Origin of the sequence: Faecalibacterium sp. I4-1-79 (genome assembly GCF_023347235.1) — a bacterium.
In the GTDB taxonomy this organism is placed as follows: domain Bacteria; phylum Bacillota; class Clostridia; order Oscillospirales; family Ruminococcaceae; genus Faecalibacterium; species Faecalibacterium tardum.
In genome coordinates, this window is record NZ_CP094467.1 from 1,364,431 (window position 1) to 2,287,176 (window position 922,746).

Annotated in this window: 880 protein-coding genes, 20 tRNA genes, 3 rRNA genes, 2 other RNA genes, 15 pseudogenes, 1 CRISPR repeat array, 3 riboswitches and 1 other annotated feature (1 of these 925 only partly in view); of the genes and pseudogenes, 455 read left to right on the plus strand and 465 right to left on the minus strand. The window is 55.7% G+C overall.

What is annotated here, in order from left to right:
• The 3 genes from groL to MTP36_RS06755 form a co-directional block, all read left to right on the plus strand.
• A protein-coding gene (gene groL, locus MTP36_RS06745; protein WP_118657353.1) for a chaperonin GroEL crosses the window boundary here: on the plus strand, positions 1-466 show its 3' portion. It extends 1,169 nt beyond the left edge of the window; only the last 466 of its 1,635 coding nucleotides appear in the window; its start codon lies off the left edge, out of view; it ends in the stop codon at positions 464-466.
• A 352-nt stretch (positions 467-818) separates the two neighbouring features.
• Positions 819-1,760: a hypothetical protein gene (locus MTP36_RS06750; RefSeq protein ID WP_249254237.1), complete on the plus strand. Its 942-nt coding sequence runs from the start codon at positions 819-821 to the stop codon at positions 1,758-1,760.
• Positions 1,761-1,787: 27 nt separating this feature from the next.
• Entirely contained in the window at positions 1,788-2,252 is a 465-nt protein-coding gene (locus MTP36_RS06755; protein WP_249254239.1) for a hypothetical protein, read from the plus strand.
• Positions 2,253-2,327: 75 nt separating this feature from the next.
• Here MTP36_RS06755 and MTP36_RS06760 read toward each other — a convergent pair whose 3' ends face one another.
• Positions 2,328-2,630 (minus strand): helix-turn-helix domain-containing protein, encoded by a 303-nt coding sequence (locus MTP36_RS06760; RefSeq protein WP_097783627.1) that lies wholly within the window; start codon positions 2,628-2,630, stop codon positions 2,328-2,330.
• A 178-nt stretch (positions 2,631-2,808) separates the two neighbouring features.
• On the opposite strand from MTP36_RS06760, the gene MTP36_RS06765 reads away from it, so the two are divergent.
• The 9 genes and pseudogenes from MTP36_RS06765 to rnr all read left to right on the plus strand — a co-directional run bounded on the left by MTP36_RS06765 (position 2,809) and on the right by rnr (position 15,747).
• The gene (locus MTP36_RS06765) at positions 2,809-4,752 is read left to right on the plus strand and encodes an Eco57I restriction-modification methylase domain-containing protein (RefSeq protein WP_249254241.1); all 1,944 of its coding nucleotides are present in this window, start codon (positions 2,809-2,811) and stop codon (positions 4,750-4,752) included.
• Positions 4,752-8,060: a DEAD/DEAH box helicase family protein gene (locus tag MTP36_RS06770; RefSeq protein WP_249254242.1), complete on the plus strand. Its 3,309-nt coding sequence runs from the start codon at positions 4,752-4,754 to the stop codon at positions 8,058-8,060. Before MTP36_RS06765 ends, MTP36_RS06770 begins: the two co-directional genes overlap by 1 nt.
• Before the next feature lie 572 nt (positions 8,061-8,632).
• Positions 8,633-8,902: a metalloregulator ArsR/SmtB family transcription factor gene (locus MTP36_RS06775; RefSeq protein WP_081028388.1), complete on the plus strand. Its 270-nt coding sequence runs from the start codon at positions 8,633-8,635 to the stop codon at positions 8,900-8,902.
• Positions 8,899-9,552 (plus strand): SdpI family protein, encoded by a 654-nt coding sequence (locus tag MTP36_RS06780; protein WP_055185098.1) that lies wholly within the window; start codon positions 8,899-8,901, stop codon positions 9,550-9,552. Before MTP36_RS06775 ends, MTP36_RS06780 begins: the two co-directional genes overlap by 4 nt.
• Positions 9,553-9,937: 385 nt before the next feature.
• Positions 9,938-10,225, plus strand: coding sequence for an excisionase (locus MTP36_RS06785; RefSeq protein ID WP_005932579.1), 288 nt, complete (start codon positions 9,938-9,940; stop codon positions 10,223-10,225).
• A gap of 106 nt (positions 10,226-10,331) precedes the next feature.
• A pseudogene (locus tag MTP36_RS06790) lies at positions 10,332-11,423 on the plus strand (tyrosine-type recombinase/integrase); the annotation flags it as partial.
• A gap of 77 nt (positions 11,424-11,500) precedes the next feature.
• The gene (locus tag MTP36_RS06795) at positions 11,501-13,096 is read left to right on the plus strand and encodes a penicillin-binding transpeptidase domain-containing protein (protein ID WP_249254244.1); all 1,596 of its coding nucleotides are present in this window, start codon (positions 11,501-11,503) and stop codon (positions 13,094-13,096) included.
• Positions 13,097-13,197: 101 nt separating this feature from the next.
• On the plus strand, positions 13,198-13,449 hold the full coding sequence (secG, locus tag MTP36_RS06800; RefSeq protein ID WP_005923602.1) for a preprotein translocase subunit SecG: 252 nt from the start codon (positions 13,198-13,200) through the stop codon (positions 13,447-13,449).
• 174 nt (positions 13,450-13,623) lie between these two features.
• Positions 13,624-15,747: a ribonuclease R gene (gene rnr, locus MTP36_RS06805; RefSeq protein ID WP_249254245.1), complete on the plus strand. Its 2,124-nt coding sequence runs from the start codon at positions 13,624-13,626 to the stop codon at positions 15,745-15,747.
• 148 nt (positions 15,748-15,895) lie between these two features.
• Here rnr and mcrC read toward each other — a convergent pair whose 3' ends face one another.
• Together mcrC and MTP36_RS06815 are read right to left on the minus strand one after the other, a co-directional pair.
• Positions 15,896-16,963 (minus strand): 5-methylcytosine-specific restriction endonuclease system specificity protein McrC, encoded by a 1,068-nt coding sequence (mcrC, locus tag MTP36_RS06810; RefSeq protein ID WP_249254246.1) that lies wholly within the window; start codon positions 16,961-16,963, stop codon positions 15,896-15,898.
• A complete protein-coding gene (locus MTP36_RS06815) occupies positions 16,953-19,391 on the minus strand; it encodes an AAA family ATPase (protein WP_249254247.1) in 2,439 nt (812 codons plus the stop codon). Before MTP36_RS06815 ends, mcrC begins: the two co-directional genes overlap by 11 nt.
• 247 nt (positions 19,392-19,638) lie before the next feature.
• Between MTP36_RS06815 and MTP36_RS06820 the strand changes: the two genes are divergently transcribed.
• The 9 genes from MTP36_RS06820 to MTP36_RS06860 all read left to right on the plus strand — a co-directional run bounded on the left by MTP36_RS06820 (position 19,639) and on the right by MTP36_RS06860 (position 34,252).
• Positions 19,639-20,202, plus strand: a complete 564-nt coding sequence (locus MTP36_RS06820; protein WP_249254248.1) for a TetR/AcrR family transcriptional regulator — start codon at positions 19,639-19,641, stop codon at positions 20,200-20,202.
• Complete coding sequence (locus tag MTP36_RS06825; RefSeq protein ID WP_249254249.1) at positions 20,199-22,580, plus strand: glycoside hydrolase family 2 protein; 2,382 nt, start codon at positions 20,199-20,201, stop codon at positions 22,578-22,580. The genes MTP36_RS06820 and MTP36_RS06825 overlap by 4 nt, the downstream gene beginning before the upstream one ends.
• Complete coding sequence (locus MTP36_RS06830) at positions 22,571-23,956, plus strand: glycoside-pentoside-hexuronide (GPH):cation symporter (protein ID WP_249254250.1); 1,386 nt, start codon at positions 22,571-22,573, stop codon at positions 23,954-23,956. The genes MTP36_RS06825 and MTP36_RS06830 overlap by 10 nt, the downstream gene beginning before the upstream one ends.
• Complete coding sequence (locus MTP36_RS06835) at positions 23,949-25,550, plus strand: glycoside hydrolase family 36 protein (protein ID WP_249254251.1); 1,602 nt, start codon at positions 23,949-23,951, stop codon at positions 25,548-25,550. Before MTP36_RS06830 ends, MTP36_RS06835 begins: the two co-directional genes overlap by 8 nt.
• Before the next feature lie 394 nt (positions 25,551-25,944).
• Positions 25,945-26,142 (plus strand): hypothetical protein, encoded by a 198-nt coding sequence (locus tag MTP36_RS06840; RefSeq protein WP_249254252.1) that lies wholly within the window; start codon positions 25,945-25,947, stop codon positions 26,140-26,142.
• A gap of 43 nt (positions 26,143-26,185) precedes the next feature.
• Positions 26,186-28,018, plus strand: coding sequence for a class I SAM-dependent DNA methyltransferase (locus tag MTP36_RS06845; protein ID WP_249254253.1), 1,833 nt, complete (start codon positions 26,186-26,188; stop codon positions 28,016-28,018).
• On the plus strand, positions 28,015-29,154 hold the full coding sequence (locus tag MTP36_RS06850; RefSeq protein ID WP_249254254.1) for a restriction endonuclease subunit S: 1,140 nt from the start codon (positions 28,015-28,017) through the stop codon (positions 29,152-29,154). Before MTP36_RS06845 ends, MTP36_RS06850 begins: the two co-directional genes overlap by 4 nt.
• A gap of 4 nt (positions 29,155-29,158) precedes the next feature.
• Complete coding sequence (locus MTP36_RS06855) at positions 29,159-31,105, plus strand: hypothetical protein (protein WP_249254256.1); 1,947 nt, start codon at positions 29,159-29,161, stop codon at positions 31,103-31,105.
• 9 nt (positions 31,106-31,114) lie between these two features.
• Positions 31,115-34,252: a type I restriction endonuclease subunit R gene (locus MTP36_RS06860; RefSeq protein WP_249254258.1), complete on the plus strand. Its 3,138-nt coding sequence runs from the start codon at positions 31,115-31,117 to the stop codon at positions 34,250-34,252.
• Positions 34,253-34,311: 59 nt separating this feature from the next.
• Here the strand turns inward: MTP36_RS06860 and MTP36_RS06865 are convergent, their stop codons facing one another.
• From MTP36_RS06865 to MTP36_RS06885, 5 genes are all read right to left on the minus strand, one after another.
• Positions 34,312-34,602, minus strand: a complete 291-nt coding sequence (locus MTP36_RS06865) for a 23S rRNA methyltransferase (RefSeq protein ID WP_330220874.1) — start codon at positions 34,600-34,602, stop codon at positions 34,312-34,314.
• Positions 34,550-36,364, minus strand: a complete 1,815-nt coding sequence (locus tag MTP36_RS06870; protein WP_249254260.1) for a recombinase family protein — start codon at positions 36,362-36,364, stop codon at positions 34,550-34,552. The genes MTP36_RS06865 and MTP36_RS06870 overlap by 53 nt, the downstream gene beginning before the upstream one ends.
• A gap of 65 nt (positions 36,365-36,429) precedes the next feature.
• A complete protein-coding gene (locus tag MTP36_RS16060) occupies positions 36,430-36,666 on the minus strand; it encodes an SHOCT domain-containing protein (protein ID WP_015536580.1) in 237 nt (78 codons plus the stop codon).
• A 264-nt stretch (positions 36,667-36,930) separates the two neighbouring features.
• A complete protein-coding gene (locus tag MTP36_RS06880; protein WP_098922169.1) occupies positions 36,931-37,176 on the minus strand; it encodes a helix-turn-helix domain-containing protein in 246 nt (81 codons plus the stop codon).
• 6 nt (positions 37,177-37,182) lie between these two features.
• The gene (locus tag MTP36_RS06885; protein WP_098922171.1) at positions 37,183-37,614 is read right to left on the minus strand and encodes a sigma-70 family RNA polymerase sigma factor; all 432 of its coding nucleotides are present in this window, start codon (positions 37,612-37,614) and stop codon (positions 37,183-37,185) included.
• 337 nt (positions 37,615-37,951) lie between these two features.
• Here MTP36_RS06885 and MTP36_RS06890 point away from each other — a divergent pair, with 337 nt between their 5' ends.
• Positions 37,952-38,104, plus strand: a complete 153-nt coding sequence (locus MTP36_RS06890; protein ID WP_249254261.1) for a hypothetical protein — start codon at positions 37,952-37,954, stop codon at positions 38,102-38,104.
• A gap of 160 nt (positions 38,105-38,264) precedes the next feature.
• Here MTP36_RS06890 and MTP36_RS06895 read toward each other — a convergent pair whose 3' ends face one another.
• From MTP36_RS06895 to MTP36_RS06915, 5 genes are all read right to left on the minus strand, one after another.
• Positions 38,265-40,643, minus strand: coding sequence for an ABC transporter permease (locus MTP36_RS06895; RefSeq protein WP_249254262.1), 2,379 nt, complete (start codon positions 40,641-40,643; stop codon positions 38,265-38,267).
• A gap of 14 nt (positions 40,644-40,657) precedes the next feature.
• Positions 40,658-41,323 (minus strand): ABC transporter ATP-binding protein, encoded by a 666-nt coding sequence (locus MTP36_RS06900; protein ID WP_097783439.1) that lies wholly within the window; start codon positions 41,321-41,323, stop codon positions 40,658-40,660.
• A 140-nt stretch (positions 41,324-41,463) separates the two neighbouring features.
• Positions 41,464-43,497, minus strand: coding sequence for an ABC transporter permease (locus tag MTP36_RS06905; RefSeq protein WP_097783440.1), 2,034 nt, complete (start codon positions 43,495-43,497; stop codon positions 41,464-41,466).
• Between the two features lie 165 nt (positions 43,498-43,662).
• Positions 43,663-44,694 carry a sensor histidine kinase gene (locus MTP36_RS06910; RefSeq protein ID WP_118050872.1) on the minus strand — a complete coding sequence of 344 codons (1,032 nt, stop codon included), beginning with the start codon at positions 44,692-44,694 and terminating at the stop codon, positions 43,663-43,665.
• On the minus strand, positions 44,691-45,383 hold the full coding sequence (locus MTP36_RS06915; protein ID WP_021738113.1) for a response regulator transcription factor: 693 nt from the start codon (positions 45,381-45,383) through the stop codon (positions 44,691-44,693). The genes MTP36_RS06910 and MTP36_RS06915 overlap by 4 nt, the downstream gene beginning before the upstream one ends.
• A gap of 219 nt (positions 45,384-45,602) precedes the next feature.
• Between MTP36_RS06915 and MTP36_RS06920 the strand changes: the two genes are divergently transcribed.
• From MTP36_RS06920 to MTP36_RS06935, 4 genes are all read left to right on the plus strand, one after another.
• Positions 45,603-45,971, plus strand: coding sequence for a helix-turn-helix transcriptional regulator (locus MTP36_RS06920; RefSeq protein ID WP_005927725.1), 369 nt, complete (start codon positions 45,603-45,605; stop codon positions 45,969-45,971).
• A gap of 190 nt (positions 45,972-46,161) precedes the next feature.
• Positions 46,162-46,491 carry a plasmid mobilization protein gene (locus MTP36_RS06925; protein ID WP_207684218.1) on the plus strand — a complete coding sequence of 110 codons (330 nt, stop codon included), beginning with the start codon at positions 46,162-46,164 and terminating at the stop codon, positions 46,489-46,491.
• Positions 46,452-47,780 (plus strand): relaxase/mobilization nuclease domain-containing protein, encoded by a 1,329-nt coding sequence (locus tag MTP36_RS06930; protein WP_249254263.1) that lies wholly within the window; start codon positions 46,452-46,454, stop codon positions 47,778-47,780. Before MTP36_RS06925 ends, MTP36_RS06930 begins: the two co-directional genes overlap by 40 nt.
• A gap of 111 nt (positions 47,781-47,891) precedes the next feature.
• A complete protein-coding gene (locus MTP36_RS06935) occupies positions 47,892-48,788 on the plus strand; it encodes a BRO-N domain-containing protein (protein ID WP_117477616.1) in 897 nt (298 codons plus the stop codon).
• 116 nt (positions 48,789-48,904) lie between these two features.
• Here the strand turns inward: MTP36_RS06935 and MTP36_RS06940 are convergent, their stop codons facing one another.
• From MTP36_RS06940 to MTP36_RS07045, 22 genes and pseudogenes are all read right to left on the minus strand, one after another.
• Positions 48,905-49,105, minus strand: a complete 201-nt coding sequence (locus MTP36_RS06940; RefSeq protein ID WP_055186549.1) for a transposon-transfer assisting family protein — start codon at positions 49,103-49,105, stop codon at positions 48,905-48,907.
• Between the two features lie 3 nt (positions 49,106-49,108).
• Positions 49,109-50,053, minus strand: a complete 945-nt coding sequence (locus MTP36_RS06945) for a hypothetical protein (RefSeq protein ID WP_442900273.1) — start codon at positions 50,051-50,053, stop codon at positions 49,109-49,111.
• A 3-nt stretch (positions 50,054-50,056) separates the two neighbouring features.
• Complete coding sequence (locus tag MTP36_RS06950) at positions 50,057-53,248, minus strand: YodL domain-containing protein (protein WP_249254264.1); 3,192 nt, start codon at positions 53,246-53,248, stop codon at positions 50,057-50,059.
• 99 nt (positions 53,249-53,347) lie between these two features.
• Positions 53,348-55,426, minus strand: coding sequence for a DNA topoisomerase 3 (locus MTP36_RS06955; protein WP_249254266.1), 2,079 nt, complete (start codon positions 55,424-55,426; stop codon positions 53,348-53,350).
• Entirely contained in the window at positions 55,423-56,145 is a 723-nt protein-coding gene (locus tag MTP36_RS06960) for a DUF4366 domain-containing protein (RefSeq protein WP_249254267.1), read from the minus strand. Before MTP36_RS06960 ends, MTP36_RS06955 begins: the two co-directional genes overlap by 4 nt.
• A complete protein-coding gene (locus MTP36_RS06965) occupies positions 56,135-56,386 on the minus strand; it encodes a DUF4315 family protein (RefSeq protein WP_249254268.1) in 252 nt (83 codons plus the stop codon). Before MTP36_RS06965 ends, MTP36_RS06960 begins: the two co-directional genes overlap by 11 nt.
• A gap of 18 nt (positions 56,387-56,404) precedes the next feature.
• Positions 56,405-58,390 (minus strand): annotated as a pseudogene (locus tag MTP36_RS06970) (C40 family peptidase).
• Positions 58,387-59,283, minus strand: coding sequence for a DNA cytosine methyltransferase (locus MTP36_RS06975; protein WP_249254269.1), 897 nt, complete (start codon positions 59,281-59,283; stop codon positions 58,387-58,389). Before MTP36_RS06975 ends, MTP36_RS06970 begins: the two are co-directional and overlap by 4 nt.
• Positions 59,280-61,682, minus strand: a complete 2,403-nt coding sequence (locus MTP36_RS06980; protein WP_249254270.1) for a VirB4-like conjugal transfer ATPase, CD1110 family — start codon at positions 61,680-61,682, stop codon at positions 59,280-59,282. The genes MTP36_RS06975 and MTP36_RS06980 overlap by 4 nt, the downstream gene beginning before the upstream one ends.
• Positions 61,609-62,034, minus strand: coding sequence for a PrgI family protein (locus tag MTP36_RS06985; RefSeq protein ID WP_078784923.1), 426 nt, complete (start codon positions 62,032-62,034; stop codon positions 61,609-61,611). The genes MTP36_RS06980 and MTP36_RS06985 overlap by 74 nt, the downstream gene beginning before the upstream one ends.
• A gap of 20 nt (positions 62,035-62,054) precedes the next feature.
• Entirely contained in the window at positions 62,055-62,918 is an 864-nt protein-coding gene (locus MTP36_RS06990) for a VirB6/TrbL-like conjugal transfer protein, CD1112 family (RefSeq protein WP_005927770.1), read from the minus strand.
• Positions 62,919-63,004: 86 nt separating this feature from the next.
• Positions 63,005-63,088 (minus strand): annotated as a pseudogene (locus MTP36_RS06995) (Maff2 family mobile element protein); the annotation flags it as partial.
• 91 nt (positions 63,089-63,179) lie between these two features.
• On the minus strand, positions 63,180-64,850 hold the full coding sequence (locus tag MTP36_RS07000) for a recombinase family protein (protein WP_005335872.1): 1,671 nt from the start codon (positions 64,848-64,850) through the stop codon (positions 63,180-63,182).
• Entirely contained in the window at positions 64,851-65,048 is a 198-nt protein-coding gene (locus tag MTP36_RS07005) for a hypothetical protein (protein ID WP_002595102.1), read from the minus strand.
• A 241-nt stretch (positions 65,049-65,289) separates the two neighbouring features.
• Positions 65,290-66,627, minus strand: a complete 1,338-nt coding sequence (locus MTP36_RS07010) for a virulence-associated E family protein (protein WP_007047420.1) — start codon at positions 66,625-66,627, stop codon at positions 65,290-65,292.
• Complete coding sequence (locus tag MTP36_RS07015; protein WP_002595104.1) at positions 66,596-67,240, minus strand: CHC2 zinc finger domain-containing protein; 645 nt, start codon at positions 67,238-67,240, stop codon at positions 66,596-66,598. Before MTP36_RS07015 ends, MTP36_RS07010 begins: the two co-directional genes overlap by 32 nt.
• Positions 67,241-67,306: 66 nt before the next feature.
• A complete protein-coding gene (mobQ, locus tag MTP36_RS07020; RefSeq protein WP_002595105.1) occupies positions 67,307-68,881 on the minus strand; it encodes a MobQ family relaxase in 1,575 nt (524 codons plus the stop codon).
• Between the two features lie 103 nt (positions 68,882-68,984).
• The gene (locus MTP36_RS07025; protein ID WP_002595106.1) at positions 68,985-69,401 is read right to left on the minus strand and encodes a hypothetical protein; all 417 of its coding nucleotides are present in this window, start codon (positions 69,399-69,401) and stop codon (positions 68,985-68,987) included.
• 2 nt (positions 69,402-69,403) lie between these two features.
• Positions 69,404-69,601, minus strand: a complete 198-nt coding sequence (locus MTP36_RS07030) for a helix-turn-helix transcriptional regulator (protein WP_002595107.1) — start codon at positions 69,599-69,601, stop codon at positions 69,404-69,406.
• 317 nt (positions 69,602-69,918) lie between these two features.
• Positions 69,919-70,215 carry a DUF3847 domain-containing protein gene (locus MTP36_RS07035; protein WP_002592121.1) on the minus strand — a complete coding sequence of 99 codons (297 nt, stop codon included), beginning with the start codon at positions 70,213-70,215 and terminating at the stop codon, positions 69,919-69,921.
• Positions 70,208-70,549: a hypothetical protein gene (locus MTP36_RS07040; protein WP_002595108.1), complete on the minus strand. Its 342-nt coding sequence runs from the start codon at positions 70,547-70,549 to the stop codon at positions 70,208-70,210. Before MTP36_RS07040 ends, MTP36_RS07035 begins: the two co-directional genes overlap by 8 nt.
• A complete protein-coding gene (locus MTP36_RS07045; protein ID WP_002592123.1) occupies positions 70,546-70,734 on the minus strand; it encodes a hypothetical protein in 189 nt (62 codons plus the stop codon). The genes MTP36_RS07040 and MTP36_RS07045 overlap by 4 nt, the downstream gene beginning before the upstream one ends.
• A 482-nt stretch (positions 70,735-71,216) precedes the next feature.
• Between MTP36_RS07045 and MTP36_RS07050 the strand changes: the two genes are divergently transcribed.
• Complete coding sequence (locus tag MTP36_RS07050; protein ID WP_173744338.1) at positions 71,217-72,023, plus strand: helix-turn-helix domain-containing protein; 807 nt, start codon at positions 71,217-71,219, stop codon at positions 72,021-72,023.
• A 61-nt stretch (positions 72,024-72,084) separates the two neighbouring features.
• On the opposite strand, the gene MTP36_RS07055 is transcribed toward MTP36_RS07050, so the two are convergent.
• From MTP36_RS07055 to MTP36_RS07095, 9 genes are all read right to left on the minus strand, one after another.
• Entirely contained in the window at positions 72,085-73,047 is a 963-nt protein-coding gene (locus MTP36_RS07055; protein ID WP_005601707.1) for a DUF3658 domain-containing protein, read from the minus strand.
• A 29-nt stretch (positions 73,048-73,076) separates the two neighbouring features.
• Complete coding sequence (locus MTP36_RS07060; protein WP_005335912.1) at positions 73,077-73,454, minus strand: TnpV protein; 378 nt, start codon at positions 73,452-73,454, stop codon at positions 73,077-73,079.
• Positions 73,414-73,776 carry a helix-turn-helix domain-containing protein gene (locus MTP36_RS07065; protein WP_005335920.1) on the minus strand — a complete coding sequence of 121 codons (363 nt, stop codon included), beginning with the start codon at positions 73,774-73,776 and terminating at the stop codon, positions 73,414-73,416. Before MTP36_RS07065 ends, MTP36_RS07060 begins: the two co-directional genes overlap by 41 nt.
• Before the next feature lie 65 nt (positions 73,777-73,841).
• On the minus strand, positions 73,842-74,000 hold the full coding sequence (locus MTP36_RS07070) for a Maff2 family mobile element protein (RefSeq protein WP_118564318.1): 159 nt from the start codon (positions 73,998-74,000) through the stop codon (positions 73,842-73,844).
• Positions 74,001-74,062: 62 nt separating this feature from the next.
• Positions 74,063-75,871: a VirD4-like conjugal transfer protein, CD1115 family gene (locus tag MTP36_RS07075; protein ID WP_249254272.1), complete on the minus strand. Its 1,809-nt coding sequence runs from the start codon at positions 75,869-75,871 to the stop codon at positions 74,063-74,065.
• On the minus strand, positions 75,868-76,338 hold the full coding sequence (locus tag MTP36_RS07080; protein WP_249254273.1) for a PcfB family protein: 471 nt from the start codon (positions 76,336-76,338) through the stop codon (positions 75,868-75,870). Before MTP36_RS07080 ends, MTP36_RS07075 begins: the two co-directional genes overlap by 4 nt.
• 100 nt (positions 76,339-76,438) lie before the next feature.
• Entirely contained in the window at positions 76,439-77,353 is a 915-nt protein-coding gene (locus MTP36_RS07085) for a DUF6017 domain-containing protein (protein WP_249254274.1), read from the minus strand.
• A gap of 227 nt (positions 77,354-77,580) precedes the next feature.
• Positions 77,581-78,954, minus strand: coding sequence for a 23S rRNA (uracil(1939)-C(5))-methyltransferase RlmD (rlmD, locus tag MTP36_RS07090; RefSeq protein WP_249254275.1), 1,374 nt, complete (start codon positions 78,952-78,954; stop codon positions 77,581-77,583).
• 27 nt (positions 78,955-78,981) lie between these two features.
• The gene (locus MTP36_RS07095) at positions 78,982-79,842 is read right to left on the minus strand and encodes an AraC family transcriptional regulator (RefSeq protein WP_055185134.1); all 861 of its coding nucleotides are present in this window, start codon (positions 79,840-79,842) and stop codon (positions 78,982-78,984) included.
• A gap of 200 nt (positions 79,843-80,042) precedes the next feature.
• Between MTP36_RS07095 and MTP36_RS07100 the strand changes: the two genes are divergently transcribed.
• Positions 80,043-81,335 carry a galactokinase gene (locus MTP36_RS07100; protein ID WP_249254276.1) on the plus strand — a complete coding sequence of 431 codons (1,293 nt, stop codon included), beginning with the start codon at positions 80,043-80,045 and terminating at the stop codon, positions 81,333-81,335.
• A gap of 60 nt (positions 81,336-81,395) precedes the next feature.
• Here the strand turns inward: MTP36_RS07100 and MTP36_RS07105 are convergent, their stop codons facing one another.
• From MTP36_RS07105 to MTP36_RS07135, 7 genes are all read right to left on the minus strand, one after another.
• Entirely contained in the window at positions 81,396-81,758 is a 363-nt protein-coding gene (locus tag MTP36_RS07105) for a hypothetical protein (protein WP_055185137.1), read from the minus strand.
• Positions 81,759-81,792: 34 nt separating this feature from the next.
• Positions 81,793-82,263, minus strand: coding sequence for a hypothetical protein (locus MTP36_RS07110; RefSeq protein ID WP_242852897.1), 471 nt, complete (start codon positions 82,261-82,263; stop codon positions 81,793-81,795).
• A gap of 343 nt (positions 82,264-82,606) precedes the next feature.
• Positions 82,607-84,079, minus strand: a complete 1,473-nt coding sequence (gene malQ / locus MTP36_RS07115) for a 4-alpha-glucanotransferase (protein WP_249254277.1) — start codon at positions 84,077-84,079, stop codon at positions 82,607-82,609.
• 13 nt (positions 84,080-84,092) lie between these two features.
• Complete coding sequence (locus tag MTP36_RS07120; RefSeq protein ID WP_055185143.1) at positions 84,093-84,935, minus strand: carbohydrate ABC transporter permease; 843 nt, start codon at positions 84,933-84,935, stop codon at positions 84,093-84,095.
• Positions 84,935-85,786 carry a carbohydrate ABC transporter permease gene (locus tag MTP36_RS07125; protein WP_249254278.1) on the minus strand — a complete coding sequence of 284 codons (852 nt, stop codon included), beginning with the start codon at positions 85,784-85,786 and terminating at the stop codon, positions 84,935-84,937. The genes MTP36_RS07120 and MTP36_RS07125 overlap by 1 nt, the downstream gene beginning before the upstream one ends.
• Positions 85,787-85,888: 102 nt before the next feature.
• Positions 85,889-87,229, minus strand: coding sequence for an ABC transporter substrate-binding protein (locus MTP36_RS07130; protein WP_249254280.1), 1,341 nt, complete (start codon positions 87,227-87,229; stop codon positions 85,889-85,891).
• 74 nt (positions 87,230-87,303) lie between these two features.
• Positions 87,304-88,311, minus strand: coding sequence for a LacI family DNA-binding transcriptional regulator (locus MTP36_RS07135; RefSeq protein ID WP_097779705.1), 1,008 nt, complete (start codon positions 88,309-88,311; stop codon positions 87,304-87,306).
• A 315-nt stretch (positions 88,312-88,626) separates the two neighbouring features.
• On the opposite strand from MTP36_RS07135, the gene MTP36_RS07140 reads away from it, so the two are divergent.
• Positions 88,627-89,220 carry a hypothetical protein gene (locus MTP36_RS07140; RefSeq protein ID WP_249254282.1) on the plus strand — a complete coding sequence of 198 codons (594 nt, stop codon included), beginning with the start codon at positions 88,627-88,629 and terminating at the stop codon, positions 89,218-89,220.
• A gap of 87 nt (positions 89,221-89,307) precedes the next feature.
• Here MTP36_RS07140 and rpsR read toward each other — a convergent pair whose 3' ends face one another.
• Genes rpsR through rpsF form a run of 3 tightly spaced genes read right to left on the minus strand, consistent with a single transcriptional unit; the run spans position 89,308 to position 90,406 of the window.
• On the minus strand, positions 89,308-89,565 hold the full coding sequence (rpsR, locus tag MTP36_RS07145) for a 30S ribosomal protein S18 (RefSeq protein WP_015538096.1): 258 nt from the start codon (positions 89,563-89,565) through the stop codon (positions 89,308-89,310).
• 46 nt (positions 89,566-89,611) lie between these two features.
• Positions 89,612-90,091: a single-stranded DNA-binding protein gene (locus MTP36_RS07150; protein ID WP_055185153.1), complete on the minus strand. Its 480-nt coding sequence runs from the start codon at positions 90,089-90,091 to the stop codon at positions 89,612-89,614.
• 30 nt (positions 90,092-90,121) lie between these two features.
• Positions 90,122-90,406, minus strand: coding sequence for a 30S ribosomal protein S6 (rpsF, locus tag MTP36_RS07155; protein WP_005923879.1), 285 nt, complete (start codon positions 90,404-90,406; stop codon positions 90,122-90,124).
• 281 nt (positions 90,407-90,687) lie between these two features.
• Here rpsF and MTP36_RS07160 point away from each other — a divergent pair, with 281 nt between their 5' ends.
• A complete protein-coding gene (locus tag MTP36_RS07160) occupies positions 90,688-91,881 on the plus strand; it encodes a cation:proton antiporter (RefSeq protein ID WP_097779707.1) in 1,194 nt (397 codons plus the stop codon).
• Between the two features lie 134 nt (positions 91,882-92,015).
• Here MTP36_RS07160 and MTP36_RS07165 read toward each other — a convergent pair whose 3' ends face one another.
• Entirely contained in the window at positions 92,016-92,891 is an 876-nt protein-coding gene (locus MTP36_RS07165) for a UTP--glucose-1-phosphate uridylyltransferase (protein ID WP_055185157.1), read from the minus strand.
• Between the two features lie 78 nt (positions 92,892-92,969).
• On the minus strand, positions 92,970-93,959 hold the full coding sequence (locus tag MTP36_RS07170; protein ID WP_249254283.1) for an RING finger protein: 990 nt from the start codon (positions 93,957-93,959) through the stop codon (positions 92,970-92,972).
• A 259-nt stretch (positions 93,960-94,218) separates the two neighbouring features.
• Between MTP36_RS07170 and prfB the strand changes: the two genes are divergently transcribed.
• From prfB to spo0A, 3 genes are all read left to right on the plus strand, one after another.
• On the plus strand, positions 94,219-95,340 hold the full coding sequence (gene prfB, locus MTP36_RS07175) for a peptide chain release factor 2 (RefSeq protein ID WP_097779709.1): 1,122 nt from the start codon (positions 94,219-94,221) through the stop codon (positions 95,338-95,340).
• 116 nt (positions 95,341-95,456) lie between these two features.
• Complete coding sequence (spoIVB, locus tag MTP36_RS07180) at positions 95,457-96,680, plus strand: SpoIVB peptidase (protein WP_249254284.1); 1,224 nt, start codon at positions 95,457-95,459, stop codon at positions 96,678-96,680.
• Positions 96,681-96,799: 119 nt separating this feature from the next.
• A complete protein-coding gene (gene spo0A, locus MTP36_RS07185; RefSeq protein ID WP_015538099.1) occupies positions 96,800-97,558 on the plus strand; it encodes a sporulation transcription factor Spo0A in 759 nt (252 codons plus the stop codon).
• Positions 97,559-97,688: 130 nt separating this feature from the next.
• Here spo0A and MTP36_RS07190 read toward each other — a convergent pair whose 3' ends face one another.
• Positions 97,689-97,862 carry a ribbon-helix-helix domain-containing protein gene (locus MTP36_RS07190; protein ID WP_097777894.1) on the minus strand — a complete coding sequence of 58 codons (174 nt, stop codon included), beginning with the start codon at positions 97,860-97,862 and terminating at the stop codon, positions 97,689-97,691.
• A 161-nt stretch (positions 97,863-98,023) separates the two neighbouring features.
• Entirely contained in the window at positions 98,024-98,227 is a 204-nt protein-coding gene (locus MTP36_RS07195) for a ribbon-helix-helix protein, CopG family (RefSeq protein ID WP_154255434.1), read from the minus strand.
• Positions 98,228-98,399: 172 nt separating this feature from the next.
• On the opposite strand from MTP36_RS07195, the gene MTP36_RS07200 reads away from it, so the two are divergent.
• The 10 genes from MTP36_RS07200 (at position 98,400) to MTP36_RS07245 (ending at position 111,318) form a co-directional block, all read left to right on the plus strand.
• Entirely contained in the window at positions 98,400-99,452 is a 1,053-nt protein-coding gene (locus MTP36_RS07200) for an Ltp family lipoprotein (RefSeq protein WP_249254285.1), read from the plus strand.
• 107 nt (positions 99,453-99,559) lie between these two features.
• A complete protein-coding gene (locus MTP36_RS07205; protein WP_249254286.1) occupies positions 99,560-100,279 on the plus strand; it encodes a DNA alkylation repair protein in 720 nt (239 codons plus the stop codon).
• A gap of 92 nt (positions 100,280-100,371) precedes the next feature.
• On the plus strand, positions 100,372-101,082 hold the full coding sequence (gene pyrH, locus MTP36_RS07210; RefSeq protein WP_005923912.1) for a UMP kinase: 711 nt from the start codon (positions 100,372-100,374) through the stop codon (positions 101,080-101,082).
• Between the two features lie 100 nt (positions 101,083-101,182).
• A complete protein-coding gene (gene frr / locus MTP36_RS07215) occupies positions 101,183-101,737 on the plus strand; it encodes a ribosome recycling factor (protein WP_055185167.1) in 555 nt (184 codons plus the stop codon).
• A gap of 93 nt (positions 101,738-101,830) precedes the next feature.
• Entirely contained in the window at positions 101,831-102,544 is a 714-nt protein-coding gene (gene uppS / locus MTP36_RS07220) for a polyprenyl diphosphate synthase (protein WP_117930162.1), read from the plus strand.
• A gap of 127 nt (positions 102,545-102,671) precedes the next feature.
• Entirely contained in the window at positions 102,672-103,532 is an 861-nt protein-coding gene (locus MTP36_RS07225) for a phosphatidate cytidylyltransferase (RefSeq protein ID WP_249254287.1), read from the plus strand.
• Between the two features lie 18 nt (positions 103,533-103,550).
• Positions 103,551-104,702 (plus strand): 1-deoxy-D-xylulose-5-phosphate reductoisomerase, encoded by a 1,152-nt coding sequence (dxr, locus tag MTP36_RS07230; RefSeq protein ID WP_112121744.1) that lies wholly within the window; start codon positions 103,551-103,553, stop codon positions 104,700-104,702.
• 67 nt (positions 104,703-104,769) lie between these two features.
• On the plus strand, positions 104,770-105,882 hold the full coding sequence (locus tag MTP36_RS07235) for a M50 family metallopeptidase (RefSeq protein ID WP_249254288.1): 1,113 nt from the start codon (positions 104,770-104,772) through the stop codon (positions 105,880-105,882).
• Between the two features lie 15 nt (positions 105,883-105,897).
• On the plus strand, positions 105,898-106,944 hold the full coding sequence (gene ispG, locus MTP36_RS07240; RefSeq protein ID WP_097779763.1) for a flavodoxin-dependent (E)-4-hydroxy-3-methylbut-2-enyl-diphosphate synthase: 1,047 nt from the start codon (positions 105,898-105,900) through the stop codon (positions 106,942-106,944).
• Between the two features lie 120 nt (positions 106,945-107,064).
• A complete protein-coding gene (locus MTP36_RS07245) occupies positions 107,065-111,318 on the plus strand; it encodes a PolC-type DNA polymerase III (RefSeq protein WP_442900289.1) in 4,254 nt (1,417 codons plus the stop codon).
• Between the two features lie 92 nt (positions 111,319-111,410).
• Here MTP36_RS07245 and MTP36_RS07250 read toward each other — a convergent pair whose 3' ends face one another.
• Positions 111,411-113,105 (minus strand): DAK2 domain-containing protein, encoded by a 1,695-nt coding sequence (locus tag MTP36_RS07250; RefSeq protein WP_097779764.1) that lies wholly within the window; start codon positions 113,103-113,105, stop codon positions 111,411-111,413.
• A 55-nt stretch (positions 113,106-113,160) separates the two neighbouring features.
• Positions 113,161-113,511 (minus strand): Asp23/Gls24 family envelope stress response protein, encoded by a 351-nt coding sequence (locus tag MTP36_RS07255; RefSeq protein ID WP_055185180.1) that lies wholly within the window; start codon positions 113,509-113,511, stop codon positions 113,161-113,163.
• 512 nt (positions 113,512-114,023) lie between these two features.
• Here MTP36_RS07255 and MTP36_RS07260 point away from each other — a divergent pair.
• Complete coding sequence (locus tag MTP36_RS07260) at positions 114,024-114,479, plus strand: CBS domain-containing protein (protein ID WP_055185182.1); 456 nt, start codon at positions 114,024-114,026, stop codon at positions 114,477-114,479.
• Between the two features lie 199 nt (positions 114,480-114,678).
• Here the strand turns inward: MTP36_RS07260 and gltA are convergent, their stop codons facing one another.
• On the minus strand, positions 114,679-116,073 hold the full coding sequence (gene gltA / locus MTP36_RS07265; protein ID WP_249254291.1) for an NADPH-dependent glutamate synthase: 1,395 nt from the start codon (positions 116,071-116,073) through the stop codon (positions 114,679-114,681).
• Position 116,074: 1 nt separating this feature from the next.
• Positions 116,075-116,920, minus strand: a complete 846-nt coding sequence (locus MTP36_RS07270; protein WP_005923953.1) for a sulfide/dihydroorotate dehydrogenase-like FAD/NAD-binding protein — start codon at positions 116,918-116,920, stop codon at positions 116,075-116,077.
• A 330-nt stretch (positions 116,921-117,250) separates the two neighbouring features.
• Between MTP36_RS07270 and MTP36_RS07275 the strand changes: the two genes are divergently transcribed.
• From MTP36_RS07275 to MTP36_RS07295, 5 genes are all read left to right on the plus strand, one after another.
• Positions 117,251-117,326: transfer RNA gene (locus tag MTP36_RS07275), tRNA-Gly, on the plus strand.
• Positions 117,327-117,331: 5 nt separating this feature from the next.
• A tRNA-Val gene (locus MTP36_RS07280) sits at positions 117,332-117,407 on the plus strand.
• Positions 117,408-117,410: 3 nt separating this feature from the next.
• A tRNA-Asp gene (locus MTP36_RS07285) sits at positions 117,411-117,484 on the plus strand.
• A gap of 5 nt (positions 117,485-117,489) precedes the next feature.
• Positions 117,490-117,565: transfer RNA gene (locus MTP36_RS07290), tRNA-Phe, on the plus strand.
• Between the two features lie 166 nt (positions 117,566-117,731).
• Positions 117,732-117,807 (plus strand) — tRNA-Gly (locus tag MTP36_RS07295).
• Between the two features lie 162 nt (positions 117,808-117,969).
• Here the strand turns inward: MTP36_RS07295 and MTP36_RS07300 are convergent.
• Both MTP36_RS07300 and MTP36_RS07305 read right to left on the minus strand, forming a co-directional pair.
• On the minus strand, positions 117,970-118,896 hold the full coding sequence (locus tag MTP36_RS07300) for an AEC family transporter (protein WP_249254292.1): 927 nt from the start codon (positions 118,894-118,896) through the stop codon (positions 117,970-117,972).
• A 120-nt stretch (positions 118,897-119,016) separates the two neighbouring features.
• Entirely contained in the window at positions 119,017-120,006 is a 990-nt protein-coding gene (locus MTP36_RS07305; protein ID WP_249254293.1) for a nucleoid-associated protein, read from the minus strand.
• 155 nt (positions 120,007-120,161) lie between these two features.
• On the opposite strand from MTP36_RS07305, the gene recD2 reads away from it, so the two are divergent.
• The 6 genes from recD2 (at position 120,162) to MTP36_RS07335 (ending at position 126,894) form a co-directional block, all read left to right on the plus strand.
• Entirely contained in the window at positions 120,162-122,396 is a 2,235-nt protein-coding gene (gene recD2, locus MTP36_RS07310) for an SF1B family DNA helicase RecD2 (protein WP_249254294.1), read from the plus strand.
• Positions 122,397-122,535: 139 nt separating this feature from the next.
• Complete coding sequence (locus tag MTP36_RS07315) at positions 122,536-123,561, plus strand: rod shape-determining protein (protein WP_015538108.1); 1,026 nt, start codon at positions 122,536-122,538, stop codon at positions 123,559-123,561.
• A gap of 160 nt (positions 123,562-123,721) precedes the next feature.
• The gene (locus MTP36_RS07320) at positions 123,722-124,078 is read left to right on the plus strand and encodes an OadG family transporter subunit (protein ID WP_249254295.1); all 357 of its coding nucleotides are present in this window, start codon (positions 123,722-123,724) and stop codon (positions 124,076-124,078) included.
• Between the two features lie 15 nt (positions 124,079-124,093).
• On the plus strand, positions 124,094-125,302 hold the full coding sequence (locus MTP36_RS07325) for a sodium ion-translocating decarboxylase subunit beta (RefSeq protein WP_249254296.1): 1,209 nt from the start codon (positions 124,094-124,096) through the stop codon (positions 125,300-125,302).
• Between the two features lie 438 nt (positions 125,303-125,740).
• Entirely contained in the window at positions 125,741-126,433 is a 693-nt protein-coding gene (locus tag MTP36_RS07330) for an alpha/beta hydrolase (protein WP_249254297.1), read from the plus strand.
• Positions 126,427-126,894 carry a GNAT family N-acetyltransferase gene (locus MTP36_RS07335; protein ID WP_330220875.1) on the plus strand — a complete coding sequence of 156 codons (468 nt, stop codon included), beginning with the start codon at positions 126,427-126,429 and terminating at the stop codon, positions 126,892-126,894. Before MTP36_RS07330 ends, MTP36_RS07335 begins: the two co-directional genes overlap by 7 nt.
• A gap of 82 nt (positions 126,895-126,976) precedes the next feature.
• Here the strand turns inward: MTP36_RS07335 and MTP36_RS07340 are convergent, their stop codons facing one another.
• Positions 126,977-128,704 (minus strand): carbon starvation CstA family protein, encoded by a 1,728-nt coding sequence (locus tag MTP36_RS07340; RefSeq protein WP_249254298.1) that lies wholly within the window; start codon positions 128,702-128,704, stop codon positions 126,977-126,979.
• A 703-nt stretch (positions 128,705-129,407) separates the two neighbouring features.
• Here MTP36_RS07340 and MTP36_RS07345 point away from each other — a divergent pair.
• The 12 genes from MTP36_RS07345 (at position 129,408) to hslO (ending at position 141,557) form a co-directional block, all read left to right on the plus strand.
• The gene (locus MTP36_RS07345; protein ID WP_005923988.1) at positions 129,408-129,716 is read left to right on the plus strand and encodes a YerC/YecD family TrpR-related protein; all 309 of its coding nucleotides are present in this window, start codon (positions 129,408-129,410) and stop codon (positions 129,714-129,716) included.
• A gap of 59 nt (positions 129,717-129,775) precedes the next feature.
• Entirely contained in the window at positions 129,776-130,102 is a 327-nt protein-coding gene (locus tag MTP36_RS07350; RefSeq protein ID WP_097785967.1) for a hypothetical protein, read from the plus strand.
• Positions 130,103-130,333: 231 nt separating this feature from the next.
• A complete protein-coding gene (locus MTP36_RS07355; RefSeq protein ID WP_249254300.1) occupies positions 130,334-131,008 on the plus strand; it encodes an HAD-IA family hydrolase in 675 nt (224 codons plus the stop codon).
• A gap of 39 nt (positions 131,009-131,047) precedes the next feature.
• A complete protein-coding gene (locus tag MTP36_RS07360; protein ID WP_249254301.1) occupies positions 131,048-132,904 on the plus strand; it encodes an SGNH/GDSL hydrolase family protein in 1,857 nt (618 codons plus the stop codon).
• Between the two features lie 55 nt (positions 132,905-132,959).
• On the plus strand, positions 132,960-133,181 hold the full coding sequence (locus MTP36_RS07365; protein WP_097779778.1) for a hypothetical protein: 222 nt from the start codon (positions 132,960-132,962) through the stop codon (positions 133,179-133,181).
• 84 nt (positions 133,182-133,265) lie between these two features.
• Positions 133,266-134,006 carry a YjjG family noncanonical pyrimidine nucleotidase gene (locus MTP36_RS07370; RefSeq protein WP_097779779.1) on the plus strand — a complete coding sequence of 247 codons (741 nt, stop codon included), beginning with the start codon at positions 133,266-133,268 and terminating at the stop codon, positions 134,004-134,006.
• A gap of 40 nt (positions 134,007-134,046) precedes the next feature.
• On the plus strand, positions 134,047-135,942 hold the full coding sequence (locus MTP36_RS07375) for an ABC-F family ATP-binding cassette domain-containing protein (protein WP_249254303.1): 1,896 nt from the start codon (positions 134,047-134,049) through the stop codon (positions 135,940-135,942).
• Between the two features lie 15 nt (positions 135,943-135,957).
• Positions 135,958-136,503 carry a Gx transporter family protein gene (locus MTP36_RS07380; RefSeq protein WP_249254304.1) on the plus strand — a complete coding sequence of 182 codons (546 nt, stop codon included), beginning with the start codon at positions 135,958-135,960 and terminating at the stop codon, positions 136,501-136,503.
• Positions 136,504-136,807: 304 nt separating this feature from the next.
• Positions 136,808-139,261: an endopeptidase La gene (lon, locus tag MTP36_RS07385; protein ID WP_118657314.1), complete on the plus strand. Its 2,454-nt coding sequence runs from the start codon at positions 136,808-136,810 to the stop codon at positions 139,259-139,261.
• Between the two features lie 21 nt (positions 139,262-139,282).
• Positions 139,283-139,885, plus strand: coding sequence for a ribosome biogenesis GTP-binding protein YihA/YsxC (gene yihA, locus MTP36_RS07390; RefSeq protein WP_005924021.1), 603 nt, complete (start codon positions 139,283-139,285; stop codon positions 139,883-139,885).
• A 4-nt stretch (positions 139,886-139,889) separates the two neighbouring features.
• On the plus strand, positions 139,890-140,639 hold the full coding sequence (locus MTP36_RS07395) for a class I SAM-dependent DNA methyltransferase (protein ID WP_249254305.1): 750 nt from the start codon (positions 139,890-139,892) through the stop codon (positions 140,637-140,639).
• A gap of 3 nt (positions 140,640-140,642) precedes the next feature.
• Positions 140,643-141,557, plus strand: a complete 915-nt coding sequence (gene hslO / locus MTP36_RS07400) for an Hsp33 family molecular chaperone HslO (protein WP_249254306.1) — start codon at positions 140,643-140,645, stop codon at positions 141,555-141,557.
• A gap of 232 nt (positions 141,558-141,789) precedes the next feature.
• Here the strand turns inward: hslO and MTP36_RS07405 are convergent, their stop codons facing one another.
• Positions 141,790-142,926, minus strand: coding sequence for a sporulation protein YqfD (locus MTP36_RS07405; protein WP_249254307.1), 1,137 nt, complete (start codon positions 142,924-142,926; stop codon positions 141,790-141,792).
• Positions 142,927-142,935: 9 nt separating this feature from the next.
• Positions 142,936-143,223 (minus strand): YabP/YqfC family sporulation protein, encoded by a 288-nt coding sequence (locus MTP36_RS07410; protein ID WP_015538114.1) that lies wholly within the window; start codon positions 143,221-143,223, stop codon positions 142,936-142,938.
• 76 nt (positions 143,224-143,299) lie between these two features.
• On the opposite strand from MTP36_RS07410, the gene MTP36_RS07415 reads away from it, so the two are divergent.
• From MTP36_RS07415 to nagZ, 12 genes are all read left to right on the plus strand, one after another.
• Positions 143,300-144,421 carry a hypothetical protein gene (locus MTP36_RS07415; RefSeq protein WP_249254308.1) on the plus strand — a complete coding sequence of 374 codons (1,122 nt, stop codon included), beginning with the start codon at positions 143,300-143,302 and terminating at the stop codon, positions 144,419-144,421.
• Positions 144,422-144,767: 346 nt separating this feature from the next.
• Positions 144,768-145,790 carry a phenylalanine--tRNA ligase subunit alpha gene (gene pheS / locus MTP36_RS07420; RefSeq protein WP_118657309.1) on the plus strand — a complete coding sequence of 341 codons (1,023 nt, stop codon included), beginning with the start codon at positions 144,768-144,770 and terminating at the stop codon, positions 145,788-145,790.
• Between the two features lie 18 nt (positions 145,791-145,808).
• Positions 145,809-148,220: a phenylalanine--tRNA ligase subunit beta gene (pheT, locus tag MTP36_RS07425; protein WP_249254309.1), complete on the plus strand. Its 2,412-nt coding sequence runs from the start codon at positions 145,809-145,811 to the stop codon at positions 148,218-148,220.
• 552 nt (positions 148,221-148,772) lie between these two features.
• Positions 148,773-150,283 (plus strand): 16S ribosomal RNA (locus tag MTP36_RS07430).
• 270 nt (positions 150,284-150,553) lie between these two features.
• Positions 150,554-153,388, plus strand: a 23S ribosomal RNA gene (locus MTP36_RS07435).
• A 126-nt stretch (positions 153,389-153,514) separates the two neighbouring features.
• Positions 153,515-153,631: ribosomal RNA gene (gene rrf, locus MTP36_RS07440) — 5S ribosomal RNA — on the plus strand.
• Together the 16S, 23S and 5S rRNA genes form the textbook arrangement of a ribosomal RNA operon.
• Before the next feature lie 147 nt (positions 153,632-153,778).
• Positions 153,779-154,651, plus strand: coding sequence for a D-alanyl-D-alanine carboxypeptidase family protein (locus tag MTP36_RS07445; protein ID WP_249254310.1), 873 nt, complete (start codon positions 153,779-153,781; stop codon positions 154,649-154,651).
• 84 nt (positions 154,652-154,735) lie between these two features.
• Positions 154,736-155,461 carry a YkgJ family cysteine cluster protein gene (locus MTP36_RS07450; protein WP_249254311.1) on the plus strand — a complete coding sequence of 242 codons (726 nt, stop codon included), beginning with the start codon at positions 154,736-154,738 and terminating at the stop codon, positions 155,459-155,461.
• A gap of 186 nt (positions 155,462-155,647) precedes the next feature.
• Positions 155,648-156,676, plus strand: a complete 1,029-nt coding sequence (locus MTP36_RS07455; protein WP_249254312.1) for an ABC transporter substrate-binding protein — start codon at positions 155,648-155,650, stop codon at positions 156,674-156,676.
• A gap of 117 nt (positions 156,677-156,793) precedes the next feature.
• Entirely contained in the window at positions 156,794-157,735 is a 942-nt protein-coding gene (locus MTP36_RS07460; RefSeq protein ID WP_097780424.1) for an ABC transporter permease, read from the plus strand.
• Positions 157,728-158,522 (plus strand): ABC transporter ATP-binding protein, encoded by a 795-nt coding sequence (locus MTP36_RS07465; protein ID WP_055184201.1) that lies wholly within the window; start codon positions 157,728-157,730, stop codon positions 158,520-158,522. The genes MTP36_RS07460 and MTP36_RS07465 overlap by 8 nt, the downstream gene beginning before the upstream one ends.
• Positions 158,523-158,534: 12 nt before the next feature.
• Complete coding sequence (nagZ, locus tag MTP36_RS07470) at positions 158,535-159,785, plus strand: beta-N-acetylhexosaminidase (protein ID WP_249254313.1); 1,251 nt, start codon at positions 158,535-158,537, stop codon at positions 159,783-159,785.
• 63 nt (positions 159,786-159,848) lie between these two features.
• Here the strand turns inward: nagZ and MTP36_RS07475 are convergent, their stop codons facing one another.
• A complete protein-coding gene (locus MTP36_RS07475) occupies positions 159,849-160,937 on the minus strand; it encodes a sugar kinase (RefSeq protein ID WP_015538573.1) in 1,089 nt (362 codons plus the stop codon).
• Between the two features lie 163 nt (positions 160,938-161,100).
• The gene (locus MTP36_RS07480; protein ID WP_249254314.1) at positions 161,101-162,015 is read right to left on the minus strand and encodes a 4Fe-4S cluster-binding domain-containing protein; all 915 of its coding nucleotides are present in this window, start codon (positions 162,013-162,015) and stop codon (positions 161,101-161,103) included.
• A 133-nt stretch (positions 162,016-162,148) separates the two neighbouring features.
• Here MTP36_RS07480 and MTP36_RS07485 point away from each other — a divergent pair, with 133 nt between their 5' ends.
• The 3 genes from MTP36_RS07485 (at position 162,149) to MTP36_RS07495 (ending at position 166,601) form a co-directional block, all read left to right on the plus strand.
• Positions 162,149-164,167: a fructose-1,6-bisphosphatase gene (locus tag MTP36_RS07485; RefSeq protein ID WP_249254408.1), complete on the plus strand. Its 2,019-nt coding sequence runs from the start codon at positions 162,149-162,151 to the stop codon at positions 164,165-164,167.
• 281 nt (positions 164,168-164,448) lie between these two features.
• Positions 164,449-165,735: a UDP-N-acetylglucosamine 1-carboxyvinyltransferase gene (locus MTP36_RS07490; protein WP_249254316.1), complete on the plus strand. Its 1,287-nt coding sequence runs from the start codon at positions 164,449-164,451 to the stop codon at positions 165,733-165,735.
• Between the two features lie 77 nt (positions 165,736-165,812).
• Positions 165,813-166,601, plus strand: coding sequence for an MBL fold metallo-hydrolase (locus MTP36_RS07495; RefSeq protein WP_249254317.1), 789 nt, complete (start codon positions 165,813-165,815; stop codon positions 166,599-166,601).
• 157 nt (positions 166,602-166,758) lie between these two features.
• Here MTP36_RS07495 and MTP36_RS07500 read toward each other — a convergent pair whose 3' ends face one another.
• The 3 genes from MTP36_RS07500 to MTP36_RS07510 are packed head-to-tail and all read right to left on the minus strand — an operon-like array spanning position 166,759 to position 169,048.
• Entirely contained in the window at positions 166,759-167,739 is a 981-nt protein-coding gene (locus MTP36_RS07500; protein WP_249254318.1) for an ATP-binding protein, read from the minus strand.
• A 9-nt stretch (positions 167,740-167,748) separates the two neighbouring features.
• Entirely contained in the window at positions 167,749-168,663 is a 915-nt protein-coding gene (locus MTP36_RS07505; RefSeq protein WP_249254319.1) for a DnaD domain-containing protein, read from the minus strand.
• A gap of 16 nt (positions 168,664-168,679) precedes the next feature.
• Entirely contained in the window at positions 168,680-169,048 is a 369-nt protein-coding gene (locus tag MTP36_RS07510; RefSeq protein WP_249254320.1) for a hypothetical protein, read from the minus strand.
• A 192-nt stretch (positions 169,049-169,240) separates the two neighbouring features.
• On the opposite strand from MTP36_RS07510, the gene MTP36_RS07515 reads away from it, so the two are divergent.
• A tRNA-Thr gene (locus tag MTP36_RS07515) sits at positions 169,241-169,316 on the plus strand.
• 218 nt (positions 169,317-169,534) lie between these two features.
• Here MTP36_RS07515 and MTP36_RS15955 read toward each other — a convergent pair.
• The gene (locus MTP36_RS15955) at positions 169,535-169,657 is read right to left on the minus strand and encodes a hypothetical protein (protein ID WP_256466538.1); all 123 of its coding nucleotides are present in this window, start codon (positions 169,655-169,657) and stop codon (positions 169,535-169,537) included.
• Positions 169,658-170,201: 544 nt separating this feature from the next.
• Positions 170,202-170,486, minus strand: coding sequence for a GlsB/YeaQ/YmgE family stress response membrane protein (locus tag MTP36_RS07520; protein WP_249254321.1), 285 nt, complete (start codon positions 170,484-170,486; stop codon positions 170,202-170,204).
• Between the two features lie 155 nt (positions 170,487-170,641).
• Here MTP36_RS07520 and MTP36_RS07525 point away from each other — a divergent pair, with 155 nt between their 5' ends.
• The 5 genes from MTP36_RS07525 (at position 170,642) to MTP36_RS07545 (ending at position 175,305) form a co-directional block, all read left to right on the plus strand.
• Positions 170,642-172,339, plus strand: coding sequence for a portal protein (locus tag MTP36_RS07525; RefSeq protein ID WP_249254322.1), 1,698 nt, complete (start codon positions 170,642-170,644; stop codon positions 172,337-172,339).
• A 132-nt stretch (positions 172,340-172,471) separates the two neighbouring features.
• Complete coding sequence (locus tag MTP36_RS07530; RefSeq protein WP_249254323.1) at positions 172,472-172,969, plus strand: hypothetical protein; 498 nt, start codon at positions 172,472-172,474, stop codon at positions 172,967-172,969.
• Between the two features lie 5 nt (positions 172,970-172,974).
• Positions 172,975-173,370, plus strand: a complete 396-nt coding sequence (locus MTP36_RS07535; RefSeq protein WP_249254324.1) for a hypothetical protein — start codon at positions 172,975-172,977, stop codon at positions 173,368-173,370.
• A 140-nt stretch (positions 173,371-173,510) separates the two neighbouring features.
• Positions 173,511-174,905: a hypothetical protein gene (locus MTP36_RS07540; RefSeq protein WP_249254325.1), complete on the plus strand. Its 1,395-nt coding sequence runs from the start codon at positions 173,511-173,513 to the stop codon at positions 174,903-174,905.
• A gap of 1 nt (position 174,906) precedes the next feature.
• On the plus strand, positions 174,907-175,305 hold the full coding sequence (locus tag MTP36_RS07545) for a hypothetical protein (protein WP_249254327.1): 399 nt from the start codon (positions 174,907-174,909) through the stop codon (positions 175,303-175,305).
• 162 nt (positions 175,306-175,467) lie between these two features.
• Positions 175,468-177,800: direct repeats of the CRISPR family, unit length 33 nt; unit sequence ATTTCTATCCACGCCCTCCGCGAGGAGGGCGAC.
• A gap of 180 nt (positions 177,801-177,980) precedes the next feature.
• Here the strand turns inward: MTP36_RS07545 and cas2 are convergent.
• The 9 genes from cas2 to MTP36_RS07590 form a co-directional block, all read right to left on the minus strand.
• Positions 177,981-178,271: a CRISPR-associated endonuclease Cas2 gene (gene cas2 / locus MTP36_RS07550; RefSeq protein WP_249254329.1), complete on the minus strand. Its 291-nt coding sequence runs from the start codon at positions 178,269-178,271 to the stop codon at positions 177,981-177,983.
• Between the two features lie 9 nt (positions 178,272-178,280).
• On the minus strand, positions 178,281-179,312 hold the full coding sequence (cas1c, locus tag MTP36_RS07555; protein ID WP_249254330.1) for a type I-C CRISPR-associated endonuclease Cas1c: 1,032 nt from the start codon (positions 179,310-179,312) through the stop codon (positions 178,281-178,283).
• On the minus strand, positions 179,297-179,983 hold the full coding sequence (gene cas4, locus MTP36_RS07560) for a CRISPR-associated protein Cas4 (RefSeq protein ID WP_249254331.1): 687 nt from the start codon (positions 179,981-179,983) through the stop codon (positions 179,297-179,299). The genes cas1c and cas4 overlap by 16 nt, the downstream gene beginning before the upstream one ends.
• Positions 179,983-180,882: a type I-C CRISPR-associated protein Cas7/Csd2 gene (gene cas7c / locus MTP36_RS07565; protein ID WP_249254332.1), complete on the minus strand. Its 900-nt coding sequence runs from the start codon at positions 180,880-180,882 to the stop codon at positions 179,983-179,985. Before cas7c ends, cas4 begins: the two co-directional genes overlap by 1 nt.
• A gap of 4 nt (positions 180,883-180,886) precedes the next feature.
• On the minus strand, positions 180,887-182,653 hold the full coding sequence (cas8c, locus tag MTP36_RS07570) for a type I-C CRISPR-associated protein Cas8c/Csd1 (protein WP_249254334.1): 1,767 nt from the start codon (positions 182,651-182,653) through the stop codon (positions 180,887-180,889).
• Complete coding sequence (gene cas5c, locus MTP36_RS07575; RefSeq protein ID WP_249254336.1) at positions 182,650-183,300, minus strand: type I-C CRISPR-associated protein Cas5c; 651 nt, start codon at positions 183,298-183,300, stop codon at positions 182,650-182,652. Before cas5c ends, cas8c begins: the two co-directional genes overlap by 4 nt.
• A 377-nt stretch (positions 183,301-183,677) precedes the next feature.
• The gene (gene cas3, locus MTP36_RS07580; protein WP_249254337.1) at positions 183,678-185,840 is read right to left on the minus strand and encodes a CRISPR-associated helicase Cas3'; all 2,163 of its coding nucleotides are present in this window, start codon (positions 185,838-185,840) and stop codon (positions 183,678-183,680) included.
• Positions 185,841-186,024: 184 nt separating this feature from the next.
• Positions 186,025-186,351, minus strand: coding sequence for a GlsB/YeaQ/YmgE family stress response membrane protein (locus tag MTP36_RS07585; RefSeq protein WP_055184233.1), 327 nt, complete (start codon positions 186,349-186,351; stop codon positions 186,025-186,027).
• A gap of 20 nt (positions 186,352-186,371) precedes the next feature.
• On the minus strand, positions 186,372-187,061 hold the full coding sequence (locus MTP36_RS07590) for an endonuclease III domain-containing protein (protein WP_249254339.1): 690 nt from the start codon (positions 187,059-187,061) through the stop codon (positions 186,372-186,374).
• Between the two features lie 172 nt (positions 187,062-187,233).
• Here MTP36_RS07590 and MTP36_RS07595 point away from each other — a divergent pair, with 172 nt between their 5' ends.
• From MTP36_RS07595 to nrdR, 34 genes are all read left to right on the plus strand, one after another.
• Complete coding sequence (locus MTP36_RS07595; protein ID WP_249254341.1) at positions 187,234-188,508, plus strand: replication-associated recombination protein A; 1,275 nt, start codon at positions 187,234-187,236, stop codon at positions 188,506-188,508.
• A 24-nt stretch (positions 188,509-188,532) separates the two neighbouring features.
• The gene (locus MTP36_RS07600) at positions 188,533-188,937 is read left to right on the plus strand and encodes a Fur family transcriptional regulator (RefSeq protein WP_249254343.1); all 405 of its coding nucleotides are present in this window, start codon (positions 188,533-188,535) and stop codon (positions 188,935-188,937) included.
• A 118-nt stretch (positions 188,938-189,055) separates the two neighbouring features.
• On the plus strand, positions 189,056-190,447 hold the full coding sequence (miaB, locus tag MTP36_RS07605; RefSeq protein WP_249254344.1) for a tRNA (N6-isopentenyl adenosine(37)-C2)-methylthiotransferase MiaB: 1,392 nt from the start codon (positions 189,056-189,058) through the stop codon (positions 190,445-190,447).
• A gap of 60 nt (positions 190,448-190,507) precedes the next feature.
• Positions 190,508-190,915, plus strand: coding sequence for a YlbF family regulator (locus tag MTP36_RS07610; RefSeq protein WP_005925591.1), 408 nt, complete (start codon positions 190,508-190,510; stop codon positions 190,913-190,915).
• Between the two features lie 112 nt (positions 190,916-191,027).
• Positions 191,028-193,643 carry a DNA mismatch repair protein MutS gene (gene mutS / locus MTP36_RS07615; RefSeq protein ID WP_249254345.1) on the plus strand — a complete coding sequence of 872 codons (2,616 nt, stop codon included), beginning with the start codon at positions 191,028-191,030 and terminating at the stop codon, positions 193,641-193,643.
• A 34-nt stretch (positions 193,644-193,677) separates the two neighbouring features.
• On the plus strand, positions 193,678-195,810 hold the full coding sequence (gene mutL / locus MTP36_RS07620) for a DNA mismatch repair endonuclease MutL (RefSeq protein ID WP_249254346.1): 2,133 nt from the start codon (positions 193,678-193,680) through the stop codon (positions 195,808-195,810).
• Positions 195,794-196,744 carry a tRNA (adenosine(37)-N6)-dimethylallyltransferase MiaA gene (gene miaA, locus MTP36_RS07625; RefSeq protein ID WP_249254347.1) on the plus strand — a complete coding sequence of 317 codons (951 nt, stop codon included), beginning with the start codon at positions 195,794-195,796 and terminating at the stop codon, positions 196,742-196,744. The genes mutL and miaA overlap by 17 nt, the downstream gene beginning before the upstream one ends.
• A gap of 5 nt (positions 196,745-196,749) precedes the next feature.
• On the plus strand, positions 196,750-198,063 hold the full coding sequence (locus MTP36_RS07630; protein ID WP_249254348.1) for an HlyD family efflux transporter periplasmic adaptor subunit: 1,314 nt from the start codon (positions 196,750-196,752) through the stop codon (positions 198,061-198,063).
• 109 nt (positions 198,064-198,172) lie between these two features.
• Positions 198,173-198,640, plus strand: a complete 468-nt coding sequence (locus MTP36_RS07635; RefSeq protein WP_055184243.1) for a cell division protein SepF — start codon at positions 198,173-198,175, stop codon at positions 198,638-198,640.
• Positions 198,624-199,442 carry a YlmH family RNA-binding protein gene (locus tag MTP36_RS07640; protein WP_249254349.1) on the plus strand — a complete coding sequence of 273 codons (819 nt, stop codon included), beginning with the start codon at positions 198,624-198,626 and terminating at the stop codon, positions 199,440-199,442. The genes MTP36_RS07635 and MTP36_RS07640 overlap by 17 nt, the downstream gene beginning before the upstream one ends.
• Before the next feature lie 21 nt (positions 199,443-199,463).
• The gene (locus MTP36_RS07645) at positions 199,464-200,303 is read left to right on the plus strand and encodes a DivIVA domain-containing protein (RefSeq protein ID WP_249254350.1); all 840 of its coding nucleotides are present in this window, start codon (positions 199,464-199,466) and stop codon (positions 200,301-200,303) included.
• A 36-nt stretch (positions 200,304-200,339) separates the two neighbouring features.
• Positions 200,340-203,135 carry an isoleucine--tRNA ligase gene (ileS, locus tag MTP36_RS07650; protein ID WP_330220876.1) on the plus strand — a complete coding sequence of 932 codons (2,796 nt, stop codon included), beginning with the start codon at positions 200,340-200,342 and terminating at the stop codon, positions 203,133-203,135.
• A 91-nt stretch (positions 203,136-203,226) separates the two neighbouring features.
• Positions 203,227-203,706, plus strand: a complete 480-nt coding sequence (lspA, locus tag MTP36_RS07655) for a signal peptidase II (RefSeq protein ID WP_249254351.1) — start codon at positions 203,227-203,229, stop codon at positions 203,704-203,706.
• A gap of 3 nt (positions 203,707-203,709) precedes the next feature.
• Positions 203,710-204,642 (plus strand): RluA family pseudouridine synthase, encoded by a 933-nt coding sequence (locus MTP36_RS07660; RefSeq protein WP_249254353.1) that lies wholly within the window; start codon positions 203,710-203,712, stop codon positions 204,640-204,642.
• Positions 204,639-205,466 (plus strand): HAD hydrolase family protein, encoded by an 828-nt coding sequence (locus MTP36_RS07665; protein ID WP_249254354.1) that lies wholly within the window; start codon positions 204,639-204,641, stop codon positions 205,464-205,466. Before MTP36_RS07660 ends, MTP36_RS07665 begins: the two co-directional genes overlap by 4 nt.
• A gap of 81 nt (positions 205,467-205,547) precedes the next feature.
• On the plus strand, positions 205,548-205,892 hold the full coding sequence (locus MTP36_RS07670; RefSeq protein ID WP_249254356.1) for a ComEA family DNA-binding protein: 345 nt from the start codon (positions 205,548-205,550) through the stop codon (positions 205,890-205,892).
• A gap of 53 nt (positions 205,893-205,945) precedes the next feature.
• A complete protein-coding gene (gene ppk1 / locus MTP36_RS07675) occupies positions 205,946-208,339 on the plus strand; it encodes a polyphosphate kinase 1 (protein ID WP_249254358.1) in 2,394 nt (797 codons plus the stop codon).
• A 127-nt stretch (positions 208,340-208,466) separates the two neighbouring features.
• Positions 208,467-208,997, plus strand: coding sequence for a M23 family metallopeptidase (locus MTP36_RS07680; protein ID WP_249254359.1), 531 nt, complete (start codon positions 208,467-208,469; stop codon positions 208,995-208,997).
• Entirely contained in the window at positions 208,994-209,503 is a 510-nt protein-coding gene (locus MTP36_RS07685; RefSeq protein ID WP_249254361.1) for a metalloprotease, read from the plus strand. The genes MTP36_RS07680 and MTP36_RS07685 overlap by 4 nt, the downstream gene beginning before the upstream one ends.
• Before the next feature lie 37 nt (positions 209,504-209,540).
• Complete coding sequence (locus MTP36_RS07690) at positions 209,541-211,400, plus strand: TIGR03960 family B12-binding radical SAM protein (RefSeq protein ID WP_055184265.1); 1,860 nt, start codon at positions 209,541-209,543, stop codon at positions 211,398-211,400.
• The gene (locus tag MTP36_RS07695; RefSeq protein WP_117948051.1) at positions 211,375-212,019 is read left to right on the plus strand and encodes a TIGR03936 family radical SAM-associated protein; all 645 of its coding nucleotides are present in this window, start codon (positions 211,375-211,377) and stop codon (positions 212,017-212,019) included. Before MTP36_RS07690 ends, MTP36_RS07695 begins: the two co-directional genes overlap by 26 nt.
• A gap of 217 nt (positions 212,020-212,236) precedes the next feature.
• The gene (gene rplS / locus MTP36_RS07700) at positions 212,237-212,578 is read left to right on the plus strand and encodes a 50S ribosomal protein L19 (protein ID WP_015538550.1); all 342 of its coding nucleotides are present in this window, start codon (positions 212,237-212,239) and stop codon (positions 212,576-212,578) included.
• Positions 212,579-212,683: 105 nt separating this feature from the next.
• Positions 212,684-213,235, plus strand: coding sequence for a signal peptidase I (gene lepB / locus MTP36_RS07705; protein ID WP_055184269.1), 552 nt, complete (start codon positions 212,684-212,686; stop codon positions 213,233-213,235).
• Positions 213,232-214,155, plus strand: a complete 924-nt coding sequence (gene ylqF / locus MTP36_RS07710; protein WP_055184272.1) for a ribosome biogenesis GTPase YlqF — start codon at positions 213,232-213,234, stop codon at positions 214,153-214,155. The genes lepB and ylqF overlap by 4 nt, the downstream gene beginning before the upstream one ends.
• Complete coding sequence (locus MTP36_RS07715) at positions 214,152-214,799, plus strand: ribonuclease HII (RefSeq protein ID WP_249254363.1); 648 nt, start codon at positions 214,152-214,154, stop codon at positions 214,797-214,799. The genes ylqF and MTP36_RS07715 overlap by 4 nt, the downstream gene beginning before the upstream one ends.
• Complete coding sequence (locus MTP36_RS07720; RefSeq protein WP_249254365.1) at positions 214,796-215,164, plus strand: YraN family protein; 369 nt, start codon at positions 214,796-214,798, stop codon at positions 215,162-215,164. The genes MTP36_RS07715 and MTP36_RS07720 overlap by 4 nt, the downstream gene beginning before the upstream one ends.
• A 97-nt stretch (positions 215,165-215,261) precedes the next feature.
• Complete coding sequence (gene thrC / locus MTP36_RS07725) at positions 215,262-216,728, plus strand: threonine synthase (RefSeq protein WP_249254367.1); 1,467 nt, start codon at positions 215,262-215,264, stop codon at positions 216,726-216,728.
• A gap of 36 nt (positions 216,729-216,764) precedes the next feature.
• Positions 216,765-217,448, plus strand: coding sequence for a metallophosphoesterase (locus tag MTP36_RS07730; RefSeq protein ID WP_055184279.1), 684 nt, complete (start codon positions 216,765-216,767; stop codon positions 217,446-217,448).
• 216 nt (positions 217,449-217,664) lie between these two features.
• Positions 217,665-218,981 (plus strand): trigger factor, encoded by a 1,317-nt coding sequence (gene tig / locus MTP36_RS07735; RefSeq protein ID WP_097780382.1) that lies wholly within the window; start codon positions 217,665-217,667, stop codon positions 218,979-218,981.
• Positions 218,982-219,119: 138 nt separating this feature from the next.
• Positions 219,120-219,716, plus strand: a complete 597-nt coding sequence (clpP, locus tag MTP36_RS07740; protein WP_015538544.1) for an ATP-dependent Clp endopeptidase proteolytic subunit ClpP — start codon at positions 219,120-219,122, stop codon at positions 219,714-219,716.
• Positions 219,717-219,752: 36 nt separating this feature from the next.
• Entirely contained in the window at positions 219,753-221,075 is a 1,323-nt protein-coding gene (clpX, locus tag MTP36_RS07745; RefSeq protein WP_055184283.1) for an ATP-dependent Clp protease ATP-binding subunit ClpX, read from the plus strand.
• Between the two features lie 226 nt (positions 221,076-221,301).
• Positions 221,302-222,582, plus strand: coding sequence for an aminotransferase (locus tag MTP36_RS07750; RefSeq protein WP_249254368.1), 1,281 nt, complete (start codon positions 221,302-221,304; stop codon positions 222,580-222,582).
• Positions 222,583-222,764: 182 nt separating this feature from the next.
• Positions 222,765-225,098 (plus strand): protein translocase subunit SecF, encoded by a 2,334-nt coding sequence (gene secF, locus MTP36_RS07755; RefSeq protein WP_249254369.1) that lies wholly within the window; start codon positions 222,765-222,767, stop codon positions 225,096-225,098.
• A 16-nt stretch (positions 225,099-225,114) separates the two neighbouring features.
• Positions 225,115-225,582, plus strand: coding sequence for a transcriptional regulator NrdR (nrdR, locus tag MTP36_RS07760; protein ID WP_112120722.1), 468 nt, complete (start codon positions 225,115-225,117; stop codon positions 225,580-225,582).
• Between the two features lie 226 nt (positions 225,583-225,808).
• Here the strand turns inward: nrdR and MTP36_RS07765 are convergent, their stop codons facing one another.
• A complete protein-coding gene (locus MTP36_RS07765) occupies positions 225,809-226,177 on the minus strand; it encodes a DUF4363 family protein (RefSeq protein ID WP_249254370.1) in 369 nt (122 codons plus the stop codon).
• Entirely contained in the window at positions 226,174-226,866 is a 693-nt protein-coding gene (locus MTP36_RS07770; RefSeq protein WP_249254371.1) for a DUF421 domain-containing protein, read from the minus strand. Before MTP36_RS07770 ends, MTP36_RS07765 begins: the two co-directional genes overlap by 4 nt.
• Here MTP36_RS07770 and MTP36_RS07775 point away from each other — a divergent pair.
• The 3 genes from MTP36_RS07775 to MTP36_RS07785 are packed head-to-tail and all read left to right on the plus strand — an operon-like array spanning position 226,865 to position 230,150.
• Positions 226,865-228,409 carry a spore germination protein gene (locus MTP36_RS07775; RefSeq protein ID WP_249254372.1) on the plus strand — a complete coding sequence of 515 codons (1,545 nt, stop codon included), beginning with the start codon at positions 226,865-226,867 and terminating at the stop codon, positions 228,407-228,409. The genes MTP36_RS07770 and MTP36_RS07775 overlap by 2 nt on opposite strands.
• A complete protein-coding gene (locus MTP36_RS07780) occupies positions 228,406-229,194 on the plus strand; it encodes a hypothetical protein (protein WP_249254373.1) in 789 nt (262 codons plus the stop codon). The genes MTP36_RS07775 and MTP36_RS07780 overlap by 4 nt, the downstream gene beginning before the upstream one ends.
• Positions 229,191-230,150, plus strand: coding sequence for a hypothetical protein (locus tag MTP36_RS07785; RefSeq protein WP_249254374.1), 960 nt, complete (start codon positions 229,191-229,193; stop codon positions 230,148-230,150). The genes MTP36_RS07780 and MTP36_RS07785 overlap by 4 nt, the downstream gene beginning before the upstream one ends.
• Here the strand turns inward: MTP36_RS07785 and MTP36_RS07790 are convergent.
• From MTP36_RS07790 to MTP36_RS07800, 3 genes are read right to left on the minus strand one after another with little or no spacing between them, the layout of a single operon-like run.
• Positions 230,147-231,496 (minus strand): sensor histidine kinase, encoded by a 1,350-nt coding sequence (locus tag MTP36_RS07790; RefSeq protein ID WP_249254375.1) that lies wholly within the window; start codon positions 231,494-231,496, stop codon positions 230,147-230,149. The two genes, MTP36_RS07785 and MTP36_RS07790, sit on opposite strands and share 4 nt — an antisense overlap.
• On the minus strand, positions 231,493-232,179 hold the full coding sequence (locus MTP36_RS07795; protein WP_249254376.1) for a response regulator transcription factor: 687 nt from the start codon (positions 232,177-232,179) through the stop codon (positions 231,493-231,495). Before MTP36_RS07795 ends, MTP36_RS07790 begins: the two co-directional genes overlap by 4 nt.
• Positions 232,180-232,182: 3 nt before the next feature.
• Positions 232,183-233,964, minus strand: coding sequence for a Na/Pi cotransporter family protein (locus MTP36_RS07800; protein WP_249254377.1), 1,782 nt, complete (start codon positions 233,962-233,964; stop codon positions 232,183-232,185).
• 269 nt (positions 233,965-234,233) lie between these two features.
• On the opposite strand from MTP36_RS07800, the gene hprK reads away from it, so the two are divergent.
• The 9 genes from hprK to guaA all read left to right on the plus strand — a co-directional run bounded on the left by hprK (position 234,234) and on the right by guaA (position 245,505).
• Complete coding sequence (hprK, locus tag MTP36_RS07805) at positions 234,234-235,169, plus strand: HPr(Ser) kinase/phosphatase (protein ID WP_015538538.1); 936 nt, start codon at positions 234,234-234,236, stop codon at positions 235,167-235,169.
• A 28-nt stretch (positions 235,170-235,197) separates the two neighbouring features.
• On the plus strand, positions 235,198-236,094 hold the full coding sequence (murB, locus tag MTP36_RS07810; RefSeq protein ID WP_249254378.1) for a UDP-N-acetylmuramate dehydrogenase: 897 nt from the start codon (positions 235,198-235,200) through the stop codon (positions 236,092-236,094).
• Positions 236,095-236,125: 31 nt separating this feature from the next.
• Positions 236,126-236,989 carry an RNase adapter RapZ gene (rapZ, locus tag MTP36_RS07815; protein WP_249254379.1) on the plus strand — a complete coding sequence of 288 codons (864 nt, stop codon included), beginning with the start codon at positions 236,126-236,128 and terminating at the stop codon, positions 236,987-236,989.
• A gap of 16 nt (positions 236,990-237,005) precedes the next feature.
• Positions 237,006-237,938 carry a DNA-binding protein WhiA gene (gene whiA, locus MTP36_RS07820; RefSeq protein ID WP_249254380.1) on the plus strand — a complete coding sequence of 311 codons (933 nt, stop codon included), beginning with the start codon at positions 237,006-237,008 and terminating at the stop codon, positions 237,936-237,938.
• Positions 237,935-241,444 carry a DNA polymerase III subunit alpha gene (locus MTP36_RS07825; protein ID WP_249254381.1) on the plus strand — a complete coding sequence of 1,170 codons (3,510 nt, stop codon included), beginning with the start codon at positions 237,935-237,937 and terminating at the stop codon, positions 241,442-241,444. The genes whiA and MTP36_RS07825 overlap by 4 nt, the downstream gene beginning before the upstream one ends.
• 272 nt (positions 241,445-241,716) lie before the next feature.
• The gene (gene pfkA / locus MTP36_RS07830; RefSeq protein ID WP_005925738.1) at positions 241,717-242,691 is read left to right on the plus strand and encodes a 6-phosphofructokinase; all 975 of its coding nucleotides are present in this window, start codon (positions 241,717-241,719) and stop codon (positions 242,689-242,691) included.
• A 162-nt stretch (positions 242,692-242,853) separates the two neighbouring features.
• Positions 242,854-243,237 carry an MmcQ/YjbR family DNA-binding protein gene (locus MTP36_RS07835; protein WP_097780367.1) on the plus strand — a complete coding sequence of 128 codons (384 nt, stop codon included), beginning with the start codon at positions 242,854-242,856 and terminating at the stop codon, positions 243,235-243,237.
• Positions 243,227-243,862, plus strand: a complete 636-nt coding sequence (locus MTP36_RS07840) for a GyrI-like domain-containing protein (RefSeq protein ID WP_097780366.1) — start codon at positions 243,227-243,229, stop codon at positions 243,860-243,862. The genes MTP36_RS07835 and MTP36_RS07840 overlap by 11 nt, the downstream gene beginning before the upstream one ends.
• Positions 243,863-243,954: 92 nt before the next feature.
• Positions 243,955-245,505, plus strand: a complete 1,551-nt coding sequence (guaA, locus tag MTP36_RS07845; RefSeq protein WP_117553698.1) for a glutamine-hydrolyzing GMP synthase — start codon at positions 243,955-243,957, stop codon at positions 245,503-245,505.
• A gap of 240 nt (positions 245,506-245,745) precedes the next feature.
• Here guaA and MTP36_RS07850 read toward each other — a convergent pair whose 3' ends face one another.
• Both MTP36_RS07850 and MTP36_RS07855 read right to left on the minus strand, forming a co-directional pair.
• Positions 245,746-246,858: a site-specific integrase gene (locus MTP36_RS07850; protein ID WP_158401664.1), complete on the minus strand. Its 1,113-nt coding sequence runs from the start codon at positions 246,856-246,858 to the stop codon at positions 245,746-245,748.
• Between the two features lie 64 nt (positions 246,859-246,922).
• Positions 246,923-247,948 (minus strand): DUF4236 domain-containing protein, encoded by a 1,026-nt coding sequence (locus MTP36_RS07855; RefSeq protein ID WP_158401665.1) that lies wholly within the window; start codon positions 247,946-247,948, stop codon positions 246,923-246,925.
• A 114-nt stretch (positions 247,949-248,062) separates the two neighbouring features.
• Here MTP36_RS07855 and MTP36_RS15960 point away from each other — a divergent pair, with 114 nt between their 5' ends.
• Positions 248,063-248,194 (plus strand): hypothetical protein, encoded by a 132-nt coding sequence (locus tag MTP36_RS15960; protein WP_256466539.1) that lies wholly within the window; start codon positions 248,063-248,065, stop codon positions 248,192-248,194.
• A gap of 49 nt (positions 248,195-248,243) precedes the next feature.
• On the opposite strand, the gene MTP36_RS07860 is transcribed toward MTP36_RS15960, so the two are convergent.
• On the minus strand, positions 248,244-248,567 hold the full coding sequence (locus tag MTP36_RS07860; protein ID WP_022257390.1) for a helix-turn-helix domain-containing protein: 324 nt from the start codon (positions 248,565-248,567) through the stop codon (positions 248,244-248,246).
• Positions 248,568-248,724: 157 nt separating this feature from the next.
• Here MTP36_RS07860 and MTP36_RS07865 point away from each other — a divergent pair, with 157 nt between their 5' ends.
• Genes MTP36_RS07865 through MTP36_RS07880 form a run of 4 tightly spaced genes read left to right on the plus strand, consistent with a single transcriptional unit; the run spans position 248,725 to position 250,171 of the window.
• A complete protein-coding gene (locus MTP36_RS07865; RefSeq protein ID WP_055188450.1) occupies positions 248,725-248,964 on the plus strand; it encodes a hypothetical protein in 240 nt (79 codons plus the stop codon).
• A gap of 11 nt (positions 248,965-248,975) precedes the next feature.
• Positions 248,976-249,563 (plus strand): hypothetical protein, encoded by a 588-nt coding sequence (locus tag MTP36_RS07870; RefSeq protein ID WP_249254383.1) that lies wholly within the window; start codon positions 248,976-248,978, stop codon positions 249,561-249,563.
• Between the two features lie 2 nt (positions 249,564-249,565).
• A complete protein-coding gene (locus MTP36_RS07875; RefSeq protein WP_249247171.1) occupies positions 249,566-249,793 on the plus strand; it encodes a hypothetical protein in 228 nt (75 codons plus the stop codon).
• A gap of 3 nt (positions 249,794-249,796) precedes the next feature.
• On the plus strand, positions 249,797-250,171 hold the full coding sequence (locus MTP36_RS07880) for a DUF3846 domain-containing protein (protein WP_249247173.1): 375 nt from the start codon (positions 249,797-249,799) through the stop codon (positions 250,169-250,171).
• A gap of 155 nt (positions 250,172-250,326) precedes the next feature.
• On the opposite strand, the gene MTP36_RS07885 is transcribed toward MTP36_RS07880, so the two are convergent.
• Positions 250,327-250,578, minus strand: coding sequence for a helix-turn-helix domain-containing protein (locus MTP36_RS07885; RefSeq protein WP_249247175.1), 252 nt, complete (start codon positions 250,576-250,578; stop codon positions 250,327-250,329).
• A 137-nt stretch (positions 250,579-250,715) separates the two neighbouring features.
• Here MTP36_RS07885 and MTP36_RS07890 point away from each other — a divergent pair, with 137 nt between their 5' ends.
• From MTP36_RS07890 to MTP36_RS07915, 6 genes are all read left to right on the plus strand, one after another.
• Entirely contained in the window at positions 250,716-250,976 is a 261-nt protein-coding gene (locus MTP36_RS07890; RefSeq protein ID WP_249247176.1) for a hypothetical protein, read from the plus strand.
• Positions 250,977-251,146: 170 nt separating this feature from the next.
• Positions 251,147-251,467 carry a hypothetical protein gene (locus MTP36_RS07895; RefSeq protein WP_249247178.1) on the plus strand — a complete coding sequence of 107 codons (321 nt, stop codon included), beginning with the start codon at positions 251,147-251,149 and terminating at the stop codon, positions 251,465-251,467.
• Positions 251,468-251,488: 21 nt separating this feature from the next.
• On the plus strand, positions 251,489-251,878 hold the full coding sequence (locus MTP36_RS07900) for a hypothetical protein (protein ID WP_249247180.1): 390 nt from the start codon (positions 251,489-251,491) through the stop codon (positions 251,876-251,878).
• A gap of 20 nt (positions 251,879-251,898) precedes the next feature.
• A complete protein-coding gene (locus MTP36_RS07905; protein ID WP_112089992.1) occupies positions 251,899-252,123 on the plus strand; it encodes a hypothetical protein in 225 nt (74 codons plus the stop codon).
• Between the two features lie 105 nt (positions 252,124-252,228).
• A complete protein-coding gene (locus tag MTP36_RS07910) occupies positions 252,229-252,561 on the plus strand; it encodes a YodL domain-containing protein (protein WP_215665330.1) in 333 nt (110 codons plus the stop codon).
• Positions 252,561-252,764, plus strand: coding sequence for a hypothetical protein (locus MTP36_RS07915; protein WP_249247181.1), 204 nt, complete (start codon positions 252,561-252,563; stop codon positions 252,762-252,764). Before MTP36_RS07910 ends, MTP36_RS07915 begins: the two co-directional genes overlap by 1 nt.
• A gap of 107 nt (positions 252,765-252,871) precedes the next feature.
• Here MTP36_RS07915 and MTP36_RS07920 read toward each other — a convergent pair whose 3' ends face one another.
• On the minus strand, positions 252,872-253,183 hold the full coding sequence (locus MTP36_RS07920; protein ID WP_055188428.1) for a helix-turn-helix domain-containing protein: 312 nt from the start codon (positions 253,181-253,183) through the stop codon (positions 252,872-252,874).
• 199 nt (positions 253,184-253,382) lie between these two features.
• Between MTP36_RS07920 and MTP36_RS07925 the strand changes: the two genes are divergently transcribed.
• The 83 genes from MTP36_RS07925 (at position 253,383) to MTP36_RS08335 (ending at position 308,993) form a co-directional block, all read left to right on the plus strand.
• Complete coding sequence (locus MTP36_RS07925; RefSeq protein WP_147576303.1) at positions 253,383-253,787, plus strand: helix-turn-helix domain-containing protein; 405 nt, start codon at positions 253,383-253,385, stop codon at positions 253,785-253,787.
• 42 nt (positions 253,788-253,829) lie between these two features.
• Positions 253,830-254,279 (plus strand): helix-turn-helix domain-containing protein, encoded by a 450-nt coding sequence (locus MTP36_RS07930; RefSeq protein ID WP_249247182.1) that lies wholly within the window; start codon positions 253,830-253,832, stop codon positions 254,277-254,279.
• Positions 254,276-254,596 carry a hypothetical protein gene (locus MTP36_RS16000; RefSeq protein WP_187115844.1) on the plus strand — a complete coding sequence of 107 codons (321 nt, stop codon included), beginning with the start codon at positions 254,276-254,278 and terminating at the stop codon, positions 254,594-254,596. Before MTP36_RS07930 ends, MTP36_RS16000 begins: the two co-directional genes overlap by 4 nt.
• Positions 254,577-255,077 carry a transglycosylase SLT domain-containing protein gene (locus tag MTP36_RS07940; RefSeq protein ID WP_249247185.1) on the plus strand — a complete coding sequence of 167 codons (501 nt, stop codon included), beginning with the start codon at positions 254,577-254,579 and terminating at the stop codon, positions 255,075-255,077. Before MTP36_RS16000 ends, MTP36_RS07940 begins: the two co-directional genes overlap by 20 nt.
• A gap of 10 nt (positions 255,078-255,087) precedes the next feature.
• On the plus strand, positions 255,088-255,378 hold the full coding sequence (locus tag MTP36_RS07945; RefSeq protein ID WP_249247186.1) for a hypothetical protein: 291 nt from the start codon (positions 255,088-255,090) through the stop codon (positions 255,376-255,378).
• Between the two features lie 234 nt (positions 255,379-255,612).
• A complete protein-coding gene (locus MTP36_RS16065; RefSeq protein ID WP_442900173.1) occupies positions 255,613-255,867 on the plus strand; it encodes a DUF6011 domain-containing protein in 255 nt (84 codons plus the stop codon).
• 174 nt (positions 255,868-256,041) lie between these two features.
• Positions 256,042-257,031, plus strand: coding sequence for a DUF1351 domain-containing protein (locus tag MTP36_RS07955; protein ID WP_249247188.1), 990 nt, complete (start codon positions 256,042-256,044; stop codon positions 257,029-257,031).
• The gene (locus MTP36_RS07960; RefSeq protein ID WP_249247191.1) at positions 257,024-257,989 is read left to right on the plus strand and encodes a recombinase RecT; all 966 of its coding nucleotides are present in this window, start codon (positions 257,024-257,026) and stop codon (positions 257,987-257,989) included. Before MTP36_RS07955 ends, MTP36_RS07960 begins: the two co-directional genes overlap by 8 nt.
• Complete coding sequence (locus MTP36_RS07965) at positions 257,989-258,657, plus strand: MBL fold metallo-hydrolase (RefSeq protein WP_249247193.1); 669 nt, start codon at positions 257,989-257,991, stop codon at positions 258,655-258,657. The genes MTP36_RS07960 and MTP36_RS07965 overlap by 1 nt, the downstream gene beginning before the upstream one ends.
• Positions 258,635-259,297, plus strand: a complete 663-nt coding sequence (locus MTP36_RS07970) for a putative HNHc nuclease (protein WP_249247195.1) — start codon at positions 258,635-258,637, stop codon at positions 259,295-259,297. Before MTP36_RS07965 ends, MTP36_RS07970 begins: the two co-directional genes overlap by 23 nt.
• Complete coding sequence (locus tag MTP36_RS07975; RefSeq protein WP_249247197.1) at positions 259,284-260,018, plus strand: DUF6291 domain-containing protein; 735 nt, start codon at positions 259,284-259,286, stop codon at positions 260,016-260,018. Before MTP36_RS07970 ends, MTP36_RS07975 begins: the two co-directional genes overlap by 14 nt.
• Positions 260,019-260,030: 12 nt before the next feature.
• Complete coding sequence (locus MTP36_RS07980) at positions 260,031-260,975, plus strand: N-6 DNA methylase (protein ID WP_249247199.1); 945 nt, start codon at positions 260,031-260,033, stop codon at positions 260,973-260,975.
• A 12-nt stretch (positions 260,976-260,987) separates the two neighbouring features.
• Positions 260,988-261,524: a Cas9 inhibitor AcrIIA9 family protein gene (locus MTP36_RS07985; RefSeq protein WP_249247200.1), complete on the plus strand. Its 537-nt coding sequence runs from the start codon at positions 260,988-260,990 to the stop codon at positions 261,522-261,524.
• Positions 261,524-262,063 (plus strand): DUF7666 domain-containing protein, encoded by a 540-nt coding sequence (locus MTP36_RS07990; RefSeq protein ID WP_249247201.1) that lies wholly within the window; start codon positions 261,524-261,526, stop codon positions 262,061-262,063. The genes MTP36_RS07985 and MTP36_RS07990 overlap by 1 nt, the downstream gene beginning before the upstream one ends.
• Positions 262,050-264,245: a PcfJ domain-containing protein gene (locus MTP36_RS07995; protein WP_249247202.1), complete on the plus strand. Its 2,196-nt coding sequence runs from the start codon at positions 262,050-262,052 to the stop codon at positions 264,243-264,245. Before MTP36_RS07990 ends, MTP36_RS07995 begins: the two co-directional genes overlap by 14 nt.
• Complete coding sequence (locus MTP36_RS08000; RefSeq protein ID WP_249247211.1) at positions 264,238-264,429, plus strand: hypothetical protein; 192 nt, start codon at positions 264,238-264,240, stop codon at positions 264,427-264,429. Before MTP36_RS07995 ends, MTP36_RS08000 begins: the two co-directional genes overlap by 8 nt.
• A 189-nt stretch (positions 264,430-264,618) precedes the next feature.
• A complete protein-coding gene (locus MTP36_RS08005) occupies positions 264,619-265,608 on the plus strand; it encodes a DUF5131 family protein (RefSeq protein ID WP_249247220.1) in 990 nt (329 codons plus the stop codon).
• The gene (locus MTP36_RS08010; RefSeq protein ID WP_249247222.1) at positions 265,598-266,683 is read left to right on the plus strand and encodes a DNA polymerase III subunit beta; all 1,086 of its coding nucleotides are present in this window, start codon (positions 265,598-265,600) and stop codon (positions 266,681-266,683) included. The genes MTP36_RS08005 and MTP36_RS08010 overlap by 11 nt, the downstream gene beginning before the upstream one ends.
• Positions 266,680-267,126, plus strand: coding sequence for a YopX family protein (locus MTP36_RS08015; RefSeq protein ID WP_249247240.1), 447 nt, complete (start codon positions 266,680-266,682; stop codon positions 267,124-267,126). The genes MTP36_RS08010 and MTP36_RS08015 overlap by 4 nt, the downstream gene beginning before the upstream one ends.
• Positions 267,123-267,677, plus strand: a complete 555-nt coding sequence (locus tag MTP36_RS08020; protein WP_249247250.1) for a DUF7694 domain-containing protein — start codon at positions 267,123-267,125, stop codon at positions 267,675-267,677. Before MTP36_RS08015 ends, MTP36_RS08020 begins: the two co-directional genes overlap by 4 nt.
• A gap of 6 nt (positions 267,678-267,683) precedes the next feature.
• Positions 267,684-267,830: a hypothetical protein gene (locus MTP36_RS08025; RefSeq protein WP_022257359.1), complete on the plus strand. Its 147-nt coding sequence runs from the start codon at positions 267,684-267,686 to the stop codon at positions 267,828-267,830.
• Positions 267,817-268,002: a hypothetical protein gene (locus MTP36_RS08030; protein ID WP_249247259.1), complete on the plus strand. Its 186-nt coding sequence runs from the start codon at positions 267,817-267,819 to the stop codon at positions 268,000-268,002. The genes MTP36_RS08025 and MTP36_RS08030 overlap by 14 nt, the downstream gene beginning before the upstream one ends.
• Before the next feature lie 10 nt (positions 268,003-268,012).
• Positions 268,013-268,246: a hypothetical protein gene (locus MTP36_RS08035; RefSeq protein WP_249247263.1), complete on the plus strand. Its 234-nt coding sequence runs from the start codon at positions 268,013-268,015 to the stop codon at positions 268,244-268,246.
• Positions 268,239-268,718, plus strand: coding sequence for a hypothetical protein (locus MTP36_RS08040; RefSeq protein ID WP_249247270.1), 480 nt, complete (start codon positions 268,239-268,241; stop codon positions 268,716-268,718). The genes MTP36_RS08035 and MTP36_RS08040 overlap by 8 nt, the downstream gene beginning before the upstream one ends.
• Positions 268,705-269,232, plus strand: a complete 528-nt coding sequence (locus MTP36_RS08045) for an HNH endonuclease (protein ID WP_249247273.1) — start codon at positions 268,705-268,707, stop codon at positions 269,230-269,232. The genes MTP36_RS08040 and MTP36_RS08045 overlap by 14 nt, the downstream gene beginning before the upstream one ends.
• 11 nt (positions 269,233-269,243) lie before the next feature.
• Complete coding sequence (locus MTP36_RS08050) at positions 269,244-269,915, plus strand: hypothetical protein (protein WP_249247275.1); 672 nt, start codon at positions 269,244-269,246, stop codon at positions 269,913-269,915.
• Positions 269,908-270,510 carry a hypothetical protein gene (locus MTP36_RS08055; RefSeq protein ID WP_249247277.1) on the plus strand — a complete coding sequence of 201 codons (603 nt, stop codon included), beginning with the start codon at positions 269,908-269,910 and terminating at the stop codon, positions 270,508-270,510. Before MTP36_RS08050 ends, MTP36_RS08055 begins: the two co-directional genes overlap by 8 nt.
• The gene (locus tag MTP36_RS08060) at positions 270,507-270,809 is read left to right on the plus strand and encodes a hypothetical protein (RefSeq protein ID WP_249247279.1); all 303 of its coding nucleotides are present in this window, start codon (positions 270,507-270,509) and stop codon (positions 270,807-270,809) included. The genes MTP36_RS08055 and MTP36_RS08060 overlap by 4 nt, the downstream gene beginning before the upstream one ends.
• Before the next feature lie 185 nt (positions 270,810-270,994).
• Positions 270,995-271,243 (plus strand): hypothetical protein, encoded by a 249-nt coding sequence (locus MTP36_RS08065; protein ID WP_249247281.1) that lies wholly within the window; start codon positions 270,995-270,997, stop codon positions 271,241-271,243.
• Positions 271,240-271,446, plus strand: coding sequence for a hypothetical protein (locus MTP36_RS08070; protein ID WP_249247290.1), 207 nt, complete (start codon positions 271,240-271,242; stop codon positions 271,444-271,446). The genes MTP36_RS08065 and MTP36_RS08070 overlap by 4 nt, the downstream gene beginning before the upstream one ends.
• Positions 271,447-271,509: 63 nt before the next feature.
• Complete coding sequence (locus MTP36_RS08075; RefSeq protein ID WP_249247292.1) at positions 271,510-271,857, plus strand: hypothetical protein; 348 nt, start codon at positions 271,510-271,512, stop codon at positions 271,855-271,857.
• Positions 271,841-271,993, plus strand: coding sequence for a hypothetical protein (locus MTP36_RS08080; protein ID WP_249247294.1), 153 nt, complete (start codon positions 271,841-271,843; stop codon positions 271,991-271,993). The genes MTP36_RS08075 and MTP36_RS08080 overlap by 17 nt, the downstream gene beginning before the upstream one ends.
• Positions 271,994-272,117: 124 nt before the next feature.
• On the plus strand, positions 272,118-272,810 hold the full coding sequence (locus tag MTP36_RS08085) for a hypothetical protein (RefSeq protein WP_249247303.1): 693 nt from the start codon (positions 272,118-272,120) through the stop codon (positions 272,808-272,810).
• A gap of 101 nt (positions 272,811-272,911) precedes the next feature.
• Positions 272,912-273,478, plus strand: coding sequence for a hypothetical protein (locus MTP36_RS08090; protein WP_249247305.1), 567 nt, complete (start codon positions 272,912-272,914; stop codon positions 273,476-273,478).
• 194 nt (positions 273,479-273,672) lie between these two features.
• Complete coding sequence (locus MTP36_RS08095) at positions 273,673-274,260, plus strand: ParB N-terminal domain-containing protein (protein ID WP_249247315.1); 588 nt, start codon at positions 273,673-273,675, stop codon at positions 274,258-274,260.
• Between the two features lie 38 nt (positions 274,261-274,298).
• Positions 274,299-275,006, plus strand: coding sequence for a hypothetical protein (locus MTP36_RS08100; RefSeq protein WP_249247317.1), 708 nt, complete (start codon positions 274,299-274,301; stop codon positions 275,004-275,006).
• Positions 274,999-275,844: a class I SAM-dependent methyltransferase gene (locus MTP36_RS08105; protein WP_249247321.1), complete on the plus strand. Its 846-nt coding sequence runs from the start codon at positions 274,999-275,001 to the stop codon at positions 275,842-275,844. The genes MTP36_RS08100 and MTP36_RS08105 overlap by 8 nt, the downstream gene beginning before the upstream one ends.
• A complete protein-coding gene (locus MTP36_RS08110) occupies positions 275,837-276,148 on the plus strand; it encodes a hypothetical protein (RefSeq protein WP_249247324.1) in 312 nt (103 codons plus the stop codon). The genes MTP36_RS08105 and MTP36_RS08110 overlap by 8 nt, the downstream gene beginning before the upstream one ends.
• Positions 276,149-276,162: 14 nt before the next feature.
• Entirely contained in the window at positions 276,163-276,624 is a 462-nt protein-coding gene (locus MTP36_RS08115; RefSeq protein ID WP_249247334.1) for a QueT transporter family protein, read from the plus strand.
• A gap of 113 nt (positions 276,625-276,737) precedes the next feature.
• Positions 276,738-277,580 (plus strand): helix-turn-helix domain-containing protein, encoded by an 843-nt coding sequence (locus MTP36_RS08120; protein WP_249247336.1) that lies wholly within the window; start codon positions 276,738-276,740, stop codon positions 277,578-277,580.
• Entirely contained in the window at positions 277,561-278,958 is a 1,398-nt protein-coding gene (locus tag MTP36_RS08125) for a DEAD/DEAH box helicase family protein (protein ID WP_249247345.1), read from the plus strand. Before MTP36_RS08120 ends, MTP36_RS08125 begins: the two co-directional genes overlap by 20 nt.
• A 20-nt stretch (positions 278,959-278,978) precedes the next feature.
• On the plus strand, positions 278,979-281,318 hold the full coding sequence (locus MTP36_RS08130; RefSeq protein WP_249247362.1) for a phage portal protein: 2,340 nt from the start codon (positions 278,979-278,981) through the stop codon (positions 281,316-281,318).
• Complete coding sequence (locus MTP36_RS08135) at positions 281,311-281,508, plus strand: CPCC family cysteine-rich protein (protein ID WP_249247375.1); 198 nt, start codon at positions 281,311-281,313, stop codon at positions 281,506-281,508. The genes MTP36_RS08130 and MTP36_RS08135 overlap by 8 nt, the downstream gene beginning before the upstream one ends.
• A 65-nt stretch (positions 281,509-281,573) precedes the next feature.
• Positions 281,574-281,649 (plus strand) — tRNA-Gly (locus tag MTP36_RS08140).
• 3 nt (positions 281,650-281,652) lie between these two features.
• A tRNA-Gln gene (locus MTP36_RS08145) sits at positions 281,653-281,725 on the plus strand.
• A 7-nt stretch (positions 281,726-281,732) separates the two neighbouring features.
• Positions 281,733-281,809: transfer RNA gene (locus MTP36_RS08150), tRNA-Thr, on the plus strand.
• A gap of 285 nt (positions 281,810-282,094) precedes the next feature.
• Positions 282,095-283,015, plus strand: a complete 921-nt coding sequence (locus MTP36_RS08155) for a phage head morphogenesis protein (protein WP_249247378.1) — start codon at positions 282,095-282,097, stop codon at positions 283,013-283,015.
• Positions 283,012-284,385, plus strand: coding sequence for a DUF2213 domain-containing protein (locus tag MTP36_RS08160; RefSeq protein WP_249247380.1), 1,374 nt, complete (start codon positions 283,012-283,014; stop codon positions 284,383-284,385). The genes MTP36_RS08155 and MTP36_RS08160 overlap by 4 nt, the downstream gene beginning before the upstream one ends.
• A 3-nt stretch (positions 284,386-284,388) precedes the next feature.
• Positions 284,389-284,877 carry a structural cement protein Gp24 gene (locus MTP36_RS08165; protein WP_249247382.1) on the plus strand — a complete coding sequence of 163 codons (489 nt, stop codon included), beginning with the start codon at positions 284,389-284,391 and terminating at the stop codon, positions 284,875-284,877.
• A gap of 11 nt (positions 284,878-284,888) precedes the next feature.
• A complete protein-coding gene (locus tag MTP36_RS08170; protein ID WP_249247384.1) occupies positions 284,889-285,953 on the plus strand; it encodes a major capsid family protein in 1,065 nt (354 codons plus the stop codon).
• Between the two features lie 15 nt (positions 285,954-285,968).
• Positions 285,969-286,184, plus strand: coding sequence for a hypothetical protein (locus MTP36_RS08175; protein WP_249247387.1), 216 nt, complete (start codon positions 285,969-285,971; stop codon positions 286,182-286,184).
• A complete protein-coding gene (locus MTP36_RS08180; RefSeq protein WP_249247388.1) occupies positions 286,184-286,567 on the plus strand; it encodes a DUF4054 domain-containing protein in 384 nt (127 codons plus the stop codon). The genes MTP36_RS08175 and MTP36_RS08180 overlap by 1 nt, the downstream gene beginning before the upstream one ends.
• Positions 286,568-286,579: 12 nt before the next feature.
• Positions 286,580-287,110, plus strand: coding sequence for a hypothetical protein (locus tag MTP36_RS08185; protein ID WP_249247391.1), 531 nt, complete (start codon positions 286,580-286,582; stop codon positions 287,108-287,110).
• Positions 287,107-287,469: a hypothetical protein gene (locus MTP36_RS08190; protein ID WP_249247400.1), complete on the plus strand. Its 363-nt coding sequence runs from the start codon at positions 287,107-287,109 to the stop codon at positions 287,467-287,469. The genes MTP36_RS08185 and MTP36_RS08190 overlap by 4 nt, the downstream gene beginning before the upstream one ends.
• Before the next feature lie 22 nt (positions 287,470-287,491).
• Positions 287,492-288,046, plus strand: a complete 555-nt coding sequence (locus tag MTP36_RS08195) for a hypothetical protein (protein WP_249247409.1) — start codon at positions 287,492-287,494, stop codon at positions 288,044-288,046.
• A 15-nt stretch (positions 288,047-288,061) separates the two neighbouring features.
• Positions 288,062-289,105, plus strand: a complete 1,044-nt coding sequence (locus tag MTP36_RS08200; RefSeq protein ID WP_249247412.1) for a DUF3383 family protein — start codon at positions 288,062-288,064, stop codon at positions 289,103-289,105.
• Positions 289,106-289,122: 17 nt separating this feature from the next.
• Positions 289,123-289,548: a phage structural protein gene (locus MTP36_RS08205; RefSeq protein WP_249247422.1), complete on the plus strand. Its 426-nt coding sequence runs from the start codon at positions 289,123-289,125 to the stop codon at positions 289,546-289,548.
• 16 nt (positions 289,549-289,564) lie between these two features.
• Positions 289,565-290,080 (plus strand): phage tail assembly chaperone, encoded by a 516-nt coding sequence (locus MTP36_RS08210; RefSeq protein WP_249247425.1) that lies wholly within the window; start codon positions 289,565-289,567, stop codon positions 290,078-290,080.
• 17 nt (positions 290,081-290,097) lie between these two features.
• Positions 290,098-290,250 (plus strand): hypothetical protein, encoded by a 153-nt coding sequence (locus MTP36_RS08215; protein ID WP_181573017.1) that lies wholly within the window; start codon positions 290,098-290,100, stop codon positions 290,248-290,250.
• A complete protein-coding gene (locus MTP36_RS08220) occupies positions 290,251-292,185 on the plus strand; it encodes a tape measure protein (RefSeq protein WP_249247427.1) in 1,935 nt (644 codons plus the stop codon).
• Positions 292,186-292,191: 6 nt separating this feature from the next.
• Positions 292,192-292,755 (plus strand): phage baseplate protein, encoded by a 564-nt coding sequence (locus MTP36_RS08225; RefSeq protein ID WP_249247430.1) that lies wholly within the window; start codon positions 292,192-292,194, stop codon positions 292,753-292,755.
• Positions 292,756-292,762: 7 nt separating this feature from the next.
• Complete coding sequence (locus MTP36_RS08230; protein WP_249247432.1) at positions 292,763-293,095, plus strand: phage baseplate plug family protein; 333 nt, start codon at positions 292,763-292,765, stop codon at positions 293,093-293,095.
• Positions 293,096-293,098: 3 nt separating this feature from the next.
• Positions 293,099-293,995 (plus strand): hypothetical protein, encoded by an 897-nt coding sequence (locus MTP36_RS08235; protein ID WP_249247435.1) that lies wholly within the window; start codon positions 293,099-293,101, stop codon positions 293,993-293,995.
• A gap of 1 nt (position 293,996) precedes the next feature.
• Positions 293,997-294,692: a Gp138 family membrane-puncturing spike protein gene (locus MTP36_RS08240; RefSeq protein ID WP_249247445.1), complete on the plus strand. Its 696-nt coding sequence runs from the start codon at positions 293,997-293,999 to the stop codon at positions 294,690-294,692.
• Positions 294,692-295,072: a hypothetical protein gene (locus MTP36_RS08245; protein ID WP_249247447.1), complete on the plus strand. Its 381-nt coding sequence runs from the start codon at positions 294,692-294,694 to the stop codon at positions 295,070-295,072. The genes MTP36_RS08240 and MTP36_RS08245 overlap by 1 nt, the downstream gene beginning before the upstream one ends.
• Positions 295,047-296,561: a hypothetical protein gene (locus MTP36_RS08250; RefSeq protein ID WP_249247450.1), complete on the plus strand. Its 1,515-nt coding sequence runs from the start codon at positions 295,047-295,049 to the stop codon at positions 296,559-296,561. The genes MTP36_RS08245 and MTP36_RS08250 overlap by 26 nt, the downstream gene beginning before the upstream one ends.
• Positions 296,558-296,791, plus strand: coding sequence for a hypothetical protein (locus MTP36_RS08255; protein ID WP_249247452.1), 234 nt, complete (start codon positions 296,558-296,560; stop codon positions 296,789-296,791). Before MTP36_RS08250 ends, MTP36_RS08255 begins: the two co-directional genes overlap by 4 nt.
• Positions 296,791-297,372, plus strand: coding sequence for a DUF2612 domain-containing protein (locus tag MTP36_RS08260; protein ID WP_249247454.1), 582 nt, complete (start codon positions 296,791-296,793; stop codon positions 297,370-297,372). The genes MTP36_RS08255 and MTP36_RS08260 overlap by 1 nt, the downstream gene beginning before the upstream one ends.
• 16 nt (positions 297,373-297,388) lie before the next feature.
• Positions 297,389-298,420 carry a hypothetical protein gene (locus MTP36_RS08265; protein WP_249247456.1) on the plus strand — a complete coding sequence of 344 codons (1,032 nt, stop codon included), beginning with the start codon at positions 297,389-297,391 and terminating at the stop codon, positions 298,418-298,420.
• 1,112 nt (positions 298,421-299,532) lie between these two features.
• The gene (locus tag MTP36_RS08270; protein WP_249247458.1) at positions 299,533-300,117 is read left to right on the plus strand and encodes a hypothetical protein; all 585 of its coding nucleotides are present in this window, start codon (positions 299,533-299,535) and stop codon (positions 300,115-300,117) included.
• A gap of 14 nt (positions 300,118-300,131) precedes the next feature.
• Complete coding sequence (locus tag MTP36_RS08275; protein ID WP_249247466.1) at positions 300,132-300,434, plus strand: hypothetical protein; 303 nt, start codon at positions 300,132-300,134, stop codon at positions 300,432-300,434.
• A gap of 82 nt (positions 300,435-300,516) precedes the next feature.
• Positions 300,517-301,755: a radical SAM protein gene (locus tag MTP36_RS08280; protein WP_249254410.1), complete on the plus strand. Its 1,239-nt coding sequence runs from the start codon at positions 300,517-300,519 to the stop codon at positions 301,753-301,755.
• Between the two features lie 11 nt (positions 301,756-301,766).
• Complete coding sequence (locus tag MTP36_RS08285; RefSeq protein WP_249247469.1) at positions 301,767-302,354, plus strand: hypothetical protein; 588 nt, start codon at positions 301,767-301,769, stop codon at positions 302,352-302,354.
• 77 nt (positions 302,355-302,431) lie between these two features.
• Complete coding sequence (locus MTP36_RS08290; RefSeq protein WP_223452785.1) at positions 302,432-302,608, plus strand: hypothetical protein; 177 nt, start codon at positions 302,432-302,434, stop codon at positions 302,606-302,608.
• Between the two features lie 12 nt (positions 302,609-302,620).
• Positions 302,621-302,884 (plus strand): hypothetical protein, encoded by a 264-nt coding sequence (locus MTP36_RS08295; protein WP_249247485.1) that lies wholly within the window; start codon positions 302,621-302,623, stop codon positions 302,882-302,884.
• Positions 302,885-302,899: 15 nt separating this feature from the next.
• The gene (locus MTP36_RS08300) at positions 302,900-304,627 is read left to right on the plus strand and encodes a hypothetical protein (RefSeq protein WP_249247488.1); all 1,728 of its coding nucleotides are present in this window, start codon (positions 302,900-302,902) and stop codon (positions 304,625-304,627) included.
• A gap of 483 nt (positions 304,628-305,110) precedes the next feature.
• Positions 305,111-306,388: a hypothetical protein gene (locus MTP36_RS08305; RefSeq protein WP_249247491.1), complete on the plus strand. Its 1,278-nt coding sequence runs from the start codon at positions 305,111-305,113 to the stop codon at positions 306,386-306,388.
• Positions 306,385-306,717, plus strand: a complete 333-nt coding sequence (locus MTP36_RS08310; RefSeq protein WP_022257305.1) for a hypothetical protein — start codon at positions 306,385-306,387, stop codon at positions 306,715-306,717. The genes MTP36_RS08305 and MTP36_RS08310 overlap by 4 nt, the downstream gene beginning before the upstream one ends.
• The gene (locus tag MTP36_RS08315) at positions 306,717-306,857 is read left to right on the plus strand and encodes a hypothetical protein (RefSeq protein WP_181573014.1); all 141 of its coding nucleotides are present in this window, start codon (positions 306,717-306,719) and stop codon (positions 306,855-306,857) included. Before MTP36_RS08310 ends, MTP36_RS08315 begins: the two co-directional genes overlap by 1 nt.
• Positions 306,858-307,043: 186 nt before the next feature.
• Positions 307,044-307,748, plus strand: a complete 705-nt coding sequence (locus MTP36_RS08320) for a peptidoglycan DD-metalloendopeptidase family protein (protein WP_249254412.1) — start codon at positions 307,044-307,046, stop codon at positions 307,746-307,748.
• 28 nt (positions 307,749-307,776) lie between these two features.
• Positions 307,777-308,076, plus strand: coding sequence for a hypothetical protein (locus MTP36_RS08325; protein WP_223451515.1), 300 nt, complete (start codon positions 307,777-307,779; stop codon positions 308,074-308,076).
• An 89-nt stretch (positions 308,077-308,165) separates the two neighbouring features.
• A complete protein-coding gene (locus MTP36_RS08330) occupies positions 308,166-308,558 on the plus strand; it encodes a hypothetical protein (protein ID WP_249247499.1) in 393 nt (130 codons plus the stop codon).
• Positions 308,559-308,720: 162 nt separating this feature from the next.
• Positions 308,721-308,993, plus strand: a complete 273-nt coding sequence (locus tag MTP36_RS08335; protein ID WP_249247502.1) for a helix-turn-helix domain-containing protein — start codon at positions 308,721-308,723, stop codon at positions 308,991-308,993.
• 413 nt (positions 308,994-309,406) lie between these two features.
• Here MTP36_RS08335 and MTP36_RS08340 read toward each other — a convergent pair whose 3' ends face one another.
• On the minus strand, positions 309,407-309,910 hold the full coding sequence (locus MTP36_RS08340; RefSeq protein ID WP_249247505.1) for a helix-turn-helix domain-containing protein: 504 nt from the start codon (positions 309,908-309,910) through the stop codon (positions 309,407-309,409).
• Between the two features lie 333 nt (positions 309,911-310,243).
• On the opposite strand from MTP36_RS08340, the gene MTP36_RS08345 reads away from it, so the two are divergent.
• The 6 genes from MTP36_RS08345 to MTP36_RS08370 all read left to right on the plus strand — a co-directional run bounded on the left by MTP36_RS08345 (position 310,244) and on the right by MTP36_RS08370 (position 314,798).
• On the plus strand, positions 310,244-310,429 hold the full coding sequence (locus MTP36_RS08345) for a hypothetical protein (protein ID WP_055184318.1): 186 nt from the start codon (positions 310,244-310,246) through the stop codon (positions 310,427-310,429).
• 4 nt (positions 310,430-310,433) lie between these two features.
• Positions 310,434-311,510 carry a site-specific integrase gene (locus MTP36_RS08350; RefSeq protein ID WP_249247515.1) on the plus strand — a complete coding sequence of 359 codons (1,077 nt, stop codon included), beginning with the start codon at positions 310,434-310,436 and terminating at the stop codon, positions 311,508-311,510.
• Positions 311,507-311,836, plus strand: a complete 330-nt coding sequence (locus MTP36_RS08355; protein ID WP_249247518.1) for a plasmid mobilization protein — start codon at positions 311,507-311,509, stop codon at positions 311,834-311,836. Before MTP36_RS08350 ends, MTP36_RS08355 begins: the two co-directional genes overlap by 4 nt.
• Entirely contained in the window at positions 311,833-312,957 is a 1,125-nt protein-coding gene (locus MTP36_RS08360; RefSeq protein ID WP_249247526.1) for an AAA family ATPase, read from the plus strand. The genes MTP36_RS08355 and MTP36_RS08360 overlap by 4 nt, the downstream gene beginning before the upstream one ends.
• A gap of 85 nt (positions 312,958-313,042) precedes the next feature.
• Positions 313,043-313,276, plus strand: coding sequence for a complexin-2 (locus MTP36_RS08365; RefSeq protein ID WP_097778380.1), 234 nt, complete (start codon positions 313,043-313,045; stop codon positions 313,274-313,276).
• Between the two features lie 253 nt (positions 313,277-313,529).
• On the plus strand, positions 313,530-314,798 hold the full coding sequence (locus MTP36_RS08370) for a plasmid recombination protein (protein WP_249247542.1): 1,269 nt from the start codon (positions 313,530-313,532) through the stop codon (positions 314,796-314,798).
• 233 nt (positions 314,799-315,031) lie between these two features.
• Here MTP36_RS08370 and MTP36_RS08375 read toward each other — a convergent pair whose 3' ends face one another.
• Complete coding sequence (locus MTP36_RS08375; protein ID WP_249247558.1) at positions 315,032-315,559, minus strand: nitroreductase family protein; 528 nt, start codon at positions 315,557-315,559, stop codon at positions 315,032-315,034.
• Positions 315,560-315,710: 151 nt separating this feature from the next.
• Here MTP36_RS08375 and MTP36_RS08380 point away from each other — a divergent pair, with 151 nt between their 5' ends.
• The 5 genes from MTP36_RS08380 (at position 315,711) to MTP36_RS08400 (ending at position 320,096) form a co-directional block, all read left to right on the plus strand.
• A complete protein-coding gene (locus MTP36_RS08380; protein WP_128117876.1) occupies positions 315,711-316,040 on the plus strand; it encodes a winged helix-turn-helix transcriptional regulator in 330 nt (109 codons plus the stop codon).
• 443 nt (positions 316,041-316,483) lie between these two features.
• On the plus strand, positions 316,484-317,260 hold the full coding sequence (locus tag MTP36_RS08385; RefSeq protein ID WP_249247560.1) for an AzlC family ABC transporter permease: 777 nt from the start codon (positions 316,484-316,486) through the stop codon (positions 317,258-317,260).
• Positions 317,250-317,555: an AzlD domain-containing protein gene (locus MTP36_RS08390; protein ID WP_005925791.1), complete on the plus strand. Its 306-nt coding sequence runs from the start codon at positions 317,250-317,252 to the stop codon at positions 317,553-317,555. Before MTP36_RS08385 ends, MTP36_RS08390 begins: the two co-directional genes overlap by 11 nt.
• A gap of 22 nt (positions 317,556-317,577) precedes the next feature.
• A complete protein-coding gene (locus MTP36_RS08395; protein ID WP_249247562.1) occupies positions 317,578-318,414 on the plus strand; it encodes an SDR family oxidoreductase in 837 nt (278 codons plus the stop codon).
• A gap of 332 nt (positions 318,415-318,746) precedes the next feature.
• Positions 318,747-320,096, plus strand: coding sequence for a uracil-xanthine permease family protein (locus MTP36_RS08400; protein WP_242852891.1), 1,350 nt, complete (start codon positions 318,747-318,749; stop codon positions 320,094-320,096).
• Positions 320,097-320,099: 3 nt separating this feature from the next.
• Here MTP36_RS08400 and MTP36_RS08405 read toward each other — a convergent pair whose 3' ends face one another.
• A complete protein-coding gene (locus tag MTP36_RS08405) occupies positions 320,100-320,759 on the minus strand; it encodes a nucleotidyltransferase family protein (RefSeq protein ID WP_249247564.1) in 660 nt (219 codons plus the stop codon).
• Between the two features lie 103 nt (positions 320,760-320,862).
• Here MTP36_RS08405 and MTP36_RS08410 point away from each other — a divergent pair, with 103 nt between their 5' ends.
• Genes MTP36_RS08410 through yqeB form a run of 10 tightly spaced genes read left to right on the plus strand, consistent with a single transcriptional unit; the run spans position 320,863 to position 330,046 of the window.
• The gene (locus MTP36_RS08410) at positions 320,863-321,666 is read left to right on the plus strand and encodes an FAD binding domain-containing protein (protein ID WP_249247567.1); all 804 of its coding nucleotides are present in this window, start codon (positions 320,863-320,865) and stop codon (positions 321,664-321,666) included.
• Entirely contained in the window at positions 321,667-322,137 is a 471-nt protein-coding gene (locus MTP36_RS08415; RefSeq protein ID WP_249247577.1) for a (2Fe-2S)-binding protein, read from the plus strand.
• Positions 322,134-324,422, plus strand: coding sequence for a xanthine dehydrogenase family protein molybdopterin-binding subunit (locus MTP36_RS08420; RefSeq protein ID WP_249247579.1), 2,289 nt, complete (start codon positions 322,134-322,136; stop codon positions 324,420-324,422). Before MTP36_RS08415 ends, MTP36_RS08420 begins: the two co-directional genes overlap by 4 nt.
• Before the next feature lie 6 nt (positions 324,423-324,428).
• Positions 324,429-325,130, plus strand: coding sequence for a selenium cofactor biosynthesis protein YqeC (gene yqeC / locus MTP36_RS08425; protein ID WP_249247588.1), 702 nt, complete (start codon positions 324,429-324,431; stop codon positions 325,128-325,130).
• Positions 325,127-326,164 (plus strand): selenide, water dikinase SelD, encoded by a 1,038-nt coding sequence (selD, locus tag MTP36_RS08430; protein WP_249247597.1) that lies wholly within the window; start codon positions 325,127-325,129, stop codon positions 326,162-326,164. Before yqeC ends, selD begins: the two co-directional genes overlap by 4 nt.
• 14 nt (positions 326,165-326,178) lie before the next feature.
• A complete protein-coding gene (yedF, locus tag MTP36_RS08435) occupies positions 326,179-326,793 on the plus strand; it encodes a sulfurtransferase-like selenium metabolism protein YedF (protein WP_249247615.1) in 615 nt (204 codons plus the stop codon).
• The gene (locus MTP36_RS08440; RefSeq protein WP_249247617.1) at positions 326,790-327,938 is read left to right on the plus strand and encodes an aminotransferase class V-fold PLP-dependent enzyme; all 1,149 of its coding nucleotides are present in this window, start codon (positions 326,790-326,792) and stop codon (positions 327,936-327,938) included. Before yedF ends, MTP36_RS08440 begins: the two co-directional genes overlap by 4 nt.
• The gene (locus MTP36_RS08445; RefSeq protein ID WP_097780340.1) at positions 327,929-328,159 is read left to right on the plus strand and encodes a DUF3343 domain-containing protein; all 231 of its coding nucleotides are present in this window, start codon (positions 327,929-327,931) and stop codon (positions 328,157-328,159) included. The genes MTP36_RS08440 and MTP36_RS08445 overlap by 10 nt, the downstream gene beginning before the upstream one ends.
• Before the next feature lie 19 nt (positions 328,160-328,178).
• Positions 328,179-329,234, plus strand: a complete 1,056-nt coding sequence (locus MTP36_RS08450; RefSeq protein ID WP_249247620.1) for an XdhC family protein — start codon at positions 328,179-328,181, stop codon at positions 329,232-329,234.
• Positions 329,231-330,046 carry a selenium-dependent molybdenum cofactor biosynthesis protein YqeB gene (gene yqeB, locus MTP36_RS08455; protein ID WP_249247622.1) on the plus strand — a complete coding sequence of 272 codons (816 nt, stop codon included), beginning with the start codon at positions 329,231-329,233 and terminating at the stop codon, positions 330,044-330,046. The genes MTP36_RS08450 and yqeB overlap by 4 nt, the downstream gene beginning before the upstream one ends.
• 72 nt (positions 330,047-330,118) lie before the next feature.
• On the opposite strand, the gene MTP36_RS08460 is transcribed toward yqeB, so the two are convergent.
• The 3 genes from MTP36_RS08460 to MTP36_RS08470 all read right to left on the minus strand — a co-directional run bounded on the left by MTP36_RS08460 (position 330,119) and on the right by MTP36_RS08470 (position 331,291).
• A complete protein-coding gene (locus MTP36_RS08460) occupies positions 330,119-330,313 on the minus strand; it encodes a DUF3873 family protein (RefSeq protein ID WP_015538508.1) in 195 nt (64 codons plus the stop codon).
• A gap of 160 nt (positions 330,314-330,473) precedes the next feature.
• Positions 330,474-330,977: a DUF2812 domain-containing protein gene (locus MTP36_RS08465; RefSeq protein WP_249247624.1), complete on the minus strand. Its 504-nt coding sequence runs from the start codon at positions 330,975-330,977 to the stop codon at positions 330,474-330,476.
• Positions 330,974-331,291, minus strand: coding sequence for a PadR family transcriptional regulator (locus MTP36_RS08470; RefSeq protein ID WP_223474338.1), 318 nt, complete (start codon positions 331,289-331,291; stop codon positions 330,974-330,976). The genes MTP36_RS08465 and MTP36_RS08470 overlap by 4 nt, the downstream gene beginning before the upstream one ends.
• 252 nt (positions 331,292-331,543) lie before the next feature.
• Between MTP36_RS08470 and MTP36_RS08475 the strand changes: the two genes are divergently transcribed.
• From MTP36_RS08475 to MTP36_RS08500, 6 genes are all read left to right on the plus strand, one after another.
• On the plus strand, positions 331,544-332,539 hold the full coding sequence (locus tag MTP36_RS08475) for a PhoH family protein (RefSeq protein WP_097780335.1): 996 nt from the start codon (positions 331,544-331,546) through the stop codon (positions 332,537-332,539).
• Positions 332,540-332,562: 23 nt separating this feature from the next.
• Positions 332,563-333,054 (plus strand): rRNA maturation RNase YbeY, encoded by a 492-nt coding sequence (gene ybeY / locus MTP36_RS08480; RefSeq protein ID WP_005925846.1) that lies wholly within the window; start codon positions 332,563-332,565, stop codon positions 333,052-333,054.
• A gap of 47 nt (positions 333,055-333,101) precedes the next feature.
• Entirely contained in the window at positions 333,102-334,037 is a 936-nt protein-coding gene (gene era, locus MTP36_RS08485; RefSeq protein ID WP_055184371.1) for a GTPase Era, read from the plus strand.
• Positions 334,038-334,255: 218 nt separating this feature from the next.
• A complete protein-coding gene (recO, locus tag MTP36_RS08490; protein ID WP_249247627.1) occupies positions 334,256-335,005 on the plus strand; it encodes a DNA repair protein RecO in 750 nt (249 codons plus the stop codon).
• A 15-nt stretch (positions 335,006-335,020) separates the two neighbouring features.
• Positions 335,021-337,435 carry an endonuclease MutS2 gene (locus MTP36_RS08495; RefSeq protein WP_055184374.1) on the plus strand — a complete coding sequence of 805 codons (2,415 nt, stop codon included), beginning with the start codon at positions 335,021-335,023 and terminating at the stop codon, positions 337,433-337,435.
• 221 nt (positions 337,436-337,656) lie between these two features.
• Positions 337,657-338,409: an N-acetylmuramoyl-L-alanine amidase family protein gene (locus tag MTP36_RS08500; protein WP_249247629.1), complete on the plus strand. Its 753-nt coding sequence runs from the start codon at positions 337,657-337,659 to the stop codon at positions 338,407-338,409.
• Between the two features lie 682 nt (positions 338,410-339,091).
• Here MTP36_RS08500 and MTP36_RS08505 read toward each other — a convergent pair.
• From MTP36_RS08505 to queA, 7 genes are all read right to left on the minus strand, one after another.
• Positions 339,092-340,300 (minus strand): tyrosine-type recombinase/integrase, encoded by a 1,209-nt coding sequence (locus MTP36_RS08505; RefSeq protein ID WP_249247654.1) that lies wholly within the window; start codon positions 340,298-340,300, stop codon positions 339,092-339,094.
• Positions 340,301-340,315: 15 nt separating this feature from the next.
• Positions 340,316-341,662: a DNA repair protein RadA gene (radA, locus tag MTP36_RS08510; protein WP_015538502.1), complete on the minus strand. Its 1,347-nt coding sequence runs from the start codon at positions 341,660-341,662 to the stop codon at positions 340,316-340,318.
• 131 nt (positions 341,663-341,793) lie between these two features.
• Positions 341,794-342,540 carry a hypothetical protein gene (locus MTP36_RS08515; protein WP_249247658.1) on the minus strand — a complete coding sequence of 249 codons (747 nt, stop codon included), beginning with the start codon at positions 342,538-342,540 and terminating at the stop codon, positions 341,794-341,796.
• 41 nt (positions 342,541-342,581) lie between these two features.
• Positions 342,582-342,980: a TIGR04086 family membrane protein gene (locus tag MTP36_RS08520; protein WP_249247660.1), complete on the minus strand. Its 399-nt coding sequence runs from the start codon at positions 342,978-342,980 to the stop codon at positions 342,582-342,584.
• 66 nt (positions 342,981-343,046) lie between these two features.
• Positions 343,047-343,364: a preprotein translocase subunit YajC gene (gene yajC / locus MTP36_RS08525; protein ID WP_005925879.1), complete on the minus strand. Its 318-nt coding sequence runs from the start codon at positions 343,362-343,364 to the stop codon at positions 343,047-343,049.
• Between the two features lie 73 nt (positions 343,365-343,437).
• Complete coding sequence (tgt, locus tag MTP36_RS08530) at positions 343,438-344,583, minus strand: tRNA guanosine(34) transglycosylase Tgt (RefSeq protein WP_112090165.1); 1,146 nt, start codon at positions 344,581-344,583, stop codon at positions 343,438-343,440.
• A gap of 176 nt (positions 344,584-344,759) precedes the next feature.
• Entirely contained in the window at positions 344,760-345,788 is a 1,029-nt protein-coding gene (gene queA / locus MTP36_RS08535; RefSeq protein WP_249247677.1) for a tRNA preQ1(34) S-adenosylmethionine ribosyltransferase-isomerase QueA, read from the minus strand.
• 165 nt (positions 345,789-345,953) lie between these two features.
• Here queA and asd point away from each other — a divergent pair, with 165 nt between their 5' ends.
• The 6 genes from asd to MTP36_RS08565 all read left to right on the plus strand — a co-directional run bounded on the left by asd (position 345,954) and on the right by MTP36_RS08565 (position 351,334).
• A complete protein-coding gene (gene asd / locus MTP36_RS08540) occupies positions 345,954-347,036 on the plus strand; it encodes an aspartate-semialdehyde dehydrogenase (RefSeq protein ID WP_097780241.1) in 1,083 nt (360 codons plus the stop codon).
• 44 nt (positions 347,037-347,080) lie between these two features.
• Positions 347,081-347,974, plus strand: coding sequence for a 4-hydroxy-tetrahydrodipicolinate synthase (gene dapA, locus MTP36_RS08545; protein ID WP_112089891.1), 894 nt, complete (start codon positions 347,081-347,083; stop codon positions 347,972-347,974).
• Between the two features lie 72 nt (positions 347,975-348,046).
• Positions 348,047-348,805, plus strand: a complete 759-nt coding sequence (dapB, locus tag MTP36_RS08550) for a 4-hydroxy-tetrahydrodipicolinate reductase (RefSeq protein WP_249247689.1) — start codon at positions 348,047-348,049, stop codon at positions 348,803-348,805.
• A 42-nt stretch (positions 348,806-348,847) separates the two neighbouring features.
• Complete coding sequence (locus MTP36_RS08555) at positions 348,848-350,140, plus strand: CapA family protein (protein ID WP_249247693.1); 1,293 nt, start codon at positions 348,848-348,850, stop codon at positions 350,138-350,140.
• A 55-nt stretch (positions 350,141-350,195) separates the two neighbouring features.
• Positions 350,196-350,663 carry an ACT domain-containing protein gene (locus tag MTP36_RS08560; RefSeq protein WP_249247719.1) on the plus strand — a complete coding sequence of 156 codons (468 nt, stop codon included), beginning with the start codon at positions 350,196-350,198 and terminating at the stop codon, positions 350,661-350,663.
• A gap of 101 nt (positions 350,664-350,764) precedes the next feature.
• Complete coding sequence (locus MTP36_RS08565) at positions 350,765-351,334, plus strand: PTS sugar transporter subunit IIA (protein ID WP_249247730.1); 570 nt, start codon at positions 350,765-350,767, stop codon at positions 351,332-351,334.
• 56 nt (positions 351,335-351,390) lie between these two features.
• Here the strand turns inward: MTP36_RS08565 and tyrS are convergent, their stop codons facing one another.
• From tyrS to MTP36_RS08765, 41 genes are all read right to left on the minus strand, one after another.
• On the minus strand, positions 351,391-352,611 hold the full coding sequence (gene tyrS, locus MTP36_RS08570) for a tyrosine--tRNA ligase (RefSeq protein WP_015538493.1): 1,221 nt from the start codon (positions 352,609-352,611) through the stop codon (positions 351,391-351,393).
• A 64-nt stretch (positions 352,612-352,675) separates the two neighbouring features.
• Positions 352,676-352,930 (minus strand) — a binding site (T-box leader).
• Positions 352,931-353,001: 71 nt separating this feature from the next.
• A complete protein-coding gene (recN, locus tag MTP36_RS08575; protein ID WP_249247741.1) occupies positions 353,002-354,672 on the minus strand; it encodes a DNA repair protein RecN in 1,671 nt (556 codons plus the stop codon).
• Positions 354,673-354,690: 18 nt separating this feature from the next.
• A complete protein-coding gene (locus MTP36_RS08580; protein WP_005925916.1) occupies positions 354,691-355,179 on the minus strand; it encodes an arginine repressor in 489 nt (162 codons plus the stop codon).
• Between the two features lie 20 nt (positions 355,180-355,199).
• The gene (locus MTP36_RS08585; protein WP_249247746.1) at positions 355,200-356,048 is read right to left on the minus strand and encodes an NAD(+)/NADH kinase; all 849 of its coding nucleotides are present in this window, start codon (positions 356,046-356,048) and stop codon (positions 355,200-355,202) included.
• A gap of 30 nt (positions 356,049-356,078) precedes the next feature.
• Positions 356,079-356,882, minus strand: a complete 804-nt coding sequence (locus MTP36_RS08590) for a TlyA family RNA methyltransferase (RefSeq protein WP_249247751.1) — start codon at positions 356,880-356,882, stop codon at positions 356,079-356,081.
• A complete protein-coding gene (gene dxs / locus MTP36_RS08595; protein ID WP_249247763.1) occupies positions 356,879-358,762 on the minus strand; it encodes a 1-deoxy-D-xylulose-5-phosphate synthase in 1,884 nt (627 codons plus the stop codon). Before dxs ends, MTP36_RS08590 begins: the two co-directional genes overlap by 4 nt.
• A 48-nt stretch (positions 358,763-358,810) precedes the next feature.
• Positions 358,811-359,278 carry a divergent PAP2 family protein gene (locus tag MTP36_RS08600; protein ID WP_055184411.1) on the minus strand — a complete coding sequence of 156 codons (468 nt, stop codon included), beginning with the start codon at positions 359,276-359,278 and terminating at the stop codon, positions 358,811-358,813.
• A gap of 18 nt (positions 359,279-359,296) precedes the next feature.
• The gene (locus MTP36_RS08605) at positions 359,297-360,178 is read right to left on the minus strand and encodes a polyprenyl synthetase family protein (protein WP_097780232.1); all 882 of its coding nucleotides are present in this window, start codon (positions 360,176-360,178) and stop codon (positions 359,297-359,299) included.
• Entirely contained in the window at positions 360,178-360,408 is a 231-nt protein-coding gene (gene xseB / locus MTP36_RS08610) for an exodeoxyribonuclease VII small subunit (protein WP_242958670.1), read from the minus strand. Before xseB ends, MTP36_RS08605 begins: the two co-directional genes overlap by 1 nt.
• Positions 360,386-361,609 carry an exodeoxyribonuclease VII large subunit gene (xseA, locus tag MTP36_RS08615; RefSeq protein WP_249247798.1) on the minus strand — a complete coding sequence of 408 codons (1,224 nt, stop codon included), beginning with the start codon at positions 361,607-361,609 and terminating at the stop codon, positions 360,386-360,388. The genes xseB and xseA overlap by 23 nt, the downstream gene beginning before the upstream one ends.
• A complete protein-coding gene (locus MTP36_RS08620; protein ID WP_249247808.1) occupies positions 361,597-362,439 on the minus strand; it encodes a glycoprotease in 843 nt (280 codons plus the stop codon). The genes xseA and MTP36_RS08620 overlap by 13 nt, the downstream gene beginning before the upstream one ends.
• 95 nt (positions 362,440-362,534) lie before the next feature.
• On the minus strand, positions 362,535-362,981 hold the full coding sequence (nusB, locus tag MTP36_RS08625; RefSeq protein WP_055184420.1) for a transcription antitermination factor NusB: 447 nt from the start codon (positions 362,979-362,981) through the stop codon (positions 362,535-362,537).
• An 84-nt stretch (positions 362,982-363,065) separates the two neighbouring features.
• Positions 363,066-363,440, minus strand: coding sequence for an Asp23/Gls24 family envelope stress response protein (locus MTP36_RS08630; RefSeq protein ID WP_055184422.1), 375 nt, complete (start codon positions 363,438-363,440; stop codon positions 363,066-363,068).
• Between the two features lie 274 nt (positions 363,441-363,714).
• On the minus strand, positions 363,715-364,338 hold the full coding sequence (locus tag MTP36_RS08635; RefSeq protein WP_249247811.1) for a SpoIIIAH-like family protein: 624 nt from the start codon (positions 364,336-364,338) through the stop codon (positions 363,715-363,717).
• A gap of 60 nt (positions 364,339-364,398) precedes the next feature.
• Positions 364,399-364,911 carry a stage III sporulation protein AG gene (locus MTP36_RS08640; protein ID WP_249247813.1) on the minus strand — a complete coding sequence of 171 codons (513 nt, stop codon included), beginning with the start codon at positions 364,909-364,911 and terminating at the stop codon, positions 364,399-364,401.
• Positions 364,908-365,390, minus strand: coding sequence for a hypothetical protein (locus MTP36_RS08645; RefSeq protein WP_249247815.1), 483 nt, complete (start codon positions 365,388-365,390; stop codon positions 364,908-364,910). Before MTP36_RS08645 ends, MTP36_RS08640 begins: the two co-directional genes overlap by 4 nt.
• Positions 365,391-366,449: a stage III sporulation protein AE gene (locus MTP36_RS08650; protein ID WP_249247817.1), complete on the minus strand. Its 1,059-nt coding sequence runs from the start codon at positions 366,447-366,449 to the stop codon at positions 365,391-365,393. It lies immediately after the preceding gene.
• Positions 366,446-366,829 carry a SpoIIIAC/SpoIIIAD family protein gene (locus MTP36_RS08655; RefSeq protein WP_249247826.1) on the minus strand — a complete coding sequence of 128 codons (384 nt, stop codon included), beginning with the start codon at positions 366,827-366,829 and terminating at the stop codon, positions 366,446-366,448. Before MTP36_RS08655 ends, MTP36_RS08650 begins: the two co-directional genes overlap by 4 nt.
• The gene (gene spoIIIAC / locus MTP36_RS08660; protein ID WP_055184433.1) at positions 366,826-367,020 is read right to left on the minus strand and encodes a stage III sporulation protein AC; all 195 of its coding nucleotides are present in this window, start codon (positions 367,018-367,020) and stop codon (positions 366,826-366,828) included. The genes MTP36_RS08655 and spoIIIAC overlap by 4 nt, the downstream gene beginning before the upstream one ends.
• Positions 367,021-367,047: 27 nt before the next feature.
• Positions 367,048-367,512 carry a hypothetical protein gene (locus MTP36_RS08665; protein ID WP_249247828.1) on the minus strand — a complete coding sequence of 155 codons (465 nt, stop codon included), beginning with the start codon at positions 367,510-367,512 and terminating at the stop codon, positions 367,048-367,050.
• On the minus strand, positions 367,509-368,417 hold the full coding sequence (locus tag MTP36_RS08670; protein WP_330220855.1) for an ATPase, T2SS/T4P/T4SS family: 909 nt from the start codon (positions 368,415-368,417) through the stop codon (positions 367,509-367,511). The genes MTP36_RS08665 and MTP36_RS08670 overlap by 4 nt, the downstream gene beginning before the upstream one ends.
• Positions 368,418-368,549: 132 nt before the next feature.
• Positions 368,550-370,565 carry an NAD-dependent DNA ligase LigA gene (ligA, locus tag MTP36_RS08675; protein ID WP_249247832.1) on the minus strand — a complete coding sequence of 672 codons (2,016 nt, stop codon included), beginning with the start codon at positions 370,563-370,565 and terminating at the stop codon, positions 368,550-368,552.
• Positions 370,566-370,980: 415 nt separating this feature from the next.
• A complete protein-coding gene (locus MTP36_RS08680; RefSeq protein WP_249247834.1) occupies positions 370,981-372,498 on the minus strand; it encodes a DUF3794 domain-containing protein in 1,518 nt (505 codons plus the stop codon).
• Positions 372,499-372,618: 120 nt separating this feature from the next.
• On the minus strand, positions 372,619-372,699 hold the full coding sequence (spoVM, locus tag MTP36_RS16070; RefSeq protein WP_015538484.1) for a stage V sporulation protein SpoVM: 81 nt from the start codon (positions 372,697-372,699) through the stop codon (positions 372,619-372,621).
• A 70-nt stretch (positions 372,700-372,769) separates the two neighbouring features.
• Positions 372,770-373,405, minus strand: coding sequence for a thiamine diphosphokinase (locus MTP36_RS08685; protein ID WP_249247836.1), 636 nt, complete (start codon positions 373,403-373,405; stop codon positions 372,770-372,772).
• Positions 373,406-373,423: 18 nt separating this feature from the next.
• On the minus strand, positions 373,424-374,302 hold the full coding sequence (gene rsgA / locus MTP36_RS08690) for a ribosome small subunit-dependent GTPase A (protein WP_249247838.1): 879 nt from the start codon (positions 374,300-374,302) through the stop codon (positions 373,424-373,426).
• Positions 374,303-374,314: 12 nt separating this feature from the next.
• Positions 374,315-376,198 carry a Stk1 family PASTA domain-containing Ser/Thr kinase gene (pknB, locus tag MTP36_RS08695; protein WP_249247840.1) on the minus strand — a complete coding sequence of 628 codons (1,884 nt, stop codon included), beginning with the start codon at positions 376,196-376,198 and terminating at the stop codon, positions 374,315-374,317.
• The gene (locus MTP36_RS08700; RefSeq protein WP_055184447.1) at positions 376,191-376,940 is read right to left on the minus strand and encodes a Stp1/IreP family PP2C-type Ser/Thr phosphatase; all 750 of its coding nucleotides are present in this window, start codon (positions 376,938-376,940) and stop codon (positions 376,191-376,193) included. The genes pknB and MTP36_RS08700 overlap by 8 nt, the downstream gene beginning before the upstream one ends.
• Before the next feature lie 16 nt (positions 376,941-376,956).
• Positions 376,957-377,997 carry a 23S rRNA (adenine(2503)-C(2))-methyltransferase RlmN gene (gene rlmN, locus MTP36_RS08705; RefSeq protein WP_055184449.1) on the minus strand — a complete coding sequence of 347 codons (1,041 nt, stop codon included), beginning with the start codon at positions 377,995-377,997 and terminating at the stop codon, positions 376,957-376,959.
• A gap of 42 nt (positions 377,998-378,039) precedes the next feature.
• Positions 378,040-379,371, minus strand: coding sequence for a 16S rRNA (cytosine(967)-C(5))-methyltransferase RsmB (gene rsmB / locus MTP36_RS08710; RefSeq protein ID WP_249247842.1), 1,332 nt, complete (start codon positions 379,369-379,371; stop codon positions 378,040-378,042).
• Positions 379,371-380,291, minus strand: a complete 921-nt coding sequence (fmt, locus tag MTP36_RS08715; RefSeq protein ID WP_118657633.1) for a methionyl-tRNA formyltransferase — start codon at positions 380,289-380,291, stop codon at positions 379,371-379,373. Before fmt ends, rsmB begins: the two co-directional genes overlap by 1 nt.
• Entirely contained in the window at positions 380,291-380,827 is a 537-nt protein-coding gene (def, locus tag MTP36_RS08720; RefSeq protein ID WP_005926004.1) for a peptide deformylase, read from the minus strand. The genes fmt and def overlap by 1 nt, the downstream gene beginning before the upstream one ends.
• A 23-nt stretch (positions 380,828-380,850) precedes the next feature.
• Positions 380,851-381,690 carry a GIY-YIG nuclease family protein gene (locus MTP36_RS08725; RefSeq protein WP_118657634.1) on the minus strand — a complete coding sequence of 280 codons (840 nt, stop codon included), beginning with the start codon at positions 381,688-381,690 and terminating at the stop codon, positions 380,851-380,853.
• Between the two features lie 15 nt (positions 381,691-381,705).
• The gene (gene priA, locus MTP36_RS08730; protein WP_249247843.1) at positions 381,706-383,967 is read right to left on the minus strand and encodes a replication restart helicase PriA; all 2,262 of its coding nucleotides are present in this window, start codon (positions 383,965-383,967) and stop codon (positions 381,706-381,708) included.
• A 27-nt stretch (positions 383,968-383,994) separates the two neighbouring features.
• Entirely contained in the window at positions 383,995-384,567 is a 573-nt protein-coding gene (gmk, locus tag MTP36_RS08735; protein ID WP_055184458.1) for a guanylate kinase, read from the minus strand.
• Positions 384,557-384,835 (minus strand): DUF370 domain-containing protein, encoded by a 279-nt coding sequence (locus MTP36_RS08740; protein WP_055184460.1) that lies wholly within the window; start codon positions 384,833-384,835, stop codon positions 384,557-384,559. Before MTP36_RS08740 ends, gmk begins: the two co-directional genes overlap by 11 nt.
• A gap of 18 nt (positions 384,836-384,853) precedes the next feature.
• A complete protein-coding gene (locus MTP36_RS08745; RefSeq protein ID WP_015538477.1) occupies positions 384,854-385,732 on the minus strand; it encodes a YicC/YloC family endoribonuclease in 879 nt (292 codons plus the stop codon).
• A 267-nt stretch (positions 385,733-385,999) separates the two neighbouring features.
• Entirely contained in the window at positions 386,000-386,341 is a 342-nt protein-coding gene (locus MTP36_RS08750) for a transposase family protein (protein WP_249247845.1), read from the minus strand.
• Between the two features lie 196 nt (positions 386,342-386,537).
• The gene (locus tag MTP36_RS08755; RefSeq protein WP_055184465.1) at positions 386,538-387,941 is read right to left on the minus strand and encodes an oxaloacetate decarboxylase subunit alpha; all 1,404 of its coding nucleotides are present in this window, start codon (positions 387,939-387,941) and stop codon (positions 386,538-386,540) included.
• A 16-nt stretch (positions 387,942-387,957) separates the two neighbouring features.
• Complete coding sequence (locus tag MTP36_RS08760) at positions 387,958-388,332, minus strand: biotin/lipoyl-containing protein (protein ID WP_249247854.1); 375 nt, start codon at positions 388,330-388,332, stop codon at positions 387,958-387,960.
• A 51-nt stretch (positions 388,333-388,383) separates the two neighbouring features.
• The gene (locus MTP36_RS08765) at positions 388,384-389,703 is read right to left on the minus strand and encodes a carboxyl transferase domain-containing protein (protein ID WP_055184468.1); all 1,320 of its coding nucleotides are present in this window, start codon (positions 389,701-389,703) and stop codon (positions 388,384-388,386) included.
• A 360-nt stretch (positions 389,704-390,063) separates the two neighbouring features.
• Between MTP36_RS08765 and MTP36_RS08770 the strand changes: the two genes are divergently transcribed.
• Entirely contained in the window at positions 390,064-391,995 is a 1,932-nt protein-coding gene (locus tag MTP36_RS08770) for a glycerophosphodiester phosphodiesterase family protein (protein WP_249247856.1), read from the plus strand.
• Between the two features lie 116 nt (positions 391,996-392,111).
• On the opposite strand, the gene tsf is transcribed toward MTP36_RS08770, so the two are convergent.
• The 4 genes from tsf to MTP36_RS08790 form a co-directional block, all read right to left on the minus strand.
• Positions 392,112-393,035 carry a translation elongation factor Ts gene (gene tsf / locus MTP36_RS08775; protein ID WP_015538474.1) on the minus strand — a complete coding sequence of 308 codons (924 nt, stop codon included), beginning with the start codon at positions 393,033-393,035 and terminating at the stop codon, positions 392,112-392,114.
• 48 nt (positions 393,036-393,083) lie between these two features.
• The gene (gene rpsB / locus MTP36_RS08780) at positions 393,084-393,806 is read right to left on the minus strand and encodes a 30S ribosomal protein S2 (protein WP_015538473.1); all 723 of its coding nucleotides are present in this window, start codon (positions 393,804-393,806) and stop codon (positions 393,084-393,086) included.
• 201 nt (positions 393,807-394,007) lie between these two features.
• Positions 394,008-395,945: an LTA synthase family protein gene (locus tag MTP36_RS08785; protein ID WP_249247870.1), complete on the minus strand. Its 1,938-nt coding sequence runs from the start codon at positions 395,943-395,945 to the stop codon at positions 394,008-394,010.
• Positions 395,946-396,100: 155 nt separating this feature from the next.
• Positions 396,101-396,421 (minus strand): PRC-barrel domain-containing protein, encoded by a 321-nt coding sequence (locus MTP36_RS08790; protein ID WP_442900177.1) that lies wholly within the window; start codon positions 396,419-396,421, stop codon positions 396,101-396,103.
• 109 nt (positions 396,422-396,530) lie between these two features.
• On the opposite strand from MTP36_RS08790, the gene MTP36_RS08795 reads away from it, so the two are divergent.
• On the plus strand, positions 396,531-397,145 hold the full coding sequence (locus MTP36_RS08795; protein WP_249247877.1) for an HAD family hydrolase: 615 nt from the start codon (positions 396,531-396,533) through the stop codon (positions 397,143-397,145).
• 77 nt (positions 397,146-397,222) lie between these two features.
• Here MTP36_RS08795 and MTP36_RS08800 read toward each other — a convergent pair whose 3' ends face one another.
• From MTP36_RS08800 to MTP36_RS08845, 10 genes are all read right to left on the minus strand, one after another.
• Positions 397,223-397,381, minus strand: a complete 159-nt coding sequence (locus MTP36_RS08800; RefSeq protein ID WP_015538470.1) for a hypothetical protein — start codon at positions 397,379-397,381, stop codon at positions 397,223-397,225.
• Between the two features lie 57 nt (positions 397,382-397,438).
• Positions 397,439-397,861, minus strand: a complete 423-nt coding sequence (locus tag MTP36_RS08805) for a flavodoxin (RefSeq protein WP_097780205.1) — start codon at positions 397,859-397,861, stop codon at positions 397,439-397,441.
• A gap of 207 nt (positions 397,862-398,068) precedes the next feature.
• Positions 398,069-398,824: a heparan-alpha-glucosaminide N-acetyltransferase gene (locus MTP36_RS08810; RefSeq protein WP_249247892.1), complete on the minus strand. Its 756-nt coding sequence runs from the start codon at positions 398,822-398,824 to the stop codon at positions 398,069-398,071.
• 28 nt (positions 398,825-398,852) lie between these two features.
• The gene (locus MTP36_RS08815; RefSeq protein ID WP_236131056.1) at positions 398,853-400,076 is read right to left on the minus strand and encodes a peptidase U32 family protein; all 1,224 of its coding nucleotides are present in this window, start codon (positions 400,074-400,076) and stop codon (positions 398,853-398,855) included.
• A gap of 82 nt (positions 400,077-400,158) precedes the next feature.
• Positions 400,159-401,295, minus strand: coding sequence for an endolytic transglycosylase MltG (mltG, locus tag MTP36_RS08820; protein WP_249247895.1), 1,137 nt, complete (start codon positions 401,293-401,295; stop codon positions 400,159-400,161).
• A gap of 16 nt (positions 401,296-401,311) precedes the next feature.
• The gene (locus MTP36_RS08825; protein ID WP_055184484.1) at positions 401,312-402,124 is read right to left on the minus strand and encodes a hypothetical protein; all 813 of its coding nucleotides are present in this window, start codon (positions 402,122-402,124) and stop codon (positions 401,312-401,314) included.
• 35 nt (positions 402,125-402,159) lie between these two features.
• Positions 402,160-402,831: a dTMP kinase gene (locus MTP36_RS08830; RefSeq protein WP_249247897.1), complete on the minus strand. Its 672-nt coding sequence runs from the start codon at positions 402,829-402,831 to the stop codon at positions 402,160-402,162.
• Positions 402,828-403,607 (minus strand): FAD-dependent thymidylate synthase, encoded by a 780-nt coding sequence (gene thyX / locus MTP36_RS08835; RefSeq protein ID WP_249247898.1) that lies wholly within the window; start codon positions 403,605-403,607, stop codon positions 402,828-402,830. The genes MTP36_RS08830 and thyX overlap by 4 nt, the downstream gene beginning before the upstream one ends.
• 4 nt (positions 403,608-403,611) lie before the next feature.
• The gene (locus MTP36_RS08840) at positions 403,612-406,290 is read right to left on the minus strand and encodes an ATP-dependent helicase (RefSeq protein WP_249247911.1); all 2,679 of its coding nucleotides are present in this window, start codon (positions 406,288-406,290) and stop codon (positions 403,612-403,614) included.
• 83 nt (positions 406,291-406,373) lie between these two features.
• A complete protein-coding gene (locus MTP36_RS08845) occupies positions 406,374-406,916 on the minus strand; it encodes a GNAT family N-acetyltransferase (protein ID WP_249247919.1) in 543 nt (180 codons plus the stop codon).
• A 175-nt stretch (positions 406,917-407,091) separates the two neighbouring features.
• On the opposite strand from MTP36_RS08845, the gene MTP36_RS08850 reads away from it, so the two are divergent.
• Genes MTP36_RS08850 through MTP36_RS08860 form a run of 3 tightly spaced genes read left to right on the plus strand, consistent with a single transcriptional unit; the run spans position 407,092 to position 409,245 of the window.
• Entirely contained in the window at positions 407,092-407,847 is a 756-nt protein-coding gene (locus MTP36_RS08850; protein WP_249247922.1) for a GntR family transcriptional regulator, read from the plus strand.
• Positions 407,848-407,864: 17 nt separating this feature from the next.
• The gene (gene pyrB, locus MTP36_RS08855) at positions 407,865-408,806 is read left to right on the plus strand and encodes an aspartate carbamoyltransferase (RefSeq protein WP_055184493.1); all 942 of its coding nucleotides are present in this window, start codon (positions 407,865-407,867) and stop codon (positions 408,804-408,806) included.
• A gap of 1 nt (position 408,807) precedes the next feature.
• Positions 408,808-409,245, plus strand: a complete 438-nt coding sequence (locus MTP36_RS08860; protein ID WP_005926098.1) for an aspartate carbamoyltransferase regulatory subunit — start codon at positions 408,808-408,810, stop codon at positions 409,243-409,245.
• Between the two features lie 493 nt (positions 409,246-409,738).
• Here MTP36_RS08860 and MTP36_RS08865 read toward each other — a convergent pair whose 3' ends face one another.
• The 9 genes from MTP36_RS08865 to MTP36_RS08905 all read right to left on the minus strand — a co-directional run bounded on the left by MTP36_RS08865 (position 409,739) and on the right by MTP36_RS08905 (position 417,371).
• On the minus strand, positions 409,739-411,031 hold the full coding sequence (locus MTP36_RS08865; RefSeq protein WP_249247930.1) for a sensor histidine kinase: 1,293 nt from the start codon (positions 411,029-411,031) through the stop codon (positions 409,739-409,741).
• Positions 411,024-411,746: a LytR/AlgR family response regulator transcription factor gene (locus MTP36_RS08870; RefSeq protein WP_249247949.1), complete on the minus strand. Its 723-nt coding sequence runs from the start codon at positions 411,744-411,746 to the stop codon at positions 411,024-411,026. Before MTP36_RS08870 ends, MTP36_RS08865 begins: the two co-directional genes overlap by 8 nt.
• Before the next feature lie 133 nt (positions 411,747-411,879).
• Positions 411,880-413,250 carry a sodium-dependent transporter gene (locus tag MTP36_RS08875; RefSeq protein ID WP_249247951.1) on the minus strand — a complete coding sequence of 457 codons (1,371 nt, stop codon included), beginning with the start codon at positions 413,248-413,250 and terminating at the stop codon, positions 411,880-411,882.
• A 14-nt stretch (positions 413,251-413,264) separates the two neighbouring features.
• Positions 413,265-414,092, minus strand: a complete 828-nt coding sequence (locus tag MTP36_RS08880) for a pseudouridine synthase (RefSeq protein WP_005926111.1) — start codon at positions 414,090-414,092, stop codon at positions 413,265-413,267.
• Positions 414,093-414,222: 130 nt separating this feature from the next.
• Positions 414,223-414,627 carry a GerW family sporulation protein gene (gene ytfJ, locus MTP36_RS08885; protein ID WP_097780192.1) on the minus strand — a complete coding sequence of 135 codons (405 nt, stop codon included), beginning with the start codon at positions 414,625-414,627 and terminating at the stop codon, positions 414,223-414,225.
• A gap of 78 nt (positions 414,628-414,705) precedes the next feature.
• The gene (locus tag MTP36_RS08890) at positions 414,706-415,434 is read right to left on the minus strand and encodes a DUF2953 domain-containing protein (protein WP_249247961.1); all 729 of its coding nucleotides are present in this window, start codon (positions 415,432-415,434) and stop codon (positions 414,706-414,708) included.
• A 3-nt stretch (positions 415,435-415,437) separates the two neighbouring features.
• Positions 415,438-415,983 carry an SMC-Scp complex subunit ScpB gene (scpB, locus tag MTP36_RS08895; protein WP_055184504.1) on the minus strand — a complete coding sequence of 182 codons (546 nt, stop codon included), beginning with the start codon at positions 415,981-415,983 and terminating at the stop codon, positions 415,438-415,440.
• Entirely contained in the window at positions 415,980-416,702 is a 723-nt protein-coding gene (locus MTP36_RS08900) for a segregation and condensation protein A (protein WP_249247970.1), read from the minus strand. Before MTP36_RS08900 ends, scpB begins: the two co-directional genes overlap by 4 nt.
• Positions 416,703-417,371: a site-2 protease family protein gene (locus MTP36_RS08905; protein WP_055184509.1), complete on the minus strand. Its 669-nt coding sequence runs from the start codon at positions 417,369-417,371 to the stop codon at positions 416,703-416,705.
• A 193-nt stretch (positions 417,372-417,564) separates the two neighbouring features.
• Between MTP36_RS08905 and rpmB the strand changes: the two genes are divergently transcribed.
• The 5 genes from rpmB (at position 417,565) to MTP36_RS08930 (ending at position 422,059) form a co-directional block, all read left to right on the plus strand.
• Positions 417,565-417,753, plus strand: a complete 189-nt coding sequence (rpmB, locus tag MTP36_RS08910; RefSeq protein WP_080545321.1) for a 50S ribosomal protein L28 — start codon at positions 417,565-417,567, stop codon at positions 417,751-417,753.
• A 69-nt stretch (positions 417,754-417,822) separates the two neighbouring features.
• Positions 417,823-417,999: a DUF4250 domain-containing protein gene (locus MTP36_RS08915; protein WP_015538456.1), complete on the plus strand. Its 177-nt coding sequence runs from the start codon at positions 417,823-417,825 to the stop codon at positions 417,997-417,999.
• 79 nt (positions 418,000-418,078) lie between these two features.
• Complete coding sequence (locus tag MTP36_RS08920; protein ID WP_249247978.1) at positions 418,079-418,837, plus strand: esterase family protein; 759 nt, start codon at positions 418,079-418,081, stop codon at positions 418,835-418,837.
• 265 nt (positions 418,838-419,102) lie between these two features.
• Entirely contained in the window at positions 419,103-419,465 is a 363-nt protein-coding gene (locus tag MTP36_RS08925; protein WP_249247984.1) for a metal-sensing transcriptional repressor, read from the plus strand.
• A gap of 38 nt (positions 419,466-419,503) precedes the next feature.
• Positions 419,504-422,059, plus strand: coding sequence for a heavy metal translocating P-type ATPase (locus MTP36_RS08930; protein ID WP_249247994.1), 2,556 nt, complete (start codon positions 419,504-419,506; stop codon positions 422,057-422,059).
• 219 nt (positions 422,060-422,278) lie between these two features.
• On the opposite strand, the gene MTP36_RS08935 is transcribed toward MTP36_RS08930, so the two are convergent.
• Both MTP36_RS08935 and MTP36_RS08940 read right to left on the minus strand, forming a co-directional pair.
• The gene (locus MTP36_RS08935) at positions 422,279-422,830 is read right to left on the minus strand and encodes a ferritin family protein (RefSeq protein WP_249239983.1); all 552 of its coding nucleotides are present in this window, start codon (positions 422,828-422,830) and stop codon (positions 422,279-422,281) included.
• 263 nt (positions 422,831-423,093) lie between these two features.
• Entirely contained in the window at positions 423,094-424,455 is a 1,362-nt protein-coding gene (locus MTP36_RS08940) for a uracil-xanthine permease family protein (RefSeq protein ID WP_055184518.1), read from the minus strand.
• A 371-nt stretch (positions 424,456-424,826) separates the two neighbouring features.
• On the opposite strand from MTP36_RS08940, the gene MTP36_RS08945 reads away from it, so the two are divergent.
• Positions 424,827-425,948, plus strand: a complete 1,122-nt coding sequence (locus MTP36_RS08945) for a cysteine desulfurase family protein (RefSeq protein WP_249248004.1) — start codon at positions 424,827-424,829, stop codon at positions 425,946-425,948.
• A gap of 124 nt (positions 425,949-426,072) precedes the next feature.
• On the opposite strand, the gene tuf is transcribed toward MTP36_RS08945, so the two are convergent.
• The 18 genes from tuf to coaD all read right to left on the minus strand — a co-directional run bounded on the left by tuf (position 426,073) and on the right by coaD (position 452,108).
• Positions 426,073-427,275 (minus strand): elongation factor Tu, encoded by a 1,203-nt coding sequence (gene tuf / locus MTP36_RS08950; protein WP_055184522.1) that lies wholly within the window; start codon positions 427,273-427,275, stop codon positions 426,073-426,075.
• 172 nt (positions 427,276-427,447) lie between these two features.
• Positions 427,448-429,574: an elongation factor G gene (fusA, locus tag MTP36_RS08955; RefSeq protein WP_256466504.1), complete on the minus strand. Its 2,127-nt coding sequence runs from the start codon at positions 429,572-429,574 to the stop codon at positions 427,448-427,450.
• Between the two features lie 24 nt (positions 429,575-429,598).
• Positions 429,599-430,069 (minus strand): 30S ribosomal protein S7, encoded by a 471-nt coding sequence (gene rpsG, locus MTP36_RS08960; protein WP_005926179.1) that lies wholly within the window; start codon positions 430,067-430,069, stop codon positions 429,599-429,601.
• A 159-nt stretch (positions 430,070-430,228) separates the two neighbouring features.
• The gene (gene rpsL, locus MTP36_RS08965; protein ID WP_005926182.1) at positions 430,229-430,657 is read right to left on the minus strand and encodes a 30S ribosomal protein S12; all 429 of its coding nucleotides are present in this window, start codon (positions 430,655-430,657) and stop codon (positions 430,229-430,231) included.
• A gap of 293 nt (positions 430,658-430,950) precedes the next feature.
• On the minus strand, positions 430,951-434,523 hold the full coding sequence (rpoC, locus tag MTP36_RS08970) for a DNA-directed RNA polymerase subunit beta' (protein WP_055184524.1): 3,573 nt from the start codon (positions 434,521-434,523) through the stop codon (positions 430,951-430,953).
• A 128-nt stretch (positions 434,524-434,651) separates the two neighbouring features.
• Positions 434,652-438,515 carry a DNA-directed RNA polymerase subunit beta gene (gene rpoB / locus MTP36_RS08975; protein ID WP_118657664.1) on the minus strand — a complete coding sequence of 1,288 codons (3,864 nt, stop codon included), beginning with the start codon at positions 438,513-438,515 and terminating at the stop codon, positions 434,652-434,654.
• A 473-nt stretch (positions 438,516-438,988) separates the two neighbouring features.
• Complete coding sequence (rpoD, locus tag MTP36_RS08980) at positions 438,989-440,071, minus strand: RNA polymerase sigma factor RpoD (RefSeq protein WP_249248006.1); 1,083 nt, start codon at positions 440,069-440,071, stop codon at positions 438,989-438,991.
• A gap of 48 nt (positions 440,072-440,119) precedes the next feature.
• A complete protein-coding gene (gene dnaG / locus MTP36_RS08985; protein ID WP_249248014.1) occupies positions 440,120-441,895 on the minus strand; it encodes a DNA primase in 1,776 nt (591 codons plus the stop codon).
• Between the two features lie 25 nt (positions 441,896-441,920).
• On the minus strand, positions 441,921-442,919 hold the full coding sequence (locus tag MTP36_RS08990) for a deoxyguanosinetriphosphate triphosphohydrolase (RefSeq protein WP_249248016.1): 999 nt from the start codon (positions 442,917-442,919) through the stop codon (positions 441,921-441,923).
• 143 nt (positions 442,920-443,062) lie between these two features.
• Positions 443,063-443,683, minus strand: coding sequence for an IMPACT family protein (locus MTP36_RS08995; protein ID WP_249248023.1), 621 nt, complete (start codon positions 443,681-443,683; stop codon positions 443,063-443,065).
• 112 nt (positions 443,684-443,795) lie between these two features.
• Complete coding sequence (locus tag MTP36_RS09000; protein WP_249248034.1) at positions 443,796-444,734, minus strand: CAP domain-containing protein; 939 nt, start codon at positions 444,732-444,734, stop codon at positions 443,796-443,798.
• Positions 444,735-445,282: 548 nt separating this feature from the next.
• Positions 445,283-446,377, minus strand: a complete 1,095-nt coding sequence (gene acrA / locus MTP36_RS09005; RefSeq protein WP_249248036.1) for an acryloyl-CoA reductase electron transfer subunit beta — start codon at positions 446,375-446,377, stop codon at positions 445,283-445,285.
• A 21-nt stretch (positions 446,378-446,398) separates the two neighbouring features.
• Positions 446,399-447,193 carry an acryloyl-CoA reductase electron transfer subunit gamma gene (gene acrB, locus MTP36_RS09010; protein ID WP_055184538.1) on the minus strand — a complete coding sequence of 265 codons (795 nt, stop codon included), beginning with the start codon at positions 447,191-447,193 and terminating at the stop codon, positions 446,399-446,401.
• Positions 447,194-447,210: 17 nt separating this feature from the next.
• Positions 447,211-448,380: an acyl-CoA dehydrogenase gene (locus tag MTP36_RS09015; protein WP_005926213.1), complete on the minus strand. Its 1,170-nt coding sequence runs from the start codon at positions 448,378-448,380 to the stop codon at positions 447,211-447,213.
• A 106-nt stretch (positions 448,381-448,486) separates the two neighbouring features.
• On the minus strand, positions 448,487-449,359 hold the full coding sequence (locus MTP36_RS09020; protein ID WP_249248037.1) for a 3-hydroxyacyl-CoA dehydrogenase family protein: 873 nt from the start codon (positions 449,357-449,359) through the stop codon (positions 448,487-448,489).
• A gap of 39 nt (positions 449,360-449,398) precedes the next feature.
• Positions 449,399-450,184 carry an enoyl-CoA hydratase-related protein gene (locus MTP36_RS09025; RefSeq protein WP_249248039.1) on the minus strand — a complete coding sequence of 262 codons (786 nt, stop codon included), beginning with the start codon at positions 450,182-450,184 and terminating at the stop codon, positions 449,399-449,401.
• A gap of 124 nt (positions 450,185-450,308) precedes the next feature.
• Positions 450,309-451,526 carry an acetyl-CoA C-acetyltransferase gene (locus MTP36_RS09030; protein ID WP_015538445.1) on the minus strand — a complete coding sequence of 406 codons (1,218 nt, stop codon included), beginning with the start codon at positions 451,524-451,526 and terminating at the stop codon, positions 450,309-450,311.
• A gap of 81 nt (positions 451,527-451,607) precedes the next feature.
• Positions 451,608-452,108: a pantetheine-phosphate adenylyltransferase gene (coaD, locus tag MTP36_RS09035; protein ID WP_249248070.1), complete on the minus strand. Its 501-nt coding sequence runs from the start codon at positions 452,106-452,108 to the stop codon at positions 451,608-451,610.
• A 502-nt stretch (positions 452,109-452,610) separates the two neighbouring features.
• Here coaD and MTP36_RS09040 point away from each other — a divergent pair.
• The 4 genes from MTP36_RS09040 to MTP36_RS09055 all read left to right on the plus strand — a co-directional run bounded on the left by MTP36_RS09040 (position 452,611) and on the right by MTP36_RS09055 (position 455,710).
• The gene (locus tag MTP36_RS09040) at positions 452,611-453,957 is read left to right on the plus strand and encodes a butyryl-CoA:acetate CoA-transferase (RefSeq protein WP_249248081.1); all 1,347 of its coding nucleotides are present in this window, start codon (positions 452,611-452,613) and stop codon (positions 453,955-453,957) included.
• A 48-nt stretch (positions 453,958-454,005) separates the two neighbouring features.
• Positions 454,006-455,268, plus strand: coding sequence for an AI-2E family transporter (locus MTP36_RS09045; protein WP_249248083.1), 1,263 nt, complete (start codon positions 454,006-454,008; stop codon positions 455,266-455,268).
• A gap of 91 nt (positions 455,269-455,359) precedes the next feature.
• Entirely contained in the window at positions 455,360-455,515 is a 156-nt protein-coding gene (locus tag MTP36_RS09050; RefSeq protein WP_249248105.1) for a hypothetical protein, read from the plus strand.
• 18 nt (positions 455,516-455,533) lie between these two features.
• Complete coding sequence (locus MTP36_RS09055) at positions 455,534-455,710, plus strand: hypothetical protein (protein ID WP_249248128.1); 177 nt, start codon at positions 455,534-455,536, stop codon at positions 455,708-455,710.
• A gap of 94 nt (positions 455,711-455,804) precedes the next feature.
• Here MTP36_RS09055 and MTP36_RS09060 read toward each other — a convergent pair whose 3' ends face one another.
• Both MTP36_RS09060 and MTP36_RS09065 read right to left on the minus strand, forming a co-directional pair.
• Entirely contained in the window at positions 455,805-457,235 is a 1,431-nt protein-coding gene (locus MTP36_RS09060) for a radical SAM protein (protein WP_249248141.1), read from the minus strand.
• Positions 457,236-457,403: 168 nt separating this feature from the next.
• Entirely contained in the window at positions 457,404-457,979 is a 576-nt protein-coding gene (locus tag MTP36_RS09065; protein ID WP_249248158.1) for a TetR-like C-terminal domain-containing protein, read from the minus strand.
• A gap of 269 nt (positions 457,980-458,248) precedes the next feature.
• Between MTP36_RS09065 and proC the strand changes: the two genes are divergently transcribed.
• The 4 genes from proC to MTP36_RS09085 all read left to right on the plus strand — a co-directional run bounded on the left by proC (position 458,249) and on the right by MTP36_RS09085 (position 462,124).
• Positions 458,249-459,055, plus strand: a complete 807-nt coding sequence (gene proC, locus MTP36_RS09070) for a pyrroline-5-carboxylate reductase (protein ID WP_249248197.1) — start codon at positions 458,249-458,251, stop codon at positions 459,053-459,055.
• A 7-nt stretch (positions 459,056-459,062) separates the two neighbouring features.
• Positions 459,063-459,860, plus strand: a complete 798-nt coding sequence (gene proB, locus MTP36_RS09075; RefSeq protein ID WP_015538439.1) for a glutamate 5-kinase — start codon at positions 459,063-459,065, stop codon at positions 459,858-459,860.
• 3 nt (positions 459,861-459,863) lie between these two features.
• On the plus strand, positions 459,864-461,126 hold the full coding sequence (locus tag MTP36_RS09080) for a glutamate-5-semialdehyde dehydrogenase (protein ID WP_249248265.1): 1,263 nt from the start codon (positions 459,864-459,866) through the stop codon (positions 461,124-461,126).
• Positions 461,127-461,683: 557 nt separating this feature from the next.
• A complete protein-coding gene (locus MTP36_RS09085; protein ID WP_055184558.1) occupies positions 461,684-462,124 on the plus strand; it encodes a methylglyoxal synthase in 441 nt (146 codons plus the stop codon).
• A gap of 110 nt (positions 462,125-462,234) precedes the next feature.
• Here the strand turns inward: MTP36_RS09085 and MTP36_RS09090 are convergent, their stop codons facing one another.
• The 3 genes from MTP36_RS09090 to murD are packed head-to-tail and all read right to left on the minus strand — an operon-like array spanning position 462,235 to position 465,719.
• Positions 462,235-463,503: a methionine gamma-lyase family protein gene (locus MTP36_RS09090; RefSeq protein WP_055184560.1), complete on the minus strand. Its 1,269-nt coding sequence runs from the start codon at positions 463,501-463,503 to the stop codon at positions 462,235-462,237.
• Between the two features lie 54 nt (positions 463,504-463,557).
• Entirely contained in the window at positions 463,558-464,319 is a 762-nt protein-coding gene (locus MTP36_RS09095) for a GNAT family N-acetyltransferase (protein ID WP_249248270.1), read from the minus strand.
• On the minus strand, positions 464,316-465,719 hold the full coding sequence (murD, locus tag MTP36_RS09100; RefSeq protein WP_015538436.1) for a UDP-N-acetylmuramoyl-L-alanine--D-glutamate ligase: 1,404 nt from the start codon (positions 465,717-465,719) through the stop codon (positions 464,316-464,318). Before murD ends, MTP36_RS09095 begins: the two co-directional genes overlap by 4 nt.
• Positions 465,720-465,970: 251 nt before the next feature.
• Between murD and MTP36_RS09105 the strand changes: the two genes are divergently transcribed.
• Both MTP36_RS09105 and MTP36_RS09110 read left to right on the plus strand, forming a co-directional pair.
• A complete protein-coding gene (locus tag MTP36_RS09105) occupies positions 465,971-467,542 on the plus strand; it encodes an ABC transporter substrate-binding protein (protein ID WP_249248283.1) in 1,572 nt (523 codons plus the stop codon).
• A gap of 65 nt (positions 467,543-467,607) precedes the next feature.
• A tRNA-Gly gene (locus MTP36_RS09110) sits at positions 467,608-467,683 on the plus strand.
• 447 nt (positions 467,684-468,130) lie between these two features.
• Here the strand turns inward: MTP36_RS09110 and MTP36_RS09115 are convergent.
• The 4 genes from MTP36_RS09115 to MTP36_RS09130 form a co-directional block, all read right to left on the minus strand.
• Positions 468,131-469,312, minus strand: coding sequence for an FprA family A-type flavoprotein (locus MTP36_RS09115; RefSeq protein WP_249248294.1), 1,182 nt, complete (start codon positions 469,310-469,312; stop codon positions 468,131-468,133).
• Between the two features lie 122 nt (positions 469,313-469,434).
• Positions 469,435-470,772: a DNA recombination protein RmuC gene (gene rmuC / locus MTP36_RS09120; protein WP_249248327.1), complete on the minus strand. Its 1,338-nt coding sequence runs from the start codon at positions 470,770-470,772 to the stop codon at positions 469,435-469,437.
• A 59-nt stretch (positions 470,773-470,831) separates the two neighbouring features.
• On the minus strand, positions 470,832-472,295 hold the full coding sequence (locus MTP36_RS09125; protein WP_249248354.1) for a transglutaminase-like domain-containing protein: 1,464 nt from the start codon (positions 472,293-472,295) through the stop codon (positions 470,832-470,834).
• Between the two features lie 23 nt (positions 472,296-472,318).
• A complete protein-coding gene (locus MTP36_RS09130; RefSeq protein ID WP_249248359.1) occupies positions 472,319-473,386 on the minus strand; it encodes an alpha/beta hydrolase in 1,068 nt (355 codons plus the stop codon).
• A 202-nt stretch (positions 473,387-473,588) separates the two neighbouring features.
• On the opposite strand from MTP36_RS09130, the gene MTP36_RS09135 reads away from it, so the two are divergent.
• Positions 473,589-474,107, plus strand: a complete 519-nt coding sequence (locus MTP36_RS09135) for a GNAT family N-acetyltransferase (protein WP_249254417.1) — start codon at positions 473,589-473,591, stop codon at positions 474,105-474,107.
• Positions 474,108-474,304: 197 nt separating this feature from the next.
• Here the strand turns inward: MTP36_RS09135 and MTP36_RS09140 are convergent, their stop codons facing one another.
• From MTP36_RS09140 to MTP36_RS09155, 4 genes are all read right to left on the minus strand, one after another.
• Positions 474,305-474,829, minus strand: a complete 525-nt coding sequence (locus MTP36_RS09140) for an HD domain-containing protein (protein WP_097780159.1) — start codon at positions 474,827-474,829, stop codon at positions 474,305-474,307.
• Between the two features lie 40 nt (positions 474,830-474,869).
• A complete protein-coding gene (locus tag MTP36_RS09145) occupies positions 474,870-475,304 on the minus strand; it encodes a hypothetical protein (RefSeq protein ID WP_249248361.1) in 435 nt (144 codons plus the stop codon).
• A 144-nt stretch (positions 475,305-475,448) separates the two neighbouring features.
• On the minus strand, positions 475,449-476,225 hold the full coding sequence (locus tag MTP36_RS09150) for an alpha/beta hydrolase (RefSeq protein WP_249248363.1): 777 nt from the start codon (positions 476,223-476,225) through the stop codon (positions 475,449-475,451).
• On the minus strand, positions 476,226-476,717 hold the full coding sequence (locus MTP36_RS09155) for a C-GCAxxG-C-C family protein (RefSeq protein WP_055184583.1): 492 nt from the start codon (positions 476,715-476,717) through the stop codon (positions 476,226-476,228).
• Between the two features lie 281 nt (positions 476,718-476,998).
• On the opposite strand from MTP36_RS09155, the gene htpG reads away from it, so the two are divergent.
• The 5 genes from htpG (at position 476,999) to MTP36_RS09180 (ending at position 484,437) form a co-directional block, all read left to right on the plus strand.
• Complete coding sequence (gene htpG / locus MTP36_RS09160; RefSeq protein ID WP_249248372.1) at positions 476,999-478,927, plus strand: molecular chaperone HtpG; 1,929 nt, start codon at positions 476,999-477,001, stop codon at positions 478,925-478,927.
• 300 nt (positions 478,928-479,227) lie between these two features.
• Positions 479,228-480,334, plus strand: coding sequence for a 5-bromo-4-chloroindolyl phosphate hydrolysis family protein (locus MTP36_RS09165; RefSeq protein ID WP_249248374.1), 1,107 nt, complete (start codon positions 479,228-479,230; stop codon positions 480,332-480,334).
• Positions 480,335-480,663: 329 nt separating this feature from the next.
• Positions 480,664-481,950: a galactokinase gene (locus tag MTP36_RS09170; RefSeq protein ID WP_249248376.1), complete on the plus strand. Its 1,287-nt coding sequence runs from the start codon at positions 480,664-480,666 to the stop codon at positions 481,948-481,950.
• Positions 481,947-483,446 (plus strand): UDP-glucose--hexose-1-phosphate uridylyltransferase, encoded by a 1,500-nt coding sequence (gene galT, locus MTP36_RS09175; protein WP_249248378.1) that lies wholly within the window; start codon positions 481,947-481,949, stop codon positions 483,444-483,446. Before MTP36_RS09170 ends, galT begins: the two co-directional genes overlap by 4 nt.
• A 223-nt stretch (positions 483,447-483,669) precedes the next feature.
• The gene (locus MTP36_RS09180) at positions 483,670-484,437 is read left to right on the plus strand and encodes a copper homeostasis protein CutC (protein ID WP_249248386.1); all 768 of its coding nucleotides are present in this window, start codon (positions 483,670-483,672) and stop codon (positions 484,435-484,437) included.
• A 174-nt stretch (positions 484,438-484,611) separates the two neighbouring features.
• Here the strand turns inward: MTP36_RS09180 and MTP36_RS09185 are convergent, their stop codons facing one another.
• Positions 484,612-486,204, minus strand: coding sequence for a hypothetical protein (locus MTP36_RS09185; RefSeq protein WP_249248388.1), 1,593 nt, complete (start codon positions 486,202-486,204; stop codon positions 484,612-484,614).
• Positions 486,201-486,920: an ABC transporter ATP-binding protein gene (locus tag MTP36_RS09190; protein ID WP_249248390.1), complete on the minus strand. Its 720-nt coding sequence runs from the start codon at positions 486,918-486,920 to the stop codon at positions 486,201-486,203. The genes MTP36_RS09185 and MTP36_RS09190 overlap by 4 nt, the downstream gene beginning before the upstream one ends.
• 121 nt (positions 486,921-487,041) lie before the next feature.
• A riboswitch (cobalamin riboswitch) is annotated at positions 487,042-487,261 on the plus strand.
• A gap of 170 nt (positions 487,262-487,431) precedes the next feature.
• Between MTP36_RS09190 and MTP36_RS09195 the strand changes: the two genes are divergently transcribed.
• The 21 genes from MTP36_RS09195 (at position 487,432) to MTP36_RS09295 (ending at position 507,289) form a co-directional block, all read left to right on the plus strand.
• Entirely contained in the window at positions 487,432-488,667 is a 1,236-nt protein-coding gene (locus tag MTP36_RS09195; RefSeq protein ID WP_249248392.1) for a sirohydrochlorin cobaltochelatase, read from the plus strand.
• A 144-nt stretch (positions 488,668-488,811) separates the two neighbouring features.
• Complete coding sequence (locus tag MTP36_RS09200) at positions 488,812-489,660, plus strand: iron transporter (protein ID WP_249248394.1); 849 nt, start codon at positions 488,812-488,814, stop codon at positions 489,658-489,660.
• A 6-nt stretch (positions 489,661-489,666) separates the two neighbouring features.
• The gene (locus tag MTP36_RS09205) at positions 489,667-490,809 is read left to right on the plus strand and encodes an ABC transporter substrate-binding protein (RefSeq protein WP_249248396.1); all 1,143 of its coding nucleotides are present in this window, start codon (positions 489,667-489,669) and stop codon (positions 490,807-490,809) included.
• A gap of 10 nt (positions 490,810-490,819) precedes the next feature.
• Positions 490,820-491,836: a FecCD family ABC transporter permease gene (locus MTP36_RS09210; RefSeq protein WP_249248405.1), complete on the plus strand. Its 1,017-nt coding sequence runs from the start codon at positions 490,820-490,822 to the stop codon at positions 491,834-491,836.
• A complete protein-coding gene (gene cbiD, locus MTP36_RS09215) occupies positions 491,833-493,746 on the plus strand; it encodes a cobalt-precorrin-5B (C(1))-methyltransferase CbiD (protein ID WP_249248413.1) in 1,914 nt (637 codons plus the stop codon). Before MTP36_RS09210 ends, cbiD begins: the two co-directional genes overlap by 4 nt.
• A 5-nt stretch (positions 493,747-493,751) precedes the next feature.
• Complete coding sequence (cobM, locus tag MTP36_RS09220) at positions 493,752-494,510, plus strand: precorrin-4 C(11)-methyltransferase (RefSeq protein WP_249248421.1); 759 nt, start codon at positions 493,752-493,754, stop codon at positions 494,508-494,510.
• Positions 494,507-495,505: a cobalt-precorrin 5A hydrolase gene (locus tag MTP36_RS09225; protein ID WP_249248453.1), complete on the plus strand. Its 999-nt coding sequence runs from the start codon at positions 494,507-494,509 to the stop codon at positions 495,503-495,505. Before cobM ends, MTP36_RS09225 begins: the two co-directional genes overlap by 4 nt.
• The gene (cobJ, locus tag MTP36_RS09230) at positions 495,498-496,265 is read left to right on the plus strand and encodes a precorrin-3B C(17)-methyltransferase (RefSeq protein WP_249248460.1); all 768 of its coding nucleotides are present in this window, start codon (positions 495,498-495,500) and stop codon (positions 496,263-496,265) included. The genes MTP36_RS09225 and cobJ overlap by 8 nt, the downstream gene beginning before the upstream one ends.
• Complete coding sequence (gene cobK, locus MTP36_RS09235) at positions 496,262-496,999, plus strand: precorrin-6A reductase (RefSeq protein WP_249248465.1); 738 nt, start codon at positions 496,262-496,264, stop codon at positions 496,997-496,999. The genes cobJ and cobK overlap by 4 nt, the downstream gene beginning before the upstream one ends.
• Positions 496,996-498,192: a precorrin-6y C5,15-methyltransferase (decarboxylating) subunit CbiE gene (gene cbiE / locus MTP36_RS09240; protein WP_249248474.1), complete on the plus strand. Its 1,197-nt coding sequence runs from the start codon at positions 496,996-496,998 to the stop codon at positions 498,190-498,192. The genes cobK and cbiE overlap by 4 nt, the downstream gene beginning before the upstream one ends.
• Positions 498,189-499,529: a cobyrinate a,c-diamide synthase gene (locus MTP36_RS09245; RefSeq protein WP_249248486.1), complete on the plus strand. Its 1,341-nt coding sequence runs from the start codon at positions 498,189-498,191 to the stop codon at positions 499,527-499,529. Before cbiE ends, MTP36_RS09245 begins: the two co-directional genes overlap by 4 nt.
• A gap of 5 nt (positions 499,530-499,534) precedes the next feature.
• The gene (gene cobT, locus MTP36_RS09250; protein WP_249248488.1) at positions 499,535-500,599 is read left to right on the plus strand and encodes a nicotinate-nucleotide--dimethylbenzimidazole phosphoribosyltransferase; all 1,065 of its coding nucleotides are present in this window, start codon (positions 499,535-499,537) and stop codon (positions 500,597-500,599) included.
• Positions 500,593-501,114, plus strand: coding sequence for a bifunctional adenosylcobinamide kinase/adenosylcobinamide-phosphate guanylyltransferase (locus MTP36_RS09255; RefSeq protein ID WP_249248491.1), 522 nt, complete (start codon positions 500,593-500,595; stop codon positions 501,112-501,114). The genes cobT and MTP36_RS09255 overlap by 7 nt, the downstream gene beginning before the upstream one ends.
• Entirely contained in the window at positions 501,111-501,863 is a 753-nt protein-coding gene (locus MTP36_RS09260; protein WP_249248493.1) for an adenosylcobinamide-GDP ribazoletransferase, read from the plus strand. The genes MTP36_RS09255 and MTP36_RS09260 overlap by 4 nt, the downstream gene beginning before the upstream one ends.
• Positions 501,860-502,186, plus strand: coding sequence for a bifunctional adenosylcobinamide kinase/adenosylcobinamide-phosphate guanylyltransferase (locus MTP36_RS09265; RefSeq protein WP_249248502.1), 327 nt, complete (start codon positions 501,860-501,862; stop codon positions 502,184-502,186). Before MTP36_RS09260 ends, MTP36_RS09265 begins: the two co-directional genes overlap by 4 nt.
• The gene (locus MTP36_RS09270) at positions 502,180-502,779 is read left to right on the plus strand and encodes a histidine phosphatase family protein (RefSeq protein WP_249248504.1); all 600 of its coding nucleotides are present in this window, start codon (positions 502,180-502,182) and stop codon (positions 502,777-502,779) included. Before MTP36_RS09265 ends, MTP36_RS09270 begins: the two co-directional genes overlap by 7 nt.
• Positions 502,776-503,726, plus strand: coding sequence for an adenosylcobinamide-phosphate synthase CbiB (gene cbiB, locus MTP36_RS09275; protein WP_249248525.1), 951 nt, complete (start codon positions 502,776-502,778; stop codon positions 503,724-503,726). The genes MTP36_RS09270 and cbiB overlap by 4 nt, the downstream gene beginning before the upstream one ends.
• The gene (cobD, locus tag MTP36_RS09280) at positions 503,726-504,775 is read left to right on the plus strand and encodes a threonine-phosphate decarboxylase CobD (RefSeq protein ID WP_249254418.1); all 1,050 of its coding nucleotides are present in this window, start codon (positions 503,726-503,728) and stop codon (positions 504,773-504,775) included. Before cbiB ends, cobD begins: the two co-directional genes overlap by 1 nt.
• Positions 504,772-506,268 (plus strand): cobyric acid synthase, encoded by a 1,497-nt coding sequence (locus MTP36_RS09285; RefSeq protein ID WP_249248528.1) that lies wholly within the window; start codon positions 504,772-504,774, stop codon positions 506,266-506,268. The genes cobD and MTP36_RS09285 overlap by 4 nt, the downstream gene beginning before the upstream one ends.
• Positions 506,265-506,939 carry a precorrin-8X methylmutase gene (locus MTP36_RS09290; protein ID WP_097780131.1) on the plus strand — a complete coding sequence of 225 codons (675 nt, stop codon included), beginning with the start codon at positions 506,265-506,267 and terminating at the stop codon, positions 506,937-506,939. The genes MTP36_RS09285 and MTP36_RS09290 overlap by 4 nt, the downstream gene beginning before the upstream one ends.
• 146 nt (positions 506,940-507,085) lie before the next feature.
• On the plus strand, positions 507,086-507,289 hold the full coding sequence (locus MTP36_RS09295) for a hypothetical protein (RefSeq protein ID WP_097780130.1): 204 nt from the start codon (positions 507,086-507,088) through the stop codon (positions 507,287-507,289).
• A gap of 104 nt (positions 507,290-507,393) precedes the next feature.
• On the opposite strand, the gene MTP36_RS09300 is transcribed toward MTP36_RS09295, so the two are convergent.
• Both MTP36_RS09300 and MTP36_RS09305 read right to left on the minus strand, forming a co-directional pair.
• On the minus strand, positions 507,394-507,945 hold the full coding sequence (locus MTP36_RS09300; RefSeq protein WP_097780129.1) for a rhomboid family intramembrane serine protease: 552 nt from the start codon (positions 507,943-507,945) through the stop codon (positions 507,394-507,396).
• A gap of 77 nt (positions 507,946-508,022) precedes the next feature.
• Entirely contained in the window at positions 508,023-508,511 is a 489-nt protein-coding gene (locus MTP36_RS09305; protein ID WP_097780128.1) for a CYTH domain-containing protein, read from the minus strand.
• Positions 508,512-508,621: 110 nt separating this feature from the next.
• Here MTP36_RS09305 and MTP36_RS09310 point away from each other — a divergent pair, with 110 nt between their 5' ends.
• The 5 genes from MTP36_RS09310 to MTP36_RS09330 all read left to right on the plus strand — a co-directional run bounded on the left by MTP36_RS09310 (position 508,622) and on the right by MTP36_RS09330 (position 516,074).
• Positions 508,622-509,851, plus strand: a complete 1,230-nt coding sequence (locus MTP36_RS09310; protein WP_097780127.1) for a class I SAM-dependent rRNA methyltransferase — start codon at positions 508,622-508,624, stop codon at positions 509,849-509,851.
• 327 nt (positions 509,852-510,178) lie between these two features.
• Entirely contained in the window at positions 510,179-512,266 is a 2,088-nt protein-coding gene (locus MTP36_RS09315; protein ID WP_097780126.1) for a glutamine synthetase III family protein, read from the plus strand.
• A gap of 161 nt (positions 512,267-512,427) precedes the next feature.
• The gene (locus MTP36_RS09320; protein WP_118657715.1) at positions 512,428-513,747 is read left to right on the plus strand and encodes a glutamine synthetase family protein; all 1,320 of its coding nucleotides are present in this window, start codon (positions 512,428-512,430) and stop codon (positions 513,745-513,747) included.
• 33 nt (positions 513,748-513,780) lie between these two features.
• Positions 513,781-514,359, plus strand: coding sequence for an ANTAR domain-containing response regulator (locus tag MTP36_RS09325; RefSeq protein WP_055184655.1), 579 nt, complete (start codon positions 513,781-513,783; stop codon positions 514,357-514,359).
• Positions 514,360-514,442: 83 nt separating this feature from the next.
• Positions 514,443-516,074, plus strand: a complete 1,632-nt coding sequence (locus MTP36_RS09330) for a CTP synthase (RefSeq protein WP_055184657.1) — start codon at positions 514,443-514,445, stop codon at positions 516,072-516,074.
• A 69-nt stretch (positions 516,075-516,143) separates the two neighbouring features.
• On the opposite strand, the gene MTP36_RS09335 is transcribed toward MTP36_RS09330, so the two are convergent.
• The 3 genes from MTP36_RS09335 to MTP36_RS09345 form a co-directional block, all read right to left on the minus strand.
• Positions 516,144-517,997: a sensor domain-containing diguanylate cyclase gene (locus MTP36_RS09335; RefSeq protein WP_249248541.1), complete on the minus strand. Its 1,854-nt coding sequence runs from the start codon at positions 517,995-517,997 to the stop codon at positions 516,144-516,146.
• 311 nt (positions 517,998-518,308) lie between these two features.
• Positions 518,309-518,391: transfer RNA gene (locus MTP36_RS09340), tRNA-Leu, on the minus strand.
• Between the two features lie 38 nt (positions 518,392-518,429).
• Positions 518,430-518,513, minus strand: a tRNA-Leu gene (locus tag MTP36_RS09345).
• A gap of 249 nt (positions 518,514-518,762) precedes the next feature.
• On the opposite strand from MTP36_RS09345, the gene MTP36_RS09350 reads away from it, so the two are divergent.
• Positions 518,763-519,614, plus strand: coding sequence for a polysaccharide deacetylase family protein (locus MTP36_RS09350; protein ID WP_249248549.1), 852 nt, complete (start codon positions 518,763-518,765; stop codon positions 519,612-519,614).
• A 6-nt stretch (positions 519,615-519,620) separates the two neighbouring features.
• Here the strand turns inward: MTP36_RS09350 and MTP36_RS09355 are convergent, their stop codons facing one another.
• From MTP36_RS09355 to MTP36_RS09385, 7 genes are all read right to left on the minus strand, one after another.
• Positions 519,621-520,466, minus strand: coding sequence for a MerR family transcriptional regulator (locus tag MTP36_RS09355; RefSeq protein ID WP_249248552.1), 846 nt, complete (start codon positions 520,464-520,466; stop codon positions 519,621-519,623).
• Between the two features lie 155 nt (positions 520,467-520,621).
• Positions 520,622-522,025, minus strand: coding sequence for an aminopeptidase (locus MTP36_RS09360; RefSeq protein ID WP_249248554.1), 1,404 nt, complete (start codon positions 522,023-522,025; stop codon positions 520,622-520,624).
• A 24-nt stretch (positions 522,026-522,049) separates the two neighbouring features.
• The gene (locus MTP36_RS09365; protein WP_249248556.1) at positions 522,050-522,715 is read right to left on the minus strand and encodes a lytic transglycosylase domain-containing protein; all 666 of its coding nucleotides are present in this window, start codon (positions 522,713-522,715) and stop codon (positions 522,050-522,052) included.
• Positions 522,712-523,329: a dephospho-CoA kinase gene (coaE, locus tag MTP36_RS09370; RefSeq protein WP_249248557.1), complete on the minus strand. Its 618-nt coding sequence runs from the start codon at positions 523,327-523,329 to the stop codon at positions 522,712-522,714. The genes MTP36_RS09365 and coaE overlap by 4 nt, the downstream gene beginning before the upstream one ends.
• A complete protein-coding gene (locus tag MTP36_RS09375; RefSeq protein ID WP_249254419.1) occupies positions 523,326-524,351 on the minus strand; it encodes an L-threonylcarbamoyladenylate synthase in 1,026 nt (341 codons plus the stop codon). Before MTP36_RS09375 ends, coaE begins: the two co-directional genes overlap by 4 nt.
• Positions 524,352-524,431: 80 nt before the next feature.
• Positions 524,432-525,517 carry a peptide chain release factor 1 gene (gene prfA / locus MTP36_RS09380; RefSeq protein WP_249248558.1) on the minus strand — a complete coding sequence of 362 codons (1,086 nt, stop codon included), beginning with the start codon at positions 525,515-525,517 and terminating at the stop codon, positions 524,432-524,434.
• Positions 525,518-525,567: 50 nt separating this feature from the next.
• Positions 525,568-525,759, minus strand: coding sequence for a DUF951 domain-containing protein (locus tag MTP36_RS09385; protein WP_113992067.1), 192 nt, complete (start codon positions 525,757-525,759; stop codon positions 525,568-525,570).
• Positions 525,760-525,960: 201 nt separating this feature from the next.
• Here MTP36_RS09385 and MTP36_RS09390 point away from each other — a divergent pair, with 201 nt between their 5' ends.
• The gene (locus MTP36_RS09390; RefSeq protein ID WP_249248559.1) at positions 525,961-526,896 is read left to right on the plus strand and encodes a S1 RNA-binding domain-containing protein; all 936 of its coding nucleotides are present in this window, start codon (positions 525,961-525,963) and stop codon (positions 526,894-526,896) included.
• Positions 526,897-527,004: 108 nt separating this feature from the next.
• Complete coding sequence (locus MTP36_RS09395) at positions 527,005-527,556, plus strand: DUF4364 family protein (RefSeq protein WP_112090083.1); 552 nt, start codon at positions 527,005-527,007, stop codon at positions 527,554-527,556.
• Positions 527,557-527,621: 65 nt separating this feature from the next.
• Here MTP36_RS09395 and spoIVA read toward each other — a convergent pair whose 3' ends face one another.
• The 3 genes from spoIVA to MTP36_RS09410 all read right to left on the minus strand — a co-directional run bounded on the left by spoIVA (position 527,622) and on the right by MTP36_RS09410 (position 531,737).
• Positions 527,622-529,115 (minus strand): stage IV sporulation protein A, encoded by a 1,494-nt coding sequence (gene spoIVA, locus MTP36_RS09400; protein ID WP_249248560.1) that lies wholly within the window; start codon positions 529,113-529,115, stop codon positions 527,622-527,624.
• 516 nt (positions 529,116-529,631) lie between these two features.
• Positions 529,632-530,966 (minus strand): aspartate--tRNA(Asn) ligase, encoded by a 1,335-nt coding sequence (gene aspS / locus MTP36_RS09405; RefSeq protein WP_249248563.1) that lies wholly within the window; start codon positions 530,964-530,966, stop codon positions 529,632-529,634.
• Between the two features lie 162 nt (positions 530,967-531,128).
• On the minus strand, positions 531,129-531,737 hold the full coding sequence (locus MTP36_RS09410) for a sugar transferase (protein ID WP_249248565.1): 609 nt from the start codon (positions 531,735-531,737) through the stop codon (positions 531,129-531,131).
• A gap of 208 nt (positions 531,738-531,945) precedes the next feature.
• Between MTP36_RS09410 and MTP36_RS09415 the strand changes: the two genes are divergently transcribed.
• Positions 531,946-533,307, plus strand: a complete 1,362-nt coding sequence (locus tag MTP36_RS09415; RefSeq protein ID WP_249248573.1) for an MATE family efflux transporter — start codon at positions 531,946-531,948, stop codon at positions 533,305-533,307.
• Between the two features lie 65 nt (positions 533,308-533,372).
• On the opposite strand, the gene MTP36_RS09420 is transcribed toward MTP36_RS09415, so the two are convergent.
• Positions 533,373-533,993, minus strand: a complete 621-nt coding sequence (locus MTP36_RS09420; RefSeq protein WP_005926489.1) for a ZIP family metal transporter — start codon at positions 533,991-533,993, stop codon at positions 533,373-533,375.
• Between the two features lie 179 nt (positions 533,994-534,172).
• Positions 534,173-534,337, minus strand: coding sequence for a hypothetical protein (locus MTP36_RS09425; protein WP_249248575.1), 165 nt, complete (start codon positions 534,335-534,337; stop codon positions 534,173-534,175).
• 366 nt (positions 534,338-534,703) lie between these two features.
• Here MTP36_RS09425 and MTP36_RS09430 point away from each other — a divergent pair, with 366 nt between their 5' ends.
• Positions 534,704-534,967 carry a hypothetical protein gene (locus tag MTP36_RS09430; protein WP_055184690.1) on the plus strand — a complete coding sequence of 88 codons (264 nt, stop codon included), beginning with the start codon at positions 534,704-534,706 and terminating at the stop codon, positions 534,965-534,967.
• A gap of 258 nt (positions 534,968-535,225) precedes the next feature.
• On the opposite strand, the gene MTP36_RS09435 is transcribed toward MTP36_RS09430, so the two are convergent.
• The 14 genes from MTP36_RS09435 to MTP36_RS09500 form a co-directional block, all read right to left on the minus strand.
• Positions 535,226-535,759, minus strand: coding sequence for a TIGR00730 family Rossman fold protein (locus tag MTP36_RS09435; RefSeq protein ID WP_249248583.1), 534 nt, complete (start codon positions 535,757-535,759; stop codon positions 535,226-535,228).
• Positions 535,760-535,781: 22 nt separating this feature from the next.
• On the minus strand, positions 535,782-536,354 hold the full coding sequence (locus MTP36_RS09440) for a chromate transporter (RefSeq protein ID WP_249248588.1): 573 nt from the start codon (positions 536,352-536,354) through the stop codon (positions 535,782-535,784).
• Entirely contained in the window at positions 536,351-536,920 is a 570-nt protein-coding gene (locus tag MTP36_RS09445; protein WP_249248598.1) for a chromate transporter, read from the minus strand. Before MTP36_RS09445 ends, MTP36_RS09440 begins: the two co-directional genes overlap by 4 nt.
• Before the next feature lie 21 nt (positions 536,921-536,941).
• Positions 536,942-537,679 (minus strand): acyl-[acyl-carrier-protein] thioesterase, encoded by a 738-nt coding sequence (locus MTP36_RS09450; protein ID WP_249248625.1) that lies wholly within the window; start codon positions 537,677-537,679, stop codon positions 536,942-536,944.
• A 67-nt stretch (positions 537,680-537,746) separates the two neighbouring features.
• Positions 537,747-538,979 (minus strand): ABC transporter substrate-binding protein, encoded by a 1,233-nt coding sequence (locus tag MTP36_RS09455; RefSeq protein ID WP_330220884.1) that lies wholly within the window; start codon positions 538,977-538,979, stop codon positions 537,747-537,749.
• Entirely contained in the window at positions 538,979-539,824 is an 846-nt protein-coding gene (locus tag MTP36_RS09460; RefSeq protein ID WP_249248648.1) for an ABC transporter permease, read from the minus strand. Before MTP36_RS09460 ends, MTP36_RS09455 begins: the two co-directional genes overlap by 1 nt.
• Positions 539,824-540,639, minus strand: coding sequence for an ABC transporter permease (locus MTP36_RS09465; RefSeq protein ID WP_005926516.1), 816 nt, complete (start codon positions 540,637-540,639; stop codon positions 539,824-539,826). The genes MTP36_RS09460 and MTP36_RS09465 overlap by 1 nt, the downstream gene beginning before the upstream one ends.
• A 6-nt stretch (positions 540,640-540,645) precedes the next feature.
• Positions 540,646-541,692, minus strand: coding sequence for a spermidine/putrescine ABC transporter ATP-binding protein (gene potA / locus MTP36_RS09470; RefSeq protein ID WP_044960643.1), 1,047 nt, complete (start codon positions 541,690-541,692; stop codon positions 540,646-540,648).
• A 250-nt stretch (positions 541,693-541,942) separates the two neighbouring features.
• Positions 541,943-542,911, minus strand: a complete 969-nt coding sequence (locus MTP36_RS09475; protein WP_249248661.1) for a DUF4340 domain-containing protein — start codon at positions 542,909-542,911, stop codon at positions 541,943-541,945.
• A 10-nt stretch (positions 542,912-542,921) separates the two neighbouring features.
• Entirely contained in the window at positions 542,922-544,355 is a 1,434-nt protein-coding gene (locus MTP36_RS09480; protein ID WP_249248672.1) for a Gldg family protein, read from the minus strand.
• Positions 544,356-544,370: 15 nt separating this feature from the next.
• Entirely contained in the window at positions 544,371-545,243 is an 873-nt protein-coding gene (locus MTP36_RS09485) for an ABC transporter permease (RefSeq protein ID WP_249248673.1), read from the minus strand.
• Between the two features lies 1 nt (position 545,244).
• A complete protein-coding gene (locus MTP36_RS09490) occupies positions 545,245-546,213 on the minus strand; it encodes an ABC transporter ATP-binding protein (RefSeq protein ID WP_249248674.1) in 969 nt (322 codons plus the stop codon).
• A 196-nt stretch (positions 546,214-546,409) separates the two neighbouring features.
• Positions 546,410-546,610, minus strand: coding sequence for a 50S ribosomal protein L31 (gene rpmE, locus MTP36_RS09495; protein ID WP_005926533.1), 201 nt, complete (start codon positions 546,608-546,610; stop codon positions 546,410-546,412).
• 160 nt (positions 546,611-546,770) lie between these two features.
• Positions 546,771-547,058 (minus strand): hypothetical protein, encoded by a 288-nt coding sequence (locus MTP36_RS09500; protein ID WP_118657733.1) that lies wholly within the window; start codon positions 547,056-547,058, stop codon positions 546,771-546,773.
• A 138-nt stretch (positions 547,059-547,196) separates the two neighbouring features.
• On the opposite strand from MTP36_RS09500, the gene MTP36_RS09505 reads away from it, so the two are divergent.
• On the plus strand, positions 547,197-547,421 hold the full coding sequence (locus MTP36_RS09505; RefSeq protein WP_097780098.1) for a helix-turn-helix domain-containing protein: 225 nt from the start codon (positions 547,197-547,199) through the stop codon (positions 547,419-547,421).
• 51 nt (positions 547,422-547,472) lie between these two features.
• Here the strand turns inward: MTP36_RS09505 and MTP36_RS09510 are convergent.
• From MTP36_RS09510 to MTP36_RS09520, 3 genes are all read right to left on the minus strand, one after another.
• Positions 547,473-547,556 (minus strand) — tRNA-Leu (locus MTP36_RS09510).
• A 193-nt stretch (positions 547,557-547,749) separates the two neighbouring features.
• Positions 547,750-549,267, minus strand: coding sequence for a nicotinate phosphoribosyltransferase (locus MTP36_RS09515; protein ID WP_249248683.1), 1,518 nt, complete (start codon positions 549,265-549,267; stop codon positions 547,750-547,752).
• Positions 549,268-549,489: 222 nt separating this feature from the next.
• A complete protein-coding gene (locus MTP36_RS09520; protein WP_005926656.1) occupies positions 549,490-551,004 on the minus strand; it encodes an IMP dehydrogenase in 1,515 nt (504 codons plus the stop codon).
• Positions 551,005-551,620: 616 nt separating this feature from the next.
• Here MTP36_RS09520 and MTP36_RS09525 point away from each other — a divergent pair.
• The 4 genes from MTP36_RS09525 to MTP36_RS09540 all read left to right on the plus strand — a co-directional run bounded on the left by MTP36_RS09525 (position 551,621) and on the right by MTP36_RS09540 (position 555,030).
• Positions 551,621-552,421, plus strand: a complete 801-nt coding sequence (locus MTP36_RS09525) for an aspartate dehydrogenase domain-containing protein (RefSeq protein ID WP_249248684.1) — start codon at positions 551,621-551,623, stop codon at positions 552,419-552,421.
• A gap of 18 nt (positions 552,422-552,439) precedes the next feature.
• Positions 552,440-553,336 (plus strand): NAD(P)-dependent oxidoreductase, encoded by an 897-nt coding sequence (locus tag MTP36_RS09530; RefSeq protein ID WP_249248686.1) that lies wholly within the window; start codon positions 552,440-552,442, stop codon positions 553,334-553,336.
• A 59-nt stretch (positions 553,337-553,395) separates the two neighbouring features.
• Positions 553,396-553,504: riboswitch (TPP riboswitch) on the plus strand.
• Positions 553,505-553,559: 55 nt separating this feature from the next.
• Positions 553,560-554,360 carry a bifunctional hydroxymethylpyrimidine kinase/phosphomethylpyrimidine kinase gene (gene thiD, locus MTP36_RS09535; RefSeq protein ID WP_249248697.1) on the plus strand — a complete coding sequence of 267 codons (801 nt, stop codon included), beginning with the start codon at positions 553,560-553,562 and terminating at the stop codon, positions 554,358-554,360.
• Positions 554,353-555,030 carry a TENA/THI-4 family protein gene (locus MTP36_RS09540; RefSeq protein ID WP_249248699.1) on the plus strand — a complete coding sequence of 226 codons (678 nt, stop codon included), beginning with the start codon at positions 554,353-554,355 and terminating at the stop codon, positions 555,028-555,030. The genes thiD and MTP36_RS09540 overlap by 8 nt, the downstream gene beginning before the upstream one ends.
• A gap of 61 nt (positions 555,031-555,091) precedes the next feature.
• Here MTP36_RS09540 and MTP36_RS09545 read toward each other — a convergent pair whose 3' ends face one another.
• The 5 genes from MTP36_RS09545 to MTP36_RS09565 form a co-directional block, all read right to left on the minus strand.
• Positions 555,092-556,510, minus strand: coding sequence for an amino acid decarboxylase (locus MTP36_RS09545; protein ID WP_249248701.1), 1,419 nt, complete (start codon positions 556,508-556,510; stop codon positions 555,092-555,094).
• Positions 556,507-557,958 (minus strand): thioether cross-link-forming SCIFF peptide maturase, encoded by a 1,452-nt coding sequence (scfB, locus tag MTP36_RS09550; protein WP_249248711.1) that lies wholly within the window; start codon positions 557,956-557,958, stop codon positions 556,507-556,509. Before scfB ends, MTP36_RS09545 begins: the two co-directional genes overlap by 4 nt.
• 67 nt (positions 557,959-558,025) lie before the next feature.
• The gene (gene scfA, locus MTP36_RS09555; protein WP_005926683.1) at positions 558,026-558,172 is read right to left on the minus strand and encodes a six-cysteine ranthipeptide SCIFF; all 147 of its coding nucleotides are present in this window, start codon (positions 558,170-558,172) and stop codon (positions 558,026-558,028) included.
• Between the two features lie 120 nt (positions 558,173-558,292).
• The gene (locus MTP36_RS09560; RefSeq protein ID WP_015538363.1) at positions 558,293-558,580 is read right to left on the minus strand and encodes a hypothetical protein; all 288 of its coding nucleotides are present in this window, start codon (positions 558,578-558,580) and stop codon (positions 558,293-558,295) included.
• 138 nt (positions 558,581-558,718) lie between these two features.
• Positions 558,719-559,648, minus strand: coding sequence for a hypothetical protein (locus MTP36_RS09565; RefSeq protein ID WP_249248725.1), 930 nt, complete (start codon positions 559,646-559,648; stop codon positions 558,719-558,721).
• Positions 559,649-559,779: 131 nt separating this feature from the next.
• Here MTP36_RS09565 and MTP36_RS09570 point away from each other — a divergent pair, with 131 nt between their 5' ends.
• A complete protein-coding gene (locus MTP36_RS09570) occupies positions 559,780-560,007 on the plus strand; it encodes a helix-turn-helix domain-containing protein (RefSeq protein ID WP_249248743.1) in 228 nt (75 codons plus the stop codon).
• A gap of 138 nt (positions 560,008-560,145) precedes the next feature.
• Positions 560,146-560,219, plus strand: a tRNA-Gln gene (locus tag MTP36_RS09575).
• A gap of 134 nt (positions 560,220-560,353) precedes the next feature.
• On the opposite strand, the gene MTP36_RS09580 is transcribed toward MTP36_RS09575, so the two are convergent.
• The 12 genes from MTP36_RS09580 to MTP36_RS09635 form a co-directional block, all read right to left on the minus strand.
• Positions 560,354-562,114 (minus strand): bifunctional metallophosphatase/5'-nucleotidase, encoded by a 1,761-nt coding sequence (locus tag MTP36_RS09580; RefSeq protein WP_249248745.1) that lies wholly within the window; start codon positions 562,112-562,114, stop codon positions 560,354-560,356.
• A gap of 287 nt (positions 562,115-562,401) precedes the next feature.
• A complete protein-coding gene (locus MTP36_RS09585) occupies positions 562,402-564,174 on the minus strand; it encodes an oleate hydratase (RefSeq protein WP_249248747.1) in 1,773 nt (590 codons plus the stop codon).
• A 367-nt stretch (positions 564,175-564,541) separates the two neighbouring features.
• Positions 564,542-564,805, minus strand: a complete 264-nt coding sequence (locus tag MTP36_RS09590; protein ID WP_112091053.1) for a TIGR03905 family TSCPD domain-containing protein — start codon at positions 564,803-564,805, stop codon at positions 564,542-564,544.
• A 5-nt stretch (positions 564,806-564,810) separates the two neighbouring features.
• On the minus strand, positions 564,811-565,671 hold the full coding sequence (locus tag MTP36_RS09595; RefSeq protein ID WP_249248749.1) for a PHP domain-containing protein: 861 nt from the start codon (positions 565,669-565,671) through the stop codon (positions 564,811-564,813).
• Between the two features lie 14 nt (positions 565,672-565,685).
• Positions 565,686-567,953, minus strand: coding sequence for a hydratase (locus tag MTP36_RS09600; protein ID WP_442900182.1), 2,268 nt, complete (start codon positions 567,951-567,953; stop codon positions 565,686-565,688).
• A gap of 168 nt (positions 567,954-568,121) precedes the next feature.
• A complete protein-coding gene (locus MTP36_RS09605; RefSeq protein WP_249248754.1) occupies positions 568,122-569,483 on the minus strand; it encodes an MATE family efflux transporter in 1,362 nt (453 codons plus the stop codon).
• 190 nt (positions 569,484-569,673) lie between these two features.
• On the minus strand, positions 569,674-570,456 hold the full coding sequence (locus tag MTP36_RS09610; protein ID WP_249248764.1) for an amino acid ABC transporter ATP-binding protein: 783 nt from the start codon (positions 570,454-570,456) through the stop codon (positions 569,674-569,676).
• A 15-nt stretch (positions 570,457-570,471) separates the two neighbouring features.
• Complete coding sequence (locus tag MTP36_RS09615; protein ID WP_249254420.1) at positions 570,472-571,119, minus strand: amino acid ABC transporter permease; 648 nt, start codon at positions 571,117-571,119, stop codon at positions 570,472-570,474.
• A gap of 44 nt (positions 571,120-571,163) precedes the next feature.
• Positions 571,164-572,006 (minus strand): transporter substrate-binding domain-containing protein, encoded by an 843-nt coding sequence (locus tag MTP36_RS09620; protein WP_249248766.1) that lies wholly within the window; start codon positions 572,004-572,006, stop codon positions 571,164-571,166.
• A gap of 470 nt (positions 572,007-572,476) precedes the next feature.
• Positions 572,477-573,505, minus strand: coding sequence for a hypothetical protein (locus MTP36_RS09625; protein WP_249248776.1), 1,029 nt, complete (start codon positions 573,503-573,505; stop codon positions 572,477-572,479).
• Positions 573,506-573,597: 92 nt separating this feature from the next.
• Positions 573,598-575,139: a cardiolipin synthase gene (cls, locus tag MTP36_RS09630; protein WP_249248778.1), complete on the minus strand. Its 1,542-nt coding sequence runs from the start codon at positions 575,137-575,139 to the stop codon at positions 573,598-573,600.
• 174 nt (positions 575,140-575,313) lie between these two features.
• Positions 575,314-576,162 (minus strand): DegV family protein, encoded by an 849-nt coding sequence (locus tag MTP36_RS09635; RefSeq protein ID WP_249248779.1) that lies wholly within the window; start codon positions 576,160-576,162, stop codon positions 575,314-575,316.
• A 256-nt stretch (positions 576,163-576,418) separates the two neighbouring features.
• Here MTP36_RS09635 and MTP36_RS09640 point away from each other — a divergent pair, with 256 nt between their 5' ends.
• On the plus strand, positions 576,419-576,961 hold the full coding sequence (locus MTP36_RS09640) for a DUF1836 domain-containing protein (RefSeq protein WP_249248781.1): 543 nt from the start codon (positions 576,419-576,421) through the stop codon (positions 576,959-576,961).
• Between the two features lie 172 nt (positions 576,962-577,133).
• Here MTP36_RS09640 and MTP36_RS09645 read toward each other — a convergent pair whose 3' ends face one another.
• Together MTP36_RS09645 and MTP36_RS09650 are read right to left on the minus strand one after the other, a co-directional pair.
• Positions 577,134-577,421, minus strand: a complete 288-nt coding sequence (locus MTP36_RS09645) for a helix-turn-helix domain-containing protein (RefSeq protein WP_097770331.1) — start codon at positions 577,419-577,421, stop codon at positions 577,134-577,136.
• Positions 577,418-577,777 (minus strand): type II toxin-antitoxin system RelE/ParE family toxin, encoded by a 360-nt coding sequence (locus MTP36_RS09650; RefSeq protein ID WP_217210267.1) that lies wholly within the window; start codon positions 577,775-577,777, stop codon positions 577,418-577,420. Before MTP36_RS09650 ends, MTP36_RS09645 begins: the two co-directional genes overlap by 4 nt.
• A gap of 137 nt (positions 577,778-577,914) precedes the next feature.
• On the opposite strand from MTP36_RS09650, the gene MTP36_RS09655 reads away from it, so the two are divergent.
• Positions 577,915-579,021 carry an IS3 family transposase gene (locus MTP36_RS09655; RefSeq protein WP_249248783.1) on the plus strand — a complete coding sequence of 369 codons (1,107 nt, stop codon included), beginning with the start codon at positions 577,915-577,917 and terminating at the stop codon, positions 579,019-579,021.
• 60 nt (positions 579,022-579,081) lie between these two features.
• Here the strand turns inward: MTP36_RS09655 and ssrA are convergent.
• From ssrA to MTP36_RS09700, 9 genes are all read right to left on the minus strand, one after another.
• Positions 579,082-579,432: a transfer-messenger RNA gene (ssrA, locus tag MTP36_RS09660) on the minus strand.
• 72 nt (positions 579,433-579,504) lie between these two features.
• Positions 579,505-579,987 carry an SsrA-binding protein SmpB gene (gene smpB / locus MTP36_RS09665; RefSeq protein ID WP_005926732.1) on the minus strand — a complete coding sequence of 161 codons (483 nt, stop codon included), beginning with the start codon at positions 579,985-579,987 and terminating at the stop codon, positions 579,505-579,507.
• A gap of 101 nt (positions 579,988-580,088) precedes the next feature.
• Entirely contained in the window at positions 580,089-580,688 is a 600-nt protein-coding gene (gene recR, locus MTP36_RS09670) for a recombination mediator RecR (RefSeq protein WP_249248795.1), read from the minus strand.
• A gap of 19 nt (positions 580,689-580,707) precedes the next feature.
• Positions 580,708-581,046, minus strand: a complete 339-nt coding sequence (locus MTP36_RS09675; RefSeq protein WP_015538350.1) for a YbaB/EbfC family nucleoid-associated protein — start codon at positions 581,044-581,046, stop codon at positions 580,708-580,710.
• 30 nt (positions 581,047-581,076) lie between these two features.
• Positions 581,077-582,942: a DNA polymerase III subunit gamma/tau gene (dnaX, locus tag MTP36_RS09680; RefSeq protein ID WP_249248800.1), complete on the minus strand. Its 1,866-nt coding sequence runs from the start codon at positions 582,940-582,942 to the stop codon at positions 581,077-581,079.
• Positions 582,943-583,032: 90 nt separating this feature from the next.
• Positions 583,033-583,131: signal recognition particle sRNA small type (ffs, locus tag MTP36_RS09685), an RNA gene on the minus strand.
• A gap of 143 nt (positions 583,132-583,274) precedes the next feature.
• Positions 583,275-584,300, minus strand: a complete 1,026-nt coding sequence (pta, locus tag MTP36_RS09690; protein ID WP_055184761.1) for a phosphate acetyltransferase — start codon at positions 584,298-584,300, stop codon at positions 583,275-583,277.
• A 250-nt stretch (positions 584,301-584,550) separates the two neighbouring features.
• A complete protein-coding gene (locus MTP36_RS09695; protein ID WP_055184763.1) occupies positions 584,551-584,808 on the minus strand; it encodes a DUF2442 domain-containing protein in 258 nt (85 codons plus the stop codon).
• Between the two features lie 98 nt (positions 584,809-584,906).
• Positions 584,907-585,113 (minus strand): DUF4160 domain-containing protein, encoded by a 207-nt coding sequence (locus tag MTP36_RS09700; protein ID WP_249248809.1) that lies wholly within the window; start codon positions 585,111-585,113, stop codon positions 584,907-584,909.
• A gap of 141 nt (positions 585,114-585,254) precedes the next feature.
• On the opposite strand from MTP36_RS09700, the gene MTP36_RS09705 reads away from it, so the two are divergent.
• The 3 genes from MTP36_RS09705 to MTP36_RS09715 are packed head-to-tail and all read left to right on the plus strand — an operon-like array spanning position 585,255 to position 589,489.
• Entirely contained in the window at positions 585,255-585,827 is a 573-nt protein-coding gene (locus MTP36_RS09705) for a uracil-DNA glycosylase (protein WP_249248817.1), read from the plus strand.
• 59 nt (positions 585,828-585,886) lie between these two features.
• The gene (locus tag MTP36_RS09710; RefSeq protein WP_249248818.1) at positions 585,887-586,972 is read left to right on the plus strand and encodes a hypothetical protein; all 1,086 of its coding nucleotides are present in this window, start codon (positions 585,887-585,889) and stop codon (positions 586,970-586,972) included.
• Positions 586,973-586,999: 27 nt separating this feature from the next.
• Complete coding sequence (locus MTP36_RS09715; protein WP_249248847.1) at positions 587,000-589,489, plus strand: ATP-dependent DNA helicase; 2,490 nt, start codon at positions 587,000-587,002, stop codon at positions 589,487-589,489.
• A gap of 53 nt (positions 589,490-589,542) precedes the next feature.
• On the opposite strand, the gene MTP36_RS09720 is transcribed toward MTP36_RS09715, so the two are convergent.
• Positions 589,543-590,058 (minus strand): cob(I)yrinic acid a,c-diamide adenosyltransferase, encoded by a 516-nt coding sequence (locus tag MTP36_RS09720; RefSeq protein WP_249248864.1) that lies wholly within the window; start codon positions 590,056-590,058, stop codon positions 589,543-589,545.
• 89 nt (positions 590,059-590,147) lie between these two features.
• Positions 590,148-591,401 carry a serine hydroxymethyltransferase gene (gene glyA / locus MTP36_RS09725; RefSeq protein ID WP_249248866.1) on the minus strand — a complete coding sequence of 418 codons (1,254 nt, stop codon included), beginning with the start codon at positions 591,399-591,401 and terminating at the stop codon, positions 590,148-590,150.
• A gap of 230 nt (positions 591,402-591,631) precedes the next feature.
• On the opposite strand from glyA, the gene MTP36_RS09730 reads away from it, so the two are divergent.
• From MTP36_RS09730 to MTP36_RS09740, 3 genes are read left to right on the plus strand one after another with little or no spacing between them, the layout of a single operon-like run.
• Positions 591,632-592,204: a 5-formyltetrahydrofolate cyclo-ligase gene (locus tag MTP36_RS09730; protein WP_249248868.1), complete on the plus strand. Its 573-nt coding sequence runs from the start codon at positions 591,632-591,634 to the stop codon at positions 592,202-592,204.
• A complete protein-coding gene (locus MTP36_RS09735; RefSeq protein WP_442900185.1) occupies positions 592,201-592,830 on the plus strand; it encodes a cyclodeaminase/cyclohydrolase family protein in 630 nt (209 codons plus the stop codon). Before MTP36_RS09730 ends, MTP36_RS09735 begins: the two co-directional genes overlap by 4 nt.
• Positions 592,831-592,852: 22 nt before the next feature.
• Positions 592,853-593,713, plus strand: coding sequence for a bifunctional 5,10-methylenetetrahydrofolate dehydrogenase/5,10-methenyltetrahydrofolate cyclohydrolase (locus tag MTP36_RS09740; protein WP_249248873.1), 861 nt, complete (start codon positions 592,853-592,855; stop codon positions 593,711-593,713).
• Positions 593,714-593,797: 84 nt separating this feature from the next.
• Here the strand turns inward: MTP36_RS09740 and MTP36_RS09745 are convergent, their stop codons facing one another.
• Positions 593,798-594,751 (minus strand): phospho-N-acetylmuramoyl-pentapeptide-transferase, encoded by a 954-nt coding sequence (locus tag MTP36_RS09745; RefSeq protein WP_236131857.1) that lies wholly within the window; start codon positions 594,749-594,751, stop codon positions 593,798-593,800.
• A gap of 373 nt (positions 594,752-595,124) precedes the next feature.
• On the opposite strand from MTP36_RS09745, the gene MTP36_RS09750 reads away from it, so the two are divergent.
• Positions 595,125-596,543 (plus strand): MATE family efflux transporter, encoded by a 1,419-nt coding sequence (locus tag MTP36_RS09750; RefSeq protein WP_249248875.1) that lies wholly within the window; start codon positions 595,125-595,127, stop codon positions 596,541-596,543.
• Between the two features lie 271 nt (positions 596,544-596,814).
• On the opposite strand, the gene MTP36_RS09755 is transcribed toward MTP36_RS09750, so the two are convergent.
• Positions 596,815-597,414, minus strand: coding sequence for an ECF transporter S component (locus MTP36_RS09755; RefSeq protein WP_005926789.1), 600 nt, complete (start codon positions 597,412-597,414; stop codon positions 596,815-596,817).
• A gap of 142 nt (positions 597,415-597,556) precedes the next feature.
• Positions 597,557-597,676: riboswitch (FMN riboswitch) on the minus strand.
• Between the two features lie 162 nt (positions 597,677-597,838).
• On the opposite strand from MTP36_RS09755, the gene MTP36_RS09760 reads away from it, so the two are divergent.
• Positions 597,839-598,930, plus strand: a complete 1,092-nt coding sequence (locus MTP36_RS09760) for a mechanosensitive ion channel family protein (RefSeq protein ID WP_249248878.1) — start codon at positions 597,839-597,841, stop codon at positions 598,928-598,930.
• A 251-nt stretch (positions 598,931-599,181) separates the two neighbouring features.
• Positions 599,182-600,342, plus strand: a complete 1,161-nt coding sequence (locus MTP36_RS09765; RefSeq protein ID WP_249248880.1) for an MFS transporter — start codon at positions 599,182-599,184, stop codon at positions 600,340-600,342.
• Positions 600,343-600,437: 95 nt separating this feature from the next.
• Here the strand turns inward: MTP36_RS09765 and pbp4b are convergent, their stop codons facing one another.
• The 5 genes from pbp4b to MTP36_RS09790 form a co-directional block, all read right to left on the minus strand.
• Positions 600,438-602,534 (minus strand): penicillin binding protein PBP4B, encoded by a 2,097-nt coding sequence (pbp4b, locus tag MTP36_RS09770; protein WP_249248882.1) that lies wholly within the window; start codon positions 602,532-602,534, stop codon positions 600,438-600,440.
• Between the two features lie 300 nt (positions 602,535-602,834).
• On the minus strand, positions 602,835-603,212 hold the full coding sequence (locus MTP36_RS09775; protein ID WP_097780052.1) for a PH domain-containing protein: 378 nt from the start codon (positions 603,210-603,212) through the stop codon (positions 602,835-602,837).
• A gap of 117 nt (positions 603,213-603,329) precedes the next feature.
• Positions 603,330-603,404 (minus strand) — tRNA-Gly (locus MTP36_RS09780).
• Between the two features lie 569 nt (positions 603,405-603,973).
• Positions 603,974-604,049 (minus strand) — tRNA-Ala (locus MTP36_RS09785).
• Positions 604,050-604,220: 171 nt separating this feature from the next.
• Entirely contained in the window at positions 604,221-605,828 is a 1,608-nt protein-coding gene (locus MTP36_RS09790) for an MBL fold metallo-hydrolase RNA specificity domain-containing protein (protein WP_249248884.1), read from the minus strand.
• A gap of 214 nt (positions 605,829-606,042) precedes the next feature.
• On the opposite strand from MTP36_RS09790, the gene typA reads away from it, so the two are divergent.
• The 6 genes from typA to MTP36_RS09820 all read left to right on the plus strand — a co-directional run bounded on the left by typA (position 606,043) and on the right by MTP36_RS09820 (position 614,083).
• Complete coding sequence (gene typA / locus MTP36_RS09795; RefSeq protein ID WP_055184795.1) at positions 606,043-607,866, plus strand: translational GTPase TypA; 1,824 nt, start codon at positions 606,043-606,045, stop codon at positions 607,864-607,866.
• 156 nt (positions 607,867-608,022) lie between these two features.
• Positions 608,023-608,099, plus strand: a tRNA-Asn gene (locus MTP36_RS09800).
• A gap of 329 nt (positions 608,100-608,428) precedes the next feature.
• Positions 608,429-610,765 carry a peptidase domain-containing ABC transporter gene (locus MTP36_RS09805; RefSeq protein WP_249248900.1) on the plus strand — a complete coding sequence of 779 codons (2,337 nt, stop codon included), beginning with the start codon at positions 608,429-608,431 and terminating at the stop codon, positions 610,763-610,765.
• A gap of 159 nt (positions 610,766-610,924) precedes the next feature.
• Positions 610,925-611,380 (plus strand): hypothetical protein, encoded by a 456-nt coding sequence (locus tag MTP36_RS09810; RefSeq protein ID WP_055184800.1) that lies wholly within the window; start codon positions 610,925-610,927, stop codon positions 611,378-611,380.
• Positions 611,381-611,382: 2 nt separating this feature from the next.
• Positions 611,383-612,495, plus strand: a complete 1,113-nt coding sequence (locus MTP36_RS09815; protein ID WP_118658876.1) for an HlyD family secretion protein — start codon at positions 611,383-611,385, stop codon at positions 612,493-612,495.
• A 64-nt stretch (positions 612,496-612,559) separates the two neighbouring features.
• Positions 612,560-614,083 (plus strand): Ig-like domain-containing protein, encoded by a 1,524-nt coding sequence (locus tag MTP36_RS09820; protein ID WP_249248909.1) that lies wholly within the window; start codon positions 612,560-612,562, stop codon positions 614,081-614,083.
• Between the two features lie 149 nt (positions 614,084-614,232).
• Here the strand turns inward: MTP36_RS09820 and glmS are convergent, their stop codons facing one another.
• The 25 genes from glmS to MTP36_RS09945 all read right to left on the minus strand — a co-directional run bounded on the left by glmS (position 614,233) and on the right by MTP36_RS09945 (position 640,066).
• The gene (gene glmS / locus MTP36_RS09825) at positions 614,233-616,053 is read right to left on the minus strand and encodes a glutamine--fructose-6-phosphate transaminase (isomerizing) (RefSeq protein ID WP_249248939.1); all 1,821 of its coding nucleotides are present in this window, start codon (positions 616,051-616,053) and stop codon (positions 614,233-614,235) included.
• A gap of 283 nt (positions 616,054-616,336) precedes the next feature.
• On the minus strand, positions 616,337-616,894 hold the full coding sequence (locus tag MTP36_RS09830; RefSeq protein WP_249248941.1) for a hypothetical protein: 558 nt from the start codon (positions 616,892-616,894) through the stop codon (positions 616,337-616,339).
• Positions 616,891-617,760 carry a DUF5685 family protein gene (locus MTP36_RS09835; RefSeq protein WP_055184810.1) on the minus strand — a complete coding sequence of 290 codons (870 nt, stop codon included), beginning with the start codon at positions 617,758-617,760 and terminating at the stop codon, positions 616,891-616,893. The genes MTP36_RS09830 and MTP36_RS09835 overlap by 4 nt, the downstream gene beginning before the upstream one ends.
• A gap of 270 nt (positions 617,761-618,030) precedes the next feature.
• Complete coding sequence (locus tag MTP36_RS09840) at positions 618,031-619,227, minus strand: THUMP domain-containing class I SAM-dependent RNA methyltransferase (protein ID WP_249248944.1); 1,197 nt, start codon at positions 619,225-619,227, stop codon at positions 618,031-618,033.
• Between the two features lie 94 nt (positions 619,228-619,321).
• Positions 619,322-619,870, minus strand: a complete 549-nt coding sequence (locus tag MTP36_RS09845) for a S1 RNA-binding domain-containing protein (RefSeq protein ID WP_055184813.1) — start codon at positions 619,868-619,870, stop codon at positions 619,322-619,324.
• A gap of 45 nt (positions 619,871-619,915) precedes the next feature.
• On the minus strand, positions 619,916-620,221 hold the full coding sequence (locus MTP36_RS09850) for a septum formation initiator family protein (protein WP_249248947.1): 306 nt from the start codon (positions 620,219-620,221) through the stop codon (positions 619,916-619,918).
• A 46-nt stretch (positions 620,222-620,267) separates the two neighbouring features.
• The gene (locus MTP36_RS09855; protein WP_249248949.1) at positions 620,268-620,741 is read right to left on the minus strand and encodes a hypothetical protein; all 474 of its coding nucleotides are present in this window, start codon (positions 620,739-620,741) and stop codon (positions 620,268-620,270) included.
• Positions 620,741-621,019 carry a YabP/YqfC family sporulation protein gene (locus MTP36_RS09860; protein WP_055184816.1) on the minus strand — a complete coding sequence of 93 codons (279 nt, stop codon included), beginning with the start codon at positions 621,017-621,019 and terminating at the stop codon, positions 620,741-620,743. Before MTP36_RS09860 ends, MTP36_RS09855 begins: the two co-directional genes overlap by 1 nt.
• Before the next feature lie 45 nt (positions 621,020-621,064).
• Positions 621,065-621,310, minus strand: a complete 246-nt coding sequence (locus MTP36_RS09865; RefSeq protein ID WP_112091714.1) for an RNA-binding S4 domain-containing protein — start codon at positions 621,308-621,310, stop codon at positions 621,065-621,067.
• 73 nt (positions 621,311-621,383) lie between these two features.
• Positions 621,384-621,653, minus strand: a complete 270-nt coding sequence (locus MTP36_RS09870) for an HU family DNA-binding protein (protein WP_055184818.1) — start codon at positions 621,651-621,653, stop codon at positions 621,384-621,386.
• A gap of 55 nt (positions 621,654-621,708) precedes the next feature.
• Positions 621,709-622,434, minus strand: a complete 726-nt coding sequence (mazG, locus tag MTP36_RS09875; RefSeq protein ID WP_249248959.1) for a nucleoside triphosphate pyrophosphohydrolase — start codon at positions 622,432-622,434, stop codon at positions 621,709-621,711.
• A 165-nt stretch (positions 622,435-622,599) separates the two neighbouring features.
• Positions 622,600-623,025 carry a zinc ribbon domain-containing protein gene (locus MTP36_RS09880; protein ID WP_055184821.1) on the minus strand — a complete coding sequence of 142 codons (426 nt, stop codon included), beginning with the start codon at positions 623,023-623,025 and terminating at the stop codon, positions 622,600-622,602.
• Positions 623,026-623,197: 172 nt separating this feature from the next.
• Positions 623,198-624,133 carry a uridine kinase family protein gene (locus MTP36_RS09885; protein ID WP_249248961.1) on the minus strand — a complete coding sequence of 312 codons (936 nt, stop codon included), beginning with the start codon at positions 624,131-624,133 and terminating at the stop codon, positions 623,198-623,200.
• Positions 624,099-625,568: a coproporphyrinogen dehydrogenase HemZ gene (gene hemZ / locus MTP36_RS09890; RefSeq protein ID WP_249248989.1), complete on the minus strand. Its 1,470-nt coding sequence runs from the start codon at positions 625,566-625,568 to the stop codon at positions 624,099-624,101. The genes MTP36_RS09885 and hemZ overlap by 35 nt, the downstream gene beginning before the upstream one ends.
• Before the next feature lie 12 nt (positions 625,569-625,580).
• A complete protein-coding gene (locus MTP36_RS09895; protein WP_097780020.1) occupies positions 625,581-626,198 on the minus strand; it encodes an MBL fold metallo-hydrolase in 618 nt (205 codons plus the stop codon).
• 2 nt (positions 626,199-626,200) lie between these two features.
• Positions 626,201-626,662 carry a D-aminoacyl-tRNA deacylase gene (dtd, locus tag MTP36_RS09900; RefSeq protein ID WP_055184830.1) on the minus strand — a complete coding sequence of 154 codons (462 nt, stop codon included), beginning with the start codon at positions 626,660-626,662 and terminating at the stop codon, positions 626,201-626,203.
• Positions 626,663-626,666: 4 nt separating this feature from the next.
• A complete protein-coding gene (locus MTP36_RS09905) occupies positions 626,667-629,009 on the minus strand; it encodes a RelA/SpoT family protein (RefSeq protein WP_249248999.1) in 2,343 nt (780 codons plus the stop codon).
• The gene (gene recJ, locus MTP36_RS09910; protein ID WP_249249001.1) at positions 629,010-631,142 is read right to left on the minus strand and encodes a single-stranded-DNA-specific exonuclease RecJ; all 2,133 of its coding nucleotides are present in this window, start codon (positions 631,140-631,142) and stop codon (positions 629,010-629,012) included.
• The gene (locus MTP36_RS09915) at positions 631,139-632,521 is read right to left on the minus strand and encodes a 5-bromo-4-chloroindolyl phosphate hydrolysis family protein (protein ID WP_442900189.1); all 1,383 of its coding nucleotides are present in this window, start codon (positions 632,519-632,521) and stop codon (positions 631,139-631,141) included. The genes recJ and MTP36_RS09915 overlap by 4 nt, the downstream gene beginning before the upstream one ends.
• Positions 632,502-634,097 carry an NAD(P)/FAD-dependent oxidoreductase gene (locus tag MTP36_RS09920; protein WP_249249005.1) on the minus strand — a complete coding sequence of 532 codons (1,596 nt, stop codon included), beginning with the start codon at positions 634,095-634,097 and terminating at the stop codon, positions 632,502-632,504. Before MTP36_RS09920 ends, MTP36_RS09915 begins: the two co-directional genes overlap by 20 nt.
• A 21-nt stretch (positions 634,098-634,118) precedes the next feature.
• Positions 634,119-635,423 (minus strand): CdaR family protein, encoded by a 1,305-nt coding sequence (locus MTP36_RS09925; RefSeq protein WP_249249014.1) that lies wholly within the window; start codon positions 635,421-635,423, stop codon positions 634,119-634,121.
• The gene (gene cdaA, locus MTP36_RS09930; RefSeq protein WP_005926885.1) at positions 635,420-636,322 is read right to left on the minus strand and encodes a diadenylate cyclase CdaA; all 903 of its coding nucleotides are present in this window, start codon (positions 636,320-636,322) and stop codon (positions 635,420-635,422) included. Before cdaA ends, MTP36_RS09925 begins: the two co-directional genes overlap by 4 nt.
• Positions 636,323-636,336: 14 nt before the next feature.
• Positions 636,337-637,503 (minus strand): 2-C-methyl-D-erythritol 2,4-cyclodiphosphate synthase, encoded by a 1,167-nt coding sequence (gene ispF, locus MTP36_RS09935; protein ID WP_249249045.1) that lies wholly within the window; start codon positions 637,501-637,503, stop codon positions 636,337-636,339.
• 380 nt (positions 637,504-637,883) lie between these two features.
• The gene (locus tag MTP36_RS09940; RefSeq protein ID WP_249254421.1) at positions 637,884-639,566 is read right to left on the minus strand and encodes a phospho-sugar mutase; all 1,683 of its coding nucleotides are present in this window, start codon (positions 639,564-639,566) and stop codon (positions 637,884-637,886) included.
• Positions 639,567-639,691: 125 nt separating this feature from the next.
• A complete protein-coding gene (locus tag MTP36_RS09945) occupies positions 639,692-640,066 on the minus strand; it encodes a hypothetical protein (RefSeq protein WP_112091727.1) in 375 nt (124 codons plus the stop codon).
• Positions 640,067-640,194: 128 nt separating this feature from the next.
• On the opposite strand from MTP36_RS09945, the gene MTP36_RS09950 reads away from it, so the two are divergent.
• From MTP36_RS09950 to MTP36_RS09960, 3 genes are all read left to right on the plus strand, one after another.
• Positions 640,195-641,733 carry a YifB family Mg chelatase-like AAA ATPase gene (locus MTP36_RS09950; protein WP_055184843.1) on the plus strand — a complete coding sequence of 513 codons (1,539 nt, stop codon included), beginning with the start codon at positions 640,195-640,197 and terminating at the stop codon, positions 641,731-641,733.
• Between the two features lie 44 nt (positions 641,734-641,777).
• Positions 641,778-643,061, plus strand: a complete 1,284-nt coding sequence (locus MTP36_RS09955; protein ID WP_249249186.1) for an amidohydrolase family protein — start codon at positions 641,778-641,780, stop codon at positions 643,059-643,061.
• Positions 643,062-643,213: 152 nt separating this feature from the next.
• Positions 643,214-643,684 carry a GNAT family N-acetyltransferase gene (locus tag MTP36_RS09960; RefSeq protein ID WP_249249189.1) on the plus strand — a complete coding sequence of 157 codons (471 nt, stop codon included), beginning with the start codon at positions 643,214-643,216 and terminating at the stop codon, positions 643,682-643,684.
• 110 nt (positions 643,685-643,794) lie between these two features.
• Here MTP36_RS09960 and MTP36_RS09965 read toward each other — a convergent pair whose 3' ends face one another.
• The 3 genes from MTP36_RS09965 to MTP36_RS09975 all read right to left on the minus strand — a co-directional run bounded on the left by MTP36_RS09965 (position 643,795) and on the right by MTP36_RS09975 (position 645,460).
• The gene (locus tag MTP36_RS09965) at positions 643,795-644,037 is read right to left on the minus strand and encodes a hypothetical protein (RefSeq protein ID WP_249249208.1); all 243 of its coding nucleotides are present in this window, start codon (positions 644,035-644,037) and stop codon (positions 643,795-643,797) included.
• Positions 644,038-644,168: 131 nt separating this feature from the next.
• Positions 644,169-644,921: a carboxymuconolactone decarboxylase family protein gene (locus tag MTP36_RS09970; RefSeq protein WP_249249229.1), complete on the minus strand. Its 753-nt coding sequence runs from the start codon at positions 644,919-644,921 to the stop codon at positions 644,169-644,171.
• Entirely contained in the window at positions 644,921-645,460 is a 540-nt protein-coding gene (locus MTP36_RS09975) for a flavodoxin family protein (RefSeq protein ID WP_249249240.1), read from the minus strand. The genes MTP36_RS09970 and MTP36_RS09975 overlap by 1 nt, the downstream gene beginning before the upstream one ends.
• A 118-nt stretch (positions 645,461-645,578) precedes the next feature.
• On the opposite strand from MTP36_RS09975, the gene MTP36_RS09980 reads away from it, so the two are divergent.
• Positions 645,579-646,046, plus strand: coding sequence for a MerR family transcriptional regulator (locus MTP36_RS09980; protein ID WP_249249249.1), 468 nt, complete (start codon positions 645,579-645,581; stop codon positions 646,044-646,046).
• A 38-nt stretch (positions 646,047-646,084) separates the two neighbouring features.
• On the opposite strand, the gene MTP36_RS09985 is transcribed toward MTP36_RS09980, so the two are convergent.
• The gene (locus MTP36_RS09985) at positions 646,085-646,336 is read right to left on the minus strand and encodes a DUF6061 family protein (RefSeq protein ID WP_249249258.1); all 252 of its coding nucleotides are present in this window, start codon (positions 646,334-646,336) and stop codon (positions 646,085-646,087) included.
• A gap of 570 nt (positions 646,337-646,906) precedes the next feature.
• On the opposite strand from MTP36_RS09985, the gene MTP36_RS09990 reads away from it, so the two are divergent.
• On the plus strand, positions 646,907-647,815 hold the full coding sequence (locus tag MTP36_RS09990; protein WP_249249268.1) for a DUF4300 family protein: 909 nt from the start codon (positions 646,907-646,909) through the stop codon (positions 647,813-647,815).
• A gap of 426 nt (positions 647,816-648,241) precedes the next feature.
• On the opposite strand, the gene MTP36_RS09995 is transcribed toward MTP36_RS09990, so the two are convergent.
• Positions 648,242-649,105, minus strand: a complete 864-nt coding sequence (locus tag MTP36_RS09995; RefSeq protein ID WP_249249277.1) for a helix-turn-helix domain-containing protein — start codon at positions 649,103-649,105, stop codon at positions 648,242-648,244.
• 250 nt (positions 649,106-649,355) lie between these two features.
• On the opposite strand from MTP36_RS09995, the gene MTP36_RS10000 reads away from it, so the two are divergent.
• On the plus strand, positions 649,356-650,726 hold the full coding sequence (locus tag MTP36_RS10000; protein WP_207686366.1) for an MFS transporter: 1,371 nt from the start codon (positions 649,356-649,358) through the stop codon (positions 650,724-650,726).
• A gap of 115 nt (positions 650,727-650,841) precedes the next feature.
• Complete coding sequence (locus MTP36_RS10005; RefSeq protein WP_249249302.1) at positions 650,842-653,925, plus strand: glycoside hydrolase family 2 TIM barrel-domain containing protein; 3,084 nt, start codon at positions 650,842-650,844, stop codon at positions 653,923-653,925.
• 629 nt (positions 653,926-654,554) lie between these two features.
• Here MTP36_RS10005 and MTP36_RS16075 read toward each other — a convergent pair.
• The 6 genes and pseudogenes from MTP36_RS16075 to MTP36_RS10035 form a co-directional block, all read right to left on the minus strand.
• Positions 654,555-654,689: pseudogene (locus tag MTP36_RS16075) on the minus strand (type I restriction enzyme endonuclease domain-containing protein); the annotation flags it as partial.
• Between the two features lie 149 nt (positions 654,690-654,838).
• A complete protein-coding gene (gene gnpA / locus MTP36_RS10015; RefSeq protein ID WP_249249313.1) occupies positions 654,839-656,998 on the minus strand; it encodes a 1,3-beta-galactosyl-N-acetylhexosamine phosphorylase in 2,160 nt (719 codons plus the stop codon).
• A gap of 27 nt (positions 656,999-657,025) precedes the next feature.
• Positions 657,026-657,217 carry a DUF6903 family protein gene (locus MTP36_RS10020; RefSeq protein ID WP_097793535.1) on the minus strand — a complete coding sequence of 64 codons (192 nt, stop codon included), beginning with the start codon at positions 657,215-657,217 and terminating at the stop codon, positions 657,026-657,028.
• 11 nt (positions 657,218-657,228) lie between these two features.
• Positions 657,229-658,125, minus strand: a complete 897-nt coding sequence (locus tag MTP36_RS10025; RefSeq protein ID WP_055184862.1) for a carbohydrate ABC transporter permease — start codon at positions 658,123-658,125, stop codon at positions 657,229-657,231.
• Positions 658,126-658,137: 12 nt separating this feature from the next.
• Entirely contained in the window at positions 658,138-659,022 is an 885-nt protein-coding gene (locus MTP36_RS10030; RefSeq protein ID WP_249249325.1) for a carbohydrate ABC transporter permease, read from the minus strand.
• An 87-nt stretch (positions 659,023-659,109) separates the two neighbouring features.
• Positions 659,110-660,483, minus strand: a complete 1,374-nt coding sequence (locus tag MTP36_RS10035; protein WP_005926929.1) for a carbohydrate ABC transporter substrate-binding protein — start codon at positions 660,481-660,483, stop codon at positions 659,110-659,112.
• Positions 660,484-660,898: 415 nt separating this feature from the next.
• On the opposite strand from MTP36_RS10035, the gene MTP36_RS10040 reads away from it, so the two are divergent.
• Positions 660,899-661,765, plus strand: coding sequence for a helix-turn-helix domain-containing protein (locus MTP36_RS10040; RefSeq protein WP_249249345.1), 867 nt, complete (start codon positions 660,899-660,901; stop codon positions 661,763-661,765).
• 19 nt (positions 661,766-661,784) lie between these two features.
• Positions 661,785-662,894: a phosphotransferase enzyme family protein gene (locus tag MTP36_RS10045; protein ID WP_172678626.1), complete on the plus strand. Its 1,110-nt coding sequence runs from the start codon at positions 661,785-661,787 to the stop codon at positions 662,892-662,894.
• Between the two features lie 142 nt (positions 662,895-663,036).
• Here MTP36_RS10045 and MTP36_RS10050 read toward each other — a convergent pair whose 3' ends face one another.
• From MTP36_RS10050 to MTP36_RS10070, 5 genes are all read right to left on the minus strand, one after another.
• Positions 663,037-663,747 carry a response regulator gene (locus MTP36_RS10050; RefSeq protein ID WP_005926942.1) on the minus strand — a complete coding sequence of 237 codons (711 nt, stop codon included), beginning with the start codon at positions 663,745-663,747 and terminating at the stop codon, positions 663,037-663,039.
• Positions 663,740-665,713, minus strand: coding sequence for a DUF4118 domain-containing protein (locus MTP36_RS10055; protein ID WP_249249357.1), 1,974 nt, complete (start codon positions 665,711-665,713; stop codon positions 663,740-663,742). The genes MTP36_RS10050 and MTP36_RS10055 overlap by 8 nt, the downstream gene beginning before the upstream one ends.
• A 189-nt stretch (positions 665,714-665,902) precedes the next feature.
• Entirely contained in the window at positions 665,903-666,550 is a 648-nt protein-coding gene (locus MTP36_RS10060; protein ID WP_249249373.1) for a potassium channel family protein, read from the minus strand.
• 11 nt (positions 666,551-666,561) lie between these two features.
• The gene (locus MTP36_RS10065; protein ID WP_249249383.1) at positions 666,562-667,899 is read right to left on the minus strand and encodes a TrkH family potassium uptake protein; all 1,338 of its coding nucleotides are present in this window, start codon (positions 667,897-667,899) and stop codon (positions 666,562-666,564) included.
• Between the two features lie 164 nt (positions 667,900-668,063).
• Positions 668,064-668,315 carry a DUF6061 family protein gene (locus tag MTP36_RS10070; protein ID WP_249249399.1) on the minus strand — a complete coding sequence of 84 codons (252 nt, stop codon included), beginning with the start codon at positions 668,313-668,315 and terminating at the stop codon, positions 668,064-668,066.
• A 589-nt stretch (positions 668,316-668,904) separates the two neighbouring features.
• Between MTP36_RS10070 and MTP36_RS10075 the strand changes: the two are divergent.
• Positions 668,905-669,354: pseudogene (locus MTP36_RS10075) on the plus strand (replication initiator protein A); the annotation flags it as partial.
• 256 nt (positions 669,355-669,610) lie between these two features.
• Here the strand turns inward: MTP36_RS10075 and MTP36_RS10080 are convergent.
• Complete coding sequence (locus tag MTP36_RS10080) at positions 669,611-670,816, minus strand: IS110 family transposase (RefSeq protein WP_154244678.1); 1,206 nt, start codon at positions 670,814-670,816, stop codon at positions 669,611-669,613.
• 273 nt (positions 670,817-671,089) lie between these two features.
• Here MTP36_RS10080 and MTP36_RS10085 point away from each other — a divergent pair.
• Positions 671,090-671,512, plus strand: a pseudogene (locus MTP36_RS10085) (DUF6017 domain-containing protein); the annotation flags it as partial.
• Positions 671,512-672,300, plus strand: coding sequence for a ParA family protein (locus MTP36_RS10090; RefSeq protein WP_249249431.1), 789 nt, complete (start codon positions 671,512-671,514; stop codon positions 672,298-672,300). The pseudogene MTP36_RS10085 and the gene MTP36_RS10090, both read left to right, overlap by 1 nt.
• A 219-nt stretch (positions 672,301-672,519) precedes the next feature.
• Here MTP36_RS10090 and MTP36_RS10095 read toward each other — a convergent pair whose 3' ends face one another.
• Positions 672,520-673,695, minus strand: coding sequence for an IS110 family transposase (locus MTP36_RS10095; RefSeq protein WP_117527650.1), 1,176 nt, complete (start codon positions 673,693-673,695; stop codon positions 672,520-672,522).
• A 256-nt stretch (positions 673,696-673,951) separates the two neighbouring features.
• On the opposite strand from MTP36_RS10095, the gene MTP36_RS10100 reads away from it, so the two are divergent.
• The 37 genes and pseudogenes from MTP36_RS10100 to MTP36_RS10295 all read left to right on the plus strand — a co-directional run bounded on the left by MTP36_RS10100 (position 673,952) and on the right by MTP36_RS10295 (position 712,783).
• The gene (locus tag MTP36_RS10100; protein WP_249249441.1) at positions 673,952-674,881 is read left to right on the plus strand and encodes a ParB/RepB/Spo0J family partition protein; all 930 of its coding nucleotides are present in this window, start codon (positions 673,952-673,954) and stop codon (positions 674,879-674,881) included.
• Between the two features lie 63 nt (positions 674,882-674,944).
• Positions 674,945-675,367, plus strand: coding sequence for a hypothetical protein (locus MTP36_RS10105; protein ID WP_249249448.1), 423 nt, complete (start codon positions 674,945-674,947; stop codon positions 675,365-675,367).
• A 126-nt stretch (positions 675,368-675,493) separates the two neighbouring features.
• Entirely contained in the window at positions 675,494-675,934 is a 441-nt protein-coding gene (locus MTP36_RS10110; protein ID WP_330220885.1) for a DUF3846 domain-containing protein, read from the plus strand.
• Between the two features lie 24 nt (positions 675,935-675,958).
• The gene (locus MTP36_RS10115; protein WP_249249481.1) at positions 675,959-676,423 is read left to right on the plus strand and encodes a PcfB family protein; all 465 of its coding nucleotides are present in this window, start codon (positions 675,959-675,961) and stop codon (positions 676,421-676,423) included.
• Positions 676,420-679,338 carry a DUF4368 domain-containing protein gene (locus MTP36_RS10120; RefSeq protein ID WP_249249503.1) on the plus strand — a complete coding sequence of 973 codons (2,919 nt, stop codon included), beginning with the start codon at positions 676,420-676,422 and terminating at the stop codon, positions 679,336-679,338. The genes MTP36_RS10115 and MTP36_RS10120 overlap by 4 nt, the downstream gene beginning before the upstream one ends.
• Before the next feature lie 4 nt (positions 679,339-679,342).
• Entirely contained in the window at positions 679,343-679,720 is a 378-nt protein-coding gene (locus MTP36_RS10125; protein WP_005944774.1) for a TnpV protein, read from the plus strand.
• 13 nt (positions 679,721-679,733) lie between these two features.
• Positions 679,734-680,018, plus strand: a complete 285-nt coding sequence (locus MTP36_RS10130) for a DUF6809 family protein (RefSeq protein WP_005944778.1) — start codon at positions 679,734-679,736, stop codon at positions 680,016-680,018.
• Positions 680,019-680,149: 131 nt separating this feature from the next.
• The gene (locus MTP36_RS10135) at positions 680,150-681,682 is read left to right on the plus strand and encodes a hypothetical protein (protein ID WP_015573038.1); all 1,533 of its coding nucleotides are present in this window, start codon (positions 680,150-680,152) and stop codon (positions 681,680-681,682) included.
• A 99-nt stretch (positions 681,683-681,781) separates the two neighbouring features.
• A complete protein-coding gene (locus MTP36_RS10140) occupies positions 681,782-681,967 on the plus strand; it encodes a hypothetical protein (RefSeq protein ID WP_005944784.1) in 186 nt (61 codons plus the stop codon).
• A 44-nt stretch (positions 681,968-682,011) separates the two neighbouring features.
• Positions 682,012-682,371, plus strand: coding sequence for a DUF3847 domain-containing protein (locus MTP36_RS10145; RefSeq protein ID WP_005944787.1), 360 nt, complete (start codon positions 682,012-682,014; stop codon positions 682,369-682,371).
• Positions 682,337-683,833, plus strand: a complete 1,497-nt coding sequence (mobQ, locus tag MTP36_RS10150; protein WP_249249526.1) for a MobQ family relaxase — start codon at positions 682,337-682,339, stop codon at positions 683,831-683,833. The genes MTP36_RS10145 and mobQ (MTP36_RS10150) overlap by 35 nt, the downstream gene beginning before the upstream one ends.
• Complete coding sequence (locus tag MTP36_RS10155; protein ID WP_249249554.1) at positions 683,830-685,701, plus strand: AAA family ATPase; 1,872 nt, start codon at positions 683,830-683,832, stop codon at positions 685,699-685,701. Before mobQ (MTP36_RS10150) ends, MTP36_RS10155 begins: the two co-directional genes overlap by 4 nt.
• 133 nt (positions 685,702-685,834) lie before the next feature.
• Positions 685,835-686,005 (plus strand): transposon-encoded TnpW family protein, encoded by a 171-nt coding sequence (locus MTP36_RS10160; protein ID WP_005944796.1) that lies wholly within the window; start codon positions 685,835-685,837, stop codon positions 686,003-686,005.
• Positions 686,006-686,046: 41 nt separating this feature from the next.
• Positions 686,047-686,865 (plus strand): annotated as a pseudogene (locus MTP36_RS10165) (VirD4-like conjugal transfer protein, CD1115 family); the annotation flags it as partial.
• Between the two features lie 135 nt (positions 686,866-687,000).
• Positions 687,001-687,216: a Maff2 family mobile element protein gene (locus tag MTP36_RS10170; protein WP_055186938.1), complete on the plus strand. Its 216-nt coding sequence runs from the start codon at positions 687,001-687,003 to the stop codon at positions 687,214-687,216.
• A gap of 212 nt (positions 687,217-687,428) precedes the next feature.
• Positions 687,429-688,295: a VirB6/TrbL-like conjugal transfer protein, CD1112 family gene (locus MTP36_RS10175; protein WP_249249571.1), complete on the plus strand. Its 867-nt coding sequence runs from the start codon at positions 687,429-687,431 to the stop codon at positions 688,293-688,295.
• 13 nt (positions 688,296-688,308) lie between these two features.
• Entirely contained in the window at positions 688,309-688,683 is a 375-nt protein-coding gene (locus tag MTP36_RS10180; RefSeq protein WP_249249581.1) for a PrgI family protein, read from the plus strand.
• A pseudogene (locus MTP36_RS10185) lies at positions 688,646-690,115 on the plus strand (VirB4-like conjugal transfer ATPase, CD1110 family); the annotation flags it as partial. The gene MTP36_RS10180 and the pseudogene MTP36_RS10185, both read left to right, overlap by 38 nt.
• Before the next feature lie 547 nt (positions 690,116-690,662).
• Positions 690,663-692,345 carry a group II intron reverse transcriptase/maturase gene (gene ltrA / locus MTP36_RS10190; protein WP_249249596.1) on the plus strand — a complete coding sequence of 561 codons (1,683 nt, stop codon included), beginning with the start codon at positions 690,663-690,665 and terminating at the stop codon, positions 692,343-692,345.
• 73 nt (positions 692,346-692,418) lie between these two features.
• Positions 692,419-693,354, plus strand: a pseudogene (locus MTP36_RS10195) (VirB4-like conjugal transfer ATPase, CD1110 family); the annotation flags it as partial.
• The gene (locus MTP36_RS10200; protein ID WP_249249605.1) at positions 693,351-695,084 is read left to right on the plus strand and encodes a C40 family peptidase; all 1,734 of its coding nucleotides are present in this window, start codon (positions 693,351-693,353) and stop codon (positions 695,082-695,084) included. The pseudogene MTP36_RS10195 and the gene MTP36_RS10200, both read left to right, overlap by 4 nt.
• Before the next feature lie 13 nt (positions 695,085-695,097).
• Positions 695,098-695,364, plus strand: a complete 267-nt coding sequence (locus MTP36_RS10205) for a DUF4315 family protein (RefSeq protein WP_249249615.1) — start codon at positions 695,098-695,100, stop codon at positions 695,362-695,364.
• Positions 695,354-696,079, plus strand: a complete 726-nt coding sequence (locus MTP36_RS10210) for a DUF4366 domain-containing protein (RefSeq protein ID WP_249249634.1) — start codon at positions 695,354-695,356, stop codon at positions 696,077-696,079. Before MTP36_RS10205 ends, MTP36_RS10210 begins: the two co-directional genes overlap by 11 nt.
• Before the next feature lie 100 nt (positions 696,080-696,179).
• Positions 696,180-698,222: a DNA topoisomerase 3 gene (locus MTP36_RS10215; protein WP_249249639.1), complete on the plus strand. Its 2,043-nt coding sequence runs from the start codon at positions 696,180-696,182 to the stop codon at positions 698,220-698,222.
• The gene (locus tag MTP36_RS10220; RefSeq protein WP_249249641.1) at positions 698,222-699,109 is read left to right on the plus strand and encodes an LPD16 domain-containing protein; all 888 of its coding nucleotides are present in this window, start codon (positions 698,222-698,224) and stop codon (positions 699,107-699,109) included. The genes MTP36_RS10215 and MTP36_RS10220 overlap by 1 nt, the downstream gene beginning before the upstream one ends.
• Before the next feature lie 8 nt (positions 699,110-699,117).
• Positions 699,118-699,633, plus strand: coding sequence for a YodL domain-containing protein (locus tag MTP36_RS10225; protein WP_249249651.1), 516 nt, complete (start codon positions 699,118-699,120; stop codon positions 699,631-699,633).
• Positions 699,623-699,826: a transposon-transfer assisting family protein gene (locus MTP36_RS10230; protein ID WP_249254423.1), complete on the plus strand. Its 204-nt coding sequence runs from the start codon at positions 699,623-699,625 to the stop codon at positions 699,824-699,826. The genes MTP36_RS10225 and MTP36_RS10230 overlap by 11 nt, the downstream gene beginning before the upstream one ends.
• 172 nt (positions 699,827-699,998) lie before the next feature.
• Entirely contained in the window at positions 699,999-700,346 is a 348-nt protein-coding gene (locus MTP36_RS10235) for a DUF6054 family protein (RefSeq protein ID WP_097772434.1), read from the plus strand.
• Between the two features lies 1 nt (position 700,347).
• Positions 700,348-700,734 carry a DUF2500 domain-containing protein gene (locus MTP36_RS10240; protein ID WP_055187002.1) on the plus strand — a complete coding sequence of 129 codons (387 nt, stop codon included), beginning with the start codon at positions 700,348-700,350 and terminating at the stop codon, positions 700,732-700,734.
• A 34-nt stretch (positions 700,735-700,768) separates the two neighbouring features.
• Positions 700,769-701,491, plus strand: coding sequence for an AAA family ATPase (locus MTP36_RS10245; protein ID WP_249249669.1), 723 nt, complete (start codon positions 700,769-700,771; stop codon positions 701,489-701,491).
• 21 nt (positions 701,492-701,512) lie between these two features.
• Complete coding sequence (locus tag MTP36_RS10250; RefSeq protein ID WP_097779475.1) at positions 701,513-702,448, plus strand: hypothetical protein; 936 nt, start codon at positions 701,513-701,515, stop codon at positions 702,446-702,448.
• A gap of 65 nt (positions 702,449-702,513) precedes the next feature.
• Complete coding sequence (locus MTP36_RS10255) at positions 702,514-702,948, plus strand: hypothetical protein (protein ID WP_015536782.1); 435 nt, start codon at positions 702,514-702,516, stop codon at positions 702,946-702,948.
• Positions 702,949-702,977: 29 nt separating this feature from the next.
• Positions 702,978-703,223, plus strand: a complete 246-nt coding sequence (locus tag MTP36_RS10260; protein WP_097779474.1) for a CPCC family cysteine-rich protein — start codon at positions 702,978-702,980, stop codon at positions 703,221-703,223.
• A gap of 119 nt (positions 703,224-703,342) precedes the next feature.
• Positions 703,343-710,617 (plus strand): DEAD/DEAH box helicase family protein, encoded by a 7,275-nt coding sequence (locus MTP36_RS10280; protein ID WP_442900191.1) that lies wholly within the window; start codon positions 703,343-703,345, stop codon positions 710,615-710,617.
• Entirely contained in the window at positions 710,614-710,946 is a 333-nt protein-coding gene (locus MTP36_RS10285) for a plasmid mobilization protein (RefSeq protein WP_005930840.1), read from the plus strand. Before MTP36_RS10280 ends, MTP36_RS10285 begins: the two co-directional genes overlap by 4 nt.
• 108 nt (positions 710,947-711,054) lie before the next feature.
• Positions 711,055-711,333, plus strand: a complete 279-nt coding sequence (locus MTP36_RS10290; RefSeq protein ID WP_156061902.1) for a hypothetical protein — start codon at positions 711,055-711,057, stop codon at positions 711,331-711,333.
• Between the two features lie 61 nt (positions 711,334-711,394).
• Positions 711,395-712,783: a relaxase/mobilization nuclease domain-containing protein gene (locus MTP36_RS10295; protein ID WP_249249716.1), complete on the plus strand. Its 1,389-nt coding sequence runs from the start codon at positions 711,395-711,397 to the stop codon at positions 712,781-712,783.
• 262 nt (positions 712,784-713,045) lie between these two features.
• Here MTP36_RS10295 and MTP36_RS10300 read toward each other — a convergent pair whose 3' ends face one another.
• From MTP36_RS10300 to MTP36_RS10335, 9 genes are all read right to left on the minus strand, one after another.
• The gene (locus MTP36_RS10300) at positions 713,046-713,507 is read right to left on the minus strand and encodes an SMI1/KNR4 family protein (RefSeq protein ID WP_015536776.1); all 462 of its coding nucleotides are present in this window, start codon (positions 713,505-713,507) and stop codon (positions 713,046-713,048) included.
• Positions 713,508-713,523: 16 nt separating this feature from the next.
• Positions 713,524-713,712 carry an HNH endonuclease signature motif containing protein gene (locus MTP36_RS16080; RefSeq protein WP_353963858.1) on the minus strand — a complete coding sequence of 63 codons (189 nt, stop codon included), beginning with the start codon at positions 713,710-713,712 and terminating at the stop codon, positions 713,524-713,526.
• Positions 713,713-713,727: 15 nt separating this feature from the next.
• Positions 713,728-714,123 (minus strand): hypothetical protein, encoded by a 396-nt coding sequence (locus MTP36_RS10305; RefSeq protein ID WP_015536775.1) that lies wholly within the window; start codon positions 714,121-714,123, stop codon positions 713,728-713,730.
• 200 nt (positions 714,124-714,323) lie between these two features.
• Positions 714,324-714,791 (minus strand): hypothetical protein, encoded by a 468-nt coding sequence (locus tag MTP36_RS10310; RefSeq protein ID WP_249249724.1) that lies wholly within the window; start codon positions 714,789-714,791, stop codon positions 714,324-714,326.
• Between the two features lie 217 nt (positions 714,792-715,008).
• Positions 715,009-715,215, minus strand: a complete 207-nt coding sequence (locus MTP36_RS10315; protein WP_005946665.1) for a hypothetical protein — start codon at positions 715,213-715,215, stop codon at positions 715,009-715,011.
• Between the two features lie 106 nt (positions 715,216-715,321).
• Complete coding sequence (locus MTP36_RS10320; protein ID WP_249249731.1) at positions 715,322-715,708, minus strand: hypothetical protein; 387 nt, start codon at positions 715,706-715,708, stop codon at positions 715,322-715,324.
• A 182-nt stretch (positions 715,709-715,890) separates the two neighbouring features.
• Positions 715,891-716,583, minus strand: coding sequence for a DUF4367 domain-containing protein (locus MTP36_RS10325; RefSeq protein ID WP_249249740.1), 693 nt, complete (start codon positions 716,581-716,583; stop codon positions 715,891-715,893).
• On the minus strand, positions 716,576-717,115 hold the full coding sequence (locus MTP36_RS10330; RefSeq protein WP_249254426.1) for an RNA polymerase sigma factor: 540 nt from the start codon (positions 717,113-717,115) through the stop codon (positions 716,576-716,578). Before MTP36_RS10330 ends, MTP36_RS10325 begins: the two co-directional genes overlap by 8 nt.
• Before the next feature lie 367 nt (positions 717,116-717,482).
• Complete coding sequence (locus tag MTP36_RS10335) at positions 717,483-717,848, minus strand: helix-turn-helix transcriptional regulator (protein WP_005946658.1); 366 nt, start codon at positions 717,846-717,848, stop codon at positions 717,483-717,485.
• Between the two features lie 147 nt (positions 717,849-717,995).
• Here MTP36_RS10335 and MTP36_RS10340 point away from each other — a divergent pair, with 147 nt between their 5' ends.
• The 10 genes from MTP36_RS10340 (at position 717,996) to MTP36_RS10385 (ending at position 723,538) form a co-directional block, all read left to right on the plus strand.
• On the plus strand, positions 717,996-718,196 hold the full coding sequence (locus MTP36_RS10340) for a helix-turn-helix domain-containing protein (protein WP_005946656.1): 201 nt from the start codon (positions 717,996-717,998) through the stop codon (positions 718,194-718,196).
• On the plus strand, positions 718,177-718,860 hold the full coding sequence (locus MTP36_RS10345; RefSeq protein ID WP_005946654.1) for a response regulator transcription factor: 684 nt from the start codon (positions 718,177-718,179) through the stop codon (positions 718,858-718,860). The genes MTP36_RS10340 and MTP36_RS10345 overlap by 20 nt, the downstream gene beginning before the upstream one ends.
• 96 nt (positions 718,861-718,956) lie before the next feature.
• Entirely contained in the window at positions 718,957-719,895 is a 939-nt protein-coding gene (locus MTP36_RS10350) for an ABC transporter ATP-binding protein (RefSeq protein WP_005946652.1), read from the plus strand.
• Complete coding sequence (locus MTP36_RS10355) at positions 719,873-720,571, plus strand: ABC transporter permease (protein WP_249249748.1); 699 nt, start codon at positions 719,873-719,875, stop codon at positions 720,569-720,571. The genes MTP36_RS10350 and MTP36_RS10355 overlap by 23 nt, the downstream gene beginning before the upstream one ends.
• A 15-nt stretch (positions 720,572-720,586) precedes the next feature.
• Positions 720,587-721,324: an ABC transporter permease gene (locus tag MTP36_RS10360; RefSeq protein WP_249249756.1), complete on the plus strand. Its 738-nt coding sequence runs from the start codon at positions 720,587-720,589 to the stop codon at positions 721,322-721,324.
• Positions 721,325-721,352: 28 nt separating this feature from the next.
• Positions 721,353-722,255: a sensor histidine kinase gene (locus MTP36_RS10365; RefSeq protein WP_249249765.1), complete on the plus strand. Its 903-nt coding sequence runs from the start codon at positions 721,353-721,355 to the stop codon at positions 722,253-722,255.
• A 47-nt stretch (positions 722,256-722,302) separates the two neighbouring features.
• Positions 722,303-722,470, plus strand: a complete 168-nt coding sequence (locus MTP36_RS10370) for a hypothetical protein (protein ID WP_249249767.1) — start codon at positions 722,303-722,305, stop codon at positions 722,468-722,470.
• Position 722,471: 1 nt separating this feature from the next.
• On the plus strand, positions 722,472-722,645 hold the full coding sequence (locus tag MTP36_RS10375) for a hypothetical protein (protein WP_249249769.1): 174 nt from the start codon (positions 722,472-722,474) through the stop codon (positions 722,643-722,645).
• A 104-nt stretch (positions 722,646-722,749) separates the two neighbouring features.
• Complete coding sequence (locus MTP36_RS10380; protein WP_005946641.1) at positions 722,750-723,181, plus strand: winged helix-turn-helix domain-containing protein; 432 nt, start codon at positions 722,750-722,752, stop codon at positions 723,179-723,181.
• Positions 723,182-723,319: 138 nt separating this feature from the next.
• Entirely contained in the window at positions 723,320-723,538 is a 219-nt protein-coding gene (locus tag MTP36_RS10385; protein ID WP_097773622.1) for a hypothetical protein, read from the plus strand.
• Between the two features lie 87 nt (positions 723,539-723,625).
• Here MTP36_RS10385 and MTP36_RS10390 read toward each other — a convergent pair whose 3' ends face one another.
• Positions 723,626-723,985, minus strand: a complete 360-nt coding sequence (locus tag MTP36_RS10390) for a helix-turn-helix domain-containing protein (RefSeq protein ID WP_418268279.1) — start codon at positions 723,983-723,985, stop codon at positions 723,626-723,628.
• Between the two features lie 889 nt (positions 723,986-724,874).
• On the opposite strand from MTP36_RS10390, the gene MTP36_RS10395 reads away from it, so the two are divergent.
• From MTP36_RS10395 to MTP36_RS10420, 6 genes are all read left to right on the plus strand, one after another.
• Complete coding sequence (locus MTP36_RS10395; RefSeq protein WP_249249799.1) at positions 724,875-725,366, plus strand: sigma-70 family RNA polymerase sigma factor; 492 nt, start codon at positions 724,875-724,877, stop codon at positions 725,364-725,366.
• A 358-nt stretch (positions 725,367-725,724) separates the two neighbouring features.
• A complete protein-coding gene (locus tag MTP36_RS10400) occupies positions 725,725-725,952 on the plus strand; it encodes a hypothetical protein (RefSeq protein WP_173015354.1) in 228 nt (75 codons plus the stop codon).
• Positions 725,953-726,020: 68 nt separating this feature from the next.
• On the plus strand, positions 726,021-726,695 hold the full coding sequence (locus tag MTP36_RS10405) for a type II toxin-antitoxin system PemK/MazF family toxin (protein ID WP_097773619.1): 675 nt from the start codon (positions 726,021-726,023) through the stop codon (positions 726,693-726,695).
• Entirely contained in the window at positions 726,686-727,498 is an 813-nt protein-coding gene (locus tag MTP36_RS10410) for a DUF6551 family protein (protein ID WP_005930924.1), read from the plus strand. Before MTP36_RS10405 ends, MTP36_RS10410 begins: the two co-directional genes overlap by 10 nt.
• A 132-nt stretch (positions 727,499-727,630) precedes the next feature.
• Complete coding sequence (locus MTP36_RS10415; protein WP_005927005.1) at positions 727,631-727,831, plus strand: helix-turn-helix domain-containing protein; 201 nt, start codon at positions 727,631-727,633, stop codon at positions 727,829-727,831.
• Positions 727,832-727,906: 75 nt separating this feature from the next.
• Positions 727,907-729,004 carry a tyrosine-type recombinase/integrase gene (locus MTP36_RS10420; protein ID WP_227611936.1) on the plus strand — a complete coding sequence of 366 codons (1,098 nt, stop codon included), beginning with the start codon at positions 727,907-727,909 and terminating at the stop codon, positions 729,002-729,004.
• 134 nt (positions 729,005-729,138) lie between these two features.
• Here the strand turns inward: MTP36_RS10420 and MTP36_RS10425 are convergent.
• The 4 genes from MTP36_RS10425 to MTP36_RS10440 all read right to left on the minus strand — a co-directional run bounded on the left by MTP36_RS10425 (position 729,139) and on the right by MTP36_RS10440 (position 735,098).
• A tRNA-Pro gene (locus tag MTP36_RS10425) sits at positions 729,139-729,216 on the minus strand.
• A 156-nt stretch (positions 729,217-729,372) separates the two neighbouring features.
• The gene (uvrA, locus tag MTP36_RS10430; RefSeq protein ID WP_249249881.1) at positions 729,373-732,240 is read right to left on the minus strand and encodes an excinuclease ABC subunit UvrA; all 2,868 of its coding nucleotides are present in this window, start codon (positions 732,238-732,240) and stop codon (positions 729,373-729,375) included.
• Positions 732,227-734,284, minus strand: coding sequence for an excinuclease ABC subunit UvrB (uvrB, locus tag MTP36_RS10435; protein WP_249249887.1), 2,058 nt, complete (start codon positions 734,282-734,284; stop codon positions 732,227-732,229). The genes uvrA and uvrB overlap by 14 nt, the downstream gene beginning before the upstream one ends.
• A 94-nt stretch (positions 734,285-734,378) precedes the next feature.
• Complete coding sequence (locus MTP36_RS10440; protein WP_249249895.1) at positions 734,379-735,098, minus strand: JAB domain-containing protein; 720 nt, start codon at positions 735,096-735,098, stop codon at positions 734,379-734,381.
• Between the two features lie 172 nt (positions 735,099-735,270).
• Here MTP36_RS10440 and MTP36_RS10445 point away from each other — a divergent pair, with 172 nt between their 5' ends.
• A complete protein-coding gene (locus MTP36_RS10445) occupies positions 735,271-736,260 on the plus strand; it encodes an RluA family pseudouridine synthase (protein ID WP_249249904.1) in 990 nt (329 codons plus the stop codon).
• Positions 736,261-736,332: 72 nt separating this feature from the next.
• On the opposite strand, the gene MTP36_RS10450 is transcribed toward MTP36_RS10445, so the two are convergent.
• Together MTP36_RS10450 and MTP36_RS10455 are read right to left on the minus strand one after the other, a co-directional pair.
• On the minus strand, positions 736,333-737,700 hold the full coding sequence (locus MTP36_RS10450) for a sensor histidine kinase (protein WP_249249923.1): 1,368 nt from the start codon (positions 737,698-737,700) through the stop codon (positions 736,333-736,335).
• Positions 737,697-738,416: a response regulator transcription factor gene (locus MTP36_RS10455; protein WP_249249925.1), complete on the minus strand. Its 720-nt coding sequence runs from the start codon at positions 738,414-738,416 to the stop codon at positions 737,697-737,699. Before MTP36_RS10455 ends, MTP36_RS10450 begins: the two co-directional genes overlap by 4 nt.
• Before the next feature lie 165 nt (positions 738,417-738,581).
• Here MTP36_RS10455 and MTP36_RS10460 point away from each other — a divergent pair, with 165 nt between their 5' ends.
• From MTP36_RS10460 to MTP36_RS10470, 3 genes are read left to right on the plus strand one after another with little or no spacing between them, the layout of a single operon-like run.
• Positions 738,582-739,508, plus strand: coding sequence for an ABC transporter ATP-binding protein (locus tag MTP36_RS10460; RefSeq protein WP_249249927.1), 927 nt, complete (start codon positions 738,582-738,584; stop codon positions 739,506-739,508).
• Between the two features lies 1 nt (position 739,509).
• Positions 739,510-740,259, plus strand: a complete 750-nt coding sequence (locus tag MTP36_RS10465) for an ABC transporter permease (RefSeq protein WP_249249929.1) — start codon at positions 739,510-739,512, stop codon at positions 740,257-740,259.
• A 4-nt stretch (positions 740,260-740,263) separates the two neighbouring features.
• Entirely contained in the window at positions 740,264-740,998 is a 735-nt protein-coding gene (locus MTP36_RS10470) for an ABC transporter permease (RefSeq protein WP_249249931.1), read from the plus strand.
• Between the two features lie 137 nt (positions 740,999-741,135).
• On the opposite strand, the gene atpC is transcribed toward MTP36_RS10470, so the two are convergent.
• The 8 genes from atpC to MTP36_RS10510 all read right to left on the minus strand — a co-directional run bounded on the left by atpC (position 741,136) and on the right by MTP36_RS10510 (position 748,216).
• Positions 741,136-741,543 carry an ATP synthase F1 subunit epsilon gene (atpC, locus tag MTP36_RS10475; protein WP_005922235.1) on the minus strand — a complete coding sequence of 136 codons (408 nt, stop codon included), beginning with the start codon at positions 741,541-741,543 and terminating at the stop codon, positions 741,136-741,138.
• Entirely contained in the window at positions 741,543-742,955 is a 1,413-nt protein-coding gene (atpD, locus tag MTP36_RS10480; protein ID WP_249249941.1) for a F0F1 ATP synthase subunit beta, read from the minus strand. Before atpD ends, atpC begins: the two co-directional genes overlap by 1 nt.
• Before the next feature lie 172 nt (positions 742,956-743,127).
• Positions 743,128-744,006 carry an ATP synthase F1 subunit gamma gene (atpG, locus tag MTP36_RS10485; protein WP_015538222.1) on the minus strand — a complete coding sequence of 293 codons (879 nt, stop codon included), beginning with the start codon at positions 744,004-744,006 and terminating at the stop codon, positions 743,128-743,130.
• The gene (gene atpA, locus MTP36_RS10490) at positions 743,993-745,747 is read right to left on the minus strand and encodes a F0F1 ATP synthase subunit alpha (RefSeq protein ID WP_005922243.1); all 1,755 of its coding nucleotides are present in this window, start codon (positions 745,745-745,747) and stop codon (positions 743,993-743,995) included. The genes atpG and atpA overlap by 14 nt, the downstream gene beginning before the upstream one ends.
• A complete protein-coding gene (locus MTP36_RS10495; protein WP_005922244.1) occupies positions 745,737-746,228 on the minus strand; it encodes an ATP synthase F0 subunit B in 492 nt (163 codons plus the stop codon). Before MTP36_RS10495 ends, atpA begins: the two co-directional genes overlap by 11 nt.
• A gap of 15 nt (positions 746,229-746,243) precedes the next feature.
• Entirely contained in the window at positions 746,244-746,471 is a 228-nt protein-coding gene (atpE, locus tag MTP36_RS10500) for an ATP synthase F0 subunit C (protein ID WP_005922245.1), read from the minus strand.
• A 40-nt stretch (positions 746,472-746,511) separates the two neighbouring features.
• A complete protein-coding gene (locus tag MTP36_RS10505; protein ID WP_015538221.1) occupies positions 746,512-747,195 on the minus strand; it encodes a F0F1 ATP synthase subunit A in 684 nt (227 codons plus the stop codon).
• A gap of 565 nt (positions 747,196-747,760) precedes the next feature.
• The gene (locus MTP36_RS10510) at positions 747,761-748,216 is read right to left on the minus strand and encodes a DUF2798 domain-containing protein (RefSeq protein WP_249249943.1); all 456 of its coding nucleotides are present in this window, start codon (positions 748,214-748,216) and stop codon (positions 747,761-747,763) included.
• A 1-nt stretch (position 748,217) separates the two neighbouring features.
• Between MTP36_RS10510 and MTP36_RS10515 the strand changes: the two genes are divergently transcribed.
• The 5 genes from MTP36_RS10515 (at position 748,218) to MTP36_RS10535 (ending at position 750,541) form a co-directional block, all read left to right on the plus strand.
• Complete coding sequence (locus MTP36_RS10515) at positions 748,218-748,514, plus strand: hypothetical protein (RefSeq protein WP_249249945.1); 297 nt, start codon at positions 748,218-748,220, stop codon at positions 748,512-748,514.
• A 772-nt stretch (positions 748,515-749,286) separates the two neighbouring features.
• Positions 749,287-749,604 carry a hypothetical protein gene (locus MTP36_RS10520; RefSeq protein ID WP_112090509.1) on the plus strand — a complete coding sequence of 106 codons (318 nt, stop codon included), beginning with the start codon at positions 749,287-749,289 and terminating at the stop codon, positions 749,602-749,604.
• Between the two features lie 17 nt (positions 749,605-749,621).
• The gene (locus MTP36_RS10525; RefSeq protein ID WP_249249947.1) at positions 749,622-749,933 is read left to right on the plus strand and encodes a hypothetical protein; all 312 of its coding nucleotides are present in this window, start codon (positions 749,622-749,624) and stop codon (positions 749,931-749,933) included.
• A gap of 9 nt (positions 749,934-749,942) precedes the next feature.
• Positions 749,943-750,164: a hypothetical protein gene (locus MTP36_RS10530; protein ID WP_249249956.1), complete on the plus strand. Its 222-nt coding sequence runs from the start codon at positions 749,943-749,945 to the stop codon at positions 750,162-750,164.
• A 74-nt stretch (positions 750,165-750,238) separates the two neighbouring features.
• Positions 750,239-750,541 (plus strand): Dabb family protein, encoded by a 303-nt coding sequence (locus MTP36_RS10535; protein WP_249249958.1) that lies wholly within the window; start codon positions 750,239-750,241, stop codon positions 750,539-750,541.
• 77 nt (positions 750,542-750,618) lie between these two features.
• Here the strand turns inward: MTP36_RS10535 and MTP36_RS10540 are convergent, their stop codons facing one another.
• The 8 genes from MTP36_RS10540 to MTP36_RS10575 all read right to left on the minus strand — a co-directional run bounded on the left by MTP36_RS10540 (position 750,619) and on the right by MTP36_RS10575 (position 761,839).
• Complete coding sequence (locus MTP36_RS10540; RefSeq protein ID WP_005922262.1) at positions 750,619-750,852, minus strand: hypothetical protein; 234 nt, start codon at positions 750,850-750,852, stop codon at positions 750,619-750,621.
• 90 nt (positions 750,853-750,942) lie between these two features.
• Positions 750,943-751,758 (minus strand): TatD family hydrolase, encoded by an 816-nt coding sequence (locus MTP36_RS10545; protein WP_249249968.1) that lies wholly within the window; start codon positions 751,756-751,758, stop codon positions 750,943-750,945.
• Positions 751,755-752,714: a DMT family transporter gene (locus MTP36_RS10550; protein WP_249249970.1), complete on the minus strand. Its 960-nt coding sequence runs from the start codon at positions 752,712-752,714 to the stop codon at positions 751,755-751,757. Before MTP36_RS10550 ends, MTP36_RS10545 begins: the two co-directional genes overlap by 4 nt.
• Before the next feature lie 12 nt (positions 752,715-752,726).
• Positions 752,727-754,724: a methionine--tRNA ligase gene (gene metG, locus MTP36_RS10555; protein WP_015538213.1), complete on the minus strand. Its 1,998-nt coding sequence runs from the start codon at positions 754,722-754,724 to the stop codon at positions 752,727-752,729.
• A 443-nt stretch (positions 754,725-755,167) separates the two neighbouring features.
• Complete coding sequence (gene glmM / locus MTP36_RS10560; protein ID WP_249250005.1) at positions 755,168-756,553, minus strand: phosphoglucosamine mutase; 1,386 nt, start codon at positions 756,551-756,553, stop codon at positions 755,168-755,170.
• A gap of 1,141 nt (positions 756,554-757,694) precedes the next feature.
• Complete coding sequence (locus tag MTP36_RS10565; protein WP_249250007.1) at positions 757,695-759,704, minus strand: RNA-directed DNA polymerase; 2,010 nt, start codon at positions 759,702-759,704, stop codon at positions 757,695-757,697.
• 172 nt (positions 759,705-759,876) lie between these two features.
• Positions 759,877-761,343 (minus strand): reverse transcriptase domain-containing protein, encoded by a 1,467-nt coding sequence (locus MTP36_RS10570; RefSeq protein WP_249254427.1) that lies wholly within the window; start codon positions 761,341-761,343, stop codon positions 759,877-759,879.
• 301 nt (positions 761,344-761,644) lie between these two features.
• Entirely contained in the window at positions 761,645-761,839 is a 195-nt protein-coding gene (locus MTP36_RS10575; RefSeq protein WP_442900194.1) for a hypothetical protein, read from the minus strand.
• 7 nt (positions 761,840-761,846) lie between these two features.
• Here MTP36_RS10575 and MTP36_RS10580 point away from each other — a divergent pair, with 7 nt between their 5' ends.
• Complete coding sequence (locus MTP36_RS10580; protein ID WP_249254449.1) at positions 761,847-762,005, plus strand: hypothetical protein; 159 nt, start codon at positions 761,847-761,849, stop codon at positions 762,003-762,005.
• Between the two features lie 125 nt (positions 762,006-762,130).
• On the opposite strand, the gene MTP36_RS10585 is transcribed toward MTP36_RS10580, so the two are convergent.
• The 18 genes from MTP36_RS10585 to MTP36_RS10670 all read right to left on the minus strand — a co-directional run bounded on the left by MTP36_RS10585 (position 762,131) and on the right by MTP36_RS10670 (position 784,147).
• A complete protein-coding gene (locus tag MTP36_RS10585; protein WP_249250009.1) occupies positions 762,131-762,331 on the minus strand; it encodes a hypothetical protein in 201 nt (66 codons plus the stop codon).
• A 48-nt stretch (positions 762,332-762,379) separates the two neighbouring features.
• Entirely contained in the window at positions 762,380-763,525 is a 1,146-nt protein-coding gene (locus MTP36_RS10590; RefSeq protein WP_249250011.1) for a hypothetical protein, read from the minus strand.
• A 234-nt stretch (positions 763,526-763,759) separates the two neighbouring features.
• Entirely contained in the window at positions 763,760-765,433 is a 1,674-nt protein-coding gene (locus tag MTP36_RS10595; RefSeq protein ID WP_249250013.1) for a phospho-sugar mutase, read from the minus strand.
• A gap of 16 nt (positions 765,434-765,449) precedes the next feature.
• Positions 765,450-765,989 (minus strand): NUDIX hydrolase, encoded by a 540-nt coding sequence (locus MTP36_RS10600; protein ID WP_249250016.1) that lies wholly within the window; start codon positions 765,987-765,989, stop codon positions 765,450-765,452.
• 3 nt (positions 765,990-765,992) lie between these two features.
• Entirely contained in the window at positions 765,993-766,979 is a 987-nt protein-coding gene (locus tag MTP36_RS10605) for a type I phosphomannose isomerase catalytic subunit (protein ID WP_249250032.1), read from the minus strand.
• 19 nt (positions 766,980-766,998) lie between these two features.
• Complete coding sequence (locus tag MTP36_RS10610; protein WP_249250041.1) at positions 766,999-768,315, minus strand: sugar phosphate nucleotidyltransferase; 1,317 nt, start codon at positions 768,313-768,315, stop codon at positions 766,999-767,001.
• A 73-nt stretch (positions 768,316-768,388) separates the two neighbouring features.
• A complete protein-coding gene (locus tag MTP36_RS10615) occupies positions 768,389-769,333 on the minus strand; it encodes a GDP-L-fucose synthase family protein (protein ID WP_249250043.1) in 945 nt (314 codons plus the stop codon).
• 33 nt (positions 769,334-769,366) lie between these two features.
• Entirely contained in the window at positions 769,367-770,458 is a 1,092-nt protein-coding gene (gene gmd, locus MTP36_RS10620; RefSeq protein WP_249250051.1) for a GDP-mannose 4,6-dehydratase, read from the minus strand.
• A gap of 197 nt (positions 770,459-770,655) precedes the next feature.
• Positions 770,656-771,531, minus strand: a complete 876-nt coding sequence (locus MTP36_RS10625) for an AraC family transcriptional regulator (protein WP_249250053.1) — start codon at positions 771,529-771,531, stop codon at positions 770,656-770,658.
• 29 nt (positions 771,532-771,560) lie between these two features.
• Positions 771,561-772,550 (minus strand): acyltransferase family protein, encoded by a 990-nt coding sequence (locus MTP36_RS10630; protein ID WP_249250055.1) that lies wholly within the window; start codon positions 772,548-772,550, stop codon positions 771,561-771,563.
• 543 nt (positions 772,551-773,093) lie between these two features.
• Positions 773,094-774,614, minus strand: coding sequence for a murein biosynthesis integral membrane protein MurJ (gene murJ, locus MTP36_RS10635; RefSeq protein WP_249250064.1), 1,521 nt, complete (start codon positions 774,612-774,614; stop codon positions 773,094-773,096).
• 12 nt (positions 774,615-774,626) lie between these two features.
• Positions 774,627-775,712, minus strand: coding sequence for an O-antigen ligase family protein (locus tag MTP36_RS10640; RefSeq protein WP_249250073.1), 1,086 nt, complete (start codon positions 775,710-775,712; stop codon positions 774,627-774,629).
• A gap of 48 nt (positions 775,713-775,760) precedes the next feature.
• Positions 775,761-776,915 carry a glycosyltransferase family 4 protein gene (locus tag MTP36_RS10645; protein WP_249250081.1) on the minus strand — a complete coding sequence of 385 codons (1,155 nt, stop codon included), beginning with the start codon at positions 776,913-776,915 and terminating at the stop codon, positions 775,761-775,763.
• 25 nt (positions 776,916-776,940) lie between these two features.
• Entirely contained in the window at positions 776,941-777,810 is an 870-nt protein-coding gene (locus tag MTP36_RS10650) for an alpha-1,2-fucosyltransferase (RefSeq protein ID WP_249250091.1), read from the minus strand.
• Positions 777,807-778,895, minus strand: a complete 1,089-nt coding sequence (locus MTP36_RS10655; protein WP_249250093.1) for a glycosyltransferase — start codon at positions 778,893-778,895, stop codon at positions 777,807-777,809. The genes MTP36_RS10650 and MTP36_RS10655 overlap by 4 nt, the downstream gene beginning before the upstream one ends.
• A gap of 47 nt (positions 778,896-778,942) precedes the next feature.
• Complete coding sequence (locus MTP36_RS10660) at positions 778,943-779,776, minus strand: glycosyltransferase (protein ID WP_249250101.1); 834 nt, start codon at positions 779,774-779,776, stop codon at positions 778,943-778,945.
• Between the two features lie 717 nt (positions 779,777-780,493).
• Positions 780,494-781,852, minus strand: coding sequence for a sugar transferase (locus tag MTP36_RS10665; RefSeq protein ID WP_249250103.1), 1,359 nt, complete (start codon positions 781,850-781,852; stop codon positions 780,494-780,496).
• Positions 781,853-781,942: 90 nt separating this feature from the next.
• Entirely contained in the window at positions 781,943-784,147 is a 2,205-nt protein-coding gene (locus MTP36_RS10670) for a Helicase associated domain protein (RefSeq protein WP_249250105.1), read from the minus strand.
• Between the two features lie 283 nt (positions 784,148-784,430).
• Between MTP36_RS10670 and MTP36_RS10675 the strand changes: the two genes are divergently transcribed.
• Positions 784,431-784,934 carry an N-terminal phage integrase SAM-like domain-containing protein gene (locus MTP36_RS10675; protein ID WP_243111085.1) on the plus strand — a complete coding sequence of 168 codons (504 nt, stop codon included), beginning with the start codon at positions 784,431-784,433 and terminating at the stop codon, positions 784,932-784,934.
• A complete protein-coding gene (locus MTP36_RS10680) occupies positions 784,900-785,577 on the plus strand; it encodes a site-specific integrase (RefSeq protein ID WP_249250107.1) in 678 nt (225 codons plus the stop codon). Before MTP36_RS10675 ends, MTP36_RS10680 begins: the two co-directional genes overlap by 35 nt.
• 168 nt (positions 785,578-785,745) lie before the next feature.
• On the opposite strand, the gene MTP36_RS10685 is transcribed toward MTP36_RS10680, so the two are convergent.
• Positions 785,746-785,994 (minus strand): DUF1778 domain-containing protein, encoded by a 249-nt coding sequence (locus MTP36_RS10685; protein ID WP_249250116.1) that lies wholly within the window; start codon positions 785,992-785,994, stop codon positions 785,746-785,748.
• 227 nt (positions 785,995-786,221) lie between these two features.
• Between MTP36_RS10685 and MTP36_RS10690 the strand changes: the two genes are divergently transcribed.
• The 6 genes from MTP36_RS10690 to MTP36_RS10715 all read left to right on the plus strand — a co-directional run bounded on the left by MTP36_RS10690 (position 786,222) and on the right by MTP36_RS10715 (position 788,755).
• Complete coding sequence (locus MTP36_RS10690) at positions 786,222-786,497, plus strand: hypothetical protein (RefSeq protein WP_249250118.1); 276 nt, start codon at positions 786,222-786,224, stop codon at positions 786,495-786,497.
• A 136-nt stretch (positions 786,498-786,633) separates the two neighbouring features.
• Positions 786,634-787,296: a SprT-like domain-containing protein gene (locus tag MTP36_RS10695; RefSeq protein WP_249250120.1), complete on the plus strand. Its 663-nt coding sequence runs from the start codon at positions 786,634-786,636 to the stop codon at positions 787,294-787,296.
• Positions 787,297-787,366: 70 nt separating this feature from the next.
• Entirely contained in the window at positions 787,367-787,651 is a 285-nt protein-coding gene (locus MTP36_RS10700; RefSeq protein ID WP_249250137.1) for a hypothetical protein, read from the plus strand.
• A gap of 70 nt (positions 787,652-787,721) precedes the next feature.
• Positions 787,722-787,922, plus strand: a complete 201-nt coding sequence (locus tag MTP36_RS10705; RefSeq protein WP_249250146.1) for a helix-turn-helix domain-containing protein — start codon at positions 787,722-787,724, stop codon at positions 787,920-787,922.
• Positions 787,923-788,119: 197 nt separating this feature from the next.
• Positions 788,120-788,518, plus strand: coding sequence for a hypothetical protein (locus tag MTP36_RS10710; RefSeq protein ID WP_055185320.1), 399 nt, complete (start codon positions 788,120-788,122; stop codon positions 788,516-788,518).
• 51 nt (positions 788,519-788,569) lie between these two features.
• Positions 788,570-788,755, plus strand: coding sequence for a hypothetical protein (locus MTP36_RS10715; protein WP_249250155.1), 186 nt, complete (start codon positions 788,570-788,572; stop codon positions 788,753-788,755).
• 1,067 nt (positions 788,756-789,822) lie between these two features.
• Here MTP36_RS10715 and MTP36_RS10720 read toward each other — a convergent pair.
• From MTP36_RS10720 to MTP36_RS10780, 13 genes are all read right to left on the minus strand, one after another.
• Positions 789,823-791,754 (minus strand): DEAD/DEAH box helicase family protein, encoded by a 1,932-nt coding sequence (locus MTP36_RS10720; protein WP_249250157.1) that lies wholly within the window; start codon positions 791,752-791,754, stop codon positions 789,823-789,825.
• Between the two features lie 201 nt (positions 791,755-791,955).
• Positions 791,956-792,228 carry a hypothetical protein gene (locus MTP36_RS10725; protein ID WP_249250159.1) on the minus strand — a complete coding sequence of 91 codons (273 nt, stop codon included), beginning with the start codon at positions 792,226-792,228 and terminating at the stop codon, positions 791,956-791,958.
• A 162-nt stretch (positions 792,229-792,390) separates the two neighbouring features.
• Complete coding sequence (locus tag MTP36_RS10730) at positions 792,391-792,717, minus strand: hypothetical protein (RefSeq protein ID WP_249250161.1); 327 nt, start codon at positions 792,715-792,717, stop codon at positions 792,391-792,393.
• An 18-nt stretch (positions 792,718-792,735) separates the two neighbouring features.
• Positions 792,736-793,317 carry a hypothetical protein gene (locus MTP36_RS10735; RefSeq protein ID WP_249250168.1) on the minus strand — a complete coding sequence of 194 codons (582 nt, stop codon included), beginning with the start codon at positions 793,315-793,317 and terminating at the stop codon, positions 792,736-792,738.
• A 25-nt stretch (positions 793,318-793,342) separates the two neighbouring features.
• Positions 793,343-793,720, minus strand: coding sequence for a hypothetical protein (locus MTP36_RS10740; RefSeq protein WP_249250170.1), 378 nt, complete (start codon positions 793,718-793,720; stop codon positions 793,343-793,345).
• Positions 793,721-793,842: 122 nt separating this feature from the next.
• Positions 793,843-794,151: a hypothetical protein gene (locus MTP36_RS10745; RefSeq protein ID WP_249250173.1), complete on the minus strand. Its 309-nt coding sequence runs from the start codon at positions 794,149-794,151 to the stop codon at positions 793,843-793,845.
• A gap of 65 nt (positions 794,152-794,216) precedes the next feature.
• Complete coding sequence (locus MTP36_RS10750) at positions 794,217-794,516, minus strand: hypothetical protein (RefSeq protein ID WP_249250175.1); 300 nt, start codon at positions 794,514-794,516, stop codon at positions 794,217-794,219.
• 15 nt (positions 794,517-794,531) lie between these two features.
• Positions 794,532-794,891 carry a hypothetical protein gene (locus tag MTP36_RS10755; RefSeq protein WP_249250181.1) on the minus strand — a complete coding sequence of 120 codons (360 nt, stop codon included), beginning with the start codon at positions 794,889-794,891 and terminating at the stop codon, positions 794,532-794,534.
• 335 nt (positions 794,892-795,226) lie between these two features.
• Entirely contained in the window at positions 795,227-796,432 is a 1,206-nt protein-coding gene (locus MTP36_RS10760) for an AAA family ATPase (RefSeq protein WP_249250183.1), read from the minus strand.
• 1,151 nt (positions 796,433-797,583) lie between these two features.
• Positions 797,584-798,495, minus strand: coding sequence for a tyrosine-type recombinase/integrase (locus MTP36_RS10765; RefSeq protein ID WP_249250185.1), 912 nt, complete (start codon positions 798,493-798,495; stop codon positions 797,584-797,586).
• Positions 798,496-798,643: 148 nt separating this feature from the next.
• Complete coding sequence (gap, locus tag MTP36_RS10770) at positions 798,644-799,675, minus strand: type I glyceraldehyde-3-phosphate dehydrogenase (RefSeq protein ID WP_249250196.1); 1,032 nt, start codon at positions 799,673-799,675, stop codon at positions 798,644-798,646.
• A gap of 198 nt (positions 799,676-799,873) precedes the next feature.
• Positions 799,874-800,659: a hypothetical protein gene (locus MTP36_RS10775; protein ID WP_249250200.1), complete on the minus strand. Its 786-nt coding sequence runs from the start codon at positions 800,657-800,659 to the stop codon at positions 799,874-799,876.
• On the minus strand, positions 800,659-802,029 hold the full coding sequence (locus MTP36_RS10780) for a citrate synthase (protein ID WP_249250203.1): 1,371 nt from the start codon (positions 802,027-802,029) through the stop codon (positions 800,659-800,661). The genes MTP36_RS10775 and MTP36_RS10780 overlap by 1 nt, the downstream gene beginning before the upstream one ends.
• 232 nt (positions 802,030-802,261) lie before the next feature.
• On the opposite strand from MTP36_RS10780, the gene spoIID reads away from it, so the two are divergent.
• A complete protein-coding gene (gene spoIID / locus MTP36_RS10785; protein ID WP_249250210.1) occupies positions 802,262-803,281 on the plus strand; it encodes a stage II sporulation protein D in 1,020 nt (339 codons plus the stop codon).
• Between the two features lie 112 nt (positions 803,282-803,393).
• On the opposite strand, the gene MTP36_RS10790 is transcribed toward spoIID, so the two are convergent.
• Positions 803,394-804,395 (minus strand): hypothetical protein, encoded by a 1,002-nt coding sequence (locus tag MTP36_RS10790; RefSeq protein ID WP_249250212.1) that lies wholly within the window; start codon positions 804,393-804,395, stop codon positions 803,394-803,396.
• A 740-nt stretch (positions 804,396-805,135) separates the two neighbouring features.
• On the opposite strand from MTP36_RS10790, the pseudogene MTP36_RS16085 reads away from it, so the two are divergent.
• Positions 805,136-805,231 (plus strand): annotated as a pseudogene (locus MTP36_RS16085) (helix-turn-helix domain-containing protein); the annotation flags it as partial.
• Between the two features lie 109 nt (positions 805,232-805,340).
• Here MTP36_RS16085 and rsmA read toward each other — a convergent pair.
• From rsmA to ybaK, 17 genes are all read right to left on the minus strand, one after another.
• Positions 805,341-806,192 carry a 16S rRNA (adenine(1518)-N(6)/adenine(1519)-N(6))-dimethyltransferase RsmA gene (gene rsmA / locus MTP36_RS10800; RefSeq protein WP_055185336.1) on the minus strand — a complete coding sequence of 284 codons (852 nt, stop codon included), beginning with the start codon at positions 806,190-806,192 and terminating at the stop codon, positions 805,341-805,343.
• Positions 806,193-806,272: 80 nt separating this feature from the next.
• Positions 806,273-807,637 (minus strand): S41 family peptidase, encoded by a 1,365-nt coding sequence (locus MTP36_RS10805; RefSeq protein ID WP_249250229.1) that lies wholly within the window; start codon positions 807,635-807,637, stop codon positions 806,273-806,275.
• Positions 807,638-807,789: 152 nt separating this feature from the next.
• Positions 807,790-809,154 carry a murein hydrolase activator EnvC family protein gene (locus MTP36_RS10810; protein WP_249250231.1) on the minus strand — a complete coding sequence of 455 codons (1,365 nt, stop codon included), beginning with the start codon at positions 809,152-809,154 and terminating at the stop codon, positions 807,790-807,792.
• A gap of 19 nt (positions 809,155-809,173) precedes the next feature.
• Positions 809,174-810,082 carry a cell division protein FtsX gene (locus MTP36_RS10815; protein ID WP_249250233.1) on the minus strand — a complete coding sequence of 303 codons (909 nt, stop codon included), beginning with the start codon at positions 810,080-810,082 and terminating at the stop codon, positions 809,174-809,176.
• A complete protein-coding gene (gene ftsE / locus MTP36_RS10820; protein ID WP_055185343.1) occupies positions 810,079-810,843 on the minus strand; it encodes a cell division ATP-binding protein FtsE in 765 nt (254 codons plus the stop codon). The genes MTP36_RS10815 and ftsE overlap by 4 nt, the downstream gene beginning before the upstream one ends.
• Before the next feature lie 141 nt (positions 810,844-810,984).
• Positions 810,985-812,070 (minus strand): PucR family transcriptional regulator, encoded by a 1,086-nt coding sequence (locus MTP36_RS10825; protein ID WP_005922289.1) that lies wholly within the window; start codon positions 812,068-812,070, stop codon positions 810,985-810,987.
• A 264-nt stretch (positions 812,071-812,334) separates the two neighbouring features.
• Entirely contained in the window at positions 812,335-813,036 is a 702-nt protein-coding gene (locus MTP36_RS10830; protein WP_118658324.1) for a pseudouridine synthase, read from the minus strand.
• A 119-nt stretch (positions 813,037-813,155) separates the two neighbouring features.
• Positions 813,156-814,601, minus strand: coding sequence for an adenylosuccinate lyase (purB, locus tag MTP36_RS10835; protein WP_015538205.1), 1,446 nt, complete (start codon positions 814,599-814,601; stop codon positions 813,156-813,158).
• Positions 814,602-814,768: 167 nt separating this feature from the next.
• Positions 814,769-818,461, minus strand: coding sequence for a phosphoribosylformylglycinamidine synthase (locus MTP36_RS10840; RefSeq protein ID WP_249250241.1), 3,693 nt, complete (start codon positions 818,459-818,461; stop codon positions 814,769-814,771).
• Positions 818,462-818,662: 201 nt separating this feature from the next.
• A complete protein-coding gene (gene purD / locus MTP36_RS10845; RefSeq protein WP_249250250.1) occupies positions 818,663-819,967 on the minus strand; it encodes a phosphoribosylamine--glycine ligase in 1,305 nt (434 codons plus the stop codon).
• Positions 819,968-820,167: 200 nt separating this feature from the next.
• Positions 820,168-821,349, minus strand: a complete 1,182-nt coding sequence (locus MTP36_RS10850) for a phosphoribosylaminoimidazolecarboxamide formyltransferase (RefSeq protein ID WP_249250251.1) — start codon at positions 821,347-821,349, stop codon at positions 820,168-820,170.
• 33 nt (positions 821,350-821,382) lie between these two features.
• Positions 821,383-822,183: an IMP cyclohydrolase gene (locus tag MTP36_RS10855; protein WP_117554064.1), complete on the minus strand. Its 801-nt coding sequence runs from the start codon at positions 822,181-822,183 to the stop codon at positions 821,383-821,385.
• 185 nt (positions 822,184-822,368) lie between these two features.
• On the minus strand, positions 822,369-822,965 hold the full coding sequence (gene purN, locus MTP36_RS10860) for a phosphoribosylglycinamide formyltransferase (protein ID WP_113992924.1): 597 nt from the start codon (positions 822,963-822,965) through the stop codon (positions 822,369-822,371).
• Positions 822,959-824,005, minus strand: coding sequence for a phosphoribosylformylglycinamidine cyclo-ligase (gene purM / locus MTP36_RS10865; RefSeq protein ID WP_249250253.1), 1,047 nt, complete (start codon positions 824,003-824,005; stop codon positions 822,959-822,961). The genes purN and purM overlap by 7 nt, the downstream gene beginning before the upstream one ends.
• Positions 824,006-824,009: 4 nt before the next feature.
• The gene (gene purF / locus MTP36_RS10870; protein ID WP_112090240.1) at positions 824,010-825,488 is read right to left on the minus strand and encodes an amidophosphoribosyltransferase; all 1,479 of its coding nucleotides are present in this window, start codon (positions 825,486-825,488) and stop codon (positions 824,010-824,012) included.
• Positions 825,489-825,498: 10 nt separating this feature from the next.
• Positions 825,499-825,999 carry a 5-(carboxyamino)imidazole ribonucleotide mutase gene (gene purE / locus MTP36_RS10875; protein WP_015538199.1) on the minus strand — a complete coding sequence of 167 codons (501 nt, stop codon included), beginning with the start codon at positions 825,997-825,999 and terminating at the stop codon, positions 825,499-825,501.
• Positions 826,000-826,462: 463 nt separating this feature from the next.
• Positions 826,463-826,945 carry a Cys-tRNA(Pro) deacylase gene (ybaK, locus tag MTP36_RS10880; protein ID WP_117554063.1) on the minus strand — a complete coding sequence of 161 codons (483 nt, stop codon included), beginning with the start codon at positions 826,943-826,945 and terminating at the stop codon, positions 826,463-826,465.
• A 207-nt stretch (positions 826,946-827,152) separates the two neighbouring features.
• On the opposite strand from ybaK, the gene aroF reads away from it, so the two are divergent.
• The 3 genes from aroF to MTP36_RS10895 all read left to right on the plus strand — a co-directional run bounded on the left by aroF (position 827,153) and on the right by MTP36_RS10895 (position 829,937).
• Positions 827,153-828,166 carry a 3-deoxy-7-phosphoheptulonate synthase gene (aroF, locus tag MTP36_RS10885; RefSeq protein ID WP_249250256.1) on the plus strand — a complete coding sequence of 338 codons (1,014 nt, stop codon included), beginning with the start codon at positions 827,153-827,155 and terminating at the stop codon, positions 828,164-828,166.
• Between the two features lie 269 nt (positions 828,167-828,435).
• The gene (locus MTP36_RS10890) at positions 828,436-828,858 is read left to right on the plus strand and encodes a DUF3783 domain-containing protein (protein WP_249250258.1); all 423 of its coding nucleotides are present in this window, start codon (positions 828,436-828,438) and stop codon (positions 828,856-828,858) included.
• Positions 828,855-829,937 carry an FAD:protein FMN transferase gene (locus MTP36_RS10895; protein WP_249250286.1) on the plus strand — a complete coding sequence of 361 codons (1,083 nt, stop codon included), beginning with the start codon at positions 828,855-828,857 and terminating at the stop codon, positions 829,935-829,937. The genes MTP36_RS10890 and MTP36_RS10895 overlap by 4 nt, the downstream gene beginning before the upstream one ends.
• Before the next feature lie 211 nt (positions 829,938-830,148).
• On the opposite strand, the gene gpmI is transcribed toward MTP36_RS10895, so the two are convergent.
• The 15 genes from gpmI to MTP36_RS10970 all read right to left on the minus strand — a co-directional run bounded on the left by gpmI (position 830,149) and on the right by MTP36_RS10970 (position 846,824).
• Positions 830,149-831,675 (minus strand): 2,3-bisphosphoglycerate-independent phosphoglycerate mutase, encoded by a 1,527-nt coding sequence (gene gpmI / locus MTP36_RS10900; protein WP_015538193.1) that lies wholly within the window; start codon positions 831,673-831,675, stop codon positions 830,149-830,151.
• Between the two features lie 184 nt (positions 831,676-831,859).
• The gene (gene tpiA, locus MTP36_RS10905) at positions 831,860-832,630 is read right to left on the minus strand and encodes a triose-phosphate isomerase (RefSeq protein ID WP_097779917.1); all 771 of its coding nucleotides are present in this window, start codon (positions 832,628-832,630) and stop codon (positions 831,860-831,862) included.
• 103 nt (positions 832,631-832,733) lie between these two features.
• Positions 832,734-833,942 carry a phosphoglycerate kinase gene (locus tag MTP36_RS10910; RefSeq protein WP_055185372.1) on the minus strand — a complete coding sequence of 403 codons (1,209 nt, stop codon included), beginning with the start codon at positions 833,940-833,942 and terminating at the stop codon, positions 832,734-832,736.
• A gap of 298 nt (positions 833,943-834,240) precedes the next feature.
• A complete protein-coding gene (ribF, locus tag MTP36_RS10915) occupies positions 834,241-835,158 on the minus strand; it encodes a riboflavin biosynthesis protein RibF (protein ID WP_249250293.1) in 918 nt (305 codons plus the stop codon).
• Between the two features lie 21 nt (positions 835,159-835,179).
• Positions 835,180-836,064 (minus strand): tRNA pseudouridine(55) synthase TruB, encoded by an 885-nt coding sequence (truB, locus tag MTP36_RS10920; RefSeq protein WP_249254430.1) that lies wholly within the window; start codon positions 836,062-836,064, stop codon positions 835,180-835,182.
• Positions 836,064-837,053, minus strand: coding sequence for a DHH family phosphoesterase (locus MTP36_RS10925; RefSeq protein ID WP_249250301.1), 990 nt, complete (start codon positions 837,051-837,053; stop codon positions 836,064-836,066). The genes truB and MTP36_RS10925 overlap by 1 nt, the downstream gene beginning before the upstream one ends.
• Before the next feature lie 17 nt (positions 837,054-837,070).
• The gene (gene rbfA, locus MTP36_RS10930; RefSeq protein ID WP_015538188.1) at positions 837,071-837,463 is read right to left on the minus strand and encodes a 30S ribosome-binding factor RbfA; all 393 of its coding nucleotides are present in this window, start codon (positions 837,461-837,463) and stop codon (positions 837,071-837,073) included.
• Between the two features lie 205 nt (positions 837,464-837,668).
• The gene (gene infB, locus MTP36_RS10935; protein ID WP_249250327.1) at positions 837,669-840,149 is read right to left on the minus strand and encodes a translation initiation factor IF-2; all 2,481 of its coding nucleotides are present in this window, start codon (positions 840,147-840,149) and stop codon (positions 837,669-837,671) included.
• Positions 840,146-840,523, minus strand: coding sequence for a L7Ae/L30e/S12e/Gadd45 family ribosomal protein (locus MTP36_RS10940; RefSeq protein WP_005922333.1), 378 nt, complete (start codon positions 840,521-840,523; stop codon positions 840,146-840,148). The genes infB and MTP36_RS10940 overlap by 4 nt, the downstream gene beginning before the upstream one ends.
• Positions 840,507-840,806, minus strand: coding sequence for an RNase P modulator RnpM (gene rnpM / locus MTP36_RS10945; protein WP_249250329.1), 300 nt, complete (start codon positions 840,804-840,806; stop codon positions 840,507-840,509). Before rnpM ends, MTP36_RS10940 begins: the two co-directional genes overlap by 17 nt.
• A 33-nt stretch (positions 840,807-840,839) precedes the next feature.
• Entirely contained in the window at positions 840,840-841,946 is a 1,107-nt protein-coding gene (gene nusA / locus MTP36_RS10950; RefSeq protein ID WP_097779910.1) for a transcription termination factor NusA, read from the minus strand.
• A 56-nt stretch (positions 841,947-842,002) separates the two neighbouring features.
• Positions 842,003-842,488, minus strand: coding sequence for a ribosome maturation factor RimP (rimP, locus tag MTP36_RS10955; protein WP_005922338.1), 486 nt, complete (start codon positions 842,486-842,488; stop codon positions 842,003-842,005).
• Between the two features lie 146 nt (positions 842,489-842,634).
• Positions 842,635-843,876, minus strand: coding sequence for an aminopeptidase (locus MTP36_RS10960; RefSeq protein WP_249250337.1), 1,242 nt, complete (start codon positions 843,874-843,876; stop codon positions 842,635-842,637).
• A gap of 90 nt (positions 843,877-843,966) precedes the next feature.
• Complete coding sequence (locus MTP36_RS10965; protein ID WP_055185379.1) at positions 843,967-845,358, minus strand: alanine/glycine:cation symporter family protein; 1,392 nt, start codon at positions 845,356-845,358, stop codon at positions 843,967-843,969.
• 131 nt (positions 845,359-845,489) lie between these two features.
• Positions 845,490-846,824 (minus strand): MATE family efflux transporter, encoded by a 1,335-nt coding sequence (locus MTP36_RS10970; RefSeq protein ID WP_249250346.1) that lies wholly within the window; start codon positions 846,822-846,824, stop codon positions 845,490-845,492.
• Positions 846,825-847,170: 346 nt separating this feature from the next.
• On the opposite strand from MTP36_RS10970, the gene yfcE reads away from it, so the two are divergent.
• The 3 genes from yfcE to MTP36_RS10985 all read left to right on the plus strand — a co-directional run bounded on the left by yfcE (position 847,171) and on the right by MTP36_RS10985 (position 850,051).
• Complete coding sequence (yfcE, locus tag MTP36_RS10975) at positions 847,171-847,716, plus strand: phosphodiesterase (protein ID WP_154265347.1); 546 nt, start codon at positions 847,171-847,173, stop codon at positions 847,714-847,716.
• Between the two features lie 273 nt (positions 847,717-847,989).
• The gene (gene pyk / locus MTP36_RS10980) at positions 847,990-848,943 is read left to right on the plus strand and encodes a pyruvate kinase (RefSeq protein ID WP_249250348.1); all 954 of its coding nucleotides are present in this window, start codon (positions 847,990-847,992) and stop codon (positions 848,941-848,943) included.
• Between the two features lie 175 nt (positions 848,944-849,118).
• A complete protein-coding gene (locus MTP36_RS10985; protein ID WP_249250349.1) occupies positions 849,119-850,051 on the plus strand; it encodes a carbohydrate kinase family protein in 933 nt (310 codons plus the stop codon).
• A 164-nt stretch (positions 850,052-850,215) separates the two neighbouring features.
• Here the strand turns inward: MTP36_RS10985 and MTP36_RS15970 are convergent, their stop codons facing one another.
• Complete coding sequence (locus tag MTP36_RS15970; protein WP_256466512.1) at positions 850,216-850,344, minus strand: hypothetical protein; 129 nt, start codon at positions 850,342-850,344, stop codon at positions 850,216-850,218.
• A gap of 70 nt (positions 850,345-850,414) precedes the next feature.
• On the opposite strand from MTP36_RS15970, the gene MTP36_RS10990 reads away from it, so the two are divergent.
• Together MTP36_RS10990 and MTP36_RS10995 are read left to right on the plus strand one after the other, a co-directional pair.
• Entirely contained in the window at positions 850,415-851,545 is a 1,131-nt protein-coding gene (locus tag MTP36_RS10990) for a sodium ion-translocating decarboxylase subunit beta (RefSeq protein WP_015538182.1), read from the plus strand.
• Positions 851,546-851,558: 13 nt separating this feature from the next.
• Complete coding sequence (locus MTP36_RS10995) at positions 851,559-851,687, plus strand: hypothetical protein (protein ID WP_015538181.1); 129 nt, start codon at positions 851,559-851,561, stop codon at positions 851,685-851,687.
• Between the two features lie 95 nt (positions 851,688-851,782).
• Here the strand turns inward: MTP36_RS10995 and MTP36_RS11000 are convergent, their stop codons facing one another.
• Entirely contained in the window at positions 851,783-852,613 is an 831-nt protein-coding gene (locus tag MTP36_RS11000; protein WP_242983446.1) for a helix-turn-helix domain-containing protein, read from the minus strand.
• A gap of 215 nt (positions 852,614-852,828) precedes the next feature.
• Between MTP36_RS11000 and MTP36_RS11005 the strand changes: the two genes are divergently transcribed.
• The 3 genes from MTP36_RS11005 to bilR are packed head-to-tail and all read left to right on the plus strand — an operon-like array spanning position 852,829 to position 856,932.
• Positions 852,829-854,217 carry an MFS transporter gene (locus MTP36_RS11005; protein ID WP_249250358.1) on the plus strand — a complete coding sequence of 463 codons (1,389 nt, stop codon included), beginning with the start codon at positions 852,829-852,831 and terminating at the stop codon, positions 854,215-854,217.
• 3 nt (positions 854,218-854,220) lie between these two features.
• Complete coding sequence (locus tag MTP36_RS11010; protein WP_249250360.1) at positions 854,221-854,976, plus strand: alpha/beta hydrolase family protein; 756 nt, start codon at positions 854,221-854,223, stop codon at positions 854,974-854,976.
• A 30-nt stretch (positions 854,977-855,006) separates the two neighbouring features.
• On the plus strand, positions 855,007-856,932 hold the full coding sequence (gene bilR, locus MTP36_RS11015) for a bilirubin reductase, long form (RefSeq protein WP_249250362.1): 1,926 nt from the start codon (positions 855,007-855,009) through the stop codon (positions 856,930-856,932).
• Positions 856,933-857,759: 827 nt separating this feature from the next.
• Here the strand turns inward: bilR and MTP36_RS11020 are convergent.
• The 3 genes from MTP36_RS11020 to fucO form a co-directional block, all read right to left on the minus strand.
• Positions 857,760-858,719 carry a calcium/sodium antiporter gene (locus MTP36_RS11020; protein ID WP_118658350.1) on the minus strand — a complete coding sequence of 320 codons (960 nt, stop codon included), beginning with the start codon at positions 858,717-858,719 and terminating at the stop codon, positions 857,760-857,762.
• 241 nt (positions 858,720-858,960) lie between these two features.
• Positions 858,961-860,268, minus strand: coding sequence for a putative ABC transporter permease (locus MTP36_RS11025; protein WP_249250364.1), 1,308 nt, complete (start codon positions 860,266-860,268; stop codon positions 858,961-858,963).
• A gap of 228 nt (positions 860,269-860,496) precedes the next feature.
• Positions 860,497-861,645, minus strand: a complete 1,149-nt coding sequence (fucO, locus tag MTP36_RS11030) for a lactaldehyde reductase (protein ID WP_005922374.1) — start codon at positions 861,643-861,645, stop codon at positions 860,497-860,499.
• Positions 861,646-861,880: 235 nt separating this feature from the next.
• On the opposite strand from fucO, the gene MTP36_RS11035 reads away from it, so the two are divergent.
• Positions 861,881-861,955 (plus strand) — tRNA-Thr (locus MTP36_RS11035).
• Between the two features lie 159 nt (positions 861,956-862,114).
• Positions 862,115-862,963, plus strand: a complete 849-nt coding sequence (locus MTP36_RS11040) for a sugar phosphate isomerase/epimerase family protein (protein WP_249250367.1) — start codon at positions 862,115-862,117, stop codon at positions 862,961-862,963.
• A 284-nt stretch (positions 862,964-863,247) separates the two neighbouring features.
• On the opposite strand, the gene MTP36_RS11045 is transcribed toward MTP36_RS11040, so the two are convergent.
• Entirely contained in the window at positions 863,248-863,766 is a 519-nt protein-coding gene (locus tag MTP36_RS11045) for a GNAT family N-acetyltransferase (RefSeq protein ID WP_249250369.1), read from the minus strand.
• A gap of 125 nt (positions 863,767-863,891) precedes the next feature.
• Here MTP36_RS11045 and recG point away from each other — a divergent pair, with 125 nt between their 5' ends.
• Positions 863,892-865,952 carry an ATP-dependent DNA helicase RecG gene (gene recG / locus MTP36_RS11050; protein ID WP_249250371.1) on the plus strand — a complete coding sequence of 687 codons (2,061 nt, stop codon included), beginning with the start codon at positions 863,892-863,894 and terminating at the stop codon, positions 865,950-865,952.
• A gap of 42 nt (positions 865,953-865,994) precedes the next feature.
• Here recG and MTP36_RS11055 read toward each other — a convergent pair whose 3' ends face one another.
• Genes MTP36_RS11055 through MTP36_RS11065 form a run of 3 tightly spaced genes read right to left on the minus strand, consistent with a single transcriptional unit; the run spans position 865,995 to position 868,858 of the window.
• The gene (locus MTP36_RS11055) at positions 865,995-867,107 is read right to left on the minus strand and encodes an acyltransferase (protein WP_249250379.1); all 1,113 of its coding nucleotides are present in this window, start codon (positions 867,105-867,107) and stop codon (positions 865,995-865,997) included.
• Between the two features lie 15 nt (positions 867,108-867,122).
• Positions 867,123-868,157, minus strand: a complete 1,035-nt coding sequence (locus tag MTP36_RS11060; RefSeq protein WP_249250381.1) for a glycosyltransferase — start codon at positions 868,155-868,157, stop codon at positions 867,123-867,125.
• Positions 868,158-868,168: 11 nt separating this feature from the next.
• A complete protein-coding gene (locus MTP36_RS11065; RefSeq protein WP_249250383.1) occupies positions 868,169-868,858 on the minus strand; it encodes a metallophosphoesterase in 690 nt (229 codons plus the stop codon).
• 180 nt (positions 868,859-869,038) lie between these two features.
• Here MTP36_RS11065 and MTP36_RS11070 point away from each other — a divergent pair, with 180 nt between their 5' ends.
• A complete protein-coding gene (locus MTP36_RS11070) occupies positions 869,039-870,382 on the plus strand; it encodes a D-alanyl-D-alanine carboxypeptidase family protein (protein ID WP_249250385.1) in 1,344 nt (447 codons plus the stop codon).
• A gap of 102 nt (positions 870,383-870,484) precedes the next feature.
• On the opposite strand, the gene MTP36_RS11075 is transcribed toward MTP36_RS11070, so the two are convergent.
• Together MTP36_RS11075 and MTP36_RS11080 are read right to left on the minus strand one after the other, a co-directional pair.
• On the minus strand, positions 870,485-871,522 hold the full coding sequence (locus MTP36_RS11075) for a P1 family peptidase (protein WP_249250387.1): 1,038 nt from the start codon (positions 871,520-871,522) through the stop codon (positions 870,485-870,487).
• 113 nt (positions 871,523-871,635) lie between these two features.
• Entirely contained in the window at positions 871,636-872,979 is a 1,344-nt protein-coding gene (locus MTP36_RS11080; RefSeq protein ID WP_249250389.1) for an MATE family efflux transporter, read from the minus strand.
• A gap of 241 nt (positions 872,980-873,220) precedes the next feature.
• Here MTP36_RS11080 and MTP36_RS11085 point away from each other — a divergent pair, with 241 nt between their 5' ends.
• From MTP36_RS11085 to MTP36_RS11095, 3 genes are all read left to right on the plus strand, one after another.
• Positions 873,221-874,342 carry an AI-2E family transporter gene (locus MTP36_RS11085; RefSeq protein WP_249250395.1) on the plus strand — a complete coding sequence of 374 codons (1,122 nt, stop codon included), beginning with the start codon at positions 873,221-873,223 and terminating at the stop codon, positions 874,340-874,342.
• A gap of 313 nt (positions 874,343-874,655) precedes the next feature.
• Positions 874,656-876,443, plus strand: a complete 1,788-nt coding sequence (locus tag MTP36_RS11090; RefSeq protein WP_249250400.1) for an extracellular solute-binding protein — start codon at positions 874,656-874,658, stop codon at positions 876,441-876,443.
• 25 nt (positions 876,444-876,468) lie between these two features.
• The gene (locus MTP36_RS11095) at positions 876,469-878,781 is read left to right on the plus strand and encodes a hybrid sensor histidine kinase/response regulator (RefSeq protein WP_249250402.1); all 2,313 of its coding nucleotides are present in this window, start codon (positions 876,469-876,471) and stop codon (positions 878,779-878,781) included.
• 83 nt (positions 878,782-878,864) lie between these two features.
• Here the strand turns inward: MTP36_RS11095 and MTP36_RS11100 are convergent, their stop codons facing one another.
• The 14 genes from MTP36_RS11100 to MTP36_RS11165 all read right to left on the minus strand — a co-directional run bounded on the left by MTP36_RS11100 (position 878,865) and on the right by MTP36_RS11165 (position 889,708).
• On the minus strand, positions 878,865-879,335 hold the full coding sequence (locus MTP36_RS11100; RefSeq protein ID WP_055185405.1) for a hypothetical protein: 471 nt from the start codon (positions 879,333-879,335) through the stop codon (positions 878,865-878,867).
• 180 nt (positions 879,336-879,515) lie between these two features.
• The gene (locus tag MTP36_RS11105; RefSeq protein WP_249250404.1) at positions 879,516-880,832 is read right to left on the minus strand and encodes a M18 family aminopeptidase; all 1,317 of its coding nucleotides are present in this window, start codon (positions 880,830-880,832) and stop codon (positions 879,516-879,518) included.
• A 73-nt stretch (positions 880,833-880,905) separates the two neighbouring features.
• A complete protein-coding gene (locus MTP36_RS11110; RefSeq protein WP_249250406.1) occupies positions 880,906-882,348 on the minus strand; it encodes an APC family permease in 1,443 nt (480 codons plus the stop codon).
• A 205-nt stretch (positions 882,349-882,553) separates the two neighbouring features.
• Entirely contained in the window at positions 882,554-883,231 is a 678-nt protein-coding gene (locus MTP36_RS11115) for a GntR family transcriptional regulator (RefSeq protein ID WP_249250408.1), read from the minus strand.
• A 464-nt stretch (positions 883,232-883,695) separates the two neighbouring features.
• The gene (locus MTP36_RS11120; protein WP_055185409.1) at positions 883,696-884,160 is read right to left on the minus strand and encodes an Hsp20/alpha crystallin family protein; all 465 of its coding nucleotides are present in this window, start codon (positions 884,158-884,160) and stop codon (positions 883,696-883,698) included.
• Between the two features lie 235 nt (positions 884,161-884,395).
• On the minus strand, positions 884,396-884,686 hold the full coding sequence (locus MTP36_RS11125) for a hypothetical protein (RefSeq protein ID WP_055185410.1): 291 nt from the start codon (positions 884,684-884,686) through the stop codon (positions 884,396-884,398).
• 5 nt (positions 884,687-884,691) lie between these two features.
• Entirely contained in the window at positions 884,692-885,057 is a 366-nt protein-coding gene (locus MTP36_RS11130) for a DUF2500 domain-containing protein (RefSeq protein ID WP_249250410.1), read from the minus strand.
• Between the two features lies 1 nt (position 885,058).
• Entirely contained in the window at positions 885,059-885,406 is a 348-nt protein-coding gene (locus MTP36_RS11135) for a DUF6054 family protein (RefSeq protein WP_249250413.1), read from the minus strand.
• A 91-nt stretch (positions 885,407-885,497) separates the two neighbouring features.
• Positions 885,498-885,875, minus strand: a complete 378-nt coding sequence (locus MTP36_RS11140) for an MmcQ/YjbR family DNA-binding protein (protein WP_097779878.1) — start codon at positions 885,873-885,875, stop codon at positions 885,498-885,500.
• 13 nt (positions 885,876-885,888) lie between these two features.
• Positions 885,889-886,668, minus strand: a complete 780-nt coding sequence (locus MTP36_RS11145; RefSeq protein ID WP_249250414.1) for an HAD hydrolase family protein — start codon at positions 886,666-886,668, stop codon at positions 885,889-885,891.
• Between the two features lie 95 nt (positions 886,669-886,763).
• The gene (locus MTP36_RS11150; protein ID WP_118658370.1) at positions 886,764-887,621 is read right to left on the minus strand and encodes a YitT family protein; all 858 of its coding nucleotides are present in this window, start codon (positions 887,619-887,621) and stop codon (positions 886,764-886,766) included.
• A gap of 125 nt (positions 887,622-887,746) precedes the next feature.
• Entirely contained in the window at positions 887,747-888,586 is an 840-nt protein-coding gene (locus MTP36_RS11155) for a sensor histidine kinase (RefSeq protein ID WP_249250423.1), read from the minus strand.
• 77 nt (positions 888,587-888,663) lie between these two features.
• Positions 888,664-889,413 (minus strand): sporulation initiation factor Spo0A C-terminal domain-containing protein, encoded by a 750-nt coding sequence (locus MTP36_RS11160; RefSeq protein WP_249250425.1) that lies wholly within the window; start codon positions 889,411-889,413, stop codon positions 888,664-888,666.
• Entirely contained in the window at positions 889,403-889,708 is a 306-nt protein-coding gene (locus MTP36_RS11165) for a hypothetical protein (protein WP_081028401.1), read from the minus strand. Before MTP36_RS11165 ends, MTP36_RS11160 begins: the two co-directional genes overlap by 11 nt.
• Positions 889,709-890,113: 405 nt before the next feature.
• On the opposite strand from MTP36_RS11165, the gene MTP36_RS11170 reads away from it, so the two are divergent.
• The 3 genes from MTP36_RS11170 to MTP36_RS11180 all read left to right on the plus strand — a co-directional run bounded on the left by MTP36_RS11170 (position 890,114) and on the right by MTP36_RS11180 (position 895,211).
• A complete protein-coding gene (locus tag MTP36_RS11170; protein ID WP_249250434.1) occupies positions 890,114-893,320 on the plus strand; it encodes an ATP-binding cassette domain-containing protein in 3,207 nt (1,068 codons plus the stop codon).
• Between the two features lie 105 nt (positions 893,321-893,425).
• Complete coding sequence (locus MTP36_RS11175) at positions 893,426-894,253, plus strand: TrmH family RNA methyltransferase (RefSeq protein WP_249250437.1); 828 nt, start codon at positions 893,426-893,428, stop codon at positions 894,251-894,253.
• A gap of 882 nt (positions 894,254-895,135) precedes the next feature.
• Positions 895,136-895,211, plus strand: a tRNA-Ala gene (locus MTP36_RS11180).
• A 188-nt stretch (positions 895,212-895,399) separates the two neighbouring features.
• On the opposite strand, the gene MTP36_RS11185 is transcribed toward MTP36_RS11180, so the two are convergent.
• From MTP36_RS11185 to MTP36_RS11220, 8 genes are all read right to left on the minus strand, one after another.
• Positions 895,400-897,013 (minus strand): recombinase family protein, encoded by a 1,614-nt coding sequence (locus MTP36_RS11185; protein WP_249250446.1) that lies wholly within the window; start codon positions 897,011-897,013, stop codon positions 895,400-895,402.
• A gap of 117 nt (positions 897,014-897,130) precedes the next feature.
• Positions 897,131-897,292, minus strand: a complete 162-nt coding sequence (locus MTP36_RS11190) for a hypothetical protein (RefSeq protein WP_158577575.1) — start codon at positions 897,290-897,292, stop codon at positions 897,131-897,133.
• Positions 897,264-897,680: a type II toxin-antitoxin system PemK/MazF family toxin gene (locus tag MTP36_RS11195; RefSeq protein ID WP_249250448.1), complete on the minus strand. Its 417-nt coding sequence runs from the start codon at positions 897,678-897,680 to the stop codon at positions 897,264-897,266. Before MTP36_RS11195 ends, MTP36_RS11190 begins: the two co-directional genes overlap by 29 nt.
• Positions 897,680-898,477: a DUF6551 family protein gene (locus tag MTP36_RS11200; protein WP_249250450.1), complete on the minus strand. Its 798-nt coding sequence runs from the start codon at positions 898,475-898,477 to the stop codon at positions 897,680-897,682. Before MTP36_RS11200 ends, MTP36_RS11195 begins: the two co-directional genes overlap by 1 nt.
• Positions 898,474-899,463, minus strand: a complete 990-nt coding sequence (locus tag MTP36_RS11205) for a hypothetical protein (protein ID WP_249250458.1) — start codon at positions 899,461-899,463, stop codon at positions 898,474-898,476. The genes MTP36_RS11200 and MTP36_RS11205 overlap by 4 nt, the downstream gene beginning before the upstream one ends.
• Positions 899,441-899,686 (minus strand): hypothetical protein, encoded by a 246-nt coding sequence (locus MTP36_RS11210; protein WP_249250460.1) that lies wholly within the window; start codon positions 899,684-899,686, stop codon positions 899,441-899,443. Before MTP36_RS11210 ends, MTP36_RS11205 begins: the two co-directional genes overlap by 23 nt.
• Positions 899,687-900,099: 413 nt before the next feature.
• Positions 900,100-900,495 carry a helix-turn-helix domain-containing protein gene (locus tag MTP36_RS11215; protein ID WP_330220857.1) on the minus strand — a complete coding sequence of 132 codons (396 nt, stop codon included), beginning with the start codon at positions 900,493-900,495 and terminating at the stop codon, positions 900,100-900,102.
• Positions 900,416-900,640, minus strand: coding sequence for a hypothetical protein (locus MTP36_RS11220; RefSeq protein WP_249250464.1), 225 nt, complete (start codon positions 900,638-900,640; stop codon positions 900,416-900,418). Before MTP36_RS11220 ends, MTP36_RS11215 begins: the two co-directional genes overlap by 80 nt.
• A 423-nt stretch (positions 900,641-901,063) precedes the next feature.
• On the opposite strand from MTP36_RS11220, the gene MTP36_RS11225 reads away from it, so the two are divergent.
• Positions 901,064-901,423, plus strand: a complete 360-nt coding sequence (locus MTP36_RS11225; RefSeq protein ID WP_242983291.1) for a helix-turn-helix domain-containing protein — start codon at positions 901,064-901,066, stop codon at positions 901,421-901,423.
• An 87-nt stretch (positions 901,424-901,510) separates the two neighbouring features.
• On the opposite strand, the gene MTP36_RS11230 is transcribed toward MTP36_RS11225, so the two are convergent.
• From MTP36_RS11230 to MTP36_RS11255, 6 genes and pseudogenes are all read right to left on the minus strand, one after another.
• Entirely contained in the window at positions 901,511-901,729 is a 219-nt protein-coding gene (locus tag MTP36_RS11230) for a hypothetical protein (RefSeq protein WP_112146454.1), read from the minus strand.
• A 139-nt stretch (positions 901,730-901,868) separates the two neighbouring features.
• The gene (locus MTP36_RS11235) at positions 901,869-902,300 is read right to left on the minus strand and encodes a winged helix-turn-helix domain-containing protein (protein WP_249250466.1); all 432 of its coding nucleotides are present in this window, start codon (positions 902,298-902,300) and stop codon (positions 901,869-901,871) included.
• Positions 902,301-902,375: 75 nt separating this feature from the next.
• On the minus strand, positions 902,376-902,525 hold the full coding sequence (locus MTP36_RS11240) for a hypothetical protein (RefSeq protein WP_249250474.1): 150 nt from the start codon (positions 902,523-902,525) through the stop codon (positions 902,376-902,378).
• Between the two features lie 9 nt (positions 902,526-902,534).
• Positions 902,535-902,654 (minus strand): annotated as a pseudogene (locus tag MTP36_RS11245) (metal-dependent transcriptional regulator); the annotation flags it as partial.
• An 11-nt stretch (positions 902,655-902,665) separates the two neighbouring features.
• Positions 902,666-904,402, minus strand: a complete 1,737-nt coding sequence (locus MTP36_RS11250; protein WP_330220858.1) for an ABC transporter ATP-binding protein — start codon at positions 904,400-904,402, stop codon at positions 902,666-902,668.
• A 14-nt stretch (positions 904,403-904,416) separates the two neighbouring features.
• Complete coding sequence (locus MTP36_RS11255; protein ID WP_249250503.1) at positions 904,417-906,162, minus strand: ABC transporter ATP-binding protein; 1,746 nt, start codon at positions 906,160-906,162, stop codon at positions 904,417-904,419.
• Between the two features lie 257 nt (positions 906,163-906,419).
• Between MTP36_RS11255 and MTP36_RS11260 the strand changes: the two genes are divergently transcribed.
• Positions 906,420-907,595, plus strand: coding sequence for an IS110 family transposase (locus MTP36_RS11260; protein WP_117527650.1), 1,176 nt, complete (start codon positions 906,420-906,422; stop codon positions 907,593-907,595).
• A gap of 219 nt (positions 907,596-907,814) precedes the next feature.
• Here the strand turns inward: MTP36_RS11260 and MTP36_RS11265 are convergent, their stop codons facing one another.
• Both MTP36_RS11265 and MTP36_RS11270 read right to left on the minus strand, forming a co-directional pair.
• Positions 907,815-908,603, minus strand: coding sequence for a ParA family protein (locus tag MTP36_RS11265; protein WP_249254431.1), 789 nt, complete (start codon positions 908,601-908,603; stop codon positions 907,815-907,817).
• Positions 908,603-909,025 (minus strand): annotated as a pseudogene (locus MTP36_RS11270) (DUF6017 domain-containing protein); the annotation flags it as partial. The gene MTP36_RS11265 and the pseudogene MTP36_RS11270, both read right to left, overlap by 1 nt.
• Positions 909,026-909,298: 273 nt before the next feature.
• On the opposite strand from MTP36_RS11270, the gene MTP36_RS11275 reads away from it, so the two are divergent.
• The gene (locus MTP36_RS11275) at positions 909,299-910,504 is read left to right on the plus strand and encodes an IS110 family transposase (protein ID WP_154244678.1); all 1,206 of its coding nucleotides are present in this window, start codon (positions 909,299-909,301) and stop codon (positions 910,502-910,504) included.
• Positions 910,505-910,760: 256 nt separating this feature from the next.
• On the opposite strand, the pseudogene MTP36_RS11280 reads toward MTP36_RS11275, so the two are convergent.
• Together MTP36_RS11280 and tnpA are read right to left on the minus strand one after the other, a co-directional pair.
• Positions 910,761-911,210 (minus strand): annotated as a pseudogene (locus MTP36_RS11280) (replication initiator protein A); the annotation flags it as partial.
• 409 nt (positions 911,211-911,619) lie between these two features.
• Positions 911,620-912,054 carry an IS200/IS605 family transposase gene (gene tnpA / locus MTP36_RS11285; protein WP_249254432.1) on the minus strand — a complete coding sequence of 145 codons (435 nt, stop codon included), beginning with the start codon at positions 912,052-912,054 and terminating at the stop codon, positions 911,620-911,622.
• Between the two features lie 334 nt (positions 912,055-912,388).
• On the opposite strand from tnpA, the gene MTP36_RS11290 reads away from it, so the two are divergent.
• Positions 912,389-913,396: a PocR ligand-binding domain-containing protein gene (locus MTP36_RS11290; protein WP_236132173.1), complete on the plus strand. Its 1,008-nt coding sequence runs from the start codon at positions 912,389-912,391 to the stop codon at positions 913,394-913,396.
• A 300-nt stretch (positions 913,397-913,696) separates the two neighbouring features.
• Positions 913,697-915,529 (plus strand): alpha/beta hydrolase, encoded by a 1,833-nt coding sequence (locus MTP36_RS11295; RefSeq protein ID WP_154252784.1) that lies wholly within the window; start codon positions 913,697-913,699, stop codon positions 915,527-915,529.
• A gap of 227 nt (positions 915,530-915,756) precedes the next feature.
• On the opposite strand, the pseudogene MTP36_RS11300 reads toward MTP36_RS11295, so the two are convergent.
• A pseudogene (locus MTP36_RS11300) lies at positions 915,757-915,966 on the minus strand (replication initiator protein A); the annotation flags it as partial.
• Positions 915,967-916,782: 816 nt separating this feature from the next.
• Positions 916,783-917,967: a recombinase family protein gene (locus tag MTP36_RS11305; protein WP_249250516.1), complete on the minus strand. Its 1,185-nt coding sequence runs from the start codon at positions 917,965-917,967 to the stop codon at positions 916,783-916,785.
• 124 nt (positions 917,968-918,091) lie between these two features.
• On the opposite strand from MTP36_RS11305, the pseudogene MTP36_RS11310 reads away from it, so the two are divergent.
• Positions 918,092-918,541 (plus strand): annotated as a pseudogene (locus tag MTP36_RS11310) (HAD-IC family P-type ATPase); the annotation flags it as partial.
• A gap of 418 nt (positions 918,542-918,959) precedes the next feature.
• Here MTP36_RS11310 and MTP36_RS11315 read toward each other — a convergent pair.
• The 4 genes from MTP36_RS11315 to MTP36_RS11325 form a co-directional block, all read right to left on the minus strand.
• Positions 918,960-919,133, minus strand: coding sequence for a hypothetical protein (locus MTP36_RS11315; protein WP_249250518.1), 174 nt, complete (start codon positions 919,131-919,133; stop codon positions 918,960-918,962).
• Positions 919,134-919,178: 45 nt separating this feature from the next.
• Positions 919,179-919,313: a hypothetical protein gene (locus MTP36_RS15975; protein ID WP_256466514.1), complete on the minus strand. Its 135-nt coding sequence runs from the start codon at positions 919,311-919,313 to the stop codon at positions 919,179-919,181.
• A 149-nt stretch (positions 919,314-919,462) separates the two neighbouring features.
• Positions 919,463-921,544: a CocE/NonD family hydrolase gene (locus MTP36_RS11320; protein WP_249250528.1), complete on the minus strand. Its 2,082-nt coding sequence runs from the start codon at positions 921,542-921,544 to the stop codon at positions 919,463-919,465.
• A gap of 22 nt (positions 921,545-921,566) precedes the next feature.
• Complete coding sequence (locus MTP36_RS11325; RefSeq protein ID WP_097779860.1) at positions 921,567-922,736, minus strand: DUF819 family protein; 1,170 nt, start codon at positions 922,734-922,736, stop codon at positions 921,567-921,569.
• Positions 922,737-922,746 lie beyond the last annotated feature (10 nt).

Sequence of the window (922,746 nt, forward strand, 5' to 3'; positions counted from 1 at the left end):
CAAGAAGCTGCGCATCGAGGATGCTTTGAACGCTACCAAGGCAGCTGTGCAGGAGGGTGTTGTGGCCGGCGGCGGTACCGCTCCCATCAATGCCATCCCCGCTGTGCGCGCTCTGTGCGACACGCTGGAAGGCGACGAGCGCACCGGTGCCAAGATCGTGCTGAAGGCTCTGGAGGCTCCTCTGCGCCAGATCGCCAAGAACGCCGGTCTGGAGGGCAGTGTCATCATCGACAAGATCGTCTCTGCCAACAAGCCCAACTACGGCTTCGATGCCCAGAACGAGGTCTTTGTCGAGGATATGATCGCCGCTGGCATCGTGGATCCGACCAAGGTCACCCGTTCCGCTCTGGAGAATGCAGCTTCTGTTGCGGAGATGGTGCTGACCACCGAGAGCCTTGTTGCTGACCTGCCGGAACCCCCGGCTCCCGCTGCACCTGCCGGCGGTGACATGGGCGGCATGTACTAATAACTGCCAAAAAAACCGCATGAATCCTTGATTTTTGGAGCGCGCAAAAGCGGATTTACGCCAAACTTACGCCACTTACGCCAAAAATCAAAGCGCATGATAGGGTAACAAAATCGGCACTCGCTGAAAAGCGGGTGCCGATTTTTTGTGTCTAGGGGATTTGAAGACTCATGAAACCCACTGATGGTTTCTGCGAGCGGCAGACTGTCAGTGTTGTGTAATTTGGGAATGGCTATTTACGATAGACAAAAGTGTGCTATAATAAGAAAAATGTCAGCAAAAATTGAAATTTTGCTGAAAATCCGATTAGTTGTACCTGAGTTTTGATATTCTATCTAAGGGAGAGAATTCTATGGCAGGGAAAAGCAGAAAGATTTCCTTTTATCTTTTGGTTTTGGAGAAAAAAGTTCCAATTCAGGGAAGCCGACAAACAAGATTTGTTCCCTTGACAAAAAATGAGATTGAGGAACATTTTAAGAATATATATGATAATAAAATGCAACTGTTGTCAAATGGAAACAAAGCTATTACGGTGACGCTTTCAAATGGAGCTGACGTTGTTGAAGTTTTGGAATTTTCCAATCACCGTGCATTCGTAAAGGTCGGTCAACAAAACCCTTCGAACACGGTAGCATTACGTAATCAGACAACCTTGGAAACAGAGGATGTTCCTATGTCTGAAAACCAACTGTTGGAACTGTTCACCTATTGCTTTATTGACTTTGCAACAGGAATTATAAGTTATATTAGTATCAGTGGAGCACCAAGGGTTTCAACAATCCGTGCAATGTTTGACCATTATTTCCTATACACTGAAAATGTAACAACAAAGCTTGCAGCAATCATGACAGATGACATAGCTGCTAAACTTTCTCACAAACATACTATTAGTAAATTGGAAATTGAAGTCGCTGTTCCAAGCAATCGGATTCTTAGCGATCTAGGAGTGAATCCGGCTGGCTATGATGCACTAATAAATGTACGAACTCGTACAGCAACTTATGAAGTGATAAGCCACAGAAACAAGAATATGTTTGAGAATGAAAGAGACTTTTTGACGCTGATTGGTGATTTGAAGTCAACCTTGGGTGAAAGATTGCTGAAGCTTCGTGCTAATGCAAAAGCTGAAAACGAACCGTCACAAACATATGATTTACTTCAGTACAGCTTTACTAAAACTGTGAATTTGGAGAGAGAAAACATTGAAACGATCGGGGCAGAGGAATTCAAGGAAATTCTTACTGAAATCTACACTCAAAGCAAAGATGAACTGCTAAGGTATTGTCATAGCTGAATTTTATTCAAAAAGGGAGGTGAGCGAATGACAACAAAAGCGAAGAATATAGTTAAACTAGGTGGAGCAGTTGTTGTGTCGGCTGGAGTTTCGGCAATCGTTCTTAAATGCCCTTATTTTAACGTGTTGGATTTTGGAAGTTGTAATAAAGACTTTCATTATAACGTCATTTCTATGTCAGCAACAATAGGCGGATTTCTATTCACAGGCATAAGTATTCTGATTTCAACGCTTGAAAAAGAGCGTATTAAACGACTTTGGGATTACAATTATCTTGATAATTTATACCGCGCAGCCTTTATCGGGATAACAGCTAATATAACGTCGTTAGTTATTGCTTTAGGAATTATAATTCTAAAGTTCGAAGAAAAAATACAGTGGATTCTTGCAGACGTTGAAATTTCAGCAGTTATTACGAGCATAGTGTTTTTTATTTGGAGCGTGAAGCAAATGATTTTTGTGATCTCCAGACTTAAAGACAATGATGAGTAGCATAAGTACCTGCAAAATTCTTTTGATTTTGGTTTAAATAAGCCGCCCAGCGACCTTACGGTCTCGCTGGGCGGCTTATTTTTTGCGTTTCCACAACAGATATTCTTCGTAGCGGTGCATCTCGTTCTGTTCTTCTTCGGTCAGGCGCTGGCGCTGGAGGCGGGCTTTGTCGGAGGGATCGTAATCGGACAAACCTAACAGAAAATCAGAAGAAGTATGATAGCGTCTGCAAATTGCAACCAGTGTTGAATGGTCAGGAGAACTTTTGTCGTGCTCCCAACTGCGGACAGTAGAAACCGAAACACTAAGAGCTTTTGCTAACACTTGTTGCTTTTCACCATTCAGCTTTCGTAATTCTGCCAGCCGCTCACCAATCATCTAGCGCACCACCCTTCTTTGCTTTCAAGTATAGAGAATCTTATTACTTTTGGCAAAAAGCGCCGAAATTCTTGTGAATTGGCCATAAAAGTGATAATATTATTGTTAGTATTGGCAGGAAGCGCTAAGAACATTATCACTTCCGCCACAACGCTAAGGCAAAGCGAGGGAATCCCCGTTGGAACAACTGATCGATTTTCACGCACCGGAAGTGCAGGCGGTGCTGGATACACTACTAAAAGATAAATCCACCGGTAAAAACATCATCTGGGCCACCGACCCGCCGGAAGAACTGCAAACGGTAATGTACGAGCCTGTCACGGATAGGTCGCAGATCACCACCCAGCAGCTTGGGCTGACCCACTACGAGGTGGTGCTGCCCCGGATGATGAAGCAGACCGACACCCAGCAGCAGCGCACCCGCAAAAAGGGCGAAGTGTTCAGCCCCGCATGGGTCTGCAACAAGATGAACAACGCACTGGATGCTGACTGGTTCCGTGCGCTGGGGGCAGGGGAGAGCGCCGGGCAGTTCACGGTGGAACTGCCCCAAGGCTGGCAGACGGTGGAAACGCCGGTGCAGTTCCCGGCTTGCGGGGGCAAGACCCCGGCATGGGTGCAGTATGTGCAGAGCCGCCGCTTGGAGGTGACCTGCGGCGAAGCCCCCTTTCTGGCGTCCCGGTACGATGCCGCCACCGGCGAGATGATCCCGGTCGCCCGGCGCATTGGCATTCTGGACCGCAAGCTGCGTGTGGTAAGCGAGAACGCTGCCACAGAGGACGAGTGGCACAAATATGCCACCCATGCGGTGCAGTCCACCTACGGCTATGAGTATCAGGGAGATAATCTTTTGCTGGCGCGGGTCAACCTGCTGCTGACCTATGCAGAGCATCTGCAAGCCCGCTGGCAGCGCAAACCCACAAAAGAAGAGTTACAGCCTATCGCCACCATCATCAGCTGGAACCTGTGGCAAATGGACGGCTTGCACCTGTCTGTGCCCGGCGGCAAGCCCCAGCCGGAGACAGAACAACTTGACCTCTTCTCAATGTTTGGCACGGTGGAAGAGCAGACCCCGGCAGTATCGTGCAAAGTGAAAAACTGGCGCAAGGGCAGCCATGGAACCGCCCAGAACTTTGAAACCATTCAGGAAGGGAGTACCAGCATGAAGTTTGATTATGTCATCGGAAACCCGCCGTATCAGATAAGTGATGGCGGTGCCGGCGTAAGTGCAACGCCTATCTATAATCGTTTTATCGAAGCAATCAAAACTACACATCCCGGCGCAATTTGCTTGATTATTCCTGCAAAATGGTACTCCGGAGGTAAAGGACTAGATAAGTTCAGAGAGGAAATGCTAGGAGATAGGCATATTTCAACATTGGTTGATTATTCTAATTCGCTAGATGTTTTTCCGAATGTAGATGTTGCAGGTGGCGTTTGCTATTTTGTCTGGAAAGAAGCATATAACGGTAAGTGTAAGTATACAAACTATCGTAATGGAAAAGCTGCAACAGCATACAGAGATTTGAATGAGTTTCAAACATTTATTCGCTATCCAGTTGCATCCGAAATAGTCAAAAAAGTAAAAGAAGATGGAGAATTAACACTGGATAAAGTGGTTTCCAGCAGAAAACCATTTGGACTTGCAACAACAGCAAAGCCAATGAAAACCGGTGACATTACACTACGATACAATGGAGGACGTGGCCCATATAAAAGTACCGAGATAAGGGTAGGAACAGAAATGATTGACCAATGGAAAATTATCATTTCTCGTCTTACGGCAGAACACGCAGGACAACCAGCCAAGGATGGAAAGTACCGTGTTCTTTCGACGATGGAGCTTTTGAAGCCGGGTGAAATATGTTCCGAAACGTATCTTGTGGCGGGAGCATTTGATTCAAAAGAAGAAGCAACCAACTATATGGATTACTTAAAGACGCAATTTGTTCGATTTCTTATCCTACAAATTGCAATGACGCAGCAGTTAAGCAAAGCGTCATTCGCATTTGTTCCTTGTCAGGATTTTACAAGAAAATGGACAGACAAACAACTGTTTGAAAAATATGATTTGTCTAGTGAAGAAGTAAACTATATTCAAGGAATGATAAAGGAGATGGCATAATGGCTGGCATAACCCTGCGCACTGCCCGGCAGGTGGTGCCCATGATCTACGCCTATACCACCCCGGAAATTGCCCGGCACAACGGCTGGACGAAGATCGGCTACACCGAGCAGTCGGTGGACAAACGCCTGAAACAGCAGACCCACACCGCCGATGTGCTGTTCCACGAGGAGTGGCGGGGCAATGCCGTCTACGACGACGGCAGCGGCGAGGTGTTCACCGACCACGATTTCCACGCCTACCTCCGCAAGCTGAACGTGGAGAACGACCGCAAAAACGAGTGGTTCCATCTGGATGGACAGCAGTCCCGGCGGTATTTTCAGGATTTCCGCATGAACCGGGGCCGTGTGCAGCTGGATGCTGCCATCGCCTACACCCTGCGGGAAGAGCAGGCAAAGGCTGTCCGCGACACCAAAATCTATTTCCAGAGCCACCCCGGCGGGGAATACCTCTGGAACGCCAAGCCCCGCTTTGGCAAGACCCTTTCCGTCTACGACTTCTGCAAGCAGGTCGATGCACAGACGGTGCTTATCGTCACCAATCGCCCTGCCATTGCCAACAGCTGGTACAGCGACTATGTGCGCTTTCTGGGCAGGGAGTCCGGCTATCTGTTCGTAAGCCATGTGGATGCCCTTGCCGGGCAGCCCCATGTGCTGGACGAGCAGGGCTATCTGGATGCCGCCGCACAGGGCGAGGAACTGTATAAGCGCATTGAGTTCGTCAGCTTGCAGGACATGAAAGGCTCGAAGTATTTCGGCGGCGAGTACGACAAGCTGCGCCACCTGACCGAGCTGAACTGGGATGTGTTGGTCATCGACGAAGCCCACGAGGGCGTGGACACCTACAAGACCGACCTTGCCTTTGACCGCATCCGCCGCAAGTTCACGCTGCACCTGTCCGGCACGCCCTTCAAGGCGCTGGCGAACGACAAGTTTGCCGGAGATGCCATCTTCAACTGGACCTACGCCGACGAGCAGGCCGCCAAGCGGAACTGGCAGGGTGACCCGGGGCAGCAGAACCCCTACGCAAACCTCCCTATGCTCAACCTCTACACCTACCAGATGTCCGAGATCATCCGGGACGAGATCCGTCAGGGCGTGGAGATCGACGGCGAAACGCAGGAATTTGCCTTTGACCTGAACGAGTTCTTCAAGGTGAAGCCCAGCGGCAGCTTTGAGCACGAAGCTGAGGTGGACTGCTTTCTGGATGCCATGACCACCCAGAACAAATTTCCATTTTCCACCCCGGAACTGCGTGCCGAGTTGAAGCACACCTTCTGGCTGCTGAACCGGGTGGACAGTGCCAGAGCGCTGGCGAAAAAGCTGCAGGCGCACCCGGTATTCCGGGACTATGAGGTGATCCTAGCCGCCGGTGACGGCAAGCTGGATGACACGGACGAGAACCAGAAGAGTTTTGACCGGGTAAAAGCCGCCATCGCCCACCACGAAAAGACCATCACCCTGTCGGTGGGGCAGCTGACCACCGGTGTCACCATCCCGGAGTGGTCAGCGGTGCTGATGCTCTCCAACCTGAAAAGCCCGGCACTGTATATGCAGGCAGCATTCCGTGCCCAGAACCCCTGCCTTTTCCACGAAAACGGCACCTTCCGCCGCAAAGAGAACGCCTATGTGTTCGATTTTGACCCTGCCCGCACTCTGCTGATCTACGAGCAGTTCGCCAACGACCTTTCACAGGACACCGCCAGCGGCAAGGGCGACACCGAGGAGCGCAAGGCGCACATCCAGAATCTGCTCAACTTCTTCCCGGTCATCGGCGAGGACGAGGAAGGGGAGATGATCCCGCTGGATGCGGAGAAAGTCCTCAGCATCCCCCGGAAGATCAAGTCCAAAGAAGTGGTACGGATGGGCTTCCAGAGCAACTTCCTGTTCCAGAACATTTCCAACGTGTTCAGTGCTCCGCAGGAGGTGCTGGACATTCTGCAAAACTTCCAGCCCATCAGCGAAGCAAAGGCAAAGCCCATCCAGATCACCCCGGACACCGGCGCAGACCTCTCCCTGAACGACAAGGGCGAGGTGGATTTGGACGAGGGCTACGTCATCGGCAAGGCAGCGGATGTGTTCGGGGAAAAAATTTACGAGAGCACCCCGGCACTGGACACCGCCTTGCAAGACCTGACAGATGCTCCGGCTCCTGCCAAAGAAGAGCATCTGGAACCCCTGAAGAAAAGCATCACCAAGGAGATCATCACCCCCATGGTGGAGCAGGCAAAGCAGGAGTATGGTCGGGACCTGAAGCTGTCTGACCAGAAGCGGTTTGAGAGCGCCGCAAAAGCCAAAATGGATGTGGCGGTGAACAAGGTGGTGGACAACTACCGCATCGACCAGAGCCAGTTGGAGATCCAGCGCACCCAGCAGCTGCAAAGCTGCACCACCGCCCAGCAGCGCCAGCAGGTGAACCGGGAGTTTGACGCAAAGCAGCAGCAGAGCACCGCCGCCCTCATGGAGACGTTGCAATCCACCATCCAGCAGACGGCGCAGGAGATACAGCAGACCATCGTGCGCACCGTGGAGACCAACCAGAAGGAGCAGGAGAAAAAGGGCTACGAGGACACCGTCCGTGACCATCTCCGGGGCTTTTCCCGCACCATCCCGTCCTTCCTCATGGCCTACGGCGACGAGACTGTGACGCTGGCAAATTTTGACCGGATCATCCCGGACAAGGTCTTTCAGGAGGTCACCAGCATCACGCTGGAACAGTTCCGCTTTTTGCGGGACGGCGGGCCGTACATCAACCAAGCCACCGGACAGGAGGAGCACTTTGCAGGCCACCTGTTTGATCCGGTGGTGTTTGACGATTCGGTGAAGGAATTCCTGAACCTGAAGGTCAAGCTGGCGGATTACTTTGACGAGAGCCGCACCGAGGATATCTTCGATTACATCCCGCCCCAGAAAACCAACCAGATCTTTACCCCCAAATGGGTGGTGAAAAAGATGGTAGACCTGCTGGAACAGGAAAATCCCGGCTGCTTCGATGACCCCGGTAAGACCTTCCTGGACCCCTACATGAAGTCCGGCCTGTACATTACGGAAATCGTCAAGCGCCTTTACCGCAGCGAGAAGATGCGGCAAGCCTTCCCGGACGATAACGCCCGGCTGGAACATATCTTTGCCAAGCAGGTCTATGGGCTTGCGCCCACTGAGATCATCTACCGCATTGCCATCAGCTACATTCTGGGCTTTGCAAAGGATCACGGCATCACCGCCCACCATATCCGTCAGGCGGATACGCTGGAATTTGCCAAGGCAGGCACCATGGAAAGGGAACTGGATAAGATCTTCAGAGATTGACCAATAGAATACGGCATAAAACCAAAGGCGGCTGTCTGCATGGGTGCAGATGGCCGCCTTTTTGCTATGCTTGTTACAAAAACGGACGAATTTGTCAGTTCTCGTTACATCGGAGCCGGACCAGCTGTCCGTTCAGGACAGCTTGCCCGGAGCAAGAGTGCAGAGGTGCGGGTCGCCAGTGGCGACCTCAAAAGGCCGCAGGCATTTTGAAGCACCGACCGAGCCGACAGGCGAGACCGCAGCCCTTTGAAGGGAGTCAAGGGGGAACGCCTTGCCCAGTGATATGATGCTGTGCGTCATATCCTACTGGGTATTATCTGGCGCAAAATGGCGGCAGATCCAGCAGCTCCGCTGCTGCGTTCTCCAACGCCAAGCTGTTGAAACGGAGATTAGAAAAATCATTTATAGTCAGATTATTTACATATAATAAATAGGGGCAAGGAAATGTTTATCGTGACCATTGACGGTATCTTTTTACTATTTAAAAATATTTTGAAATAACCTTGTATAAAGAGTATGTGTGTGATATAATCTATTTAAAGATTGTTTGAAATAGATTGGAGCGTGATCGCTTGGCTATAAATGAAGTGTTAGCTGCTTTAGCAGACGATACACGTCGAAAAATTCTGCTAAAGTTACAGGAAGGTAAAATAAGTTCAGGAGATTTAGCAATCTCATTGGATATGACACCACAGGCATTGTCATACCATTTATCGAAGCTAAAAAAGGCAGACTTGATTTATGAAACTCGATATAAAAATTATATTTATTACGAATTGAATTTATCTATCCTTGATGAAACAATTATGTGGATCAGTAATTTGCGTGGAGGTCAACAATGAAAAAGAAAATGGTCGTTTTTTACAGTCTCATGTTTTTACCATTGGTAGTTGTCCTGATTGCCTTACAGTTCTTGCCAGAGCAAATCCCGGCTCATTATGATATGAATAATCAAGTGACACGTTGGGGTAGCAAATATGAAACACTAATTTTCCCTGTAATTACAGTTTTATTTGGCTATTTTATGCTTGCCATGGCTAAGTTATCCTCAAAACAAGAAGAAAATGGAAGTAATAACAAAAATGTATGTATTGTGACTGGAATAGCATCTCTTGCACTTTTCAACGCTATGACGGTCTATTTTTTGTATGCTGATTTCAATTCGATTGAAAATCTGTCTTCCATTGCACTTGATATAAATCAACTTTTATTCGGACTGCTTGGAGTTTCAATGGTTCTATTGGGTAACATTATGCCAAAACTACGAATGAACTCAGTTGTAGGGCTGAGAACCGTATGGAGTATAAAAAATGAAACAGCGTGGAAAAAAAGCCAACGCTTTGGAGGTATTTCGTTTATCGTGGGAGGTATTATTATAATCATAGTATGCTTTTTGACGAAAGGCTTTTCTTGCTTTTGGTGGACAATGAGCATTGTAGCAGTTCTTTTGATTATTAACACCTGCTATACCTACACATTATCAAAATACTAATGCCGCAATCCGTGATTCACGAGATGCTATATATGAAACACCCTACAAGACTAAAAATCTTGCAGGGTGTTTTCTTGTACTCTAATTTATATGTAACCAGCCCCGAAACCGGGGCTGAAGATTTCTCCGAAATGACGGATGCGGAAGCCCAGCAACTGGGATTTCCCTTCTGATGGACAGCGGTTATACGGTCAGTTACAGGTTTGGTTACGCAGCAGTTACACCGAAAAGTCCGCATAACTGCTGCGTTTTCCTCTTTCTGTAACCATGTAACCTTAAAAAGATAAGAAAAAGTATAAAGCTCACCGGATGCCCTGTGTGCAGAAAAAGAGAGTTTTCCTGCCCGGTTACAGGCGTTCGGTTACAAGGAATTGGAGGTCTGCCTATGAAGGAAGTTCGCGTTTGCGAAGCAATGAAGTCCCCGGTGGAGACTTCAAGCGACGGAACGGTCTTGCATCAGCAAGATGGAGGGACCAAGTCCCGACAAGTTCCGATCTGGGAAAAGAGCAATTTAACGCTGGAGGAAGCTGCGGCTTATTCCGGCATTGGCATCAATAAACTGCGCGAGATTACCAACGAGGATAAGTGCAAATTTGTCCTTTGGGTGGGCAACAAGCGTTTGATCAAGCGCCGTCTGTTTGATTGCTTTATCGAGCAGGCGTATTCTATTTGAGAATGATGCAACGTCTTTTCTATTCGATATCGGTGGAAATCGCATGGTCGGTATGGTATACTAAAATTAACCCCTATATGCGCTTTTCACAGAAAGGAGTTTCTAAATGTCTGAAAAGCGCAAAGATAGCAAGGGCCGTGTTTTGAAGGATGGCGAAAGCCAGAGAGCAAACGGCACCTACGACTATCGTTATACCGATATCCACAAGAAACGGCGTTGTATTTACGCTAAATCCCTGACAGAGCTGCGGAAAAAAGAGGAAGAACTGTGGCGCGATTTGGCAGACGGCATCGACTACGCCGCCGGAGAGATGACGGTGGCTGATCTGGTTGACCGCTATATGAACCTGAAACGTGGGTTGAAACCCAATTCACTTCGGTCGTACAACACAGCGGTCAAGCGGATTCATGCTGACCCTTTCGGGCAAAAAGCCATCAAAACGGTAAAATTGTCCGATGCGAAAGGCTGGTTCGTGTTTCTGCATGACAGCGGTTTCAAGCAAAACACCATAGGAATCCTGCAAAGCGTTGTCAGACCGGCGTTTGAGATGGCGGTGGAGGATGACATCATCCGCAAGAATCCATTCAAGTTCAAGCTGTCGGATGTTGTGCCGAAGGACGCTTATGTGCGTGATGCACTGACCAGAGAACAGCAGGAGAAATATCTGCAATTCGTTCAAGACTATGGCGGCAACTATTATGATGATATCGTCATTCTTATGGGAACCGGCTTGCGTGTGAGTGAGTTGTATGGCCTGACACGAGCAGATATCGACTTTGAACGGCACTGTATCCATGTCCGGCGGCAGCTTTGCCGGACGGCTGAAAAGCCCTACTTTGTCACACCGCCGAAAACAAAAAGCGGTATCCGCAATGTTCCCATGACAGATACCGTTTGTGCGGCATTGCGGCGTGTAGTAAAAGCTAGAGCGTCCACGAAAGTGGAAGCGCTGGTAGATGGTTGCAGCGGATTTCTCTTTCTGGACAAGTCCGGAATGCCGAAAGTGGCAATGCACTTGGAAAACTATATGCGTGGCGTGCAGGGAAAGTTTGAGAAGGCGTACAGCAAACCTGTTCCGCGCATTACACCTCATGTGCTGCGACACACCTTCTGCACCAATGTCCAGCAGGCCGGGCTGGATGTAAAAAGCCTGCAATACCTGATGGGACACTCCAATGCCAGTGTGACGTTGGATGTCTACACGCACAGCTTCATTTTATGTATACCCCGCACCTCTGCTGCCCACCCTAACAGCAACGGAAAGGTGGTGGCTTCATGTCCGGCAAACGGGTATTGGCGGTGTATGCCGCTTTGCTGCTGGGGTTTGCGGTGGTGCTGTGCCGGTTGTATCTGCTGGCGCTGCACCCCGCCTATGCTGCACGGGCGGCGGCGCAAAGCACAGTCACCTTACAGCTGCCCGCCCGGCGGGGCAACTTTTATGATGCGCAGGGGCGGCTGCTCACCGGTCTTGAGGAGCGCTGGCAGGTGGTGTGCTTTCCCGGGCAGGGCAATTACGACCGGCTGTATGCCTGTACCGATGCCGCCGGACAGGCGCTTTTGTACCGTAGCCGCAGCCGCGCCGCCCCGTTTTTGCTGGAGGTGAACTGCGACCCCACTCGTCTTGGTCTGACCGGTTACCCCACCGCCCGGCGGTATGCCGCAGTGCCGCTGTGTCAGCATCTGCTAGGCTATCTGGATGGCACGGGTCATGGCGCTGCCGGGCTGGAAAAGGCATTGGACGGCGTGCTTTCCGGCACAGGGGAGCACAGCAGCCTTATCTGCGATGTTACGGCGCAGGGCACGCTGCGCACCGGGGAGATGCCCCGGCTTTTGCAAGCCGACAGCGGGGCACTGGGCGTGCAGCTGACCATCTCCCGCCCGGTGCAGCGGGCGGTGGAGGCAGTGGCAGCAAGTACCATGACAAACGGCTGCATTCTGGTGTTGGATACCGCCACAGCGGCGGTGCGCGCCAGCGTCAGTGTGCCGGGCTACGACCCGGAGCACCTGGCCGACAGCTTACAGGCAGAGAACAGCCCCTTTTTGAACCGGGCGCTGCAATGCTACGCGGTGGGGTCAGTGTTCAAGCCGGTGCTGGCGGCGGCCGCACTGGAAGCGGGCTTGCAGCCGGTTTTCGAGTGCACCGGCGCGGTGGTAGTGGATGGACAAATTTTCCGCTGCGCGGGCGGGGTGCCGCACGGGCAGGTTGACCTTGCTGCTGCGCTGGAAAAAAGCTGCAATGGCTATTTTATCCGTCTGGGGCAGCAGCTGGGCGCGGAAAGCCTGCTGGATGCCGCCAAGGCTTTCGGCTTTGGGCAGAGCCTGCCGCTGGCAGAAGGGCTTGCCGCCGAGGCTGGTCAGTTGCCCGCCCCGCAGGAGTTAGCGCAAAGCGGGCAGCTGGCTAATTTCAGCTTTGGGCAGGGCAGTCTGCTGGCAACACCTATGCAGGTGGCGGCGATGTTCAACACCTTTGCAGCGGACGGCGTATACCGCGCTCCCTATGTGCTGCAAGCCACGCTGGACGAGACCACAGGACGGCCGGTGGAAAACCTCAGCCACCCTCGGGGACGGCGGGTGATTCCGGCACAGAGCGCAGCGCTTCTGCGCGCCATGCTGGTACAGGTGGTGCAGCAGGGCACCGCGCAGGATGCCGCTGGGCTTTCCGGTGGGGCGGGCGGCAAGACCGGCACCGCCCAGACCGGGCAGTTCACCCCGGAGGGCGCCGAGCGCTGCAACCTGTGGTTTGCGGGGTTCTGGCCGGCAGAAAAACCCCGCTATACCATTGTGGTATTGCAGGACGGTGCGATCCACACCGCGTACTCCGGTGCGGATATCTTTGCGCAGGTCTGCAACGCGCTGGAAGCGGCGGGATAAATGCGCGGATTCTACTTGCAATTTTGGCTTTGTTATGTTACTATATAGTCGTATTTTTGCGTAGTTTTCCGTATTTGCAAATAAAAGGAGCGTTACGATTCATGTCTGTTATCGAAATTGTTGGCGGTGCCATTCTGCTGGTGGCTTCGCTGGTCATCGTTTTCCTCACCCTCATGCAGCACACCCACGGTCAGGGTCTGTCCGGTGCCATCAACGGCAGTGTGGGTGGTGCCAACAATGCGCGACTGACCCCGGCAGATCAGATGCTGGCTAAGGTCACCCGCATTGCAGGCGTGGTGTTCTTTGTGGTTGCTATTCTGGCTTGCCTGTTTGCAGGCCGTCTGGCAGGCTGAGAAGGCGTTGCAGCCCCGTGAACGGACGGGGCTGTTTTTCTGTGCAGAAAAAAGTGTGGGCAGCCGGTTCTGCGGGCTGCCGCAAAGAGGGGACAGGGGAAGAGTGCCCGTCCCAAGGCAGGGCTGTGCTCCGCAGGAGATGCACAGCCACGGAAGTGAAGGAGAAAATATTTTATGGCAATGCGCGATAAAATTGAGCACGCGATCCAGAATCAGCCGTGCACCGTAAAAGATCTGAAGAATAAGTTCGGCGGGGATCGCGGTGCAGACCGCAAGGTGATGGAGGCTGTGGACCAGCTGGTGCACGAGGCTGTCATCTGCCAGCGGCAGGGCGTGTTCTTCACCGTGCGCAGCGGCCGTGCCGATAAGGCACTGCTGTGCAAGGTGGTAAAGCTGGGCAAGAATTTTGCCTTCGTCATGCTGGAGGACGGCACCAGCGATATCTTTATCCCCGGCCGGTTCACCCGCGGCGCGATGCCCGGCGACAAGGTGCTGGTGGAAAAGTTTGCACATCCCCGGGTAGAGGGCAGCGATGAGGGCGAGATCCTTGCTGTTCTGGAAGAGAAAAATTCTCTGATTGGCACCATGCACCGCATGGAGGGCCGCCTGAAGTTCGTGCCGGACGATTGCCCCGCCATCTCCATGCAGGTCATGCGGGACTGCGAAGGCAGCGCCAAGGACGGCGACAAGGTGGCAGTGGAGATTTTGCTGCGCGGCAACCGTCAGGAGGATCACCGCGTAGGCGTTGCCATGCGCTTTGGCAGCTGCGACGAGGCCAAGCGCTGCGCAAAGGCACTGCTCTACGCACAGGATATCCGCAACCGCTTCCCGGACAAGGTGCGGGACGAGGCCAAAAAGCTGGACAACGCCGAGGTGTCTGCTGCGGACTGCGAGGGCCGCATGGATCTGCGCGCCCTGCCCATCTTTACCATCGACAGCGCCGAGACCAAGGACATCGATGATGCTATCAGTCTGACCAAGACCCCGGACGGCGGCTTTGAGCTGGGCGTGCACATTGCGGATGTTTCCAACTACGTCAAGCCCGGTTCCGAACTGGACAACGAGGCCTTTAACCGCGCTACCAGCGTCTACTACGCCGATCAGGTGGTGCCCATGCTGCCCAAGCAGCTGTCCAACGGTATCTGCAGCCTGAACGAGGGCGTGCTGCGACTGGCCTTCTCCTGTTTGATGCGGCTGGATAAGGACGGCAACCTGACCGACTACCGCTTTGTCAAATCCGTCATCCGCAGCCGGGTCAAGGGCGTGTATTCCGAGATCAACGCACTGCTGGCCGGTAGCACCGATGACGAATTGACCGGTAAGTACCACGAGGTGCTGGCACAGCTGCCTGCCATGAAGGAGCTGTACGGCCACCGTGCCCGTCTGCGCAAGGAGCGCGGCTGCATGGATATCGAGAGCGGAGAGGTGAAGCTGATCCTGGACGAGGACGGCCACTGCATCGACGTGAAAAAGCGCACCTCCGGCGAGAGCGAGGCCATGATCGAGGAATTTATGCTGCTGGCAAACCAGTGCGCTGCCCACTTTGCCCGCGTGAAGCAGATTCCCTTTGTGTACCGTGTGCACGAGGAGCCCAACGCCGAAAAGCTGGAGCGCTTGCACGGGTTGCTGCAGGCCTGCGGCGTCAACGACCATTTTGCCAAGGATGTGCCCACCCCTAAGGAGCTGAGCGCCATTCTGGAGGGTGTGCGCGGCACGGCCTACGAGCAGATCATCAATGTTGGTATGCTGCGCTGCATGTCCAAAGCTGTGTACGAGGAAAAACCCAAGGGACACTACGGTCTGGTGTTGCAGGACTATGCCCACTTCACCAGCCCCATCCGCCGCTACCCGGACTTGGCCATCCACCGCATCATGACTGCTCAGCTCAAGGGCACGGACAAGGACACCATGATCCTGCGTTACAGCGAGTTTGCCGAGGACGTTAGCAAGCAGGCCAGCGAGCGCGAGGTGATTGCCATGCAGATCGAGCGCAAGGCCGAGGACTGCTACAAGGCCGAGTATGCCCGCCGCCATCTGGGCGAGTGCTACGAGGGCCGCATCTCCGGCGTGACCCAGCGCGGCCTGTTCATTGAGCTGGAAAACGGCGTGGAGGGCTTTGTGCCCGCTTCCAGCCTGACCGCTACCGGCACCATGCTTACCGAGGGTGTGCGCCTTTCCGACCCCGTTTCCGGCAAGAACTGGAATCTGGGCGATACCATGATGATCACCATCGTGCGCGCAGACGTCAATCTGGGCAAGATCGACTTTGAGGTCGCCCCGGAAAGCGCAAAGCAGTAACCTTATCATAAAACAAAACAGACTGTCCCCGAAGCAGATCGCGTAAGACCGCGCTGCTTCGGGGACAGTTTTTTGCAATTCTTAGGATCTCCGCAAAAGAAAATGCCCGCCTGAAGACCAGACGTGCGGTAAATCGACATGGAAAATATCAAAGCGGATACTTCCCGAAAAACTGCTGGGCGATTCCATCCAGTTGTGCGGTGATCTGCCGGAAATCCTGATTGAGATCCAAGGTGCGTGCACCGATCTGGTTGCCGCCCAAGTTGAACAGGCAATTCGGCGTGATGGCTTCCTGCGTTTTGGCGTAGACCAGCAGCCCGGAAACGTTTCCGGTATGGGCGGCGTCCTGATTTTTGACGTAGGTGTAGATCTGGTAGAGGTTGGCAGAATGCAAGGTCTCTTTGTTGAAACGCTGCTGCAATGTCTGGCTGTAATACTTGGCATCCAAAATCAGAATTTTTTCGTGGAAACGTAGAAAAATATCGGTTTGCATGGCGGGGAGAAACCGCAGCATGGCAGCATCGTGCTCTCCTACAAGATCCCATTTGACCTGTGCAGCTTTAACTTCGGTAAGATAGGTGTGGTGCTTTCGGTAATATTCCAGAATAAAGCGTTCGTACAGCTTTGCCATGTGTTCATCCGAAAATGCTGTCATTTTATAGCTGCCGTTTTCGGTGGTCTGCAGCATATCGTGCAGCACGAAATAGCAGAGATTCAGCAGCATCTCGTAATTCTGATTGCTCCGCTGATAATGTAACTGCTTCCATGGGATTTGAGAGGAAAGCAGTACAGAAACCGTGTCCAGAAACAGAAGCACTTTCTTCAATTCCACTTTGCGCGCAGCAGAAACATTCTCGTCCCGAAGCAGCACTTGCAGGGTGGTTTTCAGGATCTGGTTATACAGGTTGTCCTCCGAAAGCTCGTCAAAGGTACAGGCGACCTGGGGCTTGTGCTGGATGCGGGCCTTAATGGTCTGCGGAAGATCCAGCTTTCCCCGCAAAACCGACTGGGTCTCACTTCGGGAAACATATTCCCGATAAAGCCCCTGCTTCAGCTGCCGGGAAACGCCCTTTGCAAGGATAGCGGCAAACAAATCGTCGATGTGCTCAAACTTTTCCGAGGCAATGCACTGATAATCCTGCTGCTGCAGCACCTGATAGGCGTAGGAGAGCATATAGTAGATGTTCTGGATAAAGATCCCTTTGTCAGTCGTCATTGAAAACACCACGCAGATTTTCTTCCCAACGATGCAGCTTGTCGGGCGCATCGAACCAGTATTCTGCCAGCGTAGGGAGAAGGTCAAATTCCACCACAGAGCGCATCCAATCAGCGGTGCAGGCGGCAGGGTCGGCCAGACAGAAGTAGCTGTGACCAATACGGAAGCCGGAACCAAGGGAGGCATCTGCAGTGATCTCCCGGTTCAATGCCTTGACCTGTTCCACCAGAGCATTGAAGGTTTCATTGTCAAGCGCAGATTGATAGTTCTGGAATCCCTCGGAGGTGAACGCCGGTTCCATTTCAAAGAAACTGAACCGTCTGCGCAGCGCATAGTCGATCATAGCGAGACTCCGGTCGGCAGTATTCATCATGCCAATGATGTAGAGATTTTCCGGGACATAGAAGGGCATCCCATTATAGGCCAGCGTGATCTTTTCACCCCGGTGGTCACTTTCAATCAGCATCATCAGCTCGCCGAAGATCTTGCTCAGGTTGCCCCGGTTGATCTCATCGATGAGGAAAAAGTACTCCCGGTCAGGGTCGTTGGAAGCCTTCTGGCAGAAGCGGTAAAATACACCCTCGGTCAGTTTGAAGCCGGAGCCATCCGGCCGGTAGCCCAGCATGAAATCCTCGTAAGAGTAATTCTGATGGAACTGTACGAACTCCACCCGGGAAGAATCGGCTTGGCCCATCATGGAGTACGCCAGCCGTTTGGCGGCGTAGGTCTTTCCAACGCCGGGTGCGCCTTGCAGAATAACGTTCTTTTTACGGCGCAGTAGAGAGACCAAAACGTCATAGCGCGGTTCGCTCAGAAATACGTTGTTCAGAAAATCTGATTTTGTATAAGCGTTCGATGCTATCGAACGGACAGGTGCTGGATTTTCTTCCCGGATGAGATCCAGAATAAAGTTGTATTCCCCTTCCGAAAGCTTGAAAAGGCTTCCATTCTGTTGTACAAAAAACTCCATCTTTTCCAGTTCCGGACAATCTTTCAGAGTGGAGTATTCAATGGGGGATATTAGATTTTCGGTCTTTTCAAAATAAAGTTCTTTTCCGTTATTTTCTTGTGTGATTTTTGCAAGGGCAACTACTTTTTTAACGGGGTTGGCCTCGTAGCAGATGACGGGATCACCTGCCTTAGCATCCAGAATGTTCTGAAAGATCCGCCGCTTATGACCGCTTTCGTTGTATAATGTATACGATTGTTCTTCACCGACTTTGAGATCGGAAAACTGCCAGATTTTTGGACTTGCGGTCAGCCACCAGTAGTGGCGGGGAGAAGCAGAGTCTTTTTCAGAAGAAACGGCATAAAGGGGAATATGTGAAAGGTCAGTTTTTTTCAGGGCTTGAATAAGCTCATCCCGCAAACGCCAAATATAAGAGCCGTCTTCTTTGGAATCTGCGCTTTTACCGGTATACAGAACAGGCCACCAGCGGGAGTTTTCGCTGTCGCGCGGCATGAGGGGACAATTTGTCTTTTCAACGACCCTTCGTGCAAGGCTGGAAGAACCCATATTGTAGAAGCCGGCAGCTTCACCGTACTTGATCGCAAGCTGCTTGCAGGTGGCTTGACCACCATAATCCAGCATACATTTCATAATGCGGAGCGCATTCTGTGTAAAGACAGACGGGTCGTTCAGCAGACTGATCCACTGCTCTGTAGTAATGCCCGGATCATAGTCTGCTTTGCTGGGAAACCACTCGGATTCCTTCTGAGCGACTGTCTGTTCCTGAAGATAATAGCGGCTCAGATAAAAGCCCAGATCAATGGCAGCAATATTCCAGTGTGTGTCGGGCCAGTATTTCCCGGCAGGGGCTGCATCAATGGCGCTGCGGATCATCTGGGTGACGGCAGTATTTTGGCTCAGCGCTGCCCGCAGTTCATCATAAAGACGATAGCTGTTCAGCAGAGAGTCGATGGAACCATCCCGTTTGGGTGGTGCGTCAAAGTTTAATTCTTTTGCGATATCACGGGATACGGCATACCGATAGGCATAATATTTATCCGGGAACTGAAGCCACAGATAGACGCTGATAGCACTGGTGTTCTGGTAGTGGTTGTTCCAGCTGCCATCGTTGTATTTTATGCGCAGGGATTCGGCAGCAGCTTGAAATGCGGCGATGCGCTGAGAAAGCCCGATGGATTCATCAAACAGACTGCGGAACATAGCGCGGGTGGCTTCACAGTCTGCTGCTGCGAAATTCAGGATCATCGCGCGGGGATAGGCATAGCCGGTGTCCAGAAGCGAAAAGACCTTTGCAGTGGCTTCCTTGAACATTCCGCCAAAATCTGCCGCGTCAATATTCCAGTGGTCGTGGAATTGTTGTGCAGCTTCCCATTTGAAATCTTCTCCATGAAGCCAGTGCTGCGAAAAATAGGCCTGGTATCCGCGCAAAACAGGCTCCAGCTTTGCATGATCGATCATAGCTGCTCCCTCCAAAAATCAAAAAGTCTTTAAGATATTGTACCACGATAAAAGTAGAAACACCATATTCCGGCAAAAGAAAATGCCCGCCTGAAAACCAGACGGGCGAATGACTGTCACTTTGCTGCAATTTTTCTCTGATTCTTCGCCAAAACGCAGAAAATGCGGAAACCACTTGATTTGCGTGGGTTTCCGTACTAGAATGGAAACCGGAAGGAAAACTTCGGTTTCCAGAAGGAGGATGCTCATGCAGGAGGATCTCAGCGCCCTTGTGCGCACACAGGCCATGCAGTTATTCCGTCAACAGGGGCTGCATTTCACCATGCAGCAGGTGGCAGAGCCGCTGCATATCAGCAAAAAAACCATCTACACCGTTTACCCCTCCAAGGAGGCTCTTCTGCTGGACATGGTAGACCACGCCTTTGCGGACATCCACCGCTGCAAGCAGGAAATTCTGGCAGGCAGCGGTACTTTGCAGGAAAAACTCCGGGCAGTCATCATTGTTATGCCGGATGAGTATGCCGCGCTGGATCTGCAGCAGATGAAGGAACTGGACGAGAAATACCCGGTGGTGGCGGCGCGGGTGCGCAGTCAGCTGGAAAACGGCTGGGAGCCCACCATGGCGCTGCTGGAGCAGGCTGTGGCTGAGGGGGTTATGCGTCCGGTGTCCCTGCCGGTGCTGCGGCAGATGATCACCGCATCCATTGAGAGCTTTCTGGCAGACCGCAGTCTGGCAGAAAGCGGAGTGCAGTATGTGGCTGTACTGGAGGAAATGGTCTCGATTCTACTGGAAGGAGTGCTGCCGCGATGAAACACAGTTTTTGTGAGGACTGGGAGTTTACACGACACTGGACAGAGGCCTTTGGCAAGGGGCTGCCGGTGCCAAAACAACAAGCCGTCCGCTTGCCCCATACCTGCCGGGAGGTGCCGCTGCACTATGCCACCCCCGCCGATTACGAGATGGTCTGCGGCTACCGGAAGCGGTTCCGGGTGCCGCCGGTGCAGGCTGCGCCCCGACTGTTTGTCCGCTTTGACGGCGCTGCTCATCAGGCGGTGGTGCGGATCAACGGCAAGATTGCCGGGCAGCACCGGGGCGGCTATACCGGCTTTGCGGTGGAGATCACCGACCTTGTGGACCGGGAGGGCGAAAACCTGCTGACCGTGCAGCTGGACACCCGTGAAGACCCCGCCATCCCGCCCTTTGGCTTTGTCATCGACTACCTGACCTACGGTGGGCTGTACCGGGAGGTCTGGCTGGAAGCTACGGCAGAAAGCCGCTTGACCGATTTGTTCGTCTACACGCCCACCCTGCATGACGCCGTGGTGCAGTGGACGGCAGAGCTTACGCCCGCAGCCGCGGCGGTCCGCATCCGGCTGGAGACCGCAGACGGCACCCTGCTGGCAGAGCAGACCGCACAGGCAGCAGAAACCGGGAAGATGCAGCTTTCCGTCCCGGACGCACAGCCGTGGGATACCGAGCATCCGGTTTTACATCATGCCGTGGCAGAGCTTTTGAATGCGGCAGGACAGGCCATCGACCGCAAACAGGTGACGTTTGGCTTCCGCACCGCAGAGTTCCGGGCAGACGGCTTCTACCTCAACGGCAAAAAGACTTTTCTGCGGGGGTTGAACCGACACCAGAGCTACCCTTACATCGGCTATGCCGCACCGGAAAGCCTGCAGCGGGAGGATGCCCGCATTTTGCAGGAGGAGCTGCACTGCACCGCCGTGCGCACCAGCCACTACCCTCAAAGCCAGTATTTTCTGGATGAGTGCGACCGCCGGGGTCTGCTGGTATTCACCGAGCTGCCGGGCTGGCAGCACATCGGGGATGACAACTGGAAGGACGCCGCCTGCGAGATGCTGCGGGAGATGCTCCTGCAAAACCGCAATCATCCCAGCATCATCCTGTGGGGCGTGCGCATCAACGAGAGCGTAGATGACGATGCCTTCTACACCCGCACCAATCAAATCGCCCATCAGCTGGACCCCAGCCGCGCCACCTCCGGCGTGCGGTATCTGGAAAAAAGTCATCTGCTGGAGGACGTCTATGCCTACAACGATTTTTCCCACAACGGCGTAACGCCCGGCGCAAAGCCTAAAAAAGACGTGACCCCCGATATGGGCAAGGCGCTGCTCATCTCGGAGTGCAACGGTCACATGTACCCCACCAAGCCCTTTGACGATGGTCCCCATCGGCAGGAGCATGCTTTGCGGCACGTCCGGGTACAGAACGCCGCCTATGCCAGCGGGGAGCACGCCGGGTGCTTTGGCTGGTGCATGTTCGACTACCAGACCCACAAGGACTTTGGCTCCGGGGACCGCATCTGCTACCACGGCGTGCTGGACAGCTTCCGCAACCCCAAATTGGCGGCAGCGGTCTATGCCAGTCAGGGTGACGCTGACCCGGTGCTGGCGGTCAGCTCCTCCATGGACATTGGCGATAACCCCGCCGGGCAGCTGGGCACGGCCTACGTTTTCAGCAATGCCCAGCAGGTCAGGCTGTACAAAAACGATGTGTTTGTCACCGCCTTGCGCCGCAGCGAATGGACGGCACTGCCCCACCCGCCCTTTGTGATGGACGACACCATCGGCGAGCTGCTGGAAACGCAGGAGCACTTTTCTCCCGCCAAGGCCGCTGCCGTGCGGGACTGCCTGCTGGCTGCCGGGAAATATGGGCTGCCGGGGCTGCCGCTTGCCTACAAGGTCAAATTCGGCTGGTGTATGCTGCGCTACAAAATGAGCTTTGAAGATGGCGTGGCGCTTTACGGCAAGTACGTTGGCAACTGGGGCGGCGAAGCCACCCGCTGGCGGTTCGATGCCGTACAGGACGGCAACGTGGTGCGCAGCGTGACCCTTTGCCCCAGCGCAAAGCTGCACTTGGAAGTCAAGGTCAGCCGGACGGCTCTTCGGGAAAAAGATACTTACGATATGGCAGCCGTCCGGGTGCGGATTCTGGACGAGAACGGCACCCTGGCCCCCTATGCACAGTTCCCGGTGCAGTTTGCGGTGGAGGGCAACGCCGCCCTTGTGGGCCCGCAGACCGCCGTGGCAGAAGGCGGCATGACCGGCACCTATCTGCGCACCGTGGGCACTGCCGGAGAAGCCGTGTTGACCGTTTCTGCACCGCAGACGCAGCCTGTTGTGCTGCGGTTCACCATTGAAAAGGAGGATGCTGTATGGAACTGACCCTGAAACAGAAAACCGCGTTCGGCATTGGTGCCGTGGGCAAGGATATGGTATATGCCCTGTCGGCTTCTTACGTCATGTATTATTATCAGGATGTGCTGGGGCTCTCGGCAAGCTTTGTGGGCATCGTGCTCATGGCGGCCCGGTTCTTTGATGCCTTCAATGACCCCTTTATGGGGGTTCTGGTGGCAAAGACCCGCACTCGATGGGGACGTTTCCGTCCGTGGATCTTTTCCGGCACGTTGCTCAATGCACTGGTGCTCTACGCCCTGTTTGCCGCCCCTGTGCTGGACGAAGCAGCGCTGATGGTCTATTTCAGCGTGGTGTACATCCTGTGGGGCGTTACCTATACCATGATGGATATTCCTTACTGGTCCATGATCCCCGCCGTGACCCGCACGCCCAAAGACCGGGAGAATCTCTCTATGGTTGGCCGTACCTGTGCAGGCGTTGGTTCGGCACTCATTGCCATGTTCACCATGCTGCTGGTGGGAGCCCTTGGCGGCGACAGCGAGCGCGCCGGCTTCCGCTGGGTGGCATTGATCGTAGCGGCAATTTTTGCAGTGACAGAGCTGGTGTGCTGCATTTCCATGAAAGAAACCACCCCCAGTGAGATGAAGACCGCCACCGTAAAGGAGATGTTCTCCGCCCTGTTCCGCAACGATCAGGCTATGGTAGTGGTGGGCAGCATCGTGTTGATCAACTCGGCACTGTACCTTACCTCCAACTTCATCATCTATTTCTTCAAATACGACCTTGGCGGTGCAGGCTGGAAAGCCACCTACACCCTGTTTTCCACCGTGGGCGGTGCGGCGCAGATCCTTGGCATGATGGTGCTTTACCCCTTGCTGCGCAAAAAGCTCAGCAGCACGCAGGTATTCCACCTGAGTCTTGTGCTGGCACTGTGCGGCTACGGCACGCTGCTGGTGTTCTGCCTGACCGGCCTTTCCCACAGCCTTGCCCTGCTGTGCATTCCGGGCGTGGTGGTGTTCGCCTGCAACGGGATGCTGACCGTGCTGACCACCCTGTTCCTTTCCAACAGTGTGGATTACGGCCAGCTCAAGACCGGACGCCGGGAGGAGAGCGTCATCTTTTCCATGCAGACCTTTGTGGTCAAGGCAGCCTCCGGTGTGGCGGTGTTCCTCACCGGCATCGGGCTGGACCTCATCGGTCTTGTGGGCAACACGGAGGAGACCGGCCCGGTGGCAGTACAAAGCGCCGGAACCCTGCTGGGTCTGCGCCTGATGATGACGGTCCTGCCCATGCTGGTGCTGGCGGGTGTGCTGGTGCTGTTCCGGCGCAAATTTGTTCTGACCGATGCCCGCGCTGCCGAGATCAGCGCACAGCTCCACGGGGAGGAAGCGCACCATGACTGAAACGTTGCACTGGTACGCAGAAACTTCCGGCGGTATGCGGCAGGGCGATGCCCCGGTGTACCCGGGATGCGGCGCGGTGCACCTGAATGCCGACCTGCCCGCCGGGACACTGAAAACCGTGCGTGCCGAGCTGCCGTGGAAGATGGAAGCAGACGAGCGTCTGTTCATGAACGGCTACCAGACATGGACCTACAGCCCGGAGCTAAACCGGAACGGCAAGCTGCGTGGCACCGACCACATCCCCGGCTTTCTGCGCAAGAAATACGCCTTTGACCGCTACGGCGATTATCATTTTGCGCCTTACGGACATCAAAAGGGGCAGAGCCACGGCTTTTCCTACTGCTATTTCCGCAAGGGCAAGCAGTTCCGGCTGGTGGCATCGCTGGACGAGAAGCCGGGCTACACCATTTTCCGCTACGACAGCGGCAAAGCCCTGCTGACGCTGGAGCGGGACTGCGCCGGGGTGGAGCATCCCGGCGGCAGCTTTGCCCTATTCGACCTGTTTTTTGCCGAGGGCAGCGAGGCCGAGGTGTTCGACGGCTGGTTTCAGGCCATGGGCATCAAGCCCCGGACGGAGAAGAAGCTGGCCGGCTATTCCAGTTGGTACAACCGCTATCAGAACATCACCGAGGATACCATCCGGGAGGACCTGACCGGATGCCGCAGTCTGCTTTGCCCGGGAGACCTGTTCCAGATCGATGATGGCTGGGAGCCGAAGGTGGGCGACTGGCTGGAAACAGATGCACAGAAATTCCCCCACGGGCTGAAAGGCATGGTGGAGGAAATTCACGCCGCCGGATTTCAGGCTGGGCTATGGCTTGCACCCTTTGTGTGCGAAAAGGACTCTGCCCTTTTCCTTCAGCACCCAGACTGGCTGCTGAAAGTGGACGGCAAACCGTGGTGCTGCGGCAGCAACTGGAGCAGTTTCTATGCGCTGGATATCGACAACCCGGCGGTGCTGGACTATCTGCGCCGGGTGTTTGACCGGGTGCTGAACGACTGGGGCTTCGACCTTGTCAAGCTGGATTTTCTGTACGGTGCTGCCCCCTTTGGCAACGCCCGCGAGAGCCGGGCAGCCCGGATGTACCGTGCTATGGAGCTGCTGCGCAGCTGGTGCGGGCAAAAGCAGATCCTCGGCTGCGGCGTACCGGTGATGCCGGCTTTCGGGCTGGTGGATTACTGCCGTGTCAGCTGTGACGTAGGGCTGGACTGGGACGATGTGTGGTATATGCGCTTGTTCCACCGGGAGCGGGTGTCCACAAAGCAGGCCATCAACAACACGCTATTCCGGCGGCAGCTCAATGGCCGTGCCTATGGCAGCGACCCGGATGTGTTCTTCCTCCGGGAGGAAAACTGCAAGCTGACGGCAGAGCAAAAACGCACCCTTGCCACGGTCAATGCCCTGCTGGGTAATGTGTTCCTTACCTCGGATATGCCGTCCCGCTACACGGATGCGCAGCGGGCAGAGTACCGCCGTCTGCGCGATATATTTGAACATGCAGAACAGGTGAAGGTGAAAACGGAAGAGGGGACGGTTTGTATTCAGTATCTTCTGTACGGCAGACCGCAAAAGTTGCTTTGCAGCCCTTTTTAGAAAGCAGCCGAATATGTGCTTGTATAATCATACTTTATAAACGGAGAAAAACGGCTTATATTGGAGAAAAAACGCATTGCATCGTAAGCGAATCGGTGCTATAATATAAATTGTCGAAAGTTGAATATAAGCAGACGAACAGCCGGTAGGTCGAAAGCCTATCGGCTTTTTTCGTGCTATCTCACAAGGTGCTATGTACATAAAGGGTAGAGTGAATAGATTTGGATAAGGCTTTGGATGTTAAAATTTTGTGAAAGAAACGTGAAAAGCACCTCCTTTTTGCCCGATTTCGGTGTACATAGTGAAGGCCTTTATTTCTGAGCCAGGTGAAAGGAGAAAGTGGAAGTCAGGGATTTATTGCAGTTCAGGGGGAGACTGTCGCTGATCATTTGTCATGCAGCTGCTTGTTTTGCGTTGCAAAATACTTGTTGGGGACACCCAAACCCTTGAACTGCATCCGTTGGATGCAGGATTAGCGTCTCCAAATGAGAAAGTTTATGGCTCTAACACATTGTCAGCCATTGGTAAACAACTTTTCCAGTCAAAAAAGAAAATAGCGATGATTAAAGATGAACATTGCAGAAAAATGTGATACAATAGAAAATGAAAATCCAAACAACAGGAGGAACCCCCTCGTGGCAAATAATGTGAACGTCAAAAAACTGGAAGCTGACCTGTGGGAGTCGGCAGATCTGCTGCGTGCAGGCTCTAAACTCACCTCGAACCAATACTGTATGCCGGTGTTGGGACTGATTTTTCTGCGGTATGCGTACAGCCGCTTCAAACTGGTAGAGCAGGAGATCCTGAAAGACCGTCCCATGCGCGGTGGCCGGGTGCTGCCGGTGGAGCAAAGCGACTTTGCCGAAAAGAGTGCACTGTTTCTGCCCAAGGAGGCGCAGTACAATTACTTAGTCAATTTGCCCGCCAACATCCCGGAGCAGGGGCTGACCGGCATCGAGGGTAACCCGCTGAACAGTCTGGGCGAAGTGGTGAACAACGCCATGGAACTGGTGGAGCAGCAGAGCGAGCAGCTGCAGGGCGTTCTGCCGAAGGACTACACCATCTTCTCGGATGAGCTGCTTGGGGAACTGCTGCGCATCTTCAACAATGATGCACTGGACGATGTGGGCGGCGATGTGATCGGCCGTATCTACGAGTACTTTTTGAATAAGTTTGCCAAGAATGTGGCACAGGATGACGGCGTGTTCTTTACGCCGAAATCGCTGGTGAAGATGATCGTCAATGTGCTGGAGCCTGCCCACGGCGTTCTGCTGGACCCGGCTTGCGGCAGCGGCGGTATGTTTGTGCAGACCGGCGACTTTGTAAACCATGCGGGTATGATCGCCAACAACACTATGACCTTCTACGGACAGGAAAAGGTGGAGTACAACGCAAAGCTCTGCCTGATGAATATGGCCGTGCATGGCCTGACCGGCGTGATCAAGTCCGGAGATGAAGCCAATACCTTCTATCACGATGCCCACAACCTGAACGGCTGCTGCGACTATGTGATGGCAAATCCGCCGTTTAACGTGGACAAGGTCAAGTCGGAGTCGGCGCAGAGTGCCGGGCGGTTGCCCTTTGGCCTGCCCGGCGTGAACAAGGCCAAGGAAATCGGCAACGCAAATTATCTGTGGGTGTCCTATTTCTACTCCTACCTGAACGAGCATGGCCGTGCGGGTTTTGTGATGGCGTCCTCGGCTACCGACAGTCAGGGCAAAGACAAGGACATCCGTGAAAAACTCATCCAGACCGGCCATGTGGACGTGATGATGAGCGTGGGCAACAACTTCTTCTACACCAAGAGCCTGCCCTGTTCGCTGTGGTTTCTGGATAAGGGCAAACCGGAACATCTGCTGGACACTGTGCTGTTCATCGATGCCCGCAACTATTATACCGTGGTGGACCGCACTCAGAACGAGTGGAGCGACTGGCAGCTGAAGAACCTCAACGCTATTGTCTGGCTCTATCGTGGCGAGGTGGACAAGTACAAGGGGCTTTTGGCTGAATATCACGCAGAGCTGGCGGACGACCGCCCCTTTGCAGAGATTCAGGCTGCAATGGAACAAAACGTACAGGCCAAGCGGGAAGAAGCCAAAGCCGCTGTGGATGCAGCACCCCGCAAAGAGCGCAAGACCACGCAGGAAAAGTTCGACAAGGCGCTGGAAGCCCTCAACGAGAAGCTGACCGTTGCCAAGGAGGCCGTCTGGCTCACCGAAAAGTTTGGCGAGGGCGTTTATCAGGACATTCCCGGTTTGTGCAAGGTGGCTAGCCGCGACACCATCCTCAACGAGAAAGGCGCATCCCTGACGCCCGGTGCCTATGTGGGCGTTGCACCCGTGGAGGATGACGGCGTGGATTTTGCCCAGCGGATGAAGGAGATCCACAAGGAGCTGCTGGAATTGCAGGCAGAGTCCAACCGCCTGATGGAAACCATCTCGAAGAATCTGGAGGAGATGGGGGTATGAAGTGGGAAAAGGTGAAACTGGGGGATATTTGCAAGTATGTGACCTCAGGAGGAACGCCCAAAAGCTCTATAAAAGAATATTATGAGCCTAAGCAAATTCCATGGTTAAAAACTAAAGAAGTCAATTATTGCCGAATTTATGAAACAGAGTCGTATATTTCAAAAGACGGATTAGATAATTCTAGCGCAAAGATGATTCCACAAAATTCAGTGATTGTTGCGATGTACGGACAAGGTGATACAGCTGGAAGAGTAGCGATAAACAAAATTCCACTAACAACAAATCAGGCGTGCTGTAATCTTATCATAGATGAAACTAAGGCATACTATGAGTTTGTATATTATCAATTGGTTACGCTGTATGAAAAAATGGTTTCATTAAAGAATGGTGGAGCACAGCCAAATTTGAATGCAGCGATAATTAAAAGTATTGAGATTAAACTTCCACCTTTAAAAACACAGCGGTATATTGCTGATATTCTCTCTGCCTATGATGACCTGATTGAAAACAACCAAAAACAAATCAAACTACTGGAAGAAGCAGCCCAGCGGCTTTATAAAGAATGGTTTGTGGATTTGCGCTTTCCGGGGCATGAAAACACGAAAATTGTGGACGGCATACCGGAGGGGTGGAGCAGAGGACTGTTAAAGGAACTTATCAGCGTTAATTATGGAAAAGACCACAAAAAAGCTCCTGATGATGGAAATATCCCGGTTTATGGTTCTGGCGGTTTAATGCGAAAATGCAATAAATCGCTGTTTTCTGGTGAGGCAGTCCTGATTCCTCGAAAAGGCTCTTTGAATAATATCATGTATGTGGATGAAACATTTTGGACAGTGGACACAATGTTCTATGCTACGATGAAACAGCCGCATACAGCCGTTTTTGTATATTTCTTTGTCAAAGCATTTGATATGTACTCCATGAATATTGGCGCAGCAGTACCCAGCATGACGACAAAGATTCTGGATGCGATGGATGTGGTAATTCCCGATAAAGAAACTCTGGAAAAGTTTGACAAATGTGCAAAAACGTATTTTAATAAAATAAAGACGCTGCAAGGACAAAATGAGCGGTTAAAGACAGCAAGAAATTTACTGCTGCCAAAGTTGATGAGCGGGGAAACGGAGGTGTGAACTGATGGAGTATTACGGTGTTAAATTTTACGGAACAGGTGACTTTGCAAATGCAGAAGAATTAAGAAAGTGTGAAAAGGTTTTTGATGATTATCATAACTGGAATGGATATACAGAAATAAATAAGATAATTGAACTGTATAATGTGAAAAAGTATATTGACACCGGGATACGACTTGATGATTGGGCAGATGAACTTTATCTGGATTTTCAGAAAAAGTCGGGCACAATTATGAATATCATTGGAAAGTTCTTTGCAAGCAGGAGTATAAATAATCTGTCGAAAATATATGAGAATATAGATGTTCTTTATAAAGAAGATTTTTGGGAAATAATAGCCAAGATAGAAATTTACAAGAAATGTTCAAAAGAAGAGTTTTTGAATTTTTTGAAGGAAACAGAGCCGGGGCCAGATGTATTACTGTCACAAAAAGATATTGTAGGAAGGCAAAGCGAGGCGGTTTCAAAGTATTTTTTATCTGATGCACAACATGCGGAATTTTTGGTACAAATATACTTGCAAAAAGGTCAATTGGATAATAAGTACAGAATTCCTAAAGAATTAACAAATGAAAACAAGGAAGAGTTGATAATTGCATATATAAAAAGCGACTTTCCTAATTTGAACTATCTAAGGTTGATAATGCAAGAAACAAACTCAAGTAAGTTGAAACTAAAACCATCAACAAAAATACTGGCTCGGCAGAAATATAAGGAATTATATGAAAAGAATAGTAGCCGCTTTATGGATTTTGGATGGAATATAGAAGTAAGCTTTCCATCTTTGGGTGGAGATGGAAAGACAGTTAGAGACACGTCAAACGAAAGTGAAAAGGAATTTTGCATAAGATGTAAGACAGACTATGACTGGATAGTAGAAAATTTAGATTATCCTACGATTTTGAATAATTTAATATACTTGATTGAAATTACTGATAAACAAGGCAGGTGCCAATTAGTGGCCAATGCTTCTAAAGTGGGTTTTTTCGAAGCATATATGGGAGTACATGGTATTAAAGAGTATCCAGCAGGAGCAGCATTTAGTGCAATGAATCAAATGACAGCACTTCAGATGCTGGGATACAGCAATATACTAAAAAAGTGTAATGTTGATATAGAGGACGTTTATAAGTGGTTCTTTGAAGTATATCTAAAAAAAGAATTTGATATTGATGGATTCATTTTTCATCCGTCATCAAAAGGCGCAACGCAACTTGAAAAAAATCGGAATATTGCTATTGAGATCGAAAGCGTTTTAAAACAGTTTACGGAATATTGCCATTATGGAGTAGTTGATAGGGACAGTTTGGAATTTGCAGCAGAAAATTTAAAGATATCAGATGTGCCGAGTTTACTAGAAAATAAGTATGCATATTCTAAGTCGGAAGAACTACAAAGAGAGAAAAATCTTTTGTATTCTGCACAGTTGGTTCCCTTTCTAGAAAACAAAGAAACTAGAAGGAGTTTTAAAAATATTGTAGAGCTGCTTTTGAAACAGAAAAAGAAGAAAGATGATTTTGATTTCTTTCAAAAAAATGATTTGAAATGGTTAATATCAAGAAAAGCGATCTCAGAAACAGATGACGGATTTTTGAAATTGGATTTGAAACGGGCATATCTAATAAAAGAATTAAAGGACTGGGATTATTTGTTTTTAGGACAGGATGCGGGAAAAGAAGAATTTGTTAAAGAGGTATTAGGATTTGAAGAATTTGAGATAAAAGATACATTGTTCTCAGAACCAGAACAAAAATATTTGAATTATCTATTAAATAATGACAGCGTTTCAAATGGCATGGCGTTGAGAAATCGCTATGTACATGCAACAAACTCATTGAGCGAGCATCGACAAGAGATGGACTATGCATTTTTCTTAATTGCTATGTCTCTGATAATAATAAAAATAAATCAAGAATTCTGTACATTAGACGAATTAAAGAAAACCAAATGAGGTGATCCTATGAGCCGCGAATACTCCGAAAATGTCCTTGTTCAGAACAGCGCAGGCAATCTGCTGCAAAATGTTCTGGGCTGGGAGGTCGTGATGGCTTACAACTCCGAAAAGCTGGGGCCGGATGGGACGTTGGGCCGCACCAGCTATGGGGAAGTGTTGCTGACCCGGTATTTTCGGCAGGCGCTTTTGCGGCTGAACCCGTGGCTCACCCCGAACCAGCTGGACGAGGTGCAGAAGAAATTCACGGCGCACGTTTCCACCGCATCCATGATGCAGATCAATGAGGAAAAGTATTTTCTGCTGCGGGATGGCATCCCGGTGACGGTCAAGCGGCCGGATGGGCGCACCGAGACCCGCAGTGCGGCGGTGATCGACTTCAAAAACCCGGAAAACAATCATTTCCTCGCCGTAAAAGAAATGAAGATCCACTCGCAGCTGTACCGCTGCAGAACGGACATCGTGGGCTTTGTCAATGGCATTCCGCTGCTGTTCATCGAGCTGAAAAAGCCTACCGTGGATGTGCAGAACGCCTACATAGACAATTACCGAAATTATCTCGATACCATTCCGCAGCTGTTCTATTACAATGCCTTCCTTATGCTGTCCAATGGATTGGAAGCCAAGGTGGGCACGCTTGGCAGCAAGTATGAGTTCTTCCACGAGTGGAAGCGTCTGAAGGAGAGCGATGCAGGCAGAGTGGAGCTGGAAACCATGCTGCGGGGCATCTGCGAGAAAAAGACCTTCCTCGATCTGCTGGAAAACTTCATCCTTTACGACCATTCCGGTGGGCGCACCACCAAGATTCTGGCCCGCAACCACCAGTATCTCGGCGTCAACGAGGCCGTCAGTGCTTACGAGAACCGCAAGCTGAAAGACGGCAGGCTGGGGGTGTTCTGGCACACGCAGGGGTCTGGCAAAAGCTACTCCATGGTCTTTCTGGCGCAGAAGATCCGGCGCAAGTTTGCAGGTTCGCCCACCATTGTGGTGCTGACCGACCGTGACGAGCTGAACCGGCAGATCAGCGATACCTTTGAAAACTGCGGTCTGCTGGGCAAAACCAAGGCTTCGCAGTTTATTGCATCCAGCGGTACAGACCTTGTAAAAAAGCTGCGGGGCAACCCCAGCTTTGTGTTTACCCTGATCCAGAAGTTCAATCTGCCCAAGGAGCCGCCCATCTACCCGGATCACGACATTCTGATTTTGTCGGATGAAGCCCACCGCAGCCAGTACGGCATTTTTGCAGACAACATGATGCACCTGCTGCCCACGGCATCCCGCATCGGCTTTACCGGTACGCCGCTGCTGGCAGATGACCATATCACCGAGCGCACCTTTGGCGGGTATCTGTCGGTGTATGATTTCAAGCGGGCAGTGGAGGACGGCGCAACGGTGCCGCTGTATTATGAGAACCGTGCGGATAAGATCGCCCAGTTGGACAAGCCGGAGATCACCGGGCGGATTTTGGATGCCATTGAAGCTGCCGACCTTGATCCCTCGCAGGAGGAAAAGCTGGAACGCGAGTTTGCAAAGGAGATCCATATTCTCACCGCAGATGAACGGCTGCGCTCCATTGCAAAGGATTTTGTGGAGCATTACTCTGACCTTTGGACCAGCGGCAAGGCGATGTTTGTCTGCCTGAATAAGGTCACCTGTGTGCGGATGTACAACTATGTGCAGGAATACTGGCGGGCAAAGATCAGGGAACTGGAAGCCCGGCAGGGCACAGTGACCCAGCAGGAAGCACAGGAGCTTGCCCGTAAACTGGCATGGATGAAAGAAACCGAAATGGCAGTGGTGATCAGTCAGGAGCAGAACGAGGTGCAGACCTTCAAAAAGTGGGGGCTGGATATTCTGCCGCACCGTGCCAAAATGGAAAAGCGGGAGCTGGATAAAGAATTCAAGGACAGCAAGAATCCGTTCCGGGTGGTGTTCGTCTGTGCCATGTGGCTGACGGGCTTTGATGTAAAGTGTCTGTCCTGTCTGTATCTGGACAAGCCGTTGAAAGCCCATACCCTGATGCAGACTATTGCTCGTGCAAACCGTGTTTCGGAGGGCAAGAGCAACGGCCTGATCGTGGACTATATTGGTATCGTAAAGGCGCTGCGCAAGGCTCTGGCAGATTATACGGTCAGCAAGAACAGCCCGGCGGGCATTGACCCAACGGTGGACAAAACGGAGCTGATTCAGCGCATCCGCACGGTCATCGGAAAAACGGACGGCTTTCTGGCAGAACACGGGTTCCGGCTGCAGGAATTGGTGGACGCACAGGACTTTGAAAAGATGAGCCTTGTACAGGATGCAGTCAACGCGATGTGCGAGACGTTGGAAACCAAGAAAACCTTCCAGACCTATGCGTCTGAACTGTCGCGGCTGTTCCGCTACGCAGACCGTGACGATGTGGACGATGTCGTGCGCGCCCGGAAAAACGCAATTCTCGCCATCTACGAGGGCTTGCAGCAGAAGCGGAAACACGCGGACAATACCGACCTGATGGTGCAGATCAACGGCATCGTCAACGAGTACATCCATGTGGAAAAGCCGGATCAGGAGGCTGTACCTTCCCAGCAGTTTGACATCAGCAAAATTGATTTTGACCTGCTGAGCCGGGAGTTTGCCCACACCCGGCGGAAGAACCTTTTGCTGCGCGATCTGGATGAACTGGTGAATCAGCAATTGGCGAAAATGTTGTTTGCAAACCCGCAGCGCATTGATTATTATGACCGCTATCAGGAGATTATTGATGCCTATAATGCAGAGCAGAACCGGGCAACCATTGAGAAAACCTTCATGGATCTGATGGAGCTTGCAAGTTCACTGGACACGGAGCAGCAGCGCTATGTGCGTGAGGGCTTTTCCAGCGATGAGGAACTTTCAGTGTACGATTTGCTGTTTTCGGAGAACCTCACGAAGCAGGAAATTGAAACGATCAAGAAGGTGTCTGTGGACTTGTTGACAAAAATCAAACAGCAGATTGCCAAACTCGACCATTGGACGGACAAGCAGGAAACTAAGGCGATTGTGGATAACCTGATTCGCAATACCCTTTGGCAAGAACTTCCCAATAGCTATGATGTAAGCGATATCCAGACCTACCAGAAGAAAATCTACGAGTATGTATATATGCGCTACCCGGAAGTAGCATAACGCAAAAATCACCCCAGAGAGAACGCACAAGAGGCTATTCTCTCTGGGGTGATTGCGTATCAAATCATCTGAAAATGCTTCAGTGCTTCCACAATCGCATCCTCTTTTTCCTTCGGACACTGGGGCTGCTTCGCATTTTCGTTTTTTGCTTTATGGTAATTCTCACGCTCGATGATGCCGTACTTCTGCTTCACCTGTGCGATATAGAGATTGGACACCTTCAACTGATGGTGTTCCCACACATAATCCCGAATCTGATCGTAAGTCGCCTTGCTCTCCGCAGCAGTCACATCCAGTTCATCCATGCTGACGTCCACTTCGATGTGCCGCTCGACATGGATTTTGGTCAAAAGGAGAACCACTTCCACATGTGTCGTCGCTAGAATCGGAACACATGGATTCAGCCTCGTTAGAAGCATGGGAACACAAAACAGCAGGGGAGTGGTTCTCCTTGCTATTCTTGCGAAGCGGCTTGAAATTCTTGCCGTCCACGCTGTTCTTGAACCCGGTCTTGTAGACAAAGACAATCATGTAGGGGTCTTTGTTCCCATCACTATCATAACCGCCCACGATTACTTTTTCAACTATACTTTCAAAAATATGTCGGTCAAAGGTGTCCAGAACCTCATTCTGTTCAAGTGTCTGTCGGAACATGGCGACACGCTTGCGCATGGTAGTTTCGGTTTCGGCTGCATCTTGCAGGCTTTCACACTCTTTCTGCAACTGCTTAATCTGGCTGGACAGGTCTAAATACTTTCGGTCGTAGGTCTCCTTGTCAATGGTATCTTCAAGACGCATATCAACCAGCTTGTTTTTCTTGACTTCCAGAGCGTGAATGTCCTTTTCAGCTTTTGCAAGACGCTTGCCCGCGTTGCTTTCGGAAAGGGCTTCTTCCGTCCGTTTCATAAACTCGTCCAGAACATCCTTGTTGTTCTGGCACAAGAGGCGATAGGATTCTACAAAAGCCCGTTCAATCGTTCTTTCGTCAACACCCTTGCTCTCCGGGCAGAACTTTTTTCCTTTTTTGGTGGAAACGACACATTGCCAGATTGCTTTATTATATTGTGAACTGCTATGCCAACTCCTCCTTGTCAGGGTGCCACCACAGAAACCACATTCTATCATGCAGCTAAAAGCGTATTTCCGGCTGAACTTTTCACGTTTGCCGTCTACATTAAGGCTGCGGGGCTTTGCACGCCGCCGCAAAATTTCTTGGGCGGCTTCAAAGACTTCTTCCGAAATAATGGGCTCGTGGTGCTCACGAATATAAAATTGATCTTCCTCGCCGAAGTTGTACAGACGCCGTTTTGAAATAGGGTCAACGGTGAATGTCTTTCCTAACAAAATGTCGCCTTTGTATTTTTCGTTTTTGATAATGCCGATTACGGTACTGTCCGCCCATTTGGGACTGCCGCGTTTGGTTTTATAACCTAAGTTTTCAAGTTCTTTGGCAATAACCGAACCACCGGCACCCTCCGTGTATCGCTGAAAAATGTAACGGACAACAGCCGCTTCTTCTTCGTTGACGGTGAGGGTTTTGTCCTCTGGATTGTAGTCATAGCCTAAACAGCCCTGAAAACCGACCAGCTCACCGCGCTGCATTTTCATCTTCAAGCCCTTTTTGACATTCGCAGAAATATTTTCGACTTCCTGCTGTGCAACAGAACTTAAAATCACAAGGAGCAGTTCGCCGTCCATAGTAAGGGTGTTGATGTTTTCTTCTTCAAAAAACACAGCCACACCTTTATCTTTGAGCATCCGAACATATTTCAGAGTGTCAAGCGTGTTTCGTGCAAACCGCGAAATGGATTTGGTAATCACCATGTCCACGTCACCGTTCATACAGTCGTTGATTAACCGCTGGAAATCCTCGCGCTTTTTCACCTGCGTACCTGTGATAGCTTCATCAGCATAGATGCCTGCCAAAGACCATTCCGGCTTACTTTTTATAAGTTCGGTATAGTATTCGACCTGCGACTTGTAGCTGTTCAGCTGATCTTCGGTATCGGTGCTGACACGACAATAGGCGGCTACGCGCAGCCTTTTTTCAAAGTTTGTGCGCGCTCGTGGAGAGAGCGTGTTTCGCGCTTTAATGACTTCAACATCTTTCATGCTTGACCTCCTTGTTGAATGTGTTCCTTTCATTGCGTTAATCATAACGCCAATGCAACACAAAATCAAGAGGATAGTTCGGAAACCACACGATAATCTTTCATTAAGCGCTGCTTGATAAGGGAATACTCTCTATCGGTTATGAGCTTTCTTTCTAACAGCTGCTTCAAAAAAGCAAGCTGAATGCTATAACGTATCAAATTTTGTTCTTTCAAAAATATCCCCCTTTCACAAAATAAAAAATGAGCCAACGGACGGCTGCTGGCAGCAACCCACGGGAATCTCACCCCTGCATTCCTCATGCAGCCCTACTCATTGCCTGCGACGCTCTGAACGCTCGGACCTTGACGGTAAGGGAGTATCAGCCTGTCTGTATGTCATGGCCCGCAAGCAGCCGCGCTTGCATTGCGGCGGGGTGGTGATCGCTCCACTTTTCAAAGAAAAGCATCGTGGCGCACCCGCCGTCCGGCTCGATACAGACAGCAACGTATCCGTTTGCCCTATAATGCACCGCCATTATCCTGCGAGCATGTTTTTCAAGGTGCAGTCCCGAAACGTGGAAAGGGTCAGACCGTTTCGGCTTTGGTTACAATAGAAGAAATCAGTTTGATTTCCAGATGGCGTTTCATGTACTCGTCTATGCACACATGAGGCTGACCGTGCTTGTCATAGAGAATGCCTGTACAGAGCTTGTTGATATAACCTCTGTAATGTCGCAAAACCTGTTCAACTGCATCGGTGTCCCCAGCGCAGGCAGAACGAATCACCGAGAGCGGCAAAAAATCTCTGCTCGTGTGTTCATAGGAGTTCATTTACGCCTAACCTCCCTCCGGCAAGTGCGCCTTTAGCTTTTTTTGCAGCTCGTTCAGCGTTTTTGTCCGGTGGCGCTGTACAGCACTCCGGGACATTCCCATGAGGTCGCCAATCTCGCCATCGCCCAGTTCCAGAACACAAAACAGAATCAGAATGCTTTGTTCTTGCTTCGGCAGGGCGGCAAACGCATTGGCAACAAGTTCATTGTCGATGTGCAGATCACAGCCGTAGGACGAAAATACAAATTCTTCACTTGGATAATAGTCTACACTCGTGAGCTGCCCCAGTTCTTCCAACGAAAGAACGCTGAATGACTTTTCACGGTCGAGCAGGCGTTTTTTGTTTCGGTGATAGTTCCGGGCCTCATTTCGCAGCACCGCTTTGCAGAACGCATCGAATCGGTACTGTTCGCCATCGTTGCGAGGGATAGCTTCCATCTTCTCACCCCCTTTCCGTGGGGATGTCGGGTGGATTTTTCCCTTTCCGCTAATATGACACCTGAAACACCCGATTCTGCCCGCTTTTTTGAAAATTTCCAAAAATATTTTTGAAACAGGCAGCTTTTCAGGCGGCAATAGAAAAGCCCAGCAGACCGAAAACGGCCAACCGGGCATAATGGCAGCACGAAACGCGCAGTATCTACATCGTATAGTACATAGTAAAAGCCCTGCTGACCCTGTGCGGGAGCAAGGCTTTTTTTGACAGTTCAAAGCTAGGCGTTCGATAGAATATCAGGCGCATGGCGGCATCCTCCTAGTGGCCGCCATACGGACGATGAAACGCTTTGATAAGCAAAAAGAACCGGCGGCCTTGATTTTCTCAAACACCGCCGGTTCAAAATGGGCGCGCGGATATGTCTGCTATACGACGGCTTTTTTTCTTTTGCCGTCGTGCGGCAGCTTGCTAACAGGCTATTTCTCTTTATGAGGATTATTATAAAATCCAAATGTTACACAAATGTCCGAGGTGCCTTTGATTTCGACAGAAAAACAGGCTGAATTGTTACAAAGCTCGGACATTTCAAAAATTTTTTGAGAAATGGCGAAAAAAGCGGGGCAGCACACGCCGCCCCGCCGATCCCATACGGTTATTCCATCGCCCGCATTTGTTCAATCAGGGATTGCTTTTTCTGTCTGCGGATTGTCCATACAGACAAGATCAGTTCCATTCCGAACAATACCAGAATGAACAGTCCCATTTCCAAAACCGGGAATTTGTAAGGCACTACATTTCCGGCAAAAGCTCCTATACTCATTTTTCTGCAAGCAAAGATGGAAGCCGGAAGCCCAACGATCAGCGTCGCCAATGTTGCAAAGAGCGCATAGAACAGCCCCTCACAGATGTTCATTTTACATAGCTGTTTTTGTGTTAGGCCGATAGAACGCAGAATACTGTTTTCCTGCTTTCGGGCTATCTGGTTAGAGAGTGTCGTATTGATAAGGTTGATAACGCCAAAGAGAAATACCAACCATGAAAGTATCTCCATACTGCCAAACGCAAAAGAATTTGTCATTTCTTCATATTCAATCACTGTATTGATTTCATCTAAGGCAATATTACTATGGCTGGCAACAATATTTTTCAATTCAGCTCCCACATAGTCCGTTTTTTTAGCGTCATTTACAATGCTCCATGAATAGTCAAAAGAGGTGATTTCCGGGTGCAGTTCGTGGAACAACGCTTCTGGTGCAAAAAGAGTTGCCCCATCTAAGTGCATCCTGCCATGTCCTGAATATACCTTTGCAGGAGCGTATAACCCCGATATGGTAACAGAAACGGATGGCTGTTCTTCTCCCAAAGAAATCTCAACCGTTGAACCAACACCCATATCCTCATTCTGCTTTAGCACATTATAGTCAATTACAATACTACGGGAATCTGTTGGCATGGTTCCCTCTGTCAGAGCCGCTTCAACTGCCGCATAATTCTGGTCGGTCAGCATATCGCACATACCACCAGCTTGATGAATCTCTGTTTTATAAGTTGCATGGAGAGATTGCCTGCTTGGAATTATATCTGTAACGCCATCAATAGATAAGATTTTCTGCTTTAATTCCTCATTCAATGGATTTCCCGCTGCCATAACCTTTTCTTCTGTCATTTCAGAATCCAAATAAATTTTATAGTCGCCGTCTGGGAAAAACTGTCTTGCAAGCGCCTCTGGTGAGCGCAGCAAAACAATGGAGGATACCACAAGCAGGATAATTCCGCCCAAACTCAATGAGGCTACAATAGCAACGGTCTTTTTTCGGTCACGCCTAAAATTTGCAATTCCCATTGAAACAGGATTGAGCTTGATATTCTTTTTCCGGCTGCGGATGTCCTTTTGCGCCGGGGTAAAACGGACGGCTTCAATGGGGGAAATCCCTGCCGCAATTTTCACCGGCTTACGGATGGAAACAGATATCATGATCCAACTGCTTATAAGCGTTAAAATAACCGTTGCCACATAGGAAACAGCGTTAAAACCCTTGGAAAACAGGAGGAAACCGCCGCATACGCCCAGCACTGTGCCAATCAGAATCCCGATACTGCCGAGTTTGCGTCCCTCGTTCTTTACAATCCGCTTGATTTGCTTTGGTGTCGCACCAATCGTCCGAAGCTGCCCGTAGCTTTGGATTTTGTCATTGATGGAGATACGGAAGATACTCTGGATCACAATATAGCCGCCAATCAGAACAAGGGCAATCACACCTGCCATCAGTGCAAAATCAAAGGATTTAGAAGCATAGGCAAAATACTTACTGTTCATTTTGGGCATAGGAAGCTGATATTCCTCCGCAATCTCCCTGCAATAAGAGGTCATCAGTTCTTCGCCCAACTGGTCGCTGTTTTTGAAATGGACATAGGCGCGATAGCCAGTCGGGTCAAACCCTTTCCATTCTGTCAGGGCAGCGTTGGAAAGAATGATAGCGCAGGTATTCGCTTCTTTTTCATTTACGCTGTCCATAATGCCGGTAACGACATAATCACCATGAAAACTCTCTGTATCTAAGGTCACAGTGTCCCCAATTTTGGCATTGTTTCCATAGGTGGAAAGAAAGTATTCGCTTACGACAACTTCATTTGCTTTTTCAGGAACCCTCCCCTCTAACAACTCCATCTGCGCCTTGGTAATCTCCATCATTTGCGCGTCGCAATACACATAAGACGCATGATAGCCCTGTTCCGAAAGTTCCTCACCCAGCATATAGTAGCCGCCTACGCGCTCAAACTCCGGCAGTCCTTTCAGGGTTTCAATGTCGTTTTCCTCCACGCCCAGCCAGACCGCCTCATAAGTATCGACAACCTGATTGCGTTGCATTTGTGTCAGGGAAGTAGACACAATTCCCGTAAAGCAGATCAGAAACGCCGCCAGTGCAACGGCAATCACCACCATCAGATTCCGGCGCTTCTCGCTTTGCAAACTTTTCTTTGCCAGCTTCTTTGTAATGGCGCTGGTATCATTCTCAAAAGGCCATGTCATAGCCTGCCACCTCCTTACTCCACAATCTTGCCGTCCTCAATGCGGACAATCCGATCTGCAAGGCGGGCAATGTCGTTGTTGTGGGTAATCATCACAACAGTTTGCCGGAACTCTGCACTGGTGCGCTTGATAAGCCCCAGCACCTCGGCGCTGGTCTTGCTATCAAGGTTGCCGGTTGGCTCGTCGGCCAGAACAATAGCCGGTTTGGTAATCAAGGCGCGGGCGATAGCCACACGCTGCTGCTGGCCGCCGGAAAGATTGTTCGGCATATTTTTCAGTTTATCTTCCAGCCCCAGCAGGTGAACGATCTCGTCCAAAAACTTCTGATCCACCGTGTCCCCGTCCAGCTCCACCGGCAGGACGATGTTCTCATACACATTCAGGATAGGAACAAGGTTATAGTTCTGGAAGATAAAGCCGATGTTGCGGCGGCGAAAGATGGTAAGCTGTTCATCGTTCTTCTTTGCCAGTTCTTCGCCCCGGACGATCACGGTTCCGCTGGTGGGAGTGTCCAGCCCGCCCATCATGTGAAGCAGGGTGGACTTGCCGCTGCCGGATGTTCCCACAACGGCCACAAACTCGCCGTCCTCCACGGAGAAGTTCACACCGTCAAGGGCGCGGGTAATGTTCGGCTCTGTGCCGTAATACTTTTTCAGATCAATCGCCTGTAAAACGCTCATACTCAAAACTCCTTTCAAGGCTTTCTGCCTGTTGATAAGGCTATTGTAAAACCCAAATGTCCGCGAAATGTTACAGCGGCCAAAAAATTTCATTGAAAATCGGGGGTGAAATGTTACAACGCTCGGACATTTCAAAATTATTATTCAACTACCCTTAATCGAGCTACAATACTTGTTTTTCTAAAATAGCGAAACGAAACATGAGGAACTATAATCGCCACAACGCAAATAACAATTCCCTCTAATATCAACGGGAAAATCGTAGGCTGTATTGTAAACAGCCATAAGTCAGGTTGATTAAAGAAAGTAGGAAGAATTGTATTTGCAACAATAAGAGAGAGAGGTAAACCCATTACACAAATCAGAAATGCGTAAAACAATCCCTCCAATACGGTCAATTTGTTAATTTGTTTTTTCGTCATTCCGATGCTCTCTAATGTAGCAAATTCCCGTTGCCGGTTTATAATGCCCGTTATAATGATGTTGGAAAAATTCACAAGCCCGATACTTCCTAATAGAAACCCAATAAGGCCACCTATGATAAAAATAGTTTGTTTTAATCCATTCATAGTTTGTGCCAATGTTTCAGACGATGCGTATTCAACGGTAGGCAAAGAATTGATGTACTCGGTCGCTGGCAAAAAGTGTTCTTTTTCCACATCAAACACATAACTCATTATGGCTGGATTGTTATACAATTCCACAAACATCTCATTACTCATATAGAAAATAGGACAATCGCCGCCAACATCAGTGTAGCCAACATTCTTACCCGGAGATTCTACCAATGAAAAATCAACCACTGCACGCGCAATTACAGAAACCGTTTTATAAGGCAATCCATCTTTGTAAATGGTAACTTCCTGATTGAGCGGACAAAGAAATTCAGGAGATTCATTTGGGTTGATCGCTGAAATTTCTATAACATAGTTTCCACTTTCCAAATATGAGGTTAGTTGCTGTATATCTGTTTCTCCCTCAATGAAATTCAATTTAGGAAGTATTGATTTTTCTACCCCGTAAATATTGCAAAGAGGTCGATAATCAACACCGAGTTTTACTGGATAAGTTCTGCCATCAACCATACCACTTCGTATAAGGTGATTATCTTCTGTGTATTCGTCTAATACTTCCGTGACCAAACTACCATAATCATAAGTAACACTGACATCATCCAAAGTGTTTTTATAAATTCGACTTCCGTTCAGCACAGGAATATTATTTTCAATATCAGATATGATTTCATTACTAACAGAATCATCTTTAAATCGAAAACCTTGCACATTAGAAAATGTGTTTGGGCTTGCCACAACAAAATCAAATGAGGTAACAGAAGATACATATTTTTTAACATCAACACTATTTCCGATTGCGATTGCACTGTTTAGGAGAATAATGCAGAGTATCATGGATAAGACGATAAATATGGTACGCTTTGAATTTCTTCTTAAATTTCTCCATGCCATTTCTGTTATTCTATTCTTAAACGAAAGACGATTCTTGTTGGCACTATGATAATTGTCTTTTTCATAGTATCTAGTTGCCTCAATGGGCGAAATCGTAGCTGCAATTTTGAATGGTTTCTTTATACTCACCCAAACAGTAATCGCACTAAATATCCCGGCAACGACAAAAATAATAGGATTAAAACTCAAGTTCACAGAAAGATTGTGATACTCGCCTTTCATAAAATTAAGAATCCACGGAAGCATAAGTATTCCTACTATATATCCTAAAATCAACCCAATAGATATAGCAATTATAGACAGCCAAAATGCTTGCTTATAAACAATTCGCTTGATTTGCTTCTCCGTTGTTCCGATTGTTCTTAATAAGCCATATTTCTTTATTTCTTGAACAACAGAAATCTCAAAAATATTGCGAATGAGCAAATAGCCCGTTATTACAAAAATCATAATAAAAAACAGGGCTGCTATTATGGCAATCCAATTTACAGATGTACCAGTGGACGGGCTGGTTCCCCTAATTTGCAAAATAGTTGTCTGTATAGACTGGATCGCTCCAACACATAAAGTCGTTACAGAAGTAAAAAGCATTGATGTTAAAACGATTGCTATTACAGCAACAATATTTCGTAATTTGTTGGCTTTGAAGCTTCTTTGCGCCAGCTTCTTTGTAATGGCGCTGGTGTCATTTTCAAAAGGCCATGTCATAGTTGTATCACCTCCATATTTGATAAGGGTATTGTAAAACCTAAATGTCCGCGAAATGTTACAGCGGCCCAAAAATTTCATTGAAAATCGGGGTGAAATGTTACAACGCTCGGACATTTCAAAAAAATTTACGGCGGGCAGCCGGAAATGGCCGTCCGCCGCATTCTATTTTGTCGGCAGCATAATGGAAAATTCCGAGCCCTTGCCCGGCTCTGAAACCACTTTGATATAGCCGCCTTGCCGCGTTACGATCTCTCGGGCCAGATACAGTCCAATGCCCACGCCCTGCTGTTCGTGTACTTCTTCCTCACGATAAAAGCGCCGGAAGATAGCAGCCTGATTACTTTCGGAAATGCCCTTGCCGGTATCGGCTACTTTGATCTCCACATACATTTCCCACGGTATCACCGACACCGTAATTTTTCCACCTGCCGGAGTATACTTCACCGCATTGTCCAACAGGTTAAAGAGGGCTTCGGATGTCCACTTGCTGTCATGGGAAAAGGTCAAATTCTCCGGGCAGTCCACAGATACAGCGATTTTCTTTTTTTCCGCTGCATACACGATCCCACTCATGGCTTGCGCCACGGTATCAAAGAGGCAGACCGGTTTCTTATTCAACTGGATTACGCCCGTTTCTAACCGTGAGGTTTTCACAAGAGCCTGAAAGAGAAAGTCCAGTTTATCTGTCTGGGTGCGGATTCCACGGATAAAATCGGTACGCTCCGCCTCGGTCATAGGCTTTTCCAGCAGGGTGTCCGTCGCCATTTTCAGATTGCTTACCGGCGTTTTTACCTGATGGGAAATATCCGATACAAGGGTTTGTAACTCCTGCCGTTCCTCGTCCACCCGGCGACGGTTCTCCTGCATGATCTGGTAAAGTCTCGCCAGCCGGTGCCCGATTCTGGCGAGCTGGGTTTCGCTGTCCTCTGGCCGCTGGGGTGCTTCATTTCCGGCGATCATGTGGTCTAAGGTCTGGCACAGGTCAGTGGTAAACTGCGACAGTCGCTTTCCAAACGCCTGCGTCAGTACAAAAATCCCTACAATGGCGCACAGCAGCAGCGCCCCGCCTGTCAGCAGCACCGCAATCTGTTTTGTCACAAGAAAAAGAGCTATGGTGATCCCGGACATGGAGAGGACAAGCTCCATTGCCACCCGGCCAAACAGCCGCTTTACCGAGAGGTTTTGAAACTTCATTTTGCCTCGCCTCCCGTCCATTGATACCCCATGCCGTAAACGGTCTTGATGTAGGGTGCGCCGCCGTCGGCTTCAATCTTGCTGCGAATACGGCTGATGGAGGTTGTCAGGGTGTGTTCGTCCACAAACCGCTCGTCTATATCCCACAGCTTTTCCAAAAGCTGCCCACGGGTCAGCACTTGCCGGGGATTTTTACGAAACAGGTTCAGCATTTTGTACTCCATCGGGGATAGAGTCAGGGGCTTGCCGTTTAAGGAAGCCGTCTGCTCCGAGAAGTCCAGAAACAACCGCCCGTCGTCGTAAATGTCCTTGGCCGGTTTGTGGTGTTCCAGCATGGCGAACATGGCTTTGATTTTCCGCTGCAAGGCCCCAATCACAAAGGGCTTTGTGATGTAGTCCACCGCGCCCACCTCATAACCCCGTATCTGGTCGCTCTCCTGATCGTTGGCGGTCAGGAATATTACGATGGTGTCCGGGTGCTGAGGCTTTATTAGCTTGCACAGCTCAAAGCCGTTCCCGTCCGGCAGGTTGATGTCCAGCAGCACTAAATCAAATTCCCGCTGGCGGATGGCGTCGGCTGCGGTTCTGGCATTTAGGGCAGAAGTCACGCCATAGCCGTCTGCGGTCAGGTTATAGGCCACCATCTTATTCAAAAAACTGTCGTCCTCGACAATTAAAATCTGCTTCATATCCTCACTTCCTTTGCTTTTTGCAGATAGTATAACAGGCAAATGTCCGCGAAATGTTACAGCGGACGGATTTTTCAAAAAAGGGTTTCTTCCTTATTATAAGATAGCCCACTTTACAATACAATGCTCAAACTATGAACAATAAAGTTTAGCAACAATGCGCTTTGCATCATTTCGCCAATCGTCCATGAACTATAAAATGTATATGGGTGATGCAGAATGGCGAAAATTGAGGACTGTCCCGGCTTTGAAACGTTCGGAGCGGATGTCAAGGCAGCTCGAAAGGCAAAACAGCTTTCCCGCAGTGCGCTGGCTGACATGATACATTGTGACAGCCGGTATCTTGCGAACATCGAAAACGAAGGCACGCTGCCCAGCCTGCCGGTGGTGATTCAGTTGATAAAAATTTGCGGCCTGCCGGTGGAGCGGTACTTCAACCCGGAACTCATGCGGGAAGAAAGTGCGGAGCGTCAGAGGGTCAGCCACAAGCTGCAGCTTTGCCCGGAAGAATACTTACCCATCGTAGAAGGTGCCATTGACGGTGCCTTACGAATCCATGAACAGGAAAAAGAGCCCGTGTGTGTCTGATTGTCATGCACGATCATTGAGAGGATGCAAAAGCGTCCTCTTATTTTTTTGCATTTTGCGGGCAAAACGGGGGTGTTGTGGTGTCATAGTAGTGGGGAAAGGTAACGTAGCAAGCATAGGGAGTGTAGCCACTCCCGGCAAAAATGCTTGCTGGGGAGTACCCCAGACCCCGAAGAAACGAGGTGAAACTATGACGAACCGAACCCGAAAAATTGTTCTGCGTGTTCCAGTGACGCCGGAGGAACGGGAACTTATCCGGCAGAAGATGGCTCTGCTGCACACACGGAATTTTTCTGCATACGCCCGGAAGATGCTGATAGACGGATATGTTGTCCACATCGACACCACCGACATCCGGGCGCAGACCGCCGAATTGCAGAAGATTGGCGTCAACGTCAATCAGATCGCGCGGCGGCTGAACAGCATGGGGCCGCTGTACACACAAGATATTGCGGACATCAAAGGAGCGCTGGCACAGATATGGCAGTTACAAAGATACATCCTATCAAGTCAACGCTGAAAAAGGCACTGGACTACATTGAGAATCCAGCCAAGACGGATGAAAAAATGCTGGTGTCCTCCTTTGCCTGCTCCTATGAAACCGCCGACATCGAATTTGAACTGCTGCTATCACAAGCCATGCAGAAAGGCAACAATCTGGCCCACCACCTGATACAGTCTTTTGCGCCGGGAGAAACCACGCCGGAGCAGGCCCACCAGATTGGTCGGCAGCTTGCAGATGAAGTCCTGCAAGGCAAATACCCGTATGTACTGACCACGCACATTGACAAAGGGCACGTCCACAACCACATCATCTTTTGCGCCGTGGACATGGTGAACCAACGAAAGTATGTTTCCAACCGGCAGAGCTATGCCTACATCCGGCGCACCAGCGACCGGCTGTGTAAGGAACATGGCCTGTCCGTGGTAATGCCCGGCCAAGACAGGGGCAAGAGCTATGCCGAGTGGGACGCGCACCGAAAAGGCACGAGCTGGAAGGCGAAGCTGAAAGCTGCCATAGATACCACCATCCCGCAGGCCAAGGATTTTGACGATTTTCTGCGGCTCTTGCAGGAGCAAAGCTATGAGGTCAAGCGTGGCAAGTATGTTTCGTTCCGTGCGCCCGGACAGGGACGGTTCATCCGCTGCAAAACGTTGGGCGAAGCCTACACCGAGGAAGCTATCACCGAGCGCATCAAAGGGCAGTTCGTGGAGCGGAAGCCCAAAGAAACCCGCAAAATTTCTCTGCGGATTGATTTGGAAAACAGCATCAAGGCCCAGCAGTCCGCAGGGTATGAGAAGTGGGCAAAACTCCACAATCTGAAACAGGCGGCCCGGATGCTGAACTTCCTGACCGAGCATGAAATCGAAAGCTACCCGGATTTGGAAAGCCGGGTGGCCGAGATCACCGCCGCCAGCACCGAAGCTGCCGCCGCACTGAAAGCGGCCGAACACCGGCTTGCAGAAATGGCCGTGCTGATAAAGGATGTTACCACCTGTAAGGAGCTGCACTCGTTGGTGCAGGAGTACCAGCGGGCCGCTGACAAAAAGCAGTTCCGGCACAAGCACGAGGGCACCCTGATTCTCTATGAAGCGGCGGCCAAGGCCCTGAAAGAGCAGGGCTTTCAAAAGCGGCCCGACCTCTACGCCCTGAAAGCCGAGTATAAGCAACTGACCGAGCAGAAAGACCAGCTGCAGCGGCGGTACAGCGAAGCCAAACGCCAGATGCAGGAATATGGTACCATCAAGCAGAATGTGGACGGCATCCTGCGGACAACACCGGGAAAAGAGCAGATGCAGGAACGGTAAATCTGCACAAAATATTGTTCGGATTTTTGAACTGCAAACGCTTAGACTGGGTGGCGTTTCCACCCGAAATCATGTAAAATAGAATTAGACAACGAAAGCGAGGAACCCTTTATGGCAGAAGTGAAAGACAATAGCTCCATCCAGCTTTTTGAAGATCAGAAAATCCGTACTGCATGGGATGCAGAAAAGGAAGAATGGTATTTTTCGATTATTGATGTTATTTCTGTTTTAACTGGAACAGCCAATCCACGGCGTTATTGGAGCGACCTTAAGCGTAAGCTGAAAGCTGAGGGGGCAAATGAGTTGTACGAAAAAATCGTACAACTGAAAATGTTGTCCTCTGATGGAAAACGGTACAAGACAGATGTCGCCAACACCGAACAGCTTTTGCGTATCATCCAGTCCATCCCGTCCCCGAAAGCTGAACCGTTCAAGGCATGGCTGGCAATGGTGGGCAAGGAACGCATCGAAGAAACCATCGACCCGGAGCAAGCTATTGACCGTGCGCTTGATACCTATTTGAAGAAAGGCTACTCCGAAGAATGGATTCACCAGCGGCTTTTGGCAATCCGCATCCGCAACGAACTAACGGACGAATGGAAGAAGCGCGGAGTGCAAAAGGGCAAGGAGTACGCCATCCTGACCGATGAAATCTCCCGCGCATGGTCCGGCATGACCACGGGGCAGTACAAGCGGCTGAAAGGTCTAACAAAAGAAAATCTCCGGGATAATATGACCGATTTGGAACTTGTGCTGACCATGCTGGCGGAAGCATCTACCACGGATATTTCCAAGACTGCAAAGCCGCAGACATTTGAAGAAAACAAGCAGGTTGCCAAACGCGGCGGCAAGGTGGCTGGCATTGCGCGGCAGGCTCTTGAAGCGGAAACTGGAAAACCCGTTATCACGGAAAAAAATGCGTTTGACTTCCAGCAGCTTGTGACCGACATTGTAGAAGATGCCGCCGAACTGCCGGAAAATCCCACCGAGAAAAAAGATAAAGACTGATACATAAAAAATAGCCGGACACAGCAACCCCAAGGCCACCGTGTCCGGCTATTTCTGTGTTGACAACCACACATTACTTTGATTGAAAATAATGTGTGGTTGTCAAGCTGGCGGTATTATTCACCCGTAAAATCAAACCTCTGTCCGTCAAAGTCTGCATCGGTCATGCGCTCCAACTTCGCAATGGTGCCTTTTGTCAGTTGCCGCATTTCAGTGTCCATATCCGGCCGGGCGGCCAGCATCCGCGCCATCGTCCGGCGGCGGTCAGAAGTGTGGTACATACAAATCAAATTTTCTTCTTCTACGCTGAAATTCATGCGTCATACCTCCATTTCGTGTTGCTTGCTGCGGGCCGCTGCTTTTTTCGGGCTGGCGGCCTGCTTTGTTTCGGAAAGCTGCTTGCGGACGGAAGTGCGGGGCTTGCAGATGCCCTTGTCCCGGTTTTCGTTTTTGTCAACTAGCGCGTAGATGCCAAAACGGTCTTTCACGCTGGACAGGTGCAGGGACTTGTACGGCAACATTGCAAGCAACTGGTCCGTGTCCCGGCTGGATGCCAGTTTGGTGAAGTAGGGCGATACCTCCACCATAAAATGATTTTTGTCCGGGCTGTTGGGAGCAGCCAGCCGCTTTATGTCTGCCGTGATACGCTGCGCCTCGGCCTCAATCAGCCCGGTATGCAGTGCCGTAAGATGTTCTTTGAAATTACCGGGCCGTGCCGGTTCTCGACTGCGCTGCTCCTGCCGGATGGCCGCTTGCAAAAGTTCCGGGTCAAGGGGCTGCATTTCATACCGCACGAACTCTCCAAAATATTTGTCCGGGCGACTGTCGAAATGCTCTTTCGGGACAATCTCCCGCATCCCGCTTTCGTAGATCAGGCGATTGGCACCCACGGGCAGGGCTGCATCCCGGATATGCTGGAAATGCTGCTGGTAGTCCAGTTCATACAGATTGCCTTGCACGGTTCCGTTGGCCGCACCGGTCAACTCCACTGCATAGGCAAGAATCCTGTCGTGGGTCTGTTCGCCGCAGAATTTCCATGTGTTGTAGGCTTGGGTATCTTTGAGCAGCACGTCTCGTTCCCGGAAACAGAATGTTCCAGAGGGCCGGGACAGCCACAACAGCAGCTTATCTTCCGGCTGGTCGCTGCGGGCGGCCTCCCGCAGCATCTTGATGTCAAAGGCAAAATCGCTCTGATAGTATGCGGTGTTCTGGTGCATGATGGCTTCCAGCGCAGCAATCACGTCCACATTTTCAAACTTCTGCACGGTTTACACCTCCAATTCTTTTGTCTTTTCCCGTGGCGGTATTTGTTTGCTCTGCTCCTTTTTCGCAGCATCCAGCTGTGCCCGGATGGAAGGCTTTTTCGGTTTGTCCGTGCGGGACTTTTTTGCTTTCGGTGCCTTTTCCTCGGCTTTGACTGCGGCGGCAAGGTCTGTCAGAGAAATTTGTTCTCCGGCTTTTGCTTTTGCCTCCAATTCGCCCAGAGATGGTGCATTGTTCAACACACCATCAATCATATTTTCGTTTTGTTCGGTGGAAAGTTCTGCGGTGCGCAGCGGTTTTTCCCGCAAGAACTCTGGCACCTGCTGGAAGCCCACACTGTCGCAGTAGTGGGCGGTGTCCTGCCCATTCTGGTGCAGCACCACCACATCCGAAACAGACAGCGAGTGTCCCTTGAAATCTGCCGGATAGTCCACATTGAATGTGCGGTAGATGTCCTCCAATGTGGTGCCAGCAGCCAGCGGCGCGGCGTATACTTCCGTATAGTTGGCCTTGTCCACGGTCAGTCCTGCGGCTTGCAGGTGGTCGTAAGGCTCAAAACGGTAATCGCGGGTGGAATCTTCATTGCGCAGCTGGTAGATGGAAAAGCTGTCCTGCTGCGGTGCTTCAAAGCCTGCCGCTGCGTATTCCTCTACGGTCATTCTGGCAGCAGCCGCTTCCTGCGCGATCTCGGCCTGCACCTGTGCCTTGTAATCCTGCAAGCTCTGGTCGAAGTCGGATAGCTTGGGCGGTTCCGGCAAGTTGTATTGGCCTTGGTTGAGCATCGAGCGGCAGTCCTGCACATAGGCCACAACAGTGTTGTAATAGGCCGTTTGTTCCGGCGAAATGTTCTGTCCCTCCCGCAAAGCGGCGGTGGCTGCCTGCTCCATGGCCGAAAGATTGCAATGTTGTTTGAGGTACGGGATAAACTCGGTCAGCACCATTTCCCGCTCTGCCTTGTCTTGTTCCCACGCTTCCGGGCCTTTGTTGTGCAGAACAAAATTTTTCCAGTTCTCGTCCTTGGCATAGTATTCGTGGTAGTTCTGGATATGCTGAACCAAAGAACCCTCTCCGTCACCAAAATCCTGCCGTCCCTCGTAGTTGTCGGGTTGGCCGTTCAGGGTAAAATCAATACGGAATGCGGTCTTGTCGTACCAGCCGCCCGTGTAGCCGTCCTTTTCCCGGTCCGTGTGCTGGGCGGTGTCCAGTTCTTCAAAGACGCGGTTTGCCACGGACAGCGGCATGATTTCGCCGTCCTGCAGCTTGTCACTTTCGCTCCAAAGAATTGTGACCGTAGGTTCTGCGGCGGGGTCTGGAATTTTAACGGGTGCGGGAATTTCGTTGGCCTTTTCTGCTGCATCTTGGAATGCCGCCAGCTTGTCGCCCAACAGGACTTCCGACACTGCGGCTGTCTGCCCCAACAGATTAAGCGCTTCCTGCCCGGCATCCGGCAGGGTCAGACCGGGCGCGTCCAACTGCCCGCCGTCCAGAGCTTTATTGTCCGGGTCGTACAGGGTGTAGTCATAGCCGGAATCACAGGTCTGGATGAACAGGATACTGCCGTTATCCAATGCAAATGCGGCCTCCTGTGCAGCGGAAAGGTCTGCTTCCCGCTGCTGGCGCAGTTCTGCCAGATGTTCGTCCAGCGCAGAGATCAGCTCATGGGCCGCGCTGCGGATAATTTCCAGAGAGGCTTTCAGTTCGGCCAGTTCCCGGCCGGAACTCCACCCGGCCACATATCCAAAGGAATACTCGGACGTGTCCAGCCCGTAATGCTGGCAGACGGCATAGGCCACGCTTTCGGCCTGCACCTCGCGGGTGCGGCTGTCCGGGCGGTTGGCCTGTTCCGGGTCGTCTGGGTCGATGGCGTGCAACTTAGCATGGGCAATCTCATGGATGGCTGTCTTGATGGTTTGCAGCTGGCTCATGCCCTCTTGGATGGCAATGCGGTTGTCGAGCAGATGAAAGTAGCCGTGCGCCCCGCCCTCGATGTCCTCAAACCCGATGGGCACCGGAGATGACTGCTCCAACGCCTTGAAAAAATCTTGGTAGTCCTGCACACTGCCGGACAGTTCATTCACGGCAATGGTCGGCAGAGGTTCGCCCTCGGTCTGGCTGACATCGAACACGGACACCACCTTGAAAGCCGGAATCTGCACCGTCTTTTCTTCCGTCAGTGGCTTGCCGTCCTTGTCCAGAATCGGCTTGCCCTGTTCGTCCAGCTTTTCCATCTTCTGCTTCACCTTATACGGCGCAGGGGCAAGGATTTTGATGCCTTTTTCGCCTTTCTTCACGGTGCGGTGGAACGTGTCTTTCCACTTGTTGAAGCCGGCCACCAGCTGCCCGCCCTGCATGGCGATCAGCAAGGTGTTGTTGAAGCTGTAATTGTGGAATTTTGCCATCGTGGTGAGGTAGGCTTTGTAGCGGTCGCTGTCGAACAACTGCTGAATGCCTGTTTCCAGCCGGTCCGTGATTTCTTTCATGCGTTCTGCGCTGTCCTTGCCGTTCAGGATGATGGGGATAACTTTCTGCGGTTCCGTTTCAGGCTGAACAGGCGGCGGGATGTTGGCCGCATCCCGCAGAACTTCCGGCGCGGGAAAGGACAGCACCCGGTATTCCTCCGGCACGGGCTGGCCCTCGTGGACTTTCTGCCACGCGTCCCCGCTTTTGACAAGGTAGCCGTACTGGGTGAACGCACCCTGTTCCTGCTGAGCCACATACCGGCCAAACTGTGCCGTGTCGATGCCGCCTTTCCATTCTTCCGGCATATCCACCATGCCGGAGCGATTCAGGTAGTAATCTCCTAGCTGGGCAGGCCCGTGCACATCCGGCAGATGCACATAGTAGTCCACGTTTTCGGGAAAGTCGGTGATTCTCCCGATGCTGAAAAGCTCACTCTGCGGAGCTTGCAAGGCGGCGTTCAGTTCTGCGCGTTCCCCGGTAGAGAGTGTTTCCAGTCGTGATGCCAGAAAGTTCAGTTCGTCCACATTGGATGCCAGCACCATGTTGTAGGGGATGGCAAAACGCTTTTCTTCCTCGGCAAAATAGCCGGAAATGAAAAGGCCCTGCGGGTTATCGGACGAAATGTCGATTTGCCGCAGAGCCGCTTGTACCTGTTCGGTTGTGGTGGGAAGGTCCAGCCAGACACCATCCCTGCTTTGCTGCCGATTTTGCAGCTGGATGGAAAATAATTCGCTCATTTGGTCACACTCCTTTTTTTGCTATCCTACGGATAGAGAGAGCCGGTTATGGCAAAATGAATGCTTCACCTTACCATAACCGGCCCTCGTATTTTTGCCTTACTCTTTGCGCTCTACCCGGTAATTGACGTACTTGTCTCCCGTATCTGCCAGAAGCACCGTTGCATCATAGGTTTTGCCTGTTTTCTCGGAGTAGAGGCCCTTGACCTTTGCCTTACCGTTTTTGAGCAGAGCAGCGGCAATCTTCGGTGTGAACGCCTTTTTGCGCTGCTCAAAGAAGCGGTCATTCTTCCACATCACGAACTGACAGCTACGATTCCCGCAGTAGAAGTTTTTCTTGCCCTCATAGACGTTTTCACTGCACCGGGGACACTTGCCGATAATAACCCGTTCCGACTGGAACAGGTTTTGCTTATCTGCACTGATACAAGAATAGGTCTTGACCAGCTGGCGCACCTGCGCTTCAATTTCGGCCATGAACTCGTCCGCGTCTGCATTGCCCTTGGCAATCTCGGTCAGGCGATTTTCCCATTCGGCGGTCAGGACGGGAGAGGTCAGGCTTTCCGGCAGAACCACCGCCAGATTGATGCCGTCCTTGGTGGGGACAAGCTGTTTGCCCTTGCGCTGCACAAAGCCCATTTGCACCAGCTTTTCCAGAATCGCCGCACGGGTGGCCGGAGTACCCAGCCCCTTGCGTTCCGCTTCCTCCGGCATATCCTCGGCCCCGGCCCGCTCCATTGCTGACAGGAGCGTATCTTCGGTGTAGGCTTTCGGCGGGGATGTGAAGTGTTCCGATACGGTAGAAGTTACGCGGAAACTCTGCCCCTCGGCCAGTTCCGGCAGGGTGTTCAGGGCTTCCGTTTCTTCTTCGCCGTCTGCTTTCATGGTGGAGCGGAACCGTTGGTCGATCTCTTTCCATCCGGGGACAAGCACCGTTTTTCCCTTGGCGGTGAACTCGTTCCCTGCACAGGAGAACACGGCGGTCACTGTTTCGTACTCGTGGGGTGCGGCCACCGCACAGAGCAGTTTGGAGCAGACAAGGTTCATCAGCTTGCACTCACTTTCCGCAAGGCCGGTGAAGCCCTGTTTTACAAATTCGGCCGTGGGAAGGATGGCGTGGTGGTCCGATACCTTTTTGCTGTTCAGAATCCGGCCCACTTCCGGGGTCAAGTCAAGCTCTTGGGCAAAGGGCAGCAGCTCCAGCAGGTCAAACACAAGATGTTGTGCTGTCTGGCCCATGTCCTCGGTCAGATATTGGCTGTCCGTGCGGGGATAGGTCAGCAGTCTCTTCTCGTAAAGTTGCTGGGCATAATCAAGGGTCTGCTTTGCCGTAAATCCGAACAGGCGGTTTGCCTCCCGCTGCAAGGTGGTCAGGTCATAGGGCTTGGGCGGCTGTTCTGTCTTTTTCTCCCGTTTGACAGAAGTACAAACGGGAGTTGTGCCTGTGCATTTTTCTTTGAGAGAATTTGCGGTTTCTGCATCCGAAATGCGCCCACTGTCTGCTTTCAAGCTGCCGGACTGGATGCCGACTGTGTAATACTTTTCTTTTTGGAAGCGCAGAATTTTTGCATCCCGGTCCACCAGCATTTTCAGTGTCGGGGTCTGCACCCGGCCTACCGTCAGGGTTTTGTGATACAGCACCGAAAACAGCCGTGTTGCATTGATGCCCACCAGCCAATCCGCCTTTGCACGGCAGAGGGCCGATTGATACAGAGCATCATAATCCGAATCCGGGCGCAGGTTTGCAAAGCCCTCCCGGATGGCTGCATCCTCCATGCTGGAAATCCAGAGCCGCTTTACGGGTTTCGTGCAGCCGGCCATTTGGTAGACGAAACGGAAAATCAGTTCTCCCTCCCGGCCTGCGTCGGTTGCGGCGGTCACACTGTCCACATCCGGGCGGTTGAGCAGGGCACGCAGAACTTCAAACTGCGGTTTCTTTTCGTCCGGGACAATGAACTGCCACGGCTGGGGCAGGATGGGCAAATCTTCATACTTCCACTTGCAGTATTTTTCATCGTACTGGCCCGCCTCGGCAAAGGACACCAGATGCCCGATGCACCAGCTGACCAGATACCCGCCGCCCTGCCAGTAGCCGTTTTGCTTTTCAGTGGCCCCGATCACGGCGGCGATGCTGCGGGCTACACTGGGCTTTTCGGCAATTACCAGCTGAACGCTCATGTTTCGTCCTCCTGTCCATCCTCCGAATGAATCTCGATTTCAGCAGGTTCCTCGTCTGCATCCTCGTCCTCGCCAAAATCGTATTCGTCCAGATCATCGTGCCCGGTGGTATCGGCCTTGGGCTTGCGGAACTTGAAATAATAGAGTGCTGCACCGCCGCCCGATAGAGCCAGCACCAGCAAGATAATCAGACTGCCCATGTTGGACTTCGACTTTTCCTCTGGCGTTTCAGTGTCAGTTTTCACCGCTTCCGGGGCCGTGCAGTTGCGCAGGCTCTTTTCACACAAGGGGCAGTTTTCGTTGACGTTTCCGGCCTCACATTTCACCGTGCAGGTGCAGACCTCGGCGGTCTGCGGTTCTTCATCCAGCAGGGCCAGCAAGTCGGCATCGTCCACTTGGTTCAGGAAGTGAACGGACGTTTCCTTGTCCTCGTTGGCGCGGTCAATCAGAATGTAAAAATAATTCCCGGCTTTGGTGGTCACGGTGATAAGCTGCTTGTCGCCGTAGAAATCGTCCACCAGTGTTGCGTTGCCTTTGGGTGTGATGGGCACACCCTCCGGCTCCATGCCGTCCGTAGTGGGTTCTTCTTCGATAATCTCCGGCAGAGGTTCCGGGGCAGGGTCAGTACCGCTTGCGAAAGCGGGCATGGAAAAGGAGCAGAGGCAGAGCAGGATAGCCAGCAGTCCGGCAGCGAAACGGTTCCAGTTGTCAGGTTTCATCGGCGGCATCCTCCTGTTTGTGGTACGGGGTGACGGTAGGAGCGGCGTTCAGCGCACCGCTGCGCAGGAAGGCCGCAAACTCGTCCGGCTTCATATTCATGCTGCGCACCAACTGAATGATCTGCAAATTTTCCTGTTCGGTCTTTTCAGCTTCCAGTTCTTTCAACTGCTGATGGTATTCGCTGATTTTTTCTTTGAGCCGTTCAATGTCGCGCTCAATGCGGGAAAGTCTTTTTGCCATACAAAATCCTTTCTGGCGTCACGGTAAACGCCCATAGCTGTAAAAATGTTCTTGCCAATATTTCGAGTTGAGGTTTGTGTAAGAGATCGGGTCGCCGCAGTGCAGCATGATGGAATTGCCCACATAGATACCGCAATGGCTCACGCCGGGGGTATCGTAGGTTCCCTTGAAAAACACAAGGTCGCCCGGTTTGACCTGCGCCGTCGAAACAGGAGTACAGAGGTTGTAAAGGCCCTGTGCGGTCTGGCGGCCCACATTCCAGCCGGAGTGATTCAGCACCCACGAAATGTAGCCGCTGCAATCAAAGCTGGTGCTGGGCGAACTGCCGCCCCACACATACGGGTAGCCGATGTACTTGGTGGCTTCCTCCATCATGGCGGCAAACTTATCATCTTTGAGGGCTTCCGGGGGAATGTCGTAATAGGTGGGCTGCTTGATGGTGGACGCATTGGGGTACTGTGCCTGCCCGAACAAATCCGGCCGGTTGCCCAGCGTGCGCATATAGAGCGAATAAGCACTGAGTTGTTCTTCGGTCAGCACTTCCACGGGCAAATGGGACAAATCCTTGTTTTTCAACTTGACCGTGCAGATGTAGTATTCATACGGTTCTTGGTAGGTGATAACTTGCGGCACACCATACGGGCCAATAATGACCATCATTTTTGTACGGTAGCGTATCTGCATGGTCACGGTCTCGGTCAGGATGTATTGCTTTTCAAAGAGCATTTCAAGTTCGCCCTGCACCTCGGCCAGTGTGAACACGCCGTCATGCAGCGCGGACAAAATCGAGATCAGCACATAGGGGTCATGCTCGATTTCATCCAGATAAAAATGATACTCGTCATAGTTGTGGGTGGCCTCGTAGGTGTCGAGATACCGTTGCAGCTTTTGTTCCAGCTTGGCATAAGCCTTCTCTGCACCCAGCATATCCTTGTCCTTGGAAAAATAAGAAGATGCCGTCACGCCGGTTCCAGCGGTGCCCGCCATCACGGTGCAGGACTGCAAACCCGTTATCAAGAGCAGAGCCAGCAGACCGAACACCGCCACGATCAGAATGGTTTTCCAGTTCCGGGCCGCAAATTCGGCTACCCGTTCGCCGCCCTCGGCCGCCAGCTTCGTTACCCGGAAACCGTTCTCTGCGGTGGCGGCTGCACCCTGCGCGGCGGCTTGTCCGGCCTGCCGTGCAGCTTTGGCATACTGCTGTTTGATACGCCGTTTCTGCCACATCCGGGAAATGGGGTTGCTGGCCGCCTGTGCAATTTGCGGATTGTCCCGCAAGGATTTCTGGTAAAAGTATTCTGCATTGGCAGACATGAGCTGACGCTCTGCCTTTTCCACGGCCTTGTAGGGCTTCATCTTGTGGTGCCGGATGCCGCTGCGGATGGCTTTGGCGGTCTGACGCTCCACCAGTTCTTCACCTTTGTGGCCACCCTCCACGCCCACATTTTCGTGTTCGACCTCGTGGATTTTTCCGTGAGCGAACAGCAATGCTTCCGACAGCGGCCGACTGGCCGGGTTTGGTTTCAGGCTGGGTGGGCCTTTGTCCTGCTACTCAAAACGCAAGGTGGATTTTGCCTTGCCGCTGGCTGCATCATAGACTTTTTCTTTGACCGGGACACGCTTTTTCGGCAAAGCGGCGCGGGCTGCATCCAGTTTGTCGGCTTTCGCTCCCGCCTTTTGGATATACGGCTGCAACGCCGGGTCTGCCCGTTCTTCCTCGGTCAATTCCAAACGGGCAGCGGAACGGTGCAGGCCATCTTCGCTTTCGGCGGTGGCTGCGGTTTCTGCGGCTTTTTTCGCTTTCTTTTTATTTTTATGACCGTCCTTGATGTCCTCGGCCCGTTCCAGAATTTTTTCGGCCTTGCCCTCGGCATCCGTAGAATAATCCTGTTCCGCCTCCCGGCTGGAAACGTTCTCCACAGTGCCGTCCGCCTGATTTTCCACCACCAGACCGTCACGGGTCATGGTCTGGGTGACTTTGGCTTTTGCCTGCAATTCTTTCAAAGTTCTTCACCTCCCATCGGACAGCGGCCCGTTTCAATGTCAGCAATGTATTTGAGAATCGGGAATACCTGCGGCGGCGAAACTGCATTGCCCAGTGTTTTCATCCGCTTGCTGCGGTTCGGCACATCTTCGGTCAGGCGCGGGATGTCGGCGGGTTCTTCGGCCCAAAGGGAATGTCCGTCCATTTGCGCGGGAAACCCATCAGCCACTCTACCCAGTCCGGGTTGAGGTAGGGCTTTTCCAGTGTGGTGGGGGTCATCCGGTAGACCACATGAGAGAGCCGCGCCGTCCATGCTTTGCCATCCTTGTTCATCTTGCGATAGCTGCCATTCGCAGAGATTTGGATGTCCAGCCCCTTGCCCACATCCCCGGTGTCGCTGGCAAGGGGTGTGGGAAGCAGCGGAGCCGATGATGAATACCCGTTTCCGTTCGTGCCACGCGCCAACGGCAGCAGCAGGTAATACGAAAACCCGAACATCGTAACCTGCCTGCTCCAAGTCAATGAGCGTTTTGTCGAGCCCCATACGGAGGAAGCCAGCAACATTTTCTCCAAGCACCCAACGGGGCTGCAATTCCCGGATGACCCGCAGCATTTCGGGCCAGAGGTAGCGTTCATCGTGGAAGCCGCGCTGCCGCCCTGCGGTGGAGAACGGCTGGCACGGGAAACCACCTGAAATGAGGGTGATGGTGTGAAGTCCTGTTTTTTCAAAGAAAGCCTCCTTTGTTACGGTGGTGATGTCCTGAAAGCGGGGCACCTCCGGCCAGTGGCTTGCCAGCACAGCGGCAGGAAACGCTGCCCACTCGCATTGACAGACAGAGGTAAACCCCGCTGCTTCTGCGGCAAGGTCAATGCCGCCGATGCCGGAAAACAAGCTGAAATGCGTTAAGTTCATAGCTCCACCACCTCGCTGAGCCGGGTGGTCATGATCTTATAGAGCTGGGTGTTTTTCGGGATGGGGTTTGAGAACGGCAACACCGCGTTCTCAAAAATCAGCAGTCCTTCGCCTGGTTCCGAATTGTCGATGTACTTCTGCTGGTCTGCGGAGAGGTTCAGCCGTTCCGAAAGGATTTTGCGGTCGCCGGATGCCTGATTCAGCAGCGTGATGAAGTCACTGTTTTCCAGAATGTTCTCGATCTCCGGGGAAGAAAGAAGGTCCTTCACATTCTGGGTGGCCCCTGTGGGCACGCCGCCCCATTTGCGAAAGCGTTTCCAAATCTCGGCACTGTATGCGGCGGTCTGTTCCTCTTTCAGCAAGAGGTGGAACTCGTCTGCAAAATACCATGTAGCCCGGCCTTGGCTGCGGTTCTGGGTGACGCGGCCCCATATCTGGTCTTGGATAATGAGCATCCCTAATTTTTTTAACTGTTTGCCCAACTCTTTGATGTCAAAGGCCACAAGCCGGTTGTGGATGTCCACATTCGTTTTGTGATTAAAAACATTCAGCGAGCCGGACACATACAGGTCTAATGCCTGCGCCACCCGGTCCGCTTCCGGCAAGTGCTGGTCGAGCAGGGCTTGGTGAAGGTCAGACAAAATCGGCATATTCTCCGGGCAGGGGTTCGCCAGATAGGGACGGTAGATGGCTTTCACGGCACGGTCTATCACGGTGCGTTCAATCGCTTCCAGACCTGTTTTACCGCCCATGACCAGTTCACAGAACGACAGCACAAAATCCGATTTTAGGGCCAAAGGGCTGTCATCTTCGGAGTAGTTCAGGTTGATGTCCAAAGGATTTACATAGTCCTTGCTGGTGGGCGAAAGTTTGATGACCTGCCCATGCAGCCGCTTGACCAGCGGATAATACTCGGCCTCTGGGTCTGAAATGAAAATATCGTCAGCAGTCGTTAAAAACACACTGACGATTTCGGACTTGCAGCTCATGGATTTGCCGCTGCCGGGCGTGCCCAGCTTCAAGCCGTTGGGACACCGGGCCTGCTTGCGGTCCAGCATGATTATGTTGTGGGATTTTGCGTTGATTCCGTAGTACATGGCCGCACCGCTCTGGAAAAGCTCCTGCGTGACAAAGGGCACGAACACCGCCACGTTGGAGGTGGTAAGGCTGCGCTGAATCCTTATCTGGTTGATGCCCAGCGGAAGGCTGGACACAAGGCCCTGCTCCTGCTGGTAGTCCAGCCGGACAAGGGAGCAGTTGTACTTCTGGGCCACACCTGCCGCTTGGAACACATCGTTGCCCAGCTTTTGCTTGGTGTCGGCCACATTCAGCACTAAAAAAGTCAGCATGAACAATCGCTCATTTCTTGTTTGCAGTTTGTTCAGCAGCTTTTTGGCGTCCTCGCCGTAGGTGGCAAGGTCGCTGGGGAGGATATCCATGTCGTACCCGGAACGGACAGCCTTTTTCTGTTCCTGAATCTTCATAGCATCAAGGTCTGTGATTTTTCGCTTGATGGTTTTAATGGCCTCGGTCTGGTCGATGGCCTGCACATGGAGATTGACGAGAATGCCACTTTCGGTTTTGAGAAAGTCGGCCAGCATTTCGTCTGAAAGTTCCGGCGCAAGGATTTGTAAAAAACTCACAGCTCCATACTTGCCGCCCAAACCAAAGGTTTTGGCCGTACCGAAACAGAGGGAGGACGGGGCCACAAAATCCTTAGTGGACAGGCCGGAGGGCGCCAGCCAGTCCCAGTCAAAGCGGAACGGTTCCCCGTCCGGGTGGAAGATGCCGTGCAGCACCTCCAAACGCGCCTGTCCGTCCATGACGTGCGCCACGCAGCCCATGGTCTTGAAATAGCCCAGCAGGTCAAGACCAATGCGGGTCAGCCGCGCCCGTGCGGTTTTTAGATTGTCTGCCTCGATGGTGAAGGTCAGGTACTTGGTTTTGACAATGCCGTTGTTTCCGCTGGCAAGCTGCTTTTGCAGGATGGCGGTGTACTCGGCGCGGATGTCGTCAAAATCATCCCCCTGCGGTGCGATCTCAAAACTTTTTGCGTACTGCACCGGGTCAACCTTGCGATTGAGAAACGAAAGCTGCACATGGATGGAGGCATCCACATAGTTGTACAGGTCGCACAGGTGTTCAAAGATGGCGGTCCTCGTTTCCGGCTGGGCCAGCTGATAGCTGATGTCCTCAAAGGCAATGCACTTGGAGAACGTGCGTCGGTCAATGCGGCACACACCGTCCGGGTAGATGGCCTCATACGGGATGGTGGCCTGTGCCGTGCGGGGCTTGCCGTCACCCTTGTACTTGCGGAGAACGGCATCAATTTCTTTTTTCTGGGCGCGGGTGAGCTTTTTGGGCTTTTCGGTTTCGCGGGGTATCGTTTTTCTGGACAATGGCCTTTACCTCCTGTTCCATTTGGTATTGCCGCACAAGGGCGGCGTAAGCATTGTTGGTCTGATAGGGCCTTTCCTTGGGACGAATAAAGCAGCACTGAATCATTTGCTGAATCACCACTTCAAGGGGCTGGCCGTGCCGCTCGAACAGAGCGAACAGCAGCCCCGGCAGCATGGCAAAAATCATCAGCAGGGCCGCCGCGCTGTTGGAAAGATAGTCCCGGGTCAAAAAATAAAGCGGCCCGCCCGTGAGGAGCGCGCCGCCGAAGCAGACCAGCTGCCGCTTGGTCAGCCCGAATAAGACTTTGGATTTTACATGGGTCAAATCTTTGGGAACGGTCACATACGCCATACGTTTTTCCTTTCTCGGCCTTAGTGGGCACCAAACACCGACTTGCTGATGCTGCCGGTCTTGAACAGACAGAAACAGAGTAGCACGGTGTAGCCCATGCAGCCCCAGATGGCCCCGGCAATGTCCGCTGCACCTGAAATGTTGCGTATCAGCACCGCATAGATGCCCACGACAATCATAATCAGGAACGCTTGGAAGCCTAACGCCAAAAGCGATTTCAAATAGTTCTGCCCGGTGCTGCGCCACTCGCTGCTGCCCATGGTCGCCAGCGGGATAGGCCCCAGTGCGGTCACAACGTAAATCTCAATCATGCGGCCGTAGGTCACAAGGAAGATGCAGATGGACAGGATGTTCATGGTCAGGCCCACCACAAGGGTCTGGAACCACAGGCTGAGCAGACTGCCGATGGTCATGCTTTCTAGCTGAAATTCCAGTCCGGGTATCAGGCGGTCAAAGTGGATGGATGTTTCGCCGATGATAACGCCGGAACTTTGGTTGACAACGCTCTGGGTGGCATCGAACACACCCATAACGATATTCCATGTGTTGCTGACAATGAGGATGGCAAAAGCAGACTTGAAAATCCAGCGGAAGAACATGGAGGTGTCAAAGTCGTGCATATTGTTCTTTTCGGTAATCATCTGGATAAGCTCATGGCACATCACAAGGGCAAGGATGGCCGCTGCAATGGGCAGCACCACCGTTTCGGAAAGACTGCGCAGCATATTGAAAATGCCGCTGTTCCATGCCTGCGGGGTAGAACCAACGTCCGAAGCGATTTCGCCCACCTTGGCGTTCACGTTGTCGAACAGGCCGGAGAGGTTGCCCGTGATGCCATCTATCAAAATGCCTTTTATCCATTTCTCGATGATCTCACTAATCAAGCAAAGATACCTCCTTTCCCGCGCCCTCCCATGTGAGCGGGAGAGCGCGGTGGGGTCTCAAAGGTGGATGTACGGATAAGTTGAGGTTAGCCCAGCAGCCCGGACAGCAGCGGGACAAGGGTCACGCCGATCAGGGCAACGCCGCCGCCCGCGACCAGCTGTTTTATCCCCAATTAGGTGTAAAACTCTGCTCGATGGCGGGCGGCGGCGTACAAAAAATCTATATGGTATTTTTTAAGAGAACCGTCCCGGCGGGACAGGTCAGGCAGTGACCTGTTCCACCTCCGGGATGGGTTTGAGATTAAAATGAATTTCGATAGAAATGTGTCTTGTTTTATCTTCGTCAATGCGCTCATGCACGACGATTTCTTTGATTAAGCGGTTGAGGGTGGCTGCGTCCAGCTCTGTGATGTTGGCGTATTCCTGAATGGCTTCCACCCATTGTTTTGCGTCATTGGCAAGCTGGACTTCATCGGACAGCCGCTTTCTGCCCTCGGACACTTTTGTTTTAAGCTCCGTCTGCTCGGTCTGTGTCTTTTCCAGCATGGTGTTGAAATTCTGCTCACTGATACGCCCTGCAATCATATCCTCATAAAGCCGCATGACCATTTTGTCCAGAACCTCAATCCGTTCCTCGTCCCTTGTAAGGGAGCGTTCCATTGCTTCCCGCTGTTCCCGCTGCTCGGCTTCACAGGTATTGGTCAGGCGGTCAGCAACCGCTTCCCCGTCCATCAGGGCAGCTCTGGCACATTCCCGGATTTTCCGCAGCACATGGCTGTAAAGGGTGTCATAGTCAATCCGGTGCTGGGTGCAGTGGTTCTTTCCAAAGGCATTGTAGGTCTTGCAGGAGTAAATCCGCTGGGGATGTTTTGCGTTTGTGTAGCGTATCGTCAGCGACTTCCCACACTCGCCGCATTTTATCAGTCCGGCAAACAGGCTGATTTCATTGGTCTGCCCCGGACGCTGGCGGGATTTCAGCTTGTTCTGCACAATATCAAAGCTCATGCGGTCAATCAGCGGTTCGTGCTGTCCCTCAACCACAACCCAGTCCTCCGGTTTCTTTTCCCCAATCGTGCCGATTTTGAAGCGGTAGTCTTTTTTCTGGGAAGCAATCGCCCCGGTGTAGACGGGATTCATCAAAAGGTCTTTGATAACGGAGAAGTCCCACATATACCGCCCGTTTTCCGGGTCTTTCTTTTCCCATTTGGTGCGGGTATTGCGAAGCCCCCGTTCCCGGTTCCACCATGTGGGGCAGGGGATTTTTTCTTCCTCCAGCCGTCTGCGGATATAGTTCGGACCATGACCGTTTAGGGCATATCCGAAAATCAGCCGCACAATCGGGGCGGTTTCCTCGTCAATGAGCAGATGGTTTTTGTCCTCCGGGTCTTTCCGATACCCAAACGGGGCAAGACACCCGGTAAACTGTCCTTTCTGCGCTTTCAGAAGATAAGAGGAATGGACTTTCTTGGAAATATCCTTGCTGTACATCTCGTTCAGGATATTCTTGAACGGGGCAATGTCGTTGTTATCCCGTAAGGTGTCGATACCGTCATTCATGGCGATATAGCGCACCCCGTTTCTTGGGAAAAAGTCCTCAATCAAATGCCCGGTTTGCAGATAGTTACGCCCCAGTCGGCTGAGGTCTTTCGTGATAACAAGGTTGATTTGCCTGCGCTCAATGGATCTCAACATTCTCTGTAAATCAGGACGCTCCATATTAAGACCTGTGAAGCCATCGTCCTGATAGACTGCCACAACCTCCCATCCCTGCTTTTCGCAGTATTTTTCCAGCATATCACGCTGGTTTGCGATACTGGCACTTTCGCCTTGCAGGTCATCGTCCTTTGACAGTCTGCAATAGACCGCTGCACGATAGCCCCCGGCAAGTGCCGAACCGATTGTTCTGTATTCCATTTCGTTCATCATAGCCATTTACCCACACAATCCAGACGGTATCCGGCTCTTTTGAACCTCATCTTCATTATACTTCAATTCTTTCTTTTTAGCAAGATATTCTTTTGTATTTGTCTTGCCGTATTTCTGGGAAATCAGGCTGACGAACACATCGGTGGCGTCCAGCTCCCCGTCAAATACAGTGGTCACATGAATCTCTGTTTTGTTTTTTGCCATAGGCAGTTATCCTCCATACATGAAAATAGCCAGACAGAGGGTGTCGGCAACGAAGTCCGGCAACGGGCTTCAAAAGACCTTGCAAACAATCTCAATCTGGCGGTGGTTACTATTTATACTTTTCTTTTATTTTTCTGTTGTTTTGGTTGTCATAGGGGAGAAAAGCCCGCAGTTATGGGTTTTTCCCCGGCAACCGGCTCGGCAACGGGATAGCAACGAAGTCGGCAACGGGCTGTCATTTTCAGAATGGAAGCTCCATCTGCTCCGTGACCTCCACAAAACCGTCCATAGATTTTTCGGGCGGGTTGTCGGTGTCCGTTGCCGGGATTTCACGCTCCCAGCCCTTTTGTCTGCCATATTCCGCAAACATTCTTGGATTGGAAAAGTAGTTCCACCCGGTAATGCACTGGTTCATTATCTCGTTGATTTCCCGGATTTCCCATTGCTTCGGCTCGTCAAAGGTGTGATTTAAGGCTTCCTTGTAGAGCTGCTTGGAACAGACCGTTTCCCCGGTGTACTTATCAAGGTAAGCCTGTATCATCCCGGCTTTGGTGTCCTCCGGCATAAAATCCCGCTGGTGTTCTTTGAGATACCGCTGCATGGCTGGGCTGAATGACAGCTTGTACCTGCCGCTTCGGTAAATCTCCATTGCTTCCGCCCACATCTGGCTGATATAGGCTCTGGAAGCGGCTTCGTCCTCCAAAATGTGAACCTCGGCTTGCTCCGGGTACACCATGACCGGGATAAATCGGCGGTTGCCGGAACGGTCAAGGGGGAGAAAGTCAAGGGCGTTGGAAGTACCGCCGAACACGCACTGACGGGGACGGTCTGCCGGGTGGGTTTCATAGGGTATCTTATAAACCTCTTTCTGTCGGCTTAGAAAAGACTTGATTTCCTCAATGCTCTTGGCATTGGCGGTTGCCATCATTTCCGACATTTCAATTATCCAGTGACCTTGCAGCTTGCGGTACACGTTATCATCGTCCAGCTTCCGCAAATCATCGGAAAACCACTCGTCCCGGACTGCCAGCAGACGGAAGAAGGTGGACTTGCCAGCCCCCTGACCGCCTACCAGACACAGCATGATTTCAAACTTGCTTCCGGGCTTAAATGCCCTTGTAATCGCCCCCAAAAGAAACAGCTTTAGGGCTTCATAGGTGTAATCGTCCACATCCGCCCCCAGAAAGTGCCGCAGACAGAAGCGGATGCGCTCCGTCCCGTCCCATGCAAGGCTGTTCAGAAAATCCCGGATGGGGTGGTACTTATTCTCATTCGCCACAATCCCGATGGCGGTTTCAATCTTTTTCTCACTGGTCAGCCCGTAGGTTTCCTCCAGATAGAGAAGCAGATACTTCATGTCTGTATCGGTCAGGGCTGTGCTTTCTCTGTGAAAACCGATGGGCTTTATGATGTCCTTTCGGTCGGTCAGGATGTTATAGGCGATTGCCCCGGCAAGCACCGGGTCACGCTGGAATACGGTCAGGCAGTTCCGTATGCTCTGGCGGACACCGCCTTTCTCGGTGGTTTCCAGAGTTGCCTTTACTTCCTCAACGCTCTGGGGCGGCTGCATGGCGTTCATGGTGTTTTTTAGTTCTTGCTGCGTCTGCGGCGGCAAGCTCTGCCATTCGCTGTTCAAGCTGTATCACATCCTTTCCATGTTCCGTAATCAGTGAAGCGATTTCCTCCGTATCCCCAAACAGCAGCACATCCAGCAGATATTCCACATGGGCTTGCTTCTGCAAGGCTTCCACGAACCGGGGATGAAACGCTTCCTCCGGGGAGTGCGGGGCATAGTCGGTTTTCCATACCCGTAAGAGGTGTAGATAATCGGCAAGGACACGGAAGCAATGTGCCTTTGCTTCCCGGAACTGTTCTTCCGGGGATTTCTGCCGGGGCTTGGGCTTCCTTGCCCTGCCCGGTGGCTTCCAGTCCTCATAGGCAAGCCCGAAGTCACTCGCCAACTGTGCGGCGGCTTCCTTTTTCCCCAGCCCGTACAGGGCAGCTACAAAATCAATCACATCCCCATCTGCACCACATCCGAAGCAGTGGAAACGCTTGTCCAGCTTCATGCTGGGGGTCTTATCGTTGTGGAACGGGCAGCAAGCCATCCCGTTTCTGTTTACCCGGATTCCGTAATGCTCCGCAGCCTGTCTTGTCGTAACGGACTGCTTCACAGCTTCAAATACATTCAAATCAATTCCTCCTTGTAAAAAAGAACAGGCACTTATCATTCTCAATCTGAAAATGGCAAGTGCCTGTTAAAGTTCCATATCCTGTTGTTTGTGTTTCGTCTGCGCCGGGGCGTTTTTCTGTGCTCTCTTCTCGTCAGCCTTATCCTGCAAGACTTCTTTGAGGGGCTGCTTCTTGGGCGGCTCTTTGCTTTCCTCTGTGCCGGGTGTGGCTTTCCGTACCCAGTAGCGGATGTCCCACAGCTTCTTCAAATCTTCCTGCACCTCGGTCAACGGTACTTTCAAGTCTGCGATTTCGTCCACAAGCTTCGCCTGTTCCTGCAAAAGCTCCTTTTTCGTGCTGTCCTTATCGTCCGGGTGCTTGGCAAGGTAGGCACTGGCTTTCTCAAACCGGGCAACCTCCGGGTGTTCCAGCTTGAATTTTTCCTTAGTTTTCTTGAAAAATATCTTCTGGTATTTCTCATAAACGGGCTTACATTCCTTACAGTCCGTCCGGGCGGCAAGGATAGCGTCAATCACGTTGCTGCGGGTTTCCTTTGGCTTCATCTGCTTTCGGTAGTCGGCGGCAGATTTCCCGGACGTTTCTATAAAGTTTTCCAAATCCTCCACGGTGGAAAGTCCCTTTCTCTGGAGATAGGACAGGGCTTCGCTGACTGCCTTTAAGTCTTTGGAAGTCCCCCGGCTTTGTCCCGCCCGTGTCCAGCTGCTCCGTTCTGCCTTTCGTATCTCCATATACTTCATCAGCAGATTGGGAAGAAAGACCGCTTCCTCCGCAGCTTTTTGGGCAAGCAGTTCATTCCGCTTTTCGCTAAGCTCCGCAATCCAGCCTTTGAGATTTTTAATAAGCTGCCGGATGGACTTCATCAAACTATTGGCGGCTTTGATTTCTCGGTTCAGGTTGCCGATGTTCGTCTGAATCCCACGCTTTTCCATCTGCCGGACAGCAGCCCCTTCATGGACGGTAGGGATAATATCAAGCCCCTGTCTTTCGTAAGAACGGAGATCTACTCGTTCCGGGCGGTTGTTGGCTTCCAGATAGCGGTTTTGGATGACCTCCCATTCATGCCGCCAGATTTCGCCATATTTGCGGTCGTTCCAGTCAACCGTATCTTCCTTGTGGCTTTTCCACCTGCCGGACGGGAGCTTGATTCGTTCCCCGTTCTTATCAAGTTCATAGACCTTGCGGCTCTTGGGAAGCCATTTCCCACGCTCATCCATTGCCCGCATGGTCAGCATGACATGGGCGTGTGGGTTTCCGTCCCCTTTGTCATGGATGGCAAAATCCACGCACATTCCTTTGGAAACAAACTGCTGGCGGCAGAAATCCCGTACAAGGGCGGCGTACTGGTCGGGCGGTATCTCTCTGGGAATGGAAAGCACCCACCGCCTTGCAAGCTGGGAGTTCCATTGCTTCTCAACAGCTTCGGCAGCGTTCCAGAGGGTGTTGCGGTCTGTGTACTCCAGGGGAGCGTTTGCCGGGAGCAGGATTTCATTGTGGACGATACCACGCTTTTCCGGGTAGTGTTTTACTTCCTGGTCATATTCACAGAACAGCTTTTCGCCGCTCTGGTAAGCAGCGGCGGCAACCGCAGACTGGCGGTGGCTGCGCTGCACAATAGAGATTTCGTTGTGTGGACAGGGCATTTTGTGTTCCTCCTTTCCGTTTTTGGACATAGAAAAAGCAGGATACCTTTTCAGATTTCCTGCTTGTTGTGCCGCTGGGGGCGGCGGGTATTTAGTAATACATTTACATAGTTTTGTGCAAGTACCAAAGTCGCACAATAAATACAATTTGTCCAATAGCATAAGCCCCAATAATAGTGAAACATGGGACTACTGTCATATATCCGGTGAAAATCAAAGCAAAAATAGAAACAGCAATCGTAACATTCATTACCTTGAAGCCACTTGCCATAGCAGCATTACTAAGCGAAATATTTCTCTCGTCATTTTCCTCTATTTCCATTTCTTTGGTTTTCTTAACGAACAAGTCGCACACACCAGATACAATCAGCAAAATTCCAATGAGAGATGTACCTACTACTATTAAGTCGGGACGTGGCACAGGTATTATTTCATGTACTCCCAAACCGTATGTTAGCAATCCTCCCAGTAGAATAATCATTCCTGTAACTGTCATTAAAATCAACAACCTTTTTTTCATAATCAATCCTCCTCGTAAATAAAAATTTCTTCAATACTCATGTTGAAATATCTGGCAATCTTAAATGCCAACTGAATAGATGGGTTATAGCGTCCGTTTTCCAAAGAGCCGATGGTCTGTCGTGATACTTCCAATGCATTTGCTAAATCTTCTTGCTTTATGCCTCGTTGCTTTCGTAATTCTTCCAGGCGATTTTTCATGTCATCCTCCTCTCTTATGGAAAGTTAACTTTCCATGCTTCCATTATATCACATAGTTCTTTTATGTCAAGTTAGCTTTCCATTTGCATTATATTTTATGAAACTTATCGGCTGGGAACAGCTTGCAACGCAAGGTGTCCCCAGATGGCAAGTCCACAAAAGGGTAGCTGGCGGCAGCCAGCGCAGGGGAAGCGTAGCGTCCCCTGTATGATTTGGAGCAGACCTTGACTGCGGAAAATCACAGCCCTCCGGCAAGGAGCCTTCGGAGAACGCAATGCACCAACCTCTGGGTGGTGTATAATTGCGCCCTTAGTAAACTAAGGGGTTTCCGGCTTCTCCCGTTCCAGCAGTTTTTTCAATAGTTCCTGCGTGTCCTGCCTGTGAAAAATGAGTTTCAACAACAGCATGACATCATCATCTGTCAGGCGTTCCGGCTCTTGCAGAAAACTTTCCAGCATACCGCCACGGGTACAGAGCCGGTGCGTTCGTTCCTTTCGGGTAAGCTGCTTTAACTGGTACTGCAATGCCTTTTCATCATTGATGGCTTTCCGCAGTTTCTTTTCGCTTTTCTCCAGCTCCCAGTTGAGTTTTTCCAGCTTTGAGGTCTCAGGCAAGGGCAGCGTCCTCCTTTCCCGGTATCAGCACATAAATCCGGTTTGGTTCTCCCACGCCCTGACGCACCCGCATGATAAGCCCAGCGGTTTCCAGTTCATTCAGAGAACGCTTGACCGTCATGGAGTTGCGGGACAGGACTGTAGCAATGGCTGTGACAGGGAAGCAGACAAACAGGATTCCGTTTTCGTCCTCCTGCCCTTTGGATAGCATAGCGTCCAGCATCCGGCAGTACATGACCTTTGCGGTGCTGCTGACTGGAAATCCTGTCAACGCTATGGGAAATGGCATACACGGCGGCAATGGTGTGTCTATCGTCATAAATTCAAAATTCATTCGGTGTGTTCCTCCTTTTTCTTTGCTCGTTTGGATAAATAACGGGGGCAGTCAACCACAACCGCCCGGAAGCTCTGCCTGCACCCATGCTGGCATTTCCGGCATAATTCGTTGTAAGTGACACGCCCCCGGTCATTGAGGTAAAAGGAAAGCTCATGCTTCCTCTTTTTGCTCATTCTCGGCATATTGCGCTTCCTCCCGTTTTTGTGTATGGTTTCGGGGCGATTTTCGGCAAAATTACGGTCATAGAGCCGCTTAAAATCTCCCGAAGTATCAGCGATAGGGTAGACTATCCCCCTATCAGATTGTCGTGTTTCGGTATCATTTCGGTGTCAGTTCGCCAGTTCTCCCCGGTGTCGTTCCTCCCCTGAATCTCACAGCGGCGTATCGCTCCCTTTGGTACGCTCGTTTCGGTCAGGGTTCCTCCATATCCCTGCCAAAAGTCATGGCGCTACATCGCCGGGGAAGCATATCCCACACAGGCTGGTCATTCGATTGGAATAATCCATCGATGAACTACCTGTATCATAGAACATTTTTGTGCCCTGTGCCGTATATCCACAAAGTAGGAATCAGGGGGAAAATCAGAAATTTCCACGATTGCGGAAAGTGTGATATAATCCAGTTAAACGGCAGAAATAAAACCACCGGAAAGGAGCGTGCGCCCATGAAAGTTGCAACAAGCATACAGGAACGCCTTTGGGAACTCCGCAAAGACAAAGGCTTAAATCTGGAAGAACTATCAAAGCTGACGGGCATTTCTAAATCAGCCCTTGGCAGTTATGAAAAAGAGGATTATAAGGAAATCAATCATGGCAACCTTATCACGCTGGCAGACTTCTATGGGGTTTCCGTCGATTATCTGCTGTGCCGGACAGAGAACAGGGAGCAGATCAACACGCCACTGACGGAGCTGCATTTGAACGATGAGATGGTGGCACTGCTGAAAAGCGGTCGGATTAACAACCGTCTGCTCTGCGAACTTGCCACCCATAAGGACTTTATCAAGTTTCTTGCGGACATTGAGATTTATGTGGACGGGATTGCCACCATGCAAATCCAAAATCTCAACTCCCTTGTTGATACCGTCCGGCATGAAATTATTGAACGGTATCGCCCCGGCGAAGATGACCCGCATTTGAAGGTGCTGCAAGCCGCACATATCAGTGATGATGAGTATTTCAGTCACATGGTTCTGGATGACCTCAACCTGATTATCCGGGATATTCGGGAATTCCACAAAAAGGACAGCGAGAGTGCGCCCCAAACTACCATTGCCGATGAACTGAAAGAAAATCTGGAAGCGGTCGAAAATTTCAAGGGCAGTCGAGATGAAAAACTGGTTATCCTTTACTGCAAGCAGCTTGGTATCAACTATAAAAACCTGTCAGAAGAAGAATTTCGCTGGTTCATTCGTATTCTCAAAAAATCAAAGAAAATGGGAACGCCTATCAGCCAGAGGAAAAAACGGTAAAGGAAAACCGCTGTTGCATGGTTTGTTGGATTCCATGTAGCAGCGGTTTGTGCTGTGGTTATTATTTCATTCGTTTTCTTAATATTCGGCGATAATTTGTTTCTCCCTTTGGTGCGTCCTGTATAATTTCCAACACACCATCTTCAAGCATTTTATCAATGCGATTGGAAATCCATACATCACTAATTCCAAGTTGATATTTTCCTAAAACATTACCTATGACAATAGCCATTTTGAATTGCTCTGGCTGTTCCGCAATTTCACGAAGAATGAAACTATCATATATATCTTCTGAAACGCTTTGCAATTTACCATTTAACATTGCACGCAAAGGTGCATTTTCATTTTGAAGTTGATTCCATTTCATAGTACAAGCTGAAAGAAATACAGGATTAGCTTTCTCTTGTAGAGTTATATAGTTTCCCCATTCGCCAGGAGACACCTCGCCCCATGCTATTTTGGATGTCATAGTATTTTCTTTTCCATATTCCCATGTAGGTAACTTAACCAAATAAATTGTTGTCTGGCAGTTTAATGGTTGAAGTTGTTTCATAAGCCAATACATACCACAAAGCTCATCTGGATTATAGCTATACCAAATGCGAATTTCTTCCCCAGCTACATATCGTTCAATCACTGAGGTCAATGTAGTTTTAATTTTCTGTATTTTTTCTTCAACCTGATAATCTAAATCCTCTACAAAGCAGACAGACAGCATTTTCTTGAAAATATTTTTCCGCTGTTCGCCAATTCCATTATCAGAAATATCTCCCACACTAAGAACCATATCAAAACAATAAACATCACTGCTCTTGCCTCCCAATGGAATAGCATTCTCCCAAGCAATGCGTTCTTGTTCCTGTGCTTGAAGCTGTGCCTTTTTCATTTCATCTGAAGATGGAACACTCCCGTCTTCGTGCCTCATAAATATTGAAACAGCACTTCCTCTATACTTTCCCTTGCCGTAAGTTTGGGCAATTTTCAAACTTCCACAGGCACTTTCACCAAATACAATTTCAATCATCTTATATACCTCCGATTTAATTGCTCCCGTTATGAATAAATCATCTCATACAAAACAATTTCTTCTGCCCTGTTGTGAATGTTATTGCAACGCTGCACCCATTCCATTTGTCGGGTACACTTCAATTCCTCTGTCACGCCCTCGGTAGCTTTCATCTGCTCCATGATAGTGTCTAACCGTTTTTGTGCCTGTTCATTCAGGTCTGCAAGATATGTCAACAATTCTCCGGTCAGTATCAATGTATTCAATCTGGCTGGGTGGACTTCTCTTAAATATTCCCGGTGCATTCGTCCGTACTTTCCGATAGGGCGGTGTTCCTCCGGCAGTTTCAAGCCTGGAATGTAGTAATCTCCGACAAGGATATAATCAATTCCGTTTTCCGTTATTCTTGGTTTCAATTCGCTCATGTTCCTTACCTCCTGTGGAAGCAGGCTCGTCTGGTACTAACTCAATCACATCAGTAATCTCACAATTCAGAGTTTCACAGATACGGGCTAATGTATCCATGCTGATGTGCTTTCCCTCTTTGCTCATGTTGGCAATCATATTTGTTGTCATACCAGCAGCAAGCCTTAAATCCTCTTTTCTCATATCACGCTCTAACAGTGTGTGCCAGAGTGGTTTATAGCTGATGTGCATATTGTTTTCCTGCCTTTCTATCCATACCACCGGGGCGGTTGCCCCGGCAGGAACTTTTCTCTTATTATAACACCAATCTTGTGAAATCACAATTTATTCTTGTAGCCTGCCGCTGATACCGTCTGGATTGTGCATTCCCTTTCTTTTTGTTCCCTTTAATTAGCCATGAACTGCTTCACGCCCTGGCTCTTGCTGCCGGGGTTATCCTGTCCATAGCCCTCCAACAGGTTGATGCCACCCCAGACACACAGGGCACCGCCCAGACCGACCACAATCGTCTGCAAAGTATCAACTGCGCTGTTGAAAAATTCCATAAGGTCCTCACTTTCTGCCGCTTGTTCTGCGGCACTCAAAAATTTTTTCAAAAAATGCCGCCTCATTCGGCGGCTGCATCTTCATCCGACAGGTCGATTTCGTACAGGTCAAAACTTTCGTCCTGTGCGACTACCTGCTGCCGTTTCCGGCGCAGGGTGGATAAGAACCTGTCCACCTCAAAGGTATTCTTTTTGTCCGCGTCCGCAAGGTACTTGTAGTGCGGGTGCTTTGTAATGTCGAACTTCTCCGAGAAGAACGGCCTCACGCCCCGCAGCTGCAAAATGCACCTGCCGCCGTCCATGATTGCGATTTCGTCCTCTGACATCAACGCCTTTCCTAATTTTTGATAGTTCAGTCCGTGGGAGGTTTGAGAACCCCGGTTCTCGCTGGTGTTGAAACTGTCGATGGTCTCTTTCCCCAGCGCATCGGAGATCTCTTTGGCATTCTTACCCCGCCCACTCAAAAAGAGAACAGAATCGCAGTTGTCCGAAATGATTTCGGCCGCATCCTTGTAGATGGCTTTTAGCTGCGACTGGCTCTGCAAAATGATGGATGCCGAGATTTCCCGGCTGCGGATGGTGGCGATCAGCTTGTCGAAGTTGGGAATCTGCCCAATGTTGGCGAACTCGTCCAGAATCAGCCGTACATGGACAGGCAGCCGACCGCCGTATTTATCATCCGCACGGTCACACAGCAGATTGATAAGCTGGCTTTGAAGCATGGCAAGAATGAAGTTGAAGGTGGTGTCCGTGTCGCTCATAATCAGGAACAATACCGTCTTTTCATCCCCGATGGTGTCCAGTTCCATTTCATCGACCTCCATCAGCTCCCGCACCTCCCGGATGTCAAATGGGGCTAAACGGGCACCACAGCTTATCAGGATGGAGGAACGGGTCTTGCCGGCCGACAGCAAAAACTTTTTGTACTGCCGGACGGCGAAGTGGTCCGGGTCTTTCTGTTCCAGCCGTTCAAACATGAGGTCCACCGGGCTTTGAAAGTCCGGGTCATCCTCGCGGGCTTCACTGGCGTTTATCATTTCCAGCAGGGTGGTGAAGTTCATTTCCTCTGCCGGGGCCTCGTACCAGATGTAGCCAATGAGTGCGGTGTAGAACAGCCGTTCCGACTTCACCCAAAAATCTTCTGCTGATTTTTCACCCTCGCCTTTGGTGTTAGCGATAAGGGTATTCACTAGCTTCAGCACGTCTTTTTCCGAGTGGATGTAGACAAAGGGGTTGTACTTCATGGACTTGGAAAAGTTTATCGTGTTCAGGATTTTCACCCGGTAGCCTGCCCGCTGGAACATTTGGCCCATTTCCAGAACCAGTGTGCCTTTTGGGTCTGTGACCACGAATGAGGTGGGATAGTCGGAAGTGGGGAAACATTGCATGAGGTTGGGCTTCACATAGAAGCGGGTCTTGCCGCTGCCGGAGCCGCCGATCACAAGCACATTTTTATTCTGGGCTGTTTTGGGGTCTTTGGGCCGCCCAGTCATGGTCAGGCGTTCGGTCTGGGTCAGCAGGATGTTGTTTTCAAACTTGAGGTCGATGTACGGGGCAATGTCTTTAGCGGTGCCCCACCGGGCAGAACCGTATTCCTCGCCCTTGCGGTACTTCTTGGCGTTCTTGCCCTTGCTGTACACGATGAGCCGGACAGCCACCGCCCCGGCAACGCCCACGCACAGGTCAAACAGATGCAGGCTGGGCAGCGGGCTTGCAAAGGCGACAGAGATGCCGTTCGTCAGGTGGAGCAGCTTTGCCGAAGCATCCACGCCCGCCGCCAGACGGTACGCCTGCCCGCATTTGGCGAACAGGTACACGAACAGCAGATACGGTAGATTCAGCACCAGCAGCTTTTTCCATTCAGGCTTCATCGTTCCAGCCCCCTTTGCTTGATTTTTTCTTTGGCGCGTTTCGGCTGCTGGGCCGCTTTCTGCTTGGCTGCGGTCAGCACCTTGCGGATGGAGGGCCGCTGCTCCTTAGTGAGCGTTTTGGCCGTGAACTCCCGGAACGCCTGTTCCAGATTATCCGCATCCTTGGCCTTGAAGATCACGATGTAGTGGGGCGGCTGGGTGGTCTTGTCCTTGCGCAAGGTAAAGTCCACGCCGTACTTCTTGGCGCAGGGCTTGAACGCCCCGATGTTCGCCTCCGTGACTTCAATGTTGGTCAGAGCCGCGCCGTGGGCTTTCAGCTGTTTCAGGCTTTGCTTGCCGTGATGCAGCTTTGGCCCCTTGGCCCGGTGCTGCAAATATTTTTTCAGGGCAGCTTGCAGCGCTTGGGCGGTGAGTTTGCCTGTTTTCAAGGACAGGGCAATGGTTTTCTGGGTGACTTCTTCCTGCAATATGAATCCCTCCTTGTTGCAGAAAATTCAGAGCGGCAGCTAGGGTGGAACCACCAGCCGCCGCAGGTAAAGGGTTCTCATTGGTGGACGCTCCTTTCGGTCAGGCATTGGGCGGACAGTTCCAATCGGGCTGCGCCATATCGTGCGCCACAAGGGACGCATAGTAGCTGTTGATGGTGCTGGGGGCGTTGAACAGCATGGCCCGCAGGTATTGCTTGATGTTGCGGACTTTGGTGGTGTTATCCCGCAGGCAGTCCATGACGAACTCGATGTGATGGCTGTCCAGTTTCAGGAACTTGGCCTTGACCAACTCTGCCGGGTAATCGTCCCCGGCCACCCGGATGGACTTGCGGTTGGTGCAGACGGTTTCCAGCAGGATGTCCACGATCTCGTCCAGCTGTTCCCGGTCTATCCGGGGATTCTGGATGAGGGTGTCATACTCGATGTTCTCCAAAATCAGGTCCCGGTAGATTTGATAGGCCGTTTCCTTTCGGCTTCCGGTCCGTTCCGGCGGCGGTGCCGCTGCCTCGTCTTCGTCCAAAGGCAAGGGGTTTGGGGAATGGATAGGAATGGAATCGGTATTTAATCCCTCTTTCTTTTGTTTTTCTGTAATTAGTTTATCTTTATTTAATTGCATTGGATTTTCCAACGTAGGGTTTTCCTGTGTGGGATTCTCCAACGTTGGATTTTCCAATGTAGGTGAAACCGATGCAGGAACGGGCTGCGGCAGCTCGAAGATTACATAGTCTGCACCACGCAGCCGCCCTTTCTCGTCCCGTTCTCTGGAACGCTGGATGTAGCCCGCCTGTTCCAGTTCCCGGATGGCCTGCCGTATCGCGTCGATGCTTTCCCGGTTGATACGGGCCAGCCCTTGCAGGGTGTAGTCCCAATCTTCCGGCAGGGAGAGCATTTGGGAGAGTAAGCCTTTGGCTTTCAGGGACAAGGCCCGGTTCCGCAGGTGGTGGTTTGACATGACCGTGTAGCCGCTGTTCTTTTCTACCCGAAAAACTGCCATTTCACGGATGCCTCCTTTCTGTTTTTGGGCAAAAAAAAAGCCGCAGGCTTTTTGTGAAAGTCTGCGGCTATGCCGATTGTTAGATATTCAATTCTTTGTGTTTCCGCACTCCATATCAATTACCACCGAAACAGTAATGTGATTTTCAATGCGTTTGTTGCGGAGTTTATCGCCCTCGCCATCGAACACAACGTGACGAGAAAATAACGTAAAACGGAGGATTTCTACTAGATTTCTCTTTGTAGCGAAACTATCGCTTCGACGTGCTTCGTCCTTGGGAACAGATCCACCGGCTGCACCTTTTCTGCATGGTACCCATTCTTTTCCAGCCATGCGGCGTCTCGGGCGGCGGTGGCGGGGTTGCAACTGACATACACCACCCGGCGGGGTGCCATGCGCACCACAGCGGAGAGAGTGGCTTCATCGCAGCCCTTGCGGGGCGGGTCCAGCATTACGATATCCGGGTGCAGGCCCTCGGCGGCAAGCTGGGTGGCAGCCTGTCCGGCATCGGCGCAGAAGAAGCGGCTCTTGGCTGCTACGGTCTCGCCCATGCGGGCAGCGTTGGCCTTGGCGCTCTCGATGGCCTCTGGCACGATCTCCACACCGATCAGCTCCCTGCATCGCTCGGCCATGGAAAGGCCGATGGTTCCCATGCCGCAGTAGAGATCCAGCAGCGCGTCGTCCGGGGTCAGCTGCGCGTACTGCGCGGCAACCCCGTACAGCCGCTCGGCGGCCAGTGTGTTGACCTGATAGAAGGACAGCGGCCCCAGACGCACCGGTACGCCGCAGAGAGTGTCCTCAATGTAGCCCGGACCGTACAGGATATGGTTTTCGCCGCCCAGAATGACGTTGGTATTTTTGGCGTTGACGTTGAGCAGAATGGTGCTGATGGCCGGGAACTGCTTCCGCAGCGCGGTGCAAAGCTGCTCTGCGTGGGGCAGCTTTGCACGGGTGCATACCAGACACACCATGATCTGCCCGCTGTGCGCGCCGCGCCGCAGGAAGATGTGCCGTACCAGCCCCTTGCCACTCTGCTCGTCGTAGGGACGGATGCCCTGCTGTGCAAAAAAGGCGCACAGTGCGTTGCCGATCTCGTTCAGCATGCCGGGCTGCAGCTTGCAGTCCGGGCAGGGGACGATGCGGTGGGTACGTCCGGCGTAAAAGCCGATGCAAGGCGCACCGTTCTTGTCCACGCCCACAGGAAACTGCACCTTGTTGCGGTAGCGGTCCACCTCCGGGGAGGGCAGGATATCCAGCACCGGAACCTCCAGCCCGCCGATGCGGCGGAAGGCATCCAGCACACTTTCCTGTTTGGCGCGCAACTCTGCGGCGTAGTCCAGATGCCGCAGACTGCACCCGCCGCAGGGGCCTGCCACCGGGCAGTCCACCGGAATGCGGTCCGGCGAGGGGGTGAGCAGCTCGTCCAGAATGCCAAAGGCATACCGGCCGCAGTCCTTTACAATGCGCACCCGGGCTTCGTCCCCCGGGGCAGTGCCGGGCACGAATACGGCCTCACCATCGGCACTGTGGGCAACGCCGCTGCCGTCGCTGGAAAGGCGCTCGATGCGCAGGGTCAGAATCTGGTTTTTCTGTAAAGGCATGGTTTCTCCTTGTGTGATGGGCTCAGGTTACAGTTGGGCAGGGCTTGCCGGGTCGGCGTCCTGCTGGGCGGCAAAATACTTGCTGGGCGGCACGCCCTTGGCGCGTTTGAACACCCGCGAGAAGTAGAACTGGTCAAAGAAGCCTACCGACACCGCCACCTCTGCAATGGAAAGGCTGCCGGCACGCAACAGTTTGCAGGCTTCGTTGATGCGGTACTCAGTCAGGTAGTCGATGGGGCTCTTGCCCACATTCAGCATGAACACCCGGTACAGGTGGCTGCGGGAAACCCCCACGCTCTTGGCTACGTCGTCAATGGAGATGTCGTGGGAGTAGTTGAACTGGATGTACTTGATGGCGTTCAGCACATACTGGCTGGAAGAGGAGGCCGTGTGAGGCTTGCCTGCGCTGGTCTCCCGCATCAAAGCGGCGATGAACAGGTACAGATACCCCACCATGGCAGCCTCGTCCTGCGGCTGTAGCCCACGGGAAGAGTAGATGTTGTTCAGGGCTGCCCGCATCCCGTCCGGGTCGCTGGTGTGGTGCACGGGTGCATCGTCTGTAAAGGGCAGCTGCGCGGCAAGCTTGTGGGCACAGGCACCGTTAAAGCCCACCCAGCTGTACTCCCACGGCTGCTGTTCGTCGGCGGTATAGCGGATCAGCTGGCTGGGGCGGGCGAAGAAAAGATCACCCTCGCTCACCTCCCAAGTGCGGCCGCCCACCTCAAAGATGCCCTTGCCGGATACCACCAGATGGATCAGGTAGTGGTCGCGGATGCCGGGACCCCATGTCTGACCCGGAGCGCACCGCTCCAAGCCGCAGTTGAAGATGGACAATTCAATGTTGTTGGTGTAATTCTGCTTAAAGGATTGCTTATAAACGTCTGGCATGGCAGCTTTACCTCCGTCCTGTCACATTCTGCACCCAGTATACCATAGAACGCCCTGCAAATTCAACAAAAGTACATCTTATTCTTTGCAACTGACGCCGAAATTTGGATTTTTGGGTCAAATAAATTGAAAAAAAGCCCGAAATGCATTACAATAAGCAAAAAGAGCAGAATCGTTCATTCTGGAGGGGAGGAGCTGTCATGGCCACCAGTGCACAACTCAGAAAACAGATCCTGCAGGGCAGCTGGGACGACGCACTTGCTGCACTTTATGGGGCGAACCCGGCGGTGCTGCAACGGCAGCGCGGGCGCTATGCGGCGGCGCTGGAACAGTTCGAGCTGTATTTCGGCCCCGGGCGGCAGGTGCAGGTGTACTCTGCACCGGGGCGGGCAGAGCTGGGCGGTAACCACACGGATCATCAGGGCGGCTATGGCCTTGCGGCGGCGGTCACGCTGGATCTGGTGGCGGTGGCGGCCCGCAACACGGATGGCTATGTGCGGGTCAAGTCCCGGGGCTTCAACAAACTGGATGTCATTGATCTTGCTACCGCAGAGCCGCAGGCAGGGGAGATCACCCACTCGGCCAGTCTGATCCGCGGCATTGCCGAGGGATTCCGCGCAGTGGGCAAGCAGATCGGCGGCTTTGATGCCTATACCGCCAGCGATGTGCTGCGCGGCTCCGGGCTGTCCAGTTCGGCGGCGTTCGAGATGGGCATGGCCTCCATCTGGAACGAGGAATACAGTACCGGGCTGACCCCGGCAGAGCTGGCCGGCATTTGCCAGTATGCGGAAAATACCTATTTCGGCAAGCCCAGCGGCCTGCTGGATCAGCTGACCAGTGCGGTGGGCGGTATTATCTTTGCGGATTTTGCCGATCCGCGCACCCCAAAGATTGAAAAACTCCACGCAGACGGTCTGCTGCCGGAGGGAATGTTCCTCTGCGTCACCGATACCCGGGGCAGCCACAGCGAACTGACCGGAGAGTTTGCAGCCATCCGGCAGGAGATGGAGCAGGTGGCCGCCTGCTTCGGTAAGCCGCTGCTGGGGCAGGTACAGGAGACGGCATTCTGGGCGGCACTGCCTGCCTTGCGCAGCCGCTGCGGAGACCGTGCAGTGCTGCGGGCGATCCATTATTTTGAGGAAAACGCACGCACGCTGGCGCAGCGGGATGCGCTTTATGCAAAGCGGTTTCCGGTGTTTGCGGGGCTGGTGAAGCAGAGCGGACAGGCTTCCTTTGCGCTGTGCCAGAACGTGTACTGCACAGCGGATGTGCGGCATCAGGGGCTGTCGGTGGCGCTGGCCTTGAGCCAGAGCATTCTGGAAGGCACCGAGGGCGCGTGGAGGATGCAGGGCGGCGGCTTTGCAGGCACCATCCAAGCCTATGTGCCCAGGCGGCTGCTCGGGCGGTACCATACAGCCATTGAGCGGGTGTTCGGGCAGGGCAGCTGCTATGTGCTGCGCTTGCGGGAGCAGGGCGCAGTCCGGGTGATCTGAACAAAACAAAAAGCCGTGCATAACCGGAATGCTCCGGGATGCACGGCTTATTTTTATGGCTTACTGTTGCAGCGAAAAAGGCTGGGGGAGAGAATTCTCGACCGGCTTGGCACCTCTCTGCTGAACATTATCCAGATACTGGACGGCAGTGACGGCAGTCTCGCGGGTGATGCCAAGCAGACGGCCGATCTGCTGAGAGAGCTTGATCCCGGTCTGCACACCTGCCTTGATCATGCGGAAAAGCAGCATAGGCACAAAGGTAAAGGAGAACGAGATCAGCCCGCCTTCCCAGAAGAAATCACCAAAGTGCAGATTATCAAAAAAGCTGCCGACAGCATCGCCGAATTCGCTGCCGCCAAAGGCAGCACGCTGCTCCTCGGGGGAGAGGGCTGCGTAGGAAGAGGGCAGCTGAAGCTTTTTCATAAATAAGAACACTCCTTTCCGGGTCGATGAAAGATCAGCACAGAGCTACCAGAGTAGGCAGACAATTCTGCTGCTCGGCGGCCTCCTGTTCTGCCTTCTTTTTGGCCTGAATTTCGTTGTACGTATTCTTAAAGGCGTCCACAAGATTTTTGATGGAGAGATAGATGCTGCGTGCCTGACAATAGGCATAATAACCGCCCAGACCAGCCATACCGATCGTGGCAACCTTGCTCCATGTGTTCAGCTTGCCCCAGTAGTGCCCTATGGCATCACCAACGCTCAAACCGTCGTTCAGGGCATTCTGCATACCGGAGACTGCGCCCTGGAACGCATAGCGCCCCATCAAGCCCAGCAGATTTACCGTAACATTGATGCCAAAGGCCATGACCTGCTGCGGGGTGATGTTGATGGAAAAGGCACCGCCCTCGGTGTAGGTCATCTCCTCGGCAGAGAGCACAGAGTAGCCGGCAGGCAGCTGCAGCGGGCGCTGATATGTATGATCCATGATGGAAAACTCCTTTCGTACACAGAACTCCCCAAGGGGCAGTTCATCTAGTAACTGAATTGTAGCATATCTGCACAAAAATGACAAGAGAGCGCGGGTTTGAAAACCATGATACATTTGTGAATATATTGTGACGGAATGCTGAAAAACTGACCTGAATACGCTGTAAACACGCAAAGCGCCTGCTTTTTTTACGGCGAAAAAATGTTGTAGCAAAAACGTGCTGAAAAAGAGGACAACAAAGGCATCTGCCCGTACCCGCTGTGCTGCGCAGGACGCAGCAGCGGGCAAAGCAGATGCCTTGTGTATTTTACAGGTTGCCAGACGAAAGGGGAACGGGCATTTAAAGCCTTTCCGGCACACGCTCATACAGCGTGGTCAGCTCGGCGATGTGCCCGGCCAATGTTGCGGGTAGGGGCTGCGCCAGCCGCCAGTGCCAGTTTGCGCCCTGTGTGCTGGGGGTGTTGATGCGGGCCTCGCTGCCCAGATGCAGCCAGTCTGCCAGCGGGATGATGGCAGTATCCGAAACACTGGCAAGGCATGCGCAGATCATGCCTTCGGTCAGGGTCTCCGGTGTGCAGCGCAGATACCGGCAGGCGTATGCCACATCCTCGGCGCTGGCGTTGTTGCGCCAGCCCTCAGTGGTCACGTTGTCGTGGGTGCCGGTGTACACCACGCTGTTGCGGGGGTAGGTGTGGGGCAGGTAGTTGCCCGACTCCCGGCTGTCGAAGGCGAACTGCATGATCTTCATGCCCGGGTAACCGCTCTCGGCCAGCATCGCCTTCACCTCCGGGGTCAAGTAGCCCAGATCCTCGGCGATGATATTGCCGCCGCCCAGCGCCTGCTGCATGGCGTGGATAAAGTCCCGGTCAGGGCCTTTTTCCCAGTGACCGCCCGCAGCCGTGGTGCTTCCGGCAGGGATGGAATAGTAACTCTCAAAGCCCCGGAAATGGTCGATGCGCACCACATCATAGATGGAGGTGGCGTGCTTCATGCGCTGCTTCCACCAGTCAAAGCCAGTGGCCTTGTGGGCAGGCCAGTCGTACAGCGGGTTGCCCCACAGCTGGCCGTCTGCCGCAAAGGCATCCGGCGGACAGCCGGCTACATGGGTCAGGTGCATCTGTCCATCGGTCTGGAACAACTCCGGGTGAGTCCACAGGTCGCTGGAATCCGGGCTGACGTAGATGGGGATATCACCCACCAACAGGACACCCTTGCGGTTGGCATAGGCTTTCAGTGCGTTCCACTGGGTATAGAAGAAGAATTGCACTGCCTTGTGGTAGCAGATCTGGTCAGCCAGCCGTGCTTTTGCGGCGGCAATGACCTCCGGCTCCCGGCAGCGCAGGGCGTCCGGCCAGTCGGCAAGGCCTGCCTGCCCCTGCTCTGCCTTTACGGCCATGAACAGGGCGTAGTCCTCCAGCCAGAAGCTCTGTGCTGTGCAGAAGGCTTCGTAAGCAGGGGAGGGGGCAGCCAGCAGCCGGTCGGCGGCCTTTTTCAGCAGCACCGGGCGCTGGTTGTACAGCGCACCGTAGTCAACGGTGCTCACCGGCTGCGCGGCGGGGATCTCTTCGGCGGTCAGATAGCCATCTGCCGCCAGCAGACGAAAATCAATAAAGTAGGGGTTTCCGGCAAAGGCGGAAAAGCTCTGGTAGGGGCTGTCGCCATAGCCGGTAGGGCCGATGGGCAAAATCTGCCAATAGGTCTGCTTTGCCTCGGCCAGAAAATCAACGAATGCGGTCGCTTCACTGCCCAGCGTACCGATGCCAAAAGGCCCCGGCAGACTGAACACCGGCATCAAAATGCCGCTTGCACGCATAACGTGCACCTCCTTAGCCCTTTACAGCACCGGCCACGACACCCTCGATGATGTACTTCTGGCAGGTCATGTAGAGGATAATAATGGGGATGATCGCAATGATGATGCAGGCCATCATGGGAGCCAGCTCCACGCGGCCGTAGCCGCCGCGGAAATACTGGATGGCCATGGGGATGGTGCGGTACTTCTTGATATCCAGCACCAGCGTGGGCAGCAGATAGTCGTTCCATACCCACATGGTCTCCAGAATAGCGGTGGAGATCATGGTAGGCTTCAGGATGGGGAACACGACCTTGAAGAAGATCTGGATGGGGTTGCAGCCGTCGATCATGGCGGCTTCCTCAATCTCCATGGGCACACTCTTCATAAAGCCGGTAAACATGAACACGGCCAGACCAGCGCCGAAGCCCAGATAGATGATGCAGATGTTCCAAGGGTTGTTCAGCTTCAGCCGGTCAGCGGTCTTGGACAGGGTGAACATGACCATCTGGAAGGGGACGACCATGGAGAACACGATCAGCAGGTTCATGAACTTGCTCAGCTTGTTGTTTACGCGGGTCAGGTACCAACCGGTCATGGAGCAGCACAGCAGGATCAGCACCACGCTGGTGATAGTAATCAGAAGGCTGTAACCCATGCTGGAGAGGAAGTCCATCTTGGTCACGCCGTAAACGTAGTTGCGCAGACCGGCAAAGGTTTCGGCGGTGGGCAGACGGAACACCGTAGAAGTGGTAAAGCTGCCTTCGGTCTTTAAGCTGTTCAGCAGGATCAGCACGATGGGGTAGATCCACAGCAGGCAGAGAAGCACCATTACAACAATAAGGATGACATCCCAGGTTCTTTTCCGTTTCGACATTACTGCTGCACCTCCTTAGAGCGGGTAAAGTGGAGCTGGATCAGCGAGATGACCACCACGATCAGGAAGAACACTACGGCCTTTGCCTGACCAATGCCCTTCCACTGCGCACCGGAGCGGCCGTAGAAGGTGTTGTAGATGTTCAGAGCCAGCATTTCACTTGCGTTGGCGGGCTCGCCTGCGGTCAGGGCTACGTTCTGGTCGAACAGCTTGAAGCTGTTGGTCAGGGTCAGGAAGGTGCAGATGGTCACGCTGGGCATGACCATGGGGATCTTGATCTTGAACAGGATCTCACGGTCGTTTGCACCGTCGATCTTAGCGGCCTCAATCAGGTCGCCGGGCACGCTCTGCAGGCCGGCCACATAGATGATCATCATGTAGCCGATCTGCTGCCAGCACATCAGGATGACCAGACCGACAAAACCGGCCTTGGCATCCAGTGCCAACAGGGGCCTCTGCAGGTTGGCCAGCACACCGTTGAGCAGGATCTGCCAGATGTAGCCCAGCAGGATGCCGCCGATCAGGTTGGGCATAAAGAATACGGTACGGAAGATGTTGGTGCCCTTGATGCCGCGGGTCAGCACCAGCGCAATGGCAAAGGCGCACACATTGATGAGCACGGTGCTCACCACGGTAAACACCGCCGTAAAGCCGAAAGCGTGCAGGAAGGTGGAATCCTGAAATACCGAGATGTAGTTCTGGATGCCCACAAAGGTGGTCTTGGAAACGGTAGTGAACCGCTGGAAGGACAGGTAAACGCCCCAGATAAAGGGCCAGATGAAGCCGATAATAAAGGCGACCAGAGTAGGCAGCACAAATATCGGCCAGTATTTACTAATGGCTTTTTGCATGATATACCTCCTGAGGGAGCTGTCTGATAAAAAAGAAAGGAGGCGGGCGAACTTATCGCCCGCCTCCCATTTTAATTCCTAGGGAGATCTCCGGTCAAAGACTTAGCCGTTGGCCAGCTTGTACTCCTTGGCCCAGCCATCCACAAATGCGGTGACAACGTCGTCCCACTTGCCGGTGCCTGCTGCGTATGCAGTCAGAGCGCTGCCCACGCCGTTCTTCCACTCCTCGGAAGGCATGGTGGAGAAGCACCAGTCAACACTGGTCTTGCCGTCGGCCACATACTGGTTTGCAATGGTGATCAGGGGGTTGGTGGAGTCCTTAGCCTTCTTGAAGGGGATGACGAAGCCCATCTTGTCAGCCATCGCGCTGGTGCCGGTCTCAGAGGTGACACACCAGTACAGGAAGTCCAGAGTAGCCTGAATGTCAGCCTCGGAAGAGGTGTTGTTGACACACCAGAAGTTCTCGGAACCGGTGCACAGACCCTGATTTTCCTCGCCGTCCACGCCGATGTAAATGGGCAGCATACCCAGATTGTCGTCGCCCAGATCCTTCACATCATTGTAAGCCCAGGTGCCGTTCTGGTAGAACACAGCCTTCTTGCCCACAAACTCAGCCACAGCGTCGTTGCCGGTCTTGGAAGCCAGCAGCTTGGGATCGCAGGTGGAATCGGTGATGTACAGATCCCAAATCTGCTTGTAGTTGTCCAGATAGGTACCCTTGATGGCGTCGGTGGAGCTAATGCCGTCTGCCTTGTACTCGTAGTAGATGGGCAGGTTTGCCAGATGGGTCTTGAAGCGCCAGTCAGAAGAACCGTCCATGCCAGCAGAGGTGAAAGCACCGTCCACGCCCAGCTCAGCCTTGCGGGCCTGAATGTCGTCAGCAACCTTCTTCAGGTCGGCAAAACCCTTGATGTCCTCCTGCTTGTAACCGGCAGCGGTCAGCAGTTCCTTGTTGTAGATGATGCCGTAGGTCTCGATGACGTATGCAATACTGGTAACAGCGTCGCCGTCCTTCAGTGCAAAGGAATCGCTGGTCAGCTCGCCGTACAGCTGGCTGCCGGACAGATCGTAGCAGTAATCCTTCCAGTTAGCAAGACCAACAGGGCCGTTCACCTGGAACAGGGTGGGAGCCTCGCTCTTCTCCATCTCGCTCATCAGGGTGGTCTCGTACTGGCCGGAAGCGGCGGTGACAACGGTCACAGGCACGCCGGTTTCCTTGGTGTACTCAGCGGCCAGATCCTGCCAATCCTGATCCTGCTCCGGCTTGAAGTTCAGGTAGTAGACCTTGCCGTCTGCCTTTGCAGCGGTGCTGGAAGCAGCGGTAGAACTGGCAGCAGAGGAAGCGGTGCTGCTGGAAGAGCCGCCACAGGCAGCCAGACCCAGAGCAGCGGCAGAAACGCCAGCGGCCTTCAGGAAGTTACGACGAGTGATCATCTTTTTCATAATAAGTTCTCCTTCTTATTAAAATTACAGATCAACTATATACTCTCCGTCCTTCGACGGAGGGAATACAACATTTAAATTGCCCTTACGCTTTCGCCCTGCTGCAATTCCGGCTGCAGGGTCACGGTCTGGGCAGGGGAGCCATGCTCGATCTGCCGCACCAACAGTTCGATGCTTTGCAGTGCGATCTGCTCGCTGGGCTGGACGATGGTGGTCATCACCGGTACGCAGTAGCGGGACATTGTGATGCCGTCAAAGCCGATCACCGAAACATCTTCCGGCACCCGGAACCCGGCGCTCACCAGCGCCCGGATGGCACCAAAGGCGATGACGTCGCTCATGGCGAACAGGGCGGTGAAATCCGCCCGGCGGGCCAGCAGGCTGTTCATGGCGTGGTAAGCGGACTCGAAATCGTAGTTGGACAGGCCGTACAGTTTGTCGTTGAACAGGATGCCTGCATCCTCCATGGCTTCCTGTGCGCCCTTGCGGCGCATCACACTGGGGTAGCTGGTCACCGGGCCGCCCAGAACGGCGATCTTGCGGTGTCCCTGCCGGATGAGGTAGTCCACAGCGGTATAGGCCGCTGCCCGATCATCCACACCCACCATGGAAAGGTTGGGAAAGTTCAGCTCATCTGTGACCAGCGTGGTGAGTACCGAAGGGACATTGATGCTGTCAAAGCCCCGTTGGAAGTTGGCCACGCTGCCACCCAAGAAGATGATGCCCTTGGGTTTGATCTCCCGCAGGATCTTTTCGGCGGCGTCGATCTCGTTGGCGTTCTCGTCCAGATAAGAGACGATGCCGTTGTACCCGTACAGGGTGGCGGCGCGCTGGAGCTGCACCAGAAAATCGGAAAAGAAGATGTTCCGGGTGCCTTTAACTACGAACACCAGACTGCGGGACTGCTGGATCTTCAGCTGTCGGGCGTTGGTGTTGGGCACGAACCCGGCCTCCCGCATCACTTTCAGAACATGCTCCTTGGTCTCCGGGCGAACATCCGGCCTGTCGTTGATCACACGGGAGATGGTGCTGACGGAGCAGCCGCTGATCCGTGCAATATCCTTGATGGTCAGGTTTGCCATGTCGGCGGGCCTCGCTTTCTGAAAGTGTTTCGGGAACGTTGTCGGGAACGTTCCCAGTGACATTAGTATGGCACATTCTGTATAAAAAATCAATAAGGTTAATTCAACTTTGTACAAGGTGTGCAATGCTGCCCCTCGCATTTGTGCAGTTTGATTTGCGTGCAAAGCAGCAAAACCGAAAATACCGATAATTCCCGGTACAAGTCGGAAACACCCGGGACAATCGTACCGGTTTGTAACTTTTTGCGAGGAAAACGCTTTCCGGTACGCAGCTGAATGTGCTATACTATGTGAAAAAGAGAGGGGGGAAATGTTATGATCTTATCCTTGCAGGGCTGCATGGCAGTGGGAAAGACCACGGTGGCCCGCTATCTGGAACAGCACTGCCAGCAGGTACAGGTCTGCTTTGAGGACAACGCTGCCGTCCTTGCAGAGATAAAGCGGCGTAGGCTGAATAAGAACTGTTATGCGGACTATCTGGAGATCCAACGGCTTTTTTTGCGCAATGAGCTACGCCGCGGGCAGAAAGCAAAAAAATACCCCCACGCTGTGATGGATTTCGGCGCGGAGGAGATTGAGTTCTACACCTTGAACTACCCCAAAAGCAGGGGGCTGGAGTGGGAGATCGAAGCAATTCGGCAAGCCTTAGCACCGGAGCTTGCAGCAGTGCAGGCTTGTATGCCGGAGCATATTCTGTTTCTGGACGCTTCCGAATTCGTCCTGCGTGCCCGTAAAGCGGGAGATACCACCCGTTCCCGGGAATTCTTTGCGTATTACCTGAACCATCTTCTGCCGCTGAAACGGGAATGGTTCCGGGAAAAGAAAAACGTAACATTTCTTTCTACCGATGGGCTGACAGCCCGGCAGGTGGGGGAGAAGGCAAAACAGTGGTGTGAACAGTATATCTAACGCAAACAAAAAAGCGCTCTCGCCTTGTCATCGGTGAGAGCGCTTTGCTGATTGCTGATTATTTTGATCGGGTTGGTTTTTTAAAGATTAGTCGCTGACGTAGGGCATCAGAGCAACGTGACGAGCACGCTTGATGGCGATGGTCAGTGCGCGCTGATGGTAAGCGCAGGTGCCGGTCACACGGCGGGGAATGATCTTAGCACGCTCAGAGACGTACTTACGCAGACGGGGCACGTCCTTGTAATCGATGGTGTCGATGCGATCGACACAGAAGCTGCAAACCTTCTTGCGGCCGCGACGCATGGGGCGTGCGGGGCGAGAGCCTTCGGTTCTTTCAAAAGCCATTGCTTATTACCTCCTATTGGATTTTTAACGGATAGACCGTTTCGTGTCAGAACGGCAGGTCATCGCTGTCATCAATGACGGCGAAGTCGTCTGCATTACCGGCAGAGTAGCTGGGAGCTGCCTCCACAGCAGCCGGGCGGGCAGGCGCTGCGTTCTGGTAGGACGGAGCGGCATTCTGATAGCCGTTTCCGTCACCTGCATTGCTGCTCTTGGGGCCTGCAAAGTTGATGTTGCTGGCAACCACCTCAACGGCAGTGCGGTTTGCGCCGGTCTTATCCTGATACTGACGGGACTGCAAACGGCCGTCCACAACGATCAGGGAACCTTTCTGGAAATAGCGGCAGACAAACTCGGCCTGCCGATCCCATGCAACCACATCGATCCAGTCCGCCACGCTCTGCCCATTGGCATCGCGGCGCCCGCGGTCGCAGGCAATGCGGAACGAAGCAACGTTCTTGCCGGTAGTGGTCTGACGCATTTCAGGGTCACGTGCAAGGCGACCCATGATAGCAACAACATTCAACATAGTACGGTTTCCCTTTCTGTCACAGAAGAATTACTCCTCGTGAGCAATGATCAGGCTGCGCATAACGCCTTCAGTGATCTTGTACACACGGTCCAGCTCAGCGGGGAAGCTGGGCTCGCTGGTGAAGTTGATCACGGTGTAGACGCCCTCTTCCTCGTCGTTGATGGGGTAGGCCAGACGGCGCTTGCCCCACTCGTCGATAGAATCGATCGTACCGTTAGCCTCGATCAGGGACTTGAACTTACCCACCAGAGCGGCGGAAGCCTCCTCATCGAGAGCGGCGCTGGTAATCAGCATGGTTTCGTACTTTGCCATTTTTGTAGCACCTCCTTTTGGACTTGAGGGCCCTGCGGATCTGCAAGGCCAAGGGTACACAGGCTGCGGTATCGCGGCCTGTGTGGTGTGTCTGTTCAGACAGCAATTTATTATAGCAAGCTTCTTTGCTTCTGTCAAGCTTTTTTGACAAAAAGAACGATAAAAAATGTTTTGCATTTTTTGGTAAAAAGGACTATAATGTAAACGATTTCCCTGCAATATGGCAGGGCCGGGGCTCCGGCAGTGGCAGGGAAGTGGGAAAAATAAAAGGAGGATAATCCATGTATTCGTTGTTTCGAGATCTGGCAATCATCATCTTAAGCGCGAAATTCTTCGGACTGGTGGCGCGTAAGTGCAAGGCTCCGCAGGTGGTGGGTGAGATCATCGCCGGCCTGCTCATCGGCCCCTGCGTGCTGAATCTGGTGCAGATCAGCGATTCCATCTCCGTCTTTGCAGAGATCGGCGTTGTGATGCTCATGTTCACCACCGGCCTCGGCACCAACCTGAAAGAGCTGATCAAGGCAGGCCCTATCGCCACCCTGATCGCTACCGTTGGCGTGGCTGTGCCTCTGGTGGGCGGCACCTTATTATATGGTGCGTTCTACGGCTTTGCCGCAGTTGGCAGCCCGGAGTTCTACCGGGCACTGTTCATCGGCACCATTATGACCGCTACCAGTGTGTCCATCACGGTGGCTACCTTGCAGGAGCTTGGGCACCTGAAGAGTTTTCTGGGCACTACCATCGTCAGCGCCGCTGTCATTGATGATGTCATCGGCATCGTGGTGCTCACCTGTGTTCTGGGCGCCAGCAGCGGCACCGGTACGGGTCTGGGCAAGGTGCTGTTCAACACCCTGCTGTTCTTTGCCACCGCACTGGGCGTTGGCCTTGTGGTGCACTACGCCATGAAGTGGCTGGACCAGCGCAACCCCCATACCCAGCGTATCACTATTGTAAGTATGGCGTTCTGCTTTGCCATGGCCTACATTGCTGAGGAATACTTCGGCATCGCCGATATCACCGGTGCTTACATTGCAGGCATCGTGCTGTGCACCATGGATGACGCACCCTATGTGGAGCGCCGAGTGGATATCAGCAACTACGTTATCTTTGCGCCGATCTTCTTTGCCTCCATCGGCCTTAAGACCGATATCAGCGGCCTGACCCCGGAGATTTTACTCTTCTGCGTCTGCTTCGTGGTGGTGGCACTGATCACCAAGATCATCGGCTGCGGTCTGGCTGCAAAGATCTGCCGCTTCAACTGGGACGATTCCCTGAAGGTCGGCGTCGGTATGATGACCCGCGGCGAGGTGGCACTGATCGTGGCACAGAAGGGCTTGGCCATCGGCGTGGTAGACCCGGTCTACTTCACTGCTGTGATCCTGCTGATCGTGGTGTCCAGCGTGGCTACCCCGCTGGCACTCAAGGCCATGTTCACCAAGCGCCCGCCCGTGCCGCATCCCAGTCAGGCAAAATAAATCGGGTTTGTATTTGGGATTCCGAAACGCCTGCAGGCATTTCGGAACCCCTTTTTATCTGAATATAGGCAAAAACGGGGCTGTTGCACATTGTTTCGTGCAACAGCCCCGTTTTTATTATTTACGCAGCGTCTTTACAGCGTTTTGCAGAACTCCTTCAGGTAGGCGCGGAACTCCTCGCCGATCTCAGGGTGCTGCAGTGCCAGCTCCACCTGTGCCTCCACGACCTTGAGCTTGTTGCCCATATCGTAGTGCTTGCCGGTAAACTCCACAGCGGTCATGCCGCCGCGGGTGCGGGCGTACTCTGCCATGGCATCGGTCAGCTGAATCTCGCCGCCGGCACCGGGCTTGGTGTGGGCAAGGATCTCGTAGATCTCCGGGGTCAGCAATACACGGCCCAGAATGGAATAGTTGCTGAACTCCTGCCCCTTCTTGGGCTTCTCGATCATATCATCCACAAAGAAGTAGTTGTCGTGGATAGGAGTGGTCTTTAAGCTGCAGTAGCGGCTCACATCCTCCCAAGGCACAGCGGATACACCGGCGACCGGACGGCCGAACTCCTCGTAGGCACGGATCAGCTGGGCACAGACCGGATCCTCGCCCCAGATCACGTCGTCGCCGTAGATGACCACAAAGGGATCATCGCCGGTAAAGGCCTTGGCGGTGTTGACTGCGTGGCCCAGACCCAGCGTCTCCTTCTGGCGCACGAACAGGATATTGGCCAGATTGGCAATGCCCAAGCACTCTTCCAGCATCTTTTCCTTGCCGGGCTTTGCCAGCTTTTCCTCCAGCTCGGGGCTGCGGTCAAAGTGATCCTCGATAATGCTCTGGTTGCGGCCCAGAATGATCAAAATATCGGTAATGCCGGAGCGAACGGCCTCTTCCACCAAATACTGGATGGCGGGCTTGTCCACGAGGGGCAGCATACCCTTGGGCATTGCCTTGGTAGCGGGCAGTACGCGGGTGCCAAGACCCGCAGCCGGAATAACGGCTTTGGTGACTTTTTTCATAATGATTCTCCCATGTCCTCATTTTATGCACGGCGAACCGCGCTTTTCAGCAGGATCCCCATCCTGCGTGAAACAGAATTAAATAAAGGTGCCTACCAATGCATTCAGGTCCGGCCCCAGCAGCATGGAACAAAGGCTGCCAACGAGCATCAGCAGGATGAACGCACCGATGCAGGCCGCAATGCTGACGCCGCCCTGCGCGTTCAGCACGGCGCGGCGCTGTTCCGGGTCCGGGAACTCGGCACGGATGCGGCGGATGCGTGCAGCTGCGCTGCGGCGGTAAAGCCACTTGCCATATAGTCCCCGTACCAGCATCAGCACAAAGCTGAGAAGGGACATGATGCGGCTCAGCACCACCAGTGCGGAAGCACTGATTCCAGCGGTCAAGGGACTGCCGGTGGTCTGCATCATACTGATTAAAGTAGGGACGAACAGCAGCAGCTCTGCGGCCAGAAAGCCGAAGGCCGGCTTCCACGCTTTGCGGTAGAAAAAGTAGAAGGGACCGAACAGCAGCGCCGAAAAGCTCATGGAGATCTTGGAGTGGCGCAGCTGCATCTGGCTGTAATCGTTCAGGTAGACCGGCGCAGCTGTGCCGATAAAATCCACCCAGTCCTGATAGGGTACACCATCGATCAGTTCATCCTTGCCAAAAGCGGCGCGCACGTTGCGGTGCACCGGGTCAACGACCTTTTCCGTAAAGTTCCGGTACATTTCGTCCCGGTACATCCCGCTGTAATCGAAATCCCGGTTCTGCTCGGCGCTGGCGGCAGCGCGGTCGTTGGGCTGTTCTGCACTCTCCGGGGGCAGGGCAGCGCCGCAGCAGCGGCAGACGCTTTCGCTGCGCAGGGTGCGCTCCCCACAGGCGGGGCAGGTGCGCAGCTGTGCATCCTGATAAGGGAACTTCCACTCGTAGCCTGCGCCATGGGCAGGGGCGTGGATGCACAGACCCATCTTCTCATAACAGGTGCGGTGATAGGGTGCACCGCAGTCCGGGCAGACCACGATGTCGTCCTGAAGGGTCAGCGGCTTGCCGCAGCCCTCACAGGGACAGCCATAATATTTCGGCATGATATCCTCCTGTGAAATCGATCATACTGGTATTATACTCCCCCGGGAATGAAAAGAAAAGGTGAAAATCTTCAAAATTCCGGCAAGATAGTATTTTTCCTCTTTACTTTATCACAGATTCTCGGTATACTAATGAAGTATCTGTGTATAAACTGTGTCTTTTGGCAGGGTAGAAAATACGCGCTGTGCGTGCGTTTTGCACCCTGCCGGGGACGTTATCTGTTATGATGGAAACCCTTGAACGAGAGGAACGTAGAGAATGATCACGATTGATGAACTGAAAGTGCAGCTGGCCGAGCACGCCAAGGCCGTTAAGGACCTGGAAGAAGCACTGGCCATTGAAGCAAGCCGCAAGCGCGTGCAGGAGCTGGAGCACACCATGTCCCGCCCCGGCTTTTATGATGATGCAGAACTGAGCAAGAAGGTCTTTGACGAGATCGGCGACCTGAAGGGCAAGCTGAACCGTTTTGAAAAGCTGCAGGGCCTGTACGATGACGCCGAGACCATGCTGGAAATGCTGGACGAGGAGTACGACCCCGCCATGATCCCCGAGGCCGAGGAGGCTGTGAACACCGTGGGCAAGGCTGTGGAGGAACTGCAGCTGATGACCATGCTGAACGGCGAGTACGACCACAGCAACGCCATCCTTACCTTCCACGCAGGCACCGGCGGCACCGAGGCGCAGGACTGGGCCGAGATGCTGTATCGTATGTATAATAAGTGGGCACAGGCACACGGCATGACCGTGGAGGTGCTGGATTATCAGGACGGCGACGAAGCCGGTCTGAAGAGCGCTTCCATGATGGTCAAGGGTGCCAACGCCTACGGCCTGCTCAAGAGTGAGAACGGCGTGCACCGTCTGGTGCGTGTCTCTCCCTTTGACGCCAACGCCCGCCGCCAGACCAGCTTTGCCTCTCTGGAGGTTATGCCCGAGCTGGACAACACCATTCAGGTGGACATCCGCCCCGAGGATATCGAGATGCAGGTGTACCGCTCCTCCGGCGCCGGCGGCCAGCACATCAATAAGACCTCTTCTGCTGTCCGTCTGATCCACAAGCCCACCGGCGTCGTGGTCAGCTGCCAGACCCAGCGCAGCCAGTTCCAGAACCGTGACTACGCCATGGAAATGCTGAAGGCCAAGCTCTACCAGATCGCCAAACAGCAGCACATGGATAAGATCGATGACATCAAGGGCGTGCAGAACGAGATCGCATGGGGTCACCAGATCCGCAGCTATGTGTTCATGCCCTACACCATGGTCAAGGATCACCGCACCAACTACGAGACCGGCAACGTGGATGCCGTGATGGATGGCGATATCGATGAGTTCATCTTCGCCTACCTCAAAGCCGCCAGCCGCGGCGAGCTGCAGGACGCATAAGCGCCTGTCTCTGTAAAATCATAACCGCACCTGTGTCCATTTTTGGATGCGGGTGCGGTTTTTTCGTCCTTTTCGGCGCATAATAGATCTGAAAAATGCGCAGGGGAGGCCGTAAAATGTCTAAGCACAGCATCGTCCGGTGGGGGAAGATCATGGGTGCCTATCTGCTGGTGGCCGCCGTGGCGGCGCTGGGCTGGCTGTGGTGCGCCCTGCCGGAGCAGGTCTATCTGGAGCCGGAGCAGCCCCTTGCGCTGCCCCGCTTTGGCTGGGTGGAACCGCTGCGCGGACACGGCAGCCGTAATGTAGCCAGCACCCGGGCAGCGGGCAGCTATCAGACCACGCTGGCGCTGGGTGGCTGGCTGCCGGTCAAGACCATCCGCGCCACCGTGATGCAGCGCCCCACGGTCACGGTATGCGGTACGCCCTTTGGGGTAAAAATGTTCTCAGAGGGAGCGCTTGTGGTGGGATTTTCCGAGGTACACACTGCCGCCGGTACGGTGAACCCCGCAAAGCAGGCGGGGCTGCGGCTGGGCGACCGGGTGATCCGCATGGGAAACATCGTCACCGAGACCAACGAGCAGGTTCATGCCGCGCTGGAAGCCGCTGCCGGTGCGGCGGTGGAGGTGGTCTACGTCCGCAAAGGAGAGCAACGGCAGACCACCCTTTTGCCGGTGTGGGATACCCAGAACGCCCAGTGGCGGGCAGGGATGTGGGTGCGGGACTCTTCTGCCGGGGTGGGTACTCTGACCTTTGTGGACGCGCAAGCCGGGGTATTTGCCGGGCTGGGACACCCTATCAGCGACAGTGACACCGGCGAGCGGGTTGCCCTGCGCAGTGGCGAGATCGTGACTTGCCAGATCGTGGGCTGCACCGGCGGCACCGCCGGAAGCCCCGGGGAGCTGAAGGGCAAATTTATCAGCGACCATGCCCTTGGCAGAATTTGTATCAACGGCGAAAACGGCGTCTACGGCACGGTAAGCACCGCCATTGCCGGGCAGCAGACAGAGCTTGCCTTTGCGCAGGAGGTGCTGCCCGGTGCGGCAGAGATCCTGACTACTACCAGCGGCGAAACGCCCCGCAGCTACCGTGTCTATATAGAAAAGGTGAACGACGCCGACCCGCACCGCAACATGGTGCTGCGCGTCACCGACCCGGCACTGCTGGCGCAGACCGGCGGCATCGTGCAGGGGATGAGCGGCAGCCCTATCCTGCAAAACGGACGGCTGGTGGGTGCAGTGACCCATGTGCTGGTCAATGACCCGACACGAGGCTACGGTATTTTTGCACAAACCATGCTGGAACAGGCACATTCCGTGCCCGGAACGGACGCAGCAGCATAAAAAAGTATGACATTCGAGCAGAATTTCCATAATTTCCCAAAATAAACCGTTGAACTATCTGGAAAATTATGGTAAAATCCATGGTGTTAAGGGAACTGCACACATTGGAGGAAACAACCATGGATAAAGTGAGATTCTTGATGTCGGATACCGGTGCTCAGATCACAGAAGCCTGTCGTGAGGCGCTGGAGCAAAAGGGCGTGGAAGTGACCGTTGTGGAAAAGGATGGAAATAAAGTTTTGCAGAAGATGCTGGCCGTTCGCCCGCAGGTAGTGCTGCTGGATGCCTTTATGCCCGGGCTGGATGCGTTGGCGGTCAAGCAGCGCTACAACGCCGCAGGGGAGCGCCACACCTCGTTTTTTGTTACCGGCGCGTTCCAGAGCGAGGAAATGGTACAGGAGCTGCTTGACGAAGGCTTTGCCTACTATTTCGTCAAGCCCTTTGACGAAAGCGTGCTTGCAGCCCGGGTGCTCAAGGCGGCAAGTGGACAGGAAAAGCACCTGCTTCATACCAGCGTGGACAGTGACGAGTTGACCGTCACCGAAATACTGCACCAAATTGGCGTGCCCGCCCATATCAAGGGCTACCAGTTCCTGCGGGATGCCATTTTGCTCACCATGAACGAGCCGGAGTATATCAACGCCGTGACCAAGCGCCTGTACCCGGAAATCGCCAAAAAGAACGGCACTACCGCCAGCCGGGTGGAGCGGGCCATTCGCCACGCCATCGAGGTGGCATGGGATAGGGGAGACGTGGATACCCTCAACAGCTACTTCGGCTATACCATCCATAACCTGCGCGGTAAGCCCACCAACTCGGAATTCATCGCAATGATAGCTGATAAGATGCGGCTGGATAAGCGGCAGAGGGTGGGGTAACATCTGCAAATTGAAAATACGGCTGATTTGAGCACTGCTTTTGAAAAGCGTGATAAAAACTAAATTAACAGAAGAGCCGCAGTCGGGGATTTTCTTCCCGGCTGCGGCTCTTTTGATATGAATAAACGTATTACGGCTCGATTTTGATTTTATCTTTGGCGTATTCCAACGCAAGGCCAATAAGCTCGTTTCGAGAACGGTTTGTTTTCTGCGCCAAATCGTCGTAAAAGTCAACAATGGATTTGTCTACCCGAATCGTGAACATAACAGGTTCTGTGCGCTTTGTTATCTTGAGTTCGTCCATAATTATCACCCTGTTTCTATTATGATGCACAGAATGATAGAAAGAAATGTTATAATTATGTTTACAATTAAACATAAAATGATATAATGAAGGTGGAAGATAGCAAAAGCCGCAGATAGGAATTTCTTCCCTACTGCGGCTCTCTTTTTGGAATGTGTCTATCAATCATCCTTGATTTCAAGGTTTTCCAGCCCAAACTCAACGCACAACTGAATCAGTTCGTTGCGGCTGTGCCCGGTTTGCGTGGTGATTGCATCCAAACGCTTGATGGTATCTTCTGACAGGCGCACGGAAACAACGGCAGTTTTACCCAATGCAGCCCGGCGGGGACGAATTATAAGCTTTTTGTTCAAGTTGTTATCCATAGCGCACCTCTTTTTACTACAAGTGTAGCCAAAAGACGGCTGATTTTGTAGCCTACAATTATAATAATTGAACTATAAGTGTATACATTTGTAGCATTTAGATGTATAATTGACAAAAGGAGGGCAGACAAAACCGAACAAACGTCATTTACCAGTTAGGAGGAAAATCGGAATGAGGCGTAAAATAGCCGGGACAGTTGGCTCAGTGTTGCTTTGTGTTTTGTTGCTTGCTGGATGCAGCGACGGCGCAAGTACAGCAGATAGCACAGCAGTCAATTCAGTAAGCCAAAGTTCACAACAGGAAACCGTAGATACCACAGCAACGTCAGAAGCAATATCTAAGGAAGAACAAGAGCGCAAGGCGGCGCTTGAGGAGTCGGAACGAAAGTTCAAGTCAGCTGAGAACTATCAAGAAGGCGGCGAATATTTCAAAGCCTATTCGCTGTACCAAAAAGTGATAGAAGATGATTCTAACTATACAGAAGCACAGAAACGCGCAACCGAAATGTTAGACTTGTATTGGAAACAGCAAGATGCTTTAGTGGAGCAGGGGGAATATCAGACCGCTATTGAAAATACAGCTAGTGCAATGAGTTTCATGGGGCTGACTTCTCCATTGGATAGCGGTATCGAATTAGAAAAGACAATCTTACAAGTTGCTGAAAAGCTTGCCCAAAGCTGCGGCTTCTCAAACCCGAAAGCAACTATGAAAATTTTTCCAATAACGGGAAGTACGCCTATTTTTTATATCAATATCGAGTGTGACAATATAAACGGAAAAGCACTTAGTTCTTTAGCAAATGATACAATCATAAAAAAATACGATGAATTGTCCGACAAAATGAATGAATCAATCTTTAAGGCCAGCATGGGATTCAATTCTATTCTTTTGGGAGACATTCATAGCAATGGAAAATGGTACAGCGTTTTTAACGAAAAGCTAACTGTCAGTACCGATGAGGAACGGGACAATCCCTCAACATCTAGCACCTCAAATAATGGATATTCTACGGGTGGCCCCGGTGTAGGTAAAAAGCCAAGCAAGAGCAATAGTTCTACATCGAGTAACACGAATAATATAACACAAGAGCATAGAAATGCACTTTCAAAGGCAGAATGGTACTATCATAATCTGGATTTGTCTAAATCACAAGTTCGCGAACAGCTTGAATTTGAAGGCTATGAAAAAGACGCGATAGACTACGCTATGAAGAATCTAACCTAAGAACCAGCCCCAGCAAAAGACCGCAGACGGAACAAAAGCCGTTTGCGGTCTTTCTCTTTGCATTTTCCCTCCTATCTGGTATAATGATGCAGAAGGGAAGTGACAAAATGCCGGAAGTGGATGTGATCCGTGCGCAGCTGTTTGCGCTGCAGGATAAGGAATATCAGATCTTTAACAGCCGCCTGATGCCTACATTGCCACCGGAAACGGTGATCGGGGTGCGAGTGCCGCTGCTGCGCAAGCTGGCAAAACAGCTGGCAAATACCCCGGAAGCGGAGGTGTTTCTGCAAGAACTGCCGCATTTTTATTATGAAGAAAACGCTCTCCACGCCTTTCTGCTGGAGCATGTCCGGGATTACGGCACAGCGCTGGCGGCAACTGAGCGCTTTTTGCCCTATGTGGATAACTGGGCAGTCTGCGATAGCTTCAGCCCCAAGGTGTTTGCGCAGCATAAGCCGGAACTGCTGGCCGCTATCCGGCGCTGGCTGGGCTCTGACCAAGTGTATACCGTGCGCTACGGGATCGGGATGCTTATGCGGTATTATCTGGATGATGCCTTCAGCCCGGAATATCTGGCTTGGGTGGCGGCGGTGCACAGCGAGGAATACTATGTCAATATGATGCGGGCATGGTATTTTGCCACTGCACTGGCGAAGCAGCCCGCAGCGGCACTGCCGTGGCTGACCGAAAAGCGGCTGGACGTGTGGACGCACAACAAGACCATTCAGAAAGCGGTGGAAAGCTACCGCATCACCCCGGAGCAAAAGCAGGCTTTGCGGGCGCTGCGCATTCGTTCACAAAAGCTTTGCGAAGAACGACGCGTTTGACTGTTTACAATGTGGCGAATTTATTGTAAAATAGAGTATAGTAAAAATGCCGGGTCTGTCCGGCGAAAGATAAAACAGGTGGTGTTTGGATTATGGCATTGAAATATAAGCGTATCCTTTTGAAGATCAGCGGCGAGGCGCTGGGCGGCGAAAAGGGCATGGGCTTTGACGAGCCCACCATGGACGCTATTTGCGGCGGCGTGAAGAAGGCCCACGAGCTTGGCGTGCAGATCGGCATCGTTGTGGGCGGCGGCAACTTCTGGCGCGGCCGCTCCAGTGGTAAGATGGAGCGCACGCTGGCCGATAAGATCGGTATGCTGGCTACGGTGATGAACGCACTGGCCGTTTCTGATAAGCTGGAGCAGCTGGGTGTGCCTACCGAGGTGTTCACCTCGATCACCATGCCGCAGGTGGCGCCTGCCTTTACCCGCAAGGACGCGTTGCGCGCCATGGATGAGGGCAAAATCGCTGTGTTCGGCGGCGGCACCGGCAATCCCTTCTTCTCTACCGATACGGCTACCGCCTTGCGCGCCGTGGAGGTGAGCGCCGATGTGATGTTCAAGGCAACCATGGTGGACGGCGTTTACGATAAGGACCCCCACAAGTACCCGGACGCCAAAAAGTACGATACCCTTACCTTTACCAAGGTGCTGGAGGATCAGCTGGCTGTTATGGACGGTACCGCAGCTACCCTGTGCCGCGACAACAAGCTGCCCATTCTGGTGTTTGATCTGGCCGACCCGGACAACATCGCACGGGCTGTGCAGGGCGAGAACGTGGGCACGCTGGTCTACGAGGGCTAAGCATAGCGCCCCGGTGCAACTGCATACGATTGGATAGAGCAGCAGCGCAGTGCGCTGCCTGCATGGATCAATAGAATAAAGAAACAGGAGAACAACGACAATGAGCAGCAACACCAAGGTTTTCGAAGATAAGATGAAGAGCTCTGTGGAGCACCTGAGCCGAGAGCTGGCCGCGGTGCGCGCAGGCCGCGCAAACCCCGCCGTGCTGGATAAGGTGGTCGTGGATTACTACGGTGCTCCCACCCCCATCCAGCAGTTGGCCGCTGTGGCAGTCTCTGAGGCACGCACCCTCACCATCACCCCTTGGGACCGCACCTTGCTGCGTCCCATCAGCAAGGCAATCATGGCCAGCGATGTGGGCATTACCCCCATTGATGACGGCGTTACCATCCGCCTGAACTTCCCCGCACCCAACGAGGAGCGCCGCAAGCAGCTGGCTAAGGAAGTCTCCAAGCTGGGCGAGGACGCCAAGGTTGCCGTGCGTAACGTGCGCCGCGATGCCATGGATAAGGCCAAGGCTATGAAGAAGGCCGGCGAACTGACCGAGGACACCCAAAAGACCATGGAAGAGGATGTCCAGAAGCTGACCGATAAGTATATCAAGAACATTGATGCTGCCGTGGAAGAAAAGCAGAAGGAGATCATGGCCGTCTGATCCGCAGCACACAATAACGATTGGGAGGTGCCGTGCGCTGGTGAAAGGTGCGCGGCACTTTTTGCAGGGCAGCCCTGCTGCCGGGAGGTATAAATGGCACACCCCAAAGAATTTGCCGAGGGGCTTTCTATCGGCATCATCATGGACGGCAATGGCCGCTGGGCGAAAAACCGCGGTCTGCCCCGCACCGCAGGACATAAGAAGGGTGCGGCGGTGTTCAAGGATATTGCCAACTATTGCGATGAGCTTGGCGTAGCATCGGTGTATTTCTACGCGTTCTCCACCGAGAACTGGAAGCGCCCGCTGGAAGAGGTGGGTGCCATCATGAAGCTGTTCGCCCAGTACCTCATCGAGGGCTTTGACTATAAGAACCGCAATATCCGCATCAAATTTTTGGGCGACCGTACTGCGCTGGACCCAAAGCTGCAAAAGATGATGAACGAGCTGGAAGGGGACTCTGCCTGCAAGACCGGCATGACCCTGAACATCGCCATCAACTACGGCGGCCGCCCGGAGATCGTGCGGGCGGCGCAGCAGCTGGCCGCAAAGGCCGCGGCAGGCGAGATCCGCCCCGAGGACATCAACGAGCAGATGATGAGCGATGCCATGTACACCGCCGGACAGAAGGACCCGGACTTTATCCTGCGTCCCAGCGGTGAAAAGCGGCTGTCCAACTTCATGCTCTGGCAGGCCGCCTATTCGGAACTGGTGGAGATGGATGTGCTCTGGCCGGACTTTACCCGCGCCGATTTGGACACCGCCATTGAGGAGTTCAACCACCGCAGCCGCCGGTTCGGCGGCATCTGAGCGGCCCGCTGTCCGTATTGCAAACCCTGCACCTATGGTGCAGACCCGACAGACCCGGTACTTCCTCGGGTCGGAATGCGTTGCCCTGCAAGGGGCTGCTGCCGGAAGAACAAAGGAGATCAAACCTATGAAAACACGCATTATTACTGCGATCGTGGGCATTCTGGTGCTCATTGGCGTGATGTTTACCTTCAACACCATGGTGTTCAATCTGGTGATCGCAGCCATCACCCTGATCGCCATCCACGAGATTTACAGCGCCCTCGGCTTTGAAAAAAAGGACTGGCTCATGTACGCAGTGCTGGTACCCTACACATTGCTGGTCATGCTTTCCAGTTACAGCGCCATGCGCAAGCTGGTCATGCCCATGTCTTTTGTGCTGGTCACCTTTTTTGCCATCTATCTGGTGGTGCGCAACGGCACCATCAGCTACCAGAAGGCCAGCGGTCTTTTGGTGTTTTCGGGCATCGTGATCTTCTGCTTCTATTCTTTTATCCAGCTCAAGGAGCGTCTGCCGGTGGAAAAATTCGGCTATGATGCGGTTTTCTTCATCCTACTCATCCTCTGCTTTGCATGGGGCGGCGATACCTGTGCCTATTTTGCAGGCCGCGCCTTTGGCAAGCATAAGCTGTGCCCGGTGGTCAGCCCCAAAAAGACGGTAGAGGGTGCCATCGGCGGCGTGCTGGGCACCATGGTGTTCGGCGTGGTCGCTACCCTCATCTACTCTATTGCGGCAAACCGCATGGAAGCCTTTACCCGCTCTAATATCGGCGTTTCTATGTATGTTATTATCGCACTGCTGGGCTGCATCGCTGCGGTGCTGGGCATCTACGGCGATCTGTTTGCCAGTGTGGTCAAACGCCAGTGCGGCATTAAGGACTACGGCACCATCTTCCCGGGTCACGGCGGCATTCTGGATCGCTTTGACAGTGTGATGTTCATCGCGCCCTTCGTGACCATGGTCATCACCGCCGTGTTCTACGCCTGATACAGGGAGGAATCTATCATGTCTAAAAAAATTACGCTGCTGGGCTCTACCGGTTCCATCGGTACCCAGAGTCTGGATGTCATCCGCGCTCAAGGGTACGAGGTCTACGGCCTTTCTGCCCACAGCCATGTGGAAAAGATCTTGCAGCAGATCGAGGAATTCCACCCGAAATACGTCTGCATGACCGACCCGGATGCCGCCGCAAAGCTGGACGCTGCGCTGGCAGGCCGGGCAAATGCGCCCAAGCTGCTCACCGGCCCGGAGGGGCTGAAGGAGCTGGCCGCGCTGGACGGCCCGGATGTGGTGCTGAACAGCGTGGTGGGTATTGCCGGCCTTGGTGCCAGCCTGTGCGCCATCGAAAGCGGCCACGATCTGGCACTGGCCAACAAGGAGAGCCTTGTCACCGGCGGTCATCTGGTCACGCAGGCTGTGGAAAAGCACGGCGTGCAGCTGCTTCCAGTAGATAGCGAGCACTCTGCCATCTTCCAGTGCCTGCAGGATAAGGAGAGCGCCCCCAGCCTGACCAAAATTCTGCTCACAGCCTCCGGCGGCCCCTTTTTCGGCATGACCACCGAGCAGCTGCGCGGCAAGACCCGGGCAGACGCGCTCAAGCACCCCAACTGGAATATGGGCGCGAAGATCACCATCGACTCCGCCACCCTGATGAACAAGGGTCTGGAGCTGATCGAGGCTGTATGGCTCTTCGGTCTGCCCCCGGAAAAAATTCAGATCGTGGTGCAGCGCCAGAGCATCGTCCACTCTGCGGTGCAGTTCAGCGATAATTCGATCATCGCGCAGCTGGGTGTGCCGGATATGCGCATCCCTATCCAGTACGCCCTGACCTACCCCAAGCGTGTGCCGGGCGTAGTGCCGGAGCTGGACTTTACCACCCTGAAGCTGCTCACCTTCGACGTGGCCGATGAAGAGACCTTCCGTTGCCTTGCCGCCTGCAAAAAGGCCATTCGCAAGGGCGGTCTTGGCCCCTGCGCCGCCAACGGTGCCAACGAGGAAGCCGTTAAGCTGTTCCTTGAGGACAAGATCGGCTTTTTGGATATCGGCCGCTTGGTGGAGGCTGTTGTGGATAGCGACAGCTTTGGCGGCGACTATACGCTGGCAGACGTATACGAGTGCGACCGCATGGCGCGCGCATTCGTGCGGGCACACCTGTAACGCTTTATCAGCAATATACGCCTTGGCGCTGTTTTTGTAATGGCCCCGGGACGATATAGGAGAACGAATGTCATTTATTATCACCATTCTTGCCGCACTGCTCGTGTTCAGTGCGGTGATCGCCATCCACGAGTTCGGGCATTTTACTGTGGCAAAGCTCTGCGGCATTCAGGTCAACGAGTTTTCCATCGGCATGGGGCCGGTGCTCTGGAAAAAGAACCATAAGGGCACCCAGTACAGTCTGCGTGCCCTGCCTGTGGGCGGTTTTGTAGCGCTGGAAGGGGAGGAAAGCCCCGAAAGCCAGCAGGCAGAAGCTGCCCATACTGTGCAGGAGCAGCCCGCCCAGGAGACCGAAGCATCTGTGCAGCCCACTGGCGTCCCCCTGAATGAAGCGCCGGTGTGGCAGCGGGCACTGGTCATGGTAGCCGGTGCTGTCATGAATTTCGTGCTGGGCTTTGTGGTGCTGGTGTTTTTGATCGCCGCCCAGAATGAGCCTATCACCAGCAAGACCATCTACGCCATTCAGGACGGTGCCCTCTGCGGGCAGACCGGCCTGCAGGCGGGGGACAAGGTTCTGGCGGTGAACGGCCGCCGCTGCTTTGTGGCCAATGATATCCTGTACGAGCTGGTGCGCACCCGGTCTTACAGCGCAGATTTTACCGTCCTGCGGGACGGCCAAAAGGTGCAGCTGCCGGGGGTACAGTTTGACACATGGCAGGACGAAAAGGGCGAGACCCACATGAGCATCGGCTTTTCCGTCTACGGGCTGGAAAAGACCCCCGGCAATGTGCTGCGGGAGGCAGGCAACAGCGTGCTGTACTATGGGCGCATCGTGTTCACCTCCCTTGTGGACTTAGTGCGCGGGCGGGAGAGCATCAACAACCTCTCCGGCCCGGTGGGCATCGTATCGGCCATCGGGCAGGCCGCCAGCTACGGCTGGCAGGATCTGCTGGAGATGCTGGCGCTCATCACCGTCAACCTTGGCATCCTCAACCTGCTGCCATTCCCGGCGCTGGATGGCGGCAAGGTGGTATTTTTGGTCATTGAAGGCGTTACCGGCCATGCTGTGCCGGAAAAGCTGCAAAGCGTGCTCACCCTTGCAACCTTCGGGCTGCTGTTCGGGCTGATGATCTTTGCAACCTACAACGATATTCTCCGGCTTATTACCGGGACAGTATAAGAAAGGGGAACCCTTATGCGGCAGAAAAAACGTGAAGTGAAGATCGGCAATGTGACCATCGGCGGCAGCAACCCCATTGCGGTGCAGACCATGCTCAATGTGCCGGTGGAGGACATCGAGGGCAATGTGGCACAGGCTAAGCGGTGCGAAGCCGCTGGCTGTCAGATTTTGCGGGTGACCTGTCCCAGCCCGGCAGATGCAAAGTGCATCGAGGCCGTCAAAAACGCGGTGAATATCCCCATCGTGGCGGATATCCACTTTGACTACAAGGCCGCGCTGGCCTGCGCGGACGTGGGTGTGGATAAGATCCGCATCAACCCGGGCAACATCGGCGATGACGACCGGGTAAAGGCGGTGGTGGATGCCTGCCAGCAGAAGAACATCCCCATCCGCATCGGCGTCAACGGCGGCAGTCTGGAAAAGCACATTCTGGCCCGCTACGGCGCACCCACCCCGGAAGCCATGGTGGAAAGCGCTTTGTACCATGTGCGCCTGCTGGAAAAGTTCGATTTCAATAACATCGTCATCTCCATCAAAAACTCCAACGTACCCCGCATGATGGAAGCCTACCGTCAGCTCAGCGCCGTCACCGACTACCCGCTCCATGTGGGCGTCACCGAGGCCGGCACCTACCAGATGGGTCTGCTGAAAAGCGGCATGGGTATCGGCGGTATGCTGCTGGAGGGCATCGGTGACACCATCCGCGTGTCGCTGGCTGCAGACCCGGAAAAAGAGGTGGAGGCAGGCTTCAACATCCTGCGCGCCGTGGGCTTCCCCGTTACCGGGCCGGAGGTCATCACCTGTCCCACCTGCGGACGCACCCAGTACCCCTGTACCGAGATCGCCAACGAAGTGGAAAAGCGGCTGCAGGGCTATAAAAAGTCCATCAAGGTGGCCGTGATGGGCTGCGTTGTCAACGGCCCCGGCGAAGCCCGCGAAGCCGATATCGGCATTGCAGGCGGCAAGGGCGAGGCCGTGCTGTTCATCCACGGCCAGCCCATCAAAAAGCTGACCGGCGATAACATTCTGGATCAGTTCATGGACGAGATCTATAAATTGTAAGCATTCTTTTCACTACTGCCACACCTGCAAAAACGGGTGCGGCAGTTTGTGTTGTAAAGAACCCACCAAAAAGGAGTACCATTTGTGAAACCACTTGTTTCCCAGCTGTGGCCGCAGTTTATGGCGGACCCGGATTTCGCGGCCTGTTTCGGGCAGGTGATCGTGGAGCACGCCCGGATGCTGCGGCAGGAGCGGCAGGTCGAGTTTACCCTGCGCAGCGCCGCCCCGCTGGATCAGAACCTCTGCGCCCGGTTGCTGGCTTCCCTGCAGCCGGACTATGAAGGCTTTGAACTGAAGATCAAAAACCTGTTCGGCTATGCCATGCTGGACGAGCACGCTTTGCGCATCCTGCTGGAGGACATGAAGCGGGACGGTGTGCCCATCAACGGCTTTCTGGACAGGAGCAGCATTACTATCACCGGGCAGAACATCACGGTGGGGGTGTGCCACGGTACAAAGTTTTTGCAGGAGATGGGCTTTGAAGAACTGCTTGCCAAGCGCATTGCCGAGCACACCGGCGTTACCCCAAAGGTGACGCTGCAAAGCGCGGTGACTGCGGCCGAGCAGCAGCAGATGGAAGAAAAGCTGGAGCGCAAGATCGCACCGCCGGTGGTCAAATTTGAGAAAAAGAACACTGCACCGTCTATCAAGGTGGAGGGGCTCAACCTTACCGACAAGCCGGTCACCATCTTCCACGGCAAAATGTTCACCCCCAAAAACCTTACCCCCCTCAAGGATCTGGGCGGCGAGGGCGGCAAGTGCATGATCTGGGGCGATGTGTTCTTTACCGAGGTCAAGGGCAACTACCGCAAGATCTATACTGTGTCCATCACCGACTATACCGGATCTATCAATCTGAAGGTCCGCGCACAGGAAGGGGAGGACTGCTCCAAGTGGGAGGGCATCGGCAAGGGTAGCACGGTCATCGTGCGTGGCGACTGTTCCTACGATAAATACGAGCACGACTACATCGTATACCCCTACGATGTGCTGATCGTGGAGCGCAAAAAGCGAGAGGATACCGCCCCGGAAAAGCGGGTGGAGCTGCATCTGCACACCAAGCTTTCCAGCATGGACGGCTTCTGCGACCCCGGCGGCATCGTCAAGCTGGCGCACCGCATGGGACACCCCGCCATTGCCATCACCGACCACGGCGTGTGTCAGGGCTACCCGGAAGCTATGCTGGCAGCCGATGACATCCACAAAAAGGACCCGGATTTCAAACTCATCTACGGGTGCGAAGCCTATTTTGTGGACGACATGGTGCCCTGCGTCTATGGCATAAAGGATCAGCCGCTGGACGGCGAGTTCTGCGTGTTCGATACCGAGACCACCGGCCTTGACCCCGGGGTAGAGTACCTTACCGAGATTGGCGCGGTCATCATCCGCAATGGCGAGGTGGTGGAGGAGTTTGATACCTTTGTCAAGCCCGGCAAGCCCATCACCCCCAAGATCACCGAGCTGACCGGCATCACCAACGAGATGGTAGCGGATGCCCCCGGCGAAAAGGAAGCGCTGGAAGCTTTCCTTGCCTTTGCCAGCGACCGCATTCTGGTGGGTCACAACGTCCACGCTTTTGATATGCGCTTTCTGCGGGCAGCTGCTAAGCGCAGCGGCATCAAGCTGGAGCCTACCTATATCGACACTCTGACCATGGCGCAGACCATGTACCCCGGCCTGCACAACTATAAACAGGGCACGATCAACAAGCATTTGGAGCTGCCTACCTATGAGGCGCACCGCGCCTGCGAGGACTCCGCTGCACTGGGACGCATCTTCTGCGTGATGCTGAACGACTTAGCGGAAAAAGAGGTAACGAAGGTCAGCGAGATCAACACCGGTCTGGGCGGCAACCGCGAGGTGCTGAAAAAGAAGTACTACCACCTCATCATTCTGGTCAAGAATCAGATGGGTCTGAAGAACCTGTACAAAATCGTCAGCGAGGCGCATGTCAACTACTTCTTCAAAAAGCCCCGCGTGCCCCGCAGCCTGCTGAACAAGTACCGGGACGGCCTGCTGCTCACCAGCGCCTGTGAGGCAGGCGAGCTGTACCGCGCCATTGTGGACGGCACCAGCTACGAGGAGCTGAAAAAGATCGCCGCCTACTACGATATTCTTGAGATCCAGCCGTTGGGCAACAACGCCTATATGGTGCGGGACGGCAAGGTGGACAGCGAGGAGCGGATCAAGGAATTCAACCGTACCGTCATCAAGCTGGGCGAGGATCTGCACAAGCCGGTCATCGCCACCGGCGACGTACACTTTACCGAGCCGGAGGATGCGATCTACCGCGCTGTACTGCAGGCAGGCAACGGCTTTAAGGATGCCGATAATCAACCGCCGCTGTTCTTCCGCACCACGCAGGATATGTTGGCGCAGTTCTACTATCTGCCCAAGGAAAAGGCCTACGAGGTGGTGGTAAAGAATCCCCGCAAGATCGCCGCCATGATCGACAATAATGTGCGTGCCATCCCCCGGGGCACCTACCCGCCCAGCATCGAGGGCGCAGAGCAGCAGCTGCGCGATGCCACATGGGAGCACGCCAAGCGGGATTACGGCGACCCCTTGCCTGAGATCGTGGAAAAGCGGCTGCAAAAGGAGCTGGACTCCATCTGCGGCCACGGCTATGCGGTTCTGTACGTCATTGCGGTCAAGCTGGTGGCCTACTCCAATGCGGGCGGCTATCAGGTGGGCAGCCGTGGCTCTGTCGGCTCCTCCGCCGTGGCGCACTTTTCCGGCATCTCGGAGGTGAACAGTCTACCGCCCCACTACCGCTGCCCCAAGTGCAAGCACAGCGAGTTTATCACCGACGGCAGCGTGGACGACGGCTTTGACCTGCCGGACAAAAACTGCCCCCAGTGCGGCACCCGGATGCTTGTGGATGGCCACGACATCCCCTTCGAGACCTTCCTCGGCTTCTACGGCGATAAGGAACCAGATATCGACCTGAACTTCTCCGGCGAGTACCAGTCTAATGTGCACCGCTACACCGAGGAACTGTTCGGCAAGGCCAACGTGTTCAAGGCCGGTACGGTGTCCGGTATTCAGGATAAAACGGCCTACGGCTACGTTAAAAAATATCTGGACGAGCGGCAGCGCACCGTGAACCACGCCGAGGAAAACCGCCTGACGCTGGGCTGCACCGGTGTCAAGCGCACCACCGGCCAGCACCCCGGCGGCATGGTGGTCGTGCCGGACACCTACGAGATCTACGATTTCTGCCCCATCCAGCACCCGGCGGATGACGTGGCGGGCGGTCTGCTGACCACCCACTTCGAGTTTAAGTATCTGCACGACACCCTGCTCAAGCTGGACGAGCTGGGCCACGATATGCCCACCTTCTACAAGTATTTTGAGGAATACACCGGCATCTCGGTAGACAGCATCCCCATGAACGACCCCAAGGTGTACAGCCTGCTGACCAGCCCGGAAGCGCTTGGCGTGACCCCGGAGCAGATCGACAGCCAGACCGGCACCTTCGGCATCCCGGAAATGGGCACGAACTTTGTGCGCGGAATGTTGGTGGAAGCACGGCCTAAGAATTTCTCGGAGCTGATCCAGATCTCCGGTCTGTCCCACGGCACGGACGTGTGGACGGGCAACGCGGACGAGCTGATCCGCAGCGGCACCTGCACCATTGCAGAGGTCATCGGCTGCCGTGACAGTATTATGCTGTACCTGCTGCGCAAGGGGCTGGAACCCAAGATGGCTTTTGATATCATGGAAGCCGTGCGTAAGGGCAAGGTGGCTAAGGGTGGCTTCCAGCCGGGCTGGGAGGAAGCCATGCGGGAGCATGAGGTGCCGGACTGGTACATCGAGAGCTGCCGTAAGATCAAGTATATGTTCCCCAAGGCCCATGCTGTGGCCTATCTGATGAGTGCCATCCGCCTGATGTGGTACAAGATCTACAAGCCGCAGGCCTTCTATGCGGTGTACTTTACCGTGCGCGGCGACGATATCGACTACGAAGCCGCCATAGGCGGTGCTGCCGTGGCGCGTGCCCACATGGAGGCGGTCAAGCGCCGTCTGAAGGAGGAAAAGAACGCCAAGGACGAGGACGTGCTGGTCAGCTTGCAGCTGGTCAACGAGATGCTGAGCCGCGGGTACGAGTTTTTGCCCATCGAGCTGGGCAAGAGCCGCGGTTCCAAGTATGTGGTGGAGGACGACAAGGTGCGTCTGCCCTTCAGCGCCCTGAAGGGTCTCGGCGGTGCAGCTGCCGAGGCGCTGGAACGGGTGACTATCCACGGAGAGGAATATATCTCGGTGGAGGAGTTGCAGCAGGCTTCCGGCGTGGGCAGCAGCATTCTGGACCGTCTGCGTCAGGTGGGCGCACTGGGCGACCTGCCCGAGAGCAGTCAGGTGAGCTTTTTCTGAAATATTCATAAAGAAAAAATCTCCGCGCTGGGTGTGATTACCCAATGCGGAGATTTTTATTTGCAGTGATACGAATCAGAGCAGGGGAGCACTTACTCCACGCTGATCATATAGTAGTAAACGGGCTGGCCGCCGCGGATGTGGCTTACCTCCACATGGTTGGGGCACTTTGCCTTGACGATCTCGGTAACCTTCTCGGCATCCTCGTCGCTCACGTCACAGCCGGAAATAATGGTGACAAAGCTGGAATCCTTCTTGCACATATTGCGTGCCAGACGGTAGGTGGCCTTGGTGATATCGGTGGAGGTGGAAACGATCTTGCCGTTCTCCAGCGCCATGATCTCGCCCTTGCGGATGCGCTTGCCGTCATACTCGCTGTCGCGGGCGGCGTAGGTGATCAGACCGGTGGATACCTTGTCGGCAGCAGCCATCATGTTGATGGTGTTGGTCTCGGCGTTCACAGAGGGGTCAAAGTTCAGCAGTGCGGTAATGCCCATGGGCACGGTGCGGGTGGGCAGCACGACTACCTGACGGTCGGCCAGCTTCTGCGCCTGTTCGGCTGCCATGATGATGTTCTTGTTGTTGGGCAGCACGAACACAGTCTTGGCGGGCACACTCTGGATGGCTGCCAGAATGTCCTCAGTGGAGGGGTTCATGGTCTGACCGCCGGACACCACGGCATCTGCTGCCAGATCGGTGAACACAGCCTTCAGACCCTCACCGGCGGCAACAGCCACAAAGCCGTAGTCGCGGCTGGGATCCACGGCAGCGTAGATGAACTCGCTGGCCTGAGAGGGAGCCTTCTCGGCAGAAGCCTGCTTTTCAAGGCTCTTGCCCTGCTTCTGGCGGGCAAGGAACTGCTCGTGCATATTCTCAATCTTGAAGTTGGTCAGATAGCCGTACTTGATGGCCTCGCTCAGGATCTTGCCGGGGTCGGCAGTGTGAACGTGCAGGTTGATGACATCGTCATCCTCAATGCAGACCACGCTGTCGCCGTTGGACTCTGCAAAGGCGCGCATCTTGGCGGCGCTGGCACCCTCGTACTTATTGATGAGGAACTGGGTGCAGTAGCCGTTGGTAATGTCCTCCACCTTCATCAGGTCGTCAGTGAACACGCCCTTACCGGCATTTTCGGTGGACAGCTTTGCCTTGTTGGGGGAAGCCTCGCCACCGGCAATCATGTCCTCGCCATGGAACACCTTGCCCATGCCCTCAAAGATGACCATAATGCCCTGACCGCCTGCGTCCACAACGCCGGCCTTCTTCAGCACGGGCAGCAGGTTGGGGGTGTCCTCCAGTGCCTTCTGACCGGCAGTCAGCACCACGTCCCACAGGGCGGGCACATCGGCAGCATCACTGGCAGCGGCTTCCTCAGAGGCCACGCGGGCAACGGTCAGGATAGTGCCCTCGGTGGGCTTCATCACGGCCTTGTAAGCGCCCTCAACACCCTTCTGCAGGGCGGCCACGATATCGGCAGCGTCAGCCTCTTTTTTGCCCTCCAAAGCCTTGGAAAAGCCGCGGAACAGCAGGCTGGTGATAACGCCGGAGTTGCCGCGCGCACCGCGCAGCATGGCAGAAGCAGCAGTCTTGGCAGCTTCGCCCACGGTGCAGCTGTCGTCCAGAGCTTCCAGCTCACGCACGGCAGCGCCCACGGTCATGCCCATGTTGGTGCCGGTGTCGCCATCCGGCACAGGGAAAACGTTCAGCTCGTCCACGCGGGAACGCTGGTTGTTGATGTTGTTGGCGCCGGAAATGATGGCGTCGCGCAGGATCTTACCAGAAATCATTGTTTTTACTCCTTAGTATCTGGCCGGAAAATCCCGGCTCGAGTTTGCAGACAAATCAGGCGATGACGTCATCCACGGACACCACCACGCGGGCGACCTTCAGCCCGGTGGCCTGCTCCACCTCGTCCTTGACGCGGTGGGAGATGCTGCGGGCGGCGGTGGAAATGTTCAGGCCGTAGCTGACGGCAATGTGCAGCTCGATGACCAGACGCCCATTCTGCTGGGTCACGCGCACACCCTTTTCCGGGTAATCGGAACCGTATACCATGCTTTTCACAGCGTCAGTCATATTACGGGGAGCCATGGCAGCAACGCCGTAGCACTGTTTGGTGGCTTCACCCACCAGGGTGGAAAAATACCCATCAGTAAAGCTGACATTCCCAAGCGGGAAACGGGAAGTGATCATAGTCGCTCTGCTCCTTTATGTTATTTTTCATAAAAATACACGCAAGGGTCGGGGGTATTGGCTGCGCAAAACGAAACTTGCCTCAGATAAACACCCACCCTATTATACAACTTTGCACCGTGGTTGTACAGTTCAAATTGTTGGATTTACTGCTTTTTGCGCTCCTTTTGCATCATTTTGGTAAAGAAAAAAGGGAGAACTGCCCTCGACAGCCCTCGCGCTGCTTTGCGCAGCGGGCGTGGTATGCTGAAGGCAGGCTGTGCGGAACCTATCAAAACGGAAAGTATGACAAATGAAGAAAAACAATCTGTGAATAAATTATAAAAGCTTCCTTGTCTGGCTTTCTTTGTCTATGAAAAAGTGCTAAAATAGAAACAGAGAAGAAAAGGGGCTGCCAGCCCCCTTTTCCCATGATACTTCCCGGAATACGCCGGACGCACGGCACATTACATAGCGCAGACAGACCGTTCCAACAGGTATTGCCTGCAAAAAATGCGATAGGAGTTGTTGGCATGAACATTCTCTTTTTTCTTTCCCCAAAGCAGGATCTGATGTACGTTTACGATGACTTTACCCTCCGGCAGACGTTGGAAAAGTGGGAAAACAACCGCTACGCCTCCATTCCGGTGCTGAACCGCAAGGGCGAATATGTGGGCACGCTAACCGAGGGCGATATCCTGTGGGGACTGAAAAAATACCATGGTCTGGATCTGGAAGCGGCCGAGGACATTCCCATCTCAGAGTTTGCGCATAAGCGGGACTACAAAGCCGTCACGGTGACCACCAGCATGGATGAACTGGTGGAAGCCGCCATGAACCAGAACTTCGTCCCGGTGGTGGATGACCGGGGCATTTTCATCGGCATTGTGCGGCGGCAGGCCATCATCCGCTACTGCTACGATAAATCCCGCAAGATTGAAATGACCCGTACCGGCCGCCCTGTAAAGGAGCTTGCCAGCGTACATTAAAACAGATGCCGTATTTGGCTGTGTCCTTCCCATGAAGATTTAAGCCCGGAAAGTCCGCAGACTTTCCGGGCTTATTCTTCAAATAGGGCTCCCGCTAATTATGCCCAGAGCGCAAGCGGCGGGCATTTAAAAAACTTTTACACGGAACGAGGACGCTGCACATTTACCGTGCAGCGCCCTCGTTGTTTATGCTATTTGCTTACTTATTGCGGATGTACTCGTCTATGGCCTTTGCAGCTGCCTTACCGGCACCCATGGCCTTGATGACGGTAGCAGCGCCGGTCACAGCGTCACCACCGGCATACACGCCGTCGCGGCTGGTCTTGCCCTCGTCGCCCTCGGTCACGATGCAGCCGTGCTTGTTGGTCTCCAGACCCGGGGTGGTGGAACGGATCAGCGGGTTGGGGCTGGTGCCCAGACTCATGATCACGGTATCCACCTCCAGCTCGAACTCGCTGCCCGGCTTTTCAATGGGACGGCGGCGGCCGGAAGCGTCCGGCTCACCCAGCTCCATCTCGATGCAGGTCATGGAGTGTACAAAGCCGTCCTCGTCCGGGTGGATGGCAACAGGGTTGCACAGGGTCTTGAAGATGATGCCCTCTTCCTCGGCGTGCTCCACCTCTTCCTTACGGGCGGGCAGCTCAGCCATGCCGCGGCGGTAGACGATGTACACGCTCTCGGCACCCAGACGCAGGGCGCTGCGGGCAGCGTCCATGGCCACGTTGCCGCCGCCCACAACGGCAACCTTCTTGCCGGTGCGGATGGGGGTCTTGCTGGTGGGCAGGTAAGCCTTCATCAGGTTGGAGCGGGTCAGGAACTCGTTGGCAGAGTACACGCCTTTCAGGCTCTCGCCGGGGATGTTCATGAAGCGGGGCAGACCAGCACCGGAGCCCACAAACACAGCCTCGTAGCCGTACTCGCCCATCAACTCGTCAATGGTCAGCACTTTGCCGATGACCATGTTGCACTCAAAATCCACGCCCATCTTCTTCAGGCCGTCGATCTCCTGCTGGACGATGGCCTTGGGCAGACGGAACTCGGGGATGCCGTACATCAGCACACCGCCTGCAACATGCAGAGCCTCGTAAACGGTGACCTTGTAGCCCAGCTTTGCCAGATCGCCTGCAGCGGTCAGGCCGGCAGGGCCTGCGCCGATGATGGCAACCTTATGGCCGTTCCATTCAGGCACGATGGGTGCGGTGTGCACGTTCTCGCGGTGCCAGTCGGCCACAAAACGCTCCAGACGTCCAATGGCCACCGGCTCGTTCTTGATGCCGCGGGTGCACTTGCCCTCGCACTGGCTCTCCTGCGGGCAGACACGACCACAGACAGCAGGCAGGGAAGAGGAGCGGTTGATCACCTGATAGGCGGCCTCAAAGTCGCCCTCGGCAACATGGGCGATAAACTCCGGGATGTCGATGCCCACGGGGCAGCCGGACTGGCAGGGCTTGTTCTTGCAGCCGATGCAGCGCTTGGCCTCGTTCACAGCCATCTCAGCGGTGTAGCCCAGAGCCACTTCCTTAAAGTTTTTGTTGCGGACGTTGGGGTCCTGCGTGGGCATGGGGCACTTTTTGGGGTCCATATTGAAAGCCATTTTACATTCCCTCCTGAGTCTTGAACAGGTTGCAGGCTGCCTCACGGGCGTGTGCCTCAAACGGGCGGTACATGGTGCCGCGTGCCATTGCCTCGTCAAAATCCACCAGATCGCCATCAAAGTCTGGGCCGTCCACGCAGGCGAACTTGGTCTGACCGCCCACGGTCAGGCGGCAGCCGCCGCACATACCGGTGCCGTCGATCATGATGGGGTTCATGGAAACGATGCTCTTCAGGCCGTGCTTCTGGCAGGTCTTGACCACAAACTTCATCATGATCAGCGGGCCGATGGTGATGACCAGATCGTACTGGTTGCCGGCAGCCACCAGCTCATCCAGCGCAGCGGTGACCACGCCCTTGGTGCCGTAGCTGCCGTCATCAGTCATGATGCGCAGCTCGTCGCTGCAGGCGTTGAACTCGTCCTCAAGAATCAGCAGGTCCTTATTGCGGAAGCCGACCACGCTGTGTACCACACAGCCCTGATCGTGCAGTTCCTTGGCAATGGGCAGTGCAATGGCGCAGCCTACGCCGCCGCCCACAACGCACACCTTCTTCAGACCCTCGGTCTCGGTGGCGCGACCCAGCGGGCCGACAAAATCGTGGACACAATCGCCTGCGTTCAGGCTGTTCAGCTCCATGGTGGTACCGCCCACGATCTGGAAGATGATATCTACGGTGCCCTTTTCGCGGTCGTAACCGGCCACGGTCAGGGGGATACGCTCGCTGTCCTCAAACGGACGTACAATGATGAACTGACCCGGCTTTGCCTTTTTGGCAATCAGCGGGGCTTCAATGACCATCTTTGTCACGGTGGGATTCAGCGCGACCTTTTCAGTGATCTTATACATTGCGTTAGCTCCTTTTTGCTGGCAATTCCTTTTTCTTTTCTATAAATGGAAGCTGCATCCGCGCGGGTGCAGCTTTCCGTTTGACAAAGCGTCCTCTTTATTATAATAGTTTGTGAAATAGAAAGCAACTGTATTTTGCCCGTGCACACAGCCGTGCGAAACGAGGTAAAAAGGGGGAATGTGGTGCTGCACACAAAATAAAAAGAACGTACCAGAGTTAAAAGACGTTCTTTTTCAAAAAAATGTAATTTTGTGGTTGACAACTGCCGGAGTGTGCGGTATAATAACCAACGTCGCCGGACAACAGACCGGCAAAAACAAATGGAATGTGCGGCCGTAGCTCATCTGGTAGAGCGCCACCTTGCCAAGGTGGAGGTAGCGAGTTCGAGCCTCGTCGGCCGCTCCATATGTGGAAGTTTAGCTCAGCTGGGAGAGCATCTGCCTTACAAGCAGAGGGTCAGCGGTTCGAGCCCGTTAACTTCCACCATATGGCCCGGTAGCTCAGTTGGTTAGAGCACCAGCCTGTCACGCTGGGGGTCGTCGGTTCGAGCCCGATCCGGGTCGTATTTGCCTCTGTAGCTCAGTCGGTAGAGCAGGGGACTGAAAATCCCCGTGTCATTGGTTCGATTCCGATCGGAGGCACCACGTTGAAAATCCTGTCATTCATCGGGAAGTCTTGCAAGCAAGACTTCTGTGATGAATACCAGATTTTCTCCTTTTCCCCACAAAATCTTGCTTTGCAAGCTTTCGCGGGGACCCCGAAATTCGCAAGAATAGCTCGGGAGGGTGCAGGGATAAATGCACCGGATATGCGGCCGTAGCTCATCTGGTAGAGCGCCACCTTGCCAAGGTGGAGGTAGCGAGTTCGAGCCTCGTCGGCCGCTCCAATACGAAGCCATCGTTGATGCAGAAATGCAAAAGCGATGGCTTTTTGTTTTGTGTGGCAATGGTCGGAAATGCTCTCCACTTGCCAAAGCAAAGAGCCGCCGTACAACACGATGCACAGCAGCTCTTCTTACAATATAAATATAACAGCACCGCAGAGCTGATTACATCACCATGGTGATGATCAACGCACACAGCGGCAGGGTGATGATGCTGAGCAGGGTGGTCAGCACCACGCTGCCGGCGGCAAAGTGCTCATCGTGGCCGAACTGCACCGCAAATACCGAGGTGATAGCGGCAGCCGGGCAGCATTCCAGCAGCGTGACCACCTGTGCGGCAGTGCCGTGGAAGCCCAGCACCCCGAACAGTGCCAGCGTAGCCGCCGGGATCAGCAACATACGCACACAGGCAAGCTTCCAGATGTGCTTGTCGGTCACGATGCTGCGCACGTCACCGGCGGCGATCAGCATCCCGGTGATGAGCATGGACAGCGGGGTGTTTACCCCGGCCAGCAGTTCCAGCGGCTGGGTGATCAGGGCAGGCAGCGGGATCTGCAGCAGATAGATGCCCAAGCCCACTACAATGGCATACAGTACCGGGGTGCGCACCAGACTGCGGGCAACCTCCTTTACGCTGGAGCCGCCGCTGACAAGACCGTAGCCCAGCGTCCACAGCAGAATGTTGAACACGGTAACGTAGGCACTGGCATACAAAAGACCCTCGGAGCCGAACAGCGCCGAAATAAGCGGGAAGCCCATGTACGCTGCGTTGGAAAAAATGCAGGCAAACCGGAAAATGGGCATCCGGCTGTCGGTCTTGCGCGCCGTGAGCAGCAGGGTGATCACGGTTCCCAGCAGCACGGACAGGACACTCATGCCAAAAGCCGCCAGCAGATTACGCAGGATCTGGGTGCTGAACTCCATGCGGTAAGAGTTTACCACCATGGCCGGTACGATGATGTACACCAGCAGATTGGAAAGCGCCTGTTTGTTTTCCAACTTGAGCACACCGGTCTTGACCGCCACCATGCCTGTGCCGATCAGTAGGAACAAGACCGCGACCTGCTGCGCGGTGATGAGAGCCAGTTCCATAAAATTTCCTCCTCTAAGGTCGTAACGAATATACTACGAAAGATACAACACGGGTATAGCACAAAACCCTGCGGATAGCAAGGCTAAACGCAGGGTTTTGCAAGATTTTGCTGTTACAGTTTACAAAATGACATTTTTGATCAGCAGGGAAATGCTGCCGTCATCAGCGTGCAGGAATTCTACCTCGGATTCCGCGTTCAACAGCTCGGTGGGGATCTTCACCTCGATGCCGTTGGCGGTGCGCAGGCTGCGGCTTTCCATCCGGCGGATGCGGGCGGGGGTCACGGTCACCGGCTGGGCGGCGCTGTCAATGACATCGCTCTTTTCCACATAGTCGTCAAAGGGCACGGCGGCGAGGGGATATTCCTCTTCCAGCTGCTGGCGCACCTGCTGGATGGACACCTGATTGTCGTTGTCGGCGGCCTGATTGGCGATCATCATGGCCACCTGTGCCTCCACATGGGGCGTTTCGGCGTAGTTTTCCTGCACAGCCTGCACGGCGGCTTCCTGAATGGCCTGCAGCTTTTTCTTTTCCGGCTGAGCGGTGGTGTACTGGAACACCACGGTGGAGAGGTAAAACTCTTTATGACCGTCAATATCATACTTCTTTTCCAGCAGCCGCATGGAGTAATCGGTCAGGTCTACCAGTGCGCCCTCCTCCACCTTGCCGCTCTGGGTGGGCAGGCAGGCGCGCTGCTGGATGATGGAGTTCACCGGTGCGCCCTCTACAGTCTCGGTGTAGTGGGTGTAGCCGTTTTTGTAGTTCAGCTTCAGGATGCCCAGCCACGGCGCACCGTCCCGGGTAAAATCCACCACGGCAAGGTCTGCCCCGGGGATGGTGGTGTGGGCGTGCATATAGTCGAACAGCACCCCGGCAATGCGGCAGGAAAGGTCCACAAAGTCCTGATTGTGCTCCAACTCATTTTTAAAGGCCGAGTCCGGCAGCGGGCGGCACTGGCGGATCTCGTCGCTGGCCAGCAGCTTTTCAATGTGGTTCTGCAGGTAGGCGTTCTTTTCGGCAGTCAGCTCCATGGGCCCGCCGCTGAGCACCGGCGCATCCATGGTGGTATCCAGAACGTGCAGAATGGCCTGATGAATGATGATCTCCATTGTTGCTCCTCATTTCGTGACGTAGTGTTTGCGCCCAGTATAGCACAACCGCCGGAAAAAGGCGAGAGCTGCCCGGGGATTTTGCGGATTCTACAATTTACAAATCCCGCCAAAAGGGCTATACTTATAATATCTGTGCAAAGGAGGTGGAGCTGGTGGACGAGCAGCAGCTGGAACAGATCGAAGGCGTCGTGGAGGATATCATCTACGAGAACGAGGATAACGGCTATACGGTGTTCGAGGTCTCCGGCGGCGGGGTGCTCACGGTGGTCTGCGGCATCGTAGGCGAGTTGCACGCAGGCGAGAGCGTCATCTGCCGCGGCCGGTACGAAAACCACGCCACCTATGGCCGCCAGTTCCACGCGCAGGAATGCGAGACCGATATGCCCAAGGATCTGGAAGCGGTGTATGCCTTTCTGGCCAGCCGTTCCCTGCCGTATATCGGCGCAAGGACTGCGGATAAGATCATTGATATGTTCGGGGCTGAAGCGCTGGAGGTCATCGCCAACGACCCCGCCCGGCTGACCAAGATTCCCGGCATCTCGCCGGATAAAGCCGACCGCATCCAGCAGGAGTTCAAGCGGATGTTCGGAATGCGGGAACTCATCGCTTATCTGGCGCAGTTCGAGATCAGCCCACGCAAGGCTATGGAGGTGTTCAAAGCCTTTGGCGTGGGGGCGATGCAGGCCATTGCGTCAAACCCCTATCTGCTGTGCGGGGAGCCGCTGCAGCTGGACTTCCGCCACGCGGACAGCATCGCCCAGTACTACCACATGGAAGGGGACTGCGCCCAGCGGCTGGAAGCTGCCCTGCTGCGCACCTTGCGCCACAATGCGGGCAACGGCCACACCTGTCTGCCCCGGGCGCAGCTGCTGGCGACGGCCTCCAACTTTATCCATCAGCCGCCGGAAAAGCTGGCCCGTGCACTGGATCACTGCATCGAAACGGAAGAACTGGCCGTAAAAATGTTCGATGCCGTGCCTTATATCTACCTGCCGGATCTTCTGGCAGCGGAGCAGGACATTGCCGATCGGCTGAATCTGCTGGCAAAGCGCGGCAAGAACACTTCCCGGGATCTGGATAAAAACATCCAGATCTTAGAGCTGACCCAAGGCTTTGCCTACGCCCCCTTGCAAAGGGAAGCCATCCGCAAAGCTATGACCGAGAACTGCCTTGTGCTCACCGGCGGCCCCGGCACCGGCAAGACCACTACCGTCAACGCTATTTTGCAGCTGCTGGAAAATCAGGCCGAGCGGGTAGCCCTGTGTGCTCCCACCGGCCGTGCCGCCAAGCGTCTCAGCGAACTGACCGGCCGCAAGGCCAGCACCATCCACCGACTGTTGGAGGTGGACTACACCGGTGGCGTGGTCAGCTTTATCCATAACGACAAAAACCTGCTCAAGTGTGACGTGGTCATTCTGGACGAGATGAGCATGGTGGACGTCAAGCTGTTTCAGGCGCTCATTGCGGCACTGCGCTACACCTGCCGTATTATTATGGTAGGCGATGCCGACCAGCTGCCCAGCGTGGGCGCGGGCAACATCCTCAGCGAGGTCATCCGCTCCGGCTGTGTGCCCACCGTCTGCCTGAACGAGATCTTCCGGCAGGCAAAGCGCAGCCTCATCGTGGAAAACGCCCACCATATCATCTCCGGCGAGCCGCTGCAAAAGGGCAGCAAGACTGATGACTTCTTCTTTCTGGAGACGGATGGCGAGGCTGCGCAGCGTCTGGTGTGCGACCTTGTCACAACCCGGCTGCCCCGGAGCTATGGCTTTGACCCCATCCGGGATATTCAGGTGCTGTGTCCCACAAAGCTTGGCCCCACCGGCACGCAGGCGCTGAACGTGGAACTGCAAAACCTGCTCAACCCGCCCCAGAAGGGCAAGCCCCAGCTGCAAAGCGCCGCCCGGGTGTTCCGGGTGGGGGACAAGGTGATGCAGGTGCGCAACAACTACGAGATCGTCTGGAACCGCATCGGCGGCGAGCAGGGCGTAGGTGCCTACAACGGCGATATCGGCATCGTGGAAAGCATCAACCTGCGGGAGCGCTCCATGGTGGTGCGTATGGACGACCGGCGTCTGCTCTACCCGGCAGAAAACCTGAACGAACTGGAAATCGCCTATGCCATCACAGTGCACAAAAGTCAGGGCAGCGAGTTCCCGGCGGTGATCCTGCCGGTGGCGCAGGTGCCGCCAAGGCTGTGCTACCGCAACCTGTTCTACACCGGCGTCACCCGCGCGCGCAGATTGTGCGTTGTGGCGGGCCGCAGGGACGTGGTGAACAGCATGATGAGCAACATCCGGCAGAACCTGCGTTACAGCGGTCTGTGCGCTCTGCTGCAGGCCGGACAGCCGCCGGAGCAGCTCAGCACAGAAGGGGAAAGCCCCTGATAAAACCACGCAGAACAGCGGCAAAGCTTGTATACTTTTTGCCGCAACTATGTTATACTAAAGCAGTCTTTGTTTTTTGCCCGCAGCTGCGGGCGTTACATACATGATAGAGGAACGCAGAGAAAGGAATCAGGCAATTATGGCACAGAATGATATCGGCATCGACCTTGGTACTACTACCATCATCATCGCGCAGGAGGGCAAGGGCGTGGTGCTCAACCAGCCCAGCGTTGTGGCAATGGATACCCGCAAGAACACCGTGCTGGAAGCCGGCGATAAAGCACTGGCTATGGTGGGACGCACGCCCAACTACATCTCCGCTATCTTCCCGCTGAAGGATGGCGTCATCAGTGACCACACCATGACCCGGGAGCTGATCTGCCGCTTTGTCAAGCAGGTGTACAGCTCCCACATGGTCAAGCCCCGGGTGGCAGTGTGCGTGCCTGCCGCTATTACCGGCATTGAGAGCGACGCCGTGGTGGAGGCTGTGGTGGCCGCCGGTGCCCGTCAGGTGTACCTGATCGATGAGCCTATCGCCGCAGCCCTTGGCTCCGGCATCGACATCACCCTGCCGGATGGCCGCATGATCATTGATATCGGCGGCGGCACCACGGATATCGCCGTGCTGAGCCTTGGCGGCAAGGTCAAGGCCACCAGTGTGCGCGTGGCCGGTAACCACTACGATGAGGAGATCCTCAAGCACGTCCGCAACAAATACAGCATTGCCATCGGCCAGCGCACCGCCGAGGAACTGAAGAAGCACGTTGCCTGCTGCCCCCAAAAGACCGATTTCCACGAGAGCATGGAGATCAAGGGCCGTAGCCTGCTTACCGGTCTGCCGGTGCGCGTGACCGTTTCCACCGATGATCTGTACGAGCCGGTGATGATGCTCAGCGAGCAGATCGGCACCGCAGCCCATCAGGTGCTGGAAAAGACCCCGCCCGAACTGGCAGGCGATATCTACCGCAACGGCGTTATGCTGACCGGCGGCGGTGCCCAGCTGCACGGCCTGACCGAATATCTGAGCCAGGAACTGAAGGTGGAGGTCACCGTCTCGCCGGATCCCGTAAACTGCGTTGCACTGGGCACGGCACAGAGCCTTTCCATCGGTGATAAGCTGGAAACCGGCTTTACGGATGCTACTCCGCGCATCGGCCGCCGCTAAGCTTGGTTCGTTTTGTCCATGTCATATCACAAAGCAGCAAAAATAAAATTTGTTAATTTTTGTTGAAATGATTGGCAAAATACGGTATACTATACCCAAATTGATTTTCTGCTAACGATGTTGTATCGCTTGCAGTATCCAACAAACAGGAGGAAAAACCATGGACTTAGGTTTCGATGTGGTCGTTACCATTACTGGTATCGTGCTGGTGTTCCTGATCCTCGTGCTGCTGATGGCTATCATCACGCTGGAGGGCAAGATCTTCGACTCGATGAATGCCAAGAAGAAGGCCGCTAAGACTGTTGCGCAAGCACCCGCAGCAAAGCCCGCTGCCGCTCCGGTACAGCAGGCTGCGCCCGCTCCTCAGGTAGAGGAGGGCATCCCTGGTGACGTGGTGGCCGCTATTATGGCTGCTATCCATGCAATGGGCAACGGCAAGTACACCCTTAAGGCAGTGCGTCGTGGCAAAAATGGCTGGGGCAAGGCCGGCGTGAACGACACCACGGCCCCGTTTTAACACAGGAGGAAGAGCATGACACAGTTTATTGATACTCTGGTCGGTATTTTCCAAAGTTCCGGCTTTGCACAGTTTGGCCAGCCCGGCGGCTGGCTGTACGCCGTGATGATCTGCGTGGGCTGCTTTTTGCTGTACCTCGCCATCGTCAAGGAGTTCGAACCCCTGATCCTGCTGCCCATGGCCTTTGGTATGATCCTTGCCAACCTCCCCGGCAGCGGCATCATCCACATGCAGTACTTCGTTGGTGACGGTCTGGAGCACCCCATGTGGGTCGAGATCCTGAACAACGGCGGTCTGGCTGATATGCTCTACATGGGCGTTAAGCTGGGCATCTACCCGCCGCTGATCTTCCTCGGCATCGGCACCATGACCGACTTTGCACCCCTGATCTCCAACCCCAAGAGCCTGCTGCTGGGCGCTGCCGCACAGTTTGGTATCTTCGGTACTTACATGGGTGCCCGTCTGCTGGTCGCTACTGGTCTGGTAGACTTCACCCAGAAGCAGTCCGCTGCCATCTCCATCATCGGCGGTGCCGACGGTCCTACCGCTATCTTCGTTACCTCCCGTCTGGCACCTGAGCTGCTGGGCAGTATCGCCGTGGCAGCCTACAGCTACATGGCACTGGTGCCCGTCATCCAGCCGCCCATCATGAAGGCACTGACCAGCTCCAAGGAGCGCTCTGTGGTCATGAAGCAGCTGCGCACTGTCTCCAAGACCGAGAGGATCATCTTCCCCATCATGGTCGCCATCATCGTTTCCCTCATCGTACCGGATGCCGCCGTTCTGGTCGGTATGCTGATGCTGGGCAACCTGATGAAGGAGTGCGGCGTTGTGGACCGTATCCAGAAGACCGCCGGTAATGAGCTGATGAACATCATCACCATCTTCCTGGCTCTGTCTGTTGGCTGCACCACCAGTGCAAACACCTTCCTGAATACCCGCACCCTGTTCATCATCGTGCTGGGTCTGATCGCCTTCTCCTTCGGCACCGCAGCCGGTGTGCTGTGCGGCAAGGTCATGTACAAGCTGACCGGCGGTCAGGTGAACCCCCTGATCGGTTCTGCCGGCGTTTCCGCCGTGCCTATGGCCGCTCGTGTTTCCCAGAAGGTCGGCCAGAGCGAGAACCCCTCCAACTTCCTGCTGATGCACGCCATGGGCCCCAACGTGGCCGGCGTTATCGGTTCTGCCGTTGCTGCTGGTATCCTGATCAACATCTTCGGCTAAGCAAAACCTGAAATACGACCTCAAGAGCCATCGCACAAGGCTGTGCGGTGGCTCTTTTTGTGCAGAACGATTTCAATGGCCTCCGCTGCGCTTTGGCCATATTCAGCGGAATTATGATTTATTATTTCGGGATAACGGAGCGTCTGCGGACGCTCCGTTATCCCATTTTCACGGGAGAGGACGTAAGAGGTAACAGCAGACGTTTCCAGTTACGACCCCTTCTGTGAAAAAGAGGTTCTGAAACGCCCGCAGGCGTTTCAGAACCTCAAATATTAAAATATACTTTCCTTGAACAATGGCCAGAGCGGCAGCGGAGGCCATTCAAAATCGTTTTGCAATAAGGATGATAGCAACTTTTTCCTGTTTGTGTTTGGCTTCTGCTTGTGCTATCATAGAGAAAACAGGGCGCAATACGCCCCCAGAACAGGAGGGACTGTTATGGAAAAAATCAAGCTCGAGGTTGCAGGCATTCCGGCTGTCCTGTACGGCAAGCGCAGCCGTAAGGTCTATCTCTATGTCCATGGCAAAAACGGCAGCGCAGCCGAGGCTGCTCGCTTTGCCCGCACAGCTTGCCCGGTAGGCTGGCAGGTGCTGGCTGTCGATCTGCCGGAGCACGGCACCCGAAAAAACAGCCCGGAAAAGCTGGTGCCGTGGGTGGTTACCCGGGAGTTGCAAGCGGTCTATGCCCGGATGCAGCCGGTATGGAAGCAGATCCGCGTGTACGGGGTCAGCATCGGTGCGTGGTTTGTCATGCAGGCGTTGCAGACGCAAACGCCGGAAAAGGCACTGCTTGTCTCCCCGGTGGTGGATATGGAAAAGCTGATCCTTGACTTGATGCAGCAGGCAGGGGTAACGGAGGAACAGCTGCACGCGGCAGGGGAAATCCCCACCGCCATGGGGGAGACCCTCTCGTGGCCGTATCTGTGCTGGGTGCGGGAACATCCGCTGCATTGGAAGGTGCCCACACAGGTGCTCTATGCCGATACGGACCCCCTTACCGGGCACACCGCTATGGAGCGGTTCCGGCAGCAGACCGGGGCGCACCTGACCATTCTGGAGGGCGGGGAGCACTGGTTCCACACCGAGACCCAGCTGGCCGCTCTGCAAAGCTGGGAGGAACACAATTGCTGAACCTTACCGAACAGAAAGCCACGCTGGCAGAGCTGGAATTGCTGGTAGCGGTGCGCTGCCGGGTGCTGCGGGCAGCCAATCAGCTGCCGGAAGATACTCCGCTGCCGGAGGTGGAGAGCCAGACACGGACCTATTACCAGAAGGCCTTTGCCGAGAACACCCACACGGCGTATCTCCTTTGGAACGGTGAAACGCTGGCAGGCACCGGCGCCGTGAGCTATTTTCAGGTCATGCCCACCGTCCATAACCCCACCGGTCGGAAAGCCTACCTTATGAATCTGTACACCGCACCGCAGTACCGGCGGCAGGGCATTGCGACCCGCATCCTGACCCGGTTGGTGGAGGATGCGCACCGGCGCGGGGTGACGGCCATCTCGCTGGAAGCGACCGCAATGGGCAGGCCGCTGTATGAAAAGTTCGGCTTTGTACCCATGGAACATGAAATGGAACTGCCGGAATAAAACAAAACGCCGCTGACGGCTTTGTGCATCGTCAGCGGCATTTTGTTTATTGAAAACAGGATTGTGAATGGCAGGGTTAAAATCAGACCTTAGTTTCGCTGTTGTGCTCAGCCTTCTTGTAAGCGGAGAAGGAATGGAACACAATGTTCAGACCCAGCACGATCAGCAATACGGCAAGGATCAGCTGCAGGCCGTTTGCGATGAACACAGCGCCCCAAGTGGTCTCACCGGCAGGGATGGTAACAGAAGCGGCAGTGCTGATGGCCTTGACCATAGCGATCAGGCGCTGCACCAATGCGGTAAAGGTAACGCACAGCATGATGATCAACGGGGGGAACAGCATCTTGTTGCTGCGGCCGGTCACCTTCAGGAACACGCACAGGGTAGCCAGCACCAGTGCGCTCAGCAGCTGGTTGGCAGAGCCGAACAGCGGCCAGATGTTGGCGTAGCCGATCTTGGTCAGGATAAAGCCGAACACCAGCGTGATAAAGGTGGAGAAGTACACATTGCAGAACAGCTTGCGCCAACCCTCAGCGTGCTCCATATCGTCCACGCTGAACAGCTCCTGGAAGCTCATGCGGCCAATGCGGGCCACGGCATCCAGACTGGTCAGTGCCAGTGCGGAAACGCACATGGTCATGAACACGGTAGCAGCGTAGGCGGGCACACCGAACATCTCAAAGAAACCGGCAACGCCGCGGCTGAAGATCTGGAACGGGGTACCAGCGGCAGGGGTGCCGTCGGCAGCTGCGGCAGCACCGGCCACGCACAGAGCCAGCACAGCCAGCAGGCTTTCAAGGATCATGGCACCGTAGCCGACCTTCAGCATATCCTTCTCGTTCTCAACGGTCTTGGAGGAAGTACCGGAGGAAACAAGGCTGTGGAAGCCGGAAACTGCACCGCAGGCCACGGTGACAAACAGGATGGGGAACATGGTGCCCAGCTTTTCGTTGGTAAAGCCGGTGAACACGGGCAGGTTCATGGTGGGGTGTGCAACCAGCAGGCCAACCACAGCGCCCACGATCATGGCCACGAACATAAAGGTGGTCATGTGGTCACGGGGCTGCTTGAGCAGCCACATGGGCAGCACAGCGGCAAAGAAGATGTACACAAAGGTGATGTAGCTCCAAGCGGCCTTGCCCAGGATCAGGGGCAGGTTTGCGCCGATAACAAAGGACAGCACGATGAACACGATGCTGATAACGCTTTCCTTCCAGCCGGAGAAGTTGAACTTTTTCTGCAGCAGGCCAAAGATAACGGCAAACACCATGAACATGATGGACACCATACCGGCAGCGCCGTTGGTCTTGGCGGCCTCGACCATTGCACCGTCTGCGCCGAAGGCATTGAAGGTGCCGGCAACCATGTCCGCAAAGGCGGCAATGACGATGCCGCAGAACAGCCAGCAGAACAGCAGGAACAGCTTGCGGCCGGTCTTGCCGATGTACTTTTCAATCAGCATACCCATGCTCTTGCCGTCGTTCTTAACGGAAGCATACAGGGCACCAAAGTCGGTGACAGCGCCGAAGAAGATGCCGCCCAGCAGCACCCACAGCAGCACCGGCAGCCAGCCGAAGGCTGCGGCCTGAATGGCACCGGTGACAGGGCCTGCGCCGGCAATGGAGCTGAACTGGTGGGCAAACACCGTCCAGCCGTTGGTGGGCACATAGTCCCGGCCATCCTCGTGGACGACAGCCGGAGTCTTGGCTGCGGGGTCAATGCCCCATTTGTTAGCCAGCCAGCGGCCGTAAAGCACATAAGCGCCAAACAGGCACACCGCTGCGATCAATACGATGACCAGCGTGTTCATAGTTTTCTACCTCTTTCCTTTTTTCACTCCGCAACAGGTTCGGAACGATAGACTGCCGTCCGGCAAAGCATTGCCCCGGAGCGTAAAAAACCTTCGTCCTCGGCACATGACCGGGTTTTCCGGCCACACTCCGAAGACGAAGGCTTCTGCTCCCGCCTGCCAGGGCAGGAGCAATACTCCGCGGTACCACTTCGCTTGCTGTGTTAAAACAGCCACTCTCCCACGCATGGTACACTGACCATGCTGCCCGATAACGTGGGCTGGACGGCACCGTGCTACTAAGGGGCACAAAACCCGGTTCACACAGGCTGCTCGCAGGCGAGGGTCCTCTGCTCCTGACTGCCGCTTTTTCACCCGAGAAGCGGCTCGCTGAAAGAGGGTGATGCAGAAGATCATGTCCTGTTCCTTGCATTTGCTGAATGATTGTGTCCTACTTTATTCCCGTTTTCATCAATTGTCAATATTTTCGTCACAAGTTCAGAGGATACGCCAATTCAAGCCATTTTCTGGGAATAATTTTTAGGTGATTTTCTTTCATGTGTGAAGAGAATAAAACTAAACACGTCTACAATTGAAAACCATTCACTCACAGGTCTTGACTTTCACACTTTGAAGTGCTAAAGTAATGGCGTGCAGAATATTCCGTGCGGCAGCACTGCCTGTTTTGCCCGCTGCCGCCGCTATTATAATAAGGAGAAAAACAATGGCTGAAAAAAATTCCAGAAGAAACGAGACGACGGATGCGCTCTTTGATGCCATCCTCAGTCTGGAGAGCCGGGAAGAGTGCTACGCTTTTTTTGAGGATCTGTGCACTGTAAAGGAGATCTCGGATATGGCACAGCGCTTACAGGCTGCAAAGCTCCTGCTGGATGGTGCCACCTACGAGCAGATCGTCAAGGCGGTGGAGATCAGCACCGCCACCATCAGCCGTATCAACCGCTGCATCCAGTACGGCTCCGGCGGCTACCGCGACACCATTGAGAAGGTGCGCGCACAGGCAGAAAAGCAGTAACAGCCGTACCCGCCGCAGCATAGGATAGGGCACACGACCGGAAAGGAAGGTTTTGCCCTATGATGATCGATACACCCTGTGCCCGTTCTCAGTGCCCGGAGATGCCCAAGGTCAGTCTGGATCAGGCTGTCGTGGACCTGATGGAAAGCATTGCCCTGCAGGAAACAGCGCTCAGCCACATTTTGTGTGCCGAAAGCCGGAAGATGCAGAAAGCCATGGATCTGGACGGTCTGGATCTTTGCAAGCTGCTGGAGGTGAACGACTCCGCTACCAACATGGTGCACGCCGTAGCAAACCTTGAGCTGGTGCTCAAGGATAAGCTGGAGTTCGTTTCCAACAACCTCTATGTCCCGGGGGACAGCAGCTGCCCGTCACCTGCGCAGTAGCGCTTTTGCAGGGGACGGTCTCTGCTGCAATTTGATCCGTGAAAATGCAATGCCGGGCAGCCCGCGGGCTGCCCGGCATTGTGCTGCACCGCGCTGCCGCAAGGGAGGCTGCTGTGCAAAAAACGGCGCAGCGGCCTCCCTTTTTAGGAAAATTCTGCATAAGAGACAGAAAAATCTTTTGTTGGAATTGCTGATGTATCAAATCTGTGCTATACTATTGGATGTATCACCATGAAAGCGAGGAATAAAACATTGCTGCATTATGATGCGATCCTATTTGATGTGGACGGGACGCTGATCGATTCAGCCCCCGGTATCATTCATACATTGCAAGAGGTTTTCTGCACCATGGGTGTGGATGTATCCGGCATCAACCTGCGCCGTTATCTGGGCCCGCCCCTGCGCAAAAGTTTCGGCGAGCACTTCACCGACCCGGCGCTGATCGAAAAAGCTACCGACCTTTACCGCACGAGTTACGCGGTGAAGGGCAGTCACGAGTGTGCCGTGTTCCCGGGGGTTCCGCAGATGCTGCAAACCTTGAAACAGGCCGGTTTTCGCCTGTGCACTGCCACCTCCAAGCCCACCAAGGTGGTCACCCCCATTCTGGAAGAGCAGGGGCTGGCACAGTATTTTGATTTTATCGGCGGCGCCTCTATGGACGAAAGCCGGGACACCAAGACCGAGGTCGTGCGTTATGTGCTCAGCCAGCCCGCTTTGCAGGGCAAGCGGGTGCTGATGGTGGGCGACCGTAACGATGATATGCGGGGCGCTGCCGACTGCGGTCTGGATGCTGCCGGTGTGCTGTACGGCTACGGCAGCCGGGAAGAGCTGGAAGCCTTCCATCCAGTGCTGCTGGCCGAAAGCTGCGCCGACCTTACCGACCGGCTGCTGGCAGCCCGGGTATGACAGGAAGTTTCATTCCTTCGGAAGGAGAATGGATAGAATATGAGAAGCAATAACCAAAAGGAGAATCAGGCGCTGACCCCGATGCAGAAGCAGGCAGTGCTGGTGTGCATCGTGTGTGCACTGGCGGCGCTGCTGACCATCGGTATCACCCTTACCATGCTCAAGCGGGGCAAGAACCCGGCGGAGCAGCCGGGGGATTCTTCCATTATTACCCCCGCGCCCGCCCCGGAAGGGGAGGAGGATATCTCTGACCACTATCAGATCAACAAGACCTCCAGCGCGCTGCTCACCGGGACTGCTGATGCTGGTGACGCCTATCAGGAGCAGACCCTTTTTATCGGCGATTCCAACACGGTGCGTCTGTACGCCAGCGGTCTGATCTCGTTGCAGCAGTTCTGTGCCAAAGAGGGCATTGGTACCAGTGCCGCCCTGAATGAGGGCATCGTCACCTTCAAGCGGGACGATAACCGCTACACCATCGCACAGGCAGTGGCAAAAATGAAGCCCCGCCGGGTGGTCATCATGCTGGGCACCAACGATAACGGCATGAACACCGAGGACTTTATCAGCAACTACACCGCGCTGGTACAGGCCATTCAGGCCAGCTATCCCCATACCGATATCATCGTCAACACGGTGCCGCCGGTCCCGTCCAACCACTCCAACTACCCCAACATGGACCAGACCCGTATTGATGATTTCAACATGGCGCTGCTGACCATGTGCGAGCAGCTGGGCGTCAAGTTCCTCAACTCTGCCGAGGCGCTCAAGGACGCCAACGGCTACGGCAATGTGGATTACTACCAGAGCGGGGACATCCACCTCAAGCCTGCAGGTCTGAAGGTGCTGCTGAAGTATCTGCGTACCCACGCCTATGAGACCGAGGATCGCCGCCCGGACACCAATAACATTCCCACCCGCGCCGAGTATACCGCTAACCCCAGCTCTGCCGTGGAAGCACCCAGCAGCTCGGAGGAAGTCTCTTCCTCGGCTGTTGAGGAAAAAACGGAGTATCAGGCCGGTTACCGTGTAGATAAAACCGGCGGCGGTACCCTGACCTGCGGCAACGAGAGCGGCAAGTCTCTTACCGTCAAGGTGACCAGCGCCGCCCAGACTGTTACTGTCACCGCAGTGCCGGAGGACGGCTATGTGTTCGTCAAGTGGAGCGATGGCGTGACCAAGCGCACCCGCACGGATACCAATTTTGACCAGAACGTGGATGTGACCGCTGTGTTTGCGGCAGCCTCTATCCAGATCAGCAGCAGCGGCAAGGCTGCGCTGGGGGATTCCTACACCTTCAAAGCTACCCTCAAGGGCAAGTATCTGGATACTTCCAGCATCCGCTGGTATGTCAATGGCAGCGAGGTGACACAGGCTGCCGGCAAGACCACCGTAAAGGGCGAGGTAGACCCCTCCATGCTGGGCGGCAACTTCCGGGTGTACGCCACCGCCAGCTATAATGACTGCACTGTGACCAGCAACAAGCTGGAACTTTCGGTCAGCGGTGCACCGTCCAGCTCGTCCAGCAGTTCCAGTGCATCCTCTAAGGAGGATAAGCCTGCTTCTTCCAAGGACGAAACGTCTGCCTCCTCTAAGGAGGACAAACCGGCCTCTTCCAAGGAGGAGAAGCCCGCTTCTTCCTCCTCGAACGGTACTTCTGAAAGCACCGGCAGCTCCTCCAAGGCAGAGAAGCCCGCCTCCTCTGCGGCTTCTTCTAAGGAAGAAAAGCCCACTTCTTCTTCGCAGAGCAGCTCCTCCTCCAAGGTGGAAAAACCTGCTTCTTCTAAGCAGGAGCACACGGCTTCCTCCAAGGAAGATGCACCGGCAACCTCTAAAGAGGAAAAGCCCGCGTCCTCCAAGACCGAAGCCAGCGCCAGCAAGGAAGCTGCCAACTAAGGGCACATTCCGCGCCCGCGCCGCATAGGCTGGCGTGAGAGGAAGGTGGAGCCCTATGTACTGGCAAGAAATGCGCACACCCTCCCTGCCCGGGGAGAACGACGTGACCAACGGCAGCGTGGATTACTACGATACCGACTGGGAAAATGTGGATAACAGCGCATTGGAGGAAGAAATGCAGAAATGCGGTCTGACGCCCTGCGAGGGAAAGACGCTGTGCCCGGACAACACCCCGGCACAAACAGACCTGTCTGCGTATGAAATCGTTTCTGAATAACGAGAAGCCAGCTCTGCCGGGGGTGGGGCTGGCTTCTCCCTGTTGATACACAAGTGGGAAATGCTGAAAAGAAAGTGAGATACTATGGCAAAATATTATTGCATCCTGTTCGATGCGGACAATACGCTGCTCAACTTTGATGCAGCCGAAAACAAGGCGCTGGCCGAAACGCTGGTAAACTACGGTATCGAGCCGGATGCTGAGACCGTGCAGACCTACCGCACCATCAACGAGGAACTGTGGCGGCAGCTGGAAAAAGGCCAGATCCGCCGCGAGAAGCTGTTCGGCGAGCGGTTCAGCCGCTTTTTAAAAGCCATCAATGCCGCCGGTGACGGTGTGGAGATGAACCGCTTCTATCTGGAGCAGCTGTCCACCCACCCGGATCTGATGAGCCCGGAGGTGCTGGACGTGCTGCGCGAGCTTTCGGAGGTAGCAACGCTGGCCATCGTCAGCAACGGCGCGCAGAAGGTGCAGACCCGCCGTCTGGCAGAAAGCGGCGTGATGAATTTTATGGAGGACGTGTTCATCTCTGAGAAAATGGGCTGCGAAAAGCCCAATGCCCGCATCTTTGATGCCGCCCTGCGCGCGCTGGGTGTGGAGAACCGGGAGCACGTCCTGATGGTGGGCGACAGTCTGCCCAGTGATATTCAGGGCGGCAGCAACGCCGGGCTGGATACCTGCTGGTACAACCCAAACCACGCCGAGAACCCCGGCAAGGTGATCCCTACCTACGAGATCGCCAGTCTGGAAGAGCTGTATCCGCTGGTGATGGAGCAGGAGGAGCTGGCCAACGTTGGCCTGAAGAACCGCCGCCACCAGTGCTGAAACATGAAAAAGAATAGATAACGGATAACGGATCAAAACTATGCTGATACATTTAGAAAAACTGGGTAAGACCTTTGGCGAAAAGGTGGTGCTGCACGATGTGACCGCCAGTGTCGAGCGGGAGGACCGCATCGGCATCGTGGGACAAAACGGCGCGGGCAAGACCACTCTGCTCAAGATCCTTACCGGCGAATATCAGGACTACGAGGGCGAGTTCAGCGTGACCCATGGGGTGACGCTGGGCTATCTGGAACAGAACGCAAAGCTGGATGCTACGCTGGATATCTACGGCGAGATGCGCGCCACCTTTGCCCCAGTGCTGGACGCCATGGCGCAGATGCAGATCTTGGAGCGCCGCATGGCTGCCCAGCCGGACAACGCCGACCTGCTGGCACAGCACGATGCTTTGCAAAACATCGTAGACGCCGCCGATGGCTACAACATGGACGTGAACATCAAAAAGGTGCTGTCCGGCATGGGATTTGCGCAGGATACATGGCAAAAGAACATTGCGGTGCTCTCCGGCGGCGAGCTGACGCGGCTGCGTCTGGCGAAGCTGCTGCTGGAAAAACCGGATGTCCTCATTCTGGACGAGCCCACCAACCACTTGGACTTTGCCACCATGGAATGGCTGGAAAACTACCTCAAGGGCTACTCCGGTGCGGTGCTGGTGGTCAGCCACGACCGCTATTTCCTCGATAATGTCTGTACAAAGATCTGGGAGGTGTCCTTCCAGACCATGACCACCTACAAGGGCAACTTCTCGGCCTATCTGCCCCAGAAGGAAGCCGCCGATGCCCTGCGCCAGAAGCAGCACGATGCCGACGTAGCACTGGCTGAAAAGCTGCAGGACTATGTAGACCGCAACCTTGTGCGCGCCTCCACCACCAAAATGGCGCAGAGCCGCCGCAAGCAGCTGGAAAAGCTGGAGATCACCGAGGCACCCAAGGACGAGACCAACCAGCTGAAGTTCCGCTTTGAATATGACGTAGAGCCGTGGAATGAGCTGGTGATGCTGAAAAACCTCAGCATCAAGATCGGGGAGCGCACCCTGCTGGAACCCTTTACCTATACGGTCTGCCGCGGGCAGCGGCTTATCATTGCCGGCCCCAACGGTGCAGGCAAATCCACCCTGATGCAGGTGCTGGACGGCAAGCGCCGCCCCTCCGGCGGCATGGTGCGGCTGGGCACCGGAGCACGTCCCAGCATCTTTGCCCAGCAGCAGAACCGTCTGGGACAGGGCAGGGTCATTGATGTCATCTGGAACAAGTACCCCCGCATGACCGAGCTGGAGGTGCGCAGCCACCTTGCAAAGCTGGGCTTCCGGGGCGATACCGTATTCAAGCCCTGCGAAGCATTGTCCGGCGGCGAGCTTGCGCGTCTGCGCTTTGCGGAGATCGTGCTGGAGCGCCCGAATCTGCTGTTTCTAGACGAGCCCACCAACCACTTGGACATCTATACCCGCGAGAACCTGACTGAGGCGCTGATGGCCTACACCGGTACCCTGCTGCTGGTCACCCACGACCGTCACCTGATGAACAGTCTGGCCTGTCCCATCCTCTACCTTGAGGACGGCAAGGCAGTGCTCTATCCCAGCTACGATGCCCTGATGGGTCGTGCCGACCCGGTGCAGGCTGCCCAGAAGGCGGCCGAGCCCGCCAAGACCGGCTACGGCAAGGAGCAGCGCCGCCGCCGCGCCGAGCTGCGCGCCAAGATCAAGGCATGCGAGGACGAGATGGAGGCCTGCGGTGCACGCGAGGTAGAGCTGGACAACGAGATCAACTCCCCGGAGGTATATAACGACCCCGACCTGCTGCGCCAGAAAAGCGATGAGCTGAGCGACCTGCGCTTCCATCAGGAGGAGCTTTTTGCCGCATGGGAAGCCGCCATGGAAGAACAGGAAGCCTACGAGCAGACGCAGCAGCCCGAAGAATAAAGGAGCGTATCCTCTATGCCTAAAAATCACCGCAGCTATCAAAAAACACGGCACATCGCCCTGTCTGGTCTGCTGTTTGCACTGGCCATGGCGCTTTCCTTCATCGAGGGTACGCTGGTCATCCCGGGGCTTTTGCCGGGCATGAAGCTGGGCCTTGCCAACATCGTGGTCATGTACGCCTTGTTCTTCATGGGACCCCGGCAGGCACTGGTGCTGGATGTGCTCAAGGCGCTGTTCGTCTTTCTGGTGTCCGGCTTCACGGCGGGCTTCCTCTCGCTGTGCGGCGGGCTTTTGTCCCTTGCGGTGATGTGGGTGCTGTACTATCTTTTGCCGGTGCGCCCCACATGGTTCATCCTGTCGGTCTGCGGTGCACTGGCACATAACGTGGGGCAGCTGCTGGGCGCGGGGGTCATCATCTCCTCGTCCTTGTCGCTGTACTACGCTCCGGTCATGCTGGTGCTGGGGCTTGTCATGGGTGCGCTCACCTCGGTCACCCTGCGGGCGCTGCTGCCCGCGCTGGGCAAAATGGGCTTCAACACCCACGAAAACCGCCCCGAATGACCGACCATTCCGGCAAGGCAGTTGCATTTTGGCCGGAAATCTGTATAATAAGGAAACAACTGTATTTTTATCTAGGGTGTATCTGAAAAGTCGAAAATTTAGTCTATTTCTACAAACACAGCTGGATTTTGCGTTAAACAGCCTTGAAATCCACAAAGGATTCCTGCGGCTATTTGCCTTAAATCCCGCTTGTGCTTGCGAAATATTCGTCATTTTCTTTGTTTTCAGATACACCTTAAAAGACCCCAAAGGATAGCGCTGCCGCAGCATGGAAACTCGAGCGGCAGTCGGGAGGTGTTTGTATATGTCTGAAAAAGTTACCATCAAGGTCGAGCGGAAGGAGCTCCATCTGCCCACCATCGCACTGCGCGGGCTGGTGGTGTTCCCCAACAACCTTGTTCATTTTGAAGTCGGGCGGGAAAAGAGCATTGCCGCTGTGGAGTGGGCTATGGCCAACAACTCCAACGTATTTCTGGTAGCCCAGAAGGAGATGGAGACCAGCGAGCCCACCCAGCAGGACCTGTACACCTACGGCGTAGTAGCCGAGGTCAAGCAGGTGCTGCGCGTGTCGGACGAGCTGGTCAAGGTGCTGGTGGAGGGCAAGTACCGCGCCAAGCTGACCGAGTTGGATACCACCGGCGATTTTCTGCTGTCTGCCGTGCGCTCCGCTCCGGTGCGCGCCGCAAAGCCTGAAGAGGCTGTGGAGACCGAAGCACTGCTCCGCGCCCTCAAGACCGGCTTTGACGAGTATCTGGGCATGAACCCGCGCCTTGCCAAGGACGTGGTGTTCACCATCGTTTCCAGCGATGACCCTATGTTCCTCACCGAGTATATGCCGGCAAACCTCTTGTTCCGCTACGAGGACAAGCAGGCCGTGATGAACGAAAACACCCTCAACGGCCGCCTGCAGCGCCTTGTGGAGATGCTGCGCCGCGAATGTCAGGTGATGAAGATCGAAAAGGAGATCGCGGAAAAGGTCAACGAGTCCATGGACAAGAACCAGCGCGATTACTACCTGCACGAGCAGCTGCACATCATCAACGACGAGCTGGGTGAGGGGGACGATACCCACGCCGAGGCTGATGATTACCGCCGCAAGATCCGGGAGCTGCACCTTGCGGAGGACAGCGAGAAAAAGCTGCTCAAGGAGGTAGACCGCCTGTCCCGGATGCAGAGCAGCAATCAGGAAGCCACGGTCATCCGTACCTATCTGGATACCTGTCTGGATCTGCCGTGGAACACCATGACCGTGGATGATCTGGATATCCACCGCGCCCAGCAGATCCTGGATCGGGATCACTACGGCCTGAAAAAGGTCAAGGATCGCATTCTGGAAATGCTGGCCGTGCGCAAGCTGGCACCGGATGTAAAGGCACAGATCATCTGCTTGGTCGGCCCTCCGGGCGTTGGCAAGACCAGTATTGCGCGTTCCATCGCGGAAAGCCTTGGCCGTAAGTATGTGCGCATCAGTCTGGGCGGCGTGCGGGATGAAGCCGAGATCCGTGGCCACCGCCGTACCTACATCGGTGCCATGCCCGGCAAGATCATCAGCGCCATGATCACCGCCAAATCCTCCAACCCCCTGATGCTGCTGGACGAGATCGACAAGCTGGCAGGGGACTTCCGGGGCGACCCGGCGGCAGCTCTGCTGGAGGCGCTGGACCCGGAGCAGAACAGCACCTTCAACGATCATTTCATTGATATCCCCTTTGACCTGAGCCATGTGCTCTTTATCACCACCGCCAATGATCTGGGCAGCATCCCCGGCCCGCTGCGGGACCGCATGGACGTCATCGAGCTGCCCAGCTACACCCGCGTGGAAAAGTATAACATTGCCCGCAAGCATCTGCTGCCCAAGCAGCTCAAGGCCTGCGGCCTGACCGGCAAGGTCACCATGAATCAGAGCGCGCTCTACGGCATCATCGATGGCTACACCCGCGAGGCCGGTGTGCGTAATCTGGAGCGTACCATCACCAGCGTGCTGCGCAAGTGCGCCCGCAAGATCGCTGCCGGCGAGGTGGAGAGCGTAGCTGTTACCGCTACCATGCTGGAGGAGCTGCTGGGCCCCCGCATCGTCAAGCCGGACTTCCTTAACCGCACCAACGCCGTGGGCATCGCCAACGGTCTGGCATGGACCAGCGTAGGCGGCGAGACCCTGCCCATCGAGGTGCAGGTCATGGATAACGGCACCGGCAAGATCACCGTTACCGGCTCTCTGGGCGATGTGATGAAGGAGAGCGCACAGCTGGCAGTTACTTGGGTGCGCGTCCACGCCGAGGAATACGGCATCGACCCCGAGCGGCTGAAAAAGTGCGACCTGCACATCCACGCCCCGGAGGGCGCTGTGCCCAAGGACGGCCCTTCTGCGGGCGTCACCCTGACCACGGCTCTGGTGTCCTGCCTGTCCGGCGTGCCGGTGCGCGGCGATGTTGCCATGACCGGCGAGATTACCCTGCACGGCAATGTGCTGCCCATCGGCGGTCTGCGGGAAAAGAGCATGGCTGCCTACCGTGAGGGTATGAAGACCGTGCTCATCCCCAAGGATAATGAGCCTGATCTGTATGACGTGGACGAGGAGGTCAAGAAGAATCTGACCTTCCTGCCCATGCAGAACCTCTCGCAGGTGCTGGCTGCCGCCCTGCTCAAGCCGAAGGCGGCAAAGAGCACCGCAGGCCGCCCCCGCACCAAAAAGTCCAAAGCAGGGGAAAGCCGCATCCCTGCCGCGCCTGAGAAGAACCAGCCGGGCGCTGTCTGCTGAAAAACTAGAAAGGAACACGCCATGATCTTCAATAAAGCAGATTTTATTGCCAGCTATGGCATTTCCAGCCAGCTGCCCGAGAGTGACCGCCCGGAGCTGAGCTTTTCGGGGCGCTCCAACGTGGGCAAATCCAGCCTCATCAACAAGCTGTGCAGCCGCAAAAATCTGGCGCGCGTGTCCAGTACGCCGGGCAAAACAGCTACCATCAACTTCTATTCGGTGGATGATTGCTACTTTGTGGATCTGCCGGGCTACGGCTATGCCAAGGTGAGCAACGCCGACCGCGAGCGCTGGGACGACCTCATCAACAGCTACTTCGAGGCGCCCCGCCACCACACCCTGCTGGTGCAGCTGTTGGACTGCCGCCACGCCCCCAGCGCAGACGATTTGCAGATGCTGCGCTATCTGCACTACCACCGCATCCCCTATGTGGTGGCGCTGACCAAGGCGGATAAACTGAAAAAAAGCCAGCTTGCCAAAACGCAGGAGGACTTTGAAAATATCTGCCGCCCCTACGGCTGCCAGAAAGTGGTGCTGACCAGTGGCGAAAACGGCTACGGCATCCCGGAGCTGCAGGCGGTACTCAACGCCGCAGTGGCTGCGGAAAACGAGGAAGCGGAGTAACGCCATGGCTTACAACGAATTTGCCTATTTTTACGATGAATTCAACGGCGAGGCAGACTACGACGCCCTGTACAGCCAGATCCATGCAAAGCTGGAAGCCCACGGCATCCACGACGGTATTGTGGCCGACCTTGGCTGCGGCACCGGGGAACTGACCCTGATGCTGACACAGGCGGGTTACGATATGATCGGCATCGACCAGTCGGAAGAGATGCTCTGCGTGATACGGGATAAAGCCGAGCAGCTGGGGCTTTCCGGTCGGTTGCTGTTGCTGCGGCAGGACCTGCTCAAGCTGGATCTCTACGGTACCATCCGGGCGGCGGTATCCACCTTTGATACCTTCAACCACATCCCGGATCTGGATACCGCCATTGCCAACGCGGGCTTTTTCATGGAAAAGGGCGGCGTGTTCCTGTTTGATATGAACACCCCCTATAAGCACCAGAAGGTTCTGGGCGATAACGCATTTACCTTTGAGGAAGAGGATGCCTCCTGCGTGTGGCGCAACCACTATAACGCCGCCGACCGCAAGGTGGAGATCACGGTGGACATTGATTATCACGAGACCGGTGAGCATTTCCACGAGGAATTCTGCGAGTATACCTATGATCTGGATACTATTCGTGCGGCGCTGGAAAAGCACGGCTTTGCGCTGGAAAGCGTCTGTGATGGCGAAACCTTTGGCCCGCTGACCGAAGAAAGCCAGCGCTATTTCTTCTGCGCAACAAAACAGTATACACAACTGGAGGGATAACCTATGGCAAACCTGATCCGCGGCCTGTCCGAGAATGGCGGTGTCGTGTTCTGCGGTGTGGATTCCACCGAGATCGTCCGTAAAGCAGAAAAGCTTCACACCACAAGCGCCACCTGCAGCGCGGCACTGGGTCGTCTGCTCACGGGTGCTACCCTGATGGGCTCCATGCTCAAGGATGACCGCGACCGTATCACTCTGCGTGTGGCGGGCGGTGGCCCTGCGGGCGTGCTCATCGCCTGCACCGACGGCACCGGCAACGTGAAGGGCTGCATTGATAATCCGCTGGTGGAGCTGCCCGCCAAAGCCAACGGCCACTTGGACGTGGGCACTGCCGTGGGCAAGGATGGCGTGCTGACCGTCATCCGCGATAACCGCCTGCAAAAGGAGCCTACGGTGGGGCAGGTGCCTCTGGTATCCGGTGAGATCGCCGAGGATCTGACCAGCTACTATGCTTACAGCGAGCAGGTGCCTACCGTGATGGCGCTAGGCGTGCTGGTGGACAAAGACCTGTCCATCCTCTGCGCCGGTGGCTTTATGGTGCAGCTGCTGCCCGGCGCTACCGATGCCGAGATCGACCAGCTGGAAAAGAACATCAACGCCATGCCCTCTGTCACCGAGCTGCTCCATGCCGGCAAAACCCCCAAGGATATGATGCAGATGGCGCTGGCGGGTTTCAACCCCAACGTGCTGGACGAGCGCACGGTGCAGTACCAGTGCGATTGCAGCGCCGAGCGCACCAAGGAGATGCTGCTCAGCCTTGGCCGTGCAGAGCTTGTGCGTATGCGGGACGAGGACCCCAACTGTGAGGTGGTGTGCCACTTCTGCCACAGCAAGTATCAGTACGACCTGAACGCTCTGCTTGCTGAGTACGATGCACAGGCTGCGCAGGCCGCTGAAGCCGAACATCCCGTACAATAAAAAATTTCGCTTTTCAAAAGGCGGCTGCGCAGTTGTGTGCAGCCGCCTTTTTTGCTTCTGCGTTTCAAAAGCAAGTTGCTTTTTTATAGCTGCCGTTTTCCGTCACACTCCCTCCCGTGAAAAGACCGGTCTGGAAAATCCGCAGATTTTCCAGACCGGTAAATAAACAATAATTTTTCCGCTGAACATGGTCAGAGCAAAACGGAGACCATTCCAAACCATCTGGCTTTTGCTATGTGCAAATGTCTGCCGTCACGGTATACACCGCATTGTAATGCAGTGCTTCCTCCTGCACGGTGCATTCCTCCCGGCGGGCGAGGATGTCGGCATCCGGGAAAGCATCGTGCAGCGCCCGCAGTCCTTGCAGCCGCGCCAATGTAAGCGCCTGCGCCTCGGTGCGGTACATCGTCTCCTGCTGCTGCCCGTAATAGATGGTCTCCTCCACCGCGCAGGGCAGGGGCAGGCCGAAAACCTCTAATTGCAGATGCCGGGTGCGGCACAGCCCGTCCCCGTCAGGCGCAGAGGGGGAAAGCACGGCAGAATGCTCTGCAAAAAACAGCTTGTAATTCGTTGTATTTTTGCCGGTCAGCTGCGGCAGGGTCTCTGCCAGCGGAATGTTTTGATTTGTCTCCCATTCCAGCTGTGCCACTACCGTGCCTGCCGCCGGGGCAAAGATCAAGGTGCCGTCCCGCTCGCTGCGCGCCGTGCCAATCAACCCCTGTCCGGCTTCCACAGTCTGCCCGGGCACTACCAGCATGGTTCCGCTGGCAAGATTTGTACGCAGCACCGTTCCGTTGCACTTTGCCCGCAGCCCGTGTAAGGTGCCTGCGGCGATTTCTGGCCGTGCATGGGCAGGGGCGGCCTCCACCGCAAGCCTGCCTTTTTCAAAATTCAGGCTTACCCACGAAAACTCGCCGCTTTCCAGCAGCGCATACTCTCCGGCGCGCAGCAGCTCCTCGGTTACGGCAGTGCCGGGCTGCAAGCCGCAGCTGCGCAGCACTGCACCCGCCCGCGCCCGCTGCCCGGTGGTCAGGCTGCCGTAGTCCACCGCCCATATAAGCCCTTGCAGCCAGAGCAGCCCCAGCCCCCATGCTGCCAGCCCTACCCACAGCCCCTTGCGCCGCAGCAGCGGACGGAGCAAAAAATACAGCCCTTTCCGTTTATCCACCCGCAGCCGCACTCGCCTGTGCCGGGCAAGGGCTGCAAGCCGCCGGTACTGCCATGCTGCGCAATGGGCACAAAAGCCCCCGGGCCGGGCAGAGATGCCGTACAGGTGTATCCCTTGCGCGGCGGCATCGGTCAAAAGCGCCTCGGGGCTGCCGTTCCGGGCGGTAAAGCACACTCCGGCCCAAAGGCTTGCAGCTTCCATGGCGGCCTCCTATTCATCGGAAAAATCGGTACGCAAAAACTGCCCCTGCACCGTCAGCCGGGCGGCGGTCAGGGTGCAGATGCGCAGTCCGCTGCCGTATACTGTGAACCGCCCCTTCGCCAGCCGCAGGCACAGCCTGTTTTCATCAAAAAACAACACCGTGCAAAAATGCTCTATCTCCATCCGGTCGCCGCTCAGGTATACGGCAGGGCGGCTGTAAAACCCGGGCGGCGGCTGTCGGAACAGCCCGCGCAGCCAGTCGCCCGGGGTGCGCCGGTCGTGGTGTGCTCTGGCCATCTTTGTCCCTCCCGTCCCGCGCCTTGTACATTGCACAGCCCATGCTTCCATATATATGGAGGGGGAGGGCATGCTTATGAGTAAAAGCTGCAAACCGCTGTATCCGGGGCTTTTTTTGCTGGGTGCAGCCACGGCGTTTCTGGTATTTGCCGCGCCGCAGACCTGTGCGGCAGCTCTGCGGCAGGGTCTTGCACTCTGCGGTGGGCCGCTGCTGGTGTCACTGTTTCCGTTTCTGGTGGTGTCGGCGCTCATCATGCGCAGCGGTGCGGGCGAGGTGCTGGGGGTGCTGCTCTGGCCGGTGGTGCGTTGTATCGGTCTGCGCAGCCGCAGCGCGGGCAGTGTGCTGCTCATCGGTCTTGTGGGCGGCTTTGCCCCTGCCGCCGCCGCTGCTGCCGAGACAGTCCGCAGCAGGGAGCTGACCCCGCAGGAGGCTTCGGCTCTGCTGCCCGCCTGCATCTGCTCCGGGCCATCCTTTGTCATCCTGACGGTAGGGGAGCAGCTGCTGGGCAGCCGCACAGCCGGGATATGCCTGTTTGCCGCACAGGTGCTGGCGGGCTGGCTGACGGCGGCGCTGCTCTGCCGTGTTTGCGGCATACCGGAGCCTTTGCCCGTGCCGCCCGCTGCCGCGCAAGCAGAACCGCCGCCCGCGCTGGATGCCATCCTTGCACAGGCGGCGGTGACCTACCTGAAATTATGCGGCTTTGTGCTGTATTTTCGGCTGTTGGCGGCAGGCTGCGGGCTGCTGCTGCCTGCGGCGCTTGCACCCTTTCCGGCGATGCTGCTGGAAGTGTGCTCCGGCTGCGACTACGCCGCCCGCACCGGTCTGTGGGCAAGCGGGCTGTGCTGCGCCGCGCTCAGCGTGCAGGGCGCTTCGGTGCTGCTGCAAGTGCGCACCCTCTGCCCGCCGGAGGTCTCGTTCAAATCCTTATTATGGGGCAGGGCACTGCACCTGCCGCTTTCGCTGGCGCTGTTTTATCTGGGCTTGCCGGAGCGTGCCGTGGAAAGTTTCAATACCCTGTGTAGCCGGGTGGTGCCTATGCGTCGCGTGCCGACAGACTGCGCCCTGCTGGTGTTTGCAGTTTGCTGTATGACCGCCTGCGAGGCCTGCCGCCTGACCGAAAAGAAGGCACAAAACGCAGCTCCGGCAAATAAAAACCGCTCTGCGGCTTGCAAACCGCCGCAAAATGTGGTAACATAACTCTTGGTTATCATAATACCAAACGCAGCGACGGAGAGAGTAGGTGCTGTCTGCACGGCAAAGAGAGAAGCTTCACCGGCTGAAAGGGCTTCCATGTGCGGCAGGGGCTGAAGTTCGCTCCCGAGCGGTCTGCGCGAACGATGCGGATGCATCTATTAGCACAGGACGGTTGCGCCCCGTTACGGCGTTTGAGCGCTGTCTGCCTTTGTGCAGACGGAAACCGGGTGGTACCGCGGAGCAGAAATGATTATAGCTTCGTCCCTTTTGCCTGAGCAGTCGGGCAGGGGACGGAGCTTTTTTGTTATACTCCGCTCCATGAACACAAAGAATAAAGGAGAGAAAATCCATGCAAGCAATGATCGATGAGCTGGCCAAGCAGGCCGCTGAAAGCCTTGGTCAGGTGTCCAGCAAGGAGACGCTGGCTTCCTTCTGGCAGGAATACCTCAGCAAAAACGGCAAGATCCCTGCCCTGATGAAGAATCTGCGCACCGTTGCGCCGGAAGAGCGCCCCGCCATGGGCAAGATCATCAACGAACTCAAGCAGAAGGTGCAGGCAGACTACGATGCCGCCGCCGAGGCCGTGAAGCAGGCAGAGCTTGCTGCCCGCAACGCCGCCGAGACGGTGGATATCACCCTGCCCGCTAAGACCCGCTCTGTGGGCGGTCTGCACCCGTTGACGCTGGTCACCAACCAGATCATCGACGTGTTCTCCGGCATGGGCTTTGCCGTGGCAGATGCCCCGGAGATCGAGGATGACGACCACAACTTCACCCGCCTGAACGTGCCCAAGGATCACCCCGCCCGCGATATGCAGGATACCTTCTATCTGTCCGATGAATTCCTGCTACGCACCCAGACCTCTGGTGGTCAGATCCGCACCATGGACAGCCAGAAGCCGCCCATCAAGGTGCTGATCCCCGGCCGCGTGTTCCGCTCTGACTCGGACGCTACTCACAGCCCCATGTTCCACCAGATGGAAGGTCTGGTCGTGGATAAGGGCATCACGCTGGGCGACCTGCAGGGTGCGCTGAACACCTTCGTGCAGAAGCTGTTCGGTGCCGACACCCGCACCCGTCTGCGTCCCTCCTACTTCCCGTTCACCGAGCCCAGCGTGGAGGTGGACGTAAGCTGCTTCGAGTGCCACGGCAAGGGCTGCCCCCTGTGCAAGCACACCGGCTGGATCGAGGTGCTGGGCGGCGGCGTCGTCAACCGCAAGGTGCTTGAGAACTGCAACATCGACCCGGACGAGTACTCCGGTTTCGCCTTTGGCATTGGCATCGAGCGTATCGCCATGCTGAAGTATGGCATCAACAACATCGGTCTGATGTTCGAGAACAATCTGCAGTTCCTCAAGCAGTTCCACGAATAAGAGGGGAGAGAACAAACAATGAAAGTACCTTTCAGTTGGTTAAAAGAATTCGTTGATATCGATGTCACCGCACAGGAACTGGAGGAGAAGCTGTTCTCCTGCGGTTTCGAGGTGGAAGAGCTCATCCCGCTGGATGCCGGCATCAGCAAGGTGGTCGTCGGCAAGATCGTGGAGATGGAAAAGCAAGAGGGCACCCACCTGACTAAATGTGTGGTGGACTGCGGCGCTTACGGCCACGAGATCCGCATCAGCACCGGTGCCGCCAACATGAAGCTGGGCGATTGCGTGCCTACCGCACTGGATGGCTCCACTCTGCCCGGCGGCATCACCATCAAGGCCCGCAAGATGCAGGGCGTGGAGTCCAACGGTATGCTGTGCTCCGGCGCAGAACTGGGTCTGAACGATGACCTGTTCCCGGGCTCTGAGGTCTACGGCCTGCTCATCCTGCCCGAGGACTCTGTCCCCGGCACCGACATTGCCCCGGTGGTGGGTCTGGACGACTACATCTTTGATATCTCCATCACCGCCAACCGCCCGGACTGCCAGTCTGTTCTGGGCATTGCCCGCGAGGTGGCTGCCGTTCTGGGCAAGCCCCTGCACATGCCCGCCATGGACTACAAGGCCGTCTGCGAGCCGGACGCTCCCATCACCGTCAAGGTGGAGGCACCGGAGCTGTGCCCCCGCTACATGGCACACTATGTGCGCAACATCCGCATGGGCGAGTCTCCCCGTTGGATGAAGCGCCATCTGGCACTGTGCGGCCTGCGCTCCATCAGCAACGTGGTGGATATCACCAACCACACCCTGCTGGAGATGGGTCAGCCCATGCACGCCTTTGACCTGAACAAGGTCGCCGGCCGCACCATCGATGTGCGCCGCGCCCACGAGGGCGAAAAGATCGTCACGCTGGACGAGAAGGAATTTACCCTGAACCCCAACAATCTGGTCATCTGTGATGCCGAAAAGCCGGTGGCACTGGCCGGCATCATGGGCGGCGCAAACTCCGGTATGGACGATAACACCACCAGCCTGCTGTTCGAGTGCGCCACCTTTGCCCGCGACTGCGTCCGTAAGACCAGCCGTGCACTGGGCCAGAACAGCGATTCCTCTGCCCGCTACGAGAAGGGCGTGGATCGCTATTCTCCGCAGCTGGGTCTGGCACGCGCTCTGCATCTGATCCAGCAGCTGGATTGCGGTGATATCACTACGCTGGAATACGATCTGACCGATGGCCGCCCGCTGGAGCGCAAGCACATCGTCACCACCCCGGCAAAGATCTGCGCCGTGCTGGGCATCACCGTGCCCGACCAGACCATGATCGACATCCTGCAGCGTCTGGAGTTCACCGTGGATGTGCAGGCCGATGGCAGCTGGGATGTGTCCGCACCCCTGTACCGTGATGACGTGGAAAGCTTCCCGGATCTGGCCGAGGAGGTCATCCGTGAGTACGGCTACGACCATATTGTGCCCACCTTCCTGAACACTGCCTCCGTTACCAACGGTGGCCTGAACTACGACCAGAAGCAGCAGCTCAAGACCAAGCGTCTGCTGGCCGCACAGGGCTTCTACGAGGCCTCCACGCTGGCTTTCTACTCCAACGCTGAGCTGGATATGCTGCATATCCCCGCCGAGGACGAAGCCCGCAAGGCCATCCGCATTCTGAACCCCATCAGCGAGAACCTGTCCATCATGCGCACCCTGCTGACTCCCTCCATGCTGAACGTCATCGTGGACAACCTGAAAAAGGGCAACGCCGAGGGTCGCCTGTTCGAGATGGCACCGGTCTATCTGGCCAAGGAACTGCCCATCAATGAGCACCCCCACGAGCGCCAGACTCTCTGCATCGGTGCCTTCGGCCCCGAGGAGGACTTCTTCACCGTCAAGGGCGCGCTGGAAGCACTGGCAGCCGGCTTTGGCCTGACCTTTGATTATCAGCGCGAGACCGCCGCATGGCTGCACCCCGGCATCAGCGCCGCTGTGTATTGCAACGGCAAGCGTCTGGGCGTGTTCGGCAAGCTTGCCAACGAGATCAACGCTGAGCTGGAGATCGCCAAGGAGCAGAAGGACAGCCAGAATATCTATCTGGGCGAGCTGGACTACGAGGCTCTGATGTCCTGCGTAGAGGGCGAGCTGCGCTATAAGCCCCTCAGCCCCTATGCACCTGTCAAGCGCGATTTGGCTCTGGTCTGCAACGAGACTGTGTCCTGCGGCGAGATCGAGGAGACCATCCGCAAGGCCAGCCCGCTGGTCAGCGAGGTCAAGCTGTTCGATATCTATCGCGGCGCAAACCTCGGCGAAGGCAAAAAGAGCATGGCCTTCAGTCTGTCCCTGTCTGATCCCAAGAAGGAAGTCTCCGCTGAGGAAGTGGAGCGCGTGGTCAAGAAGATCCTCGGCAACCTGAAGTTCAAGCTGGGTATCGAGATCCGCTAAAAGCTTATTATATAAGTAATTATATATAGACCCAAGACCGTCTGTGCAGTGCATGGACGGTCTTTTTGTATGGGGAAGAGGGGTTGATTACAATATAAGTGAAGCAAACTCAATTTTCTTTTAAAAAAGATGTCAAAAAGTGTTGACAAGCGCCCCGGGGTGTGGTATTATACTTGAGCGCCAAGCGCTGAGACAAAAGAATGACTTCTGAAAGCTCAGCAGGAAGCCCTTGAAAAGAACCAATGAACGTTCGAATGTTCCGGTTAGCACCGAGAAACTGCTGAGCGATTTAAGTTCGGAAAACTTCAAAAGCTTCTCAAAAAAGTGCTTGACAAAAAACCGCTTCTGTGGTAAAATAATCAAGTCGTCAGCCGCAAGGCTGCGGCGCACAGGACCTTGAAAATTGAACAATATCGAAAGAACTTGTAACGGAACCTATATTCGTGTTGGAAAAACACGGTAAACAATTCCAAACAAAGGTAATTCACACAGGACGCAAGCGATTGCGTGCTGAGCGAAACAAGATTTAACACTTTTAAGTGATAAATATCATTTATAAAGAGTTTGATCCTGGCTCAGGACGAACGCTGGCGGCGCGCCTAACACATGCAAGTCGAACGAGCGAGAGAGAGCTTGCTTTCTTGAGCGAGTGGCGAACGGGTGAGTAACGCGTGAGGAACCTGCCTCAAAGAGGGGGACAACAGTTGGAAACGACTGCTAATACCGCATAAGCCCACGGCTCGGCATCGAGCAGAGGGAAAAGGAGCAATCCGCTTTGAGATGGCCTCGCGTCCGATTAGCTAGTTGGTGAGGTAATGGCCCACCAAGGCGACGATCGGTAGCCGGACTGAGAGGTTGAACGGCCACATTGGGACTGAGACACGGCCCAGACTCCTACGGGAGGCAGCAGTGGGGAATATTGCACAATGGGGGAAACCCTGATGCAGCGACGCCGCGTGGAGGAAGAAGGTCTTCGGATTGTAAACTCCTGTTGTTGAGGAAGATAATGACGGTACTCAACAAGGAAGTGACGGCTAACTACGTGCCAGCAGCCGCGGTAAAACGTAGGTCACAAGCGTTGTCCGGAATTACTGGGTGTAAAGGGAGCGCAGGCGGGAAGACAAGTTGGAAGTGAAATCCATGGGCTCAACCCATGAACTGCTTTCAAAACTGTTTTTCTTGAGTAGTGCAGAGGTAGGCGGAATTCCCGGTGTAGCGGTGGAATGCGTAGATATCGGGAGGAACACCAGTGGCGAAGGCGGCCTACTGGGCACCAACTGACGCTGAGGCTCGAAAGTGTGGGTAGCAAACAGGATTAGATACCCTGGTAGTCCACACTGTAAACGATGATTACTAGGTGTTGGAGGATTGACCCCTTCAGTGCCGCAGTTAACACAATAAGTAATCCACCTGGGGAGTACGACCGCAAGGTTGAAACTCAAAGGAATTGACGGGGGCCCGCACAAGCAGTGGAGTATGTGGTTTAATTCGACGCAACGCGAAGAACCTTACCAAGTCTTGACATCCTGCGACGCACATAGAAATATGTGTTTCCTTCGGGACGCAGAGACAGGTGGTGCATGGTTGTCGTCAGCTCGTGTCGTGAGATGTTGGGTTAAGTCCCGCAACGAGCGCAACCCTTATGGTCAGTTACTACGCAAGAGGACTCTGGCCAGACTGCCGTTGACAAAACGGAGGAAGGTGGGGATGACGTCAAATCATCATGCCCTTTATGACTTGGGCTACACACGTACTACAATGGCGTTAAACAAAGAGAAGCAAGACCGCGAGGTGGAGCAAAACTCAGAAACAACGTCCCAGTTCGGACTGCAGGCTGCAACTCGCCTGCACGAAGTCGGAATTGCTAGTAATCGCAGATCAGCATGCTGCGGTGAATACGTTCCCGGGCCTTGTACACACCGCCCGTCACACCATGAGAGCCGGGGGGACCCGAAGTCGGTAGTCTAACCGCAAGGAGGACGCCGCCGAAGGTAAAACTGGTGATTGGGGTGAAGTCGTAACAAGGTAGCCGTAGGAGAACCTGCGGCTGGATCACCTCCTTTCTAAGGAGTCAGGCAATGACAGAGCATCTAAGATGGTCGGTCATTGGAACAGGTGACAAGTTAAAGTTTAAGTAGATATTGTTCGATTTTGAGGGCCCTGAAAAGGACACTCAAAGACGTACCTTGAAAACTGAATAATAACTGCGAAACAAAGATTATAGTAAGTTCTTTTTTAAGAAATATTACAATTTCAAAAGGAAGGGTAACAATAATCTTCGTTGGCAAGAGAGAATCAAGAGGATACCAAATGTTCTTAAAGAACGTTTGAAAGGTCAAGCGAACAAGGGCGCAGGGCGAATGCCTTGGCACTGGGAGCCGATGAAAGACGTGATAAGCTGCGATAAGCTTCGGGGAGCTGCAAATAAGCATTGATCCGGAGATTTCTGAATGAGGAAACTCACCTGGGTTCATACTCAGGTACGTTATACTGAACTTAAAAATAGGTATATCGAGGGAACCGCCTGAACTGAAACATCTAAGTAGGGCGAGGAAGAGACATCAAACGAGATTCCGTAAGTAGTGGCGAGCGAACGCGGAAGAGGGCAAACCGGGAGTAGAAATACTTCCGGGGTACGGACCGCATTTAGGACTTAAGTTGTTAACCGAACGGCATGGGAAGGCCGGTCAGAGAGTGTGAGAACCACGTAGGTGAAAACGACAAGAGCTGAGCGAGTTCCAGAGTACGGCCAGACACGTGAAACCTGGTCGGAATACGGGGGGACCACCCTCCAACCCTAAATACTACCCAGTGACCGATAGCGTATAGTACTGTGAAGGAAAGGTGAAAAGCACCCCGGGAGGGGAGTGAAAAAGAACCTGAAACCCTGTGCCTACAAGCACCTAGAGCACGTCAAAGTGTGATAGGGTACTTTTTGTAGAACGGTCCGGCGAGCGATTGTATGCAGCAAGGTTAAGGACTTAAGGTCTGGAGCCGAAGCGAAAGCGAGTTTGAAAAGGGCGTTAAGTTGCATACAATGGGCCCGAAACCGGGTGACCTACCCATGGTCAGGTTGAAGTGGAAGTAAAATTCCATGGAGGACCGAACCGACCTCCGTTGAAAAGGCGGCGGATGAACTGTGGGTAGCGGAGAAATTCCAATCGAACCCGGAGATAGCTGGTTCTCCCCGAAATAGTTTTAGGACTAGCCTCAAGTTAGATACCTGGAGGTAAAGCACTGAATAGCCTAGCGGCCGAGAGGTTAGCGAAGCTTATCAAACTCAGAATGCCAGAGTATTGATGCTTGGGAGTCAGACAGTGTCAGATAAATGTCATTGTCAAAAGGGAAACAGCCCAGATCTACAGCTAAGGTCCCAAAGTCAGGTTAAGTGGAAAACGATGTGAAGATACGTAGACAACCAGGATGTTGGCTCAGAAGCAGCCACACATTCAAAGAGTGCGTAATAGCTCACTGGTCGAGCGTCTTTGCGCGGAGAATTTAACGGGGCTAAACCTGACACCGAAGCTTAGGCAATACAGCAATGTATTGGGTAGGGGAGCGTTGTATACGCGGTGAAACAGTAGCGCAAGCGGCTGTGGAGTGTATAGAAGTGAGAATGCCGGAATGAGTAGCGCGAATGCAGTGAGAATCTGCATGGCCGAAAGCCTCAGGTTTCTGGAGGAAGGTTCGTCCGCTCCAGGTTAGTCGGGAGCTAAGGTGAGGCCTAACGGCGTAGCCGATGCACAGACGGTAGAGATTCCGTCACCACCAAAAGAGTTAAACACAGGGACACATTTGAAGTCTCGGAGCCGGGTGTTGGTTCCGGTAGCGATCGAGGGAAGTTAGTACCGAAGTCCGGGATGGAAGATGGCGAGAAAAGCTGTGTGTATTTCTGCGGTGCCCGTACCGCAAACCGACACAGGTAGGTAGGAAGAAGATTCTAAGGCCAACGGGAGAAGGGTTGTTAAGGAACTCGGCAAATTGACCCCGTAACTTCGGGAGAAGGGGTGCTCCAGAGATGGAGCCGCAGAGAATCGGCCCAAGCAACTGTTTACCAAAAACACAGGTTTGTGCTAAATCGAAAGATGACGTATACGAGCTGACGCCTGCCCGGTGCTGGAAGGTTAAGAGGAGATGTGCAAGCATTGAATCGAAGCCCCAGTGAACGGCGGCCGTAACTATAACGGTCCTAAGGTAGCGAAATTCCTTGTCAGGTAAGTTCTGACCCGCATGAAAGGCGTAATGATTTGGGCACTGTCTCGACAGCCCGCCCGGCGAAATTGTAGTACCGGTGAAGATGCCGGTTACCCGCGACAAGACGGAAAGACCCCATGGAGCTTTACTGTAGCCTAATATTGGGTTTCGATGTTGCATGCACAGGATAGATGGGACACAGGGAAACAAGTGCTTTGGCATTTGTGGAGTGGCCGTTGGGATACCATCCTTGCGATATTGGAATTCTAACCTGCGCCTTTGAATCAAGGCGGGGGACATTGTTAGGTGGGCAGTTTGACTGGGGCGGTCGCCTCCTAAAGAGTAACGGAGGCGTTCAAAGGTTCGCTCAGCTTGAACGGAAATCAAGCAAAAGAGTGCAAACGCAGAAGCGAGCCTAACTGCGAGACTGACGGGTCGAGCAGTAACGAAAGTTGGAGTTAGTGATCCGGTGGTATGTGAGTGGAAATGCCATCGCTCAACGGATAAAAGTTACCCTGGGGATAACAGGCTGATCTCCCCCAAGAGTCCACATCGACGGGGAGGTTTGGCACCTCGATGTCGGCTCATCGCATCCTGGGGCTGTATTCGGTCCCAAGGGTTTGGCTGTTCGCCAATTAAAGCGGTACGCGAGCTGGGTTCAGAACGTCGTGAGACAGTTCGGTCCCTATCTGTCGTGGGCGCAGGATATTTGATGGGAGCTGTTCCTAGTACGAGAGGACCGGAGCGGACGTACCTCTGGCGCACCAGTTGTTCTGCCAAGGGCATAGCTGGGCAACTATGTACGGATCGGATAAACGCTGAAAGCATCTAAGCGTGAAGCCGACCCAAAGATAAGATATCCCATTGTTTCAAACAAGTAAGACCCCTTGAAGACTACAAGGTTGATAGGCATGATGTGTAAGTGGAGTGATCCATTCAGCAAGCATGTACTAATAGGTCGAGGGCTTGACCACAATTCGCTTGAGACTTTTAAGTCAACGAAAAAATGTTAGCAGTGATTATTCAGTTTTGAAGGCACGTCCTTCTAAGAAATACTGGACAGAAGCACAGAAATGTGTTATACTGATTCAGTCAAATCGGTCGGTGTCGATGACGGTAAGGTTCCACCTGTTCCCATTCCGAACACAGAAGTTAAGCTTACTTGTGCCGAAGATAGTTAGCTGGAAACGGCTTGTGAAAATAGGTAGTCGCCGACTTAACAAAGAGCTCTGAGAGAAATCTCAGGGCTTTTTTGTTGCATGAACATAAAAATACATAGCCGCAAATTTGCAGGAAAAAGCGCTTTTGCCTCGTGTTAAGAGGTGAAAGCGCTTTACAATTTTGCAAAAAGGATGCGACTAAACATGAAACGATTCCACCGCCGCTGTCGGCGGCTATGTATTCTGGCGGCGCTGCTTGTGCTGCTGGTACTGTTTCTGCGGCAGAACGTTCTGCTGGATACAGCCAGCCGACATGCGATCTTGCTGGACGCCCAAAGCGGGCAGGTACTGGCGCAGAAACGTGCTGACGAGCGCACTGCACCGGCATCTCTGACAAAAATGATGACCATACTGCTGGCCATTGAGGCAGAGCCGGATTTGGATAAGCAGGTAACACTGCCGGAGGGTATTTTCCCGGCCTTGCAGATCGAAAGAGCATCTATGGCAGGCTTTGCGCCCGGGGAGACAGTCACGGTGCGGGACTTGCTCTATGGTGCGATGCTGCCTTCCGGTGCAGAATGCTGTGAGACGCTGGCGCGGCTGGTGAGCGGCAGTGAGGATAACTTTGCCGCACTGATGAACCAAAAGGCTGCAGAGCTTGGTATGAAGAATACCCATTTTACCAATCCCACCGGCCTGACGGATACCGAGCACTATTCCAGTGCGGCAGATATGGCAAAGCTCTTGCAGGCAGCATTACACAATGCGACCTTTCGCACCATTTTTACTGCGGAGCACTACACCACCACAGCGACTGCGCAGCACCCGGAAGGCGTTTCGCTGACCAGTACACTGCTGGGCAAGCTGGACGGAACAGAGCTTCCCGAGGGGGCACAAATCGAGGGCGGCAAAACAGGGTATACCGCCGCCGCAGGGCTGTGTCTGGCCAGCCTTGCCACCGTGAATGGAAAGGAGTATATCCTTGTTACGCTTGCCGCGCCTGGAGACCATGGAACGGAGCAGTACAATATCCGCGATGCAGTGCATGTGTACCGGAAACTGGCGGATAAAAAATAACCGCGTTACACAGGGCTCGCCTTGCAAACCGGGTGCTTCGGCGGTACAATAGGGACATTCTATCATGGAAAAGGATGTTTGACTATGCGAGACGAAGCCATTGACCTGTGCGGACAGATAAATTTTACCCGTACCGATGCCATGCCTCTGCTGGAACGGGATGCGCAGTTCCGTTTTACCTGTGCGGGCTGCGGCAACTGCTGCCGCGGGCGGGAGGATATCGTGCTGTCCGGCTATGATTTGTGGCGTATTGCTGCTCGGCTGCGTCTGCCGCCGCAGATCGTGGCACGGGGCTACTGCCGCAGCAGCATAGGCAGGGTGAGCCATTTACCGGTGCTGCGGCTTGCCCCGGTCAAGGAAAACCGCAATAACTGCCCCTTTCTGACCGAAAACCACTGCGCCATCCATGAGGCAGAGCCGTTGGTATGTGCGCTGTATCCGCTGGCGCAGGAGATCAGCCGGGCAGGGGAGGTTCACTACTTTTTACAGCCCACCGGCTGCGGCGGGCAGGTGATCGAAGCAAGGGTGCAGGATTACCTTGCCCGCTACGATGTGCCCGCCCGGGAAGCCATTGATGTGCGCTGGGCGCAGACCTGCATGGCGCTAGAAGATACGGTGGAACAGCTGGAGACAGTGCTCAGCCCGGTACTGGTGCGCAGGATGCAGGCAAAGCTCTGGCAGGCACTGTATTTTGGCTACGATTATACGCAGGACTATCTGCCGCAGCTGGAAGCAAACCTGCAAACGCTGGACACGGAGCTGCATAAACTGACGGAGTATCAGAAAAAACGAAATAATTGTTCAAAATAATTGATGGATGGCTTTACTTGAATCGATAATAAAGGCCGTTTTCGGGCAAAAGTGGATTGTTTTGCCAGCGATTCTGTGATATACTTCACGAGTGTAAAGCGAACCTTGATTGATCCGCTTACAATATCGGCCCGGAGTGCGGCGTCCTGTTGGCTGCAAGGGCTGGAGATAGAGGAGATCATCAATATGCGTAAAATCACTCGTCGTTCCTTCCTGACTGCTGCCGCTGCCTGCGGTGCAGCAGCTGCTCTTTCTGCCTGCGGCGGTTCTTCCTCCGCATCTTCTGCGGCAACATCCTCCACGGTTGCTTCTGCATCGGTCGCTGCGGCTTCCAACGGAGAAAAGTTCACCGTTGGCATCTGCCAGCTGGTGCAGCACGCTGCACTGGATGCCGCTACGCAGGGCTTTGAGGACGCCCTGACCGCTTCCTTTGGCGAGAACGTCACCTTCGACTTCCAGAATGCACAGGGCGATTCCGCTACCTGCGCCACCATTGCCAACGGCTTTGTTTCTTCCAGCGTGGCACTGATCATGGCAAACGCTACCCCTGCTCTGCAGGCTGCACAGGCTGCTACCAACACCATCCCCATTCTGGGCACCTCTGTTACCGAGTACGGTGTGGCACTGGGTCTGGACAACTTCTCCGGCACCGTGGGCGGCAACGTCTCCGGAACCTCCGATCTGGCACCGCTGGATCAGCAGGCAGATATGATCGTGGAGTGGATGCCCGAGGTCAAGAAGGTCGGCCTGCTGTACTGCTCTGCCGAGGCAAACAGCCAGTATCAGGTAGACGAAGTGCAGAAGTATCTGGAGGCCAAGGGTGTAACTGCTACCCAGTACGCTTTCTCGGATTCCAACGATCTGTCCTCCGTCTGCCAGAAGGCTGCAGACGAGAACGATGCGCTGTATGTGCCCACTGATAACACCGTTGCCGCCAACACCGGCATCGTGGACGGCATCTGCCGCCCGGCTAAGAAGCCTGTATTCGCCGGTGAGGAGGGCATCTGCTCCGGCTGCGGCGTGGCTACCCTGTCCATCAGCTACTACGACTTGGGCTACACCACCGGTGAGATGGCAGTCAAGATCCTGAACGGTGAGAGCGACATCTCCACCATGCCCATCGAGTACACCGATGTGACCAAGAAGTACAACAAAGCTGTCTGCGATGACCTTGGCCTGACCGTACCGGAAGGCTATGTAGAAATCGAAGCCTGATAACAGCAAAACCGGAACAATATAAAAATAGCGGAGAAGAGTGAATTTTTACTCTTCTCCGCTTTCCCGTATCAAAGCGGGAGATAAAAAAAGTGTAACGTTTAGGAGGAAATTGTTTTGGAGATCATTGCAAGACTTGCAAACCTGCCGGGCGCTTTACCGGGTGCCTGTGCGCAGGGGCTTATCTGGGGTATCATGGCCATCGGCGTGTACCTGACCTACCGTATTCTGGATGTAGCCGACCTGACCGTGGACGGCAGCTTTGGCACCGGCGGCGCGGTGTGCGTCATGTGCCTGCTTTCCGGCATGAACGTTTGGGCAGCATTGCTGGTGGCTGTGCTGGCCGGCCTTGCTACCGGCCTTGTCACCGGCCTGCTGCACACCTTTATGGGCATTCCCGCCATTCTGGCCGGTATCCTGACCCAGCTGGCGCTGTATTCCATCAACCTGAAGATCATGGGCAAGGCCAACCAGTCCATCAACGTGGATAAGTACGGCCTGCTCATCTCCCTGCGCTGGGTCAAGGAATTTGCCCTGCATAACCCCATTATCATGGTTATCCTTGCTACGGCGGTGGTCATCGGGGTGCTGTACTGGTTCTTCGGTACGGAGCTGGGCTGCGGCATCCGTGCTACCGGCTCTAACCCTGCCATGTCCCGCGCACAGGGCATCAACACCAACTTCAACATCGTGCTGGGTCTGGCCGTCTCCAATGCGCTGGTGGCTTTGTCCGGTGCGCTGCTCAGCCAGTATCAGGGCTTTGCAGACGTCGGCATGGGACGCGGTGCTATTGTCATCGGTCTGGCTGCCGTCATCATTGGCGAGGCCGTGTTTAGCCGCATCTTCCACAACTTTGCCCTCAAGCTGGCCTCTGTTTCCATCGGCGCGATCATCTATTATATCGTCATTCAGCTGGTGCTGACACTGGGCTTTGATGCAAACCTGCTCAAGCTGCTGAGTGCCTCTGTGGTGGCAGTGTTCCTTGCCGTGCCGTACTGGAAGGGCAAATACTTCTCGAAGCCGGTCAAAAAGGCAAAGGAGGACGCAAAAAATGCTTGAGATTCAAAATGTTTCCAAAACCTTCAATGCAGGTACAGTGAACCAGAAGACCGCCCTGAACGGCCTGAACCTGAAGCTGAACGAGGGCGATTTTGTCACCGTCATCGGCGGCAACGGTGCGGGTAAATCCACCATGCTGAATGCCGTGGCCGGTGTGTGGCCAGTGGACGAGGGCAAAATTTTGATCGACGGTGTGGACGTCACCCGTCTGAGCGAGCATCAGCGCGCCGCCTACATTGGCCGCGTGTTCCAGGACCCCATGACCGGCACTGCCGCCACCATGCAGATCGAGGAAAACTTGGCGCTGGCAGCCCGGCGCGGCAAGCGCCGCACCCTGCGCATCGGCATCACCAAGGCCGAGCGGGAGCAGTACCGCGAGCTGCTCAAGACCCTTGATCTGGGCCTTGAGGATCGCCTGACCGCCCGCGTGGGACTGCTTTCCGGCGGTCAGCGGCAGGCGCTGACTTTGCTGATGGCTACCATGAACAAGCCGAAGCTCCTGCTGCTGGATGAGCACACCGCCGCACTGGACCCCAAAACGGCGCTGAAGGTGCTTACCCTTTCGGCACGCATCGTGGAAGAAAACCATCTGACCACCATGATGATCACCCACAACATGAAGGATGCCATCAAATACGGCAACCGGCTGATCATGATGCACGAGGGGCACATCATCTACGATGTGGCAGGGGAGGAGAAGCAGAAGCTGCACGTCTCCGACCTGCTGGCCAAGTTCCAGATCGCCAGCGGCGGCGAGTTTGCCAATGACCGCATGATCTTGTCCTGAAGAGGGATTGCGATGAGAAAACTTTGGAAACGAGCAGCGGCGCTGGTCGTCAGCGCTGCATTGGCCGGTGCGATGCTTCCCAGTGCATTCTCGGAAGAAGCAACGGATGCGGTGGAAGCAAAACTTACAACGATGACTTTGCGGGAAAAGGTTGGGCAGCTGTTCTGGGTGCGCCCTGAAACGCTGGACTTTTCACTGAATCCTGAAAAAAAGACGCTGACGCAGACCATGCGGCAGAATCTGGAACAGTATCCGGTGGGCGGCATCACAGTTTTTAAGAAGAACATTCAGGACGAGAACCAGCTTTCCTCCTTGATCGCGGATTTCCAAAGCGCTTCCAAAATACCGATGATCGTGGCCGTTGATGAAGAGGGCGGCGCGGTAGCCCGGCTGGCAAATCATGAGGCCTTCTCTCTGCCTAAATATACGAGCGCCCGGGATATTGGCAAAACAGGCGACCCGGAGCAGGCCCGCCAGATGGGACGGACGATCGGCGGCTACCTGCGATTTTACGGGTTCAATCTGGATTTTGCACCGGTTGCGGATGTGGATTCCAACCCGGCTAATCCGGTCATTGGCAGGCGGGCTTATTCCACCGATGCGCAGCAGACGGCGCAGATGGTGGCCGCTGCAGTGGAGGGCTTCCACGAGGCCGGGATGCTCTGCACGGTAAAGCATTTTCCGGGCCATGGGGATACCGGACAGGACAGCCACTACGGAACAGCGACATCCTACAAGACCTGGGAAGAAATGAAAGCGATGGAAATGCTTCCCTTTAAGGCTGGGATCGCCGCCGGGGCCGATGTGGTCATGACGGCGCACATCACGACCCCGAATGCGACCACGGACGGCCTGCCGGCATCGCTGTCCTACACGATGATAACCGAGCGGCTGCGCGGAGAATTGGGCTTTCAGGGCGTGATCGTAACCGATGCACTGGAAATGAATGCCATCAAAAACCACTTTACGCCGGCGGAATCGGCTGTGGCAGCACTTCGAGCCGGTGTGGATGTGCTGCTGATGCCCAGTGATCTGCGCGCGGCCTTTGATGGTGTAGTTCAGGCAGTGGAGGACGGCACGCTTTCAGAAGAGCGCCTGAACGAAAGTGTCCGGCGGATCCTGACCCTCAAACAAAAGGCTGGCCTGGATCTCAGCGGGTCGTCTGCAGCAAAGCAGCCTATAGCGGAGAAAACCTCCGATACGAAGTGCAGCTTTTCGGGCTGGCTGAAAAAGCTGTGGTATGGGGCTGATACCGTAGCGTGAATCCCACAATATGTGCAAAACAGGCTCCCCGCCAATGGCAGGGAGCCTGTTGCTGTATGCGGCTTACCGCTTGATATCGTAGTTCATGTTCATCAGGTTGCGGATGGTGCTCACATCATCGGTGATGTTGGCGTCGCCGTGGATGGTGTGCTTGATGGCGCTGCTGGCCACTGCAAAGTTGATCATATCCATGGCCTTGTAGTTGTGCAGCATGGCGTAGATCAGGCCGCTGGCAAAGGCGTCGCCGCCGCCCACGCGGTCCAGAATGTTAAAGGTGTACAGCTTGCTCTCGAAGGTGTGACCCTCGTACCACATAAAGGCCTTCAGGCTGTTCTCGCTGCCGCTGTGAGCGTAGCGCACATGGCGGGCGATGCACTTCAGGTTGGGGTAGCGCTCGATGAACCGCTGGAAGATCTCGTCCTGCTGCTCGTAGCTGGGTTGCAGGGGCACGCCGTCCTTCCAGTCGCCCTTGCTGTGGTCGTTTTCGTCCTTCCACAGGTGGTAGGGCTCAATGCCCAGCAGCACATCCACATAGGGCAGGCACTCGGTACAGAAATCCCGTGCTTCCTCCCAGGTCCACAGGGTGGAGCGGAAGTTGCCGTCAAAGCTCACGGTCAGGCCCTTTTTCTTGGCAACCTTCAGCATATCAAGGATCAGGCTGCGGCAGTTGGGAGCCAGCGCCGGGGTAATGCCGCTGAGGTGCAGCCAGTCGTAGCCCTCCAGCAGAGCGTCCAGATCCACCTGAGAGAAATCGTACTCGGTAATGGCGCTGTGTTTGCGGTCGTAGATGACCTTGGAAGCGCGGATGCCGTAGCCGGTCTCCAGATAATAAGTACCCAGACGGTTAGAAGGGGTCTCGTCCGGCTCGGTCAGGATCATGGGGGTGCAGTGCACATCGTTGGAGCGCAGCCAGCGCACAGCGCTCTTGCCCAGACTGTTATTGGGCACTACGCTGAAAAAGGTGCTGTCCACGCCAAGGTTTGCCAGCGCCAGCGCAATGTTGGCCTCGCTGCCGCCATAGCTGGCCTCAAAAGCGGATGCCATGCGGATCTTTTCGTAGTTCGGCGGGGTCAGGCGCAGCATGATCTCACCACAGGTGATGAACTTCTGGCCATTGGGTTCGCTGCCAAGGATCGGATTGAAATGTTCCATAACGCTCCTCCTGATAACATTGCGGACACTCGCAACTATTAACACATCGTTGTATCCATTATAGTGCGTTCCCGGACAGAATGCAAGGGTTTGCACGCGCAAGCAAGAGAAAATAAACCATAAAATTTGGTAAAGTTGCCGAAAAAGCTGCCTTAATGCGGAATTACACCCCGGTCAGGTCAAAGCTGGGGGTGTATTCTTCTTTGGCGCTGCTCTTTTGCTGCATATAGCCCTGCACAAGCCCCTTGTCCATGGCGTAGTTCACCACCCGGCGGTATTCGTAGGTGGTGATGCGCCGCCCGATGCCGTGCTCTGCGGCCTTGTAGAAGGGGGTATACTGGCTCATGACGCTGGGCAGAAAGCACCCGGGGTCGGCGTCGTTCCATGCAGCCATCTGGTCCAGTACGGCAAAGCTGTCCTCCACATGACCCGGCAGCGCCAGATGCCGCAGAATGACCCCCTTTTGCAGGATGCCGTCTGCATCGAACACCGGATGCCCGGCCTGCGCCATCATGGCTTCAATGGCGGGCTTTGCCTGTGCAAAGTAGTCCGGCGCGGCGGAAAGCTTTGCGGAAAGGGCAGAGGATACATATTTTAAATCAGCCAGCCAGATATCAATATACCCGTGCCACGCCTCCACGCTTTCCACCGTCTCGTAGCCGCCGGTGTTGCACACGATGGGCAGACGCAGCCCTTTGGCGCGGGCAATGTCCAGCGTGGCAATGATCCACGGTTGCCACTGTCCGGGAGTGACCAGATTGATGTTGTGTGCGCCCTGCGCCTGTAAATTTAAAAAGATTTCGGCCAAGTGCTCCACGGTGATCTCTTTGCCCAGCCCCTCGGCGCTGATGGGATAGTTCTGGCAGAAGCAGCACTTCAGGGTGCAGCCGGAAAAGAACACCGTGCCGCTGCCCCTTGTACCGCTGATGCAGGGCTCCTCCCAGTGGTGCAGGGCAGCGCGGGCAGCTTTTAGCGTAGCGCCTGCCCCGCAGAAGCCGGTGCGCCCGGCGGCACGGTCAGCACCGCAGCGGCGGGGGCAGAGGGTACAGCGAGTGGGAACGGAAATGGTTTTCGGCATAATATCCAAAGTCCTTTGCTTAAAATTTTCGTATTCAGTATACCACTTTTGGTGCCATTCGTGCTATACTGAAATATAGAGAAACGATAATACAAAAAACGCAACATCTTTGCAGGGCAAGGAATGCGTTACGATGGAGGAAGCCATGCGCACCGAAACCGATGAGATCCGCGACAACCTGAAGTACCTGACCCTGCTGGCCAGAGATTACCCCTCGCAGGCGGCAGCTGCCAGCGAGATCATCAGCACACAGGCGCTGCTCAAGCTGCCCAAAGGCACGGAGCATTTCATGAGCGACCTGCACGGCGAAAACGAGGCCTTTGTGCACATCCTGAACTCCGCCTCCGGTGTCATCCGGGAAAAGGTGGATGCCGTGCTGGGTGACACCATGCCGGAGGCAGCCCGTGCAGAGCTTGCCACCCTGATCTACTATCCCACCGAAAAGCTGCCTCAGCTTAAAGCACGCTGCACCACTGAGGATGCGCTGGAGCAGTGGTATACCCAGACCCTTCTCCAGCTGATCGATATCTGCCGTCTGGTGTCCTCCAAGCACACCCGCGACCATGTGCGCGGCTGTCTGCCGTCCAGCTGCGGCTATATTCTGGACGAGCTGCTCCACGCCCATTTTGAGGATCACGATAAAGACCTGTACTACGGCCAGATCGTGGGCAGCATCATCGAGAACGGCCGCGCCGACCGCTTTATTGTGCGGCTGTGCGAGCTGATCAAGCATCTGGCGGTGGATAAGCTGCATATCGTGGGCGACCTGTTCGACCGTGGCCCCCGCCCGGACATTATTCTGGATTTGTTGATGCGCCACCATAACGTGGATATCCAGTGGGGCAACCATGACGTGGTGTGGATGGGTGCTGCCGCTGGCAGTCCCATCTGCATCTGTACGGTACTTAAAACTACGCTGGCCTACCATAACCATGGCATGCTGGAGGATTGCTACGGCATCAATCTGCGGCACTTACAGCGCATGGCGGAGCAGTTCTATGGTGAGGATGATCTTTCCATCTGGATGCCCCACACGGACGCCGCCCGCGGCCCCTATACGGAAGGAATGCTCCACCGCTGCGCCGTGATGCACAAGGCCATCTCCATCCTCATGTTCAAGCTGGAGTGTCAGGTCATCGACCGCAACCCGGATTTCCAGATGCAGGGGCGGGATTATCTGCGCCGCATCGATTGGAGTACCCATACTGTGCAGGTAGGGGAGAAGTGCTACCCCCTGCGGGACACCTCTTTCCCCACGGTAGACCCGGCAGACCCCGCAAAGCTGAACCCGGACGAGGAACTGGTGCTGCACAAGCTGGTGCAGTCTTTCCGGCAGAGCGAAAGATTACAGCAGCACATTGAATTTTTGTATGCCAAGGGCAGCGTGTATCACATTGAAAACGGCAATCTGCTCTACCACGGCGCTGTGCCCATGAACACGAAGGGCGGCTTTGCGGTGGAGCACTTCGAGGGACGCCGCTACTCCGGTCGTGCCCTGATGGATTACTGCGACGCCCGCGCCCGCCGTGGCTACTACGGGGCAGAGGGCAGCGCCGCCCGCCAGAGCGGACAGGATTTTCTGTGGTATCTGTGGTGCGGCAAACTTTCGCCGCTGTTTGGCCGCAGCGCCATGACCACCTTCGAGCGGCTGTATATCGCAGACCCCGCCACCCATACGGAGGTCAAGGACCCTTATTATAGCTGGTACAACGACGAAGCCGCCTGCCGCCGCATTCTGGCAGAGTTCGGTCTGCCGGGCACGAGCCATATCGTCAACGGCCATGTGCCGGTGCAGGAGAAAAACGGCGAGAGTCCCATCAAGGGCGGGGGACGGCTGGTGGTCATCGATGGCGGGTTCTGCCGCGCCTACCACGAAAAGACCGGCATTGCGGGCTACACGCTGGTGTATTCCAGCCGCACCATGTCCCTGCGCACCCATCAGCCCTTTGAAAGCGCAGAAAAGGCGGTGCGGGAGAACTTGGACATCCTGTCCCAGAAGAACATTCTGGAGACCGAAAATCATCGCATCCTCGTGGAAGATACGGACGAGGGCGAGGTGCTGCGGGAGCGCGTGCACGACCTCAAGCAGCTGGTAACGGCCTATCAGCTGGGCTGGATCCCGGAGGCGCGGTGCGAGGATCACGTTTGGTGATATCGCCAAAGGGTAAAATTTGGGTCAGATTTGGCCAAAATTGATGAAAAACCCAATAAATTTTTGGAATATCCGCGTGTAATCTGGGCAAAACAGAAAATAATGAAACAGATACAAATCGGGCTTTGCTTTTTTGTGGAAGTAGTGTATAATAGGATAGTTATAAAACCGCCCCGGTGTTGGTAAATCTGTACACCCCGGCAGTACAAGTAACGAAATGGAATGCTTTCAGTAGCCTTAACAGGCCTGTGGCACAGGCCTTTGACAAGGAGATCATAAAAGTGGAGAAATTTGTTATTACCGGCGGTAAGCCCCTGCACGGAGAAGTGACTATTTCCGGCGCAAAAAATGCGGCTGTGGGTATTCTGCCTGCTACTATTCTGGCAGCGGATGTCTGCGTGATCGAAAATCTGCCTGATATCAGCGATGTGTCGGTCAGCCTCAAGATCCTGAGCACCCTGGGTGCACAGGTGAAGATGCTCAACCGCAACACCTACGAGATCGATACGCGGCATCTGGTCACTACCAATGTGCCAGACGATCTGTCCCGCCAGATGCGCGCCAGCTACTACTTCCTCGGTGCGCTGCTTTCCCGCTTCGGCAAGGCACAGGTGGCCATGCCCGGCGGCTGCAATCTGGGCCCCCGCCCCATCGACCAGCACCTGAAGGTGTTCAGCGCACTGGGCGCAGAGGACAGCGTGGATTACGGCATGATCACCGTGCGCACCAAGCAGGAGCTGACCGGTGCCCATATCTTCTTTGATAAGGTCAGCGTGGGCGCTACCATGAACGGTATGCTCTCTGCGGTCATGGCCAAGGGCCAGACCATTCTGGAAAACTGCGCCAAGGAGCCCCATGTGGTGGACTTGGCAAACTTTTTGAATATGTGCGGCGCAGATGTGCGTGGTGCCGGTACGGATGTCATCAAGGTGCGCGGCGTGGAAAAGATGCACGGCTGCACTTACAGCATCATTCCGGATCAGATTGAAGCCGGCAGCTACATGGTGGCTGCCGCTGCCACCGGCGGCGATGTGCTCATCAAGAATGTTACCCCCAAGCATTTGGAGCCCATCACGGCCAAGCTGCGCCGTGCAGGGATCACAGTGGAAGAATTTGACGATGCTGTGCGGGTATCCCGTACCGGCGATATTCTGCCGCTGAAGATCAACACCATGCCGCACCCCGGCTTCCCCACCGATATGCAGCCCCTGATGGGTGTGCTGCTGAGCGTGGCTAAGGGCACCAGCACCATCACCGAGAGCGTGTGGGATAATCGTTTCCGCTATGTGGACGAGCTGCGCAAGATGGGAGCCAGCGTACAGGTGGACGGTCAGGTAGCCGTGTTTGAGGGCGTAGAAAAGCTCAGCCCCGCACCGCTGCGCGCTTCCGACCTGCGTGCCGGTGCAGCTATGGTAGTGGCTGCTCTGATGGCCGATGGCACCAGCGAGATCGAGGAGATCGGTCATATCGAGCGCGGCTACGAGAATATCGTGGAAAAGCTGCGCGGTCTGGGCGCTGATATCAGCAAGGTGGAGCGGACGCCCGCCGCACTGGAACAGGCCCTGTAACGCAAACAACAAAACAAACAGCCTGCCGTAAGTTCTGTGCGGCGGGCTGTTTTCAGGTGGTAACATAAGAGGTTTTCATGGCAGAGTTCATTTCATTGTATTCCGGTTCTTCCGGCAACAGCAGCGTGGTGCGCTGTGGTGCGCAGTACCTTATCGTGGATATGGGCAAGGGGGTACGCACTACCACAGCAGCGCTCAAATCGCTGGGGCTAGCCGTCAGCGATTGCGCGGGCATCCTTGTCACCCACGAGCACAGCGACCACGTCAAGGGGCTTTCCACCTTCCTCAAAAAGAACCCACTGCCGGTGTACGGTGCAGCGGCTACGCTGGATTTTCTGGATGCCAACGATATCGTGCCCGCCAACTGCGAACTGAACGCGCTGGAGGGCAGGGAAGAGGACATCGGCTGCTTCGGGGTACAGTCCTTTCCCACCAGCCACGACGTGCCCTGCGTAGGTTACCGCATCCATACCCCGGACGATAAGACCATGACCATCGCCACTGACCTTGGCACCCTGACCCCGCCGGTGCACGAAGCGCTTTCCGGCTGTGACCTTGTGGCGCTGGAAAGCAACTACGACCTGCACATGCTGCGCAGCGGGCCCTACCCCTATTATCTGCGCGCCCGCATCGAGAGCGTGCGAGGGCACCTTTCCAACGACGAGTGCTCCGCAAAGCTTCTGGAACTCATCCAGAGCGGCTGCAAAAAGTTCGCCCTGTGCCATCTCTCGCAGGAGAATAACACGCCGACTCTTGCTTTGCAGACCGTGTTCACCACCTTGGGTGCAGCCGGTGTCGTGCCGGAAAAGGACTGCATTGTGCAGGCACAGCGCCGCAACGAGGTAAGCCCTGCATTAGAGTTCTGATTTGTCGCAAAATAAAGCCATCTGCAACAGCTGATTCCAAGGGTTTCACCCCCCCGGTCATGCTGCGGCAGATGGCTTTTCATTTGCACGGCAATTCGCACTTATTTTAAAATTGCTTCTCTCAAAAGATGTACAGCTCCGGCAGAAACAAAACGACTTACTCTGCGGCCTTCTGCACCCGGATATCACTGCCTAAAAACTTGATCTGTACAAAGGCCGCAAGGCGGCTGGAGATCTTCTCTGTATACAGCTTTTCCAGCAGCGCACCGTCCGTGATATTGGTGGTGACGATGGTGGGTAGCTTTGCGCCCAAGCGGTTATTCAGCAGGCTGTACAGATTCGTCAGGAAGAAGCTGGAGTTGAACTCGGTGCCCAGATCATCAAGGATCAGCAGATCGGCGTTGCAGGCAGTCTGGAACAAAGTCTCCTCCTCGCCGCCGGGGTCTGTGCCGAAATGCAGCGCTTCCAGCTTGCCGAAAAAGTCCGGGCAGGAGACATAGATCACATCATAGTTCTGCCGCAGCACCTCTCCGGCAATGGCAAGGGCGGCATGGGTCTTGCCAAGCCCTGCGTTGCCCACCAGCAGCAGGCTTTCGCGGGTGGCGGGGGAGAAGTCTGCGGCGTAATCCCGCAGGTCGGCCAGAACCTCGGCCATGTAGCTGCGCACACTCTCACCCAGCGTCTTGTCCACCGTGTTGGGGTAGTAGTCCAGCTGCATGGTGTCAAAGCTGGAGATGGACAGGCTGGACAGCTCCTCGATCTCCTTGCGGCGCAGCTGCTGCATCACCCGGCGCACACAGTCGCAGGTATGGCCGTCCACTGCGCCGGTGTCCTCGCACCACTTGCAGGTGAACTTTGGCTCCAGCGCATCCGCAGGACGTCCGCTCTCAGCCAGCAGCGCGGTCAGCTTCTGCTTTGCCGCCGCAAGCGCAGCGGCAGCTTCGGTGCGGTCTTTGCCGGAGGCTCCGGCAATGGCACAGCGGATGCCTCGCACCCGCACCTCTTCCTCGGCGTGACGCAGCCCGGGAATCGCGGCTTCGGCTTCAGCCTGTGCATCCTGCGCCAAAGCGCGGGCGGTCTGCCGCCGCATGGCTACGGTGCGCAATGCCTGCTGATATAATTCGTTTTTGGTACGCATAAAGGCTCCTTACTCCGGCTTCTTGATCAGGGGACGACGGCGGGTGGCGTTTTTCAGGATATCGTTTCCGCTGGGTGTGTCGCGGTCCACCCGGATATTCCGGCTGGCACCGGCTGCGGCCACCGGGCCGCGCACATCATGGATGCTGCGCAGACCCTTGGCGTTCCATGTTTTCAGGATGCTGTTCCAGTACCACAGATCCCGCTTGGGGCCGGCCTGTACGGCGGCTTCCTGCACCATGGCGTCATCATAGCCGTACACCTCGTACCAGCGTGCAATGGCCTTGCGCCCGCCCAGCGTCAGCTCCTCGGGGGTGATCTGCAACAGGCTGCTGACGTATTCCTCGCGGCTCTGGCGCAGCGCCAGCAGCTTTAAGTGGGCATCGGCCTGCTCGCCGGTCTCTACGCCCTCGGCGCGCCAGACCTTCAGCTCATGGGTCACAGCGGCCATGGTGCGTTTGCCCCGGCTGGCCACATAGGCTACGCACAACATCACAGTCTCGGGTGCAAAGCCTTCCTGCACATACAGGTTCACCAGTTTTTCCATCTCGGTATGGGTCAGCGGACGGGCAAAGCTGGTCTGTGCGCAGTCGATCAGGCTGGAGATCATAGGGTCGGTACGGCTGGCAGCGGCGATCTCCGCCCACCGCATGGGGGCAGGGGCGCTGGGCTCTGCGCCCGGCGCGGCGTTCTCCTCGTAGCGCTCCAAAAGCCCCGCACCCGCCCAGAACGCCAGCGCACTCTCGGCGCTGATGTGGCTGCGCAGCTTAAGGTCTGCGCAGAGCTTGTCCGGGTCGGTCACGCCGGTGGCCAGCACATATAACGCCACCCGCACATTGTATTCTTCGGCAATGCCCAGCTTGGAGAACACCAGCTGCGGCACGGCGATGGTATCGCCCTTCAGTTCTTTCAAACGGTAGATCATGGTTTCCTCGTTCGGTTTATTCGTTGGCAGTATCCGGCTCAGCAGGCGGCTCCCAGGGGTCGCAATCCATCATGTCCGGGCAGTTGTTCCAGCGCTCTGGTTCGGCATCGTAGGCGTCTTTCAGATACTGCGCGGCGGCGGCACGTCCCTCGTCGGTCAGCGGAAACACCTCCCGGCGGCGCAGGGCGGGGTCGGTCTTGTCGATCGTCCAAGGCGCGGGCCAGTAATCCACGGTGAGAATTTTCTCCTCCTTGGTGGCATCCGCGCCGCCGTCCGGGTTCGGCACGGTGCGCTTGCCCGGGGTAAGCCGGTAGCGCAGCCCGGCCTCGTTGCCGCTGTAATCATTCTTGCACAAAAAGTAGTGCAGCAGGGGAACAAAGATCATGGTGCAGCTCGTCCTTTCCGGCAAAAGGCACGGCCTTTTGCGCAATCAATTCTATTATAAAGCCGCCGGGCCAAAATGCAACAACTTTTTGTGAAACGCCCCACAAAAGCTGCCCTGCTTACAGGAAATCCGGCCTTGACAGCACCGTAGAAATATGGTAAAATATTGCCTGTTGCAGCAGATGTGCAATGTGCTACTGTGGCTCAGCTGGTAGAGCAGCTCACTCGTAATGAGCAGGTCGCCTGTTCGAATCAGGTCAGTAGCTCCAAAAAGAAACCCCCGAAAGTTGGCTTGTGAAGCCAGTTTTCGGGGGTTTTTGTTTGTGCGGCAGGGGATGGGAAAGTGGGCGATTGTGCCTTAATTACCCCTGTTTATCTGGAAATTGCTTTAATTAGTGGCGCAAAAGACGGCGCAATAAAAGCACGGTGCAAACTGCATCGTGCTAAAAATGGGCAAACAAAAACCACGGTGCGTGTGCATCGTGGTTCAATCGTCAACGTAGTTATCTACATCTGGCCATTCGGTCATATTTTCGCTTTTTTCTTCCAGCTTTTTGATTTCAGCTGCAAGTTCTTCCGGTGTTTTACCAGAAGGTGTGTATTCTTTCATTTAATTTCACTCCGTTCGATTCCGTACCAGCGTTTTCCTTTTTTGTTGGTTTCAATACGCGGGCATCATAAATCTTTCCATTGCGCAATGCAATAGGATCGTCTTTTTCGATAAATCTTACTTTGATCATATCGCCTGTACGCATTGAGGTTCGGTTTCTGATAAGGCGATAAGACATTCTGGCTTGTTACAAACTCATTTCGTTTGCACCGTCGGGAAGGTCGGGGTCGAAAAGTTGCACAGGGTCATATTCCGCAACATGGGTTTTGCTGCATACTGGGCAAGGAATCGTTTCTGCCACGATCGTGCCTCTCCATTTTTATTATATAAAAGATACTCCCACACTGCTCCCGAAGGCAGTGCGGTGCACCCTTTGCGGATGCACAGGAAGTATCTTCTGCAATAAGTATAGCGCGGGTTACCGCTGAAAGCAAGGGGAGGGCGTTGCGAGTTAATAATTTTACGCGGTCGTAAAGCCAAAACCCGCCGCACCCTGCCCGGAAACTCCGGCGGCAGAACGCGGCGGTATACTGTTACAAAAAACTTACTTAGAGATCTTCTGTCCGATCCAGATGCAGGCACCGATCACCGAGATGGCAAAAGAAGAAAAGCTGCCGGAAGCGTGGATGCCCAGCAGACCGAACAGAAACTCGCCCACAAAGCTGCCCAGCACACCCATCAGGATGTTGCGGCCAAGGGAAGTTTCGGTGCCCATAAAGCGCCCGGCCAGATATCCGGCCAATGCGCCCACCAGCGTCAGCAGGCCGGTCAGGCAGCCCACCAGTACGCACAGCAGGGCAACAATGAGCAAAATCGTTAAAGTGATCATAGTTTATCTACGACGAGTGCCGGTATGTGCTGATGGAAAACCCCATCAGTCCCCGGCAGGTACGCAAAGAGGTGGTGCTGCGGGACGACACGTTGGACATGGATGTGCACCGCAGCCCCATCCGGGTGATGCGGGTATAAGCGGAAGGAGAAGCGATGACAGGAAGATACGAGGGACAGCAGCCGAACACCGAACAGGACGGGGAGAAGCTGCTGCGGATCATGGCGATGGCGGCCAAGGCGGCCGGGGCGCAGCAGGCACCGGCGGACACAAGGCCCGCAGAAGCGAACCCCGGCGGCATGAGCGAGGGAGACCGGATGGTGAGCACCGCGAGACCCGGCACCGGGCGCGATGATGCCATGCAGAGCCTTTTGCAGGGCGATGCAGGCGGGAGCGCACCGGCGGGCGCTGCTGCAGAGACGGTGATCGGGCCGGAGGAGATAGCCAAGGCGGGAGAGATTTTGCAGCGGTACAAGACCGGCAAGGCAGCACTGGACAAGCGGATCATTGAAAACGAGCTGTGGTTCCGGCTGGGGCACTGGAAGAACTACCAGAACAAGATGATGGAGGGAAAGCCGCAGCCTTCCAGCGGGTGGCTATTCAACAGCATTGCCAACAAGCACGCGGACGCCATGGACAACTACCCAGAGCCGAACGTGCTGCCGCGAGCGGCGGACGACGAGGAGACGGCAAGGACACTTTCCAAGGTGATCCCGGCGGTGCTGGAGCAGTGCAACTACGAGCAGGTGTACAGCGACACATGGTGGCGCAAGCTCAAGACCGGCACCGGCGTGAAGGGCATCTTCTGGGACCCGGTGCTGCGGGGCGGGCTGGGAGACATCAGCATCCAGAGCGTCAACCTGCTGATGCTGTACTGGGCACCGGGCGTGGAGGACATTCAGCAGTCGCCGCACCTGTTCAGCCTGAGCCTTGAGGACAACGAGCAGCTGATCGGGCGCTTTCCGCAGATGGAGGGGCACACCGGCAAGGGGCTGGACGTGGGGCAGTACATCCACGATGACAGCATTGACACCACCGACAAGAGCGTGGTGGTGGACTGGTACTACAAGAAGGCGCAGCCCGGCGGACAGACGGTGCTGCACTACTGCAAGTACTGCAACGGCGTGGTGCTGTATGCCAGCGAGAACGACCCGCAACTGGCGCAGCGGGGCTTTTACGACCACGGGAAATACCCCTTTGTGTTTGACCCGCTGTTCATGGAAGAGGATTCCCCGGCGGGGTTTGGGTACATCGACGTGATGAAGGACACCCAGACCGCCATTGACGAGATGAACCACGCCATGGACGAGAACGTGAAGCTGGCGGCAAAGCAGCGCTTTGTGTTGAGCGACACGGCGGGGGTGAACGAGAAAGAGCTGGCAGACTTTAGCAAGGACATCGTGCACGTTGTGGGGCGGCTGAACAGTGACAGCTTTATGCCGCTGCAGACGAACGTGTTGAGCGGCAACTGCATGAACTACCGGGATGCCCGGGTGAGCGAGCTGAAGGAAGTGAGCGGCAACCGGGACGTGAGCCAGGGCGGAACCACCAGCGGCCTGACCGCTGCCAGTGCCATTGCGGCGTTACAGGAGGCGGGCAGCAAGCTGAGCCGGGACATGCTGAAAAGTGCGTACCGGGCGTTTGCGAAGGAGTGCTACCTGATCATTGAGCTGATGCGACAGTTCTACGACGAGCAGCGGGTATACCGCATTACCGGCGAGAGCGGCGGGGTGGAGTATGCCACCTTCAGCGCACAGATGCTGCGCGGGGTGCCCGGCGGCGTTGTGGGCGGGGTGCAGCTGGGCGACCACGAGCCGGCGTTCGACATTGTGGACGGAAAGATGAACCTGTAGTATTTCGCTGCAACGGAGGCGACCGCTGCCAGCGGCAGAAACAGGGAGCCGAGGTTGGGGCCGTGGCCAGCAGGACACGAGTGCCGCTCAAGGCACGAAGTGGACGCTGGAAGCCACAACCCGTTTGGTGGCATGGATCTGCAGCTGTTTGCAGATGGTAATGTTGCTGGTAGTGCTGCTGCCGGAGAGGGCGGCGCAGAGGCAGCCCCGGCGGTGCAGGAACCTGCGCTGCGTCCGGCACAGGAGCGGCTGGCACGGCGCAGCGGTGCACTGCGGGGAAAGGCAAGCCCGGCGGAACAGCCCCCTCAGCTGAGCGGTCAGCCGGAGACGCAGCCGCAGGAAGGTGAGAAGCCGACCGAGGAGAAGCCGCAGGAGCAGAAGGCGGAAAAAACCCCGGAGGAAAAGCGCAAGGCCTTTGGGGCGCTGGTGCGGGACAGCGGCGAGTACAGCGACATTTTCAACGAGGTGATGCAACAGGCCATCATCAAGGCGGGCGAGGCGGTGCACGCGGACCCCAAGGCGGCTGCCCTGCCGCAGGCGCTGAGCGAGGCCTACGGCATCGATGGCGAGGATGTGGACGGACTGATCGAGGCCGTGAAGAACGGCAAGGTGAAGGACAACGCCTACTAATCGGGATGGTGACGAGCGACAAGACCGGGGACGAGGACACGGAGGGCGCAATCAATGAACTGGCAGACGACCTTTTGAAGGGCGACAGCGAGAAGGCGACCGACACACTGGAGCAGGCGCTGGAGAGCGTACGGGCAAAGGATGCACAGGAGGAGCTGGACAGGCTGCTGCGGGCGGGCAAGAGCCTTGGCAGCGTGAAGAGCAAGATCACCGCAGTATGCAAGCCGGAGTATGTGGCGGGCAACGAATACGACCGGACACAGCTGGACGAGATGCTGCTGGCGCTGCGTGATGCGGATAATAACCCGCTGTACACCCAGAAAACGCTGGACGGCTGGGTGAGCGATGCCGAAAAGAAGAGCGCGGAACCTGTGAACGACCCGTGGGCAGACCTGCGGTAAAGACAAACAATAACAAACAAAGACGAACACCCCGGCGGCTGAGAAGGGACAGCTGCCGGGGTATGTTTTGTGTAAGAATGTCCGCAGGTGTTTTGCAAAGCGGGATGCGGTAGACTGGACACAGGAAAGGAGGCCGGGAGATGCTGGTAAGAATTGTGAAAAGAACCTTTAGCGGGGCAGAGTACTGCCCGGAGCAGAAGGTTTTGAAGCTGGGCGGCGAGGGCAGCACCGGGGTGGAGACACTGGAATTTGAGCTGCCGGAGGAATGGGCCGGTATGGCGGTGACGGTGCATGTGCAGCAGCTGGACGGCACGCTGCCGCAGTCGGTGCTGCTGGGAGAGGACAGGTGTCTGGAGGTGGACAGGATGTTCACCGCCAGCGAAAAGGGGTTGTGGATGCTGCGGGCGATGGACGGCAACGGATACTGTGCCATGACAAGGCCTGCGCGGTACGAGTGCTACGAGACTTTTGCCACGGACGGGGACACCGAAATCACCCCGAGCCAGTACGAGGCCTTTGTGGCGCAGGTGCTGGGGGCGGCGAACACGGCAAGCCAGAAGGCAAAGGACGCGCAGAGCGCGGCGGACAGAGCGGAAGGTGCAGCGGGAGAGGCACAGAAAGCCAAGGCCGCCGCTGCGGACAGCGCGCAGCAGGCAAAGGGCGAGGCAGAAAGTGCACAGACGGCGGCGCAGCAGGCAGACAAAGCGGCGGCGCGGGCAGAGGGATACGCGCCCAAGGACGGCACCGTGCTGAGCGTGAACGGCAAGGGCGGCGCGGTGAGCCTGAACGCTGCGGACGTAGGGGCGATGGATGCGGACAGGGGAGACCTTGTGCAGCAGGTGGTGCTGGAGGGCCGCACCCTGACCGTGGTGTTTACGGACGGCACGCAGCAGACCTACACAACACAGGACACCACAGAGCTTACGGCCATGACCGGGGTGCTGAGCACAGAAAACGGCGGCACGGGGCTTGACCGGGCACTGACAGCGGCAGACGTAGGTGCCGTGGAAAAGGGCAGCGGGGATTACCTGAAGGGCAACCGGGGCAACTACCGGCTGCGCATTGAGCAGCGGGGCGAGTGGAAGGGGCTGACCGTATGCGCCCACTGGCACACCCCCGGCGCAAGCGCGGTCACGCTGGTGGAAAACGGTGTACTGACCGTTCCGGCGGCGGTAACGGCAGTGCCCGGTGTGGGCTGCATCACATTTGAGGGTACGGACGGCAGCTGCACTGTGACCAGCGCCGATGTGCGGTGCAAAGTATGCGCCAACAGCGGCACGGCAGAGGGCGCAATGCCCGCACCGGCTACCCCGGCATGGGAAGCGCTGGTAGGGATGCTGGGAACCGGCGGCATTACCACTGCGGAAAAGCGGGCGGTGCTGACCGTGCTGCGCACGCTGGCGGCGGGCAATGATGCAGCGGCAGCGGCCTGTGACCGCTTAGAGGCGCTGTGGGGCGCAGACGACCCGGACAACAGGAACACTGCCCGGCTGAGCCTTGCAGTGCTGGGCAGAATGATCCTTGGGAGGAGCTAAGATGGGGTACACAAAACAGAATTTTATTGACGGCCAGACCCTGACCGCTGCCAAGCTGAACCACATGGAAGCAGGCATTGCAGCAGCGTGGGACATGGCCGGAAGCGGCACGGGCGGCGGCGCAGTGACGGGTATTCCCGGTGCGGCGGGGGACGGAGAGACGGACGACACGGAAGCACTGACGGCGGCGCTGAGCCAGAGCAACTGCGTGGTGGACGGAGGAAACAAAAAGTACAAGTACTTTGAGATCATCGTCAACAACGTTGAGGATCTGGAAGTTCGGAACGTGATCTTTTGGAAGGGCGCGAACATGGTGCTGGAGGGGTGCAAAAACATCCGGTTCGTCAACTGCACATGGGAAGGCATCAACCCGAACGGTGTAAACAAAATATGGACCTGAGGCATCCGGCTGCGGGGACGCATGGAGAACGACGAGAGCATTTGGTGCGAAAACATTTGGATCGAAGGATGCATATTCCAGAAAGTCTGGTATAACCCGTATGTGAATAACGGCAGACCGCAGGATGTTTCGGACGCTGCGATTTTACCATAGCTTTTTTAAATTTCTATCCACGCCCTCCTCGCGGAGGGCGACCGTTGTACAGCGTACCGGGTCTGTACAAACTGTAAATTTCTATCCACGCCCTCCGCGAGGAGGGCGACATGGGTTACAACACCTTACAGGCAATCATGCAAGATTTCTATCCACGCCCTCCGCGAGGAGGGCGACTATAGCTCATAACGTAGTTGAAAGCCCACGTTGAATTTCTATACACGCCCTCCGCGAGGAGGGCGACTCGCCACGTCCCAGCCGTTCTTGATGACGTACTGTATTTCTATCCACGCCCTCCGCGAGGAGGGCGACGATCAGATCCTGACTGCTCTCGTCCTTGCCGCCAAAATTTCTATCCACGCCCTCCGCGAGGAGGGCGACGCTTCTGCGATTTTGTCACGGTCTGCCATCGCCTATTTCTATCCACGCCCTCCGCGAGGAGGGCGACCGGCGGCGGCTGATGCCGGTGCGGGCAAGTACCCGAATTTCTATCCACGCCCTCCGCGAGGAGGGCGACCGACGACTACCTTGTTAAAATCTTAGATATCCTACATTTCTATCCACGCCCTCCGCGAGGAGGGCGACACTGGGCTATCGTCACAGGCGAACTCCTTAACTTTATTTCTATCCACGCCCTCCGCGAGGAGGGCGACAATCATACCAGACGAATGCGGCATAATCGTATATAATTTCTATCCACGCCCTCCGCGAGGAGGGCGACCTGCGTCTGGCTCTAATCTCTCTCAGTTCGTCAATTTCTATCCACGCCCTCCGCGAGGAGGGCGACATTTGATGGCACTGATTAAAATCAAGGACGTAAAAATTTCTATCCACGCCCTCCGCGAGGAGGGCGACTATTAACTTGTTGTAGTAGTAGTAGTGTTATTTCTATCCACGCCCTCCGCGAGGAGGGCGACGCCGCTCTGGTTACTGTTCGTTATGATGCCAGTTAATTTCTATCCACGCCCTCCGCGAGGAGGGCGACACGCACTTCCGCGTCTATCGGCAGAGTGGATTCAAGATTTCTATCCACGCCCTCCGCGAGGAGGGCGACATGGGGCAAAGGCTTTGTGATCATCGGCGCAGCGATTTCTATCCACGCCCTCCGCGAGGAGGGCGACCAGTACGAACCGGAGTACAAAGAGCGGTACGACATTTCTATCCACGCCCTCCGCGAGGAGGGCGACTCATCTGTGCCGGCTGTTGCAAGTTTTCATCCCGATTTCTATCCACGCCCTCCGCGAGGAGGGCGACCGCTCCAGACCGTTGGAACATACTGGCAACGTTGTATTTCTATCCACGCCCTCCTCGCGGAGGGCGACTATACCACAAACGCACCTCATGGTCAAGAGGTGTTATTTCTATCCACGCCCTCCTCGCGGAGGGCGACTGATTTTCACCCCCTTTTTATCCATTTTTTACCAAATTTCTATCCACGCCCTCCTCGCGGAGGGCGACCCCGGACGGCGCTGCGTTCTGCCCATGGTGCGGATTTCTATCCACGCCCTCCTCGCGGAGGGCGACACGGCGTTTCTTCTACTTCCCCCATGAAGTATTTATTTCTATCCACGCCCTCCTCGCGGAGGGCGACCTGACATCCATTCTTGCGAGAGTGTAGGCACTTCTATTTCTATCCACGCCCTCCTCGCGGAGGGCGACACTTGCGCTGTTGCAATCATGCGGTGATACTCGTATTTCTATCCACGCCCTCCTCGCGGAGGGCGACGACCCGGATATTTGCGTCAACTGCCCGCTTGAGGATTTCTATCCACGCCCTCCTCGCGGAGGGCGACGGCCTTGCCTGCCGGTGTCCCGGCCAGCGTGAGACATTTCTATCCACGCCCTCCTCGCGGAGGGCGACTTTGCTTCGCGGTCGCTGCATTCGCGGTACTTGTGCATTTCTATCCACGCCCTCCTCGCGGAGGGCGACGTCTGCGTCTGGCTCTAACTTCTCTTAGCTCGTCAATTTCTATCCACGCCCTCCTCGCGGAGGGCGACGCGCGGGCGCGCGCAGCAGCGGGCGCACGCCGCGGATTTCTATCCACGCCCTCCTCGCGGAGGGCGACCAGCGGCTGCAATCCATGGTCGAGGACTTGCCGGAGATTTCTATCCACGCCCTCCTCGCGGAGGGCGACGCTGACCTACTTGATAAGTGGGATGTATCAATAGCGATTTCTATCCACGCCCTCCTCGCGGAGGGCGACAGGCGGCTCCCCTTAAGGCATAAAGGGGAACAGATATATTTCTATCCACGCCCTCCTCGCGGAGGGCGACCCTGCCCCTCGGTATCGATGAGCGACAGCTTGCTGATTTCTATCCACGCCCTCCTCGCGGAGGGCGACAGCAAAAACAGAGAGAAAACCCTCTGCGTTTGTCTCATTATACACCTCTCTGCACAAATTGCAAAGAGATGTCTGCAAACCAAACCGCAAAATCACACCGTTACTTGCGCAAACGGCTGGTATTCCGGTGCGAAGCGTCCCGGAAAACCATGTGTGCTGCCGATTCGCACTGGCCGGACATCAAAAGAGCAACACGCTGTCTTGGGCAAATTCTGGGTGCAGTCCAACCTGCTCGACCTTGGTCTGGTAGTTGTTGCCCAGCTGGTAGAACCGCAGACTGTCCAAGGCAGGGTCGATCAGGGCGGTCAGCTCTGCTTTGAGAACTGCGTACTGCGAAGCGTTCAGCAGGCATTCGAACACGGAATTTTGCACCCGCTGCCCATGATCTACGCACTTCTTGGCAACCTTGCGCAGCCGCTTGCGTCCGGCGGAGGTCTCGGTGTTTACGTCGTAGGTGATCAGTACTAGCATGATTGCACCTCATTTCCAGAAAAACGGAGGGTAAACCTCTAAATCGCCCCGCAGGGTGCGCGCCAGCAGCAACGCCTGCACATAAGGCACAAGCCCCCAGCAGAGCTTTTCCTTCAAAAACGGGTGGGTGATGACTTCGCGCTTTTTCTGCTGCCATGCGTTCAGGAATGCACGGCGTCCCTCCTCGGTCAGCAGAACGGCACCGTTTTCCTGCTTTTCAAAGTGCTTTGCATTCAGCACTTTCTGGTTGATACAGGACAACACGAAACGGTCAGCCAGAACGGTGCGTAGCTCTTCCATCAGATCCAATGCAAGGCTGCGCCGCCCGGGACGGGCGCGGTGCAGAAAGCCCACATAAGGGTCCAGCCCGGCACCCTCCAGCGCAGCGGCGCAATCGCTGGCCAGCAGGGAATAGGCAAAGGACAGCAGCGCGTTCACATTGTCCAGTGGCGGTCTGCGGCTGCGGCAGGTAAACACAAAGGCATCGTTCTGCTGTAAGATCAGCGCGTTGAACCGGTCGAAGTACCGCTGTGCAGCTTCGCCTTCCAGCCCGCGCAGCTGCTCCAGATCCTCGCAGCCTTCCACCAGCGGTAGGGCAGCCGCCAGTTGTGCGCTGGTCTGTTTCAATTCGTCCACGGGCACCCGCTGCGGGTGGTCCCGGGTGGCGCGCTCCAGCACCCAGCGGGCATTGTAAACCTTGCCCAGAATAAAGCTGCGGGCATAGCTACAGCTGAGCGCTTCACTGGAGGCAACGGCGTACTGGGTCTGCCGCAGCAATACGTTGCCGCGTTCCTCGCCCACAGTGCGCGCTAAAAAGCGGCCGCGCGGGGTATAAAAGCTCAGGTCGATGCCCATACGCCCGCATTTGCCCATTAGCGCAGGGCTGGCACCGCTGTAACTGAAGCAGAGGATGCTTTCCAGCGTGTGCAGCGGCACCCGCCCGACCTCGGATTTCCCACGGCTGACCACAACGTTTTCGCCGTCCAGCGTGAGGTAAGCGTCCTCGCTGAGGACGAACAGGGAGTTCAGGAATTGCCGCATGGTGTCACCTCCGTGGCCGTCTCGTCCAGATAGCGCCGCAGATAAGCCTTGGCGTCTGCCTTCTGGCAGAGCATCGGCAGACAGAGCTCTTTCAGGGAACAGGCGTTGCAGTGCTTGCCGGGCTTTACCTTTGGGGTGTAGCCGCGGGCAAAATACTGGTTCATTTCGTCCGCCATCTGCCGGGTGGTGCTGCGCAATTCGTCGGTAAAAGGTACGACCTCCCGCCGCTTCGTCTCGCAGTAATACAGCGCCCCTTCCGGGATATGGCACACCAGCATTTCCTCCAGCGCCATGGCCTGTGCGCATAATTGCAGCCGGTCGGCATCGGTTTCCTTTGCGTGGCCGTGCTTGTACTCCACCGGGTAGGGCTGCCAGCGCCCGGGGGTGCTTTGCAGCGGGATGCCATCCGCACAAGCCCGGAACTCCACCACGTCACAGTTGCCGGACATCCGCAGCCGGTGGCTGGTCACCCGCATTCCCCGAGTGATCAGCAAATCGCCCCGGCGCTCGGTGCGGGTGTCATCGTGGCAGCGGGTATGGTTCAGCTGTCCTTCGGTGGTGCGCAGATTTTCTGCCCATTGCTGCTCCAGATGGATCAGTGCCCACTGGCGGCGGCAGAAGGCAAAATGCTGGATGCCGGACATTTGCAGGTAGTCATCCGGCGCGTCCATCAGTGGAACCTCTCGCAGTGTACACCCTCCGGCAGGGTGTCGGCCACCGTAACGGTGTAGTCCTGATAGCTGCGGGGCGCGACCACCTCGGCCTTGTGCTCCACGGTAACGGCATCGAACAGCTTATAGGCGGGCGCATTGCCCAGCTCGGAATCGTGCTTGAACACGATCAGCTCCCGCACGGCCATCTTGCCGCGTGCAGCACTGTGGTCGTTTTCGAACATATTCAGGATAGCCTGCCACAGCAGCTGCAAGTCCTCTTCCGAGAAGCCGGTGGTCTTGCGGGCAAGATTGGCAGAAACGTAACCCTCGGCACGGTACAGACCGTAGGGCACGATATGCTTGTTGCCCATTTCACTGTTCTTCTTTTCAGCGTCTGCCTCGGTGGTGATGGCTACGCGGGTAATGGTCACCTCCTGCGGCACGATAGGGTCAACAGAGCGGGCGAAGCTCAGCTGCACCGGCCCGCGCACCTGGCCGCAGTTCAGCGCACCCTTGACAAAGGTGGTCATCACGGCACCGAAGGTGCGGATATCGTAGAAATGTTCGCACATATAATCCCGCAGCTTGCGGTCGATATCCGGGTCGCTTTTCTTGGCCTTTTTCAGGTCGTCCTTGGGGGTCAGACCGTTGTGCTCCAGCGCCTCGGCATCACTGCGGTTCAGGGGTACGCCCTCCTTGACATAGATGCGGTAATTGTCGGCATCGGGGGCGTCCTCCTTCAGCGTCTCCACATAGTTGCGGATCTTGCGCTTCAGGCAGACATCGGTCACCAGACCGTAGCCGGTCTCGGGGTCGATGCGGGGCATATTACCGGCATCGGGGTCGCCGTTGGGGTTGCCGTTCTCTACATCGAACAGAATGACGAAATCGTAGCGGTTCTTGATAGGTGCAGACATTTTTTTATTCCTCCTCGTTCTTTTTGACGTAACGTTTCTGGGTCTGGTGGTAGTAGCCGATGGTGAATTTACCCTGATCCGGCAGGCTGAGCCGAGCGGGGAAACCGCTCTCCGGCAGCTGTGCCATCAGTTCGGTGATCTGCTTATCGTAGTGGGTGGCAAGGCCGTCATTCAGCTTGCGCAGATGCTTCTGGCTCAGCCGCAGCAGGGTGGGGAAGGACATACCCGGCGTGGCGCAGGCGGCGTTGAAATACCGGTCCTTGATGGTAGTGTTGATGCCGGGGTTGGCAGCTTTTTGCACAGCCTCCAGCACAGAGAACAGCCGTCCCAGAAGATAGGGGACATTGGTGGTTTCGTTCAGGCTCACAGTATAGACCTCCTTGTTCAGTTCGGTAGGGTAATTACGCAGGTAATACGCTTTGATCACAGCAGCCCGGCCGCGGGTCACATTCTGCTCGGCACGGATACGCAGGGTCACACCGTTCAATAGGGTTGCGGGATAGCGCCCGCCGGTCAGCACGGCGCGCAGCAGGTCGCCTGCCAGCTGCGGGGACGGGTCAGGCGGCGTACTGCCTTTGACGGTGCGTACCGTAGTCAGAGCAACAGACCAGACAGATAGATATTCGCGTATGTCGAGGTCTGGTCGGGCGATTGCAGTCTCATCTAAAAAACGCTGGAGATTCTTGGAAAATGCTCCAAAGGTATCCCGCATGAAAAAACGAACAGATAGCCGTGCTGCGTTTGGTGAAAGACCCAGAATACAGAAATGCTCATCGGGCTGTAACTCGATACCGTTAAAATGTACATGTTGTCCAAGCGCTAACTTTTTCATTATTGCAGCGAGTTCGCCGTTCAAGTCACTGGAAAAAAACATAGAAAAAGCATCGGAATAAGCTGGTTCTGCATTTTCGGCCCAGAAGACCATGGCGGTGGAGCTACTGCCACTACCTAGAATGCGACAATGATTTTTACGGTCAGCCAAGAGATAATTCAGTGCAGTGGTATAGGCAAAGGCGGCGTACTTGCTGACAGGGGCATTATCGCCCTGCTCGTGACCGTAGGAGCAGAAGGCCGGTGCGTTGAAGGATACCAGTGCTGCGCCGGAGCTTTGCGCCCCGGGCACACCGCTGATATTCGGATGGGTGCGCTCGATAGGGGCATATTTTCCGGTAATCAGGCATTGCCCCATGTCGGAATCAGCAGAGCGGTCGTTGTAGTGCGCCTGCCAAGCGTTCTGAATGGCAGGGTCGTCATTGACAAAGCTGTGACTGTGGTCGGCAGCTTCGTAGCCAAAGATCAGGTTGGCGTTGCCGGTGATCTCCTTCCACTGCTCAGCCAATAGGGGATGCGCGGCAGCCTGCGCCGGATCCCAGCTGTCAAAATAAGCAAGGAGCGCCCGGGCTGCGGGGCTGTCTACACCGTCTAGAATGACGTGATGCAATTTGGCACAGGCCTTGAAGCAATCCGCAGCGCGCTCCGGCTTGCCTTTTTCGTCTGCGCCCAGCAAATAGGTGGAGTTATCGCACAAAAAGTTGGCGGCAATGCCGGAGGAACGCTTTTCATGCGCCGGTACGCGCATTGCACGCGGGGCAAGGACTGTCTTTTTGCCCATCTTCGTTTCTGTGCGCAGGTCGAGCACGGAAACCAGCTGCCCGGCATCGTTCAACCGCAGCTCATAGCTCACCTTAAAGCTGTCATCCCAGCCGGGGGCAGAAAGCTTGCCCTGCCGGACAAGCTGCTCGTAATAGGCAGTAAGTGCCTGTAAGATCATGCAAACACCTCCACATCCCGGCAGTCCAGCACGCCGTTTTCCAGCTTTGCCCGGAAGAACTGGGAGCGGATATTTTCCGGGTCGGAGTAGTCCAGATCATACAGCATAAAGCCCAGATCCTGCGTGAGCGGCAGTGCGGGGATCTCTTCAGCCTTGCCGTGCCATTCCCGGAAGTTTGCCGGAAACTCCCGGCAGCCAAAGCAGGGCTGGTGATAGCACTGCCCCTTGGCAAGCCGCCGCCGCAAGATATCCTGAAATTTGCCCGGGTTATCGCCGGGTGCGGCTTTTTCGGTCATGGTAAAATGGCATTCGATCACGTAGTGCACATCTTGCAGCACCAGCGCTGCCCGCTGCTGGATATTCTCTGCCGTGCACAGCATGGGCACCTCGCCGCCCTTGGCTGCACTGAGCGCTGCCGAGGATCGCAGGGTATCCTTGACCTCATTGCGCCGGATGCTGGCAAACTGCACCGGCTTGAGCAGGTAGATGCGGTCGATATGGTACTTCATGCCCGGGTGCCAGTAAATAGCCTCCACCAGCCCGCGTGCCGCCGAGGGCGTCATGATGTCATAGGATACACGCTCGGTTTTCATCTCGGGTCTTGAAAAGCAGGCGTAGTCGCCCCAGACCTCGATCAGCATGGACATGAACACCACCTCCTTTCATTGTTTATTTGAATCTTCAGACAAAGAGAAAACTTGCCCACATAAACCACCTCTTTCTGCATTTCAATTATTAAGTAAAGGACGTATAAGAATTTCTGAGCCTAGAATAACACAATTTGATCAATAATACAAGGGGAAACTTGCAATTTAATGCTTTTTTTCGTATACTGTTGCTGTCATCCGGTGTGTACACTGGGATGTGGATAGAAATAATTAGTAGGTCATGGATGTATGACGGGGAAACGGCAGAGCGACAGATGCTTTGCCGTTTCTTCATTTATCAAATACTATATTACAACAAATAAAATACAATAAAAAGGACTTCTAAGGGCTATCTTGGCCTTATTTTTAGCTTTTGGTCAGAAAAACAGACCTTTTCCGGTCTCCACATCCATGGAAAGCCCGGTCTTAGGGTCGTACAGGGTGCTGTCAGTCAGGATAGCGCTGCCGTTGGGCAGTGGTTCCAATGCTCCGGCAGCATCCAGTGCCTGAAACTGCTGGGCATAACAGGCTACGCTGTAAGCGCCCAGCTTGCGGTAAAGTGTGCGGCTCACAGTCCCACTGCGCAGCTGGTCGCAAAGGGCTTTTCCTTCGCCAATGGGCAGGTAAACGGTGCGGGTGGGGGCTTCGATCAGATGGAACTGTTCAGCCACCTGTGCAAACGGGAAAATGCAGCCCGAGATCCCCTTGCGCAGGGCGTCCAGAATGCTGCTTGTGTCCAGTGCGGCCTCACCCCGCGCAAAATACAGCTCCTTAAAATAAGCTCTGACCGCCTCCGGGCTGTCCAGCGCTGCGGCGCAGCCTGCTGCGTACTGCATGGCGTGTACGTTCTGGCGCAGCATCTGCGGTACGCCGCAGCCTTCCAGCGTAAAACGGTATACCAGGCTCTCTTCCACGCTGCGGTGTCCCTCCCGGTTGCAGCGTCCGGCGGTCTGCAAAAGGGAGTCCAGCCCGCACTGCTCCCGGTATGCGGCGGGGAAATCCACGTCCACACCTGCTTCGATCAGCGAGGTGGACACTACCCGGCAGGGCAGGCTTTCCCGCAGCCGCCGCCGGATCTCTGCCAGCTGGCGGCGGCGGTCTGCGGCGCACAATAGGGTGGTCAGGCAGTAGCTGCCCTCGGCAGGCAAGGCGGCGTACACTTCCTGCGCCGTTTTGCGCCGGTTCACTACGCACAGCACCTGCGGCAGTGCGCAGAGCTGCGAAGTCAGCGCTTCCAGCGTCAGCTCTCCGGCATCGCAAAGGGTGGTGCGACGCAGGGTGGTGTACAAGGTGGCAGTGTCCGGCACGATCTCCTGCAAGGGCAGTTCCGGCGCAAACTGCCGGAAATAGGGCTCTAATGCGGGCTGGGTGGCGGTGCATAACACGGCGGTGGCGTTGTAATGCCGCACCAGCTGCGCAATAGCACTGACGCAGGGCAGCAGATAACTGGTGGGCAGGGTCTGCGCTTCGTCAAAGATGATCACACTGTTCGCAATGTTGTGCAGCTTGCGGCAGCGGCTGCTGCGGTTAGCGTACAGCGATTCAAAAAACTGCACCGCAGTGGTCACCACAACAGGTGCATCCCAGTTTTCGCTGGCCAGCAGCTGGCGGTACTGCGCGGGGGTCAACTTTTCCTGTTCGAGGCTTTTATAGTCTGCGCAGGAGTAATCCGCCAGAACGTTTTCTGCGCCCAGAAGGTCTGCAAAAACAGCGGCAGTCTGGTCGATGATGGACATATACGGAATCACATAGATCACCCGCTTCATGTCCTGCGCAGCGGCCTGTTCCAGCGCAAAGGCAAGGGAGGCAAAGGTCTTGCCGCCGCCGGTGGGCACGGTGAGGGTATACAGCCCCGGTGCGCCGTGGGCACCTTTCTCCATGCAAGCCCGCAGCACGGCATTGCGCTGGCTGCCTACCGGCAAGGTGCTCTGTGCCGCAAGATAGCCCGCCGCCTTGGTACGCACCTTTTCCAGAAGAGAAGAAAGCGCGGTGCTGCTGCCCCGGGGCGCGGCCTGCCCGTTCATAAAAGTTTCGGTGTCGATAAAATCCGCATCCACAAGACAGGAGTAGAGCATCCGGGTAAAGAATGCAAAATCCAGTGGGTCGCGGTTTGCCCAGTCCGGCGGGGCGCTCTGGGGCAGGGTGACCTCGCGCCAGCCATCGTAAGGCTCCACCGGTTTTTTCAGCCGCCCGAACAGGGTAGCGTCAGCGGCATCGGCTGTTCTTCGATTGCCGCCATCCGGCAGACCGGTGTGGTGCCCGGCTACGGCAAAGGCGGCCTGAACGTGGGGCGCACAGCCCTTCATCGCTTCCTGTGCACCGGCGGTCGAGTGGTCGGTTGCAGCACCGCCCGCCAGGCGCTGCTGAAAGGCGGCGCTGTATTTGCCAATATCATGCAGCCACGCGGCGTATTCGGCCTCCTCTTTTGCACCAAAGGGTGCGGCAAAAGCTCCGGCAAGGCGCGCTGTGCCGGAAAGATGTTCGTAGACGGTCTGGGTGCGGGTTCCGTCCTCGGAAATATGTGCAAGTGCTTTTTCCATGTTGAAGCCTCCGTTTCTGGGTCAACGATACAACGGCAGGGAATGCCTGTCAAGAATTGGCAGAAAGTTCGGCGGCCTGCACAGCCCGGGCGGCGTTTATCCGGCAGAACGCCCATAAAAAAGCCGCCGCACTCTGCCCGGAAACTCCGGCGGCAGAATGCGGCGGCATATTGTTACAAAAAACTTACTCAGAGATCTTCTGGCCGATCCAGATGCAGATGCAGGCGCCGACCACCGAGATGGCAAAGGAAGAAAAGCTGCCGGAGGCGTGGATGCCCAGCAGGCCGAACAAAAACTCGCCCACAAAGCTGCCCAGCACGCCCATCAGGATGTTGCGGCCCAGGGAAGTTTCCGTGCCCATAAAGCGCCCGGCCAGATATCCGGCCAGTGCACCCACCAGCACGCCCACAAAAAGGGAGGCCAGCACGCCTACCAGCGTCAGCAGGCCGGTCAGACAGCCCACCAGTACGCACAGCAGGGCAACAATGAGCAAAATCGTTAAAGTGATCATAGTTTATACCTCCTTAAAAATTATGGCTCTGCCTGCTGCCCGGCGGCTTCGCGGGCAGTGCGGCAAATGTCTTTCAAACAGCATTTTTCGCATTCCGGCTTGCGGGCGTTGCACACCGCACGGCCGTGCATCACAAAGCGGTGGCAAAGGTCGCTGCCTTCCTCCGGCGGGATGATCTTCCACAAAGCCATCTCCACTTTTTGCGGCTCCTTGATGCCGTCCACAAGGCCGATCTTATTGCACAGCCGGATGCAGTGGGTGTCGGTAACGATGGCGGGCTTGCCGAACACATCCCCCATGATGAGGTTTGCGCTCTTGCGCCCTACACCGGGCAAAGCGAGCAACTCCTCAAAGGTATTGGGCACACGGCAGTTGTATTGATCCCGCAGCATCCGCATACAAGCCGAGATATCCCGCGCCTTGGAGTGTCCCAGTCCGCAGGGCTTGACAATGGCTTCGATGTCCTCCGGCTCGGCGGCAGCCAGTGCCGCTACGCTTGGGTATTTTGCAAACAACTCCTCCACCACAATGTTCACCCGGGCATCCGTGCACTGGGCGGCCAGCCGCACGCTGACCAGCAGCTGCCATGCGTGGTCGTAGTCCAAGGTGCAACCAGCATCCGGGTATTCGGCCTTGAGACGCCGGATGACCTCCAGCGCCAGCGCTTTTTTTGCGGTAAGATCCTCCGGGGCTTTTTTTTGTACCGGCATGGGACAAACCTCCTTTGAAAGGGAATACCTGAATCATACCATGTTTGACAGGATTTGTAAATGTTTGCAGGACATTATCTGAGAATGATTTTCAGAAAAGCCCTTGTCCTCCTTTTCTAAATGCGCTATACTATATAAAAAGTGCCTTGCGGGCAGGGAAGGAGAAACCACCATGAATGAACCACTTGCGCAGCGCCTGCGTCCTAAAACGCTGGCAGATGTGTGCGGGCAGCAGCATCTGCTGGCTCCGGGGCGGGTGTTCCGCCGCACCATCGAGAGCGGGCGCATCCCCAACATGATCTTTTACGGCCCCTCCGGCACCGGAAAGACCACGGTGGCACGCATTATTGCCGAGAACAGCGGCATGACCCTGCACAAGCTCAACGGCACCTCCTGCGGCACCGGGGATATCAAGGCGGTGCTCAAGGATATCGGCACGCTGGCAGCGGCGGGCGGCATACTGCTGTATCTGGACGAGATCCAGTACCTGAACAAAAAGCAGCAGCAGAGCCTTTTGGAATGTATCGAGGACGGCAGCGTCACCCTGATCGCCTCCACCACCGAGAACCCCTATTTCTACATCTATAACGCGCTGCTTTCCCGCTGCACGGTGTTTGAGTTCAAGCCCCTTGCCGCAGCGGACGTGGAGCGCGGGGTGCGCAACGCCGTGCAGCGCCTTTCCGAAGGGGAGCAGGTGCCGGTGTGCATGGACGAGGACGCCTGCGCCTATCTGGCCGAAAGCGCCGGGGGCGATCTGCGCAAGGCACTGGGCTGTCTGGACTTTGCGGTCACGGCAGCGCCGGTGGAAAACGGAGAAAAACGCATTACCTTAGATATGATCCGGCAGGTCACCCGCCGCACCGCCATGCGCTACGACCGGGAGGGCGACGACCGCTACGACATCGTGTCTGCCTACCAGAAGTCCATGCGCGGCTCCGACCCGGACGCGGCGCTGCACTATCTGGCACGCCTGCTGGAGGCGGGAGACCTGCCCTCTGCCTGCCGCCGCCTGATGGTGTGCGCCTGCGAGGATGTGGGGCTTGCCTATCCGCAGATCATCCCCATCGTCAAGGCGGCGGTGGATGCCGCCAACATGGTGGGTCTGCCGGAGGCGCGTCTGCCGCTTGCGGACGCAGTCATTCTGGTAGCTACTAGCCCCAAATCCAACAGCGCCCACGATGCCATCAACGCAGCCATTGCGGATGTGCAGGCCGGGCGCACCGGATCCATCCCGCGCCAGCTGCAAAACAAACACTTTGACGGCGAGGATGCACTGGTAAAGGGGCAGAACTACAAATACGCCCACAGCTACGCCAACCACTGGGTACAGCAGCAGTACCTGCCGGATGTGCTGAAGGATACCAAGTACTACACCTTTGGCGACAACAAGACCGAACAGGCCGCCCGGGCGTACTGGGCAAAGATCAAAGGGGAAGAAAACGTCTGAACCGTGTGAAAAAGGAGGATGGATATGCGTTATTCAAAACAGCGGGAGCTTGTCATGCAGACAGTGGAGCAGCTGTGCGACCACCCGACTGCGGAGGAAATCTACGATAAAGCCGCGCAGGAGTGCCCGAATCTGAGCCTTGGCACTGTATACCGCAACCTGAACAGTCTGGTGGAAGCCGGGCGGGTGCGCCGGGTGTCCATTCCCGGCAAGGCCGACCGCTTTGACCACACTCTGCCGTGGCACAGCCATTTGTACTGCACCGTCTGCGGCGGCGTGACCGATGCAGAGGTAGACGGAAAACAGGTGATGGAGCTGGTCAAAAACCAGAAGGGCAGGGTGCAGGACTGCGCCGTGGTGCTGCTGGGCGTGTGCGAAGAGTGCTGCCGCAGGCAGGATGCAGAGGCCGCAGCGGCCAAACAGGCATAAAATTTGCGTGTTTCCTCTTGCCCGCAGCGGCCAAACAGGGTATACTAAAGAGTGTCTTTTATAGAATGGCAGAAAATAGAGTTTCGCCGCACGGGGCTACCCTGCCCGGCGGAGAAGGATGGTTTGCTTGGAATACATTAACTTTGAACATAATACCGTTGCCGCCGAGCTGGTGCGGCAGACCTACGACACCCCGCCGCTGGCCTTTGTGCACAGCTACGGCTGTCAGCAGAACGTCAACGACGGCGAGCGCATCAAGGGCGTGCTGGTAGATATCGGCTACGGCCTGTGCGATAAGCCCGAGGATGCCGACCTGATCCTGTTCAACACTTGCGCTGTGCGTGAGCACGCCGAGCAGCGGGTGTTCGGCAACGTGGGCGCGCTGAAAGGGCTCAAGGAAAAAAAGCCCGGCCTCATCATCGGCCTGTGCGGCTGCATGGCCAACCAGAAGCATGTTGTGGAAAAGCTGCGCAAGAGCTACCCCTATGTGGATCTGGTGTTCGGAGTGGACGGCATCGACACCCTGCCGCAGCTGATTGCCCAGAAGCTGCAAAAGCATAAGAGGGTGCTGCTGGATCCCGCACAGCGTCCGGTCATCGTGGAGAACATCCCCATCCGGCGCGAGAGCGAGTTCCGCGCATGGCTGCCTATCATGTACGGCTGCGACAACTTCTGCACCTACTGCATTGTGCCCTATGTCCGCGGCCGCGAGAAGAGCCGCAAGCCCGGCGATATCCTTGCGGAGTTCCGCAGCCTTGTGGAAGCGGGCTATAAGGAGATCACCCTGCTGGGTCAGAACGTGAACAGCTACGGTAAGGGGCTGGAGGAGCAGATCGATTTCTCCGACCTGCTCAACCTGCTGTGCACCGTGCCCGGCGATTATCACATCCGCTTTATGACCAGCCACCCCAAGGACGCCAGCCATAAGCTCATTGATACCATCGCCGCCCAGCCGAAGCTGTGCAAGCACCTGCATCTGCCGGTGCAGTGTGGTTCCGACCGGCTTTTGCAGCAGATGAACCGCCACTATACGGTGGAGCAGTATCTGGAGCTCATCGACTACGCCCGCAAGACCGTGCCCGGCATCACTTTTTCCAGCGATATCATCGTGGGCTTCCCCGGCGAGACCGAGGAGGACTTTGTAAAAACGCTGGAACTGGTGCGCAAGGTGGGGTATATGCAGCTGTTCACCTTTATCTACTCCAAGCGTACCGGCACCAAGGCTGCCGAAATGCCGGACCCCACCCCCCGCAAGGAAAAGACCGACCGCATGACCCGCCTGCTGGCTACGCAGGACGAGATCGCCATGGCGCTGGTCAAGGCGCAGGTAGGGCAGACTGTCCGGGTGCTGGTGGAAGGTTACGGCCGCAACGAGGGCACCCTTTCCGGCCGGCTGGACAACAACCTGACCGTGGAGTTTGCCGCCGACCCGGCACTGCTGGGCAGCTACGCGACCGTACATCTTACCGGTGCCCGCGCCACTGTGCTGCTGGGCGAAGTGGAAGCATAAAAACGTGATTCCGGGGCAAACTGCCCCAGAAAGAATAAAAACAACAAGGAGAACCCAATCATGGATTGCATTGATCTTTTCAAGCGTGCCGCTATGGCACTGCAGACCGACCCCCGCTACGTCATTCTGGATCAGGCCCGCAAGGCAAACGACAAGGATGAGGAGCTGCAGAACCTGATCGGCGAGTTCAATCTGGCCCGCATGGATCTGAACAATGAGATCGGCAAGAACGAGCGCGACGACGCCCGCATCGCTGAGCTGAACGAGAAGGTGAACAGCCTTTACGGTCAGATCATGGGCAACGAAGGTATGGTGGCATATAACGAGGCCAAGCGCGAGTGCGAGAATCTGGTCAACTATATCGACGCCATCATCAACACCGCCATGAACGGCGGCGACCCCATGACCGTGCAGGAGCCTTCTGCCTCCTGCACCGGCAGCTGCTCCACCTGCGGCGGCTGCCACTAAGCAGAGTTTTCATCGGAACGCGGCTGTGCAACACAGACCGCGTTTTGTTTGCACCGGCGGTTACAGCCCGCAAACCGGCTGACGGAACCATACAAGGGAAAGAGGAAAAACCATGGCAGAGCTTTCGCCCATGATGCAGCAGTATCTTGAGATCAAAAACCAACATAAGGACGAAATTCTTTTTTACCGCATCGGCGATTTTTACGAGATGTTCTTCGACGATGCCGTCACGGCGTCCCGGGAGCTGGATCTTACCCTTACCGGCAAGCAGTGCGGCCTTGCGGAGCGTGCCCCCATGTGCGGCGTGCCCTTCCACAGCTACGAGGGCTATGTGGCGCGCCTGATCGCTAAGGGCTATAAGGTGGCCATCTGCGAGCAGGTGGAGGACCCCGCCAAGGCGAAAGGGCTTGTCAAGCGGGACATCATCCGGGTGGTCACCCCCGGTACGGTCATTGAAAGCAGTATGCTGCAGGACGACCGCAATAACTACATTGCCAGCCTTTACCTCAAGGGTAAAAAGGCCGGCTTGTGCTTTGCGGACGTTTCCACCGGTACGGCGCATATCACCGAGCTGACGGCAGATAAGATCGCCCCGGCGGTCATTACCGAGTTGTGCCGTTATCACCCCAGCGAGGTACTGCTGAACCCCGGTCTGCTGGACTGCCGCGAGGTGACCGCCTACATCAAAAAGAACATGAGCTGCTCGGTGGAACTGGTCGAGGACGAGCGCTATGCGCCGGGGCTGGTGGCTTCTGCGCTGGAAGAGCAGTTTGGCCGGGACTGGCCGCAGACCACCGGCATAGCCGCCGAGGGTCTTGTGCGCTTTGCCATGGCTGCGCTGCTGGAATACCTGCACGATACCCAAATCAAGGGTGTGGAGCGGTTAAAGACCGTCATTACTTACAACGAAGCCCAGTTCATGCGGCTTTCGCCGGTCACCCGCGCAAACCTTGAGCTGACCGAGACCCTGCGCGGCCGCGAAAAGCGCGGCACCCTGCTGTGGGTGCTGGATAAGACCAGCACCGCCATGGGCAAGCGGATGCTGCGCAGCTGGATCGAGCAGCCGCTTATTTCCAGCCAGCTCATCAACCATCGCCTGAACGCCGTGGAGGCGCTGGTGCGCCAGACCATGGTGCGCGGCGACTTGACCGAGGAACTGCACTACATCGCGGATCTGGAGCGCCTGATGACCCGCACGGTGTACGGATCTGCCACCCCCAAGGAGATCTATACCCTTGCCCAGACTTGCGACCGTCTGCCCGGCCTGCGCAAGCAGGCGGAGGGCTGCAACTGCCCGGAGCTTGCTGAGCTGGCCGCAAGTATCGATCCGCTGGAGGATATCAAGGCGCGCATTTACGCCGCAATAGACCCGGATGCCCCCTCCACCCTCAAGGATGGCGGCGTTATTGCCAAGGGCTACCACGCCGAGGTGGACGAGCTGCGCTCCATCCGCGATAACACCAAGGGCGTTCTGGCACAGCTGGAAGCCCGTCTGCGGCAGGAGACCGGCATCCCCAAGCTGAAAATCGGCTATAACCATGTGTTTGGCTACTTTATTGAGGTAAGCAACTCCTACAAGAACCTTGTGCCGGAGACCTACATCCGCAAGCAGACCCTCACCTCCGGCGAGCGTTACATCACACAGGAGCTGAAGGAGCTGGAAAGCAAGATCCTTGGCGCACACGAGCGGCTCATCTCGCTGGAACGCCGCCTGTTTGACGAACTGTTGGAAAGCATCGGTGCACAACTGGATCGTATCCAGCGCACCGCCAATGCCATTGCCCAGCTGGATGTACTGGCTGCTCTGGCGCAGGTCGCTGCGGAAAACAACTACTGCCGCCCCGTGGTGGACGACAGCGATGTGCTGACCATCACCGAGGGACGTCACCCGGTGGTGGAGCAGGTGCTCAAGGGCAGTATGTTCGTGCCCAACGATACCACCCTCAACTGCACCACCGACCGCTGCCTCATTATCACCGGCCCCAACATGGCGGGTAAATCCACCTACATGCGTCAGAATGCCCTCATTGCCCTGATGGCGCAGATCGGCTCCTTTGTGCCGGCAGCCAGCTGCCATGTGGGTGTGGTGGACGCCATCTTCACCCGCATCGGCGCCTCGGACGACCTTGCCGCAGGTCAGTCCACCTTTATGGTGGAGATGACCGAGGTAGCCGAAATTCTGAAAAACGCCACCGCCAAAAGCCTTGTGGTGCTGGACGAGATCGGTCGTGGCACCTCCACCTTTGACGGCATGAGCATTGCCCGCGCTGTGGTGGAGCATATCGCAGACCCTGCCAAGGGGCTGGGCTGCAAGACCCTGTTCGCCACCCATTACCACGAGCTGACCGAGCTGGAAGGCACCGTGGAGGGCGTAAAAAACTACAATATTGCGGTCAAAAAGCGCGGCGAGGACATTACCTTTCTGCGGCGCATCGTGCGCGGCCCCGCCGACGACAGCTACGGCATCGAGGTGGCAAAGTTGGCCGGTTTGCCCGGCAGCGTGACCCGCCGCGCCCACGAGGTACTGCGCACGCTGGAAGCCTCTGCGCCCAAAAACAAGGTGGAGCAGATGGATTTTGACGCCTTGCAGGAGTATAATTCCCCGGCAGTGCCCAGCGAAATGATGGAAAAGCTGGAAGCCGTGGATGTGGAAACGCTTACTCCCATTGAAGCGCTGAACTTCTTGTACGAGCTGAAAAAGACCCTCAAGGGCAGCCTGAACGGCTGACCGTAAAAATCAACCACAGGGGAGGGAAAAGACCATGGCAGTCATCCATGTTCTGGATAAGCATACCGCTGAACTGATCGCCGCCGGTGAGGTGGTGGAGCGCCCTGCATCGGTGGTCAAGGAGCTTTTGGAAAACTCCATCGACGCCGGTGCAACGCAGGTCACCGTCAGCATTGAATCCGGCGGTGTAAAGCTGATCGAGATCAGCGATAACGGCACAGGCATTGATGCCGAGTATATCCCGACAGCCTTCATCCGCCACGCCACCAGCAAAATTGAAAAGCCGGATGACCTGAACAGCATCCATACACTGGGCTTCCGCGGCGAGGCACTGGCCTCTATTGCCAGCGTAGCGCGGGTAGAGCTGCTCACCCGCACCGAGGTGGACGAGTTTGCCACCTGCTACCGCATCGCCGGCGGCGAGGAGCAGGGCAGGGAGCCTGCCGCCCGTGCTGTGGGCACCACCATCCGGGTGCAGGACCTGTTCTACAACACCCCCGCCCGCATGAAGTTCCTCAAAAAGGACTCCAGCGAGGGCACCTTTGTGGCAGATAACGTGGGTCATGTGGCGCTCAGCCACCCGGAGGTCAGTGTCAAGTTCATCCGAGAGGGCAAGTTGCAATACGTCACCCCCGGCGATGGCCAGCTGCGCAGCGCCGCCTACGCGGTGCTGGGGCGAGAGTTCAGCCGCGACCTCATCGAGGTGCACTTGGAGGAAGGGCTGTACCGGGTCACCGGTCTGATCACCCCACCCAAGAGCTGCCGTGCCAGCCGTAGTATGCAGCATTTCTACATCAATGGCCGCTATGTGCGCAACCGCACCATCATGGCGGGCATGGAAATGGCCTTCAAGGGTACTACCATGCAGGGCAAGTTCCCGGGCGGCATCCTGCTGCTGGAAATGCCCACCGACCTTGTGGACGTCAATGTCCACCCTGCAAAGATCGAAGCTCGCTTTGCCCGGGAAAACGACGTGTTCGATGTCATTTATCATGCGGTCAAGCTGGCGCTGGCACAGCCCGGCACCGGGGAACGACGCTTCACCTTTGAAGCAGACGAAAAAGAGCAAACTGAAAAAGAAAACGATACTCAGAGTGAAAATACTGTAAAGAATAATCACTTTACAGGACTTTCCGCCGTCATTCCGGGGCAAGCGGCCCCCGGCACACTGCCTGCGCAGTATTGGCAGGCATCCGCGCCGCAGCGCTCCGCCGATGCACCGGTGAAAACCCCTGCTTTTACGGCAGATAACCCGCCGGTACAGTCCGCACAGCCTGCCCGCGCGGCGGCTGCGCCCTCGTGGCGGCAGTCTAGCCCCGCAGAGGATATTCTGGACCCGGTGGTCACCCTCCACAGCCCGGAAAAACTGGATGCAACCGAAGTCCAGCCCGCACCGCAGCCCTTCCGGGCAGCCGCTGCTGAGACACAGCTGGATGTGCACCCGGAGACGGACGCCGCAGCCGACCCGCCGCTGGATCACATGGTGGCATGGAACACCATGCCCGCCGCCCCGGAGATCGAAGCCGCAACGGCGCCCTATCAGCCGGAGGAGTCCGCGCAGCCGGAACAGCTGGGCTTTGATGTGCCGCAGGGGGAAGAACCGCTGCGCTATGTGGGCGAAGTATTCCGTACCTATATTCTTGCCGAGCGGGGAGACGAGCTGTGTCTGATCGATAAGCACGCTGCCCACGAGCGTCAGCTGTACGAAAAGCTTGCCGCCAACTACGGCAATGTGCCCAGCCAGCTGCTGCTGCAGCCCGCCGCCATCGACCTTTCCGCAGAGGAAAAGCAGGCGCTGCTGGAAAACCAGCCCCTGCTGGAAAACGCCGGGCTGGACGTGGCCGACTTTGGCGGCAGCACCGTGCTGCTGCGCGCCGTGCCTGCGGACGTAGAACCGCAAAACGCCGAGGACCTGCTGGTAGAGATCGCCGACCGCTTGCTCAAGGGCAGCCGGGACGCGCTGAACGAGCACACCGAGTGGGTGCTGCACTCCATCTCCTGTCGCGCCGCCATCAAGGCAGGGGACAAGTCCTCTCCGCAGGAGCTGATGGCACTGGCCGAGAAGATCCTCTCCGGCGAGGTGCCGCCCTTCTGCCCCCATGGCCGTCCCTGCGTGCTCAAGCTTACCCGAAAGGAGTTGGAAAAGCAGTTTGGACGCATCGTGTAATGCAAAACCTGCCGTGGTGGCTGTGGTAGGCCCCACCGCCACCGGCAAGACCGCGCTGGGCGTTGCGCTGGCGCAGCAGTTCTCCGGCGAGGTCATCAGTGCCGACTCCATGCAGATCTACAAAGGTCTGGATGTGGGCACCGCTAAGGTCACCCCGCAGGAGACCTGCGGCATTCCGCACCACGGCGTGGATATCCTCACCCCGGAAAAGACCTTCAGCGTGGCAGATTTTACCGCGCTGGCAGGGGAGTATATTCAGGATATCACCGGCCGGGGGCATTTGCCGCTGCTGGTAGGCGGTACCGGCCTATATGTGCAGAGCCTTTTGTACGGCGTGCGTTTTACCGCCGAAAAAGCCCCGGACGGCCTGCGCGAGCAGCTGACCGCAGAGTTGGAAGCCATCGGCCCGGAGGCCATGTACGCAAAACTGCAAGCCGTGGACCCGGAAGCCGCCGCTACCATCCACCCCAATAATAAGGTACGGGTGCTGCGGGCGCTGGAGCACTACCGCGCCACCGGCAAGCGTCTCAGCGAACAAAAGGCCGATTCGCTGCCGCCGGAGCGCCCCTACCGCAGCCTTGTGCTGGGACTGGACTTCCCGGAGCGTGCAGCGCTGTACCGCCGCATCGACCTGCGAGTGGATAAAATGCTGGAGGCCGGGCTTTTAGCCGAAGCGGAATACGTCTGGCGCAACCGCGAAACCTTCCGCACCGCCGCACAGGCCATCGGCTATAAAGAATTTTTCCCGTATTTCGAACAGACCGCCGCGCTGGATGCCTGTACTGAAAAACTCAAACAGGCCTCCCGCAACTACGCCAAGCGCCAGCTGACATGGTTCCGCCACATGGACGGGGTCACATGGCTGGACGCCGGAGCGGCAGACGTGCGGCAGACTGCCCTGCGTCTGACCCAAGACTTTTTATCGAAAGGATGATCCTTATGCCGGAAACTCCTCAGGAACCGCGCCACAAGCTCTCTGCGCTTACCACGCTGGCGGTCGTGCTGGCCACCTTTTTGCTGGCGGCGGCAGCGTATGTCTGCTGGCAGGCGGCGCACATCCTTTTCCCCCAGAACGTCTACGAAACGGCGCTGCCTATCACCATCTCCGATACCATTGAAGCGGACGGCGTGCTGCTGTTTGACGAAACCTGCATTTCCGGCAGCGGCAATCTGGGCTACCTTGTCTTGGACGGCGAGCGGGTGTCGGCAGGCACTGCCGTTGCAGAGCTGTACACCGATGCCAATCAGGCAGTGCTGCGCCAGCAGCTGACCCAGCTCACCAGCCAGATCGACCTGTTGCAGCGCTCCCAGAACACCGCAGCCACCCAGCTGGACGGCTTGCTCAAAGAGCGCTCCGGCGCACTGTACGATCTGCTGGATGCGCTGGACACCGACCGCTACAGCGATGTGGACAGCAGCGCCGATGCTTACCTGCTGGCGCAGAACAAGCTGTGGATCACCACCGGCGATACCGCCGGCTTTGCGGATCAGATCGCGCTGCTTGCCCAGCAGGCACAGACCGTGCAGGGCCAGCTGGGCAACCCCACTCAGATCACCGCCCCCACCACCGGCTACTTTGTCCGGGCCGCCAGCAGCGGACGGCTGAATGCCGGTGCTGCGGACATTCTGGCACAGAGCCCGGAGCAGCTCAAGGCTTATCTGGACTCCGACCCCGAGATGCCGCTGGACGGCTGTGTAGGCAAGCTGGTAGCCGGGTTCAGCTGGCAGTACGCCGGGGTGTGCTCCGCAAAGCAGGCCGAAAAGCTGCTGGGCTCGGACGGTAAGCCCCTGCGCACGGCAGTGGAGATCAGCTTTCCCGGCCAGAGCGATGCCGCTCTGCGCGCCACCGTCACCGAGGTGACCATTGACGCAGAAAAGGATATTGCCCGCTTTGTGCTGCGCTGCAACTCCATCAACGGCGATGTGCTGTGCCTCAACCACGCCCGCGCCCGTATCAGCACCAGCGAGAGCACCGGTCTGCGGGTGCCTGCCGCAGCAGTGCACTACCTGAAAGAGGACGGCACCGAGGCTGAGACGCAGGGCGAAAACTATATCCCCGGCGTGTATGTCAAGTACGGCAACATCGCCCGCTTCTGCAAGATCGACCCCGTGGATGCCGACCATCCGCTGGTCACGGAAGAGGATTACATCCTTGTTTTGCCCAAGGGAACGGACGGTTCCGTCAGTCAGGTAAGGCTTTATGACGAAATAGTTGTCTCGGGACAAAATTTATATGACGGAAAACTTTTGTAGTTATTGACATCTGCTGAAAAAAATCAGATAATAGTAAAAGCTATTTGCATTCTTTTTGCAAAGAACGCCAGGCAGCCGGGCGCTGCCCGAATGAAAGGAGCAGATAATTATGTCTTTGCTGGATAGCATTAAAAAGGGTCTGATGGGCGAAGGGGACGAGTACGAGGATCAGTACATCGATGACGGCCCCCAGATGGTGAACAACAACAACAGCGGCGTTGGCATCGGGATGGATGAAGAGACCGAAGAGCCTGCCGAGGGCACCAGCAAAAAGAACAAGGTGGTCAACATCCATGCTACCACCCAGCTCAAGGTGGTTCTGGTCAAGCCCGAGCGGTTCGAGGATGCCAGTACCATTGCCGACCATCTGAACAACAAGCGTACCGTGGTGCTGAATCTGGAGTCCACCAACAAGGAGGTCTCCCGCCGTCTGGTAGACTTTTTGTCCGGCGTGGCCTATGCCAACAACGGCCAGATCAAGCGCGTAGCCAACAGCACCTTTATCATTACCCCGTACAACGTGGATATCATGGGCGATCTGCTGGACGAGCTGGAGAACAATGGCGCATTCTATTGATCCGGCAGCCGGCGCGGTGCGGGGCTTTGTACCCGCCCGCAACGATGAGGAACGCTACCTCATGCGGCATATCGAGGATCTTGCCGATGCGGCTTTTTCCCGCGGCATAGCCCGGTACTCCGCATTTCTCAGTGACCGGGAACAGGATCTTGCCCGGGCGGCACTGGGGCGTGCCGGTGTGCGGGACGGCTGGCGTTTTGACGGCGGATGGCCCGAGGCTGAGCGCCGGGTGCTCCGTCTGGAGCCAGAGTACAGCTACGGCGAGTGTCCGGTGCGCTGCGTACAGCTGCAATGCCGGGCACTGCCCGGTGCGGCGCTTCCAGCGCACAAGGACTATCTGGGCAGCCTGATGGGGCTTGCCCTCAAGCGCGAGGCGCTGGGGGATATCCTGTTGCCTGCCGATGCGCCGGGCACAGCCTATGTGTTCGCGCTGGAACCGGCGGCAAAGCTCATCTGCCGGGAGCTGTGTCAGGCGGGACGCACCGAGGTGTCCACCCGCCTGCTGGAACCGGACGAGATCCCGGCTTTCCCGGCACCGGAGCGGCAGCTGCTCACCGCTACTGTGTCCTCCCTGCGGCTGGACGCGGTGCTTTCTGCCATGCTGCACGTCAGCCGCGGCACCGCTGCGGAGCTGATCGAGGCGGGCAGGGTAGAGATCAACCATCTGCCGGTAGAAAAGCCCCATGCCCCCGTATACGAGCAGGATGTGTTCACTGTGCGCGGCAAAGGTCGCTTCCGGCTGACTGCATTGCCCGGGAAAAGTAAAAAAGATCGTTCGATCATTGAGTTCTTTCAATATTAAAAGCTATGGGAGGAAATGACTATGCTGACTCCGCAGGATGTCCGCTCTGTACAATTTGAAAAAAACCTCCGCGGCTACCGTACAGAGGACGTGGACCGTTTTCTGGACAAGGTCGAGGAGCAGCTGCAGCAGAACGATGCGCAGGCAGAGCAGCTGCGCAAGCAGATCGCTGATCTGACCGCAGAGAATCAGAAGCTCAAGGGCGAGCTGCAAAGCTTTGAGGCTGACGGTGATATGCTCAAGAGCGCGCTGATCAACGCCCAGCGCATGGGCGAAAACGTGATCCGCGAAGCAAACCAGAAGGCCGAGGAGATCATCCACCGTGCAAACCTGCGGGGCGATGATATCATCCGCGACGCCAACGAGCTGCTGCAAAAGGCAAGCGACCGCGCAGACGAGATCGAGAACGAGGCCAACGAGAAGCGTCTGGCTGAGGAGCGGGAGTACGACCGCGTCCGTCTGGAGGTCACCCGCTTCAAGGCGGATGTGCTCAATTTGTACCGCAGCCATGTGGAGTCTTTGAGCCGTCTGCCGGAGTTCCAGAAGGAAACCAAGGACGCTGAAAAGGACGCCCCCGCACAGGACGCAGAGCCTGCGCAGGAAGCTGCCGAAGAGCAGCCCGCCGCACAGCCCGAGACTGCCCCCGCAGCCGATGCCGCAGCAGCCCCGGCACAGCAGCCTGCCGAGCCGACCGAAACCACCGAACCTGCCGCCCCTGCCGATGACGACAAGGCGGCTGACAGCAGCGAGGATTTCTGGGCAAAGGACGAAAGCCAGCTCAAGCTGGACCCGCCTCCTGCTGATATGAAGCCGGACGAGCCGGACTACGACGCTTTTCAGGGCGTAAAGTTCAGCGAGTAAGGCACCCAACGCAAAAATAGAGGAGAGTGTAAACCATTGGCTAAGAACAAATCGCAGTACGACAGCACGTTGAATCTGCCCAAGACCCTGTTTGAGATGCGCGCCGGTCTGCCCAAAAAGGAACCGGTCATGCTCAAGGATTGGGACGACAACGACCTGTACAACCAGCTCATGAAGCACAACGAGGGCAAGCCCCAGTTCATTCTGCACGACGGCCCTCCGTATGCAAACGGCAACATCCACATGGGCACCGCCCTGAACAAGATCATCAAGGATATCATCATCCGCGAAAAGAACATGGAGGGCTATCAGGCTCCCTATGTGCCCGGTTTTGATACCCATGGCCTGCCCATTGAGCTGAAGGCTCTGTCCTCGGTGGGTGACAAAAAGAAGGACATCTCCAAGCTGGAGCTGCGCCAGATCTGTGAAAAGTTTGCCACCGAGCATATCGACATCATGAGCGACCAGTTCAAGCGTCTGGGCGTCATCGGTGACTTCGAGCACCCCTACCTGACCCTGAAGCCGGAGTTTGAGGCGCGTCAGATCGAGATCTTCGGCGAGATGGCCAAGAAGGGCTACATCTACAAGGGCCTCAAGCCCGTGTACTGGTGCCCGGACTGCCGCACCGCGCTGGCAGAAGCCGAGATCGAGTACGGCGAGGACGACTGCGATTCCATCTTTGTGCGCTTCCACGTTTCGCAGGACCCCAACGGTGTGCTGGCAAAGTACGGCATCCCCATGGATAAGACCTACTTCGTCATCTGGACCACCACCACCTGGACCCTGCCCGCCAACGAGGCCATCTGCCTGAACGGTCAGTTCGAGTACTCCTTTGTCAAGATCGGCGAGGAGTACCACATCATGGCGACCGATCGGGTCAAGAGCGTCATGGACGCCTGCCACATCGAGAACTACGAGATCGTGGGCGAGCCCGTTTCCGGCGCTGAGTTCGAGCTGATGCGCTATAACCACGTCTACCTGCCCAAGGAGGGCTGGGTCATTCTGGGCGACCACGTCACACTGGAAAGCGGTTCCGGCTGCGTTCATACCGCAGGCGGTCACGGCGTGGACGACTTCAACGTCTGCCAGAAGTATCCGCAGGTGCCCATCACCGTGCCCGTGGATGACGGTGGCTATCTGACCGATCTGGCCGGCAAGTACGCCGGGCAGCGCGTGTGGGCAGCCAACAAGACCATTCTGGCCGACCTGACTGCCTCCGGCGCTGTGATGGGTCAGGTGCACATCAAGCATCAGTACCCCCACTGCTGGCGCTGCCATCATCCCATCATCTTCCGCGCCACCGAGCAGTGGTTCTGCTCTATTGCCAAGTTCCGCGAGGACGTGTACAAGGCCATTGATACCGTCACATGGATGCCGGATTGGGGTCACGACCGCATGACCGGCATGGTGCGCGACCGCAACGACTGGTGCATCAGCCGCCAGCGCACTTGGGGCGTGCCCATCCCCGCCTTCTACTGCAAGAAGTGCGGCACCTACCACATCACCGATGCTACCATCAAGGCTGTCAGCGCCCTGTTCCGCAAGGAAGGCTCTGACGCATGGTATAAGTACGATGCCGAGCAGATCATCCCCGCAGGCGAAGTGTGCGAAAAGTGCGGCGCTTCCGAGTGGGAGAAGGACACCGACATCATGGACGTCTGGTTCGACTCCGGCTCCACCCACGCCGCCGTGCTGGACGAGCGTCCCGAGCTGCGTTTCCCCGCCGATATGTATATGGAAGGCGGCGACCAGTTCCGCGGCTGGTTCCAGTCCAGCCTGTTGACCAGCGTTGCAAGCAAGGGCTGCGCACCCTATAAGTCCGTGCTGTGCCACGGCTGGGTCGTGGACGAGCAGGGCAAGCAGATGCACAAGAGCGCCGGCAACGGCGTGGAGCCCAGCGAGATCATCAAGGACTACGGCGCAGATATCATCCGTCTGTGGGTGGCTTCTTCCGACTACACCGTGGACGTGCGCGCCGGTAAGAACATCTTCAAGCAGCTCAGCGAGGCTTACCGCAAGATCCGCAACACCGCCCGCTTCATTCTGGGCAATCTGGACGGCTTTGACCCCAACACCGATTGTGTGGCAGACGACCAGCTGCAGGATATCGACCGCTGGGCACTGGCTGCGCTGGATGACCTGATCGTCAACACCAACGCAGGCTACGCTGTGTACGACTTCAACAAGGTCTACCATGCCGTGTATAACTTCTGCGTGGTGGCTATGTCCAACTTCTATCTGGACGTCACCAAGGATCGTCTGTACTGCACCAACGGCGCAGCCCGCAAGGCCGCCCAGACTACCATGTACAAGATCCTTGTTGCTTTGGATAAGATCATTGCCCCCATCCTGTGCTTCACCAGTCAGGAGATCTGGGACTTCATGCCCAAGACCGAGGGCATGAACAAGTATGTGGTGTTCGAGCAGATGCCCAAGGCTGGCCAGTATGCCGCCGACGATGCCTTCAAGGCAAAGTGGGCACAGCTCATCGCCGTGCGCGACGAGGTCAAGAAGGTGCTGGAGCAGGCCCGTGCGGAAAAGCTCATCGGCGCTTCTCTGGAAGCTTCCGTCACCCTGTACTGCAACGATGCCGTCTATGACCTGCTGAACAGCATCCCCATGGACGAGCTGGCCGACCTGATGATCGTCTCCCATGTGGAGCTGGTCAAGGGTGAGGGCGGCGCTGCCAGCGCTGTCGAGGGCTTGGGCGTTGCAGCTGCACACGCCACCGGCGACAAGTGCGAGCGCTGCTGGAAGTACTCTGCTTCCATCGGCAGCCACCCTGCACACCCCACTCTGTGCGCACGCTGCGCCAGCGTTGTGGAAGCATAAGCGTCCCGCATAAATACAAATCTGTTTTGTAAAAGGGCGGCGCTCCCTTGACCGGGGAGCGCCGTTTTTTATAGCAGAAACGAGGTAGCTAATGGCATTTGTACTCTTCAATCTGGCGGCTGTGGCGGCACTGGTCGGCATCGACCAGCTGATCAAACTGTGGGCGGTGCAGGTTTTGCAGCCGGTAGGCGCTATGCCGCTCATCCCCCATGTGGTGGAGCTGCGGTTCGTGCTCAATCAGGGCATGGCCTTCAGCCTGCTCAGTGGCAAGCAGCTGTTCCTGATCATCGCCACAAGCGCGGCGCTGCTGGCGGTCGCCTACGGCCTGTTTTTCCGCAGCCGCGGCAAGCGTTTGCAGCAGGCAGCGCTGGTGCTGGTGCTGGGCGGCGGCATCGGCAACCTGATCGACCGTGTGCTCAACGGCGAGGTAGTGGACTACATCAACCTGCTGTTCATGCGCTTTGCTGTGTTCAATTTTGCGGATATCTGTGTTTGCGTGGGCGTGGCACTGTGGGTGCTGGTGATCTTTCTGGATGAGCTCCATGCCGATGATGTCGCCAAGGAGCAGTAAATCATGGAACAGCGTGAATTTATCGTAGAGCAGGAGACTGCCGGGCAGCGCATCGACCGCTTTCTCAGCGGCGAGGACACCGGCCTGTCCCGCTCGGCGCTGCAAGCACTGGTGGCCGAGGGGCATGTGCAGTGCAACGGCAAAACCGTTGCCAAAAGCCTGAAGCTCAAGGCAGGGGACACCGTACTGCTGGAGATCCCGGACGCAAAGCCCATCGAGGCCGTGCCGCAGAATATCCCGCTGGACATCGTCTACGAGGACTCCCATCTGCTGGTGGTCAACAAGCCCAAGGGCATGGTGGTGCACCCCGCGCCCGGCAACCCGGACGGCACGCTGGTCAATGCCCTGCTGTGGCACTGCAAGGGCAGTCTTTCCGGTATTGGCGGCGAGATCCGCCCCGGCATCGTCCACCGCATTGATAAGGACACCAGCGGCCTGCTGGTGGTGGCAAAGGACGACGCCACCCACATCGGGCTTTCCCAGCAGATGGCGGTGCACAGCGTAGAGCGCGCCTACCAGACGGTGGTCTACGGCGGCTTTACGCAGGACGAGGGCTTTGTGGAAGCAAACCTTGGCCGCAGCAAGACCGACCGCAAAAAAATGGCGGTCTACCCGGCCACCGAGCCCCACACCAAGTACGCCTACACCGGCTATAAGGTGCTGGAGCGGCTGGGCGAGTTCACCCTGCTGGAATGTCGCCTAAAGACCGGCCGCACCCATCAGATCCGCGTACACATGGCCTCCATCCACCATCCGGTGGCGGGAGATCCGGTGTACGGCCCTCACAACTGCATCACCAGCCTCCACGGTCAGTGCCTGCACGCCAAAACGCTGGGCTTTATCCACCCCATTACCGGGGAGCAGCTGCGGTTCGATTCCGAACTGCCGGACTACTTTACCCATTTTCTCGCAACTCTCAGGAGGAAAAACACATGAACGATTCTCTGGCATCCACTCTGGTGCTCTGTGATCTGGATAACCTGCTGCTGGGCGAGGATGGCAATCTGACCCAAGTGGTGCGGGACGTTTTGCAGCTGTTCAGCAGCCGCGGCGGCAGACTGACTGTTTTTTCGCAGCGCTCTCCGCGTGCCGTGCGCTCCATTTTGGGCAGCGTGCGTCTGGCAGCGCCTGCGCTGGTGTGCGGCGGCACCATGGCTTACCACTATGCCGATGGCAACCGGGTGCCCCTGTGCAGCTTTGCCCAGCAGCAGGAGCTTTTTGCCTGCCTGCCGGATACCCCTGGCGTGGGCGTTGCCGTGCAGATGCAGGATGGCACCACCCGGGTGCTGCGCATGAGCAATGCGCTGGAGCGCCATCTGCGGCAGGAGTGGACCCCCTATCTGCTGGCAAACGCCGCTGATATCCACCCCGAGCAGGTGCTGCGGGTGCTGTTGTATCAGGACAGCAAGTCTGTGCCCCTGATCTCGCTGGCGGAAAAGGCCATTGGGGATCGTGTTGCCCTGCTGGGCGAACGTATCGCCCCGGACACCCTTGTCCTTACCCCTAAGCGCATCTCCGGCCGGGAAATGCTGGACACCGTCTGCACCATGGCGCAGGTGGGTGCAGAGCAGGTTCTGGTGCTGGCTGGCAGTCAGCCCATGCTGGAGCTGGTGCAGGCTGTAGAGCACAGCGCTGTTGCCGCCGATGCCCCGGCAGAGCTGCGCCTTGCCGCCAGGCAGATCACCCTGACGGATGCCGCCGGTGGCGCTGCCGTGGAGGTTTTGTACCGCATGGTGCGTGCTGCTGAAAAATCCGTGTAAAACTTATGCAAAGTCCTCTGTGAATTTTCCGCAGAGGGCTTTCTTTTTGGCAAAAAATCAGGTAGAATGGGAGAAGAAACTATGCCGGACAAAAAGCGCCGCGAAAGGCTGTTTCTGCTGCTGTGCCTTGCCGTCGCAGGGGCCTGCGCAGGGTTGGCATTTCGCTTCGCAGTGCCGTTGCGGTCGCAAAAGCCGCAGACACTGCCGGACACAAAGGAACTGGCAGCGTACACACAGGTGGAGCTGAACACAGCCGATGCGGATGCTTTGTGCACCCTGCCCGGTGTCGGCCCACGCAATGCTCAGGCTATACTGGACTACCGGGCGCAGTATGGCCCGTTTGCACAGGTGAAGGATGCCGCGCAGGTGCCGGGCATTACCCAAGCAATGGTGGATTCATGGGCAGGGCAGGCGTATGTCCGCTAGGGCGTAGCCCGCTTGCTGCCTTGGTCAAAGAGGAAATACGGAGATATATTGTTATGAGTGACGAATCGATCTTTATCAACCGCGAACTGAGCTGGCTGGATTTCAACCGCCGCGTTCTGGCGCTGGGCAAGGACAAGAACGTCCCGCTGGGCGAACGGATCAAGTTTCTGGCAATTTACGGCTCCAATCTGGACGAGTTTTTCATGGTGCGCGTGGGCTCCTTGCAGGAGCGCGCAAACCTTGAGCAGAGCAAGACCAAAAAGGAAAAGCGGGAAAACAAGACCAATATGACCGCCGCCGAGCAGCTGGCCGCCATTATGCCCAAAACGGCGCAGCTGCAAGAGGAATGCGATAAATTCTACGCAAAGGCGCTGGAAAATCTGGCGGAGAACGGCTACCATAAGGTGGATTTCGACCACCTGACCAAGGAGGAAGAGCATCTCTGGAAAAAATACTTCCAGTCGGAGCTGTTCCCCATCCTCAGCCCGCAGATCGTGGATAACCGCCATCCGTTTCCGTTTTTGCGCAATAAGGAGATCTATCTTGGTGTGCTTCTCAAGGAAAAGCATACGCAGGAGCAAAGTCTTGGCATCGTGCCTATCTCCAGCCAGATGGAGCGGATGCACTTTATCAAAAAGGACGGCGCTGTGCAGTTTGCACTCACCGAAGAGCTGGTGCTGCACTATGCGTCCAGCATCTTCGGCAAGGATTCTATTCAGGAAAAATGTCTGTTCCGGGTCACCCGCAACGCGGATATCGATGTAAAAGAGGGCATGATGGATCACGATATTGATTATCGCGAGATCATGACCGAGCTGCTCCGACGCCGCCGCAAGCTGGCGGCTGTCCGTTTGCAGATCACCCCCGCCCCGGCACCGGAGGTGGAGCGGCTGCTGTGCAGCCGTCTGGAGCTGACCCGCAAGCGGGTGTTCTTGCAAAAGAGCCCGCTGGACCTGAGCTTCTTCTTCAAGCTTTCCGGCCGCATGGAGGCCGAGGGGCACCCGGCGCTGTTCTACACTCCCGCACGCCCCATGCTGCCGCCGCCGGATTATGATCTGGCCACTGAGGTGCAGAAGCATGACGTGCTGCTCAGCTACCCGTACCAGTCCATCCGCCCCTTTATCGCCATGCTCAAAAAGGCCGCACAGGACCCGGACGTCATCTCTATCAAGATGACCCTCTACCGCATGGCGCGGGAGTCCCAGATCGTGCAGGCGCTGATGGAAGCAGCCGAAAACGGCAAGGAAGTGGTGGCGCTGGTAGAGCTGCGCGCCCGCTTTGACGAGCAGAACAACATCGACTGGTCCAAGCAGCTGGAAAGCGCCGGCTGCACCGTCATCTACGGCTTCGAGGATTATAAGGTGCACTCCAAGCTGACCCTCATCACCCGCAAGGGCGCAGAGGGCTACTCCTATATCACCCAGATCGGTACCGGCAACTACAACGAAAAAACCAGCGAGCTGTATACCGATTATTCCTTCATCACCGCAGACGAGCGCATTGGTGAGGAAGCCTCCAAGGTGTTCCGCAATCTGGCCGTGCAGCAGCTCACTGAGGAAAGCGACAAGATGCTGGTGGCCCCACTGCGCTTCAAGAGCGTGCTGCTGGACGAGATGGATCACGTCATCGCTGCCGCCCGCATGGGTCGCCCGGCTTCCATGATCCTGAAAAATAACTCCATCAGCGACCGGGACATCATCCTGAAATTGCAGGAGGCCAGCTGCGCCGGGGTGCGCATTGATATGATCGTGCGCGGCATCTGCTGCGTGCGCGCAGAGGTGCCCGGCAAAACCGAGAACCTGCACATCCGCAGTCTGGTGGGACGGTATCTTGAGCATGGCCGTATTTACAGCTTCTTCGATGGCACCCATACCCGCATTTATATTGCCTCCGGTGACTTCCTCACCCGCAATACCGAGTGCCGCGTGGAGGTGGGCGTCCGGGTGGAGGACCCCGTTCTGGTGCAAAAGCTCACCGATATCCTTCAGCTGCAGCTGCGGGATAACGTCAACGCCCGGGTCATGGATGCCAGCGGCAGCTATCAGAAGGTAAAGCCCGCCGAGGGTGAGCCACTGGTCAACAGCCAGATGGGCATGTACGAGCTGCTGCGCAACGACTGGCAGCGCACCGAGCCGTGGAAGTGCACCACCCCTGCGCCTGAAGCAGAAAAACCGGCGGCAGTCTGTCAGGAAGTCACTGTGGAACAGCTGAAGCAGGAGCTACCCCATGTGTTCCAGCCTGCACCGGAAAAGGCCGAGAAGGCCGCCCCGGCGGCACAGCAGTCCGACCACTACGAGGCGCTGGAGCAGATGCTGAACAATAAGCCCCGCGCTGCGCAGCCCGCCCCCAAAGCTCCGGCTGCACCCCGCCCGGCTGTAAAGCCTGTTGTCATCGCACCCAAGAAAAAGAGCCTGCTGGAACGCATCGGGAGCTTTTTCCGGCGCTGATCTGTAAAATCATGTAAACCAAAAACAGAGCTGCTGCGCAGAAATTTGTGCGGCGGCTCTGTTTTTTTGTTTGTGTTCTCCTGCCTGCCGCTTGTGCATACACTTTTCAGGATAGGGGGGACAGCGTATGCGGGCAAAACGGAGCGGACAGGCAGCAAAAATACGCAGACGGCGGTGGGGCGTTGTGGCGCTGGTGCTGGCAGGACTGGCACTCTGCCTGCTGGCTGCACTACCGGTGCAGGCCGCGCGGAATACGAAAAAGTACTGTTTTCCGCTGGATACTGCGGTGTGGCGCATCTCGGATGCCTACGGCACGCGAACAGATCCCTTTACCGGAAAGTCTGCACTTCATCAGGGCGTCGACCTTGCCTGTGCGGCGGGTACAGCGGTGCGGGCGGTGCAGGGCGGGGTAGTGACCGCAGCGGCATACAGCCCAAGCTACGGCAACCATCTGCGCATCCTGCACCCGGATGGCTGCGAGACCCGCTATGCGCACCTGCAATACCTCTACGTACGCCCGGGAGAGGTGGTACAGGCCGGGCAGACGCTGGGCACAGTGGGGCAGACAGGGCGCGCCACCGGTGCGCACCTGCATCTGGAGCTGTGGCGGCAGGGCACTGCCTGCGACCCCGCCGCCCTGCTGGAGAATGCCCCATGAACCGGGTACGGGCCGGGAAGCTTATATTCCGGGACCCTGTGCTGCTGTGCGGCGTGGTATATCTGCTGCTCTACTTTGATGCCAGCGGCTTTCTGCGTCTGGGGCTGCTGGCGGCTATTCTGCACGAGCTGGGGCACATTTTTGTCTACTGCATCCAGCAAAGGCATCTGCCGGTCATCGAGGTGACCATGACCGGCTTTTGTATGCACACAGCAGGGGAGAGGCTTTCCCCGCGCCAGTGGCTCGTGCTTGCCGCCGCCGGGCCTGCGGTCAATTTTTTGCTTGCCGGGGTGTGGGCACTGCGCCTTTCACAGACCACTACCATCCGCGGCAGCGCGTTCTGGGCGGCGAATCTGCTGACGGGGCTGTTCAATCTGCTGCCGGTGCCGCCGCTGGACGGTGCACAGATGGCAGCGTGTGCAGGGGCGCTGTGGCAGCAAAAACACGGAAAGTATGCACAAACCGCTGGAAACGATTGCAAAACCGGCACATTTGGGGTAAAATAAAAAGAACGCAAAAAACGGATTGTTTATGGAGGACCCGATGTTTGATCCCAAACTGAAAGAAGCGCTGGGACGGGTGCAGAAGCCCGGCCGCTATACCGGCGGCGAGCCCGGCAGTATCTATAAAGAAAAGGACAAGGTGGATGTGCGCTTTGCCTTCTGCTTCCCGGATACCTACGAGGTGGGAATGTCCTTTCTGGGCGAAAAGATCCTGTACGAGCTGCTCAACAGCCACGAAAACTGGTGGTGTGAGCGCGCCTTTATGCCTTGGCTGGATATGAAGGCCGAGATGGAGCGCCTGCAGCTGCCGCTGTATACCATGGAGAGCAAAGACCCCCTCACGGCCTTTGATGCTGTGGGCTTTACCTTGCAGTACGAGCTTTCCTACACCAATATCCTTGCCATGCTGGACTTGGCAGGCATCCCGTTCTACTCCAAAGACCGTGATGACCGCTGGCCGCTGATCGTAGCGGGCGGCCCCTGCGCCTGCAATGCGGAGCCTATTGCGGATTTCTTTGATGTCATCCAGCTGGGTGAGGGCGAAAACCAGCTGCCCGCCATCTGCGCCGAGATCGAAAAGGCCAAAAAAGAGGGCATCTCCAAAAAGCAGCTGCTGCTCAACATTGCAAAGATCCCGGGCGTGTACATCCCGGCTTTCTACGATGTCACCTACCACGAGGACGGCAGAGTAAAGGCTATCACCCCCAACGAGCCGGGCATCCCCGCACGCATCACGAAGGCCATCATCAAGGATCTGAACCAGTTTGCCCCGCCCACCAACTTTGTGGTGCCCATGGTAGGTGCTATTCAGGATCGCGCCAGCATCGAGGTGCTGCGCGGCTGCGTGCGCGGCTGCCGGTTCTGTCAGGCGGGCTTCTTGTACCGCCCCATGCGCCAGCGCGATGCCAGTTTGCTGAACAAGGCAGCACAGGATCTGTGTGCCAACACCGGCTACGAGGAACTGAGCCTTTCCAGCCTTTCCACCTCTGACCACGGTCAGCTGGAAGAACTGCTGGACGATCTGAACGAGTGGGCACCCAAGGAGCACGTCAGCCTGTCGCTGCCCTCCCTGCGCGTGGACAACTTCTCTCAGAGCCTCATTGAAAAAACCACCAAGGTGCGCAAGAGCGGCCTGACCTTTGCTGCCGAGGCCGGTACCCAGCGCCTGCGCAATGTCATCAACAAAAACGTCACTTGGGACGAGATCGAAAAGACCTGTACCATCGCCTTTAACGCAGGCTATACCTCGGTCAAGCTCTACTTCATGATGGGTCTGCCCACCGAGACCATGGAGGATATCGAAGGCATTGCCGAGACTGCCCAGAAGGTGGTAGACCTCTACTATAAAAACACGAACCATGCCAAGGGACGCGGCGTGCAGGTGACTATCAGCTGTGCCTGCTTTGTGCCCAAGCCCCACACCCCCTTCCAGTTCGTGCCCATGGATACCGCCGAGACCCTGCAGGCCAAGCAGAAGCACCTGCTGGAAAGCGTGCACAGCCGCAAGATCAAGGTGAACTACCACGACAGCACCACCAGCTTCCTTGAGGGTGTGTTCGCCAAGGGCGACCGCCGCCTTGCCCCGGTCATCGTGGAGGCTTATAAGCGTGGCTGCTACTTCGATGGCTGGGAAGAGTGCTTCAAGTACGATACATGGATGCAGACCTTTGCGGATCTGGGCATCGACCCCGCCTTCTACTGCCAGCGCCCCATCGCACTGGACGAGGTGACCCCGTGGTCTCACATGGACTACGGCATCACCCACGAGTATCTGGTGCGGGAGTACAACAAGGCTCTGGCCGCCCAGACCACCCCGCCCTGCAACCGTGCCTGCAACGCCTGCGGCGCGAACCATCTGTTAGGAGGTCCCTGCTTTGATTACAGTCAGAATCTCGTTTGAAAAGAAAAATGAAGCCTCCTATATCTCCCTGCTGGATCTGCAGCGGGTGATGCAGCGGGTGCTCAAGCGCAGCGGTCTGCCGGTGTGGCATACGCTTGGCTTTAACCCCCATATCTACATGACCTTTGCCTGCCCGCTCTCGCTGGGACAGGAGAGCGAGTGCGAGTGCGTGGACGTTAAGACCGAGGCCGAAGCTCCGGATTTTGCCCAGTGGCAAACTGCGCTCAACGCCATTATGCCCGCCGGTATCCACGTTACCCGTGTGGCTCCGGTGGAGATGAAGGCGGACAGCATCGCCTTTGCCTGCTACCGCATCAGCTACCCGGCGGCTGCCGCTGCGGTGCTGGAGCAGTATAACGCGCTGGAGACAGCCCCTGTGGAAAAGCACAGCAAGCGCGGCAAAAAGATCGTGAACCTTAAAGAGCATATCCCGCAGCTTAGCTATACTGTATTGGGGGACACCGTGCAACTGGAACTTTGCCTGCCCGCTGCGCAGGAACTGAACCTGAACCCCTCGCTGCTTACCGGTTTTCTGGAAGAAAAGTTCGGCCTGCCCGCCGCAAGTGCCAACATTCTGCGCACCAAGTTTTTGACGGCAGACCGGCAGCTGTTTGTCTAAAGCTGCGCAAAAGTCCGTCTATCAGGCAAAACAGAAAATTTTTGCAAGATTTTTCGCTAAATTGCTTGCATTCAAGCCGGTTTTGTGCTATCCTATTAGGGCGTTAGTGTCCGCTGAGACCACAGCGGGGTTAATGACAAGTATTTATCATTAAACGGGCGGTCCTCTGGCGGCTATGCCGTGCATGAACGTCTAAAAACAAATGGAGGATTCAAAAATGGACGCACTGAAGATTATTTCTGAAGGCAGCATCAAGGCTGAAAAGCCTCAGTTCAACGTTGGCGATACCGTCCGCGTTGATGTTCGTATCAAGGACGGCGACCGTGAGCGCATTCAGGCCTTCGAGGGCACTGTCATCGCTAAGAAGCACGGCGGCGTTGCAGAGACCTTCACCGTTCGCCGCGTGGCTTACGGTGTCGGCATCGAGCGTGTCTTCCCCGTCAACAGCCCCTTCGTTGAGAAGGTCACTGTTGTCCGCAAGGGCAAGGTTCGCCGCGCAAAGCTGTTCTATCTGCGTGGCCGTACGGGCAAGGCTGCCAAGGTCAAGAGCGATATTTGATCATCCCCGATTTGAAACCGGGAGAAAAGGGACAACTTGTTGTCCCTTTTTTCTTTTTCAAAGCCCGGGTGTATCATAAAATCAAGAAAGGCTGGTGGCTAAGCTATGGAAAAACAGCAGCAGTCTGCCCCCGCAGTGCGCGGGCAGGGCATACTGGAATGGTACGAGGCGCTCATCTCCGCAGCGCTGGTGCTGGTACTGATCTTTTCGTTTTTCTTCCGCATCATTCAGGTGGATGGGCGTTCCATGGTGCCCACCCTGACCCACGGCGATAAGCTTATCGTCTGGGCGGCAGGCTACACCCCGCAGCGGGGCGATGTGGTCATCGTGGACAGCTACACCGTCTACGGTAAACCGCTGGTTAAACGGATCATCGCCAAGGGCGGCGACACCATCAGCATCGACTACGACGCCGGTACGGTCACGGTGAACGGCGAGCTTTTGCAGGAGGACTACATTGCAGCCCCCACTTACTTGGGCTACGATGTGCAGTTTCCGTTCACGGTGCCTGAGGGCACTCTGTTTGTGATGGGGGACAACCGCAACGAATCGCTGGACAGCCGCTCCTCTTATGTCGGCTGCATTGACGAGCGTGATATTCTGGGCAAGGTACTGCTGTGCTTTATGCCCTTTACAGATTTTGGGGTGGTAAAATGAACGAAATGGATACCCGGTTTGCAAACCAGTACAATATTCAGTGGTTCCCGGGCCACATGACCAAGACCCTGCGCATGATGGAGCAGGAGATCCAGCATGTTGATGCCAGCCTTGTGCTGCTGGACGCGCGCATCCCGCTTTCCAGCCTGAATCCGGAGATTGAGCGCATCACCGACCGCAAGCCCAAGCTCTATGCGCTGAACAAGGCCGACCTTGCCGACCCGGCAGTGACCGAGGAGTGGATCCGCTACTTCCACGCCGCAGATGCGGGCTGTGTGGCCATCAGCGCCAAGCAGAAGGGCGGCGCAAACGCCGTGAAGGTGGCTATTGAAAAGGAGCTTTCCGGTCTGCTGGAGCGCCGCCAGAACCGCGGCATGGGCGGTGCCAAAACGCAGGTAATGCTGTGCGGCATCCCCAATGTGGGCAAATCCACCTTTATCAACACCTTTGCAGGCTCTGCCCGCGCCAAGGCGGCAGACCGCCCCGGCGTGACCAAGGGCAAGCAGTGGGTCAGCACCGAAAAGTTCGACCTGCTGGATATGCCCGGCGTGCTGTGGAAAAAGTTCGATTCCAAGACCATCGCCTCTAATCTGGCCTTCATCGGCTCCATCAAGGACGACATTCTGGATGTGGAAGAGCTGGCCATGAACCTGCTGGACGAGGTGCGCCGCAACTATCCCGACCTTGTGGCACAGCGCTACAAGCTGGATGCCGAAACGCTGGCGCTGCCGCCCTATGAGCTGCTGGAGGCCATCGGCCGCAAGCGTGGGTTGCTGGTGCGCGGCGGCGAGGTGAACACCGAGCGCTGCGCCATCATGCTGGTGGACGAGTTCCGCGCCTGCAAGTGGGGTCGCATCTCGCTGGAGCGCCCGCCGCAGCGGGACGATCTGGCCGACTTTGCCGGGGAGAACGAGGAATGAAGCGCCGCTCGGATGAAGAAATCTCGGCTCCGCTGTACGCCTTTGATGCCGAGGTGCGCAGCCAGTACGGCTGCTTTGCCGGTGTGGACGAGGCCGGGCGCGGCCCGCTTTGCGGTCCTGTGTGCGTAGCGGCCTGTATTCTGGACCCGGAAAACCCGGTGTACGGCATCAACGATTCCAAAAAGCTGACCGAGAAAAAGCGCGAAGCACTGTTTGACGAGATCTGCGAAAAAGCGCTGGCCTACCGCATCATCTTTGTGGGGCCGGAGGTCATCGACCGGGAAAACATCCTGAACGCCACCATGGGCGGGATGCAGCAGGCGGTGGAAGAGCTGGACATCGTGCCCAATCTGGTGCTGGTGGACGGCAACCGCACCCCCGCAGGCTTGCAGATCTCGGCACAGCCGGTGGTCAAGGGCGATGCAACCAGCGCCAGCATCGGCGCGGCCTCAGTGCTGGCCAAGGTCAGCCGTGACCGCTATATGCTGGAGCTGGACAAGCAGTACCCGCAATATCAGCTGGCAAAGCACAAGGGCTACCCCACAAAGCTGCATTACGAGCTGATCGCGCAGTACGGCATCCAGCCGTTCTACCGCCGCAGCTTCCTTAAAAAGCAGGGCTACTGGCCGGAGAGCGGCAAATGAACCGCGCCGAGATCGGCCGCAGGGGAGAAGCTGCCGCTGCCCGCTGGTATCAGAAGCAGGGCGCGCAGCTGTTGGCACATAACTATCATACCCGCATGGGAGAGCTGGATCTTGTGCTGCGGGAGCCGGACGGCACCATCGTCATCTGCGAGGTAAAGACCCGCAGCCAAGGGATGCTGCAACGGCCCGCTGCCGCCGTAGACCCGGCCAAGCAGCACCGGCTGATCTGCGCTGCGCAAAAGTATTTGCAGCAGACCGGCCAAAGCGAAGAGCCGGTGCGTTTTGACGTTGCAGAGGTAGTTCCTCTTGACAGCGGGCGCTGGATGGTACATATTATAAAGGGTGCCTTTCTCTGCGAACCTTAGGCAGAAACCGTGGCACCGGTGGGAAGTATGCGGCAGAACGATGGTTTTGCCGTACAACCGGGAACGTGCCCGGCACGTTCCGTGGCGAAAAGGAGCGATGACCATGCAGTTTTTCAGTACCAGAGATCAGAACCGCAAAGTAACTTCTTCTCAGGCAATTGCACAGGGGCTGTCCGATGAGGGCGGTCTGTTTGTGCCGGCAAGTTTTCCGCAGGTGGATGTAAAAGCCCTGTGCGGGCTGGACTACCCCGCGCTGGCAGCCGCCGTTGTGCGGGAGTACCTGACCGATTACGACCCCGCTTTCCTGACCGAGGCCACCCGCAGCACCTACGGGGCTGCTTTTGGCGGCAAGGCAGGCTATCTTGCCCCGGTGGAAGGGAACACCTATGCTCTGGAGCTGTGGCACGGCCCGACCTGTGCCTTTAAGGATTACGCCCTGCAGCTGATGCCCAAGCTGCTGGTGGAGGCCAAAAAGAACCTGGGCCGCACTGAAAAGACTCTGATCCTTGTGGCCACCAGCGGCGATACCGGCAAGGCTGCGCTGGACGGCTACCGTGATATCCCCGGTGTGGAGATCGCTGTGTTCTACCCCACCGGCGGCACCAGCGAGATCCAGCGTTTGCAGATGGCAACGCAGGAGGGCGCTAATGTTGCTGTTTACGCCGTGCGCGGCAACTTTGACGATGCCCAGACCGGCGTAAAGAAGGTGTTCGGCGATAAGGCCATCGCTGCCGAACTGGAAAAGCGCAACATCCGCCTTTCCAGCGCCAACTCCATCAACTGGGGCCGTCTTGTGCCGCAGATCGTCTACTATTTTGCCGCCTACGCCCAGCTGCTCAAGGCCGGCAAGATCACCTTTGGCGACGAGGTGGACTTCTGTGTGCCCACCGGCAACTTTGGCGATATCCTCGCCGGTTATTACGCAAAGCAGATGGGTCTGCCCGTGGGCAAGCTGGTCTGCGCCTCCAACGAGAACAACGTGCTGACCGACTTCCTCACCACCGGTACTTACACCGCAAAGCGGGAGTTCTTCAAGACCACCTCGCCCAGCATGGACATTCTGGTGTCCTCCAATCTGGAGCGCCTGCTGTACCATGTGACCGGCAGCGATGCCGAGGTGGCGGGCTTTATGCAGCAGCTGGCTGCCACCGGCAGTTACACCGTCCGTCCCGAGACGCTGGCAGCTATTCAGGAGACCTTCTCCTGCGGCTGGAGCAGCGAGGCCGAGGTGGCAGGGGAGATCCGTTCCCGCTACGAAAAGGACGGCTACCTGTGTGATACCCACACCGCCGTGGCCTTCCATGTGGCTGCACAGAAAAAGCGGCAGGGCGTGCCCATGGTGGTGCTTTCCACCGCATCGCCCTTCAAGTTCCCCCGCAGCGTGCTGAGTGCACTGGGCAAAACTGCCCCGGAAAACGATTTTGAAGCCATGCAGCAGCTGGAGGCTGCCACCGGCCACGCCGCACCGGCAAGCCTTGCCGCCCTGCGCAGCAAGCCGGAGCGCTTTGATACCGTCATTGCCCCGGCACAGATCGCCGAGGTGGCGCTGGGCTATCAGGCATAAGCTTCTGCGGACAGACAGAACAGGAGTAAACAGACTATGGCACTTTTTGTGCTTGGCGACCCCCATCTTTCTCTGGGCGCATCCAAGCCGATGGATATCTTTCCCGGCTGGAACGATTATGTGGACAGGCTGGAGAAAAACTGGCGCAAGCTCATCACCCCGCAGGACACCATCGTGCTGGCGGGGGATATCAGCTGGGCTATGCGCCTGACCGATACCCGCAAGGACTTTGCCTTTTTGCAGCAGCTGCCCGGGCAGAAGATCATCATGAAGGGCAACCACGATTACTGGTGGTCCACCGCCAACAAGATGAATGCCTACCTCAAGGCGGAGGGCTTCGATACCCTGCATATTCTGCACAACAATTCTTACAGCGTGGAAGGGTACGCCATCTGCGGCACCCGCGGCTGGCTGTTCGATGTGGGTGAGCCCCACGACGAAAAGGTGATGAACCGCGAGATCGGACGCCTGCGCATGAGCTTGCAGGCTGCGGAGCCCGGGCTGGAAAAGCTGGTGTTCCTGCACTATCCACCGGTCTACACTGGTACCAGCGCCCCGGAGATCGTAGCCACCCTGAAGGAGTACGGCATCAAGACCTGCTTCTACGGGCATCTGCACGGCAATGCCATCCGGTTTGCCGTACAGGGCGAGGTGGACGGCATCCGGTACAAGCTGGTAAGTGCCGACGGCCTGCGTTTTTGCCCCTACCGCATCAATTAACGGCGGTATAAAAGGGCAAAAACGACAAAATTTAAAAATTTGGTATGGCAATTGTGTCCAGAGCGTGCTATAATAAGTTTTGACGCGATTGTTGCACCCAATTGAGCGCGCGCGTCCCCGCATTCCGTGTGCATACAGCAAGGACGTGGTGCGCGGTTGCCCTGGGCAAAAACTTCCTGCCCTGAGCAATAGAATATTTGAGTGGAGGATAAACAAATGAATCTCATCAAGTGTGAAAAGCTCGAGAAGAGCATGGCAGAACTGCAGTTCTCCATCGATGCAGAGGCCTTCAAGAAGGCTGTTGCCGATGTTTTCAAAAAAGAGGGCAAGAAGTACCCTGTGCAGGGCTTCCGCAAGGGCAAGGCTCCCAAGGCTCTGATCGAGAAGATGTACGGCGCAGACGTCTTTACCTACGACGCTATCAACGAGCTGTTCCCGGAGGCTTTCGAGGCTGCCGCTAAGGAAGCTGGCGTGGAGCCCGTGGGCCGTCCTGAGGTCACCGTGGATTCTGCCAGCGAGGCAGAGGGCGCTACCCTGACCGTGAAGGTCGCCGTGAAGCCCGAAGTCAAGGTTGGCAGCTACAACGGTCTGACCGTGGAAAAGACTGTCCATACTGTTACCGACGAGGCTGTGGACGCTGAGCTGAAGCGTGTGCAGGAGCGCAACGCCCGTGAGCTGACCCGTGAGGGCGCTGCTCAGAATGGCGATATCGCTGATATCGACTTCGAGGGCTTTGTGGACGGCGTCGCATTCGAGGGCGGCAAGGCTGAGCACTACAACCTGACTCTGGGCAGCGGCAGCTTCATCCCCGGCTTTGAGGAGCAGGTCGTTGGCCACTCCGCCGGCGAGGAGTTCGACGTGAACGTCACCTTCCCCACCGAGTATCAGGCTGCTGAGCTGGCTGGCAAGGCTGCTGTCTTCAAGATCAAGCTGCATGAGGTCAAGTACAAGGAGCTGCCTGCTCTGGATGACGAGCTGGCAAAGGACTGCTCCGAGTACGACACTCTGGACGAGTTCAAGGCTTCCATCCGCAAGAACAATCAGGAGCAGCTGGACAAGCAGGACGATCTGGCTGTCGAGAATGCTCTGGTCGATCAGGTCATCGAAAGCATGGAAGGCGAGATCCCTCAGGCTATGTACGATGTCCGCATGGACGAGATGGTCAACGACTTTGCTTTCCGTGTGGAGCAGCAGGGTCTGCGTCTGGAGGACTACCTGAAGTATATGGGTCAGTCCATGGAGCAGTTCCGTGCCGCTTTCATGCCGCAGGCTGAGAAGCAGGTCAAGATCGGTCTGGCTTTGGAGGCTGTTGCTGCTGCTGAGCACATCGAGGCTTCCGAGGACGAGATCAATGCCGAGATCAAGCGCATTGCTGACCAGTACAAGATGGAAGAGGACAAGGTTCGTGAGCTGATCAACCTCGAGGATCTGAAGCAGGATCTGGCTCGCACCAAGGCCATCGACTTCATCAAGAGCCACGCTAACATCGTGGAGAAGCCCGCAGAGGCTGAGAAGGCTGCTGACGCTGAGTAATCAGTGCCGGGCCCTGTAAAGCGCCGCAGGCGTTTTATCAAAGGTTGTTAAAATTGACCGGTACGGCTGAACTTTACAGGGAACCCGTATCGGTCAATTTTGCCAATAAACTTAAACCATTTTCAGGAGGCGAACTTTATGAGTTTTGTTCCTTACGTTGTCGAGCAGTCGGCGCACGGAGAGCGTTCCTACGATATTTTCTCTCGTCTGCTGAACGATCGCATCATCGTGCTGAGCGAGGATGTCAACGATACCACCGCAAGCCTTGTGGTGGCGCAGCTGCTGTATCTGGAAGGGCAGGACCCGGATAAGGACATCAGCCTGTATATCAACAGCCCCGGCGGCTCCATCAGTGCCGGTATGGCCATCCACGACACCATGCAGTATATCAAGTGCGATGTTTCCACCATCTGCATGGGCATGGCTGCCTCTATGGGCGCATTTCTGCTGGCAAGCGGCACCAAGGGCAAGCGCTTTGCGCTGCCCAACGCCGAGATCATGATCCACCAGCCGCTGATCGGCGGTCAGGGCGGCGGCCTTTCCGGCCAGACCACGGATATCAAGATCCATGCCGAGCACATGGTCTATATCCGCGATAAGATGAACCGGATGCTCAGCGAGTACACCGGCCAGCCGCTGGAAAAGATCCAGCAGGACACCGAGCGCGACAACTACCTTACCGCGCAGCAGGCAAAGGAATACGGCCTGATCGATGAGGTCATCGCCCACCGGTAAACCGCTACAATCTATCCAGGATAAGGAAAAACAGCTATGGCAAATAACAATTCCGGCAAAAACGAAAAGGATCTGGTTTGCAGCTTTTGCGGCAAGCATCAGGACGAAGTGGAGCGCATGATCATTGGCCCCGGGGTCAATATCTGCAGCGAGTGCATCGGTCTGTGCCACGATCTGCTCTCTGACAAGCCGGATCAGCCCAAAAGCGCCCGTCCGGCTCGCGGCAGCGCAAGCCGCGCCCATGTCCAGCCCGCTGCCGCAGATCTGGATATCAACATCATGACCCCGGCCGAGATCAAGGAAGGTCTGGATCAGTATGTCATCGGTCAGGACGAGGCAAAGCGTGTGCTGTCCGTTTCGGTCTACAACCACTATAAGCGCATCCTCAGCGGCAAGGGCGGCGACGTGGAGCTGCAAAAGTCCAACGTGCTGCTGCTGGGTCCCTCCGGCGTGGGCAAGACCCTGCTGGCGCAGACACTGGCCAAGATGCTGGGGGTGCCCTTCGCCATTGCGGATGCCACCACCCTTACCGAGGCCGGTTATGTGGGTGAGGACGTGGAAAACATTCTGCTCAAGCTGATCCAGGCGGCAGATTTTGATGTGCAGAAGGCACAGATCGGCATCATCTACATTGATGAGATCGACAAGATCACCCGCAAGAGCGAAAACCCCTCCATCACCCGCGATGTGGGCGGCGAGGGCGTACAGCAGGCACTGCTGAAGATCTTGGAGGGCACTGTCAGCAACGTGCCGCCGCAGGGCGGCCGCAAGCACCCGCAGCAGGAGTTCATCCAGATCGACACCACCAACATCCTGTTCATCTGCGGCGGTGCCTTTGATGGTCTGGACAAGTATATCCTGCGCCGCACCGATAAGTCCGCGCTGGGCTTCGGCAGCGCGCTGAAGGATAACTCCACCGAGGCGGAGCGTGCATTGCTGCGTAAGGTAGAGCCACACGATCTGGTCAAGTTCGGTTTGATCCCGGAGCTGATCGGCCGTCTGCCGGTCATCACCGTGCTGGATGATCTGGACGAGGATGCACTGGTGCGCGTGCTCAAGGAGCCCCGCAACAGTCTGGTCAAGCAGTATAAGGAGCTGCTGGGCATGGATAACGTGGAGCTTACCTTCACGGACGAAGCCCTGCACGCCATTGCCCGCAAGACCATCGAGCGCAAGACCGGTGCCCGCGGTCTGCGCAGCGTGATGGAAAGCATCCTGCTGCCTATCATGTACGAGGTGCCCAGCGATGCCACCATCATCCGCGTGACTGTGGATGAGGACACCGTGGAGGGCGGCGAAGCACATCTGGAATACGGCGCTGTGCGCAAACGCTATAAAAATCAGGCCGCTCTCAGCTGACGGCATCGCCGCACAGCAGGGGAGTGTACCCGCTTGCAAGGCCCTGTTTCAAAAGCTTTTTGCTTTTGACAGGGCTTTTTGCTTTCAAATTCTTGTTTCTGACAGGAAAATGTACTATAATAGTAAAGTATGGATCGTGCGGCGTGTGTTCTCTGGCAGGGGCATACCGCAAAAGACGAGCCATAGAATCGGGTAATAGGAAGTACTATAAAGGAGTGTGTTTTCAATGGCAAATTATCACGAGATGGATCGCGCTGCGCTGACCGCTGAAAAGGCAGCGCTGGAACAGGCTTATAAAGAGTTTCAGGCAAAGGGTCTGAAGCTGAACATGGCACGCGGTAAGCCCGGCCCCCACCAGATGGATCTGGCAATGGACCTGCTGAAGATGACCGACTACACCACGGATGCAGGCACCGATGCCCGCAACTACGGCGAGCTGGAGGGTCTGAGCGAGGCACGCGCCCTGTTTGCAGATGTGTTCGGCGTAAAGCCCAACGAGGTATTCGTGGGCGGCAACTCCAGCCTGCAGCTGATGTACAACCTCATCAACATCGGCTATGTGTTCGGCTTCCCGGAGTCTCCCTGCCCCTGGTCTCAGGTGGAGAAGCGCAAGTTCCTCTGCCCGGTGCCCGGCTATGACCGTCACTTTGCTATTACCGAGGAGTTCGGCTTTGAGCTCATCAGCGTGCCCATGACCCCTAACGGCCCCGATATGGACGTTGTGGAAAAGCTGGTGGCTGAGGACGATACCATCAAGGGTATCTGGTGCGTGCCGCAGTACTCCAACCCCGATGGCTACACCTACAGCGATGAGACCATCGAGCGCTTTGCCAAGATGAAGACCGCCGCCCCGGATTTCAAGATCTTCTGGGATGAGGCCTACATCGTCCACCACCTGACCGAGGAGATCATCGAGACCCCCGTTCTGCTGAATGTGAGCAAGAAGTACGGCACGCAGGATCGCGTGTTTATGTTCACTTCCACCAGCAAAATCACCTTCCCGGGTGCCGGTGTTTCTGCCATTGCATGCAGCGACAACAGCATGAAGTATATGTGCAAGCGCTTTTCAGTGATGATCATCAGCTACGATAAGATGAACCAGCTGCGCCATGTCCGCTTCCTGAAGAACAAGGAGGGCGTTCTGGCACACATGGCAAAGCACCGCCGCCGTCTGGTGCCCTGCTTCGATGCCGTCAAGACCGCCTTTGCCGCCAACCTCACCCCCTGCGGCGATATTGCCCACTGGACCAACCCCAAGGGCGGCTACTTCATCAGCCTGTATGTCATGCCCGGCTGCGCCAAGCGCGTGGCAGAACTGTGTAAGGATGCAGGTCTGGTGCTGACCGGTGCAGGCTCTGCTTATCCGTACCACAAGGACCCGCAGGATTCTCATCTGCGCATTGCCCCCACTTACCCCAGTCTGGACGAGGTGGAGACCGCTTCCGAGCTGCTGTGCGTCTGCGTGCGTCTGGCCGTTGTGGAAAAGCTGCTGGCTGATATGGCCTAAGGCTTGAAATAATTTGTATATTCTCCTCTGCGGGGCTCTTTGCAGGGCTGGCAGGGGAGTTTTATCACAGAAAGGTCGGCACGACGGCTGCTCTGTGAGGAGAGGAACCGTCGGCAAAACTTGCGGTTCACAACAAAAACGGCTGCGGCTGCACAGCCGCCGCTTTTGGAGGTTCCCGACTTATGAAAACAAAAGGCAAAGCATGGCAGCTGGTCGTTACCGCGCTGCTGATCGTTGTGTTTGTCTACACCGCCTTTTTTGGCGTGGCTGCAAAATACGGCGATGTGACCACCACCTATATCAAGGGTGCAAAGGATATCCGCTTTGGTGTGGATATCAAGGGCGGCGTCAACGTCACCTTTGTGCCCTCGGATGGCTACGATGCAACGGACGAGCAGCTGGATGCCGCCCGTCTGGTCATCGAGAACCGTCTGGTCGCGTTGAACGTGACCGACTACGAGCTATATGTGGACAACAACTCCGACAGCCTGATTCTGGAATTCCCGTGGCAGTCCGGCGAGACGGATTTTGACCCCGAGTCTGCCATTCAGGAGATCGGCACCACTGCCTACCTGACCTTCCGTGAGGGAGCCAGCAAGGACGGCGAGCTGATTTTGGACGGCTCCATGGTCGAAAGCGCCTCGGCGCAGTACGGCGCTGTGAGCAACGGCGGCAGCTCTGAGTATTACGTTGCCCTTAAGTTCACCACCGAGGGTGCCAAGGCCTTTGGCGATGCTACCACCAAACTGGCCGCCGATAAGGGCAGCATCAGCATCTGGCTGGACGACGAGAACGTGAGCACCGCCACCGTCAACACCGCCATTACCGATGGACAGGCTATCATCACCAGCTCGGCGTCCAATCCCTTTACGCAGGATGCCGTGGTCAAGATGGCACGCCAGATCAACTCCGGTGCACTGCCCTTTGCTTTGAGCGTGGACAGCTACTCCACCGTAAGCCCCAGTCTGGGCGAAAACAGCCTTGGCGCCATGGTGCTGGCCGGCCTGATCGCTTTTGCCCTCATCGTGGTGTTCATGACGGTGCTGTACCGTCTGCCGGGCTTTCTGGCCTGCATCGCGCTGGCCGGTCAGGTGGCGGCTACGCTGGCCTTTGTATCCGGCTATTTCCCGGTGTTTGAAAGCTTTACCCTGACCTTGCCCGGTATTGCAGGTATCATTCTGGCTATCGGTATGGGTGTGGATGCCAACGTTATCACCGCCGAGCGCATCAAGGAGGAGCTGAAAAACGGCAAATCTCTGGACGGCGCGCTGAAGAGCGGCTTTGCCCGCGGCCTGACCCCTATCATTGACGGCAACGTGACCATCGTCATCGTGGCCATTGTGCTCATGGGTGCCTTCGGCCCCTCGGATGGCCTGTTTGCCAAGGCACTGCACTTTGTGTTCTTCGCCTTCGGACCCTCTACCGCAGGCACCATCTACGCCTTCGGCTATACGCTGCTTACCGGCGTGCTGCTGAACTTCGTGTTTGGCGTATTCGCTACCCGTGTCATGATCCGCGGCGCAGCTGCCATCAAGGCACTGCGCAATCCGTGGCTGTACGGTGCTGCAAAGCCCGGGCAGGAGAAGGCAGAAAAGAAGCCGGTGGATTTCGTATCCCTGCGCAAAAAGTTCCTGACCTTCTCCGCCTGCCTGATGGCAGTCATCCTGCTGTGCGCCGCAGTGTTCGGTGTGCATCTGGATACCGAGTTCACCGGCGGTGCTATGGTTACCCTGTCCTACGAGGGCAGCTTTGACCAAGCCGCTGTGCAAAAGACCGCTGCTGCTGCGCTGGAAAACACCGGTCTGACCCTGCAGACCGGCGAGAACGTAGCCACCGGCGACCAGACTTTAAAGATCTCCATGCCCGGCACCGAGACTGTGACCACCGAGCAGGTGGAGAACCTGCTGGATTCCTTGAATGAGAACTACCCGGATAACCAGTTTGCCCAGCTGTCCCTGAGCAATGTCAGCGCAGCCATGGGCACCAAGTTCCTGCAGAAGAGTCTGGTAGCTGTGGTGTTTGCACTGGTGCTCATTCTGTTGTATATCGCCCTGCGCTTCAAGAACATCGGCGGTCTGACCGGCGGTATGATGGCAGTGCTGGCGCTGGTCAACGACCTGATGGTGGTGTTTGGCACCTTTGTGCTGCTGCGCACCGCACTGGACGGCAACTTTATCGCCGCCATGCTCACCATCCTCGGCTACTCCATTAACGATACCGTTGTGGTGTACGACCGTATCCGTGAGAACCGCGCTCTTATGGGCAAAAAGGGCAGCTTTGAGGAGCTGGTCAACCAGTCGGTCAACCAGTCTGCCCGCCGTACCCTGATCACCACCATCACCACCGTGATGGCACTGGGTGTGATGTGCATCGTGGCAAAGCTCTATGGTCTGGACAGCATCTTTACCTTTGCATTCCCCCTGATGATGGGTATGATCAGCGGTGTGTACACCTCTCTGTGCGTTTCCACCTCGGCATGGGTGCTGTGGAGCGAGCGCAGCAAAAAGAAAAACTGAGGCGGAGGAACAAACGATGAAGTGCCCTTATTGCGGTGCGGAGGAATCCAAGGTGATCGACTCCCGCCCGACTGAAGATAACGAGCGCATCCGCCGCCGCCGCGAGTGCCTGAACTGCCACATGCGTTTTACCACCTACGAGGTGGTGGAAACAGTGCCGCTGGTGGTCATCAAAAAGGATAACTCCCGCGAACCCTTTGACCGGCAGAAGCTGTTCAACGCCATGCTGCGCGCCTGTGCCAAGCGTCCTGTCAGCTACGAAACGCTGGAACGTGCTGTCAGCAGCATCGAGCAGTCCCTGTTCAGTTCCTACGACCGCGAGATCCCCAGCGTGCGCATCGGCGAGCTGACCATGGAGGAACTGAAAAAGATCGACGAGGTGGCCTATATCCGCTTTGCCTCGGTCTACCGCCAGTTTGCGGACGTGGAAAGCTTCCTTGACGAACTGAAAAAGCTTGTGGGCGACCGCAAGGAAAACCAGTAAACTATAATTTAAGACCGAGAGATGCTTTTGGGTGTCTCTCGGTCTGTTTTTGTTGTGAAAAAATTGCTTGTCGCGGCCCGTAGGACGCGACAAGCGTAAAAAATAAATATAGTCTTTCCGCTGATAATATCCAGAGCGTAAGCGGAGAATATTCAAAATGGTTATCTCCCCCCCCCAAAAAAAAGACACTGCACGAAACACTGTGCAGTGTCCTTTTTTGTTCATCTTAAACCAGCCGTCGGGCAAGCCACTCCAGCCGCTCCACCTCTACCTGTGCGCGGCGCAGCTCGCCCAGCGCCTCCTCGGTGGCTTGCTGCTCAAGGTATCCGTCTGCCGCCCGCAGCGCGGCTTCCAGTTCCGTGTAGTCGGCCGTGCGCAGCAGATGGCTCATAGTTTCCCGCATGGTGTCGCACAGCTCTGCACCCTCGGCAAGTGCCTGCCGCGCGGTGGCAAAGTCCTTCTGCCGTACAGCCTCAAGAGCACAGTCCAAGTCAGCTGAGATGTCCTGTGCAAAGCCCTGCACCCGTCCGCTGCTGTAAAGAGATATCCCCAGCAGCGCCGCCACGATCAGGATACACGCATAGATCCGCTTCATCGTTTTCCTCCCGGCTGACGGCCTTCCTTTTTCAGCAGAAAATAGTCCTCGGTCTCGTTGCCGATAAGCAGTAAAATCTCCTGTGGCAGCACCGTGTTTGCCGTGGCGGTGCGTTCCAGCCACGCACGGTCCTTGCCGCACCAGTGCAGATTATCCTCCAGCACCTGTCCGTCCAGCACAAAGGGAATGGTGGCCTGTGTCTGCTGTACTTTCAACTGTAAATCGGAGAGGGTGGCTGCTTCCTGCTCCGGGCGCAGCGCCGCCGACAGCGTGCCGTTTGTTTCAATGACAGCGTAGGATACCCTGCGCGGGTCAAAGATATCCTTGCCGCGCAGCGCCTCCATCAGGTCTGCGGTGGTCAGCCGCAGCATCCGCAAAGCGTTTTGATCGATCTTTCCGTCCAGAATCACCGTTTTGGGACGCCCGGAGAGAAAATTGAAGAACTTCTGGCTGCGGAAGCTCACCACTGAACCCAGCAGCTCCAGCGCCGCAATAAGAAATAGCGGGATCAGACTGGCAGTGATGGGCACATCTTCTGATTCAATGGAGATGGATGCCAGATTGGAGATCAGGATGGTGGATACCAGCTCCTCCGGCTGCAATTCTCCCAGCTGGCGCTTGCCCATCAGCCGCATGGCAAACAAAACGCAGAGATACAAAATAATAGTGCGGCAAAGCAGCAGTTTCATGCACAAACCCTCCCGGTGCGGTGTGCGCGCGTATTCCGTTGCGGCAAAGCGGGTATACTGCACACACAAAGGAGTGATGGATGTGCAGCAGCTTTCGCAAAGCCTTGCGGAAAACCTGTCCGCGCTTGATGCTAGGTTTGGCAAATCGGCAGATTATTATGCGAAGAAGATCGTTTTGTACGGCTGCCCGGGGTGCATCGTAATGTTTGACGGCATGGCAAGCTTGGATTCGCTCTGGGAGCTGTTGCTGGACGCCGCCGGGCGGCAGTCTGCTTCTGTCCGCCTTACCGGTGCACAGGCCTATGCGCATATCCTGCACGGCTCGGCGTTTCCGGCCGAGAGCACTCCGGTGCAGGATATGCCGCAGCTCGTAGCGCGGCTGACGGCGGGCATGGCGGTGCTGCTTTTAGAGGGCTGCAGCAGCGGTATCGTTTTTTCGGTACAGGGGCTCAAGTTCCGCTCCGTAGAAGAACCATCCGCCGAGGGCAACCTGCGCGGCAGCAGGGAAGGCTTTACCGACCTTCTGCGGGTGAACCTGAGCCTTCTGCGCCGCCTTGTCCGTACCGATACCCTTATGCAGGAGGCTGCACAGGCGCACACTTGCTGCAATACCGAGTACGCTCTTTGCTACTGCAAGGACCGTGCCGACCCCGCCATGGTGCGCCGGGTGCGCGCCATTTTGCAAAGCGCACGGCCGGAGCTGCTGCTGGATTCCAGCTATTTTGTACCGTGGCTGCTGCCCGGCAAGGCGCGGCTGTTCACCCCGGTGCACTACACCGAGCGCCCGGCGGTCGCTGCCGCAAAGCTCTGCGAGGGCAAGCTGGTAATTTTGGTCAACGGCAGCCCCTCAGCACTGGTGCTGCCCGCGCTGTTCAGCGAGCAGTTCGAATGTCTGGACGACTATGCCTCTACAGCTGCCTTTTCCTCTTTTCTGCGGGTGCTGAAGTACGTTTCCTTTTATCTTACGGTGTTTTTGCCGGGGGTGTTTGTGTGCGTGGCGGTGTATCTGCCGGAGCTGCTGCCCCCGCAGCTGCTGTATAAGATCGAAGCAGCCGAAAAGGCCACCCCGCTGCCCCTGTTTGCCGAGATGCTGCTGGTGATCCTGATCTTAGAGATCATCCGGGAGGCCGGGCTGCGGATGCCGCAGTCACTGGGGCACTCGGTCAGTCTGGTGTCGGCGCTCATCATTGGCGATGCCGCCATTGCCACCGGGCTCATGAGCACCCCGGTCATCTTTGTTGCAAGTATTACCGCCATTGCAGTCTTTGTCACCCCGGGCCTGTACGAGCCTGCCACCCTGCTGCGCATCGGCACGGTGCTGCTGGCGGGGCTTGCCGGACCGGTAGGGCTGGCAGCGGCGTTTTTCGGCTTTCTGCTCAGCATCGTCAGCACCGAAGCATTGGGTGTGCCGTATCTTGCGCCGCACCCCTTCCCGCAGCAGCCGTTCTCTGAGGACGGCGTTCTGCGCCGCAACTACCGACAGCTGTCCCGGCACGGGTTCAATATCTGGCAAAAACGGGAGAGGGGGAGAAAGCAGTCATGAAACAGCACACAGAACGTTTTACCCCGGCGGCGCTGACGCTCAGCGTGGTCACCACAGCACTGGCAGACGGCATCCCGCAGAGCGTCCCGGTGCGTCGGGCGCTGTGGCTGGGCGCAGTCAGCACGGTGTGCCTGTGCATTCTTTCGGCGCTGGCAGCAGCGGCGCTGCGGGATAAAGCACCCTCCTTGGCGGTACGGCTGGCACTGACAGCCGGCTTTTTTATGGGACTGGTGCACACCCTCGTGCAGGCACAAGGGCTGTGCACGGCAGAGTTTTCCTCCATGGCGCTGCTGGGCTTTCTGCCGCTGCTGCTCTGGGCGGGGTGGCGCATCCGTCCCGCAAGCTGGAATGCCTCGGCGCGGGTGCTGTGGTGGTTTGTAGCCGTGGGCGGCGTGGTCTGTCTGCTGGGGCTTGCCGGTCAACTGCACTGGTACCGGCTGTTCACCACGACACAGCCGGCCGCAGCAGGCTGTAGCGTGCCGGTCTACGCAGAATACTTTGCCGGAGCCCTTCTGTGCAGCGCCCGGTCGGCGCGCCGCACGGTCTGGTTGCCGGTATGGGGCTTTGCGGTGCAGGCGGCGGCTTTGATGGGCAGTGCTTTGCTGTTTGGCAGCGGCGCATACCCTCGGCTGGAGCTGCTGCGGGCGTGGAGCAGCGGAAGCTTTTCCCGCATGGATGCGCTGCTTTTGCTGCTGTGGCTGCTGTGTGCCGTCTACCGGGCGTCCATGCTGTGCACTGCCATCCGCTTGCTTTGGCAGCAGCCGGAAGCCGAGGTGCAGCCATGAGAAAACAGAAATCTTGCAAGCCGCTGCTGTATTTGCTGTTGACGGGGTGGTGCTTTTTGTTCCTGCGCTGCGAAAGCACCGAGAAAAGCATGGTGCGGGCGGTGTATCTGGCACAGACCGAACAGGGGTATCAGGCAGGGCTGCTCTATCAGGCACCGCAGGCCGCCGCCGATGCCGCCGATGCCTCTGCCGCATTGCAGTTTGTGCAGGCAGAGGGCCAAACGATGGAGCGGGCACTGGATGCGGCAGAGCAGGCACTGCCCCAAACCGCAAGCTATCGCCTGTGTGATTACCTGCTGCTGCCAAAAGCGGAAGAGCCATTACTAACAGAGTACGAGCAGCTGGTGCTGCGGCGCGGCTGCGGACGCACGGCGGCAAGGCTGCTTTGCGCAGAAGGAGAGATAGACCACCTTGCCACACGGGCCGCCCTGCCGGATGCTCTGATGGCACAGCTAAAGGCTGCCGCGCCCACCGCGCCCCGTCTGTATCAGCACACAGAGCCGGGGCTTCTGCCTGTTCTCCGGTGGAGCGCGGAAGAGGTGACGATACAGGAGGGCGGCGTTCTGCATACCGTGGCGGCTAATATACCCTTGTCCCCGGAGCAGGCCGAGGTTTTCCGGCTGCTTGCCGGGCAGGGTGGCACCCGGCAGCTCTGGCTGGAAGGGGAGCGCATCGGCATCCGGCGCTGCACCGTTTCGGTCACCCTGCAAAAGGGGCAGGTGCTTGTGCGGCTGGACTGCCAACGTGCCGCCCACAGCCCATTGCCCACGCAGGCGCAGCAGCAACAGCTTGCGGCGCAGTGTGCCGCGCTTTTGCAAAGCTGCTGGCAGCAGGGCGTGGATGCGCTACACCTGCAGGCCCGGGCAACGCTGCGGGATGGCAGCGGCGCAAACTTTGACCCAACAAAAAACGCCTGCCCGCAATGGCGGACAGACGTGCATTTCATGCTGTATTAAGAGGCGGTAGGAAAGGTGATCGTGATGGTGGTGCCAACGTCCACCTGACTTTCCAGCTTGATGCGGGCGTTGTGGATACGGGCAATGTGCTTGACGATGGCAAGCCCAAGCCCGGTGCCGCCGGTGGCCTTGCTGCGGCTCTTATCCACCCGGTAAAAGCGCTCGAACACGCTGGCCTGTGCTTCCCGCGGGATGCCGATGCCGTTATCCGTTACGGTCAGGGAGCAGTGCCCGTCCCGGCTGCAGGCGGTAATGATTTGCACCTTGCCGCCCGGGCGGTTGTAGCGGATGGCATTGTCGCACAGGTTCTGGCACAGTTCATCCAGCAGCGCGCGGCTGCCAAGCACCGGGGCGCTCTCGCCCAAATAGGTCAGGGAGATATACGCACGGCGGGCGTTCAGTTTCTGGCGCTCCACGCACTCCTTGACAACCTCCAAAAGGTCTACCGTTTCCATCACCGGGGCGTCTCCGGTCTCGCTTACGGTATCCAGCTTGGAAAGCTGCAAAATATCGTTGACCAGCTGGATCATGCGGGTGGCCTCGCTGTGGATCTTACGGCCGAAATCCGGCACATCCTCCGGCTTTGCAATGCCGGTCTCGATCAGCTCTGCGTAGCCGGAAATGCTGGTCAGCGGGGTCTTGAGCTCGTGGCTGACGTTGGCGGTAAACTCCTGCCGCATCTTCTCGTTGTTCTCCCGCAGAATGCGGTCAGAATGGATGCTTTCCGCAAAAGGAATCAGTTCCCGGTAGGGCACGTTTTCCTGAATGTGATCCAGATCCTCGGTCATGTTCAGCACCGGCTGCACCAGAGCTTTGGTCAACAGGGCTGCCAGCACTGCAGCGGCCAGCATCAGCGCCACACAGCTCAGTACGATGGCAGGAATGGTGGCATCATAGATGGACCACACGGTCTCGGCGTCCTGTGCCACGCGCAGCACATCCCCGCCGGAAAGCCGGAGCGCATAATAATAGGTCTCGTAGCCCATGGTCTGGGAGTCGCGGATGTCCCGACCCTCGCCGTTTGCAATGGCATCGCGGATCTCCGGGCGGGTCAGATGGTTCTCCATGGGCTGGTCGGTGGCAGATTCAAACAGCACGCTGCCGTCCTGACTGATCAACGTCACGCGCAGATCATCGGTCACAAAGGAACTCAGCTGCGCGGGGTCTCCGGTCTGCTCGTACCCGGCGCGCACAAGGTCGGTCTCGCGCTCAAGCCCCGACCATGCCTGCGCCGTAAAGGCCTTATGGAACACAAAAATGCACAGCGCTGCGGTGAATACAAGCCCCAGAAAGCCCATCAGGAACAACCGGTAGCTGATCTTTTCTTCCATGCTGCGCAGCTTCATTCTTCTTCGGCCTCCTCATCGGTCAGCTTGTAGCCTACCTTGCGCACGGTGCAGATGTAACGCCCCGCATCGCCCAGCTTTTTTCGCAGGGTGCGGATGTGCATATCCACGGTACGGCTCTCCACCGAGATATCGGTGCCCCACACCACCTGCAAAATGGTCTCGCGGGTCACCACCAGACCGTTGTTTTCCAGTAGCAGCCGCAGCAGGCAGTATTCCTTGTAAGTCAGCTCCACAGGGGTGCTGTTCACTGTGACGCTGTGGCGGGCGTTGTTCAGCTGAATTTCATGGAACACCAGCACGTCCGGTCTTACCTCCGGGGCAGAGCGCCGCAGTGCCACACGCACCCGGCTGAGAAACTCCATAATGCCAAAGGGCTTTGCAATGTAATCATCCGCGCCGCAGTCCAGCCCGCGCACGGTGTCCAGTTCGCTGGATTTTGCAGTGACCATAATGATGGGCAGCTTGCGCAGGGAAGGGGTGTTGCGCAGCTTTTTCAGGATGGAAAAGCCGTCCTCGCCGGGCAGCATTACGTCTAAGATCACCAGCTCTGGCTCAGCGGCGCGCATGGCCTGCCAGAAGGGCTCTGCACTCTCAAAGCCCTGCACCTCGTAGCCGTTGGATTGCAGGGCGTACTGCTCCAGTTCGCGGATGGAAGCATCGTCCTCTACAATATAGATCATAACTCAGTTCTCCTCAGCAGTCTGTCCGTCCGGGAACAGATACCGCTCACGGTAGCGGCCCAGACGGCGGTGGAATTCTTCACTTTCCTTTGTGTCGTTGCCGTGGCGCAGGTCATTCAGGTAAGCGTGGGTGTCAAAGCTGTCCTGTGCCACCTCGATCTGCGCAACTGCCACGTTGCTGCAATGGTCGCACACACGCTCGTAGTTGGTCAGCAGATCGTCCAGCACAAAGCCGTACTCGATGGAGCAGCTGCCGGCCTGCAGGCGGGCAACGTGCCGCGCCTTGATGGCACGCACCAGCTCGTTGACCACGGCCTCCAACGGCTCAACCTTAGAAGCAAGGTGCAGATCGCTCTTGCGGAAGGCATCGGTGGTGCGGCTCAGGGTATCCTGCACCGCATCCTCCAGCACCTGCAGCTCCTCCTGTGCATCCTTGGAGAAGTGGATTTCCTTCTGGTGCATCTCCTCGGCAGATTCCAGCAGGTTAACGGAATGGTCGCTGATACGCTCAAAATCACTGATAGTGTGCAGCAGGGTGTTCACGCTCTGGCTGTCGGTATGGTTCAGCTCCCGGCCGGACAGCTTGACCAGATAAGTGCCCAGTGCGTCCTCGTACCGATCCACCCGGCACTCCTCATCCCGCACCTTCTGGGCAAGTTCATCGTTCCATTCGTGGGTCAGGCTCATGGCCTGCACCACGCCCACCCGGGCAAGCTCGGCCATTTCGGCAGTAGCGGCGCGGGCACGCTCCACAGCCACGGCGGGGGTGTTCAGCAGACGGTCATCCAGCAGAGCAAACTCCTCTTTTTCCGGGGAATCGGGAATGGTCAGGATGGCCAGCTTTTCCAGTCCGGTGGCAAAAGGCAGCAGAATGACGGTAGCCAGAATGTTGAATACCGAGTGCACGATTGCAATGCCCCAGGCCTCGATGGTGGTATTCACAAAGGCAAAGTGGCAGACGGCGTTGAGCCCATAGAATCCGAACAGGAAGATGCTTACACCGATGATGTTGAAGTACAGGTGCACCATAGCGGCCCGGCGGGCGTTCTTATTCGCACCCACCGAGGACAGCAGTGCGGTCACACAGGTACCGATGTTCTGCCCCATGATGATGGGGATGGCACTGCCATAGGTGATGACACCGGTGGCGCTCAGTGCCTGCAGGATGCCCACGCTGGCGCTGGAGCTCTGGATGATGCCGGTGACCAGTGCGCCCACCAGAACGCCCAGCAGGGGGTTGGAGAAGCGGGTGAACAGACTGGTGAACCATGCCTCGTTTTGCAGCGGCAGCACCGCGTTGGACATGGTGGTCATGCCGGTCATCAGCACGGCAAAGCCGATAAGGATAGTGCCCACGCCTTTTTTCTTCTCACTCTTACACATATACAGCAAAATGCCGATAAATGCAAGCACCGGGCTGAAAGAAGTGGGCTTGAGCAGCTGGATGAACAGGCTGTCGCCCTGCAAACCGGAAAGACTCAAGATCCAGCTGGTCACGGTAGTGCCTACGTTGCTGCCCATGATCACGCCAATGGCCTGATGCAGCTCCATGATGCCACTGTTGACAAAACCCACCACCATAACGGTGGTAGCGCTGGAACTCTGGATGACGGCAGTCACACACAGACCCAGAAAAAAGCCCTTGAGGGGGTTATCGGTCAGTTTGCTGAGAATTTTTTGCAGCTGGCCGCCGGCCTGCTTTTCCAGTGCCTTGCCCATGATGTCCATACCGAACAAAAACAGGGCCAGACCTCCCAGCAGCGAAAAGACATTAAAAATGGTCATAAGTGTTTTCCTCACTTTATCTTGACGTGTTTTTCTCCTGTGCTTTAAGTATAGAAAAATAATGTAAAATCTGAAATCGCCGGAATGTAAAACCCATGTAAAGTAAGAAAAATGTAAAAATCCTGTGTACGGGCTGCGATGCAGCGTCGGTTTCCCGCCGTGGGTACAAAAACAGCGCCCCGGGCGTTGTATTTGCCGCCAAATTTTATTATAATAGAAATATGAGTGCCCGCAGCACAGCGCGGCAAAAGGATACAGGAGGAACCAGGATGGGTACGTTCAATGTTTCGCTTAAAACGCTGACCGACCGCGTCAGCATGGAAGTGGTATACACCCCCCGGGCGCTGGATGAGATCAGCGTGGAGATCGCCGAGGTCAACCGCCCGGGTCTGTTTCTGGCGGGCTATTATGATTACTTTGATAAGCTCCGCTTGCAGATCATGGGTCTGGCAGAGATGAACTTTCTGTCCGGTCTGACGGCAGAAAAGCGCTATGAGGCACTGGAACAGCTGTTCCGGCAGCAGCCCCCGGCGGTCATCGTCTGCCGCAGCGAGGAGCTGGCGCCCTTCCCGGAGATGCAGGAGCTGGCGCAGAAGCACGCGGTTGCCCTGCTGCGCTCCAACGAGACAACCTGCACCCTGATGGGCAGCCTGATCAGCGTGCTGAATCTGGAGCTTGCGCCCCGCATCACCCGGCACGGTGTGCTGGTGGAGGTGTATGGCGAGGGTATCCTGATCCTTGGCGACAGCGGCATCGGAAAAAGCGAGCTGGCCATCGAGCTGGTCAAGCGCGGCCATCGTCTGGTGGCAGATGACGCCGTGGAGCTGCGCAAGGTGTCCAACCGTCAGATCATGGGTACTGCCCCGGAGAACATCCGCCACTTCATTGAGCTGCGCGGCATCGGCATCGTCAACGTGGCTCGTGTGTACGGCGTGGGTGCTGTCAAGCTGAGCGAAAGTCTGGATCTGGTGGTGCAGTTGGAGGCATGGGACCCCACCAAGAACTACCAGCGCACCGGTCTGGAAAGTGAATACTACGACATTCTGGGCGTGAGCATTCCCAGCACCAGCATCCCGGTCTCTCCCGGCCGCAATCTGGCTGTGGTGCTGGAGACCGCAGCCATTAATAACCGCCAGAAGAAGATGGGCTACAACGCAGCCAAGGAGCTGCTGATCCGGCTGGGACTGGATGACAAAATGGACTGAACCTCTCTATAAAAAGGAGCCTGACCCTATGGAACAACTCAAGCAGCTGCTGACCGCAGCAGACATTGCTTATAAAGAAAATGAGCCGCTGGCGGCGCATTGTACCTTTAAAATCGGCGGCCCGGCGCGGCTGTTCGTGCAGCCGACAGACCGGGCACAGCTTTGCCGCGCCGTTGCCTTGTGCAAGGCGCAGGGCGTTCGGTATTATTTGCTGGGCAACGGCAGCAATATCCTGTTTGCCGACGAGGGCTACAATGGCGCAGTGCTGTCTATTTCCTCCATGCAGGACGCTGTGGAGGTGCACGGAACACAACTCACCGCCGGAGCGGGCGTGCGGCTCTCGGCGCTGTGCAAAACGGCGCTGGAACATGGCCTGACCGGGTTGGAATTCGCCTACGGCATCCCCGGCACGGTGGGCGGCGCGGTCTACATGAACGCCGGTGCTTACGGCGGTGAGATGAAGGACGTGCTGACCACAGTGCAGTACCTTACCGCCGAAGGCGAAATAAAAGAGGCTGCGGCAGCAGAACTTGATCTGCGCTACCGCCACAGCATTTTTGAAGAAAACGGCGGCTGCATCCTCTCGGCGCAGTTTGCCCTGACTCCGGGCGAGCCGGAAGCCATCCGCACCAAAATGGACGAACTGATGGCAAAGCGGCTGGACAAGCAGCCGCTGGATAAGCCCAGCGCCGGCAGCACTTTCAAGCGCCCGGTGGGTGCTTTTGCCGCTGCCCTCATTGACCAGTGCGGTCTGCGGGGCTACCGGCACGGCGGTGCCGCCGTCAGCGAGAAGCACTGCGGTTTTGTGGTAAATCTTGGCGGTGCCACCTGTGCCGATGTGCTGGCGCTGTGCGAGGAAGTACGCGCCATCGTAAAAGAAAAGACCGGCTATGATCTGGAAAAAGAGATCCGCGTAGTCCGCTGAACTGCGGGAATAGAGGGAGTGTGGAATACAGATGGAGCTATTGATCGTCAGCGGACTTTCCGGTGCGGGAAAGTCTGTGGCTATGAATGCGCTGGAGGATATCGGATTTTTCTGCATCGATAACGTCCCGGCGGGGCTGCTGCCCAGCATTACGGCGTTTTCCAAGGCTGGCGACAACCAGCTGGAGCGGGTGGCGCTTTCCATGGACGTGCGCGGCTGCCGCAGCAGGGAGCAAATTGAGACGGCCTTGCAGCAGCTGGACGAGCAGAAAACACCCTATAAGATCCTGTTTCTGGATGCACCGGACGATGTGCTGATGCGCCGTTACAGCGAGACCCGCCGCCGCCACCCCATCAGCATTGCAGAGGGCATCTCCACCCGGGATGCCTTTTTGAAGGAGCGGCAGATCTTACAGCCTTTGAAAGACCGCGCAGACTATACCATCAACACCGGTCTGCTCTCTACCTCCCAGAATAAAGAGCGCATCTGCGATCTCTTTCTAAAAAACGGCGGGGCAAAAAATGCCATGCGGCTCACCGTCATGTCCTTCGGGTTCAAGTTTGGTCTGCCGCCGGAGGCCGATCTTGTGCTGGATGTGCGCTGCCTGCCAAACCCCTTCTATGTGCCGGAACTGAAGCACAAGACCGGACTGGATCAGGAAGTGGTGGATTTTGTCATGAGTCATCACGAAGCACAGGAGCTGCTGCACCGGTACGAGAACTTTTTGCAGTACGCCCTGCCGCTTTATGTCAAGGAAGGCAAAAGCCAGCTGACCATCGCGGTGGGCTGCACGGGCGGCAAGCACCGCTCCATCACATTCGCACGCAAGCTTGCGGAATACTGCACCTCTCTGGGCTACGAGCCCGGGGTGCAGCACCGGGATGCCGTGCGCTGAAAACAGAGGAAATACTATGAGTTTTGCATCCAGTGCGCGGGAGGAGATCGCGCAGCGCAGCCCCACCAAGGAATGCTGTGTGCGTGCAGCCGCCTATGGCATTGCCTGCTTTGCCAAATACTTTGATGCCTGCGGCCTTGTGCTGCAAACCGAGCAACCCCATACGGTGCAGCTGGCGCAGCAGCTGTTCGCCCGCTGCGGCATCCGGGGCGAGATATTGGAAAAGCCACGCGCCAGCGGTGTGCTGTACGAGTTCAATATCCGCGATGCGGAGCAGGTTGCCCGCCTGCACGAGCTGTTCGGCACCACCGGCAGGGAGACCAGCTTGCAGATCGACCCCGGGCTTATCCGCTGCCAGACCTGCGTCAGCGCCTATATCGCCATGGCCTTTTTGTGCAGCGGCACGGTCACCGACCCGCAAAAGGAATATAATCTGGAATTTCTCACCTCCCGGACGAACCTCGCCCGGGATTTTGAAGCGCTGCTGGCCGAGCACGAGTTTGCGCCCCACCGCACCCGCCGCAACGGCGTGAACCTGATCTACGTCAAGACCGGTGCCAATGTGGAGCGTTTGCTCCGCTTTATGGGCGCTGCGGATGCAGCAACACAGATCAGCGTACTCAAGGCGTTCAAGCAGGTGCGCAACCAGACCAACCGGCAGACCAACTGCGATACCGCAAACCTTGGCAAAACCGCGCGGGCGAACGCCCAGACCCTGAAAGCCATCCGCTATTTGCAGGAGCAGCACGCACTGGAGACTTTGCCGGAGGTATTGCAGCAGGCAGCAGCCAAGCGCCTGCAATACCCGGATCTTTCGCTTACCGCGCTGTGTGGCTGCTTTGACCCGGCTGTGAGCAAATCTGGCTTATCGCACCGGATGAAAAAGCTGGAGGCACTGGCAGAGAATCTCCGCCAGCGCCAGCAGGAGGGACAGGAGGCAGTACAATGAGTGAACCCACCGCAAATACCCGTCCCTTTGCCCACCTGCATATCCATACGGAATACAGCCTACTGGACGGTGCTTGCCGCATCGACCAGCTGATGGAGCGGGTGAAGGAGTGTGGACAGACCGCCATTGCCTGCACCGACCACGGCGTGATGTACGGCTGCGTGCAGTTTTATAAAGCGGCCAAAAAGGCGGGCATCAAGCCCATCATCGGGTGCGAAGTCTATGTTGCCACCCGTACCCGCTTTGATAAGGTAAATAAAATCGACGGCAACAACCACCTGATTCTGCTGTGCAAAAACGAGACCGGTTATAAGAACCTGATCAAAATGGTCTCTGCCGGTTTTGTGGAGGGCTTTTATTCCAAGCCCCGTGTGGATAAGCAGCTTTTGGAGCAATACCACGAGGGACTGATCTGCCTTTCGGCCTGTCTGGCGGGCGAGATCCCGCAGGCCATTCTGGCAGGGGACTATGAGCGCGCAAAGGCGACTGCGCTGTGGTACCGGGACCTGTTCGGTGCAGAGAATTACTACATCGAATTGCAGGATCACGGCCTGAAGGAGGATACTACCGTTCTGCCGCAGCTTATCAAGCTTTCGCGCGAGACCGGCATCCCCATGGCAGCCACCAACGACGCCCATTATCTGCGCAAAGAGGACGCCAAGATGCAGAGCATCCTGCTGTGCATCCAGACCGGCAAGACCATTCAGGATGCCGACCGCATGGAGTTCCAGACCGATGAATTCTACGTCAAGACCACCGACGAGATGTACGAGCTGTTCTCCATGGTGCCGGAAGCCTGTGCCAATACGGCTAAGATCGCCGAGCAGTGCAATTTTGACTTTGAGTTCGGCCACACCAAAATCCCTTATTACAAGGCCCCGGACGGCATGGACAATCAGGCCTACTTTGAAAAGCTCTGCTGGGACGGCTTGGAGCGCCGCTATGGCCCGGACGTGCCGCAGGCCAACATCGACCGCCTGAAATACGAGATCGGCGTGGTCAAGACGATGGGTTATACCAACTACTACCTCATCGTGTGGGACTATATCAATTTTGCAAAAAGTCAGGGTATCCCGGTGGGGCCGGGACGCGGCTCCGGTGCGGGCAGTATTGCTGCCTACTGTGTGGGCATCACGGATATCGACCCCATCCGCTATAATCTGATCTTCGAGCGCTTTTTGAACCCCGAGCGCGTCAGTATGCCGGATTTCGATGTGGACTTCTGCTACGAGCGCCGACAGGAGGTCATCGACTACGTCAACCGCAAATACGGTGCGGATCATGTGGCGCAGATCGTTACCTTTGGTACCATGGCCGCCCGCAATGCCATCCGGGATGTGGGGCGCGTGATGGGCATCCCGTACCAGCAGGTGGACGTGGTAGCAAAGCTTGTGCCCATGGAGCTGAAAATGACCCTCAAGCGGGCGTTGGAGGTTTCCAGCGAGCTGAAAAAGCTCTACGATACCGACCCGCAGGTGACCGAGCTCATCGACACCGCACTGAAGGTGGAGGGTATGCCCCGGCACGCCTCCACCCATGCGGCGGGCGTGGTCATTACGCCGGAGCCGACGGATTATTATCTGCCGCTTGCCACCAACGACGGCCTGCCGGTGACCCAGTTCAATATGACCGAGATCGAAGAACTGGGTCTTTTGAAGATGGACTTTCTGGGTTTGCGCACCCTGACCGTCATCCGGGATGCGGAGGTTGCAGTGCAAAAGCAGCACCCGGAGTTCTCCATCCGTGATCTGGACTATGACGACCCGGATACCTATAAGATGTTGGGTCAGGGCGATACCGAGGGCGTGTTCCAGCTGGAATCCTCCGGCATGAAGCAGGTGCTTGTGGGCTTGCAGCCCCAGAACCTTGAAGATGTCATCGCTCTGATCAGCCTGTACCGCCCGGGCCCCATGGACTCCATTCCTACCTATCTGCGCAACCGGCACGAGCCGGACAAGATCAGCTACAAGACCCCGCAGCTGGCGCATATTCTGGATGTGACCAACGGCTGCATCGTCTATCAGGAGCAGGTCATGCAGATCTTCCGGGAGCTGGCAGGCTTCTCCTTCGGGCAGGCAGATAACGTCCGCCGCGCCATGAGCAAAAAGAAGCACGCCGTCATGGAAGCCGAGCGGGAACATTTTGTGCACGGCTGCACCGAGCCCGGTCACGAATGCCCGGGCTGTGTTGCCAATGGCATCCCGGAGCAGGTAGCAAACCAGATCTACGACGAAATGTCCAGCTTTGCGTCCTACGCCTTCAACAAGAGCCATGCGGCCTGCTACGCTTATGTGGCATTCCAGACGGCTTATCTCAAGTGCCATTACCCCAGCCAGTTCATGGCAGCACTGCTCACCAGCGTGCTGGATAATACGGATAAGGTCATTGAGTATTCCGGCGAGTGCGCTCGTCTGGGCATCAAGGTGCTGCCGCCGGACGTGAACATCTCTAACGGCGGCTTTACCGCCGATGATAACGGTCAGATCCGTTTTGGCCTGAACGCCGTGAAAAACGTAGGCCGCAACCTCATCGAGAACGCAGTCACCGAGCGTAAGGAAAAGCCCTACACAAGCCTTTATGATTTCTGCAAGCGGATGCACGGCAGCGAGCTGAACCGCCGCGCGGTGGAAAGCCTGATCAAAGCCGGTGCCTTTGACTGCTTTGGCTCTAACCGCCACAGCATGGTGGAAGCGGTAGAGGGCATTCTCAAGAGCATCGAGACCGACTCCCGCCGCAATCTGGAGGGGCAGCTGGATCTGTTCTCCGTAATGAGCGGGGAAGTGCAGCAAGGCCCGCAGGAGGATGCCTACGAGATCCGTCCCTTGGCAGAGTACACTCCTGCCGAGCTGTTGCAACAGGAAAAAGAGGTCAGCGGCCTGTACCTGTCCGGCCATCCGCTGGACGCTTACCGGGAAAAATCTGCCCGCATCGGCTCCCACACCATCAAAGACCTCACCGGCGAGGATGCCCATGTGCAGGACGGCGAAAAGGTGCGCATTGTGTGTGCGGTGGTCAAAAACCGCATGATGACGACCAAATCCAACAGCATGATGGCCTTTACCAGTGTGGAGGATCTGACCGGCACCATGGAGGTGATCGTGTTCCCCAAGGTGCTGGACAGGTTCCGGGATGCTATTCAGGAAAACGCTGTTGTGGTCATCGATGGTCGGCTTTCCGTGCGGGAGGATGAAGCCTCCAAACTGCTGGCAGACAGCATTCTGCCCATCGACAGCTACGACCCGACTCGCTTGGACAAAGGCCGCCCGGACCCTGTCAAAACAGCTGCCCGGCGGGTATTCATTCGTCTGCCGTCCCGCAGCTGCCCCCAGTACGATAAAGTGGTGAACCTGCTGGAAATCTTTGACGGTGATATCCCGGTGATCCTGTATCTGGAGGACACCAAGCAGAAGCTGGCCGCACCGCGCCGGCTGTACACTTCTGGGCATCCGCTCTTCTTCAAAGAACTGGAGCGGCTGCTGGGCGCAGAAAACATTGCAACAAAATGACATATTTGTGCACGAATGGCACCGCATGGGACGATTTTAAATTTTCCAAGTGGCACAAAGCGCAAAAATAACACGATATATCGCTACTATTTTACACTGCATGGAATTGCATAAAGTCTCAAAACCCTATTGAAATTTGTCTGGATGGTGTGCTATAATCAATAAAGGCGAATCAAAGCTGTTGCAAAGCAACAAGCCTGTTTCGGGAAGAAAAGGTTACAGGCAAAAGGGTAAATGAAGAACTGAACTGTAAATTGGAGGGAATCTCTCGTATGGAAAAGCAAATCAAAACGATTGGCGTGCTTACAAGCGGTGGTGATGCTCCCGGCATGAACGCTGCTGTGCGCGCTGTGGTACGCACCGGCCTGCATAAGGGCTTCCGTATGATCGGCATTCAGCGCGGCTATAACGGCCTGCTGAACGGCGAGTGCTTTGAAATGAACCTGCGCAGCGTTTCTAACATCATCTCTGCTGGCGGCACTATTCTGTATACGGCACGCTGCCTGGAGTTCAAGACCAAGGAAGGTCAGGATAAGGGCGCTGAAAAGTGCCGCGAGCTGGGCATTGATGCGCTGGTCGTTATCGGCGGCGACGGCTCCTACCGCGGTGCCCGTGCACTGGCACACCGCGGCATCCCCATGATCGGCCTGCCCGGCACCATTGATAACGATATCGGCTGCACCGATTACACCATCGGCTACGATACCGCCATGAACACCGCGCTGGAAATGATCGATAAACTGCGCGACACCACCCAGAGCCACGACCGCTGCAGTGTGGTCGAGGTCATGGGCCGCAACGCCGGTTATATTGCGCTAAACGTTGCTATCGCCTCCGGCGCTATGGCTGTGCTGCTGCCCGAGAAGGAATTCGATATGCAGCGCGACATTCTGGATAAGATCGCCGAGACCCAAAAGACCGGCAAGCGTCACTTTATCATCATCGTGGCCGAGGGCGTGGGTCATGCACAGGAAATCGCCAACGAGATCCAGGCACGCACCGGTATCGATTCCCGCGCAACCATTCTGGGTCATGTGCAGCGCGGTGGTTCTCCCACCCTGCGCGACCGCGTGAATGCTTCTGCCATGGGCTATCAGGCAGTTTGCCTGCTGGAGCAGGGCAAGTATAACCGCATCGTCGGCATGAAGGGCGAGAAGTTGGTGGACTACCCCGTGGACGAGGCTTTGGAAATGACCAAGAGCCTTGACCCCGTGCTGGTGGACGTGTGCAACACTATTTCCATCTGATCAATAACATCAAAGGCAAGAGCCATCCTCTCAGGGTTTCTGAGCGGATGGCTTTTTTGCTGCCGATTTTTTCAGAGATGACGTATTATAAGTAAAAACCAACAACTTTTTGTTTACAAACGCCTCCGATTCAGTTATACTGAGAAAAACGGAGGTGCTGCCATGAAATACAGCTGGATCGACACGGAACTTCTGCAAAAGCCTGGCGTTACCAAAGACTTACAGGCAGAGTGGAACTGGATAAGGTATCACATCGGCGGCAAAATGTTTGCAGCCGTCTGTCTGGATGATGCCACGGGAAAGCCGGTGTATATCACCTGCAAGCTGGACCCCGCCGAGGGCGATTTTCTGCGCCGACAGTATGAGGATATCATTCCGGGCTACTATATGAATAAGGTGCATTGGAACTCCGTAAAAGCAGATGGAAACGTGCCGGATGCACTGCTGCGGGAGATGCTGGAAAAATCTTATCGGCTGGTGCTGGGCGGCTTTAGCAAAAAGAAACAGCGCGCGCTGCTGGAAGGAGAAAAGAAGGATGCCATTTGACTACAAGAAAGAATATAAAGAGTTCTATCTCCCGCCGAAGAAACCGCAGATTCTCACCGTCCCTGCGATGAATTTTGTGGCGGTGCAGGGCAAAGGTGACCCCAACGACCCGGCAGGGGAATACAAGGCAGCGCTGGAGTTGCTATACGGCATTGCATTTACTATCAAAATGAGCTATAAGGGCAGCCATAAAATGGACGGCTATTTTGAATATGTCGTTCCGCCGCTGGAGGGACTGTGGCATCAGCCCGGTGCAGAGGGCGTGGATTTTTCCAACAAGGAGACCTTTATCTGGACCTCCATGATTCGTCTGCCGGAATTTGTCACTCGTGCCGAATTTGACTGGGCAGTGCAGGAAGCTACGGCCAAAAAGAAAAAGAACTTTTCTAAGGTGGAATTTTTCACCTACGATGAAGGCTTGTGCGTACAATGTATGCACATCGGCTCCTATGACACCGAACCGGAGACCCTGCGGCAGCTGGATGCGTTTGCAGCGGAGCAGGGATATTGCCCGGATTTTTCAGACACGCGCTTCCATCACGAGATCTATCTGGGAGACCCGCGCCGCACCGCGCCGGAGAAGCTGAAGACCGTGCTGCGACATCCGATTCGCAGAATGAAATGACAGAAAACTTCACAAAAACTGTCGCTTTTTGTTGTGAGATGTGCTATACTAAAATTATCTGTAAAACACACTTAAAAATGGAGGAAAACATCATGCAGCATGAAACTGTCATCGTGCTGGACTTTGGCGGACAGTACAATCAGCTGATTGCCCGCCGCGTCCGAGAAAATAATGTCTACTGCGAGATCTATTCCTATAAAACCGATCTTTCGGTCATCAAGGCCAAGAATCCCAAGGGCATTATCTTCACCGGCGGCCCCAACAGCGTTTATCTGGAGGATTCTCCCACCATCGACCCCGAGATCTTCAGCTGGGGCGTGCCTGTGCTGGGCATCTGCTACGGCAGCCAGCTGATGATGCACCTGCTGGGCGGTCATGTCTGCCGCGCTCCCGAGCGTGAGTACGGCAAGACCGAGGTGTTTGTGAACACCGAGAGCAAGCTGTTCACCGATGTGCAGCCTTCTACCATCTGCTGGATGAGCCACAATGACTACATCGAGCAGGCGGCTCCCGGCTTCCAGATCACTGCCCACACCGCAAACTGCCCTGTGGCAGCCGTTGAAAATGCCGAAAAGGGTCTGTACGCCGTACAGTTCCACCCGGAGGTGCTGCACACCGCCGAGGGCAAGAAGATGCTGCGCAACTTTGTGTACAACGTCTGCGGCTGCTCCGGCGACTGGAAGATGGATTCCTTTGTAGAGAACAACATCAAGGCGCTGCGGGAGCGCATCGGCGAGGGCAAGGTGCTGTGCGCTCTGTCCGGCGGCGTGGATTCCTCCGTGCTGGCCGCTATGCTGGCTAAGGCCATCGGCAAGCAGCTGACCTGTGTGTTCGTGGATCACGGCCTGCTGCGCAAGAACGAAAAGGAAGAGGTTTGCTCTGTCTTTGGCCCGGGCAACGCCAACGGCTTCGACATCAACTTCATCTGTGTGGATGCCCGCGACCGCTACTTCAGCAAGCTGAAGGGCGTCACCGAGCCGGAACGCAAGCGCAAGATCATCGGCGAAGAGTTCATCCGCGTGTTCGAGGAAGAAGCCAAGAAGATCGGCAAGGTAGACTTCCTTGCACAGGGCACCATCTACCCCGACGTGGTGGAGAGCGGTCTGGGCGGCGAGTCCACCGTGATCAAGAGCCACCACAATGTGGGCGGTCTGCCTGATACCGTGGACTTCAAGGAGCTGGTAGAGCCTCTGCGCAACCTGTTTAAGGACGAAGTCCGTCAAGCCGGCCGCGAGCTGGGTCTGCCCGAGTATCTGGTCAGCCGTCAGCCGTTCCCCGGCCCCGGTCTGGGCATCCGTATCATCGGCGAGGTGACCCCCGAGAAGGTCACTATCGTACAGGACGCTGACGCCATCTGGCGCGAGGAGATCGCCAAGGCCGGTCTGGATAAGGAGATCAGCCAGTATTACGCAGCTTTGACTAATATGCACAGCGTTGGCGTTATGGGCGACGAGCGTACCTACGATTACGCCGTTGCGCTGCGTGCTGTGACCACCACCGACTTCATGACTGCAGAAAGCTACGATATGCCGTGGGATGTTCTGGGCACTGTCACCAGCCGCATCGTCAACGAAGTCAAGCACGTCAATCGCGTGTTCTACGATTGCACCGGTAAGCCGCCTGCAACGATTGAGCTCGAATAATGGAATACGAGAAAATAAAACGTGTCTACGACTGAAAAATGATGAATTTCGGAAGAATGACATCACTTTGACATCACCTGCGGCAAAAAGCACCTGCTGGACGCGCCGGGAAATGGTAGTACGGTTTATTATCGAAGAATAATTTGAAAGCCCCGGAAAGTAACGAGAAATCGAAACTTTCCGGGGCTTTTTTGACATCGTGACATCACAAAACGGGCCGTGACATCACCTGTTTTCGGCCTAGCCGAGTGACATCAAATCAGAGTCATCGTTGTTAGAAGTGGGGGAGCCGATGGCCTCCAGCTTCGACACAAGCTCCTGCTGCTTGTTAGGGTACAAATGGGCATAGGTCCGCATGACGACGGGAACAGTATCGCCGATTCGCTTGGCCACCAGAACAATAGAGTACCCAAGTTCGATACAGAGAGAAACGTGGCTGTGCCGAAGATCATGGACGCGAATGTCTGGCAGATAGGTTAGCTGGGTGCAGCGGGTCAGTTCCTTGTTGAGCGCTGTGCACGTCATGTAGAATACGCGGTCGTCCGGGGTCAGCCCGTAGAGCCGGGAACAGTAGGTGCGGAACTCTTCGGCCAACCAATGCGGAATAGGCACATTGCGGTTTCCGCCTTTCTTGCTGTTCTTAGTGGGGCCGAAGATGTCCTGCCCCTTTTTTCTGTGGTAGGTCTTGTAGATGCGCAACTGGTCATCATCGGTCAGGTCTTTGGGCAACAGCGCCAGCATCTCGCCCTCGCGGCATCCCGTCCAGAACAGAATATCAAATGCCAGAAGATAGGCCTCGTTGCGGAATTCTTTCCGCAAAAGCTCGTACTGGTCTTTCGTTATGATAAGCATTTCTCCGGCGACAGAGGAACCCATGTAGCCAGCAGCATCGCACGGATTGAAACGCAGGCCGTAGAATGTCTGGGCATAATTAAAGAGGGCGGTCAACTGTGCGTGGATGGTGTAGAGATATGTTTCCGAATATGGGAGGCCAGTGGCTTCGCCCATCTCTTTTACTCGCTGTTGCCAATCTCGAATATCAAGAGCGGTGATCTCATTCATTTTCCGGTTTCCGAGAAGCGGAACGATTTTGGTGTCAAAAACATTTCGCTTGGTGTCCATTGTGGTGTCGCGGACATGGTGCTCCCGGTCATTGAAGTACAGCTCCACAAAGCTGGCAAGAGTCATGTCACAGCTCTTGGCTTTTTGCAAATGGAATTCTCGCTCCCACTCTTGCGCTTCACGTTTGGTTTTGAAGCCGCGCTTACGCTTCTGCTTTCGTTTCCCGGTGAAATCAGCGTAGCGAAACTGGCAGTACCATGTGCCTGTTTTTTCGTCCTTATAGCAGGGCATTAGAATATACCTCCTGACGTGTTTAGAAATCCCCGACCATTTTTATAATGGCCGGGGTCTTTTTTTATTGGGGGAGAATAGATTTGAATTGCTCAACATTGTCTGCATTGCTGAGCAAGAAAAGAACATCCAACCCGGTATCGGAACTAATTCGCAACTTTCCAAATTCACAAATAAGACAAGGCATATTGTGTTTATAGCGCCTGTCTGGAGAGCCATCAGAATTTACATTAAGCCATGTGTTGCCGACTACTTTACTATCCGCAGGCAGATGCGCTTCATCGGTGACATAGTTAGTAGAATCAACTTCAAATGACACTTCAGCAATATCGTAGGCACTAATATTTTTGTTGTGAATATAGAATATCTTGTCAGGAAAAATATAGAACGATTCTCGCTGATTTAATGCCACGGAGAATACGGGAACATTTGTCCGAAGATAGTAGGGAAGATTAGGCATTCCGAGTACCTTTTCCTCAGAAATGGTTTTCTCTGCGCCGCCATGCTCTCTTGCGTTACTATTGGTATATGTTTCAGGCACATAGTAAACGGTATCGCAAGCAAATAATTTTCGCCATGCAGTGTACCATTCTTCATAGGCCGCGCGCTGTTCGTCGGTGAAATCATATTCCAACTTTACAGGTGCGACGTAATGAACATAGAAAAATACGGCAAAAGAAAAAATGGTAAGGAAGAGCCGTTGGGGAGTGTGAAGAACAATAAAGGCGAGTAAACCAATGGAGCCAATTATGAGAGAGGCTTTATTGAGAAAACGTGTTCGACGAATCTTCTTCATAAGGGCCTTGAAATCAGAATCTTTATAGTTCTCACGGTCAACAGACTGAATAACTTCGGTATCAATATAAGGGGATTCTTTTGCTGTGTTTCGTCGTGCAGATTTATGCAGGGATTCCTCTGTCGAGTAACTCAATCCGGTTCCGGGGATGGACGCTGTTTGTCTGATTTTTCCGTTGGCCGTTTTGGTGATTCGGTATCCGGGAACGCCCCACGAATACCCAATTCCGCTTCCTGAAATATTGATGCGGAAGCCGCCGCCAAGACGAATACTTTTTCTGTATCTGAATCCCATAACCTCACAACCCTTTCTGTTATTTATTCACGGATTTCGGTAGATGGCTGGAATCTGCTTGTAAGCTGTCTTACTCTTTCCAATGGCGTGCTTGCGCCGGGAAGGAGTGAGAAGATGCCTGCATCGGATGAGCGCTCCAGACATGGAAATGTGCTTGATGATGTTCTTCGGGAAGAAATCAAGGATTTAACCCCGGAACAGGTCAAGCGGGTGCTTGAGTACATCGAAACGCTGAAACAGCAGTAACGAGCACCGATGGCGCGGACAGGCCCTCTTTGGGAGCCTGTCCTTTTTGTTATTCGCGCAGGAATTTGACGAAGCGGACGTACTCTATTACCTTTCGCATTTCATCATCTGTCAGATCGTGCGTGGAGTCCATGAGCCGCCTCTGCAAAGCGGAAAGATTCGACTCCGGGAAATCTACCTCCCCCCGGAGATAGGCTTCAGACACGCCATAGCGGGCGGCAATAGTGGCGATGTCCGAAGCGGTAGGAACAGATTTTCCCGCTTGCCAGCTCGCAACAAGGGTTCTGCTTTTCCCGCACAGGCGCGACATAAAAGCGCCCGATGAACCGTAATGTTCCATCAAATCGACAATGCGTTGGACAGTAATCGTCATCCTTTTTACCAGCTTTCTTTCTGAAATCTTGTGTAATACGCTGAAATCCAACACTTGTTGGATTTGCGGTCTTGTCGTCTAACAGGTGTTGGATTATTATATAATCACAGTCAAACATTTGTTGGACTGCATGAGCAACAACGGAGGTCGAAAAAATATGAAAATGGTAACGTACAAAGTGCTCAGCAAAGCAATGCGGGAGCTGACAGGGCAAGTCGCAGAGCTGGATGAAGCCATTGAAATCCGCTTGGTGTTTGGCGAAAAAGTTAAAATCACCATTTCGATGGACTGGGCAACAATGGATGCAGCACGGGCCGCAGAACTCGCTGAGCATCTGGCAAAGGCAGCGGAGCTCGTGAACAACTTCAAGTACGCTGGTTATACGATTGTTAGATAAGGGGAATGGCCATGAAGTATTCAGACATCAACAAGATGTTCACGACAGAGGTGAACAAGTATTTGGAGCAGGGGTATCGCTTCAACACCGCAAGCATGAATGGGAGTCAAGGTGAACTGGCCAAGGTCGATTTGACCAACGGAACTGAAATCATCCGCATTGTGGCCCGCACTTTTTCCAAGGAGTGGGATAAGCAGGGCGTCGAGCTGTTCGTTGGCCGCGTGGCCGAGAAAGAGGGCATTCGGCCAGATGTGGCCTATTGCGTCAACACGATTTGGAACGGACGCTTGGAACAAGTCAGCAGCCAGCGGTTCTACGAGGTGAGCGGCTACGGAGATTCCGACAAGTTCTATGGGACGGAAGCGGACGCCGAAGCGGTCAGCAAAGTCCGTATGAGCCGCTATGCGCAGAGGCCGAGCCGCAAGGCTGAGGACATGACCAACGCTGAAACCATCAAAATTGCGGTGCGGTTCATTCGCCGGAAGCTTGGCATCAAGAATGTGGACAAGAAGCGCATTGAAGTGTTCCGCACGCCTGACCATCGGCACATCATCAATTATCGCGGCAAAGCATATCAGCTAAACAACAAGGAGGTTTGACTATGTATTGCAACAAGTTTTTCAGAACCGAAGAGGAGGCCAAGGCTTTCAAGAAGTCTCACGGCGGGGCGCTGTACAAGAACATCAAGGGGAGTCACACTCGGCAATCGTACCGGGTAGAAGCGATGATGGCCGTGCAGGGCGGCTGGCTCCGCAGCGCAGAGGTAGATTCGTACCCGTTCTGTGTTGCATGGAATGGTGAGCCGCTGTCGGCCGGAAAGGAGATTTGAACCATGAAAGCGCTGAAGATTGAGCCGGGAAAGGCCCCGGAACGCATTGATATTCACAACGAGCTTGCAACCCTGCAAGACGCCGTGGGCGGCTACATTCAGGTGGTCTACCCGGACCCGCACCGCCCGGTGGGTTTGGTCTGCAACGAAGAGGGCAAGTACATGGGCCTCAAACCGAACCGGGCCCTGTACAGGGACGGCAAGCCTTACGACATCATTGTTGGCACGTTCTTCGTGGTGGGAGTCGATGAAGAGGACTTCACGGATCTGCGAGAAGAAGATGCAGCATATTTTGAGAAGCTGTTCCATTCGCCGGAGAAGTTTAAGTACTTCGCAGGGCGGCTGGTCATCTCCAAGGTGGTTTCTGGCGGGGCTTAATGGCCCCGCTTTTTTCGAGAAGCATGCGAAAACAAGCAAAACAACCAAATGCTTGATTTGATAAGCAAAACAAACAAAACAAGCTGTTAATGTAAATGTTAATGTTAATGATTATGTATGAAGACTATCGTCTTCATCACGCGCGGGCGCGCGCGTTATATAGCCGACGACGACGAATCCAACTGATGAAGAACGGGGTCGTCCGTGCGGCCAAGCAGGTAGTCAACAGAGCAGGAGAGCGCATCGGCAATCTGGGCAAATGCAAGGTATGAGATTTCTTGCCCCTTAGCCATATGAGACACCGTGTTGATGCCCATATCTAAGCCGGACAGCAGATCACCGAGCTTTATTCCTTGCTGGCGACTGCGCTCTTTGATGCGTTTTGCAATTTTTTGCGCATCGTACACAAAAACACCTCCTTAAACTGTGCAAAGTAACAAATTCACCGGAAAAAGTGATTTGCGTCTTGAAAATCACCGGATAGAGTGATTATAATATATCTAACAAATGATTCAAACATCTGTTAGATAGAAAGGACAACGCTATGAGACTTCTTGTTGAGTACACCTCGCATGGCCGCGGCCCGGCAGCGCCGCAGACCTACACCACCACGCTGGACATTGTGGACGATGTGGCGGAGCGGCTGTTAAAAGCCAAGACGCCGTACACGTTCCGGGAGCGGAAGCGCTGCACACGGGAAGCTCTGATTCTTGCGTTCCTGATTTACGACATCGAGAACCTGCAGGAACGGAGCTTCGGAGACAACGACCAGATTTTGAGCATCCGGCGGGATAGCAGGAGCTGAGGGAGGACCACATGGTGAAGTTTGTAGCGCCCATGGCTACATGGGAAATCGTGGGCGGCGACCTGCCACCTGTCCGAGTTCGAGCCCGGACGTTCGATGAAGCACTTGCAAAGGCAAGGCTTCGTGATTCCGGCTATTGTGCCGGATGGGTCGTTGAGGAGGTCTGAACCATGGAAATCAAAAACGTGCACTGCGAGAAGCAAGCGCTGGAACTCTTCAGGATGATGCCGGACAACAAGAAGTCGTCTCTCCACAATGCGTTGAGCAGAAACCTTGAGTTTACAACTTCTTGGGGACTGGAACTTGGCGAACTCCGTGCTTATGAGAACGGTGTTTACATCACTCTCCAAGGTACCCGCTGCAGCTTTTCCGTGTATGCAGAGTTGGTGAACGGAAAGCCTGTTTTCAAGCGCAAGCCCCCTGAAAGCAAGCTCAGCCTGAAATTCAGAAGCGGCCTGCTGTTCGATGCTGGAGACTTCAACGAATTCTAAACAATATTGGAGGACAAGACAATGTTTAAGATCACCGACGCCGAGAAGCTGAGAGACGCTTACACCCTGCTGGCATTCATCCGGGACGACGCCACCGCCGAACAGAAGTCCGGCATGGCCGCATTTATAGCCAACATCAAGAAGGAGATCCGGGCCTACAACAACCGCCCCGTTTCCAATGTGCGCATTATCAGTGCCGACTATGACGGCCGTCTGGAGCTTGTTCAGCTGCCCGATAAGCTGGACGAGGCGCACGAGATGGACGCTACCAACTGGTTTCTTAACCATCATTATTTGAAGAGTTACAACAGCCCCTATGACTGCACAGGGCAGGAGTTCACGAATTGGTTCTATCTGTTCCGGCGGCGCGGTCACTGGTTCGCATATCATTCGGTCAGCTTTGACGTTTAATCAAATTGGAGGTCTGAACGATGAAAAAGATTGCAAACAAGTCCATTCCACTTTTTCAGCTGGAAGAGAGCCATTTGGAGAGCAAGTACCGCAGCGAGGGCTTCACGTATATGATCGTCAACGGCTATGAAGTCCGCTGGCCGAGGTGGGAGAACTTCGTGGCTGCGCTTGAAGATCGTACAGCGGAGTTCTTTCTCCCCGGTGGGACATGGGAGACACTGGGCGATGAAAGACCAGACTACTAAGACCCCGCCTGATGATGGCCGCCGGTATCGGCCGAAACCATTTTCGTGGCATCACGAAGATGGTCGCGGGAACCAACACCGCAAACCAAGGAAAGGAAGATTCACATGAAGTATGAGATCTACCAGCTGAAAGAGGACACCATGGAGCAGGTAAAACTGCGATTCATGGCGTCCGATCAGGCCGCAGCGCTGGGCGGCATCCATCGGGAGAACTACCGTCTGGTGTACGAGGGTAATGTGGAAACCCGAAAGGATGCACAGCAGACGCTTGATGGCCTGTTCCGCAGATTCAACATAGACAGGCCCACAGGCTTCGAGGGCCACAGCTTGAGCGTGTCGGACATCATTTACCTCGCCGATGGGGAATCCTCCGGCTGGTGGTTCTGCGATGCTTACGGTTGGAAGCTGCTGAGCGGAGAAGAATGGGGGCAGACCTGATGCGCCACTACACAAAAGCGGAGTGGGGCAAGATCCCGGAGGCCTACAAGGGCCGCTGGGAGCCGACGCCGTTCAACCTTGAGCGGGTGAAGAGCGGGGAGCTTCCGGCAGAGTACATCGGCAAACGGAACACCATCGTCAATGACGAGCATCACGGCACGGTGCTTATCACCGAGGGCGCGCACTTCGTAATCGACGAATGAACACAATCGCTCAAAGAGGCAATTTAAGCCGCTTTTTGTATCAAACGGCAAATTCCTTGCGGAAGAATCAAAAACGCAAAATAGAGCCATCTGAGCGGCTCTGAGAACTATTTCCGCTGACTCAGAATGAATTGGAGATAATCTGTAACCTTTTGGCGTTCATCATCTGTCAGATTCATCCGCTGTACGGCGGGGTCAACGGTGCGCCCCATGAGGAAGTCCATAGAGCAGTCAAGATAGTCGGCAATACGCGCCAGACTGTCGGCGGAGATTTTTTTACCAAGTCGAAGATTGGAAAGCGTCCCCTTGCTCAAGTCGAGTTCGGCGAACATATCTTTCAGCTGGACATTGCGCGCCTTTGCCTGAATTTTGATATTTTCTGCAAGGGCAATAGAATCATACAAATTTTGGGTCGGCATTTTGTGTATCCTCACAAAATCTATCCACGGGCGTATTTCATCTTGAAATACGCCTAAAGAAAGATTATAATACACTTGTACAAAACAAATGTCAGATTGAAAGGGTCAGCGCTTTCCATTCAGCGCGTTCCCCGAAGCCCCTCTGCAAAGGGGCTTCAACGTACCACGCAGTACAAACCATGCAAGTTGATTCCTCCTAATGACAGGCATCGCTGCAAAGCGCAGCGCCGATACTGCAAATCGGCGGTGCGCAGGTAAAGCGATTACTCCCCAAGAGCTTCTGCTTAACAGCTTAAAGGCGGGGGAACGCGTTGAATGGTGGGTACTGGCCCTTTTAGTCTATCAAAAATCAAACAAGTGTTCAATACATTTGTTAGATAAATCTTTGTCGGGAAGGAGAAAAAACATGAAGAAAGTTCCGCTGCCAGAGTGGTGCGTGTCAGTCAAAAAAGCGATGGTTGAGCGCGACGATATGAGCGTCACCGAGTTGGCAAAAGAAATCGGGTACTCCCGCGCACACGTCAGCCAGGTCATCAATGGTACGATGGTGCCGTCTGCGAACATCAAGTCCGCGATTGAGTCCTGCCTGAACCTGCGGGCGTGATTTCTTACATCATAAGTTTACCAGAAAGGAGAGTTGTGCGAAATGGCGGTTGATTGCCAGAATATCTACAAAAACGCGCGGAAATCTGCTGGTTTTACGCAGGAGAAGGCCGCACAGCTTTTGAGCGTGTCGGTCGATTCCCTGCGGGATTACGAGCAGAGCCAGCGCCCGGTGCCCAGCGATGTGGCGAGTGCCATGTGCGATGTGTACCAAGCCCCGTATCTTGCGGTTCAGCACTTGCGCCTGTCCTCAGAGCTGGGCAAGCGGGTGGTGCCGGAGATTGAACTGAAAGATCTGCCGGAAGCTGTTATCGGCGTTTTGGCGGCGGTTCAAAAATTTATTATAAAGCGCGATGCGATGATAGAGATCGTTGCAGACGGGAAAATCGAAGAAGACGAACAGGCTGAATGGAATGAGATCATGGATCGAATGAACAACCTGTTCGTGGCGATGGCCAATATGCGTTTTTCGAAAGGAGGGCGTCGGACGTGAAAGAATCGTACTTTATCGGCGTGAGCGAAGTGCAGGAAATTGTCGGATGCAGCAAATCCAGAGCCTATCAGTTTATCCAGCAGATGAACAAAGAGCTGGAAGCAAAGGGTCTGCTTACGTTTCCGGGCAGAGTGCCCCGGCGGTATGTGTTCGAGCGGTTCGGCATTACGGAGGTTCAGGATGATGCGAAAGGCAATAATCCCGCTGGTGGCAACAGCGGCGGCGCAACTACTGGTAATCGGAAGCATCGCCGCGGCGTTCGCTTTCCAACCGAAAGAAACGCAGCTCCCGATAGCGATGATTCCTGTGCAAGCTGACATCGAGCAGGGTGAGTGCATCCGGCGAGACCCGGCTCCCTATGAGCCGATTACATACCATGTGCCGCTGGATGCGGATTTACAGCAGTATACAGCCGAGATGTGTGACTTGTACGAAGTTCCGCTGGAGCTGGCCTACGCCGTCATGCAGGTCGAGAGCGGCTATACGGTGAGCGCTACCAGCTCAACCGGGGATTATGGTCTGATGCAGATCAACAGCATCAATGCCGGATGGCTCAAAGATGAGCTGGGAGTCACGGATCTGCTGGATGCCGGACAGAACATCAAGGCTGGGTGCTATATGCTCGGAAGTTATCTTGCCCTGTACGATGGAGACATCAATCGAACTATGATGGCGTACAACCTTGGGAAGAGCGGGGCAGAAAAGGCTTGGAATGCAGGAACTCGCAGCACGGCCTACACCGACAAGGTGTGGAGCGCAATGGTTGGCCTTTTGGAGGAAGAAAGGGATGTTTCGTAAGGTGATGCAAATGATTCAGGATTACGCGGAGAAGAAGCTGCTGGATGAAGTCTTTGCTACATACCTCGATGTGCAGGATGCCGCAGCTGAGATGGCGCAGGTGCTCCCGTGTCCCCGGTGCGGGAAGCTGACCATGAAGATGCGCTTGCACAGCAACGCTCTTTCCCGTCAGGTTCCGGGCATCACGATTTGTGACCAGTGCGGAACCGAAGAAGCGCTGGATGCAATGGCGGGGAAGCCAAAGGATGCCCATGAATGGGCGCTGGTCAAAACCTACATGAAAGGAGCAAACCTCAAATGAAGCGCAGGGAAAAGAAGCTGAGCGTGATGGATTGGGTACTCGTAGGACTGCTGGACACGCTGGCCGGGGTCGTAGCCGGAGGGTTGATGGCAATATGGCAGTTGCCGAGCGCCTACCGCTGGCGTGGCTACTGGGCAATCGGCGGCGAATGGCTGCTTGTCATCATTGCAATCATCATGGCGGTGCGGCTGACGCACGCATTCCAGATGTTCATGATTTTCGGAGGAAAGAAGCATGGTAAGATGCGCTCGGTGTCACAGGGTCATTACAGATCCGGCGGCAATCGAAGCGGGGTACGGCGCAAAGTGTTACGCCAAGGAGTTCGGCAAGAAGCTGAAATCGCCCGCAAGACCTCGCAAGGGAAAGAACGCTACACAGCCTAAGAGCACCGCTGAGCGCCAAATCATCGGCCAACTCACGGTATATGACATACTCGCCGCACACGAAAAAAGCACCGACCAGAACGGCCGGTGCGCTACAAATGGATAGAGACCCGCACATTCCGTTAGCGCTTGATGCAGGAACATCAAGCCGGAAAATACAGGTCTCCACCACACACAACCATATTGTAGCATATTCGGTTGGATTTTTCAACAGGTACGAAGCGGCGAGAAAGGACTATCCTTTCTGCCGTTTTTCTATGCAAAAATTAGGAGGTACAACATGGAAAAAGAACTTACTGCCGCCGTAACCACGCAGGAGCCGATGTTAGCCGACAGTCTGATTGTGGTGCAGCAGCTTCCCGTCATCAAGGAACAGCTGCACAGCATCAAGGCTCAGGCACAGGCGTCTGTGGCGGAAGCGCTGGCGCTGGTTTGCACGGAAGAAACGCTCAAGGTCGTCAAGGAGCAGCGGGCGAAGCTGAATCGTGACCGCAAGGATTTGGATGACCGCCGCGCAGTCGTTAAGAAGCAGATCATGAAGCCTTTTGAGGACTTCGATAAAGTTTACAAGGAGTGCGTCACCGATGTCTATGGCCCTGCGGATGAAGCGCTGAAAGGCAAAATCACGGATGTGGAAGCCGGCTTGAAAGCTGACAAGGAGAAGAAAGTGGTTGCTTACTTCGACGAGCTGGTCAAGGCAAACGGGGTCGAGTGGGTCAGCTATGAGGACATCGGTATTGCTGTTACCGTGACGGCGAGCCTGAAATCCTTGAAGAGCAAGGTCAAGGAATACGTTGACCGCGTGGTGGCTGATGTGAACTGCATCAATGGCATGGAGAATGCCCCGGAAGTTATGGCCGAGTACAAGCAGTGCCGCAATCTGGCCGTTGCGATTAACAGCGTGAGCCAGCGCAAAGACCGTGTGGCCCGCGAGGAAGCTGAACGGAAACAACGCCTTGAAGCCCAGCTTCGCGCGCAGGAAGCAGAGTCGGCGGTGCTGGATGCGGTGGAAGAAGAACTGGCAGCGCCGCAGGTCATGGGTACCGAGCCTCCGGTTATGGATGAGCAGGAGACCGAAGAAACCCAGCAGGAGAGCAAAGAACAGATCATGACGGCCAAATTTGCTTTCATGGGCCGCACGTTCCAGTGCCACGGTACATTGACCCAGCTCCGGGAGCTGAAGTCTTTCGTAAATGAAAAAATCGACGAAATCCAGAAGCATATGGATTCCGTCGGCATTGAGAACGAGGAGGTAAGCGATAATGGCTAAAGCTATGCAGCCGCAGAAATTGTACTTCTCTCAGGCAATGCAGACCGAGAAATACAAAAACCTCATAAATAATACCCTAGGCGACCCGGTACGCGCGGCACGATTCGCTGCAAATATCACTTCTGCTGTGGCAGTTAACCCTACCTTGCAGGAGTGCGATGCGGGTACTATTTTGGCGGGTGCCCTTTTGGGCGAAAGCCTGCTCTTGCAGCCCTCCCCGCAGTTGGGCCAGTTCTACTTGGTGCCGTTCAAATCCAAAGCAAAACGTGACCGGCAGGGTAATGTGATTGAGCCGGCGTGTCTCAAGGCGCAATTCGTTTTGGGTTACAAGGGATACATCCAGTTGGCTCTGAGAACGGGCCAGTACAAGCGCCTGAATGTCCTGGAAATCAAATCCGGGGAACTGGGCAGTTGGGATCCCTTTGAAGAGCGTTTCCATGAAATGCACTTCATCGAAGATTTTGAAAAGCGTGCAGCAATGCCGACTGTGGGCTATATTGCCCACTTTGAGTATATCAATGGCTTCGAGAAAACTCTGTACTGGACGGCAGACCAGATGATGTCTCATGCGGACAAGTACTCCCCGGCATTCAGCGCCGCCGCATATAAGAAGCTGCTGAATGGTGAAATCCCGCAGGAAGATATGTGGAAATATTCCAGCTTTTGGTACCGGGATTTTGACAGTATGGCAAAAAAGACTATGCTGCGCCAGCTGATTTCCAAATGGGGAATCATGACTGTTGAAATGACTACCGCTTATGAACGAGATGGTCGAGTGATGGTTCCCAACAGTGCGGATGACGGACTTCTGCCGGAGACGCCGGATTTCGCAGATGCCGGACAGAATGGACTCGGCGAGCAGAATCCGCCCAAAATCGAGCGGACGGCCAAGACTATGGATTTACCGGAGCCGGAAGCAGATGAAGTAAAAGCGGCTGTTGACTTGGCGGCACTCTGATGGTCAAGTACAACATTATCAGCACCGGAAGCGACGGAAACGCCACGATTTTGGAAGAGTTTGTTCTGATAGACTGCGGCGTTCCATATAAGGCGCTGGAGCCGTATGTGCCGAAGCTGAAGTTGGTCCTACTCACCCATATCCACAGCGACCACTTCCAAAAGCGCACCATCAAGCGGCTTGCCAGTGAGCGGCCGACACTCCGCTTCGGGTGTTGCCGCTGGCTGGCGCCGCCGCTCATAGCTGCAGGGGTGCCGGAGCGTCAGATTGATGTGCTGGAACCTCGGACCATGTATGGATACGGCCTATGCAATGTGATTCCGTTCATGCTGGTGCATAACGTGCCGAACTGCGGGTACAAGGTACATTTTCCATCTGGCAAGGTGATCTATGCCACCGACACCAACAATTTGAACGGTGTGCAAGCGCTCGGATATGACCTCTATTTGATAGAAGCCAATTATCGAGACGAGGACATTCAGGCCAAAATCGCAGAGAAAAAGGCTGCTGGACAGTATGCCTATGAGACGCAGGTGCTCAAGAATCACCTGTCGGAAGCAAAGTGCAATGATTTCTTGGCGAGAAATATGCAGGCGAACAGCGTGTATATTCCTATGCACGTTCATGTTGACAAGGAGAAAACGGATGGTCGTAACGGCGAAAATTGAAAAGCTGGAAGATGGAAAGCTCGTCCTGAAGCCCGATACGGACATCAGCCGCTTTGTGGAGCAGAAACGCCCCCGGCGGGTGGAAGTTCGGCTGGATGATGGACGCACGATTTCCGTTGACCAGCGCCGAAAGATTTTTGCCATCATCCGTGACATTTCTTTGTGGTCCGGCCATGAGCCGGAAGAACTTCGGCAGTATTTGGAATGGGATTTCTGCTCCCGCGCTATGCGGGAGTGGTTCTCCCTCTCAGACTGCGACATGACGACAGCACGAGAATTCATTACTTACCTGATTTCGTTTTGTTTCCACTGGGGCGTTCCGACCAAGGATAGTCTGCTGACGCAGACGGACGACATTGGAAAGTACCTGTACCTGTGCCTTGAAAATCGCCGCTGCGCAATTTGCAACCGTCCGGCGGAGGTGCATCACGTTGACCGTATCGGCATGGGTATGGACAGAGAAAAGGTCGTCCACGTTGGCCTGAACGCAATCGCACTTTGCCGAGCGCACCACGAGGAAGCGCACCGCCGGGAGAAGGCATTGTTCGCTGAGTACCACATCTATGGAATCAAGCTGGACAAGCACCTGTGCAAAATTCTGAATTTACGAAGCGGAGAGCAGTCAAGTGAAAAACGATAAAAAGAGCGTTCTGCTTTATACAGAATGGGCAGAACCGCTGAGGAGCTTACCGCTTGAAGAAAAAGGGCGGATATTCGACGCGATTCTTTCCTATACCGAAAATGGCAGGATGCCAAAATTTGAGAATCCGGCGACGGATATGGCTTTTCGGTGGATTCAGCAAAAATTGGATGAGAACATCCAGAAGTGGGAAGAGACAAGGGCTAAACGCGCTGCGGCAGGGAAAAGCGGCGGAGCGCCAAAAGGAAACTCAAATGCCAGAAAGCAGGAACAATCAAAACAACCAAATGATAGTTTTGATTGTTCGGATACTCAGGAGGACGAACAGCAGGAGACATCAACCGGCCCGCCCGACGGAAAGCCGGAATCCTACTGGGTCTGGGCTGGATGCGATAAGATGCTCACGCCTTATATGGCCTCAGAATTCCGGGGTCTGCGGGAAGCTGGTGTAGAGGATGCCTTAGTGGTGGCCGCGCTGAAAGAAGCGATGCGCCATCAAGCAAAGTATCCTTGGGTCTATGCCAAGCGTCTGCTTGACCAAGCAGCAGCACAAAAAATCACAACGCTGGAAGCGTGGGAAAAAGTACATATCACATACAAAGGAAACCGGGTTGACCGGGAGACGCCGAGTGGAAATAACTTCCTTGGCCTTGATAACAGCTTGAATCTCCTGAAAAGGAGACCTCTCAAAAAGCGGGTGGAGGAAGTTCCGCCGGACTAAGGAGGTTTTCTAATGGGAAGCGATATTCGCCATGTCCGCGGCGAGGCCCAGAAAGAGCTTGTGAAGAAGTTTGAAGTATTTACAAGCAAGGGGCGATCAAGGTGGCAGGTTTGGAGCGATTGGATTACGATAAGCGCCATTGCCGTGTCCAACGCGACGGACAAGAGCCACTTCGATGAGCGGGAGCAGCAGTACATGACTATTGTGAAAAAGTACACGAAGCAGGAAGTGGACGCATTCGCGGATATGTTCTCGATTCTGGTTATGGCGTTGGAGGACAACTCGGAACAGGATTTCCTTGGCGAGCTGTATATGTGCTTGGGGCTTGGAAGTGACCACGCGGGCCAGTTCTTCACGCCTTACCACCTTTGCGAGTTTATGTCTGCGGTGACGACCCCGGCAGAAGAATTTCAGCAGAAAATCGGAGACAGGGGATGGGTCGCGGTCTGTGACCCGACCTGCGGCGCGGGGGCCTTGCTGGTGGCGTTTGCAAACGAATGCAGGAAAAAAGGCATCAATTATCAGACGGATGTGCTGTTTGTGGCGCAGGACATTGACTACATCGTGGGTATGATGTGCTATCTGCAAATGAGTCTGCTTGGAATGCCGGGATATGTCGTCATCGGTGATACGCTTGCAAGCCCGTCTACGTCTTATGACAAAAGAGGGCTGCTTCCGGTTGACAACGGGAGCGTCTGGTACACGCCGCTGCTCAGGATCCCGGTTTGGCAGTATCGAATCTTTATGGCGCAGATGGAGCTGGTCACCCAGCCGATAAAGGAAGAATATGCTGCGGATGCGCCAAAATCCGAACCACAGAAAGCCCTTGAAGCCACAAAAAAGAGTAAGCAACCAAAAGATACGGAAAAGCCAAAAGCCGCTAAAACGCCGCCCAAAGAGCCGGAGCAGGAACCGATGTTCTCTGAGGGTAAGGGCGGGCAGTTGAGCTTTTTCTGATAGGAGGACAATATGGATTCCACCACACACACCACAACCACAGTAGAGTTCGTCGATTGGCGGGCCAAGGCAAAAGAGAAGCTGGAGGCAGAGGACAAGCTGTTCAAAGGCGGGCGCGCCGCCGCGAGCGTTCAGAGCTATGTGCTGCGGGCACTGCTGAACTTTGCAGATCAGGAGCCGCGCTTCGCTGAGGTCGTTTGTAACACGGAGCGCACGTTCTCTGAATGCTGCGCGGCAGTCGTGCACAATGCGGGAGAGGTTCTGTCTGACCTTGAAGCGTATCGCAAGGCCGTGCAGTTCTACTTCCCCAATGCTGAAATCTCGTTTTCGATAAACATCAATCTTACCGGAACGCCGCCGACGGAAGAAGAGATGCGGGCGCCGGCAACCATTAAACCGGAGAACGCCACCCCGAATATTCCGAAACCGCAGGAGCCGGAAAAGGAGAAGCCTGACCAGAAGAAGCCGAAACCGGAGAAAAAGCCTGCAAAAAAGAAAGAGAAGCAGAGCGAGGATTCGATGCAGCTTTCCTTGGAGGGATGGTTCTGATGGTTTTAGGATTCAAAGGTTTCAAGCCGGGCCTGATTGCTACGCTCGGCAATGGCAGCTATCAGTACCGGCCGGGCGAGGCGAGCAAGACGAAAAAAGCGAAATGCGCAAACGCAGGCTTCCATTACTGTCTGGATCCGCTTGACTGCCTGAACTGGTACGCATGGGATGGCAAAAATGAATTTTGGGCCATTGCAGCCGGCGGTGACATTGACGAGGACGATTACAGGACACGAAGCAGTTGTACCGAAATTGTCCCGCTGCGCAGGCTGAAAGAGGATGAATTTCTCTTTATGCACGCAAGGTATGCGTCTGAGCACCCGGCAGAGAAATTTGAGGACTGCTTCAAGAAACCGTTCCATATTGCGTATGGAAAGGGCAAGAAGCTGGCCGGAGAACTGGGAGAATGGCTCTGCTTCATCATCCAAGATCATCAGGAGCCCATCTGTATTGCACAGCTGATTGACGGCGTAAAGATTTTGCCGGGGAAGAACTACACGGCGGAGAGCTTGGAGGCGGCATGCAATGAAAAAGGCTGAAGAATTGAAACTTTATGCGCCGGAACCGAAACGGCCGGAGCTGGATGCGGCGCTGTCTATGTCAGTTGCCGAGGGGCAGGGCGTGGGCCGCTATATCAAGGGAAATGTGCTGACGGTGGCCGTCTGGGACAAAAAGGAAAAGCCGCTGGTCGTGTGGCGCTTTTTCAAAGATTACTGGACGGGAGAGCTTCGCGGGAATAAGAATCCGACCAAAGGCGAGCTTTCGCCGCTTCAAATCGAGGTCAAACCCTGCCAGTGCTTGACTTGGATAACCGAAGTGTCGGCAACAAAGGAAGAATCGGAGCTCCTGCAGAACTATTTTGATGACCGCAGACCGGGCTATCTGATTGGCATTGTGGAAGATGCGCTGTCTGCTCATACGCGGAAGAAGCGCGAAGAGCGCAACGCACGGCAGGAGGCTGAGACACAGAAGCTCTTTGAGAATCTGCCGGAGCCGCCGGAAGATCTCGGAAGACAGGTTTTGAAAGTATGCAGTGATGCGGGCTTTCTCTGGGTCACCAATGATAAGCAGAGTGTAGTTGATCCCGGCGGAGTTGAGAATAAAATCCCGATTCAGCGGGCGAGATGCGATAGCTGCGGTGGTGAATACACGCTGTCGGAACCGCTCAAGCATAAGAGTACAGTGGTGTGCGAGTGCTGCGGGGAGAAAATGCAGGTTCGCAATACCCGCTATTCGGTCAAAAGACTGTGGGCCGCAAGGACATTCCTTTGGAGCAAACCGCAGGGAGATGGGGTCTGGATTCGCCGTTATCTGGTGTATTTCGATTTCAGCAATCATCGGGCAGAACTGGAATTTCATGGCCGGGGGATATGGTGGACGGACGGAAAGACCATCAAGCAGTGGAAACGCAGCTGGAGTGAAAAAGAGGAATATATTATGTGCCAGCGCCCGAATCTATCCGCAATGCTAACGGCCCCCTCTGGCCCGTATCAGCCGTACACGTTGGCATCCCATACTGACCAATTTGAAAGTGATGTTCGGAAAGTGCTGAAATCTGAATGGATGTACCAGTACGATAACCATCTCAACTTTCCGTGGGAAGTTCGTCAGTGGGAAATCGTGAATCGGTATCCGATGGCCGAAAGCCTTGTAAAAACGGGCTGGGCTGATGCACTGTGCTCTCAGGTATACGACGAATATGAACACAGCACCCGCATCAATCTTCGAGCAAAGACCTATTACGATGTGTTTGGCTTAAATCGTCAGGAGCTGGCCGTGGTCGCACGAAGCAAAAAGTCGTTCCGCGAGGTGGATGATGCGCTGAAGTGGAAAGAAGCCGGCCTTGCAATCAATGACAAGAACATGAAGATGACGGCTAACATCCGAAATCTCTCAGGAATGGCCAAGACATTGCGGGAAAGTGGAATGACACGGAGCTTGAAATATCTCCGCCAGCAGACAAGGCGAGTCACCGGAAGCTACAACGGCCAGATTGCTCTTCAAGTTGCATCGGACTGGTTGGACTACCTCGATATGGCCGGACAGATGAAAATGAACTTGAATCTCGAAAAGGTTCGTTTCCCGCTGGATCTCAAGCGCCGCCATGATGATTTGGTTCTGGAGCGAAACAAGCAATGCCGAAAGGACGCCTTGAGAGGTGCCGCAAGCAGCATCAAAAAGGAAGCCAAGGAGCTGGAGAATCAGTTCCATATCGAGAACATCTATAAGAAAATCCGTAAAATCTACGAGTACGATGGAGCGGAATACATCATTCGGGTGCCGGATGGGGCAAAAGCCATTTTGGAAGAAAGCAGGTTTCTTGACCACTGCATCCAGCGCGGAACTAGGTACTTTGAGCGTATTGCCAAACGTGAGAGCTACATCTTCTTCATGCGGCGCAAGGCTGACCCGAATACCCCGTGGTATACCTTGGAGGTGGAGCCGGGCGGCACTGTCCGCCAAAAGCGCAGCTATAACAACGACCAGTACGCCGATTTGGAGGATGCGAAACCGTTTATTGCGGAATGGCAACAGGTCGTGCAGGGCCGCATGACAACGGCGGAAATTGATTTTGCACGGCAGTCCAAGGAAATCCGCGCACAGGAGTTTGCGGAACTCAAGGAGAACGGAAACATTATCCGCACGGGTACGAATGCTGGCAAGCTGCTGGTTGACGAACTGATGCACGACTTGATGGAGGTGGAAAAGCGTGTTGGCTAAAATTGAACTTTCTCTCGCGCCCGCCAAAGCAAAGGGCCTTTCGGAAGATGAACGTCTGGATTTGGGGCGGCTGCTCCTGAAAGCGGGATACCGAGTTGATATTGTACGCCGCCGCCCGAATACCAATCCGGGCACCCAGTACGAATATTTCATGGTTTTGGACAAAGGAGAGAATAATGCCTGACACCCGGAAGAATCACAACCCCAGCGGCGCGCCGGATCCTACACGGGTTCGGGCAGAGAGCAACATCCAGAGGGAAGAAGCTCGTGCGAGTGAGCTTGTCCACGTCCTGCGTTATGTGGCAGGTGCCGCCGGGTTTGAAATTGTGGAGCGAATTGTTCTCGTGGATAACCAGACGGGGAGGATTTATCGGTGAACAGAACAAAGAATGAGTTGGCCGATTATGCTTGGAATCCCGTGACGGGCTGTTTGAAGGACTGCCGGTATTGCTACGCAAGGAAAAGCACGTTGAGGTTTGCAAGCGATTGGCGACAAAATCTGGCGGAAAGGCCGAAGGTTCAGCAGGTCGGAGCGAACCTCTTTGAGCTGGACGCTCCATGGGAAACCACGAATAATCGCTTTCTGAACAACCCAACCGGATTTATGCCCACGATACATAAGTATCGCATGGATTGGCCACAAAAGGTCAAGGTGGGCTCAACCATCATGGTATGCACGGACGGTGACTTGTTTGGTCCGTGGGTGCCGGAAGATTGGATCATTCAGGTATTCGCTGCGGCCGAAATGGCACCCCAGCACCAGTACATTTTCTTGACGCAGTATCCGGTGAGATATCAGAACCTTGCAAACCATGGGGTACTTCCACAGAAAAACAATTTCTGGTACGGCTCTACCGCAACGATTCTGTCAGACAGCGTGTGGGCAAACGAAAAGTATAATACGTTCGTAGCCATAGAGCCGCTTCTCGGACCGTTTGAAGGCGATGCAACAAAAACGTTCCGAAAGCTGAAATGGGCAGTTATTGGAGCGGAAACAGGCCAAAATGCCAAAAAGGTTATTCCAAAGGCTGGATGGATACAGGACATTCTGACATCGGCAGATGCAGCTGGTACGCCGGTGTTTATGCGGAGCAACATGGAAAGCATAGTGGGCGCTGAGAATATGCGCCGGGAAAAGCCTGCGGCATTTTTACAGAAAATCCCGACAGTGGAACAGAAAAAGCGGCTGTGGGAACATTGTACCGTTTGCGGCAAGTACCGGCCTATGAAGGAAATGTACGCCCTGCTCCTGCGCAGAAAGCGTGGCGATAACCCGGAGCGGGTGGCTTATATGTGCCCTGAATGCTATGGAAAATTCAGCATGAAGCACTTTGAGAAAGGAGAAAAGGAAGATGAAGTTTGAGCGAAGCGAACTTGGAGCGCTGTTTTCCAAGTTGCGTACGGCGGTGCCGGAGGTTCGGGCGGTGGGCACCGATGATGCAGGAATCCTGTTGAGCGGCTCCAATGCATACGCCACCAATCTGGAACTGAGCGTCCGTGCTGGTCTGTCCAAGCCGGTTGAGCAGGATGTGGTGGTTCCACCGCGCGGTGTTGATTTTATCAGCGGCACGGTAGCACCGGAAATCAGCATCGAGGCCGATAAAGGAATCCTTACCGTGAAATCCGGCACGGCCAGGGCACGCCTGAACACAACGCCGGCAGAGAACTACCCGGAGTTTTCTGGCCCGGGCAATGATGCAAAGCGGTGTATCGTGGGGGCCAACGATTTAAGCTGGGCAATCTCCAAAGTCCTCTATGCGGTGTCGAAGGACGAAAAACACCCTGCGCACCGTGGCCTGTGCTTCTCTCGGAAAGGCGAGGATGTGCTGGAAATCTGTGCGCTGGATGGATACCGGATGGCGATTGCCAGAATCAATTGCACAGCTGATGGTGATTTTCGCTTTACGCTTCCTGCGGCCACGGCAAAGGCAGTTGATACGCTTTCTATGGATGGTAGCGTGGAAATTGTGCGTGACCGGAAAAAGGCTGTTTTCAGTGACAGCAATTTCGAGGTGAAGTCCCGCCTGATTGCGGAACCGTTCCTGGACTATGGTAAGGTTGTGGCCCAGAGAAATGAAGGAACCCGAATTGCGCTTGACAGAAAAGAACTGCTGGGCGTTCTGGGTCGTGTCAAGCTGGCCCGGTCTGCAGACGCAAAGGAAAAGAGCGTTCTGGTAATGGACCTGGAACCCGGCGGCACTGGCAGAGCATCAATGCGCAGCACGATCGCGCAAATGAATGAGGAGTTTTCCTTTAACGGAAAGTTGGAAGACCCCTTGCGAATCGGCTTCAACCTTGAATTTCTGAGCGAGGCTTTGAAGTCGATGGAAGAGGACGAAGTCAGCGCATGGGTAGTTGGGCCGCTGTCCCCTGTAAAGCTGATTGAACCGCAGTATGAAGCGCTGGTGCTTCCCGTTAAGGTAAGGGGTGAAGCATGATGCAGGATAGAACTTTTCGCGGGCAGTCTGCAGATGGCGTTTGGCATGAAGGATTCCTGATTCGCTCCCCAGGTGTGAAAAACAGTCGCCCGGGCGAGGGCTGGTACATCAACTCCGAGCAAGAGCCGGCATACGCCCATCTGGTCAAGCCTTTTACAATCGGCATGAGCACTGGCGTAAAGGACATGGAAGGAACGATGGTCTTTGAGGGCGACATCATCAAAACCACCGGCTCCAACGAGCGGATTTTCTCTGTGGAGTTTGGTGAGTACATTGCCTATGGCGTGGGCCATATCGGGTTCTACGCAAAGATTGCCGGCAAGAACTCACGCGACTACAACCCGTGCTGTCTTCGGGCGTTGCTCTACATTGGAAAAGTGGTTGGAAACATGAGCGACACGCCATACCTGATGAAAGAAGCTGGAGAGGAGCAGAAAAAATGAAATGGACTGAAACAATTACCCCGAAACAGGCAGCTGAAGAGCTGGGAGTACCTTATCACGGCTGGATGAGGGAGATGGATCGGGCGTGGATCAGCGAAGACCAGAAGTACAGCGTGATGTCTCGTTTGCTCCGCACGGAATGGGGCAAGGTCGAACACGTCACGATTACGGCGGCAGAGGGCGTTGGCCGGAGTGACGGCAGCGGGGATATCCCGTGGGCCGTCAAGATGGAAATTAAAAACGACCTGTTCGGCGAGAAGCGAGTTGCCGTCGAAGTGTTCCCAACGCAGGACCGGCTGGTGGACGTCTGCGACTGCTATCACCTCTGGGTGTTTGAGAAAGGTTTCCAGCTTCCGTTCGGCATCCACCCGCGCGATAAGAAAACGGTGACGGTCAATCGCGGCAGTACCAGAGTTCGGGCCATTGACGGCGCAGGACGCGAACACAGCATCAAAGAGCTGCTGGAAGAGAATGGTGCGGCGGACGTTCCTAAACAGGCATATGCACAGGCTATGGCCGGGTATATGATGAAAAATCTTCTGGGAGGGTGATGCAAAATGTGGCTTTGGATTGTGCTGGTGGTTCTGGCGGTGATGGCTGCACTTCTGATTTATGCGGCGTGCTGCGTGGATGGTGATATAGACCGCCAGAGCGAAGCGCACCCGCCGAAACCAGAGAAAGGACGAGACGATGGCAAAGTATGAGATGCTTATCACTGCATCCGGGAAACGTGGCTCTGCACTCCTGCCGTGCGTTGTTGTCGATGAAAAGGGCATTAAGCGTGCTGCTGTACGAGCTAAGGCGATGGCCAGAGCTTGCTACCCGGAGTATGAAAAATTCAATGTGGTGAAGATGAAGGTGATTTCAGATGAATGAAAAGGGATTGATGGAACAGTCGAACGCAGCGATTAAAGCGGCGCTGGAACTGTACGCGGCTGACCATGGGAAGTTGAACGATGGTGACAGCTTTACGACAAAGCTCAATAACTGTGTGCTCACCATTTCGCTGAAAGATGGGAGCTTGGACGTACAGTTTGACCCGGACGCAGACGTCGCGGTGGACACCCCGTACACACTGGACATGAAGCTCGACATTTATGAGGAGAAAGACAATGGATGAGTACATCAACCGTGAGGACGTATTGAAATGCCTGGAGTATAACACGATTCAGAAGCCGAGTGCGAATGATGTTGTTTCTGCGACTCTCCGGGTAGCGCGGGAAAAGGTCGAGAAACTTCCTGTTGCACAGGAAGGAGCGCTACTTTCTTTCTGGCGCGATCCCGACAAAGACCCGCCGAAGGTAGAAACAGAAGTGCTAATTCTGTACTGCAACGAAATTGACGGGTACGGAATAACGACGGCGCATTATGAGGATGGAAACGTTTTTTTGCAAGATAGCGAATGGAATTGGGAGAATCTTCCCGATTGGGGGACATACGACGAGGAACAGGACGACTATCGAATCCCGAAAGGCTGGTGGGAATACCGCCACTTTAACCCGGATGAGGTTTACAACAATCGGGTTGATCGGCCTGTTGTTGGTTGGATGCCTTTGCCACCGAAGGAGATGACACAGAATGGCAATCAATAAGAAAACCCGTGAGGCGGTATACCGGAAGTACGGAGGTCGCTGCGCATATTGCGGCAGGGCGATTGCCTACAAAGATATGCAAGTAGATCACTTCCGACCGTTGCGGGTGTGGGATGAAGTAGATGGCGCGGCAGATGATATTTCAAACCTTATGCCCGCCTGCCGGATGTGCAACCACTATAAGCGCGCAAACTCCCTGGAAGTATTTCGCCGGTATATTGCCGAGATCCCCCGTAAGCTGCGTGATAACTATATTTATAAAATTGGCGTAGCTTACAGGAATATTATTGAAAACGAAAAGCCGATTAAGTTTTTCTTCGAAACTGAGGAGGCGAAGACCAACCCTGAATATGCTATTACGAGCCCGGAGGACATGGCCCATTATTTGATGGATTTTTGCCATTGCCACTTGGCAACCGGAAATGGTTGCCCGGGCTGCCCGTTTGATAAACCGACCAGCGACAACGGGGATGGAGAGTGCCGTTTATATGTCCCCGACGACTGGGATTTTTGAGGAGGTATAGAATGGATAAGCAAAAGATTAAGAGTGTTCCGAGGCTGACGACCGACAACCCGGTGGACAATTTTCAGACTGCCCTCAACTTTACTGACGTCAGCGAGGACGGATGGGTATGGCTGCGGCAACCTGAAATGGCACTGACCGAGTATGCGCGGCAGCTCGTCAAGGGGCATGGCAGCAGCATCGATCTGGGCTGCAACGATATGGAGCTCTCCGAAAGTCTGACCGATCACCTCTTCGACGACCCGAAGCAGAGCATTGACGGACTGATCGCAGAGCACTACACGATTTTGTGGGCCTACGCGACCCTGCGGGAAAAGCTCAAATGGTACGAGGATGCAGGAATCCCGGTCATTCCTAATTACGGTCTGAGTACCATCCGGCGGGCGATCAATCGGTACGGCACCGCCCCTCAGCTCCAGATGGCGATCAAGGAAATGTCAGAGCTCACGAAGGCGATCTGCAATCTCCAGCGGGCCGTAACCTTCAACTACCGCAACGGTGCGAAGATCAAGGTCGCCCACGAGAGCGTCAGGGAAGAAATCGCGGATGTTTACATCATGCTGGCGCAGCTCGTTGAGATCGTCGGCAAGCCTGAAGAGGTACAGCAGATCGTGCTCGAAAAGCTCGAACAGCTCAAAGGCGACCTGGACGGCGGGGAGGTGCAAAGTGAGTAAAGCTGTTTTACTGAGCATCCAGCCAAACTGGTGCAAGATGATCTGGGCAGGAATGAAGGAAGTCGAGGTGCGCAAGACTCGCCCGACACTGGAAACACCGTTCAAGGCGTACATCTACTGCACCGGTCACGATGGCTGGGTTATGAAGTCGCCCAAGGCTGGCGTGCAGAAAATGGACAGCAGAGTGATCGGCGAGTTCACCTGCGACAAAATCGACAAGCTCGTCCACGTCGGAACGATGATGGACATAAACATTTTGACATCGGACGGGTGGTATAAACCGGCAGATGCACTGCTTCAAGCCGCCTGCCTGACCGAAGAAACCGTTAAAAAATATCTGCAAGGTCGTAATGGCTACGGCTGGCACATCTCTGACCTGAAGATTTATGACAAGCCCAGAGACCTTGATGAATTTTCAAGATTTGGTTTTTTGGGAATGGGCAGATCAAATTGTGTTTGCGGAAATTGGCGTTGTGAAAACTATGAACCGTCTTATCACTACATGATTCCACCGACTTGCAAAATCGACGGATGTTCCATTTGCCGCCCGCCTCAAAGCTGGTGCTATGTGGAGGATGCAGAATGTACGTCATGAATAAAAAATGGGACTCCATCACGAACATTGCCCAGTGCACCAGCGTGTATGTGAGTCCTGAGCATGAAATAAAGGCGGTACCCACTGGAGGCGGAAATGTCTATCGTCTGGGGCAGTATGAAACAGCGGAAATCGCCCGCGCTGTCCTGAATGACCTGTATATGCACATTCCGACTGGCTGCATCTACCAGATGCCGAATGACCAACGAGCACGGGTGCTGGTCCGCGGCATGAGCGATGAACGGCCTGAAAAGTTTGCTGGGAACGGCAAGAAGCCGGTGCGTAGGGGAGGATCCTGATGGCAAAGAAACATCATTGGGGTCGAAAAGACAGGCCGCAGAGGGTATGTAATCCTGATTACTTGCCCCAATTGTATGTACGTCGGAGAGGGTGACAGCTGGTGCGACAAAATCGGAAAAATCGTTCTTTCTGACTGGGAGCCTACAGAGTATTACATGGGGTGCTGCAAGAAAGGAAAAGAAAAGTGACCGCATTAGAGATTTTCAAAACTATTTTGAAGTGGCTTCAGATTATGGCAGTGAGCTATGCAACTGGGGTGCTCATTGCGTCTGAAATTCCTAAAAGAAAAGCACCACTATGTGACAAGTGTGCCCATCTGCGCTTTAAAAGGGCAAAAAACGATGTGTGCTGCAGATATGTCTGCAATTTTTGGGATCTGCCACCCTTTGACGATCCCCCAGAGTTTTGCAATAGATTTGAGGAGAAAAAATGAAAGCATACGTTGAACCTAGAAGCCGGGAATGCCCGTTCTGTGGTGCACCGACCTATGAAGTCGTGAGCGTCACGGGCATGAAATGCGTTCGGTGCACCAATAAGAAAAACTGCGGTGCAATCGTCAGTTTCAACAACAAGGACTGTGATGAACGCGGTGTTTCGCCGGCGGTGTACTTCAATCGGCGGGCAGGAAAGGAGTGAATAAGGGTGCCGTGCTATGAGGTCGCAATCGAAGCAAGAAAAAATGATACGGCAGAAAAATGTATGTTTTCTGCATGGATTCGTGGAGAAAACACTCCGAAAGCCGTAGAAGAAGCCTTGCAGAAAGTAGCTTATGAACACCCCAATTTTGGAATGCTGCGCCCAGTATGCGTAGAAGAGCAAAAACCGGTAGCAGCGTGTTGGCGGGAAACATCGGCACCTCGCCGGCAGTGGAAAATAGTTCATAAATACAAAGTGGAATATAGATTCCCAGTGAGTAATAGGGAACTGCTCAAAAAATCTTATGTGTGGGCAGTATCCGCAGAAGAAGCTGTGGGCTATGCAAAAGAGAACGTTGGAATTTCGGGACTTATAGTGAATGCGGAGGAATCTAATGAATCTGATTCGTGAAATTTTCTTTAGTCCGATGGTCGTGGATGCGGCCGGAATTATCCTGATCGTGGCCGCATTGCCCATGGCGGGCTGGTCCTGGGCTGTGAATCACATGGCGGGCCCGAAGGCAAAAAATGCAAAGGAGGGCACATGAAAGCACATCTGGCGTTCCTGTGCAATGGCCGGTGTCAGTGGTGCAAAAGCCGTTGGGACTGCGGCAAAGCGAGAAGATTCCTAGCAAAAATTTTCGGGTGCAAAGATTGGAGATGGCAAAACAGATGAAGAACATTCGCCAGCAGCGGGCTGATGAACGGGATAAAGCGGCGCAGATCTTCACTTGGTGTATGGTGGTGGCTATGCACCAGGAAGAGGGCATTGGAGCCACACGCTTGGAGCGGGCCTGTAATGAGATGCACGAGTTTCAGCAGCGGTATAGGACAAAAATCCTGACCGAGAACCGCAAGAGTGCAACGGATGCCATGCGGGAGGACTTGAAAGGCATCTGTGATTTTGAGGTCCGGCTTCCGCAGACCAAGGCTCCGCGCAACCGCAGGGAAGAGCAGCTCCGCATGGCCCAGAACGAGGGCGCAGAGATCGCCTGGCTGGTTATGGCGGCAACAACGCACCTGACCTTCGGCTTCGGCAAGGAACGGCTTGCCCGCTTGAAGCAGGAAACGCTGGATAACTACCGGCAGTACATCGGATGGGTAGAGCAGGACGGTGAAGCCTATGCAATGGAACTGCTTCGCCGCTGTTCGGAACAGGCTTTGCAGGAAGAACTCAAAATCAACGATATGCGGGAAAGCAAAGGTTATATCCTGCCCGGCGGCTCCGCAGAAGCCCAGAGGGCAGATATGCTGCGGGCAATGGAGGCCGTATCGGCTAAGATGGCAGCAGAGCGCGGCATTACCCGCCAGCCGCTGGCCGTTTTGAGCCAGAGTGAAATTTCCCGCCGCATGAGCGCAATTTGAGCAAACAAAAAGAGGACTGCTTGCGCAATCCCCCGAGAAAAGCAATTCTATTATACCTAAATTGATGGATTTTGGCAACGTAGAACAGGAGGATGCGCAAAATGACTATCCCGGAAGATATGATGGCGTTCATCGAAGAAACTGCCCGCAAAGCTGCCCGCGAGGGTGCAAAGGAAGTTGTGGCCGAGCAGGCCCGTAAAGCCGCAGGCCGGTGTGACCGCCGGTTGCGGAACACGAAGTTGCTCCTGAAGAACTACCGGATGTTCAAAAAACATTGCACGGGTGCGGTCTATACGGACGAGGTTGGCGAACATGATGGTCAGGAGGAAGAAACCGCACTGGAACTGCTGGACATGATGCTCCAGCGGAACAATGCCATTACGGTTGAATCCATCCGCAACAGCTGCCGGCGCACTAAAATCATGATTCGCCATATCGATGCAATGCTTGGCCTGTACGAAACCTACTGCGCCCAGAGCGACAATGAAGCTCTGAAGCGGGGCCTGCGCATCATCAAGGCCATGTACATTGACGAGACCGCCAAGCCTGTGGAGCAGATTGCGATGCAGGAAAACGTGAGCGCCCGGCAGGTTTACCGTGACCATGATGCAGCAGTGGATAAAATCTCGATGCTGATGTTTGGTATCGACGCATTGGAAATGTCTTAGTCCGATGTCAAAAAGATGTCATGGACGCGTCACGGCAAAAGTGGTACAATAATACCGTAAAATTCTAATCATAGCGCATTGCCCGCCCGGTTTCGCCACCGGACGGGTATTTTTATGCCCAGAAAGGAGGAAAGATACCGCCGCTCCCTAATTTGTTCCGCAACGCCAGCGGAAAAGCAAAGAAGGGAGAAAAAATGAATCAGCAAGTAGTGTATCAGGATATTTCGCAGATCCATCCCTATGAGAACAACCCCAGAAACAACGAAGCAGCCGTTGGTCCGGTAGCCCAAAGCATCAAGGAATTTGGATTCCGGGTGCCCATCTTGATTGATGGAAAAGGCACGATCATTGCCGGACACACCCGCTATGAGGCCGCAAAACGGCTGGGCATGGACAAAGTGCCCTGCATCCGGGTCGATGACCTGACGGACGCGCAGGTCAAGGCGTACCGTATTGCAGACAACAAGGTAGCAGAGGCATCTTCTTGGAATGACGATATCCTCCGCGCCGAAATGGATGCACTGCAGGCGCTGGATGTGGATCTGAGCAGCACCGGCTTCAGTGAAGTGGAACTTGATGGCCTGCTTCGGGATGTGGATGATTCCGATTTTGAGGAATTCTTCACAGAGCCTGCCCAGCAGCCGCCCAAAGTGGCCGATACAGGTTCGGACCCTGAAAGCCAGCAATCTGGACAGCCTGCACCTTTTCAGCCCGCTACGGCGCAACAGAACGGCTCTAAGCTTATCCAATGCCCACACTGCGGAGAATGGTTTGAAACATGAGGCTGTGTTTGGCGGGAACCTTCCCGTCGGAGAAAATTGTGCGGGAAAACAGGCCGGAGTACGTTCTGGAGAGCTTTTTCTATATCAAGCCGTGGCAGGTCGAGGAAATGCCAAAATGGAAGATGTTTCTGCTCGACAGCGGGGCATTCACGTTTATGCACGGGGTAGAGGCTTCATCAAAGCCGGTGGATTGGGACGGGTACCTAAGCAGGTATATCGAATTCATCAACCGCCACGATGTGCAGCACTTCTTCGAGTTGGACGTAGATATCATCGTAGGCTATGATGCCGTAAAGCGCATGAGAGCCCGCCTTGAAGCTGAGACGGGCAAGCAGAGCATTCCAGTCTGGCATCGCTCCCGCGGCCTTGACGAATTTAAAAGCCTGTGCAGGGACTATCCCTATATCGGCATCGGTGGCTTCGCAATCAAGCACATTCAGCCCAGCGAGTACGGCTACATCAAACGGCTGGTGCAGTATGCGAACGCCTGCGGGGTGCGGGTGCACGGTCTGGGCTACACCAAAAAGGACGCGGTTGACTTTGGCTTTTATAGCGTGGACAGCACCACATGGACTACACAGGTCAATTTTGGCGGCTTGTCCTACTTCAACGGCTCAGAAATGGTTGTGGTCAGACCCCCGAAGGGCATGATAGGCGCAGACTACCGGATTCGCCGAGAGTATGCGCTGAAAGAGTGGATCAAATACCAGAAGTACCTTGATACGAAAGGAAAATGGCGTGGATAAAGATATCGTATACCGCGTTGAGGATGGCATGGACAGAGAAAAAATTCTCTGCACCACCTACCAGATGCGGAATTTTTATATGCAGTTCAGAGACGGTTTCTTCACCAATCTGGACGTAATGAACTATATCCAGCACCTTGCCGCCGCCCACATGGCGAAAAAGGGCATGAACGTGCTGGATGTGTGCTGCGGCCGCTCTCTGATGCTCCCACTGCTGCGCTACTACGCAAAGGATATTGCATCCTATACCGGCGTAGACATCAGCAAAGCGAACATCAAAGAGGCTATGCGCGGCGCAACCGCAAAGAACCTTGAACCTAAAGATCTGACTTCCTACTACCCGTTCCGGGTGGGTTGGAAGCTGGGCAACGTTGCTGAGATGTCGAAAGTCATCCCGGCGGGGTTTGCCGATTTTGTGATTTACACCTCTGCCATTGAGCATATGCACCCTACGGACGGCGCAAAAAGCCTTGCAGAATGCTACAAGGTGATGAAGCCGGGTGCAAAGATGTTTCTCTCCTGTCCGAACACCCCGGGCAATGGGTATCAGACCCAGTACCGCGCTCATGTCTATGAGTGGGGCTACGATGAACTGAAAGCCAAGCTGGCCGAAATCGGATTCAGCATTGTGCAGGAGGTTGGTCTGGTCACCAGCGTCCGGGAGATGGACGAGTTCTATTCCAAGCAGGAACCGGCGCTGCGGGACTTCTACACCCGTATGAAAGCCTATGTCCCATCTGCGTTCCTCACAGCCTTTATGGCAATTCCGTTCCCGCGTGAGGCAAAAGAGCTGCTGTTCATCGTTCAGAAGCCGAAAGGAGAAGAAAACAATGGCTAAGTTTGAAAATCGCTACGGCGTGCGTAAAATCGTCTATAAGCAGAAATGCCGGTGCTTCTGCCCCATCGGAAAGACAGACTACACCAATGAATTTACTGTGACCATGGAGCCGGCAGAGATTATTCCGGACTACTGCGAAATCGACAAGTTCATCCGTGAATGTCTGGAAGGTGAAAATCTCGTCATCGAGGAAGCAGCCAGCAAGCTGAAGAAGAAGCTTGTTGAGGATGTGCACCCCAGCTGGATCGTGGTCGAATCTGCGGTGAACGACGCATCCCACGGCAATGTGGTCGTTATGGTATGAGGGGGGCAGGGGATATGAGAAACACCAAAGCCCTATGCCAGACCGCAGTTGTCGCGGCTCTATATGTCGCATTAACCACCCTGAACCCGCTGTCATGGGGAGTTATCCAGTTCCGGGTGGCTAATATGCTGTGCGCCCTCCCGTTCAAGGATAAGCGGTACGCCCCGGCGGTTCTGCTGGGGATTGCAATCGCAAATGCAACGAGCCCTTTCGGCCCGGTCGATGTGCTCTTTGGCCTGCTGGCTGAGGGGACTGCATACGCACTGGTGGTCTGGGGGCCGTGGAAAAGGCTGGGGATTCTGTGGAAAGCAGTCATCCTATCCCTGTCCGTGGCTCTGTTCATCGGCGTGGAACTGTCTATGATGGTCGGTGCACCGTTCTGGTTGACAAGTGCTGGCCTGTTCGTGGGCACATTCCTGGCCGTGGAACTGGGAAACTTGATGATCTCCAAAACCGCTCTCGCAAAGGTCGTGTGAGAGGGACCGCGGCGCTGGCTCTGAAAAGGGTCGGCGCTTTTTCTTCGAAACAACACAACAGCCCGGGTAGATACCGGGACAGAAAATGAAGAAGGATAGTGGTGGCGATGTAGATGGAAACGCGAGATAATGCGTTCACCCTTTATAAGAAGGGGATGGGATGCACCGAAATCGCAAAGAAGCTGGGCGTATCGCTGAACACTGTGAAATCGTGGAAGAGGCGCTATTGGGATGCACAAAAGGGTGCACCCAAGAAATGCACCCCGCCGCACCCCAAGGGTGCATCTTCCAAGTGCGCCCAGAAAGCCCCGCAGGATGACAAGCCAAAGCCGGGCGCACCGCTGGGTAATGTCAATGCAGTTGGCAACCATGGAGGCGCGCCGCCGGGTAACCAGAATGCCTTGAAACACGGTGGCTGGTCTGCGGTGATGTTTGGTTCTTTTTCAGAGGAAAACCAAAAAGCCATTCAGGACTGCACGAAGGACGTTGATGCAGAAGACCTGTTGATACAGGAACTCCAACTGCTGACCGCCCGGGAAGCTTTTCTGCTTCAACGCATTTCCGCTGTTCAAGAGAAGAAACAGCACATTCAATCGGTGCATACCTCTAAGTCTGGCAGATCGTTTACTCGCTTGGACGAGGACAAGGAAAAAGAAGCCCACGATAAGGAGGTTTACATTGAGCGGATAGATGCCAAAGTCGATCGGGAAGAAAGGCTCCCCGGCACCACCGTGGAGACATCAACCACCGTCGAATCAAGCTACCTTATCGTGGAACGCTTAGAGCGGCTATTGACCGATGTACAGCGCCAGAAGTCCAAGGTGATACAACAGCTTGCTGACCTGCGCAGAATGAGCAACAGCGGCAAGAATGAGTTGGTAGACGATTGGGTTGCGGCAGTCGAGGCGGCAGACACGGAAGCGGAGGATGTGGACGATGGCACTGAGACAACGTGAAGTCTTTGCCAAGCGGATCCCGCTGTACCGTAAAGACCCTTGCTTGTTCTTCAAAGAGGTCACTGGCTTCAAGCCTGATCCGTGGCAAAAAGAAGCCGCCACAGCTATTGCACAACACCGCAAGGTTTCGATTCGCTCAGGACAGGGCGTTGGAAAGACTGCTTTTGAAGCGAACCTAGTCCTTTGGTTTCTTTCCTGTTTCCCGTATCCCCGCGTCGTGTGCACGGCACCGACCCGCCAGCAGTTGAACGATGTGCTCTGGGCTGAGATTGCCAAGTGGCAGGAACGCAGCCCTGTCTTGCAGGCTATGCTTGTGTGGACAAAGACTCGTGTTTACATGAGAGGACATGAGAAACGCTGGTTCGCCGTGGCTCGCACAGCCACCAAGCCGGAGAATATGCAGGGCTTCCACGAAGATAATATGCTTTTCGTGGTGGACGAGGCATCTGGCGTTGCTGACCCCATCATGGAGGCTATACAGGGTACGCTTTCCGGCGATAACAACCGCTTACTGATGTGCGGAAACCCAACGCAGAACACGGGCACATTCCACGATTCGCACACCGTGGACGCCCAGTCCTACTACTGCATGAAGGTGTCCAGTAGGGACAGCCCCCGCACGAATAAGCAGAATATCGCTGACTTGGAGCGGAAGTTCGGCAAGAACAGCAATGTAGTCCGTGTCCGTGTTGACGGAGAGTTCCCGGAGAATGAGGACGATGTCTTTATTCCGATGGCACTCGCAACAAAGGCCGTCAATACTGAACCTCTGGAGCATTGTGCTCCAGCCCGGATCTCCATCGGGTGTGACGTAGCCCGCTTTGGCAACGATGATACGGCCATTGCACAGAACATTGATGGAGATATCCAAAAGCTGGTCACGCGCCATGGTCAAGACCTATACGCTACGGCAGACGATATCATTGCGATATATAAAACCATGCGTGCAGCGTATCCGCAGTACCGCGGTCTGATTTACGCGGTCATTGATGACACCGGCGTTGGCGGAGGCGTGACCGACATACTCAACCGAGAAAAGATTCGGCAGAAGCTAACCAAGCTGATGGTCGTGCCGGTAAACTTCTCCAGCGCTGTGCCGGACAAGGAAGCCGCCGGGCGCTATGCAGATATCGCAACGTGGATGTGGGCGGTCCTACGGGATATGGCCACGGCGGGCACCCTGCACATCCCGAACGATTCAACCCTGATAGGGCAGCTTACCACCCGCAAATATATCTTTAGCGGTGCTCCTGCAAAGTTGAAGCTTGAAAGCAAGGATGCCTTGAAGAAGCGTGGCCTGACCAGCCCTGACCGCGCTGATGCGGTAGCCCTTGCGCTGTATGAGGGCGGCATCTTTGATGTACGCAGTCTGATATGATAGCCGGAAAGGAGAAAAAGGTGAAAAGAGTTATCCCCGGAAAAATCAAAACGCAGCTTCGCCTCGACGGCTATTACAACGTTCTGAACAAGTATGGTACCCAGCACGACAGCACCGAGTATTACCAGTGGGCAACCGGTGCAGCTGTGACGGATGCGGAATTGGCTGACCTTTATGCAGGAAACGGACTATTCTCAACCATCATTGATGCCCCGGCAGACGATGCCACCAAGAACGGTATCGACCTTGGCATCAAGGATAAGGATTTGCAGAAGCGTCTTGACGACCATCTGCAGACTATCCACTACCAAAGCAGGCTCGCGAAAGCGTTAAAATGGGCACGACTGTTTGGCGGCTCTGCTGTTGTTATGCTGGTGGATGATGGTAGACTTCTTCAGGATCCGCTGAACTGGCGGGATGTTCATGGCGTGGAAGAACTGCTGATTTACGGACGGAATGAGGTGTTTCCGCTGTGGATCAACGGCTATGAGAACAACCCTGACGATGAAAACTACCGCAAAGGCGGTACGGGCATCCCGGAGTTTTACCAGGTGAACAGTGTGTATGGCAGCTATGTAGTGCATTCTTCCCGCTGCCTGATATTCCATAACGGAGAGATTCCCGAAGGCTCCACGATGGCCAATCTCTATCGAACATGGGGCATCCCGGAGTATATGCGCATCCGTGAAGAACTGCGGAATGCCAGCATCGGCCCGGGCTACTCTATTCGCCTGCTGGAACGGCTGTCGATGGTGACATACAAAATGAAGAACCTTGCCAATGTTCTGTCCACGGCAGACGGTGACGATACGGTGCTTCAGCGTATGGAAATGCTTGACCTTGCCCGCAATCTGCTGAATATGGTCTTTATTGATGCAGATGGCGAAGATGTAGGCATTCAATCCCTGTCTGTGGCCGGCGTTAAGGACATCTTGGACAATGCCTGCGCAATGCTGTCCGCTGTGAGCCATATCCCGCAAACAAGGCTCTTTGGCCGCTCTCCAGCGGGCGAGAATGCTACCGGTGAAGGGGATATGGAGAACTATAAGGAGGCTGTGTCCGGCATCCAGTCTGGCGACCTCCGGGACAATACTCGCACGCTGGTCGAACTGATTCTGCGCGGAATGGTGTGGAACGGCGAAATCAAAGAGGTGCCGGAGTACACCATCACATACAAGAGCGCATGGAGCCTGTCTGATGATGAAAAGGCTACGCAGGACCAGGCGAATGCCGCGGCCCAACTTACCAGAGCACAGACTGTGTCTACCTACGTTACAGCTGGCATTTTGGAAATTCCCGAGGTTCGTCAGTCCTTGGCGCAGGATGAACAGTTTGACCCTGAAAACATCATCACAGAAGCAGATGTCAATCAGGACTGGGGCTTGGGTGGGGCTGACGTTCCCCAGCCGACCAATCCGCAGAACCCGCCTGCGGCAGGCAACCTGGTTACGGATGAAGGAGAATGCGGTTATGTTGCCGGCTTTGTCTTGAACGATGGGAAAATCCTCTGCGGACAACGTTCTGATGGGCAAGGCTGGTGCGGCCCTGGCGGTCACATCGAACCCGGAGAAACACCGAGCGTGGCGTTCCGCCGGGAAGCAAAGGAAGAGTTCAATATTGACGTGGGGGATATTACTTATCTCGGCAACTGCAAGGGCAAGCCGGATGAGGTACTTCCCGTTCAGATCTACCGCGTCAATAGCTTCGATGGTGTGCCCCGATGCGACCAAAAGGAGATGTTCACGGCTACATGGATGCTCCCTGAACAGATTTTGAAGCAGGATGTGCCCGGCGGGCTTGTGTTTGAACCGTTTCTCAGAAGCGTGAAAGAATACCTTGACCGGCTGGGCATTACACTGGATGATTTTGACGAGAGCAAGCACAACCGCGATGAGGATGGAAGGTTCTCCAGTTCTGGCGGCTCTACATCATCAAAAGATGTATCGAGCGAGGAAAATTCATCAAAAGACTTGAATGATTCTCAAAGTCATGCTAAAATAAATTCTAACGCAGTTTCGGCAAAAGGCGCGAACACTTTCAAGGTGAAAGGTTTCCCCAACAAGCAGAAGCTGAACAACCACTGGCAGAATGGAAGAACTCACGCCGCTGAGTACGCTCCCGATGGCATTACGACAAAGGAGCAGTACGAAAAGCGGGCGGTTCAACTTTTGGAAAGCCCGTGCGGAAACGGCATAAAAGGCTACAAGACAAAAGATGGCCTTGTGTGCCGGTATGACGCGAAGAAAAATGACTTTGCAAAAGGTTCCCCAGAGAAGGGCGTAAGAACGATGTTCAAGCCTGACGATGGGGAAGATTACTATAAACGTCAGCTTGAACTGGAAGGAATCGAAGATGACTGAGAAAATCCTCTGCCCGGTATGTGGGCAGCATAGCTTTGATGAAGACAACGATTTTGAGGAATGCCCTGTGTGCGGCTGGGTAAATGATGGCGTGCAGAGAGCGGATCCTGATTATCGCGGCGGTTATAACCGCATCAGCCTGAACGAAGCTAAAAAGAAGTTTGCCGAAGGCAAAAAGGTGTTTGACTAAAATATTGGCGTTGAGAGCCTTTGCAGGTGACGTGAAAGCGTCCCTCGCAAAGGCTCTTTTTGTTTGCAGTCATAGCTCAGTTGGTAGAGTGCCTGCCCTCCAAGCAGGATGCCGCGGGTTCAAGCCCCGTTGACTGCTCCATATCGAGGGTTGGCCAAGTTGGATAAGGCATGGGCCTTTGATTCCCAGACCGCCGGTTCGAGCCCGGTACCCTCGACTTTTATGCTGGTGTAGCTCAATAGGATAGAGCAGGCGACTTGTAAACGTCAGGTTGTGGGTTCAATCCCCACCCCCAGCACCACCCGCCGTACACCGTAATCGGCACCTCGATGGCATGAGGGAGCACTGACCCTGCTCCTAACAGACCGCTGCGAAGTGTTCTGGCCTGTTCCATGACAGAGCCAGCGCGGAGCCATAAACCGCGTTCCTTCCGCTTCGCGCTTGGACGGATGCGCGCTGTAAGCAAAAGGTCAAAATTCAAGTGCTGCATGCCATAAGAACAAAGACCCTGCATCAAGGTGGAGATGCAGGGTCTTTTTGATGCCTGCAAAGGGAAGATGGTTCCCAGAAAGATAAAGAGGTGGATATGCCTGTGAAGAATAATGGGCCCGGCATGACCGGGCGCTCTTCAATGACGAAAAAATCAAAGATCGAGCCGGAGTATCCGCAGTGGGCAGAAAGCAAGATGCGCGCAATCGAAAATCGGCGGTTGAAAGAACTGCAGAAGATTGTGCGAGAATCCATGCCTGAAATTCTGGCTATCGCTGCGGAAGAACAGAAAACCGGCTCCGACAGCATCAGACATGATGGATACAGCGACATGGTTCGCCGCATCCAGAACAGGTTCCGCATTATGCGTGACCGGCTCAGTCGGCGGCTGAAAACCGATCCGTTGGAACGAGATGTTCGCCGGTGCGCTGACTACACCGACCGGCGGCAACTCAAAGAATGGCAGCGCAGCGTGCGCGCCACGCTGGGAGTGGATATCCATGATGATTTCTTTCTCGGCGAAAGATACGACCTGATGCTTAAAAGATGGGTTGAGCAAAATGTCAGCTTCATTACCAGCATTGAAAGCGACTGCTTCGATGATATGGAGAACGTCATTATTGAGGGTTTCGCAAAAGGCCGCACCCCGGCGGCGATTTCCAATGAAATCCAACGCCGGTTTGATGTGACCAAGTCAAAAGCGAATCTTCTTGCGCGTGACCAGGTGGGCACCCTGAGCGCGAATCTGACCCGCACAAGGCAGGAATCCGCTGGGGTGGAGGAATATATCTGGAGCTCGTCAGGTGATGAACGTGTGCGCGAATGCCACCGTGAACTTGACGGTCGGAAATTCCGTTATGATGACCCGCCGGCCATGTGGTACATGACAAAGCACGGCAAAGTGTATAGCGGGCGGCATTGCAATCCCGGAGAGGACTACCAGTGCCGCTGTGTTGCAAAACCTGTCTTTAACTTCGATAGGCTGAATTCTGCAGCCTTTAAGGAGAAGAAACAATGAAACAGAATACCCCGCCGCTAGTCCTTCGGAGTGAAATGCGGACAGACAGTGTGCCTGTCGATGAGCATTACAGCACCGAGGGATATTTTTATGATAACCCCATCCTGACCCGCACGGGCATCTTCAAGTACACGCTGGAAGATGGCTCGGAGCGTCGAGAATTGCGCAGGCCGGAAGATGTTTTTGACCCGGAGAGCCTTGCAAGCTATGAGGGAAAACCCATCATCATAACCCACGATGCGCGGGTGATCGACAAGGACAATGCCCGCCGGGAGAGAGTGGGAACAATCCTGACTCCTGGACAGCAGGACGGAGAAAACGTCCGTGCAAAAATCGTCATTGATGACCCGGACGCGGTAAAGGCATCCGGCCTGCGGGAACTGTCTGTTGGGTACTATCAGGATCTTATCATGGAACACGGAGAATGGAACGGAGAGCCGTATGATGCAATCCAGACCCATATCCGAGTCAATCATCTGGCGCTGGTTGCTGTCGCTCGCGCCGGTGATGATGCCCGCCTGAATATGGACAGTCAAGATAACAATGGAGGTATGACCCCTATGGATGAGAACGAGAAGATGAACAACCCCACTCAGGACGATGATACCACCGTGGACACTACGAAGCCTACCACCGATGATGGTGAGGATGCGGGTGGTCCCCCTGCGGCTCCCGGCCTTGACCCCGTTGGCGTTCAGGCAGCAATCAAAGCGTACCTGGCGGCAACAACTGGCGGCGCTACTGCTGACGATGAAAATGACCCGGCGGCAGGCGGTGAGCCTGCAAAGCCCACCGAGGATGATGGTGAGGATGATTCCACTAAGCCCGATGCGCTGGCAGAGATTACCGCCCGCCGTGATGCCATGGAGGACGGTCAGGCCAAAGCGGACATTAACACCCTGCTGTCCATGCTGGATGCCGCAAATGCCCGCGCTGATGCCGCAGAGGACGATACCAAGCCCACTGAGGACGAGGATGATAACCCGGATGATTCCAACAGTCAGCTGAACCATGACAGCGCCAGCGCTATTGCGGCGCAGGTCAGCCAGCGTGTGGAACTGTGTCGGCTGGGCGATAAGCTGCATCTGGATGGCATGGAATCCATGCCGGTAATGCAGGCAAAGAAAAAGGTCGTTCATGCCGTTATTCCGGGTATGCGTCTGGATGGCAAGAGCAAAGCCTACATCAACGCGGCTTTTGATATCGCCAAGGGTAAAATCAATGGTCGCAAGACTGTGGCAGACCAGCGTCGTCAGGTGTTCAATGCTGATTCCGCAAATGCGGCAGTCCGCAATGCGGGCAAGAAGAACGACCCTGATGCGGCCCGCAATCGTATGATCCAGCGTCATGCTGGCGAGAAGGAGGACTAAGCTATGAGCAATATGGCAGTACAGATGAACTACGGCGAGCCTAGCTGCGGTATGCCCGGCCTGCTTTATGACCGTGCGAATTACGATGCAGTCACCCGCCGGAACAGCGCAGAGGATGGCAAGCTGTTCTTTGGCTGCGGCGTTGTGCAGGGTGCGGAGCCCGGCAAGGACATCACCCTTCCCGCAACCGGCGCGACCGCCGAGAAGTTCGAGGGCGTTGTGATGTACAGCGCCAATACGGAGATGGACGATGATGGTGCTGTACTCCTGCGCAAAGGCCAGATTCTGGATGTCTGCCAGACCGGCAAGATGTGGGTGCAGCTGGCCGATCAGGCGGAACCTGCTTACGGTCAGCCGGTTTATCTTGTGATTACCGGCGACGATGCAGGCAAGTTCACCCCGACCAAGGACACCAATCTGGCGGTCAAGGCCCGCTTCATCGGTGCGGCCCAGAACGGCATTGCACCCGCCCAGTTCGCAGAGCAGATCTAAGGAGGTTCAATATGGCTAAGTACAATCCTTTCGACCCCGCCAACGGTTACAGCGAGGAAGACCGCCTTGCCCTGAACGGAAAGTGTGCCTCCCTGATTAACCAGGCATATAAGAACCCGTTCCCCGGCACGAAGATTCGTCTGGATGGAGCCGACAATGCAGGCATCTTCTTCGCCAAGCAGCTGGCGCATGTCAAGACCAAGGCGTACGATAAGGACTTCCCGGAGCTGTCCGGCCTGAAGATCTTCCCTCAGACCAGCGAAACCGATGAGGGAGCTGCGTATATCGAATACTACAGCTATGAGCCGGTTGGCTTTGCTGATGTTATCGCCAACTACGCCAGCGACCTGCCCCGTGTCGATGTGAAGGGCACTCCCCATCGTGCGGAAATTGTCAACATCGGCGACAGCTACGGCTACAACGTGCAGGAACTGCGTGCCTGCCGCCGCAATGCGGTGCTGGGTATTATGAAGTCTCTGGACTCTGCGCGTGCTGAAGCGGCCCGCCGGGTGTACGATGTCAAGGTGAATCACCTGATTTGGCACGGCGACGAGAAGACGGGCATCATCGGCGTTCTGTCCTCCGGCAATAACATCCCCATCTATACACTGCAGAACGGCGCAGCCGGTAAGGCCGACTGGGCATCCAAGACCGCAGACGAGATTGCGGCCGACATTGCCGGCATCCTGAACTACATCGACACCCTGACCCAGAATGTGGAGCACCCGGACAGCTGGGTCATGCCCAACGACCTGTACACCAGCCTGAACCTGCGCCGCATCGATGGCACCGGCGAATCTGTTCTGTCCTACATCAAGGATCACACTCCCCAGATTAAGAACTGGGAAGTTGCCGGCGAACTGTCCAAGGGCAACAAGGACTATAACAGCACCGGCAAGAACATCGGCCTGCTGTATACCAAAGACTCGGACAAGATGTCCCACGAGGTTCCCATGGCTTTCCTCCAGCACGCGCCGCAGGATCGCAACCTGGAAATCGTCATCAACTGTGAGGGCCGCGATGCAGGCATGATGATTCCTTATCCTCTGTCTGCCTGCCTGGTCTACGGCCTGTAAGAAAGGAGCAACACCATGAAGATCAAAAACATTTCTGTGAAGCCCATCTGTATCGGCGATGCATCCCTGCTGCCGGGCGATACTGCAGAAGTCGGTGACACCTTTGCTGACGCTGTTGGCTTTTACATCAGCATGGGACTGATGCAGGAAGTGCAGGAGAAGAAGACACGCGGTAAGGCCAAGGCTGGGCAGGAGCCCGATTCCGATGCTCCGGCAGAGGCTGAATCCTGATGGATGCACCTGATATCGCCGCCATTACCAAAATTGTAAAGATGGTGGGCACCGAGTTTAAAGCCATGCCGGATGAAGATATTTCGTTCTGGATTGGCCTGCAAGCACCGGTTATTTCGCAGAAAAAATTCGGAGCGGACTATAACCTGGCCGTGGCGCTTCTGGTGTGTCATGCTATGAAAATGGCAGGCAATGGCGACAGTTCTCTTGGAACCATTGCAAACACCGGGCGACTTGCCAGCGTATCTGAAGGTGGCGTAAGCATTTCCTTTGCTACCAGCACCGCCGGGACTACCGGGGATGCTGAGTACCAGCTTACTTCCTACGGCTTGCAGTTTATTTCGATTCGGAACCGGCACATCGTGCCTATCATGATTCGATAAGGAGACCGTCCCATGGCGGTAGTTGGAGACATCGGACTTGACCTGACACCAGAGGGCAGAGCGGCGATGGAGCGCCTGAACGAACTGGCCGATGTGACTATAGAGGTAGGGTATCAGGCAGGCCAAGAGGCGGCTGACGATGAAACATCACTGGCCGAGGTTGCCTACTGGAACCACTACGGAACCCTCCACAAAGACGGTTCTGTGATGATTCCAGCCCGTCCTTTTATGGACACCATCAAAAAGCACTCGGATGAACTGTCAGAGTTTTCGCAGCAGGCCCTGTCCTCATTGGAAACAGCTGATGCAGTTGCCGATGCGATAGGTTCGCAGGCAAAGTCCATGATTCAGGATGCAATCAAGGATGAGGAATGGGCACCCAATGCGCCCATTACCATCGAGGGCGGCTGGATGATGAATGAATATGGCAAGAAAGGCCCGGTGCCTGTGCATATTGAGGGCAAAAGTTCCACGAAGCCCCTGATTGATACGGGCACTTTGCGTCAGAACTGCCAGTACGTTATCACGAAAGGAAAGAAATGAACATCTTTAAGCAGATGTACACTGTGCGCCGCTATAAGGGCACCAGCTGGGACAGCGGCACGGCCGAAACAACTTACTCGGATATGCAGCTTCCGCTCGATGTACAGGCCAAAACGCGCCGCAATCAGGACGATGCTTCCGGTCGCTCTACGACCGGCGTTCTGACTGTGTATAGCGATGTCCAGCTTCTTCCTACGGAACCGGATAAACAGACAACGGGAGATCGTCTGCTTTACATGGGGCAGTGGTACGCCTGCAAATCGTCCATCTACTGGGGAAACACCATCCTGAAGCACTGGATATCGGAGTTTGAAGCCGTTGAGGGCGAGAAAGGGGAGAATGCCAATGACACCAGCTGAGTGCCGCGAGGCGGTTCGGCTCATGTTTGTGGAACTGTACCCCCATTGCACAGTGATTTACAGCTACCCCAATTCTGTGCGCCCGCCGCTCCCGTATGTCGTTCTGGATTTTGAACGCATCGACCAGGTTGGTTCATTTGAATGCATCGAGGATGGGATTCTTTGGCAGGAAAAATGCAAACGCATTCCGTTTTCTGCTGAACTGGTCACCGAGAGCAAGACAGAGCACGCCGCCGGGGTGAAAAAGGTTGGTTTGTCAACGGCTGTAGATGACCTTGAACAGGCTGCTCAGTTCTTTGATAGCCAATACGCGGGTGACAAAATGCGTGCCATGAACATCACGGTATGTGCAGACGGATCACCTGAAGCAATCCACAACAGCGCGCCCGGCGTAGAGAGGGCGCGCTGTTCCTTTTATGTGGACTTTGTGCAGAGTACGAAGGAGTACGCTGCTTTGGCTCCGGCTGACGGAGAATATTCGGAAGACCATGCCAGCGCGGCATCCAAAACGGTCGCGGACATGAAAGCCGGATGGTTTGATGAGGTTGAAGTCGAGAAGAAATTTGAAGATGAGTAAAGGAGTGAAAGCAACGTGAATATCGACAAAATCGTTGAGGTCAATATCCAGATTTCTGAGGCGATGTCCATCGATGGCGGCTACGATACCATTCTTATCATGGGCCCGCTGCCGAAAACGCCCGGTGGTCGTGTTACGCCTGATGTGGCGGGCTATGCCAGTCTGCAGGACCTCAAAGGGGCCGGCTTTACGTCTGATGATCCTGTGTACATCGCGGCCAGCAAGGTGTTTGGCCAGTCGCCGAAGCCGCCTGCAGTCATGATTGCGGTGCAGAAGTTGTCCAGCGGTTCCACCGAAAAGGTGGATGTGACCCTTGACCGGGCCATTGGTATGCCGGGCTGGTACTGCATCTGCCCGGCGGGCATCAAGGAGGACTTTTACCAGAGCATCGCGGACTGGACAGAAGCAAATGAAAAACTCTGCGTCTGCGAAACTACTGGTATTTCGTCCTCTCCGGTATCGGATGCTATGCTGCGCACCGCAGTGATTCATGCGACCGCAGAGAATGACTGTGTGAACTGCGCCTACGCTGCCCGGTTCCTTTCCTATGACCCGGGCAGTGAGCAGTGGTGCTTCAAGTCGCTTTCCATGGTGTCTGCGCAGGGTCTGTCAACTACGGATATTGCAAGCCTGGAAGCACGCAATATTTCGTACTATACGACCGTTGGCAGCAAGGCCATGGTGCAGGGCGGCAAGGTGAGCGGCGGCGAATGGATTGACACCATCCGCTTCCGTGACTGGCTGAAGACCGAGATTCAGTCCAAGGTGCTGAACCTGCTCCTAGGACTGCCCAAGGTGCCCTACACCGACCAGGGCATCGCGCTGGTACAGAATGCTGTTATTGATGCCCTGGAAGAGGGCGTGCGTGCTGGTGGCATTGTGCAGGATGCTTCCTCTGATGATGGAGAAGCATCCCGCGCCTATACCGTCACGGTGCCGCGTGCAGCCGACCTGGATGCCGCAACCCGCAAGAGCCGCCGCCTTACCGGTGTGACGTGGACTGCGCAGCTGGCGGGCGCACTGATCGCCGCAAAAATTGGCGGCACACTGAATTACTGAGAAAGGAGCACCGCTAAATGCGTGGAGATGTAACTGTCTATTCCCCGAAAAACGTTTTATGCACTATGGGCATTCATATCGCATCGGGCTTTACGGAAGATGGTTTTATCACCATCACTCCGCAGGGCGATGGTGTGACAGATGAAGCCGGCGCAGATGGCGAAGTGGTCATTTCGATTCCGGATGATCCTCGCTACGAAATCAAGCTGGTCCTGCAGTACGGTTCCAAAACAAACAACTGGCTGCTGAAGCAGTACAACAATAACAAACAGACCCCGGGCAACGGCCTTTTCAATATGCAGGTCAAGGATCTGGGCTCTAACCCGGACTTCACAGCGTCCAAGGCATGGGTTTCCAAGCCTGCCCCGTGCGCTTACGGTAAGACCGGCCAGAGTCAGGAGTGGACACTGCGGGCTGTTGGCAAGATGGAACCGAAGAACTGAAAGGAGAAAACCTGATATGAAAATGAAACGCATGGAGATGCGCGACATCACGGTTGGCGAATACCAGTTCAAGGTTCGTCCATTCGGTGCCAAGGATGCCACCTACATTTTTGGCGATGTTGCATCTATCATCCTGCCGATTCTGGGCACCGTGTCGGTTGCTAGCGACGATAAGGATGCTGTCAACATGGAAATGTTTGACGGGATGGACATGGACAAAGACTCGCTGGTCAAGGCGCTTGCCCGCATCAATGGCAACGCATTGAGCAAACTGGTGAGTGAGCTCCTGCTGGATCACAGCAACATCCGCATTTTGGATCCTGAGAAAAACACTTATGAGGTCATGGGCGAGGATGATTTTGATGAAATTTTCTGCCAGTACCTCGCCGGAATGCTCAATCTTTGTGCTGAGGTCATTCGCTTAAACTTCAGCGGTTTTTTCAAAGATGCGAGCACCCTCTTTGGAGGCCTTATCAAAGTGCGCCGGGCGGGCAGCTCGAACAGTACGGAGAGTTCGACAACGACAGAGTAACGAACCTTGAATGGATTATGTATACCCTGATTCGTGAGCGGGTGGCTTCGATGTACGAACTGACCTATGTTTATAATCTGGATGAAATGCTAAAACTCTACGACCTGATTATGATGCAGCGGGACATTGAGTACGCCAAAAGCCAAGAGGACAGAAGGGGGGATACATAAGTGGCGGCGAAGGAAACTGTAATCGGAAAGTTCGTCAATCAAATTCTGTTCAAGGTCGATAAAAGCTCTGTTGATGACGCAAAAAGCGCTATCAGCGAAGTAAAAGGCTTTGCAGCTAAAGCACTTGGCGCAATCGGCATCGGCTTTTCCTTTACTAAGCTTGCTAGTCTTGCAGAGGAATTTGGCAGTATCAACGATACCATCCGCGGGGCAACCCGCGAGATGGGAGACCAAGCGGATATCCAGCAGAAGATTCTGAAAGGGGCTCAGGATTGCCGTGAAGAATACGGGGTCATGGCCGGAGATGTGACAAAGCTGGTGCAGCTGAACAGTAAGCTGTTCCCAGTTGATGATGCTGTGAAGTTTGTTTCGCTTGTCGAAAAGCTGGAAAAAGGCTCCGGCAGAGAAGCAAATCTTGACAACACCATGAGTGTACTGCAAAAGGCTATATCTTCGGGCAAGCTGGACAAATCTGGCTTTTCCAACTTAAAAACGGCTGCCCCAGAGGTGGTGAAAGCCATTTCGTCTGCAATGGGAGTGTCCGAAAAGCAACTCCAAAATCTGGCAGAGAGCGGAAAACTTTCCGCAAAGCAACTGAAAGAAGCGTTCTTTGCGGCGGAAAGCGACATTCAAAAGAACTTTGATGAACTCGGTTTCGGCATCGGGGACGCTCTTACTTATGTCAGAAATCAGTGGGGGCTTTGGCTTGCAGGCGCAGATGACATGCTTGGCATTACAACCAGTATTGGCAAAACAATAAAAACCATAAGCGATTTCCTGATAGGAAAAGCACAACGGCTGACTTCGTGGCTGAAAAATATTGCCGAGAAACTTGGCGGCGTGGAACAGCTGCTGAAGCTGATCGTGATGGTCGCAACGGCTCTATTCCTTGCCACCAATGGAAGCAAGATTCTGTCTTTTTTGGCAGGCGCGGTGAAACTCCTGCAAGGATTTAATCTGCAAACTGCCCTTGCGGCCGCAAAATGGCTTTTGCTGTTCCTTGTGCTGGAAGATGTTTTCACCTTCCTGCAAGGCGGCGACAGCGTCTTTGGCCGGCTCCTGAGCGAAGCTGGTGTTGACGTTGATGCATTGCGAGAGAAAATCAGCGCATTCTTTGAGGGAGCAAAGCAATTTGGCCGAGATGCTCTTGATTCACTGGGTCAGTTCTGGGAGGAGCACAAAGGCACGATTCTAGTTGTCTTGCAAGCCCTGTGGCAAGGACTGGTTGACCTGACCGCAGACATCATCACGCTGGGCGGGCACCTGTTTGATCTTCTGGCTGGCTTGATTACAGGCTTTCAGACCGGTGATTGGACGCAATTCCTGACCGGCTGCAAGGAACTGTGGCAGGATTTTCTTGACATCCTGAATGGCCTGGGACGGGCTGCTTTTGGCGAAACCTGGGAACCGCTGAAAGAAAGCGCACAGGCAATCTGGGATTGGCTGAAGGGATTCTTTGACTGGTTCGGCGATAAAATCACCTGGGCCAAGAACCTGTGGAACGGCGTGAAGAATTTCTTTACCGGCGGAAACGACGATGGCTCCGATGATTCTGATGGAGGGGACGGTTCTGACAAGAACCCGTCTGGCTTTAGCGGTATGGGAGGCGGGAAGCCCTCTGGCGGCAGCGGCCGCACAAGCAGTGGAAATTCGCCGACAGGGGTGCAGACTTCTTCTGGGAGTACTGCTGCAAGCAGAAACGCCGCCAGCGCGTTTATTTCGGGAGGAAGGCCGGTGTCTACAACAACGGCATCACAGCGGCCGATTGCTCAAACCACGAACACCAAAAACATCACTGTAAAACAGGAAAACCGACAAAGCTACACGTTCCAAGTGTCTGATCGCAATGCCGCATCCAAACTGCAGTCTACCGTGAGTTCGCAGTCCTCGCAATCTACGAAAGATTTGGCGCATGCGCTTAATTACGGGAGGTGATGCCTGATGGAAGCGACACAGCCCGCTCGACTTGGAGATTTTGAGTTTGACGCTATCATCAAACGCCCGGAAACATTGTCCAGCAAGATCCCGGGCTATGCAACGGAAGAAGGATATAGCGCCAGTGACCACATCTGTCTGGAAGCGGTGACGCTTGATGTCACAGCTGTGATTTCTAACGCGCCGATTACATGGGCGGACCGGCACCCGGCATCATCGAGCCGGGTGCAAAGCGCAGTAGAAGAACTGCGTCAGCTGTGGGAAAAAAGAATGCCAATGACCTTTACGGCCGGAGGCGATAGCTATGAGAACGTCTGCATCGAAAGTGTGACGTTCCCCAAAGAGGAAAGCAACAGCGAGCGTATTGAACTGAAGTTGAAGCAGGTGTCTATCAATTCGACAGAAACTGCCAATATCAGCATAAAGTATGCTCGAGGGGGAACGTCTAAAAAGAATACTGGCGCGAGCCAGAAGAGCACCTCCACAGCAAAATCTTCCGATAGCGGAAAATCTTCTTCCCGCAGCAGCATTCTTTGTTCTGGGGCAAAAGCCATTGGATTGTTTAAGTGAGGTATAGATGATGGATTTGGAATACTATGAGATCTCTGTACCAGACCGAAACGATTCCATTATGCGCGTGAACCTTGACGAAGTATATTACAATCTTCGGCTAACATGGAACGCATACGGCGGTTTTTGGATGCTTAGCATCTACGATGCAGAAATGAATATTATCCTCGGCATGGCGAGGCTCGTGCCGGGGACAATTTGGAATTTCTACTATCAAACCCAAGGAGGCCCGCCGGGCGTCCTTGGCGTTGAAACGGAGCAGGAAACAATTGGCCGCAACGATTTTGTAGACGGAAAGGCGAAACTGCTATACCTTCCTGCAAGACAGCTTGGAGTGTGACAGATGGATATCTGGAATAGACAGTACCGAGTAAGAATTGGGAAAAATAATTCTGTCGGTCGTGAAATCGGAAAACCCAACGAAAAAACGAAGAGGGCTATCCGATGTTCCTTTTCCTGTGAAATTGGTGATAGTTCAAGTTCTAATACGGGGAAAATCACACTTTGGAATCTGGCAGATGAAACCTTGCGCCTTTTGGAGCAGGAAGATTGCCTGATTGAGCTGCGCGCTGGATATGGTGATGACCTGCCCGTTATTATGGGCGGTTCTTTGACGTGCTTTGAAACGGAAACAAACGGAGCGGACCGGCAGACCACAATTGAGTTTGTGGACAGCTTTACATCCGCACGAGATACAACGGTGAGCCTGAGTTATTCGGGCGTTGTGAACGGAGAAAAAATCGTCAGGGATGTTGCCCAGGAAATGGGATGTGAAGTCAAACTTTCCCCCAAGGCCAAAATGATCGACTTTAAGAATTTTGCTTTTGTTGGCACAGGAAAGACGCTTATCGGGCGGCTGTGCGACAGAAGCAAACTTCGCTGGAGTGTTCAGAATGGTATTATTCAGATATGCGCACTGGATGAACCGCTAACGATGGCGGCTTATGTCCTTTCGGCCGATTCCGGCATGATCGGTTCACCGAAGCCTTTCTTTGAATCCGCATCGACCAGCAGCAAATCTTCAACGAGTAAGAACGCGAGTTCCAATACGACCAAAAGAAAGGCCAAGAAAGGCATTGAGGTTACGTATTGCCTGAATGGCCATATTCAGATTGACGATTATGTGAAAGTAGAATCCCGAGAGGATAAGGGAAACTACCGGGCGTCAAAAATCAGGTTCATTGGCGATACGGAGGGCGACGATTGGCAATGCGTTGGGCAATTTGTGGAGGTGAAATAGCGTGGATCAGGACTTCCGCGATGCAGTCGTGAGCATCATCGACCAGTACATGAGGGATAATATCCACACCTCGGCACCTGCTAAGGTTGGTAACGTGTCCGAAAATTTCACTGCTGAACTAACGCCGGATTTGAAAGTGACGACCGATGATGATAGGGAAGTACCCTACCCTAAAATTTCGGGCACGGCTATCCTGATGCCTACCGGAGCAGGCGGCACAATCGGGTTTGCCTTTCCTGTGCATTCCGGGGATGGATGTGTGGCTATTTTTGGAGAGGGCGGCTCTGGAACGGATTTGAAGTGGGACTTATCCAACGCAACCTTGCTGCCGGGCTTGCCTGCATCGTCTAGCGAGCAGGTTAAGCGTGCCGGAAGTGAGGACGCAGCAGTTGTTTTTGCGCCGACCGCGACCATCACGGTCAAGAAAGACTGCATCGAACTGAAAAAGCAAGACACAACCATAACATTGAAAGACAGTTCCGTCTTTGTTCAAAGAGGCGGTTCTAACATCGAGGTGACGGATGGCAGTACCAAAATTACCACTCCGTTGCTTGATGTTACCGGCAATACGGAAATCAAAGGCAACATTCAGGTGCAAGGAAACGTGAACATTTCTGGCACGCTGGTACTTGGTGGCATCGTAATGAATACGCATACCCATGCTGGCGTACACGGAAAGACAGGAGGTCCGCAGTAATGGCATTGAAAGACCTTGCGCTTGCTGCTGATGGTGATTTATACATCAACGAAACCGGCGATTTTGAAATCATCGATGCCGTTCGGCAGGGTGTGCAAATTCGTCTGCGCTGGATCAAAGGAGAATGGGTGTTCAATACCGCTATGGGCACGCCTTACTTTGAAACAATCCTTGTGAAGGTTCCGAATCGAGCCTTGATCGAGAAGGCCCTGCGAGACCAAATCCTTGCCGTTGATGGCGTAACAGGGGTGGGCACCATCAACCTTATAAAGGATGCAAAAACCAGAACGCTCCGAGCGTCTTTTACCGCGACCACCACCGAAGGAGAAATAGAAAGCGAGGTGGAACTGTCCCATGTCGGACTACGGAGTGACGGATAAGGGCTTTCAAATGCGCCGACTGGATGAAATTTACACCGACATCTGCAAAAGGTTCAAGGATGAAGTCGGGGTTGACCCATCGGAAAATCCGCAAAGCGTGATGAATGTCCTCTTTACGATTTTTGCCGATGCCCCTGCGGAGCTCTGGGAAGCCTTTGCTGCTGCATACCAGCAGCTTTTCCCGAACACTGCACGAGGGGTAGCCTTGGACAACGTAATGCAGGTTGGCGGCGTAAGCCGTATCGGCCAAGCAAAGACCAAGTATTCCATCTCCTGCACAGGTCAGGAAGGAACGGTAATTCCTGTTGGCGCACTGATCCAGTCGAGCAACCGTCCGCAGAGAACATTCCAAGCGGCCAGTGCATCTACGATTTCCAGTTCTAACTGGCGGCGTCTCTCTATTCGGCCAATTGAGAGCATTTCAGGAGAGTTTACGTTCGATTTTGGCGTTTCCCGCAATGCGACCAGCGGAGAAGTTGGAACGTATGCAGAAAGTTCCGGCATCACCAAGAAAATGACGGTCACGTCATACAGTGATGCGTACTCCCAGATGCTTGCGGCCATGCAGGGCTTTGAAGCGCTTGCAAAATTCGGGATTTCGGTTTCGGACGAAGCTGATGAGCAGGGAGAACATTCTATCGTTCTTACGGCGGCAGGTGCATCCGATAGCTTTTCGGCATCGCTTTGCAAGTACATTACAGTGACCGAGGTAACAAGCAATATTATGTTTGAAAGCGCCGAATATGGAAGTTTTGTGCTTGCAGATGGCGTTATCACACAAATTGTCACTACGGTCGATGGCTGGACATCCTGCACAAACGAGATTCCGCCAATCAAAGGACGGCTCACGCAAACCGATGCCGAGGCCATATCCAGCTATACGAACCGCGTTGCGAGCCGCGGTACGGGCACCGTTGCAAGCATCGTGTCCCTTCTGTATAGCGATGTGGATGGCGTTACTTTTGCGGCCGGATACGAGAACTACAACGACACGGTGGATGCAGCAGGCAGACCACCGCACAGCATCGAAATTGTGGTGCAGGGCGGTAGCGATGAAGATGTGGCAAACATCATCTGGAAAAACAAGGCGGGCGGCATCCGAGCGTATGGGAGCCACTACGCCTATGCTACGGATGTCAATGGCAATCGGCAGTATCTGGAATTTACTCGAGTGAATGACGTTTATCTGCTGCTCTCTGTTACGGTTACGAGTTCTGGCGGGCTGGACGATGATTATGCGGCGAGAATCAAGTCCCTGCTGATGGAAGAAATTCTTTCAGCAGGCACAACAATTCGCCTGCAAACGTTCATCCGCCCCATCATGGAAAGCGTGTCCGGCGTTGATTATGTCGAAATCCGAGGCTTATTGAGCGAAAAACCGGACATTGAAGGAGTTGCCGATAATTCTATGCTGACAGGCATTGTCCCGGTTGAAATCAACCAACAGCCGGTTCTTAGCATGAGCGGCATCCGGGTGGTGAAAGCATGATTGACGCTTATAAGGAAATGTATGGCAAACTGCCGATGCAGTTTCAACTGGAGTCTTACGAAGAGAGCAAACTGGGGGACTATATTTGCGATACCGTAGATGATCTGAAGGATTTACCAGAAGATTGCGAAATGGGAAGCATTGCCAGAATTATAACCCCGCCTGCAATCTATCGAAAGAACTCAGCCGGGAAATGGATTTTGCAGTTTTCCAGCAAAGGGGTATCCTAATGGGCTACGAAGTTCTGAAAGAAACACCTCTCAGCGTTGAAAAAATGTCAAACCTTGATGGCATCATCTGGGCCGTTGCGCCGGAATATGAAAACGCCTCTCTGTTTCTGGGCGGTCTGGAAAATCTGAACAATTTTGATAGCTGCACAGGTGTTTGGCTTGACCGGCTTGGACAGCTGGTCTGCTTGACCCGCCAGCAGGCTGGAGCAATGATTGGAAGCCGAGAACTTGCGGATAATGACGATATTTATCGCGTCTGCCTGAAGTATAAGGCTTTTGTCAATTCCTGCCGCTGTACGCCGGATGAAATCATTGAAGCAACCAAAATCATCTTCGGAGCAACGCAGGTGGTTTATAGTGAACGCCGAGATGTTCCGGCGACAATCTTCCTTTCGATTTCGGCACCGTTTTCTGATATGGTCATGTCTATTTTGGGAACGCATGACCTTATTGTACGCCCGGCCGGAGTAAAAGTTCGCGTGGATTGCTCGACCGAGGACGCAGAAACCTTTGGATTTGTGGATCTCAATCCGCGAGTTGCAGGTTTCGGCGAGGGAATGTTTGCACAGTCCATCAATTAACTGGGGGTGATTTATTATGGCAGAAGGTCGTGCAGGAGCGCTTGAAGATTATGCAACTGCGGCGTTTTCTGTGTCTGGCGTGAAGCAAGACATTTCGTTGGAGGATTGGAAAGGCGGCTGGGCTTCTATTGTCGGCGGTTTGAACGGAAAGCCGACAAGCCAGCAGTTCAACATGGTTACATATATTTTGAGTGCCCTGCTGAATCAGGCCATTTCCGACCTGTCTACCGTTAAGGGAACGGCAAACAGCGCGTTGCCTAAGAGCGATTTTACGGCGAAACAGATTGTGGCCCTGCTGGCTGCATACGGGCTGATGGAAGGCTGTGATGCCGATACGGTTGATGGTAAACACGCGAATGCTTTTGCACCGTCTACGCATGAACATTCTGCAAGCCAGATTACAAGCGGGAACCTTCCGATTGAACGCGGTGGTACAGGTTCTGGCACCTCCGCTGATGCCTGCAAAAACCTTGGCGCAATGCGCAATGTGGGCGGCACGTTCACCGGAACGGTGTATTTTGCAAACGGCACGGTACATTATGTGACATCCGCAGGTGATGCACACTTTAAGTCTTTGTCGGTGTCAGGTGATATTTCCGCGCAGCGTGTCTACGATGCGGTCTACAACGACTATGCGGAGCTCATGCCGCGTGGCGAGCAGACCGAACCCGGTGATATTATCGCTCTGGATACTGGGAGCCAGATGGAACGGTATATCAAGGCCACGAACCTATCTAGCCGTATCGCAGGCATCCACACGGATGAGTACGCTATGCTCATTGGTGGAAATAAAGTGGTTGAAGGGCAGGATTTCCTTGAGGAAAACCTGCCCGATTTTATTCCGGTGTCCTTAGCAGGACGTGTTCACACGAAAGTGGTTGGACCTGTCCATACGGGCGATTACATCGTTCTGTCCAGCGCGCCCGGCGTTGGGCGCGCGGTCGGCTCGTGCGAATCGTACCCGGCGAACAAAATTGTGGGATACGCCTGTGAGGGTGATAACCGCACGGATCTGCGGCTTGTGAAGGTGAGAGTAGGTGGTGTGTGATGGCTCAAAGAAGCACAAAGGTTTACTCGGCCGACTACACAGAACTTAAAAAACAGCTGGACGCTGAACTTAATCGTCGCGGAAAAAGCGAAGGGACAGGACAGGGCCAGAGCGTTGGAAGCATGGCGGCTTATATCAGTTCTTTTTCTGTCGTCCCTGCGGCCGGTAGGCAAATTACCAATGAGCACATCCAGAAAATTACACAGCCTATCTCGGCGATTACCGGAAGCGCTATCACACCGGAAAACGGCTCCAAGGTCGCTGCAGATGTGCTCACCCGGGCGGCTGCACTGCTTAGCCAATTGAGCGCGATTTCTGAAACTGCAACATCCAGCGGCTGCGGCGGGGCTTGCTCGGGGCTCTGCACTACGGGTTGCTATTCAGCCTGTTCCAGCTGTACCGGCTCATGTACGGGAGGCTGTACCGGCTCGTGCACAAAAAGCTGTGCCAATGATTGCACCGGCTCATGCACCGGCTCTTGTGTGAGCACTTGCACAGGGACTTGCACGGGTTCCTGCACTAAGTCGTGCGCCAACGACTGTACCAGCACCTGTACAGGCACCTGTACTGGCAGCTGTACCGGCACCTGCACAGGAACCTGTACGAAGACGTGTGCCAATGACTGCGGGGGAAGTTGTGCTGGCGGTTGCACAGGTACATGCGCTGGAACGTGCGTAGGCACTTGTACTGGTAGTTGCACAGGAAGCTGTACAAAGACGTGTGCGGATAACTGCACTAACAATTGCAAGACATCCTGCAAGGGAGGATGTTCTGGTAGTTGTGATGGATGTTCAAGTACTTGTGAGGGAAGCTGTAGCGCAAATTGCGCAGACGACTGTGCAAGTAACTGTACCACGAACTGCAAAAGCTATTGCGCTAGTGACTGTCAGGAAACCTGCACGGGTTCAGGTTGCCTTTTGAACTGTGAATCGGGCTGTTCTAATAGTTGCAAGGGTTCATGCAATTCGCACTGCGGCGAGCGCTGTACGAGCAGTTGCGATACCAGTTGCGACGGTTGCTCTGGCTCCTGCAGTGGTAGCTGTAGTGGTAGCTGCAGCGGGAGTTGTGGAGGAAATTGTTCTGGAGGACTTTTGTGGTAATAGGAGAATGATATGGAAATGACTGTTCGTTATGCAAAAAATGCTGATGCTGATGTTGATGCATCATACCTCCGCAATCTGCCGCTTATCAAACTACTTCAGCAGGAACCGGTAAATACAGAGGACTGGGATGTGCTTCTTTCTGCAACACCCAATGGAGAAGACAAGCTGCTTTGGTGCCTTAGTTATGTTGGAGCCCTTTGCGCTCTTGATGCAACGGATTTTGATAACTGGTTTATCTACTGTTTGACTGTAATCGATTCGGCGCTGGAGGCTTGCAAAATTGAGAGCGCGTCCGAAGAGCGCAAAAATCTTCTGGCCCTTGGTTTGGCAGCACGGACGTTCAATTTTTCCGCAAATCCTGTCACTAAGCAGCTGAAATGTGGAGATACACTGCGGAGTGCCGGGGAATATGCCTGCTCTGAGGATGCAGATATCTTTGCGATGTGGTACGTTCTTCGTACTTTAACCGATTACCTTCGGCTGAACTTCAATGAAAATCTTCGGGCACTTACTTCTGCAATGGGAGCCATGAACAAAATTCGGGCCCGGTATACTCAGATCGTGGGGCGACTTCCCAAGATTGATGCTTGCTGAGAAAGGATGCCAACATGAAGATTATTGAACTGTCCCAAGTCGAAAGCGAGACTGTGGAACGGGCATTTTATGAGGTTGATTCATACGAAAAAATTATGGCAGTACTCAACCGCCAACTGAACGCCAAAGCAAACTCCGATACAAAGGAAATTATCATGCACTATGCGGAACTGTGCCGTATGGCCCACATGAAACTGCAGATGGCGCAGAACGCGGTACTGAAAAACCACATCGATTTGAGCAGTGAACCTTTCAACGGATACCAATTTGACTTTGGACGGAAGGAGGTGCAGTTGTTTGAAAAGCAAACGGTTTGAGGATTACGGAAACTCTGTCCAGAGACTGTACTGCCGTGATTTACCTGAAACGCGAAGTGCTTGTCGCAATGTTACATTTCAGGTGACCAGCGGGTGCAATCTCAGATGTTCGTATTGCTACGAGCATCACAAAGGAGCGGAGAGTATGACTCCCGAAACCGGCAAAAGAATCGTTGATTATCTGCTGGATCTGTATAAGCAGAACACCTCTGACTTCGTCAACCAAGACACAAAAGCCGTTGTTCTTGACTTTATCGGGGGAGAGCCTTTGCTGGAAGCCCCCTTGATTGAATGCATCTGCGATTACTGGTTTGAGCAATGCTGGAAACGCAGTATCCCTCTTGCGCCGTTTACCAGAATTTCGTTTGCCACAAACGGTCAGCTGTGGTTCAGTCCTGAAGCGCAGCACCTTTTTGAGAAATATCATGAAATGATGTCCGTTACCGTCAGCATTGACGGCGTGCAGGAGCTTCATGATATGTACCGACTTGATGAACATGGAAACGGAAGCTTCGCAAAGGCGTGGAAAGCGTTTCAGGACAGTAAAAAGTACGGCTGGAACGGTTCAACGAAAATGACTTTTGTTCCCGGTTCGTTCAAGTATATCGCAGATAGCATCATAATGATGCTGAATGAGGGATGCGACAGCATTGCCTGTAACTATGCTTATGAGCCTCTTTATAATCCGTCAGATGGCTATGTTTTGTACAGCCAATTGAAAATTGTGGCTAACTACATTGTGAACAATAGGCTGGATGTGCTGGTCACAATTTTTGACAGCCTCTTAGGGGGGAGAGCTAAAGACAATCACAACTTTTGTGGTGGCACGGGCTCTATGCTATCGTTTGCTCCTGATGGATCTGCGTACCCCTGCATTCGATACGCACCCATTAGTATTGGCGAGGAAAAGTCGAAGAAAGTTCGCTTCGGCAGCGTCTATGATGGTCTGTATACCACTGATTCCCAACGCAAGGCTAAAGCAGAACTCGATGCGATTACCCTCACCTCACAGTCTGAGCAGAAGTGTATTGACTGCCCTGTATCTGCCGGCTGTGGCTGGTGTTCCGGTTTGAACTATGAGATGTACGGCACAGCCAATAAACGCTTTACGGGCATCTGCTGGGCTCATAAAGCCCGCGTTCTTGCAAGCGCATACTATCACAACCGGCGGTACATCGAAATAGGGGATTGCCTTCCCATCAAGGCTGAACTGCCAAAAGATGATGCTCTCGAGATACTTCCCGCTGCCGACTATGAAGAGTTTCTTAAAATCGAAAGAGCAGCCCTTCTGAAATTCGCTGATGAAAATGGAATCGGCTGAAAGGAGAATGTATGGCGATTCTGATTGCGAGTACCCTGCTGGAAACCGAAACCGAGGCATGGTACTCATTCTATGTGGACACGATGGAAGATGTCAAAGGTCTGCCTACGAGCAAAAGCACGGGTTCATCGTACAAGGTCAAAAAATTTGCAAAGCCGGCCAGTCAGGCATACTGCATCGAAATGGCGGCGCAATACGTCCTGGACGGTAATGATGAATGGCGGTTGCTCTATGCAATCCGCGATGATGTGGCAGATGCAATTCTGAAAAATGTGGAAGAAATCAAGCAGATCGTTGCCAATACCAGCGCATCGGAACAGGCTGCGGCGCGGAGCGCATCTGCGGCAAATGCCAGCGCAATCGCGGCCAGCAAGTCCGAAAGAATCTCCACAGAAAATGCGTCTTCTGCGGCGGCAAGTGAGCGCGCATCGAGGGATAGTGCATTAGACGCAAGAGCTGCCGAAGGAAATACGCTGAACTACATGAACCGGACAGCGGACATTGCCAATCAGGTGGCAGGGTCGGCGGCATCTATCAATTTTGCATTCGGACCGGATGTCGATGGCCGTTTCTCCTTTTTTGTCCGCAGGAGCAGTTAAAATCACGGATTCCGTGATTTTCTAACAAAAATCAGATTTACAGATGTTGCATGGCTATAATCTGGAAAGGAGTTTCTATGTTCAAAGTTATGCAGCAGTATGGCACCGTAGCCCAGCCGGCCACGGTGTACTACTGCGACGATGAAGCAGACCTGCAGAATATCAAATCTGCACCGATGGGGGCGCAAGCACTGGTTATCCACACAGGCAATATCTATATCGCCGATTCTACCGGGAAGTTCTACCCGATGTAAGGATGGTGGCGTATGATTGATATTTTGACCTACGCAATCGCTCGCAGGAAATCAGCAGCAAAATTGGATGAACTGTATAGTCAGACAAAAGCTGTTGCGGATGCGGCGAAAGATAGTGCAGAGACCAGCAAGGCCGCTGCCGAGACATCGAAGGATCTGCTGAACAAGACGACAGCTGCGGCCCAGCAGGCTGCAGCAAGTGCTGCTGCTACAAACTATGCGCTTGGCCCGGACGAGAGTGGCCGACTGTCGTTTTTCATCAAGAAAAGCACCTAAAAGGGGGTATAAGAAATGGCTGACACATGGGAACTTATCAATCATCCTCTGACCGATGAAACCGGTCTGGTACTGGCCGCTCAGATGAAACGCCAAAATGACATTTTGGCAGGCATTGCTGCTGGTACTGCCGGTGCGGAATTCGTGGATGCAACATTCCGCGGTCTGCTGGATGGCAAAAATACCACAGAAATCTTCTGGAGCTGGTGGCCGCTGTCTGCCGGTGATGGCGTGACGAAGTATCAGCGTCTGGAACGCTTTGCGAAAATGCTCGCAGAGAGCGCTCGCAGCAAAACCTACACCGTTCGCTTCTACAGTGATGATGTGAGTGGTGATTACACCGGCACCCCGCTGGATGATCTGGCAGACGGGCGTGAAGCGGCTCCGCTTCTGACTGACACCAGCCCGGAAACCGCAGACTGGTCGGAAGAGGATCCTTTCACATGGTACATTCGCGCCAATGCGCTGTCCTTGGAAGATGGCACGATGAACGTGCTGGCAGTTGAGGGTGAAACCGGGTTTGATCTTTCCGGCGAAACCGCACCCGTTTACTGCTTCGCTCTGTCCTTGATGCTGAAGGAGTGGGAGGATGGCGCATACCTGTATAACTCTTTCCGCACCTTCGAGGGCGGCGGCTATGATCCTATGGCTGGCGATGTGGCCCCTGATAAGAGTCGCCGCTGGCTGACATGGCACCCGGCTTTCCTTGGCGGCAAAAATTCCAAGGGTGGAATGACCAGCGGTGCTGGACTGCCCCCGATGCCGTGGACAAGCGCCAACGCAGCTATCCCTATGGCTCGTAAGATTACCGCTTATGATGCCCTGTGGACTGACTGCGACCAGCAGTATGTTCTGGCCCAATGGCGGTTGCGCCATTGGACGCTGAGCAACAGCGGCAAGCTGGAGGGCTGCACTGTCTATAATTACCAGTACAGCCCTGCTGTGGCGGAAACTGGAGTAAAGCGAGTGCTCGTGACGAAAGCGCAGGGGGCAAATTTCCTCGTGGGCTCTGCTGTTTGCATGGGTGAGCGTGGCGAGAATACGGGAACGGACCGCAACACGGACTATAATCATAATATTTTCAACTGGGCCAAGATTTCCAGCATTACCAATGTGACCGTGAGCGAGACCGAGTATGTGGCTCTGAACCTTGAGTTGGATTCTCCTATCGACACTACGACCACGATGCTGGTATCTACTATGCCGTGGGAGTCCGGCACAACAGAGGGCGTGCAGGGGCATAGCGATGGATGTCGGGGTAATCTGACGAACGGAAAATATCCGTACCGTGTGGCCGGCATCGAGATGCAGATCGGCGCTTATACGGAACAGCTTGACCCTCTGTGGAAAGCCAGCATCGTGGACGATGACCACTGGCACTATGACGCGTTCTCCTGCAAGAGCGGTGAGAAGCAGGTTGGTTCTATCTCCTCGGACTATGCCCAGACCGGCTCCTTCGACCTGAACGACAAGGCGACTTGGTCGTGGCACTATATCCGTAAGCTGGGCAAGTTGGGTACGGAAGCCATGATGTATGAAAAGTTCAATGGCAGCGGTTCCACCTATGTACGGGCTGCGTTCGTTTCGCCCGGTTCGGCGGGTCTGTACGCCCCGTGGCGCGGTGGCGGCCTGGGTGACGGTGCTCCCTGCGGCCTGCCTTGCGCGTATGGCCACCTTTCCCCGGCGTCCTCGTGCTGGAACGGCGTGCCCCGGCTTGCTGGCTCGGGCAAAAAGAGAGGGTGAATATGTGCCGTAGGCACATAGAGGGGGTGTAACCCCCTAATCCCCGTTCACGTTTCCCAGCTTGCGCCGATGGTTTACCATCGGCGCAAGCCGATTATTTTATGGAGCAATGAAGCGGCGTGTGGCTGCGTTCATTTCGCCCGGTTCGGCGGGTCTGTACGCCCCGTGGCGCGGTGGCAACCTGAATGACGGTGCTAACTGCGGCCTGCCTTGCGCGAATGGCAACAATTCCCCGGCGAACTCGAGCTGGAACGGCGTGCCCCGGAATGCTGATGATAAATAGCCCTCAAAAGGGCATAAGCGTTTCATTGCGCCTGTGGCTTGACCACTAAGATCATGTTATACCGACACCATGCAGCTGAGCGTTTCGAGATATACGGACGCATTGGTGAGAGCGTGGCCGCAGTTTTTGGGACTGCGTGGCGGTGAGTAGTAGAAATCCGTTTTGCCTGATTTAAGGCCTGAAACGGCAACCGAAATCCGTTGAACATCAGCAAGTTTGGAGGCTTTAAGGATATGAAAACAAAGAGGTACTTGTCGCTCAATCATGAAATGTGCGAGCGTGCTGTCCTTGAAGCTTTTGATAAGAAATGGTTCCGCCGGGATTACCTCGCTACGGTGGAAAAATATGGAGGTGTAAGCCGTGCACAACTATCGAGCGCCGCCCGCGTAAACGACTGGAACCCGCGTTTAGAAGCCGTAAATGGGATTGCTCTTGAAATGGAGCAACGGATAGAAGATTTGTTGGACGGAGAAACAGACGACCTTGATCTTGACCCTGTGAGCGTGTTCTACAGAATTGATGGAATCAGCATGAAACGGCGGGAACTGTCTAACTGCTGTCCAATGCACCAAGCTTTTGGGCATTTGGCGGTACTTGGACTTCGCCCGTTGCTTCAGGCAAAACTGTTGCCGTATCAATTTGCCAGTATTCCCGGCAAGGGACAAATCGCTTTGAAGCGTCAAGTCGAGCGTTGGCTTCGCAGAAAAAGTCTTGGCATACAGTATGCAATAAAGCTGGATGTGCAGGGGGCATACGCCCACACAAAACAGGAACTTGTGATGAAGATCCTGCAGAAAGAAATCCCGGGAGCAACATGGCTTCTGGCTGTTGTCAAATGTCTTTTAGCAATGGCTCCGGGTGAGGGATTGCTTATCGGCGGCTATCTTGAAGCGTGGCTTTTTAACCTTGTTGCCAGCTATATGCTGGTCAAGGTCATGAGTTATGCAAAGATTCGCCGTGGAGCATCCACGCGATTCGTGATCCGCAGCGGTAGCTATATGGATGACCTTGTTTTGTTTGGCCGACGATGGGCTGACATACAGAGTGCAGCCCGAAAATTGACTAAGTGGGCGCTGACCGAACTGGGATTGACAATAAAAAACGAGTGGGTTCGTGTGGACTTTCTTAGCGCCGCTGAAGAGCATCAACGCAGACACCTAACGGGAGCGGCAAAAGGATGCCCGGGTTTGGATATGGCTGGCTATGTGATGCACCGTACCTACACCACGATACGCCCCAGAATTTTTCTGAGGGCTCGGCGGCAGTACATTCGAGCCAAGGCTGATGTTTCACGAAATGGATATGTGCCGGTCTGGCGGTCATACAAGCTGGTCAGCTATAACGGCTATTTTGACTGGACAAAATCTCGTGCAATCAGCGAAGCCCTAAAACAGAAAAAGCTGTTCACGGCCGCAAAAGTAGCAATCCGCGTAACGGCACAAAGAAATGCAATGAAGAAAGTGAGGATAGCAGCATGATTTTTACCGAGAACCTTGACCATAATCCGCAGGCGGTAACGCTGGAAAAACTGCCGGACGGTACGGCTTGGCTGTACCTGCGTAAGGACGCTCATGAGGTACGAACCGAGGCTCCCGAAGGAGAGCAGGGCGGTACTTCGTGGGAGTGCACCACGGCTCTTTGCAAGTTGGGTTCCGATTATGCAGAGGAAACCGTGGAAAGCATCACGGCGGCGGCTGATGATTGGTGGGTCTATGCAGAAGCATGGACGACCGCTGATGAAGCTGCGCCCTCTCTGGAAGAGCGTGTGAGCGTGCTGGAAACTCTGTTTATGGGAGGTGAGCTGTAATGGGCAAGGAACAGTTTTATCGCACTATGTACCGCATGAAGAAGATCACCGCTGCAGGCGTGTGGGAAAAGGTTGACGAGGGCGAGCTGACCAAGGCGCAGGCCTTGCGTATCTGCGGTCCGCGACCGAAGGAATCCTGATGGAAGGTGCTTTTATTTGAGCCGAGAACAAAAGCTCGAAGTTTTGTTAGCATCGGCGGTTCATCTTCTGGATTGCTGGGAGGACATTTCAGCTGAAACAGGAGAAGAGCCTGAAAATTATGGTGAGCAGAGAGCAATCCTGCAAGCCGAATACGATGCTATAAAGTGTTGAGAGAAGCCGTGCTGATGGTCAGCGCGGCTTTTTTGTTTGGAATAGAGGTGGATTTTTTGATTTCTCCGTATAAGGGCACTTTCAGAGTGTCGCAGGCATACCGAAACCTGCGAGCAAACGGTACATATCACCAAGGATATGATCTCGTGGGCATTGGAGACAAAAGCATCTATTGCCCGGTTTACGGTACGGTTATTCGTGCTGGATGGGAGTGTGCAACGCTTCCGAAGAAAGGTTTTGGCCAGCGTGTTGTGGTTCGTATCGGCAGCACTGCCTACTATATGTATTTTGGGCATCTGTCCAAAATCAACGTGGCCGTCGGGCAGAAGCTGAAACCGGGAGATCTGATTGGTGTTGAGGGCAGCACCGGCCACAGCACCGGAAGTCACCTGCATTGGGAAATTCGCATCAACGATATTTCTACTGGGTATGTATCGGTGCATCAGTACGCAGGCATCCCGAATGTGGCAGGCTCTACTGCATACACGTCCAACTGGGTCGCAGAACTTTTCGGACCCAGCAACCTGAAAAAGTCCACCAGCGGCTTCCCGCAGCGCTTGTACAATTCGGTGCTGCAGGGTGCACTGGGAATCGACAAGGACGGTATCTTCGGGGCGAATACCGAAAAAACAGTCAAGGAGTTCCAGAGTGCTCACGGTCTGACAGCTGATGGCATTGCTGGAGCAAAGACAAAGGCGGCTCTCGCTAAGCAGCTTTGAGAGAAAGGGGTTATAATCTATGAGCGTTATGAATATTGTTACCGCCTGTATCGTGATTCTGATTATGGCAGTTCTGTCCGTCGTGGCGATTCGCTTCGGCTATAAGGCGCTTCTGATTGAGTGGGCAATCGATGCTATCTCCAAAGCGGAGAAGGAGTTCGTTGGTACCAAACTGGGCGAGGCGCGCCTTGCGGTTGTTGTGTCTTGGCTGCGTGAAAAGGTGCCTGCACCGATTCGCTTCCTTGTGACGGACGACTTAATTCGCAAAGCAGTCCAGACATCGTTTAACGCTGCAAAGTCTGGGCTGGAGGTGCTGAAGAATGCTTAAGCGGCTTGTGGATTGGCTCTTGGATCGTCTTCCCGTAACGAGATGGATCGAATTGCTGACACAGCCGGAGGACTGAAAGGAGGATGTAGGTGCTTGCAGAGACAGCTGAAACAGTCACTGTCGCCGTTCCGGCGTGGCTTTTAGCGGTAGTTGCTTTTCTTGGAACACTTCTGGGTGGAGCGATTAGTTTTGCTGTGAATCAAATCCTTATCAAGGGAGCTGCTGATCGTGCCGCAAAGAAACGCGAAAAGGACGATGAGCGGCGCCGAGAACGGTATATTTTGCAGATGGACAGCCGAAAGGCTACATTTGACCTGCTATCCTGCATTTGTGCCGGCATTGAGCGAATGGAGACCGAAACGGGTCAGATTTATTGGAATGGAGAACTGAAAAGAAGCCTTGCACATCTGGAAGGTGTGGATGAGCGATATAGGGAATCCGACCAACGCCAGCTTGCCGACCTGAATACTCGGAGCAAATGATTACACCCCCGTTACCCATCAGACTATAAGTCGAAGTGGGTAACGGGGGTGTTTTTTTTTGCTTTTTTACGATAAAAAATAACAAGATTCGTGATAATCTAACATTTTCCTGACTTTTCCAGTGGAAAAAGTTATCTTTTATTGTAAGGAGCGAGCGAGAATATGATTAGAATTTTACTGTCCAAGAAGCTAGGCGAGCTGAAATGGACGCAAGCAGATCTGGCACGCGCCACGGGCATTCGCCCCACTACAATCAGCGACTACTACAACGAAATCGCCGAGCGGATGAATCTGAACCATTTAGACCTCATCTGCGAAGCGCTGGACTGCAGCCCGACTGAGATACTGGTTCGGGAACCGAATCCTGAGCCGAGGGTGCGAAACCGGACCGGCTTTGAAAAGCCTGTGACAGGCCAAAGAAAAGACGGCGAGTGAGAGAGGGGACAGCGTAAAGCTGTCCTCTTTTTCTATGCCCATTGACGCTTCTTGCAAACAGGTGTATTATAATAATGTATCTAACACCTGAATGAACCACTTGATAGATAGTCAAAGACCCGTGACATCAATTTGACAGCAATCCATTGTGCACTCAAAAACACACAATGGAAGCAACGGAATTTATGCACGCCAAAACCGGAAAAATGGACTTGGTATAACCAAAAACCTACTTTCCGGAATTGAGCTCGAGTAATCTGCAAAACCTGAAAAGTATTGATGCAATGCAATATTTTGAGAGCCAAAAGGCTCTGTGATACTGCTTTGATACTATCAGGCGATTATTCATAAAGAGAGACATGAGAATGCCCTCTGAGAAACGGTAAGTTTTTCAGAGGGCATTTTTGTGTCTTTTATTCTTTACGCCACTTTTTCTTCGGCTCGTACCGGCCGCAGCCGTCGGCGGTCTGTGGCCAGTTGAGCTTCCATTCCAGATACTCTTCCTTGGTGATCTCGCCCTCCCGGAGCTGCTTCTTGCGGAGCTGCCACTCCTTTAAGAACTCATCCAGCAGGCGATAGCGGAAGCTGACTGCCATGTGCTTTTCCGGGAAATTTGGGTCGGTGGTGTCTGTGACCTCGTAGAGCCGGGTGCCGGGATAGTGCTCATCCAGTTCGAACAGAGTGTACATCACATCCTCTGCGGCGTACAAGGTCGGCTCATAGAGGGAACGGTAGTTCACGTCCAGCACCTCCGCAATCTTGCGGAGCAACTCTTCTTTAGGAGTGCGGGTGTTGCTTTCGTATTGTGCGATACGGATGTCTGCGCTCTTCTCCTCAAACCCGATGGCAATGCCCAGTTCTTTCTGGGTCATACCTCGGAGGTTGCGGGCACGTTTGATGCGGTCACCGACTGCCATGCGATTGCCTCCTGACTTAAACATATTTGTTGAACCTAGTATAGCACAGAAAAATAGGAGGTGCAATAGAAAATAAACAAAAAAGTTTAAGATTTTACCTGAAAACCTCTTGACTTAACGGAATGTGTTTAGTATAATGAGAGCACAAAAAGATAAGCAAAAATGCTTAGTAAAATTGAATGACCGCCAAACTGACCCAAACCGCCAAGACCTTCCGAAAGGAAGCGAGCGCTCCGCAAGGGGACGGCACAGCACCGCAAAGGGGATATGCCTGCCGGAAGTCAGCGAGGATGAAGCGGCACCGAAACGAAACCAACAAGGAAAGGACAGAAAATGGCAAACAGCATTTTTATCAAGGCAGACGAGCTGGCAAAGGAACTGGACATCTCCCAGGGTCTGGCGTACAAGATGATCGCCCAGTGGAACGAGGAACTGAAGGCCAAGGGCTACACGACCGTAGGAGGCCGGGTGAGCAGGAGGTACTATCAGGAGAAGATCTACGGGGCAGGGGAGGAGTGATAAGATGCCAGCCTACAAGGACAGCAAACAGGGCACATGGTACGCTTCCTTTTACTTCGAAAACTGGCAAGGTGTGAAGCAGAAGAAGCTGAAACGGGGGTTTGCCACCAAGAAGGACGCTCTGGCGTGGGAGCGGGAGTTCCTTCTTCAGCAGGCGGCAGACCTGACCATGACCTTTGAAGCCTTCGTGGAAATTTATATCACGGACAAGAAAAAGCGACTCCGGGAAAACACCTGGTCTACCAAAGAGCACATCATCCGAACGAAAATCTTACCGTATTTCAAAGAAAAGCGGCTCAGCGAGATAAAGCCACGGGATGTGATCGAATGGCAGAACGAGATGCTGAACTACCGGGACAAAAACGGCAAGGCCTACTCACCGACCTACCTCAAGACGCTGCATGGACAACTCAGTGCCATCCTGAATCACGCCGTCCGGTTCTACGGGCTGAAATCAAACGCAGCAGCAACAGCCGGGTGCATGGGGTCAGAAAAGCACAAGGAAATGCTTTTCTGGACAAAGGAGGAGTACCTCAAGTTTGCAGAAGCGATGATGGACAAGCCGCAATCCTATTACGCTTTTGAGGTCCTCTACTGGTGTGGCATCCGGGAGGGCGAATTGCTGGCTCTGACCCCGGCAGACTTCGACTTGGACAAGGGGCTGCTCTCCATCACCAAATCCTATCAAAGGCTGAAAGGCCGGGATGTGATCACCGACCCGAAAACACCCAAGAGCGTCCGGGTCATCCAGATGCCGCAGTTTCTGACGGACGAGATCAGAGACTATCTGAAATCCCTCTACAAAGTCCAGCCAGACCAGCGGATCTTTGAGGTGACCAAGAGCTACCTGCACCACGAGATGGACAGGGGAGCCAAGGAGGCCGGGGTGAAGCGGATACGAATCCACGACCTGCGGCACTCCCATGTATCACTGTTGATCGAGATGGGCTTCTCGGCTCTGGCAATTGCAGACCGGGTGGGGCATGAGAGCGTGGACATCACCTATAAGTACGCCCACCTTTTCCCCTCAAAGCAGCAGGAGATGGCGCAGAAGCTGGACATGGAGCGAAGGGAGGGATGAAGATGGAACGAGTACTCGACCAGCAAGGCCGCTGGCGGAACAAGGTGGTGGCCTTCCGAATGTCCCCGGAAGAGGACGAGGTTCTGGAAGCCAAAGTAAAGCTCTCCGGGTTGACCAAACAGGAGTATATCATCCGCCGCCTGACTGACCGGGAGATCACCGTGGTAGGCAACCCAAGGGTCTACAAAGCCCTACGAGGCCAGATGGAGCTGATCTATCAGGAATTGCAGCGGCTGGCCGTGGATGAAGAAGTCCCGCCGGACTTGCTGGAGACCCTGCAAATGGTAAGTCTGACGTTGAACGGACTTAAGGAGGAATGCGAATGACGGACAATAGAAAAACGACCGTACCGGGTACATCTGTTGGCGCAGATGCGGTACAGTCGTCTGATAAAATTACCACCAATATTATAACAAATTCGGACAAGCAAATCAATCTGCAAGCCGCGAAAAAGTCAAACAATTTCGGGCTGAACACGGTATCAATGACCGAGCTGTACGACACGGTATATCCACCCCGGAAACCCATCGTGAACGACTTGCTGTACAGTGGCACCTACCTCTTCGTAGGTGCGCCCAAGGTGGGCAAGTCCTTCTTCATGGGGCAGCTCGCCTACCATGTGGCGATGGGGCTTCCGCTGTGGGAGTACGAGGTGCATCAAGGCACCGTCCTCTACCTGGCATTGGAGGACGATTACGCCCGGCTGCAGCGGCGGCTCTCCCGGATGTTCGGGGTAGAGGAGACCAACAATCTCTACTTCGCAACGCAAGCTAAGTCCGTGAGCGAGGGACTTGACCAGCAGTTGGAAGGATTCATCCGGGAGCACCCGGATGTACGGCTCATCATCATCGACACCCTGCAGAAGGTGCGGGAGATCGGCGGGGACCGATACAGCTACGCCAGCGACTACGAGATCGTGACCAAACTGAAAACTTTCAGCGACAGGTACGGCATCTGCCTGCTGGTGGTTCATCACACCCGGAAGATGGAAGCCGAGGACAGCTTTGATATGATCTCCGGCACCAACGGTCTGTTGGGTGCGGCGGATGGCGCATTCATCATGCAGAAGAAGCGGCGCACGGACAACACCGCCCTGCTGGACATTGTGGGACGTGACCAGCCGGATCAGGAGTTGACGTTGGAGTTCAACCGGGAACGCTGCGTGTGGGAGTTCCAAGGAGCCGAAACGGAACTCTGGAAACTGCCGCCCGACCCGCTTCTGGAAGCGGTGGCAAAGGTGCTCACCCCGGAACAGCCGGAGTGGAGCGGTGCGCCCACGGAACTGCTGGAACGTCTGCCGGGTGTGAGCATACAGGCAAACATCCTGACCCGGAAGCTGAATGTGAGTGCCGACAGGCTCTACAACGACTATGGGATTCGGTACGAAAGCAGGCGCACCCATGAGGGCAGGGTGGTCAAATTAACGCTGGAAAATTCTGGGGCGTGACGATTCGTGACGGTTGTGACGGTATTTTTGCTACTATGTAAAATACCGTCACAATCGACACAACCGACACGGGATGGTGATAACGATGAAAAATGTGCAGATTTCGCAGGAACTTTTCGTCGCCTTGCTGCATTATCATTTGAGCGGCGAAAATGAGTACGAAGAGGTCATTGAGCAGGGTCTGGAGCAAAAATTGGATGCGATGCTGCGGCATGAGCTGTATGCCCAGTACAAAACAGCACCCACCGAGGAACAGCGGGAGCAGGCTCGGCAGGAGTATCTGGACAGACGAGGCGTGCCAGAAAGCTTCCGCTGGTGAGTCCCTCTATTGGCAAAGTACAGGAGCGTGTCACGCTCCTGTGAATGCAATCACGCAGGAAGGTGGTGTTGGACCGGGCAGCGGCGAGGTACAGCGAAACCCCGTCCGCAGACGGAAGCCCCCGGCAGGGCGCAAAGGCATCTTTTGATGGACGGAACGTCTGTCAAAAGTGCTTTTGCGTTACTTTCGACGAAAGTAACAAAGCCTTTGTCGTGTCCGGCACCAGTTACTTCCACAGAGAAAGGACGTGCGATTGAAAAGAACTATTTCCGCAATGCGGGGTCCCGGCTCCCTCAACCATAACCGGAGAAGTTTCACCGCTGAAAACGTAGACCCGGAGCGCAGCAGTCTGAATGTCGTGTACCGGGATGAACTGATTCAGAAGGTGTACCACGAACTGTTTGATGAGGCAGTGAACCGCTACAACGCCAAGCAGAAGCGCAAGGACCGCTGTATCACCGACTACTATGAGCACCTGCGGACAGGCAAGCAGGAAAAGCTTTTCCATGAGCTGATCGTCCAGATCGGCAACAAGGATGATATGGGTGTCCTGACCGAGAACGGCGCACTGGCAAAGGAACTGCTGGACGAGTATATGCAGGGCTTCCAAGAGCGGAACCCGACGCTACGGGTGTTCGGGGCTTTCCTCCACATGGATGAAGCTACGCCCCATCTGCACATCGACTTCGTGCCATATGTGTCCGGCTGGAAGGGCAAAGGACTGGACACCAAGGTTTCTCTGAAGCAGGCTCTGAAGGCCTTGGGCTTTGCAGGCGGTTCCAAGCGAGAATCCGAGTTGAACCAGTGGATCAACGCCGAGAAAGAACGGCTTGCTGCCGTGATGGAGCGGCACGGCATCGAGTGGGAACAGAAAGGCACCCACGAAGAGCACCTGTCTGTGCTGGACTTCAAGAAGCGGGAGCGCAGTAAAGAGGTGGCGGCTCTGGAAGCTGCCAAGCAGGAGCGCCAGACCGACCTGACCGAGATGCAGGAACAGCTGGAAACAGCGCAGACAGCCGTAGAAGCCGCTGAACAGCGGGTACAGAAAGCAGAGCTGACCTACCAGAAGCAGAGCCAGAAGCTGAACAAGCTGGCCCCCATTATGGAAGGTTTGGAAAACTTGTCAGCGCAATACTCCCAGCGGCCAGAAGAATGGGTGCCAGAAGCAGCCACGTTTGAGACCGCCAAGAGCTATCGGGAGAAGAAGGCCATGCCGCTGATCCAGAAGTTGGTGAAGGTACTCTTTACCCTCCATCGGAAGTACTGGGAGGTCAAGGATGAGCGGGATAAGTATCTGCACTTCTATCAGGACGAGAAGAAAGCTACCCATCATCTAAGCCAGCGGCTGAAAGAGGTGGAGGCTGAAAACTCTCAGCTCTATGCGATGAAACGTGATTTCAGGCGAGTATGGAACTATTTCGGTGTCGAAAAGATGCAGCAGGTCATTGGGCTTATGAGGGAGCAGGAGCAGACTGCGGATAGAAGCCAGAAGAAGAACAGGCAGAACAACGTAGAGCTGTAAGCATAGTAGACCCCCGCCAGCGGATGCTGGCGGGGGTCTGTACATATAGGGGCAACTTTTCGGAAAATCCGAAGAGTTCAGGGCAGTTGTTAAGCGTTGCTTAATAACTTGGGCAGTCTGTCAACTATCCGGGATTTTTGGATGGTTCGAGTTTATCAGTTGGAACTATTAAGAAAAACTTAATGGTTGGACGTGCCAGAGAAAATAGAATGATATAAAGATATAATTTTAAGTTAAAGCTTCTCGAAAGATACCATAGCAGAAAGAGAGTTTCTCATTTTTGCATGGCGATCTGCGGACAGAGCCTTTTCACGAGAGGTGTCGGCGTAGCCGAGGACAAGGATGTTGACCGGTTCAAGGTTGTCGGGAATCTTAAATTCAGCCTTCAGGATGTCCGGCTTGAAATAGCATACCCATACGCTTCCTAAACCTAAGTAGGTGGCTTCCATCATCATGTGGTCGGTAGTGATGCTTGCATCAATATCGGTCAGCTTTTTACCATCAAAGGGACGTGTCCAGACCTTATTTGTATCGCTGCAAACGATAATTGCCAGCGGCGCACCATAGATATTTGTGGCCTTTCCAATTTTACGAAGGCCCTCATCACTCTGCACTACAATCAGGTGTTGAGGCTGGCAATTACCACCCGTGGGTGCAACGTGAGCTGCCTCTAAGATGGCATCCAGCTTTTCCTTCTCAACCTTCTGCTTTGTGTAAGCGCGTACACTATACCGTTTCTTTGCAAGTGTCAAAAAATCCATAATGTGATGGTCCTTTCTGGAAGTGTAAATTTGTGTAGGGTCTTGATAATTCAATCGGCCTATGCTATGATTTTATCAGTCGTTTTCAAAAAAGCAAGAACGCACTTTTTTGTTATATACTACCTAAAAAGATAGTGTAGGGAAGAGAAAAATGAAATGTCCAAGTACCTTTAGCTGCCCGGTTGAAGCAACCCTCGATTTGATTGGTGGGAAATATAAAGCACTTATTCTGTGGCATTTGATTGATAATACCTTGCGCTTTAATGAGATAGGAAAGTTGATTCCCAAGGCAACGCCTAAAATGCTGACACAGCAGCTTCGGGAGCTTGAAAATGATAACTTGGTTATTCGGAAAGTTTATCCTGTTGTGCCGCCAAAGGTAGAATATTCGCTCAGCGACTTTGGGAGAAGCATCATTCCTATTTTGGATGCGATGTGTAAATGGGGAGAAAACTATCTGGCAGATGCAAGCAAGAAGTAATCCTTAAAAGACGGTTGCATCCTGAACGTAAATACGTTATAATACTCCCAGAGATCCCGCTGGTTGAGTGATACTATCCTGATACTAAAAAATCAGCAAGCCACATCTAGCACAGCAATCTCATGAAAAAGTGAACATTCAAGAATAGCCTTACTAAACAAATTTGTTTAGTAAGGCTCCGAACTTACCGAGCTCGAGTAACCCCCAACAGCACCATCACCCCGGAGGGTTCCGTAAAAACGAAACCTCCCGGGGTGTTTTTTTATCTTCCAGCACGATCAAACAAGCTGTAACGTTCAAAGTATCTCCTGTACCAGCGCAAACTCTAAGCATTTTGACCGCAGTATTTTACACAAAAAAGCCCGAAACCCCTTTCTTCTCTGCCTGCGGGGGAGTATAATAGAATCTGTTGTTTGCAAAATAGGAAAGGGGAAGTATCAACTATGGAATCGAAGCAGAGGCTTTTAGAGCCGCAGCTCGTCCAAACAGGAAGGGCAGATCAGTTCAGCCGCAAGGTGTTCTGCGATGGAATGCGGGATGGCGTGCCCATTGCGCTGGGCTATTTTGCGGTATCATTTTCACTGGGCATTGCGGCGCGCAAGGCGGGCTTTACGCCGTTTCAGGGATTTCTTGTCAGCCTGCTGAACAACGCCTCCGCAGGCGAATATGCCGCATTTGCGCTGATTATGGCAAATGCCACCTATTTTGAGGTGGCGGTCATCACCCTGATCGCCAATGCACGGTATCTACTGATGAGCTGCGCGCTGGCACAGCGCTTTGCGCCGGAAACACCCTTCTGGCATCGGCTGCTCATCGGCTATGACGTCACGGACGAGCTGTTCGGAATTACCATCGCCCGCCCGGGCAGCCTGAACCCGTACTATACCTATGGTGCTATCCTGCTGGCGGCACCGGCTTGGGCGTCCGGCACGGCGCTGGGCATTATCGCGGGCAATCTACTGCCGCTGCGGGTAGTCAGTGCCCTGAGTGTGGCACTGTACGGGATGTTTTTGGCTATCATTATCCCGCCGGCTCGCAAAGACCGGATCGTTGCGGTGCTGGTGGTCATCAGTTTTGCGCTGAGCTTTCTGTGCAGCTATCTGCCGGGCATCTCGGCGCTCTCCGAGGGCACCCGCACCATTCTTTTGACGGTGGCAATCTCCGGTGCAGCGGCGGTGCTGTTCCCGGTCAGGCAGGAGGAAAACGAAAATGACGCATAACAATTATATCTATATTGCGGTCATGGCGTTGGTGTCCTATGCTATCCGTATCCTGCCGCTGACGTTGATCCGCAAACCGATTAAAAACCGCTTTATCCAGTCGTTTTTGTACTATGTGCCCTATGTGACACTGGCTGTGATGACCTTCCCGGCCATCATTCAGGCAACACAGAGCCCGGCAGCCGGTGCTGTTGCACTGGTAGTTGGCATTGCTGCCGCATGGTTTGGCGCGAGTCTGTTTCAGGTGGCTGCAGGCTGCTGTGCAGTGGTGTTCGTGCTGGAATTTTTTATCTGAGACCTTATAGCGGGAGAACAAAATGAAAAAGATCCTTGTAACCGGTGCAGGCGGCTTTGTAGGTTCCCGCGTGATGCAGCAATGGACGGGGCGGTACGACCTATGCACTTTTCCCAAAGGCTTTCTGACAGTGGCAGGGGAGAACGCCGTGCGGCAGGCTGTTTTGCAGCAGCGCCCGGATGTCATCCTGCACACCGCAGCCATTTCGGATACCGGCTACTGCGCCGATCACCCGGAGCAGGCTTACCGCGCCAATGTGGAGCTGCCGGTCTGGCTTGCCCGTGCCGCAGCTGAGACCGGCGCAAAACTGGTGGCCTTCAGCTCGGATCAGGTCTATGCTGGTATAGAGCAGTCCGGCCCGCTGCCGGAGAACATTCCGCTGCAGCCTGCCAATGTGTATGGGCAGGGCAAGCTGGAAATGGAGCAGCGGGTGCAGGTGCTCTGCCCGAGTGCCGTATTGCTGCGTGCCACATGGATGTACGACCTGCCGGGCTACCGGCTGCCCATCCGGGGCAACCTGCTGCTGAACCTTCTGCGTGCGGCACAGCGGGGAGAATCTGTCCGCTTTTCTGTCCAGGATTTCCGGGGTATCACCTATGTCCGTCAGGCGGTGGCGCTGCTGGAGCCTGCCCTGACCCTGCCCGGTGGGGTCTATAACTTTGGCAGTGAGAACGCTGAAAATATGGTATTGACCGCCCGGCAGTTTGCTGAGACACTGGGAATTACAGTCGATATTCAGGAAGCTGACTGGGCACGGAATCTTGCAATGGATTGCAGCAAGCTACGGGCGCAGGGCATCGTATTTGACACCACCCAGGCAGGGCTGACGCGCTGTTTGCGAGATTATGGACTGCTCTGACCACAGAGAAGCAAATTTTTCTGTATCGCACAAAAAACAGAGAAAAGCACAAAAAAAGCAGGGGATTCTGTATGATGCCAGCAACATCGGGCTGGACAAATCATGTAGAAACCCTGCTTTTTTGCTTGTCTGCCGGAGAAAAGTTCGATTATAGAATGCAGCAATTTTTCATATAAAAGTCATACTTATTTTACATCTTATCTGCATTTTGCTATAATATTTTCGCTTTTTTGCAAAGCATCCGAACCGCATAAACCTTTAAAACCTTGAGGAGAGTGGAATTTTTGAAGGAAGTCAAGCTTGAAGAAGCGGCTTATCAATTTGAAGCCAAAATGTCCCTGCGTCAGGCCATCCCGCTGGGCTTGCAGCACGTCTGCGCCATGTTCGTGGGCAACCTGACCCCGCTGCTGATCATCACCAGCGCCTGCGGCATTGCAGGCGGCGAGTTCGCAGACTTGCAGGTCACCCTGCTGCAGAGCGCCATGTTCGTGGCAGGTATCGTCACGCTGGTGCAGCTGTTCACCATCGGACCCGTGGGCGGCGCAGTGCCTATCATCATGGGTACCAGTTCCGGCTTTATCGGCGTGTTCAACAGCGTTGTGGGCACGATGGGCGGCGGTGTGCTGGCCTATGGCGCAATCATGGGCGCATCCATCATCGGCGGTATTTTTGAAAGCGTGCTGGGCTTCTTCCTGAAGCCGCTGCGCAGGTTCTTTCCGCCGGTGGTCACCGGCACGGTGGTGCTTTCCATCGGCCTTTCGCTGATCTCGGTGGGCATCAACTCCTTCGGCGGCGGCAACAAAGCCAAGGACTTCGGCTCTGTGGAAAACCTGCTGCTGGCACTGTTCGTGCTGGTGGTCATCCTGTTCTTCAAGCACTGGACTACCGGTTTCCTCAGCTCCTCCGCCATCCTCATCGGCATTCTGGCCGGTTATGTGGTTGCTTTCATCATGGGGCTGGTACTGCCCACCACTGGCGTGACTGCTGATGGCGTAGAGTTCACCAAGGCATGGGTGCTCAACTGGAGCAAGGTGGCGCAGGCTTCCTGGTTCGCAGTGCCCAAGCTGATGCCGGTCAAGGTGGTATTTGACGCCCGTGCGATCCTGCCGGTGCTGATCATGTTCATCGTTACCGCAGTGGAGACTGTGGGCGATATCTCCGGCGTGATGGAGGGCGGCATGAACCGTGAGCCCTCTGATAAGGAGCTGTCCGGCGGCGTTATCTGCGATGGTCTCGGCTCAACCTTTGCCGCACTGTTCGGCGTGCTGCCCAATACCTCCTTCAGCCAGAACGTGGGTCTGGTGGCCATGACTAAGGTGGTCAACCGCATGGCACTGGCCTCCGGTGCTGTGTTCCTGATCCTCTGCGGCCTGATTCCCAAGTTGGGCGCGCTGATCTCCATCATGCCGCAGGCCGTTCTGGGCGGTGCAGCCGTTATGATGTTCTCTTCCATCGTGGTCAGCGGCATCCAGCTGATCACTAAGGAAAAGATGACCCCGCGCCACCTGACCATCGTGTCTGTGGCGCTGGGCGTGGGCTACGGTATGGGTGCCAACAGCGGCATTCTGGCACAGGCTCCGCAGGTCTTCCAGCTGATCTGTGGCGAGTCCGGTATCGTTCCGGCCGCCTTTGTGGCGATTCTGCTGAACGTGCTGCTGCCCAAGAACGATATGGCAGAGTAAGCTTTAGCCTTTTTGCCGGGCAATGGTCTCCAGTTGCTGCAACACCTCCGGGGTGTCTGCATCCAGCAGTTCTGCGCTGTCTGCAATGCAGATCGTGCGCACCTGTGCAGGGTACTTTTTAAGCAGCACGTTGCCGCCTTTGCTTTCCGGTAGGGTGAGCAGTTCCGAAAAGAAACTGCTTCCAAACAGAACGGGACTTCCAACAAGAGGTGTCGGGTCGTTATCGGCCACGGCGCCCAGACGGAAGATCTCCCGTTCTGTTTCTTTTTGCCATTCTGTCGGGGATGGCTGTTCGCGGCAAAAGCGCTCTGTCATAGTTTCTACCGTCTCCCGGCGCAGCAGGGGCTGATCCCCGGGCAGAAACATACAGCCGCTAAGCTCCGGCTGCTGCTCCAGCAGTGCCGAAAGGCCCAGTCGAACGGTATCATTGCGGCCGGGCAGACTGTGCAGCAGCACCGGAACGCCGTGCGCCCTGCACAACGCCTGCACCTCTTCCGAGCGGGTCACCACGATGCGGGCAGCGATACCGGGTGTGGCGGTAGCGTCAAAAGCACGGCAGAGCATGGGCTGCCCGCAAAAATCCGCCAGCAGCTTGTTTGTGCCAAACCGGCGGCTCAGCCCGGAGGCCATGATCACACAGCCGACCGTAAGCGACTTCTTCATACAAAAACACTCCTTCAGCAGCATTTTATAATAGTATTATATCGAAAGCTGTGCTAAAATAAAAGCAGAGATATCGCAGCGATAGAAAAGAGAGGTACTGCACATGATGACGATCCGAGAATACAAGCGGGCAGAAAGTCTGGAGGAAGCGTGGCAGCTGAACCAGAAAAAGCCAAACCGCATTTTGGGCGGCATGATCTGGTTGAAGATGGAAACCATCAATGTCGGCACCGCCATCGACCTTTCCGGTCTGGGGCTGGATACCATTGAGGAGACCGAGGATAGCTTTTCCATCGGTGCTATGGTCACCCTGCGCCAGCTGGAGCAGCATCCGGGGCTTGCTGCCTACACCCACGGTGCCATGCGTGAGGCTGTGCGCCATATCGTGGGCGTGCAGCTGCGCAATCTGGCAACCGTGGGCGGCAGCATTTACAGCCGGTTCGGCTTTTCGGATGTACTGACCATGTTCCTTGCCATGGACTGTGATGTAGAACTGTACAAGGGTGGCATCCTGCCTTTGCAGGAATATGCCCAGCGCCCCTACGACCGGGACATTCTGGTGCGGCTGATCGTAAAAAAGACACCGATGCAGCTTTATTACCAGTCGGTGCGCAACAGCCAGACCGATATCCCGGTGCTGACCTGTGCCGCTGCCCGGATGGAGACTGGAGATTACCGCATCGTCATCGGTGCGCGTCCGCTGTGCGCCGTGCGGTTCGAGCTCCCGGCAGAGCCTGCTCTTGCGGCAGAACAGCTTGCTGCACAGTTTGCCGAAAGCGTAAAGGCGCAGGTCATTACCGGCTCCAATATGCGCGGCAGCGCCGAATACCGCAGGCATCTGGCTGGCGTGCTGACAAAGCGCGCGGTACTGGAACTGGAACAGCGTAAAATGCAGGAGGAAAAGTAAATGCAGATCACACTTACATTGAACGACGTCCGGGTATCCGAGGAGATCGCCCCGGATATGCTTTTGATCGATTTTGTCCGTGCACACGGCTGCAAGAGCGTTAAGCGCGGCTGCGAGACCTCCAACTGCGGTCTGTGCACGGTGTTCATGGACGATAAACCGGTGTTGTCCTGCTCGGTGCTGGCAGCCCGCGCCGATGGACATAAGATCACTACGCTGGAGGGCTTGCAGGAAGAGGCCGCCGAGTTTGGTGCCTTTATTGCAGATCAGGGCGCAGAACAGTGCGGCTTCTGCAACCCGGGCTTTATCATGAACGCGCTGGCTTTATTCCGGGAGCAGCCGTACCCCACCGAAGAGCAGGTGAAGGAATACCTTGCCGGAAACCTGTGCCGTTGCTCCGGCTACGAAGGCCAGCTGCGCGGCATCATGAGCTTTCTGGCATGGAAAAAGCAGAAGGAGGGCGTACAGTGAAAACCGTCAACAAACCGTTCCGCAAAAAAGACGCGATGCAGCTGGTCACCGGCCAGCCTGTTTATATGGATGATATCATCCCGCAGGACTGCCTGATCGTCAAGCTGCTGCGCTCGCCCCATGCAAACGCCATCGTCCGCACCATCAACACCGCTGTTGCCAAAAAGGTGCCCGGCATCGAAGCCATCTTCACTTGGGAGGATGTGCCGCAGAATGCCCGCCGCTACACGCAGGCCGGCCAGACCTACCCGGAAGCCAGCCCCTACGACCGTCTGCTGATCGATCGCCACGTCCGCTTTGTGGGAGACGTGGTGGCCATCGTAGCCGGTAAGGACGAAAAGTGCGTGGACAAGGCGCTCAAGCTCATTAAAGTGGATTATGAGGTGCTGGAAGCCGTGCTGGATTTCCACACCGCAAAGGATAATCCTATCCTTGTGCACCCGGAAGACAACTGGGAGAGCCTTGCCCCCGTGGGTGCCGACAATAAGCGCAACCTCTGCGCTCATGATGAATGCGGCAACGGTGATATCGACGCTGTGCTGGCCGGGTGCGATGTGGTCATCGACCATGTGTACCACACCAAGGCCTGCCAGCAGGCCATGATGGAAACCTTCCGCACCTATTGCTCCATTGATACTTACGGGCGGCTGAATGTGCTCAGCTCTACCCAGATCGTTTTCCATGCCCGCCGCAACATCGCCAATGCACTGCATATCCCCAAATCCATGGTGCGTGTTTCCAAGCCCCGCATCGGCGGCGGCTTTGGTGCAAAGCAGACCGCTGTCAGCGAGGTTTACCCGGCCTTTGTGACCTGGATGACCAAAAAACCTTCCAAGCTCATCTTCAGCCGCGTGGAAAGCCAGACGGCTTCTTCGCCGCGCCATGAGATGGAAATGCACGTCCGTCTGGGTGCGACCAAGGACGGTATTGTGAAGGGCATTGACCTGTACACCCTGTCTAACACCGGTGCTTACGGTGAGCATGGCCCCACTACCGTGGGTCTGTCTGGTCATAAGTCCATTCCGCTGTACGGCAAGGCCGAAGCCTTCCGCTTTGTCAGTGATGTGGTATATACCAACCACATGTCTGCCGGTGCGTACCGCGGCTATGGTGCTACGCAGGGTCTGTTTGCGGTGGAGTCTGCGGTGAACGAGCTGGCACACAAGCTGAACATGGATCCCATTGCACTGCGCCTGAAGAACACCGTGCAGGAGGGCGATGTGATGCCCGCCTACTACGGCGCTGTAAATACCAGCTGCGCACTGGACCGGTGCGTACTCAAGGTGCGCGAGATGATCGACTGGGAGCACAAGTACCCCGCCCGGGATATGGGCAACGGCAAGATCCGTGCCGTAGGCATGGGTATGGCCATGCAGGGCTCCGGTATCTCCGGCATGGACGTGGGCAGCGCTACCCTCAAGCTGAATGATGACGGCTTCTATACCATGATGATCGGTGCAGCCGATATGGGCACGGGCTGCGACACCACGCTGGCACAGATCGCCGCCGAGGTGCTGGACTGCCCGCTGGATAACATTACCGTCTTTGGTGCGGATACGGATTCCTCCCCCTACGATTCCGGCTCCTACGCTTCCAGCACAACCTATGTCACCGGTAAGGCCACTGAGAAGTGCGCCATGAAGCTGCGGGAACAGATCTGCAAACTGGGCGCGGAGCTGCTGGGCTGCCCGGCGGATGCTGTGGAGTTTGACGGCAAGGTCGTGTTTGAAAGCGCCGACCCCACCCGCCAAAAGACTTTGTCCGAGATCGCTTTTGCTTCCCAGTTCGGCCATAAAATCCCGCTGGAATTCACCGAGACTCACACCTCGCCTTTGTCGCCGCCGCCGTATATGGTGGGCGCTGCCGAAGTAGAGGTTGATACCGAGACCGGCGAGGTGAAGGTGCTGGAATTTGACGCCTGTGTGGACTGCGGCACCCCCATCAACCCCAACCTGACCCGTGTGCAGGCAGAGGGCGGCATTTTGCAGGGCATCGGCATGACCCTGACCGAGAACATCACCTACGACAGAAACGGCTACCCGGAAGAGAACTCTCTGTTCCAGTATAAGATCCCTGCTCGCAACGATATCGGCCACATCCATGTGGAATTTGAGAACAGCTACGAGTCTAACGGCCCCTTTGGCGCAAAGTCCATCGGTGAGGTGGTCATCAATACGCCGCTGCCCGCCATCTCGGACGCCATCTACAACGCCATCGGTACCCGCTTCTACGAGCTGCCCATCACCCCGGAGCAGATCGCAATGGCAGTTACAGCCAAGCACTAAAAGCAGATGCTGAACGAAAAAGAGCTTCCGTTTCTGGCAGAGAAAGGGCATATCGTTTCTCTGGTAGGCGGCGGGGGCAAAACGACCTTGCTGTATGCCATGGCAGACCACTGTGCCCGTAAGGGATGGCGGGTGCCTGTGACCACGACTACCCATATCCGGCAGCCTGCTGCCTGCTATGCACCGGATGACGCAGCGCTTACCGCCTTATGGCAAGCGGGTCACTACGTAGTGATCGGCACCCCGGCAGAAAACGGGAAGTTGACCCTGCCGCCGCAGCAGCTTTTGCGCCGGATGGCACAGGCAGATGCGGTATTTATAGAGGCGGACGGGGCAAAGCACCACCCCTGCAAGCTCCCGGCGGCGCACGAGCCGGTGCTGCTACCCCAAAGCGATATCGTTTTGGCGGTAGCAGGGCTTTCGGCGCTGGGTAAGCCCCTGCGAGAGGTCTGCTTCCGCTACGATACAATCCGTCCGCAGTTTTTAGCGGCTGCGCCGGATGCGCCCATTACGCCGTCCATGCTGGCACAGCTGCTTGCAAGTGCGCAGGGCGGACGCAAGGCGGTGGGAAACCGGCAGTTTTACGCCGTACTCAATCAGGCCGATACACCGGAATTGCAGCAGCAGGGCATACAAATACAACAGCTTTTGCGTCAGCAGGGTATTCCGTGCGTACTGACGCATTTTAAAGAGGAAGAACGTGCATGAGCAAGGAAGATAAGATCGTATTCTGTACCGGGGGCGGCTGCACTGCAAAGCTGGGTGCCGGAGTGTTGAGCCGTATTCTGGAAAAGCTGCCCCGGGGCGAAAAAGACCCGGATCTTCTGGTTGGCTACGACAGCCGGGATGATGCTGCAGTCTACCGCATTACGGACGACATTGCGCTGGTGCAGACCGTGGATTTTTTTCCTCCGATGGTGGACGACCCCTACACCTTTGGGCAAATTGCAGCCACAAACGCCCTGAGTGATGTCTACGCCATGGGCGGCGAGGTAAAGACCGCCCTGAATCTGGTCTGCTTCCCGGAGGATATGGATCTGAACGTGCTGGGCGAGATTTTGCGCGGTGGTGCAGAGAAGGTGACAGAAGCCGGCGGCAGTCTTGCAGGCGGGCACTCCATTGCGGACAGCGGGGTGAAATACGGTCTTTCTGTAACCGGCCTTGTAGACCCGCACCGGATGTATACGAACGACACCGGTATGCCGGGCGACAAGCTGGTATTGACCAAGGCTTTGGGTGTGGGGCTGCTGTGCACGGCAAACCGTGTGGGCGAAGCCGCCCCGGAGGAGATGGAAGCTGCCATCCGCTCCATGACCACTCTGAACAAAACGGCGGCAGAGCTCAGCCGCAAATACCGCGTCCATGCCGCTACGGATGTGACCGGCTTCAGCTTTCTCGGCCATCTGCATGAAATGATGGGCGGCAAACTTTCCTGCGTCATCCATGCAAATGCCGTGCCGGTGCTGCCGGGCGCGGAAAAAGCGGCGGATGCGTTTTTGTACACCGCCGCCGGGCAGCGCAACCGCAACCATACCGGGCCATTCGTCCAGTTTGAAAACGTAAGCTTTGCCATGGAGGAAGTTTTGTTCGACCCGCAGACCTCCGGCGGGCTGCTATTGGCAGTAGACCCGGCGGATGCAGCGGCACTGGAACAGGAACTGCGCGCCGCAGGTCTGCCCGCAAGCATTGTGGGAGAGATTCTGCCGAAACAGGAAATTGAGATCGCCGTAACAGACAAATGAGAGGAGTAATCAGCATGGCTGAATTTATCAAAGTGGATGCGCTGGGCGATGCCTGCCCGTTGCCTGTTGTTAAGGCAAAAAAAGCTATTTCCGAGCTGCAGGGCGCGGGACAGGTGGAGGTACTGGTGGACAACGAGATCGCCGTACAGAACCTGACCAAGATGGCACAGCAGAAGGGCTATCAGTATAGTGCTGAAAAGCTGGAAGAGCGCAAATACCGCGTGCTGTTCACGCTGGGCGAAGCAGAAAGCGCACCGGCAGAGCAAGCCCCTGTCTGCGTACCGGATGCCCGCACGGATACGGTGGTGGCTATTTCCGCTGCCGTTATGGGCGAGGGCAGCGAGGAGCTGGGCAAGACCCTGCTCAAGGCCTTTGTGTTCGCACTGACCCAGCAGGACAAGCTGCCCAAGACGATCCTGTTCTATAATGGCGGCGCAGCGCTGACCTGTGAAGGCTCTGCCATGCTGGAGGATCTTAAGGCATTGGAAGCACAGGGCGTGGAGATCCTGACCTGCGGTACCTGCCTGAACTTCTACGGCCTTACCGAGAAGCTGGCTGTGGGCAGTGTGACCAACATGTACACCATTGCCGAAAAGCTGACGCAGGCAGGGAACGTGGTAAAGCCGTGATTTATCTTGACAACGCAGCCACCACCCTGCATAAACCACCGCAGGTGGAACAGGCTATTGTGGAGGCACTGCATACGGCTGGCAATCCCGGGCGCGGCGCACACGAGCCTACCCTTCACGCCGCACGGGTCGTGCTGGATACCCGTCTGGCGCTGGCAGCGCTTTTCCATGCGCCAGACCCTTCCTGCATTGTTTTTGCCGCCAATGCGACCATGGCGCTGAACACAGTACTGAACGGTGTGCTGCATCCGGGCGACCATGTCATCACAACGGTATGCGAGCATAACTCCGTTCTGCGCCCACTATACCGGTTGCGGGCGCAGGGGGTAGAGGTCTCTTTTACCGGGGTGGATGCTGCTGCACGGCTTTGCTACGACCAGTGGGAAACACTGCTGCGTCCCACGACCCGGGCGCTGGTGGTGACGGGAGCTTCCAACGTGACCGGCAATGGCACAGACCTTGCCCGTGCAGCAGACTTTGCGCACCGGCACGGTCTAGCGCTGATTGTCGATGCTGCCCAAACTGCCGGTGCGCAGTTCATTGATGTACAGCAGCTGGGCATAGATGCTTTGTGTTTTACCGGGCACAAGGCGCTTTTGGGGCCGCAAGGCACCGGCGGCGCTTATGTGCGCCCCGGCCTGCGTGTTGCGCCGCTCCTTGTGGGCGGCAGCGGCGTGCACAGCTTTGATGAAACGCACCCTTTGCAGATGCCCACCGCACTGGAGGCTGGCACGCTGAACGTGCACGGCCTTGCAGGGCTTTGCGCCGGTGTACAATGGCTGCTGGAACAGGGTGTAGAAAACCTTGCTGCCCGGGAAGCCGCCCTTGCCCGCCTGTTTTATGAGCAGGTGCGCAAGGCACCGGGCGTAACAGTGTATGGTGATATGACCATGCAGCCCCGTGCGCCCATTGTAGCGCTGAATATCGGGCAAGAGGATTCTGCCCGGGTGGCAGATATCTTGTGGGAGGACTATGGCGTCTGCGTGCGTGCCGGAGCACACTGTGCTCCGCTGATGCACAAGGCGCTTGGCACTGTGGAGCAGGGCGTAGTACGGTTCAGCTTTTCCCATTTCAATACGGAGCAGGAGGTGCAGCGGGCAGCGCAGGCGGTCTGCGCACTTGCCCGGGAACTTTTATGCGAATAAAACGAAATTATATCGTGCTTTCCTTCCGTACCACTTTAGAGGCTATGGAGTGGGAAAAGCAATGCCATGCCCGACAGGTGCCCGGGCGTCTGATCCCGCTGCCGCGTGAGATCTCGGCGGGGTGCGGGCTTGCATGGCGGATGCTGCCGGAGGACTGGCAAAGCTGGCAGGCAGCACTGGATCAAACACAGTTTGATAAGGTTACGCCGGTGGAGCAATAACAGAGGGAGAGGGACACCAATGAACAGACAAACGCTTGCAGACGTTCTGCAAGATACAAACCAGACCGGTAGCTATACGCTGGCTACCGTGCTGGAAGGCGCAGAGGCGGGCAGTCAGCTGCTGCTGCGGGACGGAGATGCCCTATGGCAGACCCGGAGCGCCGAGCTTTTGCAGCGCCAGCTTTCAGCCCTGCAAGCCTGTACCGCCACAGGCTTTCTTACACTGGACGGGCGGCGGGTATTTGCCGAGCGCTTTGGTGCTGTGCCGCAGCTGGTAGTCTGCGGCGGCGGTCATGTGGCTGCTGCTCTTGTAAAGCAGGCAAAGCTTCTCGGTCTGCCGGTGCTTGCCATAGACGACCGGGAGGAATTTGCCCAACAGCTGCGCGCCGCCGGAGCGGATACCGTGCTTTGTGCCCCCTTTGCACAGGCACTTCAAAATGTGCCCGGCGGGGCAGAGACCTATTTTGCAGTGCTGACCCGCTCCCACGCCTTTGATTTGGATTGCCTTACTCAGATTTTGCAAAAACCTGCGGCCTATGTGGGCATGATGGGCAGCCGTGGTCGTGCCGCACTGGTGCGCCGTCAGCTGTTGGAGAAAGGGCTGGACAACCAGCGAATCAATGCACTCTGCGCGCCCATTGGCCTTGCCATTGGGGCGCAGACCGCTGCGGAGATCGCGCTTTCCATTCTGGCGCAGATCGTGCAGGTCAAGAATGCCCGCCCCCAGACCGAGGGCTATCCCGTCACATTGCTGGATGCGATAGTGCAGGCAGAAAAAGCCAGCACCCCGGCGGTGCTGGCTACCATCGTTGCGCGGCACGGCTCCACTCCTCGGGATGTGGGCGCAAAGATGCTCATTATGCCCGATGGCAGTACAGTTGGCAGCGTGGGCGGCGGTATTATGGAGCATTACACGGTACAGGCTGCTCAGAAGCTGTTGGCACAGGCTGCGCCCGTTCTGCAATGCCTGCAGCTTTCGGCTGACGGCAAAAACGAGGATGCGGCCATTGCTGCCTGTGGCGGCTCCATGGAGGTGCTGTTGCAGACACTTTTCCCCGGGGAGGAAGCAAAATGAAAAAGGATGCCTTAATTATCGTGCGCGGCGGCGGCGACCTTGCCACTGGAACCATCCACCGGTTGTGGAGCGCCGGGCTGCGGGTGCTGGTACTGGAAACGACACAGCCCGCGGCCATCCGCCGTCAGGTGGCTCTGTGTGAAGCAGTGTATGAAGGCGAAACAACTGTTGAGGGTCTGCGCGCTGTCCGCATTGAAACATTAGAGCAGGCACAGTCCGTCTGGGCGCAGAGCGCTGTTCCGGTGCTCATTGACCCGGAGGGAGCCTGTATTGCCCGGGCAAAGCCTGATGTCGTGGTAGACGCCATTCTGGCTAAGCGCAACCTTGGCACCCGCCGGAATATGGCACCGCTGACCATTGCCCTTGGCCCAGGCTTTGTTGCTGGGCAGGACGTGGATGCCGTGGTGGAGACCAAACGCGGCCACCGGCTGGGCAGGATCATTCGGGAGGGGAGCGCTATCCCCAATACCGGCATCCCCGGCGTTATTGGCGGGTACGGTGCAGAGCGGGTGATCCATGCACAGGCTGGCGGTGTTTTTATGAATGTGCGTAAAATTGGCGATTTGGTAGAGAAGGGTGAAGTTATTGCTACCATCCGCACCCCCGAGGAAAAGGATACCCCGGTTACAGCACAGATCCCCGGCATTCTGCGCGGACTGCTGCGCAGCGGCTATCCGGTCACACCGGGCTTTAAGATTGCGGATATCGACCCCCGGCGGGAGGAGCTTTCCAACTGTTTCCTGATTTCGGATAAATCCCGCTGTATTGCCGGCAGTGTACTGGAACTTGTCTGTGCGCAGGTGTGGCAGTAAAACCTATATAAAAATAACCCCTGCCGTTTTGCAAAAAGGTCTGCAAAGCGGCAGGGGTTTTATGGTTCCATGTTAGTTGCGGTAGCAGCGATCCTGTCCTACAAGCCAGTTTTCACACAGGCGCTGAGCTTCCTCAAGACTGCGGCTCTCGCAGTCAAAGAATGCGCCGCGCATAGAGCAGTAGGAGTAGTGCACCTTAGGAACACCGTTGCCATCCTTGAAGCGCTCGTATCGTTCTTCACCGGGCATCAGAAAAAGCTGTTCCATGGTTCCTTCTCCTTTGTTTTCAAGCAGTATAAACGGCCGCCGGGCGGCGGCACACAACGCTTGCTATTGTATCACGATGGAGATCGGTTTGCCATTGTCTTTTTATCCAAAGATACGCCAGCTTTTTCTCTGTGGTTGTGTCAAAGAAGGGCTTGACAAATCATTCGTGCAAACTGCGTTCCTTTTCCAACGCTGCTTTCATGCCGTGGATACGCCCCAGTGCATAGGAGAGCATTGCTGCGCACAACAGGTTCAGCCAGCCGCAGCGAGCCTGATTCAGAGAGTTCGTTATGCCAAGAATCAGGTTTGCCAGACAGAGCAGGGAAAGCATCCGATTGATGCGGCTCAGATGCGTCAGACGGGAGTCGATATCCGAGAGCAGCTCAAAGCTGCCAAGCTCTGCTTTCCGACGGAAGTACACCCAGTTGACACAGCCACCGATATACTCTGCACCCAGCTCCTTTACAAAGGCGCGGTAATCACTGCTGGGGTTCATCTCCAAGCGGATGATATACTCGCCCGGTTCGCAGCGTACAAAGGTATAAAAGGAAAACCCGGTATTGTCCAGTATCCAGCCCTCCTGTGCCATCTCGTTCAGCCAGCGCTCTTCTTTTTCAAAATCCCACACAAAGAAAAGCTTGAAAACGGTTTTCTTTTCCCTCATAAGGCTTCCTCCTTCAGGATGCTCTCACCATTGGCCACAAGCTGCTGCAAGCGGGCAAGCTCATGCTTTAAAACCTGTACACCTTCTGCGGTGAGCTGGTATTCCTTTTTGCGGCTGCCGCTCTCGGCAGGCAGGGGACGGATCCAGCCTTTTTCGCACAGGGAGGTCAATGCACCATACAGTGTCCCGGCGGCAAGATGGACTCTGCCGCCGGAAAGCTGCTCTGTCTGCTGCATGATACCATAGCCGTGCTGCGGATGGTAAAGAGACAACAGGATGTAATAGGTCGATTCGGTCAATGCAAGGTTTTCCATACTGAAATACTCCATGGATTCTATCGGACGTCTTTATATCGTCAACCGATATATCGCACTTAAAGTATATCGCCTCACGATATACTTTGTCAAGTGCTTTCAGAAAAAAGTCATCAAAATGCTTTAAGACACAGTTCGTATGGAAAAACCGATGGAATGTAGGAAAATATTTTGTGCACTTTTCATAGTTTTCTTCTGAAGATTTTGGTGGTACAATATAGTCATCAAATTCTGCAATTCGGGAGGAGCTCCATGGCGGAAAAGTGTATTGAACTGGATAGTGTAGAGATCGCAGCGGCTGTTTTTGGCAACTGCGACCGGAATATTCGCTTGTTGGAAAAAGAGTTTTCGGTCACCGCTGTCTGCCGCGGTACACAGCTGCGCATTTCCGGCGAGCCTGCCAACGTGGCCGCTGCGAACCGCGCCGTGGAGGGAATGCTGCTTCTGATCGAGAACCGCACCCCGCTGGAGGATCAGACCGTGCACTACTGCATCAGTCTGGCGCACGATGGCGCGGAGAAGCGCGTAAAGGAGCTGACCGAGGATTTTGTTACTGTCACGGTCAAGGGACGCCCGATCCGTCCCAAAACGCTGGGACAGAAGGAATACCTGAGCGCCATCCGTTCCAATGCCATTACCTTCGGTGTCGGCCCGGCGGGTACTGGAAAGACCTATCTGGCCGTAGCCATGGCAGTGAAGGCCTTCAAGGCTAAGGAGGTCTCCCGTATCATCCTGACCCGCCCGGCGGTGGAGGCAGGGGAGAAGCTGGGCTTTCTGCCCGGTGACCTGCAGCAGAAGGTAGACCCCTATCTGCGGCCGCTGTACGACGGCCTGTTTGATATGCTGGGCGCAGAGACCTACGAGCGTCTGGTGGAAAAGCAGATCATCGAGGTGGCGCCGCTAGCCTATATGCGCGGGCGCACACTGGATGATTCCTTTATCATTCTGGACGAGGCGCAGAACACCACCCCGGAGCAGATGAAAATGTTCCTTACCCGTATGGGTGTAGGCTCTAAGGTGGTCGTTACCGGCGATGTGACCCAGATCGATCTGCCGGGCAGCACCCGCAGCGGTCTGGTGGACGCGCTGAAGGTGCTGAAGGATGTGAACGGCATTGCACAGTGCTACTTTACCGATAAGGACGTTGTGCGTCACCGGCTGGTGCAGGAGATCGTAAAGGCTTACGAGCGTGCGGCCCATCCGGCTGCCGAAGCGGAAAATAAAGAAAACAAAAAGAATTTTAAGTAACCCTTTGAAAGGAGTGGACCGATATGTCCAACAAAGTTTTGATCACCAACTCCCAGAAAGCTGTCAAGGTGCCCTCTGGGCTCCGCATCCTCATCCGCCGTGCCTGCAATGCCGTGCTGGAATATGAGCATTTCGACCGCCCCGCCGAGATCAGCGTTACCTTTGTGGACAACGCTGCCATTGCCGAGCTGAATAACCAGTACCGCAACAAGCCCATGCCCACCGATGTGCTGAGCTTTCCTCTGGGCGAGAACGGCAAGTATGATATCGACGAGAATAATGGCTGCATGATGCTGGGCGATATCGTCATCAGCATGGAGCGTGCCATGGAGCAGGCGAATCTGTATGGGCATCCGCTGCAGCGGGAGGTAGCCTTTTTGACCGTCCACTCCATGCTGCATCTGCTGGGCTACGACCACGAAAACGGCGGTCTGGAAGCCATGCGTATGCGCGAAAAGGAAGAGGCTGTGCTGCTGCAGCTGGGTCTGCCCCGCACGGTCAGCTACACGGAATGATATTCCTTCACTGCAACAGAACATAAAAAACAAGACAGGAGTTCACTTTGAGTACTACAACACCCGTTCAGGAGCATTACGACACCTCCTCTGTATTCGTTGCTGTCATCGGACGGCCGAACGTGGGCAAATCCAGCCTGACGAACCTCTTGGTCGGCGAAAAGGTGGCTATCGTCACCTCCAAGCCTCAGACGACCCGCACCCGCATCACCGGCGTGATCACCCGGGGGCCGCTGCAATATGTGCTGCTGGATACCCCCGGTGTGCACAAAGCTCACAATAAGCTGGGCAAACGCATGGATAAGACCGCCAGCGATTCCATTGCGGATGTGGATGTTTCCATGATGCTGTTCGAACCCTACGGTGCACTGAACGAATCCGAGATGGTGCTGGTGGAGGCGCTACAGCGCAGCGGCCCGGCCATTGCGGTCATCAACAAGACCGACCTTGTGAAAGATCCTGCCGACCTGGAAGCCCGCAAGGCAGAGCTGAAGGCGCTGGGTGTATTTGATGCAATCTACACTATCAGTGTGCGCAACAAGGAGGGCAGCGAGGAGCTGTTCGATGCCTTGAGCCGCTATGCCGTGGAAGGCCCCCATTACTTTGATGATGATGCCTATACCGATATGCCGGAAAAAGAGCTGGTGGCCGAGGTCATCCGCGAAAAGGCACTGCTCTTTATGCGGGATGAGATCCCGCACGGCATTGCAGTGGTGGTGGAGCGCTTCAAGGAGCGCCCGGGCACAGACCTGATCGACATTGATGTGAACATCTACTGCGAGCGGGAGAGCCATAAGGGCATGGTCATCGGCAAGGGCGGTGCCATGCTTAAAAAGATTGCCAGTGCTGCCCGCGCCGACTGCGAGGAGTTCCTGGGCTGCCGGGTCAATTTGCAATGCTGGGTCAAGGTAAAATCCGACTGGCGGGACAACGAATTTTTGCTGAATAACTTCGGCTTCAAGCAGAATCCATCCAACCGCTGAGCGCTGCCAAAGCAGGACAGTTTTCCCTTGTATGCTGTGCTAGAATCAGGCTGACACTATAACAAAAGCAGCCTGTGTACAGGAAAGGGAAGGAGTGCTGAAAATGGATGCTGCTGCAAGCTGGCAGGCCTTTGCCTGCACGGGGAATATTCTCCGTTATCTCGATTACAAACAACGGGTGCAGCTGCCCGCCGAGCATCCGGCAGGAGAAACAGACGATGGAACCATTTGTGACCATGGGTCTGGTACTGAAGGAGACCCGTTATAGAGAAGCAGACCGTATTCTGACGATCCTTACCCCGAAACTGGGCGTGATCACGGCAATGGCTGCAAACAGTCTGCGGTTGAAAAGCAAGCTGTTCAGTGCCTGCGGGCTGTTCTGCTATTCAGAGTTTACGCTGGTGCCAGGACGCAATATGTATACCGTGCGAGAAGCCGAGGTGCAGAACGTCTTCCACGGCATTTCCTCTTCCATTGAAGGGGTAAGCCTTGCCATGTATCTGACAGAACTTGCTGCTGCGCTTTCGCCTACCGGCGAGGAAGCGGCCCGGGAATTGCGTCTAGTGCTGAACAGCCTGTATATGATCAGCGAGCACCGCACCGACCTGCGGGTGATCAAGGCAGTATTTGAGCTGCGCACCATGAGCGAGTGCGGCTTTATGCCGCAGCTGGTCTGCTGCCGGGATTGCGGCACCTACGATGAAGGAGATGCCTTTTATCTGGACGCACAGGAAGGGCATCTGCTTTGCGCGTCCTGTGCGGCAAAGGCGGGCAAAAACTGCAATCTGGACAAGGCTGCGTTGTTTGCACTGCGCCACATCTGCTTAGTAGAGGACAAAAAAATATTTGCATTCAAGATCTCTGTGGGCAGTCTGGCAAAGCTTTCCGCAGTGGCTGAAAACTATGCCCTGACGCATCTGGATAAGCCGCTGAAGAGCTATGCCTTTTTGAAAAGTGTGCTGCCCTGACCAAAAAGGAACAGTATGGAAACAAGCTACTTAAAAACATTAGAACTGGATAAGATCATTGCCCGTGCAGCAGAGGGCTGCGTATGCAAGGAAGCCCGTGCCATGCTGCTGGCTATTGAGCCGCAGTGCGACCCGGATGAGGTGCGCTATGCACTGGAGCAGACAGATGCCATCAACACCCTGCTGATCAAAAACGGCTCGCCGCGCTTTGGCGGAGTGGAAGGGGTCAGTCAGCTTGCCGCCCGTGCCGTAAAGGGCGGTGTGCTTTCCATGGGCGAGCTGCTGATGGTGGCCGGTGCGCTGCGCAATTTTCAGCATTTGACCAGCTGGTACGGCTCCTCCGAGCACGACGCGCTGCCGACCGATGACCTGTTTTACGCACTTGCACCGGAACCGGGTCTTGAGCAGCAGATCTCAAGTGCCATTCTGGCACCGGACGCCATGGCGGATACCGCCTCCCGCACGCTGGCAGAACTGCGCAAGAAGATCCGTGCCACCGAAAACAGCATCCGCGACCGGCTGGAAAGCATGGTGCGCAATATGGATACCTCTAAATACTTGCAGGAAAGCGTGGTTTCCATGCGCAACGGCCGGTATGTTGTGCCGGTCAAGAGCGAGTATCGTGGCGAAGTGAGCGGTATCATCCACGATGTATCCTCTACGGGTGCTACGGTGTTTGTAGAGCCGCAGGCTGTGGTGGAGGCGAATGCCCGCATCCTGCAATACCGTGCACAGGAGGCGCAGGAGATCGAGCGCATTCTGGTGGCCTTTACCGCACAGGTGGCCGCTATTGAGCCGCAGTTTCAGTACAGCTACAAGGCAATGCTGGAAATCGATATTCTGCTGGCAAAAGCGCGGCTTGCGCTGGAGCTGAAGGCCTTCAAGCCCGCTGTGCGCACAGATTCTTCTTTTAATCTGATCCGCGCCCGCCACCCACTGATCGATCCGCAAAAGTGCGTTCCTGTGGATATTGCACTGGGCGGAGAATACGATTCTCTTATCATCACTGGCCCGAACACCGGCGGTAAAACAGTTACCCTGAAAACCGCCGGTCTGCTGTGTGCCATGGCGCAGTGCGGCTTTCTGATCCCGGCTGACGAGCGCAGCGAGATCTGCGTATTTGATGAATTTTTGGTGGATATCGGCGACGAACAGAGCATTGAGCAGAGCCTTTCCACCTTCTCCGGACACATGAAAAAAATCACTGGTATTCTGGAACTGGCCATGCCGCACACCCTTGTGCTGCTGGACGAGCTGGGTGCCGGTACCGATCCCGCCGAGGGCGCCGCGCTGGCAGTTGCCATCATTGAGGAGCTGCGACGCCGTGGCGTTCTGCTGATGGCGACCACCCACTATGCAGAGCTGAAGGTCTTTGCATTGGAAACAAAGGGCGTGGTCAATGCCAGCTGCGAGTTTGATTTGGAGACCCTGCGCCCAACCTATAAGCTGAGTGTGGGCGTACCGGGCAAGTCCAACGCTTTCCTGATCAGCGAAAAGCTTGGCATCCCCAGCCGCGTCATTGAGGCTGCCCAGCAGCATCTGTCTGCCGAGGATAAACGTCTGGATGCAGTTCTGGGTCAGCTGGATGATCTGAAACTTCAACTGAAAGAAAGCCAGAACGAGGTGGAGCAGCTACGCAACGAAGCTTCCCATCAGCTGGAAGCCGCCCGCAAAAAGCGGGACGAGCTGATCCAGCAGGGCGAGAATGAATTGGAAGCTGCTCGTGCCAAGGCGCGCACGCTGGCACAGCAGGTGGAAACACAGGCCTATGCGCTGACCGACGAGCTGCGCCAGCTGCAAAAAGATGAGCGCATGAGCGCCCAGCAGAAAGCGCAGCGTGCCCGCGAGATTGCCAAAAAGGAGACCGAAAAGCTGTTTGCCGGTACGGAAGTGGTGCATAACCCCGTTAAGGAGTTTGTGCCACTGAAGGAGGTAAAGGTAGGGCAGGAGGTCTGCATTGCAGAGCTGAACCAGCTGGCCACCGTTCTGGCGCTGCCTGATAAAAACGGCGATGTGCTGGTGCGCGCCGGTATCATTAAGACCAAGGTACCCCTCAAGGGCTTGAAGCAGCCGGAAAAGCTGGTAAAAGAACCCACTGCACCAAAAACCAAGGCGCAGCAGCGGTATTCCCGCCTGACAGGCGATACCAACCGTCCCAACGGCAGGGTAGAGCGCGTACAGCGTACTGCCAAAATGGAGTGCAACCTGCTGGGACTTACGGTGGACGAGGCACTGTCGGAGGTGGATTCCTTTATCGACCGCGCCATCCTGAACGGACAGACGGTGGTCTATCTGATTCACGGCAACGGCACTGGCGCGCTGCGCACCGCCATCCATAAGCATCTGCGCGGCAACCGCATGGTAAAAAGCTTCCGTCTTGGTCGTTACGGCGAAGGTGAGAGCGGCGTGACGGTTGTAGAACTGAAATAACCCAGTAAAGACTGCCTTTTGAAAAATTGGCAGTCTTTTTTTGTTGCAGTACAGGGAAAAGGCGAGTATACTCGTATTATAAATGTAAAACGAACAGGAAGTAAAACTTTATGCCAACCAGTCATCGCAGACCCGCAAATAAGTATAGTAAACGCAAAACACACCGCCGCAAAGCCCAGCGTCGGATTTTGCATGGACTACTGCTTGTTTTTGCGGCATTGATGCTCTGTTTTGGCCTGTTTTTATGGAAGGCGGCGCTGGAACTGAATGCACCCGCAGAACCCGCAGTCTCGGCCGCAGAGGATGATTTTCGTCCTGTGGTGGGCGACCCGCCGTACCGGGTGGCAATAGACGCTGGACATGGCGGCAACGACCCAGGCGCAAGGGGAGTGGTCGAGGAAAAACAGGTCACAGCAGCAACGGCTGCTGCGCTGCTTCAGTGGTTAGAAGAGGATTCTAATTACATTCCGTTGCAGACCCGGGAAAGCTTTGATGAAACCGCGACGCCTGCCCAACGTGCAGCCACCGCCAGTGCCCAAAGCCCACAGCTGCTGCTGTCCATCCACGGCAACTCCGCAGCCAATGGCTCTACGGCATCCGGCTTTGAATGCTATCCGGCAGTGCCCGGGCGCACATGGCATCAGGAGAGCTTTTATTTTGCCCGGCTGCTGGCAGGTGGAATGCAGAGCATCGGCGCAAAGCTGCGCGGACGTGGGGGAGTGCGGTACATTTATTATCTGGAAAACGACCAGAAGCAGCTGGTGGAGAACACCTACACACAGGTGCGGCCTGAGCGCAGCTTTACGCTGCTGGAAGATGTGGATTGTCCGGCAGTGTTGGCAGAGCAGTGCTTTGTAACGAATGCCGAGGATGTAGAGCGCTTCGGCAGTGAGGAAGGTTGCAAAGCTGTGGCACGTATTTATTACGAAGCCATCTGTGCATATTTCGGCACAGAACCGCTGCCGATGAAATGAGCATCGTTTCACCAAAGCAGAAGAAACAATATTACTTTTATAACATGACCTGTAATGCACCAGAACAGCCACCGCAGGTATAAGTCAAACACTTGAACACACTGGTAACGCGTTCAATGGTGCAGAAGCGGGCACATACAAAAAAACAACATCCACAGAAGCTGCTGGAAATCTGACAGAAAGAGAGAAGGGCAGCTTCTCTCTTTTGATTACAGATATTTCGTATAATGCACGTTATGCGAAACTTAGGGAAGTGAAAAAAGCCAACTTCCCGGATTTTTGGCGTTCCAGCCCCAGCTGGCTCATTATTAGGCTTGGTTCAACCGTTCTGCGCATTCTGCACTTTTTTATCATGTTTTAGTCTCACGCTTACAGATTGTTCCTGTGTTATGCGCTGCTGCATCGGTTCGTTTGTAATTCTTTTATTCCAGTAAGCATCTATGCGCCGCTTTATAACATTTCATGCTGCGTTTTATGATTTACAGTTTGCGGCTGTGGTTGCTCATTTGTTTTTATGTAGACATTACTTTGCGCGTTTCTATCAGATCGTTTCTATGGATGCTCCTGTATGTATGGCTGCTGACTGCTTATAATGCAAATTATAAGGACCCATGACGTTATCCGGTCAAGCCGTATCGCGCCATAGGTCCTTGAATCGTCTTATTAGATGTTTTGTGCGGGTTTAAGTATCGCTTGATAAATCGTCGTTTTTCTCATCAGATATTGCCGAAATATCTGCCCGAAAGCCATTCTGTGCAGCGCCCTTAAAGGCAGCCATCGGGCCGGACAGTTCAGAAGCATCCTCTCCCGCCGGGGCATTTTCGGTAGATGTCTCCCCTGCCGCTTCTGTTGTATCCAAGCTTGCTTTTGCGGCTTTTATGGGCAGTACCTTGCCCAGCGGATTTTCTTCAATGGCAGAGCGAACCTGAAATTCTTGTAGATGCGTATAAATTTGCGTTGTTCCGACGCTGCTGTGACCCAGAAGCTGCTTGAGGGTAAGGATATCCACATTGCCGGTTTGATACATCAACGTAGCGGCAGTATGGCGCAGCTTATGGGTGGAAAAGCCCTTCAGTCCGGCGGCCTTCATTGCGCCGGAGATCAGCTGTTCTACCCTGCGGTTCGAGATACGCTCCTTGCGCATCCGCGTAATGAACACGGCTTTTTCCTTGGGTGAAAGCCCTTCCATAGTATTGCGCTTGCGCAGATACAACTGCAACGCCTCCACACAGGCATCGTTCAGGTAGACCATGCGTTCCTTATGGCCTTTGCCGAACAGGCGGATCTGCCGCTGCTCCAAATCAATGTCTCCAAGGTCCATGCCTACCAGCTCTGCAAGGCGCATACCGCAGTTGAGGAACAGCACCACCATGCAATAATCCCGCTCCGGGAAATCGCTCTGGGTCTGGGTGCTCTCCAAAAGCGAGATGGACTGCTCTGCCGTCAGGTACTTGGGCAATACTTTATCCTGCTTGGGCGGACGGATGGCCGCCGTAGGGTCCTCGGATAGGTGGTTGACCTGATTGACCAGATAATCATAAAAGCCGTGCAGGCTGGCCAGCCGCCGGGCGGTAGAGGATTTTTTGTTGCCGCACTCCCGGTTCAAAAAGTACAGATACTCGTAGATATCCTCTTTTGTTATGCTGCCCCAAAAGGCCGTATCCAGCCCTTTGGGGTCGATCTCCTTAAACTCTGCATCTGCGGCCACAAGCCCGCGGCGGCGCTTCATAAAGCGGCTGAAGGAGCGCAGGTCGCAGTAATAACTGAACGCCGTATTGGCACTTTTGCCGGCGATCACTTCAAGATAACGTACATATTCCACAATATCCGGGGCAGCATCCTCAAAGGGCGCGTGCTTGCCGGGATTTCTTTCGTCCAGATAAATCGACATAGGTTCCTCGTTTCATCACAGGCGGTCATTTTTCAGCGCGTTGATGGCATCTGCGATATACGCTGCACCGACCAGCTTCATACCGGGATAATCTGCGGCATTCAGGTGCGCAAGGCTGTGCTTGGGAATGACCGCCCGCTCAAAACCGATACGCTCTGCCTCGTGCAGACGCTGTTCCAAATTGGGCACGCTGCGCACTTCCCCGCCCAGACCTACTTCGCCAATGGCAATAAGCTTATCGCTGACCGGGCGGTCCAGCAGCGAGGAGACCATACTCAGGCAAACGGCAAGGTCGCAGGCGGTATCCCGCAGTGCAATGCCGCCCACAATATTGACGTAAACATCCAGATTGCCAAAGAAGTACCCTGCCCGCTTTTCCAGCACGGCGATCAAAAGATTCATGCGGTTATAGTCGTATCCGCTGCAAGCGCGGCGGGGTGCCGGGAAATTTGTCTTGGTGGCAAGCGCCTGAATCTCGCTCAGAATGGGACGGCTGCCCTCCATGGTGCAGGCCACACAGTTGCCGGAAACCCCCAGCGGACGTCCTTCCAGCAGCATTTGGGAGGGGTTTTCGATCTCGGCAAGTCCTGTGCCGGTCATATCGAACATTCCCAGCTCATTGGTAGAGCCATAACGGTTTTTGGCTGCCCGCAGAATACGGTATGGCAGCATCTTGTCGCCCTCAAAGTAAAGCACCGTATCCACGATATGCTCCATGACCTTGGGGCCTGCAATTGCACCGTCCTTATTCACATGACCCACAATGAACATGGGAATTTCCTGCTTTTTGGCGACTGCCAGCAGCCGCGCGGCACTTTCCTTCACCTGACTGACTGTGCCGGACGAGGACGAGATATCCATGCAGCGCATGGTCTGGATAGAGTCGATGACTACAAGATCCGGCTTTTCCTTTTCGATCAGACCGCAGATCTCATCCACGTCATTTTCCGCCGCCAGAAAAATGTTATCCTGCGGTACCTTCAGCCGCGCTGCACGCAGCTTGACCTGCCGGACAGACTCCTCGCCGGTGATATACAATACGCTGTGCTGGTTGGAGATGGCGCCGCACAGCTGTAACAGCATAGTGGATTTACCCACGCCCGGCTCACCGCTCAAAAGCACCACGCCGCCCAGCACGATGCCGCCGCCCAATACGCGGTCCAGCTCCGAGATACCAGTCAGGATGCGGCTTTTTTCCTCCGTGGTGCTGATCTCTGACAGCCGCCGGGCGGTCAGGGTGGTCACGCCCTCCTGACGAGCCGCAGCAGCCTGCCGGGCAGCAGGAGTCCCCGCCTTGGGTGCCTCGGCTACAACGTCCTCGTTCATGGTATTCCAGCTGCCGCAGCTGGGGCAGCGCCCCATCCAGCGGGGGCTTGTCTCTCCGCAATTGGAGCATACATAGACGGATTTCAATTTCATGTCTGTCCCTCATTTATTATGGTCTTTTGTTATTGTAACACACTGTGCCAAAACCCGCAAGAAAAGGATGCCGTTCACAGGCGGCTGCCCAGATACGAAAGCCCTGCCGCCGCACCGCACAGCGGCAGCAGCACCACCATAGTCAGCAGATATTGTCCCAGCAGTGCCTGTACCCCGGGGCGGGCTTGTCCGCCGGGATGCCTGCGAAAAGAATAGGCGTGAATCCGGCTGCTGACCTGCAAAGCACAGGCTCCGAAAAAGCACAGACAGCCGCTTGCTGCTGCCGCCGGCAAGCCTGTCCACAGCAGCGCCAGAAGTACCGTTTTCCATCCGCCTGCGGCGCAAAGCTGTACCATAAGCAACCCGCTGCCCAAACCGTACAACATCATGCTCCCAAAGATCATCACTGGCCCAAGGGCAGACAGCCCCAATACCAGAAACAGGCTGACCACAAGGCCGAGAGCCAGATATTCCATGCCGAAAAGCTGTACGGTACCCTGCAAGCTGCCCGGTGCAAACAGCCCTTGCCATGCCTCCAGATAATACTGCAGCAGTTCTGCCTGCCGGGCATCGCATACGGCCTGCAATACACCGGCTGCCGTGCACCCCAGCAGAAAGGCCGCAGCCAGCAGCCAGCAATCCCGGGTGGCGTGCCGCTTTGACGGGATGCAGGGTTCTTTTTGCGGCAATTTCTCTACGGTTTCTGGTGCAGTTTCCGGTACAGTCGGCAGAGTGGGCTTCGCTTTCTGCACTGGCAGGCTGACCGTCTGCGGCAGCAAAGACAAGGCTTTTTCCGGTTTAGTTTGTTCATAGATCCACATACGCTGTTTTCCCCTCTGATGTATTCGATTTGCCAGATTGATCAACGAAGTGCATGCCTGCGGCTGCGCAGGGTGACGCCAAACAGCCCGCCAATGCAGCCGCAGAGCAGCACCGCCAGAATGCGGCACACCACAGCAGACTCGGCGGCTGTGCCGTTCCATACAGCAGAAAGCACCAGCGGCACTGCCAGAAAGGTACTTTGAAGCAGTCCTGTCAACAGACCGCGCGCCTTTTTTCGGAACGCTGCCGCCAGTGCACACAGCAAACTGCCCATGCATACGGCTGTTGTGGCAAGTATCGGCACTACGCTGCCGGAGCAGCCCTGCCCGGCCATCAGCTGCGCAAAACCGGCCAAAGCTGCCGCTGTTACAGCTACCCCCAACACCCCGAAAAGCAGAAACGAAAGAAGTTCCGCCGGGAAACCTCGAGATTCAGACATAACAAAACCGCCTCCCTGCACATAGTCTATGCAGGGAGGCGGTTCATGTATGCACGGTGTAAACGCTTACTTCTTGTCGGCAGGAGCCTTGTCCATGTTCAGCTTTTCGACCGAAGAGATAGCAGACTTGGTGAAGCGGATCTTCACGCGGTCAGCGCCGGTCTCCAGAACAAAAGTGTCGTCCTTGATGGCGACAACGCGGCCAATGACACCGCCGATGGTGGTGACCTGATCGCCGATCTCCAGACTGCTGCGCATAGCGGCATCCTTCTTTTCCTGCTTCTTCTGGGGACGGTAAATCATGAAGTACAGCAGGACCAGCATCAGTGCCAGCGTGAAGAACAGGCTGATATAGCCTTCGGACGTGGTAGTCAGAAATTGCATGGGCAAAATCTCCTCTCAAAAATTCAGATAATGCTATTATACCCTCTTATCAGCCTTGTTGCAAGGCTAAAGTTTAAATTCTGGTATCCAGAAGCTTCACATATCTGTCGTGGAAGGCGGTAAAGGTACCGGCATCCAGCTCATCCCGGATGCGTTCCATCAGGTGATTGTAGAACCACAGATTGTGCATCACAGTCAGGCGCATACCCAACATCTCGTCTGCCTTGAGCAGGTGCCGGATGTAGGCGCGGGAATAGTTGCGGCACACCGGGCAGCCGCAGGCGGGGTCAATGGGACGCTCGTCCCGCTCATATTTGGCATTTTTGATGTTGATGATGCCGCTCCATGTATTCAGATGGCCGTGGCGGGCATTGCGGCTGGGCATAACGCAGTCAAACAAATCCACACCACGGGCTACGGCCTCGATGATGTTGCCGGGGGTGCCGACGCCCATCAGATAGCGGATCTTGTCCTTGGGCATATACGGCTCCACCTGACTGATCATCTCATACATCACTTCGGTGGGCTCGCCTACAGCCAGACCGCCAATGGCGTAGCCGTCCAGTTCCAACTCGGCGATCTGCTTCATGTGCTCCACGCGCAGGTCTGCATAGGTACAGCCCTGATTGATGCCGAACAAAAGCTGATCCGGGTTGACCGAGATACCCTCGTGCTTCAGGCGTGCCATCTCAGCCTTGCAGCGCTTCAGCCAGCGGGTGGTGCGCTCGCAGCTGTCCTTGGAGTAATCGTGCTGGGCAGGGTTCTCCACACATTCATCAAAGGCCATGGCAATGGTAGAGCCCAAATTGGCCTGGATCTGCATGCTCTCCTCCGGACCCATGAAGATGCGGTGACCGTCCAGATGGGAGGCAAAGGTCACGCCCTCCTCAGTGATCTTGCGCAGCTTTGCCAGACTGAACACCTGAAATCCGCCGCTGTCGGTCAGGATAGGCCCATTCCAGCGGGTAAACTTGTGCAGACCGCCCATATCCGCTACCAGCTTATCGCCGGGACGCAGATGCAGGTGGTAGGTGTTGCACAGCATAACCTGCGCGCCAATATCCTTCAGATCCTGCGCCGACAGGCCGCCCTTGATGGCACCGGCGGTGGCAACGTTCTGGAAGGCAGGGGTCTGCACCGTACCGTGCACGGTTTTAAACTCGCCCCGCCGGGCGTTGTGTTCCTGCTTGAGCAGGGTGTAGGTCGTCAAAGAAGGCATGGTCTTTTTCCTTTCTGCGCACGGAAAACAGCCGTGCAGCCTCGATGCAGGCCGCAAGCCTGCAAGTTATCAGAATGATCACAGCAGCGGTCTGCCGTAATTGTAAAGGGAGCGGCGGATGCAGATCGCATCCTTACCTTTCACATATAAATATCGCAAAAAACGCGAATTTTGTATCAGACTATCAGCATAGCATCGCCAAAAGAGAAGAAGCGGTACTTCTCTGTCACGGCTACCTCATAGGCGTGCATAGTCTTTTCGTAGCCGTACAGAGCGGACACCAGCATGATCAGGGTGCTCTCCGGCAGATGGAAGTTGGTGATCAGACCGTCGATGCAGTTGAACTTCACCCCCGGGTACAGGAAGATGGAGGTGTTGCCGCTGCAAGCTTTGATCTCGCCATACTTGGCAGCGGCAGCCTCCAGCGTGCGGCAGCTGGTAGTGCCCACGGCGATGACCCGGTGGCCTGCGACCTTGGTCTCGCGGATGCGGCGGGCGGTCTCCTCGCTGATGGAGTACCACTCGCTGTGCATCTTGTGGTCGCTGATCTCGTCCTCCTGCACAGGGCGGAAGGTGCCCAGACCAACGTGCAGTGTGACCTCGGCAATGCCGACGCCCATAGCGCGGAGGGTGTCCATCAGCTCCGGGGTAAAGTGCAGCCCGGCGGTGGGAGCAGCCGCGCTGCCCAGCTCCTTGGCGTAGACGGTCTGATACTGGCTCTGATCCTCCAGCTGCTTTGTGATGTAGGGCGGCAGCGGCATCTTGCCAAATTCATCCAGCTTTTCATAAAGCGTTTCGGTATCATAATAGAATGTAACGTACTTGTTGCCGTCCTCCATGGTCTCGTCCACCACAGCGGTCAGACTGCCGTCGCCAAAGCTCACCTTTGTGCCGGACTGCATCCGCTTGCCGGGCTTTGCCAGGCACTCCCACTGGTCGCCCTTCACCTGCCGCAGCAGCAACAGCTCACACACGGCACCGGTAGGCTGCTTGACGCCCACGATGCGGGCGGGCAGCACCTTGGAATTGTTTACCACCAAAAGATCCCCCGGCTCCAGAAATTCCGGCAGGTCGCGGAACACCTTGTGCTGGATGCTGTCGTCCTTTTGGCTTAAAACCATCAGCCGCGCCGCATCCCGCGGGGCTGCGGGCTCCTGTGCAATGAGCTCTTTGGGTAAATCATACCAAAAATCTTTTTTTAACATAGTGTGCATTTGCCTTTCCGATGATTGACACGGACAACGTATCAATGATATCATAGAATCTGTATAAACAGTATCTATTATATTGCATCGCTGTCCGGTTTGCAAGCCGTGTTCTTCGCAATACTAAGATTTGCTGTTTGTTTTTTGAAAGGAAAGGTGCTGGAAATGGAAAGACAGTATAAAGTGGGTATCGTAGGCGCAACTGGCATGGTGGGTCAGCGTTTTGTGACTCTGCTGGAAAATCATCCCTGGTTCAAGCTGACCGTACTGGCCGCATCCGGTCGCAGTGCGGGCAAGAGCTATGAGGATGCAGTAGGATCCCGCTGGGCCATGACCACTCCCATGCCGGAGAGCGTGAAGAAGATGACCGTTCTGGACGCTTCCAAGGTGGAGGAAGTGGCTTCACAGGTGGATTTTGTTTTCTGCGCTGTCAATATGCCCAAGGACGAGATCAAGGCACTGGAGGAAGCATACGCCAAGGCTGAGTGCCCGGTGGTCTCCAACAACAGTGCCCATCGTTTCACCCCGGATGTTCCCATGGTGGTGCCCGAGATCAACGCCGACCATATCGAGATCATTCCCGCCCAGCGCAAGCGTCTGGGTACCAAGCGCGGCTTCATCGCGGTCAAGTCCAATTGCAGCCTGCAGAGCTATGTACCCGCTCTGCATCCCCTGATGAAGGACTTTGGCGTGAGCAAGGCGCTGGTGTGCACCTATCAGGCCATTTCCGGCGCAGGCAAGACCTTTGACCGGATGCCTGAGATCGTGGACAACGTGATCCCCTACATCGGCGGCGAGGAGGAAAAGAGCGAGCGCGAGCCACTGAAGCTGTGGGGCCACATCGAGGGTGACCAGATCGTCAATGCCGAGAAGCCGGTCATCACTGCACAGTGCTTCCGCGTGCCTGTTTCGGACGGCCACACTGCAGCCGTGTTTGTAAGCTTTGACAAAAAGCCCACCAAGGAGCAGATGCTGGAAGCATGGGCAAACTTCCGCGGTCCCGCACAGGAGCTGAACCTGCCCAGTGCACCCAAGCAGTTCCTGCACTACTTTACTGAGCCCGATCGTCCGCAGCCCAAGCTGGACCGCAACACTGAGAACGGCATGGCTGTGTGCATCGGCCGTCTGCGGGAGGATACCCTGTTTGACTACAAGTTTGCCTGCATGAGCCACAACACCCTGCGCGGTGCTGCCGGCGGTGCTGTGCTGCTGGCCGAGCTGCTGGCAGCAAAGGGCTATATGGACTAATGCCTGAATTTTTGCGCGATACACGCAGCAAAGGAGTTTTTACTATGAAGAAGCCTGTCTTTACCGGTGCGGGTGTTGCCATCATCACCCCGATGTACGAGGACGGAAGCATCAACTTTGACGAGCTGGGCCGCATTATCGAGGATCAGATCGCCCGCCACACTGATGCCATCATCATCTGCGGCACCACCGGCGAGTGCTCTACCATGACCGATGAGGAGCAGCTGGCCGCCATCAAGTTCGCCGTGGATACGGTCAATCACCGCGTACCGGTCATTGCCGGTGCCGGTTCGAACGATACCGACCACGGCTGCGCACTGGCAGCAAAGTCTGCTGCCTGCGGTGCCGATGCCCTGCTGATGGTCACCCCCTACTACAACAAGACCTCGCAGGCCGGTCTGGTGGCGCACTTTACCGCCATGGCTGAGGCCGGCGGCATCCCGGTCATCCTGTACAATGTGCCCTCCCGCACGGGTCTGAACATTGCACCCGAGACCGCTCTGGAGCTGAGCAAGCACCCGCTCATCAACGGCATCAAGGAGGCCTCCGGCAACATCTCTCAGGTGGCCAAGGTGGCTGCACTGTGCGGTGATGCGCTGAATATCTACTCCGGCAATGACGATCAGGTGGTTCCCCTGCTGGCACTGGGCGGCAAGGGCGTTATCAGCGTGGTGTCCAATGTTGCGCCGGAGCTGGTGCATAACTGCTGCCAGGCTTTCTTTGACGGCGACACCGCCAAGGCCTGCGCTTTGCAGCTGGAAATGCTGCCGCTGGAGGAGGCTCTGTTCTGCGAGGTGAACCCCATTCCGGTCAAGTACGCCATGAACGTGCTGGGCTGGAACGCAGGCGAATGCCGTCTGCCGCTGGTAGAACCCAGCGATGCCCACAAGGCAAAGATCGAGCAGGCTTTGCAGGCTGCTGGTCTGATCAAGGAATAAAAAGCGTACAGAATGCCCGGGAATTTTCAGCTTCCGGGCATTCTGCCATATTATAGAAACGAGGAAACAACAATGACAGAGATCGTGATTCAAGGCATTGGCGGCCGCATGGGCCATGTGCTGTGCGATATGATCGCACAGCGGGAGGACTGCCGTGTGGTGGCCGGTATCGATATGAAGGACGGTGAACAGAACGGTATCCCGGTCTACGACAGTCTGGAAAAGCTGAACGGCAAAGGCGATGTGATCATCGACTTCAGTTCTCCTGCTGCGGTGGAAAAGGCACTGCCCTACTGCCAGACCCACAAGCTGCCCATCGTAGTGTGCACCACCGGCCTTTCAGAGGAGTTGCAGCTGAAGGTAGTACAGCTGTCCCGCAGCGTTCCGGTGTTCAAGAGCGCCAATATGTCCATGGGCATCAACGTGCTGGCTGAGCTGTGCAAGCGTGCCTCTGCCGTGCTGGGCATCAACTATGATATCGAGATCGTGGAGCAGCATCACCACAACAAGCTGGATGCTCCCAGCGGAACGGCGCTGATGCTGGCTGATGCCATCAACGAGGAAAATGACGGCGCGTATCATTATGTGTACGACCGCTCCTCCGTGCGCCAGAAGCGCGACCCGAAGGAGATCGGCATCAGCTCTGTGCGCGGCGGCAGCATCGTGGGCGACCACGAGGTGCTGTTCTGCGGCCCGGACGAGGTAATCACCCTGCGGCACACCGCCTACTCCCGCAGCATCTTTGCCAACGGCGCAGTGAATGCTGCGGTCTATCTGGCAAAGAAGGAGCCGGGCCTGTATGATATGGGCGACCTGATCGCCGCCCTCTGAGAAATAAACTGCCCCGGCATACGCCGGGAGAAAAGGTGAACGATGAAGCAGGAGCCTTTAAAGCGGCGGCGTCCGGCTGCCCGTAAGCGTGGTCGAAAGCAAACGCTCCGGGCGGTGGTGCTGTCGGTTCTGACCGTAAGCGTGATCACTTTGTGTCTGGGAATCTGGACAAGACTGCCGGGAGAAGATGTACCGGTGGGTGGTATCGAGCCGCCGGAGGATGCGCTATCCCCTGTTTCATCCGTTGTGACCCCGGAGCCGGAGCCTGAACCGCAGCCTGTGGTGGAAACGATCAGGTTTTCTGCAACAGGAGACAACCTGATCCATGCTCCTATCTATAAACAGGCCGCCCGCCGAGCAGGCGAAGATGGAACGTACAGCTTTGATTACTGCTATGAACATATTGCGCCTTTCTATGCCGAGCAGGATGTGAACTGGATCAATCAGGAGACCCTTTGCAGCGACACCCTTGCACCCTCCACCTACCCATGCTTTTCCACCCCAGGTGACTGTGCGCGGGCACTGTACCGCGCCGGGGTGCGGGTGTTCAGCCTGTCCAACAACCACACCTACGATAAGGGCGCGTCCGGCATTGCGGCTACACTGCAATTCTGGGAGTCCATGCCGGAGGATGTGGTCACCACCGGTCTGTGGCGCGGCGAAGAGGATTACGACCGCATCCCGCTGCAAACCGTCAACGGTGTGACCATCGCCTATCTCTCCTATACCGAACACACCAACGGCATCCGCCAGAACAAGAATATGACAGCCAATGTCATCTACACCAGCCAGACTGATGTGATCGAGCGGCAGGTGCGCTTGGCACGCCAGCAGGCGGATTTTGTGGTGGTTGGGGTGCACTGGGGCGTAGAGGACAGCCACGCCATCGTGGACAGCCAACGCACACTGGCGCAGAATCTGGCAGACTGGGGTGCAGATGTCATTGTGGGCACCCACCCCCATGTATTGCAGGATGCCCAGTGGCTGACCGCAGCGGACGGACGGCGAAGTTTTGTCGCCTTCTCGCTTGGGAACTTTCTCAGCACCCAGAACCGACCGGATCAGCTGGTGGGTGCCATCCTGACCTTGCAGCTGCAAAAGACCACCCAGCCAAACGGCTCAGTACAGTGTGAAGTACTTGCGCCGCAGCTGCACCCCACCGTGACCCATTACGATGCCGGAAAATCCAATGTGCGCACCTATTTTTTAAGCGATTACACGCAGGAATTGGCGGCAGCGCATGGTGTGCGGGCAAATTATTCTGATTTCAGCCTTGACAGGATACAAAAAATCGCGCAAAATAATATCAGCACATCCTTTTTAGCACTTACATAAAAATGTGAAATGATTGAGCGTTGTCCGGCAACCCGGGCAGAACGGAGGACTTTTTATGTACGGAGTATCGAAGATCAATATCGAGACCGACCTGATGATGATCAGCGTGCAGGACGTGGCGTTCCGGGGCAACAGCCTGTCCCGGTATCTGGATATCTTTGCAGAAACCGGCGTGGTGGTGGATATGATCAGCCAGAGCGCTCCCCACGGCACTACCATTGATTTCAGCTTTACCGCATCCAGCAGCGATCTTCCGCTGGTGATGAAAGCAATCTCGGCGGCAAATCTGGACAAGGACGCCAAGGCTTCTCCCCTGATCAGTGTGGGCTATTCCAAGCTGAATCTGTTCGGCGAGGATATGGTCACCAGCTGCGGTGTGGCTGCGCGGGCGCTGAATGCGCTGGCTATAGCCGGTATCGAGGTGCTGCTGATCACCACCAGTGATCTGGATATCTCTCTGCTCGTCCACGCTGAAAACGAGGACGCCGCTTATGAGGCACTGAAAAAAGCATACGAGCTGTAACAGTAATCAACCGGGGCCGAAGGGGCAGTTTCCCTTTCGGCCCTGTTTTTGCAGAATGCGCAGAAACAGGCAAAATTCCCTGCTGAAAGAAGGAAACCGGAATGAAAGACCCCGCAACTCTTGTACATAGCGTCCGGCAGCGGCTGCTGGCACATTTTGAGAAAAGCGCGCCGTTTGCCCCGGAAGCCCCTGCAACGGAAGCTGCGCCTGCGGACAGCGGGCAGTTGCTCTATGCGCCGGTCACCGGACGCATCCGGGCACTGACCCGGATCAAGGACCCGGTGTTCTCCAGCGAGGTGTTGGGCAAGGGCTGCGCCATCGAGCCAAGCTGCGGCGAGGTGGTAGCACCCGCAGACGGCATCGTGAAAAAGATCGCCAAGACTCACCACGCTATCAGCCTGCTGTGCGACAACGGGTTGGAGGTACTGATTCATGTTGGCATGGACACCGTGGAGCTGAAGGGCAAAGGCTATGAGCTATTTGTACAGGCTGGCGATCATGTGCAGAAGGGACAGCTGCTTTTCCGGTTCGATCTGCAAGCCATCGCAGCGGCAGGCTACACGCTGACTACTCCGGTGATCGTGACCAACAGCAACCGGTTTGCACGGATAGAGCCTTTGCTCTCCGGTCGGGTAACTGCAGGGCAGCAGCTGCTGCGCGTCAAAATGTAAAAAATGGGCCAGAAACGTCTGTGGACGTTTCTGGCCCATAAATTTTATAATGCTTTTTACAGCGTGACCTTGTGGTAAATCTTTTTGCCCTTCTTGATAACGATACCCTTGGCCAGCTGCTCTGCGGTAAAGCTGACGGTAGGAGCGGCGACCTTTTCGCCGTCTGCCAGCACACCGCCCTGCACCACCAGACGGCGAGCCTCGCCGTTGGAGGCAGCCAAGCCGGCCTTGACCATCAGGGTCAGGATGCCGATAGCACCGTCCGTCAGGTCAGCCTCGGTCAGCTGGGTGCTGGGCATGTGCTCGGTATCCATTGCGTTGCCGCTGAACAGTGCACGGGCAGCATTCTGAGCCTTTTCGGCCTCTTCCTTGCCATGCACCATGCTGGTCATCTCGTAGGCAAGGATCTCCTTGGCCTCGTTCAGGCGCTGATCCTGCCAAGTGCTCATCTCGTCGATCTGCTCCAGCGGCAGGAAGGTGAGCATACGGATGCACTTCATCACATCGGCATCGCCCACATTGCGCCAGTACTGGTAGAACTCGAAAGGACTGGTCTTGTTGGGGTCCAGCCAGACAGCGTTGCCGGCGGTCTTGCCCATCTTCTTGCCCTGAGAGTCGGTCAGCAAGGTCACGGTCATGGCGTAGGCATCCTTGCCCAGCTTGCGGCGGATCAGCTCAGTGCCGCCCAGCATATTACTCCACTGGTCATCGCCGCCGAACTGCATATTGCAGCCGTAGTGCTGGAACATATAGTAGAAGTCGTAGCTCTGCATGATCATGTAGTTGAACTCTAAGAAGGACAGACCCTTCTCCATGCGCTGCTTGTAGCATTCGGCGCGCAGCATATTGTTCACGGAGAAGCAGGCGCCCACCTCGCGTAGCAGCTCAACATAGTTCAGGTCCAACAGCCAGTCGGCGTTGTTCAGCATCAGCGCCTTGCCCTCGGAGAAATCAATAAACTTCTCCATCTGCTTTTTAAAGCAGGCTGCATTGTGGGCGATATCGTCCTTGGTCAGCATCTTACGCATATCGGTGCGGCCGGAGGGGTCACCGATCATGGTAGTGCCGCCGCCGATCAGAGCGATGGGCTTGTTGCCTGCCAGCTGCAGGCGCTTCATCAGGGTCAGCGCCAGAAAATGGCCGGCGGTCAGGCTGTCGGCAGTGCAGTCAAAGCCAATGTAAAAGGTAGCCTTGCCGTTGTTGATCAGGTCGATGATCTCCTCATCGGTAATCTGAGCTACCAGACCGCGGGCTTTCAGTTCTTCGTACAGCGTCATGGGAAAAACCTCCTGTTTTGGGGGCAGAGGAAACAAAAAACGCCCTCTGCCAAAATTGAATTTGGCAGAGGGCGAGATAACTTCGCGGTACCACCTCTGTTTGCCGTTTCCTCACGGAAGCGGCCTTACGAGTGCACACCCCAGAGTAGAGTGACACTCCTGCGTCTTTAACGCTCGCACGCGGCACAGCCTACTAGCCTTACGCATTCAGCCTGCAGCTCCGGGAGGTATTTCCCCTGCTGTTCTGTGATCCCTTGCACCAACCGGGACTTCTCTGGACAGAACGCTTCAGGGTACTTGTTCCCTTCATCGCCATTAACAATGTCTACTCTATCACAAGACCGTCGCCTTGTCAAGAGTTGCCTTTTTGCAAAAGCGCATTCTGCTAAATCAGCCGCCGTGCTTGTGCTCCTGCAGCATCTCCCGTGCATTGGCACGGGAAAGCTCAGTAACGTGATCACCGGAAATCAGGCGTGCCAACGCCTCTACGCGGCCATTTTCGTCCAGCGGGTGGATCTCGGTATAGGTACGCTCGTTGGACACGTTTTTCTGGATGAGCAGATGACAATCGGCCAGTGCTGCAATCTGCGCCGTGTGGGTGATGCACAGGATCTGATGTCCCTGTGCGCTCTGACGCAGTACCTCGCCAATGCGTCCGGCTGCCTTGCCGGACACACCGCTGTCGATCTCATCATAGATCACGGTAGGTACAGCGTCCTTATCGGCCATTGCATTCTTGATGGCAAGAGTGATACGGCTCAGCTCGCCGCCGGATGCGATTTTTGCCAGCGGCTTGGGCGCTTCACCGGGGTTTGTTGAGATGTAGAACTCGATGCTGTCCTGCCCATGGCTGGCCAGCGGGCCGCGGGTGTGCCGCAAAGTCATACGCACACCCGGCATATTCAAAAAGTCCAGCGTGCCGGAAATGCGGGTGTTCAGTTCCTCAAAGGCTTTCAGCCGGGTCTGGGTCAGCGCCTCTGCCTTTTCCCGCGCTTTTGCGTAAAGACGCAGCTTTTCGGCCTGCAATGCATCGTGGCGCTGTTGGGAATTCTGGATGTTATCCAGTTCCTCCCGGGCCTTCTGCCCAAAAGAAATCACGTCCTCCACCGTGCTGCCGTACTTGCGCTTCAGCCGATACAAGAGATCCAGCCGTTGCTCTACCTCGTCCAGTTCTGCATCATTGGTGTCGTAGGCATCCAGCCGCCCGATCAGATCTGCGGCCACATCCTTGGCGTTATAGTATAAGTCCAGCAGCTGCCCGGCGGCGGCTGTAAGCGCGGGGTCCAGCTGCGCAGCGGCATCCACTGCGTTGGAGGCTTCCCCTAGCAGATCCACTGCGCCTGCGGCATCATCACTGCCGGAAAGCAGCGCATAGCTTTGTGCCAGACGATCCCGGATGGCAGAGGCATTGGACAGCACCTTCCGGCGGTTTTCCAGCGTCTGCTCCTCACCGGCAGTCAGTCCGGCATCCTCGATCTCCTGCACCTGATATTGCAACAGGTCGATCTTGCGCTGTTTTTCAGCCTCATCCGTAATCAGGGCATCCAGTTCCCGCTTGACCCGCACCAGCTCACGGTACAGGGTATAGTACTCCTGAAAAACAGTGCGGTTCTGCGCATAATCATCCAGAATGCCCAGATGATGCGCCGGATTGAGCAGACCCACAGAATCGTGCTGGCCGTTGATGTTGATCAGACCGCCGCACAGCTCCCGCAGAACGGCTGCCGTGGCCGGCATCCCGTTGATGCGGCAGCTGCTTTTACCCTCGGCGGTGATCTCGCGGCTGAGCAACAGTGCTTCCGAGCGCTCGTAGCCGGACTGTTCAAGCTTATCCAGCACAGCAGGCGGCACCTGCTCAAAGGCGGCGCGGATCACCGCCTTTGCAGCCCCGGTGCGCACCAAGTCCTTAGAGGTGCGGTTGCCAAGGATCGCATTGATGGAATCGATCAGGATGGATTTGCCCGCACCGGTCTCGCCGGTCAGCACATTCAGCCCCGGTTCAAAGTGCACCTCCGCCTTCTGAATCACGGCAACATTTTCAATTTGCAGGCTGCTCAGCATGGCTTCGTTCTCCTACTGTCATCTCTGCCCCACATAGCGGGTCAGCTCCGAACAAATGGTCTTTGCATCGCGCTCCGAGCGCGCAACAATTAAGAAGGTGTCGTCACCGGAAAGAGTACCGACAACGTTTTTCCACTGCAAGGCGTCAAAAACCTCACAGGCAGCATTTGCCATGCCGGAATAGCATTTTACCAGCACAACATGCCCGGCGTAATCCACCCCCAAAACGGACTCATGAAAGATGGTCTCAAAGCGCCCTTGGGTCTTGGGGTTGAAGCTTTCGTTCCGGCTGGAAACATAGCGGTAACCCTCGGTGGTGGCTGCCTTTACAAGGCACAACTCTCGGATATCGCGGGAAACGGTGGCCTGCGTTACCTCAAAGCCTTCGTTCCGCAGGTGTTCCAGCAGCACCTCCTGTCGGCTGATGGGATGCTCCTGCACAAGACGCAGAATCGTCTGTAAGCGTTCCGCTTTTGTTTTTGTATCTTCTTTGCGGCTGCGTGCCATCTTAAAAATCGCCTCCCGTGTTATTGTCTTTTGCGCAGTTTCTGGTCAATGGCCTGAAACTGGTCTGCCCGCCCAAAGGTGATAAGCTTGACGTTTTGATCGGACAGACGGATCTCTGCGGTGGCACCCGCCTTGAGGGGGTAGCCCGTACCGCCGTCACAGCTGATAAATACTTCATCATCTGCCACCTGTCCCACGCAGACGTTCAGCTTGCGCTCCTGCGCAAACACCATGGCCGGGCTGGCCAGACTGTGAGGGCAGATGGGAGTCACCACGATGCCCTTGGTCTGCGAGTCCAGAATCGGGCCTCCGGCTGCCAGCGAGTAGGCCGTAGAGCCGGTGGGGGTCGCCACAATAACGCCATCGCCTCGGTAGTGCTCTACCAGAATATCATCGCAGTAAATGCTGAAGTCGATGGCCTGCTGCAAGCGCCCTTTGGTCACCACCACATCGTTGAGGGCGTGACCCTCCCAGCCGTCCTGACCAAGCACCCGGGCATATAAAAGCATCCGGTTATCCAGCTGGAACTCACCCCGCGCCACGGCGGACAGCTTTGTTTCCATTTCGCCGATCTCGCAAGTAGCCAAAAAGCCGCAGCGTCCCAGATTGATGCCGAGGATGGGCTTTGCGTACCGGAGCGAAAGATTCGCTTCGTGCAGGATGGTACCGTCCCCACCGATGGTCAGGATTACGTCAGCACGCTCCAGACACTGCTCCAGCGGCAGATAAACGACCCCTGCCGTGTTGTTTTCTTGCAAAGCATCGTTCATCAGCACGGCTACGCCGTGGGTCAGCAGGATCTGCGCCGCACGCAGCGCAATCTCGCTGGCGGAGGTCTTGCCCGGGTTGGGCGAAATGTAGATCGTCATGCCGGCTTCTCCTTTGCTGACGGCTGGGTCTTAACGATCCAGCGTGGTGTGGCTTGCTGCCACCACCTGTGCGGCGGCTTCATCGTCCAACACTGCGGGCTGGTCACTCTTCTGCACAAACATCAGGTACTCGATATTGCCCTCCGGCCCCTTGACCGGGCTGTAATCCAGCCCGCGCACTACAAAGCCGTTTTCCGCAGCATAAGACATGGCATTGTGCAGCACCTCACGGTGCACGGCGGGGTCGCGCACCACACCGTTTTTGCCCACCTTTTCGCGGCCTGCCTCAAACTGCGGCTTCACCAGACAGACGCCCATGGCGTCCGGGGTTGTGATGCGCTGTGCCACCGGGAAGATGTGATGCAGAGAAATAAAGGAAACATCCACACTGAAAAACTCAATAGGCTCTGCCAGATCTTCCGGCGTGACATAGCGGATGTTCGTGCGTTCCATGTTCACCACACGATCATCCGTCCGCAGGCTCCATGCCAGCTGACCATAGCCAACATCTACGGCATACACTTTCACTGCACCATTTTGTAGCATGCAGTCGGTAAAGCCGCCGGTGGACGCACCAATGTCCATGCAGACCTTGCCGTTAGGGGTAAGCGGGAAACACTTCATGGCCTTTTCCAGCTTCAGACCGCCGCGGCTGACATAGCCGATATCGTGGCCGCGCACCTCGACCACAGCATCCTCCTTAATCATTTCGCCGGCCTTGTCCACCTTTTGCTGATTGACAAAAACCACGCCGGCCATGATCAGAGCTTTGGCACGCTCCCGGCTCTGCACAAGGCCGTTCTGCACAAGATATTGATCCAACCGAATTTTCACAGCTCGTTTTCTCCTTTCATAAGGGCAGCCCGGACTGCCTGCACAAGATCTGCAGCATCCAGACCGGTGCACTGCTTGATCTGCGGAACAGTCGCGTGCGGCAGACAGGCCGTGTGAACAGCGCAGTGCAAAAAGCGGCCGTTCCAGCCCTTTTGCTGTAGAGCATATGCCAGATGCTCGCCAATGCCACCGGCTGCAACACATTCCTCTGCGAACAGTACAATTTTATATTTCAACACAGCATCGATAAGTTTATCTGTAAAGGGATACAGCTTTACAAGCTTCAGAACATCCGCATACTGCGATGCATCGTTCAATTGATCGGCAGCTTCCAGCAGTTCCTCTAGCTCATCCGCATAGCTGACCAGAAGGATCTTTGCTCCGGGCGTCTGTTTCAGGAAATCGTAGTCCTGCTTTGTGCAGGGATACTGCGCCAGCTTTGCACTCTCGCCGCCGCGGGGATAACGGATAGCCCGCGGGCCAGAGACTGTATCCTGCAATAAATAGTGCAGCCAGTATTGCAGCTCCTCGTAGTTGGAGGGCGCATAGACCGGGATACCCATCTGGCTGAGGAAAGCAGCATCATAGATGCCCTGATGGGTCTCGCCATCTGCGGGAACAAAGCCTGCACGGTCGATGGCAAAGACCACGTTTTCCTTTAAAAGGTTGACATCATGGATGATCTGGTCGTAGGAGCGCTGTAGGAAGGTAGAGTAGATGCACACCACCGGTAGCATTCCCTGACTGGCAAGACCTGCTGCAAAGGTGACGGCATGCTGCTCTGCCATGCCCACATCAAAAAAGCGCTGCGGGTGACGATGGGCAAAGAATTGCAATCCGGTGCCGTACTTCATGGCAGCGGTGATCGCGCAGAGCTTCGGGTTTTGGATTCCCTCCTGCACCAGCATCTTGCCGAAAACGGTGGAGAAGGACTCCTTCGGCGCAACCTCCGGGTCCGGCATTCCATCCGGGTCAAAGGCGGATACACCGTGATAGTTGCCCGGGTTCATCTCTGCCGGCTGATAGCCCTTACCTTTTTTAGTCACAACATGCAAAAAGTGCGGGCCCGGCCGCTGATAGATCGAGCGCAGAGTGCGCTCCAGTTCCTCCACATTATGACCGTCCACCGGGCCGATGTACTCAAAGCCCATATCCTCGAACATGGTGGAGTGGTACATGGCGCGGCGCACCAGCGTTTTTGCGCCCATCAGCGACTTTTTCATCGGCGTACCGATCAATGGCACGCCGTCCAGAAAGCTGCGCACATTATCCTTGGCATCGTAATAGGCCGTAGTCGTGCGCAGATGGGTCAGATACCGCGCCAGCGCACCAACATTTTTAGAGATGGACATCTTGTTATCGTTCAGGATCACAAGCAGATTATCCAACCCGCCGATGTTGTTCATGCCCTCGTATACCATACCGCCAGTAAAAGCACCATCGCCGATCACTGCCACCACAAGCCCGGATTCTCGCTTGATTTTTTTTGCCCAAGCCATGCCAATGGCCAGCGAAAGCGCCGTATTGCCATGTCCGGCAATAAAGGCATCGTGCACACTTTCATGGGGGTTCGGGAAACCGGAAATACCATCCAGCTGCCGCAAATGGTCAAACTGCTTCCGGCGTCCGGTGAGCAGCTTGTGGGTGTAGCACTGATGCCCCACGTCGAATACGATCTTATCCTTAGGCGTTTCCAATACACGGTGCAGCGCCACTGTAAGCTCTACAGTGCCAAGATTAGAGGCCAGATGCCCGCCCGTTTTGGAGATGTTTTCCAGCATAAAATGCCGTATCTCCGCGCAAAGCTTCTCCACCTGCTGTGCATTCAGTTTTTTAAGATCGCTGGGCTGATCGATCTTGTCCAGCAACAACGATTCCATATTCACACGTCCTTTATGCGTTTGTACTTTGGGCGTTTCTGTCGCTTTTTACACGACCGGGAACAAAAAGCCCACCAGAGAGCCGAGCAGCACGCCTGCTACGACCTGCAGCGGCGTGTGACCGACCATTTCCTTCAGGTGCATATTCTGTAAAAAGGGAGCGTTTTTCTCACTTACATCGATCCACTGGGCGATCATCTGGTTCAGCACCTTTGCCTGCTCGCCGGTCTCGTGCCGGACACCCATAGCATCATGCATGGTGATGATCGCTACAACGCAGGCAACCGCGAAAATGGGCGAAGAGATCCCGGCACTGCGCCCGGTAACAATGGCCATGGCGCAGACGGTCGCGCTGTGTGCGCTGGGCATACCGCCATCGCCCCACATCCGCTCTAGCTGGAACTTGCCCAGCAGAACAAAGTTGATGATGGTCTTTAACACCTGCGCAATGAACCAGCTGAGGAGCGATGCCGTCAAGATCTGATTGGCTGATAAGATGTTTTGAATAAACTGCATATCCGTATTCCCTTTTCTTTAGTTTTTGCGCACCAGCAGTTGCTGTGCCAACTGCTGCAAAAAAGCCGCTTTTACGCCAAAATGCTGTTGCAGATCTTCGCAGATCTGCTCGTTCAGCTTTTGTGCCAATGCCATTGCACCGTCTGCCCCGTACAGGGTGACGAAAGTTGTCTTGCCGTTTTCACTGTCGCTGCCAATGGGCTTGCCCAGCTGCTCCGGGGTGCTGGTAACATCCAGCACATCGTCCACGATCTGGAACACCAGCCCCAACCCGTATGCGTAGGAGGCCAGGATCTCGCACTGCTGCGGTGTTGCACCGGCTGCGGCAGCGCCCATCTGGACGGCGGCGTTGATCAGTGCACCGGTCTTGTTGCGGTGGATGAGACGCAACTGCTCCTCCGTAGCAGCCAATGCTTCATATTTCAGATCCAGTTCCTGTCCGTAGACCATGCCGCGGCTGCCCGCACCTGCGCCCAGTGCACGGGCGGCTGCCACGCAGACTTGCGGCGCAGCGGGTGCGTTGGCGATCACCTCAAAGGCCTCGGTCAACAACACATCACCGGCCAGCATCGCTGTGGACTCGCTGAAAGCCTTGTGGCAGGAGGGTCGGCCCCGGCGCAGATCATCATTGTCCATGCAGGGCAGATCATCGTGGATCAGCGAGTAGCAATGCAGCATCTCCACAGCTGCCGCAAACTGTGCAGCAGTCTGCATCTCGCCGCCCAGCATATCACAGACGCTGAGTGTCAGAATTGCGCGGATGCGCTTTCCGCCGCCCAGCAGGCTGTAACGGGCGGCTCTGCACACCTCCGATTCCTCGGGCAGAAAACGGGCGCTGGCAGCATCCAGCGCAGCCGTGGCTTGCAGCAGATATTCCTGATATTGCGCCTTGTATTCCATTATTCTTCCTCCTGCTCCTGCGGGGCTTCTACGGTCTCAGCAATCTTTGCACTGATCTCCTCGATCTGCAACGAGGTTTTTTCCAGTGTTGTATGGCAGTACTGCATCAGAGAGGCCGCTTCCGCATACAACTTGACGGAATCTGCCAGCGAGGTGTCCTCCTGCTGCATCTGTGCAAGGATCGCGTTCAGCCGATCCATTCCTTCTTCAAAGCTTTTGGGTGCTCTCATTGATCTCCTCCACCGTTTCCACACGGCATCGTGCCTGATATTGCCGACTGCGCACGCAGATAGTCTGCTCCGGTTGCAGCTGTTCCACGGTACAAACCTTTCCTTTTGTATCGGTTACAAGGGCATAGCCACGGGCCAGCACGCGGTATGGATCCAGCGATGCCGCCAGTGCAGCTGCGTGTTGCAACTGCATATTTTTGTCATTCATACGCGCTTTTTGTTGCATCTGAATGGCCTGTCGCATCTGTTGCAGACGACCTGAATACTGCTGTAAGATTTTGCTCGGCGCGCTTTGCTCCAACAAAAAGTTGTATTGTTCCAGACCATTATAACACAACGCAAGTCGTTTTTGTATATTTTTGTGAATATTTTCTTCAATATTTTCAAAAATGCGCTGCTGCTCCTCCCGATCCGGCACCGCAAGCTCTGCGGCGGCGGACGGCGTGGGCGCACGCTGGTCGGCTACGAAGTCCAGAAGGGTGTAGTCGATCTCGTGACCAATGGCGCTGATCAGCGGCGTTTTGCAGCGAAATGCTGCCCTGGCGATCTCCTCGGCGTTGAACACCCACAGATCCTCCCTGCTGCCGCCGCCCCGGGCCACGATGATCTCGTCCACCCGCCCGCTCTGGTCCAGCGTGCGGATGGCGGCGGCGATCTGCCGGGCGGCTTCAAAGCCCTGCACTGTTACCGGGCATAGCAACAACCGGACAGACGGCCAGCGGCGGCTGATCACGTTGCGGATATCCTGCAATGCCGCCCCGGTTTTGCTGGTGACGACACCAATACATTTTGGGTACACAGGCAGCGGCTTTTTATGTGCAGGGTCGAACAGACCTTCCTTTTCTAGCCGGGCTTTCAGCTGTTCCAGAGCAAGCTGTGCTGCGCCTAGACCGTCCGGGAACATCTCGTTCACATAGACCTGAAACGCGCCGTCCCGCTCGTAGAGGGTAGCGCGGCAGCGTACCACGACCCGCATCCCCTCCTCCGGGCGAAATGCCAGACGGCGGGCATCGGTGCGGAACATCACTGCTTTTACGCTGCAAGCTTCGTCCCGCAGAGAAAAGTAGCAGTGCCCGCTGCGGGCGTTCTGCACAAAGTTTGCGATCTCGCCCCGCAGGGCAAGATCAAACAGGCCGTCGTTCACATCCAGCAGCGTTTTGACATAATGGTTCAGCTCGGATACCGAGATCACATCAGCCATAGTCCGGCCTCCCGCGCAGCAAGAATGGACACGCCGATGGCGTTATCACTGGAATACTGCCCCGGCACAAAATAGACTTGCGGCAGCCGCTGCTGCACCCATGTGCGGATGATATCACTGCTCATCACGCCGCCGGCGCAGACCACCGGCAGACCGGGGTATTCCTTCTGCGCGGCCTTTGTCATGCGGACAACGGTATCTGCCACACAAAGCAGACAGTACTTGCAGACGTATTCCGGCGCTTTACCGGCAGCAAGCAGGGCGTTGCACTGGTTTTCCAGTCCGGAAAGGCTGCATTGCAGCCCCTTTACGCTGGACTTGGGGCGGATCTCCTCGGTGCACTGCGCAGCAAGGCGGGAGACCTCGGCCCCTGCGGGAAAACCGAAGCCCAGCCGCACGCCTACGCGGTCCACCGCCTGACCGGCGTACAAATCGGTACTGGTGCCAAGGGTGGTGATGGTACGCACCTGATCACACAGCAAAAGGTCCGTTGTCCCGCCGGAAATATGGAACAGCAGTACCTTCTGGGAAAACAGTGTCTCGCCCTTTGCGGCATACAGTGCCGCAGCAGCGTGACCTTGCTGATGAGTGGTATGGATCAGCGGAATGCCCCGCGCTGCTGCAAAGGCAGTTGCCGCACTGACACCGGCCAGAAAGCAGGGCATGTAGCTGCCCTCTACCGGACGCGGCTTTTGCGAAACACCCACGGCATCTATTTTTGTCAGGTCGAATTCCTGCGCCAGCTCCTGTAGCATCTCCGGCAGAGCTGCCGTATGATGGAACAGCGCATCGCTCTGCCGCAGGCCAAGCTGTCCGGCTTTTACCGGCAAAAAGCGCTTTTTTGCACAAACAACCTCCCCGGCTGTATCAAAAACTGCCAGAGAGGTTGCATAGTTGCTTGTATCGACCCCGAGCGTATAACGGCTCACTGTTCAGCCGACTCCGCGACGGCTTCATCACTCAGGCCATGGTCGCGTGCCACAGCACCCAGCAGGCCATTCACAAACTGATAGTCCTCGCCCGCGCCGTACTTCTTGGTCAGCTCCACAGCCTCATTGATGGCAACACCGGGCTTGTTTTCGCCGCCGAACAGCATCTCAGCCACGGCCAGGCGCAGCACGGTCAGGCTGACGCGGGGCAGACGCTCCATGGTCCAGTTGCGCAGATGGGCACGGATCTCGTCATCCACCTCTGCGGAATGATCGTAGTAGGCGTTCAGCAGCAGACGGCTGAACGCGTCCACGGGATGCTCCTCATCGTTTTCGGCGTGATTGGACAGTGCCTCGGCCAGAGGAATGTCACCGAAGGTCTGCGAAAATGCCAGCAAAAAGGCGTTTTCACGGGCTTCTCTACGGGGCAGAATATTTTCCATAATGTTCCTTTCGCAATACAAACCCTCCCCGCCGGGCGTGCCGGGAGGAGGATCGTTTTCTGATATGATTTTTTGCTAAATTTGTTACTGCGCCTCGGCAAGGCCTGCAATGACCAGATCCACGCGACTGACCGTCACATTGGTCATGTTCTGTACGGCAGACTTGACGTTTTCCTGTACCTTTTCGGCCACGGAGGGGATCCGTGCGCCGAACTCCATCATCAGGTGCAGGGTGATGCTGGCCGTGCCGTCCCGCATCTCTACCGCCACAGGCGGCTGGATGCTGGCAGATTCCAGCAGGTTTTTCAGCTTTTTGTTCTGCACGCCGCAGGACACCTCGGCAACGCCGTCCACTTCCAGTGCGGCACAGCGGGCGATTTTACCCACGACCTCGGTCGAAATCTGAAGGCTGCCGCCCTGAAGATCCATGTTCTGTAAATCCATTGTGCTGTCCTCCATCCAAAGGCGGTTGCGGCGGTGGTTTCAATACTCTGAAACTGGCCTGCCGTAGCTGCCTTTTTTGTTCAAACGCGCCCCTGCGCTATGCATAAAGGCACGCGGCATTCGTTTTTGATAGAGTTATTATACCATCAATGCGGGGGCAATTTCAATACTTGTTTGGAAAAGAAGATGGAAATCAGCACAGAATGGCATCCCGGCAGTGCATACAGCTTTCTGCCTGCAAGAAAAGCTGCACCTGCGCCGCCGGGGTGTCAGCATAAATAAAGAGCGTTTACTTCACCTCTACCACCGTGATATTCTGGGCGGTCACACTGCTTTTGTTCATCACCACATCCCGAATCTGCGCCACCTGTGCCGCTGTGAGCGGCTCGCCTGCCGTCATCACGGTCAGATCCGCCCGCCCTGCCTGCAAAAAGCACAGGCAGTCCGCAAAGCCCTTGGCACGCACCAGCGTCTCGATCTCGTTTTCTGCGTTCAGATCTTCCAGCCCGGCCGCCATTTGTGCGGTGTACTCCTTTTTCTCCTCGGCTGTCAGGGAGGAGGACTTCAGGCTCTTTTGCAGGGTGTCCATGGCTTCGTCATGTGCCTTTTCCCGCTTGAGACGAGCCTGTTCGAAAAAGCGGGTACCGCTGTCGTTTGCAACGCTGACAAGCTGTGCTTCGCCATAGTTTTTGCTGGCACCGGAGACGGCTTCTGCCTCTGTGGGCAGTGCATCCGTGATAGTGGTCTCCGCATCTGCTTCCACCGGTTCTGCCGAGACCATGAGGGTGTCATCCTCTGTCTGCGGGGCGATGTCTGCCCGGGCATACTGCCAATTTAAGTAGACGGCAATGACCAGTGCCGCCGCCAGCGTCAGAGCGGTGACCCTGCGGGTGTTTCTGGAAAGTGCTCTCATAAAACGGTTCCTCCTTTGGTATTTCGGTAAGCAATTGCGGTACTTGACAAAAGCAGAGGGTCAGCGCTTGCGCTGCTCCACACAGATGCGGTTTGTGGGCAGATCCAGCAGCGAATGCAGCAGCTCCGTGATACGGGCTGCAACGCGGACATCTCCCCCGCCCTCACACAACACGGCGACCCCGCAGACCTGCGGCAGATAGGTTGTCTCAGCCAGCGCAGAGCCATCCTGTAAAAGAACGTGCGTCTCCTGCTGCTGCATATCCCCCGTCTGGGTGTCTACTGCGTAGACAGTCTCCTCCCCGGCGGACAGAGTGACCATGACCGCGGTGTGACCCGCCCCTTGCAGCTGGCTGATCAGTTCTTCCAGCTGCTGCTCCAGCTGGGCCTGGTACTGGCTGACGGTAGCTGTTTGGGCGGTGGATACCGCCGCTTTCTGCGTGTTCCCGCTGGGTAAAAGCTCCGACAGCAAAAGCAGCAGCATTGCCAGCACACCGACCACCACCGCCAGCGAGGTGCGGTTTTTGCCGCTTTGCAGAGCGCGGAAAACGGAAAGCAATTCGCTCTTTTTCATGGTGCACTCTCCTCCGCCGCCGCAGAAGCGGTACCCAGCGTCTGCTGCAAAAAGCTGAGCACCGCCTGTTTTTGTGCAGCGGTACAGCCCGCCGGGAAGGCAGCAACAGCCTTTTTTACCACGACCTGCTGCCCGGCTTTTTCCAGCGTGACCGTCACACGAATATCCAACCCGAATTGCTGTCGGCACTGTGCAGTGCAATACTCTTCCAGTTGAGCCTTGGTCTCAGTCAGGATCTCCGTTTCCAGTGCATCCGGCTGTGCAGTGGATGTGGCCGCCGGGGCTGTATTCCCCGAAAAAGCGGTCATAACCTTGCCCGGCAGGTGCGGCAACTGCGCAAGAAGGACTGCTAAAATATATAGCCCGGCTACGGCTTTTATGCACCGGCCAGCCCAGCTTTGCCCGCCAAAAAGGCTGACCAGTTCCGCCCCGATGCACGCCATGCAGAACACTGCCGCAGCCCGCTGAAACGCCTGCATCTAACCACCCCCTGCCAGCATCAGCAGCACGATGCCCACCACAAACAACATGAAAAACAAAGCTGTAACTGCCGCCATGCAGCGCACGGCTTCGGCAAAGCATTGCAGCAGCTTATGGCAATGCTCCAGCCCGCCGATCCCGGCAAGCCAGCCGCAGCAGGACAGTAAAAACAGATGCACCAGAAGCCCGAGATATAATGGCACAAATTCTGCCCCGATGCTGAGCAATGCGGCAATGCCAAGGGTGCTTTTGAGTAGCTGCATCCCGGCCAGCACTGTGTCTGCCGCGCTGCTCAGCGCCTGTCCCACAATGGGCACGCTGCCGGTCAGCAGCTGTCCCAGACGAGAGGCAGCACGATCCAGCTGCACCGTGACTACGCGCTGCAGGCTCATCAGAGCGGCGAACGCTTTACCCGCCCAACCGATGGCCTGTCGCAGCAACCGCCCGGTCAGGGTACAGCCCTCGGACAGGCTTTTGCGGGAGCTGATGCCACAGGCCATGCTGATGACAAGGTAGCTGCGCAGCAGTGGTTGCAGCCAGAGGGTGACCGCCTGTGCAACAAAGCACAGCACCGTGAGTAGAAAGCCATTTGCGGCAGCTCCGGCGTTCCATTCGCCTCCAGCTGCCAACACGCCGCTGTATACCGGCAAAAAGCCCAGCAGATAGCTTTTCCACCCGGCCATCCGAGTGCACAAGGCGGCAGCAAGCTTGTCCAGTTCCTGCCACAATAAAACGCCGCAACCACCGGCAGCCGCCAGTTCCAGCAGTGCTTTGTCGGCGGTGTCCTGCAAGAGAAATGCAAGCCCGGTCGCCAGCGATAAAAACAGCAGCACACCGGCATATTGATGCAGCACTTCCCGCAGCAATTGCACCGGTTCGGCAGCAAACAAACGCAGCAAGGTGCCCAGCGGGTCTGCCGCAAACTGCTCGGCCTGTACAGGTGCTTTTTCGAGATAGGTCTGCCACGGCGTTGTCTCTGCTGCCGCAGCTTTCAGAGCGGTTTTGCTGCACAGAAAGCCCAGAGTTACCCCACTGATGATACAGCCGCGTTTTTTCATCCCACCAGCCCCCAAATCGTCTGGAATATCTGTTCCAGCAGCGGCCACACCGCCGCCAGCACGAGACACCGTCCCGCCAGCCCGGCGCACCATGCAAGCGTATCCGCTCCGGCTTCCTCGCAGAGGGTGCGGACATAATCTGCCAGCAGCAAAATCCCTGCACTGCGCAAAAGACAGGAAAAAGCCTGTGCATTGGTGCGCTGTCCCAGCTGTACTAATGCTTGCAGTACCCCGCGCAGCGGCTGAGCCAGACGGAGCAGCAGCCACACCGCAGCGCCCAGCGAAAGCAGCAGTGCAAACGCCGGGGAATACCGCTGCAATAGAATGCCCGCAAAGGCTACCAGCAGCAGCGCCGTCAGCACCGGAACCGCCGCGCTCATAGCGCAAACAAAGACCGGATCGTGGCAAACAGGGCACTGATCTGCTTGACCAGAATGGAGAGCACCACAACAAGCCCCGCCAGCGTGGTCATCATGGCCTGATCCTCCCGCCCGGAGCGGATGAGCAGCTGGTTGAGCACCGCCACAATGATGCCGATGGCCGCAATTTTGAACACAAGCTCGATATCCATCCGTTTCTCCTTTGTTCCGTACAGCCTTTACAAAAAGAGCAGCGCCAGCATCATGCCGCCTGCCAGTCCCAGACGGTGCGGCAGACCGGCCTGCCGCTGTGCTGTGCGGCGTGCCTGTTGTAAATAGTCCTCGAACCGCGCCGTATAGTAGCTAAGCCGTTCGCATTCCTGTGCAGCCTCTGCGCGGCCGATACCGCAAAAGCACTCTGTAAAACAGGCGCGCTCTGCCGCAGAGAGTTGTTCCGGCGCAGGCAGCTGCTGCAATGTACCGCCGGGAGTTTGCGTCAACAGGCCCTCGCGGCAAAGCTGCCGGTAGAGACTTTGCAGGTCTGCCCGGCGGTACTGGATCTCCTGCCGGATGCGCTGTAATAGCTCGATAGTGCGCTGTAAAGCGGCAAGATGCAGAGTTGTTCTGGCCTGTACCGCATCCCCTGCCAGCCAACCGCACAACGGGAGCAAAAACAAGCCGAACCCACGCAGAAGGCCGCTCATACGGCGCACACTTCCCGGATGCAGCCCGGCGTCTCCCGCCCGGCAAGGACGACCAGCTGCCGCAGCATCCCGCGCTGCAGCAACGCCTGTACCTGCGGACGGCATCGTGCCTGTGCAGCGTCCGGCGCGTGGAGGCTGGCAATAAAGTCCACCCCGCTGAAAAAGCCCTGTTCCAGTGCCATCGTTTCCTCCAGACTGCCCAGCTCGTCCAGCAGGATCACCTGCGGTGCCAGTGTGCGCAGCGCCATCTGGACGGCGCGGGCTTTATCCACCCCGCCAATGCGCTCCAGCGGCGGCAGCGGCCCTTCCGGCGGGAAAAGCTCGCCCCGCTCGTCTATCACTGCCACCAGACGCTGCCGCTCGGCTAGCGTCCGGGCAATGGTGCGCAGCAGGGTGGTCTTGCCGCTGCCGGGCTCTCCCACCACCAGCAGCCCGGTAAAATGCTGCTCCAGCAGCTTGTCCAGTGCAGGCAGCAGACGGATGGTGCAGCTGCGTGCGATACGCAGGTTGAGCGAAGTGACCTTTTGCAGGGTGATGCCATGCCCTTCCCGCTGCACGAACTGCCCTGCCACGCCCACACGGTTTCCGGCAGCGGTGGTCAGGTAGCCCTCGGATAGTTCCCTTTCATGGGTGTGCACTGAGCCGTTGCAAAGGGTGTGGAAGATCTCCTCTATTTGCAGCGTGTCCAGCCGCATTGCAGACAATGCCGGAGGACAACCCGGCAACGCAGAAGCAGAGCATTGCCGCCCTTGTACGGTAAATGTGACCGCACAACCTGTGCGCAGGCGCAGTTCCTGTACACGTGCTGCCGTTTGTGCGGGCAGCTGTGCCAGCGGCGCCGCAAGCCAAGTAGGAAGGGCTCTGACGGCCCGGTAATACTCGTCCACTTTGTTTTCTCCTTCCACGAAAGCTTTGTGCTAGCATTGTATGCGCTTTGTGCGTTCTTAGAACCGCGAATCAGAAAACAAAAAAGCCCCTGCAACAGCATTGCAGAAGCTTTTGAAATTATCTGTATTTCGACGTTCAGGAAAGCCGCTTTAAGTCGTTTCCGGTTCTGCCGGGGCATCTTGCAGCATGGCAAGAAATTCCTGTTCGGTCAGCACCGGCACGCCCAGCGCCTGCGCTTTGGTCAGCTTGGAGCCCGCCGCCGCACCGGCCACCACATAGGCTGTTTTTTTGGAGACGGAGCCGCTGGCTTTGCCGCCGTTTTTCACGATCAATGCCTCGGCTTCGTTGCGGGAGAGCGTCTCCAGCGTACCGGTGACAACCAGCGTTTTGCCTGCCAGCTTGTCTCCCTTCGGCTCACCCTTCCACTGCATATTGACCCCGGCATCTGCCAGACGGTGTACAAGGTCGGCAGTGCCTTCCTTGGCAAAGAATTCCACCACGCTTTGTGCCATCACGCCGCCAAAGCCGTCGATCTGACTGACCTGCTCTGCGGTGGCTTCTCGGATGGCTTGCAGCGTGCCGAAATGTTCTGCCAGCAGCGCGGCTGCCTTATCGCCGATATTGCGGATGCCAAAGCCGAACAAAAGCTTATCCAGATTGTTCTGCTTGGAGGCAGTAATGGCCTGTAACAGATTGTCTGCGCTTTTCTCCTTGAATTTTTCCAGTTCCAGCAGTTGTTCCCGGGTCAGCGTGTAGATATCTGCTGCAGAATGCACCAGCTCCTTTTCCACCAACTGGGTGGCCACTGCCTCGCCCAAGCCCTCAATATCCATGGCATCCCGGGAGGCAAAATGAATGATATTGCGCAGCGCCTGTGCCGGGCACTCCGGGTTCACACAGCGCAGGGCGGCTTCGTCCTCCAGATGCACCACCGGCGCACCGCAGGAGGGGCAGACCGTGGGCATAGTGTAGGGCTCAGCGTCCTCCGCATGATGGGTGACTCCGATGACCTCTGGGATGATATCGCCCGCCTTGCGCACCTGAATGGTGTCCCCGATGCACAGTCCGAACTGCCGGATAAAGTCCTCGTTGTGGAGGGTGGCGCGAGCTACCGTGGTACCTGCCAGAAACACCGGGTCGAAGCAGGCAGTGGGGGTGAGCACGCCGGTGCGGCCAACGGCTACCTCGATGCTGCGCAGGGTGGTCTCCTTGACCTCCGGCGGGTATTTGAAGGCAATGGCCCAGCGCGGGAATTTGTTAGTAGAACCCATCAGCTCCCGCTGCGCAAAATCGTTCACCTTGATAACAGCACCGTCCATGTCAAAATCCAGCTTGGAGCGGTTCTGCCCGATGTTTTCAATCTCGGCAATGGCGTCCTCGATATCGCGCACCACATGGTAGCGCGGCGATACCGGCAGGCCAAGGCTTTTGAGGTAATCCAGACTTTCGGAGTGCTTGGTCAGGGTCTTGCCCCGGATCTGCTGCACATTGAACACAAAGATAGAAAGCCCACGGCTGCCGGTGATGCGGGCGTCCTTTTGCCGCAGAGATCCGGCTGCTGCATTGCGGGGGTTTTTAAAGGGCGCAGCACCCTGTAATTCCTGCTCGGCGCACAGGTGCTGAAAGGCCTTGTGTGGCATATATACCTCGCCGCGCACCTCCAGAAACTCCGGTGCATCTTTAAGGGTCTTGGGGATGCTGCGGATGGCTCGCACATTTGCGGTAACGTCCTCGCCCACAACGCCGTCACCACGGGTGGAGGCACGGACAAGCTGCCCGTTCTCGTACTCCAAGCTGCAGGAAAGACCGTCGATTTTGATCTCCACAACATACTCCGGTGTAACTCCGGCCTCGCGGACGCGGCGGTCAAAGTCCCGTAGCTCATCGAAGGAGAACGCATCCAGCAGGCTTTCCATCTTGACGGCATGGGTCACCTTGGGCAGCTTGCTGCTGGCGGTGCCACCTACCTTCTGGGTGGGCGATGTTGCTGTAATCAGCTGGGGAAACTGCGCTTCCAGTTTCTTCAGTTCCCGCGTCAGGGCATCGTATTCAAAATCTTCCAGCTCCGGCGCATCCTGATCGTAGTAAAGTCGGTTGTTTTTCTCAATAACAGCGCGCAACTCTTCCACGCGCTTTTTAGCCTGTTCCAGTTCCAAATGTTCCACTCTCCTGCGATATCATTTTGCCGCCCGCCGTGCTGTTTTCCCGGCAGAAAAAGTGCTGTACACCGGACACAGCAGACGAGCGGCAGTCGTTTGCATTTGCATCTTCCTTAGTATACCACATCCATGGATGGTCTGCAAAGCGTTAAATACAAATCGTATTTTTGAAGTGCTCTCATGTTTTGAAATCGATATCAGCACAGATCGCACGTTGATTTATAATCACTTATAAAAGATACTAAACGTATATTCGTTATATTTTACATCGATAATGCGCTTTATTTTAGGAATCCTTTTGTGGTGACTTTTAGTAATTCTTTGTGCTGCTTTTTTCTGCGCAGGCACAGGCAAAAAGAATCCCCCTCCCCGGCGCGGCAGCTTGTGCCATCCGGGAAAGGGGTACAGTTAAGTTTGCAGCTCAGGTGACCGGGATCAGCAGCCGCTGTGCCTGCGGCAGACTGGCAAGCTCCTCTTCCAGCTGATTCGCCGCAAGGATCTGCGCCGGAGCCACATGGAACCGCCGGGCCACTGCAAACAGCTCCTCCCCGGCCTGCGCGTAGTAGATTCGCAGAGCAATCTCGGGGTCGGTATCGGGCAGCGGGTCGCCAAGGGTGATGCTGCCGATGACCGGGCTGGTGGTGCAGCCTAAAATCGCGCCCTCTGCCCGGACAGTAATCGTAGCTTCCAGTGTGCCGCCCGCACAGGTGCATTGCACGTTCTCGGTGCTCAGCCAACATTCCGGCACAAGCACCGTTTCCTCCGGCGGCGTGATGGGCAGCGGGACGGCGACCTCCAAGGTTTTCTCGTAGCTTTCCAGTTCACCGAGGGTGTTCTCTGCAAGGGCTGTTACCACCGCCTTTGCGGCAAGCACCCAGCCCTCCCCTTTTTGGATGGTCTGCTGGGGGCCGTAGTGTACAAAGCAGGCTCGCAGCTGCGCCCCTGCATCCGGCAGCGGACCGGAGCCTGTGGCGGTAGCGGTATCGTTCAAGGTGCAGAGCAGTTGCTCTGTAACGAGCGGCTGCGGCGTGAGCTCCGTTTCAAATCGGGTGGAAAAAGCATCCACTGCCACCTGCAGCTGGTAGCTGCACCATGCCCGCAGATGCAGCATGACATTCGCCGTCAGCTGGGCAGCGGCGCTTTCCGCCTGCGACAGGGTAAAGCCCACCGGCTCTGCCACGCACAGGCAGCGGCAGTCCTCGGTGATGCCTTCTAAATCTATCACCTGCTGGAAGGGCAGCGCCGCCGCCTGACTTTGCAGGGCAGTGTCCCCTTCTGCCCGCCATGCACACTGCACCCGCAGCTCCCCCTTGACCACAGCCTTACCGGCAAGAAGTTTTACCTCCCCCACACAGGCGTTGCCGGTAATGTCCAGCACGGCGGCAGGGGGCTTTGCAAAGACAAGCTCTCCCTCTAAGGTAACCAGCTTATCCAGCACAGCCACGCTTCGCACACCTTGCAATGTACGCAGCTGCTGCTCAATGCCGCCATCTGCCAGTGCGGTGATAACCTCGGTCTTGCACTGGGTGTGCACCGTGACTACCAACCCGTAGGCACCCCGCACCTCAATACGGCGCGGGTCTGCCGCGCGGGTGTTGAGGTACTCTGTCTGCCCTTCCACCACGGCTGTCCATGCCGTAAAGGCAAGCTCCGGCAGCTCCAGCTGCCGGGTGAAGGGCAGCTTTTGCTCGGTCTGGCACAGGCCTTTTTCCGCTTCGCTCTGGTAAAACACCGTGCAGCGCAGATAGCCTTCTAAGGTAAGCCTGCCCGGCTGCAACTGCCGCTGCAGCACCACCGGGCGGACAAAGCACTTGACCAGCTTGCCCACCGGCGGTAGGTCATCCGAGATGCGGATCTCGGTTTCCAGAGGAAGTTCTGCTTTTACGGTACAGCCTGCCCCGCCCTGCGGCAGCGTGTCCCGGAATATCTTCAGTTCCATGTGCAGTGCGCTCCTTTCCCTGTCCGTTTCCGTAAGAGTGTATGCAGCGGCAAGCAGCGGTATGCCGACAGCAAAAGGCCGGTGTGCAGCAGTTGTGCCACACACCGGCCTTTTATGGATTCAGTTCTCTTTGCGAATGCCGAACAGCTTGCGCAGAATGCCGCACAGCGCTTTCGGGCTGCGAATGACCACTACCTGCATCTCCACCCCGCCTTTCGCTCATGTTTACCCCATTATAGCGTCTGACGGGTAAAAATGTTCCGGGGAGGGTTCAATCTGCGATGGTCTCCACCACCACAAGCGCACCCTGCCGGGTGCTGACGGTGATGCAGTCTGAGCCTTCGGCGTACTCGTTGCTTACACCCAGCGGATAGCCTGCTGTGAGCACGGCATCCTCCAGCTCATAGAAGGAGCCTTTTTCGTACACGCCCTCGGCGCGTCCCTCCATGGGGAAGGCCGAGAAGTAGAAAAACTCCTCCTTGGGGTAGCAGCGGCTCTCGCCCGGCAGCACAAAGGTAATGCGGGAGCGCTCGTCCTGCAAGGCGGCACGGATGCCGCGCTGCTCCAGCCCAAGACCGGTGCACAGGTTTGCAAGGGTATGCTCCACCCGCCTGCCGCCCAGTGCACCCAGCAAAAGCACCTCGTCAAAGCCCTTTTGCGCCGCGAGCTTTGCAGCATACTCGGTATCGGTGTCGTCCTTGACGTGGGGCAACACAACGATATCGTCCGCATTCTGCTGCGGACAGGGAGCGGAATCAAAATCGCCTACAATGATATCCGGCTTGCAGCCCAGCCGTTCGCAGTTGCGGTAGCCCGCATCGCAGGCGATGATAAAATCATCGCTGCGCAGCAGGTGCTTAAGCTCAGGCTGCACCGGGCAGGCGGAAAGGATCACACAACGGGACATTTTATTCTTCCTTCCGTATTACACTTTCGGGCGTTGCCAGTCCTTGACATCCTTTACCTCGTCGTACATGGCGCAGTAGCTGTCGTACCGGGTCTTGGAAAGCTTGCCCTCTGCCAGCGCTGCCCGCACAGCACAGCCTTTTTCGCTGCGGTGGGAGCAGCCGGTAAACTGGCACTGACCAAGATAAGGGCCAAATTCCGGGAAGGCGTGCTCCAGATTCTCCTTGGGGATGAACCCGGCGCGGTTGGCTTCCAGACTGGCAAAGCCCGGGGTGTCGGCAATGCGTCCGCCGTAGGCTTCAAAGACGGTCACCTCACGGGTGGTGTGGCGGCCGCGTCCCAACTTCTGGCTGATGGCGCTGGTTTCGCGGGCAGCGTCCGGCAGCAGCGCGTTCAGCAGGGTGGATTTCCCCACACCGGAGTTGCCGCAGAAAGCGCACAATCTGCCGTTGATCCACTGCTTCACTTCGTCCAGCCCGGCACCGCTTTCGTAGTCGATACGGATAAACGGCAGGGTGGACTTTGCGTAGGCGTTTGCCAGAAAATCCGCTTCGACAAGGTCACTTTTGGTGCACACCACCACCGGCTGTACGCCCTTATCCACCGCAATGGCGGAAAGCTTATCCAGCACCAAGGTGCTGGGGGTGGGCTGGGTAGTGCTTGCCACAAGGAACAGCACATCCAGATTTGCCACCGGCGGGCGCACAAAAACGTTTTTACGGGGTGCGATCTGTGCAATGACCGCCGCACCGTTTTCGGTCTCCAGCGTTACCTCATCTCCTGCCACAGGGGTGATCTTCTGCTTGCGGAAGATGCCGCGGGGCTTGCACTCCACGATGCCATCCGGCGTTTTTACATAGTAAAAGCCGCCAATGCCTTTTACGATATAACCGTTCATGCACATCCTCCGTCAGCCCAGCAGCGAGGACCACCAGTCCAGAATACCGCCGCCTGTGGAGCTGCTGCTGGAGCTCGGCTCGCTGCTGCCGCCGGTGCTCTCGCCGCCGGTAGGGCCTTCGCCCGTGGTGCCGGAAGTGCCGTCACCGCTAGGCTGCTCCGGCTCCTGCGCCGGTGCAGCGCCCGCGCTGACCACAACGTTTACGCGGCTGTTCAGCTTTGCGGTAGCACCTGCCGCCGGGTTCTGGCTGAGCACTGTACCTGCGGGCTGGTCGCTGTATTCTTCGCTCTGGCTGCCAAGACCCAGATGGTTCTGCACCAGCAGGGTGCGGGCATCATTCACGTTCATGCCGGTAAGGGAGGGCACTTTGGTGGTGGTGGACACCTGCGGACGGCTGATATAAAGGATGACCGTAGAGCCTGCCGCTACCTGCGTACCGGCGGCAGGGTCGGTGCGGATGACTGCGCCGGAAGCCACGGTGGTATCCACGGCCTGCGTGACCAGCACCGAAACGCCCAGTGCCTTGAGCTGCTGTTCGGCATCGGTCTGCACATAGTTGGTCAGATCCGGCACAGTGACATACTGGGTACCAAGACTAACGGTCAAAGTCACGCTTTGTCCCTCGCGGACGGTGCGGCCGGACACCGGCGACTGCTTATAGATATAACCGGCAGCATAGTTGCTGTTGTACTCTTCTTCCCACTCCGGGGAGATCTGGCCGGATGCGATCTGATCCGTGGCCATGGCCTGATCCTTGGTCATGCCGATATAGTCTCCAAGGGTGACATCGGCTTTGTTGTTCATCAGGTTGGAGGAATCGTTCAGGATCATCCAGCACAGTGCCATGCAGGCCAGTGCAAAGGCAATGGTGATGCCGAACAATGCCGGCAAAAAGACGGTACGGCGCTTTTTACCCGACCTGCTTTTGCCGTTTTTGCGGGGGGCTGGTTGTTCGTTCTGACGGATCGCGCGGTTCTGGTTCATGGTACGTTTCACCACCTTTTCGGGTGCTTCTTCTGTAATATACTGATATTCAAACAGCACGGAAGGATTCTGCACATAGGTGTCCAGTGCTTCCAGCATTGCCCGTGCCGAGGGGTAGCGGTTCTGTGGGAGCTTGGCCATGGCTTTTTCGGTGATCTCCACCAGCGCATAGGGAACCTCCGGTGCCAGTTCGTGCAGCGAGCGGGGCTCGTCCGAGATCTGCTTGATGGCGACCTCCACCACATCATCGGCATCAAAGGGCAGATGACCGGAGAGCATCTCGTACATCATGACGCCTACCGAGTAAATGTCGCTGGTGCAGTCGGTCTCGTCCCCTTTTGCCTGCTCCGGGCTGATATAATGCACGCTGCCCATCGCCTTGCCGGCCAGCATCTGGTTATCTGCCCGGGAAATACGGGCGATGCCGAAGTCCATCATGCGCAGCTGGCCGTTATCCAGCAGCATAATATTCTGTGGCTTGATATCCCGGTGCACGACGCCGTTGGCGTGGGCATGCTCCAGCGCCTTGAGGATCTGGGAGATGAAGTGCACGGTCTCCCGGCTGGAAAGCTTGCCGCCCCGCTCGTTGAGGTACTCCCGCAGCGTCATGCCGTCCACATACTCCATGACGATATACTGCAGATGGTCGTTGACCGAAACGTCGTACACCTTAACGATATTGGGGTGGTTCAGCAGCGAGATGGCCTTGGATTCGTTTTTAAAGCGGCGCACAAGATCCGGGTCGTGCATATACTCCTGCCGCAGCACCTTAACCGCCACCACAGTCCCGGCGGGCACAGGGCCGTTCTGCCCCCGCATGACCGCCTTGTATACATTGGCCATGCCGCCGGAGCCGATCAGCTCCTGTACCTCGTACAGGCCGTCCAGTCTTTTACCGATCAGGTTATCCATGGCGCACCTCCATCGGCTCTATCCCCACCAGCAGGGCGGTGATGTTGTCCGGGCCGCCGTTTTCGTTAGCGGTGCGGATCAGAGCATCCGGCAGGTCGTAAAAAGACCCGCTGCGCAGCAGCTGTTCCAGCTGCTCCATAGGCACAGCATTGGTCAGACCGTCCGTGCATAGCAGCAGAACATCCCCTGCCTGCAGCGCCACGGTAGTGAACTCCGGCTCCAGCCGGTAGTCCACGCCCAGTGCCCGGGTAATGATGTTTTTCTGTGGGTGATGCTCTGCCTGCTCCTGTGTGATGGTGCCGCAGTCCACCAGCTCCTGCACATAGGAGTGGTCGTGGGTCAGCTGCGCCAGCTTACCATCCCGGTAGAGATAGGCGCGGGAATCGCCCGCGTGGCTCAGGTAGGCATTGCCGCCGCGCACCAGAGCGCAGACAGCGGTGGTGCCCATACCGGCCAGAGACTCCTCCCGCAGTGCCTTCTGGAACACATAGCGGTTGGCGCTGAGCAGTGCTTTCTTTAAAAAAGTCTCCTCTTCGCCGGGGATGCACTGGCTGTACTGCTCCTGAAAGCAGCGCTCGATGACGCTGCACGCACACTGCGAGGCTTCCCGCCCGCCGCGTGCGCCGCCCATGCCATCGCACACCAGCGCCCAGGCTGCATCGCCGGGCAGCTCCCCGGCACGGTAGTCATCCTGATTGTCCTGCCGGACGCGTCCTACATCCGTTTTTCCTGCAAGTTTCATAGGTTTCTCCCTCTATTTATGCCTTGCCGTTCATTTCGTCGCGGCGCAGCTGGCCGCAGGCGGCACTGATCTCGCTGCCAAGGCGGCGGCGCACCGTGGCGTTTACGCCAAGGCTTTCAAGCTTTTGCTGGAACCGGCGCACATTGGCTGCATCCGTAGCGGAATACGGACTGCCGTCCACCGGGTTGATGGGGATCAGATTTACATGCGCGCCCATGCCCCGGATCAGGTCTGCCAACTGCTTTGCGCAGACATCAGAATCATTGACACCGCGCACCATGGAATATTCAAAACTGACCCGGCGGCCGGTGGTCTCCTGATACCGGCGCACCGTCTGGATCAGCTGCTCCACTGGGTAGGCATCGTTGACCGGCATCATGCTGCTGCGGATCTGGTTGGTAGGTGCGTGCAGCGAGATGGAAAGGGTAAGCTGCAGCTTTTTCTCCGCCAGCTGGTCGATTTTGGGGACAAGACCGCAGGTGGAAAGGCTGATATTGCGCATGCCGATATTGACGCCCTCGGGCGAGGTGATATTTTCCAAAAAGCGCATTACCTCGTCAAAGTTATCCAGCGGCTCGCCGATACCCATGAGCACGATATGGGAGATGCGCTCGCCAATATCCTTTTGGGCGGTGTAGATCTCGGAGCAGATCTCGCCCGCTTCAAGGTTGCGCACCCGCCCCGCCTGTGTGGAGGCGCAGAACCGGCAGCCCATGCGGCAGCCCACCTGCGTGGACACGCACACGGTATTGCCGTAGTGGTAGCGCATGACAACGGTCTCGATGCAGTTGCCGTCTGCCATGCGCAGCAGATACTTCACAGTACCGTCCTTGGCCTCCTGACGACGCTCGATCTGCGGTGCAGCGATATAAAAGGTTTCTTCCAGCTTTGCCAGCAGGGTCTTGGGCTGGTCGGTCATGGCAGAAAATTCGGTGACCAGTTTCTGGTGTACCCAGTGGAAGATCTGCTTTGCCCGGAAGCCCGGCTGCCCCAGAGCTTTCAATTCAGCAGTCAATTCTGCCAGCGTCAGGGAAGAAATACAGCGTTTTTGTTCCATTCTGTTCTCCTATAACAGGATACGACCCTCAGAGAGTCGTAGTTATTGCGTTCCGGCGGCTTTTTGCAGCACACACAGGAAAAAGCCGTCCATGCCGGTGCGAGTGGGCACTGAGAGGCAGCCGTGTTCCCCTGCCGTCATCCCGGCGGGCAGCGGCACCTCCGGTGCGCAGACCGCAAATTCTGGGTGGCGCTGCAAAAAGGCTGCGATCTGCTGCTGATTTTCTGCCGGGTCGATAGTGCAGGTGGAGTAGACCAGTCGCCCGCCCGCCTTGAGCAGCGCCGCAGCGGTATCCAGAATTGCCGCCTGCGTGGCAAGCAGTTCTGCCTGCCGGGCAGTTTCCAGCTTTTTATAGCGGAGATCCGGCTTTTTTGCCAGAATGCCCAAGCCGCTGCAAGGCACATCCGTCAGGATGAGGTCTGCCATGGGCAGTGCAGGGTTCGGTTTGGTGGCATCATTACAAAGGGTATGCACCCCGGTAAAGCCCATGCGGTCTACTGCGGTGCGGATCAGCCCCACACGGTTCTCTGCCGCATCGCAGCTGTACAGTATTCCTGTGCCCTGCATCTGCTCGGCCAGCAAAATCGACTTGCCGCCGGGGGCAGCGCACAGGTCCAGCACCGTTTCACCGGGGGCTGCGCCCACGCAAAGGGCTGCCAGCTGACTGGCCTGTCCTTCTACATGGTAGTATCCCTGCCGGAACAGCTCGTTATCTGCCGGGCTGCCCGCGAACCGTGCCAGCACGCTGCCGGGCACGATGCCCTGCCGCACCTCTGCTGCGCCCTGCTCTGTAAGCAGCGCACACAGCTGCGCAGCGCTGGCCTTGAGGGGGTTTGCACGCAGGCTGGTCAAACCGCCATCGGCCTGATAGGTCAGGATGCCCAGTGCTTCATCCGGGTAGTTTTTGTGGAGGAATTCTGCCACATCCCGCCCGGCAGAGCCTAAAACCATCAGGCGCTGGATCTCGTCTGTAAAGACAGCAGCGTCTAAATCATAGCTGCAGGCCTTGCGCAGCACAGCGTTGACAAGGCCGGAAGCGCTGGATTTTTTAAAGGTGCGGGTCAGCTTGACCGCTTCGTTCACCGCAGCGGAGACAGGCACCTGCATATAGCGCGCCTGTGCCAGAGCAGCGCGCAGAATCTCCCGCACGGGTGCATCCAGCTTCGCCAGACCCTTGGGCAGAAACTGCTCCAGAATATAGTCCAGCGTGCCGCGATGCTCCAGCACGGTGTAGAAGATGGCACTTGCAAAAGCCTTATCCCGGCCTTCCAGCTTCTGGCGCTTGAGCTCTGCGTCCAGCACCAGATTGGAAAAGCCGTCCTGCTCCTGCCGTACCAGTGCGGCAACTGCTGCCGCACGCGGATTTGCCGCCATCAGAGGCTATCCCCCATTTTCAGGCGCAGACCCGCTGCAAAAGCAGTGCCGTCCATAGGCTTTTTGCCCTCCGGCACGACTTCCAGCAGCTGGATGGCACCCTCGCCGCAGGCTACGGTCAGGGGCTTTGTAGCCAGCACAGTGCCGGGGGCTTCACCGTTGGCGGCAGCCACGCGGCAGGACATCACCTTAAGCTTTTTGCCGCCGGAAGTGATAAACCATGCACCCGGCCAGGGATTCATGCCGCGCACCCAGTTGTGGATATGGGTGGCAGTGTCGGTCAGGTGGAACTCTGCCATCTCCTTGTTCAGCATGGGGGCAAGGGTGGCGTTTTCGTGCTTTTGCGGCACAGCCATCAGGGTGCCTGCGGCGATTTGAGGAATAGTCTCGCACAGAGCTTCGGCACCCACAGCGGTAACGCGGTCAAACAATTCGCCGCTGGTCTCCTCAGGGTCGATGGCAATCTTTTTGCAGTACAGCACATCGCCGGTATCCAGACCCTCATCCATCTGCATAATGGAAACGCCGGTCTCGGCATCGCCGTTCAGCACCGACCACTGCACCGGGGCGCTGCCGCGGTACTTCGGCAGCAGCGAAACGTGCAGGTTGATGCAGCCATAGCGGGGCATTTCCAGCACGGACTTTGGCAGAATGCAGCCATAGGCCACCACCACGATCAGCTCCGGGGCGAGAGCGCGGATGTTTTCATCCTCGCTGCCGTCCCGCAGGGTGCGGGGCTGGAACACGGGTGTGCCGTGCTCTAGAGCCACCTCCTTGACCGGCGGTGCGGTGAGCACCTGCTTGCGTCCGACGGGCTTATCCCGCCGGGTGTACACGGCACAGATATCGTGCCCGGCGGCATACAGGGCTTTCAGGCACTCGGCGGCAATATCCGGCGTGCCCATGAACAAAATGCGCATCAGTTGTTTCCTTTCGCTTCGCGGGCGGCCTTTTTGCCTTCCTCGGTATCCTCATAGAAGTACTCGCTGGATTCCATGATGGTGATGCCGTCCAGATGGTCGTTCTCGTGCTGGATGCAGCGACCCAGCAGGCCGTCAGCTTCCAGCTCGAACCATTCGCCGTTGCGGTCCTGCGCACGCACCTTGACAGCAACCGGGCGGGTCACAGCGCCGTTATGCCCCGGGAAGGACAGGCAGCCCTCGTAGGCAGTCTCCTCTTCCTCAGAAACGGCGAGGATCTCGGGGTTGACAAAATCAATGAACTTGTACTCGTAATCCTCGGGGATCTCCTCCGGGGCGTCGGTGGTGTCCCATACCACGAACAGGCGGCGCATCATGCCCACCTGCGGGCCAGCCAGACCCACGCCGTCGGCAGCGATCATGGTCTCGCGCATATCGTCCAGCAGGGTGGCCAGACGGTCGTCAAAATTGGTCACGGGGCGGCAGACCTTATTCAGGATGGGGTCGCCTTCTTTAACAATATTACGGATAGCCATAATGGTACCTCCAAATCAAGCTTTTAATTCTTATTGTATCCAAACTCTCTTGTCCGAAGTGTTTCTTTCCACCAGGACTCACGTCTCAAAATGTATTCGTCATCCATCCTTGCATTATAATTTTCAAGGATAGAATACTGGAAATTTTCTTTTACATAATCGAAGCCCTGCTTTTTTACGAGCTCTTTCAATGCTTCGTTTCCGCCATGGCCATCAGCAATATAATTTGACCAACGTTGGAGAAGCATTCCCGTCTGCGATGTAGCAGAGCCAACATATAATTTACCGGTCTTGTTATCCGTAATCAGATAGACCGCTTTCTGGTTTTGCAGCGCTGCGATCCATCCCGGAAGGTGCCGGTCGATCACATTTTTCAATTGCCGATAACTCAGCCGTACATTTTCATAACCCGGAAAATCCTCGCCAGTGAACTGATCGTTCAAAATCTCAAGAACTTCCAACTCGTCCATTACTGACGCATAGGTGCGCCCCATTGTACGGCAGGGATTATGATAACGCAGAACAAGCCGCCCGAAATATTTCCCGTAACGGGCATCATCCTGCGCCTCGTAACCAACACCGCCATTTGTTTCATCAACTTTTTTCTCCCCGGTTATCGTCTTGATGCACGTCATGAGCCATGTATCATTTCCGATTTTTAAAAAGCAGATCGCCGTTTGTCCTACACTAAAATAACGGCGGCGGTCACGCCACAGAAACCAGTCGATATTTACTTCATCCGGGTCGGTTTTATAAAGTTCCAACGGGTCATCGTAACCATTGTAAATATTGAATTTCACGCGAACATTTGGTATTTCTTCTTTGCTAAAGTTCAGAATATCATTAATGCGTATTTTATCCATTTTACAATCCACCGTTCAAATGTCACCATCCGAGTGCAGGTCTACCACGACCGATGCCTTAGACGGCAGCTTTTCTTTTTCATACAGTGCCAGCGTGCTGCGCACGAGGTCGCGGAAGCGGCGGTCGTTGCGGCACTTAACGGTAAGCTTATAGCGGTAGGTGTCGTTGATCTTTTCAATGCTGCCGGGCGTAGGGCCCAGAATGCGCAGGGGCAGATCCGGCTGCTTGGCCGCCTGCTGCCCTAAAAGCGCCGAGAACCGGGCAGCGGCACGCGCCACCTCGTTCTCCTTTGCACCGGCAAAGCCGATGACGCACAGCCCACAGAAAGGCGGGTACAAGCCGAGCTTGCGGTAAGCGATTTCCTGCTCGTAGAAGGCGTCGTAATCCTGTGCAGCAGCAAGGGTGAGCACTGGGTTGTCCGGGTCGGTGGTCTGAATGATGGCAAAGCCGGGCTCTTTTGCGCGGCCGCTGCGTCCCACCACCTGTGTGATCAGGCTGAACACGTTCTCGTATGCCCGGAAACCCTGCGCGAACAACAGTGAATCAATGCCCAGCACGCCCACAAGGGTCACATCCTCGAAATCCAGACCTTTTGCCACCATCTGGGTGCCCACCATGATGTCGTATTCATGCGCTGCAAATTTGGCAAGCAGCTTTTCGTGGGCGTCCTTGGCGGCGGTAGAGTCCTGATCCATACGCAGCACCCGCGCCTCCGGGAAGAGCTTTGCAAGCTCCTCCTCGGCCTTCTGGGTGCCAAAGCCCCGGTACTGCAGCTTACCGCCGCAGGCCGTGCAAAGGGTGGGCGGCGGCTCCTGCTGGGAGCCGCAATAGTGGCACAGCACCTTATGCGCTGATTTGTGGTACACCATGGGCACGCTGCACTTGGGGCACTTGAGCACCTCGCGGCAGTCCTCGCACTGGGCAATTGTCTGGTAGCCCCGGCGGTTGAGCAGAAGGATAGTCTGCTTTTCTGCCTCCAGATTGCGGTGGATGGCGTCCTCCAGTGCAAGGCTGATCTCACGGGGGTTGCCCGCAGCCAGCTCTGCCCGCATATCCACGATCTGCACGCTGGGCAGCGGATTGCCGCCGTAACGCTTGGTCAGCCGCACCAGCTGGGTACGTCCATTCTGCGCAGCGTAAAAACTCTCGGTGCTGGGGGTGGCGCTGGCCAGAAGCAGTAGTGCGCCGTTTTCGGCGGCACGCTGCCGGGCGACCTCGTGGGCAGAGTAGCGCGGCGCGGATTCCGACCGGTAGGTGTGCTCCTGCTCTTCGTCAATGATGATAAGGCCGATGTTTTCCAGCGGCGAAAACACTGCGCTGCGGGTGCCGACCACGATATCTGCGCCGCCGTCCTGGATCATCTGCCATTGCAGTAGGCGCTCGGTGTGGTTGAGCGCAGAGTGCTGCACCGCCACGCGGCGGCCGAACTGCCCTTTTAGCCGCAGGATCATCTGAGGGGTCAGGCTGATCTCCGGCACCAACACCAGCGCCTTGCGGCCAAGCTCCAGACAGCGGGCAATCAATTTTAAAAATACCAGCGTCTTGCCGCTGCCGGTCACGCCGTACAGCAGCGCCGAATGGGGCGCGGCATCTTCTAGCTTGGGCAGCAGCGTGTCGTAAGCAGCTTGCTGCTGTTCGGTGAGGGTAATAGGGTCGTTGCGCAGCGGAATGGAGGCGTACAGGTCGATGGACTTATTCACCTTGCTGCATTCCAGCACACCCTTGGTGCACAGATTATCCAGCACCGCGCGGCTGATGCCTTTATCCTCCAACTCGTTCAGAGTGTGGGGACCGCCGCTCAGCAGCGCCACCGCTGCCAGCTGCTTTGCCGTAGGCTTTGGCTTTTGCGGCAGCGTGCTCACAAGCTTGTAGGCGTTTTCGGTGTGGCGGGTAAGCTGCTTTTGCAGCACCGGGGTCACACCGTCTGCCGCCACGGCGGGCTTATACTGCGCACCATACGGAATGACCGCCTTGACGGCCTCGTAGTAGGTGCAGAAGGTGCGCTCCTTTAAAAAATGCACCAGCCGCAGCAGCTCCGGTGTCAGACAGGCCGAGGCCGGGGCTACATCGAACAGATATTTGAGTTTGGAGTGCTCCGGCTCAGCATCGCAGGCCAACACCACGCCCATGCGGGCGCGGCTGCCCTTGCCAAAGGGCACCAGCACCATACTGCCCAGACGCACCGCATTCTGGTGCTCCGGCAGAACAGCGTAGGTATACAGCTTATCAAAATGGAAGGTCGCATTGCTGACGGCAACGCCTACCGTCTTGGGCATTCGTCCAACTCCTTCAACGCTTGATTTTTAGCCTTGCAGCCCGGCGCGCTGGCAGATGACCTGATACAGCTCTGCGGCGCAGGGCTCGATCTGATTATTGACCAGCTTTACGGTAAACTTATCCTGCTCGGCCAGCTCCTGCCGGGCAGTGGCAAGACGTTCCTGAATGCTTTCCTCAGTCTCGGTGCCGCGGCCGCGCAGGCGATGCTCCAGCTCCTCCACAGAGGGCGGCAGCAGGAATACGGTTGTAGCGCCCGGGAACATCCGGCGGATATTGGCAGCGCCGTGCACATCGATGACCAGCACGACCACCTTACCGGCTTCCAGCCGCTTTTCCACCTCAGATTTCAGGGTGCCGTAGTAGTTGCCGTTATAGAAGTTGTGCTCCACCACCTGATCGTTTTCCAGCAGCTGCTGGAACTGCTCGCGGGTGCGGTAGTAGTAGTCCACACCCTCCTGCTCGCCGGGGCGCGGGGTGCGGGTGGTGGCAGAGACGGTCTTTTCGATCTCGGGGTGTGCCTCGCGCAGTGCCTTGACCACGCTGTCCTTACCAGTACCGGCTGCACCGGAAACTACAAACAGAAATTTATCATTCGCCATGAGATGCTTCTTCCTCCATTGATGTTCTGCCCTCCTGCCCTGCGGCGCGGCTTGCCACCGTTTCGGGCTGAAGAGCGGACAGCACGACGTGATCGGAGTCCATGATGAGCACCGCACGGGTGCTGCGGCCATAAGAGGCATCGATCAGCATCCCCCGCTCGCGCGCTTCCTTCACCAGACGCTTGACCGGTGCAGAGTCCGGGCTGACGACTGCCACCACGCGCCCCGCACTGACCATATTGCCAAAGCCGATGTTGATGAGTTTCATAGGCTCCTCCACAACATATTATTCCAGATTCTGGATCTGCTCGCGGATCTTTTCAATCTCCGCCTTCATATCCACCACAATGCGGGTGATATCCAGATCCTGACACTTGGAGCCGATGGTATTGGTCTCGCGGTTCAGCTCCTGCGTCAGGAAATCCAGCTTGCGGCCCACGGGCTCGTCCAGCTGCAGGATATCGCGGTACTGTGCAATGTGGCTGCGCAGACGGACAGTCTCCTCATCCACGGCGGTCTTATCGCCAAAGATGGCGGCCTCAGTCAGCACACGGGCATCATCAATGTCCCGATCCTGCAGGATGACCTTGAGTTTCTCGTACAGGCGGTTAGTGTAGTTTTCTACCCGGCCTGCACTCAGGCTCTCCACCTTGCCGACGCACTGTTCCAGAAACACAAGACGGCTTTCCACGTCTGCCTTCATCTTGGCACCCTCGGCGGCACGCATCTCCACAAAGCGATCCAGTGCCTGCGCGGTAACGGCAGACACATCCTGCCACAGCTGTTCCTCGTCCACATCGGCGTGGCGGGTGGTCAGCACATCCGGGAAGCGGGTCAGAACGGCGGTGGACACATCATTTTTGACCCCCAGCTGCTCGGACAGGTCCCGCATGGCCTGCTGATAGCTGCGGGCAAGCTCCATGTTGACGGCGACCACGGTATCTGCCGCGTCCACATTCTGCACGGTCATGCTAAGCTCTACCTTGCCGCGGGAGATCCGCTGGTTGAGCTGTTTTTTCAGGCGGCTGTCCAGAGAACTGCAGGTGCGCGGGATGCGGGAGGAATACTCGAAATAGCGGGAGTTCACGCTGCGCAGCTCCACAGTGATCTCGCGGCCATTGAGTACGGCAGTCCCCCTGCCGAAACCGGTCATGCTTAAGATCATACTAGCTCCTATTCTTTTGCGGTTTAACTTCGGTTTTTCTGTATAGGTATCCGCTTTGGGCACACAAGCCCATGTTACGATACATATAGCATCATTTTACTATTCTTTTCTGAAAAATTCAAGGTGCAGACTGCATCCGCGCAAAAAACACAATTCCCATTTTTTACTGCTGCGCAGTCAAAATAACATGACTGCGGCAGTTACTGCCTTTTAGCAGCTTTTCGCTGTAAAAATTATAACCCCGCGTTTTCACGCAGGGTTATAACATCAGTTCGTCTTATAAACGCAGGTCACGCTGGTTTGCAGGATATCCGCGTTAAGCAGCGTGCGCTCCACCCAATGGACATTGTCGGCAATGGTATCCAGAGAGACCTCGTATTCCTTGGCAATGCTTTCCATCGTGCGGTACTCGTAGCGATAGATCAGGGTCAGGATGAGCTTATCCATCATGGAGATCTTGGTAAAGTGTGTTTTGCGCTTGTGCTCCTGACGGTAAGCCTCCTGCAGAGCCTTAAGCATCCGGTCAAATTCCAGCTTTGAAATGCCAAAATACAGTTGATAATCCTGCTCCTGAAACTCAGCAATGCGCTGCTCCGGGATGCTTCGCATAGCATTTTCCTCCACATCATTTGTTGTATTATACGGCTATACCAACCATTATAAAAGGTATTGGGCGGCAAGTCAATGTGTAAGCAGAAGTTTTTCCGGTATTACGCGACAGAGTGCGCCCTGCACCTTTGCCGACTGCACAAAAAAGGGCTGCCGCACAGCATTTTGTGCAGCAGCCCTGAAAGGAACTTATTTATCAGACAGGATGGGACTGGTTGGTGTAGTCCACATGATCACCGTCCACGCCCTGCTTTTTGGCATTGCGCTTATCGAAGAACTTGGGTGCGACCTGCGGGAACATTGCGTAGGTCAGAACGTCCTCTTCCTGCGTTGCCCACTTGGCAGCTTCGGCCTTCAGCTTGTCCATCTCGGGAGCAAGCGTGTCGGCAAAGCGGCAGGTAATGGGCTGCTCGTCGCCAAGGATCTTCTTGGTGAACTCGGGCTTGATGGGAGCGGGAGTCTTGCCGTAGTCGCCGTGGACCAGACCCTTGAACTCCTTGGTAACCATCTTGTAGCGCTCGCCCATGATGACGTTGAACACAGCCTGCGTGCCAACGATCTGGCTGGTGGGGGTGACCAGCGGCGGATAGCCTGCATCCTCACGGACGCGGGGGATCTCGGCCAGCACTTCGTCCAGCTTATCTTCCTTACCGGCATCCTTCAGCTGCTTGAGCATGTTGGAGAACATACCGCCCGGCACCTGATACAGCAGAGTATTGGCGTCCACGCCCAGGCTCTTGGGGCTGATCTGACCGTTGGCGATGTACTTTTCGCGCAGCTTTGCAAAGTAAGCGCGCACGACATTCAGCTGCTTCAGATCCAGACCGGTGTCGTAATCGGTGCCCTGCAGGGCAGCCACCAAGCTCTCGGTGGGCATGTGGCTGGTGCCAAGGCTCAGGGGGCTCATAGCGGTATCGACGATGTCGGCTCCTGCCTCGATGCCCTTGAGGATGGACATGGAAGCCAGACCTGCAGTGTAGTGGCTGTGGATATCCACAGGGATGCTGACGGTCTCCTTCAGCTTCTTGACCAGATCATAGCAGGTATAGGGGGTGAGCAGACCGGCCATATCCTTGATGCAGATGGAGTTTGCGCCCATCTCTTCCAGAGTCTTAGCGTAGGCTGCAAAGTACTCGTTGTTGTGCACAGGGCTCAGGGTGTAGCTGATGCAGCCCTGCACATGAGCGCCCTCCTTGTTGGCAGACTTGATGGCGGTCTGCAGGTTGCGGGGGTCGTTCAGAGCGTCGAAGATGCGGATGACGTCGATGCCGTTGGCAACGGACTTCTGTACAAAGTACTCCACAGCGTCATCTGCGTAGGGACGGTAGCCCAGCATATTCTGGCCACGGAACAGCATCTGCAGCTTCTGGTGCGGCAGTTCCTTACGCAGAATGCGCAGACGCTCCCACGGGTCCTCGTCCAGGAAGCGGATGCAGCTGTCGAACGTAGCGCCGCCCCAGCACTCCACGGAGAAGTAGTTGATCTTGTCCATTTCGGGCAGGATGGGGCGCATCTCGTCCATGGTCATACGGGTAGCCAGCAAAGACTGGTGCGCATCACGCAGGACGACCTCGGTCACCTTGATCGGCTTTTTTGCCATGGTTGTCACCTCTTCCTTAGTTCATGGAAACCAGAACGTCACCGGAGTTGACGGTATCGCCCTTGTTCACGTTGATGGAAGCCACAGTGCCATCCTGCGGAGCAACGATCTCGTTCTCCATCTTCATGGCCTCAAGGATGACCAGCACGTCACCGGCCTTGACAGAAGCACCGGCAGCGACCTTGACATCCAGAATGTTGCCGGGCATGGGAGCCTTGACGGCAACAGCACCGGCGGCACCGGCGGCTGCCTTGGGAGCAGCTGCGGGTGCGGCCTTGGGTGCGACGGGTGCAGCAACGGGAGCAGCAGCAACAGGAGCAGCGCCTGCGGCGGTTTCCTCAACGGAAACGCTGTAAGCAACACCATTGACAGTAATATTGTAGTACTTCATGGAAGGATCCTCCAATTCAAAATCGAGCTCAATTTATGTAGTTTCGGACGCTTACAGGGCCATATTGCCATGCTTCTTGGGCAGGCGGGCGGCGCGCTTGGTGCTCAGCAGCTCCAGTGCAGCCACAACGCTGGCGCGCACATTGGCGGCATCGCAGCTCATATCGGCAGCACCGGCAGCCACTGCGCTGGCAGCGCTGCACACCTCTGCAGTGTAGGCAGCAGCCTTGGCCTTGGTGGCGGCAATGATGTTGTCGGAAGCATCGATCTCGTCCTTGTACAGCACGCTGACAGCGGCGCTGGGCTCCAGTGCGCTGACGGTGCAGCCGGTCACAGCGATGCGCAGGTCGGCAGCAGCCAGAGTGGTGTACACAGGGCCCACAGCCTTACCGGCCAGCACAGCCACCTTTGCGGTGGTAGCATCGGCATAGGTAGCGGCCAGACGGGCAGCCTCGCGGATGCCGCCAGCCACGTCATCAGTAACGCTGGGCACAAAGCCCTCGGTGTCCACGATGGTGACCACAGGCACGCTGAAGGCATCGCACAGGCGCACAAAACGGGAAGCCTTGGCTACGCAGTTGTGGCACAGCTGTTTGCCGGTTGCCACAACGCCCACGGCGTTGCCGCCGATGGTTGCAAATGCAGTGTAGACAGACTTGCCAAAGCCTGCGTACAGCTCCACAGCGCTGTCCTTATCGATCACAGCGGCAGCAGCCTTTGCGGGCTCGGCACCGGCAGCCAGAACAGCGGTGGGCTGCTCGAACTCGAAGATCGCCGGGCCGGTCAGGTTATTGGCGGGCAGCAGACCCACGATATGAGCAGCCTTTTCAGCAGCCTCTGCGGCGTCGGCGGCCACGATGGAAGCTACGCCTGCCTTGGCGGCAGCGGCAGCGCTACCTGCGTCGGCGACCTTATCGCCCTTGGCAGCGGAGGTGAACGGAGCGGTGAAGAACAGCTCTGCGCCCTCGGCCATGATGCAGACGTCTGCGTTGGCAGCGCTCAGAGCACTGGTGCCACCGCAGACACCCAGAACAACGGCCACCTGCGGAACAACGCCGGAGACCTTTGCGATCTGTGCATTCAGCTTTGCGCTGGCGGTCAGCACGTCCAGACCCTCGGCCAGCTTTGCGCCTACCGAGTTATAGAAAGTGACCACCGGGCAGCCGGTCTGTGCAGCCATTTCCAGAACCTTGATGTTCTTTTCAACATCCTTTACGGTGACAGCCTCGCCGTTCTGATAAACAGCGTAAGCCTGCTGACCTGCAGCATAGCCGCAGGCAGCGCTCACTGCACCATCAGCAAACAGTGCAGTGTATTCCCCGTCATCGAAGAACTTGGCGAGGATTTCTCCCTTATTGATCTTTGAAGCCATAATTAGACCTCCTGGTTGTCTGTGTGAGCTTTCAAAATTATATTTATTATACAGAAGCTGGCAAAAAAATGCAAGGGATTCTATAAAAATCCATGCGATTCAACATCCATCGCTTATGGAAAGCCAAATTTTTAACGATTCATCGTTTTGCGTGTTTTATCCGGGTAAATCATCATTTTGCGGATGTAGAAATTTTCCCAGTTTTTTTGGCGAAACTGCACCCGTCTGCTGCGTTTTCTTTCCCGTCTGTTTATGTTACACTATGGTTACAAAACATAGATTGCCGGGCAATCTGCCAAACTGTACTTATACAGCGCATAAGAACTGCCCGGTAAAAATGAAAAAGAGGTTGAAGCTATCTTGAAGCGATTCTCTGCCAAGCTCCGGCAGCAGGAGCAGATCTACCGTTCCCTGCTTTCGCCAAAGGGGCGGGTATTTCTGCTTTTTCTGTTGTTTTATAAGGTACTGACAAACCTCCTGCTCGTACCGGCGTTGCAGCTGATCTGGGCGCTGACGCTGCGGTTCGCGCCCATCCGCTACCTCAACAACAAGACGGCTTCCCGCATCTTTGCCTCCCCTGCCATTATCGGGTGTATCGCCGTGCTGGCGGTGCTGGCAGCCTTCTGGAGCCTGTATGAAATCGCCACGATGCTACAGCTGCTGACACGGATACGGCACGGGGAACCACTGCGGGCAAGGGCGGTGTTCCGGGACGCCTTTTGTAGCCTTGTGCGGGTGTTTCTGCCGCAGAACATCCCGCTGCTGCTGTATGGCGTTGCCCTGATCCCGTTGACGAACTTTTTTCTGGCAGCAAACCATCTGACCCAGTTTGCCGTGCCGGAATATCTCTGGGGACTGCTGAAGGCGCGCGCTGCCAATCGTTTTCTATTTGCTCTGGCAGTGCTTTGTGTGCTGGCACTGCTGCTGGACGGACTGGTAGTGCTACCAAAATTTCTGCTGGAACGCAAAAGCTTTGGCTGTGCGTTTGTGGAAAGCCTGCGGATTTTGCGCAGCCATACCGGGCAGCTGCTTACACTGGCACTGCGCTGGATGCTGACCGCTGCCGTGCGCACCGGGCTGATGCTGCTGTGCGGGGCAGCGCTGTTCTATTGCGTTATCCTTGGTGTCGGCTTTGCCAGCACTGCTGCCCTGCTGGCACTCTCCCGCGCGGCACTGCTGATCGAGCTGCCGTTCCTTTGCCTGCTCATGGACTGTGCCATGACGGCGGCGCAGAGCACCCTTACAGAGGTACTGTACGAAACGACCCGCCAGCCCGATGCAATACTGCCGACCGTTTCCGGTGCATTCCCTGCCCCGCACCGCGAACAGACGGTACTGGCCGGGATGATGGCCTGCGCCGCGCTGGTCACCTGCGGCGTGGCGGCGGTATATCTGCTGTTTCCGCAAACGCAGCCGCTGCAAAGCATGCTAGGGCTTGCCGACCCGGTGATCACCTACCACCGGGGTTATTCCTCCCGTGCGCCGGAAAACACCATGGCTGCCTTCGAGACCGCGTTGGAGCACGGCAGCCCCCGCATTGAGCTGGACGTGCAGATGACTGCTGACGGCGTAGCCGTGGTGACCCACGACATCAGCCTGCGCCGGTGCACCGGCTACAACGCCAACATCTACGACCTGACCTATGCACAGGTGCAGCAGCTGGATGCCGGACGCTGGTTCCATCGGCAGTTTACAGGCACCTATATTCCAACGCTGGAAGAGGTTCTGGCGCTGTGCAAGGGTAAGGCAGAGCTGAACATTGAGATCAAGCCCAGCACCTTTACGCCGACATTGGAGGCCGAGACCGTGCGGCTGATCCACGCATACGATTACGGTGCAGACTGTGTGGTCACCTCCCAAAGCTACGAGACCCTGTGCAAGGTGAAGGAGCTGGACCCGGACATTACCACAGGGTATATTCTGGCGCTGGGCGTGGGCACCTACTACGACCTGCCTGCAGCGGACTTTTTCAGCGTAGAGTCCACTTTTATCACCGCCGGTATGGTGCAGCAGATCCATCTGCGCGGCAAGACCATCTCCGCATGGACTGTCAACCGTCAGCAGGATGCCGAAAAGCTGTTGCAGCTTGGCGTGGACGACCTGATCACAGACAAGCCTGAAATCATTGCACCGCTGCTGGCACGGGATAAGGCGCTGGATAACCGTCTGCTCTGGCTGCGGGATCAGCTTCAGGAGCTATTCAACGCGCCGGACGCTGAAGAAGCGATAGATGTAGAGGAGACTATCGAGGACGCCATTGAGGATCCCGAAGAGGTTTTGGACGAAGCATAAGAAGATTACCGGGCAGCCTGCGGGCTGCCCGGTATTGCATTTTCACAAACAAAAAGGAGCCGCAGCACCCTGTTACAGGTACTGCGGCTCCCCTTTTGTGTCTTTGGAAGTTTAAATTACTTCACCATGCTTGCAACTTCAGATGCGAAGTCGTCAGCACGCTTCTCCAGACCCTCGCCCTTGACAAAGCGGGCGAACTTGACGATCTTGATCTCGCCGCCCAAGTCCTTAGCAACCTTAGCGGTGTACTGAGCAACGGTCAGGTCGCCGTCCTTGACGAACTCCTGATCGACCAGGCAGTTCTCCTTGAAGAACTTCTTGATCTTGCCCTGGATCATCTTCTCCTTCACAGCCTCAGGCTTGTTAGCGGTCTTGGGATCCTGAGCCATCTGAGCCAGCATGATTTCCTTCTCCTTAGCCACGACCTCAGCGGGGACAGAAGCCTCGTCGACGTAGCCGGGGTTAGCAGCAGCGACCTGCATGGCGATGTCCTTGCCGTAAGCAACGAACTCGTCCTTTGCATCGATGTCGTTGGTGGTCTCGAAGTTGACCAGAATGCCGTGGGTGCCGCCGCCGTGGACGTATGCAGAGCAAACGCCCTCGTAACGGGTGAAGCGGCGAACCTTAATGTTCTCCTTGATGACCAGAATCAGGTTCTTCAGAGCCTCGTCAACAGTCTCGCCAGCCTCAGTCTTGCAAGCCATCAGAGCCTCGACATCAGCGGGGTTCTGCTTCATGATGACCTTGGTAGCCTCCTTGACGAAGTCAACGAACTTGTCGTTCTTGGCAACGAAGTCGGTCTCAGCGTTGACCTCGATGACAACACCGACCTTGCAGGCGGGGCAGTAGTCAGCGTAGACCATACCCTCGGCAGCAACGCGGCTTGCCTTCTTGGCGGCGGTAGCCAGACCACGCTCGCGCAGGATCTCGATTGCCTTCTCGAAGTTGCCGTCAGCCTCGGTCAGAGCCTTCTTGCACTCCATCATGCCGCAGTCGGTCTGCTTGCGCAGTTCCATAACGTCCTTTGCAGAAATAGCCATTTTTGTTTTCTCCCTTACACGTTATTTGTTTGGTTGCGGAATGGGAAATCAGGCGTTTGCTGCGTCCTCGGCGGGAGCGGCCTCCTGGTTGCCCTGCTTGCCTTCCAGCACAGCGTCAGCCATAGCGCCGGCGATCAGCTTGACAGCGCGGATAGCGTCGTCGTTGCCGGGGATCACGTAGTCGATCTCATCGGGGTTGCAGTTGGTATCAACGATAGCAACGATGGGGATGTTCAGCTTGCGAGCCTCAGCAACAGCGATGCGCTCCTTGTGAGGATCGACGATGAACATAGCCTTCGGCAGGGTCTTCATGTTCTTGACACCGCCCAGGTACTTGTCCAGCTTCTCCATCTCCAGCTCCAGCTTAGCCACTTCCTTCTTGGGCAGCAGCTCGAAGGTGCCGTTCTCCTTCATCTTAGCCAGCTGATCCATACGGTCGATACGCTTACGGATGGTGCGGAAGTTGGTCATCATACCGCCCAGCCAACGAGCATTGACGTAGTGCATGCCGCAGCGCAGAGCCTCGTCACGGATGGACTCCTGAGCCTGCTTCTTGGTGCCAACGAACAGGATGTCGCCGCCCTCAGCTGCAACTTCCTTCACGTAGTTGTAAGCCTCGTCCAGCTTCTTCACGGTCTTCTGCAGGTCAATGATATAGATACCATTGCGCTCGGTGAAGATGTACTTAGCCATCTTGGGGTTCCAGCGGCGGGTCTGGTGACCGAAGTGCACACCTGCCTCGAGAAGCTGCTTCATAGAAACGACTGCCATAATAAAATACCTCCAGATATTGTTTTGCCTCCGCACACCGTGATCTGCACGGTACATCGGGTACCGGCGGACTGCCCTCAACCCAAAAGGGCACAAAAGGGCATAGTGATGCGTGTGTAATGCTTTGTTATAATAGCACAAAAAGAATGCGGTTGCAAGTGGTTTTCTCTGTTTTGTATAAAGAAATGCTTACTTTTTCTCTTATTTGCCCGTATTCATCCCGCTCAGGCCCGCAACACCCATGCGGTTGAGGGCGTATCCCTTGCCGAACATCAGGTCGTATTGCAGCATCCAGTGCTCGTTTGTCCAGCGCTGCTGGAACTCCGTGGGCTGCTGGGTGGTGGTGCCGTCTAAGTTCATGGTGGTGCCGCGAGTACAGCTGCGGCTGGCGACCCGCAGCTGCCGGTTGAGGAACTGGAAGTACAGCGGCTGCTCCAGCCCGAACAGCTCCATCATCACCGGGGAGATATCGTAGGCGGCAATGGTGCCAAAGTCCACCTGCTGCTGGCTGTAATTCGACCACATCAGCAGCGTGGTCTGGTGCAGGCGGGGGTCGGTGCTGGAGCCGCTTGCGTAGCCGGTGGTGGTGTAGACATCGTAGTTGGAATCAATGGGGTTATAGTGGTCGCCCCAGAATACCAGAATGACCGGCTCGTCCACCTGAGAGAAATACGCTGTCAGCTTGCCCAGCATTGCGTCTGCATCCCGGATGCCGGTAGCGAAATCTTCCAGCGCGCCCACAGTGCTGCTCTTGAGCCCCACCGGATGGGATACAACGTGCACCCGCTCGTCGTCCGGGTAGTTGTCTCTATTATAATTGGTATGGTTCTGCATGGTGACCGCGTGCAGGAAGATGGGCTTATCAGAGGAAGTGCTCATCTTCTCGTACTGCTGAATGATCTGGTCGGCCATGGAGTCATCGGTCACAAGGCCGCTGGTCCAGTAGTGCTTGCGCACCTTGGTCACGCCGTGCATATCCTCCAGACTGATAAAATCGCTGAAGCCGAGGTTGGGGTAGGCCTTATCGCGGCTCCAGTATTTTGCCCAGAAGCAGTGCACCGCAGCGGTCTGGTAGCCCTTGAGTTTAAGGTAATTGGGCAGGGCGAACATGGGCTTTGTAACGTGCTGCTGGTAGGGCTTGCTGCCGCTGGGCAGAAAAGACACCGAGTAGCCGGTCAGAGCTTCAAACTCCACATCACAGGTGCCGCCGCCAAAGCTGGGGCTGTATGCCCTGCCGTAGGCGCTGGTCTGCTGCAAAGCGTGGAGGTTCTGCGATACATCGGTATCAAAGGTGATGCCATACTGTTCCAGCTCGGAAACATCCCAGTAGGACTCGTCCATCACATAAATAATGGTGGGCTGCTTTGCCTGCTCTTCCTTGGGGGTAGTAGCGGCATAGCTACCCGCATACATGGGACCGGTAGAAAATTTTTCGCTCTCGGCTGCATTATCCAGAATATCGTCCACTGCCTGCTCCGAATAGCCCTCAGGCTTGTCGATTTCCAGATTGGTGAGGTTGGTCATAAAACCGGTAAGTACACCGTAGTAGCGGTAGTAACGGTCCTGCATCCACGCGTCCGGCGTGATGCCCAAAACCTGTGTGACAGCAGGCTGTAAGTAAACGCCAAACACCAGCAGGCATAGCGCCGCTGCCGAAGCACCGGTACCCGCAAGCCTTGGCAGCCAGCGCTGACGCAGCCGTCCACGGTAAATAAAGAAGCTTGCCACCGTCAGTACCAGCACCAACACAATGGAGACCACCATGCTGGTCTGCAGCTTGAGCCCGGCAGCAGAGGCCACACCGGCGGCTTCGGACACCTGCATCAGATCCCACGGCAGAAAGGGCTCGCCCCGCAGCTGCATGGTATAGAAGTTTACCGCGCAGGGCGCACAGCCCAAAACGGCCATGCCCAGCGTAGCAAGCGGCGGGATGCGCAGCACCCAGTCCAGCAGCTCCCACACCAGAAACAGCAGCAGCCATGCCAGCAGATACGCCCCGAAATGGGGGAAAATAAAGCTGATAAAGGTATCAGCGGTCAGTGACCCGCGCGCGATCCACTCGCCCAGCAGCAGTACGATAAAGGAAGCTGCCACCGGGAAGAGCATGCGCAGGGTCAACAGCGGTTTGGATGTTTTCATAGTTGATATCCCTTTCCACGTCCCGAACCCTATTTTCAAAGTGGCTGTGCTATTTGCACAAGCCTTTCTTGCCTATTATAGTCACTTTGCCGAAAATGTCCATTCATGATTTTACAAAAATTACGGTTTTATTTTTCAAAATATTCCCCTATTTTTCACAGACCCAGCTTTGCACGCAGTTGCTGCCAGAAGCCGTGAGGTGCTGCCGGTGCTGCCGGCACGGCGGTATGCACCAGAATGGCATCCGTGCCGATGGTTTCGATTTCCCGCCATGGGATGGTCAGGCTCTCGTCCCGGCCCAGCAGACCCAGCAGCCGCGGTCTGCCCAGCAAGATCAGGCATTGCAGCTGCGCCGTTGCGGGGTCCAATTCCAGATCATCCGCGCGGCCAAGACACACTCCCTGTTCCAGCTGAACGACCTCCTTCTCGCACAATTCCCGGATCGTCACGGCGCTCTCCCCTTTCTGCCACAGCATACGCCAAGGCAGCACTTTCTATGCCAAAGGGGTGGAAAGCACCTGCCCGGTTGTGGTATACTATGGAAAATATCTGAGAAATATATCCAAAGCAAGCGAGGCAGCAATTATGTATAAAAGCATTATTTTTGATATCGGCGGTGTGCTGGTGGATTTTGACCCCAAGGCGTACCTTGTAGACCGGCTGTGCAACGCCGAAATGGAGGAAAAGGTCTACGACCTGACCTTTGGCAGCGAAGAATGGCAACTGCTGGACGCTGGCAAGCTTTCCCGCTATGACGGCAACCAGCGGATGCTGGAGCGTGCCCATGCCGAGGGCTGCGCCTTTGAGGTGCAGGGCGTACTGGACGACTGGATGCATATTCTGCGCCCGCGTCTGCGGATGCTGGAACTGGTGCGACGGCTGAAAAACCACGGCTATTGCGTGTATTACCTGAGCAATATTCCGCAGGACGTGCTGGAATTGCTGACCGAGCGCGGCGTACTGACCCAGTTTGACGGCGGCGTAGCCTCCTGTGAGGTACAGGTGAACAAGCCTGACCCACAGATCTACAAGGCTCTGCTGAAGAAATATCAGCTGAAGGCCAGTGAGTGCGTATTTATCGATGACAGGCTGGAAAACGTGCAGGCCGCCTTTGCGCTGGGCTTTGCCGGTATCCAGATGAAAGACAGCGTAGGCACGCTGATCCGCAGCCTTGCCACCTGTAACGTGACGCTGCGCTGAGCATTGATACTGTAAAACGCAGCAGCCCCTGCCGGAGAAGCTTTCTCCGGCAGGGGCTGCTTTGCGTTGGTGGGAACTTACTTTTCTTCGTAGCTCTGGCAGTAGTGCGGGGTCTCCACCTGCTGGGTGGTGCAGCTGCACTGCTCCGTCACCTTGATCTGCGGCAGATCACATTTGCAGCCGTCCACATTGTGGCAGCACGCGCAGACATCACAGGTCACGCCGATATTTTCCATGCTTATCACCTCTTTGTCCATAGGTTACCCTGTGGAGTAAGGGTTTATACATGGGTTTTACCAAGCAGCCAGATCTGCGCCCAGCTTACGGCAGGCGGCCTGCACATCATCATCGGGCGTTTCGTTGCAGATGAGCCCTTCCTCGCTGAACAGCTGTGCGCCGTCATCCTGTGCGCGCTGCGCCCAGTCGCGCATCCACTGGCCATCGCCCCAGCCGTAGGAGCCGAACAGTGCGATCTTTTTGCCGTTCAGCGAGCCTTCCAGTGCAGCAAACATGGGTTCGAACTCACTCTCTTCCAGCTGCTCTGCACCCATAGCCGGGCAGCCAAAGGCCACCACATCAAACTCTGCCAGCTTTGCGGGGGTCATCTCGGCGCAGGCCACGATGGTGCCGTTGGCACCTGCGCCTTCGGCGATGCAGTTTGCCATGGTCTCGGTGTTGCCGGTTGCGCTCCAGAATACGATTGCTACTTTGCTCATAAAACTCTACCTCTTTCTCGCGCAGTTAGTTTAGAATAACTTCATGTTCTGTGAAAATGCGTCCATGTTTCATGACGCATTTTTGTAGTTAGTATTTTCTAACCGTCAACAGGATACCACAGCCCTGCCCCGCTTGTCAAGGCATTGGCGCAATGTTTGCACGGTGCAACAATGCCGCCTTGCTCAAAAGTGCATGAAGCGTGTGTTTCAGCCACCTAATACGCGGAAAACCACCAACAGCACCCCGTAGATGACCGGCTGGTGCAGCAGATACAGCAGCAGCGAGTGCCGCCCAAGCCAGCCCAGCGGCGGGCAGACCGAGCGGTGCAAGAGCTCCATGCGCTGCCGCCCTACAACACCGTAGAGAAAGTACCCCGCCCAGAACAGAAACAGCCACGGCAGAAGGGCGAAATAATCCGTAGAATAGAACCACCACGGATAAAATCCAAAGTACGCTGTAACGTAGTTTGCATACAGTGTCTGCGGCAGCCAAAGGCGCAAACTGCCAAAACCCAGATAGCCCACCGAAACATTGCGGGTCAGGGCAAACAGCACTGCGGAGACGGCAAGCCCAGCTGCGGGTGGAATGCGCCGCAGCGGCTTTTCCAACAGACCGGTCAGCAGCATAGCGCTGCCCAGCAGGGTCAGCACACCAAAAACGACCCTGTCCTCCGGCATAAAAAGCAGCGTGACCGCCGTGACAAGCGCCCCTGCCCCAAACACCTGTGCGCCCCGGCGCAGGGTATGATGCCCCAGTTGCACACAGAAGCCGGACAACAGAATGAACACCCAGCAGATGCTCTGCTGCCACAGATGCCCGGGCAGGCCATAATACCAGTCGGCCTGAATGCCGAACAGATTGACCAGATCCCAGCAGCCGTGATAGAGCATCATGCTAACTAAATCCAGCCCGCGCAGCTCGTCCAGAAGGGCGTAGCGGCCAGAAGTGTTATTGTACTTCACGGCTTTTTCCTTCCTTTTTGTCACGCTGTTACACCGTTTTGCGGCGCAGCAGGCTCATGGGCGGCAGCTCCGGGGTGGGCATGGTATATTTTTCCATTGCGTGAGGGGTGCTTTCCACCCGCTCCCCTGCTTCGTTTTCAATCCATTCTGGGGTAAGTGCAATGCTGCGGCCGTCCGGGCACAGCGCCTCCAGCGTATCTCCAAGGCTCCATTTGCCGCGCTGCTGGCAGTGGGCGATGCCGTTTTCCCAGCTGTCCACCGTGCCCACGAACTCCCACTCGCGGATGTAGGTGGCGCTGTCGGTGGCCTGTTTGGCCTGTTCGCGGCCAAAATAGAAGCCGGGGGAGTAGTGCCGGTGGCTGGTACGGGTAAGCTCTGCGTACACCTCCGGCGGCAGTTCAAAGTTATCGTTTGCCGGGTCGGCCAGATAGGCGTCCAGTGCCTTGCGATAGGCAGCGGTAACGCTGGCCACATAGTAGAAGGTCTTGGCGCGGCCTTCGATCTTCAGGCTGTCCACGCCCGCCTTGCAGATCAGGTCGATGAAGGGTGCGGTGCACAGATCGTTGGCGTTAAGGATGTAGCTGCCGTTCTCGTTTTCACCGATCTCGTACAGCTGGCCGGGGCGGGTCTCCTCGCTCAGGTAGTACTTCCAGCGACAGGGCTGGGCGCACTGGCCACGGTTGGCGTCACGTCCGGCCATGTAGTTAGACAGCAGACACCGGCCGGACACGCTCATGCACATCGCACCGTGCACAAAGGCTTCGATTTCAAGCTCCGGCGGGGTCTTATCGCGCAGGATGGCAATATCCTGTAAGGTCATCTCCCGGGCCAGCACCACCCGCTTTGCGCCCATTTTATAGGCGGCGCGGGCGGCTGCCCAGTTGGTGATGCCGGTCTGGGTAGAAAGATGCACGTCAATGTCCGGGGCAAAGGTCTTGCAGGCATCCAGCACACCAAGGTCCGCCACGATAAAGGCATCCACACCGGCCTTGGCAGCCTCCTTGATGGCCTCCGGCAGACGGTCGGCCTCCTCGTTGGTGGGCAAGGTGTTCATGGTCAGGTAGACCTTGCGACCACGGGCGTGGGCGTAGATGACGCTTTCCGTCAGCTGCTCCGGGGTGAAATTAGCCGGGGCAGAGCGCATACCAAACTCCGGCAGGCCGCAGTAAACGGCATCGGCACCGTAGTTGATGGCATAACGCAGACGTTCCGCATCGCCCGCCGGGGCAAGCAGTTCCGGGATCTGTAACATTTGTAGGTTCCTCTCTTATGTATCACAGTTTTTAACGGGAAAGGGGCCGCTGCACCGTGTTTTTTAGTGCAGCGGCCTTTCCTCAGTTTTTCAGGCTTTTGTTCACAGCTGCGGCAGTTTTGCAGTTTTCGTTATGCTCTGCCAGCGTGTGGGCGTAGTAGTAATTGCCCTTGAGGTCGGTCACAAAGAAGTAAGCGTCCTTGGCTTCCCCATCGGGCTGCGGCTCCAATGCCGCCTTGATAGCGGCAAGGCCGGGGTTCGAGATGGGGCCAGCGGGCAGGCCGGTGCAGCTGTAAGTGTCGTATGCTGCAAGGATATTTTCCGGGATATCATCCCAGCTGCCGTAGTAGGGTGCGACCCAGTTCCAGAGATAGTTGTTGTCGGCGTCGCTCTGGATATGGCTGGAGGTGTTGCTTTGCAGCCGGGGGTAGGGCGAGCCCTCCGCCAGACGGTTGCGGAACACCTGCGCCACATTGGAGTCCTGACTGTTGCCCGCTTCCTCCTGCACAAAGGAGGCAAGGGTGACAAGCTCCGGCAGGGTCATGTCCTGCTTTTTGAGCGCCGCGTACATTTCCTTGGTAAATTGTGCATCGAACTGGGCGTAGAAGGTAGCCACATAGTTGTGCACCGTATCGCCCTTCAAAAAATCGTAGGTCTCCGGGAATAGATAGCCCTCACACTTCATAAAGCGGTTCGGGGCATCCTTATCCTCCGGGACATACTGCCAAAAGGTGTAGGCGCTGAAATCGCCCTCGTTTGCTTCCTTCAAAAACTCCTCGGCGGTGCACAGACCGGCGGCTTCCATCTTCTGGGCAATGGCAATGGCCGTGGTGCCCTCCGGGATAGTTACCCGCACCGTTTCTGCCTTGGCATACTGGGAAAGCGTGCTGATGAGTGCATCGTAGGAGCTGCCGGTGGTCAGCTCAAAATCGCCGTACTGCAGCTTTGCGGCAGCGCCCTTTTCCCCCACATACCAGCGGAACAGGTAGGCAGAGCGGATGACGCCTGCGTCCTTGAGCTTGTTGGCAATAGCCGCCACGCCGCTGCCCTGCGGGATGCTTACGGTGACCGCAGTGCCGGGCTTACTGCTGCCGTGGATCTCGCTGCGGGCAAACAGCACCGCTGCGCCCGCTGCCAGAAAAAGCAGCAGAAGCACTACCAGCAGAATTTTGCCTGCGCCGCCCTTTTTGCGGGCTGCATGTGTATCGTTGTGTGCCATACGCACCTTCCTTTTTTCAGTTTTCCAGCATCAGACGCAGATAGCTTTCGCTTATGTCAAAAGGCTCTGCGTCAAAGCGGATCATGCCGTATTCCTGCCGGGTGCCCTCGCCCAGAAACAACGGCTGGGCAGCACCTACCGTGATGACTGCCTTTTCCACGATGACTTCCTTCTCGCGGGCGGCTTCCATCAGGATCTCGGCGGCACGGTCGCTGTCGGCCATCATCTCCACAAAATACAGAGTATCCTCCTTGCGGAAGTAGATGCCGTAGCCATGTTCGTTGGACACGATGGTAGCGCCCCGGGCGTACAGCTCCTGCAACACCACCGCCATGCGTTCCGGGCTCAGCTGCACGGTATCCTTCCAGAACTGTTCCCGCAGCTCGCACAGCTTTTTGGCCGTCACCGTGTCAAATTCTGCCTGGCTCCACAGGTTGCGGCTCACCTCACGAGGCAGGCAACGCAGGGCAAAAGCCTTTGCAAAGCCTTTATCCTGCAGCAGAGCGGCCTGTGCCGCATCTGCCGGGACTGCCACGGTAAAGCCTGCGCCCCGCAGCTTTTGCTGGGCACATAGGGTATCCAGCAGACCTGCCAGCAGCAGACTGCCCTCACCGCACAGGCACAGGTAATTGCCCGTGCGCCCCTGCAGGGTGACCGGCACAGCCAGCGCAGCCGCCACGATGGCGTCGTTTTCATCGGCTACATAAATGTTCTGCACACCGGCAAAGCGTTCCAGTACCATTTTTGCAAAATCTTCGGTATCATGATGCTGGCTCTGCCACAAAGCCAGCACTGCCGCCTCATCGGACGGCTGCATCAGACGATACATCGTTCAGGATGCCCCCTCTTATCATATTTTATCATTCAGTCCAGCGTTTTCCGGGCAAGCTGCTGCACCTCTTGCTGGATCTCTTCAATGCTCCGCATGACGTCCCCGCTGGTGCAGTGCACGGTGTCCCAGCCCAGATGCCGGGCGCAGAACTCGGCAGCGGCGCGGCTGCGCGCCAGATAGGCGGTATCCTTTTCGTGCACGTCCTTTTTGCTCTCGTCGCCGTGGTAGCGCAGGGTCATCAGCCGCTGGCTGACCGCCGGGTCTACCTGTAAATAGATGACCCTGTCCGGTGCGGGAAGTCCCAGCAGACGGAACTCGTAATCAAACAGCCAGCGCAGATATTCTTCCCACTGCTCCTGCGGCAGCTTCGAGCACTGGTGCACCGCGTTGGAGGTGGTGTACCGGTCGGCGATAATCACACCGCCCTGCTCGTAAAAGCTGCCCCAGCTGGTTTTATAGCTGGCATAGCGGTCCACCGCGTAAAAGCTGGAAGCCGCATAGGCGTTTACATCGTCCGGGTGCTGGCCGAACTGCCCCGCCAGATACATCTTGACCAGTGCGCTGGAATCGCTGGCATAATCCGGGAAGGTGATCTTCTGCACCGGCACGCCCTGCGCGGCAAGATGCTCTGCCAAGAGCTTTGCCTGTGTGGCTTTGCCGCTGCCGTCCAGCCCTTCCAGCACGATGAGTTTTCCCTTGCTCATACGACGGCACCTTCTTTAATGGCAGCATATTTTGCGCGCACCTCAGCGGTCTTACCGCAGCACATCTTGCCCTCCGGGCAGGCGCCGCACAGGCAGGCAGGGCCGGCCTTGGCAAAGATATGGGGTGCCACCGGGTAAACCAGCGTAAACATCTTTTCAGCCAGTTCCCGGATCTCCCACTGGGCGCGGTTGCAGCAGCGCAGCTGGAAGAAGTTCATCAGGCTGCGGGCGTTCATAGTGACCACCATTTTGGTCTCGCAAGCGTTGGGCAGCACAAAGCGGGCATCCTCGTTGGCCTGCTTGGAAGCCTTGGCGCGCGCCTGCTTTTCCGGCATTCCCTCGGCCATCAGGCGGGCGGTGTGCCCCTCCTCCAGCTTGTGGGCAAGGTCGAGATAACGCTGGGCGTCCTCCTCCATACTGGCCAGGAAAGCGGCCTTTGCTTCCGGGATGGCCTCGATCTCCGGGGGCGTCACATAGCGGAAATCGTCCAGACGCACATAGCGCTGGCTCTGCACGCTGAAGGACGCGATGCGGTGCCGGGTGATCTGGGCAAGCAGAGTGCGGCTGACTCCCTCGATGCCAAAGGTAAAGCTGGCGTGCTCGATGGGGCTGGCATGGCCAAGGTCACTGAGCATGGTCAGGAATTTTGCAGTTTTTTCCTCGTCCAGCCCATCCAGAAGGTCGGTGATGTGGGCATCGGAGTAGCAGAGCTTTGCAGCAGCAGCCACCACCTTTTCCGGTTCCGGGGTGTGGGCGATCAAACGAACAGTCATCATAGGGTCATTCTTCCTCCATAATCTTGGTCAGGGGCGCAAAATTGGCCATCGTTTTCTTGATGCCCACTTTTTCAAAGTTGATCTCTACGATCTGATCCCCGGCAGCGGGCTTTACCTTCAGCACTGTGCCGCGGCCAAATACTTTGTGCTCCACGATGTCACCCGGTTCATAGTGCTTTGCACCAGAAGCTGCCGATTTTACGGCAGAATTTGCTGTAAAGGATGTTTGCTTTACAGCATTTTTTGCCGAATTTCCGTTGGAATATGCACTTCCAAAGCCACTGCTTCTTGTGGTCGGCTGGGTAGAGCTGTTGCCATAGTGACTGCCAAAACCGGAGGAAACGGTACTTCTTCCGCCGTAAGAGGAGCCAAAGCCACAGCTTTCACCGGCATTATATTCCCGGTTCAGGTAGCCGCTGCGGTTGCCCGAGCTGTAACCCGAGCCATAACCGCCGCCGTAGCTGCTGCGGCTGTAACCGGAGGGGCCGGAGTAGCCGGATGCCCCGCCGGGCACGGTATCGCTGTAACTACTGCCCCAACCGCCCATGCGGGAACGCTGTTCCAGCACCGGGCTGCGGGTCTCCTCGATATATTCCGGCTCGATCTCCCGCAGAAAGCGGCTGGGCTCGTTGCGCTGGGTGCGGCCGTACAGCATCCGGGTGACGCTGTTGGAGATGTACAGCTCCTTTTTGGCGCGGGTGATACCGACGTAGGCAAGACGGCGCTCTTCTTCCAGATCTGCTTCGGAGTACTTGCTCATCTCGCTGGGGAAAACGCCCTCCTCCATGCCGATGAGGAACACATAAGGGAACTCCAAGCCCTTGGCAGAGTGGATGGTCATCAGCACCACCTGATCGCTGCTTTCGTTGTAGCTGTCGATATCACTGATGAGGGCGATATCCTCCAGATAGCCTTCCAGTGTGGCTTCCTCGCCGTGCTGGTCGCAGTAGTTTTTGACGTTGTTTACCAGCTGGCCAAGGTTCTGCAGACGGTCGGCGGCATCCTCGTGCCCCTTGGCGGCGTCTGCTTCCAGCATGGCCTTGTAGCCGGTCAGTTCAATGACATCGGAGGCGAACTCGTCCAGCGTGCGGGTGGCAAGGGAATCCTGCAGGCGCTGATAGATCTGCCAGAACTTGAGCAGCGGCATGACCGCGCGGGAGAGCTTGGCGTATTGGTCGGCATGGCTGATGACATCCAGCATACTGACCCCCTGCTGCCCGGCAAGGTCTGCAATGACGTCAACGGTGGTAGCACCGATCTTGCGGGCGGGCTCGTTGATGATGCGGCGCAGCCGCACATCGTCCCGGGGGTTGGCCACGATGGACATATAGGAGTGGATGTCCTTGACCTCCTTGCGGTCGTTGAAGCGCTGCCCGCCCACGATCTTATGCGGGATGCCCGCGCGGGTGAAGTAGCTTTCGATGGGAGCCGACTGGGCGTTCATGCGGTAGAGGATGGCATGGTCTGCCAGATGGCCGCCCGCCTTCAGGTGCTGGCCGATAACGTCCGCGATATGGCTGGCTTCATCCTGCTCATTCTCGGCGGTATACACCTGCACCTTATCGCCCTCACCGTTGTCCGTCCACAGGGTCTTGCCCTTGCGCTCGGTGTTGTGCTGGATGACGCAGTTGGCTGCGTTGAGGATGTTGGAGGTGGAGCGGTAGTTCTGCTCCAGACGGATGGTCTTGGTGCCGGGGTAGAGTTTTTCAAAGTTGAGGATATTTTCAATGGTAGCGCCGCGGAAGCGGTAGATGCTCTGGTCGTCATCGCCCACCACGCAGATATTGCGCTCCGGCCCGGTGAGCAGACTGACCAGACGGAACTGCGCCACGCTGGTGTCCTGATACTCGTCCACCAGCAGGTAGCGGTACTTGTTCTGGTAGAACTCCCGCACGTCCGGGTGGTCGGCCAGCAGCTGCACGGTCTGATAAATCAGATCGTCAAAATCGAACGCACCGGCCTCCTTCAGCTTTTTCTCGTAAGCCGCGTAGATGCGGGCGGTCTGGGTGCTCTTCACGTCTCTGGCGTGGTCTGCAAGCGCCTGTTCCGGGCTGACCAGCTGATCCTTCCAGCGGCTCATCTGGTTGATGGCGGCCTTGATGGGCAGGAATTTATCATCGATGCTCAGTTCTTTATATACCGTTTTCATCACGCGCTGGGCATCGTCTGTATCATAGATGGTAAAGCTGCGGGGGTAGCCGATCTCCTCCGCCCAGCGGCGCAGGATGCGCACACAGGCCGAGTGGAAGGTGGAGGCGAACACTTCGTCCCCTTCCTCGCCGCCCAGCATCCGGCGCAGGCGCTCCTTCAGCTCCCCTGCTGCCTTGTTGGTAAAGGTAATGGCCATCACGTTCCAGCTGCGCACCGCGTTGCGGCGCAGCATCCCGTCCAGCCAGCTGGGGGCATCGGTACCGGTCATGATGGCGGTGCGCAGGGCTTTGACGTCCTCCTCAGTCACCGGGCGGGGCGTTTCTTTAGAGCCGTGCGCCGAGCCGAACCGGATAAGGTTGGCGATACGGTTGACCAGCACGGTGGTCTTGCCGCTGCCGGCACCGGCAAGGATGAGCAGCGGGCCGTCTGTGGTAAACACGGCCTGCCGCTGCATATCGTTCAGGCGGCCGAATTGCTTTTCAATGTAAGTATCACGCAGGGTGCAGAATTCCTGCCCGAGAGATGCTGCCATGGTTTCACCTGTTTCCTTCGCTGTTATTCATACCGTATAGTATAACACATTTCAAAATAGTTGTACACCAAAACTGCATAGAGTTACAGCTGCTTTTCCAACAGATAGCGGTCGTAGCCGCCGTACATCTCCCGGCGGCAGCGGATGACAAAGCCGGAAGCCTGTGCGTTGCGCAGGCTGTAACTGTTATCCGGGCTGACGGTGGCACCCAGATGGGTGATCTGCGGCGGCAGCAGTGGCAGGGCCGCTTCCAGCATGGCGCGCTGCAGGCCGTTGCCCCGCCAGTCCGGGTGCACCACCGCGCTGTCCGCATTCGCCCAGTGCTGCCACTGCGCTTGCGGCACGCCCAGGAAAGCAGCGTAGTTCTCACTGCTCTGCCCGCACAGGCGCAGAATGAGGTACGCGCCCAGCCGCCCCTGCTGCCACGCGCCAATGCACACCCCGGTACGCAGATAATCCACGATATTTTCCAGCGTGTCCGGCACGAACTGCTCCGGGTGCGGCATGGCGGCGCGCACTTCGTTTTGCAGCGCGAACACCGCCGGTGCTTCGGCAGGAGTGCAGCGCCGCAGGGTAATGGCCTGCCGGGCGGGCTTGCCGCCTACTTTTTGCAGAAAATAGTCCATCTGTACTATGCCCTCCAAAATAAAATCGTACTTTTCAGCAGATTCCAGTATAAATGACGCTTTTCTAAATGTCAAATTATGCTATAATAGGAGAGAAGAGGCTGTGGAGGAATCCTCCCTGCCCGTTTGTATGAAGTTCGGGGCGGCTTGCCGCCCGGAAACGGAGGAACCATCCATGAAAGATCCCGCACTGGCATCGTCCAGCCGTCTGGGCGGCGCTGTGATCAGCGACCGTGTTGTTGCAAGCCTGCTGGAGGAGCTGTCCAACGGGCGCTATGCTCAAGCCGACCGTCTGCCCGCCGAGGTAGACCTTGCCACCGAGCTGGGGGTAAGCCGCACCGTGATCCGTGACGCGCTGAGCGAGATGGAGCGCGCCGGTTATGTGGAACGAGTGCGCGGCATTGGCACGGTAGTGAACCGCGCTGTGCTGGGGCTGCGCAGCCGCCTGGACCAGAAGCTGGAGTACTACCCGCTGATCCGCAGCTTTGGCAGCTACCCCCATGCAGACGGCATTCAGGTGATGCTTCTTCGTGCAGGTGAGGAGATGGCGCATGCGCTGGCGCTGGAAGTCGGTGACGAGGTGATCTGCATCAAAAAGCGTATCCTTGCCGATACGACCCCGGTGATCTACTCCATCGACTACCTGCCCCGCAGCCTGTTCGGCAACCGGGACTACACCCGTATCGACCTGACCGGCGACATCTTTGAAATTTTGGAGCAGGAGTGCCACCAGCAGATCTCTTCCAACGTGGCGCACCTGAAGGCCAGCTGCGGCGACGAAGCCATCCGTGCAGCCATGCGGCTTGCCCCGGGCGAGGCCATGCTGCTGCTGGACGAGGTATGTTTCAATCGTTTGTGCAGGCCGGTGATGCGCTCGCTGAGCTACTACACGAACTTTTTTGATTTTTCCATCTTACGCAAACTGCTTTAAACGGAGGTATCCTATCTATGCGTCATCTGATCGACCCTTTGGATCTTACCCAGCAGGAGATCACACAGCTGCTTGATCTTGCCGACCGTATCTGCGCCGACCCTGCTGCCTATCAGGAGGTTGCCAACCACAAAAAGCTGGCCACCTTGTTCTACGAGCCCTCCACCCGCACCCGCCTGTCCTTTGAGGCGGCTATGCTGAACTTAGGCGGTCATGTGCTTGGCTTCCCCAGCGAGAACGTGTCCAGCGCCACCAAGGGCGAGAGCGTGGCCGACACCATCCGGGTGGTGTCCTGCTATGCCGATATCGTTGCCATGCGCCACCCCAAGGAGGGCGCACCGCTGCGTGCCTCCCGCTACTCCCGCATTCCGGTGATCAACGCCGGTGACGGCGGCCACCAGCACCCCACCCAGACCCTGACCGACCTGATGACCATCCGCCGCCGCATGGGCAGGCTGGATGATCTGACCATTGGTCTGTGCGGTGATCTGAAGTTTGGCCGCACCGTCCACTCCCTGCTTAAGACCATGGCGCGCTGCAAGAACGTGCGCTTTGTGCTGATCAGCCCGGAGGAACTGCGGGTGCCGGATTATATCATCAACGACGTGCTGGAGGCCAACGGCATCCCCTACAAGGAGACCCGCAGTCTGGAGGAATCCATGCCGGAACTGGACATCCTGTATATGACCCGCGTGCAGAAGGAGCGCTTCTTCAACGAGGAGGACTACATCCGCCTGAAGAACAGCTATGTGCTGACCCGCGAAAAGATGGCGCAGGCCAAGCCCACCATGGCGGTGCTGCACCCCCTGCCCCGCGTGAACGAGATCGCGCTGGATGTGGACGATGACCCGCGCGCCGCCTATTTTGAACAGGTGCAGAACGGCGTTTACGTCCGCATGGCACTGATCATGACCCTGCTGGGGCTTGCAGACCCCAAAGCACCGAAGGAGGAGAACTGATATGTTGAATATTGACGAGATTCAGAACGGTATTGTTATCGACCACATCAAGGCAGGCACTGCCGTTGGCCTGATGGATCTGCTGGGCATTGCGGGCAACCGCACTGCCAGCGTGGCGCTGATCCAGAACGCCCGCAGCAAAAAGACGGCCAGCGGCCGCAAGGACATCATCAAGGTAGAGGGCGATGCCTCCTGGCTGAACCTGGATGTGCTGGCTTATCTGGACCCGAACATCAGCGTGACCATTATTGAAAACGGCAAGGCTGTCCGCAAGGAGCAGCCCAAGCCCCCCAAGCGTCTGGTGAACATTGTGCGGTGCAAGAATCCCCGCTGCATCTCCAGCATTGAAGAGGAGTGCGACCAGATCTTTGAGCTGAGCTCCAACGGCAAGTACCGCTGCATCTACTGCGAGCAGGAATTGCAGGTAAAACCGGAATAAGTTTTTAAATTTTGAATATCGGAAAGCCCATGGGCGTTCCGATATTCCATTTTCATGATTCAAATATAAAAAGGGCTGCTATACTGGGCAAAACCCATGTAGAGCAGTCCTTTTTGCACAAAAGAAAACTGACGGGACTCTTTGCAGCGCACGATACCCCGGCTTGCTTACGCCATTCCCATACAGCAAGCAGAGCCGGAATTGCGACGCATCGAGTAACTTTATCGACTGCAACCCCCAAAAGGCCCGCCGCAGAAAGTCCCGTCAGCAGAGGTCTGCGCATCTCTGCGCAACCCAAAAGCAAAGGTAGACAGCCTGCTTACACGCACCGCAGACTGTTTTTCCATCCAGCAACAAAGCTCTTAAAAAGAGGGGTGTAACCCTCCCACCGCAACGTGACCATGTCCGCACGGAAGGCTTCCTTTACTTGCTTTAGTATAGCAGAGTTACGCTTGTGTTGCACACAAACTGTCATATTCTGACGGTGCAGATGTCATGAATTGTCGGTGGGCACCGCACAGGTAAAGCGGAACCAATTGTCCCGGCAGCTCAGGGTATACTCCGCACCATGGCGCAGCAGAACGTCCCGCACGTTGGAAAGCCCCATGCCGTGGCCGGGCTCCTTGCGGGTGGTGCGGGGCAACTGCCCATCCGGCGGCAGCTCCACATCCCGCTGCACCCGGTTGCGCACCGAGAGAAGGTATTCCTCCCCCGTTTTGCGCACCCGCACATAGACCTCCGGTGGGTACGCCTGCGCTGCGGCACAGATGGCGTTATCCAGCAGATTTGCCAGCACGGTGACCATATCCACCCCGCTTAAGGGAAAATTCCGCAAATCACAAAGGTCAAAATACACGCTTACGCCCTGCCGGGCGGCTTCCTCGTATTTGCGGGTCAGGATGGAATCCAGCAGCGGGTTGTGGGTATCCATAATGGTGGTGCTGGCTGCCACAGCCTTATCTACACCGGCAATATAGTTCTGTGCACCAGCCACATCTCCCTGTTCCAGCAAGGCACGCAGCGCACTGATGTGGTTGGTGAACTCATGGGTCAGACGGCGCTGGGCGGTGTAGGAATCCAGCAGAGCCGAGGCCCGCTGCTGCTCCAGCTCGGCCTGAAAATGCAGGCTGCGCCGCTGCATGACCTGATCATTGAACATCGCCACGATACACAGATGCACCATGACAGCCACCGTAAGCCCCACTGTCATCCCCATTGTGGCCATGGTGGCCCTTTTGTTGTTATCTGTGAGCATGAGCAGGATGTTCAGCACCACGACCACACCCGGAAAAAAGCTCATGGTCAGCGCCTGCAAAGGCTCCAGCGCATTGTATCTGCGCCACTTGCCCACAAAGAACGATACCCCGGTGCTGACTACCAGATTTGCGAATGACATTATGATCAGACAATCTGCGCGCTGGATGACCTGCTGTAGCTCACATTTCAGCACCCACGATATGACATACCGCACACTGTTTTCAACCAACAGGCACATGGTGCCGTTGATCAGACAGGCGGTAAATTTCTGCCCCGGCGTGCCACCAAACAGCATAACTGTGATGAACAGAAAAAGAAGCGTGTAAACCACTGCCATCGGCGTAAAAAAGCCATGGTTGCGCACGACCGAGAGGGTCATTGTGAGCACGGTTATAATGCAGGACCACACCAGCGGGTGCTTTACCCTGCCCTTGCCAAGGTAAGCATATTCAACCATGATAAAGCCGAGCCATTGGGTCATGCAGACCCAGTGGCCGTACATATACCAGCGCCAGAATTCTTCATTCATCGCCGAACTGCCCCTTCCATTCCAGCCATGCACTGCGGATAGCCGGAAAATCCTGTCGGCTTGCGTTCAGTTCTACCCCGCTGCGCAGCTCCACCTTATAGTTGCGGATGGAACGCACATATTGCAGGTTGACCACATCGCTGCGCCCTACCTGCAAAAAACCGTTTTCGTACAGCATGGCGGGCAGATCAGCGATTTTGCCGTAAAAGGTGCAGATGGGCTGGTGCGGGATATCGCCGTAGACGTTGATCTGCCGCAGATCACTTTCCAGATAATAGATCTGGTCGAGAGGTATCTCGCTGGTGGTACGGTTGTGGCGCACCTCCAGCGTCTTTTTAGGGTCGGTCATGCCGGCAAAGATATCCTCCAGACAGCTGGGCAGCTGGGCGGCAATATCGCGCTTGAGTAGGTAACGGTAGGCGTTGACCGTGTAGCCCTGCGGGGCAAATTCCAGATAAGCCGAGATGTACACCAGCATGATATCCGGGGCGACCTGCCGCAATTGGCGCCCCAGCGCAATGCCGTCGGTCGTTTTCAGGTCTACATCCAGAAACGCCAGCTGGTAGTGCCCCAGCTCTGGGGTGGCCAGCAGCTGCTCGCCGCTGGTGCAGACAGTGCTCTGCACCTGAATTTCCCGGGCGCGGAACCATTCCGAGATGTATTCGTCCATCTGTGCAGCGAACGCCGCATCGTCGTCACAGATAAGAATGTGCATGGGCTGTTTCCTCCTTCTGAATACAAAAAAGCATATAGCAGTGTTCCCCGCCGGGAGAAGCACTGTATATGCTTTTATATTACACTTGTGCCGCCCGTTCGTCAATCAAAGGCGGAACGCACTTGTTAAAAAATCACGCAAGAAATTTGTCGTAAAGGCCAAACGCAAAGATGAACACCACGATGAGCGGCAGCACATAGGTCAGGTAGCCGCGCATCCAGTCCTGCACCTTAAGGCCCTTGCCGGTATTGACCTCTTTTTTGTAGTTCTGCCAGCCCCAGCCGTAGCGGGTAACACAGAACAGCAGATACACCAAGCTGCCCAACGGCAGAAAGAGGTTGCTGACCAGAAAATCCTCTACATCCAGCACAGCACCGCCGAATACCGCAAAGCCATCCCATGCCCACAGGTTATAGCCCAGCACGCAGGGCATGGACAGCAGGATGATGAGCACGAGGTTCACCAGACTGGACTTTTTGCGGCTGCATCCGGTCAGTTCCATGCCGCAGCAGATGATATTTTCAAACACTGCCAGCACGGTGGACGTGGCTGCAAAGGCCATAAACAAAAAGAACAGGCTGCCCCACAGCCGCCCCATGGACATATTGGCAAAGATGTTGGGCAGGGTGATAAAGATCAGGCTGGGGCCGCTGGTCTGGTCCACATGGTAGGTAAAACAAGCCGGGAAGATGATCAGACCGGCGGTAATAGCTACGAAGGTATCCAGCACCACGATGCGGACAGACTCGCCCAGCAGAGAGTGCTCCTTGCCGATATAGCTGCCAAAAATGGACATGGCTCCGATTCCAAGGCTCAGGGTGAAGAAGGCCTGATTCATAGCGGAGACCAGTGTGTTGACCACGCCCACCTCCTGCATCCGGGCAAAATCCGGCACAAGAAAGAAGGAAAGGCCTTCCTTTGCCCCGGGCATGAACAGGCTGTTGACGGCAAGCACCACCATAATGAGGAGCAGGGCGATCATCATGCCCTTGGTCACACGCTCCAGACCGCTTTGCAGACCCTTGGCGCACACCAGAATGCTCACTACCACCACAAATACCATCCAGAAGGTCATGGTGGCGGGGCTGGCCAGCATTTCGGTAAACTTACCAGCTACCTGCTCGGCGTTGAGCCCCGCCAGCTTACCGGTGGCAGTCATGTAGAAATAGTGCAGCATCCAGCCCGCCACGGTGGTGTAGAACATCATCAGCAAATAGCAGCCGATGAGGGTAAAGTAGCCGTGGATGTGCCACTTCTGCCCCGGCTTTTCCAGTGCCTGATACGCCCGCACCGGGCTTTTGCGGGAGGCGCGTCCCACGGCAAACTCCATGGTCATGATGGGCAGACCCAGAATGACCAGAAAAATCAGGTAGAACAGCACAAAGGCACCACCGCCGCCCTGCCCGGCAATATACGGGAACTTCCACACGTTGCCGATGCCGATGGCGCAGCCCGCAGAAAGCAGAATAAAGCCCAGACGGGATTTCAGAGTTTCTCGTTCCATGATTTGGTAACTCCTTACTTCTGCTTCCGGGGTGCGTTTTTGCCCACAGGGCCGCGGGGACGGCGCTCGGCAGCCTTGGACTGCTGGGCAGCAGAGCGGGTCTGTGCACGACCCTTGACCGCTGCGGCGCGCAGACCGTTCACCTCGGCCTTAGTCAGTTCGCGGTAGGTGCCGGGCTTGAGCATGCCCAGCTTTACCACGCCCTCGGCGTTGCGCTTCAGGCGCACCACCTCAAGACCCACGCTCTCGCACATCCGACGGATCTCGCGGTTCTTGCCCTCTTTCAGGGTCATTTCCATCACGGTGCGGCCGGGCTCATCGGTGACCACGTTGATGGCGCAGGGCATGGTCTTAGTGCCGTCGTCCAGCACGACGCCGCTGCTCAGCTTGAGGATGGTGGCTTCATCGGCGCGGGGCTGCACGGTAACGCGGTACAGCTTGGAGATGCCGCCGGATGGATGGGTAACGGCCTGTGCAAAGGCACCGTCGTTGGTCATCAGCAGCAGACCCTCGCTGTCCTTATCCAGACGCCCCACCGGGTACAGGCGGGCGGGGATGTCGCTGACCAAGTCCATCACGGTCTTGCGGCCTAACTCGTCGCTAGCGGTGGTTACATAGCCACGGGGCTTGTACAGCGCCAGATAATACAGCTGCTGGTTCTTCTGGATGTAGATGCGCTCGTCATCCACATGGAGCACGTCACGGTTGGGGTCCATCTTGTCGCCCACCTTGACCGGGTGGCCGTTCACCTTGACGCGGCCCTCGGCAATGATCTGCTCGGCGGCGCGGCGGGAGCACAGACCCTGCTCGGCCATGATCTTCTGAATACGTTCTTCTGCCATAATATTACTCCTTGTGCGCCTCACGGCGCTCAAAACGCGCACCGCTCCCCTGCTTTTGCGGGGCACGGTGCGCGGCTATATAAACCGCAGGCCAAAAGGTCTGCGGCTGCGGTTAGGTTGCTATAAAGGGTTACTCTGCCTTGGGCTCCTCTGCGGGTGCCTTATCGTCCTTTTTGACCAGAGCGGTGAGCTTTTCCACCAGCTCGGGCAGCATGGTCAGGGCGCGGTCGATACTGTTGGAACTATCCGACAGCTGGATGGTGCGCACGCAGCCATCCTTGATGACCAGAAATGCCACCGGCTGGATGTTGACACCGGCACCGGAGCCGCCGCCGAACAGATCCTTGTTGGCAGCGTTCTTGCCGTTAAAATCGGTACCGCCGGAAGCGAAGCCGAAGCTCACCTTGGACACCGGCAGAATGGTGATGCCGTCCTCGGTGGTGATGGGCTTGCCGATGATGGTGTTGGAGTCCACCATCTGGTGAATCTTTTCCATTGTAACGTTCATCAGGCCCTGAATAGGATGCTCTGCCATAAAACAACTCTCCTTTATTCATCCGTGCAGACGTTCGCCCGCCGGAAAGCATTCTGATATAGATTTAGTGTATCATCTTCAAATAAAAATGTCCAATACTTTTTTGCGCCAGAACTCGTACAGCACCCGCACGGCAGCAATCACGATGAACAGCGCCTGTGCGCTGACCCGGAAGGATACCCTATCCTGTACGGTAGGCTGGGCGCTGCCGAAGTCCGGCAGAACGCGCAGCTTGTCAAATTCCAGAAAGAAAAAGCGATCCAGCACGCCAAGGGTCGGGTACAGCCACGCTTGCAGCTTGCCATAGCTGCGGGCAGCTGCGGCGGTGTCGTCCCCGCGCACGCCAAGGCAGACCGAGATCTTTGTAAAGCGGAGCGCGCCAAACACCGCCCGCAGCAGCGCACCCACGCCTCGCAGCATGGTGCAGACCACATCCAGCGTGATCTTTGCCTTTTGGCGGGGCGGCTTTTCAGCCTTGGGCTTTGCGGGCTGCACAGCTTTTTTTTCAGCCTTTTTGCGCTTACGCTCCGCACGCCATGCGCGGAATTTTGCTTTCAGTCTGCCGGTAAAGCCCTTGGGCTTCTCCGGCTGGGCGGGAGGTTCCGAATTTGGGTATTGGAACACCGGAAAAGTGATGCCCAGTGCCCCGGCTTTTACGGTGAGCGTATCGTTTTGCCAGCAGACATCCGCGCAGAAAGGGCACAGCAGCAACAGCGCCGCCAGCACCAGAATGATCAGCAGCAGGATGCCCACCACCTTGAGAATGAACAGCAGACAAGCGCCCACTGCGGAAAGAACCATGCCCATGGGTCAGCCCTCACTTTCGGTCGGATCATCTGCCGGTGCATCGCTGTGCACCGGCGGCAGGTCTGCCAGACTGGACAGACCGAACACACGCAAAAAGGTATCGGTGGTGCGGAAGCTGACCGGACGACCCGGCAGGTCCAGACGACCGGCTTCCTCGATCAGACCTTTTTCCAGCAGGCCGGACACGCTGGAGGAGGAGTCCACGCCGCGCACCTGCTCGATAAAGGCGCGGGACACCGGCTGGTTGTAGGCGATGACGGTCAAGGTCTCCATGGCCGCAGGGCCAAGCGGCACAGCGCGGCGGCTGTCCAGCACGCGGCGCACACAGTCCGCCCACTGGGTCTTGGTGGCAAGTTGCCACCTGGTATTGAGATGCAGTAGGCAAAGACCGCTGTCCTCCCGCTGGTAGCGGGTGTGCAAGGCTTCCAGCGCGGTCTCTACGGTAGACTGCGGCAGCTGCACCGCCTGTGCCAGCTTATCGGCACCTATGGGGTCGCCGCAGGCAAAAAGCATTGCCTCCACGGCGGCAAGGGTTTGTTTCTGGTTCATGGGTTCTCCTTATTGCGTTCCGGGCGGGTGCGGCGCATGGTCAACACTCCCCTGTCGTCCAGCGCGATGCGTCCGCCGCGCACCAGTTCCAGCAGCGCCAGAAAGGTAGCTACGTTGGTGCTGCGGCTCTGGCTGTGGGAAAACAACTGCTCCATCTTTGCCACGGTACCGCCTAGCATCCGGCGTAGGATGTACACCACCCGGCTGGTAACCGACACCATAGGCGCAGTGACCAGCGGCTCAAACTGCTGCTGGGTGGGCACACGGCGGGTCTTGGTGCGTCCCGCCAGCGCCTGCCAGTAGTCCGCAAGCATCTGCGGGGCATGGTGCAGCGCGTAGGTGTTGTCCAGCTCCATCTCCATAGGACGGCGCACGAACACCGGGGCGGCTTCTCCTTTTGCGCGCAGCAAAGCCGCCATGCGGCGGCACTGGTCGTACTCGATCAGCTGACCGGTAAGTTCCTGCTTCATGCGCTCACCCTCTTCGCTGCGGGGCAGCAACAGAAAGCTTTTCATCTCCACCAGATGCGCCGCCATCTCAATGAAGGCGCTGGCAGTCTCGGGGTCGGGGTCGGCTTGCTCCACGGTGCGGGTGTACTGGTCGATGAGCTGCAAAATGGGGATATTATGCAAGTCCATTTTATGTTTGGCCACCAGCGCCAGCAATAATTCCAGCGGGCCGTCAAAATCTTCCAGATGGAAGGTCAATTCCTCTGCCACTCAGATCACCGCCCCAAGGCTGCTTGCATAAACGGCGTAGGCGATCTTATCAATATACCCGGTGCCTGCGCCCAAAAGCGACCACACCACGTTATTCAGGTAGTACAGCGGCACATCCAGAAAGCCGCCCCACACCGCTGCCAGCATGACGATCATAATATATTTTTCGTACCGCATCAGACCAAAGTAGATGCGCTGCGGCAGCACCACCAGCAGAATGCGGCTGCCGTCCAGCGGCGGCACGGGAATGAGGTTGAACACCGCAAGGCTCACGTTCATCAGCACCAGATACCGCAAAAACATAGCAATATAAATGGTGGCGTTATTGACCGGTGCCCAGTAGTACAGCACCTTCCACGCCACCATGCCAAGGTAGGCCAGCAAAAGGTTTGCCACAGGGCCGGCCAGCGCTGTAAGTGCCATGCCCCATTTGGGGTTTTTGAAGTTGCGGGGGTTGGTGGACACAGGCTTTGCCCAGCCCACGCCCGCAAACACCATGCACAGCGTGCCAAGCAGGTCAAAGTGGGCAAAGGGGTTCAGCGAAAGACGCCCCTCGCGTTTGGCGGTGGCATCGCCCAGCAGCCATGCTGCCAGCGCATGGCCAGCCTCATGGAACGGAATGGCCACCAGCGCCACCAGTGCGCGGATGATAATTGCCTGTGCGGTCATGTAAATCTCCTGTCAAAATGAATTTCTTCCTTTATAATACTATTTTTTTGTGCCCTGCACAAGCCCCACAGCATCGGGAATGCAAAAAGCTGCAAGAAATTTAAAAAAAGACTTGCTTTTTCTTTGTATCTCTGGTAAAATAGTCAAGCTGATTATTTTGATTCCATACTTCACTGTAGGAGGTGCAATTACCATGGCTAAGTGTGAATGCTGCGGCAAGGGTGTTACCTTTGGTATTAAGGTTTCTCACTCTCATCGCCGTTCCAACCGTACCTGGAAGCCGAATGTCCGTCGTGTCAAGGCGGTCGTGGAGGGCTCTCCCAAGTATGTCTACGCATGCTCCCGTTGCCTGCGCGCTGGCAAAGTTACCCGCGCTGTCTAATTTGGTGTATGTGGCCGGTCACTTTGTCGAGTGGCCGGCTTTTTTATTTGCCGCAAGGAGAGGAATAAAATGTCTTTGCCTGTTGATCCCATCATGCTGCTGAGCGTGGTGAACCTGAAACTGCGGGATCAGTATAAGGATCTCGATGCGCTGTGCGAAGATCTGGAGGCCGACAAGGCCGGTCTGTGCGCAAAGCTGCACGCCGTGGGCTACGATTACGACCCGCAGCGCAACCAGTTTGTCTGATTATAGCTTCCAAATCCGGCACCGGTGCGCAGCGACTGTGCCCGGGCCGGTGAATGATAAAATAAGGAGTGCTTGATTTATGATCCAGGGTACCTATTACAAAGAGTGGAGCACGGTTCTGGGCCGTGAGATGGAGTTTAAGGTGTACGGCCATGCTGGTGTGCCGGTGCTGGCGCTGCCCGCCCGCGGCGGCCGTTTTTACGACTGGGAGAACAACGGAATGCCCGACGCCATTGCCCAGCTGCTGAACGAGGGCAAGGTGCAGCTGTTCTGCGCAGATGCCGTGGACGGCGAGGGCCTTTTGAACGGTGATCTGCCCCAGCGCCGCCGCGCCGAGCTGCAGGAGAAATATTTCGTCTACCTGACCGCTGAGCTGGCTCCCCGCATTCTGACCCTGAACAACGCCAAAAAGGGCACCCGGATCTGGACTGCCGGAGTGGACTTGGGCGCTTACCACGCCGTCCACTGCCGCCTGCGTCGTCCCACCCTGTTTGCCGGTGCTGTGGGCATGGGCGGCATCTACGACCTGACCCGCTTCTGGGGCACCGACAGTGATGACATGGTGCTGCGCTGCTCTCCCCTTGCCTATCTGCAGGAGAACGGCATTGCCAACAAGCTGGCATTGACCAGGGCAGAAGAGAACTGCCTGATCCTCTGTGCCGGTCAAGGTGCCTACGAGGGCGATGCACTGGATGACACACAGGCATTGGCTGATCTGCTGAAGGATCAGGGTATGCCCGCACATCTGGAGATCTGGGGCGGTGACGTCTCCCACGACTGGTACTGGTGGGGCAAGATGTGGAGCCTGTTTGCACCGCGCATTCTGGAAGTAAAGTAAGAATTTTTAACGAGGGAAAGCCTGCGGGGCTTCCCTCGTTTTCTTATATGCAGCGGTAATGGCCTCCGCGTACGCTCTGGCCATGTTCAGAGGTATTTTACTTTTAAATTTATGATTCAGAAGCACCTGCGGCGTTTCTGAACCATTTTTTGTTTGCAGCACCATTTATTCTTGATTTCCTACTTGAATTGTCGGATATTATGTGCTATACTGCTGTTGCAAGGAAATATACCCCATGGGGGTTTATGAAAGGAGTGTTTCCCGTATGGAAGAGAGCAAAAGGCAATGTTGCTGCTGTAACGATGCGCCAAAGGCGGACACTACGGCAGATGCTGCTGTCCCCTGCTGCTGCCGCCACAAGGAGCGCAGCCAAGAGGAATACAAAGCCCTGCTCAACCGGCTGAACCGCATTGAAGGGCAGGTGCGGGGCATCCGCGGAATGCTGGAAAAGGACGCCTACTGCGTGGACATTCTGGTACAGGTGGCTGCAGCCAATGCGGCGCTGAACAGCTTTTCCCGGGAATTGCTGGCACAGCATATCGGCAGCTGTGTGGCGGACGACCTGCGTGCCGGCAGCAACGAAAAGCTGGAAGAACTGCTCCGGCTGCTGCCCAAGCTGATGAAATGACCGCCCGCCGGGCAGACTGACCACAAGGAGAAAAAGCAATGGAACAATTCAATGTTACCGGCATGAGCTGCGCGGCCTGCTCTGCCCGGGTAGAAAAGGCCGTAAAGAGTGTGCCGGGCGTCACCGGCTGTTCGGTAAACCTGCTGACAAACTCCATGGGCGTGGAGGGCACCGCTGAGGATGCCGCCATTATCCGCGCCGTGGAGCAGGCCGGTTACGGCGCAAGCCCCAAAAAAGCCGCAGCAGCAGCCAGCACCAGCGCAGAGCTGGATGCGCTTGCAGACCACGAAACGCCCAAGCTGAAACGGCGGTTCATCGCCTCGCTGGGCTTTTTGCTGGTGCTGATGTACTTTTCCATGGGGCACATGATGTGGGGCTGGCCGCTGCCCCGCTGGTTCGACGGCAACCACATTGCCATGGGGCTGGTACAGCTGCTGCTGGCGGGCATCGTGATGGTGATCAACCAGAAATTTTTCATCAACGGCTTCAAAGGGCTAGTGCACCGCTCCCCTAACATGGATACGCTGGTGGCTATGGGCTCGATGGCAAGCTTTGTATGGAGCACCTACGCCCTGTTTGCCATGACCGATGCGCAGCTGCACGGCAACGAGGAACTGGTCATGCACTACATGATGGAGTTCTACTTTGAGTCCGCCGCCATGATTTTGACCCTCATCACGGTGGGTAAGATGCTGGAGGCACGTTCTAAAGGTAAGACCACCGATGCACTCAAGAGCCTGATGAAGCTTGCCCCCAAGACTGCCACCTTGCTGCGGGACGGCGCAGAGGTGACTGTGCCCATTGAGCAGGTGCAGAAGGAGGACATCTTTGTGGTGCGTCCGGGCGAGAACATCCCGGTGGACGGCATTGTGCTGGAGGGCAGCAGTGCCGTGAACGAGAGCGCCCTGACCGGCGAAAGTATCCCGGTGGACAAAGCCGCGGGCGATAAGGTAAGCGCCGCCACCACCAACCAGTCCGGCTATTTGCAGTGCCGCGCCACCCGCGTGGGCGAGGACACCACGCTGGCGCAGATCATCCGCATGGTCAGCGATGCCGCCGCCACCAAAGCCCCCATTGCAAAGATCGCAGATACCGTATCCGGCTTTTTCGTGCCTGCGGTCATCAGCATTGCGGTGGTCACCACCCTTGTCTGGCTGCTGCTGGGGCGGGATGTGGGCTACGCGCTGGCGCGGGGCATCTCGGTGCTGGTCATCAGCTGCCCCTGTGCGCTGGGTCTGGCAACGCCGGTGGCTATTATGGTGGGCAACGGCCTTGGTGCGAAGAACGGCATCCTGTTCAAGACCGCTGCGGCGCTGGAAGAAGCTGGTCGTACCCGCATCGTGGCGCTGGACAAGACCGGCACAATCACCTGCGGCGAGCCTACCGTCACCGACCTCCTGCCCGCTGCAGGCGTGACCGAGACCGAGCTGCTCACGCTGGCTGCCGCGCTGGAGGGCCACAGCGAGCACCCGCTGGCACGGGCAGTGCTGGCCTATGCGGAGGAAAAGCAGCTGGAGCTGCCCTCTGTTACCGATTTTACTGCCCTGCCGGGCAACGGCCTTACCGCCAAGCTGGAAGGCAAGGAGATCTTTGGCGGCAGCGCTGCCTTTACCAGCACAAAGGTCGCTATCCCTGCTGCGCTGCAAACGCAGGCTGCTGCACTGGCTGCTCAGGGTAAGACGCCCCTGTTCTTTGGCGGTGCAGGTCGTCTGCTGGGCGTTATCGCGGTAGCAGATACCATCAAGGAGGACAGCCCGCAGGCCATCCGGGAGCTGCGAAATATGGGTATCCGGGTCGTGATGCTGACCGGCGACAACCAGCGCACCGCCGAGGCCATTGGCCGACAGGCCGGGGTTGACGAGGTGATTGCGGGAGTGCTGCCGGAGGGCAAGGAGGCTGTTATCCGGCAGCTGCAAAAGTACGGCAAGGTTGCCATGGTAGGCGATGGCATCAACGATGCCCCTGCCCTGACCCGCGCTGACACCGGCATTGCCATCGGCGCAGGCACGGATGTGGCCATTGACGCTGCGGACGTCGTGCTGATGAACTCCAAGCTCTCGGACGTGCCCGCCGCCATCCGGCTGAGCCGCGCTTCCCTGCGCAACATCCACGAAAACCTGTTCTGGGCATTTATCTACAACATCATCGGCATCCCGCTGGCAGCCGGTGTATTCATTCCCTTGGGGCTGACGCTGAACCCCATGTTCGGCGCAGCTGCCATGAGCCTTTCCAGCTTCTGCGTGGTGAGCAACGCCTTGCGGCTGAACCTGTTTGATCTGCACAGCGCAAAACGTGACCACCCACCCAAACACGTCCCTGCCCTGCCCGCTGCCCTTGTGCAGCCCGCAGCGGAGGAAGATACAACTCAAAAGGAGGAGACCACAATGAAAAAGACCCTGACCGTAGAAGGCATGATGTGCCATCACTGTGAAGCCCGCGTCAAGAAGGCGCTGGAGGCTCTGCCGCAGGTGGACAAGGCTGTTGTCAGCCACGAAGCCGGTACCGCCATCGTTACCCTGAACGCCGAAGTAGACGATGAGGTGCTGAAGAAGGCCGTGGAAGCACAGGATTATCCTGTTACCGGCATTCAGTAAGGGTATCAGCACCACAAATGCAAAAAAGGCAGCTGCGCGTATTCTGCGCAGCTGCCTTTTTTGTAAGTAGGACGATTTTGAATGCGCCCACGTTCGGTTTGCACATCTTTAAGATTCCATTTTTACGAAAGAAGTCGTCACCATGATTGAAACACAAAAAGCCCGCTGCAAGGCGGAATGTCCTTGCAGCGGGCAGCATAGATAACCGGGAAACCCTTATCAGACTTCGGTGTTGAAGTAGCGCTTCAGCAGGCCCTCAAAGCCGCGGCCGTGACGGGCTTCGTCCTTTGCCATCTCGTGGACAGTGTCGTGGATGGCGTCCAGATTCAGAGCCTTAGCCTTCTTGGCCAGATCCATCTTACCGGCACAGGCACCGCACTCGGCCTCGGCACGCATCATCAGGTTCTTCTTGGTGCTGTCGGTCACGACCTCGCCCAGCAGCTCTGCAAAGCGGGATGCGTGGTCAGCTTCCTCGTAAGCATAACGCTTGTAGGCCTCGGCGATCTCGGGGTAGCCCTCACGCTCTGCCACGCGAGCCATAGCCAGATACATGCCGACCTCGCTGCACTCGCCCTCAAAGTTAGCGCGCAGACCATCAACGATCTCCTGCGGCACGCCCTCTGCCTTGCCGATGCCAACAACATGCTCGGTGACGTAGGTGTTGCCCTTCTTTTCCACAAAAGCGGAAGCGGGAGCCTTGCAAACGGGGCACTGAGCGGGGATCTCACCCTCAGCGATATAACCACAAACGGTGCAAACGTATTTCTTCATAAGAATTTACCTCCATTCGATCTGTTAAAAATGATACAGGACGGAAACCACCCGCCTGTTGCTTCTATGCTGGGCAGCTGCGCTGCCGGGTATAGAAAGAGCCATGGAAAGAAGTTTTGTGCTTTGTGCACTTCCCTTTCCATGGCTCTATTATAGCGAATAATTCCTAGTTAGTCAAGTATATTTTTAAGAATTATTCCTATTTATTAAAATCTGGCAGGATGCCCAAATTCCACTGCAGAAAACTGGGCGCATTACCGGAATCAGACCTGCAGGTTGCCGCTGGTAGCAGCATCGGTACCGGCAGTGGCGTCAAATTCGTAGTCATTGCCGGGCAGGATGGCGTTGAGCAGAATGCCTGCGATAGCAGCCACAGCCAGACCGGACAGGTTGATGGTGACGCTGCCAACGGTAAAGCCAACGCCGCCCACAGAGTTGAAGCCCAGTGCACACACCAGAATGACGGCGGCAACGATCAGGTTGCGGCTGTTGGTGAAGTCCACGCGGTTCTCCACCACGTTGCGCACGCCGATGGCAGAGATCATGCCGTACAGTACGAAGCTGATACCGCCGATGATGCCGGTGGGAATGGTGTTGATGACGGCCTCAAACTTGGGGCTGAAGCTCAGGATGATGGCCAGCACAGCTGCAATGCGGATGACCAGCGGGTCGTAGATCTTGCTCAGTGCCAGCACGCCGGTATTCTCGCCGTAGGTGGTGTTGGCGGGGCCGCCCAGCAGACCGGCCATGGTGGTAGCCAGACCATCGCCCATCAGGGTGCGGTTCAGGCCGGGGTCATTGATATAGTTGTGGCCAACGGTGGCGCTGATGGCGGCAATATCGCCAACGTGCTCCATCATGGTAGCCAGTGCGATGGGGATGATGGTGAACAGAGCGCTGATGAACTCCGGGCTGCCGTCAATGGCAAACAGACCCATAGCCTCCTTGTGCAGGGGGATGCCCAACCATGCAGCCTCGGAGATCTTCTGGAAGTCCACTGCGCCGGTGACCAGTGCCACAGCGTAGGAGACCAGCACGCCGATGAGGATGGGCAGGATCTTGACCATGCCCTTGCCCCAGATATTGCACACGATCACAGTGCCCAGTGCCACAAAGGCCAGCAGCCAGTTGGACTGGCAGTTGGTGATGGCAGAGGGAGCAAGGATCAGACCGATGGAGATAATGATGGGGCCGGTGACCACCGGCGGGAAGAACTTCATGATGCGGCGGATGCCAAAAGTGGAGATCAGCAGGCTGGCCACCAGATAGACCAGACCCGAGAATGCAACGGCAGCGCAGGCGTATGGCAGCATCTTGGTGTTGGCAACGGTCAGGTTGCCATTGGCATCAGCCAGCATGGGAGCCACGATGGAAAAGCCGCCCAGATACGCAAAGGAGGAGCCAAGGAATGCAGGCACCTTCTTTTTGGTGATAAGGTGGAACAGCAGCGTGCCCAGACCGGCACACAGCAGAGTGGTGGAAACGCTCAGGCCGGTGAGCAGCGGCACCAGAACCGTTGCACCGAACATGGCAAACATGTGCTGCACACCCAGAATGAACATCCGGCCGGTGCCCAGCTTTTTGGCGTCATATACGCCCTTGGAGTAATCGATCTTTTCGCTCATAGAAAACCTCCTGTACTGTTATTCCCAAAAAAAGAGGCATTGCCGTTGAAACAGCAGTGCCTCTGAATTTCAGGAACAAGACCTCCACACAAAAACGGGAAAGAAGCCGCTATGCAGTCGCTCATGCTTGAACATTGTGCTCCTCCCCTTCTTTTTGTGTTCCTTCCAACAACCGGAACCGCTCCGGCAAGGCAGCAGCGGCGCCGCAGCCTTTTTGATAAGTATAGCAGATTTTGGGCTTTCCAGCAAGGTGTTGACAGCTTTTTCTTGCCTGTTAGGCTGCGGGGGTTGCGCTTTTGGACGGAATGCCCTATAATAGAGCCTGCTCTTATTTCCTACCATTATAATGTGTTGATATTACAGGAGGCTTTATGCTCTATCTGGATTACTCTGCCAACACCCCTGTGGACGAGGCGGTGCTGCAATGCTTCTGTGAAGCAGAGCGGCGTTACCCGGGCAACGCCAACGCCCACCATCAGGCAGGCGCTGCCGCAAAGGCTGCTATAAACGAGGCGACCCGCAGCATTGCCCGCTGTCTGGGCGCACCGCCTGCGGGCATCATCTACACCTCCGGCGCAAGCGAAGCCAACAACCTTGCTGTAAAGGGGCTAGCGGCGCTGGGGCGTGCGGCAGGCAGGCACATCCTCTCTACTCCGCTGGAGCATTCGTCCGTCAGCGGCAGCCTAGAGGCACTACAAAAGCAGGGGTACGAGGTAGAGCTGCTGGACATCCTGCCGGACGGCACGGTGGACCTTGCAGACCTGAAAAACCGGCTGCGCCCGGACACTGTGCTGGTGGCTGTGACTGCCGTAGACAGCGAACTGGGCGTAGTGCAGCCCATTGCGGAAATTGCAGAGCTTTTAAAGGCATATCCCAACTGCCATTTCCATGTGGACGCCACGCAGGCTGTGGGGAAAATTCCCGTACAGTTTGAGGGTGTGGACACCATGAGCCTGACAGCCCATAAGTTTTACGGGCTCAACGGCATCGGTGTACTGGTAAAACGGCTGGGACTGGCACTGCCGCCCCTCATTCATGGTGGAGAGAGCACTACTCCCTACCGCAGCGGCACACCTACCGTAGCGCTGGCTTGTTCGCTGGCGCTGGCCTTGGAAAAGGCTACTGCGGAGCTTCCCGCCCGCGCCGCAACAGTCCGCAGGCTGAACGATCGACTGCGTGCAGAACTTTCCCGCTATCCAAAAATGCGCATCAACAGCCCGGCAAACGCTGTGCCGCATATCCTGAACCTGAGTGTGCAGGGCGTAAAGGGCACCGTATTCCAGCGGGAGCTGGACGCACGCGGGGTGTGCGTCTCGGTCAAATCTGCCTGTTCGTCCGATGGACTGCCCTCCCGCGCGGTGCTGGCGGTCAGTCAGGACCGGCGCAACGCCCTTTCCTCCTGGCGCATCAGCCTGAGCCATCTTACCACAGAGGAGGAAGTGACCGGCTTTCTGCACGCCTTTGCAGACTGCTATAACACCCTGACCCGGTAAAGGAGCTGTGAAACAAAGCCGTTTGTAACTGCCATAAAGAAACAAAAAGACCTTCCCGCTCTCCGGAACGGGAAGGTCTTTATAAATTGCTAGTTAGCCTTGGAACTTACGTTCAAAGACAAAATCACTCAATGATCTTGCCAACAACGCCGGAACCAACGGTACGGCCACCCTCACGGATAGCGAAACGCAGGCCCTCTTCCATAGCAACAGGGGTCAGCAGCTCAACGTGCATCATGACGTTATCGCCGGGCATGCACATCTCGGTGCCTTCGGGCAGGGTGATGATGCCGGTCACGTCGGTGGTGCGGAAGTAGAACTGAGGACGATAGTTGGAGAAGAACGGGGTGTGACGGCCGCCTTCGTCCTTGGTCAGGACGTAGACCTGAGCCTCAAAGACGTTGTGGGGGTGCACAGTGCCGGGCTTAGCCAGAACCTGGCCACGCTCGATCTGGGTACGATCAACACCACGCAGCAGAGCGCCGATGTTATCGCCAGCCTCAGCGAAGTCCAGAGACTTACGGAACATCTCCAGACCGGTGATGGTGGTGTTCAGACGATCGGGCTTGATGCCGACGATCTCCATAGCGTCGCCAACCTTGGCGATACCACGCTCAACACGACCGGTAGCAACGGTACCACGGCCAGAAATGGTCATGACATCCTCGATGGGCATCAGGAAGGGCTTATCCTCCTCACGATCCGGGTTGGGGATGTAGGAGTCAACAGCATCCATCAGCTCCTTGATGCAAGCGTAAGCGGGATCCTCGGGATCGTTGGGAGCCTCCAGAGCCTTCAGAGCGGAACCACGAATGATCGGGGTGTCGTCGCCCGGGAAGTCGTACTCGGTCAGCAGCTCACGGATCTCCATCTCAACCAGGTCCAGCAGCTCTTCGTCGTCGACCATATCGCACTTGTTCATGAACACAACGATATAGGGCACGCCGACCTGACGAGCCAGCAGGATGTGCTCACGGGTCTGGGGCATGGGACCATCGGTAGCAGCAACGACCAGAATAGCGCCGTCCATCTGAGCAGCACCGGTGATCATGTTCTTAACGTAGTCAGCATGGCCCGGGCAGTCAACGTGAGCGTAGTGGCGCTTCTCGGTCTGGTACTCAACGTGAGCGGAGTTGATCGTGATACCACGAGCACGCTCCTCAGGAGCCTTATCGATGTTAGCGTAGTCCATGAACTCTGCATCACCCTTCAGAGCCAAGTACTTGGTGATAGCAGCGGTCAGAGTGGTCTTGCCGTGGTCAACGTGACCGATGGTGCCGATGTTAACATGCGGCTTAGAACGGTCGAACTTTGCCTTTTCAGCCATTGGAATATCCTCCCTTAATTTAGGTTTTGATATTGGTTACAACAACCCTGCAAAATGCAGACATTGCACTGCAAGGCTATTCTACTAAATTTGCCCTGTAAAATCAAGTGCTTTTACAGGAAATTTTGCCGGAGTTACACTACCCCGGCAAAATTCTTATGCTTTACAGCGCTTAGCCCTTGGTACGGCCAGCAATGATCTGGTCAGCAATGTTCTTGGGAACCGGCTCGTAGTGAGAGGGCTCCATAACATACTGGCCACGACCCTGAGTCTTGGAACGCAGGTCGGTAGCGTAGCCGAACATCTGAGCCAGAGGCACAAATGCGTTGATACGCTGGGTACCGGCCATAGCCTCCATGCCCTGGATCTGACCACGGCGGGCGTTCAGGTCACCGATAACATCGCCCAGATACTCATCGGGAACGATAACAGCAACCTTCATGATGGGCTCGGTGATGATGGGATCAGCCTTGCGCATAGCATCCTTGAATGCCATGGAACCTGCGATGGAGAAGGCCATTTCAGAGGAGTCGACCTCATGATAAGAACCATCCCACAGGGTGACCTTGACATCAACAACAGGATAGCCTGCCAGAACGCCGGACTTCATAGCACCCTGAATACCGTTGTCGATAGCAGGGATGTATTCCTTCGGGATAGCGCCGCCAACGATGGCGTTGACGAACTCGTAACCCTTACCGGGCTCGTTGGGCTCGATTTTGATCTTAACGTGACCGTACTGGCCCTTACCACCGGACTGACGTGCGTACTTGGTCTCCTGGTTGGCCTCCTTGCGGATGGTCTCACGGTAAGCAACCTGGGGAGCACCCACGTTTGCCTCAACCTTGAACTCACGCAGCAGACGGTCAACGATGATTTCCAGATGCAGCTCGCCCATACCAGCAATGATGGTCTGGCCGGTTTCTTCATCGGTGTAGGTCTTGAAGGTCGGATCCTCTTCGGCCAGCTTTGCCAGCGCGATGCCCATCTTCTCGTTACCAGCCTTGGTCTTAGGCTCAATGGCAACGCGGATAACGGGCTCGGGGAACTTCATGGACTCCAGAATGATGGGATGATTCTCATCACACAGAGTATCACCAGTGGTGGTGTTCTTCAGACCAACAACAGCAGCGATATCACCTGCGTAGCAGCAGTCGATATCCTTGCGGTGATTGGAGTGCATCTGCAGGATGCGGCCCATACGCTCCTTGTTGTCCTTCACGGAGTTGTAAACAGTAGTACCTGCCTCAACCTTACCGGAGTACACACGGAAGTATGCCAGCTTACCAACAAACGGGTCGGTAGCGATCTTGAAAGCCAGAGCTGCGAAGGGAGCGTCGTCAGAAGACGGACGGGTCTCCTCTTCCTCAGTCTCGGGATTCACGCCCTTGATGTCAGGGACATCGGTAGGAGCGGGCATATAGTCAACGATAGCGTCCAGCAGCTTCTGCACACCGCGGTTCTTGTAGGAAGAACCGCAGACAACGGGAACCAGCGTGTTAGCGATGGTCTCCTTGCGGATCGCAGCCTTCAGCTCGGCACGGGTGATCTCCTCGCCCTCAAGGTACTTTTCCATGAGCTCTTCGTCGTTCTCAGCAACAGCCTCGATCAGGATGTTGTGATACTCCTCAGCCTGCTCACGCATATCCTCGGGAATGGGCTCGGTACGCATATCGTTGCCCATGTCATCGTAGTAGACCTCAGCGTTCATATCGACCAGGTCAACGATACCACGGAAGGTATCCTCCTGACCGATAGGCAGCTGGATGGCCACGCCGTTGGCGTGCAGACGATCATGCAGCATCTTGATGCAGCGGAAGAAGTCAGCACCCATGGTGTCCATCTTGTTGACATACACCATACGGGGGACTTTGTATTCATCAGCCTGACGCCAAACGGTCTCAGACTGAGGCTCGACACCACCCTTTGCGGCCAGAACGGTCACAGAACCGTCCAGAACGCGCAGAGAACGCTGGACCTCAACAGTGAAGTCAACGTGGCCCGGAGTGTCGATAATGTTGATGCGGTGACGATTCTTCTTGAACGCAACCGGATCCTTCTGGGTCTCGGAGTGAGACCAGTAGCAGGTGGTAGCAGCGGAAGTGATGGTAATACCACGCTCCTGCTCCTGAACCATCCAGTCCATGGTGGCGCCGCCATCGTGGACCTCACCGATCTTATGGTTGATACCGGTGTAGTACAGGATACGCTCGGTAGTGGTCGTCTTGCCGGCATCGATATGAGCCATAATGCCGATATTTCTCGTCATCTGAAGAGAAACTTCTCTGGGTGTAGCCATGAAATTAACCTCCTACAGAACAGATCAATAACGGAAATGTGCGAAAGCCTTGTTAGCTTCTGCCATCTTGTGAGTGTCCTCACGCTTCTTCACGGCGTTACCAGTGTTGTTGGCAGCATCCATGATCTCAGCAGCCAAACGCTGTGCCATGGTCTTCTCACCACGGGTGCGGCTGTAGGCAGTCAGCCAGCGCAGACCCAGAGTCTCGCGGCGAGCGGGGCTGACCTCCAGGGGGACCTGGTAGTTAGCGCCACCAACACGGCGGGTCTTGCACTCGAGGCTGGGCATGATGTTCTCCATCGCCTTCTCGAAAGTCTCCAGAGGATCGTTGCCGGTCTTTTCCTGAATCATGGAGAAAGCTTCGTAAACGATCTTCTGAGCGACGCCCTTCTTGCCATCCAGCATGACGCTGTTGACCAGGCGGGTGACCATCTTGGAATTGTAAATAGGATCAGCTAAGACATCGCGCTTAGCAATGTTACCTCTTCTAGGCATCTTTCTTCCCTCCTTCACAGAATGATATCATCGGTACTCGAAAGTAATAAAACTCCCGTTGTGTCACAAAGAGCTGACCTTACATAAACCGTTACCCTCCGCTTTTAAGCGGACTTGTTATTTATATAAAGGAAAGCCGTTTATGGCGGTTGTCCTCAATTACTTCTTTGCAGCACCGGCCTTAGGACGCTTTGCGCCGTACTTGGAGCGGGCCTGATTACGGCCTGCCACACCCTGAGTATCCAGGGTACCACGGATGATGTGGTAACGCACACCGGGCAGGTCCTTAACACGACCGCCACGGATCAGCACGACGGAGTGCTCCTGCAGGTTATGGCCGATACCGGGAATGTAAGAGGTGACCTCGATACCATTCGTGAGGCGGACACGAGCAACCTTACGCAGAGCAGAGTTAGGCTTCTTGGGGGTCATGGTACGAACTGCAGTGCAGACACCACGCTTCTGGGGGCTGCTCAGATCAGAGTACTGCTTTTTCTGAGAGTTATAAGTCTTCTGCAGAGCGGGAGCGGTGCTCTTGGTAGTCAGGACCTCACGGCCTTTGCGTACAAGCTGGTTAAAAGTAGGCATTTTGTTTCTCCTTTCTTAATGATGAACATCGGAAGCATTTTCCGACTTTTTTGCCGCACTATCCCCGTGAGGGACGCGCAACAGTTATATAATACCCTCTTTGCAGCCGGATGTCAACAGTTTTTGCAAATTTTTTTGTATTTATTCCAGATTTTTTCTTTTGGGCAGTTTTCGGCAGAAAATATGACTTTTCCTCCCCTGCTGCGCTGCTTTATGCACGCAAAAACCGCCCCGCAGGCTTTCGCCCACGGAGCGGTTGTGTTTAACGGATCAGATCCTGACGGATGCTGCGCTTACTGTGCGGAGGCAGCCAGCTCGGCTGCGACCTCGGCGTCGCGCTCAGCCTCACGGTTCTTCAGATCCTCACGCACCTCCGGCAGACCGGTACCGGCGGGGATCAGCTTACCGATGATGACGTTCTCCTTCAGACCGGACAGCGGGTCGACCTTGCCCTTGATGGCGGCCTCGGTCAGCACGCGGGTGGTCTCCTGGAAGGATGCAGCGGACAGGAAGGAGTCGTTGGCCAGAGCAGCCTTGGTGATGCCCAGCAGTACCTGCTGGTACTCCACCAGCTTCAGGCCCTCTTCGCCTGCATCAATGCGCTTCTGCAGATCCGCATTGATGTTCTCCACCTCCAGACGGCTTGCCAGAGCACCGCCGATCAGGTTGGAGGAGCCGGAGTCGGTCACACGCACCTTGCGGCACATCTGACGGACGATGACTTCGATATGCTTATCGTTGATCTCAACGCCCTGCAGACGGTAGACTTTCTGGACCTCGTTGATCAGGTAGTTCTGCACGTCCTCCAGACCCTTGATGGCCAGAATATCCTGCGGGTACAGCACGCCCTCGCGGGTGATGATGTCGCCCTTCTCCACACGGTCGCCGGGCATCACGCGGGCATGCTGGGTGAACGGGATGGAGTAGCTCTTGACTTCCTCTGCACCGTTCTCGTCCTTGCCGGTGACCTTGATGACCACGTTCTTCTTGGTGTCGTCCTGAGAGACCACACCGGAGATCTCGCTCATGATGGCCATACTCTTGGGACGGCGGCTCTCGAACAACTCCTCAACACGGGGCAGACCCTGTGTAATATCCTCGGCAGATGCGATACCGCCGGTATGGAAGGTACGCATGGTCAGCTGAGTACCGGGCTCACCGATGGACTCTGCGGCGATAACACCGACAGACTCGCCCAGACGAACCGGCTCGCCGTTGGCCATATCGGAGCCGTAGCAGCGTGCGCAGACGCCGGTCTTTGCACGGCAGGTCAGCAGGCTGCGGATCTTCAGGCGGGTGATGCCGGCTGCCTCGATCTCGTTGGCATCGTACAGGTCGATCATCTTGCCCTCGGGCACGATGACCTTGCCGGTGATGGGGTTGACCACATCGCCCACGGCAAAACGGCCGATCAAACGCTCGCGGAAGCTCTCGATCTTCTCCTTGCCCTCGTGGATCTCAGAGACCCACAGGCCATCGGTAGTGCCGCAGTCGATCTCGCGGACGATGACGTCCTGAGAAACATCGACCATGCGGCGGGTCAGGTAACCGGAGTCGGCGGTACGCAGAGCGGTATCGGCCAGACCCTTACGAGCACCACGGGCAGAAACGAAATATTCCAGAATATTCAGACCTTCGCGGTAGTTTGCACGAATGGGCATCTCGATGGTGTGACCGGCGGTGTTTGCCAGCAGGCCGCGCATACCAGCCAGCTGCTTGATCTGGTTCATAGAACCACGAGCACCGGAGTCTGCCATCATATAGATCTCGTTGTCCTTGGGCAGGTTGTCTGCCAGAGCCTTAGAGACCTTATCGGTGGTCTTCTGCCAGATATCGATGGTCTTGTTGTAACGCTCGTTATCCGAGATCAGACCACGGTTGAACAGCTTGCCGACCTTGGCGATTTCCTTGTCAGCCTCAGCGATCAGCTCCTGCTTCTGGGGCGGGATCACAGCATCGCACACAGCCACGGAGATTGCGGACAGGGTGGAGTACTTATAGCCCTGTGCCTTGATGGCATCCAGCATCTTAGCGCACTTGCGGGTGCCGTTGCGGGTCATGCAGCGGGAGATGATCTCAGGCAGGGTCTTTTTGGTCACGCGGAAGCTGACCTCGTACTCCAGCCAGTGCTCGGGATCGGTACGATCCACATAGCCCAGATTCTGGGGAATAGGATTGTTAAAGATGATGCGGCCGGCGGTGGCATCCACCAGACCGGTGCGCTCCACGCCGTCAATGGTCATGGTGCGGCGCACCTTGATGGGTGCGTGCAGGGTGATGACGTGCTCGGCGTAAGCCATCAGAACCTCGTTCTCATCACGGAACACCTTGCCTGCGCCCTCATCGTTCTCGCGGACGGTGGTCAGGTAGTAGCTGCCCAGGATCATATCCTGCGTAGGCACGGTAACAGGTGCGCCGTCAGAGGGCTTGAGCAGGTTGCCGGAAGCCAGCATCAGCATCTTGGCCTCACGGCAGGCATCCTCGCTCAGGGGCAGATGGACTGCCATCTGGTCGCCGTCGAAGTCGGCGTTAAATGCGGTACAGGCCAGCGGGTGCAGTTTGACGGCACGGCCTTCCACCAGCACGGGGTTGAAGGCCTGAATGCCCAGACGGTGCAGTGTAGGTGCACGGTTCAGCAGCACGGGGTGACCCTTGATGACGGTCTCAAGGCTGTCCCAGACTTCGGGCTTTGCGCGCTCGACCATCTTACGGGCGGACTTGATGTTGTTGGCAATGCCCTTCTCCACCAGATCCTTCATGACAAAGGGTTTGAACAGCTCCAGAGCCATTTCCTTAGGCAGACCGCACTGATCCATCTTCAGCTCAGGGCCGACAACGATAACGGAACGACCGGAGTAGTCAACACGCTTGCCCAGCAGGTTCTGACGGAAACGGCCCTGCTTGCCCTTCAGCAGATCGGAAAGGCTCTTCAGTGCGCGGTTGTTGGGGCCGGTGACCGGACGGCCGCGACGACCGTTGTCGATCAGGCTGTCCACAGCCTCCTGCAGCATACGCTTCTCGTTGCGCACGATGATGTCGGGAGCGCCCAGCTCCAGCAGACGGCGCAGACGATTGTTGCGGTTGATGACGCGGCGGTACAGGTCGTTCAGGTCGGAAGTGGCAAAGCGGCCGCCATCCAGCTGGACCATGGGGCGCAGGTCAGGCGGCAGCACAGGCAGCACATCCATGACCATCCACTCGGGGCGGTTGCCGGAGATGCGGAAAGCCTCGACAACTTCCAGACGCTTGAGGATACGCACACGCTTCTGGCCGGAGGACTTTTCTACCTCGGCGGTCAGCTCAGCGCTCAGCTGATCCAGATCGATCTCCTTCAGCAGGGTCTGGACAGCCTCGGCGCCCATAGCAGCCTCGAACTCGTCGCCGTAGCGATCGCGCATTTCGCGGTATTCCTTCTCGGTCAGCAGCTGCTTCTTGTCCAGCGGGGTCAGACCGGGATCGGTGACGATATAGCTTGCAAAGTACAGCACCTTTTCCAGCAGGCGGGGGCTGATGTCCAGCATCAGGCCGATGCGGCTGGGGATGCCCTTGAAGTACCAGATGTGGCTCACAGGAGCGGCCAGCTCGATGTGACCCATACGCTCACGGCGAACCTTGGCCTTGGTGACCTCGACGCCGCAACGATCACACACCTTGCCCTTGTAACGGATACGCTTGTACTTGCCGCAGTGGCACTCCCAGTCCTTGGTAGGTCCAAAAATGCGCTCGCAGTACAGGCCGTCACGCTCCGGTTTCAGGGTGCGGTAGTTGATGGTTTCGGGCTTTTTGACCTCGCCGTAGCTCCAAGCGCGGATCTGCTCCGGGGAGGCAAGGCCGATTTTAATGGAATCGAAAACGTTGTTTTCCATGAAACGAACCCTTTCTTAATCTCTAGTTGTCTCGATGATACAGGCGGCTTTTCTGTTGCAGGATTACAAGCACTTCTCCCCTGCCGCAGCACGCGGCCAAGGGGCGAAGGCTGTGTTCAATATCCAAATCAGAAATCTACTTCGTCAGAAGCAGCCGGAGCCTCAGCACCGGAGTTATCATCCTCCAGCACAGAAGGATCATCGAAACCTGCATCGGCGTCCTTGATGTTATAATCGGTCAGTTCGCTCTCCTGCACCACAGTCTCGGTGCCGGCAACATCACGCATATCAAAGCCAGTCTCTTCATCGTCGAAGTTCTGGCGCATGTCGATCTCGTTGCCGTCCTTGTCCTGCACGATCACGTCCAGACCCAGAGACTGCAGTTCCTTCAACATAACGCGGAAGGACTCGGGGATGCCGGGCTGCGGGATGGGCTCGCCCTTGACGATGGCCTCGTAGGTCTTGACACGGCCCTCCACGTCGTCAGACTTGACAGTCAGGATCTCCTGCAGGGTGTAAGCGGCACCGTAAGCCTCCAGTGCCCAGACCTCCATCTCGCCGAAGCGCTGACCGCCGAACTGAGCCTTGCCGCCCAGAGGCTGCTGGGTAACCAGAGAGTAGGGGCCGGTGGAGCGGGCGTGGATCTTATCATCAACCAGGTGATGCAGCTTGAGGTAGTACATATAACCAACGGTAACGCGGTTATCGAACTTTTCACCGGTACGGCCATCGTAAACGGTGGTCTTGCCGTCACGATCCAGCTCGATCTTGGAGAAGTCAATGATGTGACCCTTCTCGCCCATGATCTTGGGGAGCTTGGTGGGATATGCGGGAGCATTCTCGCCGTGCCACATCTCGCGGGCGGTATCAAAGGTATCGCCGATGTCGTTCTCACGAGCAGAGTCAAAGACGGGGGTCATGACCTTGATGCCGCAGGCCTTGGCAGCGTAGCCGAGGTTGACTTCCAGCACCTGACCGATGTTCATACGGGAAGGCACGCCCAGCGGGTTCAGCACGATGTCCAGCGGAGTGCCGTCGGGCAGGTAGGGCATATCCTCCTGCGGCAGGATGCGGGAAACGACACCCTTGTTGCCGTGACGGCCTGCCATCTTATCGCCGACGCTGATCTTACGCTTCTGGGCGATATAGCAGCGGACGACCTCGCGCACACCGGGCTGCAGCTCATCGCTGTTCTCCGGGGTAAAGACCTTGACATCCACAATGATGCCGTATGCGCCGTGGGGCACACGCAGAGAGGTGTCGCGCACCTCGCGGGCCTTCTCGCCGAAGATGGCGCGCAGCAGGCGCTCCTCAGCGGTCAGCTCGGTCTCGCCCTTCGGGGTGACCTTACCAACCAGAATGTCGCCGCTCTTGACCTCGGCACCGATGCGGATGATGCCGCGCTCGTCCAGATCCTTCAGGGCATCCTCAGAAACGTTGGGGATGTCGCGGGTGATCTCCTCGGGTCCCAGCTTGGTATCGCGGCTCTCGGTCTCGTACTCCTCGATGTGGATGGAGGTGTACACGTCCTCACGCACGATCTTCTCGTTCAGCAGAACGGCGTCCTCGTAGTTGTAGCCCTCCCAGGTCATGAAGCCGATCAGGGCGTTCTTACCCAGAGAGATCTCACCGTTGCGCATTGCGGGGCCATCGGCCAGCACCTGACCGGCGGTGACGGTCTCGCCCACTTCCACGATGGGGCGCTGGTTGATACAGGTGCCTGCGTTGGAGCGGGCAAACTTGATCAGGGAGTAATCCTCCAGAGCACCCTGCTCGTTGCGCACGACAATGTGGTCAGCATCGACCTTCTCCACAATGCCGTTGCTCTTGGCCAGCACAGCGGTGCCGGAGTCGGTAGCAGCCTTGTACTCCATACCGGTAGCAACGATGGGCTGCTGGGTGACCATCAGAGGCACTGCCTGACGCTGCATGTTAGAACCCATCAGAGCACGGTTACAGTCGTCGTTCTCCAGGAAGGGAATGCAGGCGGTAGCAACAGAAACCATCATACGCGGAGAAACGTCCATGTAATCGACCTTCTCTGCGTCGATTTCCAAGATCTCGTCGCGGCGGCGGGCAGACACACGGGGACGGATGAAGTGCTTGCCTTCGTCCAGCGGCTCGTTGGCCTGTGCCACAACGTACTCGTCCTCCACATCGGCGGTCATATACTCCACCTCGTCGGTGACGACCTGCTCGATGAGGTTGTTGTTCTCGTCGTAGATCTTCTTGACCTTGCGGTAGGGAGCCTCCACGAAGCCGTACTCGTTGATCTTGGCGTAGGATGCCAGATAGGAGATCAGACCGATGTTGGGGCCTTCAGGGGTCTCGATGGGGCACATACGGCCATAGTGGCTGTAATGAACGTCGCGGACTTCGAAGCCTGCGCGGTCACGGCTCAGACCGCCGGGGCCCAGAGCAGACAGACGGCGCTTGTGGGTCAGCTCCGCCAGAGGGTTGTTCTGATCCATGAACTGAGACAGCGGAGAGGAGCCGAAGAACTCCTTGATAGCTGCCACCACAGGACGGATGTTGATCAGTGCCTGCGGAGTGATAACGCTCTGATCCTGGCTCTGCAGGGTCATGCGCTCACGGATGACACGCTCCATACGGGAGAAGCCGATGCGGAACTGGTTCTGCAGCAGCTCGCCCACGCTGCGGATACGGCGGTTGCCCAGATGGTCGATATCATCGGTGGTGCCGATGCCGTAGCCCAGATCGTTCAGATAGTTGATGGAAGACAGGATGTCGTCGATGGTGACGGTACGGCCGATGAGCAGGTCGTGATCCTTCTTCAGGCTCTCCATGACCTCCTCAGCGCTGGAAGCGTTATCAAGGATCTTGCGCAGCTCCTTGAGGTTGCAGCGCTCGTTGATGCCGCACTCCTTGACATCCACACCCTTGAATGCGGGGTAGTAGTTGTCGATGATGGCCTGTGCGTCCACGCAGCCGTTGGTGATGACCTTGACCTTGTGGGGCTTATCCTTCATGGGATCATCGATCTTCAGCACCACCAGATCCACGCCGGCGGCATCGATCTGCTCAGCCAGCTTGCGGTCGATCTTCTTGTCAGCCTCGACGAGGATCTCGCCGGTGAAGGGATCCACCACGTTCTCTGCAGCCACATAGTTCATGATGCGGCGTGCCAGAGACAGCTTCTTGTTCATCTTGTAGCGACCGAAACGGGACAGGTCGTACCGGCGCGGATCGAAGAACAGCATATCGATCTGGCTGGTAGCGGACTCCACCGTGGGAGGCTCGCCGGGGCGCAGCTTGCGGTAAACTTCCAGCAGACCTTCCTCACGGTTCTTGGTGGTATCCTTTTCCAGCGTAGCCAGAATGCGCTCGTCCTCGCCGAAGTAGTTCAGGATATCCTCGTTGGTGGACAGACCCAGCGCACGGCACAGCACCGTGACGGGCAGCTTACGGTTCTTGTCGATACGGACATAGAACACGTTGGCGGCATCGGTCTCGTACTCCAGCCATGCACCGCGGTTGGGGTTCATGGTGGCGCTATACAGGTCGTTGCCGACTTTATCCTTAGCATGGCCGTAGAACACACCGGGAGAGCGGACCAGCTGGCTGACGATCGCACGCTCAGCACCGTTGATGACAAAGGTGCCTGCGTCGGTCATCAGGGGGAAGTCGCCCATGAAGATCTCCTGATCCTTCACCTCGCCGGTCTCCTTGTTCAGCAGACGGGCGGTGACGCGCAGGGGGGCTGCATAGGTAACGTCGCGTTCCTTGCACTCCTTGATGCTGTACTTCGGCTCCTTATCCAGCCGGAAGTCCACAAAGCTCAGTGCCAGATTGCCGGTGTAGTCCTCAATGGTGCCGATATCGTGAAAGACCTCCTTCAGGCCTTCATCCAGAAACCACTGATACGAGTTCTTCTGCACCTCGATCAGGTTCGGCATACTGATGACTTCGTCGATGTGGGAGAAGCTCATGCGCTCGGTTTTGCCGAGCTTAACGGGCTTGACTTTCATCATAAAATCAACCACTCCTTACTTTTATATTCTACGGGATGTCGTATACACGGGTCAAATTTGAGCAGACACACATAATTCGACCCGCGTCCTGCGGAACGTTCCGGCGTTTTGCACAAACTTTTCGGGGCATCCCCTCAAGCGGCAGCCATCGCTGTTCCCTTTTTGGCGCACTAGTCCATTATGTGATACTAACGCAGTATACACCCAAAAACCCCTGTTGTCAAGCCATTTTTCAGTTTTTTGCCGAAATAAATTTAATTTTCGTTTTGTTTTCGCACGCCCGGCAGCGTGTATCCGTTCATCTTCCAAGTACTTGATTTTTTTATTTTGCACGTTCCTGTTCATAAACTCCTTGTGCAATTTGTCTATCTTTACCCTTGTGCCCGGAAGTGTGACTTTTGCACTTTCCTACTGCAAAAAGAGACCGCCGCACAAAATGCCGTGCGGCAGTCTCGTCCTATCATATAGAATGCTCATTCGTCCAGATAATCCCGCAGCAGCTTTGCGCGGCTGGGGTGGCGCAGCTTGCGCAGCGCCTTTGCTTCGATCTGGCGCACCCGCTCCCGGGTCACGTTGAACTCCTTGCCCAGTTCTTCCAGCGTGCGGGCACGGCCATCCTCCAGACCAAAGCGCAGGGTGATGACCCGCTCCTCCCTGGGGGTCAGGCTTTTGAGGACGTGCAGCAGCTCCCGCCGCAGCAGCTGACGCCCGGCTTCGTCTACCGGGACACCGGCATCCTCGTCCTGAATAAAGTCCTCCAGATGAGCGTCCTCTTCCTCCCCCACCGGCGTTTCCAGACTGATGGGCTCCTGCGACAGTTGCAGCAGCTCCCGCACCTTGTCCGGTTCCATATCCAGTGCGGCGGCGATCTCCTCCACGGTTGGTTCCCGCCCGTTTTTGTGCAACAGGTCACCCGCCGTTTTCTTGACCCGGTTGATGCTCTCTACCAGATGCACCGGGATACGGATGGTGCGCCCCTGATCCGCAATGGCGCGGGTGATGGACTGGCGGATCCACCACGTTGCGTAGGTGGAGAATTTGAACCCCCGCTCCGGCTCAAACTTTTCCGCCGCCTTCATCAGGCCGAGGTTGCCCTCTTGAATCAAGTCCAAAAAAGGCAGTCCACGCCCGGCGTAGCGCTTGGCGACCGATACCACCAGCCGCAGGTTTGCCTCGCTCAAAGCGCGGCGGGCATCTGCATCCCCTGCCCGGGCGGCCTTTGCCAGCGCCATCTCCTGCCCAGCGGTCAGCAGCGGCACCCGGCCGATCTCCTTTAAATAGGTCTTGACCGGATCATCCAGCGCCACACCCTCCGAGGAAAGCTCATTTTCCAGCCTGCCGATCTGGGCATCATCCAGCACAGGCAGCTCGGCAGGCTCCCCCTCTGCCAGATGGACGCCCCGCTGCTCCAGCGCCGCGTAAAGCTCGTCCAGCTGTGCAACATCGAAATCCGCTTCCTCCATGGCGCGGCTGATCTGCTCCGGGGTCAGGGTGTGACGGCGAGCCTTTGCGGCAAGGCTGCGGGCAAGTTCTTCCGTTTGCGACAATTTCTGCATGATTCCTGCTCCTTTTCTCTCCAGCTCCAGCCGGAGGGAAAACAGGGATCAGTCTTGTTCGGGCAGCGCCCCCTGCTTTTTTTCGCGCATCGACTGAAGATACTGTGTGATCTCATCGCCGGACATTGCAGCAGCTTTGCTTGCGACCGGCATTCCCCGGGCGATCCTGTCCAGATACAGATGGATATCCTCCGGGGTGCAGTTCACATCGCTGTATTGTGCCGCAAGTCGGCTCAGTTCATTCAATGCTTCTTCGCTTGCAAATGCCCGCAGTGCCGTCAGGCTGAGCTCCACGCCCTCCCGGCTGCAATTGAGCATTGCTTCGTATAATTCCTTCTGCTGCGGCTGGATGAATTGCTCCGCCGTTAGCTGCTGTTTGGCCAGTTCCAGATAGCGCGGCTCCCGCAGGATGGCTGCCAGCAGCCGCTGCTGGGCACTGGCGATGCCCAGCGCCTGACTGCCGCCTGCGCTGTATGGTACCTTGATCTGATCCATCTCACCGGAGTGCAGGCGCTCGCGGTTTTTCTCCCGGCGGTACTTGCCGCCCGCCCGCTTTGCTGCGGTGCCCAGCTGCGCCAGAATAGCGGTTTTGGAGATGTTGGTCTCCTCTGCCAGCCGCCCGGCGTACACCTCCTGCTCGGTGGGGTTGGAGCGCTCTGCCAGCATTTCCACAGCATCCTTTATATATTGCAGACGCTGTGCGTCCTGTGAGAGATCATACTGATCCCGCAGGCGCTTGAGCCGGAAGTCCAGCGCATTGCCCACCCCATCCAGAAGTGCCTGAAAACGCTCCGGGCCGTATTTTTTGATGTATTCGTCCGGGTCCTTTGCACCGGGGATCTGCAAAACGCCCACCTTTACCGGGCTGTTGCGGAACAGCTCCAGCGAGCGCAGGGTTGCCTTCTGACCGGCCTCATCCGAGTCATAGCTCAGAATGACCTCGTCGGCATATTCGCTGATGATGCGCACCTGCCCGGGGGTCAGCGCGGTGCCACAGGCGCAGACGGCGGTATCAATGCCCGCCTGCTGCATACTGATGACGTCCATGTAACCCTCGCACAGCACGAACCGCCGGGAGGCGCTGCGCTTGGCGATCTGCATGGCAAACACCGTCTCGGATTTGTGGTAGACCAGCGTTTCCGGGCTGTTGACGTATTTGGGCTTGGAGTCGTCCATCACGCGCCCACCAAAGGCTATGATATTGCCGCGCAGATCAAAGATGGGCGTCATGACACGCTTCCAGAACAGGCAGTAGATGCGGCCGGACTGGCTACGCTTGAACAGACCGCTGGCGTCCAACTCCTGCTGGTTGTAGCCCTTATCCCGCAGGTACTGGTACAGTGCCTGCCCGTCGTTGGGGGCATAGCCCAGCCCGAACCGGACGATGGTCTTATCGTCCAGCCCGCGCCGCCGCCAGTAGGCGCGCGCCTGCCGTGCCTCCTCCACGGTAGAGTTCAGGCAGGCGTGGAAAAAGCGGGCCGCCTCCTTGTTCATGGAAAGCACCCGACTGCGCAGACGGCCGGTCTTGTCGTCCTCCTGCGGCTCTGGCATACCGGCGCGGGAAGCCAGCATCTTGATGGCTTCGCCGCTGCTGATGTTGTTGATCTTTTTGACAAAGCTGATGGCATCTCCGGCTGCCTGACAGCCGAAGCAGTAAAAGCTTTGGGTGTCAGGGTACACATAGAAGGACGGCGTTTTTTCGCTGTGAAAGGGGCACAGACCGCCGTACAGACGTCCCTTGCGCTTGAGCTGCACATAGCTGCCCACCAGTTCCACGATGTCGGTGCGGCGGGTAAGCTCCTCGATGTATTCGTGTGGGATCATGTTGATTTAAACGACCTCTCCAGTTTTAAAGGACGTGCCATTTTTGGGGCACGAACAGTTCTTCAAAGGTGCGGATGGCAAACTCATCGCTCATACCGCTGATGTAGTCAGTGACGGCGCGCTCCCGCCCCTCCTGATAGGCCAGCTGCACATAAAAGTTGGACATCCGGTCCACATGGGTCAGGTAGTACTCGTACAGCTCCGCGATAAGCTTGTCTACTTTCTGCTCCTCGCGCTTGGCATTTTTGTCCACATACACGGTGGCGTACATGAAATCCCGCAGGGCGAGAAACGCCTCGTATTCCTCCGTGCCCATGCGGACATCCCCCTCGCTGTGGGTGAGGATGCTGTTGATCATGGTGGTGATACGGGCGGATTTGGTCTGTCCCAGCACCGCTGTGCAGTCCTTGGGCAGGGTGGCAGCGTCCAGCACACCGGCGCGCACGGCGTCCTCAATATCGTGGTTGACAAAGGCGATCTGATCTGCCAAGCGCACGATGCGCCCTTCCGGGGTAGCTGCCCATGTGCCCTTGGTGTGGGTGACGATGCCGTTGCGCACCTCCCATGTCAGGTTAAGCCCCTCGCCGTCCTTTTCCAGTCGATCCACTACACGCAGGCTCTGCATATAATGGTGGAAGCCGTCCGGGCAAAGATCGTTCAGCGCTTTTTCGCCTGCGTGACCAAAGGGAGTATGTCCCAGATCATGCGCAAGGCTGATGGCCTCGGTCAGATCCTCGTTCAGGCGCAGGCCCCGGGCGATGGTGCGGGCGATCTGCGAGACCTCCAGTGTATGGGTCAGCCGGGTGCGGTACAGGTCGCCCTCCGGCGAGAGGAACACCTGCGTTTTCTGCTTGAGACGCCGGAAGGCCTTGCAGTGCAGCACCCGGTCGCGGTCCCGCTGAAACACCGGGCGCAGCGGATCCTGCGGCTCCGGCACGACTCTGCCGCGGCTTGCATCGCTGAAGGTCACCCACGGTGCAAAGGTGAGGTGCTCGATCTCTTCGGTTCTCCGGCGCACATCCATACAGATCCTCCTTTTATTTTTCGGGCTTCTCCCCCTCCCCTCTGCACGCAGCCGATCCCAATTGCTGCGCTGCAGCAATTGTAGCACATCGGCAGTGTCGAAGGGGGAAGTTCGGTGTCGGTTTGCAAAAAGGACTTTGTTTTTTAAAATGGTGCGTAGAACGGGTCAGACACCGTTACCTGAGCGCCGCCCCGGGTCAGTTCTCGCAGCTGCTCCAGCAACGGCGCTTCGGTGTGCTCCGGCATCTGCCAGCGCAGGGTGACACGGTCTGCAAACTCCGGCGGTGCCTGTTTTGCCCCGGCGGCGTCAATGAGCAGAGATGCACGCTCGTAGAGGGCGTAGTCCACGGTGACCTGCAGCTCCACCACGCTGCGCACCGTGACCACCTCGGCGTTTTCCAGCGCACGGGCAGTGGCGGTAGTGTAAGCGCGCACCAAGCCGCCGGTGCCCAGCAGCACCCCGCCAAAGTAGCGGGTGACCACCACGATCAGGTCTGTCAGGCCGCTGTGCTGCAACACTTCCAGTGCGGGCGTACCGGCGGTCTTTGCCGGCTCGCCGTCATCGGAATAGCGCTCGCGGTTGCCCGCCCGCAGGCGGTAGGCGTAAACATTGTGCCGCGCGGTGCGGTTGGCTGCCCGCACCTGCTCCAGAAAGGCCACAGCGGCTTCCTCACTGTCAGCAAAGGAAAGCTGTGCGATAAAGCGGCTCTTTTTCTCTTCGTATTCGCCGGTGGCCGTGCCCCGGACGGTGCGGTAATCCTCCACGTTAGATCCTCCTGATAATAACTCAGAATAAGTATAACACAAACAGGCGCAAATAAAAAGACTGACGAAGCCTTGCGGCCCCGCCAGTCTTTTATAAGAAGAAAGCAGTTGATCACTTGGTAAAGATCTGGATCCACTGATGACCCCAAGTGCTGTTGCTGTTATAGTAGTAGCCAACACTCATCTTGCGAGCCTCAGGGTTCAGGATGTTAGCGCGATGGCCTTCGGAGTTCATCCATGCGTTGACGACCTCTTCAGGAGAGACGCTGCCCCATGCGGCATTCTCGCCGGTGGGGGTATCGGTGACACCGTAGTCCTTCAGGACGGTAAAGCACTTGGAGCCATCAGGACGGACGTGGGAGTTCACAACGGCGATCTCCTCGGCGCGGGTCTGTGCAGCGGCGGTCAGGTCGTCATCGCCCATTTCCAGAGCAGTCAGACCGTACTTTGCGCGCTGAGCATTGACCAGATCCAAAACTTCCTGACGGTAATTTTCAGTGTGGGAATTTTCGGGGTAAGAGAAGATCAGCACCCAGTAGTTATTGTAGACGCCGCCTTCGTAGTGGCCAACGCTCACAGTAGTAGCATCGGCGTTCAGGATACGCTCGCGGGTAAAATCGGTAGCCATCCACTGATCCATTGCGGCATCGGGGGTGGAGCAGCCGGCCATGTAGTTCTCGCCGATGGAAACATCGCTGATGCCGTTCTCTGCCAGAACGGTGAAATCGCGCTGACCGTTGGGACGAACGTAGGAGTAAGAAACTGCCAGCTCCTCGGCACGCTCCATTGCAGCAGCGTTGTGGCTGCTGTCGCCCAGAGCAACGGGAGCCAGACCGGCCTGTGCGCGCTCGTTATTGACCAGAGTCAGGAAGCTGCGCTGGTAGGCGTCTTCCTCAAAGTAAGAGTTTTCTTCTTCCACAGATGCGGTAGCAGGAACGGCAGCCTGTGCGGCGTTTGCGGTGACGGGCTTGAAGCCTGCAAAGCCAAAAACCACAGCCAGCGTCATTGCAGCTGCTGCGATATTCTTTACGGTACTCATTGCACGCTTCATAAGATTGCCTCCGGTCTGTTGCCTTATGCAGTGTGATGTTGGATGCTGCAACTCATTTGCAACTCTGTCGTATCACATCCGCAACTCTTGTGTCACAAGAGTATCACAAAACCATACAGACGTCAAGAGGTTCAGAGGCTGTTTTGAAGAAAAAATACAGATTTTTTTAAAAAATCCCGCCCTTTTATCGCAACTCAAGCGTAACAAACAGTCCGAAAACGTTACAGTTGTGTTGCGCTTCTCCCCAAAATCAGCCGAGTGCAACAGGTATCGCACACTTTTGGGGGCGTTCTGGTGCGTTCCAGTTTGCATATTATAGCATTTATATACATTTATTTGCATATCATAGCTTTGTGTACGCTTTTGTGCCGCTTTGTTCTATTCCCTTCTCCGCTCCTTTCCCATGGAAAGCAAATTGGAGCTGCTGTGCAGTGTCCGGCACAACAGCTCCATCATTAAAAAACGCAAAAAGAGGCCGCTGCACAAAAATGTGCAACGACCTCTCACAATTCAGGCTATGCTATTGAATGATGCTCAGGAACAGGCAATCACAGAGCAGCCTTTGCTGCCTCGATCTGCTTGATGAGCTCGGGCACGACCTTGAACAGGTCGCCCACGATGCCGTAGTCTGCAACACCGAAGATGGGAGCACCCTCGTTCTTGTTGACAGCGATGATGCACTCAGAATCCTGCATACCGGCGGTGTGCTGGATGGCACCGGAAATGCCCAGAGCCACATAGATCTTGGGGTGCACGGTCTTACCGGTCTGACCGACCTGATGGTCAGCGGTCATCCAGCCTGCATCGGTGACGGCACGGGAAGCACCCACGACGCCGCCGCCCAGAGCGGCTGCCAGCTGCTCTGCCAGCTCGATGCCCTTGTTGACATCCTTGCTGATACCACGGCCAACGGAGACGATGACGTCTGCGCCGATCAGATCGACCAGCTTCTCAGCAGCCTTCTCCACGCTCAGCACTTCGGTCTTGATGTCCTCAGCGGTCAGGCTGAAGGCGGGCTTGAGGATCTGGCAGGCATCAGCCTTGGCCTGATCGAAGGGAGCCTTCTTCATAACACCGGGACGCACGGTGGACATCTGGGGACGGAAGCGGGGGCAGATGATGGTAGCCATCAGATGGCCGCCGAATGCGGGACGGGTCATCTTCAGGTTGCGGTCTTCCATATCGAACTTCTGCTTGGACAGGTCGATGGTGGAGCTCTCCTTCAGGAAGTCGATGTACTTTGCAGTGTCGATATCCAGATGGGTAGCGTCGGCGGTCAGGCCGGTGTGCAGACGGGCTGCGCAGCGGGGGCCGAGGTCGCGGCCAATGTTGGTAGCGCCGATCAGCAGCACCTCAGGCTTGTACTCGTTGACCATATCGCACACGACCTTAGCGTATGCATCGGTGGTGTAATCCTTCAGCAGGGGGCTATCGCACACCAGAACCTTGTCGGCACCGTAGCCGCCCAGTTCCTTGGCAATGCCATCAACGTTGTCGCCCAGCAGCAGGCCGGTGACTTCGCAGCCCAGCTCGTCGGCCAGCTTACGGGCCTCGCTAACCAGCTCGAAGTCAGTGGACATCAGTGCGCCCTGGCGCTGCTCGCAAAAGACCCATACGCCCTTGTATTCGTTAAAATCAGCCATTGTAATCCTATGCTCCTTTCATCAGATCAGGTGCTTCTTGGCCAGGATGCCAGCCAGCTGGGCAGCAACATCGTTGCCCTGCAGCATGGTGCCTGCGCCCTTCTGCGGAGGAGTGAAGGACTTAAAGACGTTCGTCGGAGAACCCTTCAGGCCAATGGTGTCCACCTCGATCAGCGGATCGTCCTTCAGTGCGTTGTAATCAAACACTTCCATGGGCTTGTCGTAGCAGGTAAAGATGCCGTTCACGCTCATGTAGCGGGGGTCGTTCAGCTCCTTGATGCAGGTCAGCAGGCAGGGAGTCTGCACCTTGACCATCATGTAGCCGTCCTCCAGCATACGCTTCACGGTCAGGGTGTTGCCGTCCTTCTGGATGTCGGCAACGTAGGTGACCTGCGGCAGATGCAGCTTTTCAGCGATCTGGGGGCCGACCTGTGCGGTATCGCCATCGATTGCCTGACGGCCGCAGAACACAACGTCCTCGGGGCCAACGCCGATCTTGTTGACGGCAGCAGCCAGAATCTGGCTGGTTGCAAAGGTATCGGAACCGCCGAACTCACGACCGGAAACCAGAACAGCCTTATCAGCGCCGCGGGCCAGCAGCTCACGCAGCATGCCCTCTGCCGGCGGGGGACCCATGGTGACAACAACGACCTCGCAGCCGGTGGCGTCCTTCAGTTTCAGGGCAGCCTCCAGAGCGTTCAGGTCATCGGGGTTGGTGATGGTTGCCATGGATGCACGATCCAAAGTGCCATCGGGCTTGACGGACACCTTGCCGGAGGTATCAGGAACCTGCTTTACACAAACAATTGCTTTCATTGTAACTCTTGCCTCCCTTACTTCAGCAGCGCGCCGGAAATGACCATCATCTGCACTTCGCTGGTGCCCTCGTAGATCTCAGTGATCTTGGCATCACGCATCATGCGCTCGATGGGGTAGTCACGGGTGTAGCCGTAACCACCGAACAGCTGCAGGCAGCGGCGGGTCACATCGCTTGCGGTGCGGGCTGCGATCAGCTTAGCCTGTGCAGCCTCAACGCTGTAACGAACCTTTGCGCCATCCATAGCCTGCTGCTTCTTCAGGGCGGCAGCATAAACCAGATACTTAGCAGCCTCAACACGAGCCTTCATCTCAGCCAGCTCGAACTGGGTGTTCTGGAAAGCAGCAATAGCACGGCCGAACTGCTTACGCTCCTTGACGTAAGCAATGGTCTCCTCCAGAGCGCCCTCGGCAATGCCCAGAGCCTGAGAAGCGATGCCGATACGGCCGCCGTCCAGCGTAGCCATAGCCAACTGGAAGCCCTTGCCGCGCACGCCCAGCATACGATCCTTCGGGATGCGGCAATCCTCAAAGATCAGCTCGCAGGTAGAAGAACCGCGGATACCCATCTTGTCCTCTGCCTTACCAACAGAGAAGCCCGGGTCGGTGCGCTCAACGATGAATGCAGAGCAGAGCTTAGTGGGACGGCCGCGCTTGTCCAGCACGTTATCGGTAACGGCGATGACGATGAACACATCAGCAAAGCCGGCGTTGGTGATGAAGATCTTGGAGCCGTTCAGCACCCAGTAATCGCCATCTTCCTTGGCAATGGTCTGCTGGCCCTGTGCGTCAGTGCCAGCGCCCGGCTCGGTCAGGCCGAAAGCACCCAGCCACTCGCCGCTGCAGAGCTTCGGCAGGTACTTAGCCTTCTGCTCGGGGGTGCCGTTCTCGTAAATGGGAGCAGCGCACAGGCTGGTGTGAGCAGAGACGATGACACCGGTGGTGCCGCAGACCTTGCTCAGCTCCTCCACGGCCATGACGTAGGACAGCACATCGCCGCCTGCACCGCCGACCTCAGTCGGGAAATAGATGCCCATCATGCCCAGCTTGCCCATCTTTTCGACGGTCTCCTTGGGGAAGTATTCCTCTGCGTCAACCTTCTTTGCCAGAGGCTTGACTTCGTTCTCAGCAAACTCGCGGTACATTTTCTGCACCATCTGCTGCTGCTTGGACAGAGTAAAATCCATCGCTATATCCTCCTAACAGGTCTTTTTTCATTTACCGGAATAGCCCGGTGCAAACAAATTCCTCCCGACCGCTTTCCCCGCAGCCGGGAGAAATGTTTATCAGAACTTACAGCTGGTCAACAGGGGTCTTGGTGCGGTCTGCGTTGTAAACGTAGAAGCCCTTACCGGTCTTGCAGCCCAGATTGCCGCCACGCACCATCTTGCGGATCAGCGGGCAGGCACGGTACTTGCTGTCGCCGGTCTCGTTGTACAGCACGTCCATGATGGCCAGGCAGATGTCCAGACCGATGAAGTCGCCCAGTTCCAGGGGTCCCATGGGGTGGTTAGCGCCCAGCTTCATGGCAGTGTCGATGCCAGCGATATCGGAGACGCCCTCCATCTTAATGAAGGCAGCCTCGTTGATCATGGGGATCAGGATGCGGTTGACCACAAAGCCGGCAGCCTCGTTGACCTGAACGGGGCTCTTGCCGATGGCAACGGCGATCTCCTTGATCTTCTCAACGGTCTCAGCGGGGGTGTTGCAGCCGGCGATGACCTCGATCAGCTTCATGCGGTCTGCGGGGTTGAAGAAGTGCATACCGATCAGGGGACGGGTCAGGCCCTTGCCGATCTCGGTGATGGACAGAGAAGAAGTGTTGGAAGCGAAGACGCACTCGGGCTTGCAGATCTTGTCCAGCTCGCCAAAGGTGGTCTGCTTGACCTTCATATCCTCGAAAGCAGCCTCAACGACCAGATCGCAGTCTGCGCACAGATCTTCCTTCAGGCCCGGGGTGATGGCTGCAACGATCGCGTCAACCTTCTCCTGAGTCATCTTTCCCTTAGCGACCAGCTTCTCGTAGCCCTTCTTGATCTTTGCCAGACCATTCTCGGCCCACTCCTGCTTGATGTCGCACAGAGCAACGGTGTTGCCCTCAACCTGTGCAAATGCCTTTGCGATGCCCTGACCCATAGTGCCAGCGCCGATAACACCGATCTTCATAGGAAATCTCTCCTTTAATATCAAAAATTATGTAATGGATTAGTTGTTGGTGAACACTGCCTTGGGCTTCGGTTTCTCACGGGACAGGAAGCAGGCCATGCCCTCCTTCTGGTCGTGGGTCTCGAAGCAATCGCCGAACAGCTTCTCCTCGACCTCAACAGCCTTCTCGATGGGCAGGCTGATGCCGTCGTTCATTGCCTTCTTGCAGTTGCGCACAGCAATGGGAGCGTTCTTTGCGATCTTGCCGGCCAGCTTCAGGACATTCTCCATCAGCTCAGCCTGCGGATACACGGCGTTGACCAGACCGATGCGGTAAGCCTCGTCAGCCTTGATGTTCAGAGCAGAGTAGACCAGCTGCTTTGCCATGCCCATACCAACCAGACGAGCCAGACGCTGGGTGCCGCCGAAGCCCGGGGTGATGCCCAGACCGACTTCCGGCTGACCGAACACAGCGTTGTCAGAGCAGATGCGGAAATCGCAGCTCATAGCCAGCTCGTTGCCGCCGCCCAGTGCAAAGCCGTTGACGGCTGCGATGACGGGGATGGGGAAATGCTCGATCATCAGGAACACATCATTGCCCAGCTTGCCGAAGGCCTCGCCTTCTGCCTTGGTCATAGTGCTCATAGAACCGATATCAGCACCGGCAACAAAGCTCTTGTCGCCTTCGCCGGTCAGAACGATGCAGCGGACAGTCTCCTGATCGACTGCCTCAAAAGCAGCCTTCAGGTCAGCCAGAACCTCGGGGTTCAGGGCGTTCAGTGCCTTGGGACGGTCGATGGTAATGATCTCAACAGCGCCCTGCACCTCGGTTTTTACAAATGCCATTGTGAAAACCTCCATTTCATACAGTTCAGTTTTTTTCAAAACAGCCCCCGGAACGCGGGAGGGCTCTCCGGTTCCCTCCGGCGCTCCGGGTCTGTGGTTCAATCAGGATTCAGAGAAAAAGTGCTTAGTCCATCTCAACGATGGTAGCGCAGCCCATGCCGCCGCCGATGCACAGGGTAGCCAGACCCTTGTGAGCACCACGGTGCTTCATAGCGTACAGCAGGGTGACCAGGATACGAGCACCGGAAGCGCCGACCGGGTGACCCAGAGCGATTGCGCCGCCGTTGACGTTCAGCTTGTCCTTATCAAAGCCCAGAGCCTCGCCGACAGCGATGGACTGTGCTGCGAATGCCTCGTTGGCCTCGACCAGATCCATATCGGCAACGGTCATGCCGGTCTTGGCCATGACCTTCTTGGTAGCAGCGATGGGGCCCAGACCCATGACCTCGGGCTCAACGCCTGCCAGAGCACCGGCGACCCAGGTTGCCAGAGGCTTCACGCCCAGCTCCTTAGCCTTCTCCTCGCTCATGACGACCAGAGCAGCAGCGCCGTCGTTGATGGCGGAAGAGTTACCAGCGGTGACGATGCCGTCTTTGGTGAAGGCGGGCTTCAGCTTTGCCAGAACCTCGGGAGCGCTCAGACGGGGGCCCTCATCGGTATCGAACACGGTGTCGCCCTTCTTGCCCTTGATGACAACAGGAACGATCTCGTCCTTGAAGGCGCCGTCCTTGATGGCCTTGTCAGCCTTCAGCTGGCTGTTGTATGAGAACTCGTCCAGCATCTCGCGGGTGATGGGGCTGTAGCCGTACTTCTTCTGGTAGGTCTCGTTGGTGCAGACGTTCTCAGCGGTCATGCCCATGTGCTTGTTGAAGCCGCAGGCATCCCACAGTGCATCGTTGACCATGGTATCCACGATCTCGCTCTTGCCCATGGGAGCACCCATGCGGTAGCCATAGCGAGCCTTCTGCAGTGCGAAGGGAGCCATATCCATGTTCTCCATGCCGCCTGCAACAACGATATCAGCATCGCCTGCCTCGATCATCTGAGCAGCCATGTTCACGCAGTTCAGACCGGAGCCGCAGACCACGTTGACGGTGACGGCGGGAGTCTCGATGGGCAGGCCAGCCTTCAGGGCAGCCTGACGAGCGACGTTCTGGCCCAGACCAGCCTGAATGACGCAGCCCATGTAAACATGATCGACCTGCTCGGGCTTGACGTTTGCACGGTTCAGAGCCTCCTTGATGACGATGGAGCCCAGCTCAGTAGCGGGAACGTTGGCCAGAGTGCCACCGAACTTGCCGATAGCGGTGCGGCATGCAGATGCGATAACGATCTTTTTCATGTGAATAGCCTCCTGAATTGTGTATGTGTGTTACTTATCGGTTACCCATTTATCAAAACGCCCTGCGGCATTTTTGCGGTATCAGGTCTCTTCCCTCTTCCGGAGCTGTGCGTATTTTTCGTTGACGGCCTTTTCCACATTGGGTGTGACGAACTTGCTGATGTCACTGCCGTAATATGCTGCTTCCTTTACGATGGTGGAGGAAAGATAACTCCACTTGATGCTGGTGGCAAGAAACATGGTCTCGATGCCGGGCATCAGTGCGTGGTTGGTCTGCGCGAGCTGAATCTCGTTTTCAAAGTCCGTTACCGCCCGCAGCCCGCGCACCATCACGGATGCGTGACGCTTTTTTGCGAACTCCACGGTCAGGCCGTCGAAGCCTTCCACGGTCACGTTGGGGATGTTCTTGCAGCATTCCTGCAGCATAGCCACCCGTTCCTCCACTGTGAACAGCGGATGCTTGGCGCTGTTGATCAGCACCGCCACGATGAGGTGGTCGTTGATCTTTGCTGCGCGCTTGATGATATCAAGGTGTCCCTTGGTGACCGGATCGAACGACCCGGGATAAACTGCTGTTGCCATCGGTCAGTGTCCTCCTTGTGCGCTGTAATTACTAAGCGCGATGTGGTTCTGCCATGATAGCACTTTCCAGCCTTGGGTGCAACCTGTAACTGCTGCGGTGCGTTTTATCGTTAAATTTTAAACGAATCATTCCGCACTGCTCCGCAGTTGCTTCCCACGCTATTAGTAAAGCACATCGTCAAAATTTTATCAAGTCTTTTTCTCAACTTTTTTGTTTTTTGCGTACCAAACAATCCCCACATAAAGCCAAGAAAACTGTTCATTATGCTATACTGGCTGTTTTTTGGCCAAAACTATTGATTCTACACTTTGTTAATGTTATAACTAAGTTGAACTGTTCTGCGCAGAGCGGAGCACACACTGCTGCCTTGTTTATAAGGTTACCATACAGATGTGGCAAAACGGTGTGCATTCCGCAAAACAGGCGTAAAACAGCTGCATAATTTGTCCGCACAGAATTGTTTACAATTCTTTTATGTATTTTAAGAGAGGATGGTTTATAATGGATTACAAGGAACTGTACGCACAGAAGCTTATGACTGCTGCGCAGGCTGCCGCTCTGGTCAAAAGCGGCGACTGGGTGGACTACGGCTGGGCTGTGAACACCCCTGTGGCCGTGGACGCCGAGCTGGCAAAGCGTCTGCCGGAACTGGAAGGGGTCAACTTCCGGGGCGGCATCCTGATGTGGGTGCCGGAGATCTTCCAGATCGACGACCCCGCTGCCCACATGACCTGGAACAGCTGGCACATGGGCGGCATTGAGCGCAAGGCCATTGCGCAGGGTTTCGCCTTCTACTCCCCCATCCGCTACTCTGAGCTGCCCCGCTACTACCGCGAGAGCAGCGACCCCGTGGATGTGGCAGTATTTCAGGTGACCCCCATGGACGAGCACGGCTACTTCAACTTCGGTCCCAGCGCTTCGCATCTGGGTGCTGTGTGCGAAAAGGCCAAGAAGATCATCGTAGAGGTCAACACCAATATGCCGCGCTGCCTTGGCGGCATGGAGAACTGCGTACACGTTTCTCAGGTAAGCGGCATTGTGGAGGGCGCAAATCCCCCCATCGGCCAGATGGCAGCTGCCGGTGCCGCTACCGAGGTTGACCTGAAGGTAGCCAACCTCATTGTGCCGCAGATTCCCAACGGTGCCTGCCTGCAGCTGGGCATCGGCGGTATGCCCAACGCCATCGGCGGGCTGATCGCACAGAGCGATCTGAAGGATCTGGGCGTGCACACCGAAATGTATGTGGATGCCTTTGTGGATATTGCCAAAGCCGGCAAGATCAACGGCAGCCGCAAGCAGTTGGACAAGGGCCGTCAGGTCTACGCCTTTGGTGCCGGCACCCAGAAGATGTACGATTACCTGAACGATAACCCGGAGTGTATGTCTGCCCCGGTGGACTACACCAACGACATCCGCAGCATTTCCGCACTGGACAACTTTATTTCCATCAACAATGCCGTGGATATCGACCTGTATGGTCAGGTGAACGCCGAGAGCGCCGGTGTGAAGCACATTTCCGGCGCAGGCGGTCAGCTGGACTTCGTGCTGGGCGCATACCTTTCCAAGGGTGGCAAGAGCTTTATCTGCCTGTCCTCCACCTTCTTTAATAAAAAGACCGGCCAGCTGGAAAGCCGCATCCGTCCCACGCTGGAGAATGGCAGCATCGTTACCGACACCCGCGCCAACGTGCACTATCTGTGCACCGAGTATGGTTGCGTGAACCTGAAGGGCCTGACCTCTTGGGAAAAGGCCGAGGCTCTGATCAGCGTGGCACACCCGGACTTCCGCGAGGAGCTGATCCGCGAGGCTGAAAAGCTGCACATCTGGCGCAGAAGCAACAAAATTTAATAAGCGCTGTGGGTATTCCCGCTGCCCGCAGCAGGAATGGAGTTTGTCATGATGGACAAAAAGCCGCACATCAAACCGTATCTCTATGGGATGCTCGCAGGGTTTGGTGCCATTGCACTGAGCATCATCTTCTTTTTCCTTATTTACCGCTTTGACGGCTTCGGCTCAGCTATCTCTACCCTGACCGGCATCCTGATGCCCTTTATCTACGGTGCCGTCATTGCCTATCTGCTTAAGCCGGTGTGCAACAGCATCGAAGGCTTTCTGCGCCGGTTCATCCCGGAAAAGATGAACGGTCTGATCAACGCGCTGTCCGTGGCGCTTACCATCCTGTTCGGGCTTTTGCTGGTGTATGCACTGGTCATGATGATCGTGCCGCAGCTCATTACCAGCGTGACTACCCTGTACTACACCGCGCAGGCCAACATTACAAAGTTCATGAACTGGGCAAACCATCTGGAGTTTATTGAAAAGAACGAACAGATCACGGAGCTGCTCAATTCAGCCTACGCTGCTCTGAACACCAATCTGGACACATGGAACACATGGCTCAAGAACACCCTGCTGCCCTCCATGCAGAACATCCTGAGCGGCGCAGCCATTGGTGTGCTGAACGTGGTGACGGTGGCCAAAAACCTGATCATCGGCATCATCGTGGCAGTGTATATGCTGGCCAGCCGCAAGCGGTTCGTGCAGCAGGGCAAGCTGGTGCTGCACAGCATCGTCCGCCCCCGCTGGGCGCAGCTGATCACCGAGGAAGTGAAGTACGCGGACAAAATGTTCGGCGGTTTCATCAACGGCAAGATCATGGACTCTGCCATCATCGGCGTGCTGTGTTATATCGGCTGCCTGATCTTCAAGTTCCCCAGTGCGCTGCTGGTGTCGGTGATCATCGGTGTGACCAACGTGATTCCCTTCTTCGGCCCCTTCATCGGTGCTATCCCCGCCACGCTGCTCATCCTCATCCAGAGCCCCATCAAGGCGCTGTGGTTCGTGCTGTTCGTGCTGGTTTTGCAACAGCTGGACGGCAACATCATCGGGCCCAAAATTCTGGGCAACACCACCGGCCTTTCCAGCTTCTGGGTACTGTTCGCCATTCTGCTGTTTGGTGGCCTGTGGGGCTTTGTGGGCATGATCGTGGGTGTGCCGCTGTTCGCCGTCATCTATGATGTCATCAAAAAGCTGGTCATCCACGGCTTGCAGCGCAATCAGGAGCTGACCCTGCTGAACAGCTATCACGACCAGTTCGGCGACCCCGCAGACGATGCAACTGCACAGCCCGCTGCACCGCAGTCTGCTGAAAACCAGTAAACCTTCCCTGCCCCGCATCAGAGCACTTCCGATGCGGGGCATTTTTTAGCCATGCCGTATCATAAGAACGTATATAAAGGAGAACGATTTAATGGGTATTAAAATGATGTTATTGGGTATCGCTGTTATTCTGGCTGGGATTGCCTTATCTATAAGTAATATTTTTGCTTTTGTTGGTGGAGCCGCAGGTCTTTTAATCACAATTGCTGGTATGTTTATACAGAACAAAAACACAACCGAGAAATAATTCACGGAGGTACGGCAAATGACTTACACAATCGCGATCATTTCTACTTTAGCGGCATGGTTCGTTGGCCTGTTTGCAGACGTAAATATTGATTTTGGAGACCCACAAGGATTTTTAGCTCTCAGAGTGCTGTTTCCTGTTTTAGCTATGGGAATTTGTATTCTAAAGGCAATTAAAGAACGCGATAAGAAATAAATAGCCGCCAACATGCACAGCAAAACCCCCGCCTTATGTTCCGGGCAGGAACACAGGGCGGGGGTCGTTTTATTGTTTTAAATCAGGCTTCGGTTCAGTCCTGCGGCTGAGAGGGCTTCCAGTCCTTATAGTTTTCGTACCGGCTCTCGCGGACCTTGTGGTGAGACCAGATCTCGTCAGCGGTGGGCTGCCAATCGGCGGCGTAAGCCTTGCACTTCTCGCACAGGTGCTCGACGCTTTCCGGGGACTGCAGGTCGGTGCTGTGGGCACCGGTCTCGTGCACCATCTTTTCCAGCAGCTCGGGGTTTTCCAGCATCGGGCAGGGACGCAGATGGTTCTTATTGAAGGGCTGGCCGTTGTGGTAAGCCATGAACAGCGGGCTGTGCAGAATTTCCAGAATAGACTGGTCGTGGATATTGGCGTTGGAGTAGTGGATGAACACGCAGGGCTCGGCGTCACCGGCAGAGTTGATGTGGAAGTAGTTGCGACCGCCGGCGATGCAGCCGCCCACGAACTCGCCGTCGTTCTGGAAGTCCATGGGGTAGAACGGGATATCGCACTCGGAAGAGCGCAGATAGCGGATACGGTCGATCATATACTTGCGCTGTTCCGGGGTGGGCATCAGCTCCGGGGCGGCCTCGTTGCCCACAGGCATATAGTGGAAGTAGAAGCCGAAGTGTGCACCCTTCTCGCACAGGAACCGCATGAACGCGTCGTTGGTGACAGCGTCGATGTTCTGGCGGGTGTAGCAGATGGAGGTGCCGAAGAGGATGCCGTACTTCTTGAGCAGATCCATGGCGTGCATCACAGCGGCATAGTGGCCTTCGCCACGGCGGGCATCGTTGGTCTCCGGGGTGCCCTCGATGGACAGCATAAAGGCGATATTGCCCAGACGCTGCACTTCTTCACAGAAGGGCTCGTCGATGAGGGTGGAGTTGGTGTAGATGGCAAACTGCACATCGTTGTGCTTTTCGGCCAGCTTGAGCACATCCTTCTTGCGCACCAGCGGCTCGCCGCCGGTCAGCATATACAGGTACACGCCCAGTTCCTTGCCCTGCGTGACGATCTTGTCCATATCCTCAAAGCTGAGGTTGTTCTTGTTGCCGTACTCGCCTGCCCAGCAGCCCACGCAGTGCATATTGCAGGCAGAGGTGGGGTCGAACAAAATCAGCCAAGGGATGTTGCACTGGTATTTGACGCGGTTCTCGCGGATCATCTTAGTGCCGCGGAAGAAGGCTTCGTAGCCCAGATTCAGCGCAGTGGTGCGCGCCACGTGGGGGTCGGTCTGATCCAGCACGCAGTTGATGAGCTTCGTCCACTTGCTGTTAGGGTCGGTCAGCACCTTTTTGGCGTTCTCGTAGGTCTCGTCGCTGAAGCCGCTGCCGTAGAACTGCTTTGCAGCATCTACCAGCTGGCACATTGTTTTTTCACGGTCTTGCTCGGCGCGAGAAAGCGCCACGTCCACTATTTTACCAAGCGCAGCACGCTGCATCTTGTGAGTCAGATTATCAAGAGATGTATTCATAGCTTTTTCCTCCCGAAATAATTCCTTTGGAAATTCTTATTTTGCCTGACCACATCCTACCACTTTGCGTGTTTTTGTGCCATAAACAGAAAATACGCCGTGATAGAAAACCCATCACGGCGTATCCTTTGATAAAATTTTATTGAAGCCGCACAGCCACAAAGCACATCATTCCTCTATTTTCAAGCTGCCGCTGCTCAGGCGGCACAGTGCACGGCGGAAATCCCCGTGGATCATGGTGCTCACGCGCTCCACCATCTGCTTGGGGTCGCCTTTCATATCCCGGCGGGTCCATTCCAGCGTCATACCCACCAGTGCATACTTGTAAAAATCGACAACAAACTGCTTATCTGCATCCTGCACGGTGATATCGTGGCATTCACGGTCTGCAAAATCCTTCAGGATGGTGTCCAGCAATCTATAAAGGTACTGCTCCACCTGTTCCCTGCCCACCGAGCGGTAAACGTTGAGCACAAGGGTCTTGTTGTCCTGCAGCTGGTGTAGGACGTCCAGATAGGCTTCGCTCCATGTACCAAAGCCCCGGCGGCCTTCCATCGCCTTTGCGGCATCCTCCGCTAAGATCCAGTCCACCAGATCGTAAATGTCCTTGAAATGGTAATAAAAGGTCATGCGGTTGACCCCGCAATCCTCGGTGATATCGTTGATCGTGATCTTGTTCAGGGGCTTTTCCAGCAGCAGCTTCTTCAAAGATGCCTCCAGTGCCCGTTTTGTCGTTTGTGACACAAAAACCCATCCTTTCCCGGCAGACTCCTCTGCCGTTTCCGTGAAATATACCCCATAATTTATTTTACCGCAAAATACGACCTTATTTCAAGTAAAGATTTTACCTTTTTATGAAATTTGTGTGTGCGCTGCCCGCCGCGAAGGTGCTGTTTTTACATTATATCCGCCCAAAATAAGACAAAAGTCTTGATTTTCTCCCAGCGGTTGCTTAGAATGAATAAGAAGCAGAATTTTATGCAGTGCATACCTGCCGAGGGAGGGTTATTATTATGATGAAAACCATTGGGTTTTTAGGCTGTGGAAACATGGGCGGTGCTATTGCACGCGCTGTGTGCAAGGCTACCGAGCCTGAGAATGTATTTCTGGCTAACCGCACGGCGGCCAAGGCCGAAACACTTGCCGCAGAGCTAGGCTGTCAGACGGCTACCAACGCCGAGGTGGCCGGTGACTGCGACCTGATCTTTTTGGCGGTGAAACCCCAGATGATGGAGGCCATGCTGGAGCCGCTGCGGTTCATCCTTGCCGAGCGCACTAAGCGGTTCGTGCTGTGCACCATGGCCGCCGGCCTGCCGGTGGCACGCATTCAGGAGATGGCGGGCGGCGACTACCCTGTCATCCGCATCATGCCCAACACCCCGGCATCGGTGGGCGAAGGCATGATCCAATATTGCTCTGCCAACGTGACCGCCGAGGAGGAGGCCGCATTCTGTCAGCTGATGGCTCCCGCCGGGCGTCTGGACGCCGTAGCCGAGGGCATGATCGATGCCGCAAGCTGCGTTTCCGGCTGCGGCCCGGCATGGGTGTACCAGTTTATTGAAGCGCTGGCCGATGGCGGCGTGGCCTGCGGCCTGCCCCGGGCAAAGGCACAGGAGTACGCCGCACAGATGGTGCTGGGCAGCGCAAAGCTGGTGCTGGAAAGCGGCAAGCACCCCGGTGCGCTGAAGGACGCTGTGTGCAGCCCCGGCGGCAGCACCATTCAGGGCGTGCGGGTATTGGAAGAACATGGGCTGCGCGGTGCGGTGATGGATGCCGTGCTGGCCGCTTACGACAAAACAAAGGAAATGGGAAAGGGTTAAAGGAATCATGCGCATCGTTGTGAAAGTAGGCACCTCCACATTGGCATACCCCACCGGGCGGCTGAACATCCGCCATGCAGAGGAACTGGTCAAGGTATTGAGCGATTTAAAGAACGAAGGACACGAGGTCATTCTGGTGTCCTCCGGCGCTATTGGCATGGGCGTAGGCAAGCTTTCACTGCCCGCACGCCCCAAGGATACCACCACCAAGCAGGCCTGCGCCGCCGTGGGGCAGTGCGAGCTGATGTACACCTACGACCGGCTGTTCAGTGCCTACGATCACACGGTAGCGCAGATTCTGCTTACCGGCGTGGACGTGGAGCACACCGAGCGCCGGGTGAACATCCAGAACACGCTGACCCGCCTGCTGGAGCTGGGTGCACTGCCCATCATCAATGAAAACGACAGCGTTGCCACTGATGAGATCACCTCCATTGGCGACAATGACACGCTGGCTGCTATTGTGGCCTGCTGCTGCAAGGCCGATTTGCTGGTGCTGCTGAGCGACATTGACGGCCTGTACACTGCCAACCCCCACACCCACCCGGATGCGGCGCTCATCCCACTGGTGGAGGAGATCACCCCGGAGGTGATGGCACTGGCAGACGGTGCCGGCTCGGCACTGGGCACCGGCGGCATGGCCACCAAACTGCGGGCTGCCCGCATGGTGACCGGCAGCGGCGCGGATATGGTGATTGCCAACGGCGCACACCCGGAGCTGCTGTATGATATCGCTGCGGGCAAGCCCATCGGCACCCGCTTTGCCGGGCATAAGCAGCCCGCACTGTCCACACAGGAGGTTTGAGCTATGACCACACAGGAGATTCTGGAAGCCGCCCGCGGGGCAAAGGCTGCGTTGGCACTGGCTGACGGCGCTGCCCGCGCACAGGCACTACACAGTATGGCTGCGCAGCTGTGCAGCCCGGCAAGCATGACTGCCATCCTTTCCGCCAACGCCGACGATATGGCCGCCGCAAAGGGACATATCAGCGAGGTGATGCTGGATCGTCTTGCCCTGACCGAGGAGCGTATCCGCGCCATGGCAAAGGGCATTGAAGAGGTTGCCGCCCTGCCCGACCCGGTGGGCCGGGTGCTGAAGCGTGTAGAGCGCCCCAACGGGCTGGTGATCGAAAAGACCGCCGTGCCCATGGGTGTGATCGCCATCATCTACGAGAGCCGCCCCAACGTGACCAGCGATGCCGCCGCCCTTGCCATCAAGAGCGGCAACGCCTGCATCCTGCGCTGCGGCAAGGAGGCATGGCGCAGCGCCAATGCCATTGTGCAGGCACTGCGCCATGGGCTGCGGGAGAACGGCCTGCCGGAAAATGCGGTCTGCCTGATCGAGGACACCACTCACGCCTCTGCCAACGCCCTGATGACCGCCGTGGGCTATGTGGATCTGCTGATCCCCCGGGGCGGCGCAGGGCTGATCCGCGCCTGCGTGGAGAACGCCAAGGTGCCCTGCATCCAGACCGGTACCGGCATCTGCCACATTTTTGTGGACGATACCGCCGATCAGGCCAAGGCGCTGGATATTATTGAAAACGCCAAGGCCAGCCGCCCCAGCGTGTGCAACGCCGAGGAAGTGTGCCTTGTGCACTCTGCCATTGCGCAGGAGTTTCTGCCTAAGCTCGCACAGCGTCTTGGCCCCGACCGCGTGGCTGCGGGCAAGCTGCCGGTAGAACTGCGGCTGGACGCACGCGCCGCCGCCATCATTCCCGGCACACCTGCCGGTCCTGCGGACTTTGACACCGAGTTTCTGGACTATATCCTTGCCGTCAAGGTAGTGGACAGCGTAGACGAAGCCATTGCCCACATCGCACAGCACTCCACCGGTCACAGCGAGGCCATCCTGACCCGGACGCAGGCAGACGCCGACCGGTTCACCGCTGCGGTGGACAGCGCCGCTGTGTATGTGAACTGCTCCACCCGCTTTACGGACGGCGGCGAGTTTGGTCTGGGCTGCGAGATGGGTATTTCTACCCAGAAGCTGCACGCCCGGGGTCCCATGGGGCTGGAGGAGCTTTGCAGCTACAAGTACATCATCCACGGTGACGGGCAGATCCGGTGATCTCCCCTGCCCTACCATCGCTTTTGAATCGTTTCTTATAAAACGAAAGGCTTCAGAAATGTCTGCGGGCATTCCTGAGGCCTTTTTTCATAGGAAGAGCCTAGAGACAGGCGAAATCTGCAATTTTGCGTTTTATAAGCAAATATTTTTATGCAGAAGAACTGCCGCTCTCATGCTGCACCGCAAGCTTTTGATAGCTGAAAAAAATTTCCTGTACAGGCCGATGCAAGCTGCTTTGGCCTGTATTTTTGTTTTATCGGGATGGACTGTATTTCGATTCAAGTGAGAAAAGTGAAAAATATTTCACTTTTCCTAGAAAATGGATTCTCTTGGATGGTGGTATGTATCCAAGAATTCGCCGTTTCTCACAATGTAAAAGTAGTACTTTTATGTTTTTATAGGTTAAAAAAGCAAAATTTTCTCTTGACAGAGCGTTTTCTATGCGGTAAAACTATATTGTAAGATTTGATATCGATTTCATCTCCGTTTCACAGGATTTCAAAATTCGTACATCATAACTGGTACATTGTAAAAATAAGTAAAGGAGAGAGCATCTTATGACGATCGCAATTCTTGCCCACGATTCCCGCAAAGAACTGGCCCTGCAATTCTGTACCGCTTACAGTGCCATCCTTTCCCGCAATAATGTTATCGCCACCGGTACCACCGGCCGGATGCTTGCGCAGACCACCGGTCTGCCGGTGCACTGCTACCTCTCCGGTAAACTGGGCGGTGTGCAGCAGATCACTTCCCGCGTTGCCTGCGATGAAGTGGATCTGGTGCTGTTCTTCCGCGACCCGCTGAAGGCCGATGCCGCCAGCCTGACCGAGCAGAATCTGCTGCGCCTGTGCGATATGCACAGCGTACCCATTGCTACCAACATTGCTACCGCAGAGGTGCTGCTGCGTGGTCTGGATCAGGGAGATCTGGACTACCGCGAGGGGATGCACCCGGCCTTGATCGAGCCGATCCCCGTGGTGCAGGCTCGTGCCGTGTAAGCGTTTAATTTTGTGTGTTACTTTGTGTATAGAGGGAAAAAAGGAGCTATCGCAGCGTGTTGTGCGATAGCTCCTTTTTGTTTGCGTGTTATTTGCCCGCCGGGCAAACATTACTCCTTAAAATATGCTTTCTGGATAGCCAGCAGCACACCGGCGCGGCTGGCGGCAAAGTTCAAGCCGCCCTGCAGATAACAGGTGTAGGGGGCGCGCAGAGGGCCGTCGCAGGAAAGCTCGATGGTGCTGCCCTGCGTAAAGCTGCCGCTGGCCATGACTACCTCGTCGGTATAGCCCGGCTCCGGACTGGGTTCCGGGGCGGCGTAGCTGTCCACCGGGCTGGCGGCCTGAATGCCCTGACAGAACCCAATGAGCGCCTCTGCCGTGCCGGCATCAAAGCAGGTAACGATATCGTTGTGATCCTCGCAGTAACGAGGAATGGGCTTTTTGCCCAGCAGCTCCAGCATACACTGGGCGTAGATAGCGGTCTTGATGGCCTCGCACACCACGCCGGGAGCGTAATAGAAGCCCAGATACATATCCCGGGGGGTCTCCAGCGTGCAGCCCAGCTCCTTGCCAAGGCCGGGGGCGTTCAGGCGGTAAGCGCACAGTTCCACCAGATCCTTGCGGCCCACGATGTAGCCGCCGGTGGGAGCAATGCCGCCGCCGGGGTTTTTGATCAGGCTGCCCACTGCGATATCCGCGCCCACCTGACAGGGCTCCTGCGTCTGGGTGAACTCGCCGTAGCAGTTATCCACAAAGATGATGATCTCCGGGTTTGCGGCGCGGGCGGTATCCGCAATTTTGCGGATGGTGTCCAGATCAAAGGCATTTCGCTGTAAATAGCCGCGGCTGCGCTGGATATGGCACACCTTTGCGCCGGGGGCTTTCTGGGCGATCAGGTCGTAATCCGGGGTGAAGTCGGCCTTGAGGGGGGCTTCGTCATAGTTTACGCCGTAGTCCATCAGGGTGCCGGTACCCTTGCCCTTGCCGTCCAGACCGATGACGCCCTCCAGTGTATCATAGGGGCGGCCGGTAGCGGCCAGCAGGGTGTCCCCTGCCCGCAGCAGACCGAACAGCGCCACCGCCAGCGTGTGGGTGCCGCTCTGGAACTGGCTGCGCACCAGCGCATCCTCTGCGCCCATGACCTGTGCAAAGATCTGCTCCAGCTTGGCGCGGCCGGTATCCCACAGGCCGTAGCCGGTGGTGCCCAGCATATCGGTGGAGGACATCTGGGTATCGGCAAAGGCCTTGAGCATCTTCAGCTGGTTGAAATCCCGGATCTCCTCCATCTGGCGGAAGTAGGGCTGGCACAGCTCCATGGCCTTTTCGTCCAGCGCCAGCACCTCGGGCTTATAATCAAAAAAGTGGTTCAGAATCGACATTATAACGTGATAGTTCCTTCCTGTTATTATTGGCTATTTTGCGCAAAAACTTTATTATTTCTCGGGCACATAGCTGGCGTACTCGCCCTGCTTTGCAAAGCCGAGGCGAGTGTAAAACCGCACCCGCTCCGGCGCGCAGAGGAACACCGGGCGCAGACCCTCGGCGGCAAGGCTGTTTGCCATTTCCACAATGAGCCGCCCGCCGATGCCCTTGCCCCGCAGCGGCTCTGCGGTCTGCCCGCAGGCCATGTAGGCTTGCCCGTTGCACAGGGCATAAGCGCCCACGGTGCAAACGACTGTACTCCCCTGCTCCAGCGTCCATGCCACTGCCCTGTCCCGGGTGCGCTTGGTGCACAGCTCTGAGTAAAAGTCTGCCTGCCGGGCGGAGTATGCGGGGTAAAGCGCCGCTGCCACCCGGGCGGCGGGTGCTTCCCGGCAGAGGGTCAGCTGCGTCCACAAAGCCTCGTCCACGGCGGGCAGGGGCAGCGGCTTACCCTGCGGCAAACCGAACACGGTCAGCGTTTCCGCCTTGTGCCAGCCGTCCGGCGGCGGGCAAACGGATTCGTCCAAAATGGCGCTCTCGCACCCGCAGAAGGACAGAAACCCGGCCAGTTCTGCGGGGTTTGCGTGCCCGGCCAGCCACGCTGTACTGCCAGAAAGTTCCAGTGCCAGCGTGGGGCCCGCGTAGAACCGCCACGGCTGACTTTTGCGAAAAAGCGCACAGTCCAGCGGCAGCAGAGCGTCCAGCACCGGCAGACCCCGGCAGGCATTCGCGAACCGGGTACGGCGCTTTGCATCCTTTACCTGTGCAATCACTTGAGCGCGTTGACGATTTTTTTGAACTCGCGGCCGCGCACCTCAAAGTTGGGGTACAGGTCAAAAGAAGCACTTGCCGGGGACAGGATGATGATATCGCCGGGCTTTGCGGCGGCACGTGCCAGTTCTACGGCGTGCTGCATATTGTCTGCGTGCTGAATGGGCAGAGCGGCTTCGTCAAAGCCGGAGCACTCCCGTACAGCCTGCTCGATGCGGGGGCCAGTCGCGCCCATCAGCACCAGATTTTTGACGTGGGCGATGATCTCCGGTGCCAGCGGCTCGTAGGGGATGTGCTTATCGTAGCCGCCCGCGATGAGGATGACCTTCCGGTCAAAGCTGCGCAGACCGGCAATGGTGCGGGTGGGGCTGGTGCCGATGGAATCGTTATAGTACAGCACGCCGTCCAGAGTACGCACCGGCTCAATGCGGTGCTCCACGCCGGTGAAGGTGCTGCCCACCTGACGGATAGCTTCTACGGGCACCTCGCCCCACACGGCAGCGGCAGCAGCCAGCAGGTTCTCGATGTTGTGCAGGCCGCGCAGCTTGACATCCTTCTGGGCAAGGAAGGGGGTCACAACGCCATCCTCGGCCATGCAGAGCATGCCGTCCTCCTTGCGCAGGAAAGCACCGTTGTCGGTATCGTGCAGGCGGGTGAACCACACCTGCTTGCCCTTGCAGTCTGCCTGCATGGAGCGGCTGATCTCGTTCTCATAGCCCAGCACGGCGCGGCAAGGCTGCTTCTGGTACAGCAGGATATTGCGCTTGGCATCAATGTATTCCTGCATATCCTTGTGGTGATCCAGATGGTTCGGGGTCACGTTGGTGACCACGGCGATGTTGGGGCTGGCGTGCATACTGATCAGCTGGAAGCTGGAAAGTTCCACCACAGCTACATCCTCCGGGGACACCTCCGGCAGCATGGGCAGCAGGGCTGCGCCGATGTTGCCGCCCAGATGCACCTTGCGGCCTGCGGCCTCGTAGAACTTGGAGATAAGGGTTGTGGTGGTGGTCTTGCCGTCCGAGCCAGTCACGGCCACGATCTCGCAGGGGCAGAAATCGAAGAACAGTTCCACCTCACTGGTGACCATAGTGCCGGCGGCCATGGCATCCTGCAGGGGCTTTTCAAAATAACCCACAAAGCCCGGTGTGCGCATGATGATATCCTGTCCCTTGAAGCCATCCAGATAGTTTTCGCCAAGGCTCAGGTCGATGCCCAGCTCCCGGATTGTGGCGGCGTAATCGCCAAAGTCCTCCACGCTCTTTTTCTGGTCGCACAGGGTCACATGAGCGCCCAGCTCCACAAACTCCTTAATAAGGGTCTTGTGGCTGACGCCCGCGCCGATAAAGGCGACCTTTTTGCCCTGAATAAGCTGGGCAAGCTTCTGCTGATCTTTCTGCATAAAAACAGTTCCTCCTCTAATAGGATCATGGTATAACACCGCGCCGCACGGGCAGCGCGGGGATCACTTTGCTGTACCATTATAGTCCATTTGCGCGCAATTGGCAACGGAAAACCGCACAGTCTGCTTCAAAAAGCCCGGTAAATTCACAAAAAGGCAATTGTTTTTTCTGCTACTTTCTGCTACACTTGTCGTTGCAGAGCGTTTTTTGCCGTTTCTGCGCGAAGATGAACGGAATGAGGTTATTCTTTTTGAAACGATGGTTACGTTTTACCGCAGCGGTGCTGGCTGCTGCGTTTCTTTTTGCCCTGACCGGCTGTGGCAGCTCCACAAACTCTGCCAGCTTTACATGGTTCGTGGACAGCATCCCCGCAAATCTGGACCCGCAGGTGGCTTCCGGTGCGTCGGATGTCATCGCCTGTGAGAACCTGTACGGCACGCTGGTGCGCAAGAATCCAGACGGCGAACTTGTGCCGGGCCTCTGCGAGAAGTGGACGGTCTCCCCGGACGGGCTGACCTACACCTTTACCCTGAAGGACGGCTTGACCTATGCAGCCGCCAAGGGTGCCGCCACAGAGTACGACATTACCGCCGAGGACTTTGTGTTTGCCTTCCGGCGCATTTTCCGCGCCGATACCGCCTCGCCTTATGCGGTGGAGTTTTCCGCCATCCAGAACAGCGCCGCCGTGCAAGCGGGACTGGCGGACGAAAGCAGTCTGGGCGTTTCGGCCAATGGGGCGCTGACGTTGGTGTTCCGGTTGAGTGAACGGGACGATAACTTCTTAGCAAAGCTGGCATTGCCCGGTGCAGCCCCCTGCGACGAGGCCTTTTTTGAGAGCACCCGGGGTACCTACGGACTGACTGCCAAGACTACGCTTGCAAGCGGCAGCTTTTACCTGTATAACTGGACGGCAAACGGTCTGTTTTTACGCCGCACCGTGGAAAGCCCGCTGGTCGGCAGTCTGCGTCTGGTGCAGGACACCAGCGGCAGCGGCAAAAGTGCAGCTCAGCTTCTTGCCGACGGCAAATGCTCGGCAGCGCTGGACGAGAGCGGCGAAGCCACCAGCTTACAGACGGTAAGCTATTCCGACACCACATGGGCTCTGCTCTTCAACGCGGCAGAGGGTTCGGTGTTCCAGAACCAGCAGCTGCGGCAGGCGCTGGCCGGTATTGCCCGGGAAAACGCCGCCGTGCCCTCCGGCGGCCTGTATGCCGCCGCAAAGGGACTTGTACCGGAGGGGCTGACCGTAGACGGGCTGGACTACCGCGATGCTGCCGGTGACCCCCTGCCCACCATCTCTGAACCTAAGGCTTTGTATCTGGCTGCGCGGCAGGGCATGGCTACCTCGGATTTTTCCGGTGTGACCCTGCTGCTGCCCAAGAACGCCGGGCTGGGCGAACTGGCCGACCAGATCAACAGCGCATGGCAGAAGGAGTGTTCCCTGTTCTTCTCGGTGGAAGAGGTGGAACAGGACGAGTTTGACGCCCGCATTGCCGCCGGGAAATACACCATTGCCCTTGCGCCCATCCGTGCGGAGGGCGGCAGCGTGTACCAGATGCTGCAGCAATTCACCGCTGAGGGCGGCAGCCTGACCGGCTACGCCGATCCTGTATACGCTGACCGGCTGGCACTGAGCGCCCAACAGACCGGCAAAGCCCGCTGTGCCCTGCTGGCGCAGTGCGAACAGCAGCTGCTGGAAAGCTGCACCGTGGTGCCCCTGATGGCGCAGCAGAAGCGTCTACTGCTGGCGAACGGCGTGCGCGACTTGGTATTCGACCCATTTTTCCCGGTGCTGGATCTGACATGGGCCAAAATGAGTTGACCGCAAATTTCGTGCGGAAAAGCCTTGACATTCCTGCCCTGCTTTGTTACAATAATGGAGCACTTGCAGGGTTAGCTCATCCGGTAGAGCGACTGCTTCCCAAGCAGTAGGCGGCGGGTTCGAGTCCCGTATCCTGCTCCAAAATATAGCGGTGAAACGTTCAGAATCTGTTCGTTTCACCGTTTTTTTGTTTCATCTTGCTTCCGTTCGCAAATCATGCTATACTCCTATCAACAGAAATGCCCGGGCGTTTATCGCCCTCCTCGGTCTTGAAGACCGTGACAGCGCATTTCTGCTTTTTTATTGCCTTTGGTAGCAGCTTGTGTTATGATAAAAAGTAGAAAGCAGCTTAGGGGCGTTACTGCCCTGCTCGGTCTTGAATACCGTGGTAAGGCTGCTTTTATTTTTGCTTGCTTTTAACGGCAGACCATGCTATAACTTTGAGCAGAGATTTTCCGGCTGTCTACTCCTTGAATCTTCAGATTCTACGTGGGTTTCGCCGGAGGCTTTATTTTTTGCTGCAAAAAACACTCCCGGGCTTTCCAAAAAAGCCCGGGAGTGTTTGCGTTCAACTGATTTTATATCGTGTTACTTTGCCACAAGTTCGGCGGCAAGGGCGTCCATCTGTGCCTCGGCAGCGGCGTTGGCGGCAGAGCGGATGGTGACCACGTTCTCGCAGAGGGTGATGTTCTTCATGCTCTCCAGCTCTGCACGCATAAGCTTTGCAGCCATGGGTGCCCAAGTGCCGTTTTCCATCAGGCCGACGGTGCGGTTCTGGAAGTTCTTGGTCTTGAGGTGGGTCAGCAGATTCTCCATCGGCGGGAAGAGGAAACCATCGTAGGTGGCGCAAGCCAGCACGATCTTGCCGCAGCGGAAAGCCTCGGTGACAGCATAGGACACATCGGTACGGGTCAGATCCATCTCCACCACCTTTGCGCCCTGTGCGCGCAGCTTTTCGGCCATGGTATGGGCGGCGGCGCGGGTGTGGCCGTGGATGGAGGCGCTGGCCACCAGGATCTTTTCCGGCTCCTCTGCCTTATAGCTGGACCAGAGATCGTAGTAGTTCAGGTACTTGCCCAGATCGCCGGTAAGCACCGGGCCGTGCAGCGGGCAGATAGTCTTGATGTCCAGTGCCGCAGCCTTTTTGAGCAATGCCTGCACCTGCGGGCCGTACTTGCCCACAATGTTCAGGTAGTAGCGGCGGGCTTCGCTGGCCCAGTCGGCGTTTTCGTCAAACTTTGCCACGGCACCAAAGCGGCCAAAGCCATCGGCAGAGAACAGTACCTTCTCGCTGCTCTCATAGCTGACCATGACCTCCGGCCAGTGCACCATGGGAGCAAACACAAAGGTGAGGGTGTGGGTGCCAAGGCTCAGGCTCTCGCCGTCCTTCACCACCACGCGGCGCTCCAAGGCAATGGCATCTGCGCCAAAGAACTGCTCCATATACTGGAAGGTCTTGGCGTTGCCAACCACCTGCATCTCAGGGTAAAGGGCTGCCAGCTTTGCCACGTTGGCACCGTGGTCCGGCTCCATGTGGGAGACTACCAGATAGGCGGGCTTGCGGCCGCCCAGTGCCTCGGCAAGGTTTTCCAGCCAAGGCTCGGTAGCGCGGGCGTCCACCGTGTCCAGAATGGTGGTCTTTTCGTCCAGAATGACATAGGAATTATAGCTGACCCCGGTGGGCACCGGATACTGACTCTCGAACAGGTCGATGGTGGTATCGTCCACGCCCACACCAAGGATGGCTTCACTGATTTTTTTCATGCTCATACCGTTCAGACTCCTTTTGGGTTTATCTTGTGCCGTAAATTGGCAAATATTTCTGAGAACAATTCCTATTGTAGCACATCGTCAGAAATTTCGCAAGGGATAATGCGGGGAGCTTCTGCGCATCAAAGCTCTTCCCCGCTCTCCGGCAGACGTGCCGTTACCGGTCTGCCCGGCTCGGTGTCCAGCTCCAGCAGGGTGGCGGCGGTGTTCTCGTCCAGCGTCTGCACCGCACGCAGCTTGCGGCTGATGGCACGGCTGCGCACCCCGATGAGGTTATCCAGTTCTTCGTCGGTCTGGCGCAGACGCTGCTGCATCTTGGAAAGCCCCTGCCCGAACTTATCGAACTCGGTCTTGACTGCGCCAAGCAGCTGCCACACCTCGCCGGAGCGCTTCTGGATGGCAAGGGTCTTGAAGCCCATTTGCAGGCTGTTGAGCAATGCTGCCATGGTGCTGGGACCGGCCACGTTCACCTGATAATCCCGCTGCAAAACCTCCAGCAGCCCGGCGTTCACCACCTCGGCGTACAGCCCCTCAAAGGGCAGAAACAGGATGCCGAAGGCTGTGGTATAGGGCGGCTCCACATATTTTTCCCGGATGTCCTTTGCCTCGCTGCGCAGCACCAGTTCCAGCGCGTGGCGGGCGTTTTCCACTGCCTGTGCATCGCCGGAAGCCTGTGCGTCCTGCAAGTGGGCGTAGGTGTCGCCGGGGAATTTGGAGTCGATGGGCAGCCAGACGCTGTTGCCGTCCACGCCGGGCATACGGATGGCGTACTCCACCCGCAGGGTGCTGCCGGGGATGGTGGCCACGTTGGTGTCGTACTGCTCCGGTGCAAGGATCTCTTCCAGAATCGCGCCCAGCTGGATCTCGCCCAGAATGCCGCGGGTCTTAACGCCGGAAAGCACCTGCTTCAGCCCGCCCACATCGGCGGCAAGGCTCTGCATCTCGCCCAAGCCCTTGTACACCTGCTCCAGCTGGTCGTTGACCGCCTTGAAGCTTTCGGTCACCCGCTTTTGCAGTGCGTCCTGCAATTGCTCGTCCACGGTGTGGCGTATCTCATCCAGTTTCTGGGCATTCTGTGCCTGCATGGCGGCAAGGCCGTCTGCCAGTGCTTTGCGCATCTCCTCCAGCTTGCGGGCGTTGGAGGCTTCCAGTCCCTGCAGCCGTTGCTCCATGGTCTGCTGCTGGGTGTTCTGCCCTGCCGTCAGGGTGCTGCTCATACCCTGCACTGCGGTTTGCAGGGTATCGCTGATGTGCGCCATCGCGGCCAGATTCTGCTGTGCCTGCTGCGCCTGCTTTTCTTCCAACACCCGCGCCTGTGCTTCCAACTGCTGGCGCAGCCACTCTTTCAGAGCTTCGTCATCCTGCCGGGCGGTGGGCTTGCCGGTGCGGTACAGCAAAAGCGCCTGCAACAGGCAGATGGCCACCAGCAAAAGCGTATACAGTCCTGCCAAAAATCCCATAGACATTCTCCTTTAACTCAAAAATCCGGGTCTTGCGGTAATGGCAGACCCGGATCTGTTTATACTTCCTGATGCTTTACGATTTCGTGTGTAGTCTCCACCTGCTGGCCGTACAGACCCACGCCGTCTACCTCTATCTCGCCTACCTGATTATCACAGGGGTCGGCGCGGAAGGAACACATGGGCGGGTCGAAGGGAGCGCAGATGTCACTGTTGGCCACCATGCGGTCGGTGTCCAGATTGCCGAAGTAGTGCAGGCGCATCTTCTCGTTGCCCGCACGCGCCATAGACGCACCGGCAGAGCAATCGGCGTACATCCAGCCCTTGGGCGCGATGTAGAACATTGCCCAGTCGTGGCAGCCGGCTGTCTCCGGCCGTGCCACCATGCCGCTCTGCCACTTTGCCGGGATGCCTGCAATGCGGCAAAGAGTGATAAAGGTAGCGGCCATCACGCCGCAATCGCCCCGGCGGCTGCGGGCGCAGTTATCAGTGATGTTCTCGTGCACAAAATACATGGGCTGGAAGTGGTAGTGCACGTTCAGGGTGACAAAATCATAAATGCGCTTTGCCTTCTGCACTGGGTCGGTGATACCCTCGGTCAGCTGCGCAGCCAGTGCCTTCATATAGGGGGTAAAGGCGATGTGGGGCAGCTGCTCTGCGGTGTCAAAATCCGGCTGCACCGGGTCGGCCTGTATTTCCAGCGGGGCAGCGTAGTGTGCAGTGCTGCGGTAGCTGTACTGTGCCCCAAAGCGGCAGTTCTCGGCAAGGTCTGCCTCCCAGTACGCGGTGCGCTGGGGTGCGGTTTCCGGCGCAATATAAGTGGGCTGGGTGGTAAAGCTGTCCAGCGTGATATTGCTCTGTGCCGGGCAGGCAGCGGGCAGCGGCAGCCATACCTTGACGTGCACGGTGTTTCTGCCCTCAGCCTTTGCGGCGGCAAGGGCATGGGCAAACACCTCGTCCGTCATGCCGATACTGGTGCGCATGGTGATGTCTGCGCTGACTGCGCCGGTGCGCACCATCTGGTCGTGCTGGGGCTCAAAACGATCCCAGCTGCGCTCCGGGACGGGCGGGTCCAGCTGACGGGCAGCAAGGTCGGGATGGGTAGCCACCAGCGTTTCGGCGGCGCGGTAGATATAGCGCTTCTTCCCCTCCACAAAGCGCCAATCCATCTGCCCGGCAGCATCCAGCGCGGCGAACTCCTCGGCGGTAAAGTCTCGCAGGGTGGCTTGCAGCTGGTTCAGCAGCTGCTCGGCGGTGAGTGTGTAGTCCTGCGGCAGACGGCGCAAAATCTCCCGGTGCGCCAGCAGACCCTGCCGCCACACATCCACGCCGTGAGGAGTGGGGTTTACGGGCAGCGCACCCTGCGGGTGCAGGGGCTGGTTCTGGCTGGCGGTCCAGTCCTCGGCCAGACAGGCGTCGATGCGCGCAATGGCGGCATCGTAGTAGCCTGCCTCCTTCAGGCGGCGGATGTCGTCCGGCAGCTCCATGTTCAGGTATGCAAAACAAGTATTCTGATCCATCATGCTCTACTCCTTTTTATTTATGGTCAAGCAGCGGTCTGCTGCTCCCAGAAAGCTACGGCTTCCGTCAGCCAGCCCTCGGCATCAGTGTTATCGCCTACCCCGATGCAATGGGGTGCAGACTCAAACACCTTTACAACATAAGGCACCTTATGGGCTTCCAGCGCCGCTTGCAGCGCCGGACCCTGCACCTGATTGATCATCCAGGGCAGCACCTTGTCATCCTTCCCGTACCAGAAAAATACCGGCGGATAATCATCCGTGATAAGATCTGCCACACTGGAGCAGTAATAGTGCCACCCATAGTTGCCGGTATCCATAAACGCCTGATACGCGATCTTTACCTCTGAAAAGTTCACAACTGAATAACCCAGCAGCAATGCGCCGGGTCTTGCAACGCCGTAATGGCCGTAGCCGCGCTCCTTGTTCGCAAACACACCCGCAAGCTGACCACCGGAGGAGTAACCCATCAGCGCATAGTCCTGCGTATGGATGGAAAGCTCCTCGTCAAGGCTCGTCACCAGCTGCACCGCCCGTGCCAGATCCTGAAGCGGGGCGTTATCGCCCAGATCCAAGAAGGTGCGGTAGCGCAGCACGAACACAGCATAGCCCAATTTATGCAGCTCGTAGGCGGTGGAGCCGCCCTCGCCCATCTCTGAGGTTATGGTCAGGGCGTTGCCAGGGATCACGATAGCCGTTTTGGCGTTGGGCGTCTCTGCCGGGTAATAAAACAGCTGCACACAGCCCAGACTGGAATTCTGTTCGATCTCCTCCGGGGTGTAGACCTGATAGGTGACCTTGACGCCCTTGTTATAGTTATCAATGATAAGGTTTAGTGCAGCAATGCCGGATTCCCGGTCAGTGTCGCCAAAATAATCGTGCAGGGTCTTGTTTTTCCAGCGTGCCACCATCAGCGGCGTCATCTCGCGGCAATATGTATAATAGCCGGTCCCTTGGATCGCCGGGTTCGCGCGCAGCTGTGCCATCGTAGTTTCTGCGGTGACATGGGGTGCGATCTCTGCGCCAAAGGCAGGCAGCACCGCGCAAAGCACAAGCCATACCATACACAGCAGCACATGTACAGTTTTCTTCATACATCCTCCATGGGAGACAGCACGCCCCTGCACTGCCCCGCTCCGTATTCTTGTTCCCTTATTGTATCACAAACGAGGGGGATGTCAAAGCAATTTCTGTGCAGTCCGCTTCTTGTACCGCCCGGCAAATTCTGCTATACTGAAACCTATCCGGGAGTGGAAAGAGAGTGTGGGCATTTTTCGGCCCGCCGAGGATGAAAGTATGGATAAGATCATCATCCGGCCTATGACGCCGGAGGACTGGGGCGCAGTCTCCAGAATCTATGTTGAGGGCATCGCTACGGAATACGCAACCTTCCAGACCGAATGCCCGCCCTATACCGCGTGGGACGCTTCCCACACAAAGGAGTGCCGTCTGGTCATTCTTTCCGGCGGGGTTCTGGCAGGGTGGTGTGCCTTGCACCGGGTAGACCCCCGCTGGTGCTACCGGGGCGTGGCCGAGGTGAGCATCTATGTGGGTGAGCAGTTTCGGGGGCACGGACTGGGCTTCCGGCTGTTGAGCGCCCTGTGCGCCGCTGCCGAAAAGGCCGGGTACTGGACACTGCAATCCACCGTTTTGCAGGATAACGCTGCCAGCCGCGCCCTGCATGCCAAGTGCGGCTTCCGGCTGGTAGGACGCCGGGAGCGCATTGCACGGGACTGCCACGGCCGCTGGCTGGATACCTACCTAATGGAGCGCCGCGCCGCCGCAGACGAACCGGAGGGGTTCAAAAAGCTGTGACTCGCCGCTTGGCGCAGGCTAACGATTGGATATGGTCTCCGCTTACGCTCTGGCCATTTTCAGCAGAATTTTTATTTGTAGACCGGGAAAATCCGTGGATTTTCCCGGTCTACCTCTTCACGAAGTAGGAGCACAAAGCAGAAGGAGCCGCTGCACTTTTTGGTGCAGCGGCTCCTGTTATTTGCGATGATCCGGTTTTACCACTCGTCGTATTCGCCGTTGGCGTTTTTGGCGGCAGCCACGCGGCTGCGCTTGAACATGCTTTCCACCACGGCGCAGTACTTATCGGCAAGGCAGACGATGATGGCCTCGCGGCAGCTGGGCACATGACGGAAGGTCAGCGGCCACATGTGGCTGGAAATGATGCTCTGTTCCTTTTTGGTGATATGGAACACCTGTTCTGCATTGACGCAGGCACGGCTCGGGTGGGAGAATCCGTGCATCTCGAACAGGCGGTGGATACCATGGAAGGTACCTTTTTTATGCCAGTCGTACAGATAAAAATCGTGCAGGAAAGCACCGACAGCCAGCGAGGTCTCATCTGCACCCAAATGCAGCCGATGGTTCAGCCACCAGCTGACCAGCACCACATTCTTGCAGTGCTGATAGGTGGTAACGTCCCCATGCTGGATGAACTCCCGCATCTGCTGCACCTTGGGGTTTTGATCGTATTTTTCCAGAATGGCATAAAGCTGTTCGCGTTCCGTAACAGAAAGCTGCATGAGCAAAATTTCCTTTCAACTCAATACGTTAACGTTTGTTTCAGGAGCGGAGCTGCACCGGGTTGGAATTGCCAAAATTTTCGGCCTCGGACGGGTTTGTCCGCTTGAGGGACAGATCCACCAGATACTGCTTACCGTCACCCAGCTCTTCCAGCTGAGCAAGCTTTGCATTGGCAGAAGCCTCGTCCGGGTACCACTGGATGAGGAAGAAGTTTTCCGCTTCCACCCCGTAGTACAGCCAGAAGCCGTCCGCGCGCAGCAGATCGTCCAGATGATTCACCTCTTCGCCATCCGGCAGGCCAAGGCCTTCCTCTGCGTAGAGGTTTTCCGGCTCTACCTGCAGCATCTCAATAACCTGAATGGAGCTTTGCAGGTATTCGTCCTGCGAGGTGCTCTTATCGGAGCGCTCCCAGCCGGTGAGAAATGCCTGCATAAGCAGGTCGCGCACCTTGATGCGCGGCAGTGTGGGATCCATAACCATTTTTGTTTCCTTCTTTCGTGGTTTTATCCCCGTTGGACAGTATACGGCATACGCCTGTGCAAGTCAACGGTTTATTTGTGAATTTTTTGTAGGTACGGCCAAAATTTACACACGCTTTTCCTGTTTCAGTCGGTTATCTCAGGCGTGAAAGGAAAAGGTATCGTTCAGCCACTCCACCGCAAGCTTGACCCAGCGGTGGCGGTGGGTGCTGTCGGCGTCCACCTCCGGGGTGGAGATACTGGTGCCGTGGCAGCCCTTTTCAAACAGGTGCACTTCGCATGGCACGCCTGCCTTGTGCAGGGCGCTGAGCAGCAGCAAGGCGTTTTCCACCGGGACAGTTTCGTCCTCCATGGTATGCCAGACGAATACCGGTGGTGTGGCGGGGGTGATCTTATCCTCCAGCGTAAAGCGCTGGTGGGCGGCAACATCCTGCGTGCCTGTCAGCTGCACAAAGCTGTCCCTGTGGGCGTATTCTCCGGCGGTGACCACCGGGTAGGCCAGCAGCAGGGCGTTGGGCCGCGGCTGGTCTGCCATGCCGGGGATATCCCACACTGCACCGGACAGTGCCAGATGCCCGCCGGCAGAAAAGCCGCACAAAGCGATCTGATCCGGCAAAATATTCCACTGTTCTGCGTGCTGCCGCACAAGGCCGATGGCCTGTGCCAGCTGCCGCATGGGCAGCGCATCCCGGGCGCTCTCCCTTACTGCGTAGTGCAGTACCGCCGTGTGGTAGCCAGCTGCCGCAAATTGCAGCGCTACGGGGTCGCCCTCCCGGGGGCTGACGTGGGTATAGCCGCCGCCGGGCACCACCAGCACCAGCGGGCGCTGCCGGAAATGCGGCATGGCCTCCACGCTCTCCCGCAGGTAGAGCGTCAGCGTACCGCCGCCAGTCAATTCCAGTTGTTCAAGTTGCATTTACACTTCCTCCTTATAAAAGCCGTGCCGTCCCTCCGGGTGCGCCGCAATAAATTCTGTGCACAGGTCTGCGCACAGGCGGCATAATTCCGGGCAGGGGCGCTTTTTATAGTAATCTGCGGTGCGGTCCTCTGCCGCCGTGCCTCCGGCAGGGGCAACACCCGCCTTTGCCAGCAGTTCCCGGCAGATGATGCTGCCGCCGCCGTTGCGGCTGCGGTACTGCTCTGCCGCCTGCTGCACCAGCGCGTACATCCGGGATTTATCCTTGGGGTCGGCGGGGTCGGCATAGACCATGCTCAGCACGGTCACCACACCGCAGAACGCCCCGCACACCTCCCGCATCCGGCCAATACCCGCGCCAAAGCCTGCGGAAAGGCGCAGCGCCGTTTCTTCGGTCAGGCCAAGCTGGGGTGCAAACGCCGCCACCACGCTCTGACTGCAATTATAGCCCTTTAAGAACCATGCATAGGCGGCATCGCCCTGTTTTGACATTTTCTCACATCCTTCCGGCATACTCGCTCCATTATAGCACAGTCTGCGCAAAAGTGGGAAAGCTTTTCCGAAAAAATTTCGTTCTTTATATAACAAACGATCCCGGAACGCCGTTTCGTGCACCGGGGCAGCAAATCTTTTACTTTTTTAACTTTTTATGAAAAGCCTTGATTTTCCCTGCAAGTCGTTGTATATTAGCACTCAGAAGTTATGAGTGCTAAGTATCCCGGCAGTTTACCGGGTACGGCGCACCAAATATGTGATAAAAGAGGTTTTGTATTATGGCCAAGAAAGAATTTCAGGCAGAGAGCAAAAAACTGATGGACATGATGATCAACTCCATCTATACCAATAAAGAGATCTTCCTGCGGGAACTGATTTCCAATGCTTCGGACGCCATCGACAAGCTGTACTATAAGAGCCTGACCGACACCTCCGTGGGCATGAACAAGGGCGATTTCCGCATCCTCATTACCCGCGATAAGGAAAACCGCATCCTGACCGTAGAGGATAACGGCATCGGTATGACCAAGGAAGAACTGGAGCAGAATCTGGGCACCATCGCACACTCCGGTTCTCTGGATTTCAAGAAGGACAACAAGGACGAGAACATTGATATCATCGGTCAGTTCGGCGTGGGCTTCTACTCCGCCTTTATGGTGGCCGATAAGCTGACCGTTATCTCCAAGGCTTATGGCTCGGACGAGGCATGGCAGTGGGAGTCCTCCGGTGTGGACGGCTACGAGATGACCCCCGCCCAGAAGGATACCGTGGGCACCCAGATCATTCTGCACATCAAGCCGGATACCGACACTGAGAAATACGACAACTTCCTGGACGAATACGGCATTGTGGCCATTGTGAAGAAGTACAGCGACTATGTGCGCTACCCCATCCAGATGGAGCGCGAAAAGAGCCGTCAGAAGCCGGAACCGGACCCCAAGCCCGAGGACTACAAGCCGGAGTGGGAGACCTACACCGAGTTGGAGACCCTGAACAGCATGATTCCCATCTGGAAGAAGCAGAAGAGTGAAGTGACCGACGAGGAGTACAACAACTTCTACAAGGACAAGTTCGGCGATTATGCCGACCCCGCCCGGGTCATCGTGAGCCGCACCGAGGGTACTGCCAACTACAATGCTCTGCTGTTCGTGCCCAGCCACCGTCCCTACGACTTCTACACCAAGGACTACGAGAAGGGTCTGGCACTGTACGCTTCCGGTGTGCTCATTATGGAAAAGTGCGCTGACCTGCTGCCGGATTACTTCAGCTTTGTAAAGGGCATTGTGGACAGTCAGGATCTGAGCCTGAACATCAGCCGTGAGATGCTGCAGAAGGACAGCCAGCTGAAGCTGATCCACAACGCACTGGAAAAGAAGATCAAGAACGAGCTGCACGCCATGCTGAACAATGACCGTGCAAAGTATGAGGAGTTCTGGAAGGAGTTCGGCCGTCAGATCAAGTTTGGTGCTTATTCTGATTACGGTATGCACGCCGAGCTGCTGCGCGACCTGCTGCTGTTCTGGTCTGCCAAGGAGCAGAAGATGGTCACCCTGCAGGAGTACATCGACAAGATGCCCGCAGAGCAGAAGTACATCTACTTTGCCGCAGGCGACTCCACCGACCGTCTGGCAAAGCTGCCCTCCGCAGAGCTGGTGCTGGACAAGGGCTTTGACGTGCTGCTGCTGACCGAGGATGTGGATGAGTTCTGCCTGCAGATCCTGCACAGCTATCCCCGCAAGGATGCCGAGGGCAAGGACGGCACCGTGGAGTTCAAGAACGTGAACAGCGGTGATCTGGGTCTGGAATCCGAGGAGGAGAAGAAAGCCGCCGAGGATGCCACCGCCGAGAACAAGGCACTGTTCGATGCCATGAAGGACGCTTTGAACGGCAAGGTGAAGGAGGTCAAGGTCTCCACCCGTCTGAAGGATCACCCCGTCTGCCTGAGCTCTGACGGCCCGCTGTCCATTGAGATGGAGAAGGTTCTGTCCAAGCAGCCCGGCAGCGAGGGCGTGAAGAGCGACAAGGTGCTGGAGCTGAACGTAAACCACCCCGTGTTTGCTGCCCTGAAGGCCGCGCAGGAGGCTGGCGACACCGAGAAGCTGAACAAGTACAGTGCCCTGCTGTACGCACAGGCACAGCTGATCGAGGGTCTGCCCGTGGATGACCCCGCCGCTTATGCCGAGGCCGTTTGCAGCCTGATGAAGTAAGTTTTCAGGAAGAGGCCGCTGTGTTTTGCGCAGTGGCTTCTTTTGTTGCTGATGATTTTTATCGCAATTTTCAAAAACATTGCCTATCGAAACGGCATATTTGCGATATGCAGTTTGCGGATGTTGCTTGTGCATTAAAAACGCAAACTGCTATAATTTTGCGCTTGTCGCGGTCTGCGAACCACTCCAAGCACATTCACAGGAACAGAAATACCCCCTTAACAAAAAGGCCGCGCTCCGCTATAATAGAGTGGAACGTGGTCTTTTATTTTTATCTTTCTGTGAAAGGAAATTTATTTCATGGAGCCGAGAAAACACTATTTTGCAAAGATCCCCACCATTGCCATCTTTATCGTGATGGCGATGTCCGGGCCGTTGGGGGTGCTGTTGTTTATCCTGAAAGGCATCGACCAGAAGGTGCAGAAGGAAGAACAGGAAGCTGCCCGTGCCCGGGGTGACTACCGCCCCGCCCCAAATCCCGCACCCATGCCTAAAACGCCGCCTTTCCCCGGGCAGGATGTTCCCACAGCAGAGCAGAAAAGCGCAAAGCAATGGCATAAAAATATTGCCGCCCTCTGCACCATTATGGGTGCTGTGTTTCTGTTTTCCGGTGTGATGGATGCGGTGGATATCATCGGTGCATGGCAGATTCTGCCCGACCCCGGGGAGCTGTTTTCCGATATCGTCATGGCCATTGGCGGCGGCGGCGCGCTGCTGACCGGTCTGCGGATGAACCGCACCCGCAAGCTGGAGCAGCTGCTGGATAAGGTTGTGGGCGAGCGCGATAATATCCCCCTGCCGGAACTGTTTGCCGCCGCCGGGGTGGACGCTGCCCGGGGACGCGCTGCCGTAAAAAGCGCCATCGAGCACGGATACTTTGGCGCGGATGCCTACATTGACAACCGCACCGACACGCTGGTGGTGCGGGGCGCAGCACCCCAGCCGAAAAAGCCCGCACCTGCTCCGGCGCCCAAACCCCAGCCCGCCGCAGAGGACGAGTACGCCGCCCTGCTGCGCCAGCTGCAGGAGGTGAACGATGCCATCCCCGACCCGGTGATGAGCCAGAAGATCTCCCGGCTGGAAGAGGTCAGCGGGCGTATCTTTGCGCTGGCGCAGAAGGACCCGGAGAAAAAGGCGCAGCTGCAAAAGTTTATGAACTACTATCTGCCTACCGCCCTCAAGCTGCTGAACACCTACGCCAGCCTTTCCGGGCAGGCAGTGGAGGGCACGAACATCACCGAGGCCAAGCACAGCATTGAACGCAGCATGGACCTGCTGGTGACCGCCTTTGAAAACCAGCTGGACAAGCTGTTCCAAGCCGACGCGCTGGACGTGAACGCCGACATTGCCGCACTGGAAGGAATGCTGAACCTTGACGGCCTAACCGGCAGCGAATTTACCCGCTGAACCACACCCCCGCACCCGATGGCTGCATCGGTGCGGGGGTATTTTTTGTGCAAAGTGCAATTTTCCATCCCGTCTTTTTTGGGCGCTGCGCTCAAAATTCCGGGATTTGTGTGCATTTATGCCAAGCATTTTGATTTGCCCGAAAAACTTTTATTTTATTTGTTCGACAGCAGTCGATTGGGCTGCACAGACGCTTTTTGCAACTTTTCATCGAGATGCAACAATAACACATGGTTTTTTGCGCTGCATTTGACTATTATAGAAGCAGTTACGGCAGCTGCGAACGGCTGCATCGACTTTTCCGATCATAATAGTAGGAGGAAATTTCCATGATGAAGTCCATTTCCACCTGGAAGCAGGAACTGACCGAGGGCGCACACGCTGCGCGTCTGGCTGCGCTGTACTGCTGCGCCCCCGACGAGACCCCTGCACAGGCAGCCCGTTATACGGCTGTTCTGGACGGGTTAGAGACCACCTTCGGCGCACACACCGAGGCCGGTCTGTATAGTGCCCCCGGCCGCACCGAGATCGGCGGCAACCACACCGACCACCAGCATGGCCGTGTACTGGCTGGCAGCGTGAACATTGACATGATCGCTGCTGCCGCCCCCAACAGCCTGAACCAGCTGCGCGTGCAGAGCGAGGGGTACGACCTTTGCGTCATCGACCTTGACGACCTGACTGCCCGCAAGGAGGAGGAGAACACCACTGCTTCCCTACTGCGCGGCGAGTGTGAGGCTTTCCGTCAGCGTGGCGCAAAGCTGTCCGGTCTGGACGTGTACATTTCCTCTAACGTGCCCAAGGGCAGCGGCGTTTCTTCCTCTGCCGCCTTTGAGGTGCTGGTCGGTGTGATTTTGAACGACTGCTTCATGGATGAAAAAGTCTCCCCCATTGCCATTGCACAGATCGGCCAGTGGGCTGAAAATGTCTACTTTGGCAAGCCCTGCGGCCTGATGGATCAGATGGCCTCCAGCGTGGGCAACATTATCACCATCGACTTTGCCGACAAGGCAAACCCAGACGTGGAGCCGGTGCAGGTGGACTTTTCCAAGGCAGGTCTGGCACTGTGCATTCTGGACTCCGGTGCAGACCACGCCGACCTGACCGACGAGTACGCCGCCATCCCCAACGAGTGCCGCGCTGTGGCCGCTGTGTGCGGCGGCGAGGTGCTGCGGGACGTGCCCTTTGAGACCTTCCTTACAAATATCCCGGCCTGCCGCAAGCAGTGCGGCGACCGCGCTGTGCTGCGCGCTTTCCACTTCTACGCCGATAATGACCGCGTGCCCCAGCAGGTAGCTGCCCTGCGCGAGGGCGACTTTGATGCCTTTTTGCAGATGGTGACCGCCTCCGGCGACAGCAGCTGGGAGTATCTGCAGAACGTCATCCCCGCCGGTTACAAGGAGCATCAGGAGGTGGCTGTGACCATCGCCGCTGCCAAGCATTATCTGGGCGGCAAGGGCGCTGTGCGCGTGCACGGTGGCGGTTTTGCCGGTACGGTGCAGGCCTTTGTGCCGGTGGAGATGCTGGCGGACTTTAAGGCAAACATGGAAAAGATCCTCGGCGCTGGCCGCTGCCATGTGCTGAGCATTCGTCCTGAGGGAGGTGCTGTGCTGTGATCTCCACCGCCATCCAGCAGCTCGTGAACTACGGGCTGGACACCGGGCTCATCTTGCCCGATGACGAGATCTATATCCGCAACCAGCTGCTGATGACCATGCAGCTGGACGACTTTACCGCCCCGGAGGGCGAAGCGTGCTACACCGACTTGGAAAGCATTCTCAAGGCTCTGGTGGACGATGCCGTTGCCCGCGGCGTGTGCGAGGATAATTCCACCGCACGCGATCTGTTCGACACCAAGCTGATGGGCGTGCTGACCCCGCGCCCCAGCATCGTGCGCGCAAACTTTGAGGAGCGGTACGAAAGCGAGGGTCCGCAGGCTGCCACCGACTGGTTCTACAAGTTCAGTCAGGATACCGACTACATCCGCCGCTACCGTATCAAGCGCGATCTGAAGTGGGTCACCAAGACCGCATACGGCGATCTGGACATTACCATCAACCTGTCCAAGCCGGAAAAAGACCCCAAGGCCATTGCCGCCGCAAAGCTTGCCCCCCAGAGCGCTTACCCCAAGTGCCAGCTGTGTGCGGAGAACGAGGGCTACGCAGGCCGCATGAACCACCCTGCGCGCGAAAACCACCGCATCATCCCGCTGACCATCAACGACAGCGCGTGGAATTTGCAGTACAGCCCCTACGTTTACTACAACGAGCACTGCATCGTGTTCAATAACCAGCATACCCCCATGAAGATCGAGCGGGCGACCTTCCGCAAGCTGCTGGATTTTGTAGGTCTGTTCCCCCACTACTTTGTGGGCAGCAACGCCGACCTGCCCATCGTGGGCGGCAGCATCCTGAGCCACGACCATTTCCAGGGTGGTCACTACGAATTTGCCATGGCTAAAGCCCCCATTGAAAAGGCTTGGGTATTCCCCGGCTTTGAGGATGTGGAGGCCGGCATCGTGCACTGGCCCATGAGCTGCATCCGCCTGACCTGCGCGGACGATGCACGCCTTGTAGAACTGGCTGATAAGCTGCTGACTGCATGGCGCGACTACACCGACGAGAGCTGCTTTATCTTTGCCGAGACCGACGGCGAGCCCCACAACACCATCACCCCCATTGCCCGGATGCGGGACGGCAAGTATCAGCTGGATCTGGTGCTGCGCAACAACATCACCACCCCGGAGCATCCGCTGGGCGTGTACCACCCCCATGCCAAGCTGCACCACATCAAAAAGGAGAACATCGGCCTGATCGAGGTGATGGGGCTGGCTGTGCTGCCCAGCCGCCTGAAGCAGGAACTGTTTGACCTTGCCGATGTGCTGGTGGCACACCTGCCCACCGCAGAGTACCCCGAAGCCCTGCAAAAGCATGCCGAGTGGGCGGAAGAGATCCTTGCAAAACACCCGGAACTGAACGCCAACAACGTCCACACCATTCTGCAGGACGAGGTTGGTCATGTGTTTGCACAGGTGCTGGCCGATGCCGGTGTGTACAAGCTGGATGAAGCAGGCCGCGCCGGTTTTGTCCGCTTCCTTGAAAGCGTAAAATAAACCATAACTCCCCGAGGCTGTTGCACATATCATGGCGCAACAGCCTTTTTTAGAACACAGCATCGAACAAAAGCACTTTTCCTTTACTCTTTCCCCTGTGAAAAAATCAATGGGAAAATCCGCAGATTTTCCCATTGATAAATTAAAATATTCATTCCACTGAAAATGGCCAAAGCAGCGCGGCGGCCATTCAAAATCGTTTTTTGTAGATGGAGGTATCGCTATGCACTGCACTTTGGAAGTATGCGTAGACAGCACCGCCAGTGCGCTGGCGGCAAAACGCGGCGGCGCTGACCGGTTAGAGCTGTGCGCCGACCTTATTATCGGCGGCACCACCCCTTCCCCTGCCCTGCTGCGTCAGGTCAAGGCTGAGACCGGTCTGCCGGTGCGGGCGCTTATCCGTCCCCGCTTCGGCGATTTCTGCTACGACCGCTACGAGCTGGCACAGATGGCCGAATGCGCCGCCGAGCTGGTAGCCGCCGGTGCCGACGGCATCGTGACCGGCGTGCTGACCCCGGCGGGGGCGCTGGACACCGATGCTCTGCGCCCTATCTACGCCGCAGCCCGGCAGGCGGCAGAAAAAGCACACCGCACCGTGGACTGCACCCTGCACCGCGCCTTTGATGTTTGCTGCGACCCCTTTGCTGCGCTGGAGGCTGCAAAGCAGCTGGGCCTTGCTACTATCCTGACCAGCGGACAGGCCGCAAGCGCCCCGCAGGGTGCTGCCCTGCTGCGGCAGCTGGTGGAAGCTGCCGGGCAGGAAGTGGAAATATTGGTAGGCGCAGGCGTATCTGCTGCCAACATCCCCGCCCTTGCCGCCCAGACTGGTGCCCGGGCGTTCCATCTTTCCGGCAAGCAGGTGCTGGACAGCCGCATGACCTTCCGGCGGCAGGGCGTCCCCATGGGTCTGCCGGGCTTTTCGGAGTTTGAGATTTGGCAAACCAGCGAAGCAAATATCCGCGCCGCCCGTACCGCATTGGATGCGCTATAACTGCAAAACAAAAAGCTTCACTGCTCTGCCGACAGTGGCTGTTTTCCATTACGTTTCCTCCCGTGAAAATGCAAAATCGGGCAGGCCGCGGCCTGCCCGATTTTGCTCTATTCAAATGAGTTTTCCGCTGAATATGTCCAAAGCAAAGCGGAGGGCATCCCAAATCGTCCCACCTCAGTGCAGGGTGGCAAACCGGGCTGCGCCGCGGGTGCACAGCCAGCGGTGCAGCAGTAAATCCAGCCCCAGCAGCACAGCCAAACAAACAGTCTGTGCGGCCAGCGGCGACACAGCGTAGTCCAGTAAGATCAGGGGCAAAAACAGCACCCCGCCCGCCAGCAGCCACCCGCCGAACATCGCCAGCATACTGGCGGCGCTCCGCTTGACCACGGCGGCTTCGCTGACCCAATGGAGGTTGGGCAGGCACAACCCCAAAGCAAGCCCCAGCTGCGCCGTCAGCCACACAAAGGCTGCCAGCACAGCCAGCATCGGTAGCCCCTGTCCTGCCGGAATGCGCAGCGCCGCCATGGCACACCCGGCACACAGCCACGCCGCCGGCAGCGTGAGCAGTAATTGCAGCTCCACCTTTGCCCGCAGCACCTGCTGCGGAGTCACCGGCAGGCTTTGCAACAGCCAAAGGGTGCCACCCTCCAGCGACACCGAGGGCGCTGTGATAAAGTTCATGGCGGCTATGGTGCACACCATCCCACACACCAGCATGGGCAGGCTCTCCGGCAGGTAAGCAGCAGTAAAGGCACGCAGGTCTGCGGCCTTCCACAGCGCTGCTGCGCCCAGCACTGGCAACAGCAGACTGCTCAGTGCGCAGTTGAGCAGCCACATGGGGCAAGCGCCCAGATGCAGCAGTTCCCGCCGCAGCAATGCCCGGCGCGGGGGCTGCTTTTTTTGCGCTTTTGCGCGGTATTCCGCTTTGGTTCTGCCCGGTTCAAAGGTCAAAAGCCGCAGATAGGGCTTTGCCAGCGCCTTACCGCACAGCGCCATACAGGCCGCAGCCAGCGCTAGAAACAGCAGCAGCGCCGGGACGTTGCCCACTGCCGCCAGACCCAGCAGACGCAGCGGCGCGGCGGCACAACCGGCCGCTGCGCCCGCCTGTACGGCATCCAGCGCAAGGGCATCCACTGCGTTGCTAACCCATTGGAACACTGCATAGTAGACCGCCAGAAACAGCAGCGTGCCCACCACGGTGACAAGGCTTTTGTGCCGGGCACGGCGGTTGAGCAGCGCCACCGCCCAGCCCAGCAGAACGGCCAGCACCATGGAGACCCCCGCCAGCGCCAGTGCCACCGGCAGCGCTGCCAGCAGGGCTCCGCCGGGACAGGGTGCTGCCAGTGCATAGCAGACCACCGAGGGCACCCACGCCAGCAGCAGATAAATCAGCCCGGTCAGATACACCCCGCCGCAGCGCACCGCAAAAATAGCGCCCGGCGGGATGGGCAGTGCCAGCAGCTGCTGGTTATCCCGGCAGCGGAACAAATGCCCGTAGCTGGTAAAAGCGCTGGCCAGCACACTGACCGTCAGCGCCGAAAGCTCCATCAGCACAAAATAGAGCCAGTCCAGCCCCTGCGGCACCAGCGTTACCGCCAGCGGCAGCGCCATTGAGCCAAAGCTGAGCATGACCAGCAGAATCAGCACCGCAAACAGCAATGCATACCCGAATGCTCCTGCCCGGGAGCGCCGCTTGCCCGTTTTGCTGCTGCGCACAAAGGCCGCCCCCAGTTCCAGAAGCTGTTTTTTGAGCAATGCACGGATCATAATGCTCCCCCCGTATCCTCCAGCTCCAGAAATACCTCTTCCAGCGTGTCGTCGCCGCGCACCTGCTCCATGGCTCCCTCGCGCACCAGCTGGCCTTTGCGCAGAATAGCCACCCGGTCGCAGAGCTTTTCGGCCACTTCCAAAACATGGGTGGAGAAGAAGATCGCGCCGCCCTGCGCACAAAAAGCTTTCATCTGGGTCTTGAGCTGATGGGAGGCCAGCGGGTCCAGCCCGACAAAAGGCTCGTCCATTAAAATCAGCTTTGGCTCGTGCAGCAGCGCCGCAATGATGGCAAGCTTCTGCTTCATGCCGTGGGAGTATGCCCCGATGGACTGCGCAAGGTCCTGCGTCAGGCCAAAGGCATCGCCGTACTGCCGGATACGCTGCACCCGCTGTGCGGCGCTTACGCCAAAGATATCCGCGATAAAATTAAGGTACTGGATGCCGGTCATATACTCGTACAGCTGCGGGTCATCCGGCAGGTAGGCCAAGCGGCGCTTGCATTCCAGCGGGTCATCCCGCACAGAAATACCGTCCACGTAAACCTCGCCGGCGTCGAACTGCTGGATGCCGCAGCAGCATTTTAAGGTAGTGGTCTTGCCCGCACCGTTGTGGCCGATAAAAGCGCACAGCTCCCCCGGTCGGATATGCAGGCAAAGGTCCTGCACGGCAGGTTTGCCGCCGTAGGTTTTGGTCAGATGTTCTATCTTTAACATGAGCTGCCCCCTTGCTTTCAGTTTTGAGCCAAGTATACACCTTCCGGCGGGGGGAAGGTCAAGCATTTCTCCGGTTTTTCTTGCGTTTTGTAAGGGGCTGTGCTATACTTTTTGTCGAACTGAACAGAAAACAACAGGTGCGTTCCGTCACTTTGCCCCATCGGGCGGCGGCAGGAACGTTAAAAGGGAAGCGGGTGCAAATCCCGCACGATCTCGTCACTGTGATAAGGGAGTCCACTGTCAGGGTGCTTTTGCACCGGTCACTGAGCCATCCGGCTTGGGAAGGCGGCAGCGGGCGTTGAGCTTTGAGTCAGGAAACCTGCCTGCTGTTGGTACCGGGGCTTTGCCGCCCCAGATCACGAGGAATTGGTTGTACCAAAAAGCCTGTAAGATACGGGGCCTTTTTGCTTTGCCATTTCGCAAGCAAAAGGCCCCGTTTTTTGTAGGTTCTCTTTCCTGTACCCTTCTGTTCGGCGCCGTATTTCACCCACATCAGGAAAGGAAAAGCAAGATGAAAAAACGCAACATCCGCAAAACGGCGGCCGCTCTGACCGCTCTGGCTCTGTGCGCCGGTGTACTGACCGGCTGCGGCGGGGCTACTTCCAGCACGGCTTCCTCTGTTGCTGCCAGTTCTGCCGCCAGCAGCGAGGCTTCCGGCGCAGACGCTGACGCACTGGCTGCACAGAACGTGGCAGACCTGATCGATGCCATCTATGTGCAGCAGCGCACCGACGACACCGATGCCCAGTGTGAAGCCGCAAAGTCTGCATGGGACGCCCTGACCGATGCCCAGAAGGAGCTGGTGGAGGGCGAGAACGCTGACCCCGACTACTTCGGCCGCGACACCGGCGATGCCTCCAAGGACGATGCCCGCAACGCCGATGACATTGGCGAAAACGAGCTGCTGGTGGTGTCCTTCGGCACCTCCTTCAATGACAGCCGCGCTGCCGATATCAAGGGCATTGAGGACGCCTTGCAGGCCGCTTACCCCGACTGGAGCGTGCGCCGCGCCTTTACCGCACAGATCATCATCAACCATGTGCAGGCACGCGACGGCGAGAAGATCGACAATATGCAGCAGGCACTGGATCGCGCTGTGACAAACGGCGTGAAGAACCTGATCGTGCAGCCCACCCATCTGATGCACGGTGCCGAGTATGACGAGATGAACGAGATGCTGGACCAGTACCGCGACAAGTTTGAGAGCGTTGCTGTGGCCGAGCCCCTGCTGGGCGAGGTGGGCGCAGATGCTTCCGTCATCAATGCGGATAAGGAAGCTGTTGCCAAGGCCGTTACCGCTGCCGCTGTGAAGGACGCCGGTTACGACAGCGCCGCTGCTGCCGCTGCAGATAAGACTGCTTTCGTCTTTATGGGTCACGGTACTTCCCACACTGCCAAGGTGAGCTACAGCCAGATGCAGACCACCATGCAGACCTTAGGCTACGACAACGTGTTCATTGGCACGGTGGAGGGCGAGCCTGAGGAGACCTCCTGCGAGGCCATCATCGAGGCTGTAAAGGCTGCCGGTTACACCAAAGTCATCCTGCGCCCGCTGATGGTGGTGGCAGGCGACCACGCCAACAACGACATGGCCGGTGAGGACGCCGACAGCTGGCTGAGCCAGTTTACCGCCGCAGGCTGCTTTGAGAATGTGGACTGCCAGATCTCCGGTCTGGGCCGCATTGCGGACATCCAGCAGCTGTACATTGCACATACCAAGGCCGCTATGGATCTTCTGAACGGCTAATGGCTTCAGAAGCCCTCTCCGGCGCTGCCAAGCATACGGAGAGGGCTTCTTTTATGGGCGCGTTCCCCGCGCGAGGAGAACATGCCCCCTACCCCGGAAAGCCAAATTCCGGGTCAAAATTTATGATACTGAGGTATTTATTTTATGCGCTGCAAACAGTTTATTACCGTTTCTCTGGCCGGCGTGGTGCTGGCTGCTTCTCTGGCAGGCTGCGGCGGGACTGCTGCTCCCGCTTCTTCCGCTGCGGCAAGCTCTGAAGCGGCTTCCTCCGTGGTGGCTTCCTCTTCTGTGGCCGAAACCGCTCTGCCGGACGGCGTGTACACCGCTGATTTCGAGACCGACAGCAGTATGTTCCACACAAGCGAAGCCTGCAACGGCAAGGGCACGCTGACCGTGGAAAACGGCGTGATGACCTTCCATGTCAGTCTGGCCTCCAAAAAGATCGTGAACCTCTACCCCGGTCTTGCCGCCGATGCCGAGGCCAACAAGACCGCATGGCTCATCCCCACCGTGGACACCGTTACCTACGCGGATGGCACCACCGAAGAAGTGTACGGATACGACATCCCGGTGGAAGCACTGGACACCGACTTCCAGCTGGCATTGCTGGGCACCAAGGGCAAGTGGTATGACCATATCGTCAGCGTGCGCAACGCCGAGCCCAAGACCGAGCAGGCCGCCGAGACCCCCGCAGACGGCGCATACACCGCTGCCGTAGTGCTGGAGGGCGGCTCCGGCCGCGCCACCGTGGAAAGCCCCGCTGCCCTGACCGTGGCAGATGGCAAGATGACCGCTACCATCGTGTGGAGCAGCCCCAACTACGACTACATGATCGTGGATGGTGAGAAGTATCTGCCCACCAACACCGAGGGCAACTCCACCTTTGAGATCCCGGTAGCCGCTCTGGGCACCCCGCTGACTGTTACCGCCGACACCGTTGCCATGAGCAAGCCCCACGAGATCGAATACACCCTGACCTTTACCTTGGAGTAACCTTCCATGAAGCTGACCCGCGCACAATTTTTAAAGGCTCTGCCCGCCGCCGCGCTGCTGCTTGCAGGCTGCACTGCCGCACCCACCGCACCTGCCGATACGGACGAGCTTGTGTTTGACCACGCCTACCCGCTGGACTATGCCACCCAGTTTACCGCCGACTGCTACGCAGACGGCTCTACCCTGCTGACCATCCCGGACGCACAGGAAAAGTTTCTTATCCGGCCGGAGGGCGCTGCCACTCTGCGCACCGTACCCGAGGGCGTGACTGTTTTGCAGCAGCCGGTGCAGAACATCTATCTGGTGTCCACCTCTGCCATGGACTTATTTCTCCATCTGGACGCGCTGGACAGCATTGCCCTTTCCGGCACCCGCGCCGAGGGCTGGTATCTGGACGAGGCAAAGCAGGCCATGCAGGCCGGGCGCATTGCCTACGCGGGCAAGTACAGCGCCCCGGACTACGAACGCATCCTGACCGCAGAATGCGGCCTTGCGGTGGAAAACACCATGATCTACCACACCCCGGAAGTGAAGGAGCAGCTGGAGCGGTTCAGCATTCCGGTGCTGGTAGAGCGTTCCAGCTACGAGAGCAGCCCGCTGGCGCGGATGGAGTGGATCAAGCTGTATGGCATTTTGCTGGGCAAAGAAGCCCTTGCCGAGGAGGTGTTCGCCCGGCAGGCACAGCGCATTGCACCACTGCTAAAGCAGCCCTCCACCGGCAAACGCTGCGCGTTTTTCTCCATTACATCAAGCGGCCTTGCCACTGTGCGAAAAAGCGGAGACTATGTGGCGCAGATGATCGGCATGGCCGGGGGCGAATATGTTTTTGCCCACCTTGCCGACAGCGGCAACAGCCTTTCTACTATGAATATCCCACTGGAAGATCTTTACGCCGGGGTCAAGGATGCCGATGTGCTCATTTATAACGGCACCATCGAGGGCACCATCTCCACCAAGGAAGAGTTGCTTGCCCGCTGCGCGCTGCTGGCAGAGTGCAAGGCGGTGCAAAGCGGTGATATCTGGTGCACCACGCCCAGCTTTTTCCAGCAGAGCATGGCGCTGGCAGATTTTATGCTGGATCTCCATGCCGTTTTTACCGGGGAAACTGCCAGCCCCGACACCCTGCATTTTTTGACCAGGATCATCTAAGGAGCCGCTTATGACCAGCCGCAAACGCCTTGTTTTTTCCTATTGCTGCCTTGCCCTGCTGCTGGCGGTGCTGTTTGCCGTGAGCCTGTTCTGGGGCAGCGTTGCGCTTACCCCGCAGGCCGTGCTTGCAGCCCTGACCGGAAGCGGACAGGACGCGCTGAGCGTAGGCATTATCACACAGCTGCGCCTGCCCCGCGCGGTGATGGCCGCGTTGCTGGGCGCTGCGCTCTCGGCGGCGGGCTATCTGTTGCAGACCTTTTTTGCCAACCCCATTGCCGGCCCCTTTGTGATGGGCATTTCCAGCGGGGCTAAGCTGGCGGTGGCGCTGGTGATGGTGCTGTTTTTGAACTACGGCCTGCTGACAAGCTCTGCCGTGCTCATCCTTGCAGCCTTTGCGGGTGCTATGGCGGCTATGGCCTTTGTGCTGGCTGCTGCCCGCCGGGTGCAGCGCATGAGCATCCTTGTAATATGCGGCGTGATGATCGGTTACATCTGCTCTGCCATCACCGAGTTTGTGGTGGCCTTTGCGCAGGACAGCAGCATCGTCAACCTGCACAACTGGTCGCAGGGCAGCTTTTCCGGCATGACGTGGAGCAATGTGCGCACGGCGGCGCTGGTGGTGCTGCCCGCACTGGCAGCGGCTTTCTGCCTTGCAAAGCCCATGGCCGCTTACCAGATGGGTGAAGCCTACGCCCGGAGCGTGGGCGTGGATGTGCGGCGGTTCTCCCGGCTTTTGGTGCTGCTTTCCAGCCTGCTGGCCGCCTGCGTTACCGCCTTTGCGGGGCCCATCTCCTTTGTGGGCATCGCGGTGCCGCACCTTGTCAAGCAGCTGCTGGGCAGCGCCCGCCCGCTGTATGTGCTGCCGGGTTGCTGTCTGGGCGGGGCGGCGTTCTGCCTGCTGTGTGATTTAATTGCCCGCAGCCTGTTTGCGCCCATGGAGCTTTCCATCAGCGCGGTCACCGCTGTATTCGGTGCACCGGTGGTCATTGGGCTGCTGCTGCGCCGCAACCGGGAGGATGTGCGATGAAGTACTCTGTTGAAACCAACTCCCTTGCCATCGGCTACGGCAAAGCTGCCCTTGCGCGGGATATCGCGCTGGGCGCTGCCAAGGGGCAGGTGCTGGCACTCATTGGCCCGAACGGCGCGGGCAAATCCACCCTGCTCAAAACCTTGGCGGGGCAGCTGGCCCCTTTGGGCGGCGCGGTGCTGCTGGACGGGCAGGAGCTTGCCCGCATCCCCGGCAACGCCCGGGCACAAAAGCTGGCGCTGATGCTGCCCCACACCCGCCGCACCGAGTTGACCACCTGCTTTGAGTTTGCAGCGGCAGGGCGCATTCCCTATACCGGGCGGCTGGGCATCCTTTCTGCCGAGGACAAAAAACAGGTGCAGAATGCGCTGGAGCTGGTGGGCGCGGCGCATCTGGCTGACCGGGACTTCAACTGTGTCAGCGATGGGCAGCGGCAGCGCATTCTGCTGGCGCGGGCAGTCTGTCAGCAGCCGCAGGTGCTTCTGCTGGACGAGCCCACGTCATTTTTAGATGTAAAAGGCAAGATAGAGCTGCTGACCATTCTACAAAAACTGGCGCATGAGCAACTGCTTGCGGTCATTGTCACCCTGCACGAGCTGGACATGGCGCAGAAGATTGCGGACGCGGTGGTCTGCGTTTCGCCGCATGGCGTCTCTGCCCCCATGTCCCCGGAGCAGGCCTTTGCCCGGGAAAATATCAAAGCACTTTACGGCCTGACCGAGGAACAGTACAGCGCTGTTTTTGACCCGCCAAAGCCGGAAAAGCCGCAATTTGAGCACTATGTGCGCAGCGGGCAGAAGCTGCTGCGCTGCGGCTACACCACCGGCACCTGTGCGGCGCTGGCTGCTGCCGGGGCTGCTCGTCTGCTGCTGACCGGCACTGCGCCGAAAACCGTCGCCCTACGCACGCCCAAGGGCATTGTGGTGGAGGTTGCCCCCCTGTTCTGCCGCGCTGCTGCCGAGGGTGCGGAATGCGCCATTGAAAAGGACGGCGGTGACGACGTGGACGTGACCACCGGTCTGCCGGTGACTGCCACGGTGACGCTGCTCCCCGGCACACCCGAGGTGCGCATTACAGGTGGCGCAGGGGTTGGCCGGGTGACAAAGCCCGGGCTGGACCAGCCGGTCGGACAAGCCGCCATCAACCATGTGCCCCGGCAGATGATCACCGAGGCGCTGCGCCGGGAGGCGGAAACAGCCTGTTACCCCGGCGGTTTTGCCGTGACTATCTCCATCCCCGGCGGCGAGGAGGTGGCCCGACGCACCTTCAACCCCCATATCGGGGTAGAGGGCGGGCTGTCGGTGCTGGGCACCAGCGGCATTGTAGAACCCATGAGCCAGCAAGCCATTCTGGACACCATCCAGCTGGAGATGAATCAGGCGGCACTGCGGGCAAAAAGCCACCGACGGCTCATCCTTGCCCCGGGCAACTACGGGCTGGACTATCTGCACGAAACATATCCGCAGTTTGCCGCTATCCCGGTGGTCAAAACGTCCAACTTTATCGGAGATACGCTGGATATGGCAGCAGCAGCGCACTTTGAACAGGTACTGCTGGTGGGGCATATCGGTAAGCTGTGCAAGCTGGCGGGCGGCATTATGAACACCCACTCCCACACGGCAGACTGCCGCACGGAGTTGTTCTGCACCCACGCCGCCCTGTGCGGTGCTGACCGGGAAGTGTGCACCGCGCTGTACAATGCCGCCACCACGGATGCCTGTCTGGAGATTCTGGACACTGCCGGACTGCGGGAGCCGGTGCTACAAAGCCTGCTTGCCGCCATCCAGCTGCATCTTGACCGCCGCGCGGGCGGGGCGTTCCGGGTGGGCGCGGTGCTGTTTTCAAACCAGCACGGCCCGCTGGGACAGACCGAAACTGCCGCCCGCCTGCTGAACGAATGGAAGGAGTAACGCACATGGTACATTTTGTAGGTGCCGGGCCCGGCGCACCGGATCTTATCACCCAGCGCGGTGCAGCATTTTTACAGGCCGCAGACTGCATTATTTATGCAGGCAGTCTGGTCAACCCGGCGCTTCTGGGGCTGGCAAAGCCGGGATGTGCTATCTATAACAGCGCCGAGATGACGCTGGAGCAGGTACTGGACGTGATGCATCGGATGGAGAACGCAGGCAAAACCACCGTGCGTCTGCACACCGGCGACCCCTGCCTGTACGGTGCCATCCGGGAGCAGATGGATGCACTGGACGCAGACGGCATTTGTTACGATGATACCCCCGGTGTTTCCAGCTTTTGCGGCGCTGCCGCCGCGCTGAACGCCGAGTATACTTTACCCACGGTCAGCCAGACGGTCATTATCACCCGCATGGAAGGGCGTACCCCTGTGCCGGAGCGGGAAAGGCTGGCAAGCCTTGCCGCCCACGGCGCGACCATGGTGATCTTCCTGTCCATCGGGCTGATCGATAAGGTGCAGACGGCGCTTTTGCAGGGTGCGTACACACCGGACACCCCCGCTGCCGTAGTGTACAAGGCCAGCTGGCCGGAAGAAAAAATCGTGCGGTGCACAGTTGGTTCTTTGGCCGAGAGCACCCGTGCAGCGGGCATTACCAAAACGGCGCTTATCGTGGTAGGGGATTTTCTCGGCAAGCAGTACGAGCGCAGCAAGCTGTACGATCCCGCCTTTACCACCGAGTTCCGCAAGGGAGAACCGGTATGACCCGCGCCTATCTTGCCTTTACGGAGACCGGCCTTGCGCTGGCAAAACGCCTTGCCGTCAGCCTGCCCGGCAGCGTTGCCCGGTGCGGACAGAACGGTATATCGCTGGCAGAATGGACAAGTTCACAGTTTGTGCAGTCGGATGCGCTGATATTTGTAGGGGCTGTGGGCATTGCGGTGCGGGCTATCGCGCCCCACTGCAAGAGCAAGACCACCGACCCGGCTGTGGTGGTGGTGGACGAATGCGGGCGCTTTGCCGTGCCCATTTTGTCCGGGCATCTGGGCGGTGCAAACGATCTTGCGCGGGCCATTGCCGCTGTATGCGGAGCCGTGCCGGTGATCACCACCGCCACCGATGCCCACGGCATTTTTGCGGTGGACGAGTGGGCAAAACACCAAAACTGCATGGTACTGGAGCCGGAACGCATCAAGCTGGTCAGCAGCAAATTACTGGCCGGGCAACCGGTCTATTACCGGGCTGATTTCCCGGTAACAGGCACCGTGCCCGCAGGGTTATTCCCCACTGATACCCCGGAAAAAGCCGACTTTGCACTCACCCTTTGCCCCACCGGGCAGGCACTGCATCTTGTGCCGCGCATCGGGGTGCTGGGCATCGGCTGCAAGCGGGGCACAAGCGCTGAAACGCTGGAAGCTGCTTTTGCCGCTTTCTGCGCCCGGCACGGCTTTGCTGCGCAGGCAGTTACCGCCGCTGCAAGCATCGACCTGAAACAAAATGAACCGGGCTTGCTGGCCTTTTGTCTGGCGCACGGCTGGCCGGTGCGGTTTTACTCTGCCGCGCAGCTGCGCAGCGCGCCCGGACAGTTCACCCCCTCCACTTTTGTACAAAGTGTGACCGGAGTGGATAACGTCTGCGAGCGGGCGGCAGTGCTGGACGCAGGCGGCAACTTATTTTACCCGAAATTTGCCTGCAACGGCGTGACCTTTGCGCTGGCGTGCAGGCCCTTTGCCCCGGACTGGAGGTGGCAGAATGCTTGACGTGATGGATATTGACATTGACCGTCCCGAGAAGATAGTCTATGTCGTGGGGCTTGGCCCCGGCGATCCTTTTTATATGACCCAGCAGGCTGCAAACACGCTGGAAAGCGTTGACGCGATTTGTGGATACAAGGTCTATCTTGACCTCATCCGCAATGAATTTCCCTGCGAGGAATACTATGCCACCGGCATGACGCAGGAGCTTGACCGCTGCCGCTGGGCACTGGAAAAGGCACGCACCGGCAAGCGGGTGGCGCTGGTCTGCTCCGGCGATGCCGGGGTGTACGGCATGGCAAGCCCCCTGCTGGAACTTGCCCCGGACTACCCGGATGTTGCCGTGGAAGTTGTGCCCGGGCTGACCGCTGCCCTCAGCGGCGGGGCAGTGCTGGGCGCACCGCTGGCGCACGATTTCTGCGTCATTTCCCTTTCCGATCGGCTGACCCCGTGGGAAATCATTGAGAAGCGGCTGGCCTGCGCCGCTATGGGGGATTTCTGCGTTGCGCTGTATAATCCCTCCTCCAAGGGCAGACCGGACTATCTGGCAAAGGCGGTGCGCATTCTGCTGAAAAACGGCAAAAGCGCCGATACCGTCTGCGGCATCGTGCGCAACATTGGCCGGGAGGGTCAGACCGCCCGCGTTCTGACCCTTGCCCAGCTGGAAAACACTGCGGTGGATATGTTTACCACCGTGTACATCGGCAACGCCGCCACAAAACAGCTGGGCGACAGAATGGTCACGCCACGGGGGTACCACAGATGAAGGCGGTGGTTTTCAGCGGCACGACCGAGGGGCGGGTGTTCTCCCGGCAGCTGGCGGCGCTGGGAGCGGAGGTTCTGGTCAGTGTCGCCACCCCGCTGGGTGCAGAGGAACAGGGCGAAGCAGACGGCATTACAGTGCACTGCGGTCGGCTGACTACCGAGGAAATGACCGCCCTTTTGCAGGGCACTGCCCTGTGCGTGGACGCCACCCACCCCTATGCGGTGGACGCCACTAAAAACATCCGGGCAGCGTGTGCCGCTGTCGGGGTGGAGTACCACCGGCTGCTGCGGGAAGAAAGCCCGCTGCCTGCCGGGAGCATGGTGTTTGCCACCGCCGCCCACGCCGCCGCGTTTCTGGCCGGATGCAGTGGCAATGTGCTGCTGACCACCGGTGCAAAAGAGCTTGCCGCTTTTGCAGCGCTCGGCCCGGAGCGGCTGTTTCCCCGGGTGCTGCCCACGCGGGAGGGCATTGCCGCCTGCGAGGCCGCCGGTATCCCGCATAAAAACATCATTGCCATGCAGGGGCCATTCACCTATGCGCTGAACTGCGCTCTGATGAAGCAATTCTCCATCCGGTATCTGGTCACGAAGGACGGCGGTGCTGTGGGCGGCTTTGCCGAAAAGGCACAGGCCGCGCAGGACACCGGTGCACAGCTGATCGTGGTGCGCCGCCCGGCTGAAAACGGACAAACTGCTGCACAAATTCTGACACGCTGCAAGGAGGTTCTGGTATGATCTCTCTCATCGGAATGGGCTCTGGCTGCCCGGAAAGCCTGACCGTGCAAGGGCTGGACGCACTGCAAAGCGCAGGGCTGATTCTTGGAGCAAAGCGCCTGTTGGAGCATCTGCCGGCGGGGTGCACTGACAACTGCAAAGCCGTGTATAAGCCGGAGGAAATCCTTGTGTGTCTTGCCGCACAGCCGGACACCGACACCGCTGTTTTGTACAGCGGCGACACCGGGTTTTACTCCGGTGCGGCAAAGCTGCTGCCCCTGCTGCGGACCATGGGATACTCTGTCCGGGTGCTGCCCGGGCTTTCCAGTGTGCAGCTTTTAGCCGCCGCTGTGGGACGCCCTTGGCAGGACTGGAAGCTGGTATCTGCCCATGGCCGTGTCTGCGACCCGGCAGCCGAAGTTTTGTCGCATCCACAGGTATTTTTTCTTACCGGCGGCGGGGACTCCCCTGCCACCCTTTGCGCCAAACTGACCGCCGCCGGGCTGGGCGCTGCTCACGCCCTTGTGGGTGAAAACCTTGGCACTCCGGCAGAAGCCATCCGCTTTGGCCTTGCCCGGGAACTGGCAGAGCAAACCTTTGCACCGCTGAGCGTCTTGCTCATCGAACGGGAGACTTTGCCGCCCCACCGCACCCCCGGCCTGCCGGACGATGCTTTCATCCGGGGCGCTGTGCCCATGACAAAGCAGGAGGTTCGCGCCGCCGCACTGGCAAAGCTGGCGGTCACCCCCACGGACACCCTATGGGACGTGGGCGCGGGCACCGGCAGCGTGAGCGTGGAGCTGGCGCTTGCCGCCCCTGCCGGGCAGATATACGCCATAGAGTGTGACCCGGAAGCCTGTGCGCTCATCCAGAAAAACCGGGAGAAATTTGCAGCTTATAATCTGACCCTGATCGAGGGCAAAGCCCCTGAAGCTTTGGACATGTTGCCTGCCCCGGATGCTGTATTCATCGGCGGCACAAAGGGCAATATGGACGCTGTTATAGACGCCGTGCTGCACAAAAATCCTGTTGCGCGGCTGTGCATTGCCGCCATTGCGCTGGAAACGCTCAGCACCGCCGTGGCTGCTCTGACCGCTCACGGCCTTGCCGCAGAGGTGACACAGATCTCCGTCAGCCGCACAAAAGCGGCGGGCAGTCTGCATTTGCTGATGGCTAACAACCCGGTGTTTCTCATTACGGGGGCACGGACATGATGCAGTTTCTCATCGCCGCGCCGCGTTCCGGCAGCGGTAAGACCACCGTTACCTGTGCAGTGCTTACCGCCTTGCAGCGGCGCGGGACTGACCCCTGCGCCTTCAAGTGCGGACCGGATTATATCGACCCTATGTTTCACCGCAGTGCGCTGGGGGTGGAAAGCCACAACTTAGACCTCTACCTCTCCGCCCCGGATACAGTGCGCACGCTTTACGCCCGGTATGCCGCCGGGCACGGCGCTGCCGTATGCGAGGGTGCCATGGGCTTTTACGACGGGCAGGGACTGACCACCCGCGCAAGCGCTTGGGAGCTGGCCGACACGCTGACGCTGCCGGTTCTGCTGGTGGTACAGCCCAAAGGTGCAAGCATCACCCTTGCCGCCGAGCTGCGGGGGCTTTTGCAGTTCCGCACACCCAGCCATATCGTTGGCATTCTGCTCAATGATTGCTCTGAGTTCTTATACAAAACGCTGCGCCCGATGCTGGAAGCCGAGACCGGTCTGCCGGTGGTGGGGTATCTACCCCATCTGCCGGGATGCGCTATTGAGAGCCGTCACCTCGGGCTGAAAACCGCCGGCGAGGTTGCGGACTTACAGCAAAAGCTGGGCAAGCTTGCCGATGCTCTTGTGCTGAACTGGGCACAGCTGGCAGCACTGACCGACCGCCCTGCCCCGGCTGCGCCGCCGCTTGCCGCGCCGTGCGCACCCGCCGTGCGCATTGCCGTGGCGCGGGACGAAGCCTTCTGCTTTGCCTATGCCGAAACACTGGACGCCTTGCGGGACGCGGGTGCAGAACTTGTGTTTTTCAGCCCGCTGCGGGATGCATCTCTGCCAGAAAATATCGGCGGGCTGTACCTACCCGGGGGCTACCCGGAGTTGTACGCCCGGCAGCTGAGTGAAAACCGCGCCCTGCGTGCCGCTGTCCGGGAGGCTGTTCAGAATGGTCTGCCCACTGCTGCCGAGTGCGGCGGCTTTTTGTACTTAGGGCAGGCGCTGGAGGGCACAGACGGCAAGGCATACCCCATGGCAGGTGTGCTGCCGGGCAGCGGGCACAACACCGGGCGGCTGGTGCGCTTTGGCTATGCCGTCATGACGGCAAAGGCTGGCAGTATGCTTTTCTGCGCCGGAGAAGCGCTGCCCATCCATGAATTCCACCACTGGGATTCCTCCGAAAACGGTGCAGACTTTTCTGTGCGCAAAACCGAAAAAAGACAGTGGGAATGCAGCTTTGCAAACGCGCATTTGTATGCCGGTTTCCCGCATCTTTACTGGGCAGGCACTGCCCTGCCCCGCCGCTTTGTACAGGCGGCGCGGCACTTTTTAAAACACAAAGGATGACGAAAATGACCGAAGCTGAACTGATGCAGTTGCTTGCTGCCATCACCCCGCCGGACGACGCTGCCCGTGCTGCCGCCCATGCCCACTGGGCAAGCCTTGCCAAGCCCTTGGGCGGGCTGGGCGCGTTGGAAACGCTGCTGGAAGATGCCGCCGCTTTGACCGGAACGGCGCAGTTTGATTTTTCCCGCCGGGCGGTGGCAGTGCTCTGCGCGGACAACGGCGTTGTGGCGCAGGGTGTAAGCCAGACCGATCAGAGCGTGACCCGCACCGTAGCCGAGAACCTTGCCGCGCGGCGCACCAGCGTCTGCCGGATGGCGCAGGCGGCGCACTGCGATGTGCTGCCGGTGGATATGGGCATCGCCAGTGCGCCGGTGCTCGGCGTGCTGGACCACCGCGTTGCCGCCGGAACTGCGGACTTTACCAAAGGCCCTGCCATGACCCGTGCCGAGGCAGTGGAGGCTATTGGGCGGGGCCTTGCCCTGACCCGGCAGCTTGCCGCCGAGGGTTACGGGCTGGTGGCTACCGGCGAGATGGGCATTGGCAACACCACCACCTCCAGCGCCGTGGCTGCCGTGCTGCTGGCACAGCCGGTGCAGACCATGACCGGGCGCGGCGCAGGGCTTTCCGATGCAGGGCTTGCCCGCAAGGTTGATGCCATCCGGCGGGGCATCGCTTGCAACAGCCCTGACCCCGATGATGCCTTGGACGTCCTGAGCAAGCTGGGCGGCTTTGATATCGCCGGGATGTGCGGGATGTTTCTGGGCGGGGCGCTGGCAGGCATACCCGTACTGATGGATGGGTTTATCAGCGGGGTGGCGGCGCTGTGTGCTGTGCGGCTGTGCCCGGCAGCATCCAAGGCCGTGTTTGCCAGTCACTGCTCCACCGAGCCTGCCGCCCGGCTAGTGCTGGAAGCACTGGGCAAAACACCCCTGCTTACCGCCGGACTGCATCTGGGCGAGGGCACGGGCGCGGTGGCCAGTATCCCTCTGTGGGACATGGCACTGGCAGTGTACAAGGGGTGCTATTCCTTTGCGGAGGGCGGCATTGCGCCGTATACGCCCCAATGCTGACGCTGGTGCTGGGCGGCGCTGCCAGCGGCAAGAGCGAATACGCCGAAACCCTTGTGCTGCGCAGTGCTTTGCCGCGGTACTATCTGGCAACCATGCAGGTGTGGGATGCCGAGTGCGCCGCCCGGGTGGAAAAGCACCGCAAAATGCGCGCTGCGAAGCAGTTTGAGACCATCGAGTGCCCGCTGTATCTGGATGCTGTGCGTCTGCCGCGTCGGGGCACTGCGCTACTGGAGGACTTGGGCAACCTGACCGCCAACGAGCTGTACGACCCCGCCGGGGCGGGCGATGCCGCCGCCGAGCACATTTTGCAAGGACTAGATGCCCTTGCAGCGCAGTGCGAAAATTTAGTTATTGTCTCTAACGAGGTTTTCAGTGGCGGCGCGGACTATGCCGGAGACACGGACCGCTATTTGCTGGCGCTGGCACAGGTGAACAACGCCCTTGCCGCCCGGGCAGATGCCGTGGTGCGGGTGGTGTGCGGCGTCCCTGTCTATTATAAAGGAGTGGAAAAATGATCGTTTTGCAGACTATTGCGGTGGCCTTTGCCATGTTTTCGGCGGTGCCGGTGCCGCAGTTTGCGTGGAACGAAAAGAATATGCGGTACGCGCTGTGCGCCTTTCCGCTGGTGGGGCTTTTATGCGGGGCGCTGTGGTGCGTGTGCGGGGTGCTGCCGCTGCCTGCCCCGGCGCGGGCGGCAGGGTTCTGCCTTGTGCCGGTGTGGGTGACCGGCGGCATCCATCTGGATGGCTACGCCGACACCTGTGACGCCCTTGCCAGCTACGGCGACCGGGAAAAGAAGCTGGAAATTTTAAAAGACCCGCACTGCGGTGCCTTTGCCGTTATCCGGCTGTGCAGCTATTTTGCGGCTTACCTCTGCCTTGCCGCCTGCGTGCAGTTCACGTCTCGGGTGGGTGCGCTTTGGACGCTGGCGCTGGTTTTGGAGCGAGCGCTTTCCGGCCTTGCGGTGGCGGCCTTTCCCATGGCGAAAAACACCGGCCTTGCCCACACCTTTGCCTGTGCCGCTGACCGCACCGCCGTGCGCAATGTGCTGGCAGTGCTGGCAATACTGCTTTGCGGGGCGCTGCTGGCTTTAGGCGGCGGGGCACTGGCGGCAGTTGCAATTTTGTTGTTTTTGTGGTATCACCATGTAGCTGTGCAGCAGCTGGGCGGCATTACCGGCGATTTAGCCGGGTGGTTTTTGCAAAAGACTGAGCTGTGGATGCTGGCGGCGCTGTGCGCCTGCCAATGGGGAGGGCTGTTATGATCTTTATCACCGGGCCGCTTTACAGCGGCAAGCGTACCTTTGCCCGCACCCTGACCGGCCGCTGCATCGCGGATGCGCAGCAGCTTGCCGCCGGGTGCAAAGACAACGCTGAACTTGAGAAACTTGCGGACAAATTATCCGCTTATGATATCGTGCTGTCCACCGAGGTGGGCGGCGGTGTGGTGCCCATAGACCCGGCAGAGCGTGCCGCGCGGGAAAATGCCGGGCGGCTGGCCTGTATGCTGGCGGCGCGCGCTAAGTGCGTGGTGCAGATGTTTTGCGGCATCCCCACCGTTTTGAAAGGAGAATTGCCGGAATGCTGATCTATTTATTGCGCCACGGGCTGACCGAATACAACGCCGAAAAGCGTTATCAGGGGCAGCGGGATATCCCGCTTTCTGCCGCCGGGCGCGCTATGCTATGCCGGGCGGACATCTCCCCCAAGACCGTGTACATCACTCCTCTTTGCCGCACCCGGCAGACCGCTGAGGTGCTGTTCCCGGGCGCAAGGCTTATAGAAATAGACGGGCTGAAGGAGATGTGTTTTGGCAGCTTTGAGGGGAGAAACTATATTGAAATGGAGCACGACCCGGACTACCTTGCATGGGTAGCCGCCAACTGCGAAAGCCCCTGCCCGGACGGCGAGACCAAGGCCGCTTTTTGTGAGCGTATCTGCGCGGCTTTTTCTGCACTGGTAGACAAAGCTCTTGCGGACGGCGAGGAGATGCTGGTCATCTTAGCCCACGGCGGCACCCAGATGGCTGCCATGGAACGCTATGCCCTGCCGCACAAGGATTATTACGAATGGTGCGCCCCCAACGCCGGCGGCTTTGTGCTGGATGCCAAGGATTGGGCGGCAAAGCGGGTGCTGCATCTGGTAAAGACCGTACAGTACACGAAGGAGGCACGGGAATGATCGGCTACGCGGTACTGGGCGGCTTTGTGCTGGATGCCGTTTTCGGCGACCCTGCGTGGCTTCCGCATCCGGTAGTGTACATGGGCAAGGCCATCTCTACGCTGGAAAAAGGGCTGCGTGCCCGCCTGCCCAAAACGCCGGAGGGCGAGCTTTGGGGCGGACGTATCTTAGCCTTTTGTCTGCCGGTGGGTACCTTTGCGCTCACAAGCCTTGTCTGCATAGGAGCCGCCGCCCTGCACCCGCTGCTGGGGCTGGCAGTACAGATGTTCTGGTGCGGGCAGGCACTGGCGGCAAAGGGGCTTGTGCAGGAGAGTACGAACGTCTACCGGGAGCTGCTAAAACCCGACCTGCCTGCCGCCCGCACTGCCGTAAGCCGCATCGTGGGGCGGGATACGCAGGCACTGACTGCGGAAGGCGTGACCAAAGCCGCTGTGGAGACCGTGGCGGAAAACGCCAGCGATGGCGTGATCGCGCCGCTGTTGTATATGCTGCTGGGCGGCGCTCCGCTGGCGCTCACCTACAAAGCCATCAACACCATGGACAGCATGGTGGGCTACAAAAACGAGCGATATCTGCACTTTGGGCGTGCGGCGGCAAAGCTGGATGATATTGCGAACTTTTTGCCCAGCCGCATTGCCGCCCTGCTGTGGGTAGCCGCTGCCGCCCTGACCGGCAACGATGCCCGCAATGCGTGGCGCATCTGGCGGCGGGACAGGCGCAACCACGCCAGCCCCAACAGCGCCCAGACCGAGAGCGCCTGCGCCGGTGCACTGAACGTGCAGCTGGCGGGGCCTGCCTACTATTTTGGTGAATACTACAAAAAGCCCACCATCGGCGATGCCGTGCGTCCCATTGAGCCGGAGGATATCCGCCGCGCGGACCGCATGATGTACGCCGAAAGCCTGCTGGCGCTGGCGCTTGGGCTGGTGATACGAGGTATTTTATGATGCAGCTTGTACATGGCGGCGACTGGGCCGGTTACCGGGCGCAGTACGGACAGGACGCGCTGGACTTTTCGGCCAATGTCAGCCCGCTGGGGCTGCCGGAGGGGGTGGCAACGGCCATTACTGCCGCGCTTGCCACCGCCGACCGCTACCCCGACCCCCTTTGCCGTGCTTTGCGGGCAAAGCTGGCAGTGCACGAGAAGGTGCCCATGGAGCACATCCTCTGCGGCAACGGCGCGGCAGACCTCATCTTCCGGCTGGTGTGGGCGGCAAAGCCCCGCACCGCCCTGCTGCCCGCCCCTACCTTTGCGGAGTATGCCGCCGCGCTGGAAACGGCAGGCTGCACCGTCCGGCGGCATTTTCTGCAGGAAAAAGAAGATTTTGCGGTGACAGAAGCGTTTGTTTCCGCAGTGGACGAGGACACCGACATGGTATTCCTCTGCCAGCCCAATAACCCCACCGGGCAGCTGACGCCGCTAGCGCTGGTGGAGGCGCTGCTGCGTCGGTGCGAACGCTGTGGTGCACTGCTGGTGGTGGACGAGTGCTTTCTGGACTTTCTGCCGCAAAGTGAGGTGCTGTCTGCCAAAAAGCTTCTGGCAAGCCCGAACCTCATCATCCTGAAAGCCTTTACAAAGCTGTACGGCATGGCCGGGGTGCGGCTGGGCTACTGCCTGTGCAGCAACATCGCCCTGCTGGATAAGATGCAGGCCGCCGGGCAGCCGTGGGCAGTCTCCGGCCTTGCACAGGCGGCGGGTTTGGCAGCGCTGGACGAAGCTGCCTATGTGGCCCGGGTGCAGGCGCTTATTGCGCAGCAGCGTCCTGTTTTGCGGGACTGCCTGCGCACACTGGGGCTGCGGGTGCTGGATGGCAGCGCGAATTATCTGCTGTTTCAGGCACCGGAAACGCTGGGCGAAAGCTTGCGGCAGCGCGGCATCGTGCTGCGCAGCTGCGGCAACTACCCCGGGCTGGACAGCAGCTGGTACCGCACCGCCGTGCGCACTGCGCCGGAAAACCAGCAGCTTTTAAAAACCTTACAGGAGGTGCTTGCATGAGCCGGGCAAAATGCATTATGGTACAGGGCACGATGAGCGGGGCAGGCAAAAGCCTGCTGTGCACCGCGCTGTGCCGTATTTTTGCACAGGACGGTTACCGGGTAGCCCCCTTTAAAAGCCAGAACATGGCGCTGAACAGCTTTGTCACCCGGGACGGGCTGGAAATGGGCCGGGCACAGGTGGTGCAGGCACAAGCCGCCGGCATAGAACCGGATGTGCGCATGAATCCTATTCTGCTCAAACCCAGCAGCGATGTGGGCAGTCAGGTCATCGTGAACGGCGAGGTGCGCGGACAGATGCCCGCAGCCGCCTACTTCAAGCTGAAAAAGAGCCTGATCCCGGACATTTTAGCTGCATACAACAGTCTGGCGGAAGAGATGGATATCATTGTTATTGAGGGCGCAGGCAGCCCGGCAGAGATCAACTTAAAGACAGACGATATCGTCAATATGGGGCTGGCAGAGCTGGTGGATGCACCGGTGCTGCTGGCGGGAGATATCGACCGGGGCGGCGTGTTTGCACAGCTGTACGGCACGGTAGAGCTGCTGGAGCCCGCCGAGCGGGCACGCATCAAGGGACTGGTCATCAACAAGTTCCGGGGCGATGCCGCCATCCTGAAGCCCGGCCTTACCATGCTGGAGGAAAAGACCCATCTGCCGGTGCTGGGCGTTGTGCCCTACCTGCGGGTGGATATCGAAGACGAGGACTCCCTCTCCTCCCGGCTGGAAAGCAGCACCGCCGTCAAGCCGCTGGATGCTGCCATTCTGCGGCTGCCGCATATCTCCAATTTTACGGATTTTATGCCGCTGGAGCAGCACCCGCTGCTGAGCGTGCGGTATGTGCAAAGCCCCCGGCAGCTGGGCGCACCGGATGTGGTCATTCTGCCGGGCACTAAGAATACCATTGATGACCTGCTCTGGCTGCGTCAGTGCGGGCTGGAAAGTGCCGTGCAAAAGCTGGCAGCTGCCGGCACGCCGGTGCTGGGTGTATGCGGCGGCTATCAGATGCTGGGCGAGACCCTTGCCGACCCCGAGGGCACTGAGAGCGGACGCCCGCAGACCGTGCGCGGGCTGGGGCTGCTGCCCGTCCAGACTGTGTTTACGGACGCAAAGCACCGCACACAGGATACCGCCACCGTTACCGCGCCGCAGCTGGCGGGGGCAGTGCTGACCGGCTACCAGATCCATACCGGGCGCACCGCTGTGCAGGGCGTGCCCTTCTGCCGCCTTGCGGACGGCAGCGCCGAGGGCTGCGTGCAGGGCAATGTGGCGGGCACTTATCTGCACGGGCTGTTCGATACCGGGGAGCTGACCGAAAAGTTGGTGCAGCTGCTGTGCAGCCGCAAGGGCATCTCCCCTGCCAGTGCACCGCTGCTCTCCATGGCAGAGTACCGGCAGCAGCAGTTTGACCTGTTGGCCGACGGCGTGCGCCGGGCGCTGGACATGAACGCCCTGTACGCCGCCATGGGACTGGAAAGGAGGAGCACCGTATGACCCCGCAGCATCATCTGCCCGCAGACATTGAACGAACGAGCCTTTCTATCATCACCGCGGAGCTGGAAGCACTGGGTCTGACCCCGCCGCCGGAGACTGCCGCCGTGGTCAAGCGGGTGATCCACACCACCGCAGATTTCGACTACGCCCGTAATCTGCGGTTTACCCCCGGCGCGGTAGCAGCGGGCGTGGCGGCGCTGCAAGCCGCTGCACCCATCGTTACCGACACCAACATGGCGCTTTCCGGCATTACAAAGCCGGGCCTTGCGCGGCTGGGCGGCACCGCGCTGTGCTACATGGCAGACCCGGAGGTAGCCGCGCTGGCAAAGGCCAACGGCACCACCCGGGCGGTGGCGTCCATGCAAAGAGCCGCCGCCGAGCATCCCGGTGCCATTCTTGCGGTGGGCAACGCACCCACAGCACTGCTGACCATTGCCGACCTGATTGAAACCGCCGGACTGCGCCCTGCGCTGGTCATCGGGGTGCCGGTGGGCTTTGTGAACGTAGTGGAGAGCAAGGAGCGGCTGTTTGAGGTGTGCACCGCCCACGGCGTGCCCGCCATTGTTGCCATGGGGCGCAAGGGCGGCAGCAACGTTGCCGCTGCCATTTGCAACGCGCTGGTGTATTCCGCTGCCGGGATGCTGGACCCCACCGACCGGGGATGGAAATAATATTTTTATTGTTCGCGTTTGAAGCGCTCTGCGGAACGCTTCAAACGCTTTTTTCAGCCAATTCTCCCCTAGATGGGTATACTTTCATTGGCTGGCATGGTATACTCGGCTTAGTTCAACAAATCGGAATTTAAGGAGGTTCTGTTATGCGCACGGAGAAGAAATCCTACCGGTCTAGGATGGATCCTATTGTTGCTTTAGTTTTGATCTTCGCTGTACTAAAAGTAACAGGATTGATTTCGTGGTCATGGCTATGGGTACTCAGCCCGATTTGGATTACCCTTTTGATTTTCGCTGCTATTTTTTCTTTCATTTTGGTCGGTGGACGAATCGTTAAAGGAAAATGGTAGCTTCCAGTTTGCCGCACTCATTATTTTTCTTTCTTGTAAAAACGGGATACCGGAGCGTCCACAGACGTTCCGGTATCCCGTTTTTATCTATAATTCTTCTCTTTTTATTTACGGCTGCGCGCAGGGTGGCGGTGGAGGGCACAGTAATAGCCGAAGGCGGTACCGCACAAGCCGCCCACGATGTGCATAAAGTTTGCTACGTTATCGTGCACAAAGATGATATCATACACCTGCTGGCCGAAATACAGCGCCGCCACCAGCAGCATGGTGACCGGGATGCCGCCGGAAAAGCCCGCCAGCGAGGACAGCATAATCAGCATGAACACGATGCCGGATGCACCCAACAGCCCCGTGTTGGGGAACAGGATGCATTGCAGCACGCCGGTGACCAGCGCGGTGAACAGAATGCCCTTGAGCAGCGGAATGCTGCCGTATTTTTCCTCCATGGGCGGGCCCACTACCAACAGCAGCAGCATATTGTTGAGAAAATGCTCCCAGTTGGCATGACCCAGCACATGGCCGAACAGTCGGATGTAGCCCAGCGGGTCTCGCCACGAGGAGCGGTACACGCAGAAGAGGTTCATGGTGCTCCAGCCGTCCGTCCAGCCGTCTGCCAGCAGCACCAGCATGGACAGCAGAAAAAAGGTAAGGATCACCGGCGAGTTATACTGGAGTTCCAGTTTCAGCTTGCTCTTTTTCGTAAACAGTCATTCCCTTCACAGTATTGTTGGCGTTACCCTCTGGTTTGTGCCCAGTATGCGCCCATGCTCTGGCCGGGCTGATTCGTTACTTCATTGTTGAGGTATGCCGCAAGGCCGCAGGTATCCGGCTGCCAGCGGAGCGCGGCTTCCACCGTGGGGTACTCCACCTCGGCGTACCAGAACGCTGTGGGCAAGTCCTCGTCCACATGGTTCACCTCCAGCACCGCGCCGTCCGGCAGGCGGTAGCTCCGGCGCACCTTTTTGATCAGCGGCTTGCCGATGATCTTCTCCTCCAGCTGCACAAACAGATCTTTGTCGATGCTGCGCTCGATCTCCTCCCGTGCCAGGCCTCCGGCGGACTTGAAGCAGAGGATATAGTCGGTGCTGCCGCCGGTCAGCGCCTCCTCACGGATGCGCACCGTGGGCTGCACACTGATATAGCCCTGCCGCATGGTGAACTCTTCCTCAAGGGGCAGCCCCTCAGGCCAGCCGGTCACCATCCATTTGCGTTCGATCTCCATAGCGTTTTCTTCCTTCCGCAAAATTTTGTATTTATTCTACCATATTTTTATGTTATGATAAAGAGCAGAACAAGCATCATTTTGCGCATTCTTAGTTGAAGGAGCATTTTATGAAAAGCGAACGCACTTATCCTGTATATAAAGTCAACAAGCACGCCGAAGGTCTTTTGGTGGGCGGGCACCCCTGGGTGTACGAGAACGACATTCTGGAAGCCCCCGGCACTACGCCGGAAAACGGCACGCTGGTGGATGTGGTCAGCCCCAAGGGCGCCTATCTCGGCACCGGTTTTCTCTCGCTGCAAAGCAAAATCCGGGTGCGGCTGATTTCCCGCAACGCCAACGACACCTTTGACGCCGCTTTCTGGCGCCGCCGGGTGGAGTACGCATGGGCTTACCGCAAAACGGTGCTGGAACCCGCCGACCTTTCCGCCTGCCGTTTCATTTTTGGCGAGGCAGACCAGTTCCCCGGCCTGACGGTGGACCGTTTCAACAATGTTCTGGTCACCCAGACCCTGAGCGTAGGCATGGAAAAGCTGAAGCCGGTGCTCTTCCCGCTTTTGGCTGAGGTGCTGCGGGCAGACGGACAGACCATTGACGGCATCTATGAGCGCAACGATGAAGCCCTGCGCGCCAAGGAGGGGCTGGAACAAAACAAGGGCTGGTTCACCCTGCCCGGCGAGAGCCACCCGGAAACCACCCAGACCGAGATCTGTGAAAACGGCGTGTACTACCATGTGGACTTTGAAAACGGGCAAAAGACCGGCTTTTTCCTTGACCAGAAATATAATCGTCGGGCGGTAGCACGCCTTGCCGCCGGGCATACCGTGCTGGACTGCTTTACTCACACCGGCAGCTTTGCCTTGAACGCTGCCAAGGGCGGGGCTGCCCGGGTGACTGCTGCCGACATCAGCGCCGAAGCCATTGCCATGGCAAAGCGCAACGCCGAACGCAACGGTCTCGACAATATGGATTTCCTCTGTGAGGACACCTTTGCCCTGCTGCCCCGGCTGGAAAAGGAGGGCAGCCCCTACGACTTCATCATTCTGGATCCCCCTGCCTTTACCAAGGCACGCCGCACGGTGGAGAATGCCATGCGCGGCTACAAGGAGATCAACTACCGCGCCATGAAGCTGCTGCCCCGGGGCGGGTATCTGGCTACTGCCAGCTGCTCCCACTTTGCCACCGAGGAGTTGTTCATCAAGATGCTGCGCGCTGCCGCCAAGGACGCCCACCGGCAGCTGCGGCAGATCGAGGTAAAGCAGCAGGCACCGGATCACCCCATTCTGTGGGGCGTGCCGGAGACGAACTACCTCAAGTTTTTCCTGTTTCAGGTCATCTGATGCTTTTACAGTAAGAACAATTGCCGCACGCTGCGCACCTTTCAGCCGGAGAAAGCCGTTCTGAAAGCGGTTTTTCCGGTGTAAAAGTCATACCAATCGCGGTTATTCCAAAAATCCGAGATCGTGTTTGTGCAGAATCGTCAGTTTTGTCAATTGCCTTTTTTGCCCGCAAAGACTATAATCTTAGCCATAGACAGCAACGGCGCTGTGGGTCACCTCCTGACTCGCAGCGCCGTTTTTGTTAGGATGTAAGCAAGCTTTGGGTTTCTGCATTGCGGCAGACCCAAGGCGAAAGAAAAAAGTAAGATCAAGTAAGGAGTAGGATTTATGGCAGCAAATGTTATGGAGATCTACGGCAGCAAGGTCTTTAATGAGCACGTTATGAAGGAGCGCCTGCCCAGCGCTACCTACAAAAGCCTGAAGAACACCCTGCACAAGGGTGCTCCGCTGGACATTGAGGTGGCAAACGTTGTCGCCAGCGTGATGAAGCGCTGGGCTATGGAGCTGGGTGCCACCCATTACACCCACTGGTTCCAGCCCCTGACCGGCATCACCAGCGAGAAGCACGATGGTTTCGTCAGCCCCGTGGGCGACGGCACCGCCATCATGGAGTTCTCCGGCAAGGAGCTGGTACGCGGCGAGCCCGACGCTTCCTCCTTCCCCTCCGGCGGTCTGCGCGCTACCTGCGAAGCACGCGGCTACACCGCATGGGACCCCACCAGCTACGCCTTTGTGAAGGATGATGTGCTGTGCATCCCCACCGCATTCGTCAGCTACACCGGCGAGGCTTTGGATAAAAAGACTCCCCTGCTGCGTTCCATGAACGCACTGTCCGGTCAGGCCGTCCGCATCCTGAAGCTGTTTGGCAAGGATGTGGACTACGTTTCCACCACCGTCGGCCCCGAGCAGGAATACTTCCTGGTCAAGAAGGAGGACTACGAGGCACGTCAGGATCTGATCCTCACCGGCCGCACCCTGTTCGGTGCTCCCTCTGCCAAGGGTCAGGAGCTGGAGGAGCACTACTTCGGCGTCATCCGTCCCGAGGTTTCTGCGTTCATGAAGGAGCTGGACGAGGAGCTGTGGAAGCTGGGCGTGCCCGCCAAGACCAAGCACAACGAGGTTGCCCCCTGCCAGCACGAGCTTGCTCCCATCTTCGATACCACCAACGTAGCCATCGACCACAACCTGCTGACCATGGAAATGATGCGCAAGATCGCACCCAAGTATGGTCTGGTCTGCCTGCAGCACGAGAAGCCCTTTGAAGGCGTGAACGGCAGCGGCAAGCACAACAACTGGTCCATGAGCACCACCCACGAGAACCTGCTGGATCCCGGCGACACCCCCATGGAGAACCTGCAGTTCCTGATCTTCCTGGCCGCTGTTATCAAGGCTGTGGATGAGTACGCTGACCTGCTGCGCACCTCTGTGGCCACCCCGGGCAACGATCACCGTCTGGGCGCTAACGAGGCACCTCCGGCCATCATCTCTATCTTCGTAGGCGAGGAGCTGGAAGCCGTCATCGATGCGATCGCATCCGATTCTCCCTATGCCGGCCCCGTCAAGATGAAGATGGATCTGGGCGTGGACGTTCTGCCCAAGTTCAGCAAGGACACCACTGACCGCAACCGTACCTCCCCCTTCGCTTTCACCGGCAACAAGTTCGAGTTCCGTATGCCCGGCTCTGCCGAGAACCTGAGCGACTGCAACACCATCCTGAACACCGCTGTCGCCAAGGAGCTGAAGGGCTACGCCGACGAGCTGGAGGGCGCTGAGGACTTTACCAGCGCAGCCATCGCTCTGATCAAGCGCACCATCCGCGACCATCGCCGCGTTATCTTCAACGGCAACGGTTACACCGCCGAGTGGGAAGCCGAAGCAGCCAAGCGCGGCCTGCCCAACAAGAAGAATACCCCCGCTGCTCTGCCCGCACTGGTCGAGCCCAAGAACATCGCCCTGATGGAAGAGTTCGGCGTGCTGACCAAGGTGGAGATGGAAAGCCGCTACGAGGTTGAGATGGAGCACTACTCCAAGATCATCAACATCGAGGCTCTGACCATGCTGGAGATGGCTCGCAAGCAGCTGCTGCCCGCCATCAACGCCTACATGAGCGAGGTTGCCAACACCGCCGCCTCCAAGCTGGCTGTCAGCGAGCACATCAGCGTGCGCAGCGAGACCAAGACTTTGGAAAAGCTTTCTTCTGACGCCGATGCCATGAGCGATGCCATCGACACCCTGCAGGATGCCGTGAATGCCGCAAAGGCACTGCCCACCGAGAGCGAGAAGGCCGTTGCCTTCCACGATAACGTTCTCCCGGTGATGGATGCCCTGCGTGCCGCTGCCGACGATGCCGAGACTATCTGCGGCGAGGATTACTGGCCTCTGCCCAGCTACAGCAAGATGCTTTACTACGTCTGATAATCTCCTGACAACGTAAAAAATAAGCATCCGCCGGCTGCCGGATCAATTAGCCATTCTCCTTTTCCTATTTCTTACACCAGCCCAAAGACCTGCTCCCTTTTTGAGGGCAGGCCTTTGGGCGTTTTATTTGAAATGCAGTTTTTGTAAGGGGGGTATTTATGAGCTATTCCACCCAACAGGATATTCTGGATTTTGTGGAGGATAACAACGTCAAATTTGTGCGCTTTGCCTTCTGTGATATTTTTGGCACCCAGAAGAACATTGCCGTGCTGGCCAGCAATCTGTCCAAGGCGCTGGAAGAGGGCGTGTGCTTTGACGGCAGTTCCATTGCGGGCTTTATGCACGTTGAGGAAAGCGACCTTGTACTGCGGCCGGATCTTTCCACCGTGACCATCCTGCCGTGGCGTCCCACCGAAGGGCGGGTGATGCAGTTCTTCTGCGATGTGGAAATGCCAGACGGCGCAGCCTTTAGCGGCAACTGCCGCGGCTTTTTGCGGGATATGAACCGCAAATTCAAAAAGCTGGGACTTACCTGCAACGTGGGTACCGAGTGCGAGTTTTATCTGTTTGAAAAGGACGACCGTGGCCGCCCCACCTGCATTCCCATTGACTTCGGTGGATATTTTGACGTTGCGCCGCTGGATGCGGGTGAAAACCTGCGCCGGGATATCTGCCTGACCATGGAGCAGATGGGTATGGCACCCCAGCACAGCCACCACGAAAGCGGCAATGGCCAGAACGAGATCGACTGCCGCTACGCAGGACCGCTGAAAACCGCCGACAACGTGATGACCTTTAAGCAGATCGTCCGTGCCATTGCCATGCGCAACGGTCTCCACGCCAGCTTTCTGCCCAAGCCCCTGCCCCAGCAGGCCGGCAGCGGGCTGCACATCAACCTCTCGCTTTACATGGACGGCAAAAACCTGTTTGAGGGCGATATTGCCCCGGACAGCGTAGCAGGCAGCTTTATGGCCGGTGTACTGGCCCACAGCCGGGAACTGACCGTGTTCACCAATCCCCTGCCCAACAGCTACCAGCGCTTTGGCTGTGACGAAGCGCCCCGCTATGTGAGCTGGAGCCGCCAGAACCGCAGCCAGCTGGTGCGCATTCCCATGGTCAAGGGTGACAGCTGCCGCATGGAGCTGCGCAGCCCAGACCCCGCCTGCAACCCGTATCTGGCCATTGGTCTGATTTTGGCTGCCGGACTGGACGGCATTGAGCAGCGCATGGTCTTGCAGCCGCCGGTGAACCGCAACCTGTTCGATGCCGCCGAGGCCGAGGGACTGGGTCTTGAGACCCTGCCCGCCACCCTTGAGGAGGCGGTGCAGGTAGCCGAGGAGAGCGAGTTTTTGCGCAAGGTGCTGCCGGAGGGGCTTTCTAAACGCTATTTCTCGGAGGAACTCAAGCGCTGCGCCGCATTGCGGAGTGCGCCTGACCAGGCCGAGCACGAGCGCGTCTACTATTTTAACGCCATCTGATCCCTGCCTGCGCAGGAGAAAGGAGTGCGGAAAATGGGACGCGCACTGATCGTAAGCGCCGGTGCCAACTCCAACGAGTATATCGCCGCGCGGCTGTCCGAGATGGGTTACAGCCGCCCGGTGATCATTCCCAGCGGAGCCGAGGCGCGGCGCAGAATGTCGGAATCTGATTTTGAGTTGATCGTGGTCAACGCTCCCCTGCCCGATGAGTTCGGGCACGAATTGTGCATCACCGCTGTGGAGCAGACCGATGCCGGTGTGGTCTTTTTGGTAAAGGCCGCACAGGCTGAACAATTGCTTGCCCCCCTGAACGAGCAGGGGGTGCTGCTGCTGAGCAAACCCTTCACCACCCCGTTGTTTTTGCAGGCCATGCACATGGCGGCTGCCGGCAACCACCGCTTGCAGCGTCTGCGGCAGGAGAACGCCCGCCTGCAGGACAAGATCGGGCAGCTGCGGCTGGTCAGCCGGGCAAAGTGCTGTCTGGTAGAGCACGCCCACATGACCGAGGCCGAAGCGCACCGCTACCTTGAAAAACAGGCTATGGACACCCGCCGCGACCGCGCCGAGGTGGCGCAGGAGGTACTGGAGGAGTACGCTGACAGAAGCGAATGAGACGCACCCGCAGGGAAAGGGGTGCGCCGGAGCGAGCCTTTTATAGGAAAGTTTTATTTTACGACAAAGAAAGGTATATTTTTATGGCAAAATTTATTTTTGTGACCGGCGGCGTGGTCTCCGGTCTGGGCAAGGGCATTACTGCTGCATCTCTGGGACGGCTTTTGAAGTGCCGCGGCCTGAAGGTGGCCAGCCAGAAGCTGGACCCCTATGTGAACGTGGATCCGGGCACCATGAGCCCGCTGCAGCACGGCGAAGTGTTCGTGACCGATGACGGCACCGAGACTGATCTGGATCTGGGACACTACGAGCGTTTTATCGACGAAAACCTGAACAAGTACTCCAACCTGACCACCGGCAAGGTGTACTGGAACGTGCTGAACAAGGAGCGTCAGGGCGCTTATCTGGGACAAACGGTGCAGATCATCCCTCACATCACCAACGAGATCAAGAGCTACATCTACAATCTGGCATCCTCTACCGAAGCCGATGTGGTCATTACCGAGATTGGCGGCACCACCGGCGATATCGAGAGCCAGCCCTTCCTGGAGGCCATCCGTCAGGTAGGTCTGGAGCAGGGACGGGAGAACTGCTGCTTCATCCATGTGGTGCTGGTGCCCTACATCTCCGGCTCGGACGAATACAAATCCAAGCCCGCCCAGCACTCGGTCAAGGAGCTGCAGGGCATGGGCGTAAGCCCCGATATCATCATTCTGCGCGCAGACGGCAGCGTGGGCAGCGATATCCGCCGCAAGATCAGCACCTTCTGCAACGTCAAGCCGGAGTGCGTCATTGAGAACCTGACCATGCCGAGCCTCTACCAGTGCCCGCTGATGCTGCACACCAACGGTCTGGACGATGTGGTGGTGCATCAGCTGCACTTGGATGTTCCCCCAGCCGACCTGACCGAGTGGAAGCAGGTGGTCTCCCGCATTGCCACCCGCAGCAAGACCTGCACCATCGCACTGGTGGGCAAGTACGTCAAGCTGCACGATGCTTACCTTTCGGTGATGGAAAGCCTGTACCATGCCGGGTTTGAGAACGACAGTCAGGTGGAGATCCGCTGGGTAGAAAGCGAGGATCTGACCGATCAGGCCGCCTGCAAAGAAGCCTTTGCAGACGTGGACGGCATCATCGTGCCCGGCGGCTTTGGCGACCGCGGCATCGAGGGCATGATCCAAGCCGCCCAGTATGCCCGCGAGAACCGTGTTCCCTGCTTTGGCATCTGCCTTGGTATGCAGATCATGGTCATTGAATTTGCCCGCAATGTGCTGGGCTACAAGGACGCTAATTCCAGCGAGTTCACCCCGGACGGTGCCCACAACGTCATCTCCCTGATGCCGGACCAGCAGGGCAACATCCCCAAGGGCGGCACTATGCGTCTGGGCAAGTACCCCTGCACGGTGAAGCCCGGCACCAAGATGGCCGAGTGCTACGGCGAGAGCGAGATCTGGGAGCGCCACCGCCACCGCTATGAGTTCAACAACGACTTCCGGCAGGAGATGCAGGACGCCGGGCTGGTCATCTCCGGCACAAGCCCGGACGGCCATCTGGTGGAGACCGTAGAGTTGCCCGGCCGCGACTTCCATCTGGGCGCACAGTTCCACCCGGAGTTCAAGAGCCGCCCCAACCGCGCACATCCCCTGTTCAAGGGCTTTATCGCCGCTGCGCTGCGCTACCGCGCTGCCGCCCAGCGGGATATGCTGCATCTGTAATAGCATAATATAACGGCAAGGCCGCAGCACAAAATACCGTGCTGCGGCCTTGCTTTATGTAAGACGATTTTAAATGTCTTCCGCGCCGTCCTGTCTGGCGTGGTTTGCCTGCTTATTCTCGTACATCCGCTGGTCAGCGATGCAGCGCACCTGTTGCACGTCCACGCTTTCGGCAGGGTACAAAGCGTAGCCGCAGCTGGCGCCCACGCTCACGGTATTGCCCTCGATCTCATAGGGCACGGCAATCATCTCACAGATCAGGTTCATCTTGCTGGCGCAAGCCTCCGGTCCCATCGGGCCGATCAGCAGCAGGGCGAACTCGTCACCACCCAGACGGAAGGCGTAGTCCCGGCTGCGGATGCAGCCCTGCAGCCGCTGGGAAACACCCTTCAGCAGTTCATCGCCCACATCATGGCCGTAGGTATCGTTGACAGGCTTGAAGCGGTCCAAGTCCATATAGAACAGCGCAAAGGGCTGGCTGTGCTGCTCCAGCACCGTCAGTACCCGGTCAAAATAGCGCTTGTTCAGCAGGCCGGTCAGGCCATCGGTGTTGGCAAGGCTTTGTAGCAGGTGCTGCTTGCCCATATCCTGCACGATCATCATCACACGGGTCAGGCGGTCACCCTTCCACGCCATGGGAACCACCGTCATCATGAAAAATGCGCTTTTATCGCGGGCGGCGTATTCGAGCTTGAGGGAGTCGTTGTCCGTTTTGATCAGCCTGCGCAGGTTCTCCGGGGCCAGCATCTGGGGGATCTTGGCGTTTTCGCTGTCGGTCAGCACCACATACTTGCGCGATATCTGCTCCAGCATCTGCTGGTAAGAACCCTCCGGCGGGTACAGTGGCTCTCCGCGCCGCTCATAGTACTGGTAGCGGTCACGGTCCAGATCGCACACTGCAAAACGCTCCACAACGCGCGCCATGCCCGCGAACATCATATCGCTCTTTTCCCGGCGGCGCTCCAGCTCCCGGCGGCGGTTGCGCTCCGCGTCACGCTGGATCTTTACCACGCCTGCCATGATCAGAAGCCCCAGCAGTGCGATGACTAAAATAGTAGCGTTTTGCACCCTGCGCATCCCGGCATCCACCACCCCGGTGGGCACGATACCGATGATGCTCCAATCCATGAGCCCCAGCGGCTGATAGATCAGGTAATATTTCTGCCGGTTCAACGTGTACAGCACGCAGCCCTCGCCGCCCTGCGGCAGGGTCTGCACCATGGTGTCAAAGTAAGGCTGATCCACGCTGGCGTTCTGCCGTAAGTAATCAAACAGGTTGGTCATCTGCTCGGTGATCTCGGTCTTGACCTCGGTGGAAAGCACGATATCGCCGTTTGAGCGCACGATATAGCAATCGCTCTGTCCCTCATAGACCATGCTGCCCAGCAGCTTTTCCAGCACGGCGTTATCGTAGCTGACCGCCAGCGCTGTATAGGTGGTGTCACCCAGCTGCAAGGGCTGTTCCATAGGCATGGCAAATATGATCTTACGGATGCCCTGACTGGAGGTGTAGCTGGTGATCACCGGAGCATTTGCAGTATACAGCTCCTCAAAAGCGTCCTTCATGTGTTCTGCCGTGCCCTGCCGCCCGGCGGTGGTCCAGAACTCGCACTGCTCGTTGAACAGGTAAAAATCCGTGTACTGCCAGGTAGCCTTTTGGGCAATATACTCCTGCCACTGCCCCTCCTGCTCTCCCCGCTCCGCAAGGGCGCCCAGATAGCTGTCCCAGTCGGTCAGGATGTTCCAGTTGCGCTGCGCAAACATGGTAAAGGTCTTGGCAGACTGTCCATAGGTAGAAAGCAGATTTGCCGTGCTTTCCTGATAGACCTCCTTCTGGGTATAGGCACTGTAAGCAAGGATGCCGACCAGCAGCACCAGCAGCATCCCTGCTATGAGCAGTATATTTTTTTGTTTCTTCTTCATAAAGCTGTTCCCCCTGACTGCCCCGCAGCCAGACCTCTTCACAATACGTTCTCCCAAAGGCTTTATCCTGAAGCGCCATGCACAAAGTTCCGCAAAAGTGCACAAGCGCCGCGTGTCAGCTCCCATATAAACCGACACTATTCCTAATAATATTATACCATCCCGTAAAAAAGCCTGTCAACACATCCCCGGGGTGATTCGTGTCGTTTCAAGGGCGATTCACGCAGATTTGCCCTGTTTTTGCCGCTCAAAAGGACAAAAAGACCCGCAGGCCGCGCCTGAATCTTCAGGGCTGCTGCGGGTCTTTTCATTGGTGCAGAAGAAGGGACTTGAACCCTCACTCACAAGGAACTGGTGCCTAAAACCAGCGTGTCTGCCATTCCACCACTTCTGCTCATAGAAAAAAGGCAAGTCAAAAACCGACTTGCCTTCTGGTGCGAGGGAGGGGACTCGAACCCCCAAGGATAAACCACACGCACCTCAAACGTGCGCGTCTGCCAGTTCCGCCACCCTCGCATACCTGTTTTACAGTTCTCCGGTTTTTGAGGTAGAAAACCGTTGGTGCGGACTGCTTGCATATAGTAACACATTTCCGGCGTTTCGTCAAGTGGTTTCTTTGTTTCTCATAAGTTTTTTTAAGTTTCATATCTATAATAGCAGCGCAACGCGCGCGCAAAGGCAGCCTTTCTGGCAATTACACAGGTCATTTGTGCGCAGAAAATCTGCCTGCGGCGCTGCGCCCAGAGCAAAGGAGGGGGTTCGTGTATGAAACTTTTTGTGCGGCGCACCGGCGGGCGCATCGGACTATGGGGCGGGCTGCTGGCAACAGCGCTGGCAGCGTTTGCGGCGGGGTGGCTGGTACCGGTACACGCACCGGTGGGCTGTAGGCTGAACGAGCTGACCGCCGCGCCGGACTTCAGCCCCTTTTCCCCTGCTGCGCCGGTGGTGGCTGCATCCGATGCCGGTACGCCCGCAGCATCTTCCCTGCCGGAAAAATGGGTCTGCCTGACCTTTGATGACGGCCCCAGCAAGACCACTCCGGCAGTGCTGGCTGCGCTGGATGCCGCCGGGGTGCACGGCACCTTTTTTGTGGTGGCCACCGGCTACAACGAGAAATATCTGCCCCTGCTCACGCAGGCTGCTGCCGCCGGGCATCAAATCGCGCTGCACTCTGCCTCCCACGAATACAGCGACATCTACCGCAGCAGCGCCGCCTACTGGAAGGATATCGCCCTGCTGAAGGAGCGCATTGCCCCCTATGTGGATGCCGAGAACATCCGGTACCTGCGCTTTCCCGGCGGCAGCACCAACACCGTGAGCCGCCGTTACGGCGGCAAGGGGCTGATGCAACAGCTAAAAACCGAGGTAGAGCAGCGCGGCTGGCAGTGGGTGGACTGGAACGTCTGCGCCGAGGACGCCGTGGGTGGGCACCCCAGTGCGGATACCATCTACCGTAATGTGGTGCGGGAGACCGGCGAGCAGACCCATTGCGTGGTGCTGATGCACGACTCTGCCACTACCCGCACCACCGCCGAGGCGCTGCCGGATATCATCCGGTGGTATACAGACAACGGCTACACTTTTTTGACCGTAGCCGAGGCGCTGCCACTGGGGTAATGCGCCTTACAACCACCTTTCAAAGCAGCGCCCCAGCAGCACTCCGGCAGAGACCAGCACCGCCAGCCACAGCCAGCCTGCACCGCCGGTCACCACCCACCCTGCCGCCAGAATGGCAGCAAAGGTGCACACCGACGGCACAGCGAGGCGCAGGATGCGCAGCAGTTTCTCCCGCCGGGGCGGCAGTCCTGCGTCCAGCTGCTCGGGGTGCATGGCATCGCAACAAATCTCATCGCGATACTTGCCCGGGTTGCGGTAGGCTTTATACGCGATGCCGTCCAGCGAAAACTCCGGGTACATTCCCTCTTTGGTCAGGGCGAATTGCATTCCCTTTTCCTCTGCATAAGCCTGCAACGCCGCTGTAAACTCCTGCGGGGTGTTGATGCTGCCCTGCGGGATAAAGAAAAAGTGCTTCTGGTGCTGCACCTGTGCCAGCGTGCAGTAATCCTGCAGCCAGCCGGAGAAGAACCCCTGCTGCGGGGCGGGGCTTTCCATACGGGTCAGGCAGGCGTCCACGTCCAGCGTGTCCGTCTGCGGAGCCTGCCGGGCAAGGTCGGCGCAGAACTGCATGGCTGCCGCCAGCTGCGCCGCCTGCTGCTCCAGCACGGTCTGCTGGGCTTGCAGCGCCTGTTGCAGGGGCTGTTCCCCGCGCAGTACCGCCTTGATGGTAGGCAGCGGCACATCCAGCATCCGCAGCATACGGATAAGTTTAAGCGTGCGGACATCCCCGGCGGTGTAATCGCGGTAGTCATTGCCCTGCCTGCGTGCCGGTGTGAGAAGCCCTTCTTTTTCATAAAAGCGGATGTTCGGGGCGGACACGCCGCTTTGTTCGGAAGCCTGTTTGATGTTCATTTGCTTCACCTCCGCCCTTACATTACACCTTAAAGCCGGTTGAAGGTCAAGGGTTTTGCGCAAAAAACAGAGCCGCCGCACAAAAATGTGCAGACGGCTCTGTAAAAAGGTGCTTTTATTGCGTGTATGCCGCAGGCTGCGGCGCGCGCATTTTTTTAGTCCGCAGACTGGCAGAACACAGAGAAGGCGCGGTATGCCATGTACAGGTCGGTCTTATGGATGACCTCGAAGGGAGAGTGCATGGACAGCACAGGCACACCCATATCCAGCACCTTGATGCCGCGGTTTGCCACATATTTGGCAATGGTGCCGCCGCCGCCCAGATCCAGACGGCCCATCTCGCCGATCTGCCATGCCACGTTGTTGGCATCCAGCATACGGGTGATGTCGCCCACCAGCTCGGCGTTGGCATCGCTGGCAGAGCTCTTGCCGCGGCTGCCGGTGTACTTGAAGATGGCAATGCCGCGGCCGGCGTAGGTGCCGTTCTGCTTCTCAAAGGCGCTTGCCCAAGAGGGGTCGTAGGCGGCAGTCACGTCCGCAGACAGGCACACGCTGTTGCGGAAGGCCAGAATGTCGTCCTGACCGGCAGCGCGGCAGAGCAGCTGCATAAAGTGGAACACATACATGCTCTGCATACCGGTCACACCGTCAGAGCCGATCTCTTCCTTATCGGTCAGCACGCAGATGGTGGTGTGCACGGGATCCTTGGTCTCGATCTCGGCCAGCAGCGCGGGGTAAGCATCCACGCGGTCATCGTGGCCGTAGGCACCGATCATGGAGCGGTCAAAGCCCACGTCGCGTGCCTTGGCAGCGGGCACCACCTCGATCTCGGCGCGGGTGAAGTCGCGCTCGGTAATGCCGTACTTCTGGTTCAGCAGGATGAGGGTGTTCAGCTTGACAGCCTCCTTGACGTCCTCTTCCTCCACGGTGTCAGAGCCGATGAGCACGTTCAGCTCCTCGCCCTTGATGCCCTCGCTGAGCTTGCGCTCGTTCTGCTCAGCACCCAGATGGGGCAGCAGGTCGGTGATGCAGAACACGGGATCGTTCTCGTCCTCACCGACGGCAAAGTTGACGCTGGAGCCGTCGGCGCGGGTGAATACGCCGTGGATGGCCAGCGGGATGGTAGCCCACTGGTACTTGCGCACGCCGCCGTAGTAGTGGGTGCGGAAGTAGCTCATGTGGTCAGACTCGTACAGGGGGTTGGGGCGCAGATCCAGACGGGGGCAATCGATGTGGGCAATGACCAGACGGAAGCCCTCCTCATAGGGCTTCTGGCCGATGGTAGCCGCCACAACAGCCTTGTTCTCCTGAATGAAGTAGACCTTCTCACCGGGGGCGTAGGCCTTTTTGGGCTCAAAAGCCTTGTAGCCGGCAGCCAGCAGCATCTGCTCGCTGACAACGGCAGCCTCGCGCTCGGTCTTAGCGCTGTCCATAAATTTCTTGTAGCCCTCGGCAAAGGCAGCAGCCTTTTCCTTTACATCTGCCTGCTTGTCGGCAGCGTATTCGGGGGTGTAGAGCAGCTTTTCGGCGTACTCTTTTGCAGTAAATTTCTCGCTCATAATTTTACGCTCCTTAACTTTTTATCATTGACCTGCGTACAGACGCTGATAGGTCTGGTAGCAGGCGGTGATCTTGTTGACGTAGTGGTGCATCTGGTTATAGGGGAAGCCCTGCAGCGTTTCCCCGTCTGCGGAGTGTTCCTCCATTTGCAGCAGCTGATCCACCGTGCCCCAGCCGCTGTGGTAAGCCGCTGCCGCCGTGGATACATCCCCTTTGTAGCGCACCATACACAGGTGCAGATAACAGCACCCGAACCGGATGGCGGTATCGGGGCTGTACAGGTCGGCAAAGGTCAGCGGCTCATTCGGGGCGATCTTGCTGCGCATCCAGAGAAAGGTCTCCTCAGTCATCTGCATCAGGCCCCGGGCATCCACGCTGGAGGTAGCCTGCGGGTCAAAGCCGCTTTCGGTGCGGATAAAGGCGTAGACCAGCAGGGGATCCAACTCATAGGCTGCTGCCCATTTTTCCACCAGCTGCTCGTACTTGCGGGGGTACAAAAGCTGCTCTGCCCGGTTGCACAAAGGCGGCACCACGCACACCGTAAGCACCACTGCCAAACACAAAGCGACCAGCCGCCGCACCATCCGGCGGCGGCGCTGCTGTTTGCGGCGATGCAGTTTTTCCCGCGCGGCGCGGCGCTCCCGGGCGGCGATGGGGTTGTAGACTTTTTCATAATTTTGTTCGTTCAAAGCGCTGCCGTCACGCCCCCTTCTGCCTGCAGCTGCACACACAGGCGGGCGGCTGCGGCTTGCAGCGCCTCCAACCCGGCGTCGTTGCGCAGGGTGTAGTCCGCCTGTGCGGTCAGGGTTTGTTCCGGGGTCTGGGCGTTCAGGCGGCGGGCAGCCATCTCCGGCGAGATGCCATCCCGCGCCACGATACGCGCCACACTGGTTTCAAAGGGTGCAGTGACCACGCACAGGCGGTCACATTCAGCCTGTGCCGCAGTACCCACGATGACCGCACCGTCCAGCACAAAAAGGGACGCTCCGGCGGCCTGTGCCGCCTGTTTTGCCGCACGGATGCGCGCCACGATGGCGGGGTGGGTCAGGCTGTCCAGTGCAGCCTTGCCCTCCGGGGTGGCAAAGGCGCGGTCAGCCAGCAGACGGCGGTCCAGCGTGCCGTCCGGGCGGAGGATCTCCCCGCCGAACCGCGCCGCAAGCTGCGGCAGCAGCGGCGAACCGGGCAACAAAATTTCCCGGCTGAGCTGGTCGGCGTCTGCCAGCGGCACGCCGTGGGCTGCAAATACCGCTGTGACCGTGGACTTGCCGCAGCCGCTGCGCCCCGTGATACCCAATGTGATCATAGGTCGATCACCCGGAAGGCGGCGGCGCGGATCAGGCGGTTGTACACCGCCATGGACAGGCCATCTTTCTGCGGGCAGCGGGCGTAGACTACGCCATCGCCCTGCTCATCCAGCGCCCGCAGGGAACGGAAGATGTGCTTTGCCTGATCTGCACCGTCCCCCTCGCGGCCGTATTCCACGCAGGGCACATCCAGCTTTGCGCTTTCGCCGGTAAAGCACAGGCAGCTGGGGTTCTCGTTTTTATGGGCGTCCACATAGGCCTTGAACTGCGCAAAGGTGCCGTTGAGCAGAGTCACATCGGCCTTGGGGGCGTAGTGCTTATACTTCATGCCCGGGCTGCGCACCACAGCACCCTCCGGCAGCTTTTCCAGAATGGCCTTGGACACCTCTACTTCTTCACCGAGGGCGCGTTCCAAGTCCTCCAGCGTGATGTGGCCGGGGCGGAACAGGGTGGGCTTTTCCCCCACCACCGACACCACGGTGCTCTCCACACCCACATCGCACTCGCCGCCGTCCAAGATCAGCGGCAGGCGGCCGTCCATATCGGTGAACACATCCTGCGCGTTGGTGGGGCTGGGCTTGCCAGAAAGGTTGGCACTGGGGGCGGCAAAGGCGCAGCCGCTCTGCTGGATGACCGCCCGCGCTACCGGGTGGCTGGGCATACGGATACCCACAGTATCCAGTCCGGCGCAGCATTCATCTGCCACCTCCGGCCCGCGCGGCATGATGATGGTCAGTGGGCCGGGGCAGAAGGCTGCCATCAGCAGCTGGGCGCGCTCCGGCACCTCGCTGACAAGACCCGGCAGCATCTCCGGCCCGGTGACGTGAACGATAAGGGGGTTATCCTGCGGGCGTCCCTTGGCTATAAAGATATTGCGCACCGCCGCGCCGTTGCGGGCATCGGCGGCAATGCCGTAGACCGTCTCGGTGGGCAGGGCTACAAGCTGCCCCTGCCGCAGCAGCTGCGCGGCCTCGGCTACGCCTGCTTCATCGGCAGGCAAAACTCTAGTTTTGATTTCCATACGAATCATCGTTCTTTCTATCTGTAAAGTATAGTTGCTTGTCATCCGTTCGAGTGGTTTTGCACCCGCAAAACCGGGTTTTACCCGCCCAGCCTTTGCAGCTTTTCGGTCTGCTCGCGGGTGGCAAGGGCGTCAATGACCTCGTCCAGATTGCCGTCCATGATCTTTTCCAGATTATGGACAGTCAGCCCGATGCGGTGGTCGGTGCAGCGGTCCTGCGGAAAGTTGTAGGTGCGTATCTTCTCGCTGCGGTCGCCGGTGCCCACCTGCCCCTGACGCTGGGCGTTGATGGCATCCTGCTGTTCCTTCTGTTTTTGCGCAAGCAACCGGCTGCGCAGGATCTCCAGCGCCTTATCCTTGTTCTGGAACTGACTGCGCTCGTTCTGGCACTCCACCACCGTACCCGTGGGGATATGGGTCACGCGGATGGCACTGGAGGTCTTGTTGATGTGCTGACCGCCCGCACCGGAGGAGCGGAAGGTATCGATGCGCAGGTCCTTCATATCCAGCGCAAAGTCCACCTCCTCTGCCTGCGGCATCACCGCAACGGTGGCGGTGGAGGTGTGGATGCGGCCTTGCGTTTCGGTCTCCGGCACCCGCTGCACCCGGTGCACCCCGCTCTCATACTTGAGACGGTTATACGCACCCGCGCCGTCCACCGAGACGATGGCTTCCTTTACGCCGCCAAGTTCGGTCTCGTTCAGGTTGAGCACTTCCAGCGTCCAGCCGCGGTTCTGGGCGTACATGGTGTACATGCGCAGCAGACTGTGGGCAAACAGAGCAGCTTCCTCGCCGCCGGCACCGCTGCGGATCTCCATGATGACGTTTTTGCCGTCGTTCACGTCCTTGGGCAGCAGCAAAATTTTGAGATTATTTTCCAGCTTTGCCACATCTTGACTTTTTTCGCTGATTTCCTGCTGTATCATCTGCTTGAAGTCCGGGTCCAGTGAACCGGGCTCCTCCAGCAGGGCTTTGGCCTGTGCCAGATGATCCAGCGCGGTCTGCCAGTCCCGGTAAGCCTCCACCACCGGCTCGGTGTCGTGGTACTCCCGCATCAGCTTGCGGAACAGTGCCGGGTCGGCGGCGGCATCGGGCTGGTTCAGCCGCATGGAAAGTTCCTCAAAGCGGCGGCAGACCGCATCCATCCGGGAAGAAATATCTTGCATCCTTGCAGTTCTCCTTACAAATTCGTTCCGGTTCGGGTGCGTTGGCTGCGCTACTGCGCGCTGCCGGGCTTTACCACCTTTTTGATGTTCTTTTCAATTTTGGCGCGGGGCAGCATAACCTCGCGTCCGCAGCCGGTGCAGCGGATCTTAAAATCCATGCCCACCCGCAGCACCTCGAAGCTGGATGCTCCGCAGGGGTGCTTTTTGCGGGTGAGGATGGTATCTCCCACAGCGACGTCCATATTTATCCGACCTCTCCCTTCTTTTCTGCCGCGCAGATGCCCGGCAGAGCCAGTGTGTGCCGCCGCCCGCCCAGCGGGTGCTGCGCATACAGATATAGTATAATGCAAAGCCGCACAAAATGCAAATATCTGCGCACAGTGCTGCATATCGTTGTAGCATCGCACAGAGACCCGAAAACCATATAGAAAGAGGAATGAAACATGATGCAAGCTTATCGTACCGAAAACAGTTATCGTTCTGCCGCCCGCCTTTCTCCTGCCGAGCTGCGGGCTGCCATGGCCAGCGGCGAAATTTTGCAGGCCACCGCCCTTGCCTTTGATACCCGGCGACAGCTGCGGTTTGAGCTGGGCGGCGTAAAAGCGGTGATGCCCTTTGCCCAGTGCGCAGACGGTGCCGAGACCGGTACCGTGCGGGATATTGCGGTGCTGACCCGGGTGGGACGCCCCACCTGTTTTGTCATCGAGGGGCTGGACACGGACGAGGACGGTACACCCTGCTACCGGCTTTCCCGCGCCGAGGCGCAGCGGCTGTGCAAGGCAGAGTATCTGGACACCCTTTCGCCCGGAGATATTCTGCCCTGTACGGTGACCCACATTGAGCCGTTTGGTGCGTTTTGTGACGTAGGCTGCGGCATCAGCGCCCTGCTGCCCATCGACTGTATGTCGGTAAGCCGCATCTCCTCCCCTGCCGACCGGGTCAGCGTAGGGCAGCAGATTTTGTGTGCCATCAAGAACCGGGACGCGCAGGGGCGTTTTGTGCTGACCATCCGGGAGCTGCTGGGCACATGGGCAGAGAACGCCGCCCGCTTCACCGTGGGCGAAACGGTGGTGGGCATCGTGCGCAGCGTGGAGGAATACGGCACCTTTGTGGAGATCGCGCCGAACCTTGCGGGCCTTGCGGAGAGCTGCTCCGGCCTTGCGCCCGGGCAGGCGGTAAGCGTTTACATCAAAAACATTCTGCCGGAAAAGATGAAGATCAAGCTGGTCATCGTGAACCATGCCCTGAGCCAGCCCCACCGGTTTGAGCTGCGGTACTTCATCACTGAGGGGCATCTGGACAGGTGGGTGTACTCCACACCGGAATGTCCCAAGCGCATTGAGACAGATTTTGCCGTTGCGGCTTGCAATCCGGGTTGAAAGCCTTTATACTAATAGAAAGAGTTTTTGTCTGCCCGCTGCCCACGCTTTCCGTAGCGGCGCAGACCCTTGATACCATGTGAAAGTGCAAGGGGGATGTAAGGAACGATGAGCGCCAATGATGCTTTTACCGCCGGTGTCCGTCCCGGCGGCCTGACCAGCAGCACCGAGATCCGGCTGCTGCTGTGCTATCTGGTGAAAAACGCCGGCCCCATTACCCGGCAGGAGATCGAGAACGCCCTGATGGAGGAAGCCCTTGTCAATTATTTTGAGATCGGCTCCTGTCTGGACGATATCACAAAGCAGGAGCTGGTCACCCTAACCGGTGACAGCTACGCCATTACCGACAAGGGCCGCAAGGTGGCGCAGGAGCTGGCCTACGACCTGCCCCGCACCGTGCGGGAGCGGGCGGTGGCCGCCGTGCTGCGCTGCCAGACATGGGCCCGCAAGGAGGCCAAATACAGCGCCCGCATTACTGAAAAGGCCGATGGTCACTGCACCGTGCGCTGCACCGTAAAGGGGCTGGACAGCGAACTGTTCTGTCTGGAACTGGGTGCGCCCGACCGGCTGAGCGCCGAGCTGGTGAAAAAACAGTTCATCCTGAAGGGCAACGAGATCTACCAGTTGCTGATCAACAAGCTGACCGAGGAAGAAAAATAAGACAGAACGATCCCCGCCCGCTGTAAGCAAACCTTACGGCGGGCGGGGATTTTTTCAGATACACCCTAGATCAGGATACAGATCAGCCCAGTGCAGCCCTCGTTGATGACCCGCTCCAGCGTTTCCTGCAGGCGGGTGCGGGCTTCCTGCGGGATGTGGAGCAGCTTGTTCTGCAAGCCGTCGTTCACCAGCTCGTGCAGGCTTTTGCCGAAGATGTTGGACTCCCACAGCTGCACCGGGTCGTCCGCAAAGTCGGCCAGCAGGCTCTGCACCAAGTCCTCGCTCTGCTTCTCGGTACCCACGATAGGGCTCAGTTCGGTGTGGATGGTGGCCTTCATCATCTGGATAGAGGGCGCGCAGGCTTGCAGCCGCACCCCGCAGCGCCCATCCTGATGCACGATCTCCGGCGGCTCCAGATGCAGCTCGTCGATGGAGGGCATCACGATGCCGTAGCCCGTAGCTTCCACCTGCTCCAAGGCGCTGCGCACCTTCTCGTAGGCGCGTTTTGCCCGGGCAAGTTCCATGATGCAGGGCATCAACCCCGCCTCGTCCCCGATATCCAGCCCGGTCTGCTCGCTAAGCACCTGATAAAAGATCTCCGGTTTCAACTCCACACTCACCCGCACACTGCCGGCGGCAAGGTCTGCCCCTGCCACTGCCGAGCGTTGCACGGCATCGCATTCCAGCGCAGGGGCGTCCGTTCCAGTGGGCAGATCCTTCATGCGGGACACCCGCTCGGCCAGCTGCATGGCGGCTGCATACACCTGCGCTTGCAGCCAGTGCCCTGGCTCCAGCATAGTCACCCAGCGCGGCAGGGCATAATCCAGCTCCTGCACCGGGAACTCGTACAGCACCCGCCGCAGGATCTCCCCCAGCATGGCGGCATCCAAGTCCACACAGCTTACCGGCAGCACGGTGCGGCGGTAGTCCCGCGCCATGCCCTCGGCCAGCTGCCGTGTCTCCGGCGCGTCCGGGTGGGTGCTGTTGAGCAGGATGATATAGGGCTTGCCCAGCGCTTCCAACTCGGTGACGACCCGCCTTTCGGCCTCTGCGTAGCCCGCCCGGGGGATATCGCTGACTGAGCCGTCGGTGGTGACCACCACCCCGATGGTGGAGTGCTCACAGATCACCTTGCGGGTGCCGGTCTCTGCGGCAAGATCAAAGGGCACCTCCTGCTCAAACCACGGGCTTTTGACCATGCGGGGCTTTGCGTCCTCCTCGTGCCCCATGGCACCCTCCACCATGTAGCCCACACAGTCGATCAGCCGCACCCGGCACGCCCCGCCGCCCTCCAGCTGCAGGGGCACGGCGGTCTCCGGGATGAATTTCGGCTCGGTGGTCATGATGGTGCGCCCCGCTGCCGACTGCGGCAGCTCGTCCCGGGCACGCTCCCGGGCGGCGGCAGAGCCGGACATGGCGGGCAGCACTAGCTGCTCCATGAACTGCTTGATAAAGGTGGATTTGCCGCTGCGCACCGGCCCCACCACACCGATGTAGATATCCCCGCCGGTGCGTGCGCCGATCTCGCGACAGATGCTGTTCTGTTCCTGTTTCTCCAAGGTCCTTCTCCCCTTCCTGTTGCGCTGCGCACCGCGCCCGTAGGGGTTGGTGTGCTCGTTGTATCGTATGAAAAGGGAGCGCTTATTATGCCGGAACAGTTTTGAATGCCCGCCGCTTTGCTCTGGGCATCTTTAGCGGAAAATACTTTTATAATTGCAATTCAGGAAAATCTGCGGATTTTCCTCAATTGCTTTTTTCACGGAGGGGGTCGTAAAGGGAAACAGCATTTGCAGCGCCACTTTCTTCGAAAGTGTGGCGCTGCGGAAAAGGCTTTCCGTTTGCTTTTGGCGCGCCAAACCCTCTCAGGCTCACATTCGTTCGCCAGCTCCCCCGAGGGGGGAGCTTTTTTGCAGTAACGGCACAGTTTCCAGATAAAGTGCAAGCCTTGCGGATGCGCCAGAAGCTCCCCCTTTCGGGGGAGCTGGCAAATCCGAAGGATTTGACTGAGAGGGTGCACCCAACAAAAAGAGCTGCCGTGCGAAACACACAGCAGCTCTCAGAAAGGCTTTATGAAATCACGGGGTCAGGCGGTTGGGGCCGCGGAACAGGAACTCGGCGTCCTTGATGCTCAGGCCGCACAGCAGCATGGTCAGGCGGTCGATGCCCAGGCCGAAGCCGCCGTGGGGCGGGCAGCCGTACTGGAAGAACTCCAGATAGAACTTAACGTCCTCGGCCAGACCCTTCTCCTCGGCCTGCTTCTTCAGCACTTCGTAGCGGTGCTCACGCTGGGCACCGGTGGTGATCTCTACACCGCGCCAGATCAGGTCGTAGCCCTGCGGCACGCCGTTCTCATCGCGCATATGGTAGAAGGCGCGCTTCTCGGCAGAGTAATCGGTGATGAACAGGAACTCGTGACCATAGTGCTTTTTGACCCAGTCGTAGCTCAGGCGCTCGGCCTCGGTGGTCAGATCGCCCTTCTCGCTCTCGTCCACGGTGTAGCCGAACTCTTCTTCCAGAGCCTTATACAGGTCTGCCAGCTTGACCACCGGGAACGGGGTGGTGGGCACGATGACTTCCAGTCCGAACAGTTCCTTGATCTGGTCGCCGTAGCTGTCCTTAACAGCCTGCAGACCTGCGGTCAGCAGCTCCTCTTCCATCTTCATCACGTCCTTAAAGGAGGTGATGTAGCTGAATTCCAGATCGAAGCCGGAGAACTCGGTCGCGTGCTTATTGGTGTAGCTCTTCTCGGCGCGGAACACCGGGCCAGTTTCGAAGATGCGCTCAAAGCCGGCAGCCATGGCCATCTGCTTGTAGAACTGGGGGCTCTGTGCCAAATAAGCGTTGCTGTCGAAGTAGTCCACCTTGAACACCTCAGAGCCGCTCTCGCTGGCAGCAGCGATCAGCTTGGGGGTGTGGATCTCGATGAAGTTGCGGTCCAGCAGGAACTTGCGCATAGCATTGACGAAGCAGCTCTGTGCCTTGAACATCAGCTGGTTCTCGTCGGTGCGCAGGTCGATCCAGCGGTAATCGATGCGCTGGTCGATGCTGGAGCGCTCCACAGCCTTCTTTTTCTTGGTGGCTGCGATCTCCTTGCGGACGATGGGCAGTGCATTGGCGGTGCTCTCCACCTCGATGCTCTCGGGGATCATCTCCACGCCGCCCATCTTGACGTAGTCGTTCTCCATCACCTTGCCGGTGACGGTGATGACAGAGTCCGGGGTGAGCTGGTCGATGGTATCCACCAGCTCAGGGTGGTCGGCCTTTTCCACCGTGATCTGCAGCTTGCCGGTAATATCCTTCAGCACGATAAATGCCATATACTTGCTGTTGCGCAGGTTCTCGATAAACCCCTGCACCTTCACCGTGCCGCCGATGGCCTTTTGAGCCTCATTGATATAGGTGCGTTCCATAATACAGGAATCCTCCTTTAACGTCTTGTGTACTGTTTTATTATACGCTTTTCAGGGGATAAATCAAGAGATATGCCAATTTCAGCCGGTCTGTGCTGTGCTTTCTGTAAAAATAGAGACACCGGAGCGTCGGCTAAGGCTCCGGTGTCTCCATATAATAGATCATTTTTCATCATGCAGAGTGCCGGTGCCGCCCTCCACCACGCCGTCATGCTTGAGTACGGCGGTAATGGTGCCAAAGAAGCACTTCACATCCAGCCCAAAGCTAATATGCTCCACATACCAGCCATCCAGCTTTGCCTTTTCGGCAATTTCCAGCTCGTCCCGGCCATGGATCTGCGCCCAGCCGGTCAGCCCCGGGCGCACATCGTTCGCGCCGTATTTATCCCGCTCGGCCAGCAGGTCGTACTGGTTCCACAGCGCCGGGCGCGGGCCGATGACCGCCATATCCCCCACAAGGATATTCCACAGCTGGGGCAGCTCGTCCAGACTGGTCTTGCGCAAAAAGCGCCCCATGCGGGTGATATACTGCTCCGGGTCGTGCAGCAGATGGGTGGGCATATCGTGGGGGGTGTCGATGCGCATGGTGCGGAACTTGAGGATCTGGAAATGCCGCTTGCCGATGCCCACACGCTTCTGCCGGAAAAATACCGGCCCGGGCGAGTCCAGCTTGATGGCAACAGCCAGAAGCAGCAGCAGCCACGAAAGGCACAGAATGCCACAGGCTGACAGAATAATATCCAACAGTCGTTTGATCCGATTTCGATACATGAATAGAACTTCCTCCGTTTTCTACGGGTGTACTGCCTTATTATAGCAGTATGGGCAGCATTTTTCAATTGCAGGCTGCGACCGGCGGGCGATATTTGCCGCTTTTGGAGAGAATAGGGCGCTTTACCTCTTGTTTTTTACCTAATATCGCGCTATAATAGGCAATTGCTATGTTCGCACAAAGCTTATTATAGGAGGTAGATAATTCATGGCTACGACCAGCCGTTCCGCAGACCTGACCAGCGGCCCCATGCTGCAAAAGATCATCTTGTTTTCCGTGCCGCTGGCGGCATCCAGTATTCTGCAATTGCTGTTCAACGCCGCCGACGTTGTGGTGGTGGGGCGCTTTGCAGGCAGCACAGCACTGGCCGCCGTTGGCTCCAACGGCGCGTTGATCAACCTGCTGGTCAACCTGTTCGTCGGGCTTTCGCTGGGTGCCAACGTGGTGGCAGCCCGGTGCTTTGGCGCCCGGGACGAAAAGGGCGTGCAGGATACGGTGCACACCGCCGTAGCGCTGGGCTTAGTCAGCGGCGTACTGCTGGCGGTGGTGGGCTTTTGCGCCGCGCGCGGCCTGCTGGAGCTGATGAGCTGCCCGGAGGACGTGATCGGCCTTTCCACCCTGTACCTGAAGATCTATTTTATCGGCATGCCCATGACCATGCTGTACAACTTCAGCAGTGCGCTGCTGCGGGCCGTGGGCGACACCAAACGCCCACTGTACTGTCTGGCCGCTGCCGGTGCCATCAACGTGGTGCTGAATCTGGTCTTTGTCATCGGCTTTTCCATGAGCGTGGCAGGCGTGGCACTGGCCACCATCATCAGCCAGACCGTGTCCGCGCTGCTGGTGACCGGAATGCTCGTCCGGGAGGAGGGCGCACTGCGGCTGGATCTGCGGCGGCTGGCCTTCCACGCCGGAACGCTGAAGCAGATTTTGCTCATCGGTCTGCCCGCCGGGCTGCAGAGCACGGTGTTCAGTCTTTCCAACGTGGTCATCCAGTCCTCCATCAACTCCTTCGGCTCCATGGTGGTGGCGGGCAACTCCGCCTCCTCCAATCTGGAGGGCTTTGTGTACACTGCCATGAACGCCTTTGCACAGGCCGCTGTCACCTTTACCAGCCAGAACATCGGCGCGCGCAAGTACCACAACCTTGACCGGGTGATCCGCAACTGCCTGCTGTGTGCGGTGGTCACCGGCCTTGTGCTGGGCGGCGGCGCAGCGCTGGCAGGACATCAGCTGCTGCGCTTCTATTCCTCGGACGCAGCGGTCATTGCCACCGGTGCCGAGCGGCTGCGCCTGATCTGCGGCTTTTACCTGCTATGCGGCATTATGGACGTGCTGGCCAGCAGCCTGCGCGGGCTGGGCTACAGCATATTGCCCATGGTGGTAAGCCTTATCGGCGTGTGTGCGCTGCGGCTGGTTTGGATCGCAACGATTTTCCAGCTGAACCGTACCCCCTTTATGCTGTACATCAGCTACCCCATCAGCTGGGCGCTGACCGCGCTGGTGCACCTGACCTGCCTGCTGGTGGTGCGGCGTAAGCTGCGCCAGAAGCAGCCGCAGACGATATAAATCCTTTTTGCATAAAAGCAATGCCGGGTAGGCCAAAAGGTCTGTCCGGCATTGCTTTTACTATATCATAGGGCCACATCCAGTGCCATCATCAGGGCAAAGCCCAGCACGATGCTGATGACACCGGCCACTTCATCCGGTTCCACCGCCTCAGGGATCATCTCCTGTGCGGTCACACACACCATACAGCCCGCTGCGGCGCTCATGAGCCATGGCAGCGCTGCGCCTACCCACTCGGCCAGCACAAAGGCCAGCACTGCGCCCAAGGGCTCCACCAGCCCGGAGGCCGCACCGGCGGCAAAGGACTGCCCCCGGGTGCGCCCGCTCTGGGTCAGCGGCAGACTGACCGCCGCACCCTCCGGGATATTCTGCAAGCCGATGCCGAGGCTCAGCGCCAGCGCGCCGCTTACGGCATCCGCGTCCCCGTGCAGCGCCAGCGCCGCAGCCAGCCCCACCACCATGCCCTCCGGCAGGTTGTGCAGGGTGACCGCCAGCACCATGCGCCCGCAATGCCCGGGGCCGCCCGCAAGCAGCTGCCCGGCGGCGTCCTCCAGCCGCAAAAGCCCCACAGCGCCTAAAATAAGCCCCAGCGCCGGGGGCACCCACGCTGCCCTGCCCTGCGACCGGGCAATGGCCGGCAGCAGCAGGCTCCACACGCTGGCCGCCAGCATGATGCCCGCCGCCATACCGCACAAGATGCGCCGGGTAGCCGGTCTTGCCTGCCTGCGCAGCAAAAACACCCCTGCTGCTCCCAGCGCGGTACACGCCGCCGGGAACAGCCAGATCCCAAGTGTGAAAACGATCCGGTTCAAGCCGCATTCCCCCTTTGCCCGTTGTATGCACAAACGGGTAAAAAGGTGCGGACTCAGAAATCGTCCTCAGTGCTGTCGCAGCTGTCTGCATCGCAGTCCGCGTCATCTGACGCAAAGCTGTCGGTGCTGTCCGTGCTGAAATTGTGCTCGAATGCGGTCATGTACTGGGCATAGCCCTCGTCACCGGTGCCAAAGTAGCCAAAATCAAAATCTTTCATCGTAGTATCCTCCACAAATGTTCTTGTCGTTCAGCCTTCCGGGGGATGTCCGTCCCCTGCTGTACCTCTATTATCTACATTTACAGTCCAATAAAAAGGATTTTATTAGCATTTTTTCAATTATTTCTATTATTGTGCTTCTCACCCGGCGGTACAGGCTCTATCCCACGCTTTATTTTTACCAAAAAGTCTTTGACATCTGGCGAAAGTTTATGACAACTATGCAGATTCTTTACACGAATTATAACTTTCGGCCAAAATCCTCTTGATTTTTTTTCAAAAACGGACTAGAATATAGCATCGCAGTGAGGTGTTACCGAAAGCCCGCTGCTAAACATTTACAAGAAGACTAAGGAGATCATTGATATGAAACTCAAGAATATTTGCATCGCTGTTGTTGCTCTGGCTCTGGCTGCTGGCATGACCGCCTGCGGTGGTACTTCTACCGCTTCTGCTTCCTCCACCTCTGAGGCTGCTTCCGCAAGCACCGCTGTTTCCGAGGCTGCTTCTTCTGAGGCTGCTTCCAGCGAGGCCGCTTCCTCTGAGGCTGCATCTTCCGAGGCTGCTTCCTCTGAGGCCGCTGTCAGCGAGGCTGCTTCTTCTGAGGCTGCTTCCACCACTGCCGCCTAAGTTTAACGCGCACAGCGTACATAACAGGATAGCAAAAGGCCGCTGCACATTGATTTCGTGCAGCGGCCTTTTTGGTTGCGCAGAAAGATTTTAAATGCCCTCCGCGTGCGCTATGGGCATAACCAGCGGAATGATTTTTTCTTTTTCGGGATACCGGGGCGTCCGTGGACGCCCCGGTATCCCATTTTATGAAAAAAGACCGCCGCACAAAGCCATGTACAGCAGTCTCCTTACGTTTGAGAAGTAAGCTTCCCAGTATCATTTTTCAAGAATCGCGCGGATCTGGGCAAGGTCGGCAGCAAAGGTGATATTCCGCTGCCGCGCCGAGGTGGAAAGCCCCATGGCGATCATCTGCTGCAAAAGCTGGTGCAGGGGCTGATAGTAGCCATTCAAATCGTAGAGGATGCAGGGTGCGTCCAGCTGCCTCAGAGACAGCTTGCTAATGACCTCGGTGATCTCCTCCAGCGTGCCGGTGCCGCCGGGAAACGCGATAAAAGCATCTCCCAGCTCGATCATTTTGGTCTTGCGGGCGGGCATATCCTCGGTCACGATCAACTCGGTCAGGCCCTCGTGCTGCAGCTCTGCGTCCAGAAAGCATTTGGGCTCTACGCCGGTCACCCTGCCGCCTGCGGCCAGCACACTGTCGGCTAAAATGCCCATCAGGCCGCTTTTGCTGCCGCCGTACACCAGCGCGTTGCCGCTTTCGCCGATCCAGCGCCCCAGCTGCTGCACAGCCTGTGGCAGTGCAGGGTCGGTGCCAAGGTTTGCGCCCAGATACACGGTAATGTTCATTGCAGTATCCTTTCTTGCCGGGTCAGATGCTCCACAGCACCGCACCCAGCACCGCAGAAAGCAGGATCATCCCGATGGGGGACGGCGCTTTCTGCGTTTTCTTTTTATAGGCAAAATGTAAAATGCCCAGCAGGGCAAACACCGCCAGCGCACGCACATCCGGGGCAAAGCCGCCGGAAACAGTGGTAAAGCCACCCAGCGTGGAAAGCCCCATGGTGCAGGCGGTGGCTAAGATCATAGCCACCACGCAGGGGCGCACCCCAGCCAGAAAGGCGTTGACCCCGGCATACTTCATCAGGCTGTGCAGCGCCGCCGCGATGAGCAGAATGATGACAAAGGAGGGCAGCACCACCCCCACCGTTGCCGCAAGGGAGCCTGCCAGCCCCGCCTGCGAAGCGCCGATAAAGGTAGCCATGTTCACCGCCAGCGGACCGGGGGTGGACTCTGACACCGCGATAAAGCTGAGAAATTCGCTCTCGGTCAGCCAGCCGTGCCCCAGCACCGTTTCCCGCACCAGCGAGATCATGCCGTAGCCGCCGCCAAAGGACACCGCACCGATGACAAGGAAGTTCCAGAACAGCTCTAGCAGGATCATTTTGTACCGCCTTTCTTCCCCTGCCCTACCGCGTAGGTCAGCACCCCGGCTGCGCCGCAAAACAGGATGCAGCAGATGGAGGAAAACTTTACCGCCAGCACAGAGCAGCCCACCATGGCCGCCAGCACCACCGCCACCACTGCCGTGTTGAAGGGGGTGCGCTGCAGATTTTTGAGCATCTTGACCCCCGCGGATAGGATCAGGTAGATGACGCAGGCCTGTATGCCTTTAAAGGCATTCGCTACCACTGTCAGCTGCAAAAAACGGTCAAAAAACAGCGAAATAAGGTAAATGACTGCAAAGGACGGCAGGCACACCGCCAAGGTGGAGGCCGCCGCACCGGCTACCCCTGCCAGCTTATAGCCGATGTAGGTGGCGCTGTTTACCGCCACAGGGCCGGGGGTGGACTCGGCAATGGCGACCATATCCAGAAACTCCTCCCGGGTGAGCCAGCGTTTTTCCTCCACAAATTCGTGCTCCAGCAGCGCCACCATGGCGTAGCCGCCGCCAAAGGTAAAGGCACCGATCTTAAAAAAGGTGCAAAAAAGTTCCTTGGTCTTGGACATAGGCATTTTTCCTCCGGGCACTTACTGTTTGACCGGCTCCAGTTCCAGATAGCACTCGAAAGCCGTTTTGTCCGCGCGCTTGGCAATAAAGTACCAGCCATCATCCGAAGGCGTGTAGAACACCTCCACCTGCTGCCCCATGGGGACTTCGCGGTGATAGTTGATGGAAGCGAACTTCACAACATGATCGCGCATGATCTCCAGCGGCAGCGCGTCACAGACGATGTCCAGATAAAAAGCGTTGTTGATGTGGTAGTGCAAATCGCACTGGGAGTAGCGCGCCGTAAACAGGCCGGCGCTGGTCAGACTGTCCCGGCGCTTATGCAGCAAAAGGGGCAGCTCCTCTTCCACCGTCTCGTTCCAGTATCCCTCTACCGTCCAGCCTGGCTGGCGCAGGATGTGCCCATTCTCAAGGCTGGACATGATCCAGCGGCTGTCCACCATGGCTACTTCCTGCCCGGCTTCGTCCGTAAGGGTGGTGACGCGCTTGATAGAGCCGCGAATGCTCTTCTCTGAGCGGGAGCAAAGGGTCAAAGTCTCGCCACGGCGGGGCACGCGGCTGAACCGCAGCGCCTGCTTGCCCACCAGAAACGCTACGCCGTGATCCTCAAAGAACTTATCGTCCATGCCAAAGTGGCGGGCGTGCATGGTGGAGATCTGCTCCACATAGCGCAGCAAGGCGCTGGCCTTGAGCAGGCTGTGGCAGTCTGCATCGGCATTTTCTACCACGGCGGTGCCTTCATAATAAAACGGTTCCATAGTCTTTCCCTCCTATCGGAAAAAGGCCGCCGCACCACGTCCGGGACGGCAGCCTTGGTTGAAACGATCAATACTGATTGCGGGTCTTTCTGCGCACTTTGCGCCAGATATTAAAGCAGGCAAGTGCCAGCATAGCCAGCAGCAGCAGCAAAAACAGGTAGCTGCCGCCGCCCTCGTCGTAGCTCTTCATCTCGCTCCACTTCAGATCCAGCTCGCTGTTCACCTCGTCGCTCAGGGCAGTGAACACCTTCTCGCGGGCGGCGTCCTCCTCAGGCGGATAGGCGATCTCGCTGGTTTTCAGATCCTCGTCCAGTACCTCCCATACATCGTGCATGGGGGTGGTGTAGCCGATATACTCGCTGTTGGCCTTGCCGATGTCGGTCTCGCACATGAAGTTGATGAACATCTCGGCGGCTTCCTTGTGCTCGCTGGCAGCGGGCACAGCCATGCAGTCCACCGAAAGCACACTGCCCTCCTCCGGGAACACCCAAGCCAAGTCCGGGTTATCATCGATCATGGTAATGGCATCGCCGGAGTAGTACACGCCGATGGCAGCCTCGCCGCCGATCATCTTATCAAAGATCTCGTCCATGACGTAGGCCTGCACCAGCGGCTTCTGTGCCTTGAGCTCCTCTACCACCTCGTCTACCTCTTCCGGTGTGGCAGGGTTGATGCTGTGGCCGCTCTTGAACGCAGCGATAGCGTAGGCATCGCGGCTGTTGTTGAACATCAGAATGTTGCCCGCATACTGTTCGTCCCACAGGTCTGCCCAACAGGTGGGGGCTTCGTCTACCATGGTAGTGTTGTAGATGATGCCGGTGGTGCACAGCATATAGGGCACAGTGTAGGCGTTCTGCGGGTCGTAATCCGGGTTGCGGTAGCCTGCATCGATCTTTTGGAAATTGGGGATATTGTCGTAGTCAAGGGGTGCAAGCATCCCCTCGTTGATCATCTTTGCCACCATGTAGTCGGAGGGGATGATCACATCGTAGTTGGCTGCGCCGGACTTGAGCTTGGCGTACAGGGACTCGTTGGAGTCGAAGGTAGTGTAGTTCACCTTGATGCCGGTCAGCTTTTCAAAGGCGGCCACCACGTCCACACTGTCATCCGAGCCATTGGAGATGTACTCGCCCCAGTTGTAGACGTTCAGGGTGACGTTCTGCCCCTTGAAGCGGGTCCAGTCGTAAGTATCCGACACCGAGACGTCCTCGGTGACCTCGATGGTACCGGCGGCAAACACCGGCAGTGCGGCGCACAGCGCCACGGCCAGCGTCAGCAGCAATGCAACAATGCGTTTCATCATGCGCCCTCCTCTCGCAGCGTTTTCTGATCCTTGCGGTAGCTGCGGCTCTCCATGGCGTTGGACACCAGAATGACGCTGAGGATGACCACAAACATGATGGTGGACAGCGCGTAGATCTCCGGGCTGACCTTTTTGCGGGTCATGGAATAGATGGCAATGGGCAGGGTCTCCACCGTACCGCAGTTGAAGTAGGAGATCATGAAATCGTCGATGGAATAGGTCAGGCAGATGAGGAACGCCGACAGGATAGCGGGACTGATCTCCGGCAGGATGACCTTGAAGAAAGCCTGTCGGGGGTCACAGCCAAGATCCAGCGCTGCTTCGTACAGCTTGATATCCAGCTGCTTGAGCTTTGGGCTCACGTTAAAGATAACGTAGGGCACGTTGAACGCGATATGCGCAATAAGCAGCGTGGGCAGACCCATGATGTTGTCCGGCAGCCACGCGGACTGCGCAGCGAAGCGCTGGTAAGCCACGAACAGCAGCATCAGGGAGATGCCGGTGATGATCTCCGGGTTGACCACCGGGATATAGGTGATGTTGGTCACCAGCAGACGGCTTTTGCGGCTCATGGAGGCAATGCCAAGGCTGGCTGCCGTGCCCAGCACCGTGGCAATGATGGCGGACAGCACTGCCACCTCAACGGACACCCACAGCGCATGGAGGATGGACGCATTCGTGAACAGGCTGCGGTACCACTTGAGGGTGAAGCCGGTGAACAGCGAGTAGCCCTTGCTTTGGTTGAAGCTGAACACGATCATGTAGGCAATGGGCAGATACATGAAGCAGAAGAACAGGATGATGTAGACCCGCTGCATCAGGCGCAGATGTTTTGTTTTCATCAGGATACGCCCTCCATTTCATCCTCGTCAAAGCTGGATGTAAAGCTCATGCACAGCAGCACAATGATCATGAGCACAAGACTCATGGCAGAGCCGACGTTCAGGTTGTAGCTGTTGCCCAAGAACTGCATCTCGATCAAATCGCCGATCAGCAGGTTAGAGCCGCCGCCCAGCATACGGCTGATGACAAAGGTAGACACTGCCGGCACGAACACCATGGTGATGCCGGTGCTGATGCCCGGCACGCTCATGGGGATGAGCACCCGCACAAGGGTCTTGGTGGTGTTGGCGCCAAGATCCTGCGCAGCCTCCACAAGGCTCTGGTCGATCTTGGTCATGCTGGTGTACAGCGGCAGGATCATGTAGGGCACATAGTTATACACCATGCCCAGCACCACCGCACCGGAGGTGTTGAGCATGGTATAGGGGCCAAGGCCGATAAAGCCCAGCAGGGTGTTCACCGGGCCGTTGACGCTGAGCAGACCCATCCAAGCGTAGGTGCGCAGCAAAAAGTTCATCCACATGGGCAGCATGACCAGCATAAGCATGATGTGCTGCTTGTTCACCCGCAAACGGGACAGAAAATAGCCCACCGGGAAGGCGATGACCAGACAGATAACGGTTGCAATAAGCGCCAGCAGCAGGCTGCGGGCAAACACCGAGCCGTAGCCGCTGATGGAGGTAAGGTTATTCAGGGTAAAGTTACCCTCGGCGTCCGTCATGGCGTAGTACACCACAATGAACAGAGGCACAACGGTAAACAGCACCATCCATACAAAGTACGGATAGGCCAGCTTTTTATCATAGATCTTCATGGCACATCACCCCTCGCTCCGCGCCATAATATGGATCTCGTTGGGGCCGATGCGCATACCGATGGTCTCGCCGGGGGTGCAGGCGCGGGTGGAGTGGATCAGCCACTCGCGGCCCTCGCACTCCACGTGCATCTCAAAGTGCACGCCCTTGAAGATGACATCGTTCACCACGCCCACAAGCTGGCCCTCCACGGGGGATACCACCTCGATATCCTCCGGGCGCACCACCACCTGCACGCTCTGCTCCCGGGCAAAGCCGCGGTCCACGCAGGGGAAATCCACGCCGGAGAAGGACACCAGAAAGTCCTTGTGCATCACGCCGTCCACGATGTTGGAATCGCCGATAAAGTCCGCCACAAAGGCGTTTTTCGGCTCGTTGTAGATATCCTCCGGGGTGCCGATCTGCTGCACCTTGCCGCCGTTCATGACCACGACGGTATCGGACATGGTAAGCGCTTCCTCCTGATCGTGGGTAACGTAGATAAAGGTAATGTTCATCTCACGCTGCAACCGCTTGAGTTCCAGTTGCATCTCCTTGCGCAGCTTCAGGTCCAGCGCGCCCAGCGGCTCGTCCAGCAGCAAAATCTCCGGCTCGTTGACCAGACTGCGGGCAATGGCCACGCGCTGCTGCTGACCGCCGGACATCTGGCTGATGCTGCGGCGCTCGAAGCCCTTTAAGCCCACGACCTCCAGCATATCGCGCACCTTGCGGCGGATGGTGTCCTCGTCCAGCTTTTTGAGCCGCAGACCAAAGGCCACGTTCTCGAACACATTCAGGTGCGGGAACAGCGCGTATTTCTGGAATACGGTATTCACCGGGCGCTTGTAGGGCGGCACACCGGTAATGTCCTTCCCTTTCAGCAGCACCTTACCGGCGTTCGGCTCCAGAAAACCTGCGATCAGGCGCAGGGTGGTGGTTTTGCCGCAGCCGGAGGAACCGAGCAGCGTTACAAACTCCTTATCATGGATATCCAGATTCAGCCCATCCAGAATGCGCTGTCCATCAAATTCCACTACGATATCCCGCAGTGAAACGACCACCGAGTTGTCCATTTTATATGTTATCCTCCTTGTTCTCAGATACGAAAAAAGACAGGGAACCTGCCCCATCTTTTTTGCGTATAAGGGATGCTCCGCCCCGCGCAGCAGCATGATCTTGCGCGGCGGACTTACCCTGTCACGGTTTATAATAAACAATCACAGTCGGATTGTCAATCACTCTGCCGATGTTTGCCGCAACTTTATAAAAAGCTGCAAAAAAATATACGCTGCACCTTGGTTTTGGTGCAGCGTATTAAAGCAATTATTCCTGCGCCAGCAGGTCGTTTTCCGTCAGCAGAAGCGCCTGCACAGTGCTGGTGTCCACCGTGTATACCGAAGGTTCCCCTTCCACCTGCAGATACCACCCGTCCGTGCCGCAGGCGTAGGCCAGTTGCACGGTGGAGCCGTCCTCGCTGGTGACTACAGCGGTGAATACCGGTGCATCAAAACCGCAGGCAGAAAGGTCTGCGTCCGTGGCTTGGGCGGTGGCATAGGTGCACAAGGCCGACAACAGGCTTTGCACCTTATCCTGCGCAAGGCTGGCGGCGGGGTCAGAGGCCAGCCGCCACACCGTCTCGTAGGCAGCGGAAGAAGCACTTTCGGTCGGTTCGCTGACGGCGTTCAGGGTGACGGAGGTGCCGTCTGCCAGCGTGTAGGCTACCTGTGTAATGGTCGAGGCTGTGAGCCCAGTGGGGCAGAAGCTGCCGAAGAGCCCGGCCTTATCCAGCTGGAAACAGGCGGCTTTGTTGCCGCTGACGGTATAAATGGCATCGTCCCCGGCTTTTTGCACATAGAGATCCCCGGTGACCGGGTTCTCTGCCCCGAAGGTCAGAGTGGTGCTCTGCCCTGCCGCCGTTACCGTAACGGTGAGCTGCGGGCTGTCCAGCCCGTAGTCCTCCCCTGCCTGCGGTGTCAGGCTGCGCTTGGCATTCAGTGCCATCAGGGCGGTGCGCATAGTGTTGCAGGCGCTTTCGTCCAGATGATAGGCGGGGTCCTGTGCCAGCTGCCAGCTGCCGCCGGAATATTGCAGGGTGTAGGTCTCACCGTTGAAGGTGTACTCGATCTGCTCCAAGTCCTCGGCGGCAAAGCTGGAAAGCGGGATGCTGCCCTCGGCGGCGGCGCTGGCGGCCTGCTCGGCCTTGGCGTTGCTGCGGGTCACCGCCCACAGTGCCGCGCCCAGCAGCACTGCCGCTGCCAGCAGCGCCAGCAGGACACGCTGTTTTGTTTTCATGGTGGTCTCCTTATCTGCGGCGGCGCAGCAGCACCACCACTGCCCCGGCAATGAGCACCGCCGCCGGGAGCACGAACACAAAGGTCAGTCCCAGTGCAGCGGCGGTAGAGCCTGCCACCGTGATAGGCTCGGCTTCCAGCGCCTTGGTGTCCACAAGGATATCCTGCCCCACCAGCGAGGCGGCGCAGCCCTGCAAAAAGGTCAGATTGCCGGGCATGGACTGATAAAGCTGCTCGTTATCCATGTTGGGACAGCCGATCCAGAGGACCTCGGCGCCGGTGTCTTCGTTCCGTGCCCAGACAGCCAGCGCAAAGGGGCCATCTGCGTCCCCGTCCTCCCGCTCCATGGTGGTAAGGTCGTCGATGTCGGCCTTGGCATAGGCAGAGGAGGAGCTGTTCAGCAGCGGCTCGGCGGTGACATCCTCGGTCTCAGTGACCGTGATGCCCTGCGCCACCGACAGCATGACATGGGTGCTGGTATTCACGCCGTTCAGCGCGGTGCTCTCGGTGGGCGTGCCGTAGTCCGGCAGCAGCGACCATGCAGAGTTATACAGTGCCTTGCTGCTGTCGCCCTCCACCACCATGCCCTCTGCGCGGGCAAGGCCAAACTGCGCCAGCACGGCGTCCAGCTGCGGGGTCTGGGCGTAGACGCTGCTGGTCAGCAGCAGCTTGCCGCCCGCCGCAAGATAATCTTGCAGCTGGCTGATCTCATCCACAAGGCCGTCCCCTGCGGAAAAATCGGTGGTGGGTGCGTTGATGATAAGCAGGTCGCAGTCCTCCGGGATGGTGCTTGTGAGCAGATCCAGCGGCTGGGCGTCGATATTCTGGGCGTCCAGCGCATCGGTCAGGGAGTCGGTCAGGGTCTGCTCGCCGTGGTTGGTGGTATAGTAGGCATGGCTCTGCCCCGCTGCGGTGAGCTTATAAATGGCAGAGGTGATCTGCTTTTCGCCGCCAAAGGTCACGCTGGCGGAGCCGGTGGTGTAGTAGTCGGAATAGTCGTACTCGTACAGGTCGGCGGCATCCAGTACGGTGCTGTTCTCCCCGCAGGTGACAATCAGACTGCCGGAGGAAACATTCTCCGCACCGTACTTGGCGGCAAAGGTGGGGTACAGGGTGGGGTCCTTCTGTTCCCAGCTCAGGTGCCCGCTCTCGGCGGCGTAGTGATCCAGCAGCTTTGTGATGATGGCATCCTCGCTGCCGGTCTCACACAGATAATAGATGTGCACATCCTTTTCCAGCCCCTCCACCAGCGCTTTGGTGCTGTCGCTCAGGGTGTACATTTTGGCCTCGGAGAGGTCGAACTCGGTATATTTTGCAGGGATGGCCCGCACCAGCAGGTTGAGCAGCACCGCCAGCACCAGCACTGCCGCCAGCATGGCGGTGGACAGCAGCCCGCTGCGGAATACTCTGCCTTTTTGAGAGGCTGCGTTCTTGTTCCATTTCATCGTTATGGCCTCCTCTCAGTCCCAGCGGCGTTTTTCCAGCCCCTGTGCGGTAAAAAACAGGAACACCGCCGCCACGGTCAGGTAGTAGACCAGCGTGGGAATGGAAAAGCTGCTGTTGACAAATTCTTCAAAGGGGGTAAACAGGCACAGGGCGCTGAGCACTGCGCTGAAAGCTTCGGTCAGCCAGCTGCTCTTGAGCAGAAACAGCGCCGTAAGCGCCACGCAGCACCCCGCAAAGGAAAGACAGCCCAGCGTAAAGCTTTTGCTGCGCAGCCCCGCCACCACGCTGAGCACGGCGGCAATGGCTGTGAACAATGCCAGCGCCACCGCACTGCCGGTGGTGAACATAGTGCGTAGGCTGGGCATCATATAGGCCAGCAGCAGCACCGCCACACCGGACACGGCGGCAATGATTTGGTTTTCGGTCAGGCCGGAAAGGAACACCCCGATAGCAATGGCGGCGCAGCCCATGAGGTAATAGCACAGCAGCGCGGAAAAATTGGCCAGCGTGCTGGTGCCGGTAGCGCCCAGCACCTTCAGCACAAGGATCATGCCTGCATCCACAAGGCAGGGCAGCGCAAAAATGACGCAAAGGGCAAAGTATTTGCCCAGCACGATGCCGCCCACTGACACCGGGCTTGTGAGCAGCAGTTGGTCGGTGCGGCTGTGGCGTTCCTCCGCAAAGGAACGCATGGTGAGCACCGGAATGTAGAGCAGCAGCACAAAAATAGTGCGGTTCAGCGTGTAGTAGCCAAAATCCGGCAGACCATAACCCAGATTCAGCGCCACAAAATAGATAGCCGTAGCCGCCAGCATAAAGGCAGTAAGCACCGCACCGATCATGCCGTGAAAGCAGCTGCGGAGCTCTCGTTTAAAGATAGCAGCCATCTCAGTTCTCCTCCCCTTCTGCCGGGGTGTTCTGCTCCGGCGTTTTTTCGGTCAGCGCTAGGAATACCTCCTCAAGGCTGCGGTTCTCGGCGGCAAGTGCCAGCACGGTGCAGCCGGCCTCGGTCAACGCACGGGACACGGCAGCGCGGCGGTCGGCGGCGTCCTCGCTCTCGGCGGTAAAGGTGACCTGACCGTCTGCGGTGCTTTCCAGTTTTACCCGGCAGATGCCCGGCACATTGCGCACAGCGGCCAGCACGGTGTCGGGCTCGCCCTGCGCGGTAGCGCGCAGACGACTGCCGGGATTCAGAGTCTCGCCCAGCTCCTCCGGGCTGCCCACAGCCACCAGATGCCCTTTAGACAGGATGAGCACCTGCTGACACACGGCCTGCACCTCGCTGAGGATATGGCTGGACAGAATGACCGTGTGCGCCTTGCCCAGCTCCCGGATAAGGTTGCGGATCTCGATAACCTGCGCGGGGTCCAGCCCTACGGTGGGCTCGTCCAGAATGATGAGCTGCGGGCTGCCCAGCAGCGCCTGCGCAATGCCAACCCGCTGACGGTAGCCCTTGGACAGGCTGCGGATGACCCGGGGCAGCACTTCCTCCAACCCGGTGCGGCGGGCGGCGGCCAGCACCTGCTGTTTGCGCTGCGCACGCTTGACCCCCTTAAGCTCTGCCACAAAGTCCAGATACTCCTGCACGGTCATTTCCGGGTAGAGCGGCGGCTGCTCCGGCAGGTAGCCCACACAGGCCTTGGCCTGCTGCGCCTGCTCCGGCAGACGGAACCCGGCCACCTTCACCTCGCCCTGAGTGGGGGCAAGATAGCCGGTAAGGATATTCATAATGGTGGATTTGCCCGCGCCGTTGGGGCCAAGCAGGCCATAGATCTGGCCGTCCGGCACCGTAAACGAGAGATCCTGCACGGCAGGGCGGCTGCCGTAGGACTTGCTCAGGTGAGAAACTTCGATCACAGCAAACTCTCCTTTGTTTCAGAAGCTGTTTTGCGGAAAGCAGCGTAGAGCCAATGCTTTCCGGTTTGGAACTGCTATAGTTTAGACGGAAAATGTGTTTAAATTAAGACAATCCTGTGTGGGAAAACGAAATATTTGCCCATGCAAAAAGCAAAAATGCCGCCTCCCGAAGGAAGCGGCATGAGATAGCCTATAATTACTTACGGCCGAAACGCTTATTGAAGCGCTCAACACGTCCGCCGGTGTCAACCAGCTTCTGCTTGCCAGTGTAGAAAGGATGGCACTTGGAGCAAACTTCGACGTGGATCTCGGGCTTGGTGGAACGAGTTTTGATGACATTACCGCAAGCGCAGGTAATGGTGCAGTCAACGTAGTTCGGATGGATACCCTGTTTCATTCTTTTCACCTCAATTCTGGTTCTGACGTATTGGGGCCATATTTAATGTATGTGCCCATCACAACCTTCAATATCGGCTACCCCGTCGAGCGGCCTTGGAAACGATTGCCTTACTATTATAGCACGAATTGGCCAGAATGCAAGAGGGAAATTTAAGTTTTTACAGCTTTTGCAGCGTCCAGCCCTTTTTTTCGGCCAGCTGCTCCAGCTCCCGGTAAGAAAGCCGCAGCTGCGCGATGTTAAAGCCCGGCAGCTCCGCAAGGCAGCTGCCGTCCTGTGCCCGGTGCAGCAGCTTGTGCACCTGCAGTTCCTGCTCGCCGTCCAGCGTATCCAGCCCGGTCACATATTCTCCGCACCGGGGCAGCGGCTGCTGCCAGTCGATGGTTTTGCAGACCCTTGCAAGCGTAAGGTGTTTGCAGGATACTGTCTGCCGGAATTCCAGTTTCATGATGTTCTCCCCTTTTGCGCCGGATATTCATAGTTGTGCCCGGCACGACACCATGATATAACATTTTGTTTTATATGTCAATATAACATTTCGTTATGCCTATACTTTACCTTAAATAAAGCCTTTGAGGTAAACACCATGTATCAACGTATCCGGGATCTGCGGGAGGATCGTGATCTGCTGCAAAAGGATGTTGCGGCGTATCTGAAATGCACCCAGGTCTGCTACTCCAATTACGAGACCGGCAAGCGGGATATCCCCACCGAGGTGCTGATCCAGCTTGCTCACCTTTACCATACCAGTACCGATTATATCCTTGGTCTGACGGACAACAGCGCCCCGCCCGTTCCCCGCAAAGCATAAAAGAAAAAGCCCAGAATCATTCGGATCAACGAACGATTCTGGGCTTTCACATGCCGCCGACGGGGGTCGAACCCGTACTCTGTCTCCAGAAAGGGATTTTAAGTCCCTCGTGTCTGCCAATTTCACCACAGCGGCGCAACCCCGGCTTACAAAGCCCTGCTGCCCTCTGGCTTGAGAGGGAGCCGGGAATAACAGGTGTGAGGAAAAATTATTACAACCACACTGCTATTCGCAATCTGGTGGTATTAACATTTTTATTAAAATCAGCGGCTTTTATGATACAATAGTTTCCCTGTTTTGTCAAGAAAAACCGCTTATTCGGTGCCGCTTACACCTTGCCTCCGTGCAGATCGGCGTACATCCGGGAGCGGCACTCGGCCACTGCGGGGGTCATGTTGACGTAGTGTTTGTGGGGGCACTCCAGACGCAGCTCGCTCTCCCAAGTCTCCTCGGTGAGCTGCTTTGCAATATAGGCCTTCTTTTCTGCAATAGAGGGCAGGTCAATGGCCAGCTCGCCACACAGAATATGCGGCACCAACAGCGGGCGCACAGCGGTGGGGGTAAAGGTGATGGTGCGCTCGATGGCGTCCGAGTCCAGATTGACCATGGTGACAGGCTTACCAGCCTCGATGACCTCGCCGTCCATGGCAATCAGGTCGCACTGTGCCTGACCGTTTTCATCGTACAGACGCCACGGCATCTTCTTGCCCGGGATGATGGCCTTGCTGGCGGAGTCCGAGCACTTCATCTTGGGGGTGTAGCCGCCGTCCGGCTTCTTCACTGCCACCAACTTGTATACGCCGCCGAACACGGGGTCGGAGGCAGAAGTGATGAGGTTTTCGCCCACGCCGTAGGAGTCGAAGTGTGCGTGCTCGTACAGTTCCATGTTGGCGATTTTCTTCTCGTCCAGACCGTTGGAGGCTACCAGCTTGATGTAGGGCTTACCGGCGGCATCCAGTGCCTTGCGCAGCCGCTTGGAGCCGCGGGCAAGGTCGCCGGAGTCGATGCGGGCGCTCTTGACACGACGGTTGGGATCGTTGGGGTATTTCTCAATGAGATAATCGTCCAGCTTGATCAGGTTGGGCAGACCGCTTTCCATAATATTATAGGTATCCAGTAGCAGGCTGACCGAATCCGGGTAGGTATCGGCAAAGGCCTTGAAGGCATCGAACTCGGTGGGGAAAAACTCGATAAAGCTGTGTGCCACGGTGCCCACGGCCTTGACCTCTGCACCGAACTTCATCTCGGCCAGACAGTTGGCCGTGCCGATGCAGCCGCCCAGCACTGCTGCGTAAGCGCCATCGTTACCGGCGCTCTCTCCCTGTGCGCGGCGGGTGCCGAACTCCATGACGCTGCGGGGGGTGTGGGTGTTCAGACCGGTAACGCGGGTGGCCTTGGTGGCGATCAGGCTATGGAAGTTCATGGTCTGCAGCAGGTAGGTCTCGATCAGGATCGCGCCCACCAGATCGCACTCGATACGCACCATCTGCACATGGGGGTAGCAGACCGTGCCCTCGGGCAGGGCGTACATATCACCCTTCCACTTGTAGGTGCGCAGATACTCGCAGAACTCCTCGCTCATGCCCTTGGTGCGCAGCCAGTGGATATCCTGCTCATTGAAGTGATAGTCCAGCAAAAAGCGGGTCAGCTTGCGCTGGCCTGCGCTGATGGAATAGCCCTGATTGTCCGGGTTTTTGCGGAAGAACATATCAAACACCAGCGTGGTATCCTTAAAACCATGCAGGAACAGGCAGTTTGCCATGGTGAATTCGTAAAAGTCCACCACCATCGCGGGGTTATCGTAGTCCTCGTCAGGGATATAAGGCTCGACCTTGATCTCGTTCATGAACGTTTTCCTCTCTATTTATGCCCAGCGCGGGGGTCTTCCCCGCTGCGCCGCCTGCCGCTTGCCCGGCAGGGGGATCTGCCGCCCTGTCAAGACAGAGCGTTTCTACCATGATAGCACGATTTCCCTGCCTGTGCAAGTATTTTTGTGCAAAAAGAGACCGCTGCACAAACGCTGTGCAGCGGTCTCTTTGTTCAAAGTAATCGCTTGCTCAGAACAGGCTTAGCCGTTCATGATGCTGGGGGTGGCGTTCTTCAGCACAACGTCGTGGCTGCCGCCCTCCACGATGGAGGTAGAGGAAACAACGGTCAGCTTGGCCTTCTGCTGCAGCTCGGGGATGGACAGAGCGCCGCAGTTGCACATGGTGCTCTTCACCTTGTACAGGGTGGTCTGCACGCCGTCCGCCAGAGGACCGGCGTAAGGCACATAGCTGTCCACGCCCTCCTCAAAGCTCAGCTTGGTGGAGCCGCCCAGATCGTAGCGCTGCCAGTTGCGGGCACGGTTGGAGCCTTCGCCCCAGTACTCCTTCATATACTGGCCATTGATGCGCACCTTGTTCGTGGGGCTCTCGTCAAAGCGGGCAAAGTAACGGCCCAGCATCACAAAGTCTGCGCCCATAGCCAGCGCGAGGGTGATGTGGTAGTCGTGGACGATGCCGCCGTCGGAGCAGATGGGCACATAGATGCCGGTCTCCTTGTAGTACTCGTCACGAGCCTTGGCGACCTCGATGACAGCGGTAGCCTGACCACGGCCGATGCCCTTGGTCTCACGGGTGATGCAGATGGAGCCGCCGCCGATGCCGATCTTTACGAAGTCTGCACCAGCCTCAGCGAGGAAGCGGAAGCCCTCGGCGTCCACCACGTTGCCGGCACCCACCTTGACGGTGTCGCCGTAGTGCTCGCGGATCCAGCCGATGGTGCGGCTCTGCCACTCGGAGTAGCCCTCGGAGGAGTCGATGCACAGCACATCCACACCGGCCTCTACCAGTGCGGGCACGCGCTGGGCGTAGTCGCGGGTATTGATACCGGCACCTACAACGTAGCTCTTGTTCTTGTCCAGCAGCTCGTTGACGTTTGCCTTGTGGGAATCGTAGTCCTTGCGGAATACCATATACACCAGATTGCCCTCGGCATCCACCAGCGGCAGGGTGTTGATCTTGTTGTCCCAGATGATGTTGTTGCAGTCGTGCAGAGAGGTGTTGGCCGGAGCGGTGACCAGCTTTTCAACGGGGGTCATAAAAGTGGTAACGCAGGCATCGTCCGGGGTGTGGTTGATGCGGTAATCGCGGGAGGCCACGATGCCCAGCAGCTTGCCGTTAGGAGTTCCGTCGGCAGTGATGGCGATGGTGGAGTGGCCGGTGCGTGCCTTCAGCTCCAGCACATCATGCAGGGTGGCGGTGGGAGCCAGATTGGAATCGGACACCACATAACCGGCCTTGAAGCTCTTGACGCGGCGCACCATGGCAGCCTCGTTCTCGATGCTCTGAGAGCCATAGATAAAGGAAACGCCGCCCTGACGAGCCAGTGCAATGGCCAGCTTATCGCCGGAGACCGACTGCATGATGGCGCTGATCATGGGGATATTCATCTGCAGCGGGCACTCCTCCTGCCCCTTGCGGTACTTGACCAGCGGGGTCTTCAGGCTGACCGCCGTGGGCACATTCTCCGCAGAGGAATAGCCGGGGACCAGCAGGTACTCGCCAAAGGTGCGGGAAGGTTCTTCGTAGAAATAAGCCATAATCAAACTCCTTTTCTCTTAACGCATCCGATACAAATCAGCATCAAAATCATTCATGTTTGCTGCCTATAAATTGATTGTATATACTTTACCACAAAGCCCGCAAGAATACAAACCCCTGCCGCGCCAAACTTTATAATTGTCCTTTGCGGAAAAACAGACAAATTGCCAAGCGTTTTCAGGCATTGGTCATACTTTGATTTTTGAAGTATCACTTTTGCGGGCAAAGCAGGGCTTACAGAATGCAAAAAAGCTCGTCCAGAATACCGGACGAGCCCTTTTGCACACGAAGCGGGACACTGCCTGTGCGGCGCATGGATCATAGCTGTGAAGGAGAACAGCCGGAGGAGGAGGATCCGCGCCCAGTATCCCAAAAACAAGAAGAAAAAGATTTCACACACAGCCTTGGGGCTTTGCCCTTGCTGTAACCATATTGTAACTCTTTTGAAACCATTTTGCAATAGGGTTTTGTAATTTTTTTGTAATTTATTTTGTTAACTTTTTATGTCCTGCCCCGCCGGGCTGCCGCAAACATCATTTTCCTTTTTGTACCCGATATGGTATACTGGCTATGAATATGCTGCCACAGGCAGAAAAAAGGAGTTTAGGATACGGTATGAAAACAAAATTGGGTATTGTGGGCTGCGGTTTTCTGGGCAACATCGTGGCTGACGCGTGGAAAAAGGGTCTGCTGCCGGACTACGAGCTGGTGGGCGTGACCAGCCGCACCCGCGCCTCGGCCGAAAAGACCGCCGCCAATGTCGGCTGCACCGTCTGCGAGGACGTGGACGCACTGCTGGCACTTGAGCCGGAGTACATCGTGGAGGCTGCCTCGGTGGAGTCGGTGCGCGCCATGGCCATCTCCGTGCTGAAGCGGGGCGTCAATCTGGTCATTCTATCCATCGGTGCCTTTGCGGATCTGGATTTCTACGCACAGGTCAAGGCTGCCGCCGTGGAGGGCGGTGCCAAGGTGCATCTGGCCAGCGGTGCCATCGGCGGCTTTGATGTACTGCAGACTGTCACCCTGATGGCGCAGGCGCAGGGCCTGCCGGAGACTGCCGGCATCGAGACCCATACCGGTGCAAAAGGCTTCCGCAACACCCCGGTGTGGGCAGAGCATTTGCTGACCGACACCAAAAAGACCACCGTGTTCACCGGCAACGCAAAGCAGGCCATTGCCACCTTCCCCCGCCGGGTGAACGTGGCTGTGGCTACCTCTCTGGCCACCACCGGCCCCGAGATCACCGGCGTGACCATGCACTCCGTGCCCGGCTGGGTGGGCGACGACCACTGCATCACCGCCGAGATCGAGGGCGTGAAGGCTGTGGTGGATATCTGCTCTTCCACCAGCGCCATTGCGGGCTGGAGCGCCGTCTCCCTGCTGCGCAATCTGGCCTCGCCCGTTTGCTTCTATTAATATAAGGAGGAGTCTGCCATGTTTGAAAAGCTTGTTGCCATTGAGCCTGTCAGCCTGATTCCCTCTGCCGAGGAAGAGCTGCACCGCTACGCCAAAGAGGTGGTGCTGTACCGGGACGTGCCCGGCAGTGACGCCGAAATGGTGCGCCGTATCGGAGACGCCGATGCCGTGCTGCTGAGTTATACCTCCCGCATGGGCAAGGAAGTCATTGCGCAGTGCCCCAACATCCGCTATATCGGCATGTGCTGCAGCCTGTACTCTGAGGAGAGTGCCAATGTGGATATCGCCTACGCACGCACCCGGGGCATCCAGGTGTTGGGCATCCGGGATTACGGCGACCGCGGCGTTGTGGAGTACGTTCTGCACGAGCTGACCGGCCTGCTGCACGGCTTTGGGATGCCCATGCTGCGGGACGAGCCGGTGGAGATCACCGGTCTGAAGGTTGGCATCGTGGGTCTGGGCGTTTCCGGTCGGATGATCGCCGATGCGCTGCAATTTATGGGCGCAGAGATCAGCTACTTTGCCCGCAGCGCAAAGCCGGACGCCGAGGCTGCCGGTATGACCTTCAAGCCCCTGCCCCAGCTGCTGGCGGACAGCGAGGTAGTGTTCACCTGCCTGAACAAGAACGTACTGCTGCTGGGCGAAACCGAGTTTGCCCAGCTGGGTGCAGGTAAGGTGCTGTTCAACACCTCCATCGGCCCCGGCTTTGACTCCGCTGCACTGGAAAAGTGGCTCGATCTGCCCGGCACCCGCTTCTTCTGCGACACCCGCGCCGCGGCAGGCCCCGTGGCAGAGGACTTCTTTGCCCGGGAAAACGTGCGCTGCGCTAATGTGTCCGCAGGCCGCACCAAGCAGGCCTTCGTGCTGCTGAGCAAAAAGGTGCTGGATAACATCCGCACCGCACTGAGCGAGTAAGCGGTGCATTTTGCGCAGCCTGTTTTTCTTGCATCTTTTCCCCGATTGTGGTATGCTTTCTATTATAAAAAGGGAGCCCGCGCAAAGCGGGCTGAGAGTGGGCTGTACTGCCCTGACCTGTGACCTGATTTGGATCATGCCAACGTAGGGAGATAGCGCTTTTATCTGCGGATATGTCTTTGCGGGCATATCCGCATTTTTGCTGTAAAGGAGCATTTTATCCATGAAAACTGCATTGACCATTGCCGGCAGTGATTCCAGCGGCGGCGCCGGGATCCAGGCCGATATCAAGACCATGACCGCCAACGGCGTGTTTGCCATGAGCGCCATTACCGCCTTGACGGCACAGAACACCACCGGTGTGACCGCCATTTTTGACACCACGCCGCAGTTTCTGGCACAGCAGCTCGATGCCGTGTTCACCGATATCTACCCCGATGCGGTAAAGATCGGCATGGTATCCTCTGCCCCGCTCATCGACACCATCGCCGAGCGGCTGCACTTCTACGGCGCAAAGCACATCGTGGTAGACCCTGTGATGGTGGCCACCTCCGGCGCAAAGCTGCTGCAGGACGATGCCGTGCAGGCGCTGACCGCAAAGCTGCTGCCGCTGGCTGAGGTGCTTACCCCCAACATCCCGGAGGCTGAGATCTTGTCCGGCATGAGCATTGCAAACGCTGCCGACATGGAAGCTGCTGCCCGCACCATCAGCGAGCGCTACGGCTGCGCCGTGCTGTGCAAAGGCGGTCACCAGATCAACGACGCTGACGATCTGCTGTGGCGCGGTGGCACCGGCAAGTGGTTCAAGGGCAAGCGCATTGCAAACCCCAACACCCACGGCACCGGCTGCACCCTGTCCAGCGCCATCGCCTCCAATCTTGCCAAGGGCTACGACCTTGACACCGCCGTGGAGCGCGCCAAGGCCTACATTTCCGGCTGTCTGTCTGCCATGCTGGATTTAGGACACGGCTCCGGGCCCATGGATCACACCTTCAACCTGAAGGGAGATTTTGTCCGTGACTGACCTGCCCTTTGTTTCGGCGCTGGTACAGGCCGACCTGCCTGTGTGGGAACAGTGTTTGCAGACCGAGTTTTTGCAAAAGATGGAGAACGGCACCCTGAGCAAGGACTGCTTTAAAAGCTACCTTGTGGAGGACAGCCTGTATCTGCGGGAGTACGCCAAAATTTTTGCGTGGGGCATGACCAAGGCCACCACCATGGCTGCCATGCGTACCTACTATTCCCTGCTGTCCTTTGTGCAGGAGAACGAGGACCTGACCCGGCTGCGATATCTGGAAGAGTACGGTCTGCGCGAGGCGGATATCCAAGCCCTGCCCCTGCGCCCGGAAAGCCGCGCCTATCTGGACTGCATGATCGACGCTGCCCGCAACGGCGAGGGCGAAGCCGAGTGCCTGATGGCCTGCCTGCCCTGTATGCTGAGCTACGGCTGGCTGTTCCAGAAGCTTTTGCAGCGTTCCCCCGCCGTAAAGGACACCTACTACGGCCCGCTGGTGCTGGACTACGCCGGCCCCGGCTACGATGCCGCCTGCCGCGCATGGGCAGAGAGAGCCGAGGTAGCCTGCACCGGCCTTTCGCCGGAGCGCGCCGCCCGCTGCCGCGCAATCTTCCGCGCCTGCTCGGAGCACGAGCTGCACTTCTGGGAAATGTGCGCCACACCCCGGACGGATATTTAAGAATAAATATAGAGAACCCGGAAGGTCCGCAGACCTTCCGGGTTCTCTTCTTATAAAATCTTTATCGCAGCACCGAGATTTCCTCGATGCCGTAGCGCTGCATCAGGGCGATGGCCGCCGGGGTGATCTCCTCGCCGCTGACCGCCACGGGGATGGCGGGCGGACAGGATACCGTAGGCATAGCACACACCCGTCCCAGTGCCTTGTGCACCGGGACGCGCACCTGTGCGCCCAGCACCGCCTGCCGGATGGTGCAGCGCTGCACCGCCTGCTGCTGCAAGGCGGCAAACTCTCCTGCCCGGTTCTCGGGGCGGGGCAGTCCGGCGGGCACGGCAGTCAGAAGCTGTTCCAGCGCCGTTTGCAGGCGTTCAAAGTCCTGCGGCGGGTTTTCCGGGGTGAACATCAGCACCACATAGCGGGGGTCGGCGTACTCGCACTCCAGCTGTGCGCGGCGCAAGGATTCCGCCAGCGCTGTGCCGGTGCAGCCAAGGGCGGCGGCATCCAGTGTGAGCTTCATCGGCTCCTGCTGTGCCCCGGCAACTGCCAGTGGCACCGGGCACTGCCGCGCCGCTGCGGCCTTATTCAGGCTGCGGCGCAGACCTTCCAGCGCGGCGCAGCACTGTGACAGCCGCTGAGGGTAGTCCCCTGCCAGCACCGCGTTGCAGGCATCCAGCGATTGCAGAATCAGGTAGGAAGGGCTGGTGGAACCGAACAGTGCCAGCGCCCCCCGCACGGCCGCTTCGTCCTGCACAGGGGCATCGTGCGCCAGATGCAGATACGCGCCGCCGGTGACCGCCGGCAGAGTCTTGTGGGCAGAGTCGCAGCACATGGCCGCGCCCTGCGCGATGGGGTGGCAGTTTTGCGGTAGAAAGCGCAGATAGGCTCCGTGGGCGTTATCCACCAGCAGGGGCACGCCCTGCGCCCGGCAGACAGCGGCCAGCGCCGGGATGTCCTGCATCCCGCCCAGATAATCCGGGCTGGTGACGTACACACCAAAGGGGCTTATCCCCTGCTGCGCCAGCGCGTGCAAAGCCCCGGTCAGCGCTTCGGCTGTGACAGGGCAGCTGCACAGCGTACCCTCTGCCTGCGCAGACGGCCAAAGCCAGCAGATGTCAAAATCCAGCAGCGCCGCCGCGTAGAGCAGCGCTTTGTGGGCGTTGCGGGCAGCCAGCAGCACCGGGCGCTCGCCGTTTTGCGGTGCGCCTTGCAGCGCCAGAAACAGCATGGCGCGGATGCACTGGGACGAGCCCTCGGTGCTGTAATAGCTGTGCACCGTGCCAAACAGCCGGGTGGCGTTGGCTTCGCTTTCGGCAATAATGCCCTCCGGCGCGTAAAGTTCGTCTGCACCGCAGATCTCGGTGATATCCAGCGGCTCAAAGCCTAAAAGGCTCTGCCCCTTGTGGCCGGGCATGTGCAGCCGGGCGGTGCCGGACTGTGCATAGCTGCGCACAAAATCCACGATGGGGGTGGTCATGCTCATTCGCAGGCTTCGCCGTCAGCACAGGCGTTGCAGGTAGAGCCCAGCTCAATGGGCACCTCAATGCCCTTGGCTGCCAGCTCCTGATTCTCGGCGACCTTGATCATGATGGCGCACTCCATGCGCTTTTTGAACAGCTCGCAGCCATACTCGTACACGCCGGTAATGCTGCCGGTGGCATGGTAGGAGTTGGCAGCGCAGCCGCCGGAGCAGTACAGCTTTGCCCAGCAGTCCTGACACTCCTTGCGGGCGTAGGCGTTGCAGTGCTTGAACTCATCCCGCACGGCGGTGTTGGTGACACCCTTCCAGATATCGCCCAGCAGGTACTTGGGGTCGCCCACGAACTGGTGGCAGGGGTACAGATCGCCCCACGGGGTAACCGCCATGTATTCGGTGCCGGAGCCGCAGCCGGAGATGCGCTTATAGATGCAGGGGCCGCCGGTCAGGTCGATCATGTAGTGGTAGAAGGTAAAGCCTCTGCCTTCGCGGTCGCGCTTGATCATCTCCTTGGCAAGGATCTCGTACTGCTCCTTCAGGATGGGCAGGTCGGCCTCAGTCAGGGCGCTGGGGTCGCTGGGGTCGCAGACCACCGGCTCCATGCTCAGCTCGGTAAAGCCGAGGTCTGCCATGTGGAAGATATCGTTGGTAAAGTCGGTGTTATAGTGGGTATAGGTGCCGCGCATATAGTAGTTCTTGTCGCCGCGCTTCTTGACGAACTCCTGGAACTTGGGCACGATGCGGTCGTAGCTGCCGTTGCCTGCACAGTCCACGCGGAAACGGTCGTTGACCTCCTTGCGGCCGTCCAGACTCAGCACTACGTTGTGGCACTCCTTGTTGCAGAAATCGATGACGTCATCATCGATCAGCACGCCGTTGGTGGTCATGGTAAAGCGGAAGTTTTTGTTATGGATCTTCTCCTGCTCGCGGCAGTAGGCCACCAGCTTTTTGACCATCTCAAAGTTCATCAGCGGCTCACCGCCAAAGAAGTCCACTTCCAGATTGCGGCGGGTGCCGCTGTTCTCGATGAGGAAGTCCATGGCGCGCTTGCCCACCTCAAAGCTCATCAGAGCGCGGTCGCCGTGGTAGCGTCCCTGCGAGGCAAAGCAGTAAGAGCAGCTCAGGTTGCAGCTATGGGCAACGTGCAGGCACAGCGCCTTTACCACAGTGTTGCGGTTTTTGAAGTCGAAGGCCATGTCCTTATAGACATCCGGGCTCCACAGCTTGCCGTTTTCCTTCAGGCTGGTCACATCGTCGATGCACTGGCGCAGATCCTCCTCGGTCACATCCGGGCGGCTGCCGTACTTTGCCAGCATGGCGGCAACGATCTCGTCTGCGGTATGCTCCGGGTACATGGCGATGACATCGTAAGCCACCTCGTCCACAACGTGCACCGAGCCGCTGCAGGTGTCCAGCACGATGTTATAACCGTTTAATTGATACTGATGTACCATTTTACACTCCATTCCAGATTACACAAAAAAATGCCGCCCGGCAAAGGCGGCATAGGGTTTGCAGAAATTACTTGTTGCTGTTCTCGCACTGCTGGTTAGCCACGCCGCAGGAAGTCTTGCAGGCGGACTGGCAGGAAGTCTGGCACTCGCCGCAGCCACCGGTCTTAACGCTCTTGGTCAGGTCACGAGTAGCAATAGTCTTGATACGCTCCATGATAGAAACCTCTCTAACTCTCAAAAATTTATCGCGCCGGACATAGTTCCGGTACGCTTTTATCTTGTAATAGGATATCACGCAGCGCGCCTTTTGTCAAGATTTTTTCGCTAAGCCTTTTCACCCGCCCATGGGCTGGTAGCGGGTAAGCACCGTATGCAGCCCCAGTTCCCGGGCGCGCGCCAGTAAGTACCGGTAGCGGCACAGCAGCGCCTGCCGCTCGTAGATGCGCTGCTCGATCAGGTCGGTATCCACCTCCATATCAAACATCATCTCGTTGCGCTTTAAACAGAACAGGCATTCCTTCAGCTCCTCCTCCAGTTCCGGGTGGTAGCGCTCGTGCTCGGTGTCCCGCGGGACGCGGGGTGAAAGCAGGGTCTGGGCGTTTTGTGTGGTTCGTTCCGGCATAGGCATCCTCCTTCTGGTACTTTGCAAGGTTTTGTACCTTCCAGTATAGGCGGTGCAGTGCGCAGAATGTGCCGAAGCGTGGGCAGGCATAAAAAGTCGCCCCGCCGGACAGGCCGGGGAGCGGCTATAAGAAAGCGCTTAGAAAATGCGATTTGCGCGGTTCATGTACTCAATTTCACGTTTTGCGCAGGCATTTACATAAAGGTTCAGGTCAGAAGTTGTTTGCAGTCTTTCAATGCGGGCATTCAGCTCTGCGCCTTGTGCCTGAATACCGTTCAGCTGGTTGGACATATAATTGCAGTTGCGAATGATTTGGTCTGCCTTTCGATTTGCATCTTGAATCGAATCGTACAGCATTTCCTGATTCAGTTTGATTTCTTCTAAGCTTGCTAAGATTTGATCGTTCTGCGTGATGATCCGGTTCAGGCGCAGTTCACTTTCCAAAATGTTATATGCCCCTTCATGGCCTTCCAGCGTTGTACAGCGGCCAGAAGCAAAGTACTCATACAGTGTACATACACATGCATAGTTACGATATTTAGAATACAGAACATCTTTAGCATAGAGTTGCTGCAAGCATCTTCTCGATTTTTTGTTTGCTTCGCTTAGCGTGTTCATATTTGATTGAAGCACTGCTTTTTTTATTCTCTCCGCGTCTACACGTTTTGCATCGTTAAGTATTTCTACTTTATATTGTTCAGCCTTTTTGTTATAGTTTCTAACAGCTTTTTTGTAGTCTTCGTCATATATTATCCTTCCGAAAAACCAGCATCCACCACCAATAAGCAATGCCAAAACGCCACTGATGAGAAAAAAGTCTGAACTGATAGGCAATGCAATTACGATTGAAATCCCACCGGTAACTGCAAGGATCATTCCCCAAAACATTGTGTTTATACCGTTTTCATTAACCGTCTTACCAGGTGCGGTCGGTTCATTGATTATTCTATAGTTTCCCAACAGGGAAATGTTGTATCGAAGTTGTGCAATTGCGCGGTTCTGTGTATAAACTTCTTTTTCAAGCTCAATACACATACCAAGATATTCTTTGATTTCTGCTGCTGTCATATGACGCCATCCTTCCCTATTTTGCAAAGCATTACCCACATATTGATAATACCCCAATTATCGCTAATTGTCAATATGCGGCCAACTTCTTATTCTTTAATTATGAAAACCCACCAAGGATGGTATATGTTATGATTCGATACGACCCGCTTTGGGAGACAATGAAAAAACGTGGGGTCTCCCAATATAAATTATTAAAGGATTACCATTTTAGTGCGGGGCAACTGAGCCGTTTACGCAAAAATGAGAATGTCAGCACCTATACGCTTAATACTCTCTGCAAAATTCTGGACTGCACCCTTGAAGAAGTTGCCGTTTATCTGCCGGACGAACCGGACGGTGAAAAACACACCGACTGATTTTGCAAAACATTCATCGCTGCTGCGTCATTTTCCAAAAAAGTACAACTTTTTTCAAAAATATGCTTGACAACTCCGGGCTTTTCCCGTATAATAGCACACGTTGAGCGGCTCACCCCGCAAAACACAACAGAATATTGGGGATTTGCATAGTGGTAGTGCGGTAGACTCTGACTCTACTTGTGGGAGTTCGATTCTCTCATCCCCAACCAGAACAAAGCCATCTGAGGAAACTCAGGTGGCTTTTCTGTTTGTATGATTCCGCGCGGAAAAACTATTATAGATAGAGCGAACCCGGAAAGTCCGCAGGGCTTTCCGGGTTCGCCTTTTCACGGGAAATATAAATTTACAGAATGGTGATGCGGCCTGCGCCGTAGGGCTGCTCGTAATTGAGCAGATAGCCGGAGTAAGCGGCCAGCGGGCTGTTGGCGCTGGACAGGTGCGGCAGACCCGCAGCATCCACGCCGTCAAAAATCATAGCGTAGGTAGACATCACCAGATAATCCTCAGACACATAGTCCTTGATCAGCTCTGCGCCGTCAAACATGGCAAAGCCATCGCCCAGATTGCGCAGGGTGTAGTTCATGCCGGCCAGTGCATAGGTAGCGCCCGGATCCAGCGGCAGATAGCTGCCGGAGGCCTTATCGTAGATCTTCACGTTCTGCACGCGCGGAGTGCCGGTGGCGCTGCCGATCCAGACGTTCTTCTCGTCGGTCTGCACGGTGTTGGGGATATCGGTGTGAATCTCGTAGGTAGCACCGGCCACCTGCAGGAAGCCGCCGTTCTCCTTGCCGTCCTCGCCTGCAAAGCGGGCTGCAAACTCCAATGCGTCCTGGATCTGCTTGCCGGTGACCGACATCAGGCAGGCCACGTTGCCAAAGGGGCTGACCTGCTTGCAGGTCTTGAAGGTCCAGTCGCCTGCGGGCACGTCAGCGCGGATGCCGCCGCCATTCATGATGGCCACATCACAGTGCAGCTTTTCCACCTCGTTGAAATAGGTGTAGATGCCGTCAGCTACAAAGTCGCCGAGGTTGGTCTCGGCAGAGCGGATGCGGCGCTTGCCGGTGGCGGGGTCAGAGACGTAGAAATCGCTGTCGCCCACAGCGATTTTCTCGCCCAGCATGTCGTCCACGGTATTCACCCAGCCGGTCTGCATAGCGGCGATGCCTGCATCCATGCCCTCGTGGGTAGGGATGAGTTTGGTGGTAATAGTGCCGTCCGCAGCGATGGTCATCTCGCCAACGTTGGCAAAGTAAGAGCCGGTCTGGGTCAGGGTGACAGCCTTGCCGGAAGCATCCTGCACCTGCTTGTTCTCCATTACGGTATGGGAGTGGCCGTCGATAAAGGCGTCAAAGCCGCTGGTGTGGGCAATGACCTCCTCACTGGTCCACGGAGAGGAAGAGGGATCTACGCCCAGATGGCCCAGACCGATGACCACATCTGCCAGAAGCTTTGCCTTATCAATGGCCTTCTGCACGGCATCGTAGAGCTTTTTGCCGTCCTCGCCGCCCTGAATATCGTAGATGTACTTGCGCTGTGCCTTATCCATAAAGTAGGCCGGGGTGGACTTGGTAAAGGTCTCGGGGGTGGTCACGCCCACAAAGGCGATGCGTCTGCCGCCGCGCACGAACACCTTGACGGAGGGCAGCACACGCAGCGTAGTGCGCAGATCTACCCAGTTACAGGACAGGTACGGGAAGTCGGCTTCCTTCATGATGGCCTTGGCGCGGTCCATGCCGTAGTCAAACTCGTGGTTGCCGGGGGTGGCGACATCGTAACCGGCAGCGTTCATCAGCTTGATGATGGAAGCACCCTCGTCCATGGAGCCGTAGGCAGTGCCCTGCACATGGTCGCCGGCATCCACCAGCAGCACGTCCTTACCGGCGTCCTGATAGCTCTGCTTCAGGTCGGCAATGGCGGCGTAGGTCAGCTTGGGGCTCTGCTTGTCGATGTAGGTATGGACATCGTTGGTGTACAGGATGGTGACATCAGACTTATCACCAAGCCAGCAGGCCGATGCGGCAGGCGCACCGATGGCCATGGATGCAGCGGCAGCGGTCACACCAGCAGCCTTTAAAAAGCTGCGACGGGAAATAAGTTGTTTCACAGGAAAACGACCTCCTTTTATTTTTGGCGTATCGCATTTGAGGCAGGCTCTTCCCTCCTGCCCTTTCAATAGCTCTAGCATAGCACAGAACGCCGCCGCAAACAAGCCAAAATCATTCTTTTGGCACAAATTATTTTCACGTTTCGTTTTATTTTAACACATATTGTACCATTTTTACACAAATTCCATGCAAAAAAGACCTCCCCGTGCCCTGTCGCAGAGCAGCGGAGAGGTCTTTTTTAGGGGGTGTTGACCCGTTGCCGGGTCTATCGGAGGAGAAGGAAATATCAGATAGCGTTATACTCCTTGAGGAACTTCTCAAGGTCGGTACCCTCGATCTTCTTCAGGGCTTCCTTCAGAGCCAGACGCGGGATCAGCGGCAGATCCATGTCGGTGATCTTCTTGCCGTCGCGCAGCTTTACGGTAGCATCGATCAAGGCGCGCACATCGTAGGTGCTGCCCCAGACCTCGGGCACGCCGCGGTCGATGTTCAGCAGGGTGTACACGGCCTCCATACCGGTGCGCATGGAGTACTCGGTGGTGAAGATGGTGTCGCGGGCGGTCTCGGCAAACTGACCGAGGAAGGCAAAGTTCACAGCACCCTCGGGCACAACATCGGGGCGGTCGCCCATAGCACGGGGCATGAAGAAGGCGTCGATATAGGGCATCATCACAGGCACGGTGTTGGCGCTGTGCTCTGCCAGCTCCGCGATCTGATCCTCGGGCACACCGATGTGATACAGCCACTCCATGCAGATCTCGCGGCCGGTGCAGTCACGCATGGGCTTCTTGACGTAATCGCCGGGCTTATCGCTGAACAGGCCGTACACCCAGACGCACAGCTGGTTCTTGGGCTGATCCTTGAACTGCTGCTGACGGTTCAGCGTCCAGCTGAGCAGCCAGCTGGAGTCCTTGACGGTAACGATGCCGCCGGTGACGGTATGGCCGCTGAAGGGGTCGCGCTTGCAGATCTTGCGGATATACTGAGGGATCTTGTCGTCCAGCGTGGTGATGGTGGCGCTCTCCCAGTTGCTCAGCTCCGGCTCGGAGCAGAACTTTTCCGGGTGACCGAAGGAGGGATCCTGTGCGGCGATCTTCTTCCACAGATCCCAGCCGTTGCCGGGCTGGATGGTGGGGTCGAAGCCGGTGGCTTTATTCTGTGCACCAACGGTGCAGCTTTCCACGCAGCCGCCGTTGGTGATGAACAGCAGATCGTTCTCGGTCAAATCAATGTTGGTGGTCTCGCCCTCGTGCTCCACGGTGACAGAGCTTGCCAGCTTGCGGCCCTTCTGGATATCAAACTTCACATCCGTGACCTTGGTGTTGTAGTGGAACTGCACGCCAAAACCTTCCAGATAGTGCACCATGGGCAGGATGATGGACTCGTACTGATTATAGCGGGTAAAGCGCAGGGCAGTAAAGTCCGGCAGACCGCCGATGTGGTGGATATAGCGCTTGAGGTACAGCTTCATCTCCAGTGCGCTGTGCCAGTTCTCGAAAGCGAACATGGTGCGCCAGTACAGCCAGAAGTTGGAGTTGAGCACCTCGTCATCGAAGAAATCGGTGATCTTTTTATCCTGCAGCTGCTCGTCCGGGGTGAAGAACAGCTTCATAATCTCCATGGCGCCCTTATCGGACAGGCCGAACTTGCCATCGGTGTGGGCATCCTCGCCGCGGTTGACGGTGGCACGGCACAAGGAGAAGTTGGGATCCTCCTTGTTCAGCCAGTAATACTCGTCCAGCACGCTGGCACCCTCGGTCTCCAGAGAAGGGATGGAGTGCAGCAGATCCCACATAACCTCGAAGTGGTTATCCATCTCGCGGCCGCCGCGCATCACATAGCCGATATCGTACTTGTAGCCATCGCAAGCGCCGCCGGCCAGTGCGTTCTTTTCAAACACATGGACGTGCTCGCCCTTCATCTGGCCGTCGCGCACCAGATAGCAGGCAGCGGTCAGCGCAGCCAGACCGGAGCCGATGATATAAGCGGATTTATGATCCACGCCCTCCGGCTTTTTGGGGTGTGCAAAAGCTTCGTAGTTGCCACTGGAATAGTACATAAAAAAGCCTCCCTGCTTTCATATTTTCGTTTCACAGCCTTCATCGTGCTGTTCTCTATGGCAACAGTATACCCCGCAAAGTGAACTTGAACAACAAACAAACTTTGCCCTGTGTATAGATTTTTTACATCCGCCTTCATTTGCTGGAAATGCGTACAAATTGTGACATAAAAGCGCAGCGCAAAATCATTTAAAACACTCCCTCAAAAGTGCAATGCCGGGCAGCCCGCAGGCTGCCCGGCATTACACTAATTTAAAATAATTTTCCGCTATTCATGCCCAGAGCATAGCGGCGGGCATTCAAAATCGTCCCCGCGCAAAAAGAGAGCCGCCGCACAAGGTTCTGTGCAGCGGCTCTCTGGTGGGTTTAGTTCATCTCTTCCAGTGCCTTTTTCAGGTTCTTGGCGATCTGGTCCGGGCAGCTGGTGCTGCGGAAGCCGCACAGCGTGCCGTCCAGACGGGCAATGGCGTCCTCTGCCTTCATGCCGGTAAGCAGCTGGCAGATGCCTTTCAGGTTGCCGTTGCAGCCGCCGATGACCTCGATGGATGCAATGGTGTGGTCATCATTCAGTACAAAGTTGGTCTGCTTGGAGCAGGTGCCCTTGTTCGGGAAGGAGAATTCCTTGCTCATGGTCTTTACGTCCTCTCTCTTTTACGTTTTTCAGCGATGGCGCGCAGCTGCGCTGCGGCTTCGTCCGGTGCGGTGCAGGTGCCGATGGGGTGCGGGTGCTTGTGGTTGCGGCCATGGAAGTCCGTACCTGCGGTCGCCACAAGGCCGTACTGTTTGCACAGGGCAAGGCACTCGGCGCTGTCCTCCGGGCTGTTGCTGGGGTGGTACACCTCTATGCCGTCCACTGCGCCCTCTGCCGCCAGTTCGCGCAGCAGGGGCATACTTTTGTACACCGTGGGGTGGGCAAACACCACCGCGCCGCCGCTGGCTTTAGCGGTAGCCAGCACCTGACGCACCGGCAGATACTCCGGCGAGTGCAGCACGATGCCCCGGGGGTTCCACCCGAACAGCTTGTGGTAGGTTTCGCCGTAGATGCTGCCATCGGTCAGGCCCAGCAGTTCCAGTGCCTGCATCAGCCCACTTTTGAACAGCACCCCGCTGGCCTTGGTGGTCTCCCATGCAAGGTCGGTGGTAAACTGCGGGTACAGCTGTTCCAGCTCTTTTGCGCTCTGCAAAGCGCAGGCGTTGCGGCGCTCCTTCATGATGGCGCAGTGCTCGCGCAGCGCCGGGCAGTCAATGTCCGGGTAGTAGCACAGCAGGTGCACCCGGTGCTGGCGCTCAAAGTCGTAGCCGGTCAGCTCCACGGCGGGAATCAGCTCTACCCCGTCCTGCCCGGTGTGGGCGTAGGCGTACTGGGCGCTGAGCAGAGTATCGTGGTCCGAAAGGGCGATGGCGTGCAGCCCGGTGCGGGCGGCGATGGGTGCCAGCCGCTCAATGGGCACAGCACCGTCGGAGCAGGTGGAATGGATATGCAGGTCACAGGACATAGCGGGTTACTTCCTTAGTGCTTATAGAAATTGATCAGGCAGCCGTCAGCCAGGATCTGGCGCTCGTCGGTGGTGAGCGGAGCCATATACAGCTCAAACTCCTTGACGGTATCACCCAGGACATAGGCCTTGATGTTCTGCAGATCGCCCTTGAGTGCTTCCCGCACATTGGGGATGAGCACATAGTCCCCCAGACCAAAGGGGGTGGCACCTGCCAGCTGCAGCGGCAGCATGCCCCAGTTGATGAGGTTGGAACGGTAACGCTTGGTGGCGTACTCGGTAACGATATTGGCACCGGCGCCCAGCACACGCTGGCAGCTGGCGGCCTGCTCGCGGGCAGAGCCGTCACCGGGCTTGACTGCAAAGATGGTGGAGGCGATCTGGATATCGTTCCACTTCAGCTGCTCGCAGCCGGGCACAGCGTTCACCTTTGCCAGCAGAGCAGCATCCCCTGCACCGGCGCGGCGAGCGTTCTCTTCGGCCTGCACGGCCTTGGCACGGCCCACATACTCCGGGTCCTTGCGGCTGAGGGTGAACTCGGCCAGACCCAGCGGATTGGAGCGGTAAGAGGAGGTCTCGCCGGAGGGGATCAGTTCGTCGGTGGTGGTGACGGGGTCGGTGATATAGGATGCCACCTTCAGCAGCAGGTTATTGCCCAGCGGTGCGATCTCCGGCCAGTCCTTGATGTTGGGGCCAAACTTGAGCAGGGCATCGTAATCGCCCTTGCCAAAGCCCTGATACACGCGGGTGTCGTAGCTGGAAGCATCGTACTGGTACTCCGGCACGGTGGGATCATAATCAATGTCGGTGGCGGGGGTCAGGATGCCGCCGTTTGCGGTGGTGGCTGCAATGCTGCGGGCATCCATCAGTGCCACACCGGCCAGCTGACCGCTGCCGGGCTTAGAGCCTTCGCGGCTGGGGAAGTTGCGGGTGGTGTGACGGATGGACAGTGCGCCGTTTGCGGGCACATCGCCTGCGCCGAAGCAGGGGCCGCAGAAGGCGGTGCGGATGGTAGCTCCGCTGGCCATCAACTCGCCGATGACGCCGGTGCGCACCAGTTCCATCATGATGGGCTGGCTGCCGGGGTAAACGCTCAGGGCGTAGTCGCCGCAGCCGCCGGTGTGACCCTTGAGGATGGAAGCAGCCTCGTAGATGCTGTCGTACAGGCCGCCTGCGCAGCCCGCAATAACGCCCTGATCCACACGCAGCTTGCCGTTTTCGATCTTGCTGCACAGATCCAGCTGCACGTCCTTGCGGCCGATCAGCTTCTGCACATCCTGCTCGCAGGCGTGAAGGATGTCCTCCAGGTTTGCGTTCAGCTCCTCAATGGTAAAGGCATTGGAGGGGTGCATGGGCAGGGCGATCATGGGACGGATGGCAGAAAGATCCACCTCCACCACGCCATCGTAGTAGGCAAGGTCTGCCGGTGCCAGCTTTTTGTAGTCCGCTGCACGGCCGTGCACTGCCAGAAAACGCTGGGTGACTTCATCGGTCTCCCAGATGGAAGACAGGCAGGTGGTCTCGGTGGTCATGGCATCAATGGCGTTGCGGGTATCCTGCCGCAGGGAGGCAATGCCGGGGCCAACAAACTCCATGACCTTGTTCTTGACGTAGCCGCTCTTGAACAGCTTGCCCACAAGGGCAATGGCTACATCGTGGGGGCCGCAGCCCGCCGGCAGACTGCCAGTCAGGTAGATGGCCACCACGCCCGGGCGGGCAATGTCATAGGTGCGGCCCAGCAGCTGCTTTGCCAGTTCGCCGCCGCCTTCACCGATAGCCATGGTGCCCAGTGCGCCGTAGCGGGTGTGGGAGTCCGAGCCAAGGATCATTTTGCCACAGCCCGCAAAGCGCTCGCGCATATACTGGTGGATGACTGCCATGTGCGGGGGCACAAAGATGCCACCGTACTTTTTGGCAGCGGACAGACCAAAGCGGTGGTCGTCCTCGTTGATCGTGCCGCCCACAGCGCACAGGCTGTTGTGGCAGTTGGTAAGCACATAAGGGATGGGGAACTTTTCCAGCCCGGAAGCACGGGCGGTCTGGATAATGCCCACAAAGGTGATGTCATGGCTTGCCATGGCATCAAACTTGATCTTCAGGTTCTCGGCATCGCCGCTGGTGTTGTGTGCCTGCATAATATTGTAGGCCATGGTACCGGTCTTAGCCGTGGCAACGGCAGCGGCATCAAAGCCCTTTGCTGCCAGTGCAGCGGGTGCATTGCCGTCTGCGGGCACCCACTCTCCGCGCGCATAGTACGCACCGCCGGTGCTGCATTTGATCATATCCAACATCTCGATTCGCCTCTCTTTTTGTATTTCCCGCCCGCCGCAATTGCGGGCATTGCCCCGGCAGTGCGGGGTCATCCCTGCCCTGCCCTGTTACGGCAAAGCCGTATTTACTTGTTATTATAGCATGAAAGGGCGAAAAGAAAAAGCACTTTTTATGAACCCTTACTGCGCCTTTGCGGCGGCTTCCTGCTGCTTTTCCTTTTGCAGTTTACGGAACACCACAAAATAGGCCGGGATCAGGAAGAAGCAGGCAAAGAACCATGCCACCGGGCTTGCGATGCAGGCGGCAAAGTAGCCCCACAGCGGCACGAACCAGAAGCCCACCATGGCGCGGGCGATCATTTCAGCCACACCAGCAAACATGGCAAGGCCGGAGTGCCCCAGACCCTGAATGGTGTAGCGGTAGATGATAAGCACTGCCAGCGGGATGTAGAATACACTGTTCCAGAAGATGAAGTCCTGCGCATTGGCCATAATGGCGGTCTCGCCTGCGTCCAGAAACAGGCCGATCAGGGGCTTGTCCAGCACGCGCAGGATGAGGAAGGAAGCCACACTGTACACGCAGCCGATGCCCAGTGCGGTGTTCACGCCGCGGTTCACGCGGCCAAGGTCTTTTGCGCCCATATTCTGGCTGGTGTAGGTTGTCATGGCGGTGCCGATGCTCTCCAGCGGCACGCTGAGGAACTGCGCAGCCTTGCCGCCGGCGGTCTGCGCGGCCACGATATCGCTGCCCAGACCGTTCACCGCGCCCTGCAGCACCACGCTGCCAATGGCGGTAATGCTGCACTGAAGACCCATGGGGAGACCCATGGCGCAAAGCTTTGCGCAGTGCGGTGCGCTGATGCGGCCCTCTTCCCTGCTCCAGCGCAGCTCCGGGTAGTGGCGCATGATGTAAATAAGGCTGCCAATGCCCGCCACAGCCTGACTAAACACGGTGGCAAAGGCGGCGCCGAACACGCCCATGTTGAACAGGATGATGCAGGCAAGATCCAGCCCGATGTTCAGCACGCTGGCCACTAGCAGGAAATACAGCGGGCGCTTGCTGTCGCCCAGTGCACGCATCAGGGCGCTGGTCACATTATAAAGCAGAGTGAAGGGGATGCCTGCAAAAATGGTGCGGATATAGATATCCGCAAGGTCGATGATATCGGTCGGGGTGTTCGTCCACACCAGCACCAGCCGGGTCATAGCCACCGTAACAATGGTGAGCACCGTGGCAAAGGCGATGGACAGCCACACGGTATTGGCGGTGTAGCGGCGCATCTCGTGGTGGTCGTGGGCACCGAAGGTCCATGAGATGGGAATGGAAAAGCCGCAGGCAATGCCGTTGACAAAGCCCAGCACCAGATAGTTCAGGCCACCCACGCTGCCTACCGCCGCCAGCGCTTCCACGCCCACAAACCGGCCCACAATGATGGTATCGGCCAGATTGTAGAACTGCTGGAACAGACTGCCCAGCATCAGCGGCACAGCAAAGGCAAGCAGCAGCTTCAGCGGGCTGCCCTGCGTCATATCTTTGGTCATGGAAATATACCTCCTGCCCACACAAAAAAGATGGATGTTCGCATTTTTGCCGTGAAAAACGCCCTGCCGGAAAAGCGGCAGGACGTTGTAAGGATTCATGAATGGTATTATAGCGGAGCAGCGCCGGTTTTACAAGACTTGGTTTGCATCAACATTTCCATTTTTTTGCGTAAAGAATTGGTGATTTTGCTCATTCCGCGTAGTGTGCCAAGAACTGCCGGGTGCGCTGTTCGCGTGGGTGGTCGATCAGCTGCTTTGCAGGGCCTTCTTCCACCACCACGCCGCCGTCCATAAACAGGATGCGGTCGGCCACATCCCGGGCAAAGTGCATCTCGTGGGTCACGATGATCATGGTGGTCTTGCGGTCGGCCAGTTCCCGCAGCACCCGCAGCACTTCGCCGGTCAGTTCCGGGTCAAGGGCGCTGGTGGGCTCGTCGAAGCAGAGGATGTCCGGGTGCAGCGCCAGCGCCCGGGCAATGGCTACCCGCTGCTGCTGCCCGCCGGAAAGCTGGTGCGGGTAGTGGTCTGCCCGCTCCGAAAGCCCCATCTGCGCCAGCAGTTCCCGCGCCTGCTGTTCCAGCTGAGCGTGCACCGCCTTTTTGTTGGCGCGGTAGTCCAGGCGCTCCTTTGCCAGCAGCTCCCCTGCCAGCATCACGTTCTGCAAGGCGGTATACTGCGGGAAGAGGTTGAAGTTCTGGAACACCAGCCCGAAGTGCAGCCGCTTTTTGCGGATCTCGCTTTCCCGCTGGGTGGCGGGGTCGGCGGCGTCCCACATGGTCTCGCCGTTCACCCGGATGCAGCCGGTGTCCGGCCGCTCCAGAAAGTTCAGGCAGCGCAGCAGGGTGGTCTTGCCGGAGCCGGACGAGCCGATGATGGCCAGCGCCTCGCCCTGCTCCAAAGTAAGAGAAATATCCTTTAAGACCTTTGTATCTCCGAAATTTTTGCCAATGCCGGAGGCTTCCAGTAATGCCATATTTTAAAAACCTCCTCAGCAGCGGAAATAATCCAGCTTCTTTTCAGCCCAGTTGAACAGCAGGGTGAGCGCGCCTACGAACACAAGGAAGAACAGCGCCGTGGAGAACAGCGGCCAGATCAGACCCTTTGCGCTGTACTCCTTGGCCATCATGATGATCTCCTTGTTGGCGATGGCATTCGCCAGTGAGGTATCCTTGACAAGGGTGATGATCTCGTTGCCCATGGGCGGCAGAATGCGCTTGACCACCTGCAAAAGGGTGACCTTGAAAAAGATCTGCGTGCGGGTCATGCCCAGCACCTGCCCGGCTTCGGTCTGGCCTTTGGGCACAGCCTCGATGCCGCCGCGGTAGATCTCGGAAAAATAGCAGGCGTAGTTGATGGCAAAGGCCACCACCGCCGCCACCATGCGCCCGCCGGAGCCGGAGGGCCACGGGTTATTCATGCCCAGCAGACCGGGGCCAAGATAAATGACGATGATCTGCAGCATCAGCGGCGTACCGCGGATGACCCAGACAAAGGTCTTTACCGCACCGGACAGCAGCCTGCACCGGCTCATGGAACCAAAGGCCACCACCAGCCCCAGCGGCAGCGCAAACAGCAGCGTAAGGGCAAACAGCTCACAGTTGAGCAGGAATGCGCCGGAAAGGCGCCCAAGGATCACAGACACAAAAACACACCCATCTATCGTTTTGTTTTACGCCCGGCTCAGTCGGCCAGCGCCAGCTCGTACTTCTCGGCCAGTGCCTGCATGGTGCCGTCGGCCTTTAACGCGTCAAAGGCGGCATCCACTGCGGCGGCGGCATCGCTGCCCTTGCGGAAAGCCACGCCGTACTCCTCGGCGTTCAGCTCGTCCACGATCTTCAGACCGGCGTAGTCGGTGCCTTCCCCGATCATGGCGTTGGCAAGGGTCAGATCCAGCACAGCGGCGTCTGCCGTACCGGCAGCCACTTCCATCAGGCAGTCGGTCTGCACGCTCTTGGAAACATAATCGGCCTTGGCAAGGTTTTCATCACCCTGAATGGCGGCTTCACCGGCAGAACCAGCCTCGGCCACCACGGTTTTACCGGCAAGGTCGGCGGTGGAGGTGTAGGCGGTGCCCTCCTTTACCACCACGACCTGTGCATTCTTGGCGTAGGCCTTGGTGGTAGCGGTGTTGGCCATGATATCCTCGGTCAGGGTCATGCCGTTCCAGATGCAGTCGATGCTCTTGGCGTCCAGCTCCACCACCTTGGTGTCCCAGTTGATCTCCACAAACTCCGGCTCCACGCCCAACTTTGCGCACACAGCAGTGGCAAGCTCGGTATCAAAGCCGGTAAAGTTGCCGTCGGCATCGGTGTAGTTCATGGGCTCGTACACGGTGTAGCCGATGACCATTTTGCCCTTGCCCTTGATGTAGTCCAGATCGCTGCCCGTTGCGGCAGAAGCCGAACCGGCTGCACTGCCGGAAGCAGATGCCGCCGCAGAGGTGGATGCACTGCCGCCGCAGGCTGCAAGGCTCAGTGCCAGAGCACCGGCCAGAAATGCACTTGCAATACGCTTGAGTTTCATATCTTTTTCCTCCCATAGGGGACGTTCTGCGTCCCGCTTCCCTCTCGATTTACCATTTTACCATGCTAAAGCGGTAAACTGTGGTTATAGAATAGCGCGTTTGCCACCTTTTTGCAAGAGGAAACCTTTATTTTTTGCACAATGCACTGCTTTGCCCCGCCCGTAAGCCCGCTTTTTGTGGGAAAGTGTGCATACCCCTTCCGGCTTTGCGCCTGAGAGGACAGTTGCAAATACCCCTTCCGTCTGCTCACTGCGTTCGCAGCCACCTTCCCCAAGGGGACGGCTTTTCGCGGTAGCGAGAAACTTTGCGGTACCTCCATAAGGCGTCCCCTTGAGGAAAGACTTCCCCCGGCCGGGGGAAGATGTCACCGCAGGTGACAAAAGGGGGAATCTGGCGCGTTAGCGTCTGAGGGGGTATCCATAAAAAATCCCCCCGCACTTTTTGTGCAGAGGGACATCCTGTTTTATGATTATTGCTCCGCCATGGCCTTCAGCACCGCCTTTTGCAGGTCGGTGACTGAGATGGTGCACAGCGCCTTCAGGTCGGCGTCTGTGCCGTCTGTGGAAAGTTTGCCGATCTCCACGGCATTTTTGCCCTTCAGGTAGCTACACCAGCCTGCGCTGTGCTCGTACCACTCCTTGCCTAGGGCGCTTGCACTGCGCATCCCGTAACGGTCACCCAGTTCGTTTTTGGTGTAGACCGGCTCACGCGGGGCAGATACCGTGCCGTCCGCGCTGACGGTCAGCTCCGGCTCGGTCATATCCCCGATGGCGCTGGTCACCCGGGCATTCTCGTCCATGGTCACCACTGCCAGCGTGATTTTAGCCTGCACCTGTGCGTCCTTGTCATCGGTGCCCACAAGCCCCTGCGGCATTTCGTCCACCTCTACGCCCAGCCTGACCGTATCACCCCGGGCAGCGCCCAGCACCTGCGCATTCTCGCAGGCGCGGACGATGGCATCCCGGTAGCGGTCCACCGCAATAGTGCAGCCGGAGAGAAGGTCTGCGTCCGTGGGCTTGCCGTCCGCATCCGTTTTCAGTTTTTTTACCTCGTCCGGGGTCTTGCCCTCAAGCCAGTCACCAAAGGCATCGGCCTGCTCTGCCCAGCCTTTTTTCAGGCCGGACACCTCTGCCAGCGGGTAGTCCTTGCCCTTCTGGCGCTTGGTGCGGGTGTCGGTGGGGGTGGTCACCTTTCCGGTGCCATCCGCACTGACCGAAAGCTCCAGTTCGTCCAACGTCACCTCGGCCAGCTTGCCGTCCGCATCCAGCAGCACGGCAGCCGCCACGGTGCGGATATTGCCCGCACGGTCTGTACCTGTCGCTTCGGTCAGAACGCCCAGTCCGGTGCGCCACGCCGCGCTTTGCGCCGCGCTACCGCCCGCAGAGGTGCTGCCGCTCATAGAGCCGGAGCTGCTGCCGGAGCTTCCCCCGCCGCAGCCGGTCAATGCCAGTGCTGCCGCCAGCGTGCAGCACAAAAACCAACGCGATGCCTGTTTCATATCGTCACATACGCTCCCTTTCCGTGCCTGCATTGCTAACGCAGGCTTTGGAGCTAGTGTACCCCGCCGCGCGGGATTTTATGAGCAGATGCTCACATTAAAGGACTGAGCAACCGCAGCACGCTGTCCAGTACCGTACCGGCCAGCCCGGTGCGGCAGTCCGCGCACTGCACCTCCCGGCACTGGGGCAGGGTGCGGCGCACATCGTCCCGCAAAGCCAGCACCTGACTGTTTTGCAGCAGCAGCACCCCGCACTCGAAGTGTAGGAACATACTGCGGTAATCCATATTGATGCTACCCACCACCGCCGCGCGGTCATCGCTGACGCAGCACTTGGCGTGGAGGAAACCCGGGGTGTACTCGTAGATGCGCACCCCCGCCCGCAGCAGGGGCAGATAGTACGAGCGGCTCAGCCGGAACACCAGCTTTTTGTCCGGGATGCCCGGCAGCACCAGCCGCACATCCACCCCGCGCTTGGCGGCGTTGCGCAGCGCGTCCAGCATTTCCTCGCCGATGGCGAGATAAGGCGTATAAAAATAAACGTATTGCTGTGATTGTGCCAGAATATCCAGATAGACCGTTTCTGCCACCGGCTCTTCGTCCAGCGGGCTGTCCGCGTAGGGCTGCACCACCCCATCGCTGGCGGGCAGCACCGCAAGCTGCGGACGGAAGGCGCTGTAATCCTGCTCAAAGGGACGGAAGGCGTTCCAGAAATCCAGAAACATCACGGTAAAGTTCCACGCCGCAGCGCCCTCGATACGCAAGCCCGCATCCTTCCAGTAGCCGAAGCGGGTGATCTCATTGATATATTCATCCGCCAGATTGATGCCGCCGGTGTAGGCCACCTTACCGTCTATCACCACGATCTTGCGGTGGTCGCGGTGGTTCATCACCAACGAGAGCAGCGGCACCACCGGGTTAAAGGGGATGCAGCGGATATGCGCCCGCTCCATGCGCACCACAAAGTCCTTGGGCAGACCCAGCAGGCTGCCGAAGTCGTCGTAGATCAGCCGCACGTCCACCCCTTGTGCCGCTTTGCGCCGCAGAATATCCTCCACGCCCTGCCACATCCTGCCCTGACTGACGATGAAAAACTCCAGAAAGATGCTCTTTTCTGCCTTTTCAAGGTCGGCCAGCAGTGCCGGATACATGGCTTCGCCGCAGGAGAAATACCGGGCGGTAGTGTTCTGCCATGCGGGATAGCAGCCGTATTGGGTCAGATAGCGGCTCACGCCCCGGTTTTCATCGTACAGTCCGGCAGTCTGCCCGGGCTGCTGGGCGCGATCTGCCCGGTGCGCCTGCTCCACCGCCTGCATTTTACTGCGCAGACGGCGGGAGGGGCGCTTGTTGCCAAAGGCCAGATACAGTGCCCCGCCCAGCAGCGGCAGCAGCCCGATGAGGGCGATCCAGCCCACCTTATAGGCGCTGTTTTCGTCCTTGCGCACCAGATACAGAATGATGAGCAGGCTCAGTCCGTTGAGCACCCCTGTGACCCACACCCGCGCCGTACCGGTGGTGAGGGCAAAAAACACCCACGCCAGCCATGCAAGCTGCAGCGCTACCAGCACCACCGTGACCGTGATGCGGTTGAGGATGCGGTTGAAAAACTTGACGATCGGCAACCGGAACAACATACCATCTCCCCTTCCCGTGTTTCCTTACCTCTATAATACAGGTAAGTATAACGCGGTTTTTCACCCTTTGCAAGTTTTTGGTGTCGGGTGCACCGGAATTATTCCGCATAAAAAATTCACCGGAGCGTCCGCAGATGCCCCGGTGAATCGAAATCACAGTATCATATTTTCCGTTCAAACGGTGGGTGCTTCGTTATCCTCGTAGCCCACCATCAGGCCGCCGTACTCCGCATAGTAGCTGCACAGCGCGCCGCAGGTGCCCACCTCCACCTTGGCCTCCGGGAACACGGCATGGACCATGTGCTTCAGCCGCTCCGCAGCGGCAGCGTTGCAGCAGTGGTCGATATGCACCCGGCCATTGGTCAGGCCGTGCGCCTTCATTTCCAGCACTATGCGCTCCAGTGCGCCGTGCTCACCGCGGGTCTTGCACAGAACCTCCAGATCACCGGCATCGCTGGCCTGCCCGATGACCCGGATGCCCAGCATCCGCGCCACAGCAGCCACAGCGGGCTTCACGCGGCCATTGCGGGCAAGGTTTGCCAGAGATTCCAGCGCAAACAGCAGATGAGTGTGCTCATGGTACGCCCGGATCTCCTCACATACGGTATCAAAGGGCTTGTCGGCCTTGATCAGCGCCGCCAGACGCTCCACCAGCAGCCGGGACTCCGCACCGGTGGACAGGCTGTCCAGCACAAAGACCCGCGCGCCCTCGTGGCTCTGCTCGTATTCCTCGCCCGCCAGCAGCGCGGCGTTGTAAGCGCCGGACAGCGTGCCGGTAATGGTTACAACATACACCTCGTCTGCGCCCTCGTAGGCGGTGAGCCAGTCCGAGATGTTGGGGCAGGAGGTGCTGGTGCGGCCCTTATAGGTGCGCATCATCTGAGCCAGCGCGGGGGCGTCCACTTCTGCGGTATCCACATACTCCTGCTCGTCGGTCAGGATCTTCAGCGGCACACAGGCAAACCCTACATCGGGGAGCTCGTACACATTTGCAGAGGAATCTACAACGATTTTGCTTTTCATATTTTTCTCCATTTTCAAGCGGCGCACGCCGCAGTCATTCCTTTGTCCGTGACCATCATAGCAGTTTTTCAAAAACCTGTCAACTGTTTTTTCAAATTCTTTTACAAAGTTTTCGCAGGCCGTTGACCAATTTTCCAAAATGCGGTATACTATTTCACAGGCAGAAGTGCTTTTGCGGAAAGCAATTGCCCTGCCTTTGCACAAAACAATGTTCCTGCTTGCAAAAAGTGCAGGAGCACGAACGGAACAAGATACTATGAAAGCTGAAACCAAACTCCGCGTTGCGGCATGTGCTGCGGGCTTTGCCCTGCCCCGGTACAACGATCTCCCCTCGGTAGGGCTGTATCTGGACCAGACGGTGCAGTTCGTCAACGGCTACTTCCGCAGCTTCTGCGGCGTGGAGCTGACCCCGTCTATGGTGAGTAACTACGTCAAAAAAGGGGTGATAGACCACCCCATCCGCAAGAAATACACCCGAGATCAGATCGCATCCCTGATGTACATTGCAGTTTCCAAGACCGTGCTCTCGATCGAAAACATCGACACTTTGTTCAAAATGCAGCGGGAGCACTGCTCCGCCGGGACAGCCTACGATATCTTCTGCGAGGAACTGGAGGCCAGTCTTTCTGTGGTGTTCGGCGGCAAGGCAACCCAGCCGGAGACTACGCTCAACGACGAGCGTCTGCTGCTGCGCAGCACCATTTTTGCAGCGGTCAACAAAATATATCTGGACTGCTGCTTTGATGCCTTGCGGCAGGAGCAGGCACTGTGGTCGGACATCTTGCCGGATCTGGCATAACCGTACAGCACGAAATAGCAGATATAGCAAAAACCACCCGAAAACTTACGTTTTCAGGTGGCTTTTTTCTGGTGGACGGACTGCAACGCCGGACGAACGCGTGCTTGAAAATATCGCTGCATAGCGTCACTATTGTGCTTTCTATTTTACCGAAACGCATCCCATCACTAAATCATTTTGCAGATGCAGGAACAAATTCAATTTTAACCTTCATTCCCATCCCGGCAGCAAGCCGCTGCAAGGTACGAAGAGATGGGTTTGCATTGCCGCGTTCCAGTTTGCTGATGTCGGTCTGTGCAATACCCGTGCGCTCCGAAAGTTGCTTCTGGGTCAAACCGCTTTCTTTGCGGGCCTTGAGCATGGCTTCAATCACAGAAAATTCCGGGTCAAGTGCGTCCCATTCGGCCTTGAATTCAGGGTCTTTCATCTGCTCATTCAAAAAATCGTTGAAGTTTGTCATTTGGAATTCTCCTTTCGGGCAAGATAATCTGCGCGATATTGTTTTGCCAGTGTGATCTCTGAAGCAGGTGTTTTCTGGGTCTTTTTGATAAATCCATTTGTGAGGATCACCTTTTTACCAACCACGAAGAAATACAGCACGCGGGTAATATCCGACCCAAACTTGGTACGAATTTCAAAAATCCCATCATCCAGTGCTTTGGAATACGGTTCCCTTAAAAATGGTCCCTCCTCACGGAGCAACGCAACGGTACGCAAAACTTTGGCTTGCATTTTCTTATCCAGACTTAGGATAAACTCTTTGGCTGGCTCGGAGCCATCGGCTTTATCGTAGAATTCAATTTCATATTCCTGCACGGCTGCACTCCCTTTGAATAGTGGATTTATCTCATATACAGTATAGCGGATATATCCTCTATTGTCAAGACCATCTCTTTACATCTTATCTCCTTTATGGGATAATAATGGCATTTTAGACTATAAAGGAGAATATTATGACCTACTCTGCCGATTTTCGGAATAAGGTTGTCCAGCTATACAACAGTGGCACAAGTACCGCTGATCTCTGTGCCCAGTTCCATATTTCTCGCAGTATCTTATACCAATGGAGCGAAGAAGCAAAAGTTTCAAACATTTCTAAACGCGATCTTGCAACGCTTCAACGCCATGTTGCAACCTTGGAAAATGAAAATTCCATCTATCAAAAATCTCTAGCTGCTCTTGATTTGTCCATAGACAACAAGGTGCAAATTATTGATGCCTTAAAGTCAGAATACAGCTTCTACACACTTTGCCGTTTGCTGAATCTTTCAAAATCCACTTACATAAATAGACAGAAAAGTGCACTGATTGAAAAGCAACTAGATGTAGAAGATACACTTTTGAAAGAAAAAATCACTATCATCTTCCAGAAAAGCGATTACCGTTTCGGTGCAAAAAAGATTCGCGCAAAATTGATGGAGCAAGGCTATACTGTTAGCACAAAACGTATTGTGCGGCTCATGAAAGAGCACGGATTAAAACGTAAACAAGCACTTCCAGAGAATGCTACTTTTCAGCGGCACTATACTTATCGTCCCAATCTCGTAAAGCAAAATTTTACCGTTGAAAAGCCAAACAGCATTTGGGTCAGTGACATCACCTATGTTAAGGTAAACACTTCTATCGCATATATCTGTGTTATCATCGACCTATTTTCTCGAAAAGTCGTTTCACACGCCGTTGCCGAATTCGCCGATGCAGAACTCACGATCCACACATTCAAATTGGCCTATCAAAATCGGAACCATCCGCAAGGGTTAACATTTCATAGTGACCAAGGCGCGCAGTATACCGCATTCAGCTTTCGTCAACTACTTCTTGACTTTAATGTACACCAATCCTTTTCCGATATAGGCAATCCACTTGATAATGCTGTGGCGGAATCTTTCTTTGCTTCGCTTAAAAAAGAACAGTTCAAATTTCATTTTTATGAAACTGTCTCCGAATTAGAGGAAAATCTATCAGAATATATTGATTTTTATAACGATTACCGACCGCATGAATGTCTTAAGCAGCAAACCCCAAATCAATTTGAAGAATCATATCAGCAACAAAAATAAAGGCGAGAGTATCCGATACTGTCCGAAAATAACAGTACCAAATACCCTCGCCCTTTCAGTTGGTGGAGGCGATGGGAGTCGAACCCATGTCCGAAAAGAGCTCAGTGTAGGTATCTCCGGGTGCAGGCGATCTACAACATTCCCGCCGCGCCACGCCGATCGTCAGGCTAGCGCTTTGGTAGCTTCATGAGTTCCTGCCGGTCCGCAAAGCTTAGGTCCGTTCAGGTGCTGTGTCTAAAGGACGCCCCGACCCCACACGACACAAGAGTGGGCGGAACGCGCAGCACTCAGGCTGCGAGCAACTGATAATTATTGTTGTCAGTTAATTTTTTTGGAGGAGTTATAGAGCAGTTCCCCCACTGCTACCCGCTGCCCAGACCTCGCTCCCCCCGTCGAAACCTTTACGCCCCCTTATAAAGCACATCTTGCGATGTGCGGAAAGCTTGGTTTTCTGCGGTGAGCCGCAGTCTGCAATTGGAATGCTTAATAGTACTTGCCGTTGGACTTCACAGCCCGGTCAATGGAGCGCTTTGCATCGCGCTGGGCGGCATCGGCACGCTTGTCGTATAGCTTTTTGCCCTTGCACAAGCCCACTTCCATTTTTACGCGGCCATGCTTAAAATAAAGCGAGAGCGGCACCAGCGTATAGCCCTGCAGCTTGCACTGCTGGTGCAGACGCCGGATCTCACTTTTGTGCGCCAGAAGCCGCCGGACACGCATGGGATCCTGATTGAACAGGTTACCGTGGTCGTAGGGGCTGATGTGCATTCCCTTTACCAGCAGCTCGCCATTTTCAATATCTACCCAGCTGTCCTTCAGATTGACCCCGCCGGCCCGCAGGCTTTTCACCTCAGTGCCTTTGAGCTCCACACCGGTCTCCAGCGCTTCCAGAACAAAATACTCGTGGCGCGCTTCGCGGTTGGTGGCGATGCTCTTGGTCGCCGGGCGCTCCTTTGTGGGTGCCATGCTGCGCGCCTCCTTTCTCCGTTCCGTTTGTTGTTTCAGTATACCATTTTTTTGCGGTAATGCAAGGGCTGTTTCTGACAGAATTGTAAATTTTTACGAGTTTACAGCTCTCCCCGGCCGGAAAGTGCCCGGTACAGGGTGGTCTCGTCGGCATATTCCAAGCTGGCGCCCACCGGCAGACCGGAGGCAAGCCGGGTGACCCGGATGCCCAGCGGCTTGATGAGCTTTGCCAGATACATGGCGGTGGCTTCGCCCTCCACGGTGGGGTTCATGGCCATGATGACCTCCTTCACCGTATCGCCCTTCAGCCGCGCCAGCAGCTCCTTGACGGTCAGCTGCTCTGCACCCACACCGGCCAGCGGATCCAGCAGGCCGTGCAGCACATGGTACAGGCCGTTATACTCCCGGGTGCGCTCAAAGGCCTGCACGTCCCGGGGCTTTTCCACCACGCAGATCACTGAGGTGTCCCGCTTGGCGCTGGCGCACACCGGGCACAGGTCAGCGTCCGTGTAGTTCTGGCAGATGCGGCACCGATGCAGCCGGGTGTGTGCACCACGGATGGCATCGGCCAGCGCCGCAGCATCCTTATCCGACATACTCAGCACCTGATAGGCCATGCGGGTAGCACCCTTGCGGCCCACGCCCTGAAACTTGCCGAACTCCTCGATCAGCTTTTCCAGCGGTGCGGCAGTGTAATCCATGGTATCTCCCCTTCCCGGCTCAGAGACCCGGAATGTTCAGGCCGCCGGTCAGCTTGCCCATCTCGGCTTCGGCAGTCTCGTCCACCTGCTTTACAGTGGCGTTGATGGCAGCAGCCACCATGTCTTCCAGCATCTCGATATCATCCGGGTCCACGGCCTCGGGCTTGATGGTGATAGACAGCACCTCATGCTTGCCGTTCATCTTCACGGTCACCATCTCACCGGCGGCGCTGCCGGTGTACTCAGCGGCTTCCAACTCGGCCTGCTTGCTCTTCATGTCCTCCTGCATCTTCTGAGCCTGACGCATCAGGGCGTTCATATCGGGGCGGCCGTAGCCTGCGGGCATTCTTGCTTTCATAGTGGTATTCTCCTTTATTATAAACAATTTTTATCGCTTTTTGCGGGCGGTATCCTCAATGCTGACCTCCAGCCCGAGCTTTTCCAGCGCTAAAAGGGACTGCTCCGCATTGGAAGCGGTCTTTTCGGCAGCCTTGGGCTCGTAGGGGCCGATGGGCACCGGCACACCGGATACCTCGGCGATCAGCTTTTTGATCAGTTTCTGGCTGTCCTTGTTCACCCGGATAAAATCCCGGAAGGTCTTGCCGCCGTCGATCAGCACGCGGGTGCCGTCAAAGTAAGCCTTGGACTTGCGCAGATACATATACAGCATGGGGTCGATGCCTTCCAGCTTCTGCACGACCTGTCCCCAGTACGGAAAGGGGTTCGTGCCCTGCTGCGCCACGCTGCGAGGCTTGGTCAGCACGGGGTCGGCGGGGTGCTCCTGTGCCGGGGCAGGCGGCTTCTCTGCTGCGGGAACCGGCTGCGCAGGTTCTGCAGGGGCGGTCTGCTCCGGCTCGTCCGGCGGCGGTGCCTGCGGGGCGGGCTCGTCCCACGGCAGAGCGGCTTCGCTCTGCTGCACCGGCGGTTCCTCCGGCACAGGCGGCAGTTCGTCCACAGGTGCGGGCGGGGCTTCCGGCGCGGCGGGTTGCGGAGGTATTTCCTGCACGACAGGAGCAGGCTCTGCCGCAACTGCCGGGGTCTGGGGTGCGGCTGCCGGTGCGGGCTGCGCCGGGGCGCTTACAAAGGGCTGCACCGCCGCCGCAAAGGGGCGGGGCGCTTCCGGCTGTGCCGCGCGGGCGGGGGCTGCCTGCACCGTTACCGCCTGCAACTGCTGCGGCGGCTCGGACAGGCTGAACAATGCCAGCTCCAGTTCAATGCGCTGGTCGCTGCCGCGGGTCATGTGCTCCAGCGCCGTGCCAAGGGTGCGGATGGCGCGGATGGCCTCCCGCTGGCCCAGCTCCGGGCCTTTTTGCAGGTACAGCGCCTCTTCCTCCGGCGAAACGCCGGACAGCAGCGCCTGCCCGCCGGGCAGCGCCGCCAGCATCAGGGCACGGTAGTGGGCGATCAGCTCCTCGGTCAGGCGCTTCACGTCCACCGACTGCTGCCGCAGCTGCGCCAGCTGTGCCAGCGCCGCGGCAGCGTCCTGTGCTTCCAGCGCGTCCGAGATGTGGAACAGGTAGCTGCGGTCGGTCACGCCAGCCATACGGCGCACCACGTCCGCATCGATCTTTGCCGTGACACCGGCGCAGGTGTCCAGAATGGACAGCGCATCGCGCAGCGCACCATCTGCCAGACGGGCGATCAGCTCCGCGCCATCGGAGGTCAGCTCCAGCTTTTCCTCCCCGGCGATATACTCCACCCGCCGTGCGATATCCTCCGGCCCGATGCGGGTAAAATCGTACCGCTGGCAGCGGGAGAGGATGGTGGCGGGCACTTTCTGGATCTCGGTGGTCGCCAGAATAAAAATGACGTGTGCGGGGGGCTCTTCCAGTGTTTTCAGCAGCGCATTGAAAGCCGCTGTGGACAGCATGTGCACCTCGTCGATGATATACACCTTATACTGGCAGGCGCTGGGGGTGTAGGCAGTCTCGTCCCGCAGGTCGCGGATATCGTCCACACCGTTGTTGGAGGCTGCGTCCATCTCCACCACGTCCAGCAGACTGCCGTTGTCGATGCCCTTGCAGATCTCGCATTTCCCGCAGGGGTCGCCACCCTCCGGGTGCAGACAGTTGACCGCCTTGGCAAAAATTTTGGCGCAGGTGGTCTTGCCGGTGCCGCGCACGCCGGTAAACAGATACGCATGGCCTACGCGCCCTGCGGTGATCTGGTTTTTCAGGGCAGTCACGATGGCACGCTGACCCACCACATCCTCAAACCGCTGGGGTCTCCATTTGCGGTAAAGTGCACGATACACGGCGATGTCTCCCCTTTCCCGGCCTTTGCGGCAAAAATAAAAGGACAGCGCTCGACGGGGTTTTGTCCCCGCCTTGCGTAACTCGGCATACGGATGCAGGCTTACTGAAACGCACGAACGCACTGCTTAAGGCTGCTTGGTTCCCCACCTGACCTGGTTCACAGCGAGCCCATCGTACAGGACCCGCATCCGTATGCCGAACCACGCAGCAGGCGCTGTCCGACACATCCTTGTGGATGCTAAGATATTGTACCATAAACCCCGCCGGATTGCAAGAGGGGCAAAACAAAAAGGAGAAGCCCGAAGGCTTCTCCTTTTTGTGCTAAAACTGTTTAGGACTGGCAAGCGGTGATCAGGCTCATCTTGTACACCTCGTCTGCGTTGCAGCCGCGGGACAGGTCGTTGATGGGTGCGTTCAGACCCTGCAGAATGGGGCCGTAGGCAGCGTAGCCGCCCAGACGCTGTGCGATCTTATAGCCGATGTTGCCGGCCTCGATGCAGGGGAAGATGAAGGTGTTGGCCTGACCAGCCACCTTGCTGCCCTTGCACTTGACCTGTGCCACCTCGGGAGCAACGGCTGCGTCAAACTGCAGCTCGCCGTCCACAGCCAGCTCGGGATCCATCTCCTGTGCCTTGATGGTAGCGTCGTGGCTCAGTGCCACGGTGCCGCCCTTGCCGGAGCCCTTGGTGGAGAAGCTCAGCACGGCCACCTTCGGGTCGATGCCGAACAGCTTTGCGGTGCGGGCAGTCTCCACAGCCACCTCTGCCAGCTTGGAAGCAGCAGAGATCTTGACCTCGCCGGTAGCCTTATCGACGGTATCGGTGTAATCAATGTTGACAGCGCAGTCGCCCATAGCAATGCGCTTCAGACCCTCTTCGCCGCAGTCGCGGTCCAGAATAAAGCAGGAGCTCACCAGATGTGCGCCCTTCTTGGTCTTGACCAGCTGCAGAGCGGGACGGATGGTGTCGGCGGTGGAGTAGGTAGCGCCGCCCAGCAGGCAGTCTGCCTTGCCCATCTTCACCAGCATGGTGCCGAAGTAGTTGGACTTCTTCAGCAGTGCGGTGCACTCCTCTGCGGACTGCTTGCCCTTGCGCAGCTCCACCATGGTGCTGACCATCTCATCGAAACCGGCGTAGTTCTCCGGGTCGATGATCTCGGCAGCGGAAATATCAAAGTTACCGGCGGCGGCAGCAGCCTTGCACTCTGCCTCGTTGCCCACCATAACAACCTTCAGCACGCCCTCGGCCAGCAGCTTGCTTGCGGCCTCCAGAATGCGGGGGTCATTGCCCTCGGTGAACACGATCGTCTTGGGATTTGCCTTCAGCTGTGCTACCAGCGGTGCAAACATATCAGCCATTGTGATTACCTCCGAAAATGCTTTCCAAAATTTGCTCCCGTGTCTGTTGGACACAAGGATGCCTTTCTTCTTTATTCTAGCACAGACGGCAAAAAGTTCAAGACAAAATTGTGTTTTTGTGCTATATTTTAGGGGAGAAACCGCCATTTGATTTGTGAATAAAATATCATACTGGTTTTAAGGGATATTTTCCTCTGCAAATATAAAAAAGAACCCGTGTCATTCACAGGCTCTATGGGCAGATGCTCCATCATGCAGTTTTCTTTACGAGGATGCTGTTCTCATACAGCTCGTGGGGCGCAACGTCCTGTCCCTCCGGCCATTCGATACCCACGCCGCCGGGCAGCAGCTGCACCGCATTGAAATAGCTTTCGTCTTTCAGCTGTCCGTACCACGGACCCGTTGCATAGGGCGCAACATCAAAGAGCTTCACCTCACCCGTTTCATAGAACAGGCGAAGCTTCAAGGGGCTTATGGTCTCCACCTTGGTCAATTTTGGCTGCAACATAAGATCACTCCTTATTTCAAAGGGTCAATACGGAAGAACTGCTCACCATTGCTCAACAGCTTCCAATTCGCTTCCAGATCATCGTGGTGTATTACCACTCACGCTTCCAGCAGCTTCAGCTTGTTTTTCGGAAAGCCGCCTTCCAAGATCGTCCCATCCAGCGTCATCACGATCTCTTCCCCGGAATATTCCGCATGGATATGCGGCATATTGTGTTTTCCACCCTGCTCTCGGTACATTCTGACGATGATGCCATAAAATATGCTTAATACCGGCATTTTACCCACACCCTTCTTCAAGCTCATTTTATCATACGCAGGTGTTTTTTTCAAGAAACCAAGATAATCTCTTTTGGGTATTTGCCGTGCTCTTGAATCTGTGTTATAGTTTACAATGTTGTAATTTGCAAATAAACCGCCAATCTGATTTTAAAGGAGATGTTCTCCATGGATATGGATACTTTAAAGGCCGAATGCCTTGCCTGTACCCGATGCGAGCTGTGCACCACCCGGACGAACGTAGTGTTCGGGCAGGGCGCGCCGGACGCCGAGGTGCTGTTTGTGGGCGAGGGTCCCGGCCAGAGCGAGGACGAGCAGGGTCTGCCCTTTGTGGGGCGCAGCGGCCAGCTGCTGGACAAATACCTGTTTGCCATCGACCTTGACCGCAGCAAAAACTGCTATATTGCCAACATCGTCAAGTGCCGCCCGCCCCAGAACCGTGACCCGCTGCCCGCCGAGAGCGAAGCCTGTATGCCGTGGCTGCGGGAGCAGTTCCGGCTGCTGCAGCCCAAGATCGTGGTCTGCCTTGGGCGCATTGCCGCCCAGCGGATGATCCGGCAGGATTTTTCTGTTACCCGGGAGCACGGGCAGATCATAAATAAGGGCGGCATTTTGTTCATGGGCACCTTCCACCCCGCCGCCCTGCTGCGCCAGCCCCAGAACAAGCCCGAAGCCTTTGCGGATTTTACCGTGCTGCGGGACACCATTGCCGCCGTGTGCGAGCATACCTATCATAAATAAGGACAGGAACCAACCGCACCGCTTTTGCATACTGTAAAGCAAAAGAGAGGTGTTTTTGTATGGAAAGTTCCGTGCATCCTTCTGTGGATTTCTTTTTGGGCGCTACAACGCCCGCCGGGTTCAAGGGCTACTTTGCGCCGCTGCGCCGGGAACCCGGGATGCAGCTGGTGCTGCTCAAAAGCGGGCCGGGCTGCGGCAAGTCTACCCTGATGAAGCGGCTGGCGCGCGCCGCACAGGACAAAGGCGAACCCATCCAGCGCATCCACTGCGCCAGCGACCCCGACAGTCTGGATGGCGTGGTGTTTCTGCGCCAGAAGCGCGCCATCATCGACGCCACCGCGCCCCATGTGGTGGAGCCGGAAGCCCCCGGCGCAGACGAGCGGGTGCTGAGTTTGTACCACACCATTGACGCCGATGCCCTGCACCCCCACAAGGACGAGGTGACCGCCCTGTTTGCCCGCAACCAGCTGCTGCGCAGCCGGGCGGCGCGGTATGTGGCCTCGGCGGGCAGCCTGCTGCTGGACAGCCGCCGCGCCGAGGCGTGCAGCGCAAACTTTGAGAAGGTGCGACGCTACGTCAAGCGGCTGTGCACCCGCCTGTTGCCCCGCACTGAGGAGATGGGCTCTGAAGAGCTGCGGCTGCTCTCGGCCATCACGCCCAAGGGCGAGGTGTTCTATCAGGGCACGGTGCAGGCACTGGCAGACCGGTGCATCCTCTTCCGGGACGACTACGGGGCAGTCTCCCGCCTGCTGCTGGAGCTCGTCCGCGCCGAGGCGCTGGCGCGGGGCTACCACATCATCACCTGCCCCTGCGCCATGCACCCGGAGGACAAGATTGACCACATTATCATCCCCTCCCTGCGGCTGGCGTTCCTGACCGACAACCGCTGGCATCCGGTGCGGCTGTCTGCGGCGCAGACCGTGCGGTGTAGCCGCTTTGTGGATAGGGAGAACCTTTCTGCCTGCCGTGCACGGCTGCGTTTCAACGAGCGCGCCGCCGCCGAGCTGTTGGAACAGGCCTGTGCCCTGATGGCGCAGGCAAAAAGCTGCCATGATGAACTGGAGACCTACTACCGCACCGTCGTGGACTTTGCACAGGTGGATGCCGCAGCCGCCCAGTGCATGGAGCTGTTCGGGGTAGGATAACGTAAACTACAACGGAGGTGAAACGCCTTGGCAAGCATCCATCTGCCCATCCGGCAGCTGGTGGAGTTTTTGCTGCGCACCGGCAGCATCGACAGCCGCTTTGCCGGCTTCGACCGCGCCAACGAGGGCGCACGCATCCACCGCAAGCTGCAAAAGGCCGCCGGGGAGGGCTATCAGGCCGAGGTATTCCTCAGCGCGGAGCGGGAAGCCTGCGGCATTGCCTTTACGCTGGAGGGCCGGGCAGACGGCATTTTCACCAACGAAACCGGCACTGTGACCATCGACGAGATCAAGACCACTACCGTCCCCTATGAGGAGATCACCGAGGAGCTGAACCCCTGCCACTGGGCGCAGGGCATGGTGTATGCCGCTATTTACAGCAGCCAGCAGGGGCTGGAAGCGCTGGCGGTGCGGCTGACCTATTACCAAGTTGACACCGACCAGCTTTTGCGCTTTACCCGGCAGTTCACCCGGCAGCAATTGGAACAGTTTTTGCAGCAGCTCCTAACGCAGTATGCCCCGTGGGCGCAGCGGCAGCTGGACTGGGACATCCGGCGCAGCCAGAGCCTTGCGGCGCTGCAATTTCCCTTTGCGGAGTACCGTCCCGGGCAGCGGGCGCTGGCGGGCGAGGTATACCGCGCCTGCCGCGCCGGAAAAAGCGCCGACCGCAAGGGTGGCACCCGCGTTTTTTGTCAGGCGCCCACCGGCATCGGCAAGACCATGAGCGCGCTCTTCCCTGCTTTAAAAGCCATGGGCGAGGGCTGCGGCGCAAAGCTGTTCTACCTGACCGCCCGCAACACCACCCAAGCCGCCGCCGAGGACGCGGTAGCGCGGCTGCGTGCCGCACAGCCCGGCCTTGCCCTGCGCAGCGTGACCCTGACCGCCAAGGAAAAGGCATGTCTGCACCCGGACGCCGAAGGGCACCCCGCCTGCCTGCCGGAGGTGTGTTCCTTTGCCAACGGCTACTACGACCGCCGCAAGGACGCGCTGGCGGCTCTGCTGGACGGCAGCGGCAGCTTCAGCCGCGCTGCGCTGGCAGACACCGCCCGGCAGTTCTCGGTGTGTCCCTTTGAGCTGGGACTGGACTTGAGCGAGTGGTGCGATGTGGTCATCGGGGACTACAACTATCTGTTTGACCCGGTGGTGCACCTCAAGCGTTTTTTCGATGCCGCCGGGGACTGGCTGTTCCTCATTGACGAGGCGCACAATCTGCCGGACAGAGCCCGCGCCATGTACTCGGCTCAGTTTGCCAAAAGCAGCCTGACCGAGGCAAAGCGGGCGCTGGGCAAGGGCAAAAGCAGCCTGAAAACCGCACTGACCAAGGCGGATAAAGTCTTTCTGGCGGCGCGCAAGGCCTGCGCACAGGCTGCGCCCCGCACAGGTGCAGAGCCCGCCGGGGAGACCGAGCCTACGCAGGTGAGCCTGCTGCCCGCCGAGACCGTCCCGGATTTCGCCTTACCGCAGCCACTGTACGCCCGGGACGGCACCGTGTTTTTGCAGCAGCTGCCTGCTGCCCTGCTCGCCGCTCTGCGGGCGGTGCATACTCCCTTGCAGGACTGGCTGGAACAGAACCCTGACGACCCCGCCCATGCGCAGTTGCTGGAGTTATACTTTGCCTTGCAGGATATCGCCCGCGCAGCTGACCGGTACGACAGCCATTTTGTCACCCAACTTACCGCCCGGGGCAGCGAGCTGGAGCTGCATCTGCTCTGCTTGGACCCCGCGCCCTTTGTGGACGCCAGTCTGGCGGCAGGGCGCAGCGCGGCGCTGTTCAGTGCCACTTTGACCCCGCCCGCTTTCTACCGCAACGTACTGGGCTGCGCCGATGCCCGGGCGGTGGCGCTGCCAAGCCCCTTCCCGCCGGAAAATCTGGGGCTGTTCTGCCTGCCGGGCATCTCCACCCGCTACCGCCAGCGGGAAGCCAGTGTGCCCGCCGTAGCCGATGCGCTGGCGGCGCTGGCAAAGGGCAAGACCGGCAATTATCTGGCGTTTTTCCCCAGCTACGCCTATTTGCAGCAGGTGTACGAGGCGTTTGCCGCCCGCTGGCCGGACATTCCCACCCTTGTGCAGCAGCGCAGCTTGGACGATGCCGGGCGCGCGGAGTTTCTGGCGCAGTTCGGCCCCCACCCTGCCAATACGCTGTTGGGCTTTGCCGTGATGGGCGGCATCTTTGGCGAGGGGGTAGACCTTGTGGGCGACCGGCTCATTGGCTGCGCCATCGTGGGGGTGGGTCTGCCGCAGGTGAATCCCCGGCAGGAGATGCTGCGCCGGTATTACGAGGAGCAGTCCGGCTGCGGCTTTGACTACGCCTACCGCTACCCGGGCATGAACAAGGTTCTGCAAGCCGCCGGGCGGGTGGTACGCACCCCACAGGACAAGGGTGTGGTACTGCTTTTGGACGACCGCTTTGCGCAGCCCGACACCGCCCGTCTGTTCCCGCCGCACTGGCAGCACATCCAGTATCTGCCCGGTACCGCCGCGCTGGAAACGGCGCTGAAAGGGTTCTGGGATACCTGAAACTGCAAAAGGAGTTGTTGCATCATGCGCAACAACTCCTTTTTGCTATAACCTTAATACTCCACGCCCTTCCGTGCAGCGATGCCCTTCTGGTAGGGGTGGCGACGGCAGCACATCTCTGTGAGGTAATCTGCGGCATCCAGCATCCACCCGGGGGCTGCGTGGGCGGTCAGGACACACTCCTGCCCAGCGGGGCGTTGCAGCACTGCCTGCTGCAACAGGGCTTTATCCACCATGTCCAGTTCCCACGCGCTGCCGGCTTCGTCCAGCACCAGCATATCACAGGGCTGCGCCAGCGCCGCCGCAAGGTTTTTGTTTTGCAAAGCGCGGGTAGCGGCCTTTTCGGCTTCGTTCATCTGAAAGACGAATTTCTGCCCGACCTTGCCCCGGTAAACGGTGGCGCCCAGCCGCTCCAGCAGCGGGATTTCCCCGCTCTGCCCGCCCTTTAAAAACTGCACGATGATCACCCGTTTTCCGCTGCCCAGTGCCCGCAGGGCAAGCCCCATGGCGGCTGTGGTCTTGCCCTTGCCGTCGCCGTAATACAGATGCAAAAGGCCTAAGCTTTCCATCGTCCTTCTCCTTTTTTTGTAGCAAAAGGCACCCGCAGCCCTGTGCTTGGCAGTACGGCTGCGGATGCCTTGTTATTTATGGTTCGCTTTTACTGGTACAGCGGGAACTCCCGGGTTAGGCGCAGGACGCGGTCGCTGATCTCGTCCTTCTTTTCCTCATAGTGCCAGATGCAGTCTGCAATGCAGTCCGCGATCACCTGCATCTCGGCTGCGCCCATGCCGCGGGTGGTGACAGCCGGGGTGCCCAGACGCACGCCGGAGGTCACAAAGGGGCTGCGGGTCTCGCCGGGGACGGTATTCTTGTTGGCGGTGATGTGCACGCTGTCCAGACGCTGCTCCAAGTCCTTGCCAGTGCACTCCTCGTCCCGCAGGTCAATGAGCATCAGGTGGTTGTCGGTGCCGCCGGATACCAGCTTGACCCCACGCTGCTGCAAGGCCGCAGCCAGCGCCTGTGCATTTTCCACGATCTTGCGGGCATATTCCTTGAACTCCGGCTTCAGTGCCTCGCCAAAGCAGACGGCTTTGGCTGCAATCACGTGCTCCAGCGGGCCGCCCTGCGTGCCGGGGAACACTGCCGAGTTGATGCGCTTGGCAATGATGGGGTTGTTGGTCAAAATCAGGCCACCGCGAGGTCCGCGCAGGGTCTTGTGGGTGGTGGTGGTCACCACATCGGCGTAGGGTACGGGGCTCTGGTGCTGACCGCCCGCCACCAGACCGGCAATGTGCGCCATATCCACCATCAGGTATGCGCCGTAGCCGTGGGCGATCTCGGCCAGTTTTTCAAAGTCGATGGCGCGGGGGTAGGCAGAAGCGCCCGCCACCAGCATCTTGGGGCGCACCTTGCGCACCTGCTTTTCCAGCTCAGCGTAGTCGACAACGCCGTCTGCGCCGACGCCGTAGGAGATGAAGTGGTAGTTTTTACCGGACATATTCACCGGAGAACCGTGGGTCAGGTGACCGCCCTGCGAAAGGTCCATGCCCATGACGGTATCGCCCAGCTCCAGCAGGGCAAAATACACGGCAAGGTTGGCCTGTGCGCCGGAATGGGGCTGGACGTTAGCGTACTTTGCCCCGAACAGCTGGCAGGCGCGCCGGATGGCAATATTCTCCACCTCGTCCACATAGACGCAGCCGCCGTAGTAGCGCTTGCCGGGCAGGCCCTCGGCGTACTTGTTGGTCAGCACGCTGCCCATGGCTGCCATCACGGCGGGCGAAACGATGTTCTCGCTGGCGATCAGCTCAATATTCTCGCGCTGACGGGTCAGCTCCCGCTCCATGGCTGCGCCCAGTTCCGGGTCGGCTGCATTGACCATGCCGATGGTGTCCATCATATCCTTGTACATTTTCCTTGCCCCTCTCCACAAAATGTTGCAGGTTCTCTCAGCGCAGCGCCCGCGCGGCGCTTGCTGCTGTAAGATAATCATAGCAGAAAGCGGCAGTGGCTTCAATCCTCTTTTCGCCAAAAGGCTTGCTTTTTTTGTCTGAAGTGTTTATTATGTTTGTATAAAAATGCGTTGTCGATTTTGTATATTTTTCAAGTTTCTTCCCCCACAGGTGAAGCGAGGTGTTTTGTATGACCATTGCCGAGGAAAAGCAGGCGCAGCGCGCTGCAGGCCGTGCCGCCCGCAAAGCGCTGGATGCACCGCAGCGCGCCGCCGCCAATGCGGCGCTGTGCCGCCGGGTGCTGGAACTGGACGCCTACCGCACCGCCCATACCCTTTTGCTCTACGCAGCCTTTGGAGGCGAAGCCGACCTTGCCGCCGTGGCTGCCGAGGCCGCACGGCAGGGCAAGACGGTGGCCTATCCGGTGTGCGGCGAGGGCTTTTCCCTTACCGCAGCCGTGCCGGGCGCGGACGGCTGGGCGGTGGGACAATACGGCATCCGCACGCCGGTGCCGGAGCGCTCTACCCTTTTGCAGCCGGAGCGGCTGGATCTGGTGCTGGTGCCCTGCACCGCCTTTGACGCAGACTGCCGCCGGGTGGGCATGGGCAAGGGCTACTACGACCGCTACCTGCCCCGCTGCACCCGGGCGGTGAAGATCGGCATCGCATTGGAAGCTCAGCGCGTCCCCCGCGCCGCCGTGGACGCCCACGACCAGCGGCTGGACGCCTTTGTAACAGAGAGGGGTATCTACACATGGAAATGAACGATCTAAGCTGCGCGCAGTTTCTGGCACAGCTTGCCAGCAAAGCGCCCACGCCGGGCGGCGGCGGCACGGCCGCGCTGGTGGGCGCTGCCGGTGTGGCGCTGGGCAACATGGTGGGATGTCTGACCACCGGCAAAAAGAAGTACGCCGTCGTGGAAGCGGACATTCAGGCACTGAACGCCCGGGCTGAAGCCCTTCGGCTGGAGCTGGAAGCGCTGGTACAGGCCGATGCCGATGCCTTTGCGCCACTGGCTGTGGCCTACGGCCTGCCCAAGGATACCCCGGAGCAGGCCGCGCACAAGGCCGCTATACTGGAAGCCGCATTGGACAGCGCAAGCGCCGTGCCGCTGCAGATCATGGAAAAGTGCGCCGAGGGCATCGCGCTGGCCGGACAGTACGCCGCCAAGGGCAGCGTGCTGGCGGTGTCGGACGCAGGGTGTGCCGCCGTGCTGTGCAAGGCCGCCCTGCAAGCCGCAAGCCTGAATGTATTCATCAATACAAAACTGATGGCAGACCGCGCCCGCGCCGCCGCGCTGAACGCCCGGGCAGACGCATTGCTTGCAGAGTTTGTGCCCCGGGCAGACGAAGTATTCACCGCCGTCAGCGGAAAACTCCGCAATAAATAATATCACAAATGAGGGAAAGTATATGGCAACGATTTTAAAGGGCGCGCCGGTGGTGGCCGCCATGAACGAGCGCAACGCGGCGCTTTGCGAGCAGTTGAAAGCCAAAGGCATCACCCCCACGCTGGCCGTGGTGCGGGTGGGCGAGCGGGAGGACGACCTCTCCTACGAGCGGGGCGTAATAACCCGCTGCGGCAAGGTGGGTGTCGCCGTCCGGCAGTTCGTGCTGCCTGCCGATGCCACGCAGGAGCAGCTGCTCCGGGTACTGGACGAGGTAAACACCGATGACGGCATCCACGGCTGTCTGCTGTTCCGCCCGCTGCCCAAGCAGTTCGACGACCGCACCATCCGCGCCGCTCTGCGCCCGGAAAAGGACATTGACGGCATTACGGACGCTTCGCTGGCTGGGGTGTTCACGAATACCGATTTGGGCTATGCCCCCTGCACCGCGCAGGCCTGCATGGAAATTTTGAAGTATTACAACGTCCCCCTTTCCGGCAAGCGTGCCGTGGTGGTGGGCCGCAGCCTTGTGGTGGGCAAGCCCGCCGCTATGATGCTGGACCGGGAAAATGCCACCGTGACCCTGTGCAACTCCCGCACCCGGAACCTACCGGAAGTGTGCAGGCAGGCCGACATCGTGGTGGTGGCCATGGGCAAAATGGCGGCTGTGGGCGCAGACTGTCTGCGGGCAGGCCAGACGGTCGTGGACGTGGGCATCCATGTAAACGAGGAGGGCAAACTCTGCGGTGACGTGCAGTTTGCCGCCGCAGAGCCGGTGGTGGACGCCATCACCCCCGTGCCCGGCGGCGTGGGCACCGTGACCACCTCGGTGCTGGTAGGGCATGTGGTGCAGGCGGCGTGCAAAAAGGCAGGGGTGGAATGCTAAAAAAATTATTTTAAGATAGAGCAAGCCCGGAAAGTCCGCAGACTTTCCGGGCTTGTATTTTTACGGACAGAATTGTAACGGGTATCAGCCCCGCACAAGGAGCAGCAGCAGGGCCGAGGCCACACACTGCAGAATGAGCCAGCGGGCTACCACCTGCTCGTCGCTCCAGCCCTTGCGCTTGCGCACATGGTCGTGGAGGGGGGTCAGGGTGTTTTTCAAGATCCAGATGTGCAGAAAACGCTTCAGGCTGATCTTCAAAATGCCCAAACTGCCGTCTGCGATGAACACGATAGCCGCCAGCAAAAAGGCAAACGGATGGCCGCACTTGAGCGACAGCATGGCGATGAAAAAGCCCATGGCGCGGCTGCCGGCATCGCCCATCAGCAGGCTGGAGGGCTTGGCATTGAGCCACAGGTAGGCCAGCAGCGCACCAATGAACACCACACCAGCCGTAGCATACGCACCCAGCTCGGTCTTATAGGCCAGCAGGTAGGTGCCAATGGTCACCACTGCCAGACTGGCGGAAAGGCCGTCCACACCGTCGGTGCAGTTGACCACGTTGATGCTTGCCCAGATCAGGATAACAATGAGCAGCAGGTACACCGCGTAGGGCAGCGTGAAGCTCCACTGCAAAAAGTGTACGCCGCAGCCATTGAAGTTCAGGTAGGTGACGCCCGCCAGCACCGCAATAACAAAATCAATGATGCCCTTTTTGTACTCGTTCCACGCGGTCTCGGCGGCATCGTCCAGATAGCCAGAGAGCATGGAGGCGATGAGCAGCACATTGTACACCACATACTCTGTGTTGAAGGGCAGGAACGCCAGCGACACCAGTGCGATGCACAGTACAAAGATCAGTCCGGAGCCTCGCGCCTTGCCCTTGGAAAGCTCGCCGTTCACCGCAAAGGCGCGGCCGTGGTCGTGGGGCAGTTTATCGCGGAAAATGGAATCCGTCAGGGCGGTCAGGACAAATGCCAGCAAAAACGCCATGGCATCTACGCCCCGCTGCCCGATGACAGAGGTAAGCATTTGGATCATAAGATAACATTCCTCTTTCTTTCTGTATAGTACGTTGTGAGTGTATCACGCCCTTGCCCAAAAATCAATCCCGGCAGCAAAATTCGCGTAGAAACCTATTTTCCGATTGAAGGCTTCCCCCGGTCGGGGGAAGCTGTCACCGCAGGTGACTGATGAGGGCGTAGGAGAACAGCAATTCACCTTAAATCCCCCTCATCCGTCTGCTCACTACGTTCGCAGCCACCTTCCCCCCAAGGGGTGAAGGCTTTTGCACTGGGTCAAGCGGCATAAATTGATTTCTATCGGCACAATTCACTTTGGATTGACTTTTCTCCCGCGGCTCTCTATAATAATGTATTAGTCTGTAGTTTTCACTCACAACGCAGGAGGTTCCATGTCCATTACACTTGAGCAGCTCTCTGCCCGGATGCGGCAGGGCGAGCAGGTGCCGCTGCGCCATACCGCACAGGTGGCGCTGACGCTGAGCATCCCTTCCATTTTGCAGCAGATCGTGGTCACCGCCATGGAGTACATCGACGCCGCCATGGTGGGACATATCGGTGCCGCCGCCACTGCCTCCATTGGCATCGTCAGTTCCAGCACATGGCTGCTGCACGGGATGCTGGCCGGGCTGTGCATGGCGTTTTCCATTCAGGTGGCGCAGTATCTGGGCGCAGACCGCCAGCAGGACGCCCGGGGCGTTTTGCGGCAGTCCATGCTGTTCAATTTAGTGGTGGGTCTTGCCGCAGCAGCCTTTGGTGTGGGCATCAGCCGGTTCCTGCCCGAGTGGCTGGGCGCAGACACGGCATTGCAGACAAACGCTTCGGCCTATTTTGCCATCTGGTCGGCTTCCCTGCCCTTCATCATGGCCATGGGCACCTATGCCGCCATGCTGCGCTCCACCGGCGATGCCCTGACCCCCGGCCTGATCAGCGTGTTCACCTGCGTGCTGGACATCATCTTCAACTTTTTCCTCATCAACCCCACCCGGGAGATGACGGTATTCGGCCAGAACCTCACGGTCTGGGGTCTGGGCTGGGGCGTACCGGGCGCAGCACTGGGTACAGCCCTTGCCAACGCTGTGGGCGGTACGCTGGCGCTGGGCGTTCTGCTGCTGCGGGACGGCCCACTGTGCATCCGCAAGCCCGGCTCTTGGCACATTACCCGCGCCTGCCTGCACAACGTATGGAAGGTGGGCGCACCGCTGGCGGCAGAGCGCGCCGCCCTGTCCTCGGCACAGGTGCTGCTGGTGCGCATCGTGTCCGGGCTGGGCACTACCGCCATTGCCGCCAACAGTTTGGGGGTCAGCGCCGAGAGTCTGTGCTACATGGCGGGCTACGGCATTCAGGACGCTGCCCTTGCGCTGGTGGGACAGGCCGTGGGCGCAAACCGCCGGGACATGGCCAAGCGCTTTGCGTGGCTGTGCACCGCCATGGGCATGGGCATCATGGCACTGACCGGCGTGGGGCTGTATGTGTTTGCCCCGCAGCTGATGGGCATTTTTACCGCCGATGCCGCCGTTATTGCGCTGGGCGCACGGGTGCTGCGCATCGAAGCCTTTGCCGAGCCGATGTTCGGGGCAAGCATCGTGGCCAGCGGCTCCATGCAGGGCGCGGGCGACAGCACCGGCTGCTTTATCCTGAACCTTGTCAGCATGTGGGGCGTGCGGCTGACTTTGGCAGTCCTGTTGGCTCCCCACTTTGGGCTGGTGGGCGTATGGGTGGCCATGTGCGCGGAGCTTTGCACCCGCGGCGCACTGTTTTTGCTGCGCATGGCGCGGGGCAAATGGCTGGATAAGGGCGCGTTGGCGTAAATGATGAGGGGGCTTTCTGTTACCCCCTCAGGCGCTAACGCGCCAGATTCCCCCTTTTGTCACCTACGGTGACATCTTCCCCCGGAGCGGGGGAAGTCTTTCCTCAAGGGGACGCCTTTGCCTAGAAGGGAAACTTTCCGGCATAACCAAAAGCCGTCCCCTTGGGGAAGGTGGCTTGCCGCGCAGCGGCAAGCCGGAAGGGGTAAGCCCTCTAAATAGAGAAAGAGCCGGAAAGTCCGCGGACTTTCCGGCTCTCTGTTATCTCAGCAGCTTACTTGCGGCCATGCAGGATGGGAGACAGGGGCTTATAGATCAGCAGACACAGCACGGCGTCCAGCAGACCCTTGACCAGCGTGAAGGGCATATTAAAGATCACAAGGCACTTGATCAGGCTGTCGGCAGAGGGCAGAATGGCCTGATACATGCCCAGAATGGCTTCCAGCGGCATGTGGTAGAACTGCACATAGGCCGGGTAGGTGATGAAGTAGTTGGAGGGCACGCTGAACACGGCCATAACGGCTGCACCGGCGATGGCGCCCAGAATGGCGGTTTTACGGCTCTTGTGGCGCTTGTAGACAAAGCCCGCCACAGCGGAGAACACCGCACCCAGCATAAAGTTGCACAGCTCGCCCACGCAGGCGGTGGAGGTGCCCTTGATGATGATGTGCAGCAGGTTCTTCATAAAGCTGATGACCACGCCGTACACCGGGCCCAGTGCAAAGGCGCCCAGCAGGGCGGGCAGGTCGGAGAAGTCCATCTTGACAAAGGACGGGATGAGCATCGGCAGCGGGAACTCGATGAACATCAGGATAAAGGCGACCGCGCTGAGCATGGCGGCAACGGTCAGGTTGTGGGTGGTATTCTTTTTCATGGTAGTTGTCCTCCCCGGGGTGTACTCCCCGTTCAAATTTGTTCGGAAAGCCCTTTTCGCGCTGGATCGAACCGGAAAGACAAACCAAAAAGCGCCCTGCTGCAACCAAAAAACTGCAACAGGGCGCACAGACGCAATTTGCCTGCCGTTTCTTGCATCCGGACTATACCGTTGGTCCCGGAGTTGCACCGGGTCAGCACCCTTGCGGGTGGTCGCGGACTTTACCGCCAGTGGGGAATTGCACCCCGCCCTGAAACGAACTTTCTGGCCTAGAGTATAGCGCGGTACTGCGGCGCTGTCAAGCCCCCTTTCCAAAAAGTTTGCACATTTTTTATCAAAGTGTGTTTTCACCTTTCTTTCCTTGCCCCGGGCGGCGGAGTATGCTATCATAATATGCGTTGTGAAAAAACACAGGAGGTTTTCCATGATTTTCTCGATCCGTAACCTTGGCTTCGAGCTTGGCTCGCTGTTGCTGGAGGGCTGGGCAGCCTTTGCTGCCCGCGTGGTGTGCGCGGCGCTGTTGCTGGTGCTTGGCTGGCTGGCGCGGCAGCTTTTGTCCCGCCGGGTATGCCCTGCCCTGCTGCGCCGCAGCTGGCGGCTGGCAGGTACGCCCATTCTGCTGCGCAGCTTTGCCGTGCCGGTGCAGCGGCTCACCCTTGCGGCGTTCATCTATGCCGCAGCGGCCAGCCTGCCGTGGGCAATTGCCGGCGTAAGCAAATTTCTGCTGATGGTCTTTGAACTTGCCGCCACCTTTTTTGTGTGTCAGGGACTGTACGCCGCCGCCGACCTTACCGACCTTTTGCTGGCAAACTGCGGCGAGGAGGTGCGCGCCAACCGCACCCTGACCACCCTGCTGAACAAGGTGTACAAAGTTCTCATCGTAGTTCTGGGCATTATGACCATGGCGCAGGAGACCGGCCTGCCGGTGGGCAGCATCGTAGCCAGTGCGGGTCTTGTCGGTCTGACTATCTCTCTGGCCGCACAGGACAGCGCCAAAAATCTGTTCAGCGGGCTGGTCATCCTGCTGGACCGGCCCTTTTCCATCGGTGACTGGATCACCGTGGGCGATGTTTCCGGCGAGGTGGTGGACATCAACTTCCGCTCCACCAAAGTCCGCGCACTGGATAACTCGGTGTACATCCTGACCAACAGCACGGTCAGCTCTGCCACCATCAACAACGGTACTTTGCGTAACAAGCGGCTGTACCGCTTCACCCTCGGGGTCACCTACGACACCACCCGTCCCCAACTGGAACAGCTGATGACCGACCTGACCGCCATGCTCAAGGCCAGCCCCTACACCTACGAGGACTCGGTGCTGGTGGAGCTGAGCGGCTTTGGGGCTTCCAGCATCGACCTGCTGGTGTCTGCCTATCTGCGCACCGCCGACATGACCCGCTTTTTGCAGATGCAGAACGATTTGAATCTCGACCTGATGGACGTGATGCAGAAAAACGGTGTGGACTTCGCCTTCCCCTCCACCACCGTGTATCTGGAAAAGACCAGCGAAAACTAAAAGACGATCCAGAATGGCCGCCGCATACGCTTTGGCCATTTTCAGCGGAATTCTATTTCTATTTTATGTTTGCCGCGGCTTGTAGGCCGCGGCAAACGCATTTTTACGGATCAAATCAAAGAAACGCCTGTTTTGTTGTAAAAAGCAGGCACTTTTGCCCTATGATTTCCCATCCGGTCATGTTATTCTTATAGCGCACCCGCATACACTGCGGGACACGCCATCAAATCATCTGTGGAGGAACTTTTCCTATGACACAGCTTTTGCTGCCAATTATTTACCTGGCCTTTATCAGCCTTGGCCTGCCGGATTCTCTGCTGGGGTCCGCATGGCCCACCATGTACCCCCAGCTGGGCGTTCCCTTTTCCTATGCGGGCATCCTGTCCATGATCATCTCGCTGGGCACCATCGTTTCCAGCCTGAACAGCGACCGGCTCACCCGGGCGCTGGGCACGGGCAGAGTGACCGCCCTCAGCGTGGGCATGACCGCTGCGGCGCTGTTCGGTTTCTCGGTCTCCGGCCAGTTCTGGATGCTCTGTCTGTGGGCTGTCCCCTACGGTCTGGGTGCGGGCAGCGTGGATGCCGCCCTGAACAACTACGTTGCCCTGCATTACGAAAGCCGCCACATGAGCTGGCTGCACTGTATGTGGGGCGTGGGCACTACCATCGGCCCTGTGGTGATGGGCGCAGCGCTTTCCGGCGGGCTGAGCTGGAACAGCGGCTACCGGTACATCGCCCTGTTCCAGATCGCACTGACTGCCGTGCTTTTTTGCAGCCTGCCCCTGTGGCATAAACGCCCCGACGCCGCCCCGGACGGCACCGCGCCCAAGGCGCTGACCCTGCCGCAGGTGTTCGCGCTGCCGGGCGCGAAGGAAGTGATGCTTTGCTTCTTCTGCTACTGTGCGCTGGAGACCACCGCCGGGCTCTGGGCAAGCAGCTACCTGACCCTTGTGCGGCAGGTGCCCGCCCAGACGGCTGCCAGCTTTGCCAGCCTGTTCTATATCGGCATCACAGTGGGGCGGGGCGTCTGCGGCTTTCTGACCTTAAAGCTGAGCGACGACCAGATGATTCGTCTGGGGTTTGCGGTGCTGGGCGTGGGCATTGCCGCCCTGCTGCTGCCCGGGGCGCAGGTCTTTGCGCTGGCAGGGCTTGTGCTGGTAGGGCTGGGCTGTGCGCCCATCTACCCCAGCATCATCCACGCCACCCCGGCGCACTTCGGCGTACAAAATTCTCAGGCCGTCATCGGCATCCAGATGAGCAGCGCCTATGTGGGCAATCTTGCCATGCCGCCGCTGTTCGGTCTGCTGGCCAACAGCATCACCCCGGCGCTATTCCCCTTCTATCTGCTGGTATTTCTGGTGCTGATGGCGCTGATGCACCGGCAGCTGGTGCGCAAAACAGCGCACACCTGAAAGGGTCCAGCCCGCTAAAGTTAAAGGGACTGCCGTACCTCATTTGGTGCGGCAGTCCCTTTGCTATTTATTCAGTTATTTGTAAAGAACTGCGTTCAGAACTTATTGAGCATCTTTTTCAGCTTTGCCAGTTCCTCTGCATCGCGGGTGTCATCCAGCAGGGTGAGGGCATCGTTGAAATAGTTGCGGTCCAGATAAGAGTGGGTGGCATTGGCGTGGGCAGCCATAGCCTCCAGCACGGCATAACCGGAGCGCACCAGCGGGTGGGTGGCAGGCACGCTGCCGCCCTCGGCCACCAGCGCAAACTTGCTTTCTGCCATATCCTCCAGCAGGGCGCTGTAAGCGTTGTTGGGGTCGGTGCCGTGGTTCTGCAGACCCTGATACAGCAGCTGTGCCACAAAACCCAGCGTAGAAGCCGTATACCAGTTACCATTGAAATTATTGGGGTTCGCGGCCTTATCGGTGACCGGGGAGTTGATCTTGTTGGTCAGGTACACGACCACCAGGTTCTCCACGGGGTCGATCATGGTCAACGTACCGGTCCAGCCCTGATGGCCAATGGTATTGGAGGGTGCCTGCGTACCGAAATACCAGCAGCGCTGGTTGTCGCCCTCACGCCACCAGCCCAGACCCCAGTTGGCAGCGTCCTCCTTCTTGGGTGCGGTAAAGGCGTCCATCACGTTGCGGGAGAAGTAGCGGTTCTCGCCGTAGCCGCCGGTCAGCATGACCGAGGCCAGTTTTGCCAGCTCGGTAGCGTTGGAGAACAGGCCTGCATGGCCAGAAATACCGCCCATCGCGTAGTAGCACTTCTCGTCGTGCACCTGGCCCTGAATGGTGGCGGTGCGCACGCCGGTGAAAGAGATGGCACCATCGCGGGTGTTGCCGTTCAGCTCGGTGGCGGCGCAGTCGTTGGCGGCAAAGCCGTTCAGCAGGGGGTTGTAGGTGGTATGGGTCAGACCCATAGGATCCCAGAAGGTCTCCTTCAGGAAGGCGTCCAGCCCCTTGCCGGTGATGGCTTCAATGGCGAAGGCCAGCAGCATATAGTCCACGTCGGAGTAAACGGTCTTGGTGCCCGGCTTGTACATCAGCGGGGTCTTGAAGATGGACTTGAGGGTCGCGGCGCGGGTTGCAGCGCTGCCGTCCCAACCGGAGAAGAGCAGGTTGGTGGCACCGGAAACGGTCTTTTGAGAGCACTGGTCAAAGGAATCGTTGTGGTACTGGGGGTCTGCAGGGAAGCCTGCCTGATGGCGCAGGATATCGCGCAGGGTCAGTTCTGCCTTCCACTGCTTGTTGACCTTCAGGCCCGGGTTCTCGTAGCCGTTGTAGGTAATGTCGATGGTGTCCTCCACAAAGGCGCTGCCCAGCAGGTCTACCAGACGGCTGTCCAAATTGGCCTTGCCCTGCGTGACGAGGTACTGTAATGCGTAGTTTGCAGTGTACATCTTGGTGTTGGAGGCCAGATCGTACAGGGTATCGTTGGTCACAGCCGGGCTGTCGGTCTTGGGGGTGCCGTCCGGATTATAGGAGTTCACCTTGCCCCATGCGTTCTGATACACCAGCTTGCCGTTTTTCACAACAGCCATCTGTGCGCTGGGGAAGCCGTTGTTCACATCTGCCTGAATGATCTGCTCCAGCAGTTCCAGTGCATCGCGGTCAATGCCCACGTCCTGCAGGCTGCCCTCCTGCACGGTGGGGTAGCCCACCCGCACGGTCACCTTTTTGCCGCGGGGACGGATGCCGCCCACTTGAATGGTGTTGCGGCCGTTGATAGTCTGGCCGGAAATATCCACGTTCCACACGCCGCCTGCCGCCATGGCAGCGGTGTTGATCTGGCGGTTATTGACGAACAGGTTAAAACCGGTCACGCCCGCCTCGGGCTCCACGCACAGCGTTCCCTGCCCTGCGTAGCCCACAAAGGTGTACATGTGGTTCATGGCCAGCGTATCGTCCAGACCCTTCCAGTTGGGGAACACCGGCTCGCCCTGCCAGCCGCCGCTCACGCTGCCGCGGCTGGTCACCTTGACCGAGGCCGCCTTTTTAGGGACGAGGTTCAGGGAGTTGGTATCCTCCGCTGCGGCGGCTGCGGGCTCGGCAGCAGAGGCTGCCCCGGCGGTGCACACGTTGAGCGCCATCATGCCCAGACCGGCAACGCTGCCCTTCAGGAACGTTTTACGGGAAAATTTGGTTGACATGGTAAGGTCCTCCCATTCTTTTTGCCGCAATGCGACAATATGCCTGTATTCGTGCTTTTTTGTCCCGCAGCAGCGGGACTGCCTTACGCCCCGAATTGTACGCGAGACGAAACAAAATGTCAATCATGTTTTCGTCTTGTGGCACAAAGTTTTGTGTTTCTCAGTTTTTCGCCTATTTTGGCACATTGTTTTACGTTTTGTTTCAAGTTTTCATGCGTTTTGTATACAACCAGCCGCAAAAATGTGTAAAAAAAGCCGCCGCACAAACCCTTGTGCAGCGGCTTCGGTTCATAATTTTTCTTACAGAATGCGGGCGCTGATGGCGTTTGCCACTTGAAACAGATCTTTCTGCCCGATAAAGCCGAACTTGGCCTCGTGGCCGTCCGCAAAGCAGACCGTCAGCTGGGACGCCTGCAGCGGGTCGCCAAAGCCCGCTGTCTGGATGCCGTAGTGCAGCACCTTACGGTAGGGCAGCACAAAAAGCTGCTGCCGCGTGCCCGTGACCCCCTGCATATCCACCATGATGATGCGGTGGCTGGTGAACACCACCTGATCGCGCACCGTCTTGTAAGCGCCCACGATCTGCTCGCCCTCCAGCAGCAGGGCGTTGATATTTTTGCAGATATCCTTCTCCTGCAAGCGGATAAGATTCTCCATCGGTTTATCGCGGAATTCCATAGCGGCGTTCCCCCTTCAGCATTTTGATGGCTCTATTGTAGCATTTCCGCCGCCGATTGGCAAGATGGCTGCCCGGACAAAAAGAAAAGACCCGAACCGTTCAAGGTTCAGGTCTTGTGGAGCGGGTAATGGGAATCGAACCCACCTCCTCAGCTTGGAAGGCTGATATACTAGCCGATGTACTATACCCGCAATTGCAGAAAGAATTATACCATAAATTTGTGCAAATGTCCAGTATGAATTTAGGGGTTGCAAATCTGTAAACGCTTTGCAGTCTGTCCCCTGTGAGTGGGACGATTTGAAATGGTCTCCGCTTCGCTCTGACCATATTCCGCGGAAAGGTTCTTTATAATTTTGCGTTTGTCGCACTCTGCGGAGTGCTCCAAACGCATTTTTCACCGGAGGGGCTGCGACCGGGAGCGGCATTTGCACATCTTGCCGTCCTCGCCCTCTCAGTCTTTGCTTCGCAAATCCAGCTCTCCCAAAGGGAGAGCCAAGAGCGCTGCCGGAAGCTTCCTCATTACACCTAATGCTTTCGCAATGGGCTTTACGGCTTGGCTCCCCCCTTGGGGAGCTGGCGCGAGAGCGCCTGAGAGGACGTAACTGACGCGTCCGCAAACTTTGTACTTTAGCCGGAAATATCACCGCTATGCCAAGGACTCCCTCCCCGAGAGAGCTGTCACGGCGTAAGCCGTGACTGAGGGAGTTCAGCACGGCAGATACAAGAAAAGCACCACACATTTCTGTGCGATGCTTTTTTCTGGTGGAGATTACCGGGATCGAACCGGTGACCTCTTGCATGCCATGCAAGCGCTCTCCCAGCTGAGCTAAACCCCCAGATGTTTGGCTTTGTGCCTGACGACATGGGTTATTATACCAGCCGGAGGGGCGCTTGTCAACGGTTTTTTACAAAAATCTATCCTCTTTTTTCGGCAGCGCTGCTCGCCCCGCCGCTTTTGACGCATCTGCGTTTTTCCCGGAGTTGCTCTGTCGCAAAAGGCTACTGCATCACCTATCCCATTTGTCGCACAGAGCGTTGATCTGGTCGGCAAATTTTGCCAGATCTTTATTTGCACCGCCCTCGTTGTGCTCGATGACCCGCAGCAGGCGCTTACCGGCGCTGAGCAGCCGCTGGAACACGGTAGCGGCGCGGTTTGTACCCTCGCCAGTTCTCTGCTCCACGCGGACCTTTGTGCCCTCTTGCAGGCAGACTGCGCCTTCGGCACCAATGGCCCACTGCGCACCGTTGTAGGGTGCACAGGCGGTAAAGCCCTGCTCGGTCAGGGTGTCCACGAAGCGGTTTTCCACCTCGTCCTCGCCGTGGATCACGAACACCCGCCGGGGCTTTTCCGTAAAGGCATTCACCCAGCGCAGCAGACCGTCTTTGTCCGCGTGGCCGGACATACCGGTCAGCTGGCAGATCTCGGCCTTTACCTCAATGGGCTCACCGAACAGCTTGACCAAGTCCGTTCCTTCAATGAGAGTGCGTCCCAAGGTGCCCACCGCCTGAAAGCCCACGAAGAGGATGGTGCACTCCGGCCGCCACAGGTTGTGCTTGAGGTGGTGGCGGATGCGTCCGGCTTCGCACATGCCGCTGGCAGACAGGATGACCTTGGGCGTGCGGTCGGTGTTGATCATGCGGGAATCATCGCTGGTCACGCTGATGCGCAGCCCCGGCACGTTGATGGGGTCGATTCCCTTTTCCAGCAACGCGCGGGTCTGGGTGTCAAAGCAGTCGGGGTCTGTATCCCGGAAGATGCGGGTGGCCTCGGTAGCCAGTGGGCTGTCGATGTAGACCGGGAAGTTGCCGTGCCCTTTGACCAGCCCTTTTTCCTTGATTTCCCGCAAAAAATACAGCATCTCCTGCGTGCGTCCCACCGCAAAGCTGGGCACCACCACGTTGCCGCCCCGGTCAAAGGTGCGCTGCAAGATTTTTGCCAGCTCTGCCACATAGTCCGGCCGGGGGTCGTGGTTGCGGTCGCCGTAGGTGGACTCCATGAACACATAGTCCGCCTGCTGGATATAGGTGGGGTCTTTTATGATGGGCTGATTCAGATTGCCGATATCGCCGGAGAACACCAGCTTTGTGGTGGTGCTGCCCTCGGTGATCCACAGCTCGATGCTGGCAGAGCCCAGCAGGTGCCCCACGTCCACAAAGCGTGCTTCGATGCCCGGGGCAAGCTTAATGCGCTTGCCGTACTCCACACCCAAGAACAGGCGGCAGGCGGCCTCGGCATCCTGCACGGTGTACATGGGCTCCACCGGCTCTGCGCCGGAGCGCTTGCCCTTGCGGTTTTTCCACTCGGCTTCAAACTCCTGAATATGCGCCGAGTCCCGCAGCATAATGCCGCACAGCTCCACCGTGGGGATGGTGGCATAGATCCTGCCCCGGAAGCCGTTGTGCGCCAGCAGCGGCAAAAGGCCGGTATGGTCGATATGGGCATGGGTGATGAGCACAAAGTCGATCTCGCCGGGGGCTACGGGCAGGGGCTGGTTTTCGTACACATTTTTACCCTGCTCCATGCCGTAGTCGATGAGAAACCGCTGCCCTGCCGCTTCCAGCATGGTGCAGCTGCCGGTCACCTCATGGTTCGCGCCTAAAAATGTCAGCTTCAATGCAAAACACCTCCGGTTCGTTTTATAGCTTTAGTATAGCATATTTTTAAGGTTCACGCCGCACAAATCTGCGGGAAGTTTACGGGCATAATGCTGAATTGCAGAAAAAATTTTTATACAATCTTGACAAACCACCCTGTTCTGTTATAAACTTAGATTTGTATGACGTTCGTTCGTATTTTATAAGTCTTTTTAAATAGAGAGGTAGAAATTTATGGTTCGTAACGATTTGCGCAACGTTGCCATTATCGCTCACGTTGACCACGGCAAGACCACCCTGGTGGATGCCCTGCTGCGTCAGAGCGGCGCTTTCCGCGACAATCAGGCCGTGGCCGAGCGCGTGATGGACAGCGGCGATATCGAGCGTGAGCGCGGCATCACCATTCTGGCTAAGAACTGCTCCTGCACCTACAAGGGCGTTAAGATCAACATCGTCGACACCCCGGGCCACGCCGACTTTGGCGGCGAGGTGGAGCGCGTGCTGAAGATGGTCAACGGCGTGCTGCTGCTGGTGGACGCTGCCGAGGGCTGCATGCCCCAGACCCGCTTTGTGCTGCAGAAGGCTTTGCAGCAGAACCTGAGCCTGGTGGTGGCTATCAACAAGATCGACCGCCCTGACGCCCGCATCAAGGAAGTCATCGACGAGGTGCTGTACCTGCTGATGGACCTGGGCGCTACCGACGAACAGCTGGACTGCCCCATCCTGTTCTGCTGCGGCCGTGACGGCACCGCCAGCCTGGACCCGGATGTGCCGGGCACCGACCTGATCCCCCTGTTCGACACCCTGCTGAGCACCATCAAGCCGCCCGAGGGTGACCCTGAGGCTCCCTTCCAGATGCTGGTGTCCTCTGTGGACTACAACGACTTCGTGGGCCGCATCGGCATCGGCCGCATCCAGAACGGTGTTGCCAAGGTAGGCGAGGAAGTGGTCGTGTGCGACTGGCACAACCCCGACCTGAAGATGCGCGGCCGTCTGACCAAGCTGTACGACTTCCAGGCCAACGGCCGTCAGCCCTGCGACAACATCACCGCAGGTGATATCGTGGCATTCTCCGGTCTGCCGGACGTGACCATCGGCAACACCCTGTGCAGCCCCTCCAACGTGGAGCCGCTGCCCTTCGTCAAGATCAACGACCCCACCGTGGAGATGACCTTCTCGGTCAACGACAGCCCGCTGGCCGGCCGTGAGGGCAAGTTCGTCACCAGCCGTCAGATCCGCGACCGTCTGCAGAAGGAACTGCTGAAGGACGTGGCCCTGAAGGTGGAGGACTCCGCCACCACTGATTCCTTCCGTGTCATGGGCCGTGGTGAGATGCACCTGTCCATCCTCATCGAGACCATGCGCCGTGAAGGCTATGAGCTGCAGGTCTCTCCCCCGCACGTTCTGACCAAGGTGATCGACGGCAAGACTTACGAGCCCATGGAGCATGTCGTCATCGACGTGCCCACCCAGTATCAGGGTGCCGTCATGACCGGTCTGGGCCAGCGCAAGGCCATCCTGCAGCAGATGGAGTCCCTGGGCTCTGACCGTGTGCGTCTGGAGTTCCGGATGCCCAGCCGCGGCCTGTTCGGCTACCGCAACCAGTTCCTGACCGATACCCACGGCGAGGGCATCATCAACCAGATCTTTGACGGCTACGACGTCTGGGCTGGCATGATCGCCAACCGCTCCACCGGTTCTCTGGTCAGCTTTGAGACCGGCGAGGCCGTCACCTACGGCCTGTTCAACGCTCAGCAGCGCGGCACCCTGCTGGTGGGCCCCGGCGAGAAGGTGTACGAGGGCATGGTCATCGGCTACACCGCTTCCGGCGAGGATGTGGACGTGAACGTCTGCAAGACCAAGCACCTGACCAACACCCGTTCTTCCGGCTCCGACGACGCTCTGCGCCTGATCCCCATCAGCAAGCTGAGCCTCGAGGGCTGCCTGGAGTTCCTGGCACAGGACGAGCTGCTGGAGGTCACCCCGGAGAACCTGCGTATCCGCAAGCAGATCCTGAACCATGAGCAGCGCATGAAGGCCAAGAGCAAGCTGAAGTAATCTCAAAAAAGCATCCTTATTATAGCGGCGCAGAAGCACCTACGGGCGTTTTTGCGCTGCTTTTTTCATGGCTGACAAATTCCTCAGCATTTTTTGCAAAAAGGGCTTGCAAAAGTGCGGTAACTGCGGTATAATATCTCTCGCAGTCACTGATATGCCTCTTTAGCTCAGTCGGTTAGAGCACCTGACTGTTAATCAGGGTGTCGCCTGTTCGAGTCAGGCAAGAGGCGCCAGCAAGCGATGGATATTCTTCCATCGCTTTTTTGTTTATCTGCATCTTTTTCGCCCTTTCTTTACGGTTCTTAAAAAATAGTGCCTTGAAGAACCCTAGTGGATGTGGTATACTTTTATAAGTTTATAGGCGTGGAAAAGGTACTGTGCAGGCTGCACAGTCTTTTCTGCCCACAGACAGGCGCTCCCCGGTCAGAAGACTGCCGTGCAGGAGCGCAGTTTTTTCGTTGGTCAAATCAGCAGGCCGGCCGGTAGCTTTGTGCGGCAAACACGGGGCGGCAGGGCAGCTTGGTGTCGTTTGAATAAATCTTGAGAGTAAAAGGAAACATCTATGCGTTATACCTACGTCCGGCAGCACGATACCACCGACTGTGCGGCTGCCTGTCTGGCCATGGTGTGCCTGCACTACAAAAAGGAAGTTACCATCACCCGCCTGCGGGATATGATGGGCACCGACCTGAAAGGCACCAACCTTGTCGGCCTGCAAAAAGCCGCCAATGAACTTGGTTTTACCACCGCCGCAGTCCGTGTGGACCGCGAAAACTTTCTGAGTGATTTCTCACTTCCCTGTATTGCGCAGGTCATTACCGATCAGGGCTTGGCGCACTTTGTTGTGGTGTTCAAAAAGACCACCATCAAGGACGAGGGCGCGCGCCGCAAGCACATGCTGCAGGACGCCGAAGCCCGCAAGGAAAACGAGGAAAAAGGCAAAAAGCATAAGTGCAAGGATTACGTCATCATCGGCGACCCCGGCACGGAGCTGAAAAAGATCAGTCTGGACGAGTTCTACAAGAACTTCACCGGCGTGCTGCTGCTGATGAACCCCACCTCGGAGTTCAAGGGCGGTAAGATCGAAAAGGGCGGCATGATGAAGCGGTATATCAACCTGCTGCTGCCCCAGAAGAAACTGTTCTTCTATGCCATCCTCAGCTCGGTGATCACCACCATACTGGGCATCGCGTCCTCCATGTTCAATAAGATCCTGATGGACGAGGTGCTGCCCTACGGGCTGAACAACCTGCTGGTCACCTTGATCTTGGTGTTCAGTGTGGTCAGCATTACCAGTACCCTGATCGGCTTTGTGCGCCAATGGGTGCTGATCCATCTGTCCATCAAGATCGATATCCCGCTGATGCTGGGGTACTTCGGGCACATCTTCAACCTGCCCATGAAGTTCTTTGCCACCCGCAAGACCGGTGATATCACCACCCGTTACTCGGACGCAAACACCATCAAATCCATCTTTACCAGCATTGCGCTGAGCCTTGTGATGGATATTTCCATGGCTGTCATCACCGGTATCATCCTGTTCCGCATGAACGCCATGCTGTTCTCTATCTCGCTGTTCATGGCGCTGGTCAGCATTTTGCTGGTGCTGATCTACAAGCAGCCCTATAAAAAGATCAACGAAGAGAGCATGGCACAGTCTGCCGCGCTGAACAGCCAGATGATCGAGAGCCTGCGCGGCATCGAGACCGTCAAGTGCAACGCTAACGAGCAGACCGAGCTGGATAATCTGGAACGCGAGTACATGAAGAGCTTGAAGATCAGCCTGCGTTCCAGCCGCATCAGCACCACGCAGGGTCTGATCTCCTCCTTCATCTCCACCGGCTTCAGTATGCTGACCACCTATGTGGGCATCACGCAGGTGCTGAACGGCGAAATGACGCTGGGCGGCTTTATGGCGTTCAGCACCCTGTCCGGCTACTTCACCTCCCCCCTGAGCAACCTGATCGGCCTGCAGATGGAAATTCAGGAAGCCAGCATCTCCATGAAGCGTCTGACCGAGATCATGGACTACCCTGCCGAGTACGAGACCGCAGACGGCGTGGAGCAGAGCGAGATGAGCAAGGTGGAGGGTGACATCGAGTTCAAGGACGTTACCTTCCGCTACGGCAACCGCGCCCCCGCGCTGGATCATGTCAGCTTTACCATCCCCGCCGGTAAAAAGGTGGCGCTGGTGGGCGGCAGCGGCAGCGGCAAATCCACCATTACCAAGCTGCTGCTGAAATACTACGACCCCGAGGACGGCGAGATCGATGTGAACGGCGTGAATCTGGCCGAGTACACCAACAGTTCTGTGCGCCGTGCCATTGCTTATGTGCCCCAGAACATCGAGCTGTTCAGCAAGACCATCTACGACAACATCCGCATCTCCCGCATGGACGCCACGCTGGACGAGGTGAAGGAAGCAGCCAAAAAGGCCGACGCTCACGAGTTTATCCGTCACCTGCCGCTGCAGTACAACACCTATCTGGAGGAAGCCGGCAACGGCCTGTCCGGTGGTGAGAAGCAGCGTATCGCACTGGCGCGTGCCTTCCTGAAGGACTCCAACCTCTACATTCTGGACGAGTCCACCAGTAATCTGGACTTTGCCACCGAGACGCTGATCTTCAACATGATCTACGAGCAGCTGGCGGACCGCTCCATGCTGATCGTGGCACACCGCCTTTCCACCATCCGTGACTGTGACCTGATCCTTGTGATGGATCACGGTAAGATCGTGGAGCGCGGCAACCATGAGGAACTGATGGCAAAGGATGGTCGCTATGCCGAGCTGTGGAACATGCAGCAGGGCATCTTCCGCAAGCACAAGCCCGAGCCCGCTCCGCAAATGCCTTCCGCTGTGGTGGAAGAGGACGACGACGGCGAGTCCATCACCTACTGACCGCACCGCATCCGCAGCCTTTGCCCGGATGCCGCATAAGCTTTTTCCCGCTGGGGAAACCAAAGAATGCCTCGTTATGGTGTGCCCGGAGGCAGACGCTTCCGGGCACCTTTTTGTTTCGGCTTACATTAAAAATAACAGGATTAGGGGTAATTTATCATGAATGAAATCAAAGTTGCTGAAAACAAGACCCTCAAGCTGACCAATGTCCTCTCCCGCACTCTGCACCCGGAGGAGCTGGCTAACCTACCGGTCATCCTGACCCAGATGCAGAATTTTATGAAGAGCAACGGCGTGCAGCCCATCGGCCCGCTGGTGCAGGCGATCAAGCCCGGTACCGGCCCGGATCAGCTGCCGGAGATGTACATGATGCAGCAGGCCACCCAGATGATCCCCAACATGGAGCCCGGCTACCACATGGACGCTGTGCTGCGGGTAAAGAACTGCCTGTATGCCCACTACACCGGCCCGCTGAGCCAAAGCCAGCTGGCCTCCTCTAAGCTGCAGATCCATGCTTTTGAGAACGACATCAAGATGACCGGCAGCAGCTACACCATCTATGTCAATCAGGACGATGACGATGCCGTGGTCGATGTATTTATGGAGACCAAATAATTATGACAACAACCATTCAGAACCTTTCGGATCTGCAGGACCGCAGGATCATGATGGACAAAAAGCTGCCCCCTTACGGGTACGCCTTTGTCATTCTGACCGGCCTGTTCATGATCTTTCTGGTGATCTGGAGCACCCAGACCAACCGCATCTATGTCAGCCAGAACAGCGGTGTGGTGCAGGCCGCCAACAAGACCTACATCATGTCCAGCTACTCCGGCTCCATCACCGAGTTGTATGTCTCTGAGGGCAGCTATGTGAATGAGGGTGACCTGATCGCCCGGCTGAAGAGCACCGACCTGGATATGCAGAAGGATAATCTGCAAAGCCAGCTGGATATCTACCAGAAGCAATTGGACCAGTACAACAAGCTGCTCAAGTGCATTCAGGATGACACCAACTATTTTGACGAAGCCAACGCCGAGGATCAGCCCTACTACTACCAGTACCAGACCTACAAAAGTCAGGTAGCGCAAAAGACCTTTGACGCCACCACCTATCAGGCTGCCGGTTACTCCGACACCCAGATCAAGGCTTTGATGGAGCAGAACCAGAGCGAGCTGGAATCTTTGTACTACTCTACCATGCAGTCCATCTCCCAGAGCATTACCAGTGCACAGGTCAACGTGGATAACCTGCAGGCGCAGCTGGATTCCTTGAACACCGGCGCCAACGATTACTTCATCTACGCGCCCACCTCCGGCGTGATCCACATGGACACCCCCTACAAGGAGGGCATGGTGCTGAGCGCCGGTTCCGCACTGGCTACTGTTGCCAGCGAGAACGATGATCTGGAGATCATGGCCATGGTGACGGTAAACGACCGTCCCCTGCTGCACGTCGGCGACCCCTGCAAGATCGCCATCACCGGCCTGTCGGAGTACTCCTATGGCACGCTGACCGGCACCGTTACCTCCATTGACAGCGATGTGACCACCAGCAGCAACGCCTCCTACTACAAGATGACCATCAAGCCCGACGCCACCTATGTGGTGAGCCGCAGCGGCGACAAGGTGGATCTTTCCAACGGTATGAGCGTGACCGCCCGCGTGGAATACGATCAGGTCACCTATTTTGAGTATGCCATGGAGGCTCTGGGCGTGCTGTTCCGCTAAAACGGACTGCACAGCACGGCAGGATGTCCCCCTTTTACACCCACCCCAAAGAGGTACAAACAACATGATTCAAACCGCAAAGAAACTGGCCGCCTGTGTGCTGATGCTGGGTGTGCTGCTATGCGGCACCGCGCTGAGCGCTGCCGCCGCCAGCCTGCCTGTTGAAGAGCAGAACGGCGTTTCGCTGCCATGGCTCAAGGATGTGCCCGCCGAGAGCATTGCCACCGGCAGCTACTCTGCCAATATGCTGCTGGGCGCTTCCCAACAGTTGTCCCCCGTGGTCAAGCCCAGTTACAGCACCGACTCTGTGGTCTTTCTGACCGATGACAGCAGCGTGCTGACCGTAAGCAGCAGCGGCGTGGTACAGGCTGTGGGCGTTGGCACCGCCACCGTTACGGCAGCCGCCGGCAACCAGATCTGCGCCTACACCATCGTGGTTTCCATGGATTCCACCATGATCGTGACCGAGATGGATCTTTCCCTTTCCTCCAATACCATCTATGTGGGCAACTCGGTGTCGGCTTCGCTGCAGGTGCGCCCCAGCTCTGCCTCCAACTACGCCACCGTTACGCTGACCTCCTCTAACGAGAAGATCGCCACGGTGAACAGCTTTGGCCGCGTGACCGGCGTAGCCCCCGGCAAAGCCACCATTACCGCCACCTGTGGCTCTGTGGTAGCCACCACCACTGTTACGGTGCTTGCCCTGCCCACGGATTCCTCTACCGGCACAAGCGGCACTCCATCCAGCAACAGCGGACAGGTGATCACCCCCAACACCAACTATATCGTGCTCAAGCCCGGTGCCACCCGCACCATCACGGCCAAAGCTACCCCCGCGAGTGCATCCCAGTCCTTCACCTTCAAGTCCGGCAACAGCAGCATTGCCACGGTCAGCCCCACGGGCGTGGTCACGGCGGTAGGCACCGGTTCTACCTCCATTACCATCTCCAATGGCAAGGCCACTGCCATGGTCACGGTCATCGTGAACCGCTCGGCAGAGGCTTCCTCCGGCAGCAACAGCAGCAATGACAGCACGAACACCCCGGACGATAACACTCCCATCCCGCTGGACCCCGTGGTGCAGACCATTCAGGACAGCACGGAGGATCAGGTAGTGTTTGCCCAGTCCGAGGTGCCCATTGTGACCGGTGATATCCTGAACGCCCTGCGCACCACCGGTAAGACCCTGTGCGTGGTGGGCGACGGCTACACCCTGAACGTTTCCGGCAAAAACATAAAGAGCACCACCAGCGAGATCGACACCGCTATTACCTTCACCGAGAGCGAAGAGGGGCTGGAGTTTGAGCTGGACAACGGCCGCACCCTTCCCTGTGCGGTGCAGCTGGAGCTGGACGTGAGCACTTACTCCCACCTGTACCTGTACAACACCATCAGCAACAAGTGGCAGTACCTGAACAGCTACAAGGACGGCGTGATCACCGCTGACACGGCCGGTCGCTACCTGCTGACCAATCACAACCTGCGGTTCAGCAATATCGACTGGACCTTCTTCATCGCCGGCGGCGTGGTGATCGTTATCATTGCCATTGCCTACATCGCATTCAAAAAGCGCTACTGGTTCTGGTAATTCCCCCGCTATTCTGCATAAAACAAACCGCCCGCTGCACAAGCTTCTGTGCAGCGGGCGGTTTTGTGTGTTTTACTTGTGAAAAAGTGGTTCCGAAACGCCTACGGGCGTCTCGGAACCACAGATAAAGCGCTCTTTTCCCTTTCCGGTCACTCCACCGTTACGCTCTTGGCCAGATTGCGGGGCTTATCCACGTCGCAGCCGCGCAGCACCGCCATATAGTAGGCGAACAATTGCAGCGGCACGATGAGCTGCAGCGGCATCAGGATGTCGTCGTACTCGTCCAAGCGGATGACCTCGGTGGCAACGCCCTCCGGCACTTCCGCGTCCTTTGTGGTGAACAGCAGCACCCGTGCGCCGCGGCTGCGGGTCTCCTTGGCGTTGGAGATGGTCTTTTCGTAGACGTTCTTCTGGGTCGCCAGCGCGATGACCGGCACGCCGTCCGTGATCAGGCTGATGGTGCCGTGCTTCAGCTCGCCTGCCGCGTAGGCATCCGAGTGCACATAGCTGATCTCCTTCAGCTTCAGGCTGCCCTCCAGCGAAAGGGCGTAGTCGAACCCGCGCCCGATGAAAAAGCAGCTCTGGGTGTTCACATAGCGGCTGGCAAGGTACTTGATCTGCTCGCAGTCCGCAAGGCGGGGCTTGATGACCTCGGATGCGTGCAGCAGCTGGGCGGTGTAGTATTTGGTCTTTTCCTCGGTCAGCTGCCCGCGCGCGTAGGCCAGACGCAGGGCAAACAGGTACAGCACGCACAGCTGCACCATATAGGCCTTGGTGGACGCCACCGCGATCTCGGGCCCGGCGTAGGTGTACATGACGTAATCCGCTGCACGGGCAATGCTGCTGCCCACCACGTTCACGATAGCCAGCACCGGCACGCCGCGGCTCTTGGCCAGCTTGAGGGCGGCCAGCGTATCGCTGGTCTCGCCGGACTGGCTGATGATGATGACCAGATCCTCCGGCTTCAGGATGGGGTCGCGGTAGCGGAACTCGCTGGCGATGTCCACCTCTGCGGGCACCCGCGCCAACGTCTCGATGGCGGTCTTGCCCACCATACCGGCGTGCATGGCCGTGCCGCAGCCCACCAGATGTACCGTGCCAATGCTGCGCAGCTTTTCGTCCGTCAGTTCCGGGATGCGCAGCTCCGGCAGACCGTTCTCCACCCGGGGGCTGACCGTTGCCGTGATGGCGGCGGGCTCCTCGTTGATCTCCTTGAGCATAAAGTGGGGGTAGCCGCCCTTTTCGGCGGCCTCCATATCCCAGTCTGCGGTCAGTTTTTCGCGCTCCACCGCCTCGCCGAACTCGTTATAGAAGCGGATACCCTGCGCCGTGCACACGGCCATGTCCCCTTCTTCCAGCACGCTGTACCGGCGGGTATACTTGAGCAGCGCCGGGATATCCGAAGCCACAAAGTTTTCGCCTTCACCCCAGCCCACGATGAGCGGGCTTTCCCGCTTGACCGCAAAGATAGTGTCCGGGTAGTCCTTGAACAGCACCGCCAGCGCGTAGCTGCCCCGCACCTTGGCAAGCGCTGCCTGCAACGCCTGTAAGGGCTCGCCCTGATAGCAGCTGTCGATGAGCTTTACCAGCACCTCGGTGTCGGTCTCGCTGGCAAAGGTGTAGCCTTTAGCAATCAGGCGCTCCTTTAAAGCGCCGTAGTTTTCAATAATGCCGTTATGCACGATGCTGACCCGGGGCGTGGAGTGGGGATGGCTGTTCACGTCGCTGGGCTCGCCGTGGGTCGCCCAGCGGGTATGACCAATGCCGCAGCTGCTCTGGGGCAGCGACAGTTCTTCCAGCTTGCTGCGCAGGGTGGCGAGCCGCCCCTTGCTTTTGACCACGCGGATACCGTCCCGCTGGGTGAGCGCCACACCGGCAGAATCGTACCCGCGGTACTCCAGCTTTTCCAAGCCGTCCAGCAGCACCTGCTGGGCGCTGCGCATGCCAACATAACCTACAATGCCACACATACAAAATACCTCCAGACCGACTGCGGCGCGCCGAAATGCGCTGCTGCACAGTCAGTTTCCTCTATCAAAGTCTATGTTCTTGTATGGCTTTCTTTGCAGGGTTCTGTTCCGGTATTGCTGCCGGTTTTTGCCCTGTTCTGCGGCTGGTATAGCCCTCAGCCGGAGAAACACCCGCCGAATCTTTCGATGATTCCTCTCCTCGTCACCCTCACGGCTGTCACCCGTGTGGCCCGGCGCTTTGTGTCAGCTTGTGGTACACATTCCTTCTTTCAATGTTTTTTGCTCAATGCATTCCCAGCATTTTATGCAGCTTGGGCTGCCACTTCAGCTTGTACAGCAGCAGCATATTGCACAGTGCACGGTCGTACAGGGCAAAGGCCACGTTGCCCATGCCCAGTGTGAGCAGGGACATTGCCAGCGCGGTGGTGCGCAGCTCCTGCGAAACGCTGCCCGCCGGTACTATCACCAGCAGCAGACCGTACATTGCCAGCACCGCCGCGTTGCACAGCAGCAGCTTGCACACCAGCTGCAACGCCCGGGGACGGATGCGGTCAAACCGGGGCTTCACCAGCGGGTAATAGCCCAGCAGCACGGTGAAGATCAGAGCAATCTCCTTATCCGGCACAAAGAGCAGCCCCAGCAGGCTGACGGCTGCGTACGCCGTCCATGCCATGGTGATGCCGCACTCCATGCACACCGTTGCAATGAGAAAGCTGGCCACCGCAGGCGCGATGAACATGGCAATGGGGATGATGGTGCCCAGCAGCATCAGTGCCACACACAGTGCCGCCGCCATGCCGCAGTAGGCCATGGCCCAGCTTTTGCTTTTTCGTTTCTTCATGGGATCTCCCACTTTTCGGTATCTACATCCTGCTCCAGCGGGTAGACCGCGTGTTGCAGACCTAAGATCATGATATTATTCAGCAGGGTGTCATTCAGCTTGAGATCCAGCATCTTGTATGCCCGCATCAGGTCGTTGACCGCTGCCAGCGCCTGCCGCCGGGCGTTCTCTATAGCGGCAGCCTGCCCGTTGAGCTCGTTGACCACGAACACGTTGTACTGACCGTTGCGGCGGTCGGTCTCAAAGCGCTCGGCCTTGTCCAGCAGATAGAAGATGCGGCCGATGCAGCTGCCGATATACCGCATACTCTTGCGCTGGTTGGGATCGTCCGTAGCCAGCGTGGAGTACAAAGCGCCGTAGACGTTGCTCATGGGCTCGGCGGCAAGGGCGTAGTTTTTGGCGCTCAGGTTCATCTGCACCACCGCCTGCTCCCGCTCCTGCGCAAACAGCCGCTCCAGCGCCGGGTTCTCCTGCCGGGCTTTCTCGTAGGCGCGGCGCAGCAGCAGCTTGTCCGCTGCGCGGCGCAAGCGCTTGACCGGGCGCAGCTCGCTGTACTTGCGGTCCTGCAGATTATGCCAGCCCATCAGGATCTCCGTCTGCGCCGCCTGCCGGATGCCCAGCGTCTGGCACATCATGCTGCGCTGGAACGGCGTACCGGGCACCCGCTGCCGTTTGCAGGTGGGCATACGCCCCGCCAGACTGTCGGACAGGATGGCAAACAGCACTCCGTTGGTGCGCAGCAGATGGCAGGCATAGAAGCCGTAAGACTTGTACATCTGCCGCCGCACCCCGCGGAGATAACGCATATAGGTGTTGTAATCCCGGATCGTCAGTTCCGGCAGGTAGGGCCGCATCCGTCCCTTCATAAGAGCCAGCCATCCTTTCTGTACAGTTTTTGTATCCTGCGGTCAATAAGGTTAGTATAATCCTTTTTGTTCGGCAACGCAACTACCGGATGCAAAAACTGCTGTAATTTGTCATTATGCCGAATTTTGTGAAATCTATTTTTCTATTAAAAATACCCGCAGACCGTCTCTTTTCAGCAAAAGATGATCTGCGGGTGTTTGTGCCGGATTTTCCCGGGAAAAGGCACACTTTTTCAGTGCAATGTCTGCCGGGTGGGCAGTCAAATGACCTTACTTCTTTTCAAAATGGGTGCGCTTGCCGTCAAAGCCGGATTTGGGCATGGGCTTTGCCATCTTTTCGGTCTTGGGGGCGTTATAGTACATATACAGCTGGCAGGGGATCATGCCGTTGTACATCTTGCGGCGCTTGTTGGCGCGCTTGCCGTAGTGCACTTCAAAGTCCATATCGGCGGTAATAGCGTACAGACCGGCGCAAGGGCTGGCTTCCATCTGCTGTCCCAGCGTGTGCGCCAGCTTGGCAGCGCCCTCAATGGTGCCCAGACGCTCGCCATAGGGAGGGTTCGTCAGTACGATGGCTTCCGGCTTTGCGGCAAAGGTGGCAACATCCGCCACCTCAAAGTGGCAGCGATTCTCCACACCCGCCAGCTTGGCGTTGACGTTGGCCTGTGCCACGGCGGCGGGGTCGATATCGTAGCCGAAAGCTTCAAAGCCCACGTCCAGTTTGGACTCTGCCAGTGCCTTCTGGCGCTGCTCTGCCCACAGGGCAGCGGGCACAAAACTGTAACGCTCGGCGGCAAAGCGGCGCTTCAGACCCGGGGCGATGTTCATGGCCTTCTGTGCGGCTTCGATCAGCAATGTGCCGCTGCCGCAGAAAGGATCCTCCACCAGGCTGTCGCGGCGCACGCGGCCAAGGTCGGCGATAGTAGCCGCCAGCGTCTCACGCAGGGGGGCTTCCATGGCGTTGCGGCGGTAACCGCGCTTGTGCAGACCCTCGCCGGTGGTGTCCAGCATGATCTCGCACACATTTTTGCGCAGCATAAAGCGCACCTTGTACTCCACGCCGCTCTCGGGCAGCACGGTGGTGCGGTGGCCCTTCATCAGGCGCTTGACCACCGCCTTTTTGATGACGCTCTGGCAGGCGGGGATGCTGGTCAGCTGGCTGTTCAGGGAAGAGCCGGTGACCGGGAAAGCAGCGTCCGCGGGCAGAAACTCCTCCCACGGGATGGAATACACGCCGTCGAACAGCTCGTCAAAGGTGGTGGCCTTGTAGCGCGCCAGCAGCAGCATCACACGCTCCACGGTGCGCAGGTTGAGGTTTGCGGCGGCGATCATCTCAGCCCCACCGCAGAAGCTCAGACGGCCATCCTCCACCCGGATGTTCTCTGCGCCAATGCGGGTCAGCTCAAATTTAGCGGTGGATTCGCACCCGAAAAAGCAGGGAGCGATCAGTTCAAATTTTGCGGGCATGGTAGTTCCTTTCTGTTCTGTACCGAAAAAACAGACCTGTCCGACCGGGGACAGGCCTGCCTGTGTTCCTTGTGATCCCAGCTGATGCAATGGCTCAGCGGCCACGGCGGCTGCGGGGGGCATAACCGCCGCCCCGGCGGTTGTTGGTCTCGTGATCGAGATCTGCCATTTTCTCCTCGCTCTGGCTCTTGAAGCGGCTCATCATGTCCTCAAAGCTCAGGTTGTCGGAGCGGGCGGGTGCCTTGGGCTGCCACACACGAGGCGCAGCCTCCCGGGCAGGGCCACGGCCGCCTTCACGGGGGGCACGGCCTGCGCCGCGACCGCCGGAGCGTCCACCCTCCTGCCCATTGCGGAAGCCGCCCGGACGGGGGCCTGCGGGGCGGCCCTCCCGGGGCTGACGCGGAGCCGGGGGCAGCAGCCGCTTGATGGACAGTGCGATCTTGCCGTCCGGTGCAATGTTGATGACCTGCACCTTTACTGCATCGCCATCGTGCAGCACGGTGTTGATATCCTGCACGAACTCGTTGGATACCTCGGAAATGTGGACCATGCCGACACGTCCCTCCGGCAGCGCAACAAATGCGCCAAAGGGCTTTACACCGGTCACGCGGCCTTCGAATACGTTCCCTACCTCAATTGCCAAAACTCAATACTCCTTGTTTTCCAAAACTCTTGACCTGCCGCGTGGTCAGTTACCGGTCACATCCACAAAGATGCGCTCGTTGGGTGCGGCGTAGTTGTAAGAGTCGCGTGCGACCCATTCGGTGATCTGGTCGGCATCGCCGCTCAGTACGCGCTGCAGTTCCTGATTTTCCGTCTGTTGCTGCACCACCTGTTCGTTCAGTGTTTCCAGTTCTGCCCGCTTGGAGCTGATGGTGACCTGATTGGAGATATAAGCCGCCAGCATACTCAGCAAAAGCAGCACGAAAAACAGGCGGAACGCCATGGTGACCACTGCATTCTTTCTGCGCTTTTTGCGTCCCGTATTCGTCATTGCCTTACGCTCCTGTCTGAACAGCAGACCTTCTGCGTCTGTTCTCTTACTTTGATACGTTTGAATTATACAACAATGCCCGCTGGTTTGGCAAGTTCTTTTTGGATTTTTTTGCGGTTCTTTCTGCGTTCCGGCGTAATTTGCGGGCAGTTTTAGCCGCAGCGCGGCGGCGGTGCAGGGGCTGCGGCGCAAAACGGTGCAAAATACGGCTGGGCAGGCGCAAAACAGCCCGTATCCCCCGCCCCAGCGCCTGCAACGGGACACCCAGCACCCCGGCAGTGCAAAGGGCAGCGGTAAAGGCTGCCAGCACCATGTACCACCGCAATACGCCTGCATTGCTGTACCCGGCGGCGTAGCTCTGACACACCAGCAGCACCGCGCCGGAAAGCAGCACATCCGGCACAAAAGCCGCCCTGCCCCGCGCCGGCAAAAACGCCCGCGCCGCGCCAAGGGCTGCGCCCAGCACAGCGCAGGCGGCGGCTTCCTGCAAGAGCCGGGCGGGCAGCAGCACCTGTACCATCAGCGCAGCAGCCGGTGCCAGAAGCCCCCGGCTGCGCGGGCGGCGGTGTACTCCAGCCCATCGAACCGCCCGGTCAGCTTCGCTTCCCCGGCTTCCAAGTCCAGCGTCTGCATACTGATCTGCGCACCGGACAGGTGCAGAATGCCCTTGCCGGTCTCCAGCGCGGCGCTTTCGGCGCTGCAATGCAGCACCCTTTGCACCCCGGTAACAGTCAGCCTGCTGCGGCTTTCTAAGATCAGGTCATGGGGCAGCGGCGGCTTTGCTGCAGCTTTTTCCATAGGCAGTCCCCCTCTGCCAGCATTGTATGCGGGCAGGCAGGGCGGTTATTCCGCGATCACCTCGTACATCTCGCGGGCAACGTCCTTGGTGCGGGGCTCTTCATCCGAGAGCACCCGCACCTTGATGGGACGGTTGCCGAAGGTGACCTCGATGATGTCCCCGGCGTTGACGGCCTGACTGGCCTTAGCCACCTTGCCGTTGATGAGGATGCGGCCTGCATCCGCCACCTCGTTTGCCACGGTGCGGCGCTTGATGAGGCGGGAGACCTTGAGATATTTATCCAGACGCATTTTGGTCGTTCCTTTCTTTTCAGCAAAAAAGCCGCCGAACCTTGTGCAGGCAGCGGCGGCGTGACAGAACCGATTACAGGGTGTCCTTCAGGGACTTGCCGGGCTTGAACACGATGCTGCGGGAAGCAGCGATGGTGATAGGCTCGCGGGTACGGGGGTTGATGCCCTGACGCTCGGCGCGCTCGCGCACCTCAAAGGTGCCGAAGCCGGAGATGCTGATCTTTTCGCCCTCGGTCATTGCCTTGCCCAGTGCTTCAAAAACGGCGTTGACAGCCTGCTCAGCGCTCTTCTTGCTCATTTCGGTGTTTGCCGCAACCTGTGCGATCAAGTCGGTCTTGGTCATATTATTTGCCTCCATCTGATTTTTGTCTTAAATTCTCTCGTTCTATCGGAGCAGGTCATTCGACCTGAATACCGCTTTGTTCCTGTTCCAGACACTGCTGTGTAAAGCGCTTGGACGCAAAGGTCAGCGCTTCCTCTGCATCCACCCCCGCAAGCCGGGCGGCGTTCACCGCTGCAAACAGCAGCTGCCCTGCGGCTTCCTGCTTTGCGGCGGCGTCTGCCTTGCCAAAGGCCTGCGCGGCATTTTCCAGCTGATGCTGCGCTGCAGCTGCGTTCTGCTGCCCAAGGCCATGCCCGGCGGCACGCTTTTGCAGCTTTTGCGCCCGCATGAGTGCGGGCAGCGTAGCGGGCACGGTGGCCAGTTCATCCGCAAGGGTGGTGCGCCCCTTTTCCTTATTTTTGAGCGCATCCCAGCCATTTATACCGGCGTTTTCCGCTGCGGAGGATGCAAAAATGTTGGGATGCCGGAACACCAGCTTTTCGCAGACGTTGCGGCACACATCCTCAAAGGTAAAGCGTCCCCGCTCTTCCTCCATGGCGGCGTGGAACACCACCTGCATCAGCACGTCCCCCAGCTCCTCCCGGAGCAGAACGGCATCGTCTGCATCAATGGCTTCCAGCGCTTCACAGGTCTCTTCCAGAAAATTTTTGCGGATGGACGCATGGGTCTGCACCTTATCCCACGGACAGCCGTTTTCCGGGTCCCGCAGAATGCGGATCACCTGCAACAGCTGCTCCGCTGTATAGGGCGGCTGTGGGTTCCAGTCCAGCACACGTTCCATCTCCTTTTTGAAAAGATATTGTAGATTCTACCGCAGTCGCTGCGGTTTTTCAAGCAAAAAGCCGCAATTTTCCCGCTTTGTTCATGGTTTTCTGCGCTTTTCACAAAAACAGGACGGCGTCCTGTGGGGGATACCGCCCTGTTGCAAACTTTTCCGGTTACGGGCTTACAGCTGTGCGCCGCACTTATTGCAGAACAGTGCATCGTCCGAGACGGGCGCGCCACACTGCGGGCAGGTCTTGCGGGCAGGCTGAGCGGGCTGTTCCGGGGCAGCTTCTTCTGCCTCCTCCATGGGGGCTTCGTAGTCCACCTCGGCGGCTTCGACCGGAGTCAGGGTAGCCTTCAGGCGGGTGATCTCCTGCTCAATGGTATCGATCATCTCGATGTATTTATCCACCAGCGGCTGGTTTTCTTCCTTGCCCTTGGCAAGGCTGTACACCAGTGCGCCCAGCTGACGCTGTGCCTTGAGCAGCTTGCCCTGCTCGTTGACCAGCAGCGCCTGCGTCTTACCCTTTTCGGCCAGATCCATGGCAGCGTTCTTGCCCTTTTCGGCATATTCCAAACCCATCGCTTTGATCTTGTTAAAATCCATAAAAGACACCTCTCTTATTCTGGCAGTATTCTCTGCAGACTGCGACGCACAGTGCGCCATACCGGGGTCGTATTCCCATTATAGCGCAGCGTTATGGCAATTGCAACGAATGCACCGCAATTTTTACAGTTTGGTGCCGGTTTGGAAACAAATTTTACGCATTTTTCACCGGTTAGGTGCGGCTGCCGTAGAACTCGCGCAGCATACTGTCGGCGGGCAGCAGCTCCAGCGGCAGCGGGTCCACCTGCTCAAAGCGGCGGGCGGTCTCGTCCCATAGCTCGGCGTTGTGGCCCTCCAGCGTGAACTGACGGCGCACCTCGCCCAGCAGCCGGGAGATCAGTCCCAGCTCGTAGGTAAAGGAGGTGTCCAGCAGAAAGTCTGCGGTGGTCTTGAAGCCCTTGATATAGCGTGTTTCACCGTCCAGCACCCTGTCCCACATGGAAAGGGTCTTGGCGGGGCTGCGGCCGCGGGCTGCGGCGTCCCGCAGGGTGCGGCGGCACAGGCGGATATCCTGCGTATTGATGACCCGGCGTCCATCGATGCAGTATTCCTCCCGCAGCCCGGCGTAGATGCGGTAGATCTGGTCATCCGGCACAAGGCCGGTCAGCTCCGGGTTGAGGGCATGGATGCCCTCAACGATGCACACACCGCCCTGCAGATCGATGGGCTCCACCTCGGCAGAGCGCTGCTCGGTGGCAAAATCGTAGATGGGCAGCTCGGTCTTGCCGGTCTCGCTGAGCTGGCGCAGACACTGCTTGATGAGGGGCAGATCCAGCGTTTCAAGGTTTTCGTAGTCCAGTGTGCCGTCTGGCATTTTGGGATAGTAGGCAGCACCTTTAAAAAAGTTGTCCAGACTGACCACCTGTGCCGGGGTGCCCTGCTGTACCAAGGCCTTTGCCAGACAGTGGGCGCTGGTGGTCTTGCCACTGGCCGAGGGGCCGGTCAGCATAACGATCTTTGCCCCGGAGCCGCGCACCTTCTGGGCGGCATACTGCACCCGCCGGGCGTAGCTGTTCTCGCTCAGCTCGGCCAGCGCCTGCGGGCTGCGGGCTGCTACGTTATAAAGATCTATTTCAACCAGTCGTTTCGGTACCCAGATCGTGATCATAAAACTCAGCCACTCCTTTTTTCCGTTCCAGTACCTCCGCAAAGCGCTGGATATACTCGTTCGGATACTTAAAATTGAAGATGCGCTGCATCCGTTTGCCCCCATCGGCTACCAGTTTGGTGCTGCCGCCTGCACCCGCCGAAAGGATAGTCTGGACTTCCTCCATGATATAGATATTATAGTAACCCTCGTGACCCGGCTTGCACCAGCCCACGTTTTCCAGATTTTGCAGCGTATTCTTCTGCCGGTAGAGGTAATAGGGGCGGTAGCCCGCTTCGGCCAGCAAATGGCATTTTTCCAGCATAGCGGCTACGTCCGCGTAGTCGTTCTCCTTCTGATCCTCGATGACGATGCGGGACGCCCGCTTGAGGGTAAGGGTGTGGACGGTGATATTCTCTGGCTGCAAGGCAATAGCCTGCCGCAGGCTGTACTCAAAGCCCTCCACCGTATCCCCGGGCAGACCGGCGATGAGATCCATGTTGATGTCCTCGTGCCCGGCGCGGCGGGCATCGGCGTAGCAATCCAGAATATCCTGTGCCGAGTGCTTGCGACCGATATTTGCCAGCACTTCATCCGAGAAGGTCTGGGGGTTGATGGAGATGCGGGTAGCGCCGTATTCCTTGATGACCGCCAGCTTTTCAGCATCGGTGCAATCCGGGCGGCCAGCTTCTACGGTATATTCTACGACCTTAGTCAGGTCAAAATTCTCCCGCACGGTGCCCATGAGCTGCCGCAGCTGGGCAGCGGAAAGGCTGGTGGGCGTACCGCCGCCGATGTAGATGCTGCACAAGGTCAGCCCTGCACGCTCGGCCTGCACCCGGATCTCTGCAACTTCCCTGCACAGGCAGTCCACATAGGGCTGCACCATCTTGCGGTCGCGGTCCAGATTACAGCTGACAAAGCTGCAATAGCTGCACCGGGAGGGGCAAAACGGGATGCCGATATACAGGCTGTAGGTCTTGGGCGCGCTGCCCAGCTGCAAGATTGGCTCCTGCAGATCGGCGATTTCCTTCGCCATTTCGTATTTTTGCTCCGAGCAGTCAAACCGCTGCAAAAAGAAGCGGTCGATCTGCTCTGCGCTCCACCCGGCGGCGCGCTTATCGTGGATAAGCCGCACCGGGCGCACACCGGTCATTTTGCCCCAAGGCGGGCGGATACCCGTCCACGAGCGCAGCAGGTCATAAGTCAGGCTGGCAAGGGCAAACTCCGGGGTTTCGCCGCCCTGCTCTACCGGCAGCGGCAGCGGAGCTTCCAGCGTTTTGCTCTTTTCGCCCTGCCGCACCAGCACCCGCAGACCGGTATCGGTCTTTTCAGCCCACAGACAGTCCTCGGCAGGCTCCGGCGGGGTCAGGGTCAGGGGTGCCATGGGGTAAAACAGGCGGGCAAGATGCTCCACCTCGTACCCGGAGGGCAGCCCAGTGATATAGATTTTCATGTCGTTCTCTCTTTAAAAAATGTCGTTGCCGCCGCGCAGGGCGCTGCGGATATAATAGTTGTTGTCCAGCTCCGCGCCAAAGGTGGAAAATTCGCCGTGGCCGGGCAGCACCTGTGTTTCGCGGGGGATGGGCAGCTGTGCCAGCTTGCGCAGGCTATCTGCCATCTGTGCGCTGCTGCCGCCCTCAAGGTCGGTGCGGCCGATGCTGCCTGCAAACAGCGTATCGCCGCAGAACAGATGCTCGCCGCACAGCAGCACCACGCTGCCGGGGGTGTGGCCGGGGGTGTGCCACGCGGTAAAACGCAATTCGTCCACTGCGATCTGCTCCCCTTCCGTGTAGCCGCAGTCCGCAGCGGAAAGCGGGTACATCCGGTCCCCGGCAAGGTCTGCCTTTTCACAGTAGAGGGTGGCGTTCCACTCGGCTTTCAGCGCAGCCGCACTGCCCACATGGTCGTAGTGGCCGTGGGTGCACAGAATGGTGGTAAGGGTGGCGTTGTGCTGCTTTAAAATTTCATCGTAGCTGTCCACCTCTGCCGCCGGGTCGATGACCACGGCATGGCCTGCGTCGGAAATGAGCAGAAAGGTGTTGGTATACAGCGGCGGTGCCGCAGGAATGTGAAAGCCTTGCATCGTTACTCCTTCTTTTTCCACTCGTCGGTGTCAATGATGATGGTGCAGGGACCCTCGTTCACCAGCGACACCTGCATGTGCGCGCCGAACTCGCCGTGCTGCACGTCCTTGAGGCCGTGCTTAGCCATCTCGGCAAGGAACAGCTCATAGGCATCCACCGAGAGAGGCGGCTTTGCAGCCTTGATAAAGCTGGGGCGGTAGCCCTTCTTCGTATCGCCGTACAGGGTGAACTGACTGACCACCAGCGCGGAATAGCCCAGATCCCGGGCGCTCAGGTTCAGCTTGCCCTCGGCATCCGGGAAAATGCGCAGACCCGCGCATTTATCGGCAAGTTTTGGTACGATGTCCAGCGTGTCGGTGTCCCTGACCCCCAGCAGGATCATGATTCCCGGCCCAATGGCGCGGGGCTCGCCGCCTTCCACCCGCACACTGGCGGAGGATACGGCCTGAATAACTGCTCGCATTGCGTTAACTCCTTGTCACCTTGAGCACGTCCCGCACCTTGGAAAGGCGCGCCACCACACGGTTGAGGTGCTCGGTATTGTTGATGCCGATGGTCAGGCTGACCACGGCGCAGTTGTTTTCTACCTGACGGGCATTCATGGCGTAGATGGGCACCCGGATATCGGCCAGAGCGCTGAGCACGTCCTGCAGCAGCTCGTTGCGGTTCAGGGCAATGATCTCCAGCCCGGCCTTGTAGCTGTCCTTGACGCTGTCTGCCCAGTAGGCCTTGACCCAGCGCGGGGCGTTGGAGGGGTCCTTCATGCTGGCAACAGCGTTGGCACAGGTCTGCTTGTGGATGGAAACGCCGAAGCCGCGGGTGATAAAGCCCACGATTGGGTCGCCGGGCAGCGGGCTGCAGCACTTGGCAAACTTGATGGGGGTGTTATCAAAGCCCTCCACCACCACGCCGTCGGTGGCATGAACGCGGCTCAGGTCTACCTTGGGCAGATCCTCCACTGACTTATTCTCCTCGGCCTCGGCAGCCTTGAGCTTCTGCCACTCTTCCTTGAGCTTGGGCAGGCAGTTGGCAATGGTCATGCCGCCGTAGCCGATGGCAGCGTACAGCTCCTCGGCGTTGTTCTGGCGCATCCGGCGGGAGCAGCCATCGATAAAGGCATCCAGCTGGTCATCCGGGATGATGATCATCTCCCGGCGCAGTTCCTTGGACAAGGCGTCCCGTCCCTGCTGGATATTCTCCTCCCGGCGCATCTTCTTGAACCAGTTGCGGATCTTGCTCTTGGCTTCGCTGGTGCGCACGATCTTGAGCCAGTCGCGGCTGGGACCCTTATCTGCCGGGCCCAGCAGCACCTCAATGATCTCGCCGGTAGACACCACATGGTCGATGGGCACCATGCGGTTGTTCACCTTGCAGCCCACCATGCGGTTGCCCACCGCCGAATGGATGGCGTAGGCAAAATCGATGCAGGTAGCACCGGTGGGCAGGTTGATGACATCGCCTTTGGGGGTAAAGGCGAATACCTCTTCCGGCAGCAGGTCGCTCTTCAGATCGTGGAGCAGGTTACCGGAATCCTCGCTCAGGCGCTGGTTTTCCAGCAGCTGGCTGACCCACGCCAGACGGTCGTCCAGCTTATCGTGGCCTTCGCGGCCTTCCTTGTACTTCCAGTGGGCGGCAACGCCGTACTCGGCCTGCTCGTCCATTTTGCGGGTGCGGATCTGCACCTCAAAGGGGATGCCCTCGTGCCCGATGACGGTGGTGTGCAGGCTCTGGTAGCCGTTGGGCTTGGGGGTGGAGATATAATCTTTAAAGCGGTTGGGCAACGGATGGTACATATCGTGGATGAGGCCAAGGGTGCTGTAACACTCGGCCAGAGAATCCAGAATGACTCGTACCGCGTAGATATCGTAGATCTCGTCAAAGGACTTGTTCTGCATGATGGTCTTGCGGTAGATGCCGTAGATGCTCTTAACCCGGCGCTTGATGGTAGCGCCCTCGATGCCGCTTTCCACCAGACGGCGCTCAATGACGCCGGAAACCTTGATCAAAAACTCCTCGCCGGAGCGCTCACTAAGCATCCGGCTGATCTCGGAATAACCCACGGGGTCCAGATAATGCAGGCTGCGATCCTCCAGCTCTTCCTTGACGTTCAGGATGCCAAGGCGGTTGGCGATGGGGGCGTACACCTCCATGGTTTCGCGAGCCTTATCGCGGCGCTTCTGCTCCGGCCAAGCGTCGCCGGTGCGCATATTATGCAGCCGGTCGCACAGCTTGATGATCATCACGCGCACGTCCCGGCTCATAGCCAGCAGCATCTTACGCAGGTTTTCGGCCTGCAATTCCTCAATATTGGAGAACTGGATTTTGGTCAGCTTGGTAACGCCGTCCACCAGCAGGGCGACTTCCTCGCCAAAGGCGGCTTTCAGGTCGTCCAGCGTGGTGGGGGTATCCTCCACTACGTCATGCAGCAGGGCAGCGGCGATGCTCTCGGAGTCCATGCCCAGATCCAGCACCAGCCGGGCGACTGCCAACGGGTGGCAGATATAGGGTTCGCCGCTGCGGCGGCACACGCCGTTATGGGCGTTATTTGCCAGCTCATAGGCCTTTTGGATCATCTCCATATTGTAGGCTTTGCCGCTGGCCTGAATGGCCTCGCACAGCTTTTCCCATGTTACGATCTCCGGGCGTACCTCAGAGGGCAGCGCCCCCTCCGGTGCGTCTGCCAGCAGTGCCGTAGCGGCTACGGTGGCGGTCTCCTGCACCGGCTGGTGCAGATGGGTCTTGGCAGAGTAGCCGTCCTCGTCCCGTACCGGAGCCGGGATTGGGGCAGTATTTTTCTTTCCCTCAGGCATTTATAGTTCCTCCAGACATTTCAGGATGGGGGCATCGGCAAGGTTCTTTTTGCCTGCTGTCGGCACCAGCTCCCAGAATTTTGCCCCGCCTTTTTCCGCTGCGGTGATCAGCCCCACCTGCTCCAAAGCGGCAACTGCCACCAGCGTTTTGCCGGTCTGCTCCTCGCCCAGCTTTGCGCACAGGGGCTGCAGATCCTCGACGTGCCAGCGGCGGGACTGCAGCTCCCGGTACACGGCAATGATATCCGTGCGGGCGGGGGTGATCTGTTTCTTTTGTTCTTCGGTCAGGGGGGTGCCCCGGCGCAGCGCCTGCACCAGTGCAGCCTGCCGCGCCAGCTCTGCGCCCAGCCCTGCCGGGTGCAGGTCGATGATGCGGCCGGAGAGCTGTGCCCCCCGGGCGGACTCGTAGACCGAAAGATTCAGCGCCACGTCCACCACATCGCCCAATGCGTAGGGCAGCTGCTCGGCGGGCATTCCGAACCAGACGGCGTACAGGCAGCTATTGCCCTGCCGCAGCCGCAGGCGGCTGTGCCGCCCCTCCGATACCGGGTATACGCCGTCCACCACCGCGCTTTGCAGCAAGAACACCGGGGTGGGGTTCTCTGCCCCGTAGGGTGCCAGCTGATCCAGATGGCGCACGCTCTCCACGGTGATACGGTCCAGATGGATGGTCACGTCACAGGTAAGGGGCGGGGTGTGCAGCACCGGGCACTCCCGGGCAGCCCAGTCGTTCAGGCGGCGGCGCAGTTCGGGCAGGTTTTCTTCCCGGACGGAAAGTCCCGCTGCCATGGCGTGGCCGCCGTAGCGCACCAGAAGGTCGGCACAGGAGCCGATGCAGGCGTGCAGGTTAAAGCCCTGCACGCTGCGCCCGCTGCCCTTGCCCTCGCCGTGTTCATCAATGGTGACCACGATGACCGGGCGTCCGGTGCGCTCCACCAGCCGGGAAGCCACGATACCGATGACGCCGGGGTGCCAGTCCCGTCCCCACAGCAGCATGATGCGGTCATCCAGCCGCTCGGGCTGCTGTTCCAGCAATTCCTCGGCGGCTTTGAAGATCTGCTGCTCGGTCTCCTGCCGGTGGGCGTTGATCTCGTTCAGCTTGTGCGCCAGTTCCTCAGCTCTGTCCGGGTCCTCGCAGAGCACCAGCTGCAAAGCGGTGACGGCGTTATCCATGCGGCCTGCCGCGTTGATGCGGGGCGCGATGGCGTAGCTGATGTTCTCGGCGGTGATGGGCTTGCCCGCAAGGCCGACTTCCTCTAAAAGTGCCCCAAAGCCGGGGCGGTCGGTCTGCTGCAGCTGCCGCAGACCGGCTTTGACTAGAGTGCGGTTCTCCCCTACCAGCGGCATCACGTCCGCCACCGTGCCCACAGCAGCAAGGTCGCCACAGTAATCCAGCATTTCCTCCGGCGGACAGCCGTCCAGCGCGGCGCAGAGCTTGAAGGCTACGCCCGCACCGCACAGACCCTTGAAGGGGCTGTGGTCGTCCTCCCGGCGGGGATCAACCACCGCCACTGCCTTGGGCAGGGTGTCCGGCGGCAAGTGGTGGTCGGTAATGATCAGATCCATGCCCAGCGAAGCCGCAAAGTCGGCTTCTTCCACGGCAGAGATGCCGTTATCCACCGTCACGATGAGGGTGCAGCCCTTGTTGTGCATGGACTGGATGGCGTTTTTAGAAAGGCCGTAGCCGTCCCCCTCGCGGCTGGGCAGCATACACTTGACAGTCGCGCCCATGCCCTTGAGGTGCTGGTACAGCAGGGCGGTGGCGGTCACGCCGTCCACATCGTAATCGCCAAAAACCGCGATGGTCTCGCCGTTGTCAATGGCCTGCCAGATGCGCTGACAAGCGGCGTCCATGTCGGTCAGCAGGGCGGGGTCGGAAAGTTCCTCCTCCCCTGCCAGCAAGGTCAGCGCTTCTGCTGGATCTGTAATGCCCCGGGCGGCAAGGATGCCCGCCAGCAGGGCGTTTTCCTTTTGCTGCGCAGCCAGCACGGCCTTATATTTTTCGTCTGACCACGGCGCTTCGTCCATGGCCTGCTCTTCCAGCTGTGCCGCTGCCTGTTCGGCAATGGCGGCGGTCAGCTCCCGCACAGCGGCGCGGTCCAGCGGTTTTTGTTCCCAAGCGCGGTAGGTCATTCAAATTCCCTCCCGGTCAGGCCGTCGTTGGCCAGCATTCCCTGCAAAGCGGCGATCTCGGAAGAAATATCCATGGCTACGTCCGAAAGCAGATTGTTGTACAGGTTCTCATACGCCTGATTCAAGGTATGCAGGATGCCTGCGATGTCCCGGCGGATGGTCTCGGCATTTTCGCCCTGCTGCCCCTGCACGTCGTTATAGGTGTGCAGCAGCTTGAGGGTGGTGGGGATATAATATTCCGCAAAACGGCGGGTCTTGGGCTGGCTTTCCGGGTGTGCTTCCAGCCAGTCGCAGATAGCGGTAGTGGTCTTGTGCATGGCGGCCAGTTCTTCCCGTGCCTGCGCGTCCTGCATGAGCTGCTGCTCTTTTTCCAGCACGGCAGCAAAGCGGCGGGCCGTTTCGAGGTTGAGGGGCGTTTCCGGCACGGCCTCCTGCTCCGGCTGCGGGGCCGGGCGGGCGCGCTCTGCGGCGAGGGCCTCCTGTGCCGCGCGGTAATCCTCGGCGGTCAGGTAGAGTGTATCCGTTTTGTCGTCCAGCCATGCGTTCAGCCAGCCTTTGCGGATGTATTTTTGCAGCCGCTTGTGCACTTTTTTCGGTTTCTGGTGGGTCAGGTCGGCCAGCATCGAAACAGGCAGGCCCTTATGGTAGTCCACGCTGTCGGCGTAGTCGGCAAACTGGCCCATCTGTCTGCCCGCCTTCATCCGGGCTGCACCACAGGCCGTCATCCAGCCAAAGCCCGCCGTGGCAAGGCCCAGCACGCTGCTGACGATGCCCAGCACGTTGTAGGCGGTGTTCATAACGTAGTCCGTGCCCGTCATCAGGATGCCGCCGCCCTCAGTAGCCGACACCACAACGTCACCCAAAGCAGCCGGCGAAATAGTGCCCAGCCCGATGAGGCAGCCCAGCGTCCCCAGCCCGAAGATCACCGCAAAGGTGATGCCCACAGCCAGCAGGGTGCAGCCTGCGCTATGGCGTTTTTTGGCGCTGATGCGGATACTTTCCACCGGGGTCGGCTCTGGCTTTGCAAAGATCTGCCGGAACCAGCCGGGCATCCCGGCGGGGTCGGCATCCGCAGCACCTTCGCGGAAAGGCTGCTTTGCATCCCCGTAGGGATAACCTCTGCGCCCCTGCCGGAAGGCCTTTGCCGCCTCCCCGATGCCGTAGTTGGCTGCATGGACAGCGGCTTTGCCCACATCCCACGCCCGGTCGCCGATGTCCATGCCCCTGCCCTCAAAGCCGTGGGCAAAGGCATCGGTCATGGTGTCGCCAAAGGCGCGCAGCTGGTCTTCCAGCTCCTGCTGTACCTGCCGGCCTTCGTTATTTCGGTTATCGTTTTCACGATCGTACATCAAAATTTTCTCACCCTTCTGCCGGTGCATACCGGCTGATGATGGCGCGGGCCACCCGCAGGCCATCTACGGCGGCGCTCATAATGCCGCCCGCATATCCCGCACCCTCGCCGCAGGGGTAAAGCCCTGCCAGCTGGGTGCACACAAAGTCCTCTTCCCGCTTGAGCCGCACCGGGCTGCTGGTGCGGGTCTCAAGGCCGGTCAGGATGGCGTCCTGCGCGGTGTAACCCGCAATCTTGCGCTCGTAGGCGCGCAGACCCGCCCGCAGGGTATCCGCCAGTTCCCCGGGCAGCAGTGCGCCCAGGTCTGCGGCGGTCACGCCGCGGTCGTAGGTCGGCTGTACACTGCCGATGTGCAGCTGCCCGCGCCCTTCCAAAAAGCTTTGCACGTTCTCTGCCGGAGCGGCGTAGGCTCCGGCGGCACGACCGGCGGCGTAGGCTTTTGCTTCCAACTCCCGCTGGAAGGCGATGGCGCGGCGGGGGTCGTTTGCAAAATCTGCCCCGCCTACGCTGACCACCACCGCTGCATTGGCGTTTTTGCCGTTGCGGGCGTGGTAGCTCATGCCGTTGGTCACAACACGCTCTTCCTCACTGGCCGAAGCCACTACCTGACCGCCGGGGCACATACAGAAGGTGTACACGCACCTCTCGCCGACGTGCTGGGAGAGCTGGTATTCGCCCCGGGGCAGCGCCGGATGCCCGGCAGCCTCATGGTACAGACTTTTTTCGATCTCGCTTTGCAGGTGCTCGGCGCGGAAGCCCACGCTGAAGGGCTTGCATTCCAGCACAAGACCGCTGTCCATCAGCATGCTGAAGGTATCCCGTGCCGAGTGCCCCACCGCAAACACCAGCGTCTCGCAGGCAAAGCTGCCATTTGTAGTAGTGATGCCCACAAGTCGGCCGTTTTTTCGCTCCAACCCGGTGAGCGCGGTGTTGAAGTGCACCTCGCCGCCCAGAGACTCGATCTCCTTGCGGATGGAGGTAATCACGCCGCGCAGCAGGTCGGTGCCCACATGGGGCTTTTGCTTCCACGCGATCTCTGCCGGGGCACCGTGCTGCAAAAACACCTCGGTGACAAAATCACACAGTTCATCCCCGATGCGGGTGGTCAGTTTGCCATCCGAGAAAGTGCCTGCGCCGCCCTCGCCGAACTGGATGTTGGCGTTGGGGTCCAGCTGGCCGGTGGCGGAAAAGTGCTCCACCGCCTGCACACGGGCATCCAGCGCAGGGCCGCGCTCCAGCACGATGGGGCGGTACCCCTGCCGTGCCAGCAACAGGGCCGCAAACAGCCCTGCCGGGCCCAGTCCGCACACCACAGGGCGGTGCGCAAGCGGCTGCGTACCCGCGTGCAGGGTAAAGTCTGCGCGGCCGTGCAGGGCAGCGTCCGGGCAGCGTGCCGCAAACGCAGCTTCCTCCCCGGGCTGCCTGAGGGTGACCGCCACGGTATATACCAGCTTGGGCTGGCCGTGGCGGGCGTCCACCGAAAGCTTTGCCACGCCGGTGTGCTCTACCTTGCTGCAGGGCACACGCAGGGTGTGCAGTGCCTTTTCAAATGCCTGCGGCTCTGCGGCAGAGAGGGGCAGACGGATGTTGCGAACCAGAATCATTTGTTGTGTTTTCCTTTAAATTTAGTTGCTTTCAATGCGGCATTGCAGCACATAGCTGCCCAGTGCAAAGATCTTGCCGTTGGAGGGCACATACAGCCGGCAGGCAATGTTCTGTTGGCCGGTAGCCACAGCAAAGTCCTCGGCGTCGATCTCAATGACCACCTGTTCGGGGGTCAAAGTTTCCATAGCGCCCTTGGGGCCGCAGAGGATGACGTTCATCAGCCGCTCGGTCTCCACCGTCAGCTGATAGGTAGCGGGCAGATTGACCACCTGCACACAGCTGGCGGGCAGGTTCATGGTCTTGGTCTCCAGCCCGGAGCAGTCAAAGCTGACCGTGATCGTGGAGATATTATCCAGCAGATAGATATCTGTCGGCAGCTCAATGGGCATCTCGTACACCTTGTTCAGGCTGAAGGTGGAAAGGTCGATGGTGCCGATGGACAAGGTGGACAGTGCATCGATCTTTTCTGCCGGGCCCGCCACCTTGAGCTGCTTGCAGCTGAGGGCATAACTCAGCACCGAATTATCGAACCCGCGCGGCGCGTTGATAAAATTTACCTTCACCGGCAGGGTCGCCATCTTGTACACTTGCAGCGTCACGTCCACGTTGCTCTCTTCCAGCGTGGTGTACTGGAACTTGACCTCCTTGCCGCCGCTGGTGTAGAAGCGCAGGGGGGTGTCCAGCGTGACCGACTCGGTCAGCTCGCTGTTATAGGATGCCTCGGCAGTACAGGTAGCCACCTTGCTCAGCTCGCTGCTGGGGCCGGACAGGGTAACAGTCTCCTTGGATACCTCAGTACTATAAAGGATATAGCCGTCTGCAACGCGCAGATAGTTGGTGGTAACGGTAACGGGCAGGGTCTTTTCCTCCACCACGTCAAACACTACGTCCACCGTGTTGTCGCTGCCTTCCATGGTCACGGTCACGCCATTGAGCAGACCGTTGGCGCCGCGCACCAGCAGCCGCAGGGTCTTTTCGCCGCTGTCGCGCACGCTGGACCAATCCGGGTAGACCACAAAATCCGAGGCGCTGAGCCCGCCGATGGTGTAGCCATCGCCGGAGAGCCTCAGGTTCACGGTCTTGTCCTCGGCGCTGACGATGCTCAGGCCCCGGGAGGTATAGGCGGCGGAATCATAGGTATAATCCACCGGCACGTTATAAATGGTGTTGGTGGTTCCGGGCTGGACGATAATGGTGACCACCATCCACGCAACGATGGCACCCAACACGGACAGTGCCAGCCGGATGCGGCGGTCATCCAGAAAATTCTTTTTTTTGCGGACGGCAGACTTTGCGCCGTTCGGCTTATTCGGCTGGTTGCTCATTGCTGCTCGTCCTCCCCCTTCTGGCTGATCCAGTTCCACAGCTTTTTCGCCTGTTCCACCCAGCTGTCGGCGGTGTTCTTTTCCACCGTAGACTCCTTGGGGATCATCTCATCAATGAGCCGGGTATACAGGCTCTGGCGATCAAAATGACGGATCAGCACACCATTTTTGGCCATGGAGATGATGCCGGTCTCCTCGCTGACCACGATGGCAATAGCGTCGGAGTTTTCCGCAATGCCAAGGCAGGCGCGGTGACGGGTACCCATATCCTTGCCCAGATCCAGATTGTTGGAAAGGGGCAGCACGCAGCCCGCCGCCTTGATGCGGCCGTTTTCGATGATGGCGGCGCCGTCATGCAGGGGCGTGCCCTCGTAGAAGATGGTGCCCAACACTTCCAGATTGACTGCGCTGTTCACCGGGGTGCCGGTGCGCACGATCTCGGAAAGGTTGGTGTGGCGCTCCAGCACGATGAGGGCGCCGGTCTTGGTCTCGGAAAAGCGCTCGGCTGCATCGCAGATGGCAATGATGGCGCTGCGCCACGCACCCTTCAGGCTGGGGTCATTGTAGCGCCCCTTTACGTTGAACAGCTTGGACGCCCACTGGTCGGTCTGACCCATACGCTCCAGCGCACGGCGGATCTCGGGCTGAAACAGTACCACAAGGGTGAGCAGACCGACTTGCAGCAGCGAGTTGAGCAGCCATGTAACGGTGCGCATATTCAGGGTGTTGGCCACCAGATACACGACCATGACCAGCAGCGCGCCCTTGGCCAGCTGCCCGGCACGGGTGCGGTTGATGATGCCCAGCAGCTGGTAGATCAGGAACGCGATGATGATGATATCCAGCAGATCGACAATTTTAAAGGTCTGAAAATTTGCGATGATCGCATTCAGTGTCATGCGTGTGTGCCCCCTTACACAGCTTCGATCAGGGCGACTGCGTGGGCGGCAATGCCCAGTCCCTCGCCGGTAAAGCCCAGATGCTCCTCCGTGGTGGCCTTTACGCTTACCGCCTCTACCGGCAGGCCGAAAGCCGCCGCCAGATTGGCACGCATGGCCGGGATATGGGGTGCAAGCTTGGGGCGCTGGCACAGCAGCGTGGCATCAATGTTCTCAATGCGCCAGCCATGCTCCTTGAGGATCTGCGCCACGCGGCGGGCCAGCTTCAGGCTGTCGGCACCGGCGTACTCCGGGTCATTGTCCGGGAAATGCTGGCCGATATCCCCCAGCGCCGCTGCGCCCAGCACGGCATCCATCACCGCATGGGTCAGCACGTCTGCATCCGAATGCCCCAGCAGGCCTTTTTCAAAGGGGATCTCCACCCCGCCAAGGATCAGCTTGCGCTGCTCCACCAAACGATGTACATCATAGCCGTGTCCAATACGCATTTTCGTTTCCTTCCTCTGTGCCGGGCGGGGCAGATCCTCCCGGGTGGTGATCTTCAGGTTTGCATAGTCGCCCTGCGTCAGCTGCACCGGGCGTCCGGTCAGCTCAAACAGACTGCAATCATCGGTAACAAGGCGGGCGCGGGTCTCGTCCAGTTCTTCCAGCGCCGCAAGATACGCTGCACGGTCAAAGCATTGGGGGGTCTGCACCGCATACAGGGTGCTGCGGTCCGGGGTCGTCTGCACCGCGCAGTCCGGGGGCACGGTCTTTCCATCGCCCCGGGCAGTGGCCTTGATGGTATCCTTTACCGGCACTGCCGGGGCTGCTGCGCCGCACCGGGCGGCAGCTTCCAGCGCCGCTGTAATGACCACTGCACTCACAAAGGGGCGGGCGGCATCGTGCACCGCCACCAGCTCTCCGTGCGCAGCCAGCACACCGTTTTTTGCGCTCTCGGCGCGGGTAGCCCCGCCCGCTACGATCTGCACAGGCTTTGGGCAGTCCGCCGCCTGCTGCGCCACAAACTCCCGGTTTTTGCCCGCCACCAGCACAAGCTCGGTGATCTGCGGGCACTGGGCAAAGGCGCGGATGCTGCGGTGCAGCACCGTTTCGCCTCCCAGATCAAAGCTGAGCTTATCAAAACCCATGCGGGTCGAGCTGCCCGCCGCCACTAATACTGCCGATACAGTTTTTTCCATCTCTTCCACCTACCCTGCCGCTGTGCCGCGCTGTACGCCCACAGCTGCTTATAATAAACCATGTTTTATTATAGCGTATCACAGCGCAAACTTCAACCGATTTTACACAGCAAAAGTACATCTGTGCTGCATAAAGCCCTACGGTCTGTCCTGAAAGAGCAGTCACCCAGAGTGTGCGCTTTCGCCCTCTCAGGCGCTGACCCCTTCCGTCTGCTCACTGCGTTCGCAGCCACCTTCCCCAAGGGGACGGCTTTTCGCGGTGGCGGTAAACTTTGCGGCACCTCCATAAGGCTTTTGCTCCGGTCAACTGTCTGCTGAACGCAAAAAAGGGCTGCTGCACAAAAACGTGCAGCAGCCCCGCAGAATGCTTTGGGATAGTTTTACTTCAGGATGGGCTCAATGGCAGCGGCCAGAGCGTCCTTCTGTGCCTGTGCTTCCGCCAGATCCTTGCCCAGCGTGGTGAAGTAGGTCTTGATCTTCGGCTCGGTGCCGGAGGGACGCACCACCACGGTAGCGCCGTTTTCCAGCGTGTAGATCAGCACGTTGGCAGCGGGCAGACCGGTCTCTTCCGGCTTCTTATAATCGGTCACCTTGACCACCTTATGGCCTGCCAGCTCCACGGGGGGCTGGTCACGCAGCTTCTGCATGATGGAAGCCATCTTCTCCATGCCGGTCAGGCCGGGGAACTCGAAGCTGTCCACCTTGTTCAGGTAGCGGCCGTACTGGGCGTAAATCTCTTCCAGACGCTGCTTGATGGAGGAACCGATGCTGCGGTAGTAAGCGGCCATCTCGCAGATGAGCATGGAGCCGATGACGGCGTCCTTATCGCGGACGTAGGGGCCAGCCAGATAGCCGTAACTCTCCTCAAAGCCGAAGATGAAGCGGTCAACCTCACCGGCAGCCTCGAGGTTGGCGATCTGGTCGCCGATCCACTTGAAGCCGGTCAGTACATTGCGCATCTCCACGCCGTAGTGCTTTGCCACAGCGTCTGCCAGCGGGGTGGACACGATGGACTTGACTGCCACGGGGTTCTTGGGCATGGTACCCTTCTCAATGCGGCCAGCGCAGATGTAGTCCAGCAGCAGAACGCCCATCTCGTTGCCGGACACCAGCTCATAGCTGCCGTCCGGGCACTTCATGGCAATGCCCACGCGGTCGGCATCGGGGTCGGTAGCCAGCATCAGGTCGGCACCGGTCTTGGTGGCCAGCTCCAGACCCAGCTTCAGCGCCTCGAAGATCTCGGGGTTGGGGTAGGAGCAGGTGGTGAAGTAGCCGTTGGGGTACTCCTGCTCGGGCACGATGGTGATATCGGTGATGCCCATATCATTGAGCACATGGGTCACGGGCACAAGGCCGGAGCCATTCAGCGGGCTGTACACCAGCTTCAGACCGGCAGTCTTGCACAGACCCGGGCGCACCTGACGTGCTTCAATGGCCTCGTACAGAGCCTTTTTGCAGTCATCGCCCACAAAGCGGATCATGCCGTTCTCCACGCCCTCGGCAAAGGAGATATACTTTGCACCGGTGAGCACATCGGTCTTTTGGATCTCGTCGTAGACGATGGCGGCGGCGTCATCGGTCATCTGGCAGCCGTCCGGGCCGTAGGCCTTGTAGCCGTTGTACTTGGCCGGGTTGTGGGAGGCTGTGACCATGATACCGGCGTTGCAGTTATAGTAACGGGTAGCAAAGCTCAAAGCGGGCACAGGCATCAGGGCATCATAGATGCGCACCTTGATGCCGTTGGCTGCCAGAACGCCTGCGGCGGTCTTGGCAAAGACATCGCTCTTCAGGCGGCTGTCGTAACTGATGGCCACGGTCTGGGTACCGCCCTGGGTCAGCACCCAGTTTGCCAGACCCTGCGTTGCCTGACGGACAACGTAGATGTTCATGCGGTTGGTACCAGCACCCAGTACACCGCGCAGACCTGCGGTACCAAACTTCAGCGCCACAGCAAAGCGATCCTTGATCTCATCGTCATTGCCTTCGACCTTTACCAGTTCCGGCTTCAGGTCTGCATCTTCCAGATCCGCTGCCAGCCAACGCTTGTATTCATCCAGATACATCTTGTACACCTTACCTTTGTTTAAAATCTTTTTCCCCGGATCGAAACGGTTTGTGTAAACCTACTTATACTATAAACTCTTGCTCCGCTTATGTCAATTGCGTAAAATGGCCGAAGTTTGTGCCCTTAAAACCGACAAATACCACAAAAAACCGGTTCTTCTGCTATGTTCATTGCGTTTTTCGATGTATCCAGTAGCTGGTAGGGCTGGTGCACATCCTCCAGCACCTCCAGCCACTGCTCCGGCCCCACGCCGTTTTCGCACAGGTAGCGCAGCAGCCGCATTATCCGGCCAAAGCTGTCTGCCGGAGCAAGTACTGTGCTGCTGCGCACCCTGCCGCCCTGCTCCCGGCGCAGCTGTGCCAGCACCCCCTGTGGGGTGGAAGCGGCACAGTATACCAGCGTACAGGCGTGTTGCAGTCCCTCCAGCTCTGAATAGGTACGGATATACCGGCAACATTCCCCATTTGTCATGATCTCTCGTTCTCCTTTCTGCTGCATTGACAACTTTCCTGTGCTTTACTATAATGATTTCAAACAGAAAAAATTGTCGAAGCATAGTAGATATATCCATTATTTTCCACTTTTGGCATTTTTGACAAACCATGCGCCATACAGGGAGGGACACCATGTATTCTGTGACCAACAGCTTTGGCCTGAACGGACTGCGCGGCTTTGCCGTAGCGGTGGAGGCCGATGTTTCCGGCGGGCTGCCCGCGTTTTCCATCGTCGGCCTGCCGGACTCTGCCGTGCGGGAAAGCGCCGACCGGGTGCGCGCCGCCATCAAAAACCTTGGCTTCCGCTTCCCGGACCGGCGCATCACCATCAACCTTGCCCCTGCCGATGTGCGCAAGACTGGCCCGGTGTACGATCTGCCGCTGCTGCTGGCACTGCTGACCGCCAGCGGACAGCTGGAAGAGGTGCCCGCCGACGCTGCCTTTCTGGGCGAGCTTGCACTGGACGGCAGTCTGCGTCCGGTGTCCGGCGTGCTGCCCATGGCACTTGCCGCTGCTGAACACGGCATCCGGGCGCTGTACGTCCCGGCAGAGAACGCCGCCGAAGCAGCTGAGGCCTGCGCCGACACCATGACCGTCTACCCTGCCCACACCGCCCGGGAGGTGGTGGAGGCGCTGAAGGGCATCCGTCCCCTCTCCCCTGCCGCTGTCATCCCCTTTGACCCGGAGGACGCATGGCAGCAGGTGCCGGATTTCGCGGACGTAATGGGGCAGTCGCTGGCGCGGCGCGCCATGGTCATTGCAGCCGCAGGCGGGCACAACGTGCTTTTAACGGGCGCCCCCGGCACCGGCAAATCCATGCTGGCAAAGCGGCTGCCGGGCATCCTGCCGCCCCTGACCCGGGAGGAAGCGGTGGAGACGACCAAAATCTACTCCATCGCCGGGCAGCTGCCGCAGGGACGCGGGCTGATCTCTGCCCGCCCCTTCCGCAGCCCGCACCACTCGGCAAGCTCTGCCGCCCTAGCCGGCGGCGGGGCACAGTTCCGCCCGGGCGAGTGCAGTCTGGCCAACTGCGGAGTGCTGTTTTTGGACGAGCTGCCGGAGTTTTCCCGCGAGAGCTTAGAGGTGCTGCGCCAGCCGCTGGAGGACGGACAGATCACCGTGAGCCGCGCCGCCGGAAGTGCTACCTACCCCAGCCACTTTCAGCTGGTAGCCGCCATGAATCCCTGCAAATGCGGCTACTACGGCCACCCCACCCGCGCCTGCACCTGCTCGCCCAGCGCGGTGCGGCAGTACCGCAGCCGGGTGTCCGGCCCGCTTTTGGACCGCATCGACCTGTGCGTGGAGATGGACCCCATCGCCTTTGACGAGCTGCACACCGCTGCCCCCTCCGAGAGCAGCGCGGAGCTGCGCAAACAGGTGCTGGCTGCCCGCGCCATTCAGGCCAAACGCTACGCTGCGCCAGGCTTTAAGGGAGTGCACTGCAACGCCCAGCTGAACGCCGGACAGGTGCGGCGTATCTGCCGTATGACCCCCGGTGCCGAGCAGCTGCTGCGCAGCTCCTACGATGCACTGGGGCTTTCTGCCCGGGCACACGACCGCATTTTGCGGGTAGCCCGCACCGTGGCCGACCTTGCCGGCAAGACCCTGCTGGACGAGGACTCCCTGCTGGAAGCGCTGCAATACCGGGCACAGGAGAAATTGGACGGATAAGGCAGTCTGCACTCTAAAAATACAACGGAAAGAGGATGGAACACATGAAGCGCGCATACACAAACGGCATCCTTCTGGACGGCACCGAGCAGATGGAACCGGTACGGGGCAAGGTGCTGCTGACCGAGAACGACAAGATCACCGCTATCGCAGATGCGGGTGCAAACCTTGACGGCTACGAGGTCATCGATCTGCGCGGCGGGTATCTTTGCCCGGGGCTCATCAACCTGCACGTCCATCTGGCGGGCAACGGCAAGCCCAGCGCAAAGCCCCGGGACAATGCGGCGCTGGTGCGTAAGATCCTGAGCAACAGACTGACCCGCGCCATCGCCTACCGGCTGGTATGCAGCTATGCTAAGCTGGAACTGCTGGGCGGCGTGACCACCGTGCGCACTGTGGGCGGCATTGCGGACTTTGACACCCGCTGCCGGGACGACAGCGCCGCCGGGAAGGTGCTGGCACCCCGCATTCTGGCCGCTAACGAGGGCATCTCGGTGCCGGGCGGGCACATGGCAGGCTCAGTAGCAGTGGCGGCACACAACAACGCCGAAGCGCTGGCACAGCTGAAAAAGGCCAGTGAACAGAAGGTAGACCTTGTCAAACTGATGATCACCGGCGGCGTGCTGGACGCCACCGAAAAGGGCACCCCCGGCGAGATGAAGATGCCGCCGGAGATGATCAAAGCCGTCTGCGATGCAGCCCACAAGCTGGGCTACACTGTTGCCGCCCACACCGAATCCCCTGCGGGCGTGAAGGCTGCGCTGGAAAATGGCGTGGATTCCATCGAGCACGGTGCAAAAATGGATGAGGAGACGGTGCGTCTGTACAAGGAGCGGGGTGCATTTCTGTGCACGACCATCTCCCCCGCACTGCCCTATGCACTGTTTGACACCGCCGTTTCGGGCGCGTCGGAAAAAGACCAGTACAACGGCAAGATCGTCTTTGACGGTGTAGTCGAGAGTGCCAAGACTGCGCTGGCAAACGGCATTCCGGTGGGCTTGGGCAACGATGTGGGCTGCCCCTATATTACCCAGTACGATTTCTGGCGGGAGCTGTGCTACTTCCATAAATACTGCGGCGTGAGCAACCGTTTCGCCCTCTACACGGCCACCCTGCGCAACGCGCAGCTGGCGGGCATCGGCGATGTGACCGGCTCTATCATACCCGGCAAAAGCGCAGATTTTATCGTGACCCGCGAAAACCCGCTGGAGGATCTGCGGGCCTTGCAGCATCTGGAACTGGTGGTCTGCCGCGGCCGTGCCGTGAAAAAGCCCTCTCCTAAACGTAAAAAAGAGATAGACGCCCTGCTGGACCCGTATCTGGTTTAAGCGATCTGCCCAACACATAAAAACGCGAACGACCGCTTTGGCCGCTCGCGTTTTTGTTTGCGCCCCTCGGGCGGTTTGCATTTTCTCTTTTCCTGTGCCGCCCGATGTGGTATACTGGAAATGTAAAATCCAGAAAATGGAAGGAGTAAAAAATGAACATTCGTAAAGCCGAGGAAAAAGACATTCCCAGACTGCTTGCGCTGCTGGGGCAGGTGCTGCAGATCCACGCAGAGATACGCCCGGATATTTTTATTCCCGGCACCACAAAATACACCGTCTGTGAACTGGCAGCGCTTTTGAAGCAGGAGGACAAGCCCATCTACGTTGCCGTGAACGAGGAGGATGTGTGCATGGGCTATGCTTTCTGTCAGCTGAAAGAGCAGCCTTTTTCCACCAATATGGTGCCCTTCAAGTCGCTGTTCATTGATGACCTTTGCGTTGACAAGCAGGCGCGCGGGCAACACATCGGGGAAAGCCTGTTTGAATATGTAAAGCAGCAAGCAAAAGCGCTGGGCTGCTATGAGGTGACCCTGAACGTCTGGGCGGGGAACACTTCGGCAGAACACTTTTATGAAAAAATGGGCATGAAAACCAAGGAACGTCAGATGGAGTATATTCTGTAACTCAGGCGAAAGCGCTGTCTCTTTAGGCGCGATAAAGCGCAGTTTACGGAGGACTGGAGCGTATATAAAATAGGCATATTCCAATTTTGGGTTTGTTCACAATGGCAATTTTATGCAATATAAATTATAAGATCACATAACAGATAAACCATTTCATATCCCCGGCGGGCAGCCACAAAACGGCTGCCCGCTTTTTGTCGCAATATAAAGCCACCCGCATTGTGGTCAAAACCAAATGAGGCCAGCCCACAAACAAAGAGAAACAGAGCGTTCCCGATGGGGAACGCCCTGTTGTACATATCGCTGTTATCTGTGGCTTTAATCGCAAGTTTTACAGGCAGCGCAATTCTCAACGACCTGTTTGCGATATGCAATTCACGGTCGTTGCCAACGAATCAAATCATGAATTGCGAGGCAGGGTGCGTCCTATTCAGGGGCGCACCCTGTTTTTGTTTCATCGTGGTTGGGGGTACATCAAACCGCATCACCGTAACTCCTTATAGGTTTCTTCCGGCACCGGCTCGCACCACTCGTTAGAGGTGCCTTCGCCGGGCACTTCCACTGCCAGATGAGAGAACCAGCAATCGGGTGCAGCACCGTGCCAGTGCTTGACCTCCGGGGGAATGTTCACCACATCGCCCGGATGCAGCTCCAGCGGAGCTTTGCCCCATTCCTGATAGTAGCCCCGGCCTGCCACGCAGACAAGGATCTGTCCGCCGCCCTTTGCAGCATGGTGGATGTGCCAGTTGTTCCGGCAGCCCGGCTCAAAGGTGACGTTGTAAATGCCAACCTGTGCGGTGGACAAGGGTGCCAGATAGCTTTTTCCGCTGAAATACTGTGCAAAACCGTCGTTGGATGCACCGATGGGGAACACCATTTCACTCTGGTGCTTTGCCTTGGCATCCTCTGCAGATTCCTCTGCCCAGACTTCCTTTGCCATGCGGAAAGCCGCCCACGCCTTGGGCCAGCCTGCATAAAACGCCGCATGAGTCAGGATCTCTGCAATCTCAGTCCGGGTAATACCGTTGTTTTTGGCTGCCGTCAGGTGATACCGAAACGAGGAGTCCGTCAGTCCCTGCGCCATCAGTGCCACCACCGTCACAAGGCTGCGGTCCCGGAGAGAGAGTTTATCCTCTCGGCTCCACACCTGCCCGAATAGTACCTCATCGTTAAGTTCTGCAAATTTTGGTGCAAATTCGCCCAGAGCATCACGCCCTGCGGTCTGTTTTACTGCCATTATACGTTTCTCCCCATCTCGTAAGCCTGTGCCATTGCAGAGGTGTTTCGCACCGCACCCGGCTCGTAAACGCCACATGCTACAAGGACTCCCTTTTCCACGGCACCTTCCACACAGTCTGCATAGCCCCGGAAGCAGGCCAGCGTAGTGTCCGCAGAGGCTTTTTCCTCGTCTGCCATGGTGGTGATGTAGTAAAATTCCTTGTCTTTGACCTCGAGCCACCGTGCCACGGTACGGTCGATCACTGCCTTCAACTGGGCACTGATGGAGTAGAAGTATACCGGGCTTGCCAGCACAATGACATCGGCATCGATCATCTTTTGCAGGATGTCTGCCATATCATCCTTGTGGACGCAGGCTCCGCCGTGGGTGCTGCAGTAGTAGCAGCCGGAACAGGGAGTCACCTTTTTCTCAGCGACCCGGATCTTTTCTGCTTTGTGCCCGGCATCCTGTGCTCCACGCAGAAATTCATCGCATAGAATATCAGAGTTACCGCCCTTCCGGGGACTGCCAGACAAAATCAATACCTTCTTGCTCATAGGAACCTCCTTGACAGCGGAGTGCATCCGCATTATGATGTTGATAAAGTTTGATTTTATCATACAACTTAAAGCGTACTTTAAGTCAAGGGCTTTTTGAAAAAAACGGAGGTTTCAGATGATCTATACCGTAGGCGAAATGGCACAAAAGCTGGGCGTACCTGCCTCCACCCTGCGCTACTACGACAAAGAAGGGTTACTTCCCTTTGTGGAGCGTTCCTCCGGCGGCATTCGGATGTTCCGGGAAAACGACTTCGAGTGGCTGCAGGTCATCCGCTGCATGAAAAAAGCCGGAATGTCCATCAAGGATATCCGGCAGTATATTGAGCTTTCCATGCAGGGAGACGACACCATTGACACCCGGCTGGAAATGTTCCGGCATCAGCGGGAGGTGCTCACCCAGCAGATCCAGCAGTTACAGCACACGCTGGAAACCGTGGAGTATAAATGCTGGTTCTATGAAGCCGCCAAAGCCGCTGGGACAGTGGATGTCCCCAGTGCGATGACCGATGCGGATGTACCTGATCAGTTCCGTGCCATCCGGCAGGAGCTTCGGAGACAGAAGATGCCGAATATCGAAAGATAAGAAATGCCGTTCCAGTTGCTTTTGGAACGGCATTTCTCTTAATCTTCTAACCCATGGCTCCCGGTTACGTTTTTCAAGTATTCTTCTGGATTGCCATTCAGAATCAAATCGGCATAACCAAGTGGGTCATTATAAATGAGGTAGTCTAACTCTGACATCTGCGCCATGGTCACATCCAGTGCATCCTCGACCCCGGTACAGTCGATGGAGATCATTCTCCCATCCCGGAGCAGCAGCTCCACGCAGTCGGTATCCATATTAAACTTGCAAACGCTTTCATCATACTTCATGTTCGTATCCTCCTGAAATCATGTTGTAGCTTATATCGCCCAATCTATGATTTAGGATTTTATCTTCCACGGACACCTGCATGGAACTTGTCGGGGCAAAGCCCCTCCATCTGCTAACGCAGACCGTTCCGTCGCTTAAAAGCCCCACTGGGGCTTTCATTGCTTCGCAAACGCTAATTTTCCGAAGAAAACAAATAATCCGAACCCATCTCCTATCGGAAACAAGTTCGGATTATTTCTGTTTGGTCCGTCTATCTGGAAAGCGATTTGAACCTTCCATTCTGAAAAAACGGAAAATTTTTATTCCAACTTGGGTATACTCCTGTTGTGTCCGACATGAAGAAAATCGTTCAGAAAACTGCCGCATTGTCTTTCCCCAAATGGACGTTAGCCGTATGGGATATGGATACTGCAACATTATATATGGTCAAATACGACAGAAGTCATTGATTTTCTTTGTTTATCTGTGATACCATTCGTTACGAGACCAACGGCGTTGCTCTCTTCGCTTATGGTTGAGACTCCGGCACTCAAAGAAATTTTCCGAAAAACACAACGAGGTGACCATTTTTGAAACGTCGAACTTTTCTTGTCTGCACCGCTGCACTTTTTTGCAGTGCGTTTCTGGCAGTGGGCTGCACTCAAAAAACCTCTCAGCCCGTCCTTCAGCAAGTCGAATACTCCAATTTAGCAGATTCGGATACACAGGGTCTTCTTTCCAAACTTTTGCAGGATGCCGGCGTATCCGACCTGCGGATACAGACCTTCTTTGATCATGTGCAAAAGTTCAACAATGCTGTGGACCCGGCATGGCTCACCACAGGGTTTGAAAATGCCAGGCCTTCGGATCTGAAATACGATCCTTACTCCATGCAGGACGCATGGACGGAAAAATATGACACTTTCCCCGGCTGGAACTGTCGAATCACCGCTTGTGGGCTGTTCGGTGATTTTATCACTGTCACGGGCAAGGCAGACCTTGACTCAGCTGAGGACACCCTGTTTATGGACTATGAAACACTGGATTCCGACCCGGAATCCCTTTGCGGCGATGAAAGACAAAAGTTTGATGCACTGTTCGCTCCGGTTAAAACCACCAATACGACCGATATTCCTACCCATTTGAAAACGATTCAGCAGGAATGGAAGAAACGCGGCCTCTCTTTCGCGGAAGATGATAAGATTCGTCTTGTCTCCGTAGTCCTGCACGACCAATTCTCTGAAACGGACAATTCTCTTATGATCGGTCATGTCGGCGTTATGCTTCCCACATCGGATGTGGTATATTTTGTCGAAAAGGTTGCTTTTCAGGAGCCGTATCGCTTGTTGAAGTTCAAAAATCGAACTGAGTTGAGCGATTATCTGATGCTGAAATACGACAACTCGTGGGGACAGGACACTGCCCACACCTTTATTATGGAAAATTCAGACCTGATGGACGGCTGGCGCATTCTTGACGAACAGAAAGACGCAAGCTAAAAGCATCGCATTCGTTGGGAGCCGTTTAGTCTGACAGATCATTCGCCCTCTGATGCCAAAAGGACGCTGCAACCTCTCACCCGGAGGCGGCAGCGTCCTTTTTTATATCGGAATGTTTTGTTCGCAGGGGAACTCCGTGCTTATGACAGCGTGTTGATGAACTCCACAAAAGAGGACATATTTGCATTGAGCCAACCGATTGTATGAGGCTCTTCATAGGAGCATTACATTATCCAGTATGAAACTGGAAGAATCTCTGCCGCTCCCTAAAGGAAAATTGGTAGATACCTTTTTTCAATACAGCCGCTCCATGCAAAGTTCCTGCTCTGCCATGATGGATTCATCCGTTGGGTCGTAGACTTGTTGGCTGTGGATCGCATTTTTTATCGGCATGGTTCTACTCTCCTTATTTATAAGGAATCTTTCTCATTTTTCAGTAGATTCTTCCAGATTCTTTCGGTACTGTGCCGGACTGACACCATACTCTTTCTTGAATACCCGGCTAAAATAGAGTGGGTTATCATACCCTACGATCTCTGCAATTTCTCCAATATTGTATTCGGTGTTCTCCAATAAGCTTTGTGCATTTACCATCCGAAGGGACAGGATGTATTGTGCAGGGCTTATTTTCATGTACTGCTTAAAATTACGGATAAACCAGTTCGTACTGATATGCAGCGATTCTGCGTAATCGTCCACACTGACCTTTGTATTATAATTCTCGTTAAAGTAGGCAACGGCGGCTTCGATTTCTTCGGGGATGCTTGTAGTTGTTTTCTCGCTTTCCTGCTGTTGCCTGCTTACTAAAAGCAGAATGATGTTGAAGAGAGAAGCAATATAGTCTTCATAGCCATATTCACATTGTTGCAGTTCCCGGATGATCTTTCGGAACAGCATTTTGTAATCCGGCAGTGTGCCGCTGTAAAAAACGTGCTTGTCCAATGGTATTCCGTGATAGTTCAGGATGTTTTTGACATCATATCCTGTAAAGTGAATCCAGAACACCTCTGGATGATCTTCTACATAGTAGACATACTTCTGGATTTCTTGCGGCTGATAAAGCACCATGTGTCCAGAAGTCACCACTTCCTCAACACCATCGAACCAGAAGTGTGCTTTACCAGATGCCACATAGAGGATTTGATAGTCTCTGCGGCCCTTTGCCCAAAAAGTGGGTAGCTTAGGGCGTTTTTTCAAGCGATAAGTGCCGCAACTGCCTACGACCAGCGGCTTTGAGTAGTCTTTGAAATCCAAACGGGAGTTGTTCAAATATCCTGAGTTGAAATACATCCCTGCGTCCTCCTCATCTTCAGATGATTTTACAGTGATCTGAGAAATGTTCTATCAAAAAATTACAAACTCTTTGATTTTGTGCATATTTTGTTCCATCTTGTCTATATCTTTTCGTTCCATTAGATTCTATAATATTTTCAGACGAAACGCAAGAGATTTGGGCAACTTGCGTAATGAGAATTCCAGTCTGAAGTGCGCAGCAGATTGGTCGCGCCCACACAAAACAAGCAAGATGGGAGAAAGCACAATGACTGAGAAACGTTATCTAAAGTGGTATAATAAAGTCGGCTATGGTTCAGGCGATATTGCAGGCAACGTGGTGTATGCATTCCTGTCCTCCTTCGTCATGATCTATCTGACCAACACCGTTGGCCTGAATCCCGGTATTGTCGGCACTCTGATTGCAGTTTCCAAACTGCTGGACGGTGTGACGGACATTTTCTTTGGTTCTTTGATTGACAAAACGCATTCTAAGATGGGCAAAGCCCGTCCTTGGATGCTGTACGGCTACATTGGCTGTGCCATTACGCTGGTGGCAATTTTCGCCATCCCGACCAATCTGGGACAGTTTGCACAGTACGCATGGTTCCTGATCGCATATACTCTGCTGAACGCTGTATTCTACACTGCCAACAACATTGCTTACTCTGCACTGACTGCTCTCATCACGAAGAACAGTGCCGAACAGGTCGAGATGGGTTCTTGGCGTTTCATGTTCGCCTTTGCCACCAGCCTGCTCATCCAGTCCATCACGCTGGGTGCTGTTACGGCATTGGGCGGTGGTGCTGCCGGTTGGCGCACTGTTGCAATCATCTACGCCATCATCGGTCTGCTTGTCAACACCCTCTCCGTTTTCTCCGTGAAGGAACTGCCGGAAGGCGAATTGGTGGATACCACCGACAAAAAGGAAATCGAGCAGGACGAAAAGTACAATCTGGTTCAGGCTGCAAAGCTGCTTGCTGGTAACAAATATTATATGATGATTTGCGTCACCTACATTTTGCAGCAGATCTACGGTGCCATGATCAGCATGGGCACCTACTATGCAACCTACATCCTTGGCAACCAGAATCTGTTCGGTGTATTCTCTTGGGCAATCAACATTCCTCTGATCATCGCACTGGTGTTCACCCCGACCTTGGTTGCAAAGTGGAACGGAATGTATAAGCTGAATGTAATGAGCTATACTCTGGCAACGATTTCTCGTGCACTGGTTGCTGTAGCTGGTTACATGGGCAGCGGCAATGTGACCTTGATGCTGCTCTTTACTGCAATCGCAGCTCTTGGTCAGGGTCCTTGGCAGGGCGATATGAACGCTGCGATTGCTGCTTGCTCTGAATATACTTGGCTGACGAAGCATAAGCGCGTGGATGGCACGATGTACTCCTGCACTTCTCTCGGTGTGAAGCTGGGCGGCGGTCTGGGTACTGCCATCACCGGCTGGCTGCTGGCAGCAAGCCATTTTGACAGCGCCCTGACCGTTCAGCCGGATTCCTGCATCAATATGCTGAAGATCATGTATCTGGTGATTCCGTTTGCTCTGGATGCCATCATCACCTTCATTCTCTCTCGTATGAAGGTCGAAGAAGCAAATGAAAAACTGCGTGCAGCAGTCTGATAACAAGCCATTATCATTTCTCCTTCATCTGCTGTTCCCCGGAGGAATCCAGCGATTCCTCCGGGGGAGGCTGGAGAAATATTATAAAATTATAAAAGGTAAATGAGGAAATACTATGGCTGCATTTGATTTTGCAAAAGTAAAAGACCCCACCTTTTTCAAGGAAAACGTGCTGAATGCTCATGCAAGTTTCCGTACTTACGCTTCCCGCGAAGAATATCGGACAGGCTCCTCTTCTTTGGCGCTGAAGCTGGACGGCATCTGGAAATTCGCCTACGCAAAGAACTACACCAGTGCCATCCCCGGCTTTGAAAAGACAGATTACGATTGCAGCGGCTGGGATGACATTCATGTTCCGGCACACATCCAGATGGAGGGCTACGACATTCCCCAGTACGCGAATGTTCAGTATCCGTGGGATGGCCGTGAAGAAGTACAGCCGGGTGAGATCCCGCAGTGGTTCAATCCGGTGGCAAGCTATGTAAAATACTTCGAGCTGCCGGAATCCATGCAGGGCAAGCCCGTCCACATCGAGTTCGAGGGTGTGGAAAGCGGCATGGTTCTTTGGCTGAACGGGTCTTATGTGGGTTACACCGAGGACAGCTTCTCCGCACACGCATTCGATCTGACTCCCTATCTCCAGCCGGGCGTGAACAAACTTGCTGTACAGGTGTTCAAGTGGACTTCCTCCAGCTGGTGCGAAGATCAGGACTTCTTCCGCTTCTCCGGCATCTTCCGCAGCGTGTGGCTGTACGCCATCCCCACCGTGCATCTGGAAGATATATCCGTCAAAACGCTGTTTGCCGGGGCTGATTTTACTCATTCCACGCTGGAAGTTGCATTGCAGGTGGAGGGTAAGGGCGCAGCCCGTCTGACCCTGCGCCGCAGTGAGCTGGAAGTGTTCTCCGAAAAAATCGCACTGAACGGCGGCTCTGCGTTGTTCAGCCATACGGTGGAGAACCCCCACCTGTGGAGTGCAGAGGACCCGGCTCTGTATGAACTGGAAATTGAGCTGCTGGACGATGCAGGCCATCTGGTAGAGGTGACTGGGCAGAAAGTCGGTTTCCGCAAGTTCGAGCTGAAGAACAATCGGATGCTGCTCAACGGCAAGCGCATCGTGTTCAAGGGTGCCAACCGTCATGAGTTCAGCTCCATTACGGGTCGTGCTGTGGGCGTACACACCCATGAGGAACTGCTTCGGGATATCATCACCATGAAGCAGAACAACATCAATGCCATCCGCACCAGCCATTACCAGAATCAGGATGCACTGTACGACCTGTGCGACGAGTATGGTCTGTATCTGATCGCAGAGAACAATCTGGAATCCCATGGCACATGGGACATCCATCAGGCGGGCATTCGCGGCATCGAGGGCGTTTTGCCCAATGATAAGCCGGAGTGGAAAGCTGTCTTGTTTGACCGCATGAATTCCACTTACCAGCGTGACAAAAATCATCCTGCTGTTCTGATCTGGTCTCTGGGCAACGAATCGTTTGGTGGTGAGACCCTGCTCCAGATGGCAGAGATGGTCCGCCGCTTTGATGACACCCGTCTGGTGCATTACGAAGGTGTGGTCAATGATCCCCGCTTCCTCGAAACCACCGATATCGAGAGCCACATGTACAGCACGGTCAAGGACATTAAAGAGTATCTGGCACAGGGCGATCAGCGGCCTTATATCGAGTGCGAATATTCTCATGCTATGGGCAACTCCAACGGTGCTTTGTACAAGTACACGGAACTTGCCGACCAGAAGGACTGCGGCTATCAGGGCGGCTTCATCTGGGATTACATCGACCAGTCCATCTGGAAAAAAGACCGCTACGGCAAGTGGTTCCAAGCCTACGGCGGCGACTTCGGTGAGCGTCCTACCGACTATAATTTCAGCGGGAACGGCATTGCCTATGGTGGTGACCGTGCTCCTTCTCCCAAGATGCAGGAGGTCAAGTTCTGCTATCAGAACATCGCCGTTTCCATCGACAACTCTGGATTTGAAGTCTGGAATAAGAACCTGTTCACCTCTACGGGTGCTTTCGACTGCGTTGCTCTGCTGCATCGTGATGGAAAGCTGTATCAGCAGCAGAAACTAGCCAATATTGATGTTGCTCCCGAAGAGCGTTCCAGCTTCCCGCTGCCGTTTATGGTCCCTGCGCTCCCCGGTGAATATGCAGTGACCATCAGCTTCCGTTTGAAGGAGGACACCAGCTGGGCAAAGAAAGGTCATGAAGTCGCCTTTGGACAGGGTGTGATCGCTGTGGTTCGTTCCATTCCCAGCAAGAAGCTCACGCCGTTTACCGTTACGCACGGTACACACAACATCGGTGTCCGGGGCGAGAATTTCGATGTTTTGTTCTCCGATCTGAACGGCGGTCTGACTTCCTACCGCTATGCCGGCAAGGAGATGATTCAGGAGATTCCCCGTCCCAACTTCTGGCGCGCTCCCACCGACAACGACTGCGGCAACAACATGGGCGGCGTTCGCGGTCAGTGGAAGCTGGCAAGCCTGTACGCTACCACCAAGGGCATCGGCAAGGAGATTCCGTCTGTTCATGGCGGCACCATCCTCCAGAATCCCACCTGCGAGGTGGAAGCCGACAGCGTGGTCGTGACCTATCTCTATAACCTCCAGACCAGCCCCGCAGCAGAGTGCAGCCTGCAGTACCGTGTGTTCGGTGATGGCCGCATCCAGACCACCCTGCACTATGACCCGGTGGAAGGACTTGCAGCAATGCCGGAGTTCGGCGTACTGTTCAAGATCGACGCTGACTACGACACGGTGGAGTGGTACGGAAACGGCCCTGCGGAGACCTACTGGGATCGCCAGCATGGTGCCAAGCTGGGCATTTACCAGAACAAGGTTGCAGACAACATGGCACAGTACCTTGTGCCGCAGGAGTGCGGTGCAAAGACCGCTGTGCGTTGGGCAAAGGTAGTGGACCGCAAGGGTCGCGGGCTGCTGTTTACCGCAGATGCCGCAAAGCCCATGTTCTTCTCTGCGCTGCCCTACACTCCCCATGAAATGGAGAGTGCCAAGCATCCCTACGAGCTGCCCCCAGTCCATTACACGGTGATTCGTGCCATCGGCGAGCAGATGGGCGTCGGCGGTGATGACAGCTGGGGTGCCAATGTCCACCCGGAGTATATTCCTGATGTAACCAAGCCTGTGGAGTTCACCTTTACGTTCCGTGGCATCTGACCCTCGTTATTAAGACACCTTCGCGTTGAGATAAGGACATCCCTGCATGAGATTCCTATCAAAAGCGAGGGTGTCTTTTTTGGTATTCCAAAATCTCAATTCCTGACACCACTATTTATAAGTAGTGCTTCACTCTATATAAGCAGCGTTGCTATGTCAAAATAATCGCATTCCGTTTTTGTTTAGGGCATTTCTTTGAATGGTTCTCCAAACTTTCTTTAACATATTGAAGTATACAAATTTTTAGGATATAATCAGCACCTTCCCCAAAAGCTATATAGAATTACACAAAAATTTGATAGGAGGCGTACACACATGAGTTGTTTCGGTTCAAGGTTTTTATTAGCAAAACCTGCAGGCTGCAAAGTCGCTGGTTGTGCTCATCCGCACCCCTTTGCACAGGTTCATCGGCTGATGATACACCGCCTACAACGGCAAGCGCAGAAAAGACGCACTTCCGATGAAATTCTGATATTCGCAGGCATTCCTCCCATATACACAAGGGGCATCCACAAACCGCTTGTATTTTCAATAATAGTATTTTCTAAAATCTTTTTACAGAAAAGGAATCCGATTGTCAAGCACAAATCAACGATATTTCATACAATTCATACTACCATGTTGTCAGTTCACATCTCACACTGGCTAATGACCGTGTTGATTGCCGTATCATATTCCACCGGTGGACACTTAAATTTTTTCAGTAAGTGTTTCACCATCTTACGCATACTCGCACGGGCAGTTTCTTTTTTCTGCAGGTCTATTACGCTCGCATTACTGAATTTCTGCGTTTCCAGCCATCTCCATTGCAGCGTTCGATTGACACAGGTTGAGTTATCGGCAGATACAGCAAACACAACGGGCAGCTCTGGTAACAGAGCTGCCCGTTGTGTTCGTTTATGAAAAGGAGAACTTAGATCTCATACCACTTGATCTCGTTGGCATCCAGGTGTAGAGCAAAGCTGCTGCCGTCTGTGGTGTAAACGGTGGTGTCCTGCGGCTCGTAGGTGTTGTTCACCACACAATACTTGCCGTTCTTGACGTAGGCGTGAACTTCTACATTATAATTGGAGCTGAACCATGTATGCAGTTGCTCCTCGCTGTGGGCGCTCCACAGGATAGCGCGGTAAAGGGTGCGGCTGTTGGCAAAGCTGTACGGCACACCGCTGATGTACACGGCACGACCCTTGCCGAAGTCGTGTGCCGCCATCTGCACTTCCTTGTTCCGCTGCACCAGCACCTCGGTGCCCTCAAGGGCGTAGATGTTCTTTTTGCCCTCGCCAAAGTCCACGGGTTGGTCGGCGTCCTGCAAGATAAAGTGGTCGGGGTGCTCCTCCCAGTTGTATTTGTCGTAGTTGAGGGTGAAGCCGTTTTCTTCCTCCACGCCCAGCACGCTGGCAAGCTGGAGAATGTGGCCCTGATACGGGTGACCGGAAGGCTCACCCACGCCGATAAAGCCGCCGCCGTTCCAGACGAACTTGCGGATAGCGGAGGAGATCTCCGGGTCTTCCCACCAGATGCCGCCGGTGTGGGCGGTGTCGGCATCGCCGACATTGATAATGACATCCAACGAATCCAGCAGATGCGGGTCGTTCTTGATATCCTCAAAGCTGATAAACTTCACCTCAAAGGGCGCACCGGACAGCATCTCAATGACACCGGCATAGCTATAGTTCTGCTTGTAATAGAGGGCGTGATGCACCATGTGACAGCCCCAAGCCCGCATTTTACCCCAACAGTTCAGCACGGCCACTCGCTTGACACAGTAGGGTGTAGTGCCCTTGATGTTCTCGTACAGTTCGCGGAACTCGTTGCAGACGCTCTCCACGTAGTCCACGAACTCCGGGAACTGCAAGGCCAGTTTCAGATAGCCGCCATAGCCGATGCGGTCGATGGGCTTACGCAGGATAGCGCGGCGGGCTGTAACCCAGTTTTCCTTGGCTTCCCGCACCGGGTCGCCGCCCTCGTGGAAGGTGTCGGGGAAGAAGTACGGCAGGAAACGGCCCTCGGTGTACTTCACGCCCTCAATGTCAGAGATCAGGCGCAGGGTGGAGCCGTTGCCCACGCTGCCCACTACGGCATCCAGTCCGATGGTCTTGAACTCCGGCATGAAAGGTTCGGTGCCGATCCAGTGATCGCCGAGGAACATCATGGCTTCGCACCCGCACGCGTGGGTGATGTCCACCATCTCCTTGGCAAGCTTTGCCACCTCGCGGCGCTGGAAGGCCTGAAAATCCCGGAATTCCTTGCTGGGCACCCGGTACTGGTTGTTATAGTAGCCCTGATCGATGATGTACTCCGGGCGGAACTTGTAGCCCACTTCCTGCTCAAACTGGTTGAGGATATAAGGGCTGACCGAAGCAGAGTATCCATACCAGTCCACGAACTTCTCCCGCTTCAGCTCGTCGAAGATCAGGGTGAACTGGTGGAAGAAGGTGGTGTAGCGGATGACGTTAACATAGGGGTGCTCTGCGATGAACTTGCGCAGGCGCTCCATGGAATACTTGTGAGTCTTGGGCTGACGCACATCAAAGGTAATCTGGTGCTCAAAGTTCGTCCAGCCGTTGGTGGTGGCGTTGTACATGTGCACCGGGTCCCAGATGAGGTAAGCCAGAAAACTGACGGTATACTCATGGAACGGTACGGCCTGTACGGTCACACTGCCGTCGGCGTAGCTCCACTGCTCCGGCGGCACGGGCTGACCGGTGGTTCGATCCATGACCTCCCACCAGCGGGTGATATCGTCGTTGGTGTTCACCTGCATCAGCTCCGGGCTGATGCCCTTCATCAGCGGGATGGTCACGGTGTCGCCGGGGGCGGTGTAAAAGCCGGTCATGATGTAGCACTGCTGTACCTCGTCCGGGTTTGCCTTTGCCCATGCGTTGTCCTTGCGGGTGGTATAGTAGGTGGAGTAGATCTTGGCGTCCGCATCCTTGAGCTGCTGCGGGAAGTCGGTGCCGTCGCAGTCGCGAATGGCATCAGCACCCCACTTTTTTAAGATCTCCAGCGTTTCGGGCACAACGTCCAAGTCGGTGGGGATGGTCACGCGCCCGGACTTTCTTGTTTCATCCATAGGGATTCTCCTTTACCTCTCTTATCCTCAATCCTGATAGGTCGCATTGTAGATGGCCAGCACTGCCAGCAGCAGCGCTACGCCCACCAGCATGATGCCAAGCCCTGCCAGCTGCCCGGTCATTTTCCAGCCGGACACCACCAGCACCAGTGCCAGTACGAACAGCACCAGCATCAGGATCATGCGCAGGGCGGGATGGTTTTTCCAGTATGCTTTCATCGTTTGTCACCTTAACCTTTCAGGCCGCCCACGGTCATGCCCTGCGTCAGCTGCCGCTGCACGCAGATGTACAAAATCAGGGTGGGCAGCATCACCAGCACAAGGCCTGCGTACATGGTACCGTACTGGGCGGCGCTCTGCTGCGCCTGCATCAGGTTCAAAAGACCGACCGGCAGGGTGCGGGGTGCCTTGGTGGAGCTCATCAGGGTCATGGAGATGATATACTCGTTCCAGAAGGACAGGAAGTTGAACAGGATAATGGTGATGATGGAGGGCTTTGCCATGGGGAAGATGATGCGGGTCATGGTGGAAAAGTAGCTTGCACCGTCGATGTAGGCGGCCTCCTCAAAATCGTGGGGCAGGGTGGCAAAGTAGCCCGACAGCAGGTAGATGGTAAAGGGCAGCGCGGTGGCGGCGTACACCACCGCCAGCACCACCAGATTGTTCAGCAGAAAGCCGCTGCCGAAGTGGCTTTTCAGCCACACATCGCCGTCCCGCAGCATCAGGAAGATGGGCACCACGATGTAGTTCACGTTGATGAACAGGCCCGCCATGAACAGGGTGTTCAGCACCTTGCACCCCTTGAAGCAAAAGCGGGACAGGCAGTAGGCGGCGGGCAGGGCAACGACCAGCAGCAGTGTCAGCGCCAGCGCGGTGACGATGACCGAGTTGAGCATATATTCGCCCATTTTCGCGCCGTTCCATGCGTTGACGAAGTTCTGCCAGTAGAACCCGGCGGGCAGTGCCCAGGGGTTGCCGTAGAACTCTGCATTCTGTTTGATGGAGGCCATGAACACCCATGCCACCGGCACGATGATGGTAACGGCCAGCAGAACCAGCACAAAATAGATGAAAAACTTGTACAGACCTTCCGCAGAGCGGGAAGATTTTTCGGTGGTATTCTGCATCTTCTTCCCTCCTTAAAATTCCAGCGTATCGCGGTTGGTAACCTTGTTGACACAGGCGGACAGGGCAAACGAGAACAGGAAGATGACCACGCCGATAGCCATACTGTAACCATACAGGCCAGCGTCTTTCTGGCTGTACATATAACTCAGCGCCACATCCGATGCGCCGTTGGGGCCGCCGCTTGTCATGGCCTTGACGAAGAGGAAGGCCATGTTGATGGTGGAGATGATAAAGAAGGTCAGGGTGGTGCGGATATTCGTCCAGATAAGGGGGATGGTGATCTGGAAGAACTGGGTCAGCCGCCCGGCACCGTCCAGATTGGCGCTCTCGTACAGGCTGATGGGCACGGCAGACATGGAGGCCATGTACATGACCATGTAGTAGCCGATGGCCTGCCACACCATGGCAATGATGATGGAGGGGATGACCAGCCTTTCGCCCTTCCACAGGATGGGGTCGCTCATGTTGCGGAACAGGCCGATGATGCTGTTCAGCATGCCGTTTTCCGGCTTATAGATGGCAGAGAAGATGCCGGAGATGACGACCACCGACAGAATGTTGGGGATGTAGAAGATGATGCGGAAAAAGTTCTGGCCTTTGATCTTCTCCCGGGTGAGGATGGCGGCAAATACCAGTGCAAAGGCGAAGGTGATCAGGGTGACCGTTACCACCAGCAGGATCATATTCTGCATGGAGCGGATGAACTGGGCGTCCCGCAGCAGATGCTGGAAGTTCTTCAGCCCCACAAAGGTCTCGTTGGGAGAATAGGCACCCCGCTCATACAAACTCATGCGGAACACGTTGAGGGTGGGCAGGATCATAAAGAGGAAAAACAGGATGGTAGCCGGTGCCACACAGAGGAATACGAACCGTTTGCGGCTTTTATCCGTTCTCATAGGGGATTGACCGCTCCTTTCTTGATGGTACTGTACAGCCCAAAAAAGCGGAGGCGGTAAAAACCGCCCCCGCTGGGCAGGGCTTAATTACTCGATGATGTTGGCGCGCATCTGGTCGCTGGCGGACTTGATGCCGTCGATCCACTGCTGCTCGGTCATGCTGCCGGACACCAGAGAGTTGACAGGGTCGAAGAACACGGTGCGCACTTCCACGCCGGGGATGGCGCTGAAGGCTGCAAAGTTGCCCATAGCGGCCTTTGCGCCGTTGTCGTAGATGGAGTAGAACATCTTGTTGTCGCCTTCCAGACTGTCGGCGATGCCCAGCACAGGCTGGATCGCACCGCTCTCGGCGAACAGCTTGCAGGCTTCGTCGCTGTACAGGTAAGCCACGAACTGCTTGGCGGCATCCTGATGCTCGGCACCGGCGGGGATCCATGCCTGCTCGAACCAGGTGTAGCTGTAACCATCGCCGCCGGCCTTGACAGCGGGCAGGGCGGTCATGCCCCACTCAAAGCCGTCTGCACGGGGAGCCTCGGCCATCTCGCCCACGATCCAGGTGCCGTTGGGCATAAACAGAGCCTTGTTGTCCAGCACCAGCTGCTGGTTCTGGGTAAAGTCCTGATCGTTGGCCTGTGCGGGGGTGATGGGGTTGGTGTAGGAAGCCAGCTTTGCCACGATATCAAAGCAGGTCTTTGCCTCGGGGGTGTCCCAGATGCCCTCGGTGTAGTGGGTGGCCTTATTGAAGAACTCCGGGCCGCCGGCAGCGTACATCAGCGCATAGAAGAAGGCGTCGAAGTAGCCGGTGGTGGGGTAGGTGAACAGGTAGGTGCCCTCAGCGGCAGCCTTGTCGCCCAGTGCCCACATCTCGTCCCAGGTCTTGGGCACGTCCCAGCCCTTTTCCTTCAGGAAGCCGGCGTTGTAGAACAGGCCGCAGGGGCTGTAGAACATGGGAGCCAGATAGGTTTTGCCGTCGCCGTAGGGGTTGGTCAGGGAGGTGTCGGTAAAGCCGCCGGCGATCTTCTCGCTCACCTTCTTGCTCTCGCCGGGCACGGTCATGCTCAGCACGTCGGTGATGTCGGCGATCAGGTTGCCCTTGATGAACTGCTCGGTCAGGGCAGCCTCACGGCCGGTAGCCAGATGGACAACGTCGGGGTAGTCGCCACCCTGCATGGAGGGGCCGATGACGTCCTCCAGCTTCTTGTCGGTGGTCAGGTCCACCTTGATGCCGGTCTGTGCGGTAAAGGCCTCGGCGACCTTCTTCCACATATCAGCGCCGTAGCCGGTCTCGATGGCGGCTACCTTGATGGTAACGTCTGCAGCCGCCGCTGCGGAAGAAGCGGCGGTGGAGGATGCCACGCTGGATGCGGTGGAGCTGGAAGAGCCGCCGCAGGCAGCCAGACCCAGTGCAGCGGCGCCAACGCCGGCCGCCTTCAGGAAATTACGACGAGAAATACGATTCATACTGTGTTGCCTCCATCATTTTGTTCCGTTCAAACACAGCCGGGCAAACAGGCTTTGCCCGAAGGACTGTGTGTTTTTCTGCCTCCAATATAAATTCTTTCGCTTCCTTGCTCAAGAGGTTTGTTGTTTCATTTTTTATAGATATTGCTTTCTAAAAAATTCTTTCAGTAAAAGTGCTAAAAATCTTTTAAAAGTTTCAGCATAATCCCCAACCCGTAACTATTTTGACATATTCCGAAGAGACTCGAGAAACAAAAATATAAAAATCAGCCTAAAATCAGGGCTTGCTTTTTTTGTGTGTTCCCTCTATAATGAGGGTAAAGTGCACGAAGCAACGCACCAATTTGGGGTAATGTTTTCAGAATGTTGCGTTTGTTTTTAGAAAATTTGCGTTTCCCGAAGGAGCCGATCATCTATGAGTACCCAGCGCTTTGATATCCGCCACGCGCCCGCCCCGCGGGAATCCTTCCGTCTGCTGTACATCAGCAAGAGCCGGTTTGGCGGCGATTGGAACAGTACCACCCACACCCACTCCTGCACGGAGCTGTTCTACTGCCTCAGCGGCGAGGGACAGTTCTACCTTGCCGGGCAGCTGTTCCCGGTAAAGCCGGACGATATGGTCATTGTGAACCCGCAGGTGGAGCATACCGAGCTTAGCCTGAACGCCTCGCCCTTGGAGTATATCGTGCTGGGCGTTGCCAGCATGGAGTTTTTGTTCAGCAAGGCGGATACGAACTACGCCATCTTCAATTGCCGGGAGAACCGGGAGCGGATGGTCACGTTGTTGCACATGCTGCTGGCCGAGGCCGACCGCAGCTTAGACGGTTGCGAGACCGTTTGTCAGGACCTGCTGGAGGTACTGCTGATCTGGCTGGTGCGCTGCACCACCATTTCGCTGCAGCTGGAGGAGGCCGCCCCGACCGAGAACCGGGAGTGCGCCGAGATCAAGCGGTATCTGGACACCAACTACCGCGAGGATATCTCGCTGGACCTGCTGGCAGAGCTTGCCCATCTGAACAAATACTATCTGGCCCACACCTTCCAGCGGGAGTACGGCATTTCCCCCATTACTTACCTGAACCGCCGCCGCATTGAGGAGAGCAAGCATATGCTGGGCAACACCAGCTACAGTCTGGCGCAGATCAGCGAGCTGATGGGCTTTTCCTCCCCCAGCTATTTCTCCCAGTGCTTCCGCAAGGCGGAGGGCATGACCCCCAACGAATACCGCCGTCAGACGCGGCAGGGAAAACGCCCCGCCCCGACAAAACGGCATGAAGTATAACGAAAACGAGGAATTTATGATGAAATCCGTTACCCTTTCTCTGCTCCAGTCTGCTGCAAATGCCTTTGATTTTGGCGGGCCTGTGCTCTGCGATGCTCACCACTATGGTGAGGGGCATATCAACGACACCTTTGTGGTCTGGCGGGAAGATCATTCCAAACGCTTTATTTTGCAGCGCATCAACACAGATACCTTTACTAACCCGGTGGGCCTGATGGAGAATGTCTGCGGCGTGACCCGGCATCTGCGGGCGAAAATTCTTGCCGAGGGCGGCGACCCAGCACGGGAAACGCTGAATGTCATCCCAACTTTGTCGGGGTCGACTTGCTATCTGGATGCAGACGGCGGCGCATGGCGTGCCTACGACTTTGTAGAAGATACCATCTGTTTGCAGCAGGTCGGCAGCGAAACCGACTTCCGCACCGTGGCCGAGACACTGGGCAAATTCCAGAACCAGCTGGAGGATTACCCGGCCTCCACCCTCCACGAAACCATCGCCCGCTTCCACGACACGCCCAACCGCTATGCCAATTTTGAAAAAGCCCTCGCCGCCGATGCACTGGGCCGGGCAAAAAATATCACGTCGGAAATCGAATTTATCCATGCGAGGGAGCAGGACTGCCATGTCCTGCTGGATCAGCTGGCAGCTGGCGAAATTCCTCTGCGCGTCACCCACAATGACACCAAGATCAACAATGTCCTCATCGATGCCGCTACCGGAAAAGGCATCTGTGTCATTGACCTCGACACCGTGATGCCGGGACTTTCGGCCTACGACTTCGGCGATTCCATCCGCACCGGTGCCAACGACTGCGCTGAGGACGAACCTGACCAGAGCAAAGTCCATTTTGACCTGCATCTGTACGAAGTGTTCGCCAAAGGGTATCTCTCCACTGCCGGGGCATCCATGAGCATGGCAGAAAAAAAGAGCCTTGCATGGGGTGCAAGGCTCATGACGCTGGAATGCGGCATCCGTTTTCTGACTGACTATCTGGAGGGCGACCATTATTTCCATATTGCTCGCCCGGATCACAACCTCGACCGCGCCCGCACCCAGTTCACACTGGTGCGGCAGATGGAAGAGGTTTTCGATCAGATGCTGGAAATCGTCTGCCCGGACAATCACTGATTTCGCAATCTCCTCCATTCGGATACAGCAAGAAGCATGGACGCTCTCCTTTTCGGGGGCGTCCATGCTTCTTTTTACAGCTTATCGCTATTGTCTGTGGCTTTTTGCAGGGTGCGTCCGGGTGGGCGCACCCTGTTTTTTACTATGCTTCATCGTTTTCTGCGCGGAGCATCCGGTATCCGACACCAACATGGGTCTGAATCAGATGCGGCGCATCCGGGTATCGTTCCAATTTTTTGCGCAGGGATGCCATGTAAACTCGCAAGGAAGCAATGTCATTTTCCTGCGTACTGCCCCATACTTTCTGCGTGAGGGAGGTATGCGTCAGCACTTTGCCCACATTATGCGCCAGCACACACAGCAGCTTGTACTCGATGGGGGTCAAATGCAATTCATTCTCACTCAGCCAAACGCACCCGGCCGAGAAGTCGATCTTTAAAGGACCATTGACAAAAACCGGGCTATTTATGCCGTCAGAAGCCAGCAGATTCAATCGGCGCTGCGTTACACGCAGTCTTGCCAGCAGCTCATCCACGGAAAACGGCTTTGTCAGATAATCGTCTGCGCCGTTGTCCAGTGCCTCGATCTTATCAGAATCTTCGCTCCGGGCACTCAGGACGATGATGGGCAGGTTCGACCATGTGCGGACGCTGCGGATGACCTCGATGCCGTCTATATCGGGCAGTCCAAGATCCAGCAGCATGATGTCCGGATTGTGGCTGGTAGTCATCATGATCGCCGTTTCCCCATTGGAAGCAGTCAGATATTTATAGCCGTGGGTTTTCAGGGTCGTTGTGATCAGACACCGTACAGGAACATCATCCTCTACGACCAGAATGGACGGCTTATTCATGAATGTTCACCTCGCTTTGCGGCAATGCAAAGGAAAAGACACTGCCATTGGGAATGTTGTCACGCAGGGTCAATGTTCCGCCGTGAGCCGTCAGGATTGCACGGCAGAGGGGCAAGCCCAGTCCAAGACTGCGGTGGCTGTCTGCGATGCGGCTCTGCCCGGTATAAAACATCTCGAACACCTGTGCTTTTGCGCGATCCGGAATGCCGGGACCGTTATCTGCAACTTCCACTACGACCTGATGGTTTTTCCGGTAAGCCGAAATCTGAATAACCGAGCCCACGGGGGTGTATTTGATGGCGTTATCCACCAGATTGACAACGACCTGCATGATCAGCCGTGCATCCACATTGACCAGGAGGATCTCGTCCCCATACTGTGTTGTGATGGTGTGTTCGCAGCTTTTCCGGTTGACATGATGCAGTGCTTCTTCGATCATTTCGTCCATCAGCTGCGGCGAGATCTGCAGATTCATCCGCCCATCTTCAATGCGGGTGATGGAAAGCAGATTTTCCACCAGACCGATCAGCCATTGCGCATCGTCAAAAATATCGGTGCAGATCTTGTTCCGGGTCTCTGTATCCAGCGTTTCTCCGTTGGAAAGCAAATTGCTGGCATTGCCTGAAATGGAGGTCAGCGGGGTGCGCAGGTCATGGGAGATCGTGCGCAGCAGGTTTGCCCGCAGTTCTTCATTCCTTGCCTGCAATGCAGCTTGCTCTTTTTCCAGCGCATTTCTGCGGTTTTCGATGGCCAGCGCACCTTCGCCCAGAATGGAAAGCAGCACACTGTTTTCAAAGGCATCCAGCGGTTTTTCGGACAGATCGATCCCGATCACTCCAAACACGCCACCTCCGGTCCGAAGCGCAAGATAAAGCCCCTTTGCATCCGGGTAGCTATCCGTGCCTGCGCCGGAACGCTTTTTGTTGGCAAACGTCCAGTTTGCTGCATCACGTTCTTCCGGTGCAGAAAAGATGTTACACGGCACTTCCCCGTCAACCGAAAAAAGCTGTTCTGAACCAAGACCTCCGTTTTGTTCCGGGTAGACGATCAGGCTCCGGTTCAGCAGCTTCATCAGCTGGGACGCTGTCTGAGAGAGGATTTCTTCCTCGCTTTTTGCTCTCTGTAAAAGCTGATTTGTGTCAAACAGTATTTTTGTACGGAACGCTGCCTGTGCAGACATTTTTGCATGGTCTTTCAGCCGCGTTGTCAGGGCGCAGGTAATGATTGCAGAGGTCAGCATCAGGGCAAATGTAACCTGATAACCGGAATCATACGCATGGAATGTCAGGTATGGCTCGGTCATGAAGAAATTGTACAATGCTACACTGGCAACGGACCCCAGCACACCGCAGGTGTAGCCGCTGGTACACAATGCGGTGAACAGCACCCCCAGCATATAGAGCATAATAATATTATAGCGTGCAAAGTCCAGTTGCAAGAAAAAGAAGCCGATGAGCGTGATGCAGCTCAGGATGCCTGCGGTAATCAGCAGATCACGGACAGACGGCAGAAGCGGACGGGTGAACAGCTTCCGTCCTGAACCGTAGCCGTTCTCTGCAGAAGCATCCGGGATGATATAAATATCCAGATTAGGCGCAGTCAGCGTCAATTTTTCAGTCAGTGACGGTCCGCTCCAGAAATGGCGGCGATGTACGCTGGAGCGCCCCAGTACGATTTTTGTAATGCCGGAGATGCGGGCAAACTCTGCGATCTGCTGTGGAATGTCATCCCCGTAGATCGTAGAAATGTCGGCACCTGCCTGCTCTGCCATACGAATGTGCTGCTGCAAACGCCGACGATCTTCTTTTCCCATCTGATCCGAGTCAGGCGTCCGGACATACAGAGCTGTAAAGGTCCCTCCAAACGCCTTTGCCATCGTTGCTGCCGTCCGCACGATCTTTGCATTGGAGGGAGAGGACGACAGACACGCCAGAATATGTTCAGTGGGTGGGTCATTCTGATTCATAAAGATCACCTGCCTTGCCCACAGTATAGCACAATTTGATGGTCACGACCACCAGCCGCGTCTTTTTCCTTCCTGTCGAAGGATCTCCCGTCGTATGTGATCCAGCGCATCTGCTGCCCGGAAACCACTCAACATGACTCCAAGAACCATCAATAACAAAGCGACATCCATACGATCCGTCCTATCTTTTTAGAGCCGGAAACACTTCTGGATCGATGCGTATTTCCCCAAAACCAGCATACTTTCATCCCGGCACAGTTGCGTATCCGGCGTAATGCCCATATCGAGCTTTCCGTCTTTTTTCAGTGCAAGAATGTTGATGTTATACTTTTTTCGGATATTGATCTCGCCGATCGTGCGATCCATCCATTCCGGCGGAATCGTCACTTCCATGATGGCGTGGTCGTCCTGCAGCTCGATATAATCCAGAATGTGTTCGGAGCTGTATCGGATTGCTGCCCACTTTGCCAGCTGCTTTTCCGGGTAGACCACTTCATCCGCACCGTTGCGCAGCAGAAACTTGGCTTGTACATCCCGCTCTGCACGCGAGACCACAAGCTTTGCGCCCAACTCCTTGAGCAGTGATGTTGTTTCCAGTGAGCTTTGAAAATTGCCGCCGATGGTTACGATACACACATCAAAATTGCCAACGCCAAGGGAACGCAGAAAGTATTCGCTGGTGCTGTCACCGATCTGTGCATTCGTCACATAGGAAAGCACAGCGTTCACACGGTCCTCATTGCTGTCGATGGCCATGACCTGATGACCCAGCTCATTCAGTTCCTGCGCAATATGGCGGCCAAAACGGCCAAGCCCGATCAAAAGAATCGATTTCATACTTGTCTCCTTTATCCGATTGCGATTTTCTCCTGCGGCAGACGAGAGTGGGCAGGGCTGCTGCCAAATGCCGCGTAGATCAACGTCAATCCGCCAACACGTCCCAAAAACATCAGTGCGATCAGCACCCCCTGCGAAAGGATGCCCAACTGCGGCGTGATGCCCAATGTCAGACCCACCGTTGCCACAGCCGAAGCAGTCTCATACAAACAGACCGACATCGGCAGCTGCTCTGCCGTAGCAATGACAAAGGCTCCAAGGAAGAACAGCGTCAAATACATCCCTGCAATCGTGGCAGCATTCTTGACCGCAGAACTATCTATGCGCCGCCCGAAAAATTCCGCATCTTCTCTGCGGCGGAAGGTCGCCCACATATTGGCCAGCAGAACGGCAAATGTTGTGGTTTTCATGCCGCCTGCCGTGGAGCCGGGCGAACCGCCCAACAGCATCAGAACCACCATCAATGCCTGTGAAGTGCTGCCCATCGCAGCAAGATCGGCGGTGTTAAAGCCGGCAGTACGGGGGGTAACGGATTGGAACATCGACAATAAAATGCGCTGCCGGGCAGAGCCTGCCGTGAACTCGAAGCAATAAAAGTACAGCGACGGCAACACCAGAAGAAACGCCGTTGTGACAAGGATCACTTTGCTCTGCATCCGATAACGGTGAAAGTCAAGGCGATATGTACAAATGTCCTCCCATGTCAGAAAGCCAAGGCCGCCAAAGACGATCAGGGCCGCGATCACTGTGGTAAGCAATGGGTCGCCTGCATACCGTGTCAGCGAAACAAATTTTGCACCCTTTGTTCCCAGCAGATCAAAGCCGGCATTGCAGAACGCCGAAATGGAATGAAACAGTGCATACCAGATCCCGCGCAATCCATAATCGGCGCAAAATGTCGGCAGCAGCAGTGCAGCACCGGCCAATTCAAACAGGGCGGTGATCCGCAGAATAAAGCCTGTCAGCCGCACGATGCCGCCCATCTGCGGGGCAGCGGTGGCTTCCTGCATCGTGCTGCGCTGTTTGAGGGAGATCTTTCGCCCGGAAAGCAGCGCAAAGGCAGCGCCTACCGTAATGACGCCCAATCCTCCGATCTGAATCAGAAGAAGGATCACACTCTGCCCGAATGCCGACCAGTAGCTGCCGGTATCCTGTACCACAAGTCCGGTCACGCAAAGGGCAGAGGTGGAAGTAAACAGCGCCTCATGGAACGGTGTAACGCACCGCTGCTGTGCAGCGATCGGGAGCATCAGAAGCAATGCGCCCACTAGGTCAACTGCCGCAAACCCTGCAATAATGACCTGAAAAGAAGAAAAACGGTGCTGCCTGTAACGAGGATATTGAATCATAAAAGCTCCTTTACCTATCCGTGTGCATAAAGATTAGCATGGAATAGATAAAGGAGCCGTAAAGAAAATTGTAGAAGTATAAAGATTCCATTAAAATTGATCGGGCAACACTAAAAAATGCCGGACATCACCAGCTCAAAAAAGCGGTAATGTCCAGCATTCATTTAGATTTCTAACCCATGGCTTCCAGCCATATTCTTCAAATATTCCTCCGGGTCACCGTTCAGAATCAAATCCGCATAGCCCAACGGATCGTTGTAGATGAGGTAGTCCAGTTCCGTCCTCTGCGCCATGGTCACATTTAACGCATCCTCGACCCCGGTGCAATCGATGGAAATTTTTCTCCCATCCCGGAGCTGCAGCTCCACGCATCCGGTGTCCATGTTAAAATGACAAACTCTTGCATCGCACTTCACGTTCATGTCCTCCTGAAATCATGTTGTAGCTTATATCGACCAATCTATGATTTCGGATTTCATCTTCCACGGACACCTGCATGGAACTTGTCGGGGCAAAGCCCCTCCATCTTGCTTGCGCAAGACCGCTCTGCCGCTTAAAAGCCCCACTGGGGCTTTCATTGCTTCGCAAACGCTAATTTTCCGAAGAAAACAAATAATCCGAACCCATCTCCTATCGGAAACAAGTTCGGATTATTTTTGTTTGGTCCGAGTGGCGAGAATCGAACTCACGGCCTCTTGAACCCCATTGTGCTTCTCTCGAAAACACAATGTACAATCCGATACTGCCTAGACTCAGTATCGTTAAATTTCAAATGCATTATACCATTCTGTTTCATTGGATGTCAAGACGTTTCATTCCTTTTGTGGTCAAATTGTGGTCAAACGAACCTGACAAATGACCTTTCTCCCCCGGCTAAGTTACATCGCGCAATTTCGATTTTCATCAATCGAAGTTGCGCTTTTTGTTTGCACGAATTATCTATAAGGAGGATTTGTCAACCATGTCAATGAACCATCGTTGTTTTTTCATCCTTGACAGAATTGTATGACCCTTGACTACTTTTACGGACAGGCCGGAGAGCTGTTTTCGTTCTACCGCATTCCAAAGGCTCTTTTTCAGGAGCAGCGGTTTCAAAATCTGTCCACCGATGCCAAAACGCTGTACGGCATCCTGCTTGACCGCATGAGCCTGTCTGTGAAAAACGGCTGGCTGGACAAGCAGAACCGGGTGTTCATTATCTTCACGATAGAGGATGTCAAGAGGGCGTTGTGTTGCGCAGACAACAAAGCGACCAAGCTGCTCCGGGAACTCGAAAAGTTTGGTCTGATTGAACGAAAACGCAGAGGTCTGGGAAAGCCAAGTTTGGTGTATGTGAAGAACTTTTCGGCAGAATCGTCTAAATCAATATTCCAGAATCGTGATTTTCACGATTCTGGAGGCTTCAAAAACGCAAGTCAAGACCCTGCAAAATCACGATGTAATAAGACTAAAGACCTGCTAATAAAAGTCAAGTCCCAAAACAAGAAAATTCGCTAACCGACCGCTGCCCATGACAAACAGTATTCAAATGCTGGTCAAAACACAGCGAGGGCGACGGAGGGGATAGCAAAGCAAGCCCAGCCAGCCCTCGCAAAATCAGGATAGCATTTGAATGCTTCGGTTTGTCAAGGGTTCGCTGCGCCAGCTAAGCGGTTCTTTGAATTCAGCTCAGGCTCAAGAGGAAATTACGACCAAAAACAAATATCCATGCTTATTTTGAGTGTTTGGAGTCCATTACAGCTTTCACTCTAGCATAATAGATTCGCAAGAACTTGTTGGCTGAAGCCATCATGTAAACTTTGTAGGGTTTTCCCTCAGAGCGCTTTTTGTTCATGAATTGAAAAACCGGCTCATCCTGAGGTTGTGTCTTCAAGATGACAGTCATAATCAGAAAGAGCGTCCTACGTAGAACAGCCGAACCCACTTTACTAATTCCGCTATCGTTGCCCACAATCTTGCCAGAATCATTTGGCTGCGGTTCAATTCCTGCAAATGCAATGAGTGATTTCTTGGATGAGAAACGACGGACATCTCCGATCTCAGCCATCAGTTGAGGACCGAGAGAAGGGCCGACGCCGTACATTTCCATCACAGTATCAAATTCCGGAAGCTGTTGAGAAAGGCGAAGCATCTCCTGCTGGAATGCAGCCACGGACTGAGATACGGCTTTCAGCTGAGCGACCTGTTGCTGAATAAGGAGTTTTGAGGTTGGGGATTTTGGAAGAGAAGCAGCATTGACTGCACAGGCATAGATCGTATCCGATTTTGAGCGAGTGAAATTATATCCGTGCTTCTGACACCACTTTAAATACTTTTTAGCAAAGGCATCAGAGGAAAGGCTTGAAACACACTCACTGTGCCAGAAGTCTCCAATGAAATCGACCCATTTTTCGCACCCGTTGCTCTTTGCGGGGCTTGAAAATAGCTTGTTTGCATCTGGAAAGGTCAGGTCAAGAGATGAGATCAGATTATTCTTCAGCATAGTACGAACTGCCACGGCTTGCTGGTACTGACGATAACAATTCTTCAAAGCCAGCCGGGTATCATCTTCGGGAAGATACTGTCGTAGCCGTGTCCACTTGTCGAGCGTATAGTTGGCGATTTTAACAGCGTCTTTTCTATCCGTTTTGACACGTCTTAAACTGTTGTTGTCATAGTCATGAATCAGAACAGGATTGACTACGGAAACGAATAAGCCCGCATCGTGTAAAACGAAAGCAACTGGTTTGTGGTAATTCCCGGTGGCTTCCATGACGACACGGGTCTCTCCGTCCAAAGCTTTGAGCTTCCCAGCCAGATCGTTCAGGCTTTGGGCGGTGTGTAAAACTTCAAAGGGTTCGAGTACTACTTCTCCAAAGGGGCGCATGACGCAAACCATGCTCTTTCCTTTGGAAACGTCAATGCCTACAGCGTTCATAACGGTTCCTCCATTACTTTGTATTTGCAACCGGAATCCATCTTTTACTCGTTGCCGATTCAATCTATTGGGTGACACGAACGCTCCGCTTGGCGGGTGGCTCAACCTGCTTAAAACGAATGCTACAACAAGAGAGATGGTCAACTGTCTTTAGAACGGGCGTAGAAGCCCAGAGAATGATGCGTTAGCCGATTACTCTCTTATTGTAGCTTAGGTACGAGTTGGAATGGAATATGGCTGGCTGCCATATCCGGTTCCATGTTTATTGTAATAGAGAATGATACTGAAATGAGTGAGACTGATTCTTTCTATTCTGAAGAATCGGATGGGATGAGCAAACGCACCCAACTGGAAGAATATTTTTCTCAGTCTTTGGAGGTAGACCTTCTGCTCCGGCTCTGCCCGGACGATGAGGATACCATCTATCAGATCGTAGATTTGCTGGTGGATACCTGCGCTACCAACCGTAAGCTACTGCACATTGCCGGGGACGACAAACCCGCCGATGTGGTACGCAGCCGGTTTATGAAGCTGAACGCCGACCATATCCGCTTTGTGCTGAAGTGCCTTGCAGAGAACAGCAATCCGATCCGTAACATGAAACAATATCTGCTCGCTTCTCTGTACAACGCACCCACCACGATGCAGCTTTCCTACCAGAACCAAACCAACCACGACTTAGCGATGCGGAGGTGATGAAAATTTCAAAGAAAGCAACCACAATTGCCATCGTCAACCAGAAAGGCGGCACCGGCAAGACCACCACCTGTGAAAATCTTGGCATCGGGCTGGCGATGGAGGGCAAGAAAGTCCTGTTGGTGGACGCTGACCCGCAGGGCAGCTTGACCATCAGCATGGGCTGGCAGCAGCCCGATGAACTGCCCACTACCCTTTCCACCCTGATGGCAAAAGCCATGAATGACCAGAGCATTCCGCCCGGTGAAGGCGTTCTGCACCATGCGGAGGGCGTTGACCTGATTCCGGCAAACATTGAACTGGCAGGGCTGGAAGTGTCTCTCGTCAACTGTATGAACCGGGAAAAGATGCTGAAACAGGTGCTGGAAGGGGCAAAGCATGAATACGATTTCATTCTGCTGGACTGCACTCCTTCCCTTGGGATGCTGACCGTCAATGCACTGGCAGCAGCAGACACCACCTTGATTCCCGTGCAGGCGCAGTATCTGTCTGCAAAGGGTCTGGAACAGCTTTTGCAGACTGTGCAGAAAGTCCGGCGGCAGATCAACCCCAAGCTGAAAATCGAGGGCATCCTGCTGACCATGACCGACAGCCGCACCAACTATGGACAGCAGATCGACAATCTGATTCGAGGTGCCTACGGCAGCAAGATCAAGGTGTTCGACCAGACCATTCCACGGTCTGTCCGTGCTGCGGAAATCAGTGCCGTGGGTAAGAGCATTTTCCAGCACGACCCCAAAGGCAAGGTGGCAGAAGCCTACCAATCTCTGACGAAGACTAACTATTAAAAGTCAAGCCCTAAAATGAAAAAATCCGCCAACCATCCGCTGCCCATGACAAACATCATTCAAATGCTGGCCTTGGAGTAGCGAGGGTGACGGAGAGAACAGCAAAGCAAGCCCAGCCAACCCTCGCAAAAACAGAATAGCATTTGAATGCTTCGGTTTGTCAAGGGTTCGCTGCGCCAGCTAAGTTGTTCTTAGGTTTAACTCAGGCTCTGGAGAAAATCAAGTGACGGCAAGATATGCTTTACCGGACTTCTGCAAAGCGTAAATCAGTCGTACGAGTTTCTTTGTGGCATGAGATAGGGCAACATTGTAGTGCTTGCCTTCAGCTTGCTTTTTGGTAAGGTATTCAGTAAAAACAGGATTCCAGTAGCAGACGTATTTGGTTGCAGTGTAAAGAGCGTATCGAAGATAACGAGAGCCACGCTTTTCCATGTGTGCATAGCAGTTTGTGAGTTTTCCTGACTGGTATGTGGAGGGAGAACATCCAGCATAAGCCAAAACTTTGTCAGGAGAGTTAAAATTCGAAAAATCCCCTACCTCTGCAAGAATCATCGCAGCAGAATGAAATCCCATTCCGGGAATCGAAAGGATCGGCGGTTTCAATTCATCCATGATTTTCCGAATGGCATCTTCAATTTCATTGATTTCGGAGGTAAGTTCTTGAATGAGCTTAATGGTGTGCTTTAATTCCAAAGACTTAGCAGGCATAACAGAACCAATGGATGTTCTGGCTGCATCTCGGATATGAGTAGCTTTATCTTTTCGGTAATGGCCTCTGGATGTTTTCACGAGAATATTAGCTAATCTGGTCAGATGAGCTTCTGAAATCTGCTTTGCACCGGGATACTCACTGAGAAGTGCGTAGATTGAAGTGCCATGGATAGACGAAACAAGCTGTTCCAATTCCGGAAACAGGATTGTAACCAATCTGGACACCGACTGCTTTAGTTTAGCGCGTTCCTGAACTTTATCAAATCGGTATCTCGTGAGTGACTTTAGTTCTTCGTTGTGATATGCTGTATCTGTGTAGGACTTGAGGTCTACATCGGACAACAGCATAGTTGCAATCGTTTTTGCATCCACACGATCGGTTTTAGTTTTGCGAAGACTGAGGCTCTTTCGATACAGGTTGGTATGCAAGGGATTCATGACATAGACGGGCAGATCATTGTCAAGAAGAAACCCACGGATGTTGTAGCTATAATGTCCGGTAGCCTCAAGCCCTACTTTTATTTTGTCTGATTTTTGAGAACAGTCTTGGATTGTTTGTAGCAGACTTTTGAAACCATCCATGTTGTTGGGAATGGTAAAGCAATCGACAAGGGTCGTTCCTTCCGAATCGAGAATGCAACAGTCATGCTTATCTTTGGCAACATCAATTCCGACACAGACCATTTTATACCTCCGTTATATTATTCAATGCTGCTTAGGACCACAGACTTCTTTGCTCTTGTAACCTCGTTCTAAATAAACCGTCTGGCGGTATCTAACTGATTAACATTTCAACAAAGAAGCTGTGGTTGGAGCCTTCGTCAAACCGTCTTTGCGGTAGGAGGTGTTCACCAATCCACAGCATCCCATACAGTGTAGCATACCGCTGGAGAGCGGTCTATAAATACTACTCTTTTATAATACGAGGAGGTGCTGGCTGATGCCGAAAAACAGCTTAAACGTGTCGCTGAAAGGGGCAGATGACATTTTCTCCACGGAAGAATCCCGACAGGAACAACAACGGGAACAGGTTCAGCAGATTTCCATTGGAGAGCTGTTTCCTTTCAAGAATCATCCATTTAAGGTTTTGGATGATGAGTCCATGCAGCGCACGGTGGAAAGCGTGGAACAGTACGGTGTATTATCTCCGCTGATTGCCCGCCCACGCCCGGAAGGTGGCTACGAGATCATCTCCGGGCACCGCCGCCAGCACGCTGCACAGCTTGCGGGGCTGGATGCCCTGCCTGTTATCGTCCGTCAGATGGATGATGATGCCGCCGTTTTGCTCATGGTGGACAGCAATCTTCAACGTGAGAACATTCTGCCCAGTGAAAGGGCTTTCGCTTACAAAATGAAGCTGGAAGCAATAAAAAATCAAGGTGCTAGGTCAGATTTAACTTCTGGACAAATTGTCCAGAAGTCGAAGCTGTCCATTGAACGGGTTGCGGAAGATGCTGGCGAGGGATATAAAACCGTCCAGCGGTTCATCCGCCTGACCAACCTTATCCCCGAACTGCTGGACATGGTAGACGAAAAGAAAATTGCCTTCAATCCCGCTGTGGAATTGTCCTATCTGGACGAAAGCCAACAGCGGGATTTTTTAGAAGCTATGAACGACACCCAGAATGCGCCGTCCCTTTCCCAAGCGCAGCGGCTCAAAAGGCTGGCGCAGGAAGGGCACTTCTCGTATGATGTTGCCTTTGCGGTCATGGGAGAAGAGAAAAAGGACGAGCTGGACAAGGTGGTCATCAAAAACGACACCCTGCGGAAATATTTCCCGCGCAGCTACACCCCGAAACAGATGGAGGACACCATCATCAAGCTGCTGGAACAGTGGCAGCGCAAACAGCAGCGGCAGAACGAACGCTGACTTATACCGTAACGAAAGACCCGATGAGGTCTTTTTCTTTTGCAATCAAAAGGAGAAAAGCCTATGAAAAACAACGCTACCCGCACCATCCGCTCCGAAGAGATCACCATTGATGTGCGTATCTGCGCTGCGCTGGCGGCAAACCGGGGCGGTGAGGTCTACCTCGCAGCCATTGCCCCGGATATGGAACTGACCGTCATCACGCTGGACGAGGCTCCCGACATCCTGCCCTGCTTTGAGGAGGACGATGCCTGCCTGAATCTTCCCAACACCTCGCTGCTGCTCTGCTACAACCCGGCGCAGGTGCTGAAGATGGGCGGCAAGCACTACCTGACCGGCCCGGTGATTCTGGTCCGCACCAACATGGACGGCGAGGTCATCTCGCTGACCATTGATGAGGTCTACCTGTTCCAGAAGTATCTGGAAAGCCACAGCATCACCCTGATGGCTGACGAGCAGAAGCTGACCTGCATCTGCATCGACTGAGGTGTGCTATGCTGAACTTTTTTATCGGTATCGCGTTTTTTGAGGCTGGTGCCTTTTTCGGTTTCTTCGTGGCGGCTTTGATGCAGGCGGCACGGAGCGGCGAAATCGGGCTGAACGGAAAGGAGGATTCACATGGAAGAGAACACTCTGTCGGTGCTGAAAATTGCGCCGGGGCAGTATCCGCAGCAGGTCGAGATCGATAACGACCTGAAAGCATTGCAGCAGGCTGTCGGCGGTTCCATCGGCGCAAGCTATCCCTTTGCCGATGACCCGGTTGCCATCGTTTATAACGATGACGGCAAGCTCATGGGACTGCCCCTGAATCGTGCCCTGCGGGATGAGAACGGGCAGATGTATGATGCCGTTGCCGGGACTTTTCTGGTGGTGGGTCTGGGCGAGGAGGATTTTGCATCCCTGACCCCGGAACTGGCGCAGAAGTACGAGCAGCTTTTCCATCAGCCGGAAGCCTTTCTGAAGCTGGGCAACCGTTTGCTGGTGCTGCCGGTGCCTGATGAACCTCCCACAGAAAAGCCCCGCACCAAGCCCCCGGCAGAGCATGACCGCTAAAATCACCCTGCTGCACGGGAGGTGATGGCAGTGCAGGAAGAAATCGAACAGAAATCCTTCAACCTGATGATCTCCACCACAAAGCTGTCCGCCCGGACTGTCCTGCGGGCGGTAAAAGCGGCGCTTCGGCTGTACCAGTCCAAGGCATCCCAAGGCAAGCAGAGCGTCCGCACCCTTCTGCGGCAAAACCGGGGCGTGTCCAGCGTGGAGATCAGCAAGACCGGCATCCGTGGGCTGGAACGCTACGCCAAAAAGTACGGCATCGACTACGCTATCCGCAAGGACACCTCCGAGGTGCCGCCCCGGTATCTGGTCTTTTTCAAAGCCCCGGACGCAGAAGCCTTTCACTCAGCGTTTAAGGAGTATTCGGCATCCCTGCTGAACAAGGATAAACGCCCCTCGGTGCTGGCAAAACTGCATGAACTGGTGCAGGCGGCGGCAGAACTCCCCGGCAAAGTCCGGCACAAGGAACAGGAGCGTGGACTGTGACCACGAAAAAACTGACAAAGCTGCTGGCGCTGTATCTGCCCTATCTTCTGCTGGGACTGGTGGCAACCAACTTTGGTGAAGCATGGCGGCTTGCCGAGGGCAAAGAACTGGGCGATAAGATCATGTCCATGATGGGTACAATCTCGGTGGCATTTGCAAACCCTCTGCCCAGCCTGCATCCGCTTGATCTGCTGGTGGGCTTGTGCTGCGGCGCAGGGCTGCGGCTGGCGGTCTATCTGCGTGGCAAAAACGCAAAGAAGTACCGTCATGGCATGGAGTACGGCTCTGCCCGGTGGGGCACCCCCAAGGACATTGAGCCGTTCATGGCTCCCAAGTTTGCCGACAACATTATCCTGACCAAAACGGAACGGCTGATGATGTCCAACCGCCCACCGGACCCCAAAAACGCCCGGAACAAAAATGTGCTGGTGGTGGGCGGCTCCGGCAGCGGCAAGACGAGATTCTGGCTTAAACCCAACCTTTTACAATGTCACAGTTCCTATGTGGTCACTGACCCGAAAGGTAGTATCGTGGTCGAGTGCGGGAACGCCCTCCTGAAGAACGGCTACAAGCTGAAAATCCTGAACACCATAAACTTCAAAAAGTCGATGCACTACAATCCCTTCGCCTATGTCCACAGCGAAAAGGACATTCTGAAACTGGTCACGACCCTGATGACCAACACGAAGGGAGAAGGCAGCGGCGGCGATCCATTTTGGGAGAAAAGCGAACGTCTTTTGCTCACCGCCCTAATCGCTTATCTGCATTATGAAGCCCCGGTGGAGGAGCAGAATTTTGCGACGTTACTGGAAATGCTGAACACCATGCAGGTGCTGGAGGATGACGAGGAATACCAGAATCCGGTGGACTTGCTGTTTGAGGAACTGGCAAAAAAGAAGCCCAACAGCTTTGCCGGGCGGCAGTATAAACTTTACAAGTTGGCTGCCGGTGTTGTATGCTCTAAAAGACTTCTTAATCAAGCGGTTGGGAAGTCTCTTAGAACACACAACCTAAAACCGAAGAAAGGAGCGCAAGTTATGAGAAAAAATGAGAAAATCACAGCTCTGTACGAACGACTGAGCCGTGATGACTTTGGCAAAGATGATGACCAACAGCGTGAGAGCAATTCCATATCCAATCAAAAGGCAATGTTGGAGGAGTTCGCCGCACGGCAGGGCTTTACAAACATTGTCCATTTCACGGACGATGGCATTAGTGGTACTTGCTTTGACCGTCCCGGATTTTTAGCAATGATGAAAGAAGTGGAAGCCGGGAATGTGGAGTATTTGTGCATCAAGGACATGAGCCGCATGGGTCGTGACTATCTGAAAGTCGGTCAGATTATGGAAATCCTGCGTCAGCGTGGCGTTCGCCTTATCGCCATCAATGACGGCGTGGACAGTGCCAGAGGGGACGATGATTTTACCCCTTTCCGCAACATTATGAACGAATACTACGCCAGAGACACCAGCCGTAAAATCCGTTCCACTTTCCAGTCCAAAGGCAAGTCCGGCAAGCACCTCACAGGCACGGTCATTTACGGCTATCTTTGGAACGAAGCCAGAGACCAATGGTTGGTTGACCCCGAAGCCGCCGAGGTGGTCAAGCGCATCTTTGCCATGACGATTGACGGCTACGGTCCGTATCAGATCGCCAGCAAGCTGAAAGAAGAAAAAGTCCTCATTCCGTCCGCTTACCTTGCCCGGCACGGCGAGGGCGTGAACAAAAATAAGACCTTCAAAGATGTGTACGGCTGGGGTTCTTCCACCATCTGCAACATTCTTGAAAAGCGTGAATATCTGGGACACACCATCAACTTCAAGACCCGAAAGCACTTCAAGGACAAGAAAAGCCATTATGTCCCGGAGGACGAATGGACAATTTTCGAGAATACCCATGAAGCTATCATTGACCAGCAGACCTTTGACCTTGTGCAGAAAATCCGTGGGAATGTCAGACGCTACCCGGACGGCTGGGGCGAAGCAGCTCCCCTCACAGGCTTGCTTTATTGTGCCGATTGCGGCGGCAAGATGTATGTCCACCGTACCAACAACGGCAAGCGTATTTCTCAATATACCTGTTCCCAATACAGCAAAGTCCCAGTTGGAAAGCTCTGCACGACACAGCACCGTATCAATGAAGATGTGGTACTGTCCCTTGTTTCCGAAATGCTCAAAGCTATTGCCGAGTATGCGAAGCATGACAGAGCCGAGTTTGTCCGAGTGGTGCAGGAAGCGCAGTCCAGCCAGCAGACGGCAGAGGTCAAGAAACAGCGGACACGCCTTGCCACCGCAAAGCAGAGAGTTTCCGAGCTGGAAGTCCTGCTCTGCAAAATCTATGAGGACAACATTTTAGGAAAGCTGTCTGACAGCAGATATGCCACTCTGGACGCTCAATATGAAAAGGAGCAGACCGAGCTTACCGCTGAAATCTCTGTTCTGGAAAAGGCTATCAAGAGCTACGAGAAGCACGAAAAGGACGCTGACCGTTTTATCGCTCTGATTGACAAGTATGAGAACTTCGACAAGCTGACGATTGCCATGCTCAATGAGTTTATTGAGAAAATCCTTGTGCATGAGCGTGACCGCAAGGGCAGTATTCAGACCACACAGGAGGTCGAGATTTACTTCAATTTCGTGGGTCGTTTCGTTCCCCCTGCGTTTGGCGAAGTGGAGCTTACCCCGGAGGAATTAGAGGAAATCCGCAAGCGTGAGGAACGCAAGGACAGGCTCCACCAGAACTACTTGAAGCGGAAAGCCAATGGTAAACAGAAAGAGTATGAGGAGCGCACGAAAGCCAAGAAAAAAGCGGAGATTGAAGCCAGAAAACAGGCAATCCGCACCGAGGATATTGCCAGAGGGGTATTTATCCCGGTGAGCAGTTTGCCGCAGCTGGGACCGAGAAAGGGAGCGTGATTTTATGAAAGAGTTGAAACCGAGAATCCATGAGAACGGTATGGACTATGTGTTGGTGGGCGACTACTATGTGCCGGACTTGAAGCTGCCGGAGGAACGCCGACCTATTGGGCATTGGGGACGCTTGCACCAGTCCTATCTGAAATTGCACCGTCCCATGCTTTACAACGAGCTAATTTTGTCCGGCAGGCTCCACACCGTCGTTGCCGATCTGAACGAGCAGGCGGCAGACAGGCTGGACTTGATTATCCGGCAGATGATGAAAGCCGAGGGCGTGACCGAAGCCATGAAAGCGGAAAATCAGATGTTATGGGTGCAGTCAATGAACTCCATCCGCTGCCGGGCAGAGGAAATCATCAAGACGGAACTAATCTACTGTTGAGAGAGGTAAAGCTATGATTTTGGAAGCCATGTATAATGGGGAGTTTTATCCCTGCGAGACAGTTGTACCTACATCACCGGAATACCGAAAGGCAGTCATAGCCTGTGAAAAGCTCATGGAGCAGTTGTCCCAGCGGCTCAGCAAAGAGGACTATGAGCTGGTGCAGGAACTCCGGGCGCAGACAGCAATCGCCCAATGTGAAGAAAGTGAAAGTCACTTCAAGTATGGCTTTTCCGCTGGGCTGATGTTCAGCAGGAAGCCCATGAACAAGTGCAGCAGAAGAAAGAAAAATAGATGAAGAAAGCCGCCTGAGCAGAAAGAAACTGTTCGGGCGGTTTCAGCATTCGCCAGTAGATTTATTCACACTCTTGTGATAAAATTTACTACAATAAAGAGCGTGATAGCACTAATTTTATGGGGGGATGCTTAATGAATAGAATTTTGAAAAAATTTTTACAGCGGGGTGTCGATTTAAGTCCTGTGGGAGTTGAACTCCGTGAGGATAATACAAATTATTTTTGTACCCCAAAAGGGGCATCGGTTTTTGGATGGGCAGGGATAGATGGTATCCACTTCTGTTTCATTCGTGGATTTGGAGAGATGGTTTTCTCTGTCAGCCCCATGAATACTTCTCCTGATTATGTTCATCCAGTAGCTGAAAATTTTACCGACTTTCTGCGGCTTATACTGGCTTGTGGTGATGTGGCGGCAGTGGAACAAGCGTGGATGTGGAACGAAGCACAGTTTGAAGCCTTTCTCAATGAAAACCCTACAACCCAGGAACAACAGCAAACTTTATCGGAAATTTCAGAGAAGATGAATTTGTTGCCTATGGAACAACCGTGGACATATATCAAAAACCTGCAATCTTCCTTTGATTACAGTCAGATTAAATACACAGAAGATTATTACGATAATGATATGACTTCAGAGGCAGAATTGGTTGCCCCTGAATGGAAGGTCTACTTTGATGGAGATTTCTGGGGACATCGAGGTAAAGACCGTGCCGGAAAAGAGATCAAGCTGGATAAACAATTCGATTGGGCTGGATATCATTGGGTAATTCCGGCAGCTTATTCATGTAGCAAAGGACTTGTCGTTGATTTTTGTATGCGAGTTGATTCAGAAAGCATCCGTGACTTCATGAAAAAATGGAATCTGGACTGGGAAAATGACTCATGTGAAAATTTTACCCGTGAGCAACAGATGCAGATGGAATGGGAAAACCCACTTTGTTTTAACTTCAAACCTTGCTTGAAGTTAAACGAGAAAATATTACAGACAACCCATGGCTGCGCTGTGAGCTTTAATCCTTGTCTGCCAGATGGCGTTATCAATGAGTTGGAAGCAAAATGGGCAATCGACCATTATGGGCTGGATAGTACTTATGGCTGGGTCATATGCAGAGACGTATTTCCTTGGGGAACCAAGCATCACCCTGAAATCAATAAACTTTTTCTTACAATGGAGCAGCAACCAGGACAAGTTCCAGGCTCACATTTCAAAGTTCACGCACCCGGAGATTCATTTATGTTTTCCCATCCTGTTAGCGGAATAACCCATACACTGACCGTGCAGGAAATAGAACAGCAGACAGTTCCTCAAAATAGTTTTGGTTCTGATCGCTGGATTTATCCGACACATTATATTGCCATGAGTTATACACTTACCCCTGAACCGATGGAGAACATTTCGGTTTTTGACTGTGATGAAGGCGATAGACCGATAGAAGTTACACCAGACGATCATTCGTTCCGTCCAGTTGGCAGTAGTTCCTGTTTTGTTGTTGGTGTTATTGGTGGTGCAGATGGTCCGACAGCAGTTATATATGGAACAAATTCACAAGAAAAACTTCATGCTGCTTGTTCTGCTCTGCACTTTGAACCGGTTGGTGATGATGTCGAGTGGCGTATCGTGTTCAATGTTACGCAGTTTGACAAAGAAACATTCCCAATTATCTAAAAATACCCTTAGAACTCTAAGGGCGCACTTCTATACTCTCCTATCGGGAGTATCGTGCGTCCTGCGGAGCTTCATTCTCCGTCAGCAGAAGAAAACTGCTTGACCGAGAATGTTGCGTCACTTCGTTCCGTCAAGGTGGCTACACCCCCTTGCGCCGCTAAAGCGGCTATCCCTTGTGGACTTGCCGTCCGCAAACAGCATAAAATGCTGTTCGCCGCCAGCAAGTTTGAAAAACTGAATACCGAAAAACTGACCGTTGACTGGTCGCACTATGCGAAAAGTTGACGGTCTTTTTTTATCCCAAAAATCAAAAAAGGAGGTCAATCACAATGACAAAACCGAAAACCCTTGAACGGCTCCGAGCCGAAAAGGAACGAGCCGAGACGCAGCTTGCACAGGAGAAGCACAAGCTCAACCGTCTTGAGAACAGAAAGAAATATCTGGAGAAAGGCGAAAGGCAGAAACGCACCCATCGTCTTTGCAATCTGGGCGGCACGATTGAGAGCCTTGCCCCGGAGGTCAAAGATCTCACACGCACCGAAATGACAGAGCTGATGGAGTACATCTTTTCTCTGTCCGAAGTCCAGCGAGCCGTCCGTCACATGGCGATTACTCACACCAACCAAGCGAACAGAGAAAAGGAGTTGAAAGCCGATGGCACTATTTCATCTGAGCGTCACGCAGACTAAGCGAAGCGCAGGACAGTCCGCTATTGCTTCTGCCACCTACCGTGCCGGGGAGCGATTGTATAGCGAGTATTACGGCGAATACAGCGACTACACCCGCAAGGGCGGCGTGATCTGCTCTGACATTCTCTTGCCGTCCCATGCACCGCCAGAATACGCAGACCGCCAGACCCTATGGAACGCCGTGGAAAAAGCCGAGCGTGGAAAGAACGCCCAGCTTGCATACAGCTTTGACATTGCCTTGCAGAATGAATTTTCCCTTGAGGAAAACATCGCTCTTGCAAGGCGATTTTTATTGGAGAACTTTGTGAGCCGTGGCATGGTGGTTGACTTCGCCGTACACCAGCCAGACCGGGAGGACGGCGGCATACCAAACCCACACTTCCATGTGCTTTGTCCCATCCGCCCCATCGAGCAGGACGGTAAATGGGGGCTAAAGCAACGACGAGTGTACGAGCTGGACGAGGACGGAAATCGTATCAGAGACCAGAACGGCGAGTATGTTTTCAATGCCGTTCCCACTACCGACTGGGGCAGTCCCGAAACGCTGGAACATTGGCGGCAGACATGGGCGGAACTATGCAACGCCAAGTTTGCGGAGAAAGGGCTTGATGTTCGTATCGACCACCGAAGCTATGAGCGTCAGGGCGTGGAGCTTCTTCCCACCGTCCATGAGGGCGCAACCGTCCGGGCAATGGAGAAGAAAGGCATACGCACCGAGAAAGGCGAGTTCAACCGCTGGATCAGAGCAACCAATGCCGTTATCCGGGACATCAAGAAGAAAATCGCTCTCCTGTTTGATTGGATTGCCGAAGCAAAAGCGGAGCTTGCCAAGCCGCAGGCACCCAACCTTGTTTCTCTGCTGAACGCCTACTACACCCAGCGCAAAGCCGGGGCTTATTCCCAGAAAGGCAAAATCAGCAACCTAAAGGAGATGAACGAGACTTTCAATTATCTCCGGGCAAACGGCATTTACAACCTTGAAGATTTGGAAAGCCGTGTCAATGAACACAGCTCCACCACAGAGAGCTTGAAGAAAACGCTGGACGGGCAGACCGCACGAATGAAAGAAATCAAGCAGCTCTATGACAGCTCCGCTGCTTTCCAGAACTTGAAGCCTGTCTATGACGGCTTGCAGAAAATCAAGTTTGAGAAGCCCAGAGCCAAGTACAAGGCAGAGCATGAAGCGGAACTGATACAGTTCTACGCCGCCAGACGAAAGCTGACCGGGGAGTTCCCAGACGGCAAGGTGGATATGAAAAAGCTGTCCGACGAGTATGACGAGCTGGAACAGGCGCACGAAACCACCTATGGCGAGTTTAAGGCTGTCAGAGACGATTTACACCGCCTTTGGAAGGTCAAGTCATGTGTAGATACTGCCGCCCGATTTAACGAGCGCACAGAGGAACAAAAGCTCCAAAATCGACCCCAAACACGACAGAAAAAGGAGGAACTATCCCGATGAATTACACCCAAGCACAGATTGACCGGGCAAACGCCGTCAGTCTGGAAGATTTTCTCCGCACACAGGGAGAGACACTTATCAAAAGCGGACGGGAATACCGTTGGAAAGAACATGACAGCCTGACCGTCCGGGGAAACAAGTGGTTTCGCCACAGCCAGAGCAAGGGCGGCTATCCCATTGATTTTGTCATGGAGTTTTACGGCAAGTCCTTTCCCGAAGCAGTCCAGCTCTTAACCGGCGAAAGCGCTGAGGGACAGAGCGAAGCCACCACAGCACCGCCCACAGCGTTTCACTTGCCCTTGCACAACAGAACAGCCGACAGAGCAATTCAATATCTTTGCGAAAGCCGAGGTCTCAACAAAACGCTTGTTGAGGCTTTTCTTCTTTCCGGGGATATTTACGAGGACGCAAAGCGGCACAATGTTGTGTTTGTCGGCAGAGACCGAAGCGGTACGCCGAGATACGCCCATGTGCGAGGAACGGCAGACCCATTCAGACAGGACATTGCCGGGTCTGACAAGTCCTATCCGTTCCACTATGAGGGAAACGGCAACCAGCTCTTTGTCTTTGAAGCGCCGATTGACCTTTTGTCCTTTATCTGCCTTTATCCGCAGGACTGGCAGACAAGGAGCTACCTTGCCCTGGGAGGCGTTTCAGGCAAAGCCCTTGACCGTTTCCTTTCTGAACGCAAGGACACCCGAAAAGTGTTCCTCTGCCTTGACAGCGACACCGCAGGAAGTGAAGCCTGCACCCGGCTGGCACAGGACATTCCCGGCGAGATCGCCGTCATTCGCCTTGTCCCGGCAAGGAAAGACTGGAACGATGTTCTCCGTCAGCAAGGGGACATTCCCAGCCGCAAATTCATAGCCGAGACAATCACGCTGCGAGAGCTGCCCACCGCCCAGCCTGTCCCAATGCTCCGTATGGCAGATGTGGAGCTTACGAGCGTGGATTGGTTATGGTTTCCGTATATTCCCTTTGGAAAACTGACCATCATACAGGGCAACCCCGGCGAGGGCAAGACCTACTTTGCCATGCGTCTTGCGGCGGCTTGCACCAACCGAAAGCCTTTGCCCGGTATGGAGACAATTGAGCCTTTCAATATCATCTACCAGACCGCAGAGGACGGTCTGGGCGATACCGTCAAGCCCCGGCTGATGGAAGCGGAAGCAGACCTTGAAAGAGTGCTTGTCATTGACGATAGGGACTCACCGCTGACCCTTGCCGATGAGCGCATAGCAAGGGCAATCCGTGAGAACAACGCAAGGCTTGTTATCATTGACCCGGTACAGGCGTTTCTGGGCGCAGATGTGGACATGAACCGGGCAAATGAAGTCCGTCCCATCTTCCGCAGTCTGGGAGACATTGCACAGGCTACTGGGTGCGCTATCGTGCTGATTGGACACCTGAACAAAGCCGCAGGAACGCAAAGCACCTACCGGGGATTGGGGTCTATCGACATTACGGCGGCAGTCCGCAGTCTGCTGTTTATTGGCAAGCTGAAGGACAGTCCGACAACGAGGGTGCTTATCCATGAGAAAAGCTCCCTTGCGCCGCCCGGACAGTCCCTTGCCTTTTCTCTGGGAGATGAGAAAGGTTTTGAGTGGATAGGGGCTTATGACATTACCGCTGACGAGCTTCTTGCCGGGACAGACACCACCAAGACCGAGAGCAAGACCGCACAGGCGCAAATGCTCATTCTGGAACTGCTTGCGGACGGAAAGCGTATGCCGAGCGCAGAGTTGGAAAAGGCAGTCAATGAGCGTGGGATTTCTTCACGCACCATGAGAACGGCAAAGAGCCGTATCGGGGACAGACTTGTGACCGAGAAAGACGGCACAGCATGGGTCTGCTATCTCCGAGACTGACAACGGGAACACGGCAAGCGTGGCAAAGGTTTTATAGATACCTTAATGTTGCCGCCTTGCCTTGTTCCCTCATACCGACACCGCCCGATGATGAACAGTCACCGGGCATTTTTCATTTACAGGAGGATTTTGAATGAACAATACCGCAACCCACAGCACCACCACCAACACCCCTTGCCCGACTGTCAGAAAGCAGATCGGCAAGACCACCTATATCGTCCGTGTGCATTTCAGCCAGACCGCAAAAGAGACGATGGAGGACAAAATCAAGCGTCTGCTCCGTGAGGAAGTCCGCAAAATGTGACTGCTTTTTGAATTTGATGAAAAAGTCCTTGACTTTTCGTCTCTGGAAAGACCGCAAAATCCATCCTGATTTCCTGCGGCGCCCGGCTTGCACCCTTCGACATCCAAGAGCTGCGTGACCTCACCATGTACGATGAGCTGGCGTTGGATACGCTGGGCGATAAGAAAACGGCACTGTTCCTCATCATGTCGGACACGGATTCCACCTTCAACTTCCTGATCTCGATGGTCTACACCCAGCTTTTCAATCTGCTGTGTGATAAAGCAGATGATGTGTACGGCGGCAAGCTGCCCGTTCATGTGCGCTGCCTGATCGACGAGTGCGCCAATATCGGACAGATCCCCAATATGGAAAAGCTGGTGGCTACCATCCGCAGCCGTGAGATCTCCGCCTGCCTTGTTTTGCAGGCGAGAAGCCAGTTGAAAGCCATCTACAAGGACAATGCGGACACCATCGTGGGCAACATGGACAGCCAGATTTTCCTCGGCGGCAGTGAGCCGACCACCCTGAAAGACTTGTCCGAGATGCTGGGCAAGGAGACCATCGACGCCTTCAACACCTCGGACACCCGTGGCAACAGCCCCAGCTATGGCACTACGTTCCAAAAGATGGGGCACGAATTATTGAGCCGGGACGAGCTGGCGGTGCTGGACGGCGGCAAGTGTATTTTGCAGCTGCGAGGTGTGCGCCCCTTTCTTTCGGACAAGTACGACCTGACCCAGCACCCCAACTACAAGCTGACCTCCGACTACGACCCCAAAAATACGTTTGATATTGAAAAATATCTGAACCGAAAAGAAAAAATCCACCCCGGTGATAAGTTCATCGTGGTGGACGCTGATTCGCTCCCGTCTGCCTGACCCGGTAGGCGGTTTTATTTTTGACCGGAGAGGTACACCAGCAAGCCCACTCCCGCCGCAGTTCGCGGCTTCAATATACCGCTTCAGGTGTGTACGGACGGTCTACAATTTTTTCAAAATAAAGGAGAAACGATTATGGAATTCTTTAACTCTGCTATCGAAGTCCTCCAGACCCTCGTTGTTGCCCTCGGTGCCGGTCTCGGCGTGTGGGGTGCCATCAACCTGCTGGAAGGTTACGGTAACGACAACCCCGGCTCCAAGTCTCAGGGCATGAAGCAGCTCATGGCTGGCGGCGGTGTCGCTCTGGTGGGCATCACTCTCATTCCTCTGCTGTCTGGTCTGTTCGGCTAAGAGCCGCAGGCGGGGGTTCCCGCCTGTACATACGCAATCGCTCCATCTCTGCTGTGGATAACAGTCCTTTATCATAAGGAGCGCATTGCGGTACGAATCTCCACCCATCAACGAAAGGCGGTGCTATATGCAGTTTTTGACCCACATTATTTTTCTTCTGAACCTTCTCAAGACCCTCATCAACCACTTCAGCTAAGGACGGTGACTGCTGAATGGAAACCGTTCTCAAAGCCATTGCCGACTGGATCAAAGGCATCCTGACGGCAGGCATTATGTCAAACCTTTCCGGCTTGTTCGATGATGTGAACACGCAGGTGGGCAACATCGCACAGCAGGTGGGCACCAAGCCATCGGCCTTTGAACCGCGCGTTTTTGCGATGATCGAAGCCCTTTCCCGGAACGTGGTGCTGCCCATTGCAGGCATCATCCTGACCTTCATCGCCTGCTACGAATTGATTGAGATGATCACCCAGCACAACAACATGGCACAGTTTGAGCCTGCGCTCATCATGCGCTGGATTTTTAAGACCGCTGTTTCGGTCTGGCTCATCAGCAATACTTTTGATATTGTGATGGCAGTCTTTGACCTTACGCAGAAAGTTGTGTCTGATTCCAGCGGTATCATTGCCGGAAACACCCGTGTCAACGACATTGGCCTGTCCATGCTGCAATCCAGCCTGATGCAGATGGATGTCGGCCCATTATTCGGGCTGTTTTTGCAGTCCTTCTTCATCGGCATCACCATGCGGATATTGAGCATCATCATTTTTGTCATCGTCTACGGGCGTATGATCGAGATCTACTGCATGGTAAGCCTTGCACCCATCCCCATGGCGACTTTCGGCAACCATGAGCAATCGCACATGGGGCAGAACTACCTGAAATGCCTGTTTGCGCTGGGCTTTCAGGGCTTTCTCATCCTCATCTGCGTGGCGATTTATGCGGTGCTGATACAGTCGGTGGCGATTTCCGGGGATGCCATCAACTCCATTTGGAGCATTGTGGGCTACACCGTTCTGCTCTGTTTCAGCCTGTTCAAGACCAGCTCCGTGACAAAATCCGTTCTCGGAGCGCATTAAAGGAGGTGTTCACTTGGCTGCGTATATTTCCGTTCCCCGTGACCTGACGAAAGTGAAGTCAAAGGTCGCATTCAACCTGACCAAGCGGCAGCTTGTCTGCTTTGGCACAGCGGCTCTCATTGGAGTGCCGCTGTTTTTTGTTCTCCGGGACTCTGGCGGCAACACTGCTGCCACCCTCGGCATGATGGCGGTGATGCTGCCGGCGTTCTTCCTTGGGATGTACGAAAAGAACGGCCAGCCCATGGAAAAGCTGCTGTCGTACTATGTGCAGTCACGGTTTCTCCGCCCGAAAATTCGCCCCTACAAGACCAACAATTACTATGCGATTTTGATGAAGGGAGGCGTGACCAATGATCCCGTTTTGGAAAAAGGCCGGCAAGCACAGTAAGCCGCAGTCTGTGCAGAAGCGCAGGCAGAAAGCAAAGCCTGCTGTTCCCCGCACGGCACAGGAGAGCATCCCGTTTCAGCGGATGTTTGAGGATGGCACCTGCCGGGTGAAGCCCAACTACTACACCCGCACCATCCAGTATCAGGACATCAATTATCAGCTTGCCCAGCAGGAGGACAAGACTGCCATTTTCGAGGAATGGTGTTCCTTCCTCAACTTTTTCGACAGCTCTATCAAATTTGAGCTGTCCTTTGTGAACATGGCAACCGACAGCACCGAGTTTGAAAAATCCATCCGCATCCCGTTCCAGAAGGACGGTTTTGACGATGTGCGTGCCGAGTACAGCCAAATGCTGCGCCAGCAGCTTGCCAAGGGCAATAATGGTCTGACCAAGACCAAGTTCATCACCTTTGGCGTGGGGGGCGAAAGCATGGCGCAGGTCAAGCCCCGGCTCGACCACATCCAGAACGACCTGCTGAATAACTTCCACCGACTGGGGGTGCAGGCAAAGCCCCTGAACGGTGCCCAGCGGCTGAAGCTCATGCACGATATGTTCAACATGGACGGTGCCAGCAAGTTTCACTTTGACTGGAAAGACCTCGTGAAAAGCGGACTTTCCGTGAAGGATGCCATTGCGCCCACCGCCTTTGCGTTCAAAAACAGCCGCACCTTCCAGATGGGCGGTATCTTCTGCGCCGCCAGCTTTCTGAGCATCACGGCATCCGACATCAGCGACCAGCTTTTGAAGGACTTTCTGGACATGGATTCCAGCCAGATCGTCACCATGCACATCCAGTCCGTTGACCAGAACCGTGCCATCAAGACGGTGAAGCGCACCATCACGGAACTGGACAGAAGTAAGATCGAGGAACAGAAAAAAGCCATCCGTGCCGGGTATGATATTGACATTATTCCGTCGGATCTGGCAACTTACGGACGGGATGCGAAAGCCCTGCTCAAAGAGTTGCAAAGCCAGAACGAGCGGATGTTCCTTGTCACTTTTCTGGTGCTGAACACCGGGCGCACGGAGCAGGAGCTGGAAAACAACGTCTTTCAGGCCAGCTCCATCGCCCAGAAGCACAACTGCAATCTGTGCCGGCTGGATTTTCAGCAGGAACAGGGCTTGATGAGCAGCCTGCCGCTGGCGGATTGCCAGATCGAAATTCAGCGGGGACTGACCACCAGCAGCACGGCGATTTTTGTACCCTTTACCACGCAGGAGCTGTTCGACAACGGCAAGGAAAGCCTGTATTATGGCTTGAACGCCCTGTCCAACAATCTTATCATGGTGGACCGGAAGAAGCTGAAAAACCCCAACGGTCTGATTCTCGGCACCCCCGGTTCCGGCAAAAGTTTCTCGGCAAAGCGTGAGATCACCAACGCTTTTTTGGTGACGGACGATGATATTATTATCAATGACCCCGAAGGCGAGGTGCGACACGAAGTCGCGTAATGTATTGTGTATAAACACTGCTCTATCCATTTGGAGTAACCCTACTGTGACCTGCACTGGTCAAAAGCCGGCGTTGGGAAGCTCACAGGACAATATGGGAAATCTGCCAGCCTAAAGCGGATGTACTGTTAGGGTAAAGAATGCTATGTCGAACGTAATGTGAATCATCGTAAGGATCGTTACAGGGAATAGGTGAAATAAGGCTGATACACCTACACCAAAAGGTGTTGGAGGTGGCCGAGGGGCCTTTCGCTACCCCGAAGCAAATGGACACAAATCCTCCCGGTTCAAAGATGGCGGCTAAGGCATTCGAGAATTATGCATTACGTGGAACGTGGAAAACCCTATGCGTTCCTTGAACAAAGGTATCGACCTCGCAAGAGGAAGAAATGGCGCAGAGGGTATGAGATGGAATAAAAAGCGAAAGGTTCACTGTAACGGTGAGCATAGGGGTTCAAAATTTGCCCTGACCTGAAAGGGTGCTGACTTATTCCGGGTATTTCATGGCAAGATTGGAGGTATTCCTGTGAACGATAAGTATTCAACGACGGAAGGTAAAACTTCTGAGAAGCTGTCGGACGAAGCTATGTTGAGTGCCCAATGGAAAAACATTGACTGGCATAAGGCAGAGCGGGAAGTCAACAGGCTACAAATCAGGATTGTCAAGGCAACTCAGCAAAAAGACTACAACGCAGTAAAACGACTTCAGTATCTTCTGACACATTCCTTTTACGCCAAAGCACTGGCTGTCAAGCGTGTCGTAACCAACGACGGGCGCAGAACTCCCGGTGTGGATGGTGTTCTCTGGAACACTCCGGCGAAGAAAATGGCAGCGGCTCTATCGCTGACAGATAAAAGGTATCGTGCACGTCCTCTCCGTAGAGTGTATATCGAAAAGAAGGACAAGAAGAAAAAACGTCCGTTGGGGATTCCCACGATGTATGACCGCGCAATGCAGGCTCTTTATGCTTTGGCACTGGAGCCGGTGGCGGAAACAACAGCAGATGGGAAATCCTTTGGTTTCCGAAAAGGAAGATGCGCACAGGATGCCTGCGAATATCTGTTCAATGCACTGTCGCGCAAGCACATTTCTCCGAAGTGGGTTTTGGAGGGTGACATCAAAGGTTGCTTCGACCATATCAGCCATGATTGGCTTTTGGCGAACATCCCCATGGACAAGAACATTTTGAAGCAGTTCTTAAAGGCAGGATTTATCTATCAGCGCGAACTCTTTCCTACCGAGGAAGGAACTCCGCAAGGTGGTATTATCTCCCCCATTCTGGCGAACATGACGCTGGATGGTATCGAGAAGAAGCTGGTCGAACGCTTTCACACGAACGCGCTCGGTAAGGTCGATTCAAGATTTAAGAATGCCCACAAAGTAAACTTCGTCCGCTATGCAGACGATTTTGTGGTCACAGCGGCAACACCTGAACTGGCTCTTGAAGCAAAGGAGCTGATTCGAGAGTTTCTCGCTGAACGCGGATTGGAACTTTCTGATGAAAAGACCGTTGTCACCAACATTGACGATGGTTTCGACTTCCTCGGCTGGAACTTCAGAAAGTATAACGAAAAGCTGATTATCAAGCCTTCCCAAAAGGCGGTTAAGGCTATCGTTTCCAATATCTCTGACACGATTCTCCGCAGAGGAAAAGCGTGGCAGCAAGATGTTCTGATTATGAAGTTGAATGAACAAATTCGAGGTTGGACTAATTACCACCAGTCCGTATGCGCAAGTGATGCGTTCGCGCATCTGGACTATGTCCTGTACGAACTGCTGTGGCGATGGGCTAAAAGACGGCACCCAAAGAAGAACAAGTGGTGGATTTCCACGAGATACTGGCATCGTGTCGGTAATCGGAACTGGGTGTTCTCTACGGAAAACAAGGAGCTGATACGGGTGGACAGCACAGCCATTGTGCGACATACCAAGATAAAAGCTACTGCAAATCCGTTCCTCGATGAGGCGTATTTCCAAAAAAGGAAATTCGATAAAGGAATGCACCGGCTGACTGGAAAATTCAAGATGATTTGGAAAAACCAGAACGGACTGTGCTACCACTGCGAAATGCCGATGGATGTAACGGAAGAAAGAGAAATCTTCTACCTTGCACCAAAGGCAAAGGCTGGCATGGAAGATGTTCGCAATATGCGCTACGTTCATTGCACCTGTCAGCGTATTTATGCTGAGAACCGCTTGAAGAAGTGATGAAATGCTTGAGCCGTATGACGGGAAACTGTCATGTACGGTTCTTAGGCGGGAAGGCGGTGGTAACACCGCTGACCCAGCCGATTATTCACCTCTGGTGAACCGGCTGAAAGGTCAGGTCATCAAAATCAGCCCCAATAGCACCCAGTTCATCAACCCCATGGACATCAACGCCAACTACTCCGAGGAAGATAATCCGCTTTCCCTGAAAGCCGACTTTATCCTTTCCCTCTGCGAGCTGGTGGTGGGCGGCAAGGAGGGTCTGCTGCCGGTGGAGAAAACCGTCATTGACCGCTGTGTGCATCTCATTTATCGCAAATATTTTGCGGACCCCTGCCCGGAGAATATGCCGGTTTTGGAGGACTTGTACAATGCCCTGCTCCAACAGGACGAAAAAGAAGCCCATCATGTTGCCACGGCGTTGGAAATCTACGTCAAGGGCAGTCTGAACCTGTTCAACCACCGCACCAACGTGAATGTTAATAACCGCATCGTCTGCTACGACATCAAGGAACTGGGCAAGCAGATGAAGAAGCTGGGAATGCTCATTGTGCAGGATCAGGTGTGGGGGCGTGTCACAGCCAACCGCAGCAGCGGAAAGTCCACCCGGTATTATATGGATGAGATGCACCTTTTGCTGAAAGAGGAGCAGACCGCCGCTTATTCCGTGGAGATCTGGAAGCGTTTCCGCAAGTGGGGCGGCATCCCGACTGGTTTAACGCAGAACGTGAAGGACCTTCTTTCTTCTCGTGAGGTCGAGAATATTTTTGAAAATTCCGACATGATCATTATGCTGAATCAGGCGGCAGGAGACCGGCAGATCCTCGCAAAGCAGCTCAACATCTCACCCCATCAGCTTTCCTATGTGACCCACTCCGGCGAGGGCGAAGGGCTGCTGTTCTTCGGCAATGTCATTCTGCCTTTCGTTGACCGTTTCCCGACTGATCTGGAACTCTACCGCATCATGACCACCAAGTTGGGTGAAGTTTCGGAGGGCGCACAGAAATGAGTGAACCGAAGCTGAACATCAAAGAGGAATCGTCCGCCAAAAAGACCCGTTCACCCCCGAAAAAAGCCAAGGTGGAGCAGACGCTGCCCAAAAAGAAGAAACTGAAAACCGACGCAGATAAAGCTGCGGAAAAGACGCAGCATCTGCGGTTTGGCAAGGCGGAACTGACCCCGGACGAACTGAGCCGGTTGAGCAAGGCGCAGAAGCGGGAGATGTACGCCGCCCATGCCGCCCGGTCTGCGGTGCATCGGGAGGTTGACCAGTACAAGGACGACAATGTGGGCACGCAGGCTCTGAGCGAGGGCGAAACGGCGGCAGGAAATGTCCGGGATATTTCCAAGAGCCGCTATGCCCGGAAGCTCAAAAAGAGAGCTAAAATGCAGGGCAAGAAAGGTGCCCGAACCGCAAAATCTTCCGTGCAGAATCCGACTTTTCCACAAGATGCAGGCGCATCCGGCACCAGCGAGGACGGTTCCAACTGGCTTTCCCGGTGGCGGCAGAAACAGGACATCCGGCAGAGCTACTATGCCGCCGCCCGTTCGGGCACGGCGGCGCAGACCGCCGGCGGAAAAGCGGCATCCAACGGTGCATCTGCTGCCCGGTCCAGCGTGGAACAAGCCGTAGAGAAGGGCAAAACTGCCGTCAGCACCGCCGTAAAGGGGCTGATGAATGCCGCTAAAGGCAACGCACACGTTCTGGTGATCGTGGGCGTTTTTCTTTTGCTCATTCTTATGGTGATGTCGGGCTTTTCCTCCTGTGGAATCCTCTTTTCCGGCGGCACGCAGGTATCCGGGCAGACCATGTATTCTGCCGAGAATCGGGACATCCGGGGCGCAGAGCAGGACTACAAGAAGCTGGAAAAGGAACTGGATAAAAAGATCAAGCGCACCCCCACCGACCACCCCGGTTACAACGAGTATCAGTACCACCTTGACCCCATCGAGCACGACCCGTGGCAGCTCACTTCGTTCCTGACCACCCTGTATGACGATTACACCCGGTCGGAGGTGCAGGGCAAGCTGAAGGAGATCTTCAAAAAGCAGTACAAGCTCACCACATGGGTAGAGGTGCAGACCCGGTATATGACTGTGTGGGTCATGACTCCCGCAGGAATCCCAATTCCTACGCAGGTGCCCTATGAGTATCGAATCTTCCACACCAAGCTGGTGAATCGTGGCTTGGAGGTGGTCATCCGGGAGGAGCTGAACAACGACCAGTGGAAACGGTACGAGATCTTTCAGGACACCTTGGGTGGCAGACCCTATCTTTTTAATGGCGGTCTGCCGCCCGGTGGCTCGGACGGTTCCGGCACACCGGGCATCGACTATACCGTTCCGGCAGAAGCCCTGACGGACAGCGAGTTCGCCGCCATCTACAAGGAAGCCCAAAAGTATGTGGGCACACCCTACGTCTGGGGCGGCTCTACCCCGGAAACCGGGTTTGATTGTTCCGGCTACGTCTGCTGGGTTTATAACCAGAACGGCTATGATGTAGGGCGCACCACAGCCAACGGTCTTTGGCAGAAAAGCCAACACATTTCCGAAGCCGAAGCAAAGCCCGGTGACCTTGTTTTCTTCGAGGGAACGTATGATACACCGGGGAAAAGTCATGTGGGCATCTACCTCGGCAACGGTATGATGGTCAGTGCCGGAGACCCCATCAAGTACGCAAACATTCACTCGTCCTACTGGGAGAAGCATCTCGCTGGGTTCGGACGGCTTTCAAAATGATTGGAGGAGTTTTATGAGCGAAAAATCGGATAAGCTGCGGGCGATGCTGGAAAAAGAGAAGGAGCGCCGCATCAAGCTGAACAACCGCATCGAGATTCTGGAGCGGCGCATTCAGGAGGAAGATTCCGCCGAGGTCAACGAGATGGTGCGGACTGCAAAGGTCACGCCGGAACAGCTTGCTGCCCTGCTGCGGCAGTCGGCCACCACTACCCCGAACCCGGCTGCGCTGTCTGCTGTGGGTGCAACTTTTGAGAAGGAGGTCGATGTAGATGAAGATTAAGAAACTGGGTGCGCTGTTGGTATCGGCGGCACTGTGCGCTGGCATGGCGGCTCCCGCTTTTGCTTTTGAGGGAGAAGCTGCCCCGGTGGAACAGCCGATTCTGCCGGAAGTGATGGAGGAAGATGTTGTCACCATCACGGACGAAACCTCTGGTGCCCTGACCCCGGAGGGCAACCTGACGCTGGTGGACGACTACCACACCAACTATTCCGATGGCAGTGGACAGCAGTTCATTACGCTGGTGTCGAAGTCGGGTGCGACTTTCTATCTGGTGATTGACCGCAACGCCAAGGGGCAGCAGACCGTCCACTTTATGAACCTTGTGGACGAAGCCGACCTTCTGGCTCTGATGGAGGAAGATGCTGCCGATGCCTATACCGCTGAAAAAGAAGCAGCGGCGCAGGCTGAACAGGATAAGCTGAAAGCCGAGGAAGAAGCCAAGAAAGCCGCAGAAGAAGCGGCGGCATCCGGCGAGGAACAGCCCAAGGAAAACAAGGTCACAAAGATTGCATCCGGCTTTCTGGGCGTAGTCGTGCTGATTGCGCTGGCGGCAGGCGGCGGCTTCTACGCTTTCACAAAGCAGAAGCAGAAAAAGCAGGCCGAAAAAGAAGCCCTTGACCCTGATGCAAACTACACCGAGGACAAGGGCGACTTCGAGATTCCCACCGAGGACGAGCCGGAGGAACCCGGTGAGGAAGATACCGAACCCATCTGATTTTAAGGCGGCATTTTGCCGCCGTACATATCCAAATGAAAACAGATTGGAGGGAACGCTTATTTTAATTCTAGTTGTAGCAGAAAAGCCCTCGGTTGCCATGTCCTACGCCAAAGTCCTCGGTGCCACCAACCGCAAAGACGGTTATCTGGAGGGTAACGGCTATCTGGTAAGCTGGTGCGTTGGTCATCTGGTGGAACTTGCCCCACCCAATGTCTACGATGCCAAGTACACCAAGTGGAGCATTGCAGATCTGCCCATCCTGCCGCAAAAGTGGCAGTATCTGGGATCTGCGTCCACCAAAAAACAGTTTGGCATCCTGCAAAAACTGATGCACCGCCCGGATGTCGAGAGCATTGTGAACAGTTGCGATTCCGGACGGGAGGGAGAACTGATCTTCCGATTGGTCTACCAGCAAGCGGGCTGCAAGAAGCCCTTTTCCCGCCTGTGGCTGTCCAGCATGGAGGAAACCGCCATCCGGGAAGGTTTCGCCCATCTCAAACCGTCAACTGAATACGATGCGCTGTACAATGCAGCACTCTGCCGGGAACGCGCCGACTGGATGGTCGGCATCAATGCGTCCCGGCTTTTTTCATGCCTGTACAACCAGCCCTTGGCGGTGGGGCGTGTTATGACCCCGGTGCTTGCCATGACGGTGGTGCGGGAAGCTGCCATCGCTGCCTTTGTGCCGGAGAAATTCTACACGGTGGATCTGGAACTGACCAGCGGCTGCACGGCATCCAGCCGCCGCATTCCTGAAAAATCCGTTGCAGAAAACCTGCTGGAAGCCTGTCGAAGGGAGATGGTGGCAACGATCCAGCGCATCACCCGCAAGGAAAAGTCTGAGAATCCGCCGCCGCTGTACGACTTGACCACCCTTCAGCGGGATGCCAACCGCTTGCTGGGGTACAGCGCACAGCAGACGCTGGACTATGTGCAGAGCCTGTATGAGAAGAAACTTACCACTTATCCCCGAACTGATAGCTGCTATATCACCGACGATGACGAGGAGATGCTGGAGGAACTGACCGAGGAACTGGAAGTTTTTCTCGGTATTACCCCGGAGGATATGGACGAGGCTGTGCCCCGGACACGGCGCACCGTCAACCGGGAAAAAGTCACCGACCACCACGCCATCCTGCCCACCCGCAGTATGCTACAAGCTGATCTGGAAGCGCTGCCCAAAGGCGAGCAGAACGTCCTGAAGCTCATCATCGCCCGGACGCTGATGGCGGTCAGCAAGCCATTCCGCTATCTGGAAACACTGCTCACCACCGAATGTGCCGGGGAGGAATTCTCCGCCAAGGGCAAGGAGGTTCTGGAGGAAGGCTGGAAAGCGGTGGAGCGCAAGGTGCTGGCAGACATCCTGAACCGGAAGCAGGAACTCACCGCCCTGCCCAATGCAGCAGAAAACGAATGCGGCATCCTCAATGCCGAACTGAAAGAGGGGCAAACGTCCCCGCCGAAGCATTTTACTGAGGACACTCTGCTGCACGCTATGGAAACCGCCAGTGCAGACAGTATGCCGGAGGGCGTGGAACGTCAGGGCATCGGTACTCCGGCAACCCGTGCCGCCACCATTGAAAAGCTGGTGCAGAAGGGCTTTCTGGAACGGAAAGGCACCAAGAAAACCAAGGTGCTTCTGCCCACCGACAAGGGCAAGGCGTTGATTACTGTGATGCCCGAAGAGATCCAGTCCCCGGAAATGACCGCCGATTGGGAAACGAAGCTGCTGCAAATCGAACGTGGCGAAATGGAGCCGAAAGAATTTATGACTGAAATCAAAGAGATGATCTCCTCGCTGGTAACGACCACCGAGGCCGCGAAAGGAGCGAATGCGCTTATGAAAAACAAAGTGATTGGTGTCTGCCCCAACTGTGGTGCAAATGTTGTGGAGCGTGAAAAGGGCTGGTTCTGCGAGAACCGGGAGTGCCGCTTTGTGCTGTGGAAGGACAATGCGTTCTTCAAGCGTCTGGGCAAGCGGCTGGATTCCCATGCGGCGGACAAGCTGCTGCGGGATGGACGTGTCCGCCTGAAGGACTGCAAGAGTGCCAAGGGCAAGACCTACAACGCCACCGTGCTGCTGTCCTGTGAAACCGATGGCCGCAGCAAGTTTTCTCTGGAATTTGAGGGTGGACGCTAATGGAACAGAAAACGGAAGCTCTTTATCTCATCAATGGGGACAGATTTCTGCATCTGCGTGAAAATGGCGCAGGGGTCGGCTTTGCCACCTACGACTGTGCCACCAGTGAGCCACAGGAGTTCGGGCAGATCTCCAAGCAGAATCTGCCGCCGGATGGCCGCAATGCCATTCCTGCCGCCCGGAACTGGTATCTGTTTGAGCTTTCCAGCGATGACCGCAAGGCAATTCAGGAGGTCAGCTTGCAGCACCTTGATACCATTCCGCAGTCTGGTGTCCGCAGGCGGCGCATCTGGGAGCCGGAAACGCTGCCGAAGGATATTCGTCTCATCAACAGCCACTATGATGACCTCTATCGCATTCCAGATGGCGGCGTGATTCAGGTGGATTACCCGGATGGGCGCAGTTTTACGGCACGGATGGAACATCTGGATGATTATCACTTTGACATGGGCGGTCTGGGCAATGTGTTCCACATCTGCCAGTTTGCCGAGGTCATGGAACGGAACCATGCCGACTTCTACCCGGAAATTCAGACACAAGACGAGCAGGCTGCATGGGAACTGGGCGGCAAAGGCTACCTTGCCATCCAGTCCTGTGAGGATGGATGGGACTACACCCTCTACCACAGCGATTATTCTGTGATGGACGGCGGGCAGCTGGGTGCCCCGGAACTGACCATTCAGGAAGCCCGTGAGCAGATTCTGGAAGCACACCACATGGAAAAGGGTCGGCGGCTACTGCAGGACTACGATGCAGTCATGGATAAAGTTGCGGAAGCCGAGGAACTGAGTGCAGACCATCGCCCTTCCACACTGGAAAAGCTGGCAGAACTGGCAAGTGATGCGTCTGCGCCAAAATCCTCTGCACGTTCTGCACCGGAACTGTGAGGTGGACGATGCAGCAAAAATGGAACCAGAATTTTGACGATGAACCCATGACGGACATCCCGCAGAAGTTTCTGAACGCAGGGTGCGATGTTTATATGGTGATGCAGCTGCGGCATGACGAAAAAATCCTCGATGAAAGATTTGCTTCCATGCGGGAACTGCATCGTCAGGGCAAAACGCCAGACCCGGAGCATTACGAGGTCACCTACTATGCTGATCTGCCCGCCATGTGGCAGGATGTGCCGGACAACGAGGTTCTGGAAGAACTGTTTCAGATGTTCAACCTCTCCCGTCCGCAGGATTTTGAGGGGCACAGCCTGTCGGTCAGCGATGTGATCGCACTTAAACGCAATGGCGAGGTGTCTGTGCATTATGTGGACAGCATCGGCTTCAAGGATTTACAGGGGTTTCTGGACAAGCAGCCGGAACGCCCTTCGGTGCTGATGAATCTCAAAGAGAAGTGCGATGCCCCGGAGTGCAACCCCACCGTCTGCAGGAAAGCGAGGGATGGACATGAACTTTAACCACGAAGAGCGGATGCTGATGATGCTCTACAACACCGGCACCCGGATGGGGCTTATCCACGAACTGCGGCTGATGCAGTGCTACCTGATGCCGGATGAAACTGCCCTGCGGGAACTGTCGGAGGGTGTTATCGAAAAGCTGAAACTGCTGACTGATGCGGAGTTTGCCGAACTGGAATTTCCACCGGACTGATTTTTGCCGCCTACGGGCGGCGTACATAAAGTATTTTGTTCTTCCAAAAGATATGCTATAATCAAATTAGACAAAATTCCTCTCTTCAAGCGATTTCTCCGCAATTTTCCTGTGGCTCTGCTCGTATCAAGATTAAGGGACTGAATTTTATTGTCAGAACGGAGGAACCATTATGGCAATCTTTGAAAAGACCATCCGAAACAAAAACTTTGACAAGTTGCTTCGGAAGCTGGAAAATGAAATTCCAGACAGCAGTTGGTCGGCAGATTTGGAGGCAGGCAGTGATTTCAAAGAGGGCGATGCTCGGTGCAGTGTCCGGGTGTTTGAACGGTACAGCATGATGGGCGGCAACCGCCTGAGTCTGACACTGACCATGTTCCAGAATGCGGACAGTCCGGTTCGGCTGTCTGCCATCACCGCAGGAGGCAGTCAAGCGGTGTTCTTCAAGGTGAACACCCTCGGAGAAGAATCTTTTCTGGACGATGTAAAAGAGCTGCTGGAAGAGATTCTGGAGGAGTAATATGTTTTTTGGCTGGTTTAACGCTGTGTTCAGCATAGTATTCCCACTTATCTTTTTCGGATTGATGTGTCTATTTATTTTTACGCTGATTTCAAATCTTCGCACATGGAACAAAAACAATCACTCACCCCGTCTATCTATTCCGGCAGCAGTAGTAGCAAAGCGAACTGATATTTCGCATTCCGACACTGCAAATGCTGGAGATTTGTCTGGTGCACATGGATATAGAACCAGCACCTACACTTCCTATTATGTGACCTTTCAGGTAGAAAGCGGAGACCGGATGGAATTTGAAGTGGACGGAAGCGATTATGGTCTGCTCGTGCAGGGCGACATCGGAAAGCTGAGTTTTCAGGGCACCCGCTATCTTGGGTTTGAGCGGAACTAAGTGTTCTCCTACACTATATAGTAAGGAGTGCTGTATGAACGATCTATTTATCCAAGGGCTGACCATCGACTGGAACAGAGTTCGCCCATACAATTATGTTCGTCAGATTCCTGCCATCAGCGGAATCGACACTTTTACATTCCATAAGCCCATTACGTTCTTTGTTGGCGAAAATGGAAGCGGAAAATCTACGCTTCTGGAAGCAATCGCTGTTGCTTACGGCTTCAACGCGGAGGGTGGAACGAAGAACTATTCATTTTCCACATACAACTCCCATTCGGAACTATGTGAGGCTATGACGATTTCCAAGGGGTATCGCAGACCAAAGTTCGGGTATTTTCTCCGGGCAGAGAGCTTCTACAATGTAGCCACCAAGGAAATCGACTATTCCGATGACGATCATCCCTCCAAAGGCTATCACCAAAAATCACACGGTGAAAGTTTCCTCGCTATTGCGCAGGACTACATGGGTGCAGATGGAGTCTATATTTTTGACGAGCCGGAAGCCGCTTTATCCCCGCAGCGGCAGCTCACGTTACTGATCAACATTCATCGGTGTGCCCAAGAAGGGGCGCAATTCATTATCGTATCACATTCACCCATTCTCCTCGGAATGCCTGATGCTGAAATTTTTAACTTCGACAATGGCACGATTCATCCTTGTCAGTATGAAGATACGGACAGCTACGTTATCACCAAAACATTTGTAAATAATCGGCAGCATTTTTTGAACCAGCTTCTGAACGAAGAAACGTAATGCCGGGAAAGGACATTCCTTATGAGTGATTCTACGTTGAAAGAGCTTTGGCAGCAGGTCGCAGAAAAGAAGAACTGTGAAGCAAAGCAGAAAGAACTGACCGCCCAGAGAGATACGCTTGCGGACCGCCTAAAAAAGCTGGAAAAATCCAAGCTGGCAGAACAGGCTGATGTGGATCGTCTGGAGGGGCACAGCCTTGCCGCATTTTTCTATCAAGTGATTGGAAAAATGGACGGAAAGCTGGACAAGGAACGGCAGGAAGCCTATGCAGCCCGTGTCAAGTACGATGCTGCTTTCCATGACCTTTCTTCCGTTGATGCCGACTTGGAGCAGATTCAAAATAGACTGGAACGGCTGTCCGATTGCGAAAGGCAGTATCAAGCTGCTCTTTCCGAAAAAATCAAAAGCATCAAAGTCTCTGCCCACCCTGCCGCACAGCAGATTGTGGAAAGCGAAAGCCGCATTGCCGCACTGAAAGTCCAAAAGCGGGAGCTGCTGGAAGCCATCAACGCCGGAAAGACCGCCTTGCACACGGTCAATGAAGTTCTGGAAACGCTGGATAATGCCGAGGGCTGGAGTACATGGGACGTAATGGGCGGCGGTTTGATGGCTGATCTTGCCAAGTATGAGGAACTGGACAATGCACAGGAGCAGGTGGAACAGCTTCAAGTGGAACTGCGGCGGTTCAAAACTGAGCTTGCCGATGTTGAGATCACCGCAGACCTTCAGGTTGCGGTAGACAGTTTTTTGAAATTCGCAGATTTCTTCTTTGATGGCCTCTTTGCAGACTGGGCAGTTCTGGATCACATCAATCAGGCGCAGAGCAGAGTGGAAAACACCAAGAGCCAAATCAAGCGAGTCCTTGCACTTCTGAAAAAGATGCGCGAAGATGTTGATGTCCAAATCGCTGATGAAAAAGAGAAGCAGGAGCAGCTTGCGGTGGAAACTGAGCTGTAGGTTTGGAGTGTTCGCGTATGTAATATGCTCAACTCAATGAATTGGAAATTTTGGAGATAAAGACTATGAAGAAAAAAGCACCAATAGTGTTCATTATCGTGAGCGTCTTTGCCGTAGCCGCAATCATTATAATTTCGGCGTATAGATCTTCGGAATCCTACAGAAAGGCGAAGGCTGCAATCCAATGGGATTGCTCTGTGTCTTGTACAGAAAAATCAACATCTGCCCAATATGTAATCACTTATTCTAATGTAAAGGTTTCATCCAAAACGGGCACACTGACGATTCAGAATAGGAATGATTTTGAAATTGTGGTGCATTTGCTCTGCGAAGGCGAACAGGAAATCGTATCTGGCAATATTTCTGCGGGAGGCTGCTACTCTTTTGCGAATGTTACGGACAAAGAATATACCGTAGGTATTCATGCGGATGTTGATGCAGCCACCAACATTAAAGTAATTGTATACGACGGAAAAGACACAGAGCCATATACAAATTGACAAGTCGGTGCTTGCGGGGGTGCATCTATTTGAAAAAGTATCAATGTCCATGCTGCGAATGTTTTACTTATAATGTTCCACCAAAGGAAGATTGTGGGTACATTTGCCCAGTTTGCTTTTGGGAGAATGACCCGTTTATTACTTCTGATAGCGACCCCAGTGACTTGAATCATGGAATAACTCTAAACGAGGCAAAAAACAACTATTTGGAATTTGGTGCCTGTGAAAGAAAAATGTTACGTTATGTTCGTCCGCCCGAAAGCGATGAAAAATAGACATTCATCATCAAAACTTCAAAGTCGACGATAACCCAATTATTATATATCCTTGGCGGGCAACCCAAAAACGGTTGCCCGCTATTTTTATACCCTAAAATCTGAAGAAGGAGGCCAAAATGCCAAGCAAAACCGAAGAATACCTTGCCCTTGCCCAGCGCACGGCAAACGGCTTGACCCGGTACTGGGAAAGCTGGACGGATTACCTGACCACCGCATCCCGGCTGTACAAGTACCCCTTTGCCGACCAGCTTATGATCTACGCTCAGCGGCCCGATGCCACCGCCTGCGCCGAATTTGACATTTGGCGCAACCGGATGAACCGCTATGTCAGGCGTGGCTCTAAGGGCATCGCCTTGCTGGACGAATCCAGCGGATTCCCGCGCCTGCACTACGTTTTCGATGTGTCGGACACCGGGGTGCGCCGCAATTCCCGTGACCCGGAGGTGTGGCAGCTCGGTCCCGATTTGGTGCAGCCGGTTTCAGAAATGCTCGCCGCCACCTACGGCATCAGCGGAGAGCGTGTCAGCCAGCAGCTTGCGGATGTTGCCGGGAAACTGGTGGCAGATTACTGGGACAACAACAGTGGTGACATTCTCGCCATCGTTGACGGTTCGCTGCTGATGGATTATGATGAAGCCGGGGTGGAGATGCAGTTCAAGTCCGCTGCCGCCATCAGCGTCACCTACACGCTGCTGGAACGTTGTGGTTATGAGCCGACAGGCTGGTTCGACAAGGACGATTTTCAGGCAATCTACAATTTTTCCACCCCGGATGCCGTCTACACCCTCGGCGCAGCCGTCAGCGACATGAGCCGGGAGGTGTTGCGGAACATCGAGCGCACCGTAAAAACAACCATTCGCCGCCGCAATGCAGAAAGGAGCCAATATGAATACGAACAGCAGGAACGTGACCTACTCGACCGTCGGGGACTACCAGCTCCCGAACCTGACCCTGAACCAGCCCCGGAAGCCGCTGGGCAAGTACGGCAGGCTGCGCCGGACGTACCTGATGAACCATCGCCCGGTGCTGTACAACACGATGCTCCTGAACGGGAGCCTGTACCCGCACCTGATGGAGGTGGAGCAGACGGCAGAGAGCCAGATGCAGCAGACCATGGAGCAGCTTCTGAAACAGAACCCGGCTCCGAACAAGGAACAGCATCAGATGGGGTGGGTGCAGCACATGAACAGTCTGAAAGCACAGGCCGAGGAACTGGTGCTGAACGAACTGATTTACAGTTAAGTTTCTTCGATGCCCACATCCCTACCGAAGCTGAACAAATTGAAACTATCGACCAAGCGGAGAGCGAAAAATCGCCCTCCGCTTTTGTTTTGTCGCAGGCGGAGATTGAAAATGCGCTGCGGAGAGGTTCCAATGTTGAAGGCAGCAAACTTCGGATATGGAAAATTTATCAGTTGCAGCCTGACCGAAAACTCCGGGCAAAAGCTCTTGCCAACGAATATGCACCGTATGGCCCCGGCGGTTCTTCACACACTTATCTGGACGGAAGCAGTGGTTGGCTTGACCATGACAGCAAGGGTCTGACGTTTGAGCATTATCCCGACCATCAGAAAGTGCTTCTCCGCTGGGATCGGGTCGAAAAATATATTGACCTGATGATTCAGTCTGACCGCTACCTGTCGGACAAAGAAAGAAGAGCCATCGACTTTCCCCTTGAACTGAACGCCGCCAGTGCAGCCGAATACACTGCATTAAAGGCGCAGCACCCGGATACTCTGGTTGGATTTGAAGCTGGCGGCAATTTTATGTTCTATGGAGAAGATGCTGCCAAGGTCGCAAAAGTTCTCAACAGTGCTTTATTTACGAGAGAAACAGCACTGGGCGAAGTTCAGGTCACAGGCTTTCCACCTATCTTATGGGCAAGAAAGTCAAAAGAATTGTGGTCTGCGGGCAATGATGTTTACCTTGCCGGATTGAACAAAGATGGGACTCATCACCAGACTAAACATCTGCACAAAGAGGACTATCTGCCCATCGGCTCCATCATCAATATGGATGGCCGGAAATTTCGGATTGACGGAGTGGATTTTGATAAGGGCAAGGTTTCCTTGCAGGATATGGCACTGGCCGACCTGCGGATGCCAATTTTTCGGGAAGAACCGCTATCTGTTGTCCGGGAATTGTACGAACAGCAGGACGAGGCCCTTGACGCTGCTCCCGAAAAGGCCGTTGATTACAAGGTCGGTGACAATGTTATCGTTGATCTTCCTACCCAAACCATCGAAGGAACAATCGGCTATGTGGGTGAAACGGATGTTCGCATCGACACCAGCGCACAGGGGCAGTCGTGGGATAACGAAGTTATCAATAAGCAACAATTCGAGGAGGGCTTGCGGCAGAACGAACCAAATGCTACCCGGCCAGTTCGTACTGAAAAAACGGTTGCCGTATACCCCGCCAAGGAAAACAATCTGCCGTTTGACATTGTAATTCAGACGATAAGCACAGAATCGCCCACAGTCGAAGCGGAACATTCTGCACCGGAGCCTGCCGGGAACTTCCACATCACGGACGATCATTTGGGCGAGGGTGGCGCAAAGCAGAAATATGCCCGGAACATCGAAGCTATCCGTACCCTGTTCAAGCTGGAAGAGGAGCACCGGGGTGCCACCGCCGAGGAGCAGCAGGTGCTTTCGCAGTATGTGGGCTGGGGCGGTCTGGCAGACGCTTTTGACCCCGGTAAAGATAATTGGGCAAAGGAATACGCCGAACTGAAAGGACTGCTTTCCGAGGATGAGTACGCTGCTGCCCGTTCCAGCACCCTGAACGCCCACTATACCAGCCCCACCGTCATCCGTAGTATCTACGATGCCGTGGAACGCATGGGTTTCCACAGCGGTAACATTCTGGAACCTAGTATGGGCGTGGGCAACTTCTTTGGAATGCTGCCGGATACCATGCAGGACAGCCGCTTGTACGGCGTGGAACTGGACAGCATCACCGGGCGTATTGCGAAAAAACTGTATCCGCAGGCTGACATTACCGTGGCTGGCTTTGAGACCACTGACCGCCGTGATTTCTACGATTTGGCGGTGGGCAACGTGCCTTTCGGTCAGTACAAGGTCAACGATAAGGCGTACAACAAGTTGGGATTTAGTATCCACAACTACTTTTTCGCCAAGGCCATCGACCAAGTGCGTCCGGGCGGCGTGGTGGCGTTCGTCACCAGCCGTTACACCATGGACAGCAAGGACAGCACCGCCCGCAAGCACATGGCAGAGCGTGCCGATCTGCTGGGTGCCATCCGTCTGCCGAATAATGCGTTTCGCGCCAATGCTGGCACGGATGTTGTCAGCGACATTATCTTTTTGCAAAAACGTGACCGCCCCATTGACCATGAGCCGGACTGGGTGCAGTTGGGCAAAACAGAAGATGGCTTTGCCATCAACCAGTATTTCGCAGACCACCCGGAGATGGTTCTGGGCGTACTCTCCACCGAAAGCACCCAGTACGGACGAGAGGAACTGACAGTTGCGCCCCTTGAGGGCATCAGCCTTGCCGACCAGCTTGCAGAAGCGGTGCAGCACATCGAGGGGCAGTACACCGCCGCCGAGATGGACACTCCCGACATTGCCGAAGAAGAAGCCGCCCGGCGCACCCTGCCTGCCGACCCGGAGGTCAAGAACTTCTCCTACACCGTGGTGGACGGTGAAGTGTTCTACCGGGAAAATTCCGTGATGACACAGGTGGAACTGTCCGACACCGCCAAGGGGCGTGTCACCGGCATGGTGGAACTGCGGCAGATCGTCAACGAACTGATTGACCAGCAGTTGAACGACTACCCGGACGAGGATATTAAAGCGACACAGGCAAAGTTGAACGCCGCCTACGATGCCTTTACCGCAAAGTACGGTCTGCTGAATGACCGCAGAAACGGGCGGTTGTTTGAACAGGATTCCTCCTATTATCTGCTGTGTTCGCTGGAAAATCTGGACGAGCAAGGGCAGCTTAAATCCAAGGCGGCGATGTTCACCAAGCGCACCATTCGCCCGGAACGCACCGTCACCAGCGTGGATACGCCAAGTGAAGCGTTGGCGGTGTCCATCGGGGAACACGGCAAGGTGGATTTGCCCTATATGGCAGAACTGCTGGGCACACCCGACGAGTACGGGCGCATCACCACTGAATTGTCTGGTGTGATCTTCAAGGACCCTGCCGCCGACCCCACCGACCCGGAAGCGGGCTGGCAGACTGCGGACGAATACCTTTCGGGTAATGTACGCGATAAGCTGCGGATGGCACAGCTTGCTGCGGAAAGTCACCCGGAGTTCAAGGTTAATGTGGACGCACTGACCAAGGCACAGCCCAAAGATCTGGAGGCATCTGAAATTGATGTGCGTTTGGGTGCCACATGGCTTGACCCCTCTATCGTACAACAGTTTATGATGGAAACTTTTCAGCCGCCCTATCGTATCCGCTACAACAATGCCATCACCGTTCGCTACTCCCCTTACACTTCCGAATGGCGGATCAGCAATAAATCTGCTACTGGCTTTGGTGACATTATGGCCACTGAAACCTACGGTACCCGCCGAGCCAACGCTTACAAGATTTTGGAGGATACCTTGAATTTGCGTGACAGCCGCGTTTATGATACCATCGAGGAGAATGGGAAAGAAAAGCGTGTGCTGAATCAAAACGAAACCACCCTCGCCCAGCAGAAACAGCAGGCCATCAAGGACGCATTTGCTGGCTGGGTCTGGAAAGATCCACAGCGACGCGCCCTACTGGTAAAAAAGTACAACGAGCTTTTTAATAGCACCCGCCCCCGTGAATACGATGGTTCCCACATTCATTTTGCGGGCATGAACCCGGAGATCAATTTGCGAGAGCATCAGCGCAATGCGGTTGCCCATGTGCTGTATGGGTACAACACCCTTTTGGCGCACGAAGTCGGTGCTGGCAAGAGTTTTGAGATGGCGGCTTCCGCTATGGAACTGAAACGTCTGGGCTTGTGCCAGAAAAGTCTTTTTGTCGTGCCAAACCATTTGACGGAACAATGGGCCAGCGAGTTTCTACGCCTGTACCCCAATGCGAAGCTGCTGGTCACCAGCAAAAAAGATTTTGAACCCGGTAATCGCAAAAAATTCTGTGCGAGAATTGCGACCGGTGACTACGATGCAGTTATCATCGGACACAGCCAGTTTGAAAAGATACCCTTGTCCGCAGAACGACAGGAGCGTCTGATTCAGGAACAGATGGATGAAATCGAGGAGGCCATCGAAGAAGCGAAAGCGCAGGTTGGCGAGCATTTCACGGTAAAGCAGCTGGAAAAGTTGCGCAAGTCTCTGAAACAGAAACTGGAAAAACTGCAAGGCGCAGACCGTAAAGATGATGTGGTTACGTTTGAACAATTGGGCGTAGACAGGTTGTTTGTGGATGAGAGCCAAGCGTTTAAGAACCTCTACTTGTACACGAAAATGCGTAATGTCGCAGGTTTGAGTACGAGCGAGGCACAAAAATCCAGCGATATGTTCGGCAAGTGTCGCTATCTGGATGAAATCACCGGTGGCCGTGGCGTGATTTTTGCAACGGGTACACCCCTGAGCAACAGTATGACCGAGATGTACACCCTCATGCGCTACCTCCAGTACAACACCTTGCAGCAGAAAGGGTTGACCCATTTTGATGCGTGGGCTTCTACTTTTGGTGAAACTACTACTGCCATCGAACTTGCCCCAGAAGGCACCGGATACCGTGCGCGCACTCGTTTTGCGAAGTTTTTCAACTTGCCTGAACTGATGGCGATGTTCAAAGAAGCGGCAGATATCAAGACCAGCGACCAGCTTCATCTCCCGGTGCCTGATGCAAAATTTGAAACGGTGGTGGTCAAGCCTTCGGAAATCCAACAGGATATGGTGCAGGCATTGAGCGAACGTGCAGCCGAAGTCCACAGCGGTTCTGTTGACCCTTCTGTGGATAATATGTTGAAAATTACGTCGGATGGCCGCAAAATCGGTCTTGATCAGCGGTTGATGAATTCCGCTCTGCCCGATGACCCCAACAGCAAGTTAAATGCCTGCGTCAACAACGTCCTGCGCATCTGGAACGACACCAAGGAGCAGAAGCTGACCCAGCTGATTTTCTGCGATATGTCTACTCCAAAGGGTGACGGTTCGTTCAACGTCTATGACGATATTCGCACCAAGCTGCTCAACGCCGGTGTGCCCGAACAGGAGATCGAGTTCATCCACAACGCAGATACAGAGAACAAGAAAGCAGAACTTTTCTCCAAGGTACGCAGCGGACAGGTGCGTGTGTTGCTGGGCAGCACTGCAAAGATGGGAGCTGGCACCAACGTCCAGACGCTGCTTGTGGCGGTGCATCATCTGGATGTAGGCTGGCGTCCGTCTGATATGACCCAGCGCAATGGCAGAATCATCCGTCAAGGCAATCAAAACAAACAAGTGTACGTCTATAATTACGTCACGGAATCGACATTTGACGCCTACCTCTATCAGACCCTTGAGAATAAGCAGAAGTTTATCTCGCAGATCATGACGAGCAAATCGCCTATGCGATCTTGCGATGATATTGACGAACAGGCTTTATCTTACGCAGAAATCAAGGCTCTGTGTGCAGGCGACCCTCGCATCCGGGAAAAGATGGATTTGGACGTGCAGGTGGCAAAATTGAAAGTTCTGCGCGGTGACTTCCAGAATCAGAAATACCGTCTGGAAGATAAGCTGCTCAAGACATTCCCGGAAGAGATACAGAAACAGAAAACCCGCATTACTGCTTTGCAGCAGGATTCACAGATTGCAGCAGCACACCCGCAGGACAAAGAAAACTTCTGCGGCATGACCATCAAGGGCATGGTGTACGATGACAAAAAGGCTGCAGGCGAACGGCTGCTGCTGGCTCGGCAGGAGATGCCCAATGCTGATATGATGCTGCTGGGCACCTACCGTGGCTTTGAACTGAACATTCGATTCGACAGCTTCAAAAATGAGCATCAGGCCGTACTCCGGGCAGAGTTAAGTTACCCGGTGTCGCTGGGCGATGATGCGCGCGGCAATATCACTCGTCTGGACAATGCCATCGACAATTTCGCTGACCGTATTGCAGATGCCGAAAATGCTCTGCAAAACCTTGAACAGCAGAAGCAGGCCGCAGAGGTCGAAGTGGCAAAGCCCTTTGCACAGGAGGAGGAACTGGCCGAAAAGTCTGCCCGCCTTGCCGAACTGAATGCTCTACTGAATATCGACCGTGACCGCAGTTCCTCGCAGGATGCTCCCGAAGAAACCGAGGAAACCGAAACGCCCGCAATTCGTCCGTCTGTGCTGGCTGCACTGGGGGAAAAGACCAATCAGCCGGAGCCTGTCAAACCGTTCCGCAGCTACTATGATAAGGATGGTGATGCACGATGAAAGAGAAGCGGGATGAAATCATCATCCTGCGCCTGACCAAAACAGAAAAGAACCGCATCTATGAAAAGATGTTCAGCATGGGCATCCGCAGCCTGAGTGCCTATATCCGCAAAATGGCATTGGATGGATACTGCCTGAATCTCGATCTGCCGCAGCTACGCCGAATGGCTTATCTGCTCCAGAATTGCAGCAACAATCTGAATCAGTACGCCAAAGCCGCCAATGAAAACGGTCGGGTCTACGCCGCCGACATGGAAGATCTGCGGCAGCGTCTGGATGAACTGATTGACATTGGCAAGCAAATTCTTTCCAAGCTGGCAGAGCTATAAAAATTCCCGCAGTTGGAGGACTGCGGGTGTACATATAACGCTTGACATCCTTGCAACGTAGTAGTCGATACCTTTATAATAAGGGCGAACAGAAAGGAAGTGCTTGATATGATGTCTATGCTGAAGAAAATTGCTCTTTTCCCGATTTCTCTCTTTGTGGCGTTTCTAGCTCTGATGGCAAGGTGGCTGCTAACCCTGTCCAGCTATGTAGTTGCTCCGCTGATGCTCTACATCTTCGGCTGCGGCATCTACACTGCTTACCGTCAGACTTGGAATCAGTTCTTTATCCTGCTGGTGGCCGAGTTCATCTGCTTTGTCCTCTTTTTCGGCGCAACTGCCATCACCGAGGGCATCGGGCGGTTCAGTGAGTGGTTGGCCGAACTGTAAGGAGCATTTTCAACCTTTTGCCGCCTTCGGGCGGCTTTTTCTTTTATGGGGGTGATTTAGGATGGCCGCGACACGGCTGATCGCGCTGCACAAAAACAAAGGCAAGTCGGTTGCGGCCTGTCTGAAAAGCCGCACAGACTATGTACAGAATCCCGACAAGACTGAGCATGGTGAACTGATTAGCAGCTACGAATGCAGTCCTTTGACGGTGGATGAAGAATTTATGCTGTCCAAACGGCAGTATGAACTTGTCACTGGGCGCAGACAAAAAAGTGACGTGATTGCCTATCAGATCCGGCAGTCGTTCAAACCCGGCGAGATCACCGCCGAAGAAGCCAACAAGGTGGGTTATGAGCTGGCAATGCGTTTCACCAAAGGCAAGTATGCGTTTATCGTTGCAACCCACACGGACCGGGAACACATTCATAATCACATTATCTACAACTCCACTGCGTTGGACAGCACCCGGAAATTCCGGGATTTTTTATTGTCCGGGCTGGCTGTGCAACGGTTGAGCGATCTGATCTGCTTAGAGCATCAGCTTTCCGTCATTGAGATAAAACCCTATCGGGAGCGGCAGAAGCGCACACTTTATCCGCCCAAAGAAAGCAATCGTGACTGTCTATGCGGCGTGATCGACAACATTCTGGCGAAAAAAACCAAAGACTACGAAGATTTTCTGCAAAAGCTGGAGCAGCAGGGATACGAGGTCAAGCGAGGGAAATACACCTCCGTCAAAGGCACACGGCAGAAACGATTCATCCGGTTCCGCACTTTGGGCGCAGGATATAGTGAAGAAGAACTGAAAGCTGTTATCTCTGGGGAAGCCGAACACCATCCCCGGCAGAAGCAGAAGCGCATCGTACCGGAACAAAAGTTTCAGATGCTGGTGGACATTCAGGCAAAGCTGGCCGAGGGAAAGAGCATGGGGTATGCTCGCTGGGCAAAGCGATATAATCTGAAAGAAATGTCCAAAACGCTGATTTTCTTACAGGAGAACAAAATCGGAAGCATTGAGGAAATGCAGGAGCGTATAGATGCTGCTACTGCTCGCTATCATGAACTAGGCGATTCAATCAAGGCAGCAGAAACGCGCATGGCCGAGATTGCTGTTCTGCGAACGCACATCGTTAATTATGCCCGGACACGCCCGGTCTATGATGCCTACCGCAAAGCCGGGTATAGTAAGAGATTTCTGGACACCCACCGGGAAGAAATCACGCTGCATAAGGCCGCAAAAACTGCTTTTGATGAAGCCGGATTGAAAAAGCTGCCAAAGGCTAAGGACTTGAGCATCGAATACGCTGAACTTCTGAAAAAGAAGAAAGAAGCATACCCGGACTATCGTAAGGCACGAGATGAGATGCAGGAGTTGATGAAAGCTCAGAAAAATGTAGAGATGTTCTTTGCAGAGGAAAAAAGTACAACCGAAAAAGGACAAGCACGATAAACGAAATCCGCCGAGGATCCTTCCCGTTTTTTCGGGAGGAGTCCTCGGCGGATTTTTGCTTTTTAGCGAATCATCTTATAACCATTACCAATTCAAAATACTTAACGGATGGCAAATAACTTCTTATATTGCCTTATTCATTTATCGGACTTTCCCACAGTTTTTGCAAAAGTTCGTAAGAATCATTTAAGTTCCCACAATCCGGGCAATACCATCTTCCGTCCGGTATCGGATCAACTGGCGAAAGTATTTGACTTTGAAATTATTTTTTTGAAAAATCTCTGTACTGATTTTCGTTGATTGTCCAGTAAGGATCACCTCCATTTTTAACAATTTCTTCAATGAAATTTAGTATATTTCCAACACATACAAATTCATCTGTTGAGCAACAGTCCCCCGCATAAAGATACTCTTTTTCTATGTCATCCACGTTAATGACAATATCATATCCCATCCAATATCCAATTTTCCATGCCGACCGACATAATAAATTATCATTACTAAAATGGAACGAAAGAATTTCCTGAGCATCAAATAAGCAATAGTCTCCGCTGTGATAAAGCGTCAGTCCATTACATCGCTTCAGAAATTCAATATAATCAGCTGGAATATGTCCCATTTCTTTTTTTAAGTGTTCCAATATCATATCATCGGTTGGTGGATTTAATAGAGCATCTAAATGCGCATGATTCAGATGCTCTATAACTTTATCTAAACCATTCATTCCAGTCTACCTCTTTTTAATATTGTGCCCACCATGTAGTAAATTGAGTGTGAATTGCTTTTGGAAGGGGAATCAAATTGCTATTCACACTTTTCCCACCATATTTCAAGGGCTTTATATGATGAATTTGAATTGGAGTTGCTATAATGCTATAAATTAGAATATTATGAAAGCTCGCCAGACATAAAATCTGGCGAGCTTTCACTTTTCCGTAATGGGATTAGATTGCTGTAGAGCTTGATACAAAAAGATAGATAATGAAAATGCACCACAAAACAACTTCAGCGATTATCAAATACTTCAAGTGTTGCTGCAATTTTTCAGGGACAATTTTTCCCTTTTTCAAAAAAGCGAAAATTGAATCTCGCGCTTTATCGACATCTTCCTGATTGACTTCCAGTTTTAAATGGAAATTTTTTCCAAAAAGGAGCTGGTGCATCCCATAATATATTGAAAGCAATATCAAAAATGAAGTGACGCTTACGAGTGCTGGCTGGGTCCAACTTATTGCCATAGCTTCTGCCGATGTAAGATCTCTGTAAAAAACAATATCACTTAAACCGGCTACAAACAGCAGAAAATTCCAGCCCAAAAATGTATATAAAGTTTTCTTCATTGTCTATACCTGCAAAACCGTATGCGTTAGCCACCAACAGCTTGGTAATAATCAGTATCCGTCCGGAAAGGTGTGGACGCTCCACTATTATAGTACGACATAGTCTGATGATAGCAATGCGTATAATACGAATTATTCTCCTTCAAGGAATTGGTTAATATTTTAAAATCTGCATTGGAATCACCACTTTTTTGATAAAATTAGGAGCCATCACTTTCCGACAGCCATTCGTCTAGGATTTTTGATGCTATTTCAGCATATTCTTCATCTGTAGAAATAGATTTCAAATATTTGTAAAGAGTATCTTTTTCTTCTGCCGACCCAATATAAGGAAGTTCTGCTCCAATTCCAGTTGTGACAAGCGCTTCAAAATCCGTATCAGCCATCAGTTTGTTATGATTCAGTATACAAAGCGTATCTTCAGGAAATTCAACAAGCCGCTTAGACAATACCGAAAAACAATCTTCGGTATATCCGCCATCTGAAATTTTAAGCGCTTCTAATATTTGACTTGTGCCCATATCCTCAAGCTCTGACAAAAAATCTTGTGGATTTGATACCGATATGGATACAGAGGATTCGGTGGAGGATGACGGTAGCGAATTTGTTGCGCAGGCAGATAAACTGGCCAGCATGATTGCGAGGATTAGAATTTGAAACCTTTTCATCTCGCTCCTCCAGCATCATATCTTAGGTATCTCTCTCGATAATTTCAAGCACTCCCGTTTTTTGACTTTGATTATTGAGAACATTCTGAATCGCTAATTGATCACTATTGGTGACGCGAACGCATCCATATGTAGGTCTTAGTGGATATTGAAGTGATGGTTTCACTTTGTCCATGCGTCAAATTGTGACTGATTTCAATGATTTTTTTGGTGATGACTAAGATGTTTTATTTAGCTCATTTCGTCCGATGCGGTAAATCTTCTTGTCTTGTTCTCCTACTTCAACAATAAGTTCATTTTTATTGTGATGAACTATTACTGGAATATAGCTATCGGAATTTTCCACCATCAAACATGTGACTCCATTTGTCCATTCACTGTTCAATTCCTTTGATAGCATGGAAATGATTTCTTCTTTCGTCATTTTGATTAATGAATCCTTTAGTTTAGTTCAATCGTGTTAATCGATGCCGGTAGATGCTGTATTAGCATCACCTCTTTTTAACAAAATCGCTCTTTTATAAAATCATTTAATGGCTGGCAGTTGATGTGATAGTTTCGCTCTGCCCATTTGAATAAGTGAATGTTGCTGAACATTCAAGGCGATACGATCTTCCGGGCTTTGTATTATAATTACTGCTTGCTGAGCAGGAAGAAGATGTACTTGTGTTAGAACAGCTGCTTACCTTCTGCCACGTACCGAATGTTCCTTTTTCATACAGCGTTCCAGTGACGGTGATGCGCTTTACCGTAACATCAGTTTTGGCATTAACCTGATAAAAACTTTGAGAAATCGTCCCTTTGACAGTGCTGTTTTCTTTATACCGCCTAGGTTGGCCAGCAGCAAAAACCGTTGCGGCAAGGCTCAGAAAAATACCGATTGACAGAATGAGAGTAACAAGACGCTTTTTGGACATAAGACATAACCTCCATTTTGTGTACTCCAACAGGAGCTTTTGCTTAGTCAACGTAGTTCACATTGCGTTTGTGACAACTTTTTTGAAAAAATTTCAAGGTCTTGTCAACTTTGGACGTTTCAACAAAAAAGTGCCCACACATTTGTAAGCAATTACAAGTGTGTGGGCAAAAATTTAGCCAGTCAGGAAATGCTCTCTGCAATTTTTAGAATCTCTTCACGCGGTATCTTTCCAATAATCGTATGTGAAATGCCATCTTTCTCCCATACTAGCACATATCCTGTACGTCCTCCGCTATTGTTCGTTCCGAGTGTTGCATCGGCTGTTCCAACTTTAATGCGCTCATAAACCGTGTGCTCATTGTCGAAAGTTTCGACTTGTCCATAGTCTTGAATTACGGAACAGTCCACATAATAAAAGATGTTCTTATCATTGACATCAACATAGGCATGAAGAAAGGATATTTCGTTATCATATCCTTGTTCATAATCTCGTTCAAAGCCATCCGGCACATAATGGTCGCTGTATCCATTCGGAAGCTGTTCCAACGGTTCGCCGTCCACTTGATACGTCAGCTGCATCTCAATGGGCAGGAACTTCTGAATCATCGTATAGACCGCCTTGCGGAAGTCTGCACTTACTGCAAGCGCACCGAGGGTCAGAATTATCAGCGTCAGGGCCGCAACAAGCACTCGCTTCAGCACCGGGCGGCGTTTATGCAATGCCGCTTTCAGGCGAGCATCCCATCGGGAAGTGTCCGGGTAGCATTCCTTAAGCTGTGCCGGAGTTGGCAGCTCGTCCAGTTCTTTCTGTGCATCTGCACGGAGTGCCATCATCAAAGCTGCATCAAAAGAGATCTCTGTCCGCTCACTCACGGCTGTTCAGCTCCTTCCACAATAGTTTTCTTCCACGGAAAAGCCGCATCCGAACCACTTCATCCGTCAGTCCAAGCGATTCGGCAATCTCCCTGTTGGTGTAGCCCATTGCCAAAAGGCGCAGCGGATCACGGTACATCGGTTTCATCTGTCCGATCAGTTCTGTCAGATATTGGATGTTATCGGTGCTGACTGCTGCATCATCCGGCACCGGGGCATCATCTGGTGCGTCCGGGACTTCTTCCAGCGGTTCTTCTCGCTGCTTGCGAAGCATATCGTAAGCACGGCTTCTACTACAACTAACGAGATAAGCAGCGAGTTCGTGACAGTTTTCTCGATGAATTTTAGAAAAATTTTTGGCAACGTACAAAAACACCTCTTGCAGTACATCTTCTGCCAGATACGAATCGCCCATAATTTTGTAAGCGGTATGGTAGACCAGCCGTTTGTAGGTATTATATACATCTATAAATTGTTCTTCTTTGCTTTGATCGTCAAGAACAGCTAAGTACAGGGAAAGCAACACAATCACCTCCAACGGATTCGCATGGATTGGATGTAGTGTACCATGAACCAGCGGAAATGTCGAATGTTTTCCGTTCTGAACGAAGAACAGCCAGCATCATGACCTCACTTACCGTTGAGGCCGTTGCTGGCTGTTCGTTTGGCTTGAGATGTCTCCATCAAAATTGCAGAGCGCAACTGTCTTGAAACTCTACCTTATATAAATAGAAGCGTTTTGAAAAAACGCGCAGCCTGCATCCGGCGGATGCAGTACACAAAGGGTTTGGGACTATCCCAACAAGCATTTTGCAACGCAAAAATGGCGTTTGTATAGACAAAAGCCCTGCTTGCCACTTAGCGACAGCCCTTAAAATGGCGCAAAAAAACAGAGGCCCTTATTCTGGAACCTCCGTTTCTCTGGCTTTCTTAATGCCCTCGGCTGTGGCTTCTATTACAACAAGCTCTTTTTCATTCATAGAATTTAGGAGCACATCAATGTGCTTTCTGCAAGAGCTTGACCTTGCCCCTCCGTCCGCATGAATAAACTGGTCAACTGAAACGTCAAACATGGTAATGAGTTTAACAAAAAGGTCGAAACTGGGATACTGACCTTTGTTCTCAATATTCATAATGGTACGGGAGTCACGCTCTACTAATTCCGCAACATAGGCTTGTGCCCATCCCTTTTCTTCTCTGGCTCGTTTGAGAGCCGCCCCGAGGCCGTGAAAGTCAAACCTTCTTTCTTCTTGGTTCATTCTCATATCACCCTATATCATCGTACATTTCGGGTCGGGTTATGAGAATGTAATGAGATTTTACACAAAGTAGTATTTCATTTCATCAATATGCAGCCTCCAACTTGTACTATTCGAGATAAAGAACTATAATGTACTCTGTGGAGGTGCGAAATGGACTATATGACATTGAAAGAGGCCGCCGAGAAGTGGGGCGTGACACCTCGTAGAGTAAATTACTATTGCGCTGCTGGGCGTATCCCCGGCGCTGTGAAAATGGCCGGTGTTTGGCTGCTCCCCAAGGAAATAGCCAAACCCGCAGATAGACGATATAAAAAGCAGGTGAAAAACGAAAATGAAAATTCTGTTGGTTGAGGATGATTTGGAAATCAGCAAGTTATTAGCTGAATTTTTACAGGAAAATGGATATGAAGTTTTTTGCCAATATGACGGGCTTCATGTATTGGATTGCCTGCGAGAAAATAAGATCGACTTGATTTTGCTTGATATTATGCTTCCATATCGAAATGGTGATACCGTACTTACAGCGGTAAGAGAATGTTCTACGGTTCCAATCATTGTTATTTCTGCCAAAGGAACAACACAAAACAAAGTAGATTTACTGCGCCTCGGTGCAGATGATTATATTACAAAACCGTTTGATATGGAGGAAGTTCTGGCTAGAATTGAAAGTAATCTCCGTCGAGTTCAATTTCAAAAAGATAATCCTACCCATTTACGTCATGGCGATTTGGTTTTGGATTTGAACGATAATACCGCCTTTTTGCAAGGCAGCGAATTGACTTTGACGGCAAAAGAATTTGCAATTTTAGAGTTGCTGATGAAATACCCGGATAAAATATTCTCAAAAGCAAATTTATTTCAAAGTGTTTGGAACGCCGAGTATATCAGTGAGGATAACACATTAAATGTTCACATAAGCAATCTTCGTAACAAATTAAAAGCCGTTTGCCCGGACAAGGACTTTATTGATACTGTTTGGGGTATTGGGTACCGTTTACACAAAGCCAGAGATTAAACCTCTGGCTTTAGATATTCTTTAGAGTTTTCTGTTTGGATTTAAGAAATTCTTTACGATTGCCTCTTACAATCAAAGATAAAGGAGGCTGACGATATGAGTCCTATTATTTTAGAAGCACACGACTTGACAAAAAAATATCGGCATACTGTTGCCTTAGATCATATTGACTTGCAAATTGAGAAAGGGAAAATCTACGGTTTTATCGGTCAGAACGGAGCAGGTAAAACTACTTTTCTGCGATTGGTTACAGGGCTGGCATTCCCGACCAGCGGTACTTTAGGCTTATGGGGAAAGAGTTCGGCAAAAGATTTGCAGGAACAGAGAAAGCGGATTGGCTGCATGATTGAAACACCTGCACTATTTCCGGCCATGACAGCTTATCAAAATATGGAGATACAACGCATCCAACGCGGCATCCCCGATAAAACAGTGATTGAAAAGACTTTGAATATGGTTGGCTTAAAGGACACTGGAAAAAAGAGTGTTCGCAATTTTTCTTTGGGTATGAGGCAACGGCTGGGAATTGCAATCGCTCTCTTGAACACGCCAGAATTTTTAATTCTCGATGAACCGATCAACGGACTTGACCCTGCCGGGATTGTCGAAGTCAGAAATTTGCTGAAATCCTTGAACAAGGAATATGGAATGACAATTTTGGTGTCCAGCCATATTTTGGAAGAATTATACCAAACTGCAACAGAATTTATTTTAATTGACAAAGGAAAAATCATTGAAGAAATCTCCGATCAAGAATTGAATGAACGGTGTAAACGGCATATTGCAATCAAGGCTACCGACCCGCAAAAGGCGCTGCTTGTATTGGAAGAAAAACTTCATACAGAAAATTTCAAGTTGATGCCGGATGGGACAATTCGCCTGTACGATTATCTTGATGATTTGGAAAAAGTCGCGGCTGTTTTGTCGGATGCGCATATCCTCGTTACAGGGCTTTCTGTATCCGGCGATACATTGGAAGATTACTTTTTAAGTAAGATAGGAGGTTCAGAAAATGTTAAATCTCCTAAATACTGAGTTTTATAAACTGTTTCATAGCCGGTACTTTTGGGGGATTGTGGCGTTTAATCTTTTTTTGAGCAGTGTGCTGCTGTTAGACAGTATTGGAGAAACATCCAGTCTATTCTTTGCATCACTATATAATGTGCCTATTCTCTTTTTTCTGGCAATCGTCTTTTCTGCGTTGTTTGTTGGAAATGACTTTGGACAAAGAACGCTGCAATCATATATCATTGCAGGCCATAACCGAGGACAGATATTACTTGCAAAACTGATCGCCTATCAAATAGCCTGCATAACGATTTTAGCTTTACCATTACTGGTACATGGATTGATTGGTAGGCTTTGCTTCAAAGAAAGTTTCGTGAGTGTTAGCGGCAATCTCTATACCGTTTTGGCAGTTGTAGTTTCTTTATTTGCAATGTGCCTGTTGCCGTTTTTCTTTGCGCTTCTGTTTCGTGATATAGGAAAAACTTTAGCTGTCCCGATGGTTCTCTTTTTCCTGATGATATTCTTGATGAATGGAGATCAAGCACTCTTTATTTCGCGAATATTGCCAATGGGACAGCTCCGACTGATTGCATTGCAGCAATTTACCCCATCTATGGTGCAATTTGTTTTCACAGATTTTTTGTGGATATTTATTTTATATTTTGGCGCTTATTTGGGATTTAAGCATTCCGATTTGAAGTGACAGGGAAGTGTCGAAATGAGCAATCTATTAAAAATGGAAAGATACCAATTATCACATAATTTCTTGTATTGGTGTGGCATGGTAGGCATCTTTCTAATTGGCTTTTTTACGGCAGAAACTTATGTCCCGGAAGTTATGGGAACAACCGGCGGGGCGGCTACTTCCCTTGCGGATATTTTTAACGGAATGGTTTATGACTCTACATTTCTTCTCATTCTGATGTCCAGTATTTTAGCTTTGATTTTAGGGCAGGAGTTTTCTTATCGGACAGTAGATCTTGAAATAACTGCGGGCCATTCCAGAAAATCAATCTTCTTTTCAAAGGTAATCACATATTTGATTGCGTTTAACGTCATGGCTCTTGTTTATCCCATTGCCGGGTGTATAAGAGAATTTTTCAGATTTGGATTTATTGACGGAGGAAACTTTATTTATCAGGCTGCTAAGGCGGTTCTATACTCTTTACTTTTGAACAGTGCTACTTTTTTCATTGCAATCTGGATTTGCTTTTCACTGCGTAATTCTGCAAAAGCGATTGCTGTTACAGCCGTTACAACGTTTGTACTTAGTCTTTATCTGGGTTTTGGAATGATGTTGAAATTTCCAGTAGCTTTTTTGCCAACTTATCAAATAAGGGAGGCAGTTACCAGCACAGCAATCTTCCAACCATTCCCGATTTTGATTGGAATTGTTTGGGTTGTTACGTTGTTGATTTTATCATGGTGCAGCTTTCGAAAATGTGAATTAAAATAGATTTCAATTAGAAAACGGAAAGAAGGAGGTGTCTAAAATAGAGCTACTGCTATTGATTGTATTTTTGCTGTTGCTTATCTTGCTATTCAAATATCTTCAAACAAAACGGCAAATCCGCAATCTATCAAAACAGATAGCTGAATTGGTAAATGGCAAATCCGAGAAAATGCTGGACATCTCTTTAATTGACAAAGATTTGGAACAACTGGCAGGAATACTAAACCAGTATAACGATAATCAAAGGCAGTTGATTGCCAGTACGCTTCGCCACGAAAACTATCTGAAAGAGTCGATTGCAAATATTTCACATGATCTACGGACACCATTGACCGTTATACTCGGACATTTACAGCTATTAAGAAAAGAAACTCTGACAGACAAGCAGGAACAGCGAATAGAAACCATTTTTCACAAAGCAGAAAGAATGAAAGAATTGGTACAGACTTTTTATGACCTGTCTATTTTGGATGCCGAGCAGATAACACCCCGGCGAGAAGATTTTAACCTGTCTAATTTGCTGATAAATCTTATTACAGAGAATGCTCCTGCATTGGAAGCAAAAAATATATCCCCTGAAATTGATTTGCCACCCCATTCTGTCTATCTCAATTCTGATTACAGCATGGTGGAAAGGATTTTACAAAATCTACTGACAAATGCGATACGTTATTCATCCGGCGACATAAAAATGGGCTTAAAGCAGACAAGGAAAAATAGGGCTATTTTCACGATTGAAAATCCGATAGATAGCAAAACTGAAATAAATCCCGCCCGCCTCTTTGAACGATTTTATACAGGGGACGCATCCAGACACAACAGTGGTACAGGAGTAGGACTTGCGGTTGTAAAGTTACTGACGGATAAACTAGGCGGCAATGTTTCTGCTGAAATTAAATCCAATGTATTGACTGTGACACTCGAAATCCATTAATTTTTCATTCATCTGCCGGACGATGGCAAAAGAAAAAAAGCCGTCGTATGGCGGAAAACAATATTCCCTACAAGGTGCGGGCGGCACTGCTTCCGGTTCCGCTGAATACACCAATGCCTACCGGAGCAATGTCTCAATCCCTGTGGTACATTGCAGTTCGTTCCGGGGATGTCCACCGGGTGCAGCACTATCTTCGCACAGAAAGGGATGCCTAAGATGGAGCAGTTATCGGCAAGTCTGCTGTTAACGGTTGGCATCCTGCTGCTGATCGCAGGGGTGATTTTTGCCATTCTCCAAGTATGGCCCTATACCGACCTTCTCTGGGCAGGTGCGTTTGGATGCCTGATGGCAGCTCTGAACTTTCGGGATTCCAAAAACGACGGCGGCTAAAGCACACGGCATCGTAGTGCACGGTCAATGCGGAAATACGAGCTACACCCGATTTTCCATATCGAGTGATATAGATTTGGCTTTGGGGGAGGATTGTCTATTGTATGCAAAAAATTGAAGTTGTTGTTCGCATCACAAAGGATCACTGCCCACCGCAAGAGCAGACGATTTTTGAATGGTTCGATTTGATGCGGAATCCCACAGACGCTCTGAGCCGTCCCGATCTGGAAATCAACTTGGAACACCACCGTGTTTTCAAACACGGAACAGAGGTGTACATGAGTCGTTATGAATACGGTGTTTTGAGTTTGATGGCACAGCATCCGGGCAAACTGTTTACAAAGGAGCAGATCTTTGAAGCAGTCTGGCATAAGGACAGCGAAAGCTATTTGAGAGCCGTCACCAGCACGATCGGTCGAATCCGCCAGAAAATAGAGGATGACAAAGATCACCCCCGTTATATTAAAACGGTTTCCAACATTGGATATCAATTTGTCCCATCATCGGAATCGGTGCGATTGAATCGCAATCTGTAATAAAAGCCATACCGTGAGATCCTAGTAGGATTCTTCGGTATGGCTTTATCGTTTTCTACGCTGTACGAAATCGGCATCCTTGCATAGATGACCAAGAATATTCTAAAATAGAGATAACTTAATTCAGGAGGTCAAACCATGCAAACATTTGAAGAAGTATTGACCCACTTCCATAGCTTTTTAGAGTCTGCGACCTATTTGGACGTTGTTCCATGCCGCTGGGGATATGTAAGGCTTTTCAATGAGGGCGACCCTATCAATTTCAATGCAATTCTTTGCCGCACACCACAAGAACTATATACGGCATTGGCAAATGATTTGGAAACAGAGATTCAGATCAGCTTGGGAATCGACTGAATTGGTATGAAATTGGTTTGTTTTTGGGTTCGTTTTGGTATAGTGACTTTGAAAAATGTGCTATACTGTACCACAAGCAAAACATTTTCAGGGATTTTCAATCTTACTGTAAAACTCTGTCAGATGCTTTGCCAGTGTGCGGGTCGAGTCCATTAAGGTTTCTCGCACCGCTTCTGGACAGGAAAGATAGATTCGGTTGAACTCTTTTAATTCTACTTCCGTCTTGTCCATTCCCGGAGTAATCAGTGCATCAAGCGAAATCGGCAGAACGCGAGCAATCGCCAAAAGAATTTCGTAAGATGGATTCATGCTACCTTTTTCAATGTTGGCAATATGCTTTGTTGAAACATGGCAACGTTCAGCAAGCTGTTCTTGTGTTAAACCTGCCAGCTTGCGCTCCGTGCGAACCTTTTCTCCAAGTAACTTCAAGTCGGAATTCGGCATCATCGTTCACCTCAATAGTATTGTATCGTTCTGGTGAATGATGCGGTATAACCTTGTATTTCCTGCGAGCAGGAAGTATAATGCCGATTTTTGCGTTTCCCGGTCGAGTTATAAAAAAACGGTAACTCGTCCGGGCGATTCCTTGCGCCACAAGATCACAGTTACCGTCTATGGAGGGTACTGTGATTTTTTATTGGGGTAACGCATCAAAAAAAGCCTGTCTGCTGCCGTAGACCAGACCGCTCCGAAACAGGCACAATCGTTCCATTCTGCCACCCACAATCGTGCCGATATGCTGTACTGCGCCAGCTTCCCTCAATGGGAGGCTGGCGTTTTTGCGCTTTTGGAACAAAAGTGCCGCAGTCCGCCGTTTCTCCCATAATACCGCAGCAAACTTTATATTTGGGAGGGAAAGTCATGCTCGATCATAAGAAGGAAGCAATTACAGAACTCTGGCAGTTTTGCCCCAAGTGCAATATAAAGCTCTATCGAATGACCGCCGACTGCACTGGATTCATCCACATAAAATGCTGGCGTTGCCGGGAAATGTTATGGCTCAACCTTTCCATTCGAGCCAAGTAAGCATTGGTTTCATAAGAATCGGGTGCAAAGCACTCTGAATATGGACTGTTCGCACCGAGCAACGGGCCGTCACCTCCGGGTGATGTATGAAACGTAGCACCAAATAGCCGGGCAGCAGCTTGACTGAAAGATCTTCAATCTTTCGGTCGGCTGTTGTCCGGCTATTTTTTATAGCTTCAGATGGCCTGCTCCCGAAAAGGAGCAGGTTTTATGTTTACCCTCTTTTCATGGCTGCCCCAGATGGCGAAATATCCGTAGTGTTTCCAAATTTTCGACATTTCACGTTTTATCGAAAATTTGGAGGTTACACATGGGCTTTAACTACGGTTTGGAGAAGAAGAATTTTGATAGTCAGTGGGCTGTGACCCGCAAGCAGTATGAAGATGCTGGCATGAGCATTGAAGTGATTCAGGCAATGTATGAGTATGACTGGTCTGTTTTCAATGCTACGCGTTCTTACCAGAACCACACACAGGAAATCGCTGCCCCGTCCTTTGAGCAGGGCGAAGAAGCCTACTCGCCCCTTATGAACAAGTATCAGGAAGCCATTTCTATTACCGAACACTACCGTGAAACCAAGAGCCGCTTCACATGGATCGGCGAGATTGAGGACGAGCGGCTGCTGTCTGCGCTTGAAAATTTGTCGGATGCAGACCTCAATCTCGTCACCATGTACGCCTATGAGGGCTACACCGTCACTGAAATTTCTAAAGTTTTAGGCGTCGCGCAGCCTACTATTAGCATCAAAATCAAGCGAATTACTAAATTTTTGAAAAACTTCAATTTCAATGCTATGGATTGACCCTTCTCGATGCCTACCAAGTGAGAGGGCAATTCACCAGACGGCACAAGCCGCAGAGTGAAACGTCCGAACAGCCGTTCCTTGAAAACTGAATAGTTCCTTCATCTGGTACTCCGATAATGATACTTCCGTAATTCGCGGCCCGGTCACAAAGCAGACGGGGTGGCTGAAATGCCAATGAAGCGGTACAAGTCCGCTGCCAGATGTTTATGCCCCACTCGCAGGGAGCCGAGGGCGAATATGCGAGACCTTAACTTATTAAATCAGGCGTGGCCGAATGCTGTTTTCGGTCTTCGTCCACGTCTGTTCTTTTTACTTATTCCATATATCCACATTTTTGTCCTACATAGGAGGTTTTATGAACGAGAACGACCGTACCATCTTAGAGCAAGCGATCTACGAGGAAATGGAACTGACCCCGGAAATGATCCGTTCCATCCGCACGCTCTGCGGTGTCTGCCTTTGCAGTTTTGTAGAATCCAAAGCGTTCAAAATCGCCATTGTTCCCAGCGCAGACCGGAGCATGGACACTTGCACTGTCTGCCAGACCCGGCGCGGTCATGACTACGTTGTGATGAACCGCTGAACAAACACACCGCACACTGCCAAGGAGGTGCAGCGGGCGGTGTACATATTGTAAAAGGAGGGCAGCTTTTGATTCAAAACTGGAAATTCCAGCGTGGAGACATTTTCTTCACCCGTTTCGACAACGCCATCGGTTCAGAGCAAAGCGGGAATCGTCCCGCAGTCGTTCTCCAGAACGATGTGGGAAATTTTTACTCGCCCACGCTGATCGTGGCCACATTGACAAGCAAGTCTGCAAAAAAGTATACCCAGCCGACCCACTGCCTGCTGGTGAACGATTTTCTCTCCGTTCCGTCCATCGTTCAGGCAGAGCAGATCTTTACCATAGACAAAAGCAGGGTGCTGAAATTCCTCGGACACCTCACCCCGGAGGAAATGAACCGGGTGGATGATGCCGTCCGTGCCAGCCTTGCCCTGAACCCGATGGGGAGCATTCAGCGGCTTCCACCCATCATCCGCTCTACGGCTGCTTACGCGCCGCCTGAGGTGGTTGACGGCAAGCCGCCCCTCTATCCCTACACGCCCATCAAATCATCCTTTGAGGATGCTGGGAGTGTCGAGGACATGATGCTGTACACCGAACTGGAAGCTGCGGTACACGCAATGATCCAGCGGCTGGAATACAGCTTCACATTCAACCCAAGTCTGCTCACCATCCCGAAGCGTAAGCAGCAGGTTGCTGAAATCCTGAAAGAAGCCGAAACGTACATCTGGAGAATCAAGGAGGAAATGCGATGCGCCTGAAAGACAACACCAATCCCTTCATCCATGTCAACCCGCCGTACCAGCTCATGGTCATCCACAGCAGCAAGCTGGTCTACCCCCGCGAACTGTATCAGCGCGGTGTGGAGCGCAAGCGTGTGGAACTGATTGCCGCCCACTTCAACGAATATGTGGCAAATGAGCCGAAGGTCAGTTTCCGCAACGGTCAGTTCATCGTAACGGATGGGCAGCACACCATCGAGGGGCGCATCCTCCGCAACGGCGGCAAGGATCTGCCGATTCTCTGCAAGGTGTACACGGGCATGACCGTGGAGCAGGAAGCCCTGCTCTTTGCCGAACAGAACGGCTTTTCCGCTCCGCTGACTGCTGGCATCAAGCTCCGCGCCAAGGTCGTAGGCGGCGATGCTATTTCCAAGGCTTTCCTCGCAGCCACCAACCGGGTGGGGTTGAGTCTCAATTATGACAGCCAGCAGCTGACCGATTACCGCATCGGCTGCGTTGGTACGGCTTTCCGACTCTACAAGCAGATGGGCGAACCGCTCTACTGTGAAACGATGCGGCTGATCGTGGCAGCATGGGAGGGCAAGCCCGATTCGTTCCGGGCATCTGTTCTGAAAGGCATGATGCACTTTGTGGAGCTGTACCACGGCGAGTTCAGTGAAGAACGGCTGCTCCGTGCACTGCGCAACATCCACCCAGTCGATATTTACCGCATCGGGCAGGACGACCCCGCAAAGCTGCGCGGATGGAAGAAATATGTTTTTCCCATTTACACCGCCTACAACGGCAAGTGCAGAAAAGACGCGCTGCCGATGAAATTCTGACATTCACAGGCATTCCTCCCATATACACAAGGGGCATCCGCAAACCGCAGATGCCCCTTGTTACATATCAAAGTGCAATATATAGTGTTCCTGTATTCATTCAACACAACATATAGAGAAAAGAGGTATTCTATGCGCTCTCAGTTCACTTCGTATGAGCAGCTTCCCATCACCCTGACAGCCGATCATGTCGCTGCTGCGCTGGGCATCTCCCGCGCCAACGCTTACATCCTGCTCCGTTCGGACGGCTTTCCCACGCTCCACATCGGTAAGCGGATGGTCGTACCCAAAGACCGTTTTCTTCAGTGGATCACGGACAGCGTAAATGGCTGATTTGACATCCTTGATTCAAGAGGTTTCTTTTTCTATACTATTCCCGAAACGACTTGACATCAGGAAGGAGGCAATATGCCAAGCAAACGTTCACACGGCGAGGGTACGCTTCGCCACCGCAGCGATGGTCGCTGGGAATTACGTATGATGGACGGCTACCAGAAAGATGGTTCGCCGCGCTTCAAGACCTTCTATGGCAAGACTCAGAAGGAGGTCAAGCTCAAACTGAAAGAGTATCAGGATGCGCTTATCAGCGGTGTCCAGCTGGACACGATCCTGTACTTCGAGGATTGGGCGGATACATGGTTCGAGGGTCACAGGGATAATATCGCTCCCACGACACAGGAAAGCTATAAATACTGCCTGAAAATGCTCAAAGAGGGATTTTACCATCGCCCCTTGACCGTCATACGCCCCATCGACATTGAAAACTTTCTGAAAGGGATGCGGCGTGATGGCCGCTCGGATTCTTACATCAGCAAGGCACGAGGGATGCTCTACCAGATCTTTCAAAAGGCAGAGGCCAATGACCTTGTGCGCCGCAACCCGGTTCGGCTTGCTGAAAAGATGCGGGCATCCGGCACTGCAAAACGCAAGGAAGCCTTCACCACAGCGGAAGTCGCGCACCTGATGAAGGTGCTGCCCGATGACCGCATGGGCTTGAGCATCCGGCTTTTGCTCGGCACTGGAATGAGAATGCAGGAACTTCTGGCTTTGGAGCCGCAGTTTATTGAAGAAGATGGCTCTGTCATTCACATCCGGCAGGCAGTAAAGGTCGTAAAAGGTACAGTCAGCATCGGCAGTCCGAAATCCAAAGACAGTATCCGGGATATTCCGGTGCCGCTGAATGTTCGCCCGTGTGCCATCAAGCTGCGGGATACCACCGACCAGTTCATCTGGGAAAGCCCCAAGACCGGCTTGCCCTGCAACCCCACCCATTTCCGAGATGTGTTCCGCAAATCTCTGGAAGAAGCGGGCGATGTCCGCTTGCTCACACCGCACAGCTGCCGCCACACCTATGTGTCGCAGATGCAGGCGTTGGGCGTGGACATCCAGACCATCCAGAGCATCGTAGGCCATGCCGACACCGAGATGACTGAGCATTATCTCCATGTTCAGGAATCCATTCGGCAGAGTGCGATCCAGTTGTTCAGTGAGGCGTTTTCGGCCTGAAAATTGGACGGAACGTCACTAATTAGACCAGATAAAATCGTTGGCATTGTGGTCAAAATTGTGGTCAAAACCAAATGAGGCCAGCCTATAAGCAAAAAAATCCAACGATTTCTAACGTGAAATCGTTGGATTTATGGTCCGAGTGGCGAGAATCGAACTCACGGCCTCTTGAACCCCATTCAAGCGCGCTACCAAAACTGCGCTACACCCGGATATCGGCCGCCGCTTCACTACCGAAGCGTGGCGACAAGAGATATTATACTCAGGCAAGGCCGTTTTGTCAACAGATTTTTTGATTATTTTTGGTTTTTTCTGAGAAAAGTCTGATTTTTACACGGATACGCGCTTTTTCGTTTTTGCTGTTTTTGTCAGTGCTTTTCCGCTTCTGCGGCGCGCTGCGCGCGGTCACGTTCCAGCAGCGGGCGCAGATACTGGCCGGTAAAGCTGCCGGGCACGGCAGCCACCTGCTCCGGGGTTCCCTCGGCCACGATCAAACCGCCGGCGCTGCCGCCCTCGGGGCCAAGGTCGATGATGTGATCCGCGCACTTGATGAGATTCAGATTATGCTCGATAACGATGACCGTATTGCCCACGTCCACCAGCTTTTGCAGCACCTCGATCAGACGGTGCACGTCTGCAATGTGCAGACCGGTGGTGGGCTCGTCCAGAATATACACTGTTTTGCCGGTGCCGCGGCGCGCCAGTTCGTTGGCCAGCTTCACACGCTGCGCCTCGCCGCCGGACAGGGTGGTAGCGCTTTGCCCTAAGGTGACATAGCCAAGGCCCACGTCCAGCAGCGTTTGCAGCTTGCGGGCGATCTTGGGCTGGTTGGCAAAGAACACCACCGCTTCCTCCACGGTCATGTTCAGCACATCTGCAATGGTCTTTTCCTTATACTTTACTTCCAGCGTTTCACGGTTGTAGCGCGCGCCCTTGCACACCTCACAGGGCACATATACGTCCGGCAGAAAGTGCATTTCGATCTGCAGAATGCCGTTGCCCTCGCAGGCTTCGCAGCGGCCGCCCTTGACGTTGAAGCTGAACCGTCCCGGGCCGTAGCCGCGCATCTTGGCGTCCTGCGTCTGGGAGAACACGGTGCGGATATCGTTGAACACGCCGGTATAGGTGGCGGGGTTGGAGCGCGGAGTGCGGCCGATGGGCTGCTGGTCGATGCCAATGACCTTATCCACAAATTCCAGCCCCTCTACCCCATCGCACTTGCCGGCGCGGGAGCGGGCACCGTTCAGCTCGCTGGCCAGCGTTTTGTACAGGATCTCGTTGATCAGGCTGGACTTGCCCGAACCGGAAATGCCGGTAACGCAGATGAACTCCCCCAGCGGGAAGCTGACGTCGATGTTGCGCAGGTTGTTTTCCCGTGCGCCCTTCACGGTCAGGCAGTGGCCGTTGCCGGTGCGGCGGGTCTGGGGCACGGCAATGCGCTTGCGGCCGGAGAGGTAGTCGCCGGTAATGCTGCGCTTGGCCTTGCAGATATCCTTTACGCTGCCTGCGGCCACGATCTCGCCGCCGTGCACGCCAGCACCGGGGCCTACGTCCACGATATAATCTGCGTTGCGCATGGTGTCCTCATCGTGCTCTACCACGATGACCGTGTTGCCGAGGTCCCGCAGGTTTTTCAGGGTGGCGATAAGCTTATCGTTATCCCGCTGGTGTAGACCGATGGAGGGCTCGTCCAGCACATAGAGCACGCCGGACAGAGCGCTGCCGATCTGGGTGGTCAGGCGGATGCGCTGGCTCTCGCCGCCGGACAGCGTACCCGCCGCCCGGGCCAGCGTGAGATAGTCCAGACCCACGCTTTGCAAAAATTGCAGGCGGTTCTTGATCTCCTTCATGATCTGACCGCCGATCTGTTGCTGCTTTTCGGTGAGGTTCGGCTCGTTTTGCCGGATAAATTCCAGCTCGTCCCGGATAGACATCTCACAGAACTGGCTGATGTTCTTGTCCCCGATGGTCACGGCAAGCACCACCGGCTTCAGGCGCTGCCCGTGGCAGTCCGGGCACTCCACGCCGGACATAAAGCTGCCGATCTCTTCCTTCATCCACTCGCTGCTCGTCTCGCGGAAGCGGCGCTCCAGATTTTCCACGATGCCCTCAAAGGTGTTGTAGTACACCCCGCTGCCGAACTCGTTGGTGCGGTGCATCTCGATCTTTTCACCGTTGGTGCCGTAGAGCAGGGCGTTCACCGCCTCGGTGCTCATCTCCTTGATGGGCGTATCCAGCGTAAAGCCGTATTTTTTGCCAAGGCCGAGGTAATACATCTCGCTCACAGAGCCTTCAGCGTAGTACCAGCCGCTGGCCTTGATGGCACCCTCCCGGATGGAAAGGCTGCGGTTGGGCAGGATGCGATCCTCATCCACCCGCATAAAGGTGCCAAGGCCGGTGCATTTTTCGCAGGCACCCAGCGGGTTATTGAAGGAGAAGAGCCTGGGCGACAGGTCGCTGATGGAAATGCCGTGCTCCGGGCAGGCAAAGTTCTGGCTGAAGGTCATGCACTCGCCGCCGATAACGTCCACCTCGGCCACGCCGCCGGTGAGCGCCAGCGCGGTCTCCAGCGAGTCTGCCAGACGGCTGCGGATGCCCTTGCGCAAGGCAAGACGGTCCACCACGATCTCCACCGTATGCTTGATGTTCTTTTCCAGACTAATCTCCTCGTCTAGATCATACAGGTTGCCGTCGATTTTTACGCGGGCGTAACCGGCGCGGCGGGCGGCGTCCAGTTCCTTCTGCTGAGTGCCCTTGCGCTGACGCACCACGGGGGCTAAAATCTGGAACTTGGTGCCCTCCTCCAGCTTGAGGACAGCATCCACCATTTCGTCCACGGTCTGCTGGCTGATGACCCGCCCGCAAACCGGGCAGTGCGGCACGCCGATGCGGGCGTACAGCAGACGCAGATAATCGTAGATCTCGGTCACGGTGCCCACGGTGGAGCGGGGGTTGTGGCTGGTGGTCTTTTGGTCGATAGAAATAGCCGGCGAAAGACCGGTGATCTCGTCCACGTCCGGCTTATCCATCCGGCCCAGAAACATCCGGGCATAGCTGGAAAGGCTTTCCACATAGCGGCGCTGACCGTCGGCGTAGATGGTATCGAAGGCCAGACTGGACTTGCCCGAACCGGAAAGGCCGGTCATAACGATCAGCTTTTCCCGCGGGAGAGTCAGGTTGATATTTTTCAGGTTGTGCTCGCGGGCACCTTTGATAATAATTTTATCGTTTGCCAAGGTATTTTCTCCCTTTTCGTTGTGTCTGTGCATGGTTCTGCTTGCGCTCGGTCTCGGCGGCGGAGTCCACGGTGGGGTTCTCGCCCCGGCGCAGGCGGTCGATCTGATCCCGCAGGAAGGCTGCGTGTTCAAATTCCAGCAGCTTCGCGGCCTCCTTCATCTCCCGGGTCAGGCGCTCAATGGCAGCCTCCCGCTCCATCTTGCCCATGCGGCGGGTGTTGCGCTTGGCGTTTTCGGCCTTATCGCTGATCTCGATGCTGTCCGCAATGGCCTTGACGATGGTTTTGGGCACGATGCCGTGTTCCTCATTATAGGCCATCTGAATGGCGCGACGGCGCTCGGTCTCGGTGATGGCACGCTCCATGCTGTCGGTCACCACATCGGCGTACATGATGACCATGCCCTCCGCGTTGCGGGCGGCACGTCCGATGGTCTGGATCAGGCTGGTCTCGCTGCGCAGAAAGCCCTCCTTGTCGGCATCCAGAATGGCCACAAGGCTCACCTCCGGCAGGTCCAGGCCCTCACGCAGCAGGTTGATGCCCACTACCACGTCGATGCTGCCCAGACGCAGATCCTTGATGATCTCCATGCGTTCGAAGGTATCCACCTCATGGTGCATATACTTGACCTTGATCCCCTGCTCGGTGAGGTAATCGGTAAGATCCTCCGCCATTTTTTTGGTCAGGGTGGTCACCAGCACCCGCTCCTGCCGCTGGATGCGGGCGTTGATCTCGCCCAGCAGGTCCACCACCTGCCCTTCCACCGGGCGCACTGAGATGACCGGGTCCAATAGACCCGTGGGACGGATGACCTGCTGCGCCACCTGTGAGCTGTTCCGGCGCTCGTACTCGCCGGGGGTGGCGGAGACAAAAATCATCTGGTTGAGCTTGGACTCCACCTCCTCAAATTTCAGGGGGCGGTTATCAAAGGCGGACGGCAGGCGGAAACCGTATTCCACCAGCGTTTTTTTGCGGGCGTAGTCGCCGCCGTACATGGCGCGTACCTGCGGCAGGGTAACGTGGCTTTCGTCCACGAAGAGCAGAAAATCCTCCGGAAAATAATCCAGCAGAGTGGTGGGCATACTGCCCGGCGCACGGCCGGACAGCACCGCCGAATAGTTTTCGATGCCCTTGCAGATGCCCACCTCGTTCAGCATCTCGATATCGTAGTTGGTGCGCTGGGCAATGCGCTGCGCTTCGATCAGCTTGCCCTCGGCGGTAAACTGCTTGACCTGTGCGTCGCACTCGGCGCGGATCTTTTCCAGCGCAGCGGCCTTTTTTTCCGCGCTGACGATATAGTGGCTGGCCGGGAAGATAGCAACGTGCCTGACCACGTTCTGCTTGGAGCCGGTCAGGGGGTTGAACTCGGTAATGCGGTCGATCTCGTCCCCGAAGAACTCCACCCGGATGGCAAGCTCGCTCATATAAGCCAGATAAATGTCCACCGTGTCGCCGTGCACCCGGAACTTATTTCGCACAAAATTCACGTCGTTGCGCTCGTATTGCAGGGTGACCAGCTTTTTGCACAGCTCGTCCCGCTCCATCTGCATCCCGGGGCGCAGGCTGATGACCATGCTGCGGTAGTCGATGGGGTCACCCAGCGAGTAGATGCAGGACACCGATGCCACAATAATAACGTCCCGCCGCTCGGAAAGTGCCGCCGTAGCCGAATGGCGCAGGCGGTCGATCTCGTCGTTGATGGCGCTGTCCTTTTCAATATAGGTATCGGTGCTGGGGATGTAAGCCTCCGGCTGGTAGTAGTCGTAGTAGCTAACGAAGTACTCCACCGCATTGTTGGGGAAAAACGAGCGGAACTCGGTGCACAGCTGCGCCGCCAGTGTTTTGTTGTGCGCCAGCACCAGCGTGGGACGGTTGCACTGGGCAATGACGTTGGCCATGGTAAAGGTTTTGCCGCTGCCGGTCACGCCCAACAGGGTCTGGCAGCGGTCGCCCCGCTGCACCCCCTCCACCAGCTGCGCGATCGCCTGAGGCTGGTCGCCGGTGGGGGCATAGTTCGACACCAGTTCAAATTTTTCCTCTGCCATCGTTTTTCTCCCTTCCGCGCGCATAACCACAATCCGTTGTTGTTTCAAGTTGTATTATAGCACGCACATTTTATAATGTAAACAGTTTTTTGTTTTACGGCCAAAAAAGCGTACCGGTCTTGAAGTCGTAAATAGGCAGGCGGTTGGCGTCCCGCATGGAAAAATACTCGGTGTCGGTCAGGATAAAGTGATCCAGCAGATGCACATTTACCAGCCCCAGCGCCCTGGCAATGCTGCCGGTGGCGTCCATGTCCTCCAGCGAGGGCAGCGCCACCCCGTTGGGGTGGTTGTGGCAGAGCACCACGGCATCCGTACCACCCTTGATGGCGGCAGCCACCACGTTCTTGATATCCAGACTGACCCGGTCGGAGGTGCCCTCCCGCAGCCAGACGGCGGCGCGCACCCGCTTGCGGCTGTCCAGACTGACCAGCATGGCGCGCTCGTAGTCCGACCACGCAAACTTTGCCATCAGATAGCTGCCCATCTGCTCGGTGGTCTTGATGCAGCGGGTGGTGCTGGTGCGGCTGCGGCCATAGTACCGGCTGATCTGGGGCAGCAGATGCAGCATCCGGGTAGTAGAGGGGCCTACGCCCTCTACAGTGCACAACTCTTCCTCGCTGGCTTCCAGCACCGCCGCAAAATCCCCAAACCGGTCGATCAGGTCGTGGGCGATGCCGTTGGTATCCTTTTGGGCGTTGGTCAGGTAAAGCACATATTCCAGCGCCTCGTGCTCGGCCAGACTGTCCAGCCCATAGCTCTGCACCCGCTCCCGCATCCGCTGGCGATGTCCCTTGTGCCGTTTATTCTCTGCCATGGCGGTACTCCTTTTTTTCTATGTTCTCTCCTTATAGTACCCATTTTGCGACGCAAACACAAGCGTTCTGCAAAAATAACCCGGATTTTGCACTGGAATGCGCGTTGACTTCCCGCCCCGCCTGTATTACTATAAAAGCATGATTCTGACAAAAAACGATGAGGATAGCTTTATGAAACAATTTACTGCCACCGCCAACGATGACGGCGTGCGTCTTTCACGCTTTGTGCAGAGCGTGACCCGCGATTTTCCCACCAGCCTGCTGTACAAAAGTTTCCGCAACAAGCGGGTGAAGGTAAACGGCAAAAAGGCCGCGCCGGAGTACCGTTTGCAGGCGGGGGATCTGATCGAGCTGTACATCAACGACGAGTTTTTCCCGCCCGAGGGTGCAAAGCCGGTGCAGAAAACTGCCCCCAAAAAGCAGCCCAATCAGCCCAAGGTGACCGTCATCTACGAGGACGAGAACCTTGCAGTGCTGTACAAACCCACCCATCTGCTGTGCCACAGCGACCGCACCGGCGACGCCAATCTGGTGGACGCCTTTACCCAGTACCTGACCCAGAAGGGCGAATACGACCCCCACGGTGAGAACCGCTTCAAGCCCGGCATCTGCAACCGGCTGGACCGCGGCACCGAGGGGCTGGTGATCGCCGCCAAGAATTACGCCGCCCTGCGGGACATGAACGAGATCATCCGCACCGACCTGCTGAAGAAGGAGTACTACACCATCACGGTGGGTATTCCCCAGTCCGGGCGGTTCACCGCATGGTGGGAGCACGACGAAAAGAACAACAAGGTCAGCATCCACGCCCATCAATCGCAGGACGAGCGCCGCAAGCAGATCATCACGGACGTGGACGTGCTGCGCACCGCCGGCCCCTTTGCCCTGTGCAAGATCGGCCTTGTCACCGGGCGCACCCATCAGATCCGCGCCCATCTGGCCTATCTGGGCAAGCCGGTGCTGGGTGATATCAAATACGGCAACCGCAAAATGAACGAGCGCACCGGCACCAAAACACAGGCGCTGTGCGCGGTGCGCATCAGTTTTCTGGATGTGCCGGAGGAAAACACCCTGCACTACCTCTCCGGCAAGGTCATTAAACTGAAAGACCCTCAGATCTTACAGCAGTTCGATGCACTGGATAAAAGCAAAAACGCATAACAATAAGACCGCTGTTTGCAACAACTGCAAGCAGCGGCCTGTTTTTTGCGCTATTTTCTTTTTTGGCCCCGTTCACACCCGGCCGGGCAGCCAAACCGCTGTTTTTGCTCCGCAGGGGGTGTTCTGCCCAAACACTGCCATGCCGCCATGGGCGGCGGCGATCTGCTGCACTACATATAAGCCAAGGATATGGGGCGCATTTTCGGCAGGCTCCGCAGCGTTCAGTGCCGCCAGAACGGCAGCCGGATAGCCAATACCGTCATCTGCCACGGTCAGGCAGAAGCGCTCTCCTACCTGCCGGGTGTGCACGGTAATGTTCACCGGCTTTGGGTTATGCCGGACGCTGTTGTTCAGCAGGTTTTCCAGCAACCGTGCCAGCAGCGCCTCATCCACCGAAAGCACTGTCTGCTCTGCTGGTTCTTCCTGTTCCAGCGTGATCTCGCAGCGCTCTGCCAGTGGGCTTTCGCAGAACTGCGCCACCAGCTGCCGGAACAGCGGCCCTGCCCGGAGGTCTTTCCGGCGCAGGGGCTGGGCACCATATTCCAGCTTACTGGTCAGGTTCAGGTCATCAATGAGGGTGCGCAGCTTTTCGCACTGGGTACGGATGCCGGCCGCTTTCTGCCGGGAGCTGTCCGGCAAAAGTGCATCCTGTTCCAGCTGCTCCGCCCAGCCTAAGATCAGCGCCAGCGGGGTGCGCACGTCATGGCTGACCCCTGCGATCCACTGGGTGCGGGCGTTGTCCCGCCGGGAAAGCATCTCATTTTTGGCTTGCAGCTGCGCCCCGGTCCGGTTCAGCTTTTCTGCCAGTTCCCCGGCAAAACCGTCGGTAGGCAGCCGGACGGTCTGCCCCTGCGCCAGAGTATCCAGACCGTTTGCCACGGTCTCCAGCCGCTTTGCCCCCCGCCAACTCAACCAGAAGCAGAGAACCAGACCCAGCAGCAGCATTCCCAGCGCTGCCGCCGGGAGCACCCGCACCATGCTCAGGACAAAGTCCGGTGAGCTGTAAATGCTGTACTTCCACAGGCTCCCCTTTGGCAGCCCGATAACGAACAGTCCGTAGGGTTCTGTCCAGCAGAACACCGGGTAATCCGCCAGATACCAGCGGGCAAATCTGGCGATATCGCCGGGAGTGTAGGCATGGTTCAGCTCCTGCGGCAGGCCGTAGCTCCAGCGGATGTTTCCCACATCGTCCAGCACCATCGCCCACTCGTAGCCGTTCATCCACTCCTGCGGGGTGCGTTCTGCCCCAAAGGCAAGCCCTTCGGCGGTCTCCACCATAGAATCCGCGATCTCGCTGGAGGAATACTCCCGCTGCGGCAGGCGGCAGCCCTCCTGCCAACCCAGCCAGCCCAGCACCGCAACACCGGAAAACAACAGCAGCAGAACAATGCCCACCGCCGCCAGCACATACCGCCGGATCAGTCGCTCAAAGGTTTTCATGCTTCTTCCCCCTTTGTCAGCTTATAGCCAATGCCCCGCACCGTCCGCAGAAACTGCGGCGTGCCGGGTTCGGCTTCCAGCTTCTCCCGCAGATGCCGGATATGTACCCCCAGACTGTTCTCGTAGCCATAGTAATCTGCGCCCCAGACCGCCGCACAAAGGGCATCGTAGGTAACGATGTGTCCCCGGTTCTCTGCCAATTTCCGCAGCAGCGCCAGCTCGGTAGCAGTCAGCGCCAGTGTTTTGCCCTCTGGCAGGGTAACAATGGCATCATTCAAGTCTACGCACCGCTCCCCCAGCTGCAAAGGTGCCGGTTTTGTACGGGACAGCTCTGCCCGGTACGCCCGCTGCAAAATATGCTGCACCCGCAGCAGCAGTTCCTGCATCAGAAAAGGCTTGGTCAGGTAGTCATCTGCGCCAAGACCCAGCCCGAACAGACGGTCGGCATCCGCATCCCGTGCAGAGAGGAACAGTGCCGGAACATCCGCTTTTGCCCGCAGCGCACGGAACAGCGAAAATCCATCCCCATCCGGCAGGTTGATATCCAGGATCATCAGCTCCGGCTGCTCTGCCGCAAAGCAGCCGCGGGCAGCGGCGCAGCTTTGGGCGGTTTTCAGGCGGCAGTAGCCTGCGCCCCGCAGCTGCTCACATAGCAGTGCCAGCAGTTCGGCGTTGTCATCCACAATGAGAAGCTTTGCATCATAAATGGTATCCATAAGGGCAGTTCTCCTTTCCCGCCTTTACTATACCACACTTTTTGCGCTGCGGCGGAAAACGCCTGCAAATTTAAGGGTAAATTAAGCTGCGCTTCCGGTCAGTTTAAGGCAGCGGGTGTATTCTGGCATCGTTCCGAAAACCATGAATGCGAAAGGAGACCCTTTATGAAACCTGTGATTGAGACCCATGCCCTTTGCAAAAGCTACCATGGCCGTCCGGTGGTGGATCATTTGAACCTGACTGTCCCGGAGGGCTGTGTTTACGGCTTTTTAGGCCCCAACGGTGCGGGCAAATCCACCACCATGAAGATGCTGCTGGGGCTTGTACACCCCACCGGCGGCAGTGTGGAACTGCTGGGGCACACCCTGAACGAAGCAAACCGCATTGCCCTGCTGCGGCAGACCGGCAGTCTGATCGAATCTCCCTCCGGTTACCTGCACCTGACCGCCCGGGAAAACCTATCCATCGTGGCTGACTTGAAAGACGTGGACCGGAAGGACATCAGCCGGGTGCTGGAAATCGTGCACCTGACCAAAGACGCTGACCGGAAGGTGGGGCAGTATTCCCTTGGTATGAAGCAGCGGCTGGGCATTGCCATGGCACTGCTGGGCAGTCCCAAACTGCTGATTTTAGATGAACCCACCAACGGTCTGGACCCGGCGGGCATTCAGGAGATGCGCAGTCTGATTGCTTCCATGCCCCAGACCACCGGAGCCACCGTGCTGATCTCCAGCCACCTGCTGGGAGAGATCGAGCAGATGGTGGATCAGGTGGGCATCCTGAGCCACGGCAAACTGCTGTTCGAGGGCTCCTTGCAGCAGTTGCAAAAGCACAGCCGGGGCGACATTCTGCTGCGGGTGCTGGACGCCCCCAAAGCCGCAGCCGTCCTGCAGCAGCAGGGAGTAAAAGCCGCTGCACCGGCAGACCAGCCGGACACCCTGCAGCTTCCCCCGCTGCCGGACGAAGCGCTGGCGGCACTGGTCTGTACCCTTGCCGAAAGCGGCGTGGGCGTAGTTGGACTGACTGCACAGACAAAGAGCCTTGAGGATATCTTCCTCAGCCTGACCCAGACCAGCGGGGAGGTGGCGTAAGATGGCAGCTTTCCGTGCAGAACTGCAAAAAGCTCACCGTCGGCACGACCTTGCTCTCTGCCTGCTCATCCCCGGCATTGTCGTGCTGTGGGTGGGCGGCCTTGCCCCGGCAGACCCGGAGGAGCTTGCCAACGGTTACAGCGCCCTGCTTTACAGCCTGCCCGTCATTGAAGCTATTCTGATGCCGGTGATGATGGCAGTGCTGGCCTCCCGGTTGTGGGATATGGAGATCAAAGGCAACACCGCCAAACTGCTCTACACCCTGCAGAGCCGCCGCAGCCTGTTTGCAGGCAAGGCGGTCTTTGGAGTGCTGGAGGTGCTGTTGGTCACGGTGCTGGAGCTGACCTGTGTTCCGGTGCTGGGGCGTGTCCATGGTTATACCGAAGCCTTTCCCACTGGGCAGCTATGCTATCTGTTCGTCTGCACGCTGGCTGTGGACACAATGCTCTTCTTTGGGGAATTTCTGCTGATGCTGTGGGTGGGCAATCCCCTGCCGGCGCTCTGCGTGGGCATTGTAGGGGCGCTGGTGGGGCTGTTCTCTGCTTTTATGCCGCCGCTTGCCAGTTATTTTGTGCCCTTTGGGTACTACATCCCTCTGAGCGCCTACGAAGTGGCGAACTGGGACAAGGCCACCCACACCGTCACCTACGGCACCCGCCCCTTCAACTGGGGGCTGTTGGCCTTCACCCTTGCGCTGGGCGCTGTGCTGTTTGCCCTTGCGTGGCGCAAGGTACAGGACGAGGAGGTATAAAACCATGCTGAAACGCTGTATTCTTGCGGAGAACCGCAAACTCCACGCATCCCCCATCTGGGCAATGTTCTTTGTGCTGCCCATTCTTTCGGCCACCTATGGCACTTTCAATTATCTGCAAAATCTTGAGATTCTCACCGACGGCTGGTATAGCCTGTGGACCCAGCACACCCTGTTTTATTCCATGCTCTTCTTTCCTGCCATGGTAGCCACCTATGCTGCCTACTTGTGGCGGCTGGAACATCTGGGGCACAACTGGAACCTGATCATGGCAAGCCCCGTACCGCCGCTGGACCTGTTTGTAGCAAAGTTTGCGGTGGTGACAAAGCTGGCGCTGCTGACCCACGGCTTTGTGTTCGCGCTGTTCGTGTTCTGTGGCAAGGTATTTGCCCATCTGCCCGGGCTGCCGCCGGTCACCTTACCTCTGTTTTTACTGCGGGGACTGCTGGGTGCGTTGGCTGTCATTGCCGCACAGCTGGTGCTGGCCATGATCATCCGCAGCTTTGCCGTGCCCATTTTTCTGGGGCTGCTGGGCGGCATTACCGGCATCTTTATCAGTTCCAAGGGGCATGGGCTGTTGTGGCCCTATTCCCTGATGCAGCTCGGTATGAACTCCAACAAAAGTGCGGATGCTCTGGCTGGCAGCTACGGGCTGTTTGCCTTCAGCTGCATCTTCTGGCTGGGGACGATGTTCCTTCTGGCATGGCTGCTTTTACGCCGGGAGGATGTGCGGGCGTAAGGCACAGCAGCGCACATGACGATTCCCAAAAAATGACCCTGTGGCACAATTTTCGCATCGTTGACAGACAGAAAAAACCTCCCTATGCAGTTTTCCTGCACGGGGAGGTTTTGTTATATGGAAATAGGGATGCTGCCTCAGCGCTTATACTTTGCGGCGGTCTGCAAACGCTGCATGGCACGATCCAGCGCGATCTTGCTCTGGTAATATTCGTGCATGCTCTGCTTATGCTGCAAGCGTTCCTCGGCGCGGATGCGGGCGGCCTCGGCACGGTTCTTGTCGATGTCCTCCGGGTTCTCGGCGCTGTCCACCAGCACCATCACATAGGCGGGGGTCACCTCGGCAATGCCATCGCCCACCAGTACATCCCGGGCCTTGCCGTCCACCACAAAGTGGAGGATGCCCATGTGCAGCGCCACCAGCACCGGGTTATGCCCGGCCTGTACGCCGTAGATGCCATCGCTGATGGGCAGGGTCAGATCCTCGCAGTCACCCTGATAGAACTCGCCGCTGGACGCTGTGATGCTCAGCATGAACTTGTTCATCAGACGGCACCGCCCTTTTCCTCAGCCAGCTTCTTTTCTGCTTTTTCGCGTGCTTCTTCCAGCGTACCTACGTTGAAGAATGCCCACTCCGGCAGATCGTCGGCCTTGCCGTCCACGATGGCGGCAAAACTGCGCACGGTGTCCTTCAGGGGCACATACTTGCCCTTGAGGCCGGTAAAGTTTTCGGCCACGGCAAAGGGCTGGGACAGGAATTTCTGCAGCTTGCGGGCGCGCATGACGGTCAGCTTGTCGTTCTCGTCCAGCTCGTCCATGCCCAGAATGGCAATGATGTCCTGCAGCTCCTGATAGCGCTGCAAAATGGACTGCACCTTGCGGGCTACGCGGTAGTGCTCCTCGCCCACGATGTCCGCTTCCAGAATACGGGAAGTGGAAGCCAGCGGGTCCACAGCCGGATAGATGCCCTGCTCCACGATCTTACGGGACAGCACGGTGGTGGCGTCCAGATGGGCAAAGGTGGTGGCAGGAGCGGGGTCGGTCAGGTCATCGGCAGGCACATAGACGGCCTGCACCGAGGTGATGGAACCGTCCTTGGTGGAGGTGATGCGCTCCTGCAGAGCGCCCAGCTCGTTGGCCAGCGTGGGCTGGTAGCCCACGGCAGAGGGCATACGGCCCATCAGGGCAGAGACCTCACTGCCGGCCTGCACGAAACGGAAGATGTTATCAATGAACAGCAGCACGTCCTTGTGGGTCTCCTCACGGAAGTACTCTGCCATGGTCAGGCCGGTCTCGGCCACGCGCATACGGGCTCCCGGGGGCTCGTTCATCTGGCCAAAGACCAGTGCGGTCTTGTCCAGCACGCCGGAGGCGTTCATCTCGCCCCACAGGTCACAGCCCTCGCGGGAGCGCTCGCCCACGCCGGTAAAGATGGAGTAGCCGCCGTGCTCGGTGGCCACGTTATGAATCAGCTCCTGGATCAGCACGGTCTTGCCCACGCCGGCGCCGCCGAACAGGCCGATCTTGCCGCCCTTTGCGTAAGGAGCCAGCAGGTCGATGACCTTGATGCCGGTCTCCAGGATCTCAGTTGCGGGCTTCTGCTCTGCAAAGCCGGGTGCCTTGCGGTGGATGGGCCAGTGCGGCAGCTCGTCCACAGTGCCCTTGCCGTCAATGGGGCGGCCCAGCGGGTCGAACATACGGCCCAGTGTGCCCTCGCCCACAGGGGCGGTCAGGCCGTGGCCGGTAGCTTCCACCGGCATACCCTTGCCCAGACCCTCGCTGGCAGAAAGCATGATGCAGCGCACCGTGGTCTCGTTGACGTGCTGCGTCACCTCCACGGTGCGCTCGGTGCCCTCTGCGGTCACGGTAAGCGCCTCCTGCAGGGCAGGCAGCCTGCCGGCGGTGAACTGCACATCCACCACGGGGCCTGCTACGCGAATAATAGTTCCCTGTATCATTTGGATTGCCTCTTGTCAAATATGTTTGTCCAACGAACCCTCTCAGTCATCGCTGCGCGATGCCAGCTCCCCCGAAGGGGGCGCTTTTATCTGCATCGCCGTCAACTGCCCTGAACCCCCCCTTCGGGGGAGGTGGCACGCCGTCAGGCGTGACGGAGAGGGTTTTCCTTTATTATGTCCGGTCCTGCACGGCAGCTGCGCCGCCGATGATCTCGGTGATCTCCTGCGTGATGGAGCCCTGACGGGTGCGGTTGTATTCCAGCTGCAAGTCCCGGATCATGTCATTGGCGCTCTTGGTAGCAGAATCCATGGCGGTCATGCGGGCGCTCTGCTCGGCGCAGAAGCTCTCGGTCATGGCACCAAAGATCATGCCGTGCATATAGATGGGTGCGATCTGCTCGAACACCGTCCATGCGTCCGGCACCAGTTCCACCTCGCCCTTGGGGTCACCCAGACCCTTGGGAGCAGGCTGCAAAAACCGCCGGTCCAGCGGCAGCAGACGCTCCATGACAGGCTCGCTGGTAAGGGCGTTCTGGATCTTGGTGTAGACGATGTAGATCTCGTCCAGCTTGCCGGACTTGAAGTCGTCAATGGCGTCTACCGTGATGTCGCGGGCACGCTGCAAAGTGGGTGCGGTTGCGCTGTAACGGAACTCCTCCACAAGGCGGGGATCCCGGTGGCGCAGGGCGCGGTAGCCCACCTGACCGATGACATAAAAGCGGTCATTGGGGTCTGCGTGCTCCCGCAAAAACTTGAGCAGGTTCTGGTTATAAGCACCTGCCATGCCCTTATCGGCAGTAAGCACCAAATACGCCCGCCGGGGGTTTTCCAGATTCCGCTCGTGGAAGAAGGGATGCTCCGGCTCCTCCGGCAGATGCGGCACAACACGGGAGATGGTGTCCCGCATACGGTTGAAGTAAGGGGACACATTCTGGTAGTTCTGCCGTGCCTTGCGCAGCTTGGACGAAGAGATCAGGTACATGGCATTGGTGATCTTCATGGTATCCTGAATGCTCTCGATGCGCTCCTTCAGCAGCTTACTGGACGACATGGTCATTGCCTCCCGCATAAGCTTTCCAAGCGTTCAGGATGGCATCCACCCGGTCGGGCTCCAGCTTGCCGTCAGCATCGATCTTCTGCATGGTGCCGGAGACGTCTGCGCGGAACTGCCGCACAAAGGCAGCGGTCTTTTCCCGCTGTTCTGCGGTGGGCAGAGTGTCCAGCAGGCCGTGGGAAGCCAGCACCAGAATGACCACCTGCTCGGCATCGGACTTGGGCTGGCACAGCGGCTGCTTGAGCATTTCCATCAGTGCCTTGCCGTGCTCCAGCTGGCGGCGGGTCTCGGCGTCCAGATCGGAGCTGAACTGTGCAAAGGATTCCATCTCCTTATACTGCGCCAGCTCGATACGCAGGTTTGCGTTGGCCTTTTTCATGGCTTTGGTCTGGGCAGCGCCGCCCACACGGGAAACCGACAGACCCACGTTGACAGCCGGACGGTTGCCGGCGTTGAACAGGGCGCTCTCCAGGAAGATCTGACCGTCGGTGATGGAGATGACGTTGGTGGGGATGTAGGCCGAAACATCGCCGGCCTGCGTCTCTACGATGGGCAGTGCGGTGATAGAGCCGCCGCCCAGATCATCCCGCATACGGCAGGAGCGCTCCAGCAGACGGGAGTGCAGGTAGAACACATCGCCGGGGTAGGCTTCACGGCCCGGGGAGCGGCGCAGCAGCAGCGAGATGGCACGGTAGGCCACCGCGTGCTTGGACAGGTCATCGTAAACGATGAGCACGCTCTTGCCCTTGGCCATGAAGTACTCGGCCAGTGCAGTGCCCGCATAGGGAGCAATGTACTGCAACGGGGCAGAATCCGACGCGGTAGCTGCCACGATGGTGGTATAGCTCATAGCGCCGTGCTTTTTCAGATCCTCGGCCACGCGGGCGATGGAGGAAGCCTTCTGACCGATGGCAACATAGATGCACAGCACATCCTTGTCCTTCTGGTTCAGGATGGCGTCGGTGGCAATGGAAGTCTTGCCGGTCTGGCGGTCGCCGATGATCAGCTCACGCTGACCGCGGCCGATGGGGAACATGGAGTCGATGGCCAGAATACCGGTGTGCAGCGGGGTGTCCACGCTCTGGCGCTCCAGAATACTGGGTGCCTGCTTCTCAATGGGGTTGTAGCCTTCGGCCTCAATGGGGCCTTTGCCGTCGATGGGCTCGCCCAGCGGGCTGATAACACGGCCCAGAAAAGCATCGCCCACCGGGATACCGGCGCGCTTGCCGCTGCGGGTGACCATAGTGCCCACACCAACGGTCTCGGCACCATCGAACAGCATAACGCCCAGCTGCTCGGGCTCCACGCTTTCCACCATGCCCTTGGCACCGTTTTCAAAGGTGACGATCTCGCCGTACACAGCACGGTTCATGCCGTCAATGTGCACGATGCCATCGGCAGAGGAGATGACCACACCGCCCTCTGCGGAGGTCTCGGCGGGCTTGTAGTCCTCGATGCGGGTCTTGAGGGTAGCCAGCGAGGGCTTGCCCTCCATCATTTTATCCAGCTGATGACGGCCGGAATTGTCGAACACGCGGTCGCCCACCTGCAGGACATAGCCGGAAAGCAGACTCTCGTCCACGGTGATATTCAGGATGACTTCCGTGGCGTCATACAGCTTTTTGATCTCCGACTTGATGCGGTCCAGATCTTTTTCGCGGAGTTTATGGGCACAGCGCAGGCTGGCCTTGACGATGCGGTTATCCGCAAAAAATTCACGACTGAATTCAGTTGCCATTGCCTGCACCTGCTTTCTGCAGCAGATCGTCCAGCAGCTGATCATCATCCTGGGCGGTCAAATTATGTTTCAAAAGCTTTTCGCACATGGAGCGTGCCAGTGCCGTAGCCTGTGCATCTGCTTCCCGCAGCTTGTTCTGGCGCTCGATCTCCACAGCAGCCTTACCGGCAGCCACGATCTCATCGGCCTGCTTCTGCGCGTCGGCCAGCAGCTGCTGCTTTTCCACCTCGGCCTGCTTCTCGTAGGCTTCGCGGCGGGCTGCGGCTTCGTTGTCCACATTACGCAGCTTGTCCTGCGCGGTCGTAAGTGCTGCGGCGGCCTCGGTCTTGGAGGTCTGTGCCGCTGCAATGTCTGCCTCGATCGTCTTCTGGCGCTGATCCAGCACGTTCTGGATGGGCTTGAACAAAAACTTGCGCAGCAGCACATACAGGATCAGGACATCCACCACGGTCCACAGCAGGTTCAAATCCAACTTCAGCATTCGTCCACGCCTCCGTTACTGGCCCAGGAACAGGATGATCAGCAGTGCAACGACGAAGCCGAAAATTGCGGTACCTTCTGCCAGCGCAGCGCCCAGCAGCAGGTTCGTCTGGATCTTGCCGGAAGCCTCCGGCTGGCGGGAGATGGCCTCCGTTGCCTTACCCGTTGCAATACCAATGCCAATACCGCCGCCAATGCCGGTCAGCGCTGCAATGCCAGCGCCCAGAGCTACCAAACCACTCATAGTTCTATCTCCTTTGTAATTACAGTTTTAAATGTGTTGTTTATTCCTCGCCGCCGATGCTCTCTTTCATAAACAGTGCGGTCAGGAACACGAAAACATAGGTCTGGATCAGACCATCGAACAGGTCAAAATACAGGCTGAACACCGCCGGGACGAACACCGGCACCACCAGCTTGAGCAGTTCCATGATAACGAACGCGCCCAGCACGTTGCCGAACAGTCGCATACACAGACTGGTGGGGCGAATGGCGATCTCGAGGATGTTCATAGGGGTCATGATGGGGGTAGGGGCTGCAAGGCTCTTGAGAAAGCCCGCGCCGCCCCGGGCGCGAACGCCTGCATACTCGATAAGCACGATGCTCATCAGTGCCAGCGCAGCGGTCACATCCAGATCCTTTGTGGGGGGCTTTACGCCGAACACGCCGATCACGTTGGAGCAGGCAATGTACAGCGCCACGGTCATCAGGTAGGGCACATAGCGGCTGCCCTCCTTGCCCAGCAACCCTTCAAAGAAGTTTTTGCCAAGGGAGTACAGCGCTTCCAGTGCTGCCTGACGCTTGCTGATGTGATCCACCTTCAGGTTGCGGGTAAGCAGGATGGAGCCCACCACCAGCAGCAGCATGATCACCCAGCTGATGACCACCGATTCCGGGATCTGCAGCGAGCCGACCTTGACATACTCCACGGTGAGTTCTTCCATCAGAGCCTGCGTCAATTTGTTCATTTGCTTTTCCTCCTTCCTGCAGGGATAGGGGTCTGCGGGCGGGAGCCGGGTGTGCGGCAGATCCCCGGCCGAGGATCTGCCGCACACTTTTGCTCCGCGCCCCTTCACACCTTCTTATCGCGCGAAGAAAAGACTGTGCACCGTGAAAAAAGCAAGGAAGGCGCTGCTGAATGCTTTCTGCGCCCTCCCCTTTCTCTGTCGGTTTCGTCTTTTTTCGTTGTGTATAATAGTACGATTGCACAAAATTGGCAAGGGTATTTGTGTACATTCTACATTTTACCCGGTAGCATTGCACCGACAAAACAAAACTGTTGTACAGGGTGCACAATTGCAAGTTAAAAAAGCATATAATCTGTACAATGTTCTTGGATTTTTCCAGTGCTTTGCAGGCGTATTCTTCCGGTTTTGGGAAATATTTCCGCAAAAATAGCCGTACCGTATAGCTTTTATATATCAGGTATATAAAAAACGTATAGGTATCTTCCCCGGTATGTTTGGACAGCATCTTATGTATATTCCTTATACATATTTATTATAGAATCGCAGCCAAACCGCCTTACATGGCCTACTTTTCCCCGCGGCGGAACACCAGCCGGAAGATGGCACGGGCAAGCGGGCCGCAGTACAGCATCTGCCAGCACAGCGCCATGGGCATATTGCAGCCCCAAGTATGTACCCACATCCCAAAGCTCGGCTCTTTGAACAGCAGCGTTGCGACCAGGCTCATCACCGGGCACATGATGCACACGATCATCAGCGAGATGGCGTAGGTGATGAACTGCGGGCGGTCTGTGGGGCGCATAAACAGGAATGCCAGCTTCGTGGCCAGCTTTTCCACCACAAAAAATTCCAGCACAAAGGCCACCGGCACCATGATCGGCATTTCGTGCAGAGCCATAACAAAAGTAGCATTGGTCACGCCGTTTGTGTTCAACGCCACATTGTAGACGATCATGCCATAGACCATGATAGCGGCCATGACAATGGTAAAGAAGATGCGTTCCGGTAAAGTTTTAGGCATTTTGATTGATTCTCCGTTTCTTTTTTATGCAAATTTTCGCCGCAAAAAAGCCGCCCCGCGAAACTTTCATCTCGCGGGGCGGCGGCGACTACCATTCATTGGTGGTATTTTAGCACAAATAGAACCGGCGCATAATACCTTGCGGGCACTTTCTCCCCTTTTGTGGAAAATCCTTCACGAACGACCCGGAACTTCTGGGCAATTTTTCCGCACCGCCGCAGGTTTTAACATTGCACAAAAACAAAATTTATTCTTTGTGCGGTCTGCCAATAGACAAATCGTGCTTCTTCCTGTATAATTAAGCCAGAAACCAGAGAAGTACAGCAGAAGCTCAAAAGAGAGTTACTCCCGCTGACTTTAAGAAGAAAGGAGCGAAGACCGATGGTTGATATGGAACCCGCACAGCAGGGACAGGCTGTCGGGGTTCGCTGAGAAGCAAAATAGAGGCTCACCACAAACGGGATGTTTCCCCCGTATAAAAACACAAAAACAGAGCCAGTCTTGAGCATCAAAAATGCGATAACACGACAACCTGTCGATTCAATTCTTCCCAGAGCGTTCAGATAGATCCGCTGGAGATGATTCTTATGAAAGTATCAATGATCCGGAGAACCTTATTTGAATAGCTGAAAAGGAGTTCTACCAATGTACTAAGTAAGACGTTTCCCTTGCAAATCTAACTCGAAAGAATGTGGTAATATGAAATTCATCCTCATGAACCGTTTGCCGCAGTCCAACAGTTGAGAAAAGGGTCAGTCCAATGTACAGTTGATTTTCATCCCCTTGCAAAGTACCTAAATTCTGAAGAAACGTTTCTAAGGAGAGTCACCCTATGAAACCCGTATTCCGAAAATGAGGTCACCAAGGAGAAGAGGCTTATGACTCCGAAGAAGTAAGTATCCAGCCGGACGAGGGCTTGCAACCGCCTCGTCCGGCTGGTTTTATTTTATGTTGTTTCAACAAATAGTTGATGGCCAATTTATGCAAAATTTACGCAGGAAGGTTGAATAGCGTCCTTGTGTTTTCGCCCCCCTATGTTATAATATGGTAAAAGATGGGAGGTGCATTTTATGCAGCTGGCGTTTGGCTGGTACAACATTATTGAACTCTTGTTCTGCCTTGTAGCGCTGTGGATGGGCATTCGCGACCTGCAGGGCAAAGACCCGCTGATCCACACCTTTTTTAATCAATATGACCGCGACCCGGAATACCGCGCCATGTGGCAGAAGAAAAACGGCGTGTGGGAGATCTTCAACGCAATGGTTCTTGCTTCTTCGCAGTTTCTGGGCAACTTCCCCACCCTGAGCAACGGGGTACGCACCATTACAGTCATCGTTGATGTGATCTACCTGATCCTGTATGAAATCTGGGAGCACAGCGCGGATTGAGCCGCCGGGAGGTAGCTATGAACCTGAACCTTTCCACTTCAGACTGGCTGAACGCAGCACTGGGCGTATTGTTTTTATACCGCGGCATTCGGGACTTGTACAATGGCACCGGCACCGGTTGGAGCAGTGAGGACGAAAAGAAGCACTTCCACAAATTTTACGGCATTCTGTTGATCCTTTGCGGTGCATTCTGGCTGGTCAACATTTTTCTGCCCAGAGTCGAGCCGCTGCACTCCATTTTGATGGTGGCGGCGCTTGTGTTCAGTGTTGCTCTGCTGATCTCACATCTGTGCTATACCCTGAGCAGGGACGACAAAAACAAAAAGTGAGGGGTTTCCATGGAAGTCATCTTATCGATCTTGGTCGCGCTTTTCGGCATCGGGTTCGGTATCTTTATGGCGCTGCAGCCGGAGGATGCCATTGCCCTGCGTTCCCGCAGGCGGTACACGCAGGTGCCCGAACCTACGGAGGAGTACATCCGGCTAACCCGGCTGGAGGGCATCGTAGTTTCGGTGCTCTGTGCTGTGCTTTTAGTGGTGCTGCTGTTCGCGCCCAAATAATACTTTGCAGCTTTCCTCTTGCGGATTTTTTCTCGCCCTGTTACAATGAGAAAAAACGCAGGAGGTTTTTTGTTATGGTCAAGCACGTTATTCTCTGGCAGCTGAAGGACGAGTTGTCCACCGAGGAAAAGGCCGCCGTCAAGGCCGGCATCAAAGAGGGGTTGGAAAGCCTTTCCGGCAAAATTCCGGGGCTTGTGGACATCCATGTCAACATTGATGCTCTCCCCTCCTCCAACGCCGACCTGATGCTGGATACCACCTTTGAGAGCGCCGAGGCGCTCAAGGGGTACTCCACCCACCCGGCGCATGTGTCAGTGGCAAACAGCAAGGTGCGCCCCTACTACAAAAACCGCGTCTGTCTGGACTACGAGGTATAAGGCAGCGGTCATTTTACGCAAAAAGGGTCATTGCACGGTTTGTGCAATGACCCTTTTACTATCAGGCGATGCCGAACTTACTGAACGAACTCCACGGTGTACTCAAAGCCGTACTCTTCCTGCAGCTTCTTGACCTCGGGCTCGCAGTCCTCGATGAAGGTGGGAGCGTAAACGGAAGCGCCGTTGTGTGCCTTCTTGTAGTCCTCCACGATCTGCTGCAGCTTTGCCCAGCCCTCGTTGGCCTTGTTCTGGTCGATGCTGTCAGGGAAGTTGATGATGAACTCGCGGTGTTTGGGAATACGTGCCTTCATAATAGTGATCTCCTTATTCTTATCGTTTTCAATAAATCAGCTTTTTATTCAGAAGCGGAGCGCTTTGCCCCGCGACCTGCGAAAAAACGGTTACAGCCCGAACACCCGGCGGGCGTTTGCGGCGGTGGTGCGGAACACCTCTTCCGGCTCCAGTGCCTTGCGCTGGGCGATGTATGCACCCACATAGCGGATGAGGGAGCTGTCGCAGCGGGTGCCGCGCACCGGCTCCGGTGCCATGTAGGGGCAGTCGGTCTCCAGCACGATGGCGTCCAGCGGCAGGGCGTCGATGGCCTTGGCTGCGCGCTTGGCACCGTTGAAGGTGCAGGCACCGCCAAAGCCAATGTACAACCCCTGCGCCGCCAGCTGCACGGCATCCTCGGCGCTGCCGGAATAGCAGTGCACAATGCCCTTGGGGCGGTATTTTTTAAGCAGGGCGTAAACGTCTGCGTGCGCCTGCCGGTCGTGCACGATGATGGGCTTGTCCAACTCCAACGCCAGCCGGATCTCGGCTTCAAACAGCGCCAGCTGGGCGTCCTTGGGCACTGGCCAGTGATAGTCCAGCCCGCACTCCCCTACCGCCACCACCTTGGGGTCGTCGTAGTAAGGCATCAGCGCCCGCATCTCGGCGGCCCAATCGCCCCCGTACACCGACACCGTGGGCGCAGGGCCGTCCTCGCCGCAATCGGCGGCGGGCAGCAGGCTTTCCGGGTGGATGCCAATGGCCGCCACCACCCACGGATAGCGGTGCGCCAGCTCCAGCACCCGGGGCGCATCCCCGGAGTGGGTGGCCTGCTCGCACACACCTACCACACCCTTGCCGGGCAGGCTGTCCAGCAGAGCAAAGCGGTCGGCGTCAAAAGCGCGGGCACTGTAATGGGCGTGGGTGTCAAAAATAGGTCCGGTCATACCTTCTCCTTTTGGGCGGGGGCTTTATTCACCAGCCAGATGCCCACGCATACGAACACCAGCGCCGCCAGATACTGCCAGCGGAACAGCGGTTCGCCGTTGAGCACGGCGCTCAGCAGCACATTGACCACCGGGTTGACAAAGCTAAAGATTGCGATGCGGCTGACCGGGTTGTTTTTCATCAGCAGCGCCCACAAGATATAGCCTGCGCCGCAGATGAAGGCCAGATACAGCATGACCACCGCAGCCAGTGCGCTTTGCGCATGGAGACGGCCGCCCATGACAGTGCCCAGCACAAACAGTGCCAGCCCACCCACAAACAGGTTCAGGAAGCAGACAGCAAAGCTGTCGGCCTTTTTGGTGACCGACTTGTTCCACGGGCCGGACAGAGTGAAGATGACGGTCGCCGCCATCATGCAGAACACGCCCCAGCCGCTGCCGCCGCCGTGGTTGCCAATCGTACCGATAAGCACTCCGGCAAAACCCACAGCGCAGCCCAGCGTTTTTGCCGGGGTCATGCGGTCCGCATTGCCGTAGATAAAGTGGGCAAAGATGACGCCCAGAAAGCTCTGGGTGCTGTTCAGGATGCCGCCAAACGCGCCGGTGAGCATGGCCACGGCGATATAGTAGAACGCATACTGTGCCGTGGTCTGCCACAAGCCCAGCGCGCAGCACTCGGCTGCCACCCTGCCCCGGGGCAGGCGGGGTGCTTTTCCCTGCAGTAGGATACTGCCCAGCAGCACCAGCACGCTGCCCAGCATGAACCGCACCCCTGCAAAACAGAAGATGGAGGCGGTGTTGCCGGAGTCGATGGAGAACAGGCGGTAGCCCAGCTTGATGAACGGAAAGGCCGAACCCCACAGGACATTGCAGAAGATGGCCAGCAGCACGGCGCACACCGGCGTGCCGAAGATCTTATCCAGCTTTGCCGCACGGACGGCTGTATTATCAGACATGATGTTCCTCACTTAGTGGATGCGGCTGCCCACGGGGGTATCGTCACCGTAGAAAGCAATGGAGCAGCCGCCGTCGGCGGTGTCGGCAGCAAAGATCATGCCCTCGCTGACGTACTTGCCCTTGAGCATGGGACGGGGTGCCAGATTGCACACGATGCCCAGCTTTTTGCCAATGAGATCCTCCGGCTTGAACCACTTGGCAATGCCGGACAGGATGCAGCGCTCCCGCTCGCCGTCAAAGACGGTGAGGTGCAGCAGCTTCTTGCTCTCCTTCAGGTTCTCGCAGGCGCGCACCTCGGCCACACGCAGCTCCACCTTGCAGAAGGTGTCAAAGTCGATCTCTTCCTCATGGGTGAAGTCCACGGTGCTCTCCTCTGCGGGGGCGGCAGCCTTCTTCTCGGCTTCCTCCTTGGCCTTGTTGGCAGCAGCGGCAGCGGCCTTGCGCTTCTCGTCCTCTTCCTTCAGGTGGGCGATCTCCTTAGCCACGTCAATGCGGGGGAACAGTGCCTCGCCCTTATGCACAGTATAGGTCTGCTGTGCGCCGTAGGTGGTCTTGGTCAGATCCAGTGCAGAAGCGTCCAGACCCAGCTGCTCCATCATCTTGGGGGCAGTGGTGGGCAGGTAGGCATTCAGCAGGATGCCGCACACGCGCAGTGCCTCGCACAGGTGGTACAGCACGCTCTCCAGACGCTGCTTGTTGGCCTCGTCCTTTGCCAGTGCCCAGGGTGCGGTCTCGTCGATATACTTGTTGGCGCGCTGGATGACCGCAAAGATCTCCATCAGTGCCTGCGGGATGGTCAGGTCATCCATATCGGCAGTGACCTTGGCGGTCAGCTCGTTGACCATGGTCTCCAGCTCGGTGTCGATGGCCTCGGTACCAGCCACGTTATGCACAGTGCCGCCGAAGTACTTTTCGCACATGGCCACGGTACGGCTGAGCAGGTTGCCCAAGTCGTTCGCCAGATCACTGTTGATGCGGTTGATCAGCGCTTCGTTAGTGAACATACCATCGTTGCCAAAGGGGATCTCGCGCAGCAGGAAGTAGCGGATGGCGTCCACGCCGTAGCGGTCGCACAGGATAACGGGGTCTACCACGTTGCCCACAGACTTGGACATCTTGCCGCCGTTCATCAGCAGCCAGCCGTGGCCGAACACCCGCTTGGGCAGCGGCAGATCCAGTGCCATCAGCATGGCAGGCCACAGGATGGTGTGGAAGCGCAGAATCTCCTTGCCTACCATGTGCAGGTCGGCCGGCCAGAATTTATCGTAATCGTGATAAGTTTCGTTGCCGTAGCCCAGTGCGGAGATATAGTTGCTCAGAGCATCGACCCAGACGTACATGGTGTGCTTGGGGTCGAAGGGCACGGGGATGCCCCACTTGACCGAGGTACGGGATACGCAGGTGTCCTGCAGGCCCTGCTTGATGAAGGCGATCATCTCATTCTTACGGCTCTCGGGCTGGATGAACTGGGGATTCTCCTCATAGAGCTTCAGCAGGCGGTCGGCGTACTTGCTGGTCTTGAAGAAATAGGCCTCCTCGTGGGCATCATAGACTTCGCGGCCGCAGTCCGGGCACTTGCCGTCCACCAGCTGGCTGTCGGTCCAGAAGCTCTCGCAGGGCTTGCAGTAGTGGCCGATGTACTCGCCCTTGTAGATATCGCCCTGCTCGTACAACTTGGTGAAGATCTTCTGGCAGCTTTCCATGTGGTAGTCATCGGTGGTGCGGATAAAGCGGTCGTAGCTGACATCCAGCAGCTTCCACAGATCCTTGACGGTGGCCACGATCTTGTCCACATACTCCTTGGGGGTGACGCCGGCATCGGCAGCCTTATCCTGGATCTTCTGGCCGTGCTCATCGGTGCCGGTCAGGAACATGACGTCGTAGCCCTGCATCCGCTTGAAGCGGGCCAGCGCATCACATGCCACGGTGGTGTAGCTGTGGCCGATGTGCAGCTTATCGCTGGGGTAGTAGATGGGGGTGGTGATATAAAATGTCTTGTGTTCGCTCATGGGGTTCTATCTTCCTTTCTTTTGGTTCTGCAAGCAAAAAACGCTCCCGCCCTGCCGGGTATAACCGGACAAGGACGAGAGCGCTGAACCTTCGTGGTACCACCTTGCTTCGCTGTGCCCTTGCGGACGCAGCCTTTAGCCGACAAAAAACCGGCCTTGCGCGGTAACGGGCGCACCCCGTCGCAGGCTCATTGTTCACCTGCGCGGCTCCAAGACCATCTTCGGCACCGCGCGGCCTGCCCGGTTCCATCCTTCGGGCTTTCTGTCAGGCGCAGACGGTGCGTACTCTTCTCTTCACAGCCAATTTGACACAATTTTCAGTGTTACTTTTATCATACGCAAAAAGTGCGGATTTGTCAACAAAAAGATGCAGGATCACGCCACACAGAGCATCTGCCGCCCGCATTTTGGTGCACGGGCAACATCTGCTGCAGTGCTCCGTCTCAGACGGCGTAGCCCTTGCCCTTGATGACCTCCACCACCTGAGAAACGTACTTCTGGCAGGTGTCGTGGTCGGGAGCTTCCACCATCACGCGGACAAGCGGCTCGGTGCCGGACTCGCGCACCAGAATGCGGCCGGTATCGCCCAATGCTTCTGCCACAGCCTTGACTGCCTCCTGCACCGCCGGGTCGTTCTGCGCAGCCTTTTTATCCGTCACACGGACGTTTTCCAACACCTGCGGGTAGATCTTCAGCGGCTCGGCCAGCTTGCTCATGGGCATCTTCTTCGCCAGCATAACTTCCATCATCTTCAGGCTGGTCAGGATGCCGTCACCGGTGCTGGCGTACTTGGAGAAGATGATGTGGCCGCTCTGCTCGCCGCCGATCCGGCAGCTGTTCTTAGCCATGTATTCGTAGACGTACTTATCGCCCACGGCGGTCTTTGCATAGCCGATGCCCTGCTCGTCAAAGGCCTTGTACAGGCCAAAGTTGGACATGACCGTGGTGACCACGGTGTTGTTCATCAGCTCGCCGTGCTCCTTCATGTAGCAGCCGTAGATGTACAGGATGTGGTCGCCGGTAATGACGTTGCCCTTCTCGTCCACGCACAGGCAGCGGTCAGCATCACCATCAAAGGCAAAGCCAACGTCCAGACCGTTCTCCACTACGAACTTCTGCAGGCCCTCGATATGGGTAGAACCGGCATTATTGTTAATGTTCAGGCCGTTCGGCTTGTTGTTGATGACGTAGGTGTCAGCGCCCAGAGCGTCAAACACGGACTTAGCGATATTCCAGCTGGAGCCGTTGGCGCAGTCCAGACCGACCTTAATGCCCTTGAAGGAGTAGATACCCAGAGAGATCAGGTAGCCCATGTAGCGGTTACGGCCTGCCACATAGTCCACGGTGCAGCCGATGTGCTCCCGGTGTGCAAAGGGCAGCTCCGGCCAGTCCTTGTCAAACACATGGAGTTTGCCGTCAAGGTAGTCCTCCACCAACAGCAGGGTCTCCTCGGGCATCTTCTCACCGTAGCAGTCGATGAGCTTGATGCCGTTATCATAGAACGGATTGTGGCTGGCAGAGATCATAATGCCGCAGTCGAAGTCATCCACGCGGGCAATGTAGGCCACAGACGGGGTAGTGGTGACGTGTAGCAGGTAGGCGTCTGCGCCGGAAGCAGTCAGGCCTGCGACCAGACTGTACTCGAACATATAGGAGCTGCGGCGGGTGTCCTTGCCGATAACGATACGGGCGGGCTCATTGTTGCCGTTGCGCTCGCGCAGAGCGTTATAATACCAGCCCAGAAAACGGCCAACCTTGTAGGCATGGTCAGCGGTCAGATCAATGCCCGCTTCCCCACGGAAGCCATCGGTCCCAAAATACTTTCCCATTCTTGATTACCTCGTTCCCAAAAGTGAACTTTTTATAGTGTATATGCTTTTCCCTGTTGCCTGATGCTCCCTGCAAAGAGAAGCAATATCGTCTGCATGGTACATCGGCTCCGGGACGCTGTAAGTTCAGTATAGCACAATTCTCAGAGCAAATCATCCTTTCTTTGGATTTTCTCCCTGCAAGCAGATAAAAAACGCCCTTCCTCTCACGGAATCCCGCAAAAGAAAGGGTGTTGAACTTAATATCCTGTTGTCGCGCCGATCACAGCATATTCGTACCAGAAAGGCTGTTATCAGCCGTCATTCGGCGCAGCGTCTCAAGCGCTTTTTAACGTTAGAACGTCATTAGCAGTTCTCAGCAAAGTACTTAATGGTACGAACCATCTGAGAGGTGTAGGAGTTCTCGTTGTCGTACCAAGACACGACCTGAACCTGATAGGTGTCATCGTAGCTACGCTAAATTTTCACGATTTTTTTTGTGATCGTTCATAATTTCGAAACAACAGTTACAGTACCACAGCATACCGTTGTCGTACCAAAACCGGCTTATTCGTATTAAAATTATACCATGTTTTGGCGTTATTTTCAAGTTTTTTCGCAATTTTGTGTTTTTGGATTTTTTGCATTTCCGCACTTTTTATGCGTATGGATTTTCATGTGATATCGTGCTCACTCTTCGGAGCGTCCGGGACCCGGGGCTTCCGCCGGGGCGTTCGCCCTGCCCAGATGCGCTCCTCAGGGTGGGTGATGACGGGTTGAATTACGGTTTGATTGGTGCATTGATGGACTAGCTTGGACGATGGGTTATCTCTGATTTTTGAAGAATACTTTTGAAGCGATTGAAGTTGTTTTGATGTGCAGATTGCCTTGATAGCTTCTTGTCTGTGATGTTCCTTTGCTTAGCCTCCGCTCTCCCCTGCTACCTCTCTTGCTGAAATTTCCCCGGAAGTGATTTTGAGGGATGGAATGAGAAACGGATATATTTGTTCGATATAGAACAATTGCTCCATTATAAAACCGCATGGATGAGATTTTGTAATCACACCCACACGGTTTGAGGGTTAAAAAAATTTATAAAATGTGGAATTTCCCTTTGTCTCGAACTAAAACCGTTTTGCTTCACCAAATCAGTTGGTGTTTTTCAGTCCAAGCTAGTTATAAACCCTATTTGATTTTTTTTGTAATTTTTAAAAATTGTTCTTTGATAAGTTCTATAAGTAATCCGGTTATCAAAAGAGCGTATTTTCCCCCAGTTAAAAAAGCTTTTTTCCGGTTTGTTCCCCTGATTTGAACGTTGGAGAAACTCACATAAAAGCTTTTTAATTTTTTCAGACGGAAGATTTACCTTTGATTCATTTGGCGTTATATCTTTCACAAACTGAGTAATTTTTTTCTTTAATTCATTTGACAAGAAAGGGCAATTATGAAATATAAGAATGTACCAAAATTCCTCATACATCATTGGCTCTCTTTTCGAAATTCTATCAATTTTATCATCAACCACTAACTCAACTTCCGCAAGAATTTTTTCAAAGAAATTCTTATAATATTTAGAGTACCGCAGTATGATTCCCCACAATATTGGGTTGTCCAATGCCCGAATTCTCTCAACAATATTCTCCTCCACCTTAGAAGATAGTGTCAAGCCGTACTCCGAAAGCAACGGAAACCAATCACATAAATCAAACAAGTTTCCTTTTTCAAAAATGAATGCATATCGCCAAATACATTTTCTCAACTTTTCTCTGACAATTTCATTGGCTTTAAAATCAACTTCATCATTAATATACGATAGAATTGATATAACTTTCCGTGTTGATTCAAACGAAGGGCAATATGCATAGATGTATAAAGTTAAATCGATCAGGAGCATTGCCTTCCCATATTGATCCTGGTGAAAAAGATTATATCCATTCCTTTTCCTCCCAATATTGTTTAGTATTGTCGAAAGCAGAAACGAAACGATAGTATGTCTTTCTTCTGAATACTTTTTCATTAAAACGGTTATTTCATCTTTTATTCGGTCAACCGGGATAAACGTATCTTTTACCAAAATCTGTTCTTCCGTTGGAAACTTGCGGAAATCATCTAGTTTCCCTTGATAGAAAAAATCACCTATAGCATCCGCCAGTAGCCTTGTGCTTTCAAGCCAGTCTTTAGGCAAACAGGGTGTAGCGTCTTTTATATATTTCAAATCATTTAATCTTAGCAAATAGCGTTCCGCAATCAAACGATACTGTTCAACAATGTAATCAATCACTACATCGTTTGAGGCAAAAATGAAGATATCATCAACGTATCGGTATATTTTGTAATCAATTCCATAAACAATATTTTGAATTTCTAACGCCCTCTTAACTTCACAATCAATCCATTGCAACAGAATTTCAGCCATCATTCGAGAAAACTCAGGTCCCACCACAATGCCATTCGAAAAGCGTCCATTAATGTTTTGCATAATTCGATCGATTTCCACGAACAAATTAGAGTTTTTTGCATTTTTTGCATCAACTGTATTTTTTTCTATGCACCATGAAAAAGCGTGGGTGTAAATGCTATCAAAGCATGCTTTATAGTCCACTTTTGCATATACTGGAAATTTAAAATTATTCACACGCCAAATATGCGAACCTGTAAAGCTGTTAATTGATTTATATGGACCAATTTTAAAAAAAGTGCCACTCTGTTGAATTATCGATCGATCGGCAAAACAGGCTCTGTCTTGAAAATAGTGAATTTCTTTTTTCAAACGGGAGCGGTACACTAAATCCGTATTTTTTTGATGGTATCGAATAGAAAATTCATGATGTTGTTCAAAATAGTCTAAAATTTCTTTTTGATAGCAGTCGATAAAGAAAAACAAATTCAGTGCTGAACATGGTTGAATAATGCTCATTTCCCTTGTTGAATTAGTCCCCTTGAGAATCCTATACTTTAACGGCTTTGTTCCCCAACCATCCTCAAATAAAGATTTTCCTGCGGCCTTCATCATGTAGAAGTCTTTCAACAAGTTATTTATCACTTTCTGCTGAGGCTTTTCTGTCAAAAACTCATAAAAACTTGTAAAAGAAAACAGTTCCGAAACTTCCACCGGAAGCAAATCTGTCAGGATAAAATCCAACTTATTTCTCTCTAACCCCATCCACCCCATTGACTTTTCCTCCCCAATAGTATATGCTTAATAGGCAAGCATATGTTTTGCAGTGTTTATCATGTAAACACACACATCATCGGCACGGTAAACGCTTCGGCCAATATCGTGTTTAGAGCATAGCTACGGCAAATGCTCCGAGACGGTAAGGGAAACCTTACCGTTTTGTTTTTTAAAAGCCCACTTTCATTTTGATAAGATATTCCTTTACCAATCCATTATAAGACTTCCGAATACCGTTTGAATCAGTCGGTCGAATATGAACTCTTTCACAAAGCTTTTCAAGTGCATCATAGTCATAACCTATTCCTTCCACAAATAGAAGCGTCCGGTTGCTTTTCAAATTTTTATACAGATCATATCCGCTTGCCGCATTCCTTTTTGAGGCATCGCTTGTAGCATACATTGCCAAAAAATACGGAATTGGAATTTTCTGACGTTGAAATTCCCATATAACCATATTTTTCAAAAAATCTGCCGTTTGCTTTTCAAGCGTCCACCCCTCTACAAAATAACGAAGTTCCGAGTAATTTGAAACAAACCCCTTCGTTTTCCAAACATTCCCACTCGAATATTTTGATACATACACTACACGAGATGTAAACGCTCCCAGTCTCAACCGTAGTAATTCTACATCATGATAATCCGAACTGGATGGCTCACTGTACAACTTGATCAGTTGCCTTACTCGGCGGCTATATTTTTCTTGCTTTTCCTGTGTAATCCCATACATCAATTTAACTGTATGCTTTTCCGTTGCCTTTTCTTGCAATAAAAAGTGAAATTCATACCCCAGATAGCTTATTTTTGTAGGATTTTGCGTCAGATTTTTTTCAGATACACAGCAAAACTTCTTCATATTGAAGGAGGTTTTACATGATTTTTCAGATTTGATTTGCTTATCATAGAATACCTGCTGCAGCAATCGTTCAAAAATCGAAAGGATCTTCGAGCGTTCCCAATTTCGATTTAAAATCAATATACCATCATCGATATATCGTTCATAATAGATTAGTCCTAATTGAGAAAACTCTTGGCGAACCACACAGTCGAATACAGAAGCTACTATTTCTGCCATCGCATTTGACGTGCTTAATCCTGCGTATGCATACTGCGTCTCTTCTACAAATTTTTTTATCAAATCTGCATCTCTTCGAAAAGACAAGTGGCTTTTCAGGAATTTCTCGTAGATATATGTTGCTGAAAGCGAGTTGAAATAATTTTTGAAATCAAATTTTACAATCGTAAATGCAGACATTTGGGCAACCGCCGGAAGGGTATTAAACAGCGTCTTAACCATTTTATTACGATTGGGATAGTGAACACGAAATACTTTATCTAGGAGTTGTTTCAGGCATTGGCAAATTATGTTCTCTGGCTCCAACAGGTCTGGATATCGGTAGACTTGACGTGTATGTCCATCTTGCGTAAGAACTAATGATTCCAACCTTGAAAAATCCAAGTCATTGTTTTTCAAAGCCTCCTTTGTACGATTCACGGCTTTGTCCAAATCTTCCTGTGTAAAACCTGTTTGATAATTCGAAATTATAATTTTCCTAGCAGCATACTCTATTTCATTTTCAATTTGCATAGATAAAACCCATCCTTCAATGTAGCCCAATCTTAACTTATAATTCATCAAACGTAAAACACAGATTGATTTGATTTCAGTATATCATAGGTCAACAAACAAGTCATCTCTATAATTTTTTAATATCATCTTGTTAAAAATGCATTTCTTTGTTGCTGTGTCTCTCCCATTCATTCAATAAAATGACTTCACAGAATAAGAATCGTGAATCTTTCCCTACACGATTTTTGCCACTTCTGCAACCAATCTCCAGATTTAATGCAGTACAAACAGTATTTAAAAGAAACGCTCTCTAAAAGTAAAATGCCCACAGTAAGCAGGTCACACCTGTTTATCATGGGCTTCGCTGTTATTTCAGTTTTGCGAGAATCTCGTCTGCACTCACGCCTTCGGCAAGCAATTTTTTCAAAACAGATTCTGCTTCAGCCTTTTTCGCGTTTTCTGCAGCCTTAGCATCTGCCTTTACCTTCTTCGCTTCCAGGGATGCCACTTCTTTTTCGGCCTTCTTCAGAGCAGCCTTCTTCTCTTTCAGGTCAGCCTTCAAAGTGTCAATGTTTGCAGTGGTGGAAGTGATTTCAGAAGTCAGAGAAGCGGTGGATTCCTTTTTCTCTGCGATTTTGGATGCAAAGTCATTGGTAATCTTGGGGCAGTTCTTGCTTCCTTTGGTTCTGGGCATATTTGCTACCTCGATTCTTTTATATTATTTTTAAAGAAATCACATTTTTTAGAATACATTCATCACTCATATCAATAATTCTATTACTATCTAAACAACCAGCTTGCATATTAAACTGTTCAGAAAAAGACTAAGAGCATTCCGCAAACGAAGTACCACTCACTTTATTGCTCCTGCCATAATAGCTCGTTCAAAATCCTTCAATTTTTTTCGCTCTTCCATGGAATAATCGCCTGGCATCATAGGATTGATAGGCATGGGTACTTTTCCATTTTTTGTTTGCTGAATAGAAAAGCGTGTTTTTATAGTTCTATCATTGCCGTTGGTTTTTTTCGTTTTTCTACAAGTTCTATAGTTCATGTAAACTCACCTTAAATATAAACTCACCTTAAATATAATCAGTTGCTTTTACGAAACGAAATTGCCTGTAAAAGCCTTGGCATAAATCAATTGTAAAAAACCCTGCGGTAGTCCTCCAATTCCTCCGGCTGTTCGATCCACCCAGTTTGAATCCAACGTACTCAAAAACGTTGCATATTGTTGTGCCAGAGAAAAAAGCAATTGCGCTGCCGGTTTATCAAAAACTTCCAATCCTTCTTGTGCATTCTTGCAGTCACAACACAAATAGCCGAAATACTTATATGTTCCGTCAGCCAGTTTAGTTCTAATCGAAACCACTATAGCACAATTATAATATGCATCAAAATCTATATGTTCATTCATATAATTTTCACTGTTTTTCTTTGCGTTATTCACAACAAAATGATCTTTTTTTAAACAATGAACAAAATCTCCGTTTCCATCTATGGTATATTTTTTATTGCCCACCTCTCTTTCATGTTTTTCGAACGTTTCTTTATCTCTGAATGCAGTGTATACAACAATTTTATCGCGGCTGTCTTTCCTTGCAACATACGGCTTATCAAACAATTTTATCGTTGCTGCAACATCAACTTGTATTCCTTTCGATGCCAAATAAGACTCTTCTATGCGTACTAAATAATTCAATAGATTACTTGAATATATTTTATAAACATCATATAGTCCGGCGGCAAACTCATTAAAAGAGTAAACGACCTCTTTCTGAAGCTCCTCTGTATCTTTCATTCCACCCTTTTGAAGTGTTTCCAATATATGATATGAACGTTCTGCAATATTAGGGATTCGAGTACAAAATTCATTATATAACTTGCTAACATTCTTTTGATTAACACAGATATCTTCAATCTTTTTTCGCACTTCATTTAACTTGGCTTCTTCATCAGTCTGGCTCTTCTTCAAATCATTTTGAAGTTTTGTGTTTTCATCTTTTAGCTTTTTTATTTCCGATTGAATTTCATCAACCTTTTGGGTCATTCGATAGCGTTCATGAAGAGCCCAGAGCCAAGCGAAAACAGCTATCACCTCCGCAACCAGTAATCCAATAAAAATATATACAAACCCGTTAGATTCCGTTCGGAACGCCGAAATCAAAGTGGCCACTATACCTACAACACCAACAAGCCATCCCATTTTATCGCCAAATCCTATTTTTTTCCACTCACTCTTTTTCATTTTCCCCTCCACCCATAATATTGGTGTATGTCCATGATTTTGTAGCTAATAATACAATTATAAGCGCCTTTGCATTCTTAGCCACAGCATCTACACACTGTGTTGCCTGCCGCTCACCACGTAGAGGTATGCAAAGTTTCGAGCAGCGTAGGTAGCCACGGTCTCCCATGGCTCCAGTATATCACAAGTTCATTTTAAAATCATCATTGTGATGAAAAATATTATCTAATTGCGTTACTTCAGACATTCTTCAGCACTCTTGCAAATTTCTGCCTCAACCTTCTCGGCAGCTGCCTTATTCTCCGCGCTGACGGAAATATAGATCTTGAGCTTCGGTTCGGTACCAGAGGGTCGCACCACGATGGAGCAGTTATCTTCCAGCAGGAACTTGAGCACGTCGGACTTGGGCAGACCATCCAGACCCGGAGCGTAGTCCAGCAGCTTCACGACCTGCTTGCCGCCAAACTCCGTGATATCGCCGCGGAATACCTGCATGATGTTCTGCATCTTGGCAAAACCGGCACTGCCGTCGAACTCATAGCTGTGCAGGGTGTTCAGGCAGTAGCCATAGGTCTTGTACAGTTCGTTCAGCTTGTCCAGCAGGCTGATGCCCTTGGTTGCATAGTAGCTGAACATCTCGCAGATCATGTAAGCACCGTCCGCACCATCCTTGTCGCGGACATAAGAGCCGGTCAGATAACCGTAGCTTTCTTCAAAGCCGAACACATAGCTGTCTGCCTTGCCCTGCTTCTCCAGCTTGCCGATCTGCTCACCGATGAATTTGAAGCCGGTCAGCACGTTGACGGTACGCAGGCCATAATGGGTGGCAATCTGCTCGCCCATGTCCATGGTGACGATGGTCTTGACCATGACCGGGTCGGCGGGCATCTTGCCGTGCTTTACACGCTGGCTGCAAATATAATCTAGCAACAGCATACCAGTCTGGTTGCCGGTCAGCAGTTCGTACTCTCCTGTCTTGTTCTTGACGGCGATACCCACACGGTCGCAGTCGGGGTCGGTTGCCAGCAGAAGGTCAGCATTACACTTCTTAGCATACTCCATGCCCAACGCCATGGCTTCCTTGATCTCCGGATTGGGGTACGGGCAGGTCGGGAAGTTTCCGTCCGGCTGCTCCTGCTCCTTAACCACGGTGATGTTGGTGTAGCCCATCTCTTTTAGGGTGCGGGTCACAGGCTTCAAGCCGGTACCATTCAGCGGGCTGTACACAATGGCCACATTCTTATTGACTTCTTCGCCAAACAGAACAGACTGGCTCTTGACCTGTTCCACAAATGCGGTGTAGACTTCATCCGGGATGTACTGGATGCTGCTGTTTGCCACACCTGCCTCAAAATCGCTGGTCTTGACGTCCGCAAAGATGTTCAGCTTCTCGATTTCGGCAAGAATCTCCGCTGCGGCCTCGGTGGTGATCTGACAGCCATCTGCGCCGTAGACCTTATAGCCGTTGTACTTGCTGGGATTGTGGGAAGCTGTCACCATGACACCGGCAGAGGTATGCAGATAGCGGGTCGCAAAGGACACGGTAGGAACAGGCATCAGGACAGGCCAGATGTTGACCTTGACGCCATTAGCCGCAAACACCCCAGCGGCGACTTTAGCAAACACATCGCTCTTGATACGGCTGTCGTAGCCGATTGCCACAGACGGCTCTGCGAAATTCTTTTTCAGGTAATCAGCCAAGCCCTGAGAGGCCTTTGCCACCGTGTAAACGTTCATGCGGTTGGTGCCCGCACCAATCACACCACGCAGACCGCCTGTACCAAAGGCAAGGTCACGATAGAATGCATCCTCGATTTTGGCGTCATCCAGCGTTTTCAGTTCTGCCACAACGTCGGCATCTGCGGTGGCATTTGCCAACCAGCGTTCGTATTCTTTCTTGATATCCATTTCCGGTCACCTTTCATTACACTCCGAGCTTTCTTGCCGTCCAAAGGATTCCATGTGCAGAACTATTGCAGCATATCTCGTTATTCATCACCATCTCAACCGCCCGTTTTAACGGAACAACGAGAACATCCAGCTCTTCCGTAGGGTCAAGATGCTGTTCGCCAACCTTTCGGCAGTGGTTGGCAAAGTAAATATGCATATAGTTCGTCAACTTCGCCGAGCTTTCTACCGTTGCTCCGATATACTGCCAGTCGTCCGAAACATATCCAGTTTCTTCCAGAAGCTCTCGTTTGGCAACTGCCAAACCATCTTCGCCTCTCTCAAAGCCTCCTGCAGGAACTTCAATAAGATCACGGTCAAGGCAATACCGATATTCCTTTTTCAGAACTATATTTCCGGCATCATCCAGTGCCACAATGGCCGCCGCATCGTTGAGTGAAATGGCATAGAAATCATCAATGTGCTGACCATTCGGCAAGTCCACTGAATCTTTTCTCACCTTGACCCATCGGCTGTCTACAAGCGGTTCAGATTTTATTGTCTTCCACTTTTCCATGTATCAGCCTCTTACATCAAGGAACTGTGCCTGCCCATGAATGGTTAGAGTTTCGGAATCTGCCGGAACAAAGATGCAGTCCCCCTTATAGAACGGAATTGTGCCGTTCTCATGGGAAATCGTACCGCAGCCGTTGACGCAGAGCAGCACCCGGAAGGCAATTTCATCTGCGCGGTAGTGCACCTTCTGCCGCCGCTCGGTGTTGACGATCATACGGTACACTTCAAAATACTTGCAGCGGGTCAGCAGCTCAGAGGCAACGCCCTGTCGGTATTTCAGCACCCGGAGCGGCTGCTTCGGTTCTGCACTGCCTTTCAGATTTGCTACATCCAATGCTTTGTCGATGTGCAGTTCCCGCTTTTTGCCGTCCTTGCCTACACGGTCGTAATCATATAGACGGTAGGTCAGGTTGGAGTTTTCCTGAATCTCGGCCACCAGTGCACCGGCTCCGATGGCATGGATAGTACCTGCTTCAATGAAAAACAGGTCGTCCTTCTTGACCGGAACCCACTGCAAGTCCTTCATCAGGGTTCCTTTGGCGATAGCGTCTCGCATCTGCTGTTCGGTACGCTCCCGCTTCAGGCCATACACAAGCTTTGCGTCCTTGCTGGCGTCCAGCACATACCACATCTCGGTCTTGCCAAGCTGCCCGTGTTCATACTCCTGCGCATAGGCATCGGTAGGGTGTACCTGCACCGACAGATCTTTCTTGGCATCGATGAATTTGATAAGAATCGGCAGCGCATTTTCGCCCTTATGGCGCTCGCCCAGATACTCCGGGTGTGCCCTCAGCACCTCTGCCAGTTCCTGTCCATCAAACGCACCGCCTACCACATAGCTGGGGCCATCGGGGTGGGTGGAGCACTCCCATGTCTCTGCCAGCGGGGTCAGGTCGATGTTTTTTTCAAATTCATCATTCAAACGACTGCCGCCCCAAAGATAATCCTTGCCGGACGGTCGGAGCAAAAGAGGCTTATTCTTGTTTTGCATAGCTGCCTCCTGCGGTGGCTCAATATTCCAGTTCAAATTTCTGCTTGTCATGGACGTCGATGGCTTCACCCAGCTGCACTTCGATCAGCTTCAGTTCGGTCTCGGCAATCACAGTATGACGGCAGCCCGCGGACATGGTGATCACATCGCCTGCCTTCACGTTCTGCTCCATACCGTCCACAATGGTCTTGCCCTTGCCTGCAATGACCGTCCAGACCTCATCGCGGTGCTGATGGCTGTGGTAGTTCATCTGATGGCCTGCATTCAGGGTCACCTTGATAACCATGGACGCCTTGTCGATATCGATGACCTTAAAGCTGCCCCACGATTTTTCGGCGAACATGACCCGATGGTCGAGCGTGTTGACATAGGGCTTGATGTAACTGGACTGCTCCTTATCCGAGACCAGAATGCCCTCCGGGCTGGCAGAGACCACCACATCCTTCAGACCCATGCAGAGGATCGGCACATCCAGCTCGTTGACCACATGGACGTTCTCGCACTTCTCGTTGAACAGTGCCTCGCCCACCGCGTGGCTGTCCATCGCCTCGGTCAGGGTGTTCCAAGTGCCAAGGTCTTTCCAAGTGCCTGCGAAGCGCATGACCTCGATCTCCGGCTCGTGCTCCACCACAGCATAGTCGAAGCTGATCTTGTTCAAAGTATCATATTTATTGAACAGGTCATCGTAGTCCACGAAATCAATGAGTTCATGGGCGCGGTTCAGCACATAGCCCAGCTTGAAGGCGAACACGCCGCCGTTCCAGAGCGCACCCTTTGCAATGTAGTCCTTGGCCACTTCCTGCGTGGGCTTTTCCTTGAACATGGACACCTTGCTGACCTGCTCTTTGCCAATGGGGATGATATAACCGTATTTCTCGCTGGGGTAGGTCGGTTCAATGCCCATCAGGACCAGATTTGCGCTGCTGACGGCGGCACGGTCGCCCAGTGCTTTCAACGCCTCAAAGTAGTCATTCTCCACATAGGGGTCTACCGGGCAGACGACAACGGATTCTTCCTCACCGACGCCCTGCACGTCCTTCAGGTAGGCCGCTGCCAGAGCGATAGCTGGAAAAGTATCTCGGCGGCAAGGCTCCACGCTGATGCCCACTTCCTCGCCCAGCTGATTGTGGATAGCCGAAACCTGCGATTTGGAAGTAGCAATGGTGACGGTTGCATCCGCATCGACCGCCTTGATCTGATGGTAAACACGCTGCACCATGGATTCCAGTTCGCCGTCTTCGCGATGGAAGATCTTGATGAACTGCTTGGAACGGATATCATTGGAAAGCGGCCACAGACGCTGGCCGGAACCGCCGGACAATAACACCAGATTCATAATACTTCTCCTATCATTTAACAAAAAAGGCCGTGGCCCTGCACGGACACACGACCTTTTCAAATCGTTTATTTTAGCGCTCTGCACGCATCGGGTTGTTCAGGAAATCCTCGTAGGACAGGCGCAGGCCATCTTCCAGCTCGGTCTTGTAGGTCCAGCCCAGATTGGTAGCCTTAGACACGTCCAACAGCTTGCGAGGAGTGCCGTTGGGCTTGGTGGTATCCCACTTGATCTCACCGGTATAGCCCACGACCTTGGCAACCAGTTCGGTCAGCTCCTTGATAGTCAGTTCCTTGCCGGTGCCAGCATTGACCGTCTCATTGCCGGAGTAGTTGTTCATCAGGAAGACGCACAGGTTTGCCAGATCGTCCACATACAGGAACTCACGCAGCGGAGAGCCATCGCCCCAGCAGGTAACGCTGGGCAGATTCTGCTCCTTAGCCTCATGGAAACGACGGATCAGCGCCGGAACCACATGGCTGTGGGTGGGGTGATAGTTGTCGTTGGGGCCATAGAGGTTAGTGGGCATGACGCTGATGTAGTCGGTGCCGTACTGACGGTTCAGGAACTCGCAGTACTTCAGACCGGAGATCTTTGCCAGTGCATAGGCCTCGTTGGTTTTTTCCAGCTCGCTGGTCAGCAGGCAATCTTCCTTCATGGGCTGAGGAGCCATGCGGGGGTAGATGCAGGAGGAGCCGAGGAATTCCAGCTTCTTGCAGCCGTTCTTCCATGCAGAGTGGATGGCGTTCATCTCCAGCGTCATGTTGTCATACATGAAATCGGCCAGTGCTTCCTGATTGGCCACGATGCCGCCGACCTTGGCAGCAGCAAGGAACACATACTCCGGCTTTTCCTGTGCGAAGAACTCTTCCACAGCATCCTGACGGGTCAGATCCAGTTCTTTGTGGGTGCGTGTGATGATATTGGTATAGCCCTGACGCTGCAATTCACGAACGATTGCAGAGCCCACCATACCGCGATGACCTGCGACATAAATCTTAGCATTCTTTTCCATCATGATTGTTACCTTCTTTTGATGCTTTTGATGAAATTATTTGATAACGCCCTTTTCGAGAAATTCAGCCAGATTGGTCTTGATATGCTCCTCGGCGCGCTCTACGGCGACTTTCTTCATGTCATGATCGACCATGATCCTGACAAGCTCTGCAAAGGTGGTCTTTGTGGGGTTCCAACCCAGCTCACGCTTGGCCTTGCTGGGGTCGCCCCACAGGTTGACAACATCGGTGGGACGGTAGAAATCAGGGCTGACCTCGATAACGACCTTACCCGTAGCCTTCTCGATGCCCTTTTCGTTCATGCCCTCGCCCACAAATTCCAGCTCGATGCCCACATCGTGGAAGGCCAGCTGGCAGAATTCCCGGACGGAGTGTTGCTCGCCTGTGGCGATGACGAAGTCCTCGGGCTTGTCGTTCTGCAAAATCAGCCACATGCACTCGACATAGTCCCTGGCATAGCCCCAGTCGCGCAGACTGGACAGGTTGCCCAAGTACAGCTTATCCTGCTTGCCCTGTGCAATGCGGGCAGCAGCCAGCGTGATCTTGCGGGTAACGAAGGTCTCACCGCGGCGCTCGGACTCGTGGTTGAAGAGAATACCAGAGCAGCAGAACATATTGTAGGCTTCGCGGTATTCCTTTACAATCCAGAAGCCGTACTGCTTGGCGACGGCGTAGGGGCTGTAGGGGTGGAACGGTGTGTTCTCGTTCTGGGGAACCTCCTCGACCTTGCCGTACAGCTCGGACGTAGATGCCTGATAAATGCGGCAGGTATCCTTGAGGCCGGACAGGCGCACAGCCTCCAGCACGCGCAACACGCCGGTGGCATCAACGTCGGCGGTAAACTCCGGCACATCAAAACTGACCTGCACATGGCTCTGGGCGGCGAGGTTGTAGATTTCATCGGGCCGCACGGTGCTGACGACTGAGAGAATGCTCATGGAATCACTTAAATCGCCGTAGTGAAGGTGGAAGTGCTCATGGCCTTCCAGGTGGGCGATGCGCTCGCGGTAATCAACAGATGAGCGGCGTATGACACCATGGACCTCGTAGCCCTTCTCCAGAAGGAACTCTGCCAGATAGGAACCATCCTGACCGGTAATACCGGTAATCAGCGCAATTTTAGACATATATTGACCTCAACTTTCCTGTTGCTCTTTGCAGTTCTCTGCTTGGTTTTCTTGTAATACCGTATATTATTTTAGCGAATCCCGAATCAAAACTGAATTCACTATCTTGCCTTTCGAGGCAAATCGTTTACACAATATTGCCCTCTTTTGAAGAAAGCCGTTACATTCACACGACCGCATTAGAGTCAATACAGCGTTTACCACTTTTCACGGAACTCTGATGGTGTAATTCCCTCGACCTGTTTAAAGATACGGCTGAAATAATGCGGTGCACCCAAACCGCACTGATATCCGATATCTTCCAATTTCTTATCCGTAAAGCGTAGCATCTGCTTGGCTTTTGTAATGCGGAGATTTAGTACATAGGTATTGATACTCACTCCGAACTGTTCCTTAAACACACGGGTCAGATAAAACTTACTTATAAAGAACTGGTCTGCCAATGCATCCAGCGAAACTTTTTCAGTGTAATACTTATCCAGATAATCTCGGATTGGATCAAGATTCTGCTTTTTCAATGTAGTATCCAAACGCTCCGTTGGATGCCATGACTCTTTCATAAGGAGAACCAAAAGTTCATTCAGGCTACCATTGATTCGCATATCCCGGATGTAGTCATCCGACGAAGCAAGAGTGAAAAGAGACTTATGCAGCTCTGTAAACGCAGTAATATTCTCCGGATGGAATACTGGGCGTCCTCCGCGTTCTTGGTATTTCTGATAGATGTCCTGCATCGTTACACCGGAAAAGTGAATCCACGACAAGGACCACAGTTCTTTATCAGTACTATGTGAGTACGGTTGCTGACAGTCAATAAAAACACAGTCTCCCCTGCCTAGCTTATATTTCTTTCTCTGATACTCCAGCTCACCAGAGCCGGAATTGACACAGAAAAACAGGTAAGAGGACAGATGGGTGCGCGAGGAAATATGCGGCTGTTTAGCCTGCAAGGAACCAATCTCCTGAAGATAGAGCAGGGCAGACTTTGCAAATGTTGTTGGTGTATAAAGGACACGGTCAGAGGAAACAATTGGGGAGGCATCCGGTGAATCATGTAAAAACAAGTCATTCATCTTGGACACCTTCCCCTTCTTTTACGCTATCAATTGCGCTTCATTTTCCCATACAGCAGAAAATTAGTAAATGGTATGCTTTTAATAATCGTCGTTAGTATCACTGTAAAGGTGATTGTCAGAATAAGCGAAACAATAAAATTAGCAAAGCCTGTCGCCGTAAAGAACCCGCTCGTATTTCCAGCACTCATCAGTCCATTAACATACATGTGTGTAGTGTATATTTCCAGCGTACACAAGCCAATATTATCCAAACGGACTCTTTCAAAATTATCCTTATATTTGTTTGCAATCCATAGTAATACGACATTCCCGGAAAATCCTGCAATACATCTTAATGCGATTGAAATCAAATTATCCTCGCAGTGATACAAATCATAATTGAAAGCAATCGCCGAAAAGCAAACTATTGCAACAAACGCAATCAAACTCGAATACTTGTCAATAAACCGCTTCCATGTATCCTGTGTTTTGCGTATAAGCCAACCAGAGCCGTAGAATACAGAATAGTACAAAATGAACTTTATCCCTATAAATCGGATACCAACTAGGATGCCTAAGATCCCCAGCATTCCTAGCATGACAAGCGCGGCAACAACTGTCTTCACCGCATAATATGCAGTGTTCCGTGAACTTATATAATTACAGATGTTTGCTATTATTGAAAGTATAAAAACCACCCATAAAAACCACATTCCAGAGTCAACATGAAATGCGATATGATTTGCTGCCGTTAGTACATTTCTGTCAAAGCCACCTAGAAGCAGCACACTAACCAAGAACCACCAAGAAAGGAACGGAAGCGCATAATGTTGCATTGAGCCAACAATCCTCTTTGATAATTCATGAGTGTTCTCAACGTTTCTGGCCGAAAAATATCCTGAAACCAGCATAAATCCAGGCATTTGAATCGCCCAAATTATATTAGTCAGGATTCCTCCCTCATCCGTCACACTGTACTGCAGTACATGACGAATGACAACCAAGATTATTAATAGACCCTTGTATATATCCAGCATCCTATTCCTTGCTTGCTTGCTTGCTTGCTTGCTTGCTTGCTTGCAGATTATCGTCCATAGTTTTCCTCCTGTCAAGAATAATCATAACAACTCTATCCGTCTGACATATGCAAAAGGTCTACTTTTTAAGGATCTTCTTCAATTTATAAAGCAACCCTATTTTTCTTAAAACATACACCATACGCTTTTTCATTGTAGGTTTCGCATTTTTTAATCGAGCAATTATCAATTTCTGAATACAGTCGGTTTCTATTTTTATGCTTCGGAGCATTGTCCTGTAATTGGGAATAAAATCCGATGAAGTCCCCATCTATACATTGATTCACGGACAAAGTTTGTAAATCGTTAAAAAGTTACTTGCCAGCTTCAGTGTTCACGTAAATCAGTGATAGATCCTTGTCATCTGAGAGATTTAATCGATACGATTTAATCCCCTAAGCATCAGCAATAGTCAAATCACTAATTCGGCCTTTCTTTTCGAAATCACATTCATAGCAGCAGTTTCTCAAATCTGCATTTCTAATAAATGATCCATCGTATAAATTATGTCCTTCGTTTTATGTAATCCAATGCCTCTCCAATGCTTTTCGATTTCAAGCAGAATAGTATTGTGCCATAAACTGTAACAACAACAACACCCTCTATAATAAGACAAATCAATGTGCTCAAATTCACAACTTCTTTAACTAATAAAAGAACTACAACCGATAAAATCAAGGCTGTAATTCCCTTTCTTATTTCCGAGAAGCAGCTTTTGACTGAAAAACCAGGCAGATAATTTTTAACATCTCTTAACAGAAGTATTGTTGCAATCATCATCGCAATACTCGTCGCAAGCGATACGCCAGAAATGCCGATAAACTTAGAAAGCAAAAAACTCAACGTAATATTGCATACAATTGATATCATTCCATTAATCATTGGTGTTTTTGAGTCTTGAAAAGCATAAAAAACCTTAACCAAATTAGCTCTTGCTGCTTGAAAGACAAATCCCAACGAATATCCAATAACGACACTATACGTCAGTGTAATTTCATTTGTTCCAAAATTGCCACGTCCGTAGAACAGTTCAACAATTTGATCTCCCGCAATTACACACATTCCCGTGATAGGCAACAGAATCAACGTAAGATAAACAAGTATTTTTTCAAGACTCTTTCCCACTTTACCAGTCTGTCCCTGCGCAACCCATGTACTGCAGTGAGAAAATAAGACCACTGAAATCGATGTAACAATAACTCCAACTACCATATCATGAACCGATGCACCATAGTTTAAAACAGAGGCACTTCCATTTCCAAGGCCTGTCGAAATTTGGTTGTCTACAATCTGATTTACTTCATACATAGCATTACCTAGCAGTAATGGAATAGTAAGCTCAAGTAATTTTTTTACTTCGACCTGATAGTCAATCTTTCCAATAACAAATTTAAGTTTTTTTCTTGTGGCTACAGTTACCAAGATACACTCTGCAATTCCAGAAAGAATAAAAGCATAGAGCATACCGTTCATACCAAATTGAGAATAAAAAAAGACTGCTGCTAAGATTAAAAATACGTTTTGAAAAAAAGCTATTGCTTTTCCTGGCAAAAATATTTTATCTGATTCGAGAACTGTATTAACAATCAAATAATAACAATACAAGATAAGTTCGGCAGACATAATTCTAATGTCATAAGCCAAATCGCTAATCTGTTCTCCCTGATACGATGGCGCAAGAAATCTTGCCACAAATGGCGCAAACACCGAAAACAAAAGTGCTAATACAGCCGAAATTGGAAGAAAAGTTCTTAGAACCGCATTAATCAGGCCATTCGCCTTCTCCCGTCCCTCATTAACTAAGAGTTGGGTGTGAATAGTCAAAAGTGAAATAGACAGTGCAGAGAATATCGTTCCACACAATGAAGTCATCGTCCCAGTTGCGACAAAAAAAGCATCTGTTTCTATTGTCGCGCCACAGTATGCCGCAAGAACTGACTGTTTGATCAAACCAAGAAACTTGATTAAAACAGTAAATAATGAAACCATCACTGTTGAAACCAGTATACTTTTCTTGTTTTTCATAAATTTGCTCCATTAAGCTTTCTGTTCTTCTTGATAAATATGGCAATCGGCCATAAATAGGATAAATATTAGAAAACGCATATACGTCGATGATAATGTAAAAATAAGCACTCCCGTTGCAACAAGTGCAATGCCCATAGCAATATCTTTTTTAAAGGCTCTTTTTAACGCTACGATAAAAAAATACAAATAGAACAACAAACCAATAATACCATTTTCAAAGAGAATATCCATGAAAGTGTTATGTGCCACTCTATCGAACCCTGAATAAGAAGGTGCTGCCCCCTGTCCCATACCACATATAAGCCCTAATGGGTGACTGAATAATGCGTTCATAAGATTTCCCCAAATTCTTGTTCTCCCTCCAAGACTTCCTGCGTCTGCGGCACCGGTAAAACGATATAGAGTATTAGCTGGAATCATTTTTACCGCAACTGATAGCAAAAACACGAACCCAACTATGCCAACAATTCCATAGAGTGGTTTTCTTCGTATTTCAGATCTCAGCATCCATGTTGTGTACACCAGTACGACAAATGCAATACACAGCAACCCACTACGCGATCCAGACTGAGCCACAAAATAAAATGAAAGAACCATCTCGACTAGGAGAAGTGCCCTTATAAATATATTGTTTTTCCTTAAAAGGAACTCACTCACCATCGCAACAGGAAGGATAAACCATCCCGATAGATAGTTTGGATCTGCACCCGTTGTACTAGAAATTATCCAAAACCTATTATCTTGATATGTACCAAACGTGAAGCATAAAATCAAAAGAACGACTCCCTGTATTACAAATGCTTTCTTTAGCCGTTCATAGTCCTGTTCCGAGTACGAAAACTGAAGAACCAAGAACAAAAAAATATACATTACAGCCGTATTAAATAGATTTAGAAATGGTGCAGCATTTACGCTCCAATAGCAAGTTAGAAACGCATAACCCAAAAATAGAAGCAATGCACTGGTTTCATCAATTACTATTTTTTTTCTATATAGAACACACAATCCTGCAACAAGAAGTCCAACAGTGTATAGCAACTTTTCAACACCAATAACATGTTCTAAAGGAGACAGAACAATAAGCAGTATCAACATAGTTGATACAAGCGGATTGTTTTTCCTTGCTTCATCCCTCAAGTTAATTTAACCTCCAATGACATCATGAAAAACATCGAGATATCTGCTCACTGTTACACCTATGTCATATTCATTTGAAATTTCCATTACCATATCATGCATTTCATTTTTCAGACACGAATTTGTGGCATAGTGGCTAAAGGCATGTTTCCATGCATCCGCATTATTTGTTTGAACCAAGTAGCCCCATTTGCACACCCTAAAAAGTTCCCCAGAATTCAGCTGATTTTCATTAAATACCTGTCTAAATGCACTAATATCAGACAACATCATTGGACATCCAAGCGCTAATGCCTCTAATTGGAAAATCGACAATCCCTCCCAAAGTGAAGGCATTACGACCATGTCCGCCTTAGCAATTCGACGCAAAACTTCCACTCTTTCTAAGTTGCCCAACAATTGAATACTTTTGTTACTTCCAATGATATGCTCCAGTTCTTCTTTATCCTCGCCATCACCCACAATATAGTACTTTGCTTTTAAACCACTACATCTTAGGAAGCCTGTAATTGAAACGGGCAGATTTTTTTGCCTTGACAAACGTCCTACAGAATAAAAAGTAGTTTCAGAATCTCGCTCTTGCTGATTTGCCTGATTTGCATTTGTAGCAAAGCGTCGAATTCCTTCCATATCAATCCCATTGGGAATAGAATAGACATCATTTTTTCTACCAAATCGATGAATATACTCATCGTATGCTGAATCAGAGCAACAAATAACTTTTTTTATCAGAGGACTCGTTATCTTGGCTTGTAGGTAATAGCGGCTATACTGAGAATGATATGTTTCTATAACACTTATTCTTTTGTTATTTATGGAAGCAAAGGTCCCCACCAATGCCGCAAGCTTAAGATGGACATTACATATAATTTTTTCTCCATCAGCATACGAGTTCAATATACCTCTTAATTTTTCTGCTAGCAATAGAAAATGCAAAAGAGCATCCTTTTGATTTCTCGTATTCAAACATTTTGCACTTGCCCCCATAGTAATCAACTCTTTTGTCATTTCATCGTTGTCGTTTTCTCCCTTATTTATGATTCCAATAAGCATTAATCTTTGATTGGCTTTAAGAAACGCTTTGCACAACTCATATACAAAGCTTCCAACACCTCCCGCCTTGCTCAATTCCAAATCATTTACTACAACAGCAATTTTCACATTATCACCCCTGTATCTGATTGTTTTATAACTGTATCCAATCGTCAGGTAAAAATCCCTTTGAATCATAAAACGCTGGAGAGATAACCATTTTATCCTTATTAGGATTAAGCATAGCCGCCCACCAACTATATGTACTGTATGCAATAATATTATTTTTGCAGTGCATCATACTCGTAAAGTCACCGATTGCATCGTTCTTATCGGAGTTGTCAACAAACTTCATTCTGTCCAAACCCGCGAATTGTACTTTACACCAGTCTATGTCATCACTAAACACATAAAAATTTGTATTGGGTTTTTTTCTAGAAACTTCTTCAATCGCTTTTTTATAATAAGCTAAATCAGCCAAGTGCCCCTTCGAATGCAACTGATCTGAACGTCTGACATGGATAGCAGTGCTATCAGTCGATGAAACTTCATTAACTAACAGCTGCGTCTTTTCGCTAATCTTTTGAGGGATAAATTCTTTTCGCAAATCATCAATGCTCTCTTTCAGATAGATAGCCGCATAGTTATCATAGTAGCCATTTAGATAGATATTGGGACGCTGCATAAGGTTTAGATAGTCATATTTACTATCTGAACCTACCACTGCCCATTCACCAAGGTAGAAGCGTGACACATTTAAATACTCAAATGGTTTTCTAACAAAACGGTGTCCAAAAAAGCGAACTTTCAACGGCAACTTCTTGTGTTCAATTATCGAGGCTGATGGAATTGTAAACTTATCAAGTTCATACTTACGATGAGTCAACCACGGTACATTGCCTTCTCCATCAAACCACTCAATATCAAGTTTCAGTTCATCTCCATAACGTTTAGCTAATGTATAGCCAAACGCATATTGAAACAATTGGTTGCCAAGACCACCTTTCAAACGCGTAACAATCATTTCATTTCCTCTTTCTCTACTTTTTCGACGATTTTCTTGAACGAATCCAACTGGTTTCGATAGTAGAAATGCGTAAGGAAAAAGCTCCGACATTTTTCATTCATTACTTTGCCTGTTGCCTCTATATTCTTGATAGCATTTGTGATTGTGTTGCACCCGAAATCATCAATAAATACACCTGTATTCCCCGGTTCCACAAATTCTTCAAAGCTCCCCAATCTTGTTGCAATAACTGGTGTTCCCTGCATGAATGCATTCGGCAGCACACCGCTTTGTGTTGAGCGACGATAGCCATTCCACGTTGCAAGACTTCGACGATAAGCAGCACTCATCTCTTCTTCTGTTAAAGGTCGTCCTTGTTGAACTAATAATTGCCCTTCATCCTGCATTTTTTTGTAAATCTGATCTGCAATCATATCTGAAATATTACTACGTGTCGCGATTTGGAATTTTTGCTTCGAGCCGCTTTCATACGCTTCTCTAATATATTTGATAAATATATCTGAGCCATGGGGCTCTGCATAAGTTCCAATCATGGAAAAATACTCTCTGTAAGTGCACACTTTTTCATCGTAATCGTCCAGAAAAAGCAATGGCAGAAAAACCGCTTTCCGATACGCCCCCTTCATATATCTCTTGCAGTTTTCCTCCGCATACTTTGAACATAAGACGACTCTTGTTGCTTTAGCACAAAGCCATACATTTAAAGCGCAAGCAACAGCTTGTTTTATAAAGTAGTTACCATCTTTCATCAATTCCTTTATCCCCATATAAGGTTCATGCAGAATATAGAAAATTTTGCAATTATGTTTTTCGCACCACTTAAATAGTTCGACATTCTCAAATCCAGTATTTTGTACTACAGCAATGTCAGGATGATAATTTTCTACATTTACCATATCTGTTGTGTAATTATATTCATTCTTATCAAAGAATTTTTCATACTGGGAATCAAAATAAAGCTCAGTTTGATATCCACATTCTTCGCACATTTTATACCAAGCTTTCATATGACCAATAAAACCAGGACTAAAATGTTTAGAAACTATTAGAATATTCATCTCTTCACCTCCACATTTAATCATTTACTATCACCTCGGCATAGCCTTCTTGTTTGCTGTGATTGTAAATTCTATTTTCTCAACACTTTCTCAAACATAAACTTTCGAAGCCAGTTCGGCGCCAGCGCCGACCCACTACGGATCACGCAACTCTTGATGAACTGTCCTTCTCCAATGAATCCCTGTTTCTTCATGAATTTGAACAGCCTTGCTTGTGTCTTGGCATATTTCCAACCGGCTCTTCTTAAATACATATCCGAGCCTGCCCGCATATGGAGCAACGGCTCTTGAATGTTATAGCCCTGATACCCTGCCATCAACATCCTTAGCCAAAGGTAATAATCCTCCAGCAGGTAGAAGTCTTGGTAAGAACCAACTGCTTCGACTGCGGACCTCTTATACATCACACAGGGGTGATTAAACGGATTCCGCTTCTTTGCAAACTCTATAATTTCCGCATTCGTCTCCGGCGGCACTCGCCTCGTATCAACCGTGTTCGGATCAGTGGTAAACTCCTCCACGATGCCGGAGCAAATGCTCACCTCCGAATGTGTGTTAAACACAGCAATCTGTTTTTCACATCGATCTGGATAAGCGATGTCGTCGCTGTCCATCCGGGCAACCAACTCATTTTTGCAATGCTTGATGCCTTTGTTGAGTGCGTTGCCAAGTCCACCGTTCTTTGTGAGCCGAATAACATTCAGGAATTCACCCATTTCTTGTTGCTTTGCTGCGATTACGCTATCCAGTGGTTCGTTCAACGGTCCATCACATACCAATACGAAATCATTTGTGGATAGCGTCTGCGCTTGTATGCTCTCTATTGCCTGCTTCAGATACTCCGGCTTCTCTTTGTGATAAACCGACATAAGAACGGAGTATCCTCTGTATCCCACAACACTCATAGTTCCTCTCCGCATATCAAAGATTACAGCCCAGACTCATTCTCCAAAAGCCTGAGCCGTTTTTTCTTATAAAGCTCTACTAATCGTCCTCAGCAGTGTGAGTCACACTACCGCTATGTCTTGTACCGCTGCAATGAACGTTGCTATGGCAAATTCACGCTACGGTAGCCGTTGTCTTTAGTCCTGATGACACTATCACGCGTTACGGTAGCTCCCATCTTTAGTCCTGATAGCACCAACGCTCGTTACGGTAGCCCCTGCCTTTATTCCCGGTTCCACTCATCCGTGCCACGGTAGCGTCCCTGCTTATGCCGGATTACACCACAGGAATGAGCATCTCTGCGACCATGTGGTTATCATCATCACTCTCACATCCGCCTTGTTACCTTCAAGACCGGGATGAAATCGCAGATGATGTTATCATCGTCAAGTCCCAAAACCGCTATGTGAAAGTCACTACAGTATCGTTAGTACCCTCACGGTGCAATCAGACATAAACCCACGAGCTACGGCCGCATCCATAAAAGTGCTTTTTCCGGGCATAAACGCCTCAATTCAACCTCATTTTGCCCTCTCTAACGCCCATGGTCTCGGCATTTTGCACTATCGAGAGTACTATCCAGCTTAACGCCACGGTAAGAGGTGTATTTATGCCCGATTCCACTCTGGATTTTCTTTCAGCTTTTGGCAGCTCAAAACGCAAAGAGTCATCGATATTTAGTGGTTTTCTCCACTCATAGCAGTAGTTTGACCCTCGGAAACTCCCTCGGTACTTTCAGGCATAAACAGGATTTTCACGGTTGCCAGCATGATTTTCAAATCCTCGATCAGGCTTGGATGTGCAATGTACATCAGATCCATCTGCAGTTTATCGTAGGGGGTGGTGTTGTATTTGCCATACACCTGTGCATAACCGGTCAAGCCTGCCTTTGCCTGAAGCCGCAGTGCAAACTCCGGCATCTCCTCGCAGTACTGGGCAGCGATCTCCGGGCGCTCCGGACGAGGGCCCACAACAGACAAATCACCCTTTAGGATGTTCAGCAACTGAGGCAGTTCGTCCAGACGGCAGGCGCGGATAATGTGACCGACCTTTGTAATACGGTCATCCTTGTCGCCGGTGGAAAGACGTGCCACGCCATCCTTTTCTGCGTCCACGCGCATAGAGCGGAACTTCAAGATCTCGAACTGCTTACCATCTTTGGTCAGGCGCACCTGTTTATAGAAAGCGGGACCACCATCGGATTTGACCGCAATGGCCGTAATCAGGAACAACGGACTCAGGATGATCAGTGCCACCAGCGAGATCACAATGTCCATCGCGCGCTTAACGAACAGGAACTCCGGACTTGCCATGTAACGACCGACGCGCAGCATCGGCAGGTGGAACATATGCATCGGCCAAGCGCCACTCATAATAACGTCGCCCACACGGGGGATGACGAACATATTGATGCCCTTCCCTACGCAGTGCTTCAGGATAATGTTTCGTTCATGGCTGTGAACACCACTGACAAAAACAGTCTCCATGCCGTCCAGAATGCTCAGGTCTGCCAAGCACTCCGACACGCTCAGGGTAACCTGCACGTCGTATTTCTGGCTCAGACCGTACTCGTTGATGAGCTTTTCCATACCATGACGCACATCGTAGACGACTGCGGTCTTCTGCGGCGGAAAGGTCTTGTAGTACCATTTATGTGCACAAGATGCCCAGATCGCAGCCATCACCAACTGCCCCGCAATTGCCGCAATACCCGGCAACAGGTTGCAGAGCTTTGCCGACATCAGGCAGATCACGATGTACAAAATACCATCGGTTGCCATCGCGCCAAGGATCTGGCCATACACAAGCTCCGAGACCCGCTGCATGGACATCCAGAACGCATCGTAGATTTTACCGAGTGCAATGTACAGGATAAAAAACAGGCCTAAAATCGCAAAATGACCCTCCCATGCCAGATTTGCATAGGTCTGGTGCGAGTAGTACAGGAACCAGCAGCCCGCAAACGGCAGCTCGATCATCAGAACATTCAGGATCTTCACGACCCTCAACATCACATCATGCTGAATCTTTGACATAATCCTCTCCAATAACTCCTTTAGATTTTCTTTTTACGACTCACGTAACTTCTCCGACCCAAATTGCATCAAGTGCTTTGGATCGCGCTATCAACTACACAAACCGATATCTTCCCCCGTTTTGTGGTTAGCTGAAACATTCAGTCTTTCGCTTTCCCTATGAGGTCCTTGTGCCAACTCCAACCGGCGCGGTCTCGAATCTGCTTTCTCCCACCGCATCCCGATGGCATCCAGCTTTGCAATCCGTTCCTCTGTCAGAACAGCGCAGCTTTTTTCAGGATTATGGCGGGTATACCGCTGCCGTTTGACCCAATTGCCAAGGTTGTATCCGTTTGGCGACACATATTCTGCCGGGATATTCAGGTCGCCGTGGGCATCAAAATAGCGCTTCGCTTCCTGATATCCTTCGTTCCACTGGCGGTCATTGCGGTTGCCCCAGTACATTCCGATACGGTTGAGCCGTTCGACTTGTTCGTCCGTCAGTTTTCCTTTCGGGTATGCCCATTGCTGGCTTGCGACCCATTGTCCCAGCCGTTCACCAGCCGCTGTCACATAGGAACGCGGGATATTCAGGTTGCCGTTTTCCTCATAGTAGGCGGCAGCCAGCGCATAAGCCTTTTCCCACTTGGCATCAAAAACGCTCCACACCATGCCGATCTCATCAAGCTGTGCGATGCGTTCTTCCTTCAAGCGGCCATTCAGCTTTTGCTGCCGGGTCTTAAGAATCCACTGTCCCAAAGGGTAGCCGTCCGGGTCGGTGTATTTGCCGGGCACCATCAGGTTTCCGTAGGTGTCGTGGTATTTCTTTGCGACCTCAAATCCATGCTGCCACGCAATTTCCTTCCGGTTTCCCCAGACCATGCCGATGCTGTCCAGCCGCGCGATCTGCTGCTCGGTCAGATTGCCTTGGATCTGTCCCTCGCGCACCCGGCGCTGGGTGACCAGCCACACGCCAAGGCTCAGACCGCCGGGCGTGGTGTACAGTTTCGGGACGTTCAGGTTGCTGTGCTCCGCATAGTAGATACTTGCCTCAGAGAAGTAGTGCTCCCAGCCGGAAGAAAGGCTCGCCTGCAGCTGTTCGAATAGTACCCGGCAATCGTGCACCTGCTCGATGACCTCAAACCGCTCGGTCACGATCTTATCGCCCTCGCCGTTGGCATACAGACGATGGACTGCTTCCTGCATCTCGCTTTGCAGACCGGAAATGCTGGTCAGACCCTCAAAGTTGTTGACCACATCGAGAATCAACGGGGCTGCGGTGTCCCCGGCGGTCAGGGCACGTCCGATTTGCTGCTTGTAGATGATGGGCGAAATGGTAGGTCTGAACAGGATGACCCCGGAAATGCCTTCCACATGGATACCCTCGTTGAGCATATCGATGCAGAACAGCAGCTTCAGCCGGTTGCTTGTGTCCGTTTTAAAGTCCGCAAAGGCTTTGTCCGTGTTCGGGTCATCTGAATAGGCCTGATACACCACAACGTCCGGGTTGACCCCAGCGAACCACTCCGGCACATGGGACACCATCTCGTCCATGTGCTCCTTGTTAGCGCAGAACACAATGTACTTGCCAGTCTTATTCGTGATATGATGTGCAAAGACCCTATCCAGACCATCCGCTTGTTCCAAAGCGCGGCGCAGCGCGTCCAGATATTTCTGGTTCACATCCTGAATGCCCGGTGCTCGCAGGTTATCCACCCGTGCCTGATACTTTGCAAGGGCTTTCTGATACTGATAAACCGTGGTCACATATTTCGGGGCAGGCAAAATGCCCCTGACGACTGCTTCGCCAAGGTTCATGTCGCTTGCAATATGTCCATCGAAAAGTTCTTCGGCCATGTCGCGATTGTTATCTAGATAGCGGATGTTTGTTGCTATCAAACCCAGCAGTTTTGTGTTCGGACATAACTTTAATAAAGCCACCGTGCTTTCGTCCCAGCATTCAGCACCGGCACGATGGAATTCGTCGAGTATAATATAGGCGGGCTTCTGCGCTGCTATTTCGTCCAGCTGTGCCTGTGTGCAGCACATCAGTTTGGCGTAGGTGTAAAAATGAACGTTTGTCAACGGAAAATCCGAGTCGTTCTTTTTCAGGCTCTCCAGCTGGGTCTTGAAGATGTATTCACTGGGAGAAAGCCAGATTACAACCTTGTCCGGGTTGTCCTCGACCAGCTTGAACGCAATATAGCTCTTTCCGGTGCCGGTGGGATAAACAATGGCGGCTTTGCCATACTGGTTCATCATCCGGACTGCCGCATGATATGCTTTCTCGTTGTGCTCAAACAGACGCAATGCCACCTTGTTCACCCCTTTCCGCATAAAGGGGTACCCTTCACATGGAAAATGGAGGATACCAATTTTTCGACATCATTGTTTGATTCTCCCTATTATTTTATCATGGTTATATCTGGGAATCAATAGAAAATTATACAAATGTATCCCACCTGACCTTAGAAAAAAACTCGCAGAAGCCGAAACTTTTTTGCACATTGCCCAGTTCTGCATGAAAAAATCCAGCTAAAAACGAAGGTGGACAGAATAAGTGGTCAGATGGGTGTCCAAGACGCAGGAGGAAACAAAAATGGCACGACGGGGAGAAAACATTCATAAGCGCAATGATGGTCGGTGGGAAGGCCGCTATATCAAAGCGCATACACCGGATGGAAAGATTCAGTGGGGCTATATCTATGGCACAGTCTATGCAGAGGTCAAGCAGATTCTGATTCAGAAAAAAGCAGAAGCTGGTTTTTATAACCTGAAAAGAACCGACCTAACCTTTGAAGCATTGGCCGAGGTATGGCTGCGCTCCCAGCGAAATGCCGTAAAAGAATCCACCTATGCGCATTATTCGTACACGCTGCACAAGTATCTTCTTCCGGTTTTGAGCAAAGTGTCCGTTGCATCCCTTGACGAGAGCTTCCTCGAACAGGCCATGCAGCAGATCATCGTGCCCACAGATGCCGCACACAAGCCACTGGGAAATTCTTCTGCCCGGGAATGCCTCTCGATGCTGCGTCGAATATGCCGCACATTTACGCCTGATTCGTCCGATGGAGTTGGAAGTTGCGCTGCCAAAAGCTGTTGATAAAACACCCGTGCCCCTTTCTCCGGCAGAACAGCAACGGCTCTTCCAGTATGTGCAGGAGAACCCCACGCCTCGCAAAATCGGCTTATTACTGGGGCTTGAATTAGGTCTGCGTATTGGCGAGATCTGCGGCTTACAATGGGGTGATTTTGACCTGAAACTTGGCACGCTGAAGATCAACAGGACAGTCTGCCGAATTTCCTGCGGAAACGGTCATACAAAGGTGGTTATCCAAACGCCGAAAACCCGCACCTCCCGCCGGGAAATTCCAATCCCGAAACAGCTACTTATTGTGCTAAAAAAGCTGCGCGGAAACGCCAGTAATTCCACATGGTTTCTATCTGGCAACGAGTCTAAGCCCACCGAACCCCGCTGCTACCGAAAAAGCATCAGAGCATATCTGAAACAGGCAGCTGTCCGGCAGGTACGTCCGCACGCGCTGCGCCATACCTTTGCAACGACCTGTCTGCAGGCGGGGTGCGATGTAAAGACCCTCAGCGAATTGTTAGGACACGCTAACGCCAACATCACCTTGCAGCGCTATGTGCACTCTGACCTGACCCGAAAGCGCAGGGAGATGAACCGAATTTTCTCCCATCAGGTGTCCATGAGGGGCAGGAAATCGATGAATCTGATAGAATAACGTTTGATTTTGGCCACGGCCTTTCATTTTCCATGTGGAGGATACTTTTTTGTTTTTTAGGTGTCATTTTCTTAACGCAAAAAGGCCCCTGCCGATCACATTTCTGTGAAAGACAGAGGCCTTCTGTTGCTAGATTTTAATCAGGTCTGGGGAGATGGAACAACTATCTCATTCTACCGGGTCAGTGTCCCCTTCCAGATTTTTAACTACCCCCGGGGTGTCTGACGCACTGAGCATCTGTTCTTGCTCCATGCGGCGGCGTACAGCTTCCACCACATAGGCGTTTACGCTTTGCCCAGCTTGCTTTGCTGCTTGTTTGATGCGTTCTTTTTCGCCCTTTTGCGTCACGAGCTGTGTGTACTCGTAATTCTCGTTATTCCATTTTCGTTTGCTGGCTGTACTTGTTTTGCCGCCCATCCAAAGCACCAACTTTCTGTTTACTCTTATAGGTATTATATCATATCTTTTCGAGCTGTCCATTCTGCAAATACTTCATGAAGTATGCACTTTCCGCAATTTATAGCCTTTTTTCTTGTGCAACATTCCATCTTGCGTACTTCATGGAGTAGGCGTATACTAGTGCCATCGGGAACACCGGTTCTCACATCCGACCATTCACCAACAATTTGAAGAGAGGTACACACATGAGTATCAACGTTTTACTGACCCTTGTCGAGCAGTACAAGGAGGCCGCCCAACTGATCGAGGCTGCACAGGCTGAACAGGAACAGTTGAAAACCCAGATCCGCGAGGCACTGGCTGAGCGCTCCACCAACTATCTGGAAGTAGGCTGCCACAAAGTCCGCCTGTCCGATTTCTCCAGCACCCGACTGGACAGCAAAGCCATCAAGGCCGTAGCACCCGACCTGTACGACCAGTACAGCAAAACGGTCACCGGCACCCGCCTGAGCATCACCTGAAAAGAAAAGCCCTTGCAAATGCCGCCTAGGAAACTGCATTTACAAGAGCCAGTAAAGACCGCTGGGGAGCGGTTCGGATTACAAGACTATTATAGCCGCTCCCCTCTTTTTTGTAAAGAGAATAGGAGTTCATAAGATGAAACAGACTGTCAAAACCTCCCGCGCTGCTGGTCAGCTGGAAAAGATGTTCCGCGAGCTCAACAAGCACTACTTTGCAGGCAAGCTGACCGAGCCCATCATCAGCCTGAAAAAGACCCCGTCCGCCTATGGTCACATCACCTGCTCCAAGGTCTGGCAGGCAGGCGGCGAGAACAAGTACGAGATCAATATTTCGTCGGCTACCCTTGACCGCCCCATTGAAGAGACTGCTTCCACCCTGCTGCACGAGATGGTGCATGAGTACTGCATGGAGACTGGCATCAAGGACACCAGCAACAACGGGGTCTATCACAACCGGCGCTTTAAGGAGCAGGCCGAGGCACACGGCTTGACCGTCGACCACCACGAAAAGTATGGCTGGACCATCACGAGCCCGTCCGAAGAGTTGCTGGACTTCATCATCTTCCAAGGCTGGCAGGATATCCAGATGGGTGAGCGGCTGGCATGGTCGGATATGGCAGGCACCGGAGCAGGCAGCAAGGCACCCGGCAGCAGTCAGACCGGAGCGCCCAAGCCTCCCAAAGCAAAGAGCAGCACCCGGCGGTGGGTATGCCCCAAGTGCGGTACCATCATCCGGAGCACCAAGGAAGTGCGGGTCATCTGTGCGGACTGCATGGAGCTGTTCGTGAAGGCTGACTAACCATAGCAGGACAGAGAGCGAGGGCACGAGTGAGAGTAGTGCTATTATATAAAATCACAGGAGACATTCCATGGATACTTATAAAATCGCTGTTGACGCCTTTCTTGCCGAGACGTCCGAGTGCAAAGCCAGTGGGTGCGCCGTATTTACCGGGGCAGACATCGCGTTCCAAGACATCCAGCTGCACACGCACCGAAACAAATCAGAGCTGCACTTCATGGCTGGACACACCATGCTTTCCATCCCCCTTGCCAGCATCCTGAGTATTGAAAAGTTGGTATTGCGAGATATCCAGTCCACCGAGTATGAGATCATCACCAAAGAAGGCGGCACCATTACCCTTGACGTTTTTTAGAAGTGCACTCGTAAAGACAGAGATCCGCCGGGCTGTGAGAGGACGCCCATTATATTGAAGGAGAGCAGCCATGACCATTATATCAGAACGTTTGCAGCACCTGCGCCTGACGCACGGCTATACTCAGACCGAGCTTGCCCGAACTATGGGTGTGACCCGCCGGGCAGTCTACGCATGGGAGCACGACAAATGCCCCGAGATTCCCCGCCTGATCCAGCTCGCCCAATTCTATCAGGTATCCACCGATTATCTGTTGGGGTTGGCCGAGTGAGGTGTCCCCTGCCGCCGGAGGCCTTACCGGAGACTTTTTGCGCGCTATAGTGCGGTCATCTATAAACTTGCGCGACGGCAGCCAGAAAGCACCATATTTTAAAAGTGTCCTTGTAAGTCCATCTTATCGGACGCATCGTTTGGTAAGCTTTAGATACATCAAAGCAAACACACTTCAAAACACAGGAGGATAATATTATGGCAGGCGCTTTTTCGTTATTTTTAGGCATGTTGGGTCTTGGTGCAGCTGGTGCAGTCAGCGCGGGACAGAACGCAAAAATCAAGAAGGCAGATTATCAGTATGGCGAGGAGCATGGCCTTCATGGCACCTCTGAGGTTCTGCAAATGCGGGAGCGAGTGCGTAAAGAATGGTGGAGCATCTGCGGCAAAACCTACAACGCATGTGAGAGGCCTGCATCGAGTTACGGCGACCTCAGCAGAACTCCGTGGTGCTATCTGAAAAAGCGCTGGTTCATTGATCACCTGAACAAAAAGGGCATCCCTTATGATGATCTGGTCGTGGACGATGTTACCGGCGTTACCTTCTATGAGAGCCAGAAAAGAACGTCCCAAGCCTATATGAGAAAGCTGCGGTAATAGACATCGCGCCTATCGTCACCACTTCTATCAGCAGCAGGAGGTAAGCTTATGGCTGAAAATAAATTCGTTGTCAAAACGGTATTCCATGATGAAAATGGAGATACTCTGCTTCGTGAAGATTACCGTGAAACACGAGAAAAAGCACAGGAGCTCAAGGATTTGGCTGATTTTGGCTATGCCGGACTTTTTGGCAAGGGTCAAATGAAAGTTACTACAGAAATCATTGAACGCTGACACCAACCATCATTTCCTATAGCAGCAACAGGGCTCTGCCGCTCAGACACGAGTAGCAGGGCTCTTTTTTACTTGGTATCCGGTCAAGAAGTGAACTTAAAGAGCGGCGTTTAATATCAGACAGCACACATCCCGGCGGATTTGCGGCTCGATTATTATTTTCACCACTTTTGAGCATATCCATTTGCGTCGTGAAATGCGACGGAATTATGAGCGGACTTTGATTCCAGTCATAAGGTCTGTCAAACACATCTCCACTTGTGGCGAAAGTACAGAATTGAAGCACGGCGCACATTTTTGAGCACCATCTACATCTCCCCAAAATTGGGGACACCTTTCTTGATGGGGTCGGTCTAAGCGACCTCACTTCAATTTAGGCCGTTGCAGGTGCGTACTGTTTGGTACAGGGTCGTGTATGGCGATTCTATCAGCGCAACAAAGCTTAACTTGAACCATTGAGCTCGTTAATCAGATTGATGATTAATGAGGTTGGAAACCATACGCAGACCATTTTGACCCACTCTCAGGGGTAATCAATTTGAGTACCCCCTTTTTTGGCAGCTTAAAATTCCGTCATCAAACAATATCCACAGTGTAGACGTCCTTGTATTATACGGTAACACGATATATTCCGTTCGAGGTATACTTTTTAATGGTATCAAAGTCAGACAGAATCACACCGCAGCAGATATTTTTCTCAATTATTTGAGATATTTCACTCTGATCAAATCGTCGCCCATTTCTGATATGCGTCCTATTGGTGAAGGATTGATAAAGAGCGACATCAGTGCCTATATTTTTCACTGTTTTATATAATAGAGTGAATTTCGTAGGCATCAATTTTCTAATTTTGTCACCCACCAGACCATTTTCTTTTGTCCTGCTTCAAATCGCTTCTGCTTACTTCCAAGATCATATCCATATTGATGCAACCATTTGCATGTTAAGGGCACTGAAGTCACCGCACTGAGATTACTATTACCGAGAATATTACCAGAAGATAGTTTGGCGCATTTTTTGCTATTTATATATATATTATATACCAAATTTTGCGCCACCAACTATAGTCACTGTTTAATCAAAATCCAGAAAGTTTTATCTCGATTCTCGTTTCTCTTATTCTCTCTATCACTTATAATCTTAACACCATAACATAGAAGAAATTTATTCAAACCCATCTGACCCGGCTCTCTCCCTTGATATTTTTCAATATAGCCAAAACCCATAATTTTTTCTGTCATTTCCTCTGAATCCATCGGTTGATTCAGGTGCGCATAGAGCCAATCTTCCAAATCTTTGAACCGATACGCTTTGATGGGTTGGTGCAAGTTAAACATCGCATACTTCATAAATAACTCAGGATAATTCGTTGAGCTCATAATGTCATAAAGCATTTCGAGATCGTGCCCTACCTGTTGAAGCCCCAGCGGATTGATATGGTATCCAGTGACTACATTGTGTTCCAAAATTTTACTCTTATCGATTTTCTTCTGAATCACTTCCGGATTGTCACTATGCAGGTATTTATTAAATTCTTCTTCGCCTGCCATGTACGCCTGCGCTGGCAAATACTTGTTCAACAGCATACTGCGAAACTTTTTCAGCCCACTGTTTGTGCCCCAGTACCAGTCAAGGCTATAATCCCTGAAATAGACAGTACAGGTGTCATCTGCATCCAAGGAGCGCTTGCGTCCGAGTGACTGAGCTATTTCCAGAGGATTCCATTGGTCGATAAAAATATGCTTTACACCCCGATCTTTCAATCCGATTCCCACACCCATAGCCTTTGTCGTGAACAGAATATTCTTTAGCTGCTGGCCATCCTTCACGCAGACCGAAAAATCGCTGTACTTTTTCCGATATCTTTCGTTGAAAGGTGAGCAATAATATGCGGCTGTGTCGCCAAATATTTTTTCCATTTCGGCCAAATCATCGCCAAGCTCCATGAACACGATTGCTTTTTCACCCGCCGGAAGGCGTTTCAGGATCGTCACCAGATTGTGTCGGGCATAGAAATAGGCGACTTTGACGTACTCATAGTACTGCGGCAACCTATAGATACGTTCAGACTGCGTTGGACCACCTTTCTCTTCCAGAAGTTTCCAAGTATCCCGCCCGGTCGCACTCATATAAACCACGGTATGGTCTTTCTCTGCCTGTAGGAGGGCATCAAATGAATAGTGTGTATTGATGTTGAAGGCTGAGAACTCGGACCAGTAGTGGCATTCATCCGCAATGATAATTCGATGTCTGTCCAATAGCTCTTGAAGGATTCTCTGATCGGATACGTCTCCCTTACAGAGTTGCTCAAGTTTCTGGTAGGTGATAACGGTTAAGACCTCTTTATATAGATCCCATCCTTCTTCTGAATCATCGCCGAACACCATCAAGTATTCTGCCCTACGTCGTTTTTCCAGATCTTCATGCAATAGCGTCAACGGGCAAATCATAAGGATCCGGTTGTCATAATTTCCCTTCAAAAACTGATCAACCGCCCATCCAGCCATCTTCCGGATAACGAATTCACTCTTGCCACGTCCGGTTCCCATATCCAGAAGAACTCTTCCGTTCCCCCAATGCTGGAATGCATCACCGATTAATTCTGAAGCATACGCCCACCGCTCCTTCTCCGCCGGGGCGTCCCCTCCTATCTTTACCAATGGCACGATTGCTTCTGCGGGCACCACTTCCACCTCTGGCGCTTCCTCTGCCTCCTGAACGGCACAGCACCCTTCCTGCAGCTCGGTGGGCTCTGGCGTCTGGGGACTGGGTATCCCCTCAGCCTCTGCTTCTGGCTCTGCTGACTGTCTGGTGGGCTCCGGCTCTGCGTTTATCCGTTCCAGCTCTGCAATCGCTGCACGGGCGCTTTCTGTCCATTCCCGCTGCTCTTCCTCGGTCAACGGGTTCTCCTTGCAGTTGCGTAGATATTCCTCATATTCGTGGGTTCTGTTCTGTTCATCCAAAAGCTTCAAGTAGAAGCCGTCAAAGGGCATTTTCATGTAATAGCCTCTATAATAATATAAGGCGCACAGCCCAGCCATCTTGCCAGACCATGCGCCGGTTTGTCAGCGCCTGCCAAAAAAAGCTCTGGTCAAACGCTTTGTTCTGTGCTATTATAGGGGCGGGAACTTTTACTGCAAATACATATTCCCGTCTCTATTACCGCTTTGCCTGCGCCAACAGGTAAGGCGGTTTTTGTTTTACTGTTGCACATGGGCCTTCGCCTCGAGTGCCGCCGCCGCTTCTGCAAACCTCCGCATGGCGCTGCTGTAGCCAATTTCAAAAGAACTCTCGGCAATGGGCGCGACCAACCCTTCCAGAATTTCAGATAGAATCGCATTCTGTACGTCACCCAAATACGGTCGAACAAGCACATCTAGCTGATGAAAGCTTGCCTCCACAGCACTTTTGAACTTCTCTTCATTCTGCTTGATTTCGTCAGTGGTCTGAAATACATCTTCTAAAAAGCTCATTTTAATCTCCTTTTTAGCATGACACTGCCTCTGGATGTCCTGCCCATTCCACAGCCTGCTCATTTGCTTGGGCGCGCTGTACACTGCCGGCACCCACCTTTACCACAGCTTTTTTATTGTCAAGCGCCTTGCATGTGCTAGACGTTTTTTGTTTGCCTTGGATCATGTCTCTGGCACCTCATTGTCCTTGTGCCCTTCAAGTCCAACGCGCATCTCTGGGGTCAGCGTTCTGGTAAACTCCAAGTATGCCTGGATTCCCAGCTCTACCGCGTATTGCTCTGCTTGGGCCATCAGTTCTGCCGACAACCGTGCGATCCTATTCTTGTCCGCCTCATCAACCGGCAGGTCCTCCAGCGCCCTTTCCAGCGCGTCTGCGGCCTTGACCAGCGGCTCACACAGCTCACGCGTCTGCCGTGGGATGATCAAATATCCTTCTTCGTCCAACGACACACTCAAAATGTCCACGCTGCAGGTCTTGTTATCCGTCATAAGCTTCCTCCTTGTCCTTTACATTCCACACCATCGTGCCGCCCGGGGATTCACAAACTCCGGCTTGAACGTCACATTGGGGAAATTCACATCCATATAGTTTCCGAACTCTTCCGTCGCCGCCTCTTCGCTGTAATCGGCCAATGCATCCACCGTTTCCAGCGCCTGCAATAGACGAATGCGCCCCGTGTTCCGGTCATGCCCCATCTGCACAAGCTCACTATCGGTCAGTTCATTGCAGAGTTCATAGGTGGCAGCGATATAGCTTCGCAGTACAGGCTTTGGTTCAAGCCGCACCTCATAATAGTAGGTCGGCTCCTCTGCTGCTGCCTCCTGAACGACAGCCTCCATGCTGCAGATGATCTCCAGTTCGGGGTCGCCTTCTGCATCTGAGGTAGGCGTAATGGTCATATCCGTACCATCGCAAAAACGCATCGTAATGCCTTTACCGACCGTGGAATCTCTTTGATCCGGGCAGATACATCCGCCCGCCGGGGTCGTTTTCCCAGACAGCGCTGCGTTCAGAATGAGCGATGCTTCCCGCTCTTCTTCAGGTGTTTCGGCATGGACCTCGGCACCGTTCATGTAGATATCGATCATAGTCGTACCCCTCCTGTTTGGTTGATTAAAAAATCGTATCGATGTCCGGATCGTCCAGCTCATCCAGTTCGTCCATCCAGTCATATGCCGTGGGGACAATTTTTTCGTCCGCATCATTCTGGTAGGGCACAGAATGGCAGTCGATTTTCAGTAACGCCCGCCCATCATCGCTGAGGTATGGCAAGAAGGTGATCGTCATATTACACTCCCAATCCGGCGCGTCGGCCAGCTTCAACGTAATTCCTTCGCAGGGATTCAGACTGTCGTGGGGTGTGTCTGTGCAGGTATCATAGATCAAAGCCTTCCCTTCCAGCACATTCCTCAACGCCCAGAGCGCCGATACGTCATTCTTACGTCCATTCGTCCGGATCGTTACTGCGTCTTCGTGATTGTAATCCATCATTATACCTCCTGCGCGATGCGCGCACATGTAATTTTTTTGCAGGCTTCTTTTGCGTTTGCGGTTAGCATAGTCAAACCTCTTGCTCGTACTGCAGTGTCAGGATACTGCTGCTTGTCTTCTGTTCACGGCTTCACCCCCTCCGTCATCTCCTCTTCCAGTGCGCTCTTCATTACACGAGCGCCCATCTCGAACCCTTTCATGAAGCAAAATTCCATTCCCCTGTGTGCTGCCTGTACAGACAGATGGCAGATATCCGACAGGACGCTCTGCGGCATTCCTGTTGCCAACGCATAATCCTCCAAGTAGCATTCAAATGCGTCTGCAGCTTCCTTGAGCTCCGCCGACTCTCTGAGGTTCACCAGATCATTCAGGTTCATATAGATTTCCTCCTCACCGTCAAGCAGGTTCTCTTTTACGTTATTTTCAACCATATTATAGCTTCTTTTCATTGAAATTTATTTTTGAAAACAGGTACATTGTCGGTACGGGGTTCGCCTTAGTCGTAATTCGCGACCCTCTGGTACATCCCCTCAACGGTCTCCTCCGTAACGCATCTGATGAGCAGCTCCGGTTCTCCCGCCTCATTCAGGATAGGTCTGATCCGCAGCGTTGTGCCGTCGTTCAGATGGTACAGCAGCCCCTTGTGCAGCGGAGCATCGTAAAAGCAGGGCAGGATGCACATCTCCGTGTCAGCCGTTTTTCCAGCCAAAATGTTGTTGAGTGTCGCCTCGGCATACTGCTCCTCTTCACGGTTCTCGGGCAGAAGATTTGCATCATTGAAGTAAAGTTCGATCATATCAGTTCTCCTTTTTCATGCACATTTGTTGTTCTTCAGAGTTGAGGTCAAAGCCTTGTCCGCCGGACAGATGGACTGCAGCAGCCCCCGCGCCTCGCTCTCCAACCGCTGGAGCTCGGCACGCACCTGCTCCCATTCCTTCAGCTCCCCGCTGGCGACTCCCTCACGAATTGTGCGTCTTACAGCTTCTGCCAGTGCCTCCTCCAGCCTTGCATGATAGGAACAAGTATCGTACTCCACCCCGCCGTCGGCCTTCGCATGCGCCTTTTTCAACGCATAATACACGCTACTCGCGTCCAGATAATAATTTTTCCAAATTTTCAGCAACATCAACACTCCAAACTTATATTTTTTGTTTATTTTGCTAGAGTTCATGTACAGTTTCCCTTGTTGGCAGGGTGCTGCCCGGGCTCTATGTTCTATCTGTCATATGGTCCTCCTTTTGAATTGAATCGTGTTTTTTAGAACGGTCTTGCTGTCTGCTCCCAACAGTGCCAAAGCGGGTCAGATCTTTCACCCTACCGGCGCTATGGGATTTTCAGCGGTCTACTGCACTGCATGCCACTTCCTCCTTTTTTGCCCCCGTTATGGCGACCTCAGCCTTGCAAAGCAGGGCTCAACATTGCAAAAGCAGAAATTGTGTTTTTTCGCTTTTCATCGATATTTTTCGCCAACATTGCAACATTGCAATCATACACCCTCAGCAGCCGTTACGCCACTGCCGTGCTCCGTGTCAGGGCTGTAACGCCGCAGACTCCGACCTCTGGTACAATTTGCCGGACATTTTTGATGAGGCCATCGCCACTCAGCGCGCTGCGTGCATGGTTATAGGTGCTTTCACTGCATCCAGTTTTTTCCATAACTAGTCGCTGAAGCTCCTTGCTGACCATACGGTTCCCTGGGGCGGCATTCAACGTACGCAGGATTTCTCTCTGAACTTCTGCATACTTCTGCCCTTTATTGTCCGGCTTCTCCCGACAAAAATCCTCGTCCTTCCAATCCGAAGTCGAGTCAAACTTCAGCCTTACCGTCTTGATTCCCCTGACCTCTACCGTCTCGGTGGTAAAAAGGATCGTATCCGCCGGTACTCCATAGCTGCTTTTTTCGTGGGAGACGTAGCTTTTGCTGCCATCCCTCGTATGCCCCATGATCAGCACGCTGCGGGCGGTGTCCCAAAGTTCACCCGATCCATTCAGGCGCTTGCGCCCAAACGCGGATGGATTTTTGTTGGTATGGGTCACCAGCAGGATGGCAAACCCCTGTTGCTGTGCCAGCATGCGCAGGTCCTGAAGCACCCTCCGCATCTGTTGACGGTTGTTCATATTGGCAGAATTAGGCAAAAACGCCTGAAGCGGGTCGATAACCAGCACCAGCGGATTCGCCGCAATGATCCAGTTCACTAGATCCGGGTCGCCGAGGTAGGGCATTTTCCCCTTCTTCTCGTAGTATACATCAGAATCGATCACCACGACCTTGCCCAGATCAGCACCAGCAGCAGCCATACGCGGGCACAGCACAGCATCGATGGGGTCCTCGCCCGCAAGGATCACAACGTTGCCCGTGCGGTTGGGTGCCTGTGGAAAAACCTCCGTGGCCTCGCCCATGGTCAGGGATCTCGCGATCTGCGCCACGAACTGCCCCTTGCCTACACCGCCGTCACCGCAAAGGAGTGTGATTTCGCCGCACTGCAGACGTCCGGATGCCAACATTTCATGATTTTGGGGCGTCACATCGCTCAACCGCTGAAGAACAACGCCTCTCTGGTTCAAAGCATCCAGCTCAAGCTCCGCTACTCCCCCAGCTAGGTCTGCGGGCGCTGCAACGGGCGCGATATCCTGTACCACCCCCTCGTCAGCCACCTGTGCCTTCATGGGCAACTGCAGCAGATTCGTATTGAAAATGTCATTTTTTTCCATGTTCACATTCCTCCTTGTCCAAATAAATTTTTGACGATGTTCAGTTTTCAAGGTGCTCCACCCCGCTTTCACAGGGCAGCCGCCTGCTCCGTCGTGCAGGGGCAGCTTCCAAGTCGCCTCGGTCACCGCCCCCCCGCACGCGGGGCACGCTTGTCGGGATGTCGAGCACGTCCGGGGCTTGTCCGGCCGCTCTCTCCTCCTCGGGTGCACAAGCATAACACACTCGGCAGGATTTGTCTAGGGGTTTTTTAAAAAAGTTTCACCATACGCGCTACAAGGCGTCTCTGGTTCATTTTTCTAATTTTTGCCATAAACATCTACATTGGCAGTAAAAATCCGCTGTAGAAGCTCCTAGGCGTGTTTGCCGCCGCATAAACACAATATCATAGGTCGTTAAAACTGTCAAGGGTCGCTCGTGCCCTTCTACCGCCCCACAATCATCACATTAATATACTAGTTATGTATATTTGTAGGTTTGTCTTACCTCTGCCGACTGCGCCATAAACGCATCAGAATACTAGTCATATCGTTTTATCATTCCGTTCTACTTTAGCATCCCGCACTGCAACACATCAATATACTGGTTATGTTTCCTTGTCTGGATCAGCTTCGCCATTGCTCATGATCCTGTTTCCGTGTGCTACTGTTGCCAGTGTCCTCGATTTCTCTCCTGCACTTTTCTCAATCATTTTAATCCACTCTGTCGCGTCACAATACTTCTCTTTATACTAGAATTTCGAAACATCTAAATCAGTAAAAAGTTCACCACATTATTGCGCTTGTTTTTTGTCGTTGTGTCGTTTTATTTTCACTTTTTAATTTTTGCAGTCATTCAGCTCTCTTATTATAAATATATATAATACATTATTATAATATATAGGCATTCTACAACTCTTCTTCCATATAAAAGTTTTTATCGTATTATCGCATATTTTTACTCGTTATTTTCAAGATATGTTCTTTCTATTTATAAATAGGTATAGACTCGCTTCATTGTTTCTTTATATTTTCACTTTTCGTCTTACACACGTCATTTTACAAATCAATTAAATCCTATATATTCTATTGTTCATCTTTCACAATCGAATCAAAACAAAAAGAGCAGCCCCACCACCCGGCGGAGCCACTCTTGAAGTGTACGATTCAGTTTTTTACAGGTTCATCAGGGGGCTGGTCTGGGTACCGCGATCCACGATGTCCTTATCCTTGATGCCCAACAGGTAGCGCTGGGTGATCATGATATTGACGTGCCCCATCAGGCGGGAGACACTGTACAGGTCCAGACCGTTCTTCAATTGCATCTGTGCGAAGGTGTGGCGGCAGGTATGAGGGCTGACACGCACCGAGGACGAGACCCCCACTTCTTTTGCTGCATGCTTCAATATCCGTGCCACGGCTTCATCGGTCATGGGCTTACCGTTTTTGCTGGGGAAGAGATTCTTGTAGCGGGTAGGGTGCTCCTTCAGGTAGCCATCCCGGAGCGTGCAGTACTTGACGAGCTGCTTAGAGAGTGCGGGCGATTTGGGCACGACCCGTTCCTTACTGCCCTTGCCGTGCTTGACCAGAATATAGTCCTGCTTGATGTCCTCCGGCTCCATCAGGATCATTTCGTTGCAGCGCATCCCGGTATCGAACAGCAGCATGATGATGGTCTTGTTCCGTACCTCCAGAAAATCCTTGCCGTCGTAGAACTGGATCATCCGTTTCATCTCAGTCGCTGTAAATGTATCAATAATCGTCCGGGGCTGGCGGAGGCACTTTACCTTTTTGGCCGGATTATCCCGTTCCTCCAGATAGCCCTCATTGACCAGATAGTTGAACCATGTGCGCCACACCTTGAGCAGGTCGTTGATATAGCGGGGCGTGCTGCCCGCGTCCTGCTTCTCCTTCATCAGGTCCCGGATGTGGCGGGGGCGGACATCCTCCAGCTCAGCGATCTGCTTCAGCTCCAGATATTCCAGCAAAAAACGGGTCGCAGCCTTATAATTGCGCAGGGAGCCTTTAGCCAGATGGCGACATTCACAATCGTAGATAAATTCATCGCGGAGATCTTTCAAACACATAAAAAAACACCCTTTCCTTCATGGCGGACCACAAAAGAAAGGGTGAAAAATTGCTAGATAAGCTTATCGTACCAGATCAAGCTTGTTCGTAGTTGAGCAAGACAAACTCCGGTCGACAAATCATCCGATTTTTAACGCAGCTACGCAATTAGCAGTTCTCAGCGAAGTACTTAATGGTACGGACCATCTGAGAGGTGTAGGAGTTCTCGTTGTCGTACCAAGACACGACCTGAACCTGATAGGTGTCGTCGTCGATCTTAGCGACCATGGTCTGGGTAGCGTCGAACAGAGAGCCGTAACGCATGCCGATAACATCGGAAGAAACGATCTGATCCTCGTTGTAGCCGAAGGACTCAGAAGAAGCAGCCTTCATAGCAGCGTTGATAGCTTCCTTGGTGACATCCTTGCCCTTGACGACAGCAACCAGAATGGTGGTGGAGCCGGTGGGAACAGGCACACGCTGAGCAGAGCCGATCAGCTTGCCGTTCAGCTCGGGGATGACCAGACCAATGGCCTTAGCAGCACCGGTGGTGTTGGGGACGATGTTCTGTGCGCCAGCACGAGCACGGCGCAGGTCGCCCTTGCGCTGAGGACCATCCAGAATCATCTGGTCGCCGGTGTAAGCATGAACGGTGGTCATGATACCGGAAACGATGGGGAAGGTCTTGTTCAGGGTGTTGGCCATGGGAGCCAGGCAGTTGGTGGTGCAGGAAGCAGCGGAGATGACCTGATCCTCAGCGGTCAGGGTCTTCTCGTTGACGGAGTAGACGATGGTCTTCAGATCGTTGCCTGCGGGAGCAGAGATAACGACCTTCTTTGCGCCAGCCTGGATGTGAGCCATGCTCTTCTCCTTGCTGGTGTAGAAGCCGGTGCACTCCAGAACGACGTCAACGTTCAGCTCGCCCCAAGGAGCATCCTTTGCGTCCTTAACAGCGTAGATCTTGATCTCCTTGCCGTCGACGATGATGGAATCCTCGGTGGACTCGACAGTGTGCTTGCCCTCGCCGATCTTGCCGCAGAAAGAGCCCTGAGCAGTATCGTACTTCAGCAGGTGAGCCAGCATCTTGGGGCTGGTCAGGTCGTTGATTGCGACGACCTCGTAACCCTCAGCATCAAACATCTGACGGAAAGCCAGACGGCCAATACGACCGAAACCATTGATAGCAACTCTAACAGCCATTGTAATAGTACCTCCTAATTATTTTACCCATAATCGGATAAATCACGGTATCTTTATTGTAGACCAAAACCGGCAAACTTTCAAGTGTCTGCTAAAAAATTAACAACACAATTTTATCTTTTTTTGCTTTTGTATGATTTTATGCACCCTGCCACAAAGCTTTTGTTCAATTACACCAAGGGCGCGCAGCCATTTTTGTCAGTCGTTTCCAGTTTTTCCCTGCCCAGTACAGGCAAGTCCCATACCGCCGATACAGCACAGCGCGAGACCGGAAAGCAGTTCCGGCAGCACCGCCGCAGCACCGCTGCCAAGACTCGCCGCCAACAGCAGAAGCACCCGGGGCAGTTCCCAGCACAGGCACAGGCAGAAGGCTGCAAGCGCCGCTGCGTGCAGGGTGCGGCCGTTTTCCGGCTGGGGCAGGTACAGCGTGCGCGCCAGCGCCGCCAGAAACAGCAGCGCCGCCATCTCCTGCCAGACCGTTGCCGTAGGCTGTACCCTGTGCCAGCTGGAGCTGTTCTCCATAAAGCGCATCAGCACGTTCCAGTAAAACAGCGCACTGCCCGCTATGGCCACCGGCAGACCTCCGGTGGGCGTTTTCCAGCCGTCCCGGCGCAGCCAGCTGCGCCCGAGATTGCTCAGCCACACGGCACAGGCCACCTCCAGCAGAATGCGTACAAAGGTGCTTACCGTACCGGCGGCGAACACAAACTGTGCTGCACCGGCAGCCAACATACACACTGCCCCCGCAAAGGCCAGCACGCCTGCCGCCGGGCGGCGGCTGCGCAGCGGCTCCGGGGGCAGCGAGCGGCTGCGCCCGGCCAGCACTGCGGCCAGCACCACAGCGCCCAAGGCAAGATACCGCCACCATACCGCGCCTGCGGTACACAGGCCTGTGGCAGCGTCCGTAGCAAAGGCAAGGTCTGCGCCGCGGCCAAGGCCAAGCAGTACGCAGAGCAGGACAATAACTAACTCTAACGGTTCCATTAACGCTCCTCGATGGGCTTATATTTCTGGCGCACGCCCAGATACTTGTAGGCCGGGCGGATAATCCGGTTGGCAAAGATCACCTCTTCTACCCGGTGTGCACACCAGCCCGGCACACGAGCGATGGCGAACAGCGGGGTGTACAGATCCTCCGAGATGCCCAGCATATTGTAGATCAGGCCACTGAACAGGTCCACATTGGCGCACACCGGCTTGGAGCTGCCCTTTTCCTCGGCAAAGATGCCGGGTGCCAGCCGCTCGATGCTGCACAGCATATTGTACTCTTCCTCAAAGCCCTTTTCGTAGGCCAGATGCTTTGCGCGCTGCTTCAGGATGACCTCACGGGGGTCGCTGATGGTGTACACCGCATGACCCATGCCGTAGATCAGGCCGGAGCCGTCGCCCGCCTGCTTGCGCAGGATGCGGCGCAGATACTCGCGCACCTCATCGTCATCCTCCGGGTTCTCGACGTGCTTGAGGATATCCTGCAGCTGGCGGTTGACCATCAGGTTCGCACCGCCGTGCTTGGGGCCCTTCAGGGCACCGATGGCCGCAGAGATGGCCGAGTAGGTGTCCGTACCGGAGGAGGACAGCACGCGGGTGGTAAAGGTGGAGCAGTTGCCGCCGCCGTGGTCTGCGTGCACCAGCAGGCACATATCCAGCAGCTTTGCCTCCTCGTGGGTGAACTTCTGATCTGGGCGGTAGGTGCTGAGGATGTGCTCTGCCGTGCTCTGACCGGGCTTGGGCAGGTGGAAGAACATGCTCTGTTTATCGTAGTAGCGGCGCTTCATCTGGTAAGCGTTCACCATCATGGTGGGCATACTGGCGATCAGGTTGATGCTCTGGTTCAGGATGTTCTCAAGGCTCAGATCCTCGGCGCGGTCATCGTAGGAATACAGGCCCAGCACACAGCGCTGCAACTTGTTCATGATATTGGGCGAGGGAGCGTTCATGGTGTCCATGAAGCCGTCCGGCAGGGCGCGGGATTCTGCTAAGATCTCGCAGAAATCGTCCAGCTGCTCCCGGGTGGGCAGGCTGCCGAACAGCAACAGCCAGATCACTTCCTCAAACACGAAGCGGTCGTTGCGGTAAGCCTCGTCCACGATCTCGTTGATGTTGACGCCCCGGTAGATCAGCTTGCCGGGGGCGGGGATCACATGACCCTCCTGATCTTTTTTGTAGCCCACAACGTCACAGACGTTGGTCAGGCCGGCCAGCACGCCGGTGCCATCCGGGTTGCGCAGACCGCGCTTGACCCCCAGCCGCTCGCTGGTCTCCGGGTCGATGTAGTTGTTTGCGATGTACTCCTCGCACAGGGTACGCATGGTCGTCGGGTCCAGCGTTGCCACTTCTGCGTGTGCAAAGTTCATAGGAGTGCTCCTTTCCGTCTCTTACTTCTTATACTTTCCGATTCCGTCCATCCTACGCTCTGATGGACATACTTTTATAATATCGCTTTTGTTCAGTAAATTCAAGCGTTAAGTGCGCACTTCTCACCGTAAAGCGCAAAAATGCAGGTTTTTCTCTGCGCATTTCCCGCCGGTTTGCACGCCGCCGGGCGTATGATGCTTCTGAAGCTTGCGTCCCGGGAGGAGGTCTAGTATGAAACGTTCCTTTTTGCTGCTGTGCGCCGTTCTGCTGGTGCTGGGCTGTGCCCTGCCGTGTGCTGCCTACCGTCTTGCCCGCATGACCCTTGCGCAGAGTGCCGCTCCGTCCACAGCCGAAGCGGCCTCTGCCGCCTCGGAGGAAAGCAGCGAGCAAGAAGCTCCCTCCCCTGCTGACATGACCGCTACCGTCTGCTTTATGGATCAGAGCACCGGGCAGACGGTAACACTGCCGTTGCGAGAGTACCTGATTGGAGCAGTTGCCGCTGAGATGCCGGTCAGCTGGCCGGACGAAGCACTGAAGGCGCAGGCAGTGGCGGCGCACAGCTATGCCCTCTACCACCGGGACCACAGTACCGGGGAAAACGGCGCATGGTTCACCGCAGACCCCGCCCGGCGGCAAGGCTGCCTGACCGATGCAGTGCTGCACAGCTACTGGGGTACTGCCTACGCAGCCAACTACGCCCGGCTTTCCGCGCTGGTGGATACCGTACAGACACAGATGTTGTATTATGGGGATGCCCCCGCCGGGACAAGTTACTTTGCCATGTCCAATGGCCGCACCGAGGCCAGCGAAAACGTCTGGGGCACCGCCCTGCCCTATCTTGTGCCGGTGGACAGCAGCACCGACACCGCCGCCGACAACTACGAATACACCCTGAACCTTTCCGCCGCCCAATTACAGCAGCTGCTGGCCGAGCGGCTTGGCATCGCCGCCGATCTTTCGCAACAGGCGCAGTGGTTCGGCACGCCGGTGCTCACCTCCTCCGGCTATGTGGACAGCCTGCCGGTCTGCGGGCAGACGGTGCAGGGTACCGCCCTGCGCAAGGCACTGGGGCTGCGCAGCGCCTGCTTTACGGTGGTCTGCCAGAGCGGAACCTTCTCCTTTACCACAAGGGGCTACGGTCACGGCGTAGGCATGAGCCAGTGGGGTGCAAAGGCACTGGCAGAGCAGGGCGCAGACTACCGCACCATTCTGGCGCACTACTACCCCGGCACGGAGCTGCAGGGGGAATAGCGGCAGAACAAAGCGGAAAATTCATTTTAAATAAAGTCCTAAATTACGCAATTACGCAAATGGAGCCGCTGCACATTGCCTTGTGCAGCGGCTCCAAATTTATATTCTTTTATCAGCCGAACAGCTGTGCAAACCAGCTTACGGTGGTCTCGGCGGCGGTCTCTACCGTGGTCTCCATCTGCTGGACCGTCTGCTGCAACTTAGTGCCCCCAGCATCCTTGACCGACCAGTAGGTCTGGGTGCTGCTTGCGCTGCCGGACACCGTGAAGTCTGAGGCAAAGCACAGGCTCTCACCCGTAGAGTCGGTCATCAGCACCATGTAGGTGTAGCTGCCCTCCGGCAGTTCGCCAAAGCGGATCTGGCTGTCCAGCGTGTTCAGCGAGAAGGCAGCGGCGTTCACCTGCGCCTCAGCGCTCTGCACGGTCTGGTCCGCCGCGTCCAAAACAGCCACCTGCACGCTGGTCAGAGTGGTGCCGCTGGCGCTGTTGGCCGTACCGGTCAATGCCATGCCGCTGCCGGTGCGGATATTCACCGGGTAGCGCACGCCCTCCAACCGCAGCCCATCAGCCTGTGCAGCCACACTGTTGTGATCTGCGGTGACGTACCAGTAGCAGGATGCTCTTGCAATGGACACACTGGAGCTGGTAATGGGGATGCGGCCGTAGCCGATGTTCCCCGCCGGGTCGGAGCAATAGAAAATACCGTTGGTGTAGTCGGTCAGCAGCACCGCATGGGGCTGGGTGCGGTCGTAGAGGACGATGCCCTCCGGGTGCTGCTCCAGCAGGGAGATCAACACCGCCGTTTTGCTTTGCAGACTGGAGGGCAGGGTGGCGTAGCCCACCTGCATTTCCTTATATGTAAAGCTGTGTGCAAGGCCGTTGGCCCATGCTGTGGAGCGCACACTGTTCTCGGTCACGTTCGTCCAGTCGCTCAGCCCGTCAAAGTAGGCACGGCGGCGCAGCATCATGGCTGCGGAGGCCAGCGTACAGGTGCCGCCCCGGCTCTGCTTGAAGTAGAAACCTGCGTCCACGTTCAGGTCCACTGCCAATGCAGCGGGCAGACAGGTAAGCAGGAAAGCAAAGCTCAGTATCAGGGTCAGCAATCGTTTTTTCAAGGCGTGCGGTGCGGTGGTATTCACGGTTCGGTATTTCCTTTCTTGTTTCTTTGCGGATCTCATAGGGATCTACCACTACAAAGTATACCAGCCTGTAATTCTTTTGTAAACAATCCTTCGTCTTTTTTCTCAATATCAACACGTTTAGGGGATATTCGTTGGCTGTTTTTCACAATTTTTTCTGCGATATTTCACGCATTTGACAAAGTTTCGTCCTACCTACCGCAGAACTATGAAAATAAATTTCTTTTTTGCCCGGCGCGCGAGGGCGCAAAAAAGTCCGGTACGCCTGCGCATTCGTCCCAGCATTTCACAAAATAATACCCTTCTTGGCAATGCCGCAGTCAGTCCGTCGTTGTCTGCCGCAGTTTGGGCAGTAAAGGACTCCAATTTCTCCAAATTCATATTCTAGTATATAAGTTTAGAACGGTCATTCCCCCTATTTTGTCTTTGTTTACCGGAATTCTGCCCAATAATGCCTTAAAAAGTTTATATCAAACGCAAAAGTTGTTTTATTTTGCCAAGTCTTTCTTGTAAAACCGTGAAATCCACGTTAACTTGAATACAACATTGTGCACGCCTGCATGGACAACCTCGTGTCCGGCGGCGTAGACGGAAGATGAACTTCTACAACAACGGCAACACCGGCCTGCAGCTCTCCGGCCTGTCCACGGACAACAAGGCACTGTGGCCCAGCTACAACACCATTAAAAACTGCACCTCCATGAACAACGCTGACCGCGCCATGGAGGATTCAAAACCTCAACGCCCTTGTCGATACTGTCCGGCATGAAATCATTGAACGGTATCGCCCCGGCGAAGATGACCCGCATTTATTTGGAACATACTAAACGTTGAAGGGAGTCTCAACGTTTAGTTGAACAGATATCAATTTGCATTCTTTTTTCAGTGAGCCACTGCCCGCCGACCATCCTGCTTTTTTGCTCAGCTCAGTGCCTGCTGGATCTTTGCAAAGTCCTCCAGCGTCAGGGCTTCCGGGCGGATGCGGGCATCAAAGCCTGCGGATTCGATGGCAGCAATGACCTTCTCCTTGGGCAGGTTCAGCCCGCCTGCAATGGCATTGGCAGCGGTCTTGCGGCGCTGCCCAAAGGCGGCACGCACCAGCGCAAAGTAGCCCGCCTCGTCCTCCACCTGCACAGCGGGGGTGGGGCGGATATCCATGCGCACCACAGCGCTGGTCACCTTGGGGGCGGGGTAAAAGCTGCCCGGTGCAGCGGTGAACATCAGCTTGGAGGTGGCGTAGTAGTTCACCGCGCAGCTGATGGCGCTGGAAGCGCGGGTGCCAGGCACCGCAGCCAGACGGTCGGCGGCTTCCTTCTGCACCATGACGGTCAGGCTCTCGATGGGCAGGCGGTCGCCCAGCAGCTTCATCACGATGGGGCTGGTGATGTAGTAGGGCAGGTTTGCGCACACTGCCACCGGCATTCCCGGGAACTCCTCGGCGATGAGGGCTTTCAGGTCCACCTTCAGCACATCCTGCAGCACCAACTTGAAATTGTCCACCCCAGCCATGGTCTCGGCCAGCAGGGGCGGCAGACGCTCGTCCACCTCAATGGACACCACTTTAGCGGCGCGCTTAGCCAGCTCCTTGGTCAGCACACCGATGCCGGGGCCGATCTCGATGACACCGTAGCGCTTGTCTACCCCGCTGGCATCCACGATCTTGGTGGGGATGCCCGGGTTGATGATAAAGTTCTGCCCAAAGCCCTTAGAAAGTGCAAAATCGTATTTTTCGCACAGGGCACGGATCACAGAAAGGTCGGTCAGTTCCGGCATAGGGTCAATTCCTTTCTCAGAAAAAGGCTGTTGCAGAACGCAGCAGCCTTTTTGGTGTTTATGGTTCAGGATCGCGGGGTTCACTCCGCTGCGCTTGCAGCCGTTTCCGGCTCAGACGCGGCAGTCTCACCCTCGGCGGGCTCCCCCTCCGCAGCTTCTGCGGGGGCGGTATCGTCTGCTGCGGCAGAGGAAGCAGCACTGTCCGCTGCAGCGGCAGAGCTTGCGCCCGCCAGCGTAGTGGTGCCGCTCAGCTGCTGGGCAGCGCTGACAGCGCGCTGTACCTGCGGGTCGGTCTGGGGAGTGTAGTCGTAGAAGTTCGTCGCTTCCTCTGTGCTCAGAGCGCGCTCCACGTCCACCGTCAGGCCGGTGCCGTCAAAGCAGCTGCCGTCGCCGCAGACCAGCTTTGCCACCGTGATGACCACGGCACTGCCGTCCGACAGGCGCTGCGGGCTGCTTTGAATAGTGCCCTTGCCCATGGTGGTGGTACCCACCAGACGGGCTCCGTTCATGTTGCGCAGGGTGGCTGCGAACAGCTCGGCTGCGCTGGCGGTGTTGCCGTTGACCAGACAGACCATCGGCAGGCTGACGGCACTTTCGGCATCGCTGCTGCCGATGACGGTGCGGTTGCCATTTTTATCCTCGGCGTAGGCCACAGTGCCCTCCGGGGCGATCAGGTCAATGCAGTTGACAGCATCTTCCAGAATGCCGCCGCCGTTATCCCGCAGGTCAAACACCAGACTGGCCGCGCCGTTTGCGGTCAGGGTGCGCAGGGCGTAGTCCAGCTCGCTGGGCGTAGTGCCGTCGAACTGACGGATGTAGATATAGCCCACATTGTCCAGCAGCTGGTAATCCACGGTGGTGCTGGTGTAGCCGGAATGGGTCAGCTCAGCCGTTTTACTGGCGGCAGTGCTGTCCAGCCATGTCACGGTAACGGTAGTGCCGGCCTCGCCCTGCAGGGCTTTGTACACGGCATCTGCGCTGGACAGGCTCTTGACATCGGTATCGCCTACGGTGGTAATGTAGTCGCCCATGGCGATGCCTGCTTCCTGTGCGGGAGAGCCGTCGTAAACACGGGTGACCTTGGCGTAACCGGTCTGGTCGATGCCAAGCTCCACGCCGATACCCAAAATCTTGCCGCCCTGGATGTTCATCAGCTCGGTGTAGGCGTTGGCGGTGTAGTAGCGGGCGTACTTGTCGCCCGTGCCCAGCAGATAACCGGCGGTCAGGCGGTCGTACAGGGTGGCCTCATCGATGGTGTAGTAATCGTTGCTGCGGACGTAGCGGTCCACCTCAGCGATCTTGTTGTACATACTTTCCTTTTCTTTTACGCTGTTGACCGTGCTGTCGAACAGACGCATGGCGATGAGCATCGTGATGGAAAAGGTCACGGTCATGGCAAGGATCACGATAGTGACCGCCATACCCAAAGAAATTTTACGGTTCATAGTTTGTTTCCTCCGGTCAGAGCAGCAGCATCATAAGGATGCTGCCCAGCAGCGAGAGTACAAACACCCCTGCCAGAACCAGACAGCCGATGCGCAGCACGCGCTTGCGTTTTTGTTCGTTCATAGATCAACCAGACTCCTTGCGTTGCTTGTTAGTTGTGGGGGATGGGGATGCAGCTGCGGGGGTTCACGGCGTTAGCCTTGGAGCCGCCCTTCCACACCTCCAGATGCAGGTGGTTGCCAGTGGAATTGCCGGTGGTGCCCACATAACCGATCAGTTCACCCTGCTTCACATACTTGCCTGCACTGGTAGCCACCGAGCGCATGTGCGCGTACAGGGTGGAATAGGTATTGCCATCGGACATTTTGCCGTGGTAGATGATAACGTAGTTGCCATAGCCGCCGGTAGACCAGCCTGCCACCTGCACATAGCCGCTGGCGGCTGCATAGATAGGCGTGCCGCCGGCTGCCGCAAAGTCGATACCGGCATGGAGCTTGTTCACGCCGGAGACCGGGTTTTTACGCCAGCCGTACTCGCTGGAGATGCGGCTATAACTCTTCAGCGGGCAGGCAAAACCGCTAAAGCTCAGCTGCGGCTTGCTGGCAGAGGCTGCGGCGATCATCTTCTGGATCTCCTTTTTCACGGCCTCGTAGTTCAACTCGTCGGATTCAATGGCTGCCTGTGCCTTCTGCTGCGCCGCCTGTGCCTCGGCAGCGGAAAGTTTTGCCGCAGAGATGCTGTTGTTCAGCTCGCTCTGCTTGCCCTTCATCTGGGCGTTCTGGCTGTCCAACTCACTCTTCTGGCTTTGCAGCTCTGCCTTTTCGGCTTCCAGACCAGCCTTCTGCTCTTCCAGCGCGGCTTTATCGTCCTCCAGCTCCTGCTTGGCGGACTTCATGTTGTTCATGATCTCGGTGTCCTTGATGGAGATATCCTGCATCACCTCGTTGAAGGTAAGCAGCTCGTACAGGTCGTTCACCGCGCTGAGCATAGCCACACTGCCGCCGTCCCGCAGCTCCTGCATGGCAGCCATGTGCTTTTTAAAATCATCCCACTGACCGTCGATCTCGTTCTGCTTTTCCTCGATCTGGGTCTGCTTGTCCGTGATCTGGGTCTGCATCACGCCGATCTGCTGTTCCTTCTCGCCAATGCTGTTCTGCACCGCAGCGATCTGCCCACCCAGCACGCTGATCTGATCCTGCAGGACGGTGACCCGCTCTTTCAGCTCACTTTCCAGCGCTTTTGCGGCAGATTCCTTCTTTTTGGCGTCCGAAAGTTCCTTTTTGTGCTGATTGATAGACTGGGAAAGCTTATCCAGCTTGGTCTGCAAACTGGCCATGCTGGTGCTATTGGTAGCTGCCGAGGCCGGGTACACCGTGGCTGTCAGCAGCAGGCAGACACAGGCCAGCCCAAGGCTGACCACACGGATCAGCTTGCTGCGGGGGCTTTCCGGCCGGGCGTGCCGGGCGGTATAAGGGCCTGTGAGCCGGAAGGGCTTTGCGTGCATTGCTTTACTCATAAAACGCGGCTCCTTTCGGTCACACATTCAGATGTTTGCGGATAGAGAACATACTGCCCACGCCGCCTACGATAGCACCGCTGAGCAGGCTTGTTACCACGATGGTCGGCAGCACGTTTGCCACCGGCACCAGTGCGCGGCCCATGAGCATCTGCCAGATGCCGCCCAGACCACCGGCAGCGTTGACCACATAGGTGTAGCAGCCAAGGCTGACCGCTGCGGTCAGGATACCGGAGATCAGACCCATGGTCAGGCCCTCCACAAAGAAAGGCAGGGTGACCATGCGGTTGGTGGCACCCACATACTTCATGATCTCAATCTCGCGGCGGCGGGCAAAAACGCTCAGACGGATGGTGCTGCCCACCGTGATGATGCTGACCACCATCAGCACCAGCACGATCATGCGGCCGCCCTTGGTGACGGCTTTCTGGATCTCCACAAAGATATTGGTCATCTCCACCGGGGCAGTAACGCTGACAACACCCGGGATGGCCTGCATCTTCACGCTCATGCGCTCCATCTGGGTCAGGTCGCTCAGGGTGACCCGGTAGTTGGCCTTAAAGGGGTTGTCGGTCTCAAATTCATCCCACAGGGAGGAATAATCCTGCATATAACCGCGGTAGGTGTCGAGCACGTCCTGCTTGGAAACGTACTGCACCCCGCTGACCCCCGGCATAGCCGAAAGGGCCTCGCCTACCTGCGCGGCGGTGGCATCATCACATTCGGGGTCCAGATAGACCACTGTCTCGTTCTGGCTTCCCAGATAGGACACCATGCTGCCCACATTCACCTCGGCCAAGCTGGCAAAGATGTTCAGGGTCATACAAACACTCAAAGAAGCGATACAGGCAATGGTCATAGCCCAGTGCTTGCCCAAGTTGCGCACACCACGCCGGGTAAGGAAAAAGAAAGTAGAGGGTCGCATCATACGGCAGCCACCTCCTTTTTGGCAGCGGACGCATCGTCCGCATCAAAGGCGGCAACATCCAGCGAAAGATCGTCCTCGGCGGCAGCCACAGGGTCTGCGGGCACATCCGAGACGATGCGCCCATGGCTCAGGGTGACCACACGCTGATGGAAACGGTGCACCAGCTCGTGCTCGTGGGTGACCACCAGCACCGTGATGCCCATTTTGCTCACCCGCTCCAGCAGCTGCATCATTTCCAAGCTCAGTTCCGGGTCAATGTTGCCGGTGGGCTCGTCCGCGATGACCAGCTTGGGGTTATGCACCAGCGCACGCGCCACAGCCACACGCTGCTGCTCGCCGCCGGAAAGGGTATCCGGGTAGCACTTGGCCTTATCCTCCAGATGCACCAGCTCCAGAATGTACTCCACGCGGGGACGGATCTCCTTGCGGGGCACGTTGAGCACGTGCATGGCAAAGGCCACGTTCTCGTACACGGTCATGCTGGGGATCAGCCGGAAATCCTGAAAGATGATGCCCATCTGACGGCGCAGGTAAGGGATCTTGTGGCGGCGCAGCTTGGCAACGTCCTTGCCCAGCACGGTCACCTTGCCGGAGGTAGGCAAAGTCTCCCGCAGGATCAGCTTGAGCAGGGTGGATTTGCCCGCGCCGGAGTGACCCAGCAGAAAGACGAACTCGCCTTCATCCACATGGAAGTTGATATCCTCCAGCGCAAGGCGGCCCCCCTTTTTATATTCTTTGGAAACGTGTTCAAAATCGATCATGGAATCGTATTCGCTCCTGACATCAAGATTTTTGACGGTCAAGACAACCCGTCCGCAGCCAACACTGCAAAAAGAACCGGCCAGCATCGGTTTCGAGCGGCCGGTTCGGCGCCGGCGGGGCAAAACCCGCACAGCGGAATATCAGTATTTGGCCGGGTTGTTGGACAGGTACTTCTTTACCATCAGCGCTACCTTAAAGACGATAGCGTCGTCGAACTCACGCAGATCCAGGCCGGTCAGTTTCTTGATCTTTTCCAGACGATACACCAGCGTATTGCGGTGCACAAACAGGCCGCGGCTGGTCTCGGACACATTCAGGTTATTCTCGAAGAAGCGCTGGATGGTGAACAGGGTCTCCTGATCCAGGCTTTCGATGCTGCCCTGCTTGAACACCTCGCGCAGGAACATCTCACACACGGTAGTGGGCAGCTGGTAGATCAGACGTGCAATGCCCAGATTATCGTAGCGGATGATCTGCTTTTCGGTATCGAACACCTTGCTCACTTCCATGGCGATCTGGGCTTCCTTAAAGGAGGTAGCCAGATCCTTCACGTTGGCAATGGGGGTACCAATGCCAACCACGGCCTTGATGTAGTGCTCGCCGGAGAGGGTATCCACGATGCTGGCAGCCAGCTTTTCCATATCGGTGCGGTCGATGCCCTTGCGGATCTCCTTGACCAGCACGGTGTCGGTCTCGCTGATATTGAACACAAAGTCCTTCTGCTTATCGGGGAACAGGCTGCTGACCACATCGTAGGCAGAGATATCGCCGCCACTGATCACTCGCACAATGAACACCACGCGGGAAACATCGGTGGCAAAGTGCAGCTCCCGTGCCTTAGCGTAGATATCGCCGGGCAGGATGTTGTCCAGCACCACGTTCTTGATAAAGTTGGACTTGTCGAACTTTTCGTCGTGGTACTGCTTGATGCTCTGCAGGCTGATGGCCAGTACACCGGCAAACTGCCCTGCAGTCTCGTCGGCGCCCTCCACGAACACGGCATAATCGTTATGCTTGGCGTTGGAGAACTGCTGGTAAGTATAGCCGTCGCGCACAAAGCGGTCGCCTGCGGTCAGACGCTCGGCCATATAGCCCTCGCGCACCTCGCCGATCAGGTTCAGCTCCGAGCAGGAAATGACAGCGCCGGTCTCATCCACAACGCCGACCACCCGATTGATTGCGTCCTTCATCTGGTAGATCACGCTTTGAAATACTCTATTGGCCATAAATGGATACCCCTTTTCCTCGTTTGTGCAAGCCGCGGCGGCATGGGTTGTGATTTTAAACAATTTAGCCGCATTACAATCTATATTTTACACAAAAGAATTTACTTTTGCAACAGTTTTCAACAAAAAAAATAATTCTTTCTTGTTGAAATTATCTTTCGGGGCCATTTTTTGCCAAAAAAGTGCCTTTTTGCGTGGTTCTTACCGTTATTTTACCGATAAAATGTGATACATTTTTGAAAACCGCGTGAAAAGCACAGCATTTTATCTGGTAATTTTTGCCACTTCTTCGTCAGAAAGCTCCCTCCACTGCCCCGGCGCAAGCTGTGCATCCAGTGCAAGGCCGCCAATGGCCTCCCGGTGCAAAGCATTCACCCCGGCACCGTACACGCCGAACATCCGTTTGATCTGATGGTACACCCCCTGCCGCAGCACTACCCGCACGGTGCATCCGTCCGGGGAAAGGGCGGTCACCTCGGCGGGCGAAAGAGCGGTGCCGTCCGCCAGCGTGACCCCCGCCGCAAAGCCGGTGCACATCTCCTGCGTGAGGGGCGTGTCGATGGTCACGGTGTAGGTCTTGGAAACATGGTGCCGCGGGGACAGGATATCGTGGGCAAAGCCGCCGTCATCGGTCAGCAGCACAAAGCCGGTGCTGGTCTTATCCAGCCGCCCGGCCGGGAACAGCTCCCGCCGGGGGTAGGCATCCCCTACCAGATCAACCACGGTGGTGTCCCGCTTATCGGTAGAGGCGCTCACCACCCCCTCGGGCTTATTGAGCATGAGATAGACGAACTTCTGATAGCGCAGCGGCGCGCCGTCCACAGCCACGGTGTCGGTACATTTCAGCTGGGTGTCCCCTTTTTTGCACACCGCGCCGTTTACCTGCACGCGGCCCTTTGCCAGCATGGTTTTGGCCTCGCTGCGGGTGCACTGGGCAGTCTCGGCCAGATATTTATCCAAACGCATAAGCGGTTCTCCTTTGTTGATGATGCCCTCAGTGTAACATGACAGACAAAATCGTGCAAGGCACAAACGCAAAAAAGGAGAAGCCCGCGGGCTTCTCCTTTTTGCAATTTATACTGTCATCAGACGCTCAGGGAGGCGTGCTGCTCTACATCCTCGGGGTCAGCATCGAAAATGGGCTGCAGGACGTTGGCGATAAACTCCTCCACCTGCTGGGGTGCACGGCCCACAAAGTTTTCCGGCACAAGCCCCGCCACGATCTCCTCGCGGGTCAGGCCAAAGGCCGGGTCTGCGGCAATGCGGTCCACCATATCGTTGGGCAGACCCTCTTCCTTGACCTGCTTACCGGCGGCGATGGCGTGCTGGCGCAGACGCTCGTGCAGTTCCTGACGGTTACCGCCCTTTTCCACAGCCTGCATCATGATGTTCTCACTGGCCATGAAGGGCAGCTCCGCCATCAGGCGGCTGCGTACCACCTTGGGGTACACCACCAGACCATCAGTAACGTTGAGCATGATGTTCAGGATGGCGTCAGTGGCAAGGAAGCCCTCGGCCATAGCCACGCGCTTGTTGGCGCTGTCGTCCAGCGTGCGCTCAAACCACTGGGTGCCGGTGGTAAAGCTGGGGTTCAGTACATCCACCATCAGGTAGCGGGCAAGGGCGCAGATGCGCTCGCAGCGCATGGGGTTGCGCTTATAGGGCATAGCGGAAGAACCGATCTGGTTCTTCTCAAAGGGCTCCTCCATCTCCTTGAAGTTCGCCAGCAGGCGCAGGTCGGTGGCAAACTTCATGCAGCTCTGGCCAATACCGGCCAGTGCGTTCAGGATAAAGGCATCCACCTTGCGGCTGTAAGTCTGACCGGACACCGGCACAACAGCCTTGGGGTCAAAGCCCATCTCCTTTGCAATGGAAGCATCCACGGCGCGGATCTTGTCGGCATCGCCCTTGAACAGCTCCATGAAGGAAGCCTGCGTGCCGGTGGTGCCCTTGACACCGCGCAGCTGCAGGGTAGCCAGACGATGGTCGATCTCAGCCAGATCCATCACCAGCTCGTTGGCCCACAGGGTAGCGCGCTTGCCCACAGTGGTGGGCTGTGCGGGCTGGCAGTGGGTGTAGGCCATGCAGGGCATATCTTTGTACTCCTTGGCAAAGTGTGCCAGCTTTGCCAGCACACCCACCAGCTTTTTGCGCACCAGCTCAAGACCCTGCCGCATCACGATGATGTCGGTGTTATCGCCCACATAGCAGCTGGTGGCACCCAGATGGATGATACCGGCTGCCTTGGGGCACTGCTGACCGTAGGCGTAGACGTGGCTCATCACGTCGTGGCGCACCAGCTTTTCCCGCTCGATGGCCACTTCGTAGTTGATATCGTCCACATGGGCTTCCAGCTCGGCTACCATGTCCGGGGTGATGTTGGTCAGACCCTGATCCATTTCGGCACGAGCCAGTGCCACCCACAGCCGCCGCCATGTGCGGAACTTGTTGTCGTCCGAGAAGATGTACTGCATCTCATCGGAAGCGTAGCGGGTGGAAAAAGGGCTGATATAGCGATCATGCTGTGACATTGGTTGTTTTCCTCCTGAAAATAACCCTCTCAGTCTCGCTTTGCTCGCCAGCTCCCCCGAGGGGGGAGCTTTTTGCGCTCTGCGGGTCAGCACCGGAAAACCTCCCCCTTTCGGGGGAGGTGGCACGCCGCAGGCGTGACGGAGAGGGTTTTCTTCTTATTCTACCATCAAACCTTGAAATAGTCCACGCCGCCCTCAAAGATCGGCTGGTATTTATCGCCGGTGACGTTCTTGTACAGGTATTCGCCGCTGCGCTCGGAGTGACCCATCTTGCCGAACACGCGACCGTCCGGGCTGGTGATGCCCTCGATAGCCAGCACAGAGCCGTTGGGGTTGAAGCTCTGATCCATGGTGGGCACGCCGGCAAGGTCTACATACTGGGTAGCCACCTGACCGTTGCGCAGCATGGTGTCCAGCACCTCCTGCGGAGCCACAAAGCGGCCCTCGCCGTGGCTGATGGCGATGGTGTGCATCTCGCCCACCTCACACTTGCTGAGCCACGGGCTGCCGGTGGAAGCCACGCGGGTATGCACCAGCATGCTCTGGTGACGGCCGATGGTGTTGAAGGTCAGGGTGGGGTCGCAGGCGGTGATGGGGCGGATATCGCCGTAGGGCACAAGACCCAGCTTGATCAGTGCCTGGAAGCCGTTGCAGATACCCAGCATCAGGCCGTCGCGCTGCTGCAGCAGACGGCGCACAGCCTCGGTGACCGCAGGATTGCGGAAGAAGGAGGCGATGAACTTGGCGCTGCCGTCCGGCTCGTCGCCGCCGGAGAATCCGCCGGGCAGCATGACGATCTGGCTTGCGTCAATGGCCTTGACCAGCGCCTCGCAGCTCTCGGCAACGTCGGCGGGGGTCAGGTTGCGCACCACCAGAATTTCGGGGTCGGCACCGGCGCGGGCAAAGGCCTTGGCGGTGTCGTACTCGCAGTTGGTGCCGGGGAACACCGGGATGATGACCTTGGGCTTTGCCACACCGATCTTGGGTGCAGCGGGAGCGGTCAGGCTGCCGTTGATCTTCTCCACGGCAGGGCCGGCCTTGCGGTAGGGGTACACAGGCTCCAGCTTGCTCTCCCAGATCTCCTGCAGCTCGGCCATATCCAGCTTTTCGCCGCAGGATTCAAAGGTGTACTCCTTGGTGGTCTCGCCCAGCAGCATACCGGCGGGAGAATCGGACACCATTTCCAGAATGATGGAGCCGTACATAGGCTCGAACATCTGGTGGGTGGTCATATCTGCACGCATCTTGAAGCCGATGCGGTTGCCCAGACCCATCTTGAACAGTGCCTCGGCAATGCCGCCGTAGCCCACGGAGCAGGCAGAGGCGACCATGCCCTCCTCGATCATGTTCTCCACGATCTTGTAGTTTGCCTTCAGGGAGAAGAAGTTGGGGCAGCCGGTCTCCGGGTCGATGATGGGCCGCACGAGCACCACGGTGCTCTCAGGCTTCTTGAACTCGGTAGAAACTACGCGGCTTGCCTTGCCGATGGCAGTGGCAAAGGACACCAGCGTAGGAGGCACATCCAGCTGCTCAAAGGAGCCGGACATACTGTCCTTGCCGCCGATGGAAGCAATGCCCAGACCGATCTGTGCATCCAGTGCGCCCAGCAGGGCAGCCAGCGGCTTGCCCCAGCGCTCGGGCTTGTTGCCCAGACGCTCGAAGTACTCCTGGAAGGTCAGGTAAGCGTCCTCGTAGCGGAAGCCGGTGGCTACCAGCTTGGTCACACTCTCAATAACAGCCATCCGTGCACCCACATACTGGTTGGCGCTCATCAGATAGGGGTTGTAGCCCCATGCCATGCCGGAGCAGGTGGTGGTCTCGCCGTCCACCGGCAGCTTGGCTACCATAGCGTTCTGGGGGGTCAGCTGGTATGCACCGCCAAAGGGCATGAGCACGGTGGCAGCGCCGATGGTGGAGTCGAACCGCTCGGAAAGGCCCTTCTTGCTGCAGACGTTCAGATCGCCCACCATGGACTTCATCTTCTGGCTGAAGGTCAGGCCGGCCCACTGGGGCTGCCAGACGCTGCCCTTTTCCACATGGACGTTCTGGTGCTTTTCAGCACCGTTGGAGTTCAAAAACTCGCGGCTGATGTTCACGATGGAAACGCCGTTCCACACCATGTTCAGGCGCTTTTCCTCAGTGACCTTCGCCACAGGGGTAGCCTCGAGGTTCTCCTCGGTGGCAATGGCGATGAACTTGTCCACATCCTCCGGGGCAAGGGCCACAGCCATGCGCTCCTGGCTCTCGCTGATGGCCAGCTCGGTGCCGTCCAGACCCTCGTACTTCTTGGTGACCTTGTTCAGGTCGATGTACAGGCCGTCGGCCAGCTCACCGATGGCAACGGAAACGCCGCCGGCACCAAAGTCATTGCAGCGTTTGATCATCTTGCAGGCATCCTCGCGGCGGAACAGGCGCTGCAGCTTGCGCTCGATGGGCGCATTGCCCTTCTGCACCTCGGCACCACAGTGCTCCAGACTGTCCAGCTTGTGCGCCTTGGAGGAACCGGTAGCACCGCCGATGCCGTCACGGCCGGTGCGGCCGCCCAGCAGCACGATCACATCGCCGGGAGCGGGGCACTCGCGGCGGACGTGGGAGGCAGGGGTAGCGCCCACAACAGCGCCGATCTCCATGCGCTTTGCCACGTAGCCGGGGTGGTAGATCTCGTCCACCTGACCGGTAGCCAGACCGATCTGGTTGCCGTAGGAGGAGTAACCGGCGGCTGCGGTGGTGACCAGCTTGCGCTGGGGCAGCTTGCCGGGCATGGTCTCGCTGACCGGCTTGAGCGGGTCGCCTGCGCCGGTGACGCGCATAGCCTGATAGACGTAGCTGCGGCCGGACAGCGGGTCGCGGATGGCACCGCCGATGCAGGTGGCAGCGCCGCCGAAGGGCTCGATCTCGGTGGGGTGGTTGTGGGTCTCGTTCTTGAACAGGAACAGCCAGTCCTCATCCTTGCCGTTGACGTCACACTTGATCTTAACGGTGCAGGCGTTGATCTCCTCAGACTCGTCCAGATTCTTCAGGATGCCCTGCTTCTTCAGCTCCTTGGCACCAATGGTGGCAAGATCCATCATGCAGCGGGGCTTGTTCTCGCGGCCCAGCTCGGTGCGCATCGCCATGTAGCGGTCAAAGGCCTCCTGCACCACAGCATCGTCGATCTGCACATCGTCCAGAATGGTGCCGAAGGTGGTGTGGCGGCAGTGATCGGACCAGTAGGTATCGATCATCTTGATTTCGGTGATGGTGGGGTCGCGCTGCTCGGTGCGGAAGTACTCCTGACAGAACTTGATATCCCCCAGATCCATGGCCAGACCCTTTTCCTCGATGAACTTGGCAAGACCTGCCTCATCCAGCTGGTTGAAGCCCTCCAGCACTGCCACGGCAGTGGGCACGGGGTACTCCATCTTCAGGGTCTCTTTGGTCTCCAGAGAAGCCTCGCGGGCTTCCACGGGGTTGATGACATACTTTTTGATCTCGGCCACCTGCTCGGGGGTCAGAGCACCCTCCAGCAGATAGACGCGGGCAGAGCGCACCAGCGGGCGCTCGCCCTGACTGATGAGCTGGATGCACTCGGCAGCAGATGCTGCGCGCTGGTCGAACTGACCGGGCAGGTACTCCACCGCGAAGGACACGCCCTCGGCAGCGGGCAGTTCGGCGTAGGTGTTATCCACCGGCGGCTCGCTGAATACGGTGCTGACGCACTGGTTGAACAGTGCCTCATCGATGCCTTCCACATCGTAGCGGTTCAGCAGGCGCAGACCGGTCAGGTCCTTGATGCCCAGCAGGCTGGTGAGTTCGTTTTTCAGACCGTTTGCCTCGACATCAAAGCCGGGCTTTTTTTCCACATAAATACGATAGACCATTGGGTAGGTTCCCCCTTTGTATTCTTTGAACCGACCCTCTCAGTCACGGCTTGCGCCGTGCCAGCTCCCCCGAAAGGGGGAGCTTTTTCTGCTGACGGAAAGTACTGCGTTCGATGGAAAGCATAGGCTCATCCATTTTCTCGCATAAAGCTCCCCCCTCGGGGGAGCTGTCGCCGCAGGCGACTGAGAGGGTATTCTTTCTTACTGCTTCTCTGCCAGCGCTTTCAGGGCACGCAGGCCGATATCGCTGCGCTTATGCAGCTTTTCAAAGCTGATCTTCTCGGTCGCTTCATAGGCGTGGCTCAGGGCGTTGGTCAGGCGCGGGCCGGTGGCGGTAACGCCCAGCACGCGGCCGCCGTTGGTCACAAGCTGGCCGTCCTCGGTGATGGCAGTGCCGGAGTGGTACACCGTCACGTTCTCCTCGCCGGGCAGCTGACCATCCACAAGGCCGGAGATGGGCTTGCCCTTCTCATAGGCCACGGGGTAGCCGCCGGAGGCCAGAATCACGCAGGCCGCAGCACCATCGGAGAACTTGACCTCCTGCTCTGCCAGCGTGCCGTCGGTGCAGGCCTGCATGATGTGCAGCAGGTCGCTTTCCAGCAACGGCAGCACCACCTGCGTTTCGGGGTCGCCGAAGCGGCAGTTATACTCGATGACCTTGGGGCCGTCCGGGGTGAGCATGAGGCCGAAGTACAAACAGCCCTTGAAGGGGCAGCCCTCGGCGTTCATGGCGCGGATGGTGGGCAGGAAGATCTTTTCCATGCACTCCGCAGCCACCTCCGGGGTATAGTAGGGGTTGGGGGCGATGGTGCCCATACCGCCGGTGTTCAGACCGGTGTCGTGGTCGTTGGCGCGCTTATGGTCCATGCTGGAGACCATGGGCTTGACCACCTTGCCGTCCGTAAAGCTCAGCACACTGACCTCCGGCCCGGTGAGGAACTCTTCCACCACCACATGGTTGCCGGATGCGCCGAACTTTTTGTCCAGCATGATCTCCTTGACGCCATCAGCGGCCTGCTGCTCATTTTCACAGATGAGCACGCCCTTACCCAGTGCAAGGCCGTCTGCCTTGATGACCACCGGGTACTTGCCCTCGGCGCGGATGTAATCCATGACCTTTGCGGGGTCATCGAAGGTCTCGTACTTTGCGGTGGGGATGCCGTATTTCTTCATCAGGTCCTTGGAGAACACCTTGGAAGCCTCGATGCGGGCAGCGGCCTTGTCCGGGCCAAAGGCGGGGATGCCCACCTTTGCCAGTGCGTCCACCATGCCCAGTGCAAGGGGGTCGTCCTGCGCCACTACAACGTAATCAAACTTTTCTTCCACTGCAAAGCCCACCATGGTATCCACATCGGTGGCCTTGATGTTTTTGCACTTAGCGTCATAGCTGATGCCGCCGTTGCCCGGTGCGCACCAGATCTCGCCGCAGTCGGGGCTCTTTTTCAGTGCCTTGATGATGGCGTGCTCGCGGCCGCCGCCGCCCACTACCAAGATTTTTTCAGCCATATCATTCACCTTCCCGTTTTTGAATGACCCTCTCAGTCATTGCTGCGCAATGCCAGCTCCCCCGAAAGGGGGAGCTTTTCCGCTGACGACAGGTACTGCGTTCAACGGATGGAGCATTCCTGCCCGTTTTCCCGCATAAAGCTCCCCCCTCGGGGGAGCTGTCGCCGTCAGGTGACTGAGAGGGTTCGTTCCTTTTTTCCTTAGTGATGGAACAGCCGCAGGCCGCAGAAGGCCATGGCGATGCCGTACTTGTTGCAGGTATCGATGACCTGCTGGTCGCGGATGGAGCCGCCGGGCTGCACGATGGCGGTCACGCCGGAGCGGCGGGCGCGCTCGATGTTGTCACCGAAGGGGAAGAAGGCGTCCGAACCAAGGCAGACACCGGTCACCTTGCTGAGGTAAGCCTTCTTTTCCTCGGCGGTCAGCGGCTCGGGCTGGCGGGTGAAGGTCTCTGCCCAGACATCATCACCGATGACGTCCTCCGGGGTATCGCCGATGTAAACATCAATGGCGTTGTCGCGGTTGGGCTTTGCCACATCGTCACGGAAGGGCAGATCCAGCACCTTGTCCATGTGGCGCAGCTGCCAGTTGTCGGCCTTCTGACCGGCCAGACGGGTGCAGTGGATGCGGCTCTGCTGGCCGGCGCCCACGCCGATGGTCTGACCATTATAGGTGTAGCACACGCTGTTGGACTGGGTGTACTTCAGGGTGATGAGAGCAATGACGAGGTCGCGCTTCTGCTCCTCGGTCACATTCTTATTCTCGGTGACCCAGTTGTTCAGCATGGTGTCGGCGTTGATGACCAGCTCGTTGCGGCCCTGCTCGAAGGTGATGCCGTACACCTGCTTGTGCTCGATGGGAGCGGGCTTATAGGCGGGGTCAATGGCGACCACATTGTAGTTGCCCTTCTTTTTGCCGGACAGGATGGCCAGTGCCTCCGGCTCGTAGCCCGGGGCGATGATACCGTCAGAGACTTCGTGCTGGATCAGCTTTGCGGTGGGCACATCGCAGATGTCGGACAGGGCGATCCAGTCGCCGAAGGAGGACATCCGGTCTGCGCCGCGGGCGCGGGCATAAGCACAGGCCAGCGGAGAAAGCTCGGTCTCCGGGGCAATGTGGTACATCCGGCGCTCCACCTCGGTCAGGGGCAGACCCAGTGCTGCGCCCGCCGGGGAAACGTGCTTGAAGGAGGCCGCTGCGGGCAGACCGCAGGCGGTTTTCAGTTCTTTGACCAGCTGGATGGAGTTGAGGGCATCCAGAAAGTTGATGTAGCCGGGCTTGCCGTTCAGCACGGTAACGGGCAGGTCGGAGCCATCTTCCATATAAATGCGGCTGGGCTTCTGGTTGGGGTTGCAGCCGTACTTCAGTGCGAGTTCATTCATTGGTGCATCCTCCTTATATCCTAAGGTTTACTCTTATTCTTCCTCGGCGTCAAGCTTTTTGAGCAGTTCCAGTTCCTCGGGCAGCAGTTCCGGCTCCTCAGGGTCGTCAAGGTCGCTGCACACCGGATCATATTTATTAAAGATCATATCGCCGCTCTCGCCGGTATCCAGATCGATGACCCGAGCAAACAGGCTCACCTTATTGTCCAGATTCAGGCTGCTCCACATATCGTGGGCAAAATCGCCGATGGTGCGGGGGCAGGCAAAGCGCAAAGGCTCACCCTCAAAGCTGGGGATGGGGTTGCCGTTGTGCTTGTAGGTGCTGATGAAGTGGCCCTCGCCTGCAACGGGCTGGGGGTAATCAAAGAAATAGCGCTGCACGCTGTCGCCGTTGCCATCGGCAGACTTGAGGATGCTCATCTGGTAGCTGCCGTCGGCGTACACCACCGCGGAGATGCGGGGGGTGTAGTTGGGGCAGTCCGGCTCAAAGGTGCGGGTGCGCAGGGCGTCTGCAAAGCTCTTGCCCTGACTCATCAGGTCAAAAATGGTGTCGGTCTGGTCGCCGTTGGTCACGATATGGGTCTTGCCAAGGGTCAGCACCGGGTTATAAATGATCAGGCTGGGATCCTCCAGCTTTGCGGGGTCTGCCGCCACGGTGCAGATGCCGCCGCGCTCGGGCACGGGGTCAAACACGCGGTTGCGGCTGTTCTCGCTGCGTCCCATGATAAAGTAGCCGATAAACATCTGCCGTCCGTCCGGAGCCATTGCCACAGCAATGCCGCGGCCGGGGTACTCGTTGGAGGCCAGATACTCGTTCAGGTTGATCTTTTCCATTGTTGTTCTCCCTTGCATTTTTGTTTTCAAAGAGCAACTCTCGGCTCCCCCTTTGGGGGAGCTGGCGCGTCAGCGCCTGAGAGGGCGAACCTCTTTGCGGAGGCAACTTCCCCGCCCTCTCCGTCACGGCTTACGCCGTGCCACCTCTCCCAAAGGGAGAGGCAAGAACAACGCTCTGCAAGCTTTCAGCAGATCTCTCCGCTGCACACCATAGCTACCGCCTTGGGCAGCAGCTTCCATTCAGCCTGCTCCATCACCCGTTTTTGCAGCACCTCGGGGGTGTCGCCGGGCAGGATGTCCACGGCCTTTTGCAGCAGGATGGGCCCGCCGTCGCACTCCTCGTTGACAAAGTGGACGGTGGCGCCGGTCACCTTGCAGCCACGAGCCAGTGCAGCCTCATGGGGACGCAGGCCGTACATTCCCGGCCCGCAGAAGGAAGGGATCAGCGCCGGGTGCACGTTCAGGATGCGGCGCGGATAGGCCGCGATGACGCTGGGGCCCAGCACGGACAGAAAGCCTGCCAGCACCACCAGATCGATCTTGTGCGCCCGCAGCGTTTCCAGCAGCGCAGCGTCAAATTCCTCGCTGGCAGCGTAGTCCTTGCGGCGCACCACGCAGCCCTCTACGCCCGCCTTTGCGGCGCGTTCCAGCGCAAAGACGCCGGGCTTGGAGGCCACTACCAGCGTAATTTTACCATTGGGGTTCTCGCCCCGGGCCTCGCTGTCCAGCAGCGCCTGCAGATTGGTGCCGCCGCCGGACACTAACACGGCAATGTTCAGCACAGCTCCACGCCCTCACCTTCTGCGATGACGCCCAGACGGTAAGCCTCCGGCTCGCCGTTGGCGTGCAGGATCTCCAGTGCCTTGTCGGCCTGCTCGGCGGGCACGGTGAGCACCATGCCCACGCCCATGTTGAAGGTGTTGAACATATCGTGCTCGGAGATGCCGCCCACCTTCTGCATCAGGTGGAACAGGGCGGGGGTGCGCACGTCTGCCTTGTTGATGCGGGCGCAGCAGCCCTTTTTCAGGCTGCGGGGGATATTCTCGTAGAAGCCGCCGCCGGTGATGTGGGAGATGCCCTTGACCTGCACCTCTTCCAGCACCTTCAGCACGGGCTTGACGTAGATCTTGGTGGGAGCCAGCAGCGTCTCGCCAAGGGTCTTGCCGCCCAGCTCGGCGGGGGTGGAGAACAGCACATCGGGGTCGGCGTCGATGTTGAACACCTTGCGCACCAGCGAGAAGCCGTTGGAGTGCACACCGGTGGAGGGCAAGGCGAGGATCACGTCACCGGCTGCCATGGTCTCGTTGTTCAGGATCTTCTCCTTGTCCACAACGCCTACGGTGAAGCCGGCCAGATCGTACTCGTCCTCTGGCATCATGCCCGGGTGCTCAGCAGTTTCGCCGCCCACCAGAGCGCAATCGGCCTGCACGCAGCCCTCGGCCACGCCCTTGACGATGTTGGCGATCTTTTCCGGCACGTTGCGGCCGCAGGCGATGTAATCCAGGAACACCAGCGGCTTTGCACCGGCGCAAATGACATCGTTGACGCACATGGCCACGCAGTCGATACCAATGGTATCGTGCTTATCCATGATCATGGCTACCTTCAGCTTGGTGCCCACGCCATCGGTGCCGGAGATCAGCACCGGATGCTTGTAGCCGGTGCAGTCCAGCTCAAACAGGCCGCCAAAGCCGCCCAAGCCGCCGATGCAGTGCTCGTTCATGGTACGGGCGACATACTGCTTCATCAGCTCCACAGAGCGGTAACCGGCGGTAATGTCCACGCCTGCTGCGGCGTAGCTTTCAGAATAGCTCTTTTCCATGTTCTTACTCTCCTAACTTTTTGGCGTCCTTGGGACGGTCGTTCAGGTGACGGTCGTGAATATCGGTAGAAAGCACACTTTCCGGCTCTACGGCATACTCGCCGGTAAAGCAGGCGGTGCAGAAACCGCATTTTGCGTTTTTGGCAAGCTGGACAACGTGCTCGTTAGACAAATAGCCCAGCGTATCGGCGCCGATGACCTCGTTGATCTGCTCCAGCGTGCGGCCGGTGGCCACCAGCAGCTTCTGGTCCGGGATATCGGTACCAAAGTAGCACGGATACTTGAAGGGAGGCGCAGAGACCATAAAGTGCACCTCGGCAGCACCGGCATCCCGCAGCAGCTTGATGATGCGGGCGGAGGTGGTGCCGCGCACGATGGAGTCATCCACCAGCACCACGCGCTTGCCTTTGACGGTGCTGGACACCACGTTCAGCTTGATGCGCACGCTGTTCTCGCGCTGCTTCTGGCTGCCCTGAATGAAGGTGCGACCGATGTATTTGTTTTTGATAAAGCCGATGCCGTAGGGGATGCCGCTCTCCTGCGAGTAGCCCAGTGCTGCATCCAAGCCGGAATCCGGCACGCCGATGACCACATCCGCCTCCACGGGGTGCTCCTGTGCAAGGAAGCGGCCTGCCTGCTTGCGGGCCTCGTGCACCGAGCTGCCCTCGATGACGCTGTCCGGGCGGGCGAAGTAGATGAACTCGAACACGCACATCTGGGTGTCCGGGCGGCCGCAGTGATCCTTGATGCTGCGCAGTTCGCCGGTCTTGGTGTCCACCACTACGATCTCGCCGGGCTCCACGTCCCGCAGCAGGGCGGCACCGGTGGCATCCAGTGCGCAGCTCTCGCTGGCAAAGACGTAGCCGCCGCCGGGCAGGGTGCCGATGCACAGGGGACGGTAGCCCCGGGGGTCGCGCACCGCGATGAGCTTGGTGGCAGACATGATCACAAGGCTGTACGCGCCCTCCAGCACGTCCATGGTCTTGCTGATGGCAGTTTCGATGCTGCCCATGCGCAGACGGTTGCGGGTGATGAGGTAGCAGATGACCTCGGTATCCGAGGAGCCGTGGAAGATGGCGCCCTCGTTTTCCAGCTGGCGGCGCAGCTCCACAGCGTTGGTCAGATTGCCGTTGTGGCACAGCGCCATGGTGCCGCGGCCATGCCGGACGATCATGGGCTGGGCGTTGGCGCGGACACGGGTGCCGGCGGTGGCGTAGCGCACATGGCCGGTAGCCATGTGTGCCGTGGTGGTGGACAGGCTTGCCAGCACCTCCGGGGTGAACACCTCGTTTACAAGGCCCAGATCCCGGTGGCCGGTGATCACGCCGTCATCGTTGACGGCAATACCGCAGCTCTCCTGCCCGCGGTGCTGCAGCGCATACAGGGCTGAATAAGCCGCTGCGGCCACATCCTCGGTACCGGCACGGTCGTAGATGCCGAAAACGCCGCACTCCTCATGCAGCGGATATGCAAAATCAGACATTGGTTCTCCTTTACAGCTCGTTCAGTTCGTTTTGCAGCTTTTCTTCCTTTGCTGCGATCTGCTGTGCCATGGATACGCGCTCAGCCTCCAGCTTTTCAGCCAGTGCGTCATCGCTCAGTGCCAGAATTTCAGCAGCCAGCCATGCGGCGTTTTTGGCACCGTTCAGTGCCACCGTTGCCACCGGGATGCCGCTGGGCATCTGCACGGTAGCCAGCAGAGCGTCCAAGCCATCCATCGCGCCGCCCTTCATGGGGATGCCAATGACCGGCAGGGTGGTGTTGGCGGCAAAAGCACCTGCCAGATGTGCTGCCATACCTGCCGCGCACAGGATAACGCCAAAGCCGTTGGCCTTTGCATTTTTTGCAAAGGCTGCTGCCTCGGCGGGGGTGCGGTGTGCCGAAAGGATATGTGCCTCAAAGGGGATATCCAGTGCTTTCAGCTGGGCACAGGCCCCCTTGACCACCGGCCAATCGCTGTCCGAACCCATAATCACTGCCACTTTACGAACCATTTTCCAAAGCCTCTCTTTCTCAACTGTCCAACAAGACCGACAAACAAAAAAGGCTGCGGTACACCTGTACCACGGCCTTTATTTCCAGTTTTTCTGTCCGCGCATTTTGCACAAGGTTGCACCATGCCCCTGATTGCAGTGAATGTGACCCCATTCCATGCGACCCGGCACCAGCAGCATCATTGAAGTTTCCCTCCGCAGTTTCCTGTGCAAGCGTTTTTTCAGGCGGCGATACAAGCCCGTTTTTTGGGGCATCGTCCCTGTACTAGATACAGTTTACGGCAAAAAAACCGCTTTGCAAAGAGCGTTTGGGCAAATTCTCCCTTGTGTTCCCATGCCGTCAAAAAACTTTCGAAAGTTTTGTGCAGTTTCGCCATCCTTTTTCTTTCTAAGTATGACTTATGCAGCAAGTATATTTTATGTAAAGGCCGTGTTGATGTATCCCAGATATCGCGTCGGATTTTTAAAAAATGATCTTTGCGGTGGCGGCGCGTGCAGCGCGGATCAGATCCGCCGGGGCGCAGCACACCTGCGTACCGATGCGCCCACCGGAAACGTAGACCTTCTGCTGGGTCAGCACACTTTCGTCAAAGACGGTGCGGTACTGCTTTTTCATGCCCACCGGGCTGCAGCCGCCCCGCACATAGCCAGTGACCTTGTTGATATCCGCCACATGGATCATTGCCACACTCTTTTCGCCCACGCTGCGGGCTGCGGCCTTTAAGTCCAGCTCTGCCGCCACCGGAATGACGAACACAAAATAGTTTTTGCTGCTGCCCTGCGTTACCAGCGTCTTATACACGCAGGCAGGGTCTTCGCCCATGCTGGCGGCTACGGTCACGCCGTCCACCGCCACCCCCTCCTCGTGGGGGTACTCGTGGGCGGTATAGGCCACCTTTTCCCGTTCCAGAATGCGCATTGCGTTGGTTTTAGCTTCTTTTCCCATTGTTATTCCCTCTTTTACATTTGCTCTGTTTCTATTCTACCACTTTTTCCGAAAAAATTCAAAATTTCTCTTGACTTCAGTTTCATGAAGTGATATCATAGCGTCACGTACTTCAGAGTACTGAAGTTTGACACTGCAAGCTGCGGCAAAGGAGCCGGTCTCCCTCGCCGTTTCACAGGATAGAAAAAGGCAAAGGAGACAAATACTATGATCATCGTACTCAAACAGGATGCCCCCGACGTACAGGTGCGCGAGTTCTGCCACGAGCTGGAGGATATGGGTCTGCAGATCAACGATTCCAAGGGCAGCGACACCCATATTCTGGGTCTGATCGGCGACACTAAGGCCATTGCAGAGAGCTGGGTGCTGGCAAACCCGGTTGTGGAGACCTGCCGCCGCGTGTCCGAGCCATACAAAAAAGCCAACCGCAAATTCCACCCGGACGACAGCGTTATCGACGTGGAGGGTGTCAAGATCGGCGGCGGCAACTTTGCGGTCATTGCCGGGCCGTGCAGCATTGAGAGCGAGGAGCAGATCACCTACTGCGCCCAGCGGGTAAAGGCGGCAGGCGCTTCCCTGCTGCGCGGCGGTGCATTCAAGCCCCGCACCTCTCCCTACTCCTTTCAGGGTATGCGCAGCGAGGGTCTGGACCTGCTCAAGCTGGCGCGCCGCGCCACCGGTTCGCCCATCGTGACCGAGATCATGAACACCGAGCACCTGCCCCTGTTTGAAAACGTAGACCTGATTCAGGTAGGTGCCCGCAATATGCAGAACTTTGAGCTGCTCAAGGCTGTTGGCCGCCAGAAAAAGCCGGTGCTGCTCAAGCGCGGCCTTGCCAACACGCTGGAAGAGTTCGTGATGAGCGCCGAGTACATCATGGCAGAGGGCAACGAGAACGTCATCCTGTGCGAGCGCGGCATCCGCACCTTTGAGACCAGTATGCGCAACACGCTGGACCTTGCCGGTGTGGTCATGCTGCACAAGATGACCCATCTGCCGGTGGTGGTAGACCCCAGCCACGCCTGCGGCCACGCATGGATGGTGCCGGATCTGGCGAAAGCTGCGGTCGCTGCCGGTGCCGATGGTCTGATGATCGAGGTGCACAACAACCCCGCCAAGGCCAAGTGCGACGGTGCACAGAGCCTGACCCCGGATCAGTTCGATGCGCTGATGCAGTTCATCGGCAAAGAGGTGGAGTTCTTCGGCAAAAAAATGAACTGAGCCTGCCCGAAAGAATATTGTTATACGCAGGGACTGCTGTGCCGACCGGGTTCAGCAGTCCTTTTTTTGCCGGAAAGTTCGCCAAGCCGGAAGCCTTCCCCCGGTCGGGGGAAGGTGGCTGCGCGCGAAGCAAGCAGACGGATGAGGGCGCAGGCAAGCAGCATTTTACCTTAATTTCTGTGCACCGGCGGGTTTTCATTTTCTTTTCACGGGTTTTATGGTATACTATGGTGTATTTTGAAAATTCACTGCCGAAAGAGGTTTTAAAGATGAAAGCACACATTGCACGCAACCAGAACGCCGGAGTGCCGCTGGCGCTGGGCTGGAACCTTTCCCCCGCCGACCGGGGCAAGCTGGAGGGCATGGCACCCGCCTTTGGCATGAAGCTGCTGCTCGTTGCCCCCGCCGATGCCGGCAAGACCGTTGCCCAGCTGCTGGGCGAGGTGGAGGTAAAAGCCCCCAGAACACTGGTGCTGGAACCGGGCGCCTATCCCCCGGCGCTGGTGCTGGCAAACTTCCGTGATAAGGACGTGGACACCCTGCTGGACCTGATGCGGCAGGCACAGGTGACCATCCCGCTCAAGGCGGTGGTCACCCCCGCAAACCGCAACTGGATGTTTGCAGACCTGCTGGCACATTTGCAGGAGGAGCACACCGCCTTTAGCGCTGCAAAGGAGAGCCAGACCGTATGAAGAGCCGCATCACCCGCATGACCGCTGCACTGCTGGCGGCGGTGCTGAGCCTTAGCCTGCTGGTCGGCTGCAAGCCCAAAAAGGAGCTGACCCGGTACACCACCATCTTTTATGATGTGTTCGACACGGTGACGCAGGTCATCGCCTACTGCGAGAGCGAGGAAGAGTTCAACACCCAGATGCAGGCGCTGCATCAGGATCTGATCGCCTACAACCAGCTCTACGATATCTATAACGACTACGACGGCGTTGTGAACGTTAAGACCATCAACGAAAACGCCGGGAAAGCCCCTGTACAGGTAGATGACCGCATCCTCTCCATGCTGGAGCTGGCACAGCAGATGTACGAACTGACCGGCGGCAAGATCAACATCGCCATGGGCAGCGTACTGGGCATCTGGCACGACTACCGCGAAGCCGCCGAAAAAGACGCCTCTGACGCCGACAACACCCTGCCCACACAGGAGGAGTTGGAAGCCGCTGCACAGCACTGCAATATCAACGACCTTGTCATTGACGAGGATGCCAAAACGGTCTACCTGTCCGACCCGGAGATGTCGCTGGACGTGGGCAGTGTGGGCAAGGGCTACGCCGTGGAGATGGTCTGCCGCGCCGCCGAAGCCCGGGGCCTGACCAGCGCACTGGTGAGCGTAGGCGGCAACCTGCGCGCCATCGGCACAAAGCCGGACGGCAGCCAGTGGACGGGCGGTGTGGAGAACCCGTGGAACGCTTCGGAGGTGTATACCAACACCAACTCCATCTTCGGCTCGCCCATTAACATGAGCGACCTTGCGCTGGTGACCAGCGGTGACTACCAGCGCTACTTTGTGGTGGACGGCAAGCGCTATCATCACATTATCGACCCGGATACCCTGTGGCCCGCCGCCTACTACAACGGCGTCACCGTGCTGTGCCCGGACTCCGGCATGGCAGACTGCCTGACCACCGCCCTGTTCTGTATGCCGCTGGAAGAAGGGCAGAAGCTGGTGGAATCGCTGGACGGCGTAGAGGCCATGTGGTGCACGCCCGATAAGCAGGCCACCACCTCCAGCGGCTGGGACAGTCACCTGAAAAAGTAAGCTTTGCCGTTTTGCAGGCGAACCGTTTTGAATGGCCTCCGCGTGCGCTCTGGCCATCATCAGCGGAGAATCTATTTTTAATTTCAGAATAGCGGAGCGTCTGCGGACGCTCCGCTATTCCCTTTTCACGGAAATTTTTCTTATGCAAAAAGGCTGCCGCACAAAATGTGCAGCAGCCTTTTGTTTGTTTATACGGTCATCCCGTCTGGCATCACTCCACGATGATGCTCTTGCCGGTCATCTCGGCGGGAACGGGCAGGCCGATATAGGGCAGCATAGTGGGTGCGATATCGGCCAGGCAGCCGCCCTCGCGCAGCTTCACATCGCCGCAGCCAACTGCCACAAAGGGCACAACGTTGGTGGTGTGGGCGGTGAAGGGGGTGCCGTCCGGGTTCATCATCTTTTCGGCGTTGCCGTGGTCGGCGGTGATGAAAGCGCAGCCGCCGGCGTTCAGCACAGCGGTGACCACCTGATCCACGCAGGTATCCACAGCCTCAACGGCCTTGACGGCAGCCTCGAACACGCCGGTGTGGCCGACCATATCGCAGTTTGCGAAGTTCAGGATGACCACATCGTACTTGCCGCTCTCGATGCGCTTGACGCACTCGGCAGCGACTTCGGGGGCGCTCATCTCGGGCTTCAGGTCGTAGGTGGCAACCTTGGGGCTGGGGATGACGCAGCGATCCTCGCCCTCGTAGGGAGCCTCCACGCCGCCGTTGAAGAAGAAGGTGACGTGGGCGTACTTCTCGGTCTCGGCGATGCGCAGCTGGGTCTTGCCGTGGGCAGACAGGTACTCGCCCAGAACGTTCTTCAGCTCCACCGGGGGATAAGCAACCTCGCAGTTGGGCATGGTGGCATCGTACTCAGCCATGCAGACGTAGTTCACCTGCTTGCGGCCGCCGCGGCGCTCGAAGCCGGTAAAGGCATCGTCGCAGAAGATGCGGGTCATCTGGCGGGCACGGTCGGGGCGGAAGTTCATGAAGATGACGGTGTCGCCATCCTGCACGCGGCCACCCTCGCAGGTGACGCAGGGCAGCACAAACTCATCGGTCTTGTCTGCGGCATAGGAAGCCTCGATGGCCTCGGCAGCGTTGGCAGCGTGCTCACCCTCGCCGTAGACGAAAGCAGCGTAGGCCTTCTCCTCGCGGTCCCAGTTGTTATCACGGTCCATGGCGTAGTAACGGCCGGAAACGCTGGCGATCTTGCCCACGCCCAGCTCATCCAGCTTGGCCTGCAGGTCAGCAAGGAAGCCCTTGCCGGAGTGGGGGTCGGTGTCGCGGCCGTCGGTGATGCAGTGCAGGTAAACTTCCTTTGCACCCAGATGCTTTGCCATTTCCAGCACGCCAAACCAGTGGTCGGCATGGCTGTGCACGCCGCCGGTGCCCACCAGACCCATCAGATGGATGGCCTTGCCGGCCTCGATGGCGGCCTTCATGTTCTTGACCAGCACAGGGTTCTTGAGCATCTCGCCATCGTGGATGGACTTGGTGATGAGGGTCAGCTGCTGGTACACGATGCGGCCTGCGCCCATGTTGGTGTGGCCGACCTCGGAGTTGCCCATCTGGCCATCGGGCAAACCGACAGCCATGCCGGAAGCATCAATGGTAGTCATGGGGTACTTTGCCATCAGAGCATCCAGATGGGGGGTCTTGGCAGCCACCACGGCGTTGCCAAAGGTCTCGTTCGGCACCCAGCCGAAGCCATCCATGATGCACAGAAGAACAGGTTTCTTTGCCATAAAATTGAATCTCCTTTGAATTTATCACGCGTTGCGGGCAAGGCTAAGTGCCCCGCCTGCGGGTGCAGCCTGCGGGTGCATAACACCCGAGCGGCTGCTGTAAAAACAGATCAGCGCCCGGCTCAGCGCTGAAAAAACGGCGCAGCCGGGCGCTGAAACAGCTTAGTTAAGAAAAGGCAGTTGCTCAGCCCTTGGTGGCTGCATTGACGATGACTGCAAAGTCAGGAGCCTTCAGGGATGCGCCGCCAATCAGGCCGCCGTCCACGTCCTTCTTGCTCAGCAGCTCCTCGCAGTTCTTGGCGTTCATGCTGCCGCCGTACTGCACGGTGGTAGCCTCGGCCACAGCCTCGCCGTACAGCTCGCCCACCACCTTGCGGATCTGAGCGCAGACTTCCTCTGCCTGATCAGCGGTAGCGGTCTTGCCGGTGCCGATGGCCCAGACAGGCTCGTAGGCGATGACAACGTTTGCCATCTGCTCAGCGGTCACATCACGCAGAGCGATCTTGGTCTGCATACGGACCAGCTCCTCGGTAACGCCCTCCTCGCGCTGCTGCAGGCTCTCGCCCACGCACAGAATGACCTTCAGACCGGCGTTCAGGGCAGCCAGCGCGCGCTTGTTGACGGTCTGGTCGGTCTCTGCAAAGTACTGACGGCGCTCAGAGTGGCCGACGATGACGTACTCCACGCCCAGATCCACCAGCATATCGGCGCTGATCTCGCCGGTGAAAGCACCGGACTTCTCAAAGTGGACGTTCTCGGCGCCAACATGGATGTTGGTGCCCTTGGTCTTAGCCACAGCGGTGACCAGATCGGTAAACGGGGTGCAGATGACCACCTCGCAGGTAGCGTCCTTCACAGCGGGGATCAGCTCGTCCACCAGAACAGCAGCCTCGGAGGCGGTCTTGTTCATCTTCCAGTTGCCAGCGATAATAGCCTTGCGCTTTGCCTTATCCATTGTTATTTTCTCCTTACCTTCGTAAATATTTACAAATTACCTGCACAAAAAGAAAAGATGCGGCGGCGTAAATGCCGCCGCACCCATTGTGATGCCGGAAAAATTATGCGTTCTGGATAACTGCGATGCCGGGCAGCTCCTTGCCCTCCAGATACTCCAGAGAAGCGCCGCCGCCGGTGGAGATGTGGGTCATCTTGTCGCCCAGACCCATCTGCTGCACAGCTGCTGCGCTGTCGCCGCCGCCGATGACGGTGGTAGCATCGCTCTCAGCCATAGCCTTGGCAACAGCCAGAGTACCAGCTGCCAGAGTGGGGTTCTCGAACACGCCCATGGGGCCGTTCCAGACAACGGTCTTGGAAGCCTTGACAGCGTCAGCAAACAGCTTCATGGTCTCGGGGCCGATGTCGCAGCCCTCCATGTCAGCAGGAATAGCGGTGACAGGCACCACGGTGACATCCACAGGAGCGTCGATGGGATCGGGGAAGTCCTTAATGCAGACAGCATCCACAGGCAGCAGCAGCTTAACGCCCTTCTCCTTGGCCTTAGCCATCATTTCCTTGCAGTAGTCCAGCTTGGTGTCGTCGCACAGGCTCTTGCCCACTTCGTAGCCCTGAGCCTTGACGAAGGTGTAAGCCATACCGCCGCCGATGATCAGGGTATCGACCTTCTCCAGCAGGTTGGAGATGACGTTCAGCTTATCAGCGACCTTAGCGCCGCCCAGAATAGCGGTGAAGGGACGGACGGGGTCGTTGACGGCATTGCCCAGGTACTTGATCTCCTTCTCCATCAGGTAGCCGACAGCGGTATCCTTGATGTAGTCGGTGACACCTGCGGTGGAGCAGTGTGCACGGTGGCAGCTGCCGAAGGCATCGTCCACATAAGCATCAGCCAGAGAAGCCAGCTCCTCGCTGAACTCAGGCATGTTCTTGGTCTCTTCCTTGCGGAAACGGGTGTTCTGCAGCAGAACGACGTCGCCGTTGTTCATAGCAGCCACAGCAGCCTTTGCGTTCTCGCCCACAACGTTGTCGTCGTCGGCAAACACAACGGTCTTGCCCAGCTTTGCGCTCAGAGCCACAGCAACGGGAGCCAGGCTGAACTTAGCCTCGGGGCCGTTCTTGGGCTTGCCCAGGTGGCTGCACAGGATGACCTTAGCGCCATCGTTGACCAGCTTCTGGATGGTGGGCAGTGCTGCGTTGATGCGGTTCTCGTTGGTGATGACACCGTCCTTCATCGGGACGTTGAAATCGCAGCGGACAAGCACCTTCTTGCCGCAGTAGTTCTGATCGTCGATCGTCTTCTTACCTAAACCCATGGTAAAAACTCCTCTCAAATTATAATTCTGAACCAGAGTCTCGCTCACAATCGGGGCGTTGCCCCGTACAGCTACTATTATAAACAAAAACTGCGTGCATTGCAAGGATATGAGATAGATAATTGTTTAACAAACATTTGCCGTTGTTGCACAGAAATGTGTCTATTTTGCCCGAAGTGCGGTTTTTTCTGCCCGCAGACGCCGGAAATGCTGTTTTCCTTCACGACAAAAGGGGTCGAAAAACGCCCACAGGCGTTTCTCGACCCCAAATAAAAATAATTTTTCCGCTGTTGATGCGTTATGCAAAATACTCCTGTGCGCGGCGGGCGGCATTGTTGATGCAATCCCGCAGCTGGTCCAGCGTATCAAACTTTTTGCTGGGGCTCAGGTAGGCGTGGAACTCCACCACCGGGTCGGTGCCGTACAAGTTGCCGGAAAAGCCCGGGATAAAGGTCTCGCAGGTCACCTTGGTGGCGTCATCGTTCACGGTAGGGCGGCTGCCCAGACCGGTGGCCGAGGGATACCACACCCCGTTGATACAGGTGCGGGTGATATAAATGCCGCTGCGGGGCATCTGGAAGCCCTGCGGGTACAGCTGGTTGATGGTGGGCACCCCGAGGGTGTGCCCCAGCCCTGCCCCGTGCTGCACCGCAAAGCGGATGGCATAGGGCATGCCCAGCATGGCGTTGGCGGCGGGGATGTCCCCGCCCTCCAGCGCGGTGCGGATGCGGGTGGAGGACACCGGCTTTTCCTCAAACTGTGCCATGGGCACCACCACTACCTCTACCCCAAGAGGGGCACAGAGGGTGCGCAGCAGCTCCGGCGTACCGGCAGCCTTTGCACCAAAGGTGAAGTTCTCGCCACAGAACAGCGCCCGTGCGTGGCAGTTTTCCACGATGCCGCGCACAAACTCCTCCGGGCTCAGTGCCTTGATTGCCTCAAAGTCCGGGGTAAGGTAATACTCCACCCCAAGGCTGTGGATCAAAGCGTGCTTATCCTCGGTGGAGAGCAGGCGCTTGCCCTTCATTTTGTTTTCCACCGGCAGGCGGAAGGTGAACACCGCCGGAGCTGCATCATGGTTCTTTGCCCATTGTACCGCCCCTTCGATCACCGCCCGGTGGCCGATATGGATACCGTCAAAGTAGCCCATTGCCACGGCGGTACCCTTTGCGGGCTGTGCCAGCGGCAGCGGGGCAAACTGAGAAATGATCTGCATGGGTCTTGTTTCCTTTATTGCTCAATTACGTTCCACGAACAGTTTTTCCACCCGGAGCACCCCGCCGGTGATGTTGGCAAGGCCAAGGAACTGCCCGGCGGCATTGCGCACCCGGTAGCGTCCGTCTGCTGCGGGGTAGCGGCTGGTGGGACAGCCGTTGTACAGGTGCTGCTCCACCCATGGCTCCACCATCAGCAGCGGCAGCGGGGTGAACACACTTTCCACCGGCAGCATCAGTGCTTCCAGTGCAGCGCTCCCCTGCTCCTTTGCGGCAAGAATTTCTTCCAGCGTGTGGGCGTCTGCTTCGGTGTACAGACCGGCAGCAGTGCGGCGCAGAGCGCTCATAGTGCCCTTCTGCCCCATGGCGGCGGAGATCTCCTCCAGCAGCGTGCGGATATAGGTGCCCTTGGAGCAGCGCACCGTCAGTACATACTCGTTTTCTGCCAGACTGCCGCCGTACTCGATGCCGTAAATTTCAATAGGGCGCGCCTTGCGCTCCACTGTCATGCCCTCGCGCGCCAGCTTATACAGCGGCTGGCCGTTGATCTTGACTGCCGAGTACATGGGCGGCACCTGCATCTGCGGGCCGACAAACTGCGGCAGCACAGCCAGCAGTTCCTTTTCCCCGGCGGTAACAGGCGCGGTTTCCAGCACCGTACCGGTGCTATCGCCGGTATCGGTGCGTGCGCCCAGGCGCAGGGTGGCGCGGTAGGTCTTGTCGTGGTTCAGCTGCAGGTCCACCGCCTTGCTGGCGCCGCCGCAGAACACCGGCAGCACACCGGTGGCCATGGGGTCCAGCGTACCGCTGTGTCCCAGCTTGCGGGTGCCCAGCACGCCGCGCAGCTTTGCCACCACGTCAAAACTGGTCCAGTCCATGGGCTTGTCTACGATCAGGATGCCCTGCATCATGCTTCCTCCTGTGGCGCGTCCAGCTCGGCTTCCACCTCTGCAAGGATCGCGTTTTTGGCGTTTTCAAGGTCGCCCAGCAGTTCACAGCCCGCTGCGCGGGTGTGGCCGCCGCCGCCCAGACGCCGGGCGATGGCACAGGCATCCACGCCCTTTGCGGTACGCACGCTGATGCGGTAGCTGCCGCCGGGCTGCTGGCGCAGGGTCAAACCCACCTTGACCCCCTCGATGCTGATGGGCAGGCCGGTCAGCTCCTCCAGATCTGCGGGGTCTACCCCGCTCTGCCGGATCTCGTCCCTTGTCAGGTAGATCAGGGCGCAGCGGCCGTCCAGATAGTATTCCAGATGGTTGCGGGCGATGCGCTCGGCCTCCATGCGGGCACGGGGCTTGGTGTCGAAGAGCAGGGTGTTCAGCTCCTCCACATGGCAGCCGGCTTCAATAAGCTTTGCAGCAACCGTGTGGGTGTTGGCTGTGGTGGAGGAGAACTTGAAGCAGCCGGTGTCGGTGGCAATGCCGGTGTACAGGCAGTCGGCAATGTGGGGGGTGATAGTCACCCCCATCTCCACGATGACCTGATACAGCAGCTCTGCTGCCGCAGCGGCACTGGCATCCAGAAGGGTAAAATCGGCATAGCCGTTGTTGCCCGCGTGGTGGTCGATGCACAGGTCCACATGGCGTGCAAACTGCGGCACACCGTTATTTTCTCCAAACAGCTGCAGGCCGGCCACATCCACTGCGATCACCGTGCGGGGCTCGAACTCGCCCTTGAACAGCCGTGGATTCGTAAAGGCGTAGCGGGACGGAATGGCATCGGAGCAGAGCACCGCCGTTGTTTTTTCCAGCGCTTTGAGCGCATAGTACAGGGCGCTGCCGCAGCCGATGGTGTCACCGTCCGGGTTTTTGTGGCACAGAATCAAAATGTTGTCCGCAGTCAGCAGGCGCTGCGCCATCTGCTGCACATCCAGTTGTTCTGTCATCCAATGATCCATCCTTTCCGCAAAGGCAGTCAGTCCTCGGTCTGTTCGGTATCGGCAGGCTGTGCTTCTTCCTCGCCGTTCACGTTCAGGCTGCGCAGCAGCTCGTTGATGTGGGCGGCGTAGGCGGCACCGTCATCCTCCACAAAGATGAAGCGGGGTGCCTTGCGGATGTGCATTTTTTTGCTGACCTCGGTGCGCACATGGCCTGCGGCACGGTTCAGCGCTTCAATAGCGGGCTTGGGGCCGTCTGCGCGGCCCATCACGCTTACATACACTTTTGCCACATCCAGATCCGGCGTCACGTCCAGACGGGTGACGGTCAGCAGACCGCCCTCCAGCCGCGGGTCCTTCAGCCGGCCGATGATGGCAATGACCTCGCGCTTCATATCCTGCGCAAGACGGCCCATATTTTTCTGAGACATAGTTTTCTCCAAATTCTGTCCGGCAGCTTCCCAAAGCCTTGCCCCGGCCGGGGCAAGGCGGCATTTGTCTGCCAAAACGACGGATGAGGGCGCACGCTCCACACCTGCGAAAGATACGCCCTCATCAGTCTCACTTCGTTCGACAGCTTCCCCCGTCCGGGGGAAGCCTTTTCTGCCGGGAAGCTGTTATATATTCGGTTTTTGCTTAGTCGCGGTACTCTTCCATCTTGAAGGCCTCGTACACGTCGCCTTCCTTGACGTCCGCAAACTTCTCCAGCGTCACGCCGCACTCGTAGCCCTCGGCCACTTCCTTGGCGTCATCCTTGAAGCGCTTCAGGGATGCGATCTCGTCCTCGGCAATGACGATGCCGTCACGCACCACGCGCACCTTGCTGTCGCGGGTGATCTTGCCGCTGGTCACGCGGCAGCCTGCAACGGTGCCCACGTTGGAGATCTTGTACACCTGACGCACCTGCAGCTCACCCAGAGCGACCTCGCGGAACTTAGGTGCCAGCATACCCTTCATAGCGTCGGTGACATCGTTGATGGCGTCGTAAATGACGCGGTACATACGCATTTCCACCTTGGTGGCAGCGGCTTCTTCCTTGGCCACGTTGTCCGGGCGGACGTTGAAGCCGATGATGATGGCGTTGGAGGCATCGGCCAGATCCACGTCGGACTTGCTGATGGCGCCGACACCGGCGTGGATGACGCGCACGCGCACCTCATCGTTGGAGATCTTCTCCAAACTCTGCTTCACAGCCTCGGCAGAGCCCTGCACATCGGCCTTGACCACGATGGCCAGTTCCTTCATGTCGTTCTGTGCCATCTGGCTGAACAGGTTATCCAGCGTGACCTTCTGGAAGGAGGAGAACTGCTTTTCCTTGGCGGCAGCAACGCGCTGCTCAGCCAGTTCACGGGCCAGACGCTCGTCCTCAACAGCCTCGAACAGGTCGCCGGCCTCGGGCACGGCGGTCAGGCCGGTGATCTCCACAGGGGTGGAGGGGCCGGCATCGGTCAGCAGCTGACCCTTGTCGTTGCGCATGGTACGCACACGGCCCACGGCGGTACCGGCGATGATGACATCACCGGAGTGCAGGGTGCCGTTCTGCACCAGAATGGTGGCAATGGGGCCCTGGCCCTTGTCCAGACGGGCCTCGACCACAGCACCCTTGGCGCGGCGGTTGGGGTTGGCCTTCAGCTCCATGACCTCAGCTTCCAGAGCAATGCGCTCCAGCAGGTCGTTGATGCCCATGCCGGTCAGGGCAGACACCGGGATGCAGGCCACATCGCCGCCCCAGTCCTCGGTGATGATGCCGTACTTGGTCAGGCCTTCCATCACGCGCTCGGGGTTTGCGGTGGGCTTATCCATCTTGTTCATTGCCACGATAATCTTGACATTTGCAGCCTTGGCGTGGTTGATGGACTCGATGGTCTGGGGCATGATGCCGTCGTCGGCAGCAACCACCAGAACTGCAATATCGGTCATGTTGGCACCGCGGGCACGCATGGAGGTGAACGCCTCGTGGCCCGGGGTATCCAGGAAGGTGATGAGGCTGTCGTTGATCTTGACCTGATATGCACCGATGGCCTGCGTGATGCCGCCGGCCTCGCCTGCGGTGACGTTGGTCTTACGGATGGCATCCAGAATACTGGTCTTGCCGTGGTCAACGTGACCCATGACACAGACCACCGGGGGACGCTCCACCAGATCCTCCTGTGCATCCTCTTCCTGCGTGAACAGGCGCTCCTCGATGGTCACATGCACCTCATGCTCGACCTTTGCGTGGAACTCCTCTGCCAGCAGAGCTGCGGTATCGAAATCGATCACGTCGTTGATGGCGTGCATCTCACCCATCTGCATGAACTTGGCAATGACCTTACCGGCCTGCTGCTTCAGGCGGGCAGCCAACTCGCCCACGGTGATCTCGTCAGGGATCATCACCTTCAGCTGGGCGTTGCGTGCCTTCTCCAGCTGGATGCGCTGCAGGCGCTCGAACTCGGTCTCGCGCTTGCCCTTCTGGAACTGCTGGCGCTGGCGCTGGCCGCGCTGGGTGAACTTCTGCTTGTTGCCCTGCGGAGTGGGCTTGCGGCGGTTCTCGGTGTTCTTGGTCGAGGCCAGATCATCGTAACGGGCATCAAAGCGATCCACGTTCATATCCACCGTGCGGGTATCCACGGTGACCTGATTGTCCTCACGGCGGACAGAAACTGCCTGTGCGGGGGCAGCAGTAGCCTTTGCGCCGGTCTCGCGTGCCAGCTCGCTGAAGGAAACGGTCTTTTCCTCGCGCTTCTTATGCTGCTCGGGCTTCTTGTCGCCGTGCTTGCCGTTATTGTTATTATTGTTTGCCTTGGGCTGCTCGGCCTTTGCGGCGGGCTGCTGGGGCTTTTTGTCAGCCTTGGGAGCCTCGGGCTTCTTCTCAGCCTTCTTTTCGACCTTCTGGTCAGCCTTCTTCTCGGCCTTGGGCTCCTCTTTGGGAGCCTTGGCGCTGTTCAAAAACTCGTCCAGATTTGCCACGCTGTTATCCTTGCTGAACTTTTCCAGCAGGTAGTTCAGCTCGTTCTCCTCCAGATTGGAGCTGTTCTTCTTGCCGGTGCTGCCCATAGCGGCCAGCTCGTCCAGCACCTTCTTTGCAGAAAGGTTCAGATCCTTTGCAAAGTCACTCACTTTATATTTTACGATCATTCGCTCATATCCTCCTCATTTTTGATTGCTCCGCAGTCCGACAGACGGTCGAAGCAGAGCTTTGCGAGGTTGCGGTCGGTCACCGCGTAAACAGCCACAGGCTTGTGGCTGATATCGGCCAGCTTATCCTGCGTCAGCGGCATGGTGAACACATCCACCAAGTCCCCCACGGCGTAGTTCAAACGCTGCAAAGTCTTAGGGCTGATGTCCGATGCGGTCATCACCAGCCATGCCTTGCTTTTGACGCAGGCTTCCTCTACGGCATCAAAGCCCATGGTCAGCGCACCGGCCTTGCGGCACAGACTCACGGCCTGATACAGCGCTTCCTCCGGGGGCAGCTTGGGTTTTGCGGGGGCGTTATTCTTTTTTGCCATCGGCTGCGGCCTCCTTTGTGGCTGCGGCCAGCTGTACAGCCAGCGCGTCGTATACCTCGGCGGGAACCGGCTGCTCAAAGCAGCGCTCCAGCGCCTTTTTCTTTTTTGCCTTGGTCAGGCAGTCCGGGTCCGGGCAGAGATATGCGCCGCGCCCCGGCTTTTTGCCTACCAGATCGATGCTGATCTCCCCGCTGGGTGCGCGCACCACGCGCACCAGCTCCTTTTTGGGGCGGCTGGTCATGCAGCCGATGCACTGGCGGGCAGGGATCTTTTTTTGTGCCATCCGGTTTCCCTCCTTCGGCAGATGGTGCCGGGCTTATTCAGCGTCTGCTGCGTCCTTCTTGGGCTCCTCGTCCTCGCCGTAGTAGCCGCTCTCGGGACGGATATCAATGTTGTAACCGGTCAGGCGGGCGCACAGGCGGGCGTTCTGACCCTTGTTGCCAATGGCAAGGCTCAGCTGCTGGTCGGGCACGGTGACGCGGCAGGAGCGGGTCTCGCCGGGCAGCAGCTCTACCTTGACCACCTTGGCGGGGCTCAGGGCTGCGGAGATGAACTCCGAGATATCCTCGCTCCACTTGACGATATCGATCTTCTCGCCGCCCAGCTTTTCCACAACAGCGGCCACGCGGGCGCCGTGCTCGCCGATGCAGGCGGAAACAGGGTTCACGTTGGGGTCCTTGGACCAGACAGCCATCTTGGTGCGGGCACCGGCTTCGCGGCTGATGGCCTTTACCTCCACGGTGCCGTCAAAAATCTCGGGCACTTCCAGCTCAAACAGGCGCTTGACAAGGCCGGGATGGGTGCGGCTGATCATCACGCGGGGGCCGCGCTCGGTGCTGACCACGTCCACGATGTAGACCTGCAGGGTCTCGCCCTCGGTGTACACCTCGCCGGGCACCTGCTCGTTGCGGGGCAGAACAGCCTCGCCGCCCTTGCCCAGATCCAACGCTACGATGCCCTTCTCGGTATCCACGCGGGTAACGGTGGCCTGCACGATGTCATGTGCGCGGGACTGGATCTCGCTGAGCTGCTGGTTGCGCTCGGCCTCGCGGATGCCCTGACGGATGACGTGCTTTGCGGTCTGGGCGGCAATACGGCCAAAATCGCGGGTCTTGAGCGGGGTGATGATGCGGTCGCCCACCTCGTAGCTGCTGCGGATCTTGCGTGCCTCGGTCACACCGATCTCGGCGTGCTCGTCGTACCAGTCCTCGTCTGCCACGATGTCCTGGATCAGTGCCACATCAAAGCGGCCGGTGTCGGGGTCGATGTCCACACGGATGTGATCCTCCTCGACCTCGTAGTTCTTCTTGACGGCAATGATGATAGCCGCCTTGATCTTTTCGATCAGGTACTCTGCGGTGATGCCGCGCTCATGCTCCAGCATGGAGAGCGCTTCAAAAAAGTCCTTATTCTCTGCTGTCATTTTTCGGGTTCCTCCTATATATTTTGTTCTCTTTTCTCTCTCAGAGACGGTTATTTTCAGTTGAACAGATCCTCGTCGTCGCACAACTGCACGCCGGAGGCTGCATTCACCTCAAAGGTCACGGGGCCGTTCTCGGTTTCCAGCGTCACGGTGCTGCCCTCGCGGCCGGTCAGGATGCCGGACAGCTCCCGCACGCCGTCGGCGTTGGGGCGGATGAGCTTTGCCCGCACCTTCTGGCCCTTCAGTGCCTCGTAGTGCTCCGGGCGGGTCAGCTTGCGGCCAAGGCCGGGGCTGCCTACTTCCAGATAATAGCTCTGGTCGATGGGGTCTGCCTCATCCAGAATGGGGTCCAGTGCGTGGGACACCTCTGCACAGGTGTCGGTATCCATGGTGCCGTCCCGGTCGATGAGGATGCGAAGATACCAGTCCGGCCCTTCCTTCTCAAAAACCACATCCCACAGGCGCAGACCCATGCCTTCCACCGTGGGACGGACAAGCGCTTCCACTCTCTGCGCGGTGTTGCCGCCAGACTGCTTCGCCATAAAAAACCTCCAAACAAACAAGAAACGCGGACCTTGCGGCCCACGTTTCAGGTTAAAGTATATCGTACTACTAGAATATAGCATACTCTTGCGATTTATGCAAGCATTTTCGCAATTTTTTTGCAGTTGCGCGCCCTTTGGGGTTTTTACAGCACCCAGACGCCGTTTTCAAACAGCGACACGGTGCGGCCGTCGCGGCATTTACCGGTGATGCGGCTGTCCTCTGCACCGATCATCACGTCCTCGTGCAGGGAGGAGTGGTTCATGCCGCGGGCTGCCAGCTCCTCCTTGGAAAGGCCGGTGCCGCCCACGGTGGTGCCGGGGTAGCTGTCGCCAAAAGCGATGTGGCAGGCGGCGTTCTCGTCAAACAGGGTGTTGTAGAACAGCTTGCCGCTGCGGTTGATGGGGCTGGAGGCGGGCACCAGTGCCACCTCACCGATGTGGCGTGCGCCCTCGTCGGTGTCCAACAGCTGACCCAGCAGGTCTGCGCCCTCATCGGCGCCGTGCTCCACCACCTTGCCGTCCTTGAAGGTGACGTGGAAATTCTTGATGAGCTGTCCATTAAAGACGTAGGGCTTTGTGCCGTAAACGATGCCGTCCACCTTATCCTTATGGGGCGCGGTGAACACCTCCTCGGTGGGGATGTTGGGCAGGAAGGGCACACCCTTCTCGTTTTTGCTGCCGGCGCTCTCCCACACGGCCTGTTCCGCCAAACCCACGGTCAGGTCGGTGCCGTTGGCGCTTTCAAAATGCACGCTTTCCAGATCCAAGGCGTTCATCTTTGCGCCCAGCTCATTCAGGCGGTCCAGATGCTTCTGCCACTCCCCTACCGGGTCGCCGCCGGTCACACGGCAGGTATCAAAGATCAGCTTCCACTGTGCTTCAATGGCGGCGGCAGTGTCCAGCTCCGGGAACATCTTCTTTGCCCACGGCTCGGCGGGCAGAGCGGCGATGGACCACTGCACCCGGTCGTTCATGGTGTACTCCCGCCACGGCTGCATAAAGCTGCGGTTCGCGCTGTTCACCCGGCTGATCTTGGCACCGTCCAGCCCGGCAAACAGTTCCGGGTCGTCCGCGATGAGGTGCAGCACGCACACACCGCCCTCGCTCTCGGCGTAGTCCAGATAGCGGCGCAGCTGCCAGCCCTTGTGGTCGGTCAGGGCGTCCTCGCTGCCCAGCTCCATGCGGATGCGGGTAACGGCATCATCCTGCCAGTTCACCTGCACGTCCCGCGCACCGGCTTCGTAGGCGCTGCGCACGCACAGCCGTGCCAGCGGCGCACCCTCCAGCGGGCAGTTGATGATCAGGGTCTGTCCCGGCTGCGGGTTCACACCCACCCGGACGATAAAATCTGCATACTTTTGCAGTAATTCGTTAAAGTTTTCCACGTTAGAACCTCCTGTGGTGCATAGCCACCGTTGTTTTTTCTCAGTATACCGCGTTCCGGCGTTTCTGTCCACTATGGGCAGAGCTGCCGCTCACCCTTCCGATTCAAAAAAGGCGCGGGTCATCTGCACCACCGTGCCGGAAAGCAGCAGCAATGCAATGAGGTTGGGAATGCTCATCAGGCCGTTGAAGGTGTCGGCGATGCTCCACAGCAGACCAAGATCCATGGTAGCGCCCAGAATGGCTACCAGAGCATACACCACAAAGAAGGGGCGCGCCACCTTGTTGCTCTTGCACAGGAACACCAGAAAGCGGGAGCCGTACAGACCCCAGCCGATGATGGTGGAAAAGGCAAAGCAGCACAGCGCCACGGCAGTAAAGATAGACGCCCAGCCGCCGTAGGTGGTGGTAAAGCCGGAGATGGTCAGCTCAGCACCCGCCGCTGCGCCGTAGCTGACCTGGGTGCCGCTGCACAGGATGACCAGCGCGGTCAGGGTGCAGATGACAATGGTATCGGCAAACACCTCAAAAATACCGAACATGCCCTGCTTGACCGGCTTTTTGGTGTCGGCGCAGGCATGGGCGATAGAACCGGTGCCAAGACCTGCCTCGTTGGAAAAGATGCCGCGGGAAACACCCTTTTGCATACTGACGAACAGACTGCCGATGGTGCCGCCGGTAAAGGCAGCGGGGTTAAACGCACCCGCCACAATGGATTCCAGCACATAGGGCAGGCGGGAGAAGTTGAGCACCACCACGCCCACCGACAGCACAATGTAGAACAGTGCCATAAAGGGCACCAACTTCTCGCTTACGCTGCCAATGCGCTTGATGCCGCCCAGCAGCACCAGCGCCACCAGCACCGCCACAAGGATGCCCACGATGAGGTTGAGGGTGGGCAGAAAGCTGCCGCCCACCAGCCCGTATTCCAGCAGGGCGGTATCCACTGCTGCCACGATGGTATTCACCTGCGTTGCGTTGCCGGTGCCGAACACGGTCAGCACGCCGAACAGCGCGTACAGCACGGCCAGAAACTGCCAGCGGCGGCCAAGGCCGTTTTTAATATAGTACATCGGGCCGCCCACCCACTCGCCGGTGTCGCTGCGCTCCCGGAAATGCACGGCCAGCGTCACCTCGGCAAACTTGGTGCACATACCCAGCAGCGCAGAGCACCACATCCAGAACACGGCACCCGGGCCGCCGATGGCGATAGCGCCCGCCACACCGGCAATGTTGCCGGTGCCCACTGTGCCCGCCAGTGCGGTGCACACCGCCTGAAAAGGGGTCATGGCACCGTCCGAAGCATCCCGCTTGCGGAACATCCGTCCAACGGTGGTGCGGATGGCGTAAGGGAATTTGCGGATCTGCAAAAAGCCCGTGCGGACACTGAGCAGCAGCCCCACGCCAATGATGCACACCATGGCGGGGATGCCCCAGATAAAGCTGTTCACCGCCTGATTGACGGCGGCAATGGTCTCGATCATATACTTCCACATCCTCTGTAATATCTTGCGCACTGACAGTTTTTGTCAAAACACGAAAATTATTTTACCGTACTTTTCCCGTAGTGTCAATGAAAAATAGGGACGTTATGTAACGCCCCTATCAGAAATTCTTATTTTTTATGTGTGACCGCCCTGCGGTAAACGATGCCGGAGACCACCGCTGCCAGCACTTCGGTGATCCAGAAGGCGTGCCATGCGCCGTCTGCGCCCAGCCAGTTACACAGCAGTGCAGCCAGCGGCATGATGAAAACGACGTACCGGCACAGGGCGATGACCAGCGATTCTGCGCCCTTGCCCAGCCCCTCCAGTGCACCGGAAGCGGTGGTGGAGACTGCCGAGATGACAAAGCCGATGCTGATGATGCGCAGTGCGGTCTGTCCGGCGGCGATGGTTTCGGGGTTCTGGGTGAACAGCCCCATCAGCTGCCCGGAAGCAACCTGACAGATCACCGTGCCCGCCGCCATGATGGCAGCGCTCATGAGCAGGGTCAGTTGGAACAGCTTTTTCACCCGGGCGTGCTCCCGCGCACCGTAGTTATAGCCAATAAGGGGGCGCATTCCCTGCACGAAGCCGTTGGCGGGCAGGTACAAAAAGGTCTGCAATTTATAATAGATGCCCAGCACCACCACATAGCTCTGAGAAAAAGCCGCCAGCAATCCGTTAAGGAAGGTGACCAGCAGTGAGGGCAGCGCCAGATTCAGGATGGCCGGAATGCCGATGGCGTACAGTCTGCCGTCCAGCGCCGCGTCTGGGCGCAGGCAGCTGCGGCGCAGCCGCACCGGCAGCTCGGTGCGCAGATAGACCACAAGATAGACCACCACGCTGAGCATCTGACCGATACCGGTAGCCAGTGCTGCGCCTGCAATGCCCATGGCAGGCACCGGCCCCAGCCCGAAGATGAGCACCGGGTCCAGCAGAATATTGCACACGCAGCCGGTGATCAGCGCGACCATGGACACCTTCATGCGGCCCACCGCCTGAAAGGTCTTTTCAAAGGCCAGCGAGGCCATGTTCACGACCAAAAACAGGAACACGATGGTGGAATAGGTGATGCCGGCGGCGATCAGCGCCTCGTCCTGCGTAAAGCGGCGCAGAAAGCCGGGCATGATGGCAATGCTGACCGCCATCATCACCACGCCGTGCACAAGGCTGAGCACAAAGCCGTGGGTGGCGGCTATCTCGGCCTTTTCGCGGTCGCCCGCGCCCAGATACAGCGCGATCATGGCGTTGATGCCGATGCCAAAGCCGATGGCAATGGCATTGGAAAAGTTCTGGATGGGGAACACCAGACTTAACGCGGTCATGGCGTCCTCGCTGATGCGCGCCACAAACAGGCTGTCCACAATGTTGTAGAGGCTGTTCACCAGCATGGAGATCACGTTGGGCAGCGCCATCGAGAGCAGCAGCGGCAGCACCGGCTTCTCCTTCATAAAAGTTTCGTTCATTGAAAAAATTCACCTGCTATCTGTAAAAAGTAAAAATATGGCGGGCACAGCATCGGCTTGCAGACGGTTTCCGGCGCACAAAAAAGCCACACAATGACCCTTGTGAGGTCATTGTGTGGCGAAAAGTAGCAATATTGCTGTAAAAATCCACACGGTTTTTATGATCGCGGCAGCTGTCCGCGATATGCAGCCTGCGCACTTGCGCACTGCAACTCCAGCAGAATACCACATCCTCAGCGGCATGTCAAGGGGTTTTGGCGCGAAAGTATGACTTTTGTAATCACTTGACCATTTTTACAGCAGGCGCTACAATAAGGCAAACCGGCTCTGAGGGAGGACATTGTATATGAAATGGATGATCGCATCAGACCTGCACGGCTCCTATTATTATGCGCAGCAGCTGCAGCAGGCCTTTGAACGGGAGCAGGCCGACCGCCTGCTGTTTCTGGGAGACCTGCTCTACCACGGCCCCCGCAACGACCTGCCCCGGGATTACGCCCCCAAAAAGGTGATTCCGCTGCTGAACAGCCTTGCGCCCAAGCTGCTGTGTGTGCGCGGCAACTGCGATGCCGAGGTAGACCAGATGGTGCTCAATTTCCCGGTGCTGGCGGATTACGCCGTGCTGCCGGTGGGGCAGCGGCTGGTCTACGTCACCCACGGCCATGTGTTCAACCTGAACCATCTGCCGCCCCTTGCCCCGGGGGATATTTTGCTCCACGGTCACACCCATGTGCCCGCATGGACAAACTTCGGGCAGGGGAACCTTTACCTGAACCCCGGCTCCGTGAGCATTCCCAAGGAAAACACCGCCCACAGCTACATGACCTTGGAGGGAAGCACCGCCTGTTGGAAGACCATGGAGGGCGCGTGCTACCACCAGCTGCAGTTGTGATAATGTTGTGATATTCCTTTTTTTGCCTGCAAAAGCCCTTGACGAAATGCCCGAAATGCTGTAAACTAAGTACAACCTTTAAAAATAGAGGGAGCTGTAAGCTTTGTACTGAACGCAGGCGGTGCACAGTGTAACAGTAAACCCCATAAGGCATCATAAAAAGGCACCGGAGGCTTTGCATCAGCTTCCGGTGTTTTTTTATGCGCAGCCGGGCTATCTTTTGCTGCGCGGTCATGCTACAATAGAAAGAAAACGCGAATTGCAGGAGGAATTATGGATTTTTACGGAACCATCGGCCCTGCCTGTGCCGATGTAAAGCTTTTGCAGCAGATGGTGGAAGCCGGCATGACCGGCATCCGCATGAACCTTTCTCATGGCCCGCTGGCAGCGCACAAGGACTGGCTGGAGATGCTGCATAAAGCCGGGGTCAAAAAGCTGCTCATTGATTTGCAGGGGCCGGAATTGCGCATCGGTCGTCTGCCGCAGCCGCTGTCCCTGACCGCCGGGCAGACCGTGCGTCTGGGCGCGCAGGGCATCCCCTGCCCTGCTGCACTAGTACAGGGCGTGCAGCCCGGGCAGGAGCTGCTGCTGGATGACGGCAAGCTGCTGGCACGGGTGGACGCTGTGGAGTCGGACGCGCTCGTGTGCACCGTAGTGCGGGGCGGCGTGCTGCAAAGCCGCAAAAGTCTTGCAGCACCGGGGGCAAACATCCAGATGCCCACCCTGACCACCGAGGACAAGGAGAACCTTACCATCGCCGCCGGTTGCGGCGTTACCGGCGTGATGCTGCCCTTTGTGCGCGGCGCTGAAGATATCCGCAGCCTGCGGCAGGCACTGGCAGAGGCCGGTGCGCCGCAGCTGAAAATTCTTGCCAAAATTGAAAACCTTGCGGGCGTGCAGGCACTGCCGGAGTTTTTGCCGCTGGTGGATGAGGTGGTCATTGCCCGGGGCGACCTTGGCAACGCCATGCCCCTATGGGAGCTGCCCCGCTGCCAGAAGCAGCTTTCTGCCGCCTGCCGGGCAGCCGGGGTGCCCTTTATGGTGGTGACCCAGATGCTGGACAGCATGCACACCCGGGCGGTACCCACCCGCGCCGAGGTGAGCGACATCTACAACGCCGTACTGGACGGCGCATCCAGCCTGATGCTCACCGGCGAGACCGCCGCCGGGCAGTACCCGGTGCAGGCCATGGAGTATCTGGTGCGCACCGCCCGCACGGCGATGTAAGAGGAAGAATTATTTTTTATTTGGGCTTCCGAAAAGTCTGCGGACTTTTCGGAAGCCCTTTTTCACGGAAAGGGGTCGTGACCGAGAGATATTTTTCCGCAAAAGGATAGCATCTTTTGTCTGCTTCCTGTATAATACAGGTAAAATCAACTGAAGTCAGAAAGGTTTATCGTTTATGGGCATCGTAGTCATCGGAGCTGTTTTTGTGGACATCAAGGGCTATCCCCTTTCCACCTATATCCCCGGCGGACGCAACGCCGGACGCATCGAGCAGGTACACGGCGGCGTGAGCCGCAATGTGGTGGAGGATATCGCCAACGTGGAGCTGCGCCCCACCTTTGTGGGTCTGGTGGACGACACCGGTATGGGACAGGACGTCATCGACAAGCTGGCAAGGCACAAGGTCAACACCCGCTTTATCCAGAAAAAGCCGGACGGCATGGGCACATGGCTGGCCATTTTTGACAACGATGGCGATGTGCACGCCGCCATCTCCAAGCGGCCGGACACCACCCCGCTGACCGGTCTGCTGCAGGAGCAGGGCGACGCCATTTTTGCAAACTGCGATTCCATTGCGCTGGAGCTGGACCTCGAAAAAGAAACGGTAAAGCAGACCCTGCGCTACGCTAAAAAGTACGGCAAAAAGGTGTTTGCCGCAGTCTCCAACATGAGCATCGCCATGGAGCGGCGGGATTTTTTGCAGCAGATCGATTGTTTTGTATGCAACCAGCAGGAGGCCGGGCTGCTGTTCTCGGACGACTACGACCACCTCTCCCCGGACGAGATGTGCCGGGTGCTCACGGGCAACGTGCGCAGCGCCAACATTCCCAGCATGGTGGTGACCATGGGCGGGCAGGGCGCGGTATACGCCTGTGCAGACGGTGACTGCGGCATCGTACCCGCCAAAAAGGTGGACGTTATGGACACCACCGGTGCGGGGGACGCCTTCTTTGCCGGCACGGTCATCGGCCTGACCTACGGCAAAACGCTGGCAGAATCCTGCGAGATCGGCAGCCGTCTGGCCGCTTCGGTCATCTGCATCACCGAGAACGTCTGTCCCCGCTTCCGCCCGCAGGAGTTCGGGCTGGATGTGCCGGTGGTGGATTAACGGTTTGGAATGGTCTCCGCTGCGCTCTGACCATTTTCAGCGGAAAAATTATTTATATTTTGCCAACCGGGAAAATCTGCGGATTTTCCCGGTTGGCCTTTTCACGGTTGGATTTTTGCGAAAAACCGCATTTTCCCCCTTGACAGAAGCGGCAGTTTCTGGTATCAATAAAAATGATAAAGGGGAGTAAAGGGCAGCCCGCCGGTCAAGGCTTTTTCCGGCAGGCCGCTGCATGGCAGCGTCATCACGGCAGCAATGCCCGATGTCATGTGTTCGCTTGAGACTTTTGTCACAGATCTTACGCTGTGGCAAGGGTCTTTTTTCTTGCCGCAGCATCAGAACAAAAGGAGGCAGAAAAACAATATGAATTTCTGGAACACATTCGCCGCGCTCTTTTCAAATTTCGGGGCGCTGACATGGCAGATGGTGGTCATGTGGGGCATCGGTGCCCTGCTCATTTACCTTGCCATCGTCAAAAAGATGGAGCCCAGTCTGCTGCTGCCCATGGGGTTCGGTGCCATTCTGGTCAATCTTCCCGCATCCGGTGCCATCACGCAGGGAGACACCGTTGGCCCCATCTCTGCCCTGTTCGAGGCAGGTATGTCCAACGAGCTGTTCCCGCTGCTGCTGTTCATCGGCATCGGTGCCATGATCGATTTTGGCCCGCTGCTGGAAAAGCCGTGGCTCATGCTGTTTGGCGCAGCGGCACAGTTCGGCATCTTTTTCACCCTGTTTCTTGCCGGGTTCTTCTTTGATATGAAGGACGCCGCGTCCATTGCGGTCATCGGCGCAGCGGACGGCCCCACCGCCATTTTTGTGGCAAACACCCTGAAATCCCAGTATCTGGGCGCAATTATGGTGGCAGCTTACAGCTACATGGCGCTGGTGCCCATCGTGCAGCCGCCGGTCATCCGTCTGCTGACCACCCAGAAGGAGCGCCGCATCCGTATGCCCTACGAAAAAGGCAACGTCACCCAGCTGACCAAGATCCTGTTCCCCGTTGTGGTCACAGTGGTCGCCGGTCTGGTAGCCCCGGCCAGCGTGGCGCTGGTAGGCTTTTTGATGTTCGGCAACCTGCTGCGGGAGTGCGGGGTGCTGAACTCCCTGAGCGAGACCGCCCAGAACGTGCTGGCAAACCTCATCACCCTGCTGCTGGGTCTGACCGTTGCCGGGCAGATGACCGCCGACAAGTTCGTCCGGCCGGATACTTTGCTCATCATGGCGCTGGGTCTTGTGGCCTTTATCTTTGATACTGCTGGCGGCGTGCTGTTCGCTAAGCTGCTTAACCTCTTCCTGCCCGAGGGCAAAAAGCTGAACCCCATGATCGGCGCGGCAGGCATTTCGGCCTTCCCCATGAGCGGACGCGTGGTCAACAAGATGGGTCTGGCCGAGGACAACCAGAATTTCCTGCTGATGTATTCCATCAGCGTCAACGTTTCCGGGCAGATCGCATCCGTCCTTGCCGGCGGACTGATCCTTTCCCTGATGGCTTAACGGAGGTGCCTTTATGCTTCATCTTTCTTCCTGGATGACCACCCTGCCCATGATGCTCATCGGCATGACCGGTATCCTGCTGGTCATCGGCTTTCTCGTGCTGGTTGTGATGGCGCTGAACTGCCTCACCCGCCGCAAGTAAAAGAAAAAATAGGATAAGCAAGCCGCCCGGGAGGATCTGCGGATCTTCCCGGGCGGCTTTTTTCACAGGCGCAGACGGCGCTGCTTTTGCCGGCTTCATCCCCGGGCGTCCTGCCGGGTGGTATGGAAGTACTCCTTGGGGGTCATGCCGTACTCCTTTTTAAAGGCGCGGAAAAAGTGGTTGTAACCGCCAAAGCCGCTGGTCTTGTACACCTCGGTGATGGGAAGCCCCTGCTCGATGAGGGTGCAGCAGCGGTCTAACCGCGCCTTTACGATATAGCGGTGCACCGTCTGCCCGGTCTGGCGTTTAAATTCCCGGGCAATATGTTCCCGGGAGACGAAAAACTCCTTTTCCAGCCGCTCCAGCGTCAGCTCCTCGGTAAGGTGCGCCTGAATAAACAAAAACACCTCATCCAGCATCAGGTGGTGGCGGCTGACCGATGCGGTGTGGAACTCCGCATGGATGCAGGCGCGCAGCGCCAGCACCACGAACATCTGCAGAATACCGTGCTCGAATACCGCTGCGCCGAACTGGGTGCGCTCCTGCGGGAGCATCAGCAGCTTCCGGGCAAGGTTTTTCAGCAGCATATAGATCTGGCTGTCCGGGCGGACGGCTACCTGCCGGAAGGGCACCACGTTGAAGCTTTTTTCAAGGTCGGTGTCCGCGTCCGAAAGCTGCGCCAGCGTCTGGGGAGACAGCTGCACCCGAATAAGTTCCAGCGGGCCGTAAGCACCGGCGTATTCCAGCCTGCCGCCCTGACCGGGCTTGAAGATGATGAGGTTCTGCTGCTGTGCGGGCAGCACCACCTCGCTGCACCGGAACACACCACTGCCCCGCATGACCAGAAACAAATCATAATACGCGCCGGAATAAAATTCCCGGACGGCGCTCTGCTCAAAAAAATAACGCTTGACTGTATAGTTCACCAAAAAAACCTCCGTGAAACTGTCATGTGTAACAGATTGTTGTACACAACAGAAAAGTACAACTGTTATAATTGCATAATACATCAATTTGTGATAGTTTTCAATCATTTTTTGGATATGTATTGATGGAAATTTAACGTATAATGCAAAGTGTAGAAAAGAGACTTGTGCGAAAAGTCTCGTGGTTTCACTGTTTTTAAGGAGGATAAAACACAATGGACCAGAAAAAGACCGTCCGACCCTTCTCCATGAAGGACAAGATCGGCTATACACTGGGCGATCTGGGCTGCTGCTTTACTGAGCAGTACCGCGCCATGTATCTGTCGATCTTCTACACCCTGATCCTGCAGGTCAACCCCTTCCATGTGGGTATCCTGCTGCTGGTCACCAAGATCTGGGACGCCGTGAACGACCCCATCATCGGCGCGATCGTGGACTCCCGCAAGGCCACCAAGGGCGGCAAGTTCATCCCGTGGATCCGCGCCTTCTCCTTCCCCATGGCAGTGCTGTGCATACTGGGCTTTGTCAATGTGGGCAACATCAACTACGGCCTGCGTCTGGCCTACATGTTCGTCACCTACGTTCTGTACGAGGCACTGTACACCTGCGTCAACGTGCCCTTCGGTACCCTGTCCAGCGTGATGACCGATGATGTCAGCCAGCGCACCGCACTGTCCCGCTACCGCAGCCTTGGCGGCACCATCTTCATGACCGTCATGGTCATGATCGGCCCCCTGTTCCTGTATGTGGACAACAAGCCCGTGGCTGGCCGCTTCCTGATGCTGGCCTGCATCTGCGCTATGCTGGGCCTGCTGTGCCTGCAGATCACCTGCGTGTGGTGCAAGGAGCGCGTGGAAGTGCCCGAGCGTCCGCAGGGCGAAAAGCTGAACTACCTGCACGTGCTCAAGGAGATCTCTCACAATAAGGCTCTGCTGGGCGTTATGTTCTTCAGCCTGACCGGCATGATCGGTGCTTCCGTGGTCAACGGTCTGAACACCTACCTGTATAAGGACTTCTTCGGCAACGTTAAAATTCAGGCTGTCTCTGGCATGCTGAGCGTGCTGTACGCTGTGCTGTCCTTTGCCATCACCCAGCCTCTTGCCAACAAGTTCGGCAAGAAGGAGTGGTGCTGCATGGGCGCCGGCTTTGCCGCCATCGTGTTTGGCATCCTGTTCTTCTTCCCCGTCCATAACCCCGTGGCCTTCATCGTCATCAACGGTATCTGCTATCTGGGCGCTTCCGGCATGCAGGTGCTGATCTGGGCTATGGTCAACGACGCCATCGACTACCACGAGCTGCAGACCGGCGAGCGCAACGAGGGCATCGTTTACTCCACCTATTCCTTCTTCCGCAAGCTTGCAAGCGCCATTTCCGGCAGCCTGTCCAACTTTGTGCTGGGTGCCATCGGCTACAACGTGACCGCAGGCGCTGTGCAGACCGCAGGCGTTGTGAACGCCATCTGGAAGAGCTACACCGGCGTCTACTTCCTGGGCTACGGCATTGCAGTTGCCATCCTGTTCTTCGTCTATCCCCTGACCAAGCAGAAGACTGCCGAGATGCTGACCGAGCTGAAGACTCGCCGCGCCGCAAAGGAGAGCAAGTAAACCATGAAGATCTTACAGGTTCAGTTTAAAAACCGCAATGGCCACACCCTGCGCGGCATCGTGACCCTGCCCGACACCGAGGGCAAGGTACCCTTTGTGGTGCATCTGCACGGCTTTGCCGGCAGCTGCAGCGGCTACAAGTCCATGTACACTCACCTGTCCCGCGCTCTGGCAGCGCAGGGCATCGGCAGCGCCCGGTTCGATTTCTACGGCAACGGCGAGAGCGACGGCGAGTTCGAGGATATGAGCTTCGACGGCCTGCACACCGATGCACAGGATATCTTTGCATGGGCCGCTGAGCAGCCCTATGTGGACAGCGAAAAGCTGTTCCTCTCCGGCCAGAGCATGGGCGGCTACATTGCCGCTTCCTGCGCACCGGTCATTCAGCCCCACGGCCTGATCCTGCTGTGCCCGGGCGCCGGGATGTGGTTCGGCTGCGCACAACGTGCCGACGGCGTTGTGCAGACCGGCAGGGACTACACCGACATGGAGGGTCTGTGCTACAAGATGGCCTTTAACTACGAGATGGCCAAGCACCCCGACCCCTTTACCGAGGCCAAGGGCTACAACGGCCCGGTGCTGCTGCTGCGCGCCGACGATGACCGTCTGGTGGACGAGGGCACCTGCAGCCGTTACGCACAGGTGTACACCGCACCCGAGGTGGACACCATTGCGGGCGGTGGCCACAACTTTGCCACGCTGGCAGCCCGTGCCGCCGTGGAGAAAAAGACCGCAGCATTCATCAAAGCAAATCTGTAAAGCAAAGCGTATCTGCAAGGAGGCTTTTGTATGGAAAACGTAATTCTGCAGCCCATCGAGGTGGGCGGACAGACCTTTAAAAACCGCATCATGTTCCCCCCGCTGACCACCGGCTACGAGAAAAACGGCATGATCAGCGAGCAGGACATGGGCTTCTACACCCGTCTGGCAAAGGGCGGCGTGGGCTACATCGTTATGGGCGATGTGGCACCCATCAACAGCTTTTCTCCCACCCCCAAGCTGTTTGACGACAGCCAGATTCCTGCCTTCAAGGCACTGGCCGACAGCGTACACGCCTACGGCACCAAGCTGGGCATCCAGATCTTCCACCCGGAGTACGATGTGGACGCCATCAACAGCCTGTTTATGCAGAAGAAGTTTGACGAAATGCGTCAGCGCCTGCATCATGACATGATGTTCTTCACCGATGAGGTCACCGAGGAGATGCTGATGGCTATCATCGATAAGATGTGCGCCTGCGCAGTGCGTGCACAGAAGGCCGGTGTGGACGTCATCCAGATCCACGGCGACCGCCTGAACGGCTGCCTTTGCTCCACCCGCATGAACCACCGCACCGATAAGTTCGGCGGCAGTCTGGAGAACCGCGTCCGCTTTGCCCGCATGCTGACCCGCGCCATCCGCAAGGCTGTGCCGGATATGGTCATCGACTACAAGCTGTCCATCGTCACCCCGCAGCGCGGCAAGGGCGGCATTGACGAAGCCGACGCCGTGCAGTTTGCCCAGTGGCTGGTGGAGGACGGCGTGGATATGTTCCACGTTGCCCAGGCCAACCACACCGGCAACATGGCCGACACCATTCCTCCCATGGGCGTACAGCCCTACGGCTTCTTCGTCAAGATCGCCGGGGACATCAAAAAGGCCGTCAATGTGCCGGTCAGCGCCGTGGGTCGTATCGTGGACGCCGACATGGCTGCGCGTGTCATCGAGAGCGGCATGGCCGACATAGTTGCCATGGGTCGCCCGCTGCTGGCAGACCCCGACTGGGGCACCAAGATCGCTGCCGGGAAGGCCTGCGATATCCGCCGCTGCATCAGCTGCAACAAGGGCTGCACCGATGCCATCCAGAACCGCCAGTTCCTCTCCTGCGTGCTGAACGCGGAGAACGGCTACGAGAACACCCGCAGCATCCAGCCCGCAGCACAGAAAAAGAAGATCGCCGTCCTCGGCGGCGGCCCTGCCGGTCTGGAAGCCGCCCGTGTGGCAGCGTTGCGCGGCCATGACGTGACACTGTTTGAAAAGACCACCACTCTGGGCGGTCAGCTGAACATTGCCTGCGTGCCTCCCCGCAAGGAGGAGATGCGCCGCGCCACACAGGACCTGATCCACGCGGTCTGCAACGCCGGTGTGCACCTGTGCATGGGTCAGACCCGCACCGCCGAGCAGCTGAAGGACGCCGGTTTTGAGGCCGTCATCAACGCTGTGGGCGCACACAGCGCCGCACCCCGCATTCCCGGCATTGACAGCGTGAACGTTGCCGACGCGTGGAAGGTTCTGGCGGGCGAGCAGCAGGTATATGGCACGGTTGCCGTCATCGGCGGCGGTATGGTGGGCTGCGAGACCGCAGAGTATCTGGCTGCCCGCGGCTGCAAGGTGTCCGTTATCGAGATGATGGACAAGATCGCCGCAGGCGAGAGCACCACCATTCTGCCCACCCTGCTGGAAAACTACAAGACCTACGGCGTGGAGCAGTACCCCAGCCACAAGGTCAAGGAGTTCCGCATGGATGCCGTCGTCTGCGAGAACAAGGACGGCGCAGAGGTGACCATCCCCTGCGATTACATCGTACTGGCCATGGGCGCACGCTCCAACGCATTTGACGCTGCTGCGCTGGAAGCTGCCGGTATCCCGGTGTATTCCATCGGCGATGCCGCCGGTAAGGCTGCAGATATCTCCAACGCCATCCGCACCGGTTACGATACCGCCTGCCAGCTGTAAAACAAAAAAATATCGTTTTATTTGTGGGTCAGAAACGTCTGTGGGCGCTTCTGACCCACTTTTTTTACCCTCTCAGGCAAAGCCGTCAGGGTTTTGCCTTGCCCTCTCAGGCGCTAACGCGCCAGATTCCCCTTTTTGTCACCTACGGTGACATCTTCCCCCGGAGCGGGGGAAGTCTTTCCTCAAAGGGAGAGCCAAGGTTTAAAGTCCGTTGCTAAAGTATTAGGCGCAATGAGGAAGCTTCCGGTGGTGCTCTTGCCTCTCCCTTTGGGAGAGGTGGCATCGCGCAGCGATGACGGAGAGGGCGCACGTCGCTGAACTCCCCCAGTCGCCTATGGCGACAGATTTCCCTTTTTGTCACCTGCGGCGACATCTTCCCCCGGCCGGGGGAAGTCGTCCTCTGAGATGGGGCCTTTGGCATGACGGTATAGTTTCCGGCTAAAGCGCAAAGCTTGCGGGCGCGTCAGAGGCTCCCTCCCAGAGGGAGCTGGCAAAGCCGTCAGGCTTTGACTGAGGGAGTTCGTTCCAAACCCTTCCCGTGAAAATGGAATACCGGAGCGTCCGCAGACGCTCCGGTATTCCGAAATTATAAAATAATTTTTCCGCTGAATATGGCCAAAGTGCAACGACGACGACCGCCGCCAGTGGCGGAAACAGGGAGGAGTTGTTGGGGCAGCGGCCAGCAAAACGCAAGTGCCGCCCAAGGCACGATGCGGATGCTGGGTGCCGCAACCCGATAGCGGCGGCCATTCCAAATCGTCCTACATAAAAAGGCTGCTGCACAGTGCTTTGTGCAGCAGCCTTAAATATTTTACGTTTACAACAGATCAGATGCTGAACTGCACGGCGCAGAAAGCGGCATAGATGCACAGCAGTGCAATGCCCTGCGGGCGGCTCAGCTTGCCCTTGATCAGAGCGGGCAGGGTGAGCAGCAGCATCACGGCAAACATGACCGGGATATCCATCACCAGCGAGGCGTTCATGCCTGCGATGGTGGAGTTCTGCGGGATGCTGAAGGGTGCCAGCGTGACGGACACGCCGCTGACCAGCACCAGATTGAACACGTTTGCACCGATGACGTTGCCCAGCGACAGCGCACCGTGACCCTTTGCCAGCGAGGTAATGGCGGTGACCAGCTCCGGCAGCGAGGTGCCCAGTGCCACAAAGGTCAGCGCAATGACAGACTCCGGCACGCCCAGCGCCTGTGCGATGAGGGTGCCGTTGTCCACCAGCAGGTCAGCGCCCACAGCAATGAGCACCGCACCGATGGCCAGCAGCCCCAGCTCCTTGGCAAAGGAGCCTTCCTCAGCCTGCTCTTCCTCTTCCGGGGCGGTGGCGTTTTTCATAGCCAGCACGTTGCACACGATGTAAGCCACGAACATGGCCAGCAGGATCAGACCCACCGGGCGGGTGAAGGAGCCGGTGGTGTAGGCCACACCGGCATAGAAAGCGGCAGCCACAAAGAAGAAGGCCACCGGGGTGCGCAGGCTCTTGGGGTCAACCTTGCCCGGGCGCACCGCAATGGTGATGGCGGCGATCAGAGCAGAGTTGCAGATGACCGAGCCGATGGCGTTGCCGTAGGCGATCTCGCCGTGACCGGTGAGGGCAGAGGTAGTGGACACCATGACCTCCGGCAGGGTGGTACCGATGGACACCACCGTGGCACCGATGAGCAGCTCCGGCACATGGAAGCGGCGGGCGATGCCGGTGGCACCGTCTACAAACCAGTCGCCGCCCTTGATCAGGCACAGCAGACCCACGATAAATAACAGAACAGGGATCAGCATAATATCTCTCCTTTTTAATAATAGCGGCAGAGGCACAAAAAAAGACCCTTATCACATCCAGCCCAAAACGGGGAAATGTGATAAAAGTCTCAAGCATCCGGTACTGCATCGGGCATTTCTGCCGGGACTGTCGCTACAGCACAGCGCACCGGTTTTTCAACCAAGGTACGCCCCTTACTCCCTTTTATCCAGAGAATATTATACCTGTTTTCCGGCAAAAGCGCAAGGGGAAATATGGGATTTATTCTGCCTTGGTCACTTTTTTGGCGTTGGGGTAAATGCGCTCCATGCGGGCGTTGTCGAAATGCTCGTCAAGGAACACTTCCAGCTGGCCGTTGGGTGCTTCGCCGCTGGTGCGGGCATCGTACCGCGCCAGTGCCAGCGCGCTGGTAAGCACATTCACCACCATGAACACCGCCAGCGCCGCTGTCATCCACGGACGGATATGGCTGCGCACCTTTTTCATCAGCTTCAGCACCAGCGGATAGCCGTAGCGCATCCACATCACCGCCGCAATGCCCCAGAAAAAGCAGTACAGCAGGTTGATGCGCCCGCCCAGATTGAACTTGAACTTGCTGTAATCCCAGAACACGGTACCGAACAATAGCTCTGTGACAGCGCTGCACACATATTCATATACGCCGCCCAGCACCGTGCCGAAAGCAAAGAGATAGCGGTCGCTTTTATCCTGATTTTGCCGCAGCAGCACGGTAGCCATGGCCAGCGCCAGCCCCCACACCACGCTGAAAGGCCCCCACACCAGACTGGAACGGCTCATCCACACCCCGGCGGTCAGGCGGCAGAACACGGTCTCCACCATGTCGCCCAGAAACGCCCCGATGACGAACAGCCACAGCAGGTCTGCCGCGCTGAGGAAGTCGGTTTTCCCCTTTTGCACTGCCGTGGGCTGCTGCCGGGCGGCTTCCGGGTAGGCGCGCTGGATACGCTTTTCCACATACACGGCAATGCGGCGGCGCAAGGTGTCGGAGCGCGCCTCCAGTTTCTGGTTCAGCTGTTCCAGCACTGGGTGCTGCGCCGCGTACCGCCCCACCAGAACCGCCGAGCCCAGCTGATCCAGCGCCGCGATGCCAAGCGCAGCCCACACCAGCGGATGCAGCAGCCAGTCCGGCACAAGGGCGCACAGCCGCAGCAGCAGCCCATTGCCCCAAAGCACGGTCACCATGCCCAGCGCACCCCACAGCACCGAGTACTGCAGGCAGACGTAACCGTTCAGGTTGAGCTTTTTATCCGAGTAGTCCCACCATTTGCGGTTGTGCAGCCGCTCCAGCAGCTTTGCCGTGAGCCACTCCACCACGGTAGCCGTAAGCATACAGGCCACGAACAGCACCACCGGCTTTGTGCGCATATCTGCAAAGCCCACTGCCATCAGGATGGCCGTAGTGCCATACACAAAGCAAAACGGCCCCGCCGCCATGCCGCGGTTTGCAAACCGCTTGCCCCGGAAGGTAGCTACCACGGTCTCCCCTACCCACCCAAGGAAGGAATAGACCAGATACAGCACGCCCAGCGTGTAGAAGTTCAGTGTCATCGCGCTTTCCTCGCCTTCTGTTTTTATGCTCTAATTGTACTCGCTTGCGCCGGTTTGCACAAGAGGACGGCAGAAAAATGTTACAATTGGCGTGCGTTTTCATTTTACGAACGCATCATTCCGGGCAGACCGCAGTCTGCCCGGAATAATGCAATTAAAAACATTTTTCCGTTAAAAAAGCCGCTGCACAAGCACGGTGCAGCGGCTCTCAAGGTCATTTTTTACAGCTTACAGCTGGCTCTTATACAGCTCCACGATCTCCTCCACGCTGGTGTCGCGGGGGTTGCCGGGACGGCAGGCGTCTGCAAAAGCGGACTCAGCGAGGAACTGGATGTCCTCTTCCTTCAGGATGCCGTGCAGGTTTGCCGGGATGCCCACGTCTGCGCTCAGCTGCTTGACGGCGGCGATGGTAGCATCAGCGGCTTCCACATCGTTCATCTCGTCGATGCCCATAACGCCCATGGCCTTGCCCACGGCACGGTAGCGCTCGCCGGCAACGCTCTTGTTGTACTCCAGACCCACCGGCAGCAGGATGGCGCAGGCCACACCATGGGGAGTGTCATACAGGGCAGACAGGCCGTGTGCCATGGAGTGCACGATGCCCAGACCCACGTTAGAGAAGCCCATACCGGCAATGTACTGACCCAGAGCCATGCCCTCGCGACCCTCCGGGGTGTTCTGCACAGCGCCGCGCAGGCTCTGGCTGATCAGCTTGATGGCTTCCAGATGGAACATATCGGAAATGACGCAGTGACCCTTGGTGATGTAACCCTCGATGGCGTGGGTCAGAGCATCCATACCGGTGGCGGCAGTCAGACCCTTGGGCATGGAGGACATCATATCGGGGTCGACCACAGCGATCTCGGGGATATCATTGGTATCCACGCAGACGAACTTGCGCTTCTTCTCCACATCGGTGATGACGTAGTTGATGGTGACCTCAGCAGCAGTACCGGCAGTGGTGGGCACTGCGATGGTGAACACCGCGTGCTTCTTGGTGGGGGCAACGCCTTCCAGAGAGCGGACATCTGCAAACTCGGGGTTATTGATGATGATGCCAATGGCCTTTGCGGTATCCATGGAGGAGCCGCCGCCGATGGTCACGATGCAGTCAGCCTCGGCAGCCTTGAAGGCAGCCACGCCGTCCTGTACGTTGGCGATGGTGGGGTTGGGCTTGATCTCGCTGTAAACAGCGTAGGCAAAGTTTGCGGCATCCAGCAGGTCGGTGACCTTTTTGGTAACACCAAACTTGATCAGGTCGGGGTCGGAGCAGACGAAAGCCTTCTTGTAGCCACGGGCGGTCAGCTCGGGAACGATGTTCTCGATAGCACCGTGGCCGTGGTAAGAGATGGTATTCAGAACAATGCGGTCAGCCATAATACAAATCCTCCAAATCTGTTTGCAGCCGCCTTTCCGGCGGCGTTCCTCTACGTTTCAGCATAACACATTGTCAAAAAATTTGCAATGTAAAATTGTTTAAAATTGTAGTATATTTTTATACTTGTGTATTGTTTTCTATCATTTTTGTCCGTTTTTCCGGCATTATTATCCCATGCAAAAAACAATCCTTGCCAAATAGCCGTGCCTGTGTTATACTATTCAAGTAACCTTTGCTGGTGTGGCGCAATGGCAGCGCAACTGATTTGTAATCAGTGGGTTGCAGGTTCAACTCCTGTCACCAGCTCCAAGAAAAGCCGCTTAGATTCGTAGAAATCTAGGCGGCTTTTGCTATGTGGACAACATTTCGCGCTTTAAAGCAGCTTCTAAAAAAGTTTAAAGTGTTCCCCCGCAGACAGTTTTGGTGTATAATGGTAAAAACGCACCCAAACCAAAGGAGGAACCAAGCATGATCCAATTCGGTCTGCGTCTGCACGACGCGGAAAAGCTACCCATTGAGCAGGTGCTGCCGCTGGTGCGTCAGAAGGGCTTTTCCTGCGTGCATCTGGCACTGAGCAAATCCCTGAAGGAGGTGCCCAACACCCCCTCTGCTCTCACCCCCGGCTACGCGGCCTATCTGCGCCGCCTGTTTGCCAAAAACGAGCTGGACATTGCGGTGCTGGGCAACTACCTGAATCTGGCGCACCCGGATACGGATGCTCTGCACGCCATTCAGGAAAAGTACTACGCGCATATCCGCTTTGCCAGCCTGCTGGGCTGCGGCATGGTGGGCACCGAGACCGGTGCACCCAACGCAGAGTACAAGTTCTGCCCGGAGTGCCGCAGTGATGCCGCCCTTGCCACCTTTATCAAAAACTTCAAGCCGGTGGTGCGCTGCGCCGAGCAATACGGCGTGACCATTGCCATTGAGCCGGTGGTCAAGCATATCGTGTATGACGCCCGCCGCGCCCGCACCGTGCTGGACGAGATTGGCAGCCCCAATCTGCAGATCCTGCTGGACCCGGTGAACCTTTTGAACATGGAAAACGTGGACCGCCAGGAGGAAGTGTTTGCCGAGGCCATCGAGCTGCTGGGCAAGGATGTTGCCATGATCCACTTCAAGGACTTTTTGCGGCAGGACGCCGGCGGGCAGCTGGCTGCCACCGGTGCCGGACAGGGCGACATGGGCGACTACCGCACCATTCTGCGGTTTGCCAAGGAGCAGAAGCCCTATGTGTTCGCCACCTTGGAGAACACCACCCCGGAAAACGCCGTCCAATGCTTGCAATACCTGCAAAAGCAGTACGACGAGTGCTGACAGTAACTCAAGGCAACACCGCACAATTCCCGCCTTACGGCTTAAGCACCACTCCGGCGGCTGCGGCACCTAGAATTATGCGGTATTGCCTTAAACTGCACGCTGCTGTCCGCAGCCGTCTGTGGTTTTATGGTATAAAAAAGTCTGAACCGGTGGCGGATGCCTCAGTTCAGACTTTTTTGTTATTCTATGTCAGCAGGTCGTCAGACTCTTGCCAAGCCGTCCACACTCAGCACAACGCCGGTGATGCAGGATGCCTTCTCCGAGGCATCAAGAATTGTTTGTCAATTTTCGGAAGCCGATGGCAGGATGTTCTCGTAAGAGCTGTCCAGCCGCATCTGGTACCACACTACCCCGCCGTGGGTGGAAGCGGAAACGCCCTCGTTCACAAAGCCGAACTTTGCGTAATAGTGCAAAAGTTTCTCCTTGCAGGTCAGCACCAGCCCTTTGCGCCCCTGTGTGTGGGCATCTGCGATGGCTCTTTGCAGCAGCAGCCCGGCATAGCCCCGGCGGCGGCAGCGCGGGAGGGTGTTCACCCCAAAGATCATCTGCCATGCGCCATTTTCATCATGCAGGGCGGCATCTGCGTACATCTCATCGGTCAGGTCGGGCATATCGGTGCAAAAGCCGTCCACAAAGGCCACCAACTCCCCCTGCTCAAACAACAGCCAGAAATGATCGGCATAGTGTGCCAGCCGCCCGGCAAATTCTTCTGCTGTGGCAGCCTCCGCTGCCGGAAAACAGGCCGCCTCCACGGCGGCAATGGCCTGTAAATCGTCCATAGTTGCGTTGCGTATTTCCACAGTATCTCTCCTCCCTTTTTGTAATGTCAGTATACCACAGCTGCCGCGCAAGGGCAAAATATTTGCATCTGTTCCCCGTCCGTGTTACAATGGCTATACTACGCTTGGAAGGGAGTTGAAACACCATGCCCACCGAAAATCGCACCACCTTAACGCCGGACACCCCGGTGCGCTACTTGAAAGGGGTGGGGCCCAAGACCGCAGAGCGGTTCGAAAAACTGGGCATCGTGACGCTGGCAGACCTGCTGTGCCATTACCCCCGGCGGTACATCGACTTTTCCAAGCCCTACTCCATTGCGGAAGCTCCCGCCGACACCGAATGTGTGGTAAAGGCCGAGGTATTCGCAAAGCCCGGCGGGCGCATTTTGCCGGGTGGGCGGCGGATGGAGCGCATCACCGCCGGGGACGATGTAGCCAGTCTGGAGATCACATGGTTCAATAACCCCTACGCCACCCAAAAATTGCAGCTGGGACAGGAATACTATTTTCAGGGCATCGTGACCGGCGGGATGCTGCGCCGCCAGATGGTCAACCCACAGGTGCGCACCGCCGAGCAGATACAAGCCGCGCCCTTTGAGGCCGTTTACCCCCAGACCGAGGGACTGCCCAGCAGCGCCATCTCCCGCTGCATCCGGCAGCTTTTGCCCCACGCGGAGCTGCTGCCCGACCCGCTGCCGCCGGAGATGCTGCAAAAATACCGTCTGCTGCCCAAGGCCGAGGCGGTGCGTGCCATCCACTGCCCTGCCACCGAGGAACAGGCCGCAGCAGCGCGGCGGCGGCTCATCTACGAGGAGCTTTTGGTGCTGCAATTGGGCATCGGGCGGATGCGCAGCCGGGGCGCTGCGGCCACCGGGGCACCCATGCGCCGCGCCGACCCAGCCCCTTTCTGGCGGAGCCTATCCTTTGCCCCCACCGGGGCGCAGCGCCGCGCAGTGGAGGAGATTTTAAACGATATGGCGGGCGATACCGCCATGAACCGCCTGTTGCAGGGCGATGTAGGCAGCGGCAAAACGCTGGTAGCTGCTGCCGCCATCTGGGCGTGCATCCGGGCGGGGTATCAGGCTGCGCTGCTGGCCCCTACCGAAATTCTGGCCGCGCAGCACGCCGAGGGGCTCAACCGGCTGCTTGCCCCCTTCGGGATGCGGGTCGCCCTGCTGACCGGCGGCATGAAGGCCGCCGCCCGCCGCACCACGCTGGCTGCCATCCGCAAGGACGAAGCCGACCTTGTGGTGGGCACCCACGCCCTGATGAGCGATGGGGTGGAATTTGCCCGGCTGGGTCTGGCGGTCATTGACGAGCAGCACCGCTTTGGGGTGCGTCAGCGCGGTGCACTGGCAGAAAAAGCCGCGAACCCGCACCTGCTGGTCATGAGTGCCACCCCTATCCCCCGCACGCTGGGGCTTTTGATCTACGGCGACTTGGACATCTCCATTCTGGACGAGTTGCCCCCCGGGCGCACCCCGGTCAAGACCCGGTGCATCACCGGCAAGCGGCGGCGAGACCTGTACCGTTTTCTGGACAGCGAGATCGACAAGGGGCGGCAGGTGTATCTGGTCTGCCCCGCCATTGAGGATGTGCCGGACGGCGGGCTGAACGCCGTCAAGACCTACTATGAGGACATTGCCAAGACGCTGCTGCCCGACCGCCGGGTGGGGCTGATGCACGGCAAGCTGAAACCCAAGGAAAAAGCCGCCGTCATGGAGGATTTCAAGACCGGGCGGTTGGACGCACTGGTGTCCACCACCGTCATCGAGGTGGGTGTGGACGTGCCCAACGCCAGCGTGATGGTGATCGAAAACGCCGAGCGCTACGGTCTGAGCGCCCTGCACCAGCTGCGCGGGCGTGTAGGGCGCGGCGCTGCCGAGAGCTGGTGCTTTCTTGTCAGCGACAACACCAGCGAAGCCGTGCAGAAGCGGCTGAAATTTCTCTGCTCCACCACCGACGGCTTTGCCGTGGCACAGTACGACCTGGAGACCCGCGGCCCCGGCGACTTTTTCGGCAGCCGTCAGCACGGTCTGCCCACCTTGCAGATCGCCGACCTGATGAATGACACCCGTACCCTGCACGCCGCTCAGAGCGAGGCCGCCGCATTGCTTGCCGCTGACCCACTGCTGGAAAGCCCGGCTCACGCTTTGCTGGCCGCGCAGGTGCAGCAGATGTTCGACAAGGCCTGGCCGATGAACTAAAAAAGCGCTGTCGCACAAAAAAACGTGCGATAGCGCTTTTCTTTACACTTCTTTGCTCCCGACAATGTTTTGCAGGATGCGGGCGGTCAGGGCGTCCAGCTTTGTTTCCAGTGCGGGCAGGTGCAGCAGGCGGTAGAGCCGCTGATACACGGCATCCACCGCGTAGCCCGCAGCGGCAACCAGCAGCATCACGCCGGTCAGGTAAGCCAGCGAGGGCAGCAGCGCCCCGCCGAACCGTGGCAGATCTACCCACTGCCACAGCAGTGCCCGGGTAAAATCGCTATCGTGCAGCAGATATACCCCAAAGGACAGCGGTGCCAGCCGAAAGACCCAGCGCCGCCAGTAGTCCGAGCGGATGCGGATATTCTGGAACATCAGAAACATTGCAGCCGAGGCGATGACCGTATCCAGTGCCTGATAGCCGTTGACGGTATTCACAAAACCGTTCAGGTGCAGGGCGTTTTCCACCCGCAGCGCCAGCATCCGGTTGAACAGCCCCGCCGCCGAAGCTGCCAGATATGCCAGCAAACACAGCCCGCTGGGCACGGTCACCCGGTATTTGCGGAAATAGGCTGCCATAAAATACAGGATATAGAACCAGATAAAGCTGTACCCGTTATTTACAAGGGTCACATCCGTTGCCCAGTAGAACAGCGTGCCCCACACGCTTTGCAGCAGCAGCGCCACCAGCAGCAGCGTTTTGTACTGCCGCCGGTCAAGGCTTTGCACCACCGCGTTCAACACCGGCACCGAGAGGTACATCAGAAAATAAGCCGAGGCAAACCAGTAGCCGTTGGAGGTAAGGGGCAGCAGCGCCCGAAGCAGCTTGACCGCCGAAAGCGGCACTGCCCCCGCCCTGACCGCAACGCAGAAGGTGAGCATGGAGTAAAACCACACCTGTGCCCCAATGCGGAACAGCCGCCCGGCGCGGACAGCCCCCTTGCGCTCCGACAGGTAATAGCCGGAAAGCATTACAAAACAGTTTGTGGATACACGCGCCAGAATAAACAGCAGCCAGTAGATCCAGAATGCCACCGACCCCTGCGGTGCCGCACTGCCCAGCCCGCCGTGCCCGATGCCGTGCATCAGCACGATCATTACCATACTGAGGATGCGCATCGTCTCAAAGCCGCTATGCCGTTTCTGCTCTTCCATACCCCATTTTCCCCCTTACATTTCCCCTGTTTCCAGCTGCCGCAAAGCCTGCCGCACCTGCTGCTCCGGCCGCAGCCATGCTTGATAGTACGCCGCATTGTGCTGTGCCATAGCCAGTATCGCCGCCGGGTCTGCCAGCAGCTGCCGCAGCTGCTCCTCACACTCTGCCGGGGAGGTATACGTTTTATAGTTTTTTCCTTCTTCAAAGCCGCCCGGCAGGGTATACCGCAGCGGCTCGGTGACGATCGCGCGCCCCGCCGCCACATACTCGGCCAGCTTCCAGCCGGTAGAGCCGTGCAGTCCGGTAGATGCCACACAAACTTCCGTGTGCTGCATCCGGTGCAGGTAGGCGCGTTTGCCGGTCAGCTTGTCCGGCAAAATCAGTTCTGGGCACAGCCGCCGGGCGCAGGCGTTGTCGGACACGCCGCCGGTGAACTGCGCCGGGAAGGCACTTTGCAGCCGGTGCAGCAGCTCGATGCGGTCTGCATTCACCTGCCGCCACTCTGCCTGTAACTCCGGGTATTGCTGCACCGCCGGTTCCTCCGGGTCCCACAGACGGGTCAGGAAGAGGATGCGTGGCTTTTTGCGCACCCGGGTCAGCCGGGCTTCAAAGTCCTGCGGGTAGCAGCGGGTGGAAAGCGCCCACTGCTTCAGGCGGCTCTTTGCGTTGCGCTCCGCTTCCAGCGGCGAGCCCGGACAGGTAACGTAGTAGTTCAGCCCCAATGGCCGCAGCTTTGCGGAGATATCGCCCGGGAACTGCCGGTTCTTCTCCGCCGAAAAGCTGCGCTTGAACACCACATCCGCCCGGTGGAACAGCGCCAGCACCGCCGCTGGGTCGTTATAAAAGTAGCCGTCCATCAGGTCAAATACCACCGTGCGGCCGTCAATTTCCGTTTCCAGCAGCGCCTCCCGGGCAATGGGACTGCCCCGCCGCTCGTCCTGTACCCGCAAAGTCAGTTCCCCGCGCTTTGCCAGCAGGATAAAGCCCGCCAGAATGCCGCTGATGTGCGCCGCGCCCTCCCGGGTGGCAAGTTTTACCGTAACTTCCATATTCCCTCCCGTCAGCGGAACAGCCCGGTGCGTCGCTCGCCCATGGGGATGAGGTCACAGAACACACACCGGCTCTTGGTGGAAAGCTGCACATCCTTGTGATAGCAGCCGAAAAACCATTTTTCGTAGGTCAGTTTGAGCAAGATCTCGTCCAGAAACAGGTGCAGACGGTTGCTCTCGCCAAGGGCAAGGGCGGTAAAATCCAAAAATCTGCTTGGTGCATCGTGGGTCAGCACATAATCTACCTTGTAGTCTACTTTCTCTAAGTTGCGGCGGCAGGTGTCGTACTCCTCGTCACTGGGCATCTCCTGCTTCCACCAGTTCACGCCCGGCTCCCGGTCGTCCTTATCCTGACTTTCCGCGCCGCCGAAGCAGAGATAGGTCTTGCCCTCCAGCTCCAGCACGCTGCCCCGGCACACATGGTACACGTTGCCGCCAAGGCTCTGCACCCTGCCGCCGAACAGCTCCGTCTCCGGGTACTGTGCCAGCAGGTCATAGTTTTCGTGGCTGCCGTCCAGAAACAGAATCGTGTAGGGGCGCTTGCGCAGCCAGTCCAGCCGCTTGCGCTCTGCGGCGCTGCCGTCCCACACAAAGCCGAAATCTCCCAGCACCACCACGGTGTCCTTCTTGCCCAGCCAGCGCAGCTTGCCCTGCTTGAAGCGCTGGATATCGCCGTGGGTATCCCCTGTAAGATATACCATTCCTGTCCTCCCTGCCGGAGCGAAAGAACGGTGTAAAACACCGCAAGGCTCTTGTAACACCCCGGCAAACCTGTTATTATTATAGAACACAGCACACTTGCTGCATAATTGATCTTCCGGCGCGCCGCACAGCGCAGCCTTATCTCGTATATTTTATCGCTTTTTAAAGGAATTGTCCACATGAAACGTATTTTTGCACTGGTTCTTTCATTTGTATTTCTGCTCAGCTGCCTTGTGCTGCCCGCCGGGGCCATGTTCGACCCCAGTCCGGTATATCAGGTGCAGGCTGCAAGCGCCTATATCGTGAACACCGATACCAACATCATCGTCTATGATAAGGACAGCACAAAGCAGGTGTCTGCCGGCGGTCTGACCAAATATATGACCCTTGCCGTGCTGCTGACCAACTACGCCGACCAGCTGGACAGCACCTTCCAGATGCCCTTTGCCATCTCGGACTATGTTTATAACACCAATAACGCAGATATGCGCTCCAACGAGACTTTCACCTACCGGGAAGCCATGTACGCCATGCTTACCCGCAACGCCAACGAGGCAGCCATGGGTGTGGCGTACACCCTTGCCGGCGGCGATCTGGACGGCTGGGTGGCGCAGATGAACACCCTGTCCCAGCGCATCGGCACCACCGCCAGCAGCTGGACGGACGCCTGCGGCATCGACAGCGGCAACACCACCTGCGCCGTGGATATGTACCTGATCCTGCGCTACCTGATGAGCTTTGACGCCTTTGTGGAGGTGTCCGGCGCGCCCAGCTTTACCATGCCTGCCAAGGAGAAGCACCGCTCCTCCTCGGTGCTGGTCAGCCAGAACGCGGCGCTGAGCAAAGCCAGCGGCGGCAGCTACTACCGCAGCGCCATGCAGGGCGGCATGTGCAATGTGACCGCCTTTAAAAACGATACCGGCACCCAGAGTTATGTTTCGTGGGGCAACAAGGACGGTGCCACCTATATCTTCTGCGTGATGGACAGCCCCGACAGCTGCGATACCCTTGGCTACGCCAACCGCCGTCCTGCCCTGTTCGAGACGGTCAAACTGATGGACTGGGTGTTTGACAGCTTTTCCATTCAGGCTGCGCTGGACACCGACCTGACCATTGCGGAGATCCCGGTAAAGTATTCCTCCGACACCGACACCTTGCAGCTGTACCCCAACGACAGCATGATGACCCTGCTGCCCTCCACCAGCGACGGCACCGTCACTCAGAAATACTTCCACCTGCCGGACTACGTCTGCGCCCCCATCCAGCAGGGCGACGTGGTGGGCACGGTGGAGCTGAAGCTGGCAGGCGAGACCATCGGCGTGGTGGATCTGATCGCCGGGCAGGACGTAGCCCGCAACCCGCTGCTGTTCGGGGTGGATAAGGTAAAGGAGTTTTTCACCAGCCTGTACCTGAAGGTGGTTCTGGTGCTCAGCCTGATCGCCGCCCTGATCTACGGGCTGTGGCTGCTGTGCTCCAACTGGAACCGCCGCAAGCCCACCAAAAAGATCCACCGCCGCTATTGAGCAAAACAAAGCCCCGCATCGGACACCGCCGTGCTCTGACCGTTCTGGTCAAAGACACAAAGCGCCTGTCCGATGCGGGGCTTTTTTCTGTATTGCAGCGCTTCAGGCGCGGTTTTTTAAAAGTTCCGTCAGGCTGCGGAAGGTTTGGCCGTGGTTGCCGGTAACGGTCTCGGCGTGGAGCATGCTGCTGAGAACGCTTTCCTCCACGCACTCTGCCACCGCCCGGAACAGGGGGTTGATGGCATCATCGTGGAGCAGAGTCATGGGCAGCAGAGCTTTCTCCGAATAGTGCGGCACCCGGTTGGCGGTGGTGAAGGCGATGACGATCTCGCCGCTGCCGTTGCCGCAGTAAGAGCCGGTACGGGAAAGCCCCACCAGCGCCCGGCGGCACAGCCGCCGCAGCTGCCGCTCGCTCAGGGGGATATCCGTAGCCAGCACCGTGATGATGGAGCCTTTATCCTCGTGGGGCGGGATGCTGTCGCCCAGCAGGGTGTGGATAGGCGTGCCCGCCACGATGAGGTCATCGAACAGCGCATGGTTGGAGAGTACCAGTGCGCCCATGGTGTAGGGTTTTCCGTCCAGTTCCACCACCCGGGAGGCGGAACCGATGCCGCCTTTCAGCCCGTGGCAGCGCATTCCCCGCCCGGCACCTACGGCACCCTCGGCAAAATCTGCCTTGCAGTCTGCCAGCGCGGCAAAAACGTGCTGCTCGGTCACATGAAGCCCCCGGATATCGTTCAGGCCGCAGTCGTTGCACTCGCAGACCACCGGGTTCACGCTGCCGGTGGTCTCGCAGATGTCGGGGTTTTTCTCCAGCATATACTTTACCAGCGCGGTCTGTGCCGTACCCACGCTGAGGGTGTTGGTAAACAGGATGGGCGTTTCCAGCGTGCCCAGTTCGTCGATCTGCACAAGGCCTGTGGTCTTGCCAAAGCCGTTGATGACATAGCTGGCCGCCAGCACCTTTTCGTGGAAAACATCCCCTTGGTGCGGCAGCAGTGCCGTTACGCCCGTCTGCACCACGCCGTCTGCCAAGGTGCAGTGCCCTACCGTCACCCCCGGCACATCGCTGATCTTATCCCGTGCACCTTTGGGCAGCGTGCCCACCTGAAACCCCCATTCGTTCCCTGCAATGCCCATTGTAGCTCCTCCTTGCCTTTTTCTATGGATATCATAGCATTTCCGCTGCCAAAAGTAAACCGCTGTAACAGGCCCGGGCGGGCGCAGAAAAAAGGCTGCCGCGCTGCACAAAATCATTGAGGTGCCGCTGCATTTTCCGTCGGCCACGATCTTCTGAGCGCCGCATAGGAGACCAGAAAGTTTGCAAGCCACCCTGCCGGGACGGCAAGCCAGACAAAGGCAATGCCAAAGCGCGGTGCACAGAGCAGGGCAACGGACAGGCGAATGGCAAGATTTACCATATTGGCAATGAGGAACGGGCGCATGATGCCAAGCCCGCGCAGCACGCCATCGGTCGCCATCTTGATGCCCATGAAGATGAAGAAGTAACCCAGCCACCGCATATAATCACCGGACACCTGATAGGCCAGCGCCGTTCCGTCCTTGCCCAGAAACAGCGAGGAGATCTGGGTGTGCAGGGTTTCAATGACCGCAAAGGCAATGACCGCAAAGCACAGGTCCAGCACCAGCGCAGCGTGGTAGCCTTTTTTGAGGCGGTCGATCTTCTTTGCACCAAAATTCTGGGAGATATAGGGCGAGACTGCATTGCCGATGGAGACAAAGATCAGCGAGAAAACATTTTCTACCCGCATCGTTGCTGCATATCCGGCAAGCGCCTGTGTGCCAAAGGGGTTTACCACCGCCTGTACGATCATCATGCCGATGGACACGGTGGACTGCTGCAAGACCGACGGCACTGCAATGCGGAGCATGGAAGCCAGCTCCTGCCGGTCGAACCTTTTAAAGGGGCTTTTATACTGCCGCATCCGGTACAGGAAGATCAAAAACGAAAACACCGCAGAAATGCCCTGTGCGATCAACGTGGCAAGGGCTGCGCCAAACACGCCCAAGCCAAGCCCCGCCACCATCCAGAGGTCCATAAAAATATTCAGGATGGAGGAAAAGATCAGCAGACCCAGCGGGATCCTGGACTCCCCAATGGAGGTGAACATGGTGGAAAGAATGTTGTACATAAACAAAAACGGGAAGCCTACAAAATAGACCCGCAGATACAGCACCGCGTCCTCCAGAATGTCGGCGGGGGTCTGTAAGCCGCTCATCATAGCACGGGAAAAGCTAAAGCCAAAAACGCCAAGGACAACGCTCAAAACCAGAAAGCTGACTAGGGACGTTGACACGATGGTTTTCATTTTGCCATAGTTTTTAGCGCCAAAATAGCGGCTTACCAGCACACCGGCACCCACACCGGCACCCAGCGCCACACAGATAAAAACATTGGTCAGCGCAGCACAGGCACCGACAGCCGCCAGTGCCGAGGAGCCGACAAACTGACCGACTATGATGGAATCTGCCATGTTATAGACCTGCTGAAAAAAGCTGCCAAGGATCATTGGCATTGCAAAAACCGTCAGCGCTTTCAGCGGCGCATCTGTGATCAGATATTCATCTTTCGACATGATCTATTTCCTTTCAAGCTGTGTTTCTCTCAATTTCTTTAAATTTGCTCTGGCCAAGTATACCACGGTTTTCCCTTGCTGAAAAGCTTCCGCCTACATTCTCGCAAACTGCTTTTATAAAGTTCCGTTTCCCTTTCCCCTCGTCTTGACAAGCCCTTTTCTTCCGATTACAATACCAAAAAGAGCCCGCAGACGGTTTTTTTGCTGCCTGCTGCCACAACCTTCCGGGAAAGGATTTTTTATGGAACCCAAAACAAAACAATCTCTGCTCGTTACCGTGGTAGGGGTAACGCTTTTTGTAGCACTGCTGCGGCTTTCTGATGTTCTGGTCTTTGCCGCAAAGCTGATAGATCTGATACTGCCCATTCTGGCGGGCGGCATTCTGGCGCTTTTTATCAACGTACCCATGACCGGGCTGGAAAAGCGGCTGAACCGCCTGTTCGGCAAGGCCAAAAAGCAACCCTCGGCGAAAGTGATCCATCTTCTCAGCTTTTTCATCACCCTGCTGGGCGTTGTGCTGGTGCTGGTGCTGGCGCTGACTTTGCTGATCCCGGAGCTGGTGCAGTCTTTCCACAGCCTGTATGTGCAGATCGAGGCCAATATCCCCCGCTGGACCGCCTATCTCAACGCACAGGATGCCGACATGAGCTGGCTGATGAGCTGGCTGGAGGGTATCAACTGGGAGCAGCTGCTGCACAAGGTCACTGCAAGCATCGATACAGTGCTGGTCAATGCGGTAGGGGCAGTCTCTGCCACGGTGAACATCGTAGTCACCGCCTCGTTTGCACTGATCATCTCCGTCTATATGTCCCTTGGGACGGAGAGCCTCAGCCACCACGCCCGCACGCTGGTGTGCGCCTACCTGAAGCCCTCCCATGCCGCCGGGGTGCTGAAATTCTGCCGCTTGTTCCGGCAGTCCTTCGCAAACTTTTTAACGGGACAATGCAGCGAGGCGGTGATCCTTGGCGTTTTGATGGCTCTTGCGTTTTCCGTTTTCAAGATCCCCTACGGCAGTCTGGTCGGGGTGCTTACCGCCATCTGCGCCATCATCCCCTATGTGGGTGCGCTGATCTCCTGCGTGGTCAGCGTGTTCCTTGTGCTGTTGGTAGACCCTGTGCTGGCGGTGCGCTGCCTGATCGTGTACCTTGCCGTGCAGTTTGTTGAAAACCAGTTCATCTATCCCCGTGTGGTGGGCAAATCCGTGGGGCTTTCGCCGCTGTACACCCTTGTTGCCGCCATGATCGGCGGGAAGCTTTTCGGCATCATCGGCATTATTTTCTTCATCCCCCTGACGGCGGTGGTCATCGAGCTTGTAAAAGAGGACGCCTGTCGGCGTCTGCGCGCAAAAGAGCCGTTGCAATAAAGCAGCGTGCCCGGAAATACCACTTTCCCCTGATACCCTTTCCCCAGTATCAGGGGTATTTTTATGCCGTGCGGCTGCAAAGCACGCGGTTGTTCGCCCTTTTCCATACAATATCCTTCAAAAAACAACTTGAAACGCTTTTGTTACAATGATACAATATGATTGTCATTTTATGGGAAAATCGGCGTATGCCCAGTGCGGACAGGCCGCGAGCGTGGGGGATCCTGTGGGGTGTGTAAAAATAGCTACGGCAGCACTGCACCCCATTGGTTCTGTGCAGCACTGCCCTCCGAAATGTGAGGAAGGTATTTGTATGATGAAGAAAATTTCCCGCCGCTCCTTTTTGCAGGCTTGCGGCGTTGCAGCTGCCACAGCAGCGCTGACCGCCTGCGGCAGCGGTAAGGCTGAAACAGATAAAAAAGACGATGCGCACGAAGCCGTCACCTTTATGGCACCCTATATGGAGGTAGAAGCCTTTATTGAGCAGGTGCATAGCGTTTACCCGGAAGTAAATGTTGAGAGCGTGCCGTACAGCGGCGATAACACCACCATCTGCTTGCAGAATATGTTTGCGGCGGGCGACCTGCCGGATATTTGCACCCTTACGGTCTATAATCCCATGACCGACCTTGTGTCCAACAAGCTGCTGGACCTTTCCGGCTATGATTTTACCGACAACTATGTAGAATCCCGCTTGCAGGATGTGTTCGATAACGGTGCCATCTATCTGCTGCCCTCGGTTTACACCTGCTACGGCATCACCTACAACAAGACCCTGCTGCGGGAACACGGCTGGAAACTGCCCAATTCTTTCGCTGAGCTGGAAGTGCTGGCTGCAAAAGCCAAGGAAGCCGGGGTCGATCTCTGCCTGCCGCAGATCCAGTACCCGGGCTACGGTTTCCAGTATCTGTGCAACATTGCAGATGCCGATTTCCTTGGCACACTGGACGGCAGACTGTGGCAGAAGGATTATCTGTCCGGCAAGGCAAACGTCAGCAACACCCCCGGCATGATGCAGGCAATGGCGTATGTCAAAAAGTGGAAGGACATCGGGATGCTGAATGACACCGGCGATGCTCTTGACGACAACGTGACCCGGCAGAGGATGGCCGAGGGCAACACCCTGTTTTTGATGGGCGGCACCAATGGCATCGTGGAAGCAGACGGCAACGCCAATAAATTCGAGTTGATGCCCTATCTCTCGCAGGACGGCACCCAGAATGTTTTTGTGCTGAAGGTGAACCGCTTCTACGGTCTGAACAAAAAGCTGGAGCAGAACCCCCAGAAGCTGGAGGATGCGCTCAAGGTGATGCGCGTGCTTTCCACCGTTGCGGGCACCAGTGCCCTGCTTGCCGAAAGCTCGCGGAAAAACAGCCTGCTGCCCTTCAAGGACGCAAAGGCAGATGACACCTACTACGCCGATATTGCCAACGCCCTGAACGCGGGCAACACCGCGCCCTTTATCTATTCCGGCTGGGAAAACACCATCGTGACCACCGGCCTTAAAATGCTGGACTTTATCAAGGGCAATGCTACCATGGAAGATGTGATCCGTCAGCTGGACGAGGATCAGGATAGCGTGGTGAACAACACCCCGGATACCATCACCACCGTCACCGAGGAGCTTTCGCAGGAGGACTGCGCCATGCTGGTGGGGCGCTGCTTTGCACAGGCTACCGGCAGCGACCTTGCGCTGGTCTCGCTGAGCACATGGATCCCCGGCAACCCCAGCGAGCAGAACCACTACGGCGTAGCCGCCAAGCTGTACGCCAAGGGCATTACGGATTACGACCTTTCGGTCATCCTGCCCACCGGCTGGAACCGCACTATCCAGACTGTTGCCCTGACCGGCCAGCAGATCAATGACCTGCTGGCTTCTGGTTACGATGCCTACGGCAACGGCAAGGGCTATCCCTATGTGCTGGTAAGCCCGGTGCAGCCGGAGGCGGGCAAGACCTATCAGGTTGCCATCTGCGGTGTGAGCGACCAGCTGGCTGCCGAAGCAACGGTGACAGACAGCGGCGTGGTGGGCATGGACGCCGCAAAGGCTTTCTTTGGCGGATACACCACCATCAGCCGGGCAGATACTGCATGGAATTAAACAGAACAGACAGGAGATACTGGATGTGAACAAGAAAAAATACCAAAAACTGCTTTGGGGCACCGGCTTTGTCATCATCGTGTTGATCCTGACCCTTTTTGTCATGAGCCAGACCTACATCCAGAACCTTGTCTACCACGAGCGGCTGAGCCAGATGGAAGAGGTCACCCACCAGATGTTCCACAGTCTGGAGGATGTGATCGACACCCACTGGGACGAGGTGGATGTGCAGTGTAATTATTTGTACAACACCCCGCTGGAGACTGATACCGATCTCTACCGCTATCTGAAAAAGCTGTCGGAGCTTTCCAATTACCATGAAAAACAGATCGACCTGATCGCCGTGGACTCTGCCGGACATTATTATACCGCGCATGGCCGCACGGGTCTGCTGCGAGGAATAACCTATCTGGAAAGCGCACCGGAGCGGGTCAGCTATGTTTCCAACGCGCTGACCGAGGACGACTCCCGGATGGTGTTCCTGAAACAGCTCCCCACCCCCATCACACTGCAAAGCGAGACCGGCGAGATCACCCTGCGCTATTTTGGCATCTCCCAGTGCATGACCCAGCTGAACGATTATTTCCACTGCGACGCCTACGAAAATAACAACAGCGTCTATGTGCTGGACAACAACGGTTTCAAGCTGTTCAACGCCAATGACACTGAGCTGCTGAAGGGGCATAACGTATACACCGTGCTCTCCCAGATGTCCTATCTGCACGGTTCTTCCTTTGCGGTAGCAAAGGAGCGGCTTGCCCGCACAGGCTCCTGTTATTCCAACGCCGTGCTGGACGGGACCGAGTATTACTACGCCCTGAAGCAGATGGAAAACGCCCAGTGGACGCTGGCGTTCCTTGTTCCGGCAGAATATGTGGCCGTGAATACGCAGAAACTGGTCAATATCGTCATGGTCGTTATTGTAGGCTTTGCAACGGTGTTTTCGATCATGGCAGTCATTGCTGGCTGGTTCCTCCTGCGGGAAAAGCAGCAGCAGGAGCTGCAGGCTGAAAAAAAGACGAACCTCCGTCTGGAGCAGTATAACATCCAGCTGACGCAGGCCAACGATGAGATGCGGCGGGCGCAGGATGCTGCCGCCGAGGCGCTGCAATCTGCCGAGCGTGCCAGCAAAGCCAAGACGGACTTCCTTTCCAACATGAGCCACGATATCCGCACCCCCATGAACGCCATTATCGGCATTACCACCCTGATGAAAAACGAGCTGCACGAGCCGGAAAAGCTTGCCGAGCATCTGGGCAAGCTGGAAAGCTCCGGGCAGCTGCTGCTGGGCATCATCAACAATATTCTGGATATGAGCCGCATCGAGAGCGGCAAGACCACCCTGAATGTGGAAAAGATGAACCTGCCCCAGCAGATCAGCCAGCTGGACAGCATCATCCGCCAGCAGGCAGGTCAGCGCAGTCAGACCTTTACGGTAAGCACCAATCTGCAGCACGAAAACGTGCTGGCCGACCCCAACCGTTTGAATCAGGTGCTGATGAACATCCTCTCCAACGCGGTCAAGTATACGCCCACCGGCGGACACATCCGTTTGGAGGTGGAAGAGCTGCCCCGGAACGAGCACTACGCCCGGTACCGCTTTGTGGTGCAGGATGACGGCATCGGCATGAGCGCGGACTACCAAAAGACCCTTTTCGACCCCTTTACCCGTGAGGAGCGCTCCGGCACCAACAAGGTGCAGGGCACGGGTCTGGGTATGGCTATTACCAAAAGCGTCATAGACCTGATGGGCGGCTCCATCAGCGTGGAGAGCGCCACCGGTAAGGGCACCCGCTTTGAGGTGGTGCTGGAATTTCCCATTGACACTGAAGCGGACACGGTGCAAAAGGCGCAGGCGCTCCCGGAGGAAGAAGAGACCACTTCTCCCCTGTCCGGCATGAAGTTTCTCTGTGCCGAGGATAACGCCATCAACGCCGAGATTCTGCAAATGCTGCTGGAAACAAAAGGAGCAAGCTGTACCATCTGCCCCAACGGTCAGGAGATCGTGGATGCCTTTGCCAGCGTAAAGCCCGGCGACTATGACATGATCCTGATGGATATACAGATGCCGGTGATGGATGGCTTGGAAGCCACCCGCCGCATCCGCAGCGGCGAAAACCCGCTGGGACGCACCATCCCCATCCTTGCCATGACCGCCAACGCCTTCCTTGAGGATATGCAAAAGAGCAAGGAGGCCGGCATGGACGAGCATCTGTCCAAGCCTGTGGACATCAGCGCACTGGAACAGGTGGTAAAGCGCTTCCGCGTTACCCCCCCCCCGAAAATAAATAGCGGTATACAGCGCTTTTGCCGCAAAACACCGCATAACCTTGCATAAAAAATCTGCTGCCCCTTTGCCCGGACGCTTTGGCATCCGGTATGGGGCAGCAGTTTTTTTGCGTTATAGAAGGAGCATTCCCCTCAGATGGGCATGGTCTGGTAGAACCAGTCCGAAATGGCCTTGCGGGTGTCGGCGAAGAACTTTTTCACCGGGCAGGCGGCATCCCGTGCTTCCTGTTCCAGATCCGTGCCTGCGGGGAAGTTGCGGATGACGGTATACGCCACCGACTGCGGCGGCAGCGACATCATCACAGCCGGGTCGTGCACCACGCAGATCTGTTCGCCTACCGCAAGGGTAGCGGGGTCGGAGGTGGTTTTTTCGTCATGGTCCTGCCAGACGGTGCTGTCGGTGATGATCATCTCATAGCTTTCCTGCTCTTCCGCAGAAACCACAATGGACTCCACCTTGCCCTCCACGGTGCGGCTGACGCCCTCTACTACACCATAATAGTAGAGCTTCTTGGAAAACAGCGCCGAAGCAGAGGGCAGCGCGCTGACGCTGAGCAGCAGCACCGCAAGCAGGCAAAAGAGCGAGCGATAGGTCTTTTTCATAGAAAACCTCCATTTTTGATGTTGCAACGGAGCGCCCGGCGCTCCCGGTTGCCTTATTTTACCACAACTACTGTCGGATTTCTATATCCGGGCTTAACCAGCCACGGAAAATCAGCTTTTACGCAAAAAGGACTGCCATGCAAAACAGCGCACAGCAGTCCTTTTTATGCTTTTATCCGTTTACTTGCTGATGGAAAGGGTGCCGAATGCAGTCTCTTCAAAGTGGCTGCTGTACAGCTCCTGCATCAGTTTGATGAGCGAGAGGGTATCCTCTGCGCCGGCGGTCTCGTAGCAGGAGTGCATCGCCAGCTGCGGCAGGCCGATATCCACACAGTTCATGGACACCTGTGCCATGGCCAGATTGCCCAGCGTGCTGCCGCCCACCTTATCAGAGCGGTTTGCAAAGTATTGCAGCGGCACACCGGCGCGGGCAGCCAGCTCCCGGGCGGCGGCAACGCTCATGCCGTCGCTGGTGTACTTCTGACCTGCGTGGGTCTTGATGACCACGCCCTTGTTCATGTAGGTGCAGTTGTTCACATCGGTGTGCTCCGGGTGGTTGGGGTGCACGGCGTGGGCGTTGTCGGCGCTGACCATAAAGCTGGAAGCCACCGCACGGTGGAAGTCCTCGTCGTTGCCGCCAAGGCTCTGGACAATGCGGTGCAGCACATCGTACAGGAAGGTGGAAGCTGCGCCCTGCTTGGTGCCGGAGCCGACCTCCTCGTTATCAAAGAAGGCCGCCACGCCGATGGAGCGGGCGTTCTTTGCGGTCAGCAGACCTTTCAGGATGCCGTAGACGCACTGCTGGTCGTCCAGACGGCCGCAGGAGATGAACTCCTCGTTGCAGCCCCAGACGGTGGCCTTTTCCCGCACATAGAGGAACAAATCGCTGCCAAGGATCTGCTCCTCGGACACCTGCAGCTCCTCTGCGATCAGCTTTTTCAGCGCGCCCTCCTCGCAGGCACCGCCCAGCACGGGCAGCATATCCACCTGCTTGTTGAAGGAAGCCTTATCGTTGACCTCGCGGTTCATGTGGATGGCTACGCTGGGGATTATCAGCAGGTCGCGGTCCAGTGCCACCAGACGGGATACGATAGCGCCGTTCTCCTGCACCAGCACACGACCCGCCACAGACAGCGGACGATCCATCCATGTGGCGCAGATCATACCGCCGTAGCCCTCGGTGTTCAGCTTGGTGTAGTTCTGCCCCATGTGGATCTCGGCGTTCTCCTTGATGCGGAAGCAGGGAGAATCCGTATGGGCGGCGGCAACGTTGAAGCTGTAATTTTCCAGCTGGTCGCCCATGCGGAAGGCGATGATGCTGGAACCGTTGCGGCAGACAAAATAGTCCTTGCCGGGTTCCAGCGCCCACTTGCGGCTTTCCAGCAGCTCGGCAAAGCCTGCTTTCAACAGGATATCCCGCACAGCGGCGGTAGTGTGGTATGCGGTGGGGTTGCCGTCGATGAAGGACAGCATTTCACGGACTTCGGATGCGATCATAAAAATAAACCTCCTTGGGTGTATCTGAAAAGAGCCGGTCAGTGCTGACCGGCCCTTTTTAAGCATATTCAGGTTACTTTTTGGCAGCAGTCTGCTCGCGCTTTGCTAGGGCGGGCAGAATGAAACCCAGCACGGTCAGCACCACGGGGGTGATAACGTTCAGTGCAAAGGTGAAGGGGTCCTTATCATACATACCCAGCACGCAGCACACGGCGGTAACGGCAAAGCACCAGCCGCCGAAGAACTTGGCCACGGCCTGATTCTTGACAAAGCGGTACTCGGCAGGGATGGTGTCGTAGGCGTTGCGCAGGGCGATGTAGGCGGCAAACACCCACAGATAACGCATGGGCATGCACACAGAGTTCAGCTTGGTCAGCTGGCGCAGAACAGCAGCCGCACCGGGCACGAAGGACTGTGCCAGAATGATGGAGCCGGACAGCACAGCCACCATCTTGATGCCGTTGCTGTGCACGCCGTGGGCGTTGACCTTGTGCAGAGCCCGCGGGATGAACTGCTTGGTGTGCTCGTTATCCAGCAGCATACGCAGCGGTGCGTCGATGCTCAAAATCAGCACGGCGAGCTGGCTGATGACGTTGCACAGCGCGTAGATGATCATGAACAGATCGCCCACATGGTAGTACTGACCCAGCTTCTGGAAAGCCCAGTAGGAACTGTTGGCGACATAGGCGTTGAAGCTCTCTGCGCTGGCGTTGATGACGGCGGGGTCGAACATACGGCTCATGGCCAGCGTGCCCAGAATGGCGCAGGTGACCACCATGACGGCCAGCGCGATCATGCCGCGGGGGAAGCCCTTGCTGGGGTTCTCGACCTTATTGACGTAGGGAGAGATCTTCTCGCAGCCGCCCACAGCGAACACCAGAATGGACAGAGACGTGAAGTAGGTGACGTTGAAGTTGGGGATGAGGCTGCTGAAGCTCAGGTTGGCGTGGACGTACTCTGCCGTGGGGTTGATGGCCGGGGCAGCAAACATCATCACAATGTACAGCAGGGACATGACGAAGGTGCAGGTGCCTGCGGCAGTCAGCAGCTTTTTCAGGGGGTTCAGACCCAAGCTTGCAATGTAGCAGCCCAGCAGCAGGATGCAGAAGGTAGCCAGCTGGATGTAGCGGGTGGGGAAGGAATCGTAGGTCTCCGCGTTGCGGAAAACCGCCCAGCTCAGCGCCTTCAAAAAGCCGCTGCCCTTGCTGGCAATGTAGGTGATGTGGCAGGCCCAGTAGGTCCAGCCGGCGTAGTAGGCCAGCTTGGCGTTGGTGGTCTGGTGCAGCCAGGAGCTGACACCGCCGCCCTCGTTCTTAAAGGCAGAGCCCAGTTCACCCACCATCAGCGCATAGGGGATGAAGTACAGGACAAACATGAAGATCCAGCTGAAGATGACCTGCGGACCGTTAAAGTACACAAAGCCGTTGGTAATGTTGCCGAAGCCCCAGACCGTAGAAAAGGCCATGAAGGCAAGGGTAAGCCACGAGATCTTTGTGGCTTTTTCTTTGTTAGACATGCGGACAATTCCTCTCTTTCTTTTCTACACAGGGCGGAAGTTCCTGTAAGAAGGCCGATGTTCCGCATACATTTTGCAATTTTTACCAAAAATACAGCAGTACTCGACCAATCGCTTTGATAGTATAGCATAATTGCAGATTGTAGACAATCTGCAATTTCCATAAAATGATTGGTCAAAATTTAGACGTTCAGCCAAATTCCCCTTATTTTGCCATGCCGTCTGTTGCCTGTCCAGCGCTGTTCGCGCTGCGCATCCGCTCCATAGGCTCCATGTAGTGAGCGTAGACAGCGCGGCAGGCAGCCTCGGTGTCGCCGCTTGCCAGCGCCTCGTACAGCTTGGTGTGGATGCCGTTCTGCCGCTGCGCCAGCGTCTCGTGGTTAGAGCCGCTGTTCGCCCCAACAAGCAGGTTGCCGTAATTCAGGTCGTCCCAGAATTTCAGCAGTCTGGGCAGCCCTGCCCGCTGCACGATGACCGCATGGAAGCGGTTGTCGTTCTCCACGATCTGCGAAAGATCCCCCGGCCGGACGCTGCGCATCTCCTCTAAGATGCCGCGCATGGTGTGCAGATCCTCCTCCGGGAATTTGCAGTCAAAATAGCGCAGCGCCGTCATTTCCAGATTTGCCCGCAGCAGATAGATCTCGTAGGCGTCCTCCGGCTTTACCCGGCGCACCGAGCAGCCCACATTGCGCGAATACTCGACCATACCCTCCTGTTCCAGCTGCCGCAGCGCCTCCCGGATGGGTGCCCGACTGGAGCCGAACTCTTCGGCCAGCCGCTGCTCAGCCAGCTTTGCACCCGGCTGCAGCTCCCCGGTAAGGATCTTGCTTCTGATGGCAGAGGTGATACTTTCCCGTAAAGTCTGAAAGGCAAATTCGCCCATGACTTTTATCCCCCTTTTTCCTTCTATACGTTCTTTTTTGCCGCACGCAGTCCGCAGCTGCTGCCAGTGCAGCCGCAGGCCTGTAATGCGTGCGCCTTATAAGGATACCACGAAACGGTGGAAAAATAAAGTTTTTCGAGGAAAACAGACGTGTGCGCGCAAGGATGCTCTTTTCCGTCATTGCCTACGGCGTTGGCATCTCTAGGAAGAAAGCCCTCTCAGTCCGCTCCCGTTGGTCGCGTCCAGCTCCCCCGAAGGGGGAGCTTTTCGGCATCTACCGGTAAGCAGAGCAAAAACCTCCCCCCATCGGGGGAGGTGGCATCGCGCAGCGATGACAGAGAGGGTTCAGTTCTCCCCTCTCCGTCAGCAGAAACCTACGCACACAAAAAATGCCCCCGGAGGGCTTGTTGCAGCTCTCCGGGGGCATCCTATATACGTTATGCCTTGGCGCACACGGTCGGCATTTACTCGATCTCGATCAGATTCGGGTTCTCAGGCAGAGCCTTTGTCTGCTGAGGAGCGGGCAGCTCGATGTGCAGGACACCATCCTCGAACTTTGCGTGGATGTCCTCCTTCTTCACTTCGCCCACATAGAAGCTGCGGGCGCAGCTGCCGGAGAAGGTCTCGCGCCGCACGTAGCGGCCCTTGTTGTCCTTTTCGTCATTGCTGTGGCTGCGCACTGCCTGAATGGTCAGGTAGCCGTCGTTCAGATCCATCTGAACGTCTTCCTTCTTGCAGCCCGGCAGATCAACGTCCACTTCGTAGCCGTTGTCCGTCTGCTTGACATCGGTCTTCATCATGTTTGCACCGCGCTTACCAAAGGTGTCGCGGGCTTCGCGGTTCATCGCACGCTCCAGCGCACCCTCGTTCCAGAACGGATCAAAGAGATCATCGAACAGGTTCTCATGAAAAACAGTCGGCATAAACATAAAACATACCTCCAATCCCGGCGTTCGGGTCGGGGCAAAAACTTTGAAGCGTCCATTCGGAAAGGCTTTCCGGGGAGCCTTGCGGCTCTCCTTTTGCCCTTCCTCCTGAGCACGCCTCTGTTATAGCACGATTTTTTAGCACTGTCAAGCGCAGAGTGCTAAAATTCACAAAAGAATAATACTTTTGTCACAGCTTCTGCGATTTCTTCAAAAATGCCGCGTATCAACGCGTTTGTTATATTGCAAGCGGAACAAGCATCCCTTGGATATACCCCGCAAAATACGCAATGCCTGTGCTTACAGCAATGCAGACGCCCCACAAGACCCATGCGGCAAGCTTTTTGCCGGTCAGCCTGTAAATGGCGTTCCAATACTCCATATTGCACCATACAAGCGCCGCCGAGAACAAGACCGAAAACCACTGCGCACGGAAGGACAGTTCCATGCTGATAAGCAGATAATTCGTCAGCGTATAAAACAGGCTTCTGCCCACGATCTCCGGCACGCTTGAATGCTTTTGCTGCATATCAGTCACCCGTCTTTCCGTTCAAACCCCAGATAACGCGTGCCCTGAAAGCTCAGCTTTCCGGTATCGCCCTCGACAAGCATTCCGTAATCCGAACCACCTACTTCAAGTTCCATGCGGTCGCCGCTTTCCACCTGAAAGGTCACATAATAGGTGGTGAACGTATGCGCCATCGCATTGTCCGTATGATGGCGGGAAACGTTCATCCGCTTGGCCACCACAGTGGCCGGGACGGTAAGGCGCGGGGACGCATTATTTTTGCTCCATCTGCACAGGTTGCTCACCACGGTAAACAGAATCATGCCCAGCACCACCAGAAACACCAGCGGAAACAGGATGCTGAACAGCGCGTCAACCCCACTATAAAACATATTAGTCCTCCAAAATTTCTTCCAGCAGCTGCTTTACGTCCTCCAGAAAAGCGTCCTCGCCGAGGGTGTTCATTTTAAAGAACACCGCCTGACTGCCGCCCGCCGCAATGGCCGACAGCCGGATAGGCGTGTCCCCGTTCTGGAACAAGGTCAGCGTCAGGCTGAGACGGTTGCCGCCCACCATGCTGTACCGCTCAAACACCCGCACGCTGCACCGGGCGCTGCCCTCCTTGAAATCGCTGCCGGCTTCCAGCTCTGCCGACCAGCTGCTGTCCGGTATGGCGTGTTCCAGCTTGCGGAGCAGGGTATCGAAGTTCTGGTTGCGGATGGTCTTTTCAAAAATAGCCATAGCTGCCTCCTTTTGCAAAATGCAGTCCCTTCATCCTGAATACGAATAAAAGCAGGCAACTATTGCAGCGCCCGCCCTTATTTTGCTGCGGTCAAGCTTTCTTTTTTCGCAGCTTGGGTGCGGTGGCGTTGTAGCTCATGTCCAGCACCAGACGGAGCTTATCCTCCGGGGCGCTGCCGTCCAATGCGGCGGTGATCCAGTTTTCCTTGTTCATGTGGTAGGCAGGGTAAAAGCCCGGTTCTGCCCGCAGGGAGCCGATGAGGATGGGGTCACATTTCAGGTTCACGATATCCACCGGCTGCTGCCCGGGCAGCCCCAGCTTGCTTTTGGGCACGGTGGTGACCAGCGCAAACCACTTGCGGTTTGCTGCATGGCGGAACACCGCCGACTCCGGGGTGTCCATCCACGGATAGTCCGGCTCTACGCTGTAAGTATCAAAAATGAGCTGTTCCAAGCCCTTGCGGTTCATTGGCTCGCCCCCTTTACGGCTGCTGTGCCAGCAGCTGCGCCAGCACATCCTCCGGGCGGGGGGTGTGGTTTTGGTATTTTGCCCGCAGCGGAGCGGCGGCGTTATCCATAATGTAGGGCACGCCCACCACGTCCAGCATGGTCTCGTCGTTGTAGTTATCGCCAAAGGCCATCACCTGTACAGGGTCGATGCCAAGGGTGCGGCACACGCACTGCACCCCGATGCCCTTGTTGGCAAAGGTGGTGTCGATCCAGTACGGGCCCGCCACGGCGCAGTTGGCCTGCTTCCAGCGGGGCACAAAGCGCTCTACATAGTTTTCCACGCCCTCGTGCAGGTACACCGACACCTTGGTGATGTCCTCCGGCACCTCGGCGGGGCTGTGGATGATCTGGTAGTGGTTGCCCACGAACTGCACCCGCTGCAGCATCCCAAGGCCGCGCTCCATCAGGTAGGCGGTGTTCTGGCCGGAGAGCATCACCTCGCCCTGCCCCTCGCTGCGTGTCCACATATCGTTGGCGATCTCCTCTGCCAGCGCCCGCGGCATGGGATTTTTGGCGATGCACTGTTCTTCCTTAAAAATCGTGCCGCCGTTTTCACAAATAAACACGCAGCAGTCTGCCACCGGTGCAAAGAGTTTGCGCAGGCTGGTATACTGCCGCCCGGAGGCCGGGCAGAACCAGATGCCCCGCTGATGCAGCGCCCGGATCTGATCAAATATCTCGCCCTCCAGCTCCTTTTTGCCGTATTGCAGCAGCGTACCGTCAATATCGCTGCAAACCAGTCTGATGTCCATGGCTGTTATTCCCTTTCTGTTTTTTCTTATTTTACCACGGTTTTCCGCTGCGGAAAAGCCCCGAGCACGGCTTTTGCACCCTTTCTCTGCGTCGCTCAGCGCTTGGGCTGATAGTGCATACTGGATACATTATAAATCGTGACAAAGGCCTTGGGGTCCTCGCGGTTGATGAAGTTCATCAGCTTCTGATACTCGCTTTTGTCCACGATGGTAATGATCTCGTTGTGCTTTTCAAAGTTGTATGCACCGATAGCCTCGTACATGGTGGCACCGCTGTGCAGATCGTTGATGATGAACTGCCGCAGCGTCTCCTCCTTCTCGGTAATAATACACACCCGGCGCTTGATGCTGTTGTCGAAGATGAAATGATCCAGCACGATGCCGTTGAAGTAAGTACCAAGAATGCTCAACACCACCGTCTTTTTATCGTAGACAAGGGCGGCAGAGAGCGCCACGCACATGCCCGAAAGAGACATGGCCTTGCCCAACTCCATGTGCAGGTACTTGTTCATGATCTTTGCCACGATATCCAGCCCGCCGGAGGATGCGTTGCGGTTGAACAGGATGCTCAGACCCACGCTGACCACCAGAATATAGCACAGCACATCCAGTTCCTGACTATCGGTCATGGAGCCAAAATCCGGGAACAAACGCTCGAAAAGCCCCAGAAATACCGGCAGCATCACGCTGGTATACACGGTTTTTGCGCCGAACTCCCTGCCGCAGGTGAAAAACCCGATGATGAGCAGCACGGTATTCAGCACCATAGTAATAGCCGAAAGCGGCAGCGGCACAAAATTAGAAAGCACGATGCCAAGGCCGGAAATACTGCTGACGGATGTATGGCTGGGCGCCAGAAAAAAATAGACCGCCGCCGCAATAATAGCAACGGCCCCGGTCAGGATGGCCGTCTCCTTGGCAATTGCAGGGTAGTTCAGCTTCTTGTTTGTCATTGTTGCTCCTCCAAGCTTTTGTTTTCCGCCTTTCAGTATACCATGCTTTGCGCTTGCAGGAAAGCACCGGGCGCAAAATAACAAAGCCGCCGCACAAAACACTGTGCAGCGGCCTTGCCACCTTATTAAAGCTCTTCGTCCGGGTCGCCACGCTCCGGCATGGTGCGCATCTCCCGCACCAGCATGGCGCGCAGATGATACTTGCGCTGCTCCCGCTCGGTCTCCGAGTCGGTGCGCAGCTCCACCGTGCCATCGGGGCGGCTTTCGCCCGCGTACAGCGGAATGCTTACCACAGCCTTTGTGCCCTTTGCGGGGGCAGGCTCCAGCTGTAAGCTCCAGTCCATCCGGCGGCAGCACTCCCGGCAGAGCAGCAGCCCCAGCTGTGCCCCGCCCAGAAAACTGCGGCGGTTTTCCAGCGCTGCCTGTACATCCTCGCCGGGCAGCCCGCAGCCATCGTCTGTGACCGTCAGCTGCCAGCCGCTTTCGGTGCGGCGCAGCGCAATGCAGACGCAGCCACCCTCCCGGCTGGCGCGCAGGGCATTGGAGAGCAGATGCAGGCACAGCAGCTCCGCATCTCTGCGGTCTGCCATTACGCAGCAGGCGGTACACCCACCGTAGTCCAGACGGATGTCCACCCCAAGCTGCGCCCGGATCATATCAGACTGCGCCGACACCTGCTGCAAAAGCTCACACAGATCAATGGGGTACAGCTGCGGTTTTGTCTCCTCGTGCAGAAATTCCAGCAGGGTGATTGCCTCGCTGAGGGTGCGGTCCAGCTGCATGGCAGCGGTGTTGATATCCGCCACCGCCTGCCAAGTAGACTCGTCTGCACCGGTGCGGTCAAAATGCTGCTCCAGATATTCACAGTTGCGCCCGATCAGCGCCAGCGAACGGAAGCAGACCTCCTCGACCCGCTTCTGCTGCTCTGCGGTGATAGACCGCATTTCTGTCCTTTGCTGCTCCATTGCTCTGCCTCCCCGGGCGATGCCATTTTTTCAACGGAACACCGCAGTGTTCCAACTGCCGCAACCGTGTGCAAGCCTTACGGGCGGGTGGGCGGTGCAGCCTTGGACTTTTGCCGCAGCACAACATCCCTGACCGCGTAGATCAGCTTGCCGGTGGTGGGCTTGCCGCTGCCCAGCCTTGTGTCGGCCTTAAACGCCAGCCACGCAGGGGTCGGTATTTCCTCCAGCTGATCCACCATCCGGCGGATGCCGCTTTCCACGGCAGCGACCGATGTATCAAACTGCTCGCTCACCGCCTGCAAGATCTCTTTGCGGATCGCCAGCTTCTGGCTGGTGCTGCATGCGATGCCGACCGCGCAGGATAGATATCCGGCGTTGACATCCCCCTGCGGGATGCCCCACGCCGCATACAGCTGGCTGCATCGCTGCTCCAGCTGCCGGTTCTGCCGCCCGGGCATCCGGTAAAGCTGCCACAGCAGCCTTTTCAGCTCGGTGCCCTCTACGCAGTAGCACCCCTCGCGGAGCTTTTGCAACGCCGTGCCGCTGCTGCGGCCATGGCTCTGTATGAGCAGCGTCGGCCGCTCCTTCAACTGGTACAGCTGCCGGACAAATTGCTCTGCAGACAAGTCCGTCAGCTCGCTGCAAAGCACCACGGCATCGTAACGGACACCCTGCCGCAGCTGTGCCAGCAGCTTTTCGCCGCTGCAAAAGCAGGTGCATACAATGGCGGTTCCCTGCTCCTGCAAATAACGCTTCTGGACACGCAGCTCCCTCAGGTCATAGCTTGCAAGGGCGACTTGCAGTTGGGCTGTTCGCTCACTGTTCACGCCATGCGCCGCCTTTCTCGCCTACCAGCCCGGCAGCTGTCAGGTCTGTGACCGCATCCCGCCAGAGCTCCGGCTGAACTCCATTTTCACACAAGTAGCGCAGGAGCCGGTAACAGAACTCCGGCGCTGCCGCAACATGCTGACTGACGATCTGCTGTCGGCTGCCGATCCGGCACAGGGACAGCCGACAGCCTTGTGTGCCCTCTACCTCCATGGCATACACCAGCGTATACTCCTGCTGCAAACCATCAATGGCAGAATACTGCCGGATCATGGGTGAAAATGTATGTTCCATTTCAGTTCCTCCTTACTACAAGGGCCAATTTTTTTCTGCCTTGTTTATATAAAGTATATTTTATAAGGTAGGAGAAACCGTTACAATCCTAAAGAAGTGTCTGAACAGAGCATTTTCGGGCATTTTGCCTCCGGCATGCTCTACGCGCCGCTGTCAGCTTTAGAATAGCACGTTCCGTCTGCAAATTCAACCGGTATCTTTTTCCGCTTTTCTTTTTTGCCCCGTCCTTCCCGGCTAGATCGCTGCTCGGGCGCAAAAGTGCCGCAGCTTCAGCATTCCCAGGAATAATTTCACGTTTTTTTCACATTTTTTTGCTAAACTTAATAAGATATTGTCTGCAAACATTTCCGAATTTCAAACCACAGGCAGCAGCGCCCGGCGGCGCAGTACCGGAAAGGCACATTTATGCTCAAGCTCAAACAGATCAACAAAGAATATAAGACCGGCGAGCTGGTGCAGCACGCACTGAACAACGTCAGTCTGAACCTGCGGGACAACGAATTCGTGGCCATTCTGGGCCCCAGCGGCTCCGGCAAGACCACCCTGCTGAACATCATCGGCGGTCTGGATCGCTACGACAGCGGCGATCTGATCATCAACGGCATCTCCACCAAAAAATACACCGACCGCGACTGGGACTCCTACCGGAACCACACCATCGGTTTTGTGTTCCAGAGCTATAACCTGATCCCCCACCAGACCGTGCTGGGCAACGTGGAACTGGCACTGACCATCTCGGGCGTATCCAAGGCCGAGCGCCGCCGCCGTGCCGCCGCTGCGCTGGAACAGGTGGGGCTGGGCAACCAGCTGCACAAGCACCCCGGCGAGATGTCCGGCGGGCAGATGCAGCGCGTAGCCATTGCCCGTGCGCTGGTGAACAATCCCGACATCCTGCTGGCAGACGAGCCCACCGGCGCGCTGGACAGCGAGACCAGCATTCAGGTGATGGAACTGCTCAAAGAAGTGGCGCGGGACCGGCTGGTGGTCATGGTCACCCACAACCCGGAGCTGGCCGAGCGCTACGCCACCCGCATCGTGAATCTGAAGGACGGCGTGATCCGCTCCGACACCATGCCCTACGAGCCCGAGGATGAGGCTGCCGCCGCAGCCCCCGTGCACCGGAACATGGGGCATTCCTCCATGTCCCTGCTCACCTCCCTCTCCCTCAGCTTCAACAATCTGCTCACCAAAAAGGCGCGCACCCTGCTCACCGCCTTTGCCGGGTCTATCGGCATCATCGGCATTGCGCTGATCCTTTCCCTTTCCAACGGTGTGAGCCGCTATATCAGCAACATGGAAAAATCCACGCTGGCGGCCTACCCGCTGCAGATCAGCAGCACCGGCGTGGATCTGACCAGCATGATGGACCCAGACACCTACACCAGTGTTGCGTCCAGCGCTGCCCCTGCGCCGGATGGCATGGTCACAGTAAGCCAGCTGCTAGCTCAGCTGAACATCGGTGCCACCAGCAATGATCTGCGCTCGCTGAAGGAATATCTGGACAGTGACGCCTGCACTATCCGGGACAACGCCACGGTGGAATACGCCTATTCCGCTTCTCCGCTGATCTACCGCCAGAACCCGGACGGCACCGTGCAGAAGCTGAACCCGGACACCACCTTCTCCGATATTGCCAATGAGAACACCTCTGTGACCAGCATCATGACCTCCATGTCCAGCCCCTATGTGTTCTGCGAAATGGCCGAGACCCCCGCCCTGTACGAGGATCAGTATGATATCAAGGCCGGTCGCTGGCCGGAAAAGTACAACGAGCTGGTGCTGACCCTGAACGCGGACGGCAGTATCTCAGACTACACGCTGTACGCCATGGGTCTGCGGGATCAGGCCGAGCTGGACAAAATTTTACAGCAGTATGCGCAAAACCAGAAGATCGATTTGCCCACGGACTACGGCACCTATACCTATGACGATTTTCTTGGCATGACCTTCAAACTTGTCAACAAGGCCGACTGCTATGTCTACGACACCGAGCACAAGGTCTGGCTGAGCAAGCTGAACGATGAAGCCTATATGCAGCAGCTGGTGGCCGACAGCGAGGAGCTGACCATCGTAGGCATCGTGCAGCCCAAGGCAGACGCCACCTCTGCCATCCTGCACAGCGGTCTGGACTACCTGCACGAGCTGACCTATCATGTCATCGACCAGGCCGCCAACAGCGAGATCGTGCGCCAGCAGCTGGCAGACCCGGACATCAACGTGCTGACCGGCGAGCCCTTCGATGCTGCCGGCAACAGCATGCTGGATATCGCCTCCCTGTTCTCGGTGGACACGGATGCCCTCAAGGACGCTTTCCAGTTCGACACCAGCGCCCTGCACTTTGATCTGGATGGCGCATTTGACCTGACCGATGGCTCCTTTGACCTTGCCACCCTCATCGATCCTTCCAGCTTCAAGCTGGATCTCAGCGGGCTGCCGCTGCCGGACATGGAGATGGACATGAGCGAGCTGTTCGACGGCGTAGAGCTGAACATCTCTCAGGACGGCTTACAGGCACTGATGAAAAAGATCCTGAACGGCTACAAGCGCTATATCATCAGCAACGGCCTGTTGAATCTGGACAAGATCGGTTTTTCCTCCTATATGAAAACCGAGGCCTTCCAGACGCTGCTGAACGAATCCATGGGCGACCTGCTGGACACCTCCGGGCTGGAGGAGCAGTTTGCTGATACGCTCCAGCAGAATTTACAGACCGTGATGGAGAGCTACTCCGTCCAGCTGAGCGAAGCGCTGCAAGTCCAGCTCACCGCTGCTCTGCAGGAGCAGATGGGCCCCGCCATCCAGAAGCTGGCCGGACAGTTGGAGCAGAAGATCGCGCAGGCGATCCAGAGCAACATTGCGCAGCTGAGTACACAGGTGGAAAGCGCGCTCAAGATCGACCCCGCCGCGTTCCAGCAGGCCATCCAGATCAACATGACCGGCTCCGACCTGACTGAGATGATCAAAAACACCCTGCTCTCCTCCGCTTCCAGCTACGAAAAGATTCTGAGCGACATCGGCTATGTGGACTACGCAAAGCCTGATGGCATCTATATCTATCCCAACAGCTTTGACACCAAAGCACAGGTGGTAAGCGAGCTGGACGCCTACAACGCCGCCATGCGGCAGCAGGGCGAGGACGACAAGGTGATTCACTACACCGACATGGTGGGCACCCTGATGAACTCGGTCACCGAGATCGTGGGCATGGTCAGCAATGTGCTGGTGGCCTTTGTGGCCATCTCGCTGGTGGTGTCCTCCATCATGATCGGTGTCATCACCTATATCAGCGTGCTGGAGCGCCGCAAGGAGATCGGCATTCTGCGTGCCATCGGTGCCTCCAAGCACAACGTCTCACAGGTGTTCAATGCCGAGACCTTTATCATCGGCCTGTGCTCCGGCGTGATGGGCGTGGTGCTCTGCCTGCTGCTGCTCGTCCCCGGCAATATGCTCATCCACCACATCGCGGGCGATGTCAGCGTATCGGCCTCGCTGCCGCCGCAGGCTGCACTGATTTTGATCGTTCTGGCCACCCTGCTTACCATGCTGGGTGGTGTGATCCCCGCCCGCAGCGCCGCAAAAAGCAACCCCGTCAAGGCGCTGCGCTCTGAATAAGTATTGCTTTCAAATCCCTGCTGTGCTCTGTGTGCAGCAGGGATTTTGCATTTTGTCCCGGCTTGTGCTACAATAGAAAAAACTTCATTTCAAAGGAGCGTTCCCATGCCTGTCATTCACGAGATCACCGACCTTACCGCCCCGGAGCTGGACGTCTACGCCCGGCTCACGCAGGCGCAGCTGCGCAACCGGCTGGAGCCGGAAAAGGGTATTTTTATCGCCGAAAGCCCCAAGGTGATTGCCCGGGCGCTGGATGCCGGATACCAGCCCCTTTCCCTGCTGATGGAGCGCAAGCAGATCACCGGCCCGGCACAGGAGATCTTGACCCGCTGCGGCGATGTGCCGGTGTATACCGCTGACCGGGAGCTGCTGGCACAGCTCACCGGCTTTGCACTGACCCGTGGCGTGCTGTGTGCCTTCCGCCGCCCTGCGCCCCGCACGGTGGAGCAGGTGTGCGCCCACGCCCGCCGGGTGGCTGTGCTGGAGGGCATCGTAGATTCCACCAACGTGGGCGCTATCTTCCGCAGCGCTGCCGCGCTGAACATGGATGCCGTACTCATTACCCCCTCCTGCTGCGACCCGCTGTGCCGCCGCGCGGTGCGGGTAAGCATGGGCACCGTGTTTCAGGTGCCGTGGGCGCAGATCGGCTCCTGCCCTGCCGACTGGCCGGAAAACGGCAGCGCCCAGCTCCATGCACTGGGCTTCAAGACTGCTGCCATGGCGCTGAGCGACCGCTCGGTCAGCATTGACGATGCCGCCCTTGCCGCCGAGCCAAAGCTTGCCATCGTGCTGGGCACCGAGGGCGATGGGCTGGCCAATAATACCATCGCCGCCTGCGACTACACCGTAAAGATCCCCATGTCCCATGGGGTGGATTCCCTCAACGTAGCCGCAGCCAGTGCCGTAGCTTTCTGGCAGCTCGGCCGCTTGTAAGTTTCCCGCTTGTGCTCTCCGAAATTGCTTGACAAACGCCCCGAAACGCGGTACACTATCAGCGTTACATCATGGGCCTATAGCTCAGTTGGGAGTGCAAGCGTATCGCTTTTGTGCCCCACGGAGTTGTGGGCATTCAAATGGGGAGTATGTCGGTTGGTCGCCCAACCGAGTCACGCCCCTAAATATGGGCCTATAGCTCAGCTGGGAGTGCAAGCGTATCGCTTTTGTGCCCCACAGAGTTGTGGGCTTTAGAATGGGGAGTATGTCGGTTGGTCGCCCAACCGTGTCACGCCCCTAAATATGGGCCTATAGCTCAGCTGGGAGTGCAAGCGTTGCATTCCCGATCTGGTGTTATAGCTCATTTGTGCCCATTCGAAATTGGGTGCTTTTTCGTGGGCTCGTAGCTCAGTTGGGAGTGCAAGCGTTGTATTCCCGATCTGGTGTTATAGCTCATTTGCCCCCATTAGAAATTGGGTGCTTTTTTGTGGGCTCGTAGCTCAGTTGGGAGTGCAAGCGTTGTATTCCCGATCTGGTGTTATAGCTCATTTGCCCCCATTCGAAATTGGGTGCTTTTTTGTGGGCTCGTAGCTCAGTTGGGAGCCCATGCGGTCCTTAAACAATCTGGAGTTATATACCACGCGCCCCCAAGCGGTTTTTGGGGGCTTAAATATGGGCTCGTAGCTCAGTTGGGAGAGCAAGCGTTGCATTTCCGATCTGGTGTTATAGCTCATTTGCCCCCATTAGAAATTGGGTGCTTTTTTGTGGGCTCGTAGCTCAGTTGGGAGTGCAAGCGTATCGCTTTTGTGCCCCACGGAGTTGTGGGCATTCAAATGGGGAGTATGTCGGTTGGTCGCCCAACCGTGTCACGCCCCTAAATATGGGCCTATAGCTCAGCTGGGAGAGCGTTCGGTTCGCATCCGAGAGGTCAAGGGTTCGAATCCCTCTAGGTCCACCAATTTGCCGCATTGTTTTGTACGATGCGGCGTTTTTTATGCCTAAAAAACTTTGGCAGACCGTGCCGGGCTCCGAACCCTGAAGTCGGATGCGAACCGGGCGGGGTCATCCATGTACTTTTTGAAAATCCATCGGTTTCACGCTTCTTTCTTTGCATTTTGCAGAGTTCTGCGGGCAAGTGCATCGCTTTTATGCCCCCTTCTCGGAAATTCCTTCAAAAATTTCCGCACCATCGTAGGTTGACACAGCCTTGAGCTGCTCCACTTGATTGAAGCTGGCGTTCAGTGTAATCGAGATCTCATAGTCTTTTCGGACGCGAATCTCCTTAATGAACTGCTGCAAAATGGCGCGGCGTTCATCGTGGTTGGCGGTGTCGTAAACATCCGCCCATGTAAACAGCTCGTTGCAGATGTAGTTGCTGCGCTTTGCTGTTTTGGTGGCTTCTTCGTATTCTTCCTGTGCCTGCACAAGCTGCTTTTCCAGCGTTTCCAGTGCGTCTTTTGCTTCGGCCACCAGTGTACCGAGCAGTTCTTTGTCCAAGGCACTTACGCCCCGAATGACGAGGATGGTTTCGGCTTTCAGGTCGTCCAGCTCTTTCTGCTTGGCTTCCAAGTCTTTCTGGATTTTCTTGATTTTCTTCTGGATGCGGGCGGCATCGTTGGTCTTGACCGATTCCAGCAGCTTCTTCCGGGAAACTTCCCGGAACTGTGCGAAGATCTGCCGGACAACTTCTTCTACGATGGAATCCAGCTTAGAAACACCATAGCCGGACTGCCCATCGCAGTTACCCGGATGCCGAATCTTATAAAAGCAGCTGTACCGGGGCCGGACTTCTTTCACCGTATGCCCATCGGCGTAGGTGTGTGTCCGTCCGCTGCTGGTCAGGCTCAAGCGGTTGCCGCAGTGACCGCAGTAAACCAACCCGGTCAAAAGGGCTTTGGAGCTGGTGCCCAGTGAAGTACCGCCACGCTCACAAGTGCGTGCCTGCCGCAGTTCCTGTGCCTGCTCGAACAGCTCTGGTTCGATGATGCGGAGCTGTGGGTACTCGGTTTCCACCGCACCATTGATGAGGTATCCCGTGTATCCTTTGTTCTTGATCATCCGAACGATGCTAGTGTTGGGAATGTTTTTGTTGTTCCGTCCTACGACTCCCTGTTCATAAAGATAGTGGCTCAACTTCTGTGCGCCGTAGCCCTCGTAAACGTACTTGTGGAAAATCAGCCGGACGATCTCAGCTTCCGCTTCATCAATCACAAGGTCGCAGACTTCCTGATTCTTCTTGTTCACCCGACCAAGGCGGACACGCTTGTAGCCAAAAGGCACGGTGCCGCCTGTATAGTGGCCTTCCCCGGTGAGCTGTTCCAGCCTTGTCCGGGTACGGACAGAGGTTTTCAGACTTTCGCCGGATGCCTGCCAGTAGCGGATGTAGTTCATCAGCTTGTCCACATGGGTGTCAAATCGCTGCTGTCCCTCGTTCACGCTCCAGACTTCGATGCCCTGCTTCGTGAACCATTCCACGATAAAGGGCGTTTCATCATCACGGCGACCGAGACGGTCAAACATGAACACCAGCAGGATGTCAAACTTGCCCTCCATCGCGGCCTGTTGAATTTTCTGGAGTTCGTCACGCTCTTTGGCAGATTTTTTGAAGCCGGAAACGCCTTTTTCGGAAAATTCCTTGACGATCTCCCAGCCCTGACTTTCTGCAAAGTTGCGGCAGGCTTCTTTCTGCATGGGGATGTCGTCTTTCTCGACCTGTCCCTTTGTCGAAACACGGTATAAGGTATAGACACGTTTTTTCATTTCAATCTCTCTTTCTTTGAGTGAGAAAGGAAAAATCAAACGTGTTTCGTCCATATTTTGTTTTCAAGGTTCAGTTCGATTTTATCTTATCTCACGCATTCAAGGAGCACAAGGATGTCAGGCAGCGGTGTGCCCTGCCGTGCGCAGGATGGTGGTCTGCAATAGTTTCTGGATGGCATCCAGACAGTCCGTATCCGCAGGCGCATAGGTGATCTTGACTTTGCAGCCTTTGACGGAAAGGGTTTCAGATTTAGCGGTGGTATCGCAGATAGCGTTCATAGGCCTCCTTTCTCCATACCCATTCGTTGAGATTGAGCTGATAGAGCAGCGCATAATTGAGCCGAATGAGTTCCGGGATGCTCAACCGCCCCATCGGGCGGATCAGCCGTCCCTTGCTGATGGTCTGGACAGATTCTGCCAAGATCATAGAGGGCTGCAAAAAAGCCCGATTACTGTCCACAAGAACGTGGGCTTGGTGATCGGGCTTCTTTGCAGTATTGGATGTAACAGGCGCAACAATGAGGTTGGGCGAATAGCAGTTTGCGGTGTTGTTCTGCACCACGACCACAGGGCGGATACCGCCCTGCTCGGAGCCAAGGTGCGGCTCCAGATTGGCGTAGTAAATATCACCGCGCAGAAACTTTCGGTTGACTGGGATCATGCTCATCACCGCTTGCAAGGCAGACTGTGGGCACGGCCAGCACCGTTGTAGATGGACAGGATCTGTTTCATGTGGCGGTCTGCCACATTGCCAGTGTCGTTTTGTGCCAACCGGGTGATGGTCTTGGGATGCACTGTGCGCAGCCGGAGAATCAGCCGCTCCCGGCTGTATTCGCCCTGATACAGAGCCAGAAAACGAGCCATGCCATGCAGGATGCCCGACAGGAACGAATCCGAATCGCCACCCCAAGCGTCTACGAGAACGCTCAGCATTTCACGGTAAAGTGATGCACCGTAGCTCTTGTAGATGTAGTAAGCCGAGCGGATGCAGTAGATTTTCCACGGGGCACGAATCCCATCCAGTGCAAACCGAACGCCTGTGCCCTCCGTTACCGAAACAAAATCGCAGGCGTTTTCTTCGTGTGCCACCAGTTTGGCACGAAGCTGTTCACCAGCGGTCAGTTCGCTGGAAATGCCTGTCTGCACAGCAAACAGCAGAGCTTCATGCTCTTTAGAAAGGCCGTAGAAGACCTTGCAGCGAATCGGGAGGTCACGCCCACCGTTGCACGTTTTCCGTGCCTCAATGGTGTTCTGGCCATCAAAGACGAAGTAGCGGCCATCCCGGTAGCTGACCTTCGGCTCATTGGCGATGTACTCCGAAAAGTTTGCTGCGATTCGTGCAACCTTGCCCATGCGGAGCAGCCGCTGATATTCGGCGCAGGGGTTCAGCAGAACGCTGTCAACGTAGCGCACCTCGAAGTTGCACTCCGGCAGGCTGGAAAGGTTCAGGTTAGAAAGCATCATAGCGTCTTCTCCTTTATTTTCAGAAGATACTGTACGGCATCTTCGGTCAAGTCATAAATGATCTTGCGGCAGTCCGAATCTTCAAAAACATCCGGGTATTCTTTGAAAATGCTATTCCAGCGGCGAATGAAGTCCTCTTTTGCACCCTGTACCTCGCACATCATCAGGGAACCGTTTGCAACGGCTCGTTCCTGATAGCGGTTGTCAATGGATGCTTTCAGAAAGGTTCTTTCTTCGGTAGTAAGCTGGCGTTGATGCCCTTGGATGCTTTTGCAGATTTCAGAAAGCGTTTGTTTTGAAGAAGTTGTTTCAGCTTTTCGGGGCTGACGTTCCTGCTTTGGCTTCCGTAATTCTGCAAGAGCAGCAGGAATTTCTGCTTTTGGCGTTTTTGCCAAGGCGGTGATTTCTGCATCCGTTGCCTTGATGCGCCCGGTCAGGATTTCCTCTCTTGCACCGGGGACTGCATCTTCCGCAGCGTCCACGCCTTTGGCATACTTTTCCGCTCGCTTTACGGTAGCCGCCCCAACGCCGTTTTGTGCGGCAATGCGCTCACAGGTGGAGAGCTGCTTTGCCCTCAATGGATCATTTTGAACCATTGAGGTGAACCGTCCGTTCTCATCGTGTGCCCGCTCTTTGGAGCCGCCCCGTGCCAGCTTTTCGGATTCATACAGCTTGCCCATCAGAAACTTCTTTCGTTCCGGGTCAAGATTTCTGCGTCCAAGCTGGTTCTGGCAGATCCATGAAAGAGCCGCATAACGGTTATCCAGTTCGATCTCCTGTATCTGGTAGGCGATGAACGGATGCTTCCGCAGGATGCGGTAGCGGGTATGCCCGTCCAGAATAAAGCCATTCCAGATGATAATGGGATTCAGCAGCCGCCCTTCGTGGAGAATGTTCTGCTCAAGCTGTTGTTCTTCTTCAAAATTCAGGGGCGGGATCTTGCCCTGAAACTCCGGGTCGATTTTAAGTGCATTCAGATTCATCATCGAAATGGCCTCGCTTCACATACTGCCCAGCGTTCTTATCGGGCTGTACATAATAATCGAAACCATAGCGAATCTGGCAGTAGGTGCAGACATCCTTGATCTTCTGCTTAGGGTCTGCGCGCCGGACGCGAACGCCCTTTGCCCCCTGAAAGGAATCCAGACAAATCGGGCAGAGGGTAGTCAAGCTGGCTTCGTCTACGCAGTTGTTATAAAATCGACTCATATAGATTTCCTCCATATCGGTATTTTGATGGGAAATGTAAAACCACCAGCCGAGAAATCCTCAACTGGTGGTTTGAAAAGTACTGTTTTTCTCCTATTTGTCCTCGACACCCCGGAGGTGGGAACTTTTCGGCGGCGGATTTGCACCGCTCCATTGGCATCTCAGCCACCCCGTCTGCTTTCTGACCGGGCCGCGAATTACGGAAGTATCATTGTCTGGAAGTACCGAAAAGCTGCTTCTTCAATTTTCAAGGTACACGGTACAGTTTCGGGCTTGTCGGCCCCTGTCAGGGGGGCTGCCCTTGCTGTGACCATAGTGTACTTGAAAACCAAAGTTCTCGTTAGGAACCAGTAGTTCCGGTTTTTCGATTTTAGCCGGAACCAATCGTTCCGGTTCAGAACAATAAAGTGATTTTAAGCAGATTCGCCCAGCATTTCCAGCATAGCAAGAATCCACCGCTGCATTTCTTTCAGTTCTTTGCGGAGCATTTGCAGCTGATCTTGCAGTTCCTGCTCCCGCTGGGACGCAGACACACCTAAGACGATGTAGTCCAGCGAGGAGCCAAATCGCTCCCGCAGCTCCACAAAGAGGTCGACAGACGGAACTTTCTCACCCTTCTCCAGATTTCTCATGTAGCGGTCACTGATGTTCAGGTCGATGGCAAGCTGTTCTTGTGTCACTTCACGGTCTTTTCGGAGGTTTTGGATTCGTTCACCCGTTGCAGCAGGATCATAATACATCACTCCCTCCGTTTCTTCCGCCGGGAGTGGGCGGAGCTTCATCTCCCATGCCGGATACGGCCAGCACATGATTTTTCACCAACATGAAAATACGGTCGGCATCAGCACTATGATTTTTGGTGCGCTTTTTGACGTTGGAAACTTCCAGCAATCGAGACAGTCGGAAGTACCATGTGGCCATCTTGAACCACGGAAGCAAATAGGTCGATTTCATTATCAATAATCCTCCAGTTATTTTACGGAATGTGAGCATTCGGACAAAAAGGATCGTGGTGGCCCACGACACCTTGCCCTTAAAAGCGCAAAAACGCCAGCCTCCCATTGAGGGAAGCTGGCGCAGCACAGCATATCGGCACGATTGTGGATGGCAAAGCGGAACGATTGTGCCTGTTTCGGAGCGGTCTGGTCTACGGCAGCAGACAGACTTTTTTTGATGCGTTACCCCAATAAAAAATCACAGTTACCTCCACAAACGGCAACTGTGATCGAATAGCGCGTGAAATCGCCCGGACGAGTTACCGTTTTTTTATAACTCGACCGGGAAACGCAAAAATCGGCATTATACTTCCTACTCACAGGAAATACAAGGTTATACCGCGTCATTCACCAGAACGATACAATACTATTGAGGTGAACGATGATGCCGAATTCTGACTTGAAAGTACTTGGAGAAAAGGTTCGCAAGGAGCGCAAGCTGGCAGGTTTAACACAAGAACAACTTGCTGAACGCTGCCATGTTTCAACGAAGCATATCGCCAACATTGAAAAAGGCAGCATGAATCCATCTTACGAAATTCTTTTGGCGATTGCTCGTGTTTTGCCGGTTTCGCTTGATGCGCTGATTACTCCGGGGATGGGTAAAACGGAAATAGAGTTAAAAGAGTTCAATCGAATCTATCTTTCCTGTCCAGAAGCGGTGCGAGAAACCTTAATGGACTCGACCCGCACACTGGCAAAGCATCTGACAGAGTTTTACAGTAAGATTGAAAATCCCTGAAAATGTTTTGCTTGTGGTACAGTATAGCATATTTTTCAAAGTCACTATACCAAAACGAACCCAAAAGCAAACCAATTTTATACCAATTCAGTCGATTCCCAAGCTAACCTGAATCTCTGTTTCCAAATCATTTGCCAATGCCGTATATAGTTCTTGTGGTGTGCGGCAAAGAATTGCATTGAAATTGATAGGGTCGCCCTCATTGAAAAGCCTTACATATCCCCAGCGGCATGGAACAACGTCCAAATAGGTCGCAGACTCTAAAAAGCTATGGAAGTGGGTCAATACTTCTTCAAATGTTTGCATGGTTTGACCTCCTGAATTAAGTCATCTCTATTTTAGAATATTCTTGGTCATCTATGCAAGGATGCCGATTTTGTACAGCACAGAAAACGATAAAAGCCATACCGAAGAATCCTACTAGGATCTCACGGTATGGCTTTTATTACAGATTGCGATTCAATCGCACCGATTCCGATGATGGGACAAATTGATATCCAATGTTGGAAACCGTTTTAATATAACGGGGGTGATCTTTGTCATCCTCTATTTTCTGGCGGATTCGACCGATCGTGCTGGTGACGGCTCTCAAATAGCTTTCGCTGTCCTTATGCCAGACTGCTTCAAAGATCTGCTCCTTTGTAAACAGTTTGCCCGGATGCTGTGCCATCAAACTCAAAACACCGTATTCGTAACGACTCATGTACACCTCTGTTCCGTGTTTGAAAACACGGTGGTGTTCCAAGTTGATTTCCAGACCGGGATAATTCAAGGTGTCTGGCGCAGCACGGTTCGTTTCAATCCACTCAAAAATCGTCTGCTCTTGGGGAGGGCAGTGGTCCTTCGTGATACGAACAATAACTTCAATTTTTTGCATAGAATTCTTCTAGAATCTTTGGTGAACAACTTCTCACAGACATTTAATGCTCCGCATCGCATACGCTGAATTTTGTTAAGCAAGGCTCCATCCAGCCGCATTCTTTCGGATGTTGACAAACTCCTGATAAATGCCGGGCTGCTTCAAAAGTTCTTCGTGCGTGCCCTGCTGTGCAATCTGGCCGTTGTCAATAGTGAGAAAGCCGCCGTCCCGCAAGGTAGCCACTGCATGTCACACGCTGGGTTTTGACACCTCCATGTGCCGGGCTACATCTACGGAGCGCACCATACCGAGTTTCTTTTGGAGAACAAGGATGGTTTCCATGTAGTCCTCCCCGGACGCATGAAGTTTCATCTGAGCCTCCTTTACTGAGCCAGCTTCCAGCCGATGGCCTCCTGTCTGGCCGATACAAAATCGGCATACAGGCCCTTTTGCTGGATCAGCTCCGCATGAGTGCCGCGCTGGACGATATGAGCGTTGTCCAGTACAAGGATCTGATCGGCGTTGCGGACGGTTTTCAGACGGTGGGCAATCATGATGATGGTCTTGTCATGGGTCAATGCCTCGATAGCCCGCTGCAATTCATCCTCATTCTCCGGGTCAACGCTGCTTGTTGCCTCGTCCAAAATGATGATGGGTGCGTCCTTCAGCATGGCGCGGGCGATGGAAATCCGCTGTTTCTCGCCACCGGACAAAGTACCGCCTCCCTCGCCAATCACGGTGTCATAGCCATCCGGCAGGGCAGAAATAAAGTTATGGCAGCAAGCCTTTTTCGCCGCTTCAACCACTTGTTCATGGGTAGCATCCGGGCAGCCAAACTTGATATTGTTCTCAATCGTATCTGCAAATAGGTACACGCTCTGGAACACCATCGAGATATTCTTCATCAGGCTGTCCAGCTTGAAATCCCGTACATCCGTACCGCCTATGGTAATCTTCCCGGCATTCACATCCCAAAAACGGGCAATCAGGTTGCACATCGTTGTCTTTCCTGCCCCGGAAGGACCGACAATGGCCGTAGTCGTTTTTTCGGGAATGGTAAAGCTGACCTGATCTAATATCTTACGGTCTGCGTAGGAAAAATCCACCTTGTCAAACACGATCTCGCTGGACTCCGGCGTAATGTCAACGCCTTTTTCATCCATTACCGGCGTGTCATCAATGGAGTTTGCCGTATCCATCGAGGCCGCCAGCATTTGTAGCAGAGAGGCCATATTCCCGGCGTTCTCCAAATCGTTGAACACCATGAAAGAAGCAATCACCAAAATCAAGCCATAGGCCAGCGACAGGGAGCCGTCCAGCCAGAACCAGACCGAAGCCAAAAGCAACAGGACGCTAAACACCCGGACAACAGCCTGTTTGATGGCATCATAGGGAACACTGGCCTTTGTCAGTTTCAGGTTGTCCCGGCAGCTCGCCTTAATTGCACTGCCGATAGACTGCGTGCTGTCCCGTTCCAGTCCAAATGCTTTGACAATCCCCATGCCCTGAATGTACTCCAACACAGACTCCACAAGGGACTCCTGTGTGTGCTGGCGTACCCCGCTGAGCGCGGCAGATTTGCGAAGCGCCAGTTCCGCCGCCGCAAGGTAAATCAGGACACCGGCAGCGGCCACAAGACCGATCCGCCAGTCAAATACCAACAGGACGATGACGAGGGCAACCGAGTTGAAAAAACCGCCCAGCACTGACACCAGAACACGGGCTGCTGAGTTCTCTACATCACCCAAAGTTGTTGTGACAATGGCGGTAATATTCCCGATACTATTCTTGTTGAAGTAGCCCATCGGGATGTAGCGCAGCCGATCTCCGATGCGGATACGCTTTTCCGCCACCATGCAATAGCCGGTTTCCGTCTGCTCCATCGTGGAGAAATAGGTCGTAATAATACGCCCAATGAGGGAAACGGCCATAATCCCCAGCGAAAGCCAGATAAACTTTCCGTCCCGGTTGTCAGATACCAGCGCGCCGATCACTACAAAGAGGGCGGCAAACTGCATGGCTGAAAACAGCCCGGACAGGAATGAGAATGACAGGGATTTTTTTAGAAGCCCCTTTTTGCTGCCTGCAAAAGCAAAGATTTTTTTCAATGTTCCATACATCTGACAACACCCCCTTACATCTGGTCTTTCGCGCCGATGTGCGCCTGCCACATATCCCGGTAGAGGGGGCAGGTTTCCAGCAGCTTCTCATGCGTACCCTGTGCGTGGATGGTTCCATCCTTCACCACAACGATGTTATCTGCGCCAACAATGGTAGACAGCCGGTGTGCGATCACAATCAGGGTCTTGCCGACAGTTAAAGTGGAAATGGCTTTCTGCACCAGCGCCTCATTCTCTGGGTCGATATAGGCAGTTGCCTCGTCCAAAATGACAACCGGCGCATTTTTCAGCATGGCGCGGGCGATGGCAATCCGCTGGCGTTCACCGCCGGAAAGATGGGAACCGGCGCTGCCGACAACCGTATCATAGCCATTATCCAGCTTGCGGATAAAGGCGTCACAGCCGCTTTGTTTGGCTGCCTGCTCCACCTCTGCGTCCGTGGCACTGGGTCTTCCCATGCGGATATTATCCCGGATACTGCGGTTAAACAGGTAGTTGTCCTGAGATACATAGGAAATCTGGTCTGCAATTTCAGACAGCGGCATATCCTTCAGCTCATGGCCGCCGAGGGTAATGCTGCCGGATGTAACATCCCAATACCCGGCAATCAGCTTCGCCACCGTAGACTTGCCGGAGCCGGACGGCCCTACAAGAGCGGTCATGGTTCCGGGGTGGATGGCGAGATTCACATCATGCAAAACCTCTGTTGTCCCGTCATAGGAAAACGACACAGACCTAAGAGAAATGCCGGTATTTTCCAGCTTGATCGGCGTTTCTTTATGGTTCAGTTCTTCGGCGTTCAGAAGCTGGCTGATTTCTTCCACATTTGTCCCCAGTACAGCCAAATCGTCCGTAAAGGTAAAGGCCGCAATAATCGGCCCAATCAGCCCCAGCGAGAAAATCACAATGGACAGGAAGGTGGAAAGTTCCAGACTGCCGGAGAGCCAGAATGCAAAACCGCAGGGCAGCACGCAAATCAGCACTGAGGGCAGGATGGCGTTGTAGGCGCTCATGGTTTTCTGGTTTTCCCGCATCCAGTCCACATAGTAGTTGGCGTTATAATTCACCGCGTCAGAATATTTTTTGTAGGAACCGGCGGATTGGCTGAACGCCTTTACCACCTCAATCCCGCCGATGTACTCTACAATGGCATTTGCCATCTGCTTGCCTGCCTTGACAGCACCCTCCCATTTGACGGGATAATTCTTCATACCGGCGGACATGACAGCAAGGCCCACCACCAGCGTAACAAGGGACAGGAGCGCCATACGCCAGTCCAAAAGGAACAGGTACACGGCGATTACAAGCGGCACCAGCACATTTGCGGTCATTTCCGGGATCAGGTGCGCAAAGGTCGATTCCATGCCTTCAACCCGGTCAACAATCGTCGTTTTGTACTGGCCGGACGGAGTATCTAAAATCGTCCCCATCGGGACGCGGGCCAGCTTTGCGGTGATATTCTCCCGCAGATCACGCAGCGTGTAATAGGTCGCTGTGTGGGAAATCGTTGTAGAAAGACAGGAAAACAGCACCTTCCCAAAGTAGCCGCACAATGCAATAATACCAGCGGTCACATAGCGGGAAAAATTCTGTTCCCCAGACAACATCATTGTGACAATATGCGCCACGCAGAAATAGGGCACCATCTGGCAGGCCACGCCTAATACCGCAAGGATAATACTGCCGATGAATTTTCCATGATAAGCTTTGCCCCATCCCCATAAGACGCTTATGGGCGACTCTTTCTTTTCCTCCTTCATTCTGTGGACACCTCCTCGTATTATAAAAGAGTAGTATTTATAGACCGCTCTCCAGCGGTATGCTACACTGTATGGGATGCTGTGGATTGGTGAACACCTCCTACCGCAAAGACGGTTTGACGAAGGCTCCAACCACAGCTTCTTTGTTGAAATGTTAATCAGTTAGATACCGCCAGACGGTTTATTTAGAACGAGGTTACAAGAGCAAAGAAGTCTGTGGTCCTAAGCAGCATTGAATAATATAACGGAGGTATAAAATGGTCTGTGTCGGAATTGATGTTGCCAAAGATAAGCATGACTGTTGCATTCTCGATTCGGAAGGAACGACCCTTGTCGATTGCTTTACCATTCCCAACAACATGGATGGTTTCAAAAGTCTGCTACAAACAATCCAAGACTGTTCTCAAAAATCAGACAAAATAAAAGTAGGGCTTGAGGCTACCGGACATTATAGCTACAACATCCGTGGGTTTCTTCTTGACAATGATCTGCCCGTCTATGTCATGAATCCCTTGCATACCAACCTGTATCGAAAGAGCCTCAGTCTTCGCAAAACTAAAACCGATCGTGTGGATGCAAAAACGATTGCAACTATGCTGTTGTCCGATGTAGACCTCAAGTCCTACACAGATACAGCATATCACAACGAAGAACTAAAGTCACTCACGAGATACCGATTTGATAAAGTTCAGGAACGCGCTAAACTAAAGCAGTCGGTGTCCAGATTGGTTACAATCCTGTTTCCGGAATTGGAACAGCTTGTTTCGTCTATCCATGGCACTTCAATCTACGCACTTCTCAGTGAGTATCCCGGTGCAAAGCAGATTTCAGAAGCTCATCTGACCAGATTAGCTAATATTCTCGTGAAAACATCCAGAGGCCATTACCGAAAAGATAAAGCTACTCATATCCGAGATGCAGCCAGAACATCCATTGGTTCTGTTATGCCTGCTAAGTCTTTGGAATTAAAGCACACCATTAAGCTCATTCAAGAACTTACCTCCGAAATCAATGAAATTGAAGATGCCATTCGGAAAATCATGGATGAATTGAAACCGCCGATCCTTTCGATTCCCGGAATGGGATTTCATTCTGCTGCGATGATTCTTGCAGAGGTAGGGGATTTTTCGAATTTTAACTCTCCTGACAAAGTTTTGGCTTATGCTGGATGTTCTCCCTCCACATACCAGTCAGGAAAACTCACAAACTGCTATGCACACATGGAAAAGCGTGGCTCTCGTTATCTTCGATACGCTCTTTACACTGCAACCAAATACGTCTGCTACTGGAATCCTGTTTTTACTGAATACCTTACCAAAAAGCAAGCTGAAGGCAAGCACTACAATGTTGCCCTATCTCATGCCACAAAGAAACTCGTACGACTGATTTACGCTTTGCAGAAGTCCGGTAAAGCATATCTTGCCGTCACTTGATTTTCTCCAGAGCCTGAGTTAAACCTAAGAACAACTTAGCTGGCGCAGCGAACCCTTGACAAACCGAAGCATTCAAATGCTATTCTGTTTTTGCGAGGGTTGGCTGGGCTTGCTTTGCTGTTCTCTCCGTCACCCTCGCTACTCCAAGGCCAGCATTTGAATGATGTTTGTCATGGGCAGCGGATGGTTGGCGGATTTTTTCATTTTAGGGCTTGACTTTTAATAGTTAGTCTTCGTCAGAGAGCGGTAGGCTTCTGCCACCTTGCCTTTGGGGTCATGCTGGAAAATGCTTTTACCCACAGCACTGATCTCCGCAGCACGGACAGACCGGGGAATGGTCTGGTCAAACACTTTGATCTTGCTGCCGTAAGCACCCCGAATCAAATTGTCGATCTGCTGTCCATAGTTGGTGCGGCTGTCGGTCATGGTCAGCAGGATGCCCTCAATTTTCAATTTCGGGTTGATCTGCCGACGGACTTTCTGCACAGTCTGCAAAAGCTGTTCCAAACCTTTTGCGGACAGATACTGCGCCTGTACAGGGATCAGCGTAGTATCCGCTGCGGCTAATGCGTTGACGGTCAACATCCCAAGGGAGGGGGTGCAGTCCAACAGGATAAAGTCGTATTCTCGCTTTGCACCGTCCAACACCTGCTTGAGCATTTTTTCCCGGTTCATGCAGTTCACAAGGGAAACTTCCATCCCTGCCAGTTCGATGTTTGCCGGAATCAGGTCAACACCTTCTGCATGGTGCAGAACACCCTCGCCGGGTGGAATGCTCTGGTCGTTCATGGCTTTTGCTATCAGGGTGGAAAGGGTCGTGGGCAGTTCATCGGGCTGCTGCCAGCCCATGCTGATGGTCAAGCTGCCCTGCGGGTCAGCGTCCACCAACAGGACTTTTTTACCTTCCATCGCCAGCCCGATGCCTAGATTTTCACAGGTGGTGGTCTTGCCAGTGCCGCCTTTCTGGTTGACGATGGCAATTGTGGTTGCTTTCTTTGAAATTTTTATCACCCCCGCATCGCTAAGTCGTGATTAGTTTGGTTTTGATAGGAAAGCTGCATCGTGGTGGGTGCGTTGTACAGAGAAGCGAGCAGGTATTGTTTCATGTTTCGGATCGGGCTGCTGTTCTCTGCAAGGCACTTCAGCACAAAGCGGATATGGTCAGCGTTCAGCTTCATAAAGCGACTGCGTACCACCTCGGCGGGCTTATCGTCCCCGGCAATGCGCAGCAGCTTGCGGTTGGTAGCGCAGGTGTCCACCAGCAAATTCACGATTTGGTAGAGGGTATCTTCATCATCCGGGCAGAGCCGGAGCAGGAGTTCCACCTCCAAAGACTGAGAAAAATATTCTTCCAGTTGGGTGCGTTTGCTCATCCCATCCGCTTCTTCAGAATAGAATGGATCAGTCTCACTCATTTCAGTATCATTCTCTATTACAATAAACATGGAACCGGATATGGCAGCCAGCCATATTCCATTCCAACTCGTACCTAAGCTACAATAAGAGAGTAATCGGCTAACGCATCATTCTCTGGGCTTCTACGCCCGTTCTAAAGACAGTTGACCATCTCTCTTGTTGTAGCATTCGTTTTAAGCAGGTTGAGCCACCCGCCAAGCGGAGCGTTCGTGTCACCCAATAGATTGAATCGGCAACGAGTAAAAGATGGATTCCGGTTGCAAATACAAAGTAATGGAGGAACCGTTATGAACGCTGTAGGCATTGACGTTTCCAAAGGAAAGAGCATGGTTTGCGTCATGCGCCCCTTTGGAGAAGTAGTACTCGAACCCTTTGAAGTTTTACACACCGCCCAAAGCCTGAACGATCTGGCTGGGAAGCTCAAAGCTTTGGACGGAGAGACCCGTGTCGTCATGGAAGCCACCGGGAATTACCACAAACCAGTTGCTTTCGTTTTACACGATGCGGGCTTATTCGTTTCCGTAGTCAATCCTGTTCTGATTCATGACTATGACAACAACAGTTTAAGACGTGTCAAAACGGATAGAAAAGACGCTGTTAAAATCGCCAACTATACGCTCGACAAGTGGACACGGCTACGACAGTATCTTCCCGAAGATGATACCCGGCTGGCTTTGAAGAATTGTTATCGTCAGTACCAGCAAGCCGTGGCAGTTCGTACTATGCTGAAGAATAATCTGATCTCATCTCTTGACCTGACCTTTCCAGATGCAAACAAGCTATTTTCAAGCCCCGCAAAGAGCAACGGGTGCGAAAAATGGGTCGATTTCATTGGAGACTTCTGGCACAGTGAGTGTGTTTCAAGCCTTTCCTCTGATGCCTTTGCTAAAAAGTATTTAAAGTGGTGTCAGAAGCACGGATATAATTTCACTCGCTCAAAATCGGATACGATCTATGCCTGTGCAGTCAATGCTGCTTCTCTTCCAAAATCCCCAACCTCAAAACTCCTTATTCAGCAACAGGTCGCTCAGCTGAAAGCCGTATCTCAGTCCGTGGCTGCATTCCAGCAGGAGATGCTTCGCCTTTCTCAACAGCTTCCGGAATTTGATACTGTGATGGAAATGTACGGCGTCGGCCCTTCTCTCGGTCCTCAACTGATGGCTGAGATCGGAGATGTCCGTCGTTTCTCATCCAAGAAATCACTCATTGCATTTGCAGGAATTGAACCGCAGCCAAATGATTCTGGCAAGATTGTGGGCAACGATAGCGGAATTAGTAAAGTGGGTTCGGCTGTTCTACGTAGGACGCTCTTTCTGATTATGACTGTCATCTTGAAGACACAACCTCAGGATGAGCCGGTTTTTCAATTCATGAACAAAAAGCGCTCTGAGGGAAAACCCTACAAAGTTTACATGATGGCTTCAGCCAACAAGTTCTTGCGAATCTATTATGCTAGAGTGAAAGCTGTAATGGACTCCAAACACTCAAAATAAGCATGGATATTTGTTTTTGGTCGTAATTTCCTCTTGAGCCTGAGCTGAATTCAAAGAACCGCTTAGCTGGCGCAGCGAACCCTTGACAAACCGAAGCATTCAAATGCTATCCTGATTTTGCGAGGGCTGGCTGGGCTTGCTTTGCTATCCCCTCCGTCGCCCTCGCTGTGTTTTGACCAGCATTTGAATACTGTTTGTCATGGGCAGCGGTCGGTTAGCGAATTTTCTTGTTTTGGGACTTGACTTTTATTAGCAGGTCTTTAGTCTTATTACATCGTGATTTTGAAGGGTCTTGACTTGCGTTTTTGAAGCCTCCAGAATCGTGAAAATCACGATTCTGGAATATTGATTTTGACGATTCTGCTGAAAAGTTCTTCACATACACCAAACTTGGCTTTCCCAGACCTCTGCGTTTTCGTTCAATCAGACCAAACTTTTCGAGTTCCCGGAGCAGCTTGGTCGCTTTGTTGTCTGCGCAACACAACGCCCTCTTGACATCCTCTATCGTGAAGATAATGAACACCCGGTTCTGCTCGTCCAGCCAGCCGTTTTTCACAGACAGGCTCATGCGGTCAAGCAGGATGCCGTACAGGATTTTTGCATCGGTGGACAGACTCTGGAACCGTGGCTCCTGAAAAAGAGCCTTGGGAATGCGGTAGAACGAAAACAGTTCTCCGGTTTTCCCGTAGAAATAATCAAGGATCATGCTGTTTTTCAACCGTCTGTCCTAAAACGAACGTGATTCTTCGTGCGTAGGAAGATGTTTTTGCAACATAAATAACAGGCATTTTGAAAACTCACCTCCAGTCTTCCAGTTGGGATATGTACAAAAAATTAACGCTATACCGTATATGTTTTGCGGTGCGTATACCGATCGCTATATTTTGTATAGAGTAAGGCAATATTTGATAGCTTTTTTAGGCATTTTCATCTTTGTTGGGTGCGTAGCTGTCGGCGCTGTTTTTGCCGATTTGTGCAGTCAAAACCACCGGCTGAGCCGGTGGCTTGAGTAAGCCCTAGAAAGGCATAATACTAGTAAAGCCCCTTAAGGGGCCACGAATGGGTCTGTCAACTGCATTCCTGTCTCGTGGCAGGCCCCTCAAGGGGCCTTTTATTTACGCCTTGGTTCCCTTGCTACCCGTAAACGGGTCCGTGAATTCCTTAAGGCTTAACTGGTCTGCAATTTGGTCTTGTTCTAGCTGTCTCTTGATATACTCCTGGATTCTCTGCTTGTTTTTTCCAACAGTATCCACAAAATATCCTCTGGCCCAGAAATGCCGATTTCCATACTTGTACTTTAAATTCGCGTGTCTGTCGAAAATCATGAGGCTGCTCTTTCCCTTGAGATATCCCATAACGTAAGAAATGCTATACTTCGGCGAAAAACTTATCAGCATATGGATATGGTCCGGGCAGGCTTCTGCTTCAATTATTTCAATATCCTTTTGCTCGCATAGTTTGCGAAGTATCTGACCAATATCTTTTTTGATTTGGCCATAAATCACCATTCTCCGATATTTCGCTGCAAACACTACACTACACTGCGGCAAATCAGCAAACGTAACCCATTGCTGTTGCTTAGTGCGCGGTTCCCAACCAGTAGGAATGTCTACTGGGGATGCTGCCGCTAATGCCGTGTCCCAACAGGCGTTTTGCTTTTTTGTGAGCCTGAGGATGGTCGTTCCGCTCGACGCAGGGCTGATGAAGGCCTGCTGCATTCGGTTTGGGCAGATCTGTCCACGGAATCCCTCGTCAATATACCCTATTCAATGTAGAAAATTTGTACATTACCATGATTTTGCTCCGAGGACCTTGCTTTTCCATGCCGGGTCATTTATGATGGCAGTGTTCGAATGTCCGGCAAGGAGAAGGGAAATCGAAGGTATGAGCAGGTTTGAATACACCATAGAAAACGTTTTGGATATCCCTCTCTGGGAAAAAATGCAGGACCGGTTGGCGGAGCTGACCGGTACCGCCATCGTCTGCATCGACATCAAGGGGAAGCCTGTCACGAAACACAGTGGCCGTACCGCGTTCTGCAGCATCGTGCGAGAGAATCCCGTTTCTCGCAAGCGTTGCTTCCGCTGCGATGCGCTGGCAGGAGTGGAGGCAGTGCGCCGGGGCCGCCCCTACATCTACCTGTGCCACTGCGGCATCGTGGACGTAGCGGTCCCCGTCATGGTGGGGGATATCTACCTTGGTGCCGTGATGTTCGGGCAGGTGCGTCTGCGGCACAAGGACCGGGAAAAGGCGGAGCGTCTGGTAAACGAGATCAGTTCCATCCTTCCGCAAGAGGACGCTGCACAACAGGAGATCCTGCGGAAATACGAGCTTCTGCCGGAAATGGATTACGACCGGATCGTTCAGGTCGCAGAATATATCAACGATATGGTGCATTATATTGTTGACCGTGCCGTAAAGAGCCACACCCGGGATGAGACCTATAAGTGGCTGATGAGTGCCAATGCCGAACAGCCCAGCGAGGAGATCCAGATCCAGGAGCTCCTGCCGCAGGAGGAGCACAGACCGCAGCAGACCGGGGTGCTGCCGGTAAATCCCAGCAGCGTGGTCTACCCGGCGGTGGTCTACATCCGGGATCATCTGCAGCAGGAGATCACCATGATGGAGATGGCAGACCTGTGCCACCTCAGCCCCAGCTATTTTTCCCGGACCTTTAATAAGGAAACGGGAGAGAGCTTTGTGAACTACATCAGCAGCCGCCGGATCCAACTGGCAAAGGAGCTGCTGCTGGAGACTGGCAAAAGCATCTCCCAGATCGCTGAAGAGGTAGGCTATGACAACATCAGCCACTTTACGGCGGTGTTCAAACGCACAGAGGGGATCACCCCCTCCGCCTACCGGTCGTCGAAAAAACGAAAAAAATTTTCATAATAGCGGGCACTGCTTTCCAAAAAAAGCACCGGATCGGGGCTGCAGCACAAAATCACGTGCTGCAGCCCTTTGTTCAGTTCTTACAATTACAGCAGCTTTAATTTGTGGAAGTTATTTTGTATACAAACGGAAAAGACAAAAAACGAATAAATGACAAAAAACAGCAACAAAATCCATAAAAAGAGCAACAAACTTATTTATTGCATTTTTTGTGCATCTTTGATAAATTCTCATTAGGCAGTTGAGTGTGAAGTGTTACACTCAACAAAAAGAAAAAAATCACAACAAGGAGGAAACAAAATGAAAAAGCAAAAGAGCGCGAGCTTCTGGGTCGCGATCGCTCTGATCCTATGCCTTATAAGCTCTTTGGGCGCATCCATGGTGCAGACAGGCGGCGGTGCGATCAAGTACCACGACATCACTATGGTCACCGACAGCGGTCACGAACTGGACGCCCTTCTGTTGGTGCCGAAAAACGCCACCAGAGAGAACCCCGCTCCGGCGATCGTCACCAGTCATGGCTGGTACAACAACCGTGAGATGCAGGACCTCAACTATGTTGAGTACGCTCGCAGAGGCTATGTGGTCATCTCCATCAGTATGTACGGTCACGGCGACTCTGAGGTCATCCCGGACGGAACCTGGTGGGATGCTGAGAACAATGCCAACGGTCTTTACGATGCCGTAAAGTACATTGCTCGCCTGCCCTACGTTGATGCAAGCCGCATCGGCGTTACCGGTCACTCCAACGGCGCACTTGCCAGCCGTGTGGCTGTGATGCAGGACGAGGAAGGGCTGATCGCCGCCGCACTGCTGGTGTCCAACGATGCCGTTTACAAGAAGGACGATCAGTGGGTCAACATCTTTGGCAGCCGTGATGCTGGTATCGTTGCTTGCCAGTACGACGAGTTCTTCCACCGGGTAAAGCAGGAAGACGGCACCAAGAGTGCTCCCCGGGATTACATCGACCAGAATACTGCACAGTCCTTCCTGCACTTTGGCGTAGACCCCACCGGTCTGGACAAGCGCAGTGCCGATACCTACTACACCGAGCAGATCGACGGCAAGGAATCCATCCGTGTCATCTTCAACCCGGCCATCACCCACCCTTGGGCACACTTCTCCAAGAATGTTGTTGCTGACAGCGTCACCTTCTTTGACAAGGCACTGGATGCTCCCATCAAGCTGGATGCCAACAACCAGACATGGCAGTGGAAGGCATTCTTCAATACGGTGGGCATCGCTGGCTTCTTTATGTTCGTCATCTACGCCGCCATCGCCCTTCTGGACGCTCGCTACTTTGCAGAGCTCAAGCCTGCTGCTGACGCACAGCCGCTCCCCGCTCCCAAGGGCAAGGGCAAGGGCTGGTACTGGGGCGGTCTTGCATTTGGTGCCATCATGGGCATGATCCTCTACCCCACCATCTATGCATGGTGCAGTAAGAACCGTCCGGCATTCTGGAATCAGGGTGCCACCTGGTACATCGGTATGTGGACCTTCCTCTGTGGCGTGTTTACCATCCTGGTTATGGTGGTGACCTATAACTGCTATAGCAAGAAGAACGGCCTGGACCTGGCAGAGCGTGGCGTGAAGATCAGCGGTCGCAAGCTCTGGAAGACCATCGTTCTGTCCCTTATCGTGGTGGTCGCCGCCTATGCGCTGGTGTTCATTTCCGACTACCTGTTCCTCACCGACTTCCGCCTGTGGTGCTTCATCACCATCCGTGCATTTGCACCCATGCACTTTGCCACCATTGCAAAGTATCTGGTGTTCTGGCTGGTGTACTACATTGCCCTGTCTGTTGCCACCAACGGCTTCAACTTTGTACAGCTGGGTAAGTCCAAGTGGCTCAGCACTCTGGTGCAGATGTTCTTCGTCTTTATCGGACCCGAGATCATGATCGGCGTTCAGTACATCACCTTCTTCAACAAGGGTTTCCTGTGGTCCGAGCTTACTCACCTTGGCGGCTCCATTACCGGCATCTGGCTCTACCCCATCGTTTTCATCCTGCCCCTTGCCGTCTTTGTGTGCAGCAAGATCTACAAGAAGTCCAAAAACCCCTACATCGGCGGCATCATCATGGGCATTCTCGCCTGCGTGGTCTCCGTCACCAACACCCTCACCCTGGGCTAAGCACACCCACTCTGTTCCTCTGGATCAGAACTGCAGCGGTGTGACTGCGTTGTAGAAAAGCCGGGCTGCTCCACAGTTTCTGTGCAGCAGCCCGGCTTTGTGTTATCTGGGCATTTTTAAGATCAGCGGTTGGGTGCCATCCTTATTCCATCAAAAGCCATTGGGATGGCCGAGTATTTTATACCAACAGGTATGCGCTGTGGAGCTTTTATTCTGCGATGGGCATGGTCTGGTATCGTGAAGAGGATGAACACCCGGTTCTGCTCGTCCAGCCAGCCGTTTTTCACGGACAGGCTCATGCGGTCCAGCAGGATACCGTACAGGGTCTTGGCATCGGTTGACAGGCTCTGGAACCGTGGCTCCTGAAACAGAGCCTTTGGAATGCGGTAGAACGAAAACAGCTCTCCGGCTTGCCCGTAGAAATAATCAAGGATCATGCTGTTTTTCAACCGTCTGTCCTAAAACGAACGTGATTCTTCGTGCGTAGGAAGATGTTTTTGCAACATAAATAACAGGCATTTTGAAAACTCACCTCCAGTCATTCAGTTGAGATATGTACAAAAATTGACGTTATACCGTATATGCTTTATGGTGCGTATACCGCTTGCTATATTTTGTATAAAGTAAGGCAATATTTGATGGCTTTTTTGGGCATTTGCATCTTCGTTGGGTGCGTATCCATCGGCACTGTTTTCGCCGGATTTGTGCAATAAAAAAGAAACAGCCAGAAAAAATCTAACTGTTTCTCGTCAATTTTATCGCACAGGGGATATAATCCGAATCATCCCCATACGGTGTATGATCCGCAAGAAGTATTCAGATGGTCGCCCGTTCAAATCGCATCTGAAGCGCATTTCTCCTGAAGTGTAACTTTTTTACATTGAAGCAAGAATGGCAATTTTTTCTCGAAAGCAATGCTCGTCCGAAAACCCGCATTACGCCTATGTTTTTTGCCATTTTTCAAAAGAAATGTTTTGTCCTTTGGGGGCTTCTTTAAGGTCCGCATGGGAGAGCGTTCGGTTCGCATCCGAGAGGTCAAGGGTTCGAATCCCTCTAGGTCCACCAATTTGCCGCATCGTTTTGTGCGATGCGGCGTTTTTTATGTCCAAAAAACTTTGGCGGACCGTGCCGGGCTCCGAACCCTGAAGTCGGATGCGAACCGGGCGGGGTCATCAATGTACTATTGGAAAATCCATCGGTTTCACGCTTCTTTCTTTGCATTTTGCAGAGTGCTACGGGCAAGTTCATCGCTTTTATGCCCCCTTCTCGGAAATTTCTTCAAAAATTTCCGCACCATCGTAGGTTGACACAGCCTTGAGCTGCTCCACTTGATTGAAGCTGGCGTTCAGCGTAATCAAGATCTCATAGTCTTTTCGGACGCGAATCTCCTTAATGAACTGCTGCAAAATGGCGCGGCGTTCATCGTGGTTGGCGGTGTCGTAAACATCCGCCCATGTAAACAGCTCGTTGCAGATGTAGTTACTGCGCTTTGCCGTTTTGGTGGCTTCTTCGTATTCTTCCTGCGCCTGAACAAGTTGCTTTTCCAGAGTTTCCAAAGCCTCTCTTGCCTCGGCTACCAGTGTACCCAGCAGTTCTTTGTCCAAGGCACTCACGCCCCGGATGACGAGGATGGTTTCGGCTTTCAGGTCGTCCAGCTCTTTCTGCTTGGCTTCCAAGTCTTTCTGGATTTTCTTGATTTTCTTCTGGATGCGGGCGGCATCGTTGTTTTTGACCGATTCCAGCAGCTTTTTCCGGGAAACCTCGCGGAACTGTGCGAAGATCTGCCGGACAACTTCTTCCACAATGGAATCCAGCTTAGAAACACCATAGCCGGACTGCCCATCGCAGTCACCCGGATGCCGGATCTTATAAAAGCAGCTATACCGCGGCCGGACTTCTTTCACCGTATGCCCATCTGCGTAGGTATGTGTCCGTCCGCTGCTGGTCAGGCTCAAGCGGTTGCCACAGTGGGCACAGTAGACCAGCCCGGTCAACAGGGCTTTGGAGCTGGTACCCAGTGAAGTACCGCCACGCTCACAAGTGCGTGCCTGCCGCAGTTCCTGTGCCTGCTCGAACAGTTCTGGTTCGATGATGCGGAGCTGCGGACACTCCGTCTCCACCGCACCGTTGATGAGGTACCCCGTGTATCCTTTGTTCTTGATCATCCGAACGATGCTGGTGTTGGGGATATTTTTGTTGTTCCGTCCTACGACTCCCTGTTCATAAAGATAGTGGCTCAACTTCTGTGCGCCGTAGCCCTCATAAACATACTTGTGAAAGATCAGCCGGACGATCTCAGCTTCCGCTTCATCAATCACAAGGTCGCAGACCTCTTGGTTTTTCTTGTTCACCCGACCAAGGCGGACACGCTTGTAGCCAAAAGCCACGGTGCCGCCTGTATAGTGGCCTTCCCCGGTGTGTCCCTTTGGTCGAAACACGGTATAATGTATAAACGCGTTTTTTCATTGCATTCTCACTTTCTTTTGGCGAGAAAAGCAAAATCAAACGGATATTGTCCATATCAGGTTTTCAAGGTTCAGTTCGATTTTATCTTATCTCACACAGTTAGCCTCCGCTCTGGGGTTGGATGAGGTTTACAGTGAACTGCTTCCTGCTGACAAGGTGGAGAAAGTGGAGCAGTTGATCCAAAACAAACCAGAGAAAGAAAAACTGGCTTTTGTGGGAGATGGCATCAACGACGCCCCGGTGCTTCGCCGGGCAGACATCGGCATTGCTATGGGCGCTATGGGTTCTGACGCTGCCATTGAAGCTGCGGATGTAGTACTGATGGATGATGACCCCTTGCAGATCTCCAAAGCAATCAAAATCTCCCGCAAGTGCCTTGGCATCGTCTATCAGAACATCGTGGTGGCCATCGGCGTAAAACTGGCCTGCCTCGTGCTGGTCGCTCTGGGCTTCGCCAATATGTGGCTGGCCGTGTTTGCGGATGTGGGCGTGATGATTATCGCCGTCCTCAATGCTATCCGGGCGCTGTTTGTGAAAAATCTTTAAGGTTCAGAAATCCCCGCCGACCGGATGGGGCCGAGAGTGCGCTACAATCAAGCCATACAAGAGATACGAGGAAGTCAAGGAGCAATGTACGATATCTGTCTTACCGTTTCAGCATGGTGCATCATCGGCCTATTAGGTGTTCTGTTTATAAGATCATTGGGATTCCGAGAGTTTCATCAAGAGAAAATTATCCCTTGGCTCGTGGGGATTGCTATGATTTTCTTCCTGATAGAACTCATGTTTAACTAGAACTGAAAGCAGTTGAATACGGACTGAAAGGTCGCATTGTTGTGGCAAGCAGTGCAGACGTATATACATCTGCTTATTTTGCGTTGCAAAACGCTTGTTGGGTAATGCCCCAAACCCCTTTGATCTGCATTTTTCCCAATGCAGGCTGCGCGTCCCGACGGGACGCTTTTTACCCGGTGATGCGCTCCGGGGCGTTAAGAACCTGCATGAGGTGAGAAGCGGCTTCTGCAAGAGAATCGTACTTCATCTGTTCAGGAACTGGTGTTTCCAGAAGAGAAACGCCCCACACCTGCATACAGTCCGCAAGTTCTTTCTGCGCCTGCAATACCGCAGCCTTACGCACATCCGGGGTGGGTTCTGCATCCAGAACGTAGGCTGTGGAGTATTTTCAGTTGCAATCTTCTGTCAACTGCACCATGGAGTAGTGCTCATCCCAAAAGTGACAGAAGCAAACCCTGCCACCGATGTTCTCCATTTCGATACACAGTTCTTCTTCGCCGCTCCATTGCGGAGTCTCAGACAAAATGCGATTCAGTTCCGAAAGAGCCTGCCGTTCTTCAGCCGATAACCTCCTAGACATGAAAAGCCCCGGCCTTTTCTGGCCGAGGCTTGATGGTTGCGGAGCAGAATGTAATCTGTTCGCTTCCGCTGACAGGGAGGGCATTCCATAGTTTAGGGTTCCACCCGCACCGTCAGGCGGGAGGCGTGCAATCCACCGTGGTATACCCGGTTATGGGCCACCACGGTCCGGGCGGAAGCAAAACCTTCCCGGGTGTTGCTGTTGGGGAAGATGAAATTCTTGGCGCTAGAGGTGACAGTCACCCGGATGCGGTGGCCTTTCCGGAAGCAATTGGACAACTTGGTGGTGCGGATCTTCAGGCAGACGATCTCGCCTTCCTGCAAAAACTCCGACCGGGCAAAGCCATTACGGTATCGGGCGCTGAGCAGGCCATCCGCCAGTTTGATGGACCGGCCGTTCTCATCCACGTCGGTAACACGCACCACAAAGTCGGTATCCGGCGCGTCAGAAGAAATATACAACTCCGCCGTCATATCACCGGTCAGAACCAGGTTTTCCTTCAGCACAGGGGAGGTGTAGCACAGCAGGTCCTGACGCAGTTCCTCCCGGGTGTAGTCCTCTGGCACTTCGATCTCGTTCTCCGACATATCGATGATGTGCTGGGACGGATGTTCGGGGTCATAGGCGTAACCATCGCAGTTCTCCCGCTCCGGCTTGGCAAAAGTCAGCCGCCCGTCCCCGGCAGAGGTGTTGGCATGGCCGTCACTATCCAGATACAGGTGGGTGACCCGAGTCTCGGGCACCGGCCAGTTTTCAGCGGTCTTCCATACCTCCTGGCCCAGGGTGTAGTATTCTACCGGGGCAGTCTGGTCGATGCCGTTGTCCACTTCCTTGAGGTGATGCTCAAACCATCGGAAATACAGCCAGTCCAGATCAAAGCGCAGCGCCTGGCTGCCGAAGGATACCCCGTGCATGTCGTACTTACTGTTGCCGCTGTGCTGCCAGGGCCCCAGAATGACCTTGCGCATGCCCCGAGGGAAGTCGTGGACCAGTTCCAGGGCTTCGGTGGTACCCATGCCGTTGTCGTCAAACCAGCCGGACTGAATCAGCGCCGGGATCTGCGCCCCGACGGAGCGTTCCTGCCAGTTGGACATACGCCAGAAATCGTTGTAGTCACTGGGTTCCAGCCACCGTGTGATGAAGGGCACATCGTACCCCAGAGCCTTTTTCGGCAGGTCGGTCAGGGGGCGGATGTTCAGCACTTTCTCCCAGTCATCGCGTTCCATCAGCTCAGGGTGGAAGGTTTTCTGAGACACCGCAAAGGCCCAGGCCAGCATGCCCGAGGTGAAAGACCCACCCCGGCGGGGCAGATCCACAAAGGAGCTGCCCGCGCAGACTACGCTGATCAGAGCTTTCAGGTGGGGGTTGCCGCTGGCAGCGGCCGCCCACTGTACGTAACCCAGGTAGGACCCGCCCACCATACCGATGCGTCCGCTGCACCATGGCTGGGCGGCGATCCAGTTCAGAGTATCGTCGCCGTCCTCCACCTCGTGGTAGTTGGGCAGCCATTCGCCTTCACTGGCGTTTCGGCCGCGCACATCCTGTACTACCACCGCGTAGCCGCGCTGAACGTAACGGTAGTATACCTCACAGCCGTCCTCTTTGCCGTATGGGGTGCGTACCAGCACTGCGGGCACCGGGGTACTGCAGTTTTTAGGCAGGTATACGTTGGTGGAAAGATGTACCCCGTCCCGCATGGGCACTGGGAAGGTCAGCGCATGTTCTACCGGGAACAACTGTTCCTCTGGCCAGGTCGAGCGCCACAGGCGCAGGATGGTCTCCTCCTCGGCACCGGGTTCCACCAGCACCGTGACCATCTCCCGGGCAGGGCAGGTGACGGCGATCAGCCGCCCTTCTTTCATCTGTTTGTTGTTGGGGAATTTTACATCCCGCTGCAGGTAGCTGCAGCCGTCTTCGCTGGTGTAGCGCTCGCCGCACAGGGAAACTTCCCCGGTGCCATGCAGCCCCGACTCGTAATGGGACAGGTTCTGTCCCAGGGCGGCAAAGTCCATCTTCACAAAGAAACGGTAAAAATCCCGGTCCTGTTCAGTCAGGTCCTGCCAGTCCAGCAGCGCACCGGTATGCACGTCCAGTTTCTGGATCTGGGATGTGCCGTCGCCCAGCCGCAGTCTGCCGTACAGGATGCCTGAAACATATAAGTCAAAATTACGCATTTCCGTTTCTCCCGTTTTCCGTTCAGGCGCCGATGAAAGCACGGATGGCATAGGCTACACCGATGCCCACATAGTTGCCCAGGGCACCGGCCAGTACGCCCATGAGCAAGCCGATGTTGATAAGGGTCTTCCACTGGGCGCTGGAGGCGATGAGGGCGGCGGTGGGGCCATCTGAGATACAGCCTACGATGGACAGCAGCACATACTCAAAACGGACTTTCAGCAGCCGGGTGATGAGCAGGTGCAGCAAAATGGAACAGACGATGACACAGAAGCAGAACAGGGTGATGTAGAAGGTGGATCCGAAGAACTGCTTCAGGTCCACCGCAAAGCCGATGGTCACCAGGAACAGCAACGCTACGAAAAGGCCCAGGTCAAAGTTGCCGCGCAGCTTGCGGACGGCTGGCACCTGTGCCAGGATGATGGAGAAGGTGGTGATGAGCAGGATGCGGCCTGCACTGCGGAACCCTGCTCCGAATACCATCGAGGAGATGCTGGTGGCAGCCCACACGGTTCCAAAGCCGATGGCCAGCAACCAGGCGATTTCCTGGATGGACCATTCCTTGGAAGTCATCAGTTCCTCGTGGTTGCCATCCCCCAGCAGTTCCGGCTCGCTCATTTCATAGGGCCACAGCTTTTTCAGCCATTTGGAACTCTTGTACAGGGCGGGGGTAGCAAACATCAGGATCAGCGTGGGGATGCCCACCACATAGTCGGCGGCATTGGCCGAGGCGATGGTGGTCTTGCTGGCATCCAGGCCTACAGCGATGGCGGTCAGGTTGGAACTGCCGCCGGTGTAGGTGCCCACGAACATACCGGCCACCTTCCAGCCCTCGTTGATTTTGTCGGCGAATAGTACGCCGAACACCAAAGCTGCCACGCAGACGCTGAATATGGCCGAGACCAACGCAATGACCGGTTCCTTGGATAATTTGCGCATCTGTTTCAGGTCCAGGCTCAGCAGGCAGATGGAAATGGACAACGGCACACAGTAGCTGCTGACGGCATCATAGGTAGCACTGGAGGTAGGCACGATCCGCAGGTTGGACAGCACGATACCCATGATGATAACCGTCAGGGCCGGACCCAGCGTTTTGAACGCCTTGAACCGCTGCAGCCAGAATCCCAGTGCGACCATGGCGACCATGATGAACAGGAGCGCGCCTTCGGAGGAAAAAATCGTATTCGGCATAATACACCTC

Coding starts and splice junctions, on each gene's coding strand:
- MTP36_RS06750 (WP_249254237.1), top strand. CDS start 819: ATGGCAGGGAAAAGCAGAAAGATTTCCTTTTATCTTTTGGTTTTGGAG.
- MTP36_RS06755 (WP_249254239.1), top strand. CDS start 1,788: ATGACAACAAAAGCGAAGAATATAGTTAAACTAGGTGGAGCAGTTGTT.
- MTP36_RS06760 (WP_097783627.1), bottom strand. CDS start 2,630: ATGATTGGTGAGCGGCTGGCAGAATTACGAAAGCTGAATGGTGAAAAG.
- MTP36_RS06770 (WP_249254242.1), top strand. CDS start 4,752: ATGGCTGGCATAACCCTGCGCACTGCCCGGCAGGTGGTGCCCATGATC.
- MTP36_RS06780 (WP_055185098.1), top strand. CDS start 8,899: ATGAAAAAGAAAATGGTCGTTTTTTACAGTCTCATGTTTTTACCATTG.
- MTP36_RS06785 (WP_005932579.1), top strand. CDS start 9,938: ATGAAGGAAGTTCGCGTTTGCGAAGCAATGAAGTCCCCGGTGGAGACT.
- MTP36_RS06795 (WP_249254244.1), top strand. CDS start 11,501: ATGTCCGGCAAACGGGTATTGGCGGTGTATGCCGCTTTGCTGCTGGGG.
- secG (WP_005923602.1), top strand. CDS start 13,198: ATGTCTGTTATCGAAATTGTTGGCGGTGCCATTCTGCTGGTGGCTTCG.
- rnr (WP_249254245.1), top strand. CDS start 13,624: ATGGCAATGCGCGATAAAATTGAGCACGCGATCCAGAATCAGCCGTGC.
- mcrC (WP_249254246.1), bottom strand. CDS start 16,963: ATGACGACTGACAAAGGGATCTTTATCCAGAACATCTACTATATGCTC.
- MTP36_RS06815 (WP_249254247.1), bottom strand. CDS start 19,391: ATGATCGATCATGCAAAGCTGGAGCCTGTTTTGCGCGGATACCAGGCC.
- MTP36_RS06820 (WP_249254248.1), top strand. CDS start 19,639: ATGCAGGAGGATCTCAGCGCCCTTGTGCGCACACAGGCCATGCAGTTA.
- MTP36_RS06825 (WP_249254249.1), top strand. CDS start 20,199: ATGAAACACAGTTTTTGTGAGGACTGGGAGTTTACACGACACTGGACA.
- MTP36_RS06830 (WP_249254250.1), top strand. CDS start 22,571: ATGGAACTGACCCTGAAACAGAAAACCGCGTTCGGCATTGGTGCCGTG.
- MTP36_RS06835 (WP_249254251.1), top strand. CDS start 23,949: ATGACTGAAACGTTGCACTGGTACGCAGAAACTTCCGGCGGTATGCGG.
- MTP36_RS06840 (WP_249254252.1), top strand. CDS start 25,945: ATGCAGCTGCTTGTTTTGCGTTGCAAAATACTTGTTGGGGACACCCAA.
- MTP36_RS06850 (WP_249254254.1), top strand. CDS start 28,015: ATGAAGTGGGAAAAGGTGAAACTGGGGGATATTTGCAAGTATGTGACC.
- MTP36_RS06855 (WP_249254256.1), top strand. CDS start 29,159: ATGGAGTATTACGGTGTTAAATTTTACGGAACAGGTGACTTTGCAAAT.
- MTP36_RS06860 (WP_249254258.1), top strand. CDS start 31,115: ATGAGCCGCGAATACTCCGAAAATGTCCTTGTTCAGAACAGCGCAGGC.
- MTP36_RS06870 (WP_249254260.1), bottom strand. CDS start 36,364: ATGAAAGATGTTGAAGTCATTAAAGCGCGAAACACGCTCTCTCCACGA.
- MTP36_RS16060 (WP_015536580.1), bottom strand. CDS start 36,666: ATGAGGAATGCAGGGGTGAGATTCCCGTGGGTTGCTGCCAGCAGCCGT.
- MTP36_RS06880 (WP_098922169.1), bottom strand. CDS start 37,176: ATGAACTCCTATGAACACACGAGCAGAGATTTTTTGCCGCTCTCGGTG.
- MTP36_RS06885 (WP_098922171.1), bottom strand. CDS start 37,614: ATGGAAGCTATCCCTCGCAACGATGGCGAACAGTACCGATTCGATGCG.
- MTP36_RS06890 (WP_249254261.1), top strand. CDS start 37,952: ATGAAACGCTTTGATAAGCAAAAAGAACCGGCGGCCTTGATTTTCTCA.
- MTP36_RS06895 (WP_249254262.1), bottom strand. CDS start 40,643: ATGACATGGCCTTTTGAGAATGATACCAGCGCCATTACAAAGAAGCTG.
- MTP36_RS06900 (WP_097783439.1), bottom strand. CDS start 41,323: ATGAGCGTTTTACAGGCGATTGATCTGAAAAAGTATTACGGCACAGAG.
- MTP36_RS06905 (WP_097783440.1), bottom strand. CDS start 43,497: ATGACATGGCCTTTTGAAAATGACACCAGCGCCATTACAAAGAAGCTG.
- MTP36_RS06910 (WP_118050872.1), bottom strand. CDS start 44,694: ATGAAGTTTCAAAACCTCTCGGTAAAGCGGCTGTTTGGCCGGGTGGCA.
- MTP36_RS06915 (WP_021738113.1), bottom strand. CDS start 45,383: ATGAAGCAGATTTTAATTGTCGAGGACGACAGTTTTTTGAATAAGATG.
- MTP36_RS06920 (WP_005927725.1), top strand. CDS start 45,603: ATGGCGAAAATTGAGGACTGTCCCGGCTTTGAAACGTTCGGAGCGGAT.
- MTP36_RS06925 (WP_207684218.1), top strand. CDS start 46,162: ATGACGAACCGAACCCGAAAAATTGTTCTGCGTGTTCCAGTGACGCCG.
- MTP36_RS06930 (WP_249254263.1), top strand. CDS start 46,452: ATGGCAGTTACAAAGATACATCCTATCAAGTCAACGCTGAAAAAGGCA.
- MTP36_RS06935 (WP_117477616.1), top strand. CDS start 47,892: ATGGCAGAAGTGAAAGACAATAGCTCCATCCAGCTTTTTGAAGATCAG.
- MTP36_RS06940 (WP_055186549.1), bottom strand. CDS start 49,105: ATGAATTTCAGCGTAGAAGAAGAAAATTTGATTTGTATGTACCACACT.
- MTP36_RS06950 (WP_249254264.1), bottom strand. CDS start 53,248: ATGAGCGAATTATTTTCCATCCAGCTGCAAAATCGGCAGCAAAGCAGG.
- MTP36_RS06955 (WP_249254266.1), bottom strand. CDS start 55,426: ATGAGCGTTCAGCTGGTAATTGCCGAAAAGCCCAGTGTAGCCCGCAGC.
- MTP36_RS06960 (WP_249254267.1), bottom strand. CDS start 56,145: ATGAAACCTGACAACTGGAACCGTTTCGCTGCCGGACTGCTGGCTATC.
- MTP36_RS06965 (WP_249254268.1), bottom strand. CDS start 56,386: ATGGCAAAAAGACTTTCCCGCATTGAGCGCGACATTGAACGGCTCAAA.
- MTP36_RS06975 (WP_249254269.1), bottom strand. CDS start 59,283: ATGAACTTAACGCATTTCAGCTTGTTTTCCGGCATCGGCGGCATTGAC.
- MTP36_RS06985 (WP_078784923.1), bottom strand. CDS start 62,034: ATGGCGTATGTGACCGTTCCCAAAGATTTGACCCATGTAAAATCCAAA.
- MTP36_RS07000 (WP_005335872.1), bottom strand. CDS start 64,850: ATGGCTATGATGAACGAAATGGAATACAGAACAATCGGTTCGGCACTT.
- MTP36_RS07005 (WP_002595102.1), bottom strand. CDS start 65,048: ATGGCAAAAAACAAAACAGAGATTCATGTGACCACTGTATTTGACGGG.
- MTP36_RS07010 (WP_007047420.1), bottom strand. CDS start 66,627: ATGAACGCCATGCAGCCGCCCCAGAGCGTTGAGGAAGTAAAGGCAACT.
- mobQ (WP_002595105.1), bottom strand. CDS start 68,881: ATGCCCTGTCCACACAACGAAATCTCTATTGTGCAGCGCAGCCACCGC.
- MTP36_RS07025 (WP_002595106.1), bottom strand. CDS start 69,401: ATGAAAAAAAGGTTGTTGATTTTAATGACAGTTACAGGAATGATTATT.
- MTP36_RS07030 (WP_002595107.1), bottom strand. CDS start 69,601: ATGAAAAATCGCCTGGAAGAATTACGAAAGCAACGAGGCATAAAGCAA.
- MTP36_RS07040 (WP_002595108.1), bottom strand. CDS start 70,549: ATGAATTTTGAATTTATGACGATAGACACACCATTGCCGCCGTGTATG.
- MTP36_RS07045 (WP_002592123.1), bottom strand. CDS start 70,734: ATGCCGAGAATGAGCAAAAAGAGGAAGCATGAGCTTTCCTTTTACCTC.
- MTP36_RS07050 (WP_173744338.1), top strand. CDS start 71,217: ATGAAAGTTGCAACAAGCATACAGGAACGCCTTTGGGAACTCCGCAAA.
- MTP36_RS07055 (WP_005601707.1), bottom strand. CDS start 73,047: ATGATTGAAATTGTATTTGGTGAAAGTGCCTGTGGAAGTTTGAAAATT.
- MTP36_RS07060 (WP_005335912.1), bottom strand. CDS start 73,454: ATGAGCGAATTGAAACCAAGAATAACGGAAAACGGAATTGATTATATC.
- MTP36_RS07070 (WP_118564318.1), bottom strand. CDS start 74,000: ATGGAATTTTTCAACAGCGCAGTTGATACTTTGCAGACGATTGTGGTC.
- MTP36_RS07075 (WP_249254272.1), bottom strand. CDS start 75,871: ATGAAGCCTGAATGGAAAAAGCTGCTGGTGCTGAATCTACCGTATCTG.
- MTP36_RS07085 (WP_249254274.1), bottom strand. CDS start 77,353: ATGGCAGTTTTTCGGGTAGAAAAGAACAGCGGCTACACGGTCATGTCA.
- rlmD (WP_249254275.1), bottom strand. CDS start 78,954: ATGCCTTTACAGAAAAACCAGATTCTGACCCTGCGCATCGAGCGCCTT.
- MTP36_RS07095 (WP_055185134.1), bottom strand. CDS start 79,842: ATGCCAGACGTTTATAAGCAATCCTTTAAGCAGAATTACACCAACAAC.
- MTP36_RS07100 (WP_249254276.1), top strand. CDS start 80,043: ATGGCCACCAGTGCACAACTCAGAAAACAGATCCTGCAGGGCAGCTGG.
- MTP36_RS07105 (WP_055185137.1), bottom strand. CDS start 81,758: ATGAAAAAGCTTCAGCTGCCCTCTTCCTACGCAGCCCTCTCCCCCGAG.
- MTP36_RS07110 (WP_242852897.1), bottom strand. CDS start 82,263: ATGGATCATACATATCAGCGCCCGCTGCAGCTGCCTGCCGGCTACTCT.
- malQ (WP_249254277.1), bottom strand. CDS start 84,079: ATGCGTGCAAGCGGCATTTTGATGCCGGTGTTCAGTCTGCCGGGGCCT.
- MTP36_RS07120 (WP_055185143.1), bottom strand. CDS start 84,935: ATGTCGAAACGGAAAAGAACCTGGGATGTCATCCTTATTGTTGTAATG.
- MTP36_RS07125 (WP_249254278.1), bottom strand. CDS start 85,786: ATGCAAAAAGCCATTAGTAAATACTGGCCGATATTTGTGCTGCCTACT.
- MTP36_RS07130 (WP_249254280.1), bottom strand. CDS start 87,229: ATGAAAAAGATGATCACTCGTCGTAACTTCCTGAAGGCCGCTGGCGTT.
- MTP36_RS07135 (WP_097779705.1), bottom strand. CDS start 88,311: ATGGCAAACCTGACCATCAAGGATATTGCACGGATCAGCGGCTGCTCC.
- MTP36_RS07140 (WP_249254282.1), top strand. CDS start 88,627: ATGATCTTATCCTTGCAGGGCTGCATGGCAGTGGGAAAGACCACGGTG.
- rpsR (WP_015538096.1), bottom strand. CDS start 89,565: ATGGCTTTTGAAAGAACCGAAGGCTCTCGCCCCGCACGCCCCATGCGT.
- MTP36_RS07150 (WP_055185153.1), bottom strand. CDS start 90,091: ATGTTGAATGTTGTTGCTATCATGGGTCGCCTTGCACGTGACCCTGAA.
- rpsF (WP_005923879.1), bottom strand. CDS start 90,406: ATGGCAAAGTACGAAACCATGCTGATTACCAGCGCCGCTCTCGATGAG.
- MTP36_RS07160 (WP_097779707.1), top strand. CDS start 90,688: ATGTATTCGTTGTTTCGAGATCTGGCAATCATCATCTTAAGCGCGAAA.
- MTP36_RS07165 (WP_055185157.1), bottom strand. CDS start 92,891: ATGAAAAAAGTCACCAAAGCCGTTATTCCGGCTGCGGGTCTTGGCACC.
- MTP36_RS07170 (WP_249254283.1), bottom strand. CDS start 93,959: ATGCCGAAATATTATGGCTGTCCCTGTGAGGGCTGCGGCAAGCCGCTG.
- prfB (WP_097779709.1), top strand. CDS start 94,219: ATGATCACGATTGATGAACTGAAAGTGCAGCTGGCCGAGCACGCCAAG.
- spoIVB (WP_249254284.1), top strand. CDS start 95,457: ATGTCTAAGCACAGCATCGTCCGGTGGGGGAAGATCATGGGTGCCTAT.
- spo0A (WP_015538099.1), top strand. CDS start 96,800: ATGGATAAAGTGAGATTCTTGATGTCGGATACCGGTGCTCAGATCACA.
- MTP36_RS07190 (WP_097777894.1), bottom strand. CDS start 97,862: ATGGACGAACTCAAGATAACAAAGCGCACAGAACCTGTTATGTTCACG.
- MTP36_RS07195 (WP_154255434.1), bottom strand. CDS start 98,227: ATGGATAACAACTTGAACAAAAAGCTTATAATTCGTCCCCGCCGGGCT.
- MTP36_RS07200 (WP_249254285.1), top strand. CDS start 98,400: ATGAGGCGTAAAATAGCCGGGACAGTTGGCTCAGTGTTGCTTTGTGTT.
- MTP36_RS07205 (WP_249254286.1), top strand. CDS start 99,560: ATGCCGGAAGTGGATGTGATCCGTGCGCAGCTGTTTGCGCTGCAGGAT.
- pyrH (WP_005923912.1), top strand. CDS start 100,372: ATGGCATTGAAATATAAGCGTATCCTTTTGAAGATCAGCGGCGAGGCG.
- frr (WP_055185167.1), top strand. CDS start 101,183: ATGAGCAGCAACACCAAGGTTTTCGAAGATAAGATGAAGAGCTCTGTG.
- uppS (WP_117930162.1), top strand. CDS start 101,831: ATGGCACACCCCAAAGAATTTGCCGAGGGGCTTTCTATCGGCATCATC.
- MTP36_RS07225 (WP_249254287.1), top strand. CDS start 102,672: ATGAAAACACGCATTATTACTGCGATCGTGGGCATTCTGGTGCTCATT.
- dxr (WP_112121744.1), top strand. CDS start 103,551: ATGTCTAAAAAAATTACGCTGCTGGGCTCTACCGGTTCCATCGGTACC.
- MTP36_RS07235 (WP_249254288.1), top strand. CDS start 104,770: ATGTCATTTATTATCACCATTCTTGCCGCACTGCTCGTGTTCAGTGCG.
- ispG (WP_097779763.1), top strand. CDS start 105,898: ATGCGGCAGAAAAAACGTGAAGTGAAGATCGGCAATGTGACCATCGGC.
- MTP36_RS07245 (WP_442900289.1), top strand. CDS start 107,065: ATGGCGGACCCGGATTTCGCGGCCTGTTTCGGGCAGGTGATCGTGGAG.
- MTP36_RS07250 (WP_097779764.1), bottom strand. CDS start 113,105: ATGATTTCTGGTAAGATCCTGCGCGACGCCATCATTTCCGGCGCCAAC.
- MTP36_RS07255 (WP_055185180.1), bottom strand. CDS start 113,511: ATGATCACTTCCCGTTTCCCGCTTGGGAATGTCAGCTTTACTGATGGG.
- MTP36_RS07260 (WP_055185182.1), top strand. CDS start 114,024: ATGAACATTCTCTTTTTTCTTTCCCCAAAGCAGGATCTGATGTACGTT.
- gltA (WP_249254291.1), bottom strand. CDS start 116,073: ATGGCTTTCAATATGGACCCCAAAAAGTGCCCCATGCCCACGCAGGAC.
- MTP36_RS07270 (WP_005923953.1), bottom strand. CDS start 116,920: ATGTATAAGATCACTGAAAAGGTCGCGCTGAATCCCACCGTGACAAAG.
- MTP36_RS07300 (WP_249254292.1), bottom strand. CDS start 118,896: ATGGAACTGGCTCTCATCACCGCGCAGCAGGTCGCGGTCTTGTTCCTA.
- MTP36_RS07305 (WP_249254293.1), bottom strand. CDS start 120,006: ATGGAGATCATCATTCATCAGGCCATTCTGCACGTTCTGGATACCACC.
- MTP36_RS07315 (WP_015538108.1), top strand. CDS start 122,536: ATGGCACAGAATGATATCGGCATCGACCTTGGTACTACTACCATCATC.
- MTP36_RS07320 (WP_249254295.1), top strand. CDS start 123,722: ATGGACTTAGGTTTCGATGTGGTCGTTACCATTACTGGTATCGTGCTG.
- MTP36_RS07325 (WP_249254296.1), top strand. CDS start 124,094: ATGACACAGTTTATTGATACTCTGGTCGGTATTTTCCAAAGTTCCGGC.
- MTP36_RS07330 (WP_249254297.1), top strand. CDS start 125,741: ATGGAAAAAATCAAGCTCGAGGTTGCAGGCATTCCGGCTGTCCTGTAC.
- MTP36_RS07340 (WP_249254298.1), bottom strand. CDS start 128,704: ATGAACACGCTGGTCATCGTATTGATCGCAGCGGTGTGCCTGTTTGGC.
- MTP36_RS07345 (WP_005923988.1), top strand. CDS start 129,408: ATGGCTGAAAAAAATTCCAGAAGAAACGAGACGACGGATGCGCTCTTT.
- MTP36_RS07350 (WP_097785967.1), top strand. CDS start 129,776: ATGATGATCGATACACCCTGTGCCCGTTCTCAGTGCCCGGAGATGCCC.
- MTP36_RS07355 (WP_249254300.1), top strand. CDS start 130,334: ATGAAAGCGAGGAATAAAACATTGCTGCATTATGATGCGATCCTATTT.
- MTP36_RS07360 (WP_249254301.1), top strand. CDS start 131,048: ATGAGAAGCAATAACCAAAAGGAGAATCAGGCGCTGACCCCGATGCAG.
- MTP36_RS07365 (WP_097779778.1), top strand. CDS start 132,960: ATGTACTGGCAAGAAATGCGCACACCCTCCCTGCCCGGGGAGAACGAC.
- MTP36_RS07370 (WP_097779779.1), top strand. CDS start 133,266: ATGGCAAAATATTATTGCATCCTGTTCGATGCGGACAATACGCTGCTC.
- MTP36_RS07375 (WP_249254303.1), top strand. CDS start 134,047: ATGCTGATACATTTAGAAAAACTGGGTAAGACCTTTGGCGAAAAGGTG.
- MTP36_RS07380 (WP_249254304.1), top strand. CDS start 135,958: ATGCCTAAAAATCACCGCAGCTATCAAAAAACACGGCACATCGCCCTG.
- lon (WP_118657314.1), top strand. CDS start 136,808: ATGTCTGAAAAAGTTACCATCAAGGTCGAGCGGAAGGAGCTCCATCTG.
- yihA (WP_005924021.1), top strand. CDS start 139,283: ATGATCTTCAATAAAGCAGATTTTATTGCCAGCTATGGCATTTCCAGC.
- MTP36_RS07395 (WP_249254305.1), top strand. CDS start 139,890: ATGGCTTACAACGAATTTGCCTATTTTTACGATGAATTCAACGGCGAG.
- hslO (WP_249254306.1), top strand. CDS start 140,643: ATGGCAAACCTGATCCGCGGCCTGTCCGAGAATGGCGGTGTCGTGTTC.
- MTP36_RS07405 (WP_249254307.1), bottom strand. CDS start 142,926: ATGGAAGCTGCAAGCCTTTGGGCCGGAGTGTGCTTTACCGCCCGGAAC.
- MTP36_RS07410 (WP_015538114.1), bottom strand. CDS start 143,223: ATGGCCAGAGCACACCACGACCGGCGCACCCCGGGCGACTGGCTGCGC.
- MTP36_RS07415 (WP_249254308.1), top strand. CDS start 143,300: ATGAGTAAAAGCTGCAAACCGCTGTATCCGGGGCTTTTTTTGCTGGGT.
- pheS (WP_118657309.1), top strand. CDS start 144,768: ATGCAAGCAATGATCGATGAGCTGGCCAAGCAGGCCGCTGAAAGCCTT.
- pheT (WP_249254309.1), top strand. CDS start 145,809: ATGAAAGTACCTTTCAGTTGGTTAAAAGAATTCGTTGATATCGATGTC.
- MTP36_RS07445 (WP_249254310.1), top strand. CDS start 153,779: ATGAAACGATTCCACCGCCGCTGTCGGCGGCTATGTATTCTGGCGGCG.
- MTP36_RS07450 (WP_249254311.1), top strand. CDS start 154,736: ATGCGAGACGAAGCCATTGACCTGTGCGGACAGATAAATTTTACCCGT.
- MTP36_RS07455 (WP_249254312.1), top strand. CDS start 155,648: ATGCGTAAAATCACTCGTCGTTCCTTCCTGACTGCTGCCGCTGCCTGC.
- MTP36_RS07465 (WP_055184201.1), top strand. CDS start 157,728: ATGCTTGAGATTCAAAATGTTTCCAAAACCTTCAATGCAGGTACAGTG.
- nagZ (WP_249254313.1), top strand. CDS start 158,535: ATGAGAAAACTTTGGAAACGAGCAGCGGCGCTGGTCGTCAGCGCTGCA.
- MTP36_RS07475 (WP_015538573.1), bottom strand. CDS start 160,937: ATGGAACATTTCAATCCGATCCTTGGCAGCGAACCCAATGGCCAGAAG.
- MTP36_RS07480 (WP_249254314.1), bottom strand. CDS start 162,015: ATGCCGAAAACCATTTCCGTTCCCACTCGCTGTACCCTCTGCCCCCGC.
- MTP36_RS07485 (WP_249254408.1), top strand. CDS start 162,149: ATGGAGGAAGCCATGCGCACCGAAACCGATGAGATCCGCGACAACCTG.
- MTP36_RS07495 (WP_249254317.1), top strand. CDS start 165,813: ATGGCAGAGTTCATTTCATTGTATTCCGGTTCTTCCGGCAACAGCAGC.
- MTP36_RS07500 (WP_249254318.1), bottom strand. CDS start 167,739: ATGCGTACCAAAAACGAATTATATCAGCAGGCATTGCGCACCGTAGCC.
- MTP36_RS07505 (WP_249254319.1), bottom strand. CDS start 168,663: ATGATCTACCGTTTGAAAGAACTGAAGGGCGATACCATCGCCGTGCCG.
- MTP36_RS07510 (WP_249254320.1), bottom strand. CDS start 169,048: ATGATCTTTGTTCCCCTGCTGCACTACTTTTTGTGCAAGAATGATTAC.
- MTP36_RS15955 (WP_256466538.1), bottom strand. CDS start 169,657: ATGAAAGAATACACACCTTCTGGTAAAACACCGGAAGAACTTGCAGCT.
- MTP36_RS07520 (WP_249254321.1), bottom strand. CDS start 170,486: ATGATCACTTTAACGATTTTGCTCATTGTTGCCCTGCTGTGCGTACTG.
- MTP36_RS07525 (WP_249254322.1), top strand. CDS start 170,642: ATGACAGGAAGATACGAGGGACAGCAGCCGAACACCGAACAGGACGGG.
- MTP36_RS07530 (WP_249254323.1), top strand. CDS start 172,472: ATGGATCTGCAGCTGTTTGCAGATGGTAATGTTGCTGGTAGTGCTGCT.
- MTP36_RS07535 (WP_249254324.1), top strand. CDS start 172,975: ATGGTGACGAGCGACAAGACCGGGGACGAGGACACGGAGGGCGCAATC.
- MTP36_RS07540 (WP_249254325.1), top strand. CDS start 173,511: ATGCTGGTAAGAATTGTGAAAAGAACCTTTAGCGGGGCAGAGTACTGC.
- MTP36_RS07545 (WP_249254327.1), top strand. CDS start 174,907: ATGGGGTACACAAAACAGAATTTTATTGACGGCCAGACCCTGACCGCT.
- cas2 (WP_249254329.1), bottom strand. CDS start 178,271: ATGCTAGTACTGATCACCTACGACGTAAACACCGAGACCTCCGCCGGA.
- cas1c (WP_249254330.1), bottom strand. CDS start 179,312: ATGCGGCAATTCCTGAACTCCCTGTTCGTCCTCAGCGAGGACGCTTAC.
- cas4 (WP_249254331.1), bottom strand. CDS start 179,983: ATGGACGCGCCGGATGACTACCTGCAAATGTCCGGCATCCAGCATTTT.
- cas7c (WP_249254332.1), bottom strand. CDS start 180,882: ATGTCTGCACCTATCAAGAACCGCTACGATTTCGTCATTCTGTTCGAT.
- cas8c (WP_249254334.1), bottom strand. CDS start 182,653: ATGATCTTACAGGCACTTACTGCCTATTACGAGCAGCTTGTCCGGCAG.
- cas5c (WP_249254336.1), bottom strand. CDS start 183,300: ATGTCCATGCTGATCGAGGTCTGGGGCGACTACGCCTGCTTTTCAAGA.
- cas3 (WP_249254337.1), bottom strand. CDS start 185,840: ATGGAAAAAGCACTTGCACATATTTCCGAGGACGGAACCCGCACCCAG.
- MTP36_RS07585 (WP_055184233.1), bottom strand. CDS start 186,351: ATGATCACTTTAACGATTTTGCTCATTGTTGCCCTGCTGTGCGTACTG.
- MTP36_RS07590 (WP_249254339.1), bottom strand. CDS start 187,061: ATGCCGGTACAAAAAAAAGCCCCGGAGGATCTTACCGCAAAAAAAGCG.
- MTP36_RS07595 (WP_249254341.1), top strand. CDS start 187,234: ATGAATGAACCACTTGCGCAGCGCCTGCGTCCTAAAACGCTGGCAGAT.
- MTP36_RS07600 (WP_249254343.1), top strand. CDS start 188,533: ATGCGTTATTCAAAACAGCGGGAGCTTGTCATGCAGACAGTGGAGCAG.
- miaB (WP_249254344.1), top strand. CDS start 189,056: ATGGTTTGCTTGGAATACATTAACTTTGAACATAATACCGTTGCCGCC.
- MTP36_RS07610 (WP_005925591.1), top strand. CDS start 190,508: ATGGATTGCATTGATCTTTTCAAGCGTGCCGCTATGGCACTGCAGACC.
- mutS (WP_249254345.1), top strand. CDS start 191,028: ATGGCAGAGCTTTCGCCCATGATGCAGCAGTATCTTGAGATCAAAAAC.
- mutL (WP_249254346.1), top strand. CDS start 193,678: ATGGCAGTCATCCATGTTCTGGATAAGCATACCGCTGAACTGATCGCC.
- MTP36_RS07630 (WP_249254348.1), top strand. CDS start 196,750: ATGCCGGAAACTCCTCAGGAACCGCGCCACAAGCTCTCTGCGCTTACC.
- MTP36_RS07635 (WP_055184243.1), top strand. CDS start 198,173: ATGTCTTTGCTGGATAGCATTAAAAAGGGTCTGATGGGCGAAGGGGAC.
- MTP36_RS07640 (WP_249254349.1), top strand. CDS start 198,624: ATGGCGCATTCTATTGATCCGGCAGCCGGCGCGGTGCGGGGCTTTGTA.
- MTP36_RS07645 (WP_249254350.1), top strand. CDS start 199,464: ATGCTGACTCCGCAGGATGTCCGCTCTGTACAATTTGAAAAAAACCTC.
- lspA (WP_249254351.1), top strand. CDS start 203,227: ATGGCATTTGTACTCTTCAATCTGGCGGCTGTGGCGGCACTGGTCGGC.
- MTP36_RS07660 (WP_249254353.1), top strand. CDS start 203,710: ATGGAACAGCGTGAATTTATCGTAGAGCAGGAGACTGCCGGGCAGCGC.
- MTP36_RS07665 (WP_249254354.1), top strand. CDS start 204,639: ATGAACGATTCTCTGGCATCCACTCTGGTGCTCTGTGATCTGGATAAC.
- MTP36_RS07670 (WP_249254356.1), top strand. CDS start 205,548: ATGCCGGACAAAAAGCGCCGCGAAAGGCTGTTTCTGCTGCTGTGCCTT.
- ppk1 (WP_249254358.1), top strand. CDS start 205,946: ATGAGTGACGAATCGATCTTTATCAACCGCGAACTGAGCTGGCTGGAT.
- MTP36_RS07680 (WP_249254359.1), top strand. CDS start 208,467: ATGCGGGCAAAACGGAGCGGACAGGCAGCAAAAATACGCAGACGGCGG.
- MTP36_RS07685 (WP_249254361.1), top strand. CDS start 208,994: ATGAACCGGGTACGGGCCGGGAAGCTTATATTCCGGGACCCTGTGCTG.
- MTP36_RS07690 (WP_055184265.1), top strand. CDS start 209,541: ATGTTTGATCCCAAACTGAAAGAAGCGCTGGGACGGGTGCAGAAGCCC.
- rplS (WP_015538550.1), top strand. CDS start 212,237: ATGGACGCACTGAAGATTATTTCTGAAGGCAGCATCAAGGCTGAAAAG.
- lepB (WP_055184269.1), top strand. CDS start 212,684: ATGGAAAAACAGCAGCAGTCTGCCCCCGCAGTGCGCGGGCAGGGCATA.
- ylqF (WP_055184272.1), top strand. CDS start 213,232: ATGAACGAAATGGATACCCGGTTTGCAAACCAGTACAATATTCAGTGG.
- MTP36_RS07715 (WP_249254363.1), top strand. CDS start 214,152: ATGAAGCGCCGCTCGGATGAAGAAATCTCGGCTCCGCTGTACGCCTTT.
- MTP36_RS07720 (WP_249254365.1), top strand. CDS start 214,796: ATGAACCGCGCCGAGATCGGCCGCAGGGGAGAAGCTGCCGCTGCCCGC.
- thrC (WP_249254367.1), top strand. CDS start 215,262: ATGACCATGCAGTTTTTCAGTACCAGAGATCAGAACCGCAAAGTAACT.
- MTP36_RS07730 (WP_055184279.1), top strand. CDS start 216,765: ATGGCACTTTTTGTGCTTGGCGACCCCCATCTTTCTCTGGGCGCATCC.
- tig (WP_097780382.1), top strand. CDS start 217,665: ATGAATCTCATCAAGTGTGAAAAGCTCGAGAAGAGCATGGCAGAACTG.
- clpP (WP_015538544.1), top strand. CDS start 219,120: ATGAGTTTTGTTCCTTACGTTGTCGAGCAGTCGGCGCACGGAGAGCGT.
- clpX (WP_055184283.1), top strand. CDS start 219,753: ATGGCAAATAACAATTCCGGCAAAAACGAAAAGGATCTGGTTTGCAGC.
- MTP36_RS07750 (WP_249254368.1), top strand. CDS start 221,302: ATGGCAAATTATCACGAGATGGATCGCGCTGCGCTGACCGCTGAAAAG.
- secF (WP_249254369.1), top strand. CDS start 222,765: ATGAAAACAAAAGGCAAAGCATGGCAGCTGGTCGTTACCGCGCTGCTG.
- nrdR (WP_112120722.1), top strand. CDS start 225,115: ATGAAGTGCCCTTATTGCGGTGCGGAGGAATCCAAGGTGATCGACTCC.
- MTP36_RS07765 (WP_249254370.1), bottom strand. CDS start 226,177: ATGAAGCGGATCTATGCGTGTATCCTGATCGTGGCGGCGCTGCTGGGG.
- MTP36_RS07775 (WP_249254372.1), top strand. CDS start 226,865: ATGCACAAACCCTCCCGGTGCGGTGTGCGCGCGTATTCCGTTGCGGCA.
- MTP36_RS07770 (WP_249254371.1), bottom strand. CDS start 226,866: ATGAAACTGCTGCTTTGCCGCACTATTATTTTGTATCTCTGCGTTTTG.
- MTP36_RS07780 (WP_249254373.1), top strand. CDS start 228,406: ATGAAACAGCACACAGAACGTTTTACCCCGGCGGCGCTGACGCTCAGC.
- MTP36_RS07785 (WP_249254374.1), top strand. CDS start 229,191: ATGAGAAAACAGAAATCTTGCAAGCCGCTGCTGTATTTGCTGTTGACG.
- MTP36_RS07790 (WP_249254375.1), bottom strand. CDS start 231,496: ATGAAGCTGCGCAGCATGGAAGAAAAGATCAGCTACCGGTTGTTCCTG.
- MTP36_RS07795 (WP_249254376.1), bottom strand. CDS start 232,179: ATGATCTATATTGTAGAGGACGATGCTTCCATCCGCGAACTGGAGCAG.
- MTP36_RS07800 (WP_249254377.1), bottom strand. CDS start 233,964: ATGACCATTTTTAATGTCTTTTCGCTGCTGGGAGGTCTGGCCCTGTTT.
- hprK (WP_015538538.1), top strand. CDS start 234,234: ATGGGTACGTTCAATGTTTCGCTTAAAACGCTGACCGACCGCGTCAGC.
- murB (WP_249254378.1), top strand. CDS start 235,198: ATGGAACAACTCAAGCAGCTGCTGACCGCAGCAGACATTGCTTATAAA.
- rapZ (WP_249254379.1), top strand. CDS start 236,126: ATGGAGCTATTGATCGTCAGCGGACTTTCCGGTGCGGGAAAGTCTGTG.
- whiA (WP_249254380.1), top strand. CDS start 237,006: ATGAGTTTTGCATCCAGTGCGCGGGAGGAGATCGCGCAGCGCAGCCCC.
- MTP36_RS07825 (WP_249254381.1), top strand. CDS start 237,935: ATGAGTGAACCCACCGCAAATACCCGTCCCTTTGCCCACCTGCATATC.
- pfkA (WP_005925738.1), top strand. CDS start 241,717: ATGGAAAAGCAAATCAAAACGATTGGCGTGCTTACAAGCGGTGGTGAT.
- MTP36_RS07835 (WP_097780367.1), top strand. CDS start 242,854: ATGAAATACAGCTGGATCGACACGGAACTTCTGCAAAAGCCTGGCGTT.
- MTP36_RS07840 (WP_097780366.1), top strand. CDS start 243,227: ATGCCATTTGACTACAAGAAAGAATATAAAGAGTTCTATCTCCCGCCG.
- guaA (WP_117553698.1), top strand. CDS start 243,955: ATGCAGCATGAAACTGTCATCGTGCTGGACTTTGGCGGACAGTACAAT.
- MTP36_RS07850 (WP_158401664.1), bottom strand. CDS start 246,858: ATGCCCTGCTATAAGGACGAAAAAACAGGCACATGGTACTGCCAGTTT.
- MTP36_RS07855 (WP_158401665.1), bottom strand. CDS start 247,948: ATGGGATTCAGATACAGAAAAAGTATTCGTCTTGGCGGCGGCTTCCGC.
- MTP36_RS15960 (WP_256466539.1), top strand. CDS start 248,063: ATGCCTGCATCGGATGAGCGCTCCAGACATGGAAATGTGCTTGATGAT.
- MTP36_RS07860 (WP_022257390.1), bottom strand. CDS start 248,567: ATGACGATTACTGTCCAACGCATTGTCGATTTGATGGAACATTACGGT.
- MTP36_RS07865 (WP_055188450.1), top strand. CDS start 248,725: ATGAAAATGGTAACGTACAAAGTGCTCAGCAAAGCAATGCGGGAGCTG.
- MTP36_RS07870 (WP_249254383.1), top strand. CDS start 248,976: ATGAAGTATTCAGACATCAACAAGATGTTCACGACAGAGGTGAACAAG.
- MTP36_RS07875 (WP_249247171.1), top strand. CDS start 249,566: ATGTATTGCAACAAGTTTTTCAGAACCGAAGAGGAGGCCAAGGCTTTC.
- MTP36_RS07880 (WP_249247173.1), top strand. CDS start 249,797: ATGAAAGCGCTGAAGATTGAGCCGGGAAAGGCCCCGGAACGCATTGAT.
- MTP36_RS07890 (WP_249247176.1), top strand. CDS start 250,716: ATGAGACTTCTTGTTGAGTACACCTCGCATGGCCGCGGCCCGGCAGCG.
- MTP36_RS07895 (WP_249247178.1), top strand. CDS start 251,147: ATGGAAATCAAAAACGTGCACTGCGAGAAGCAAGCGCTGGAACTCTTC.
- MTP36_RS07900 (WP_249247180.1), top strand. CDS start 251,489: ATGTTTAAGATCACCGACGCCGAGAAGCTGAGAGACGCTTACACCCTG.
- MTP36_RS07905 (WP_112089992.1), top strand. CDS start 251,899: ATGAAAAAGATTGCAAACAAGTCCATTCCACTTTTTCAGCTGGAAGAG.
- MTP36_RS07910 (WP_215665330.1), top strand. CDS start 252,229: ATGAAGTATGAGATCTACCAGCTGAAAGAGGACACCATGGAGCAGGTA.
- MTP36_RS07915 (WP_249247181.1), top strand. CDS start 252,561: ATGCGCCACTACACAAAAGCGGAGTGGGGCAAGATCCCGGAGGCCTAC.
- MTP36_RS07920 (WP_055188428.1), bottom strand. CDS start 253,183: ATGCCGACCCAAAATTTGTATGATTCTATTGCCCTTGCAGAAAATATC.
- MTP36_RS07925 (WP_147576303.1), top strand. CDS start 253,383: ATGACAGGCATCGCTGCAAAGCGCAGCGCCGATACTGCAAATCGGCGG.
- MTP36_RS07930 (WP_249247182.1), top strand. CDS start 253,830: ATGGCGGTTGATTGCCAGAATATCTACAAAAACGCGCGGAAATCTGCT.
- MTP36_RS07940 (WP_249247185.1), top strand. CDS start 254,577: ATGATTCCTGTGCAAGCTGACATCGAGCAGGGTGAGTGCATCCGGCGA.
- MTP36_RS07945 (WP_249247186.1), top strand. CDS start 255,088: ATGATTCAGGATTACGCGGAGAAGAAGCTGCTGGATGAAGTCTTTGCT.
- MTP36_RS16065 (WP_442900173.1), top strand. CDS start 255,613: ATGGTAAGATGCGCTCGGTGTCACAGGGTCATTACAGATCCGGCGGCA.
- MTP36_RS07955 (WP_249247188.1), top strand. CDS start 256,042: ATGGAAAAAGAACTTACTGCCGCCGTAACCACGCAGGAGCCGATGTTA.
- MTP36_RS07960 (WP_249247191.1), top strand. CDS start 257,024: ATGGCTAAAGCTATGCAGCCGCAGAAATTGTACTTCTCTCAGGCAATG.
- MTP36_RS07965 (WP_249247193.1), top strand. CDS start 257,989: ATGGTCAAGTACAACATTATCAGCACCGGAAGCGACGGAAACGCCACG.
- MTP36_RS07970 (WP_249247195.1), top strand. CDS start 258,635: ATGGTCGTAACGGCGAAAATTGAAAAGCTGGAAGATGGAAAGCTCGTC.
- MTP36_RS07980 (WP_249247199.1), top strand. CDS start 260,031: ATGGGAAGCGATATTCGCCATGTCCGCGGCGAGGCCCAGAAAGAGCTT.
- MTP36_RS07985 (WP_249247200.1), top strand. CDS start 260,988: ATGGATTCCACCACACACACCACAACCACAGTAGAGTTCGTCGATTGG.
- MTP36_RS07990 (WP_249247201.1), top strand. CDS start 261,524: ATGGTTTTAGGATTCAAAGGTTTCAAGCCGGGCCTGATTGCTACGCTC.
- MTP36_RS07995 (WP_249247202.1), top strand. CDS start 262,050: ATGAAAAAGGCTGAAGAATTGAAACTTTATGCGCCGGAACCGAAACGG.
- MTP36_RS08010 (WP_249247222.1), top strand. CDS start 265,598: ATGAAGTTTGAGCGAAGCGAACTTGGAGCGCTGTTTTCCAAGTTGCGT.
- MTP36_RS08015 (WP_249247240.1), top strand. CDS start 266,680: ATGATGCAGGATAGAACTTTTCGCGGGCAGTCTGCAGATGGCGTTTGG.
- MTP36_RS08020 (WP_249247250.1), top strand. CDS start 267,123: ATGAAATGGACTGAAACAATTACCCCGAAACAGGCAGCTGAAGAGCTG.
- MTP36_RS08025 (WP_022257359.1), top strand. CDS start 267,684: ATGTGGCTTTGGATTGTGCTGGTGGTTCTGGCGGTGATGGCTGCACTT.
- MTP36_RS08030 (WP_249247259.1), top strand. CDS start 267,817: ATGGCAAAGTATGAGATGCTTATCACTGCATCCGGGAAACGTGGCTCT.
- MTP36_RS08035 (WP_249247263.1), top strand. CDS start 268,013: ATGGAACAGTCGAACGCAGCGATTAAAGCGGCGCTGGAACTGTACGCG.
- MTP36_RS08040 (WP_249247270.1), top strand. CDS start 268,239: ATGGATGAGTACATCAACCGTGAGGACGTATTGAAATGCCTGGAGTAT.
- MTP36_RS08045 (WP_249247273.1), top strand. CDS start 268,705: ATGGCAATCAATAAGAAAACCCGTGAGGCGGTATACCGGAAGTACGGA.
- MTP36_RS08050 (WP_249247275.1), top strand. CDS start 269,244: ATGGATAAGCAAAAGATTAAGAGTGTTCCGAGGCTGACGACCGACAAC.
- MTP36_RS08060 (WP_249247279.1), top strand. CDS start 270,507: ATGAATAAAAAATGGGACTCCATCACGAACATTGCCCAGTGCACCAGC.
- MTP36_RS08070 (WP_249247290.1), top strand. CDS start 271,240: ATGAAAGCATACGTTGAACCTAGAAGCCGGGAATGCCCGTTCTGTGGT.
- MTP36_RS08075 (WP_249247292.1), top strand. CDS start 271,510: ATGTTTTCTGCATGGATTCGTGGAGAAAACACTCCGAAAGCCGTAGAA.
- MTP36_RS08080 (WP_249247294.1), top strand. CDS start 271,841: ATGAATCTGATTCGTGAAATTTTCTTTAGTCCGATGGTCGTGGATGCG.
- MTP36_RS08085 (WP_249247303.1), top strand. CDS start 272,118: ATGAAGAACATTCGCCAGCAGCGGGCTGATGAACGGGATAAAGCGGCG.
- MTP36_RS08090 (WP_249247305.1), top strand. CDS start 272,912: ATGACTATCCCGGAAGATATGATGGCGTTCATCGAAGAAACTGCCCGC.
- MTP36_RS08095 (WP_249247315.1), top strand. CDS start 273,673: ATGAATCAGCAAGTAGTGTATCAGGATATTTCGCAGATCCATCCCTAT.
- MTP36_RS08110 (WP_249247324.1), top strand. CDS start 275,837: ATGGCTAAGTTTGAAAATCGCTACGGCGTGCGTAAAATCGTCTATAAG.
- MTP36_RS08115 (WP_249247334.1), top strand. CDS start 276,163: ATGAGAAACACCAAAGCCCTATGCCAGACCGCAGTTGTCGCGGCTCTA.
- MTP36_RS08120 (WP_249247336.1), top strand. CDS start 276,738: ATGGAAACGCGAGATAATGCGTTCACCCTTTATAAGAAGGGGATGGGA.
- MTP36_RS08125 (WP_249247345.1), top strand. CDS start 277,561: ATGGCACTGAGACAACGTGAAGTCTTTGCCAAGCGGATCCCGCTGTAC.
- MTP36_RS08135 (WP_249247375.1), top strand. CDS start 281,311: ATGACTGAGAAAATCCTCTGCCCGGTATGTGGGCAGCATAGCTTTGAT.
- MTP36_RS08155 (WP_249247378.1), top strand. CDS start 282,095: ATGCCTGTGAAGAATAATGGGCCCGGCATGACCGGGCGCTCTTCAATG.
- MTP36_RS08160 (WP_249247380.1), top strand. CDS start 283,012: ATGAAACAGAATACCCCGCCGCTAGTCCTTCGGAGTGAAATGCGGACA.
- MTP36_RS08165 (WP_249247382.1), top strand. CDS start 284,389: ATGAGCAATATGGCAGTACAGATGAACTACGGCGAGCCTAGCTGCGGT.
- MTP36_RS08170 (WP_249247384.1), top strand. CDS start 284,889: ATGGCTAAGTACAATCCTTTCGACCCCGCCAACGGTTACAGCGAGGAA.
- MTP36_RS08175 (WP_249247387.1), top strand. CDS start 285,969: ATGAAGATCAAAAACATTTCTGTGAAGCCCATCTGTATCGGCGATGCA.
- MTP36_RS08180 (WP_249247388.1), top strand. CDS start 286,184: ATGGATGCACCTGATATCGCCGCCATTACCAAAATTGTAAAGATGGTG.
- MTP36_RS08185 (WP_249247391.1), top strand. CDS start 286,580: ATGGCGGTAGTTGGAGACATCGGACTTGACCTGACACCAGAGGGCAGA.
- MTP36_RS08190 (WP_249247400.1), top strand. CDS start 287,107: ATGAACATCTTTAAGCAGATGTACACTGTGCGCCGCTATAAGGGCACC.
- MTP36_RS08195 (WP_249247409.1), top strand. CDS start 287,492: ATGTTTGTGGAACTGTACCCCCATTGCACAGTGATTTACAGCTACCCC.
- MTP36_RS08205 (WP_249247422.1), top strand. CDS start 289,123: ATGCGTGGAGATGTAACTGTCTATTCCCCGAAAAACGTTTTATGCACT.
- MTP36_RS08210 (WP_249247425.1), top strand. CDS start 289,565: ATGAAAATGAAACGCATGGAGATGCGCGACATCACGGTTGGCGAATAC.
- MTP36_RS08215 (WP_181573017.1), top strand. CDS start 290,098: ATGTATACCCTGATTCGTGAGCGGGTGGCTTCGATGTACGAACTGACC.
- MTP36_RS08225 (WP_249247430.1), top strand. CDS start 292,192: ATGGAAGCGACACAGCCCGCTCGACTTGGAGATTTTGAGTTTGACGCT.
- MTP36_RS08230 (WP_249247432.1), top strand. CDS start 292,763: ATGATGGATTTGGAATACTATGAGATCTCTGTACCAGACCGAAACGAT.
- MTP36_RS08235 (WP_249247435.1), top strand. CDS start 293,099: ATGGATATCTGGAATAGACAGTACCGAGTAAGAATTGGGAAAAATAAT.
- MTP36_RS08245 (WP_249247447.1), top strand. CDS start 294,692: ATGGCATTGAAAGACCTTGCGCTTGCTGCTGATGGTGATTTATACATC.
- MTP36_RS08250 (WP_249247450.1), top strand. CDS start 295,047: ATGTCGGACTACGGAGTGACGGATAAGGGCTTTCAAATGCGCCGACTG.
- MTP36_RS08255 (WP_249247452.1), top strand. CDS start 296,558: ATGATTGACGCTTATAAGGAAATGTATGGCAAACTGCCGATGCAGTTT.
- MTP36_RS08260 (WP_249247454.1), top strand. CDS start 296,791: ATGGGCTACGAAGTTCTGAAAGAAACACCTCTCAGCGTTGAAAAAATG.
- MTP36_RS08265 (WP_249247456.1), top strand. CDS start 297,389: ATGGCAGAAGGTCGTGCAGGAGCGCTTGAAGATTATGCAACTGCGGCG.
- MTP36_RS08270 (WP_249247458.1), top strand. CDS start 299,533: ATGGAAATGACTGTTCGTTATGCAAAAAATGCTGATGCTGATGTTGAT.
- MTP36_RS08275 (WP_249247466.1), top strand. CDS start 300,132: ATGAAGATTATTGAACTGTCCCAAGTCGAAAGCGAGACTGTGGAACGG.
- MTP36_RS08285 (WP_249247469.1), top strand. CDS start 301,767: ATGGCGATTCTGATTGCGAGTACCCTGCTGGAAACCGAAACCGAGGCA.
- MTP36_RS08290 (WP_223452785.1), top strand. CDS start 302,432: ATGTTCAAAGTTATGCAGCAGTATGGCACCGTAGCCCAGCCGGCCACG.
- MTP36_RS08295 (WP_249247485.1), top strand. CDS start 302,621: ATGATTGATATTTTGACCTACGCAATCGCTCGCAGGAAATCAGCAGCA.
- MTP36_RS08300 (WP_249247488.1), top strand. CDS start 302,900: ATGGCTGACACATGGGAACTTATCAATCATCCTCTGACCGATGAAACC.
- MTP36_RS08310 (WP_022257305.1), top strand. CDS start 306,385: ATGATTTTTACCGAGAACCTTGACCATAATCCGCAGGCGGTAACGCTG.
- MTP36_RS08315 (WP_181573014.1), top strand. CDS start 306,717: ATGGGCAAGGAACAGTTTTATCGCACTATGTACCGCATGAAGAAGATC.
- MTP36_RS08320 (WP_249254412.1), top strand. CDS start 307,044: ATGGTCAGCGCGGCTTTTTTGTTTGGAATAGAGGTGGATTTTTTGATT.
- MTP36_RS08325 (WP_223451515.1), top strand. CDS start 307,777: ATGAATATTGTTACCGCCTGTATCGTGATTCTGATTATGGCAGTTCTG.
- MTP36_RS08335 (WP_249247502.1), top strand. CDS start 308,721: ATGATTAGAATTTTACTGTCCAAGAAGCTAGGCGAGCTGAAATGGACG.
- MTP36_RS08340 (WP_249247505.1), bottom strand. CDS start 309,910: ATGGCAGTCGGTGACCGCATCAAACGTGCCCGCAACCTCCGAGGTATG.
- MTP36_RS08345 (WP_055184318.1), top strand. CDS start 310,244: ATGGCAAACAGCATTTTTATCAAGGCAGACGAGCTGGCAAAGGAACTG.
- MTP36_RS08350 (WP_249247515.1), top strand. CDS start 310,434: ATGCCAGCCTACAAGGACAGCAAACAGGGCACATGGTACGCTTCCTTT.
- MTP36_RS08355 (WP_249247518.1), top strand. CDS start 311,507: ATGAAGATGGAACGAGTACTCGACCAGCAAGGCCGCTGGCGGAACAAG.
- MTP36_RS08360 (WP_249247526.1), top strand. CDS start 311,833: ATGACGGACAATAGAAAAACGACCGTACCGGGTACATCTGTTGGCGCA.
- MTP36_RS08365 (WP_097778380.1), top strand. CDS start 313,043: ATGAAAAATGTGCAGATTTCGCAGGAACTTTTCGTCGCCTTGCTGCAT.
- MTP36_RS08375 (WP_249247558.1), bottom strand. CDS start 315,559: ATGGATTTTTTGACACTTGCAAAGAAACGGTATAGTGTACGCGCTTAC.
- MTP36_RS08380 (WP_128117876.1), top strand. CDS start 315,711: ATGAAATGTCCAAGTACCTTTAGCTGCCCGGTTGAAGCAACCCTCGAT.
- MTP36_RS08385 (WP_249247560.1), top strand. CDS start 316,484: ATGGAATCGAAGCAGAGGCTTTTAGAGCCGCAGCTCGTCCAAACAGGA.
- MTP36_RS08390 (WP_005925791.1), top strand. CDS start 317,250: ATGACGCATAACAATTATATCTATATTGCGGTCATGGCGTTGGTGTCC.
- MTP36_RS08395 (WP_249247562.1), top strand. CDS start 317,578: ATGAAAAAGATCCTTGTAACCGGTGCAGGCGGCTTTGTAGGTTCCCGC.
- MTP36_RS08400 (WP_242852891.1), top strand. CDS start 318,747: ATGTCCCTGCGTCAGGCCATCCCGCTGGGCTTGCAGCACGTCTGCGCC.
- MTP36_RS08405 (WP_249247564.1), bottom strand. CDS start 320,759: ATGAAGAAGTCGCTTACGGTCGGCTGTGTGATCATGGCCTCCGGGCTG.
- MTP36_RS08410 (WP_249247567.1), top strand. CDS start 320,863: ATGATGACGATCCGAGAATACAAGCGGGCAGAAAGTCTGGAGGAAGCG.
- MTP36_RS08415 (WP_249247577.1), top strand. CDS start 321,667: ATGCAGATCACACTTACATTGAACGACGTCCGGGTATCCGAGGAGATC.
- yqeC (WP_249247588.1), top strand. CDS start 324,429: ATGCTGAACGAAAAAGAGCTTCCGTTTCTGGCAGAGAAAGGGCATATC.
- selD (WP_249247597.1), top strand. CDS start 325,127: ATGAGCAAGGAAGATAAGATCGTATTCTGTACCGGGGGCGGCTGCACT.
- yedF (WP_249247615.1), top strand. CDS start 326,179: ATGGCTGAATTTATCAAAGTGGATGCGCTGGGCGATGCCTGCCCGTTG.
- MTP36_RS08445 (WP_097780340.1), top strand. CDS start 327,929: ATGCGAATAAAACGAAATTATATCGTGCTTTCCTTCCGTACCACTTTA.
- MTP36_RS08450 (WP_249247620.1), top strand. CDS start 328,179: ATGAACAGACAAACGCTTGCAGACGTTCTGCAAGATACAAACCAGACC.
- yqeB (WP_249247622.1), top strand. CDS start 329,231: ATGAAAAAGGATGCCTTAATTATCGTGCGCGGCGGCGGCGACCTTGCC.
- MTP36_RS08460 (WP_015538508.1), bottom strand. CDS start 330,313: ATGGAACAGCTTTTTCTGATGCCCGGTGAAGAACGATACGAGCGCTTC.
- MTP36_RS08465 (WP_249247624.1), bottom strand. CDS start 330,977: ATGAGGGAAAAGAAAACCGTTTTCAAGCTTTTCTTTGTGTGGGATTTT.
- MTP36_RS08470 (WP_223474338.1), bottom strand. CDS start 331,291: ATGGAAAACCTTGCATTGACCGAATCGACCTATTACATCCTGTTGTCT.
- MTP36_RS08475 (WP_097780335.1), top strand. CDS start 331,544: ATGGCGGAAAAGTGTATTGAACTGGATAGTGTAGAGATCGCAGCGGCT.
- ybeY (WP_005925846.1), top strand. CDS start 332,563: ATGTCCAACAAAGTTTTGATCACCAACTCCCAGAAAGCTGTCAAGGTG.
- recO (WP_249247627.1), top strand. CDS start 334,256: ATGGAACCATTTGTGACCATGGGTCTGGTACTGAAGGAGACCCGTTAT.
- MTP36_RS08495 (WP_055184374.1), top strand. CDS start 335,021: ATGGAAACAAGCTACTTAAAAACATTAGAACTGGATAAGATCATTGCC.
- MTP36_RS08500 (WP_249247629.1), top strand. CDS start 337,657: ATGCTCTGTTTTGGCCTGTTTTTATGGAAGGCGGCGCTGGAACTGAAT.
- MTP36_RS08505 (WP_249247654.1), bottom strand. CDS start 340,300: ATGTCGATTTATCTGGACGAAAGAAATCCCGGCAAGCACGCGCCCTTT.
- radA (WP_015538502.1), bottom strand. CDS start 341,662: ATGGGGCGCTGCCCCAGCTGCGGCAGCTGGAATACCATGAACGAGGAC.
- MTP36_RS08515 (WP_249247658.1), bottom strand. CDS start 342,540: ATGTGGATCTATGAACAAACTAAACCGGAAAAAGCCTTGTCTTTGCTG.
- MTP36_RS08520 (WP_249247660.1), bottom strand. CDS start 342,980: ATGTCTGAATCTCGAGGTTTCCCGGCGGAACTTCTTTCGTTTCTGCTT.
- yajC (WP_005925879.1), bottom strand. CDS start 343,364: ATGCAATTTCTGACTACCACGTCCGAAGGCTATATCAGCCTGTTCTTC.
- tgt (WP_112090165.1), bottom strand. CDS start 344,583: ATGCCTTCTTTGACGACCTACACCCTGCTCAAGCAGGAACACAACGCC.
- queA (WP_249247677.1), bottom strand. CDS start 345,788: ATGTTAAAAAAAGATTTTTGGTATGATTTACCCAAAGAGCTCATTGCA.
- asd (WP_097780241.1), top strand. CDS start 345,954: ATGGAAAGACAGTATAAAGTGGGTATCGTAGGCGCAACTGGCATGGTG.
- dapA (WP_112089891.1), top strand. CDS start 347,081: ATGAAGAAGCCTGTCTTTACCGGTGCGGGTGTTGCCATCATCACCCCG.
- dapB (WP_249247689.1), top strand. CDS start 348,047: ATGACAGAGATCGTGATTCAAGGCATTGGCGGCCGCATGGGCCATGTG.
- MTP36_RS08555 (WP_249247693.1), top strand. CDS start 348,848: ATGAAGCAGGAGCCTTTAAAGCGGCGGCGTCCGGCTGCCCGTAAGCGT.
- MTP36_RS08560 (WP_249247719.1), top strand. CDS start 350,196: ATGTACGGAGTATCGAAGATCAATATCGAGACCGACCTGATGATGATC.
- MTP36_RS08565 (WP_249247730.1), top strand. CDS start 350,765: ATGAAAGACCCCGCAACTCTTGTACATAGCGTCCGGCAGCGGCTGCTG.
- tyrS (WP_015538493.1), bottom strand. CDS start 352,611: ATGACGCTGTACGAAGAACTGAAAGCCCGCGGTCTGGTAGCTCAGATT.
- recN (WP_249247741.1), bottom strand. CDS start 354,672: ATGCTGAGCAGCCTGCAAATTGAAAATGTTGCCGTGATTCAGAAGGCG.
- MTP36_RS08580 (WP_005925916.1), bottom strand. CDS start 355,179: ATGGCACGCAGCCGCAAAGAAGATACAAAAACAAAAGCGGAACGCTTA.
- MTP36_RS08585 (WP_249247746.1), bottom strand. CDS start 356,048: ATGACGATCTACATTTCGCCCAACCCGGGCAAGACCTCCGCCAGCGAG.
- dxs (WP_249247763.1), bottom strand. CDS start 358,762: ATGGAATCGTTGTTGCTGGACAAGATCGATCAGCCCAGCGATCTTAAA.
- MTP36_RS08600 (WP_055184411.1), bottom strand. CDS start 359,278: ATGCAGTTTATTCAAAACATCTTATCAGCCAATCAGATCTTGACGGCA.
- MTP36_RS08605 (WP_097780232.1), bottom strand. CDS start 360,178: ATGGAATACAAGGCGCAATATCAGGAATATCTGCTGCAAGCCACGGCT.
- xseB (WP_242958670.1), bottom strand. CDS start 360,408: ATGAGAGCACCCAAAAGCTTTGAAGAAGGAATGGATCGGCTGAACGCG.
- xseA (WP_249247798.1), bottom strand. CDS start 361,609: ATGGCTGATGTGATCTCGGTATCCGAGCTGAACCATTATGTCAAAACG.
- nusB (WP_055184420.1), bottom strand. CDS start 362,981: ATGGAAAATATTCTGCCCCGTAGAGAAGCCCGTGAAAACGCCTTTTTG.
- MTP36_RS08630 (WP_055184422.1), bottom strand. CDS start 363,440: ATGGAGGACAGCACAATGGATTTACAGAACATGGATCTTCAGGGCGGC.
- MTP36_RS08635 (WP_249247811.1), bottom strand. CDS start 364,338: ATGAGAGCACTTTCCAGAAACACCCGCAGGGTCACCGCTCTGACGCTG.
- MTP36_RS08640 (WP_249247813.1), bottom strand. CDS start 364,911: ATGAAAAAGAGCGAATTGCTTTCCGTTTTCCGCGCTCTGCAAAGCGGC.
- MTP36_RS08645 (WP_249247815.1), bottom strand. CDS start 365,390: ATGCAGGCGTTTCAGCGGGCTGCGGCAGTGTTCTGCATGGCGTGCATC.
- MTP36_RS08650 (WP_249247817.1), bottom strand. CDS start 366,449: ATGAAAAAACGCGGCTGTATCATCAGTGGGGTAACTCTGGGCTTTCTG.
- MTP36_RS08655 (WP_249247826.1), bottom strand. CDS start 366,829: ATGAGCGCGGCGGTTCCGGTGCTGACGGCGCTGCTGCTGGTAGCCTTT.
- spoIIIAC (WP_055184433.1), bottom strand. CDS start 367,020: ATGGATATCGAGCTTGTGTTCAAAATTGCGGCCATCGGCATCATTGTG.
- MTP36_RS08665 (WP_249247828.1), bottom strand. CDS start 367,512: ATGAGCGGCCTTCTGCGTGGGTTCGGCTTGTTTTTGCTCCCGTTGTGC.
- MTP36_RS08680 (WP_249247834.1), bottom strand. CDS start 372,498: ATGGAACTGAAGATATTCCGGGACACGCTGCCGCAGGGCGGGGCAGGC.
- spoVM (WP_015538484.1), bottom strand. CDS start 372,699: ATGCAGGTAGTGGTCATTCGCAGCCCGAAAGCGCTGTGCGGCATTCTG.
- MTP36_RS08685 (WP_249247836.1), bottom strand. CDS start 373,405: ATGTCCCGTTGTGTGATCCTTTCCGCCTGCCCGGTGCAGCCTGAGCTT.
- rsgA (WP_249247838.1), bottom strand. CDS start 374,302: ATGAACGGTTATATCGTAAAAGGCATTGGCGGCTTTTACTATGTAAAA.
- pknB (WP_249247840.1), bottom strand. CDS start 376,198: ATGGATAACCTGATCGGTAAAAGACTGGACGGCCTGTACGAGGTACAG.
- MTP36_RS08700 (WP_055184447.1), bottom strand. CDS start 376,940: ATGAAACTTGCAGGAAAAACGGATGTAGGACGCGTCCGGCAGGACAAT.
- rlmN (WP_055184449.1), bottom strand. CDS start 377,997: ATGGAACAAAAACGCTGTATTTCTTCCCTGACGCTGGCAGAATTGACT.
- rsmB (WP_249247842.1), bottom strand. CDS start 379,371: ATGGCGGCAAATCCGCGTGCGGCAGCAGTTGCCGCACTGGTACGGCAG.
- fmt (WP_118657633.1), bottom strand. CDS start 380,291: ATGCGCATTTTGTTCATGGGCACGCCGGATATTGCCGCCGAGTGCCTG.
- def (WP_005926004.1), bottom strand. CDS start 380,827: ATGGCTATCCGTAATATTGTTAAAGAAGGCGACCCCATCCTGAATAAG.
- MTP36_RS08725 (WP_118657634.1), bottom strand. CDS start 381,690: ATGGATAAAATACGCATTAATGATATTCTGAACTTTAGCAAAGAAGAA.
- priA (WP_249247843.1), bottom strand. CDS start 383,967: ATGCCCAAGACGGTAGGCGTTGCCGTCAGCAATGCGACCTTCCATTTT.
- gmk (WP_055184458.1), bottom strand. CDS start 384,567: ATGGCGAATGATAAATTTCTGTTTGTAGTTTCCGGTGCAGCCGGTACT.
- MTP36_RS08740 (WP_055184460.1), bottom strand. CDS start 384,835: ATGAAACTCATCAACATCGGCTTTGGCAATATGGTCAGTGCGGGGCGC.
- MTP36_RS08745 (WP_015538477.1), bottom strand. CDS start 385,732: ATGATCTTAAGCATGACCGGTTTCGGCAGGGGGACTGCCGTACTCAAT.
- MTP36_RS08750 (WP_249247845.1), bottom strand. CDS start 386,341: ATGCGAAGCATCCCGGAGCAGCGCATTGCTGAGTTTCAGGAGCAGGAT.
- MTP36_RS08755 (WP_055184465.1), bottom strand. CDS start 387,941: ATGGCAAAAAAGCCGATCAAGGTGACCGAGGTCGTCCTGCGTGATGCG.
- MTP36_RS08760 (WP_249247854.1), bottom strand. CDS start 388,332: ATGAAGTACTACAATATTACTGTCAATGGTGTTGCTTACAGCGTTTCC.
- MTP36_RS08765 (WP_055184468.1), bottom strand. CDS start 389,703: ATGGCTTCAAAGATCAATAAGGGAGAAATCCTCGCCAAGTTCTTCGAT.
- tsf (WP_015538474.1), bottom strand. CDS start 393,035: ATGGCTATTTCTGCAAAGGACGTTATGGAACTGCGCAAGCAGACCGAC.
- rpsB (WP_015538473.1), bottom strand. CDS start 393,806: ATGGCAGTCGTTTCTATGAAGCAGCTTCTCGAGGCAGGTGTGCACTTC.
- MTP36_RS08785 (WP_249247870.1), bottom strand. CDS start 395,945: ATGAAAACATCCAAACCGCTGTTGACCCTGCGCATGCTCTTCCCGGTG.
- MTP36_RS08790 (WP_442900177.1), bottom strand. CDS start 396,421: ATGCTGTGGCAGAAAGGGGAGAGCGCCGTGACGATCCGGGAATTGTGC.
- MTP36_RS08795 (WP_249247877.1), top strand. CDS start 396,531: ATGTATAAAAGCATTATTTTTGATATCGGCGGTGTGCTGGTGGATTTT.
- MTP36_RS08800 (WP_015538470.1), bottom strand. CDS start 397,381: ATGGAAAATATCGGCGTGACCTGTGATGTCTGCGCGTGCTGCCACAAT.
- MTP36_RS08805 (WP_097780205.1), bottom strand. CDS start 397,861: ATGAGCAAAGTAGCAATCGTATTCTGGAGCGCAACCGGCAACACCGAG.
- MTP36_RS08815 (WP_236131056.1), bottom strand. CDS start 400,076: ATGTTACAGATCCCGGAACTGCTTGCCCCGGCGGGCGATGCGGAACGT.
- mltG (WP_249247895.1), bottom strand. CDS start 401,295: ATGGCACACAACGATACACATGCAGCCCGCAAAAAGGGCGGCGCAGGC.
- MTP36_RS08825 (WP_055184484.1), bottom strand. CDS start 402,124: ATGTATCGTCTGATGCAGCCGTCCGATGAGGCGGCAGTGCTGGCTTTG.
- MTP36_RS08830 (WP_249247897.1), bottom strand. CDS start 402,831: ATGAGCAAGGGAAAACTCATCGTGCTGGAAGGGCTGGACGGCAGCGGC.
- thyX (WP_249247898.1), bottom strand. CDS start 403,607: ATGATGACTGTTCGTTTGATCGCCCACACCCCGGAACCGGAAAAGGTG.
- MTP36_RS08840 (WP_249247911.1), bottom strand. CDS start 406,290: ATGGCAGCATCTCTCGGGCAGGAATTCTGCACCCTGCGTGATACTTAC.
- MTP36_RS08845 (WP_249247919.1), bottom strand. CDS start 406,916: ATGGACTATTTTCTGCAAAAAGTAGGCGGCAAGCCCGCCCGGCAGGCC.
- MTP36_RS08850 (WP_249247922.1), top strand. CDS start 407,092: ATGAAAGATCCCGCACTGGCATCGTCCAGCCGTCTGGGCGGCGCTGTG.
- pyrB (WP_055184493.1), top strand. CDS start 407,865: ATGCGTCATCTGATCGACCCTTTGGATCTTACCCAGCAGGAGATCACA.
- MTP36_RS08860 (WP_005926098.1), top strand. CDS start 408,808: ATGTTGAATATTGACGAGATTCAGAACGGTATTGTTATCGACCACATC.
- MTP36_RS08865 (WP_249247930.1), bottom strand. CDS start 411,031: ATGAATGAAGAATTCTGGCGCTGGTATATGTACGGCCACTGGGTCTGC.
- MTP36_RS08870 (WP_249247949.1), bottom strand. CDS start 411,746: ATGCACATTCTTATCTGTGACGACGATGCGGCGTTCGCTGCACAGATG.
- MTP36_RS08875 (WP_249247951.1), bottom strand. CDS start 413,250: ATGGAACGAGAAACTCTGAAATCCCGTCTGGGCTTTATTCTGCTTTCT.
- MTP36_RS08880 (WP_005926111.1), bottom strand. CDS start 414,092: ATGGCAGAAGAACGTATTCAGAAGATCATGGCCGAGCAGGGTCTGTGC.
- ytfJ (WP_097780192.1), bottom strand. CDS start 414,627: ATGGCAGAGCATCCTATTCAGGGCCTGATGAACGTTACAATGGAAAAG.
- MTP36_RS08890 (WP_249247961.1), bottom strand. CDS start 415,434: ATGGGCATGGTTCTTTCCGCAGTGGGCGCTTGTCTGCTGTTCATTCTC.
- scpB (WP_055184504.1), bottom strand. CDS start 415,983: ATGAACCAGAAACAAACCCTTGCCGCCGTGGAGGCAATGCTTTTTGCC.
- MTP36_RS08905 (WP_055184509.1), bottom strand. CDS start 417,371: ATGACCGCACAGGCAATTATCATCCGCGCACTGGTGGCGCTGGTGGCC.
- rpmB (WP_080545321.1), top strand. CDS start 417,565: ATGGCTAAGTGTGAATGCTGCGGCAAGGGTGTTACCTTTGGTATTAAG.
- MTP36_RS08915 (WP_015538456.1), top strand. CDS start 417,823: ATGTCTTTGCCTGTTGATCCCATCATGCTGCTGAGCGTGGTGAACCTG.
- MTP36_RS08920 (WP_249247978.1), top strand. CDS start 418,079: ATGATCCAGGGTACCTATTACAAAGAGTGGAGCACGGTTCTGGGCCGT.
- MTP36_RS08925 (WP_249247984.1), top strand. CDS start 419,103: ATGGAAGAGAGCAAAAGGCAATGTTGCTGCTGTAACGATGCGCCAAAG.
- MTP36_RS08930 (WP_249247994.1), top strand. CDS start 419,504: ATGGAACAATTCAATGTTACCGGCATGAGCTGCGCGGCCTGCTCTGCC.
- MTP36_RS08935 (WP_249239983.1), bottom strand. CDS start 422,830: ATGAAGAAATACGTTTGCACCGTTTGTGGTTATATCGCTGAGGGTGAG.
- MTP36_RS08940 (WP_055184518.1), bottom strand. CDS start 424,455: ATGAGCGAAAAGATCGATTACTCCAAGGGCGTATATGACGCCAAAAAG.
- MTP36_RS08945 (WP_249248004.1), top strand. CDS start 424,827: ATGCTCTATCTGGATTACTCTGCCAACACCCCTGTGGACGAGGCGGTG.
- tuf (WP_055184522.1), bottom strand. CDS start 427,275: ATGGCTGAAAAGGCAAAGTTCGACCGTTCTAAGCCGCATGTTAACATC.
- fusA (WP_256466504.1), bottom strand. CDS start 429,574: ATGGCTACACCCAGAGAAGTTTCTCTTCAGATGACGAGAAATATCGGC.
- rpsG (WP_005926179.1), bottom strand. CDS start 430,069: ATGCCTAGAAGAGGTAACATTGCTAAGCGCGATGTCTTAGCTGATCCT.
- rpsL (WP_005926182.1), bottom strand. CDS start 430,657: ATGCCTACTTTTAACCAGCTTGTACGCAAAGGCCGTGAGGTCCTGACT.
- rpoC (WP_055184524.1), bottom strand. CDS start 434,523: ATGGAAAACAACGTTTTCGATTCCATTAAAATCGGCCTTGCCTCCCCG.
- rpoB (WP_118657664.1), bottom strand. CDS start 438,515: ATGATGAAAGTCAAGCCCGTTAAGCTCGGCAAAACCGAGCGCATGAGC.
- rpoD (WP_249248006.1), bottom strand. CDS start 440,071: ATGCAGAAATTGTCGCAAACGGAAGAACTTGCCCGCAGCCTTGCCGCA.
- dnaG (WP_249248014.1), bottom strand. CDS start 441,895: ATGATCCCACACGAATACATCGAGGAGCTTACCCGCCGCACCGACATC.
- MTP36_RS08990 (WP_249248016.1), bottom strand. CDS start 442,919: ATGGATGTGCGCCGGAGAACCGAAGAGATCGAGCACCTCACCTTTGCA.
- MTP36_RS09000 (WP_249248034.1), bottom strand. CDS start 444,734: ATGAAGCGTGCAATGAGTACCGTAAAGAATATCGCAGCAGCTGCAATG.
- acrA (WP_249248036.1), bottom strand. CDS start 446,377: ATGGCTGATTTTAACGAATACAAGGGCGTATGGGTCTTTTGCGAGCAG.
- acrB (WP_055184538.1), bottom strand. CDS start 447,193: ATGAAAGCAATTGTTTGTGTAAAGCAGGTTCCTGATACCTCCGGCAAG.
- MTP36_RS09015 (WP_005926213.1), bottom strand. CDS start 448,380: ATGGATTTTACTCTGTCCAAGCAGCAGCAGATGGTGCAGAAAATGTAC.
- MTP36_RS09020 (WP_249248037.1), bottom strand. CDS start 449,359: ATGAAGATCGGTGTTATCGGCGCTGGCACTATGGGTCAGGGCATCGCA.
- MTP36_RS09025 (WP_249248039.1), bottom strand. CDS start 450,184: ATGGCATTTGTAAAAACCGAGGTGCAGGGCGCTGTTGAGATCATTACC.
- MTP36_RS09030 (WP_015538445.1), bottom strand. CDS start 451,526: ATGAAAAAGATCGTTATCGCATCTGCATGCCGCACCGCTATCGGCAAG.
- coaD (WP_249248070.1), bottom strand. CDS start 452,108: ATGGCAACAGCAGTTTATCCCGGGTCGTTCGATCCGGTCACCAAGGGA.
- MTP36_RS09040 (WP_249248081.1), top strand. CDS start 452,611: ATGGATTACAAGGAACTGTACGCACAGAAGCTTATGACTGCTGCGCAG.
- MTP36_RS09045 (WP_249248083.1), top strand. CDS start 454,006: ATGATGGACAAAAAGCCGCACATCAAACCGTATCTCTATGGGATGCTC.
- MTP36_RS09050 (WP_249248105.1), top strand. CDS start 455,360: ATGGGTATTAAAATGATGTTATTGGGTATCGCTGTTATTCTGGCTGGG.
- MTP36_RS09055 (WP_249248128.1), top strand. CDS start 455,534: ATGACTTACACAATCGCGATCATTTCTACTTTAGCGGCATGGTTCGTT.
- MTP36_RS09060 (WP_249248141.1), bottom strand. CDS start 457,235: ATGAATACATCTCTTGATAATCTGACTCACAAGATGCAGCGTGCTGCG.
- proC (WP_249248197.1), top strand. CDS start 458,249: ATGATGAAAACCATTGGGTTTTTAGGCTGTGGAAACATGGGCGGTGCT.
- proB (WP_015538439.1), top strand. CDS start 459,063: ATGCGCATCGTTGTGAAAGTAGGCACCTCCACATTGGCATACCCCACC.
- MTP36_RS09080 (WP_249248265.1), top strand. CDS start 459,864: ATGACCACACAGGAGATTCTGGAAGCCGCCCGCGGGGCAAAGGCTGCG.
- MTP36_RS09085 (WP_055184558.1), top strand. CDS start 461,684: ATGACGATCGCAATTCTTGCCCACGATTCCCGCAAAGAACTGGCCCTG.
- MTP36_RS09090 (WP_055184560.1), bottom strand. CDS start 463,503: ATGTCGATTCTGAACCACTTTTTTGATTATAAGCCCGAGGTGCTGGCG.
- murD (WP_015538436.1), bottom strand. CDS start 465,719: ATGCAGAAAGATCAGCAGAAGCTTGCCCAGCTTATTCAGGGCAAAAAG.
- MTP36_RS09115 (WP_249248294.1), bottom strand. CDS start 469,312: ATGAGCATGAAAAAAATCAGTGAAGCCATCCTTGGTGTGGGCGTGGAC.
- rmuC (WP_249248327.1), bottom strand. CDS start 470,772: ATGGGATTTTTGGCAGGACTGTATACGCTTTTGCTGGTGGCCATCTGC.
- MTP36_RS09125 (WP_249248354.1), bottom strand. CDS start 472,295: ATGATGGATCAGAATACTTGTTTTGCATACCTGAACATGGAGCTGCCG.
- MTP36_RS09130 (WP_249248359.1), bottom strand. CDS start 473,386: ATGAAGAAAACTGTACATGTGCTGCTGTGTATGGTATGGCTTGTGCTT.
- MTP36_RS09135 (WP_249254417.1), top strand. CDS start 473,589: ATGGATAAGATCATCATCCGGCCTATGACGCCGGAGGACTGGGGCGCA.
- MTP36_RS09140 (WP_097780159.1), bottom strand. CDS start 474,829: ATGCAGCTTTCTGTTACGGAACGCGAACAGCTTTATGCCATTCTGGAA.
- MTP36_RS09145 (WP_249248361.1), bottom strand. CDS start 475,304: ATGGATCCCACACTGCCGCGCATCAAGGTGCGCGACCTGCTTATGCAG.
- MTP36_RS09150 (WP_249248363.1), bottom strand. CDS start 476,225: ATGCAACTTGAACAACTGGAATTGACTGGCGGCGGTACGCTGACGCTC.
- MTP36_RS09155 (WP_055184583.1), bottom strand. CDS start 476,717: ATGTCAAAACAGGGCGATGCCGCCTATGCATGGTTCTTAAAGGGCTAT.
- htpG (WP_249248372.1), top strand. CDS start 476,999: ATGGCCAAGAAAGAATTTCAGGCAGAGAGCAAAAAACTGATGGACATG.
- MTP36_RS09165 (WP_249248374.1), top strand. CDS start 479,228: ATGGAGCCGAGAAAACACTATTTTGCAAAGATCCCCACCATTGCCATC.
- MTP36_RS09170 (WP_249248376.1), top strand. CDS start 480,664: ATGATGAAGTCCATTTCCACCTGGAAGCAGGAACTGACCGAGGGCGCA.
- MTP36_RS09180 (WP_249248386.1), top strand. CDS start 483,670: ATGCACTGCACTTTGGAAGTATGCGTAGACAGCACCGCCAGTGCGCTG.
- MTP36_RS09185 (WP_249248388.1), bottom strand. CDS start 486,204: ATGATCCGTGCATTGCTCAAAAAACAGCTTCTGGAACTGGGGGCGGCC.
- MTP36_RS09190 (WP_249248390.1), bottom strand. CDS start 486,920: ATGTTAAAGATAGAACATCTGACCAAAACCTACGGCGGCAAACCTGCC.
- MTP36_RS09195 (WP_249248392.1), top strand. CDS start 487,432: ATGAAAAAACGCAACATCCGCAAAACGGCGGCCGCTCTGACCGCTCTG.
- MTP36_RS09200 (WP_249248394.1), top strand. CDS start 488,812: ATGCGCTGCAAACAGTTTATTACCGTTTCTCTGGCCGGCGTGGTGCTG.
- MTP36_RS09205 (WP_249248396.1), top strand. CDS start 489,667: ATGAAGCTGACCCGCGCACAATTTTTAAAGGCTCTGCCCGCCGCCGCG.
- MTP36_RS09210 (WP_249248405.1), top strand. CDS start 490,820: ATGACCAGCCGCAAACGCCTTGTTTTTTCCTATTGCTGCCTTGCCCTG.
- cbiD (WP_249248413.1), top strand. CDS start 491,833: ATGAAGTACTCTGTTGAAACCAACTCCCTTGCCATCGGCTACGGCAAA.
- cobM (WP_249248421.1), top strand. CDS start 493,752: ATGGTACATTTTGTAGGTGCCGGGCCCGGCGCACCGGATCTTATCACC.
- MTP36_RS09225 (WP_249248453.1), top strand. CDS start 494,507: ATGACCCGCGCCTATCTTGCCTTTACGGAGACCGGCCTTGCGCTGGCA.
- cobJ (WP_249248460.1), top strand. CDS start 495,498: ATGCTTGACGTGATGGATATTGACATTGACCGTCCCGAGAAGATAGTC.
- cobK (WP_249248465.1), top strand. CDS start 496,262: ATGAAGGCGGTGGTTTTCAGCGGCACGACCGAGGGGCGGGTGTTCTCC.
- cbiE (WP_249248474.1), top strand. CDS start 496,996: ATGATCTCTCTCATCGGAATGGGCTCTGGCTGCCCGGAAAGCCTGACC.
- MTP36_RS09245 (WP_249248486.1), top strand. CDS start 498,189: ATGATGCAGTTTCTCATCGCCGCGCCGCGTTCCGGCAGCGGTAAGACC.
- cobT (WP_249248488.1), top strand. CDS start 499,535: ATGACCGAAGCTGAACTGATGCAGTTGCTTGCTGCCATCACCCCGCCG.
- MTP36_RS09255 (WP_249248491.1), top strand. CDS start 500,593: ATGCTGACGCTGGTGCTGGGCGGCGCTGCCAGCGGCAAGAGCGAATAC.
- MTP36_RS09260 (WP_249248493.1), top strand. CDS start 501,111: ATGATCGTTTTGCAGACTATTGCGGTGGCCTTTGCCATGTTTTCGGCG.
- MTP36_RS09265 (WP_249248502.1), top strand. CDS start 501,860: ATGATCTTTATCACCGGGCCGCTTTACAGCGGCAAGCGTACCTTTGCC.
- MTP36_RS09270 (WP_249248504.1), top strand. CDS start 502,180: ATGCTGATCTATTTATTGCGCCACGGGCTGACCGAATACAACGCCGAA.
- cbiB (WP_249248525.1), top strand. CDS start 502,776: ATGATCGGCTACGCGGTACTGGGCGGCTTTGTGCTGGATGCCGTTTTC.
- cobD (WP_249254418.1), top strand. CDS start 503,726: ATGCAGCTTGTACATGGCGGCGACTGGGCCGGTTACCGGGCGCAGTAC.
- MTP36_RS09285 (WP_249248528.1), top strand. CDS start 504,772: ATGAGCCGGGCAAAATGCATTATGGTACAGGGCACGATGAGCGGGGCA.
- MTP36_RS09290 (WP_097780131.1), top strand. CDS start 506,265: ATGACCCCGCAGCATCATCTGCCCGCAGACATTGAACGAACGAGCCTT.
- MTP36_RS09295 (WP_097780130.1), top strand. CDS start 507,086: ATGCGCACGGAGAAGAAATCCTACCGGTCTAGGATGGATCCTATTGTT.
- MTP36_RS09305 (WP_097780128.1), bottom strand. CDS start 508,511: ATGGAGATCGAACGCAAATGGATGGTGACCGGCTGGCCTGAGGGGCTG.
- MTP36_RS09310 (WP_097780127.1), top strand. CDS start 508,622: ATGAAAAGCGAACGCACTTATCCTGTATATAAAGTCAACAAGCACGCC.
- MTP36_RS09315 (WP_097780126.1), top strand. CDS start 510,179: ATGGCAGCAAATGTTATGGAGATCTACGGCAGCAAGGTCTTTAATGAG.
- MTP36_RS09320 (WP_118657715.1), top strand. CDS start 512,428: ATGAGCTATTCCACCCAACAGGATATTCTGGATTTTGTGGAGGATAAC.
- MTP36_RS09325 (WP_055184655.1), top strand. CDS start 513,781: ATGGGACGCGCACTGATCGTAAGCGCCGGTGCCAACTCCAACGAGTAT.
- MTP36_RS09330 (WP_055184657.1), top strand. CDS start 514,443: ATGGCAAAATTTATTTTTGTGACCGGCGGCGTGGTCTCCGGTCTGGGC.
- MTP36_RS09335 (WP_249248541.1), bottom strand. CDS start 517,997: ATGAAGAAGAAACAAAAAAATATACTGCTCATAGCAGGGATGCTGCTG.
- MTP36_RS09350 (WP_249248549.1), top strand. CDS start 518,763: ATGAAACTTTTTGTGCGGCGCACCGGCGGGCGCATCGGACTATGGGGC.
- MTP36_RS09355 (WP_249248552.1), bottom strand. CDS start 520,466: ATGAACATCAAACAGGCTTCCGAACAAAGCGGCGTGTCCGCCCCGAAC.
- MTP36_RS09360 (WP_249248554.1), bottom strand. CDS start 522,025: ATGAGCGAGAAATTTACTGCAAAAGAGTACGCCGAAAAGCTGCTCTAC.
- coaE (WP_249248557.1), bottom strand. CDS start 523,329: ATGATCACATTGGGTATCACGGGGCGCAGCGGCTGCGGCAAGTCCACG.
- MTP36_RS09375 (WP_249254419.1), bottom strand. CDS start 524,351: ATGGAAATCAAAACTAGAGTTTTGCCTGCCGATGAAGCAGGCGTAGCC.
- prfA (WP_249248558.1), bottom strand. CDS start 525,517: ATGCAAGATATTTCTTCCCGGATGGATGCGGTCTGCCGCCGCTTTGAG.
- MTP36_RS09385 (WP_113992067.1), bottom strand. CDS start 525,759: ATGGACGTCGCTGTGGGAGATACCATCCTCACCCGCAAAAAGCACCCC.
- MTP36_RS09390 (WP_249248559.1), top strand. CDS start 525,961: ATGATGCAAGCTTATCGTACCGAAAACAGTTATCGTTCTGCCGCCCGC.
- MTP36_RS09395 (WP_112090083.1), top strand. CDS start 527,005: ATGAGCGCCAATGATGCTTTTACCGCCGGTGTCCGTCCCGGCGGCCTG.
- aspS (WP_249248563.1), bottom strand. CDS start 530,966: ATGGAACGCACCTATATCAATGAGGCTCAAAAGGCCATCGGCGGCACG.
- MTP36_RS09410 (WP_249248565.1), bottom strand. CDS start 531,737: ATGTATCGAAATCGGATCAAACGACTGTTGGATATTATTCTGTCAGCC.
- MTP36_RS09415 (WP_249248573.1), top strand. CDS start 531,946: ATGGCTACGACCAGCCGTTCCGCAGACCTGACCAGCGGCCCCATGCTG.
- MTP36_RS09420 (WP_005926489.1), bottom strand. CDS start 533,993: ATGGCGGCGGGCATCATGCTGGCGGCCAGCGTGTGGAGCCTGCTGCTG.
- MTP36_RS09425 (WP_249248575.1), bottom strand. CDS start 534,337: ATGAAAGATTTTGATTTTGGCTACTTTGGCACCGGTGACGAGGGCTAT.
- MTP36_RS09430 (WP_055184690.1), top strand. CDS start 534,704: ATGAAACTCAAGAATATTTGCATCGCTGTTGTTGCTCTGGCTCTGGCT.
- MTP36_RS09435 (WP_249248583.1), bottom strand. CDS start 535,759: ATGAACATTACCGTGTATCTGGGCGCAAACCTTGGCACCGACCCTGCA.
- MTP36_RS09440 (WP_249248588.1), bottom strand. CDS start 536,354: ATGATCCTGCTAGAGCTGTTCTGGAACTTCCTTGTCATCGGTGCGGTG.
- MTP36_RS09445 (WP_249248598.1), bottom strand. CDS start 536,920: ATGTCCAAGACCAAGGAACTTTTTTGCACCTTTTTTAAGATCGGTGCC.
- MTP36_RS09450 (WP_249248625.1), bottom strand. CDS start 537,679: ATGGAACCGTTTTATTATGAAGGCACCGCCGTGGTAGAAAATGCCGAT.
- MTP36_RS09455 (WP_330220884.1), bottom strand. CDS start 538,979: ATGAAACGCATTGTTGCATTGCTGCTGACGCTGGCCGTGGCGCTGTGC.
- MTP36_RS09460 (WP_249248648.1), bottom strand. CDS start 539,824: ATGAAAACAAAACATCTGCGCCTGATGCAGCGGGTCTACATCATCCTG.
- MTP36_RS09465 (WP_005926516.1), bottom strand. CDS start 540,639: ATGAAGATCTATGATAAAAAGCTGGCCTATCCGTACTTTGTATGGATG.
- potA (WP_044960643.1), bottom strand. CDS start 541,692: ATGGACAACTCGGTGGTCGTTTCACTGCGGGATATCGTAGTGGAATTT.
- MTP36_RS09475 (WP_249248661.1), bottom strand. CDS start 542,911: ATGAAAACAAAACAGCGTGTCCTGCTGGCGCTGCTGGCAGCGGCAGTG.
- MTP36_RS09480 (WP_249248672.1), bottom strand. CDS start 544,355: ATGAAATGGAACAAGAACGCAGCCTCTCAAAAAGGCAGAGTATTCCGC.
- MTP36_RS09485 (WP_249248673.1), bottom strand. CDS start 545,243: ATGGCTGCTATCTTTAAACGAGAGCTCCGCAGCTGCTTTCACGGCATG.
- rpmE (WP_005926533.1), bottom strand. CDS start 546,610: ATGAAACAGGGTATCCATCCGAACTACGTTGACTGCACCATTACCTGC.
- MTP36_RS09500 (WP_118657733.1), bottom strand. CDS start 547,058: ATGAAACTGGAATTCCGGCAGACAGTATCCTGCAAACACCTTACGCTT.
- MTP36_RS09505 (WP_097780098.1), top strand. CDS start 547,197: ATGTATCAACGTATCCGGGATCTGCGGGAGGATCGTGATCTGCTGCAA.
- MTP36_RS09515 (WP_249248683.1), bottom strand. CDS start 549,267: ATGAACGAGATCAAGGTCGAGCCTTATATCCCTGACGAGGACTACGAT.
- MTP36_RS09520 (WP_005926656.1), bottom strand. CDS start 551,004: ATGGCTTATTTCTACGAAGAACCTTCCCGCACCTTTGGCGAGTACCTG.
- MTP36_RS09525 (WP_249248684.1), top strand. CDS start 551,621: ATGAAAACAAAATTGGGTATTGTGGGCTGCGGTTTTCTGGGCAACATC.
- MTP36_RS09530 (WP_249248686.1), top strand. CDS start 552,440: ATGTTTGAAAAGCTTGTTGCCATTGAGCCTGTCAGCCTGATTCCCTCT.
- thiD (WP_249248697.1), top strand. CDS start 553,560: ATGAAAACTGCATTGACCATTGCCGGCAGTGATTCCAGCGGCGGCGCC.
- MTP36_RS09545 (WP_249248701.1), bottom strand. CDS start 556,510: ATGAGCATGACCACCCCCATCGTGGATTTTGTGCGCAGCTATGCACAG.
- scfB (WP_249248711.1), bottom strand. CDS start 557,958: ATGGTACATCAGTATCAATTAAACGGTTATAACATCGTGCTGGACACC.
- scfA (WP_005926683.1), bottom strand. CDS start 558,172: ATGGAGCGTATCAAGACTATTGCTACTCGTGACCTGACCAAGAGCGTT.
- MTP36_RS09560 (WP_015538363.1), bottom strand. CDS start 558,580: ATGCCGGAACGAACCACACAAAACGCCCAGACCCTGCTTTCACCCCGC.
- MTP36_RS09565 (WP_249248725.1), bottom strand. CDS start 559,648: ATGACAGCAGCAGAAATCAAAGAATATCTTGGTATGTGTATTGAGCTT.
- MTP36_RS09570 (WP_249248743.1), top strand. CDS start 559,780: ATGATTCGATACGACCCGCTTTGGGAGACAATGAAAAAACGTGGGGTC.
- MTP36_RS09585 (WP_249248747.1), bottom strand. CDS start 564,174: ATGTACTATTCCAGTGGCAACTACGAAGCTTTTGCACACCCCAAAAAG.
- MTP36_RS09590 (WP_112091053.1), bottom strand. CDS start 564,805: ATGAGCAAGGAATTCTCCTTCCCGAACAAGGGCACCTGCTCCAAGCAG.
- MTP36_RS09595 (WP_249248749.1), bottom strand. CDS start 565,671: ATGTCCTGTGACCTGCATATCCATTCCACCTGCTCCGACGGTGCTGTG.
- MTP36_RS09600 (WP_442900182.1), bottom strand. CDS start 567,953: ATGATCAAATGCAGCACCGGCGGTGCGTACTATGCGCGCGGAGAGTGG.
- MTP36_RS09605 (WP_249248754.1), bottom strand. CDS start 569,483: ATGACCAAAGATATGACGCAGGGCAGCCCGCTGAAGCTGCTGCTTGCC.
- MTP36_RS09610 (WP_249248764.1), bottom strand. CDS start 570,456: ATGGCATTACTGGAAGCCTCCGGCATTGGCAAAAATTTCGGAGATACA.
- MTP36_RS09620 (WP_249248766.1), bottom strand. CDS start 572,006: ATGAAACTCAAGCGTATTGCAAGTGCATTTCTGGCCGGTGCTCTGGCA.
- MTP36_RS09625 (WP_249248776.1), bottom strand. CDS start 573,505: ATGAAACAGGCATCGCGTTGGTTTTTGTGCTGCACGCTGGCGGCAGCA.
- cls (WP_249248778.1), bottom strand. CDS start 575,139: ATGTTGTTCCGGTTGCCGATCGTCAAGTTTTTCAACCGCATCCTCAAC.
- MTP36_RS09635 (WP_249248779.1), bottom strand. CDS start 576,162: ATGAAAAGCAAAATCGTTGTAGATTCCTCTGCAAATGTGTACGAGCTC.
- MTP36_RS09640 (WP_249248781.1), top strand. CDS start 576,419: ATGAAAGCTGAAACCAAACTCCGCGTTGCGGCATGTGCTGCGGGCTTT.
- MTP36_RS09645 (WP_097770331.1), bottom strand. CDS start 577,421: ATGACAAACTTCAACGATTTTTTGAATGAGCAGATGAAAGACCCTGAA.
- MTP36_RS09655 (WP_249248783.1), top strand. CDS start 577,915: ATGACCTACTCTGCCGATTTTCGGAATAAGGTTGTCCAGCTATACAAC.
- smpB (WP_005926732.1), bottom strand. CDS start 579,987: ATGGCACCCACAAAGGAGCGCCCGGCGACCAAGAGCATCGCCACCAAC.
- recR (WP_249248795.1), bottom strand. CDS start 580,688: ATGGATTACACTGCCGCACCGCTGGAAAAGCTGATCGAGGAGTTCGGC.
- MTP36_RS09675 (WP_015538350.1), bottom strand. CDS start 581,046: ATGAAAGCAAGAATGCCCGCAGGCTACGGCCGCCCCGATATGAACGCC.
- pta (WP_055184761.1), bottom strand. CDS start 584,300: ATGGCTGATATGTTTGCACCGCTGGTAGCACAGCTGAAGGCAAATCCC.
- MTP36_RS09695 (WP_055184763.1), bottom strand. CDS start 584,808: ATGTTGCAGCCAAAATTGACCAAGGTGGAGACCATAAGCCCCTTGAAG.
- MTP36_RS09700 (WP_249248809.1), bottom strand. CDS start 585,113: ATGAGCTTGAAGAAGGGTGTGGGTAAAATGCCGGTATTAAGCATATTT.
- MTP36_RS09705 (WP_249248817.1), top strand. CDS start 585,255: ATGGATATGGATACTTTAAAGGCCGAATGCCTTGCCTGTACCCGATGC.
- MTP36_RS09710 (WP_249248818.1), top strand. CDS start 585,887: ATGGAAAGTTCCGTGCATCCTTCTGTGGATTTCTTTTTGGGCGCTACA.
- MTP36_RS09720 (WP_249248864.1), bottom strand. CDS start 590,058: ATGGAAAGCTTAGGCCTTTTGCATCTGTATTACGGCGACGGCAAGGGC.
- glyA (WP_249248866.1), bottom strand. CDS start 591,401: ATGTACAAGGATATGATGGACACCATCGGCATGGTCAATGCAGCCGAC.
- MTP36_RS09730 (WP_249248868.1), top strand. CDS start 591,632: ATGACCATTGCCGAGGAAAAGCAGGCGCAGCGCGCTGCAGGCCGTGCC.
- MTP36_RS09735 (WP_442900185.1), top strand. CDS start 592,201: ATGAACGATCTAAGCTGCGCGCAGTTTCTGGCACAGCTTGCCAGCAAA.
- MTP36_RS09740 (WP_249248873.1), top strand. CDS start 592,853: ATGGCAACGATTTTAAAGGGCGCGCCGGTGGTGGCCGCCATGAACGAG.
- MTP36_RS09745 (WP_236131857.1), bottom strand. CDS start 594,751: ATGATCCAAATGCTTACCTCTGTCATCGGGCAGCGGGGCGTAGATGCC.
- MTP36_RS09750 (WP_249248875.1), top strand. CDS start 595,125: ATGTCCATTACACTTGAGCAGCTCTCTGCCCGGATGCGGCAGGGCGAG.
- MTP36_RS09755 (WP_005926789.1), bottom strand. CDS start 597,414: ATGAAAAAGAATACCACCCACAACCTGACCGTTGCCGCCATGCTCAGC.
- MTP36_RS09760 (WP_249248878.1), top strand. CDS start 597,839: ATGATTTTCTCGATCCGTAACCTTGGCTTCGAGCTTGGCTCGCTGTTG.
- MTP36_RS09765 (WP_249248880.1), top strand. CDS start 599,182: ATGACACAGCTTTTGCTGCCAATTATTTACCTGGCCTTTATCAGCCTT.
- pbp4b (WP_249248882.1), bottom strand. CDS start 602,534: ATGTCAACCAAATTTTCCCGTAAAACGTTCCTGAAGGGCAGCGTTGCC.
- MTP36_RS09775 (WP_097780052.1), bottom strand. CDS start 603,212: ATGGAATTCCGCGATAAACCGATGGAGAATCTTATCCGCTTGCAGGAG.
- typA (WP_055184795.1), top strand. CDS start 606,043: ATGGTTCGTAACGATTTGCGCAACGTTGCCATTATCGCTCACGTTGAC.
- MTP36_RS09805 (WP_249248900.1), top strand. CDS start 608,429: ATGCGTTATACCTACGTCCGGCAGCACGATACCACCGACTGTGCGGCT.
- MTP36_RS09810 (WP_055184800.1), top strand. CDS start 610,925: ATGAATGAAATCAAAGTTGCTGAAAACAAGACCCTCAAGCTGACCAAT.
- MTP36_RS09815 (WP_118658876.1), top strand. CDS start 611,383: ATGACAACAACCATTCAGAACCTTTCGGATCTGCAGGACCGCAGGATC.
- MTP36_RS09820 (WP_249248909.1), top strand. CDS start 612,560: ATGATTCAAACCGCAAAGAAACTGGCCGCCTGTGTGCTGATGCTGGGT.
- glmS (WP_249248939.1), bottom strand. CDS start 616,053: ATGTGTGGCATTGTAGGTTATGTTGGCATGCGCAGCGCCCAGCAGGTG.
- MTP36_RS09830 (WP_249248941.1), bottom strand. CDS start 616,894: ATGAAGAAACGAAAAAGCAAAAGCTGGGCCATGGCCTACTGCGGCATG.
- MTP36_RS09835 (WP_055184810.1), bottom strand. CDS start 617,760: ATGAAGGGACGGATGCGGCCCTACCTGCCGGAACTGACGATCCGGGAT.
- MTP36_RS09840 (WP_249248944.1), bottom strand. CDS start 619,227: ATGCCCGCAAAATTTGAACTGATCGCTCCCTGCTTTTTCGGGTGCGAA.
- MTP36_RS09850 (WP_249248947.1), bottom strand. CDS start 620,221: ATGACGAATACGGGACGCAAAAAGCGCAGAAAGAATGCAGTGGTCACC.
- MTP36_RS09855 (WP_249248949.1), bottom strand. CDS start 620,741: ATGGTACAGGTGCTGCTGCCCGCCCGGCTCTTGCAGGAAGCCGCCGCC.
- MTP36_RS09860 (WP_055184816.1), bottom strand. CDS start 621,019: ATGGAAAAAGCTGCAGCAAAGCCGCCGCTGCCCCATGACCTGATCTTA.
- MTP36_RS09865 (WP_112091714.1), bottom strand. CDS start 621,310: ATGCGTCTGGATAAATATCTCAAGGTCTCCCGCCTCATCAAGCGCCGC.
- MTP36_RS09870 (WP_055184818.1), bottom strand. CDS start 621,653: ATGACCAAGACCGACTTGATCGCACAGGTTGCGGCAAACACCGAAATG.
- mazG (WP_249248959.1), bottom strand. CDS start 622,434: ATGGAACGTGTGCTGGACTGGAACCCACAGCCGCCCTATACAGCGGAG.
- MTP36_RS09880 (WP_055184821.1), bottom strand. CDS start 623,025: ATGGATTTTAACAAGATCAAAGCGATGGGTTTGGAATATGCCGAAAAG.
- MTP36_RS09885 (WP_249248961.1), bottom strand. CDS start 624,133: ATGATCACGATCTGGGTACCGAAACGACTGGTTGAAATAGATCTTTAT.
- hemZ (WP_249248989.1), bottom strand. CDS start 625,568: ATGAAAATCTATATCACTGGGCTGCCCTCCGGGTACGAGGTGGAGCAT.
- MTP36_RS09895 (WP_097780020.1), bottom strand. CDS start 626,198: ATGCAAGGCTTTCACATTCCTGCGGCACCGCCGCTGTATACCAACACC.
- dtd (WP_055184830.1), bottom strand. CDS start 626,662: ATGCGAGCAGTTATTCAGGCCGTATCCTCCGCCAGTGTGCGGGTGGAA.
- MTP36_RS09905 (WP_249248999.1), bottom strand. CDS start 629,009: ATGCCTGAGGGAAAGAAAAATACTGCCCCAATCCCGGCTCCGGTACGG.
- recJ (WP_249249001.1), bottom strand. CDS start 631,142: ATGACCTACCGCGCTTGGGAACAAAAACCGCTGGACCGCGCCGCTGTG.
- MTP36_RS09915 (WP_442900189.1), bottom strand. CDS start 632,521: ATGCACCGGCAGAAGGGTGAGAAAATTTTGATGTACGATCGTGAAAAC.
- MTP36_RS09920 (WP_249249005.1), bottom strand. CDS start 634,097: ATGATTCTGGTTCGCAACATCCGTCTGCCCCTCTCTGCCGCAGAGCCG.
- MTP36_RS09925 (WP_249249014.1), bottom strand. CDS start 635,423: ATGAGCAACCAGCCGAATAAGCCGAACGGCGCAAAGTCTGCCGTCCGC.
- cdaA (WP_005926885.1), bottom strand. CDS start 636,322: ATGACACTGAATGCGATCATCGCAAATTTTCAGACCTTTAAAATTGTC.
- ispF (WP_249249045.1), bottom strand. CDS start 637,503: ATGGAAAAAACTGTATCGGCAGTATTAGTGGCGGCGGGCAGCTCGACC.
- MTP36_RS09940 (WP_249254421.1), bottom strand. CDS start 639,566: ATGTATCTGGATGAATACAAGCGTTGGCTGGCAGCGGATCTGGAAGAT.
- MTP36_RS09945 (WP_112091727.1), bottom strand. CDS start 640,066: ATGCAGCAGAAAGGAGAACGAGAGATCATGACAAATGGGGAATGTTGC.
- MTP36_RS09950 (WP_055184843.1), top strand. CDS start 640,195: ATGTATTCTGTGACCAACAGCTTTGGCCTGAACGGACTGCGCGGCTTT.
- MTP36_RS09955 (WP_249249186.1), top strand. CDS start 641,778: ATGAAGCGCGCATACACAAACGGCATCCTTCTGGACGGCACCGAGCAG.
- MTP36_RS09960 (WP_249249189.1), top strand. CDS start 643,214: ATGAACATTCGTAAAGCCGAGGAAAAAGACATTCCCAGACTGCTTGCG.
- MTP36_RS09970 (WP_249249229.1), bottom strand. CDS start 644,921: ATGGCAGTAAAACAGACCGCAGGGCGTGATGCTCTGGGCGAATTTGCA.
- MTP36_RS09975 (WP_249249240.1), bottom strand. CDS start 645,460: ATGAGCAAGAAGGTATTGATTTTGTCTGGCAGTCCCCGGAAGGGCGGT.
- MTP36_RS09980 (WP_249249249.1), top strand. CDS start 645,579: ATGATCTATACCGTAGGCGAAATGGCACAAAAGCTGGGCGTACCTGCC.
- MTP36_RS09985 (WP_249249258.1), bottom strand. CDS start 646,336: ATGAAGTATGATGAAAGCGTTTGCAAGTTTAATATGGATACCGACTGC.
- MTP36_RS09995 (WP_249249277.1), bottom strand. CDS start 649,105: ATGTATTTCAACTCAGGATATTTGAACAACTCCCGTTTGGATTTCAAA.
- MTP36_RS10000 (WP_207686366.1), top strand. CDS start 649,356: ATGACTGAGAAACGTTATCTAAAGTGGTATAATAAAGTCGGCTATGGT.
- MTP36_RS10005 (WP_249249302.1), top strand. CDS start 650,842: ATGGCTGCATTTGATTTTGCAAAAGTAAAAGACCCCACCTTTTTCAAG.
- gnpA (WP_249249313.1), bottom strand. CDS start 656,998: ATGGATGAAACAAGAAAGTCCGGGCGCGTGACCATCCCCACCGACTTG.
- MTP36_RS10020 (WP_097793535.1), bottom strand. CDS start 657,217: ATGAAAGCATACTGGAAAAACCATCCCGCCCTGCGCATGATCCTGATG.
- MTP36_RS10025 (WP_055184862.1), bottom strand. CDS start 658,125: ATGCAGAATACCACCGAAAAATCTTCCCGCTCTGCGGAAGGTCTGTAC.
- MTP36_RS10030 (WP_249249325.1), bottom strand. CDS start 659,022: ATGAGAACGGATAAAAGCCGCAAACGGTTCGTATTCCTCTGTGTGGCA.
- MTP36_RS10035 (WP_005926929.1), bottom strand. CDS start 660,483: ATGAATCGTATTTCTCGTCGTAATTTCCTGAAGGCGGCCGGCGTTGGC.
- MTP36_RS10040 (WP_249249345.1), top strand. CDS start 660,899: ATGAGTACCCAGCGCTTTGATATCCGCCACGCGCCCGCCCCGCGGGAA.
- MTP36_RS10045 (WP_172678626.1), top strand. CDS start 661,785: ATGAAATCCGTTACCCTTTCTCTGCTCCAGTCTGCTGCAAATGCCTTT.
- MTP36_RS10050 (WP_005926942.1), bottom strand. CDS start 663,747: ATGAATAAGCCGTCCATTCTGGTCGTAGAGGATGATGTTCCTGTACGG.
- MTP36_RS10055 (WP_249249357.1), bottom strand. CDS start 665,713: ATGAATCAGAATGACCCACCCACTGAACATATTCTGGCGTGTCTGTCG.
- MTP36_RS10060 (WP_249249373.1), bottom strand. CDS start 666,550: ATGAAATCGATTCTTTTGATCGGGCTTGGCCGTTTTGGCCGCCATATT.
- MTP36_RS10065 (WP_249249383.1), bottom strand. CDS start 667,899: ATGATTCAATATCCTCGTTACAGGCAGCACCGTTTTTCTTCTTTTCAG.
- MTP36_RS10080 (WP_154244678.1), bottom strand. CDS start 670,816: ATGAACGCTGTAGGCATTGACGTTTCCAAAGGAAAGAGCATGGTTTGC.
- MTP36_RS10090 (WP_249249431.1), top strand. CDS start 671,512: ATGAAAATTTCAAAGAAAGCAACCACAATTGCCATCGTCAACCAGAAA.
- MTP36_RS10095 (WP_117527650.1), bottom strand. CDS start 673,695: ATGGTCTGTGTCGGAATTGATGTTGCCAAAGATAAGCATGACTGTTGC.
- MTP36_RS10100 (WP_249249441.1), top strand. CDS start 673,952: ATGCCGAAAAACAGCTTAAACGTGTCGCTGAAAGGGGCAGATGACATT.
- MTP36_RS10105 (WP_249249448.1), top strand. CDS start 674,945: ATGAAAAACAACGCTACCCGCACCATCCGCTCCGAAGAGATCACCATT.
- MTP36_RS10115 (WP_249249481.1), top strand. CDS start 675,959: ATGGCAGTGCAGGAAGAAATCGAACAGAAATCCTTCAACCTGATGATC.
- MTP36_RS10125 (WP_005944774.1), top strand. CDS start 679,343: ATGAAAGAGTTGAAACCGAGAATCCATGAGAACGGTATGGACTATGTG.
- MTP36_RS10130 (WP_005944778.1), top strand. CDS start 679,734: ATGATTTTGGAAGCCATGTATAATGGGGAGTTTTATCCCTGCGAGACA.
- MTP36_RS10135 (WP_015573038.1), top strand. CDS start 680,150: ATGAATAGAATTTTGAAAAAATTTTTACAGCGGGGTGTCGATTTAAGT.
- MTP36_RS10145 (WP_005944787.1), top strand. CDS start 682,012: ATGACAAAACCGAAAACCCTTGAACGGCTCCGAGCCGAAAAGGAACGA.
- mobQ (WP_249249526.1), top strand. CDS start 682,337: ATGGCACTATTTCATCTGAGCGTCACGCAGACTAAGCGAAGCGCAGGA.
- MTP36_RS10155 (WP_249249554.1), top strand. CDS start 683,830: ATGAATTACACCCAAGCACAGATTGACCGGGCAAACGCCGTCAGTCTG.
- MTP36_RS10160 (WP_005944796.1), top strand. CDS start 685,835: ATGAACAATACCGCAACCCACAGCACCACCACCAACACCCCTTGCCCG.
- MTP36_RS10170 (WP_055186938.1), top strand. CDS start 687,001: ATGGAATTCTTTAACTCTGCTATCGAAGTCCTCCAGACCCTCGTTGTT.
- MTP36_RS10175 (WP_249249571.1), top strand. CDS start 687,429: ATGGAAACCGTTCTCAAAGCCATTGCCGACTGGATCAAAGGCATCCTG.
- MTP36_RS10200 (WP_249249605.1), top strand. CDS start 693,351: ATGAGTGAACCGAAGCTGAACATCAAAGAGGAATCGTCCGCCAAAAAG.
- MTP36_RS10205 (WP_249249615.1), top strand. CDS start 695,098: ATGAGCGAAAAATCGGATAAGCTGCGGGCGATGCTGGAAAAAGAGAAG.
- MTP36_RS10210 (WP_249249634.1), top strand. CDS start 695,354: ATGAAGATTAAGAAACTGGGTGCGCTGTTGGTATCGGCGGCACTGTGC.
- MTP36_RS10215 (WP_249249639.1), top strand. CDS start 696,180: ATGTCCTACGCCAAAGTCCTCGGTGCCACCAACCGCAAAGACGGTTAT.
- MTP36_RS10220 (WP_249249641.1), top strand. CDS start 698,222: ATGGAACAGAAAACGGAAGCTCTTTATCTCATCAATGGGGACAGATTT.
- MTP36_RS10225 (WP_249249651.1), top strand. CDS start 699,118: ATGCAGCAAAAATGGAACCAGAATTTTGACGATGAACCCATGACGGAC.
- MTP36_RS10230 (WP_249254423.1), top strand. CDS start 699,623: ATGAACTTTAACCACGAAGAGCGGATGCTGATGATGCTCTACAACACC.
- MTP36_RS10235 (WP_097772434.1), top strand. CDS start 699,999: ATGGCAATCTTTGAAAAGACCATCCGAAACAAAAACTTTGACAAGTTG.
- MTP36_RS10240 (WP_055187002.1), top strand. CDS start 700,348: ATGTTTTTTGGCTGGTTTAACGCTGTGTTCAGCATAGTATTCCCACTT.
- MTP36_RS10245 (WP_249249669.1), top strand. CDS start 700,769: ATGAACGATCTATTTATCCAAGGGCTGACCATCGACTGGAACAGAGTT.
- MTP36_RS10250 (WP_097779475.1), top strand. CDS start 701,513: ATGAGTGATTCTACGTTGAAAGAGCTTTGGCAGCAGGTCGCAGAAAAG.
- MTP36_RS10255 (WP_015536782.1), top strand. CDS start 702,514: ATGAAGAAAAAAGCACCAATAGTGTTCATTATCGTGAGCGTCTTTGCC.
- MTP36_RS10280 (WP_442900191.1), top strand. CDS start 703,343: ATGCCAAGCAAAACCGAAGAATACCTTGCCCTTGCCCAGCGCACGGCA.
- MTP36_RS10285 (WP_005930840.1), top strand. CDS start 710,614: ATGAAAGAGAAGCGGGATGAAATCATCATCCTGCGCCTGACCAAAACA.
- MTP36_RS10290 (WP_156061902.1), top strand. CDS start 711,055: ATGATGTCTATGCTGAAGAAAATTGCTCTTTTCCCGATTTCTCTCTTT.
- MTP36_RS10295 (WP_249249716.1), top strand. CDS start 711,395: ATGGCCGCGACACGGCTGATCGCGCTGCACAAAAACAAAGGCAAGTCG.
- MTP36_RS10300 (WP_015536776.1), bottom strand. CDS start 713,507: ATGAATGGTTTAGATAAAGTTATAGAGCATCTGAATCATGCGCATTTA.
- MTP36_RS10305 (WP_015536775.1), bottom strand. CDS start 714,123: ATGAAGAAAACTTTATATACATTTTTGGGCTGGAATTTTCTGCTGTTT.
- MTP36_RS10310 (WP_249249724.1), bottom strand. CDS start 714,791: ATGAAAAGGTTTCAAATTCTAATCCTCGCAATCATGCTGGCCAGTTTA.
- MTP36_RS10315 (WP_005946665.1), bottom strand. CDS start 715,215: ATGACGAAAGAAGAAATCATTTCCATGCTATCAAAGGAATTGAACAGT.
- MTP36_RS10320 (WP_249249731.1), bottom strand. CDS start 715,708: ATGTCCAAAAAGCGTCTTGTTACTCTCATTCTGTCAATCGGTATTTTT.
- MTP36_RS10335 (WP_005946658.1), bottom strand. CDS start 717,848: ATGAGAATGAACCAAGAAGAAAGAAGGTTTGACTTTCACGGCCTCGGG.
- MTP36_RS10340 (WP_005946656.1), top strand. CDS start 717,996: ATGGACTATATGACATTGAAAGAGGCCGCCGAGAAGTGGGGCGTGACA.
- MTP36_RS10345 (WP_005946654.1), top strand. CDS start 718,177: ATGAAAATTCTGTTGGTTGAGGATGATTTGGAAATCAGCAAGTTATTA.
- MTP36_RS10350 (WP_005946652.1), top strand. CDS start 718,957: ATGAGTCCTATTATTTTAGAAGCACACGACTTGACAAAAAAATATCGG.
- MTP36_RS10355 (WP_249249748.1), top strand. CDS start 719,873: ATGTTAAATCTCCTAAATACTGAGTTTTATAAACTGTTTCATAGCCGG.
- MTP36_RS10360 (WP_249249756.1), top strand. CDS start 720,587: ATGAGCAATCTATTAAAAATGGAAAGATACCAATTATCACATAATTTC.
- MTP36_RS10370 (WP_249249767.1), top strand. CDS start 722,303: ATGGCGGAAAACAATATTCCCTACAAGGTGCGGGCGGCACTGCTTCCG.
- MTP36_RS10375 (WP_249249769.1), top strand. CDS start 722,472: ATGGAGCAGTTATCGGCAAGTCTGCTGTTAACGGTTGGCATCCTGCTG.
- MTP36_RS10380 (WP_005946641.1), top strand. CDS start 722,750: ATGCAAAAAATTGAAGTTGTTGTTCGCATCACAAAGGATCACTGCCCA.
- MTP36_RS10385 (WP_097773622.1), top strand. CDS start 723,320: ATGCAAACATTTGAAGAAGTATTGACCCACTTCCATAGCTTTTTAGAG.
- MTP36_RS10390 (WP_418268279.1), bottom strand. CDS start 723,985: ATGATGCCGAATTCCGACTTGAAGTTACTTGGAGAAAAGGTTCGCACG.
- MTP36_RS10395 (WP_249249799.1), top strand. CDS start 724,875: ATGGGCTTTAACTACGGTTTGGAGAAGAAGAATTTTGATAGTCAGTGG.
- MTP36_RS10400 (WP_173015354.1), top strand. CDS start 725,725: ATGAACGAGAACGACCGTACCATCTTAGAGCAAGCGATCTACGAGGAA.
- MTP36_RS10410 (WP_005930924.1), top strand. CDS start 726,686: ATGCGCCTGAAAGACAACACCAATCCCTTCATCCATGTCAACCCGCCG.
- MTP36_RS10415 (WP_005927005.1), top strand. CDS start 727,631: ATGCGCTCTCAGTTCACTTCGTATGAGCAGCTTCCCATCACCCTGACA.
- MTP36_RS10420 (WP_227611936.1), top strand. CDS start 727,907: ATGCCAAGCAAACGTTCACACGGCGAGGGTACGCTTCGCCACCGCAGC.
- uvrB (WP_249249887.1), bottom strand. CDS start 734,284: ATGGCAGAGGAAAAATTTGAACTGGTGTCGAACTATGCCCCCACCGGC.
- MTP36_RS10440 (WP_249249895.1), bottom strand. CDS start 735,098: ATGGCAGAGAATAAACGGCACAAGGGACATCGCCAGCGGATGCGGGAG.
- MTP36_RS10445 (WP_249249904.1), top strand. CDS start 735,271: ATGAAACAATTTACTGCCACCGCCAACGATGACGGCGTGCGTCTTTCA.
- MTP36_RS10450 (WP_249249923.1), bottom strand. CDS start 737,700: ATGAAAACCTTTGAGCGACTGATCCGGCGGTATGTGCTGGCGGCGGTG.
- MTP36_RS10455 (WP_249249925.1), bottom strand. CDS start 738,416: ATGGATACCATTTATGATGCAAAGCTTCTCATTGTGGATGACAACGCC.
- MTP36_RS10460 (WP_249249927.1), top strand. CDS start 738,582: ATGAAACCTGTGATTGAGACCCATGCCCTTTGCAAAAGCTACCATGGC.
- MTP36_RS10465 (WP_249249929.1), top strand. CDS start 739,510: ATGGCAGCTTTCCGTGCAGAACTGCAAAAAGCTCACCGTCGGCACGAC.
- MTP36_RS10470 (WP_249249931.1), top strand. CDS start 740,264: ATGCTGAAACGCTGTATTCTTGCGGAGAACCGCAAACTCCACGCATCC.
- atpC (WP_005922235.1), bottom strand. CDS start 741,543: ATGAACAAGTTCATGCTGAGCATCACAGCGTCCAGCGGCGAGTTCTAT.
- atpD (WP_249249941.1), bottom strand. CDS start 742,955: ATGATACAGGGAACTATTATTCGCGTAGCAGGCCCCGTGGTGGATGTG.
- atpG (WP_015538222.1), bottom strand. CDS start 744,006: ATGTCGTCCAGTAAGCTGCTGAAGGAGCGCATCGAGAGCATTCAGGAT.
- atpA (WP_005922243.1), bottom strand. CDS start 745,747: ATGGCAACTGAATTCAGTCGTGAATTTTTTGCGGATAACCGCATCGTC.
- MTP36_RS10495 (WP_005922244.1), bottom strand. CDS start 746,228: ATGCTGAAGTTGGATTTGAACCTGCTGTGGACCGTGGTGGATGTCCTG.
- atpE (WP_005922245.1), bottom strand. CDS start 746,471: ATGAGTGGTTTGGTAGCTCTGGGCGCTGGCATTGCAGCGCTGACCGGC.
- MTP36_RS10505 (WP_015538221.1), bottom strand. CDS start 747,195: ATGAACAAATTGACGCAGGCTCTGATGGAAGAACTCACCGTGGAGTAT.
- MTP36_RS10510 (WP_249249943.1), bottom strand. CDS start 748,216: ATGCCTAAAACTTTACCGGAACGCATCTTCTTTACCATTGTCATGGCC.
- MTP36_RS10520 (WP_112090509.1), top strand. CDS start 749,287: ATGCAGCTGGCGTTTGGCTGGTACAACATTATTGAACTCTTGTTCTGC.
- MTP36_RS10525 (WP_249249947.1), top strand. CDS start 749,622: ATGAACCTGAACCTTTCCACTTCAGACTGGCTGAACGCAGCACTGGGC.
- MTP36_RS10530 (WP_249249956.1), top strand. CDS start 749,943: ATGGAAGTCATCTTATCGATCTTGGTCGCGCTTTTCGGCATCGGGTTC.
- MTP36_RS10535 (WP_249249958.1), top strand. CDS start 750,239: ATGGTCAAGCACGTTATTCTCTGGCAGCTGAAGGACGAGTTGTCCACC.
- MTP36_RS10540 (WP_005922262.1), bottom strand. CDS start 750,852: ATGAAGGCACGTATTCCCAAACACCGCGAGTTCATCATCAACTTCCCT.
- MTP36_RS10545 (WP_249249968.1), bottom strand. CDS start 751,758: ATGACCGGACCTATTTTTGACACCCACGCCCATTACAGTGCCCGCGCT.
- MTP36_RS10550 (WP_249249970.1), bottom strand. CDS start 752,714: ATGTCTGATAATACAGCCGTCCGTGCGGCAAAGCTGGATAAGATCTTC.
- metG (WP_015538213.1), bottom strand. CDS start 754,724: ATGAGCGAACACAAGACATTTTATATCACCACCCCCATCTACTACCCC.
- glmM (WP_249250005.1), bottom strand. CDS start 756,553: ATGGGAAAGTATTTTGGGACCGATGGCTTCCGTGGGGAAGCGGGCATT.
- MTP36_RS10565 (WP_249250007.1), bottom strand. CDS start 759,704: ATGGGGTGGATGGGGTTAGAGAGAAATAAGTTGGATTTTATCCTGACA.
- MTP36_RS10570 (WP_249254427.1), bottom strand. CDS start 761,343: ATGAATTATAAGTTAAGATTGGGCTACATTGAAGGATGGGTTTTATCT.
- MTP36_RS10580 (WP_249254449.1), top strand. CDS start 761,847: ATGTTTGCAGTGGTGGAAGTGATTTCAGAAGTCAGAGAAGCGGTGGAT.
- MTP36_RS10585 (WP_249250009.1), bottom strand. CDS start 762,331: ATGAACTATAGAACTTGTAGAAAAACGAAAAAAACCAACGGCAATGAT.
- MTP36_RS10590 (WP_249250011.1), bottom strand. CDS start 763,525: ATGAAAAAGAGTGAGTGGAAAAAAATAGGATTTGGCGATAAAATGGGA.
- MTP36_RS10595 (WP_249250013.1), bottom strand. CDS start 765,433: ATGGATATCAAGAAAGAATACGAACGCTGGTTGGCAAATGCCACCGCA.
- MTP36_RS10600 (WP_249250016.1), bottom strand. CDS start 765,989: ATGGAAAAGTGGAAGACAATAAAATCTGAACCGCTTGTAGACAGCCGA.
- MTP36_RS10605 (WP_249250032.1), bottom strand. CDS start 766,979: ATGCAAAACAAGAATAAGCCTCTTTTGCTCCGACCGTCCGGCAAGGAT.
- MTP36_RS10610 (WP_249250041.1), bottom strand. CDS start 768,315: ATGAATCTGGTGTTATTGTCCGGCGGTTCCGGCCAGCGTCTGTGGCCG.
- MTP36_RS10615 (WP_249250043.1), bottom strand. CDS start 769,333: ATGATGGAAAAGAATGCTAAGATTTATGTCGCAGGTCATCGCGGTATG.
- gmd (WP_249250051.1), bottom strand. CDS start 770,458: ATGTCTAAAATTGCGCTGATTACCGGTATTACCGGTCAGGATGGTTCC.
- MTP36_RS10625 (WP_249250053.1), bottom strand. CDS start 771,531: ATGAATGACTTGTTTTTACATGATTCACCGGATGCCTCCCCAATTGTT.
- MTP36_RS10630 (WP_249250055.1), bottom strand. CDS start 772,550: ATGCTGGATATATACAAGGGTCTATTAATAATCTTGGTTGTCATTCGT.
- murJ (WP_249250064.1), bottom strand. CDS start 774,614: ATGAAAAACAAGAAAAGTATACTGGTTTCAACAGTGATGGTTTCATTA.
- MTP36_RS10640 (WP_249250073.1), bottom strand. CDS start 775,712: ATGTTGATACTGCTTATTGTTCTGTCTCCTTTAGAACATGTTATTGGT.
- MTP36_RS10650 (WP_249250091.1), bottom strand. CDS start 777,810: ATGATTGTTACGCGTTTGAAAGGTGGTCTTGGCAACCAATTGTTTCAA.
- MTP36_RS10655 (WP_249250093.1), bottom strand. CDS start 778,895: ATGATTAAATGTGGAGGTGAAGAGATGAATATTCTAATAGTTTCTAAA.
- MTP36_RS10660 (WP_249250101.1), bottom strand. CDS start 779,776: ATGAGTGTTGTGGGATACAGAGGATACTCCGTTCTTATGTCGGTTTAT.
- MTP36_RS10665 (WP_249250103.1), bottom strand. CDS start 781,852: ATGTCAAAGATTCAGCATGATGTGATGTTGAGGGTCGTGAAGATCCTG.
- MTP36_RS10675 (WP_243111085.1), top strand. CDS start 784,431: ATGGCACGACGGGGAGAAAACATTCATAAGCGCAATGATGGTCGGTGG.
- MTP36_RS10680 (WP_249250107.1), top strand. CDS start 784,900: ATGGAGTTGGAAGTTGCGCTGCCAAAAGCTGTTGATAAAACACCCGTG.
- MTP36_RS10685 (WP_249250116.1), bottom strand. CDS start 785,994: ATGGGCGGCAAAACAAGTACAGCCAGCAAACGAAAATGGAATAACGAG.
- MTP36_RS10690 (WP_249250118.1), top strand. CDS start 786,222: ATGAGTATCAACGTTTTACTGACCCTTGTCGAGCAGTACAAGGAGGCC.
- MTP36_RS10695 (WP_249250120.1), top strand. CDS start 786,634: ATGAAACAGACTGTCAAAACCTCCCGCGCTGCTGGTCAGCTGGAAAAG.
- MTP36_RS10700 (WP_249250137.1), top strand. CDS start 787,367: ATGGATACTTATAAAATCGCTGTTGACGCCTTTCTTGCCGAGACGTCC.
- MTP36_RS10705 (WP_249250146.1), top strand. CDS start 787,722: ATGACCATTATATCAGAACGTTTGCAGCACCTGCGCCTGACGCACGGC.
- MTP36_RS10710 (WP_055185320.1), top strand. CDS start 788,120: ATGGCAGGCGCTTTTTCGTTATTTTTAGGCATGTTGGGTCTTGGTGCA.
- MTP36_RS10715 (WP_249250155.1), top strand. CDS start 788,570: ATGGCTGAAAATAAATTCGTTGTCAAAACGGTATTCCATGATGAAAAT.
- MTP36_RS10720 (WP_249250157.1), bottom strand. CDS start 791,754: ATGAAAATGCCCTTTGACGGCTTCTACTTGAAGCTTTTGGATGAACAG.
- MTP36_RS10725 (WP_249250159.1), bottom strand. CDS start 792,228: ATGAGCTTTTTAGAAGATGTATTTCAGACCACTGACGAAATCAAGCAG.
- MTP36_RS10730 (WP_249250161.1), bottom strand. CDS start 792,717: ATGACGGATAACAAGACCTGCAGCGTGGACATTTTGAGTGTGTCGTTG.
- MTP36_RS10735 (WP_249250168.1), bottom strand. CDS start 793,317: ATGATCGATATCTACATGAACGGTGCCGAGGTCCATGCCGAAACACCT.
- MTP36_RS10740 (WP_249250170.1), bottom strand. CDS start 793,720: ATGATGGATTACAATCACGAAGACGCAGTAACGATCCGGACGAATGGA.
- MTP36_RS10745 (WP_249250173.1), bottom strand. CDS start 794,151: ATGGTTGAAAATAACGTAAAAGAGAACCTGCTTGACGGTGAGGAGGAA.
- MTP36_RS10750 (WP_249250175.1), bottom strand. CDS start 794,516: ATGATCGAACTTTACTTCAATGATGCAAATCTTCTGCCCGAGAACCGT.
- MTP36_RS10755 (WP_249250181.1), bottom strand. CDS start 794,891: ATGAACTCTAGCAAAATAAACAAAAAATATAAGTTTGGAGTGTTGATG.
- MTP36_RS10760 (WP_249250183.1), bottom strand. CDS start 796,432: ATGGAAAAAAATGACATTTTCAATACGAATCTGCTGCAGTTGCCCATG.
- MTP36_RS10765 (WP_249250185.1), bottom strand. CDS start 798,495: ATGTGTTTGAAAGATCTCCGCGATGAATTTATCTACGATTGTGAATGT.
- gap (WP_249250196.1), bottom strand. CDS start 799,675: ATGGCTGTTAGAGTTGCTATCAATGGTTTCGGTCGTATTGGCCGTCTG.
- MTP36_RS10775 (WP_249250200.1), bottom strand. CDS start 800,659: ATGGAACCGTTAGAGTTAGTTATTGTCCTGCTCTGCGTACTGCTTGGC.
- MTP36_RS10780 (WP_249250203.1), bottom strand. CDS start 802,029: ATGAACTTTGCACACGCAGAAGTGGCAACGCTGGACCCGACGACCATG.
- spoIID (WP_249250210.1), top strand. CDS start 802,262: ATGAAACGTTCCTTTTTGCTGCTGTGCGCCGTTCTGCTGGTGCTGGGC.
- rsmA (WP_055185336.1), bottom strand. CDS start 806,192: ATGCCGGAACTGACCGACCTTTCTGTGATCCGTGCCCTGTGCGAAAAA.
- MTP36_RS10805 (WP_249250229.1), bottom strand. CDS start 807,637: ATGAACCGTAAAATTTCTTTGGGTATGGCGGTCACTATCGTGATCCTT.
- MTP36_RS10810 (WP_249250231.1), bottom strand. CDS start 809,154: ATGAGTAAAGCAATGCACGCAAAGCCCTTCCGGCTCACAGGCCCTTAT.
- MTP36_RS10815 (WP_249250233.1), bottom strand. CDS start 810,082: ATGATGCGACCCTCTACTTTCTTTTTCCTTACCCGGCGTGGTGTGCGC.
- ftsE (WP_055185343.1), bottom strand. CDS start 810,843: ATGATCGATTTTGAACACGTTTCCAAAGAATATAAAAAGGGGGGCCGC.
- MTP36_RS10825 (WP_005922289.1), bottom strand. CDS start 812,070: ATGGCCAATAGAGTATTTCAAAGCGTGATCTACCAGATGAAGGACGCA.
- MTP36_RS10830 (WP_118658324.1), bottom strand. CDS start 813,036: ATGCGTTTGGATAAATATCTGGCCGAGACTGCCCAGTGCACCCGCAGC.
- purB (WP_015538205.1), bottom strand. CDS start 814,601: ATGTCACAGCATGATCGCTATATCAGCCCTTTTTCCACCCGCTACGCT.
- MTP36_RS10840 (WP_249250241.1), bottom strand. CDS start 818,461: ATGGTCTATCGTATTTATGTGGAAAAAAAGCCCGGCTTTGATGTCGAG.
- purD (WP_249250250.1), bottom strand. CDS start 819,967: ATGGCTGAAAAAATCTTGGTAGTGGGCGGCGGCGGCCGCGAGCACGCC.
- MTP36_RS10850 (WP_249250251.1), bottom strand. CDS start 821,349: ATGAATGAACTCGCACTGAAGTACGGCTGCAACCCCAACCAGAAGCCC.
- MTP36_RS10855 (WP_117554064.1), bottom strand. CDS start 822,183: ATGGAAAAGATCAACCTGAACGAGTATCTGGCCTCCAACGAGTACCCC.
- purM (WP_249250253.1), bottom strand. CDS start 824,005: ATGGAAAAGAGCTATTCTGAAAGCTACGCCGCAGCAGGCGTGGACATT.
- purF (WP_112090240.1), bottom strand. CDS start 825,488: ATGTCTGATTTTGCATATCCGCTGCATGAGGAGTGCGGCGTTTTCGGC.
- purE (WP_015538199.1), bottom strand. CDS start 825,999: ATGGTTCGTAAAGTGGCAGTGATTATGGGTTCGGACAGCGATTGGCCG.
- ybaK (WP_117554063.1), bottom strand. CDS start 826,945: ATGGGAAAAGAAGCTAAAACCAACGCAATGCGCATTCTGGAACGGGAA.
- aroF (WP_249250256.1), top strand. CDS start 827,153: ATGATCATCGTACTCAAACAGGATGCCCCCGACGTACAGGTGCGCGAG.
- MTP36_RS10890 (WP_249250258.1), top strand. CDS start 828,436: ATGAAAGCACACATTGCACGCAACCAGAACGCCGGAGTGCCGCTGGCG.
- MTP36_RS10895 (WP_249250286.1), top strand. CDS start 828,855: ATGAAGAGCCGCATCACCCGCATGACCGCTGCACTGCTGGCGGCGGTG.
- gpmI (WP_015538193.1), bottom strand. CDS start 831,675: ATGGCAAAGAAACCTGTTCTTCTGTGCATCATGGATGGCTTCGGCTGG.
- tpiA (WP_097779917.1), bottom strand. CDS start 832,630: ATGGATAAGGCAAAGCGCAAGGCTATTATCGCTGGCAACTGGAAGATG.
- MTP36_RS10910 (WP_055185372.1), bottom strand. CDS start 833,942: ATGGGTTTAGGTAAGAAGACGATCGACGATCAGAACTACTGCGGCAAG.
- ribF (WP_249250293.1), bottom strand. CDS start 835,158: ATGCAGATCATTTCTCAGTTTGCCCCGCTGCCGCTGGCACAGCCCGCA.
- truB (WP_249254430.1), bottom strand. CDS start 836,064: ATGCAGGGCATCCTGATCGTAGACAAGCCCATGGACTGGACCAGTTTT.
- MTP36_RS10925 (WP_249250301.1), bottom strand. CDS start 837,053: ATGGATCATTGGATGACAGAACAACTGGATGTGCAGCAGATGGCGCAG.
- rbfA (WP_015538188.1), bottom strand. CDS start 837,463: ATGTCTCAGAAAAATATGGGCCGTCTTGCGCAGGATATGAAGCGCGAG.
- infB (WP_249250327.1), bottom strand. CDS start 840,149: ATGATCGTAAAATATAAAGTGAGTGACTTTGCAAAGGATCTGAACCTT.
- MTP36_RS10940 (WP_005922333.1), bottom strand. CDS start 840,523: ATGGCAAAAAAGAATAACGCCCCCGCAAAACCCAAGCTGCCCCCGGAG.
- rnpM (WP_249250329.1), bottom strand. CDS start 840,806: ATGGCACAAAAAAAGATCCCTGCCCGCCAGTGCATCGGCTGCATGACC.
- nusA (WP_097779910.1), bottom strand. CDS start 841,946: ATGACAGCAGAGAATAAGGACTTTTTTGAAGCGCTCTCCATGCTGGAG.
- rimP (WP_005922338.1), bottom strand. CDS start 842,488: ATGGCGAAGCAGTCTGGCGGCAACACCGCGCAGAGAGTGGAAGCGCTT.
- MTP36_RS10965 (WP_055185379.1), bottom strand. CDS start 845,358: ATGATCGAGACCATTGCCGCCGTCAATCAGGCGGTGAACAGCTTTATC.
- MTP36_RS10970 (WP_249250346.1), bottom strand. CDS start 846,824: ATGAACGAAACTTTTATGAAGGAGAAGCCGGTGCTGCCGCTGCTGCTC.
- yfcE (WP_154265347.1), top strand. CDS start 847,171: ATGAAATGGATGATCGCATCAGACCTGCACGGCTCCTATTATTATGCG.
- pyk (WP_249250348.1), top strand. CDS start 847,990: ATGGATTTTTACGGAACCATCGGCCCTGCCTGTGCCGATGTAAAGCTT.
- MTP36_RS10985 (WP_249250349.1), top strand. CDS start 849,119: ATGGGCATCGTAGTCATCGGAGCTGTTTTTGTGGACATCAAGGGCTAT.
- MTP36_RS10990 (WP_015538182.1), top strand. CDS start 850,415: ATGAATTTCTGGAACACATTCGCCGCGCTCTTTTCAAATTTCGGGGCG.
- MTP36_RS10995 (WP_015538181.1), top strand. CDS start 851,559: ATGCTTCATCTTTCTTCCTGGATGACCACCCTGCCCATGATGCTCATC.
- MTP36_RS11005 (WP_249250358.1), top strand. CDS start 852,829: ATGGACCAGAAAAAGACCGTCCGACCCTTCTCCATGAAGGACAAGATC.
- MTP36_RS11010 (WP_249250360.1), top strand. CDS start 854,221: ATGAAGATCTTACAGGTTCAGTTTAAAAACCGCAATGGCCACACCCTG.
- bilR (WP_249250362.1), top strand. CDS start 855,007: ATGGAAAACGTAATTCTGCAGCCCATCGAGGTGGGCGGACAGACCTTT.
- MTP36_RS11020 (WP_118658350.1), bottom strand. CDS start 858,719: ATGCTGATCCCTGTTCTGTTATTTATCGTGGGTCTGCTGTGCCTGATC.
- MTP36_RS11025 (WP_249250364.1), bottom strand. CDS start 860,268: ATGACACTGAACTTCTACACGCTGGGCGTGCTGTATCTGGTCTATTCC.
- fucO (WP_005922374.1), bottom strand. CDS start 861,645: ATGGCTGACCGCATTGTTCTGAATACCATCTCTTACCACGGCCACGGT.
- MTP36_RS11040 (WP_249250367.1), top strand. CDS start 862,115: ATGATCCAATTCGGTCTGCGTCTGCACGACGCGGAAAAGCTACCCATT.
- recG (WP_249250371.1), top strand. CDS start 863,892: ATGCCCACCGAAAATCGCACCACCTTAACGCCGGACACCCCGGTGCGC.
- MTP36_RS11055 (WP_249250379.1), bottom strand. CDS start 867,107: ATGGAAGAGCAGAAACGGCATAGCGGCTTTGAGACGATGCGCATCCTC.
- MTP36_RS11060 (WP_249250381.1), bottom strand. CDS start 868,157: ATGGAAGTTACGGTAAAACTTGCCACCCGGGAGGGCGCGGCGCACATC.
- MTP36_RS11065 (WP_249250383.1), bottom strand. CDS start 868,858: ATGGTATATCTTACAGGGGATACCCACGGCGATATCCAGCGCTTCAAG.
- MTP36_RS11070 (WP_249250385.1), top strand. CDS start 869,039: ATGAAACGTATTTTTGCACTGGTTCTTTCATTTGTATTTCTGCTCAGC.
- MTP36_RS11075 (WP_249250387.1), bottom strand. CDS start 871,522: ATGGGCATTGCAGGGAACGAATGGGGGTTTCAGGTGGGCACGCTGCCC.
- MTP36_RS11080 (WP_249250389.1), bottom strand. CDS start 872,979: ATGTCGAAAGATGAATATCTGATCACAGATGCGCCGCTGAAAGCGCTG.
- MTP36_RS11085 (WP_249250395.1), top strand. CDS start 873,221: ATGGAACCCAAAACAAAACAATCTCTGCTCGTTACCGTGGTAGGGGTA.
- MTP36_RS11090 (WP_249250400.1), top strand. CDS start 874,656: ATGATGAAGAAAATTTCCCGCCGCTCCTTTTTGCAGGCTTGCGGCGTT.
- MTP36_RS11100 (WP_055185405.1), bottom strand. CDS start 879,335: ATGAAAAAGACCTATCGCTCGCTCTTTTGCCTGCTTGCGGTGCTGCTG.
- MTP36_RS11105 (WP_249250404.1), bottom strand. CDS start 880,832: ATGATCGCATCCGAAGTCCGTGAAATGCTGTCCTTCATCGACGGCAAC.
- MTP36_RS11110 (WP_249250406.1), bottom strand. CDS start 882,348: ATGTCTAACAAAGAAAAAGCCACAAAGATCTCGTGGCTTACCCTTGCC.
- MTP36_RS11115 (WP_249250408.1), bottom strand. CDS start 883,231: ATGGGCGAATTTGCCTTTCAGACTTTACGGGAAAGTATCACCTCTGCC.
- MTP36_RS11120 (WP_055185409.1), bottom strand. CDS start 884,160: ATGTTTATGCCGACTGTTTTTCATGAGAACCTGTTCGATGATCTCTTT.
- MTP36_RS11125 (WP_055185410.1), bottom strand. CDS start 884,686: ATGCAGCAAAAGCATTCAAGCGTGCCGGAGATCGTGGGCAGAAGCCTG.
- MTP36_RS11130 (WP_249250410.1), bottom strand. CDS start 885,057: ATGTTTTATAGTGGGGTTGACGCGCTGTTCAGCATCCTGTTTCCGCTG.
- MTP36_RS11135 (WP_249250413.1), bottom strand. CDS start 885,406: ATGGCTATTTTTGAAAAGACCATCCGCAACCAGAACTTCGATACCCTG.
- MTP36_RS11140 (WP_097779878.1), bottom strand. CDS start 885,875: ATGAACCGCAAGGGCTTGGAACAGCTCATTTTTGATACTTACAGCGTA.
- MTP36_RS11145 (WP_249250414.1), bottom strand. CDS start 886,668: ATGGACATCAGACTGGTTTGCAGCGATATTGACGGTACGCTGCTGCAA.
- MTP36_RS11150 (WP_118658370.1), bottom strand. CDS start 887,621: ATGACAAACAAGAAGCTGAACTACCCTGCAATTGCCAAGGAGACGGCC.
- MTP36_RS11155 (WP_249250423.1), bottom strand. CDS start 888,586: ATGGAGCAGCAAAGGACAGAAATGCGGTCTATCACCGCAGAGCAGCAG.
- MTP36_RS11165 (WP_081028401.1), bottom strand. CDS start 889,708: ATGGAACATACATTTTCACCCATGATCCGGCAGTATTCTGCCATTGAT.
- MTP36_RS11170 (WP_249250434.1), top strand. CDS start 890,114: ATGCTCAAGCTCAAACAGATCAACAAAGAATATAAGACCGGCGAGCTG.
- MTP36_RS11175 (WP_249250437.1), top strand. CDS start 893,426: ATGCCTGTCATTCACGAGATCACCGACCTTACCGCCCCGGAGCTGGAC.
- MTP36_RS11185 (WP_249250446.1), bottom strand. CDS start 897,013: ATGAAAAAACGTGTCTATACCTTATACCGTGTTTCGACAAAGGGACAG.
- MTP36_RS11190 (WP_158577575.1), bottom strand. CDS start 897,292: ATGAACGCTATCTGCGATACCACCGCTAAATCTGAAACCCTTTCCGTC.
- MTP36_RS11195 (WP_249250448.1), bottom strand. CDS start 897,680: ATGAGCATGATCCCAGTCAACCGAAAGTTTCTGCGCGGTGATATTTAC.
- MTP36_RS11200 (WP_249250450.1), bottom strand. CDS start 898,477: ATGATGCTTTCTAACCTGAACCTTTCCAGCCTGCCGGAGTGCAACTTC.
- MTP36_RS11205 (WP_249250458.1), bottom strand. CDS start 899,463: ATGATGAATCTGAATGCACTTAAAATCGACCCGGAGTTTCAGGGCAAG.
- MTP36_RS11210 (WP_249250460.1), bottom strand. CDS start 899,686: ATGAGTCGATTTTATAACAACTGCGTAGACGAAGCCAGCTTGACTACC.
- MTP36_RS11215 (WP_330220857.1), bottom strand. CDS start 900,495: ATGTGCTGGCCGTATCCGGCATGGGAGATGAAGCTCCGCCCACTCCCG.
- MTP36_RS11220 (WP_249250464.1), bottom strand. CDS start 900,640: ATGAAATCGACCTATTTGCTTCCGTGGTTCAAGATGGCCACATGGTAC.
- MTP36_RS11225 (WP_242983291.1), top strand. CDS start 901,064: ATGATGCCGAATTCTGACTTGAAAGTACTTGGAGAAAAGGTTCGCAAG.
- MTP36_RS11230 (WP_112146454.1), bottom strand. CDS start 901,729: ATGCAAACATTTGAAGAAGTATTGACCCACTTCCATAGCTTTTTAGAG.
- MTP36_RS11235 (WP_249250466.1), bottom strand. CDS start 902,300: ATGCAAAAAATTGAAGTTATTGTTCGTATCACGAAGGACCACTGCCCT.
- MTP36_RS11250 (WP_330220858.1), bottom strand. CDS start 904,402: ATGTATGGAACATTGAAAAAAATCTTTGCTTTTGCAGGCAGCAAAAAG.
- MTP36_RS11255 (WP_249250503.1), bottom strand. CDS start 906,162: ATGAAGGAGGAAAAGAAAGAGTCGCCCATAAGCGTCTTATGGGGATGG.
- MTP36_RS11260 (WP_117527650.1), top strand. CDS start 906,420: ATGGTCTGTGTCGGAATTGATGTTGCCAAAGATAAGCATGACTGTTGC.
- MTP36_RS11275 (WP_154244678.1), top strand. CDS start 909,299: ATGAACGCTGTAGGCATTGACGTTTCCAAAGGAAAGAGCATGGTTTGC.
- MTP36_RS11290 (WP_236132173.1), top strand. CDS start 912,389: ATGAGCAGGTTTGAATACACCATAGAAAACGTTTTGGATATCCCTCTC.
- MTP36_RS11295 (WP_154252784.1), top strand. CDS start 913,697: ATGAAAAAGCAAAAGAGCGCGAGCTTCTGGGTCGCGATCGCTCTGATC.
- MTP36_RS11320 (WP_249250528.1), bottom strand. CDS start 921,544: ATGCGTAATTTTGACTTATATGTTTCAGGCATCCTGTACGGCAGACTG.
- MTP36_RS11325 (WP_097779860.1), bottom strand. CDS start 922,736: ATGCCGAATACGATTTTTTCCTCCGAAGGCGCGCTCCTGTTCATCATG.